Source organism: Pedobacter sp., from assembly GCF_041645105.1.
GTDB lineage: Bacteria > Bacteroidota > Bacteroidia > Sphingobacteriales > Sphingobacteriaceae > Pedobacter.
In genome coordinates, this window is the sequence record NZ_JBAZQQ010000003.1 from 1 (window position 1) to 805,960 (window position 805,960).

Annotated in this window: 655 protein-coding genes, 3 tRNA genes, 2 other RNA genes, 1 pseudogene and 2 riboswitches; of the genes and pseudogenes, 316 read left to right on the forward strand and 345 right to left on the reverse strand. The window is 36.9% G+C overall.

Features of this window, described 5'->3' with window-relative positions; translation table 11 throughout:
- From WC623_RS10150 to WC623_RS10255, 22 genes and pseudogenes are all read left to right on the forward strand, one after another.
- Positions 1 to 710: pseudogene (locus WC623_RS10150) on the forward strand (hypothetical protein); the annotation flags it as partial.
- A complete protein-coding gene (locus WC623_RS10155) occupies positions 707 to 3,439 on the forward strand; it encodes a beta strand repeat-containing protein (protein WP_372850582.1) in 2,733 nt (910 codons plus the stop codon). The pseudogene WC623_RS10150 and the gene WC623_RS10155, both read left to right, overlap by 4 nt.
- Positions 3,440 to 3,508: 69 nt before the next feature.
- Entirely contained in the window at positions 3,509 to 4,807 is a 1,299-nt protein-coding gene (locus WC623_RS10160; protein ID WP_372850584.1) for a gliding motility-associated C-terminal domain-containing protein, read from the forward strand.
- 35 nt (positions 4,808 to 4,842) lie between these two features.
- Positions 4,843 to 5,811 (forward strand): type IX secretion system membrane protein PorP/SprF, encoded by a 969-nt coding sequence (locus WC623_RS10165; protein ID WP_372850586.1) that lies wholly within the window; start codon positions 4,843 to 4,845, stop codon positions 5,809 to 5,811.
- Positions 5,812 to 5,864: 53 nt separating this feature from the next.
- Entirely contained in the window at positions 5,865 to 7,826 is a 1,962-nt protein-coding gene (locus tag WC623_RS10170; RefSeq protein WP_372850588.1) for an OmpA family protein, read from the forward strand.
- A 440-nt stretch (positions 7,827 to 8,266) separates the two neighbouring features.
- A complete protein-coding gene (locus tag WC623_RS10175; protein WP_372850590.1) occupies positions 8,267 to 11,383 on the forward strand; it encodes a PVC-type heme-binding CxxCH protein in 3,117 nt (1,038 codons plus the stop codon).
- Between the two features lie 42 nt (positions 11,384 to 11,425).
- Positions 11,426 to 12,511: a ThuA domain-containing protein gene (locus WC623_RS10180; RefSeq protein ID WP_372850592.1), complete on the forward strand. Its 1,086-nt coding sequence runs from the start codon at positions 11,426 to 11,428 to the stop codon at positions 12,509 to 12,511.
- A gap of 39 nt (positions 12,512 to 12,550) precedes the next feature.
- Positions 12,551 to 12,802: a hypothetical protein gene (locus tag WC623_RS10185; protein ID WP_372850594.1), complete on the forward strand. Its 252-nt coding sequence runs from the start codon at positions 12,551 to 12,553 to the stop codon at positions 12,800 to 12,802.
- Positions 12,803 to 13,201: 399 nt separating this feature from the next.
- Positions 13,202 to 13,801, forward strand: a complete 600-nt coding sequence (locus WC623_RS10190) for an RNA polymerase sigma-70 factor (protein ID WP_372850596.1) — start codon at positions 13,202 to 13,204, stop codon at positions 13,799 to 13,801.
- 109 nt (positions 13,802 to 13,910) lie between these two features.
- On the forward strand, positions 13,911 to 15,089 hold the full coding sequence (locus tag WC623_RS10195) for a FecR family protein (protein ID WP_372850598.1): 1,179 nt from the start codon (positions 13,911 to 13,913) through the stop codon (positions 15,087 to 15,089).
- 281 nt (positions 15,090 to 15,370) lie between these two features.
- Positions 15,371 to 18,652 (forward strand): SusC/RagA family TonB-linked outer membrane protein, encoded by a 3,282-nt coding sequence (locus WC623_RS10200; RefSeq protein WP_372850600.1) that lies wholly within the window; start codon positions 15,371 to 15,373, stop codon positions 18,650 to 18,652.
- Between the two features lie 18 nt (positions 18,653 to 18,670).
- On the forward strand, positions 18,671 to 20,500 hold the full coding sequence (locus WC623_RS10205) for a RagB/SusD family nutrient uptake outer membrane protein (RefSeq protein WP_372850602.1): 1,830 nt from the start codon (positions 18,671 to 18,673) through the stop codon (positions 20,498 to 20,500).
- Between the two features lie 39 nt (positions 20,501 to 20,539).
- Positions 20,540 to 22,105, forward strand: coding sequence for a right-handed parallel beta-helix repeat-containing protein (locus tag WC623_RS10210; protein ID WP_372850604.1), 1,566 nt, complete (start codon positions 20,540 to 20,542; stop codon positions 22,103 to 22,105).
- Between the two features lie 26 nt (positions 22,106 to 22,131).
- Positions 22,132 to 23,118 carry a hypothetical protein gene (locus tag WC623_RS10215; protein WP_372850606.1) on the forward strand — a complete coding sequence of 329 codons (987 nt, stop codon included), beginning with the start codon at positions 22,132 to 22,134 and terminating at the stop codon, positions 23,116 to 23,118.
- Positions 23,119 to 23,202: 84 nt separating this feature from the next.
- Complete coding sequence (locus WC623_RS10220; protein ID WP_372850608.1) at positions 23,203 to 24,498, forward strand: family 16 glycosylhydrolase; 1,296 nt, start codon at positions 23,203 to 23,205, stop codon at positions 24,496 to 24,498.
- A complete protein-coding gene (locus WC623_RS10225; RefSeq protein ID WP_372850610.1) occupies positions 24,492 to 25,562 on the forward strand; it encodes a hypothetical protein in 1,071 nt (356 codons plus the stop codon). The genes WC623_RS10220 and WC623_RS10225 overlap by 7 nt, the downstream gene beginning before the upstream one ends.
- A 37-nt stretch (positions 25,563 to 25,599) precedes the next feature.
- Positions 25,600 to 27,609, forward strand: coding sequence for a sialate O-acetylesterase (locus WC623_RS10230; protein ID WP_372850612.1), 2,010 nt, complete (start codon positions 25,600 to 25,602; stop codon positions 27,607 to 27,609).
- 34 nt (positions 27,610 to 27,643) lie between these two features.
- Complete coding sequence (locus tag WC623_RS10235; protein WP_372850614.1) at positions 27,644 to 29,980, forward strand: hypothetical protein; 2,337 nt, start codon at positions 27,644 to 27,646, stop codon at positions 29,978 to 29,980.
- Between the two features lie 70 nt (positions 29,981 to 30,050).
- Positions 30,051 to 32,594 carry an SEL1-like repeat protein gene (locus WC623_RS10240; RefSeq protein WP_372850616.1) on the forward strand — a complete coding sequence of 848 codons (2,544 nt, stop codon included), beginning with the start codon at positions 30,051 to 30,053 and terminating at the stop codon, positions 32,592 to 32,594.
- 117 nt (positions 32,595 to 32,711) lie between these two features.
- Positions 32,712 to 34,697 (forward strand): ATP-binding protein, encoded by a 1,986-nt coding sequence (locus WC623_RS10245; protein ID WP_372850618.1) that lies wholly within the window; start codon positions 32,712 to 32,714, stop codon positions 34,695 to 34,697.
- 52 nt (positions 34,698 to 34,749) lie between these two features.
- Entirely contained in the window at positions 34,750 to 35,199 is a 450-nt protein-coding gene (locus WC623_RS10250) for a GNAT family N-acetyltransferase (protein WP_372850620.1), read from the forward strand.
- Between the two features lie 26 nt (positions 35,200 to 35,225).
- Complete coding sequence (locus WC623_RS10255; RefSeq protein WP_372850622.1) at positions 35,226 to 36,071, forward strand: DMT family transporter; 846 nt, start codon at positions 35,226 to 35,228, stop codon at positions 36,069 to 36,071.
- Between the two features lie 63 nt (positions 36,072 to 36,134).
- On the opposite strand, the gene WC623_RS10260 is transcribed toward WC623_RS10255, so the two are convergent.
- From WC623_RS10260 to WC623_RS10275, 4 genes are all read right to left on the reverse strand, one after another.
- Positions 36,135 to 37,196, reverse strand: a complete 1,062-nt coding sequence (locus WC623_RS10260; RefSeq protein ID WP_372850624.1) for a linear amide C-N hydrolase — start codon at positions 37,194 to 37,196, stop codon at positions 36,135 to 36,137.
- A gap of 88 nt (positions 37,197 to 37,284) precedes the next feature.
- Positions 37,285 to 37,446 carry a hypothetical protein gene (locus WC623_RS10265; protein ID WP_372850626.1) on the reverse strand — a complete coding sequence of 54 codons (162 nt, stop codon included), beginning with the start codon at positions 37,444 to 37,446 and terminating at the stop codon, positions 37,285 to 37,287.
- Positions 37,447 to 37,582: 136 nt separating this feature from the next.
- Entirely contained in the window at positions 37,583 to 37,996 is a 414-nt protein-coding gene (locus tag WC623_RS10270; protein WP_372850628.1) for a VOC family protein, read from the reverse strand.
- Positions 37,997 to 38,090: 94 nt separating this feature from the next.
- On the reverse strand, positions 38,091 to 38,588 hold the full coding sequence (locus WC623_RS10275; RefSeq protein ID WP_372850630.1) for a hypothetical protein: 498 nt from the start codon (positions 38,586 to 38,588) through the stop codon (positions 38,091 to 38,093).
- A gap of 339 nt (positions 38,589 to 38,927) precedes the next feature.
- Here WC623_RS10275 and WC623_RS10280 point away from each other — a divergent pair, with 339 nt between their 5' ends.
- On the forward strand, positions 38,928 to 39,164 hold the full coding sequence (locus WC623_RS10280) for a hypothetical protein (RefSeq protein WP_372850632.1): 237 nt from the start codon (positions 38,928 to 38,930) through the stop codon (positions 39,162 to 39,164).
- Positions 39,165 to 39,200: 36 nt separating this feature from the next.
- Here the strand turns inward: WC623_RS10280 and WC623_RS10285 are convergent, their stop codons facing one another.
- The 4 genes from WC623_RS10285 to WC623_RS10300 all read right to left on the reverse strand — a co-directional run bounded on the left by WC623_RS10285 (position 39,201) and on the right by WC623_RS10300 (position 42,424).
- Positions 39,201 to 40,433, reverse strand: coding sequence for a peroxiredoxin family protein (locus tag WC623_RS10285; RefSeq protein ID WP_372850634.1), 1,233 nt, complete (start codon positions 40,431 to 40,433; stop codon positions 39,201 to 39,203).
- Positions 40,434 to 40,544: 111 nt separating this feature from the next.
- The gene (locus WC623_RS10290) at positions 40,545 to 41,033 is read right to left on the reverse strand and encodes a hypothetical protein (protein ID WP_372850636.1); all 489 of its coding nucleotides are present in this window, start codon (positions 41,031 to 41,033) and stop codon (positions 40,545 to 40,547) included.
- Between the two features lie 9 nt (positions 41,034 to 41,042).
- Complete coding sequence (locus tag WC623_RS10295; protein ID WP_372850638.1) at positions 41,043 to 41,621, reverse strand: hypothetical protein; 579 nt, start codon at positions 41,619 to 41,621, stop codon at positions 41,043 to 41,045.
- Positions 41,622 to 41,725: 104 nt separating this feature from the next.
- Entirely contained in the window at positions 41,726 to 42,424 is a 699-nt protein-coding gene (locus WC623_RS10300; RefSeq protein ID WP_372850640.1) for a hypothetical protein, read from the reverse strand.
- 196 nt (positions 42,425 to 42,620) lie between these two features.
- Between WC623_RS10300 and WC623_RS10305 the strand changes: the two genes are divergently transcribed.
- From WC623_RS10305 to WC623_RS10325, 5 genes are all read left to right on the forward strand, one after another.
- Positions 42,621 to 44,024, forward strand: a complete 1,404-nt coding sequence (locus tag WC623_RS10305; protein WP_372850642.1) for a PLP-dependent aminotransferase family protein — start codon at positions 42,621 to 42,623, stop codon at positions 44,022 to 44,024.
- Positions 44,025 to 44,110: 86 nt separating this feature from the next.
- Entirely contained in the window at positions 44,111 to 44,638 is a 528-nt protein-coding gene (locus WC623_RS10310) for an N-acetyltransferase (protein ID WP_372850644.1), read from the forward strand.
- Positions 44,639 to 44,683: 45 nt separating this feature from the next.
- Entirely contained in the window at positions 44,684 to 45,160 is a 477-nt protein-coding gene (locus tag WC623_RS10315) for a YdeI/OmpD-associated family protein (RefSeq protein ID WP_372850646.1), read from the forward strand.
- A 102-nt stretch (positions 45,161 to 45,262) separates the two neighbouring features.
- A complete protein-coding gene (locus tag WC623_RS10320) occupies positions 45,263 to 45,574 on the forward strand; it encodes a hypothetical protein (protein WP_372850648.1) in 312 nt (103 codons plus the stop codon).
- Positions 45,575 to 45,619: 45 nt separating this feature from the next.
- A complete protein-coding gene (locus WC623_RS10325) occupies positions 45,620 to 46,054 on the forward strand; it encodes a tail fiber domain-containing protein (protein ID WP_372850650.1) in 435 nt (144 codons plus the stop codon).
- A 134-nt stretch (positions 46,055 to 46,188) separates the two neighbouring features.
- Here WC623_RS10325 and WC623_RS10330 read toward each other — a convergent pair whose 3' ends face one another.
- From WC623_RS10330 to hepC, 4 genes are read right to left on the reverse strand one after another with little or no spacing between them, the layout of a single operon-like run.
- Positions 46,189 to 47,880, reverse strand: a complete 1,692-nt coding sequence (locus tag WC623_RS10330; RefSeq protein ID WP_372850652.1) for a RagB/SusD family nutrient uptake outer membrane protein — start codon at positions 47,878 to 47,880, stop codon at positions 46,189 to 46,191.
- A gap of 18 nt (positions 47,881 to 47,898) precedes the next feature.
- Positions 47,899 to 51,033 carry a SusC/RagA family TonB-linked outer membrane protein gene (locus tag WC623_RS10335; RefSeq protein WP_372850654.1) on the reverse strand — a complete coding sequence of 1,045 codons (3,135 nt, stop codon included), beginning with the start codon at positions 51,031 to 51,033 and terminating at the stop codon, positions 47,899 to 47,901.
- A 20-nt stretch (positions 51,034 to 51,053) separates the two neighbouring features.
- Positions 51,054 to 53,198: a surface glycan-binding family protein gene (locus WC623_RS10340; protein ID WP_372850656.1), complete on the reverse strand. Its 2,145-nt coding sequence runs from the start codon at positions 53,196 to 53,198 to the stop codon at positions 51,054 to 51,056.
- A 13-nt stretch (positions 53,199 to 53,211) separates the two neighbouring features.
- A complete protein-coding gene (hepC, locus tag WC623_RS10345) occupies positions 53,212 to 55,281 on the reverse strand; it encodes a heparin-sulfate lyase HepC (RefSeq protein WP_372850658.1) in 2,070 nt (689 codons plus the stop codon).
- Positions 55,282 to 55,682: 401 nt separating this feature from the next.
- Here hepC and WC623_RS10350 point away from each other — a divergent pair, with 401 nt between their 5' ends.
- Positions 55,683 to 55,970 (forward strand): hypothetical protein, encoded by a 288-nt coding sequence (locus WC623_RS10350; RefSeq protein WP_372850660.1) that lies wholly within the window; start codon positions 55,683 to 55,685, stop codon positions 55,968 to 55,970.
- A gap of 23 nt (positions 55,971 to 55,993) precedes the next feature.
- Positions 55,994 to 57,169: a nicotinate phosphoribosyltransferase gene (gene pncB / locus WC623_RS10355; RefSeq protein WP_372851855.1), complete on the forward strand. Its 1,176-nt coding sequence runs from the start codon at positions 55,994 to 55,996 to the stop codon at positions 57,167 to 57,169.
- 5 nt (positions 57,170 to 57,174) lie between these two features.
- Here the strand turns inward: pncB and WC623_RS10360 are convergent, their stop codons facing one another.
- Together WC623_RS10360 and WC623_RS10365 are read right to left on the reverse strand one after the other, a co-directional pair.
- Positions 57,175 to 58,005 carry a hypothetical protein gene (locus WC623_RS10360; protein WP_372850662.1) on the reverse strand — a complete coding sequence of 277 codons (831 nt, stop codon included), beginning with the start codon at positions 58,003 to 58,005 and terminating at the stop codon, positions 57,175 to 57,177.
- 19 nt (positions 58,006 to 58,024) lie between these two features.
- Entirely contained in the window at positions 58,025 to 60,790 is a 2,766-nt protein-coding gene (locus WC623_RS10365; RefSeq protein WP_372850664.1) for a substrate-binding domain-containing protein, read from the reverse strand.
- 314 nt (positions 60,791 to 61,104) lie between these two features.
- Here WC623_RS10365 and WC623_RS10370 point away from each other — a divergent pair, with 314 nt between their 5' ends.
- The 3 genes from WC623_RS10370 to WC623_RS10380 are packed head-to-tail and all read left to right on the forward strand — an operon-like array spanning position 61,105 to position 65,046.
- Positions 61,105 to 62,433 (forward strand): sugar porter family MFS transporter, encoded by a 1,329-nt coding sequence (locus tag WC623_RS10370; RefSeq protein ID WP_372850666.1) that lies wholly within the window; start codon positions 61,105 to 61,107, stop codon positions 62,431 to 62,433.
- A 28-nt stretch (positions 62,434 to 62,461) separates the two neighbouring features.
- A complete protein-coding gene (locus WC623_RS10375) occupies positions 62,462 to 63,373 on the forward strand; it encodes a carbohydrate kinase (protein ID WP_372850668.1) in 912 nt (303 codons plus the stop codon).
- Between the two features lie 23 nt (positions 63,374 to 63,396).
- The gene (locus tag WC623_RS10380) at positions 63,397 to 65,046 is read left to right on the forward strand and encodes a glycoside hydrolase family 32 protein (RefSeq protein WP_372850670.1); all 1,650 of its coding nucleotides are present in this window, start codon (positions 63,397 to 63,399) and stop codon (positions 65,044 to 65,046) included.
- A 1-nt stretch (position 65,047) separates the two neighbouring features.
- Here the strand turns inward: WC623_RS10380 and WC623_RS10385 are convergent, their stop codons facing one another.
- The 3 genes from WC623_RS10385 to WC623_RS10395 are packed head-to-tail and all read right to left on the reverse strand — an operon-like array spanning position 65,048 to position 66,211.
- A complete protein-coding gene (locus tag WC623_RS10385; RefSeq protein WP_372850672.1) occupies positions 65,048 to 65,416 on the reverse strand; it encodes a DoxX family protein in 369 nt (122 codons plus the stop codon).
- Positions 65,406 to 65,888 (reverse strand): SRPBCC domain-containing protein, encoded by a 483-nt coding sequence (locus WC623_RS10390; RefSeq protein ID WP_372850674.1) that lies wholly within the window; start codon positions 65,886 to 65,888, stop codon positions 65,406 to 65,408. Before WC623_RS10390 ends, WC623_RS10385 begins: the two co-directional genes overlap by 11 nt.
- 2 nt (positions 65,889 to 65,890) lie before the next feature.
- Positions 65,891 to 66,211 (reverse strand): ArsR/SmtB family transcription factor, encoded by a 321-nt coding sequence (locus tag WC623_RS10395; protein WP_372850676.1) that lies wholly within the window; start codon positions 66,209 to 66,211, stop codon positions 65,891 to 65,893.
- 747 nt (positions 66,212 to 66,958) lie between these two features.
- Between WC623_RS10395 and WC623_RS10400 the strand changes: the two genes are divergently transcribed.
- Positions 66,959 to 67,150 (forward strand): hypothetical protein, encoded by a 192-nt coding sequence (locus tag WC623_RS10400; RefSeq protein ID WP_372850678.1) that lies wholly within the window; start codon positions 66,959 to 66,961, stop codon positions 67,148 to 67,150.
- A gap of 10 nt (positions 67,151 to 67,160) precedes the next feature.
- Here WC623_RS10400 and WC623_RS10405 read toward each other — a convergent pair whose 3' ends face one another.
- Positions 67,161 to 68,042 (reverse strand): AraC family transcriptional regulator, encoded by an 882-nt coding sequence (locus WC623_RS10405; protein ID WP_372850680.1) that lies wholly within the window; start codon positions 68,040 to 68,042, stop codon positions 67,161 to 67,163.
- A gap of 251 nt (positions 68,043 to 68,293) precedes the next feature.
- On the opposite strand from WC623_RS10405, the gene WC623_RS10410 reads away from it, so the two are divergent.
- The 35 genes from WC623_RS10410 (at position 68,294) to WC623_RS10580 (ending at position 119,991) form a co-directional block, all read left to right on the forward strand.
- Complete coding sequence (locus WC623_RS10410; protein ID WP_372850682.1) at positions 68,294 to 69,928, forward strand: fucose isomerase; 1,635 nt, start codon at positions 68,294 to 68,296, stop codon at positions 69,926 to 69,928.
- Positions 69,921 to 71,594 carry a ribulokinase gene (locus WC623_RS10415; RefSeq protein WP_372850684.1) on the forward strand — a complete coding sequence of 558 codons (1,674 nt, stop codon included), beginning with the start codon at positions 69,921 to 69,923 and terminating at the stop codon, positions 71,592 to 71,594. The genes WC623_RS10410 and WC623_RS10415 overlap by 8 nt, the downstream gene beginning before the upstream one ends.
- Positions 71,595 to 71,753: 159 nt before the next feature.
- Positions 71,754 to 73,322 (forward strand): sodium:solute symporter, encoded by a 1,569-nt coding sequence (locus WC623_RS10420; protein WP_372850686.1) that lies wholly within the window; start codon positions 71,754 to 71,756, stop codon positions 73,320 to 73,322.
- 10 nt (positions 73,323 to 73,332) lie between these two features.
- Positions 73,333 to 74,250: an alpha/beta hydrolase gene (locus WC623_RS10425; RefSeq protein ID WP_372850688.1), complete on the forward strand. Its 918-nt coding sequence runs from the start codon at positions 73,333 to 73,335 to the stop codon at positions 74,248 to 74,250.
- A 263-nt stretch (positions 74,251 to 74,513) separates the two neighbouring features.
- A complete protein-coding gene (locus WC623_RS10430; protein ID WP_372850690.1) occupies positions 74,514 to 75,452 on the forward strand; it encodes a dihydrodipicolinate synthase family protein in 939 nt (312 codons plus the stop codon).
- Positions 75,453 to 75,749: 297 nt separating this feature from the next.
- The gene (locus tag WC623_RS10435) at positions 75,750 to 76,394 is read left to right on the forward strand and encodes a DUF6266 family protein (protein WP_372850692.1); all 645 of its coding nucleotides are present in this window, start codon (positions 75,750 to 75,752) and stop codon (positions 76,392 to 76,394) included.
- A gap of 58 nt (positions 76,395 to 76,452) precedes the next feature.
- Positions 76,453 to 77,481, forward strand: a complete 1,029-nt coding sequence (locus WC623_RS10440) for a LacI family DNA-binding transcriptional regulator (protein ID WP_372850694.1) — start codon at positions 76,453 to 76,455, stop codon at positions 77,479 to 77,481.
- Between the two features lie 351 nt (positions 77,482 to 77,832).
- Positions 77,833 to 78,963, forward strand: a complete 1,131-nt coding sequence (locus tag WC623_RS10445) for an exo-alpha-sialidase (RefSeq protein ID WP_372850696.1) — start codon at positions 77,833 to 77,835, stop codon at positions 78,961 to 78,963.
- 143 nt (positions 78,964 to 79,106) lie between these two features.
- Positions 79,107 to 82,235 carry a SusC/RagA family TonB-linked outer membrane protein gene (locus WC623_RS10450; protein ID WP_372850698.1) on the forward strand — a complete coding sequence of 1,043 codons (3,129 nt, stop codon included), beginning with the start codon at positions 79,107 to 79,109 and terminating at the stop codon, positions 82,233 to 82,235.
- Between the two features lie 2 nt (positions 82,236 to 82,237).
- A complete protein-coding gene (locus WC623_RS10455; RefSeq protein ID WP_372850700.1) occupies positions 82,238 to 83,830 on the forward strand; it encodes a RagB/SusD family nutrient uptake outer membrane protein in 1,593 nt (530 codons plus the stop codon).
- Between the two features lie 18 nt (positions 83,831 to 83,848).
- Positions 83,849 to 84,790 (forward strand): DUF5017 domain-containing protein, encoded by a 942-nt coding sequence (locus WC623_RS10460; RefSeq protein WP_372850702.1) that lies wholly within the window; start codon positions 83,849 to 83,851, stop codon positions 84,788 to 84,790.
- Between the two features lie 9 nt (positions 84,791 to 84,799).
- On the forward strand, positions 84,800 to 86,827 hold the full coding sequence (locus tag WC623_RS10465) for an SUMF1/EgtB/PvdO family nonheme iron enzyme (RefSeq protein WP_372850704.1): 2,028 nt from the start codon (positions 84,800 to 84,802) through the stop codon (positions 86,825 to 86,827).
- A gap of 8 nt (positions 86,828 to 86,835) precedes the next feature.
- Entirely contained in the window at positions 86,836 to 87,834 is a 999-nt protein-coding gene (locus WC623_RS10470) for a GRP family sugar transporter (protein WP_372850706.1), read from the forward strand.
- 12 nt (positions 87,835 to 87,846) lie between these two features.
- The gene (locus WC623_RS10475) at positions 87,847 to 88,503 is read left to right on the forward strand and encodes a hypothetical protein (RefSeq protein ID WP_372850708.1); all 657 of its coding nucleotides are present in this window, start codon (positions 87,847 to 87,849) and stop codon (positions 88,501 to 88,503) included.
- Between the two features lie 45 nt (positions 88,504 to 88,548).
- Positions 88,549 to 89,481, forward strand: coding sequence for a ribokinase (gene rbsK / locus WC623_RS10480; RefSeq protein ID WP_372850710.1), 933 nt, complete (start codon positions 88,549 to 88,551; stop codon positions 89,479 to 89,481).
- A complete protein-coding gene (locus WC623_RS10485; protein ID WP_372850712.1) occupies positions 89,471 to 90,499 on the forward strand; it encodes a nucleoside hydrolase in 1,029 nt (342 codons plus the stop codon). The genes rbsK and WC623_RS10485 overlap by 11 nt, the downstream gene beginning before the upstream one ends.
- A gap of 24 nt (positions 90,500 to 90,523) precedes the next feature.
- Positions 90,524 to 91,945 (forward strand): sialate O-acetylesterase, encoded by a 1,422-nt coding sequence (locus WC623_RS10490; protein ID WP_372850714.1) that lies wholly within the window; start codon positions 90,524 to 90,526, stop codon positions 91,943 to 91,945.
- 190 nt (positions 91,946 to 92,135) lie between these two features.
- Positions 92,136 to 94,136 (forward strand): FG-GAP repeat domain-containing protein, encoded by a 2,001-nt coding sequence (locus WC623_RS10495; protein ID WP_372850716.1) that lies wholly within the window; start codon positions 92,136 to 92,138, stop codon positions 94,134 to 94,136.
- The gene (locus WC623_RS10500) at positions 94,136 to 95,443 is read left to right on the forward strand and encodes a DUF3748 domain-containing protein (protein WP_372850718.1); all 1,308 of its coding nucleotides are present in this window, start codon (positions 94,136 to 94,138) and stop codon (positions 95,441 to 95,443) included. The genes WC623_RS10495 and WC623_RS10500 overlap by 1 nt, the downstream gene beginning before the upstream one ends.
- A 274-nt stretch (positions 95,444 to 95,717) precedes the next feature.
- The gene (locus WC623_RS10505; protein ID WP_372850720.1) at positions 95,718 to 96,971 is read left to right on the forward strand and encodes an exo-alpha-sialidase; all 1,254 of its coding nucleotides are present in this window, start codon (positions 95,718 to 95,720) and stop codon (positions 96,969 to 96,971) included.
- A gap of 195 nt (positions 96,972 to 97,166) precedes the next feature.
- Entirely contained in the window at positions 97,167 to 97,820 is a 654-nt protein-coding gene (locus WC623_RS10510) for a hypothetical protein (protein WP_372850722.1), read from the forward strand.
- Between the two features lie 28 nt (positions 97,821 to 97,848).
- Positions 97,849 to 100,989 carry a SusC/RagA family TonB-linked outer membrane protein gene (locus WC623_RS10515; RefSeq protein WP_372850724.1) on the forward strand — a complete coding sequence of 1,047 codons (3,141 nt, stop codon included), beginning with the start codon at positions 97,849 to 97,851 and terminating at the stop codon, positions 100,987 to 100,989.
- A 12-nt stretch (positions 100,990 to 101,001) separates the two neighbouring features.
- Positions 101,002 to 102,825: a RagB/SusD family nutrient uptake outer membrane protein gene (locus WC623_RS10520; RefSeq protein WP_372850726.1), complete on the forward strand. Its 1,824-nt coding sequence runs from the start codon at positions 101,002 to 101,004 to the stop codon at positions 102,823 to 102,825.
- A gap of 13 nt (positions 102,826 to 102,838) precedes the next feature.
- Positions 102,839 to 103,777, forward strand: a complete 939-nt coding sequence (locus WC623_RS10525; RefSeq protein ID WP_372850728.1) for a DUF5017 domain-containing protein — start codon at positions 102,839 to 102,841, stop codon at positions 103,775 to 103,777.
- Positions 103,778 to 103,796: 19 nt separating this feature from the next.
- A complete protein-coding gene (locus WC623_RS10530; RefSeq protein ID WP_372850730.1) occupies positions 103,797 to 105,641 on the forward strand; it encodes an InlB B-repeat-containing protein in 1,845 nt (614 codons plus the stop codon).
- A gap of 27 nt (positions 105,642 to 105,668) precedes the next feature.
- Entirely contained in the window at positions 105,669 to 106,565 is an 897-nt protein-coding gene (locus WC623_RS10535; RefSeq protein WP_372850732.1) for a PorP/SprF family type IX secretion system membrane protein, read from the forward strand.
- 41 nt (positions 106,566 to 106,606) lie between these two features.
- Positions 106,607 to 108,058, forward strand: a complete 1,452-nt coding sequence (locus WC623_RS10540; protein ID WP_372850734.1) for a sialate O-acetylesterase — start codon at positions 106,607 to 106,609, stop codon at positions 108,056 to 108,058.
- 171 nt (positions 108,059 to 108,229) lie between these two features.
- Positions 108,230 to 108,820 (forward strand): RNA polymerase sigma factor, encoded by a 591-nt coding sequence (locus WC623_RS10545; protein ID WP_372850736.1) that lies wholly within the window; start codon positions 108,230 to 108,232, stop codon positions 108,818 to 108,820.
- A gap of 92 nt (positions 108,821 to 108,912) precedes the next feature.
- Positions 108,913 to 110,082, forward strand: a complete 1,170-nt coding sequence (locus WC623_RS10550) for a FecR family protein (RefSeq protein ID WP_372850738.1) — start codon at positions 108,913 to 108,915, stop codon at positions 110,080 to 110,082.
- Between the two features lie 240 nt (positions 110,083 to 110,322).
- Positions 110,323 to 113,601 (forward strand): SusC/RagA family TonB-linked outer membrane protein, encoded by a 3,279-nt coding sequence (locus WC623_RS10555; protein WP_372850740.1) that lies wholly within the window; start codon positions 110,323 to 110,325, stop codon positions 113,599 to 113,601.
- A gap of 12 nt (positions 113,602 to 113,613) precedes the next feature.
- Positions 113,614 to 115,170 carry a RagB/SusD family nutrient uptake outer membrane protein gene (locus tag WC623_RS10560; protein WP_372850742.1) on the forward strand — a complete coding sequence of 519 codons (1,557 nt, stop codon included), beginning with the start codon at positions 113,614 to 113,616 and terminating at the stop codon, positions 115,168 to 115,170.
- Positions 115,167 to 116,228, forward strand: a complete 1,062-nt coding sequence (locus WC623_RS10565) for a hypothetical protein (protein ID WP_372850744.1) — start codon at positions 115,167 to 115,169, stop codon at positions 116,226 to 116,228. Before WC623_RS10560 ends, WC623_RS10565 begins: the two co-directional genes overlap by 4 nt.
- 20 nt (positions 116,229 to 116,248) lie before the next feature.
- On the forward strand, positions 116,249 to 118,150 hold the full coding sequence (locus tag WC623_RS10570) for an FAD-dependent oxidoreductase (RefSeq protein ID WP_372850746.1): 1,902 nt from the start codon (positions 116,249 to 116,251) through the stop codon (positions 118,148 to 118,150).
- Positions 118,151 to 118,324: 174 nt separating this feature from the next.
- Positions 118,325 to 119,197 (forward strand): alpha/beta hydrolase, encoded by an 873-nt coding sequence (locus WC623_RS10575; protein WP_372850748.1) that lies wholly within the window; start codon positions 118,325 to 118,327, stop codon positions 119,195 to 119,197.
- Positions 119,198 to 119,496: 299 nt separating this feature from the next.
- Positions 119,497 to 119,991 carry an SRPBCC domain-containing protein gene (locus WC623_RS10580; RefSeq protein WP_372850750.1) on the forward strand — a complete coding sequence of 165 codons (495 nt, stop codon included), beginning with the start codon at positions 119,497 to 119,499 and terminating at the stop codon, positions 119,989 to 119,991.
- Positions 119,992 to 120,116: 125 nt separating this feature from the next.
- On the opposite strand, the gene WC623_RS10585 is transcribed toward WC623_RS10580, so the two are convergent.
- The 7 genes from WC623_RS10585 to WC623_RS10615 all read right to left on the reverse strand — a co-directional run bounded on the left by WC623_RS10585 (position 120,117) and on the right by WC623_RS10615 (position 125,409).
- Positions 120,117 to 120,398 (reverse strand): RtcB family protein, encoded by a 282-nt coding sequence (locus tag WC623_RS10585; RefSeq protein ID WP_372850752.1) that lies wholly within the window; start codon positions 120,396 to 120,398, stop codon positions 120,117 to 120,119.
- Positions 120,399 to 120,820: 422 nt separating this feature from the next.
- The gene (locus tag WC623_RS10590; RefSeq protein ID WP_372850754.1) at positions 120,821 to 121,249 is read right to left on the reverse strand and encodes a DUF1801 domain-containing protein; all 429 of its coding nucleotides are present in this window, start codon (positions 121,247 to 121,249) and stop codon (positions 120,821 to 120,823) included.
- Between the two features lie 40 nt (positions 121,250 to 121,289).
- Positions 121,290 to 122,036, reverse strand: coding sequence for an ankyrin repeat domain-containing protein (locus WC623_RS10595; protein ID WP_372850756.1), 747 nt, complete (start codon positions 122,034 to 122,036; stop codon positions 121,290 to 121,292).
- Positions 122,037 to 122,039: 3 nt separating this feature from the next.
- On the reverse strand, positions 122,040 to 122,213 hold the full coding sequence (locus WC623_RS10600) for a hypothetical protein (protein WP_372850758.1): 174 nt from the start codon (positions 122,211 to 122,213) through the stop codon (positions 122,040 to 122,042).
- 37 nt (positions 122,214 to 122,250) lie between these two features.
- Positions 122,251 to 123,618 (reverse strand): L,D-transpeptidase family protein, encoded by a 1,368-nt coding sequence (locus WC623_RS10605; protein WP_372850760.1) that lies wholly within the window; start codon positions 123,616 to 123,618, stop codon positions 122,251 to 122,253.
- 173 nt (positions 123,619 to 123,791) lie between these two features.
- Positions 123,792 to 124,610 (reverse strand): universal stress protein, encoded by an 819-nt coding sequence (locus WC623_RS10610; RefSeq protein WP_372850762.1) that lies wholly within the window; start codon positions 124,608 to 124,610, stop codon positions 123,792 to 123,794.
- Between the two features lie 136 nt (positions 124,611 to 124,746).
- The gene (locus WC623_RS10615; protein ID WP_372850764.1) at positions 124,747 to 125,409 is read right to left on the reverse strand and encodes an HAD family hydrolase; all 663 of its coding nucleotides are present in this window, start codon (positions 125,407 to 125,409) and stop codon (positions 124,747 to 124,749) included.
- Positions 125,410 to 125,506: 97 nt separating this feature from the next.
- Between WC623_RS10615 and WC623_RS10620 the strand changes: the two genes are divergently transcribed.
- Entirely contained in the window at positions 125,507 to 127,372 is a 1,866-nt protein-coding gene (locus tag WC623_RS10620; RefSeq protein ID WP_372850766.1) for a glycoside hydrolase family 2 protein, read from the forward strand.
- A gap of 143 nt (positions 127,373 to 127,515) precedes the next feature.
- Here the strand turns inward: WC623_RS10620 and WC623_RS10625 are convergent, their stop codons facing one another.
- The 8 genes from WC623_RS10625 to WC623_RS10660 form a co-directional block, all read right to left on the reverse strand.
- Positions 127,516 to 128,847: a hypothetical protein gene (locus WC623_RS10625; protein WP_372850768.1), complete on the reverse strand. Its 1,332-nt coding sequence runs from the start codon at positions 128,845 to 128,847 to the stop codon at positions 127,516 to 127,518.
- Complete coding sequence (locus WC623_RS10630) at positions 128,832 to 129,023, reverse strand: hypothetical protein (RefSeq protein WP_372850770.1); 192 nt, start codon at positions 129,021 to 129,023, stop codon at positions 128,832 to 128,834. The genes WC623_RS10625 and WC623_RS10630 overlap by 16 nt, the downstream gene beginning before the upstream one ends.
- 11 nt (positions 129,024 to 129,034) lie before the next feature.
- Positions 129,035 to 130,414 carry a RagB/SusD family nutrient uptake outer membrane protein gene (locus WC623_RS10635; protein WP_372850772.1) on the reverse strand — a complete coding sequence of 460 codons (1,380 nt, stop codon included), beginning with the start codon at positions 130,412 to 130,414 and terminating at the stop codon, positions 129,035 to 129,037.
- Between the two features lie 9 nt (positions 130,415 to 130,423).
- Entirely contained in the window at positions 130,424 to 133,810 is a 3,387-nt protein-coding gene (locus tag WC623_RS10640) for a SusC/RagA family TonB-linked outer membrane protein (protein ID WP_372850774.1), read from the reverse strand.
- Between the two features lie 11 nt (positions 133,811 to 133,821).
- Complete coding sequence (locus WC623_RS10645) at positions 133,822 to 136,128, reverse strand: DPP IV N-terminal domain-containing protein (RefSeq protein WP_372850776.1); 2,307 nt, start codon at positions 136,126 to 136,128, stop codon at positions 133,822 to 133,824.
- 31 nt (positions 136,129 to 136,159) lie between these two features.
- Positions 136,160 to 137,764, reverse strand: a complete 1,605-nt coding sequence (locus WC623_RS10650; protein ID WP_372850778.1) for a S8 family serine peptidase — start codon at positions 137,762 to 137,764, stop codon at positions 136,160 to 136,162.
- A 284-nt stretch (positions 137,765 to 138,048) separates the two neighbouring features.
- On the reverse strand, positions 138,049 to 138,918 hold the full coding sequence (locus WC623_RS10655) for an urea transporter (RefSeq protein WP_372850780.1): 870 nt from the start codon (positions 138,916 to 138,918) through the stop codon (positions 138,049 to 138,051).
- A gap of 77 nt (positions 138,919 to 138,995) precedes the next feature.
- Positions 138,996 to 139,068, reverse strand: a tRNA-Thr gene (locus WC623_RS10660).
- Between the two features lie 417 nt (positions 139,069 to 139,485).
- Between WC623_RS10660 and WC623_RS10665 the strand changes: the two genes are divergently transcribed.
- The 6 genes from WC623_RS10665 to WC623_RS10690 all read left to right on the forward strand — a co-directional run bounded on the left by WC623_RS10665 (position 139,486) and on the right by WC623_RS10690 (position 147,714).
- Positions 139,486 to 140,979, forward strand: coding sequence for a malate:quinone oxidoreductase (locus WC623_RS10665; RefSeq protein ID WP_372850782.1), 1,494 nt, complete (start codon positions 139,486 to 139,488; stop codon positions 140,977 to 140,979).
- 176 nt (positions 140,980 to 141,155) lie between these two features.
- Entirely contained in the window at positions 141,156 to 143,594 is a 2,439-nt protein-coding gene (locus WC623_RS10670) for an AsmA family protein (protein WP_372850784.1), read from the forward strand.
- 113 nt (positions 143,595 to 143,707) lie between these two features.
- Positions 143,708 to 144,742: a glutamate 5-kinase gene (proB, locus tag WC623_RS10675; RefSeq protein WP_372850786.1), complete on the forward strand. Its 1,035-nt coding sequence runs from the start codon at positions 143,708 to 143,710 to the stop codon at positions 144,740 to 144,742.
- Between the two features lie 3 nt (positions 144,743 to 144,745).
- Positions 144,746 to 145,993, forward strand: coding sequence for a glutamate-5-semialdehyde dehydrogenase (locus WC623_RS10680; protein WP_372850788.1), 1,248 nt, complete (start codon positions 144,746 to 144,748; stop codon positions 145,991 to 145,993).
- Between the two features lie 183 nt (positions 145,994 to 146,176).
- On the forward strand, positions 146,177 to 147,253 hold the full coding sequence (locus WC623_RS10685; protein WP_372850790.1) for an ATP-binding protein: 1,077 nt from the start codon (positions 146,177 to 146,179) through the stop codon (positions 147,251 to 147,253).
- A 20-nt stretch (positions 147,254 to 147,273) separates the two neighbouring features.
- Positions 147,274 to 147,714 carry a response regulator gene (locus WC623_RS10690; protein ID WP_372850792.1) on the forward strand — a complete coding sequence of 147 codons (441 nt, stop codon included), beginning with the start codon at positions 147,274 to 147,276 and terminating at the stop codon, positions 147,712 to 147,714.
- Between the two features lie 11 nt (positions 147,715 to 147,725).
- Here WC623_RS10690 and WC623_RS10695 read toward each other — a convergent pair whose 3' ends face one another.
- Positions 147,726 to 149,459: a phospho-sugar mutase gene (locus WC623_RS10695; RefSeq protein ID WP_372850794.1), complete on the reverse strand. Its 1,734-nt coding sequence runs from the start codon at positions 149,457 to 149,459 to the stop codon at positions 147,726 to 147,728.
- Positions 149,460 to 149,709: 250 nt separating this feature from the next.
- Here WC623_RS10695 and WC623_RS10700 point away from each other — a divergent pair, with 250 nt between their 5' ends.
- Together WC623_RS10700 and lysA are read left to right on the forward strand one after the other, a co-directional pair.
- The gene (locus WC623_RS10700; protein WP_372850796.1) at positions 149,710 to 151,023 is read left to right on the forward strand and encodes an aspartate kinase; all 1,314 of its coding nucleotides are present in this window, start codon (positions 149,710 to 149,712) and stop codon (positions 151,021 to 151,023) included.
- Positions 151,024 to 151,214: 191 nt separating this feature from the next.
- Positions 151,215 to 152,369 (forward strand): diaminopimelate decarboxylase, encoded by a 1,155-nt coding sequence (lysA, locus tag WC623_RS10705; RefSeq protein ID WP_372850798.1) that lies wholly within the window; start codon positions 151,215 to 151,217, stop codon positions 152,367 to 152,369.
- Positions 152,370 to 152,437: 68 nt separating this feature from the next.
- On the opposite strand, the gene WC623_RS10710 is transcribed toward lysA, so the two are convergent.
- From WC623_RS10710 to WC623_RS10725, 4 genes are read right to left on the reverse strand one after another with little or no spacing between them, the layout of a single operon-like run.
- Positions 152,438 to 153,241 (reverse strand): hypothetical protein, encoded by an 804-nt coding sequence (locus WC623_RS10710; protein ID WP_372850800.1) that lies wholly within the window; start codon positions 153,239 to 153,241, stop codon positions 152,438 to 152,440.
- A gap of 40 nt (positions 153,242 to 153,281) precedes the next feature.
- Positions 153,282 to 153,665, reverse strand: a complete 384-nt coding sequence (locus tag WC623_RS10715; RefSeq protein WP_372850802.1) for an SRPBCC domain-containing protein — start codon at positions 153,663 to 153,665, stop codon at positions 153,282 to 153,284.
- Positions 153,666 to 153,669: 4 nt separating this feature from the next.
- A complete protein-coding gene (locus WC623_RS10720; RefSeq protein WP_372850804.1) occupies positions 153,670 to 156,351 on the reverse strand; it encodes a DUF3857 domain-containing protein in 2,682 nt (893 codons plus the stop codon).
- A 38-nt stretch (positions 156,352 to 156,389) separates the two neighbouring features.
- Entirely contained in the window at positions 156,390 to 157,580 is a 1,191-nt protein-coding gene (locus tag WC623_RS10725) for an acyl-CoA dehydrogenase family protein (protein ID WP_372850806.1), read from the reverse strand.
- Positions 157,581 to 157,676: 96 nt separating this feature from the next.
- On the opposite strand from WC623_RS10725, the gene WC623_RS10730 reads away from it, so the two are divergent.
- The gene (locus tag WC623_RS10730; protein ID WP_372850808.1) at positions 157,677 to 158,051 is read left to right on the forward strand and encodes a dihydroneopterin aldolase; all 375 of its coding nucleotides are present in this window, start codon (positions 157,677 to 157,679) and stop codon (positions 158,049 to 158,051) included.
- On the opposite strand, the gene WC623_RS10735 is transcribed toward WC623_RS10730, so the two are convergent.
- Complete coding sequence (locus tag WC623_RS10735; protein WP_372850810.1) at positions 158,048 to 158,536, reverse strand: acyl-CoA thioesterase; 489 nt, start codon at positions 158,534 to 158,536, stop codon at positions 158,048 to 158,050. The genes WC623_RS10730 and WC623_RS10735 overlap by 4 nt on opposite strands.
- A 98-nt stretch (positions 158,537 to 158,634) precedes the next feature.
- On the opposite strand from WC623_RS10735, the gene WC623_RS10740 reads away from it, so the two are divergent.
- Positions 158,635 to 159,069, forward strand: coding sequence for an Hsp20/alpha crystallin family protein (locus tag WC623_RS10740; RefSeq protein ID WP_372850812.1), 435 nt, complete (start codon positions 158,635 to 158,637; stop codon positions 159,067 to 159,069).
- 69 nt (positions 159,070 to 159,138) lie between these two features.
- Here WC623_RS10740 and WC623_RS10745 read toward each other — a convergent pair whose 3' ends face one another.
- The 7 genes from WC623_RS10745 to WC623_RS10775 all read right to left on the reverse strand — a co-directional run bounded on the left by WC623_RS10745 (position 159,139) and on the right by WC623_RS10775 (position 170,070).
- Positions 159,139 to 160,683 (reverse strand): serine/threonine protein kinase, encoded by a 1,545-nt coding sequence (locus WC623_RS10745; RefSeq protein ID WP_372850814.1) that lies wholly within the window; start codon positions 160,681 to 160,683, stop codon positions 159,139 to 159,141.
- A 9-nt stretch (positions 160,684 to 160,692) separates the two neighbouring features.
- Positions 160,693 to 161,487 carry an FHA domain-containing protein gene (locus WC623_RS10750; protein WP_372850816.1) on the reverse strand — a complete coding sequence of 265 codons (795 nt, stop codon included), beginning with the start codon at positions 161,485 to 161,487 and terminating at the stop codon, positions 160,693 to 160,695.
- A 5-nt stretch (positions 161,488 to 161,492) separates the two neighbouring features.
- Positions 161,493 to 165,482: an FtsW/RodA/SpoVE family cell cycle protein gene (locus WC623_RS10755; RefSeq protein ID WP_372850818.1), complete on the reverse strand. Its 3,990-nt coding sequence runs from the start codon at positions 165,480 to 165,482 to the stop codon at positions 161,493 to 161,495.
- A gap of 59 nt (positions 165,483 to 165,541) precedes the next feature.
- Positions 165,542 to 166,903, reverse strand: a complete 1,362-nt coding sequence (locus tag WC623_RS10760) for a PP2C family serine/threonine-protein phosphatase (protein WP_372850820.1) — start codon at positions 166,901 to 166,903, stop codon at positions 165,542 to 165,544.
- Positions 166,904 to 166,997: 94 nt separating this feature from the next.
- Positions 166,998 to 167,948 (reverse strand): hypothetical protein, encoded by a 951-nt coding sequence (locus tag WC623_RS10765; RefSeq protein WP_372850822.1) that lies wholly within the window; start codon positions 167,946 to 167,948, stop codon positions 166,998 to 167,000.
- A gap of 128 nt (positions 167,949 to 168,076) precedes the next feature.
- Complete coding sequence (locus WC623_RS10770; protein WP_372850824.1) at positions 168,077 to 169,048, reverse strand: helix-turn-helix transcriptional regulator; 972 nt, start codon at positions 169,046 to 169,048, stop codon at positions 168,077 to 168,079.
- Positions 169,049 to 169,089: 41 nt separating this feature from the next.
- The gene (locus WC623_RS10775; protein WP_372850826.1) at positions 169,090 to 170,070 is read right to left on the reverse strand and encodes a helix-turn-helix transcriptional regulator; all 981 of its coding nucleotides are present in this window, start codon (positions 170,068 to 170,070) and stop codon (positions 169,090 to 169,092) included.
- Between the two features lie 165 nt (positions 170,071 to 170,235).
- Between WC623_RS10775 and WC623_RS10780 the strand changes: the two genes are divergently transcribed.
- Complete coding sequence (locus WC623_RS10780; RefSeq protein WP_372850828.1) at positions 170,236 to 170,733, forward strand: histidine kinase dimerization/phospho-acceptor domain-containing protein; 498 nt, start codon at positions 170,236 to 170,238, stop codon at positions 170,731 to 170,733.
- An 82-nt stretch (positions 170,734 to 170,815) separates the two neighbouring features.
- Here WC623_RS10780 and WC623_RS10785 read toward each other — a convergent pair whose 3' ends face one another.
- Positions 170,816 to 171,145: a multidrug efflux SMR transporter gene (locus tag WC623_RS10785; RefSeq protein ID WP_372850830.1), complete on the reverse strand. Its 330-nt coding sequence runs from the start codon at positions 171,143 to 171,145 to the stop codon at positions 170,816 to 170,818.
- Between the two features lie 38 nt (positions 171,146 to 171,183).
- Positions 171,184 to 171,741: an NADPH-dependent FMN reductase gene (locus tag WC623_RS10790; RefSeq protein ID WP_372850832.1), complete on the reverse strand. Its 558-nt coding sequence runs from the start codon at positions 171,739 to 171,741 to the stop codon at positions 171,184 to 171,186.
- A gap of 450 nt (positions 171,742 to 172,191) precedes the next feature.
- Here WC623_RS10790 and WC623_RS10795 point away from each other — a divergent pair, with 450 nt between their 5' ends.
- Complete coding sequence (locus WC623_RS10795; protein WP_372850834.1) at positions 172,192 to 172,362, forward strand: hypothetical protein; 171 nt, start codon at positions 172,192 to 172,194, stop codon at positions 172,360 to 172,362.
- A gap of 359 nt (positions 172,363 to 172,721) precedes the next feature.
- Entirely contained in the window at positions 172,722 to 173,264 is a 543-nt protein-coding gene (locus WC623_RS10800; protein WP_372850836.1) for a hypothetical protein, read from the forward strand.
- A 67-nt stretch (positions 173,265 to 173,331) separates the two neighbouring features.
- Here the strand turns inward: WC623_RS10800 and ccsA are convergent, their stop codons facing one another.
- Positions 173,332 to 176,778 (reverse strand): cytochrome c biogenesis protein CcsA, encoded by a 3,447-nt coding sequence (gene ccsA, locus WC623_RS10805; protein WP_372850838.1) that lies wholly within the window; start codon positions 176,776 to 176,778, stop codon positions 173,332 to 173,334.
- A gap of 227 nt (positions 176,779 to 177,005) precedes the next feature.
- Here ccsA and WC623_RS10810 point away from each other — a divergent pair, with 227 nt between their 5' ends.
- Entirely contained in the window at positions 177,006 to 177,998 is a 993-nt protein-coding gene (locus tag WC623_RS10810) for a 2-hydroxyacid dehydrogenase (RefSeq protein WP_372850840.1), read from the forward strand.
- Positions 177,999 to 178,012: 14 nt separating this feature from the next.
- Positions 178,013 to 178,405: a DUF1801 domain-containing protein gene (locus WC623_RS10815; protein WP_372850843.1), complete on the forward strand. Its 393-nt coding sequence runs from the start codon at positions 178,013 to 178,015 to the stop codon at positions 178,403 to 178,405.
- A gap of 87 nt (positions 178,406 to 178,492) precedes the next feature.
- On the opposite strand, the gene hepB is transcribed toward WC623_RS10815, so the two are convergent.
- Complete coding sequence (gene hepB / locus WC623_RS10820) at positions 178,493 to 180,802, reverse strand: heparin/heparin-sulfate lyase HepB (RefSeq protein ID WP_372850845.1); 2,310 nt, start codon at positions 180,800 to 180,802, stop codon at positions 178,493 to 178,495.
- 284 nt (positions 180,803 to 181,086) lie between these two features.
- Here hepB and WC623_RS10825 point away from each other — a divergent pair, with 284 nt between their 5' ends.
- The 3 genes from WC623_RS10825 (at position 181,087) to map (ending at position 183,386) form a co-directional block, all read left to right on the forward strand.
- Complete coding sequence (locus WC623_RS10825; RefSeq protein WP_372850847.1) at positions 181,087 to 181,386, forward strand: ArsR/SmtB family transcription factor; 300 nt, start codon at positions 181,087 to 181,089, stop codon at positions 181,384 to 181,386.
- 10 nt (positions 181,387 to 181,396) lie between these two features.
- Entirely contained in the window at positions 181,397 to 182,503 is a 1,107-nt protein-coding gene (locus WC623_RS10830) for an NADH:flavin oxidoreductase (protein ID WP_372850849.1), read from the forward strand.
- A gap of 79 nt (positions 182,504 to 182,582) precedes the next feature.
- A complete protein-coding gene (map, locus tag WC623_RS10835) occupies positions 182,583 to 183,386 on the forward strand; it encodes a type I methionyl aminopeptidase (protein WP_372850851.1) in 804 nt (267 codons plus the stop codon).
- Positions 183,387 to 183,437: 51 nt separating this feature from the next.
- Here the strand turns inward: map and WC623_RS10840 are convergent, their stop codons facing one another.
- Positions 183,438 to 184,295, reverse strand: a complete 858-nt coding sequence (locus tag WC623_RS10840) for a heparin lyase I family protein (RefSeq protein ID WP_372850853.1) — start codon at positions 184,293 to 184,295, stop codon at positions 183,438 to 183,440.
- Between the two features lie 210 nt (positions 184,296 to 184,505).
- Between WC623_RS10840 and WC623_RS10845 the strand changes: the two genes are divergently transcribed.
- On the forward strand, positions 184,506 to 184,994 hold the full coding sequence (locus tag WC623_RS10845; protein ID WP_372850855.1) for a hypothetical protein: 489 nt from the start codon (positions 184,506 to 184,508) through the stop codon (positions 184,992 to 184,994).
- Here WC623_RS10845 and WC623_RS10850 read toward each other — a convergent pair.
- Complete coding sequence (locus tag WC623_RS10850; RefSeq protein WP_372850857.1) at positions 184,991 to 187,600, reverse strand: sensor histidine kinase; 2,610 nt, start codon at positions 187,598 to 187,600, stop codon at positions 184,991 to 184,993. The two genes, WC623_RS10845 and WC623_RS10850, sit on opposite strands and share 4 nt — an antisense overlap.
- Positions 187,601 to 187,829: 229 nt before the next feature.
- Here WC623_RS10850 and WC623_RS10855 point away from each other — a divergent pair, with 229 nt between their 5' ends.
- Positions 187,830 to 188,918: an AI-2E family transporter gene (locus WC623_RS10855; RefSeq protein WP_372850859.1), complete on the forward strand. Its 1,089-nt coding sequence runs from the start codon at positions 187,830 to 187,832 to the stop codon at positions 188,916 to 188,918.
- Positions 188,919 to 188,965: 47 nt separating this feature from the next.
- Positions 188,966 to 190,135 carry a hypothetical protein gene (locus WC623_RS10860; protein ID WP_372850861.1) on the forward strand — a complete coding sequence of 390 codons (1,170 nt, stop codon included), beginning with the start codon at positions 188,966 to 188,968 and terminating at the stop codon, positions 190,133 to 190,135.
- 10 nt (positions 190,136 to 190,145) lie between these two features.
- Here WC623_RS10860 and WC623_RS10865 read toward each other — a convergent pair whose 3' ends face one another.
- Entirely contained in the window at positions 190,146 to 190,355 is a 210-nt protein-coding gene (locus WC623_RS10865; protein WP_372850863.1) for a hypothetical protein, read from the reverse strand.
- A gap of 254 nt (positions 190,356 to 190,609) precedes the next feature.
- On the opposite strand from WC623_RS10865, the gene WC623_RS10870 reads away from it, so the two are divergent.
- The 11 genes from WC623_RS10870 to WC623_RS10920 all read left to right on the forward strand — a co-directional run bounded on the left by WC623_RS10870 (position 190,610) and on the right by WC623_RS10920 (position 206,364).
- Positions 190,610 to 191,188, forward strand: coding sequence for a sigma-70 family RNA polymerase sigma factor (locus WC623_RS10870; protein ID WP_372850865.1), 579 nt, complete (start codon positions 190,610 to 190,612; stop codon positions 191,186 to 191,188).
- 146 nt (positions 191,189 to 191,334) lie between these two features.
- Complete coding sequence (locus WC623_RS10875; protein ID WP_372850867.1) at positions 191,335 to 192,585, forward strand: exo-alpha-sialidase; 1,251 nt, start codon at positions 191,335 to 191,337, stop codon at positions 192,583 to 192,585.
- A gap of 13 nt (positions 192,586 to 192,598) precedes the next feature.
- Positions 192,599 to 193,912 (forward strand): acetylxylan esterase, encoded by a 1,314-nt coding sequence (locus WC623_RS10880; RefSeq protein ID WP_372850869.1) that lies wholly within the window; start codon positions 192,599 to 192,601, stop codon positions 193,910 to 193,912.
- A gap of 76 nt (positions 193,913 to 193,988) precedes the next feature.
- Positions 193,989 to 195,194, forward strand: coding sequence for a FecR family protein (locus WC623_RS10885; RefSeq protein ID WP_372850871.1), 1,206 nt, complete (start codon positions 193,989 to 193,991; stop codon positions 195,192 to 195,194).
- Positions 195,195 to 195,378: 184 nt separating this feature from the next.
- Positions 195,379 to 198,774 carry a TonB-dependent receptor gene (locus WC623_RS10890; RefSeq protein ID WP_372850873.1) on the forward strand — a complete coding sequence of 1,132 codons (3,396 nt, stop codon included), beginning with the start codon at positions 195,379 to 195,381 and terminating at the stop codon, positions 198,772 to 198,774.
- 11 nt (positions 198,775 to 198,785) lie between these two features.
- On the forward strand, positions 198,786 to 200,627 hold the full coding sequence (locus tag WC623_RS10895; RefSeq protein WP_372850875.1) for a RagB/SusD family nutrient uptake outer membrane protein: 1,842 nt from the start codon (positions 198,786 to 198,788) through the stop codon (positions 200,625 to 200,627).
- A 17-nt stretch (positions 200,628 to 200,644) separates the two neighbouring features.
- On the forward strand, positions 200,645 to 201,574 hold the full coding sequence (locus WC623_RS10900) for a DUF5017 domain-containing protein (protein ID WP_372850877.1): 930 nt from the start codon (positions 200,645 to 200,647) through the stop codon (positions 201,572 to 201,574).
- 3 nt (positions 201,575 to 201,577) lie between these two features.
- Positions 201,578 to 203,584, forward strand: a complete 2,007-nt coding sequence (locus WC623_RS10905; protein ID WP_372850879.1) for an SUMF1/EgtB/PvdO family nonheme iron enzyme — start codon at positions 201,578 to 201,580, stop codon at positions 203,582 to 203,584.
- Between the two features lie 64 nt (positions 203,585 to 203,648).
- Positions 203,649 to 204,740, forward strand: coding sequence for a hypothetical protein (locus WC623_RS10910; RefSeq protein ID WP_372850881.1), 1,092 nt, complete (start codon positions 203,649 to 203,651; stop codon positions 204,738 to 204,740).
- An 88-nt stretch (positions 204,741 to 204,828) separates the two neighbouring features.
- Complete coding sequence (locus tag WC623_RS10915) at positions 204,829 to 205,791, forward strand: NAD(P)/FAD-dependent oxidoreductase (protein ID WP_372850883.1); 963 nt, start codon at positions 204,829 to 204,831, stop codon at positions 205,789 to 205,791.
- 132 nt (positions 205,792 to 205,923) lie between these two features.
- The gene (locus WC623_RS10920; RefSeq protein ID WP_372850885.1) at positions 205,924 to 206,364 is read left to right on the forward strand and encodes an SRPBCC domain-containing protein; all 441 of its coding nucleotides are present in this window, start codon (positions 205,924 to 205,926) and stop codon (positions 206,362 to 206,364) included.
- A 17-nt stretch (positions 206,365 to 206,381) separates the two neighbouring features.
- On the opposite strand, the gene WC623_RS10925 is transcribed toward WC623_RS10920, so the two are convergent.
- Positions 206,382 to 207,197, reverse strand: a complete 816-nt coding sequence (locus tag WC623_RS10925) for a rhamnogalacturonan acetylesterase (protein WP_372850887.1) — start codon at positions 207,195 to 207,197, stop codon at positions 206,382 to 206,384.
- Between the two features lie 173 nt (positions 207,198 to 207,370).
- Here WC623_RS10925 and WC623_RS10930 point away from each other — a divergent pair, with 173 nt between their 5' ends.
- The 3 genes from WC623_RS10930 to WC623_RS10940 are packed head-to-tail and all read left to right on the forward strand — an operon-like array spanning position 207,371 to position 214,192.
- Positions 207,371 to 210,613: a SusC/RagA family TonB-linked outer membrane protein gene (locus tag WC623_RS10930; protein WP_372850889.1), complete on the forward strand. Its 3,243-nt coding sequence runs from the start codon at positions 207,371 to 207,373 to the stop codon at positions 210,611 to 210,613.
- 17 nt (positions 210,614 to 210,630) lie between these two features.
- Positions 210,631 to 212,400: a RagB/SusD family nutrient uptake outer membrane protein gene (locus WC623_RS10935; RefSeq protein WP_372850891.1), complete on the forward strand. Its 1,770-nt coding sequence runs from the start codon at positions 210,631 to 210,633 to the stop codon at positions 212,398 to 212,400.
- The gene (locus WC623_RS10940; protein WP_372850893.1) at positions 212,390 to 214,192 is read left to right on the forward strand and encodes a polysaccharide lyase family 1 protein; all 1,803 of its coding nucleotides are present in this window, start codon (positions 212,390 to 212,392) and stop codon (positions 214,190 to 214,192) included. Before WC623_RS10935 ends, WC623_RS10940 begins: the two co-directional genes overlap by 11 nt.
- Positions 214,193 to 214,241: 49 nt before the next feature.
- Here the strand turns inward: WC623_RS10940 and WC623_RS10945 are convergent, their stop codons facing one another.
- Positions 214,242 to 214,979, reverse strand: coding sequence for a glucosamine-6-phosphate deaminase (locus WC623_RS10945; RefSeq protein WP_372850895.1), 738 nt, complete (start codon positions 214,977 to 214,979; stop codon positions 214,242 to 214,244).
- A 109-nt stretch (positions 214,980 to 215,088) separates the two neighbouring features.
- The gene (locus tag WC623_RS10950) at positions 215,089 to 216,513 is read right to left on the reverse strand and encodes a Gfo/Idh/MocA family protein (protein ID WP_372850897.1); all 1,425 of its coding nucleotides are present in this window, start codon (positions 216,511 to 216,513) and stop codon (positions 215,089 to 215,091) included.
- 186 nt (positions 216,514 to 216,699) lie between these two features.
- Between WC623_RS10950 and WC623_RS10955 the strand changes: the two genes are divergently transcribed.
- Genes WC623_RS10955 through nagA form a run of 3 tightly spaced genes read left to right on the forward strand, consistent with a single transcriptional unit; the run spans position 216,700 to position 220,495 of the window.
- Positions 216,700 to 218,040: a sugar MFS transporter gene (locus WC623_RS10955; RefSeq protein WP_372850899.1), complete on the forward strand. Its 1,341-nt coding sequence runs from the start codon at positions 216,700 to 216,702 to the stop codon at positions 218,038 to 218,040.
- Positions 218,041 to 218,076: 36 nt separating this feature from the next.
- Positions 218,077 to 219,297 carry a Gfo/Idh/MocA family protein gene (locus WC623_RS10960; protein WP_372850901.1) on the forward strand — a complete coding sequence of 407 codons (1,221 nt, stop codon included), beginning with the start codon at positions 218,077 to 218,079 and terminating at the stop codon, positions 219,295 to 219,297.
- A gap of 7 nt (positions 219,298 to 219,304) precedes the next feature.
- A complete protein-coding gene (gene nagA / locus WC623_RS10965) occupies positions 219,305 to 220,495 on the forward strand; it encodes an N-acetylglucosamine-6-phosphate deacetylase (protein WP_372850903.1) in 1,191 nt (396 codons plus the stop codon).
- On the opposite strand, the gene WC623_RS10970 is transcribed toward nagA, so the two are convergent.
- Positions 220,492 to 221,511, reverse strand: coding sequence for a LacI family DNA-binding transcriptional regulator (locus tag WC623_RS10970; RefSeq protein ID WP_372850905.1), 1,020 nt, complete (start codon positions 221,509 to 221,511; stop codon positions 220,492 to 220,494). The genes nagA and WC623_RS10970 overlap by 4 nt on opposite strands.
- 159 nt (positions 221,512 to 221,670) lie before the next feature.
- On the opposite strand from WC623_RS10970, the gene WC623_RS10975 reads away from it, so the two are divergent.
- From WC623_RS10975 to WC623_RS10990, 4 genes are all read left to right on the forward strand, one after another.
- The gene (locus WC623_RS10975) at positions 221,671 to 222,123 is read left to right on the forward strand and encodes an META domain-containing protein (protein WP_372850907.1); all 453 of its coding nucleotides are present in this window, start codon (positions 221,671 to 221,673) and stop codon (positions 222,121 to 222,123) included.
- Between the two features lie 234 nt (positions 222,124 to 222,357).
- The gene (locus tag WC623_RS10980; RefSeq protein WP_372851857.1) at positions 222,358 to 222,837 is read left to right on the forward strand and encodes a sterol desaturase family protein; all 480 of its coding nucleotides are present in this window, start codon (positions 222,358 to 222,360) and stop codon (positions 222,835 to 222,837) included.
- 138 nt (positions 222,838 to 222,975) lie between these two features.
- Positions 222,976 to 223,182, forward strand: coding sequence for a hypothetical protein (locus WC623_RS10985; protein WP_372850909.1), 207 nt, complete (start codon positions 222,976 to 222,978; stop codon positions 223,180 to 223,182).
- Positions 223,183 to 223,218: 36 nt separating this feature from the next.
- Positions 223,219 to 224,166 carry an NADP-dependent oxidoreductase gene (locus WC623_RS10990; RefSeq protein WP_372850911.1) on the forward strand — a complete coding sequence of 316 codons (948 nt, stop codon included), beginning with the start codon at positions 223,219 to 223,221 and terminating at the stop codon, positions 224,164 to 224,166.
- Position 224,167: 1 nt separating this feature from the next.
- On the opposite strand, the gene efp is transcribed toward WC623_RS10990, so the two are convergent.
- Entirely contained in the window at positions 224,168 to 224,728 is a 561-nt protein-coding gene (gene efp / locus WC623_RS10995; RefSeq protein WP_372850913.1) for an elongation factor P, read from the reverse strand.
- A gap of 91 nt (positions 224,729 to 224,819) precedes the next feature.
- On the opposite strand from efp, the gene WC623_RS11000 reads away from it, so the two are divergent.
- From WC623_RS11000 to fabV, 5 genes are read left to right on the forward strand one after another with little or no spacing between them, the layout of a single operon-like run.
- On the forward strand, positions 224,820 to 225,683 hold the full coding sequence (locus tag WC623_RS11000; protein WP_372850915.1) for a DUF1080 domain-containing protein: 864 nt from the start codon (positions 224,820 to 224,822) through the stop codon (positions 225,681 to 225,683).
- 10 nt (positions 225,684 to 225,693) lie between these two features.
- Entirely contained in the window at positions 225,694 to 226,491 is a 798-nt protein-coding gene (locus WC623_RS11005) for a HipA family kinase (protein ID WP_372851860.1), read from the forward strand.
- Positions 226,469 to 226,852 (forward strand): DUF3037 domain-containing protein, encoded by a 384-nt coding sequence (locus tag WC623_RS11010; RefSeq protein ID WP_372850917.1) that lies wholly within the window; start codon positions 226,469 to 226,471, stop codon positions 226,850 to 226,852. The genes WC623_RS11005 and WC623_RS11010 overlap by 23 nt, the downstream gene beginning before the upstream one ends.
- Before the next feature lie 12 nt (positions 226,853 to 226,864).
- Positions 226,865 to 227,389 carry an isopentenyl-diphosphate Delta-isomerase gene (gene idi, locus WC623_RS11015; RefSeq protein ID WP_372850919.1) on the forward strand — a complete coding sequence of 175 codons (525 nt, stop codon included), beginning with the start codon at positions 226,865 to 226,867 and terminating at the stop codon, positions 227,387 to 227,389.
- A 53-nt stretch (positions 227,390 to 227,442) separates the two neighbouring features.
- Positions 227,443 to 228,636 carry an enoyl-ACP reductase FabV gene (fabV, locus tag WC623_RS11020; protein ID WP_372850921.1) on the forward strand — a complete coding sequence of 398 codons (1,194 nt, stop codon included), beginning with the start codon at positions 227,443 to 227,445 and terminating at the stop codon, positions 228,634 to 228,636.
- A gap of 453 nt (positions 228,637 to 229,089) precedes the next feature.
- Here fabV and WC623_RS11025 read toward each other — a convergent pair whose 3' ends face one another.
- Positions 229,090 to 229,251, reverse strand: a complete 162-nt coding sequence (locus tag WC623_RS11025; protein ID WP_372850923.1) for a hypothetical protein — start codon at positions 229,249 to 229,251, stop codon at positions 229,090 to 229,092.
- Positions 229,252 to 229,353: 102 nt separating this feature from the next.
- Here WC623_RS11025 and WC623_RS11030 point away from each other — a divergent pair, with 102 nt between their 5' ends.
- The 3 genes from WC623_RS11030 (at position 229,354) to WC623_RS11040 (ending at position 236,169) form a co-directional block, all read left to right on the forward strand.
- Positions 229,354 to 232,797, forward strand: a complete 3,444-nt coding sequence (locus WC623_RS11030; RefSeq protein ID WP_372850925.1) for a pyruvate carboxylase — start codon at positions 229,354 to 229,356, stop codon at positions 232,795 to 232,797.
- A 271-nt stretch (positions 232,798 to 233,068) separates the two neighbouring features.
- A complete protein-coding gene (locus WC623_RS11035; RefSeq protein ID WP_372850927.1) occupies positions 233,069 to 234,508 on the forward strand; it encodes an MFS transporter in 1,440 nt (479 codons plus the stop codon).
- Between the two features lie 35 nt (positions 234,509 to 234,543).
- Positions 234,544 to 236,169 carry an NADP-dependent glyceraldehyde-3-phosphate dehydrogenase gene (locus tag WC623_RS11040; protein ID WP_372850929.1) on the forward strand — a complete coding sequence of 542 codons (1,626 nt, stop codon included), beginning with the start codon at positions 234,544 to 234,546 and terminating at the stop codon, positions 236,167 to 236,169.
- A gap of 71 nt (positions 236,170 to 236,240) precedes the next feature.
- Here the strand turns inward: WC623_RS11040 and WC623_RS11045 are convergent, their stop codons facing one another.
- On the reverse strand, positions 236,241 to 236,705 hold the full coding sequence (locus WC623_RS11045) for a hypothetical protein (RefSeq protein ID WP_372850931.1): 465 nt from the start codon (positions 236,703 to 236,705) through the stop codon (positions 236,241 to 236,243).
- A gap of 172 nt (positions 236,706 to 236,877) precedes the next feature.
- On the opposite strand from WC623_RS11045, the gene WC623_RS11050 reads away from it, so the two are divergent.
- From WC623_RS11050 to WC623_RS11065, 4 genes are all read left to right on the forward strand, one after another.
- Positions 236,878 to 237,432, forward strand: a complete 555-nt coding sequence (locus tag WC623_RS11050) for an RNA polymerase sigma factor (protein WP_372850932.1) — start codon at positions 236,878 to 236,880, stop codon at positions 237,430 to 237,432.
- Positions 237,433 to 237,518: 86 nt separating this feature from the next.
- Positions 237,519 to 238,586 (forward strand): FecR family protein, encoded by a 1,068-nt coding sequence (locus WC623_RS11055; protein ID WP_372850934.1) that lies wholly within the window; start codon positions 237,519 to 237,521, stop codon positions 238,584 to 238,586.
- Between the two features lie 175 nt (positions 238,587 to 238,761).
- Positions 238,762 to 242,040: a SusC/RagA family TonB-linked outer membrane protein gene (locus tag WC623_RS11060; RefSeq protein ID WP_372850936.1), complete on the forward strand. Its 3,279-nt coding sequence runs from the start codon at positions 238,762 to 238,764 to the stop codon at positions 242,038 to 242,040.
- 19 nt (positions 242,041 to 242,059) lie between these two features.
- The gene (locus WC623_RS11065) at positions 242,060 to 243,661 is read left to right on the forward strand and encodes a SusD/RagB family nutrient-binding outer membrane lipoprotein (protein WP_372850938.1); all 1,602 of its coding nucleotides are present in this window, start codon (positions 242,060 to 242,062) and stop codon (positions 243,659 to 243,661) included.
- A gap of 47 nt (positions 243,662 to 243,708) precedes the next feature.
- On the opposite strand, the gene WC623_RS11070 is transcribed toward WC623_RS11065, so the two are convergent.
- Positions 243,709 to 244,746, reverse strand: a complete 1,038-nt coding sequence (locus WC623_RS11070; protein WP_372850940.1) for a phosphotransferase enzyme family protein — start codon at positions 244,744 to 244,746, stop codon at positions 243,709 to 243,711.
- Between the two features lie 76 nt (positions 244,747 to 244,822).
- Positions 244,823 to 245,848 carry a LacI family DNA-binding transcriptional regulator gene (locus WC623_RS11075; protein ID WP_372850942.1) on the reverse strand — a complete coding sequence of 342 codons (1,026 nt, stop codon included), beginning with the start codon at positions 245,846 to 245,848 and terminating at the stop codon, positions 244,823 to 244,825.
- Positions 245,849 to 246,214: 366 nt separating this feature from the next.
- Between WC623_RS11075 and WC623_RS11080 the strand changes: the two genes are divergently transcribed.
- Positions 246,215 to 247,567 carry a Gfo/Idh/MocA family protein gene (locus tag WC623_RS11080; protein ID WP_372850944.1) on the forward strand — a complete coding sequence of 451 codons (1,353 nt, stop codon included), beginning with the start codon at positions 246,215 to 246,217 and terminating at the stop codon, positions 247,565 to 247,567.
- A gap of 491 nt (positions 247,568 to 248,058) precedes the next feature.
- Complete coding sequence (locus WC623_RS11085) at positions 248,059 to 248,388, forward strand: helix-turn-helix domain-containing protein (RefSeq protein WP_372850946.1); 330 nt, start codon at positions 248,059 to 248,061, stop codon at positions 248,386 to 248,388.
- Between the two features lie 69 nt (positions 248,389 to 248,457).
- Here WC623_RS11085 and WC623_RS11090 read toward each other — a convergent pair whose 3' ends face one another.
- Positions 248,458 to 249,108: a bifunctional 4-hydroxy-2-oxoglutarate aldolase/2-dehydro-3-deoxy-phosphogluconate aldolase gene (locus WC623_RS11090; protein WP_372850948.1), complete on the reverse strand. Its 651-nt coding sequence runs from the start codon at positions 249,106 to 249,108 to the stop codon at positions 248,458 to 248,460.
- Between the two features lie 21 nt (positions 249,109 to 249,129).
- Positions 249,130 to 250,125 (reverse strand): PfkB family carbohydrate kinase, encoded by a 996-nt coding sequence (locus tag WC623_RS11095; RefSeq protein WP_372850950.1) that lies wholly within the window; start codon positions 250,123 to 250,125, stop codon positions 249,130 to 249,132.
- 175 nt (positions 250,126 to 250,300) lie between these two features.
- On the opposite strand from WC623_RS11095, the gene WC623_RS11100 reads away from it, so the two are divergent.
- Both WC623_RS11100 and uxuA read left to right on the forward strand, forming a co-directional pair.
- Positions 250,301 to 251,122 (forward strand): SDR family oxidoreductase, encoded by an 822-nt coding sequence (locus WC623_RS11100; protein ID WP_372850952.1) that lies wholly within the window; start codon positions 250,301 to 250,303, stop codon positions 251,120 to 251,122.
- 26 nt (positions 251,123 to 251,148) lie between these two features.
- The gene (gene uxuA / locus WC623_RS11105) at positions 251,149 to 252,324 is read left to right on the forward strand and encodes a mannonate dehydratase (protein ID WP_372850954.1); all 1,176 of its coding nucleotides are present in this window, start codon (positions 251,149 to 251,151) and stop codon (positions 252,322 to 252,324) included.
- A 55-nt stretch (positions 252,325 to 252,379) separates the two neighbouring features.
- Here uxuA and WC623_RS11110 read toward each other — a convergent pair whose 3' ends face one another.
- Complete coding sequence (locus tag WC623_RS11110) at positions 252,380 to 253,417, reverse strand: LacI family DNA-binding transcriptional regulator (protein WP_372850956.1); 1,038 nt, start codon at positions 253,415 to 253,417, stop codon at positions 252,380 to 252,382.
- Positions 253,418 to 253,594: 177 nt separating this feature from the next.
- On the opposite strand from WC623_RS11110, the gene WC623_RS11115 reads away from it, so the two are divergent.
- The 7 genes from WC623_RS11115 (at position 253,595) to WC623_RS11145 (ending at position 265,115) form a co-directional block, all read left to right on the forward strand.
- Positions 253,595 to 254,194: a TetR/AcrR family transcriptional regulator gene (locus WC623_RS11115; protein ID WP_372850958.1), complete on the forward strand. Its 600-nt coding sequence runs from the start codon at positions 253,595 to 253,597 to the stop codon at positions 254,192 to 254,194.
- Between the two features lie 160 nt (positions 254,195 to 254,354).
- Complete coding sequence (locus WC623_RS11120; RefSeq protein WP_372850960.1) at positions 254,355 to 255,476, forward strand: efflux RND transporter periplasmic adaptor subunit; 1,122 nt, start codon at positions 254,355 to 254,357, stop codon at positions 255,474 to 255,476.
- A 25-nt stretch (positions 255,477 to 255,501) separates the two neighbouring features.
- Entirely contained in the window at positions 255,502 to 258,690 is a 3,189-nt protein-coding gene (locus WC623_RS11125) for an efflux RND transporter permease subunit (RefSeq protein WP_372850962.1), read from the forward strand.
- Positions 258,691 to 258,706: 16 nt separating this feature from the next.
- Complete coding sequence (locus WC623_RS11130) at positions 258,707 to 260,107, forward strand: TolC family protein (protein WP_372850964.1); 1,401 nt, start codon at positions 258,707 to 258,709, stop codon at positions 260,105 to 260,107.
- A gap of 169 nt (positions 260,108 to 260,276) precedes the next feature.
- Positions 260,277 to 260,723, forward strand: a complete 447-nt coding sequence (locus WC623_RS11135) for a protein-disulfide reductase DsbD domain-containing protein (RefSeq protein WP_372850966.1) — start codon at positions 260,277 to 260,279, stop codon at positions 260,721 to 260,723.
- Between the two features lie 7 nt (positions 260,724 to 260,730).
- The gene (locus WC623_RS11140; protein WP_372850968.1) at positions 260,731 to 262,449 is read left to right on the forward strand and encodes a protein-disulfide reductase DsbD family protein; all 1,719 of its coding nucleotides are present in this window, start codon (positions 260,731 to 260,733) and stop codon (positions 262,447 to 262,449) included.
- Positions 262,450 to 262,556: 107 nt separating this feature from the next.
- The gene (locus WC623_RS11145; RefSeq protein ID WP_372850970.1) at positions 262,557 to 265,115 is read left to right on the forward strand and encodes a zinc-dependent metalloprotease; all 2,559 of its coding nucleotides are present in this window, start codon (positions 262,557 to 262,559) and stop codon (positions 265,113 to 265,115) included.
- 75 nt (positions 265,116 to 265,190) lie between these two features.
- Here the strand turns inward: WC623_RS11145 and WC623_RS11150 are convergent, their stop codons facing one another.
- The 3 genes from WC623_RS11150 to WC623_RS11160 all read right to left on the reverse strand — a co-directional run bounded on the left by WC623_RS11150 (position 265,191) and on the right by WC623_RS11160 (position 268,200).
- Complete coding sequence (locus WC623_RS11150; protein ID WP_372850972.1) at positions 265,191 to 266,309, reverse strand: sensor histidine kinase; 1,119 nt, start codon at positions 266,307 to 266,309, stop codon at positions 265,191 to 265,193.
- A 124-nt stretch (positions 266,310 to 266,433) separates the two neighbouring features.
- Positions 266,434 to 267,186 (reverse strand): LytR/AlgR family response regulator transcription factor, encoded by a 753-nt coding sequence (locus WC623_RS11155; RefSeq protein WP_372850974.1) that lies wholly within the window; start codon positions 267,184 to 267,186, stop codon positions 266,434 to 266,436.
- A 393-nt stretch (positions 267,187 to 267,579) separates the two neighbouring features.
- The gene (locus tag WC623_RS11160) at positions 267,580 to 268,200 is read right to left on the reverse strand and encodes a phosphatase PAP2-related protein (protein ID WP_372850976.1); all 621 of its coding nucleotides are present in this window, start codon (positions 268,198 to 268,200) and stop codon (positions 267,580 to 267,582) included.
- Positions 268,201 to 268,398: 198 nt separating this feature from the next.
- Between WC623_RS11160 and WC623_RS11165 the strand changes: the two genes are divergently transcribed.
- Complete coding sequence (locus WC623_RS11165) at positions 268,399 to 270,135, forward strand: GMC family oxidoreductase (protein WP_372850978.1); 1,737 nt, start codon at positions 268,399 to 268,401, stop codon at positions 270,133 to 270,135.
- A 4-nt stretch (positions 270,136 to 270,139) separates the two neighbouring features.
- Complete coding sequence (locus tag WC623_RS11170) at positions 270,140 to 270,772, forward strand: gluconate 2-dehydrogenase subunit 3 family protein (RefSeq protein ID WP_372850980.1); 633 nt, start codon at positions 270,140 to 270,142, stop codon at positions 270,770 to 270,772.
- 135 nt (positions 270,773 to 270,907) lie between these two features.
- Here WC623_RS11170 and WC623_RS11175 read toward each other — a convergent pair whose 3' ends face one another.
- Positions 270,908 to 271,486, reverse strand: coding sequence for a hypothetical protein (locus WC623_RS11175; RefSeq protein ID WP_372850982.1), 579 nt, complete (start codon positions 271,484 to 271,486; stop codon positions 270,908 to 270,910).
- Positions 271,487 to 271,702: 216 nt separating this feature from the next.
- Here WC623_RS11175 and WC623_RS11180 point away from each other — a divergent pair, with 216 nt between their 5' ends.
- The 5 genes from WC623_RS11180 (at position 271,703) to WC623_RS11200 (ending at position 279,619) form a co-directional block, all read left to right on the forward strand.
- Complete coding sequence (locus tag WC623_RS11180) at positions 271,703 to 272,740, forward strand: Gfo/Idh/MocA family protein (protein ID WP_372850984.1); 1,038 nt, start codon at positions 271,703 to 271,705, stop codon at positions 272,738 to 272,740.
- On the forward strand, positions 272,737 to 274,476 hold the full coding sequence (locus tag WC623_RS11185; RefSeq protein WP_372850986.1) for an ABC transporter ATP-binding protein: 1,740 nt from the start codon (positions 272,737 to 272,739) through the stop codon (positions 274,474 to 274,476). Before WC623_RS11180 ends, WC623_RS11185 begins: the two co-directional genes overlap by 4 nt.
- Positions 274,460 to 276,220, forward strand: coding sequence for an ABC transporter ATP-binding protein (locus WC623_RS11190; protein ID WP_372850988.1), 1,761 nt, complete (start codon positions 274,460 to 274,462; stop codon positions 276,218 to 276,220). The genes WC623_RS11185 and WC623_RS11190 overlap by 17 nt, the downstream gene beginning before the upstream one ends.
- Before the next feature lie 392 nt (positions 276,221 to 276,612).
- Positions 276,613 to 277,761 carry a serine hydrolase domain-containing protein gene (locus tag WC623_RS11195; RefSeq protein ID WP_372850990.1) on the forward strand — a complete coding sequence of 383 codons (1,149 nt, stop codon included), beginning with the start codon at positions 276,613 to 276,615 and terminating at the stop codon, positions 277,759 to 277,761.
- Between the two features lie 73 nt (positions 277,762 to 277,834).
- The gene (locus tag WC623_RS11200) at positions 277,835 to 279,619 is read left to right on the forward strand and encodes a glycoside hydrolase family 15 protein (protein ID WP_372850992.1); all 1,785 of its coding nucleotides are present in this window, start codon (positions 277,835 to 277,837) and stop codon (positions 279,617 to 279,619) included.
- 4 nt (positions 279,620 to 279,623) lie between these two features.
- Here the strand turns inward: WC623_RS11200 and WC623_RS11205 are convergent, their stop codons facing one another.
- Positions 279,624 to 281,804 (reverse strand): bifunctional alpha,alpha-trehalose-phosphate synthase (UDP-forming)/trehalose-phosphatase, encoded by a 2,181-nt coding sequence (locus tag WC623_RS11205; protein ID WP_372850994.1) that lies wholly within the window; start codon positions 281,802 to 281,804, stop codon positions 279,624 to 279,626.
- 209 nt (positions 281,805 to 282,013) lie between these two features.
- Here WC623_RS11205 and WC623_RS11210 point away from each other — a divergent pair, with 209 nt between their 5' ends.
- Entirely contained in the window at positions 282,014 to 282,766 is a 753-nt protein-coding gene (locus WC623_RS11210) for a hypothetical protein (protein WP_372850996.1), read from the forward strand.
- Between the two features lie 3 nt (positions 282,767 to 282,769).
- Positions 282,770 to 283,951 carry an MFS transporter gene (locus tag WC623_RS11215; protein ID WP_372850998.1) on the forward strand — a complete coding sequence of 394 codons (1,182 nt, stop codon included), beginning with the start codon at positions 282,770 to 282,772 and terminating at the stop codon, positions 283,949 to 283,951.
- Between the two features lie 48 nt (positions 283,952 to 283,999).
- Here the strand turns inward: WC623_RS11215 and WC623_RS11220 are convergent, their stop codons facing one another.
- From WC623_RS11220 to WC623_RS11230, 3 genes are read right to left on the reverse strand one after another with little or no spacing between them, the layout of a single operon-like run.
- Positions 284,000 to 285,358, reverse strand: a complete 1,359-nt coding sequence (locus WC623_RS11220; RefSeq protein WP_372851000.1) for a Gfo/Idh/MocA family protein — start codon at positions 285,356 to 285,358, stop codon at positions 284,000 to 284,002.
- 13 nt (positions 285,359 to 285,371) lie between these two features.
- On the reverse strand, positions 285,372 to 286,733 hold the full coding sequence (locus WC623_RS11225; RefSeq protein WP_372851002.1) for a DUF1080 domain-containing protein: 1,362 nt from the start codon (positions 286,731 to 286,733) through the stop codon (positions 285,372 to 285,374).
- A gap of 23 nt (positions 286,734 to 286,756) precedes the next feature.
- On the reverse strand, positions 286,757 to 287,779 hold the full coding sequence (locus tag WC623_RS11230) for a PmoA family protein (RefSeq protein WP_372851004.1): 1,023 nt from the start codon (positions 287,777 to 287,779) through the stop codon (positions 286,757 to 286,759).
- 179 nt (positions 287,780 to 287,958) lie between these two features.
- Here WC623_RS11230 and WC623_RS11235 point away from each other — a divergent pair, with 179 nt between their 5' ends.
- Genes WC623_RS11235 through xseB form a run of 3 tightly spaced genes read left to right on the forward strand, consistent with a single transcriptional unit; the run spans position 287,959 to position 290,531 of the window.
- Complete coding sequence (locus tag WC623_RS11235) at positions 287,959 to 288,978, forward strand: LD-carboxypeptidase (RefSeq protein ID WP_372851006.1); 1,020 nt, start codon at positions 287,959 to 287,961, stop codon at positions 288,976 to 288,978.
- Positions 288,953 to 290,347 carry an exodeoxyribonuclease VII large subunit gene (xseA, locus tag WC623_RS11240; RefSeq protein WP_372851008.1) on the forward strand — a complete coding sequence of 465 codons (1,395 nt, stop codon included), beginning with the start codon at positions 288,953 to 288,955 and terminating at the stop codon, positions 290,345 to 290,347. Before WC623_RS11235 ends, xseA begins: the two co-directional genes overlap by 26 nt.
- Positions 290,328 to 290,531 (forward strand): exodeoxyribonuclease VII small subunit, encoded by a 204-nt coding sequence (gene xseB / locus WC623_RS11245; RefSeq protein ID WP_372851010.1) that lies wholly within the window; start codon positions 290,328 to 290,330, stop codon positions 290,529 to 290,531. The genes xseA and xseB overlap by 20 nt, the downstream gene beginning before the upstream one ends.
- Positions 290,532 to 290,534: 3 nt before the next feature.
- Here xseB and WC623_RS11250 read toward each other — a convergent pair whose 3' ends face one another.
- From WC623_RS11250 to WC623_RS11270, 5 genes are all read right to left on the reverse strand, one after another.
- The gene (locus WC623_RS11250; protein ID WP_372851012.1) at positions 290,535 to 291,539 is read right to left on the reverse strand and encodes an SPFH domain-containing protein; all 1,005 of its coding nucleotides are present in this window, start codon (positions 291,537 to 291,539) and stop codon (positions 290,535 to 290,537) included.
- Position 291,540: 1 nt separating this feature from the next.
- Positions 291,541 to 292,893, reverse strand: coding sequence for a hypothetical protein (locus tag WC623_RS11255; RefSeq protein ID WP_372851014.1), 1,353 nt, complete (start codon positions 292,891 to 292,893; stop codon positions 291,541 to 291,543).
- Between the two features lie 60 nt (positions 292,894 to 292,953).
- Positions 292,954 to 293,946 (reverse strand): NAD-dependent epimerase/dehydratase family protein, encoded by a 993-nt coding sequence (locus WC623_RS11260; protein ID WP_372851016.1) that lies wholly within the window; start codon positions 293,944 to 293,946, stop codon positions 292,954 to 292,956.
- Positions 293,947 to 293,950: 4 nt separating this feature from the next.
- The gene (locus WC623_RS11265) at positions 293,951 to 295,069 is read right to left on the reverse strand and encodes a hypothetical protein (protein WP_372851018.1); all 1,119 of its coding nucleotides are present in this window, start codon (positions 295,067 to 295,069) and stop codon (positions 293,951 to 293,953) included.
- 73 nt (positions 295,070 to 295,142) lie between these two features.
- The gene (locus WC623_RS11270; protein WP_372851020.1) at positions 295,143 to 296,348 is read right to left on the reverse strand and encodes an aminotransferase class I/II-fold pyridoxal phosphate-dependent enzyme; all 1,206 of its coding nucleotides are present in this window, start codon (positions 296,346 to 296,348) and stop codon (positions 295,143 to 295,145) included.
- 418 nt (positions 296,349 to 296,766) lie between these two features.
- Here WC623_RS11270 and WC623_RS11275 point away from each other — a divergent pair, with 418 nt between their 5' ends.
- The 3 genes from WC623_RS11275 to WC623_RS11285 all read left to right on the forward strand — a co-directional run bounded on the left by WC623_RS11275 (position 296,767) and on the right by WC623_RS11285 (position 298,867).
- Positions 296,767 to 297,618, forward strand: coding sequence for a dienelactone hydrolase family protein (locus WC623_RS11275; RefSeq protein ID WP_372851022.1), 852 nt, complete (start codon positions 296,767 to 296,769; stop codon positions 297,616 to 297,618).
- A 153-nt stretch (positions 297,619 to 297,771) separates the two neighbouring features.
- Positions 297,772 to 298,074, forward strand: a complete 303-nt coding sequence (locus WC623_RS11280) for an RNA-binding protein (RefSeq protein WP_349788383.1) — start codon at positions 297,772 to 297,774, stop codon at positions 298,072 to 298,074.
- A gap of 103 nt (positions 298,075 to 298,177) precedes the next feature.
- Positions 298,178 to 298,867 (forward strand): lysoplasmalogenase, encoded by a 690-nt coding sequence (locus WC623_RS11285; RefSeq protein WP_372851024.1) that lies wholly within the window; start codon positions 298,178 to 298,180, stop codon positions 298,865 to 298,867.
- Positions 298,868 to 298,880: 13 nt separating this feature from the next.
- Here the strand turns inward: WC623_RS11285 and pbpC are convergent, their stop codons facing one another.
- The 4 genes from pbpC to topA all read right to left on the reverse strand — a co-directional run bounded on the left by pbpC (position 298,881) and on the right by topA (position 309,951).
- Entirely contained in the window at positions 298,881 to 301,280 is a 2,400-nt protein-coding gene (gene pbpC / locus WC623_RS11290; RefSeq protein ID WP_372851026.1) for a penicillin-binding protein 1C, read from the reverse strand.
- 3 nt (positions 301,281 to 301,283) lie between these two features.
- Positions 301,284 to 306,872, reverse strand: coding sequence for an MG2 domain-containing protein (locus tag WC623_RS11295; RefSeq protein WP_372851028.1), 5,589 nt, complete (start codon positions 306,870 to 306,872; stop codon positions 301,284 to 301,286).
- Positions 306,873 to 306,958: 86 nt separating this feature from the next.
- Positions 306,959 to 307,363, reverse strand: a complete 405-nt coding sequence (locus WC623_RS11300) for a hypothetical protein (protein ID WP_372851030.1) — start codon at positions 307,361 to 307,363, stop codon at positions 306,959 to 306,961.
- A 5-nt stretch (positions 307,364 to 307,368) separates the two neighbouring features.
- Complete coding sequence (topA, locus tag WC623_RS11305; RefSeq protein WP_372851031.1) at positions 307,369 to 309,951, reverse strand: type I DNA topoisomerase; 2,583 nt, start codon at positions 309,949 to 309,951, stop codon at positions 307,369 to 307,371.
- Between the two features lie 572 nt (positions 309,952 to 310,523).
- Between topA and WC623_RS11310 the strand changes: the two genes are divergently transcribed.
- The 4 genes from WC623_RS11310 to WC623_RS11325 all read left to right on the forward strand — a co-directional run bounded on the left by WC623_RS11310 (position 310,524) and on the right by WC623_RS11325 (position 313,743).
- Entirely contained in the window at positions 310,524 to 311,039 is a 516-nt protein-coding gene (locus tag WC623_RS11310; RefSeq protein ID WP_372851032.1) for a glutathione peroxidase, read from the forward strand.
- Between the two features lie 14 nt (positions 311,040 to 311,053).
- Positions 311,054 to 311,944 (forward strand): hypothetical protein, encoded by an 891-nt coding sequence (locus WC623_RS11315; protein WP_372851033.1) that lies wholly within the window; start codon positions 311,054 to 311,056, stop codon positions 311,942 to 311,944.
- Between the two features lie 109 nt (positions 311,945 to 312,053).
- The gene (locus WC623_RS11320; RefSeq protein ID WP_372851034.1) at positions 312,054 to 312,818 is read left to right on the forward strand and encodes a 5'-nucleotidase C-terminal domain-containing protein; all 765 of its coding nucleotides are present in this window, start codon (positions 312,054 to 312,056) and stop codon (positions 312,816 to 312,818) included.
- Entirely contained in the window at positions 312,796 to 313,743 is a 948-nt protein-coding gene (locus tag WC623_RS11325; RefSeq protein ID WP_372851036.1) for a metallophosphoesterase, read from the forward strand. Before WC623_RS11320 ends, WC623_RS11325 begins: the two co-directional genes overlap by 23 nt.
- Positions 313,744 to 313,748: 5 nt before the next feature.
- Here WC623_RS11325 and mnmA read toward each other — a convergent pair whose 3' ends face one another.
- From mnmA to ribD, 6 genes are all read right to left on the reverse strand, one after another.
- Positions 313,749 to 314,840, reverse strand: a complete 1,092-nt coding sequence (mnmA, locus tag WC623_RS11330) for a tRNA 2-thiouridine(34) synthase MnmA (protein WP_372851038.1) — start codon at positions 314,838 to 314,840, stop codon at positions 313,749 to 313,751.
- 113 nt (positions 314,841 to 314,953) lie between these two features.
- Positions 314,954 to 315,295 (reverse strand): hypothetical protein, encoded by a 342-nt coding sequence (locus WC623_RS11335; RefSeq protein WP_372851040.1) that lies wholly within the window; start codon positions 315,293 to 315,295, stop codon positions 314,954 to 314,956.
- A 50-nt stretch (positions 315,296 to 315,345) separates the two neighbouring features.
- Positions 315,346 to 316,212, reverse strand: coding sequence for a nucleoside phosphorylase (locus tag WC623_RS11340; RefSeq protein ID WP_372851042.1), 867 nt, complete (start codon positions 316,210 to 316,212; stop codon positions 315,346 to 315,348).
- A 35-nt stretch (positions 316,213 to 316,247) separates the two neighbouring features.
- The gene (locus WC623_RS11345; protein WP_372851044.1) at positions 316,248 to 316,862 is read right to left on the reverse strand and encodes a YigZ family protein; all 615 of its coding nucleotides are present in this window, start codon (positions 316,860 to 316,862) and stop codon (positions 316,248 to 316,250) included.
- Positions 316,862 to 317,719, reverse strand: a complete 858-nt coding sequence (locus WC623_RS11350; RefSeq protein WP_372851046.1) for an EamA/RhaT family transporter — start codon at positions 317,717 to 317,719, stop codon at positions 316,862 to 316,864. Before WC623_RS11350 ends, WC623_RS11345 begins: the two co-directional genes overlap by 1 nt.
- Positions 317,716 to 318,768, reverse strand: a complete 1,053-nt coding sequence (ribD, locus tag WC623_RS11355; RefSeq protein ID WP_372851862.1) for a bifunctional diaminohydroxyphosphoribosylaminopyrimidine deaminase/5-amino-6-(5-phosphoribosylamino)uracil reductase RibD — start codon at positions 318,766 to 318,768, stop codon at positions 317,716 to 317,718. Before ribD ends, WC623_RS11350 begins: the two co-directional genes overlap by 4 nt.
- Positions 318,769 to 318,861: 93 nt before the next feature.
- Between ribD and prmC the strand changes: the two genes are divergently transcribed.
- Positions 318,862 to 319,725: a peptide chain release factor N(5)-glutamine methyltransferase gene (gene prmC / locus WC623_RS11360; protein WP_372851048.1), complete on the forward strand. Its 864-nt coding sequence runs from the start codon at positions 318,862 to 318,864 to the stop codon at positions 319,723 to 319,725.
- Here the strand turns inward: prmC and xerD are convergent.
- A complete protein-coding gene (gene xerD / locus WC623_RS11365; protein WP_372851050.1) occupies positions 319,722 to 320,621 on the reverse strand; it encodes a site-specific tyrosine recombinase XerD in 900 nt (299 codons plus the stop codon). The two genes, prmC and xerD, sit on opposite strands and share 4 nt — an antisense overlap.
- A 45-nt stretch (positions 320,622 to 320,666) precedes the next feature.
- Here xerD and aroQ point away from each other — a divergent pair, with 45 nt between their 5' ends.
- Positions 320,667 to 321,086 (forward strand): type II 3-dehydroquinate dehydratase, encoded by a 420-nt coding sequence (aroQ, locus tag WC623_RS11370; protein WP_372851052.1) that lies wholly within the window; start codon positions 320,667 to 320,669, stop codon positions 321,084 to 321,086.
- An 11-nt stretch (positions 321,087 to 321,097) separates the two neighbouring features.
- Here the strand turns inward: aroQ and WC623_RS11375 are convergent, their stop codons facing one another.
- Together WC623_RS11375 and WC623_RS11380 are read right to left on the reverse strand one after the other, a co-directional pair.
- Positions 321,098 to 322,114: a glycosyltransferase family 2 protein gene (locus tag WC623_RS11375; protein WP_372851054.1), complete on the reverse strand. Its 1,017-nt coding sequence runs from the start codon at positions 322,112 to 322,114 to the stop codon at positions 321,098 to 321,100.
- Positions 322,111 to 322,995 carry a lysophospholipid acyltransferase family protein gene (locus tag WC623_RS11380; protein WP_372851056.1) on the reverse strand — a complete coding sequence of 295 codons (885 nt, stop codon included), beginning with the start codon at positions 322,993 to 322,995 and terminating at the stop codon, positions 322,111 to 322,113. Before WC623_RS11380 ends, WC623_RS11375 begins: the two co-directional genes overlap by 4 nt.
- Before the next feature lie 37 nt (positions 322,996 to 323,032).
- On the opposite strand from WC623_RS11380, the gene WC623_RS11385 reads away from it, so the two are divergent.
- From WC623_RS11385 to mgtE, 3 genes are read left to right on the forward strand one after another with little or no spacing between them, the layout of a single operon-like run.
- Positions 323,033 to 323,644, forward strand: coding sequence for a WbqC family protein (locus tag WC623_RS11385; protein WP_372851058.1), 612 nt, complete (start codon positions 323,033 to 323,035; stop codon positions 323,642 to 323,644).
- Between the two features lie 3 nt (positions 323,645 to 323,647).
- A complete protein-coding gene (gene corA, locus WC623_RS11390; protein ID WP_372851060.1) occupies positions 323,648 to 324,766 on the forward strand; it encodes a magnesium/cobalt transporter CorA in 1,119 nt (372 codons plus the stop codon).
- Positions 324,767 to 324,794: 28 nt separating this feature from the next.
- A complete protein-coding gene (gene mgtE / locus WC623_RS11395) occupies positions 324,795 to 326,144 on the forward strand; it encodes a magnesium transporter (RefSeq protein WP_372851062.1) in 1,350 nt (449 codons plus the stop codon).
- Positions 326,145 to 326,159: 15 nt separating this feature from the next.
- Here the strand turns inward: mgtE and WC623_RS11400 are convergent, their stop codons facing one another.
- From WC623_RS11400 to WC623_RS11430, 7 genes are all read right to left on the reverse strand, one after another.
- Entirely contained in the window at positions 326,160 to 326,570 is a 411-nt protein-coding gene (locus WC623_RS11400; protein WP_372851064.1) for an organic hydroperoxide resistance protein, read from the reverse strand.
- A 62-nt stretch (positions 326,571 to 326,632) separates the two neighbouring features.
- Positions 326,633 to 328,792: an FUSC family membrane protein gene (locus WC623_RS11405; protein ID WP_372851066.1), complete on the reverse strand. Its 2,160-nt coding sequence runs from the start codon at positions 328,790 to 328,792 to the stop codon at positions 326,633 to 326,635.
- Positions 328,793 to 329,040: 248 nt separating this feature from the next.
- On the reverse strand, positions 329,041 to 330,189 hold the full coding sequence (locus tag WC623_RS11410; RefSeq protein WP_372851068.1) for a tetratricopeptide repeat protein: 1,149 nt from the start codon (positions 330,187 to 330,189) through the stop codon (positions 329,041 to 329,043).
- Positions 330,190 to 330,275: 86 nt separating this feature from the next.
- Positions 330,276 to 331,352 carry a hypothetical protein gene (locus WC623_RS11415; protein ID WP_372851070.1) on the reverse strand — a complete coding sequence of 359 codons (1,077 nt, stop codon included), beginning with the start codon at positions 331,350 to 331,352 and terminating at the stop codon, positions 330,276 to 330,278.
- 87 nt (positions 331,353 to 331,439) lie between these two features.
- Positions 331,440 to 334,031, reverse strand: coding sequence for a DNA gyrase subunit A (gene gyrA, locus WC623_RS11420; protein ID WP_372851072.1), 2,592 nt, complete (start codon positions 334,029 to 334,031; stop codon positions 331,440 to 331,442).
- Positions 334,032 to 334,162: 131 nt separating this feature from the next.
- Positions 334,163 to 335,059: an oxygen-dependent coproporphyrinogen oxidase gene (gene hemF, locus WC623_RS11425; protein ID WP_372851864.1), complete on the reverse strand. Its 897-nt coding sequence runs from the start codon at positions 335,057 to 335,059 to the stop codon at positions 334,163 to 334,165.
- 238 nt (positions 335,060 to 335,297) lie between these two features.
- Complete coding sequence (locus WC623_RS11430) at positions 335,298 to 335,501, reverse strand: coproporphyrinogen III oxidase (RefSeq protein WP_372851074.1); 204 nt, start codon at positions 335,499 to 335,501, stop codon at positions 335,298 to 335,300.
- Positions 335,502 to 335,655: 154 nt separating this feature from the next.
- On the opposite strand from WC623_RS11430, the gene WC623_RS11435 reads away from it, so the two are divergent.
- The 4 genes from WC623_RS11435 to WC623_RS11450 all read left to right on the forward strand — a co-directional run bounded on the left by WC623_RS11435 (position 335,656) and on the right by WC623_RS11450 (position 339,434).
- Complete coding sequence (locus WC623_RS11435) at positions 335,656 to 336,141, forward strand: DUF4442 domain-containing protein (RefSeq protein WP_372851076.1); 486 nt, start codon at positions 335,656 to 335,658, stop codon at positions 336,139 to 336,141.
- A gap of 20 nt (positions 336,142 to 336,161) precedes the next feature.
- On the forward strand, positions 336,162 to 336,785 hold the full coding sequence (locus WC623_RS11440; RefSeq protein ID WP_372851078.1) for a helix-turn-helix domain-containing protein: 624 nt from the start codon (positions 336,162 to 336,164) through the stop codon (positions 336,783 to 336,785).
- Between the two features lie 128 nt (positions 336,786 to 336,913).
- Positions 336,914 to 338,275: an MATE family efflux transporter gene (locus WC623_RS11445; protein WP_372851080.1), complete on the forward strand. Its 1,362-nt coding sequence runs from the start codon at positions 336,914 to 336,916 to the stop codon at positions 338,273 to 338,275.
- Between the two features lie 220 nt (positions 338,276 to 338,495).
- On the forward strand, positions 338,496 to 339,434 hold the full coding sequence (locus tag WC623_RS11450) for a sulfite exporter TauE/SafE family protein (protein ID WP_372851082.1): 939 nt from the start codon (positions 338,496 to 338,498) through the stop codon (positions 339,432 to 339,434).
- 7 nt (positions 339,435 to 339,441) lie between these two features.
- On the opposite strand, the gene WC623_RS11455 is transcribed toward WC623_RS11450, so the two are convergent.
- From WC623_RS11455 to WC623_RS11465, 3 genes are all read right to left on the reverse strand, one after another.
- The gene (locus WC623_RS11455; protein WP_372851084.1) at positions 339,442 to 339,639 is read right to left on the reverse strand and encodes a hypothetical protein; all 198 of its coding nucleotides are present in this window, start codon (positions 339,637 to 339,639) and stop codon (positions 339,442 to 339,444) included.
- A gap of 35 nt (positions 339,640 to 339,674) precedes the next feature.
- Positions 339,675 to 340,256 (reverse strand): DUF4833 domain-containing protein, encoded by a 582-nt coding sequence (locus tag WC623_RS11460; RefSeq protein ID WP_372851086.1) that lies wholly within the window; start codon positions 340,254 to 340,256, stop codon positions 339,675 to 339,677.
- 95 nt (positions 340,257 to 340,351) lie between these two features.
- Positions 340,352 to 340,864, reverse strand: coding sequence for a DinB family protein (locus tag WC623_RS11465; protein WP_372851088.1), 513 nt, complete (start codon positions 340,862 to 340,864; stop codon positions 340,352 to 340,354).
- A gap of 451 nt (positions 340,865 to 341,315) precedes the next feature.
- On the opposite strand from WC623_RS11465, the gene WC623_RS11470 reads away from it, so the two are divergent.
- A complete protein-coding gene (locus WC623_RS11470) occupies positions 341,316 to 341,870 on the forward strand; it encodes an RNA polymerase sigma-70 factor (protein ID WP_372851090.1) in 555 nt (184 codons plus the stop codon).
- Here WC623_RS11470 and WC623_RS11475 read toward each other — a convergent pair.
- Positions 341,867 to 343,096: an exo-beta-N-acetylmuramidase NamZ domain-containing protein gene (locus tag WC623_RS11475; RefSeq protein WP_372851092.1), complete on the reverse strand. Its 1,230-nt coding sequence runs from the start codon at positions 343,094 to 343,096 to the stop codon at positions 341,867 to 341,869. The genes WC623_RS11470 and WC623_RS11475 overlap by 4 nt on opposite strands.
- 127 nt (positions 343,097 to 343,223) lie before the next feature.
- Between WC623_RS11475 and WC623_RS11480 the strand changes: the two genes are divergently transcribed.
- The 5 genes from WC623_RS11480 to WC623_RS11500 all read left to right on the forward strand — a co-directional run bounded on the left by WC623_RS11480 (position 343,224) and on the right by WC623_RS11500 (position 351,630).
- Positions 343,224 to 344,378, forward strand: coding sequence for a FecR family protein (locus tag WC623_RS11480; RefSeq protein ID WP_372851094.1), 1,155 nt, complete (start codon positions 343,224 to 343,226; stop codon positions 344,376 to 344,378).
- Positions 344,379 to 344,550: 172 nt separating this feature from the next.
- Positions 344,551 to 347,790: a TonB-dependent receptor gene (locus tag WC623_RS11485; protein ID WP_372851096.1), complete on the forward strand. Its 3,240-nt coding sequence runs from the start codon at positions 344,551 to 344,553 to the stop codon at positions 347,788 to 347,790.
- A 46-nt stretch (positions 347,791 to 347,836) separates the two neighbouring features.
- The gene (locus WC623_RS11490; RefSeq protein WP_372851098.1) at positions 347,837 to 349,369 is read left to right on the forward strand and encodes a RagB/SusD family nutrient uptake outer membrane protein; all 1,533 of its coding nucleotides are present in this window, start codon (positions 347,837 to 347,839) and stop codon (positions 349,367 to 349,369) included.
- 40 nt (positions 349,370 to 349,409) lie between these two features.
- Positions 349,410 to 350,099 (forward strand): DUF1080 domain-containing protein, encoded by a 690-nt coding sequence (locus tag WC623_RS11495; protein ID WP_372851100.1) that lies wholly within the window; start codon positions 349,410 to 349,412, stop codon positions 350,097 to 350,099.
- A gap of 31 nt (positions 350,100 to 350,130) precedes the next feature.
- Positions 350,131 to 351,630 carry a Gfo/Idh/MocA family protein gene (locus WC623_RS11500; protein WP_372851102.1) on the forward strand — a complete coding sequence of 500 codons (1,500 nt, stop codon included), beginning with the start codon at positions 350,131 to 350,133 and terminating at the stop codon, positions 351,628 to 351,630.
- A 61-nt stretch (positions 351,631 to 351,691) separates the two neighbouring features.
- Here the strand turns inward: WC623_RS11500 and WC623_RS11505 are convergent, their stop codons facing one another.
- The 3 genes from WC623_RS11505 to WC623_RS11515 all read right to left on the reverse strand — a co-directional run bounded on the left by WC623_RS11505 (position 351,692) and on the right by WC623_RS11515 (position 354,252).
- On the reverse strand, positions 351,692 to 352,483 hold the full coding sequence (locus tag WC623_RS11505) for a hypothetical protein (protein ID WP_372851104.1): 792 nt from the start codon (positions 352,481 to 352,483) through the stop codon (positions 351,692 to 351,694).
- Positions 352,484 to 352,567: 84 nt separating this feature from the next.
- Complete coding sequence (locus WC623_RS11510; RefSeq protein ID WP_372851106.1) at positions 352,568 to 353,215, reverse strand: DsbA family oxidoreductase; 648 nt, start codon at positions 353,213 to 353,215, stop codon at positions 352,568 to 352,570.
- Positions 353,215 to 354,252, reverse strand: coding sequence for an aldose epimerase family protein (locus WC623_RS11515; RefSeq protein ID WP_372851108.1), 1,038 nt, complete (start codon positions 354,250 to 354,252; stop codon positions 353,215 to 353,217). Before WC623_RS11515 ends, WC623_RS11510 begins: the two co-directional genes overlap by 1 nt.
- 161 nt (positions 354,253 to 354,413) lie before the next feature.
- On the opposite strand from WC623_RS11515, the gene WC623_RS11520 reads away from it, so the two are divergent.
- The 3 genes from WC623_RS11520 to WC623_RS11530 are packed head-to-tail and all read left to right on the forward strand — an operon-like array spanning position 354,414 to position 356,781.
- A complete protein-coding gene (locus tag WC623_RS11520) occupies positions 354,414 to 355,565 on the forward strand; it encodes a galactokinase (protein ID WP_372851110.1) in 1,152 nt (383 codons plus the stop codon).
- Between the two features lie 15 nt (positions 355,566 to 355,580).
- Complete coding sequence (locus tag WC623_RS11525) at positions 355,581 to 356,111, forward strand: RNA methyltransferase (protein ID WP_372851112.1); 531 nt, start codon at positions 355,581 to 355,583, stop codon at positions 356,109 to 356,111.
- 16 nt (positions 356,112 to 356,127) lie between these two features.
- Positions 356,128 to 356,781: a YdeI family protein gene (locus tag WC623_RS11530; RefSeq protein ID WP_372851114.1), complete on the forward strand. Its 654-nt coding sequence runs from the start codon at positions 356,128 to 356,130 to the stop codon at positions 356,779 to 356,781.
- Between the two features lie 16 nt (positions 356,782 to 356,797).
- Here the strand turns inward: WC623_RS11530 and WC623_RS11535 are convergent, their stop codons facing one another.
- From WC623_RS11535 to gltB, 4 genes are all read right to left on the reverse strand, one after another.
- Positions 356,798 to 357,364: a hypothetical protein gene (locus WC623_RS11535; protein WP_372851116.1), complete on the reverse strand. Its 567-nt coding sequence runs from the start codon at positions 357,362 to 357,364 to the stop codon at positions 356,798 to 356,800.
- A gap of 22 nt (positions 357,365 to 357,386) precedes the next feature.
- Positions 357,387 to 358,181 (reverse strand): metallophosphoesterase, encoded by a 795-nt coding sequence (locus tag WC623_RS11540; protein WP_372851118.1) that lies wholly within the window; start codon positions 358,179 to 358,181, stop codon positions 357,387 to 357,389.
- A gap of 197 nt (positions 358,182 to 358,378) precedes the next feature.
- The gene (locus WC623_RS11545; RefSeq protein WP_372851120.1) at positions 358,379 to 359,845 is read right to left on the reverse strand and encodes a glutamate synthase subunit beta; all 1,467 of its coding nucleotides are present in this window, start codon (positions 359,843 to 359,845) and stop codon (positions 358,379 to 358,381) included.
- A 61-nt stretch (positions 359,846 to 359,906) separates the two neighbouring features.
- Entirely contained in the window at positions 359,907 to 364,415 is a 4,509-nt protein-coding gene (gltB, locus tag WC623_RS11550) for a glutamate synthase large subunit (protein ID WP_372851122.1), read from the reverse strand.
- Positions 364,416 to 364,808: 393 nt separating this feature from the next.
- Between gltB and ffs the strand changes: the two genes are divergently transcribed.
- The 3 genes from ffs (at position 364,809) to WC623_RS11565 (ending at position 368,852) form a co-directional block, all read left to right on the forward strand.
- Positions 364,809 to 364,908, forward strand: an RNA gene (ffs, locus tag WC623_RS11555) — signal recognition particle sRNA small type.
- 140 nt (positions 364,909 to 365,048) lie between these two features.
- Complete coding sequence (gene fsa / locus WC623_RS11560) at positions 365,049 to 365,708, forward strand: fructose-6-phosphate aldolase (protein WP_372851124.1); 660 nt, start codon at positions 365,049 to 365,051, stop codon at positions 365,706 to 365,708.
- Between the two features lie 564 nt (positions 365,709 to 366,272).
- A complete protein-coding gene (locus tag WC623_RS11565) occupies positions 366,273 to 368,852 on the forward strand; it encodes a TonB-dependent receptor (RefSeq protein WP_372851126.1) in 2,580 nt (859 codons plus the stop codon).
- 71 nt (positions 368,853 to 368,923) lie between these two features.
- On the opposite strand, the gene WC623_RS11570 is transcribed toward WC623_RS11565, so the two are convergent.
- The 6 genes from WC623_RS11570 to WC623_RS11595 all read right to left on the reverse strand — a co-directional run bounded on the left by WC623_RS11570 (position 368,924) and on the right by WC623_RS11595 (position 376,908).
- On the reverse strand, positions 368,924 to 369,460 hold the full coding sequence (locus WC623_RS11570) for a D-glycero-alpha-D-manno-heptose-1,7-bisphosphate 7-phosphatase (RefSeq protein WP_372851128.1): 537 nt from the start codon (positions 369,458 to 369,460) through the stop codon (positions 368,924 to 368,926).
- Between the two features lie 22 nt (positions 369,461 to 369,482).
- A complete protein-coding gene (locus tag WC623_RS11575; protein WP_372851130.1) occupies positions 369,483 to 370,058 on the reverse strand; it encodes a PhnA domain-containing protein in 576 nt (191 codons plus the stop codon).
- A gap of 39 nt (positions 370,059 to 370,097) precedes the next feature.
- Complete coding sequence (locus tag WC623_RS11580) at positions 370,098 to 371,405, reverse strand: sensor histidine kinase (protein ID WP_372851132.1); 1,308 nt, start codon at positions 371,403 to 371,405, stop codon at positions 370,098 to 370,100.
- Positions 371,406 to 371,483: 78 nt separating this feature from the next.
- Positions 371,484 to 374,426 (reverse strand): FAD-binding and (Fe-S)-binding domain-containing protein, encoded by a 2,943-nt coding sequence (locus tag WC623_RS11585; RefSeq protein ID WP_372851134.1) that lies wholly within the window; start codon positions 374,424 to 374,426, stop codon positions 371,484 to 371,486.
- 32 nt (positions 374,427 to 374,458) lie between these two features.
- Positions 374,459 to 375,988, reverse strand: a complete 1,530-nt coding sequence (locus WC623_RS11590) for an aldehyde dehydrogenase family protein (protein WP_372851136.1) — start codon at positions 375,986 to 375,988, stop codon at positions 374,459 to 374,461.
- Positions 375,989 to 375,993: 5 nt separating this feature from the next.
- Positions 375,994 to 376,908, reverse strand: a complete 915-nt coding sequence (locus tag WC623_RS11595) for a DUF1338 domain-containing protein (RefSeq protein WP_372851138.1) — start codon at positions 376,906 to 376,908, stop codon at positions 375,994 to 375,996.
- Between the two features lie 93 nt (positions 376,909 to 377,001).
- Here WC623_RS11595 and WC623_RS11600 point away from each other — a divergent pair, with 93 nt between their 5' ends.
- Positions 377,002 to 377,904, forward strand: a complete 903-nt coding sequence (locus WC623_RS11600; protein ID WP_372851140.1) for a LysR family transcriptional regulator — start codon at positions 377,002 to 377,004, stop codon at positions 377,902 to 377,904.
- Between the two features lie 70 nt (positions 377,905 to 377,974).
- Here WC623_RS11600 and gnd read toward each other — a convergent pair whose 3' ends face one another.
- Positions 377,975 to 379,429: a decarboxylating NADP(+)-dependent phosphogluconate dehydrogenase gene (gene gnd / locus WC623_RS11605; protein WP_372851142.1), complete on the reverse strand. Its 1,455-nt coding sequence runs from the start codon at positions 379,427 to 379,429 to the stop codon at positions 377,975 to 377,977.
- A gap of 216 nt (positions 379,430 to 379,645) precedes the next feature.
- On the opposite strand from gnd, the gene WC623_RS11610 reads away from it, so the two are divergent.
- Positions 379,646 to 379,888, forward strand: a complete 243-nt coding sequence (locus tag WC623_RS11610) for a hypothetical protein (RefSeq protein ID WP_372851144.1) — start codon at positions 379,646 to 379,648, stop codon at positions 379,886 to 379,888.
- A gap of 14 nt (positions 379,889 to 379,902) precedes the next feature.
- Complete coding sequence (locus WC623_RS11615; RefSeq protein ID WP_372851146.1) at positions 379,903 to 380,730, forward strand: ion transporter; 828 nt, start codon at positions 379,903 to 379,905, stop codon at positions 380,728 to 380,730.
- Positions 380,731 to 380,745: 15 nt separating this feature from the next.
- On the opposite strand, the gene WC623_RS11620 is transcribed toward WC623_RS11615, so the two are convergent.
- The 3 genes from WC623_RS11620 to WC623_RS11630 form a co-directional block, all read right to left on the reverse strand.
- Positions 380,746 to 381,507 (reverse strand): SGNH/GDSL hydrolase family protein, encoded by a 762-nt coding sequence (locus tag WC623_RS11620; RefSeq protein WP_372851148.1) that lies wholly within the window; start codon positions 381,505 to 381,507, stop codon positions 380,746 to 380,748.
- A 183-nt stretch (positions 381,508 to 381,690) separates the two neighbouring features.
- Positions 381,691 to 382,380 (reverse strand): GNAT family N-acetyltransferase, encoded by a 690-nt coding sequence (locus WC623_RS11625; RefSeq protein ID WP_372851150.1) that lies wholly within the window; start codon positions 382,378 to 382,380, stop codon positions 381,691 to 381,693.
- Between the two features lie 18 nt (positions 382,381 to 382,398).
- Positions 382,399 to 382,689: a hypothetical protein gene (locus tag WC623_RS11630; protein ID WP_372851152.1), complete on the reverse strand. Its 291-nt coding sequence runs from the start codon at positions 382,687 to 382,689 to the stop codon at positions 382,399 to 382,401.
- Between the two features lie 232 nt (positions 382,690 to 382,921).
- On the opposite strand from WC623_RS11630, the gene WC623_RS11635 reads away from it, so the two are divergent.
- Both WC623_RS11635 and WC623_RS11640 read left to right on the forward strand, forming a co-directional pair.
- Positions 382,922 to 383,353 carry a nuclear transport factor 2 family protein gene (locus tag WC623_RS11635; protein ID WP_372851154.1) on the forward strand — a complete coding sequence of 144 codons (432 nt, stop codon included), beginning with the start codon at positions 382,922 to 382,924 and terminating at the stop codon, positions 383,351 to 383,353.
- A 152-nt stretch (positions 383,354 to 383,505) separates the two neighbouring features.
- Positions 383,506 to 383,940: a DUF1810 domain-containing protein gene (locus WC623_RS11640; RefSeq protein WP_372851156.1), complete on the forward strand. Its 435-nt coding sequence runs from the start codon at positions 383,506 to 383,508 to the stop codon at positions 383,938 to 383,940.
- A 10-nt stretch (positions 383,941 to 383,950) separates the two neighbouring features.
- Here the strand turns inward: WC623_RS11640 and WC623_RS11645 are convergent, their stop codons facing one another.
- Positions 383,951 to 384,334: a VOC family protein gene (locus WC623_RS11645; protein WP_372851157.1), complete on the reverse strand. Its 384-nt coding sequence runs from the start codon at positions 384,332 to 384,334 to the stop codon at positions 383,951 to 383,953.
- Between the two features lie 92 nt (positions 384,335 to 384,426).
- Between WC623_RS11645 and WC623_RS11650 the strand changes: the two genes are divergently transcribed.
- Positions 384,427 to 385,506 carry an aminotransferase class V-fold PLP-dependent enzyme gene (locus WC623_RS11650; protein WP_372851159.1) on the forward strand — a complete coding sequence of 360 codons (1,080 nt, stop codon included), beginning with the start codon at positions 384,427 to 384,429 and terminating at the stop codon, positions 385,504 to 385,506.
- A gap of 9 nt (positions 385,507 to 385,515) precedes the next feature.
- Here WC623_RS11650 and egtD read toward each other — a convergent pair whose 3' ends face one another.
- The 5 genes from egtD to WC623_RS11675 all read right to left on the reverse strand — a co-directional run bounded on the left by egtD (position 385,516) and on the right by WC623_RS11675 (position 390,430).
- The gene (gene egtD, locus WC623_RS11655; protein WP_372851161.1) at positions 385,516 to 386,493 is read right to left on the reverse strand and encodes an L-histidine N(alpha)-methyltransferase; all 978 of its coding nucleotides are present in this window, start codon (positions 386,491 to 386,493) and stop codon (positions 385,516 to 385,518) included.
- Between the two features lie 9 nt (positions 386,494 to 386,502).
- Positions 386,503 to 387,654 (reverse strand): ergothioneine biosynthesis protein EgtB, encoded by a 1,152-nt coding sequence (egtB, locus tag WC623_RS11660; protein WP_372851163.1) that lies wholly within the window; start codon positions 387,652 to 387,654, stop codon positions 386,503 to 386,505.
- Between the two features lie 112 nt (positions 387,655 to 387,766).
- A complete protein-coding gene (locus WC623_RS11665) occupies positions 387,767 to 389,143 on the reverse strand; it encodes a mercuric reductase (protein WP_372851165.1) in 1,377 nt (458 codons plus the stop codon).
- 20 nt (positions 389,144 to 389,163) lie between these two features.
- A complete protein-coding gene (locus WC623_RS11670; protein ID WP_372851167.1) occupies positions 389,164 to 389,670 on the reverse strand; it encodes a pyridoxamine 5'-phosphate oxidase family protein in 507 nt (168 codons plus the stop codon).
- A 67-nt stretch (positions 389,671 to 389,737) separates the two neighbouring features.
- Positions 389,738 to 390,430, reverse strand: a complete 693-nt coding sequence (locus tag WC623_RS11675) for a DUF421 domain-containing protein (protein WP_372851169.1) — start codon at positions 390,428 to 390,430, stop codon at positions 389,738 to 389,740.
- A 176-nt stretch (positions 390,431 to 390,606) separates the two neighbouring features.
- Between WC623_RS11675 and WC623_RS11680 the strand changes: the two genes are divergently transcribed.
- A complete protein-coding gene (locus WC623_RS11680; protein ID WP_372851171.1) occupies positions 390,607 to 391,923 on the forward strand; it encodes a paraquat-inducible protein A in 1,317 nt (438 codons plus the stop codon).
- Positions 391,913 to 393,217, forward strand: coding sequence for a paraquat-inducible protein A (locus WC623_RS11685; protein WP_372851173.1), 1,305 nt, complete (start codon positions 391,913 to 391,915; stop codon positions 393,215 to 393,217). The genes WC623_RS11680 and WC623_RS11685 overlap by 11 nt, the downstream gene beginning before the upstream one ends.
- A gap of 85 nt (positions 393,218 to 393,302) precedes the next feature.
- On the opposite strand, the gene WC623_RS11690 is transcribed toward WC623_RS11685, so the two are convergent.
- The 3 genes from WC623_RS11690 to WC623_RS11700 form a co-directional block, all read right to left on the reverse strand.
- Positions 393,303 to 393,488, reverse strand: a complete 186-nt coding sequence (locus tag WC623_RS11690) for a CsbD family protein (RefSeq protein ID WP_372851175.1) — start codon at positions 393,486 to 393,488, stop codon at positions 393,303 to 393,305.
- 87 nt (positions 393,489 to 393,575) lie between these two features.
- Positions 393,576 to 393,995 (reverse strand): hypothetical protein, encoded by a 420-nt coding sequence (locus tag WC623_RS11695; RefSeq protein WP_372851177.1) that lies wholly within the window; start codon positions 393,993 to 393,995, stop codon positions 393,576 to 393,578.
- 140 nt (positions 393,996 to 394,135) lie between these two features.
- Positions 394,136 to 394,582 carry a pyridoxamine 5'-phosphate oxidase family protein gene (locus WC623_RS11700; RefSeq protein WP_372851179.1) on the reverse strand — a complete coding sequence of 149 codons (447 nt, stop codon included), beginning with the start codon at positions 394,580 to 394,582 and terminating at the stop codon, positions 394,136 to 394,138.
- A gap of 200 nt (positions 394,583 to 394,782) precedes the next feature.
- Here WC623_RS11700 and WC623_RS11705 point away from each other — a divergent pair, with 200 nt between their 5' ends.
- Positions 394,783 to 395,139, forward strand: coding sequence for a VOC family protein (locus WC623_RS11705; protein WP_372851181.1), 357 nt, complete (start codon positions 394,783 to 394,785; stop codon positions 395,137 to 395,139).
- A 182-nt stretch (positions 395,140 to 395,321) separates the two neighbouring features.
- Here WC623_RS11705 and WC623_RS11710 read toward each other — a convergent pair whose 3' ends face one another.
- Positions 395,322 to 395,873 carry a GNAT family N-acetyltransferase gene (locus WC623_RS11710; protein ID WP_372851183.1) on the reverse strand — a complete coding sequence of 184 codons (552 nt, stop codon included), beginning with the start codon at positions 395,871 to 395,873 and terminating at the stop codon, positions 395,322 to 395,324.
- A gap of 144 nt (positions 395,874 to 396,017) precedes the next feature.
- Here WC623_RS11710 and WC623_RS11715 point away from each other — a divergent pair, with 144 nt between their 5' ends.
- The 5 genes from WC623_RS11715 (at position 396,018) to WC623_RS11735 (ending at position 403,695) form a co-directional block, all read left to right on the forward strand.
- A complete protein-coding gene (locus tag WC623_RS11715; RefSeq protein WP_372851185.1) occupies positions 396,018 to 396,893 on the forward strand; it encodes a RimK family alpha-L-glutamate ligase in 876 nt (291 codons plus the stop codon).
- 185 nt (positions 396,894 to 397,078) lie between these two features.
- Positions 397,079 to 398,413 carry a glycoside hydrolase family 2 TIM barrel-domain containing protein gene (locus WC623_RS11720; protein WP_372851187.1) on the forward strand — a complete coding sequence of 445 codons (1,335 nt, stop codon included), beginning with the start codon at positions 397,079 to 397,081 and terminating at the stop codon, positions 398,411 to 398,413.
- Positions 398,410 to 402,213, forward strand: a complete 3,804-nt coding sequence (locus tag WC623_RS11725; RefSeq protein WP_372851189.1) for a glycosyltransferase family 2 protein — start codon at positions 398,410 to 398,412, stop codon at positions 402,211 to 402,213. The genes WC623_RS11720 and WC623_RS11725 overlap by 4 nt, the downstream gene beginning before the upstream one ends.
- Before the next feature lie 97 nt (positions 402,214 to 402,310).
- The gene (locus WC623_RS11730; RefSeq protein ID WP_372851191.1) at positions 402,311 to 402,952 is read left to right on the forward strand and encodes a DNA alkylation repair protein; all 642 of its coding nucleotides are present in this window, start codon (positions 402,311 to 402,313) and stop codon (positions 402,950 to 402,952) included.
- 167 nt (positions 402,953 to 403,119) lie between these two features.
- On the forward strand, positions 403,120 to 403,695 hold the full coding sequence (locus WC623_RS11735) for a dihydrofolate reductase family protein (protein ID WP_372851193.1): 576 nt from the start codon (positions 403,120 to 403,122) through the stop codon (positions 403,693 to 403,695).
- 97 nt (positions 403,696 to 403,792) lie between these two features.
- Here WC623_RS11735 and WC623_RS11740 read toward each other — a convergent pair whose 3' ends face one another.
- The 4 genes from WC623_RS11740 to WC623_RS11755 are packed head-to-tail and all read right to left on the reverse strand — an operon-like array spanning position 403,793 to position 405,958.
- Positions 403,793 to 404,536, reverse strand: a complete 744-nt coding sequence (locus tag WC623_RS11740; RefSeq protein WP_372851195.1) for an MBL fold metallo-hydrolase — start codon at positions 404,534 to 404,536, stop codon at positions 403,793 to 403,795.
- Between the two features lie 11 nt (positions 404,537 to 404,547).
- Positions 404,548 to 405,006 (reverse strand): SRPBCC family protein, encoded by a 459-nt coding sequence (locus WC623_RS11745; RefSeq protein ID WP_372851197.1) that lies wholly within the window; start codon positions 405,004 to 405,006, stop codon positions 404,548 to 404,550.
- A 55-nt stretch (positions 405,007 to 405,061) separates the two neighbouring features.
- Entirely contained in the window at positions 405,062 to 405,604 is a 543-nt protein-coding gene (locus WC623_RS11750; RefSeq protein ID WP_372851199.1) for a hypothetical protein, read from the reverse strand.
- Between the two features lie 27 nt (positions 405,605 to 405,631).
- Positions 405,632 to 405,958 (reverse strand): hypothetical protein, encoded by a 327-nt coding sequence (locus tag WC623_RS11755; protein WP_372851200.1) that lies wholly within the window; start codon positions 405,956 to 405,958, stop codon positions 405,632 to 405,634.
- A 23-nt stretch (positions 405,959 to 405,981) separates the two neighbouring features.
- On the opposite strand from WC623_RS11755, the gene WC623_RS11760 reads away from it, so the two are divergent.
- The 3 genes from WC623_RS11760 (at position 405,982) to WC623_RS11770 (ending at position 408,041) form a co-directional block, all read left to right on the forward strand.
- Positions 405,982 to 406,143, forward strand: coding sequence for a hypothetical protein (locus WC623_RS11760; RefSeq protein WP_372851202.1), 162 nt, complete (start codon positions 405,982 to 405,984; stop codon positions 406,141 to 406,143).
- 90 nt (positions 406,144 to 406,233) lie between these two features.
- Entirely contained in the window at positions 406,234 to 407,088 is an 855-nt protein-coding gene (locus WC623_RS11765) for a ribonuclease E inhibitor RraB (protein WP_372851204.1), read from the forward strand.
- A 71-nt stretch (positions 407,089 to 407,159) separates the two neighbouring features.
- Entirely contained in the window at positions 407,160 to 408,041 is an 882-nt protein-coding gene (locus WC623_RS11770; RefSeq protein ID WP_372851206.1) for an AadS family aminoglycoside 6-adenylyltransferase, read from the forward strand.
- 43 nt (positions 408,042 to 408,084) lie between these two features.
- Here WC623_RS11770 and WC623_RS11775 read toward each other — a convergent pair whose 3' ends face one another.
- A complete protein-coding gene (locus WC623_RS11775) occupies positions 408,085 to 409,047 on the reverse strand; it encodes a hypothetical protein (RefSeq protein ID WP_372851208.1) in 963 nt (320 codons plus the stop codon).
- A gap of 126 nt (positions 409,048 to 409,173) precedes the next feature.
- Here WC623_RS11775 and WC623_RS11780 point away from each other — a divergent pair, with 126 nt between their 5' ends.
- The 6 genes from WC623_RS11780 (at position 409,174) to WC623_RS11805 (ending at position 417,999) form a co-directional block, all read left to right on the forward strand.
- Complete coding sequence (locus tag WC623_RS11780) at positions 409,174 to 410,262, forward strand: NAD(P)-binding domain-containing protein (RefSeq protein WP_372851210.1); 1,089 nt, start codon at positions 409,174 to 409,176, stop codon at positions 410,260 to 410,262.
- Between the two features lie 66 nt (positions 410,263 to 410,328).
- Entirely contained in the window at positions 410,329 to 410,889 is a 561-nt protein-coding gene (locus tag WC623_RS11785) for an RNA polymerase sigma factor (RefSeq protein ID WP_372851212.1), read from the forward strand.
- A gap of 68 nt (positions 410,890 to 410,957) precedes the next feature.
- Entirely contained in the window at positions 410,958 to 412,004 is a 1,047-nt protein-coding gene (locus WC623_RS11790) for a FecR family protein (protein ID WP_372851214.1), read from the forward strand.
- Between the two features lie 189 nt (positions 412,005 to 412,193).
- Entirely contained in the window at positions 412,194 to 415,511 is a 3,318-nt protein-coding gene (locus WC623_RS11795) for a SusC/RagA family TonB-linked outer membrane protein (RefSeq protein ID WP_372851216.1), read from the forward strand.
- 10 nt (positions 415,512 to 415,521) lie between these two features.
- Positions 415,522 to 416,940 carry a RagB/SusD family nutrient uptake outer membrane protein gene (locus WC623_RS11800; protein WP_372851218.1) on the forward strand — a complete coding sequence of 473 codons (1,419 nt, stop codon included), beginning with the start codon at positions 415,522 to 415,524 and terminating at the stop codon, positions 416,938 to 416,940.
- Positions 416,941 to 416,943: 3 nt separating this feature from the next.
- On the forward strand, positions 416,944 to 417,999 hold the full coding sequence (locus WC623_RS11805; protein WP_372851220.1) for a redoxin domain-containing protein: 1,056 nt from the start codon (positions 416,944 to 416,946) through the stop codon (positions 417,997 to 417,999).
- Between the two features lie 100 nt (positions 418,000 to 418,099).
- Here WC623_RS11805 and WC623_RS11810 read toward each other — a convergent pair whose 3' ends face one another.
- From WC623_RS11810 to WC623_RS11820, 3 genes are all read right to left on the reverse strand, one after another.
- A complete protein-coding gene (locus tag WC623_RS11810; protein WP_372851222.1) occupies positions 418,100 to 419,182 on the reverse strand; it encodes a hypothetical protein in 1,083 nt (360 codons plus the stop codon).
- Between the two features lie 75 nt (positions 419,183 to 419,257).
- The gene (locus WC623_RS11815) at positions 419,258 to 420,103 is read right to left on the reverse strand and encodes a class I SAM-dependent methyltransferase (RefSeq protein ID WP_372851224.1); all 846 of its coding nucleotides are present in this window, start codon (positions 420,101 to 420,103) and stop codon (positions 419,258 to 419,260) included.
- 142 nt (positions 420,104 to 420,245) lie between these two features.
- Positions 420,246 to 421,103 (reverse strand): helix-turn-helix domain-containing protein, encoded by an 858-nt coding sequence (locus WC623_RS11820; protein ID WP_372851226.1) that lies wholly within the window; start codon positions 421,101 to 421,103, stop codon positions 420,246 to 420,248.
- A gap of 203 nt (positions 421,104 to 421,306) precedes the next feature.
- Between WC623_RS11820 and hxlB the strand changes: the two genes are divergently transcribed.
- The 5 genes from hxlB to WC623_RS11845 all read left to right on the forward strand — a co-directional run bounded on the left by hxlB (position 421,307) and on the right by WC623_RS11845 (position 427,128).
- On the forward strand, positions 421,307 to 421,897 hold the full coding sequence (gene hxlB / locus WC623_RS11825) for a 6-phospho-3-hexuloisomerase (protein WP_372851228.1): 591 nt from the start codon (positions 421,307 to 421,309) through the stop codon (positions 421,895 to 421,897).
- 33 nt (positions 421,898 to 421,930) lie between these two features.
- Positions 421,931 to 422,563, forward strand: a complete 633-nt coding sequence (gene hxlA, locus WC623_RS11830) for a 3-hexulose-6-phosphate synthase (RefSeq protein WP_372851230.1) — start codon at positions 421,931 to 421,933, stop codon at positions 422,561 to 422,563.
- Between the two features lie 273 nt (positions 422,564 to 422,836).
- Entirely contained in the window at positions 422,837 to 426,079 is a 3,243-nt protein-coding gene (locus WC623_RS11835; RefSeq protein ID WP_372851232.1) for a S41 family peptidase, read from the forward strand.
- A 378-nt stretch (positions 426,080 to 426,457) separates the two neighbouring features.
- Positions 426,458 to 426,766, forward strand: coding sequence for a type II toxin-antitoxin system HigB family toxin (locus WC623_RS11840; RefSeq protein ID WP_372851234.1), 309 nt, complete (start codon positions 426,458 to 426,460; stop codon positions 426,764 to 426,766).
- Positions 426,767 to 426,771: 5 nt separating this feature from the next.
- A complete protein-coding gene (locus tag WC623_RS11845; protein WP_372851236.1) occupies positions 426,772 to 427,128 on the forward strand; it encodes a type II toxin-antitoxin system HigA family antitoxin in 357 nt (118 codons plus the stop codon).
- Positions 427,129 to 427,201: 73 nt separating this feature from the next.
- Here the strand turns inward: WC623_RS11845 and WC623_RS11850 are convergent, their stop codons facing one another.
- Complete coding sequence (locus WC623_RS11850) at positions 427,202 to 427,753, reverse strand: RNA 2'-phosphotransferase (RefSeq protein WP_372851238.1); 552 nt, start codon at positions 427,751 to 427,753, stop codon at positions 427,202 to 427,204.
- 178 nt (positions 427,754 to 427,931) lie between these two features.
- Between WC623_RS11850 and WC623_RS11855 the strand changes: the two genes are divergently transcribed.
- Positions 427,932 to 428,117 carry a PLDc N-terminal domain-containing protein gene (locus WC623_RS11855; RefSeq protein ID WP_372851240.1) on the forward strand — a complete coding sequence of 62 codons (186 nt, stop codon included), beginning with the start codon at positions 427,932 to 427,934 and terminating at the stop codon, positions 428,115 to 428,117.
- Positions 428,118 to 428,209: 92 nt separating this feature from the next.
- On the opposite strand, the gene WC623_RS11860 is transcribed toward WC623_RS11855, so the two are convergent.
- Positions 428,210 to 429,001 (reverse strand): class I SAM-dependent methyltransferase, encoded by a 792-nt coding sequence (locus WC623_RS11860; protein WP_372851242.1) that lies wholly within the window; start codon positions 428,999 to 429,001, stop codon positions 428,210 to 428,212.
- Positions 429,002 to 429,174: 173 nt separating this feature from the next.
- Here WC623_RS11860 and WC623_RS11865 point away from each other — a divergent pair, with 173 nt between their 5' ends.
- Complete coding sequence (locus tag WC623_RS11865; protein WP_372851244.1) at positions 429,175 to 430,851, forward strand: hypothetical protein; 1,677 nt, start codon at positions 429,175 to 429,177, stop codon at positions 430,849 to 430,851.
- A gap of 29 nt (positions 430,852 to 430,880) precedes the next feature.
- Here the strand turns inward: WC623_RS11865 and WC623_RS11870 are convergent, their stop codons facing one another.
- A complete protein-coding gene (locus WC623_RS11870; protein ID WP_372851246.1) occupies positions 430,881 to 431,381 on the reverse strand; it encodes a GNAT family N-acetyltransferase in 501 nt (166 codons plus the stop codon).
- A 220-nt stretch (positions 431,382 to 431,601) separates the two neighbouring features.
- On the opposite strand from WC623_RS11870, the gene WC623_RS11875 reads away from it, so the two are divergent.
- The gene (locus tag WC623_RS11875) at positions 431,602 to 432,303 is read left to right on the forward strand and encodes a hypothetical protein (RefSeq protein ID WP_372851248.1); all 702 of its coding nucleotides are present in this window, start codon (positions 431,602 to 431,604) and stop codon (positions 432,301 to 432,303) included.
- 417 nt (positions 432,304 to 432,720) lie between these two features.
- Here the strand turns inward: WC623_RS11875 and WC623_RS11880 are convergent, their stop codons facing one another.
- The 5 genes from WC623_RS11880 to WC623_RS11900 form a co-directional block, all read right to left on the reverse strand.
- Entirely contained in the window at positions 432,721 to 433,968 is a 1,248-nt protein-coding gene (locus tag WC623_RS11880; protein ID WP_372851250.1) for an OmpA family protein, read from the reverse strand.
- 219 nt (positions 433,969 to 434,187) lie between these two features.
- On the reverse strand, positions 434,188 to 434,862 hold the full coding sequence (locus WC623_RS11885) for a hemerythrin domain-containing protein (protein WP_372851252.1): 675 nt from the start codon (positions 434,860 to 434,862) through the stop codon (positions 434,188 to 434,190).
- A gap of 135 nt (positions 434,863 to 434,997) precedes the next feature.
- Positions 434,998 to 436,800 (reverse strand): 7TM diverse intracellular signaling domain-containing protein, encoded by a 1,803-nt coding sequence (locus WC623_RS11890; protein WP_372851254.1) that lies wholly within the window; start codon positions 436,798 to 436,800, stop codon positions 434,998 to 435,000.
- 3 nt (positions 436,801 to 436,803) lie between these two features.
- Positions 436,804 to 437,448, reverse strand: a complete 645-nt coding sequence (locus tag WC623_RS11895; RefSeq protein ID WP_372851256.1) for a response regulator — start codon at positions 437,446 to 437,448, stop codon at positions 436,804 to 436,806.
- Positions 437,445 to 438,950 (reverse strand): 7TM-DISM domain-containing protein, encoded by a 1,506-nt coding sequence (locus WC623_RS11900; RefSeq protein WP_372851258.1) that lies wholly within the window; start codon positions 438,948 to 438,950, stop codon positions 437,445 to 437,447. Before WC623_RS11900 ends, WC623_RS11895 begins: the two co-directional genes overlap by 4 nt.
- A 142-nt stretch (positions 438,951 to 439,092) precedes the next feature.
- Between WC623_RS11900 and WC623_RS11905 the strand changes: the two genes are divergently transcribed.
- Genes WC623_RS11905 through WC623_RS11915 form a run of 3 tightly spaced genes read left to right on the forward strand, consistent with a single transcriptional unit; the run spans position 439,093 to position 442,449 of the window.
- Positions 439,093 to 440,349: a hypothetical protein gene (locus WC623_RS11905; RefSeq protein ID WP_372851260.1), complete on the forward strand. Its 1,257-nt coding sequence runs from the start codon at positions 439,093 to 439,095 to the stop codon at positions 440,347 to 440,349.
- Positions 440,350 to 440,388: 39 nt separating this feature from the next.
- Positions 440,389 to 441,021: a hypothetical protein gene (locus WC623_RS11910; protein WP_372851262.1), complete on the forward strand. Its 633-nt coding sequence runs from the start codon at positions 440,389 to 440,391 to the stop codon at positions 441,019 to 441,021.
- Positions 441,022 to 441,033: 12 nt separating this feature from the next.
- Complete coding sequence (locus tag WC623_RS11915; protein ID WP_372851264.1) at positions 441,034 to 442,449, forward strand: Ig domain-containing protein; 1,416 nt, start codon at positions 441,034 to 441,036, stop codon at positions 442,447 to 442,449.
- A 150-nt stretch (positions 442,450 to 442,599) separates the two neighbouring features.
- Here the strand turns inward: WC623_RS11915 and WC623_RS11920 are convergent, their stop codons facing one another.
- Both WC623_RS11920 and WC623_RS11925 read right to left on the reverse strand, forming a co-directional pair.
- A complete protein-coding gene (locus WC623_RS11920; RefSeq protein ID WP_372851266.1) occupies positions 442,600 to 444,015 on the reverse strand; it encodes an RtcB family protein in 1,416 nt (471 codons plus the stop codon).
- 108 nt (positions 444,016 to 444,123) lie between these two features.
- Positions 444,124 to 445,218 (reverse strand): slipin family protein, encoded by a 1,095-nt coding sequence (locus tag WC623_RS11925; protein ID WP_372851268.1) that lies wholly within the window; start codon positions 445,216 to 445,218, stop codon positions 444,124 to 444,126.
- Between the two features lie 926 nt (positions 445,219 to 446,144).
- On the opposite strand from WC623_RS11925, the gene WC623_RS11930 reads away from it, so the two are divergent.
- The 3 genes from WC623_RS11930 to WC623_RS11940 all read left to right on the forward strand — a co-directional run bounded on the left by WC623_RS11930 (position 446,145) and on the right by WC623_RS11940 (position 449,055).
- Positions 446,145 to 447,179: a helix-turn-helix transcriptional regulator gene (locus WC623_RS11930; RefSeq protein ID WP_372851270.1), complete on the forward strand. Its 1,035-nt coding sequence runs from the start codon at positions 446,145 to 446,147 to the stop codon at positions 447,177 to 447,179.
- A gap of 155 nt (positions 447,180 to 447,334) precedes the next feature.
- Complete coding sequence (locus tag WC623_RS11935; RefSeq protein ID WP_372851272.1) at positions 447,335 to 448,357, forward strand: LLM class flavin-dependent oxidoreductase; 1,023 nt, start codon at positions 447,335 to 447,337, stop codon at positions 448,355 to 448,357.
- A gap of 17 nt (positions 448,358 to 448,374) precedes the next feature.
- Positions 448,375 to 449,055, forward strand: a complete 681-nt coding sequence (locus WC623_RS11940; RefSeq protein ID WP_372851274.1) for an alpha/beta hydrolase — start codon at positions 448,375 to 448,377, stop codon at positions 449,053 to 449,055.
- Positions 449,056 to 449,292: 237 nt separating this feature from the next.
- On the opposite strand, the gene WC623_RS11945 is transcribed toward WC623_RS11940, so the two are convergent.
- From WC623_RS11945 to WC623_RS11955, 3 genes are all read right to left on the reverse strand, one after another.
- A complete protein-coding gene (locus WC623_RS11945; RefSeq protein WP_372851276.1) occupies positions 449,293 to 449,667 on the reverse strand; it encodes a hypothetical protein in 375 nt (124 codons plus the stop codon).
- Between the two features lie 331 nt (positions 449,668 to 449,998).
- Entirely contained in the window at positions 449,999 to 450,328 is a 330-nt protein-coding gene (locus WC623_RS11950) for a hypothetical protein (RefSeq protein WP_372851278.1), read from the reverse strand.
- 503 nt (positions 450,329 to 450,831) lie between these two features.
- The gene (locus WC623_RS11955; RefSeq protein WP_372851280.1) at positions 450,832 to 451,053 is read right to left on the reverse strand and encodes an EamA family transporter; all 222 of its coding nucleotides are present in this window, start codon (positions 451,051 to 451,053) and stop codon (positions 450,832 to 450,834) included.
- A gap of 309 nt (positions 451,054 to 451,362) precedes the next feature.
- Between WC623_RS11955 and WC623_RS11960 the strand changes: the two genes are divergently transcribed.
- The 3 genes from WC623_RS11960 to WC623_RS11970 all read left to right on the forward strand — a co-directional run bounded on the left by WC623_RS11960 (position 451,363) and on the right by WC623_RS11970 (position 454,752).
- Complete coding sequence (locus WC623_RS11960; protein WP_372851282.1) at positions 451,363 to 451,665, forward strand: hypothetical protein; 303 nt, start codon at positions 451,363 to 451,365, stop codon at positions 451,663 to 451,665.
- Between the two features lie 6 nt (positions 451,666 to 451,671).
- Complete coding sequence (locus WC623_RS11965; protein WP_372851284.1) at positions 451,672 to 452,610, forward strand: hypothetical protein; 939 nt, start codon at positions 451,672 to 451,674, stop codon at positions 452,608 to 452,610.
- A 543-nt stretch (positions 452,611 to 453,153) separates the two neighbouring features.
- Positions 453,154 to 454,752 carry an ISL3 family transposase gene (locus WC623_RS11970; protein WP_372851286.1) on the forward strand — a complete coding sequence of 533 codons (1,599 nt, stop codon included), beginning with the start codon at positions 453,154 to 453,156 and terminating at the stop codon, positions 454,750 to 454,752.
- 135 nt (positions 454,753 to 454,887) lie between these two features.
- Here the strand turns inward: WC623_RS11970 and WC623_RS11975 are convergent, their stop codons facing one another.
- Together WC623_RS11975 and WC623_RS11980 are read right to left on the reverse strand one after the other, a co-directional pair.
- Complete coding sequence (locus WC623_RS11975) at positions 454,888 to 455,031, reverse strand: hypothetical protein (RefSeq protein ID WP_372851287.1); 144 nt, start codon at positions 455,029 to 455,031, stop codon at positions 454,888 to 454,890.
- A gap of 263 nt (positions 455,032 to 455,294) precedes the next feature.
- Positions 455,295 to 455,768: an HAD domain-containing protein gene (locus WC623_RS11980; RefSeq protein WP_372851289.1), complete on the reverse strand. Its 474-nt coding sequence runs from the start codon at positions 455,766 to 455,768 to the stop codon at positions 455,295 to 455,297.
- A 150-nt stretch (positions 455,769 to 455,918) separates the two neighbouring features.
- On the opposite strand from WC623_RS11980, the gene WC623_RS11985 reads away from it, so the two are divergent.
- Entirely contained in the window at positions 455,919 to 456,431 is a 513-nt protein-coding gene (locus tag WC623_RS11985) for a hypothetical protein (protein ID WP_372851291.1), read from the forward strand.
- Between the two features lie 388 nt (positions 456,432 to 456,819).
- On the opposite strand, the gene WC623_RS11990 is transcribed toward WC623_RS11985, so the two are convergent.
- The 3 genes from WC623_RS11990 to WC623_RS12000 form a co-directional block, all read right to left on the reverse strand.
- The gene (locus WC623_RS11990; protein WP_372851293.1) at positions 456,820 to 457,758 is read right to left on the reverse strand and encodes an EamA family transporter; all 939 of its coding nucleotides are present in this window, start codon (positions 457,756 to 457,758) and stop codon (positions 456,820 to 456,822) included.
- Between the two features lie 131 nt (positions 457,759 to 457,889).
- Positions 457,890 to 458,543: a class I SAM-dependent methyltransferase gene (locus WC623_RS11995; protein WP_372851295.1), complete on the reverse strand. Its 654-nt coding sequence runs from the start codon at positions 458,541 to 458,543 to the stop codon at positions 457,890 to 457,892.
- A gap of 30 nt (positions 458,544 to 458,573) precedes the next feature.
- On the reverse strand, positions 458,574 to 459,983 hold the full coding sequence (locus WC623_RS12000) for a phage tail sheath family protein (protein WP_372851297.1): 1,410 nt from the start codon (positions 459,981 to 459,983) through the stop codon (positions 458,574 to 458,576).
- Positions 459,984 to 460,100: 117 nt separating this feature from the next.
- On the opposite strand from WC623_RS12000, the gene WC623_RS12005 reads away from it, so the two are divergent.
- On the forward strand, positions 460,101 to 460,577 hold the full coding sequence (locus WC623_RS12005) for an OsmC family protein (RefSeq protein WP_372851299.1): 477 nt from the start codon (positions 460,101 to 460,103) through the stop codon (positions 460,575 to 460,577).
- A 16-nt stretch (positions 460,578 to 460,593) separates the two neighbouring features.
- Here WC623_RS12005 and WC623_RS12010 read toward each other — a convergent pair whose 3' ends face one another.
- Positions 460,594 to 461,688 carry a Fic family protein gene (locus WC623_RS12010; protein ID WP_372851301.1) on the reverse strand — a complete coding sequence of 365 codons (1,095 nt, stop codon included), beginning with the start codon at positions 461,686 to 461,688 and terminating at the stop codon, positions 460,594 to 460,596.
- A gap of 621 nt (positions 461,689 to 462,309) precedes the next feature.
- Between WC623_RS12010 and WC623_RS12015 the strand changes: the two genes are divergently transcribed.
- Positions 462,310 to 462,924 (forward strand): hypothetical protein, encoded by a 615-nt coding sequence (locus WC623_RS12015; RefSeq protein WP_372851303.1) that lies wholly within the window; start codon positions 462,310 to 462,312, stop codon positions 462,922 to 462,924.
- A 391-nt stretch (positions 462,925 to 463,315) separates the two neighbouring features.
- On the opposite strand, the gene WC623_RS12020 is transcribed toward WC623_RS12015, so the two are convergent.
- The 3 genes from WC623_RS12020 to WC623_RS12030 all read right to left on the reverse strand — a co-directional run bounded on the left by WC623_RS12020 (position 463,316) and on the right by WC623_RS12030 (position 466,552).
- Entirely contained in the window at positions 463,316 to 463,774 is a 459-nt protein-coding gene (locus WC623_RS12020) for an NUDIX domain-containing protein (RefSeq protein ID WP_372851305.1), read from the reverse strand.
- A 131-nt stretch (positions 463,775 to 463,905) separates the two neighbouring features.
- Positions 463,906 to 466,164: a nitric-oxide reductase large subunit gene (locus WC623_RS12025; protein WP_372851307.1), complete on the reverse strand. Its 2,259-nt coding sequence runs from the start codon at positions 466,162 to 466,164 to the stop codon at positions 463,906 to 463,908.
- 37 nt (positions 466,165 to 466,201) lie between these two features.
- Positions 466,202 to 466,552, reverse strand: a complete 351-nt coding sequence (locus WC623_RS12030; protein WP_372851309.1) for a cupin domain-containing protein — start codon at positions 466,550 to 466,552, stop codon at positions 466,202 to 466,204.
- A gap of 79 nt (positions 466,553 to 466,631) precedes the next feature.
- Here WC623_RS12030 and WC623_RS12035 point away from each other — a divergent pair, with 79 nt between their 5' ends.
- Both WC623_RS12035 and WC623_RS12040 read left to right on the forward strand, forming a co-directional pair.
- Positions 466,632 to 467,222 carry a hypothetical protein gene (locus tag WC623_RS12035; protein WP_372851311.1) on the forward strand — a complete coding sequence of 197 codons (591 nt, stop codon included), beginning with the start codon at positions 466,632 to 466,634 and terminating at the stop codon, positions 467,220 to 467,222.
- A gap of 91 nt (positions 467,223 to 467,313) precedes the next feature.
- Positions 467,314 to 467,694 (forward strand): iron chaperone, encoded by a 381-nt coding sequence (locus WC623_RS12040; RefSeq protein ID WP_372851313.1) that lies wholly within the window; start codon positions 467,314 to 467,316, stop codon positions 467,692 to 467,694.
- A 230-nt stretch (positions 467,695 to 467,924) separates the two neighbouring features.
- Here the strand turns inward: WC623_RS12040 and WC623_RS12045 are convergent, their stop codons facing one another.
- The 4 genes from WC623_RS12045 to mnmE all read right to left on the reverse strand — a co-directional run bounded on the left by WC623_RS12045 (position 467,925) and on the right by mnmE (position 472,519).
- Positions 467,925 to 468,746, reverse strand: a complete 822-nt coding sequence (locus tag WC623_RS12045; RefSeq protein WP_372851315.1) for a hypothetical protein — start codon at positions 468,744 to 468,746, stop codon at positions 467,925 to 467,927.
- The gene (locus tag WC623_RS12050) at positions 468,736 to 469,782 is read right to left on the reverse strand and encodes a type IV toxin-antitoxin system AbiEi family antitoxin (protein WP_372851317.1); all 1,047 of its coding nucleotides are present in this window, start codon (positions 469,780 to 469,782) and stop codon (positions 468,736 to 468,738) included. The genes WC623_RS12045 and WC623_RS12050 overlap by 11 nt, the downstream gene beginning before the upstream one ends.
- 209 nt (positions 469,783 to 469,991) lie before the next feature.
- Positions 469,992 to 470,369, reverse strand: coding sequence for a DUF2809 domain-containing protein (locus WC623_RS12055; RefSeq protein WP_372851318.1), 378 nt, complete (start codon positions 470,367 to 470,369; stop codon positions 469,992 to 469,994).
- Between the two features lie 779 nt (positions 470,370 to 471,148).
- Positions 471,149 to 472,519, reverse strand: a complete 1,371-nt coding sequence (gene mnmE, locus WC623_RS12060) for a tRNA uridine-5-carboxymethylaminomethyl(34) synthesis GTPase MnmE (protein ID WP_372851320.1) — start codon at positions 472,517 to 472,519, stop codon at positions 471,149 to 471,151.
- Between the two features lie 94 nt (positions 472,520 to 472,613).
- Between mnmE and WC623_RS12065 the strand changes: the two genes are divergently transcribed.
- Positions 472,614 to 473,747, forward strand: a complete 1,134-nt coding sequence (locus tag WC623_RS12065) for an AI-2E family transporter (RefSeq protein ID WP_372851322.1) — start codon at positions 472,614 to 472,616, stop codon at positions 473,745 to 473,747.
- A gap of 61 nt (positions 473,748 to 473,808) precedes the next feature.
- On the opposite strand, the gene argS is transcribed toward WC623_RS12065, so the two are convergent.
- A complete protein-coding gene (gene argS, locus WC623_RS12070) occupies positions 473,809 to 475,590 on the reverse strand; it encodes an arginine--tRNA ligase (RefSeq protein WP_372851324.1) in 1,782 nt (593 codons plus the stop codon).
- A gap of 23 nt (positions 475,591 to 475,613) precedes the next feature.
- A complete protein-coding gene (locus WC623_RS12075) occupies positions 475,614 to 476,564 on the reverse strand; it encodes an arginase (RefSeq protein ID WP_372851326.1) in 951 nt (316 codons plus the stop codon).
- Between the two features lie 101 nt (positions 476,565 to 476,665).
- Here WC623_RS12075 and WC623_RS12080 point away from each other — a divergent pair, with 101 nt between their 5' ends.
- Positions 476,666 to 478,057, forward strand: coding sequence for an arginine decarboxylase (locus WC623_RS12080; protein WP_349787784.1), 1,392 nt, complete (start codon positions 476,666 to 476,668; stop codon positions 478,055 to 478,057).
- A gap of 90 nt (positions 478,058 to 478,147) precedes the next feature.
- Here WC623_RS12080 and WC623_RS12085 read toward each other — a convergent pair whose 3' ends face one another.
- On the reverse strand, positions 478,148 to 478,870 hold the full coding sequence (locus WC623_RS12085; RefSeq protein ID WP_372851328.1) for an ankyrin repeat domain-containing protein: 723 nt from the start codon (positions 478,868 to 478,870) through the stop codon (positions 478,148 to 478,150).
- 422 nt (positions 478,871 to 479,292) lie between these two features.
- On the opposite strand from WC623_RS12085, the gene WC623_RS12090 reads away from it, so the two are divergent.
- On the forward strand, positions 479,293 to 479,523 hold the full coding sequence (locus tag WC623_RS12090; RefSeq protein WP_372851330.1) for a hypothetical protein: 231 nt from the start codon (positions 479,293 to 479,295) through the stop codon (positions 479,521 to 479,523).
- Between the two features lie 7 nt (positions 479,524 to 479,530).
- Here the strand turns inward: WC623_RS12090 and WC623_RS12095 are convergent, their stop codons facing one another.
- The 7 genes from WC623_RS12095 to WC623_RS12125 all read right to left on the reverse strand — a co-directional run bounded on the left by WC623_RS12095 (position 479,531) and on the right by WC623_RS12125 (position 492,721).
- Positions 479,531 to 481,168, reverse strand: a complete 1,638-nt coding sequence (locus WC623_RS12095; RefSeq protein ID WP_372851332.1) for an arylsulfatase — start codon at positions 481,166 to 481,168, stop codon at positions 479,531 to 479,533.
- Between the two features lie 12 nt (positions 481,169 to 481,180).
- Positions 481,181 to 482,629 (reverse strand): arylsulfatase, encoded by a 1,449-nt coding sequence (locus tag WC623_RS12100; RefSeq protein ID WP_372851334.1) that lies wholly within the window; start codon positions 482,627 to 482,629, stop codon positions 481,181 to 481,183.
- Positions 482,619 to 484,148, reverse strand: coding sequence for a RagB/SusD family nutrient uptake outer membrane protein (locus tag WC623_RS12105; protein WP_372851336.1), 1,530 nt, complete (start codon positions 484,146 to 484,148; stop codon positions 482,619 to 482,621). Before WC623_RS12105 ends, WC623_RS12100 begins: the two co-directional genes overlap by 11 nt.
- Positions 484,149 to 484,162: 14 nt before the next feature.
- A complete protein-coding gene (locus tag WC623_RS12110; RefSeq protein ID WP_372851338.1) occupies positions 484,163 to 487,252 on the reverse strand; it encodes a SusC/RagA family TonB-linked outer membrane protein in 3,090 nt (1,029 codons plus the stop codon).
- A 69-nt stretch (positions 487,253 to 487,321) separates the two neighbouring features.
- Positions 487,322 to 488,221 carry a hypothetical protein gene (locus WC623_RS12115; protein ID WP_372851340.1) on the reverse strand — a complete coding sequence of 300 codons (900 nt, stop codon included), beginning with the start codon at positions 488,219 to 488,221 and terminating at the stop codon, positions 487,322 to 487,324.
- Between the two features lie 32 nt (positions 488,222 to 488,253).
- Positions 488,254 to 489,639 carry a RagB/SusD family nutrient uptake outer membrane protein gene (locus WC623_RS12120; protein WP_372851342.1) on the reverse strand — a complete coding sequence of 462 codons (1,386 nt, stop codon included), beginning with the start codon at positions 489,637 to 489,639 and terminating at the stop codon, positions 488,254 to 488,256.
- A 16-nt stretch (positions 489,640 to 489,655) separates the two neighbouring features.
- Entirely contained in the window at positions 489,656 to 492,721 is a 3,066-nt protein-coding gene (locus tag WC623_RS12125; RefSeq protein WP_372851345.1) for a SusC/RagA family TonB-linked outer membrane protein, read from the reverse strand.
- A 481-nt stretch (positions 492,722 to 493,202) separates the two neighbouring features.
- On the opposite strand from WC623_RS12125, the gene WC623_RS12130 reads away from it, so the two are divergent.
- Positions 493,203 to 493,751 carry a fasciclin domain-containing protein gene (locus WC623_RS12130; protein WP_372851347.1) on the forward strand — a complete coding sequence of 183 codons (549 nt, stop codon included), beginning with the start codon at positions 493,203 to 493,205 and terminating at the stop codon, positions 493,749 to 493,751.
- Positions 493,752 to 493,806: 55 nt separating this feature from the next.
- On the opposite strand, the gene WC623_RS12135 is transcribed toward WC623_RS12130, so the two are convergent.
- From WC623_RS12135 to WC623_RS12175, 9 genes are all read right to left on the reverse strand, one after another.
- The gene (locus WC623_RS12135) at positions 493,807 to 495,138 is read right to left on the reverse strand and encodes a polysaccharide lyase 6 family protein (protein ID WP_372851349.1); all 1,332 of its coding nucleotides are present in this window, start codon (positions 495,136 to 495,138) and stop codon (positions 493,807 to 493,809) included.
- Between the two features lie 2 nt (positions 495,139 to 495,140).
- Complete coding sequence (locus WC623_RS12140; RefSeq protein WP_372851351.1) at positions 495,141 to 497,336, reverse strand: hypothetical protein; 2,196 nt, start codon at positions 497,334 to 497,336, stop codon at positions 495,141 to 495,143.
- A gap of 148 nt (positions 497,337 to 497,484) precedes the next feature.
- Entirely contained in the window at positions 497,485 to 498,780 is a 1,296-nt protein-coding gene (locus WC623_RS12145) for a deoxyribodipyrimidine photo-lyase (RefSeq protein ID WP_372851353.1), read from the reverse strand.
- Positions 498,781 to 498,812: 32 nt separating this feature from the next.
- Positions 498,813 to 499,958 (reverse strand): cytochrome-c peroxidase, encoded by a 1,146-nt coding sequence (locus WC623_RS12150; RefSeq protein ID WP_372851355.1) that lies wholly within the window; start codon positions 499,956 to 499,958, stop codon positions 498,813 to 498,815.
- Between the two features lie 80 nt (positions 499,959 to 500,038).
- Entirely contained in the window at positions 500,039 to 501,649 is a 1,611-nt protein-coding gene (locus WC623_RS12155; RefSeq protein ID WP_372851357.1) for a DUF6850 family outer membrane beta-barrel protein, read from the reverse strand.
- A gap of 6 nt (positions 501,650 to 501,655) precedes the next feature.
- Positions 501,656 to 502,960, reverse strand: coding sequence for a DUF4876 domain-containing protein (locus WC623_RS12160; protein ID WP_372851359.1), 1,305 nt, complete (start codon positions 502,958 to 502,960; stop codon positions 501,656 to 501,658).
- A gap of 19 nt (positions 502,961 to 502,979) precedes the next feature.
- Complete coding sequence (locus tag WC623_RS12165) at positions 502,980 to 506,015, reverse strand: carboxypeptidase-like regulatory domain-containing protein (RefSeq protein WP_372851361.1); 3,036 nt, start codon at positions 506,013 to 506,015, stop codon at positions 502,980 to 502,982.
- Between the two features lie 87 nt (positions 506,016 to 506,102).
- Positions 506,103 to 508,574 carry a mechanosensitive ion channel family protein gene (locus WC623_RS12170; protein ID WP_372851363.1) on the reverse strand — a complete coding sequence of 824 codons (2,472 nt, stop codon included), beginning with the start codon at positions 508,572 to 508,574 and terminating at the stop codon, positions 506,103 to 506,105.
- A 2-nt stretch (positions 508,575 to 508,576) separates the two neighbouring features.
- The gene (locus tag WC623_RS12175) at positions 508,577 to 509,095 is read right to left on the reverse strand and encodes a ClbS/DfsB family four-helix bundle protein (RefSeq protein ID WP_372851365.1); all 519 of its coding nucleotides are present in this window, start codon (positions 509,093 to 509,095) and stop codon (positions 508,577 to 508,579) included.
- A 151-nt stretch (positions 509,096 to 509,246) separates the two neighbouring features.
- Between WC623_RS12175 and WC623_RS12180 the strand changes: the two genes are divergently transcribed.
- Positions 509,247 to 509,813 (forward strand): GNAT family N-acetyltransferase, encoded by a 567-nt coding sequence (locus WC623_RS12180; RefSeq protein ID WP_372851367.1) that lies wholly within the window; start codon positions 509,247 to 509,249, stop codon positions 509,811 to 509,813.
- Here the strand turns inward: WC623_RS12180 and WC623_RS12185 are convergent.
- A complete protein-coding gene (locus WC623_RS12185) occupies positions 509,801 to 510,058 on the reverse strand; it encodes a helix-turn-helix domain-containing protein (protein WP_372851369.1) in 258 nt (85 codons plus the stop codon). The two genes, WC623_RS12180 and WC623_RS12185, sit on opposite strands and share 13 nt — an antisense overlap.
- Before the next feature lie 270 nt (positions 510,059 to 510,328).
- On the opposite strand from WC623_RS12185, the gene WC623_RS12190 reads away from it, so the two are divergent.
- From WC623_RS12190 to WC623_RS12205, 4 genes are all read left to right on the forward strand, one after another.
- Entirely contained in the window at positions 510,329 to 510,772 is a 444-nt protein-coding gene (locus tag WC623_RS12190; RefSeq protein ID WP_372851371.1) for a MarR family winged helix-turn-helix transcriptional regulator, read from the forward strand.
- Positions 510,773 to 510,782: 10 nt separating this feature from the next.
- Positions 510,783 to 511,337, forward strand: a complete 555-nt coding sequence (locus WC623_RS12195; RefSeq protein ID WP_372851373.1) for a GNAT family N-acetyltransferase — start codon at positions 510,783 to 510,785, stop codon at positions 511,335 to 511,337.
- Positions 511,338 to 511,400: 63 nt separating this feature from the next.
- On the forward strand, positions 511,401 to 512,006 hold the full coding sequence (locus WC623_RS12200) for a hypothetical protein (RefSeq protein WP_372851375.1): 606 nt from the start codon (positions 511,401 to 511,403) through the stop codon (positions 512,004 to 512,006).
- Between the two features lie 18 nt (positions 512,007 to 512,024).
- A complete protein-coding gene (locus tag WC623_RS12205) occupies positions 512,025 to 512,786 on the forward strand; it encodes a leucine-rich repeat domain-containing protein (protein WP_372851377.1) in 762 nt (253 codons plus the stop codon).
- A gap of 237 nt (positions 512,787 to 513,023) precedes the next feature.
- Here the strand turns inward: WC623_RS12205 and WC623_RS12210 are convergent, their stop codons facing one another.
- The 5 genes from WC623_RS12210 to WC623_RS12230 all read right to left on the reverse strand — a co-directional run bounded on the left by WC623_RS12210 (position 513,024) and on the right by WC623_RS12230 (position 517,534).
- Positions 513,024 to 513,566, reverse strand: coding sequence for a hypothetical protein (locus WC623_RS12210; RefSeq protein ID WP_372851379.1), 543 nt, complete (start codon positions 513,564 to 513,566; stop codon positions 513,024 to 513,026).
- Between the two features lie 67 nt (positions 513,567 to 513,633).
- Positions 513,634 to 514,455, reverse strand: coding sequence for a biotin/lipoyl-containing protein (locus tag WC623_RS12215; RefSeq protein WP_372851380.1), 822 nt, complete (start codon positions 514,453 to 514,455; stop codon positions 513,634 to 513,636).
- A 269-nt stretch (positions 514,456 to 514,724) separates the two neighbouring features.
- A tRNA-Lys gene (locus WC623_RS12220) sits at positions 514,725 to 514,797 on the reverse strand.
- Positions 514,798 to 514,905: 108 nt separating this feature from the next.
- A complete protein-coding gene (locus WC623_RS12225; RefSeq protein WP_372851382.1) occupies positions 514,906 to 515,226 on the reverse strand; it encodes a hypothetical protein in 321 nt (106 codons plus the stop codon).
- Positions 515,227 to 515,257: 31 nt separating this feature from the next.
- On the reverse strand, positions 515,258 to 517,534 hold the full coding sequence (locus tag WC623_RS12230; protein WP_372851384.1) for a TonB-dependent receptor domain-containing protein: 2,277 nt from the start codon (positions 517,532 to 517,534) through the stop codon (positions 515,258 to 515,260).
- A 300-nt stretch (positions 517,535 to 517,834) separates the two neighbouring features.
- Between WC623_RS12230 and WC623_RS12235 the strand changes: the two genes are divergently transcribed.
- On the forward strand, positions 517,835 to 520,288 hold the full coding sequence (locus WC623_RS12235) for an outer membrane beta-barrel protein (protein WP_372851386.1): 2,454 nt from the start codon (positions 517,835 to 517,837) through the stop codon (positions 520,286 to 520,288).
- Between the two features lie 129 nt (positions 520,289 to 520,417).
- Here WC623_RS12235 and chrA read toward each other — a convergent pair whose 3' ends face one another.
- The 17 genes from chrA to WC623_RS12320 all read right to left on the reverse strand — a co-directional run bounded on the left by chrA (position 520,418) and on the right by WC623_RS12320 (position 540,865).
- A complete protein-coding gene (gene chrA, locus WC623_RS12240) occupies positions 520,418 to 521,779 on the reverse strand; it encodes a chromate efflux transporter (RefSeq protein WP_372851388.1) in 1,362 nt (453 codons plus the stop codon).
- A gap of 563 nt (positions 521,780 to 522,342) precedes the next feature.
- Complete coding sequence (locus tag WC623_RS12245) at positions 522,343 to 522,891, reverse strand: hypothetical protein (protein WP_349787125.1); 549 nt, start codon at positions 522,889 to 522,891, stop codon at positions 522,343 to 522,345.
- Complete coding sequence (locus tag WC623_RS12250) at positions 522,888 to 523,139, reverse strand: hypothetical protein (RefSeq protein ID WP_372851390.1); 252 nt, start codon at positions 523,137 to 523,139, stop codon at positions 522,888 to 522,890. The genes WC623_RS12245 and WC623_RS12250 overlap by 4 nt, the downstream gene beginning before the upstream one ends.
- A gap of 452 nt (positions 523,140 to 523,591) precedes the next feature.
- Complete coding sequence (locus tag WC623_RS12255) at positions 523,592 to 524,014, reverse strand: hypothetical protein (RefSeq protein WP_372851392.1); 423 nt, start codon at positions 524,012 to 524,014, stop codon at positions 523,592 to 523,594.
- A gap of 659 nt (positions 524,015 to 524,673) precedes the next feature.
- Positions 524,674 to 525,237: a hypothetical protein gene (locus WC623_RS12260; protein ID WP_372851394.1), complete on the reverse strand. Its 564-nt coding sequence runs from the start codon at positions 525,235 to 525,237 to the stop codon at positions 524,674 to 524,676.
- Between the two features lie 157 nt (positions 525,238 to 525,394).
- Positions 525,395 to 525,829, reverse strand: a complete 435-nt coding sequence (locus WC623_RS12265; protein WP_372851396.1) for a hypothetical protein — start codon at positions 525,827 to 525,829, stop codon at positions 525,395 to 525,397.
- Between the two features lie 200 nt (positions 525,830 to 526,029).
- Positions 526,030 to 526,233: a hypothetical protein gene (locus WC623_RS12270; RefSeq protein ID WP_372851398.1), complete on the reverse strand. Its 204-nt coding sequence runs from the start codon at positions 526,231 to 526,233 to the stop codon at positions 526,030 to 526,032.
- 314 nt (positions 526,234 to 526,547) lie between these two features.
- Positions 526,548 to 527,507, reverse strand: a complete 960-nt coding sequence (locus WC623_RS12275; RefSeq protein WP_372851400.1) for a hypothetical protein — start codon at positions 527,505 to 527,507, stop codon at positions 526,548 to 526,550.
- Between the two features lie 1,024 nt (positions 527,508 to 528,531).
- Complete coding sequence (locus tag WC623_RS12280; protein ID WP_372851402.1) at positions 528,532 to 528,999, reverse strand: cell division protein; 468 nt, start codon at positions 528,997 to 528,999, stop codon at positions 528,532 to 528,534.
- Between the two features lie 491 nt (positions 529,000 to 529,490).
- Positions 529,491 to 530,237, reverse strand: a complete 747-nt coding sequence (locus WC623_RS12285; protein ID WP_372851404.1) for a GDSL-type esterase/lipase family protein — start codon at positions 530,235 to 530,237, stop codon at positions 529,491 to 529,493.
- Positions 530,234 to 531,142: a type IX secretion system membrane protein PorP/SprF gene (locus tag WC623_RS12290; RefSeq protein WP_372851406.1), complete on the reverse strand. Its 909-nt coding sequence runs from the start codon at positions 531,140 to 531,142 to the stop codon at positions 530,234 to 530,236. Before WC623_RS12290 ends, WC623_RS12285 begins: the two co-directional genes overlap by 4 nt.
- A gap of 13 nt (positions 531,143 to 531,155) precedes the next feature.
- Positions 531,156 to 533,039, reverse strand: coding sequence for a gliding motility-associated C-terminal domain-containing protein (locus tag WC623_RS12295; protein WP_372851408.1), 1,884 nt, complete (start codon positions 533,037 to 533,039; stop codon positions 531,156 to 531,158).
- A gap of 23 nt (positions 533,040 to 533,062) precedes the next feature.
- Positions 533,063 to 533,893 carry an endonuclease/exonuclease/phosphatase family protein gene (locus WC623_RS12300; protein WP_372851410.1) on the reverse strand — a complete coding sequence of 277 codons (831 nt, stop codon included), beginning with the start codon at positions 533,891 to 533,893 and terminating at the stop codon, positions 533,063 to 533,065.
- A 24-nt stretch (positions 533,894 to 533,917) separates the two neighbouring features.
- Positions 533,918 to 535,555 (reverse strand): RagB/SusD family nutrient uptake outer membrane protein, encoded by a 1,638-nt coding sequence (locus WC623_RS12305; protein ID WP_372851412.1) that lies wholly within the window; start codon positions 535,553 to 535,555, stop codon positions 533,918 to 533,920.
- A gap of 8 nt (positions 535,556 to 535,563) precedes the next feature.
- Positions 535,564 to 538,881 carry a TonB-dependent receptor gene (locus WC623_RS12310; RefSeq protein ID WP_372851415.1) on the reverse strand — a complete coding sequence of 1,106 codons (3,318 nt, stop codon included), beginning with the start codon at positions 538,879 to 538,881 and terminating at the stop codon, positions 535,564 to 535,566.
- A gap of 202 nt (positions 538,882 to 539,083) precedes the next feature.
- Positions 539,084 to 540,211 carry a FecR family protein gene (locus WC623_RS12315; RefSeq protein WP_372851417.1) on the reverse strand — a complete coding sequence of 376 codons (1,128 nt, stop codon included), beginning with the start codon at positions 540,209 to 540,211 and terminating at the stop codon, positions 539,084 to 539,086.
- 66 nt (positions 540,212 to 540,277) lie between these two features.
- Entirely contained in the window at positions 540,278 to 540,865 is a 588-nt protein-coding gene (locus WC623_RS12320) for an RNA polymerase sigma factor (RefSeq protein WP_372851418.1), read from the reverse strand.
- A gap of 481 nt (positions 540,866 to 541,346) precedes the next feature.
- Here WC623_RS12320 and WC623_RS12325 point away from each other — a divergent pair, with 481 nt between their 5' ends.
- Entirely contained in the window at positions 541,347 to 543,224 is a 1,878-nt protein-coding gene (locus tag WC623_RS12325; protein WP_372851419.1) for a hypothetical protein, read from the forward strand.
- 70 nt (positions 543,225 to 543,294) lie between these two features.
- On the opposite strand, the gene WC623_RS12330 is transcribed toward WC623_RS12325, so the two are convergent.
- Genes WC623_RS12330 through WC623_RS12345 form a run of 4 tightly spaced genes read right to left on the reverse strand, consistent with a single transcriptional unit; the run spans position 543,295 to position 550,759 of the window.
- Entirely contained in the window at positions 543,295 to 544,191 is an 897-nt protein-coding gene (locus WC623_RS12330) for a BT_3044 domain-containing protein (RefSeq protein ID WP_372851421.1), read from the reverse strand.
- A gap of 22 nt (positions 544,192 to 544,213) precedes the next feature.
- Positions 544,214 to 546,235: a RagB/SusD family nutrient uptake outer membrane protein gene (locus WC623_RS12335; RefSeq protein ID WP_372851423.1), complete on the reverse strand. Its 2,022-nt coding sequence runs from the start codon at positions 546,233 to 546,235 to the stop codon at positions 544,214 to 544,216.
- A 20-nt stretch (positions 546,236 to 546,255) separates the two neighbouring features.
- Complete coding sequence (locus WC623_RS12340; RefSeq protein ID WP_372851425.1) at positions 546,256 to 549,381, reverse strand: SusC/RagA family TonB-linked outer membrane protein; 3,126 nt, start codon at positions 549,379 to 549,381, stop codon at positions 546,256 to 546,258.
- 16 nt (positions 549,382 to 549,397) lie between these two features.
- Entirely contained in the window at positions 549,398 to 550,759 is a 1,362-nt protein-coding gene (locus WC623_RS12345) for an IPT/TIG domain-containing protein (protein WP_372851427.1), read from the reverse strand.
- A gap of 350 nt (positions 550,760 to 551,109) precedes the next feature.
- On the opposite strand from WC623_RS12345, the gene WC623_RS12350 reads away from it, so the two are divergent.
- Positions 551,110 to 552,690 (forward strand): calcineurin-like phosphoesterase C-terminal domain-containing protein, encoded by a 1,581-nt coding sequence (locus WC623_RS12350; protein ID WP_372851429.1) that lies wholly within the window; start codon positions 551,110 to 551,112, stop codon positions 552,688 to 552,690.
- 58 nt (positions 552,691 to 552,748) lie between these two features.
- Here WC623_RS12350 and WC623_RS12355 read toward each other — a convergent pair whose 3' ends face one another.
- Positions 552,749 to 553,174 carry a PIN domain-containing protein gene (locus tag WC623_RS12355; RefSeq protein ID WP_372851431.1) on the reverse strand — a complete coding sequence of 142 codons (426 nt, stop codon included), beginning with the start codon at positions 553,172 to 553,174 and terminating at the stop codon, positions 552,749 to 552,751.
- A 2-nt stretch (positions 553,175 to 553,176) separates the two neighbouring features.
- Positions 553,177 to 553,425 carry a DUF6364 family protein gene (locus WC623_RS12360; RefSeq protein WP_372851433.1) on the reverse strand — a complete coding sequence of 83 codons (249 nt, stop codon included), beginning with the start codon at positions 553,423 to 553,425 and terminating at the stop codon, positions 553,177 to 553,179.
- 65 nt (positions 553,426 to 553,490) lie between these two features.
- Here WC623_RS12360 and WC623_RS12365 point away from each other — a divergent pair, with 65 nt between their 5' ends.
- Together WC623_RS12365 and WC623_RS12370 are read left to right on the forward strand one after the other, a co-directional pair.
- On the forward strand, positions 553,491 to 553,664 hold the full coding sequence (locus tag WC623_RS12365; RefSeq protein ID WP_372851435.1) for a hypothetical protein: 174 nt from the start codon (positions 553,491 to 553,493) through the stop codon (positions 553,662 to 553,664).
- Positions 553,664 to 554,086 carry a 2'-5' RNA ligase family protein gene (locus WC623_RS12370; protein ID WP_372851866.1) on the forward strand — a complete coding sequence of 141 codons (423 nt, stop codon included), beginning with the start codon at positions 553,664 to 553,666 and terminating at the stop codon, positions 554,084 to 554,086. The genes WC623_RS12365 and WC623_RS12370 overlap by 1 nt, the downstream gene beginning before the upstream one ends.
- 37 nt (positions 554,087 to 554,123) lie before the next feature.
- Here the strand turns inward: WC623_RS12370 and WC623_RS12375 are convergent.
- From WC623_RS12375 to WC623_RS12415, 9 genes are all read right to left on the reverse strand, one after another.
- Positions 554,124 to 554,195, reverse strand: a tRNA-Glu gene (locus WC623_RS12375).
- 134 nt (positions 554,196 to 554,329) lie between these two features.
- Positions 554,330 to 555,760 carry a chromosomal replication initiator protein DnaA gene (gene dnaA, locus WC623_RS12380; protein WP_372851437.1) on the reverse strand — a complete coding sequence of 477 codons (1,431 nt, stop codon included), beginning with the start codon at positions 555,758 to 555,760 and terminating at the stop codon, positions 554,330 to 554,332.
- Positions 555,761 to 555,957: 197 nt separating this feature from the next.
- Positions 555,958 to 556,635: a pseudouridine synthase gene (locus tag WC623_RS12385; protein ID WP_372851439.1), complete on the reverse strand. Its 678-nt coding sequence runs from the start codon at positions 556,633 to 556,635 to the stop codon at positions 555,958 to 555,960.
- 36 nt (positions 556,636 to 556,671) lie between these two features.
- Complete coding sequence (locus WC623_RS12390) at positions 556,672 to 557,925, reverse strand: murein hydrolase activator EnvC (protein WP_372851441.1); 1,254 nt, start codon at positions 557,923 to 557,925, stop codon at positions 556,672 to 556,674.
- Between the two features lie 27 nt (positions 557,926 to 557,952).
- Positions 557,953 to 558,825, reverse strand: coding sequence for a cysteine synthase CysM (gene cysM, locus WC623_RS12395; protein WP_372851443.1), 873 nt, complete (start codon positions 558,823 to 558,825; stop codon positions 557,953 to 557,955).
- Between the two features lies 1 nt (position 558,826).
- Positions 558,827 to 559,639, reverse strand: coding sequence for a serine O-acetyltransferase EpsC (gene epsC / locus WC623_RS12400; RefSeq protein ID WP_372851445.1), 813 nt, complete (start codon positions 559,637 to 559,639; stop codon positions 558,827 to 558,829).
- Between the two features lie 57 nt (positions 559,640 to 559,696).
- The gene (locus WC623_RS12405; RefSeq protein ID WP_372851447.1) at positions 559,697 to 561,151 is read right to left on the reverse strand and encodes an aminoacyl-histidine dipeptidase; all 1,455 of its coding nucleotides are present in this window, start codon (positions 561,149 to 561,151) and stop codon (positions 559,697 to 559,699) included.
- A 93-nt stretch (positions 561,152 to 561,244) separates the two neighbouring features.
- Positions 561,245 to 562,588 carry a deoxyguanosinetriphosphate triphosphohydrolase gene (locus WC623_RS12410; RefSeq protein ID WP_372851449.1) on the reverse strand — a complete coding sequence of 448 codons (1,344 nt, stop codon included), beginning with the start codon at positions 562,586 to 562,588 and terminating at the stop codon, positions 561,245 to 561,247.
- A 74-nt stretch (positions 562,589 to 562,662) separates the two neighbouring features.
- The gene (locus WC623_RS12415; RefSeq protein WP_372851452.1) at positions 562,663 to 563,865 is read right to left on the reverse strand and encodes a DUF763 domain-containing protein; all 1,203 of its coding nucleotides are present in this window, start codon (positions 563,863 to 563,865) and stop codon (positions 562,663 to 562,665) included.
- Between the two features lie 92 nt (positions 563,866 to 563,957).
- On the opposite strand from WC623_RS12415, the gene WC623_RS12420 reads away from it, so the two are divergent.
- On the forward strand, positions 563,958 to 564,551 hold the full coding sequence (locus WC623_RS12420; protein ID WP_372851454.1) for a 2OG-Fe(II) oxygenase: 594 nt from the start codon (positions 563,958 to 563,960) through the stop codon (positions 564,549 to 564,551).
- A gap of 17 nt (positions 564,552 to 564,568) precedes the next feature.
- Here the strand turns inward: WC623_RS12420 and WC623_RS12425 are convergent, their stop codons facing one another.
- The 8 genes from WC623_RS12425 to WC623_RS12460 form a co-directional block, all read right to left on the reverse strand.
- Complete coding sequence (locus tag WC623_RS12425) at positions 564,569 to 565,174, reverse strand: phosphatase PAP2 family protein (RefSeq protein ID WP_372851456.1); 606 nt, start codon at positions 565,172 to 565,174, stop codon at positions 564,569 to 564,571.
- Between the two features lie 127 nt (positions 565,175 to 565,301).
- Positions 565,302 to 566,702, reverse strand: a complete 1,401-nt coding sequence (locus WC623_RS12430) for a family 10 glycosylhydrolase (protein ID WP_372851458.1) — start codon at positions 566,700 to 566,702, stop codon at positions 565,302 to 565,304.
- 29 nt (positions 566,703 to 566,731) lie between these two features.
- Complete coding sequence (locus WC623_RS12435; protein ID WP_372851460.1) at positions 566,732 to 568,414, reverse strand: DUF5018 domain-containing protein; 1,683 nt, start codon at positions 568,412 to 568,414, stop codon at positions 566,732 to 566,734.
- Positions 568,415 to 568,440: 26 nt separating this feature from the next.
- On the reverse strand, positions 568,441 to 570,147 hold the full coding sequence (locus tag WC623_RS12440; protein WP_372851462.1) for a RagB/SusD family nutrient uptake outer membrane protein: 1,707 nt from the start codon (positions 570,145 to 570,147) through the stop codon (positions 568,441 to 568,443).
- A gap of 7 nt (positions 570,148 to 570,154) precedes the next feature.
- A complete protein-coding gene (locus WC623_RS12445; protein ID WP_372851463.1) occupies positions 570,155 to 573,637 on the reverse strand; it encodes a TonB-dependent receptor in 3,483 nt (1,160 codons plus the stop codon).
- 337 nt (positions 573,638 to 573,974) lie between these two features.
- Positions 573,975 to 575,111, reverse strand: coding sequence for a FecR family protein (locus WC623_RS12450; RefSeq protein WP_372851465.1), 1,137 nt, complete (start codon positions 575,109 to 575,111; stop codon positions 573,975 to 573,977).
- A gap of 66 nt (positions 575,112 to 575,177) precedes the next feature.
- On the reverse strand, positions 575,178 to 575,756 hold the full coding sequence (locus WC623_RS12455) for an RNA polymerase sigma factor (RefSeq protein WP_372851467.1): 579 nt from the start codon (positions 575,754 to 575,756) through the stop codon (positions 575,178 to 575,180).
- A 138-nt stretch (positions 575,757 to 575,894) separates the two neighbouring features.
- Positions 575,895 to 576,902: an LLM class flavin-dependent oxidoreductase gene (locus tag WC623_RS12460; protein WP_372851469.1), complete on the reverse strand. Its 1,008-nt coding sequence runs from the start codon at positions 576,900 to 576,902 to the stop codon at positions 575,895 to 575,897.
- Positions 576,903 to 577,049: 147 nt separating this feature from the next.
- On the opposite strand from WC623_RS12460, the gene WC623_RS12465 reads away from it, so the two are divergent.
- The 3 genes from WC623_RS12465 to WC623_RS12475 all read left to right on the forward strand — a co-directional run bounded on the left by WC623_RS12465 (position 577,050) and on the right by WC623_RS12475 (position 580,603).
- A complete protein-coding gene (locus tag WC623_RS12465; RefSeq protein WP_372851471.1) occupies positions 577,050 to 578,093 on the forward strand; it encodes a hypothetical protein in 1,044 nt (347 codons plus the stop codon).
- A 286-nt stretch (positions 578,094 to 578,379) separates the two neighbouring features.
- Complete coding sequence (locus tag WC623_RS12470) at positions 578,380 to 578,742, forward strand: hypothetical protein (protein ID WP_372851473.1); 363 nt, start codon at positions 578,380 to 578,382, stop codon at positions 578,740 to 578,742.
- 76 nt (positions 578,743 to 578,818) lie between these two features.
- Positions 578,819 to 580,603, forward strand: coding sequence for a response regulator (locus tag WC623_RS12475; protein WP_372851475.1), 1,785 nt, complete (start codon positions 578,819 to 578,821; stop codon positions 580,601 to 580,603).
- Positions 580,604 to 580,605: 2 nt separating this feature from the next.
- On the opposite strand, the gene WC623_RS12480 is transcribed toward WC623_RS12475, so the two are convergent.
- A complete protein-coding gene (locus WC623_RS12480) occupies positions 580,606 to 581,331 on the reverse strand; it encodes a hypothetical protein (protein WP_372851477.1) in 726 nt (241 codons plus the stop codon).
- Between the two features lie 197 nt (positions 581,332 to 581,528).
- Between WC623_RS12480 and WC623_RS12485 the strand changes: the two genes are divergently transcribed.
- Both WC623_RS12485 and WC623_RS12490 read left to right on the forward strand, forming a co-directional pair.
- Positions 581,529 to 582,089, forward strand: a complete 561-nt coding sequence (locus WC623_RS12485; RefSeq protein WP_372851479.1) for a Crp/Fnr family transcriptional regulator — start codon at positions 581,529 to 581,531, stop codon at positions 582,087 to 582,089.
- Positions 582,090 to 582,155: 66 nt separating this feature from the next.
- Positions 582,156 to 583,310: a calcium:proton antiporter gene (locus WC623_RS12490; protein ID WP_372851481.1), complete on the forward strand. Its 1,155-nt coding sequence runs from the start codon at positions 582,156 to 582,158 to the stop codon at positions 583,308 to 583,310.
- 81 nt (positions 583,311 to 583,391) lie between these two features.
- Here WC623_RS12490 and WC623_RS12495 read toward each other — a convergent pair whose 3' ends face one another.
- The 6 genes from WC623_RS12495 to WC623_RS12520 form a co-directional block, all read right to left on the reverse strand.
- Complete coding sequence (locus WC623_RS12495) at positions 583,392 to 586,202, reverse strand: hypothetical protein (RefSeq protein ID WP_372851483.1); 2,811 nt, start codon at positions 586,200 to 586,202, stop codon at positions 583,392 to 583,394.
- A gap of 262 nt (positions 586,203 to 586,464) precedes the next feature.
- A complete protein-coding gene (locus tag WC623_RS12500; RefSeq protein ID WP_372851485.1) occupies positions 586,465 to 587,094 on the reverse strand; it encodes a hypothetical protein in 630 nt (209 codons plus the stop codon).
- 83 nt (positions 587,095 to 587,177) lie between these two features.
- Complete coding sequence (locus WC623_RS12505) at positions 587,178 to 587,354, reverse strand: YtxH domain-containing protein (RefSeq protein WP_372851487.1); 177 nt, start codon at positions 587,352 to 587,354, stop codon at positions 587,178 to 587,180.
- Between the two features lie 81 nt (positions 587,355 to 587,435).
- The gene (locus WC623_RS12510; RefSeq protein WP_372851489.1) at positions 587,436 to 590,378 is read right to left on the reverse strand and encodes a DNA polymerase III subunit alpha; all 2,943 of its coding nucleotides are present in this window, start codon (positions 590,376 to 590,378) and stop codon (positions 587,436 to 587,438) included.
- 2 nt (positions 590,379 to 590,380) lie between these two features.
- Positions 590,381 to 591,538, reverse strand: coding sequence for a DNA polymerase IV (dinB, locus tag WC623_RS12515; protein WP_372851491.1), 1,158 nt, complete (start codon positions 591,536 to 591,538; stop codon positions 590,381 to 590,383).
- A 127-nt stretch (positions 591,539 to 591,665) separates the two neighbouring features.
- A complete protein-coding gene (locus WC623_RS12520; RefSeq protein WP_372851493.1) occupies positions 591,666 to 592,274 on the reverse strand; it encodes an NAD(P)H-dependent oxidoreductase in 609 nt (202 codons plus the stop codon).
- A gap of 112 nt (positions 592,275 to 592,386) precedes the next feature.
- On the opposite strand from WC623_RS12520, the gene WC623_RS12525 reads away from it, so the two are divergent.
- The gene (locus WC623_RS12525) at positions 592,387 to 593,283 is read left to right on the forward strand and encodes a LysR family transcriptional regulator (RefSeq protein WP_372851495.1); all 897 of its coding nucleotides are present in this window, start codon (positions 592,387 to 592,389) and stop codon (positions 593,281 to 593,283) included.
- A 24-nt stretch (positions 593,284 to 593,307) separates the two neighbouring features.
- Here WC623_RS12525 and WC623_RS12530 read toward each other — a convergent pair whose 3' ends face one another.
- The 4 genes from WC623_RS12530 to WC623_RS12545 all read right to left on the reverse strand — a co-directional run bounded on the left by WC623_RS12530 (position 593,308) and on the right by WC623_RS12545 (position 599,231).
- Positions 593,308 to 594,030 carry a class I SAM-dependent methyltransferase gene (locus WC623_RS12530; protein WP_372851497.1) on the reverse strand — a complete coding sequence of 241 codons (723 nt, stop codon included), beginning with the start codon at positions 594,028 to 594,030 and terminating at the stop codon, positions 593,308 to 593,310.
- 14 nt (positions 594,031 to 594,044) lie between these two features.
- Entirely contained in the window at positions 594,045 to 596,600 is a 2,556-nt protein-coding gene (locus WC623_RS12535; protein ID WP_372851499.1) for an adenosylcobalamin-dependent ribonucleoside-diphosphate reductase, read from the reverse strand.
- Between the two features lie 239 nt (positions 596,601 to 596,839).
- Complete coding sequence (locus tag WC623_RS12540; RefSeq protein WP_372851501.1) at positions 596,840 to 598,618, reverse strand: 7TM diverse intracellular signaling domain-containing protein; 1,779 nt, start codon at positions 598,616 to 598,618, stop codon at positions 596,840 to 596,842.
- Positions 598,596 to 599,231 (reverse strand): response regulator, encoded by a 636-nt coding sequence (locus WC623_RS12545; protein WP_372851503.1) that lies wholly within the window; start codon positions 599,229 to 599,231, stop codon positions 598,596 to 598,598. The genes WC623_RS12540 and WC623_RS12545 overlap by 23 nt, the downstream gene beginning before the upstream one ends.
- Positions 599,232 to 599,315: 84 nt before the next feature.
- Here WC623_RS12545 and tam point away from each other — a divergent pair, with 84 nt between their 5' ends.
- From tam to WC623_RS12560, 3 genes are all read left to right on the forward strand, one after another.
- Positions 599,316 to 600,095 carry a trans-aconitate 2-methyltransferase gene (tam, locus tag WC623_RS12550; protein WP_372851505.1) on the forward strand — a complete coding sequence of 260 codons (780 nt, stop codon included), beginning with the start codon at positions 599,316 to 599,318 and terminating at the stop codon, positions 600,093 to 600,095.
- A gap of 87 nt (positions 600,096 to 600,182) precedes the next feature.
- Complete coding sequence (locus WC623_RS12555; RefSeq protein ID WP_372851507.1) at positions 600,183 to 601,496, forward strand: BamA/TamA family outer membrane protein; 1,314 nt, start codon at positions 600,183 to 600,185, stop codon at positions 601,494 to 601,496.
- A 170-nt stretch (positions 601,497 to 601,666) separates the two neighbouring features.
- Positions 601,667 to 603,256 (forward strand): ABC-F family ATP-binding cassette domain-containing protein, encoded by a 1,590-nt coding sequence (locus WC623_RS12560; protein ID WP_372851509.1) that lies wholly within the window; start codon positions 601,667 to 601,669, stop codon positions 603,254 to 603,256.
- Positions 603,257 to 603,327: 71 nt separating this feature from the next.
- On the opposite strand, the gene WC623_RS12565 is transcribed toward WC623_RS12560, so the two are convergent.
- Positions 603,328 to 603,702, reverse strand: coding sequence for a hypothetical protein (locus WC623_RS12565; RefSeq protein ID WP_372851510.1), 375 nt, complete (start codon positions 603,700 to 603,702; stop codon positions 603,328 to 603,330).
- A 159-nt stretch (positions 603,703 to 603,861) separates the two neighbouring features.
- On the opposite strand from WC623_RS12565, the gene WC623_RS12570 reads away from it, so the two are divergent.
- Positions 603,862 to 604,230 (forward strand): YccF domain-containing protein, encoded by a 369-nt coding sequence (locus tag WC623_RS12570; protein ID WP_372851512.1) that lies wholly within the window; start codon positions 603,862 to 603,864, stop codon positions 604,228 to 604,230.
- Between the two features lie 2 nt (positions 604,231 to 604,232).
- Here WC623_RS12570 and WC623_RS12575 read toward each other — a convergent pair whose 3' ends face one another.
- From WC623_RS12575 to WC623_RS12590, 4 genes are all read right to left on the reverse strand, one after another.
- Positions 604,233 to 605,048 (reverse strand): endonuclease/exonuclease/phosphatase family protein, encoded by an 816-nt coding sequence (locus WC623_RS12575; protein ID WP_372851514.1) that lies wholly within the window; start codon positions 605,046 to 605,048, stop codon positions 604,233 to 604,235.
- A 30-nt stretch (positions 605,049 to 605,078) separates the two neighbouring features.
- Entirely contained in the window at positions 605,079 to 605,573 is a 495-nt protein-coding gene (locus WC623_RS12580) for a hypothetical protein (RefSeq protein WP_372851516.1), read from the reverse strand.
- Positions 605,574 to 605,699: 126 nt separating this feature from the next.
- Entirely contained in the window at positions 605,700 to 605,924 is a 225-nt protein-coding gene (locus WC623_RS12585) for a CDGSH iron-sulfur domain-containing protein (RefSeq protein WP_372851518.1), read from the reverse strand.
- Between the two features lie 91 nt (positions 605,925 to 606,015).
- Positions 606,016 to 606,285: a hypothetical protein gene (locus WC623_RS12590; protein WP_372851519.1), complete on the reverse strand. Its 270-nt coding sequence runs from the start codon at positions 606,283 to 606,285 to the stop codon at positions 606,016 to 606,018.
- 249 nt (positions 606,286 to 606,534) lie between these two features.
- On the opposite strand from WC623_RS12590, the gene WC623_RS12595 reads away from it, so the two are divergent.
- On the forward strand, positions 606,535 to 607,755 hold the full coding sequence (locus WC623_RS12595) for an MFS transporter (protein ID WP_372851521.1): 1,221 nt from the start codon (positions 606,535 to 606,537) through the stop codon (positions 607,753 to 607,755).
- Here the strand turns inward: WC623_RS12595 and WC623_RS12600 are convergent.
- Together WC623_RS12600 and WC623_RS12605 are read right to left on the reverse strand one after the other, a co-directional pair.
- Complete coding sequence (locus WC623_RS12600; protein WP_372851523.1) at positions 607,737 to 608,300, reverse strand: N-acetyltransferase family protein; 564 nt, start codon at positions 608,298 to 608,300, stop codon at positions 607,737 to 607,739. The genes WC623_RS12595 and WC623_RS12600 overlap by 19 nt on opposite strands.
- A 35-nt stretch (positions 608,301 to 608,335) precedes the next feature.
- On the reverse strand, positions 608,336 to 608,761 hold the full coding sequence (locus WC623_RS12605; RefSeq protein WP_372851525.1) for a DUF2784 domain-containing protein: 426 nt from the start codon (positions 608,759 to 608,761) through the stop codon (positions 608,336 to 608,338).
- A 104-nt stretch (positions 608,762 to 608,865) separates the two neighbouring features.
- On the opposite strand from WC623_RS12605, the gene WC623_RS12610 reads away from it, so the two are divergent.
- Positions 608,866 to 609,261, forward strand: coding sequence for a hypothetical protein (locus WC623_RS12610; RefSeq protein ID WP_372851527.1), 396 nt, complete (start codon positions 608,866 to 608,868; stop codon positions 609,259 to 609,261).
- A gap of 23 nt (positions 609,262 to 609,284) precedes the next feature.
- On the opposite strand, the gene WC623_RS12615 is transcribed toward WC623_RS12610, so the two are convergent.
- The 5 genes from WC623_RS12615 to rpiB form a co-directional block, all read right to left on the reverse strand.
- Entirely contained in the window at positions 609,285 to 610,238 is a 954-nt protein-coding gene (locus WC623_RS12615) for a TonB family protein (RefSeq protein WP_372851529.1), read from the reverse strand.
- Positions 610,239 to 610,800: 562 nt separating this feature from the next.
- Positions 610,801 to 612,660: a M1 family metallopeptidase gene (locus tag WC623_RS12620; RefSeq protein ID WP_372851531.1), complete on the reverse strand. Its 1,860-nt coding sequence runs from the start codon at positions 612,658 to 612,660 to the stop codon at positions 610,801 to 610,803.
- A gap of 71 nt (positions 612,661 to 612,731) precedes the next feature.
- Positions 612,732 to 614,081, reverse strand: a complete 1,350-nt coding sequence (locus WC623_RS12625; RefSeq protein ID WP_372851533.1) for a PhoH family protein — start codon at positions 614,079 to 614,081, stop codon at positions 612,732 to 612,734.
- 527 nt (positions 614,082 to 614,608) lie between these two features.
- On the reverse strand, positions 614,609 to 616,894 hold the full coding sequence (locus tag WC623_RS12630; protein WP_372851535.1) for a c-type cytochrome: 2,286 nt from the start codon (positions 616,892 to 616,894) through the stop codon (positions 614,609 to 614,611).
- 6 nt (positions 616,895 to 616,900) lie between these two features.
- Entirely contained in the window at positions 616,901 to 617,350 is a 450-nt protein-coding gene (rpiB, locus tag WC623_RS12635) for a ribose 5-phosphate isomerase B (RefSeq protein ID WP_372851537.1), read from the reverse strand.
- Between the two features lie 143 nt (positions 617,351 to 617,493).
- Here rpiB and WC623_RS12640 point away from each other — a divergent pair, with 143 nt between their 5' ends.
- Positions 617,494 to 618,198: a DUF4397 domain-containing protein gene (locus WC623_RS12640; RefSeq protein ID WP_372851539.1), complete on the forward strand. Its 705-nt coding sequence runs from the start codon at positions 617,494 to 617,496 to the stop codon at positions 618,196 to 618,198.
- A 76-nt stretch (positions 618,199 to 618,274) separates the two neighbouring features.
- On the opposite strand, the gene WC623_RS12645 is transcribed toward WC623_RS12640, so the two are convergent.
- Entirely contained in the window at positions 618,275 to 618,850 is a 576-nt protein-coding gene (locus WC623_RS12645) for a hypothetical protein (protein ID WP_372851541.1), read from the reverse strand.
- Positions 618,851 to 619,009: 159 nt separating this feature from the next.
- On the opposite strand from WC623_RS12645, the gene WC623_RS12650 reads away from it, so the two are divergent.
- The 3 genes from WC623_RS12650 to WC623_RS12660 are packed head-to-tail and all read left to right on the forward strand — an operon-like array spanning position 619,010 to position 621,303.
- Entirely contained in the window at positions 619,010 to 619,288 is a 279-nt protein-coding gene (locus WC623_RS12650) for a hypothetical protein (RefSeq protein WP_372851543.1), read from the forward strand.
- 13 nt (positions 619,289 to 619,301) lie between these two features.
- A complete protein-coding gene (locus tag WC623_RS12655; RefSeq protein ID WP_372851545.1) occupies positions 619,302 to 619,976 on the forward strand; it encodes a response regulator transcription factor in 675 nt (224 codons plus the stop codon).
- Between the two features lies 1 nt (position 619,977).
- On the forward strand, positions 619,978 to 621,303 hold the full coding sequence (locus WC623_RS12660) for a sensor histidine kinase (protein WP_372851547.1): 1,326 nt from the start codon (positions 619,978 to 619,980) through the stop codon (positions 621,301 to 621,303).
- A 15-nt stretch (positions 621,304 to 621,318) separates the two neighbouring features.
- Here WC623_RS12660 and WC623_RS12665 read toward each other — a convergent pair whose 3' ends face one another.
- Positions 621,319 to 621,753 (reverse strand): PepSY-like domain-containing protein, encoded by a 435-nt coding sequence (locus tag WC623_RS12665; RefSeq protein ID WP_372851549.1) that lies wholly within the window; start codon positions 621,751 to 621,753, stop codon positions 621,319 to 621,321.
- 135 nt (positions 621,754 to 621,888) lie between these two features.
- On the opposite strand from WC623_RS12665, the gene WC623_RS12670 reads away from it, so the two are divergent.
- Positions 621,889 to 622,371: a hypothetical protein gene (locus WC623_RS12670; RefSeq protein WP_372851551.1), complete on the forward strand. Its 483-nt coding sequence runs from the start codon at positions 621,889 to 621,891 to the stop codon at positions 622,369 to 622,371.
- Between the two features lie 5 nt (positions 622,372 to 622,376).
- On the opposite strand, the gene WC623_RS12675 is transcribed toward WC623_RS12670, so the two are convergent.
- Genes WC623_RS12675 through WC623_RS12690 form a run of 4 tightly spaced genes read right to left on the reverse strand, consistent with a single transcriptional unit; the run spans position 622,377 to position 626,815 of the window.
- The gene (locus WC623_RS12675; protein WP_372851553.1) at positions 622,377 to 622,808 is read right to left on the reverse strand and encodes a nuclear transport factor 2 family protein; all 432 of its coding nucleotides are present in this window, start codon (positions 622,806 to 622,808) and stop codon (positions 622,377 to 622,379) included.
- Between the two features lie 36 nt (positions 622,809 to 622,844).
- Positions 622,845 to 624,989, reverse strand: a complete 2,145-nt coding sequence (locus WC623_RS12680; protein WP_372851555.1) for a prolyl oligopeptidase family protein — start codon at positions 624,987 to 624,989, stop codon at positions 622,845 to 622,847.
- A 43-nt stretch (positions 624,990 to 625,032) separates the two neighbouring features.
- A complete protein-coding gene (locus tag WC623_RS12685; RefSeq protein ID WP_372851557.1) occupies positions 625,033 to 625,599 on the reverse strand; it encodes a DUF1572 domain-containing protein in 567 nt (188 codons plus the stop codon).
- Positions 625,600 to 625,642: 43 nt separating this feature from the next.
- Positions 625,643 to 626,815, reverse strand: coding sequence for an MFS transporter (locus tag WC623_RS12690; protein WP_372851559.1), 1,173 nt, complete (start codon positions 626,813 to 626,815; stop codon positions 625,643 to 625,645).
- Between the two features lie 244 nt (positions 626,816 to 627,059).
- Between WC623_RS12690 and WC623_RS12695 the strand changes: the two genes are divergently transcribed.
- A complete protein-coding gene (locus WC623_RS12695; RefSeq protein WP_372851561.1) occupies positions 627,060 to 627,401 on the forward strand; it encodes a YtxH domain-containing protein in 342 nt (113 codons plus the stop codon).
- A gap of 62 nt (positions 627,402 to 627,463) precedes the next feature.
- Here the strand turns inward: WC623_RS12695 and WC623_RS12700 are convergent, their stop codons facing one another.
- On the reverse strand, positions 627,464 to 628,708 hold the full coding sequence (locus WC623_RS12700; protein WP_372851563.1) for an MFS transporter: 1,245 nt from the start codon (positions 628,706 to 628,708) through the stop codon (positions 627,464 to 627,466).
- Between the two features lie 44 nt (positions 628,709 to 628,752).
- Positions 628,753 to 628,840, forward strand: a riboswitch (TPP riboswitch).
- A gap of 61 nt (positions 628,841 to 628,901) precedes the next feature.
- Between WC623_RS12700 and thiS the strand changes: the two genes are divergently transcribed.
- From thiS to WC623_RS12750, 10 genes are read left to right on the forward strand one after another with little or no spacing between them, the layout of a single operon-like run.
- A complete protein-coding gene (gene thiS / locus WC623_RS12705; RefSeq protein ID WP_372851565.1) occupies positions 628,902 to 629,105 on the forward strand; it encodes a sulfur carrier protein ThiS in 204 nt (67 codons plus the stop codon).
- Between the two features lie 45 nt (positions 629,106 to 629,150).
- On the forward strand, positions 629,151 to 631,034 hold the full coding sequence (gene thiC / locus WC623_RS12710; RefSeq protein WP_372851567.1) for a phosphomethylpyrimidine synthase ThiC: 1,884 nt from the start codon (positions 629,151 to 629,153) through the stop codon (positions 631,032 to 631,034).
- 36 nt (positions 631,035 to 631,070) lie between these two features.
- Positions 631,071 to 631,676 carry a thiamine phosphate synthase gene (locus WC623_RS12715; protein WP_372851569.1) on the forward strand — a complete coding sequence of 202 codons (606 nt, stop codon included), beginning with the start codon at positions 631,071 to 631,073 and terminating at the stop codon, positions 631,674 to 631,676.
- A gap of 18 nt (positions 631,677 to 631,694) precedes the next feature.
- On the forward strand, positions 631,695 to 632,477 hold the full coding sequence (locus tag WC623_RS12720; RefSeq protein ID WP_372851571.1) for a hydroxymethylpyrimidine/phosphomethylpyrimidine kinase: 783 nt from the start codon (positions 631,695 to 631,697) through the stop codon (positions 632,475 to 632,477).
- A complete protein-coding gene (locus tag WC623_RS12725; RefSeq protein ID WP_372851573.1) occupies positions 632,470 to 633,117 on the forward strand; it encodes a thiamine phosphate synthase in 648 nt (215 codons plus the stop codon). The genes WC623_RS12720 and WC623_RS12725 overlap by 8 nt, the downstream gene beginning before the upstream one ends.
- Before the next feature lie 22 nt (positions 633,118 to 633,139).
- Positions 633,140 to 633,901: a thiazole synthase gene (locus tag WC623_RS12730; protein ID WP_372851575.1), complete on the forward strand. Its 762-nt coding sequence runs from the start codon at positions 633,140 to 633,142 to the stop codon at positions 633,899 to 633,901.
- A 5-nt stretch (positions 633,902 to 633,906) separates the two neighbouring features.
- Positions 633,907 to 635,019 carry a 2-iminoacetate synthase ThiH gene (gene thiH / locus WC623_RS12735; protein ID WP_372851577.1) on the forward strand — a complete coding sequence of 371 codons (1,113 nt, stop codon included), beginning with the start codon at positions 633,907 to 633,909 and terminating at the stop codon, positions 635,017 to 635,019.
- A gap of 18 nt (positions 635,020 to 635,037) precedes the next feature.
- The gene (locus WC623_RS12740) at positions 635,038 to 636,075 is read left to right on the forward strand and encodes a ThiF family adenylyltransferase (protein WP_372851579.1); all 1,038 of its coding nucleotides are present in this window, start codon (positions 635,038 to 635,040) and stop codon (positions 636,073 to 636,075) included.
- 51 nt (positions 636,076 to 636,126) lie between these two features.
- The gene (locus WC623_RS12745) at positions 636,127 to 636,453 is read left to right on the forward strand and encodes a hypothetical protein (RefSeq protein ID WP_372851581.1); all 327 of its coding nucleotides are present in this window, start codon (positions 636,127 to 636,129) and stop codon (positions 636,451 to 636,453) included.
- On the forward strand, positions 636,450 to 637,298 hold the full coding sequence (locus WC623_RS12750; protein WP_372851583.1) for a S1 RNA-binding domain-containing protein: 849 nt from the start codon (positions 636,450 to 636,452) through the stop codon (positions 637,296 to 637,298). The genes WC623_RS12745 and WC623_RS12750 overlap by 4 nt, the downstream gene beginning before the upstream one ends.
- A 45-nt stretch (positions 637,299 to 637,343) precedes the next feature.
- Here the strand turns inward: WC623_RS12750 and WC623_RS12755 are convergent, their stop codons facing one another.
- The 6 genes from WC623_RS12755 to WC623_RS12780 form a co-directional block, all read right to left on the reverse strand.
- Positions 637,344 to 639,044 carry a GMC oxidoreductase gene (locus WC623_RS12755; RefSeq protein WP_372851585.1) on the reverse strand — a complete coding sequence of 567 codons (1,701 nt, stop codon included), beginning with the start codon at positions 639,042 to 639,044 and terminating at the stop codon, positions 637,344 to 637,346.
- 28 nt (positions 639,045 to 639,072) lie between these two features.
- The gene (locus WC623_RS12760; protein WP_372851587.1) at positions 639,073 to 639,660 is read right to left on the reverse strand and encodes a gluconate 2-dehydrogenase subunit 3 family protein; all 588 of its coding nucleotides are present in this window, start codon (positions 639,658 to 639,660) and stop codon (positions 639,073 to 639,075) included.
- A 175-nt stretch (positions 639,661 to 639,835) separates the two neighbouring features.
- Positions 639,836 to 642,436 (reverse strand): BamA/TamA family outer membrane protein, encoded by a 2,601-nt coding sequence (locus WC623_RS12765; protein WP_372851589.1) that lies wholly within the window; start codon positions 642,434 to 642,436, stop codon positions 639,836 to 639,838.
- 9 nt (positions 642,437 to 642,445) lie between these two features.
- Positions 642,446 to 644,800 carry a GAF domain-containing protein gene (locus WC623_RS12770; RefSeq protein WP_372851591.1) on the reverse strand — a complete coding sequence of 785 codons (2,355 nt, stop codon included), beginning with the start codon at positions 644,798 to 644,800 and terminating at the stop codon, positions 642,446 to 642,448.
- A 76-nt stretch (positions 644,801 to 644,876) separates the two neighbouring features.
- Positions 644,877 to 645,758 (reverse strand): SdiA-regulated domain-containing protein, encoded by an 882-nt coding sequence (locus tag WC623_RS12775; RefSeq protein WP_372851593.1) that lies wholly within the window; start codon positions 645,756 to 645,758, stop codon positions 644,877 to 644,879.
- Positions 645,759 to 645,766: 8 nt separating this feature from the next.
- Positions 645,767 to 646,948, reverse strand: a complete 1,182-nt coding sequence (locus WC623_RS12780; RefSeq protein WP_372851595.1) for a Pycsar system effector family protein — start codon at positions 646,946 to 646,948, stop codon at positions 645,767 to 645,769.
- 229 nt (positions 646,949 to 647,177) lie between these two features.
- Here WC623_RS12780 and WC623_RS12785 point away from each other — a divergent pair, with 229 nt between their 5' ends.
- The 9 genes from WC623_RS12785 (at position 647,178) to WC623_RS12825 (ending at position 655,824) form a co-directional block, all read left to right on the forward strand.
- Complete coding sequence (locus tag WC623_RS12785; protein ID WP_372851597.1) at positions 647,178 to 649,580, forward strand: heavy metal translocating P-type ATPase; 2,403 nt, start codon at positions 647,178 to 647,180, stop codon at positions 649,578 to 649,580.
- On the forward strand, positions 649,577 to 649,762 hold the full coding sequence (gene ccoS / locus WC623_RS12790; RefSeq protein ID WP_372851599.1) for a cbb3-type cytochrome oxidase assembly protein CcoS: 186 nt from the start codon (positions 649,577 to 649,579) through the stop codon (positions 649,760 to 649,762). Before WC623_RS12785 ends, ccoS begins: the two co-directional genes overlap by 4 nt.
- 73 nt (positions 649,763 to 649,835) lie before the next feature.
- Positions 649,836 to 651,947, forward strand: coding sequence for a cytochrome-c oxidase, cbb3-type subunit I (ccoN, locus tag WC623_RS12795; RefSeq protein ID WP_372851601.1), 2,112 nt, complete (start codon positions 649,836 to 649,838; stop codon positions 651,945 to 651,947).
- Positions 651,948 to 651,964: 17 nt separating this feature from the next.
- Complete coding sequence (locus WC623_RS12800; protein WP_372851603.1) at positions 651,965 to 652,132, forward strand: hypothetical protein; 168 nt, start codon at positions 651,965 to 651,967, stop codon at positions 652,130 to 652,132.
- The gene (locus tag WC623_RS12805; RefSeq protein WP_372851605.1) at positions 652,129 to 652,926 is read left to right on the forward strand and encodes a cbb3-type cytochrome c oxidase N-terminal domain-containing protein; all 798 of its coding nucleotides are present in this window, start codon (positions 652,129 to 652,131) and stop codon (positions 652,924 to 652,926) included. The genes WC623_RS12800 and WC623_RS12805 overlap by 4 nt, the downstream gene beginning before the upstream one ends.
- Position 652,927: 1 nt before the next feature.
- Positions 652,928 to 654,325: a cytochrome c oxidase accessory protein CcoG gene (gene ccoG / locus WC623_RS12810; RefSeq protein ID WP_372851868.1), complete on the forward strand. Its 1,398-nt coding sequence runs from the start codon at positions 652,928 to 652,930 to the stop codon at positions 654,323 to 654,325.
- A gap of 4 nt (positions 654,326 to 654,329) precedes the next feature.
- Positions 654,330 to 654,755, forward strand: coding sequence for a FixH family protein (locus WC623_RS12815; RefSeq protein ID WP_372851607.1), 426 nt, complete (start codon positions 654,330 to 654,332; stop codon positions 654,753 to 654,755).
- Positions 654,683 to 655,432, forward strand: a complete 750-nt coding sequence (locus WC623_RS12820; protein ID WP_372851609.1) for a sulfite exporter TauE/SafE family protein — start codon at positions 654,683 to 654,685, stop codon at positions 655,430 to 655,432. The genes WC623_RS12815 and WC623_RS12820 overlap by 73 nt, the downstream gene beginning before the upstream one ends.
- A gap of 5 nt (positions 655,433 to 655,437) precedes the next feature.
- Positions 655,438 to 655,824, forward strand: coding sequence for a group III truncated hemoglobin (locus WC623_RS12825; RefSeq protein ID WP_372851611.1), 387 nt, complete (start codon positions 655,438 to 655,440; stop codon positions 655,822 to 655,824).
- A gap of 41 nt (positions 655,825 to 655,865) precedes the next feature.
- Here WC623_RS12825 and hemN read toward each other — a convergent pair whose 3' ends face one another.
- The 4 genes from hemN to WC623_RS12845 form a co-directional block, all read right to left on the reverse strand.
- Positions 655,866 to 657,230, reverse strand: coding sequence for an oxygen-independent coproporphyrinogen III oxidase (gene hemN, locus WC623_RS12830; RefSeq protein ID WP_372851613.1), 1,365 nt, complete (start codon positions 657,228 to 657,230; stop codon positions 655,866 to 655,868).
- Positions 657,208 to 657,690 carry a lactate dehydrogenase gene (locus WC623_RS12835; protein ID WP_372851615.1) on the reverse strand — a complete coding sequence of 161 codons (483 nt, stop codon included), beginning with the start codon at positions 657,688 to 657,690 and terminating at the stop codon, positions 657,208 to 657,210. The genes hemN and WC623_RS12835 overlap by 23 nt, the downstream gene beginning before the upstream one ends.
- Before the next feature lie 82 nt (positions 657,691 to 657,772).
- Positions 657,773 to 658,828 carry a response regulator gene (locus WC623_RS12840; protein WP_372851617.1) on the reverse strand — a complete coding sequence of 352 codons (1,056 nt, stop codon included), beginning with the start codon at positions 658,826 to 658,828 and terminating at the stop codon, positions 657,773 to 657,775.
- On the reverse strand, positions 658,829 to 660,013 hold the full coding sequence (locus tag WC623_RS12845; RefSeq protein WP_372851619.1) for a PAS domain S-box protein: 1,185 nt from the start codon (positions 660,011 to 660,013) through the stop codon (positions 658,829 to 658,831).
- A 133-nt stretch (positions 660,014 to 660,146) separates the two neighbouring features.
- On the opposite strand from WC623_RS12845, the gene WC623_RS12850 reads away from it, so the two are divergent.
- Entirely contained in the window at positions 660,147 to 661,928 is a 1,782-nt protein-coding gene (locus tag WC623_RS12850) for a hypothetical protein (protein ID WP_372851621.1), read from the forward strand.
- Between the two features lie 59 nt (positions 661,929 to 661,987).
- Here the strand turns inward: WC623_RS12850 and WC623_RS12855 are convergent, their stop codons facing one another.
- The 27 genes from WC623_RS12855 to kdpF form a co-directional block, all read right to left on the reverse strand.
- Positions 661,988 to 662,917: a transporter gene (locus tag WC623_RS12855; protein ID WP_372851623.1), complete on the reverse strand. Its 930-nt coding sequence runs from the start codon at positions 662,915 to 662,917 to the stop codon at positions 661,988 to 661,990.
- Between the two features lie 9 nt (positions 662,918 to 662,926).
- Positions 662,927 to 663,973 (reverse strand): cytochrome-c peroxidase, encoded by a 1,047-nt coding sequence (locus WC623_RS12860; protein ID WP_372851625.1) that lies wholly within the window; start codon positions 663,971 to 663,973, stop codon positions 662,927 to 662,929.
- 10 nt (positions 663,974 to 663,983) lie between these two features.
- Positions 663,984 to 664,787, reverse strand: a complete 804-nt coding sequence (locus tag WC623_RS12865) for an MbnP family protein (protein WP_372851627.1) — start codon at positions 664,785 to 664,787, stop codon at positions 663,984 to 663,986.
- Between the two features lie 242 nt (positions 664,788 to 665,029).
- The gene (locus WC623_RS12870) at positions 665,030 to 665,410 is read right to left on the reverse strand and encodes a hypothetical protein (RefSeq protein WP_372851629.1); all 381 of its coding nucleotides are present in this window, start codon (positions 665,408 to 665,410) and stop codon (positions 665,030 to 665,032) included.
- A gap of 53 nt (positions 665,411 to 665,463) precedes the next feature.
- Positions 665,464 to 667,173 (reverse strand): trypsin-like peptidase domain-containing protein, encoded by a 1,710-nt coding sequence (locus tag WC623_RS12875; RefSeq protein WP_372851631.1) that lies wholly within the window; start codon positions 667,171 to 667,173, stop codon positions 665,464 to 665,466.
- A gap of 59 nt (positions 667,174 to 667,232) precedes the next feature.
- The gene (locus tag WC623_RS12880) at positions 667,233 to 668,426 is read right to left on the reverse strand and encodes a TlpA family protein disulfide reductase (RefSeq protein WP_372851633.1); all 1,194 of its coding nucleotides are present in this window, start codon (positions 668,424 to 668,426) and stop codon (positions 667,233 to 667,235) included.
- Position 668,427: 1 nt separating this feature from the next.
- Positions 668,428 to 669,585: a peroxiredoxin family protein gene (locus WC623_RS12885; RefSeq protein ID WP_372851635.1), complete on the reverse strand. Its 1,158-nt coding sequence runs from the start codon at positions 669,583 to 669,585 to the stop codon at positions 668,428 to 668,430.
- Positions 669,586 to 669,625: 40 nt separating this feature from the next.
- Positions 669,626 to 671,197 (reverse strand): PKD-like family lipoprotein, encoded by a 1,572-nt coding sequence (locus tag WC623_RS12890; protein WP_372851637.1) that lies wholly within the window; start codon positions 671,195 to 671,197, stop codon positions 669,626 to 669,628.
- A 33-nt stretch (positions 671,198 to 671,230) separates the two neighbouring features.
- Positions 671,231 to 671,983 (reverse strand): DUF4843 domain-containing protein, encoded by a 753-nt coding sequence (locus WC623_RS12895; RefSeq protein ID WP_372851639.1) that lies wholly within the window; start codon positions 671,981 to 671,983, stop codon positions 671,231 to 671,233.
- A 10-nt stretch (positions 671,984 to 671,993) separates the two neighbouring features.
- Positions 671,994 to 673,424, reverse strand: a complete 1,431-nt coding sequence (locus tag WC623_RS12900) for a RagB/SusD family nutrient uptake outer membrane protein (protein WP_372851641.1) — start codon at positions 673,422 to 673,424, stop codon at positions 671,994 to 671,996.
- A gap of 9 nt (positions 673,425 to 673,433) precedes the next feature.
- Complete coding sequence (locus tag WC623_RS12905) at positions 673,434 to 676,541, reverse strand: SusC/RagA family TonB-linked outer membrane protein (RefSeq protein ID WP_372851643.1); 3,108 nt, start codon at positions 676,539 to 676,541, stop codon at positions 673,434 to 673,436.
- 150 nt (positions 676,542 to 676,691) lie between these two features.
- On the reverse strand, positions 676,692 to 677,468 hold the full coding sequence (locus WC623_RS12910) for a hypothetical protein (RefSeq protein WP_372851645.1): 777 nt from the start codon (positions 677,466 to 677,468) through the stop codon (positions 676,692 to 676,694).
- A 45-nt stretch (positions 677,469 to 677,513) separates the two neighbouring features.
- On the reverse strand, positions 677,514 to 678,086 hold the full coding sequence (locus WC623_RS12915) for an RNA polymerase sigma-70 factor (protein ID WP_372851647.1): 573 nt from the start codon (positions 678,084 to 678,086) through the stop codon (positions 677,514 to 677,516).
- 292 nt (positions 678,087 to 678,378) lie between these two features.
- Positions 678,379 to 679,017, reverse strand: coding sequence for an SCO family protein (locus tag WC623_RS12920; RefSeq protein ID WP_372851649.1), 639 nt, complete (start codon positions 679,015 to 679,017; stop codon positions 678,379 to 678,381).
- Entirely contained in the window at positions 679,017 to 679,463 is a 447-nt protein-coding gene (locus tag WC623_RS12925; RefSeq protein ID WP_372851651.1) for a hypothetical protein, read from the reverse strand. The genes WC623_RS12920 and WC623_RS12925 overlap by 1 nt, the downstream gene beginning before the upstream one ends.
- A 157-nt stretch (positions 679,464 to 679,620) precedes the next feature.
- The gene (locus WC623_RS12930) at positions 679,621 to 679,989 is read right to left on the reverse strand and encodes a hypothetical protein (protein ID WP_372851653.1); all 369 of its coding nucleotides are present in this window, start codon (positions 679,987 to 679,989) and stop codon (positions 679,621 to 679,623) included.
- A gap of 73 nt (positions 679,990 to 680,062) precedes the next feature.
- The gene (locus WC623_RS12935; protein ID WP_372851655.1) at positions 680,063 to 680,449 is read right to left on the reverse strand and encodes an acyl-CoA thioesterase; all 387 of its coding nucleotides are present in this window, start codon (positions 680,447 to 680,449) and stop codon (positions 680,063 to 680,065) included.
- Complete coding sequence (locus WC623_RS12940; protein ID WP_372851657.1) at positions 680,450 to 681,463, reverse strand: beta-ketoacyl-ACP synthase III; 1,014 nt, start codon at positions 681,461 to 681,463, stop codon at positions 680,450 to 680,452.
- A 54-nt stretch (positions 681,464 to 681,517) separates the two neighbouring features.
- Complete coding sequence (gene metE, locus WC623_RS12945; protein WP_372851659.1) at positions 681,518 to 683,836, reverse strand: 5-methyltetrahydropteroyltriglutamate--homocysteine S-methyltransferase; 2,319 nt, start codon at positions 683,834 to 683,836, stop codon at positions 681,518 to 681,520.
- Between the two features lie 177 nt (positions 683,837 to 684,013).
- Positions 684,014 to 684,205, reverse strand: a riboswitch (cobalamin riboswitch).
- Between the two features lie 68 nt (positions 684,206 to 684,273).
- On the reverse strand, positions 684,274 to 684,918 hold the full coding sequence (locus WC623_RS12950; protein WP_372851661.1) for a DUF6266 family protein: 645 nt from the start codon (positions 684,916 to 684,918) through the stop codon (positions 684,274 to 684,276).
- 464 nt (positions 684,919 to 685,382) lie between these two features.
- Complete coding sequence (locus WC623_RS12955; RefSeq protein WP_372851663.1) at positions 685,383 to 687,137, reverse strand: ATP-binding protein; 1,755 nt, start codon at positions 687,135 to 687,137, stop codon at positions 685,383 to 685,385.
- Between the two features lie 73 nt (positions 687,138 to 687,210).
- Entirely contained in the window at positions 687,211 to 688,341 is a 1,131-nt protein-coding gene (locus WC623_RS12960; RefSeq protein ID WP_372851665.1) for a sensor protein KdpD, read from the reverse strand.
- Positions 688,342 to 688,543: 202 nt separating this feature from the next.
- Positions 688,544 to 689,614 carry a porin gene (locus WC623_RS12965; protein WP_372851667.1) on the reverse strand — a complete coding sequence of 357 codons (1,071 nt, stop codon included), beginning with the start codon at positions 689,612 to 689,614 and terminating at the stop codon, positions 688,544 to 688,546.
- 13 nt (positions 689,615 to 689,627) lie between these two features.
- Complete coding sequence (locus WC623_RS12970) at positions 689,628 to 690,194, reverse strand: K(+)-transporting ATPase subunit C (protein WP_372851669.1); 567 nt, start codon at positions 690,192 to 690,194, stop codon at positions 689,628 to 689,630.
- A gap of 56 nt (positions 690,195 to 690,250) precedes the next feature.
- Positions 690,251 to 692,284 carry a potassium-transporting ATPase subunit KdpB gene (gene kdpB, locus WC623_RS12975; RefSeq protein WP_372851671.1) on the reverse strand — a complete coding sequence of 678 codons (2,034 nt, stop codon included), beginning with the start codon at positions 692,282 to 692,284 and terminating at the stop codon, positions 690,251 to 690,253.
- 10 nt (positions 692,285 to 692,294) lie between these two features.
- Positions 692,295 to 694,013: a potassium-transporting ATPase subunit KdpA gene (kdpA, locus tag WC623_RS12980; protein WP_372851673.1), complete on the reverse strand. Its 1,719-nt coding sequence runs from the start codon at positions 694,011 to 694,013 to the stop codon at positions 692,295 to 692,297.
- Positions 694,014 to 694,025: 12 nt separating this feature from the next.
- Complete coding sequence (kdpF, locus tag WC623_RS12985) at positions 694,026 to 694,103, reverse strand: K(+)-transporting ATPase subunit F (RefSeq protein ID WP_157263106.1); 78 nt, start codon at positions 694,101 to 694,103, stop codon at positions 694,026 to 694,028.
- A 280-nt stretch (positions 694,104 to 694,383) separates the two neighbouring features.
- On the opposite strand from kdpF, the gene WC623_RS12990 reads away from it, so the two are divergent.
- Positions 694,384 to 694,899, forward strand: coding sequence for a GNAT family N-acetyltransferase (locus WC623_RS12990; protein ID WP_372851675.1), 516 nt, complete (start codon positions 694,384 to 694,386; stop codon positions 694,897 to 694,899).
- A gap of 106 nt (positions 694,900 to 695,005) precedes the next feature.
- On the opposite strand, the gene WC623_RS12995 is transcribed toward WC623_RS12990, so the two are convergent.
- On the reverse strand, positions 695,006 to 696,328 hold the full coding sequence (locus WC623_RS12995; protein WP_372851677.1) for a sigma-54-dependent transcriptional regulator: 1,323 nt from the start codon (positions 696,326 to 696,328) through the stop codon (positions 695,006 to 695,008).
- A gap of 20 nt (positions 696,329 to 696,348) precedes the next feature.
- Entirely contained in the window at positions 696,349 to 697,308 is a 960-nt protein-coding gene (locus tag WC623_RS13000) for a hypothetical protein (RefSeq protein WP_372851679.1), read from the reverse strand.
- A 196-nt stretch (positions 697,309 to 697,504) separates the two neighbouring features.
- Here WC623_RS13000 and WC623_RS13005 point away from each other — a divergent pair, with 196 nt between their 5' ends.
- Both WC623_RS13005 and WC623_RS13010 read left to right on the forward strand, forming a co-directional pair.
- Positions 697,505 to 698,152, forward strand: a complete 648-nt coding sequence (locus tag WC623_RS13005; protein ID WP_372851681.1) for an SCO family protein — start codon at positions 697,505 to 697,507, stop codon at positions 698,150 to 698,152.
- 2 nt (positions 698,153 to 698,154) lie between these two features.
- Positions 698,155 to 698,577, forward strand: coding sequence for a cytochrome c (locus WC623_RS13010; RefSeq protein WP_372851683.1), 423 nt, complete (start codon positions 698,155 to 698,157; stop codon positions 698,575 to 698,577).
- Positions 698,578 to 698,612: 35 nt separating this feature from the next.
- Here WC623_RS13010 and WC623_RS13015 read toward each other — a convergent pair whose 3' ends face one another.
- From WC623_RS13015 to WC623_RS13060, 10 genes are all read right to left on the reverse strand, one after another.
- Complete coding sequence (locus WC623_RS13015; RefSeq protein WP_372851685.1) at positions 698,613 to 699,566, reverse strand: sugar phosphate isomerase/epimerase family protein; 954 nt, start codon at positions 699,564 to 699,566, stop codon at positions 698,613 to 698,615.
- A 166-nt stretch (positions 699,567 to 699,732) separates the two neighbouring features.
- Complete coding sequence (locus WC623_RS13020; RefSeq protein ID WP_372851687.1) at positions 699,733 to 701,316, reverse strand: beta-N-acetylhexosaminidase; 1,584 nt, start codon at positions 701,314 to 701,316, stop codon at positions 699,733 to 699,735.
- A 6-nt stretch (positions 701,317 to 701,322) separates the two neighbouring features.
- Positions 701,323 to 702,537, reverse strand: a complete 1,215-nt coding sequence (locus tag WC623_RS13025; protein ID WP_372851689.1) for a right-handed parallel beta-helix repeat-containing protein — start codon at positions 702,535 to 702,537, stop codon at positions 701,323 to 701,325.
- Positions 702,538 to 702,556: 19 nt separating this feature from the next.
- The gene (locus WC623_RS13030; RefSeq protein WP_372851691.1) at positions 702,557 to 704,554 is read right to left on the reverse strand and encodes a hypothetical protein; all 1,998 of its coding nucleotides are present in this window, start codon (positions 704,552 to 704,554) and stop codon (positions 702,557 to 702,559) included.
- Positions 704,555 to 704,563: 9 nt separating this feature from the next.
- The gene (locus tag WC623_RS13035; protein ID WP_372851693.1) at positions 704,564 to 705,448 is read right to left on the reverse strand and encodes a DUF5017 domain-containing protein; all 885 of its coding nucleotides are present in this window, start codon (positions 705,446 to 705,448) and stop codon (positions 704,564 to 704,566) included.
- A 24-nt stretch (positions 705,449 to 705,472) separates the two neighbouring features.
- Positions 705,473 to 707,272: a RagB/SusD family nutrient uptake outer membrane protein gene (locus WC623_RS13040; protein ID WP_372851695.1), complete on the reverse strand. Its 1,800-nt coding sequence runs from the start codon at positions 707,270 to 707,272 to the stop codon at positions 705,473 to 705,475.
- Between the two features lie 21 nt (positions 707,273 to 707,293).
- A complete protein-coding gene (locus tag WC623_RS13045; protein WP_372851697.1) occupies positions 707,294 to 710,692 on the reverse strand; it encodes a TonB-dependent receptor in 3,399 nt (1,132 codons plus the stop codon).
- A 196-nt stretch (positions 710,693 to 710,888) separates the two neighbouring features.
- Positions 710,889 to 712,052 (reverse strand): FecR family protein, encoded by a 1,164-nt coding sequence (locus WC623_RS13050; protein ID WP_372851699.1) that lies wholly within the window; start codon positions 712,050 to 712,052, stop codon positions 710,889 to 710,891.
- Positions 712,053 to 712,127: 75 nt separating this feature from the next.
- Positions 712,128 to 712,703 carry an RNA polymerase sigma factor gene (locus tag WC623_RS13055; RefSeq protein ID WP_372851701.1) on the reverse strand — a complete coding sequence of 192 codons (576 nt, stop codon included), beginning with the start codon at positions 712,701 to 712,703 and terminating at the stop codon, positions 712,128 to 712,130.
- A gap of 104 nt (positions 712,704 to 712,807) precedes the next feature.
- Positions 712,808 to 713,107 (reverse strand): pyrimidine/purine nucleoside phosphorylase, encoded by a 300-nt coding sequence (locus tag WC623_RS13060; RefSeq protein ID WP_372851703.1) that lies wholly within the window; start codon positions 713,105 to 713,107, stop codon positions 712,808 to 712,810.
- A gap of 146 nt (positions 713,108 to 713,253) precedes the next feature.
- Between WC623_RS13060 and rnpB the strand changes: the two genes are divergently transcribed.
- Positions 713,254 to 713,636: RNase P RNA component class A (gene rnpB / locus WC623_RS13065), an RNA gene on the forward strand.
- A 68-nt stretch (positions 713,637 to 713,704) separates the two neighbouring features.
- Entirely contained in the window at positions 713,705 to 715,111 is a 1,407-nt protein-coding gene (locus WC623_RS13070) for a sigma-54-dependent transcriptional regulator (protein WP_372851705.1), read from the forward strand.
- 58 nt (positions 715,112 to 715,169) lie between these two features.
- Here the strand turns inward: WC623_RS13070 and WC623_RS13075 are convergent, their stop codons facing one another.
- The 17 genes from WC623_RS13075 to WC623_RS13155 form a co-directional block, all read right to left on the reverse strand.
- Positions 715,170 to 715,892 carry an RluA family pseudouridine synthase gene (locus tag WC623_RS13075; protein WP_372851707.1) on the reverse strand — a complete coding sequence of 241 codons (723 nt, stop codon included), beginning with the start codon at positions 715,890 to 715,892 and terminating at the stop codon, positions 715,170 to 715,172.
- A 30-nt stretch (positions 715,893 to 715,922) separates the two neighbouring features.
- A complete protein-coding gene (locus tag WC623_RS13080) occupies positions 715,923 to 716,612 on the reverse strand; it encodes a response regulator transcription factor (RefSeq protein WP_372851709.1) in 690 nt (229 codons plus the stop codon).
- Between the two features lie 104 nt (positions 716,613 to 716,716).
- Positions 716,717 to 717,826, reverse strand: a complete 1,110-nt coding sequence (locus tag WC623_RS13085) for a redoxin domain-containing protein (RefSeq protein WP_372851711.1) — start codon at positions 717,824 to 717,826, stop codon at positions 716,717 to 716,719.
- Between the two features lie 7 nt (positions 717,827 to 717,833).
- Positions 717,834 to 719,297, reverse strand: a complete 1,464-nt coding sequence (gatB, locus tag WC623_RS13090) for an Asp-tRNA(Asn)/Glu-tRNA(Gln) amidotransferase subunit GatB (protein ID WP_372851713.1) — start codon at positions 719,295 to 719,297, stop codon at positions 717,834 to 717,836.
- A gap of 164 nt (positions 719,298 to 719,461) precedes the next feature.
- Positions 719,462 to 721,027, reverse strand: a complete 1,566-nt coding sequence (locus tag WC623_RS13095) for an ADP-ribosylglycohydrolase family protein (RefSeq protein ID WP_372851715.1) — start codon at positions 721,025 to 721,027, stop codon at positions 719,462 to 719,464.
- A gap of 10 nt (positions 721,028 to 721,037) precedes the next feature.
- A complete protein-coding gene (locus WC623_RS13100) occupies positions 721,038 to 722,120 on the reverse strand; it encodes a Gfo/Idh/MocA family protein (protein ID WP_372851717.1) in 1,083 nt (360 codons plus the stop codon).
- Positions 722,121 to 722,132: 12 nt separating this feature from the next.
- A complete protein-coding gene (locus WC623_RS13105; RefSeq protein WP_372851719.1) occupies positions 722,133 to 723,344 on the reverse strand; it encodes a nucleoside permease in 1,212 nt (403 codons plus the stop codon).
- 35 nt (positions 723,345 to 723,379) lie between these two features.
- Positions 723,380 to 726,139: a PQQ-dependent sugar dehydrogenase gene (locus WC623_RS13110; RefSeq protein WP_372851721.1), complete on the reverse strand. Its 2,760-nt coding sequence runs from the start codon at positions 726,137 to 726,139 to the stop codon at positions 723,380 to 723,382.
- A gap of 53 nt (positions 726,140 to 726,192) precedes the next feature.
- A complete protein-coding gene (locus WC623_RS13115; RefSeq protein WP_372851723.1) occupies positions 726,193 to 727,188 on the reverse strand; it encodes a Gfo/Idh/MocA family protein in 996 nt (331 codons plus the stop codon).
- Between the two features lie 143 nt (positions 727,189 to 727,331).
- Entirely contained in the window at positions 727,332 to 728,156 is an 825-nt protein-coding gene (locus WC623_RS13120; RefSeq protein ID WP_372851725.1) for an endonuclease/exonuclease/phosphatase family protein, read from the reverse strand.
- A gap of 9 nt (positions 728,157 to 728,165) precedes the next feature.
- Entirely contained in the window at positions 728,166 to 729,614 is a 1,449-nt protein-coding gene (locus tag WC623_RS13125; RefSeq protein WP_372851727.1) for a hypothetical protein, read from the reverse strand.
- A gap of 17 nt (positions 729,615 to 729,631) precedes the next feature.
- A complete protein-coding gene (locus tag WC623_RS13130; protein ID WP_372851729.1) occupies positions 729,632 to 730,330 on the reverse strand; it encodes a DUF4998 domain-containing protein in 699 nt (232 codons plus the stop codon).
- 24 nt (positions 730,331 to 730,354) lie between these two features.
- On the reverse strand, positions 730,355 to 731,533 hold the full coding sequence (locus WC623_RS13135; RefSeq protein ID WP_372851731.1) for a DUF5000 domain-containing lipoprotein: 1,179 nt from the start codon (positions 731,531 to 731,533) through the stop codon (positions 730,355 to 730,357).
- Between the two features lie 20 nt (positions 731,534 to 731,553).
- Complete coding sequence (locus WC623_RS13140; protein ID WP_372851733.1) at positions 731,554 to 733,494, reverse strand: RagB/SusD family nutrient uptake outer membrane protein; 1,941 nt, start codon at positions 733,492 to 733,494, stop codon at positions 731,554 to 731,556.
- A gap of 10 nt (positions 733,495 to 733,504) precedes the next feature.
- Positions 733,505 to 736,861 carry a TonB-dependent receptor gene (locus WC623_RS13145; protein ID WP_372851735.1) on the reverse strand — a complete coding sequence of 1,119 codons (3,357 nt, stop codon included), beginning with the start codon at positions 736,859 to 736,861 and terminating at the stop codon, positions 733,505 to 733,507.
- 311 nt (positions 736,862 to 737,172) lie between these two features.
- Complete coding sequence (locus WC623_RS13150) at positions 737,173 to 738,321, reverse strand: FecR family protein (protein ID WP_372851737.1); 1,149 nt, start codon at positions 738,319 to 738,321, stop codon at positions 737,173 to 737,175.
- A gap of 93 nt (positions 738,322 to 738,414) precedes the next feature.
- On the reverse strand, positions 738,415 to 738,990 hold the full coding sequence (locus tag WC623_RS13155) for an RNA polymerase sigma-70 factor (protein ID WP_372851739.1): 576 nt from the start codon (positions 738,988 to 738,990) through the stop codon (positions 738,415 to 738,417).
- Between the two features lie 253 nt (positions 738,991 to 739,243).
- Between WC623_RS13155 and WC623_RS13160 the strand changes: the two genes are divergently transcribed.
- From WC623_RS13160 to WC623_RS13175, 4 genes are all read left to right on the forward strand, one after another.
- The gene (locus WC623_RS13160; protein WP_372851741.1) at positions 739,244 to 739,897 is read left to right on the forward strand and encodes an oxidoreductase; all 654 of its coding nucleotides are present in this window, start codon (positions 739,244 to 739,246) and stop codon (positions 739,895 to 739,897) included.
- A 91-nt stretch (positions 739,898 to 739,988) separates the two neighbouring features.
- Positions 739,989 to 740,387, forward strand: coding sequence for a hypothetical protein (locus tag WC623_RS13165; protein ID WP_372851743.1), 399 nt, complete (start codon positions 739,989 to 739,991; stop codon positions 740,385 to 740,387).
- Between the two features lie 131 nt (positions 740,388 to 740,518).
- Positions 740,519 to 741,055 (forward strand): heavy-metal-associated domain-containing protein, encoded by a 537-nt coding sequence (locus tag WC623_RS13170; protein WP_372851745.1) that lies wholly within the window; start codon positions 740,519 to 740,521, stop codon positions 741,053 to 741,055.
- Positions 741,056 to 741,063: 8 nt separating this feature from the next.
- The gene (locus WC623_RS13175; RefSeq protein ID WP_372851748.1) at positions 741,064 to 741,882 is read left to right on the forward strand and encodes a hypothetical protein; all 819 of its coding nucleotides are present in this window, start codon (positions 741,064 to 741,066) and stop codon (positions 741,880 to 741,882) included.
- Positions 741,883 to 741,942: 60 nt separating this feature from the next.
- On the opposite strand, the gene WC623_RS13180 is transcribed toward WC623_RS13175, so the two are convergent.
- Positions 741,943 to 743,871 (reverse strand): TonB-dependent receptor plug domain-containing protein, encoded by a 1,929-nt coding sequence (locus WC623_RS13180; RefSeq protein WP_372851750.1) that lies wholly within the window; start codon positions 743,869 to 743,871, stop codon positions 741,943 to 741,945.
- A 199-nt stretch (positions 743,872 to 744,070) separates the two neighbouring features.
- Between WC623_RS13180 and WC623_RS13185 the strand changes: the two genes are divergently transcribed.
- The 3 genes from WC623_RS13185 to WC623_RS13195 all read left to right on the forward strand — a co-directional run bounded on the left by WC623_RS13185 (position 744,071) and on the right by WC623_RS13195 (position 746,140).
- A complete protein-coding gene (locus tag WC623_RS13185; protein ID WP_372851752.1) occupies positions 744,071 to 744,772 on the forward strand; it encodes a DUF1080 domain-containing protein in 702 nt (233 codons plus the stop codon).
- A gap of 315 nt (positions 744,773 to 745,087) precedes the next feature.
- Positions 745,088 to 745,279, forward strand: a complete 192-nt coding sequence (locus WC623_RS13190; protein WP_349787303.1) for a cold shock domain-containing protein — start codon at positions 745,088 to 745,090, stop codon at positions 745,277 to 745,279.
- Positions 745,280 to 745,417: 138 nt separating this feature from the next.
- Positions 745,418 to 746,140 (forward strand): 3-ketoacyl-ACP reductase, encoded by a 723-nt coding sequence (locus tag WC623_RS13195; RefSeq protein ID WP_372851754.1) that lies wholly within the window; start codon positions 745,418 to 745,420, stop codon positions 746,138 to 746,140.
- A 76-nt stretch (positions 746,141 to 746,216) separates the two neighbouring features.
- Here WC623_RS13195 and WC623_RS13200 read toward each other — a convergent pair whose 3' ends face one another.
- Both WC623_RS13200 and WC623_RS13205 read right to left on the reverse strand, forming a co-directional pair.
- Positions 746,217 to 746,732: an ExbD/TolR family protein gene (locus WC623_RS13200; RefSeq protein WP_372851756.1), complete on the reverse strand. Its 516-nt coding sequence runs from the start codon at positions 746,730 to 746,732 to the stop codon at positions 746,217 to 746,219.
- A gap of 58 nt (positions 746,733 to 746,790) precedes the next feature.
- Positions 746,791 to 747,300 carry a tetratricopeptide repeat protein gene (locus WC623_RS13205; RefSeq protein ID WP_372851758.1) on the reverse strand — a complete coding sequence of 170 codons (510 nt, stop codon included), beginning with the start codon at positions 747,298 to 747,300 and terminating at the stop codon, positions 746,791 to 746,793.
- A 92-nt stretch (positions 747,301 to 747,392) separates the two neighbouring features.
- Between WC623_RS13205 and WC623_RS13210 the strand changes: the two genes are divergently transcribed.
- Together WC623_RS13210 and WC623_RS13215 are read left to right on the forward strand one after the other, a co-directional pair.
- On the forward strand, positions 747,393 to 748,082 hold the full coding sequence (locus tag WC623_RS13210) for an NAD-dependent deacetylase (RefSeq protein ID WP_372851760.1): 690 nt from the start codon (positions 747,393 to 747,395) through the stop codon (positions 748,080 to 748,082).
- A 27-nt stretch (positions 748,083 to 748,109) separates the two neighbouring features.
- Positions 748,110 to 748,352: a hypothetical protein gene (locus WC623_RS13215; protein ID WP_349787308.1), complete on the forward strand. Its 243-nt coding sequence runs from the start codon at positions 748,110 to 748,112 to the stop codon at positions 748,350 to 748,352.
- Positions 748,353 to 748,447: 95 nt separating this feature from the next.
- Here WC623_RS13215 and alaS read toward each other — a convergent pair whose 3' ends face one another.
- Positions 748,448 to 751,147 (reverse strand): alanine--tRNA ligase, encoded by a 2,700-nt coding sequence (gene alaS / locus WC623_RS13220; RefSeq protein WP_372851763.1) that lies wholly within the window; start codon positions 751,145 to 751,147, stop codon positions 748,448 to 748,450.
- 197 nt (positions 751,148 to 751,344) lie between these two features.
- On the opposite strand from alaS, the gene WC623_RS13225 reads away from it, so the two are divergent.
- From WC623_RS13225 to WC623_RS13260, 8 genes are all read left to right on the forward strand, one after another.
- The gene (locus tag WC623_RS13225; RefSeq protein WP_084239758.1) at positions 751,345 to 751,680 is read left to right on the forward strand and encodes a MerR family transcriptional regulator; all 336 of its coding nucleotides are present in this window, start codon (positions 751,345 to 751,347) and stop codon (positions 751,678 to 751,680) included.
- Between the two features lie 66 nt (positions 751,681 to 751,746).
- Entirely contained in the window at positions 751,747 to 753,768 is a 2,022-nt protein-coding gene (locus WC623_RS13230) for a helix-hairpin-helix domain-containing protein (RefSeq protein ID WP_372851765.1), read from the forward strand.
- Between the two features lie 50 nt (positions 753,769 to 753,818).
- Entirely contained in the window at positions 753,819 to 755,627 is a 1,809-nt protein-coding gene (locus tag WC623_RS13235; protein ID WP_372851768.1) for a ComEC/Rec2 family competence protein, read from the forward strand.
- Positions 755,628 to 755,641: 14 nt separating this feature from the next.
- Positions 755,642 to 756,421: an enoyl-CoA hydratase/isomerase family protein gene (locus WC623_RS13240; RefSeq protein WP_372851770.1), complete on the forward strand. Its 780-nt coding sequence runs from the start codon at positions 755,642 to 755,644 to the stop codon at positions 756,419 to 756,421.
- A gap of 19 nt (positions 756,422 to 756,440) precedes the next feature.
- Positions 756,441 to 757,118 (forward strand): hypothetical protein, encoded by a 678-nt coding sequence (locus WC623_RS13245; RefSeq protein WP_372851772.1) that lies wholly within the window; start codon positions 756,441 to 756,443, stop codon positions 757,116 to 757,118.
- Positions 757,119 to 757,132: 14 nt separating this feature from the next.
- Positions 757,133 to 758,998 carry an LTA synthase family protein gene (locus WC623_RS13250; protein WP_372851774.1) on the forward strand — a complete coding sequence of 622 codons (1,866 nt, stop codon included), beginning with the start codon at positions 757,133 to 757,135 and terminating at the stop codon, positions 758,996 to 758,998.
- A 4-nt stretch (positions 758,999 to 759,002) separates the two neighbouring features.
- Entirely contained in the window at positions 759,003 to 761,180 is a 2,178-nt protein-coding gene (locus WC623_RS13255; RefSeq protein ID WP_372851776.1) for a S9 family peptidase, read from the forward strand.
- Between the two features lie 24 nt (positions 761,181 to 761,204).
- A complete protein-coding gene (locus tag WC623_RS13260) occupies positions 761,205 to 762,074 on the forward strand; it encodes an aldose 1-epimerase family protein (protein WP_372851778.1) in 870 nt (289 codons plus the stop codon).
- On the opposite strand, the gene WC623_RS13265 is transcribed toward WC623_RS13260, so the two are convergent.
- The 3 genes from WC623_RS13265 to WC623_RS13275 all read right to left on the reverse strand — a co-directional run bounded on the left by WC623_RS13265 (position 762,071) and on the right by WC623_RS13275 (position 766,469).
- Positions 762,071 to 763,258, reverse strand: a complete 1,188-nt coding sequence (locus WC623_RS13265; protein ID WP_372851780.1) for an ATP-binding protein — start codon at positions 763,256 to 763,258, stop codon at positions 762,071 to 762,073. The genes WC623_RS13260 and WC623_RS13265 overlap by 4 nt on opposite strands.
- Before the next feature lie 63 nt (positions 763,259 to 763,321).
- Complete coding sequence (locus WC623_RS13270; protein ID WP_372851782.1) at positions 763,322 to 764,113, reverse strand: DUF4249 domain-containing protein; 792 nt, start codon at positions 764,111 to 764,113, stop codon at positions 763,322 to 763,324.
- Positions 764,114 to 764,138: 25 nt separating this feature from the next.
- Positions 764,139 to 766,469, reverse strand: a complete 2,331-nt coding sequence (locus WC623_RS13275) for a TonB-dependent receptor domain-containing protein (RefSeq protein WP_372851784.1) — start codon at positions 766,467 to 766,469, stop codon at positions 764,139 to 764,141.
- Between the two features lie 52 nt (positions 766,470 to 766,521).
- Between WC623_RS13275 and WC623_RS13280 the strand changes: the two genes are divergently transcribed.
- Positions 766,522 to 767,343 (forward strand): lysophospholipase, encoded by an 822-nt coding sequence (locus tag WC623_RS13280; RefSeq protein ID WP_372851786.1) that lies wholly within the window; start codon positions 766,522 to 766,524, stop codon positions 767,341 to 767,343.
- A gap of 36 nt (positions 767,344 to 767,379) precedes the next feature.
- Complete coding sequence (locus WC623_RS13285; RefSeq protein ID WP_372851788.1) at positions 767,380 to 768,261, forward strand: alpha/beta hydrolase; 882 nt, start codon at positions 767,380 to 767,382, stop codon at positions 768,259 to 768,261.
- Between the two features lie 65 nt (positions 768,262 to 768,326).
- Here WC623_RS13285 and WC623_RS13290 read toward each other — a convergent pair whose 3' ends face one another.
- Both WC623_RS13290 and WC623_RS13295 read right to left on the reverse strand, forming a co-directional pair.
- Complete coding sequence (locus WC623_RS13290; protein ID WP_372851790.1) at positions 768,327 to 768,815, reverse strand: Lrp/AsnC family transcriptional regulator; 489 nt, start codon at positions 768,813 to 768,815, stop codon at positions 768,327 to 768,329.
- A 21-nt stretch (positions 768,816 to 768,836) separates the two neighbouring features.
- Positions 768,837 to 769,235: a hypothetical protein gene (locus tag WC623_RS13295; protein ID WP_372851792.1), complete on the reverse strand. Its 399-nt coding sequence runs from the start codon at positions 769,233 to 769,235 to the stop codon at positions 768,837 to 768,839.
- A gap of 110 nt (positions 769,236 to 769,345) precedes the next feature.
- On the opposite strand from WC623_RS13295, the gene WC623_RS13300 reads away from it, so the two are divergent.
- The 4 genes from WC623_RS13300 to pdeM are packed head-to-tail and all read left to right on the forward strand — an operon-like array spanning position 769,346 to position 775,145.
- Positions 769,346 to 770,356, forward strand: a complete 1,011-nt coding sequence (locus WC623_RS13300; protein WP_372851794.1) for a ligase-associated DNA damage response exonuclease — start codon at positions 769,346 to 769,348, stop codon at positions 770,354 to 770,356.
- On the forward strand, positions 770,353 to 771,966 hold the full coding sequence (locus WC623_RS13305) for an ATP-dependent DNA ligase (RefSeq protein ID WP_372851796.1): 1,614 nt from the start codon (positions 770,353 to 770,355) through the stop codon (positions 771,964 to 771,966). The genes WC623_RS13300 and WC623_RS13305 overlap by 4 nt, the downstream gene beginning before the upstream one ends.
- A 3-nt stretch (positions 771,967 to 771,969) precedes the next feature.
- Entirely contained in the window at positions 771,970 to 774,513 is a 2,544-nt protein-coding gene (locus tag WC623_RS13310) for a ligase-associated DNA damage response DEXH box helicase (RefSeq protein ID WP_372851799.1), read from the forward strand.
- Entirely contained in the window at positions 774,510 to 775,145 is a 636-nt protein-coding gene (gene pdeM, locus WC623_RS13315; protein WP_372851801.1) for a ligase-associated DNA damage response endonuclease PdeM, read from the forward strand. Before WC623_RS13310 ends, pdeM begins: the two co-directional genes overlap by 4 nt.
- Before the next feature lie 13 nt (positions 775,146 to 775,158).
- Here the strand turns inward: pdeM and WC623_RS13320 are convergent, their stop codons facing one another.
- Entirely contained in the window at positions 775,159 to 775,599 is a 441-nt protein-coding gene (locus WC623_RS13320; RefSeq protein ID WP_372851803.1) for an NUDIX domain-containing protein, read from the reverse strand.
- 213 nt (positions 775,600 to 775,812) lie between these two features.
- On the opposite strand from WC623_RS13320, the gene WC623_RS13325 reads away from it, so the two are divergent.
- Positions 775,813 to 776,034, forward strand: a complete 222-nt coding sequence (locus tag WC623_RS13325) for a hypothetical protein (protein WP_372851805.1) — start codon at positions 775,813 to 775,815, stop codon at positions 776,032 to 776,034.
- A 14-nt stretch (positions 776,035 to 776,048) separates the two neighbouring features.
- Here WC623_RS13325 and WC623_RS13330 read toward each other — a convergent pair whose 3' ends face one another.
- Entirely contained in the window at positions 776,049 to 777,026 is a 978-nt protein-coding gene (locus WC623_RS13330; RefSeq protein WP_372851807.1) for a cation diffusion facilitator family transporter, read from the reverse strand.
- Positions 777,027 to 777,161: 135 nt separating this feature from the next.
- On the opposite strand from WC623_RS13330, the gene WC623_RS13335 reads away from it, so the two are divergent.
- Positions 777,162 to 778,355 carry a pyridoxal phosphate-dependent aminotransferase gene (locus WC623_RS13335; RefSeq protein ID WP_372851809.1) on the forward strand — a complete coding sequence of 398 codons (1,194 nt, stop codon included), beginning with the start codon at positions 777,162 to 777,164 and terminating at the stop codon, positions 778,353 to 778,355.
- 149 nt (positions 778,356 to 778,504) lie between these two features.
- Positions 778,505 to 779,062, forward strand: coding sequence for a methylated-DNA--[protein]-cysteine S-methyltransferase (locus WC623_RS13340; RefSeq protein ID WP_372851811.1), 558 nt, complete (start codon positions 778,505 to 778,507; stop codon positions 779,060 to 779,062).
- A 237-nt stretch (positions 779,063 to 779,299) separates the two neighbouring features.
- Here the strand turns inward: WC623_RS13340 and WC623_RS13345 are convergent, their stop codons facing one another.
- Positions 779,300 to 780,541, reverse strand: a complete 1,242-nt coding sequence (locus WC623_RS13345; protein WP_372851813.1) for an ABC transporter permease — start codon at positions 780,539 to 780,541, stop codon at positions 779,300 to 779,302.
- 172 nt (positions 780,542 to 780,713) lie between these two features.
- On the opposite strand from WC623_RS13345, the gene queA reads away from it, so the two are divergent.
- Positions 780,714 to 781,763: a tRNA preQ1(34) S-adenosylmethionine ribosyltransferase-isomerase QueA gene (gene queA / locus WC623_RS13350; protein WP_372851815.1), complete on the forward strand. Its 1,050-nt coding sequence runs from the start codon at positions 780,714 to 780,716 to the stop codon at positions 781,761 to 781,763.
- An 88-nt stretch (positions 781,764 to 781,851) separates the two neighbouring features.
- The gene (locus WC623_RS13355; protein ID WP_372851817.1) at positions 781,852 to 782,544 is read left to right on the forward strand and encodes a 2-C-methyl-D-erythritol 4-phosphate cytidylyltransferase; all 693 of its coding nucleotides are present in this window, start codon (positions 781,852 to 781,854) and stop codon (positions 782,542 to 782,544) included.
- Between the two features lie 26 nt (positions 782,545 to 782,570).
- Here the strand turns inward: WC623_RS13355 and WC623_RS13360 are convergent, their stop codons facing one another.
- The 6 genes from WC623_RS13360 to WC623_RS13385 all read right to left on the reverse strand — a co-directional run bounded on the left by WC623_RS13360 (position 782,571) and on the right by WC623_RS13385 (position 785,582).
- Positions 782,571 to 782,732, reverse strand: a complete 162-nt coding sequence (locus WC623_RS13360) for a lmo0937 family membrane protein (protein WP_372851819.1) — start codon at positions 782,730 to 782,732, stop codon at positions 782,571 to 782,573.
- Positions 782,733 to 782,856: 124 nt separating this feature from the next.
- Complete coding sequence (locus tag WC623_RS13365; RefSeq protein WP_008240955.1) at positions 782,857 to 783,078, reverse strand: DUF2795 domain-containing protein; 222 nt, start codon at positions 783,076 to 783,078, stop codon at positions 782,857 to 782,859.
- Positions 783,079 to 783,165: 87 nt separating this feature from the next.
- On the reverse strand, positions 783,166 to 783,714 hold the full coding sequence (locus WC623_RS13370; RefSeq protein WP_372851821.1) for a cob(I)yrinic acid a,c-diamide adenosyltransferase: 549 nt from the start codon (positions 783,712 to 783,714) through the stop codon (positions 783,166 to 783,168).
- A gap of 6 nt (positions 783,715 to 783,720) precedes the next feature.
- Positions 783,721 to 784,506 (reverse strand): ABC transporter ATP-binding protein, encoded by a 786-nt coding sequence (locus WC623_RS13375; protein WP_372851823.1) that lies wholly within the window; start codon positions 784,504 to 784,506, stop codon positions 783,721 to 783,723.
- Between the two features lie 54 nt (positions 784,507 to 784,560).
- Positions 784,561 to 784,851, reverse strand: a complete 291-nt coding sequence (gene gatC, locus WC623_RS13380) for an Asp-tRNA(Asn)/Glu-tRNA(Gln) amidotransferase subunit GatC (protein ID WP_372851825.1) — start codon at positions 784,849 to 784,851, stop codon at positions 784,561 to 784,563.
- A complete protein-coding gene (locus WC623_RS13385) occupies positions 784,848 to 785,582 on the reverse strand; it encodes a lysophospholipid acyltransferase family protein (protein ID WP_372851827.1) in 735 nt (244 codons plus the stop codon). Before WC623_RS13385 ends, gatC begins: the two co-directional genes overlap by 4 nt.
- 204 nt (positions 785,583 to 785,786) lie before the next feature.
- On the opposite strand from WC623_RS13385, the gene trpS reads away from it, so the two are divergent.
- From trpS to WC623_RS13435, 10 genes are all read left to right on the forward strand, one after another.
- Positions 785,787 to 786,785, forward strand: coding sequence for a tryptophan--tRNA ligase (gene trpS, locus WC623_RS13390; protein WP_372851829.1), 999 nt, complete (start codon positions 785,787 to 785,789; stop codon positions 786,783 to 786,785).
- Between the two features lie 45 nt (positions 786,786 to 786,830).
- On the forward strand, positions 786,831 to 787,445 hold the full coding sequence (locus tag WC623_RS13395; RefSeq protein ID WP_372851831.1) for a deoxynucleoside kinase: 615 nt from the start codon (positions 786,831 to 786,833) through the stop codon (positions 787,443 to 787,445).
- 1 nt (position 787,446) lies between these two features.
- Positions 787,447 to 788,175 (forward strand): 3-deoxy-manno-octulosonate cytidylyltransferase, encoded by a 729-nt coding sequence (gene kdsB / locus WC623_RS13400; RefSeq protein ID WP_372851833.1) that lies wholly within the window; start codon positions 787,447 to 787,449, stop codon positions 788,173 to 788,175.
- Positions 788,176 to 788,198: 23 nt separating this feature from the next.
- Positions 788,199 to 788,732 (forward strand): hypothetical protein, encoded by a 534-nt coding sequence (locus WC623_RS13405; RefSeq protein ID WP_372851835.1) that lies wholly within the window; start codon positions 788,199 to 788,201, stop codon positions 788,730 to 788,732.
- Between the two features lie 358 nt (positions 788,733 to 789,090).
- Entirely contained in the window at positions 789,091 to 791,868 is a 2,778-nt protein-coding gene (locus WC623_RS13410; RefSeq protein ID WP_372851837.1) for a TonB-dependent receptor, read from the forward strand.
- Between the two features lie 9 nt (positions 791,869 to 791,877).
- Complete coding sequence (locus WC623_RS13415) at positions 791,878 to 792,642, forward strand: GLPGLI family protein (protein ID WP_372851839.1); 765 nt, start codon at positions 791,878 to 791,880, stop codon at positions 792,640 to 792,642.
- 156 nt (positions 792,643 to 792,798) lie between these two features.
- Positions 792,799 to 794,415, forward strand: coding sequence for a CTP synthase (locus WC623_RS13420; RefSeq protein WP_372851841.1), 1,617 nt, complete (start codon positions 792,799 to 792,801; stop codon positions 794,413 to 794,415).
- A gap of 20 nt (positions 794,416 to 794,435) precedes the next feature.
- Positions 794,436 to 796,241: a membrane protein insertase YidC gene (gene yidC / locus WC623_RS13425; RefSeq protein WP_372851843.1), complete on the forward strand. Its 1,806-nt coding sequence runs from the start codon at positions 794,436 to 794,438 to the stop codon at positions 796,239 to 796,241.
- A 151-nt stretch (positions 796,242 to 796,392) separates the two neighbouring features.
- Entirely contained in the window at positions 796,393 to 799,185 is a 2,793-nt protein-coding gene (locus tag WC623_RS13430) for a prolyl oligopeptidase family serine peptidase (RefSeq protein ID WP_372851845.1), read from the forward strand.
- 61 nt (positions 799,186 to 799,246) lie between these two features.
- On the forward strand, positions 799,247 to 800,518 hold the full coding sequence (locus tag WC623_RS13435) for a nucleoside recognition domain-containing protein (protein ID WP_372851847.1): 1,272 nt from the start codon (positions 799,247 to 799,249) through the stop codon (positions 800,516 to 800,518).
- 216 nt (positions 800,519 to 800,734) lie between these two features.
- Here the strand turns inward: WC623_RS13435 and WC623_RS13440 are convergent, their stop codons facing one another.
- The 3 genes from WC623_RS13440 to WC623_RS13450 form a co-directional block, all read right to left on the reverse strand.
- Positions 800,735 to 801,586 carry an energy transducer TonB gene (locus tag WC623_RS13440; RefSeq protein WP_372851849.1) on the reverse strand — a complete coding sequence of 284 codons (852 nt, stop codon included), beginning with the start codon at positions 801,584 to 801,586 and terminating at the stop codon, positions 800,735 to 800,737.
- Between the two features lie 112 nt (positions 801,587 to 801,698).
- Positions 801,699 to 802,715, reverse strand: coding sequence for a type IX secretion system membrane protein PorP/SprF (locus WC623_RS13445; RefSeq protein WP_372851851.1), 1,017 nt, complete (start codon positions 802,713 to 802,715; stop codon positions 801,699 to 801,701).
- A 6-nt stretch (positions 802,716 to 802,721) separates the two neighbouring features.
- On the reverse strand, positions 802,722 to 805,960 hold a 3,239-nt coding region (locus tag WC623_RS13450; RefSeq protein WP_372851853.1), incomplete at its 5' end, for a gliding motility-associated C-terminal domain-containing protein.

The window sequence follows — 805,960 nt, forward strand, 5'->3', positions numbered from 1 at the left end:
CAACAGGTGATACTTATACTTACAATGGTACTACCTGGGATCCAACTGGAAACATCAAGGGCCCTGCTGGACCTCAAGGTGTTCAGGGGCTTGCTGGTACTAACGGTACAAACGGAACCAATGGAACAAATGGTACTTCAGTGACTAGCGGTACAGGTGCTCCAACAGGTACAGGCGCTACTGGTGATACTTACATCAATACAACAACAGGTGATACTTATACTTACAATGGTACTACCTGGGATCCAACTGGAAACATCAAGGGCCCTGCTGGACCTCAAGGTGTTCAGGGGCTTGCTGGTACAAACGGTACCAATGGAACCAATGGTACTTCAGTGACTAGCGGTGCAGGTGCTCCAACAAGTACAGGCGCTACTGGTGATACTTACATCAATACCACAACAGGTGATACCTATGCTTACAATGGTACTACCTGGGATCCAACTGGAAACATCAAAGGTCCTGCTGGAACTAACGGTACAAACGGTACAAACGGAACCAATGGAACAAATGGTACTTCAGTGACTAGCGGTGCAGGTGCTCCAACAGGTACAGGCGCACTGGCGATACTTACATCAACACCACAACAGGTGATACTTATACTTACAATGGTACTACCTGGGATCCAACTGGAAACATCAAAGGTCCTGCTGGAACTAACGGTACAAACGGTACAAACGGAACCAATGGAACCAATGGTACTTCAGTGACTAGCGGTGCAGGTGCTCCAACAAGTACAGGTTCTGCTGGCGATACTTATATAAACACAACAACAGGTGATACCTATACTTACAATGGTACTACCTGGGATCCAACTGGAAATATCAAAGGTCCAGCTGGACCAAAAGGAGATACAGGTACTTTTGAAGCTACAGCAACCAATGGTTTAAATTTAGCAACAGCTACAAATATTCAATTAGGAGGGCCGTTAATTACGTCAACAACCATAACAACTAGCCCTGGTAATACCTTAGCTATAGCAGGTCTCCAAACAGGAGCAGCTGCAGATCAAATTGTAGTTGCCGATCCAACAACTGGTGTATTAAAAAGAGTTGACCGTACTACTTTTGCCGCTGATGTTCGTCTTGTAGGTACAGATAATCATATTTCACAAGACGCAGGAGTGGGGGCAAATGGTACAAGCATGCCTGGTAACGATAATATTGCTATTGGTAAAGGGGCAATGAATAATGCTTCTGGTGGCGCTGGTTTGTTTGGAAACATAGCAATAGGAGGTGGAAATCAGTTGGCTAATATTACTTCTCCGGGAAATGTAGCTCTTGGTTATGGCAACTTAGTGTTGGCAACAACAGGAAACAATGTGGCTGTAGGTGGGTTGAATTTAACTAAGGCTACTACAGCGAGTGCCAACTATGTATTAGGTTCTCAAAATTTAGGAGCTTTAATTTCTGGTGGGTCTAATGCAGTTATAGGAGCTAGTAACTTAAATGCATTAACTACTGGTGGTAACAATCAAGTTTTTGGTTCTTTAAATGCTATTACCACTCAAGAACAAAATATTGCCATTGGCTCATTAGTTTTGCCAACAGCGGTAGGTATCAAAAACATAGGTGTAGGTAGTTCTACTTTAACAAGCTTAGGCACAGGTCAGGATAACGTTGGCTTGGGTGTGGCTTCGGGAGGTGCGTTAACTGCGGGTAGCTATAATACGTTTTTTGGTACAGAAGCTGGTAATAGGATCATAGGATTAGCTGCAGACCGTTACACTTCTGGTAGCAATAGTTTGTTCTTAGGTTCGCAAACTAAAGCACAAAATGCAGTAAGCAACCAGTTAAATATCCAAAATTATATTTATGGTGTAAATGGTTCATTAGCTTTTGGAGATTTTACAGGAGCCAACCCACTTATTGTACCGACTGCCCGTTTAGATGTTACCGCAGGTAATGTGCGTGTACGTGGTATAAGTGCTCTTGCAGGAGATGTTGCAACTGATAAAGTAGTTGTAGCAGATGGTACTGGTGTATTAAAAACGGTGACAGTTGCCTCTCTGGCCAATCCACCAGTAACTGCCGATAATGGTTTAACTAAAACCTTAGACATTATTCAATTAGGAGGTCTACTAACTAAAACAACAACAATAACGGCAAATGGAAACCCCCTTCTGTTTGATTCACCGGAAAGACGTATTAGGTTTGATAGTAATGGACGTATTGGCTCTGAGGCAAAAGGTACAAACGATGGAGATATATATGTGGCTTCAGGTGCTGGAGCTACTTATAACCGCTTTGATATTCAGACTTTTCCTACAAGTGGTGAGGTTAATTTAACCGCAACCGGGGCGGCTAGCCAATTGGCGATAGCTACCCATCTGACAACACTTCCATCACCGATAACATTTTCAACAAGTCCAGGTGGTGCTTCGGGAGAAGAAAGAATGCGTATTACCGGAATAGGAAAGATAGGTATGGGTACTTATACTCCTTCAGAACAATTAGACAATGCTGGAATTACGAGATTAAGAATCCTTCCGCTAAATGGTGCTACTAATGCTATTAATACCACAGTTGATGGAGATGAGTCCTCAAGTCAGAATCAAACCTTTACAGCAACTAGAACTGTAGTGGCAGATGCTAATGGTGTATTGGGTACGTTGGCAGGTCTTGCAACCACTGTAAATATTTATAATGCAAATGGTAGCTTATCGGGGCCAAGAACGGTAACAACGGCTGATAATTTCCTAAGATTTACAGGTAACAGTAATACAGTTAGTATAAGTAACTTGGGTGCACAAGGAAGGTTAAGTGCAACAGGTAGCAATAGGGGCTCTATTGGTATTGATGGTGGTTCGGGTGCATCAAATAGCTCACTCGAGTTGTATGCAGATGCGAGCAGTTTAGCTCAAATCAATGCTTCTGGAACGGGATCAACAGGGTTATCTATAGGAACAACAATAGCTACACCAATGACTTTTAAAACTAATGGTGCACATAGGATGAGTTTAAAATCTACAGGAGAATTAGTGATCAACAGTAATGGTACTATTCCTCCCGCTATAGTGACGTCTAATAACCCTAAATTATATGTAGATGGTAATATTTATAGCGCAGGTACCATTTATACAGCTACCAATACTTATCCCGATTATGTATTTGAAGATTATTTCAATGGATTTTCAAAAATTTATAAAGACTACAAATTTAAAACACTTAAAGAAGTAGCTGAGTTTATCAAAACCAATAAACACTTACCGGGCATAACGCCTATATCAAAATTGAATGTTGGTGAAAATGGTTACGAAGTAGATTTAACGAAGCTCTCTGTACAACAATTAGAGAAATTGGAAGAGCTATATCTTCATGTGATTGAAATGAATGATGTACTTGGTCAAAAGGATAAAGAAATCAAAGCACTTCAAAATAAAACCAATGAATTGGAGGAACGATTGAAAAAACTGGAAAGTTTATTACTCAAAAAATAGAACTGATTCTATCTTTTTTATCTCAATATTTTAGGAAAGTAGACATTTTAAGTTTAAAGGAGTTACATTATGAAAGGAAATTTATTGTTATCCAGTTTAACTTTTATCTTAATATTATCAATCTTTTCCCAAACCAGCAATGCCCAAACTGGATCTGGAAGTATGACTGTTGATAATTCAGTTATTACGGTTTCTGCAGGAACTATAGAACAGCGTTTTAGTGAAGGTACCTATTTTGGTCCTAACGCTGTTTGGCAAATTGATGGTATACTAGAGATTTACAGCAAGAATATTTGGATTGCACCAGGGGCGACTTTTAATGGCTCTGGTAAGATTGTGATATACAATCCCGGTAATAATCCATTTTATACTTCAATGGCATCGGGACCAAGTAATATTGATGGAAACAATGCTGGTTTTATAAACCTTTTGGTTGAGCACCGTAATTCTGATAATATCAAATTGGATGATGTTAGTGACCCAGGTTTTGGAACTTTGAATCCGGGTGGTGCCTTATCGGCTACCTTAAATATCGGAGGGACTCTGGATCTTGCCGTAAATGGTGCCGATGTTATTTTAAATGGTCAGAATTTAGCTTTCAATACTAATGGAAAAATCACCAACTACAGTAAAGAGCGTATGGTCGTTACCGGCAATAGTATTGCCGGCCATATGATAAAAGAATATGGTGGTAAAGATTCATTTGTTTTTCCTGTGGGTATTTCTGAAGGCGATTATACACCAGCAACATTAATCCCGCAAAATGCAGGTAAGCTATTCATAAGTGTACAAGATTATGCTAGTGCTGGTAAATCCATTAAAAATTTGTCAACAGGTATGGACAGGGCATGGCACATTTATGGTTCAGGAGCAACAACATTATCTATGACCTTGCAACATAATCCTGCTACTAATGGCAGTCTTTTTAAAGATGAAAATGCAGGGATCTCCCGCTATGTTAACGGAGACAAATGGGACATTTTAAAAAGTTTTAATCCATCTCAAGGAGTTCATTATCATAATAATATATTAATTTCTGATGACTTTTTTGCCAATGGAAGTTTCTTTACCAAGCTGGCTGTTTCAGGCGTGTCATTATTTATTCCAAACCTTTTCACACCTAATGGTGACGGGAACAATGATACTTTTGAAATACGAGGATTGGAGCTCTTTGCTGATAATGATCTGATTATCGTAAATCGCTGGGGCAACCAGGTTTATAAATCTGATAATTATCGAAATGATTGGACTGGAGAAGGATTGAACGAAGGTACTTACTATTATATTCTCCGTGTGAAGGAAGCTACAGGAAGTGAATCGCAGGTGTTTAAAGGGTACATCACCTTAGTCAGGGCTTTTAAACAATAAATTCAAGAGGGTAGGAAAGATCACAATTGAAAAACATGAAAAGAATATTACAGATATTTAGCGTGCTACTTTTATTCTCCAATTTGGTTAAAGGCCAGCAGGATGCGCAGTTCAGCCAGTATATGTTCAATGGAATTTATATTAATCCAGCTTATGCCGGGTACAGGGAGCAGTTAAATGTTCATGCATTTTACCGAAATCAATGGACCGGAATTACCGGGGCTCCTAAAACCATGTCGCTAGCGGTTGATGCTATTGCGAATGATGGAAATGTTGGGCTTGCGCTACAGATTTCAAGCGACCGTTTAGGTGCCCAGCGCAATGAATCTGTGTATGGTAATTACGCATATAGAATACGCATGAACGATGATGGTTCTGCAAGATTGGCCTTCGGTGTTGGTGCCGGTGTGGTTCAGCTAGGGATTGATGGATCCAAGTTAAACCCTAATGATCCTGAGATATATCAGCCAATAGGTGTTCAGAGTACAATTTTGCCAGATGCAAGAGCGGGTATTTATTTTTCAAATGATCGTTTTTATGCAGGAGTATCGGTAGATAACCTTATCTCTCAATATGTTGACATTGAGCGTTATGCGTTTATCCCACAGCCAAAGCCACATTATTATTTAACGGCAGGTGTTCTGTTGCCGTTAAACGAGGGTGTGCTATTAAAGCCATCCTTTCTGTTAAAGGATGATAGGGGAGGTCCAACCAGTTTGGATTTAAATGCATTTGTGATTTTAGAGGATAAGTTTTGGGTTGGGGGGTCATATCGTACGGGTGTGAAGTTATACAGTAAGGATTATTTGCAAAAGGATTTGAGCCAGCTGAATTCAGCGGTAGCAGCGGTACAATTTTTACCTACGGAAAACTTTAGGATAGGTTATGCATATGATTTTTCTATTGGTCCTCTTCAAGGTTATAGTGCAGGTACTCATGAAATCTCCATAAGTTATTTCTTCAATAAAAGATATACAAGAATGCGTACGCCGAGATATTTTTAATTTCTGCTTAGCGCTAAATGTAATTTAAATCCCTGAAGAGGAAAATAAAAAATATGAAAAAAAATATTTACAGATTAATTCTTGCTATTACCGTAATGTTCAGCTATCAAACTAAGGTATTAGCTCAATATGCGCTGCTTGAGGCTGATAAAGAGTATGAACTTTACAACTTCAACAAAGCGATTGATTTATATGAAATTGCTTATAAAAAGAAACCAACCTTACATGCGGCTGAAAGATTGGCTCAGGCATATAGCTATCAGAGCAATTACAAACAAGCTGAAAGCTGGTATGCAATCGCCGCTGGTATGTCGACCACCAATCCGGAAAATATCCTCCATTACGCCAAAGCATTACAGCAAAATTCAAAATATGCTGAAGCAAAAGCGCAATACGAGAAGTATGGGGAATTAAAGAAAGATGTTGATCCAAAAGAACAAAATCGTTGGTTGTTGAGCTGTGATTCAGCTGGATTTTGGATGAAAAACCCTACGACAGTGGCCATGAAAAATGAAAAGATACTCAATTCTCCTCAGTCAGACTGGGGCGCTACCATGTATGGTAACAGTATCGTTTTTTCTTCAGATCGTGGAAATACATCAGCCGATAAATTATCGGGCAATAGACCATTCTTAAAGTTCGATGGGGCTAAAAGACCCGATCGAAATGTTTATGGGTGGACAGGTAACCATTATTTAAAACTGTATGGAAAAGATAAAAATCAGGATAGCATTTTTAGTTTCAATTTAAATGCAAATACAGATTATCATGTCGGACCAGCTAGTTTTAGTAAAGATGGGAATGAAGTTTTTTTTACTTTAAGTAAGATACCTAAAAAGCCGGTTTATGCTAAAGGGAAATTGGCTACCATTAACGTCGAGATTTATTCGAGTAAAAAAGATGCGGATGGCAAATGGACAAGTCCTGTTTCTTTTAAATATAACAAAGTAGATGATTACTCCGTTGGTGATCCTTTCATTACTGCCGATGGAAATAGTCTTTATTTCGTATCTAACATGCCGAATGGACTTGGAGGAACAGATATTTATAGGTGTCAACGTACTGGTGCTGGGGACTGGGGAGTACCCGTAAATCTAAGGGAAATTAATACCGAAGGTAATGAACGGACGCCGATATTGGATAATGAGCATAATCTTTATTTTAGTACTGATGGTCGGATAGGAATGGGAGGACTGGATGTTTTTAAGGTTAAGTTTTTGACTGGAAAAATTGCCGAACCGAAAAACCTGGGTTATCCAACAAACTCTCCACAAGATGATTTTGCGTATTTGAAAACGTCATCCTTAACTGGATATTTTACCTCAAATAGAACAGGTGGACTTGGCAGCGACGATATCTATAGTTTTACAGAGCAGCAGATCTTTGCTCTTAAATTGATCGGTAGTGTATTTGATCGAAAGAATAACCAACCATTAATAAATGCTATAGTTACCCTTTCTAAAATCAATGGTCAGACATTGAAAGTACAAACTGATGAAACTGGGAGTTTTAGTTTTAATCTGGATAAGGAATCTGATTACAACTTGACTGGAGAAAAAAGCAATTACAGAGCCGATATTGCATCACTTACAACAATTAATTTAACGGCTTCTACTGAGATTAAGAGAGATCTTTATTTAGAGAAAATCGATTTGGAAAAGGCAATTAGGATCGAGAATATTTACTATGATTTTGATAAATCGAATATCCGGCCAGATGCAGCGGTTGAACTGGATAAGCTAGTTAAGACTTTGAAAGACAACCCAACAATCTGGATTGAGTTAGGATCGCATACTGACAGTAGAGGTAATGATCAATATAATCAGTGGTTGTCTCAGCGGAGAGCAAATTCAGCAGTTCAATATATCATTGATCATGGAATCGGCAAAAATAGAATAACAGCAAAAGGCTATGGTGAAAGCAAATTGTTGAATAACTGCTCAAACGGCGTAAAATGTTCAGAAGCGAATCATCAGTTGAACAGAAGAACAGAGTTTAAAATAGTTAAACAATAAACTATAATCTTGTTATTTTATATTTGAATGGATTAGGCACATCGACTTCATTGCTACGCTCACTTATAGGATCGCTGAACGGGAATGGAGGAACACACCAGCAAGTTCTTCCTGGTGAAACAGTTGATGCATAAGAAAGAATACTTGGAGTAGATTCTTTTGAGTGGTAATATCAATGTTTTCTTAACTTAATTGGCCAAAATGGATGATTTTAAAACACATTCGAACAAAATCGAAAGTCGCTTCTTAAATTAAAAATTACATTTGATTTCAATATCGTTGTATATGATACTGTTATTACTAACCAAATATTAACCATTCAAAATCAATATTGCTTAAAGTTTTACTATTAGCAATTGATATATTTAAAATTAAGTATGAAGATTAATATGAAAACAGCATTTAAAAGATTGCTGTTCGCTTTCGTTTTATCCTTGATTATGTTTTTTACATTTCAAGGAACACCACCGGATTCAAAAACTATTAATATTAAAAAAGGATCCCGTATCGTTTTAATTGGCAATAATTTAGCATCAAGAATGATGAATTTTGGTCATTTTGAAACAGAAATGCATCTTCGTTATCCTGATAGTTTGCTTTTCATTCGTAATATGGCTGATGGAGCTAACACAGCAGGTTTTAGACCACATGCAGCCAGGAAGTCACCTTGGGCATTTCCAGGAGCTGAAAAGTTTCAGACAGAATTGGCTACTAATTCAAGTAGTACGGGGCATTTCCCTACTGAAGATGGATGGCTTACCATGCTGAAGGCAGATATTATTCTTGCGTTTTTTGGATATACTGAATCATTTAAGGGAATAGAAGGATTAGAGAACTATAAAGCAGAGCTTGATGCCTTTGTTAAATTTACCTTAACCCGAAAATATAATGGTGTAACTTCACCACAGCTAGCTCTGGTATCTCCAATAGCATTTGAGGATCTATCTGCGAAGAAGGACCTTCCAAATGGAATAAAAGAAAATGTGAATCTTGAATTATACACTAAAGCTATGCAAGAAATAGCTGCAAAACACAAAGTATTATTTATAGATACTTTTACTCCTACAACTAAATGGTTCGAGTCAAAAAATGAAGACTTGACCATTGATGGATCTCAACTTACAGATGAAGGTTATGCTAAATTTTCTGTACTGTTAGCAGATCAGATTTTTGGAAAAAAAGCTATTATAGCAAGGTCTAACCGCGAACTTGTTCGTAATGCTGTTCTTGAAAAGAATTGGATGTGGCATAATGATATTAAAATGCCTAATGGTGTTCATGCTTATGGTCGTAGATACGATCCATTTGGGCCACAAAATTATCCTGCAGAGGTGGCTAAACTCCGTGAGTTGACAGCGATTAGAGATCAGGCAATATGGCTGGCCGCTAAGGGGAAAAAGATGGATGTGGCAGCTGCAGATGAGAAGACATCGGTACTTCCAAAAATTGAAACAAATTATAAACAATCTGGAAAGAATGGAACTTTAGAATATTTGTATGGTAAAAATGCAATTGATAAATTTCATGTGGCACCAGGTTATAAAATTGAGCTTTTTGCTTCTGAGGTAGAATTTCCTGATCTGGCAAATCCTGTGCAGATGACTTTTGATACTAAAGGCCGCCTTTGGGTAGCAACTATGCCTACTTATCCACATTGGAAACCAGGCGATCCAAAACCAAATGATAAGATCTTAATTTTTGAAGATACAAATAATGATGGCAAGGCGGATAAGCAAACAGTTTTTGCTGATGGTCTGCACCTTCCTATAGGCTTTTCTTTTGCTCCTGAAGGAGTTTACGTTTCTCAAGGAACTAATTTAGTCCTTTTAACGGACACAAATGCTGACGATAAGGTTGATGTAAAGAAGATCATTTTGAGTGGTTTTGATGACCACGATACACACCACGCACATAGTACTTATACCATGGATCCTTCAGGAGCTATTTATATGGGTGAGGGTGTTTTTCTTCATTCTAATATAGAGACATCTTATGGGCCGGTTCGTGCTACAAATGGCGGGTTTTTCCGGTATGCACCACAACGTAATCATCTGGAACGTGTAGCACAACTTGCTATTCCAAACCCATGGGGCATTGCCTTTGATGATTGGGGACAAACAATTTTTGCAGAGACTTCTAGTCCTAGTGTTCGTTGGATGCTACCAGGAACAATCAAACCAAGGTATGGAGAAGTTGTCAATAAAGGACTGGAGTTGGTCGATGAAAAGCATAAAGTCAGACCAACATCAGGTTTAGAATTTGTGTCTAGTCGCCACTTCCCAGATGAGGTACAGGGAGATTATCTGATCAATAATACAATTGGTTTTCTAGGTGCCAAACAACATACATTAACAGACGATGGAACTGGTTTTAAAAGTAAACACCGTCAAGATCTTTTCTGGTCAGACGATAAGAATTTTAGACCTGTGGATTTGGAATTTGCACCCGATGGCTCTCTTTATCTGATAGATTGGCATAATGTATTAATTGGTCATATGCAGCATAATGCACGTGATCCACTTCGGGATCATGTGCATGGTCGGATTTATCGTATTACTTATCCATCAAGACCATTAATTAAACCTGCTAAGATTGCAGGAGCGAGTATTGAAGTACTTTTGGATAATTTAAAACTTCCGGAATATGGAAGTAGGTACCGCACGCGGATTGAACTCAGAGCGCGTAAAGCCTCGGATGTTTTGCCTCGGATCAAAACATGGGTAGCTACGTTGGATAAGAAAGACCCTAAATATGAACACCATGTACTTGAAGCACTTTGGGTAACCTGGGGACTAAATAAAATAGATCGGGATTTACTTAATATGATGCTTAATGCTAAAGATTATCGTGCAAGAGCAGCAGCAGTTCATGTAGTCCGCTACATGGGACATCAGCTTCCTGATCAATCTGAGTTGCTTTTAGCAGCAGCAAAAGATGAGCATGGGCGTGTCCGTTTGGAAGCAATTACAGCAGCATCCTGGTTAGATACAGAAAAAGGTTTGCCTGTTGTAATGGAAGCAGGTAAGAAAGCGCTTGATAAATGGATTGCTCCGGCACATGAAGCAGCATTGGCTCATCTAAATGGGACATCTGTAAAGGTTGTGAAAAAGGTTCAGAATCAAATTGCCCTTAAAGGAGTTGATAAGGATCTGTATGTTAAAGGAAAGGCAATTTTTTTACAAGATGGATTCTGTAGTACCTGTCATCAGGAGGATGGTAAAGGTGTAGAAATGGCAGGATTCCCTCCACTTGTTAAAACAAGATGGGTAGAAGGTAGTATAGATCGGCTTATTAAATTAACTTTAAAGGGGTTGCACGGACCGATTGAAGTGCATGGTAAGAAATACCCGGGACAAGTTCCTATGACCCCTTTTGGTGGAATGCTTAGCGATGAGGAAGTTGCCGCTGTACTTACTTATGTACGTAATTCATTTGGAAATAGTGCTTCTGCAGTTTCTCCGGCTAAAGTAAAAGATATACGTGCAACAATATCAAGTAAGACTGATTTTTATACGCCAGAAGCATTGCTTAAAGAGCATCCATTTGAGAAAAAATAGAAACCAATTTTAAAGGTAGAATATAAACTTACTATAATAATTATGAAAAAGAACTTGATTTTGTTTTTTAGTTTAGCTGTGATGTTGTCATTATGTTCGGTATCATTATTAGCCAATGAAAAGCCTGGTAATAAAAATCGGATTAATAGTGATAATGAAAAATACTGTGTAGTTTATAAAGGTGATAAGGGAATAGCTTTAGGGAAAAAGGTGGTTTTTATTGCAAGTGACCATGAGTATCGAAGTGAAGAAGTTTTGCCAGCTTTAGCTAAAATTCTAGCTAAAAGATACGGCATGACTTGCACCATTGTGTATGCATTGGATGAACAGGAAAGTATTTTGCCCGGTGGATCTGATCTTAAGGGACTTGAAGTTTTAGAGGATGCAGATCTGATGGTTATTTTTACTCGTTTTGCTAATTTTAATGATAAGGAAATGACTCATATTGATAATTTTCTTAAACGTGGTGGGCCAGTTATTGGTTTAAGAACATCTACCCACGCTTTTAAAAACAACGGGAATAGCAAATGGGAACATTATGGCTTTAATTATAATGGGCCAAAGACTGCCTGGAAGGGTGGCTTTGGTGAATATATTCTAGGTGAAACGTGGGTAGGTCATTATGGTAAAAATCACCAGCAGTCTTCAAATGTCTTAATTCAGCCAGAAGAAAAGAAACATTCTGTTTTGCGTGGGGTTAAGGATGTTTGGGTTCAATCTGGCGGGTATATGGCTGAACCAATTGGAACTGTACTTGCTCGTGGGCAAATCTTGAACGGAATGGATACCAAGGCCCAACCAGATAAAACAAAAAAGGAAGTTCCTGTTGCTTGGATACGCGATTATAAAATTGAGAACGGGCTTAGTGGCCGCGCTTTTACCACAACCCATGGTGCCTCGGTAGATTTTCTGAACGAGGGCTATAGACGCATGTTTATTAACGCTAGTCTTTGGGCAATGGGAATGGAAAATCAGATCAAGGCGAATAATAATGTTGACTTTGTAGGACCTATTTCCTTTTCTAATTTTGGTTTTGAAGGGTACAAAGCCAATGTAAAGCCTTCCGATTTAGCAGGCTGGGAATCTTTGATAATGCCGGGACAGAAAGTTGAGAAAAAGAAAAAGTAACCTGCCGTCTGGTGTGTAATTGATTTTATAATGCTCTGGATGATTTGTATAGAGGGTCGCTTCATTTCTGGTAATAATTATAATAACCATGTTGAATTTAATGATTCAGGATTGTATTATAATGCCCAGTCAGGAGTTAAAAACCTGAAGAGTATATGCGATGTTTTAAGCCAGAAAATCCTGGAAGTTAGTCCGATGGGTGCCTTCCAGGCAGATACCCAGGGTAATCGTCTACGTAAGCACTGGTATCTGATAAATTACAAATGGTATTCCTTTTTCTACGGAAAATAAATTAATTACAAAACATGCGAAAATCATAACCCATTCCAACAAATTAAATTTAATAACTGGTACACTTGATTATTAACATAAACTGCACTGGTGATAAATTCTACTATAATTTCTACAAAATAGGGAAGTAATTCCTGAAATGGATTGGTATATTGGCTTATGGTTTATTAAATATCAGCTTTCCACAAAAGAAAAACGTACGGAAAGATTGTATTGATTATCTGAGAAATAGTACTATACTGATCCTTTGGCTTTACCTATATTTAGATTTTCAGTTTTATGATCTTTGTTAGGATCGTTGATAATGACCTCTTTTTTTTACTCGCAATTTGGAAATAATTACTTATAATTGACCAGGAAATCGGAAGTGTATTAACTCATAATATTTGGTAAACTTGTATGGATATTAGTTATAAAATCGACGAAGATGAACTTACTTCCCGCCTAAATAGTGGAGACGAGCACTCTTACGATTATATATTTAAACTCTATTATAAGCCACTTTGTTTTTTTGCCTATAAAATTCTACAGGATAGTACTAAAGCAGAAGATATTGTACAGGACAACTTGATTAAGCTATGGGAACGCCGACAGACTTTTGATCATATGGAAAAAATCCGGGCATTTCTTTACGTGTGTGTGCGTAATTCATGTTATGATGAATTGCAACACCAAAAAGTAATGAATAAGCATGCGGAGTATTTCAATAACAATAGCGAGATATTAGAAAGAACCATCCTGGACACTATTATGCAAGCTGAAGTTGTTCGGAAAGTTTTTGCTACTGTTGACACCTTACCTGAGCAATGCCGAAAAGTGATTAAAATGACCTTTGAGGAGGGGAGGAGCCCTAAGGAGATTGCAGAAGAACTTGGCGTTACTGTCAGCACGGTGAGCAACCAGAAAATGCGTGGCCTTATTTTACTTAAAAAGAGACTTTCCGACCAAGATGTTGCTATGGCTATTGTAATTCTTCTGCCTGCTGTAATATTTAAATAAAATAAAATCACTGATATTCAGTTGTTTGTGAATTTTGTTGTAAAAAAAATCCAATCATTTAGAGATAATCAATGACTTCCCGTTCTATATTTAAACATGCCAGGAAGTTATGGATCTGAACAATAAAATAACGCACACCTTGAAAGTATCTGACTTAGTCTCCCGCTATCTGAGTGGTGAACTTAGCCAAGTCGAACAGGATGAACTCGAAATTTGGATCAATGAAAGCTCTAATAACCGGATTCTATTTGAAGAATTGTGTCACGTGCAAAACCTTGATAACGCTTATGAAGTGTTTAATCGTTTTGATGAGGTAGCTGCACTAAATAAAGTAAAAACCAATCAAATATTTAATTCTGAAGTTAATAAAAGTCAAAGAAAACTATGGCCTCGTATAGGCTTTGCTGCTGCCATACTATTAATTATTGGATCACTTGCAGTTAGTCTGAATTTATTTAAGAGCCCTAATGAGGGAGTAAGAACTGCATCTACCTATGAAGACTATATTGCTCCAGGAAATGCGGGAGCTACTCTAACCCTTGCCAATGGCAAGAAAATTAAACTATCAGGTGCTATAAATGGTAAAATTGCTAATGAAGCTGGTGTTGTAATTACCAAATCAAATGATGGGCAGCTCATTTATGAAATTAAAGATAAGAATGTAGCTAATAATAAAATCAATACCCTTAGTACTGCAAAAGGAGAAACTTATCAGATTCGCTTGCCTGATGGATCTTTAGTTGCGCTCAACGCCGCTTCCAGTTTGACCTATTCTACCTCTTTAAATGAGCGTGGGGAGAGAAGAGTTAGGCTTACTGGTGAGGCATATTTTGAGGTTTTTGAAGATAAAGAACATCCATTTGTTGTTGAAAGTAAGGGGCAGGAAGTGAAGGTATTGGGTACGAAATTTAACATTAATGCGTATGATGATGAAGCTGCAACCAAAACAACTTTATTAAAGGGTCGGGTGCGTGTCAATAGCGAAGTCCTACTTCCAAATGAGCAATCTATCATTAATGGGGATGGCATAAAAGTCGTTAAGGTCAACGTTAACCCAGTTGTTGCCTGGAAAGATGGACGATTTGTTTTTAAAGATACCAGCTTAGATGAAGTTCTTCGCCAGCTTTCCCGTTGGTATGATATAGAGATAAAATACAGCAATGGGATTCCTAAAAGGAGTTTTACTGGAGATATAAGTAGAAGTCTGAATCTTTCTGACGCACTTGACATCTTGAAATATTTAAAGGTCAGTTTTAAAATAGAGGGCAGATCTTTAACAGTTACTTAGCGCATTCTTCCAAAAACCAAAGCAGATTAACCAACAAACCTATGCAAAACATGAACAGATACGTATAAAAAAGAAAGATAGTGGTTGGCCAATAAAAAGCCGAATGGTACTTCGAACTACCATTCGGCAGATGATTGAGCCAATCCTTTCCCATTGATATATCATTGGGATAAATAATTGCGAAACCATTTTATCAACTCAACCAAACCAAAAGTATGAAAATTAATACTTTAAAACTAGGTATGTCAAAACTTTGGCTACCCGAAAAATTACTCTTAATAATGAAAATTATTATCTTCTTATTAATGATTTCTCTTGTGCAAGTCAGTGCAAAAGGTTTAGCGCAGCGAATTAGTCTTGTTGAGAATAATGTACCTGTAGAAAAGGTACTCCAGTCTATCAAAACACAATCAGGATACGGATTTATTTACGATGTAAATGATTTAAAAGGGCAGAGGATCAGTGTTAACTTAAAAAATGTTACGATAGAGGAAGCTGTTAGGGCTACTGTTAGATACCTACCTCTGGCTTTTAAAATTGTAAAGAGCAATATCGTTCTGATAAAGGTTGAAACAAAGATGGAAACAAGGTCATTGGATAGAACTATTTCAGGAAGTGTAGTAGATGAAAAAGGAACTCCTTTAATTAGTGTGAACATCAGGGTTAAAAATGCTAATATCAGTGCTTCAACAGATATAAAAGGAAAATTTAAAATTGATGTTCCAATAGGAAAAGATACATTGATGTTTACCTCTATTGGCTTTATTGATAAAGAAGTTGCTGTCAAATCAACAAGTACTATTGTGGTTACGATGGTAAGTGTTGAAGAAAGCCTGGAAGAAGTACTCGTAGTAGGATTTGGTACTCAGAAGAAAATCTCTAATGTTGGTGCACAGGCGACAGTTAAAGCAAAAGATTTGAAACTCCCTGTGAGGAATTTAAGCACATCTTTGTTGGGGCGGTTAGGAGGTGTGACAGGCATGCAAAGGAGTGGTGAGCCTGGAAACGATGACGCCGATATCTTTATACGTGGTATTGCAACATTAAACCGCGAATTGAGTAAACCATTGATTTTGGTGGATGGTGTTGAGCGGCTTATGAATGACATTGACCCTGAAGATATAGAGAGTTTCACTTTGTTGAAAGATGCAGCGGCAACTGCGGTGTATGGAGTAAGGGGGGCCAATGGAGTTATCATCATTACTACTAAACGTGGAGTCCAGGGTAAGACAAAAATAAAAGCCCGATACAGTGAAGGAGTTAGCACCTTTACGAAAATTCCAGAATTGGTGGATGGAGTTTCCTATATGAATATGGCTAATGAAGCTAGCTTAACGCGTGGTGGGGGTAGGCAATATACTGATGAACGTATTCAGAATACACTTTTAGGGAATGATCCTTATCTCTATCCAAATGTTAATTGGATGGATGAGATTTTTAACAAATATGCCAGTAATCGCAATGTTAATGTGACGATGTCTGGGGGAAGTCAGTTCGTAACCTATTATTTTTCAACTGGCTATTATCGCGATAATGGTATTCTAAAATCAGATGAGATGGCGAAGTATAATTCGAATCTTTATTTAGATCGTTATAATTTCACCTCCAATATCCAAGCAAATCTGACTAAAACGACTTTAATAGATCTTGGAATTCAAGGGAATATTAAAAATAGAAATTTGCCGGGGATGTTAAATACAAGCGATATTTTTGACCAGGTAATGCGTATCCCACCAATTTATCATCCCGTAATTTACCCGGATGGAAAGCTGGCGCAGTCGCTAACTAATTATGCATTTAACCCTTATAATTCATTAACACAGAGTGGTTATCGCACGCAGTGGAGTAATCAGTTGTACTCTAATTTAAGAATTACTCAGAAGCTCGATTCTTGGGTTAAAGGATTATCAGCGACAGGTATGTTCTCCTTTGATGCTAACAACCTACATGAGAATAAGCGAACAAAAACTCCGGATACCTGGATAGCCACAGGGCGTGACAATGATGGTAATCTGGTTTACGATCAGACAACCTTTGCGACCAATCAATATTTAGGTTTTACTACAAGCAGTTCTGGAACCCGACAATTTTATCTGGAGGGAGCTGTAAATTATACTGGAACCTTTGGAAAGCATGATGTTGGGGGAATGTTACTTTATAATCAACGAGATTATGTTACGACCGGTGGAAACTTGATCACATCACTTCCTTATCGATCAAAAGGTGTGGCTGCCCGATTAAACTATGCTTATAATTATAAGTATATGGCTGAATTAAATTTCGGTTATAATGGTTCAGAAAATTTTATGCCTAAAAGTCGATATGGTTTTTTCCCATCAATGGGATTAGGATGGGCAGTGTCTGAAGAATCATTTTTCGAACCTTTAAAAAACGCAATACAATTTCTAAAATTCCGCTTTACCCATGGTTTAGTTGGTAACAGTAACATCGGGGGCAGGAGGTTCGCTTATATTGGTACAGTAAATACGGTTACTGGTTATAATTTTGGTTTAGGGGATGTAAACAATAAATTCACTGGCCTCGAAATTGGTGAATATCCTGTTGATGTTACCTGGGAAACTTCAACAAAGACGAACTTAGGACTTGAGACTAAGTTGTTAAATAGCAGACTAAGTTTCCAGATTGACTTTTTTAATGAAAAGCGTGAAGGTATCTTTTTACGACGGACTTCGCTTCCAAATTATCTGGGAATCTTAAATGAGCCTTATGGGAATTTAGGGGTTGTAAAGAATCGGGGGGTAGATCTAACTACAGACTTTTCGGACAAAATTGGGAATGTATCATTGCAGTTCCAGGGTAATTTCTCTTTTGCGCGAAATACAATCTTGGAAAATGACGAACCTGATAGATTATATCCATGGATGGAAAGAGAAGGTCGAAGGGTTAATCAACGATTTGGGTATACCGCTTTGGGACTGTTTAAGGATGCTTCAGAAATATTAACTTCTGCGGTGCAGACAGGGGATGTACGTCCAGGAGATCTTAAATTTCAGGATTTGAATAATGATGGTAAAATTGACCAATATGATATGGGACCTATAGGTTATGGTGACCTCCCGGAAATCGTATATGGATTTGGTCTTACTGTTGGTTATAAAGGTTTTAATGTTGGAGCTTTTTTTCAGGGTGCTGCGAATGTTGATATAGCCATGTATGGAGAAGGGTTTCAGCCTTTTCTTAGTGGATCAGAAAGAGGAAACTTGTTTTCTGCTGTTAATGACAGATGGACACCTGAAAATCCAAATCCTAATGCATTTTATCCGCGATTGGCTTTTGGATCACTAAATGATAACTACACAACAAATTCCTGGTTTACGAAGAGTGCAAATTATTTGCGCCTTAAAACATTGCAGCTGGGTTATGATATACCTGATCGTTTAAGTGACAAGTTGAAACTGGGTAAATCCAGAATATTCTTTATCGCTACCAATGTGCTTACTTTCAGTAAGTTCGATTTATGGGACGTAGAGCTCGGCAATGGTCTTGGAACTAGCTATCCTAATATGTCAACTTATAGCTTGGGTATTGAACTTAATTTTTAATTTTTAGAACTTATTGACATGAATCGAATCTTATTACTCGTTTTCTGCATTGTTTCGACGTTTTTAGGCTCCTGCCAGAAAGGTTTTTTTGATCAGGTACCTGATGATCGAATGACAATTGATGAAGTGTTTCAACGCCGTCTCCCATCGGAACAATATTTAGCTAATATCTATAATTATCTTAAGGATGAATCAGGACAAACATTGGCCAATGATGTGCCATGGATGGGCTTATCAGACGAAGGTGATGTGACCTATACAACACATCATACGTATGTAATGAATTTGGGGAACTGGAATGCTTCAAGTAATTATTTTAATTTTTGGGTGCAGTATTATGCCGGTATTCGGTCTGCTACTTATTTTATTCAGCGAATAGATGAGAATACTGAACTTCAATCTACAGATATCGGAAGGCAATTGATAGTACAGTATAAGGCTGAAGCAAGGGCCTTAAGAGCTGAATTCTATGCGGCGTTGCTGAAGCAGTATGGTCCGGTAATTATTCTTCCGGAAGATAAGGTTATAGAGCCTGATTCGGAATCCTCTGCATTTAACTTGCCTAGAAGTACATATGATGAATGTGTTGAGTTTATCGTTAAGCAATTTGATATGGCGACAAACTCTTTGCCAACCTGGTATTCAACTCCCAATGACTATGGACGGATGACAAAAGCTGCTTGCCAGGCTTATAAAGCTCGCTTACTGTTGTATGCAGCAAGTCCGCTGTGGAATGGCAATACAGAAATGAGTGGCTTGAGAAACAAAGATGGAGTTCAGTTGGTGAATCAGACTTTTGTTAAGGAGAAGTGGAAGCGCGCTGCAGACGCAGCAAAAGATGTAATCGATATGACACGTTTTTCCCTTTATAAAGAATTTAATACTAATGGAAGTATAAATCCACTTTTATCTTATCATAATGCGTTGCTGGAACCTTGGAATTCTGAAATCATATTTGCCAGAAAAGATCCTGATTTAAGACGCTGGGAATGGCGTGTTTCCCCTAGATTTGCTGGTGGAACTGCTGGGAATGGGGCAACACAACAGTTGGTAGATGCCTATCAGATGGCTAATGGTGAAGTGCCAATTCTAGGTTATAATGCAAATGGATCGCCAATTATTAACGCGCAATCGGGTTATGTCGAAGGAGGTTTTTCAACCCAAGCTACAGCTTATGCAGAAGTTGGAACCTCGAATATGTATGTAAATAGGGAACCAAGGTTTTATGCAACCATTGCCTATAATGGTGGCAGGTGGGTGAATACGACTAACTTTCCTCAGCAGATAGGATTGTTTTTTACTGGTAATACAGGAAAAAGTGGAGGAGGTAATAATTTTACACGTACAGGATATCTAATCAGGAAAAATGTACACCCTAAAAGCAACGTAACACTTACGAATGGTCATATTAACAGGCCTGTGGTACTGCTCCGTTTGGCTGAGTTCTACCTTAGCTATGCAGAAGCACTAAACGAATACGAACCAGGTAATCCTGACATAGCTCGATATACTAATTTAATAAGAGAAAGAGCTGGTATCCCTGCTATTTCATCCGCATTGGACCAGGGAGCTATGAGGGATCGCATTCGGTTAGAGAGACGTACAGAATTAGCTTTCGAAAGACACAGATACTTCGATACACGTAGGTATAAAATAGCTCCTAGTGCTGATGGAGGTAACTTTTACGGGATGAATATTGACAAAGGGACTACTGTTAAGGATCCTCTATTTTTTGAACGTACAGTTTTTGAAACTCGAATTTTTGAAAGTCCAAAACATTATTTATTTCCAATTCCAATTTCAGAAATAGAAAGAAATCCACAGTTAGTACAGAACATCGGTTGGTAGGCAATAGTGCCATTTAAACTTTATTTAAATAATCAAAATATGCTAATTCTAATTTATTTAACTAATAAGATGCATTGCTTGTCTATTGCTTTGTCTTTTATATTTTTAACAGGTTGCACACGCCAAAACCTATTGGATAGTGCTACTGCTGAAAGAACAGATCCAGTTACCGAGGTAAATGTACTTGATTTTAGAACTGTATCAAGTACTGATCATGAAATGATTCAAAAAGCCATTGATTATGCTTCACTAAATAAGATAACATCTGTATATATTCCTGCAGGCAACTATAATATTGATGCTGCAGGAGTAGGAACAGCTGGAGCACGAGGTATTTTATTGCGGGATAGCATGACCTTGAGAATGGATAATAATACGATACTTAAGGCAATTCCAAATAACGTTGGGAATTACAGTATAGTTAGAATTCACAATGCCGAAGATGTTAAGATTATTGGTGGGAAGATTTTAGGTGAGCGGTATGAACATATAGGTACTGCCGGGGAATGGGGAATGGGTATCGATATTCGTGATTCTAAAAGGGTGGGAATTTCCAATGTTTCCATTAAATATTGTTGGGGTGATGCCATGTATATTTCAGTCAATAGTAAGGATCTTTTGATTGATAACATTACCTGTGATAGTAATCGTCGGCAAGGTTTGTCTGTGATCGATTGTGATGGAATTATAGTTAAGAATTCCTCATTTAACAACACTTATGGAACAAATCCGCAATCTGGCCTTGATTTAGAGCCAAATGCAGGGGATGAGGTAAAAAATGTCCTCATACAAAATTGTGTTTTTAATAATAATTTTTTGTACGGATTCACTACCTATGCACCTAATGGACCAATTTCAGATGTGGTGGTTGAGAATTGCACCTTTACAGGTGGTAAAGTTGGTGTGGCCATACGTTATTCTAAGAAAATTAAACTTTTGAATTCTACTATTTCTGGTTGTACAGAGCAAGGAATTAGGGTCAACCTTAATTGTGAAGATGTTGAGATAGCTGACGTTTCGATAAATGGATCCGTTGCTAATGCGATGACGCTGGCTAACTCAAAGAATACTGTTCTTAAGAAAATTGACATCAATAATTACACTGAAGGGATCTCAATTAGTGTGTGCGACTCAATGATTATTTCGGGGCTAAACCTTTCAACATCATCATCCGCAAGCAATAATATCCTGGTTAATAACTCCTCTAAGCTACATTTAGATTCAGTATCAGTAAATGGTGGAAGCAAGGGTATTTCGGTTACAAATAGTAGTTACGGAACTCTCGCTAATAGTACGATTAAATCTGCCGGGACTTCTCCGCTCGTTTTTTCTGGCTCATCGAATTTTACCATCCAGCATAATACCCTCTTGGGAAACTGCCATCTTGAAGATAATAAATATGTTAATATTTTGATTGATAATGGATCTAACAAAAATACAATTAAGTTAAATAAGATCTTAACTGGCACTAGTTCAAACCAATCGAAATATGGAATTCGCTTGACCGCCGGTACATTTAATAATGTCGTATCTGATAATACGATAGAGGCAGGTTCATATAGGACTTTAAATATATTGGACGAAGGAACCAATAGTGTTTACTAACGTGTTATGTCAATAATTTAAATACGATGACTTATATATCGCAGGAAAAATTTTGGGCTTGTCTTATTCATATAGGGTATAATATGTGGGAAGATCATGATCGATTCAAGCATGGTGACAATTTATTAAAAAGAACACGCTATTTCTGTCATCAATTAAGATTTGATCAGGATGTATGGAACAACTGTGTGAAAAGAATGGTAGACTCGGGTCTGAATATGATTGTATTGGATCTTGGAGACGCTGTACAATATTCATCTGTTCCAGAAATTGCCGTGGAGGGGGCTTGGAGTATCGCTAAATTAAAAGGAGAGATTTCTAAACTTCGGGATGTTGGCATTGAGCCAATCCCGAAATTGAATTTTTCAACTGGACATGATGCATGGTTAAGAGCGTATTCTAGAATGGTGTCCACTGAACAGTATTATAATGTTTGTCGTGCACTGATAGCTGAAGTCACTGATGTATTTAAAAAGCCCCGGTTCTTTCACCTTGGTTTTGATGAAGAAAATGCCAGACATCAGATTAGTTATGATTATGCGTCGGCCAGAGCAGGAGATTTATGGTGGCATGATTTAAACTTCTTCATTAAGGAGGTAGAGAAAGGTGGAAGCCGGCCATGGATATGGGCTGATCATTCCTGGGATAGTCCGGATGATTTTTACGCCCGAATGCCAAAGAATGTTTTACAAAGCAATTGGTATTACAGGCAAAAGTTTGATGATGTTTCAAATAAGCAGGTAAAGGCATATTTAGAACTAGAAAAACATGGATATGATCAAGTTCCTACCAGTGGGTATTTTGAACTTAATAAGGGTGAATTTCTGCATAGACAAAGTGCAAACCTAACTGCAGAGTTTACAAAAAAGCATGTGAGTGATAATCATCTTTTAGGTTTTCTGCAAACCTGTTGGCGTCCTACCATAAAGGAGTATGAACGTGATATCTTATTAGCAATTGATTATCTGGGGGAAAGTAAAACGGTCTTCTACGGAGAATCCGTTGGTAGGTAATTGCGATTTAAGGAGATGATTTAGTTAAATATTTAATGTATGAAAAATCTTATGTTTTGTTTTAGTTTAATCTTTACAGTTTTTATGAGCTGTAAAGATGTTATCAATATATTCAAAGAACAGCCGGAGAGGATAGTATTCGAATCCGATACAATTGTTTCACCTATTGAGGGATATACGCTTAAGTGGTCTGACGAGTTTAATGGGAATAAATTAGATTCTGCACGATGGAAATATCGAATAGGGATTAGCCATGAGAGCTCGCAACGTCCAGAAAATGTCTACTTGGATAGTGGTAAATTACATATACAACTTAAGCGGGAAAATCATGCTGGGAAATCTTTGACAGGAGGAGGGGTGATTACCAAAACGGGAAACGGTTACGGCTATTATGAAGTCCGCGCCAAATTGGATGGAGGTTATGGTTGGCATGAAGCGTTCTGGACTTCAGGACAACCTGGTTTTGATTCTCCATATATTATGGAAGATTCTGCCGGCATGGTTGAAATTGATTGCTTCGAACATTTTTTTGATTATAATGGACATCGATTTAGTTTTGGAACCCATGAATGGCTTCGTTACCCTGGGCAATTCAATAGGGGTGAGATAACAACAGTTGAGGACCTGAATACGAGTTACAATGTTTACGGCTTTGAGTATACTCCCGACTATCTGAACTATTATTTTAATGGAAGGTTGCTGGAAACTGTAGACATGAGGAATGCACCGATTCATGATTTTTTCCTTTGGTTATCTGCAATCGCAACAAAGACTGATGCGGTTAATTCCGGACTGGTTTCTTTTGATTATATAAGAGCTTTTGAGATTAACTCTGCAGCATATAATCTTCGGAAAGTAGCATTTCTTAGTCAATTGGATAGCAGATTGGATTCAATAAATGGAACCACATCTTCTGCTGGTATAGATTTATGGGTTCAGGCAGAGGATTTTGTAAAAAAAGGTGGATGGAAAGCAATGAGGGATTCTGATAATTTATTTTATTTAAGAGGCCATACATTTACTGCAAATAGAACTACTGATGTGCGTACTGCTCAAACAGCAATCGCTATTAATAATACTTCAACATATCATGTTTGGGTGCGCTCTAAGGATTACCTGGTTAGTCCTGGTATTCGAAATTTCAAAGTATTCATCAATGGGGTTGCAGTTTCACCTCTTTTCGGGACACATGGGCAAGATGGATACCATTGGCAGTATGCTGGTGCTCATGTACTTTCTATCGGTAATACGGTAATTAAAATGTATGATCAATCTCAATACTTTGCTCGATGTGATAAATTTCTCTTAACAACTGATCCGAACTTTACTCCAGATGGAGCAGGTGGTGTTTCTAACGTTCAACACATCAATTTATGGTAAATAGTATCAATAGAAGGGCTTTTATTAAACAAATTGGTGTAACAACCGGTATGGGATTGTTGAGTTCAAGTTCAATTGGATCAAGTTTGGTTGATTTTTCTGCTAATGTTAAAAAATGGGGCAGTCTGATTCATTTGAGTTTCAATATGTGGGAGGAGCATGACCGTTACAAAAAGAGTGACAATCTAAATTATACAATCAGATATTTTTCTGATAAGTTGACTTTTGATGATACCGTTTGGAATGATGTCTTGAAACACATGAAAGATTGTGGTCTTAATATGATTGTCATTGATCTGGGTGATGGACTTAAATACGAAAGCCATCCCGAAATTTCTGTGAAGAATGCCTGGACTACTTCAAGGTTACGGAAAGAGTTAGATAAGATTCGGTCTTATGGTATTACACCTATTCCTAAACTAAACTTCTCGAGCACACACGACGCATGGCTGGGGAAATATTCTCGTATGGTGTCTACAGATACCTATTATAAGGTTTGTAAGGAAATTATTGCTGAGGTTGTTCAGCTTTTTGATGTTCCAAGCTTATTTCATCTTGGATTTGACGAAGAGACAGCTGCCCATCAACGTTCGCAGGATTTCATTGTAGTCAGGCAAAATGACCTCTGGTGGAAAGATTTCTATGTAATGGTTGATCAGGTAGAAAAGTGTGGATCCCGAGCTTGGATATGGTCAGATTATGCATGGAATCATGCCGATGTTTTCTTTAATAAAATGTCTAAAGAAATTGTCCAAAGTAACTGGTATTACCAAGACAAGTTTGGTGATTTAAATAAAGTGGAGCTGGCAACGTATATCAAATTGGGAAAGGCGGGGTATTATCAAATTCCTTGCACATCTTATTATCAGGACAATTCTTATCAATATCAATCAGAGAAAGGTATAGGGCTAACAGTAGATTTTTGCAAAGAGCATCTGTGGAATGATCGTCTTTTAGGCTTTTTACAAACGAACTGGCGTCCGACTTTGCCACAATATAAATCAGATATTATTAAATCTATTGACTTAATGGCCAAGGCTAAATTAAAGTCAGCTGATTTTTAGCTGTTTTATTGATTTAATGTTTACTTAAATTTTTAACATGTTTAGAATTAAATATATAAAGTACTTGCTTAATAGCACTTTTAACGTGGTGTTGATAGCGTTACTGTTTTTTTGTATAGAGGTTAATGCGCAGCAGCGAAGACTTTATTTAGTCGCAGGACAGAGTAATTGCGTTGGAGCTGGAGACTCGACAAAATCGGTTCATGTGCTTTCTTCCACAGCATTTGAGTACAAACACAAAGACAAATCTTTGGTTGAACTTTCAGACCCGGTAGGTGAAAATTTCTTCGGATTTGGACGAGCTTCTTCTGGAAGCGCCTGGCCTGCATTTGCAAAACAGTTGCATGAATTAACGAGTGACACGATTATGTTAGTTCCTGCAGGCCGGGGTGGTAGTTCTTGTCATGCAAAGGCAGAAATGCGGGATTATGGTACCTGGGATAAAGGAGGGTACTTGTTAGAACATTCAGTATCCAAAACCAAGGCAGCCATGGAGTTGACTTCATTACCACTATCTGGTATTGTGTGGATACAAGGTGAAAGAGATGCAAATGCCATTAATTCCGGAGATATGACTGCAAAGGAATATCGCCAGGCACTCGAGAGTGTAGTAGATCGTTTCAGAAATGAGATGGGAAAAACGGTGCCGTTTTACATCGTTAGCACAGGAAACTACCGCGACCATAGTACAAGTGGCTTTGAGCAGGTCAGACAAATGCAGGATGCAGTGGCAAAGAGTATTCCCGGAGTCTCCGTGGTATATACTCAGACCCCGGAATTTATTGAGAAAGGATGGATGCGCGACGCCATACACTATAGCCAACCTGGTTTAAACGATGTTGGAACAATGGCGGCTACAAAAGTTGCCGCGCTAATGAGGAGTAAAAGTGTGAAATCAAAATCTAGTCATGATTTTCCACTAGTGATGTTCGATGTTCCATTTGGTAATGAGAACTTCAGTAAGGTGAGGTCGATGGGCTTCAATTATGTTCATGTGTATGCCTTAACAACAGGGAAATATGATTCGCCAAGGAAAAAAATAATACAGGATTATTTAGATCTGGCAAAGAAACACAATATGAAAGTTATGCTAGATCTGGGGGGTACTTATCTTATGAAGAAAGATAGCGCAGGACAAATTTTTGCAGACTTTAAGCAACTTATAAAAGATTTTCAGCATCACCCAGCAGTTGGAATGTGGTACTTGTTCGACGAACCTGAATGGCATTCTGTAGCAAATCCTCAAAAAATAAAGAAATATTATGCTTTCTTAAAGGCGCAATCTCCAGATATCCCCGTAACTATTTGTTTCTCTACAAAGACAAATAGAAATGATCCTTTAAAATATGTTTGGAAAGACTTTGTAAATGAAACAGATATTATCGCTTTTGATACTTACCCTGTTTATGGACAGAAATTTCCAGAGGCCAGATTAACCAATGTTACAGACTTTACTGCCGAAGTTCAAAAGGAAAAGAAGCCCGTAATGCCAACCTTACAAATGTTTAACTGGAGAACAATTCCTGGAGTTGTTGCAAAAGCAAAAGCAGGAACCTATCACATTAAGGTAGCAGGAAAGGACCCTACAGTTTGGCGCTATCCCAATTCAGAAGAGTTGCGTTATTGGTGCTTTTCATCATTAGTTCAAGGGGTGCAGGGATTGATGTTTTATTCTTACAGACACTCAGGGTCTGTTGAGTTTGCTGATCCTGATTGGATGGATAAAAATTTGATAAAAGTTATGAAAGAAACTACAGATTTTATTGGTCTGGTAAAGGGGGGAAGCTATGTTCAAGAAATCATACAGTCGGAAAATACTAATGTGCTTTCGGCAATATGGAAAAATGGAAGTAAAAGTATGTTAGTTATTACTAATCAAAGTTCTGCTAAACAAGTAGTCTGTGACAAACAGGTATTGACCTATCTTAAAACAAATAGCAGCAAATGGGGGCTATCAAGAAATATTAATATGAGTAAGGTAGGGATGAAGCAGTGTTTAGAGTTAGCACCATGGGAGGTCATGGTAGTAAAAATCGATTTCAAATAGTTCAGTTGATTATTAGATAATTTATAAAAAAAATATGATGTTTCGTATAGGTTTTGTTACCATGTGTTTATGTTTTTATGGTTGCCTTCTTGAAGTAAACGCACAACTGGTGAATATAGCAAAGGATAAACCTGTTACGGGTTTTCCATTTATTAAAGGAAATCCGTTCAGTAATATAGTGGATGGTGATGACGAAACCCTATGGTACCTGCCGGATGCAGTAACCAGTAAATATGTTGAGATCGATCTTTCAGGTGAATTTGTGGTCGATCGTATTTTGTTAAAATATTATAAAGGGATTGAGGATATCAAAATTACCTTATATAACAAAGGATCAATTACCGAGGTTTTTAAGGGAACTATCCCAGAGAAGCACCTGATCACATTTGCGCCTAAAAAGGCGACTGCTATAAGGGTTGAGTTCTTTAAAAAGCCTAAAGTTCATTCTGCTAAACCGAGTATCTATGTCGGAGAGATTGAGGTGTATGCCTACCAACCACAACCTGTTATGGTTAACCAAACCGGTTACAACCTGATGGGTGTAAAACGTTTCACTGCTCCATTGGCTAAGGATGGAAGTCCTTTCGTAGTAAAAGATACTGAAGGCCGGGAATTATATAAGGGTATAGTAACAAGAGCTTTGGGTGATTTTTCAGCATTTAAGCCAGATCTTCCAGGGCCATATTATATTGAAGTGCGTGGGACTGAAACAGGACGTTCATTCCCTTTTAATATTGAACCCTATTTATTAGAACGTGCCTCTTACAATCCGGCTCTGGCCTTTATGAACGATACACGTTGTTGGTATGGTTGTGCGGATGAGCTTGCACCTAATGCTAACGGAACGGGTTGTCCTTTTTTAGGCGTTGCCTGGCGCGACAGCCACCAGTTTTCGTTCGAGATCCCTGTATTATTGTCGATGTATTTTGCAAATCCAGAAGCATTTTCCAGGGAGAGGATGCCAGATACTGGCGTTTACAGTGGTTTACGTAAAAAGCTCCCAGCTGAAACTCCAGAAGTTGTTAAAATGGTTTACTGGGCGGTTGATATCTATCTCCGTGGTAAAGTTAATCACACCTTACTAAAAGGCCAATTGGCATGGTTTGTTTATGCTTATCCTCATCTGAGTGAATACATACCTCGCAGCGTCTATCAGGAAGCAGTAGATTATCTTTTTACTGTATGGGGTAATCCTGAGAAGGATAGATGGAGTTTTCATGATGTCGATCATTCGGCTGATTTATTCCAGACCTACAAAATCATTGGCTCCGGAAAAGGACAGCTTCCCCCCGGTTTTTCTATCACTCCAAACTTAATGATGTATGAGGTAGCCAAAAGGGAAAAGAGGGCTGATGCAGATAAGTTTTTCCGTGTTGCATATGATCAGACAGCCTGGATCATTGCAAATCTGGATTGGAATGACCCGGCAACGACTAAGGGACAGCGAATGAATGAGTACGTGACGCTGGACGCGTTATCGTATTTTCTCAAACAATATCCTGATCGAGCCCCGAAAGGTCTTGCTAAAAAAATTGCTTCCTGGGCAGATATTGCTATAAAACGGTCAGATAATATATGGGATTATCGCATGTATTCAGAACGTAAATGGACGATTCCAGATGTTCTTTATCCAAATGATCCAAAGTTTAACCCAAATGGGAGCTTTAATGAGGTAGGAAATATAGCAGCCTTTCCAGTTCCTGCGCTTGCTGCAGCCTGGTCATTAGAAAAACAAGGTAATAGAGCGAAAGATGTAACACGTTTACGGGAAATGGCTGCGGCTCACACTGATCATATGTTCGGGCGGAATCCAGTAGGCAGACATTTTAGTTATGATGCCATTACAGATTTCGAAGGAGCTGATTTAGGTTGGTTCAGGGAGTGGGATGGAGGAGCAGGAATGTTGCAAACCGTAAGGGGAGTATTAGATGGATCAGTAAAAGAAGCATCTTATCCTTACAATCCTTATGGTGGCGATGTAGGACATAGTGAGGGCTGGGTTACGTTTAATACTGCCTGGATAATGGCTTTGGCTTATCAGGCAGCTGATGTTACCCGTGTAGAGCTTTATGACTTAACTCAGGAAAAGACTATCCAGAGTATTGCCAGAAAGGGACAACTACGTGTCAGACTCTATGCTCCTTTAAACCTTGATCCATCAAAAAAGGAGATGGCAAAGGTAACTGTTCGCAATCTTTCGAATGGAAAATCTACACCTGTCGAATTACAGGAAATTGCGCTCAACGGCCTTTATTTTGAAGGAATTTTGGATGTCAGTAAATTACCTATTGATGTGAAAAAGGGAAACAAGTTGACAATTTCCTATGGCTTGGAACATTTTGAGAAATCAGCAACATGTAAGGTCGATTAAATGAATAATTATGGCATAAAATTGGCTTCATATGTTTCACCATAATAAACCATTTTTAATATAAAATAGATTGTCACACCGTACCTACTTATACAATATCAATTCTCCTTCTGTTGCAGAAAATGCAGATACAATGATGATGGAATGGGGCTATGAAATGCCGTTAATGCTTCAGCCACTGTTAGTTGATGGTGGCTTCATTTCAGGCAATAGTTATAACAATCATGTTGAATTTAATGATTCAGGGTTGTATTATAATGCCCAGCCAGGAGTTCAAAACCTGAAGAGGTTTTATAATTTTTTAGAGGAACAACCTGATCTGATTGAGGATTTAGAGAAATTTAAAGTAGCTAAATGTAAGCTGTTCAGTTATTTGGATAAGCTTACAGGGAGTTACTTCCATCTGGATATCTGGGATGTGTTAAACATGGATGAAACACCCCATCAAGAGCAGGCACAAGATTGGTTGGAAAATATTGCCCATAACAATTTGATGATTACAAGGGCTATGGATGCTGGTGATATAAGTCTGCTAAATTATACAAAGCTTAGGGATGTTAGTCCTGCATTCAATACTTTCTCCGATCTAGCAAATTATCCTGACTATGATTACGGGTGGTCTTGTATCTGGACTTCTGATGATGAAGAGGTTTCTTATGAAATATTTGAAGAAAATAAGCTCTGGGGGTTAAAGAATAAAGATGGTCAGGTATTACTTAACCCCCAGTTTGATGAATTCTACGCTTTTGGTCCCTTTGATCGGGCAGTGGTGTCTAACAATGGCAAATATGGCTATGTGGATACAGTTGGTGAAATTGTAATTCCATTAGTATGGGATGATGCTTTTGATTTCGAATATTCAGGAATCGCTGTGATTACATTACAGAAAAAAACAGGACTAATCAACCACAAGGGTGATCAGATCACCCAGATCATTTATGATGAACTTGAAGCGCTTAGAGAGGGGAACTACTTTACTGCAAAAAAAGATGATTTTTGGGGTGTTATTGATGCTTCTGGAAAAATTGTAATTGATTTCGAACATACAAATGAAATTCAGGCAGGTTATGGTTTTTATCACATTGTTATTGATGGTCAGAAAAATCATAAGATCTTCAATGAGTTTTTTAAGTATCTGGGAGAATTCCCTGTTCAGGCTATAGAAAACCTGGATAACGAACTACTATTGATTAAACCTCATAAAGGAATGAATTTTAGTTCCGTCTATAAATCCGATGGAACACTGCTCGATAGCGGGTTTGAAAAAATAAACAGGCAAGCAAATTTTCCTGATCTAATTGTTATCCGAAAAGACAAAAAACATGGGGCCATCAGTAAGAAAAATGGGAGTTATTTGCTTCCATGTGAATTTGATGCAATTTTGGATATCGGGGTTACGCAGAATGGTAGTAGTACTGACATTGCATTGATCCATCAAGCAAGAAAAAAGGGTATTTATGATGGCAATCCGGCCAATCCAATATGGTTAATACCCTTGGGTGATTATCAGCAGATCATTTGGCTCCATGAAAAGGTTTTCGCTTTGCAGAAAAACCAAATGTGGAGCATTGCGAATATGGCCAAAAATAGCTTTAGCGATTTTGCATTTGATTTGGTGGTTCAGAAACCTAATGAGGATGGATTTGCTTATGCTTTTAAGGAAGATGAGGTTTATTCCATTAGTGCAAATATTATCAAGCCTACCCTAAAAGAAGTTGCACTGGAACATGCCAGCGATGATTATGCTTACTATTTTGAGTATGAAAGTAGAAAAAGACTTTTGGCTTATGGTAAAGGGAAAAAAATGGATGATGAAGAGTTGGATGATGAATTATCTTCAGTAAATACCTTATTTGAACTGGCTGAAAAAGCCTATGATGCTGAGGATTATGTTAAAGCAATTCATTACTATACCAAAGCTTCCGAAAAAGGTTCTAGCCTTTCAATGAATAATCTTGCACACATTTATTATAGCGTTAAGGGCTTTCAAGATGATGAGAAAGCCTTCTTTTGGTATAATAAGGGCACGTTAACAGATAATGATAATTGCATGAATGGACTGGGTATGTGCTACAAATATGGTGTAGGCAGCCCGGTAGACATAGACAAGGCATTATTCTGGTTGAATAAGGCTGCTGATGCACAATTAGCACTGGCCAACAATAACTTGGGCGACCTATATTCAGAAGAAGGGCTTCTACTGTTTGATTCAGATAAGGCCATTAAATACTATCAGGCTGCTGCAGATTTGGGTGAACCTAAATACAATTCGTTAGGTTATCTGTATGATCTAAAAGAAGATTATGAAAATGCACTAAAATATTATCAGCTTGGTGCGGATAATGGTATAGACATGTCAGCTTATAACCTTGGTATTTTGTATTTGAATGGATTAGGTACAGAAAAAAATGTTCAAATTGCATTAACGAGTTTTAAGCTTTCACTTGACTACGGCTATCTTCCTGCTCATATAGAACTTGCTAGAATCTACAAAAATGAAAAGGGGTTTAAGAACGAAAGTAGGGCACAAGAACATATTAAAGAAGCAGCATCAGCAGGTTTGGAAATTCCTGAAGAGCTGATATCGAAGAAAAAAGGTTGGTTTAGATTTTAATTTTAGGAGATGTAAGAGATATTTATTCAATTTATTCATTTACAAGGAGAGTTGTTTTTTTTGCTTAGCTGTAATTATATTGGTAAATTAAGAAAACATTCCCTAATGTAATCCTTCATGAGTAGTAGACCAACAAGCACTTTACGTAAAGAAATAGCTGAAACGCAAAAAATCCTGGAAGTTAGCCCGATGGGTGCTTTTCAGGCTGATACCACAGGGAATTGTTTGTTTTTGAACAAGCAATGGGAAAAGATATCAGGATTGAGTGTAGAGGAATCATTGGGCAAAGGCTGGATGAGGATCGTTTATGAGGAAGATATCGTTCTTATCAACAATCTGTTACAGAATGTGATGGCGGAAGGAAAAGAAATATTCGATTTTGTTTATCGGATACATCACCCTTCTGAAGGGATTCGATGGCTAAAGGTGAATGCAAAATTTATTTTTGATGACCAAGGTGTTATTTCCTACTATATTGGTTTTTTAGAGGACATCACGGATCGCACCCTGCGCGAACTGGCATTTCAGGAGGTAAAACTAAGCCTGGAACGCAGCAATCTAATTCTGGATGTGAGCCAGGAACTCAGTACAACGGGGGGCTGGGAATTTAACTTACTGACAGGTGAAGTTTTCTGGACCAAGCAGGTTTATGAAATAAATGGCGTTGATGAGCAGAATTTTGTTCCAACATTTGAAGGTGTACTTTCACGCTACGAGGAAGGTTATGCCCAGATGATGGAAGCACAGATAAAGGATGCGATTGAAAAGCAAATACCTTACGATCTTGAACTCAGGCTATTTACGCCTGCGGGTGTAAGAAAATGGGTTAGGGCCATTGGTATACCTGTTGTAGTAGACAATAAGGTGGTGGTGCTAAGAGGAGCTATTACGGATATTACAAGAAAGAAGGAAATTGAACTGGAACTGCTGCGTGCAAAGGATATTGCGGAACATTCGGCAAAGGCAAAAACGGATTTTCTTTCGGTAATGAGCCATGAAATCCGTACACCCCTAAATGGAATCATTGGCATTGCAAATTTGTTGAAACTTAAACATACTATGGATCAGGAAGAGTATGTGCGTAGTCTGATCTTTTCGGCAGATCATTTATTACAGCTCATTAATGATATCCTGGATCTTACCAAAATTGAAAGTGATAAGTTGGAGTTGGTTTTGGCAGAAGTGAACATTTTTGAGTTGGTAAGGAATATCAAAAATCAGTTCAAGTCCCTGGCCGAGGCTAAAGGGATTATGGTGAAGAGTTTTATTGATGATGATATTCCTCAAAGGCTGATTGCTGATCCGGTAAGGCTCGGACAGATCTTGAATAATTTGATAAGCAATGCAATTAAATTTACTGAAAGTGGAGAGATAACCATTACCTTGCGTCTTGTAGCGTTGACAGGCAACAAGGCTAGTGTGCATTTTTCTGTAAAAGATACCGGAATGGGTATTCCACAGGAACTTCATGAAACCGTTTTTGAAAGCTTTAAACAAGTACAACAGGATGTCCACCGTAAACATACCGGAACGGGTTTAGGCTTGGCGATTACCCAGAAATTAGTGGAATTACACGATGGCCAAATCTTGCTTAAAAGTATAGCTGGCGAAGGAGCAGAGTTTTATTTTGAGCTGAATTTTGATTTGGCTAATGACGAGAATTCTCCAGGGACATTCAGGCCAGGTCCTGAAATTACTTCATATCAAAGTAGGTTAAAAGGTTTGCGTATTTTGTTTGTAGAAGACAACCCTATTAATGTACTGGTGGCTAAAAAACAGCTGGAGTACTTTGGTAGCGTACCTGACTGCGCTTATAGTGGAAAAGAAGCTCTTGCAATGCTGGAAGATAATCACTATGATGTAGCCTTGCTGGATCTGCATATGCCGGAAATTGATGGTTACGCTTTGGCTGATCTTATACAGCAGCAGTATCCGGAAATACATATTGTTATTTTTACTGCAGATATTATGACAGAGGTAAAATTGAAACTCGCTAAAATGCATATTTTTGATATTCTGAATAAGCCTTTCTCGCCCGAAAGAATGTTTGAAGTACTATTTAATGTAGCTAAGAATCGGGGTATTTTAAGTGAATCACCTTAGTCTATTAATTTTCCTATATTGATCCGGAAGAATCAGTAAAGCCAAAATTGAAATGAGAATAATATCAATTAGAGAAAATCCAGAATATAAAGAAACAGCAATAAGGTATTTACAAGAGAGTTGGTCGGAAATTTCACCAATTATATATGAAAATTGTATTTCCAATTGTATCAACGCAAGCCAGTTCCTGCCTCAATGGTATTTATTAGAAAAAAATGAAGAGATCATAGGCTGTGCGGGATTAATAACAAATGACTTCATAAGTAGAATGGATTTATATCCTTGGATTTGTGCAATATTTATTGACGAAACACATAGAGGGAATGCTTATGGGACATTGTTGATAGAAAAGGCAAAAATAGACACAAAAGAAGCCGGGTTTAAGCATCTCAATTTATCTACAAACCATATTGGGTACTATGAGAAATATGGGTTCAAATACATTGGACAAGGTTATCATCCATGGGATGAGGAATCAAGGATTTATCAAATAGAAGTGTAGTACCCAATAGTAAAGTTATTTTATAAATGGAAAAATCGAATAAGGCCATTTCAGCTGCATTGTTATCTATGGCTTGTGTTCAGGGTGGAGCTTCTATAGCTAAGCAACTCTTCCCTGCTATAGGTGCAACAGGAGCGAGTGTATTAAGAATTGGTCTATCGGCTACACTGCTTACTATAATTAATCGTCCTAAGTTGTCTAATTTCACTAAACAACAATGGTTGTACTGTTCCATTTACGGAATAGGAATTGCGGCGATGAATCTCATTTTTTATTTAGCCATACAACGGATTCCCTTAGGGTTGGCTGTAACAGTAGAATTTATTGGCCCTTTGTTTTTAGCTCTGTCCTTATCGCGTAAATGGATAGATATTGTTTGGGGATTACTGGCATGTGCTGGTATATTACTTATTGTTCCCTGGCAAAGTAATAATGTTGATCTGCTTGGACTTTTTCTGGCTTTTCTAGCAGGTGTTTTTTGGGCAGTTTACATTGTAATGGGTGGAAAGGTAACAACAGTAATGCAAGGAAAGGATGCTGTTACCACAGGTTTGCTTTTCGCTACCCTGATTATTTTGCCATTTGCTTTATGGGATGGTAAAGTTTTTAATCTAACCCCAATTCTTTTTTTTAAAGGTCTGGGAGTAGCTATATTATCTAGTGCATTGCCTTTTTCGTTAGACTTAGTGGCATTAAAAAGGCTTCCAGCAAAAATATTTAGTATTTTAACTAGTTTACAACCTGCCTTTGCTGCTTTTTCAGGGTTGATTTTCTTATCTGAAAAGTTAACTCTTTTGCAGTGTACTTCTGTTGCTTGTGTCATCACTGCAAGCATAGGGGCTACAGCTCTTAGTGGAAATAAAAAACAATAAACCCCAATTCATTGTGAGCTGGGGTTCATTAGTGCTATTTTGAAGATTGTAACTATTTGTTTTCTAAATACCTTGAAATATAAAAGGTTTTGTTTCTACAAATTGCTTAGATGTTTCTCCTGCGTAAATTTGATTTTTGTCCAATGCAAGCTTTTTTACCTTTCCGGTTTTACTGAAATCTAATTTTTTCAAATCAACCCAAATTGCATTAGGGCTAAGGGCATCTTCGAAATAATATACTAAATTTTTCTGATCAGAAACTGTTCGCCATCTTGTAGTGGACAGATTTGGGAAACCTTCAGTAGAAATACCATAAGGAACAGAACACTGTCTGATGACACTGAAAGCACTAGCTACTGCAATTCTAGTATCGTCTGTTTGTGGGATGGCAGTAATATAGTAGGATGCACGGACATACCTGTCAGCCGCTCTATTAGTACCAGGTAAAAATATATTACCTGGAATGCCTTTCCAATATTCGTTTATTGCCAATTGTTGTTCAAATACAGGGTCGTTTGTCATTACAGTATAAGAAGGGTTGTGATGGATTACTAACTTTCCATTAATATATTCCAGAATAGCATTATCGCCACTTGCATCTGATAAAGACAGGTGTACTGTAGTATATTTATCTGTTCCTGGGATAAAATCTGTGACTACAATAAACTCTTCTTTCTTTAACTGTTGCACAGCTTCGGCTACAGTAGCAAAATTATCCAACGCATACTGTGCCCATAGAGAAACAGCCAGGCCTTTTTTACCTTTACCATCTTTTATAAATTCAGGATATTTTGAACTTACAAGCCATAGCATATTGGCAACAAGACCTTTTTCGTTCATGCCGTCCGATATAGCAATATCCCATGAACTAGTGGTCATACTGCCATGTTTAGAAGTCCATTTCACGGTGTTTTTTCCTGTACTTCCGTCACGTTCCATTCCTCTGGGGAACAGCCATAAGTTAGAGGGAATAGGGATGGTGAAGTCCATGCTCCTGGCAGTAATGATTGTGTTGTTCGGGCCTTTATAAACCACCCTGGTGCAAGCGTTAATTTTTTCTGTTGCACTAAATAAAACAATAGCAGTGAAAGCAATTGCAGTTTTGATTAATTTAGCTTTTTTCATACTAATAAGGATTTTCTTAATAAGTAACAGAAATTTTATGACATTTATTGAATGATAACCAATATGTTACAGTTTAATAAATGGTAATTTAAATATGGTCTCCGTCGTGTTTTTCTGGCTTTATTTCGGACTGGATTTTTTCTTTTTCATATTTCTTTTTGTCTTTGATGTTTTTGTAGATGAGATAAATAATCAAGCCAATGACAAGAATGGCGGCTAAAGCTATTAGGGGAATGTTGATTTGCAGCATAGGAGTAAAGGATTTGTTCTATATTAAAGTTACAGCTCTTTAATGAAGATCAAGGCTCAATGTTAATATTTAATAAAATAATAACATTGAGCCTTGTGATTACTGCAATTAAACTAAAAGCACATTACATCTATATTTATCCCTGATGTTCGGCCGAACCGTTAGGATCCATCCATACGAACTCCCAATGATGACCATCTAGATCTTCAAAGCAATGTTGGTACATAAAACCGTAGTCGCTTGCTGGATTAGGTATGGTCGCACCAGCTGCTTCTGCTTTAGTTATCATTTCGTCAACCGCATTTTTTGTGTCTGCAGATAAGCAAATAGTACATTCTATCGTTTTGTGTGCATCTGCAATTTCTTTCTTAGTAAAGGTCTGAAAGAAAGGTTGAGTAAGCAGCATAATGTAAATCGTATCGCTAACGATCATGCAAGTTGCTTTTTCATCGGTAAATTTGGGGTTAAATGTATAACCAAGTTTGGTGAAGAATTCTACAGATCGATTTAGATCTTTAATAGGTAGATTTACGAAAATTTGAGTAGCCATAATTGTTTTCTCATTTAGTTTACTCAAATGTACAGTAATAATAGGTACATGTAGATGTGCAGAAATGACAAGTTAAGGGGGCAAATGCGACTTATTAAATTCTTTCTATAAACAGAATATCATGACTGCGATCAATAGTGCAATGGATACGTACTGTCATGCCGGGTCTTAGTTGATGTGGACTAACACCATGTCCCAATATTACTGCTGCTGCCCAGCTATCCAGTTCCTTATATTCGGTCTTTATAATATAGCGGGGTGGTAAGGCACTGCTTATTGCATTTTCTACAGTTACGTTCTTTACAACAGTATCTATTACTCTTTTCGAAGATTGAAGACAGTGCCTAAATGTACGTACATAAAAAGGTATAACTATGTTGATAAGTAAAATGGTAAATATTATAGTCAGGATAGCCCCAAACCATGTTAATCCACTAATTTGGTTAGTAGATATGTCCTTAATCATATTTTTAATAAAGATCACGTATGCATATAGTAGGGGAGTAATGAAGATTGCAAAAAAGATCAGTCGCTGTATCAGTAGGCTTTTAAGCTTTTTCTTTTCAAATGCGGTAAGCGGTTGTATGTTCATCTAATTTATAACGTGTACTATTTGTCTCAATTGCTAAATAAGTAAAAAAATATTGGGTACTCAGATTACTGCTGTGTTTTTATTTCAGTACAATTCCAAAACATTCAGAAAAGTGAATTCTATTACTACCAGTTAATTTGTGTAAACAAAAAAGTTACCTTATACAAAGATCTTGATAATCAGCACTTTGTTTGTCTTTTTTGAACTATTAACATTGATTTATTATATAGATAATTAAATGGGCATTGTTATTGGACTCGTTTCTCTACACACAAATAAACAAACATGAAAAAAATAATTTTAATCTGCCTGGCGGTAGTTGCTTTAGGTTGCAAGAGCATGTCGTATCAAGAATCGTCAATTAAAATAGGTATGTTAGAAAGTGAATTCAAACAAGCTAATCGCTCTGCCGAATTGATGTCGATTGATAATGATGGTATAAATATTTATCGCATTATCTCCTATAATTCATTTAACCCCAAACCTGAACCTTATTCATTCTTTTATTTTCACGAGGGTAAATTGACACGTTTTGTGAAATCAGATCGTATAGATGATTATAAGTTTATTTTTTGAGGAGATTCAGGTCAAGCTATTTTAGGATGTGACAACCTATTGCTTTAGTAGCTGATTGACAGTTTTTTCAAATTCTTCTTTATATTTTAAATAATGTTGCCCGGTAGCTGGTCCGTAGAAACTGGTTTCTACATGACTTATTTTTCCAGTTTTATCTATAAAAACTGTTGTCGGGAAAACCTTTATATCTGTCAATTGTGGAAGCGTTTTTTCAGTTTTTTTAGGGTCTGATACGGTCACACCAGTAAGAAGGATAGGGTACTGAACATCAAACCTGGTCTGGAATTTTTGCAGACTCTTTTTTGAGCGTTCGTTATCGGTACTTAGTTCATAGGACAAGGCAATAACTTCTATGCCTTTATGTTTGTTTTTCTTATAGTATTCACTTAAAAAAGCAGTTTCATCCATACAGTTTGGACACCATGATCCCATGATCTGCAGAATGACTACTTTGTTCTTATAGCGTTGATCTTTAACGGATACCAGTTTGCCATTTAAATCTTTAAATTGAAAATCAGGTATACCGTTACTCCCTTCTTTTATTGTGGTTACTGGAGTGGTCGATAAGGCTGCTTGTTCATTTCTTGTGGCTATCCAGCTTTCTTTTCCAGAAGCTCCAGATAATAAAGAACCTTTAATAGTATCTCCTTCAATTTTAGCTTCAAACAACATGGCATGAATTCCATCAAAAGTGGAAAGATCAAAAAAATTACCTGAAATGGTTCCGTTTAAATACCTATAATCCCCAGATGGGGTTAAGATAGAGCCTGAAATTGAATTTTTAACTTGGACAAATTGTCCAATTGCCGGTCTCTTGGTTTGATTAGCTCTTGTAAATTCTATTGTCCATTTACCAGCTATATTTTCAGGTGCTTTAAAAGATATCTTCGCTGAAGATCTAACTTTTGTAGAAGCAGCAAAGGGCATGACGATATCTTTATTTTCTGCGGCCCTGATCCAAAATCCATTGATGCTATCTTTTGTGATAAATTTAACTTTGAAATATGATTCAAAAACAGGCATTTTAATAATTGCTGAATCTTTGGCTATAATTATAGGATCTGTTTTGAGTCGCTCGGTACCATTGATGATATAAATAGCTGACTTTTTGTTTTCTTCCTTAACTTCAAATTGAACTGGAATGTGACTTCCATCTGTTCGTAACAATGATGCATGCCATTTGCCGGAACTTAAAACAGGAACCTTTTGTGCCCATAAGGTTGTAATAGATAATACGAATAAAGCAATGAATATGGTTTTCTTAATCATGATTCCTTTATAAATCTGTAGATACATAGTAAAGTTGCACATTTTTAACAACTTGAATTTGACTCAGATTTTATATGACTTTTTTCTGTCCTAGATTTATCAGGTTTACAATTAATTCCTGGATGCAAAAACAAATTTAGCTCCTGACTTTTTTACTTTTCTTTTGGCCTTATTGATGTAAATAATGATGAATTTTTCATCCGTTTCTAGATTTTCTGCATCAAAGTCAAAGGCAGCGAACTCATACTCCGGTACTAATTTTCGGGCGATGACTTTCCTTGGCATGTTAAGCGTAAGATAAGTCAAGTCCTTTTTTAGCACAATATTTCCAAATTTGGTATTGTCCATATTCCAGATGTCTAGTCTGTCATTTACATCTAAGTAAAAAGAAATTATCCCAGTTCCCCTTTTAACCTTTTCAGTATAAGATGAAAAAGATGGACTTTCATAAACCAAAGAATCACCTTTTTTAATCGACCTGAGCTTCGATACTTCCTTGTTAATGTGTTCTGCTTTAGTCTTAGTAGTTTTATGTGGAGAATCATTGCAACTCGCAAATAAAAATGCTACCGTTGTACATAGTGAGATTGTTAGTTTCATATTTTTTTATTACCAATTAGGTTCCATATAAGAGTCATCACCAGTGGATACAAAAGTATAATACTCTTTGTAATAATCTGTAAAGAACTTATCATCTATCTTTCCTTTTCCTTCGATGGTTGATTTTACTATTATTAGTTTGTTACTTTCTAAAACTGCATACGCATATGAAAACACGTTACGAGGTGGATTTACAGATTGAATTACTATTCGATTTCCATTTAAGCGGTAATATCCCTGGAAAAGTGTAGGAGTTACTTTGTTCTTAATTCTGGTATTAACTGCGTCAATATACTGTTGATTTGTTTTTAGGCTGTTATTTAAATCAAGAATCATATTTGCTTGTCCAGTATTATAGAATTTATAGATTTTCCGCTCCTTAGGGATCCGTTCTTTTCCTCCATTCTCGTTGGTCCAGATCTTTGTTTGGAGGTAAACTCCATCTGTCCTTAATAAAGTAGAATCACTCAAGTGGAAGTCTTTCTGATACAAAGAGTAATCATTTTTACTGTAAAATTTATTCGTGTAGCAACTCAATAGGCCGGTTAAGCAAAACAGACACAAACTAAATTTCAAGAGTCTTCTCATTTTTATTTTTTACTAATAGTAAGCAGACGAAAATTATGCCAGTATATTTTTAGAAAAACATCGTGTATATGTAATATGTTTAAATGAAACTCATTGATTGCCTATTAATTAAGTTTAGGTGGGGCAATCATTTTCTGAATTTTCATTGTTTTTGGAAGCCTGAAAAAATCAAATGAGACGTTTACTTGCTTGATTTCCTTTGCTTCTAAACCTTCTAACAAGGTATTGGCGACATTCTTTTTGTATAAAGCTAAAAAGCCACTTGATAATTGACTCATAAATGTATAAGGGTGCCAGGAAATTCTGGGCACATCATCGGATACATAGACTTCATATACCGCATCAACAAGTTTTTTTTGAGGATGAAACACGAATTTATTACAGGCTTTACCCATCATCGTTACTTTCCCTTCAGCTTTAATCATTTTATAATCATCAGCCCATAAAATTATAGGAAATTCACTATCCGAAATTTCATGAAGATCTGGCATTTGTTGTGTCGCAGAAAGTCCTTCCCTGGCTAGGTTGTCATAAATGTTATAACTATGTGCGGCATTGAAATCGCCAATTTCCCAATGTTTAGGTGAATATTGAATCCGATATGTCGAATCGGTATAATATAAAGTTACGCTTCCATATGATGCTACATCAGCCATTTTTACATCTGGTTTAATAAGCGTATCAGATGATTTACGGATGTATTGGTATTCTATTTTCCATACGGATAGCGAATCCTGAGCAAATAAAATAGTACATCCTGAGATCAGCCATAAAAAAAGAATAATCAGGTATTTTTTAAACATGGTTTTTAGCTAAAATGATATATTTAATTTTGTTTACGATTCCTGTATTATTACATTCTATATACAGGATGATATTTCAAACCTAGGACTTTTCTATAAATATTAATTGACTATTTTCATTTATCTGTTTCCAAAGATATAATCTCTAAGTTTGCTATACAGGGTTACTTTTTTTAAAATACCCAGTACAGTTTGAATGAAGTCATATAAGTACGAGGTATTTACATCATCTATTGAAAAGAACATTCGGGAAGGTATTTATAAGCCAGGCCATAAGCTACCATCAGTTCGTGAATTAAAAAATCAATATCTGACAAGTATAAGCACTATACAAAAAGGGTATGAACACTTGATGATTCTGGGATTGGTAGAAAGTGTAGCTAAATCAGGATATTATGTAAGTTCAAGACCAGTAAATGCTCTTGATCAACAGGAAGCTCTTCAGTCTCCAGTTATAAGAGATCCTATATTCGAAAATAATCTGGTACACATTACTTCATTAAGATCGGAAAAAAAGCTTTCCGAGTTTAATGTTGCTGCTCCTGGTGATTTGCTTATCCCTCAAAAATTGTTATTACGAACTATGCAGCAAGTGATCAGAGAGAATGGAGTTAGTCTTTTAAGGTATTACCCTTCAAACGGATCTGAAGATTTGAAGAAAAGTATTGTGAAGAGAGCTGCAGGTTATCAGACCAGACTCAATCCTGATGAGCTGATTATTACTGATGGTGCTTTACAGGCATTGTATATTGCTTTAGCGACCGTATGTAACAGTGGGGATATCATAGCAGTAGAAAGTCCATGTGTATTCTCTGTACTGGAGGTTATCAGAATGTTAAACCTTAAAGTCATAGAAATTCCAATAGAGCTGGGATATGGATTTGACATTGACTTTTTGCAAAAGGCTTGTCAGAAGAATAAGGTAAAAGCTGTGCTTGTTACACCTAATTTCCATAATCCTACAGGTATCCTGATGACTGATGAACAAAAGCAGAAATTACTGGCGGTTGTACAGAGGCTCAATATTGTTTTAATAGAAAATGACATCTATGGTGATCTTAATTTTAGCGGGCAAAGACCTTGCAATATAAAGAGTTATGATGAAAGCGGACTCGTCATGACTTATTCTTCATACGCTAAAACTCTTGCTCCTGGTATAAGACTTGGATGGTTATCTGCTGGGAAATTTATGGATCGGGCTGAACAAATTAAATTCTCATTGGGCAGCACGGTATCTCCAATTTATCAGGAAACAGTTAACCGTTTGCTTAAGGGTAGTAGCTATGATCGACACATTCGTGCATTCCGAATGGAATTGGCAAAGAATGCTTATTTTACAATTAATCTATTGTCGGATAATTTTGCAAAAGGTACATTAATGTATACCCCATCAGGTGGTTATAATATTTGGGTTAAAATGCCAGGGCATACTGACATGGATTATTTCTATCGTCAATGTGAAAAAAATGGAGTAAGATTTACCCCAGGCTATACTTTTTCCTTTTCTAATAACTTTTCGAATAATTTCAGGCTTGTTTTTGCCGATAAATTCTCCCCAAAAAAGCTGGAAGCTATAAAACTTGCTGGAAAGTACTTTTGATAAGATCTGTACTGGTAATTCTTTAAAATTGTGTACCAGCATTAAATTGTTAAGCTTAATAACTTTGTAAATCTAAAGCACAGGAAATGAATACAAAGATTATAACAAAGTTTACAATAGCAACTGAACAGGGACTGAATATATTGCTGATGCTAACTAGAGAGATTGCTAAAGAGAAATTCTCAAATTTATTAGAGGTACAAGTGCTTGATAAGTATATCGCTGACAATTTTAATGAAAAGAGTCTTATTGTTGAAGTAAACAGCATGTCAAACCAATGGTTGGTGGTTTATGCAGATGATGAACCAGCAGGATATGTAAGGATTACCTCTAAAGGCAAAAGACCTGTACGTTTGGAACAGAAACGAAGCATGCGAATAGCAGACTTTGGAATATTAAATAAATATTCAGATCCAATGATCATGCAATCTTTGTTTGAGAAGTGTATGACCGTATGCAGATCCTATGAAGCACTTTGGATAAATGAATATATGGAGAATCCCTTATTGGATTTTTTGGAAAGAAAAGATTTTGTAAGGGAAAATGAAAACTGGCAACATGACGAACTGCCTTTAGCATCTGTTTGTTTTATAAAAGATCAGGAAATAAGATAATAAGAGTAGTTAACAATTTGTATTTTTGTTATACTTTTTAATCAGATGAATACCTTATTATTAGACGAAGCTTTAATGTTAGAAAAGTTTCCTGGAAAAGGAGGCTGGACTTTTGTACGACTACCTGAAATTAAGGCTCCTTCGGGTAAGCCTTTAGGCTGGGATAAAGTATGTGCATTATTTGATGATTATGAGGTTGCTGAAATTGGTTTGCTGTCTTTAGGTAATGGGCAACGTTTCCTTCCTGTAAAAGCTGAAATCAGGAAATTAATAGGCAAACAGGCTGGTGATCAGATTAAGCTTAAGATATTCGCCCTAACCATGGAATTAGATGTAAAGGCAGAATTTCTGCTTTGTATTGAGGATGATCCGGAAGCTTTGAAGAATTTTCAAAGTTGGAAAGAGCAGGAGAGAGACAAATACGTTTCCTGGATTGAACAGGGGCAAAGTACAGAACAACAAATTGAACGTATGGCACAGGCTGTTGACCGTATTGCTGCCGGAGTTTTTTGTATCTCTTAGCATTAATCTATTAAAAAAAATACATTACAGTGATTGGCTTTTTGAGAGCCAGCACTTATATTTGCTGATATCCTAATATAACATTATACGGACCAGCGACTTATGTTTAGAAGAATAACAGGCTTATTTGTTTTGCTTACCTTTTTACTGGTAAAAGCTGTGCCGTTATTTGCTGCTGATCGTCAAGATGTACAAAATACCCTTATCTATTGTATTGGTCAGGAAACGGATGATAATTCCGAAACTGAAGAAGAAAGCAAACAAATAGAAAGTGCAGATGAAGATTTTATCGGACAACCTTTATTTGAGGTGGCTTCATTAACAATTGCTAAGAAAGCAAGGCAGATTTTTGTGCCTGATGTTATGGCTCTTTGTATATCATTGCCATATCCGCCTCCCGACTACTGTTCTTAATTTCTGAACAGTCAATAATTAAGTATTTACACAAAATTTTATTTTATGAAGAACCATTTTTTAAAATGTTCTGTTACAGGACTTTTATTAGGTGCAGCTACATTAACAGCTAGTGCACAAAAAATTAATGAGCAGGAACTGAAAGTTAATGTTGGTAAGATTGCCAACTCGACCCAACATTTAAAAAATCTTGAACCGGTTACATTTAATTATGATGTAAGTAAGTATAAGCATCTTAAATTACCAGCAGGAGCACAGTATGGTTTTATGGCCAGCAATGTGCAAACAGAGTTTCCTGAAATGGTTTATGAGGCTTCAAAAGTATATGATGCTGGTAAAAATAGTTCCAAAGTAGCTAAATATAGCGAAGTACAAACTGAGAACCTGATTCCTGTACTTGTGGCTGCAATTAAAGAGCAGCAAGCTGAAATTGAGCTTTTAAAGAAAGAGGTAAGGCAGCTTAAAGAAAAATCCAGATAAATGCTTTTTTTTAGTTTAAGTGTTTTGGGGGAAGTCATCCGTAAGGATGGCTTTTTTTATTAATTAAAAAACGGTTAAGAAATTCTTCTTAACCGTTTTCTTTATGCGAATTCAATTATTACTCTAATAACGCACTACCAACCAAAGTTTTGGTCAAAGTGTGGCGCTAAATCCATTTCTCTTTGTGGAATTGGTAATAGATCGTGTTTTGTTTTTGTAGTATAACCTGGTTGTGCAACTACATAGTTAGGAGCCCCGGCAGTGATCCACCATGATCCAAGATTTTTAGCTGTTTCCTTAACTGTTTCGTAGTAAATTCCCCAACGTATTAAATCTAATTTTCTGTCTCCTTCAAAAGCCAATTCAAATGCGCGTTCTTTATGAACAGCATTACGGAAACCTGTCACATCCAAACCTGCTGGTAAATCAGCTAAGGTACTGGTTGCTGTTACAGGTAAACCGTAACCACGTCTTCTTACCATATTAATAGCAGCATAAGCATCATTTGTAGGACCTTGTTTCCATTCGTTCAGTGCCTCTGCATATAGCAATAGCACATCTGCATAGCGTAAAACATACCAATTGATGTTAGATTTATCATTGTTAATTAGCTTATTGCTTTGAGGAACATATTTTTCGGTATCCCATTTACCAGGTGTGTAACTTTGTTTCTCTCTTTGTTTTTTTGTTGGGTCTGCATCATTAGTCAAGGCAAGTTGCTCAGAGTCACTAGTTGCTTTTACCCATAATACTTTAGATGGATTATACTGATAGTTTGCTACAGAAATATCTCTCCTTAGATCCTCCGGATAGTTACGCCAATCTAATACAAAAGTATGTACAACCTTCACGTTACCAGCATTGCTTCCACGTTCAGCACTAATAGTAGCTCTAACACCGTTCCATTTACCGATACGCCCAATTGGATCTGCAGCTCCGTTTGTAGCTGTAGGAGAGTAGAAAGAAGCTTCAATTAAACTTTCTGTTGGATTCCATGATCCTGCTCCAGAGTTTTTCCATAATTGTTCATAATTTTCAAGCAAGCCGTGTTTGTTTGACTCCACTAATATTTGTGCAGTTTTTGCAGCCATTTCCCATTTTGAAACATCTTTAACGGGGCTTCCTGCCCATGTTGCATATACTTTGGTTAATAAACCTAATGCCGAACCCCTGGATAGTCTGAAACTCTTATTGTTTCTGTAAGTATCATCAACTGCATATGGAAGATTTTCAACCGCATATTTCAAGTCCTGTTCAATAAATTTATAAACATTTGCAGGGTCTTCTTGTATAAAGGTGGCAGGAGCTTGATTAGACATTGCAGTATTTGTGATTAATACAATATGTCCATAACGGCGTAATAATTCGAAGTAATATAGTCCGCGCAAGCCTTTTGCCTCAGCCAGGTAAATTGTAGCCAGTTGTTTATCTTTATCTGAAAAATTAACCATTTTCTTTTCCAGGCTTTCGATAAAATCGTTGGCATTGTAAACTGAGTTATATAATGTAGCATAGGTACGTTGTACTTCTACCTGATTGGCAGAGAACGAATTGGTAGGAATGATACGGAAATTTTCATTTGTACTACCCTCTACCTGGGAAATATCTGTACCCATGGTAAATAGGATAGATAGGTGATAACCATATAATTCATCAGTTACCATATTACGGTAAACCCCTAATAGTACATTTTCGGCTTCTGCTGCATTCAGCATATACTTACTTTTATCAATATCTGTTCTCGATTCTTCTACCAAATAATCCTTGCACGATGTGCTCATCGTTAACACAAAGGCAGCTAGTATATAATAAATTTTACTTTTCATGATTTCTTATCTTATTGATTAAAACTGAACTTCTAATCCGAATGTAAATACCTTACTTCTAGGATAACCTCCCCAATCTAACCCTGGAGTCATTGGATTGCCTCCTGAAGTACTAACTTCTGGATCATAACCGCTGTATCCTGTCAACGTAAGCAAATTTTGTGCTGATGTAAATACTCTTGCTTTCGACATATAAGCTTTTTTAGTCCATGCAGCGGGTAGGGTATAGCCTAATGCAACACTTTTCAACCTTACAAAAGAACCATCCTCAACAAAGCGGGAGTAAACATCGTTTGTAATATATCCATTTGTTGAAGGAACTTTGTTTGAAGCATGTGTAGGTGTCCATCTATCTGCAACTTCTGCAAGCATATTTCTACGTCCAGAACGAGATTGTGTCGCGTATAAACGAGTTGCGTTATAGATATCGTTACCATAGTTGAATTGTACCATCACACCTAAATCAAAATTCTTATAGTAGAATGTATTGTTAAAACCACCATACATTTTTGGAATAGCATTTCCTATAACAGTACGGTCATTAGTAGATATAATACCATCACCATCCTGATCTTTATACTTTACAGCTCCTGGAGCCAGGTTTGTAATACGTCTGTTGTCGGTAACTCCATCCTTTAAAATCAGTTTTCCATCTGGTGTAGTATTGAAGTCATTGTACTGATATACGCCATCAAATTCATAACCGTAAATTAGACCTAATGACTGACCAATAATAGCTGCATAATCATTCTCAGTAAAGTTACTATCAAAACCAGAGCGTGTGTACATCGCATTTGCGCCGGATTGAAGAGCTACCAATTTATTATCTATGAATGAAATATTGAAATTAGTTTCCCATGAGAAATCTTTCTTTAGGATAGGTTTACCTGTTATACTTAGTTCAAAACCCTTGTTCCTGATTTTTCCGATATTCTGATATTGGGATGAAAAGCCTGTTAGTTCTAAAAGTGATTGGGCTAATAGAAGATCCTTCGTGTCTTTGATAAAGAAATCAGATACCATAGTCACACGATTTTTTAAGAATCCCCAATCAATCCCCATGTTAATGGTTGAGGAGCCTTCCCATTTCAGGTTATCATTTTTAAGTTGCTTTGGAGTCAATACTGTGTAAGTAGTACTTCCAATACCATATTTGCTAGGCTCGTAAAGATCTAACGAAAGGAAGCTCGCAATCCTATCGTTACCAACTACTCCCCATCCTAAACGAAGCTTAAGATCAGATATAGCACTAATATCTTTCATGAAACTCTCTTGAGAAATACGCCATGCTGCAGAAAATGAAGGGAAGTATCCCCATTTGTTTTTCTCCGAAAACACAGTTGATCCATCGGCCCTTATTGTGGCAGTTAACAAATATTTATTGTCAAAGTTGTAGTTGGCTCTGGCGAAAAATGACAAAAGCTTCTTATCTGAATAACCTGAATTTACACGGCTTGGTGTAGCACCTACTCCTAAATTGTCATTACCCAGATTGTCGAAAGGAAAATCCATTGCCTGACCTAACAAAAATTCAGAACTGTTGAAAGATAACTCTTGTCCTAACATCACATCGTAAGAGTTTTTGTTGTCAATTTTCTTTTTCCAGGTCAGGTTATTGTAGTTAGTCCAACGTAGATTTTTGCCCATTTGAGTTTGTCCATAAGGCTTTTGACCATTACGGAAAGCCTCTTTTGAACCGTTTCTATAAAACAGATCGTTACGTGAGTAGGTTGTATTGAAGGTTCCAGCAGAACGGAAAGTCAATCCTTTCATGATTTCCCAATTAACTGATAAGTTGGAAGACCATAACTCTGTTGCTCTGTTATTGATTACAGATTCTGTTTGTACGATAGGGTTTACCTGAGCCAAACTTGAACCATCTTCCAGTATTTCAGGGTCGATAGCCGATGTCAAAAGTGTTTCATCATCTACTTTTAATCCACCTGTTGGCCTTGCACTAAAAATCTGTCCAAGCATGTTAAATCTTCCAGCATCTGCTGTAGTTCCAACTCCCGATCTAAGTGTCTTACCATAGTTTATTGTTGCATCTACTGTTATATCTCTGGTTAGTTTTTGGTTTATTCTCATTTTGGCTGCTGTTCTACCAAAATCACTATTGTTGAATATACCATTTTCATTATATCTGTTTAGGGAGAAATTATACTTAGTTGTTTCTATACCACCACTTACAGAGAAATTTTGATCATGTGACCAGGTAGGCCTGAATGTTTCTTCTTGCCAATTGATACCTTTTACGCCAATATAATCTTCGGCTGACTGGTATTTGTAAGGTATTCCATTTTCATCAACACCTGGTTTATAATAAGAACCTGCATAGGCACTGTTTACATCTGCTTGTAGTTTTACAAACTCATAAGGACTCAATAATTCTAATGTTTTATTGATCTGACGGTACGTGCTAGCATTGCTGAATGCAATCTGAGGTTTACCCACCTTTCCAGATTTAGTGGTAATTAAAACCACTCCATTTGCTGCTCTTGCTCCATATATAGCTGAAGCTGAAGCATCCTTTAATACTTCAATAGATTCTACATCTGAATTTGACAGGAAATTAAGGTTGGCTACTTCAAATCCATCTACAATATATAGGGGAGAAGCATCACCTGTTAATGTTCCAACCCCACGAATGTTGACATTAAAACCAGAACCTGGTTCTCCGTCATATTGTGTGATTTGAACTCCGGAAACCTGACCACCTAATGCACCTAATACTGAGCTAGATTTAAAACCTTCAACATCTTTTCCTTTAACAGTAGAAACGGATCCTGTAAGATCACTACGTTTTACTGTACTATAGCCCACTACAACTAGTTCGTCCAGAAGCTCGTTATCAGGTTTTAATCTGATAATTATGTCGTTCATGTCACCTATTCTAAGGGTTTGTTCCTTATAGCCTATATATTTTACTTTTAAAGTTTCACCTTTTTGGGTAGATATAGAGAAAGCACCATTTTCAGTTGTCATTGTACCACCAGGTTTCCCTACAATGGTTATTGATGCTCCTTTTAGAGGAGTATTTGTTTCGTCTAAAACTTTTCCTTTTAAGGAAATTTTTTGGGCAGAGAGACTTAACGACCACAGTAATGCCACCATGGTCATGATGAATCCCTTATTTACACTTATCTTTATCATATTACGCATTTCTGTTCTTTTTAAAATTTCGTATCAAACCATACAACGATAGGGAATACCTGTGATGTGCTATTAACAGGGTCATTTCCATCGGTTCCAAACGTGATTTGTCCGATCATTGCCCCATTGGCTGCTTCTCCATTTGAAGTCCACTTATTGGGGTTAACAACCAACTCAAAAGTTAATGGATCTACATATGCAAGCGCATTATTGGTGCTGGCCCTGTTAGAATAATAGGATAGAGGGTCTCTTGAACCATAATTTGGATTGATGTTTCTGCTCTCGGCATATTGTTCCCAAAGGCTGCGCATAAACGATCCTACTACAGTTGGTTGGCCATTCACCTGAGTTCCGAAGAAATTATAATAGTTAAACGTCCTTCTATAATCCATTGTCAATTTGCTCTTATCAGCGATTCCTGTAATTACTGGTTTTGCTGAGCGACCACCAGAATTTGGGTTTACCTGGAAAGCAAAAGGTGAATATTCAATTACTGCCTTCTCTCCATTAGGAGCTGTTACGGGTTCAGATTTATGCACAAATACCGGAGTTTGAACGGAATATTCTTCTGGTGTTCCTTTTCCTGCCGTAGCAGTTACCATAAAAATAGCACATTGTGGTGCAGCAATACCATTTAATGTGATCTTTCCTGTACTTGCATCTATTGTTGTTCCAGCTCCCTGATGAATATTTTTAATTTCATAAATCAAGCTTACTGCTGCATCTGTTGTTGGTGTTGGACTTACTGTTGAAAGAGCTGCGCCAACTGGAATACGGAATTGGTTTGCATAGTTTTCTACCGCAGCTAAACCAAGGTTATTTCCATATTTTATGAAAGTGAAGAAATTTGGATTTGCACCAATTGTTAGGGTAAAGGTAGCCGTAGACTCATTTTTAGGGTTAGTAGCTTTTACTTTTACCGTGTAGGTGCCTTTAGCTATTGTATTGCCTTTAAGGGCGCTAATTTGTCCTTGTGCATTTAAAGAGATTTTACCTTGTAATGCAACTGGTAGCTCTACAAATTCAAAACGAACTTCGTCCCCTTTGAAACCTGCGGCTGGACTTATATCAAAAGCAACTGCTTGTATAGCATTCTTATTCGGATAGCTAAATAATTGTATAGGTTCTATAAATTCAACAACATCCAGTACAAAAACATCGCTAAAATCAACACCGGTCTGATCGTATGCATTCTTTGCGTTTACTGTAACCTTATATTTTTGTCCTGCAGTAAAGCCATGGTTTTCTGCAACAGAAATAACACCCGTTTGTGCATTAATCGCTATTTTATTTGTAGCTGGACTAATGCTTTTTATTGAGTATGAAAGGTCGTTTAATGAACCTTTAAGTGTTGGTACGGTACTTGTAAATGAAGTTTTACCACTTAGTGCAGATTCTTCTTCTATCTTACCTGAAGAAGGTGTGTAGGTTAATCCCAAAGGCTTAGAAATAATATCTATCTCTACTGCATTTTGAAATATTCCTTCATCTTCACCCGATGCTCCCGTAGTTAATTTAAGGGAAAGAACGTACTTCCCAGGTACTAAAGTTGCATCACCTTTAACAACTGATATAACTCCTGTAGATGATATTGCAAAGTATTTAGAGAAATCACTTTTAGCTATTTCATATTTTTTGATTGAAACGTGGTTTTTGTTTGTTGTTACCTGGGCGGTAGGTAATTCAACAGTGTTCCCGGCATCAATGATGTCTGCATAATTAACAGTCAGCTTGTTTGGCTCAACTGTAATGCCCTCTGGTACAGGTCTCATCATATTCACATCAATGGCATCTTTAAAGTCATACTTCTTTCCATTAGAAAAACAGCTGATAGAAATTTTGTAAACTCCAATAGGCATACCCTTAGTTTCCTTTATACTAACACTTCCGTTATCAGCATTGATTTCGAAACTATTACCAGTATAAGCTGCGCCATCAATAGTGATGCTCGTAATTTCGAAAGCGCTTGGTGCAGCACCAATATAAGAGGGAGACGCAATAACGCCCGACATTGATGGGCCAATATCGGTCATGCCTGTATAATGTATTGTGAAAGAAGTGGTATCAATAACTTCTTCCTTTTTACAACTTGCTGTAAAAAGCAGTAAGATAAACGTCCACGATAAATATCGTTTTAATTTTAGATTAGTATTTGTTGGCTTCATAATGATATGAATTTTATAGATTACAATTTAAGTTATATGTTCTTCCATCGATGCTAACTTCTAAAGCAACACCAGTTTCCTGGAAGGGCTGTTTAAATTCTGCGTTGATCTGTACAAGATTGGCCTGGCTGCTAGGATACAATACTGTAATGTAGCGAGCTGTTTGTCCAGCACTTTTTGTCATGTTAACCGTATAGGCTTTACGATTAGCTTCAATACCTTTAGCGTAAGAAACTTTCCCATCAAATGCCAGAGTAGTTAAGGCATCGCTTCCAAAAGTTCTCATAATCATATTGTTGCCGTCGGTAAAGTTTGTATGGGCGCCATTTTTATCGGTACTTACAATAACTTCACTATTTCCTTCGCACAAATTTAAATTAAGGTTTACTGTTCCACTAGCAGAACCAATACCCTCATCTACCAATACAAAAAAGGACTTGTCAACATAAAATACATAGCGACGGTGTTTTAAATTCGTATAGCCTTGGTTTTCTGTCACTACAATTTCAGCTTGACTGTTGGATACTACTGCTAGAGACTTGCCTTTAGCGTTAGTGATATTTTTGTGATCTAAAGTCAAGGTATTGTGTACCCTGGTTTGGCGATACCATAGTCTATTCGCATCATCTCCATCGCCGGTATAGGCAAACACACCTGGGTCTGGGAAGAAATTGCGCCCTTTATGATATAGCTCAAAAGTTCCATTGTCCGGTTGCTTATGACTCCATACCTGCAGTGAGTTTGTTGTTGTATTATTGTTGCTCAGGATAAACATAGTTGATGATTTGTCCCACCCATTACGTAATACATAGTATCCAGATGATGTGAATGCTTTAGGGGTAGTAGCCGGAATCTTACCATTTTTACCATAAGAGCTCATGTAAAGCAACTCTTGTTCATCAGGAAACATTTCATTATAGCGGGTAAAGTTACGATTGAGTACTGATCTTGACCAAGAGACCTGTCTTGTATCATTAAAGCCTGGGACATACTGACTATTTGATGCCGCAGTGGTGAAATAATTAGGATAAGTGAAATTCATAACCACCTGTGTTGCCTTACGTAAATAATCCTTAAAGTTTGAAGCAACGTTTCCTACAATCGCTTTATTAGCATCCGCTAATTTCATGATTTCGTAGAAGTTGGCAACAGTTCCGATATGATAACTTAAATCCAACTCATAATGCATACCATCTGCTAAAAATTGGGTTTTAACTTCTGTATCTAGTATTTTGAAACCTTCAGTCATCCACTCCGAAGCTTTTTTAAATTCTGGAAATAGTACACCAGCAAAAGCCAATGAACTGCCTTGAGCAACAAGAATATTTCCTTCGCTATAAGGATATTTCACAAGGAAATCGGCATGTTGGCTAAACTGAACCATGAATTCAGAAAACCACTCTGGAGTAAAGTTTGTAGAGTTTTTGTAATATTCAAATATTTGCGTTTGTGAGCTAAGACGCTCTGCAACCTGTAACTGCCACCAGGTTGTATTGTTGGTTCCCGTTTCCGGCATAGGGTTTTGTACTAACCAATCTTTATAAACCTTAATCCACGATTGGATATATTTCTCATCTTTAGTAGTACGGTAAGCTTTTGCCTGTGGTATAAACCACTGATGTCTGTGTAATTGCTTCTGGTATTCATTGTCAGCTCCTACTGGTTCGAATAACCAATTTAAGGCATTACCATTATTCAGAGAGTAGGGCATCTTTTTAACTGCATCTTCATAATAATTGTTGACGAAAAAGCGATTTTCTAAAGCATAATCGGCTTTAAGCTTATCATCTTCAGAAACCGTTACATTTAACAACGAAAGATTCGGGTTAACAACATTTGTGCGTAATCTATAATATTCAAGAATAGCTTTAGCTGCTTCATATTGTTTATCGGCCTCAAACAGGCTTTTAGCCTTTTCCAGTCCTGGATAGTTTAGATTAATAATTTCGAAAATCTTAGAGTTTATAACGCTATTAGGCTTTATAACTCCAGGAGTCCCTGAGTTAGTTGTAGTTTTTCTATTAGCCTCTTTTTTGCAAGAAAGGAGTAAGAAAGTGATACATATGTAAATGTAATACTTCATGGTTATAATTTGGTTAGTCTGGCTTTAGTTTTTTTATCCCTCTTTTAATAGCAAAGGTTGCATATATATCTTTTTTAGGATTTCAATTTTGATTTTTATCCTTTAGGTATGGGTTAATAACAATGATTTAAATGCTGATTAGTGCCCTTTTCTTGTATTAGACAGTCTTATTAGACACACAATTTTTAGACATTGAGAAGCCATGAATCTACTTGATTTAGATTCTGTTTGTTTAGAAAACTTAGAATTAATCAGGTATTTAATCTTTTTATTTAATTTTTTCGAACCAAAACTAATCTGAATTGTTATAGGGTCTATCCAGTTCTTGAATTGACGTACTAGTAAAGGTTCGTAGATAGGAAAAGAATTAAGTAAAAAGGTTTAAGAAAAATAATATCTTAATGAAAGCACTCATTTTAAAAGTTGTGAACTTACTTAAAGCAGAAACCAGTCTAAATTGTATGGTATTGCTTAAAAATGATCAAATTATCCTTGAAATTAGTAATGAGGATTTCGAAAAGTATATGGGAGTGTTTGTATCACGTATTCATCATATTGTAGATATTAATCTTCCTCAAAGGAACGAGGATTTAACAATTATCATTAGAAATAAGGATAGACTATTGGACAATACAATTAAAATATGGAGGCCTGTTGACCGTGGCTATTTAGTTGATGAAGTTTGTTAAATAGAAATGTGCTTATGCAGACAATGCCCAATGCTTTGATCTCTTCAATTTTAGACAACGATTTTTATAAAATTACAATGCAACAGGGGGTGATCCGCTTATTTCCTGGTGCAAAGGCAAGATATAAGTTTATCAACCGCGGTAAACATATTTTTCCTGAAGGTTTCTCTGCCGCCCTTCGTAAAGCTGTGAATGAGATGGCGCTTCTTAAGCTGAGTAAAGAAGAAAAGCAATTCCTGGCAGTGACCTGTCCATATCTTGATCCTGTTTATCTAGATTTTTTAGAAGGGTACCGGTTTAATCCCGAAGAAGTGCATATTGAACAAGAGGGAGATCAATTGAGTGTGCATATCGAAGGTCTTTGGTACCGAACAATTTTGTGGGAGGTACCTCTAATGAGTTTAATTTGTGAGCTTTTCTACGCGATGAATCACTCTGAACGGATAAGCAAAGAGGAGATCATCAATAAGACCAGAGAAAAAATTGAAAAATATAGGAAATTGGGGATTACTGTAGCAGAATTTGGTACTCGCCGGCGTTATTCTTATGAGGTTCATCGTTTGGTCTTACAGGCTTTATCTGAATACGGCGCCGGGTCTTTTATCGGAACAAGCAATGTTCATATGGCTATGTTACATCAGACCAAACCAATAGGTACCCATGCACACGAGTGGTTTATGTTCCATGCTGCATATTATGGTTTTAAAATGGCTAATGCTATGGGATTGGAGCATTGGGTTCAGGTTTATCGTGGGGATCTTGGTATAGCTTTATCTGACACCTATACAACAGATGTGTTTTTTCGTCAGTTTGATAAAATGTTCTCGAAATTATTCGATGGTGTAAGGCATGATAGCGGAGACTCACTTGAATTTGCTGATAAGGTTATTGCTCATTATGAGCATATGGGTATTAATCCAAGAAGTAAAACCATCATATTTTCAGATGGATTGGATTATGAGAAGGTGGAACGTATTGCTGCGTACTGTCGTGACCGGGTAGGAATGTCTTTTGGTATAGGAACAAACTTCACCAATGATGCTGGACCAAAAGCCATGAATATTGTAATTAAAATGACAGAAGCGCTTCCAAAAGATGCTGAGTGGACTGAAGTGGTGAAACTATCGGATGAACCGGGAAAACATACAGGAACCGAAGCAACTATTAATCTGGCAAAGGTTATTTTGAATATTCCATAGTTTTCTTAGTATATCTTCAACAGGTAAATATCTGCTTGCAATTGATCATTATCCTTATCTTCACATAACAAGAAGGATAGTTCATTTTTCTTATTGTGCTTTAGTGTCAGCCCTTCGAATTTGTGTCGATCAGAAATTTTTTTAGTGAATGTTATTTTCATTGTTTCAATGTCAATACATCCTATGATGCTTCCTGAAACCTCTCCGTCATTATAGGTAGAATTTGTATTTTCTGCTGCTGCTAAAAAGTAAAATTTATCTTCCACTTTGATCGCATCTGTAAAACTAGTGCGGATACCTTTAATTTCTGGGAGCTTTAATTCGGTATAAGTAATTTTAGAATCATTAGCTAATTCCTTACTATGAAAGGTGAAAACAAGGTTTTTCCCTGAATGCCCGTTTCCGCGGTTAAAAAAATACCAGGCATTTCCACTACAAACAACTCCTTCAATATTAAAGTTTTCCGCATCTAAGCCAGCCAAAGCCTGCATTCTTTTGTATAATGCTGATAAATCCTGAACGGAAACCCTTTCTTTGGTATTCGCATTTAATTGTACCATTTTGTTCCGGTTTTCAGTTGATCCAGATCCAAAAAGACAGAATGAACTTTCATAATAGGAGAGTGCTTCAAAATCAGGTTTGAGCTTCTTTTCAATATTTTCAGCAGGATTTTCACTCAGCGCATAACGCTTTAAGTTTGATGATTTGAATTCATACTCATAGAAGTAGGAACTGTTATCGCCTATTACATAAAGTGAATTGTCTTTTAAAAATAAACCAGAAGCGGAACTTATTCCTATAATATGAAATAACAATTCAAGCGTGAAACTATTCATTTATAGCTATTTATTAGTATTATTCTATTGTTTTTTCCTTTTTGAATTCCGTTGGCGTGCATCCGTACTTGCTTTTAAACAAGGTAGAAAAATAAGTTGGAGAGGCAATGCCAACCATATAAGTAATTTCTGAAATGGATAAGTCTTCATTTAATAGCAAGTACTTTGCTTTTTTTAATCTTTTATTGATGATATATTCCGATACACCACAGCCCATCAGGGCCTTTACTTTTCTGTATAACTGAACCCTCGAAATACCAATCATCTTACATATTTCCTCCACACTTAGATTTTCATTGGCAAGATTGCTTTCTACGATTCCTGAAAACTCATTAAGGAATTTTTTATCTAGTTTACCCACCATATTTATTCTGGAATCAACCGGTAGTTCAGCACTATAATGGCTGCGCATCAGTACCCTATTGTTAAGCAGGCTGATGATAGACTCCATTAAGAAGGTCATATTAAAAGGTTTGCTGATATAAGCATCAGCCATTGCCTGCATTCCTTCGATCTGGTGTTCATCACTTGTTTTAGCAGTGAGCAATATTACTGGGATATGGGAAGTTCGGATGTCATTTTTTAAAGAATTCAACAATGAAATACCAGACTTACCGGGCATTACTATATCTGATATAATCAGATCAGGTACTTTTTCCAATGCTTCATTCAATCCGGTTTCTCCATTATCAGCGGTAAAAACTTCATAATCTGCAGACAACCTTTGCTTTAGGAATCCCAGCATATCTTCGTTATCTTCTATGATAAGAACAGATTGTTCCTTTAAAGTGTTAAAAACAGGAGTCAGATTGCTTTTTACTTGGTTTGCCTGCTCCAGTTCAATCGTATATAGTTTAAAATTATGATCATCAATCACATAAGGGCTGGCTGTTTTGTCCAAATTTTCATCTATTTTGAAATGTTTAGAACCCAATGGAAGTACGATGTAGAAGCTCGTACCTTTCCATTTTTCACTTTTTAATTGGATACTGCCATGGTGTAAGGTGATAATTTCTTTAGATAGGGACAAGCCGATGCCGGAACCTTTTGCACGGTCATTTTCACCTTGATAAAAAAGGTCGAAAGCATGGTTTGCATCTTCTTCAGACATTCCGACACCATTGTCTTCCACCCAGATTTGAACCCTATTGGTTTCAGCGTCCTTTTCTATCCTGATATGTATTCTCCCATGATCGTTTGTAAACTTAAAAGCGTTAGAAAGCAAGTTAAAGATTACTTTATCCAGCATATTTACATCAAACCAAACATCAAGCTCCCTTTCTGTAGTTATGACACGCAGATCTATTTTTCTCCTTTTTGCAATATCTTTGAAAGCGTTTGCGATGTCCTTAACAAAAGCTATAAAATCATTTTCAGACGGATTGATACTTTGGTTATCATACTCTATTTTTCTAAAATCAATGAGTTGATTAACTAGTCGCAACAGCCTTGATGAATTTTTATGGATCATGTTAAGGTGTTTCTTTGCTGTTTCCGGAAGTTTGTTGTCTTCCAGTAGTTCTTCTAAAGGAATATTGATCAGCGTAAGTGGTGTACGGAATTCATGTGATATATTGGTAAAGAAATTAAATTTTGCTTCGGAGGCTGCATTGGCTTTTGCAGACATTTCAATAAGCTGTTGCTGATGAAGCAGAATCTCTTCATTTTTTGCTTCCAGCACCTTGTTGTTTTTCCAGTTTTCTCTGAGAGAATACAAGGCTACGCTTCCAAAAACAATGGCAAATACAAGACTAATAACAAGGATATTGAGAATGATCTGCTGGTTGTTGTAGACTTCCATCTGTTCTTCCAGCATTTTCTGTTGCCTTTCTATGTCTTTCTGCTGGCTATTCATTTTGTCAGCTTGCAGTCTCATCAATTGCACATTACTGGAGTCTGCAACAAGGGTTTTTAGAATGTTTTCCCGATTGAATGGTTCGTTGTTCAAAATATTCAATGCTGTTCTAATAGCCTCTTTTCCACCTGTAGGATATAGCATTGATGATTGTATAGTGCCATTCGCAATTTGTTGCAGACCATTTTGAGCCCCAGGAAGTGCATCAACACCCATGATCTTTATTTTTTTCTCAGGTGCAACCTTTTTAAAAGCCAGATAAGCTCCCAATGCCATTTGATCATTGTGAGCGAAGACTATGTCAATATTGAATTTCGAAGGAGCTAGTTTGGTTACTTCTTGTTGGGCCACTTCTTTTAGCCAATTGCCATATACCTGTTTTACAACTTTCACATTGGGGTATGGCTTTAGTCCTTCATAAAAACCTCTTTGTCGCTCTATAGCCGGAGAGGAGCCGGGAAGTCCCATGATTTCAAGAATATTGGCTTTCCCGTTAGCTTTAGTTGCAATATATTCTGCAGCTAGCCGGCCTATTTCGTAATTATTACCACCAACATATGCTGTATATAGACTTGATGATGTTTTCCTGTCGATCACAATAACAGGTATTCCACTGTTGAATGCTTCTTCAACAATTGGTGTAAGCGGTCTGGCTTCATTTGGAGATATAATCAGGAGATTGATTTTCTTTCTGATCATGTCTTTCACATGATTTATCTGGGTATGGTTGTTGCCATTTGCATCCTTATAAATCAATTTCACTTCGGGATGAAAGGAAAGTTCCCTTTTCATTTCTTCCAGCATGGTTTTTCTCCATTCGTCTGATCCTATACACTGGGAAAAACCTATTACATATTCAGTCCGTTTGGTTTCCTTATTGCTACAGCCAAAAAACAGAATGGTAATAAAGAATAAAATGAAATTTCTCATGTCTGGGAGATGCAGGTTTAAATTTGGTAAGGAAAAATACCAAAAGGAATCGGCTTATAAAAATGGGGCGAAGGCCAAAAGTCAAAAGAGCATCATTGGTTTTGTAACGATATGTATCATTTCTTGAAATGTATGTATCAAAATCTATATAAATGGATTTTCAGGTTTATTTTGATTGAGATTAATTTATTGTTTTACAGACTTTTGTGTTAAAGTGGCATTGTTTAAAAATTTGAATGCATTTGAATTGAAATTTAACATCAAAAGACAAGTATTTCTTCTTCTTTGTGATGTAAAAACCAAGTATAAACTTCATGAAGAAAAATTTTGTCATAGCGTGGTCGCTAGTAGTAGCATTAGGAGGCTTTCTTTTTGGCTTTGATACTGCGGTCATTTCAGGTGCGGAAAAAGCCATTCAGAATTACTGGGGCTTAAATGTTTTTGAGCATGGCTTAACAGTATCAATTGCATTGATCGGCACCGTTTTAGGTGCTCTTATAGGTGCTATACCATCAGATAATTTCGGGCGTAAAAACACTTTATATCTAATTGCAATTTGTTATTTATTATCTGCATTAGGAACGGCACTTGCCCAGGATTGGGCTGTATTCCTTAGCTTCCGGTTTTTAGGAGGTATTGGTGTAGGTATTTCCTCTGTAGCAGCTCCGATTTACATATCTGAAATCTCTCCAGCGCATTCCAGAGGAAGGTTGGTTGCCCTTTTTCAGTTCAATATAGTACTTGGTATTCTGATTTCTTATTTATCCAATTACCTTATTGGCAATAGTGGAGAATCCTCTTGGAGATGGATGTTAGGAATTCAGGTTGTTCCATCATTGATCTATTTATGCCTAATTCCACTGGTTCCTGAAAGTCCACGATGGCTTATTTTGCAACGTAACCGGATCAGCGAAGCAAAAGAGGTCCTTAGAAAGGTTAGTCCCATCAATTTTGAAAAAGAGTTGGAAGACATTATACAATCAGGTCAGCATCAAAAGGAGCAAGCCAAAGAGCCTTTATTGTCCAGAAAGTACAAGCGTCCGGTCTTATTGGCCATTTTGTTTGCGGTATTTAACCAGGTATCTGGTATCAATGCCATCATTTACTATGCACCCAGGATATTTGAAATGGCGGGCCTTGGAGCTCACACTTCTCTGTTGTCAACTATAGGAATTGGGTTGGTTAACTTTACCTTCACGCTCATTGCTATTGGTTTTATAGATCGTTTTGGTCGAAGGAAGTTAATGCTTATCGGCTCTTTTGGACTTATCATTTCTTTAGCACTCGTATCATACACCTTTTATACAGGTAATTTCAATGGTTTGCTGATTACCTTTTATCTCATGCTTTACATTGCTTTCTTTGCTTTTTCGCAAGGCGCGGTCATTTGGGTCTTTATTTCCGAAATTTTCCCTAATGAAGTACGTGCTAAGGGCCAGACACTCGGGAGTTTCACCCACTGGATCATGGCTGCCATTATAGCTTTCAGCTTTCCTTATTTCGCTGAAGAGCTGGGAGGGGGCACTACTTTCCTCTTCTTTTGTATCATGATGATCATCCAACTCCTTTTTGTATGGAAGCTTATGCCAGAAACAAAAGGGAAGTCACTGGAACAGATTGAACATAATATTATTGTCCATTAGTTTATAACATAGATAATCAGTTTAGAAAATGAAACAGGAAAATAACCGTGTAGTATGTTTTGGAGAAGTTTTATGGGATAATTTACCAGAAGGAAGAAAGCCCGGTGGTGCACCGATGAATGTTGCTTACCATCTCAATCAACTTGGAATTGAAAGTAATATAGTTAGCCGTGTAGGGGATGATCAACATGGTAAAGATCTCAAAAGCTTTATTGATGGAAAGGGAATACCAGTTCAGTTTATACAGAAAGATACAGAGTATAAAACCTCTGAAGTGGCAGTCCACATTTCTGAAGATAAGGAAGTTAGTTATGAGATAATGTATCCAGTAGCCTGGGACTTCATTTCCTCTGATTCTCAAGTTGAACAGATGGTTAAACAGGCAGATGCATTTGTTTATGGAAGTTTATCTGCACGTGCCGAAATGACCTCTAATACTTTGTACAGGCTTTTGGAAAATGCATCATACAAAGTATTTGATATCAATCTGCGTCCTCCTTTTATCGATCAGGAGAAACTAGAAAAGTTGTTGCAGATGGCAGATTTGCTAAAGCTGAACAAACAGGAGCTTGAACTCATTGCAGGATGGTACAACCTGGAAAATCGTACTGAGCGGCAAAAGACATCTTTTTTGCTTGATCGCTTCGATATAAAAGAGATGATCGTAACTAAAGGTAGTTCTGGAGCTTCATTTTACAACGGAAGTAAAGAAATACATAAAAATGCTTATAAAGTTGTAATTCAAGATACTATAGGTAGCGGAGATGCATTTCTTTCTGGGTTTATTGTAGCGAGGTTGAATGGTAAAAGTGAAGAAGAGGCTCTTGAATATGCGACAGCTATAGGTGGTTTTGTGACTATGAATATAGGTGCTTGTCCATCTTACTCTCCTCTGGAAATAGAATCTTTTATTCAACAAAATCAAGAGAATATTATATAAAGTATTAATTTAACCAAATAGATATGAAACGAATTTTAATGAAAATAACAGCCCTTTCGGCTCTGCTGGTTGTGTCAGCTGGACTGGTTGTTCAAGCCCAAACTCAAGCTGATTATACATCTAAAGTACCAAAATATACATTTAGCACTACTTTAAGTAAACAAGAGAAAGAATTAAAAAATAATCCTTTACTGAAACGTTTTGAAGCCTCGAGGAAGGCTTTGGCAGCAGATAAGCATCGTCCCTTTTACCATTATATCACACCAGAAGGACGCTTAAATGATCCTAACGGATTATGTTACTGGGGTGGCAACTGGCATTTATTCTACCAAGGGTATCCGCCTGAAGATCCACGTCAGCACTGGGGGCATGTGGTTAGTAAAGACCTGATCCACTGGCGTGATTTGCCTTATGCAATTTATCCTAATCCTGAGGAGAAAGTGTTTTCTGGATCTACATTCGTAGAAAATGATAGGGTAATCGCGATGTATCATGGAACGAAAGTAGGAACAATGGTAGCTACCTCATCAGACCCTTTGTTACTAAACTGGGAAAAAGTAACTGGACAATCTGTTATACCTTATCCTAAACAAGGAGAAAAAGTACCTTATAACATATTTGATCCAAACATTTGGAAGAAAGGTGATCATTATTACAGTTTGCTGGCCGGTGTTCGTCCGGTTGGGCCTGGTGGGAAAAATATAAGGACTCATTTTTTAATGAAATCTAAGGACTTGAGTAAATGGGAATATATGCACCCATTTGTAGAAAAGGATAATTATGGCTTGGTAGGCGATGATGGAGCTTGTCCTTATTTTTGGCCAATAGGTGATAAAGGCAAATATATCCTGCTTCATTTTAGTCATATGAGTGGAGGTAAATATATGATCGGCGATTACGATCAGAAGCGAGACAAGTTTGTTGTTACTGATGGTGGAGATTTTAACCATGGTCCGGTTTCTAAAGGAGGGATACACGCACCATCTGCTTATCCTGACGGAAAAGGTGGTGTTGTAGCAATATTCAACATGAATTCTGGAAAGCCTATTGGGAATGGGAATTTTACAGAAATGATGACCTTACCATGGTTGCTTACGCTTGATGAACATGATAAACTTCAGATTCAACCAGCTGGTGATGTGGAGTCATTAAGGAGAGAGAAAGTGTCAATAGCTGAAACTGTTTTACCAGCCAATAAAGAAGTTGTTCTTAAAAACGTTTCGGGTAATGCGATGGAACTGAATCTCACTGTTGATCTTCAAAAAGCTACAACTCTAGAGCTTAATGTCTTGCGTTCGCCAAATAAAGAAGAATACACCCGTATTTTATTCTATAAAGATGGAGGATATAATGGTCGTGCTGATGTGAAAACTAAGATACAATACAGTGCAGTATCAATTGATAATTCCATGGCTTCTACATTAAATTCTGTGAAGTCACGTGTAACGGAAACTGCTGATGTGGAGATCAAAAAAGGAGAACTGGTGAATATGAGAATATTTATAGACCGTAGTATCGTTGAAGTCTTTGTAAACGGACGCCAATGTATTGCTGTTCGTGCTTATCCTGATAGGGAAGATAGTAATGGTGTATCGATTCAGGCACGCGGAAATGATGCTTTGCTTAAATCGCTTGACGCCTGGCAAATGGAGAATGTTTTCAGTAAAAAGTAAACTATTTTCTATCCTCTGGCCTAAAATACCATGACACTGTCGTTAGGACTAACAATAATACTGGTCCAAAAAGATTCGTAGCAGCATCTCCAACGATCAGATGAGAAATAACGGCACCTGTCATGGTAAAAAAGAAACCTGCGTAAGCCCATTCCTTTAGTAAAGGGAATTTAGGGATAAGCACTGCTATAACCCCTAATATTTTCCAGACACCAAGGATGGTTAACAAATAGGAGGGATAGCCCAAAGTTGTCATCAGACTTACTTCTTCTTTCATTTTAAGTAACTGTACTATTCCTGTTGATATCATTCCTAATGATAGCCAGAGTGTAGCAATCCAATAGATTACTTTGGTTGTTTTAGTTGTCATGATTTGTTGTTTTTTGATTTAAGATGTCTTGTAAACGGTTATGTGCCATATTGATACCCTGGGCAAAAGGAAGTTTAAGTATTTGATCTCTAACAGCTACTGATTTGTATATAACATGCATATTAAGTTTGCTGGTCTCGTCAGTAAGTTTTTCGAACTGCAAAAACTCAAGTTGAACCTCAAAAGGTGTATTCTCCATTTCAAATGTGCGGGTGATTTTCTGATTTGAAATAATTTCATGAATCACCCCATTCATCTTCAATACAACATTTCCTTTTGGATCACTTGTTTCAAATTGGTAACTACCGTGTTTCTTATTTTCAAGCTTTAAGACTTTCGTCCCCATCCATTGTTCCACAATTTCTGCTTCTATATAAGCTTTGAAAAGCAATTCTACCGGTAAATCAAATTCTCTGGTAATCAAAATCTCCTGTTTGTCATCCAGAGCATTAATTTTTGTTTTTCTTTCCATGGTTAGGTTGTTTTGTAGTTTTTCATGATGGATTCCAATTTATTAAATCTGTCATCCCACATTTGACGGAATGGCTCAATAAAGTCAGCTACTTCCTTCATTTTTTTTGCATTAATATTATAGTAAATTTCTCTACCCTTTTGTTCTTGCTCAAGCAATTCGCACTCCGTAAGTATTTGCAGGTGCTTTGAAACAGTTGGTCTTGCGGTATCAAAATTCGCAGCTATGGCACCGGCAGTCATCGCTTGCGAAGCAACCAATAGCAATATTGCCCTGCGTGTAGGGTCTACTATGGCTTGAAATACATCTCTTCTTACATTCATTATGTAGTTATTTGACTACAAATATAAATGTAGTTATTTAACTACGCAAATTTTTCTGATCTTTTTAAAATGGTTTATGCAGTAAGGATAGCTAAACAAGAGAATTCTGAATTTTTAAAACTTTGAAATTGTAAAGTTTAATATGATGTTTAAAAGGTAAAATGAATATTTTTGAGAAACAATAACAGTAATATGAATCATAATACCAGAGTTACCTACAGTTCTATAGCGTAGCTAATTATGATATTATTATCTTTGTGATGTAAATGAACTTCAGTCAATTATCATATCGAAAAGAACAACTGTTAAGGCTTGTATTTGCCTTTTCATTGATGTTGTCAATTTTCAGTTTGTCCGTGCCTGTAGCTTTGTCTACAATTCAACAGCAAAAAAATAGGGTAGAACTTCCCTGGATCCAAAAAGAAAAGATACAAGGTCGGAGTTTACAATACTCAATCAAACAGGTTTTAGGCAGTTCATTTAATTACTGCGCTTCAATAAGTACATTACCGCTAGAAGCATTATTGAACTATAATCGAAAACAGACAGTTAAGTTTATACATTTTACTAATCTATTTAAGATAATTAAGACCACCATAGTTATTAAATACATTTTTTATAACCATTTAATTACCAGTGATCAAAATGATCTTATCTAATTGATTTGTTTGCCTATAGTTTAATATAGGTAATGAGTTAATTAAGGCTGCTTAAGGGTAGCCATTCTGTATTTTTGTTTCAAATATTATGCAAAGTTTAAAGAAAGTCATCAGGATGTTTATCCTGACAACTCTCATTATATTGGCTTCAGTTGGTGTAGGATTGAGTGGAGGTATAGCTATTGCCGTATCTAAAAGAAGAGAAGATAATCCTGTAACTATAGAGTTGGTTGAAGCTGATAAAGAGAAATCAGAAGATGAAGATTTGTTCCTTTTTTAAGGAACAAATCTTACTGCAACATGTATTTATTCAAATACTTACTACGATATTTCACTGGCGTGCTGCCAATAATCTTCTTGAAGTGCCTGTAAAAGTTAGATGCATTATTGAATCCAGATTCCATACATATTGTCTCCACAGTAAGGTTGTCTTCAATAAGCATTCTGCAGGCATGGCTGACTCTTATTTCGGTGAGAAAGTCGAAGTATGTTTTCTTAGTCATCAATTTAAAGTATCTGCAAAATGAGGTGATACTTAGATTGCTTAATGAAGATATCTCCTCCAGACTAATTTCTCGTTTATAATTGCTCAATGTATAGTTGCAAATCTTATTGATGCGATCCGTATCAATCTTATTGCTTTGATAGAAAGCATGAGAGTTGGTAATTGTTTCATACTCGTCTGATTCAGCAAGTGTACTTAGGATTGACAACAGGATGGTTAGCCGACTTAAATTTTCTGCATTTATTGCTGCACTCATCAATTCCGATAGTTTTTCTTTAGTTTCTCCTTTAATAATCAATCCTCTTTTGGCACGTTCATATAATTTGGAAATCTTATAGGCTTCAGGAAGGTTTAGGAGATCATGGCCTAAGCAATGAGGTAGAAAATGAATTACAATAGCCTCAACATTCAGATCAGAACCCTGTTCAAAATACTTATCCTTACACCTCCAGGTATGTGGTAAGTTTTCTCCCAGCAAGATCATTTCACCATCCGAAAAATTACTGATGTTATCACCTATAAAACGGACACCTTCTCCTTTTTTAATGTAATGAAGTTCCAATTCAGGATGATAATGCCAAAGCGTCCCGAAATTAGGAACAACGTCATTTCGTATACTAAAAGAAGTCTCGAGCTTAACGGGTACTTTGTGGAAATGTGGTTTCATATACAAATTTCTATTTGGTTGGTCTCTTATTAAATAACGCTGATTTCAGTCTGCTAACTAAAATAAAATAAAAATATATGAAAGTTACAGTTAATGATAATATTTCACATAAAGTAGACAAAAACTCGTAGAGTTTTCTATAAAAGGCTCCCCATATTTGTAATATACTGTTTTTTTGATAGATGGTGTGCAACATATTATCCGTCAATGTGACGTATATTAACCAAGTATAATTTAAACCTTTAATAAAGATGATAACAAATACTGAAAAGCAAGTTTACCTGGTGTGCAGTGGAGATCTGCGTTTATCGGCCAACTTAGATTGCTGGGCGGCCCAGCAAGAAATGGAAGAATTATTGGCAAAGGCATTAGCAATACAAGGATGGAAAATTAAAAGAGCCCATGTTTATGATGAAGCTAAAAAACATGGCTTTATAGACTCGCAGCGAATGGGTATTGAAGTATTTAAGAACATACCTGCTGATGTTCCCTTAATTGTAGCTGAAAGTGTTTGGCAATATTCGCACCATGTGCTGGCTGGACTAACCACCCATAAAGGTCCGATTTTAACTGTTGCTAACTGGAGCGGACAATGGCCTGGATTGGTAGGTATGTTAAACCTGAATGGTTCATTAACTAAAGCTGAGGTAGTTTACAGCAGTTTGTGGAGTCAGGACTTTACTGATGAGTTTTTTAATAAAGGTTTAGCAGAATGGTTATCTACAGGTACAATTAAACACAATACCAGTCATGTAAAGGATTTTAAATCTGTTACTCTTCCTTCAGCTGATGAAGAAAAAGGAAGAAATTTTGGCCGCACTTTAAAAACGAATAAAGCCATAATGGGAGTGTTTGATGAAGGTTGCATGGGAATGTTTAATGCAATTGTTCCAGATGATTTACTACATAGCACAGGGATATTTAAAGAACGCTTAAGTCAGTCTGCATTATATGCAAAAATGCTTACAGTAACCGATGCTGAGGCAGAAGGAGTACTAGACTGGTTATTGGCTAAAGGAATGAAGTTTAAATGGGGTACTGATAGTTTAAAAGAACTTACCAAAGAACAAACATTGAATCAGTGTAAGATGTACATTGCTGCAATGCGTATATCCGACGATTTTGGATGTGATACTATTGGTATTCAGTATCAGCAAGGTTTGAAGGACTTAACTGCAACAAGTGATTTAGCTGAAGGTTTGTTAAATAACGAGGATCGTCCGCCTGTATTCTCTGAATCAGGTAAAGAACTTTATCCAAATCAAGCTTTACCACATTTTAATGAGGTAGATGAATGTGCTGGAATTGATGCTTTAGTGACTTACCATTTATGGAAGGAACTTGGAATGCCAGGAGAGAATACATTACATGATATCAGATGGGGCGAACATTATACTGGTAATGGAATTGATGACTATGTATGGTTATTCCTGATTTCAGGTGCTGCACCTCCTGCACATTTTATTGATGGATATGCTGGCGCAAGCAGTGAAAGACAACCGCCAATGTTTTTCCATCTTGGTGGAGGAAGTCTTAAAGGAATCAGCAAGCCAGGAAGCCTCGTTTGGAGTCGTATTTATGTGATGAATGACGAACTGCATTGTGACCTGGGTGTTGGAGAAGCTGTATTTCTTCCAAATGAAGAAACAGAAAGACGCTGGAAAAATACAACTCCACAATGGCCAATTATGCATGCTACGCTAAGTGGGGTATCACGTGATCAGATGATGGCACGTCATCAGTCTAACCATATTCAAGTGGTTTATGCTACAGATAAGGCGACTGCAAATCAGGCTTGTCGTATTAAAGCAGCTGCTTTCGAAGAGATGGGTATACAAGTTCATTTTTGTGGAGACGTAGATACTGAAGGAAAACAATATGCTTAAACCACAATATGTAATTGGCCTGGACTATGGGACAGATTCTGCCCGTGCATTGTTAGTTGATGCACATACAGGCAAGGAAATGGCCACAGCTGTCCATTTATATAGTAATTGGAAGGAAGGAAAATACTGCGATACTAAAGTATCGCAGTTCCGTCAACATCCTAAGGATTATATTGAAGCCATGGAGGTCACTATAAAAGTAGTGCTTGCCATGGTTGATCCTGAAGTCCGGGAAAATATTAAAGGGATTTCTATTGATACCACAGGTTCTACACCAGTTGCAGTTGATGAACAAGGAACACCATTAGCTTTATTGCCTCAGTTTGCAGAGAACCCAAATGCAATGTTTGTTTTGTGGAAGGATCATACGGCAAATGCTGAAGCACAGGAAATAAATGCGTTGGCTAAAAGATGGGAAATTGACTTTACAAAATATTCTGGTGGAGCATATTCTTCAGAATGGTTCTGGTCAAAAATGCTTCACATCCTTAGAACTGATGAGCAAGTAGCAGAACACGCATATTCATGGGTTGAGCATTGCGATTGGATGCCGGCATTGTTGACAGGGAATACTGATCCGTTGACATTGAAGCGCAGTCGTTGTGCAGCTGGCCACAAAGCTATGTGGCATGAAGACTTTGAAGGATTACCTTCACAGGAATTTTTAACAGCATTAGATCCTAAATTAAATGGAATCCGTAATCGCCTGTATGCAGAAACATATACCTCTGATGAAAGTGCTGGTGTAATTTCTGCTGAATGGGCAGATAGGTTAGGTTTACCTGCCGATGTAGTGATTGGTGTTGGAGCACTGGATGCTCATTTTGGAGCGGTAGGAGCGGCCATTCAGCCTTTTAGTCTCGTGAAAGTAATGGGAACATCAACTTGTGATATGCTTACTGTTCCTGCTGACAGTTTTGATGGTAGTTTGATAAAAGGAATATGTGGACAGGTTAATGGATCAATTGTACCGGGGATGATCGGTATGGAAGCTGGGCAATCTGCATTTGGCGACTACTATTTCTGGTTTCAACAGGTGCTTGCATTTCCTATAAGGGAATTGACCGCTGGTATATTATCTGCTGCAGAAATAGACCAGATAATTGAAAAAATACTTCCTGCATTAACCGAAAAGGCCAGAGAACTACCAGTAACTGAAACTGACGTAGTTGCATTAGACTGGATCAATGGTCGTCGTACCCCTGATGCAAACCAACAGTTAAAGTCTGCAATTATGGGGCTTGGACTGGGTACAGATGCAGCTGCTTTGTTTAAAGCTTTTGTAGAAGCCACAGCCTTTGGTTCAAAAGCAATCGTAAAACGATTTGAAGTAGAAAATATTCCAATAAACGAAGTTATTGCCATTGGTGGAATTGCAAAAAAATCAAGTTATATTATGCAAACCCTTGCAGATGTGTTAAATGTAAAGATCGCTGTTGCAACCAGTGAGCAGGTGTGTGCATTGGGAGCAGCAATGTTTGCAGCTACAGTTAGTGGAATACATGCAGATATTGGCACTGCACAAAAAATGATGAACAGTGGTTTCGATAAAACATATTATCCAGATAAAGATCGTGTAATAGTTTATGAGAAACTGTACGAGAAATACGAAAAACTAGGTAATCTGATCGAAAACTTTGCCTTAACAGAGGAAGTTTTTGGATAATAATTGTTGTAGGATATCAATGTATAGTTATTGATAAGATAATATATATATTAGAAAAAATCTATAACATGATGAAGACCCTATTCGGATACTTTTGTGTAAATAACAACCTTGCTAAGGTGTATTCCTGGCGAACCAAATACTAAATCTTTTAAACGAATGAAAAACCTTCCAATATTGGACCTAGCTATTATACTTGCCTATCTGGTGGCAATGGTAATGGTAGGTGTTTACTTTTCTCGCAGGAATAAAAATTCTGATCAATATTCCAAAGCCTCCGGTTCTATACCTGGATGGGCTATTGGGCTCTCTATTTACGCTACTTTTTTAAGTAGCAATACTTTTTTGGGTGTGCCAGGTAAAGCTTTTGGTTCCAATTGGAATGCATTTGTATTTAGTTTGTCGATGCCTCTTGCGGCATGGGTTGCCGCAAAATATTTTGTTCCATTTTACCGGGCTACCGGAGAAGTTTCGGCTTACACCAATCTGGAAAAACGTTTCGGTCCATGGGCACGTACTTATGCTGTCGTTTGTTTTCTGTTTACTCAGCTGGCACGTATGGGATCCATATTTTTTGGTATTTCCTTAACACTACAAGCTTTAACGGGCTATAGTATGGAAATGATTATGATTGTAACAGGTATTTGTATCATCATTTACACCGTAATGGGTGGTATTGAAGCTGTTATCTGGACAGAAGTAGTACAAGGTGTTTTAAAAACTTTAGGGGCTATTCTCATTATATATCTGGTAGTTTCCAATATGCCAGGGGGAGTCTCAAAAATCATTGAAATTGGTAAGGCTGATAACAAATTTAGTCTGGGAAGTTTTAATCTTGATTTTACACAGGCAACTTTTTGGGTCGTGATGTTATATGGGTTTTTTATCAACCTCAATAACTTTGGTATGGATCAGAACTATGTACAACGTTACCATACAGCTTCATCAGCAAAAGAAGCTTCAAAATCTGTATGGCTTTGTGTATGGATCTATGTACCTGCATCTTTGTTATTCTTTGTTATCGGAACTTGTCTATATGCCTATTATCAGATCAATCCTGAAATGATAGAGCCTATTAAATTGCAAGTTGCAGCAGAACGTTTAGGTGCTGGTGTATCTGCGATAGATATCCAGAATTTGGCTGCAACGCTTCAACCGGCAGATTATGGAGATAAGGTGATGCCACATTTTATGGTAACAATGATTCCAACTGGATTAATTGGTCTGATTGTTTCAGCTATTCTTTCAGCTGCAATGAGTACCATCAGTTCAGGAATGAATGCTTCGGCTACCGTGTTCTCAGAAGATATTTACAAACGTTATTTTAAACCAAATATTAATGATACACAAAATCTAAGATTGCTACATGTATCCACTGTTATTTTTGGTATAGTAGGTATGGTTTGTGGAATTGCAATGATTGGTGTACAAAGTATTCTGGATATCTGGTGGCAGTTATCTGGTATTTTTGCAGGTGGTATGCTGGGCTTGTTCCTTTTAGGTATTATCAGTAAAAAATCAGGTAATATGGAGGCATTTGCAGCTACAATAATTGGGATATTGGTTATCGTTTGGATGTCGCTTTCTTATTTGATTCCAGAGCAGTACAGTTATCTTAAGAATCCATTACATGCCAATATGATCATTGTGGTGGGTACACTTTCCATCTTCCTGACTGGTGCAATCCTTACAAAGTTTAAAGGAAGTCAGGTAGAAAAAGCTAGCTAAGTTTTTACTCATGCGGACAAAATTATATACCCTGTGCATTGTTTTCGCTATTTGTTTTATCAATAGCTTAAATGGTTTTGCTAAAAATATAGTAAGCTCAGGTGAAGTTGGTATTTCTGATACCATAAGCGTAAAATTATACCCTCAAGGTGTAAAAACTAAGAATGGATTGGAGGGGGTAAAAGAATCGTATGATGGAAGATATATAAGAAATGTATCTGATCCTGAAATACTGGTTTTCCTTCCTGCTAAATCGGAGAGCTTAAAACCAACACAAGCGGTTCTTGTGATTCCTGGTGGATCTTACGGAGTCATTGCGGCATCACATGAAGGATATAAATCAATAGAATGGTTAAACTCAAATGGCATTGCGGGTATATTACTCAAGTACAGACTCCCGAATGGTCATAAGGATATACCATTAGAAGATGCCAGGCAGGCAATGAGGATAATAAGAGAACAATCTGCGAAATGGAACATAAATCCTTCTCAAATAGGAGTAATGGGTTTTTCAGCAGGGGGGCATCTTGCATCATCATTGTTAACCAGATTTAGCGATGCTTTGTCTCAGCCTAATTTTGGCATATTGGGTTATCCGGTTATCGATTTGCAAGGACATATTGGTACTGGGAAAAATTTACTCGGAAAAGATTATTCTGATGGTTACATTAAAGAATATTCAACTAATAATTATATTGGAGATCATACGCCACCAGTATATATAGTTTTAACAGACGATGATAAGATCGTTACCCCATCTCATAGCATTAAATTTTATAACGCTTTGAAAGAGAAAGGTATTCCTGCCGAGATGCATATTTATCCAACGGGTAATCATGGTTGGTGGATGAGGGAGCGGTACCGGTTTGCAGATGATACTTATCCATTACTGATGCGATGGATAAAAGCACAGAAGGTTGATAAATAAATAGTAAATAATTCAACAAAAAAGGCATTGCGTTCTAGCAATGCCTTTTTGTTTTGTAAACATATTCATTCTACTTACCCTGGCTGATGAAAAACTAAATTATTGATAATTTAATACACAAGCTGGAGAAAATGCATCATACGAAATAGATTTTACGGGAATACTTTTGTATAAACACTCATCGCTACTGACCAAACAGGTATGCTTAAGATCTAGTCTTAATGAGCTACGTAAAAATATTTTAAAGATTAAAAAAATCAATAATGAACAAATTAGAAAAAGAATTTATTCCGGTAATGCTTACTCCATTTAAAGATAACGGAGAAGTAGATTTTGACGGATTAACTAAATTATCGGAGTTATATATTGAAGCTGGTGCTAAAGGTTTATTTGCCAATTGTTTATCGAGTGAAATGTTTGAGCTTTCTGAAGCAGAAAGACTTAAAGTAGTTACACATGTAGTAAAAGCAACGCAAGGTGCTGTTCCAGTGGTGGCTACAGGGACTTTTGGTGGGCCTATAGCACAGCAGGCTGATTTTGTAAAACAAATATATGGTTGCGGAGTAGAGGCGGTAATTGGGATTACGGGCCTGCTTGCCGGAGAACATGATGGTGATGAAATTTTTGATGAAAATGTATCTCGTTTATTAGAGCTTACAGAGCAGATTCCGATGGGATTCTATGAATGTCCTGTTCCATACAAGCGCTTAATTTCTCCAGCTCAGTTAGAACGTCTTGTGGCTACAGGAAGGGTTACTTATCATAAAGACACTTGTTTGGATATTGATCAGGTAAAGGCTAAAATTGCTGCTACACAAGGACATAAATTTGGATTATATGATGCTTATATGGCCCATGCGGTAGCCTCTTTAAAAGCAGGTTCAGCTGGTCTTTCTTGTATACAAGGTAACTTCTTCCCTGAATTGATCGTATGGTTATGTAATAACTATGATAATACTGATTTGAAGGAGCAAGTTGATAAAGTACAACAATTCTTTATTGACGAGATGGATGTGATGCATAATGTTTATCCTACTATATCAAAGTATTATCTGCAAAAGAGAGGTCTTAATATCTCTACTTTTACAAGAAGAAACGATATCGGTATTTTTGATGCTAAAATTAAAACAGGTATTGATGCGCTCACAGAAAGATATGATATTTTGAAAAATGAATTAGAAATTAAATTTGAAGTGGTTTAATCTGACCCTCATTTTTGAATTGTCATACAGTAAGGACCGCTATACCAGTGGTCCTTATTTATTTTAAGACAGGTCATAATCTGATGCTAATGTTAGCATAGCTTTATTTAGGCATTACTAGGGGGTTACTAGGGCCTTTCTAGGGCCATTAGCCCTATGAAAGCCCTGGTAATACTTTAGAAAGGATCTGTTAATATTGAGTCAAATCAGTATGCCGATAAAACTTTATACAATAGGTGATGTTACATATGGAGATTGAGTTATTAATTTAAAAATTAACCTTAAGATTTGTAATATATGGGAAAGATACCTAATGGGATACTTGGGAATGTAATCGGGTCAACCGGTAATGTGACTGCTTATATGTTAAATGGTCAAAATGTAACACGGGTTAAAGCGAGGAAAATAAACCACTTTAGTGTAAAGCAATTGGCAAATCAACAGGGAATGCTGGTAGTTAATGAGTTTTTTAGATTTATGGGAGATTTTTTAAAGGTAGGATTTGATTTAGCTGCCAAGGGCACAACCAAAAATTATCATAACATCGCAACATCTTACAACAAGAAAAATGCGCTAAAAGGTGAATATCCAAATATAGAAATGGACTATCCCAAGGTTATATTAAGTACGGGTGATTTACTAGAGGCTCAAAATCCATTAATAGAGGTAGGATCAGCAGGACTGAAGTTTAGTTGGGATCTTCCTAAGGCTAATTCACAAACGGGGCAAGACCAAGCTATGTTATTGGTTTATGGAACAATATCCAGGCAAGTACAGAGCATTCTATATGGACCAAAGAGAATAGAAGGTGAAGCGATCCTTCAACTTAGTTCCAAATTGCAAAAAGAACCTGTTGAGACCTATATTTCTTTTATATCTGCAGATCGACAAAATGTCTCTAATAGCGTTTATACTGGAAGAATAGAGCCGATTTCGCAATGAAATATTAATTGTTAAACAAAATTCTTTACTTTGCGGGTAAGCATTTCAAATACGCAAATTGAAAAATACTACAATAAAAACAATATCAGAAGCAACCCAGGTTTCTTTAACAACAGTATCAAGGGTGCTAAATGGAGTATCAAAAAAGTTTAGGATAAGTGCTGCCACAGAAGCCAGAGTTTTAGAAGCTGCTGAAAGGTTAGGTTATACGCCAAACCAGACTGCAATTAATTTAAGGCTAAATAAAAGCTTTTCTATTGGACTTGTTATTCCTACGCTTGCCAATCCATTTTTTTCCAATATTGCGAGTATTGTAAATCAGGCGCTACATGCTAAAGGATATTCGGTCTTGGTCACTGATTGTGATGAAGAAGAGAAAACTGAAATTGAAGCAGTAAAACAACTTGCTGCCCGTAATATCGACGGAATGATCATTATTCCATCAGGAAAAGATAAAAAACATTTAGAAGTACTGCTTAAACAGGAAATACCTGTAGTTTTTATTGACCGTTATTTTGATGATCTTCCAATTTCTTATGTTTCAACAGATCATTATGAAGGAGCATTTCTAATGGTTAATCATATGATTGCTTCAGGGCATAAGAAAATTGCCTGCATACAAGGTGCTCATCATGTTATGCCTAATAGGGAAAGGGTAAGAGGGTATAGCGAAGCTATGAAAGGTAAAAAGCTGCCGGAGTTTTATATTGGCGGTAGTAGTTTTACATATGAAGACGGTTATCTGGAGACTAAATTACTGATGCAAAAAAAAGATAAACCAACTGCTATCTTTGCTCTTAGTGATACCATCCTTTTAGGCGTGTTAAAAGCATTAGCCGAGGATGGGTACCGTGTTCCTGAAGATATTTCTGTTACAACTTTTGATAATTCCGTATACCTTGATTTTCTAGCCTGTCCGGTTACAAGCATATCGCAGCCAATTGCTGATGTAGCTCATATCGCAATTAGATTGTTATTGAATAAAATAGATCAAAAAAGTAATCAAGTTAAGCCTTCAGGCGAACAGGAAAAAATTCTTATTGTACCATCCATCATCCATCGCAAATCAGTTAAAAACCTTATTTAAGAAAATAGGCCCTGTTGCACAAACGTTAATTCGTTCTAATATTATAACAGGGATAACATATTAGTAGATGTTGAATTATATTCAATACGTCTCATTTGCAGATAGTAATTCTACAAGTGATGTTGTGGGTGTATCATATTTTCATATATGTATATTATATTGTCATCTATTTTTTTTAATTATTTGATATATAATGTTTTAGGTTTAATTGTTTACAAAGCACAATGCACTGCTATTGTAGATGTTTTTTATCTTGTCTAACTTGCACAAACGTTATCGCAACGTGTTAACCAAATATAGAGTTTAATAATGCCACATTATTAGGCCTGAACACCTAAGGTATTTTCAAAGATGAAAAGAGCAATTGTTTTTATTTTTTTTAAGCTAGTACTGATTAATTTAATCAGCGCCCAGATCTTTACAAACTCCTTCTATTCTCAAAATTCAATTCCGCATTTAATTGTTGAAAAATCAACAATTTATACTCCTGATGCATCAAATTGGCATTATACTCACCATCCATCTATAGTTTATTTTAATAATAAGCTTATTTCAATCTTTTCCAGTGGAATTAAAGGTGAGGATGAGGCTGGGCAAAGAGTCATGATTTCTGAGTCAAAAGATCTTAAAACATGGTCAACTCCTACAATATTAAGAAGTTCAAGCTTATCTGAAAATGTACTCACTCCAGGTGGAGTATACGTTATTGATCATAAATTGGTAGCTTATTATACGGAAAACGGCATTGGTCCCAAAAATGCCCGGACCAATGTGAAACTCTATGCTATTAGCTCTTTGGATGGAACAAATTGGTCTGATCCTATTGATTTAGGTATATCGGTGTTCCCATGCCATAGGCCTACCAGACTTTCTTCAGGAAGGTTTATACTAACTGGAAACAGAAGCTTTTATTATACAGATGATGCTTCTGGAACTTCGGGCTGGAAGGCAGCTGTTAAGCCAGCATTTAAGGCTGGTGAAAACGCTACACTCGTTGAAGGTTCTATAATTCAGCATCAAGATAGTGTTTATACGTTGTTTAGAAGTACTGGCACTACGTATGATGGTTTTTTATGGCAGGAATCAAGTAAGGATGGGTCAGTTTGGACTACACCAAAGAAAACCAGGTTTACAGACAACAATACTAAGTCTCACTTAGGAAGATTACCTGATGGAAGGTATTATTACATAGGCACTCCTGATACTTTAAAAGTGAACAGAGGGAAACGTACACCTCTTGTTTTATCCCTTTCTTCTGATGGTTTTAATTTCAATGAGAATTACATTATAGCCAGTGATAACTATACAAAATTGTATACAGGCCGGTACAAAGATGGTCAGTTTGGTTATCCCTATACAATTATACATGACGGTAGCATGTATGTGATTTTGTCCAGACAAAAGGAAAAACTGGAAGTAATAAGATTTAAAATTAACCAATTAAAAGCTGCTGATATGGGTACAAAACGAAAGAAAACCTAGAAGTTCATACTATCCCGCTCTAAACATTAAATAACCAAATAAACCAAATTAACTGATTAAACCATCATAAGCATACAGCTTACAAAAAGCAATGAAAATGCTTATGATAGCTTCAAATCAGATAAAAAACAAATCACATTCCAATGAAAATTAAGAGCATTTTTTTAATGATTTGCTATGCTTTTTTAAGTTTAGCGTTTGCACAGGCACAAACCAAGATAAGTGGAATTGTGTATAGCGATGATAAAGAACCCTTGCCTGGTGTAATTGTGTCGATAAAGAATTCAACTACAAAAGTTTCTACTGATAGATCCGGGAAGTTTATGATTAATACTAAATCAAAAGATGATGTATTGGTTTTCTCGTACATAGGCTTCAAAAGGTTTTCTTTACCAGTTCAGAATAAAACGACAGTTGATGTGGTTTTAGAAAAGGAATTAAATAGTCTGAATGAAGTGGTTGTCATTGGATATGGTGAAGTAAAACAAAAGGACTTAACAGGATCTGTGGGCAAAGTTAATCTGGATGATATTTTAAAAGCACCTGTAGGTCGATTTGATGAAGCTTTAGGTGGACGCGTGGCTGGGGTATCTGTTATATCAAGTGAGGGGATGCCTGGAAGTGAGATGAATATTGTGATCAGAGGAAATAATTCCGTGACGCAACAAAATTCTCCATTATATGTAATCGACGGTTTTCCTTCGGAAGAATCAGCAAGCAATGTACTCAATCCATCGGATATTGAGTCTTATACTATTTTAAAAGATGCATCTGCAACGGCAATTTATGGTGCAAGGGCCGCAAATGGAGTAATTGTTATTACCACGAAGAAGGGTAAGATAGGTGCAGCACGAGTAAGCTATGATGGTAATTATGCAGTTTCTACGATTACCAAGAAGATTCCTTTATTAAATGCATATGAATTTGTTAAACTGCAATCAGAGAACTTTACACCTGCAGATTTTGCCGCAAGGTATTTAGCCGGTAACGAAAAAAGTTTAGAAGATTACAGAAATGTAAGAACTGTGGACTGGCAGGATCTTATTTTCAGAACAGCGGGTACTCAGAACCATAACGTAAATGTTTCCGGAGGTAATCCTCAAACACGCTACAGCGTTAGTTTATCTGCTTATGATCAGGATGGGACTATAAAGAATTCTAATTATAGCAGATACCAGGGTAGAGTAAATCTGAGTCAGAAGATCAGCGAGAAATTCAAATTTGACGTGAATAGTAATTTTGCCAGGTTTACACTAACAGGAGAATCACCGTCACAAGTATTGTATTCAAATAGTGCCAATTTGTTAAGAAATGTATGGAGTTACAGACCTTTGGCGAGTGTAAATAATACTGATTTGATTAACGATCTTATTGACGAATCAATTGCTTCTTCATCAGATTTGAGAATAAACCCCTTGGATATTGTAAACCATGAATACAAAAAGAGATTTAACGATGATATCAGAATAAATTCTAATTTGGAATACTCTATTATACCTGGATTGAGCCTTAAAGTTTCAGGGGGAATTTCAAACCTGGCATCAAGGTATGATCAATTTAACGGTACCCGCACAAGAAGTGGAAATCTATACCGACAGGATGGAGTGAATGCTTCTGTTGAAAACCGCAAAAACTTTAGCTGGCTAAATGAAAATACATTAACCTATAAGGGAGCATTTGATGCAAAAAAAGAACATGCATTTGATTTAATGATAGGAGAGACCTTACAAGGGGGAAAGACAAATTATCTTTACCAGCGTGTAATTGGAATCCCAAATGAAGATCTGGGGATGTCAGGTATGAGCCAGGGACAAACACAAAAAACAAATGCTTTTAATACAGAATGGCGGTTACTTTCCTTCTTGTCTAGATTTAACTATAATTATAAGTCAAAATATTATTTTACTGCTACAGTCAGAGCAGATGGTTCTTCAAAATTTCCTAAAGAAAACAGATGGGGATATTTTCCTTCTTTGGGATTAGGATGGAATATGCATGAAGAATCCTTCCTGAAAAATATTAAGTTCCTGTCTAGTGCAAAACTTAGAGGTAGTTGGGGGCAAACAGGAAATAACCGCATTCCGGATTATTCATATTGGGCACAAATGAGATCTCTGATTTCAAGAGATGGAGATACGTATTCTTCAGAATATGTTTTTAATGATGTGAATTCTACCGGTTATGCAATTACTTCTCCTGGTAATGAGGAGCTTAAATGGGAAACAACTACACAGACTGATATAGGTCTTGATTTAAGTTTTTTTAAGCAAAGAATCTCGTTTACAGCAGATGTTTATAACAAAGTTACCGATGGACTGTTACTTAATGCTAATCTTCCTCCATCTTTTGGATTTAGTTCCTCGTTAATGAATATTGGTAAGGTTAGTAATAAAGGATTAGAGTTGACATTAGAAAGTCAGAATATTAAGACAAAATCTTTTCAATGGAATTCTAGTTTTAACATCTCATTTAATAAGAATGAAGTTCTTGCTTTGTCAAGAAATGAAGAAAGCTTGGTTAGTGTGATCTCTTATTCTAATGCATACATAGCTAGAATTGGTCAACCCTTAGGTACAATGTACGGATATGTATATGAAGGTACATACAAGTATGATGATTTTGATTTAATGCCGGATGGCAAATATGTTTTAAAATCAAATTTACCTAATAATGGAACCGATCGTAATGGTATCCTTCCTGGAGATATCAGATTCAAGGATATGAATGGTGATGGAATAGTGAATAATGCCGATGCAACAGAGATAGGCAGAGGTATTCCTATTCATACCGGCGGTTTTTCTAACAATTTTCAATATAAAGGTTTTGATTTGAACATTTTCTTCCAATGGTCTTATGGAAATAATCTTTACAACTCAGATAAAATGTTTTTTGCCAGAGGTAAGCCTGAAGTTAATTATAACAGGTTTGCTACCTATGCAGATCGCTGGACTCCAGACAATCCTGATAGTAATATTCCTAGAGTTGGTGGTTGGGGAACGGGTGTGTTCTCTTCCTATGAGATAGAAGACGGTTCTTTTTTAAGGTTGAAAACTGTTGCATTAGGATATACATTTTCAAATGCCATAGCTAAAAAGCTGTCTGCACGAAAGATCCGAGTATTTGCATCTGGACAAAACTTAATTACCTGGACAAACTACTCAGGGTATGATCCTGAGGTTTCAACCAAAAACACAGCACTTACACCCGGATTTGACGGTTCGTCATATCCAAGAGCATACGTATTAAATATTGGATTAAACTTTATTTTTTAATCATGAGAAAGTTAAAAAAACTGATAGTGATCATTATTGTTGCATCACTTAGTGCCTGTAATACTTTAGAACTAAAGCCAGAAGGTTTTATTTCGCCGGAAGTATTTTATAAGAATGAGAATGAAGCCTTTATGGCATTAACCGGGGTTTATAATCCGTTAGCTAATGAGTCTTTTTATGGTAGAGACTGGTTCTATGCATTTAATATCCAAGATGATCTGGGATATTATGATCGTAACTATACCAATGAGGAATTGTTCCTTAACAACTATTCTTATACAAATGCGAGAGTTAACAGCCTATGGGCAAATCTGTATACAGGCATAAACCGTGCAAATTCATTCTTAGAAAATATCGATCGCGTATCTTTTAAAGACGATGCTCTAAAAGAAGCTTATCGTGGTGAAGCAATGTTTTTAAGAGCATATTATTACTTCATTCTTTCCAGTATGTGGGGTGATGTACCATTCAGAGATAAATCAGTTCAATCTGTATCTCAGGAATCACAGATTGCAGCAACTTCAACAAGTGATATTTTTAGTTTTGTTGTAAATGAGATGGAAGCTGCTGTACCAAAGGTATATGATACGGATAAGCTTACTGCTGTGGGGCGCATTTCTAAATCTACTGTACAAGGTATTTTGGCCAGGGTTTACTTAAAGATGGGTGGGTATCCATTAAATCTGGGTAAACCTGCTTTTGAAAAGGCATTGTTCTGGGGAAATGAAGTTAAGAAAAGTGCTAAACATAGTTTGAATACAGATTATACAAAGGTTTTCATCAATTATGCTCAGGATGTTACTGATGTAACATTTAGGGAAAGTATCTGGGAAATTGAGTTCAAAGGCAATCGACTTGACGGACATGAAACTGCCGGACTCCTTGGGAGCTATAATGGTATCTACAATAATGATAACATTAGTCAGGATACCCCAGGTTGGTGTTATGGTTATCTGTCTTGTACATTGAAATTAGAAGATTTATATAAGCTACCTGAGGATGCTGTAAGAAAGGCATGGAATGTTGCACCCTATCGCTACAATTATAATGCTACCACTAAAGTCAGGACTAAGACCAACTGGACAACTGCTCAATTGGTATATAGAAATGCTGGGAAATTCAGAAGAGAATACGAACTCGTATCACCTAAGGCTAAAGATTATACACCAATAAATTTCCCTGTTTTGAGATACGCTGATGTGTTATTGATGATTGCAGAAGCTGATAATGAAGTTAATGCAACACCATCAACTTTGGCATATGAATGTTTGAATTTAGTGAGAAAAAGAGCAATGCCTTCAGCTCCTGTGGTTGCAGGATTAACACAAGGAACTTTCAGACAAATGATCAGAGATGAAAGGGCACGTGAGCTTTGTTTTGAAGGAGAAAGAAAAAACGACCTGATTCGCTGGGGGATTTATGTTGAGGCCATGACAAATGGAAGAACTGCAATGGTGGCAGATTCAAGATGGCACGTAAATAAGAAATACGCTTCTGCTATTGCAAATTACACCTCAGAAAGGCATGTCTTATATCCTATACCAAGTTCAGAGTTGGCAACTAATCTTAAAATGAAACAAAGTCCACTTTGGTAATCAATTAAAAAATAGATAATGAAAAACTTTATATATACATTTTTTGCTGCGATTCTCTTTACTTCATGTAATAAGTTTTCAGCTGATGTTGATTTCTCTGTTTCACTTGATCCGGGAAATAACTACGAAGTGAATAAACCAATCACTTTTAATTTCGATGGTAATCCTAACCATTTGACTTTCTACTCTGGCGAATTAGGTAATAATTATGGGGATATAAATAGAAATACAGTTAACAACGAAGGACTAAAAGCATTTATTCAATTTAAGGTAAAAGTAGAAGATGGAGCGGCAGATAATACTTTAATGCTATTGATTTCAGAGAATTTAACAGGTTTAACTACTAAAAGTTATAAGACTGATTCTACAAATATTGTAGATTCTGAATGGGATGATTTAACAACAGAGGCCCTGCTGCCCACTGTCCAAAATGGAGAAAGCAATGTTAATTTGAACATTACTCAGTATTTGTCAAAGCCAGTTTCTATTGCTTTTAAATACGAGGCTGTATCAAATGCGACTAAGAAACAACCAAAATGGACCATCTCTAATTTTCACATTATACTAGAATCTCCAAATGGAGATCAGGTAGAAAGTCTGGATTCTACGAGAAGAGGTTTTGTACCCTTTGATTTCTTAGACAAAACGACTCCGTATACGAATAGAACCACAGAGGGTAGATGGAATGTTTCTTTTCCCCAGACCACTATGGTTTTAGCAAGTACTGCGGCAGGTTTGACAAAACCCGCAAATTTAGATTGGGTAATTTCCAAGCCGGCTATGTTGAATCAAACGAGTCCTGACAGGGGCATTGTTGTTAAAAGTATACAAGAGAGAATACCTTCTTTTAGTTATAAGTTTTCTAAAGCAGGTGATTATGAGGTGGTTTTTGTTGCAAAGAATTCAAATTTTGAAAGTGAAAAAGAAGTCATAAAACGCATTAATGTTAGTATAAAATAATCCGAGCTCATGATCAATAATTTTTGGAAGTTAAAAGTTCTATTGCTTTCCGCAATAGTATACGTAGGTAAGCCTGATGCTGCATTTGCTCAGAATAAGACTATAAACGGCATTGAAATGGTCAATATTCCATCGGGCTTTTTTTATATGGGCTCAAATGGTTTAAAGGAGAATTTTGATGAAAAACCAATTCATAAAGTAAATCTAACTAATGCCTTTAAAGTGTCGGCTACTGAAATTACTAATAAACAGTATGAAGAGTTTGACCCTGGTCATAGAAAGTATAGAGGGAGGAATGGCTTTTCAAATGACGATGATGAAGCTGTTGTTTATGTAAGTTGGGACGATGCTATGGCTTATTGTAAGTGGCTCTCAAAAAAAGAAGGTAAAACATATCGATTACCTACGGAAGCAGAATGGGAATATGCCTGTAGGGCAAATACCTATTCTACATTTTCAAATGGTGATAAACTGCCTGTAAATGTATTAAAATGGCAAGATAAGCCAGAGTCGTTGTCTGTGCAGAAGTTAACTGTTAAAAAGTCTAAACCAAATGGTTTTGGTTTGTACGATATGCATGGTAATGTGGAAGAATGGTGCATGGATTGGTATGGGCCATATAAAAAAGAGTCAATTGAAAATCCGGGAGGCTATGCTTCAGGAAATTATAAAGTTACGAGAGGTGGAAGCCACAATAATTTTATGAATTCATTAAGATCTGCTAACCGTTCAGGATTGATTCCGTCTGACAGAAATTATTTAACTGGATTTAGAATCGTCGAGGTAACATATATTACCAAACAATATTATCCAGAGCAAAATACAGCTCAACTAAATCAACAAAACGTTAGTCAAGCTTCATTTAAATGGGTGCAAAATGATCAGCCAGTATTTTTAGAGCCGATTGAATACATTAAAAGTCCAGATTGTGAGACTCAGCCCAACTTGTATGCTCACAATCATTGCCCTGCTATCACCTGGTGTAAAAATGGAGATTTACTGGCTATTTGGTTCTCTACAGAAAGTGAATTCGGTACTGAAATGGCTATCTGGGCAAGTAGATTAAGAGCCGGTAATAAGGACTGGGACAAGGCCTCTTTATTTTATAAAGTACCTGATAGAAATATGACTGGATCTTCTCTTTTTTATGATAAGGAAAGCGGAACGTTGTTTCACATGAACGGGATGTCTCCATCAGGTTGGTGGAAAAACATAGCTTTGATATTACGTACCTCAAATGATAACGGAGCTACCTGGAGCAAAAGTAATATTATCGCTCCAGAGCATAGCCAAAGACATCAGGTTATTGCTGGAATGTTTAAAAACAAGCAAGGCTGGCTTGTTCAGGCTTGTGATGCTGGACCAGGAATAGCAGATGGTTCAGCTTTGTATATCAGTAAAGATCAGGGTAAAACCTGGAGTGATCCGGCTGACACAAAGGAGATGCCTTTATTTGAAGCAGGTAAAACAGGAGGAAGTATAGCTGGAATACATGCCGGAGTAGTTGAATTGAAAAATGGGGATCTGATGGCTTTGGGAAGGGGCAATGATATAGAGAATACTGATGGCGTAAAAAGAATGCCATTAAGTATTTCGAAAGATGGAGGAAAAACATGGAGCTATCAGGCATCAGAATTTCCCCCAATATCGGGTGGACAACGTTTGGTATTTATGCGTTTAAAAGAGGGACCATTACTAGTGGTATCCTTTTCACACCATCCATTGAGATCTGTAGGAGATAAAGCCGGAATGGTCCTGGGCGAAGAAAAAGTCTACGGGATATTTACAGCAGTCTCTTATGATGAAGGAAAAACCTGGCCCTTAAAAAAACTACTATCCGACGGCCAGCATAGATTTATGGATGGGGGAGCATGGACAGGAAATTTCATCATGGATGAAACCCATTCAGAGCCAAGAGGCTATTTTGCAGGTACACAATCGCCCGACGGAATGATCCACATCATAAGCAGTAAAAATCATTACAGATTTAATCTTAAATGGCTGGAAACGACAAAAAAAATCAACCAATCTAAATAAATATAAATATGTTCATTATTGAAAACTATCCACTCGCTGTTCTCTTTTGTTTCATCACCATGTTATGCTGGGGATCATGGGGAAACACCCAAAAATTAGCTGCAAAAACATGGAGATTTGAACTCTTTTATTGGGACTATGTGATCGGTGTATTATTGTTCTCTTTATTCTCTGCCCTCACATTAGGAAGTTTTGGGAGTCAAGGACGTAGTTTTATTCCCGATTTGATGCAGGCTGATTTCTCAAATGTATCTTCTGCTTTTATAGGAGGTGTAATATTCAATCTTTCTAACATCTTATTGTCGGCTGCTATTGCCATTTCAGGAATGGCTGTTGCTTTTCCTTTGGGCGTTGGCCTTGCCTTAGTATTAGGTGTAGTCATTAATTATATCAGTGTACCTAAGGGTGATCCGGTTGTTTTGTTCGTAGGAGTAGCCTTAATTACTATTGCAATATTACTGAATGCAAAAGCTTACAAAAATATGGGTACCAATAACAGTTCAGCTACTAAAGGGATTATTGTAGCAGTTGTAGCAGGTATTTTAATGTCGGTGTTTTACAGGTTTATTGCAGCATCTATGGACGTTGACAACTTTGCTAGTCCACAGGCCGGAAAAATGACTCCTTATACAGCCGTTTTTATATTCTCCCTGGGGATGTTTGTCAGTAATTTCATAATTAACACTGTTGTAATGAAAAGGCCTTTTGTGGGCTTACCTGTATCTTATAAAGATTATTTCAACGGTAATTTTAAGACTCACTTGATTGGAGTTTTTGGTGGAGCTGTTTGGGGATTAGGCAATTCTCTAAACCTTATTGCGGCTGGTAAGGCAGGTGCTGCTATTTCTTATGGACTTGGACAGGGCGCAACAATGGTTGCGGCGCTTTGGGGCGTATTTATCTGGAAAGAGTTTAAAGGTGGGCCAAAAGTAAATAATACCTACCTCACTATGATGTTTATCCTGTTTTTCATAGGTATAGGCTTAATCATTTATTCAGGATCATAACAATCAATAAATATGAAACTTATAAAATTTACATCACTTTGTTTAATCAGTGTTGTTTGCATTAATGCATTTGGACAAGATCCGGGTCTGAAACAGAAGAAAATTAATAATCATCTGTTATTAGATGGAACTAAAAAACCTGTTGATGGAGGCTGGAATATGATTACACCGGCAAGCCAAAATAAGGGAGAAGTTTCTTTGATAAAAGGTGAAGGAATTAATATCAAATGTCTGGGAGGAGAGGCGCTAACTTTTGCAGTATCTGAAGGCACAGTTCCTGAATTCAAACCTAATAGCGATTATTCAATAGAAATTAAAGCTAAAATAGTTAAGAATGATGGTAGAGGGTTAGATCTCTATATCCGTGATGGTAAAAACGTAAGCCGACTCATTTGTATTACACATAATCGGGTTATTTTAAATGGAGAGAAAGCAGCGTTGGCCACACTAAATGGCAAAGAATTTCATACCTATCGTATCGCGGTTGAGCGAGAAAAGGGTAAGATGCATCTCTATATAGATGGTATTTATAAATCAACGACTGACCTTGTCATACATGGAGGCAAAGCACTGTTTTCTTTTGGAAAAGGAAATGTAAAGTCAGAGACTGAGTTAACTATCAATTATGTAACATATGACCTTACAGGAGCATACGCTCCTAATATTTAGCACAAATTTTAGATACAAATACAAACGCTTAATGCAATTATCAGAATGAAAAATGGAATTTTAGTTATAGGAAGTACAAATATAGACATGGTAGCATCAGTATCTCATCTTCCAATTCCGGGAGAAACTATTGGGGATGCAACGTTTTCCATAAAATACGGTGGAAAAGGAGCCAACCAGGCAATTGCAGCAGCAAGAGCAGGTGGAGAGGTGACTTTCTTTTCTTTCCTTGGAGATGATAATTATGGAAATTTGCTTATTGACCACTTCCAGGAGAACCATATAAATAGCTCTTATATCGTACAGAATGAAGGTGTGCCGACCGGTACCGCATTTATTTTTGTTGCTGATAATGGAGAGAATTGTATAGTAGTTGCACCGGGTGCCAATAAAGAAATGTCGGTTGAGCGTATCAGCGATTTTATGGCTACCATCAGTAACTACCAGGCAGTGATTTTACAACTTGAAATTCCTTGTGAAACAGTGTACGCAATCATTAAAGAAGCCTACAAAAACCGGGTGAAAGTCATATTCAATCCTTCACCATGCCACAGTTCTGCTATAGACATATTAAAGTACACAGATGTTCTAATAGTTAATGAAATAGAAGCTAACGAATTGGCTGAGCTAAAAAACACGAAAGTTCCAATTCATGTAGTTGCCAAAAAACTTCAGGAAAAGGGAGTTGGTATAGTTATCATTACACTGGGTGAAAATGGATGTTACGTATTGTCTGAGAATGTTGACCAATATTTTAGAGGATACAGAGTTGATGTTGTCGACACAACCGGTGCTGGTGATACTTTCTGTGGGTCCTTTACCAGCAAATATATGGAATGCAATGACCTAGTAAAGTCTGTAGAGTATGCATTGGCTTCATCAGCTATTGCTGTTACAAAACTTGGTGCGCAAACAGCAATTCCAGTTAAAGAAGAAGTTGACAGTTTTTTAGTTAAACAAACAGCATATGAAATTTAAACAGATTTTCTTTTTAGCTATTCTAGCCACATTTGCTTTTAATAGTAGTCTGCTAGCACAAAAAAAAGCACTCACAGTTATTTTCGAGACGGATATGGGAAATGATATTGATGATGTGCTGGCGTTGGATATATTATACAAGTATCAGGATGCAGGAATCGTTAATATAGCTGCGATTTCCAATAATAAAGGAAATATTTATTCTATCCCTTTTATTGATTTACTGAATCGTTGGTATGGCTATCCAGATATCCATTTGGGAAATGTGCAAAACACTAAAGTTAAGGAAGGTAAAAAGACTTCCTATGTAGAATATGTATCCAATTTAAAAAACGAGCAGCAGTCTAACCTTTTTGGAAAACAGTTGAATCCATCTTCAACAGTACAAGGTTCTGTAGAAATGTACAGAAAGATTTTATCTGCACAACCCGATCAATCGGTTGTAATTATTTCTGTTGGTTTTTTAACAAACCTATCAAGGCTACTTAATTCTCCGGCCGATAGGTATAGTTCACTTAATGGTAAAGAATTAATCAACAAAAAGGTGAAGTCTATGAGCCTTATGGGTGGGGATTTTAGAGCTGAAAATAGAACAAAAGAATTTAACATACGCTATGATATTGCTTCGGCTAAGGATGTTTTTGATAATTGGCCTGGGGATATTTTTGTAAGTCCATGGGAACTTGGTGGACCTATTTTGTTTCCTGCAGATGTTATAAAAAATGATCTTGCTTATACACCTGCACATCCCTTAAAATATGCATATGAATATTATTCAGCAATGCCCTATGATAGACCAACCTGGGATCTGACCTCAGTACTCTATGCAGTAGAACCTTTGAAAAAATATTTCACGGTGTCAAAAGCCGGATCTATTGATACAGATGAAAAAGGCGCTACATATTTTAACAAGAATAAAAAAGGTAACAGATACATACTTACTGCTAATAAACAACAGCAGGAAAGGATGCTGTTAAGATTTAAAGAATTGGTAAAACAAAAACCTAAACTTCGCTAATAGTAGATTCAAATTTATATGCTGATGAAATCAATCGCCAATGTTTTATTATTATGCTTATTTTTTTCTGCTGCAAAGTCAGAGATAAAGTTGCCATCATTACTCATGGATAACATGGTATTGCAGCAAAATGCTTCAGTAAGTTTATGGGGTAAAGCAAATGTCAATACTGATGTGATTATAAAAACATCCTGGGACAATAAAACGTACAAAATCAAATCCAATGGAGAGGGTAGCTGGGAGGTTAAAGTCAATACCATCGCAGGAAGCTACACAGCTCATAACATTTCCATTAGTGATGGACAAGAAAAGCGCTTAACTAATATTTTACTTGGTGAAGTATGGCTTTGTGGTGGACAATCCAATATGGAAATGAGCACTCGTGGATTTACCAATCAACCATTGTTTAATGCTAATGATGAAATGCTTGATTCAGACTTTCCAGGCATCAGGATGTTTTCTGTAAGAAGGGAGTTTAATACTCAGCCACAAGACGATTGTAAAGGAGTTTGGAGACTAGCTAATCCACAATCAGTCGAGACTTTTAGTGCAGTAGGTTTTAATTTTGCTAAAATACTAAATAAGACGTTGAAAGTTCCGATTGGGCTGATAGGTTGTTATTGGGGTGGTTCAAGAATTGAGGCCTGGATGAGTGAGGATAAATTGAAGCAATTTATTAAAGTGGATATTAAACCTGAAAGTTTAACACCTGCAAAGGCCAATAGGGCACCTACACTTTTATATAATGGGATGTTAAAACCTGTTTCCAAATTCACCATTAAAGGATGCATTTTTTATCAGGGAGAAGCAAATGTTACTAATCCTGGTTCCTATTTAAAACTATTGCCAGAGATGGTTCGTAACTGGCGGGAAAGCTTCAGTAATGACTTCCCATTTTATTATGTGCAGCTTGCGCCATTTAGTTATGAGAATATGGGTTGGAATGCTAATGGAACTGAAGTAGCTATGTTCAGGGAAGTTCAGCAAAAAGCACTTGCTGCCATTCCTAATTCAGGAATGGTAGGCACTACCGATATTGGTTCAGCTTCAACTATTCACCCTCCTGAAAAACGTACTGTGGCAAAGAGATTGGCCTATTATGCGCTATTAAAAACTTATAATTTAAATGGGATAGGAGGATTACCACCAAGCTACCTTTCTTATGCAAAAGATAACCAGAAAATAATTGTTGAGTTGGAAAATGTTGGGTATGGGTTATCCGCTTATGGACAAGAAATTGAAGGATTTGAAATTGCTGGGGCCGATAAAATTTACCATAAAGCAGATGCTGAGATTATAAAAGGAGGAAAGGGGAAAATAGCCCTTAAAAGTGAAAAAGTTAAAGAGCCCCTTTCAGTTAGGTATTGTTTTAAAAATTATAGTTATGGAAATGTATACAATAGCTATGGAATAGGCCTTTTACCATTTAGAACTGATAACTATTAAGGAATTACAGAAGGAATAAATTAATTTAACGTGAACTATCGGGTATAATATGATAATTTAGTACACTAAATGGAGAAAAACTATTATAAGCCTTTCTTAGCATAAGGTTAATTTAGGTTCTTGTAATTTTAATCCTGTGCATAAGCTTATAGTATTAAAAAAAGATGCACTAAATAAGTTATTTAATAATATGAATATAAGAAGTGTAAAAGGGCTTTTATTTGCAAGTTGCCTGGCTGCTATTGTTTTAGTTAATAAACCAGAGAATGTATTTGCGCAAGATGCAGGTGCAACAGATCTTCAATTTCTTAAATATAATCACCCAGGATTAACAGTTGACCTGGGAGTGGGATTATGGGCATGGCCAATTCCTATTGATTATGATGGAGATGGTGACATGGATCTATTGGTTTCCAGTCAGGGTAAACCTTTTAACGGAGTTTACTTATTTGAAAATACCAGTGGTGATACTAATCCCGTGTTTGCAAAACCTGTATTGTTGTCTAAATCAATAAAAGATATTCAGGTTTCTTATATAGATGGAAAGCCGCGTTTTACTGTGCCAGGTGCAGAATTGATCAATTTCACCAAAACTTTTACTAAACAAAAGAAAAAACTGTTTCCGGTAGAGTCTATCATGAAAGATATAAAAGGCAAAAACCGTTTTAATCAATGGAAACTGGTAGATTTTGATGGTGACGGCGATGTTGATATTGTAGTAGGAGTGGATGACTGGGGTGATTATGGTTGGGACAATGCATATGATAAAAAAGGTAATTGGACGAATGGCCCACTTCACGGTTATGTTTACCTCATTGAAAATGAAAATGGAAATTATGTAAATAAAGGCAGGATTAAAGCAGGAGGAAAGGAACTGGATGTTTACGGTGCACCTACACCTAACTTTGCTGATTTTGATGGAGATGGAGATCTTGATTTGATTTGTGGTGAGTTTTTGGATAAGCTGAATTATTTTGAAAATATCGGTACCAAAGAAAAACCTGTTTATGCTGCGGGTAGATATTTGAGTAATGATTCTGGTATTATTAAGATGGATCTGGAAATGATTATACCTGTTTCTGTTGACTGGAATAAAGATGGACATATTGATCTTATAGTAGGAGATGAAGATGGCCGTGTAGCCTTTATTGAGAATACAGGAAAGATAAAAAATGGAATGCCACAGTTTAAGTCGCCAGTATATTTTAAACAGGAAGCAGACAATGTGAAATTTGGGGCATTGGTAACTCCTTTTAGTGTAGACTGGGATGGTGATGGTGACGAAGATATTATTTGTGGTAATTCTGCCGGTCATATTGCTTTCATAGAAAACCTTGGAATGTTTAATGGAATGCCAAGATGGGCTGCTCCGAAACTATTACATAGTGATGGAAAAGAAATCAGAATTCAAGCTGGAAACAATGCCTCTATACAAGGACCGGCGGAAGCCAAATGGGGTTATACAACTTTATCTGTTGCAGATTGGGATGGCGATGGTTTGAAAGATCTTATTGTCAATTCTATATGGGGAAAAGTGATCTGGTATAAAAATATAGGTACAAAGAAATCGCCAAAATTAGCAAAGGAGCAACAAGTTAATGTAGATTGGGGTAAATCAACTATTCCAAAACCATCATGGAACTGGTGGAACCCTCAACCAAAAGAACTGGTTACACAATGGCGCACTACACCTTATGCTATAGATTGGAATAAGGACGGATTAACGGATTTAATTATGTTGGATACTGGTGGTTACCTTTCCTATTTCGAGCGATTTAAAAAAGGGAACGAATTATTGTTAAAAACACCTAAAAGAATATTTGAAGCTGTAGATTTTGCAGGATACAACGGAAATCATAAAATTACAGATAGTCTGGCTGGCCCTACTCGATTAAATACCATGAAATATGGAGCTAGTGGCAGGCGTAAATTCACAATTGGAGATTGGGATCTGGATGGGAAATCCGATATACTAGTAAACAGTGTGAATGTGACACTCATGAAAAATATGGGCACAAAGAATGGCCAGGTACAGTTAAAGAACGATGGACCAGTAGCAAAATTAGTACTTGCAGGTCATGATACAAGCCCAACTCTGGTAGATTGGAACAAAGATGGTATTCCTGATCTTTTAGTCGGCGCTGAAGATGGACATTTATATTACCTGCCTAACCCTTTAAAAAAAAAGTAATGCAGGAGAAACAATTAACGACTGATGCAAAAGGCCACTTTCTAAATACTAATCAAGGCTTTTCAGCCGATGGTAAATGGCTTGTTTATGATACGCGAAATGATGATAGTAAAATAGCAAGTACTGGAAGTATTGAAATGGTAAATGTTGCGACAGGAGAAATCAAAGCACTATATCATACAAAAAACCAATCGGAGTATGGCCCTGGACTTGGTGCAGTATCTTTTTCTCCTGCTGCCAACAGAGTGATTTTCATCCAGGGTGTAAGAAATGCTAATGAAAAAAATCCTTATGGATTTACCCGTAGAACCGGAGTAGCAATAGATACTGATAAGCCTGAGTTGCCCATTTACATGGACGCAAGGGATATTACGGAACCGTTTACACCAGGTGCATTACGTGGTGGTACCCATGCACATTCATGGAGTGGTGATGGCAAATTGATCAGTTTTACTTACAATGATTTTGTGATAGAGCAATTGAGTAAAACTAATCCAGATGTTAAGGATCTTAGAACCGTAGGTGTAATGTTTCCTGGAAAAGTGAATGTTGCTGAAGATTCAAAACAAGAAAACAATAGTGGTGAAATGTTCTCTGTAGTGGTTACTCAGGTTACTGAAAATAGAAGACCAGGCAGTGATGATATTGATAAGGCTTTTGATGAGTGCTGGATTGGAAAAAAAGGTTATCAGAAGACTGATGGAAAATGGCAGGAAAGAGCAATTGCATTTCAAGGTAATGTGATCGATGAAAACGGAGTACAAAAAACAGAGGTTTTTGTAGTCGATTTACCTGATGATCTGAGTAAGGCAAAAGCAGGAGAGAAGCTCGAAGGTAATGTGAATAGTAGGCCCGCAGTTCCGAATGGAGTAAAACAAAGAAGAATTACTTTTACAAAAGAAGGGGTATTAGGCCCACGTCATTGGTTAAGGTCCAGTCCAGATGGAACGAACATTGCTTTCCTGTCTAAAGATAAGGCAGGCTTTATCAATGCATTTGTAGTTTCTCCTAATGGAGGAGCTGTGAAACAGGTTAGTTTCAATGAATTTGACATACAAAGTGGACTTAATTTTAGTCCCAATGGTAAATATATTAGCTATGTAGCTCAACAATCTATATATGTTACAAATATTGTAACAGGTAAAACTATTGCTTTAACACCAAATGCAACCGAAAATAATAGGCCTGTGAGTGCTGTTTTATGGAGCCCTGATGGTAACCTGCTTGCTTACAATCGGTTTATAGAAAATGCTGAAGGTCGAAATTTACAGATTTTTCTGCTTCCAGTGATCTCAGAACTCTTGTAAGATAAAGTAGTACTATAATTTTCGAACAGCCAGCAATCTATAAATTGCTGGCTTTTTTGGTTTAATAAATTCACTGGTATCCAATTAAATATGTTCGTTTCCGATCATAATCCTATTGTTTTATTTGTTTTTTGAATTATTCATCTTTCGTCTTATTTCATTTTATAAATGAGTGGTTTCTTTATGGCAATAAAGTACAGAGATTTGATAATAGATGTAATATGAAGCTTTTAAATCTTATGTAGTTTTAAAATATTAACCAAACAAACCAGCCATGATTTTTAAAAGATACTTCATTCTTATTGGTTTTATATGCTGCGCCAAAAGTAATTCCTCAGCACAAGATGTGCCTGGAGTAATTGTGGCAAAAGCACCTATTTTTAATCGCAGCTTTGTAGCCTCACCGGCTATTGCCATTCTTAAAGATGGCAGTTATGTAGTATCCCATGATCAGTATGGTGTTGCATATAAAGGAAAGCCTAAAATAACGACGGTTTACCGATCCAAAGACAAGGGTATTAGCTGGAAAAAACAAGCAGAAATAGAAGGTTTGTATTGGGCATCTTTTTTGGTTTTGAATAAAGATCTTTACCTGATGGGGACATCACAATCTATAGGAGACATTGTGATATGTAAATCTTCAGATAACGGTTTAACATGGACTAAGCCAGTTAGTTCAAAAACGGGGCTATTACTAGAAGGAAGATACCACACTGCCCCAACAACCTTTGTAGCATATAAAGGAAGGGTTTGGCGAGCTTATGAAGAAGACCCGGATCCCAATAATCCGCGTCATTTCCACGCTTTTGTATTTTCTGCTCCAGAGAATTCGGATTTGTTGAATGCAAAAAATTGGGTTAAAAGTAATGGTTTGGAGTTCGATGTAAATTTAATTAATGCTAGAGCTCCAAGATGGAGAGAAGGAAATATGGTACCTGGACCAGATGGCAATATGGTAAATTTAATCAGGTTGGAGTCCAGGCAAAAACCTAAAGATACCTATAAGCTAAGAGGCGCTGTTGAAGGTATGACCAGATATGAAATTGCAGGAAAGATTGATGTTTCAGATGATGGTAAAACTGTATCATTTAACCCTGAAAAAGGTCTGGTAGGTTTCCCTGGTGCAGAAACCAAATTTAGTGTAAGATATGATCCCGTATCAAAGAGGTATTGGAGTCTGGTGAACAAGATCACTTCAAACAAGCCTGGATCAGATTTTAAGGTCAGCCCTCATCATCAACGTAATGTTGTAATGCTTACTTCTTCTCCTGACCTGATAAATTGGACAGAGCATGCAAAACTATTGCGTTGGAATGAAGGTAAAACCATTACTATGGAGGATAAATACGCCTTTCAGTATTTAGACTGGGTTTTTGATAGGGATGATATTGTTGCTGCGTCAAGAACCGCCTGGAATTCGGTCAACTATCACGATTCCAATTACATTACATTTCACAGATTTAAAGGATTCAGGAATATGGTTATGGGGGATTCTCCACCTGATCTGGCCGATCAGCATTCAAAATAACAATAGAACCTGAAATAGTTAACAATTAGTTAATATTAAACATTGGTATTAACTAATTACAGGTGTTACTTTTGCCGAAATATAATGCTTTGGGTAATATATTAATAAATGATTGCAAGTTCCTGTCGAATTTCAATCAATTTTCTTGAATATAACGATCACAGTATAAATCATTAAAAATTAAACACAATAATTATGAGATTAATTTATCTACGCACACTGACTTTTTCTTTATTTATGTTCGTTTCTACATTTAGTTTTGGACAAATTGTAGCCTGGCAGTTCGCAACGCCAGAACCTTCAACCGGTAGAGAAAGAACAGCTAAAGCAACCACAAATGATGATAATCTTGAGCAGTCACTTTTAACCCGCGGTCCAAGTGCTATTGCAAAACAAGGTAATGGACGTGGATTTAGTGGTAATTTCCCGGTAAATGGAAATATGGATGAAGCTAAAGCTTCTGGCGCTTATTATGAATTCAAAATAAAAGCAAAACCTGGTTATAAATTCTCTTTAACTACTTTGAATGCAGTTTTAAGAAGTCAGCCTGAATCTGCCCATATTTATCGTTGGACCTACAGTCTGGATGGGAAGAACTTCAAATCACTTGGTACAAGTGATGTAACGATCAGCAACTTCCATAATAATGGGGTTAAGCAACCAGGTATCAGTCTTGCAGGTTATAAAGATTTGCAAAATGTACCATCAGATGTGACAATTTCCTTTAGATTATACGCATGGGGTGGTACAAACAATACAGGATCTGCTATTGCATTTGGTTTTGGTAAATCCAGTGCAGCTGGCAGCAATGTAATTGCAGTAGATGGAAAAGTAATTCCCGCTAAATAAACAAGCTAAGAAAATTAACTAAATAAGAATGAAACAGATATACACAATTTTTGTGTTACTGCTGCTATGTGCTACGCCTTTCTGTAAGATCTATGCCCAGCAAACCGACCGAAAGTTAGTTAGAGGGACAGTCATTGACGAGAATAATGAAACCTTAATAGGTGTCCTTATTCAGGTAAAAGAGGATGTGAAAAGAACTGCAGTATCCGACAAGGACGGTAAGTTTAGCATCAGAGCCAGTCAAAATGAAACACTGATATTCAATTATATCGGTTATGTGAAACAGCAAGTATTGGTGAGTAATATTAAAGAAAGCATCAAACTTAAACCAAGTCAGACTGCATTAGATGAAGTTGTAGTGATTGGTTATGGTACTGTTAAACGTAAAGATATTACAGGCGCAGTGGCTGAAGTTAAGATGGATGACCTGGCAAAAGCTCCGGTTAGTTCTTTTGATCAGGCTCTAGCAGGCCGTATAGCCGGAGTTCAGGTCAATTCCAATGAGGGACAGCCAGGCTCTGAAATCAATATTGTTATTCGTGGTGGAAACTCGCTTACCCAAAGCAATTCACCATTATATGTAATTGACGGTTTTCCGATTGAAGACTTTTCAAATGCGGCACTAAATACAGATGATATAGAATCTATATCTGTATTGAAGGACGCTTCGGCCACGGCTATTTATGGATCCAGAGGTGCCAATGGTGTTATTATTATTGAAACCAAAAAAGGTAAAGCCGGCAGGCCTGTACTTGCTTACAACGGCTATGCGGGACTACAACAGGTTACAAAAAGTATTGAACTGATGAATCCGTATGAATTTGTTAAATACCAGACAGAACGTGATCCTGATAAAATGGTTCAAACTTACCTTACAAGGCCGGGATATACAGTTGAGGATTATAAAAATGCAGAAAATATTGATTGGACAGATATGCTTTTCAGATCTGCATTGATGCATAACCATAATTTATCAATGCGTGGTGGTAATGCACAAACCAAGTATTCCATTTCAGGATCCTTATTAGGGCAGGACGGTGTAATTATAAATTCAGGGTACAGCAGATATCAAGGTAGAGTTGTACTAGACCAAACTGTAACTAAAAAACTAAAGGTTGGCCTTAATATCAATTATACACAAGATAAAAATTATGGTGCCTTAGCCTCTTCACAAGCAGCTGGCACCAGAGCTTACTCGACCTATCTGATGTATAGAACATGGGGATACAGACCTGTTGCGGTGGGAGATGAATTCGATGTATTTGAAGATCTCTTTGATTCCGACGATGATAGCAATCGGATTATGAACCCCATAATCGGGACAAGAAATGAACTCAGACAGCAACAAAGAACCAATTTTACTGCAAATGCAAACATCAATTACGATATCAGCAATAATCTGAAATTTAATGTAAGAGCAGGTCTAAATAACCGGCTTACCCGTAATGAAAGTTTCAATAACTCTAAAACATTTAGAGGATATCCATCAGCAGGCAACTTAAAAGGAGTAAATGGTTCATTTAGCGATTTGGACCTGAATGACTGGATGAATGAAAATACGCTGACCTACAGAAAGAAGATTAATAAAGACAACCAATTTGACATCACTGCAGGTTTTACAGTTCAGGGAACTTCAGCTTCAACCTATGGTTTTGAATCTACCAATATTCCAAACGAAGAACTTGGCCTGGTGGCACTTCAACTCGGAATACCTTCTTCTGTGATTTCTTATAAATCAAGGAACGCTTTGATGTCTTATTTAGGAAGGGTTAATTATAACTTTAAATCTAAATATCTGTTAACTGCATCTTTTCGTGCAGATGGATCTTCAAAGTTTTTTCCTGAAAACAGATGGGGATTTTTCCCTTCAGGAGCCTTTGCATGGCAAATGGGAAGAGAGAATTTCATGAAGAACTTGCGGTTTGTATCTGAATCTAAATTGAGAGTAAGTTATGGTATCACAGGAAACAATAGAGTAGGAGATTTTGCAAGATATCATTCTATAGATCTGAGCGATTATTACTCATTCAGTAATGAGACACCAGCTTATGCGGCATTGATCAATAATCTTGGAAATAAAGACCTGAAATGGGAAAAAACTGCACAGGCAGATATTGGTTACGATCTTTCATTGTTTAAGAACAAGGTTAATTTAACGGTAGATGTATATACAAAAACTACCAGCGATTTGTTGCTTAATTCTAATTTACCCTTAAGTTCAGGTCGTCCTAACCTTTATAAAAACGTTGGGAAAGTTCGCAATAATGGACTTGAAATATCATTGAGTACTATAAATATTAAGAACAAGAATTTTAGCTGGCAAAGTGATTTCAATATCAGTTTTAACAATAATAAAGTATTGGCATTGGCAGATGGGGAGAAGAATATACAATCGACCGTAAACTGGACAGGTGATTTTGCAAATTCATTCCTTTACCTGGCTAAAATCGGTGGGCCAGCTGCAGCCTTTTACGGTTACGTATGGGACGGTGTATATCAGTTCGAAGATTTTGATCAACAAGCGAACGGGACTTATTATTTAAAAAATGGAGTTCCTACCAATGGTAATGACCGTTCTGTAATTAAACCTGGAGACATCAAATATGTTGACCAAAATGGTGATGGTATCTTAAGTGATCTGGATCGCGTAGTTATTGGAAGGGCTTTGCCAATCCACACTGGTGGTTTTAATAACAACTTCACTTATAAAGGATTTAACCTGAATGTCTTTTTTCAATGGAATTATGGTAACGATATTTACAATGCAAACAGGATTATATTCGAAGGTAACTTTACCAATAGAAGTAACCTGAACCAATTTGCTACCTATATTGATCGTTGGACACCAGAGAATCCGAGCAATACGCAATTCCGCATAGGTGGACAAGGACCAGCGGGAGTATATTCTTCAAGAACTATAGAAGATGGTTCCTATTTAAGACTAAAAACGGTACAACTAGGTTACAACCTTCCTAAAGATTTAATGAAAAAGCTCAGTATGAATGCGATAAACGTTTATATGGCTGGACAAAATTTGTATACCTGGACTAATTATTCGGGTCTTGATCCAGAAGTTTCTGTACGCCATTCAAACTTAACACCGGGTTTAGATTATTCTGCTTATGCCAGAGCAAGAACTATTACCCTTGGTCTTAAAGCAACATTTTAACTAAGAACAACGATGAAACATATAAAACTTATTTGTCTGCTGGCCTCTTCAATGGTTGTTGCGTCTTGTCAGAAGATTTTAGAAATTAACCCTGATGAGTATATCATCAGATCAGAAACTTATTATTCTACTGAGCTGCAGTTAGAGACAGCTTTGTTAGGTGTTTATGCAAAGCTTGCCGATGATGCGCTTTATGCTAATAATATGCTTGGACGTATGGGACTTGAAGCTGATGAAGGCTTTTGTAGTTACAGTGCAGATAAAGGTAGTGTCGCTTATTATGCCGCATCACCTGCGGACGTAAAGATCCTTGGTTATTGGAAATCTCTTTATGAAGGGATCAATAATGCAAATGCTGTGCTGGACAACATTAACAGACCTGTAATGGACGAGGTCAAAAGAGACCGTATAAAAGGACAAGCCCTGTTTTTGAGAGCATATTATTATTTTATGCTGGTGAACAAATTTGGTGATGTCCCTTTAGTACTTACGCAAACTATTTCAGGCGACAGTGATGCTGTACAAATAGCAAAAAGCCCTGCAAAGAAAATTTACGACCAAATCATTACTGATATGACAATTGCAGCAGATCTTGTAGCTGATGCAGATGCAGTTAAATCGGCTGGTCAAGTAAGCAAATCTGCTGTATGGGGTATTTTGGCCAGAGTTTGTTTGTACATGGCTGGCAATCCAATAAATGATGAGAGCAAATATGCCGAAGCCGCAAAATGGGCCGGAAAGGTAATCAGCAGTGGTAAACATGAATTAAATGCAAACTACTCACAGATCTTTATCAATTATGCCCAGGATCTGTACGACATGAAAGAAAGTATTTGGGAAGTGGAATTCTGGGGTAATGGCTTAGGATCTTACGGAGCAACAGGTGGGATGGTAGGAAGGAATAATGGAATATCGAATACCGTTGACGATAACATAGGTTATTCGATAGGCGTGATTCATCCAACAGCCTGGTTATACAACCTTTATCCCGCAAATGATTTACGCCGTGATTGGTCAATTGCACCATTCGCTTACAGCGGTAATCCTGCAACAAAGGTTTACTGGACGACCCAAACCTATTATCAGCGATACGCTGGTAAGTTTAGAAGAGAGTATGAAATACTTAAACCTAAAAGTCAATCACGTACGCCACAGAATTTTCCATTACTAAGATACTCAGATGTATTGTTAATGTATGCTGAAGCTGTAAATGAGGTAAGTGGGCCTAATGATGAGATCAAAGATCTAGTGAACAGTGTACGCAGGAGAGCATTTGGGAAATATCAATATGGTGAGCGTGTAAGAACCATTACAGTAAGTAATGGAGGTAGCAATTATACATCAGCTCCCCTAGTTTCTATTAGTGGAGGTGGTGGAACCGGAGCGACAGCAACAGCTGTAATATCCACCACTACAGGTAAAGTTACTTCAGTAACTATTACTGATCCAGGATCATTTTTCTCTGCTGCACCAGTTATCAGTTTTTCTGGAGGTGGAGGTAGCGGAGCGGTGGCTGCAGCAACAATTTCAACACTTACAGAAGGAGATTTTGATCCTGCAGATCTTGATGGTCAGCCGGCTTTCAGATTATCAGTAAGAGATGAAAGAGCACGCGAATTGAGCTTTGAAGCTTTGCGTAAAAACGACCTGGTGAGATGGGGATTATTGATGGCAAATATGAAAACCATATTATTAGAAGTACCTAGTGGAACTACAGTATTTGCTACATCAGCGCAGTTTATCTATTCAAATGTAGCGAACAGGGATATATTATGGCCAATCCCATCATATGAGATTGGGGTCAACAGAAAACTCGTTCAAAATGAAGGCTGGTAAAATCTATTAAATCATGAAGAAGATATATCAAATATTAATTTTAGGAATTATCGGATTTTCCGCCTGCAAAAAAGAGCAGGAGGTATCAAATCCTGATTTTCAGGTATCCTCAAAAAAACTGACTTACAAAGCAGGGGATACTGTTGTTTTCAACTTGTCGGGCGATCCGGACATCCTTTCCTTTTATTCGGGAGAAAGGACATCAGACTATGATTTTTTAAAGGAAGACCTTGTTTTTTCCGCTACAACAGCGCTGTCATTTCGCACAACAAAATATGCCGGGAATAACCCTGATTGTGCTACATTAAAGTATTCAACTGATTTTAATGGTACTTATGATATCGCATCCATTCGGCAAGCTAACTGGATCGATATATCCGATAGGTTTCATTTGGCGAGTACTTTAGGCACTTCTGCAGTTTATGAAAATTCTGGAGAGCAGGATATTTCCGATTTATTTCCTGCTGCAGATAAGCCAATTCATTTTGCATGGTTTTTTACAACAAAACAAAACTCTAGTCGCACACGATACCAGGTTGAGCGTTTTGAAATCAGGGGACTGGTTGAGAATGAAGAGGACTTATCTGGTGTAAAATACAACTTTGTAAACTGTGCCTTTAAAATGGTAGAAGGAGAAGGATTTTTAATACAAAATAGTACAGCTCAGTATCCACGTGTAACCTCTACTTATATTTACTGGGACGGCGTTTTTGCCAATACTTCATTTAAAGAAGGATGGGCTGTTTCGGCACCAATATATTCGGCAGAGAAGATAAACCTTGGTCCAGCCATTGCTACAGGCATTAAAGGTGTATCAGATATCCCCTTGACCAGCTATTCTTATGCTTATAAAAAGCCTGGGAAGTATAAAGTCGTATTTGTTGCAGCGAATGCAAATATCTATGAGAGGAAGGAAGTGGTTAAGGAATTAGAAATCACAATTGAACCATAATTAGAATAAAACTAAGAATATGAAAAGAATATTATCTTTCTTATTGCTCCTGTTTTTTTATGTTTCTGCTTATAGTCAGGCACCTATAGCTGGCTGGCAAACCATGGCAGGAATGGGTGGGGCCTATGGTGCTACAACAAGTGATGCCAATTTGGAATCTGCCGTATTAAGTCGTGGCCCCGGCATAAGCTATAGTAACTCCTCCACAAATTCCTATATATCCATTTTTAAGATAGAGGCAACAAAAGCCGAGGCGGTTACAAATGGAGCATATTATCAGGTCGTAATCAAGGCGAAAAGTGGCTATTACGCTTCTCTGACTACGTTAAATGCTACAGTTCGCAGGGCATCGATATCTGCAGTTAATCAATACAGGTGGACTTATAGTTTAGATGGGACAACATTTATTGATCTCGGCCCTGGCGATGTTGACATGTCAAACATGGTAAATACTAACGGTGACAAACAAGCATCAATAGATTTATCAGAAGTGGAAGCCCTGCAGTATGTCCCATCTAACATTACTATAACCTTAAGAATGTATGCCTGGGGTGCAAAGATTGGTGATAATACATCAAATTTTGGCTTTGGTAAATCAAGTGCTGGTGTAAATACATTGGCATTTTCAGGGACGGTAGTCAACGTTTTACCAAAATTTAAAGTATTGTTTAATAGTAACGGAGGTTCGGGAATAGATGATCTTGATCTTGCTTACAATTCGCTCGTTACTGCTCCTGTAGCACCTACAAGAACTGGTTATACATTTGATGGTTGGTATAAAGAAGCTGCTTTAACAAATCCGTGGAATTTTGGAACAGATGTAATCACCAAAGCAACGACACTATATGCAAAATGGACTGCAATTAATTACACGGTAAGTTTCCAAAGTAACGGGGGAAGCGGAGTAGCATCATACCAGGCCGCTTACGACAGTCATATTTCAGCACCGACAGCTCCTGTACGTCCCAATTTTTTCTTTGCCGGTTGGTATAAAGATGCAGTCTTAACTAATCCGTGGAATTTTGCTGATGATATAATTCAGGGGAACCTTGTATTATATGCTAAATGGAATGACCCATCACAAAGCATTACCTTTGATCAAATTGCGGATCAGATTTATGGCGGACCAACATTTGCTTTAACTGCTACTGCAACTTCTGGTCTTCCTGTAAATTACGAAGCAATAACCAGTAACATTAGTATTGCAGGTAATATAGTTACCATCACAGGAGCAGGATTGGCAATTATAAAAGCCACACAACCGGGTGATAATTTTTATGTTCCAGCTCAGCCTGTTGAAATTAACTTCAATATAGAAAAAGCAGCTCAAACGATAACTTTTAAGCAAGTTGGGCCTTATAGCCGATATATAGGTGAAGTAGAATTGAAAGCAACCAGCACCTCTGGTTTACCCATATCTTTTACAGCAAACAGACCCGATATAGGAACTTTGAACGGACAGAAACTCCAGGTGCGTTCTTTAGGGGATATAACCGTTACAGCTTCACAAGAAGGAAATGAAAATTATGAAGCAGCTGAAGCAATAGCTAGAGTAATTACCATTCATACCGCTAGTAGTCTTCAATTATTGTTTAATCCGGCATTGTCTCCTAATGGCGATGGCATCAATGATCTATTTGTAATCGACGGAATTAAAACCTATCCAGATAACCAGGTTACCATTGTCAATAAAAATGGGGCAGAGGTCTTTAAGAAAAAAGGGTACAACAATGATCAGGTAGTTTTTGATGGCCGCAATAGCAACGGAGATAAACTAACTGCAGGTACCTATTATTATTCTGTAGAAGTAAAAACCGGTGGACAATGGGTTCAAAAGAAGGGCTACCTGGTTATTAGGTATTAACACTTTCTGAAAATAAAACTAAAGAGAATGAATTTAAGATACATATATATTTTAGTAGCACTGTTTTTTAGCTTAAAGAGTTTTGGACAGGGCAGTACCTACAGCCAATATGGCCGTAACATTGTACCATTAAATAATGCAGGTAGCTTTTTAAATGCAGAGGGGGCCTTGAGTTTGATCGGGCGACAACAATGGTCTGGTTTAGAAGGAGCGCCAAAGAGTTACTTTTTATCAGCAAATATGCCTTTATGGAAAGCAGATTTGAACGGAGGATTAAGCGTCAGACACGAGAATATGTCTGTTGAACGATTAACAGAAATTGTGGCCTTTGGTGGTAAGTCTGTCCGTATTACAGAAAAGGAACACCTTGCACTATCTATTGGTGTTGGAGTAAGCAATTATAAAGGTAATTACTCTGATTTAAGCAATACAGATCCGGCTTTTAAAGATGATGTCAGGGAGACTAGCGGGCTCTTATCTTTAGGATTGATGTTTTATCGTCCAGATAAGTATTATGCTGGAATTTCCATACCAAGACTGGCTTTTTCTAAACTAGGATTATCAGACACTGATGAAAACTATAGTCAACTAAACCAATATCATTTTACTTTAGCTGGAGTGATTAAATTAGATGATAAATTTGACCTTAAGCCCGCAGGTTTGCTCAGTTGGTCATCTGGTTTGAAGTTGCAGGCTGATGTATCAGCTATGATCTTCATGGACAAAGCTATAGGATTAGGTTTAAATGTGCGAAATTATGGCGAGGTTGCAGGAATGGCCCATTTTAATGTAAAGAGATTAGGCTTTGGCTATAGCTATCAGTTCAATACCAGTAACAAAGCATTGAGCCGCATCATTGGAAATAATACACATGAGATTGGTTTAAACTATCGTTTTGGCAAAGGTATATTAGGATTATTATAATAAATTACTAAATTAAAATTTTAACCAAATAAATAAATCAAATGATCAGATCAGTAAAATATATGGCAGCTTGTTTTTGTCTGCTTATATTCTTAACATCAGAGTCAGCTAAGGCAAAAGTAGAACTGCCTGCTGTAATTAGTAATGGCATGGTATTGCAACAAAACAGTAATGCGGCATTATGGGGTAGAGCTAAACCTGGAAAAATGCTACGCATCACTACATCATGGGATAAGAAAGTATATCAGACTTCAGTTTCGACCGATGGAAAATGGACTACCAAGGTTAAAACACCCAAAGCAGGAGGCCCGTATGAAATTACGTTTGATGATGGTGATACCTTCAAATTAGACAACATTCTGATTGGTGAAGTTTGGCTTGCATCTGGACAATCCAATATGGAAATGCCTTTAAAAGGTTTTAATAACCAACCAGTGCTGGGTTCTGATCAAGCGATCTCAATGGCAAAGAACCCGCAAATCAGGTTTTTTCAGGTGAAAAATGTAAGCTGGAAAAAGCCTTTAGAAAACTGTGAAGCTGCATGGGTAAATACCACCCCTATTTCTGCAAGAGATTTTAGTGCAGTAGCTTATTTTTATGCAAAAATTTTGAATGAAAAATTGAATGTCCCTATTGGAATTATCCAGGCAGATTGGGGCGGTACGGTTATTGAAGCCTGGATGAGCAAAGAAAGTCTAAGTAAATTCTCTAATGAAATAAAAGTACCAGCAGAGGAAGATGCGGTAAACAAAAACAAAAATACCCCATCAGGTTTGTATAATGCGATGATCAAACCTGTCGAAGGATATGGTATAAAAGGTGTAATCTGGTATCAGGGAGAATCAAACAGGAATAAGCCTGATTTGTATGCCAAATTGTTTCCTGCTATGGTAAAACAATGGCGTTCTGACTGGAAAACAGGAGACTTTGCTTTTTATTTTGCACAGATTGCGCCATACATATCTAATTCAGCTACATTGACGCCAGCCCTTCAAGCCTTAGAGCCTAAAGTACCAGTACTTAGAGAAGTTCAATTACAGTCGTTAAACCACATAACTAATTCTGGAATGGCAGTCCTCACAGATATAGGTGCAGAAAATACAATTCACCCACCCGATAAAGAGAATGTAGGCAAGCGTTTATCTTATTTAGCATTGGCAAATACTTATGGAAATAAGAAAATAAACTGGTCTGGTCCGACTTATAAAAGCATGCAAGTTCAAGATGGAAAAATTCTGTTGAAATTTACTGCTGCAGAAGGCTTGAAATTTAGTGGAAACGAAAGTGCTAACTTTGAAGTAGCAGGAAGCGATAAAGTGTTTCACCCTGCAAAAGCTTCAATTACTAAAGACGGCATCCTGGTATCGGCAACCGAGGTGAGTAAACCTGTAGCCGCACGTTATGCCTTCAAAGCATGGACCATTGGTGATCTTTTCAATAAATATGATTTACCAGCATCATCATTTAGAACAGATAGCTGGGAGATAAAATAAAATCAGGCAGTAAAAGAGATATAATGTAATGTACAACCACTGAAAATATTGGTGGTTGTACAATTCTCTATGATTTGGCAGCAATCTTATTTCATTATATTTTTATAAATTATGAAATGACCTATAATTAATATTTGTTTTGTAAATTTAACATTACAATATAAATTAAACGTGGCCATAAATACTCTTAATACCGATAGCAGATTACTATGTAGAATGGGTGAGGGTGAACAGGATGCTTTTAGGTTAATCTATAACAAATATCACGAAAGTGTATATACCTTTTCACTATGGTATCTTAAATCTGAAATTGAAGCAGAAGAGGTAGTACAAGAGATCTTCTTAAAATTATGGCAGCTTGGCACTGATGCTGCAAAAATTAATAATCTTGAAAGCTTTCTTCGGACTCTTACACGTAACCATTCATTGGACATTCTTCGCAAACGAGCAAGAGAAGCTAGAGCAGATGTTATGCTTGCCGTAAGCTGGCAGGAAAATCACAATGATACAGAAGAACGGATTCTACTCAACGATACAAGAAAAGTATTGCAAGAGGCTATTGATCTATTGCCACAACAACAAAAGCTTGTTTATGAACTTTGTGGTCTGCAAGGATTAAAGAATGATGAGGTTGCAGAAAGACTCAGTTTATCTCCATTGACTGTTCGTACCCATATGAAGTTAGCCTTAAGATTTCTGCGTACTTATATGGTTAGAAATACCGATGTCGCAGTTGCACTTATTCTTTTAAAATTATTTTAGTTTTTCATTACCCACTTTTTTTTTCCTGAACGTCTTGTAAAAAAGAGGACATATTTAGTCTCATCTGGCTAAGTTATGACCGATATAGCAAAATGGAAAAGGAAAGAATAGCATACTTACATCATCATTACTTGAATGGAACTCTCTCTATAGAGGAATTTGAGGAGTGGAATATACTTTTAAGAGATACTGAAAATTTAGATTATTTATCTGAGTTGATGGATTCAAATTGGGATAGAATGACCACAAATGATCAGATACATTTAAGAGATAACCGCTCAGCCGAAATCTTAGCATATATTAGTGCACAACCATACAAGAAAAGATTAAAGACCAATTGGCATGTACGTACGGTTGCTGCAGCTGTGTTCCTTCTTATAGGTTTAGGTATGTATTTTTACATTATTCAAAAAGATACAGTTCTAAAACAAAGCAGCTTTGCTTATGATGTAAAACCAGGTAAACAAGGAGCTACTCTTACACTTGCTAATGGTAAAAAGATTAGATTGTCTGATGTTTCAAATGGAGAAATCGCTAATCAAGCTGGTATCAGTGTAAGTAAAACTGCCGATGGGGAGCTTGTTTACGAGATAAAAGATAGTGGTACTGACCCTAATCAAATCAATACACTTTCAACTGCAAAAGGGGAAACTTATATTTTGAAGCTACCAGATAAATCGAGAGTCTGGATGAATGCTGCTTCCAGTTTAACCTATTCAGCTACATTGAAAAAAAATGGAAAACGTAGTGTTAAATTGGAAGGCGAAGCCTATTTTGAAATTGCAAAGGATCCTTTACATCCTTTTGTTGTTGAAACTAAAACACAACAGATTCAAGTCCTAGGTACTCATTTTAACGTCAATTCTTACGCAGATGAAGCAGTAGCGAAAACTACCTTACTTGAGGGAAGTGTGCAAGTTGATTTAATGAAAGGTGACAAGAAAGTAGTTCTTAAACCTGGTCAGCAATCTTTACTATCAAATGGCCAAATCCGGATTCAGGATGTGGATACTGATGAATCTGTGGCATGGAAGAACGGTTATTTCCAGTTTGATGGAAAAAACCTGGAAACAGCGCTGTTGGAAGTTAGTAGATGGTATAATATAGAAATTGAATATAAGGATAATTCATTACGCAAGCAGGCTTTAGCGGGCTCTATATCTAAGTATGAAAATGTAAATAATATTTTAAAGACAATGGAGCTAACAGGAGCACTTAAATTTAGTGTTTCAGGCAGAAAAGTAGTCGTAGAAAGGAATTAATACAAACAAATCACCGTCAATTCTAACCAAATAAACTATGTATAAAAGAGAAAACGATCCTTAAGAGAAAGGTAGTCGGACAAATAACCGGAAGTGCTTGCAACAACTCCCGGTCTAAATCTGATCCCAACAAAATTAGTCTAGTCAACCATTTTTGAAACTAAACCAGATTGTCAAATGTACAATTTTTACACTAAAATTTTATGTTGGCCTAACCGCTTCATATCAAAAAAACAGTTCATGCGGATTAAACTTACTACCGTTTTATTAATCGCAACGATGATGCAGGTAAGTGCAGGAGGATTTGCACAAAAACTTACGCTGAATCAGTCTAAAATAACTATTAAACAGCTTTTTAAGGAGATTAAAAAGCAAACAGGTTATGATGTCTTTTATTTACCCGAAATGGTGAAAGATAACAGGAAAATTCCTGGCAATTTTTCCAATACACCACTAGTGGATGTTATGAAGAAGAGTCTGGAAGGACAAGGTCTGATTTTTACCATATTTGAGAAAAGCATTGTAGTGAAGAAAGAGGAAGAATCTCTGATAGATCAGTTTCTAAGTCAGTTTAAAAAAATTGATATCCAAGGGAAAGTGTTAGATGGAACGAATAATCCATTACCTGGTGCATCAATAAAAGTAAAGGGAAGCACTAAAAGTACTTCCTCTAATCAGCTTGGAGAATTTGTTTTGCAGGATATCAATGAAGACGCAGTGTTGATAGTTTCTTATATGGGATTTAAAACTCAGGAAGTCGGTGTAGGTTCAAGAACAAAATTCAATATTATTCTGGTTGAAGAAAAAACTGACCTTACAGAACTTGTTGTTATTGGTTATGGTAGTCAGCGAAAAATAGCCACAACAGGAGCAATTGCATCCGTAAAAGCAGAGGAATTAATGAAAACCCCTGCTGTTAATGTTGCCCAGGGTTTACAGGGAAGGGTACCTGGTGTTCAGGTTACACAAAACTCGGCTGCTCCAGGTGGAAACATCAGTGTACGTATTCGTGGTGCTAATTCCATTAACGGAAGTTCAGAACCCCTTTATGTGGTGGATGGAATACCCCTAACCAATTCTGGAGGTATCAATGAGATCAGTTCCTTATCTGCCATTAATCCTAATGATATTGAGTCCGTTGAAATCCTTAAAGATGCCTCTTCAACAGCTATTTATGGCGCCAGAGGTGCCAATGGAGTAATGTTGATTACTACTAAAAGAGGTAAAGAAGGAGTGTCTCGTGTAAATTATGAAGGATACTATGGGACACAGCAAGTCAATAAAAAATTAGATCTGATGAATGCAATGGAGTTTGCAACATTAGAAAATGAAATCTACAAAACCACTGTATATCTAGATCCTAGCTCTTTAGGAGAAGGTGTAGATTGGCAGGATCTCATGTTTAGATCCGCTCCAATGCAAAGCCATCAGGTGTCATTATCGGGAGGGAATCAAAAAACTCAAATGATGCTTTCATTAAATTATTTTGATCAGAAAGGCGTTGTTGTAGCTACGGATTTTAAGAGATATTCTCTCAGATTGAATTTAGATCATCAAATTAGTAATCACTTTAAGGCGGGTATCAGTATTTTAGGTAGTTATAATATAAATAACAACCCTGCACCCGCTGTAACGGATTTTAATGGAATTGTAAACACTGTTTTAGGGGCAACAATTGGCGCACCACCAACACTCCAGCCGTATCGTGAAGATGGTAGCTTTTTCCCATTTTTTGATCAAATGGGCGGGCGTTATAAGGAAGTAATCAATCCATTGGGCTTAACCATGAGGCTTAACAGACAAACGTTAAACCGGACATTAACTAATTTATTTGCAGAAGCGAATATCATTCCGGGTTTAAAGTATAAAGCATCTTTGAATATGGTACTTTCTAATGGTCTGGAAGATTTTTATTCCCCTCTTTCCAGATTGTCTCTTTCTGAAATCAATGCAAGCTCTGGCAGTGCTAAAAAAGAAAATACAAATGCTATCGTATTGCTACATGAAAGTTTGCTAACCTACAATAAGCAATTTGGAGAAGATCATACTTTAAATATTACTGGATTATTTTCCAGTCAAAACAATTTAAATAATAGAAATACAATCAATTCATCTGGTTTCCCTAATGATGCAACAACAAATGAAGCTTTAGAACTTGCACTAACATCAGCTGTGTCAAGTTCCCGTTCTCTTGAAGGACTAGATTCATATATGGCGAGAATTCACTATGGTTTTAAGAATAAATACTTCTTAGATGTTACAACAAGGGCAGATGGTGCGACAAAATTTGGAGAAAATAATAAGTATGGTTATTTCCCGTCGATAGCGGGAGCATGGAGGATTAAAGAAGAAGCCTTTATGAAAAATATTGATTTTATCAGTGATTTGAAGTTGAGAGTTAGTTACGGAATTACAGGAAATGCTGCATCAGTTGACTTATACAAATCACTGCCATTAGTTGCACCCGGTGGTGGTTATGCATTTAATCATATTTATCTAAGTAGTATCAGTCCAAAAGCGATTGCCAATAAAGATTTGCGTTGGGAAAAATCAGCACAGTCAGATCTTGGATTAGACATCGGCTTCCTTTCTAATCGGATCAATGTAACTGTAGATATTTATGACAAGAATACCAAAGCTCTGCTCTACGTAAAAAGTCTTCCTTTATCCTCTGGTTACCCAAGTATGACCGGGAACTTTGCGGGGATTGACAATAGAGGAGTTGAATTTTCTGTAAATGCAAAAGTGTTGGATAAGGAGGTTAAATGGAATCTTGCCGGAAACATTAGTTTTAACCGGAATAAGATAACAAATCTAGATGGTGGTCTAACGAATGAAATGTTTGTTAACAACTACACCATTCTAAAAGTTGGATCGCCCATGGGTTTGTTTAAAACCTATGTTTTTGACGGAATTTATCAAACGGGAGAAGCTATCATTGCCAAATCAGATAGTCGTACAGGTGGAACTAAGATTAAGGACTTGAACAATGACGGGGAAATTACAGCATTAGATCAGACTATTACCGGAGATCCAAATGCTGATTATATATTCGGAATATCAACAGATGTAAATTACAAAAACATAGATTTAAGTTTGTTCATTTCAGGTAGTCAAGGTAATGATATTTACAACATTAGCCGATACACCTATGAAAACCCATTAGGACAAAGGAATACATTGGGTGGAGTGCGGGATCGTTGGACACCTACAAATCCATCAAATGATTTTGTTAGCGGATTTCAAGGAGGACGATTGCCTATAACTGATAGGTTTATAGAAGATGGTTCATTTATTCGTTTCAAAAATATAACATTAGGGTATACTTTACCAATAAAAAAGGTGCTTTCGAGTTTAAGAGTATACTTTAGTGCAAATAATTTATTTACCATTACTAAATATAGCGGTTATGATCCCGAGGTAAACTCATACGGTAATAGCAATACGCAGATTGGAGTAGATAACTTAGTTTATCCGGCAGCGAAATCATTTATTGCAGGTATTCAGTTAGGTTTATAAAAAAGAGGAGCCATGAAAGTATTTAATCATATATCGAGCTATCAATATAGCGCGCTTAAAAAACAAAATAACATGACCAGGATATTTTATCTAAGCTTATGTAGTATAATCGTACTCAGTTTGCTATCGGGATGCCGTAAACTTGATGAAACACCTTATTCATCCATTTTTATAGAACAATTTTATAAAACTCCAGCAGATGCCGAGGCAGCAATAAACGGGGCCTATAGTGAAATGGCAGACTTATATATCGGACCATCTGCTATATTGGTTCCTGATTTTAGTGATGACCAAACTTATCCGCGCCCGGTTGTGGGCAGGAATACTTTAACATTATTTATATATGATCCGGAATACTCAGTTCAAAGTAGTTTTGACCGGATTTCAGAATCCCCTTTGAACATCTGGCAGAAATGCTATTCTGGAATTGAAAAAGCAAATTGGGTACTGGAGAAAATACCAGGAATTGATATGCCTGAAGCCAGGAAAAAGGAAATCCTTGGTGAAGCATACTTCTTAAGAGCTTTTTTTCACTGGATGCTGGCTAAAAATTTTGGAGAGATTCCAGTTAAAATTAATGCGAGTAAATCATTAGAAGAAGCATATGTTGGGAAAAGCGTTAAAGCTGAAGTTTATAAACAGATCTATGCTGATCTGGATAATGCGGTTCTTAATCTTCCTTCTTATACACCTGCAGGAACAGTAAAAGGAAGGCCCAGTAAAGAAGCAGCAGAAGCGTTGTACGCGAAGGCCGCTTTGTATAATGAAGACTGGCTTACAGCACTTGAAAAAGCAAAACTTGTAATTGGTAAAGAAAAATATACGTTAATGACTAACGTATATGACCTTTATGATGTAAGTAAGGAAGATGTGGCCAGACAAGAAAATATCTGGGCATTTGAAGGTGAAAGTGTAGTGCCTGGCAATTCAAGTAATGCTTTATCTCTGTATGGACCTGCAAGCAGCGCAGCCCCTGCATATGGTAAATCTACTTTCGGGTCGATATTTGCCTATCAGTCCTTTTACGATTCTTTTAGTGTAAATGATCAACGTCGCACACAGCTCCTTGCTACCAGTTATATCAATAAAAGCGGAGCGGTAGTCCCTCAAGATAAAATTACTCCCATTACACCTAAAGCTGTTCTCGTTAAAAAATATATGGATGCTAATTCTGTAGGATCGAAAACTAGCGGCAATGTACCCATTATAAGACTTGCTGATGTTTATTTAATTGCTGCAGAGGCAGAAAACAGATTAAATGGTCCAATCAATGCCTATCAATATCTTAATAAAGTGCATAAAAGAGCTACTGGGGTTGATGTGGTTGCAGGTTTAACGCAACCTCAATTTACCGATGCTGTGTTACAAGAAAGGGCCTGGGAGTTTTTCTCTGAGGGAGACAGGTGGTACGACCTTACACGTACAGGGAAATTCTTAACCGTTATACCAGCTGCAGTTAATGATGTGTTTCCTGTTAGAACAGTGCTACCCAAACACAAATATTTCCCTATTCCACAGTTGGAAATTAATGCCAATCCAAAAGTGGATCAAAACCCTGATTGGAGATGATGAAAAGCATAACTACTCTAGTACTGCTGTGCCAGATCGCTTTATTTTTTGCTATTCCGGCAATTGCGCAGGAGAAGGAAAGTTATGCCACAACGCAGGCCTTTGAATTCTCAACAGACAAAGGCCTGCTATTAAATGTTGAATTACTATTAGATAAGTCGAAGAATCCAATTTATTACTCGGCACATATAGCCACTGAAGTCTGTTCAGACAGCTTATGTAAACCTATTGATTTAACAGTTTACTGGGATTTAATGGGTCGTTTTTCAGACTATCATACACGAGAGGACAGACCCTTAACTAAATTTGATCACATTGAATTTACCAGGGCGGATGGTAAAAAGTTACGGGATATATTAAAAGATGAACGATCTATGCTCAAGGATTACGAAGCTGAAGATATGATAGATCGTAGTGTTAAAGTACATTCTAATAAGATGGACGCAGTAACCGGGGCAACAAGTAAATCATTTCAAGATGTGATCGTTCCGGGAGCGGTCTATACCGTTCATACCCTATGGCATATCGTTAACGGTGGAGTAGCTGATAAAATCCTGGGACATACTAAAAGCATATTAAATGAGACACTGATCAGGTGGATGTTAAGATCGGGGAATCCTAGTTATCAGCATTTTATTTTAAAGGAATTACCGAATGATAAACTAAAGCCTTTTTCTAAAGATATGATTAGTTTGATTGGAAGTAAAGACGAGTTTACACCTCATCTTGCAATAGATAAAATACCAAAAGAACTATGGTTAGATACTGCTGTTCAACAAGAAATACTGAATTACTTATCTAATGTACATCTGGAGTTGCAGAATTCAATATTGCTGAAATTTAAGGATTTAAAACTTGGATCTGCTGAATTGATGATCTTACTTCGTCATGTGGACAAATTAAACGCTAACCAGATTGAAAAGGTAGTGAACATCTTTTTAAACAACACTGAATTTATAGACGAAAACTTGAAAAAGGAATTGTCTGCATTATTAATAAATCCGAAGCCCGAAGTCGCTCAAGGGGCCAAAGAAATTTTAAAGAGCATAAAGAAATAAGTAAAATTAATTTTAAAGTTATGACTGATAACAGAAGAGATTTTTTAAAAATGTTTGGATTGGGTTCGGGTGCATTATTAATTAACCCTACAACTGCACTTAGTGAAGTGAAGAAAAAAGATGGTTCGGCTTTTGATCCACAAAAAGATGTATTTGCAATTAGAAAACTTACTACAGATGTACTAATTGCGGGGGGAGGGATGTCAGGGGTATGTGCGGCACTTGCAGCAGCCAGAAATGGTTCAAAGGTTGTTTTGATTCAAAATCGCTCACGATTAGGAGGCAATGCCAGTAGCGAGATCAGGATGCACATTTGTGGCGCAACCCAGCTAAAACAGGTATGGAGGGAAACTGGGATCATAGAAGAAATCATGCTAACTGAGTCGGTAACCAACCCACAGAAGTCGTATGAAGTATTTGATTATGTAATGTATGATAAAGTTATTTCGGAAAAAAACATCACCTTGTTATTTGATACAATGCTTTTTGATGTTCAAGCAAAAGGGAATCGTATTACACTTGCAAAGGCTTTCTGTTCTGCAACTGAAGAATTATATGAGATAAACGCGAAGTATTACACTGATTGTACAGGTGACGGTACGCTTGCTGCACTCGCTGGCGCTGAATTTATGACCGGACGGGAAGCTAAATCTCAATGGGGTGAATCACTAGGTTTAGAAAAGGCGGATAAGATCACAATGGGGAATAGTATATTGTTTATGGCAGAAGAGCAAGACAAACCTGCGCCTTATATTCCTCCTACATGGGCTAGAAAATATACTTTTAAGGATTTTGAGTATCGGAAAATAAGATCCTGGGAATATGGCTATTGGTGGTTAGAGCTAGGTGGTACAGCAGATATTATAAAAGACGGACAAGCGTTACGTCATGAATTGCTAAGTGTTTTGTTTGGTGTTTGGGACTATATTAAAAACTCAGGTAATCACCCCAAATCCGAGAACTGGGCACTATCCTGGATAGGTGCAATTCAAGGTAAAAGAGAAAGCCGAAGAATTACCGGAGACTATGTAATGATTCAAAAAGACACGCAATCGCCACAGTTATTTGAAGACAGAATAGGTTACGGGGGATGGCCATTAGACGACCACTTGCCTGCAGGTATGGACGACACCTCGTTAAATCCGTTTAGATCTATTCCTTTAAAAGGACCTTACTCTATCCCTATGCGCTCGTTATACAGTAAAAGTTTTGACAATCTATTAATGGCTGGCAGAAATATAAGTGTTTCTCATGTTGCTTTATCTACTACAAGAGTAATGGCAACTTGTGCAGTCTTAGGGCAGGCAGCAGGAACTGCAGCAGCACTTTGCGTCCAAAAGAATATTACGCCTAAAGCATTATGTGCCAATCCAAAGCAAATCTCGGATTTGCAACAGTTATTGTTAAGACAAGATCAGGCAGTACTGGGTGTCAGTAATACAGATCCCAACGATTTAGCAAGAAAAGCACAGGTAAAGGCTTCTTCAGAAACTACTGATGGGAAAGCAATTAATGTGATTGATGGAATAAACAGGGATGTAGCTGATGGCAGCTCGCATCAGTGGCGTGCCGACATAGATGCAGGGGAAGTGTGGATTGAATTGAAATGGAACAAGCCAGTTGATATTTCTACAGTAGAATTTACCTTTGATACAGGGTTGAACCGTTTCTTGCGCATATCAGGAGAAAAGTCTGTAATGAAAAATCAGGTAAGAGGTGTACAACCTGAAACAGTTTCTGATTATAAAATAGAAGGCAGAATGGGGGATAAAGTTGTACATGAGTCTCATGTTAAAAATAATTACCTGAGAAAAGTAGTACACCAGATTCCGAAGACAAAAGTAAATTCAGTTCGGATTGTAGTACAAAAAACACATGGTGATAAGTTTGCTAAAATATTTGAAATCAGGTGTTACCAATAATTCTAGAATATAAAACCTGTATAAATCAAGCAATTTCTTCTTATACTTTAGTGTAGTTTTTATAAACTGCATTAAAGTATAAGAAATATTCATATTTTCGTGTACGTAACCGAAACTCGATATAGGAGATCGTTACAGTTGAAATTTTTCTAACTAGTAGTAATTATCATGTATATGAAACAGAAAAGAAGTATACTAACCGGCTTGATACTTTTAATTGTCATGGGTTTTACGTCAAATACAGGCTTTGCACAGTCTAAAAGTAATGGCTCATCGGTAAGAGAAAAAGCTGATCTAAAAGTTCTGAGAAATATCAGGTATGGGGAACAAAGAACCGATCTTAAACAAGACACTACTTCCGACAGGGTTTTAGATTTATATCTACCATCAGCTAAAAAAGAGAAATTACCCGTATTTGTATTTATTCATGGAGGAGGTTTTAGTGGTGGAGATAAATCGGGCACAAAAGCGTTATGCTCAAAAATAGCTTCATATGGGTATGCTGTAGTTTCAATCAACTACTTTCTCACCCTAAAACATGAAAAGGTTTCAGGTGCAAGTTGCTCAGGAAATATGTCCAGAGGACTTCCAGTAAAAGGATTTCATCCTAAATTGAAAGAGGCAATAAAAACGGCTTCTGAAGATACTCAGTTAGCACTTAAATGGATTAAGGACAATGGAAAAGAGTATGGCTTTGATACTCGTTTAGTAGCTATTTCAGGAGGATCTGCGGGGGCAATGACAGCTTTGTATACTGCTTATGTTTCCAATCAGAAAGCTTTGCCTATTAAAGCTGTGGTTAATCTGTGGGGAGGCTTAGAAGATTCAGATCTTATAAAAAAGGGAGCAGCACCATTGCTAACGTTTCATGGTGACCAGGATAAACTGATCCATGTTGATTATGCCTATGATTTGGATAAAAAAATGAAAGAAAAAGGTAATCAAGCTATAACAAATATATACGAAGGTAAAGGACATGCCATATATGGTTTTATCACTGCTGAAAAAACGGATGAAATTGATGCTTTTTTGAAAAAAAATCTTTAGTTGTTCATTTATAGGCTATTTTTTATTAGAAATGTCGCGTTTACCCATTATTATTGTCGTATACGCACACTAATTGCAACATATTTATTGACTAAATTTATATTTTCACCCGGTCATTCTTAGTAAGGGAAAACGGCTGTTTACAATAATGCGATTCCTGCAGCATTTACATTAGCAGAGCGTGTTGTTAGTCCAAGCGGAGTAATCATGGCCATTTACAAGCGGGCTGGTGAAGTTAAGACTGGTATTGCCGGTGCTTAAGGATATTTTACTTTATTTACAAATATTATTGCTCATTTATGAAAGATTTTGATTGGACTTCCTTTACCAAAACTATTGCGGTTAAGGCTTCTTTAACAGATATTTATAATGCCTGGACGAAGGCAGAGGAATTGGAAAAATGGTTTCTCCAACAAGTGATTTTTACTAATGAAACTGGGGTGATCATTGGTCCGGAGGAGAATGTTACGGCTGGATGTACTTATAATTGGTTTTGGTATTTATATGAAGATTCAATGCCTGGTGTAATAAAAAAAGCAAATGGGAAAGATTTTTTGCAATTCAGTTTTGAAGGGAAGTGCCTTGTTGATGTGACTTTAACGGAGAAATCAGATTATACTATCGTAACCTTAAGGCATTATAATATACCTCAAGACGATAAATCTAAGCAGTTCATCAGACTTGGTTGTGCAAGTGGTTGGGCATTTTATCTGGTTAACCTGAAATCTTTTTACGAGGGTGGATTGGATCTTAGAAATAAAGACGAGTATTTGCAACCCATGATTAACAATTAAAGCAGGCTCTATCTAAAAATATGTTATCAAGAAAGAGAAGATATTTCCTTTGATCCCACTACTCTAAGAAAGATTTTAAACGTGATTCATTTACCTCTACATTTGATTTACTAAAGGGAGATCAATTAAAAAGTACACATAAAAGTTTTGACCCAAATGAGTTCACTTTGAGCTGTAATTACCGCCTCTATGTTCTTGTAGGCTAAAGGATTCTCTTCAATTGATCCACCAATTAAGCTGACACCTGCATTTGCCAACATCTTTTTCATGGCAGAAACAGTCATGCTATCTTTTGCTTTTTGTCGGCTCATAGTACGACCTGCATCATGCGAAGCTGAATATAAGGCATCTTCCAAGCCTTTACCCGATACCAGGTAGGCTGGGTAGTCATACTGCTTGGAATCCAACCAGGCCAATTGTTGCGCATGACGAGGAAGCTTGCAAGAGTGGAACGCAAACCTCTGCTTCCTGAGTGAGACAATAAAGCCACATACTTTTTAGCTGGTAGCCCTTATGTATTATCTGGTAGCATTTTAATCTCACCAAATTCAACAAAGTGGTTGCCATTACCAGAGGTTCCCATTGTCTTACGGCCTTTCCGCGCAAGGGTTTTAAAATGGAATCTCATTGAATAGAGGACTATCCAAAACTTCGCGTTCCTGTCTTACATCTAATCCACCTTCCATACCGAAATGAGTATGGTTTTTTGAAAGCGGTGTCATAATTCCTAGATATTTAATTGCTAACAGATTAGGAATTAGATGCCAATATAGAGTGTTGCAGTCACCTTCTATATTGGCGTAGCTTTGATAATGGACTAATCTCACCGTTATCTCTGCTTACCCCATTTAGCCTCAAGGAAATCAATTGTTCCAGTGATCAATTTCTTTAATACATCAAGATTAATGTCTTCCAGTTTTTTCACATATATACAACCTTTACCCATAGTAAACCTTCCCAGTTGTTTAAGCAGTTCTTCCTGACCTGGTGCTCCACTATAAATATATAAAGATATGGCAGCCTTACGTGGTGAAAATCCAACCAATGGCCAATCTCCTTCTTGTCTGCTCTTTTCTGATTTATAATGATAAACACCGTAACCTATCATTGTTGGTCCCCACATTTTAGCTTCATAGCCTGTATGTTCTTTCATCAACTTTAATAGTTCGAAACCGTCTTGTTTTTTCTGTGGAGTAGATGTAAAGGCATCAATAAATTCTTCTACACTGGATTCGGTTTGGGTAGTTTTAATGCTCATATTGCTGTACTATTTAAATTGATAACAATATAAAGATTGATTACGATTTATTTAAATACTTGTTAGGAATATTTTGTGGGATATAATGAGTGCCATAAGCTGCATTCATCAAAATGGAAACGAGCCCATAAATCAGATCTTCTGATCTTTGAAACTGGGGTAGAAGTCCCATCATGGCATAGCTTATTGGATTTACTGCAGGTATAAATGTTTCCCAATCATAACCTTTGCCCCAAATGATTCCTTTTACTGTATAATGCAAATCAGCCGATTCTGAAATAAGATAATTCATTACATCTATACACTTATTTCCATTCTGATTTACTGTATGAAAAATTGCTGTTTGTCCACCAAATCCATTTTCATCATAACCTGCTGATAAATTAATATCTAAACCATATTTAACCAGCATTTTAGCACATGATAAATGGTTGTATTCTGCTGAAATATGAAGTAGCGACGCTTCTAACAACGGTGTAAACGCAGACTTAAATGAATACCTTTTTTGTAAGATTTTTGGATTCTCTTTTAATTCAGCTTCAAGCATTTTGCTGTCATCTAACAATACTGCTAACAAAGCAACATCATCAAATTCTAAACTATGTTCAGTGAAGGCTTTGATACATTCTTTGAACTTCGGTCCCCGGGAATATTGGCTAATCAGTTCATAGATTAACGGTTTATTGTTGAACTGCAAATTGGGATCAACTCCTTTTTTAAAGCATTCTCTGATTCCATTTACTGATAATAGTTCAAAATCAATTAATATTTTGCTTAAATAGTCCATAAACTATTCTCTGAAATTCATGACAAAAATGACTACTGCTGCCATAAAAAGAGCAGTAGCAAAAATCATTATATTTACACTTAAAGAATTGTTAGAAGTATTCCAGGCATAATTGGTACACAAACCTGCTAGGACGAGCAAGATTCCAGAAACAATAAAATTTCTTCTTTTCTTCATGGAAACTCTTATCTTATTGGAATTAAACAATCTAGGTTTAAAATTGTTTCGTTATTGCCTTGTACAGGATAGGATCGAGTTCATATATATCCTTATAATAATGAATAGTTCCTTTAGTGTCGACTCCAATTGTGTAATAGTCTATTCTAATAGGTACCTGTTGTGGTAAGTCAATAAACTTAGCACGGGGATAACCATTTGCCATTGCATTTTTGATCAGTTGATATTTGGGGCTTTTGTCGAATAACACATCGGCAAGCTCAAGTGGTTTCTGGACCCTTACACATCCATGACTTATTGCACGCATTGGCTGATTAAATACTTTATGTGGGGTGTCGTGAAGGTAAACACTACTTTTATTCTCAAATAGAAATTTAATCTTTCCTAGGGCATTTTCTACCCCTGGTTGTTGCTGGAATGAGTATTCATCAAGATTAGCGGTAGACCAGTTTATCGATTCAGAATTTCGAATAAGTACACCTTTTTTATATACCTTAATATTGCTATTGGATAGATAATAGCGATCCTGAGCAGCATTTTTACTCGTTTCATTACGTGCAATACTTTGTGGAATATTCCATACAGGGTTGACTTGTATTCTAAATATCATACTGCCTAACTGAGGAGTTTCCCATTGTCCTTTTTCGCCAACGCAAACTCTCATCTGGAGCATTGATTTTCCTTTATTGATCACATCAAGACTAAAACTTGGAATATTTACAGACACATACTTTTCATCTGCAGGTCTGTTTTTCCAACGTAAGCGTTCCAGATTTACAATTAAGGATTCTCGGATTTCATCTGTCGCAGTTGAGCCATTTTCATTTGTGGCAAGTAATGCCTTTTGCAATTTTATATAAGTAGGGCTTTTTGGCTGAATACTGTCTAAATATTTCTTTAAGTCCTTGATTTCAAACACATGCATTATGGTAATGCTATCCGCTTGCAAGGTAGGTGTACTGTATTGGGTATCGGTATATATATTCCCCGGATTTACAAGGCCGAATTGTAGAATCATACTATACCTGATGAGGGCGGTTACAGTAGCGAGTTCTAACTTTACTAAATTTTGATAGGTTTTAAGTGAATCTGAGGTTTTTGAAGCGTTGAACGCTGCTAGTTTTTCTTTTATATCAGGGATATAAAAAAGATTGGTATCTAATCCGTGTTGATCTGATTTTTCTAAATAATCGAATAATATCTGTAGGTTTTCTTCTGGAAGAAATTTAGTAACCAAAATTGGTTGGTAATTTACAGTTTCATATACTTCGGTAATCAATTCAGAATAGGGGAGCAAGAGCTTTTTTTTGTTTAAGAGTTTATTAAACTCGCCTTGGAAGTCTAAAACTTTTGATTTTATGTTATCATTTGAAAGATGGAGAGAGGGTTTTTGCGGAACACTCATAACAATATTTCGTTTTGTTCCGCAAGATAAAGACAAGCTTGTACAGCATAACAATAGAACTATTGCTGGTTTATACAAGCTTTCTTTCATGATAATGCCTATTTCGATTTCAATAATCAGCGTAATTCGCTGTTATCAAAACATTTAGACGATAAAAATTGTTTTATCCGTGACTACAATGGTAGAGAAAGTAACGGGATATTATTACTTGATGCCATCACTCTGGTTCTGCTTTTATGTATCAAAGAAGCCCAGAAGCCATAACGATATGGAACCATAATCAGTAAATCAGCTTGTATAGATTGCATTTCAATATTTATAGCCTTTAAGATCTCATTTGATTGGACATTTTTATATTGATAGCTAATACCTTTAAACTCTTGCTTTATCTCTTGCAGGTGATTGCTGATTTGTTCTTGTTTTAATTCGGCAACTTTATTAGAAACATGAAATACTTCTACCTTTGCTCCGAAATCCTGGGAAATGGATTTTACCTTCTCTAAAACCTCTTTATGAACTCCTCGTACAATATCACAAGCAAAAAGTATATTTTTGATTCCTTTATACTTAACAGACAGTGGTATCGCCAATATTGGGAATTTAAGTCGATGTAATGATTGGGTGGTTGTATTTCCTAACAAATCCTGTTCGAATGACTTCTGCGCCATACCCAAAACAACCAGATCTGCACAGTGTTCTTCATAGCATTTTGGAAGTTCCTCGTAGAAATCACCCATTGCAAAATATGGACGTACTTTTATGCCATAATCAGCTGCCAGTTTTGCTGAAACTATGTTTAGTTTTTCCTGATACTTTTTTACCAGTTGATCTAATCCTTCTGGTGAAATCCTTGAATTAAGCGCATGAATCGAGATGTTTTGTAAAGTAAAAAGTATCACTTCATATTTACCATCGAAAGCGGCAGTGGCAGCGTAATGCATCGCATTATCTGCTTCTACTGAAAAATCAGTTGCAACAATTATTTTCTTCATTATTCTATCATTATACCCAATAATACAAGTTATGTTGGTGCATTTTGGAAAAATTATACCCAGATGAATTATTTGATGATTGAACCGTAATAAACAATTCCTGAAATGTATTTATCTTAATGATGCAAGAAGAAGCTTAGATATTTAAAAGCTGTATTAAGGTCCTCATCTCATGAAAAACTATAGCTCCATGATCTGTTAATTCTTGTTGATTATAGCCGTTTGTTAACCCGTATACCCTAAATCCTCCGGTTCTCGCTGCTTCTATACCTGCAAGACTATCTTCAATAACAACACATTCAGACGGCGAAAAACCCATAGTACTTGCCGCATGTAAAAAGATATCCGGATCCGGTTTCCAGCTATCTATATCATAAGAACTAAAGATCCTGCTTTCATCAAAAAAAACACTTAAACCAGTTAGCCCTAAGTTAAGTTCAATTTTTTCTCTTGGCCCACTAGAGGCAACGCAATAGGGTAATTTTAGACTTTCTAATAATTCTTTTACACCTGGAATGGGTTGTACACCTTTTCTGAATTCCTCGTAAAGTCTTACTCTAAATCTTTTTTCAAAATCTTCGGGAAAAGTAATGTCTGACCGTTGCTCCAAAATTCTGATACTTTGTAATAGCTGTCTTCCACTAAATAACCTTATGGCTTCTCCCGTGTCCATATCTGCACCATATTCACGCGCCATATCAATAAGAACAGAAACTAAGGTAGATTCTGTATCAACAAGTACGTTATCGCAGTCGAATATGATACACTTGATTTCCGTATTATGATTTATATTGTTCATTTGCGACCAATATGCATAAAAGATTGGCGTAATTTAATATTATATTTAAATGTGATTTTAAATCAACCAAATATTTCATATTGATTAACCAACACAAATGAAAAAACATATTAGTATACTGAATCCTGTTTTATCAGTGATGGTGTTTATTGGAATGCTATTCATTAACTCAAAAACACTTTATGCACAGGAAAAAGAAACTCCAATAAATACTGATCCCATACGAACATCCTGGTCGGCCAAAGTTAACCCAGATCTGCCTTTACCTGAATACCCGAGACCACAATTGGTAAGAAGGGATTGGCAGAATTTAAATGGCAAATGGAACTATAGCATCACAAAGGGTAAACTTGGGAATATACCGGGTTCTTTTGATGGAGAGATCATTGTTCCTTATCCAGTTGAATCGGTATTGTCTGGCGTTGCAAAAAGTGTGGGCAAAGACAAGACTCTTTGGTATAAAAAGACAATTAGAATAAACAAAAACATAAACAAAGAGCGTGTCTTATTGCATTTTGGCGCTGTTGATTGGAAGTGCGAATTGTATGTCAATGGCAAAAAGGTAGGAGAACATGAGGGAGGCTATGATGCTTTTTCATTCGATATTACAAGGTTTTTGACAAAATCCAGTTCTCAGGAGATTGTACTTGGAGTTTGGGACCCATCTGATGAAGGTCCACAGCCCAATGGAAAACAGGTAGTGAAACCCAGGGGAATCTGGTATACACCAGTAACTGGGATTTGGCAAACAGTTTGGCTTGAGGGCCTACCTGCCACTTACATTGTTGGTACCAGGCATACTGCCGATATTGATGGGGGTAAGATGCAGGTTCAAGCAAATATTGAAAATGTGAAAGCAGGTGATAGACTAGAGGTTAATATTTTGGATGGGAATCAGCTGGTAGACAAAGTAGGTGCAAATGCTGGTGAAATGGTTTCGCTCTCTGTACCCAATGCGAAACTCTGGTCGCCAGACACACCTAAACTTTACAATATTGAAGTAAAGGTATTGCGGAATGGAAAGGTAATAGATCGGATTTCATCTTATTGTGCAATGCGAAAAATCTCAATGGGTAAAGATGCACAAGGTGTGCAGCGTATGTTGCTAAATAATAAATTTGTATTTCAATATGGCCCTTTAGATCAAGGCTGGTGGCCTGATGGTTTGTATACAGCACCAACGGATGAAGCCTTACTTTTTGATGTGATGAAGACAAAGGAAATGGGCTTTAACATGATTCGTAAGCATATTAAGGTCGAACCTGCCCGGTGGTACCACCATTGCGACCAGATAGGATTATTGGTTTGGCAGGATATGCCAAGTGGTGATTTAGGTGGTAATCATTGGGACATGAGACCTGGATTAACTTCTGGTAAGAATCATGATAAAATCCGTACAGCAGAATCAGAAGCTATTTATCGTACAGAACTGAAAGCAATGATGGATGGGTTATACAATTTCCCTTCTATTGTAGTTTGGATACCATTTAATGAAGCTTGGGGACAATTTAAAACTGTAGAAATCACAAATTGGACAATGCAGTATGATCCATCTAGACTGGTAAATAGTGCTAGTGGGGGTAATTTTTTTCCTGTCGGTCATATCTTCGATATTCATAATTATCCCGAAGCATTGATGCCTCGTGCTGATTTATTTGGTGATAAACAGATATTGGTTCTGGGCGAGTTTGGTGGATTAGGTTTACCAATTGAAGGACATACCTGGCAAAAGAAAGACAATTGGGGATATCAGAGTTTTAAAACAAAAGAAGAGCTTAAAAAACGTTATGCAGGTTTGGTTAAAGACTTGCTGCGCTTGATCCCACAAGGGCTGTCTGCTGCTGTTTATACACAGACTACTGATGTCGAGATTGAAATAAATGGTTTGATTACTTATGATCGGAAAGTTGTTAAAATTCCAGAGGCTGAATTGAATGAAATGCATAAACAGCTTTATAAATAACTTTTGTTGTTGGCATTATCTTTTGCTATTCAATTATCATAAAAGCTGAAGATTTGAATATAATATGGTAACTGAAATTAATTACATTAAAAAAGCGACTGGCTTTACCACCAGTCGCTTTTTGCTTCGGAAATTGAATACCCTTAATTTACACGTTCAAAATGGAAACGTAAAGGCATAGTTTTCATTACCGGAACATCGCCGAAAGAATTATACATCTCATAAGTATTAGAAAGGAAATCAGTTGGTTCATAATCCCTTATAGTAACTTCAAGAATATCCTTACCACTCTCGACAAATACACGCAACCCCACGTCTGTTGAGCGTATTTTTTGTTTAAGTGTAGAAAAGAATACATTTGCTGTCGACAATTGTACCAGCTGCATTTTTACAGATGGTGGAGGAAATCCAGCTTCTTGTAAACGTTCAGTTACTTCTCCTTTATCTGTAATTGTAGCAGTTCTGAAATAGTTTTTCAAATCTCCAGTCATTTGTACTTTTAAAGTAGTCTCATCAATAATAATCAAATCATTGGTGTTATTTTTTGGAAACAAAGCTTCATCATCCATACCCCAAATATTCTCTATAATCCAATTTCTATTAGTAAACGCCTTGTACTTCCAGGTACCTTTTAGCCTGCTAAAGTTACTGCCTTCAATTTTGATATTGGTTCTGTTGTAGTTACCTGCTACAAAATGGTTACTTTTTGGAGCAACCCTTAAAGCGATAGTCGTTTTACCAACCTCTTGCTTTAGGAATTTAAGCTTGAGTGTAGCTCTTAGTTTTCCAGCAGGAACTACAAACTCCTTTGGTCCATCAAAACTAAAATGTACACCTTCAACAGCTGTTGTAGTGCCAGGAATTAGCTCGACAGGTATTCTCATTTCAGTGGGTGAAATAAAAGGGCCTTCTGCAGCTGTTAAAGTCAGGTTAACATCAACAGTTTCTGTCATACTTAGATTTCTAGATTCAAATGAGTAAATCAGAATATCTTTTGGGCCGATAGAGACTTCTGTAAATAGCATGTTCCCCGCATTTATGCCAGAAGGAATTTTCCCTAAGGTCGCCTTGAAAGACTTGTTTAGGTCAAATGATGGTTTAGCCGTCACTTTTACCTCAGCAATAGTTGAGCCAGCCCGGATAATGAAAGCATCCGCTGAAATATCAAAATCATCACCAGGTATTGCCGTACCACTTATAGTAAACGGAATGTTTACATCAGAAGAAACAGGAGCAGTTGTAACAATTTTCATAGTTAACTCGCCCGATTGCGGGATACTGTAAGTTGTCGTCTCAAACTCTAGTATATTCTCTCTTTTAGAAAGCTCATCATCTTTTCCACATGACATAAGTGTCATAGTGGCTAGAAGGGCAGCCCCAAGTATATTTTTAAATTTTAATAATCTATTGTTATTAAACATCATTTTGTTTTTATAATTACTGTTTAAAATAATGGCGACTATAAATTGTCCCATTCATCACGTTTTGCATCCAGAATATCTCGCTCATCATCAGTAAGAAAAGTAGGAGCTGGAATAGCATAATTTAAGATATAGCCATCTTGTTTAGGTGGCACTTCATTTTCCTTTTTACAAGCTGCAAAGGTCAATACGCCCAATGCAATAGCCGCTAATATTAATCTATGTTTCATGGTCAGTTTTTTTAATTGAAATAGCCTGGGTTTTGAATCAGGCCGTTAATAATTTGCATATCAGTTCTTGGGATCGGGAAGGTGTACATGTAAGGATATGTAGTGTATCTACGTCCATTAGATGCGACCCAAAAACTTGGGCTACCATTTCTTTTAAGCTCCCAGAAACGATCTCCCTCTCCATAAAGTTCTTTTCTTCTTTCGTTTAAAATTGCTTGTATTAAAGGAGTTAAAGGTTTTCCATCTGCATCAACTTTAATTAAACCTGTAGTTGAAATTGCCGGCAAATTTGCAGCGGTATAAGCCACATATTTAGGAATTCTTTTACTGCGAATCAGGTTTAAGTATTCTAATGCTTTATCTTCGTTACCTTTGTGCGCATAAGCCTCCGCAAGTATCAAGACCATTTCATCCGTACGTACACCAGCAAAGAAGTTCTTCTTATTGATGCGTTTTTTACCGAAAATAATATTGAATCTAACATCTTCTTCCTTTTCAGTAAACAAGTCAAAAAAATCTTTTGAAGCTGGTCTGAATTGAATAGCTTGAGATTCATTAGAATAAGTAATATCTCCATTCTGATCATTAAAGATATAAGAACGCAATAAAGTATTACCGAGCTGGCTATTTTTGCTTTGAATCATAGCTCTGTACTCAGTTGTATCAAGCATTGGGTATGAAGATATTAATGTTATAGACTGGCTAATAGCATTATCCCAATTTTTTGTCCAGAAGTGTAAACGGGCTAAATAAGCACGACTTACATCTTCAGTAAAACGAAACAACTTATCAGACACATGATAGCTAATTGATTTATTTAAATCCTGTTCAATTTGATGGATAGATTGTCCGTAAGTACTACGTAGTGGCTTTTCTTCCATATCAAAACGTGTTACTAATGGTACTCCCAATTGGTCATCACTCTGATAAGGCTCACAAAATTCACGTAGCAACAAGAAATAGGCTACACCCCGCATGGCATAAGCTGTACCTAGAACATTTTTACTCTCTTCATTATCTTCGGTTTTCAAGTTGTCAATGATAATATTACAATCACGGATACGCTGATAAAGGGTTGAATAGCGGGTTTGTTGTTCGTTTAATTTTTGTCCAACATACACAGGTAGATTACTTCCGCCTGGAAAGATATTAAGATTGGCGTCAAGATTATCAGAAAAATATTCGATATCTGTTAAACTACCGATGCTTCCAATCAGGGGTTCACTATTATCAGCATAATCGATTTCATTCAATCTGTTGTGTAATAAAGAAGCAAATTCATCTGAAGTTTTAGGAATGGTTTTTCCGTTTGGTTTGATATCAAGAAATTGCTTGCATGAAATAAATGTAGCAAACAAGGGCAAAAGGGTAACGAAATAAAATCTTTTCATAATTGTAAATTATAGACCAACATTGATACCTAAGGATACAGATCTGGTAAGTGGGTAAACTGCACCCGGCGTTTCTGGATCGATACCTGAATAATTGGTAACGGTGAATAAATTGGTGACAGAGAATGAGAAACCTAAAGATTGAAGTTTTAAACGTTTAACGACATCTGTTGGCAATGAATATGCACCAGTTAATGATCCAATACGTAAGTAAGATACATTCTCCATTAAACTGGCATTAGTAATAGTTGTTGATATTGGATTATTTATGCTCAACAATAATGGCGCATTATAAGCATCTATTAACCTTGGTAATCCATTTACAATGGGATTATCAGGTGTCCATCTATTTGCCCATGCTTTTGGTATATTAACATGATTAATATAAAGATCATTTTGAGTGTTTGGTAGACTTTCCTGAAGAGAGCCCATGTTTTCAAGAGAACTGTATGTTAATGGCGTATTGATTTTATTAATGACTTTAGCGCCAATCGCATAGTTTCCGCCAACACTTAATGAGAATGCTTTATATCTGGCTGTTGTGGAGAAACCACCGGTTAATGGGGCTGTTCCTTGTCCAATATAAAATAAGTAATTGTTATAGTCTCTTAAACCCTCGTTACCTGTAATTTTAGCATCAGGACGTAATTGGTATTTATATATTCCGGTTTCTGGATCAATGCCAATTACTTTACCAGAGAATATAGAATTCAATGGATAACCTACAATTTGTCCATTGTTAATTGAACCTGCGCCTGTTGTTGCAGTGAATTTCGTTAATCTGTTTACGTTGTAAGCAGCGTTTACAGATGTACTCCATGAGAAGTTTGGAGATTTAATATTCAAGGTACTCAAGGTAAACTCGATTCCCTTATTCGTAGTTTCCGAAGTGTTAAAACTCTGTTCACTAAATCCAGTACTACTCGGCACTCTTAGCTTAGTAATTAAGTCGGTACTTTTACGATAATAAACTTCTGCCAAACCGTGAATACGGTTTTTAAGTAAACCAAAGTCCATTGCGGCCTTTACGTCCTGGGTTTTTTCCCAGCGCAGGTTAGGATTTGGTGCATTACCAATTCTTCCCATACGGTAAAAATCGTTATAACTCTTACGGAAACTAGCATCGTAGTCCATTACCAATTGAGGATATACACTTTTGTTTACGTTTCCAGTATAACCAGTAGATAATCTGAATGATAGCGAACTAAAAACAGGCTCTAGATATTTGAAAAATGATTCCTGATCTGCGTTCCATGATAAGCCGAAAGACCAGGCAGGATTAAATTGTTGATCGATACCAAAATTATTGGAACCATCAGTACGTGCAGTAATACTAGCGATGTATTTTTTATTATAAGCATAATCAACCGAAGCGTAGAAAGATGCAAAAGCTTCCTCAGAGAGGCTTTGTCCTGATAATCCATCAACCATATTCGCATAAGAGATCAGCTCATTATAATCAACTTTGTCACTGTTAGATGGTTTTGGAGGTACAGGCATAGATGAATTCCCAGTTATCTCGTCATAACCATAACGCTTAGTGAAGATGCTCTTCATTTGTTGTCTTCTGATCTCACTACCAGCAAGTGCACTAAGGTTATGTTTATCGCCTAAGACACCATCATATTGGAATTGTCCACGTAATAAATAACTATTATTATTACTTGTATTTTGTGCAATAGATCCATAAGTTCTTTTTGAGGAACTATTTTGATCGAAGTATAAACGATCTTTCCAGGCAGCAAAACTGTATCGACCATTGATATTATCATTTTGATTATCTGTGTAAGAATAAGATCCTATACCTATGAACTTAAAGTTGTTGTTGAATTTGTAACTAACATCTCCAGTTACAGTACCAGAAAAATTTTTAGCAAGACTTGAGGTTTCATTGATTTCACGGAAAACATTGATACCATTTGGCGGAGTATTGATATCGAACCCACTACCATTTAGGTGTTTTAAGTTAAAATATGTCTCATCGCCTCTGTAACTACCATCAGCATTGAAAGGCATTTCATAAGGGTTTGCATAGTATGCATATTCGAACAAATTCTGACTTGTAGATGGGCCTTTAGAAGTTTGATAAGAAAGATCCGTAATAAAACCGAATGATAACTTGCTGCTCGGTGTAAAGTTCATTTTAGCATTCACATTATAGCGATCTGCACTTGTTTTTTGAACCAAACCGTTATTATTGCTGTAACCTGTAGACAGGTAATATGTACTTTTATCTGTACCACCTGAGAATGAAAGGTAATGACTTTGAGAAAAGGAGTTTCTAAACAATTCATTAAACCAATCTGTTGATGATTCTCCCGCTTTAGCAATTACAGCATCTTGTTCTGCTTTAGATAAACCTGCATATTGATCTTTACCTGAACGAACCATACCTACCAAACCAATAGTAGGGAAGTGGCCGTTACTAGCAAATCCAGGAGCAGAGAACTGATCCCATAATTGCTGTTCCCAAGCCAATTTCTCTCTTGAGTTCATCAGGTTATTATCACGCTGAGGTGCCATCGTTAAAGAAGCGTTGGTCGAGTAAGAAACTTGCATCTTACCAATTTCACCTCTTTTTGTAGTTACCACAATTACCCCACCTGCAGCTCTTGAACCATAAATTGCAGCTGCCGAAGCATCTTTTAATACAGTTACTGAAGCAATATCATTTGGGTTAATTCCTGCGATACCACCAGAGAAAATGGTGTTGAAATCACCTGCCTTAATCTGGCTTGACGAAATGCTTGGAATGTCTTTTTGTAATGGTACACCATCAACTACCCATAATGGTTCAGCATTACCGGTAATAGTATTGGTTCCACGGATACGGATACTAGCCGATTGTCCCGGGCGGCCACTTACTGATGTAACCGCTAAACCGGCTACTTTACCTTGTAGTAATTTATCTACGTTTTGTAGCGGTTTGTTTTTTAATTCCTCGCCATCAACAATTGAAACAGATCCTGTAATCCGACGGGTGGTAGTTTGGTTGTAACCCGTAACTACTACTTCACTTAATGAAGCATCAGTTGATTTAAGGACCACATTTACAGATTTTGTTTTATCTGCAATGATTTCCTTAGTTACCATTGCTACATAGCTGATATGAAGGACGGAACCTTTAGGTACAATAGTTGAAAAGCGGCCTTCGCTATCCGTGCTAATACCTTTGCGAATGGCTTTAGCCATCACTGAAGCACCAGGTAGCGGATTACCCTGCTCATCTTTGATTACGCCAGATACGGTAACGACTGGAATTGAGTCGTTAGTTGACACTGGTCTTTTAGCATCCTGAGCCTGTGCCGCTGAATCGGGGGCTGCAATAAGCAACACTGCCGTAAGCAAGCTAAGGCCAAGAGCTGGTAAACTCTTGAAAGTAGACTTTTTGTGCATAATTATATAGGTTATTTGTGTAATACGATATCTGTGTCACTGCTTTTAACACCCAATAGGTTTTCCATAAAGTAATACCTGATCAGGTTGATATAATACTTGTCGCCCAGGCCGTGATCTTTTCCCGGAAGTACCATCATGTCAAATCGTTTGTTCTTTTTAATCAGCGCATCGGCCAATCTGAATGTATTTGCCGGATGCACATTTTTATCTACATCTCCTGTAATCAGAAATAATCTGCCTTTCAGGTTTCCAGCAAGTGCCGCAGTAGTAGGGATGTTGCTTTCAAATTTGCCATTCTTCTCCCATACACCATGATAGGTTTCACCCCACCATTGGGTATAAATATTGGTATCGTAATTGCCAGAAGCAGCAACCGCAACTTTGTAGAATTCAGGGTAAGTAAGCATAGCCGTTGCAGACATAAAACCACCGCCTGAGTGACCGTAAATACCTACTTTATCCAGGTCTATATATTTATGTTTTGCTGCCAGTTGTTCAATGATATGCTTATCATCAGCTAATGCATAGTCGCGAAGGTTTCCATAACCATAAGTATGGAATGCCAGACCACGTAACGGACTACTTCCTCTGTGTGCCATATTGATCACAATGAAACCCATTTGTGCCAGAGATTGATTGTAGTTATCATCAATGGTGAATTTCTTAGGAATGTAATCTTCCTGAGGACCAGGATATACATTACTGATGATGGGATACTTTTTAGTGGTATCCATATTAAATGGCTTATACATTACCCCATACAAATCTGTAATTCCATCTGCAGCTTTAATTTTAATAAATTCAGGAGCTTTCCATCCGGTTTTAAAGAGGGCAGAAGCATCGTCTTTACCCAATTCCATCACCTTTTTTCCTTTAATATCCCTCAATACCGTAACAGCTGGCTGATCAATCCTGGAATAAGTATCCAATAGGTATTTTCCATTTTTTGATAGCTGAATATCATGGTAAGCGTTGCCAGGAGTTAATAATGTAAAGCCTGAACCATCAAACTTAACCTTATAGAACATCCGGTAATAAGGATCTGTGTTCTTCTCTCGTCCGTATCCTTCAAACACCATACCTCTTCCTGCAGTATCAATGGAAAGAATTTCACCGCTAACAAAATTACCTTTCGTTACCGTGTGTTTAAGTTTTCCATTTCTGTCGTACAGGTAATATTGTCCATAACCAGTTCTTTCAGACCACCAAAGGATATCATTACCATTATTTAAAATGCGACAGTTAAAAAGCTGATCGTTAAAATGAGGCTTAGTAGTTTCTGTAATTAATTCAGTTACTTTTCCAGTTGTGCCATCCAAACGGCATAAATCCATCTGGTCATTGGTACGACTTCTTCTTAAAAAGTATACCTCTTGCTGAGGATCATTTGAGCTTTTACCAAATAACATAGTTCGCCCGTTGGTAATGGTAGACTGCATAATGATCTTCTGATCTGGATATTTGGCGATATCAAGCCTTTCAGCCTTTCCTGTTTCTGTATCAAAGAAAAACATATCATACTGCACCACCTCTTTGTCGCCCGGCATAGGGAATTTATAAGTGTTAATCTGCGGACGTGGTTCTGTAAGACTGTTTATAATGGTCATTTCCTGCACACGTCTTTTATCCTCGCGCAAGGCATACAATGATTTTGAATTTTTGAACCAGTAAAGCATTGGGCTACTTTTCTTATCGTCTGTACTGCTGGCATTGGATGATACAAAAGAGAAGTAAGGCTCAGCATCTGTAGTAAGTTGTATAGCTGTGCTGTCGTTACGTTTTTGCAGATAAGCATTGTGGCGGTAACCATATACAAACCAAGCACTATCTGGCGACATTTTTTTCCAGTATTCTGTATTAGGTTTAAAAGTATTTCTATTTTTCGCTATCTCTTTTGGCACTTCCTTTAATTGATCGGTTTTAGTATCATATTTATAGTTTTTGCCTTTAAACTGAAATTTAAAACTACCGGTGCTGTTAGGATCTATCTCTAAACTGTAAAATGAAAGACTGCCAGGTTGAACTGTTGTGCCTGTTTCCGTACTCAATTTATTAGCCAGCATTTTGGTATCGTAAAGTGGCTTACGTGTTCCCTTGGCTGCATCGACCAAATAGCAAATAGTGATATTGTTTTCGGTTGTATTATAATAAAACCGGTTACTTTTTCCGATCCAGTTTGGACTTACTGAGCTCCCTTTTAGATATTTTCCGAGTTGATCACCTGAATATTTTTCCGCACTGTCTAGTGGATTGGTCTGTGCATTGAGCCCGCCTGTTATTAAACATGCAAGCAGCATTAAGGTTAATTTGTTCATAATTTTAGCTACGCTTCACAGCGTGGATTGTTTATTTTTTTGACTTAGTAAGTTCTTCTGCCATTTTAACTGCCTGGTATGCATTTACAATGCCGCCAGTGGTGGATAGTTTTTCGAACGGAACCAGTTTTTTCGACTTGCCCGGTGTATTAGTAAAGTGTCCTTTTCTAGAGGTAACTGATGTAAGTAAAATAGATTTGACTTGCTTTGCAGATAGCTGAGGGTAATATGACCACAGCAAGGCTGCAACACCTGTAGTTATTGGGGTAGCAAGGCTCGTACCATCAGCGGTTTGATAGCCGTTGTCTAGGCCTGTTGAACGGATCTTTACTCCTGGAGCAAAAACATCTACATTCGAAGCTCCGTAATTACTAATAGCCGCAACATCGCCAGATGGGGTAGAAGCTCCTACACGAATCAGGTTATCTGCACGTTTATTATCTTTCACTAAAGCTGATGGATAAAACACTACACTATCTATATTTTTACCTTCATTTCCTGCTGCATGAAATAACAATACTCCTTTTTTCCCAGCATAATTGATAGCATCATTTACCCAATTACTATGTGGTGAAAAGTATTTACCAAAGCTCATGTTGATCAATTTAGCACCATTGTCTACAGCATAGCGAATGGCCAGAGCAATATCTTTGTCGTATTCGTCACCATCTGGAACAGCTCTTATGCCCATTATAGCTACTGAATCTGCAACGCCATTTATACCTATTCCATTATTTCTAACTGCTGCGACTAATCCTGCTACAAATGTACCATGGTACGAGTCGGGTATTAAAAGGTTTGCGTTGCCATAGTGTTTATCTTTTAAGTCATCTGCATCTCCAATAAGATCACGAGGAGATGCTTTTGCGTCCAGACTTTTAATTCTTTGCTGCACAGTTTCATTTTCAGCTAGCTGCGCGGCATATACTTCTTTCCAGGGAGTATTTTCGCTGTATTTGTACATGCTTCTTGCTACAACCCCATATTGTTCATTTAGAACAGAATCTTGTATTTTTAGTTTAAGTATATCTGATACTTTTGGCTCTTGCTCAAACTTAGTTATTTTTATTATTGAATCCGTTATGCTGAAAGCATTGGTGATCAAAGCGGTATAATTCCCGAAACTAATGTAAGAATTGATCTTAGCATCATTTCGAGCGGCCTTGAAGTAAGCGTATTCTTTCTTTTCTGCATCGGTTTTCAATTGATCTGCTTTGACCTTATCGTAACGGGGTTTTAAGCGTTTATATTCGCGGAATGATTCTGTACCCACTTTTATTAGATTCTGTCCATTTTTATTTCCTAGGAAATTCCATCCGTTAACATCATTGGCATAACCTTTTGCTCCGGGTCTTGGATTCTTCCAGATCCGTCCTTGTAGGTCTTCATGATTTACATTCAGATCTGCATCAATTACAGCTACAATAACTCTTTTCGGTGTTTTCTTTTTTAAGCTGTCAAGAAGTTTATAGGCTCTGTCGGTTTCCACACCATAAAATCCAGAATTATAGCTGGAGAGGTTGTACCAGTTAACAGGTAAGCTCTGTTCTTTCTGATTTGTTTGTTGTGCCTGAACAGTTGAAAAGGCATATGCGGCGCAAAAAATAGCGAAACGGCTAAGGTTCTTAAAGTGCATTCAGTTTGAATAATAAGTTGGTTGGTATTGGTACCAGTTAGAATGCTCAAAATTATAAATAATAAATTTATAGGTAAAAGAGTTTGACCATCTTATTGTCATTATTACACTAAGGGAGGCAAAAATAACCGTTCTCTTCAATAGCTGGAATCTTTGCCCGCTTCGCTAACTGGGCAAATCTTCCTATGCGCTTTCATAGAAGGTAATTTTTGTTTTATCAGGGAGTAGAAATAGTATGTAGTTTTATCAGGAAGCTGAAGTATGAAACAGAAACAAAGCGGGTTTTAAACTGATGTTTTAATCGCGAAGTTTTTAATTGCTAATGTCACCCAGGTTGCTGCTACAAAAGGAAAGGTTAATTGTATAAGTAAATTTGCTGACATCAATAAAGCTATTCCCTCAGCTAATGCGGTAGCGATAAGTACCCATAAACCGTCTGTTTTTTGGTCGCCTGCAAAGACAATAGCACATAAAACTGCGTTGTAACCAAATAATCCCATTTCTATAGTTTCAGTAGGGACAGCACAAATTGAAGCAAGTAACGCACCGATTGCAGAGGCAGCTAATGCGTATAAGCCAGAAATAGGAGAGTTGATGAATACTCCGATTAGAAATGCAATGCCAGCGAATAAACTTCCCTGAAAAATCACCTGACCGAAGCCTTTAAAAACAGCCGCAAAATTGTAACCTTCGGTAGTATCTGCAGTCAATAGAGGAGAAACTGGAACAGGATAGATTTGATGGAATAGATATAGGAATAACCAGGTTACCAAAATAAAAGGAAGTGTATACACTGGGATATTTTTAATAATAAAGAAGTGTTGTATGATCGTAGCTAAAGCTGAACCAAGAATTACGGCGATCCAGACTATTAAAGCGGGTTCAAAATAAAATAGCAACGCCACACCTACTAATGCAGCGCTAAAACCATATAGGCCCTGGTGTATTTCGGTTTTATTATACTTCAATAATACTGCAGTCATGGTTCCGCAGAATACTGATAGAATAGCACCAATACCCATAAATACTGAACCATAGAAAATACCTATTAAAAAGAGAAACCCTGTAAGCGCGTTTTCCTGGAGCATAATTTGTCCAAGTCCTTTTAAAATTGTGGTGATAAGATTATTTTTTAGATAGGTTTGGTCAATCATCGAATTAAACTTACAGGAATAATTATCGAATGTGGTAAATAAAAACGGATATTGGAAGTAAAATGGGGGGATTAAAGAGCCTCCTATCGGAATCGAACCAATGACCTACTGATTACAAGTCAGTTGCTCTACCAGCTGAGCTAAGGAGGCTTTTAATATTTCAAATGTCCATTTTGATACGTTTTGTATCGGTTAGGAGGCGCAAAATTAGAACTTTATTATTTATTCGCAAATATTTTTTATTATTATTTTATTGTCTTTTATAAATAATAGGTTAATTCATTGAATATCTTTAGTTTCAGATGATTGCATTCTATTATTAATCAGCTATTGACTATAAAACTTCAACTTTCCAAATGATTGAAGGGGTATTATAGTAATTATCATTATTAAAAGGTTTGTATTTAAAGGAAAATCATTTTTATGTAATAAAACCTGATGCTTTCGTGTACTTATTTTAAAATAAGGGAGTTAATATCAATTAAACTTTAAAAAACAGAGAAAATATTTAAAGAATACATGCAAAATATAATTTTGTGTTGTACTTTTGCGGAAAATTTCAAGTAAATGGCTAGTAAGAATAGTAATCCGGACAAAACAGTTGATGTTGTTCTAATTGGAGCAGGAATAATGAGTGCTACCTTAGGTATGATGCTAAAGGAATTGCAACCGGATATCACTATAGATATTTTTGAAAGATTAGATGTAGCAGCGGCAGAGAGTTCAGATGCTTGGAACAACGCTGGTACAGGACATTCGGCTTTTTGTGAGCTAAATTATACACCCCAACTTGAAGATGGATCAGTAGATACTAAAAAGGCAGTTTCTATTGCTGAATCATTTGAGGTCTCTAAACAATTCTGGTCTTTTCTTGTGAAGAGTAAATTGGTTGACAGTCCGGAGAATTTTATCAGAAGTATTCCTCATATGAGTTTTGTTTGGGGAGAGAATAACGTTGACTTTTTGAAGAAGCGTTATGCAAAACTTCAGGAAAGTGATTTATTTAAAGGAATGATTTATTCTGAGGATGCTAAGCAACTTGCAGAGTGGATGCCTTTAGTGATGAAAGACCGTAATCCGGACGAAAAAGTTGCTGCAACAAGAATGGATTTAGGTACAGACGTTAACTTTGGTGCACTAACCAGAATGATGTTCAGTAAATTGCAAACTAAATCTGATGTTGAACTTCACTTTCACCATGATGTTAAAAAGCTGAAGCAAAAAAACGGACTGTGGGAAGTAAAAGTTAAAGATGAAACGACGGGTCTGAAGAGAGTTATAAAAGCCAAATTCGTATTTATTGGAGCAGGTGGAGGTTCTTTACCTTTACTTGAAAAAGCTGGTATACCTGAAGGAAATGGTTTTGGTGGTTTTCCGGTTAGTGGACAGTGGCTAAAATGTGTGAACCCTGAGATTATTGAACAACACAATGCCAAAGTATACGGAAAAGCATCTGTAGGTGCGCCACCTATGTCTGTTCCACATTTGGATACAAGAATGATAGATGGAAAAAGAGCATTGCTTTTTGGTCCTTATGCTGGTTTTTCAACTCGTTTCCTAAAACATGGTTCATTACTTGATTTACCATTGTCTATTAAAGTAAATAACATACGTCCAATGATCTCAGCAGGACTAGACAATTTACCATTAACTAAGTATTTGATAGATCAGGTTCGACAATCGCCTGAAGACCGTATGGTTGCTTTAAGAGAGTATTTTCCTGGAGCAAAAATGCAGGATTGGGAACTTGAAACAGCTGGTCAGCGTGTACAGGTAATCAAAAAGGATGAAAAACATGGAGGTATCCTTGAATTTGGTACTGAAGTAGTTACTGCTGCTGATGGTTCTATTGCAGCTTTATTAGGTGCATCACCTGGTGCTTCTACAGCTGTATCTATCATGATTACATTAATGGAGCGTTGTTTCTCAGAGAAAATTAAAACTGATGAATGGCAGAAGAAATTAAAGCAGATGATCCCTTCTTATGGTGAATCACTAAATGGAAATCCGCAATTAACTGAAAATATCAGGACACAAAGTTCGCATGCTTTAGGTTTATAATATTAAGATCCCTTATTGAGGCGCCTTATAGCTAGTCTGTAAGGCGTTTTTTTGTTTTTCAGGATCATATAAATTCATGCATAAGTACTTGTTTAGCTATTTGGTATAATAATTGAACAACCCAGCTGGGTTCAAATTAGAAATTCAATTCCTAAGCTTACTTTAACATAAATTATATGCCTCGTTGGTCTAAAATAACACTTAAAATATTCGGTGTACTTATTGTATTGGTTCTTCTTTTATATGTAGGCCTCGCTGTTTATGTCAACACAAATAATAAAAGTATTCTGGCTAAAATTAACAAGGAACTCAATAAGAATCTTAACGGCAGTATGATAATTGGCAGTATGGATCCAGCTTTTCTGAAGGGTTTTCCTGCATTTTCATTGAGTTTAAAGAATGTTATCGCTAAGGATAGTTTATGGAATAACCATAAGCACAACCTGCTTGAAGCAAGTGATATAGATATTTATGTGAATATGCTGGGCTTTTTAAGAGGCAATATTGAAATCGGGAAAATAGGCATTAACAATGCTTCAGTGTACCTCTATACCGATACAAATGGATATAGTAATACCTCTCTTTTTAAGAAAAAAGAACAAAAGGAAAAAACTACTGAAGAAGGATCAGCTCCGGCAAGGATCAATAAAATTATCTTAAATAATGTAAATTTTGTTGTAGATAACCAAAAGGGTCATAAACTCTTTCATTTTGTGGTAGACGAATTAAAGGGAAAGTTTGATTATGGTTTGCTTGGTGGCTGGGAGGCTGATATTCATTTAAAAACTTTAGCTAAAAGCATGGCCTTTAATACAAGAAGAGGCAGCTTTATTAAGGATAAGTTGTTGGAAGGACCTTTTAAAGTAAGCTTCGACGAAGAAAACGGTATAATAGATGTCGCCCCGAATGAGCTGAAAATTGGGGGAGATCCTTTTATCATAGGAGCAAGGTTTGACACCTCTAAGGAAAATACTGAATTTACGATTAATATTGATGCCCCCAAAATCCTATGGCGTAATGCATCGGCTTTGCTTGCACCTAATATTTCGGAAAAACTGAATATGTTTAATTTGACTCAGCCTATTCACGCTAAATGCAAAATAAAAGGTGATATGGGGCCGGGTGGAGATCCTGAAATTAAGGTTGATGCAATCATTAAAGATAATCAGCTGACCACTCCAGGAGGGGTGATCGGCAATTGCAACTTTAATGGCGTGTTTACAAATAATTTCATCAGCGGAAAAGGCTTTACAGATGAAAACTCGGCAATTAAGTTGTATCATTTTAAGGGCAGTTATAAGGATATTCCATTTTCAATTGATACTGCTTCAATTAACAATTTAGATAAGCCTATTGCTACAGGTATCTTTAAATCGGAATTTGAGGTAGCAAAGTTAAATAATGTAATTGGGGAAGATGTATTGAAATTTGGGAAGGGAAGCGCAATAGTAAATTTGGCTTATAAAGCAGATATTGTAGACTTTAAATTAAACAAACCGCTAGTGTCAGGAGATATTGATTTAAAAAATGCTGATGTGAGCTACATTCCGAGAAAACTGAATTTTACCAATACTGCCATCTTGTTGAACTTTACAAATAACGATCTTTTTATAAAGAACATACACCTTCAAAGTGGGAAAAGTATAGTGATGATGGATGGAGAGGTGCATAACTTCTTGAATCTATATTATACCGCACCAGAAAAGATATTATTAAACTGGAAAATCCGTAGTCCACAGATACACCTTGCGGAGTTTATTGGCTTTTTAGGAAGTAGAAAGCCTGCACCCAAACGGAAAAAGCATAACAATAGTAAAAGTACATTTTCTGAAGATTTGAATCAGGTGTTTGAAAGGAGTAATGTGAAAATGAATTTAAAGGTTGATAAGGTTTATTATAATAAGTTCCTTGCTACCAATGCTACTGCAGATTTATTGTTGTCCGAATCAGGAATTACCATTAAAAATGTAAGTGTTAAACATTCTGGGGGTTCTCTTAAGATAAACGGTAAAGTTGTTCAACGCGGAACTTTAAATAGATTTAATATCAATGCCGTACTAAATAATGTTGACATCAAGAATTTCTTTTATGCTTTCGATAACTTCGGTATGACAAGTCTGACCTCCAAAAACCTAAAAGGCTTTCTATTCTCCAACACCAATATATCGGGAGGTATTACAGATCAAGGAACATTGGTAAAGAATTCTTTAAATGGGAACTTAACCTTTAACCTTAAAAGAGGTGCGCTTTTGAATTTCGAACCCATTATCAGCGTTGGAAAGTTTGCTTTTCCTTTCAGAGACCTGAACAATATTACTTTCGAGAATCTAAATGGAAAGTTTGATATACGTGGACAAAAGATAAACATTAACCCTATGCAGATAAATTCAAGCTTATTGAATATGGATGTTGCAGGTGTTTACTCCCTGACCACTGGAACCAATATTGCAGTAGATGTTCCTTTAAGGAACCCCAAAAAGGATGCTGAAATAACTGATAAAGAAGAACTTAAATCGAGGCGTATGAAAGGGATTGTTCTACATTTACTGGCTACTGATGGAGAAGATGGAAAGATTAAAATAAAGCTGAACAAAAATAGAAATCAGACCAAGTAATATATTTTTTCTATAAAATCTATCAATTATCCTCTGTTTCTTTTATAAAGGAGGATTTTTGAGTATTTTCGGGCTTTCAATACAGATTTAACAACCCGAATCACGAAACCACAATGGACAAGCCAATACTTGTTTTGAAATTAGGCACTGCCTCAATAACCACTGGAAATGGAGAACTTGATGAGCTGGTTATTGCTGATGTTGCCAGACAGGTAGCAGAAATTGCAAAAAAATACCGCTTAATACTTGTTTCTTCAGGAGCTGTAGGTGCAGGTAAAAAATACATTAAGAATTACAAAGGGAAAATCTCAGAGCGGAAGGCGGCTGCATCAATTGGTAATCCTTTACTATTAAATACATACTCTAAACATTTTCATCCCTATGGGATATCAATAGCCCAAAGTTTGTGCGAACGTCAGCATTTTTCAAACAGGAAGCAATTCTTGCAATTGAAAGAAACTTACGAAGAACTTTGGAAAAATGATGTGATACCTATTGCAAACGAAAATGATGTTGTGAGCAGTTTGGAACTTAAGTTTTCTGATAACGACGAACTGGCGACCCTGCTGGGTGTAGGCTTTGGAGCATCGGTGATTTTATTGGGGACTTCTGTTCCTGGTGTATTGGACAGAGATGGAAAGGTGATTGATAGAATTGAAAGCATCAATAATGATATCTTTTCATTGGCAGATAAAAATAAATCAGATCTTGGTTTGGGCGGTATGATTTCTAAATTAACATTTGCCCATCTGGCATCGGTTATGGGAATTAAAGTAGTTATCTTTGGTGTACGAACTGAAGATGGTATCTTAAATGCTGTTCAAGAAAAGACCGGAACGGTATGTATTCCCAAAGCATCTAATATTTCTGCGAGAAATAAATGGCTGGCTAGCGGAAGTCTGGTAACTGGTCGGATTGTGGTTGATGAAGGTGCATGTGAAGCCATAAGAAAACGTAAAAGCTTACTTGCAGTAGGTGTTTTGTCAGTAATAGAACAATTTAGTGATGGTGAGATTTTCGAAATCACTGATGAACAACAACACATAGTAGCAGTTGCCCGCGCTAAAACATCATCGGAGGCAATTCTTAAAAATGCTAAACAACATAACCTGGAAATTGCAAATGCAAGTGATATTGTAATACTTTAAATAATGGATAATATTAAACAACAGTTAATTAATGCAAAAAAGGCACAAACTTCTATTTCTTCCTTAAGTGATGAGGGGAAAAAAGAAGTGATCAATAGCCTGGCTGTACTTATTAAGGCCCAATCGGAACAGATCATTTCAGAAAATTTAAAAGACCTGAATAAAATGCCCGATACAGACCCCAAAAAGGACCGTCTGTTGTTAAATGAAGCAAGAATATCAGATCTTGCAGCAAGTTTAAATGATGTTGCGGCATTAAAGGATCCTACTAATATCATTCTTTCTGAAAATACACTTGCTAATGGATTGTTTATCCAAAAGAAAACAGTTCCACTTGGAGTGGTAGGAGTGATATATGAGTCAAGGCCAAATGTAACTATTGATGTTGCTGCATTGTGTATCAGATCAGGAAATGTATGCTTATTGCGCGGTGGACAAGATGCTTATCATACTAACTTGTATGTGGTTTCTTTAATTCAACAAGTTTTGGAAGCACATGGATTGGATAAAAACGTGGTACAGCAACTTCCGGCTGACCGCAAATATATATTAGACATATTACAAGCAGAGGGATATATTGATGTGATCATTCCACGTGGTTCAAATCAATTGATAGAGTTTGTACGTAAAAATGCCTTGGTTCCTGTTATTGAAACAGGAGCGGGGGTTTGCCATACTTATGTAGAAGCTACCGCAAAGCTCGAGGAAGCTGCTGCCATAGTAGTAAATGCCAAGGTCTCCAGACCATCGGTGTGCAATGCATTGGATACTCTCGTAGTAGATAGAGCTGTTGTAGAACCTTTTTTAAAAATATTAGGTCCTCTGTTAAGCAAATACGAGGTTGAAGTATTTGCTGATGAAACATCATACCCAATTTTGAATGATTTAAAATATCCCCAGTTAAAACAAGCTTCAACAGAAGATTTTGGAAGGGAGTTTTTAGATTTAAAATGTTCTGTTAAAGTTGTGGAAGGTGTGGATGAGGCCATAGCTCATATCCTTAATTATTCTTCAAAACATTCTGAAGCAATTATCACAGAACATGAAAGTAAGGCCGAAAGATTTCTAAACGAAATAGATGCTGCTGTTGTTTATCTGAATGCATCTACCAGATTTACCGATGGACAAGTATTTGGTCTGGGTGCTGAAATTGGTATTTCTACACAGAAGCTTCATGCCCGCGGTCCATTTGCACTGGAAAAACTGGTGACTGAAAAATGGGTTGTTAGAGGTAAGGGGCAGATTCGTTAATTCTATTTCTTTTAATTTAATATTGTGTGCTTTATTTTCCCAAATAGGGGAATAAAGCACACAATAAATTGATGTTTAAACATGGAAACTCATTGTTTACATTGATTTAAGCTTCCTTTCTTTGGCTTGAATTTTGAATTTACTTCTGTTTGAATTCCATCAAATTTAATTAAACAGAAGTACTTGAGATCAGATAGCTTACTTAGAATGCTTGAGGTAATAGACGACTATGCTATTTTCTTATTAGACAAGCAAGGAAATATTGAGAACTGGAATAAGGAGGCAGAAAAAATAAATGGATATAAGGCCCAGGAAATCATAGGCCATAATATTAGTATCTTTTATAATGAAGAGGGGCGCCGGAATAAACTGCCTGAATTACTGATTCAAGAAGCTATGCTTAAAGGCCGGTCTCAACACGAAGGGTGGCGTTTAAGAAAAGGTGGAGAGCTTTTTTGGGCTTTTGTTACGCTTTCTGCTATATATGATGACAACAATAATGTTGTTGGTTTTTCCAAATTTGTAAGAGATCTTACTGCGAAAAGAAATCTGGAAAAAACAGCAGAAGAGTATGCCCGGGAATTGGAGATTAAGAATAGAGAACTTGAACAATTTGTCTATATAGCTTCTCATGACTTACAAGAGCCCTTGCTTACTGTAAAGAATTTCATAGAGCTGTTTAAAGATGAGTATAAAGATATTTTTGACGATAATGCTAAATTATATCTTGAATTTATAGACAGGTCTACCGAGCGGATGAGAAATCTCATTAAAGGCTTGCTTGATTATGCCAGGCTAGGTGGACAACAGTCTAAAACACTGGTGAATTGCAATACATTACTGGATAGCCTGCAAAATGATTTGTTTAGCAGTATTAATGCTTCAGGAGCTGAAATCCACTATCAAAACCTACCTATAGTATATGGTTTTGAAACTGCATTGCGACAGCTTTTTCAGAATTTGCTGAGCAATTCATTGAAATTTAAAAAGCCTGGTGTTGTACCAAGGATTGAAATTTCGGTAACTAATAGTGAGAGTTATTGGCATTTTGAATTTAAAGACAATGGTATTGGCATAGAAGAACGCTATCAGGAAAAGATTTTTGTAATGTTCCAGCGTTTACATAATGTGACGGCTTATGAAGGTTATGGAATTGGTCTTTCGCATTGTAAGAAAATAGTGGAATTACATGGTGGAAAAATTAGTGTTGAATCTGTGGTTGATGAAGGAAGCACTTTCAAGTTTACACTTAGAGTTTAGTATAAAAAACAGTTATATCAATGAAGAAGTATAAAGATCTTGATTGTGTTTTATTAGTTGATGATGATATTTCTACGAATTTCATTCATCGTAGAATTGTGGAAAATGCAAAGATAATGGTAGATGTAAAGGAAATTACATCTGCGAAGGATGCATTGGATTATTTAACTCAGTCTGGTAAGTACGAAGATATTGAACCTGCACCTAAGGCAGGAATTATATTTTTAGATATCAATATGCCGGGAATGAATGGATGGGATTTTATTGCCGAATATAAAAAGCTTGATGAAAAATATAAGGCAAGAATCATTGTTGTAATGTTAACTACATCTCTGAATCCGGATGATGCGCAACATGCTGCGAATGTAGAGGAGATTGCTACGTATTTGCATAAGCCTCTAAATAAAGAGGCTTTCGCAAATATCGCAGATCAATATTTTGAAGTATTAGATGATGAGTGACCTTGGGTTTATTAAACCTCAAGATCATTCATTACCGCTTTAATTTTATCGCCAAGTTTGGCATCAACAGCTTTAAAGTCAGCCTTATTATTTAATGGTGCATTTACACTGCAATAGAACTTAATCTTAGGTTCTGTTCCTGATGGGCGCGCAGATACAATACTGCCATCTGCAGTAATAAATTGCAAGACATCGGACTTTGGTAATTCTAATTTTGATTTTACCCCAGTTCTTAAATCTGTTTGTACGCCAAGTTCATAATCCTTTAAGGTATCAATCTTCGAACCGCCCAAAGTAGCAGGAGGGTTGTTTCTGAATTTTTCCATCATCGCCTTAATATCTTCGGCACCTGTTTTTCCTTTTTTAGTGATAGAAACTAATTCTTCTTTATACAAGCCGTACTCTACATACATATTTAATAAAGCATCATAAAGGCTACTTCCTTTATCTTTATAAAAGGCAGTCATCTCCGCAATAAATGCGCAGGAAACGATAGCATCTTTATCTCTTACTAAATCGCCAACCAGGTAACCGTAACTTTCTTCACCTCCAACTATAAAAGTACTTTTGCCTTCCAATTGAGTCATAATCTGACCAATCCATTTAAAACCAGTTAAAGTATTATAATAGGTTACATTTTTAGCATTGGCAATTGCTTCAATTAGATTTGAAGTAACAATGGTTTTAACGATATACTCATTCCCTGTTAATTTACCCTTTTCCTGCCATGCCGTAAGCACGTAATTAATAAGGAGTGAACCTGTTTGGTTTCCATTCAATAATACAAACTCCCCATCATGATTTTTAACTGCAATTCCTACACGGTCTGCATCAGGATCTGTAGCCATAACAAGGTCAGCATCAATTTCACGTGCTTTTTTCAAGGCAAGTGTTAATGCTTCTTTTTCTTCAGGATTAGGATAAACAACTGTTGGAAAATTACCATCTGGCTTACTTTGCTCTTCAACTACCGTTAAATTGGTAAATCCAAACTGCTCTAAAGCTTTAGGTACAAGTGTGATTCCGGTTCCATGAATAGGAGAGAATACAATTTTCAGGTCCTTCTGACGGGCAATAGCTTCAGGAGAAACAGATAAAGCGGTGATTTTATCCAGGTATAGTTGATCAATATCTTCAGCAATTTGTTCAATATTTGCAGCTATACTTTCAAATTTAACTTCATCAATAGTTTTAATTCTTGCTACCTCATCCATAACCAGCTTATCATCAGGAGCAGTAAATTGTCCACCATCAGCACCATAAGCTTTGTATCCGTTGTATTCTTTTGGATTATGAGAAGCGGTAAGCATAACTCCGCTTTTACAGCCCAGGTTACGAATAGCGAAAGACAATTCAGGTGTTGGTCTTAATGCAGAAAAGAAATAGACGTGTATACCATTTGCCGAAAATACATCAGCAGTAATCTTTGCGAAATAATCAGAATTGTTCCGACTATCATGCGCAATTGCTACCTTTATTTTTTCGCCAGGATATTTTTTATTTAGATAATTAGCCAGTCCTTGTGTAGCTGTACCTATTGTATATTTATTTATTCTGTTAGATCCAGGTCCCATTATCCCTCGTAAACCTCCAGTTCCAAATTCCAGGTCTCTATAAAAAGAATCTGTAAGTTCGGTGTAAGCCTCCTGATTTAAAAGACTTTGTATCTCATTTTTAGTTGTATCATCGTAATTGCCATTTAGCCATTCGTTGATGGTATTTAAGGTAGCCTGTTCTAATTGCATATATTTCCTTCCAAATTTTATTTTGTCTATTTTGCTGTTATTAAGCATGATTTCTTTAAATTCACGCCCAATTACAAGTATATAACCATTTTGGCTAAAAATAAAATACTTGTAGCAAATAAATATAGCTATTTATACAGCTTTGAACCATTAAAAATTAAATAAACCAAATGAAATTGTTTGGCAAGTATCCTATCAATTATGATCGGCACAAATAAGTTTCATGACCATTAAAAACAATTAAAGAATTATGAAAATATTAAAGTTTGGAGGCACTTCGGTAGGAAGCCCTGAGCGTATGAAAAAATTGTTGGATATCATAAATCCTGCAGAACAACAAATAGTGGTGTTATCGGCCGTGTCTGGTACAACCAATAGCTTAGTAGAAATTTCAGCCAAACTTTTAAAGGAAGATAAACAGGTTGCGTTAGATTTAATTAACGCATTGCATCAAAAATATAATGAATTTGTAATTGAACTTTTAGCAGAAGGTGATTGTCGCGATCAAGGTCAAGAAGTAGTAGATTATCACTTTAACTTTTTAAGTACTTTAGCTAATGATATTTTTACACCAATAGAGGAAAAAATTGTTTTAGCACAAGGTGAATTGTTATCTACTACATTGTATCATATTTATCTGAGATCAATTGGTGTGCCTTCGGTATTATTACCTGCATTGGATTTCATGAAGATGGATGAAGATAATGAGCCGGATGTTCCTTTTACTACAAAGCACTTGCAACCGATCCTGGATCAGCATAAAGACAATAAAATCTTTATTACACAGGGGTTTATTTGTAGAAACAGCTTTGGTGAAGTAGATAACCTGCGTCGTGGCGGAAGTGATTATACTGCATCATTAATAGGTGCCGCAATTTCAGCCGAAGAAGTTCAGATCTGGACTGATATCGATGGTATGCATAATAATGATCCAAGAATTGTTAAAGGTACCAAACCAATTTCTCACCTGTCATTTGATGAAGCTGCTGAATTAGCATATTTCGGCGCAAAAATCTTGCATCCGCAATCAGTATTTCCTGCACAGAAATATAAAATTCCAGTTCGATTGTTAAACACAATGGAGCCAAATGCTGCAGGAACTTTAATTTCTACTGCAAGTGAAAAGGGCAAAATCAAATCTATTGCTGCTAAAGATGGTATTACTGCGATTAAAATCCAATCTAGCCGCATGTTACTGGCTTATGGTTTCTTGAGAAGGGTTTTTGAAATATTTGAAAGATATAAAACTCCGATCGATATGATCACGACTTCAGAGGTAGCTGTTTCTTTAACCATTGACTATACAGATAACCTGGATAAGATTGTTGAGGAGTTACATGCTTTTGGAACTGTAGAAATTGATAATGATCAGTCTATCGTATGTGTAGTTGGTGATTTTAGTGCAGAAAAGCATGGTTATGCATCAAGAGTATTGGATGCAATGAAGCATTTACCAGTGAGAATGATTTCTTATGGTGGAAGTAATTATAACATCTCATTGCTAATTAATACTGCAGATAAAACTGAAGCTTTAAGAAGTTTACACAATAGGTTATTTGAATAAAAATTAGGTTTTACTATCTTCTTTTTATCCATACAAGGATACCAATAAAAACAAAAATGAGTATGAAAAAGATTCTTAGTCTTCTATCATACTCTTTTTTGCTGATCTTCTGATTTCGAAGATCAATTTTGTTGCCTACGTAAATTAGGCCAATTATAATTACAAAAAATATAACAAGATATTTAAACATTATGTTTTCTAATAAAGATATATCACGATTCGCAAACTTAGAAACACCTTTCTATTATTACGATCTGAATCTGTTGCAAAGCACTTTAAACACTTGCGCAGACGCGGCTAAGTTATACAATTTTCATGTTCACTATGCCATGAAAGCAAATTTTAACCCGAAAGTTTTGGGCTGCATTAAAGCTGTTGGTTTTGGTGCCGATTGTGTAAGTGGAGGTGAAGTAAACAGAGCTGTTGAAGCGGGATTTGATAGCGGGCAGATAGTTTTTGCTGGTGTAGGGAAATCAGATAAAGAGATTAACCTTGCACTTGATCAGAATATTTTCTGCTTTAATGTTGAGTCTGTTCAGGAACTAGAAGTGATTAATGAATTAGCTGCAAAAAAAGATAAGAAAGCAAGAGTGGCAATTCGTATCAATCCTAACGTTGATGCGCATACACATCATAACATCACTACAGGCTTAGACGAAAATAAATTCGGAGTTAATTCATGGGATTTACCACAGTGTGCTGATACTTTGAGAGCTTCATCGCATATCGATTTTATTGGCATTCACTTTCACATTGGTTCGCAGATTACTAATCTGGATGTATATAAAAACCTATGTGTACGTGTAAATGAATTTGCGTTATGGTTTGAAGAAAGAGGTTTTACAGTTAAGGTTTTGAATGTTGGTGGAGGTTTAGGAATCGATTACCATAATCCAGATGAGCAAATCCCAGATTTCAGCAGCTATTTTAAGATATTTTCTGAGTTTTTAGATATAAAACCTGGTCAGGAAGTTCATTTTGAACTTGGCAGAGCCTTGGTTGGACAATCAGCATCGCTAATTAGTAAAGTATTATATGTAAAGAATGGCAAAAAGAAAAACTTTGTTGTTTTAGATGCAGGTATGACTGAATTGATGCGTCCGGCTTTGTATCAAGCCTATCATAAGATCGAAAACTTAAGTCGTGGTAATGAAGTTGCATTAAAGTACGATATCGTTGGACCTATCTGTGAGAGTACTGACTGCTTTGGAAAAGAGGTAGAGCAACCAGAAACTTTTAGAGGCGACCTATACGCTATTAGAAGTGCTGGAGCTTATGGTGAGGTGATGGCTTCTAAATATAACCTTCGTGATGAAATCAGGTCTTTTTATAGCGAAGAGGCTTAGATTTATTTAAAAACAAAAAGTCCCGTAACTGATGATGTTACGGGACTTTTTGTTTCAGCATTTGTTTATCAGAAGGAATAACCTAATGAGAATTTGCTTGACACATTTATGTTTTCTGAGATTTCATAACCAAAAGAAAAGTTATGTACATTCAAATGGTAATTAAAAGACCATGCTGTTGAATTGTTTGTAAAATCGTACGCATCACGATCACGGTCAAAACTTTTAGCAAGGCCAGGAGTGGTGCCAAGGAATAAGCGAAAAGCATGCTGAATTTCTTTATTCTTTCTGCCATGAAAAATAAGTTCTGAGGATAAGCCGGTAGTCCATATATTTACTTTGTCGGAAATATAGGAGTCAGTATAATTTCCAGTTCCATGTTGTAGTTTTCTAAAATCGGCATAGCTGCCCATTTCCCTGCTAAATGCATTTTCCCAGTTGATAACCCTGAAATTCACATTTCCGTTGCTAGACAATACCTGGTAACCAATACTTGTTTTTAAACCTAGTCCACTTACATTTTTATCAAATGAAGGAAGGTAGTTTTTGTTTTCATTTGTCGTCACTTCTTGTATGTTATGTTGAGCTTGACCTAGATATCCGAAAGCACCATATGCGAAGTTAAATGATTCATAGGTGTGTGCCCGATGTATATTTAATATACCTGCGCCAAAGCTAACAGCGTTTCCAGGAGAAGATGAACCTGCAAAAGTGCCTGTAATGTAGGTTTTTGAGCGTTTGTCACTGTCGGCCATTGGTTTAGCCATATAGCTAATGTTATTTCCAGATATGGCAGGTGATAGATAAGATCGACTACAGGAATATAAACTTAATATTGGAAAGAGTAATAATGACAAAATCTGTCTTTTCATTTTAAGAACTTAATAGATGTTTAAAAAGTTATTTAATAAATTATTGATCTTCAAAGAAATCGAGTAAACCGCCCAAATAATACTCATCAATTCCTTCTGTGAAATCTTCAAAGTCTCCCTCTGGTATATTGGTTTGCACAAATTCTAATGAAGTGCCTTTTTTATCTTCATGAAGTTTAATGGTTACGATTGAAGGCTCATTATCTTCTCCAAAATACCATTGTTGCACTATTCTTTTTCCGTAATCAAATTCCAGGTTTTTACCTGTAATATCACCATCCCACAATGAGAATTCGGTACCTGGTTCCTCTGTAAATTCCACTTCGGCACCTGTCCAAAGCTGGATACTTTGCTCTTTCGTTAACGCCAGGTATACCTCTTCCGGAGAAGCCGGGATCTGATAATATTTTTTAAAAGTTTTCATAATGTTAATTTTCCTTTTCACTTACGGGGTTTATTTCCCCAGTTTCTTCATACTCAGTTTTAATTTCTGTTTGTAATGTTTCTACAGGAGTCTCCTTTTTAAAGGATAATTCTTCGAAATATCGATCCAAAGCAGATTTCCATTCAAATTTAGGATAAGTATATACAAATGTCTGCTTAACACGGTTAGATTTTAAAAAATACCAGATAAAAATAAGATTAGCAGTTATTGATCCTATTAATCTGGACATATCAGTTAAAGTTATTGGATCTCTATCACTAACCATTTGTACGTATGCAGATAGGGATGCATCGTATATTAAAAAGATTATACCAAATATGGAAAACTTAATGTAATGCCCAGGTAATTCTTTTCTCTTCTGGAAGAACAAGATCAGACAAAAAACACTATAAGCAAATATGGCAGCATAAAGAGTTATTTCAAGTATGAAACATGCTTTTAAAGCTATTTCATTAATACTAGTATTGACTCCTCCCAGATTCTGCCAAAGCTGATTGCTGAATAGATCAAATGAAAAAGGCTTAACAAGTTGATTTATAGGAAGTATAATTATTCTGATGGCGACAACAGTAAGCCAGCCTCCAATTGGAATTGCATCAGATATTTGTACTATGTCAAATGCGCTCTGTTTAAAATACAATCTACTAAATAAAAATCCGGCAGCAACTAATGTAAGTAGGTATGGAAAAATCATATAAAAACTCAGACCGGCCGTTGATGAGGAACTTACACTATAATTGACGGTATAAGTAAGGTGTTCATCAATTTTCTTAACATCAGCTATGTATTCCTGAATTTTATTTTCTGGAATATGATCTGTTGCATTTCTATAAGTGTAGTTGAATTTTATTGTGGAATCAACTTGATTCATGTAGACGTCAAAGAAATAACCATCTCTATCTATATGAAAATTATCCTGCATAATAGGTATAGCATAAGGCAATAATACAGTAATGTTTTGCTCAATATTTACTGCATGTTTTAAAGCAATCGGAGGAATTCGTTTTTTACCTTTTATCGTTCTTAGTTCTGTGCTAACTAAGTCACCATAAAAAAATGCATGTTTAATATCCGGCTTATTGCCCTCTGTCCAGATGTCGCTGATTTCATAGGACTCTGTTATTTCCAATGTATTACTATCCTCATCATCCTTTACAACTAAATTGTCTTTTACTTCAATCTCAGGATACATTTTAGTAAAATACTCTAAAAACCTTTTTTGTAAATCATCAGTCCCAGATCCTGCAATTTCGGAACGCATATCATCCGCATAATTACTGGTGTAAACACTATGAACTTGTAATGTTGTTTTTGCTCCAGAAGCCGTATCTGCCATTTTAAATCTCATCTCTGAGATTAATTTACCTATAGGTTTACTCTCAATCATTTCCAAGGCATTCACGCCTTTCTTAAGAACCAATACATTACCATAGTTTGGTGCATAAAAATCATCAAAGCCTCCACGCTGATAACCTATGGTAGGATCTACCCATGTTCTGTAATTGTTATAATCAATTGCTACAATGACATGATTAAATATAAATGGGCTAGGTAAATAATCATTTTTATAAGTACTTCCATAGCTATCAGCATAAGTCAAATAAGCATTGATACCATTTGCCTGAAGAATTTTAACCAATAGCAAAGACTTATCTTTACAATCGCCATACCTTTGTTGTAAAATCTTTTCAGGAGAATTTGGCCGGTGCGAGTAAACACCTATCTCTATGCCCATATACCTAATTTCATCCTGTACAAATCTGGTTGCTAGTTTAATGTAATCCTTTATATTTCTGGACTGAGCTTTAAGTTCTTTTACTTTCTTGTCCAACAAAGGTGTTTTAAGATTTGGATAGTCACTTACAGAAAGCCCCCAGTCGACGACTTCCGACCAGTTCGAAAATTCACTTAATTGTGTTCTCTTTAATGGATTATACCATGAAGGTTCATAATCAGTAATTCTATGTGTTTTAGTAAGCGTATTTTCCCATTCATAAACCTTTAAATTGTCTTTTTCTGTAATTTTAGGAGCAGGATCAGCATTAAAACTTTTGATATTGAGTTTTCTTGATTTGTTAAGTATAACATTCATGTAAATATGACCGATGCTACTTGAACCTTCAGAATAAATGGTGGAGGTATAATTCTTTCCATAAATAGGATTAGATCCCTTTAAAGTATAGGAAAACTCTATTCTGTCTCCTTTCCTTACGTCATCAAGAACCATTAGTGCATCAAAAGTACCACTGTAGATAAAGCGGGAGAGGTCTTTTTCTGATTGAAGGAATTTGAAAGCACTTGCGTTTAAACGATCAGACGATTTACCATTACGCCATACCAAAACCTTATGGAAGATGAGCTGTTGAAAGCCCGGGTCATAAGTTACTGAAATTTGAGAACCATTTTGGACACCTGCATCAGATACAATTTCTCTGATCAGATGGGTGTAATCTTCTTCCAGCTCAGCATGGGTTTGATTTCCATAAAATGCGATAAAATATCCGTCAGAAATATCCTTATCAGCAGGCCTCTTTTGTTTTGGCTCTACTTTTTGTAACCATGAGGGATTGGCTTTATTAATGTTGAAGTTTTTATTTTGCCCATGACCTGAATAAGATATAACAAGACATAGGATAAGAGATATCCAGAGCGTTTTAAGAAGCATAGTGGTTAAAGATTGGTAACCGCTAATCTAATAATTTTTTACTTAAAAGCATTTATTCCAGTTACATCCATACCTGTAATTAACAGGTGGATATCGTGTGTGCCCTCATACGTAACAACAGATTCCAGGTTCATCATATGTCGCATTATAGAGTATTCACCGGTAATACCCATTGCACCAAGCATTTGTCTAGCATTCCTGGCTATATTTAATGCAATCTCAACACTGTTTCTTTTAGCCATTGATATTTGCTCAGGACTCGCTCTGTTTTCATTTTTAAGTACACCCAGTCTCCATACTAACAATTGAGCTTTAGTAATCTCAGTGATCATTTCTGCCAGTTTCTTCTGTTGCAATTGAAAACTACCTATTGGCTTGTCGAACTGAATCCTTTCTTTTGAATATCGAAGTGCTGTATCATAACAGTCCATTGCAGCCCCCAAAGCCCCCCAGGCTATGCCATAACGAGCTTGATTTAAACAACCCAGCGGACCCTTTAAACCAGTTACATCAGGGAAAATATTAGCTTTAGGTATTTTTACATTATCAAAAACCAATTCTCCGGTTGCCGAAGCTCTCAGGCTCCATTTATGATGTGTTTCTGGTGTAGTAAATCCTTCCATACCACGTTCTACAATGAGCCCCCGTACTTTTCCAGATTCTTCTTTGGCCCAAACGACAGCAATATCAGCGAAAGGAGCATTAGAAATCCACATCTTAGAACCGTTCAATAAATAATGATCTCCTTTATCTTTTATATTAGTAACCATACCACCTGGATCAGAGCCATGATCGGGTTCAGTAAGCCCAAAGCAGCCCATTAACTCACCTGTCGCCAATTTAGGAAGGTATTTTCTTTTTTGTTCCTCATTGCCATAGGTGAAAATTGGATACATCACTAAAGACCCCTGTACAGAGGCTGTAGAACGAATTCCTGAGTCACCACGTTCTATCTCTTGCATTAAGATGCCATAAGAAATATAATCCAAGCCTGCACCTCCATATTCTACTGATAAAGTAGGGCCAAAAGCACCTATTTCACCCAATCCTTTAATAACTTGTTTAGGGAATTCAGCTCTTTGAGCGTAATCTTCAATAATTGGGCTGATGTTTATTTTTACCCAATCACGTGCCGTTGAACGGATCAGCTTGTGTTCTTCCGACAATAATTCGTCTAATAAATAATAGTCTGGAGCTTCGTAAAGGTCTTTCTTGATAGATTTATTCATTGTTTAAGCTATATTTGGTGATCAATCAGCTGTCTTACCAAAGGTAATCAATTCACGGTAGGGAGAGTTAATACTTAACGAAAAATAGAGTTCAAGATGTCGTCAAAACCAACATATGCACAAACCGTTGCGCTTAAAGATGTTAAATGCTTTGCCCTTCATGGTTATTATCCTGAAGAGCAATTAACTGGCATCTATTTTCTTGTAGACATAGTGGTCGAGTTTATCCCTTTTGGAGAAACAGAGAATTTACAACATACCGTAAACTACGAAGTATTGAATACTATCATATTGGAAGAAATGGCCAACACTCAAAAAATGCTGGAAACTGTAGTTAAAAACATTATTGATCGGACGGTTGCTAATTACCCATTTGTATCAACAGCTACAGTTGGTATTAGAAAGCTAAACCCACCAATGCCTGGCGAAATAGGGCATTCATTTGTACAATTAAGCTATAAGTCAGCTTAACATGCCAATTGCTCGAAAGAGATCATGCGTGCCTTTTCTTCCTCTGGAATTGGAAACGAGCGTTTGCTTTGATAATCAAATGCAACACAGGTGGTTTTGCCTGTAGCGCAAACTTCTTCTTTGCCATTAACCATTTTTACCATCAGGTATTCCAGGTCAAAGCTACTTTTACCAATTCTTGATGTGCGAACATTTATACTGATCTTATCTTCGAGCAATATCGGTAAAACATAATCTATAGAAGCACTGGCAATCACAACACCTGTTTTTTTCCAGTCCCACTTTATTGCATAATTCCAGTACTTGGCCCTTGCCATTTCCAGGTAAGTGAAATATGTAGCATTGTTTACATGCCCCATCATATCAAAATCTGCAAAACGAGTTTCTATCTCCGCTTTATACTTAAAACTGTCGGAGTTATTGATGATAACTGACTTTTTGTCTGTTGTTTTATTTTTAGCACGCCATAATGTCTTAAAAATCATAATTAAATGGGTTGGTATAAGAGTTGAATATAGGGTTAGTATAAATTATAATATTAAAAATAGTAAATCATAAAAAACATAAAATAGGAGAAACAACCATGACACTAGTAAAATTTAACAACAGAACCAGGAACACTGCACCTTATTTCAACAATGTATTCGACTCATTGTTTAGTGAAGCATTAAATAAAAATTTAACGGTTAATAAAATCCCTGGAGTTAACATCTTAGAAACAGAGGCTGATTATAAAATTGAGTTGGCTGCACCAGGTTTAACAAAAGAAGATTTTCAAATCAACCTGAAAAAAGATACACTATCTGTTTGGGCAGAGAAAAAAACTACAGAGGATGAAGCTCAGAAAGATTATACAAGAAAAGAGTTCGACTATTATTCTTTCGCAAGATCATTTGTTTTGCCTGAAAGTGTAGATGGAGATAAAATAACAGCTGAATATATAAACGGCATCTTAAACATTACCATAGGTAAAAAAGATGAGTCTAAATCAGCTACAAAAGAAATAAAAGTTTCATAATAAGGTTAATTTGGTTTTTAGGTTACAGGCTGTATCATATCGATACGGCCTGTTTTTTTATATAAGCTCTTAATTTACCTCTTTAAGGTCGCTCTTATTTAACCAGCCTTTAGTAACCTGTCCGTCCTTATTGGTATGTGTAACATAAATAAAGCCTCTATCTTCCTCAATCACATTAAACTTAGCATTATTCCACAAACCTAGTACACCATTTCTTTGTGAACTGGTACTTGCTGCATCATAAAAATAAACAGTTCCCTTAGGAAGTTGATATTTTTTTCCTTCACTAACAATGAAAGTACCCGCCGCTTCTTTTGCTTTAGCTTCAGCTTCTGCTCTCTTTGCTGCAGCGGCCATTTGCGCTTCATATTCTTTTTTCAAGCTATCAATCTCAGCTTTCTGAGCAGCAGTATCAATGGTAACAGGCTGTGCTTGTGTTGTCGTATCAACAAGAGTTACGGGAATACTTTCAGTTGTATCAACCTTTACAGTTTGCGCCGTATCTATTGCAACTTGTTTATTGATTCCTTCAACTTGAGATAGTAATCCATATGCAGAAAGCATAGCTAATATGATGATAGAAAGGATCATAATTGCAAATACAGGCTTAGACAACCTAATTCCATCTGAATCTTCCACCTGTAGTTTAGCTTCATTTTTTAAAGGAGGAGGAGCCGGGTTTGATATCACTTCCAGAGGGGCAATAAACTCTCCCCCGCGATATACAATAGCATCCTGTAAATCAGCACCATTGGAATATCTCTTCTCCGGACTTTTCTCCAAACATTTCTTAATAACATCCAGCATCCATTGAGGAACATGCATTTCTTTTTTTCTTTTCTCCTCATCCCAGCTTTGTGGTAAGCGGTTTCTACGCAGGTTCAGCAGATCAGGGACCCGAGCTTCCATATGCGACAACATCACCTGATTCCGCGAGCTTTCGTTTTTATTGATTAAAGGAAAAGGAACAGTTCCAGCAAGTAATTCATAAAGTACGATACCATAACTGTAAATATCCGTCTGAAAGAACATCTCACCATCATGTTGTTCGGGAGCCATAAATTCTACAGCACCAGCATGACGTAAACTGGTACGGCGCTGTTCATCAGACATAATAGCTAATCCGAAGTCAAGTAATACATAATTACCCGTTTCGTTATTAAACTTTACATTATTGCTTTTTATATCGCCATGTTTAATGCCAACGCGATGACAGTGTGCAAGGGCATTTGCCAGTTGCTCAGCTAATTTAATCACCTCATGTATAGTGAATATTGGTGCATGAGGAGGCATAAGCAATTTTTCCAAATCCGGCCCTTCAATATATTCCATTTCTATAAAAGGAAAGGAGCCACTTTCTGTGAGGCCTGAACCTAGAATTTTTACGACATTCGGATTAGGTACTTCATTTACCTTTTTGAGTTTCTCTACTTCATTTTTAAATTTAATGAAGTTCTTATCATCTTCACTTTCGGTATGTATTGGAGTAGGCATAATTTTCACTGCCGTGATAATAGTTCCCGTACGTTTTCCTTTATACACAGAGCCTTGCCCACCTGTACTTAAAGCACCAAGATTTTCTAATCCTTCTGTTATTGTAAAAACTTTACTCATTGTACTATATTAATTATGATCAACTTCAATATAACTAAATTCTAAAACAGCAAGCTCACCCAATATAATCTGATCGCCCTCCTGCAATGTATGTCCCAGTTCAGTAACATTTAATTTCACTGGATTATGATCCCCCAATGATCTTATTTTTACTTTATTGCGAGGAGGGATGCCACCTTCATCTGCAAATAAAAGAAAAGATCCTGTATCTGAGTCCCATTCAATATGTGCATGTTGCCTGCTGATAAATTTATTGGCTTCATCGGAGCTTTTATCAGGAAAAGCAATGTGGTTAATCCTGAAAAAACCATCACTTGCCTGAACTTTATGCTCTCTGCCAATATTTATTTTACCATCTGCAGCACTGATTTTGTATTTCTTTTTCTCAGATTCTCCGTTCAAAGGACGAATATAAGCAGTTTTAGAACGGGTTACGACTACATGTTCCGGAGTCCTGATATAAAGTGCAGCATTTAACCCATTTAATTTTATAGCATCTACTGGTAATTCTTCGATAAAGTTGGTCTGCATTGTCCAGTTTTCAGGTAGGTCAATTGCAAAATCATCAGCAATACGCTGTACTTCGCTTTTAAACCTGATATCATCGTCAGCAAAAACAGCCGATTCATACATATGCCTTTCTGTAGGTAAACATGCAATGAATAAAGCAATGCCCTTTATATGTTTACCTTCTCCACCTTCCAGCTTCTGTAATTCCTGTTTTATACCCGATAATAACAGCTCTCTGATTGCTTTTACATCCTGTGGTGGCTCCTGATTACGTTTATTAAATAGATTAAACATATGATCTAGTTTAAGACTTTTTTCGTTTCTTTTTTTAAATAACCCAATTTCAATAAAGCGGGGACTACATGTTGTCCGGCAAGTTTGACTGCTTTACTAGAGCCTCGTGTAGATTCAATTCTGATACAAACTACAACATTTCCCTTTCCATTTGCTTTTGGTGCAAAAAAAGTATACCAGCCGTCGTTAATCTGCTGATCTTTCCAAATTCTTTCTGGTGTACCAGTTTTACCAGCTACTTTTATACCTAAGGTATAAGTTTTATTTTCACTTTGCTTTAACATGTAGCTACTGATCAACTCAGCATATTGAGGATCGTTTGCTATTTTAATAGAAGGATTAACAGAGGTCGTAGAATCACTTATTTTAAGCACATATCGATTGGCTACCACCTTACCTTTATTGGCTACCCCAGAAACCAGTCTGGCTATAGCTGCAGGAGTAGCGATCAGTTCGCCTTGTCCCCATGCCATTCCTGAAATCCCCTTAGCTCTTGTGCGACGAATCCTCGCCGGGTCGTATTTCGGTTTTGTATTGAATTCTGTTTTTTCCCAAAAAGTACGCCACTTTGCTTCTTGCTTAATATTACTCGTATCTCTTCCATAGTAATAACCACCTACACCACGTAAAAACATACCGGTTTTTAAATACAATGTAGCCATTTCATCTTGCAGGTGTTCTTCATTTGCAATTTTAATAAAGTATACATTATTAGATTTCACCAAAGCACGTTCCAGGTTAATATTACCAGTTTCATCAGGTTCAATACCTTTTGTTCTGATCCTTTCTGCTGCACTAACAGAAAACACCTTCTTTGCTGCATCAGGTCCCAACTTATTGAAGGCGGCCATAGCAGTAAGTACCTTAGCTGTCGAACCGGGGGGAGTGGCTGTAGTAAAACCTAAGTCGGCCGTAGTGTACCAAGCTGATAACTTATTCTGCTCTGTGGTTGTCATATTCAGCAAATCCCAATTTTTAACAGGAGGGAGCGGAAACAATGCTGAAGCAAGTACATCACCAGTATAGTCTTCCATGATTACTACAGACACTCTGCTGTTTCTGATGCTTGTATCCTGGGCCATGGTATTCTGAATGGTAGTTTGCAGGCTGGCATCAATGGTCAGTTTTACATCTCTATTGCGCTTTTTAAAGGCTTGTACTTCATCACTATTTAAACCTGATAATAAAAGAGGAGCAAGCGCTGTATAATCTCTTTTGCTGACCGTCATTTCTTTTATCCCACGAGGTAAAAAACGGTTTTCCTGGTATTTGTTCGCATTTGTATTAAATGAAATTGTAGGTGTTTTAAATCCTCTTAGCTCTGCAGCATGTTCATACTCGGCGAAATAGCCATTGGTACTTCCGTTAAAGATCCCGGTATTATTGTCGCCGGTCCAGAAAAACATCTGTTCCTCAAAAGGGTAGTACCTGTCAACACGCTTGTGCTCTGCAGAATCCAGATTGTAGCTAATACCAGCAGCATTCAGTTCGTTTCGTTGTTTTTTAATGTGTTCTGGATTACTTGTTGCAAGTACACGACCATTCCGGTCAAACAAATCACCAGCAGCAAGTTTATTCATTAATATAGCTATACGTGGATTGTAGCTAAACATACGTGCACCACTTCTATCTGCAACTAGCGCGGGTTGTACAACCCATTTGTTATTGTTTATAATGTAGTTAGATACAGTAACCGTAAGTAATAATATAGCAATACTTGCTGCAAGCAATGCAGGAACCAGGTTTTTATCTTGTTGTTTAGTAATGTAAGTCATTTGGACTTCAGAACCTTTAACAAGGGATATGGAGAGTAGAAAACCAGCTGCAAGCATATTGGCGACTAACGACGAACCACCATAACTGATAAAAGGTAATGCGACACCCGAAAGCGGAAGGGCGCCAGTAGAGCCGCCTGCAATCAGTAAAAACTGTATAAATAAACTGATGCCGACGCCAGCAGAAAGGTAGAACAGAAAGGGCATACCTGTTTGTCTCCCAATAATTATGGAACGATGTAAAAACACCAGGAATAATATAAATATCCCGACAATCCCTGCCCAACCAAACTCTTCACCGATTGCAGGTAAAATCATATCAGTATGAGCTTCAGGAATAGTTTTAGCAAAGCCTTTCCCAACACCTTGTCCACTAATACCACCACTAGCCATAGCCCAGATACCATTAGCAACCTGATCTCCTCCGTAAACTTCATTATTCCATGGATCTTGCCATATCGATTTGCGTTCTGTAAGCCTGTTTACAGGTCCGGGAATTAATTTTCCTAAATAGGGAACCTGGTCGATCAGCAGGAAAGCAGCCATCACCATAATGATCATCATGGCAGATTCACTCGTTTTCTTATTGATCACCATAATTAAAGAAACCAGAACAATGGTAGCCAGCGTTGCTATCCAGACATTTAAAAACCATGCACTAAACACATATATAATAATTGCCGCCAGCATCATCATAAAATCCCCTCTTGAAAAAGAGAAAAGAATGATAAAAGTAAAACAGACAACCATCGCAGGGCCTAAGTCGCCCAGTAGTAAATACATTAATATCGCTATCACCATTGCTATTAAGGCAAAAGAGAAAAAGAACCAACGTTTGTGCCAGCTGCTATACTCTGTGATAAACCGTTCATTTGAAGCGAAAAAACCTGCAAGGAAAAGAATGATGGAATACTTCACAATCTCACTTGGCTGTACACCGAAAAGGTTCACTTTTACACCACTACCTTCTGGACCAGTTCCAAATACAATGGTCAATGCGAGCAAGCCTAAGGCGGCAATGGCCCATTGCCATCCTTTAGCCTTACTAAATATATTCTTGACCAGTAGCATTCTGTACATCCTCGAGTCAACATTGAATTTACGCAAGTTTACAGAAAGCATAATGATGATGCTTAAAATCCCCAGACCGTAAAATACAAGGCTGTCTCTAGCTAAAAACCTATCCCTTAATGGATCCTGCAGACTAAGTAAAGTAAGAAATGATAAGCCGGTCATGATCATGATAACAGGCAATATTAGTTGATCGGCCTCTGGGCGCTTTACCGTCATAAAGAAGTGCAAAAGGAAAAACCCAGCAAAAAAACTAAGTACAATAATCCAATACCATTGGTTGTACGACTCTGGCGTTCGTACAATTAAAGATTTCTCCTTTTTTAGGATTTTAAAATCTCTGGTTGAGAATAACTTGATGCTATGGGGCGATTGCCTAAAATTAAACGTTGCATCTTCATCAAGTTCCTGTAATCCCAGTGATCTTCCGTACTGAAAGCCTGGCTTTAATGGAAGCACCCCATAAGCCTTTCCATCAGGCAAATGCTGGAAACTATAATTTCCATTTGCATCTGTACGCACATAAGAGATAAAATCATTTAATATCTCATCTTCATTGTAAGCAGTGTCTTGTGGCAAAATCATTTGAATTCTGACCAGAACACCCGCTACTGCTTTTTTGGCTGTATCTGTAATCTTCCCATTGATGCTATAACTGCCTTGTTTAAAATCTTTAGCAGCTGGTAACTTCTCTGGATTTTTTAGTTCCTGCTTATATTTTAATGAATCATTTCCTGAAAAACCAAGAAGCAAACGGGAGGCCAGCACCCGCTCCTTAAAGTTTTTTCCACCGTTAGCAAAAGCTACATCAGCAGGTACAAAGAAATTCTTTTTATTCAGTTCCCCTATATTATCAATAGGTTCTTTATGTAATATTGTACTATTTGCTACTACGTTTTCAATCAGTAGTACGTCGTTTTTATCCTCAAAATAATAACCTTTAGTCAGCAGTGTTTTGATCTTCTTACCAGGAGCAGGCTCATTCAGATTCATCATAGTGCCTTCATTCAGGCGCTTGTACACATCCTTAAAGTTATCTTGCTGGGCAAAATTTAATGTCACAAACAAGGCACCCAGTATAAGGGTTGCCAGCAGTAAAAATATACGCTCAGCTTTCCTATTTGGGTTGTGTTTTATCTGTCCTGACATATAAATTATTAATTCAGTTTGTTTGTTTCCAATTATTGATTTATAATACTTTATTGTGATTAAGGTTTAGCTACAGCCCCGGTAGCAATAAACTGTACATTCTTTAATAGAATACCTTTTCTTTCCAATGAATTAAGGTCGTCAAAGTTTTCTAATGTAAAGTTTTCCAATAAGACACTTTTGTTGGCAGGAGCAATTAAAAATGGTTGTCCTTTGTATCCACTGTCGCTTTTAATAGTAATGTTTCCCGTAGCTTTTAAATATAAGCTGTCTCTGTTTATTCTAATCGGTTCTGCAATTAATATTGGCGATTTAAATAATGAATCATCCAGTATCAATATATTTCCTTGTAATTTATCCAGTGTATCCTGTAACTTCAATGCTTGCGCATACTTGTTAAACACAACAGCGTCGGGCAGTTGGTGTTTATCTTCCAGTTCGTCATTGTACCATTGCTTCCAGAAAGCAAAAGCGATAGCTGCAAGGATTATAAAGATGATGATCTTTATTAAAGGACTAATACCTTTAGAAGGCTTTTTTACAGGAACCTTTACTAAAGAACCGGTAGTTTTTAAGCCTTCATCAACTTTTAAAGCTTCTTCAGGAACAACAGTTACTACCTTCTTCTTTTTAGGTCTTGAAATAGGTTTTGTCGCCTCATGAACAAATACTTCTTTATCATTTTTAACCAATACCACAGTAATATTATCACGGCCACCATTGGCATTAGCAGTATCAATTAATTGTATTCCTTTTTGCTCTAATTGATAGTTTTTTAATAGTATATCAGTTATACCTTGTTTATTAACCATGTCTGATAAACCATCACTGCAAAGCAAAATCAAGTCGCCTGGTAAAAAAGGGGAGTGTCCAGTCTCTACATAGTCCTTTTGTATACCAATATTCCCAGCAAATCCCAGCGCTTTATTGATTTCATTACGTTTAGGGTGTTGCATGGCCTGTTCCTCGGTTAAGCGTCCTGAATCTTCCATGAAACCAACAAAAGACTGGTCTTTGGATATCTTTATCAATGAACTATCCCGCAGTAAATAGATCCTGGTATCGCCTACATGAGCATAATAGAACTGATTGTTTTTCAGATCTACAAGAGCCAGGGTCATCACGCAGGCCATATCCTCATGTTCTTTATTTAATTTTTTTGCCTCTAGTATTTGTTCATTGGCTTCAGAAAAAACAGCCTGCATAAGTAGTGATAAATCACCTGCGGGCTTGTCCAATAGTCTAAGTACAGTTTTTCTGGCAACAGCTGCCGCCACTTCACCACCGGTATAGCCTCCCACGCCATCGATTACACAAGCAAGAATATAGTCCGAACCCTCTATTCTTTGAGCAATAAAAGTATCTTCATTATTGCTGCGTACTTTTCCGGTATCTGTTATTCCAAAATAGTTCCTATCCATTCTTGCTGGTCGATTTTTTTATAGCTATAAAATGTGATATCAGTAATAGCACACATAAGATCAATAACGCTATAGAGAGTATCTGCGACATAAATCAGGCTTTAAAAATGTTAATTCCAATAATTCCATTAAGGATAATTCTCGAATTCAGAGGTAATTCAACCCATTTGGGATCCTCAGGATTACTTCTTTCAATAAGGTTTTCATTTAGAATTGTTTTCTCTCCAAAGGATGACAGGTAGAATTTATCAGCAGTTTTGTTATAACGAATTTGAAGATGAGGGGAGTTTACCCAATCGGACGGGATTTTAAATATACTGTCCTCTGTCCTTGTTTCCTCATTTCCGGAAATCGTGATCTCATTAAATTTCATCATGTATTCCAGTTTTTGACCAGTGTAAGCCTGATCCGGCAAGGTAGTTTCAAATCTGGCCAGTAATACATTTTCCACTAAAACTTCACTTTTTGCCGGAGATTTTATATTGGCAATATATGGGATTTCATAATATCCCTCACTATAAAATATAAAGTCTTTAAGCAGTTCATTACTAATATCAAATGTTTGTGCAAGCCCGGTATGTCTGGGAATGAAGGTCACCCTAAGGTTTTCCTGCTTCTGTCCAGCATCTGGCATTAATTTACCAATAAACCCTTTATCTCCAGGTTTATAATCTGGATGTGCTACAAAACGAAATACCCATTTGTTACTGGAAGGCTCTACACTTTTGCCAGAAAGGGCATAGTCATTCAGTATGTCGTAGAATGTTTTTACTGATTCCTGAGCAATTAATCCGAACATTCCATTTTTATTGTCCATAAAAGACCGGTAGTCTTCAGTATTTAAACATATGATGTATTCATGATAAAAAACTACACGTTCGGCAAAAGACAAATCCGCAATAGATTCTTTAAACTTCTCAATGATATATTTATAAATCGTATCTGGTGTAAGCGGCTGTGTTTTAGTTGCTGGCCCTGTATTATTACTACTTAAAAACCAATCCTGAATGCCTATTCTCTGCCAAAAAGAAGGTTTTTCTTCCATCTATAAACGTTTAATGGTGTGTAAATTTCTATATAACGGTAAAGCTAGTTAATTCATTATTAAAGATGCAAAAATAACCGCTTTATGAATATAACAGTTTTTCAAAAAACTTCCAGGCGAACAAGAAATCAATGTTTTCTTATTAATTCTTCCGCAGGAAGTTGACCAGTAGCATTTTTGTAAACCTTAGCGAAATACCCTGGCTTGTCGTAACCAAGCTTATAGGCTACTTCATTAACTGTATTAAATTTGCCGCTTTTTAAAAACGCTTGTGCTAATAAAACTTTTTCATTCAAAAAGAATCTATTAGGACTGGTTTTAAAGAGTTTTTTAAATACTTTATTATAGCGGGAGATGGACATACCCGCCATACTTGCTAAAAAATCGATACCTGGAAATATGTCTAGAAGCTGGCCCATCATGTAGTCTCCCGTATGCATGACGAGTGACATTTCTGATTCAGATAACCGCCCCAATACTGCTGGTCCGTGTTCAGTCATGCGTTGTATGAGGTATCCAAAAGCCTGTAGTGCTGCTCCTTTCAAACTTAGCTCAAAACCAGGATCATCATAACTGCGTTCTTTTAGTCTAAGTAATGCAAGACGAGTACGACTATCTATATGGCTGTAGAAAAAGATGTTGTTCTTTTTTCCATCAAATACTTTTTCAGCCATATGTATTGGCATGTCAATCTGAAGGTGTTCTTTTAGTAATTCTTTAGATATGAGTAACCGAAAAGAATACATTCGTTGCGAAACAGGGGGAGTGTAAGTGCTTTTTAAAGCAGCATCTACAATGGCCATTCCTAGTTTGGAGTGATAACCTACCTGATGATTAGTTTCGTTTACGTGGTGAATACTGATCTCATCACTCAGGTCATAATAGGCAATGCAAAAGGCTTCTTTACTAGCCACTTTTGTAAATTCAATGCGCTCTTTAAAAGTCAGATCTACAATGAGGACCATCAACCCAGGCATAACTTCCATAAAATAGGAACCACCACGGGCAATGTGATCAGGGAATTTCAACTGACGGGAATTAATGAGTTGAGCACCTAGCTTATCCATAAAATCCTGCCTCCAGCTTGTATCCAGAGCCATGCTATGTGAAAATTTTTTCGGTATATCTTTATAGTGGCTCACTATAGTAAGTTAACGTAATCTTTAGGCAGTACTCCAAAATGATTTTTAAATAATTCTGTTAAATGAGAGGGGTTTGTAAAGTTTAGTTTATCTGATATTTCTCCAACTGTATAATGTCCGGAAGCAAGAAGTTCCCGACTCAGTTCCAGTTTGTTGTTCAGGAAAAAAGCGTTTGGACTGAAACCCGTAATCTTTTTATAAAGCATTTTGTATTTCGTTTCCGACATGCAGGCTTGGGCGGCAAGGCTAGCAATTCCAGGAAATACCCCGGTTACATTTTTAGTCAGGCTAGCCTGGGAAGCCATAATCAGACTTACATCCACACCGCTAAGTTTTCCGATCAAGATCTCACGCTTCATTAAATGTTCCAGGTAGTCGCTTAAAAGGTTATAAACTGTTGCACTCAAAAACAAGTCATAAGCGACACTTCCAGGTATTGACTTTCTAAATTCATTGATGATATGCCAACTAGCTCCACTCATATGATCATAATGGATAATTGTATTTTGTGCTTCATCGAATATAGTGTCTAACACTTTATTAAGTATTCCCATTTTAGCCAGGTATTCTCGAAGCATACGCTTTTTTACGAAGATCGATATATTGTAAGATTTGCTTCCTGCTTTTACGAGGTAGTCAAGGTCAAGATGGGCATCTATAATGGCCAGATTATAATTCCATCTTCCAACGGAACGAGAAACTTCATCCATGATATGGATAGATTCTCCTTCAGTAAGGTTAAAGTATATACCTGCAAAATCTGTTTTATCATTACGTAATCTGAACAATACATCCTGATGATAGGTTACATCAGCAAGTAAAACAGTAATATCTTCATTTATGGCTAATGTATAGCGTGTTCCTGTATGTAATTCATCAGGGACAATAGTATAGTTGCCCTCTACATATCCTCCCATTTCGACAGCCATTTTTTCTACCCAATCTGTTTCAACCCCAAAAGGATGTGTTATTTCTATCATGAGTATTGATCTTGTTTAACATTAGATAAATGGGTATTTAAAGATAATTGAATTTATTAAAAAAATAAGGATTGGTCTTAATCTGATATTTTAAAACATAATTGTGGCCTTTGCACTTTATAGCTAGGAGTACCTTTGTACTATAAGTAACACCAAATTATTTGTATGAAAGAATTTACCATGAAAAATAAGAACTACATCGTATTGCTGTATATAGTTATTGGAAGTATATGGGTATTTTTAAGCGATCAGGTTGTTTCAGCATGGATTGAAGCTATGCCTGCTGAAGACCGTGCAATGATAAACAGTCTGAAAGCCTTTCTATTTATAGGCATTAGTGCCTTATTGTTGCAGTACCTGATTAATCTTTACCACAAAGGGCAAAAGAAAAATTTAGCTTATCTAATGGAAAGCCTTGAGGAAAGCAGAAAACAACAGGCACTGATCAATGAACAGAACAATTTACTGAAAGAGATTGCCTGGATCAATTCACACGAAATACGGAAGCCGGTAGCCTCAGTAATGGGTTTATCTGCATTGATTAAAGAAACCGATGATCAGTCAGAAAAAGGAAAGTATTACGTCATGATCGACGGTTGTGTAAAAGAGTTGGATGAAATAGTCCAACAGACTGCTGATAAACTAAATTTGCTTATCGATTGAATATTTATTTGCTAAAGACACTATACAAACTCCAATAAAATTCTTGTAGGAACTTTTGTCCTTATTCAGAGCTATTATTGGTTTAGTGCGACGAAACCATTTTAAGTCCTATAATAGAACCGATTAGCGTAGCTATAAAAAACAACCTTAAAAAAGTAGCCGGTTCCTTGAACACGAAAATGCCTATTAGAACGGTCCCTACAGCACCAATGCCAGTCCATACTGCATATGCTGTACCTAAGGGCAATGTTTGTGTTGCTTTTAACAGAAGGTACATACTGATGAAAAGACAGGCAATAAAGCCAGCATACCAAGAATACATAGTGGTGCCTACAGCTTCTTTTGCCTTGCCCAGACACAAAGTAAATCCAACTTCGAAAAATCCTCCCAGGATTAGTATTATCCAGTTCATAATTATATGCTATTTTTATTATTGCAAAAGTAGCATTTCTATTTTTTTATATTGGCTTTAATCCATTTTTCATAAGCTAACATGAAATTTTTCAAAGATTCTCTTCTGGATTCATTAATGAGCTCGCCATTATCGTCAAATAATGCTGCAGCCCCACCAATATATGCCTCAGGCTGTGCCATAGTAGGCACGTTAACAAAAACCAAAGACTGACGCAAATGATGATTAGCACCAAAGCCACAAATGTTTCCAATAGAAACACTGACAATAGCTCCAGGTTTTTCATTCCATGAATTCTGACCATAAGGACGAGAGCCTACATCAATAGCATTTTTTAAAACAGCAGGTACAGAACGGTTATATTCAGGTGTAACAAAAAGAACTCCATCTGCAGCAATAATTTGTTCCCGAAATACTACCCATTCATTTGGCGGTGTAGCTTCCAGATCTTCATTAAACATGGGAAGATTTGCGATACTGACTATTTCCAGGGATAGAGATTCGGGTGCAACAGCAATTAATGCTTTTGCAGTTTTCAGATTGAATGATTCTTTGCGAAGGCTTCCTACTATAACTGCTATTTTATGCTTTTCCATTGTCTTGATTTTTGATTTAACTCAATACTATTGAAGTTAATTATTATTTCTTTGTTATAGTAGATTTTTTAGAAACATAAATAACTATTTAGATATTTCAGAACCTACCTTAATTATTGACATATAGATTAAAATTTAGGAATGAGTACTAGGTTGCTTTTAAAAGACATTGACATCTTATTTTTTACTTCAGAATAATGTATTACAACTCATTATTTTACTTTAATGATTTTTAATTTAATTATTAGATTATTACTGTTATTATAATGACTTTCGTTATATTTGAATAGGGGTTTAGCCAGCTTTAGTAACAAAAATAGCAAGCCTATGAAGTAGAAAAAATATACAACAAATTGATCATTTTTAAAATGAAGTATTAATTAAGGAGTCTCGCTTTCCAAATTCTGACAAGTGAAAGAGCAGGGATAATAGATTGATGCCTATAACAAAATGAAAACATATCTGGTGACTGATCTTTACCGATCTGATTTAGCTAACAATGGATATTACTGTTTTGATGGAGAAGATTTTTTAGTTTACCTCATGGCATCATCAGAAAATGAAGCAGTAAAAGCAGTAAGAGAAATTAGAGATTCTGCAGGAAATCTACTGCTTAGTTAAGGAGATGACTCCAAGTATACTCCAACTATATACCAAGTTGACACCGACTTTTCTAAGAAATAGTTGGAGTATAGTTGGTGTTTAATCATTTTCAACTTGGTTCTTTGCTGATAGGAGTCCTAAGCTTTTGCTAATTGTATTGTTCTATTTTGAATTGACTTTTTTGATCATGGCAAAATTTAATGGTAAATACATGACAGGTACAGATGGAGCCTACTGTTTATAAAGATAGACATCCACTATATTTACTACTATTATAGATGATCTATTTCCTCATTGTAAGAATTTTCACAAAAGAAAACTCTTTGGAGCGATTAATAACATGAAACTCAATTAAGTAAATTTGACAAATCGATAAAATGATATACAGAAATATAAAAACTAATGGAAATCTTTCAATATTAAATATTGGTGAATTTGATATTTATCATGAAAGCAACGATCGGGTCTATCTTCGAAGTGTTATAAATAAACTGTTTTCTATTGGTGATGAAGTATTTTTCTTTTTTAGGAGAGAAGAAGATTTGACTGAAGATTCTGAACTAAGAATATTAAGAGAAAAGATTTTTAAGAAGTTTGAGAATGAAGGTAAATTCGAATATTTATTTAAAGTTGATCAAAGGCAGTTTGATGCGATAGCAGTGATTCAATTTGATTTTAGTACGCCAAATCTTATCATTGATTTATGGAAGTATTTCTATGCTTGTAGTCTTTTTAAGCCCATTAATGACTTGACTTTTGAAGAGTATAAAGATTATTTAGAGGTAAATGGAGTTGATGATATTAATGGGCTGAAAAAATTATGGAATCGACTTTCTGATTTTATTCTGATTAAGGGACTTGGCGCCGATCATTTAATCCTTAGTTATGTTTCGGATTTAAAAATAGAAGACGTAGTTTGATAGTTGATTTATTATAATAACACAAAAAAGGTCGACCATTCGGCCGACCTCAAATATTGTTTGATAATTACTTATTCCTAAGTTTAAATCTTCGATAGGAGATAAACGCCAATACAAAAATACATCCTATAGTTACATAAACCCATGATGGGATCGGAACAGGATCACCTTGCGCATAAGAATGCAATCCTGTTAAGTAATAATTCACCCCGAAATAGGTCATGATAATCGTTGAGAAACTCAACAACGACAATAAGTTAAACAAGTATTTAGTTCTTAAACCTGGGATCAAACGAACGTGTAAAACGAATGCATAAATGATCACTGAGATAAACGCCCATGTTTCTTTAGGATCCCAGCTCCAGTAACGTCCCCAACTTTCGTTAGCCCAGATACCACCTAAGAAAGTACCCACGGTTAGCAAAAACAGCCCCACTGTTAAGGACATTTCGTTTACAATCGTTAATTCTGTAATAGAAGATTTTACCTTAGCACTGATTTTATTGTTGTCAATAACATATAAAACTAAGACCACTGTACCTATTAGGGCACTTAGTCCGAAGAAACCATAACTAGAGGTGATAATCGCTACGTGGATCATCAACCAATAAGACTTAAGTACCGGAACCAATGGTGTAATCTGCGGGTTCATCTGGGATCCACCATGTGCAAATCCCATTAAAATAACAGCAATTAAACAACCTGCTGCAGGGATAAAAGCATTACTGTTTCTATACATTCCCAATCCAGATAATACCCCAATCCAACTGATGAACAATACGGCTTCGTAACCATTACTCCACGGCTCGTGTCCTGAAATATACCATCTTGTGGCCAATCCAAATCCTTGAAGGAATGCTGCAATACTGATTAAGATCAATACAAAGGTGACCACTTTATCAAGTGTTTTAGAATCCTTAAACAACTTAAAGAATGCCAGACTTAAGATTACCGCACCTAACAGAGCATAAGTAATCATCAGATTAAGGAAAATATTCCATGAGTTATAGCTGATCTCCCAAAATACTTTAGTATCTGAAGGCATTACCTCTTTACCAAATTTCAATTGGATGGCTTTGAACTGATCTAACGTAGCATTGGCAGCAGACCAGTCGCCTGTCTGTTGAGCATCTTTAATGTTTTTAGCATAGCGATCAATAGGATTTAATTCGCCTGCAAGGGGAGAATCACGCACTGCTGAAGGCATAGCAACCCAGGTATTATTCTCATCGCCAGCTATAGGGAAGATGCGCAAATACTGTCCATTGATCAATGCCTGCATAGCCTGAAGCTTATCATTCAGCTCAATGATCTCTTTATCGTAGTTGTTTTGCTCAGCTGGTTTTCGGGCAAAAGCTTTTGAATAATCATCTTTTAATATAAACTGAAGGGCTCCATCTTCGCCTATCTTTAATAGGTTAATCATGGACGTATAACCACCTTCATTCGCTTTAACGGCTTTTAATAAACCAGGACCTCCTTTAGCACCAATTTTAATGAGTGGAACATTCATCCATATAAAAGGTGTAGTAGAAACAGAAAGGAAGAATTGATTAGCGTTCAAGCTATGAAAACGGTCTTTACGATGTAATTTCCTTAGAATTTCTAAGGCCATTGTATTGATAGGTTCAACTCTTCCATCTATATTCTGAACTGGTAAATGACCGAATTTATCTGCATGTACCAAATCTATTTTTATGGAAGCTGCAAACTGTACAGGTTCTACTGTTTTAGCCGACAACATCATTTCAAGCTCTGCCTTACCCGGTTGCACATGGTTATGGCCATCATGTGCGGAATGATCATGTCCCTCGCCAGGAGCATGATTGTGGCCATCGTGTTCTGAATGATCGTGTCCTTCCCCAGGGGCATGGTTATGCCCATCGTGTGCTGAATGATCATGACCGTCATCAGCAGGCATTTGTGCTTGTGGCTTTACAAGCCCCGGAATAGCTGAAGAGCCATTTTTACCGTGCATATCGATCTTCTGACTAAATGCAGCACTTGCAGGAAGGAATAAAAGCAACAGTAAAAGTGATTTTGACTTGGCTGATTTAGAAATACTTTTCAATTGCTCATTTAGTTTTGAAAAATGTGTTCCTTTCCAGAATAGAGTAACGAACATACCAAGGAATAATAAAGTATAGCCGATATAAGTAACGTTTGTACCCAATTCATCATGATTTACAGAAAGTACTGTTCCTTGTTCATCATCATCAAAACTTGCCTGGAATAGACGATATCCTGCCTTATCCAATACATGGTTCATATAAATTTTGTAAGGTGTATCTTGTCCACCTTCCTGAATTAGCACATCTGAAGAATAAGAGGAGGGACTGCTACTTCCTGGATATTTCTCCATTTTAAAGTCCACTAATTTAACTGAAAACGGAGTTCTGTAGATTTTAGAACCGTAGGCCATTGAAATTAATAATCCTCCAATTTCACTTTGATGCTGGAAATTAGTGATTCCCTTTCCACCATAGAAAGAAACTGTATCTATACTATTTGGAGTGGTTACTTCCACTTTAACCAGATCCGGATCATGTTCATTTTTTGTTTTATCACCTTCAAAATAAATGATATCGCCAGTAACAGGTGCTTCTGGAATCACGAAAGCCAATCTCCCGAAAGTATACAGACTTCTTAAATTAAAAGGTTGTGCCGGACTATTTTCAATGACAGGCTTCTTTTCCTGAGTGGCCATAATCATATAGTCTCCGGCAAAAGGTGATGCAATTTGTAAAGCGCCATTTGCATCTGAGATATTAATGGCACCAGGTGTTTCTTTATTATAACTCACCAACATATTTGCGATGAGCTGTACTGTTCCAGCAGGAACATATTTGTTTACCCGTTGTCCTGCCTCTGAAACTACTAAATGTAAAGTCGGTTTTCCAGCAGGGTTATGAACCAAAGAGTCTTGTGCTCTTGCATAAAAGTCAATTACTTTTACCTTAACGCGTTGTCCATGGTAATCATATTCAGCTTTAAAAGTCTTTTTGAAAGGCTTTAAATAGCTTGGAATACGGTTCGAGATTAAGATGGCCTGTTGATCATCATAAGCCAAAGCCTGTTCATCTTTTCCTATCTGCATTTTGAAAAAGGTTGCATCAGAAATGATTGCATCTGAGGATTCCCCTTCTCTGATGTGCATTGAGCCTTCAAAACTCACATATCGTGTAATATACCCACCAATAAAGATAATCACAAAAGCAAGGTGAAACACCAATAAAGGCCATTTTTTGCGTTGTGTAAGCTGGTACCTACTGATATTACCAATAAAGTTGAGCACAAGGATAACCATTATTAATTCAAACCACCAGCAATTGTATATCAATGCTTTGGCGACTGTTGTCCCGTAGTCATTTTCGACAAACGTGGCCATGGCCATAGAGAAAGCATATAACAATAACATAGCACCCATCATTCGGGTGGAAAAGAGAATCTTGCCTAACCTTGTAATCATTCGTGTGTTGTTCTTTTTCTTTTGTGCCGATTTTTTCAGCGGCATAAGGAGTTGTTCCTTATAGGTTACCGCAAAGATGCCCCGACAGAATCAGAAAACTTAGACTTAATAATTTTATGGCAAAAAAAAGACGATACGAGATGATTTTTACCAATTAAAACGCTTTGTCGCAATGTTTTTGTTACAGTTGGAGATCATTTAATCCTATATTCGTTATATTATCTTGGAAGACCGAGAAAAAGTCCTCTATAAATTTAGATCCTTTAGTAGATATGAAAGTTGCAGTTTTTAGTACAAGTAGTTATGACGAAGCTTTTTTAAGTAAGCATAGTACCGGTCATGATATTAAGTTTTTTAAAGTATCCCTTTCTGAGGAAACGTTTTCATTGGCAGCCGGATATGAAGCCATTTGCATTTTTGTTAATGATATACTTGACAAGAATATACTCGATAAATTAAAGGTGTTGGGTCTTCAATTAGTGGTTTTACGTTGTGCAGGCTTTAATAATGTTGATGTTCGACATGCAACAAAATTAGGAATTCCAGTTTTACGCGTGCCGGCGTACTCTCCCGAGGCTGTTGCTGAACATGCCATGGCCTTAATTTTAACACTTAATCGTAAAACCCATAAGGCTTATAATCGCGTAAGAGAAGGTAATTTTTCCTTGGAAAGACTCATGGGGATCAATCTTAATCAAAGAAAAGTCGCTGTGATAGGAACAGGTCATATCGGACAAGCCTTCTGTAGAATTTTGAACGGATTCGGATGTCAGATCAAAGCTTATGATCCTTTTCCAAATCAGGAATTACAAATTTTAGGAGTTAAATATGGAACACTTGAAGAGACTCTGAAGGATGCTGATATTGTTTCATTACATTGTCCACTTAATGCTGATACTCAGCACTTGATCAATGCAGAACGTCTTAGCTATATTAAGCATGGTGCTATGCTGATCAATACGGGTAGAGGAGGGTTAATCGATACATCAGCGATTATCTCAGCATTAAAGACAGGTATGATTGGTGCTCTTGGTCTTGATGTTTATGAGCAGGAATCTGAATTCTTTTTTCAGGATTTTTCTGAATCAATTATTCAGGACGAACAGCTTAGTCAACTGATATCTTTCCCCAATGTGCTGATTACTGGCCATCAGGGCTTTTTAACCCATGAAGCGTTGACAGAAATTGCGAAGGTGACTTTTAATAATATAGATGCTTTTAAAGATGGCCTAGCTTTATTGAATCGTATTGGAATTAATACTTAAAAAGGAAATGTTTTATGAACATGGATATACAGACTTATAATGATTCTCAGTCGGCATTAGAACGACAAATCTGTAATATATTATCTGCTGAAATTAATCGAAATCTCCCAAAAGCCGAAAATAAGATCTGGCATGCACATCCTGTTTGGTTTATAAATGAAAATCCTATTGTAGGCTATAGCAAACTCAAATCTGGAATTCGTTTGATGTTTTGGAGTGGTTCTGATTTTGATGAAGCAGAACTAAAGATAAACACCGGTAAATTTAAAGATGCAGCTATTACTTATACGGCTCCTGAACAGATTAACATAGAAGATCTTGCCCGTTGGATTGAAAAATCAAAAGTTATACAATGGGATTATAAAAATCTAGTGAAAAGAAAAGGCGTATTAATTCGTATTGAATGAAATACCTTCCTGCAATACAATCAAAAACCCCTCTGAATTATATTCAAGAGGGGTCTGTCAATGTATTATAGAAGGATTGTTTATTGTTTATTTCTGGAAACGGTATGCACCTTCAGTTCCTTCGAAGTAAAGGGCACCGTCTTCACTTTTTACCGTAAGAGCAGGGTGTATTACCTTGCCATCTTTCAATACCTTCCAGGTACCTGGTAAAAGATCAGTAATTACGAATTTAAATGTCCCCTTACCAACAACAGAGAAGTTAAATAAACCGTTAATAGTTTCGAAATTCTTACTGAAAGTAGTTATTCTATCTGCAATCTGTACACCAACTATCTTATCACCGTCTATACGTTTAACAGCGTGTAGTTTTTGTTGCGTGTTATCTGCAACCTGCATCACATTCAGGTAGTAATCTTCAGCTGCTGCTTTTTTTGGTGTGATTTCTATGCGCCATGCCCCACGTTCCAAAGCTTCATCTGTACCTGGTTTAGGATCGTTTTTGTAATTGGTACCAAATACCCAGAACTCTTTATCCTTACCTCCGACAGACTTAATATCTGAATTAGCAAGATCAGGTAGGAGGGATGTATTAACCAACATGCCACTATCGCCATTTTTTGTACGTTTTATAGTAATCTGGTTGCCTTTTATTTCAGGTTCTTCAATACTGTGCAACAGCCAAAACTTTTTAAAATCAGGATTAGAAGATACTACTTTATCAAAAACAATCATTGCTGCAGGAACCTTGTTGTCTTTAAGATTCAGGAACATAAACGACCGTTTTACTTCTTTTACTTTTGCCGAATAGGCTTCTGTAATATCACCTTTTAGATAAGTGTAGTCAGGTGCCTGATTATTTGGTCCAAAACCCTGACCAAGAATTTTTCCTGTTTTAAAATCACCTGCAAGCATTTCTTTAAGCTCTTTTGGTGCAGTCCAACCTTTTCCAGGCAAACGTTGACCACCATCATTGGCTGCAAAGTCAGTTTTATCTGATCCGCCATATCCATGAATACTGAATATCTCTTTTGGATCGTAAATCAACAAGCTATTATGCGCTATAGTACGCTTGAAGAAGTTTTTATTGTGAGGACTGTTATAACCTCCGGAAGAGCCTGTATACGACCCGGCATCAATTGCCAAAGGACCTTTGTAATAAATCTGGAATGAACCGGCATCGTGGTGCTGGTGATTAAGGAAATTATATTCATTGATTTTCATCTCTGCAATTACGCTTTCCGGACCCCATCCAGTACGAGCAACCATCCATCCAAAAGGAGATCCGGAATATCTGGACAAGGGTAAATCATCAGGCTTTTTACTCCCTAGTTTGGTATCACGCCATAAGAATTCGAATAGTTTGCAATGCGGTTCTACTCTAGGATCTTTAAGGAATTCGTAATTAAGATATTCATCTTTATAATAACTACCTGCAAGGAATGTAGGTAATGAATAATATTTAGGCCTTTTTCTGGTGTAATCAACATCTCCACTCGGCATAATCTGACCATCCGGACGGCGCTTATAGATCATATCATAAAGAACGAATTGTTGTCCAGGATGAAATACATTGCCTGCACCCATACGGTCTAATATCCAAAGTGCAAAGAGATCATTCGTAAACCTAACATTCAGGTATGACATTCCCTGATGATAGTTCTGAGAAGGATAAAACCAGTTGCGTGCAACCAGATGTTCTTTAAAGAAACGGCCAGCAGCAAGATTATACATTTCAGGAAACTCATCATAAATTGCTATACCAACAGAAAGCAGGTCCCGCATAATCATCCACTCCGAAGCATGTCCTACAATAGAATTATCTTTTACAGGGGGATAGCCACATTCCAGCATCTTTGCTAATCTGACAAAGGCTTTAACAAAACGTGTTTTCTCTTCAGGTTTTAACTGATCATAGCACCAATCGTACACGATGGCTCCGGTTACCATAAACAGACCAATACCTCTCGAAATATCACCAGCTTTCTTAAAAGTAGCTGTTTCCAGCGTATCTATAATAGAGGTAATAGCTGCTCGTCCTACTTTCGGATTTTTGGTCATCAGGTATTCTAAAGCTTGCAATTCGACTCTTACAGTAAGTCCTTTCTGATTGAAATAAAAACGAAAGTCCTTGACTTCTGGAATTTCTTCAGGCTTCCAGTCTTCCTGCATTTTAATCATGTCGTTCCAGACCTTTTTCAAATCTGGATCATTTTTTCTGTTCTTTAAATCAGGAACATGTTGTTCTCGAACGTATAATCGTGGATGAACTTTAGGAGGTACAGGCATAGACACACCATCCACTTCTTTCCAGATCACATCAGTCTTGATCTGAGAATAGCCTTTTGTTGTAAAAACAAAAAGTTGTACAACAAAAACATACAGGTAAAGCTTTTTCATATAATTGGTTTAATAGCTTGGCCGCTTATTATTATCCGACCTTGATAAAACTCAAGGTAAAAAGATTATAGCTTATCAATATGGCTCATCTGCGCTTTTCAACATAATTGAAATGAATTTATTGATTTTCTAAACTCATACAAGGTCAATTTATGGCTCTGCTTAAGCTAAAGTTTTTGCATTTTGTCTTAAATGGCATATCGGGAATATTCGATATTATCATTTAGCTGTCATCAATTCTCAATTAATTGGAATATCGGAAAAAGTCGATATATCTTTGTGCTATGAAACAGTTAGATATATTTAAAGCACTTTCCAATAAGACGAGGTTAGACATTCTTGCCTGGTTAAAAGATCCTGAAGCAAGCTTTCCGGAGCAAGTTCATGCAGGCTTTGAAGTTGGTGTTTGTGTGGGAGAGATCCAAAAGAAAGCAGGCTTAACTCAATCTACAGTTTCTGAATACTTATCTATTCTTCAACGTGCAGGTTTGGTTGAATCTACAAGGGTAGGGCAATGGACCTATTACAAACGTAATGAATCCGCATTTGAGGATTTGAGTAAGATGATCCAATCTGATATTTAAACAATAATATATGAATACTGACAATTTATTCAGACCTTTTAGTCTGAAATCGTTAAATATAAAAAACAGGATTGTAATGGCCCCAATGACAAGGTCTTTCTCTCCAAATGGAATACCTACTGCTGATGTAGCCAAATATTATCAGAAAAGAGCTGAAGGTGAAGTTGGCCTGATTCTTTCTGAAGGAACAGTGATTGACCGCATTGCATCTTCCAACGATCCCAATGTCCCTCATTTTTACGGAACAGAAGCCCTCTCAAGCTGGGAGAATGTAATTAAAAGTGTTCACTCAGCAGGCGGTAAAATGGGACCTCAGATTTGGCATATGGGTATTATGGACAACCACCATTCTGGCTGGCTTCCATCTCAACCTTTCGAAGGCCCATCGGGTTTGAACAGACCTGGTTTTACTAATGGAAATACCATGACTGAGAATGACATTACGGAGGCAATACTAGCCTATGGGCGTGCAGCAGCTGATGCCAAACGTTTGGGATTTGATACTGTTGAAATTCATGGTGCTCATGGCTATTTAATTGATCAGTTTTTCTGGGAAGGTACAAATCTGCGCACTGATACTTATGGTGGTAAAACATTGGTTGAACGGAGTCGCTTTGCAATTGATGTAATCAAAGAAGTACGCAGACAAGTAGGAGAAGACTTTGCAATAATTCTTCGATTGTCGCAGTGGAAACCTGCAGATTATACCAACCAACTGGCAAAAACACCAGAGGAATTGGAAGCCTGGTTAACTCCGATGGCTGATGCTGGGGTCGATATTTTCCATTGTTCGCAACGTCGCTTCTGGGAACCGGAATTTGAAGAATCTGACTTAAACTTTGCCGGATGGGCCAAAAAATTAACAGGAAAAGCAACAATTACTGTGGGCTCCATAGGGTTAAACGGTGAATTCTTGGCTGCTTTTGCCGGAGAGAGTTCTGAACCTAGTTCGTTAGAAGAGCTAATGCGCCGTATGGATAGAGGAGATTTTGACCTGGTAGCTGTCGGAAGGCCATTACTTGCAGATCCAAATTGGGTAAAGAAAATCAGAGAAGGACAAACAGGAGCATTAAAAGGCTTTACTAAAGCTGCACTTAGTCAGCTGGTTCTAGATTAAAAAATATTCATTAAAACAAGAAAGAGCTGTTCATATGGTTATGAGCAGCTTTTTTGTACTTTTGCAAAAAAATAAAGCAATGGATTTATATAAATCAGATGAAGAGGTCGAATTACAAAGAGAGAGTTGTTTACTTGTAAGTGCTACAATTACTGAGGTCGCAAAACTGTTGAAACCAGGCATTACAACGCTTTCACTGGATGAGATGGCTGAAACATTTATCAGAGACAATAACGCAATCCCTTCTTGCAAAGGATACCACGGTTTTCCATATTCCTTATGCATTTCTGTAAATGAAGAAGTTGTTCATGGTTTTCCCGGAAAACGTATATTGAAAGATGGAGATATTGTTACAATTGATACAGTGATTTATAAAAATGGCTTTCATGGTGACCATGCTTATACTTTCATCATTGGCGAGACTTCAAAAGAGATTTTAGATTTGGTACGTATTACCAAGGAATCATTATATGTTGGCATTCAAAAAGCTGTTACCGGTAACAGAACAGGCGATATCGGTTATGCAATAGAAAATTACACGGCTAAGCAACATGGCTACGGAGTAATACGCGATTTTGTAGGCCATGGGGTAGGACGCGAAATGCATGAAGATCCACAGGTACCAAATTATGGATTCCGTGGTAAGGGTAAAAAGCTGATTCAAAATATGGTACTGGCTATTGAACCGATGATTACTTTGGGTTCTCATAAAATTGATATTCTGGATGACGGATGGACTGTAGTCTCAGAGGATAAATCAACAGCGGTGCATTTTGAACATAATGTTTGTGTGAAGAAAGGGGCTCCGTTGATCTTATCTGATTATACAATAATTGAAGCTGCAGAAAAGCAAAACATCAATTTGAATAGTAGCTATTATTAAGGAAATTACAAAGTCAGAAATTGATCCAAAGAAACATGATAATAAACATGTTTAAAATTGTGTTGGTAGCTTAATGATTCTGATATTGTCATGATAGGCAACACGGGATAATACATTATCATTAATGATCACATTTCCATTGATATCTTTTCCTGCTTCACGATATACACCCCATTTGATATAGCCTTTTTGTCCGTTAGCTAGCTGAGTGCCTGTAAAGGTTCTTGCATTCAGATTTTCTAACCTTAAAGTATAATTCTCTTCATCACTATACCGGGTATAAATTTTAAAGTAACCGGTGTTATCTAATGTCCATTTCACATCTATCCTGAAATCAATCCATTTATTGATCTGAGGCCTGAAATCTGAAATAACAGTTCCATTTCCACTTGCATCATAGCGTGCTACAATTGCATTTCGTTTGGTAAGGAGTCTAACAGGAACCGGATCTCCACCACTTACTTTTAACTGAAAAATATTATCACCATATGGTGTATTTGCAATATTCCACTGCTCCCAATCTTTTAAGTATACACTAAATTCGTACCGTCTCTCCATTCCTGGAAAGAAGAGGGAAGCTTGATTTTCCAGTGCATCAGATTCGCTACGATAGGCTTCTGCAGAGTAGTAATCAGGATTCCCAAGAGTAACCTTATGGGCAATGCCATGTTTGCTGTTTTTGCCATTAATCAAGTAAGCTGCATCGGCACCTGGTGCTACAGTAGCCCTTACTCCTGATATGCCCGAATTAAGCTGACCACTTTCATAGGTGACATTTAAAATTGTATCAGTATTTACTATTACGACTGGCGGATCTGGCGATTCATTTTTATTGGCCGGGATGACTTCCTTCTTACCGCATGCTGTAGCAAACAATAAGACAATAAAAGCTAGAGATGTAAGGTTCATACTTTTGTTCTTTTGATTTCGATCTATTTGGTTACAACAATGAAGGTACTGCGGAATGTTAAGAGCCTATTTCAATATTCTCCATAAAGCTTTTAAAATCGGTTAACTTATATAGACTATCATTGTTGTAGATCATAATTTTGATTATACAAACCATTTATTTGCAGGATTGTTAAGTATGTAGACAGACACCAAAGAAGATGCAGTATTATGGAATTCGAGCAATCAAATAACGTTATATATATTACACCGGAAGGGGATCAGGTTTTTACTTTTATCAAGTATGTTAATGATAAGAATGGTTCATATATTCTTGATTTTGATAATATTGAAGTCTCTGAGAATAAACTTAAATTAAATAACTATTCGGAGTTCAGTGTTCCGCATGCTATGAGTAAAGATCGCATTAAGGGCTATCATTATGATCAATTGATCAATCAAATTACAAAGTATCTTATTAATCATCATGCTAAAGAACATATTCAAATTTATAGAGATATGGATGTTATTTATTTTGAGTCAGCATTCCATACACCTAAAACCCTTGAAGAAAAGAAGCTATTTCAGGAAGCTATTGATAAGTTCAACAGGATTATTGGCCAGATTAACAGTATGATTAAAAGTCGCTTTAACAGAAAAATTGAGGTAATACTTAAATTCCCTCCTAATATACACCATTTACATTCGGTTCGTATTTAGTCTGGAAGACTAAGTAACCAGCTTCTAGCTGATTCGGTATCGGTAAAGAACTGGACGATGGTATTCCCAACTTTAACATTTACTGCCTTTTCTGCAGATAATCGACTAAAGGCACTGGGAGAGTATACCCATGCAAAGTATCTTAATCCTGCATTTTCCATCATTGGAAACCATTCTTGTCCTGCCCAATCTGAAGCTTCTGACCAGGTTCCCTTCACATGAGTATTGTCGTTCAACACTTTATGTAAACCACTACTTTTCAATATCGCAAGCATTCGCATACCACCATTTTTAACAGCATCTACGGTTTGGAATCCCGTCCAATCCACTTCCAGCCAATCAGCTTCATTATTTTTGATGATTCTAATATGCGAATCTTCATAAAACTCATCTTCATTGGTAATTGGTTCTGCAAGTATGGGCTCGGTAACAGGCAGCCTGAAAAAGAAAGTAGAGCCCTTACCTGGTTCACTTTCAATCCAAAACGTCCCCATATGCCTTTTAAGAATTTCGGAAGATATGAATAGTCCTAATCCTAACCCCTCAAAGCGCATACCATCATTATCAATCCGGTAATAACGGTCAAAGAGACGTTGTACATGCTCTGAATGAATACCAATGCCAAAATCCTGTACAGAAACAATTAGTGCGTTTTCAGACATCTGGCTTTTCACAATGACCTGATTTGCATTAGGCGAATATTTGATTGCATTACTAAGAAAGTTGTTGATCACTTGTTCTAACCTCAAACGATCTCCTTTAAAATTTAACTGATCGGGTTGTTCCAGAACAATCTGATGAGTTGTACTAGTCAACTGCATACTGGCAACATTGTCTTTGAGCATTTGAGAAAAGTCAAAAAGCTGAAGCTCATAACTGAGTTTTCCAGCATTGATCTTAGTTACATCAAGAAGATCGTTGATTAGCTTTTCGAGCCTGTGGATATTTTCAGTTGATTTTTCAAGATAAGTTGAGTTACGTTCTACATCTTTACTCCGCTGCAATAATTGGGTAAATGCCTTTATTCCAGTCAATGGCGTTTTCAACTCATGACTTGCGATCGAAAGAAATTCGTCTTTACGTTGTTCATTCTGTTTTTGAGCATGAATATTAGTATTAGTCCCCAGCCATAAAGTAATCTCGTCATTTTCGATTAGCGGTATTGCTCTTGCCAGGTGCCACACATATTCATTATTAGCGAATTTAAGCCTAAACTCTGTTAAATACTCTTCTCCACTGATCAAAGCTTGTCTCCAAGCAAGCAAAGTGGCCGGAAGATCATCAGGATGAATAAAATCTTGCCAGGCTTTTCCAACAATCTCATCGCCTTCATAGCCAAAATCAACAGAAACGACTTGGTTTACATAATTTAACTGACCATCAGGCAATGCCGTCCAAACCTGCTGAGGGATAGCATTAAGCATAAATTGGAAACGCTGTTTACTCTCGCTCATCCACTTTAAACTTTCATTTAGTTGATTTTGCGTCAAATTTAGTTCGTCATTAATAGCGGCTAATTCCTCATTTGCAGCTGCAAGCTCTTCATTCGATGCTGCAAGCTCTTCGTTTGCTGCTGTTACTTCTTGATTGAGCAATTGTTGTGCTTCATAAAGTTCCGCATTAAGCATTAACTCCCTTTGGTAGGCAACGCTCAGCTCGGAAGTAAATGCATTATTGAGTAATGTACCTGTCTTAGCTGCAATTGCTTTATGAAATTGACGATAATCTTCATCAATTCGCTTACGAGAAGAGGCACCAAGTACAATATATCCCTTAATACCAGAATTGCCGCTATTAATTGTCAACGCAAGAGCTTCTGTTACCGGTTCTGGCCAGTGGCAGCTTAGCGGTTCTTCAAAATAGGTATCTAAATCTTTGAGATGTGTGACTTCACTAGTATCTTTATCTTTAAGGAGTCGGGTTAAATCTCTGACTTGACCATCACTCAGACCTCCGCTAAGGATCACCTCGTCCAAACTATTATTTACATCTAAACCATATAGCGCAAAGAAGCTGATATCCATAGTGGCATTGGCCAATAGCTTATTAACTTTTTCATATGCTACTGTGAGACAGTTGGACGTAGACGCTTGGGCAAGGAAATCATTGCGAATCTCGTTCCTTCGTTCATTAATTACACGGTAGGAGGTCTCCATTACTGCATTAAACACGCCACCAACTTTTCCATCAGCCCCTACAATCGGTGAAAGCGTATAGTCAAAATAACATTCCTCAGTATAACCGTATCTATGCATATATAATGGAGCATCTGGTTTGCGGTATGAATCACCCTTTGATAAAACGCTTTCAAATTCTTGCTTTAGCCCATCCCATATTTCCGGCCAAACGATTGCACCTGGCTTACCTAGTGCCCAGGGATGCTTTTGACCTGGTATACTACTCCAGGCATCATTATATAGTAGTGTAAAATCTTCGCCCCAATACACAGCTATTGGAAACCCGGAACTCAATGCAATTGCAACAGCAGATCTCAGACTTTCCGGCCAGGTATCTGGAGATTGCAGACTGGTTACAGACCAGTCTTTATTACGGATCAGCTCACCAAGCTCACCACTGTCTTGCAAAAAGGATAGATGTTTGTGCATGTGAAACACATAGCTACTATTGTGCCGAAATTAATTTCTTCTGATTAAGTAAAGGACAGCACTTTACAAAGTTTGGGTAATGAATTTAAACTAATTCTTTTTACTTTGTTGTGGATGGAGCAATTTACAATTAAAATCAAGGTAATATTGAAAAATCTACCATGGCTTTATGTATGGCACTTATTTTAGTACTGTCAAACAGTTCTTATCAGGATTTGTTAAAAGAAGTATGACAAAACTTCAACGCTGCATCTACGTTTTACTTTTTTTCATCCTGGTCTTTGCTGGATTATATTTTGCTGCACCCTTTCTTATTCCTGTAGCATTGGCAGCAGTTTTTTCAATGCTTTTTATCAAATTTTGTAATTGGTTAGAGTGTAAAGGACTGGGAAGGGGTACAGCCTCATTATTGTGCGTAATTTGCTTCATCCTCGCTATTTCATTAATTATTTTCCTCCTGACATGGCAGCTGAATGGTCTTGTAGAAAATATAGATAACATGAAGCAACGTATGATTGTGCTTTTCTCTAATTTCCAGCATTGGATATATGAAAAGGCTGGTATAGATTTAAAACAACAAAAGGAACTAATAGAGGGGCAATCAACTAATGGTGAATCTGGAAATATGCTGGCTGCATTTGCTGGAAAAATCATGGATATATTATTAAACGCTGTATTAGTATTGGTCTATATGTTTCTGTTCTTAGTTTATCGTTCACATATTAAAAAGTTTATTCTTAAGCTTGTACCTGGAGTAGAGAAAAATGAAGCAGACGGTGTAGTACATCAAGCTGCTAAAGTTGGACAGAGATATTTAAGCGGTCTGGCAGCAATGATTGCTGTACTTTGGATCATGTATGGTATCGGCTTTAGTATAGTTGGAGTAGAAAGTGCAATCTTTTTTGCAGTACTATGTGGAATTCTGGAGATTATCCCATTTGTTGGAAATTTGACTGGAACTTCGGTAACAATACTTGCTGTGCTTGCTCAAGGTGGAGATAGCCGTATGGTTATTGGTGTTTTGATTACTTATGCCTTAGTGCAATTTATACAGACCTATATTCTGGAGCCTCTTATTGTTGGCGAGCAGGTAAACATTAATCCACTTTTTACCATACTTGCAATCGTATTAGGAGAGATGATTTGGGGAGTTGCAGGAATGGTTCTTGCAATTCCTCTAATTGGAATGGTGAAAATTGTCTGCGACCATATACCGGATTTGCAACCCTATGGTTTTCTAATAGGTACAGAAAAACAAAGAAATAGGAAAACAGGACTTCTCGACAAAATCAAATCCTTCTTGAATGTTTCAAACTAAAAGTATTGGAAATTGTATTTGTTTTTAAATAATGTATTTTAGTACATATGAAGAAATCTGTACTTTTTACCTTAATTATATTTTCTGCATTGAGTGGTTATACTCAAACAATAAGATATGTTGCTCCCAATGCTAGTGGAAATGGAAATGGTCAATCTGCTGCTAATGCCGCTGATTTTTTGAGTGCAAGTTTTTGGCCAGACATTCAAACTTTGTTAGCAAAGCAATCAGTAACAGTAAAATTTATTGGAGGAGATTATTCTCGCGCATACACTGAAAAATCACTTACGGTAGGCAATATGGGAAACCCTACTAACAAGCTGATTTTAGAGGGTGGAGTAGATAGTGCTCTGTTTATTGCACCTATTGGATACACAAAAAAATCTCAATTGGTAAAGATTATCAATTCAGTAAATGTAACTGTAAAAAACTTGCACTTTAAAGGTAATGGTAGTACAAATTATGTATTAAATATTACTGCTGATATTGGAAAAAAAACTAATCATATTTCTGTAGAAAATTGTACCTGGTCTGACATGAGGGGTATTGTTTATGGAGCTACTGGAGCCACTCAGGCTGGAACAAGCCATATTACCTTTAAGGATTGCACTTTTAAACGTGTTGGTTTAAGTGCAGGATCTCATATGATTTATAATGCATATGGTTCTCATCACATTTGGGTTGTTGATTGTCATTTCGAAGATAGTCCTGGTGATTATGTAAGGTTTAGAGATAAATGCGACTATGCTATCGTGAAGGGCTGTACTTTTATCCATCCACAGAATATTCCATCTATTAAGTTCATTTCTATGCCCTTGTACAATGATGGGATTCCTACAATTGGTAATGAAAGTTTTGGAACAAATTATTCTTTCACCGGAAATAGCTTTAAAAGTACTTTTGCAAATGTTTATACCTTTTTCTTTTCCAATACCGGCTATACTGCAGCCCAGTTTAATTATTTACTGACTCCTGAAGAAGGTAATATTTTAATCAGCGGAACTAATGCACAAAAGAAAGATTTAGTGGAAACTAACTTTGGGATATTTCCAGGTAAAGTCCGAATCTACAACAACACCTATTCTGGTGTTGCAAGCAATGTTTATTTAGGAAGCTATGTAAACTTCGGTGCTGTATCTAAGGGCTGGACAGGGAAAGGAGATATACAGGCATTGATCAATACAGATGCATTACCTTATACCTGGGAAAAGGAATAAAACGAAGCTGTTAATTCAGTTCTTCGTCATCATCAATATTCAAGCTGAGGTCATCATCCTCATCATGATTTAAATCATAATCTTCATCGTCTAAATCTTCTCTTTCAGGGAAGAAATCATCATCTTCTTCATCATCCCGATCATCCTCTGGATCTTCTGGAGGACCTTGTTGGTAGCATGTCAGAACTAATTCTTCAATCATATAAGCGGTCGTTTCCATAACTGTTTTTTTTGATAGTAATAAAACAACTATGACTTAAAAAAGTTCTGTCAATTAACTGATATTTAATCAGCCAACACCTTTGTTATATGATAATATATTGGAGATTATAGCTAATTATCATCATAATATATTTGAACAGCATCTATAGTTTAGTGAATTAATATATTAGAGACCAAGGCTACAAAACTACAATGTGTTTGTCTGTATTATTTTAATTTTCTTAATTTGGATGAAAAATTATCTTTAACTAAATGACGAACGAGTGTTTATATGATGCAGAATTACTGGCAGGTCTTAAATCTGGCAATCAGGAAGCTTTTACTCATATTTACAGAAAATATTGGCAGAGACTTTATAATGCAGCCTTTAAGCGGGTAAAAAATAAAGAACAATGTCAGGATATCGTTCAATGTGTGTTTACCTCTTTATGGGATAGACGCGGAGAAGTAAACATAAATAATATCTCTGCCTATTTGCATACTGCCGTTAAATTCCAGGTTTTTAAACAGGCGGTACGCAGTCCTAATACTACAGAATTTCTTGAAGCCTTTGAACACATCATTACCTCACCGGTAAATACAGATGATGCTATACTTGAAAAAGAAATATTGTTAATGATTAAATTATGGATTGATGCACTTCCTGATAAACGGAGAAAAATATTCTTAATGCATTATAACGATGACCTATCAACAGCAGAAATTGCTGGAAAATTGAATATATCTCGAAAAACTGTTCAAAACCAACTGAATACGGCTTCTCAGGCATTAAGATTAAGGTTAGTCCAACTGCTTTCCTTACTGATTTTGTCATCATTTTTTTCTCGCTAAAAAATAAAACTACTTTGATTTGGGACTTATTGTCATTTCTGATACATCATGTTAAAGAACGAAAGTTAAAACTATGGCAGTTTATGTCCTTGTTTTAAAAACGATTCTAGTTAATCATTTATCAGATCACATTTAAATAAAATGAAATGACAGAATTTTCTAAAGACAACAGAAGAAGTTTTATCAAAAAAGTAGCCATTTCCACCTTGGCTATTACATCTGGCATGAGTTTTCAGGCTTGTGCAAAGCAACATAATTTACCAGATGAAACTATTTCGGAATTTCCGTGGCTCGAAATTGATCCTGAGGTTAGGATATCTGAAGGACTGTTTGATCAGAGCCGGAAAAATGATTTAGGTTTAAGTTATGCTACTAATACTGAACAAATAACCATTTTTAGGCCAGAGCAAGCACTGGATATGAAATTTAACAATCATCCACAAATAGTTGATTTTAAAGGAAAACTTTATGCTACATGGGTAGGACACCCTTTGCATGAACCTAGTGCCGAATCTTACGTTTATTATAGTTATTCTACAGATGGAAAAAACTGGGTAGCTCCTAAACAGATTGGTCCTGCTAACAGGGCAAGCGGTGGATGGCTTACGGATGGGAATCATATTAGTTGTTTATTGATTAGTGGTGATAAAGTAAATAAAACATCAATTACAGAGTATTGCCATTCATTAGATGGTATAAACTGGTCCTCTGCAAAAGTGTTGATACAGAATGCAGGACCTAGTGAAAGTGCCAGAAGGCTTCCAAATGGAAGATTTATTATGGTTTGTCATGGACTGGGTACTGGAGATTTTAAAGCTGTTAGAGGTACAAGAATAATGTATTCTGATGCCAAGGATGGTCTTTCTGATTGGAAGCAAGGATTTTTGCCAGATCTTCCTGAATATAATGCAAACGATAAAGAAAAAGTGGCCAGAGCTGTAGAAGCCAGCTGGTTCAGGCGTAAAGACGATACCCTGGTTATGCTGTTTAGAGATTTATGGTTTGAGCAAAATAAAAGAACCTGGAAATTACTCGCAGCAGTAAGTAAGGATAATGGCACGAGCTGGTCTGTTCCTGTTTTAACAAATATCACTGATTCTGATTCTATGCAGTGTGCAGGCAGTCTTTCGGGCGGACTAGCTTTCTTTGTAAACAATCCTGTGCCAACACGTAGAAGAGTCCCGTTAACAGTAACTATTAGTAAAGACGGAAAATTATTTGATAAATCATACCTTTTAAGAGATATACCACAACCAAGAAGATATGAGGGAATCAGTAAAACTGAAGGTTATAGTTATCCTGGAGCTTTAGTATGGAAAGAGCATCTTTATGTTGCCTATGCAACCAATAAGGAAGATGTAGAAATAACCAGAATACCAATTAAATCACTTAACTAAATATTTAAAAACAATGACCAAAAAACTAAACTCCTTTTCAAGACAAATAATGCTTACATTGATGTGTAGCTTGTTTTTTTATTCTTTTTCACATGCTCAATCGGTAGCAGAAGCATTAAGCATCAGTATAGACGCAGATAAGGCTGACTGGAAATATACAGTTGGAGAGCAACCAATATTTAAAGTAACAGTATTGCAAAATGGTAAAAAGGCAAACAATGTTAAACTAAAATATAGAATTGCCCCCGAGAAGTTAGCTCCTGTAAAGTCTGATTCAGTACTACTTAATGATAACAGTTTTGATATAAAAGCTCCTACTTTAAAAGTACCTGGGTTTTTAAGATGTGAAGTAACATCAGTTGTAGGAGGGAAGACAATAAAAAAAATTGCAACAGTAGCATTTTCTCCTGAAGCGATTAAACCTACAATAGAGATACCTGCTGATTTTAATGAATTTTGGACTAAGTCTATCGCTGGTCTAAAAAAGATTCCTCTGGATCCTAAACTAGAGCTAATAAAAGAATATTCAACCGATGAAGTGAATGTTTATCATGTAAGTTTTCAGAATATTAATAATTCCAGGATATACGGTATGTTAAGTGTACCTACAAAGCCAGGTAAGTATCCTGGTGCATTAAAAGTTCCTGGAGCAGGTGTCAGATCTTATAAGGGGGACGTGAGTATGGCTAAAAATGGTATAATTGTTTTAGAAATTGGTATACATGGTATTCCAGTGAACCTAGATGCCCAGGTTTATGAAAGTTTGAGATCAGGTGCTTTATATTCTTATAATTCAACAAATTTAGACGATAAGGATAACTATTATTACAAAAGAGTATATCTGGGTTGTATTAGAGCATTAGATTTTTTAGTAGCGCAACAAGCATATGATGGACAAAACATTATCGTTTATGGTGGTAGTCAAGGTGGAGCATTGTCTATCGTAACTGCCGCTTTAGATCCTAGGGTTAAATATCTTGCTGCAAATTATCCGGCATTATGCGACTTAACAGGTTATCTGTATAACAGAGCTGGAGGTTGGCCACATTTGTTTAGTCCTGCAAACATAGCATATAACAATAAAAAAGATAAGTTGGAAACCTGTAAATATTATGACGTGGTGAATTTTGCTAAAAACCTTAAGGTTCCAGGACTTTACAGCTGGGGATTTAACGATGAAACTTGTCCGCCAACTTCAATGTATGCTGCCTATAATTCTATTACGGCACCAAAGGAGTTGATGATCTATAAAGAAACTGGCCATTCTACTATTCCTGAGCAAAGAACGAAAGTTATGGATTGGATATTAACCAAATTCAATAAATAATTTGAAACGATAGCATTTTGTTTTGGGACTTCTGCACATTTCAGGTACATCTATATAAAAGGATTGAAAATTAGCTATGGAAAAGAATAATACCAAGTCAGATTTAGCAAAGATGATGCAGAAGTATTTGGACGGAAAGGCTTCTGCAAAGGAATTAGAATTTCTGGAATCTTACTATGGCTATTTTGAGAAGGAAGAGGATATGCTGGCTTCACTTCCTGAAAATGAGAAGAATTTAATGCAGGATCATATAGAAGCAAATATCCTTAAAAGCATAAAAGAAAAAAAGGATGTAAAACCGCATAATATATGGTCTATAAGGTTTTATAAACCTTTGATTGCAGCCTCTCTGTTAATTATGCTGGGTGCTGGTGCTTATTTGTTTATGAAGCCAATGCCTAATCAAATAGATAAGAAAGAAATTCTGACCGCAGCAGATAACGTAAAAGCTACAAATGGAAATAGTGCTATTCTTACGCTGGCCAATGGAAAACAGCTGATTCTGGATCAAATGCAGAAAGGGCCAATAGCCAATGATGCTGGAGTAAGTATCAGCAAATCTGAAGATGGAAAGCTTGTTTACACAATAAATGACCTAAGATCATCAGAGAATACAGAGAGATTGATGTACAATACCATAACTACACCAAATGGAAATGAATATCAGGTGAATTTACCAGACGGTACAAAAGTTTGGTTAAATGCTGAATCTACTTTAAAATATCCTGTTGTCTTTGCAAATAACAACCGTTCTGTTGAACTAGATGGAGAAGCTTATTTTGAAGTTACTAATTCTAAAAATAAGCCATTTTTGGTCAATTCAAAAAATACACAGGTGCGGGTACTTGGAACACATTTTAATATCAATGCCTATAAAGATGATGAAGTGGTGAAAACGACCTTGTTGGAGGGAAGTGTAGCAGTTAAAAAGAATAGCATTGAGAAAATATTGAAACCAGGGGAACAATCCTTAATTTATAATCAATCCTCAGATATTAAAGTAAAAGAAGTAGATACTGAAGAAGTATTAGCCTGGAAACGAGGTTATTTTATTTTCAATGATGAAGACATCAAGACTGTGATGAAAACAATTGCTCGTTGGTATAATATTGAGGTTGTTTACGAATCTGAGATCAAAAACGAAATATTTGTTGGAACAGTTTCCAGGTTTGACAGTATTGAAAAGCTCTTGAAAACAATTGAACTGACAGGCGGCGTACATTTTAAAATAGAATCGAAGCCTGGAAATAAAAATGAAAGGAGAGTTACCGTTATGCCATAAAACAATAAATGCTAACGGTAAAAAAACAAATCAGGAACGTTCGAACCGTTCCTGATAACGTTAAAGTTGGCAAATCAGTCCTGAATCAAACTAATCTAAAAAACCTAACAACCAAATGTACAAAAAATATACAAAGTGCACTTGCAAGAAGCGCTGTGCCCTCTTTTTTAAGTTTTTTCTTATTATGAAGTTAGCTTTTATCATCCTTTTAACGACTTTCATGCAAGTGAATGCGAGTGTCTTCGCGCAAAAAATAAGCATTAATAAAAGGAATGCTCTGTTAACAGAGGTGTTAAAAGAAATAAGAAAGCAAAGTGGTTATAATATTTTGTTCACTAGAGACTTTGTCAAGAATCAACCAGCAATAACCATAAATCTTAGTAATGCCTCCATTGAAGAGGCTATGAATAAATGCCTGAATGGTTTAGGGTTAACTTACAAAATTGTAGAACGAAATATAGTAGTATCAAGAAAACTGAATGTTGAACCTCAGCGGCTTCAGCAAAAGTCTATTCCCGTAACAGGTAAAATTACAGATGAAAATGGAGGACCTTTGCCAGGTGTATCTGTGAAAATCAAAAATGGACAAGGCTCAACTGTGTCTGACTCCAAAGGCAATTATAAAATCATTGTTCCAACTGAAGAAACTGTATTAGTATATACATCAATAGGCTTCACCCCACAAGAAAAGAAAGTTTCAAATAGTAAAATGATCAATGTGGTAATGAAAGAGCAATCTACTTCTTTAAATCAAATTGTGGTAATTGGTTATGGTGAAGTAGCACGTAAAGACCTTACAGGATCAGTGAGCGAAGTTAAAGTTGCCGATCTTGCTAAAGCTCCTGTATCTTCTTTTATTGAGGCATTAGCGGGTAGGGTTGCAGGTGTAAGTGTAACTGCTAACGATGGTCAGCCAGGTTCAGAATTGAACATCATAATTAGAGGTGCAAATTCACTAACGCAAAGTAATGCGCCCTTATATGTAATCGATGGTTTTCCTGTAGAGGATATAACTAGTGCTGCTATCAATCAAGACGATATAGAAACTTTGAATATTCTAAAAGATGCTTCATCAACAGCTGTATATGGTGCCAGAGGAGCAAATGGTGTTGTTGTTATCGAAACTAAAAAAGGTAAAACAGGTAGGCCTGTTATTACTTTCAACAGTTCTGTAGGATTACATAAAGTTATCAAGCAAATGGATATGATGTCTTCTTACGATTTTGTTAAATATCAACTCGAACTAAATGAACCCAGAGCTACCAATAGGTATTTGGCAGATAGAACTTTAGAAGATTATAAAAACATAGAAGGTGTTGATTGGCAAGAAAAAATCTTAAACAATACAACAGTACAAACACATAATTTAGCCATAAGAGGAGGCAGTCAACAAACAAAGTATTCTTTATCAGGATCTTTATTCAGACAGCCCGGTGTAGTTAACAATACTGGTTCTAATAAATCTCAGTTTCGCAGTTCAATAGATCAAACAATCAGTAAAAAGCTTTCAATCGGCATGAATGCCAATTTTGGAAGTATACTAAACTATGGAGAAGTAGTTGCTGCAGGTGAAGGAACAACAAGTACTTATTTACTGTACAGAACCTGGGGGTACAGACCAGTAAGTGGAAATGCAAATTTCGATTTAGAAAATGATCTTATAGACCCGGATAACATTCAATTAGCAGATATCCGGTTAAATCCTTTCGTAACCAGCAGTAATAATTTTGCGCGTAATAGAATTGTTGATTTAGTAGCCAATGCCTATATGAAGTATGACATTGCTAAAGGATTAACCTTGAAGATCACAGGAAGTGCAAAAGGGAACACTCAGAAAAGAAGCCTTTTTTATAACTCACTTACTACACAGGGATCATCATTAAATCCATCAAATAAATTTGGTGTCAATGGAAGTATCCGATACTCTGAAACATTCAATTGGTCTAATCAAAATACTTTAACCTGGAATAAAACATTCAATAAAGATCATAAGTTCACATTAATGGCTGGGACATCTATTCAAGAGAATAAATTTGATCAGTTTGGCTATGGCACAATAGACATTTTGAATGAAGAATTGGGTATGTCGGGTTTGGAATTGGGAGACTTATATAGTGGTATTGCATATATTACCAGAAATACTTTAGCATCTGCTTATGGACGTTTAAACTATGGATTTAAATCAAAATACCTATTAACAGCTACTTTCAGGGCTGATGGTTCTTCGAAATTTGCTGATGGAAATAAATGGGGGTTTTTCCCTTCTGCTGCATTTGCATGGAATATGCATGAGGAAGATTTTATCAAAAAAATACCTGCAGTATCAAGTTCTAAGTTAAGAGCAAGTTATGGAGTAACAGGTAATAACAGGATTTCTGATTTTGCATTTTTACCAAGCTTAAATATGTTAGTGGCTAATTCATACTCATTTAATGATAGGGCTCCAATAAGAGGCACAATCTCAACTAATCTGGGAGACACTGATCTTAAATGGGAAAGCACTGCACAGACAGATATTGGCTGGGACTTGGGATTATTTAAAGATAGACTACAATTAACAGTAGACCTATACAGCAAAACAACGAAAGATCTATTACTGTATGCAAATTTTCCGGCAACAACAGGTTATTTACAGGCTTATAAAAACATAGGTTCTGTTAGAAACAGAGGATTAGAATTCTCTTTATTCTCTACAAATATTCAAAAGGAAGACTTTTCATGGTCTACGAATTTCAACATTAGTTTTAATGATAATAAAGTATTGGAATTGGCTAATGGTGATAAAAACCTTTTCAGTACAGCTAGCTTCTTTTCTCAATATAATGGTAGTGCATTGTATTTATCAAGAGTTGGACAACCTATGGGGCAATTTTATGGATATGTTTTCGATGGAATTTACCAAACAGATCAATTTGATACCCCTTCACCTGGTCAATATATCTTAAAAAAGGAATACCCCAGTAATGCAAGTGCGGCCGACAGAGGGAATATCCAACCAGGAGATATAAAGTATAAAGATTTGAATAATGATGGTGTGATCAATTCTAATGATGTGACTGTTATCGGTAGAGGTTTACCTATTCATACTGGAGGTTTTAATAATAATTTCAGTTATAAAAATTTTGATTTGAATGTTTTTTTTCAATGGTCTTATGGAAATCAGGTTTACAACGCAAACCGATTGATTTTTGATGGAAATGGTATTAAGGCTATAGATTTAAATCAGTATGCTTCATACAGCAACAGATGGACACCTGAAAACCCATCTAATACAAATTACAGAACCGGAGGACAAGGTCCACAAGGAATTCATTCTTCAAGGGTTTTAGAAGATGGTTCATTTTTAAGGTTGAAAACCATTGCTCTTGCATACTCACTACCCAAAAAGATGATTAAGTCGTTATATCTTAATGAATTAAAATTTAATGTAGCTGCACAAAATCTATTTACCTGGACTAATTATTCTGGTATGGATCCGGAGGTTTCTGTTCGCGGGAATACACCTACAACTCCTGGTTTTGATTATTCCGCATATCCAATGGCTAAAACAGTTGTTTTTGGTATTAATGCAACCTTTTAAAATTATAAATTATGAAATTTAAAGTATTAATAACATTAGTCGGACTAACGATTTTCTCAGGTTGTAAAAAATTTCTGGATGTTAAACCTGTTGATATTCTTGCACCCGAAGCTTACTATAACACAGAGAGTGATCTTGAACATTCTTTGGCAGGTGTATATGATGTATTAGGGAATAACGCTTTGTATGGAGGGATGATGCTCTTTAACTATGGTTTGGATGGCGATGATGGTTATTGCAGCAGGGTATCAACTACTACAGGACCGATGCTATATGATTTTACCTCTTCGGATCCATTTGTTACATCTCATTGGAATACCCTATATCTAGGTATAAACAGGGCAAACTTATTATTGGAAAATATAGATAACAATATGGATATAGCTGAACAGGTTAGAAATAGAGTTAGAGCTGAAGCATCTTTTCTAAGGGCTTATTTCTATTTTCTTTTGGTTCAGACATATGGTGAAGTACCTATTGTTTTGGCATCAACGAAATCTACAGCGAATACTGATATCGCCAAATCTTCAATAAAAGAGGTGTATAATATGATTCTAAAGGATATGGAGTATGCAGAGTCTCATGTGAAAGACATTTCTGAAATTGAAGGTGGTGGCAGGGTAAGTAAATCGGCAGTTCGAGGTATTTTATCAAGAGTTTGCCTTTTTATGGCCGGCTATCCCTTAAATGATGTAACAAAATACGAAGATGCCAAAAACTGGGCCTGGAAGGTAATAAGTGATGGTCAGTCCGCTCATCAACTAAATGATTCATATGCTCAGGTTTTTATCAATTATGCTATAGATAAATATGATACCAAGGAAAGTATTTGGGAAATTGAGTTTTATGGTAACATTGCTAATGGTTTTGATGAAACAGGTTGGAATGGTTATATTAATTCTCCTGGATCAAATCTGGATAACATAAAGAGTTTATCATTTGTAGCTGCTACTGCAAATTTGTATAACAGATACCTTTTGGGGGACATTAGGAGAGACTGGAACATCGCAAATTTCAGTTATAATGCAAGCGGTGGTAAAACATTCTCAAATTCAACAACTTTTGCCTCATTATTTGTGCGCCCTGCAGCCAAATTTAGAAGAGAATACGAGCCGGCTCCTGTAAAAAAGGCGTATGCTACACCTCAAAACTTTCCTGTTTTAAGATACTCAGATGTACTGCTCATGTATGCAGAAGCTTTAAATGAAATCTCATTTAGTAATAAAGACGAAGCTGTTCAATATTTAGAAATAGTTAGGAAAAGAGCCTATGTTAAAAAGGGAGGTGTTAAATCTATTACACTTACCAATAAGGGAAGTAATTATTCTGTGGCTCCAATCATAACCATTGCCGGTGGTGGTGGAACCGGAGCAAAAGCTTACGCAGTATTAAACGGAACTAAACAAATCTCTGGTATTCTGATGGAAAGAGATGGTGTTATAGGAAATGTTTTTGGCGAAGGATATACTTCTGCACCAACAGTTACAATAACTACTCCAGCAGGAGCTACGGGCTCTGGTGCTGTGGCAACGGCAGTACTATTTAATGGCGACGAACATAAAGTTTCTGCTGCTGCAATTGTAGATCAACAATCACTAAGAGCTTTAATAAGGGAAGAAAGATCAAGAGAGTTTGCATTCGAATGTTTGAGAAAAGGTGACCTCATCAGATGGAATATTTTCTTAGACAATATGCAAGATGTGTATAACACTATAAGTCAGCAAGTACCAGCTGCAAACTACATCAATTATATCAACAGGTATAAAAATGTGAACAGTAAACATTTGTTATGGCCTATTCCATCAAGAGAATTGAGTTTGAATAGCAAATTAATACAAAATAATAACTGGTAAAACTTAAAATAAATACAATGAAAGCAAAGTATTTCTTTTTCATAGTCATGCTCATGAGCAACTATGCTTGTAAAAAAGAAAATCGTTTGAAATTAGATAAGCTAGATTTTAACGTTAAAGCTAGTTCTACAGAGATTTCTATTGGTGAAAATGTAAATTTTCATTTTAGTGGAGATGCCGAGATAGTAAGTTTTTATTCTGGAGAATTTTTAAATGATTACGATTTCAAAGACGGAAGAAGTCTGGAAGTCTCCGGAGCTCAAACCATGTCTTTTACCTCTGCAGTAAATCAGGGAACTCAGGCTAATCAGTTGTCTATTTTGGCCAGCACCGATTTCGATGGAAATTACCAAAGTTTGGAAAGCATCCATGAGGCTGATTGGATTGACATCACCAATCGATTTACGCTGGGTACAGTTAACACATTTGTGGCTTCTGGGGAAAAGGATATTACCGATTTATATGAAACAGGTAAAGCTTTATTTATTGCATTCAAATACAATACCCGATCTCAGATCACCTTTGGAGATGCAAGAATTTGGATGATTCAGGATTTTAAAATTAATGGTCAGACTGAATTTGGAAAGCAACAAATAATGAATTTGCCTGAATCAGGTTTTAGAATTGTTGATGAAAACCCTACAACTTATCCGGCCAGAGCTGCAGTTACGGCTTCAAGAATAAGTATGCAGGGAAATGAGTACACGGAAAACTGGTCGCCGGAAGGATTCCATTGGGCAATCAGTAAAGCCCTTTATCTCGAAAATCTGAACCTCGGTCCAGATAGAGCTTTAGCAATAAAAGGCAGTGAAAATCCAATGCCTGATGTTTACACCTATAAATTTTCTAAACCAGGAACTTATAAAGTTAAATTTATTGGTTCAGTTCAAAACATCAATCAAAGGGAAGAACAAATCAGAACAATTACTATAACTGTAAATCCATAAGTAATGTTAAATCATCTTTTAAAAAGATATATCATATTACTTTTTATAACTTTTTCAATAGCACTAAGTACTATAAGTTATGGGCAGCAGAAAAATGCTATAGGAATTGATATGGTTGATATTAAACCCGGTAAATTTTTCATGGGAAGCGCAGGATTTGGGGAAAATCAGGATGAAAACCCTGCACATATTGTTCATATTTCCAAGCAGTTTAAAATATCCGCTACAGAAATTACTAATCTACAATACGAACTCTTTGATCCTGGACATAAATCTTTAAGGAGTAAAAATGGATTCTCTAAAGCAGATGACGAGGCTGTGATTTATGTAAGCTATAATGATGCCTTGAAGTTTTGTGAATGGCTCTCCAAAAAAGAGAATAAGATCTATAGGTTGCCAACTGAAGCTGAGTGGGAATATGTATGCCGGGCTGGTACTTTTTCTCCTTATGCAATTGGAGATCGCGTGCTACCTAAGAACTTCCTTAAAAACCAGGAAATAGCCTGGGATCCTAAACCTGTTTCATTACAAGTTAAACAAACACAACCTAATCAATGGGGTGTTTATGATATGCATGGAAATGTTGAGGAATGGTGCTTGGATTGGTATGGAAAATATATTGAAAAAGAACAAACAGATCCGGCAGGCTATAAAAATGGATTATATAGAGTAACAAGAGGAGGAAGTCATAATACCCCTGTAAAATACCTAAGATCAGCGAACAGATCTGCTTTAATTCCAGAAGATAGAACCTGTTTTACAGGCTTCAGGATAGTAGAAGTTGCTCAAGATATCAGTCCGGAGAGACTTATAGATTATAAACCCGTGTCTGAAATGAAGTCAGTGAAACATAAATGGGTTAAAGCGGACAGCCGTCCGGTGTTTATGGAGCCTATTACCTATGTGAAGATAGATGAAGCAGGTAAAAATGATTTTTTATATCATCATAATCATTGCCCAGCAGTAACATGGACGCCCAATGGTGATCTACTGGCAATTTGGTTTTCTACAGAAGAAGAAACGGGACGGGAAATGACTATCGTCTCTAGTCGGCTAAACTTAAAAAGCAAAACCTGGACAACACCTTCATTGTTTTTTAAAGTTCCAGATAGAAATATGACTGGTTCATCACTTTTTTTTGATGAACAACAAAATGTTATTTATCATATGAATGGTGTTGAAGCCACGGGAACATGGCAAAATCTGGCTATGGTTATGAGAAAAAGCTATGACAATGGGCACTCCTGGACCGCTCCAGTTTTTGCGAATGCGGAACATGAACCAGGTAATCAAGTCATTGCAGGAATGTTTAAAACCAGGGAAGGTTGGTTAATACAACCTTGTGATGCCACTCCAAAAGTGAAAGGGGGTAGTGTAATCCATATATCTAAAGACAATGGAAAAAATTGGTATAACCCATCAAAAACACTTAGGGTAACTCCAGATTTTAAAGAAGGAAATACCGGTGGAATTATTGCTGGTATCCATACAGGAATTGTTCAATTAAAAAATGGAAACCTCTTCGCTTTTGGCAGAAATGATAACATTAAAAAAGATAACAATTTTTACATGCCGATCAGTATTTCCACTAATATGGGGGAAAGCTGGACCTATTCAGCGAGTGAATTTCCACCAATTTCAAGCGGTCAAAGATTGATACTCAAAAGGCTTAATGAGGGTGCTTTATTACTTGTCTCTTTTACTGATGCTACAATTGATCCTAAAAAAGGGATGACCTTTAAACGTAAAAATGGCAGTAATTACACTGGCTATGGAATGTATGCAGCACTTTCTTTTGATGAAGGAAAAACCTGGCCCGTTAGAAAACTGATAACAGATGGCAAAGAAAGATACCTGAATGGCGGAGCCTTTACCGGATATTTTAAAATGGATCAGAATAATGCTGAACCCAAAGGCTACCTGGCCTTAACACAAAGTCCTGATAATTTAATTCACCTTTTTAGTAGTGCTATACATTATAGGTTTAACTTAAAATGGTTAATGCAATAATGTAAGCTCTGGAAACAAGACCACATTTATAAACACATATTTATATAAATAAACAAATTTTATTATGATTCTATTTAGTAAGAAATTATTAGTCTTATTAGTTGTTGCTGGAATAAATTTCGGCTATTCTTTTGCCCAAGTTGCTAAGCCTTTTAAAAAAGACAATCTGGTAATTTACCGAATTGGAGATGCAAATTCAGGTAGCGATATTAATAATTATAATGCTTGTCCAATTTATTTGGACGAATACAATGTTTCTGGTGACCGGCCAGTTTTAGTACAATCTGTGGGCTTACCTGTAAAAACAATGGGAGAGAACAGACGAATTTTAGCTTTAGGGAAGGATGTATTAGCTGGTTTTATAAGTCGCTCAAACGATGGAAAATACTTGGTTGTTCCAGGTTATGATGCATCACCTGGAACCGATATATTAAATAAACCTGCAAATGAGGTGAATCGTGTTGTTGCACTTATAGGAGCTGATGGTAAAATAAATACCTCATCTGTGGCAGAAAACACTTTTAATAATAATTCATTCCGTTCTGCAGCATCATTTGATGGTACCGATCTTTGGCTTTCCGGAGGCGGAGGAGCTAATAATGGAGGTATATTTTATCTTAAAAAAGGAGTAAAAGAAGGAGTGAATCTGGGTGGACTGAGCTTCAGGCAAATTAAATTTTATAATGGTGACCTATATGCCTCGGAAGCAGCACGGATTTACAAAATAGGTACCGGTAAAGTCGCAGAAGGAGGGAAAAAGTTTACCAATTTAACTGAAGAATCAACAATTAAAGATGGTACTAGCTTTGTTATTGCAAATCTTGATGCTACTGCTACAAGCTCCAAACAAGTTGCTTATTTCCTGACCTATAATAATGGCATTGTGAAATATTCACTGGTAAAAAATAAATGGGTAAATAATGGTGTTTTTCAAGGTGCTGGAAAAGGCACAGGTATTGAGGCAAGAGTAATTGATGGTAAAGTTAAACTATATGTAATTAGTAGCGGTAATGATAGAGGAGGTGATGGGACTCTAATCGAAGTTTTAGATAATTCAGGTTACAATGAGACAATTAGTGCAGCATCTAAGGTTTTGTTACGTTCTGGTACAAATCAGACCTTTAGGAGCTTAGCTTGGTCTCCATCGATAAACTAATGTTTCTTCTTACATTTCTCCAAAAGCAGGAGGCTGAAAAGAAAACAGAACAACATTAAATGACGCAACTATGTTGCAATTAAAATGAATGATTTCTAACTTTAACACAGTTAACGGAATCATTCATTTTAATTTTAGTTCAATGAAAGACAGCAACAATTTTGAAGTAATTATTATCGGAGGAAGCTATTCAGGCCTTTCGGCCGCAATGGCATTAGGGCGTTCTCTAAGAAATGTATTAATAATAGATAGTGGACAACCTTGCAATAAACAGACACCCCATTCACACAATTTCCTTACTCAAGATGGTAAAACTCCTAAAGAAATTTCTACACTAGCCAAAAAACAGGTCGAAAAATATGATACCGTAAAATTTTACGAAGGTAGTGCTATAAAAGGAAAAAGAACGGAAAGCGGTTTTCAAATAAAAACAGAATCTGGAGAACTATTCAATGCTAAAAAATTGATATTCGCTACAGGAATTAAAGATATCTTACCCGATATAAAAGGATTTTCACAATGTTGGGGTATTTCCGTAATACACTGTCCTTATTGCCATGGATATGAAGTGAAAAATGAAGTGACAGGGATCCTGGCTAATGGTGATGCAGCGATACACTATTCACAATTGGTCTGTAATTTGACAAAGGATTTAACCATCTTCACAAACGGAAAATCATCATTTACAGCTGAACAAATAAAAACTTTGGAAAATAAGGGAATAAAAATTATTGAATCTGAAATAGCCAGCTTCGAACATAATAGTGGGCATATTCAAAGTATTCAATTCAAAAATGGTTCAAAAATCCCTTTAAAAGCAATTTACGCGAGAGTCCCGTTTATACAGCATTCAGATATACCCGAAAGTTTAGGCTGTGAACTAACAGATAATGGTTTTATTCGTGTAAATGAATTACAGCAAACAAATGTATCTGGTGTTTTCGCCTGTGGAGATAACTCATCTTTTATGCGTTCAGTGGCGAATGCTGTAGCAACAGGAAATTTTGTAGGAGCAGTAACTAACAAAGAATTCTGCGAAGCTCAATTTTAATGGTTATTTTACTATTTCCTGTCGCAATAGCCCCTGTTTAATGTCGTTTTCATACTGTAATTCTTTCCACCTTAACGAGTAACTTTATATTGGCTTGGTTGCCAGAATAATATAGTCTTTAATTAAAATATCATGAAGAAGTTAGAGTTTAGTATTACGATTAATGCAAATCCTCAAAAAGTTTGGGATATCATCACAGGTAAAGAGACATACGACCAGTGGACAAAAGTGTTCGCAGAAGGTTCGACAGTAGAAACAGATTGGAAAAAGGGAAGTAAAGCCTTATTCCTGGATGGCAAAGGAAACGGTATGGTTTCAGAAATAGCTGAAAGCATACCAGGTAAATTCCTTTCTATTCATCATCTGGGTGAAGTGAAAGATGGAGTGGAAGACCCAACCACGTATCAAGGCGAGGAATGGGGAGATGCTTTAGAAAATTATACCTTAAAGGAAGTTGATGGTAAAACAGTTTGGCTGGTAGAGATGGATATGGATGAAGAATATGCGCAATACATGGAAGATACCTGGCCGCTGGCTTTAGCTAAAGTGAAAGAATTGGCTGAAAAGAATTAATGAATCACCATTGGCTGCTATTTAAGATACGCAGCCAATGGTGATTTGATTTCCTTTAGTCCCTGGGCAGCAAGGCGTGCTATTTCTGTAGCTCCAAATACGCACAAATGACTGTCGTCTTTTTTGCCTTCTGGTAATTTGCTGAATTTGCCCGGCTCAATATAAAGAAAGAGCTTTTTAGATTCTTCAGGGCCATATTTGGTTACCAGGTCAGCTGATTTTTGGTTTAAGTCGATTACTGGAATATTAGTTTCTTTGCCTAACTTGCGTACTGCATTTACATATTCCCCATAGGTATCTACAAGTTTTCCAGCTTTGTCAAATCTTCTTCGCACCAAAGAAGTAAACAGAACAGGATGTGCTCCTTTTGCTTTTGTTTCATTTATATAATTTAGTAGATTCTCTCTATAGCTGCTTTCAGGATCTGTATGTCTTGCAGTATCGGGTTTCTGATCGTTAGCACCAAACATAATAAATACATAATCACCTGCTTTTAGCTTTTCAATAACTGGTTTCCAATGTCCTTCAGTCCTGAAACTTTTAGAACTTCTGCCACTGCGGGCGGCATTATGAATTTCAACCTGCTCATTAAAAAACTCAGGCATCATTTGCATCCATCCTCTTATAGGGTAGTTTTCTCCTCCAAATTGCGAAAGATAAGAAGGTGAAAAATCACACATTGTTGAATCTCCAATAGAATATATAGTTATCTTTTTTTGTCCGCTTTTAAAACTGATCAACAGAAATACAACAAATACTGATGTAATTAAGGTTTTTAAGGTCTGAGTCATATCGGGTTTATTTTGGTTCTCAATTACGAATATACTTTTCATAAGTTTATCTGGGGGTAAATAAACTATTTTAATTGTCGGTAGCGCTATCGATAACGTTATCGGTAACGGTTGCATACATTTTTTAGCATCAAATGGGTATTATCTTCAGCAGAATAATGTAATCTTGTTATAAGCGATTGCTCTATCGTGCTAACCAGCTATAACCGAATATTATGAAAAGATTTTTACAGGTATTTATTGTTTTGCTGCATTTTGCCAGCATTTCATTTGCACAACAGCAAAGCCGTGCCATTTCAGGTAAAGTAATGAGCCTGGAAGAAGATGAACTATTACCAGGGGTATCCGTCGCTGTTAAGGGACTAACCACCGCAACAAGCACCGATGTGAATGGTGCATTTAAACTAACCGTGCCAGGCAACGGGGAAATTACATTGGTGTTTAAGTATTTGGGATATAAAGCCAGGGAGGTAAAAGTTACAAATGACAAAGAACTCATTGTAAGATTACAACCAGAAGCCTATATGCTTAACGAAGTAGTTACTATTGGCTACAAAACACTGCAACGTAAGGATATCACAGGTGCTGTAGCCTCTGTTAACGCACGACAATTGAAGGATATACCAGTCAACTCTGCTGCTGAAGCTCTGGCAGGAAGACTTGCAGGTGTTCAGATAACAGCAAACGAGGGTATGCCGGGTGCTGATGTACGGGTACTCATTAGGGGTGGAGGCTCTATTACTCAAAGTAATGCTCCACTATATGTAATTGACGGAGTACAGGTTGAGGATGGTTTATCAAATATTTCGCCAACAGATATTGAATCTGTAGAGGTACTTAAGGATGCTTCTGAAACTGCCATTTACGGAGCCAGAGGAGCAAATGGGGTTGTGGTCATCACCACAAAAGGTGGCAAAGAAGCGAAAACTAGAGTAAGCTACGATGGCTTCCTTGGACTTGCACGTTTGCAAAATAAGCTTGAAGTGATGAGTCCTTATGACTTTGTATTACGTCAGTATGAACGATCAAGAGGCTTAACCAACACTGAATCTGCATTTGAACAGATGTATGGTACTTTTGATAATCTTGATAGTTACAAAAATACAGCACCGATAGATTGGCAGGAAAAAACATTTGGCAGAGATGCGGTTTCACAAACTCACTCTGTAGCAATTAATGGTGGAAATAAAGCAACTACATTTAACATTAGCTATACCAATAATGCACAACAGGGTATTATGGTCAATTCTAAATTTAACAGACATATATTTAATTTAAAGCTGGATCATAGAGCTAATGATAAACTTCGTGTTGGCTTTGGTACCAGGTATAATAATCAGCAGATCAATGGTTCAGGAGTTTCCAGTACTGAGGCTACTGCCACTTATAGTCTGTTGCGACATACCATTAAATACAGGCCTTTAAACATCACTGGGATGAGTGATGATGAACTTGATGAAGAGTACTTTAATGACACCAATACCGGTAACGGACTTGGGGTTTTAAATCCTATTCAATTGAGTAATGCCCAATACAGGAGCAGGCCATCTGATAACTTAAACATTAATGGCTACCTCAATTATACACTGCTAAAAGGCCTGTCTTTCAGATCTACTGCCGGAGTTAATTTTAACAATAATACCATCAATGCATTTGATGATTACTTTACTTCAAATGCCAGAAATAATGGAAGTAGCTTACCAATAGTAAACATAAATAACAGGAAACGCTATAGCATCAACAACTCAAATGTATTCACTTACAATTTCAAAAAAGGGGTACATAACTTCAGTGCTTTACTTGGACAAGAGATTTATAGTTCAAAAGAGGAGATCAGACTTGATCAGTTGAAATTGTTTCCTAAAGGCATTACTCCAGAGAAGGCACTTGGACAACTTAGCCTTGGACAAAGTGCACCATTATTTCCAAGTAACATCATAAATGAAAGTCGCCTACTTTCCTATTTTTCTGGTTTAAATTATTCATATAATGATAAATATCTGGCCAAATTTACTTTCAGGACTGATGCCTCTTCAAAGTTCATTTCCGGTAAAAATTGGGGTTATTTCCCTTCGGGATCTCTGGGATGGAGGATATCGAAAGAGGATTTTATGAAAGATATTTCCGTTATCTCGGATCTGAAACTACGTGCTAGTTATGGTGCATCAGGAAATAACAGAATTAATGATTTTCTATATTTAACCACCTTTTTAACAAATGTCAAGTATGCATTAAATGAGACAGTAAGCCCTGGTTACAGTTCTCCATTCTTATCTAACAAAAATCTTCAATGGGAAACAACAGTGAGCCAAAACATTGGTCTTGATATTGCCCTTTGGGATAATCGATTGCAATTGAACATTGATGCATATAGGAATAAAGTTAAAAATCTGTTACTGGATGTTCGAATTCCTTCCACCTCAGGTTACGTTAGTCAGCTACAAAATGCAGGACAAAGCTCTAACAAAGGCCTCGAATTTCAATTAAACGCCATTCCTTTCCAGCGGAAAGATTTCTCATGGACAACTAATTTCAACATCGCCTTTAATAGAAATAACATTGATAAATTGTCTACCGCTTCAAGTTATCTGCCGTCACCTGCAGTAGCCTTTGTTTCAGGGCAACCAGCAGATTATATTGTACAAGTGGGTAAACCTGTTGGAACTATGTATGGTTATGTGTCTGACGGCTTTTATGGTGTTAACGATTTTAATTATGATCCTTCTACACAAATCTATACACTTAAATCAGGTGTAGCAGATGTCTCTGGTGTACTGGGAACCGCTCAGCCAGGATGGATGAAACTGAAAGACCTTGACGGAAATAATATTATCAACGAGAGCGATAAAAGTATTATTGGTGATGCTACACCTAAATTCACAGGAGGCTTTAACCAACAATTCACTTATAAGAACTTTGACCTGAGCATGTTTGTAAACTTTGTAGTTGGCAATGATATTTATAATGCCAACAAAATTGAATTCACAAACAGTTACACTCCAAATACCAACATGCTGGGTATAATGAAAGACCGTTGGAAAACCGTTGATGCCAGTGGAAATGTGGTCCAAAAGGTTACTGTAGTGGGAGGTTCTCCTCAGGTTACTGGTATTCCACCGGATCAGCTTGCGGCCTTAAACAAGGATGCCAATATATGGCAGCCAATTACTGGTTCCGGAGCCTTTTATCCAACTTCATGGGCCATTGAGGATGGTTCTTTTCTAAGACTTAACAACATTACGCTTGGCTATACTTTTCCAGTAAAATTAATCAGCAAGGCCAAAATTAATAAATTAAGAGTGTATGCTACGGCTAATAATGTAGCCGTAATTACGGGGTATTCAGGCTTTGATCCTGAAGTGAATGTAAGAAGTTCAGACCCGGTAACACCAGGGGTAGATTTCTCAGCCTATCCCCGTAGCCGCACATATATTTTCGGTATCAACCTTTCCCTTTAACCATAAAAGCAACAAAGATGAAAGTAAAAATATTTTTCCCAATAGCCGTAGCAGTCATAAGCATGATTAGCCTTATCTCATGTAAGAAATACCTGGAAGTATCACCCCAATCAGCTTTTGATGAGCAATTTGTGTTTAGCAATGTGGCCAATGCCACCGGTGCATTAATGGGTGTTTATGAACAGTTAACAGGAGATAATGGTTATGGTAGTCGGCTGAGTATGATGTACCCATACGATACCGATGAATTTATTGGGGTTACAAATGCTTCGGCTCCCGATAACAATTCGCGTGATTTATCCAGATACAATCTGCAGCCTACCAATGGGCAACTGGCATTGCCTTTTAATCAATTATACTCCGGAATAGAGAGAGCAAATATCTGCATCAAGAACATTCCAGTAATGGCAATGTACAACAATGGCGTTGAATCAGAAAAGCAACAGTTAAGGCGTTTATATGGAGAGGCCTTAACTTTACGTGCTCAGTTTTACCTGGAGCTAATTAGAAACTGGGGAGATGTTCCTGCCTTATTTAAACCTGCAATTGATCAGGAAGATCTTTTTCCGCAAAAAACAGACCGTGACCTGATATACGATAGGTTGATTGAGGATCTTAAAACAGCAGCAGAACTAGTTCCATGGCGTAATGAACCTGGAGTTGCCCTGGATGAAAGAATTACCAAAGGTGCTGTTAAAGGACTAAGAGCCAGAATTGCCCTTTACAGAGGTGGCTACTCTCTTAGAAGTAGTTCGAAGCAAATGGAACGCAAACCAGATTACCTTAATTTCTATAAAATAGCCCGGGATGAATGTGCTGAAATTATGGCACGTCGTGATAAACACAATCTGAACCCATCGTTCGAGGATATATTTAAAAATAACATTAATGCTTTTAAAATAGAACCTAATGGTGAAGTGATGTTCGAAGTTGCTTTAGGAAAAGACATTAGTGGAAGAATAGGCTATTATGATGGTCCGCGTTTTTATGTTTCTTCTGGTACTGCACAGTTGGGTAATAGTTCTGTAAGAGCTGTTCCGATATACTTTTACTCCTTTAATCCTTTAGATACCAGGAGGGATGTTACTTTGGCACCGTATTATAATAATGCGGATAAAACCAAAGCTGTACAAACACTGGTAAATATGGTAAGTGGAAAATACAGAGCCGATTGGTGGAATCCAGCACCAACTTCAGCCAGTCAGCAAACCGGAATCAATTGGCCAATTCTGCGTTTTTCAGATGTACTTTTGATGTTTGCTGAAGCGGAAAATGAAATAAACAGCGGACCTACTATTGGTGCTATATCAGCTTATGAAGAAGTAAGAAAACGTGGCTTTAAAGGTAATGAAGCTGCAATAGGCATTACTCCATTAGGGAAAGAAGATTTTTTCAATGCCATTGTAAATGAAAGGTACTTTGAATTTGGAGGAGAAGGTATTCGTAAGTACGATCTGATCCGCTGGAACTTATTGGCTTCAAAGATTGCTGAAACCCGTGCCAACTACACTAAAATGCTGAATAAAGCAGCTCCTTATAATAACCTTCCGCTAAGTATGTATTACAAATCGGCCTCAATGGAAGTGATTTATAGTAATTCACTTTATGCACCAGCACCTACTGCTACTCCGGTAGGTCATACTAAAGTAGCTTGGATAAGTTCAATTACGGCAGCTTGGATTACCAATTTTGCACAATACTTTAAACCTAACCACAGTGAGTTATTACCATTGCCTCAATCTGTGGTAGAGTCGAATCCTAAGCTAAAGCAAGATTATGATTATTAAGCCGAAATATAATTTTTTAGTTTTTCTGTTTTTTTTTGCCATAACAGTAAAACTTCAGGCACAAAATGATACAAAAGGAACAAAAAATAATAACCTCTCATCACAACTTGCTTTTCCAGGCGCTGAGGGAGCTGGGCGTTTTGCAACAGGCGGTCGCGGTGGCGAGGTCTATTACGTGACCAACCTTAAAGATAGTCTTGCAGGAAGCTTGCGTGATGCTGTGTCAAAACCTAACCGAACTATTATATTTAAAGTATCAGGTACTATTAACTTAAGAAGCCCTATTTCTATAAAAAAGGATAACATTACCATCGCTGGACAAACTGCTCCAGGCGATGGTATTTGTTTAAAGAACTATGGCCTATCAATAAGGGCAAATAATATTATAATAAGACACATCCGTTCAAGACCAGGAGATTTGATCACCAGGTCAGGTGATTCTTCGAAGGTAGTAGATGCGATGTATAATGCTTATGGAACTCCCATTACTCAGCCCTTTAATAACATTATTGTAGATCATTGTTCTCTAAGTTGGTCGACTGATGAGGTGGGTTCTTTTTATGCCATTTCTAACTTTACATTACAATGGAGCATACTGAGTGAAAGTCTTTATCGATCATTGCATACTAAAGGTACACCTCATGGCTACGGAGGAATATGGGGTGGCCAGAACGTCTCCTTTCATCACAACCTATTGGCCAGTAACTCTAATAGAAATCCCCGTTTTTCGGGAAGCACTGCCACTTTGCAACCTGAACTGGAATATGGAGATTTCAGGAACAATGTTGTTTACAATTGGGTAGGTTCAGCATATGGAGGAGTGGGAGGTCATTATAATATGGTAAATAATTATCATAAAGCAGGTCCGGCTACTACGGGTGCTGCAACAAGTTCTCCTTCCAATCGAAGGAACCGTATTTTATTATACTCCAGCTATAGTACGACACCAACAGGAGATACAGTACTTGGAGGAAAGTTCTATATAAATGGAAACTTTGTACATGGCTATCCTGATGTGACAGCAGATAATTGGACAAAAGGAGTACAGTTAGACAGTTATTACAAGGCTACAGCATTGAAAGCCTCAGGAAAGTCAGCCACTCCATTTCCATATGCACCTGTAGTAACACAAACAGCACAAGATGCCTTTTATTCTGTAATGAATGGCGCTGGGGCCGTTTTGCCACGCAGAGATACTGTTGATAGAAGAATTATTAAAGAAACCCGTACTGGTACCGCAACTTATGGAGGAAGTTATAATGCTAGTGGCACCCGAAATCCCTCTGGAATTATAGATAGTCAGCACACTGTAGGAGGATGGCCAAATTTGAAAAGCACAATTTATCCCATGGATACAGATAATGATGGTTTACCAGACTGGTGGGAAAAGATGATTCAAGCTTCTACAACAGATTCAACAAGCATTGACAGGAACACTTTTGATACAGATGGATACACCATGTTAGAAAAGTATTTGAATGGAATACCTTCCCCAGACCAACAGGTTTCATTTCTAAACATTAATGCTCATAAAGAGGGACAAAATATCATCCATGTTAGTTTTAATATAGATTGGGCAAAAGATCAATTCAATTTAGGTTTGTACAGATCAGCTGATGGTATTAAATTTAATAGAATTTCAGAAGTTAACACCTCAATTAACTCAACTTCTTACCTGATAAAAGATCATACAGCACCACATCAGTTGCTATATTATAAAATAGGAAGTAAACGTATTGATGGTACTGGTGAAACATTTTATAGCAATGCAGTACAAATTGCCAATAAATAAGGTTCTTAGTTATTGGCTGTTTCAATAACCAATAACTAAGAGCCTTTTTTTATACTGCTGAAAGCAGTTCTGCAGAAGCTTTATCGAAATAAAATCTGCAATCAGGGTGCAATTGTAATATGCTTGAGGGATACTTATTACTTACAGGTTGTTCTAAACTATCCTTTACTGCCTGAGCTTTCCTGCGGTCAGGTACAGAACAGATAATATGCTTAGATTTTAAAATCTGTTGAACTGACATACTGATAGCCTGAGTAGGAACATCGTCGATACTCTTGAACCAACCTTCTCCAAATTGTTGTTTCCGGCACTGCTCATCAAGGTTTACAACCAGATAAGGTATATGAGTATCAAAGTCAGCCGGAGGATCATTAAATGCAAGGTGACCATTTTCTCCAATACCGACAAGTGCAACGTCAATAGGGTTTTGCTGAATAATCTCAGCCAGACGATTACATTCTTCTTCTGGATTGGTTTCTCCATTTACCAGATAAACAGCTCTTAAAGGGCTCACTTTTTCAAGAAAGCGTTCTTTAAGATATTTTCTAAAACTGGCAGGAGATGACTCTGGTAAACCAATGTATTCGTCCAGGTGAAACATTGCAACTTTACTCCAATCTATGTCTTCTTTGATAAGTTGGTTTAATGTTTCAAACTGGCTTGCTCCTGTGGCAAGAATGATGTTCGCTTTGCCTTTTTCGGCAATAGTTTCCCTGATCAGATTTGCGGCAGCTTTTCCGGCTGCAACACCCAGTTCTTCAGGGCTGTTTGTTACGCTTGTTTCCATTTTATAATATTGGTGTTTTCAATGATTTTGTATTTTTTTATTTAGCTTTTTAGGCAATAGATTTCCATGCTCCCTAAGGCAGCAATATCTTTTTACAGTTAATTTTATATTAAATAACTCCGGTTGTACCGCCCTTTGAAAGACTGATATCTATTGGTAAATTCTTCTTCCATGATCCTCCTGTAAAATCAGGAATATCAATAGAATTTGAACGGTTATTTACAGACCACTCACTTAGTGGAAGAATAGAGCTCCAGAGTGCTGCATCATAAACATCCTGATCAAGTGGCAATCCGTTTCTCAGGCAATCTATCGTACGCCAATCCATCAAAAAGTCCATACCTCCATGTCCACCCACAGCTTTAGCCATTTCTCCAATTTTTTTTACCAGATTAGGGGTGTATTTTTCTTCTATAGCTTTCAATTCTATTTCAGAGAGCCAGCCTTCATGATTAGTTGAAATACGTGCTGGTAAAGGATACTTCTGTGCTGTGCCTTTAGTTCCACTGATCAGGTGCAACCGGGAATATGGCCTTGGTGATGTAACATCATGCTGTAGCATTATTGTTCGCCCCATGTGTGTCTTTATGGTGCTGGTATTCATGTTACCTCTGTAGTTCTTGTCAACAAAAGGTTTGTAAAATGAATCCTTAGCTGCCAATTCCTTAGCCATATTGTTCATCATAAAATCGTTCGAAGAAACAGATACAAGGTAGTTCATCTTATCCCCACGATTGATGTTCATAACCTGACAGATCGGACCAAGTCCATGTGTAGGATATAAATTTCCTTTATGCTTAATATTTTCTTTCAATCGCCATAAATCATAATTCTTGGTTTTTGAAAAATTCCCTTCCAGAATATCATGTATATATGCACCTTCACAATGAATGATATCGCCAAAAAATCCCTGTCTTGCCATACTAAGTGTAAGCATTTCAAAAAAGTCATAGCAGCAGTTTTCGAGCATCATACAGTGCTTTTTTGTCCGTTCAGAAGTTTTTACCAATTGCCAGCATTCTTCAAGAGTGGTAGCTGCAGGAATCTCTACACAAACATGCTTACCATGGTTCATAGCATATAATGCCATTGGAGTATGGAGTTCCCAGGATGTAGCGATATAGATCAGGTCAATATCGTCACGCTCGCACAGTTTTTTCCATGCCTCTTCCTTATCAGTGTATACTACCGGTTTATGTAGGGTTTTAGTTAAGTTTTTAACAGAGATAGCCGTTTTTTCTGGCCGCAGGTCGCACAACGCATTGATCTTGGTATTGGCAATTCTTGCCATACGCTTTACTGCAGCAGTTCCTCGGTTACCCAATCCAATAAAACCTACACGAACAGTATCTAATTTAGGGGCTGCATAACCACTCATGTTAAATTCCTGCTTATGCACATGCTTGGCTAGTTTTAGAATGTCATCCTGCTTTGAAGTCTCAGCGGAAGTATAAGCCGATAAAATACCCGAAGAGGCCAGACCAAGACCTGCCAGGCCGCCAAGTTTTAAGAAATCTCTTCTGTTGTTCTTCATTTATTTTGGTTAAAGTGGTGATTAGTTTTATCAAATCTATTAAATGACTTTTAAGAATAGGACTATAAAACCGAATAAAATAGCGAGAACGTTATCGGTAGCGTTGCCGCTCATTTATCTGTTCTATAGTGGTTTATTCTGTACTGATATCCTTAGTTTCGTTTGTAGATCATACTATAACCATCCATGACTAAACAACAAAACCACTCTGTATCGGTAAGCTCGCTAAGTAAGCGGGATACCTTGATTTCTATTCTTATTATAGGACTATTGTTTTTTATATTTGGATTTATCTCCTGGATAAATGCAATTCTGATTCCTTATTTCAAGATCGCATGTGAACTTACCAATTTTGAATCTTATCTGGTTGCCTTTGCTTTTTATATCTCTTACTTTGTGATGTCGGTACCCTCATCTTATCTTTTAAAGTCTGTAGGTTTTAAAAAGGGAATGATGATTGGCTTCTGGACTATGGCTGTTGGTGCTTTTATATTTGTTCCAGCAGCGATGACACGTACCTATGAGATTTTTCTATTAGGTCTCTTTACATTAGGTGCAGGCCTGGCCATCTTGCAAACCGCAGCCAATCCTTACATTACCGTTCTTGGGGCTAAAGAAAGAGCAGCCCAACGCATCAGTATCATGGGTATCTGCAATAAAGGTGCTGGTATCCTGGCACCACTGCTGTTTGCTGCAGTCATATTAAAAGCTACAGATGGTGAACTTTTTAAACAATTACCATTGATGAATGCTGCTGAAAAAAGCGCGGCTCTTGATGAACTGATTCGAAGGGTAATCGTTCCTTATGCTTGTGTTGGTGCTGTACTTATAGGTTTAGGTTTAATGGTGCGCTATTCACCGCTCCCTGAAATTGACACAGAACATGAAAATGAAGCTGTGGCCACAGCTAATTCAGGTAAAAACAGCATATTTCAGTTCCCGCATCTTATACTTGGCGCAATAGCCATATTTCTGCATGTAGGAACACAAATTATTGCAATTGATACCATTATTGGCTATGCCGGTTCCATGAATATTCATTTGTTGGAAGCCAAAGTTTTTCCTTCATATACTTTATTTGCAACTATTTGTGGTTATACCATAGGAATACTAGTTATCCCAAAGTTTATTAGTCAGGTCAATATGCTACGCATTTGTACTTTATTAGGAGCAATATTTACTTTACTTATCATTTTTGGCCATGGTCCGGTACGTATCCTTGGACATACTGCCGACATTTCAATTTGGTTTGTGGTATTACTTGGACTGGCGAATTCATTGGTTTGGGCTGGAATATGGCCTTTGGCACTTGATGGCCTTGGCAGGTATACCAAACTCGGTGCTTCCATCATGATCATGGGACTCTGCGGGAATGCAATAATGCCTCTTTTTTATGGCTATTTTGCTGATGTATATGACCTTAGAACTGCCTATTGGGTGTTATTCCCATGTTATTTATACTTAATGTTCTACGCATTTAAAGGATACAAGATCAGAAACTGGTCGATAAATAAAGTTATTAGTTAAATTTAACCTGTTGATGGTTTTCTAAATAAATACAATATGAAACCTGAAGAACTTTCAAGAAGACAATTTATAACCAAAAATGCCATTGCCTTATCTGGCTTTGCTTTAACTTATGCCGGATTTCCTGCTTTGGCAAATGGTAATTTTAAAACCGATGTAATCAGAGTCGGATTAATCGGTACCGGATCAAGAGGAACTGGTTTAATAAAAACCATTCGCAATTTACCACAAATGCAAGTCTTAGCCTGTTGCGATCCAATTCCTGAACATTTAAAAAATGGACTAAAATATGCAGCCACAGGTGCTAAAGCATATACAGATTATCGCAAACTACTAGAAGATAAAAATATTGATGCTGTAATTATTGCCACTCCACTTTATTTGCATTATCCAATGACAGTTGATGCCCTAGCAGCAGGGAAACATATTTACCTGGAAAAATCCATGACTTACGATATTCCACAGGCTATTGATCTGGAAAAAAGGGTCCGTAAATCAGATTTGGTCTTTCAGGTGGGCTATCAATATCGATATTTTGGCTTATACCATAGAGTAAAAGAAGTGATAGAGCAAAACTGGCTGGGAAAAATTACGCATTTTGAATGTCAGTACAATCGAAATTCCAATTGGCGTTTTCCAGTAAATGATCCAAAAATGGAAAGAGCTATTAACTGGAGAATGTACAAGGAATATTGTGGCGGTCCATTATCTGAACTTTGCGCACATGCCATTGATGCTGTACATTATTTAACTGACAGTCATCCTTTAAAAGTAATGGCAATGGGAGGTATAAATTACTGGAAAGATGGAAGGGATACTTATGATAACATCAGGGCTGTTTATGAATATCCTAATGACATTAAAGTAAGCGTTACTTCTGTGCTTTCCAATGCCTATAATGGATATGGAATTCGTATTTTAGGTGATAAAGCGACAATGGAAATACAAAGAGATAAAGCATTTATTTACCCAGAATCATTAAACAATAAACGAGGTACCGTGGATGGAGTAACAGGAGCTACTATTGCGGTTACTACGCAGGGTAAAGGCAATGAACTTATTTTTGAAAAACCAGGCGAAAAATCTTTAGAACCAACAGTTTACGCATTGAAAGATTTTATAAATTGTATTTTGACAAAAAGTAAACCTATATCGAACGCAGCTACGGCAAAAGATTCATCTATTGCTATTCATATGGGTAATACTGCTGCTGAAACGGAAACTATACAAATCTGGAAACCAGAATATTCAAGCTAATTAAATTATGACACGCCAAAGGCTAAAAATATATAACGGACAACTCATTACCCCATACAAAACCATTCAACAAGGAACATTATTAATTGAAGATGGAAAAATTATAGCCCTCCATGAGGGTAATCTGGATTTTCCTGATGCCGATGAAATTGATGCTAAAGGAAATTACATCTCTCCAGGTTTTATTGACCTGCACATTCATGGGGGTGGTGGGCACGACTTTATGGACAATACTGTTGAGGCTTTTTTGGGTATAGCTGAAACGCACGCGAGATACGGAACTACTGCTATGTGCCCGACTACACTGACTAGCGAGAAGGAAGATCTTTTAAAAACCTTAAGCATTTATGAACAAGCAAATAAGTTGAACGTTAAAGGTGCGCAGTTTATTGGTATGCACCTGGAAGGACCTTATTTTGCATTAAGTCAAAGAGGAGCACAGGATCCCCGCTATATCCGTGATCCTGATCCTGTAGAGTACAAAGAAATACTTGCATCGACAGATGTGATCAAAAGGTGGAGTGCTGCTCCGGAATTGAAGGGAGCTATTGAATTTGGAAAATACTTAAAATCTAAAGGGGTCTTAGCTGCTATTGCCCATACTGATGCTATTTACGAAGAGGTACTTGAAGCTTTTGAAAATGGTTATACCCTGGCCACACATTTCTATTCCAGCATGTCTGGTGTAAGTCGTCGTGATTGCTTCCGCTTTGCCGGAGTAATTGAAAGCGGATACCTGATTGATGAAATGGATGTGGAAATTATAGCTGATGGGGTTCATTTACCATCTCCATTATTAAAACTGATTTATAAAATAAAAGGTGCCAGTAGAACAGCTCTCATTACAGATGCGATGCGCGGCGCTGGTATGCCAGAAGGCGATAGCATACTCGGTAGCTTAAAGAATGGCTTAAAAGTAATTATCGAAGATGGGGTAGCAAAATTGCCAGATAGAAGTTCTTTTGCCGGAAGTGTTGCAACAACTGACAGACTGGTTCGCAACATGATTAATATGGCTGGTGTTTCTCTGGAAGAAGCGGTAAGGATGATCAGTAAAACACCTGCAAGAATTATGGGGATTGACGACAAAAAAGGCACACTAACTATTGGGAAGGATGCTGATGTGCTTATATTTGATCAGGAGATAAACATTCAGCATACAATAGTAGACGGAAAGGTTGTTTACAGTAAAATTTAGTTTTTTCTGGCGCTGGATTCCCGAACGATCAGTTTTCCCGGAAGTACAACTTCTTCGGCATGGAAGTACTTTTTGGTGATGTGCTTGATCAGTAATTCGCAACTCAGTTTTCCAATCTCGAATGCGGGCTCTGCAATAGTAGATAAAGAGGGGGAGATGATGGTCGACATTGGATCGTTGGTAAAACCAATTACTCCAAAATCTTCTCCAACCTTTATACCCTTGTTTTTTAAGGTAACCATTGCTCCAATAGCCTTTCTGTCGTTCACAGCAAATATTGCATCAGGTTTGTCTTTCAGTTCTAAAAGCTGAAGTGTATCATGCTCACCATGCTCCTGCGAAAAGCCTGAATATACAACCCAACCCTCATTTGGCTGAATATTATGTTTTTCTAAGGCATCTAAATAGCCCTTTAGTCTGGCTTCAGTAAAACTGAGTCCCTTTGGACCTGCTATATGAGCTATTCGTTTATATCCATTTTCTATAAGATGCTCTACAGCTTCAAATGCTCCATTATAATCATCCTGCATTACTTTTGAGGTCTCAATTTCATTAGCCACCCGATCAAAGAACACCACAGGAATACCTTCATCTACAATTTCCTGAAAATGGCTACAGGAGTCTGAATCAGAAGAAATGGAAACCAATAACCCGTCAAGGCTCGATACAGAAAGATTCTCCATGATGGCAAGCTCTCTCTCAGGGGAATCATTAGTTACAAACAAGATGATATTATAGCCATTATTATAAGCTACTTCCTGAATACCGGTAATCACTGTAGAAAAGTAGTAATTGGTAATAAAAGGTAAAATAACTCCTAAGTTATGAGTACTGCCTTTGGCTAAACCTGTAGCATTAAAATTAGGTTTATAGTTCAATTCAGCTGCAAGTGCCAATACTTTCTCCTTAGTTTCCTGATTTACATCATATGTATCCCGTAATGCCCTGGAAACAGTAGAAACTGAAATATTTAAAATTCTTGCAATATCCTTTATTGTAACGTAATGACGGGCCATAAAAATGTAGAGGAGAAATAATACCTGGTTTCTATTATATCCCTAAGGTAGTAAAAAAAACAAAAGTAAGATAAGTAAGAAGAGCCAGGTAAATATAAAAATGTGTCAAATTTTGCCGTAATTTGAATATATTTATTTTAAAATATAACTCTTTCCTATATGAAAACATTAAAATACCCTGCGCTCATGCTCTGCTTTTTATCTCTTGCATCATGTAGTCTTTTTAAAAAATCTTCCACCTCACAAACTGATAACAATATGAAAAGTAATGTAATTACAGATCGTAAATGGAAGTTAGTTGAGCTTGCAGGCAAACCTGTAGCAGATAAAATAAATGGTAAAGAACCATTCATTTTACTTCAGAAAAGCGATAACCGCTATTCTGCATCCGGAGGATGTAATGGATTAGGTGGTACTTTTACTCTGCTGGAACATGGTAGGATAAAATTCTCTCAAGGTATGTCTACAATGATGGCATGTGAGCATATGGAGATTGAAAATGGCCTCAACAAAGCACTTGTTACTGCTGATAATTATAGTCTTAGCGGTGATAATTTATCTTTAAACAAAGCCAGAATGGCACCATTAGCACGTTTTAAGGCTGTAAAGTAGTCCAGAAAGAGCGTGATTGAAATATTTAAACAGATTACATTTAATGAATTACTGCTGCTTGCTTTAGGAATTAATGTGATTCTTTTCTTATTATCTATCACGCTCTTCTCTTTTTTTAGCAGAATAAGTAACTATCAAAGTTTACAAAATAGTCCACAAATACTTACCAGGGGAGATGTTATGCTCTCCTTTTTGGTTATTGGATGTAATACTTTGATATTTATTATTGGCTTTATGCTTTGGCAAAAAGATATTATAGTTGTCCGGGAGCATACAAATATCCTTGAAATAGGAGTAGAGGTCGTTTTTCTTATTTTTATTATGGATTTGTTAATGTACATTTTTCACAGAATCGCACATTTTCCTTTTTTCTACAATCTAATTCATTTAAGACACCATAAACACGAGTCGACCAACGCAATCAGTCTCTTTGTATTACACCCTATAGAAGCCTTGGGATTTGGCTTTCTAATCATATTGGTGATTTTCATATATTCGTTTTCTTATCTGGCAATATCACTATATCTGTTTATTAATCTACTTTGGGGCACAATTGGCCATTTGGACAAGGAAATTTTACCAAAGCAGTTAGCCGGATTGAAACCAGGCCTTTTAGGAGGCACAAAGTTTCATAATGAACACCATAAGCATCCTCATTATAATTATGGATTTTACACAGTCTTGTGGGATAAAATTTTTGGCACTTACAAATAACTCCAAGGACATTTTCATTATACCAACATAACATTGGAATAAAAGGTTTCCCTTTCATTTCTGCTTTAAAATGACTGTTTTCTAAACAATAATTCGTAACTTCTGTTACTTAAGTGTTTAATTTAATTATTGATGCTCATGGAACCGTACGAAATTATAATCTCTGGAAAAAAATTAACCGTAGTTCCCCTGGATGATGGCAGCTATAGTATATTAGATGGAGCAAAGCGGATAGCTAGTTTATGGATTGATATAAGTGCAGCAGGCATTTCCTGGGTTGCAGAGAGAATATCTCTACAATTAGCTGAACAGATAGGTTTGTTAATTAATGCACACGAATGTTAAAAATAAGCTTTAGATTCGCTATTATCAATAGAATTTATGATGAAAGCAGTCTTGATACAGCATTTTGGCGAACCTGAAACCTTACAAATTACTGAAGTACAAAAACCCATTATCAACGATGATCAGGTATTGATAAAGGTGATTTATGCTGCAGTTAATCCTGTAGATACAAAAATCAGAGCTGGAGCACATATATCTTGTAAAGACCTTAAGTTACCCGCCATTTTAGGTAAGGATATGAGCGGTATAATCGAGCAAACAGGTAAAAATGTACAGAATTTTAAACCTGGAGATACTGTTTTTGGTTGCATAGCAAATACTTATGCAGAATATGTTGCCGCAAGTCCGCAATTGATCGTAAAAAAGCCAGATCATGTTTCTTTTGATGAAGCTGCTGGAGTCTCATTAGCAGGATTAACGGCCTATCAGGCAATTAACGAGCATTTACAAATTTCTAAAGGTCAGCGTATTTTAATACAGTCTGCCGCAGGGGGCGTTGGTCATCTGGCGGTTCAGTTTGCTAAACTTAATGGTGCATATGTCTATGGAACTGCCTCTGGTAAAAACATTACTTTTTTATCAGAACTGGGAGTAGATCATCCCATTAATTATAAAACAGAAAAATTTGAGAAAATAACTACTGATCTTGATGCAGTGATGGATACAATGGGAGGAGAAATCCTTTATCGTTCTATTGCTTGTGTTAAGCCCGGGGGCAAAGTAATTTGTTTACCATCCTCAACAAAAAACGATCCTAAGGCTTTAGAGTTAGCCAGAGAAAGAAATGTAGAATTGATTTGGTCTATGATGCAGCCTGATCAGAAAGAACTGCAATTATTTGCAACTTTATTCGAGGAAGGAAAGCTAAAAGTAAAAGTTGATCAAACTTTCCCGCTGAATGAAATTGTCCAGGCACATCAAGTGATGGAAACTCATGGTGTCAGCGGGAAAATTATAATACAAGTATCATCTGATCGCGTATAAGTTATTTTACGCGTTCCACATATTCACCAGTACGCGTATCAACTTTTATTTTATCACCTTCATTCACAAATAAAGGTACTTTTATCTCAATACCATTTTCTGTGGTAATATTTTTCATCGCTCCAGATGAAGTATCACCTTTTACTGCTGGCTCTGCATAGGTAACCTCTAATTCCACGAAATTAGGTGCCTGAGCCATAATTGGTTCCTCACTTTCAATAGAAACAATTACGTCCATACCTTCTTTCAGAAACTTAGCAGCTGGGCCAAATAATGATTTCTCAATATTGAACTGCTCAAAAGTGTTGTTGTCCATCACCACGAAATAATCACCCTCTTCATATAAATATTGGTAGTCGCTAGTTTCTACACGGCAAATTTCAACCTGCTCGTCAGTTCCTAAGCGTGCCTCAACAATTTTCCCTGTTTTAATATTGCGGAATTTACCTAAGTAAAAAGCACCTCCTTTACCAGGTGTACGATGTATGATTTCGATAACAGTTACCAATTCGCCGTTAAAGCGTAAAATGTTTCCTACTTTAATTTCAGATGCTTTTGCCATAAAAATATAATTGTAAAATTTTGTGCCCAAAGATATACGCTTTTTGCAAATTTCTATGATTTAATGACAACAGGAGTTTTATCTTAGCAAAATGAAACACAAAGTAAATTCTTTAACCTTATTAGGTACAGCAGTAATGTTGTCTTTAGTCGTTCTCTTTTCTGGCTTTAATGCCTCAGAACCGCCTTCTGACATTAAATGGAAGCAACTATTTAATGGAAAAAATTTAAAAGGCTGGGATATGAAAATACGAAAGCACAAATTCAAAGAGAACTATGGAAATACATTTCGTGTTGAAAATGGAAATATTGAAGTAAGATATAACCAGTATGGAGGTAAATTTGATGAGCAATTTGGCCATCTATTTTTCAATAAACCATATTCATATTATTTGATTGGAGTAGAATATCGTTTTGTAGGAGAGCAATTAAAAGATGGACCTGGATGGGCTTTTCGTAATAGCGGTATCATGATTCATGGACAAGATCCTGAAACTATGACCAGAAATCAGGATTTCCCGAATTCTATAGAGGTACAGTTATTAGGTGGTTCGGGACAGGGTGAGCGCTCTACAGCTAATCTTTGTACACCAGGTACACAATATGTAAAAGATGGTAAGGTCATTAAGACTCATTGTATAACTTCCAGTTCAAAAACTTTTAACGGTGATCAGTGGGTACGTGTAGAAGTATTGGTGCTTGGCGACTCTCTGGTTGTACATTATGTGAACGGAGAGGAAGTTTTACGTTACCAAAGACCACAGCTTGATCCCATAGGTGATGAAGCTGAAGGTAAATTATTAAAAGGTGGGACCATATCACTTCAAAGTGAAAGTCATCCCGTCGATTTTCGTAAAGTTGAGATCATCGATTTAGAAAAATACGCTAAAGACCCGGAAAAACTCAAAGCAGTAATAGAACAACTGATGTCAGAAAAAAGGGTATCAAAACAGTAAAATGCAACAGATGATTAATAATGTATTGACGTTGCGATCTGTTCAGGTGACCAGATATGTAACCCCCTTAAGAGAGGGTGGCTCTATGCCAGCTATAGCAGAGGCCGACGATGATTTTTTATATGTGCTTAAATTCAAAGGTGCAGGACAAGGCACTAAGGCTCTTATTGCCGAAATATTTGGAGGTGAGATTGCACGTGCACTGGGTTTACGAGTTCCTGAGATTGTATTTGCAAGTTTAGATGAGGCATTCGGAAGAATTGAACCTGATGAAGAGATACAAGACCTGTTACGTGGTAGCGAAGGACTAAACCTGGCTTTACACTATTTATCAGGTGCCATTACTTTTGATCCTTTAGTTACGACTGTAGACACAAAATTAGCCTCTCAAATTGTATGGCTGGATTCCTTGCTTATGAATATGGACCGTACTGCAAGAAACACCAATATGTTGATGTGGCATAAAGAGCTTTGGTTAATTGATCATGGCGCATCCTTATACTTTCATCATTCCTGGCAAAACTGGGAAGAACAGGCTAAACGTCCTTTTGCTTTGATAAAAGATCATGTATTGCTTCCACTAGCAACAGAACTCGAAGCCGTAAACAAGGAGTTTGTACCAATACTTACCAATGAACTTATAAAAGCTATTGCAGCGTTGGTTCCAGATGAATGGCTAAAAGATGAGGATTCTTTTGAAAGCCCGGAAGTACACAGACAAGCTTATATTCATTTCCTGACCACCAGGATCGCTCATTCAGATATTTTTATAAAAGCAGCAGAAGATGCAAGAGAAGGACTTATTTGAGTATGCTGTAATCCGTGTTGTACCCAGGGTAGAACGTGAAGAATTTATAAATACAGGTATTGTGGTGTATTGTAGGAAACAGAAATTCCTGGGTATGATCTATGAGCTGAATGCCGATAAATTAAATGCTTTTTGCAAAGAAATTGATATTTCCATTTTGAAAGACAACCTTTGTGCCTTTGAGCGGATATGTATAGGAGGTGATCAGTCGGGGACAATTGGACAACTTGATATGGCCTCCAGGTTTCGTTGGTTAACCGCCATGCGGAGTACAGTGATACAAACCTCAAGAGCCCATGCTGGCCTTAGTATTAATGCCAGGGAAACAATGGAGCGATTATTCGCCGAAATGGTACTTTAAATTTATTATAGAATGACTGAAAAAGTAATACTTGTAGATGCAAATGATCGTGAGATTGGAGAGATGGCAAAAATGGAAGCGCATCTAAAAGGAAAACTTCACCGAGCATTTTCTGTTTTTATTTTCAATACAACAGGGGAATTACTTTTGCAGCAAAGAGCAGAAGATAAATACCACTCTGCAGGAAAATGGACGAATACCTGCTGTAGTCATCCCAGACCAGGTGAAGAAACCTTAGCGGCTGCGAACAGAAGACTAATGGAAGAAATGGGATTGAAATGTGATGTTAAGCATGTTTTTAGTTTTCAATATCTTGCAGAGGTTACTGAACAAGGACTTATCGAAAATGAATATGACCATGTTTTCTTTGGTGAGTCGGACCAGATCCCGGCCATAAATCCTGCTGAAGTATCTGCATATAAATATGCAAAAATGGATGAGCTATCCCACGATATAAAAATAAATCCCGATCGCTACACAGAATGGTTAAAAATCTGTTTTGATCGGGTACAGGAACAATATTCAAGACTTTATTAACTTTGTTCCCATGTTACCCATCACGCAAGTGCTAACTTAAAGAAAAATATTATATGATTATTGAACCTAAAATGCGCGGGTTTATATGCCTTACCGCACACCCAATTGGTTGTGAACAAAATGTAATCAATCAGATTAACTATGTAAAATCAAAAGGAAGTATTTCCGGCCCAAAAAAAGTATTGGTTATTGGAGCTTCCACAGGATTTGGTCTGGCATCAAGAATTACCAGTGCTTTTGGATCTGAAGCAGCTACTATAGGTGTTTTCTTCGAAAAACCTCCTGTTGCCGGAAAGCCAGCATCACCAGGATGGTATAACAGTGCTGCTTTTGAACAGCAAGCTATTAAAGCAGGTCTTTATGCAAAAAGTATCAATGGGGACGCTTTTTCAGATGAAATAAAGGAAAAAACATTAGATCTGATCAAACAAGATCTGGGGCAAATTGATCTTGTCATCTATAGTTTAGCCTCACCAAAAAGAGTACACCCTAAAACCGGAGTAGTACATAGTTCTGTATTAAAGCCTATCGGCGAACAGGCTTTTACCAATAAAACAGTAGATTTCCATACTGGTGTAGTTTCGGAAATTTCTATATCACCTGCAAATGAGGATGAAATCGAAAATACTGTAGCAGTAATGGGAGGGGAAGACTGGGAAATGTGGATCGATGCATTGACTCAGGCCAACCTGCTTGCTCCTGGAGCAACAACAGTTGCTTATTCTTATATCGGCCCATCTTTAACAGAGGCTGTATACAGAAAAGGTACTATTGGCCGCGCAAAAGATCATTTAGAAGCAACAGCTTTTACTATCGCTGATAAACTGAAATCAATTGGCGGACATGCTTACGTTTCTGTGAATAAGGCTTTAGTTACACAAGCCAGTTCAGCAATTCCGGTTATTCCTTTGTACATCTCATTACTGTATAAAGTAATGAAAGAAAATGGCATTCATGAAGGATGTATTGAGCAAATCCAGCGTTTATTTGCGAATAGACTATATAATGGTCAGGAAATCTCTACAGATGACAAAGGACGTATTCGTATTGATGATTGGGAAATGCGCGAAGACGTACAGGATAAAGTAGCTCAATTATGGCCTGAAGCAACTGCAGAAAACCTACCTCAGATTGGTGATCTTGCTGGCTATAAGAAAGACTTTTTAAACTTATTTGGATTTGACGTTCCGGGTGTTAATTATACCGAGGATGTAAATGAAATGGTTGAAATACCAGGATTAGTTTAATAATTAATTCAGATTATATTCTTTGACAAAGGCAGCAATTAGGCTGCCTTTTCTTTTTGCACTTGATTTGGAGGTAGTAAGTCCGATCGTAGTTTAGGGTTGGTCTATGACTCAAAGGACATTGGCATGACTCTCCTTTGAGTGTATGATGACTTGCGTTCGACAAGGGAATCGTCGAATAGTCCTTCCTAGCTCATTTTTGGGCCGTTTAAATGATACTAAAATATACGAGCAAACAGAAATGAAATAAAAGCAATGGTTATTTGCTTATTATAACGACAAATACGACATAAACCGTCATATCGTGACATCCTCCGACAAGCCGTTTTTTATTCCATCTACTTTTGGCCTATGAATCAGAAATATAACATAGCAAAAACTTTTTTTAACATCTTTTTGGATGAATATCAGGCTTACAGGAAGGCAGTATTAAGCTTAATAACAAAGTCGAAATTAAGAGGGACCTCCTTGCTCTCTCGCTCTGCTTTGTTCGGGAAAATCCAACTCATGGTAATCCCTTACAAATGCAGTATAAAAATAGTTTAAGAAGGCACTATTCGTCTCTTGACGAATCCCAGAAAAATCTAATAAGAATGTGGTAGGATCTTTCAGCATCAATAAGTGTACTTTTTACACCGTAAATACTTGATAATAAATGATTTTAGATGTTGCAGATTCGAAGTAATCTGATATTTTTGCGGCATAACACTAAAACCCATGAATATTAAGAAAGTTCTAATTGCCAACCGTGGCGAAATTGCCATCCGTATAGAACGTGCTTGTAGTGAACTAGACATTCAAACAGTAGCCGTCTATACTTATGAGGATAGATACTCTTTACATCGTTATAAAGCTGATGAAGCTTATCAGATAGGAGAAGATCATGAACCACTCAAACCTTATCTTGATATTGCTGGTATTATTGAAATGGCAAAACATAGTGAGGCAGATGCTATTCATCCAGGCTATGGTTTTCTTTCAGAAAATGAGGAGTTTGCAAAGCAATGTGCAGAGAATGGTATCATCTTTATAGGCCCAAGACCAGATGTAATGTTAGCATTGGGTGATAAAGTTACTGCAAAGACTGTCGCCAAAGCTGCTGGTCTTCCTATTATTGAAAGCAATGAACAGGAACTCAACACAATTGAAACAGCACTTGCGGAAGCAAAACGTATTGGTTACCCATTGATGATCAAAGCAGCATCTGGAGGTGGAGGTCGTGGTATGCGGATCGTGAGAAATGACGAGCAATTAGAAAAGGGCTTTTTTGAAGCAAGAAGTGAAGCTAAAAATGCTTTTGGTGATGACACGGTATTTCTGGAAAAATTTATTGACAGACCTCGTCATATAGAGGTGCAGATTGTAGCAGATAACCACGGACAGGTAGTCCACCTTTATGAAAGAGACTGTTCTGTACAGCGCCGTTTTCAAAAGGTAGTTGAAGTAGCACCTTCCTTAAATTTAACCGAACAAACACGGAAACAGCTTTATAATTATGCAACATCAATAGCAAAAGCTGTTAAATATAACAATGTTGGAACTGTAGAGTTCTTAATCGATCAGCAGGAAAACATCTATTTTATTGAAGTAAATCCGCGTATACAGGTAGAACATACAGTAACGGAAATGATTACCGGTATAGATCTGATCAAAACTCAGCTGTATATAGCAGATGGCTATCATCTGTCTGACGATGTTATTGGCCTGAAAGATCAGGAACATATTATCTGCAATGGTTTTGCCATGCAATGCCGCATTACTACGGAAGACCCGGGTAACGACTTTAAACCAGATTACGGTACTTTAATTACCTATAGAAATGCTACAGGATTTGGCATACGTCTGGATGAGGGAAGTACCTATCCAGGAATGAAAATCAGTCCGTTCTTTGACTCTATGCTGGTTAAAGTGAGCACAAGTGGTGCTACACTAGAAGATGCTTCCCGTAAAATGAACCGTGCATTGCGTGAATTTAGAATCAGAGGTGTCAAAAACAATGTACAGTTCCTGGAGAACTTGATCAATCACCCAATTTTCATTCAAGGGAAAGCTACCGTTAACTTTATACAAGAACATCCAGAGTTGTTTGAATCTAAAAAACGCCTGGATAGAGGAACAAGAATCCTGACTTACCTGGGAGAGGTTTCTGTAAACGGCAATCCCGATGTTAGATCAGTAGATGATAACAAAAGACTGGAAAAGCCGGAAATCCCGGTATATGACCACTATGGGCCATATGCCAAAGGCACAAAAGATTTGTTGACAGAACTTGGTCCTGATGACTTTTCAAAATGGCTGAAAGCAGAAAAAAAGATACATTATACAGATACCACCTTCAGAGATGCTCATCAGTCATTATTGGCGACAAGGATGCGTACTTATGACATGCTTAAAGTAGCAGAAGGTTTTGCGAAGAACCATCCGCAAACCTTTAGTATGGAAGCATGGGGCGGTGCAACATTTGACGTTTGCTTAAGGTTTTTACATGAAGATCCATGGAGAAGACTGGAAAAACTGAGGGCTGCAATGCCAAATATATTAATACAAATGCTCATAAGAGGATGTAATGGTGTAGGTTATGCTGCTTATCCTGATAACTTAATTGAATCATTTGTAGAGAAAAGCTGGGAAAAAGGAGTTGATATTTTCAGAATATTTGACTCTTTGAACTGGATGGAGAATATTGCGCCATGTATTGAAATGGTACGTAAAAAGACAGGCGGATTAGCTGAAGGTTCTTTATGTTACACTGGTGACATTCTTGATCCTAAGCGTACAAAATATAGCCTCGATTATTACTTAAAACTTGCTAAAAACCTTGAGGATGCAGGAAGTCATATACTTGGTGTTAAGGATATGTCAGGCTTACTAAAACCTTATGCAGCTAAAATACTAATTGAAGCGCTTAAAGACACGGTCAAAATCCCCATCCATCTTCATACACATGATACCTCATCACTGCAGCCTGCAACCTATTTAATGGCGATTGAAGCTGGAGTAGATGTGATAGATTGTGCATTAGGTGCTCTATCAGGTACTACAGCTCAGCCAAACTTCAATTCTATAGTAGAAATGATGCGTTTCCATGAGAGAGAGAACCCTTATAATCAGAAATCACTAAATGCTTATTCCAATTATTGGGAAACAGTAAGAGAATATTATTATCCTTTTGAATCGGGCTTAAAAGCAAGTTCAGCAGAAGTATTTGAGCATGAGATTCCGGGTGGACAATATTCAAACTTAAAGCCACAGGCCATTGCATTAGGACTTGGAGATCAGTTTGAACTGATTAAACAGCGTTATGCAGACGTAAACGAGCTTTTTGGTGACATTGTGAAAGTAACACCGAGTTCTAAGGTAGTTGGTGACATGGCTCAATTCATGGTCGCCAATCAAATCACTCCCGAAGATATATTTACAAGAGGTGAACAACTGGCTTTCCCAGAATCCGTTGTCTCATTCTTTATGGGCGAAATAGGTCAGCCAGAAGGAGGTTTTCCAGAAGCACTTCAACGTATTCTTTTAAAAGGTAAAACTCCATTTACTGATCGTCCAAACAAGCATCTGGCCCCACTAAATTTAGAACAGGAATTTGAAGCTTTTAAAAAGGAATTTGGAGATGACCTGAGTTATACCATGTACCTGGCCTATAAGTTTTATCCAAAAGTAACTGCTGAAGCTATAAGAGTATTCAGATTATATGGAGATGTATCTGTCATCCCGACCAGATATTTCTTTTATGGCATGAAACCAGGTGAAGAGACTACCATAGAAATAGCTAAAGGAAAGACGCTATTGGTTCGCCTGTTGTCTATAGGCCCGGCAGATGATAAAGGAATGCGTACTGTATTCTTTAAATTGAACGGGCAAACCCGTAATATTGAAATTCAGGATAAGTCAATTACTGTGGTGAAATTGGAGAACCGTAAAGTAGACAAAGACGTCTCAACCCACATAGGTTCACCACTACAAGGATTACTATCTAAAGTCTTTGTTAAAGTAGGCGATAAGGTAAAAAAGAACCAACCACTCTTTATGATCGAAGCTATGAAAATGGAGTCCAACATTTCAGCGATAGCTGATGGGGTAGTAAAGTCAATCACACTTGCTGCTGGTACTATGGTAAACACAGACGACCTGATACTGGAATTGACAGATTGATCTCATTCAACCTTGATACCCAGCATATCAAGGTTGCCAGGCTTATTAAAAGTTCTGTAAGTATTATAGAACACGATAACGATTGCGTAAATATTTTCCAATCAAGACTGTTTTTACTTATTAATATTGCGTAGAATTGCTATTTACGAGCATTTTTGAAACACGTAATTACAAGGAATTACATATCTTGGGGCTTCATATGAAATCTTGAGAAATAAACAAGCAGAGTTACTAGAAAATAATTATATAAATATTAATAAAACCAAATATAATGAGCCAACAAAAAATTGGAAAGTACAGATGGACGATATGCGCCATGTTATTTTTTGCCACTACAATAAATTATATGGATCGTCAAGTTCTGTCCTTAACATGGAAAGATTTTATTGCGCCTGAGTTTCATTGGACAAATAATGATTATGGTAATATTACCGCTCTTTTTTCTATTTTTTATTCTGTATCCATGTTGTTTGCGGGACGATTTGTTGACCGTATGGACACGAAGAAAGGCTTTTTATGGGCTATAGGCGTATGGTCTGTAGGTGCAATAATACATGCATACTGTGGTATTGCTACAGCAGGTTTACTTACGGGCGAATGGTTCTTGGGCTTTGAAGGTTCTAAAGAAGCGATTTCTACAGTAGGAGACACTGCATTAATCATTTCAACAAGTGTTACCTTATTCATATTTGCACGTTTTATACTGGCTGTTGGTGAAGCTGGAAACTTCCCTGCTGCCATTAAAGCTACCGCAGAGTTTTTCCCTAAAAAAGACAGGGCTTTTGCAACAAGTATTTTTAATGCTGGTGCAACGGTAGGAGCTCTTGCAGCACCACTATCAATTCCATTTATAGCAGCAGCATATGGCTGGGAAATGTCGTTCATTATTATTGGTGCACTAGGTTTTGTTTGGATGGGATTCTGGGTATTTATGTATCATAAACCTGAAGTACATCCTAAGGTAAGTAAGGAAGAGTTGGCTTACATACAACAAGATGTCATTGCTGATAGAAAACTTGTAGATTATGTAGAAGAAACAACAACCAAGGTATCTTTTATTGATTGCTTTAAATATAAACAAACCTGGGCCTTTGCTTTTGGTAAATTTATGACAGATGGAGTTTGGTGGTTCTTCCTTTTCTGGACACCAGCTTACTTAAGCTCTGTTTATAATATGGATTCAACAGAAAGTGCATTGCCACTATTTGTACTTTATTCTATTACCTTACTTTCTATCATCGGTGGATGGTTGCCGACCTATTTTGTAGAAAAGAAAGGAATGAATCCTTATGCTGGTCGTATGAAATCAATGTTAATATTTGCATTCTTTCCATTACTAGCTTTGTTAGCACAACCATTAGGACACATTACTTATTGGATTCCAGTTATCATTATTGGTATTGCTGGAGCAGCTCACCAGGCATGGTCAGCAAATATTTTTTCTACGGTTGGAGATATGTTCCCTAAAAAAGCTATTGCAACCATTACAGGTATCGGTGGTATGGCAGGTGGAGTAGGTGCAACGATTATTAATAAAAGTTCAGGTGTATTATTTGATTATGCAGGGCAGAATCAAATGGTTTTCATGGGTTTTAAAGGAGAAGAAGCTGGATATTTCATCATATTCTCAGTTTGCGCAGTTTGTTACCTAATAGGCTGGGTTATCATGAAAACTCTTGTACCTCAGTATAAACCAATCACAACCTTATAAAAACCTTAATAAATACCTAAACTAATATTACCTAAATGTTTCTAAAAAATCAGCTCGATTCGATTTTCGTGGAAGAAAATCAGATCCCTGAAGAGTTTAAACTCTCAGAAGAGCTTCACCAACGCGAATACTTAAGCAATGGTGAAATGCGCACATGGAATGGAGAAGTACACGAAGTGTTGTCTCCGATATGTATAAGAAGCGATAAGGGCCTTCATCGCAAAGTAATTGGTACTTATCCCTTATGTAGTGAAAAAGAGGCTAAGGAAGCGCTTGATGCTGCCGTAGCTGCATATGATAATGGGCGTGGTGAATGGCCAACCATGAGTGTGGCTGACCGTATTAAATGTGTTGAACAGTTCACACATAAGATTCTTGAGAAGAAGACAGAAGTTGTAAAACTACTGATGTGGGAAATTGGAAAATCGTACGGTGATTCAGTAAAGGAGTTTGATCGTACTGTGGAATATATCTATGCAACTATTGATGCTTTAAAAGATTTAGACAGACAGTCTTCCAGATTTAGTATTGAACAGGGTATTGTAGCACAGATCAGACGTTCTCCTCTTGGAGTAGTACTTTGTATGGGGCCATTTAACTATCCATTAAATGAAACCTTTACAACACTAATCCCAGCATTGATTATGGGGAATACGATGTTGTTTAAACCACCTAAACACGGTACATTATTACATTATCCATTATTGGAAGCCTTTAGAGATTGTTTCCCTAAAGGTGTAGTCAATACCATTTATGGTCGTGGAAACAAAATCATTCCAGATCTTATGAAATCTGGACAGATCAACGTGCTGACTTTAATCGGGTCGAGTAAAGTTGCCAATGAACTTAAAAAATTGCACCCTAAAGTAAACAGATTACGTGCAATCTTAGGTCTGGATGCTAAAAATGCAGCCATCATAACTGCAAAAGCAGATATCAATTTAGCAGTACAGGAAACGGTATTAGGTTCATTATCATTTAATGGACAAAGGTGTACAGCACTTAAAATCATATTCATTCACCGTAGCCTTGCAGATATATTCTTAAAAGAACTTTCAGCTGCAGTAGCTAAATTAAAATTTGGTATGCCATGGGAGCCGGGTGTGTCTCTAACACCACTTCCTGAGCCTCATAAACCGGCATACCTGAAAGAATGTATCGATGATGCAATAGCTAATGGCGCTAACGTAATCAATGAAAACGGTGGTGATACTGCTGAATCTTTCGTTTATCCAGCTATTGTTTATCCGGTTACTAAAGACATGAAACTCTATACTGAAGAGCAATTCGGCCCTGTTATACCAGTAGTGCCATTTGATGATTTAGAAGAGCCAATTCAATATCTTATTGATTCAACTCACGGGCAACAAGTAAGTATTTTTAGCGACGATAATGAAGAGGTAGCATCATTGATTGATCCATTGGTGAATCAGGTTAGCAGAGTGAATATTAATTGCCAGTGTCAGCGTGGACCAGATGCATTCCCTTTTACTGGCAGAAAGGACAGTGCAGAGGGTACTTTGTCAGTCGTAGATGCATTGAGATCATTCTCAATCAGATCATTAGTAGCTACAAAACTAAATGAAAGCAACAAACATTTAATTAATGAAATTGTTGACAGCAATAGCTCTAACTTTTTAAGTACCAAATATATATTCTAGATATTGATAATAATACATTTTTGAGCGTTGTCTTAGTTTATCTAAAAGTGATAAACTAAGACAACGCTTTTTTAGTTATAATCATTATCAAATTCTTCATTTTCCTCATCAGCATACTGAGGTTTATCATTTTTAAGTAGCGTATTTAACATTGGAATCAGAAATACCCCATTAATTATCAGGTGTGGTAAAACTTGAGTCATTGTACTTGTTTCTAATAATTTAAGGACAAGTGTGCCTACAGATAGAACCACTAATAGTATGTATATAGCTGCAGCAATTTTTGGATGTGGTGAATACTGTATTGCTTTTTTAAAGAGAAAACAGGTAACTGCAATCCCAAAAATAAACATGACGAACCAGAATATATCTGCTGCAGTAATTACAGACCAGATGCTTCCACTAGCATTACTGAAATTTGAAATCTCCGACATAGCGAATTTCACAAAGACGAGATAAGCCAATGCCCAGATAATATAGAAAGCTACCACAATCAGTAGCCAATGAAATATGAGTTTTAATTTAGATGTATACATAATGGATTACATATGGTTGAAAATTAAACATTTGAAATCGGATTTGCAAACACATGAATTGAAAAACATACCTAAGATTTAAGGGTTAAATAACTGTTGATTTTATTTTAAATAATTATTATCAGAATATTGAAAAAAATAACATAACATTGCGATTAGCTAAACTAACCAAATGGATAATAAACTTGTACATCATCTGTTATGGGAGCGTTTACGGGTTGGCGATCAAGACGCATTTTTTGACCTTTATAAAGCGCTCTATTATGATCTTGTAAATTTCGGTATTCGTGTATGTGGAGACGCTGAGACTTCTGGTGAAGCTGCCGATCAGGTATTCATATCAATCTGGGAAAAACATGAACAACTGACTAGGGTTGAAAATGTACATTCCTACCTACGTACTTTTTTAAAGAGGAAAGTACTAAGAATATTGGAGCGCAAGCGCAAAATTAATGATGCACTTACTAATGCCGGGGCAGAAGGAGAATGGATGGAGATGTCTTACGAAGAGTTTATTGTAAAGGTGCAAACCGATGAACTTGTACGGTTTAAGCTAAAAGCTGCTCTGCAAAAACTAACTTACAGACAGAAGCAATTGATTCATCTTAAATTTTTTGATGGATTGAGTTACGAACAAATTGCAGAACAGACTACCCAAACCATCAAAACAGCTTACAACACCGTTTACGATGCCATAAAAATCCTTAGAAAAGAGCTAAAAGACTAGTAATAAATTCCTTTTATAAAAAAATAAAAAATTTCTTTAGGAAAAGATCAACTTTTCAGGCACTGGTATTATAAAAGCCAGATATTATGATCGATCGTAGTCTTTTCCATATTGAAGACTTTCTTGTAGACAATACCTTTCAGGAGTATTGTGCCGGTAAAGATAAACTGTGTGTTACCTATTGGGAAAATTACATTAAGGCTCATCCGGAGCAAGAATCTACAATAAAGGATGCCAAACGTTTGTATGCTATTCTAAGCGGACATAAAAAACCACTGAACAGTCAACTGGAACTTCTAAAAAAAGAGCTTAATGAGCAGGAAACACCTCAAATTGTTCCTGTCAACCGTTATTACAGCTGGTTAAAAATTGCAGCAGTTTTTGTTCTCATCTCAGGCGCTATAGTATGGTATAAAAATAGTGATAGACAAACTAAGTCAATCCAAAACTTAATTACCAGCTACAAAACTATAGGAGCTGAACGTAAAAAGATTGAACTTCCTGATGGTACCATCATTATGCTAAACGCCAGGAGCTCATTGGAAATTAACAAAGATTTCAATATTGATAACAGGGAAGTTACCCTGATTGGAGAAGCTTTTTTCGACGTTACCCACGATAAAAACAAACCTTTTAAAGTACTCACTACTGATTTTGATATTAATGTATTGGGTACCACATTTAATGTGAAAGCATATCCGGATGAACCTACTTCTGAAGCTGTATTGATTAAAGGTGTTATTGTAATGGAAGGAAATAAGAACAGAGGCAATTCAATCACCCTTAAACCAAGTCAGAAAGTTACTTTTTACAAAGTAAAAGAGACATTGCCCTCAACAAGACAGCAAAATGCACCTGCTAAGTATCCCGAGATTACCATCAATAGTTATACAAAGAAAAGTGATAGCACTATTGTAGAGATGGCTTGGATTCAAAATCAGCTTGAGATACAAGATCAGAGTTTTGCTGATTTGAAAAAAACATTGGAAAGATGGTATAATGTAGAGATCAAATTCACTGACAATGAAATAGAGAAATACCATTTCACTGCAACATTTAAAGATGAAACATTATCAGAGGTTTTAAACGCACTACAAAGTGCAGAACATTTTAAATATGAAATAAAAGGAAATCAAGTGATCATATCGAAATAATAAGGGGAGGTGTTGACGCACCGCCCCTTTAATTTTTTGATATAAGCAATGGCAGTTAATGCGCAAACAAATCGCTGCCAATTACTCAAGCAACCAAAAAAACAAAAATATGATTAATTCTTACTTAGTGCAAGAGTTCTTTAATTATAAAGTGCTCTTAAAATTCATTGTCATAATGAAATTAACGTGTTTCTTCATTTTCATCACCTTTCTTAACGTTTCTGCGTCTGTCTTTTCGCAGGGTAAGATTTCTATGGATGTCAAGAAAACAAAGTTAAGCAAGGTGTTAAAGATCATTGAAGAGCAGAGTGGTTATCATTTTGTATATAGCTCAGCAAATGTTCCTGTAAATAAGGATGTAACAATGTCTGTAAAAAACACACATGTTTCGGAAATCCTTGAAACGATTTTTAACAGTACCAAGCTTAAATTTGTAATATCCGACAATGGGTTAATTATCATCAGCCGCATTCAGGATATCACAGTTAAAGGTATTGTCAAAGACAACAATGGAATACCTTTGCCCGGTGCCTCGGTACGAATAAAGGGAAGTGCAAGTGGTACATCAACAGATCTGAATGGACGGTTTAGCATTTCAGTACAGCCCAATGCTGTTCTTGTCATTTCTTATGCTGGATTTCATAGTTTAGAAATTCCCGTATCGAACAAAACAAACTTCGATATTGTATTGACTGAAGACACCAAACTATTAAGTGAGGTTGTAGTTACTGCCCTGGGCATTAAAAAAGAACGCAGAGCACTCGGTTATTCTGTTTCACAAGTAGATGGGGAATCATTAACACAAGCCAGAGAAAACAATGTCGCCAATTCACTGGTAGGAAAAGTTGCTGGTTTAGATGTAAGTTCTACTGCTGGCGGCGTCGGTTCTGCCACGAGTATAACCATTAGGGGCGTATCTAGCTTAAGTCAAACTAATCAACCGCTGTATGTTATTAATGGGGTGCCAATGGAAAATAAACCAACTGGACTTAATAACTTAAACCCAAATGGAAACAAAGGTAGTCAGTGGGACAATGCACCCGATCTTGGTGATGCTGTAGGTAATTTAAATCCTGATGATATAGAAAACATCTCTGTGCTTAAAGGTGCTGCTGCATCCGCTCTATACGGCTCCAGGGCTAAGGCTGGTGTAATATTGATTACTACAAAAAGTGGGAAAGGCAATAGCATAGACTTTAACAGTAATTTTGTGGTAGAGCAGGTAATGGACCGTACAGACTGGCAGTACATTTATGGCCAAGGTGCAAACGGCACAAAACCTGCAGATGCCGCTGCTGCAGCACAAGTTGGAGGTTCCAGCTGGGGTGCAAAACTTGATGGGAGTAGTGTAGTACAATTTGACGGTACTTCCAGACCATATAGTGCACAAAAGGAAAATATAGAGAATTTTTACCGCGATGGAAGAACCTGGTCAAACACCCTCGCTTTAAATAAAGCTTTTGATGGTGGGGCTATTCGTTTTTCTGCAAATGATTTGACCAATAAGTCTGTCGTTCCTAATTCTGGATTAAACAGACAATCTTTTAATTTGGTTGGAACCTTTGAGCCCTTAAAACGATTAACAATCGATGTACGGTCTAATTATATCTTAGAACAAGCTAAGAACAGGCCTATGCTTTCAGATGGCGCAGGAAATGCCAATTACAATGTGGTCTTTTTGCCAACAAGCATCAATGTAAATGACCTTAAGCCATGGAAAAATGAAAACGGTAAGGAAATTCAATACAACACCGGTAATACTTACGCCACCAATCCATGGTTTGCTGCAAATGAATTTGTAAATAATACCAATCGAGATCGAATAATCAGCTCATTTAATTCCCGTTACACCTTTGATAATGGATTGTTTATCCAAGGACGCGCTGGAATAGATGCTTATACAGATACTTATAAAAACGTGGTACCTTCCGGAACTGCCTATTATGAAATCGGTAAAATAGCAGAACAAAAAACCAAATTTTCTGATATAAATGCAGATCTTTTGTTAGGTAAAACATTTGAATTATCAGATATCTTTACATTAACTCCAAACTTAGGTGCAAGTTTTAGAAATACCAAAATCAATCAGACTACAAACAATGGGGATGATTTTGCAGTGTTTGGTGTATACAACATCATGAATGCTAAAAATAAATCGGTTAATCATGTCGTGTCAGAATCTGAAACCCAATCTGTTTATGGTACTTTAGAGTTCTCTTACAAAGATGTCTTTTACCTGACCGGCAGTGGACGTACCGACTGGTTTTCGACACTTGCAACACCTGGAAAAGACAATAAGTTGAGTGTCTTTTATCCTTCCATCAGTGGATCCTTCGTATTTTCTGAACTTTGGAAACCTTCAATACTTAGTTTTGGTAAATTAAGAGCAGGTTATGCGATAGTTGGACAGGCTACAGACCCTTATCAAACATTACTTACTTACGGTTTTAAAAGTGAAACCTTAAATGGTAAACCATTGGGAATCATTAACAACTTAGCTATTCCTAATCCGAGTTTAAAGGCATCAAAAGCAACAGAGCTGGAAATTGGTACAGAACTAAGATTTCTAAATAATCGTTTAAATTTTGACCTGACCCTTTATAAGAAACACTCTAAAGATGAGATATCTATCGTAACCACATCAAGTACTACAGGATATTCAGGCGCAGTTTTAAACTCCGGTGAAATTGAAAACAAAGGTGTTGAGGCATTGATTTCAGGTGTGGTTTTAAAAAGTGATAAATTTACATGGACCTCATCACTAAATGGTACATATAATGACAACACCGTATTATCACTAGCAGAAGGATTGCCATCGCAATTATTAGCAACCTCACGTACAGGAGTGGGCTTTTTACGTAATGTTCCTGGCATAGCTGCTGCTCAGGTAATGGCGTATGATTATTTATATGGTGCAAATGGTGAAATATTAACAGATGCGCTAGGTGAGCCAAAACAAGGAAAATTAAAATCTTATGGTTCTGCTTACAACAAATGGTTTGCTGGATGGAACAATGAGTTTAATTATAAAGGAGCAACATTATCCTTTCTGATTGACGGTAAATGGGGTGGTAAAGTCTTTTCTGCAACTGATTATTATGGATACTTTTTCGGATTACATAAAGCTACACTTGAAAATCGTGATGAGCTAGGTACTACAGCTGCTAAGTTTTATGAAAACACAGCAAATAATGCTTCTCATAAATTTGTTCAGGATGCGAGTTTTATCAAATTCAGACAACTAACACTGGGTTATAATTTCCCAGCGAAAATGTTTAACAACAAAATCAAAGGGTTAAACGTAAGTCTGGTAGGGCGCAACTTATTCATCCTCATGAAGAAGACGGACAATATAGATCCTGAATCTAGTTACAATGCCACTTTTCCGGGTTTAGAATTAGGAGGAGTTCCGCCAGTTAGAACATTCGGTTTGAATGTAAGTGTTAAGTTATAATTATTTAAAGAGAAGAACAATGAGAACGAATATATCCATTAAATATAGCTTGTTAATCACGATTGGCATGTTATTAAATCTAAGCTGCACAAAGGATTTTAAAGATATCAATACTAACCCTGTAGCTTATGGTCCAGGCACTTTTGATCCAAATTATACCCTTACTACTGCTCAGCTTAGCTATACAGGAAGTATAGATTTTGCATATGATACCTGGAGGGGAAACCTGATTTACTCGGCCACTATGATGCAAGGCTTATCTACAGTAGTAAGTTATTGGGCTGGCGACAAATACCTTTTAAATCCAGGATATACAGCCGCATACTGGGGAACCGGTGCAGTTGGCGCATACATTGAACAGGTAAGACCAATTGTAGATGTAGTCGAGTATACTAAATCTGATCCTAAATACAACAATATCCATCAAGTGGCAAGAATATGGAAAGCATTGATATTTGAACGTATTACAGATCTTTATGGAGATGTACCTTATTCGGAAGCTGGATTAGGAGTCTATACAGGGAATCTAACGCCTAAATATGATAAACAGCAAGACATTTACACTAACCTGTTGAAAGAAGTAGACGAAGCTACAAATGCTTTGAATGAATCAGGTGGAGATAAAGTAACAGGAGATGCCATTTACAATGGGAATATTGGAAATTGGAAACGTTTTGGCAGCTCTTTACTGTTGCGTATCGCCATGCGGTTAACAAAAATCGATGAAGCCAAAGCAAAAGAATATGCACAAAAGGCAATCGGAAAAACAATGATCGACAATAAGGATAACGCTTTTATACTTCATGATGTTGGCGGAGCAAGAGTTACCCAAAACAGAAACAGCCAGGTTTTACGTGGTGACGGGGGACAGGAGCACTATTACACAAAATGGTCTAAAACCTTTATCGATCTTTTAAAAACCAATAATGATCCACGTTTAGGAAAAGTTGCAGTAACACAATTATATTTAAACGATGGTGATAAAGCGCAGAACAATGCTTATGTCACTATTCCTGGAGCCCAAAAGGGGATGCCAAACGGAAAAGATTTAAGTGGTATTGCAGGCAGAGACGTCAGACAAGACCCTACTTTTACTACCTTCCCAGATTATTCTTCACTTAGCCCGGCAATGCTTAAACAAAATGGGGTAACTTTTATCTTAACCCATGCAGAAACAGAGTTTCTATTAGCAGAAGCGGCCCAAAGATGGAACATTGGCGGCACTGCTGCCGAGCATTATAAAGCAGGTCTGAAATCTGCCATTACATATTTAAGTCAATATGATGAATCTCTTGCCATATCAGAACCTATCGCTGAAACATTTGCGAATGCCAATCCTTATAATGCTGCAAATGGATTACAGATGATCAATACACAATACTGGCTACATACCTGTACCATGCTAGATTTTTATGAAACCTGGTGTAATTGGCGCAGAAGTGGATTTCCTGTATTGGTTCCAGTGGTATATCCAGGAAATGCAACTAATGGAACTATTCCGCGCAGGTTCCCATATCCTTTACAGGAAGGAGCAGAAAACGGAGCTAACTACAGAGCTGCATCATCAGCAGTTCCTGGTGGTGATAATCTAACAGGAAGAGTTTGGTGGGACAAACCATAATATGCCCTATAATAGAAAAGCCTGATCATTTTGATCAGGCTTTTCTATTATAGGCTTAATAAATCCGGTTCAAGCGCTATATATTGTTTTAATAAAGTGATCTGATTAATGGCTCGATTAAAATTATGGCCTTCATATTTTGCTCCATAATAAATATCATTTTGCAGATAATCAGCTAAAAAACGAATGGCCTGCATATAGATAATGAATTTACCGGCATAAACGAAATACGGTTTTTCAGCATCTGTTAATACATCCTGCATTTCACCCATATACCCATCGTAAATGGCTTTAAAGAATTCCTTTCTGATAGCTGTTTTACTAAAGTCAGTTTCTTCTTCACTCACTGCGCTTAAATATGTTCTCATCATATCTCCAACATCACTGATGAAGTAACCAGGCATAACGGTATCCAGATCAATCACACATAAACCTTTGTATTGATCATCAAAAAGTACATTACTAATTTTAGTATCGTGATGAATTACACGCAATGGAATAGCACTATTATTTAAAATCTCATTATAGGTCTTCACCAACCCCTGATGCTCCTTAATAAATTCAATGCTTTCAGCAGCCTTTTCAAGTCTTTCAGCAGATGCCTCATTACAAGCAGTCGTAAACTGATCATATCTCAAAGCCAGGTTATGGAAATTAGGTATGGTAATGTTCAATTCCTCTACTTTAAAACCATTCAGCAGCTTTGTAAATTTTCCAAACTGTTTTGCAGCCTCAAAGGCTTCTTCTTTTTTAGTCAGCACATTCACAGAAACAGAGCCCTCAATAAAAGGGAACAATCTGTAGTATCCATTATCAATATAGAGTAAAGATTCACCATTTGTAGCTACTACCGGAGATACAAATAGATAGTCAGGACACTCCTTACTTAAATAAGTTCTAAGTAAGGAGAAATTCTGATCGATATCCGATGGACGTTTAAATACATCGCTATTTACTTTTTGCAAGATGTAATTTTGCTCAGGTGTATTAACTTTCCAGGTATGATTAATCAGACCGTCACCAAATTGCTGAACATTTGCTGTTAATGGATCAAGGCCATAGATACGTAAAATATTTTCGAACATGTGCTTAGTATAGTGGTTGATATCTCAAACTTAAAAATTAAAGCAGCTAAAACCTCATGCAAACGTTTGCGCGAAATTATTTGGGCTCACTAACAATCAACTCTGATTCTACAACCACATTAAAATAGGCTTGTTCTGAAGTGCCAACCTCATTTTTTTGCCTATTAATTAGATCTATAAGGATATCAGCAGCCTTTTTACCTTGCTTATAAGGAAACTGTTCCACAGAAGCAATGGGTATATGATCCATATAATTTATAATAGGAAGATTGGCATAACTCACAAAGTCTATATCCTTCAAACCAAGGGATTTAGTATAACGCATAGCAAATAAGGCCACATAGTCGTTAAAAGTAACAATAGCAGTCGGTTTGCGACGATGGTTCAACAACGTATCCATTGCTTTAACTGTTCCTTCCTCAGATAAGTCACAATCCACAATTAGAGAAGGATCAAACTTCAGCCTGTTAGAAGTCATTGCCCTTATATATCCCTCTTTTCGTTCATGGCTTGCCACTAAAGTATCAGGACCATTTACTAAACCAATAGTACGATGCCCTTTTTTTAAGAGATAATTAACCGCTTCAAAAGTGCCAGTTTCCAGGTTAGAGCGCACATAATGTATATCCTTAATAGGAGGGATACGATCAAAAAACACTACTGGGATGTTTAATTTCCTGAAGACTTCAAAATGTTCGTAAGTACTGGTTGTTTTTGATACTGAGACCAATAAGCCATCCACACGTTGGGATTTCATTTTTGTAACCAGCAGTTTTTCCTTCTCCGCATCATCGTGAGACTGCGCCAATAAAACAGTATAGTTCCGCTTATAAGCAATATCCTCGATCCCACTAATTGCAGCCGAGAAAAATGATTCTGATAATTCAGGTAAAACAACGCCAATTATAAAAGACTTACCATGCAAAAACTGAATAGCTTTCTGATTGGGTTCGTAATTCATTTCAGAAGCCAGTTTTTTGACCCTCATTTTGGTAGTTAAACCTATACTCGGATGGTCATTTAATGCTCTGGATACGGTAGATACTGAAACCTTGAGTAGTTTTGCTATTTCTTTAATCGTAGTCGGTTTTTCAGGCTTCATCCTCAAATATTGAAATAAACTTTAACATTTTGATCACAATTCAATTTCAATTTGAATTTTTCCACTAAATACTACCAAAAACAACGCAAACGTTTGTTTCCGCCAGATCAATTAAAAATACCATTACTAAAATGCTGATCAAAAAAGCAGTTCTTTATCATAATTTACAGGTCAATAGATTTTGCCTTATCTGCAAATAGGTGTTAAAAGCTATAAAACCAGCCATTTCTGCGGATATCAAACGTTTGCGCGTTTTTTTTGCATATTTATTAATTGAGTTAGTTGTATAGTTCTCTAACTTGGTTAGATTATTTTTTAAGGAATAATGTATTAACCAGACTAAACACATAAAATGAAGTAAACAATATGAACAGACGAGAATTTGTTAAAAACGGAAGCATCACTGCGGCGGCTGCTACCGTTTTACCTGGAGGTTCTTTATTCGCATCAACCAAAGCAGATAAAGTTAAGGTAGCCATGATAGGGGTAGGACTACGTGGACAAAACCATTTGAATTTGCTACTTAAAAGAAACGATGTAGACCTGGTTGCAATTTGTGACGTAGAGGATCGTATGCTTACTTCTGCTAAGGCAATGATTACCAAAAGTGGTAAGCCAATGCCTAAAATATATACAGGTGATGATTATGCCTGGAAAAAAATGCTTGAAACAAAAGGGCTTCAGGCAATCGTAATTGCAACTCCATGGGAATGGCATAAAGAAATGATCATCAAATCCATGGAATCTGGATTAAAATACGTTGCTTCTGAAGTAATGATTGGCACTACTATACAAGACCATTGGGATGTTGTACAAGCAGCAGAAAAACATAATGCTCATGTAATGATGCTCGAAAATGTTTGCTATCGTAGAGATGTTATGGCAGCATTAAACATGGTCAGACAAGGTGTATTTGGAGAAATACTTCATTTACAAGGTGGTTATCAGCATGATCTAAGAGCCGTTAAATTTAATGATGGGGTTAAAGCTACAGGAGGCGGTGTAGAATTTGGTGAAAAAGCCTACTCGGAAGCCAAATGGAGAACCAATCATTCAGTACACCGCAATGGAGACCTTTATCCAACCCATGGTATCGGGCCAGTTGCCCATTGTATAAATATCAACAGAGGAAATAAATTCCTTAAATTAAACTCATTTGCTACCAAATCAAGAGGTTTACATAATTACATTGTTGCAAATGGAGGAGAAAATCATCCAAATGCAAAGGTTAACTTCCGTTTAGGAGATATCGTTACCACAACTATTGATTGTGCTAATGGCGAAACAATCATTCTGCAACACGATACAAATCTACCAAGACCATATTCATTAGGCTTTAGGGTACAAGGCACTAAAGGACTTTGGATGGATCTTAACAAAGGAATACATGTTGAAGGAATCAGCAAGGCCCATGCATGGGATAACCAGGACAAATGGTTTGAAAAATATGATCATCCGCTATGGAAAAAATATGGTACTGATGCTGAAGGAGCAGGACATGGTGGAATGGACTTCTTCGTAATCCATGCATTTATTGAAGCCGCAAAACGAAACGAACCAACACCAATGGATGTATATGATGCAGCAGCATGGAGTGTGATTACACCTCTAAGTGAACAATCTATAGAAATGGGAAATGAAACAGTTGATTTCCCCGATTTTACAAGTGGAAAATGGATGAGCAGAAAACCTGTTTTTGCATTAAACGACGAATATTAATATTAAAGAATAAATTTAGAAAGCCCTGACTGTTACGAGTCAGGGCTTTTTTTTGTAACATTTCACTACAAATTATAAAAAAATATTCGTGTTAACATTAACTTAACATTGAATACGCATCTTTGTGTATGTTTATAAATATTCTTGCGATTTCATTCCTTGTTTGTGCTCTTATAGCCGCCTTTAAAATGGATTCATTTTTACAAGGTCTTCTTTTTATATTGGTACTTTGCCTTGTTGCAGGTCTATTTTATTTATTCATTTCCTTCCCGGGGCTTTCTGGACTATCAGTAGCAATCATGTTGGGAGCATTTATTTTCAGACAAAATAAGAAATAGAAGGTTTTCGATTATCTTTAACATAACAATTTTAATTACAGATAAATTAAACATTAATTTATTTCTAGGTTCTGATAAGAATAATATAATATTGTTTAAATATTTCTTAATTTTAACTGGTAATAAAGTTCACAAAACTTTAATCTGTAAATTATGAAAACTTTAGGTGAAAAATTTAAAATCCTACGTCAGAAAAAAGGGGTAAACCAAAAGACGATGGCAGAATCATTAGGTATTTCAATTCCAGCATACTCTAAACTGGAAACAGGAATTACTGATCCGAATTTCAGCAGGATAAATCAGATTGCTGAAGTGCATGAATTAACATTACGACAGTTTCTTGATGTTGGTGAAGAGGGTGGTAGCGAGCAAGAACAATTGGTTGCAGAATTGAAAGAAAAAGTCCGCGAATTAGAATCATCCGTGATTCGGTTACAAGGAAAGGTCATCGACCTTTACGACAAAGAAGAAAGAAGAAAATAATTAAATAAATAAAGGGTGTCCAAAAAGATAAAAATTTTAGACACCCTTTTATACTCCATGTGGACTCTATTATTGGTTAACGAGTTTTATCAATAATTGACAACGTTCTGTTAACCAATTGTAATTCGCTGCGTTCTCTGGTTGCTGAAACAACTTAGAACCGAAACCTAAAGCTGTAACACCAGCGTTCAACCAATTGTCAATATTTTCTTTATTTACATCAACACCACCCGTTGGCATAAACTTAAGATTAGGGAATAACGGCTTGATCGCTTTTAAAAATCCAATACCTAAAGTATCACCAGGGAAAAGCTTAACAAGAGGAGCACCCAACTCTTCAGCAAAATTAATCTCTGTAGGTGTCATACATCCTGGAACCCACATTACGCCATGATCAGCGCATACTTTTGCAAGATCAGCTCTTACTATAGGACTAACGATAAAATCAGCACCAATTTTGATATATGCTTCAGCCTGTTCAACTGTCTTTATCGTACCAATACCTAGTTGCATATCTGCAAAATGCTCATTTCTGTAAGCCAATAGTGCTTTAAAGTTTTCAGTTGCATTACCGCCACGATTTGTAAATTCAAACACACGAATACCACCAGCATAAGTAGCCTTTAATACTTCTATACAGGTATCTGCATCTTCATTATAATAAACAGGGATAACCGGGTATGCCTGAATCACTTTTAAAGGATTTGTTTCTTTTGTCATCTGTATATTTTTATTTTTATCTTAAATATTACCATTGCCGAAATCGCCTTTTACAAAAAGTTTATTGTAACCAGACGACGTAGCCATTCTTATAATCTCAGCACCATCAGTACTGCTTAGTATTCCATAAATTAAACCTGCCATAAATGCGTCACCACTACCAATCCTATCTATAACATCATTGGTTTCCTGCACTTCAGATATATAGTTACCATCTGGAGTATGGTAAGTTCCGTAAAACAAGTTATGTTTCGGATTATCCATAAAACGATAAGTATTGGCAATATGTTTACATTGAGGAAATTGCTCAAAAACGATTTTAGCGGAAGCATTCGCATGCTGTTTATAATCCTCCACAGAAGTCTCCCGATTTAAGCTGTCATCCACCGGAATTCCAAGCATTTTGTTGGCTGCCCAGATATTCCCCATAATCACATCACAATAAGCTACCAGTTCCGGCATCACCTCAATAGGCTGCTTACCATAATCCCATAATCTGCTTCTATAATTTAAATCTACTGAGATTTTTAAGCCCTTAGCCCTTGCAGCAACCAAGGCCTCTTTACATACTGCAGCCATGTTTTCATTTAATGCCGGAGTAAGGGCTGTCCAATGAAACCAGGTATGACCATCAAGTACCTTGTCCCAATCAATAACACCGGGTTTAAGGTTACTGAAAGACGAAAATTTACGATCGTAAACAACCTCTCCACTAGTCAGCCCATTGGCAGATAGTAAAAAGTACAATCCTAACCTGTTCCCCTGACGTAAAGTCTTGTTCGTATTTACTCCTAATTCTTCCAATGATTGAAGTGCATTTGCGGCCAAAGCATTGTCTGGTACGCAGCTTACATAGGAACATGGTATTTTCCATTGTCCTAATGAAGCAGAGACATTTGCTTCAGAACCTCCGGGAAATAATGATACAGTGTGGTTCTTAGAAATAAATTGATCTTCCGATGAACTGAACCGCAGTAACAATTCACCAAATACCAATATGTTTTCTTGATTTAGCATAAGTTTTAATGATTTCAGATTGCAATAATACAGGTTATCAGTATTAAATAGAAGTAAAGTAATTTATTTAATAAATTTCAAACGATTTCGTAAATTTTTAGGACACAATAGTGACTTCAGCAATTAAATTTCATTAACATTGATATAATTAATGAACCTCTTTTAATAATATGATATGAATAGCAAAAATCTGTTTTCACTTGAAAATAAGGTAGTCGTAATTACAGGCGCTACCGGCGTTTTGGGAGAATCATTTGCATTAGCTGTTGCTGCTGCAGGTGCCAAAGTAGCAATTTTAGGTAGAAACGAACAAAAAGCAAATGAACGTGTAAAAGCGATCACATCAAACGGTGGTGAAGCTATAGCTGTTATCACAGACGTTTTGAACGAAGCTTCACTAATAGATGCAAAAAATCAAATTTTAAGTACATGGGGTACTATCGACGGATTAGTTAATGCGGCAGGAGGGAATATTCCTGGCGCAACCATAGCTCCAGATAAAAATTTATTCGATATTGATATTGCAGATACTCAAAAAGCAGTTGAACTTAATTTATTCGGCACGGTCTATCCGACCCATGTATTCGGTCGCGTTATTGCCGAAAAAGGTAAAGGCTCTATTGTAAATATTTCTTCATTAGCAGCACAACGCCCTTTAACAAGAGTTTTGGGTTATACGATGGGAAAAAATGCGATAGAAGGATATACCAAATGGATGGCAGTAGAACTCGCACAACGTTATGGCGATAAAGTAAGAGTAAATGCCTTGGCACCAGGTGTATTTCTAACCGAACAGAACCGTTCATTGTTAACCAATCCAGATGGAACGTACACTGATCGTGCACAGCGTTTCGTAAATCATACTCCATTTGGCCGATTAGGTAGTCCTGAAGAATTAAATGGCACACTGATTTATTTATTAAGTGATGCATCAGCTTTTGTGAACGGTGAAACAATCCTTGTTGACGGAGGCTTTAATGCTTACAGCGGCGTTTAAAATTAAATATAAAAACATTAGATATCATGAATACCACAAATCATAAATTATTACAAACCTGGCGTTGGTACGGACCTTCAGACCCAGTTACTTTACAAGATGTAAAACAAGCAGGTGCCAGCGGAATCGTTAGTGCTTTACATCATATTCCACATGGCGAAATCTGGCCAGTTGAAGATATCAAAGAACGTAAATCAATTATTGAAGCAGCAGGACTTAAATGGTCTGTAGTAGAAAGTGTTCCGGTACATGAAGCCATTAAGACACGTAGGAGTGATGCTGGAAAGTACATTGAGAACTACAAAACTAGCTTAAGAAACCTTGCTGAATGTGGCATAAAAACAGTATGCTATAACTTTATGCCAGTGTTAGACTGGACACGCACCCAATTGGACAAGACGATGCCGAATGGTGCAAAAGCATTATATTTCAACTGGATAGACCTGGCAGCTTTTGATCTTTTTATACTAAAAAGAGAAGGAGCAGAGGCAGACTATTCTGAAAGTATACTGAGTAGAGCTAAAGCGCGCTTTGAATCTTTAACTCCTGATGAGTTAAACGAATTAAGGATAAACGTTCTTATGGGTATCCCTAATGAAAAAGAAATTGAACTGGAAGCATTACGTAACAGTATTGAGGAATACAAACATATAGGCAGGGAAGGCTTAAAGAAAAACCTGGCTTATTTCCTTAATGAAATTGCAGGAGTATGCGAAGAAACCGGAATCAATATGACGATCCACCCAGATGATCCTCCTTATGCAATTCTTGGTTTACCTCGTGTTGCCAGTACAAAGGAAGATCTGGTAGATATATTGAAAAGTGTAGACAAACCATTTAACGGAATTTGTTTCTGTACAGGTTCATTAGGAGCGGGGATGTCAAATAACCTGACAGATATATTTGATGCCGTAAAAGAACGTGTGTATTTCCTTCACCTTCGTAATGTTACCAAAGATGAAGAAGGCAACTTCTACGAAGCAGATCACTTAGGTGGTGATGTAAACATGTATGAAGTTATGAAAGCTGTTACTGCAGAAAATGCACGTAGAAACGCTCCAATTCCATTCAGACCAGATCATGGACATCAAATGCTGGATGATTTAAACAAAGTAACCAATCCGGGTTATTCAGCTATAGGACGTTTACGCGGACTTGCAGAACTTCGTGGATTAGAGCTTGGAATAACAGGAAACTACTAATAAGTAAACTACCATTAAGATATAAGCTACCTGAATAGTATTCAGGTGGCTTTATTTATTTTCTGGGCTGAGATGAGGCTCTTACCTGAACATCTATAGGCAATAAAACTGTTTCAAAATCCTCATCAACATTCTTTTTTTCTATCAATGAGAATAGTTTCTCTGCTGCGAGTTTACCTATTTCAAAGGCAGGCTGATGAACGGTACTCAACGGAGGGTTCATGGCATCAGCCAATTCAGTATTAGTAAAACCAATCAAAGCAATATCTTCAGGAATACGAAAGCCCAGTTTGTTAAGGATAACTAAACACCTGGTGCTGATCTGATCAGTCGCAGTAAAAATAGCATCAGGCTTATTTTCCAGATTCATATAAGACTTAATGGCCTCTTCCAGATTTTCATTTAATGAAGTTGCACCAGTATAATTGCAAGACACCATTAATTCCTCTCTGCAGGGAATACCATGATCAGCAAGAGCTTGTTTATAGCCATTTAGCCTTTCCGTGGCAATACTCAGAATTGTATTGGTATTAAGATGTGCTATATTACGATAACCATTATTGATCAGATGTGTCGTTGCCTCATATGCACCTTTAAAGTTATCAGCCCCAACCTTATGCGTATGAATCTTGTCGATCAGGCGGTCAAAAAGTACTACTGGCAAACCCGATTGCTGTAAAGAGATCAGGTAATTGAAATTTATCGTTTCATACGCCGGAGAAATAAGGATACCATCAATACCACCCGCATATAAAAGCTCAATGCAGGCACTTTCTAACTTTTCAGATTCCTTACTTTGCATGATGATAATCTGGTAAGACTTATCCGTACATACCTTATGGATACCATCCAACATTTGTGCAATAACGTTATTATCCAAAGAACAAACTACTACACCAATAGAGCGGCTTTTACCTTCCTTAAGGCCTTTAGCCATTCTATTAGGCAAATAGTTATGTTCCTTTGCATAATCTAAAACTTTCTGCTTTGTATCAGCACCAATTTCGTGACTATCGTTTAAGGCCTTTGAAATTGTAGAAATAGATAAATTAAGCGCTTTGGCAATGTCTTTTAATGTGACGCTGTGATTCATTCTCATCCTGCTGTAAATATAAACGCTAAATTCCAACTTATAAGACGATAAACTCAATTTAATTCAATTTTTTAAAAAACACCTGCAAGAAGTTGACAAAGCGATGATATGTATATTCCTAACTGTTTATACATTTGCTTAACGGTGTTAGATTATTTATACATCATAATAAATGCAATGGGAAGTAAAGAACGTATTCAACGATTAAAGGAAGACACGAGAGCAAATATCCTCGGTGCGGCACTTGAAATTGTGAAGGAAGAGGGATGGCAAGCACTTAGCATGCGAAAAATTGCAGACAGGATAGAGTATACTGCACCTATTATCTATGAATATTTTTCAAATAAAGAGGGGATATTATTAGAACTTACCAGACAAGGATATATAATCCTTGGTCAGGAAATTAAAGCAGCAAAAAGTAACTATACTAAAATTGATGAACAACTGGAATCAATGTGGATAGCATATTGGGATTTTGCATTTTTACACAGGGAATATTATCAATTGATGTTTGGAGTAGATATGATCTGTTGTGACCAAAAGAAGTCAATGCCTGAAACAGAATATGTTGACAGGCTTTTTACAGATGTAATCAGAAAGCTGATGAAAACAGAGCATCCGGAAGAAGAAGTAGTATGCCGTAAATATTATACTTTCTGGTCTATAATTCATGGTTTAATCGCAATTAACATGGTAAATAGAGGAAGGGACGAAGCAATGAACCAACATATATTAAAAGATGCCCTAAAAGGAATTATTAAATATATAGACGAATAATTATGGAAACGGGCAGGAAAGTCCGTTTTTTTTATCACACAACTTAACGCTGTTAAATTACTTACTCTCGTTATATCTAAAATTTATAAACTAAATTATCATGACTCATATGTCCATTTATTCCCAACCACTTAACACTGTTAAATCACTTAATCACGTTATGAAAGCAATAATAATCGCTGCATTATTCCTATATAGTTGCAGCCCTAAAACACCAGAGGCAAGTGCGCCAGGCCCACAGTCACTTCCTGTAGCACAGATTTACACTGGGTCTGAAACAACTTTTCAGGAATACCCGGCATCAATTGAAGGTACGGTTAATGTACAAGTTCGTCCACAGATTAACGGAGCACTTGAAAAAGTTTATGTAGACGAAGGTGCCTTTGTGTCTGCCGGACAGCCTATTTTTAAAATTAATGATCAGCCTTTTCGGGCGGCATTAAATAATGCTCTTGCCGCACAACATTCTGCAGAAGCCACATTAATTAATGCAAATCTTGAAGTCGAACGATTAACACCATTGGTACAAAACAAGGTAATATCAGAGTTTCAGCTTAAATCGGCAAAAGCTACTGCTCAAATAGCAAAAGCAAATATTGAACAAGCAAAGGCAAATGTAGCTACTGCATCAATTAACCTCGGATATACCTTAATAAAGGCTCCTGTAAGTGGTTATATTGGTCGTCTCATTAAAAAGCAAGGAAGTCTAGTCTCCTCAACTGATACTGAGGCACTGACACAATTATCAGATGTACATGATGTACATGTCTATTTCTCACTCGGGGAAAAAGATTTTGTGAATTTCAAGGAACAGTATCCTGGTCAGACATTAAATGAAAAACTTAAACAATTACCCGAAGTAAAATTAATACTGGCCGATGAAACAGAATATACCAAAACTGGTAAGATAGATATGATAGATGGTCAGTTTGATAAAACGACTGGTGCGATTACCGTAAGGGCAAAATTCCCAAACCCACAAGGGTTGCTAAGATCAGGTAACACCGGTAAAATACAATTGAGTTTAAAACACGACAATGCTTTGACAGTACCTCAGTCTGCCACTATAGAGGTTCAGGATAAAGTATTTGTATTCCTACTCACAGACAGCAATAAAGTTAAAAAACAGGCAATTCAAATAGTCGGTAAATCAGGAACAAATTACCTGGTTAAAGATGGTATAAAATCCGGAGATCAGATTGTAATGAGTGGACTTGATCGTTTACAGGAGGGGACAGTAATAGCCCCGCAAAGGACAACAGACAAGATTGCCAAAAACTAACCTCCCATCTCAAATATAAAGCATCATGTTCAAAATATTTATACAAAGACCAGTACTGGCTACCGTAATCTCCATTTTACTGGTTATACTAGGGGTTTTAAGCCTTACCAAATTACCCTTACAGCAATTTCCTGACATAGCACCGCCTTCTGTGCTTGTTACGGCCAACTATCCTGGGGCTAACGCCGAAACTGTATTGCGTTCCGTTGCCCCATCTCTGGAGGAATCTATAAACGGAGTGGAGAATATGAGCTATATGAGCTCAACAGCAAGTAACGATGGCACCTTAGCCATTACTGTCTATTTTAAACTAGGTACAGATCCAGATCAAGCTGCAGTAAACGTACAAAATCGTGTTACACAAGCTACAAGTCAATTGCCAACGGAGGTAGTTCAACAAGGAATTATTACAGCCAAGCAGCAAAATAGTTTTATTATGGCCATCGGAATGTACACAGAAGATGAGCAGAAGTACGATCAGACTTTTATTGCAAACTATGCACAAATTAACATTATTCCAGAGATTAAACGTATTCCTGGAGTAGGTTCGGCCAGTATATTTGGAGGAGTTAAAGATTATTCAATGCGGATTTGGTTAAATCCGACACAAATGGCAACCTATAAGCTTACTCCTAATGAAGTTATGGCTGCCATAAAAGACAAAAGTCTAGAAGCTGCACCGGGTCGCTTTGGCGAACGCAGTAAGGAAGTTTTTGAATATATCATAAAATACAAGGGGAAGCTTAGCAAACCTGAAGAATATGAAAAGATAGCTATTCGTGCAAACAGTGATGGCTCTGTATTACGTTTAAAAGATGTTGCCAGAATTGAATTTGGTGCATATTCTTATAATAGTCTTACCAGGTTAAATGGTAAAAAAGGAGTTGTTCTAGGAATTATTCAACTTGCTGGTTCTAATGCAAATGAAATACAGATTTCCATTAATAAGTTAATGGAAAAGGCTGCAAAAGATTTTCCAAAAGGTGTAAAACATAACATTTTTTACAGTACTAAAGTAGCCTTAGATCAATCAATTGAACAAGTTATACATACACTGATTGAAGCTTTTATATTGGTATTTATCGTAGTATTTATATTTCTTCAAGACTTCAGATCTACTTTAATCCCTGCTATTGCGGTTCCCGTTGCAATTCTGGGTACCTTCTTTTTTATGCAACTATTTGGTTTTTCAATCAATTTGCTAACATTATTTGCACTGGTACTCGCTATTGGAATTGTAGTTGATGATGCCATAGTAGTGGTTGAGGCTGTACACGCAAAAATGGAGCAAAAACACATTGGAGCAAACCAGGCAACCACAGAAGCGATGCATGAAATCAGTGGCGCAATTATTTCCATTACATTGGTAATGTCGGCTGTATTTTTACCGGTTGGCTTTCTCGAAGGCTCCACTGGTGTATTTTACAGGCAATTTGCTTTCACCATGGCAACTGCAATTATTATATCGGCCATTAATGCATTAACATTAAGTCCTGCACTAGCTGCTTTATTTTTAAAAAACACACATACTCCACAAGCTGGACAAACAACAGTGGGCTTTAAAGAAAAATTCTTTGCAGGCTTCAATAAAAGCTTTACTGCACTTACAGATAGGTATATTGGTAGTTTAAGGTTTCTTATAAAAAACAAAGCTATCAGTATTGGCGCATTGCTCATCATAGTTGTAGCCACCATTTGGATGGTCCGTACTACTCCAACAGGTTTCATTCCAACAGAAGATCAAGGCTTTGTTGCTGTTGCTGTAAATACGCCATCCGGAACATCATTAGAGGGAACATCCAAAATTATGGAGCAGGCTGAAGCAGAATTACGCTCCCTTGAGGCATCTCGGTTTGTTACCGCTATAACTGGTTTTAACCTACTGACCTCATCATCAAGCCCCTCATCTGCAGTCGTATTTGTTCTTTTAAAACCTGCTAATGAAAGAGGTAAAATACAGGATATTAATGAAATTACAAATCAAATCAGAGCCAAACTTGCGCAAATAAGTGGTGGAAATTTCTTTGTGTTTAGTTTCCCAACAGTACCAGGCTTTAGCAATGTAGAAGCCTTAGATTTAGTATTGCAGGATAAAACAGGAGGTAAGCTAGATAAATTCAGCGGGATAGCTAATGATTTCATTTCGGAACTGATGAAACGAAAAGAGATAGCTGTTGCTTTCACTACTTTTAAGGCCGATTATCCTCAATTACAATTGGAGGTCGACGACGATAAAGCCAACCAGCTGGGCGTTAATGTCCAGGATATATTACAAACGATGCAAGCCTATTTTGGTAGTACACAGGCAGCTGATTTTAATCGTTTTGGAAAGTATTACCGCGTTGTTGTACAGGCAGATATAGCAGACCGTGCAGATCCATCCGCTATTGATCGGGTTTTTGTTAAAAACAAAATAGGAGAGATGGTTCCTATTAATACACTGGTAAAGTTGACCAGAGTTTACGGTTCTGAAACGGCTTCACGTTATAATATGTTCAATTCCATCCAGGTAAATGCAATCCCTAAACCTGGTTTTAGCTCTGGTGATGCCATTAATGCGATAGAAGAAGTCGCCCTTCAACAATTGCCTTCAGGATATGGCTTTGAGTTTTCCGGACAAACCAGAGAAGAAATCTCCTCAAATGGACAGTCGACCGTTGTATTTATTCTTTGTTTAATATTTGTTTATTTTTTGCTTGCTGCTCAATACGAAAGTTATATTTTGCCACTATCGGTCATACTATCTGTTCCGACAGGGGTTCTAGGTGTATTTATATTTATTGGAATAGCTGGTATAGAAAACAACATATATGTACAAGTTGCACTGATCATGTTGATTGGACTACTGGCTAAGAACGCTATTCTAATCGTAGAATTTGCAATACAGCGTCGTAAAGCAGGCCTTTCATTAGTCAACGCCGCCTTAGATGCTGCGAGATTAAGGTTACGACCAATTCTGATGACCTCATTTGCGTTTGTTGTTGGTCTTTTACCTATGACTGTTGCAATAGGCCCATCAGCACAAGGTAATCACTCGATTAGTATTGGTGCAGCGGGAGGGATGGCTTTTGGGGTAATACTCGGACTCCTTTTAATTCCGGTTTTATTTGTGATTTTTCAACACTTGCAGGAGAAAATATCTGGTAAATCTGTAATTCCTGAACAACAAACACATTCAGTTGTAAAAGTTGATTCAGAAATTATCTATTCATAATCATAAAAATTCTAAAATGAATATATATATAAAAACATTAATTGTTGTAGTCGGAATAGGCATTATTTCAGGATGCAAGGTAACCAAAGACATCACTGTTCCTCAATCAGTTGTTCCAGATCATTTCAGGAATAGCTTTAGACCGGATTCCTCAAGTATAGTCAATCAGACTGTGTCTGATTTTTTTCGGGAAATGGAACTGATTGACCTGATCGATACTGCTCTGATTCGAAATTTCGATATGCAGATTGCATTTGAAAACATTGAATCTGCCAGGCAAATCATCAGGCAGGCTAAGATGGAATACTTACCCCAATTAAATTTTCAGGTAACAGGAAGTACCAGCAGACCATCAAATAATGGTTTCAATACGGCACAGCTCTTAAACACCAATCATATTGAGGATTTTAACGCGGGTTTGAACTTAAGCTGGGAGGCAGACATATGGGGTAAAATCAAGAGTCAGAAAAAAGCAGCAGTTGCAGGGTATTTTCAAACTGAAGAAGCAAAAAACGCCATACAAACACAATTGATTGCCAGTGTTGCACAAGGGTATTATAGCTTGATGACTTTGGATGCACAGATTGATATTGCAGAAAGAAATCTGGCACTTACCAACAGTACACTTAAAATGATAAAACTTCAATTTGATGCAGGACAAGTTAGTTCTCTGGCCATTCAACAGGCAAAAGCACAACAACTGGTTGCTGCTCAACTCATTCCCAGACTTCAACAGGAAATTACAATCCAGGAGAATGCATTAAGCCTTTTAACTGGACATTTGCCCGGAATCATTAAACGTTCGGCAAACCTGGAATATACACTGGTTAATGAAAGCACAGCAGCTGGATTTCCATCAGCTATGGTCAATAAAAGACCTGATGTTAAAAATGCGGAGTTATCCTTAAGTATAGCCAATGCCAAGCTCGGAATAGCAAAAGCAAACCTATACCCATCACTTCGTATTACGGCAAGTGGAGGCGTAAACAGTCTCAAAGCAAGTAATTGGTTCAACATCCCAGCATCTTTATTTGGGATGGTTGCAGGTGGAATAACCCAGCCATTGCTTCAAAAAAGAATGTTAAAGACACAATATGAACTGGCAAAAATAGATAGAGAAAAAGCTGTAATTCAATTTCGTTATTCGGTTCTCAATGCTGTTACCGAGGTTTCTGATGAATTGGTTAAAATTGAGAAATTAAAACAGCAGTATGCAATTTCCAAAGAAAAGGTAAATACATTACAGTTAGCCGTTAAAAATGCCAATTTATTATTTGCAAGCGGAATGGCAAATTATCTTGAAGTCATTACGGCACAAAGCAATTCGCTGCAAAGCGAATTGGAGTTGGCAACGATAAAAAATGAACAACTAAATGCAAGAGTTGAATTATATCGTACGCTCGGCGGTGGATTGTAAGGTTAATAAGCTCATTTTAATTCAAAAAAATTAAACCTAGTAGTTCAAAAAGAGTCATACTTGTACCTTTAACGTAATATTTTTAGTATAAATTCTGTTTTCTAAATTCAGATGACTTGCATATTACGGGAAATACATAAGTTTGCTAACACATAAAAAAACAATTAAAATGAAAAACCTAATCTTGTTAACCGTTGGAATACTATTTAGCTTATCTGCGAGTAGTCAAATTTTAAAACCAGTGAAATGGAGTTATGCTGCAAAGAAAACTTCAAAGACAGAAGCTACTTTGTACTTTAAGGCTACAATTGATGAGGGATGGCATATCTATTCACAGAATATGGCTGATGGTGGTCCTGTGAAGACAAGCTTTACATTTGCTTCATCTAAAGCTTATAAGCCTGTAGGCAAAACTACTGAACCAAAAGCGATTGTGAAATTTGAGAAATCATTTGACATGAACGTTAGTTATTTTGAAAAAACGGCTGTATTTCAACAAAAAGTAAAACTTACTGGTGCAAATGCAATTGTAAAAGGAACGCTTGAATACATGGTATGTGATGATGCTCAGTGTCTTCCTCCAGAAACTGTTGACTTTTCAATTTCTGTAAAATAAGCCAATAATGATTTTAAAAAACTATTTGACAAGCATGAAAATGCTTGTCATTTACCTATTTCTATTCTTAGGTTCTGCAACTTTTGCCTCCGCTCAGGAAGCAGATACGTCTATAGATGATCTTGTATTTACCGAGATGGGTTCTGAAACGGATACAGCAGCTGTTGCTCCTGTAAAAGCGGATAGCCTTAAAAATATTGATAGCGCAAAAAGCGCTGTAGACACCACGAAAAATGCAACAGCAACAACTGCTGGTGTAAGTTCAAATACTTCTGAAGCAGAAAAAACCCTTTGGGAAACTTTTATTGCGGGTCTCATCGGTGGCTTTTTAGCTTTCCTGATGCCTTGTATATTCCCAATGGTGCCTTTAACCATTAGCTATTTTACAAACCGTGCTGGGAGCAAAAGTAAAGGTGTTGGTCAGGCTTTAATCTACGGACTTTCTATTATTGTCATTTATGTGGCTTTCGGCTTATTGATCACCGTGATCTTTGGCTCTGCAGGATTAAATGCTTTAAGTGCCAGTGGATTATTCAACTTCCTGTTCTTTGTTCTCCTGGTGATATTTGCGGTTTCCTTTTTTGGAGCCTTCGAAATTACTTTACCAAGCTCTATTGTTAACAAGATCGATAGTAAGGCAGACAACAGTAAAGGTTTAGGCGGTATTTTCTTTATGGCCGCTTCTTTAGCTTTGGTATCTTTCTCTTGTACAGGACCAATTATTGGGACTTTATTAGTGCAGGCCAGCTCTAAAGGGGAGTTGTTAGCTCCGGCAATTGGTATGTTCGGATTTGCACTGGCTTTAGCTTTACCATTTACTTTATCGGCAATCTTCCCTGGATTTTTAAGCAGTATGCCTAAATCTGGTGGATGGCTGAATAGCGTAAAAGTATGTTTAGGTTTCCTGGAACTGGCATTAGCCTTAAAATTCCTTTCATCAGCAGATTTAGCCTGGCATTGGGAATGGTTCGACAGAGAGATTTTCTTAGTACTGTGGATTGTGATCTTTACACTGATGGGAATGTACCTGTTGGGCAAACTCAAGTTTGCACACGATAGCGACTTGAAGTATGTTTCTGTACCAAGGTTGTTCTTTGCGATCCTGTCGTTCTCTTTTGCGGTATACATGGTTCCTGGATTATGGGGAGCTCCTGTAAGTGTATTGAGTGGACTTGCGCCGCCAATGAATACTCAGGATTTCATCTTAAATGCACATGGACCGGCAGCTTCCAGTGGTTCAACAGATTTCCCCTCTAAGGTGAAACATAGTGAATCCTTAAAAGCACCAGTAGGCTTCAATGTATTCTTTGACCTGGATGAGGGAATGGCGTATGCTAAGAAAGTAAACAAACCCGTTCTGTTAGACTTTACCGGACATACCTGTGTAAACTGTCGTAGAATGGAAGATCTGGTATGGATTGACCAGGAAGTCGCAAGATTGATTAAAGAGGAATATGTACTTATTCAGTTATATGTTGATGACCGTAACATTAAGATGCCTGCAGAGAAAGTTCATTATTCTAAAATCCTGAAACGCAATACCGATGATATTGGTTATTGGAACCTTGATTTCCAGGCTACAAGATATGCTTCCAATGCACAGCCTTTATATGTGCTGGCTGGACAAGACCTTAATCCTTTAGTTGCCCCACAGGGTGCAAACTTTAACGCTAAAGAATATGCTGATTATTTAAGAAGCGGTATAGCTGCTTATAAAGCCAAGTAATAATAACCTTATAAATTTTGTTTTAGGGGCAATTGGTATTTTATACTGTTGCCCCTAACTATAGGTTTATATCATACAACCAACTAATCTTATAATTAATAATCTAAATGAATAAATTAAGTTTGATCGCACTGGCACTATTGTGTACCAGCTATCAGGGTTTTTCGCAAAAAAGAAAACCGAAAACCCCAACACCTGTGCCGGCTACGGCTGCACCAGCAGGCAATCCTAATGCCATGAACCGTCCGGGGGCACCATCAACTGGCCCAAAACCATATAGCCAGGTGATTACTGCTAAAGCCAAAACCGATAAGGGTTTGTTTAAAGTTCATAATGTTGAAGACCGTTATTTCTTTGAAATTGCTGACTCATTATTAGGCAGAGAAATATTAACAGTTAACAGAATTAGTAAAGCAGCAGCAGGAAATCGTGCCTCGATGATGGGTTACGGTGGCGATCATATCGGCGATAATGTAATCAGCTTCGAAAAAGGTCCTTCTAACAAAGTATACCTTAAAAGTGTTTCTTTCAGAGAGCGCTCGAATGATACTACAGAACACGGAATGTTCAAATCAGTAATGAGTTCAAATATCCAACCTTTAGTTGCTTCTTTTGATATCAAAGCATTTGCTAAAGATTCAATTTCAGGTGTTAAAGGAGTTGTTATTGATGTTACAGACTATATGAACAGTGATAATGATATTTTCTTCTTTGATGCATCAGTTAAGAAAAGATTGTCTTTAGCTAATCAGTTGCCCGATAGAAGTTATATCAAGGAAATTAAGGCTTATCCTATGAATATAGAAATAAGAACTCTTAAGACCTATATGAAATCTGCTCCACAAATGCCAGGTAGCATGATGGGTGGAGCTGCTCCAAGTGCAACACCAGCTACTTACGAACTAAACAGTTCAATGGTACTTTTGCCATCTAAGCAAATGAAGCCAAGGTTCTTTGATGCTCGTGTAGGATATTTTGCTACCGGATATGTAGATTTTGATGCAAACCCACATGGTGTTAAAAATCAATCTTTGATTACCCGCTGGCGTTTAGAGCCAAAAGCTGAAGATGTAGAAAAATACAAAAGAGGCGAGCTGGTTGAACCTAAAAAACAAATTGTTTATTACATTGACCCGGCAACACCTAAAAAATGGGTTCCTTATCTTATTCAAGGTGTAAACGACTGGCAGGTTGCTTTTGAAAAAGCAGGCTTTAAAAATGCCATCGTAGCTAAAGAAGCACCAAATGATCCGGCATGGAATATTGATGATGCCAGACATAGCGTAATCGTTTATAAGCCATCTGACATTCCAAATGCAAGTGGTCCGCATGTTCATGACCCACGTACAGGAGAAATCCTAGAAACACATATCAACTGGTACCACAATATCATGTTGTTGTTAAGAAACTGGTATTTCATACAGGCTTCTGCAATTGATCCTCAAGCACGTAAAATGAAGTTTGATGACAAACTAATGGGAGAGCTGATTCGCTTTGTTTCTTCACATGAAGTTGGTCATACTTTAGGTTTACGCCATAACTTTGGTTCATCAGCAACAGTTCCTGTAGAAAAACTAAGAGACAAGCAATGGGTAGAAAAAAATGGCCATACACCATCAATCATGGATTATGCTCGGTTCAACTACGTAGCTCAACCAGAAGATAATGTAACTGCAAAAGGCATCTTTCCAAGAATTGGAGATTATGATTTATGGGCAATTGAATGGGGTTATAAATGGTTACCTGAATTTAATACACCAGCAGATGAAGCTACTTATTCAAATCAAACGATTATCAAAAGGGTAGGTGCAAACAAGCGTTTAACCTTTGGTACAGAATCTGACCCTGATGATCCACGTAACCAAAGTGAAGATATTGGTGACAATGCTATGCTGGCATCAACTTACGGTATTAAAAACCTGAAACGCGTGTTACCAAATATCCTAACATGGAGTAAAGAACCTAACGAAGGTTATGCCAATGCCAAAACACTTTATACTGAAGTGGTAGGACAATGGGGTCGTTATATGGGGCACGTAGTTAAGCATGTAGGTGGTATCTATACTTCACCAAAAAGTGTTGAAGAAAAAGGTCCATCGTTTGAACATGTACCATTTGCAAAACAAAAAGAAGCTATGACTTTCCTAAACAGTCAGTTATTTGCTACACCAACATGGTTAATCAATAAGGAACTGATAGAACGTACAGGTTTAAATCCAGTTGATATATTCCAGGGTACTCAAAAGAATGTTTTGGGCAGACTATTGAACCCAAACACTATTAATAAGCTGATCAATGCAGAAGCTTTAAACGGTGCAAAAGCTTATACTATCGGCAACTTGTTTACTGATTTAAAGGCCGGAGTATGGACAGAATTGTCTTCACGTAAAACCATTGATGTTTATAGAAGAAATCTGCAAAAGGCATATATAGACAACCTGGCTAAATTAATTAAAGCACCTGCAGCTTCAACAGGTGGATCAATGTTCCCGGGTATGAGAGTAACCGATCCAACCAGTTCGGATGTTTCGAGTATAGGTAGAGCTCATTTAACAACGCTTGCAAGAGAAATCCGTACAGCAATACCTACTGCAACAGGTATGAGCAAATATCACTTACAAGATTTATTAGTAAGAATCAATGCTGCATTAGATCCTAAATCTTAAGTATTTATTGCAATTACATAGAAAAGCCTCCAGAAAAATTCCGGAGGCTTTTCTATTTTAACATATATCGCCAGATTATTTGGAGAGAAAGTCAGGAACATATTCATCCTTCCTAAATTCAGGATGCACAGAATTTTCTGGGTTGAACAAGTTAATTCTTACATACAAATTGAAATAGCCAGTGCTATCCCTATTAAAACTAAGAACCGCATTATCACCATAAATCAGTTTTAATCTCTTTACAGTATTGTCCAGGCCAATATTATGGCTCTGGCGAACATAATTAGAATTGATGTAATTACTGGTTTCAATCAATATAGTATTCCCGTCAAAACTCACAGACATTACAGCAGGTTTATCAGGTTTAGTCAAATCACCGTGCTTAAAGATATTTTCAGCCAGAGTAAGCATAACCAGAGGGATAATTTCAATGTTATCCAAGGTCTTATCGTACTTTAAGGTAAGGTTTAATGGACTACCCGATTTAAGTGTATGAAGCTTAATCAAGTTTTCAATCTGTTCAATCTCTAAAGGTACCGGGATGAGTGTATTTTCAGTTTCATCGCGTAAGGCAAACCTCATCATTTCAGATAAAGACAATACAGCTTCAGCACCTTCCGGAGAAGTTTTACGGATATTGGTATAAATGAAACTCAATGTATTGAATAGGAAGTGTGGATTAATCTGAGCTTTTAAATGCGCATACTGGGTTTTGATTAATTCAGATTGTATTGTTTGATTTTCAATAATCATCCATAGCCTGTCCTTTTCAGCTTGCTGAGCATTTTTGCGCTCTCTAAAATAGCTCGTTAAATAATAATAACCAGAAGAAAAAAGAATAAAGTAAATAGCTCTCCAAACTCCGTTACCTACGGATGTTTTATTTATTGCTGCTTTTGTAGAGATCGTAAGATCGGCATATTGTTGCAAAAGTGCTACAGCACCAATAGTTAAGGGTACATATATTATTACCTCTATAATTACCAGGAGAGGAAGCACCCAGAATGTCTGTTTTTGTTGCTTGTAGGCAGTAGGTAGTACAACATGTGCATGGAAGTAGAACAAAAATATATTGAAAACATAAAATACAAAGTAATTTCCGAAGCTTGCAAAGTAGCCTCTTAATATACCCGTCAAAACAATTTCATAGAAAATAAAGAAAAACCATGCTATAAAATGAATTTTATACTTCATTAAAAACAATAGTATTTTTCTTAAGTAGTTCTTCATTATATGCAATGGTAATCAAGTATATCTGTACAGTTTAAAACAGAGCGGGTATTTGTATTTTAATCAAAAAGATAGTTCGTTTTATAATTTACTCCGGAACTCCCCGGTTGGATCTTAATGTTTTATCTTCTAAATATGATAAGAACTGCTTTTTATATGTAGCACCCAAAGGGACTTCCAGGTTATTATTTAAGGTTATCGAAGAACCTTCAATTTTATTTACATGATCGATTGAAATAATAAAGGATCGCTGAACCCTGATAAAAGATTTATCACCCTCTAATTTATGTTCTACCTCCTTGATTGTTAAATAAACTACATACATTGAATTAATAGTATGTAGTTTTACATAATTGTTCAAGCCTTCAACAGCTACAAGATCTTTCAGATTGACTTTTATATATTTTTGACTCTGATCTGTTTTAATGAAGAAAAAGTCGGAAGTCTTAGGTTTGATCCTATCTCTTCCAAGCTTGTCAAAATCTATCATCTTATTAATTGCGATTGCAAAGTTATTTAAAGAAATAGGTTTTAAAAGATAGTCATTGGCATAAATGCCAAAGGCTTCAACTGCATATTTGGTATGAGCAGTAGTAATTACAAGGAATTTAGATTTGTGCCTTATCATTCTGGCTAGCTCTATGCCAGTCATACCCGGCATATCAATATCCAAAAAGATAATATCAATATGGTCTTCCCAGGTAATGTTCCTATATGCAGCCAATGGATCAGTATAATACTTTAAGAGTGTTAAATTTGGCAATTCTTCAATATATTCAGACAATAGCTCAATGCCATGTTTTTCATCATCAATAATAACGCAGTTTAATTTATCTGTCATCTATACGTTAATTAAATTTTTCACTAAACTTAGCTATATTTACGATTACAAACACGTTATTGCTTAATATATTTTATTATTTCAATATTACACCAGTTTTCAAAGTTAATTCAAAAGTATCGAATAGCATAATTGCCATCTTAATCAACTTGGCACATTTCGTTCACCACGTTAAAGTAATCATTTACCACGTAAAACATAGCGTTTGCGTAATATAATTGCGTGAGAATTCAATCTTTTCTACTTTTAATCATCCCCCTATAAAAACCCAAAACCTGACGCATGCTAGTGCGTCAGGTTTTACTAAAATGAATTTCACATTTGGTACGTTCTCGTATATATTTAGTTCTAAAGGGAGTACAACCTCCCTTTAGTTACTAGATAACAAAATCACTAAATTTTAGCCATCGCTTTCCCCAGATACCAGCAAATCCACATAAATATTGGAGCTGCAACAATATCTATTGTATAATGTACGTGTTGGATCAATAGCAATACAGCAATAATTCCAGTAGCCGTAAATGCGATCATCTTATCACGTTTACGCTCTAAACAAAGTGCCACTAAAAAAACAGTAGCTGTATGTCCTGAAAAGAATAGATCCTTAGTAATCACATTCGCATGATAAAAAAAAATTGAGCAGGGGTCTGACAGATGAACAATATTAGCAGGCGGATCTAATGGCACTAATGATATGGTGATGATCCTGGCAATACATAAAAATATGAATGACCACAAAGCCGTAAGGCACATGATTGTATTTTTCGACATTCTGACCAACAGAAAACAAATCATTCCATATAAAACGGCAAATATCAGTACTGAAACGTCCTTTGCCGGTATAATATTCAACATCCAATCATTTAGTTCAATACCTTCTCTGGTTTCTATATGCGAAAAGAAATGAGGGATGAAAATTAAAATGGCTACCAGAATCAACATTCCAATGATGAATTTTACTCGAAATGCTTGATAGTCCCAGGCTATTTGCCAGGTAAATTGTTTTGACTGCATTAAAATTGGTTAGTATTTAGTTGGTAAAATTATACAAATAAAGCGATTTTCAATTAAAGTCCAACCTTCATTTTCGTTAAATGGTAACAATTGATTAGAATACTAATATTAAATGCAATAAAGCATATTTTACCGAAAATATTTAGATCATAATCCAAAAAGATATAAATTACAGTAACCAAATACGAATAATACAATATGGATGAATTTCAGATTAAAAAATCAACTAAAAATTATGATGTAATTATAGTTGGTTCAGGTGCAGGAGGAGGGATGGCTGGATACGTACTGGCTAATGCCGGACAAAAGGTTTTGATGTTAGAAGCCGGTGAGGACTTTGATCCACGTCTTCACGCTCAACAGCTAAAATGGCCTTGGGAATCGCCACGTAGAGGTGCTAGTACTACACGACCATTTGGTGATTTCGATGCTTCCTATGGGGGCTGGGAGCTGGATGGCGAGCCCTATACACAAAAAAACAATTCTGAATTTGCCTGGTTTCGTTCTAGAATGCTGGGGGGAAGAACCAATCATTGGGGTAGGATATCCCTAAGAATGGGACCTGATGATTTTAAATGTAAAGATGGCTTGACAGACGACTGGCCAATAACCTATGATGAAATAAAACCATATTATGATAAAATAGACCGCTTAATAGGTGTCTACGGCAGTGTAGAGGGCATACCAAATGAACCAGATGGGATCTTTTTACCACCACCAAAACCCCGCTTAAATGAATTGTTCATTAAAAAAGCAGGAGAAAAGACAGGTGTAACTGTAATTCCAGGTCGAGGTTCAGTATTAACAGAAGCCTTACCAGGAAACACTGACCGTGCACCATGCTTTTATTGCGGACAATGCGGCAGAAGCTGTAAAGTATATGGAGATTTCTCTTCCTCTTCCTGCCTGGTTATTCCAGCAATAAAAAGTGGAAATCTGACCGTCATTACCAATGCAATGGTAAGAGAAGTATTGACAGATTCAGCAGGTTTAGCTATAGGGGTATCCTATATTAATAAAAAAGACATGCAGGAATACCAGGTAAATGCTAAAGTAGTAGTCTTAGGAGCTAGTGCCTGTGAATCTGCCAGAATATTATTAAACTCCAAATCTGCTGCTCACCCTGATGGACTGGCAAATAGCAGTGGTATTATTGGTAAATACTTACACGACTCTACCGGAGCCGGCTTAAGTGGTTTTTTACCTCAATTAATGGATAGAAAGCGTTATAATGAAGACGGTGTTGGTAGTGTTCATATCTATTCACCATGGTGGCTGGACAACAAAAAACTCGATTTCCCACGTGGTTATCATATAGAATACTGGGGAGGTATGGGTATGCCAGCCTATGGTTTTACTGATGGCATGCATAATCTAAATGGGCTGGTACCTGATAGAAATGGCAAAATGAAAGAACCAGGAGGCTATGGTGCATCCTTAAAAGATGATTATAGAAGGTTTTATGGAACCCGCGTAGGAATGGCTGGTCGCGGAACGGCAATTGCCAGAGAAAGCAATTATTGCGAAATAGACCCTAAAGTGGTAGATAAATACGGTATTCCAGTATTGCGTTTCAACTATAAATGGGCAGACGAAGAGATTAAGCAGGCTAAGCATATGCAAGAGACTTTCCAGGCAATGATGCATGCAATGGGTGCTATCATAACTTCAAATATAGAAGGGGCAGAAACAAATTACGGATTACTTGCTCCGGGTAAAATTATCCATGAAGTAGGAACCATAAGAATGGGTAATGACCCAAAGAAATCTGCCTTAAATAAATGGTGTCAGGCTCACGAATGTAAAAATCTATTCGTAGTTGATGCAGCACCATTTGTACAACAGGGAGATAAAAATGCCACCTGGACTATTCTGGCATTATCAATGAGAACAGCTGAATATATTCTGGATCAAAAGAAGAAGCAAAATATTTAATAACATGAACAGACGTCAATCATTAAAAATCCTTGGGCTGACCACCATCAGTGCGTCAGTACTACTTGATGCATGTAAACCTGGCGAGAAGAGTCCTAAACTTTCAGGTGAATCCAGTGAGTCGGAACAACCTGGCAGACAGGAGTTCGAAATTGCCAGAGATAAAAAACTACATGAAGAAAAGTTTTTCAGTGCACATGAAATGGCTACTATTGCTGTTTTATCAGATATCATTATTCCAAAAGATGAAAAATCAGGAAGTGCTACAGATGCGAAAGTTCCTGAGTTTATAGAATTTATTGTAAAGGATTTACCCTATCATCAACTTCCCATGAGGGGCGGATTAAAATGGCTGGATCTACAATGTTTAAACAGATTTGAGAAGCCATTTAAAGATGCATCAGCAAGCCAGCAAACACAAATGCTAGATCTGATAGCCTATCCAAGAAAAGTAAAACCAGGAATGGAACAAGGCGTAGCCTTTTTTAACCTCATGAGAGATCTGACTGCTTCAGGATTTTTCACCACTGAAATGGGAGTTAAAGATTTAGGGTATGCTGGAAATACACCAAACAAATGGGAGGGTGTACCAGAGGATGTGGTAAAGCAATATAACTTTAGAAATAATAACCTGTAAGGGCAAAAGTTTGATAAGTAGGGCGGACTAAAAAAGAAACGGGGATAGGTCCTAAGACTTACCCCCGTTAAATTAACGCTCTCACCACAAAAGTACTAATTTATTCTTATTCACCAAATATTTTTTGATTTTATATTATTTCATATCTCGTTCAACTTTTCTAGCTGTACTTTTTCCTGGTAGATAAATTTGAAATCCAACACCTATTCCAATGTTATGAGCATAGGCACTGGTACCGAAACCAACAACACCATTGTATTTCAATAAGGCTTCAAGGCCAATTGTTTGTGTAACGAAATAGGTAAAGCCTGGACCAAATGAAAAACCTAATCCATTGGTACTACCACCTCCTGATGGATTATAACCCTGAACACCAACTGTAGCTTCTCCAAAGAACCTGGAGCTCTTAACAATTTCATTTGCACCTGTTTCTCCATAATACCTTCCTAGAGCACTAACTCCATAGTTAAAATCTGTTCCGCTTCCTTTTTGTGTTGCGATACCAAGATTAACCTCACCTCCGATAGCAAGTCCGTCTTGTACAAACCATGCTGCCTTCGGACTAACATTAAATGTGAATACGTTAGGCTTATCTAACCCAAATTTAATGTCCGACAAGTTTGCTCCTATCATCACATTTCCTTTTTGTATTTGCGCATTTGCTCCAAATGCCATAACACTTCCTAAAACAATAGTAAAAATTAGCTTTTTCATAAGATTCTTATTTAAATGTTTTCAATAGTGTTTAAAGCTATAATCAGCTTTAACTTTCTATTTTAACAAACAGAAAAGCTTTTTTGTTTAGAAACATTTTATTTGTGATCAATAGGCTTTATCCGTAAATTGCACAAAGTAACATTCTGTTTATGGCCTAAAAAATGCTTATGTATTTAATTATAACTTTTTTTACCTATATAGATAATTTATAGAATGGAGATATCATTAAGTAATAAACCTAACTATTTTATAGAGAAAGTTAGAAACATGCTGGGGAGAAAAGAAGTGGAAGTAATTAAATGGGGCATTATTGGTTGCGGAGATGTAACTGAAGTTAAAAGCGGTCCTGCCTTTAACAAAGTAGCCAATTCTAAATTATTAGCTGTAATGCGTCGTGATGGTGAAAAAGCCAGAGATTATGCAACACGCCATCAGGTACCTAAATGGTATGATGATGTAAACATGATTATTAATGATCCTGAAATAAATGCAATTTATATTGCTACCCCTCCTTTACAACATGAGGAGTATGCTATTAAAGCTATGGCAGCAGGTAAATTTGTATATGTAGAAAAGCCAATGACTTTAAATGCAGATGCTGCTATACGCATGAGAAATGCAGCTTCAAAATATAATGCAAAGTTATCGGTTGCTCATTATAGACGTGAGCAACCTATGTTTCAAAAAGTAAAGTCACTTTTAGAAAATAATGAAATTGGAACGGTAAAACTTGTACAACTACAAATGCTACAGCCCCCAAAATCTGATTTAATTGCAAATTCGGAAAGTAACTGGCGTATGGATCCTGCCATCTCTGGTGGTGGTTTATTTCATGATCTGGCCCCTCATCAGCTCGACTTGATGATTCACTTCTTCGGAGCAGTGGAACAATCTCAGGGACTTTCTTTAAATCAAGGAAACACTTATGGAGTGGATGATATGGTGACTGGGCATATTTTGTTTAAAAATGGAGTAGTATTTAATGGTAACTGGTGCTTTTCTGCAGCTGAAAACAGGGATGTTTGTGAAATTATTGGAACAAATGGACGAATTAACTTCCCCATGTTTGGACATAAAGTAACCTTAAGCAAAGATGGGAATGAAGAAGAATTTATATTTGACGCCTTACAACATGTTCAACAGCCAATGATTGCTGAGGTGGTTAGATATTTCCAGGGAGAAACAATTAATCCATGTTCTGCAGATCAGGCTATACAATCCATGAAAATAATGGATAGCTTTACACTATGAATAAAAAAACCAGTACAACTGGAAAACCAAATATTCTTAACCTTCTAAAGCCCTACAAAGGGCTGATTATCTTACTACTACTGTTTGCGTTGATCAGCAACGGGGTAAACTTGCTCTTACCAAAAATCATTGCCAATGGGATAGATGCTTATACTAATGGTACGTTTGATTTGCAAAGTATTCTTATCAAGTTCTCTGTGGCAATACTTTTTGTACTGCTGTTTACCTTTTTGCAAAGCATCATTCAAACTTACGCTTCAGAGAAAGTAGCAAGAGACCTGAGAACGAAACTCGCAGATCAAATTTCAAGGCAAAGCAATGCTTACATTGAGCAGTCAAACCCTTCCAAATTATTGACCAACCTTACGGCAGACGTTGACTCAATTAAAGTATTTATAGCACAGGCTATAGTTTCTATCACCTCTTCCATATTTATCATTTTTGGAGCCACCATTCTGTTGTTAACCATCAATTGGAAATTAGCATTGACTATCATTGCAATCATCCCAATTATCGGAATCACATTTTTTTTAGTCATCAGAAAAGTAAGCGTACTTTTTAAACAAAGCAGGGAAGTAATAGACTGGCTAAATAAGGTGATTAATGAAAGTATTCTTGGAGCAGCACTAATCCGCGTTATTAATTCCCAGCAACTGGAATATGTAAAGTTCTTATCAGCCAATACTAAAGCTAAAGAGCTTGGCCTTTCTATATTAAATCTGTTTGCGGGACTAATACCTGTAATTATATTCGTTGCCAATCTTGCCGGGTTAACCATCTTATTATTAGGTGGACATTATGTGATATCTGATAAAATGACCCTCGGTGATTTCGCAGCTTTTAATAGTTACCTGGCCATGCTTATTTTCCCAATTATAGTAATTGGCTTTATGAGTAATGTAATTGCACAGGCTACAGCATCTTATGGACGTATATCTCATGTATTAAATAAGGATAATGATACTGCTTCTGGCACCATAACAGCAGAGCTGAAAGGACTTGTGGAAATGAAAGGCATCAATGTTATTTATGGACAGAAACCTGTGCTTAAGGACATTTCATTTAGTTTGAAACCTGGTTCAAAAACTGCGATCATTGGTCCAACTGCTGCCGGTAAAACGCAGTTATTATATTTACTGACAGGATTAATTAAACCGGATAGTGGTGAGATTTTGTTTGATGATAAACCAGTGTCGGATTATAACCAGGAAACTTTTCATAATCAGGTTGGTTTTGTGTTTCAGGATAGTATCATCTTTAACATGAGCATCAGAGAGAACATTGCTTTTAATGACCAGGTGAGCGATGAATCTTTAGAAAAGGCAATTGAAACTGCTGAATTAAGGGACTTTATAGATACTCTTCCTGAAAAGCTGAATACCATTGTATCGGAAAGGGGCTCTAATTTATCAGGCGGACAAAAACAAAGGATCATGTTAGCTCGTGCATTGGCTTTAAACCCTAAGGTTTTATTGTTGGATGATTTTACAGCAAGGGTAGACAACAATACGGAACAACGTATCTTGGAAAATGTACAGCGGAATTTCCCTGGCCTTACTTTACTTTCTGTAACTCAGAAAATTGCAGCAGTACAAAACTATGATCATGTAATACTCATCACGCAAGGTGAGATCATAGGACAAGGCACACACCAACAACTCATGAGCAGCAGTCCTGAATACGTTCAAATTTTCAACTCACAACAAAGTACCAGCAATTATGAACTACAATCTTAACCATATTACTGGTAAGGAAGAAAAGAAATCAACATTTGCAGTGCTTAAAAAGCTGCTAAAGCTTATTGAACATGAACGCAAAAATCTGCTACTCGCTTTTTTTGCAATGATCATCAATGCTACATTACTCTTATTGTCACCACTTATTATTGGTCATACGATAGATAATTATATCAGCACTAAACAATATAATGGGGTGCTCATGTATGCTGCTATTCTATTTGGCATGTACCTGCTTACTTTGGTTACAGGCTACCTGCAAACTAAATTGATGGGAGGAGTGGGACAGCGGACTTTATATACTTTGCGGAATGCCATCTTCAGTAAGATACAAGAACTCCCGGTAGCATTCTTTAGCCAGAATAAAGCGGGTGATTTGATTTCAAGGGTAAATAATGATACGGATAAGCTTAATCAGTTCTTTTCACAATCGCTGATGCAGTTTCTAAGTAGCATTTTTACCATGATTGGCGCTGGTGTATTTTTACTGGTCATCAATTTTAAACTTGGTGCTGCTACACTTGTTCCGGGTCTGTTTATCTTATTATTCGCTACAGTCGTTTCTGCCTGGGTAAAAAGAAAGAATGCTCTAAACTTAAAAAGTGTAGGAAACCTGAGCGCCGGAATTCAGGAAAGCCTCAATAACTTTAAAGTGATCATTGCCTTTAATCGTCGCGATTATTTCAGAAAAAGATTTAATGAAACTAATACAGAGAACTACAAGACCGCTATTGGTGCAGGTATTGCCAATACGATGTTTGTCCCTGTATTTGGTTTCTTCTCTAGTGCTGCTCAGCTGATTGTATTGCTCTATGGTATTCACTTGATTTCAATTGGAGAGTTTTCTGTGGGTTTATTAATCAGTTATCTTTCTTATGCAATAAACTTTTATAATCCCCTTCGACAACTGGCTGCTTTATGGAGCACATTCCAGGTGGCAATGGCGGCTTGGGACAGAATCTCGCAGATCTTATCTTTAGAAAGTGACCTTAAAGTTATCACGGATACACATACGCATCAGACTAATGCGCTTATTGCATTTAAAAACGTTCATTTCTCTTACGCTGGTGGCGAAGAGATTTTGCACAATATCAGTTTTGAACTACAAAAGGGAAAAACATACGCTTTAATTGGTCCTACTGGTGGTGGAAAAACGACTACAGCTTCGCTTATGGCCCGTTTGTATGATACCACAAAAGGGGAGGTCTTACTGGCAGGAAAAGATATTCGCTCTTTTACTGCCGAAGAACGTAGTAACAAAATCGGTTTTATTTTACAGGAGCCCTTTTTATTTACAGGAACAGTAAAGGATAACATCTTATACAGCAATACCGAATATAAAGACTTCAGCAATGAGCAATTGGAAGAAGTAATTAAAGAAGCACACCTTGATGATTTACTGGCCTTGTTCGACAAAGGACTGGAAACCGAGGTGTTATCCAATTCTGACAATATAAGTTTGGGTCAGAAACAGCTAATTGCCTTTATGAGAGCGGTCTTGCGTAAGCCTGAGCTACTGATATTGGATGAAGCTACGGCAAACATCGATACCATTACAGAGAAATTATTAAGTGACATTCTTAAGAAGTTACCAACGGAAACTACATTGGTAATCATTGCCCACCGACTAAACACCATTGAAAATGCAGATGAGATTTACTTCGTGAACTCTGGGGAAGTAATTAAAGCTGGTACAATGGAGCATGCCATGAAAATGCTGATCAAAGGCAAAAGAAATAGCTAGCAGCGGAAATTAGTGTCCGCTGTTATGATTGTCTTTTTTTCTGAATGTTAAATAAAAAGCAGTAACCATGATGATTAGTGATAATGCTGATAAACTGATTAATGAGGCCATAATATGAGTTTTAATGTGTTTTACTGCACAAATATAACTTTACAAACCGATAAAACTTAATCCATTCTTTAAACTACAGAGTAATAATTGGCAAAATGTGGATTTGTGAATAAAATTGTTGTGAATTAAAATCAATTTTTTCCGTAAATTGTTATCAGTATTAAGAAGCCATATTTAAAACGACAAAAAAGTCCTGTGAGTGGGTGATCCGCGTAGGGCAGGCACAACATAGGAATGGGTGTATCCAAAATGGTTACACCCATTTATATAAAACCCCAGATATGATCAATTCTCTTAAGTGTCTTATTCCACTGTCGTTAATCATCCTTTTTTCAACTACTGCAAACGCACAATCAAACATTACAAATGCCGAAAATGAAATACAAAGTATTATGAAAGATCTGGATGCAGTTGGCCTATCCGTTGCTGTGGTTAAAAAAGGTAAGATCATTTATACACATTCCTTTGGTTTTAAAAACAAGGAAAGTAATACAGCACTGTCTGATACTGACATTTTCAGAATTGCATCTATATCTAAATCTTTTTCTGCAACCGCCGTTATGCAATTGGTAGAGGTTGGTAAATTGTCTTTAAATGATGATATATCTAAGCTTATTGGCTTTAAAATAAGGAATCCTAAATATCCGGAAACAGTCGTCACTTTAAAAATGCTGATGTCCCATAGCTCTAGTATAAATGATAGTCAGGGTTATTTTAACCTTGATAACATCAATCCTGAAAAGAATGTCAATTGGGAAAAATGCTATAATAATTATGAACCTGGCAAAGGTTACAGGTATTGTAACCTGAATTATAACTTGACAGGCGCAGTAATAGAGAAATATTCTGGAGAACGTTTTGACAACTACATTGTTCAACATATCCTAAAACCCTTGGATATCTATGGCGGTTATTGTATTGATTCTTTAGATGCTAAGCGTTTTGCAACACTGTATGAATATGATACGCTGAAAAAAACTTTAATAGCCTCACCCGCAGCATATGATTCCAGGGCTGATGATTTGAGAACTTATAAAATGGGTTATAGTACGCCAATATTCTCACCAACCGGGGGACTTAAGATTTCAGCCACAGATCTGGCCAAAGATATGATCATGCATATGAATTATGGCAAGGCAAACCGGGTCAGGATTATCTCTAAAAAGAGTGCAAAGCTGATGCAGACTCCAGTACTAGCCTCTAGTAAATATGGTCTGGCAATTACAACTGCAGATAATCTGATTCCAGGCATTAGTCTAAAAGGACACACAGGCTCTGCTTATGGCCTGTTTAGTGCTATGTTCTTTGACCCAAAAGAAAAGTTCGGAATAGTAGTGATTAACAATGGCTGCAACCCTAAATATAAAGACGGATTCCAAGATATACTACGCCTGTCTATTAACAGTTTATATAATAATTTTATCAAATAACATCAGTATTTATCTTTAAAATGAACAAAACCACAGCCTTCCTGTTGTTATAATAGATCAATTGCTATTATTTATGACAGAAAGACACACTTACCAGACTGGAATTATCGGAAATTGCGCATTCCTTGCTCATATCAACAAAAACACAAATGTAGATTGGCTGTGCTGGCCACGCTTCGACAGCAGTTTTGTTTTTGGTGGTTTACTGGACAAAAAACAAGGTGGTGAATTTTCTATTCTTCCAAAAGGTGAATATACTTCAAGACAATATTACCTCGAAAATACCAATGTATTATGCACTGAAATCAGTAATCCTGAAGGTAAGTACCGAATAGTGGATTATGCACCTCGATTTCATCAGTTTGAACGCTACTTTAAACCGCTAATGTTAATCAGAAAAATTGAACCGTTGGAAGGGGAGCCCAGGATTTGCGTAAGGTGTAAACCCGTTTATGATTATGGTACAATTGTTCAAACTGGACATCGTGGTAGCAACCATATCGAATTTCAGGGCGCGGATGATGATATGCAACTCAGTACCAACATTTCATTAAGCTATATTGAAGATGAAAAGTATTTTGCATTAAATGAAGCGAAATACCTGATTCTTACTTATGGACATGAGTTGGGAGCACCTATCATCAGTACTGCCGATAGATTTTTAACAGAAACCATCAAATATTGGCGCACTTGGATTAAACATACCACAATAGCAGGATTTTACCAGTCGCTGGTGATACGTTCTGCTTTAACGCTCAAAATACATCAGTATGAAGACACTGGAGCGATTATCGCAGCAAGTACAACTAGTTTACCAGAATCGCAGGGAAGTACGCGTAACTGGGACTATAGGTACTGCTGGATGCGGGATACTTATTATGTGATTACTGCTTTAAACCATATCGGACATTTTGAGGAAATGGAAAAGTACTTTGGGTACGTAACCGATATTTCGTTTAGAGACGATCAACGCTATCAGCCTTTATTTGGCATTGCAGGTGAAAGGGTGCTGACCGAACGTATCCTTGATAATATCGATGGTTATTTAGGTAACAAGCCTGTAAGAGTTGGAAACCAAGCTTTTGAGCATATCCAAAATGACATTTATGGTCAGGTATTGGTTTCTATGCTACCACTTTATACAGATTCACGTTTCATTTACTCGGAAAGAAAGGACTCTGAAAAGTGGTTGGATTATCTGCTCAAAAAAATTGAACGTACTATCGACGAGAAAGATGCAGGTATATGGGAATTTAGAAACATTGCCAATACACATTGCTATACCAATCTCTTCCAGTGGGCTGGTGCCAATGCAGCATTGAAAATGGCTAAAACAATAGGAAATAGTGTTTATGAAGAGAGGGCTCAGGTTTTAATTGACAAGGCGGCAAAACATATTGAAGATTGCTATGATCCTGTACGTAAAGTATACACCCATGCAATAGATAGTCCACACCTGGATGCCAGCACTTTGCAACTTATTCTGATGAATTACCTGGATCCAAATTCCCAAAAAGCCAAGGATCATTTAATTGCACTAGAGAATGAACTGAGGACAGAAAATGGATTGTTTTACAGGTATTTACACACAGATGATTTTGGAAAACCAAAGACCACATTTCTGATTTGTGCCTTTTGGTATATTGAAGCATTGGCTTGTGTAGGAAGAATTGATGATGCCATTAAAGAGTTTGAATCTATTATTAAATATGCCAACCATTTGTTACTCTTTAGTGAGGATGTGGATGAAGTAGATGGTAGTCAATGGGGCAACTTCCCTCAGGCCTACAGTCATGTAGGCCTGATGAATGCCGCCCATCGTATTGCTATTAAGCTAGACAGACCTGTATTTCTTTAATTAGCTATTGAATCAATCCTTTCAATAAATCTCTTACTTCATGATAATCTTTTAAATAATAACGGGCAGCTGAAATATTGCTGCCTACTTTTATTGTATAGGCTTCTGGAGATAATGTTTTAAAAATATCCTCATCGGTATGGTCGTCGCCTAAAGCAAGTATAAAGTCCGGATGATTATCATATAGCCAGTTCTGTACTGCTTTACCTTTATTGACTTCTATATTTTTAAACTCGATGACTTTATTACCGGGCATCATCTGCAATCCTTTATCGGCAATAAATACCCCTAGGTGATTGATAATTTCATTGGCCCTTAATTCCCCTAATCCTTCTTCAACCTTACGGTAATGCCAAACTAGCGAGTAACTTTTTTCTTCTATAAATGATCCTGGTGTACGATCGGTATAGGTATCCAATACTGTTCTTACCTCATGTTTCCATTTATCGGTAAGCAAAGGTAAGGGTTTCCAATCGCTTCCTTGATATTTCTGCCAGGCACCATGTTCTGCAATCATATCTAATTTCAAATGGCCAAACCAGTTTTGTAGGGTCTCGTACTTGCGGCCGCTCACTATGACAACCCGGTTCAGTGGATTCAGTGTCAGTTGTTCTAAAATAAAATAAAGTTCCTCATCTGGCGCTGCTTTGTCTATATCTGAATTGAAGCCTACCAAAGTGCCATCGTAGTCTAAAAATATATATCTTTCTTTTGCATTTGCATAATCCTCTGCAATTTTGGCCCTAACCGCTGCTACAGCGTGTTTGGTTAATAAAGAGGCTTGTAGTGTTTTTACTTCTGTCAATTTATCCATAAAATTTTTAACCCATCTGTATACATTAAATTTGCTGACTATCGCCCTCATACTCTTCATCCTCATAACTTGCTCATCCAAAGGCATATTTATAGCTTTAATTACAGCTTCCATTACATCACCCATATTATTTGGGTTCACAATCAGCGCATCATTCAATTCTTTTGAGGCTCCCGCCATCTCACTCAGAATTAAAACACCATCATCATTTGTTCTGGAGGCAACATATTCCTTACTCACCAGGTTCATTCCGTCACGCATAGGCGTAACCAGACAAATGTCGGCCGTACTGTAAATGGCCGAGAGGAACTCAACAGAAAAAGAACGATAAAAATAATGGATAGGAACCCAGTTTATGGTTCTGAAACGGGCATTTATATTCCCGACCAGTTGATCTATCTGGTCTTTTAATTCTTTGTATTTTGGTACAGTGTCCCTGGAAGGAACAACAATCATATATAGTGCTAACTTCCCGATGTACTCGGAATGCTGGTCTAAAAGCAATTCGAAAGACTGCAAGCGTTCTAATATACCCTTACTATAATCAAGCCTGTCGATAGTAAGTATCGTTTTTAAATCCTTTAAACTATTTTTAAAGGAACTAACATACTTCGTAACTTTATCTGTTTGGGTTAATGATTCGAAACTTTCTGAATCAATGCCCATAGGAAAAGCTTCTACAACAATCTGCCTGTTTTTATAATTTAGTACATTATCAGATAAATTACTGGATGACAATCGCGATGCAGCACTTAAAAAATAACTAACATCATTAAACGTGTGGAACCCCAGAAGATCGGCACCTAACATTCCGGCAATTAATTCTTCCCGCCAAGGAATTAACCTGAAAATTTCAAATGATGGAAAGGGTATATGCTGAAAAAAACCAATAGTTAATTGTGGCTCTTCTGTACGAATCAGGCAAGGCAGCAACAGCAATTGATAATCATGTATCCAAATCGTATCCCCCTTATTTAAGTTACTCAATGCTACATCTCTGAATTTCTCATTTACAGATTTGTAATATTCCCAATATTGCTCATCAAATTTAGCATAGGTAACCAGGTAATGAAACACGGGCCACAATATTTCATTAGAAAACCCTTCATAATAGAAGTTAATTTCATTGGCCGTTAGAAATACAGGTATCAGATTGTAAGCTGCTAATTTTGAGGTGACCTCAGCCTGTCTTTCTTTTGGAACTTCAATTCCTGGCCAGCCAATCCATATGTTATTGCCTTTCTTATAGACAGCGCCCAGGCCGGTAGCTAAGCCACCCTCACTTGGACTAAGTTTGTATTCGCCATTTTCTTCTGTAATTTTTACTGGTAATCGATTTGAGATAATTATTGTTTTACTACTTGTATTCATATATTATTAAAACAACATACAGACACCTTATATGTTTGAATTATTTTAAATTAATAGTTAATTACCTCTTTCTAAGGGCAATTAGAAAGGTCTTATGCGACTCTGGAATTGAGTGTTGAAAATCTGCAGATTCACAAAAAAATAATACATTGCAAGAAAATCCAAATAAACTACGTTAATGTAGAAACAAAGCAAAGTATTACCTATCTATGATCAAGAAACTTACGCTACCTCTTTCCATAATCTCTGCTATTTTTATCAGTTCATGTTCTTCTGTGTACATGCCCAATGTGCCAAACACACCTATGCTTAGTCAGAAGGGTGAATTTAGCGGCGGCTTACATATTTCGCCCAGACTTAATACCAGTCTTAATGGCGCTTATGCAGTTTCAAATCACATTGGCGTTTTGTTCAGTGGTTCTTATATGAACCGAGAAAAGGAAAGTAGGGATTACCGACATAAGTTAATGGAAATTGGAGGAGGATGGTTTGATACATTCGGGCCAGACAATAACCGTATTTTTGAAGTGTATGTAGGGGTAGGTTCGGGCAGAACAGATCGCACTTTTAGGGAGTTTGATGACAATGATGTATTGATAAAAACTGATATCGAAGAAATTACCTACAGCAAAACCTTCTTACAGGTTAACTATAGCTCAAAGAAGAACAACAACTTACGTCTCTTTGGCCATGATTATGCTTTAAACTATGGTACGGCTTTGCGTATTAGCAATGTTGATATGAAAACTTTTATGCGTAACAATACCGGCCAAGTAAGAGAGGGTAATATTTTTCTGGAGCCCATTTTTTTCACCAGAATGCGTATCAGTGAGACTTTCCAGCTTCAGTATACAACCAGTGGTACTTTTGGCTTAAATAGCAGGAAGCACATGAATGCCGGGAACTCCATTTTTACTATTGGAGCGGTAATTAACCTAAATGGAAAACGGAAACAGGAGTAAAAAATGCGACATCCTTCCGATACATTCTATACATTACAGTTTGGCCTTGTTTGTTTAAGTTCATTTTTGTTCTCAGCCAGCTTTAACATGTTGATTCCTGAACTTCCGGCTTATTTAACAGCAATGGGAGGTGCGGAGTACAAAGGATTAATCATAGCCTTGTTTACACTTACTGCGGGTATTTCAAGACCGTTTAGTGGTAAATTAACAGATACTATAGGTAGGGTACCGGTTATGGCAGTAGGTTCACTGGTATGTTTTGTATGTGGGTTCCTTTATCCTATGCTGACCACCATTGCAGGTTTTTTGTTCCTGAGGTTAATCCACGGCTTTTCTACAGGCTTTAAGCCGACAGCCACCGCAGCTTATGTTGCAGATTTAGTACCACAAGGAAAATGGGGAGAAGCTATGGGGATTCACGGAATTTGTTTCAGTACTGGATTGGCTATAGGCCCTGCGATTGGGAGTTTGATCACTGATCATTATAGTATCAATATCTTATTTTACTGCTCTTCTTTATTTGCCTTATTATCAATCGCTATTTTGGCAAACATGAAGGAAACCTTACCTGGAAAGGAAAAGTTTAAAATAAAACACTTAAAAGTAAACAGGAAAGACATAATTGAATGGCGAGTTATTCCAGCGGTTACTATTATATTCATGACTTATATCGCTTATGGTGCCATTCTAACTGTAATTTCTGATTGGAGCGCACATTTGGGCACAAGCAATAAAGGGATGTTCTTTATGGTATTTACCTTGACTTCCTTACTCATTCGTTTTGTGGCTGGTAAAGCGTCCGACAAACATGGCAGGGTTTTAATCCTCAAAATATCCACTTCACTTTTAGCAGTTTCATTGATCTGGATAGGGATGGCTGATTCTTCACTTAGCTTAATGCTGGCATCTGCATTATATGGTATAGCAACAGGAATGCTTTCACCAACAACATCAGCATGGACTGCAGATTTAAGTGATCCGCTACAAAGAGGTAAGGCAATGGCTACTATGTATATTGCATTAGAAGCCGGTATTGGCTTAGGTGCATTGCTTGCAGGTTGGTTATTTATTGATGACCTGAAGATGATTCCTATAACATTTTATGTTTGTGCTGGAATCACGGTTCTTGCACTTGTTTATCTTCAGTTTATTTATAAACCCAAAACAACAGTTGATCGGTTATAAATTCATTAACATGATAAAGGGGGTTGTTTGCCCCTTTATCATGTATAACTAGTATTTAAAAACTTTACCGTCTACCATTACTTCCTGTTTCGCTTCATCAAAAACAGCTTTCTTTCCCGTTCTTACCGCAGCATTTGTCATAATGTTAGCGATAGAATGGTAATATCCAGCCTCTACTGGAGCATTAGTCTCCTTACGACTTCTGATGCATTCCATCCAGTTACGCATATGTGAAGAGGTAAGCTTATCACCTCCAGTATTAGCAGATGCAGCTACCTTTTCTACCAGGTCAGTTAATTTCAATTCTGGCAATAAGTTAGGTTTCATGCCCATAGCCGCAGCAGGCTTTTCTTTTAATCCACCAATTGGCGAAACCATATTGGTATTCAGGTTCAGCTCGCCGCCATTAGAGTAATAAATCTCCGCGGGACGTTCATCCCCATTGTGCATTCTGGATGTAAATACAACCTGAAAACCATTATTAGGGTCATTTGGCTTTCCATAATCAAATACCGCTGTAGTGGTATCCCAATTACGCCGGCCATCTTTCCATTGGTAAATACCTCCATTGGCAACCACACTTCTAGGGTGTTTTAAATCTGTAAACCAATGCACGGTATCAATCTGGTGCGACATCCATTGTCCCGGCATACCTGATGAGTAGGGCCAGAACAAACGGTATTCTAAATATTTACGTGGATCCCATTCTTCAAAAGGACGGTTCAAAAGGAAACGCTTCCAGTCGGTATCTTCCTGTTTTAATTTAGCTACCAGATCAGGTCTGCGCCAACGGCCAGGCTGGTTGACATTCCAACTCAATTCAACCATCGTAATATCACCAAATTTACCATCCTTAATAAATTGCGAAGCCGCTTTATAATTAGCTCCACTACGACGCTGAGAGCCGATTTGCACAATTTGTTTAGAGTTCTTTACTGCCTTTAATGCCATCCGGGCATCTTCCATAGTTTCAGCAAAAGGCTTTTCGCAATATACATCACATTTATTATTCACACCTTCAGCAGCATGAATAGCATGCTGAAAATCTGCTGTACTTACAATTACAGCATCAATATCCTTTAAATTGTACAACTCATCATTATTACGACAAGCCGTAATATCATGTCCGAATTTAGATTTCAAATGATCTACACCAAGTCCGCGGCGATAATTCCATAAATCGGATACCGCAACAATATCAAAATTCAACTCCTTATTATGGTGTAAAAAAGAGGGTAGAAGAGCGTCTTTAAAACGGTCGGAGAATCCAACCACACCAACACGTACACGGTCGTTAGCACCAATAATGTTCCCATAACTTTTAGCACTTAAACCCATCGTTCCCAAATACGTACCTGCTGCTGCAATAGCAGATTGTTTGATAAATTTTCTTCTTGAATCCAACATGATTACTTACGATTTAAAGTTCTTTAATTTTAATACTTCTAAAGGATACATTATCTCCATGATCCTGAAGCAGGATATGTCCTTTTGGCGCCATACCAAAGCCTTTCCAGTTTTTATATTTACTCTCTGCAACAAGCGCATTGAACTCTGCAGAGCCTCTTACAAACTCTACAACCTTATAGCCGTTCAGATAGTATTCTATTTTATTGTTCGGATAAACCATAATGACACCCTTATTCCATTCGCCGATTTTCCTTTTTGCATTTGGAACCTTTTTACTTGCAATCAGGTCATACAGGGATCCAAGTGTACGGTTTGCATTTTTACCCATTTTAGCATCAGGATGGTTCTCATCATCAAGAATCTGATATTCCATACCAATTGCTGATCCTTTATTTCCTTCTGATAAGGTTACAAAGTATTTAACACCGCTATTAGCACCCCTAGTAAGTTTAAAATCAAACTTTAAAGCGAAGGCGCCATATTGTTTTTCAGTTACAATATCACCTCCATTAGTGCTTTCTCCTCCATTAGATTTAACAACACTCAATTCTCCGTTATTAATTTCCCAACCTTTTTCTGGAAAGCCTTTTTTATAAGCACCGATCCAGCCTTTAGTTGTTTTTCCGTCCCATAAAAGGCTATATCCATTTATTTTCTCAGCAGGCGATAAATCGTTAGGAATCATATTCACTACATAGGTCTGATCCGGTTTTGATGGCTTTAAACCTTCTGTCTGGATTCTGATGTTCCTCCATTTGATTTGTTTTCCTGGCGCATCATTTTTACCGATGCTGTGTACTTGTAAAGCAATAAAACCGGAAGGAGTCATATCATCAACCAAATTAGCTGTAGGGACACCATTTACCCAGGTTCTGATTGAATTACCTATACATTCAATACGATACTTATTCCATTGTCCTTTTTTGAAAGCCAGCTGACCCTTTGGGTTGATATCCAAAGGATATAACCAACCTCGGCGACTTTCATCGTATATTCCACCACTATAAGCGCGGTCTGAAGGATCTACTTCCATTTGGTATCCATGTACTCTACCTTCTTTAAAATCTGGTTTACTCTCACTTCTAAACTGTATACCAGAATTCATGGCATTGTCTACAAACAATTCAACCTCAAAGATGAAATCACCATATTTTTTTTCTGTTGTCAGAAATGAATTGGGCGTATTGGAAACTGTAGTACCTACAATCTCTCCATTTACGACCTCATATTTTGCCTGTCCATTTAACTGTTTCCAGCCTTTTAAATCTTTGCCATTAAACAGGTTTTGCCATTTCCCGCTTTGCGCATGTAATGAACTTAATGATGTTCCAAGGATTAGCCCTGTTAAAATTAATAGTTTACTGCTCTTCATTTGTTGTTAGTTATTTTTATTTGTTAGAATATTTTTGCGGCTATTTTATCTAATAGCTCCGAACTCATCTCTTTGCCGGAACTGATAACGATGCGGTATTTGAATGTTACAGATTCTCCAGGCTTTAAAGTAAGATCCATATGTTCTTTGCCATTACTAAAAATGGCTTGGCCTAATGGGTTAGCAGCAAATAATCCGTAATCACGGGCATGCCAGTAAGTAGGATAACCTGGGTTTTTAGGATGATCTATAATGGCTATGGAAACCGACTCCCCATCTTTTTTGCCATATAGCAAACACCAGTTTGCCCTGGTTCCCCAGGCATCATTACCTTTTTTACCAGCACTGGTCAGGTAATTCCCATTGGCACCCTTTTTTGCAGATAAGACTTTGGTTACAATGCCATTGTTATCAGTATATGACACTTCTTTATCTGAAGGCAGTTCTAATTCATTAGTCACTCTGATGCCTAGCATACCGTCTTTTATATCTTTAAAATATACAGTGTCCTTTTGTGCAGTTAGGGTAGTGCTGCGATCAATTGTTCTGGTATGTACAGTTCCACTAAATACAAAAGAGGTTTGTTCTTTGAGTAAGGCTGTTTTGTCCTGTTTTTCCCAATTTGCAGTATAAACAAGTGTACCTGATTTATTACCATCTTTTACGTTTGTTACTTTCACATTCCTGATCCAGCCATAATTGGCTTTCTTAGCTGCAGGTATTTTATAAGAGTTATTCCAGAAGTCCAGGCCATTCACACTTTCATAATTGAACCATAATCCTACATGATGCGGATGATCTGTACGCTCATTTCCAGTTTTGTTCAAAGGAAATCCTCGTGTAAGCGTAATTCCGCTGGCAGTTTTTAAAGGATATAAGATTGGTTTTTCCAGGCTATCCGGATAAAGGAAGCTGGTAAAAGATTTACCAGCTATCAAAACATCAACTTTCTGTTGTTGATCACTTTTAAGGAAAGTTACTTTTTGTGTTTGTGCATTTAATTGCAAACTGAAAAAGCAGCAACCAATCATCAGGTATCTCTTCATTATATTTGGTTAAAATTAGCGCCTCTGTCAGATACTAGTTTTAGTTAAATATACCTTTCTTAAGATACAATCGATTCAAAAATTGAGCTTTACAACTAATTATTTACGAAAACGATTGAGTGAAATTCGACAATTCCGGGTAATAAATCTTATCATTGTTTGTCTCTAAAACTAATGCAATGAACCGTAAACACTTTCTTTCTGCACTTGCAATGGCAGGTATTACCGGGAATAGTTTTAAAAGCTGGGCAAATAGAACTGAACCTGGTAAAGACTCCAGAATACCTCCTTATTTAAAGCCTGGTGATACTATTGGGATTACCTGTCCGGCAGGATATATTACTCACGAACAGATTCAGCCCGCCATACAACTGATGGAAAGCTGGGGGTTTAAAATACAGATCGGGAATACAATTGGCAAAAGGGATTTTAGCAGGGGGGGGACTGATCCGGAACGTGCTGCCGATCTTCAACAGATGCTTGACAATCCAAAGATCCATGCTATTATGTGTGCCAGGGGAGGTTATGGAGCAATCCGTATTATAGATCTCTTAAATTTCGAACAATTCAAATCAAAGCCGAAATGGATTATTGGCTTTAGCGATATAACCGTAATCCACTGCCATTTAAGCAGACAATTGAATGTTGCTTCTATACATGCTAAAATGTGCAATAGCTTTCCAACAGATTGGTCTTTGGCAGATCCTGTACAGATTGAAACCATACTATCTATCCGACAGGTATTGACCGGATTACCTGTTAAATATACAGCAGCGCCTAATATCTTGAACAGGCTGGGAAGGGCAGAAGCATCATTAATAGGAGGTAACCTGAGTATTATTGAAACTTTGACAGGTACAATATCAGATATTGAGACAGATGGTAAGATTTTATTCGTAGAAGATACAGGTGAATATCTGTATAGCATAGACCGCATGTTCTGGAATTTAAAAAGGACTGGAAAGCTAGCTAATTTGAAAGGTTTGATTATTGGAGGATTTAAAGTCAAACCTGATGATCCGGGTGAAGAATTTGGGCGTACTGTATATGAACTGATTATAGAAAAAATAAAGGAATATGACTATCCGGTCTGTTTTGATTTCCCTGTAGGCCATCAAAAGAATAACTTTGCGCTTAAATGTGGTGCAAAGCACATCCTTAATGTCGACACAAATGGAAGCTCAATCGTATCAATCTAACCCTGCAGCCATCAGGCTCTCGGAACTGACTAATCAGATCCGGCAGGCTATTGATGGCTTGTTTGGCAACCGTACTTTCTGGGTAATTGCTGATGTAACCAGTCACACTTATAAAGAGCAAAGTAACTTTCATTATTTTGAACTGGTAGAAAAAGATAAGACCTCAGCAAAAATCCTGACTAAAATAGCCTCCAGGGCATGGGGTAATGCAGCAGTTAACATTTCTAATTTTGAGCGTGCTACCGGACAAAAGTTTAAAAATGATATTAATGTATTGGTACAGGTTTCGGTCCAATATAATCCGGCATTTGGCTTACAGTTAAATCTGATAGACATTGACACCAACTTTACTTTAGGATTGTTTGAACAACAACGCAAAGAAACGCTGGAAAGACTATTAAGGGAAAACCCTGATTTCATACGTAAAGCAGGTGAGCATTTCATTACCCGTAACAACAGTTTAGTACTAAATAGAGTGGTACAGCGTATAGCAATAATTTCTTCCGCTACTTCTGCAGGTTATCAGGATTTTAGACATACTCTCGAAAACAACTCTTTTGGTTACCATTTTGAAATAGACGATTACTTTACCATGGTGCAGGGTGAAGCGAATGCCAAAGCTTTTCTTTCTAAGCTTGTTGATGTTTTTCAATCTGACAAGCCCTATGATGCTTTATTTGTCATAAGAGGTGGTGGTGCCCAAACAGATTTCCTGATTTTTGATAATTATGAACTTAGCAGGGCAATTGCTAAATTTCCGATTCCGGTGATTACTGGGATTGGACACCAGAAAAATGAAACAATTGCCGATTTAATGGCACATACGGCAACTAAAACACCTACTAAGGCTGCCGAACTGATTATTGCACACAACAGGGCTTTTGAAGAATCTATGCTGAGTTTGCAAAAAATGGTGCTGATTAAAACATATCAGCTCATTAACTTTCATAAAGACAGGCTAACACATATTAATCAGGTTACTATAAGCACGACCAGAGATCTTTTACAAGATCAGCACCGGAATATTATGAATTTATCAAGAATGGTCCTCACCAATCCTAAAATCATCATTTCCAATAAGCAAAAAGACCTGAGTAATGTAATTGGCAACATAGCCTCTTATAACAGGATGTATTTTGCCAATAAAAGAGGATATATCGGGCACTTCCAATCGGTAGTCAGACTAATGAGTCCGCAGAACATACTGAATAAAGGTTTTGCTATTATAAAAGTAAATGGTCGTATTGCCAGCAATGCAAATGCAATTGAGGAAGGTACGGAGCTGAACGTGCGACTTGCTTCAGCAGAAATAAAAACAACAGTGACATCTAAATCAATAATAAATGGAAATGATGAATTTAACGTATGAAAAAGCTTATAAAGAGCTTACTGAAATAGCTCTTGAAATAGAAACTGAATCTGTATCGGTTGATGTTTTAGCAGAAAAAGTAAAACGGGCATCAGACCTGATTGAATTTTGCCAGACTAAGCTTCGTGCCACAGAAACTGAGGTAAACAAGATCATTAAGCAAATGGAAAATCCATCAAGCTAATAGCTACATTTTGCTTAGTATTTCTTTTTTCTTAGCATCAAATTCTTCTTGTGTTAAGATCTCTTCATCCAACAACAGTTTTAATTTTTGAAGCTGTACAACGGGATCAACTGCGCTGTTATAGGTACTAAGCTCTTCTTTCTTATCATTTAGCGTTTTGCCTATTTCCAATCCGAAACCGAGCTGTAATCCGGCACCAGCTAAGCCGCCTTCATTACGTGCCGCATCGCGTAATGCTCTCAATTTTTCTATTTCAGGATAACTTAATCCACCTTCAGCTGCCGCACGACTTTCTGCAGTAATATCTGCAATTTTACCAATCCGCTGCTGTGTCTCCTTATCAAAGGAGGTGCCCTGAATCCTAAAGTCTTTAAGCTCTAGTCCTAAATCAGTAAATTCTGTATTCAGTTTATCTTTAAGATCTGATGAAATATTATCAAGTGCAGCATCAATATCCAGGTAAGAATGTTTTGATTGCGCCAAATAGGAGACCAGTGTTTGGGGAAGTCGAGAAATGATCAGCGTCTTCATGTTATTTGTGGTATATTCATTTACAGAACCAACTATGTCCCTAAATAGAAACACAGGGTTTGATATCTGTATAGAATAGTTTCCGTATATACCTAATTCAACCGGAATCTTATATTGAGGATCGAGGTACTTTACAGGAGATGGAGTACCCCATGACTGGTTTACAATATCAGCTTTACGGTAAAAGTAAATGTGCAGCTTATGTTCACTTTCAAACAGCTGCATAAACTTCATTAGGCTGGTTATAAAAGGATGATTATCCGTTTGAAGGTGAAACAAGCCTTCTTCTGTAAATACAGATCTAATTACACCTTCATAAACCAGGATGCAACCTTGACCTGGTGATACAATTAATTTACTGGCATTTTTAATCTCATCTGTTGCTGCCGGAAATTTATACAAGAGTAATTCTGGCTGCTGATTTTTCCACTCAATAACAGTGCTGAGCTGCTTCTTAAAAAAGTCTCCTAACCCCATATTAATTTAATTTGTAAGTAGCTGTTATTTTACCTTTAGCATCTAAAATTTTAATCTCTTCATTATCTGAAACCGATGCAAAGCCACCTTTATAACTGATTATCCTTTTAGTTTCCGAATTCTTTGGTTCGTCATTTGTCCATTCTACTGCCCCTGTATTAATGTTTAATTTTTGAAGCTTATAAACACTATTAGGATTCGCATCTCCTTTAAACTTAATCAAAAGCGAGGTACCATCATCATAAATTACTTTTGGTTCAAAATATAGCCTTCCGGGAGTAAGATCTTTCCAATCCAGCATACGATCTCTCTCCATCGAATATTTACCAAAAAGTACCTTTCTATATGGGTCGCGATCAGTAAATATACCTGATCTGCCGTAATCTTTACTCCATCTTGGATAATCAACAATATCCTTTGGGCCTGCGCCATTATCCTTATATTTCAATTTAATTAACTGCAGCTTATCATCAGGATATTCTGAACTTTTTTCTGTAAAAACGTGAATTACTTTCTCCTTTGCATCAGGCAATAACGTATTGAAACCCGTTTTTGCCTTATAGTAATCCTTTTCGCTATATAACTTTTGTATCAACGGATAATAATATAATTTTTTACCATCGTTAGTTAACAGCACTAAGCCATCGCCACTATCGTCATAAACAAACTCCATGGTTGCCACACCAACCTGTAACTCTGCCTTTGCAGGAAAGAATTTCTTGCCTGCATCTATTAGCTTTAATTTATCTTTATCAACTAGATAAAAGCTACTCTTGTTAATAATTATATACAGATTTCCATCTGTAAATGTTTTCATATTTACATCAGTATAGGAGATATGCTCTCCAAGAATACGATGTTCTCCAATTGGTTCATTTTTTCCTGGGCTATAAAAAGAAATATAGATCCCATCTTTTTGTTCATCGGCTTTTGATCTATAGCGTCGCTCTTCTCCTACGATAACTACCAGAGCTTGATCAGCAGACTGAGTAAACAGCTGCGCCTGGTATCTGCTTGCAGAAAAACCTTTTTCCTCAGCACTCGCAATACTAACCGGGTTAGGATAAGACCTAGGAGCAAACACAGAGGTTAAAACATTCATCATAACCATCAAAATAAAAAAAACGCCTACGATGATCCCAATAATTTTGAATGCTTTTTTTGACCCATCAGTCGAACCAGAAAAGGAGTTATTATTGTGATTATAATTGTGGTTATAGTTGATTGTTACATCATCATCATCCAGAAAATATTCAGTTTGACAATTTGAACAATGATAAAAGTCAGGTTTAATCTCAATTTTGACTGTACTGCCACACTGCGGGCACTTTATTACCTTAATCTCTTTAGCCATTTAATACAGTAAATTGTTAGTCAAAGGGTACACACTCCGCAATTTTAAGCAAAAATAAAATTATAACCAATTATTCAGCTTATACCATTTGATAGTTTGCATCAAACCTTGTTCTAGATTATATGCCGGTGAATAATCCAGATCTGCAGTTGCATTGTTGATATTGCATATCCAATTTACAGCAGTCAACTCAGCCATTTTTTCTTTGTTTAAAGCTGGCGTATTCTTGCTGTTGGCATAAATAAAATCCATTACTGCTGCCATTAGACTAACCAAAAAGACAGGTATATGAAATTTAAATGTTTTTTTATTTAGCGCTTTTTTAGAGTAAATAGCCAGCGCATAACGGTCATATACCGCTCCGTCCGAAATATTATAAGCCTGATGTACATACGGAACAGTCAAGGCCTTTACAATCACCTTAACCAGGTCCTTCACATATACAAAACTCAACTGTTGCTTAAAACGTCCGATATGTGGTTCGAGCCCTTTGTTAATGCTATTGAATAATATAAACAAATCCTTTTCCCTTGGTCCGTAAACAGCTGTTGGACGTATAATCACCAAAGGTAATCCGGTTAATTCAGCCAGGTATTGCTCGGCCAGCATTTTGCTTGCACCATAATTGGTTACCGGATGGGGAGGGCTATTGTCCTGGATTTTTGCAGAAAGATCTTTTAACGGTCCTAAAGCGGCTAAACTACTTACAAAAACAAACTTCTCCAGGTTGATGTTGCTTTCCAATGCTGCAATGGCCAGATTTCTTGTATAATCAGCATTCACACGATTGTAATCAGCCTCAGTTTTAGCCTTGGTTGTTCCAGCCGCATGAATAATGTAATTATATTGCTGCTCTTCAAGAGAATGTTTCAATTGCTGAACATCGCCATAATTCAGATTAACGTAATTTATACTGAATTCAGAAAGCTGTGATACCTCACTTCCAGGTCTGACAGCCGCATATACTTCCAGATTAGCCTTTAGTGCTTCTTCAATTAAATGATACCCAACAAAACCACTTGCACCGGTAATTAATACCTTTTTCTTACTCATATGTTTATATCTCCCTCTCGTAGATCCTGTACTTCTTATAAGGATCGCCCTTTATAGCAATAATTGCATTGTTTACCAGATCATTGTGCTCCAATGTCCACGACGCTTCCGCATATTCCATACCTTTTGCACGGTACGCTTTGATGATCTTACCATAAATGCAGGCTTCAATACCCATTTTACGATATCCATCAACAACGCCCAACAATAGAATCCTGATTCCCTTAACTTTCTTCTTACCGAACAGCAATTTAAAAATGCCGGTAGGGAATAAGCGCCCCTTTTTAATTTTGATCTGAATTTGATTCATATCCGGGATAGCAGCACCAAAGCCAACAAGTTTACCGTCCTTTTCTGCAACAAGACAGAAATCGGCGTCAAGAACTAGTTTTAAGTCTTTAGCCTGGTAATCAAATTCCTCATCATTTAGAGGAACGAAACCCAGATTCTTATCCCATGCTTTATTGTAAACTTCGCGCAGGCTATCTGCTTCCTGTTTAAAGTTCTTCATGTTGATTTTACGGATGGTGATATCATTACGTTGTAAACGCTCCTCTAATCGGTCCATCAGTTTTACAGAACGATCATCGTAGTTCTCGCCAGTAAAACTCCATGCAATCAGGTCAACCTGCTTTCTCAGTCCCCAACCTTCAAGTAATCCTGGGTAATAACTCGCATTATAAGGCATCATCACCACTGGCGGCATATCAAACCCTTGAATCAGCAAACCACAAGATTCATTTGTTGAAAAGTTTGTAGGACCTATTACCTTACCTGTTACTCCCTTGTCTTTTAACCATTGACTTGCAGTATCAAACAAAAGATTCGCTGCACTTTGATCATTAATGCAATCAAAAAAACCAAAGAAACCATCATTGACTTTATTCATTTCATTGTGGCTATTATTTAAAATAGCTGCAATTCTGCCGATCACCTGCTTATCATCATAAAGCAAAAAACACTGCAATGAAGAGTGTTTATGAAAAGGATGTGTTGTTAAGAGATCTTTTTGAGCGATAAATAGTTCTGGAACATAGTTCGGATCAGATTTGTAAAGCTCATGCGGAAAGTCAATAAATGTTGCTAACTGTTTTTTGGAGCTAACGGCAACAATACTCTTCATTAGTTTAAGGTTTGGTTGTAGGATGAAAAAAGGAAAGGCTTAATGTTGATCATTAAGCCTTTTAATAAGGTTATTATATGGTTTCCTGGAAGGATTTCACCTGTACTTCTTTTGCAGCTAAAGATAGCTTCTCTACAGCTTCCTCAATTTGTTCGAAAGTATGTGTAGCCATTAACGAGAATCTGATTAATGATGAATCAGAAGGTACAGCAGGGGATACTACAGGGTTTACAAAAATTCCATTGTTACTTAAGATATTCGTTACCATAAAGGTTTTATCATTATCTCTGATATAAACAGGAATAATAGGACTATCGGTATGGCCAATGTCAAAACCAGCATCAACCAATAATTTTTTAGCGTAATTAGTATTTGCCCAAAGTTTGTCGATACGCTCTGGCTCAGATTCAATGATATCTAAAGCAGCAATAACACTCGCAACAGCTGCCGGAGGCATACTTGCACTGAACATTAATGAACGTGCGCGGTGTTTTACAAATTCAATAGTTTCTTCTGTACCCGCAATAAATCCACCTAAAGAGGCTAAAGACTTACTGAAAGTTCCCATGATCAGGTCAACTTCATCAGTTAAACCAAAGTGAGAAGCAGTACCAGCTCCGTTTAAGCCGATTACACCCAGACTGTGTGCATCGTCCATCATGATGTTAGCACCAAATTCATTGGCAATTTTTACAATTTCAGGAAGGTTAACTAAATCACCTTCCATACTGAAGATACCATCTGCAACAATAAGCTTCGCTGCATCTTCTGGTAATCTACTCAATTTTTTACGCAGATCATCCATGTCGTTATGAGCATATTTGATCGATCTTGAAAAAGATAAACGACTGCCATCTATAATAGAAGCATGATCATATTCATCAAGGATCAAATAATCATTTCTATCTAACAGACATGAAATTACGCCCAGATTAACCTGGAAACCTGTACTAAATAGCACAGCAGCTTCTTTACCTACATAAGCTGCAAGTCTTCTTTCCAGCTCGATATGTATGTCTAATGTACCATTAAGGAATCTTGAACCTGCACATCCGGTTCCGTACTTGTCAATTGCCTGTTTGGAAGCTTCTTTAATCTTGGGGTGATTAGTTAAGCCCAGATAGGAGTTAGAGCCAAACATCAGCACCTTCTTCCCGTCTATCACAACTTCTGTGTCCTGGCCTGATTCAATTGCACGGAAGTAAGGGTACAAACCTTTTTCCTTAATTGCGTTAGCGTCTTTGAAAGCCGCTATCCTATCGTATAATTTTTTGCGCATGCTGGTACTTGATATGTTTAGATCACAGAACTTTTTTTAGTTGATATATTTTTTACATGAGCATTCGTTTGTTCTGCCTTTAACAAAGTCTCATTATTGTTACTATTTATTTACTGACTAAATTGACATTTTTGTCAATTCGTAAAAGTCCCCAAAGCTAAGATCATAAACACAGAAAACAAAACTTGAAGTCAACCAAGTTTGAATATATTACTTTTTAAAACAAAATTTACAATTTTCTTATAATTTATTCAAATCTCATCAACAATAAACGCTTAAAAATAAGAACTCTTTCCAATATATCGTCCAAAAGCCCTGCCATAATTTTATACTTATTCTATTAATTGTTCACAATCAACGTACTAAGCTGTATATTGTATCTTCTTTTATTTCGTTATTCTAATAAAATCAATAGTATATGGACCAGAAAATAATCAACCTGTACGATACTTATACCCATAGTGGCATGAGTAGAAAAGAGTTCATGAAAAAACTTGCAATTTTAACAGGGAGCACTGCATTAGCAGTATCTGTCTTACCATTGCTAGAAAACAATTATGCCGCTGCAGCGACTGTTCATTTTGATGATTTACATACAGAAAACATCACCTACAAGGGCGTAGATGGGGATGTAAAGGCTTTCCTGGCAAAACCCAAAAACAAACAACACCTTGGATGTGTGTTGGTAATACATGAGAACAGGGGACTAAATCCGCATATTATTGAAGTGACAAAAAGAGTAGCAAATGAAGGTTTTCTGGCCCTTGGGGTAGATGCACTTTCTCCCTTTGGTGGAACTCCGGCCGACGAAGACAAAGGGAGGGAGCTGATCGGTAAACTTGATCCGGAAAAAAATCTTAATAACTATCTGTTAGGCTTAGCATATTTACGAAATCGTAAAGATGGAAACGGCAAAACGGGTTGTATAGGTTTCTGCTGGGGTGGAGGAATGGTCGGTAAACTAGCCGTTGCTGATCCGAAACTACAAGCAGGAGTTGCATATTACGGCGCACAACCGAATCCTGCAGATGTTCCTAAAATAAAAACCAGCATCATGCTACATTACGCAGGTCTGGACGAGCGTATCAATACCGGAATACCTGCTTTTGAAGCGGCATTAAAAGAAAATAAAATTGATTATCAGCTATTTATATATGAAGATGTTAATCATGCTTTCAATAATGATACGGCTCCAACGAGATACAATAAAGAGGCCGCTACATTAGCCTGGAAGCGTTCCATTACATTGTTTAAAGACAAACTGGCCTAGGAATTAAAAATAATCATCTTAATGTGATTTTGCTAAAACAAAATTTAACGGCCTAGTGTTTATATGATTGTCAGATAATTATACGTATAACTGACACTAACACTTGATTTTAAGCAAAAAAATGCTTACTTTTGTAGAAATTTTTAAACATTAATGAAGATATTTATTACAGGCCTTCCGTTAGAAGTAGGGGAAGATGAACTAACAGCCGTATTTGGTGATTTCGGTCAAGTAAAATCACTTAGAATAATCAAAGATCGTGAGACTGGACAAAGTCGTGGTTTTGGTTTCGTTGAAATGCCTGTTGAAGAAGAGGCAAAAGAAGCAATCAAACGTATGAACGGTGGTGATTATAATGGTAACCGTATTAAGGTTGCTGAAGCACAGGAAAAACCAAATACTGGTGGTGGTGCTGGCGGCTTTAGACGCAATAACCGTACAGAAAAAAGCTACTAAGCTTTTTTTCTTTTTTACAGAATCTATTTCATAGTTTCAATCTATATAGGGCAACAGTTATGACTTATATCATAACTGTTGTTTTGATTATAGACTTTATATTATGATGAAAAGACACAAATGGTTTAGTGCTATATTTGCGCTAATCTTTATCCTGCAGCTTACGCTTGGAAATAATGGAGTAGGGTATCTCGAATACCTGATTAAACCATGCATAGTCTTTTCACTTCTCATTGTGTTCTTTTTAACCACCAAATTAAAAGGACGCTTCCACAAACGCATATTCATAGGGTTGGTTTTTGCCTTGATAGGTGATGTCCTGTTGATTTATGCTGCCCAGGATCCAGCTTTTTTCATGTACGGGCTCATCGCATTTCTATTATGCCATGTATTTTACATCAGTGCATTTTACCTGGATTTCAGATCCGCTCCTGAGCTTGATAAAAAAGGAGCAAGGATCGCTATTCTGCTTTGTGCCATACAGGCCATAGGTTATTATTTGATCATCAGATCACATCTGGGCAATATGAAACTTCCTGTAATGATCTATATCCTTGTGATTAGCATGATGATGATGATGGCCAGCTTCCGTAATCAGCGCGTAAATACCATCAGCTTTAAGTTGATTCTATTTGGCGTCATGCTATTTATGCTTTCCGACTCCATTCTTGCCTACAATAAGTTTGTACAACCCATGAATCACTCAGGTTTATGGATTATGGCAACCTATATGCTAGCGCAATACCTCATTACTATCGGAGCAATTGAACGTAAATTATTGCACAACAACTAGATTTTTATTAAACCTAAGATTTCTCTTTATCCAGAATGTTAAATATCTGGACTAGTCTTTCACCTTTTTCATCCACTAAAGTCAACGTATGTTTTCCGGGCTGGGGACTGATGGCCAACTGATGATAGTTTTGAGTAGTTGCAACATAATCACCATCAATATGCCAGTAAATCTTAGCGTCAGTATTACGGTGTGTCGCATTTAAAACAACCTTACCTCGTCGCCCATCAAACTCTACAGGTACGTATATACTTGCATTATTTTTAGGGTAGATCATTTCCATAACAAACTGCCCCCCCTCATCACCACAACCAGATTTAAAAGGAGGAAGCAGTTTATAATCACTGTGCTTTACCTTATAATAGTACTCCATTGCCGGTGGTAATACGAACCAAGGCATATGTATCATATCTGTAGGGTTCTCGCAAGCATCAGTAACTCTATATGTACCACTTCTGTCCAAATGAATTAATTTATGATAGGGACATAAAGCTGTTTTCTCGCCTGATGGCGCTACCAATTCCTCGACAATATCCTTGCAGTATTCGCCAGCCTTATAACCACTTTGCCGACAAACCTTCATTTTCTTTAGTTTATGTCTTGGGGTTTGAAACCATTTTCCATTAGGCAATTGCTTGAAAATGTCGAACAAAACAGGTGCAGCGACATCAACACCTGTTAAACCAGGCCTACCTTCACCATCCGCATTACCAACCCACACACAAACTACATAATCAGGATTTAATCCAATCGCCCAGGCATCTCGAAAGCCAAAGCTGGTGCCTGTTTTCCAGGCCAGTCTTTGAGAAGATGAAAACTGCTCCCACAAACCTTCTTCTCCCGGACGCATTAATTCTTCCATTGCATTAAAAGTATTCCATATTGCCCCATGACTCAATACAGAAGATACCTGCGTTTCATATCCATCATAGCGCGTATCTCGCTTTCCCTTAATATAAGCAGGAGCATCGTAATCATGTGGGTTATATTTCCCTTTATAATCATTAAAATGATTTAAAGTACGTGCCATCCCCATATAAGTTTTAGCAAGGTCCCACATGGTAACCTCACTGCCACCCAAAATAAGCGACAATCCATAATGATCTGCGGGCTTGTTAAGACTACTGAAACCAAGCTTTTTCAACTGATCATAAAAGCGCTGATACTTATAGTTTTGTAACATCTTAACTGCAGGAATATTTAAAGAACGACTCAAAGCTTTATCTGCCGGAATTGCTCCATCATAACCCAAATCGTAATTTTGAGGCGAGTAGCCACCAATCTGAGTTGGAACATCTGGTATCAGCGTTCTTGGAAGTATAAAACCATCGTTTAACATACTGGCATATAACAGTGGTTTCAAGGTGCTTCCCGGACTACGTAAAGCTTTGATCATATCGACATGACTTTCCAGCTCTTTGTTTTCTGGTTGATAGATATTCCCCACATAACCAACAACTGTACCTTGCTTTACATCAAGTACCAGTGCAGATATATTATTGATATCATTTGCCCGGTAACGGTTGTTATAACGCTTCAGTAAAGCGTTAAGATTTAGCTGTAAATCATAATTAATTGTTGATATGATTCTTGTACCATCATTTTTAATAGCTTGGCTTTTGCGTAAAGTATTATACTCACTTTTAAAGCGATTCAGCAGGTGGGGAGCATTCTGCGGCAAAGCCTGGGGTTTACCTGGAATTTGCTCCAGCTTTGATAAATTAGCAGTAGCTTGATCGATCTGCTTTAAGCTGACCAGCTTATCCAGTAAGTCATTACGCTTTTTAATTAACCTTACGGTATTTTTCCCAGGATGCACTAGGGATGGACTATTTGGCAACACTGCAAGTGTAGCCATTTCGCCCCATGAAAGTGTTTCCGGACTACGCCCAAAGTAACGCCATGAAGCCGCTTCAAGACCAACAACATTACTTCCAAATGGAGCATTTTCTGCATACAATTGCAATATCTCTGATTTGGAATGCGTTAGCTCAAGCCTCAATGCCAATAAAACTTCTATAGTTTTCTGCCATACAGTACGACTTTCCTTTCTAGATAAACGGATAACCTGCATACTCAATGTGCTGCCACCACTCACAACACTTTTAGCCCTCCAGTTTTGCCTCATAGCCCTGCTCATAGCCAATATATCTATACCAGGATGCTCAAAGAATCGTTTATCCTCAAAAGCAACAATACACTGTACAAACTTCTCTGGAATGGTGTCTGCTACCGGAAAACGCCATTGTCCGTCTTTTGCAATTGCTGCACTTAAGAGTTCACCATTTGATGCCTCTACCACATAGGAGGTAGGACTGGTAAACAACCTTTGCGGCAAAGCAAAGCAAAGCCACAATAGCAGGAGCAAGCAGACACCATCAGAAATAAAAATCGCTTTCTGTTTTTTCAACATGATTTATTTAATCACCTGCACCCATTTCCCTGCTTCTGTTGCACTTATGTTATTGTTATACATAGCCTCGCATTGCACTGCAGATAGGTAATACCTGCCGATATAGGAAGCATTTAACAATATTTTATACGTCACCGTTTCGTTTTCTCTCAAATTGAAATAGGTAAACACACGATCATCTCTGATATCCTGGTAAGTAAATGGCGACGAAGCAATCATACTTTCATTATCATTGATCCTGGTATTTATAATTTCCCATCCTGAAGGGAAAATCTGTGTTAAAGCCATCTGCTCATAATAACCCATTTTCCCAGGATTCCTCAATACAACCTGAGCATAGAAATCGGTTCCCTGTTTTAAGGTAGTCACATCTAACGGCTTGCCATTCATCATTTTATAGCTGATATCCATATCCAGCACATCAGGATTATTAGGCAAGAAATCATTCTGACCCGCAGCAGGTTGTCCTTCCAGAATCACACGCACAAACAAAACTCTGTTACCTGTATTGCTGATTGCAATGTTATTACCACCTTTAAAGCTCAGAGGCATACTGCTCATAAACTGATTAGAATTGATTTTACCATTCTTACCATCGATAGTATAGGTGAATTGTAAATTATTAGAAGCAGAATTGGCACCACAGAATTTAGCAATAGCCAATAAGCTATATGCAGTGGTCTGTGTACTATACCAACTGTCTTGCCCAAGTTTTACAGCAATTGATTGTATTAATTTTGCAGCATCTGCTTTGCGGCCCATTAAAGTCAGGGTTTCAAGAATCATCGCTTCATCCCTCAGATTAGAGCCATACGTACCGCCCAATTGATTATAAGGCTGCACTTCTGTAGCTAAACCATTAATCATATTATTTGCTGCATCACGTTGTCCCGCAAGCATATATGCAGCTGCTAAACGCCATTTAGCACTAACAGATATATATTGGAAAGCTTTAAGCCTGTTCATAGCAGCCATATCCGCTCTTTTAGCCAATGCCAATACATATAAACGATAGGATTGCGATAAATCGCCACCATAAAAATTAGTACTATTGGGCGACCAGTTAGCTGCTTTTACTTTTAAATAGCGCAATAACTCATCAACCATACCAACAGGCATAGTATAACCGGCATTTTGTGCTTCAACAAGGAAGTGACCAGCATAATTGCTACCCCATTCATCTGCCGTTGGCGATCCAGGCCAGTAACCTAAACCACCATCTGTTGTCTGGTAACCACGTAATCTGTTGACTCCAGCCTTTAAGTTACGTTCTGTTTCTGCTTTCTGTTTCTCAGTCAGCGGTGTTAATTTATTCAAGTACAACTGTGGGAAAATACCAGAAGTGATTTGTTCCACACAGCCGTGCGGATATTGAACCAGGTAATTTAAACGCTTTTTAAGGTTAATAGCTGGGATAGAAGAGACCTCTACACTTCCATTATTGGTGCCCGACATACCAATAGGGAGGTAAGTAGTACCCATATTTTTACCAGGCTCTACAATAGAAGAAACAACATTGGTTACAAAAGGGTTCGGATTACGTATATCCAGCTCTACATCATAACTAGTTTTTTCTGCACCACTTTGAGCGACAAGCTTAATTTTAGCTATACCTGTCATTTCAGGCGCTTTTACTTCAAAATAAGCCATCTGCTCACCCGGCTGCTTAAAACTTAACTGAGCGGTTCTATTGCCCGTTACCTGTAAGTTCTGCAACTGTAACTGTACCGTAACATTTTTAAGGTGACTTTCAGTCGCAAATACTGTAGCCGGTAAGGTGAAACTTTCTCCTGGGCCGATTACCCTCGGAACAGTAGCCAATAACATGAGCGGCTTTTTAACCTGAACTGTTTTCTCAGCAGAACCATATGCACCGTCCTGACCAGCAACAACCATTGCTCGTACAGACCCTATATATTGAGGTAACTTAAATTTATGAGTTTGTGAGCCACCTTTGCTTAAAGCAAAAGGACCTAAGTACTTAACTACAGGAACAAAACGATTGGCTTTTGCCGGGTTCAGGTTCTTATTCACACTACCATCACCACCAATACTCAGAATACGCTCCAGATTCCCGCCCCAGGCACCTAATACCTGATCAAAAAGATCCCAGGTTTTAACACCTAAACCTTCTCGAGCATAAAATACAGCATGTGGATTAGGGGTCAAATAGCGCGTAAGATCCAATAAGCCTTCATCTACAATGGCAATCGTATAAGTCATGGCCTTACCGTTTTGCTCCGACACTGTAATCGTACTCTCAGTTTCCGGCCTTAGTTTTTCAGCCATTTTAATCAGCGGCTTCAATATCGTCTGAGGGTCTTCAACCAACAGAGGAATAGCACCATACATACGGATAGGTAAATCATTTACCGTTTGCGCATGAGGTTGCAATAAAGTCACGTTGGCAAAAACATTTGGTGCCATTTCCTTTTCAGCCTTGAACTTAAACTGGGTTTGTCCCTTTTTTGTATCTGTCCAGAATGTTTTTAGCACTTTACTACCATTCTCAATTGAGATCAAAGCTCTGCCGCCTTCACCAGAAGGTATAGTCAGCACCACTTCTTCACCCACCTGGAACTTGGTTTTATTAGCAGTAAACGAAAGCATAGAAGCTTCGGTTGGATTACTACCTTGTTCACGTTGTGCCCATCCCGGCCAATCAATGTATACAGATTTTCCTGTAACGTGTCCACCATTTAAATCTCTGATCAGGATTAAATAACGGCCCCATTCCGGTTCATCAATTCTGAATTTCCAACTACCTTTACCGCCAGAAAGGGTCATATTCTCATGTTTGATCAGCTTATTGTATGAGTTCTGTGTGAAATTGGCAAATGAGTTCTCATTATCCTGTTCCCACCACCAGCGCCATTGTACTTTATACAATTCTACACTTACAGTTTTACTTCCTCCAACAAGCTTCCCGTTACGGTCAACATTCACCACATCAACTCTATGATCTTGGCCAGTAAGCAACATACCGCTCATTTTATCACCCTCAGGTGTTTTAATACCATAATAATTCTGGTAAACATGATAAGGGATACTGAAATTATCTATACTGAAATTACCACCAGCCTCAAACACACGGGTGGTAAAATTAGCCTTAAGCATTCCCGGAGCAGTGTTATTCTCGTTTAAATTGGTATTTACCAGAGCTGTACCATTTTCATTTAAAGTTCCTTCAAATATTGTTTTCACTTGCGATTGGAATGCCACTGTAGGGTTATCGAAGTTATAATTATCAAAACCTTTAAAAGTGGTCCTCATCGTGTTCAGGTTCACATCAACTTTTGCTTTAAGATGCTTACCGGGTGAACCAAACAACCAGGTGGCAGAAAGGCTAGCAGTAGATGTAGCCCCAGAGCCCAGATAGCCGCGGTTACCAATATCAAAGTTTATTTTCAGCCTGTTAGGCATAATGGTTTCTATTTTGATAGTCTTGGTAAATACAGCACCACCTGCTTTAACCTTAGCCATCCAGTTTCCTGTCGGAGCAGTACTTTCTGTACCTGTCCTGAATGCATAGAAACCATTTAAAGGTTTACCATTGATAGTTCTTTTAACTAATTGTCCTTGTGGATTATATAATTCAAAAGTAACAGGGTATCCACCAGGTAATTTTTTCAGCTTATCTTCCAGAACAAAGGATAAAAACACAGAATCACCTGGACGCCATACACCACGTTCGCCATAAATAAAGCCTTTTAAACCATTCTGAACAACATCACCACCTACATCAAAACGACTTAATGGGAGGGAGTTTCCATCATCCAGTTTTAAATAGCCCCGCTCATCTCCATTTTTAGCAACCAGGAGGAAGGGTTTTCTTTTTAATTCGAATGAAGCCATACCATCACCATCTGTTTTTACAGTATGGATAACCTGGCGTTGATAATCAAGCAACTCAATGCTAACTCCACTTAAAGTTTTAGCTGTAATCAGATCTGTTGCGATAACCAACATGCTGTTATCATTTCCTCTTTTGGCAATCAAACCTATATTGGAAGCGATTAAATTCCTGCTAGCCCATCTTTCATTGGTATAATAGGATGGGGTGCAGGGGTTATCTCTGTCTTCCCATCTATAATTATTCGGATAATAACTGTTGTAGCGTTCCCAAAATTCATCATCTTCATCAATTTTCTCACCATAACGATCATAATCGTCATAACCTTCACCTTCAGAAGCTTCAGTCTGCGCACATTTGAATACGTTATATTCTCGTTTAAATCCTATTGTAACCCGATACATGGCCCCAGGCTCAGTTCTGATGATCTTATCAAGGTCCAAAGTAAAACGATGTTTTTTATGCAGATCTAAAGCTTTATCCTCATCCAATCTGATTGTTTTTTGAATGATAGGCTTACCTACACGTCGTAATTCATTTCCATCTCTATAATTGTTGGTCTGGAAGAACTGAGGAATGTTGTTCTCATAAATTTTAACGATCGTTACATCAACAGCTTTAAGATTAACCGCTTCAAAAGGCAGTACCAGCTTTCCGGAAATTGGAATAATTGCTCCAGTTCCAGCAATTGTTACAGAAGGTAATTTATTCTCGAACACAATATTGGCCGTTTTACCTGCTTGTAACTTCTTGCCATTAATATTTTCTATGCCTTCATTTACAGTTAATGCATAATTTCCCTCTAATGTATTTGGTGAATATATTTTAATCTGGCTGGCATCAATCGTAAAGCGCAGATCGCTAAGTCCGGCAATCGAGATTAACCCGTTTAAATCTTGTCCAACATTTACTGGCTCTGAAAGTTGAACCAATGCAAAATCTTCTAAATCCTGTACTGCACGGATATTCAAAACTTTAAACACACCATTAGCTGGTACTAAAACAGTTTCCTCACCTTTGCTTTGGTCGCCCTCTGCATCGATAGCTTTACCGGACCAGATTAGTTTTAAAGGAACTTCCTGGCCTGTCTTTTTAATACTGTCGATGGTAAAAGAAGAGGTATTTGCAGCTGGATTATGTTGCCATTTCACCTTAAGTGATTGTGCGAAATCAAGCGTTAATGTTTTTTCAATCAGCTTAATATCTTCCTGATCTGAGGTAGAAACCTCACCACTCAGCTTCATATAATCTAATGAAGTATTATTCTGAGAAACAAGTCCATTTTGTGTTAAATGGATGCCCGGTCTGATGATTTTGAAATCAAATTCAAATGATTCCAGTCCTTTTTCAGTCTCAGTAACCTTATCTAAATTAAAGGTAGCTTCATAAGTTTCGCCTGGCTTGAGGTTTTCCTCTGGTCTGAATTCTACAGTTTGCGCATCTATCCAATAGGACTTTCCTTTTACAGAAGGAGAGAAGCTGAACAAATCCCTGCTATCCGGAACACCAACATCGCTCATCGTTTTGACTTGATTAGCCAGATGTACACGTATAAAACTTTTCTTAGAAACTGTACCTGAGGTATAAGCTTCTATGTATTTGGAATATTGTTGATTATAATCTTTGGGTCGATCTTTTTTAAAGTAAAAGAAAGCGCCAATAGCAACAACTGCAAATGTGATTATAGCAATGAGAGCAGCTTTGTTCCGCTGAACAAATGAGGGAGAGTTGTTTTTCATACAAATCTAATTGAGGATATAAGATGTGTACGAATATTATCAAAAATGATTGTAAACGAAAGGCTTTTTTATCAACAATAAAATTCCTACCTGATCATAACCCCAGGTTTATCTACTAAAGGTATGTGAATGAGGTGCTCATCTACAATACTCTCTGGTAGAAAAATGAATTTCTTATCATAAATAACACCGTCGATATAATAACTTAACCAATATTCATTGGTCAGCCCGAAAACTTCAGGATCTATCGCTTCAACACCAGAAAAAGACTTGGCCTTAAGATCGCCGATAAAATGGCGTAAAACCGAAGTTTTAACCATTTTACCGTCTTTCTCTCCATAGCCTTTAGAGCTAATCAGCACATTTTCTATTGGAGTATCTTTCAGGTTTATAATATAAACCGTCCAGTTTTTTACTTCTGGTGTTTCGCCAATAAGCACCACCGCCATTGCAATATCTTCAACTATATTTTCAGGAAGATCTTTCTTCATAAATATTACTTCTTGGCTGTCGCCTTCTTTGCAGGGGCTTTCTTTTTAGCCGCAGTTTTAGTTCCAGCTGCTTTTTTTGCACCAGTTTTCTTAGGCTCAAAAGCATTAGGTACTTGTTCAACAATTAGTTTTTTAACTTCGTCTAATGAGATAGACGCCAACTCTTCAGCTGTATATTTATCATTTGTAGCTGGGTTCTTACGCAGTTTCAGCATTTCTTTGCCGAAACGGATAAATGGTCCCCAGCGACCGTTCTCAATAGCAATCTTTTCTGCACTCCAAGTTTGAATAAACCTGTTCGCTTCTTTTTCAATCTTCTTATTGATCAGTTCATCAATATCAGTTTGTGATAACTTTTCGAAATTGTAAGCCTTAGGCACATTGATAAACAAATCATTCCATTTGATAAATGGTCCAAAACGGCCAGTACCTTTAGTAACCGGCATGCCTTGGAAATGTGCTATCGGAGCATCTGCAGTGATCTTTTCATCTATAATTTCTATGGCGCGTGCCTGATCTACAGATAACGGATCCTCATTTTTCGGAATTGAAATATAAGTTTCACCCCACTTCACATAAGGGCCAAAACGACCAACACCTACAGATACTTCTTTATCCTGGTAATCTTCCAATTGGAAAGGCAGTTTAAACTGTTCCAGTGCCTCTTCTAAAGTTACTGTACCTACCGACTGCGATTTAGCCAAGCTAGCGTAGCGTGGTTTTTCCTCGTCGTCATTTTCACCAATCTGTACCAATGGTCCAAAACGACCAACCTTGGTGTATACATTTTTACCAGAAGCAGGATCTACACCTAATAAACGTTCTCCATTTGCACGGTCAGCAGTCTCTAATGTTGTTTCTACTTCCAGGTGGAAAGGAGTGTAGAAGGAGTGAAGCATTTTAGTCCATTCCTGTAACCCCTGAGCGATCTCGTCAAATTCCTTCTCTACATTTGCAGTAAAGTTAAAATCAACAATTCCTTTAAAGTGTTCTACCAGGAAGTCATTTACAACTTCACCAATATCAGTAGGGAAGAGCTTAGATTTCTCAGCTCCTGTAATTTCAGATTTAGTTCTTTTAGTTACCGTTCCATTGATCAGTTCTATAGCACCAAAACTACGCTGGCGACCATCACGATCTTCTTTAACAACGTAACCACGATTTTGAATGGTAGAGATAGTTGGCGCATAAGTAGAAGGTCTGCCAATACCCAGCTCTTCCAGCTTTTTAACCAGTGAAGCCTCTGTATAACGCGCTGGAGGTCTTGAAAAACGCTCCGTAGCATTCATTACTTTTAAAGTAAGTTCTTGTCCGCGTGACAATGGAGGTAACATACCATGATTTTCTGCATCATCACTATCATCCTCATCAGAAGATTCCAGGTATACCTTTAAAAATCCGTCGAACTTCAATACTTCACCTTCAGCTATCAATTGTTCTTTACGTGTGCTTACTGCAATTTGAGCAGTTGTTTTTTCAAACAATGCCTCACTCATCTGCGAAGCAATTGCACGTTTCCAGATCAATTCATACAAACGTTGTTCTGAGCTATCGCCCGTTACAGTATGATGGTTGAAATAAGTAGGTCGGATGGCTTCGTGAGCCTCTTGTGCACCTGCAGATTTCGTTTTATAAGTTCTTGGTTGATGATATTTATCGCCATAAGCAGATTTGATTTCTGCCGCAGCTGCCTGTAAAGCAGTTTCAGAAAGATTCACGGAATCCGTTCTCATATAAGTGATACGTCCGCTTTCATATAACCTTTGCGCGATTTGCATTGTTCTGCTTACCGAATAACCCAATTTACGTGATGCTTCCTGTTGTAAAGTAGAAGTTGTAAAAGGAGCGGCAGGATTGCGTTTTGCTGGTTTAGTTTCCAGGCTATCTACTGAAAAACCCGCTCCAACACAGTCGTTTAGAAATTTCTCCGCATCAGCTTCTTTTTCAAAACGCTGTGGCAATTCAGCCTTAACCAGCTCTCTGGCATTACCAGTGTTAAACTCTGCGGTTATTTTATAAGCAGCAGCAGCGTTAAATTTATTGACTTCACGTTCTCTGTCTACAATCAAGCGAACAGCAACAGATTGCACACGTCCGGCCGACAAAGAAGGTTTAATTTTTTTCCATAATACCGGAGAAAGCTCAAAACCTACTAATCTATCCAATACACGTCTGGCTTGTTGAGCATTTACCAGGTTGTAATCAATAGATCTTGGTGTTTCAATCGCTTTTAATATAGCTGGCTTAGTAATCTCATGGAAAACAATACGTTTTGTTTTATCCGCTTTGAGTCCTAATGTTTCATATAAATGCCATGAGATGGCTTCTCCCTCGCGGTCCTCATCGGATGCGAGCCATACCATTTCTGCGTCCTTAGCTAGTTTCTTTAGTTCTGCCACCACCTGCTTCTTATCAGATGGAACTTCATAAGTTTGCGCAAAATTATTGGATATATCTATCCCCATATCTCCCTTAACCAAATCACGGATGTGTCCGTAACTCGATTTAACAAGAAAATCCTTACCTAAATATCCTTCTATCGTTTTTGCTTTCGCAGGTGACTCAACTATTAATAAATTCTTCGCCATTCAGACCGTTTTTCTGCAAATAAAGCTATAAATAAGGCTAATTTCAAAATTCGACAGACATTTTATAATAAATTTATCCGTAAACCGCTCATTTAATCTCTTATATGCAGTATTTATTAATTCAACTTTAGTCTACATTAATACAATCAACTGATTTTATACTGGTATATTACTGAACTCATCCTGGTAGGGTAGTACGATGTTATTATCAGGGCAGTATGAGAGTAATATGAGATTAGTAGTTGTCATTTAGGTCACCCCAAGGCTAATGAAAGGACTGTTTAAGGTTGCTGCAAAATCAAACTCATAAAAAACTCAAAAATCACACCGCAAAAAGCTGATTATCAATACAATGATCAAGCAAAACTTATAACTTCTATGAGTCTCCTATGACTCTCATATGAGTCTTGTATGGGTTTATATGACCCTGGGTCATTCAAAAGGCTATTAAAGGGCTACTTTTAGACTATTGATTCATACAATGAGATACTTTAGCGATTTTTACTATTCCATTATAGTTTTCTAAACTATTTGTCCTTAGATTCGTATATATCCTTTAAAACCTTAAAACGATGAATACATTATTGATATTAATGACCTTGCTTTTTAATCCACCAACTAAAAGCGTTTACGACTTTTCTTTTAAAACCATTGACGGTAAGGAAGTAAAGCTGTCTAAATTTAAAGGTAAGAAAATTCTGATTGTAAATACAGCCTCAAAATGTGGCTACACACCGCAATATGACGATCTGGAGAAATTGCATAAGCAGTATGGTAATAAATTGGTGTTGATCGGTTTCCCGGCAGGAAATTTCGGCGGACAAGAATTGGCAACCAACAGTGAAATCAAAGAATTTTGTACAGGAAAATTTAATGTTACTTTTCTCTTAGCTGAAAAAAGTAGTGTTAAAGGTGCCGACATCAATCCTTTGTTCAAATACCTTACAACAGCAGAAAACCCTGACTTTACTGGCGATATCAACTGGAACTTCGAGAAATTCCTAATCAATGAGAAAGGACAACTGGTACACCGTTTCCGTTCTAAAGTAAAACCTTTGGATGAAGCAATAGTAAGTAACATTAAATAACTTAATATTAAACTATGTTAACGCATTTCAAAAGATCCATCTCAATAGCTTTATCTATTGGGATGTTGCTATTTAATTCCTGTACTAAAAATAATGAAGTAACACCTGAGGATAATGAGAAAAAAACTGAAGAAGTGATTCCTCCAGGTAAAAAGGAAAAAACAAATGAAGAAATTGCATTTGAAAAAAGTATGTTAGGACTCTGGCAAATTATTCCTTCTTATGATCTGTCAGTATATCCACGAAACAAATCAATGAGTTCATCCCAAGAGAATAATTTTAAAAGTCGTACTGTTGAAAAAACAAGTGTTACTAGTATTGCTATACCATCAAATTATTTTTTTATGGAATTCCTAGAAGACCGAACATATCTGATATCTGATTATAAGATGAGTATTTTTGCAGGAAAATTTAATGCCGTTAACGATACAACACTTCAACTAGAAAATTTCGGCACTGTAATCAAAACTAAAGAGGGAAAACTTGAAATTAAACAAAGTTCCACAGGGGAATTTATAAATTATTATTATAAGTTCCAATATAATAATGTTCGTATTAATGATGCCCATGTAAATCTTTGTTCAAATACCTGGGTATTGGGAGAGGATATTGATGGAAAAGCCTTACTAAATGAACATGTTTCTGACAAGATTCTTATCAATTTTTCAGTATATGGTTCTTATAGAGAAAAGAGGTATAAAAACAATGAAATAATTAATTTCATAATTAAAGAATGGCGTTATAACATTAATAAAAATATGAGTATTTTCTGGCCTACAATAGAAAGCAATAAGGAAATAATCATAATTGAACTCACTAAAGATATTTTAAGAATACAGGAAAATGAGATGATTAACGATGAAATAATAAAGATTAGAAACTTGGTTTTTAGGCCTGAAAAATAAATTTAATGCTTTTACAAAAGAGAAATCCTTAACCGGGATTTCTCTTTTTTTTAACCGTTAATTACCTTCATTCTAGTAACTTTGCAACGTTCAGAATGAAAAAACACATATGGTAAAGAATCTGAAGTATCTTTTCAAAGGAAGTTTAGCCCTCTCGGCTGCTTCATTATTATTCTCCTGCTCTACAGGATACCAATTGGTTAAAGCCAATAGGGCAGAATACAATATCAATAAGAATCTGGCTGTAGATAGTTCGATCATAAAATCTTACCTGCCTTATAAAACACAACTGGATGCAGAAATGAACCAGATCCTAGGATATTCGGAGGTGGAAATGGTTAAAAGCAATGATTTGCCAGAAACTGTACTTGGCAATTTCTTTTCTGATGCTGTTTTAGCTGAAGCTTTAAAAACTGATCCAACGATTGATTTCTCTATGCCATCGACAAAAGGGGGGATCAGGGTAGATGTACCTAAAGGAGCAATAAAATTATCTAACATTTTTGAACTGATGCCATTTGAAAATGAGTTGATTGCTTTTACGCTAAAAGGAACAGATGTACAAGAGCTGATTAATTTTATTGCAGCAACCAACGGTCAGCCTGTTGCAGGAATCAGACTGAAAATAAAAAATAAAAAGCCTGTAGATGTATTTATTAAAGGTAAACCCTTTGATCCACAAAAAACATACAGAGTACTCACCTCAGATTATATTGCCGGAGGTGGTGATAATGCCCTTGGATTTAAAAACCCCATTGAAAAAAAGGTACTTGGATTAAAAGTACGACAAGCTATAATCAATTATGTTAAAGCCAACCAAGCTGCTGGTAAAACCCTTAACCCGAAATTAGATGGAAGAATTGTTAATGATTAACCGCAGAGACTTTATAAGAACAGGGGGGATAACCGCTGCTGCAACGGCACTTAGCTTAAATTCTTTTGGATCTATGGCCGCAGGTGATGTGATAAAACTAACCATTCTGCATACCAATGATGTGCATAGTCGTATTGAGCCTTTCCCAATGGATGGATCAAGAAACCAGGGCTTAGGAGGTACCGCCAGACGCGCTGCACTGATCAACAGCATCAGGGCAAAAGATCAGAACGTATTACTTTTAGATGCAGGTGATATATTCCAGGGCACACCATACTTTAATAAATTCGGAGGAGAGCTTGAAATTAAGCTCATGACAGCCATGGGGTATGATGCGGCGACAATGGGGAACCACGACTTTGATAATGGACTGGAGGGCTTTAAAAAGCAACTGCCGCATGCCAACTTTCCAATACTTTGTAGTAATTATAACTTTTCGAATACAATGCTGAAAGGGGACACTCAACCCTATAAGATATTTAAAAAACAAGGTTTAAAGATTGGAGTATTTGGTATTGGGATTGAACTGAAAGGTTTGGTCGAGGAAAAAAATTATGGAGACACTGTTTTCATTGATCCTGTTGTAAAGGCAAATGAGATTGCCGACCTATTAAAGCTAGACTTAAATTGCGACCTTGTAATATGCTTATCTCATTTAGGTTATAAATACAAGAACACTAAGGTTTCCGATCAGGTACTGGCAAAAAACAATAAAAATATAGACCTCATTATAGGTGGGCATACACACACATTTATGCGCGAACCAGAAGATGTGACCAATTTGAGTGGTAAGATTACGACCATAAACCAGGTTGGTTTTGCAGGAATAAACCTGGGTCGGATTGATTATTATTTTGAACGTTATAAAGGGAAGCGGATTAAAACCGCCTCACCTTATTTAATTACTAATGAACTAGATAGTTAATCCTTTTAGCAAAGGAAACCGCCACCTAAAAGGTCATTCCCCTCGTAAAATACAGCGGATTGACCTGGTGCTATTGCAGATACATTGTGATCAAACACCACACGCATTTTATCCTTTTCTTGTACAATCGTACTCAGCATACCTGCGTCTTTATATCGTATTTTGGTTACAACGTTGTCCATAGGCTCTAAAATACTATCATATTTCACCATGTTTACATTTCTAACCATTGCTTCTCTGCGTTCTAATTCTTCAGCTCTGCCCAACACTACAGTATTGCTTTCCGGAAGAATCTGAGTAACGAACATTGGCTCACCAAAGGCTATACCTAAACCTTTTCTTTGTCCTATGGTATAGAACGGGTATCCTTTATGCTGACCAACCACCATACCATTGCTTGTGATGAAGTTTCCACCTGCAACGCGTTGTTCTAAATCTTCTACTTTATGTCTTAAGAATGAACGGTAGTCATTGTCCGGCACAAAACAGATTTCATAGCTTTCACTTTTCTTCGCCAGTTCTTCCTGTCCCATATCAAGGGCCATTTGCCTGATGTCTGCTTTAGCGAAAGAACCTAAAGGGAATTGCGTACGCGCAAGGTTTTCTTGCGAAACCCCCCATAGCACATAAGATTGATCTTTATTTTCGTCTTTACCTTTCGAAATCACATGTCTGCCCGTATCCAGTTTACGGATGTTTGCATAGTGCCCGGTTGCAATAAATTCACAATCCAGTTTATTGGCACGTTTTAACAAAGCTTCCCATTTGATGTGGGTATTGCATAAAACACATGGGTTAGGAGTACGCCCCGCCAGATATTCATCAACAAAGTTGTCGATTACAAAATCACCAAATTCGTCTCTGATATCAAGGATGTAATGTGGAAATCCATAGTTTACAGCAAGTGTGCGGGCATCATTGATGCTATCTAAACTACAACAGCCTGTTTCTTTACTGCTGCTGCCTGAAGTGGCATAATCCCATGTTTTCATGGTCAGACCAATAACTTCATATCCTTGTTCGTGCAACATCACTGCTGCTACTGAACTATCAACGCCGCCACTCATGGCGACTAATATTCTACCGCGTTTGCTCATAATTCTGATACTGACTCGGGTTCAAGGCCCGGTAAATAAATAATAAAAGGCAAAAGTAAGGCTTTTTAAGCTATTTACAAATTGGTGATCTATAGCAACACTCAGATAAGATGTTAAACAAAGGCAGGTACAATGCTATTGGGATCATTGCCCTGAATTTGATTTCTGCGGATATCTTCCAGATCAACTGGCTTTTTAACGATTCTTTTACCCAAACCTGCGGCAGCAGTATACAATAAAAAACCACCAAGAGCCACCTCTTCAACAGCCAGGATAGGGTGTTTCTGGATATTTCTAACCCCTTTCTGGAAAAAGTAAACCCCGGCAATTACTGATATCAAACGCTTGCCTGCTTCTAATTCTTCTGTGGCATATCGGGATATGGCGTTATCGTATTTGTCTAATAATGAATTTAATATGGTTATAGTAAATTTCTCTTTTATATTTTGTAACATAATATTTCAGTTAAATAGTACTTAAATAACGTTTAATGGGCTTTTTTGTTTTAAAGCCTATCTAAAACCATGCCTATTGCTTTGTCGACCACCTGTTGAGGATTCTTACTGAATTCAAAGTTCACCCTGCTTGCTAATATGGCATTTACAGACAAAGCTTTATGTCCCAATACCTTAGCAAGCGCATAAATCCCAGCCGTTTCCATTTCCAAATTTGTAATTCTTACTTGCTGATGACGAAAGGTATTGAGTTGTGTAATCAGATCGGGGACGGCATTCTTAGCTCTGACCTGTCGACCTTGAGGTGCATAAAACCCTGGGGTGGTAACAGTTACACCTTGTTCCATCTGACTACCTATCGACTGTAAAAGTCCGGCATCAGCAGCGGTAACGTAAGGTGTAATCCCTCTAAAATGTGCAAAATGGGTCTTGAATGCATCTAAGAAACTATGTTCATCACCAGATAACTCGTGGATATAATAATTCATTAAAGCATCTAGTCCTACACCAAATGAAGACGCTAATATAGTACCCATCGGCACATCTGGCTGAATGGCTCCTGAAGTACCGATTCGAATGATATTTAAGGAAGTTAATTTCTCCTTAACCATCCTGCTCTGAAAATCAACATTCACTAAAGCATCTAACTCATTGAATACTATATCAATGTTATCAGTACCGATACCAGTTGAAATTACAGTTATACGTCTCTTGCCAAGAAATCCCGTATGGGTAATGAACTCACGCTTCCCTTTTTTGAGTTCTATTTTATCGAAATGCTTAGAAACCTCTGTTACCCGATCCGGATCGCCAACGGTAATAACAGTTTCAGCCAGTTCTTCTGGAAGGAGATTTAAGTGGTAAATGCTCCCGTCTGGATTAATAATTAGGTCTGATGGAGATAAAGCGTGTCCCATAATTAAGCTTAAGTATAGGATAAAGCTATAAATTATCAGGCAGTAAAAAGGTATTTTAATTGAACCCCTTCTATTTTTTCAATCTTTCCCAAGATACTGTTGAGGCTGGATTTTCTGATTTCAATCTTAATACTGCAGGAGTTATCGAATTCCTGGGACATAATATTTAATTTTTCTTCTTTAATCAGCCTCATCACATCGTTCATCAGCAGATAATCGAACTGCAATTCATATATATCATTTACCGTTTTCTCAATTACCTCGGCAGCTTGAATTGCCTCTACAGCAGCTGTTTTATACGCATTTATAAGTCCCGGCACCCCAAGCAATGTGCCACCAAAATAACGAACTACTACAATCAGTACATTGGTAATATCGGCAGAAAGCATTGAGTTTAGTATTGGCCTGCCTGCTGTACCAGAGGGCTCGCCATCATCCTGAATGCGAAATATACTCCTGTCGGGACTTAGACGAAATGCCCAGCAAAAGTGCCTGGCTTTAGGATGTTCTGCCCTCAATGCTGTTAAAATATCTTTTACAGCATCTTCGGATAAAATAGGATAAGCATAACCAATAAACTTACTTCCACGGTCCCTGAATATGCCTTCTGAAGGAGCTGATATAGTTTTATAAGTATCGTCGAACAGCATTAAAAGAATGGATTAGTAATAAGAAGTATGGCTACAAGTGAAAGTGCTAATCCCCAGTAATTCAATTTATTTAACTTTTCTTTGAATATAAGTATACCTACTAAACTACCCAGAATAATAACACCCATATTCATTGCTGCGAATACAACAGAAGGGTTGTCTGCCATTGCACGATGTGCTTTCAAATAGAATAGGATATTGAAGAAATTGAAAAAGCCTAAAATACATCCGCAAAGAAAATTTACCAATTCAAGTTTCTGCTTTTTAACTGCGGAAAGATAGAAAATGGAGAGGAGCGATACGATAAAAGCTAGAAAAAAGATAATGATTAAGGAATTGGTATAAGGAATAGCCTTAATTTGAGCAACTTTTTTAAAAAGTGTATCAATAACTCCAAAACCAACAAAAACAAACATTGGATACAACCAGTTTAAACCTTCATTTTTCTGCACCGTCTTTTTATGAAGTGTAAAAAAAATAGCTATAAATCCAACTGATAAACCTACGATTTTAAGGGTACTAAAACTTTCCTTGAAAAGGAAATAAGAGGCCAGCAAAGGAATAAACAAAGATAAACGCTGTGCAATATCTGTTTTTACAATTCCAATATGACGTACTGATCCTGCCAAAAACCAAAAAACCAAAGGTAACAATATACCTAAAGCAATATAAACCGGATCAATTGAAGCTGAAAAAAAACTACTGAAACTGGGTTTGTAAAAAATGAAAGCCAGAACAATAGCGAACAAATAGTTCCAGGTGACCGCCTGGGTAATGTTTATTTTATATCTTTTTGCAAGTTTGAGGAGGATGGCGACTGTAACACTACAGCAAATACTGATAAGTAGGAATATCATGAATGGTTATTTTGATATATGGTAAGTGTATCGGTTTCTATATTAAATTGATCTGTAATTACTCCGTTTATTTGCGGTGAAGGAATACCTTCTTTCCAGATTTTATTAGAGTTAAACACCCTGGCTTCGTCCCAAAGATTTCCCTTGATAAACTGATGTAAAATATTTGCTCCGCCTTCTATAATAACGGACTGTATATCCATTAGGTACAACTGAAATGCTATTTTCTGAGGCAGATAATATTGCATGTCCTCCATTTGGATATAATGGATATTATTCTGCACTTCAGTCTTATGTTCATTAAATACAACTGTTTTAGCTACATCATTAAAAAGATTGTTGCTTAATGGAATCTCCAGATTACGGTCTATAACAATACGAATAGGGTTTTTACCTTGCCATTCTCTGACATTTAATTGTGGGTTGTCTGCCAGAGCAGTAAGTTTTCCAACAAGAACGGCATCTTCTTCAGTTCGCCATTTATGAACCAGTTGTTTTGCCATATCACCGGTTATCCAACGCTGAGCAACATCTTTAGGTGCAAAATATCCATCAGCAGTACTTGCCCATTTTAAAATAATATAAGGTCTTTGCTTACGGATCCTGGTAAAAAAACGACGGTTAAGCTGAGTACATTCTTGCTCCAAAACACCAGTAACGACTGCTATACCAGTATTTCTAAGTTTTTCAATGCCTTTACCGTCTACATCTGCAAAAGGGTCTCTGTTGCCAATTACAACCTTCTTAACCTGATGTCTGACAAGCAGATCTGCACAGGGTGGAGTTTTACCAAAATGTGCACATGGCTCTAAACTTACATAAACAGTCGCACTGGCCAATAATCCGGCTGCTTGATCTCCATATTTTGCAATAACCGAATGAATTGCATTCACTTCTGCATGTGCCTCACCGTACTTAGCATGATAACCTTCACCAATGATTTTCCCATCACTTACAATAACACAACCAACGAGCGGGTTTGGGCTTACATTTCCCATACCAAGGTTTGCTAATTCCAGGCATCGCTGCATGTATAATTCGTCTGTCATCATAGCAAAAGTAAGGTTAAATTACGATTTATGGATGACGAACTTCTAATAACAGTGTAACAATACCTTAGGTATTATCATTATTTTTGTAGCATGAAACTACAGGATTTAGCAAGGAAGTTTAAAGAAGGGTTACATGATATTTATGGACACGATGAAGCAGAATCTATATTCTTAATTGCCATTCAGTCTGTCTTACAGTATAAAAGGGCCGATTACCTGCTTAAAAAAGCGGAGGTGCTTTCTGCTGAACACCTGTCTAAACTACAAAATATCCTCTCAGAATTAAAAACAGGCAAACCTTTGCAATATATACTCGGTGAAACTGTGTTCTATGGCTTTCCATTTAAGGTAAACGGCTCTGTGCTAATACCCAGACCTGAAACTGAGGAACTGGTAGAATGGATAATTGAAAGTGCTGAACTGGCTGATGTTACAGGAACTGGTCTGCGTATTCTGGACATTGGAACAGGCAGTGGTTGCATCGCTGTTTCTTTACAGAAAAGTCTGCCGAACAGTAAGGTGTCTGCATTGGATATATCTAAAGAGGCAATTGAGATTGCTTCGACTAATGCTTCATTAAATGAAGTAGATATCAATTTTTTACAGGCAGACATCAGGACATTTACAACTGAGAAAAAATTCGATTTAATAGTGAGCAATCCGCCTTACATTACACAACATGAAAAAGAGGAAATGCACAATAATGTATTGGAGCACGAGCCTCATTTGGCTTTGTTTGTAGCAGATGAAAAACCGTTAGAATTTTATGAAGCTATAGCTGACTTTGCCTGGCTAGGCCTAAGTGACATGGGTTTATTGTTCTTTGAGATCAACGAACATCTAGGTCAGGAGACTATTGATATGTTATCTTCTAAATCATTTATAAACATCGAATTAAAAAAAGATATGCAGGGTAAAGACAGGATGATTAAGTGCGAAAAAGCAAGCGTTTAACTTCTGGAATGAAAATCAGTCACCACACCTTTTAAATAACCTCTGTCAAGATGTGTATAGATCTCTGTCGTGGTAATACTGGAATGACCGAGCATCTCTTGTACAGCTCTTAAGTCTGCTCCGCCCTCTATTAAATGCGTAGCAAAGGAGTGACGAAAGGTATGTGGACTGATGCTTTTTCTTAAGCCCGACTTTTCAGCTAGTGCCTTAATGATATTAAAAACGGATATACGTGATAGCCTGGTACCTGATCTATTGAGGAAAATATAATCCTCGAAACCTCTTTTTATGGGAATATGAACCCGTGTTTGATGAAGGTAAATGTTAATGTATTTCAATGCGGTTAATCCAATTGGCACCAGTCGCTCTTTATTACCTTTTCCGGTAACTTTAATAAATTCATTATCTTCATAGATGTCGGAAATCTTAAGATTGATCAGCTCCGAAACCCGCAAGCCACAACCATAGAGGGTCTCCAGGATCGCTTTATTACGCATCCCATCAGATTTTGAGGCATCAATTATATTGATCATAGCATCAATCTCATGGATTTCCAATGTATCTGGCAGATGACGTGCTAAACGTGGCGTTTCCAGATTTTCCGATGGATCTGAATCGATGATTTCTTCAAGCACAAGGAAGCTGAAAAATGACTTGAGCGAAGAAACCACCCTTGCTTGTGTACTTGCCATCATCCCCAACTCATTGATCCAGCTAATAAAAAGCTTTAAATCTGAGCTATTGGTACTCTTTAAATCAGGAACTTGCCCAACACTTTCAAAATATTGTAATAATTTATTTAAGTCACCAAGATAACTCTCAATAGTGTTTAAAGATAGAGAACGCTCTAACTTGAGGTAATTTTTAAACGATTGCAGGTAGGGGTTATGAATCACAAAAAAGAATTTTATACTCGAATTTTTTATTCTAAGTTTGACTCGATGAAGATACAAATTATTAATGGCCCAAATTTAAACCTTTTAGGAGTTCGTGAACCTGGTATTTACGGAAATCAAGGTTTTGATACTTATATAAATGAACTGCGTGACATGTACAGTATTATTGAAATTGATTATTTCCAAAGCAATGTTGAAGGAGAATTGATCAATAAACTACATGAAGTTGGCTTTAGTTACGATGGTATTGTCATTAATGCAGGTGGTTACACCCATACTTCGGTAGCTATAGCTGATGCAATTGCCGCTATAAAAACTCCGGTTATTGAAGTTCATATCTCTAACATATATGCCAGAGAAGAATACAGACATGTATCGCTAACTGGAAAAAACTGCAAAGGTGTACTTACGGGTTTTGGTATAGATGGCTACAGATTGGCTATTGAAAGCTTATTAAAAGGCTAACAAAGTAAATATTAAGGTAGCTGACTATAAAATCTTATCTTCTTGATAAAATAAGCCCATACAATACTGGATGGATACTGTCCGGTATGTTTTAAAAAATCTATTTGCTTAGCCGCTCTTTTTCTTCCATTCCTGGACAGGTTTTGCAGAAAATGATAATGCGCTTTATTAATTGACCAGGCAAAATCCGATTTTCCTTGTAACAAAAAGTGAATCCAGGCTATAAAATCAAGACACATTCTTATAAAGATCCTTGAATAGGCATCATTTAAAGGCAGGTTCTTTTGCATGATAACCAGATTGTTCTTGAAATTAAGATAGGTTTTATAAGGGTTGTTAGCATTCAATGTTCCGCCTCCTACATGGTAAACCTCTGCTTTTGGACAATAAATAACTTTGTATCCCAGGTTTTTTAATCGCCAGCACAGGTCAATCTCTTCCATATGGGCAAAGAAATCAGGATCAAGTCCGCCAGCTTCTTTCCAACATTTACTTCTTACAAATAACGCTGCACCGCTAGCCCAGAAAATCTCCCTTTGATCCTCGTACTGATTGGTATCGATCTCTACTGTATCAAATAAACGGCCTCTGCAAAAAGGAAAGCCATGTAAATCTAAATAACCGCCTGCAGCACCAGCATATTCAAACTGACTCTTGTTTTTCTGCCATTTGATCTTTGGTTGAGCCACAGCTATATTACTGTCGACTTCCATAGCATCAATAACAGGTTGAATCCAGTTCTCCGGAACTTCAACATCAGAGTTCAGTAATACATAATAATCAGCTTCAACCTGATCTAAAACTCTACCATAGCCTTCTGCAAAGCCATAATTATGATCATTTACAATAATGCGTACTTGCGGATAATTGGCTTTCAGGAAAGCGACAGAATCATCTGTGGAATTGTTGTCTCCAACAATAAGCTGCAAATTGGGATATACCGATTTAATCACGCCCGGCATAAACTGCTCTAGCAATGCCTTCCCATTCCAATTTAATATTACTACTGCTACACTTGGTATTGTCATTCTCCTGCGTCCATCTGTTTATGTTTCCAACGTTTATGGCTCCAAAGCCAAAAAGCTGGTTCTTCGTTCAAAAATTTTTCAAGCATTGCAAATTGCATATCTGTAATCTGATGCCCTTCTGTTGCTTTGGGGTCAAGGCATAAAGGGATGCAATCTACTTCATAATACCCTCTTTTTACAACTTTAGCCTTGAAATAAAATATTGGTCTGTTGGTTTGTATTGCAATTTTCTCTAATCCTAGTAATACGGGGGTATTCTGGTTCATAAAGTTAATCCAATAACTGGAGTCACTTCTTCCAGGCGTCTGATCACCAGCAAAACAGAACATCGTAGCTTCATTTCTTGTAGCTGCAAGAGCCCGTAAAGTTTGTTTCATCGGAATAAAATAATTGCCAAAACGAGTTCTCATTTTATAAAACCAATCATCAAAATGTTCATTATGTAGTGGTTTGTAAATAACGTATGCTGGTTTAGAGAGTTCTGCACCTAAAGCTAGCATACATAATTCCCAATTCCCATAATGTCCAGTACAAGCTAAAACACTTTCACCTCTGTTAAAATAAGCCTCTACTAAATGTAGGTTAGTAAATTTTACTCTTCGCTTAAGTTCAGCTCTGGAAATAGAATTCATCTTTATTACTTCAACAATGAGGTCATTGAAATATCTAAAGAACTGTTTTTCAATCTTAATAATCTCTGCAGGAGTTTTCTCAGGAAAGGACTTTGTCAGGTTTTCCCGCACCACCTTTTTACGGTACTGAAATATATAGTATACCAGATAATACCCTATTGTAAAAATGAAATAGAGGACCGAAAGGGGTAATAAGGACAAAAAGTTCAAAAAACCTATTCCTATATAAGAAAAGCCTTTTTTTATCATTAATTTGGCAAATTAAGATGCAAACATAAAATATCAGATGCAAAGTTCAGCTATATTCCCACTTTTTTATCTTCCTCCTGTAGGTTACTTTTCTGGTCTGAAAGACTTTGATTATAATTTTTCATTAGAGAAAGAGGAACATTTCCCTAAACAAACCTATAGAAACCGAACAAGAATATATTCACCAAATGGACATTTAGATTTAATTATTCCTGTAATAAAGGGGTCTAAAGTACACACAAAGATCAAAGATGTTAAAATCAGTAATGATTTTAACTGGCAACGCTTACATTGGAAGAGCTTTGAAAGCTGTTATAGAAATGCTGCTTATTTTGAATTTTATGAAGATGAATTTTCACATTTCTACCATACAAAATTTGAATATTTGTTTGACTACAATCTGCAGCTTTTAGAATGGCTGTTCAAACAATTGAAAAAGGAACCTACAATTGGTTACACAACTGAATATATAAAAGAGATTGATCCAGCCCTGGACTTTAGAAGTAAAATACATTTTAAATATCCTGTGAATGAGACAGAATTTAAGCCCTATTTCCAGGTTTTTGATGATAGGGAAGGCTTTAAACCAAACTTAAGTATTGTAGATCTGTTATTTAATCAAGGTCCGCAAACTAAATCATATCTATGATGTATGGCTAAACCAGCAAAACATAAGCGTAAACGCAAACGCTATTCCTTACCAGAAGCCGGTTCCAGTCCGGGTGTAGTTTATATCGATAAAAATGCGCTTCAACCTGTTATCATGTTTCATAGCTATAATGACCATCATTATGCGGTGAAGCAGATTGATAATATCGAGAACCTATCAAGAATTCTGAGCAATCATGAATTCAACTACTGGATTGAGATCAAGGGTTTTGGCTCTATAGCAATGTTTGAAACGCTAAGTGCCGATTTTGGAATTAGTAAGCTGGTTTTAGAAGACATTACGCGAACTTATCAGCGTCCTAAGCTGGAAGAGTACGGAAAATATGATTTCGCTGTGAGTAGAATGCTTCATTTTGATGAGCAGAAAAATCTTGAAAATGAACAAGTCTCCTTTATATTAATGGAGAATGCCCTTTTTACTTTACAAGAAGGCTATGATGATTGTCTGGAGCCAGTTAGAAATCGACTGAAAGTAGGGAAGGGCAATATCAGAATTGCTGGAAGCAGCTACCTGATGTATGCTTTAATGGATATCATCATTGATACTTATTTTCAAATTCTGGGTCAATGGGGTGATGAGCTAGATCTTATTGAAGATCGTTTGTTTGACAAACCAGACAAGAGCGTAATGTTTGACACCCAATTGGTTAAAAGGAATCTAATCAATGTTAGGAGGGTAGTATGGCCAGAACGCGACAAGCTAAATGACATGCTAAGGAGTGATAGCTTACTGATCCCGGATCAAACAAAAATGTACATCAGGGATGCCTATGACCATTGCATACAAATTATTGATATAGTCGAATCTTTAAAAGAGATTTCTGCCAGTAATATTGACATGTACCTCTCTATCATCAGTAACAGGATGAATGAGATCATGAAAGTGCTGACAATCATTTCTTCAATTTTTATTCCTCTGACTTTTATCGCTGGAATTTATGGGATGAACTTCGCATTTACGGATCCCGTAACAGGCAAAGTATTACCACAAAATATGCCTGAGCTTTATGATGAACATGGCTATTTATATACGATGATTGTTATGGGGGGAATTGCAGTCGCACAAATCATATATTTCTGGCGTAAAGGATGGTTTAAATAGGGTTGATTATTATTACCTTTATTACCTCATGCAATCTTTCGAATTAGATAAGACAGATTTATCCAGAATTAAGCAAGCCTTAAGTGCTGATGACGAGCAGCTCAAGGTAATTCTGGGGGAGTACCATGCCTCGGAAATTGCCATCTTATTTGCCAATCTGAATAAAGATGAGAAACAAAGAATCATTAATTTACTGGATGTAGAGACTGCTTCTGAGGTAATTTCAGAAATGCACGAGGAATCACACCCAGAAGAGCTTTTGCTGCAATTACATCCGGATAAACGCACAGAGATTGTTGAAGAGCTGGATTATGATGATGCTACAGACATTATTTCGCAACTGGAAGAGCATGAACAAAAGGAGATTCTGGCTGACCTTAACGAAGATGATGCTTCAAGTATCAGGAACCTTTTAAGCTATCACGAAAAAACCGCTGGTGGATTGATGAATACGGAGTTTATCCGCATTAATTTGAACTTAGCTAAGAAAGATGCGATAGAGGAAATTATCCGACAGAGTGAAGAAATTGAAGAGTTCTACACCATATTTGTGGTAAATGACCACAATGTTTTCCAGGGAATTGTATCATTAAAAGACATCATTAAGGCTAAAGGAAATGTACAAATTACGGAATTGGTAAAGGCTGAGGTAGCCTGGGTTTATCCAGATACAGATCAGGAAGAGGTGGCCCGACTAATTTCACAATATAACATCACCAGTATTCCTGTACTTGATAAAGAATTAAAACTACTTGGACGTGTTACATTTGATGATGTAATTGACGTTTTAGAAGATGAAAATACTGAAGATATTTTAAAGATATCCGGAGTCTCTGAAGATGAGGAACTGAGTGGTAACTGGATTGAAGCCGTAAAATCACGTTTACCATGGTTAATTCTCAATCTAGGCACTGCATTCCTGGCCTCATCAGTAGTAAGGCATTTTGATGATACCATCAAGCTCATGGCTGTTTTGCCAGCATATATGACCATTATTGCAGGTATGGGAGGAAATGCCGCAACTCAGGCTCTTGCTGTAACTGTAAGGAGGATTTCCCTATATGATTTAAGTGACAGGCAAGCTTACAGGACTGTTTTAAAAGAGTTTACTGTGGGTTTAATTAATGGGGCCTGTACAGGTGCAATTGTATTTTTATTCGCTCTGTATTTTGATTCAAATCCTTTATTGGGAATAGTGATATTCTTAGCAATGACAGGTAATTTGATAATAGCAGGCATTACGGGGGCTGGTATTCCATTGGCACTTAAAAGAGTAGGTATTGATCCGGCTATTGCTTCTTCAATAATTATTACAACATTTACAGACGTCTTTGGATTTTTATTCTTGCTGGGACTTGCGAGTAAGCTTTTACTATAACAAGAGTAACAGCTATTAAATAGCTGTTACTCTTGTTTCAATATTTCCTTTTGTAGCCTTTGAATAAGGACAAGCATGATTGGCTTTATCGGCTAATTTCTGAGCTTCTTCTGTACTGATGCCTGGAATATGCACATCCAGGTCTGCAGATAATACGAATGCATTTCCATCTTTATTAAATGAAACATGAACATCTACCGTAGCCTCCGAAACATCTACGCCTTCACGTTCTGCAATTGAACCTAATGCACCTAAATAACATGGTCCCCAGGCTGCAGCAAACAATTGCTCAGGATTAGTAGCTCCTCCTTGTCCGCCCATTTCTCTTGGTTTTCTAAGATCAAATTCTATTGTTCCATCACTTGATTTAATATGACCATTTCGGCCACCTTTTGCCGTAACAGTGGCTGTATACAATTTCTCCATAATTTCTTGTTGTTTTTTTACTGTCTATACAACAGAAAAAAATCAATTATAGTTTTATCTATTTATATTTTGATTTTCTCTGAGAGCTTGAAGATATCATAAGCCACTTTTTGGATCAGATCGATCTGTTCACTTATAATCACCTCATCGGTTTGACTTGCATTCTGGTTCTCAATATTCTGTCTGATCAACGGTACGTTACTTGTTGTCCCCTTATTGGACTGTAAATTCTCAATAGCAAGATTCAAAAGATAGATCGTGTTTTGAACCACTGGCTTAAGCGTCTCGAAATTTGAAACTACAAAATCATGTTCCTTTTTATACAAAGAAAGTGTAGCAATATAAGAGGCGAGATGATGGTTCAAAGTTGTAAACTGATGTAATTCCTTCATCATCATCTGTTTACTTTTGGGTTCCGAGAACATACGCTGGAAAAGAGAGGCAAGGTTGGCCGTCGTTACATAAACTTCTTTACGGGCTACCTTATAATTGGTCATGTTATATACTTCATCTACATACAACAAAACTACCTCTTCAAAATACTTCATATTGGCCTTTAAAGTATCCAACATAGCTTCTTTCAGTTTCTGGTGTTCCCAATTCGGGAAAAGAGAATAACTAGCCAGCAAAGCAATACCAGACCCAATTAAGGTATCGTAAATTCTTTCTCTTGCTATAGACAAACTACCCATGCCCAAAAAATCAAAGAGCACAAGAATATAAGGTGTCATAAAAAGCACACTTACCACATAGTTTTTACGTTGAAAGCTATAGGCACCAATCATACAAAATAACAGGATGATAAATAAAGTATTTTTATCCTGTACATAAACCAGAATTCCCATTCCAATAAAAGCACCGACTACAGTTCCAATTATCCTTTCATAATTCCTCTGTTTGGTCAGACTAAAACCAGGCTTTGAAATCACCAAAATGGTAAGTAATATCCAGTAACTGTGTGAGAAATTCAAAGATTTTGCGACCACAAAACCAATGAGCATAACAATTGCCACTCGCAAGGAATGACGGAATGTAGAAGAACTAAATGTCATGTTCTCATATAGTAAACCACGATCCAGACTTTGCCTCGTCACAAACTTATCTACTTCAATCTCACGAGGTTTTAGATTCTTCTTTTCCTTTTTATTAAAATAGCTATTGATAGTTTTTACACGGGAAAGGATATTTTCAATATTAACTTCAATATTTTTTAAAGCTATAATTCCTAAAGTGCTGTATTTACCATCTGTATTATTCAGTTCCAATTCAGCTATTTCACGTTTTAGCTTTTCAACATCCTCCATCAATGAAATAGGAAGGTTGGGAACACTACCCGTTTTTAAAGAGAAAGCGATATCATCCAGTTCATCAGCTATTTTTATGATAATAGATTCGTAATTCCTCAGGATACCAGAATCATCAAATTGATCATGTAATTGCTTGTAATTGTAATAGGTAGACATTACTTGCTCGAAAAGATCGACCATATCCACAAAAACAAGTAGTAAAAAACGTCCTTCAGGAGTAGATTCCCGGATAATCTCTCGGGTTTTGAACATCACTTCTCTAACAGCATCTTGTTTCTCATGTACCAGCACCTGAAGTTGCAGTAACTCAGCATAGTTATCATCATAGTCAATGTTTTTATGATAAAACTTAGCTTTAGCTCTTAAAAAAAGACTTACTTCATGTATAGAATCGCTTAATGTCTGCTGAACAATACGAAAAGGGCGAATTCTATAAAAAAAATAACTAAGTAGGGTATACCAGATACTGCCAATAAGGAGTAGGGAAGATGAAAAAAGTACTTCTTTCCATGGTCTGATATCGTCAATGCTCAATACCATGATGAGTAAAGCCGCAGTTCCAACAGAAGCTGCTCTGGTACCATAAAGAAACAACATGGAGAAAATAAAGCTGAAGAATATCAGTAAAACAGCTGTAAAATAAACGTTGCTATTGGTTAATCCAACTACAATAAAAATAATTGTAATCAATGCAGTGGTGATCAGCATTGCATTTCTGCGATGAACAATCGGACCTGGAGAATCTACAACACTAACACATAAAGCACCTAATGACAATGTCATGCCGTATTGCAACAAGCCAAATTGAGCCATAATTAATGATGGACAAAGTACGCCTAATGTAATTCGCAGACCATCAGCAAAATAAGTACTCAATAAAAAATCATGTATATTTCTGATGGGGCGATTAAACATATTGCAAATCTATAAATAATGCATATCAATTACTTGACCATTTTGATATAGTAATATCAGCATTTTTTAGGCTTCTTTAAGGCAAAAGGCAAAATATTTATTACACTTGTAAAGTGCAGAATAGGGAGTCTCAAGAATCACTACTTAACATAATATTAATTATATCACAAATATCAGTAAATAGGAAGGAGAAGAGATTGTTTTGTCAATATACCAATTTTAAAAGTAAAGAAGGATTATTTGCTGACTTAAAACTCTTCGAGTTTACTTTTAAGCTCTTGAATTTTATCAAGTCTTTTTTTACGGGTATAAATATCAATCAGCAACTGCACGGTCGCCTTGTCATTCTGATTGATTTCGTGCGCTTGTAATAATGCAATCTCAGCGCGGTTGATATATGAAGAAAATTTTGGTGTATTCTGACCACCTCCAGATTTAAGCGATTCATTCGCAGAATTTATATAAACGAGTCCCAACTGATACAAGGCATCAAAATAGTTCTCGTCAATTCCTAAAGCTTTATTGTACGCTAGTTCTGCCGTACTGTTATTTGCTTTGTGCTGTTGCAGATAACCATAGAGAAAATACAATAATTTATTATTTGATTCTACTTTGATTGTAGATTCGATTACTTTCAATGCTTCTGTATATTTTTCATTATCCAATAAAAGATTGATATAGTCATTGGTTAAAAATACATTATAAGGATTAGCCTTAATGCCATCTTCAAGTGTTCGTATAGCTAATTCATGCTCAAACTTAGAGCTATAAATATTTGCCATATTTTGGAAAACTACTGGATTTTTAATGCCATTTTCTTTAGCTCTTTTGAAATAAATCAGCGCTTTATCATATGCCTGTATGTTTTGTGCTGATAATGCTACATTAATCGCTAAGGCAGTGTCTTTGGGTAAAAAATCACTTACCTCTTTAAGCAGATCAAATGCTGCTGCATAATCTCCCTTTGAATAAGCACTACTCCCCTTCTTCTGTTTTCTAATGTTTACATTGTACGATGAAGCAGCAATAAGACGGTAGTTTGCCTGAAATTTATCAAGACGATTTGCAGAATCAATAGCCTGTAATGCAAGGCCATAATATTTATCGGCATTACCCTCATCGGTATCAATAATAGATACGTATGATGCTAAATATGCCTTTAGAGCCCATGTTTCAGGCCATCTTTTCGTCTTCTTATCATTCTGAGCTGCCTCAGCCGCTTTAATCCCCTCTCCTAATACCGCAAGCTGTTTCTTGGCATCTTGCTTGGCATTTATAGCTACCTGTAATTTACCGACACTGTTCCTTGCAATTTGAAGTTGGCTCTTCTGGGCAAAGACAACATTACAACTCACGGAAACCAAAAACAAACTAGAAAAAAAGGATATCTTACTCATAGAAAAGGTGTGTTACTGATACAAACTTATAAAAAAAAAAGAGGGATAAAAATTACCCCTCTTTTTCTTTAAGACTTCTTACAAAATTATTGCTTAATTGCGTCTAATTTCTTTTTCATATCCTCATAATTAGGCGTGTCGTTCTTAAACATATAAATGATTTTAAGATTCTCTAGTGCACTAACATTCTTAGGGTCTATTTCTAAAGCTTTTTTGAAATAAGGCATAGACTCATCAATAAACTTGTTCATTTGTGCAGTCATTGCATCAAATTCTTTTTTCTTTTTAACGTCCAAAGCATTTCTTTTGTTTTGGATAGCCAATGCTTGTTTGTAATAGGTTTCACCCATTAAATACTGATAGACAGCATTTTTAGGATCTTTAACAATTAGTTTTTTAAGCATTTCCTGTGATTTACTAATATCACCGCTTTTAATATAGAGATCAGTCTCTAAACCAATGAAATAAGCATCTTCCGGATATTTAACTGCAGCCTCCTGAATTAATTTTAATCCAGCAACGCTATCCTTTAATTTATCCATTGTAATATTGATCATTTCAGAATATAACGCCTTTGACTCTGGATAATTCAATTCGGTTGCTTTTTTGAAATTCTTGATTACCTCTGGGTAATTCTGGATCTCTTTCGCTGTAACACCTGCATTTACATACATTGATGTATCATTAGGGTTTTTAGCTGTAATTTCATTGAAAGCTTCTAATGCGGTTTTGAAATCTTTCTTTCTATAAGCATAAATAGCTCTGTTTCTTACTGCATTTTCAACATTTGTTTTTGCCTGTGCAATATTCTCTTTTTCTGAACCTTTTTTATCAAGCTCTTCTGCTTTTGTAATTGCTTCATCAGCAATCTTCTGTTTAGCTTTTGCATTATTAAGATTCACTGAGTCGATCAGAGCAATTCTTGAAGCAAATAATGCTCTGTAAACCCATGCTTCAGCCATCACTTTAGATTTTTCATTAGCGATAGCCACATCAGTCCGAGCCAATCCACCGTTAAGCGTCTTTAAGTCTGTAGCAAGAGACTTACCCGATGTAATACCTAAAAGGTTCCAGGTCTTTTTCGCCTCATTGATTTCACTTTTCTGAGCGCTTGCAAATGAGGCAACACCTGCAAACATTATACTTAGAAGTACTTTTTTCATTGTTTTACATTTTATTTTTTAATAATAATGATTCATTACAAGCCCAATAAGTGCTCAATCAGGTCTGTAATGAATCATTAAATTTATTTATTCTCCCTCAGGTTCTTCATTATCTTCCTCAGGTTCCTCTGTTTCAGTCGTATCGTCAATAGGTTCATCTTCAACCTCACCTGCTGGCTCACCATCTACAACCACATGACTTTCTGTTTCCTCAACTTCTTCATCTTCATGCTCAATTCTTGCAACAGAAGCAATTTCATCGTTACCTTTCAGGTTAATTAAACGCACACCTTGAGTTGCACGTCCCATTACTCTCAATTCAGCAACAACAATTCTGATCACAATACCAGATCTGTTAATGATCATCAAATCATCTGCATCGGTTACATTTTTAATAGCAACAAGGCTTCCCGTTTTCTCTGTAATGTTAATCGTTTTAACACCCTTGCCCCCTCTATTTGTAACGCGGTAATCTTCGATATCAGTACGTTTACCGTAACCTTTTTCTGAAACCACCAAAACAGTTGCTCCCGGATCATCAACAGCAATCATGCCAACTACTTCATCTTTCTCATGTGCAAGTGTTACACCACGCACACCAGTAGCGGTTCTTCCCATTGGTCTAACTTTCTCTTCGTTGAAGCGAATTGCCCTTCCGGAGCGTAAAGCCATCACTATTTCGCTTGAACCAGTAGTTAAACTCGCTTCTAAAAGCTGATCACCTTCATTGATATTAATCGCATTAATACCATTTACCCTTGGTCTCGAATAAGCTTCTAAAGAAGTTTTCTTAATCGTTCCCTTTTTGGTACACATGATGATATAATTGTTTTCAAGATATTCCTGATCTTTCAGATTTATTACCTTAATAAAGGCTTTGATCTTATCATCCTTAGGAATATTAATGATATTCTGGATCGCTCTTCCTTTACTTAGTCTTGAACCTTCTGGAATTTCATAAACTCTTAACCAGAAACAACGGCCGCCCTCAGTAAAGAACAACATATAATTATGGTTAGAAGCAATCAATAAGTGTTCAATAAAATCTTCATTTCTTGAATCACTACCTTTTGATCCTTTACCACCTCTACCTTGAGTACGGTATTCTGTAGCTGGTGTACGCTTAATATAGCCTTCATGAGAAATGGTAATTACTACCTCTTCATCCTCAATAAAGTCTTCCATACTCATATCTTCTGCAGAGTGAACGATAGTTGTTCTACGCTCATCGCCATACTTTTCTTTCATTTCGATCAACTCGTCTTTGATGATTTGCATACGCAAACCCTCATCGGCCAAGATAGATTTTAAGTACTCAATAGTTTTCATCAACTCGTTGTACTCATCTTTAATCTTATCACGTTCCAGACCTGTTAACCTACGAAGGGTCATATCGAGAATGGCTCTTGCCTGAACATCGGACAAACCAAATTGCTCCATTAGTCCTGTTCTCGCATCCTCAGGAGTATCAGAACTACGGATTAACTTGATGACCTCATCAAGATGATCAAGGGCGATTAGTAAACCCTCTAAAATATGCGCACGTTTTTCAGCTTCAGCAAGTTCAAACTTAGTTCTGCGGACAACCACCTCATGTCTGTGCTCCACGAAATAATGAATCAGATCTTTTAGATTCAATAATTGTGGTCTTCCTTTAACAAGTGCAATGTTATTTACGCTAAAAGAAGTTTGTAACGCAGTTTGTTTGAACAGGTTATTTAAAACGATAGAAGCATTTGCATCACGCTTAATTTCATATACTATACGAATACCATCTTTATTAGATTCGTCTTTAATATTTGAAATACCTTCAATTTTTTTCTCGCCGACAAGTTCAGCAGTACGTTCAATCATCATAGCCTTATTTACCTGGTAAGGTATTTCAGTAACGATGATAGTTTCGCGGTCTTTATGCGATTCGATTTCAGCTTTAGCACGCATTACAATACGGCCTCTTCCAGTTTCAAAAGCTTCCTGAACCCCATTGTAACCATAGATGATCGCTCCTGTAGGGAAATCAGGTGCTTTAATATGCTTCATCAACTCTGCTACAGTTATTTCTCTGTTGTCGATATAAGCTATAGTTCCATTGATGGCTTCTGTAATATTATGAGGAGGCATATTTGTAGCCATACCCACTGCAATACCAGATGAACCATTAATAATTAAGTTTGGAACTTTTGAAGGAAGCACGGTAGGCTCCTGCAATGAATCATCAAAGTTTAGTTGAAAATCAACTGTGTCTTTATTGATATCAGCAAGCATATCTTCTGCGATCTTCTGAAAGCGTGCTTCTGTATAACGCATTGCTGCTGGCGAGTCACCATCAATTGAACCATAGTTCCCCTGTCCCTCTACCATTAAATAACGTAAGCTCCATTCCTGAGCCATCCTTACCATGGTGTTGTATACAGATGAGTCACCATGCGGGTGGTACTTACCTAGTACCTCACCAACGATACGTGCTGATTTTTTATATGGTTTATTGTTTGCTAAGCCCAGATCAAGCATCCCGTACAACACACGACGGTGTACAGGTTTTAATCCATCACGTACATCAGGGAGAGCCCTGGATACGATAACCGACATCGAATAATCGATGTAAGCGGATCTCATTTGCTCGTCAATATCGATTCTAATTACTTTGTCGTTTTCTTGATTTTCTAAATCTTCTGCCATAAATATTAATGTTCCTTAAGAACGATTTAAATTGTGGTATTGTTATAACCTTGCGAATCTAATAAAAAATGCGCCATTAAGACGCATTGTGGAAAAATTTTAACCTATAAAATACGGGTTGATTCTGGCCCTTAAGCCCATATAATTCCCTTTTTAAGTTTACTTAGGGTGTAAGCCTCCTGACTACCAGAAGCTGGCTGATGGTTATATGTCCATTTTGCCATTGGAGGAAGGCTCATTAAGATTGATTCTATTCTGCCGTTCGTTTCTAAACCAAATTTTGTTCCTGCATCATATACCAGATTAAACTCAGCATAACGACTCCTGCGCAGATATTGCCATTCTTGTTCTTGTGGAGTAAAATCCTGATCTCGATTTCTGTCGATCAGTTCTGTATATGCAGGAATGAATGTATTACCTACTGCTTTTGAAAACTCCAAAAGCTGCTCAAAAGACAACCCAGTATTCTCTGGCTTAAGTCTGTCATAAAAAATACCACCTACTCCCCTTGTTTCCTCACGATGTTTGATGTAAAAATAATCATCTGCATGATTCTTGAATTTTGGATAGAATGAAGCATCAAATTCATCACATGTTTGCTTCAGCAGGTGATGGAAAAACCTGGCATCTGTATCGATAATATAATGAGGTGTTAAGTCGATCCCACCGCCAAACCAACGGGTCTGTTCATCCATTTCGAAGTACCTGATATTCATATGTATGATAGGAACAAATGGATTAGATGGATGCATTACAATAGAAACACCTGTTGCGAAGAATTCATCATTTTCAACTTTAAATGCTTTTTTTACAGCATCTGGTAGTTTTCCGTGTACAGCTGAAAAATTTACACCACCCTTTTCAATTACTTCTCCATGTTGCATGATCCGGGTTCTGCCCCCACCGCCACCCTCCCGGTTCCATATCTCTTCTTCAAACTTTGCCTGTCCATCAGCGAGTTCCAAACTGCTGCAAATCTCATCCTGAATTTTCTGATAGGCTGCTACTACTTGATCTTTAAAAACCATTTTAATTAAAACTAAGCTCAAAGTTAACTTTATTAAAAAGGCATATCACCTAAAATTACAGATAGTACATTGTTTTGACACTAATATTCCCTAATTCTGACGGTCTTATTGGAACAGTGATACCTTGCCATAACTCCCTTGCATTTTTACATTTATCGTTATGTCTGCCTATATTTAATTAGAAAATAAAAAAGACTGTATTGATACAGTCTTTTTTATTATACCTACTTACTAGCCATTACATTGTAGGCGGCATCTTTGTAGTATCAGGTGGCATAGTCTTCATGGTATCCGGATTTATAGTAGTATCCATTGGAACAGCTATAGTTGTATCAATCTTGGTACTGTCTGACGAACCTGAAACGTTTTTCGTCGAGTTGCATGCTAAAAATGCCAGACTAAACACACCGGCAGTTGCAAGACTTAAAATTAACTTTTTCATACGGTTTCTATTTTATATTCAAGTATTTAACAAAAAATATTATGAAGTGTTTTAATTTTTAAACTCAAAAAAATCTAGATTTTAACTGAAAAATTACTTGGACTTGTGCATATAAAATTTTTAAGTTCAATAATCTTTCTGATATTTAAACACCATGGTTGTATCTGAGAAAACCCTGAAATGGGCAATGTGCTTTTATCCTCCTTTATTGTTTCAACGAATATGGGTTCGGAAATTTCATAAAGGATTTCGAGGTGTGGATGTAAAAATTGCCAAAAGCCTGCTCAATAAAAATTATAACGGTTCTATTTTTGGTGGCACCATTTATGCGGCCACGGATCCATTTTACGCCTTATTGTTTGATCAGCTGTTACAACGTGAAGGATTTAAAGTACGCGTTTGGTTAAAGAGTGCCTCCATTCAATATTTAAAACCTGGCAGGGGGAGTTTGTATTTCACTATAAAAGTAACCGATGAAATGCTCGAAGAAGCTATAGATACCCTTAAAACCAATGGGAAATTCATTAAAGCTTACCCTATGGAAATTACAAACGCAAATGGGGAAATCTGTGCTACTGTAATGAATGAAGTTTATGTAAGGAATTTACATAAAGGAGAAGAACCGCTCATTGCTTATTAATATTTTTAACGCTTAAACCTATGAATATCAGAAAACTAATTTTACAAGGCGAAGGGACGACACTTGATTTTAAGAAGACTATTACCAGCAATGAAAAAATTGCCAAGAGCCTGGTAGCTTTTGCAAATAATCAAGGCGGGCAACTGTTAATTGGCGTTGCAGACGACGGTACCATAAAGGGAGTAAAATCGGAAGATGAGGAGCGTTATATGATTACAAAATCGGCCCATCAGTTCTGTAAACCAGCTATTGAGCCAGAATTTGAGGAAATATATGTTGATGATAAACTAGTGCTTGTAGTTAATATTCCTGCAAGTGAAACAAAGCCCCATTATGCTCTAGATGAAAACAAGAAATGGTGGGTTTACTATCGCGTTAAAGATAAAAGCCTGCTTGCCAGTAAGATTATAGTGGATGTAATCAAGAAAAACAATAGCAATAATGGAGTTTTAATTTCTTATACTGAACAAGAGAAAAAGCTATTTGAATACCTGGCAGAAAAAGGACGGATCACGCTTAAAGAGTTCAGTAAAATTACCCGCAGTTCCTACAGACAGGCACAGAAGATTCTGGTAAGCTTAATTATCAGTGGCCTGATCAGACCGCATTCATCCGAAAAAGAAGAATATTTCACATCGGATTAAATTGTAACTGTCATCCCAGATTCATTTCATAAAAGTCAATAACAGTTTAAACGTTTTAAACCGTGATTCCAAAATAAGTTACCATCTAGAGTAGCTAAAACAGCCGAAAAAATGCGACTTTTGCCAAAATGTTGACAAATTTATACGCAAAATACAGACCTTTTTACGCTGACAACTTACGTTTGGCTTTACCCATTGTTGTTTCTCAACTTGGACATACGCTAGTGCATCTTGCTGATAGTATCATTGTTGGTCATTTTGCAGGAACCATACAACTTGCAGCGGTCTCACTTGTGAATAGCCTGTTTATGCTGGTCTTGGTTCTTGGGTTGGGAATTTCTTACGGTTTAACCCCTTTAATTGCTCAGGAAAATGGCCGTAAAAACTACGATGAGTGTGGTAAATTGTTATCAAATAGCCTTGTTATAAATATCATCACCTCTATCATACTTTACATATTTGTTCATTTTGGAACCTTATTGGCCATTGACCATATCGGGCAATCACCAGAAGTTGTGGCTTATGCAAAGCCATACCTGGGGTATCTGGCCATTTCAATTCTTCCTTTGATGATCTTTCAGACTTTTAAACAATTTGCTGAAGGACTTGGTTTCACCAAACAAGCTATGTTTGTTTCTATCTGGGGCAACCTGCTTAATATAATATTAGGTATTATATTTGTTAAAGGGATGTTTGGAATTGCACCAATGGGTGTAAAAGGCGTGGGCTTAAGTACATTAATAGACCGCTCATTAATGGCAGTCGCAATGTCCGTTTATGTACTTCGTTCTAAGTATTTTAAAGAATACACTAAAAGTTTTCGTATAGGCTTGATTGATAAAATAAGAAGCCTTAAAATTGCTAAGATTGGAACACCAGTAGCTTTACAATATTCGTTTGAAATCAGCGCCTTTAGTGGTGCTGCTATATTAATCGGTACCATTGGTGCTGTTGAACAGGCTGCACATCAGGTAGCTATTAACCTGGCCTCTGTTACCTATATGATGGCTAGTGGTATTGCATCTGCAGCAACCATTAAAACAGGAAATAATTTTGGCAAGAAGCATTTCTCCGACCTTCGGAAGTCGGCAATAGCGAGTTACCATGTCATCCTTCTATTTATGACTGTTACTGCATTGTTATTTATATTGGCAAACAATTTCCTGCCCTATATCTATACTGAAGATACAGCTGTAATTACTATTGCTGCTCAATTGCTTATCATCGCTGGATTCTTCCAGCTTTTTGACGGAACACAAGTTGTAGGACTTGGAGTTTTAAGAGGCATTGGGGATGTTAACATCCCTACCCTGATTACGTTTATTGCCTACTGGGTAATTGGTATTCCACTTGGATATTTATTAGGAATTAAATTAGGATTAGGCGTAAATGGAATTTGGTACGGCTTAACATTCGGACTTCTTACCGCTTCTACCCTATTGTTTTTCAGGTTTCAAAATAAGACAAAAGTGCTTATTGAGAAAGTTTGATTCTAAAGTATTTTTAACGATCAAATTCTTTTACAAATTATTTTAAGGCCAAAAGCAATCCTATTGGTATTTAAGCGAGGTTTTTAAAATTAATCCTACAAAATAGGTAGATTTAATTTTGATTATTAAAAAAGTTAAATTAATATTGTCGACTGAATCAGTAGACAATATTAAAAACTATATCACCTACTTACACCATAGACGGATTACTTACGAAATAATGAATATACAAGAAAACGAAATAAAGGTTCCACTTCAGCGTAAAACTCAGGAAAACAAATGGAAACAAATAGCGTATTTATGCTTGTTAATTCTTGCAGCTTTGTTTGGTGGATATGCAATTTACACCTATGTAAGTTATGATTCCATGGTTTCTTTAGGCCAGGAGATCCATGCTCAAATGGATGATAAGTTTTATTGGATGCTTGCCATTGGTTTCTTCGCTCAACTTGTTGATGGCGCCTTAGGAATGGGTTATGGCGTAGTTTCTACTACATTAATGTTATCAGGAGGTTTAAATCCTGCAGTTATTTCAGGGAGCATACATACGGCTGAGATGTTTTCAAGTGGTGCATCTGGCTTTAGCCATTACCGCTTTGGTAATGTAAATAAAAAACTATTTAAGACGCTATTAATACCAGGTGTATTGGGTGCAATAGCGGGAGCCTTATTGCTATTTTATGCCGGTGATGCATTTTCACAATGGATCAGACCAGTTATATCAGTGTACACATTGTTACTGGGTATAAAAATTTTAAGTAATGCATTTAAGGGAAAGCCTAAACTTCAAAAAGTAAAGCGTGCGGGTTGGTTAGCAGGTGCTGGTGGTTTTCTGGATTCATTTGGCGGTGGCGGTTGGGGGCCATTAGTAACTTCAACGCTTATTGCAAAAGGCCGTACACCAAAATATGTAATTGGATCTGTTAGTTTAACTGAATTCTTTGTTACTATGGCAAGTGCAGTTACTTTCTTCTTCCTTTTAGGGGTAAGTCACTGGCAATCCATACTTGGATTGATTGTAGGTGGTGTTATTGCAGCGCCAATAGCAGCCCGTCTGGTAGGAAAACTACCAATTAAGAAAATGTTTATAGGTGTTGCTGTTATTGTAATATTATCCAGCCTGCGCATCATTTGGATGTCGGTGGCTCAAATAATCTAGACTTACATTAACTATGATTCAGGTGTTCTAAATAATCTAAACCTTCGGGTGTAATAGAAGCAGAATGCTGTACTCTATGCCTATCTATTTTTATTAACCCCATGCTTTCCAGTTCTTCATATTCCTCTTCCATTCCACCGAGTATTGAAGAGCTGATTTGCTGATCTATTATTTCCAGTAATGATTTAATTTCTTCTTTTTCCATGACTTTAAATATTAGTTACTTAAAGATAGCAAAAATTAGACTTTAATTCTTTCTGTAATTTTGGCTTTATTAGCTGTATTTGTACCTTTTAACTCTACATACTTTACATTTGGTAACCAGAAAGAGCCACCTTCAATTCTAAGAAATATTCTGTCAAGCTGAATTTTCTTATTATTTACCGTAACATATACATGATATTTTTTATCGTCGGCAGACTTCATCAAATACATTGGTAGTTTTTTATGAGATACAAATCTTAATTCATATTCATCATCGCCAATTGCTTTAGTTTGAATTCCGTAAGCAAATTTACGTTGTATATAATTTAGTTCCTCTCGTTCTCCTTTATTGCCATACCTAAGCCAATATACTTTTATGGGCTCATTCTTATATGGTACTCCGTCTTTATCTACATTAAGTTCACAAATAATAGTATTTGTATTTGGGTCTCTTTGCAAAAAGAAAAGCTGATTAGGGATGCCAGTTGGTGTCGGGAATTTTAGCGGCGATGGATTGCCCGTCTCTACACTTTGTGCATTTGCGTTTACAATAAACAATGAAGAGACGAAAAGCCAGAAAAATAAAAATAGACGGGCACTAGGCTTTACTAATTTCATGTATGTATTTTTAGAATGCAAATTTACCTCAAAACCTGTTATCTATTCTGTCAAAGCTATTATTTTACAAAAAAGAGATAGTCTTTTCCTACTTTTTAATTTGCGGAATACTGTTGCTTTATTTTTTTTAGCTGATGAGCATGTCTTTTGGTATGATAAACTACGAAATAAACTGCTTCCAAACGAGTTAAACGACCATAAACTGGTAATTCAAAGGCCAAACAAGTTGGCTCAAGGTCCAGATCTGTAATAGCCTTAGTTATATCTTCTTTTATTTTTTCTAAAGACACTAACAAATGTTCTTTATCATAGACTTTAAGTTGGGGATAAATGAAGTCTGGAGATATCATCTTAAAGTTAAAATTGAGAAAGTCTGTTTCAATTCTCTCTATCAGTTGATCAGATGCTCTAACTGTTTCTTCAACAGGACCATTCAATATCTCTCCAAAACCCGAATTTGCCATAATGATGTGATATGCTACTTGTCCGGGTGTCCAGCTTCCTTCAAATGGCACAGCATTAAATTGATCTTCATCAAATGATGAAAGCAAATTCTGAAATTCACTAATCGTATCATTTAATACTTTGACTACTTCTATTTTGTTCATCGCTTAAGGATAAAGTGTAAGGTAAAATCTAATGTTTCTATTAATTAACAATAAAATTACATAAAATTAATTTACAAAAAAGGGGCTCAAAAGCGTCAAAAATGGGGCTATTTGCGACAAATATTTATTTATTGTCATAAATATGAAATTTCAATAGTGTATCATATACACTATATGAAAAATGTGTGTATATTTGTCCTATTAAAAAATGATAAACACTTCTACTCGGAACGCTAATCAGTTCTGATAGAATTAAAGAGAAAACCCGTTCATACAGGTTTATATTTGGTTAGAATAGAGGATAGTCTGGATGGATAGCCTCTTTCTTTTTTTATAGACCTTTTGTAATTACGGACTCTAATCACTACTGGTCATTTTGAATTCTTATGTAAGAAATTTATTACCTATAATTGTAATAACATACAAGAGTTCCTGATTCCTAACAGAGATTATGAGAAATATTGATGCCAGTAATCATGCTTTAATAACACCAGAAACGGTGTTTAATCAGAATTATGGCAGTCTTTGTTACTTTGCATTTCAATTAATCGCCGACAAATCTATTGCTGAAGATTTAGTACAGGATGCTTTTGTAGCTTACTGGAGCAATAAAGAAAATGTTTCAACCCATCCCCTAGCCATTAAAGATTTCCTTTATACTGCAGTTCGGAATTCCTGTCTTAACCTGATCCGTAGAAAAAAAGTACTGGAACGTTATCTTAACTCAAGAAATGAAACAGACTTCTCAGAAGAAAAGATTGTGCATAAAATCATTGAATCAGAGCTTATTGAAAAGTTGTACCAAGCAATTAACACCTTGCCTGATGGTTGTAAAAAAGTATTTAAACTAGGTTATCTGGAAGGTTTAAGTAATACCAAGATCGCTGAAACACTAAATATTAGTGTTAATACCGTTCGTGCTCAAAAACAACGAGGATTAAAAGCTTTAAAAACGAGGCTTGACTATGAATCCTTGGCCATATTTATTGCTGTTTTCTTTAATTAATCAGGATATATAAGGTACTTTTTCCGTATTGCCTTAAACTTCTGTAGTCCTGGCTCCCAGCTTTTTCTAATGTCTGCTTCTGAAACTCCCGCTATGATCTGTTTTCTTAATTGATCGGTGCCTATACGCAGGTCAAAAGCTGATATATCCTGGCTTACTCTTCCTGGAGTAAAAAAATTAGCCTTGTCCGGATAGGCATTGTACAACTCAATTAACCATGCTAAATTAATTTGTCGGCTCTTACGAAGATTATTAATATCATACTTGCGAAGATCAAGACCATAACAAACAGCGTCTTTGTGACGTGGGCTCTCACTCATCCCTGGAATACTTATAGGTTTGTATGAAAACGAATACTTGCCATTTAATGCAGGTGCTCCCAAAATAGTAAAAGGCATATAAGTCCCCCGTCCTTCATTTATAGCAGTTCCTTCAAACATACATAAGCTCGGGAAAAGCATCACAGCTTGCTGAGTATTCAAATTCGGTGAGGGATGTATTGGCAATACATAAGGCATGTCCCGACCATAGTTGGCAACTTTTATAATATTTATTTTGCATTTCTTTTTAAGATATCCTTCACCATTAAGGTATTGGGCAAATTCGCCGATAGTCATACCATGGGTCATAGGTGTATAATGGATTCCAATAGCAGATTTATATTTGTCTTCAGTCATTACCGGTCCATCTACCACATATCCATTAGGATTTGGTCTATCAAGAATCAACAGTTCTTTGTTGTTTTCTGCACAAGCGTCCATCACATACTCTAGAGTATTGATATTAGTGTAATAGCGACAACCCACGTCCTGAAGATCAAAGACCATAATATCAATATCTGCCAGCTGTTTTTTTGTTGGTTTCTCGTTTCTTCCATATAAAGAAATAATTGGAAGACCAGTCTTAGCATCTTTCTCATCGGCTACCACAGCTCCATTACTGGCATTGCCTCTGAAACCATGCTCAGGTCCGAACACTTTTACAATTTTGATTCCTAAGCTCATTAAACTATCAACACTGCTTTTATTGCCGATTATGGAACTCTGATTCACTACCATACCAATCCGTTTTCCTTTTAGATATGGCAAATATTTTTCGGTCTGGTCAGCACCTGTAGTAATTCCCGATTTACTGGACTTACTTTGGTTTAACGATTTATTTTGTGCGGTACAATCACTACTGATCGCCAAAAGTGTTAGAAAGAGTATAGAAGTAAATCGCATCATTTTTAAGAAGGTTTATAATTTCTATATTATTGTTAAATAACTAAGATCTTAAGTTAAATATTTTTTTTTACATCTTCTTGTAGTCTTTTTTTGGATCGAGTGTTTCTTCATATTAAACCAAACAGAAATGACTCCTAACCAAGATCATTATTATATTGCTGAATTGCTAACTAAATACTTCAATGAAGATATTAGTGATGATGAGCGTGAAATCTTAAAAAATTGGGTAGCAAAGAGTGAGACAAATCAAAAATTCTTCAATCAGCTTAAAGGTGATGAAACCATTCAGTCTGGAGTTGACTTTCTAGCCAATCTGGATTATAAAGAAGGATGGAAATCTGTAAAGAGAAAAAAACGTAATCAAGGATTTAATAAACTCATACCTTACCTAAGTACTGCTGCAGTGCTCTTTATCTGCATAGGCGCTGGTATATATTTCTTCAAATCATACTCCCCAAAGGAAAATATTAAAAAAGTAAGCACTTCTCCTATCTCTAATGATTTTTTACCTGCATCCAGTACTGCTCAGCTTGAATTGTCGGACGGAAGAATTATCGATCTCGATAAACAGTCTTTTGAGATTTCGGAAACAAATGGCATTAACATAAGTGGTAGAAATGGCGAGTTGATTTATAACAGTACTGTCTCAAGTAATAGCTTAATATACAATACCATTGTCGTACCTAAAAAAGGCTTTTTTAAACTTACACTTTCCGACGGCACAAAGGTTTGGCTAAACTCATATACACGGCTTTATTACCCTGTTAACTTTGGGAAACAACAAAGAAGCATCAAATTAGCTGGCGAGGCTTACTTTGAAGTTAAGAAAGACCCCATGCGACCATTTATTGTAGAAGTATCTGGAAAAAGAATTAAAGTTCTTGGCACAAAGTTTAATGTAAATGCCTATCAACCTATTGCAAAGACAACCTTACTTGAAGGAAGTGTTAAAATAGCAATCCAGCATAAGTCAAAGATGCTAATACCCGGACAGGAAGCCATATTTTCTAAAGATGAAATTGCAATAAGGCCTGCTGATATACAAAAGGTAATGGCATGGAAAAATGGTGAATTCTTTTTTAGGAAGGATGGCATCAAAGAAATAATGGAAGAAGTTTCCAGATGGTATGATGTCGATATTTTATACAATCGAGATAATTATGGTAAGGAGTTTTCTGGAAGTTTAAGCAGATCATTGACCCTACCTGAAGTCCTGGAAATGCTTCACTTTTTAAGTGGTCATACATTTAAACTAACTGGAAGGACAGTAACTGTATCTTAGAAATCAACTTAATAATTTAACCAAATAAAACCGAAAACTATGAACAAAGAGAAATCTACACCCGTCTGATTGGTTAAAAAACGGGAGTGTTGGTCCACTCCCGTATATAGCTAAGGCTAAGCCATTATTTCTGTAATTAACTTTATTTAATCACCTTAACCATTACAAAGTTATGAAAAACTTTAGGCATGGCAAGTGGGCTGTTTTCCCACTGGCTGATTTCCACTTTATCCGAATTTTTAGAATTATGAAGCTAACATTTATCATGATTTTTGCATTTACATTACTTGCAAAAGCAGATGGGATAGCACAAAGAGTAACTGTTTCAGTCCATAATGAAGGTATAGAAGAAGTGTTTGCCCAAATTTCAAGGCAAACAGATTACAAGTTTTTTTATGACGCCCTAATTCCTGGTGAAAATTCAAAAATTACTTTAAATGTAAAGAATGAACCTATTGAGAGTGTACTTAAAAAGGCGCTTAACAATACACCTTATGAATTTAAGATCCTGTCTGGGACCGTACTCATCTCTAGTAGAAAGAAACATAATGCGCCTGAAACAACGAAAGGTCAACGACAAATTTCAGGAATAGTGAAAGACAGTGAAGGTAATCCTCTACCTGGCGCCACGATTGCAGTGAGAAATAAACCATCTGTTAAAGCCATTACCAATACAGATGGAAAATTTACAATCAATGCTGCTAAAGGTGATATACTATTTATCTCCTACCTTGGATTTAAAGCTGCTGAAGCTGTTGTAGGGGATGAACCGAATCTGACTATACAGCTTCAGAATATGGATAAATTACTAGGAGAAGTAGTTGTTGTAGGATATGGAACACAAAGGCAAAGTGAGATTTCAGGCTCTGTGACCAATTTATCTGAGAAAGACTTTAATAAAGGAGTAACCAAGAATGCGGTTGACTTATTAAGAGGTAAGGTTGCAGGCTTAACGATAACCAGTGGTAGTGGTGATGTAAGTACTGGTGAAACCATCAGGTTAAGAGGTACTTCCTCCTTAACAGGAAGCAGTGCTCCTTTTGTAGTTATAGATGGTGTTCCTGGTTTAAATATAAATTCGGTGGCCCCACAGGATATAGCATCTATCAGTATCCTCAAAGATGCTTCAGCTGGGGCAATTTATGGTTCGCGTTCGGCTGGTGGTGTAATTTTAATCACCACAAAAAAAGGGAATAACAATAAGCCAGTAATTAATTATGATGGCTATACGGCATTAGATGTGGTATCAAATAAACCTAAAATGTTAAATGGTACTCAATGGCGCAAGTATGCCAGCGATCAGCAATTGGATGTATCTGGATTAGATATGGGTGCAAATACAGATTGGTTTGGTGAAATTATGCGAAAAGCTATTTCACAAAATCATTCCGTTTCTTTATCAGGTGGTGGAGAAAACAGCCGTTATCGCGCTTCTGTAAACTATCTAGACAGACAAGGAGTGGTTAGGGGAAATGAAATGCAAACTTTAAACAGCAGGCTTTCCTTCACACAAAAAGCATTAGATAATAAACTGGAAATCACGCTAACAGGGGCGCTAACACAAAGGGATTATAGCCCTACAGATGGAAGAAATTTTGTATTGGCTTATAATATGATCCCTGTGTATCCGGTAAAAAATCCAGATGGCTCCTGGTTCGACCGAAGAGGCTATGATGAGGGTAATCCACTAAGAAATATTGAATACAACAAACGTGACAATAAGGGGAATTTGTATTACCTGAATGGACAAGCAAAACTTGAAATTCTGAATAGCTTATTTGGAAGAGTGAATGTATTAAAGGAACGTGAGAATAATGACTATGGTTCCTACAACAGTTCGCAAACAGAAAGAGGTAGAGATGATCAGGGCTTTGCTTCTCGTGAGTTTTGGACAAGGGACCGAAATTTAATTGAAACTACAGTAGAATATGTAAAATCGCCTATTGAAAACCATAACTTAACTATATTAGGAGGGTATTCATACGAAAACAACCATTATCAGTCTGCCCGTGCACAGTCTCGTCAATTTGCTACTGATTTCTTTGAATACAATAACCTTGGTGCAGGAGAAAATGTTCGTGCTGGTGATGTCGCTTCCAGTGCTAATATGAATAAGCTGATTTCCTTTTTTGGTAGGGTTAACTACTCTATTCAGGAACGCTATATCTTCACTGCTGCACTGCGTAGAGATGGATCTTCTAAATTCGGAGCAAATCATAAATGGGGTACATTCCCCTCTGTTTCTGCTGCATGGAACATAGCAAAGGAATCATTTATGAAAAATGCTCCTGTTTTTGAAGATCTGAAATTACGTGCTGGATATGGTGTAGTTGGTAATCAGGACGGTCTAAGTCCATATCAAACTTTACAATTGTATGCGCCTAGCGGAAGGTATTTTGATAATGGAAACTGGTTCCAGGCCTATCAAATCAGTCAAAATGCAAATCCGGATTTGAAATGGGAAGAAACCAGCATGTTAAATATAGGGTTGGATTATAGCTTATTTAAAGGAAAAATAAATGGTGTGATAGAGTTTTATGATAAGAAAACAACAGATCTGTTGTATATGTATCAGGTGCCTGTTCCACCCTACTTATACCCCACAATGATTGCCAACGTAGGTACTATGTCTAACAGAGGTATAGAATTCCTGATCAATGGAAACGCAATACAGACCAATAATTTTAGCTGGAACATCTCTTTAAACATGGCGCATAACAAAAATGAAATCACCAGTTTATCTAATTCTAATTTCTCTACCTCGTCAATAAAACTTGGTAGTGCTGCTGTTCGCGGAGCAGCAACAACTACAACTCATATTATTGAAGAAGGAAAAGCTGTTGGAACGTTTTATGGCTGGAGAAATCTTGGTCTTGATGCTGCTGGTAAATACATTATGGATGATATGGTTGATGGAAAAGCAGGTTTAACGGATAACGACAGAACTTATATTGGTTCTGCGCAACCAAAACTAACTTATGGTATTAATAATTCTTTTACTTATAAAAAAATAGACTTCAATTTCTTCTTAAGAGGCGTGTACGGCAACGATGTACTGAATTTTTCGAGAATGGCTTATGCAACAACTTTATGGCTGCCGGGTGGCAATGCTCTAGAGGAAGCATTGGCAAATGGCTTAACAGACAACCCTAAATACAGCAGTTATAATATTGAAAAGGGATCATTCCTTCGCCTGGATAATGCAAGCCTTGGCTATAATTTCGATACACAACACATTAAACATTTAAAAGGCTTAAGACTTTATGTGAATGCACAAAACTTATTTGTGATTACAAGCTATAAAGGACTAGATCCTGAGGTTGATATGAGTGGACTTGCACCGGGAATGGAAGGTCGGGATTACTATCCAAAGGCTAGAACTTTTTCTATTGGTCTTAATGTAACACTTTAAGAATGAAAACAATTCAATCAGATTTTAATATTTTAACAACAATCAGATGAAAGTATTAAGTAAATTATTCCTGGTTCTTTTTTTTGCCTTATCACTTACAGGTTGTACAAACCTTGACGAAGAACTTTATGATAAACTGCCTACTGATCAGTTTGGCAATTCAGACAAAGAAATAAATGCATTGATTGCACCAATATATCGCACTTTAAAACCAATCTGGAGCCCTGCCTATTTCTGTATGGTTGATGGTTCTTCGGATATGGCCATTACCCCAACCCGAAAAGGTGGAGATGGATGGGAAGGTGGTTTATTTAAAGAACTTCGATTCGGCACCTGGACATCCGGAAATCGTTATGTAACAGATTCTTATAACGCTATAATGAGGGGTGTTTCAACCTGTAACCAGATTTACCACCTTATTAATACCAGTCAGACAGTAAAGGACAAAGAACAGATTTTAAGTGAAATCAGAGGTGTTAGGGCTCTATGGTATTATTTTCTGATCGACAACTATGGTAACGTTCCAATAGTAACAGATTTTACAAGTACGGAAAAACCTAAAACTTCACAAAGGAAGGAAGTCTTCAATTTTATCATCAAGGAACTCCTTGAAATCAAGGATAAGGTCAGAGCTGATGTTTCAACAGCCAGCTATGGAAAGATGACTAAAGGTGTAGTACATACGCTATTAGCTAAAATGTATTTAAATGCTATGGTATGGAATCCGGAAGGCGGTTCTAAATGGCAGGAATGTATAGATGAAACAAATGAGGTTTTAAAGCTGGGTTATATTTTAGAGCCCAATTGGAAGACCAATTTCCAGGTTAGGAATGAGGTATCAAAAGAAGCCATATTCCCAATAGTTTTTAGTACCGTTGATGGTGGAAATATTATGCTGCAACATACCCTACACTACCTGAGTAATGCTGCCCTTGGATTAAATACAACTGGTTTTAATGGGATTAATGCCATGCCTGGATATGTGCATGAGTTTGATGATGCAGACAAAAGAAAAAACTGGTCATTCCTTACCGGACCTATGACTAATCCAGCTACTGGTGAAGTATTGATTACGGCTCATGGTCGCCCTTTAATTCATTTTATAGATTTTACATTTAAATATGGCATTGACGCAGATGGCTGGGGACAGGTTGAGCAGGAAGATGGTGCAAGGTGTTATAAATGGGAATTTGAAAAAGGAGTTAACGGGAATATGGAAAATGATTATGCTATTTTCCGCTTAGCCGATGTATACCTGATGAAAGCTGAAGCTATGTTAAGGTCTGGTGGAAGTCCGACTGATGCAGCGGAACTGGTAAATGCAGTAAGAAAAAGAGGTTTCGATGATCCTTCTCAGCTTAAAACATCAGTTACACTGAACGATATTTATAAGGAACGGAGATTTGAGTTTGCCTGGGAATTAGTAAGCAGACAGGATATGATAAGATTTGGGACTTTCTTACAGCCTATTCCAGGTCCTGTAGGTAGAGGCGCAATTGCCCCGACACGATTAATTTATCCGATTCCCAGAACTGCACTTGACGCCAATCCAAACTTAACACCAAACCCAGGATATTAAAAGTAAAACCAAAACACTATTATAAAACCAAATTAACAACATGAAAACAAAAATTTATTTCCCCATTTGTCTTGTTTTACTTACCGGAGTGCTATTAGGCTTTACGGTTATTGAAACACAAAAAGATAAAAAGCCGGGAAAATGGGAATCCTTAATCCAGAATGGTTCAACCGACGGCTGGCATACTTATTTAAACAAATCTCCTGTTGGATGGAAAGTAGAGAATGGCATACTTTCTACTATCGGAAAACAAGGTGATATCGTTACGGATAAAATCTATAAAAACTTTGAACTTTCTTTGGAATGGAAAATAGAGGCTAAAGGTAACAGCGGGATATTTATTAATGTGGTTGAAGATCCTAAAAACAAGAGAATGTATGAAACTGGACCAGAATTTCAGATCATCGATGATCTCAATTACCCCCAGGAATTAACTCCTTCCCAAAAAACAGGATCATTATCGGACGTAATCCCTCCCAATGGGACTAGGGTTAAAAACGTTGGTGAATGGAACCATACCAGGATACTTGTTAATAATGGACAGGTAGAGCACTGGCTAAATGGTAAGAAAATATTGTCGTACGAACTAGGCTCTGCAACATTAAAGGAACAAATAGCTGCCAGTAAATTCGCAAAACTTCCTTATGCTCAGGCTACTGAAGGTAGAATTGGATTACAGGATCATGGAGGCCCTGTATTCTATAAAAACATAAAAATCAGAACCTTATAAATTAAAATAACCAAACTAAAACAAACACATTATGAGTAACGAATCAAGAAGAGAATTCATAAAGAAATCGTCCATGGCAGCAGGCTTTACAATTGTTTCCAGCCATGTTTTGGGTAAAGCACTGGGATATACTGCTCCTAGTGATAAATTAAATATTGCCGGTATTGGTGTTGGTGGTGTTGGTCGCCGTAACCTAAAAAACATGAACACCGAAAATATAGTGGCATTATGTGATGTAGATTGGAAGTATGCAGCTAAGACTTTTGGTGACTATCCTAAAGCGACTCCGTTTAGAGACTGGAGGGAAATGTTTGACAAAATGGGAAAGTCTATCGATGCAATTATGGTGGCTACTCCTGACCATACACATGCTGGGGTTGCGGCACATGCTATGACCATGGGCAAACACTGTTATGTCCAGAAACCCTTAACACACTCTGTATATGAATCCCGACTGCTTACGCGTCTGGCTAAAAAGCACAAAGTAGCAACCCAGATGGGAAACCAGGGTAATTCATTTGACTGGTGTCGTGATATTGCGGAAATGATACAAGCTGGTGCGATTGGTGAGGTGACGGAAGTTCATTGCTGGACCAATCGTCCGATCTGGCCACAGGGGCTAAAAAACCCTAAAGAAGCCATGAATATTCCTTCTGATTTGAATTGGGATTTGTTCTTAGGCCCGGCAGAAAAACGTCCATATCATTCGGTGTATACCCCTTGGAACTGGCGTGGCTGGTGGGACTTTGGCACTGGTGCTTTAGGTGACATGGCCTGTCATATTATGGACCCTCTATACTGGGCACTGGATTTGAAATATCCAACCAAGGTAAATGGTAGTTCGACATTAAGCAATCTATATTCTCCTCCTCATGCTCAGCTAGTTAAGTATACTTTCCCTGCTCGTCCACCCAAAGGCAGCGTTAAAATGCCAGAGGTTGACGTGTATTGGTATGATGGTGGTTTAATGCCTCCAAGACCGGAAGAATTAACTCCTGGGGTAATGATGGGTGATCCTGATGGAGGGCTTTTATTCATTGGTACAAAAGGTAAACTGGTTACTGGTTGCTTTGGATTGAACCCGACCCTATTGGGCAAGGCAAAAGATTTTGTAAAACCCGCCCCAACACTTAGACGTATTCCTGGTGGTAATATCGACATCTGGAAATCTACTGCTCATGAACAGGATTGGATTCGTGCAAGTAAGGAAAATCCAAAGCACCGTGTTGAATCGAGTTCAAACTTTGCTTTTGCTGGCCCATTTAACGAAATGGTTGTGATGGGAGTTTTAGCGGTAAGACTACAGGGATTGAATCGCGATTTGTTATGGGACGGAGAAAATATGCAGTTTACAAATATTAATGATAATGATAAGATCAAAATAGTTACTGTAGACGATTTTGTAGTAACGGATGGACATCCTCGTTTTGACAGACGTACTGCAGAGTTTAATGCTAAATCTATTGCAACCGAATGGATTAAGCACACTTATCATAATGGATTCTCACTGCCAGATATGCCTAAAGCTTAATAAAGTCAATAATAAGCTTATTAAAAAGGGAAAGCCTGGACAGCCAGGTGCTTTCCCTTTTTTAATTTCTCCCTACCATTCCCATTAATCCCTTGTTACTTAGATCAATGATTTTGTAGCCTTTGGTTGATAAGTTGAATATCTTTTTACTGATCATTTTAGTCTCCATGTCTTTTATGCCACCAGGTGATGTCATTTCTGCGAGTAAATAGTTTTTATTTAGTACTGGGATACCCATTGGAGTATTTTTCAGCTTTCTTATTTCTTTTGAATCGAGGTTTGCTTGAGTTTTGCTATTCCCCATTCCCATTGTATAAATCTTTATCGGATTAAAATCTACCTTAATAAAGTACCAGAGTGCCTTTTCATTTTCGTTCTTCATTTCATATTCAACCGCCCGATAACCACAAATGTTTTTTGTTTTACCTGTCCCAATTACTTTAGTGTTATGATTATCATTGGTTAGCATTTTATAGGCTATTTCTTCAGCAACTTCATTGCTCATGTTAATACCATCCCCTATTAGTCTGGAAATCTTTACTATAGTTATGGTCTTCTGTTTATAATTAAACATTAAGACTTTACTACCCTTGGAATAAACCATTAGATCCATCCCCATTTTACTTTTTGGGTCAGGCTTCATAGCTGCATAATCACCATTTAAATTAAAATAGTAAGTAATTGTTTTAGACCCATCTTCTTCATGTGTCCGCTGAACTACTTGTCTGCTAAAAGTGATTGTGGAAGGAATACCAGCAAAGAAATTAGTATGTTCAAATTGCTTAGAAGATAAAAAACATAACCCTCCGAGCGTAAAACAAAACGTAATTTTCACTTGCCCAATTATTCTCATAATGATGATTTATGAACAACACAAAGCTACAATCTAACAAAGATCAGAAATAGTAAAAAAGCGTCAAAAAAAATGTTATTTGCCTTAACTTTCAGCTTTCCCTTCTTTCTCAGCTTTAAGCAGTGCTCCTAAAAAAGTATCTGGTGATTGGGCTCCTGAAACGCCAAATTTTTGATTAATCACAAAAAATGGTACACCGGTGATGCCAATATTCTGAGCTGTTTTCTCATCATAACGAACCTCATCAGTAAAATCACTACTTTTCAGCATCACTTCTGTTTCAAGTGCATCTAAACCACTTTCCTTAGCTATATCTATGAGTATCTGGTGGTCAGCTATATTCTTACCATCTGTAAAATGAGCTTTAAACAGGTTTTCTTCAACCTTGTCAGACAAACCATTTATTTTAGCCATCTGAATTAACCGGTGGGCATCAAATGAATTTGCCATAATGGCCTGATCGAAATTGAAGGTTAACCCAACTTCAGCAGCAGTTTGTGCAACCTGCTCATGAGTACCCACGGCCCATTTTCTACTTTTACCATAACGTTCGGCCAGGTAATCGTATGGACTTTTATCCAATAATGTTTCAGCATTAGGATCAAGTTCAAAACTATGCCACTCTATCTCTACCTTATCTTTATGTTCAAACTGCTCTAAAGCCATTTCAAACTTTCTTTTGCCTATATAACAGAACGGACATCTTACATCCGACCAGATATCTACCTTCATTACGTATGTTCTATTTTATAAATTGTTGTTTGTTTATAGTTTTCTCCAGGTCTCAATACCGTTCCTGTAAATTCTGGAACATTAATGGCATTTGGCTGATGTTGTGTTTCTACGCAAAATGCTCCATAAGGATGATAATCCTGTCCACCCTTACCTCCTTTAACATTAAGATATTTAGCAGTATAAAAATGAGCAACTGGTTCAGTAGTGTATACAGATAACTTTAATCCACTTCCTGCTTCTGAGGTTTCAGAGGCAAGTGTCAGTTCACCATATGGCTTGTCCAGCACATAAGTCTGATCATATCCCTCTTCTGGATTCCAGTCCTGTCCTATCGCTTTATCACCAAGAAAATCATGTATAGTACCTTCTACTGGAAGCAATTTACCTGTAACTACATAATTATCATCTTGTTCCAGATAATTACTTGCAGGCATTCTATGAATATGATTAACTATAGAACCGCCCTTAGGTGCAAGATTAAAATAACTGTGATGGGTTAAGTTTACCGCTGTTGGTGCATCTGTTGATGCTTTAAAATCCAATATAAGTTCATTATCATCTGTTAACTTAAAGGTAAGCTGAACTGTAAGTGTACCAGGGAAATTTTCTTCTCCTGCAGGACTTATATACTGAAGGGTCACACTTGGGTCTATGGTAGATAATACGTCCCATACCTTTTTGTCGAAACCTATATCACCACCATGTAGACAATCCCCTCCATTTGCCTGTGAAAGCTGATATGTTTCCCCATCTATAGAAAAACGACCAATTTTAATCCGGTTAGCATAGCGGCCGATTACAGCGCCCAAATATGGATAATTACTTAAATAATCTTCGCTGGTATACGGATCTATGTCGTCAAAGCCTAACACTATATCTTGTTTTACACCATGTTTATTTTCTACTATGAACTTATTTATAATAGCTCCGTAATTGTATATTTTAACGTATGTACCCTGGGTATTGGTTAGTTCTATAGCCAGAACTTCTTTGCCATCGATGAATTTACCGGTCTTGATCAGCTTTGTTTCCATTGGTTTATATTATTCTTTAAAGGGGTCGATGAAAGATCATGATTTTTTTACTTCTCGTAAACTCATGATGGTTCATAAATTGTATCTTAGGAGCGTCAGTAAATTGATGACAATACTATCAATACTTTAACTTAAAACAAAACCAAACTTAAAAAATTACAATGAAAGCGGAATTAATCAATAAGTTCTTAGAAAAATACGGATATGAACCAACAGCAAATTATTTTACACCTGGACGCGTAAACCTTATCGGAGAGCACATTGATTATAATGGTGGATTGGTAATGCCTTGCGCTGTTACACTTGGCACCTGGTTGTGTATGGCACCAAATAAAGATAATGTAATCCGTTTCAAAAGTCTAAATTTTCCTGAAGAACAAGAATTCCCTTTACAATCAAGCTATACAAAAACAGGCTCTGAATGGTTTAATTATCCTTTAGGAGTCTTCAATGAAATTTTAAAAACACATCAAATTACAACTGGTCTGGATCTCTTGTTTTTTGGCAATATTCCAATAGGTTCTGGTTTATCATCATCGGCATCTATTGAAGTAGCTATGGCTTTTGCTTTGAATGATTATTTTAATCTGGGTTACGAAAAAATAGAAATCCCATTGCTGGCACAAAAAGTTGAAAACGAATTTATTGGGGTTAATTGTGGTATTATGGACCAATTTGCTGTTGCTTTTGGTGAAACCAATAAAGCCATAGTTTTAAACTGTGATACAGTTAAACACAAAATTGTAGATTGTAATTTAGGAAACTACTCACTGGCCATCGTTAATACCAATAAACCGAGAAAACTTGCAGAATCTAAATATAATGAACGCGTAGAGGAATGTCAGACTGCCTTAAATCAGTTAAATGAAGAAATCAAACTTAATAATCTCTGCGAATTGAATGCGGAGAAGTTTGCTTTACATAGTCACCTGATTACAGATCCTGTCGTTTTGAATCGGGCAACACATGTTGTAAAAGAAAATGACCGTGTTAGCCTGGCAGCAAAAGCATTAAATGAAGGAGATTTATCAACTTTTGGTCGTCTCATGTATGCTTCTCATCAATCTTTAAAAGACCTTTATGAAGTGTCGGGTATTGAATTGGATACTGTTGTAGATTTTTGCACTGACTATGATCATGTGATTGGTGCACGCATGACTGGTGCTGGCTTTGGTGGTTGCGCAATCGCTTTACTTGAAAAAGGAAAGGAAGAAGATTTCGCTAAAAAACTAACTGATTATTATGTTGATCGCATTGGTTATCCTGCGTCAATTTATATAAGTGAAATAGGCAACGGTGCTTCCGCAATTTAATTTTATTTTTGCGACATGCAGAAATTGAAATTAGACGATCTGAACCGTGTAAGTATTGATGAATTTAAGGAGCAGGAAAAACTTCCGGTAATTGTGGTGCTTGATAATGTGCGCAGTATGCACAATATTGGCTCTATTTTTAGAACAGCAGATGGCTTTTCTATTGCTGGAATTTACTTATGTGGCATTACAGCTCAACCTCCTCATCGTGAAATCGAGAAGACTGCTTTAGGAGCTACACAATCGGTAAGCTGGCAATACTTTAATACGACCATTGGTGCTGTAGAGGCTTTAAGAGCTGATGGTTATGAAATCATTGCCATTGAACAGGCTGCAGGAAGTACTATGTTAAATACTTATAAACCTGCTTCCGACAAAAAGTTTGCCCTGATCTTTGGTAACGAAGTAAATGGGGTTGATGATGAGGTCATGACTAAAATTGATGAATGCATTGAAATTCCACAGTTTGGGACTAAACACTCATTTAACATTACCATATCTGCTGGTATTGTACTTTGGGATTTCTTTGCTAAATTAAGATTGTAAATTTAATTCGTTAAATATGGAAAATGGCCTGTTAAAAAAACTATTGTTTAAACCTGGTTTTAAAGTTATAGTAGCTAATGCGCCTGATAATTTAACAACCATATTAGGCAACACCTCTTCTATAGAGATCAGCAATGATGAAAACACTGTGTACCAGGGTATGCTGTTATTTGCAAAAAATAGTACAGGACTAAATGATTTACTTCAAAAATTTGCTTCAAAAATCTATGATCAGATTGTTTGGATTGCTTATCCCAAAAAGAACAGTGGAATTGATACTGACTTAAAAATGGAAAAGTGGAAAGAGTTAGAAACTTATAAGCTAACTCCTTGTGCTTCTGCAGCTATTGACGAGGTGTGGACTGGGCTCAGAATCAAACCTATTGCTGCTGTAAAAGCATCTGGAGTTGGCAATAAAGAAATCAAAGACAGTGCCTTTTCTGAATATATTGATGTAGAAAACAGAATGATAAAGGCCCCTCCTGAATTAGAAAAACTATTTAAACAACAGCCTGATGCCAAAGTATTCTTTGAATCACTAGCCTATTCTCATAAAAAAGAATATGTACTCTGGATATTAACCGCTAAACAGGAAAAGACAAAAATAACCCGCTTAGAAAAAACCATAGAGATGCTTAAAAATGGTAAGAAGAATCCGACAATGAAATAAACAGGATCAAAATACGTCAAAACTTAACTCTTAAGCCCAGTCCCAATTGAAAAATATCGTCAATTGTGAGTGTCTTCATGTTTTGCAAATAGTTGATCAGATAAAAATCATTAGTATTCGTTTCGATATAAAAGCCAAGTCCCTTTATTCCTGCATTTGCCAAAGCCTTTGGCGGTTTTACTTCTAGCTCAGTATTAAAAGAAAGATGTGGACGGATCGCTTCAGACCAATAGTAATAATCATTAGGATATTGACCAGAAGGGAAAAACAAACTTAAATCTTTATGAAAAGTATAACTGGCAAAGAAGCCAGGATTAAAAGGGTACAAAGTGCCCCACTCTTTCAGCTTAACAACCCAAGGCTTATAGGAAAGTTTAACAGTTGCTATATTCAATTCACCACCTTTATTTTCAGGCACATAACCGTAGTGAAATGATAAATTTCCTCTTTTATTACCAAAGATCTCGTACCCCGCTCCAACACTAAAATAGCCTATACTCCCAGCATATTGCACTATAGCCTCATCTGGAACTAAAAACTTTAACTTCTGAGCATTCGCTTCCATGCCACTTCCTATCAGCAACAATAAAAAAACAATTTGATATCTAAAATGGTACACGTTCAAAACTTAATTTATTGTTTACAATTTGAATAACTAAAAACTCTCTGTTACCGATAGAACTGGTTACAATGTAAGGGATTCCTGAGTTGTCAGGATAATACACATCAAAATTATGAGTATGTGCATGTAATGAGGCAAGAAAGCCAGGGGTTTCTGCAAAAGATTTCATATAATCATTACTTAAATTCTGATCAAAATCTTCAGAATTTACTGGAATATGAGATGCTGCTACATATCCTGTTATACCAGGTTCAGGTTTCAATTGCTGCTTTAGCCAGGGCATATCTGGAATGTGTCCGTTAAAACCATACTCCCTGCTATTGGTATCGTGCGCAATAAACTTAATCCCTCCATAGACGAAAGAGTAATTCAACTCACCAAACATGTTTCTAAAAGACTCCCTACCTCGCCCTGTTTCATCATGATTTCCGATAATAGCTACATATGGTCTGTTTAGACTTTCTAATGTTCTTGAAATCCATAGCATTTCTTTAAGGACACCAAATTCAGTAATGTCGCCATTGAGAATTACGAAATCAATATCATTCATGGCATTCACTGTTTTACAAAGCTGAACAGTTTCATCTCTTGAACGTTGTGAATCACCTGTTAAGACAAACTTTACGGTATCGTCATTTGCGCCATTACCTAATCGCTTTAAATTAGTGGCATTTATATCTTTTAAAGAAATATTATCAAAAGTCTGATTAGGGCTGAACTCAAAATGGTTACAGCTGACTAAGATTATACTGAAAAATAAAAGGAGCAGTGTTCTCATATCCTACAAAGAACATCATTTTAAAAAAAATGTTTGTCAGGGCTAATTCACAACTATACATTTTGACTTTTAACAAACAATAGTCAAACATAAGAATCAATAGATTCATTAATAATTCATTTATCCTAAAAACAAAACGGCCTGTATCATCGCGATACAGGCCGTTTTCTATAAGTTACGTCAGTAAGACAAACCTTTTAAGCATATGGAATTCCATCTTTAGATGGTAAACTACTATGTCCCATTAAATACTGGTCTACTTTACGTGCAGCTTCTCTACCTTCAGATATTGCCCAAACCACTAATGATTGGCCACGACGCATATCTCCGGCTGCAAATATTTTAGCAATATTAGTCTGATATTTACCTTCCTCTGCTTTCACATTACCTCTGTTATCTACATCAACACCCAGCTTCTCAATTAAGCCTTCCTTTTGTGGATGTAAGAAACCCATAGCTAATAATACAAGCTGACAAGGTAAATCACGTTCTGTACCTGGTTTTTCTTTGAAGTTTACAGGGCGACCTGTTGCATCAATATCCCATTCTACATCAACTACCTTTACCGCTTTCAGATTACCATTTTCATCTTTAATAAACTCCTTGGTGTTTACTCCCCAGCCTCTTTCACAACCTTCTTCATGAGAAGAGGTTACTTTAAGCAACATAGGATAAGTTGGCCATGGCATATTTTCGGTACGGCTTTGAGATGGCATAGGCATGATCTCGAACTGGGTAACTGATTTAGCACCCTGACGATTAGAAGTACCAATACAGTCAGAACCTGTATCACCACCACCAATTACGATCACATCTTTTCCTGTTGCCAGAATATCTTCTCCCTCAACCTGAAAATTCTTAACTCTTTTATTTTGTTGCTTTAAAAAGTCCATTGCGAAATGTACTCCCTTTGCTTCTCTACCTTTTGCAGGAAGATCACGCGGAATAGTCGAACCACCAGCTAAAATAATAGATTGAAAATCTCTCAGTAAAGTATTCAACTCTACATTCACACCAACGTTTGAATTGCATTTAAATACAATACCTTCTTTTTCCATCAAGGCAATACGACGCGTTACTACATCTTTTTGCAATTTAAAATCAGGGATACCATAGTTTAACAAACCACCAGGTGTATCGTCGCGTTCATAAACAACTACCTCATGACCAGCTTTATTCAACTGTGCAGCAGCTGCTAGTCCAGCCGGGCCAGAGCCAATTACAGCCACTTTTTTACCAGTACGGATTAAAGGTGGTTCTGCTTTGATATATCCTTTTGCAAAAGCTGTTTCTATGATATGTTTTTCTATTTCTTCAATTGATACAGGTGATTTGTTGATGCCCAGTACACATGCAGACTCGCATGGTGCAGGACAAATCCTACCTGTAAACTCAGGGAAATTATTTGTACTCAACAATATAGTTGAGGCCAAATGCCAATCTCCTTTATATACTGCTTCGTTAAATTCTGGAATAACGTTACCAAGCGGGCATCCCGACTGGCAAAAAGGCACTCCACAATCCATACATCTTGCTGCCTGGGTATTTACTTGCTCAGTTTCAAAAGGCGAGACAAACTCATTATAATGTTTTAAACGAGCTTTAGCATCTTCTTTTGCAGGAGCAGTTCTTTCATATTCTATAAATCCGGTTACTTTTCCCATTATATTTTTGAATTACTTGTTGTGGTCATTTTTTGTCTTCTATTCTTGATCTGCTCTTTCTTTATACTTTAACTGATTTTGCTCTTTTTTGCAACACAGCTTTGTATTCTTTAGGGAATACTTTAATAAAGTGTGCAGATTGAGTGGTCCAATCGTTCAAGATGAACTTAGCTACTTCACTGTTGGTAAGCTGGATATGTCTTTTTAGCAATACATTTATTCTTAGTTCATCTTGCTCATCAAGTGGATCAAGATCTACCATTTCCTTATTGCATTTACTTGCAAAGTCGCCTTTTGTATTGTATACCCAAGCCACACCACCGCTCATACCTGCAGCAAAGTTGCTACCTGTATCTCCAATTATCAGTACTTCACCACCAGTCATGTACTCACAACCGTGATCGCCAAGTCCTTCAACTACTGCTGTAGCTCCTGAGTTTCTCACTGCAAAACGCTCACCCGCTTGTCCACGTACAAACAATTCTCCAGAAGTTGCACCATAAAGGGCAACGTTACCAATGATGATATTCTGCTCCGGAACATATGGTACATTACTAAATGGATAGATAGACAATCTTGCTCCTGAAAGACCTTTACCTACGTAGTCATTCGCTTCACCTTCTAACTGTAATGATATCCCTTTTGTTGCAAAAGCTCCGAAACTTTGACCTGCAGATCCTTTAAACTTAAAGTTGATGGTATCAGCAGGTAAGCCCTGGCTCTTGTAAATTTTAGAAACTTCATTAGAAAGCATAGTTCCAACGGCACGGTTTGTGTTTTTCAACTCAAACTCTTTATATATAGGCTCCTTAGTCGCCAATGCAGGCTGTGCGGCTTTGATCAGTTCATGATCAAGCACTTCTGCCAATCCATGATCCTGAGTTTCCGTTTGATATAAACTTAAGCCATTATCTGGTGCTTTGTAAAGAATTGCAGAAAGATCAAGATCTTTTAATTTCCAGTCACTTTCTTCAATAGCACGTACACTTAATGCATCTGCTTGCCCAACCATTTCCTGAACTGTTCTGAAACCAAGCTCTGCCATTGTTTCTCTTAACTCTTCAGCTAAGAAGTAGAACAAATTCACAACATGATCAGCTTCACCGGTAAACAATTTCCTTAAATTAGGATCTTGTGTAGCAACACCAACCGGACAGGTATTCAGATGACACTTACGCATCATGATACAACCAGTAGTTACTAATGCAGCTGTAGCCACACCCCATTCTTCAGCTCCTAATAAAGTCGCAATTGCAATATCTTTACCAGTTTTCAATTGTCCATCTGTTTGTAGAACTACTCTGCTACGTAAACGGTTTTTAACCAATGTTTGATGTGCCTCAGCCAAACCAAGTTCCCATGGTAAACCAGCATGCTGTATTGAGGTTAAAGGTGAAGCACCAGTACCACCATCAAAACCAGATACGAGGATCACATCAGCATGTGCTTTAGCAACACCTGCTGCAATGGTACCTACACCAGCTTTAGAAACCAGTTTAACATTTATTCTTGCTTCACGGTTGGCGTTTTTCAAATCAAAAATCAGCTGTGCCAAATCCTCGATTGAATAAATATCATGGTGTGGTGGAGGAGAAATTAATCCTACTCCCGGTGTAGCATGACGAACCTTTCCAATCCAGTCATCAACTTTTTCGCCTGGTAATTGTCCACCTTCACCTGGCTTAGCACCTTGCGCCATTTTTATTTGCAACTCATCTGCGTTACTTAGGTAATAACTGGTTACACCAAAACGTGCAGAAGCAATCTGCTTAATAGCAGAACGCATCGAATCACCATTTGGCAGCAATTCATATCTCAATTCATCTTCACCACCCTCACCAGTATTACTCTTTCCACCAATGCGGTTCATTGCAATAGCTAAAGTAGAGTGTGCTTCGTGAGAGATAGAGCCAAATGACATTGCTCCCGTAGCAAAACGTTTTAATATACCTTCAATCGGTTCAACCTCTTCCAATGGAACAGCCGGACGATTGTAGTTAAATTCGAATAAACCTCTTATGGTAAAAGCTTGATTTGTTTGCTCATTTACCAGTTTAGAGTACTGTTTGTAAATGCTATAATCTTTTTTACGAGTAGAGTTTTGTAATAAGTGAATGGTTTGAGGATTGAACAAATGTTGCTCACCTTTACGTTTCCATTTGTAATTTCCACCTGTAGGCAATATCGGATCAGGGCGGTTATTCAATTTAAATACTCTGTTGTGTTTAATCAGTGTTTCTTTGGCAATTTCATCCAAACCTAATCCACCAATTCTTGATACAGCACCAGTAAAATAATTATCAACTACACTTTTATGTAAACCAAGGATTTCAAAGATTTGTGCTCCATGATACGATTGTAAAGTAGAGATTCCCATTTTTGAGAAAATCTTCAACAATCCATTATTAATAGCGTAAATATAGTTCTGTATTAATTTTTCTGACTTAACTCCAAGTTCAGTTTCAAAACCGGTAATTGTCTCCAATGCAAGGTACGGGTTCACTGCAGTTGCACCAAATCCAATTAAAGTTGCAAAATGATGTACTTCCCAAACGTCACCTGCCTCAACTACAATACCAACAGCCCCCCTGTATCCTTTACGGATCAGGTGATGATGTACTGCAGAAACAGCCAGCAAAGAAGGAATAGCAGCATGCTCTGAATCTAGTGCACGATCTGACAGTACAATCACCTGGAAGCCATCTTCAACAGCGTCTACGGCATAACGGCAAAGTCTGTCAAGGCCTTTTGCCAAGGTACCAGGTTTACCATCTGCCCTGAAATAGGTTTGTAAAGTTTTAGATTGAAATACACCTGTATCGATACTTCTTAATTTTTCCAGCTCATGGTTGGTTAAGATTGGATGTTTGATACCTACACAGTGGCACTGCATAGCATTTTCTTCCAATATATTCCCTGCATTTCCCATGAAACCCGCAAGACTCATTACCACCTTTTCCCTGATTGGGTCAATCGGTGGATTAGTTACCTGTGCAAATAATTGTTTAAAATATGAAGAAAGGTGTTGTGGTTTTTGAGATAAAACTGCCAACGGAATGTCAGTACCCATTGAGCCAATTGGCTCTTTAGCATCTCTGGCCATTGGTTTCAGAATCAGATCTACATCCTCTCTGCTGTAACCAAATACCTGCTGATATCTAAAAATTGATTCTTCCGACAAACCACTGAACACCAATCTAGGCTCAGGAAGCTCTTCTAGCCTGATCTGGTATTGATTAATCCAATCGCCATAAGGTCTGCTTCCACAAATCTGTTTTTTAATCTCATCGTCACTAATGATACGCCCCTGCTCCATGTCTACCACAAACATTTTACCAGGTGTAAGTCTACCTTTTTCAATGATCTTACTCTGATCTAGTGCCAAAGCTCCAGCTTCTGAAGCCATAATTACACGATCATCTTCAGTAATGGCATATCTTTGAGGGCGCAGACCATTTCTATCTAATGTTGCACCAATCAGGTTGCCATCTGTAAATGAAACAGCAGCTGGTCCATCCCATGGCTCCATTAATGTAGCATGAAACTTATAAAATGCTTGTTTCAGCTCATCCATATCTTCGTTGCCATCCCATGCTTCAGGAATTAGCATCATAAGTACATGTGGTAATGAACGGCCAGAATGCAGTAATAATTCAACTATATTATCCAAACATCCTGAATCTGAGTTCGACTCATCAATTACAGGAAGTAAAATATTTAATTCTTCTTGAGTAAAATATGAAGAAGCAAAAGATTTAACACTTGCCCTGAACCAGTTCAAATTACCTTGTAAAGTATTGATCTCTCCATTATGAGCAATATATCTGAAAGGCTGGGCCAATCTCCACGAAGGGAATGTATTGGTTGCAAAACGGGAATGCACCAATCCAAACGCAGATACTACACGTTTATCACTTAATTCAGTAAAGTAAGATCTTACTTGTAATGAAGTAAGCTGTCCTTTATATACTATGGTACGAGAAGAAAAAGAAGCAATATAAAAATCACCATTAATTCCCTTTACTGTCGTGTTAATAGTTTTAGACAGGTAGTTTTTAAATACGTAAAGCTTACGTTCGAAATCAGCTCCTGCAGCAACCGCATATGGACGTGCCACAAATACCTGTTCCATTTCCGGCTCAACAGACAAGGCCATATCACCTATGCCATCGGTGTTGGTCAGCACCTTTCTAAAGCCTAGAATTTCAAGGTTAAGCTTCTCCGCTGCCCTGTAAATAATCTCTCTGCATTCTTCTCTAGCTTTTACATCTTTGGGTAAAAAAAGCATACCAACGCCGTAATCTCCAGATTCATTCAAGCTGAATCCGATTTTAAGACATTCATCATATAGGTATTCGTGAGGTATCTGTATCATAATACCTGCCCCGTCTCCTGTGTTGATTTCAGCGCCTACTGCCCCGCGGTGATCAAGATTTTCAAGAATGGTTATCGCATCTGAAATGATTTGCTGCGACTTGCGGCCCTTTATATGGGCAACAAATCCGATGCCGCATGCATCATGTTCAAAACGCTGGTCGTATAACCCCTGGTTATCTTGTGTTAGTTCCATATTCCGTTTAATAGTTTTGGTGATGTGTTTATGGTAAGTGTATTTAGGACACTAAGATACGATAAAAACATGACAAATTACAATATTTATATATTTTTTAGTATATATTCAACATATTTAAAATAAAACACATCAATATTACTATTTCAATAAAATGTAACGTTTGAAATTATGAATTTGATAATCATGTTATTTAGAATAATTTTTCATAAAGCATAATCCCCTACTCTGACTACTCTATTTGTCACTGATCTTTTATTTGTCACTGATCATTAAAATATTTTTCATCATCAATCTATTTATCCTCAATTGATTATGTGTTTTCTGATAAAAAAACACAACTATTTATGATTTTCCCTTTTGTAAACTGATCTCTTTTGCTACATTTGCAGTGGGCAAGTCTTTTACGATCAGCTCCCTTTGAACTCCCCCAGGGCGGGAACGAAGCAAGGGTAGAAGGTTGTAGCGGTGCGATAAAAGTTGCTTGCCCATTTTTTACTTTTTTCAATAAAAGTAATAATCTAAACAGACTCTTATTATTCAAATTTTCCTAAAAGAGCTCAATGTAATTGCCTAATTTAGGCGAAAATAATTGATACATTTAAACATAAAACAATTGCTAATTAAAATAACATGAAATTTTTCATTGATACAGCTAATCTTGACCAGATTAAAGAAGCACAAGACCTTGGTATTTTAGACGGTGTTACCACCAATCCGAGCCTTATGGCTAAAGAAGGTATTACAGGTGATGATAATGTAATTGCCCATTATAAAGCAATCTGCGATATCGTTGATGACAATGTAAGTGCCGAAGTAATTTCAACTACTTATGATGAAATTATTAAAGAAGGTGAAGCGTTAGCTAAATTAAATCCAAAAATCGTAGTAAAAGTTCCTATGATTAAAGATGGCGTTAAGGCTATTAAATATCTAACTTCAAAAGGTATCAGAACTAACTGTACTTTAATATTCTCAGCAGGACAAGCATTATTAGCAGCAAAAGCTGGTGCTTCTTATGTTTCTCCATTTTTAGGTCGTTTAGACGATATTTCTACTGATGGCTTACAGTTAATTGAAGATATCAGATTGATATTTGATAATTATGGCTACCCTACTGAGATTCTTGCAGCTTCAATTCGCGGACCGTTGCATATTGTTGCTTGTGCTAAATTAGGTGCTGACGTAATTACAGCTCCATTATCAGCAATCACTGCATTATTGAAACATCCATTAACTGATAGCGGTTTAGCTACATTCTTAGCAGATCACGCTAAGGCATCTGGAAAATAAATAACACACATTTCTACAACCTGAGGAGATAATAACAAAAAAGGATAGAACATTATTAAAAAATGTTCTATCCTTTTTTTATAGGTATCAATTCTATCAACCATTCCCCCTATCAACCTTTACTTTCAACCTCTTCATAAGGATTTTTTAAAGCTATTCAAATATTAAAACACTGGTAAATAACCTTTTAACATAATAGTCTACTAAATCTATAGTTTTTATTTGTATTGATAAGAATTGTTAATATATTTGTCCCACTACATTAGCGATAACGTTTATAAAACGAACCAAAATGAAAGCAAAATTTAACTACATTAAGTTTAATAATGATCAATACAAAGGGCTTCATCTCATGCCCTGTTGTTGCTGCTCAGTCTAAGAAAGGTAGATCAACACTAGCGCTTATCAAGCACCATTAGCAAATTTATAAATAAGCTTTAATGGATGTTAAAAACATCTACATGGACTTGCTATGCCATTTTTATCAGTAATAATAATAACCCAAATAAATCAAACCAACGCGCATAAAACAAACCATAACTGCGCATAATCACCAAAATAATTATGAAAAAAGTAATACTCTTTATCTTGCCATTTCTGCTTTCGGCAAGCTACACCTTTGCCCAGTATGAAATAAAAGGCATAATAAAGAATTCCAATGGTGCCGAGGTACCACGTGCAACCGTATTAATCAGGGGCACAAATAACTCCGTAACTGCAGATGAGAATGGCAAATTCAGTATCAGTTCAAATCAAGAGCCTCCATTTTACATTCGCGTTAGTTCAGTTGGCTATAAACCACAGGACTTTCAGGTACTAAGGATCCAGGATACTCCTTTGGAATTAATCCTTGTTGAAAGTGAGCTGCTGGATGAAATTGTTGTGACCTCAAGAAGGCGCTCGGAAGTTCTTCAGGATGTTCCTATTGCAATTACTGTTATTGGTGGACAAGCCGCTGAAAATGCTGGAGCATTCAATGTCAACCGTTTAAAGGAATTAGTTCCTTCGGTTCAGCTATACGCATCAAACGCAAGAAATACAACACTTAATATCAGGGGATTAGGCTCAACATTTGGCTTAACCAATGATGGTATCGATCCTGGAGTAGGCTTTTATGTAGATGGTGTCTACCAGGCTCGTCCTGCTGCCACCTCAACAGATTTTCTTGACATTGAGCAAATAGAAATTCTACGTGGACCTCAGGGCACTTTGTTTGGAAAAAACACTACCGCAGGTGCATTTAATATTACTACAACAAAACCAACCCAAACTCCTTCTGCAAAAGTAGAATTGAGCTTTGGCAACTACAATTTCATCCAGGCTAAAACTTCAGTTTCTGGTGGAGTAGCAAAAAATCTTGCAGCAAAAATTTCAATTTCGGGTACACAACGGGATGGAACAATTTTAAATACCCGGGAAGAAAGAAAGTACAGTGGTCAAAATAACCTTGGCTTTAAAGGTCAGCTCTATTACACTCCATCAGATAAATTACAGGTATTATTAAGTAGTGATGTAAGTATTCAGCATCCGGCAGGCTACCCATTGGTAATTGCGGGAGTCACTACAACTGAAAGAAGCGCTTACCGTCAGTATGCCAAAATCATTTCTGATTTAGGATATGAACAACCTAAAATAGATCCTTTTTCAAGAGAGATCAGTACTAACACTCCTTGGAAGCAAAATCAATCAATCGGTGGTGTATCAGCGAATGTTGATTATAAGATCGGTAACGGAACACTTACCTCAACTACAGCCTGGAGGTTCTGGAATTGGGATCCTACAAATGACAGGGATTTCTCTGAATTCTCTGCATTAACAAAATCGCAGGGTAACTCTCGTCATGATCAATATTCGCAAGAGATCAGGTACGCAGGTAATATTACTGAAAAAGTAAGTGGTGTAATTGGTGTATTTGCCCTTGCACAAAATTTGAAAGGATTAGCACAGACAGAAGAAGTAGGAAAAGATCAGTGGAGATTTGTGCAAACATCTAACACCGGTGCTCAGGCATTATACGCTACACCAGGTTTATTAGATGGCTTTGGTATTAAAACCAATTCAACTATCAAATCATTAAGTACTGCTATTTTTGCACAGGCCGACTGGGAGTTTCTAGAAAATCTACACATATTACCTGGTTTGAGATTTACCTATGATAAAAAAGATGTAGAATATGACAGAGTAACCTACGGAGGTCTGCAAACTTCAGATGCCGCTTTACTTGCACTTAAAGCTGCTGTTTACAGCAATCAGCAATTCAGCACCAGTACAGATAACAATAATTTATCCGGTAATGTTACTTTATCTTATAGACCCAATACTAAGCTAAATATTTATGGAAACTTTTCTACCGCTTACAAACCAGTTGGTGTTAACGTTGGAGGCTTGCCAACAACCTCTAATGGTGAAGCAGATTTATCATTAGCCGTAGTAAAACCGGAATACGTTCAGCATTATGAAATAGGTGCAAAAACAAAACCTATTAAAGGTGCAATATTAAATATAACAGCTTTCAACACCGATATTAAAGACTACCAAACCAATGTTCAATCTCCTCAGCTAGGTGTAAATAGAGGTTACCTTTCTAATGCAGAAAAAGTTAATGTTAAAGGATTGGAAGTTGATGGGAGCTATCAGTTAAAAAGGTTTTTAACTTTAAATGCTGCCGTGGCCTATCTTGATGGTAAGTATAAAAAATTCACAAATGCGCCATTGCCATTAGAAGAAACGGGACATACAGAAATCATTAACGGAGTAGCTACTCAAGTAGCATTTAAAGATGCTTCTGGAGGCAGGATACCAGGTATATCTACATGGAATGTTTCTGGTGGAGCAGAATTAAGTACTGCAGGTAGTTTGGCTACTCAAAATGGTAGATATTTTATTGCTGGCGATGCTAGTTACCGTTCGGAATACTCTTCAAATCCAACACCTTCCCGTGTATTAAATGTCGAAGGTTATTCTTTGCTAAATATAAGATTAGGATTTAAGTCAGAAAAATTCTCAGTATTCGCATGGAGCAGAAATATTGGAAACACAAAATACTATGAGCAATTACAAGCAGCCGCTGGTAACTCAGGATTATATGCAGGTGTACTTGGAGATCCAAGAACTTTCGGAGTTACACTTAGATACGCCTTCTAATTAAAATTTTATTGAACATAAAAAAGCCTGAACTTTAGATTCAGGCTTTTTTATTGATCGCGCTTCTTAAATTAAATGGCCTGCATTTTTTCAGAAAGCACATTAAATTCAGAACCGGCAAGAACCTTTTTAACCAAATCGTAATCAATTTGCTCATCAGGAGAGATAAGAATTCCCCTTACTCCTGCTCCATTTGCAGCCTCTACATCACGTGGTTTATCGCCAATCATTACAGATATAGCAGGATCTATATTGTAAGTTTCAATAGCCTCTAAAAGCATTCCTGACTTAGGCTTACGACAATTACATTCTTCCGAAACTGTTGGATGATGCGGACAATAATAAGCATGTTTAATAGATGCACCTTGTTCTTCGAAACGTTCATTTAATGCTTTATGCATTTCAGCCAATGTTTCTTCAGTATACCTATCTTTTGCGATCCCTCCCTGATTTGTAATTATTATTAGAAAGAAACCTTCATCAAACAATCTTTTTAAGGGAGCAATCTGGTAATCAAGTATTTCAAAATCTTCCAATCGGGTAATGTAATCGTGAATCTCGTGATTAAGTACACCATCCCTATCCAGAAAAATAGCTTTATTCATCATAATTTAATTTTTATTATACGGCTTAGTTTTGTTTCCTTACAAATTTGGTAAGTATAACAATAGTCTGCCCTTCAATCTTACCTTCAATCTGGTCTGTATTGTCTTCTACCAGACGAATATTTTTAACAACTGTACCTAGTTTAGCACTAAGTGATGAACCTTTTACATCAAGTGTTTTTGTTAAAACTACGGAGTTACCTGTTTCCAAAATCTGACCATTACAATCTTTATGTACTTCATCAGCTCCAGTACTTTCATCCCCAGCTCCTGCTTGCGCCCATGATAAAGTTTCATCATCCATATACATCATATCGATGCTATCTGTTGCCCAGCTCTCATCCTTTAAGCGGTTAAGTAATCTCCATGTAACCACCTGTACCCCAGGCACAGCACTCCACATACTTGTCCTTAAACAGTTCAGGTGTTTAACATCAAGCTCCTCAGTTTTTTCAATCTGACCTAAACACTTGTCACAGATTATGATGCAATTATCTTCAGTTCTACCTGTTTGAGGCAAAACCTCATATAACTTTAAAGTTTCCGCTGATTGACATAATTCACACTTGTTTTCGCTTCTGTCTAATAATTGTTGTTCCAAAGTATATTGTTTTGTTAAATATAGAAACGCCAAATATACTTAATATGAATTGCTCGCTAAAGCCATTTCAACATAAAAGACAGTTCCATCAATTTCTGAACTGTTAAACCAAATTCGTCCTCCTTGCTGCACAATGAAATCATTACATAATACCAAGCCAAGCCCAGTACCTTTTTCATTCATTGTACCATAACTCGACGCAATATTAAGACTGAATATTTCACTTTGTCTGTCTGGGGCAATTCCTATACCATTGTCTTTTACGAAAATAATGCAACGATCGTCTTTAATCTCTGTTCCCACGTGAATCTCACCACCAATATTAGTAAACTTAACCGCATTATTTAATAAGTTTCGCATCACAAGGTCAAACATATTTTTATCGGCCAGAATGAAAACTTCATTATCAATTTCTACTTTCAGATTTATATTCTTTCTAGCGGCAATTTCATCAAACATCCTTAATGTTGCTGACAATTGTTGTTCTACATGCATGGCTGCTATGTTCATAGGAACGTTCTGTAATTGATTTTTAGCCCATTCCAACAGATTTACCAAAAGATATTGCGCATCCGACAAAGATTTAGAGAGATTCTGTTCTACATGTATACGCTCTTGAGTATTTAATTCCATTTCACTCAATAGTTGCAAATACTGTTGTAAGGAATTAAGTGGTGTATTTAAATCATGACCAATGATAGAAAAAAGTTTGTCCTTCTCCTTATTCATCAGTTCTAATTTTGCTGTCTTTTCTTCTACACGTATTTTTTGGTTTCTGTAACTTCTGCGTAGCTGAATTGTCCCTACAGCAATCATTACGCTCGACATAAAATAGGTAAAACCAAAATCTATAAACTGCTCAAATCGTGTCAAATAATAATGTCTTATGCTAGAAGGATTAAGATATTCTATGACCAATACACCCAGAACCAGTATTAAGTTAAAAAAATACCAGAATGCAAGCTTTTTACGTGGAATAATAAGAAACGACAGGTATAATGTTGCCATAAACAGCAACAATATACTCCCACCAATACCTGCATTATAAAAATAGGAAATTCCAACCCCTATATTGATTTGAATTACTGTAAGTATAATTGCAGGCCTGGATTTCCCAAAAAAACGGCTTAAAATGTACAGACCAGTTTGCATAACCAGAATAATGGCCGAAATCATACCAGCAAAATGAAGCGAAACCGAAAAACTATAGAAAGTAATTATGATAATGAAACAGATAACTGATATACAAATGCCATGAAATATACGGCCTTCCAGAGAAAACCGATCTGCATCCCCAACTATTTGGAGCCAATTATCTTCCCATTTACGCTTTACTTTTTTAAACATTTATTTTTTGCTTTTTGCCTGATCGCATAGAACGAGAGAGGCGTCATGAACGTGCAAATTAAACAATAAATGTTACAATTAAAGACTTGAATGGACAATTTTTAATGCATCATATAATACCTCAACCGGATGTAATGCTTTTCTGGATGTCCCATCTTTTATCTGGTGTCGGCAGCTTGTACCAGGTGCCGAAATTACAATTTCATCAGGTTGTTTTCTGACTTCAGGGAACAACACAAGTTCTCCGATTTGCATAGATAAATCGAAATGTTCTTTTTCATAACCAAAAGAACCGGCCATCCCACAACAACCAGAAGCAATGGTGTTTACCGTATAGTTCTCAGGAAAAGAAAGGATTTGTTCTGTTGCCGACAGAGCATTAAAAGCTTTTTGCTGACAATGGCCATGTAATTTAATCTGTTTTGAATTGGACTTAAATTGTGATTTCAGGATATTTCCTCTTTTCATTTCCCTGGCCAAAAACTCATCAATTATGAATGTATTCGAAGCCAGTTTTTTAGCAGTCTCCAACTGCTCCTCCTGTACAAGATCAGGATATTCGTCTCTAAATGTTAAAATCGCAGAAGGCTCTATGCCAATAAGTGGCGATTCTTCTGTAATCAATGAGCCTAAACACCATACATTATGTTGTGCAATTTTTTTAGCCTTACGCAGTAAACCTTTTGATATGGATGCCCTACCACTTTCCAGATGTTTCGGTATAATTACCTCATAACCCAGATTCTCTAGCAACAAGATTGCTTTAATACCTATTTCTGTATCTTGATAATTGGTAAATTCATCACAAAAAAGATAAACCTTTTTTAAAGAACGAACTTGCTTTTCTTCCTTACTGCGCTGATGTATTATAAACCAATTTCTTAAAGTAATTGAATGAATTGCAGGCATACTTCTTTTTGAAGCAAAACCTGCCAGGGTTTTCATCAGGTTGGTTAATACAGGACCTGTCATTATCCAATTGTATAAAGATGGCCATACAGAACCTAGCGCAGCAATATTGTTGAAATTAGCTATAAGTCTGGATCTAAACGGAATCCCATTTGCATCCTGGTAATGTTGTAGAAACTCGGCCTTTAACTTTGCCATATCTACATTAGAAGGACATTCAGATTTGCATCCTTTACAACTTAAACACAAATCAAGTACGTCTTTAATTTCTTTATGATCGAACTTATTTACCTGATCCGAATGGGTCAGAAAATTCCTTAAAATATTAGCTCTGGCCCTGGTAGTATCTTTTTCATTATGTGTTGCCATATAAGAGGGACACATGGTCCCCCCTGCTAAATGTGATTTCCTGCAATCTCCAGATCCATTACATTGTTCTACATGCTGTAACATATTCTGCCCGGCATAACGGAATACGGTTTTCACTGTAAAACTTTTCTGCCCCGCCTCGTACCTAAGCATTGTATCCATAGGCGGGGTGTCGATAATCTTACCAGGATTAAATATATTTTTAGGATCCCAGGTATTTTTCAGTGATTTGAGCAAGGCATAATTCTTTGGGCCAACCATCTGTTCTATAAACTCCCCCCTTAATCTTCCATCACCATGTTCTCCACTTAAAGAACCTCTATACTTTTTTACTAAAACAGCAATCTCTTCAGCAATCACTCTGAACATCAGATTTCCAGATTCAGATTTTAAGTTGAGTATGGGTCTTAAATGTATCTCCCCTGAGCCTGCATGCGCATAATGAACTGAATACAATCCATGTTTTTTTAAAATCTCATTAAATTCATAAATATATCCTGGCAAATCCTGAACATCAACTGCAGTATCTTCAATTACCGGCACTGCCTTTTCATCTCCAGGTAAATTGCTTAACAAACCCAGTCCGGCTTTTCTAAGCGACCAAACCTTTTTCATATCATTTCCAGATAGTAGCGGAAAATAATACCCCAATCCAAGTTCACGCATTTCTGCTTCAACTTTGATAGCAATTTCAACTACCTTCTCATAAGTATCCCTGGCATATTCAATCACCAGTAAAGCATCAGGTTCTCCATTAACAAAAAAGCTATTTTCCCTTTGTTCAATATTATCCCTGGTACATTCTAAAATATAATGATCAATAAGTTCTACGGCATTAGGCTGATACTTTAATGCAATTAGATTGGCACGTAATGCTTCTTCCAGTTTATTAAAATGCACACATAACAGTCCAGAATGTGCGGGTGGAAGCGGTTCCAGATTTAGTTTAATTTCTGTAATAAATGCTAATGTACCTTCTGATCCGGCAATAAGCTTACAGAAGTTAAAATGATCCCCACCTGCAGTGAAAGGTTCAGTATCCAATAGCAAATCTATTGCATAGCCAGTATTTCGTCGTTCTATACTTTTCTTTGGAAATTCTTTTCTTATTTCCTGTTGGTTTTCATAATTTCCTAGCTGACTTCTTATTGAACGATACAGTGATGCTTCTAAGTCGGAGCCTTCAGATTTGGCAATAAATTCATCAAAGTTGAGTGTCTTAAATGTCACTTCAGAAGCATCACTTAACAATGCCTTCACCTCAAGAGTATGTTCACGTGTACTTTTATAAACAATTGAATTTGAACCACATGAATTATTACCGACCATACCACCGATCATAGCACGATTAGCTGTAGATGTTTCAGGACCGAAGAATAAGCCATAAGGTTTGAGCATTAAATTCAACTCATCTCTAACCACACCTGGCTGTAGCCTTACCCATTGCTCTCCAGCATTAATTTCAAGAATCTTATTAAAATGCTTAGATACATCTACCACAATACCATCACCTACAACCTGTCCTGCTAAAGATGTTCCCGCAGTACGTGGTATTATAGAGGTACCCTCTCGATCTGCAAAACCAATTAATTGCTTCAGATCATCTACTGATACTGGTATAGCTACCGCCAGGGGCATCTCCGAGTAAGCCGATGCATCTGTAGCATAGAGCAGCCTCATGGTTTCATCAGTATATAAGTCGCCCTCAATTGAGGCCGCTAACACCTTAAGCTTATCTTTCATTATGGCTAGTTGAATAGCAAGATAACAAATACTTACAAATCAAACTTAATTCCTTGTGCAAGAGGTAATGTATTTGAATAATTGATGGTATTGGTCTGTCTTCGCATATAACCTTTCCATGCATCAGATCCACTTTCCCTACCACCACCAGTCTCTTTTTCACCACCAAAAGCACCACCAATCTCTGCACCTGAAGTTCCTATATTTACATTAGCAATGCCACAATCAGAACCAGCAGAAGACAAGAATTGCTCTGCTTCTCGCAAGTTTAAAGTCATAATTGCTGAAGATAGTCCTTGAGGTACGTCATTCTGCATCTGAATAGCCTGATCAATAGTGCTGTATTTCATAACATACAACAAAGGTGCAAAAGTTTCTTCCTGCACTATTTCGTAATGATTCTCCACTTCTGCAATACAAGGCTTCACATAACAACCTGACTCTAATCCATCACCTTCTAAAACACCACCTTCTACCAGGAAATTTCCACCTTGCTGTTTTACCTTTTCAATACTATTTAAATATGCTTCAACTGCATCTTTATCAATTAAAGGCCCCATATGATTATGCTCATTTAAAGGATCTCCTATCTTAATCTGTGCGTAGGCTTTAGCTAGCTTAGCTGTAAAATCATCATAAACACTTTCATGAATAATCAGTCTACGGGTAGAAGTACAACGTTGTCCGGCAGTACCAACGGCTCCGAAAACTGCACCAATTACTGACATTTCAAGATCTGCACTCTCAGAAATGATGATGGCATTATTACCACCTAATTCAAGGATTGTCCTGCCAAACCGGCCAGCTACGGCAGAAGAAACCAATCTCCCTATTTTTGTTGAGCCTGTAAATGACACTAATGAAATACGTTTATCATCATTCATCAGGTTGCCACATGCATTTCCTGTCACAAGGCTACAAATTCCCTCAGGAAGGTCATTTGCTTTTAATACTTTGGCTATAATGTTCTGACACGCTACGGCACATAATGGTGTTTTTGAAGATGGTTTCCAGACGCAAACATTGCCACAGACCCAAGCTAATGCAGTGTTCCATGCCCAAACCGCAACCGGAAAATTAAAAGCAGATATGATACTAACAATACCTAAAGGATGCCATTGCTCATACATACGGTGATTAGGCCGTTCTGAATGCATGGTCAAGCCATAAAGCTGTCTTGATAAACCAAGAGCAAAATCACATATATCTATCATTTCCTGAACCTCACCCATTCCTTCCTGTAGACTTTTACCCATCTCATAAGAAACCAGTGCACCAAGATCTTCTTTATTTTCACGTAAAGCATCACCAAACTGACGTACCATGTCCCCACGTTTAGGCGCTGGGACTGCTCTCCAGTGTAAAAATGCTTTTTGTGCCTGTTGCATTACTGCCTCATAACCTTCAGCATCAGTGCTTTCCACATGGGCAATCAATTTTCCATTTACAGGCGAATATGAGCTAATGACAGGTCCATTACCAACCAGCTTATTGATACCTGTAGATGTGCCTTGATTATTTGACTCTATACCCAAACGGGCTAATATATTGTTGATTTTCATAGCTTTTATGATTCTTTATCCTTTGTTTGTCTAATGTAAGTACTTTCAAATATTTTATCTGCATTGTCTGTTTCAAAACCTTCACGCCTATGCGACCGCTTAAGATCAGTCTCTGGCAGATTTTTAAACTCAGGTAAAACCAATCTCTCCGAGAACTCGACATAGCTTCCTGCAATCGGCATCGTTTGATTCTCCGCAAATACGGCATCTTTCATTTCAGCGATGGTACTACTTTGTCTCAATAATCCATCGGGACTTACCTTGATCTTCCCTCCAACAATATTTAATTTTAGTCCTAAAGACTCTACAAATTCATTAAATTCCTCTAATGTATTATAGCCTTTTTTTAAATCATGAACACTAATGGTATAATGGTTAAGGTAATACCGATTGTATATCACCCAAGCAGCATACTCACTTTCTTCCAATAAAAACTGATAATCTTCTATATCAGGTAATTGCCATAAAGGCTGATGGAAGAATTCCCCTATCTGCTGTCCATCATTAAGGTCCAGCATATCTACAGGGTCTTTTTCTATATGCCTGGTATATTTATGAATAATTACTTGAGATGCCGAAGACAAATCCTTAACAATCAATTCACTCATGAATATCCTTGGATATTCTGGTGATGGTGGAGCATACCAGTAAGCATTAAGTTTTTTGCCTTCAAAATGATAATAATCCATCCTTTTGTAACCTTGGTGCAGGAAAATCTTTTCAAAAGAAGCAATTCCTAAATGGGGTAGTCCTAATGTCCGGAAAGCAATATGATCATTCACGATTTCATCCTGATCTCTTACTACACCCAATGATATTAAAGAGTTGGTGATCTTTTTAACTGCCGGAACATCCTTCGCATAGCGATCGAACAACATATTAAGAAAGATATCTAATGGTTTTTGCGTTTCAAAATTCATTTGGTAATGTTTTATTTTGTTGAGGTTCTATCCATCATCATAATCAAATATGCCTATATTTATCATAAGTAAACGATACATATTAATTAAGTAATGATAAGTATAACTAATCAATTAGAAATGCGACACCTTAATTATTTTAAGGTACTAGCCACCGAATTACATTACAGAAGAGCATCAGAATTATTATATATATCGCAATCTGCATTAAGCCAACAAATTAAGCAACTTGAGCAAATACTTAAAGTAACTTTATTTGACAGGAGTAATAAAAAAGTAGCCTTAACTGATGCTGGCAAATTATTTTATCGTGATGTCCAACAGATCATGAATAAAGTAGAAACAGCTGCCATTCATTTAAAATTGTATAAGGAAGGAAATGCAGGTCAAATTGGAATTGGCTTTGTTGCATCAGCGATGGAGTCTGTACTCCCTGGATTACTTAAAAAATTTAATTCAGATTGTCCTAACATCAAATTTAAACTAGATGAACTTAGTAATAGCGATCAACTGATTGCCTTACAAAATGAGGCCATAGATATTGGCTTTATGCGGAGCAATCATCTGCCTGATGGCTTTACAAGTCAAAAGGTTTATACAGAAACCTTCTCCGTTGTACTTCCCGCTTCCCATCCTCTGGCTTCCTCAAAATTTAAAAACATCGGGCAATTGAAGGACGAGTTCTTCATATTGTTTCCAAATGAGCAAAGCCAGTTTTATTACCAGCAGATTCTTAGTTTATGTGCAGATCAAGGCTTTGCACCTAAAGTAGCTCACCGCTCAATCCATGCACCAACAATTTTCCGTTTGGTAGAAAACGGCATGGGACTTAGTATTATACCTACCTCACTGGCCTCTGGCCATCATCCTAATATTAAATTTATAGAACTCAAAGGTATCCCACAGCAAACCTCACTATATGCGGTTTGGAAAAAAGAAAATAACAATCCAGCATTCCCCTATTTATTAGAAATGCTTCCTAATGAAGGTTTTTAGCCAGAAAATAAAAAAGAGGATGATCATTTTAACAATGATACATCCTCATCTTCTTATAGTTTATAAATTTCTAAACTCCGTAAGTAGTCGAAGAAGTTTCTCCTCCACGTCCAGTCCAGTTAGTATGGAAGAACTCACCACGTGGTTCATCTAAGCGTTCATAAGTATGAGCACCAAAATAATCACGTTGTGCCTGTAAAAGATTGGCCGGTAAACGAGCACTTCTATAACCATCAAAATAATTGATTCCAGCACTGATGCAAGGAACCGGAATTCCGTTAAGTACAGCTGCAGCTACAACTCTTCTCCATCCAGCCTGAGCCTGATGAATTTTATCTTTAAAGAAATCATCAAGGATTAGGTTTTGTAAATTAGGGTTTTTATCAAAAGCCTCTTTAATTTTACCTAAGAAAGAGGATCTGATGATGCAACCTTCACGCCACATTAGTGCGATACTGCCATAATCAAGCTCCCATCCGTACTCCTTAGCCGCAGCTTGTATCATTTGATAGCCCTGTGCATAAGAGATTACTTTAGCAGCATAAAGTGCATCACGTAAATCATTGATAAACGCAGCCTTATCACCTGCAAACGTAGGCGTTGGACCAGTTAATACCTTAGATGCAGCTACACGCTCATCCTTCAATGCCGACAAACATCTTGAAAATACAGATTCAGCGATTAGCGTCAACGGCACACCCAATTCAAGAGCTACAGTACCAGTCCATTTACCTGTACCTTTTTGTCCAGCAGTATCCAGTATTTTATCAATTAATGGTGCTCCATCCTGATCTTTAAAAGCAAGGATATCACTCGTAATCTCAATCAGGTAACTATTCAATTCACCTTTATTCCATTCCGCAAATACCTTTTGCATGTCATCAGCCGACATACCAAGCATATCCTTCATTACATGATAAATTTCATTGATCAGTTGCATATCGCCATACTCGATACCATTGTGAACCATTTTCACAAAATGTCCTGATCCACCATCTCCTATCCATTCGCAGCAAGGAGAACCATCTTCTACCTTAGCTGAAATAGATTGAAAAATCGGCTTTACCGACTCCCATGCAGCTTTGCTACCGCCTGGCATAATAGAAGGTCCTAATAAAGCGCCTTCTTCACCACCAGAAACACCTGTACCTATATACAACAATCCTTTGCTTTCAACATATTTAACACGTCTTTCAGTATCAGGGAAATGTGAATTGCCACCATCTATAATGATATCACCTGGCTCCAATAGTGGAATAAGGGTTTCAATAAATTCATCAACCGGACGTCCGGCTTTCACCATTAGCATTACCTTACGTGGGCTCTTTAATGAACCAATAAACTCTTCCATAGACATTGCTCCAAAGATATTTTTACCCTTGGCACGTCCGTTCACAAACTTCTCTACCTTATCAACAGTGCGGTTATAGGCCGTAACACTAAAGCCTTTACTTTCCATATTGAGAATGAGATTTTCACCCATTACTGCAATACCAATGACACCTATGTCAGAAATCGCTTTCATATAATTTATTCAATGTTTAAATTTTTGGTAATTTATAACTTATGTGTAACATATCGTAATAAACCTTTCATAATTTCCCCTTTATTCATTCTTTCTACTCTTTTTGGATTAAAAACTACGGGAAATATAGAATATTCATTAATATTATAATTGCCGGAAAGTTGAGTCAAACAATACCTTTTCTATGTTGTTGTGAATACAAAAGCTACAAACAGCATGGAAAAAGATCTTAATCCTTTTGAATTTACTTTGGAAATAAACGGTGAACCACAAGCTATAAGAATTGAACACCCTAAAACGAAAGACTATATTGTTTATATAAATGGTGAACGTTCTGGACACATCTATCCTGTTGCATCTGGGAACAGGATAGATTGGAAATCGGAAGACGGAATGGATCAGACCTTGCTTGATGAAATCGGAAAGCATATAGAGATCATGGAAGATAAGACAAAGTAAAACGTTAAATCTTTATGAGCAAAAAGGTATCTAAAGATTGGCAGTTTAGGCTACACGAGGTTATATATGAGTCAAATACTCCAGCTGGTAAAGTATTTGATGTTGGATTGCTGATTGCTATTTTTACAAGTATAGCTGTAGTAATGCTAGATAGCGTTCAAAGTTTACACCTTAAATATGGGAGTTTCTTTTCCACAATGGAATGGATATTTACAGGTCTTTTTACAATTGAATATTTACTGAGGCTCATATGCATTAAAAAACCATTCAGATATGTTTTCAGTTTCCTAGGGATCATCGATATGATCGCATTGATCCCCTCTTATCTAAGCTTTTTTATTGTCGGCGCCCAATCACTATTGGTTTTCCGTGCGCTCAGATTATTGAGGGTATTCCGGATATTTAAACTTGGACATTTCCTTTCTGAGATCAATTTTCTTACAACTGCATTAAAGGGTAGTGTAAGAAAGATTAGTATATTTTTACTCACGGTATTAATGCTCACTGTAATCCTCGGATCTGTGATGTATCTGGTAGAGCAAAGAGAAAATGGTTTTTCTAATATTCCTGAGAGTATTTATTGGGCAATAGTAACAATCACTACTGTTGGTTATGGTGATATATCACCGATTACACCAATGGGAAAACTGGTAGCATCTGTAGTAATGTTGATTGGTTATTCCATCATTGCTGTTCCCACAGGTATACTTACCCACGATTTAGCTATGCTTGCCCGCTCGAAAAAAGAGCTTCCAGAATCTTGCCCAAGCTGTAGCAGAGAAGGACATGATCTGGATGCACAATTCTGTAAATATTGTGGTAGCTCCTTAATGAGGGATTAAAGTGTTAAGGTCAAATTATTTAAAAACATCCAGCCAGGCGTCAGCCATTAACTGTGCACCTGCAAGGCTTGGGTGTACACCATCACCAGTCCAATGTTTACCTGGAGCTTTTTTCTCCGCATCATCATAAACCTTCTGAAGAGGAATCCAGATCGTTTTAAATTCCTTAGCAATTTCCTGTGCTGCAAATCGATATTCATTAAACTCCGGATACCAGGTATCATCAACTGCCTTTACCTTTTTTACAGCAAAGGGTTCCGCAATGATCAGTTTCACATCAGGTAACTTTTCTCTGGTTCTCTCCAGCAACTTTTTAAAGTCGTCCTTATATACTTTTGAAGTACCATTGTATTTCCCACTATGCTTATGCCAATAATCATTAACACCAATTAAAATACTCAGTACTGTTGGTTTCAAGTCTAAACAATCCTTTTCCCATCGCTCTGCAAGTTGATAAACTTTATTCCCGCTAATTCCACGATTGTAGATTTTTAAGTTTTTATCAGAGAATTTATTCAATATTTCACAAGCCGCCAAAAAAGCATATCCTCTGCCCAAAGCCGCTGCGTTGTTAAAATCATTATTATCCTTACTTCTTCCAGCATCAGTTATAGAATCTCCCTGAAATAAAATGATATCATTTTCAGATAAAGCGATCTTAGCTTTCTTTTCATTCGGTGCTGCTGATAATATTGCCGGGTTTATTAAAGATATTAATCCGCCAACTGAAGCAGTTTTTAGAAAAGTCCGACGCGCATTTTTTGTTGTCATATCCATATGAGAAATATTAATCTTTTATTTTAAAGTTATTTATTAATTCGGTTTAATAGTAACCCGGCTAAATTTTAGCAAAATTATTAGTCTATAAAATTACCATTCTCAATATCTACATTTCTCCACCTGATTGCCAAAACCTTCAAGGATTTTATCATTTATAGCTAAACCGCAATTTTCTAATTTTCATTTTTCCGACAAATCATCATATATATCTATATCATTTAAATCCTCACTACCATCCCCTATTTCACGATCCACAGCTTCGGGTGATTCATCTTCAAGGTATGCATTCATACTACGCTTATCTGAGACTGCCGAAAAACTTGATGCCAATAAACCATACATTTCACTATCCAGGAACTTGCCTTCAAAATAATAATTCTCTCTAAAATAAGCTTCCTTAATAAAGCCGTGTTTATGTAGAATTTGCCTGGAGGCATCATTTTCAGGGTTGATATTTGCAAAAATAGAATGAAATCCAACCGTCTTAAATCCAAAATCAATAACCGCCGCAAGACCTTCAGAAATAATACCCTTTCTCCAATAATCCGGATGTAGCATATAGCCAATTTCTGCCCTGTGATTCGCAAGATCTATTCGCCAATATCCTATATTACCGATCATCTGATCGGGAGCATCCCTAAAGGCAATGGCCCAAACCAGGCTCATACCTTTATTAAACTGTTCACTAGTGGTCTGAATAGCCTCCTCGGATTCTTTTACATCTTTTGGCAAGGGGCGGTCTATATAGCGCATAACTTCAGTATTCGTCCGCAAGTTGAATAAATCCTGGGCATCTGAAATTATCTGTTCACGAAGCAATAGTCTGCTTGTTTCAATAATTGGGACTTGAGTTAAGTTGATTTTAAGCATTTTTCAATATTATCATATTTATTTGGAATATTCTATAACCAACATCTCCCATTCTTCCTCTAAAGAAACTTGGGGTCTGGTCTTCCCTGCCCTGTTATACCAATAATCGGCGTTCCAAATATCTCCCTCTTTGCGATGAAGGTAGGCATGGATATGGGCCGACTGCTTATCTGTTAACTGATCAATCAAATCATGAGCAATCTTCCAGTTACCTGCTCCATCATGCCATAACGATTGTAAATGCAGGGTTAAGCCATCGGGTGATCGCTTATCAATTATTGACTGTTTAAAATCACTTATATCAATCATATCTCAAATATAAAGACTAAGATTTCTGTTCAATTATTTTTTCAACATTTTGTAATTTGGACATATCATGAAAAAAGAGAACGTAATCCAGATTTAGACAATCATACAAGAAGATACTTTATACTATAGCGCCAGTAAAGATTTCTAATTGAGTAAAAATAAAAATATCGCACTGCCATAAGGTTGTCAGTGGAGCCTGTTTTCTTTGCATTGAAATTTAAACACATCGACCATGCTCCAGACACAAACCAATCAAACACGAGAAATCATCAATAACTTTTACAAAGCTTTATCAGCTAGAGAATTAGAAACATTAGTTCAATTCTTTGCAGAAGCCATTGATTGGGAAATTCCGGGTAATGAAGAACTTGCTCCCTGGTTAGGTAAACGTACAAATCGAAATGATGTAAGAGATTTTTTTAAGCTTCTCTGGGGAAGTATTGAACCAATATCTGCACAAATAGATCATATTCTTGTCGAGAATGATTTTGCAATAGCTACAGGTCATTTCAGTTCAAAAATGAATCGCTCGGGACAAGTTTTCTCTTCAATGTTTTCTGCGCATTTTACAGTTAAAAACTCACTAATTGTTCGTTATCGTTTACAGGAAGATAGTCAGGGACTCGTCGAAGCCCTGATGCTACCAATACCCGTTTACTATTAATGATTAACCAATTGCATCTGCATTCCCAATTTAATTGAGAAAGCACATTGATGATCCAATAGTTTGGTTATATCGGTTTATATCAAATATTAACTTTTTATATCATAAAAACAAAAAGTATATTGCAATAGGAAATCTAATCAGCATCAGCTATGAAAACGCATAACCTCGAAAGATTCATCACCGCACAAAAGTCAATTTATCAAACCGCATTAAGCGAAATTAATACAGGAAAAAAACAAAGTGATTGGATGTGGTATATATTTCCTCAAATCCAGGGGCTAGGTTTTACCGATACTTCTAAAAAATATGCTATTGATGACATTGATGAAGCTACAGAATATCTAGAGCATCGTGTATTAGGTCCAAGGCTGATCCTGTTGAGCCAGGTATTAATGAGTTTGGAAACCAATGATGCCCACAAAATTTTCGGCAGCCCGGACGATCTGAAATTAAAGTCCAGTATGACATTATTTTCTCAGGTACCCAATGCAGACCCAGTCTTTGAATTGGTGCTACAAAAATTTTTTAATGGTTTAAAGGATCATATCACTTTAAAGATCCTGAAAATGCATCGACAAGGTTAATTCATCCTATCTAATTATTTGTTTCCAACACAGAAAGGATATTACCATCTGGATCTTTAAACCAAGCTATAATATGCCCATCCCCTCTAAAAATCCCTTTATTATCTGTTTTCAAATCTTCATAATCATAGTGTTCAAACTGAATTCCTTTTACGCTCAATGCTTCAACTATAAGCTCCACGCTTTGAACAGGAAAATTTAACACCGTGAATGTTGCAGGCTGATGATTGGCTTTGGGATAAATCATCACAGTTGCGGATCCCTCTATCTGCAGTTCGAGGATCCCCATCTCATTATTTTTAACGTTTAATCCTAATGTTAAACTATAAAATTCCTTTGCCTTTTCAATATCACTGACCGAAAATGAGCTAAATGCCTTTGAATGTTCTAACATAACTTATAGTTTTAGAATTAATACTATTTAATACAATTGAAAAAGCCCTGCTTTTGTTTGTCAAAAAAACTATTAAAACTTTAAATTTGAAGATGAGTAATGCGAATCTGTATCCAACCATTGAAAAATATACTTATTTAAATACAGCCAGTTCTGGAATCTTATCCAAACCTATTCAAGAATGGAGAAATCAGCATGACAATGATTTCCTAATGGAAGGAAGCAATTTTCGCTTATATCAGACATCATTTTTTACGGAACTAAAGCAAAACCTTTCTACATTCCTTCGTTCTGCTAATGCTACATTATTTCTGGTTCCCAATTTCTCTTTTGGCTTCAACACACTGCTGGACGGACTTGATAAAAATCACCGGTTTCTTTTGTTAGATGAAGATTATCCATCTGTAAATTATCCAGTAATAAGCAGAGGATTTGATCATACAACAGTCCCTTTAAGTCATAGTTTAGAAGATAACATTTTAGCAGCGATTAAGCTATTTAAACCCAGTGCTTTTGCATTTAGCATTGTTCAGTATGCTAACGGAACAAGGCTTGACATTGATTTCATCAAAACAATCAAGCAAACTTATCCAGAACTTCTGCTTATAGCAGATGGCACACAATTTTGTGGCACAGTACCATTTAACTTTGAAAGTTCTGGTCTTGATGCCTTCCTATCAAGTGGCTATAAATGGTTGTTAGGAGGTTTTGGCAATGGTTTTATATTACTATCTGATCTATTGAAAGATCAATTATACATACAAAGGAAACAATCTTCATTACCAAAGGAAAACTTTCTGGAAGGTAGAGACCACCTATCGCTCTGCTTTGAGCCTGGTCACCTGGACACCTTGAATTTCGGAACTTTAAATCAAAGTGTACACCAACTGCGAACAATTGGACTTGAAAATATCGAAAAAATCACCCAATCTATATGTAACAGGGCGAGAGCTGAGTTTCATTTGAGAGGGCTGTTGAGTACTGAAATGCTGAATAGAAAAATACAATCAACAATAATTAATGTTCCACTTGCACCAAACATTTGCGAAAGGCTAATTGCCGCTAAGATTGTGTTTATTAACCGGGGAAAAGGTAGCAGGTTTTCTTTTCATTTCTACAATACCAATGAAGATTTAAATCGTTTATTAGCGGTTATCGATGGCAAAGAATAGTTTCCAGCCTCAGCTCACTGTCCAAACAGCATCAACAAAATATCGATTGGTGTCAAAAAAAATATTCCAACATTGAAATCCAGATTCCGTAGCCAGTCTTTCAATATCTTCCAATGCGTATTTCTGTGAAATCTCCATGTAAATCACCTCATCTTTAGCAAAGTCGATCGTTTCTTTTTGCCCAATATGAACCAATTGTTCTTTTAAGCTGATCAAATAACTTTTACAGGCTCCGGATTCAGGATCATAACTGGCATAGTGCTCAAAATTTTCAATTTCAAAATCCCCGTTCAGTTCCCTGTTTATTCGTGCAAGCAGGTTTAAGTTAAAAGAAGCAGTGATACCTTTGTTGTCATTATAAGCAGCCAATATTTGCTTCGGATTCTTCTTCAAATCAAAGCCAATGATTAATAAATCTCCTTTAGACAATAACCTCCTCATAGCTTGTAAAAAGCTTTCTGCATTCTCCTGATTCATGTTGCCGATATTTGCTCCCATAAACAAAACGACTTTTCGCCGCTTAGAAATTGAAGTAGCCTCTTGTAACATGTCCAGGTAATCCCCATGCAACCCTTTTATACTTAATCCAGGCAATTGCAACGGTAACTTAACCTCCAGATCGCTGATCACATGTGCTGAAATATCGATAGGTAAATAACTAAATTCCAATCCACTATCCATCATTTCCCTTAACAGATAAATGGATTTAGTAGCATCCCCTGCTCCCAGCTCTATCAAGTCAAAAGGAGTATTTAATCCGCTGATAAGTGTTGCAATCTTGTTGGCCTGATTTGAAAATATATCCATCTCTGCATTGGTCAGATAATACTCATCCATTTCCATGATCTGCTGAAAAATGTAATTCCCTTTTTCATCATAGAAGTACTTGGGATACATAAATTTGGGACTTGCCTTAAGTCCGGCCAGTGTTTCATTAAGAAATTGTGTCTGTACCGTCATTAAATTTTTGTTCGTGATTAAGCTCATTAGATATTGTTATTGGGCAAGTCGTATTCCTGTAAACTGCCATCTTAAACATGGTTGAAAAAAATTCCTGTAGGATATTCTGCTATGTCCTTCCGGTGTAGCCTCTGATGCACCTCGGAGTACTTTTTGATTCACCATAAATTTACCATTGTATTCTCCTATGGCACCAGGTGCTTTACTAAAACCTGGATAGGGTAAATATGCGCTCTCAGTCCACTCCCATCTTAGCCCCCAGTTAAACTTATTGGCAGCAACTTCCCATTCAAATTCTGTTGGTAGCCGCATTTTACTCCAACTTGCAAAAGCGTAGGCTTCATAATAACTAATATGGGTAACAGGTGCCTTCAGATCAAGTGTTTCCAAGCCTTCAAGTGTATAAGTATGCCAAACGCCATCTATTAAATGCCAATACATTGGCGCCATAATATGGTTACTCTTCAACCAATCCCAGCCGTCCGCATGCCAGTAAACAAAATTCGTATAACCTCCATCCTGAAGGAACTCCAAATATTTTTCATTGTCAACCAGTTCAGAACTAATGTAGAAATCATTCAAGTAAACTTTATGTCTACCAAGCTCATTATCAAAGCAAAAACCAGATCCGGAATAACCAACCTCATAGATCCCTTCTTTGATGAAAATCATTTCCTGTATATCAGCACCTAACTCGATAGAATTCTTTTTATTTTTTTGATACACCGGAAAAAGCGGATTATTTCCTAAAATATATTTGATGTCCGTTAATAGTAGCTCCTGATGTTGCTGCTCATGATTAAAACCCAAAAGGAGTAATTCCTTTACCTCATCTGAAAACGGTTTCTTTAAAAAACTGATCATAGCACGATCAACATATTTCCGATAAGCATAAACCTCGCTAACACTTGGGCGACTCAGATTTCCTCTATCAGTACGTATCACACGGTTACCTATAGTTTCATAATAACTATTGAAAACATAATTGTAATCAGTATTGTAAACCTGGTAAGTATCATCAAATGGCTGCAAAATGAAAGTTTCGAAAAACCATGTGGTATGACCAAGGTGCCACTTAGGTGGACTCACATCTACAACGGGCTGAACCACATAATCTTCAGTTTCTAAAGGTTTACAAATTTGTTCAGAATGCTTTCTAACCTGTTTATAATATTCCGAAAATATCATTAATGTTTGTCTAATTAATTCTTAAGTTCTGTAATGAATTAACATTTATCGCACTCGATTGTTTTCCACGCATCCTTCATAAACATAAGTTGTTAAAGCGTTTCCAAAGCAATTATAATTTCATAAAGAGATTATTTAATGACTCTGAATAAGTCGGATGAGCAAAAATACCATACCTAATTTTATCATATGTTATTCCTCCTTCAATCGCCATTTGAAGCACCGAAACAATTTCTCCTCCTTCTGATGCCAGTATTGTTGCACCTAATATTTGCTTGCTCTTCCTGTCCACAATTGCCTTCATAAATCCTAGTGTCTCTCCAGTTTCAATTCCACGTGCAACTTGTGACATAGGAATTTTTGCCACTATAAAGTCCAGGTCTTTCTCCTTGGCTTCTGATTCTGAGATTCCTATCCTGCCAAGTTGAGGATCAGTGAACATACAGTATGGAACAGGTCTGTCTTTAGTGCTCAGGTTACATTTTTCCACCAGATTTCTATAAACAATCGTAAAATCATTATAGGCTATATGTGTAAATGCGGGACCTCCTTTTACATCACCCAAGGCAAAAATTCCTTTAATGTTGGTTTCAAGCTTTCCATTAACTAAGATATTTCCTTTTTCATCAGTATCTACACCAGGAATTTCTAAATGGAGTGACTCGGTTTGTGGGGTTCTGCCAGTAGCAATCAAAAAATGACTCGCTGTTATACTTTTACTTTTATTATCAGATGTTAGGTTTAGCTTGAGCACAGCATTCTTTTTCTGAATTTTATCAATTGTAGTGCTAGTTAAGATTTTAAGACCTTCATCTGTTAATATTTTTGTCAGTTCAGCAGAAACATCCGTATCCTCACGTGGCATAATGCGTGAGGACTTTTCGATAATAGTTACTTTACTGCCAAAACGGTGAAACATCTGTCCGAATTCAAGACCGATGTAGTTCCCCCCAAGGATCACCAGGTGTTCAGGTATTTCTGTCAGATCGAGGATCGTTGTTGATGTTAAATATGGTACACCTTTCAACCCTTCCAATTCCGGAATACTAACTGAAGCACCCGTATTGATAAAAATTTGATCTGCTGACACTTTTTTCTTCTCACCATGAGTATCGACAATTGTCAACTCCTTTGTGCCAGAAAAAGTTGCTTCACCTAAAATCAGATCCAAACCTTTGGTAGATTCCAACCCATTTTGAGAGGAAGCCCGAAATAATTCAACAATATCATCCTTTCGTTGCTTTACTTTTTTCAAATCTACTTTAACAGCTCCTGTACTAACACCTAATTTACCGGCGGTCCTAGCACTATGAGCAGCATGGGCAGAGGCTATCATAGCCTTAGTTGGCGTACAGCCGTCATTGATACAAGTACCACCAACAAGTCTTTTTTCAATAATGGCAGTTTTCTTTCCGGATAAGGCTAATTTTTTGGCAAGTGGAATACCAGACTGCCCTGCTCCTATAATAATGGCATCGTAGTGTTTCATAGATAGATAAACTAAGTTAATCAGACATTTAAGTCACCCTCACGACCAATATCTAATTTTTTGCCAGAAACTGCACTTACTGCTACTTTTAAAAAGGTCACTAATTTATTTGATTTATTATCCCAATAATGGGCTTCTGAAGGTGTAACTTTCAAAACTCTGATTGATGGATCTTCTTTTCCTTTTTCAAACCATCCATCCATCATCTTATTCCAATAATTCTCAATCCGAAATTTGTCCTTAGATACTTCTGCAATTCCGTTTAAACTTAAAAAATTGTAATTATTAATATCCGAGTATAATAAACTTACATGATTGCTTTTTTGAAGGTTTTTATAGGTTTCACTTTCAGAGGAAAACAAGAACCATAAATTGCCCTCATCGTCTACCTCTTGTCTGCTCATAGGGACAGCATGAAGATTACTTATTTCAGCAGTATTGGTACACATCATTCCAATGTCAATTTGATCAACCATACTTTTTAATTTATCTATCGCTTCCCGATTGTCTAAGTTTTCTGTACTCATAATATTTGTTTTAGAAGGTTATGAACAGTAATAACAAGAACAAAAAATATTTGTTTGACAGCTCAAACTATCTTACCCTGCAGCTTTTTAAAGCTTTAACCCATTTCTTGTGTCCGCATTTATCACAGTAATGTTCAGTTACAGGATGTAGATTTAATACATTTCCGCAATGAGTACAAGCATACTTCCCTAAGTCAAAAATCTGCTCATCAGCTTTTTCAAAGAGCGCAGGCATTATTGGCAGGCCGTATTTAACCTTATCATCAGGATAAAAGAATATGCTTACATTACCAGATGTTTCTAATATTGCAGTTTCAACTTGCCCAAGATGAGATACACTCTGTTGACGAAGCTCTGAAAAGAATTCATCTTGTGCCAGACTTTCTTTGTTAAATCCATCTATCGAAAATTCACCTTCAACAATTAAATAAACACATTTTCCTTCAACCAAATCATCAAACTTTTTACTCTTTGCCATGAAATAAGTTGTAAGCCGGTAAGCCCCTACAATAATTCCAAAAATAATAACTGGATATAGCAATCCGATCTCTTTGTAAAACATTGGATCTCCAGCTGCAGAACCAAGACTAATGATCACTACAAGTTCAAAAACAGAAAGTTGTCTCACTCCTCGTTTCCCCAAAAGCCTCAAACCGATTAGAATAATAAAATACATCATTATTGTGCGAAGAGATATCTCCAAGAGAAATCTCCAGTCTTCTTCACCGATGAAAAAGCTATACCAGTCAATTGAATTCATAGTTATTGATCAACCCTATAATTAAAAGTTTATAGATGATTATTTCAACACCTATAGAATGACGATTGTTTTAATAACTGAAATATCTTAATTATTAACGTGATAAAGATGAATTTAAAACAATTCTCAATTCTACATTGTTCAGAAAAAAGAATTAAACTATAATTAAATAACCGATGCATACAATCCCTAATGCTCACAAAAAGAAATTTGCTTCAAGACTACTACTCATTTTTGGGCTCTTTATTTTATTATGCGCTGAGGGATATTTTGGTTACCAATTATATCAACTATCTAATCAGCAGGAAGAGATTAAGGAAGATTACTCCAATGTTAATAATATCAGTTCAGGGTTATTCTCAGTGGAACAATGGCGAGACAAAGTATCAGCAATTATTAGCCATCAGATACGCGATTTTACGTTGACCACCAAGCAAAAAAATGATCTTCAGAATGAAGTGGAGAAAATAGTAATCTCCCTCATTAACAAAGCAGAAGCTCTAATAAATAAGCCCAAAAAAACCATTGATGGAAAAATTAAGAAGTTTCTGGTAAAAACGTTTGTAGATACAGATGACATCAAAAAGAAAGCTCCCTCAATTGCCAAAGATATCGTTGATAAGGTTTACAACCCCTCTAATAAGCGCCACTTAAGTAAGATGGCAATGGAGAAGTTCGATGCACTTGAACGTGCAGAGTACCTAGATAGTACTGTGGCTGCAACAAAGGCAGCAACTGATAAGGTGTATAAAAAATATAAAGTATCCACCAAAGAAGAATTAAACCATAAACTGGTTTCCTCATTGTCTCATATCAGAACTGCAACTTACAATTATTCATTCGGTATGTTAGGTTGCATAGTTGTTGTACTTGGGCTTTGGTGGATATTTAGAAAACGGGTTGAGTTACATGGAACTCTTTTCATAATGTCATTGATGTTTGCATTTATTCTCCTTTTTATAGGTTTGACGGCTTCCATGATCGAGGTTGATGCACGCATTAAGGCACTGGATTTTGTAGTATTAGGTGAACATGTAGTTTTCGAGAACCAAGTATTGTTTTTCCAGAGTAAGAGCATCTTGGAAGTTGTTAAAATATTAATCAGTCAATCCAGCATTGAATCGATGCTAGTAGGTATTCTTATTTTAGTATTTAGCATACTATTTCCAATCATGAAGCTTAGTGCAACTGGTATCCATCTGCTAAGCAAAAAAGAAATTGCAAAGCACAGAATCATACGATTTTTTGCATTTCAATCAGGTAAGTGGAGTATGGCAGATGTCATAGTAATAGCAATACTCATGGTATATATTGGTTTAAATGGTTTACTGGATAGTCAGTTAAAGAACTTGAACATAAAAAGTGATGACTTAAATGTAATTACAACAAATAACACCGCATTGCAACCCGGTTTTATCATTTTTATCAGCTTCGTATTGTACGGGCTTATTTTATCGACCATATTGAAATTTATTTCTCCCCATGAACATTAGAAAAATAGCCCTTCCTAATATCCTGCTAGTTATTTGCCTAAGTCTCCTGCTTTGTGCAGAGGCCTGGTTTGGTTATCAAGTATCAAAACTTTCCCGTCAGCAGGAGGAAATAAAAACAGATTACAGCGTTGTAAACAACATCACTTTTGGCATATTATCCGTTGATCAATGGCGTGAGAAAATGGCTAACGTGGTAGATGAAAAGGTCAACGATTTCGCTATGACTGTCACACAGAAAAAAGAGCTGCAAAAAAAGGTCGAAAAACAGTTAAACCATCTAGTTGACCAGGCGATAGCAGAAATGAATAAACCACAAAAAGGTATTGGTGGAAAACTCAAAAAGCTTGCTTTCAACGCATTGGTTGATCCAGAGGAAATCAAGTCAGAAGTACCTGTTTTTGCTGCGACAATCGTCAACAGGATCAACAAACCTGAAAGTAAGAAAAAGATAAAAAGTATTGTCATCAGTAAAGTTGACCAGTTGGAAAAGGAAACATTCGACAATACTGAGCCTGCCAGCGTTACAGTAAGTAAACATATTTATAAAAAATATGGAGTCTCAGGTGCTGAAGCTTTTGAAAAAACCATTAATTCACAACTCACCAACATACAAGCGCTATTATATCAATACACCTATGCAATGATTGCAAGCGTCTTGCTTGCACTTTGTATTTGGTGGTTAATGAGAAAACAAGTAGTCCTCCATACTACCCTATATATTCTTTCTCTTATGTTCGCTTTTGTCCTTTTATTAGTAGGCATCACAGCTACTATTATAGAAGTTGATGCTCGTATACAGTCACTAAATTTCACACTGTTAAGCGAAAAGTTAGCTTTTACTAACCAAGTATTATTTTTTCAAAGCAAGAGCATAACTGGTATCATTGAGTCATTAATCAGACAACCTAAATTCGATGCGATACTTGCAGGTTTACTCATACTACTCTTTGTGGTTATCCTGCCGGTGCTGCGTATGATTGGCAAAGGCATTCTTATATGGAGAAATGAAAAATATGTAAAAAATAAGCTTGTCCGATTTTTAGCCTTTGATTTAAGTAAATGGGATATGGCCGATGTTATGCTTGTTGGTACCGCAATGACATATATAGGGCTAAATGAGATCATTAAAAGTCAGCTATCCGGTCTGAACATACAAGAAGAATTACTTTCTACAGTAACACAGAATAATACTTCCTTACAGCCAGGTTATTATATCTTTTTAGCATATGTTCTCTTTATGTCGATATTGTCGATCATCTTAAAACGTACAAAGCTATCGCCCGCTAGACTGTAGTGTTAATGTAGTTTAAACAGCATTGGCGCTAAAACAAAAAACGAGCAAATGATTCATTTGCTCGTTTTGATAGGGTCTAAAATAATTACAGACTATTTATCCATTTCACTAGTTCTTCCCTCTTCTTTCCCGTTTTTTGTTGCAACTTTCCCAACATCTCATCATCTTTCCCTTCTTCATAAGTCAAATCATCATCGGTAAGATCTCCATAAGTTTGTTTTATCTTACCTTTTAGCTCATTCCACTTTCCTTTAATTTCTAACTTATCCATAATATAAAATTTTCTAGTTTATATAAATAACAAGAGTGGGCGACTTTAGTTTTTATGAATAAATAATTTTATAAATCTGATTAGATTTTATTGAGGTTGATCGCGATAGTAATTCAACAATGCAACACCATACCCATACTCATCCAAAGTAAAGCTTGTTGTCTCTAAAACCTTAGCATCTTTGTCAAGGATTGAAATCGTATAACTCGCTCCTGGCACACCATCACTAACACTCGCCGAAAAACCAGCACCTGAAATATTCTTATGTAATCTAACAGTCTTTTGCCAAGGTGGTGTTACTTCTTCTTCATATTCCAGATCATCCGGCACTTCCGTCATATTGGGATCAGTCATCGTAGGGGTATACTGAACAATTAATTTGGTAGTTCCAGGCCCGGTAAGTTTGTAGGTATACTCATAGCCAGGCTCCCCTTTGCCCTCTTTAGAGCAACTACTCAGCACTATAGCTGAAGCAAGAAAAAATAGGGTAATGATTTTTAGTTTCATACTTTAATATTTGTATATATTTTTCGTACGAGGGAACAAATACTATACCATTAGAGGTATGCCCTAGCTAAAATTTCCCTTTTTAATTATTGAATTATCTCTAAAATTCAGCCCTATGCAAAACAACCACAACAACTACATTAATCTTTTGCCCCATGTAACTCAAACCTGCCGGTTGCCTCTTGAATATTGATCTTGTAAACAATCAGATTGTCCTGAAGCACCGGATCTATCGCATGCGAAGGCTCCCGCCCAGGCTCATCAGTGCTTGGCATAATGCGAAGAATCAAACCTTGCATAACCTGCTGACGCTCCTGACCTTTCAGTTCCTCAAAAGTCCCCCATACAATGGCACTTTTCCAATTGAACATATTATCAATTTCATCAACCTGAAAGCATACTTTTGGATTTGCCCGAAGCATTTTTATTTTTTTACCATCACCTGAATGAGCATAAATTGCATTATTTTGATATACGTAGTTAATAGGTACAATGTAAGTTTCACCATCTAAATGGCATCCAAGACGTCCTATAAACTGACTTTCTAAAAAGTCTATGATCTCTCTTTTATTTAGTTCTCCAAGCATGGGCATTAATCTTTATACTTAGCTAAAAGTACATAAAGTCCTGAGTTTTCCAAAATACCACTATCTAACTGTACAGCAAACAAATAATTTCATTACTCATACGAATTTGGCTGGACTATGCCCTCTGCTATTGTGTTTTTTGCAACCTGGGCAATCAGTGGTTCAGAAAAACAAGAAGAAAAAAGATCATATCTTTAAATATGAAAGTAAAAAGAATCGTAAGCAATGTAGCTGCTCCTGATGTTAAAGGCGCTGAAGTATTCTACAAGAAAATTCTAGGTCTTGATCTGTTAATGGATCATGGTTGGATTCATACTTATGGTTCATCAGAGATTATGAACCTTCAAATTAGTTTTGCAATAGAAGGCGGATCAGGTACCTTAGTGCCAGACCTTTCTATCGAAGTAGATGATATTGATGAAGCATTGGAACTATTTGTTAAGGAAGGTTTTGACATTGAATATGGGCCTGCCGATGAACCTTGGGGCGTACGCAGATTTTATGTCAGAGATCCTTTCGGAAAATTGATCAATATTCTTAGCCACAAACATACTTAATTTCGCCCTCTGCTATCATCTAATTACTAAGATAAAAAAATGTAAAAACAATCTGTATTGACACTTGTATTTAATAGGTAACATTAAGACAACAATCATGGGACATTTAAATAACCGAACCATTGCTGTTTTATCAGAAATTACAGCAGAGGTTCCAAGTTAGGCTATAGATTAGGATAAAGTTAAACCATTACATCTTTTTTCAAAGCATAGCAAACCATATCAGCCACATTGGTATGCTTGTTATTATAGAAATCATCAGACAATTGAAAATTAAGCGCTTTCAAAAGCCCTACAGAATCTGAATTGACCCCGGAAGGAAATGCAGTAAGCAACTTTGCATTTAAGTTTTGAAAAGTATAATCAATGACTTTCTTTACAGCTTCTTTCATTAATCCCATTCCACGATATTCTGGAAGCATTTCATAACCAATCTCCACAATCTCATTTTCAATATCAAAACTCCAGCAGCAGATCGTACCAATCAAGCTATGCTCTTCCTTAAAAGCTATCACCCAATATAAACACTCTCTGTTTTCAACTAAACCCTCGATTTTTCTAATAAATTCCCGGGATTGTGATAACTGCATAGGTGTTTCCCGTCCAACCATTACATTTACCGCATGGTCAGAACGCAATTTATGAATAGCTTCCAAATCCGGAACACCGAGAGTTCTCAGGATTAACCTATCTGTCATTAAATACGGAACTGCAGAAAAATTTAATGTTAACATAATCGTTTAGCTTATTTAAAGATACAAAGAAAAATACATCATTGACATTGCTCTAAATTCTATTACCAATCCTAAACACTATTCTTTATCCATAAAAAATTAAATACGATATTAGGCGTACTTAGTGATAGCATTTAGTGACCAATGAAAATAGCATACATAACCTATTCGGGAACGTTTAAATATTCGCCTGCGAATAACTTTAATGAGACTCAAGAACTTTTACCATTTCTACAAAATAAAGGATTAGACATATCTGCTGAGATATGGGACGACCCGATGGTTGATTGGGAAAAATATGATATTGCGTTACTTAAAACTCCCTGGGATTATCACCAGAAATACGATCAATTTAAACTTTGGCTCAACAAGATTCAGTCTTTCCACATAAGACTACTCAACGATTATTCGGTTGTTAGATGGAATATGGATAAACACTATCTATTGGAAGTTGCAGATGCTGGTTTTGATATTATTCCATCTATATTTCTTCAGCAAGGTTGGAATGAAGACCTGAAAACTCTATTTGAAAGATTGGATTCGGAAAAACTAATTATTAAACCCTGTGTAAGTGGCGGTTCAAAAAATACAATTGTCTTAAATAAAAATACAACTGTTGAAGACAAAGATCGTGTTTTGGAACTTGTATCAGAAGGCGACTATATCGTTCAGCCATTAATGCCACAAATTCAACAAGGCGAATGGTCTTTCATTTTTTTAAATGGAAAATATAGCCACACCATTATAAAGAAGCCAAAAGTTGGTGACTTTAGGGTGCAACAGATTTTTGGTGGAACTATAGAGGTAACTTCTCCGGCCCAGCAATATATTGATCTGGCAGAACGATGTATTTCCAGATTTGCAAAAGGCACCATGTATGCAAGGATTGATGGTCTAATGGTTGATGGTCGTTTTATGCTTATGGAGTTAGAGTTGATTGAACCTTTCCTTTATCTATCTTATCATTCGGAGGCTGTTGAAAGGTATTATAACGCACTAGTTGAACAATTAGCTATTTAGTTTGTGGGAATTTATCTTCAATCAAATTAAGTCTGATCCCAAAATTAATCCAAATAACCAACAACATATAACCCTGACCTACAGCACTTTTTTTCTTAGAAAAATAAATTTAAGACTGCGACATAGTGATATGCTTTATATTGATTAATTTTATGCTGATAGTTTATTTATTGGTATATAACGAGATGTTATTTTTCAGACTGCGGAATTTAAACAAAATAAAAGTCATTAGTATCCTTTTATCTAGTTCGTTCCTTATTTTAAACTTATTAAGTTGTTCCCGGCAAACGGAGAAATCGACAAAGGAAGTTTACATAAAGGAAAGTAGTGGGAAATATAGCTTGTATAGAAATGGCCAACCTTATATCATAAAAGGTGCAGCAGGATATAGTCACTTTAATACCTTAAAAAATATAGGGGGCAATACCATAAGGATTTGGGATACTGTTGGTCTTTCAACTATTCTAGACAGTGCCAGACTGAACAAATTAGCGGTTATTGTTGGCTTACCAATCGCGAACAGTGATTATATGGCGCTATATAATGACTCTACTAAAGTTACTAAACAGCATAATGCTTTTAAAGCCATTGTAAATCGGTTTAAAGGTCACCCAGCTGTACTAATGTGGTGCATTGGCAATGAGCTCGACTTTCCTTATAAACCTTCTTACAATAACTTTTACCAGGCATTTAATAAGTTAACGGATATGATCCGGAAAGAAGATCCCAATCACCCAATTACCACAACGGTTTTAAACTTTAATAAAAAATATATTTCCAACATTAAATTCCGATGTAATATCGATATCATCTCTTTCAACATTTTTAACAGAATCAATTATTTAAGAGATGACATTAAATCGGCAACATTATTATGGCGTGGGCCATATATGATTGCAGAATGGGGAATTGATGGTCCTTGGGATGGGACCTTACAAACAGCATGGGGTGCATATGTAGAAAATACAAGCAATAAAAAAGCCGAGTTCTATCTTAACCGATACAAAAAGTATATGCCATTAGAGGATCCCAGATTCTTAGGATGTTTTATTTTCTATTGGGGTAACAAACAAGAAGGAACCCATACTTGGTTTAGCATATTTGACGAAAATGGAGCCAGTTCTGAAGCAGTTGATGTCATGCGGCATATCTGGACTGGCAAGCGACAAGGTAGTACCTTCCCTCAAATTAAATATATGCTTTTAAACAAAAAAGGTGCAATGGATAATATTATCTTATCCTCTCACGCCAATGCCAATGCTGAAGTTTTGCTATTGGAACAGTCTAAAATTAAAGCCATTAAATGGGAAGTCTTTAAAGAAGACTGGTATAAGGAGAATTTACATAATATAAAAAAACTAAAACCACTGCAGAATTTAATTAAATCAGACGGAGCGCTAAAAGTAGATTTTATTGCTCCAAAAGAAGAAGGTCCTTATCGCCTCTTTGCAACCATTTATGATTACAATGGGCATTTTGCTACCTGTAATACACCTTTTTATGTAGTTGCAGATAAATGAGGCCAATCCAACCAATAACAGCACCAACCAGAAAAGAGCAATTTACGCTAAGACTAATGATCACATTAGGCTTGATCTCAATGGGATTTTTCCTAAATACCATGCTCTTCGATTCTCTTAAAGGCTATCCTCCATTGTACTGGATGCTAATAGTAACTTTCGCATTTATTTGTCTAAAAACCTTACATGAATGGTGTCATTATCTTTGGATAACTGTTCCTGACACTCCAGTTCCGACCAGAACATACACAGTAGACATATTTACTACCTTTTGTGCTGGAGAGCCATACGAGATGATCGAAGAGACCTTAGCTGCTATTCAAGCCATCACCTATCCACATAAAACCTATTTATGTGATGAGGCCAATGATCCATACCTTAAAAAACTATGTGAAAAACTTGGGGTCAATCATATCACCCGAAAGCAAAAGATAAATGCGAAGGCGGGGAACATTAATAATGCATTGGGACAATCAAACGGGGAAATTTGTGTTATTCTTGATCCTGATCATGTACCTTTTCCAGATTTCCTTGACCCAATTGTATCACATTTCGACAATCCGAAAATAGGATTTGTTCAGGTTGTTCAGGCATATAAAAACAACGATGAAAACTTGATTGCTAAGGGAGCGGCGCAGCAAACCTACCAATTCTATGGTCCTATAATGATGACTATGAATAAGTACGGCACCGTTTTAGCTATTGGGGCAAATTGTACTTTTCGTCGTACCGCCCTGGAATCTATTGGTGGCCATGCAGCAGGATTAGCAGAAGATATGCATACTGCTATGCAGTTACATTCAAAAGGCTGGGAATCGATATATGTACCGCAAATTTTGGCAAGGGGACTCGCCCCCTCTACCCTTTCTGCCTATTACAAGCAACAATTAAAATGGTCGAGAGGAGTTTTTGATTTACTGGTTAATGTATATCCAAAGCTTTATAAAGGCTTTACCTGGAAACAAAAAATCCATTATGCAGTAATTCCAGTGCATTACCTTTCAGGTATATTCTATTTGCTGAATTTTTTAATCCCAATCATTTCACTTTTCTTTAATGTAAGTCCAATTCAACTGAATATAACTGATTTCGGAATCGCAGTGCTCCCATTCATTGTTTCTACACTAATGATCCGTCATTTTGTACAATGGTGGGTTATGGAAGATGAAGAAAGAGGATTTCATGTGGTTGGTGGGCTACTGATCATAGGTGCCTGGTGGATATTTATCCTTGGATTTGTGTATACTCTTATCGGGAAAAAAGTACCTTACGTACCCACCCCAAAAGATAATAACGAAGCAAACAACTGGCCGCTGAATATTCCAAATATAACAATATTAGTCTTGTCGCTCACAGCCATTATTTACGGCCTAACTTTCGACTGGAATCCTTACAACCTGATCATGGCTGGCTTCGCAGGATTAAATAGCCTGATCTTGATTTTTAATATTGTGGCTAGCAGGCAACAACAATTTAAATTGTTAAAAGAGCGTTATCCTTTCGCCAACGGTCTTATCACATGGATAAAGAAGATAAAAGTAAACTTTTGGTTCATGAGGCGCAGATTATACACCAGCATCAGGAGTACTACATTAATCATTACCGTTATCATGTGTTGTGTAGTGCTCTACTTTGCAAAAGTATCTGGTGGAAATGCTAGTATTCAACCAAAAGTTCTAGATCATAAAAGCAAAATGTTTTTGACAGGTATATTTTCTCCTGTGGATTTCAACGGGATATCCTCTGTACATAAAGCAAAGCAAGAACAGCAACTGTATAATAATCACTTTAATCTTATATCATTATATATACCATGGGGAGAACAAGCACAGTGCTATCTTCCTCAAAAAACTATTGATTCGATTTATAGTAATGGTTCGGTACCAATGATTACCTGGGAGCCCTGGCAAAACTTGTTCAAAGAAAATAGCCAATTAAAAAAAGACGAAAAGGTTTTTAAAAAGATAACAGAAGGAAAATACAACACATATCTTAAAAAATTCTGCGAACAGATTAAAGCAATGAACAGACCAGTCTTCATTCGTTTTGCGCATGAGATGGACAACCCGGCTTATCCTTGGTCACAAACTGGCAATAATACTTCTGACGAATTCAAAGCTGCATGGAAATTCCTGCACAGTTTCTTTTTAAATGAACAGGTCTATCAAGTGATTTGGGTTTGGAATCCATGGAAACACGAAACCCTTGATGCTTATTTTCCGGGAAATCAATATGTAGATTGGATCGGAGTAACCAATTTGAATTATGGCCCTGCATACTCAGGAAAATGGACCTCAATGTCTGATATATATGCTCCATATCACCAAAATAAAATATTCCGTTCAGGGCTACCAGTAATGCTTGCTGAAATGGGTTCGAATCTCTCGGCAGGGAAACAAGGTGAATGGTTTAGACTTGCTTTCGAGACTAAACACAAATTCAAAGAAATTAAAGCTTTTGTACTTTTTAATTCTGGATTTGATAAAAATGTTCCAGATGGCGGGTCTGAATTGTTGATAAATTGGACTATACAACATCCAGACACACTTAAAAACTTACTTAATAAATACAGGCAAAATAATATGGAGAGTGTAATGTCAAATACACCTCAGTTTTTGTCATCTTACTCAAATCAGCAAAATCCGAATCCTAAGTCAAGCGAAAACATTCCTTTTTTATCAGGAATAAGAGGTATCAATTACAATAGAGCACAAGACTGGAAAAAAAATTATGAAACGATTACCATGCGGGAGATCCTTGCAGACTTTAATGATATGAAACGCATAGGAATCAATACGATTAAACGTTATGGGCCTGACATATACGACAGAAATTTATTAAGAGCGGCAAAAATGAATGATTTTAACATTCTTTACGCCTATTGGATTTCAGATGAAATCAATTTCTTTAAAGACAAAGAGCAGCTGGAAATACTGAAAACTAAAATTTTAAATTCTGTTCGCTACCTCAAAGAAGAACAGAATGTTATCGCCTGGAATATTGGAAATGCAGTATTTCAAAAACTGGATATTTATTATTACAAACCAGAGCTTTTATACCAACAAGATGCCTATCTCGCCTGGCTTAGAAATCTTGTATTGAGTATAAAAGAAATAGACCCTAAGAGACCAGTCACTGTAGATGTTGAACTCAGCAATAATACAGCGCAAACAATTGATAGGATCAAAAGATTAATCCCAGAAATTGATGCATATGGAATTGTAGTAAATCAAAATACAAGTTCTTTTAAAGTAGCTGAGGATATAACCGTACCCTACTTTTACAGTGATATTGAAGTACCAACGTACAACAAGCTGCAAGACAACAAAGCCGGGTCATTTATTTCCAACTTTTACGATGAGCAAAAGATTGATCAGGTTACAGATAACGGAATTAAAGACTACAAAGGAAGAGAGAAATTGTCTTTTTCACAGCTCTTTCATCTATGGAATCACGGGCCTGCACCAGCAAAACCACCACATATTAAAATACTTAAGCCGGCTTTAGGAACATTTAAAGGTTCAAAATTGGAATATCATGCGCTGATTAAAACTGGACAGAATTGGAATATTGCTATTGAAGGGCAAAACAATATGAAATTTGAATGGAATCTTGTTAAAGTTGATCGATTCGAAAAACCAATTTCAATGGAAAAACTATCCAATGGAACAAAGATTACACTTAGTATTCCTGAAAATCCATCTGATTATCGTCTTTATCTTTATGTTTCTAAAGGAAAACAGGTATTGAATATAGTTAAGTCTAAATTGAATACTCCTTTCATTGTAAAGGTAAACTAAGCAAGCCGGGAATATGGAATAGGTCAATTAGAATGAATAAGAAGTTTTTAATATATTAACTCCAGATTTTAGTTGTTCAATAATAAAAAGGATTGTTATGAAATTATCTTCAAAAGCAGAAAACGTTTTGGGTCAGATCAACACTAAAACTAAGCTGGGAGACTTACGGAAGATTGCGAAGGATATCAAAAAGGACCATGATCTTGCTATGGAGCTATGGTCTACCAGAAATCTTTTGCCCAGACTATTGGCCATCTTAATTATGGATAGCAAGCTCATTTCACAAGATTTTATTGATGATCTTGATAAGGATATGCAGACTCACTCATTAAATGAGCGAAATCAGCTAATGGACTGGCTTATGGCCAATCAACTTATGAAAGACAAGAAAACAATTGCAATGATTGAATCATGGCAAGATAGTCTTTCTAATCTTCAGAGACGGACATTCTGGTATTACCAGGCGCGTTTAAGGTGGACAGGTCAAACACCACCGACTAATACACCACACCTACTAACTAAAATTGAAGCTAACATTGCAGAAGAAGAACCAGAAGTTCAATGGGCAATGAACTTCACAGCGGGATGGATTGGAATTCATGAAAAACAGTACAGAAACCGCTGTGTCACCATTGGAGAGAAAACAGGTCTTTATAAAGGTGAAATGGTATCAAAAGGATGTACACCCAATTATTTGCCAGAGTTCATTGCAATTGAGAGCAATAAGCGAAATTTATAGTCCAGCTTGCATAATAATATCTGTCTGCTCATCATCGCCCATCTTAAAAGATGTGCATCAGCGGCTAACAAAAGAACTTGTCGTAATTCCCCCCTTCATTTGTCAATTCTACCCAGCATGAAACAATCAATACTATCGTAACTTGCCATGTATTGAATATGGAAAACATGACAAAAGTAATTGCAGGAATAAATGTAACACTTGATGGATTTTGCGATCATACAGCAATAATTCCTAATGAAGAAATACATGATCATTATGCTGAACTGCTAAGTAAGGCAGGTACCATTCTATACGGCAGAATAACCTATCAACTCATGCAATATTGGCAAACGCTGATAAAAACCCCTTCAGGTGAAAGATCAATGGATGAATTTGCCAAAGTAATGGACAGCCTTCCAAAAATTGTTTTTTCTCATACACTTAAAGACCCCGAATGGGAAACTGCAAAACTGGCAAATCGTCCAATTGAAGACGAAGTATTAGCAATAAGACAACAATCAGGAAAGGATATTTTAGTCGGTAGTCGGAGTTTAATCATACAGCTAATGAAACTTAGCTTAATTGATGAGTTACAGCTGTGTGTGCATCCTATAATAGCAGGAAAAGGCCTACCCCTATTTGAAAACTTACAGGACAGAATAAACCTTAAGCTTTCAAAAACAAAAACTTTAAGTTCTGGAGCAATTATACTTTATTACGAGCAGATAAAGAATAGCCCTAATCTTACTCACATTCATTAGTTTTCATGCTTTTGCACAGCTTAAAGTTACACAAGGCTTTGGCAAACATAAAGAAGTACTTCCTGCATGGACTGAGGGCAATAAGTTGTTTTACAGATTAAACAAACAGCTCTATACCATCGGACAGGCACTCTACATGAACCTCATCCAGCATATCCAACATCTGTGGATCAAAATGTGTCAGTACCATTCTTTTACAGGAAAATTCAGGTAGACGCTTTTCCAATTCCAGGTAATTCAAATGCCCCTTCACCTGAAGGTCAAAGAAGTTGCATTCGCAAATAAACAAATCAGCATCTGCACTTAAAGGGAACAAAGCATCCGTCCAGGAAGTATCACCAGAATAAGCAATTACTTTATCCGCAACCTCAATGCGAAGCCCATGAGGCAAAGCCCTTTCAGAATGCAATACATCAAAAGCCTGTAAACTCCACCCTTCTAAGTTCAGCACTTCATTCGCACCATACTCCAAAAACTCCACATCCAGTTTTTCCAGCACTTCAGTACCCGGGTAAAGTAGATCCAGTAAGGCAGCTATCCTACGCTGACCTCCAACTGGACTGATCACCTGCATCTTTTTAGTTCTGCTATGAATCGCAGCATCCAACAATACAAAAGGCACACCACCATAATGATCTCCATGAAAATGACTAATCACAATCGCGTCAATATCATCCGCATTAATCCCATGTTGTTTTAATCCAGGTAAGCTCGTGGCCCCGCAATCCACCAAAAAACGAACCGGACCAGCATTTACGTAAAAACATGTATTTAATCTTCCGCCGCTACCAAAGGCATCACCACAGCCGATAATTTTAACTTGTACATTACTCATTTCCATAATCTTTATTTTTATTTCACCTGTGGGAATTTATCTCCAATCAGATTAAGTTTAATACCAAACTCAAGATAAGCTTTCAGTCCGTCTAAAACTGTCGTAAAACCACCTGTATTGTCTATGATGGCTTGAATTAAATCAACTCCTGTTTCCTTAAAGCCGTAATTTTTGATTATAACATAGGTCTTATCCTCCGTCAACGCTGTAAATTCATATGTCACCGTTGTTGTAGGATCTCCCCATTCAGTTCTAATCAATTTATTTGGAATGATTTCTTTTGTCAATACATTGGTTGATACACCATACATTTCCCATTCCCATGTTACTATCTTATTTACCTCTAATTGTCCACTTGATTTGGTAAACCAAAAATTGGTTGTGATTGCTGGGTCAATGAATGCTTGAAAAACCAATTCCTTAGGTTTTCTGATTAGCATTTGTGTCTCTACAGTGGGAGTTTCCTTTTTATTCATAAATTGGATGTACTAAATATGTTTTGTAATCGTAATTTTTTTCCATGTTAATGCATTATTTCATTGTTATTCCCTTTGCCTTACAGATCTCTATAATCGCATGTTGAGCTGCCACGGGATACTCTTCTAAATTACCAAATATAATTCCCAGCTCATCATCATCACAATTTTCAAACTTTCTTAAATAAAAGTCCCTTTGTTTTTTATCCTTCAATTGTTGTTCTTCCGCGCTTGGGTAAACTATCATTTCTAGAACCTGCCTTATGACCGTTTTATTCACAAGAAAATAAATGACTGTAATAAGAAGTACAATAGGATTGAAACCTATAGGTTTCATACTGCCGAAACCAACTGAAAATGAAATACCTCCAAGCCCAAAACTTGCAATATCAAAAATCCCGAGCGCCAGTAATATCCCCAGCGCATACCTTCCATACCGATGATTGGTAAACCTCAACATACAAGTAATCAGCCATAGTAAAATACCCAAATAATCATTAAGGGTTAATAAAATATGACCCATTATAAATTGGACAAGTGCATTAGCAAGCAAAAGACCTAAAATAGCGATAAAAATAAAATCAGCTTTTCTTTTCATATTCGAGCGAATTTTCACTTCCTTATTTTAATAATTTTCTTTTAATAATTCCTTTTGAGCTATAATGTAACCAAATATTATCTCATTTAAATCTTCTTTTGCGATTAATACATTATCGGGATCTTTTTCATCATGGAAATACAAGTCTGCTTGAAGTGCTTGCCATTTCGGAAAAACATCATTTGCCATAGCCAATAATTCTTTACGACGAGATATTGTGCCTGTTGGCACTTTACCACCGTACCAATCTGCTAAAGATGAATTCAAAACAGCTAAAGTCTTACCAGCACCTACATCTGCTAAAGCATTAGCTGTTTGCAGGAAAAACGAACCTGAATTTTTATAACTCTCCAAATTAACTTTTCATAAAACAGTTTATGACGTGGAAGTCGTTGACAAGAGAATTTCAAAAGAAAGAAGGAGTACTACTTATTATAAAAGTAGCACCTTGGGGACACCATTACGACAAAGAGGAAATTTCTGTTGCATCTAGCCAGTATGAAGAAATTCAAATTGGACAAATGGTCAAAATCGATTAAAAAAAAGGTATATTTAATATACCTTGGTATTATATAGAATAGCATATATAAATGGATATCTAAACCATTTCACAAAAAAATCAGCTCCATATGAATTCACTTCTCCGACTTCTTATCCTTGCATTGTTTCCTATCTTTGCGATGCTTTCATGCAACAACAGGGTTTACACAGAAATACCGCTTAAACATATTGAAGACTTTTACACCAATTTGAAAGAAAAAGGTGTAAATACAGATACTACTATGCTTTACGGCTATTTTTTTACCAATGAAACCAAAAAGCCTTTGGAAGCTTTGGCAGAGGAACTAAAAAAGAAAAATTTTCAAATTGTCGAAATAGATCAAAGAGATGATAATATCTATTGGCTACACGTTGAGCGAAAAGAAAAACATAACAGTACCTCTTTGTTTACATTAAATAAGGAATTATATGATCTTGCAAGCAGATACAATCTTAAATCCTATGATGGTTATGAAGTTGGAAATGTTCATCCACTAAAACCGTTTGAAATAGACAGCTATTTTGTTCCTGAAGATTTTTCAGCAAGAGATTTTACTAAAGATGGCTACACCTACTTACTGGTCATAAACGATGCTTTTGAAAAATTCTCTCATAAGGAAGAGTTTTGCTACTTCATAAAAATAAACTGCAATTATGATATAGTTGATGAGCATAGACTACCAAGCGACGCCGAATTAAAAAGTATGGATAACCTGGATCATGCAATTGAAGGCATGCTTACAGCCCAAAGAATTAAAAATTACTACGTGTTTAGAAATACTTACAAAGGTGATAGAAACTGTTTCATAGCAATTAATAATAAAGAGGCCGCTGATGAAGCCATGAAAAACTTTCAGCAAACATCAAAAATATTCGCCTTTAACTACGAGATTATAAAAGATATTAAATGGACTAACTACGAATTTGCTAAAAAGATGAAGTAATTTTCAGACATACATCGAGCTAAGATTCTATTAAATTCATAATATTAGCTAACAATAGAAACAAGAACCTTATGGAAAACAAGCGGCAAACAGACTTAAGAAAAGAGAAATTGGAAACTATCATTGATTGGTCTAAAAGCAATAAAGATATAAGAACTGTTTTGCTCACAAGCTCACTTGTAAATCCTTTAGCACCTATCGATGAATATAGTGATTTGGATATTGAACTTGTTTTTGAAGATAATGCCAAATACATCTCCAGCAAAGACTGGATACATCTTTTCGGAAATCCTATTGCTATGATTGAGGAGAATGAAAGCTCTTTCGATGATAAGCATGCCATGAAAATGGTATTGTACGATGATTATATAAAAGTAGATTTCAAACTATATAGCGTCCCTAATTTTCTGCAACAAGTAGATCAAAATGAATTATGTGAAGATTGGGACATTGGCTATAAAGTGCTGATTGATAAAGACGACATAACGAAAAACATGAAGGAAGCTACTCATCAGGTTTCCATTATTAAAAAACCTACAGAACAAAAATTCAAACAACTTTTAAATGACTTCTGGTGGGACACAACCTATGTAGCAAAATGTTTAGCAAGAGATGAAATTTTCTATGCTAAATTCATGATGGAAAGCAATATTAGAACTGATTACATTATCCCATTAATTGAATGGCATATCGCCAATCAACACGATTGGAACATCACAACCAATAAATACGGAAGGCTCTTTAAAAAATATCTAACTTCTGAAATATGGGAAAAAATAGAACGAACATTCTCAGGAAAAAATATAAATGAAAATTGGAATGCACTGTTCGCTATGGCAGATTTGGTATCAGAAATCGGAACTGATTTATCAGAAAAACTGGGTTATGAATATCCTTTCAAATTGGAAACAGATATAAGGAAATATTTAAACGCGACTTTCATAAGAACTTAGAAAGAACATTCAATACCACTTTTTGTTCCTATATGATTATCTGCTACATCCCAAATACTATTCCCATCATTTGCATTCCAACAGCCATCTTATCTTTTCCGAAATCATAGATTTTTTCTGTTTTTTTGATCTGCATTTCAGCCGGAGTTACGGATCTGTTTTCAACCTTGGTAAATTCATATAGGAATTTCAGCCCATTTTCCTTTTCATACTGAATTAGTATTTTCATAATACCAGCATCTTCTTTGATGTATAGCGGGTGGAGAAAATTTACTGACTTTGGCATTTCGGTTGAGGTCCATACTTCAAGCCTATATACAGAAGAAGCAGGAATGCCACCTGGCTTATTATTGGTGGGTGCAGACTCCTTTAAAGTATATACACTTTTAGTACAGTTGTAACCTGCTACAACGCTGGTTTCATTAGTTTTCTCGATGTTGTAATCTTCATTTTTAAGTTCATTCTTCGCCATTTCATGAAAACTGTCACCAGTGTATCTAATGGTCATATCCTTGTTACTATTTTGAGATTTAATGTACATCGTTCCTTCTTTCTTTGCCTCATTAACATTGTTTTCACCATGAAAAGTCATCGCATCAAATTTTGCCGTGGCTTCCGCTCCTTTAAGGTAAATCACAGATTTTATAGGTATCATCAATATGGCCAGATTCATGATACCCACCTTCTTATTTTGTGCTTCCAGTAGTTCCCGTTCCTTTGGAGAAAGTTTTTCGGCCAGGACTTTCATTTGTCCAGCCACATTTCCTTTGGTTGGATCAATCTGTTGCAATAGCTCCCCAAGAGCTGTACCAGGTGTAGTGATTTGTATATCTATCTTACCTTCTTTAAAGAGCGTTTTTACTTTGGCACTTTCTGGTGATTTTGTTTCACTGGTAAGATTTTCTTTTACATCAGGATTACTTTTTGTACCTGATGGATTTTGGTTACAAGCAATAAGGCTTAGCACTGCCATTAACGCAACTAATGGAAAATAATTAATTTTCATAGGGATGTGTATTTTAGGTTAATTTTCTAAAAATAGTATTTGTCTTTTTTATAATTGTGTTAAACCACACATTTAATTAAATTTATCCTATATCCCATCAAGTTAAAGCCTATAAAAAGTTAATCTATGATTCCTGATAAAAATGTTTTTTATAAAGTAGACATTGTGGTGATTGGAGCAGGACAAGCGGGGTTATCAGCAGCCTATAATTTACAAAGAGAGGGAATAAAACCTGGAAAAGGCTTTGTTGTATTAGATGATGAATTTAGTCCAGGTGGAGCCTGGCAACATCGTTGGGATTCTCTAACACTAAGCAATGTAAATGGCATCAATGACTTACCTGGAATGGCTTTTTCCGATGCTGTAAATACTAAGGAAACAGAATTGCAAGCGAATATTGCAATTCCCAAATATTATGAACAATATGAGAAAACCTTTGGGCTTCCGATTATTCGTCCTATAAGAGTGACTGATGTTACTGAGCAAAATGGACGATTTATCGTCCGAACAAATGGTATCCAGTTTAGTGCCCGCGGATTGATCAATGCTACCGGTACCTGGAAAACCCCAAACTGTCCTAAATATCCCGGCTGGGAAAAATTCAAAGGGAAACAGCTGCATACTGGCGAGTACAAAAATGCTGAAGAATTTATCGGAAAGCATGTAATAGTTGTGGGTGGTGGAATTTCAGCTATTCAATTGCTCGGTGAAATTTCAGCAGTAACCCAAACTACTTGGGTAGCCCGTCGATCTCCTGATTTTAGAAAATATGAATTTTCGCCAGAAGTAGGACGTGAAGCTGTAGCTTTAGTAGAGAAAAGAGTAAGAGAAGGCTTGCCACCTGAATCAGTGGTTTCTGTAACAGGCTTGCCCATCACTCCCGCTATTGAAAGGATGTTGAATAAAGGAGTTTTAGATCGGAAACCTATGTTCAAAGAAATCATTGAAACAGGTGTTCGATGGGAAGATGGAACTACACTCGATGCTGACGTTATTTTTTGGAATACCGGTTTCCGTCATTCTTTAAATCACCTTGCCCCTTTAAAGTTAATGAATGATAAAAACGGAATTGAAATGTCTGGGAGATTAGCCACACAAGTCGCTAAAGATCCACGTATCCATTTAACAGGCTACGGTCCATCTGCATCTACCATTGGTGCAAATCGTGCTGGTCGGACTGCAGCAATAGAGTTGATTCAATATCTTAAATTGTAATAGATGTATTATTAATTAGAAATCAGTAAGTTTGAAAGCCCTAGAAGATAAGTCCAAAACTAAAGTATGGAGCCCAATTTTACAGTAATATCTAACTTACAAAATGCTGTAGCAAAAAATTCAGATGAATCTGCCTACCGCAAATTATTTGTATTGTTTTATACGCCTGTAATCCGTTTCGCCAAAGCAATAGTTAATTCAGAAGAAGTTGCAGAAGAACTATATGCCGATGCGATGATGAAGATATGGCTGATGGGTCCAAAATTGGAACAGGTGATAGATTTTAGAGTTTACCTATTCACATTGGTCAAAAATTCCGCTTTTAATCACCTAAAAAAATATAAAGGCTACAATTATGTAGAATTAGATGATTTGGAGACATTCCCCATAAGCAACGAAACACCTATCAACCATATCATTGAGAAAGAGCTGGAACAGAGTTTAAAGAAAGCTATTGATATGTTGCCTCCTAAATGTCAGGTTGTTTACAGACTAGTCAAAAATGAAGGGTTTAGTTATAAGCAAGTGTCTGAAATTTTAAGTATTTCGACCAATACCATTGAAGGTCATATGACCAATGCATTGAAAAAGATTACCTTCCACATGAGAAAACATTTAAATTCTTAAAATATTTTCTATCCGACCGGTGGTTCCCTCCTATTTTATTGTCTCTTAATTGAAACAATAGGAAATCTATGCCACAAGATATTTTTTTTAAACTTTTAAGTAGGCAGCTGGCAGGTGAAGCCAGTGAAAAAGATTTAGATCAATTGAAGAATATCATTGATGCAGATCCTGAGTTGAAGAAGGTGTACCTTTCATTTATTACCCCCGAAGAAGTATCTGAAGATGAACTGAGTAAAGCAGAACAGGCTTTTGCATTACATTCCTTAAAGATGCATCTTCATGTTCCGAATGCCCCAGCTACCAATTTTAAATTACGCTCCTCCAATAAACGGGTTTGGCTTGCCACTGCATGTTTATTACTGATTTGCTTATCTCTTTTCCTGATATTTTCTCCATTTAGGTCCAACAATTCATTAAAAAGCCAGGTGGTAACAAAAAAAGGATCTAAAACTATGGTTAAGCTTCCAGATGGCAGTTCGGTATGGATAAATGCTGATAGCCGGCTACAATACACCGATAACTTTAAAGGTAAAATACGAGAAGTATGGTTAGATGGAGAAGCTTTTTTTGATGTAAAGAAAGATCCCGCGCACCCTTTTATAATCCATACAGACAAAATTAGGATAAAAGTGCTTGGCACATCCTTCAACGTAAAAAGCTATCCAGAAGATCAGATTATCGAAACTTCGCTTATAAAAGGACGAATAGAAGTCAGTTTCAGTGACAGGCCTTCTGAAAACATCATTTTACGACCAAATGAAAAGCTTACTGTACGTAAAGATCAATCCGAACCGAACAAGAGCAGTATTGAAACAGAAAATACCTCTAAAATTAAACTTGATAATCTCCTACACCTGAATGAGAAAAACCTACTAGTAGAAACAGCCTGGATGGATAACAAAATAGCTTTCTCAAACTGCCAGATGAAGGATATTGCAATTATGCTGGAAAGACGGTTTGATATTAGCGTTGAATTTAAAAATCAGCATATCATGGAATACCGGTACACTGGAATATTCGATGATGAAAGCCTGGAGGATATACTTAATATAATGAAAATTTCTAAACCCTTTAATTACAAACTGAATGGAAAAAAATTAACAATTATGAATTGAAACCAGGTCAGTTACAAACGGGAAATGTTGGCGCATTCCCCGTTAAGATAATTGATGCCTGATGATTTCCCCGGAAAGAGAAAATATCAATCTGTTTATTAACCAACTATCCAAAACAAATATATGAAGAAAAACAAACTTTTCTTTCAGAACCACTATGCCTCGTGCTATCGAAAACATTTTCTAAAAATGAAGCTACTTTTAATACTTGCGATGCTCACTTTACACACCAGAGCTTCTCTATATTCTCAATCCCGGGTAACAATTGAGTTGAAGAACACCACATTAAGCAATGTGCTAAAAACAATTGAGCAGAAAACCAGCTACAGATTTGCTTATAGCAATGAAGTCGTACCCTTTAAAAACCTGGTAAGCATCGACGTTAAAAATGCTGAGATTTCAGATGTGATGGTTAAACTATTAGAGAAACTGCCTTTAACCTTCAATGTAATTAAAAATATTGTTGTGATTAGTGCTAATGATCGGCTCAATGCTGACAATGTTTCCAAAGTGGTACAGATACAGGGAATCGTAACCGATGATCAAAATATCCCCTTACCAGGTGTAAATGTAAAATCGCAAAAGCACCCTTCTATTACTGCAGTGACTGATTCAAAAGGGCAATTTCAAATTACATTGCCCGAGCCAACTGATGTGTTAATTTTTAGCTATATCGGTTACCACATACAAGAACAGGTCTTACCATTTAATGGAGATATAAATATTAGTCTTAAACCACTAGGGGGCTTACTAAGTGAAGTGGTTATTAATGGTTACGGAAAACAGGCCAAAGCAATAACTACGGGTGCTGTAGGATTGGTTAAATCACAAGATCTAGAAAACCGTTCCTATACTTCTGTAGACCAATCACTACAGGGAAGAGTGGCAGGACTACAGTCAGTTGGTTCATCAGGCCAGCCGGGCGCATTACAACAGATCCGCATCCGTGGAATTGGTTCCATTTCTGCAGGATCAGATCCCCTGTTTGTTATTGATGGTATCATTGTAAGCTCCGGACAATTGTCCAGATCAACCACCACCTCTAATGCTTTATCTGCTATAAATCCTAATGATATAGAAAGTATCAACGTTTTAAAGGATGCATCGGCTTCAGCAATTTACGGATCAAGAGCAGCAAATGGCGTAATCATTATCACAACCAAACAAGGCGTTCAGGGCAAAACAAAAGTTAACTTTGATGTCGAATATGGTTTAACTCGCTTAGGAACTACGCCAGAAGCCGGTAAGCTTTTAACAACAGAACAATGGCGTACCATAACTGCTGAGGGCATACTGAACAATCCTTCTTATGCTGCACAAAATGGTGTAACTTCCAGTAACGTATTCACTTTCCTGGATAATAAATTTGGTTCAGGAAGTGGTGTAAACACCAACTGGCTTGATTTGGTACAAAGAGATGGAAGGCAGCAGCAGTACAATCTGGGGATTAGTGGTGGCAACAGCAATACACAATACCATGTATCTGGAGGATTTTTTAAGCAGCTGGGAACTGTAATTGCCTCAGATTTTAACCGTTATTCATTTAAAGTAGGTTTAAAAACTAAAATTGACGATCGTTTTTCCCTTTCCACTACGCTCATTGTAGGTGCCAATGGACAGAATTCGCCGGTAAATGGTAGCTCACCTGATAACCCTATCAATGCGGCTATACATCTTTATCCATTTATTTCACCATACAATGCTGATGGTTCATATAATATAAGTACAGTAGCTTTTGGTTCAAAGTCTAACCCGCTTTACACCGCTCTATATAACAAAAACAAACTGAACCAGTTGAAAGGTCTGGGTACATTATCAGCGGAATACAAAATCATGGATAACCTGAGTTTTACTTCCCGCTTTGGTGCAGATTACAATAACCTGGAAGAAGACACCTATTATAATCCAACCCACGGAACCGGAACCTTTTATGATAGTGGTTTTTCCTCACGTGGTTATACACGCTACTTCAATTGGACATGGACAAATATGGTCGATTATCATTTCGATCTTCAACGTGATCAAACCTGGGTAGGAAATATAAAAGTGGGCTATGAAGCTCAAAAATCACAGAATTACACTTCTACAGCAAGCACAACAGGTTTGCCTTTAAATCCTGTTGTTACAGTTCCATCAAACGGAACAACTCCTTATGAAGCCTCAGGGGCAAATTCTGACTATACTGTAGCATCCCTGCTAAGTCTTGCAGACTTTTCATATAAGGGAAAATATGTCATTTCCGGAAGTTTCCGCCGTGATGGTTCTTCCCGTTTTAGCGAGAAAAACAGATACGGAAATTTCTGGTCTACCGGTGCTTCCTGGAACGCGCAGGAAGAAGATTTCATAAAATCACTGAAGTCCATCAACCTGTTAAAGCTAAGAGCTAGTTATGGCTTAACAGGGAATGCCAATATCGACGATTACGGCTGGAGACAGTTGTATAGCTACGGAACTTCAAGTGATTACGCAGTATCTTATTATAATTTCAATTACAATGGTGAAGTTGGCAGTGGCCCTACTTCTGTTGGAAATCCATACCTGACATGGGAAACCAATAAACAATTTAACGTAGGCCTCGATGTTGGATTATTTAACAACAGGTTATCGTTCACCTTCGATTATTACAATAGAAAAGGTACTAATTTGTTGCTTAGTCAACCAACTTCCGGAACAGCGGGTACGGGTTCTTTCTTAAATAATATTGGATCGATGAGAAACCGGGGTGTTGAATTTACTATAAACGGAACTCCAGTTCAAATAGCAGACTTTAAATGGAATGCAGGTTTTAACATTTCCAGAAACATCAACAAAGTAACTTCTTTGGTAGACGGAAAGGACATCAAAGGTTCTTCTGTGATCAGAAGAGTAGGTCTTGATTTTCAAACATTTTATTTGCGTCAGTGGGCAGGTGTAGATCCTGCTAATGGTAAGCCACTTTGGTATACGGACGAAACCATGAGCCAAACCACAAGTAATTACAATTTAGCCAGGCTAGTACCTAATCATACTGCTTCGCCTAAAGTATTCGGAAGCTTCACCTCTGCATTTACTTATAAAGGCTTTCGCCTCGATGGATTACTGTATTACAACTTTGGCAATCATGTAATGGACCTTTGGTCCAGGTATACTCAATCTGATGGTGACAATAGTGCTTTTAACCATTTTGCATCCCAGTTAAATTCATGGAAAAAACCGAATGATGTGACCGATAATCCAATCTATATTTTTAACAATACCAATAACTCCAGCCGTGCATCCAGTCGTTTCTTATATAAAGGCGACTATATCCGCTTAAGGGAATTAACATTAGCCTATGCTTTCCAAAAATCAGTTCTATCGAAAGTAAAAATTGATGGATTGAGTATTTATGTCCGCGGAACAAATCTGGCTACCTGGATTAGAGATAAGAAGTTGCCATATGATCCCGAGGCCGGACTAACTGGTCAATCCAACTATAATATCCCTATGCCAAAAGTGTTCACCCTGGGTATTAATCTGAAGCTTTAAATTAATGAAAATGAAGAATTTAAATAAATACATATTCCTGATCGGAAGCTTTGTTGCATTGCTTTCTATTTCCTCCTGTACAAAAAGCTTTTTGGATCAAAAGCCATATACCAGCATAGCCAGCGAAGATGCGCTTAAAACACCTGCAGATATTAAAACAGCACTTAATGGAACCTATGCAAATTTACGTAATGGCGAGCTTCGTGGCGCCGCAGTTCCATTACTAGGAGATTTACTTGCCGACAACATCTACTTATCTTCCAGTAACATAGGACTATTTAACGGCGAAAACGCCTATTCCATTACAACAGATGGCGCTTATAGCAATCGGGTATGGTTTTTCGCCTATGCAAACATTTTACAGGCGAACAATATTATAGATGCACCATTGAATAAGGGAACTGACGTTTTACAATATAAAGGAGAAGCTTATGCTATCCGGGCCCTACTCTACTTCGATCTCGTACGTCTGTTTGGAAAATCTTACACCATTGCCCCCAATACGCTCGGTGTGCCAATTGTATTACATTACGACCCTACAATCTTGCCTAAACGAAATACTGTTGCAGAAGTTTATGCCCAAATCCTTTCAGACCTGGATCAAGCCATCAATTTGATGTCGCAATACAATGGCTCGGCAAGATTTTCTAAATATGCAGCAATTGCATTAAAAGCAAAAGTAAATTTATACAAAGGAAATTATCAGGATGCATATGATCTGGCCAATGATGTGTTAAAGAACAGTGGTTTTACACCAGTTAGCCGAACTGCATTAGCTGGCTATTGGTCTGCCGCTACACCACACGATCAGGCCAATAAAGTAGAAACACTTTTTGAACTTGTCTCAGATGCATTTAACCATAATGGAGCAGATGAACTTTCCATGCATTATGTTCAGGATGATAACAGCGAAGGTGAAATGTTATCTACTCAGTCCTTGTTTGATGCTTATACAAGCACAGATGTAAGGAAGAATCTGATCATTAAAGGAGTCAGAAACAGATTGGGTGGAGAAGATCCTGCTTACATCGTGAATAAATATCCGGTGGTGGCTGGCGATTTCAATGAAAAGAAGGTGATTCGCCTTTCCGAAGTTCAGCTTATTGCTGCAGAAGCGGCATACAGAATTACGAAAGAATCTGAAGCTTTAACCTTACTAAATCAATTGGTAGCTCAAAGAGATGCTTCCTTAATCTATACTTCTACTGGCGCAACCTTACTGGCCGATATTATAAATGAAAGGCGTAAAGAACTTGCTTTTGAAGGCGACCGTTTCTTTGATCTCAACAGGTTGAACCAGGACATCATGCGCACTGAAGAATATCCGAGCGGCATCATTAAGGCCGGAGATTACCGAAGGGTAATGCCAATCCCACTGGGAGAAATCAATGTCAATCCAAACATCATTCAAAATCCAGATTATCATTAAGTTATGTCAAAAATATTCAGAATTTTAATTATCCTGTTAATGGCCACGCCATTTATAGGCTTTTCGCAAAAAAACAACTTTGTGATAAAAGGTAAGATCGGGCAGTTAAATTCACCTGCTAAAGTCTATCTTAAGTACTATACCGGTACAAAAACGAAAATTGACTCAGCCGTTCTTCATAACGGAAAATTTGAAATTCATGGTTATTTAAGCAAAATTAACCGTGGAATATTTTATGTAAATCCTAAAGGTACCGGAACATCTAGAGATGATTATCGTTATTTATACATCGATAAAGGAACTACCATAGTAAAAAGCACCGGAACTGCTAAAGTTGCTACAGCCACAGGGACACAGATAATATTAGAAGATAACGAATACCAGGCAGCATTAGCAGAGGCAAATAAGGCGGTAACGCCTGCTGATGCTCAGAAAGAACGTTTTATTGCGGCTCAACATTTCATTAAAGCCCATCATACATCTGTTATCTGTTTAAGTGCTTTATACGCCCATATCACTTCTGTTGAACCACAAAAACTGGAAGCTTTGTTCCTGACATTAGCGCCGGAGATCAGGAACAGCAGTGATGGTAAAGGTATATTCACAACACTTCAGGTACTGAAAAAAGTAGCCATCGGACAGATTGCACCAGATTTTTCACAGCCAGATACTAATGGCAGACAAATACAGCTTTCTTCTCTTCGTGGAAAGTATGTATTGCTGGATTTTTGGGCTTCCTGGTGCATTCCTTGCAGAAAAGAAAATCCAAATCTTATTAAATTATATGATTTGTATAAGAACTCGAATTTCACAATACTTGGTGTATCTCTGGATGCACTTTCCGAAAAAGATGAATGGCTCAAAGCCATTAGCAAAGACCGGTTAACCTGGCCTCAGGTTTCAGATTTAAAAACAGAAAATGCAGCGGCAAAATTGTATGGAGTAACTTCAGTACCTCAAAGCTTTTTGATTGATCCGGATGGCCGGATTATAGAAAAAGACCTGAAAGGAACTGAATTGGAACAAAAACTTGCCGAAATTTTAGGTCGTTGTAATTGATACGATCAATTAAGTATTGGTCAGGTCACAAGAGAAAAACCTATGGATATATTCCATAGGTTTTTGAATTTGATAGAATGTTCTCAGTATTTCTATTTAACTATTTACAATAACGTTTCATAGCATCTATGACCATAGGCTTACGATCTCCTAATTCATAACCAAGTTTTAAATCGGCACAAATCTTATCAAGATCTTCCTTTGGAATAGGTACAACATCCTTTGCTGCCATTATGGTAATTTCCCTGGACTTACTTAGAGTTTTAGCATCCTTAAATTCATATTTACGCAACCTGGCAAAGGCCCTATTGCTTATTGCCTCCATATACAAAGGTTCAAGTATTATGGCCTGATCAAAATCGGCAATGGATTGATCAAAATCGAAAGTGTTAAGTTTTGAAGTGCCTCTGTAGAAATAGACATCAGCATAGGACATATTTATTTTTAATGCGTCGTCGAATTTCTTAATAGCACTAAAATAATCACCTTCTTTCATAAAGGAGGCACCCTTTGAAAACAACTCGTAAAATTTCTTCTCGTCCTTGCTCAGAATCTGCTTATTGGCTATGAAATTGGATTCACGCTTTAATTTTCCTGTGGAATAAAACACCTGCCATAATCCTTCCTCTTTTTTATTAACGAAACTGCCCTTTTGCTTCAATTTACCGTTGATAAAATACTCTTCAGATTGACCGTTTTCAATTCCATCGCTATAAGTATAAAAGTATCTTTTATTCCCATTAGGATAATATACTGTCCTTATACCCTCAATCTTTCCGTTTTTTAAAACGCCATCACCTTGTACCTTCCCATTAAAGAAATAGTCTATGAATTTACCACTATAAGGTTGAGCAGCATTTTTATAATAACATAATCCGTTTGTCTTGGTCATCATTTTTGAACTTGGAATACCTTTTACATCATCAGGCCTTGCAGAATAAGCCTTAGTTGTAATAATAATGATCTTATCAATTTTCCCTTCATATCCCAAGGACTTAATTTTTTCAAAATCAGTAACAATTTCAAGTTTATCGATGTCATTTTCAACAGGTTGTTCATCTTCCTTAGGAGTGTCAACAACGGGAATATTATCTACAATATATAAGATTCTATCTTTCTGTTCCTGACTATAGGAAGTGAATGCGCTGAGCATCATGAGGAGTGTTAATATAATTTTATTCATGATTTATTATTACACACGAATATATACGTTTACAACCTCAATACCAATACATAGCTACGACGACCAACTTAATTACTATTTCTCCGCACAAAATACAACAGCACCTGAGTCAATCACAACGTTTCCATCAATAAATTTTTGATTCATCGCATCATATACTTCTGTCTTTATTTTATCTTTCATAGCAGCATCTGCTTTACTTAGCGCTGCAACAACCGGGGCAGCAACCTCAGTCATGAGGTTCCAATACACATCAGCAGTCCGACAATTCAACTTTCCTGCAACATCTTTTTTCAAAATATTTGTTAAACCTGCCGTTTTAAATATATCAGACATCAGATTACTATCGGCACAGCGAAACATTCCAGGAGCTCCGGGTGGCAAGACTGGTAAACCTATATTTCTATTTATAGTTCCCATAATTGCTGTAATCCAAAAGTTTTTTTCAGGTACATCCCACACTGATGTCACAATCTTTCCTCCGGGTTTCAGTACACGTGCTATTTCTTTAGCTGCCAAAAGCATATCCGGAAAAAACATGAAGCCAAACCGACAACTTACAGCATCAAATGTTTCATCTTCAAAAGGCAGATCACAAACATCACAAACAAGAGTTTCAATGTTTCTAATCCCCCTATCTGCTGCATTTTCAGTAGCTATTTTCAACATATCTTCTGAGAGATCAGTGAGCATGACTTTTCCGCCATCCAGAAAAGAAGCTATGGTTAATCCAGGTTCCCCAGTTCCAGAGGCAATATCCAAAACCATATCATTTGCCTTGGGATTAAGAAGTCTGATCATTTCTTCACCTACAGGTTTTAAAAAATCCATCATAAGCTCATCCCATTTCTTCCATCCGGATGAAAACCTATTCCATACTTCCTTTTGCTGATCACGTATTAATTCGAGTTCTTGATCCATGATTTCAAGTATTAAAATATTACTGATTACTCTCAATAATTATTAAAACATTCTAGCGGCTTACTTGTTTACGTTTTAAAAAAAAATCTACTATCCAGATAACTGATCTCTGCAAAGTAACCAGCCATATGTTTACGGGTGATTAAACCAAGGTATTAAACTTAGCCTTAATGTGTTCCTTTGCCTGCTTTTGAAATTCTTCTGGTGTCTGACCAGTTTGTTTCTTGAAAAATCGACTGAAATATGGACGATCAGAAAAACCCAACTCATAAGCAATCTCCTTAATCGTAATTTCGCTATGAATAATACTGCGTTTGGCTTCTAAAATAATCCGGTCGTGAATAAGCTGCATCCCCGTCTTATCCAGTTTATCTTTCAAAATCTGATTCAATCGCTTAGAACTAATACCCAATTTACCGGCATAAAAATCAGTGTTTCGCACCTGCTGATAATTACTTTCCAATAGCATTAGAAATTCATAAACACGCTTTTGATGAATATCCTGACTGGTAAAATCATGCTCTTTTACCTGAATCAATTTCAACAAGAAAACTTTAAGCAAAGCTTTCACCATAATCATGTTGTGGTTGGCATATTCTTTTTCCAATAAGCTGAAAATCTCGGAAAGCTCAACAGCAGCAGTTTCACTTAATCTTAAACAAGAGAACTCGCCCTGCACATTGAAAATCTTAAAAAGGTCTAAAAGAAACTCTTTATCCTCTTCTTCCAGCATATCTCTCTTAAAAGAAATAAGCTCCCCATTCTTACCAGCTTTATTCAATTGATGAACCCGATAAGGCGGAATCAGATAAATCCAATCCCCTTTTGCGTCCAGGTCCATATCCTTTAAAGCATGTAAAGCATCTTCATTCTTTAACCACACGATTTCAAAAAAGTCTTTCCTCCCCGGATCATTCAGATAGCTAGGTGGACAATTACCCAGATTACGAATATAAATCAGTGATTTTTCCAGGCTCGCCGGTAATGCAACATTCATCATGATATAAAGATAAGGACTCTCTACCGAGCGTATTGGATGATTTGGAAATTAAGGTGGACTATTCGGAAATAGCTTATTTTTTATGGCTTAAGCATGACTTATGAAGCAAAAAGTTTCCCAATTGTCCCATATAAAGGGCTGATTGTGTAACAGAGAGGATAAAAAGCCGAACTACCTTTACACCGGATTAAAAAATGTTTACAATGGAGTGCAGTACAACAATAGATCAACAACTGGCAAAAGAGGTTCGCAATAACCTTGAAATGATACTAATGGAAAATACCTGGTTATTAAATCAGATAGATTTTAATGAAGTAACCATCTTGGCAAACAATATTAAAGCAGCCAATCGTATTTTTATTATTGCCGCAGGAAGATCCGGTTTCGCCATGCGCTCGGCAGCAATGCGTTTAATGCACTTAGGATTAAATGCCCACTTTGTGGGTGAAACCACTACTCCAGCAATACAGGAAGGTGATTTATTAATCGCAGCATCAGGATCAGGTACCACCAGCTCAATCGTAAGAGCAGCAGAAAAAGCGAAATCACTAGGTGCTACAGTTGTGGCACTCTCTACACAAACTAAGTCCACCCTGGCCAATACCGCAGATCACTTGATACTCATCCCCGCTGCTGAAAAAGAAGATCACGAGGGTAATCGTTCGAGGCAATATGCAGGTAGCTTATTTGAACAATTTCTGCTTTTACTAACCGACGCGGTATTCCAATCTTTATGGAAGATGAGCGACACCCCAAACACGGAACTCTGGAAACGACACGCAAACCTCGAATAATCACGAATTAAATTAATTTTATATAAAATCATTATGGCAAAATTACAAGTAGCAATAGATTTATTAACGACAGAAGAAGCATTGGCGTTGGCAGCAAAAGTTGCCCCTTATGTAGATATTATTGAACTGGGAACTCCACTGATTAAAAATATGGGTGCAGCAGTAATCACTGCAATGAAAAATGCACACCCAAATAAATTGGTTTTCGCAGATATGAAAACAGCTGATGCTGGCGAACTGGAAGCAGATATTGCATTTAAAGCAGGTGCCGACTTAGTGACCATAATGGGAGCTGTTGGAGATGCAACAATTATAGGTGCTGTTAAAGCTGCAAAAGCACACGGAAAAGGTGTGGTTGTAGATACTATTGGTTACCCTGACCGCGTTAGACGCGCACAAGAAGTAACTAAATTAGGTGTAGAATTTGTAGAATTGCACGCAGGATTAGATGAGCAATGGGCACCAGGATACTCTATCCAGGTATTGATCGACGAAACAGCAAGAGTAGGCGTACCTGTTTCTGTAGCTGGTGGTGTTAATCTTGAAAATATCGCAGCAGTAGTTAAAGCAGGTGCAACAGTCGTAGTTGCTGGTGCTGCAATTTATGGAGCAGAAGATCCAGCCGCAGCAGCAAAAGCATTGCGTGAAGCAATGAATGCCGCATAATCGATTTGAAGTCCAAATATTGTATGAACATCCCCCAAAATGATAAGCTATTTTGGGGGATGTTTGTAATAATTAACTTTGTTACATAGCCTTTTATCCAAAAGCCTGCTCGATTGATCTTCCAATTTTTAGAATCGACATCCAATAGCCATACCTCGGGTATCTTTAATTTTTATCTATGTAGCAACAACGTTGCATATAAAATATGCTAAGATTTGGTCAGTCCAAAACAGATAATGCATCTTTGTTGCATTAAAAACTCAACTAATAAAAATGAAAAAACTATTATTAGCCGCGTCTTTTGTGTTTTCGGCCATTATGCTGCATGCACAAGATAATCCGTTATGGCTGCGTTATCCAGCTATTTCTCCGGATGGAAAACAAATTGCCTTTGGTTATAAAGGTGATATTTACCTTGTTAACAGTGCTGGCGGACAGGCCATTCCTTTAACATTGAATGAAGCTCATGATATGATGCCGGTATGGAGTAAAGATGGCAAATCCATTGCTTTTGCGAGTAACCGTTACGGCAATTTTGATGTCTTTATTGTCGGCGTAAAAGGCGGCTCCCCCACCCGGGTTACGTATAACAGCGCCAATGACTATCCATATGATTTTACGCCCGATAATAAGCATGTATTATTTGGAAGTGCCAGAAACGGAACAGCAGAAAGTGCAAGATTTCATAGCCCGAGAATTTATCAAAATCTTTATAAAGTAAAAACCGGAGGTGGTAAACCTGTACTAGTAAGTGCAGCAGGTATTGAAAATGCATCTTATAACAGCGATGGAAATTTATTAGTATTTGAAGATAAAAAGGGTTATGAAGACAGCTGGAGAAAGCACCATACTTCATCGGTAACCCGGGATATCTGGATCATGGATGTAAAAGCAAATACCTATACACAGGTTTCCAGCTTTGAGGGGGAAGACCGTAACCCAGTTTTCAGTGCTGATGATAAAAGCATATATTTCCTCAGCGAAAAAAATGGAAATCAGAACATTTTCCAGATCGCGGTCAATGGGCAGAAAAACTATCAACAGCTTACAACTTTTAAAAACAATCCAGTAAGACACCTTACCAGAGCCGATGACAATACGCTTTGTTTCTCTCAAGACGGTGAAATCTACACTTTAAAAAATGGGCAGAGCAAAAAACTAAACGTAAGCATATTGAATGATGGTCGGGACAACCTAAGTAGAACCGAATCTGTAATGGGAAATGTGAGTGAATTTGCATTAAGTCCAAATGGAAAGGAAATCGCATTTATTAACCGCGGGGAAGTATTTGTGACCGGTGTAGAAAATGGTCAGACCAAACAAATTACCAAAACGCCACAACAGGAAAGAATGGTCACTTGGTCTCCCGACAGTAAGTCTATTTATTATTCCTCTGAACGTGGAAATAGTTGGGATATTTACAAAAGTACCATTGTACAAAAAGATGAGCCCTACTTCTTCGCTGCCACAGTGATTAAAGATGAGCCTGTTATTGAAGGTGTTTCGGAGCAGTATCAAGGGGAGATTTCTCCGGATGGAAAGGAAATTGCGTACATCGAAGACCGGAACATTCTGAAAGTGTACAATATTAAAAGTAAAAGCAGTCGCACCATCTTACCTAAAGGACATAACCATTCTTATAGTGATGGCGATTGGAGCTTCCAATGGAGCCCTGATGGCAAGTACATCCTTACCGATGATCAAAAGGGCTTTATGTCCCGCAGCAACTTAGCCATATTTAAAGCTGATGGATCTGGAAATGCCATTTACCCGATAAATAGCGGATTTGGTGAATATTCAGGTAAATGGGCTTTGAGTGGTAAATTAATTACCTGGGCAAGTTCCAAAGACGGTCGTAAGTCCCTGGCTATACAGGGCAACAGGGAAATGGATATTTTTGGCATTTTCTTAGACCAGGAAGCCTACGACCTAGCGGCCATGACTAAAGCAGATTTCGACTTGTTAAAAGAAAGAGAACAACGTGAACGTCTGACGCCAAAAGATACGACAACTAACAAGGCGAAACCAGCTAAACAGGATACCAGCAAGAAAACTTTTGTTCCTGATTTCAGCAACCTTGAAAACAGGAAAGTGAAACTGACTATAAATAGCAGTTCATTAGGCGGTTATGCCTTAAATGCTGATGCAAGCAAACTGTATTATCTATCGTCATTTGAAAAGGGCTACGATTTGTGGGTAACTGATACACGCAGCAGAGATACCAAAGTCCTGGCTAAGCTTTCGGGCAGCCCAAGCGGCATTGAAATGAGCAAAGATGGAAAATCACTGTTCGTAAGTAACCGCGGCAGACTGGTAAAAGTGGAAAGTGAAAGTGGCAAGATTACTCCTATTGGTATTAACAGCGATATGGAAATAGATGCTGCTGCCGAAAGGGAGTATATATTTAACCATGCCTGGCGACAAGTAAAAGCAAAATTCTATGATCCTAAATTGCATGGCGTAGACTGGGCAATGTACAGAGAAACTTACGCCCGCTTTCTACCTCATGTTAACAACAACTTCGATTTCCAGGAATTGTTAAGTGAGATTCTGGGAGAGCTCAACGCTTCTCATACCGGGGGCCGCTACTCTCCAATGATCAATAACGCAGATGAGACGGCAAAATTAGGCTTGTTGTTTGATGAAACCAATCCAAGTGACGGCTTAAAAATTACTGAAGTTATCGCAGGTGGTCCTTTGGGAACAAAGAAAAGCAAAGTTAAAGCTGGACATCTGCTCATGGCGATAGACAATGAATCTATTACTGATGACGTGGATTGGGCGAAATACCTAAACAACAAAAAGGGTAAAAACACCCTGTTAAGCTTTTATGATCCCATCAGTAAAAATAAGTGGACAGAAACCATCAGACCTGTAGTAACTGCCGAAGAGAACACGCTGATGTACAAAAGATGGATTGCTAAAATGGAGCAGATGGTAGACAAACTAAGCGGTGGAAAAGTTGGATACGTACATGTGGAAGGGATGAATGACGCCAGTTTCAGAGAAACCTTTGATGTTGTTCTGGGCAAAAACCTTGAAAAAGAAGCGCTGATTGTAGACACCCGATATAATGGTGGAGGATGGTTGCATGACGACCTGAACACATTCTTATCCGGAAAAAAATACCTGGAATTTTCCCCTCAGGGCAACAGACTTAAAGGTGGTGAGCCTAATGTGAGATGGACCAAACCTAGTTGTGTAGTGATGAATGAAGCCAATTACAGTGATGCATTTATCTTCCCTTATATCTACAAACAAAATGGGCTGGGCAAACTGATTGGTATGCCTGTTGCTGGTACCGGAACAGCCGTATGGTGGGAACGCCAGATAGACCCGACACTAGTATTCGGGATACCTATGATTGGTACAATTGGAAAAGAAAACCGGACCACCGAAAATCTGCAGGTTTATCCAGACATTCAGGTTCCTGTTAAATATGAATCCTATTTAAGTGGATCAGATACACAAATCGAAATGGCAGTTAAAGAAATGCTAAAAACGATTAAACAGTAAAATTCTAAAATGATTACAATCTTAGGCCTAATTGAGATATTTCCAATATCCTGATTAGGCCTAATCATTAAGTTTATACAGCTCCACTTGGTGTCGCATTTTTAGCCCAGGTTCTACCGCCGACACCGTTATTGAATCACCATCCTCTATACCGTTAATTACAATCTTGCTGCCTATAGGAGAGAATTTAATGGCATTTGACAGCAAATTCCGGTTAACAATTCATCGGACACAGGAGGATCTGGTTAACATATCATCCAGTTATAAATATGATTAAAAAAATATTATAATTCTTTACCAACATAATAGCTTATTGATATAGACTTGTTTACTAATAGTAAACTTGTTATATTTGTTCACCAATAGTAAACTATTGTTATGTTTAATATTATTAATAGAAAAACGCTTTTAGCGTATTCAAAGGAGTATCCGAATGCAAAAAACGCACTATTTGAGTGGTATTATGAATTTTTAGCCTGCGAGTTTAAAAATTTCCAAGAGCTCAAATTGGCTCATGCCAATGTCAGCTTAGTTGGGGATGACCGGGTAGTTATAAATATTTTAAGTAACCATTACAGATTAGTAATCAGAATGATATTCAAATACAAAACCATACAGATTAAATGGTTTGGAACTCATGAAGAGTATAATAAAATAAACGTCAAAACAGTTAATTTCAAAGCATAAGCAAGATGATATTACAAATCTTAAAAACTGAAAAACAATATGAAGATCTATTAGAATGGATTGATCTTCAGTTTGATTTGGACCTCTCGCCAGAAAGTAAAGAAGGACAACAGTTACAAATTGCATTATTGCTCATTAAACAATACGAAGATGAACATTACCAAATTCCTTCTCCAGACCCAATAGAAGTTGTTAAATTAAAAATGGAGGAAAAAGGTTTATTAAGTAAAGATCTGGTAGAGTGGATTGGAAGTAAAGCTTATGTTTCAGCATTGCTAAATCGCAAAAAACCGCTCACGTTAAGGATTGCAAAATTACTTCACCAAAAACTAGGTATCCCTGCAGAAGTATTATTAGCATAAATAGCAAGATTACAATCTATTTAAGTGCTTTCTTTCCTTTTTCTAAATCATGAAAAAAACGTAGGTAATTTCACTATTCATTTTGTTTCAAATACTTAGTCGGCACATTATCTGTCAACCAAACGCCATTGTCGGAAATGAAAAACTGAAAATTATCATTATACATTTGTTCTGCTAATACTTTGAATACAAAAGGTTTTCCGTGTCGTTGACCGACTTTGATTGCCGTTTCTATATCACTACTTAAATGAGTGTGTTGTCTGGATCTCTTTTCAAGTCCTGTTTCCAAAATTGATTGAACTGATTTTTCGCTGGTTCCATGATAAAGTATTTCCGGTGGTTTTTGATTGCTATAACCTAATTCAAACTCTAGTGAATGTCCTTGACTAGCCCTTATTTTATCAAGGGTATTGTTATAAGCAAATCGTTTCTTTGAGTTAGTTGCAACAATGTGATTTAATATTTCTCTATCGAATTGTATCCCATAATTGTTAGCTTTTTCAATTAGTATCTCAATATCAGTCCAACCATTTTGATCAAGCTGAATACCAATTGTTTCAGGTTGATGTCGTAGTATCAAACTCAAAAACTTGCTTATATGTGTAAGTTGTTTGTCGTTAATCATTTTCTATTAAGTTGCAATAATACCAATTTATAAGAATAACATAGTTTATTTAAGTTAAACAAAAAATAATTAAAAAATATTCGCTATTTTTAATAGTTGCATTTATAATTTTATATTCCTGCCAAAATAGCAACAAAAAAATTAGAGAAATAATATAAAAAATCTAACTATTTTAGAAATGGGCGAATTAGCAATCTTACTAATCTTATTTGGCATGCCATTGGCAGCTATGTATGATCTCTTTAGACAATCTTCAATAGATAAAAACAAAGTTTTATGGGCATTAATAATATTATTAATCCCTTTTATAGGCCCTCTTATCTATCTTTTGTACACAAGGGTTTTGGATCTTTCTAAAAAATAACATTTGATATTATTATCTAACATTATGAGCAAGAAAGTTATTTGCTACAACCATTTCTAATTTGGCTGCCGGTTTGCTGCCAGCTCTGCTTCTTATAACTTAATAGCCTTTGTCGCAATAAAAGTGGGCAGATACTGATCTATTAAAAATCGTGGTTTAGGTTGTGAGTCTTCTATAAAATCAGCGATCATAAACCCCGCTCGCAATTGTCCACCGATAAGATCCGTTAAAGTATGACCAAAAACAAGCGCTTCTTGTCTTTCAATCTTTCTCTCGACATCTTTAGCATCCAGATCTTTCAAATCTGCATATGGTAATTTGAATTTGGGTCTAATAATACCATCGGTAATGTCCTGGGGGTTTCTATCTCCAATAAATACAACTGGATTAAAAAAACTGGCTAGTAAAAATCCACCTTTATTTAGCACACGATAAGCCTCTTTCCACACAGGATTTACATCTTCGACATAATGATTTGATATTGGATGAAAGACTATATCAAATGATTCACGATCAAATACTCCCAAATCGTTCATGTTTCCCTGAATCGTTTCCAGGGACAGGCCATCTCGTTGTGCAACGATTAAATCCTGTCTTAACTGTTCTTCTGATAGATCAAAAACAACGACTTTGGCACCAGCCGCCGCTAATATAGGAGCCTGCTGACCACCAGCTGAAGCAAGACATAGTATCTTTTTATCCCTAACATCACCCAACCATTGTTTTGGTAAAGGTTCTGGGGTCAGATGCACATTCCATATCCCATGCTTAGCGGCATTCACCAAGGCTGAGCTAACAGGCTGAGACCATTCATTTTGATCCAATGCCTGTTTATTCCAGGCAGATTCGTTGTGGCTTAGAAAATCTATTTTCATATCTTTCATAAGGTTTAATTTTTAATTCTATCAACCCAGAGCTATTCCTGCAATAGCCTTTTCATTGGTATGTTTTGTAGAGATCTTGGTGTAAAGTTATGAAGAACACATTAATTAATGGATTGATTGTTTTTTAGATTTTTTGTTTATAATTTAACAGTAGGGAAACAAACCAATATTTCATGATCATGATTAAATTTTACTACAAGCACATTTTATGGTGTATGGCTCTATTGTGCAGTATGAATACCATTGTTAAAGCACAGGGAATATTATTAGGAAAATGGTCAGGTATTCATCGTTTTGAAAATAAAAAAGGTAAAATTATTTCTATAAACAAATGGGAACTTATAATTGATAAAGTAACGAGTACTGGTGTTACTGGTTTTATGTATGAATACTATGCCGAAGACCCTCTCAAATCTGAAAAGAATTTAGTTTTTAACAAACTAAGTAAATCTGGTAAGCAACCATTGAAATTTGATTATGATACTGCCACTATGCAAATAAAAATGATCGGATCAACTCTTTATCGTGAAGATTATCGAAATCGCTGTAACGGAGTGTATACTGGACAATTGAAAATTGGAGCAAATCCGACACAAGACACAATCAAATTCAGTTTTAAAGGAGATACAGAAAATTGTGCAGTGAATATTGTAACTACAGTTACACGTATGGATGATGAAAGAGCTTTACCAACAATAAATAAAGTTGATTTAGCAGGAACTTGGGAAGGAACGTTTACTAAAACATCAGCTCCAGAAATCCCATCCACCACATCGAATTGCAAATGGATCATAAGTGAAATAGACAAAACAGGTGTGGCTAAAATTAAGGAGATTAATTATGACCTTAAAAATAAAAAAGATAATAGTAAAACTTTTTATACCGCTGAGATTAACTCAGACGGCGGATTCGAAATGAATATAGATTTATCACCTCAGGTTAGAGGAATTGGAAGATTTTACTTTTTTAAGGTAGATGGAAAACACAAATTGGAGGCCTATTCTTATCAAAATGGTGCCCCTCATCCATCCTTTAGAATGTTGTTAAATCAAACTAGTAAAGACACAACCTATATAGTACCAGGAACCATTACCCCTATTAAAGCTGGTGCTTACAAATTTGCTAAGGAAATAGCTGGGTCTTTAGCTATATATCAATTCACATTCAGCAACATTTCGGCAAAGCAGATGACAGTAGACTTTGGTACTTATGACAGGCCACTTTGTGATGCAGCTTTCAAGGGAACATTAAACCTGATTAGTCCAAATGTCTGGTCATTTAATGATAAGAGGATCCCATTAAGCTTTGAGTTGACCAATATAGATTCAGGGTTAAAAATAACTAAAGTCAAAGCAAATAAAAATGACGAATGCAGTTCCTACCCTGAAGAGGCTACCTATACCTATGGAAAATCAGACCCGAATGTTTTGGTATATAAAGAGCAAAAGACTAAAAGTATTGTACATAAATCAGAACCAAAATCAACCAAAATAACGATTCCAAAAGGCCCTATTAGTGCCAATCCATCTGTTGCCCTATTGAAGCGTTGGAAGATTATAGCTAAATCAGACAAATCAGGTGAGTTAGAATACACTAGAAAAGGTACATTAGGGGAATTCCATTTTGTTAAAGGGAAGAAAGTATTCCTTTACACAGATGGTGTAATCCAGGGTGTTGGTGAGTATATTATTGCACCTGATGGTAAGTCTTTACTAATGGTATTTGAAGATGGATCTAAATCAGAAAAGGTCTCCTACAAAATATTGAAACTTACCGCCACTGAATTGGTTGTTGAAATTCAGTCAGGACCTATGTTTAGCAATAAAAACATCATTTTTTTAAAGACCTAGTAATATTTACCCATATCAAAAAATCAAACCTAAATCAATTGCTTTTTTAGGATAAGTTTTTCGGTTGGCAAATCATCTTCAATACCAATAAAGTAGCTTTTGAACCCAAATTTTTCAAGTAGTCTTTTTGAGGCCGCATTATCAGGATCGATGATTCCGATGATGTCTACCGTTGAAAATTGTTCCTCCGCAAGCGATAATAATTTTATACAAATCATGCTGCCATAACCCTTGCCCCAATATACTTCCTTTAGGATATAGCCAATCTCTAGTTGAGAATTATCCAGCATGTTCCACTCTAATTTGGCATCACCTATAAATTCACCAGCATTATTATAAACTTTGAAATAACCAATTTTAGGATCTTTAGCATTGATTTCAATCATAGAGTCGAATTTTTTTCGAGCCTCTTCCAACGTTAGCCCCTTGCCTGTGATATACTTCATGACATTATCTTCTTTTACCAGCGGGTAATAGGTTGAAAAGTCACTTGCTATGTATTTCGTTAATGAGATTGATTCAACAGTCATAAAAATAGGATTTCAAATGACACGTAAAGGTAGGAAATTTTATAAACACAACTCGTTAGGCTCAAAGATCTCATGCTACTGATCGAATCCACTATCTAGCCCCACAAACCCCGCCCAGTAAAACTCGTTAGAGAAAAAACTCTGAAATACCACTAGAAAATCCTATTTTGCCAATCCAAACTGGTAAATTTCAAAGTACTAAATACCAAAAAATATATTTATGAAGACAACGCTTCTCTCCCTGACGATACTTTTAACCCTTAACTTTACAAGAATCCACGCTCAGGACAACCTCACGGCTCAGCAGATCATCGAAAAAAACATCGAGGCGACTGGGGGGAAAACCTATCTACAATCTATCAAAACCCTGTACAGCGATATGGCTACAGAGATGGAAGGCCGCAAGGTCAACTGGATCACCAAAGAAATGCTACCCAACAAAGGGTCTTTCCTAATTGTCTACCAAGGCAGAACCGTGTTCCAGAACTTCTATGATGGAGAAAAAGGATATGAGCTTTCGAAAGGAAAGAAACAGCTCGCCGACCAGGAACAGTTCAGTGACAAAAAATTTCGTAAGAACATCTTCAACGAACTGGATTACCTTGACCCTTCCCTATATACCTTAGAATTGGCAGGCACCGAAAAAGTAGAAAAAGAAGACTGCTTTAAGATAAAAGCCACCTGCGCAAACGGAACGGTAAGAGTTATTTACTATAGCAAAAAAACATTCCTGCAACTGCGAGAAGATAAATTCACCACCGAAAAAGGCGGATTCAGCAGCAGTTATTTCTCCGGCTACAAAAAATACGGGAAATTGACCTACTATACCGACGTAGTTTTTGGAGAGGGAGATCAAAAGCAAAAGGTAAAAATGGTAAAACTGTTAGTAAACGAAAAGATTAGCGAAGATGATTTCCGTTAATATCTCATCGAACGCAAAAGAACTCTCAGTTGCCTGGTAGTACTATCTATCTTTCATAGTCTCCAGCATAAAATCTTTACTGGGATGTTTCACAGAACTATTCTTACAAATATCGATCAAAACTGCAATTAAATCTCTTGCCTCTTCCGGCGGAAACATCGATTTAAAAACTTTCCTTTCGCCATTGTAATAAACAATAATGGTATAAACAATGCCATCACAGCAATTAATAATTTTATTAGCACTAACCCATCTTTCAAAAGACAGCATTTTAATAACTCATCATTTGTGCAATCAGAAGAATAATAACTAAAATCAATATCCACTGTATTCTCCTATGCGTTATCTTAGTCATTTGAGGTATTGATTTTGAGGGATTTTCCAGTTCCTTTGACGTTAAATAAATAGATCATAATCTTATATTTTTACAAATTCCACTCTTCTGTTCCTGGTCTTACCTGCCTCGCTTTTGTCATCCGTTACCGGGGCACTAGAACCTTTACCTTCTGTCTCCATACGGTCGGCATTGATTTTATAGTTTTTTACCAGTGCATCACGAACTGATTCGGCACGCTTTGCAGATAAAATCAGGTTGGCATCAGGTTTTCCGATTGCATCGGTATGTCCGATAATTTTGATCTTCAGGTCGGGATTTTCAGTCATAACCGCTGCCACTTCCTTGATTGTACCTTCATTATCTGATTTCACTTCCGCAGAATTAGTAGCAAACAAGATTCCACTCGTTTCCAATTTTCCTGTGGTCAAAAGTTTGGAGCGCTTGTCCGAGCTTCCTTCTGCGAACCTGAAATTTGAAACATAATAACCCAGCTGGTCATTGGTATAGTTAGAAGTGGACATATCAATTTTTAGCTGGTTTAAATTGCCATTTAGCGGTGCTGCCTGCGGCAAGTCAAATACCTTTTCCTGATCCAGCCAGATCCTTACTCTTTCTTTTTGGATGCTGATGGCCACATGTATCACACTGCCGACCTTACTCTCAAAATTTGCCACTTTGTACTTGTCGCTTTCGAGTTTCTTTGCTACGTTTTCATAGGAAGTCAGTTGTATTGCGGCTTCGGATCTGTATGGTGCAATGGTGAATTTCAGGCAATTTTTCAGACGGTAGTCGTAAGATAAAATTTCTCCCTTATTTCCACGGTCATAAAAAGCGAAACCAATTGCCGGCACCAAATAACCGCCCGCCTTCGGCCAGTTCATGATCAAATCAAATTCAATGGTCGAGTTTTCTCCGATGTTTACTACGGGGCTAACAAATGTACCGGGATATACGCGCAGCCAATTGCCTTTGGCGTTATTCACGGTAACGATTTCACCTTTACTTCTTGTATACCATTTTAATGGAAACTGGCCAATAGCATCCTGAGAAAAGTTATCTGCCAGCAATACTTTAGATCCTGGAACGAAGTCGTACGTAGTGGTACTCGTTAAAGCAGTATTAGTGCTACCAGAGCTATTTTCAGTTTTTACACCGGATTGGCCTGTATTGTTCGATTCCCTATTCTTTTTGCCTTTTCCCTCTATTGCTTTGTCAATGGTTTTAGAGGCCATGTCTTCTGCTTTTTGTTTCAGTTTGTTTAAAAAGCCCTGGGCCATTAAATTGTTTCCAGCCAATAGTAAGGCCGAGATAAAAATTATTCTTTTCATGTCTATGTTGTGTTTGTTTAAAATAAATTAGTGAACAAGGATATCTCCAGGCTGATTTTTCTTACTTGATATCCTGATACTGTGTTTTCATTTGTCGTTCCTGCGCTAACTTTAAGTCTGGAAGGTTGATGTAGGGTCTCACTATGGTGTGGGGTAAACCACACCAAAATGCAGGCAAGCAGGAAAAAAACGCCCGCAGCGAATTGGATAAGCCGGTTGTTAATTTTCATTTCCGTATATGTTTAAATTAATAGATTCCAGTCTTTCCGGTGCCAAGACCTTTTGAGCCAGGTCATATACCAGGTTAAACTGGGTTGATTTTTGATTCATACTGTTCATCCAGCTGGCCAATTCTCTGTTGGTGTTATGGATTAGCATCCATTGCAGAAAAACTTGCTCGCTTCTGCTGGTAGAGGCATTGAGGTGCTGCAATTGAAGCGCCCGGAGTTCATTGTCATTGTTATTATTCCAAAGCAAGGGGTTGATGAGCTGTTCTTCCATGTTCATATGATTAAAATTGTAGGCTAGGAATTCCACAAAAGCATTCAATAGATTATTGGCAACCGCTTCTTTTTCCGCGTTCGTTTTTGCTTCTACAAACCCACAAATCAGGATGTCTATATTTAATGTTAAAGCATCGGTATGATAATGCTGATTGGTAAAAAAGCTAATCATGCTCTGGCTTTCGGCACCCAGTTTCGGAAAAATGAAATCCTCTTCCCATTTCGTGTGTCTGTGCATCAGCAGCAAAACCAGTTTAATGCGTTCAACAGCAATAGTAGCCTGGTCAGCAATTAGAAAATCTGTCTGCTGAAGTTGCAAAAGTGTGTCGGCAAGCAGGGCTCTTAATCCTTTATGTACGCTTTTAAACAGGTTAAATCTCATCTCTTCCATGATATAGCTAAATTCTATTTTGCTTGATTTCGTGGCTGCTAATCAGCAGGTTTGAAATACGATTCAAAATTAAGCTGGAAACAGAGTCCCGGAAATAGGGAATACTGTTCAAATACCTGGGTAGTACTGCCTATTTTAAGGAGTAAATGGGATGTTGACTATGATTTGGGTGTTATTTTGATTCTTTTGAACACTAATATGTCCCTTGAGTAGTTCCAGTCTGTTCCTAATATCAGGAGAACCGTCCAGTATGCGCCGGGTAGTTTGAATTTCGAACCTGAAATCTACACTTGAAACATGACGAGTGATGGCATAGCGGATCTGTTTGTCGGGCTTGCTTGCCAAAATACTGTCTGTCAATAGCTGCAAGATTCTGAAAATGTGCATGGATTCGTCTGTATTGAAATACTCGTTGACTTCATCTGTATTTCCCTGCTCGATATCAAAATCAGTAAAAGTATCTGTTATTAAGCCATTGATACTTTGGGTTAATCCCAGCAAATCCATTTGGTAAGGCCTTAACCGGTGAAGTATTCCCCGTACTTCAGCCATGATAGCTGCAATATGGTTTATGGGCTCGCTCACTAAGTCTTTAATGACGCCTTCACTAAGTTGCTGAAGCCGCCATGACCTGTTCTTGATCAAGATCAGCTGCTGGCCAATGTTGTCGTGAAGTTCCATGGCGATGCGTTTTTTTTCCTGTTCCTGACGCTGAAGAAGTTCTTTCAAAAAACCTCTTTTTTCTTCGATAGTTTTTAGCTGGATCTGCTCCTGCTGCTTTCTGTAAAAATTGAGCCTGCTGGCCAGGGCAAAAGAAAGTATAAGGGCCTCAAGCAGCGTACCCCAATGCATACTGGTACGGGTAATCAGGTTGTCAGGCAGGATATCAAGGTCTTTTAAGTTGTATACAGCGTTGCCCAGCATGAGAGATCCGAATCCCAATATAAAATAGATCGCTGGTTTGTAGCCCTTTCTTAAACTCTGAATACCTGCTCCAAACCAATAAATAAAAAAGGGATACATCAGGTATTGCACGAGCATAAAGGAATAGGTGCCTTTGTAGAAAATGTCAGTCAGCAAAATCACTATTGAAAGCAGGCACATCAGTCCCCTTATTTTATAGAAAAAAGGACTGTTTTTTTTGGTTTGCAAAAAGGAATTGGTAAAAATGACACTCAGGAGGCTGGCAATGGCAATAATCGTTCCTGCGCTGTTTAACCAGATGAGTTCACTAAGTATATCCGGCAGAAATCCATTGTAAAAAAACAGGTTCAGGCTCCAGAAAAATATATAGCCCAGATAATATAGATAAGGCTGTTCCTTTGTGATGATGTATACAAAAAGGTTGTAAATGGCAAATGCGATCAGCATCCCAAAAACAATTCCATTCAATAGATCGGTGATGTAGCTCTGTTCAAAAGCATTTTGTAAGGTGGTGACTTTAATTGGCAGCCTTAGTATATTATTGCTGCTGGCCTTGATATAAAATTCTGCCTGGGTATGAACCGGGATGGAAATCGGTATGAGCAGGTTGTTGACCCTTACCTCCCCTGTCGCTTTGGGTATGCTGGCTCCTCTTGCAAATATCTTAAACAGGCGACCGTCATTTTTCTGATATATGCTGACCGATTCCAATACCGGCGGACTGTCAATCTGGATGTGCCAGCCGGTTTGATTACTTTGGTTTTGAATGCGAATTTTAACCCAAACCGATGCCGTGGTGGCGCCTAATGACAAGGTAGGGAACTCTGAAGTTTTGAAGTTTTTATACTGAACCTGGCTAATATGCAAATTATTGTCAGGATCAACCAGAAACTCCGGGTAGCTGAGGAGATAGCTTTTTCCGTTGTCCTTTAGTTGAATATCCTGAGCATTACCTGAGCTTATACTGGAAAGTAACAGGAAAAATATTAAAGCTTTGAGTAACCCTATGTTCATTTTTTAGCGCTGTTCTATGGCAAAACGCAGTAGGCTGTTTTTGCCATTCAAGTTTAATTTTTTCAGGATATTCATCCGGTGATTGGAAACCGTTTTTTCACTAATGAAAAGTTCATCAGCGATGGCTTTTGTACTTTTATAGCTGCCTACCAGTTTCAATATTTTCATTTCTGATGGTGTCAGTGTGCTGAGCAGCTCATTGATAGTTGGATTATGATTTGCAGCTCTGCGCTGGGTCAATAAAAAAGAACTCATCTCCGGACTGATGTAGGAATTTCCGGTCATGACTGCTTCTATGGCCTGAATGATATCGACCACCGCATTTTCTTTTAACACATATCCAGCAACGCCAATATCGAGCGCGTGCAGGAAGGTGTCTTTTGCCTTGTGCATGGTCAGTAGGATGACGTTAGCCTCCGGAACAAGTTTTATCAGTTCTTCGGCTGCGACCAGTCCATTCATTTCCGGCATGTCTATATCCAGTATGGTCACCATCGGGTGACGGGTCCGAGCAATCGCTAGTGCTTCCAGGCCGTTTTTAGCTTCAAAAATAACCTCGTAACCGGGTTCAGATTCTATAACTTCTTTCAGTCCTTTAAGGAATATCGGATGGTCGTCAGCGATGAGTATGGTTGTCTTTGCATTCATATGGCTATGGTTTTAGTAGGAATTTTGATGGATACTTTAGTTCCTTCACTGAGTTTGCTGTTTATTTTTATTTCGGCATACAGGAGTTTACAACGTTCTCTGATGCCCGACAGGCCTAAACCTGAAGAGGAGTTTTTGGTATGATATCCTTTTCCATTGTCCTCATAGTTCAGTCTTAAATGTTTTGCGGTTGACTTGATACGGATGTTGCAATTGGTAGCCTCTGCATGCTTGATCAGGTTGCTGAGCAGTTCCTGGACAATCCGGTACAGGTTCATCTGAGCTTCTTTGTCCAACAAATGATCTAAATCATCTATATTCAAATGTATGTTTGTGGTTGCATCAGTGGACATCTCCTCCACCAGACGTTCTAAGGAGCGCTTCAATCCAAGCGTATCCATTTGATAAGGCCTGAGAGAGAACGATACATTACTGACTTCTTCAATAGCCTTTCCAATATCCTGGGTAATGCTATAAAACAAATCAGGATTTGCACCCTGGCTTTGTTTTTCCAATACATAGATTTCATTTTTGAGCTGTACCAGTTGTTGTCCGATGCGGTTGTTGAGCTCAATAGCGATACTTTCTTTTTCGTTTTCCTGTGCGATGAGGAGTTCTTTGGAGAAACCTGCGGTCTGCTCCAGCATTTCCGTTTGTAAACGCATGGTTTGCTTTTTTGAATCATTCAGTTTTACGGCCAGGGCAAATGAGAGGACAAGCGATTGCAGGCAGAGCCCCATCTGAATACTCATGGAGGAATGAAAGCCTTCATATAATAAATAGCTTAAGGGTACACAGGAAAAAGCAGCGATGTGAAAAAGCAAAGATTTGTAACCTTTCTTTAAATTGACATAAATTGTGAGGAGCCAAAATATGAAAGCTAACAACAGGTTAATGAGTAGCTGCCCCTGAATATACCCATTCCAGATCAGCAAAAAGATCACACTAAAAAACAAATACCCCAAATAAAACAGATAGGATTTATCACGGATAGCAATGTAGATATACAGATTGTAAATCATTAAAGCCAGTAATGCCCCGAACATAAATCCGTTGACGACATTTTTGAAATGCTCTTCTTCATAAATGGCTTCCAGCGTGCCCGCATATATCGGGATTTTGAGCTTATAGTTGTTTTTGATACGCAAGTAATAATGCCGGCTTTCCCCTTTTTGTAATTTCAATGGCAGAATAAATCCATTTACTTTTACCGGGCGATTGGTATACGGTGTTTTGTTGTTCAGCTTCATGTGCTGGAACTTTCCGTCCTTTTGAGCGATATAAAGATCTACCTCGCTCACAGGTGGTGGCACCTGGATGTACCAATCGCTGGAGCTGGAACTATTGGTCAGGGTGATGCTGATCCAAAGGGCATTTTTATTAAGACGTGCATCTTTGATTTTATAAAACGCCTCCGTATTGCTCAGCACAATATCTTTTGGTGCAACGTTTAGACTCGCTGCCAATACCATAAGCACACAAATGATCCGCCTTACAATCATGTTCAAATATAAATAAGATTAAAGTATTGAAAATGGGTAGTAGTACCTATAAATATGATTAATGTCGCTTATTTATCCCTTAAGGTGTCCGGGCTAATTTTGATCTCAAATTATTTTAAACAAATACGATAGCAATTAGAACATGAAAAAGTTAAGTGTGTACCTGATAGGTATGCTGTGTGCAGTAAGCATACTCGCCTGTAAAAAGGATAAAGTAAAAGTAGTGGACGAAGAAAGTTCCGAGGTTGTGGCCTTGGTTAGGCCACAGGGAGTTTCGACGGGAGCAGCGGTAACCCGGCGTATTGGGCCAGCAGGTGGAGTGCTCGCTTCTTCGGAATGTGGTCTGAGTATTAATATACCCGCTGGTGCGCTGAAAGCTGAGACAACCATTGGTATTGAGCCCATTACCAGAACAAATATTGCAGGCGCAGGAAAATCCTTTAGACTTACTCCGCATGATGTCCAGTTTGAAAAGCCTGTTTCGCTGACTTATGCTTTTTCTGTGGAAACAGACTCGATAGCAATGATGGAGACCTTTGGATTTTCTTACCAAATGACAAGTGGGGTCTGGAAGTTTGTTGGGGCAAGCAGTTATGATATTCAGGGAAAGACAGTAACATTTAAAACGACACATTTCAGTGATTGGTCAATGATGAACCGGGTATCGCTTTCGCCACTTCATGCCAGTCTGGAACCGGGAAATAAACAGGTAGTTAAGGCACTGATTTATACCCAGTCGAAATACGAGGATTTATTGGTACCGCTAACCAGTGATGGGGCATCTGAGCCAGGTTATCCGGTAGGTACCCCTGTACCCCTGCCCTCAAAATATATTAAATCCTGGGATTTGACCGGTCCCGGGAACATCATCAGTTCCAATGGCAGTACGATTACCTATCAGGCTCCTGCTACGGTGAATGGTTCTACCAATGCAACGGTGAGCCTGAGCCTGAATGCGCCGGTGACCGGTACGTTTATGTTATTGTCCAATATCGAGATTATGGGTGATGGATGGGCCGAGTTAAATGTGAGCAATGGAAAATTTCCGGTTACACCGGCGGTAAAGTCAGGACAAAGGTTTCTTTTGTCTAATCCAGGCGCTGAGGGTGGCGGTGAATTCCTGCTGGCCTGGAACGGTGGCGTAGGCACCTATTCTTATGATCTGACTGCTACAGGAAACAAGTTTCACTTTCTAATGGGTAATGGAGGATATACCAGTGCCTATGTGGACCCTTTGCAAAAAGATTTATTGCCTAGTGGTGGCAGCATCAACATCACAAAAATGGACAACAAATGGGTGGAGGGCAATTTTACGGTACCTAATGCCGGAATAGGACCTCTACTAATAAACACCGCCAGTATTACCGGCCGGTTCAAAGCCAGGGTATATATCCCTTAATCATCAGAAACATATTTATTCAATTTTAACATTCAACAAATGAAAACAAATAAAACAAAAATTTATAGCGGACCAATTCGCTTATTTTTACCGATTCTTTTATTATCCATAACAATTTTGACTGGCACAGCATACGGTTGTAAAGAAACCGAGGCAGAGTCGCCAGATATTGAAGAGGGTTATGGAAATCATCCCAGATCTACGGTACCCGATGAACTTGTAGGTTACTGGATCGCAGGAGTAAGTTCAATCAGCAATTTTTGGGACTATAATGGCACTTATCAAGGTCCGGCAAATGAGATCGCTCTAGGGTATATGCTGTATAAAGACGGCCGTGTAAAGGAGTATTTTTATTATACCAGTACTTCTACCTACTGCAGGACTCAGGTGCTGGGTTATAAGCAAGGAACTGTGAAGATCGATAAAGAAGCGAAAACTTTTGATGTATACTATGCCAGTGGTCATTACAGGTCTTTTAATACCTGTGGCTCGGCTAACCCTCCGGGATTTGGGGAAACAAAACAATATACATCTGCTGAACTTTCTCCCGCAAAGAAAACAAACTTGAACAATTGGACTATCCAGCTCGTGAATAACAAACAGACACTTGTAGTTCCAATAGGTGATGGAGAAGTACAATACTACGTAAAGTCAACAGAACCCCAGAAATAAATCCCAAAGCATATGTTAGCCATTTTTAAACCTAGACAGCCATTCAGATATGGAGGGATACTGCTTTTGTTGATCATCCTGTCGGCCTGTAGTCGAAATGGGGATATCCCGAGGCCGACCAGGATAACTCAAATACAGTTTAAGGAAAATCTACTGACAGTCGCTGCCGGGAGCTCGGCCGAGCTGAAGGTACTCCACTCTCCTTCCGAATTAAATCCTCCGGGATATGACTGGTCTGTATCTGATGCCAGTGTGGCTAACGTAGAAAACGGTAAGGTCTATGGGTTAAAGGTCGGAGAAACAGAGGTTTCGGTCCTTGCCAGGGGGCTGGGATTAACAGCGAGGATAAAGATTCGGGTAGTTCCGGTTTTGCCAAAGGTATTGCGTTTACAGGCAGAAAAAACTTCGCTTTCTCTGGGGGAAGAAACCCTGATTACTTACTCAATAGATCCACCAGAGGTAACAGATCCGGATAAGCTGGAAATTGAGTGGTCGAGTTCTGATGAGACTGTTTGCAAGGTTTCCGGAGGTAAGGTCCTGACAGTGGGCGCTGGTACAGCAGATGTTGTTGCACAGATCAAAGGGACAGCTATTACAGGGACATTGCGAATTCAGGTGGCTCTGGTACCGGTTGAATCAGTTTCATTGAACCTTCAACAAGTTTATGTCACAGTTGGTGCAGGGACACGTTTGGTTTCAAGGATCTTGCCTGCAAATGCGACTGATCAGCGGTTAACATGGTCTTCGGATGATCCGCAGGTGGCCACTGTAATACAGGGTACGGTATTGGGAGTAAAAGAGGGAACAACCACAATCAGGGTTAGCACCGTTGATGGAGGGAAGACCGCAAGCTGCCAGGTTACGGTTACTCCGGTGCAGGTGGAAAGAATCATCTTGTCCTCACCTACTCTGTCTTTAGCAGTGGCTCAGGAACATACCTTAACAGCAACGGTGCTACCCGAACAAGCTAAGGATAAATCATTGAAATGGAATTCCTCCAATCTCAGCGTTGCTACGGTAGATCAGCAGGGCAAGATTATGACCAAAGGGAAAGGAACAGCTATTATCTGGGCGATTTCAGTACCTCATCCCAGGGTACAGTCTGCTTGTCAGGTAGTAGTGGTGAATCCGGAGGATATGATTTTTACGCAGGTCAACACTACTTCAAAGGTTTCGATAAACGGGTATGTATCAGCAAACCTATCTGCTTTGATAGAAAATGGATATTCTGTTCCCATTAAGCTGATTTCTTTTGAGGTTTTGTCACATACCGGTGAAGTCATCATGGGAAATTATCAGACCTCGATTATTTCTCCAAGCATCCAACAGCGACACACTGGCGTAATTCAGAATGTGTTCAGGCCTTTTATCAGGTATGTGTTTGAGTTGAATGGAAGTCGTTTTGAAAGGCGTTTAGAAATCGAATGATATTAACAGGGAATGTGATATATGTAAAAACGCCACCAATTGTAAATTTCAATTTGGTGGCATTTTTATAAAAGATTCTTTAAAGAGCTTATGATAATTTGAAACATTATAATGTTACAAAAACTGAATCAAAGTCAATATATTCATTTGTTAATCCTCACGACTTCCGTCATCTGCCATTCTCACCATCTTAGGCGTGAACTTAGCGACTACATCAATCAGATCTTTTTGAGCTTCCATTACCAGACTTATGTCTTTGTAAGCCATTGGAGCCTCATCTAAGCCTGCACCGATTAAGGTTACGTTATGGTCTTTCAATACGGTTCGCATTTCATCCTTAGTGATGCTTTTGATCGCCTTTGAACGACTCATTTGTCTACCTGCACCATGTGATGCTGAGTTAATCGCATCAGAAACGCCTTTACCTCTAACCAGAAAACCTGGAGCTGTCATTGAACCGGGAATAATTCCCATCACACCTTTACCTGCTGGTGTAGCACCCTTTCTATGGACAATAACTTCCTCGCCGTTCCAGGTTTCCTTCCAGGCAAAGTTGTGGTGGTTTTCAACTTTCGCCAATACTTCGGCCCCTATTGCCTTGCTCAGTTTGTTATGGATGATTTCATGACAGGCGGAAGCATAGTCTCCGGCAAGATTCATAGCTAGCCAATATTCCTGACCAGCTTCCGATTTTAGGTCCAGATAAGCGAGGTTAGCAGCTTCAGCAGGTAATTTACAGTTTTCTTTAGCAAGCTTAGTATAATAACCAGCTAAAGTTGCACCGAATCCACGGGATCCGGAATGAGTTAACAGCGCCAGATAACTACCTTTTTCAATGTTCAAGACTTCGTCTCTTTTTTCAAACTCAATAATCCCCCATTCCGCGAAATGGTTTCCACCTCCGGAGCTTCCCAGTTGTGAATAGGCTTTATCATGAAGGTTCTTAATAAAAGGCGTTAAATTAAATTCATTCCTGCTTAAGACCTCATGATCAGATTTGTATTGTCCGTGAAATCCATGTCCAGCGCCAAACTTGGTATGAGCAATCAATTCTCTTTTAAACTTCGCTTCATTTTCATGAAAATGAGCCTCTGTGATGTCAAATATAGAAAGCGCCATTCGACAACCAATGTCAACACCCACACCATATGGAATAATTGCATTACGCGTGGCTAAAACACCGCCAATTGGCAATCCATAACCTTGATGGGCATCAGGCATTAGCGCACCTGCAGCGGTTACTGGCAGACGCATCGCAATGTTCATTTGTTTTCTTGCACCTTCTTCAATATGCTCAGCTCCATACAAAGTATAAGGCAGGGCGTTTTCCATTAATGAGATCCCAGGCTCAATCTTGTTTTCTTCTATGATTTCTGCTGCCAGGGTTTTCATGATTTCATCATTTAGGAAATCCTCTGGATTGTCTTTTACTGTTTTAAGTAGCGCTTTAAGCTCCTTAATTGATAGTTCTGGCAAATTCTCTGCAGTTGCTAAAGCAATACCAAGTATTTTTCCTGAAGTATAACCAGCTTCCAGCAAGTCATCTCCGTTTATTTTTGTTTTCATTGTTTTTTAATAAAGTTCATTCCTTAATTCAATTTTTCTATTTCTAGTAATTGATTAAGTATTCTTGTTTTCATTTCTGTTCTTTTAAAGGTAAGGTCTTGGCCCTACCTATTTTACAAATATTTGTTTCAACTGATCAACGATCTGCCCGCTTCCTGACAAGCTAATGGTGTTGATCTTCTCCGCAATCTTTTCTACATATTCCATTTCTTTCAATTTGTAGAGCATTGCATTGTCTTCCATTAACTTTGCCGTGTTTAACAAACTTCTGGCAGACGCAGTTTCCTCTCTACGTGTGATTAAATTGGCTTGTGCCCTTTTCTCGGCAATTAATACCTGATTCATGATCTCCTTGATGTCTCCTGGTAATACGATGTCTTTTACCCCGCAGTCTATCAATTTTACCCCTAAACCTTCAGCTTTGCCTGCACAAATATTCAAGACGTTTTCAGAGATCTTGTCTTTATTTTCCATGAGTTCATCGAAAGTCATTTTTCCAACGATTTCCCTTAAACTCAATTGAATGCTGACATACAATTGCTTGTCGAACTCTTTATTTTCCAATAAAGCTTTCATCAGGTCAGTAACCTTGTATTGCATGCTGAAATTGATGCGCAACTGTGCCTTATCTTTGGTCAGGATTTCCTGTCCGATAATTTCCATGTTCAATTGACGCATATCTGTCTTTAAAACCTGGATTACAGTTCTGTTCTTCCAGAATATGTAATTACCTGGCTCCATTACTTTTTCAAAATTCCCGTCAACCATCAGCAAGCCTTTTTCATAATTTTCTACTTTGAAAACTCTGATATAACCTGCTAACTGAGGCTTTTCTACGGTATTTTTATCGATATCTGCTGCAATTTCATAGTTATCCAAGTTGACTGGAACAAATGAATATTTGTTTAAACCTTTCCAGAAAGCATATTTTCCTGCACTCAATACCTGTTTGAAATTCTTATTTTGATAAACCAATACCAATTCGTTGTCTGCCACCTGTATGGTAGTCACCAATTCTTCAAAATCTTTATTCAATAACAAAATGTCTAATTCTGTAGAGGCAATAAATGTTTTTGCCATATCATAAGTGATTACTGATTCTCCAAAACCCAACCAGTGGTTTCCGGCAGTCAATACACGTTTAAATTCATTTTTTCTGTAAACCAACCCCGCAGAGTTGGTATTGATCATTACTCTTTTCATATTTTAATTTTAGTTGGTTGCTATAGTTATTTCTGACTTAAGGAAGGAGAGATATCCTCTTTATTGATCTGCACCTTCCTGCGTCGAATTTTATTCTTTTAATAAAGCACTTTCAAAAGACATTCATCTGTTTTATACGGAGGTACAAATGATACTCGGTTTCTTTTTAAAGCAGTTATTCAATTCTTTAAAGATCTCGTTAAAACGCGTTGAGAACGTTGAGAACGTTTTTGATCTTTCTAAGAACAGATAGCTGCAGTAAAATCTGCCTTTCTATATTATACCTGCAAAGCATAAATCAAACTGCTTTATGGTATGGAGCGTTATTTCCATAAAGCGGAATGTCTTTCTTGGTGCTTTTGGCAATGGAACATTTGAAAAGTGTTCCTTCTTTTTCGGGACCTAAATCCGGTGCATTACCATTTTGCTACTCCATACTCTGGAGGCAGGATTCGAACCTGCAATTGATTTGTTACTCTAACCCCTGAGTTATCCTGTTTTACCAGGAGCAGGATTCGAACCTGCGACACACAAATTGGACAATCAGCCATTTTAAACATCAGAATATTGTCGCTGAACAGCGCAATACTATGGAGCCATCAGAGACTCGCAACTATGGATGTTTATCCTTTCGATCACCATTCCCTTTCGGGAATATCTTAATGTACTTTCGTACGTTTTATTTTTCAAAGAACCTGTCTTATTGTTGACATTACAAAGATGCATGAGCTACTACGCAGCATAATTGCGTAATAAAAAATATATAAAAATATTTCCATAACTCACTGTTAATCATTGTGATTAATTTATTTAACTCTCGATTTTACTATTTTTTAACTTCAATTACGCAATTCTATTGCGTAGTGAATTTCGTTTCCTATCTTTATTCGTTATTTATTTTGATTTTTTAACCCCTTAGATGTGATATGTCAATAAATAAACTTGCCTTAATTCGATATAAAACCATTGATGAGTGCCTAAAAAACAGGTTTAGAAAATGGACATTGGATGATATTATCGAAAAGGTAGCTTCCAGACTATACGAGTATGAAGGGATTACTTCCGGTGTAAGCAAACGCACAGTTCAGGCCGACATTCAATTGATGCGCAGTGATAAGCTAGGCTATAACGCACCAATTGTTGTTACTGATAGGAAATTCTACAGTTATAGCGATTTGGCTTACAGCATAACCAAAGTTCCGATCAATTCCGGTGATGTAGAAAAAATGAAAGAAATTGTTGGTGTGCTCAAGCAGTTCAACGGCTTTAATTATTTTGATGAGATGAGCGATATGATTGCCAAACTGGAGAATAACCTTTATAAATCCACCAACGCCAGTAAGAACTATATTCAATTTGAAAGTAATAAGCAACTAAGGGGATTGGAATATATTAATCCGCTTTATCAGGCTATTCTTCAACAAAAATCACTGCTGATTAGTTACCGGTCATTTAAAGCATTACAAGCGAGTCAGGGTATTTATTTTCCTTATCTTTTAAAAGAATACAGAAATAGATGGTTTGTTATTGTAAAGAAAAGGAAGGGTGCGCAATTGCTTACGCTCGCTCTTGATCGGATCATCGAATTTCAGGAACTCCCAAATGAACCTTATGTCGAATATAAAGGTGTAGATTTTGACCGCTATTTTGAAGACCTGATTGGAGTAACTAAATCTGAAAAAGATAGGCCGCACAAAGTCATTTTAAAAATTAATAAACAAAATGCTCCCTATATACTAACTAAGCCATTGCATCATAGTCAGCAAGTATTGAAAGAAGATAATGATGGTCTGACCTTTAGAGTTGATGTGGTATTAAACTTTGAGTTGGAAAGAGAAATTCTCGGCTTTGGTGAATGCATGAAAGTACTGGCGCCTCGAAACCTGGCTTCCAGAATAAAAAAAAGACTCATTGAATCCGCCAGACAATATGAAGCGGATGACTCCGGACAAGTTTATTAATTTGCTACAAACCGCAAGGTTTCGATAACTCCTTTAATAGACTTTCTTAACTATCTTCAAAAGTTAGCATAGCATCGAATGCATTCATCGTTATGACTGGGCTATGACCTATCTTAAACTTTCGTATTCCTAAATTTGAATGTAATCCCGGTAAAATGAAAAAAATAGGTTTTTTATCCTTTGGTCATTGGTCAGAACATCCCTCGTATCTCACCCGTACAGCGGGCGACACCTTGCTCCAGTCCATTGATCTTGCTGTTGCAGCAGAAGAAATAGGTCTGGATGGTGCTTACTTTAGGGTTCATCATTTTGCCAAACAGCTTGCCTCACCATTTCCACTGCTTTCGGCAATCGGAGCAAAGACCAGCAAAATAGAAATTGGTACAGGCGTGATCGATATGCGCTATGAAAACCCCTTGTACATGGTTGAAGATGCAGGTGCTGCCGATCTGATCTCTGGCGGACGTTTGCAACTGGGTATCAGCAGGGGTTCTCCAGAACAGGTGATAGAAGGTTGGCGGCATTTTGGTTTTGCACCTAAAGAAGGTCAAAATGATGCGGATATGGGAAGAGAAAAGGCACTGGAGTTTTTGGATAAGTTGAAGGGCCAAGGTTTTGCTCAGCCCAATCCTACTCCGATGTTTCCAAATCCTCCGGGTCTGTTAAGATTGGAACCATACTCAGATGGCTTGCGAGAACGCATCTGGTGGGGAGCTGCATCAAATGCCACAGCAGTATGGGCGGCCGAAAATGGAATGAACCTACAAAGTTCTACTTTGAAATTCGATGAAAACGGTAAGCCTTTTCATATCCAGCAGGCTGAGCAAATCAGGCTTTATAAAGATGCCTGGAAAAAAGCAGGACACGAGCGTGAGGCCAGGGTTTCGGTAAGCCGTTCGATTTTTGCGTTGGTTAACGATCAGGACAGATATTACTTTGGACAGCAGGGAAAGAACGCTGATAGCTTTGGCTATATTGAGCCTACTCAACGCGCGGTCTTTGGTAAGAGCTATGCGGCAGAACCCGATCAGCTCATTAGGGAATTGGCTCAGGACGAGGCTATACAGGAAGCGGATACTGTACTTTTGACTATACCGAACACTTTGGGTGTAGACTACAATATTCATATACTGTCTGCTATTCTGGAGCACGTAGCACCTGCTCTTGGCTGGCGATGACAATGGTTAGGCCTTATATGAGTGGAAAAGTGAGAATTTATTTCATTAGCGGTTTAGGTGCCGATAGACGAGTCTTTAGAAATCTTGTATTTCCCACGGATTTCGAATTAATGTATCTGGACTGGATCGTTCCTTTGCCTGATGAGCTATTGGAAGACTATGCTATTAGACTTGCTGCAGGAATTGATCATACTACCCCATTCTATTTAATTGGCTTGTCAATGGGTGGTATGATGGCTACGGAAATTGCAAAGAAACTAAATCCAATTCACACATTTTTGATTTCGAGCGTTCCAAGTTATAAACAGATCCCCTGGTATTTTAAACTTGCTGGTAAATTGAAGTTGCAAAAAATGATAACTGCAAGATTAATCAAACAAGCCAAATTTATTCCAACAAAACTTTTAGGTGGCAAAACTCCGGAAGAAAGAGTTTTACTTAAAACATTAATTTTAGATAGTGATCCGGTTTTTATGAAATGGGCATTAACGAGTATCTTAGAATGGAAAAATTCGGATAGGCCTGAGAATTTAACTCATATCCATGGCAATAAAGATATTACACTACCAATCAGGTATTGCAAACCTGATGTGATCATAAATGCTGCCGGGCATTTTATGGTATATGCTAACGCTGAAGAAATTAGTTCATATATATTGCAAAAAATCAATGCCTTTTCTAACAAAGCTTTCCATTAGCAGTCTTTTCTCCTTTATCCAACGCGAAAGCAAGTAGTTCTTAAACACCAAAAACATCAATTGCAGATTTTAAGAGCATATCTTTCTGCATATCTAAGTATGCAACTAAACATGCTATCAGCTCTATTTTAGATAGTTCAACTCCTTAAATCCTGCAAATAAATGATGTAGACCACTATGAAAACTTAATACCCAAAAATCTTGCATAGGACTACTTCACCTAGATTGTAAGGTGAATTACTTAGGTTGATATTCTACAAGGTTATTAAGCACAATAAAAAAAAAAGAGAATGAAAGTATAATAAAAACCCAGGCAATTAACTTATTATTACTATTTGGCAAACTTTCATATTTAGAAATAATAGCTTCTTTTTTCACCCACACTCTAAAATAGTTATACAAAAGAATAGCACCAAAAATTATCAAAGTGGCCTTTACACCAATATCTTCAGAAATACGATACTTGAGAAAATAATTTACTATTCCAAATATTGTCGCTAAGTTCATAAATTCTAAGAAGCTTAACGCAAGGTATGAGTTGAAAAAAGGTTGATCATTTTTTCTTGTAGTTTTAACTACTTTATAAAGCAGGTAATATAGTTTTTCTATCATTTTCTAATATATGGAATTACAAAGCTATTTGTTCTTTCTCCCTTCTATAGATGTTCGCTGCTAAACGTTTTTACTATCCTCCAAATAAGTAAAGCATCATATGAATCATTTTTTTAGCAAAAGTTCCTCTATTCCATCCAATAGGTTTTATTAAACTATCCACTTTTGCAGTCTGGGTTGACAAATCTCATTCTAGAAACATGGGGCTAGTTATATCTCTTGCTGTAGAGTCAAGTGCTTTAATGCAAAAACGAAAAAGCTCCTTATCACCTGAAAACTCAATTTCTACAAAGTGGTTTTTAGCCACAATCTTATAAAAAAAATACTATTATTAAAATAAAGGAGGCAGTTCTTCATAATAGTCTTTTTTATACTTTTGCTGATCAACTCCTCTAAGACCTACACTATAGACAAATAGGTCAAAGTCAAAGGTGAACGGGATATTTTTATCTAGGTATTCTTTGTGTTGCAGATATAATTCCTTCTCAATAAAATAGCCCAAAGAGTCATCGAATAAAAATCTTTCTCCTGTGACTTGATCTCTAAACAATTCATCAAACTTACTGTAAGGAATGTTTGAGATATTGATATGCCCAAAAACAAAATCCGCTCCTTTAAGCGCAACTTCCAAAAATACTTTGTAATAATATTCTTTCTCCATTTTTATATAATTAAAAACCATCCAAAGCTAAACTACCACTATTATAGTTATTGTAGCAGCTATAGCTCCTGTCCTAGTAGCAGCTCCTACTATCGAGATGATAGCAGGGGGCAACAAATTTAAGGGAGGTAATATTTAATCTTTAGATTACCTTTTTTTGCTTTGTATGATCTAAATTGAACAGATATGTCTGAGGAATAATGAAAGGATGAGAAATGCCAACGTAAGAGATACAACTGTATTTAAAACTGAGATAAAAACTTTAAATGCCTATAGAGTTTTTACTATTACAAAAAAAATTAACTCCTAAAAATGCTATTGAATATTTTTGTTATGATCCAAAGACTAGACATCTCTTTCGGGGAATAATTGAATACCCATCAAACAAGAATGTTGAGGCTAATAATCTGTTTATGGAAGTCATCAACAATGTAAAATTTAACAGATAAATACAAAACCAATTAAAACTTACCTAAAAAATTCTGTTGGGAATAGATTTTTATTTAATCTTTTTTTCTGTACTTGGCAAGATTAATTAACAGTACGCTGCCAAGTATCACCAATAAGCCGATAATTTGAATAAGGGTGACACTTTCATTCGTAAAAAGAATACTGAGTAAAACTGCGACAACAGGATTTACATAGGCATAGGTACTCACCTGTGTGGCAGGGCGCACAGTTAGCAACTGTATAGCTATATACGGATAAGACAAATCTTCGTTCATGTAATAATGGTATTCATTCGCGTAATATAAATACGCGTCTACGTAAAAAACACATTCTTTTAAAACTTTTAGAATACATTTATAAAAAAGCAGATCTCAATGCCTAATTAAATATAGTCTCTCATATTATTATGTTTTTCAATTACAGAATTCTTTCCGAGCATCCTAACCGCCTATTTACATCACGAAAACGGAGCAAACACTTCAATTTTATGTGGCCGGATTGTTCTGGATTAGAAATGGTATTTTATAAAACTTTAGAGGAAGCCGAAAATCTTAAAAAGAGTAGGCAAGCATTTATATATAATTATGTTAAAATTTAAAAAAGGAATAGCATTAATTGCTTTTCTAGCGTCTGGAGCACTTGTAAGTTGCGAAAAGAAAGAGGGAATTTCGGTTGCCGAGTCTAATATGGAGAGTTCTATTCAGAACTATGATAAACTTGTTAAGTTCGTTAGCACCTTACAGGGAGTTAATATTAATGACGTAAAGTTTGATGCTGTTAAGAATGAATTTTACATCCCTGATTCACCTTTCCGTGGATCGCTAGAGGAAATTCAAGCTTTCTATGAAATATCTAATGAATATAAATTTAAATATGAATCTAATTAAAATTGAATGAAAAATTATAGATTGTTTTTGATTAATGCACTTGTGTTTTTAATATGCTCATCTATTGCAAATGCACAAGGCATATTTGTATTTGATATATCTTCTCCGGTTGTTTCCAATGGAAAAATTACTATCAATAATACTAATGTTGCGACTCCAATAACGTTTAAAGTTATTGCAACGACTCAACGTGACATTACTACTTTTGGACCATTTGCTGCTGATATGGTCATTACGTTGGTTTATGAAAAAAATGGCATTATCGAGGAGATATCATCACCAATGTCAATTGCTAATAGCGCATTTTCATCGAACCTTTTGAGTACAACTCTTTTAACGTTTTCAGGGACTTTACCTGCGAATAAAATAGGAGGGGTAATTAAATTAAAATATTCCTGTTTTGACTATGTAACATCTCCAACTACAAAGGTGACAAAATACACATCCGTCGGTTACGAAACGATACTCCCGCCAGTAGTTTCTCCAGCAGCTCCTATTGATTGGAGCAATCCTGCCAATGCCAAGTTCATTGTAGTTGGTTTTCCTGGCCGTCATACTTTTAATGCAGGGACTACTGTTCTAAGAAATGGAGTTTATCATTTAGAGTTTCAGTCCGATGGTAATTTAGTTTTGTATAATGGAACGACCCCGATCTGGGCATCTGGTAAAAAAAGAGGAAATAATAGTACCCAAGTTAGATTTTATGATTCTGGTATAGGATGTTACGAAGGTAACACAAATTATTACTGGGTAAATTGGGCGCCGCGTCCTATTAACATTGCCCCAAATGCTGTCTGGGTTCTTCAGGACGATGGAAATTTTGTGTGCTACAGAGACCATGACACAGACTCAAATGGAGTGATTATTCCTTACTATGCTTATGCTATCGGAGCAACTATGACCCAGGGAGGACAAAAGAGTAATAGGAGTGGTAGAATTAATTAAATTCACCACAAATTTAATATTCTAATTACATTTTCATAAATAAAAGATATATGAGCTTATTCATAGACTTAAAAAAATGCCAATAAGATATGAGTACAGATTAAATATCCGTAATTTTAACAGCATTAAGCTAGCTCTGGAAGCTTAAAACAGGCTGATTGAAGGATGTAAACTTCTATAAATTATATTATAAAGCGCATTGGGGGGCAAACTTCAATGCGCTTTTTCGGGCATGTAGGTATGGCAGTAGGCTTGCTTTCAACCTGATAATATCCCCCGGACTTTTCCAGAAAGTTGTAATACTTTTCTTAGACGTTTTGGCTATCAATTTCATCAGATGTATCCGTCCTATCAAGTACATTTTTACTAGCTAATTTTCTAGCTTTAGCGTATCGGCGCTATAAATCAAGTGTAATTAATCTTTAAAATGGGTTTGTTTGTTTGTTTATTTGTTTGTCATCATTGTACATTTCGGCGAAAGTGGTTCTTCCCCACTTTTGGTGGTAATTATGATAATTGAATGGTTGTGGTCGTTAGAAATTAATGACCCTTACGAATCTAATATTCTCTTCTGCTGATGTATTTAAGGTTATTTCGGTAGATAATCAGTCTGATCAGATAAATATATACGTTCAGAGTCGGCAGAAAATATGTTTATGTCCGAACTGCTGCGAACCGTCGACCAAATTACATAGTTATTATACGAGGAAATTTAATGACTTGCCGACTTTTGGAAAAGCTTGCAAGATTTTTCTGAAATCTCGTAAATTTTATTGTCTCACCGATGAGTGTCCGCTTAGAATTTTTACAGAACGCTATGAAGATCATTTCAAACCATGCAAGCGGACAACAAAGCGTCTGGAAGAAAAGCTATTTAATACCGCTTTAGAATTGGGTGGCAAACCTACAGAACGAATATGTTGTCATTTTTCAATACCGGTCAGCGATACTACTTTGCTGAGACTTATCAATAGGGCTCCATTACCTGAACCTGATATTTTCACGGCTATAGGGGTTGATGATTGGGCTTACAAAAAGCGGGAAAGGTATGGCAGTATTCTGGTAGATTTGACAACGAGAAGAGTTGTCGATTTGCTGCCCGATAGAGAAGAGAAGAGTTTAATTACATGGTTTCAGAAACAGCCAAAACTTGAAATAATAACCAGGGATCGTTATGGCAAATATAGACGTGCGGCCACTAAAGGTGCACCTCAGGCTATCCAAGTGACCGATCGATGGCATTTACTGAAAAACCTCGGCGAAGCCCTCACTAAAATGATGACCCGGGAATATACCAGATTAAGTAGGTCATTAGCGCCGAAGATCGAGGAAAGCACATTGGAAATACCCGATGAATTGCCTGTTAGAGAAAAAGAAGTGGCTTCTACCGGAATTATAAGGCAACGGTTTGATGAGATGAAGATATTACAGGCAGAAGGCTTATCAATAAAAGGAATTGCAAGACAATTGGGTATGCACAGAGAAACAGTTAGAAAATACATGTTGACAGAAAACCTGGTCCGTAAGTCCTACAAAGACAGAGGTATGATCGAGAACTACTTCAATTATATAAAAAAGCGAATGGAAGAAGATGATGGCCTTTATTTGAAAACATTATGGAGTGAGTTGCGGCATATGGGATATCCGGGAGGATATAGTACGCTTTCTGAGGCCCTGGCTTACTACGGCATTCGTATTGGAAAGAAAGCAAGAAATCCAAAGTCGCCGCAACAATCAGGCTCATTCTTTAAGCCCTCTAATGCTGCAATGCTGTTTATGATTCCAGAAAACAAGCTTACTACAACACAGAAAGAGCTAATATGCAATTTATGCAAATCATCATCTGGCTTAGAACGCGCCTTATTACTGGCAAGAGGATTCCGCAATCTTATGGAAAACAAGGTGGCGAATCAACTTCGGAGCTGGATAGAAAATGTGCTGGACTCAGGCATTAGCGAGATCGTCACTTTTGCAAATGGCCTGTTAAGGGATTACGAAGCCATTGAAAACGCAATCAGCTTGCCTTGGAGCAATGGCCCGGTAGAAGGCAATGTAAATAAGCTAAAGACCATCAAACGGCAAATGTACGGCAGGGCTAGCTTAGAATTGCTCAGAAAAAGATTAGTACTCAAACCAACTTAACCACCAAAAGTGGGGAAGAACCACTTTTGGCGAAATACCCACCCAAAGCCGCAAAAGAATAATGTCGAGGTAGGAACCAAGCTAAATGCTGCGTCACACTTCTGAATAGTTCTTCATTCTCAAATAATTCTGGAGTCAGTTAAACACCAGATCTTGAGAAGCTTCCTCACCCGAACTTCCATGCCTCGACATTAATAACACTTTTGGGGATTTAACCCCATTATTGATTACTGTAAAAGTGATTTCGTAATTCAAAGTAGGTTTGTTAGATATGTCCATTTTAGTCTTAGGTTTACGATTTTTATCAATCAAATAAACATCTACGATGCGGCAGTAGATACCGAACTCAGCCTGGAAGCATGGAGAAAACAAAACCAGCAATAAGAAACAGCAGAAAAATTAACACTACAAAATCATGACCATTACCCGCAAACAATCTTTCTAGTCATTTCCTTCTTAATCCTTAACCTTATCCAGCTTTTCCTTTAGTTCCTTTAATCCTTTCTGGAGGTAATTCAAAAGCCATAACCTTTTACTAAATGCTATTCAGGCCGTAACGCACCAGCTTTAAGTACCGAAATAGCCTGATCGGCAAGTTCATCGGTTAAACCAACAGAACCACTTGTTAAAACAAACCGGTCCTTAATATCCTTTGGCAAAGTATTTAAAGACTTATCATCATCAATGATTACAAAATCTTTCTGAAAACCCATTGTAGCCTTATACCACGCTAAAATCTCTTCCCTACGATTTAAACCAGTAATGTTATCCCCTAACCGGTCAAATTCCCTGACAAGAATCCCTCTGGTTTTAAAGATATCACGCCATTGATCAATTGAATATCTGGATTTATGAGAAGTCGTTAAAAGAATCCCTGCTTTAGTCTCCAAAATAATCTTCCCAAGCGCTAATACCGCTCTCCTATCAAAAACAGGAAAACCATCATCAATGATTTCGGGACTTCTCCATGAATTAGCAGGAACCATTACTCCGTCTATATCCAGCAATATCAACATGATACAAACTTAGCGTGAATTAATTTAAAGCATGCAATTGGAAACCAAAATAGTGTTTTTTTGATAAATCTTCGTTAACATTTGTAATTTAGATTCCTGGCATAATATTAGACAATCGAAGAATCCAATTCCATTAAAATTCCATAAAGTATGAAACGTTTTCTCACTCTTACCACTATAATTAGTCTTTTCGCCCTTTGTGTCAGCGCACAGCGGTTCAATCCAGCCATCAATAAAGACTCTCTTTTACAGACAATTTTTAAAAAACTCGGAACAGAAGATCGCATCAAAGAATTCAAAAGCCACTATAATTCAGCCGACGAAAAAACCAAAGAATTTTTACTCTTTATGGGTAGCTTGCCAAGCAGCAGTAGAAAAGAACTCATAGCCAACATCGATAGCAATTACACCAAAATTCAAAATCAAATCGACACATACAAGAAGCTAGTACCTAAAGGGTATTTAGTATACATTGAATTTCAACCTGACAATAACGTCATCAGTACTCAACCAAGTGTGGATATGCGGATTCAATATTACAATGCCGACAATTTCAATTCGCTGGAAACTGATCAGCAATGGAATATGGGCTATGACTCTGCTGAGCTTAAAAGAATGTGCAGCAGACTAAATTGGACTGATGAAACTTTAAAAGACGATTAAACAACTGCTCGATCAAGCCAATTGTATATCCATTGAAAACGACACCATACCAGAAATTGGTTTTTCCAGAAGTAGCATGGCCAAATACTCCTACCTAATCTTTGAACAAAATCCGGATAAAGCAAAAATAGACAAATACAATAACGGTTGCACTTATATATATTACAAGATGAATATCGTTTTGGAATATGGTGGAGGTGCAGTTGGTCCCCAATGTTTCCCTAAAGAAGATTAGGAAAAAGAATTACGCTCATATAGCGGAAATATAAGATAACATGAACTTTGCTATTGATCCTGACCCACTCTTCAAAGTAAATAGTAATTACCTGGTCGATAAATAGATTTAAAAGAAATTACTTAATTATTGTACTGATGAGGCAACTTCTTTTTATTTAATCTTTTTTCTGTACTTGGCAAGATTAATCAACAGTACGCTGCCAAGTATCACTAATAAGCCGATAATTTGAATAAGGGTGACACTTTCATTCGTAAAAAGAATACTGAGTAAAACTGCGACAACAGGATTTACATAAGCATAGGTACTCACCTGTGTGGCAGGGCGCACAGTTAGCAACCATACATAAGCACTAAACGCCAGAATAGATCCGAAAATGATCAGGTAACCCACAGACAGCCAGGCGTCGGTAGATACATTTTGCAAGTTGAAATCCTTAATCTCAGCGGTGATCAACATGCCAGGGATAAAAGCCAGGCCAGCTGCAAGCATTTGCCACGAAGTGCTAACAGACACAGAGACCTTATTATCAGAATTGTATTTTGAATATAATGAACCCGCGGCCCAGCCTATAGGGGCTAACAGTAATAAAATTATTCCCAATATCCGAGTTCCGTTCTCTGCGCTATTCATGGTTTGCATCATTTGTTCAGCAAATAGCAGGATAACACCGATAAAACCAATAATCAGACCGGCAACAGTAGAGGTGCTTTTTAAATTCTCTTTCCATTTGGGCTTATCCAGAATTACAAACCACATGGCTGCCGAAGAAACCAGAATAGCGACAAGTCCACTCGGAGTGAATTGCTCAACCCATATTACCAGGCCATTTCCAACACCTAACATCAAGATACCTCCAATTGCGGCGTGCTTAATACTTTTTTTATCAAATATTTTTTCACCTTTTATTGAGCACCAGATGATGAGCAGAAAGCCAGCAGCCAGAAAACGAAAAGCACCCAGAATAAATGGAGGAAAGCCCGCCAACGCCTTTTGAATGAAGAAATAAGTAGATCCCCATACCACATAAACAATAGCAAAGGCAAGGATAACCATTAATGGTGCAGCTTTTTTATTTATGTTTGGCGACATGCAGTTCTTATTAAGAGGAGTTACATTTCAAAACTAGTATTAATATCATATTCCAGATATTGTTCTCTTGCTTTTTTATTAATAGTTACATCTAAATGATTATTATTATTCAATGAAGAGCCAAGGTAGGGCTAACCGCTTTTGCGCACGCACCAAGTAGTCATACTTCTCAGGTTCTGAACGTTAGTAGTCTTGATGGGTTCATGAAGTTCTCCGCCAAGCTTTTTGGTCAGTCTGAGCAGCATCTCCTGATTCACCAGAAAGCGTTCCGATCCATCAGGAAGGATGTATCTGCCATTTCCGATAAACCCGACTAAGGATTCGATCCCGATTTTCGAGGCCAACCGACAGAAAAAATACCCTCCAGGTTTGAGCACGTCCCACATAGAATTCAGCATGGCTTCAAAATGACTGAGGTTTTCTGCGAAATGCAATACAGCACTACTGATGACTAAATCAAAGGTTTCACTTTCAAAGGGCAACTGCTCCACAGAAGCCACCTTAAAGTTCTCTTCCGTATCAATCTGAGGAAATGAGCTTCCAAGGGTTCTTAGTTGAGCAATGGCTTCGGGGTTTTGATCTACACCAAATACACTAGCTCCGCATTTCAACAGGTACAGTAGGTTTCTGCCTGTTCCGCAACCGGCATCTAAGATCATGTCACAATCGTCGTAAATGCCCTTAAGTATCTGGTCAAATAAGTAAATGTCAATATTTCCGAAAGTATCCTGAATATGCTGCTTTTTCATCTCCAGGCAAAGATAGCCATAAGGGGGCCAATTCATCAAAACACGGTTCATTTAAAAATATATTACCTAAACGGAATTTTGCATACGCAGGATGATCTGCAGCATAATAAATTCTGCAGGACGAATTGGAGCCATGCCAATGTTCACAATCATTCTACCTTCCTGAATATCGAGACTACTCATAGTTTGACCTAAACCAATGTGCACAAAGAAAGCATCTTTGGTTGTTGTGCCCATCAATGCACCAGCTTTAAACTGTGTGGTCAAATAGTTTTCAATCATTGATTGTACCTTTACCCAGGTATTGCGGTCATTGGGCTCAAATATAAATTGTTCTGTAGCCTTTTTTATAGATTCTTCTATCATATTAAAGAATCTTCTTATAGGTACGTAACGCCATTCGTTATCATTACCGGCCAATGTACGAGCCCCCCAGACAACTGCAGTTCCCCGACCAGAAAAACTCCTGATTACGTTTATAGATTTTCCAGCGACCTTATCTATATTAAGGTCATCCTGATCATCCTGGGTTAACAAAAACTCAGGACGAATAACATTTATAATATTAATATTAGCCGGGGCTTTCCACACCCCTCTGGTATTATCAATTTGCGCGTATATTCCAACTATCGCTGCCGAAACTGGCAATAACATTGGCAGGTTGGTTAATGTAGTTCTGGCCAATAAATATTGTGCTTTATTTTCTGCTATTAAATCAGAAAGTTTAGAAGCACCAGGTATGCCTTCAATACTAATCTGCTCATCAATGGATGGATCTTCTGCAGGAAGATAAAAATCAACTCCAGTGTATAATTTAGGAAAATATACTGCAGCATATTTCAACTCAGCAGTACTTAGTGCCATACCAGCTCTCAAATCTGATATATCCATGGCCCATGAATTGGAAGCGGTATGGTATACATCCATCACAGTAAACCGATCTTTAAGAAACGTACTTTGAAGGATGGCCTGTTTATGAATATCATAGTATTCTTCCTTCGTTTCGAGATTGACAGTGTCAGGAAAGACCAAAAGCGTTACTTCATCTATAGCAGCGACTTTAGTTAATCCATTTTTAAGATCTTGAACTTCCAACAGACCTTCCAGACTGCCTCCATAGTTACCGACAGAACATATCCAACAGGCACCGCCACCATTTACAAAATACAGTTGCAACGAATAATGCATCAAAAATTTAGACCTTTTTGTTTCATCCACTCTGGCATTCACCTCACCGTTTGCCTCAAAAACTACTGACAAACTCCCTCTTTCCGGATCAGGAAAGCCAAAATACTGCTCATACTCCAGCATAGATGTTATCCTTCTGGGTACATTTCTCAGATCATCTTTTTCTTTCCATTCAGCTTTTTCTGTATAGCCAATAAATGCTGGGATTGCTGTTTCTACAGATACTATTGAAGGAGGTAAATTCGGAATTTCTTCAATATAAACCCCGGGCGTTTTAAATTTCCCCATAACAGGCACTTTTTAAATGACATGCATTTAAAAATATTAATATTTTTGGAGTTATTGAAGAAAAAAAAATCCTGTTAATACTGACCGGTAAATAGAAAATACAATTAAAAAAACAACATGTCTTCAAATCACATTTTTAAAATCGACTTAAAATGGGCTGCTAAATCGAAAATCGAATTAGCTAATCATCGCAGAATAGTAAAGAACCATTCAATTAAAATAGCAGGGAAACCTGATTTAAATGTTTCAGCAGCTAAAGCATTTAAAGGTGATCCTGATTTATACAATCCTGAAGACCTTTTGTTGAGCAGCTTAGCATCATGCCACATGATGTCGTATTTATATTGCTGCGAAAAAGAAAAAATTGAAGTACTATCCTACTCAGATGATGCAGAAGCCATACTCGAGGTAAATACTGAGGGAAGTGGGCGCATTGTTAAAGTAATCCTTAATCCTAAAGTAATCATTTCTGAGGCTAATCAGATTGATTTAGCTTTGTCATTGCACACAAAGGCCAATCAATTATGTTTTATTGCCAATTCATGTAATTTCCCAGTAGAGCATCATCCGGTCTGCATAACTGATCATGAGTAATTGAGCCGATTAATCACTACCAATTTAGTTCGTAGTTGGTACTTCTACCCCCAGAATCGGCTTTCAATATTACACCTTTATTAACTAAATCTGTAATATCACGTAATGCTGTGTCCGCAGATACTTTAGTCATCTTTGCCCACTTCGAAGATGTTAAATTTCCTTCAAAATTATCCATTAATTTATTCAGCATCAAACGTTGTCTGTCATTACTTATTTTTGAAGCATTAATTGTCCAGAAATGATGCTTTTTAACTACCTTATCGATTATAGTATTGGAGGATAAGATAGCCTTCTGAAGACATTTTAGAAACCAAACAATCCATGCTGTGATTTCAGAATCTCCTTTTTGCGTTTTTTCTAAAATATCGTAGTATCCTTTTCTCTCATTTTTGATTTGCGCTGACATACTATAAAAGCGTTGATTTACGCCATCAGCTTTTGACAATTGCATATCTGTTATTGCCCTCGCGATGCGACCATTGCCGTCATCAAACGGATGTATCGTGACAAACCATAAATGAGCAATAGCGGCTTTCAAAACTGGATCAATGCTCAACTCTGTATTAAACCAATTAATTAACTTAGTCATTTCCTCGACTAGTTTTTCAGCTTTAGGGGCTTCAAAGTGAACAATTTCTCTTCCCATTCCTCCTGATACCACTTGCGTATCACCACTTCTCCATTTTGCGATTTCAATTTTATACAATCCACTTCTGCATGTCGGAAATAATGCCCCTTGCCAATTAAATAATCTTTCTTCACTCAAGGTCTTATCACTATTTTGCGTTGCATCTAACATCATTTCTACTACTCCATCAATATGACGATCAGGATGTGTCAAATTAGAATTATCTAATCCTAATCGAGTAGCAATAGAAGATCTAACCTGTTCAGGGTTTAATATCTCACCCTCTATTTCTGAAGATTGAACAACATCTTGGATAAGTGTCTCTAAATTGGCTTCATCCTTTAACTTAAAACTTAGTAATTCAACCTTTCCTATTATTTTTCCCTGCAAATACCGAACCTCACTTAACAAGTGAATAATCTCTTGCTCATCCCAATGGAAATTTGTCCAGTTATGTCTTTTATGTATGTAAATTGCCATATCTTAAATCGTTTTGCGGTAAATACAATTATTATTCACCGCAAATTAAGCGGAGAATAATTCAGTTATTCACCGCAAATGAAATTAAGACGTTAGCCTTTTCCTAAGCACCATAACAAATGAGTCAGAAAAACAAGGGGATATTTCCAAAAATTCGGTCAAAATAAACTAACATAACTTACTAACAATAAGAAATATACTTACCATTACTTAGCGTAATCATGCAGTAATGATCACCGATTATTTACCAACTGGTAAAATAGGAAGATCATCTTGTATCGGCAACTCTTCTAACATTGCCATTTTGTTGAGAAGGAAAGAATGTTGAGGATATAAATCTCTATCCAAACAAACGAAAAGTTTAGCGAAGATGATTTTCGTTAAGTATCGCCTAAATCAGAAAACCATAACATAAATGCATCTTTTTATCAGGAATCCCTATATTTATCACATCGTCAAAAGAATTATGATAAACATATCCACCCCAAAAATTGCTAAAGCAACAGCCTTTTACAAAACCGTTTTAGGCATGGACATTCTAATGGTTTTATGCATTCTCTAAATTTCAATAACTTGTCGAATACACCAATAACAAAAATCTTCCTATTTATAACCACTGTAATGCTCCTAACTGCCTGCAAAAACAAAAAGGCAACAGAGCAAAACGAAAAGAGACCTGCAACAACAACAACCATGCAGCACATCAAACCTGCATCACAAATCCATACCGACACCTTACAATTCATCTACTTTGAAGGCAATTTCGATTATTGGTCCTGCATATTTCAGAATTCATCAAAAGATACCATATCCCTGGTCACCGACAGCATGATCACCCACAATTTTAAAAACAGACTCTTTGAAGTAAAATGGTTTACCGATACGCTGTACCAGGCAGGCGACAACGACAGTAAATTCGCAGCAAACCGCATGTCCCATTTCAAACCAATTAAAGGAAAACCCTTTGTAGCCCCCATTACTGAGCAACAAATCTTGCAAGACATTAGAAATATACCCGAAGTTCAGACCGAAGAAGTCGTGGTAAATATTGCCGAAAGGCCCTCAGATGAAAAAAACTATTACCTTGTTCAAACCGGAAACCACCAAGCCGACCACTTCTCCCGGTTTTTGATGTTTAAGGTATACACCTACCCAAAGTATCAAATAAACATCTACGATGCGGCAGTAGATACCGAACTCAGCCTGGAAGCATGGAGAAAACAAAACCAGCAATAAGAAACAGCAGAAAAATTAACACTACAAAATCATGACCATTACCTGCAAACTTATTTTAAAACTATCTTTTCTAGTCATTCCCTTATGCATCCTTAGCCTTGATTACACGATGGAATGTTCCATAGCTATGCCATTTTAACCTCCAACTCCCCATCAAAATTATACATAACAGAGACCTCACTATAATAAACCCTACCAGGACCAATTGGAGTGTTAAATCTTCTCCATGTCTGGATTGGAAAAAGTCCAGTTTTCAATTCCTTTAGTTTTTAATTTTAACTGGTTATGCCCATCCATTAAATGGATCAACGTCCTGATCTTTTTCATCATGAAAATTTAGTTCCGCTTAACAATTTCTTATACCCCCGAACTGATGAATCGTTCTTCTATCTTACTCAACCAAATCTTCCAACTCCTGCAATAAGGGCACTTGTCGCTCATTGATATAAAGCCTCGCCTCATCCAAAGAAAACCACATTGCCCGATCTACCTCCGGAAAATCAGCCATCTTTCCAGATCTAGGAGGCCATTCAATGGTGAAAGTATTACAAGTAATCTGAGAAGCATCCAAGTCACCGCGAACCGCCCAGCAATGAACCACTTTACCACCCTTTTGCACAACAGGCTTTAAAGCTATGAATTCCCCGTCGGGCAAATAACCAATTTCTTCCTTAAACTCCCGTAATGCGGTCTGAAAAGCTTTTTCACCAACCATGACCTCGCCTTTAGGCACTGTCCACCAGCCCTTATCCTTATTCCGGAAAAACGGTCCACCAGGGCGGACAAGTAATACCTCGGCTTCCGCTGCTATACCCCTGTACAACAATATACCAGCACTCTGTTTCGCCATACACTACAAAACTAAAAAAAATTAAACTCCTGATTGTCATTGTCATCGAAATTGTTCTTGATGTAATCCTACGGCCTAGTAAACCGAAGAAAATTTGCTTCCCATGCGTAGAATGAACAAGGCTGGTTTGCCTAATGGCTTTCCGGCTCAGAATCCAGAACACCCTGCTTTCGGTTCAATGAAAAAACGAACCAAACGAAAGCAAACAGCCCTATGGCAAAAACAGTATCACCAATTACCCGCAGCCATTTAATATTATCCATTCCCGGGCCTTTCAGGAATTCCGCTGACCGGGCATACCACATCCCTTCATTCACACTGGCGATTGCCTGCAGAATCCCCATTGGCAGCAGGCTTAGCACGAGCATCAGCATCAGACCTATGTTTATTGACCAGAATGCAAAACCAATAAGTTTATCGTTCCATTTCTGAATCCTATACATACTTCGAAGTGTAAATAAGATCAGTCCGATGCCAAGCATTCCGTAAACACCAAACAAGGCGCCATGAGCATGTGCCGAGGTAGTATTTAAGCCTTGGATATAATATAAAGCAAGTGGTGGATTAATTATAAAACCTAAAATTCCGGCCCCAAAGAAATTCCAGAATGCAACTGCAACAAGACAATAGATCGGCCATTTATAATCCACGAGCCATTTAGTTGCTTTGCTCAAGCGGTAATTTTCATACGCCTCATATCCAATCAATACCAATGGAACTACTTCAAGTGCGCTGAATGTAGCCCCAATAGCCATAATTGCTGTCGGGGTTCCACTAAAATATAAATGGTGAAACGTCCCCAGAATTCCTCCTGAAAGAAAGATCACTGTAGATAAGATTACCGTGAGCGTCGCAGTTTTCGTGCGTAACAATCCCAATCTCACGAAAAGGAAAGCCGAAACCACAGTAGCAAACACCTCAAAAAATCCTTCTACCCACAGGTGTACAACCCACCACCGCCAGTATTCAGCAATAGCCAGATTAGTTTGTCTGCCCCACATTAATCCAGCCGCATAAAAGATCGCAATTGCGGCCGATGCCACAAGAAACATGGTGAGCAACCCCTTTTCAGCGGTCTTGCTTCTGATGACTGGAATCAGTGGTCTGAACATCAAAGCAAGCCACACAAATAGTCCGATACAAAGGAAAATCTGCCAGAACCTACCCAGGTCTACATATTCATACCCTTGATGACCAAACCAGAAATTGGTTTCAAGCCCAAGTTTCTGCATCACACCCATCCATTGTCCAGCCATAGAACCTAAAACAATGATCAGGATGCAAATAAAAAGAAAATTCACACCAAGCTTTTGATATTTCGGATCCTTTCCCGCAACCGATGGCGCGATATACAATCCAGTGGCCAGCCATGCCGTAGCAATCCATAAAATGCCAAGCTGAACATGCCAGGTTCGACTGATTGCGTAAGGCAGGGTGCTTGCCAGGTCAAAACCATAGAATGCATCACCTTCCACACCATAATGCGCGGTGATTACTCCAGCAGTAACCTGGATCAGGATCAACCCGCTTACCACCCATATGTATTTTTTGATCGCTAACATGGAAGGTGTTAATACCTGCCGCATCAGCGGATCTTCCACCGGCATATCCGGAGCATGTTCCTCCCGCAACCGGGCATGATAAAATACCATTCCCCCAACCCCTATCAATAGCAGGATTATACTTACACCAGTCCAGATCAGCAGGTTCCCCGTAGGCTTATTGCCTACCAAATCTTCCGCCGGCCAGTTGTGCGTATAGCTGATATCACTATCCGGACGTTCAGTCACACAAGCCCAGGTAGCCCAGAAGAAAAATCCGCTCATCTGGCGCATTCGTATGGGATCTTTTATAGCATTCTTGGGAATGGCATAGTTATTTCGGAGCTCATCCAACTCAGGATTCTCCATAAATAGACCAGCGTAGTACCCATTCAGATATTCGATAGCCTCAGCACGTATGGGTGAGACAATAATTTCTCCGGTTTCGGAATTATAGGTGTTTTTACGAAGCTCGAGTTGAAGCCGCCTTTCTAATCCGGCCTGTTTTTCACTTTCCAATGCTTTATAAGTAATCCCATATTCTGACTCAGACCAGCGGTTTAGAATATAGAGCGCTTCCCTATGTAGCCAATCTGCAGTCCAGTCTGGGGCGAGATAGGCTCCATGTCCCCAAACAGATCCCACTTCCTGCCCTCCCATGCTTTGCCAAACGTTCTGCCCGTCTTTAATATCCTGTCCTTCAAAGACTAACTTTCCTGTCGTAGTTACAACACGCTTAGGCAAAGGTGGCGCTTTCTGGTAAATTTCATGTCCGTAATAACCCAGAACGCTTAACGATACCGTAGTGATTAGGATAAAGACTATCCATAATTTTCTTTCCTGACTCATAGGGTTGATATTTAAAAGACTAAAGTTCAAATAAATACTATCCGGGAATGCTCTTGGTAACCAGAAAGATGCTCCGTTCAGCTGCGAACACGCTATGCGGCACATTTCCCTCCAGGGTCAATAGTTGCCCTGTTGTAAGCTCCTTCGCCGATTCATCAGTGCGAAAAGAAATTGATCCACGAATAACCTGAACACTGATAGGCCCTGGTGCGGTATGCTTTTTCAATTCAGCCTGCCCATCTAAGGCAATGAGCAAAATCTCCATACCCTTGGTTTTGTAAAGCTTTTGGACCTGTATACTTTTTCCCGGCTCAGTTTCCAGCGCTTTAATGGTCGCCGAAAAATCTGAAATATTACCTTTTAAATCTATTTGCGATGTATTTTCCATGTCAACATTTTTGGTAAGGTAAACTTTTTAAATCCATAAACACCTGATTTTTAATTATATTCATTCAGATCTCACTAATATGTTATTGGCGGAGTCGGATTATCTCATATTATTACCAATAATTACCCCCGATATTAAAACTCCTTTTATTTACAACTTTGGTGAAAACAATACTTTCGAACACTTGGATGTAGAAGGCAAAATACGGCAGGGTAAGTATACTGTTACTAATGGCAACATTAAATTTGACTTTGGGGGTGCCGAAGAAAACTACCAAATTAAAGGCGATAAAATTATCCCTCGTGGTAAAACAACTTCAGCCTTACTCGTAAAAAAGATTAACGGCAATTTATTAAAAGGTAATCAGTACACAGGCATTTTATATAACCTGAAATCAAAAGCGGCAATACACACTACCTACCATTTTATAGCCGATAAATTAGGCCTATCTGACGAAAATAGTAAAGCTGTGCCTTTTGGTGACTACACCTTAGTAGGCAACATGGCTGGTTACAAGTGGTATGGGCCAGGTGGCGTTAAGTCGTTGCTTTCACACAGGTTTTTTGTGTTGTACGGAACCCAAATGGTGGTTATCAATATTTATAAAAACCAGAGTCAGGGAGCTACTTCTTTTCTCCTTTTATGCGAAACATCTGTTCCAAATCTCTAATTTTCCAAGAAAGACACCTCAAAAAAAACAATTTTATTTTGCAACAGTTACCAAACAGCCTTATATTTAAGAAAACAAGTACCTGATACATATGGAAGGCAAAATCAAAAATATTCCCGTAAGAACCATAGACGAATACATCGCAAGTTTTCCAATCCACATCCAGAAACTCCTTCAGGAAATTAGAGATACCATAAAGAAAGCCGCTCCCCAAGCAGAAGAAACCATAAATTATGCTATGCCCACTTTCAAACTCAATGGAAACCTGGTCCATTTTGCAGGTTATAAAAAACATATCGGTTTCTACCCCGCCCCTTCTGCAATAACAGCATTTAAAGAAGCCTTATCCGGATACAAAAACGCAAAAGGCTCCGTTCAGTTTCCAATTGACCAGCCCCTTCCCGTGGAACTCATCACCAAAATGGTAGACTTCCGCGTAAAGGAAAATTTAAAAATTCACTCCATGAACTAACAAACAGGGAATATCATCGATTATTTACCAATACATTAAGAGCAAACGCTTAAAAATCAAACAATTAACTCAAGAATAAGACAGATTTTAATCACTAGTTTTTTATGTGATTTTGCCTAATTTTTTTAAATTCCAGTGTGGAAAACTAGGTAGGATTATTGAGGCAAATATAGCATATTTTTAATATCTACTCATAAAAAATACAAAGAAAGCTAATTTAAGAAATCACCCTATTCGTTTACTCCCTCTAATAAATGTATTAATAACTGTAAGATAGAATCGACATTCTTTCCCGATTCGTTAACCATATTTCTGATCAACCCACTTTTTTCTTTTTGTTCTATTTGCACCTGCAAAATATTTACAATACGTTGTAACAAGTCATCATTACCAGCAATAATTTTCCGTATCTCTCTACCTATTACTTTTGCTGCAATTTGCTCTAGTTCAATATCATCTTCCCTACCAAATAAATCAGAGTGATGGTCATATATCAAGTCAGACTGCAGATTAAAAAAATGAAGTACAATATTGATAATATCTCTCGGATCCTTCCCCCTATTCTCGGGACGGGCATCATAGGAAATGAATTTCAACAAAACTATAGCCGGTAGCGTAGCAATCCTAAAACTGTGTCCGGTATCCAAATCAAATGTTGCGGTACCCGATTGATGAACTTCCATAAAGCCGTTAACCTTAATGTTTGTAAGCCCTGTTCCTTTAAAATTCACATCATCATCTATTTCCATTCCGCCAAAAGGTAACATGTCAATCTCCACCCCATCTGGAGAAATCATTATAAAGGCGTTATTCCTTGATTCTGAATAGTTCTTTGTTTCAATCAAATATGTTTTTACACCCTCATAATCCTTTTTAGAAGCTATAAAAACTGCAAAATCTACATCCTTGGTGGCTCTTTGCAATTGCCCAGAGCCCGTGTACCAAACCTCTTTAGCTAATGCTCCGATCAGATAAAAATCTATTTCCATCTGATTAAAGATCACTTCCAAATCATCAAACACTGTCTTTAACTCACCAAGTCTAATATTCATATTCTTGTTTTAAATATTCATTGTAAATTCTTTCAGCTGTTTCTCTATTTCTGGGATCATCAGTGATCATTAAATCTGCATAAATAAGCAAAATCGGTGCAATAGGCAGTGCTTGGTCTGCATCATCCTGCCAGAACTTTTCATAAAATTGAATATTACCTTTAGCATCGGGTAATAACCTCCATTTTTGCATTAATATTGGTTTAGCCTCTGTCGTATAAACAGTAAACTCTTTTGCGTTTAAATAATTTGTGATTAGTTCTGCCCCTGGTTCGCCACCCCATACCGTTTCGCCAGCCCTTACTGGAAAATTATCCAGGTTCATTAAGTCTTCAGGCTTATTCAATCTATATTTTCCAATTAATAATAGCGGTTTCAAAGTTTCTTTATAACCCGCAATCCATCTTTCCAATAAAGCTCTTTTGTTCTGCAATACCATTTCCTTCTCGTTGATCTGCAATATAAACCCAGCCTGTTCCAACCCTAAAACGATATTTCTTATATTACCAAGTGCTACCCCTGTAGCCTTGGCAAGGGCCCGATATGGCATATTGATTGCATCATTATGCCATAGCAAGTAAAAAACTGTCCTTAATCCTGTCTTTGTAAATGCTCTATTAGTCACAGGGGCCTCCTGTTCTATATTTTTTCTCCCGTCCAACCAGATGTAATTACCCTCAGTATGTACATAAATATTCCCAGCTCCATCTAAGTATCCAATCTTATGTTCCCTAAGTTTCTCCTTTAGTTTTGGAAAAATTCGTTCAGCAACTACCATTAATGGTTGATATTTTGAAGCCAGCTCAATTAATCTCGGCAAATGATACTCTCTAAGTTCCGTTTTTACTTCCACATAAAAATGAGCTTGAGTACTTCCCAAATCCAAATCAATAGATCCATCAATCCCCTTATCAAACTGGTCACTTCTTAAATTCCAGGTACCCGTCAAACCGGTATGATCTGCCAATTGTACTAATGCTCGATCTGCAATTTCTGTTTCGTTCACCATAACACGATGTTCACGTAACGTGAACATTCAAATTTAGTGAACATAAGTATAAAAACAAAATTAAGGATGGGCTAATATGCATCGAAACGTCATAGATCCCAAGATAGACGTTCTGACAAACCTTCTTTTCTAGGCGATTGATCGCTTAGAGTAATCCATAAGTTTTACGAACGCTATCTGCTTGGGATCCTTTAAGAACCTTAATTACTCGTGTACGGTATTCTATTGCTGTACTCCTACTTGAGCTTAGCGTAATAAAGTATACAAATAGCTGTGCCGACGGTGTATGCAATCATATCACTCCAGAGAAAACCATTTCCAAGAACCAATGCACCTATGGTCGTATTTCGTATCTGATTAATCCATGGAGCACGATAGAGCTGGCTAATTTCAATAGAATAACAGATTGACAAACTAATTAATGCAACCTTCCAGTACCGCAATTGGATCAGAAGAAATTTTATCAAAAGAAACATCATTACGGCATATAATATATCACCAACAATTAATGGTATTACAGTTAATTTTCTGGATAAAATACCGAGAGCTATTACAACAAGAACTAATAGCGCATAAATAATACTCTTACTCTTCAAACTTGCTATATAAAACATTTAAGTACTTTATACATATTAATTCTCTTTGCATTTTTCCTTGAGCGCATTAGTAAACTCCAATGTAATTGGTTTACCCCCAGATCCATACATTCTTTATAATATCTCCAGGCCTTTTTGCAATCGTTCTTTAAAAACCAGCAAATGGAAAGTTTAAATAAGGTATTCTGATTTTTAGGATCTATAATATACGACTGCTCCAATAGTGTTATAGCATTGATGAGGTTACTAAGATCATTGTTGACCTGATAATAAACTAAATAAACAGTTGCCTTATCGGTAATTATTCTAGGATTTTTAGGATCAATGCTCAGCTTGGATTTTCAATTCTCTGGCTACTTGTTTTCCATGTCTGCTATTACAGGTATGGCTGCAAAATCTGGTGACAGTAGTTTTTGCGATAAATACGTTTCCGCAAAACTCACAAACTCTTTTTACCTGAATGTTTGAACTCATTCTATTTTCGTTTTAGGTTAGTGCACAGTAACCAATTTTGACCAAATCAGCCCCAAAAACACCTGTTTTTACTGCGAATTCCTAAGTGTCATTAAGCGACAATAAGTGTAATTAAGGAGTCGTTTGATGACCTGAATCGCCATAATTTACCAGATGATTTTTAAACCTGATTTTTAGGAGAAAAAAGCTACAAATGCGCTACAAAAGTCAGAAAAACAAAGTGATATTTCCAAAAATATGGACAAAAGAAATTCACATAACTTATTAACAATAAGCCATATACTTGTCATTACTTAGCGTAATTATGCAGTAATTATCATCGATTATTTGCCGATACAGAACTTACTAAATATATTTTCAAGCAAATCATCCGTAGTAACCTGACCTGTAATCTCACCAAGGTAATGTAATGCCAGCTTAATATCCATTGCAAGGAAATCCGAGGTCACCGGATTATTAAGTCCCGCAGCAACATTATTTAAAGCATTACGCGTCCTTTGTAACGCTTCTACATGCCTGATATTAGTTACCATGGTATGGTTATCAGAAAGCTTGTCACCCACCGCAGTATTGTACAACAACTCTTTCAGCTCTTCTATATTCTGATATCCTTTAGCCGAAATAGATATAAACTCAATATCTGATGGCAGTTTCAACTCTTTTAATCTGTCGCTATAAGAAAGGTCCATTTTATTCGCAACCGCTATAAAAGCTATCCCCGGCTTATGTAAACTCATGATGTCATCTCTTACTTCGGTTGCCGAAGTATTAACCACATCAAATAAATAAACCAGTACGGCCGATTGGCTAATCTTCTGCATGGTTTTCTCTACACCAATCGCTTCAATAGTATCTGTAGCTTCACGAATACCTGCGGTATCAATCAACCTGAAATTTATACCATTGATATTCAATACTTCTTCAATGGTATCTCTGGTAGTTCCCGCAATTTCACTTACAATAGCGCGATCTTCATTTAATAAAGCATTCAGTAATGTTGATTTACCTGCATTTGGTCGGCCTGCAATAACGGTATTGATACCCATTTTAATCACATTACCCAACTCGAACGAGCGGATCAGCTTGTTCAGCACCAAAGTAATCTTATCAATCAGCGCTTGTAACTGATCTCTATTAGCAAACTCCACATCTTCTTCTGCAAAGTCTAATTCCAACTCTATCATAGAGGCGAAATGAATCAACTGCTCCCGCAATACATTCAATTCTGTACTAAATCCTCCTCTTAGCTGGTTCATCGCTACACTATGTGCAGCTGCAGAATCTGATGAGATAAGATCTGCTACTGCTTCTGCTTGAGATAGATCTAGTCCACCATTTAAGAATGCTCTTAAGGTAAACTCACCTGGTTTAGCTGCTGATGCTCCTTTACGTATCAACAGGTTAATGATCTGTTGAATGATGTAATTGGAACCATGGCAGGAAATCTCTACCGTGTTTTCTTTGGTATAGGATTTAGGAGCAACAAACAAACTCACAAGAACCTCATCTATAACTACATTACCATCTTTAATTAAACCAAAATGTATAGTATGTGAATCCTGTTTTTCCAGATCTTTACCACTAAAAACAGAGTTCATGATGGTAATGGCATCTTTTCCTGAAAGGCGGATTACTCCTATAGCACCCACTCCGGGTGGTGTAGATAAGGCAACTATAGTTTCGTTTGTAATCATGGATATTCTTCTTTAAATTTAATTTGTGGCACAAAATTAGCCAAACATTCGATACCTAATAGTTTTATACGTTCAAAAATCAAACAAATTACGAATGAAAGACATGCCACTTACCGTTAGACGGTCAATTGAATTACTGGGGATTGTCCTTGTCGGAGCACTCCTTGTCATTGGAAATGACATCATTATGCCAATAATCATGGCCTTTTTTATCAGTATCGTACTGTTACCTATATTTCGGTTTTTGAGAAGATATAAGTTTCCGGAGATTGCTGCTATTATTTTGCCCATCCTGCTATTGGCTATTTTTATAGGTTTAATTGTATGGTTTTTCTCGGCTCAGTTCGCAACACTGGTCAACGAATTCCCTGAAATAAAGAAAAATGTAAGCTCGCATTTGAATTCCATCAGTGCCTGGATCAGCAGTATCAGCGACTTCTCTACTAAGGAACAGGTGAAGTTCATCAATGATAAAAGTAATGACCTGTTGGGTATGGCCGGAAAGGCTGCCAGTGGTGCTGCTGTAACCTTAAGTTCTGTATTTGTATTTATGGGTCTATTGCCTATATACATCTACCTGATGTTGTTTTATAAAGACATTTTACTTCGTTTCATCTTTATGTGGTTTAAAACAGAACACCACCCTAGAGTTAAAGATGCGATCTACGAAACGGAGTCTATCATTAAAAGTTATCTGGTAGGTTTACTGATACAGGTGACCTATATGACGATTCTATTAGGTGGGATATTGCTTTTGGTAGGTATTAAACATGCATTGCTGATTGGGGTAATCTTTGCCATCTTAAACCTTATTCCATACGTTGGTGCTTTAATCGGAAACATCATTGGTGTATTGCTCACCTTAACTTCATCTACAGAACTTTGGCCGGTAATTACCGTTCTTTTAGTTATAGCAGGAGTTCAGTTTCTTGACAATAACATATTAATGCCCAGGATTGTAGGATCTAAAGTTAAGATCAATGCACTGTTTGCAATTTTAGGTGTGATTATAGGTGGTAGTATTGCAGGGGTCTCCGGAATGTTCCTCGCCTTACCTATTATAGCCGTGTTAAAAATCATATTCGACAGAACTGATTCCTTTAAACAATGGGGAGTTCTATTGGGTGACGAAAGACCTTCTAAAAGCCCTATGACTTTCGCTTCCTTCAGGAAGAAGAAGCCTGTGGCAACGAAGCCAGGGGTAGAAAAAACAAAAGAGAAGGAATAATTCCTTCTCTTTTGTTTTAATAGCCTATGTATTGATTACAATAACGCTTTAAAAGCGTTTTTTACATGCGTTCTGGAACTGTAATCCCCAATATGTTCATACCATTCTTCAATATGGTTGCCGTTACAAAGCTTAGGTTTAAACGGTGTTTCTTAACCGCTTCGTTGTCTTCTTTGATAATCGGTGGTGTCTCATGATAAAATTTGTTAAACATCTTTGCTACCTCGTATAGGTAATTAGCTAATAAAGCCGGACTATGCGATTTGGCCGCCGATTGGATCTCGGATGGATATTTACCTAACAGCATGATCATTTCGAGCTCTGTAGGCGTAATAACAGCATCAGCAACACCAGCATAAGCGAAATCATAGTTTGCTTTTTGCAATAAAGATTTAATCCTTGCGTGTGTGTACTGTATAAACGGCCCTGTATTACCCTGGAAGTCTATAGACTCTGCTGGATCAAACAGTAATCTCTTTTTAGGCTCTACCTTAAGCAGGAAGTATTTTAAAGCCCCCATACCGATGTTATAGTACAATTGCTCCTTCTCTTGCTCGTCAAAGTCATTCACTTTACCTAAAGCTTCAGTCTTGGCTTTTGCAGTTTCAATCATCTCTGCAACCAGATCATCTGCATCTACAACAGTTCCTTCACGTGATTTCATCTTACCACTAGGCAAATCGACCATACCGTACGATAAATGGTGCAATCCTTTAGCCCAGCTTTTACCCAGTTTCTCTAAAATCAGGAACAATACTTTAAAGTGATAATCCTGTTCGTTACCTACCACGTAGATAGATTCGTCCATTTTGAAATCATCATACTTCATTTGTGCTGTACCTAAATCCTGTGTAATGTATACCGATGTACCATCAGCACGAAGTACCAGTTTCTGATCTAAGCCATCTGCTGTAAGGTCTATCCATACTGAACCGTCTGGTTTTTTAAAGAAGACACCTTTTTCCAGTCCTTCTTCAACTGTTCCTTTACCCAACAGGTAAGTATTGCTTTCGTAATAGTACTTGTCAAAATCAACGCCCAGGTTTTTATAAGATACTTCGAATCCATCATATACCCAGCCGTTCATCTTTTTCCAAAGATCAATAACCTCAGGTACACCAGCTTCCCAGTCTTGCAGCATTTTCTGTGCTTCCTTGATTAATGGCGCGTTCTTTTTAGCTTCTTCTTCGGTTTGTCCCTCTAGCTTTAAAACATCAATCTCCTTTTTATACTCTTTGTCGAATATAACGTAATACTTTCCTACCAGGTGATCGCCTTTTAGCAATGAGCTTTCCGGCGTTTCGCCATTACCCCATTTTTGCCAGGCCAGCATCGATTTACAGATATGAATCCCCCTATCGTTTACCAGGTTCACTTTAACTACATCGTAGCCACTTGCTTTTAACAGCTCTGCTACTGAATAACCCAACAGGTTATTTCTAACATGTCCAAGGTGTAAAGGCTTATTTGTGTTTGGCGAAGAATACTCTACCATTACCTTTTTACCATTTGGAATAACTGCTCCAAATGAAGGGTTTAATAGACTTGAGTTAAAGAGATTGATCCAGTAAGCATCTGAAATGATGAGGTTCAAAAATCCTTTAACGACATTAAAACCAGTAATATCTTCAATATGTTTTACCAGGTATTCGCCCAGATCAGTTGCTGTAGCTTCTGGTGATTTTTTAGAAAAGCGTACTACAGGAAATACAACTATAGTGATCTGACCTTCAAATTCAGCTCTTGTATCCTGTAAGCTTACCTGACTCTCAGGCAATTCCTGATTGTATAATTCTTTTACCGCAGCAACAGTTGCTGTAATAATATGTTGTTCGATGTTCATAATACTAATAATCCCCAAATCTACTATTCGTTTCTGAAAGCGTTGGTGGCTTTAATTAAAATTTCAAAGGCATGCTCTGCCATTTGGTTTTCGCGATCTAAGGTGGGGTTTACTTCCACTATTTCAAAACAGCAAACCTTTTGATTGGTCAGCAGTCCTGACATTAACTTACCCGCTTCTCTTTCTGTTAATCCTTGCGCTACCGGTGTTCCTGTTCCTCTGGATGTTGTAGGATCCAAAGAATCTACATCAAAGGACACGTAAATGATGTCGCAGTGATCCAGATATTGAAGTGTTTCAATTACGGTACGTTCTACTCCTCTTTTCCGCAGGTCTGCAGTGGTTATATTTTTAACCTTATGCTTTTTTAACAAATGTGCTTCCGGTTTTTCCATATCCCTGGCAGAGATCAGTACCAGGTCGCTATAATGAATCTTTGGTGCGATGTTTCCAACGTTTTTTAGCTGGTACCAATAGTTGATGGTCTCCTGATCTAACTTATTCACTTTCGCGTCTAAATTATCTTCATCCAAGGCCATAGCCAGAGGCATTCCGTGCATATTTCCGGAGGGCGTTGTGTAAGGGGAATGTAAATCTGCATGTGCATCTATCCAAATTACTCCTAATCTTAATTTAGGATATGCAGCTTTAATACCGGCAATTGTACCAGCAGCGGTGCTATGATCGGCAGCTAAAACAACAGGAAACTCACCTTTCACCAGTGTTGAACTTACCTCGTCACTTACCCGCTCTACCATGGTCAAAATTCCCGAAATGCGCTTTGCAAAGGGACTACCGGTACCTTCAAGCAATAAATGGTTCTCATTAGGAACCTCTACAGACTTATGTTTCTTAAAAAATCTGCTCCCAAAATCCAGGGCTGCAATCTTAATTGCATCCACTCCCAAACTGGAGCCGCGTGTACCGGCGCCGATCTCAGATTTTACCTCAATTATTTTTAAAGTCTTAGTCATAAAAAAAAATACGGGTGTATTTTATAAAGTGTTTATCTTTGAGCCCAAAATTAACTTAATTTTATTTGCCAAACCCTAAATAATAGTTCAAAAATAAAAAAATGCAGAGTTACTCCGAATTTCTTGATCTAAGTGTTGGTTTCCCTCAGGAAGGTTACAACGTTATAGACGATGAGTTATATTTTCAAGATCTCAATTTAATGGAGATGATTGAAACTTATGGTACGCCATTACGTTTCACTTACCTTCCTATGATCAGTAAGAAAATTCAGCAGGCCAAATTATTGTTCCAGACCGCCATCATCAAGAACAATTACCGTGGCGATTATAAATACTGCTACTGTACTAAGAGCTCCCACTTCAGACATATTGTTGAAGAGGCGCTTAAAAATGGCATCCACCTGGAAACCTCTTCTGCATTTGATATGCCGATGATTGAGGCTTTAGAGAAGAAAGGTGCTTTAACAAAAGATATCACCGTGATTTGTAATGGGTTTAAGACCTATCAGTACAAGCAATACATCATCGATATGTTGCATGATGGCTACAAAAACATTATCCCGGTATTGGACAACAAAGAGGAGTTTAACCTTTTTGATGATGAGGTTGAATTGGATACGCCTTGTAATTTAGGTATCCGTATTGCAGCTGAGGAACAGCCGGATTCACAATTCTATACTTCGCGTTTAGGTGTACGTTTGGAAGATGTAATCGACTTTTACAACAATAAGATCTCTGCAAACCCTAATTTCAGGGTTAAATTGCTACACTTCTTTATCAACTCTGGTATTACTGATTCTCCATATTACTGGAACGAACTAGAGAAGTATGTAACCTTATATTGCAAATTCAAAAAGATCAATCCTGAGTTAGATACTTTAGATATTGGTGGTGGTATGCCATTTAAAGACTCTTTGGTATTTGATTTCGATTACGAATACATGGTAAATGAGATCGTAAAACGTATTAAGGAAATCTGTGCTGAGCATGATGTTGTTGAACCGGATATCATTACTGAATTTGGAAAATACACTGTTGCTGAGGCATCTGGTATTTTATATAAGGTACTGGGACGTAAACAACAGAACGACAGAGAGAAATGGTTGATGCTAGATGGTTCTTTTATCACCAACTTACCTGATGTTTGGGCATTAAATCAGAAATATATCCTCCTTCCTATCAACAACTGGGATGCGGAGTATGAAAGGGTAAACCTTGGAGGTATTACTTGCGACGGACAGGATTACTACAACCAGGAAGCGCATATGAATAGTGTGTTCATGCCTAAGACACGTAAGGTTCAGTACTTAGGTTTCTTTAACACGGGGGCTTATCAAGAAGTATTGAGTGGTTATGGTGGTATTCACCATTGTTTATTGCCAAGTCCGAAGCATGTGATCATTCGTCGTAATCGGGATGAGACATTTAACTTTGAGGTGTTTGGCGAAGAGCAGAATAGTAAACAGGTATTGAAAATTCTGGGTTACACCTAGGATTCAATCGAAATTACAGCAAGTATAAAGCCCTGGAAGACTTCTTTCAGGGCTTTTTGTTTTTAACAGTTGCTCTTACAAGCCTCTTAATTAACGCGCCTTTTCAAGCACTTTCGCAATTTCGGCAAAACCACTTAACCTGGCATGCTGCAATGCTGTTACGCCATTCTTATCTGGTATATTAACATCAGATCCTGCATCAACAAGGATCTGAACAATCTTAACATACTTCTCACTACCATTTCCAAGCACAACAGCCTCCATTAAGGCAGTCCAACCTAAGCGGTTCACATGATCTATCGGAAAGCCCTTTGTAGTGGCTAATAGCTTCACCGTCTCAATATGCCCTCTTTCGCATGCAGGAATCAATGCGGTTCCGTTGTAACGGTTAAAAAGATCAAAGCGTGCACCGTTTGCCAGATACAATTTTACCAATTCAGTCTGCCCCTGCGCTCCGGCTAGTAAAAAAGGACTATCTGATCTAACGTCCTGCTGATTTACATTGGCACCATGTGACACCAGCAGCTGCGCCATTTTCAAATCATCGTTTTCTGTTGCGATAAGTAAAAGGTTCTTATCATGCTTGTCCTTTGAATTTACATCTGCACCTTTTTTCAACGCTGCCTCAACGGCTGTATATTGTTTGTTTTTTACTGCTTCAATTATTGAACTTTGAGTCACCTCCATATTGTAATTACCTTCCTTTGTTTTTAAAGTTTTACTAGAATCAACACCATTACATTTGTCCAGCCCTAAGAAAGAAAAGGCCGACAAAACCACCATCAACATTAAGCTAAACATATGCATCATCATATCAATTTTTGTAAAACTAAGGAAAGCAGATGGCTAAAACAATGTTACAACAGAAACGTGACGACAAGATTATAGGCACTAATTATAGTATAAAGTTTATATTTAATTAAAAATCATAATTACATTGATATATAGATAAATAAAATTTTATAAAATCAACATAATCAAACGTATAACTTTTTGTTATACGTTGTTTTTAGAAAAAAACAGTAATAACAAGACCTCGGTTTACCCCTTCTATCTATACTGAAAACGAACACAATAAAATTGCTGAATACAAGCAAGCATGTTAAGTAACAATTATGCTGCAAATCGACCAGACCAACCATAAATTGATCTCATAAAACAACAAATCTGGCCAGAATGTGGATAAGTGGATAAGTTCTTACACCATTTTTTAATTGGCTTATTAGCTTTATAGTATGAAAATCGGATTTTATGCTCTGCTTACTTGCGCATTTTTTGCAGGACTATACTTTGTGCTTGTTATAAATATGCAAAACACTTCGCTTTTTTATGGTCTGGTTGCCTTTGCTTTAGTTGTATTTATCTGGAGTTTTTATTCACGTTCAAAAAAGGCTGCAAAGCGTAAATACAGAGAGAATATGTTTCAACAACATATGAGAATGACGCTTCGCAACCAGTGGCATTAAGTAATAATTATTTTTTCTGAAGGCTAGCCCAATCTTCCACACCTACCTTTTTCGACCAGTTTACATGGGCTAAAATGAGCTCCTGTAGCTTTTCGGGATATACTTTACTGAGGTCTTTTAACTCTGTCCGGTCTTCTTCTATATTAAACAAGCGCCATACATTTTCCGGAAAGCTGGATACAATCTTCCATTTGCCTTGTCGCATGGCTTTATTGCCCTGATGTTCCCAATAAAGATGATCATGGCCTTTCCAGGTCTTCCCTGCAAATACATCTTTCAATGATATTCCATCCGCAGCTGAAATAGCTTTACCTTGATAGCTTGATGGGTATTTTACTCCGGCAAGGTCAAATATGGTCGCCTGTATATCTACAATATGCGCTGCTTGATGGTTAATACTTCCTGCTTTGATGAGTTTAGGGTAATAAGCAATAAAAGGAGTACTGATCCCTCCTTCGTTTTCCCAGTGCTTGAATGAGCGAAATGGGGTATTACTCACATTGGCCCAGTTGTATTCTATGCTGGTATAGGATTGGGGATTATTAGCAGGTAATGCCTTTATTTCCTTCGCATTTATATTGTCTGCCTGATTAAGCCTATTGTTTTCATGACTTGCACCATTATCAGAAAGAAAGATGATTACTGTATTGTCATCCAAACCCAATTCTTTTAATTTGTTTAACACTCTACCTACATTCTGGTCCAAACGATCAATCATTGCTGCATAAACGGCCATTCTCACATCCCAGGCATCCTGATCATTCTCTCTCATCTGGATCCAGGCTGGAACTAAGCTATCTCGCTCTGATATGGGCCACTTCGCATCTACAATGCCTGTTTCCACTTGTTTCTTATAACGTTCGGCACGGATTACATCCCAGCCTTTTTTATACTTACCACGGTATTTTGCTATATCTTCAGGTAGGGCCTGTATAGGAAAGTGAGGTGCATTGAATGTTAAATGCAGGTAAAAGGGCTTGTTCTGGGTTTTAGCTTCATCCAGGAATTTCAAAGCATAATCACCAAACTCATTGGTCAGGTAATAATCTTTAGGTTTATCTTCGGTAGTATAATTCTCTAGTTTCTTGTTATTTAAGACAAAGAAATTTGCTGCAGGAAGTTTTGCCTGATGCGGGTAAAAGTAATTACTGGTTCCACCTATCAATCCGAAATAGCGATCAAACCCACGTGCAACAGGCCATTGATCAGGTTGTGAGCCTACATGCCATTTACCAGACATCATGGTGAAATAACCTTGTGTTTTCAATCCTTCTGCAATGGTAATACTACTTTTATTCAGGTAACCTTGGTAAGCAGGAGTTCCTAAATCCTGAACCATGCTTCCTACACCTGCATTGTGAGGATACCTCCCGGTAAGCAATGATGCCCGGGTTGGGCAACAGCGAGAGGCATTGTAAAATTGAGTCATTTTTAGCCCTTGACTAGCCAGTCGATCCAGATTCGGAGTTTCGATCTCCGAGCCAAAACTTCCGATATCAGAATAACCCAGATCATCAGCAAGGATGACCACAAAGTTTGGCTTATTCTTTAGGTTTTGTGCAGGGTTTAAACTTTGTGCAGATAATGGTGCCTGATAACCAAAAAGCACTGCCCATAGGATAACATTATATCTTCTTATTTTCATTGGAATATAAATTTATTGCTCGACATATGACCAGTCGAACGTTTTGTTTTCCGGAGTAGTTTTAGCCCCAGACATCAATGTTCTTAATTCTTTAACTTTTGCAGTATTTTTTGAAGCCAGGTTTGTTTTCTCGCCAATATCTTCACGCAGATTGTACAGTTCAAGGACTTCTTTCTTACCCTCATCTTTAAAACGGATTAGCTTCCAGTCGCCCTTTGTTAAAGCTTCTTTTAACTCGCCTTCTTTAAACTGCCAGTATAGGTAGTCGTGTTGCTTGGTTTGAGGTTTACCCCATAAAGCCGGACTAAAAGATATGCCATCAATATTGCCTGGAACTGGTGCTGCTGCTAGCTGGGCAAGTGTCGGTAAGACATCCCAAAAGGCAAATGGTAGGTCGTTCACTTTACCTGCCGGAACCTTACCAGGTGCTTTTACGATTAATGGAACACGAATACCACCTTCATAAAGATCACGCTTTACACCCCTTAGCTGTCCACCGCTGTTAAAAAACACAGGATCTGCACCACCTTCTTTATGTGGGCCATTATCGCTGGTAAAAAAGATATAAGTATCATTCTCTAAGCCCAGATCTTTAACTTTCTGAACAATAGCTCCTACATCAGAATCAAGTTTTGAGACCATAGCCGCAAATGCTGCACGTGGCTGCGATTGACTATCATAATTTCCTTTTTTCACAAATGGCGTTTCCGGACCGAATTTACTGCTGCCATCAGCATTTTGAAACTTCTGAAGCAATTCTTGCGGAACTATTAATTCTGCATGTGGCAAGGTAAATGGTAAGAAAAGGAAAAAAGGCTTGTCTTTGTATGTATCTAAGAAACCAAGCGCCTTATTGACGATCAAATCCTGGGTATATTGACTGGAATCAATTTGTATCCTTTGGGTCTTATGGTCCTTGATTTCGTACAGGTGACTGGTATAATAATCATGCGCATGTGCCTGATCTAAATAACCAAAAAACTCATTAAAACCTTTCAAATGAGGCGCACCCGCGGTTTCTTCATCGCCTAAGCCCCATTTTCCGTACATACCCGTAACGTAGCCATTATTTTGTAGTCGTTGTACCACAGTAGTATCTTGTGCACGTAAAGCCCCTTTCCCATCTTTCGCCTTGCTGTTCCCCCGCACATAAGCATGGCCCATGTGAAGACCAGTCATCAATGCAGCTCTGGAAGGAGCACAAACCGTATTACCAGAGTAAAATCGTGTAAACCGAGTTCCATCTGCGGCCAAACGATCCAGATTGGGCGTTGGAATGGGTGATTTTTTATTGTAGCTGGCTAGATTTCCATAACCAAGGTCGTCCGCTACAATGAAAATAATATTAGGCTGCTTATTTGGAGCTTGCTGGGCATGTGCCTGACTGACCATAAGCACAGCGCTAAAGATGAAGCTTAATAAGTGTTTTTTCTGAATCATCGTTTTAGTATTACTTTCCATATTTAGGATTTTGATTTAAAACAGGGTTATTTTGAATAGCGATAGACGGAATTGGCCACAGGTAATCACGGGCAGCATCAAAGGCACGATTATCAATTCTTGCGCCTTTGATGTTATAAATATCTGTATTAAGCACCTGATCAGCAATCTTCCAGCGACGGATATCATAATAATACAAGCCCTCTCCGGCCAGTTCTATCCTACGTTCATGTCTCAATTCCGCCTGCATTTGTAATTGATTTAATCCAGCAGGCAGATTAGGCATTTTAGCTCTTTTGCGTACCAGATTAACTGCATCAGTAACGGTAAGCCCTTTATCTACTCCTGATTCAGGACCAAACGCTTCGTTTTGTGCTTCAGCATACATCAGTAAAACATCTGCATAACGAATTAAAATGTAATTCAATTCAGAAGTTCCGCTGGTAGGCACAACTGTAGGCTTTTCATTATCCTTAAAGATAGTATATTTTTTATGTCCATACCCTGTACTAGGATACTGAATATCAGTCACAACAGCACCTTTAAAAGTCGTACCTGGAATAATTACGGTAGCCTGTAAACGGGAATCCCTGTTTTCATAAGGCTTTGCTGCATTATAAACAGCAGAGCTTGCAATGGGTTTTCCATCAGTAGCGTAATAATCATTCACAAGCGTTGGCAATGGTGCCGTACCCAATTGCTGATCTAAACTCACATCCAGGGAGTGACTGAACTCAGGAAATTTGTACTGTATATCAAAAATCACTTCCTGATTGCCTTCATTTTCCAGGTAAAACAATCCCCTGTAATCTGGGAAAAGATCATAGACTTTTAAGTCGATCACCTTTTTGGCCGCAATAGCGGCTTCTTCCCACCTTTCAGCATATAACAATACCCTGGCTTTTAGTGCATAAACTGCTCCTCTGGTTACTCTGCCTTTATCTGCACCGGTATAAGCAATCGGCAACACATCGCCAGCGGCGGCTTCGTCCAGATCTTTAAGAATCTGAGTCAGCACTTCTGCTGCTGAATTTCTTGACAAGCTCGCCTGAGTTTCAAAATTTGTGGCTTCTGTAATTAATGGAGCACCACCGAAAAGATTCCATAAAGGAAGATAATACAGTGCTCTTAGGAATTTAGCTTCGGCCTTGTATCTGTTTTTCAGTGCTTCGTCCATGGTAACCTTATCTATATTGGCCAGGAAATTATTTGCCCTGCCTATTCCACTGTAACTCGTATTCCAGGTGGTATTAAACTTAGCGGTTGCGGCATTGTGCAAGCCTCTGGAAATGATATTCTCATCGGCATTATACTGATAAGTATTCGGGGTAAGCGCATCCAGGTAGACAGCATTACGGGCAGAATAGATGAAATTTGAATTGACCAATATGGCATATGTTGCGTTTAAAGCAGCCTCTCCCTGGTCTTTAGTGTTCCAATAAGTATTCTGAGTAAAGCGGTCTGTTGGCGTCACTTCAAGAAAGGACTTTTTGCAGCCCAGACTGAAAATAAGTGGAATGATGATGATATATTTATTCATTTGAGTTGAGCTTATTAAAATGAAACATTTAGACCAGCGGTGAGCGTTTTGGCATTTGGATATTCAATCAGATCAGCACGGGTCAGGTTTCTTTCCGGATCACTGAATTTAAAGTTGGTGAAGGTGAGATAGTTTTGTGCATTCACAAAAACTTTAAGTTGCTTTGCCCCAGCCCATCTGAGTACCCTTTTAGGGAAGTTATAACTTAACTGAATGTTTTTTAACCTGAGGTAAGACGCATCACGAATCCAAAAACTGGAAGTCTGGAAGTTTGCAGGATAACCATTTGAAGTGGTTAATCTTGGCAGTGGTGCATTAGGTTGCTCCGGAGTCCAGGAATCGGTAAGCCATTCTTTTGTTACTCCCGCCCCGTTTTTATAAGGCATAGCAAGGTTTCCTGTTAGATAAGTATCCACATCAGCTAGCCCCTGGAAGATCGCACTAAGCTCGAAGTTTTTGTAACCTCCGTTTAAAACAAATCCATAGGTATATTTAGGAATGCTATTTCCAATCACCACCCGGTCATTATTGTCGACAATACCATTACCATCAACATCACTATATTTTAAATCTCCCGGCTGTGTACCTGTATTTTGGAAAGCATGTGCCTGAATTTCTGCCGCAGTCTGAAATATCCCCTCTGTCTGTAAACCAAAGAAGGAATTAATTGGATGTCCTTCCTGGGTAATTGTATTTCCGCTGTAATACTTCTCGCCATTTATGTTAACGACTTTATTTTTTAGATAAGTTAAGTTTGCACTCACACCATACTTAAACTCATTGATTTTGTTCTGATAACCTATGGTTACCTCAATCCCTTTGTTAGATACAGAACCAATATTACGGTAAGGGCCGGTTAAGTTTCCAACCTGGGCAGGAATACTTACCTGGCGTAAAATATTCGAGGTTTCTTTATCAAACCAGTCAATTTCAAAAGTTAGTGTATTGTTTAAAAAACCACCTTCCAAACCTATGTCGGCCATATTGGTCGTTTCCCAGGTGATATTTGGATCACTTAACCTGGTAATGGCTGCTCCGCTAACGATAGTTCCGTTGAAATTGTAATTTTCACCCAATGATACCGCATCAACATAACTAAACAATGGAATAGCTTGATTTCCTAATTTTCCATAGGATGCACGCAGTTTCAGGTTGCTCAGCACTTCACTATTTTTAAGGAAGTTCTCTTCGCTTATTCTCCAGCCTGCAGAAAAAGAAGGGAAAAATCCCCATCTCTTGCCTTCAGCAAACCTCGACGAGCCGTCGTACCGAAAGTTAGCTTCTAACAAATACTTCTCTGAAAAATTATAGTTTAATCTGCCGAAGTAAGAAACTAATTTAGAACTACCTGAGGTGCCGGCAACCTGTGGCGAAGTGCTTCCAGCATCTAATTCAGTTAAATCATTCCCCAGGTAGCCTTGATTATAGGCAGAGAAATTTCCATCATTAAAGCTTTCTACACTGAAACCTCCTAATACACCAAGGTTATGGTTGCCAAGCTTCTTTTCCCAGTTTAAAGTATGAAAATTGGTTAAATTGATGTTGTTATTGCTAATTTGACGAACCCCTCTTAAAGGCGTATTTCCTATCGGACTAATTACGCCTGTTTTAGGATTGGTAAGGTAGATTTGTGGGTAGGAATACTTTTCTATGCCATATAATAAATTTGCAGCCAGTGTTGTTTTGTACTTGATGTCGAACGGCAACTGGTATTCTGCAAAAAGGTTTGCCATGGTACGGTATTCATTGTTTTTTCTAAACCCTTCTTTTGATAAAGCAACAGGATTACGGTAAAAATTATGACCAGGTACACGAATCCATTGATCTGCATAGGTTCCGTCTTGTGCATATGGCACCTGCATAGGCAAGCCTCTGTAAGTTAAGCCCATTAAACCACCCTCTCCGTTACCATCATCGGCACTATAAGCACTCTCTCTGTTTGTCGCGAAATTACCAACCACACTGGCACCGATCCTTAAACGTTTAGTGATGTCTGAAGTCACATTTGTATTCAGTGAATAACGTTTACCGGCAGTTTCAATCATGATCCCTTCCTGTTTTAAATAACCCAATGAAATAGAAAAAGTCGTTTTCTCAGTCCCACCGGATAAACGTAAATTGTGTTCCTGAATCGGTGCGGTATCAAACATCACATCAAACCAATCGGTATTAGGATAAATAAAAGGATCAGTGCCGGCTCTGTATTCATCAATTAATTGCTGAGAACTTTCAGGAGGTTTACCCTCATTTGCCAGGGCACGGTTTTTTCCGATCATATAATCCACGGAATTGGTGACGGCATCAGGAAATTGTATTGCTTTCTGTTTTCCTGTATAAAAGTTATAGTCTAACTGAAAACCACCTCTTTTTCCGGTTTTGGTTTTCACCAAGACCACACCATTCGCCGCACGGTTACCATAAATAGCTGAAGAAGCTGCATCTTTTAAGACAGTGATACTTTCAATATCATTGGGATTCACATCCCCTAAAGGAAATTCGACTCCGTCAACCAGAATTAAGGGATTGCTATTGTTCAATGTACCTACCCCCCTGATTCTTATGGTTGCTCCATCTGCTCCAGGTCTGCCTTTAGTTTGATTGGTAAAAACCCCGGGCAAATTTTGTAAAGCCTGTGTAGAGTTGGTAATGGGACGGTTGGCAAGTTCCTTTTGATCCAGACTGCTGACAGATCCGGTCAGGTTCACTTTCTTTTGCGTTCCGTACCCTACCACCACGACTTCACTTAGCTCATCGCGGACTTCCTTTAGCAAAATATCCAATGGGCTTCCTGTTGCAACCACCTCTTTTTTTTCAAAACCGACGTAACTGACAATAATGGTATAGGGAAATTTTTGTCCGGTGATAAAGTTGAAATTTCCGTTTCCATCTGTTGTGGTTCCATGAGATGTTCCTTTAATCTGCAGGGATACCCCCGCCAGCGGATCTTTGGTTCGTTCGTCTAAAACGCTACCCTTTAACGTTGAATTGATAATTGGCCTGTTTTCAACTTGTGCCCATACCTTAGTAGTAAAAAGTAATAAAATAAGGGTGAATTTGAAAAAAGATATAATTACCGATAGTTTACTACTGGTATTATGTTTCATAAATTTAACTGGCTTTTTTAAATGACTGTTTCGTTGATTAAAACTGCTGGGATGATCAGTTTGACCGGTTTACTTCTTTAAAAAACCATATTCATGAATATATTTTTGTCCGTCTGTAAGTATCCAGTTTACAAATGCAGTAACTTCTGGTCTTGTTTCTTTATAGATCAGTGTAAAATCTCCCTTTGGAGGTAAGTTTGTAGAAATAGACTCTAATTTTTTGATCAGCTGGTCCAGATCACCATAAAAGTCCTCCTCTTTATCTACCACTCCATTTCCATTCAGGTCGGTTGGTACTACACTGATTCCTGTTTTAGGCTTCCTGGTTTTCAGATCATACACAATCCCAAGGTCGTTATAGGCTATACCGAATTTATCGTCAATTACCGTTTGAAGCAATACATTATCATCAGCAATCTTTTTGCCTAAGGCGTTTGTCAGGTCTTTCAGATTTTCGCCCAGCACATCGGAAAACGTGGCTGAAGTACATGCCGTACGACTATATACCTTGAAAGGATGTTTAGTATCACCAAATGCAGCAAATTTATCTGCGCCGTTATTGCTGCTAAAATAAACAGACTCAAAATCTTTAGCCTTGAAACCATTTTTTTGAAGATGCGACCATGCAGGATTTTCGGCGTTTACGATTGGGACAATTGCGAAACGACTTACGATGGTATAATTACCTTTTGCCGGATCTTTAACTTTTAATGGCGCAGCAGAGGCATTGATATCCGGATTTTCTACACCTTGTTTGACTACAAATTTGACACCTGGGTTGGCTTTTGCGAATTCAGCTCCCCAACGTTCTATTAAAGGGAAAAGGAAACGCGTTCCGGTGATGTTAATGGTTCCTTCTAACTTTTTTTTATCTTCATTTACTTTATCAAAACCTGTTGAAGAAATAAAAGCTACAGCAGCCAATGCAAAAAAGGCTGTTTTAACGGAGTTAAATGTTGTTAATTTCATAATACTTTAGTTTTATAGATTTGATTAATGAATTATTTATATCCTGGATTTTGTTTAAGGGCAGGGTCAACCAGCAGTTCCTGACGTGGAATGGGATACAGCAGTTTATCTGGATCAGTGATACCTAGCACTTGTTCTGCAAGTCCCCTTCTGATGAGGTCAAACCAACGGTGACTTTCGTAAGCCAGCTCTAATCGGCGTTCTTGCAATACTTTAGCAATGATGATTTCTTTATCTGTAAGCCCATTTAAATCATTATCAGCAGCATTAGCACGCAGGCGCACTGTTCTGATGTCGGCCACTGCATCATCTGGTTTTTCCAGTTCTGCATAAGCTTCTGCCCGGATCAGGTATTGTTCTGCTATGCGTAATACATATACCTGGTTTTCTCCGGTTGAAATCTTAAAGTTCATATTGCCATAAGTAATGATACCTTTTGGAGGTGTATTGATATCAAGCAGTAATGCTTTTCTATCCCCGCCATAAGGCCCACGCAGTAAGGCAATAAGATCATCTGTAGGCAATAACTCCTTGGTCCCCCCGGTGATATTACTGGCAAACCAGTTACCTGCAAATGAGTTTTTGTTGTTAATGGTATAATCTATTTCAAAAATAGATTCGGTGGTATTTTTGGCATTAAAGAACTGCGCATAAGGCTTTACCAAAGTAAATTTCGAAGCTTCTTTAATCACCAGATCAGCATAATCGGCTGCTTTGCCCCAATTTTTCAGGTATAGAAAAAGCCTGGCTTTTAATGCGTACACTGCATAGATAGAAGCCCTGTTGCGGTTTATTGCAGATGGGTTTAATGGCAGTAAAGACTGTGCAACATCAAGATCATCGGATATTTGCTGATATACAGCAATTGGTCCACTATTGCCTATGCCATCGCCACTATTGGGTGAGCGTGTCCTTTCGGTAATTATAGGCACATTAGCCCATAATCTTACCAGGTCGAAATAAGCCAGTGCACGTATAAAGTGCGCTTCGCCGACTGCGACGTTACGTTCCGACTGCGAATAGGTCTGATCCTCAACTTTCGGCACCTTATCGATGATGTTGTTGCTGATGTTTATGGTACTGTATAATGCCCCCCAGAGACTACTCACAGATGTATTTGTAGCAAATACATCATGTACATCAAACTCACGGTTGGAGGGAGAATTTCCCACCCAGCGCAAATTATCACTGGCCAGGTTAACGATATATCTAAAGGTATTTCCCTGGTAGCTATTCTGACTCAATGCATTGTATGCCCCTATAACTGCAGCCTCAGCACTTTTCTTATTTACGATACTATTGTCTTCCGAAACATATAGCAGTGGTTTAGGATCCAATAAGTCCTTGCAGGAAGATGCAATTAACAATAATGGAATTGCAAGAACTATAGTATATTTCTGTATTTTTTTTAAGTTCATGATGTTATAGTTTATTTTAAAATGCCACATTAAACCCAGCCTGGAAAGTTCTTGGCTGTGATGCTATTGCCTGATCATAGCCCATTACATTTTGATTACTGCCCATGGTGTTTACCTCAGGATCTACCCCCTTATACTTTGTAAAAGTGAGTAGGTTGGTGGCCGACAGATAAATCCTTACGTTAGAGATATGGTGTTTTGCAAGGATCTTTTTGGGCAATCTATAACCAATTGACACTGTCTTTAACCGTACATAAGAACCATCTTCCAGAAAGCGATCAGGAATAATACTGGCATTATTACCTTTAGTTGTTAGTCGCGGTACCTCTGTGATGTCCCCTGGTTTTTGCCAGCGATCTAATTGATCTTGCAGTTGTGCAAACACTCCATTTCTAGAACCACCATGCCCCATTCTGTAGCGGGTATTGTTCCAAATGCTATTTCCAAGAGAGTAATTGAAGAAGACATTCAGGTCAAAATCTCCATAAGTAAATTCATTACCCAATCCCCCGTAAAAGTCTGGCCAGGCATCACCAATAATTTGCAGATCGGCATCAGACAAGGCCTTATCGCCATTTAAATCTTCAAAAAGCACATCTCCATTTTCTGGATTTACGCCCAATTGTTTATGCGCGTAAAAGGAGTATAATGGACTACCTTGCTGCATGATTGTCCTATTGTCCAATATTGGGGTATTTAGCTTTTCAATTTTGTTCTTATTGGTAGAAATGTTGATCCTTGCATTCCAGCTAAAAGATTTTTGTGCGATTAGCTGTCCATTTAGTGCGAGTTCAAATCCCTTATTGCTGATCTCTCCGGAGTTAGAAAAGATGGTTGCAAAACCAAGCTTCTGGGATATAGGCTGTTGAAGCAGTAAATTGCTGGTGTATTTGTCGTAATAGTTCAGTTCCACATTAAAGCGGTCTGCAAAGAAGCCCATGTTGACACCCAAATTGAGTTGGGTAGTCGTTTCCCATTTCAGGTTAGGATTAGCGAGTTGAAATGGCAAGATCCCGGCTGTGTTGAGGTAGTTGTTACCACCATTCCATAAGCCTAATGCAGCAAAATCAGGAATTCCATTTTGGTTACCAGTTGAACCATAACTAGCATTGAATTTAAGCTCAGAGAACAAGTTCAGTTTTTTTATGAACTCTTCCTGACTTGCACGCCATGCTATACCAACTGCAGGAAAATATCCCCATCGGTTATCCTTACCAAATCTGGATGAAGCATCAGCCCTTACACTGGCATCGATCATATACTTACCGTTATAGCCATAACTTAACCTTCCGAAAAAAGAAACCAGTCCAGCTTGAGATTCAGATGAAGTGCCCGTTTGGCTGGCAGAAGATGAAATCTGACTAAACTCATCCGTTGGGTACCCTACTCCTGTCACACTCGTATTTTCGAAGGTTTCTTTCTGCAAGGTATTGCCTACAGTTGCATTAAACTGGTGAATGTTATCCCATACCTTATCGTAAGTAAGCAATTGTTCATTGATCAGCGTAACATTCCGGTTTAAAGCAGTTGTTCCAGTTCCGTTAACAGGCGCTTGTCCGAGTTGTAGTTTCGAATTATAAAAGTTAACAGCTTTACTTTCATTAAAATCAATGCTCCAACTGGTTCTGAACTTTAGGCCAGAAGTGATCTTATACTCACCAAAAGCATTTGCTGTAACTCTGGAGCCCACATCTTTAAAAATGGTTTCTTTAATTGCAGCAACCGGGTTCTCGAACAAGGATGGCCTGGCATAACTACCATCTTCATTATAAAGCGGTAAATAAACAGGCGTATACAGTGCACCATTAACCGTTCCATTTGGCACGTTGTTATTTGGAGTCATGTTTCTGAAAGTGCTGACCAGATTTGCTGAGACACCGATTTTGATTTTTTCATCAAATTGGTGCCCAAGGTTAATCCTAAAACTGGCACGTCTAAACCTATCTGGTTTAACGATAGCTTCCTGATTAAAATAGTTACCGCCCAGGTAGTAAGAAGTCTTCGCATCCCCTCCGGCGACAGATAAATCAAAATTATCAGTTGGCGCATTCTGAAAGATCAGTCCGACACGATCAATAGTCACCTGCTCCTCAGGTAAGCCCAGTCCGCCTTCAGATTTAGGTCTAAAAGGACGAAGGTTAAACGCCCCACCATCATTAAGCCAGGTTTCATTTTGCAGGATACCTTCCTGTTCCCCCGTTAATGTTGGCCAGAATTTAATGGCTTTAGATACTCCATGATAATAACCAAAATCGACTTTTGCTTTCTTATTTAGCTTTCCACGTTTAGTTGTAATCAAAACCACACCATTTGCCCCTCTTGATCCGTAGATCGCAGTTGCATTTGCATCCTTTAGAATCTCCATAGATTCGATATCACCAGGATTGATATCTGCGATTGGCGAAGTCTGTTGTCCACCTGTAGTAATACTTTGCAGCGTCCTGTTGTTAATGAATACACCATCTACAACATATAAAGGATCATTACTGGCATTTATTGAGGATGAACCTCTGACTCTGATAAATATACCAGAACCTGGTACAGAGGTATTTGCAGACACCAATAAACCTGAAGCCTGACCTTGTAATTTCTGATCTAGTCCGGCAGCAGGAATGTCTTCAATTTGTTTAGCCGAAACTGTGGCTACAGAACTGGTTAAGGTTTTACGATTTTGCTGGCCATATCCAACTACAATAACATCATTAAGCTGACTTGCTTCGGGTTCTAAACGGACATTAACAGGACTTCCATCTACTACAAGTATAGCCGTTTTATAACCTACATAGCTTACTATTAATGTATAGGGAAATTTCTGCCCGGTAACGAAATTGAACTTTCCTTTATTGTCGGTTGAAGCCGTATGGGTAGTTCCCTGAATTTGTATGGAAGCCCCAATCAGGGTTTCGCCCGTTGTTGCATCAGATACAATACCGTTAAGTGTAGAATTAATCAGCGGTTTTGTTTGTGCAACAGAAATAAGGGATGAGGATATCAATAAGATGATGCTGCTACTAAATAACAGCAATCTCTTTTGCAAAGAATAAGCACTGTATAAATGCCTACCCTTTTTAAAATTTTGCATAACTTTAAAAAGTTTTAATTAATACTAAGCGATTGTTGAAACTATGGTTTTCAGTAAGTGATTGGCGTTGCATACTGATTGCCAGAATAAAGGCAGGATTTTATCCTGTCTTTATTGTTTATATCTTTTTTTTGGGAGATATTATTGCATGGGACTGCAACAACAATACTGATGAATAGTGGATCTGGTACTTAGAGAGGTTAAGATTCCCGTTTGAAATTGTAGTTGTTTTTTCATCTTTTCAACTTGTTATTTGTTTGTTATTCAGCAAATATAAATGCAATTTCTATAAAAACAAATTAAATCTACCTATTTACTAGACTATTATTAAAAAAGGCTATTAACCTCTCCTATTGGAGGTATTTTTCTTTTAATTAATTGACTCGGCTGAACCTGATCTGAAATTTTTCCTAAATAATATTTTCTAATAAATCTGTGCGTTAGAAAAATCCGTAAGTGTTCTAAATAAAAAATAAGAACTATGAAAAGATTAATCTTATCTGCAATTGCCTTGGTAGCCTTGGCATTTACAACCCAGGCTTATGCCCAAAAGAATCCTATGGTAGGAGGTGCTGCAATGTACGCCAATAAGGATATTATTGACAATGCGGTTAATTCGAAAGACCACACTACATTGGTTGCTGCAGTGAAAGCTGCTGATTTGGTTAGTACTTTAAAAGGTACTGGTCCTTTTACTGTATTTGCGCCAACAAATACAGCATTCGATAAACTTCCTGCTGGCACTGTAGCTACGTTAGTGAAACCTGAAAACAAAGAAAAGCTGACCAAAATTCTTACTTATCATGTTGTAGCTGGAAAAATGGATAGTAAAACTATTGCAGCAGCGATTAAAAAAGGAAATGGAAAAGCAGAACTAACTACTGTAAACGGAGCCAAATTAACCGGATGGATGAAAAATGGCAAATTGATTTTAAAAGATGTACATGGTGGTATGAGTACAGTAACTATTGCAGATGTGATGCAAAAAAATGGAGTGATCCATGTTGTGGATACTGTATTAATGCCTTAATATTAATTAATCTTCCGCTGATCCCTTTTCTTTTTAAAAGAGATCAGCGGATTTTTTATGGATTCCATACTGGCCCTACCTCTTGCTTTTTTAAAGGACGTCCAATAATGTTCTTTTCAAGTGTTTTATCCTTTGGGTAATAAACCCCATCTTTATTCTGGAAGATCGCAGAATCATATACGATGTTCTTTTCATCAGTCATGTTGATGGGTTCATCACGAATAAGGATTAGTGGTTTTTCTTTACCTTTCCCTAAAAGTACATTATCTCTTAAAATGGCATTTTCAACTTTCATCGTTTGTTTCTTTGCCGGATTATAGAGGTCGCCAATCACGATATTCACATCGTTATCTTTCAAAGTATTTCCAATAACTTGTAAATTCTTAACTTGTAAGTAGCCATGTATTGGAGAGTTTTCGATGCCTTCGATGATGGAAATAGCTGCCCTGCTCCCTTTTAATCCCTGGATATAATTATTCCTTACCATGTGATTTTCACCCATCACTCTAATGCCTCCGGTATTACTCTCCGATTCTCCAAAAATATAATTTCCGAATACCTCGTTGTAATTTCCGTGTCGGAGGCTGATACTTCCTTTTGATTTAATTACCGTATTGTATCGTATGATATTCCGTCCTGATTTAACTGAAATCAATTCCCCTTCGCCGTTACTATTTTCGAAGAGATTAAACTCAATAATGGTATGTGAATCAGATAGTGAATTTTCACTCGTTCCTACACGAATTGCTTCTGCTCCATTTTCACCCAGCGGGGGAATATCTCTGAAATAGTTATGATCAATCTGGTGATAATCTGGAGAGGTTCCAGATCTCCAGACCGTAACAATCGGACTTTTACTAGTCTTTTGTGCAAATAGGGAATGATCTATGCGATTATTTGTACCAAATAATCCGACCCAAACATCTTTATCAGGAGAATTACGTGGTTTACTAAATCCTGAAACCAGGATATTGGTTATGCGACTGTAAGATGCGGGTACACTACCAGCTCGAAATTCAATCAGGTGCGATTTATTGGAGGATGCTCCATTTTTAAAATAAAGACCATCAACTATTAAATACTGACCGGACAATTGTAAACATGACGATCCTGATATCATAACCTTACCCGGTGTTTGCGCTTTGAGGGTTATTGGCTTCTTCTCTTCTCCTTTTGCTTTAAAAACAATATCAATGTCGCGCCAGATACCTTCGGCCATGATAATAACATTACCTGGAATAGCCTCTTTAATAGCGGCATTAAGCTCTTGGGCTGTCTTTACCAAGCGTTCATTGGGCTTATCTTTTTCAAAAGCACTGGAATAGAGTGGTAAGAATAATATTAAAAACTGAATTAAAGTTCTGTGGTTTATTAGTTTATTTACCATTTCTACTGTTTTTTTATAAAGTCGTAATATACCTGACCATACAATTTAGAACCATCGTCATTATCTCGTACATGGCAGCCATCTCCGCTCCATTTTTTGCTTGAATATTTAATTGAAATAGTTCCTGAGGTGGGTGCACTTTTAAGAAACACTATACGAGGAATCCTGTTAATCTTTTGATTGGCTTGAATCCCATCATTGGAATTATCCATATTAAGACCTGCCCCGGTTTTCGATGGATCAATTCCATAACTATATCCGTTATAAACGACAGCATCTTTTCCATAAACATTCTTACCATTTACCAAAACTTCAAAATTCAGGCAATTTCTACCTGCAGGAATCTTCAAATCAGCTTCCAGGAATCCAGAAACAGGATCTGTTTTAAGTAAAGATGCATCTAAGGTCAGCGCTTGATCTCTTATCTGCGAATACTGATAATCATAAAAAGACGACACCCTTAAATTCTCTACCTGAGTTTCTCCTGCTATCTTATCTATTACATCCCAATACCCCCAAAGCTCTCTGGCACTTACAACTGGCAAAGGATTACTGATGACAGATATTTTAGCTGAAGGCTGTTCGCTTCTTATGTTCGAAATAAACTGTCTTAATTCATTTTCAAAGATTTCGAATGACCTTACACGTACCTCTAATCCAACTAAAGACTTCAAATCATCATAAATAAAATCTGCTGTAGAAATCGGTCGGTCGAATGTAATTTCACGGGTTTTATCATTGTAACTGCTCACTCTCCTCACCGCGTACTCTTTATTATTTGAGAAATAGCCTCCAATAAATACATAGTCGCCCTTTACAGGTTTCGCAGCGATTCCATATTTATCACCAGCAGAAATTGTTATACCTCTTTCCTGAACTGCTTCTATTTTACCAGCCCATTTTTGAAATTTATACTTCCCTGTTTTTTCATTAAATGTGATGTTTTTTGCTGGTAATGTACGCATGGACTGTAATTCTTGAATTGAGAGATCTTTGTACTCGGTATATACCTTGTGTCCCTTTACAGTCCAATCGTCATTTGGTGTAGTTTCAAGCATTACAATATCAGGCGCAAATTCAACTACCTTTTTATAGCTTCTATGGAACTCTTCAGGATCGTTCAGAAATTTAAGTTTCCATCCTCCAATTCCTGCATTTTGAAAATGAAAAAATCTATTTGTCGCGAAGTTAAAAATGAAGTACGGAGTACCTGAGGCGTCGATATAATTACCTTTAATCTTTAGCCTAACTATACGTTTCTTGTTTGTAGCAAATCTGTATTTTTTAACTGCACGTTCATCTGTTTGTCTAAAATCTAATCCACTTGATATACGTGCTGGTTTTGTTAAATCGAACGAAACATCACCATCGCCAAAAGGGCTTTCAAGTACTCCCTTCCCTGTTTTTCCTATAGTAGTTTTTTCATAACTGATCTCTTCTCCATAATCATAGCCGGCAACAATTTCTTCACCATTTTTCGGTATGACTTTAAAATATACCCAATGGTGTACTTCGGGGTTTCCGTATCTGTCTTTTCCGTATTTCCTTACGATCATATAATCATCAGATGCTGGAACTATACCACCACTATATCCCCCAAGGTTATGAGATCCCTTTTTTAAAGCAGATGAAACAGTTACATTATGATTGTAGGTAAAAGCCCTTCCTAAATCGAACATACTTGTCTTGCCATCGCCTTTGAAGCTCTTGGTTTCCTTGCCTACAGGTGATGTATTCCAATTATTAAAGGTATCATAAAGAACATCGTCAATATAAACTTCGATTTCAGCTGCGTTAGTATTAGATCTTTCAATCCCCTGAACAATGGACACTTCATTTCCTTCCAAAGAAAAACTTATTTCTGAATTGACTCCGGTTATACGAGTTGCAACTCCATCAAAAAACTTGCGATCGTTTGGAGTGTTTAACAGCGAATTGGTACCTTTAATTACAACATCCCTTGGTCCAACAACATCTGCCATGTGTTTTTGAGTGTTTAAAATGGTTTCTTTAACCAAGCCCGACTGTAAAAAACCGTCGCTCCATGTTACTGAAGAACCCACAAAACTCATACGTAGATTAACAGCGGGAATATTATTATTACTAGTTCGCTGTCCAAAACAAATATTTGGTAGCAGGAAAGTAATTGTAAGGGAAAGAATAAATAGTGATCTTCTAAGAGCTGGGAATAAATTCATGTTGGTTTAAGTCTTTTTTAATCATTGAGTAAAAAATAGGTTCAGATAATCAACGAAATATAAAAAATAACCTTTAATAACTTTCTAAAAAGTTTAAAGTTTTTATTTTTTATAAGTCGTCAATAGTAATTCGCTATTTAATCAATGATTAGTTCAAAGCTTTTTTATAAACCCTTAAAACTCTTTCCCTTGCAAAGGTATGCTCGACCATGGGTGTTGGATATTCAGGAGATAGATATTCAGGCACCCATTGCTCAATGTATTTATGTTCTTTGTCAAACTTTTCTGTTTGTAGCGTAGGATTAAATACCCTGAAATAAGGTGCAGCATCACAACCACATCCAGCAGCCCACTGCCAATTTCCATTATTTGCAGATAAATCGTAATCGTTGAGTTTAGCTGCAAAATACGCTTCTCCCCAACGCCAATCAATAAGTAGATGTTTACAAAGAAAACTTGCCACAATCATACGAACACGATTGTGCATAAAGCCAGTTTCATTTAACTGGCGCATACCTGCATCTACTATTGGATAACCTGTTTTACCCTCACACCAAAGTTTAAATTCTTTCTCATCATTTCTCCATTCAATCTGATCGTATTGCTTTTTAAAGGATTGCTGTACGACATGTGGAAAATGATAAAGGATCTGCATAAAAAATTCTCTCCATATCAATTCAGAAAGCCAAGTCTGATTGTGATGAGTTGCAAAACCGACACATTTACGAATGCTTATGGTTCCAAATCGCAATGCAATACCTAATTGTGTTGTGCGCTGTAACGCAGGAAAATCCCTGTATTTATCATATTCATTTATGATGGTAGCATCCAGTATCGGCTTTTCAAATTTAACATCAGTTTTCTCAAAACCTATTTCTTCTAAAGCAGGAATTTCTAAGAACTCTTGTTGAAGCAAATTATCCAGGTTCATTTCAACAGGAGTAAAATGCCTGGTATTTAAAGTTTCCTTCCACTTTTTTGCATAAGGTGTATATACTGTATAAGGTGTACCATCATTCTTTAGAATATTGGATTTGTCAAAAATAACCTGGTCTTTATAGGCTTTAAAAGGAATTTGCAATGACTCAAAATAATTAAGCATTTCCCTATCCCGAGCAATAGCTTGTGGTTCATAATCCCGATTACAATACGCCGCTTGTATATCGTATTCTTTCGCAAGTGTGGGGAATATTTCAATGGGCTTACCTATAAGTACAGTTAAGGTAGAGTTGTATTGCTTTAATTCTGAATTGATGTTTGTTAAAGCCTGATGAATGTAATCTACCCTCCTATCTTTCTTGTTTTCTAGGCGTTCTAAAATATTGGGATCAAAAATAAAGATGGGAAGTACTGGGAACTCTCCACTTAAAGCATGGCTCAGACCAATATTATCCTCGATACGCAAATCACGTCTGAACCAAAAAACTGCGACTTTACTCTTCATATTTTAAAGGTAAACAGTTTGCCTGGACTTAGTTAATCTCTCGGCAACTTTTCTGGTCTAGCCATCTTATACTGCGTTCCCGTAATTGATTGCAGGAAAGCAACCACTGACTGAATTTCATCTTTAGTAAGGTTCAACTTTTTCATCAGTGGATCAGTCACCGGGTGTAAGGGATCGGCCGCTTTTTGGGCAGCTGTAGCAGTATTCATCTGCATACCACTATTGTATATATTTACAATTCCAGTAATGTTATCAAATAGTCCATTATGCATCCATGGACTTGTATTCATCACATCCCTAAGTGATGGTGTACGGAATCTTCCTACATCGTTAGGATCTTTAGTGATGTTATATCTGCCCAGGTCTTCATACTTACGTTTATAATATGTTAAACCAATATTATGGAAGCTTTCATCAGTAAAGTATTGTCCGTTGTGACAATTGATACATCTTGCTTTGGTACGGAACAAATGTAAGCCCTCAACTTCCTGATCATTCAACTGCTTGAAGTCGCCTTCCATAAACTTATCAAAACGACTCTTTCTACTGGTAATTGTACGTTGAAAACTAGCCAATGCTTTTGCGATGTGGTCGAACGTAATTTTATCAGTGCCATAAGCTTTGGCGGTAAGCTCTTTATAAGCTTTGATCTTATTTAGCTTTGCAGGAAGTCCTTTTACATCCATAGCCATTTCATGATGTGCCGATATAGGGAACTTCACTTGTTCTTCCAGACTTGCAGCCCTACCATCCCAGAACAATAATTTACGTTCTTTTACATTCAGCAATGAAATTGAGTTCCTGTTTCCTGTAATATGGTCATTACCTACCGGTACTGAAATCTTATCGGCCCATCCAGTTTGCGGATTATGACAGCTGCTACAAGAGATCTGATTAGAACCAGAAAGTAAAGGTTCAAAAAACAGGTTCTTGCCCAATACAATCTCAGCTTTCGCCATGGTATCAAAATAGCTCTTATCTATCGTCGGTAGCGGTTTAAATTCCACCCAGTTTACACCACTATCAACCTCAGGCTTTGGCCATTGTGCAAGTGGACGTTCATATAAACGGCGCAGACTATCTACTTGAACACCGCTAGAAGTGAAAGCCACTTCTTTAAACGACAGATGTAATAAGCAAACAACAACAACCAATATGGAACCTACAATAACCTTCATCTTCTATTTATTTTTTGCAAAAATACAATTTTTCGACATGCAAAAGAGCAATCACAGCTCTTTATTAGTAACAATTCTAATTAAAAATTACAGCCTATACTGATATTGGTTGAGTTAAAATGCTTTCCAAGAAACGTTACATCTCCTGAATAGATATGCGCATAATCTAATTTAATATATGTACTTAAGTCTTCTCTCAGAGCCTTTGTATACTTAAACATCAGGTTTCCTTTAATTCGGGATGCTGTAAAATACTCAAACTCTTCATTAAGAAACTGTGGCATTGTGGTTGGAGCTGGGTAACCTGCAGCTGGAGTAATTATGATTTCGTCCCTTGCCATTTCTCCGCTTCCAGCACCATAGCCAATACCTAGACCAATATCAAAACTGTCTTTTTGCTGTTGGTATTGCCTGTTAACCTGTCCGGAAAATTGATAACTGTTTATTTTCTGTTCTCTGGAATATGGATATCGACCAGTACTTTTATCCCTAGTCATGTAATCAGCACTAAAATTTACTGCCCATTTGGGATGATTATTCTTTACATCCAGAAATAAATCATAAGTTAATCCAGCGTTTATAGTTACGCCCGAAAAGATCTTTCTATCACCATAATAAATAATCCTATTAACCCCACCAAGGTTGGTTTCCCTTCTATAAATGGTTTCGCTATTCTCCAGGAAATCATAATTACCTCTCATACCAACATGGTGTTCAATATCATCTGCTTTAATGGATAATTGTCCGTTATAAGCCAAGTCTGCCCCATTATGTCTGGTTAAAAGTATAGATGAGGTTCCCTCTTCTCCATAAAAGCCATTTCTATCGGCATAGCTAAACTCATTAAACAGTGTTATATTTTCATTGAAATTTAGGTTTAACTGTAAGGATCCACCTTGCCTGATATCTTTTAAAGGATTTTTAGTATCGCTTGCTGTATAGCCATATTGACCGAACAATTCTGTACGCCCATAAAATGCTCCATAACTAATTAATGAGAGATATTGTCTGTCTTTATTACCGAATGCTTTAAAGCCCATGCTTTCAATGCGACGGCCATAATTATAATTTGCACCAATCTCTACAACATTGCTGATTTGATACAGTGCACCAACACTTAAATCCATTGCCAGCAATTTGTTGGTATGACGGAGATCTCTTCTTTTAGCATAATTACCAGCCTGGTAATCTAATTTAGCACCAATACTTAATTTTGAGTTTACCTGGGCAGCTACAGCCCCATTTACACGATAGAGTTCAAACTCCTTAGTTCCTTTATTAGCAACATCTATCTCTACAATATCAAATGGATTCTGATAAGGATCAATAAATGTAGAGCCAGTCATGTTTTTGCCTTTGAAATTTTTATAGCCAAAACCTCCGGAAAGCACGACCTTATTGTTCAAACGTGAGTAAGAATCTGCCTGTAAACCATAATCCTGACTATTATCAGATTGAAAGTAATTTCTAAAACCTCCGTCTTCTTTACGAAAATTTAGTGTGGCATTAGAAATATTCACTGTATTATAATGAATTAGACCAGCAGCGTTTTTAGAACTGAGCCATGCATTGCTTTTACGAATATAGTCGATATCAGCATAGGTACCCCTTGCCTGTTGCGCCAAAACCTGAACAGAAGTGAATACTCCAGCTAAAAGGGAACATATAAAATATTTTGATGTAGACGTCATGTGGGCTTAGTAGTTACTTAAAGATGCTTTTAAACGTAGGTGCATATCGTTACTTGAATTATTTGAGTCTTTATAAATAATGCGTGCACCTCTCTTTATAGACTCTTCTGCGTTGATTTTACTTGGATCTGTACTTCCACCTATATCAACTGTTCCTAAATTATAGCCGTATACTATCTTGCCTGCATTTTCAGGTATTTCCAATGTAGCTTCTTCATCTACATTCCTATAAACAGAATACCCTATCTTATTGATATGATAAACATAACCAGCATCTACAGTTGCTAAGAAACGTTTTTTGCTATTTCCGTTATTTAAGAGATAGGTTTCCACGCCGTCCAGAACCCAGTCTACCGGAATTTTCTTATTGGAGTTAAGAACAGTTAAACTTGCATCAGAACCTATTGCTGCAGGAGTAATTCCCTGTGGTTCAAAAATAAATACACCGGGACTCAGCACACTTGGTACCCAGGCATTTCCTGTACTATAACTAACCGCTTTTAAATACTGACTTGTAGGTATTAATGCTGATGGAGATTTATAATAAGTAGTATTTTTATAGGTACTTGCCATATCATACATTGCATAATAGCTCGGATTTGCCAGATTGATTGACTTACTATGCGTTTGTGTGTTATCCACAGCCTGGTACAATGCTACTACCGCCTGTTCCCCGGGCTGCAGTGTTAAGGGCTGAGTGAAATACCAAAAACCACCAGCGGCTGGTATGTATCCTTCATTTTCATAAATTAACTTACCATCTGTGCCATAAAAGTTATTGGTAGCATGTGCATTGGCGGGTCCGATAGCTGCAATACATAAATTATTTGTAACACATGGAAACTCTGAGTTGTTATATATAATAACGTAACAGTCATAATTAAATGTACCAGCACCATTATCAAAAGGTGTTCCTCCAACAAAGACCTCTTTTAAAACCAGTTGTGAAGACTTTGATTCCTGCAATTTCATTGTAATTACATCACCATCCTTCCAGTTGCTTACAATAACCTGATTGGTATTTAAAGCATTATAATTATAGACATTAGCACCGCTTTTACGTGTTTCTGAAGAAGCAATATCGTACACATCAGAAGGAACATCAATAATTACTTTACCCTGAGCATCAGTTATGCCTTCAAAAACAGTTCCATCGCCAGTAAATCTTACTACAACTCCGGCAACAGGAGACAGCGCACTATTTTGCGGATACTCCAGTTGAATAATTACTTGATGTAATTCAAAGGATAGTTCCTTTTTACAGGATAGATTAAAAACCGCAATAGTTAACAACAGGATGATCTTCTTCATTATTTTCACGATCTATTAATTAAAATTTTAACCTTAATGATGTCCCATAATTAAATCTTGGGATATATGAACTTTCGAATAAGGATGACTCAGTACCGGAACCACTTAATCTTACCTTTGCCATATTGTTGAAAAAGTTGTTTGCAAAAAATGAAAGGGAGGCGTATTTACCTATTTCCTTAGTTACAGCAAGATTGGCAGAATAATAACTTGAAATTTTGTTTTCATTAAAATAGTAGTTAGTAGGACTTTTTTCTACCATTTTAGCCAGCTCATTATACAATGCCAGATCATTATCTTTTGCCCATATAAATTTCTCTAAAAAAGGAATTTTGTTGTTCAAATCCGAATAGTCCACATAGTATTCCGGATAAGATGCTACAAAACGATTTCCTCCATAAATATCTGTCTGATCGGAAGAAGGAAGATAACTTTCTCTATTGTCAATAACATAAGACCTCGCACCAAAATCACTCTCAGATATGTTTTTTGAAAATTTATAAAAGGACCCTTCTAACCTGGCAGAAACTATTAATCTGATGGCTGGTATATGGGTTGTTATCGTAAAATTCATATTTAGTGCCTTTTTGATTGAACCATTGGCAGATTGATCACCACCAATAAAATAGCCAATGTATTTATAAGGTCGGCCATCTGCCATGTTTTGGGTATTATTAGGCATAGAGGCTGATATAGTTTTTTCCAGACCTTTATAGTAATAGTAATTACCATCAACCCTTAAGGAAGTCTTTAAGACTTCAATACGTTTGAAATCTATAATCCAGTTGATATTCTTACGGGATACAGGTGAACCATTTTTATATTTACCATTGCTATTGAATCCATACATATTGGTATAATTCAACTGCTCTGAAGGAAGCACTCCTGTTCTATCGCTTACAGTAACGATACCCGTGTTTTTATCTACATTATAAATTCTATTGTCACTAGGAATTAGCGAGCCCTGCAAATCTGCCTGACTGGTATATTTGAAGAAATAAGGTGAAAAGTCTTGATTGTATTGATATGGGTTTCTTGTATAATCATCTGACACTGAGATAAAAACCTTGGTACCCTTAAGATTAAAGTTTAATGCTATTTCCTTTTGTTCATTGCTTTGCCATTTTAAGTCAGGATTAAAAACTCTATTTCTTTGCTGAGTATAATAAGCATAAAAAGTTTGTCCATTTACATCAGTCCCAGGTGAAAATGATAAAACATCACGATAGCCAGGTGTAATATACAATGCATCGAAACCAGGTAATTTCACTGTTTTACCCCAGGAGGCCTTAATGCTGAAATCACTGAACAACTGATCTTTCCCTGTCCAGAATGAATACTTTGCATTAAATCTGGGTGACCAATTGGTAATCGCCCCATATTCAGAACCATCAATATCTGTAATCTCTGAACGTAGTCCTGCTACCATCTGCAGAGTGTTCTCTCCTACTGGAACAGTTAAAGCATCTTCAGCAAAAAAAGCATAATTGTTTACAAAAGATTCATTTTTGTAAGGATAAGCTCTCCAGGTTGGTGCGGTACTTAGATCACCATAAAAAAGGCCCTGACCGTTATTTCCACTTACATTATAGTCGGTCCCCAGCATTAAGTTGTTATGCGATTGACCAATTTTTTTAGCCCAGTTAGCCTTTAAACGACCATTATAATTGATAAATTTATTATCGTTGAATTCGCTTTCGTACCAGAAACCCTTAGGTATCAATATAATCGCAGCATTTGGGTTATCATCATATAGTTCACCTACATGGTACCCTTGTTCTGTTGTACGTATAGAAGCAGCGGAAGAAGTGGTTGACTGTAAAGACCTTACTTCACTTAATTTATTATTATAATTTAATGTTGCACTTGCATCCAAACTTGTAATCCATGGCAATTTCAACAACCATTTTGCCGAAAAATTTGCCCGTATTGCATTGTCTTTCTGTTTAGTATAGGTATCAGCAGCAAAATCAGGATCTGTCTCCGAATCAAAGCCACCAATATTACCAGTTACGCCGAAATTAATAGTGAGCGGACGGTTATTACGCTTATTAAATGTATTGTTATAATTTAATGAAAGGCTGTTTCTATCATAAGATGTATAAGGAGAAGACAGATCTGCTATAGATTTCGTATGCTCTACATTTAAGTTTAAAACACCTACTCTTTCTCCCAGGCTCAATCCTTTACTCATAGCTATCAGCTTGGAGTTTGGACGTGTTGACATTTCGACCAGGTAAGGAGAAACTCCCTTTCGGGTATTTACTTTTACCATTCCATTGGTCATATCACCATATTCAACAGAAGGTAATCCTGTTATAACTTCTATTGATTCAATATTTGTAGTAGATATATTTTTAAGATCAGGACCTTCAGAACCGATTCTTATATTTGGAGATAGCTTAGGATCCTTAAAGGAATTATTCGTAATACGCACTCCATCTACCTCTATGCCAACACCAAAAGTAGCATTTCCATTTTCTCCACTGGTACCATTAACACTTATTCGTTGTTGTCCAGTAGTAGCCAAATGCAGACTGTTATTCGTTTTTCCTCCTGGTAATAAACTAGCAACATCCGTTAGCTGGAGCATCTGTAAGTGATCCAATGCCTTTCTGTCCATAATATAGGATGTGGCCAGATCAGTACCTTTTTTTGCATTTATTTCCACCACAGACAAGGTTAAATTGTCTTCCTCCATCAACAACTGCACATCAATATTTTTATTTAATATATATTGATAGTCCCTCTTTACAAAACCTAAATACTGGACAGTCAGCTTTACCTCACCTTTTGGTACATTTTTAAGCACAAACATTCCTTTTGCGTCGGCCATAGTCCAGATCCCACTTAAAGGAATAGAAACCGTAGCAAACTCTACAGGCTTTTGATCCTTTCGGTTCAAAACCTTTCCGCTAATGGTGTACTGTGAAAAAGCTGGAGATGCTGATGTTAAAATAAATGCGATTATAATAAATGCCTTTACGTTAAAGCGGCAAACGGAACCATTTAGGTCGCTGTTTGTAAAAAAAGCTGAACGAAATATTTGTAACACTTTTTAAGATTAATTAAGAATTCGTCGCAAATATACATTTATTTAGACTGGTTCAAAATAATGAAGTGAAAATGTTAACAGTATAGATCAGTTCTTTTTCTCTGGCTTATCGTTATTGTGGATATAGATATCTTGTTGAGGGAAAGGCATAACGATCTTATTCGCTCTAAATGCTTCCGTAATTGAGATGATTAATTCACTCTTGATCTTTCCGCTTTCTACGAATTCCTTTGTCCAGAAGAACACCTTAAGTCCAATTGCACTATCACCAAACCCATCATACAATAATGAAGGTGCAGGACTTTTCATCACATGCTCCGCCTGATTTAGCACCTCAATCAACACTTGCCTGGCTAACTCAAGATCCGTATCGTAAGACAAACTTATTGCAATAGTCATCCGCTTCCTGCGACCGCCTATCGACCAATTTGTTAAGTGTGCATTGAGCAAATCTCCATTGGGCATTACCACGTCAGCTCCCTCCCATGTCGAAATCACACTACTGCGGAAACCAATAGATTTCATTGTTCCACTTTGCCCATCTACTTCTACCACATCACCTACATTAACCGGCTTTTCAAAGGCTAGAATTAGTCCGCTGACTAAATTATTGACCAGCGTTTGCAAGCCAAATCCGATACCTACGCCCAAGGCACCTAATACTATGGTAATTCTATCAATTGGAATTCCTGTTGCTGCTATGGCCAGAAAAAGCCCCATACTTAAGATAAATATCCTAATGAGCAATAGCCAGCTTCCAAGTCCTTGTTTCTCTTTTTGATGATCTTTATCGGCCCTAAAGTTTCTATCTGAAGCAAAGAAGGAAACGATTTTAGAAATTGCTACAGAAATACCCATGATTACCACAAATAGCAGTAAGCTATTGATGCTAAAGGTATAATCTCCAAGTTTGCGGTCGTTTGATAGAAACTCTTGGACCGGTTCAGAAATATAATCGAAACCTGCAAAGTTCCTTCCAAACAAAATAAACCATCCAAATACCAGTAGTACATAAAATATTGGAGGAACGTTTTTCCCTACTTTATCAAAGTTCAGATAAAAAAGCTTCGCGTCCCGTCCTGTGTAAATGTTGAAAGCCAGATGTAGTCCTTCATTGATCAATCTGATCGTCCAGAGAAAAAGTATGGCAATTATGACATTTAGAAATCCACTGATCAAAAGAGCTTTAGATAAATTGTACCTACCGAACAAATTGGCCAGCACAGCACAAAATTCAATGACGACCATTAATTTAATGGCAATCAGGATCAGCTGTTCGCGAAGTTCTTGCCTGCGGCCATAGATTGCGATCATTAATCCAGATAAAGCTCCTGCAAGAGATATAAACAACATAAACCAACGTTCAGTATGGGAGGCTTGTAAAATCAGATTATCTATGGAAGCAATCAGAAAAAGTCCGACCATTAATAACCAGACTTTCATCCAATAAGAATTAACATAACCGCGAAATAGAAAACTGAGACTTAAGCTGGCAATTGTCCATAAGATCACATTTAAAAGAAAGGGAGGAGAAAAAAAGATAAACTGGAATAAGCTGATTACAATAAGCACTGCCGATGCGATTGGATATCTGAGTACAAGTTGACCTTCATAATTATCTGTAAGCAGCTTCTCACGCTGATAAATAGATTTTAAAGACCGGAGGTAAAAGGAAGAAATTACCATCAGAATAAGGAGACTAATTACCTTAGCAAGGTTGTTCTGCAAATAAAACAACAAGTTAAGCCGACCTTTTGCAACAGCCTGACTGAGTATTTCATTTATTGGCCTGGAATCCCTGTGCGTTTCCCATAAATTATTAACTTCAGGACTAAACATTCCAAAAGCCATATTCTTCTGATACATTTCAACTTCCTCAACACTTGACTGTAGGTTTAGCACTTGAAGATTCACCTGGTCCAGTAAGTGCTGTACACTTAAGGCGGTCAGTTTAAGTGTGCTATCGACTGGATGCGTTTCATAAGATACCATTCTGATTTGCTGAATGTATTCCACTAATACTGCAGAGTCTTTAGGAAATTTAAACAGTTCCGGTAAACTCAGCAAAGAATCTAGTTGATAACGAAAGCTACTCAATCCCTGTCGGTATTGGTCCAGTTTTATTTTCCTGGCACTAGCTTTTTTGAGCAATTCACTTAAAACCTTCTCTGTTGAAGTGAGGTTTCTAAATGTCTGTGATGTCCCTTTTGAAGTCAGAACCCCATCTCCGGCAACGAGAAAGTCTTTTCTGATTTGAGCAAGTTCTGTTTTAATTCCCGATGTATCCACCCCTGTTTTCAGATAAATCTTTGCTTTTTGCATAGTCTTTTTGACCTGCTCAAAGATGTTTAACTGAGCCATTGCAGCTTTATCAGCCTCAAATTCTAATTTACTTTCCCGAGCAGAACGTAAGGCAAACTGTTGCATTGTATCTACAAATCCATGTCGGGTACTATCAACCCTGCTTACCACATTACCTATTGTTGTTTGAGCTTTGAGAATTGGAAAATGTCCAAAAATAATAAGTACAAGTAAACTGAGATTGAGGAATAATTTCATATTTAGATAGATAATATATTTGCCGTTTTCATCCATTTCTTTATTCTTCCCCTGGCGTTATTATATGGCGAAGAAGTGTTAAACTGTATCATCCGCCCTCTTGTCCATTTTTCATACCAAGGGACTTCATAAAGTTCAGTATTTGTCTTTTTATCTAAAATTAACAAAATATTCTTTACAGTCTGGTCTAACTTTTCGAGCAAAAGAGAATAATCGTCATGCTCATAATCTTTATAAAATTTTTGGGCCAACTTACCTAGCTCATTCCATTTATATCCAGTATCCGGAAAATCAACATGTTCATTATTATCTTTCATTCGATTCCATTTCAGAACCAATTCTCCCCATCCTATCAGGTAAGAAACAAGATTATTAATGCTCATTAATGTTCCTTTTGAATGACCTTCTAAATTTTTAACCTGTGTTAGTTCATGAGGAATTGCTAAAAGTTCCTTTCTTAATTTGCTGTAATTAGTATGAATTGCTTGCTGTAATTCTTCCTTGCTTGCTGGGATAGCCATACTTTTCTATATAAGATGCTCAATTTTAATACTTATAATTTTAACTTTCAACTTTATCTTATTAAACACTTTATTATTTGTTTCAAATACTATTCTTTTTACCTTACATCACTGGATTAATAAGAAGGAAAAACTTAAATAACGCTATTTAATGAATGCAAATGAATACTCAATAAGAAGATCAAGAATTGATGATCTTGAAGGAATTTTTGATTTATATAAGCTCGTTAGTAAAGCTATAGGAGGTCTTGCAAGAAGCGAAAATGAAATCAAAAAGGAATATGTAAAAAACTTTACTGAGAGGTCAATTGAAAATGGAGTTCAATTTATAATTGTAGATCAACTGAATGATAAAAAAATCATTGCAGAAATTCATTGTTACAAATTAGAGCCCAATGTATTTGGGCATATTTTGAGTGAGCTGACTATTTCGGTTGATCCTTTTTATCAGGGTAAAGGTTTTGGAAGAAAACTATTCCAAACACTTCTTGATTTTGTATCATTAGAAAGAACTGATATCCTGAGGATCGAATTGATAGCAAGAGAATCTAATTCAAGAGCGATAAAACTATACGAGAGTATTGGATTTGTAAAAGAGGGAAGAATGGAAAAAAGAATACGTATAAATAAAAGTTCTTTTGAAGCAGATATCCCTATGGCTTGGTTCAATCCTAATTTTCATCCTGTAACTGTATTTACACTACCTCAAACAGAATGATCTGCAAGGGCATTAGAGATTTCCTTTATTGTTTTTATGCTAAAAGAATGTCTACCTATCAGCCATCTTTGAATTTCGGCTGGATTGATGTCCACCGCGACAGCAAGATCTTTTTCAGAAAGACCATTATCGGCTAATACTTTTGTGGCTTTACCAGCAACCTCCAGATTAAGCTTTGTTAATTCCTCTATAGCCGGATTTCCACTTTCTTCTAACCAGATCGATACAAAATCGTTCTCTTCCATTTGTTTTATTGTAATTGATTAAAGTAATCAGAGCAATTTCTACAATATGCTCATTCGGGCGGCAAATTTAATGATATTACTTATTAATATACAAAGAAGATCTCAGAAAAATCTGAGTCCCTCTCTGCTCCCAGGTGCCCTGTTACTAACCCTTTACAATTTATATGAAGAAAATAGCCAGTATTTTAAGATTACATCTAATTTAGTTGACTACGTCAACTATTATCTTTACTTTGGTTATGACATAAAATATAATCAAACCATAAAAGAATGGCAAAATCGACAATAAATAACATAAGGGCGTTCAACCGTTATTATACGAATGTAATAGGGCTATTGGATAAAGGATATCTTGAAACAAAGTATTCGTTAACAGAAGCGAGGATACTTTTTGAGATATACTCGGCAGGAAAAATAGATACATCTGAGATTATAGATGCCACGCTTATTGATAAAAGCTATTTGAGTCGAATATTAAAAAAGTTGGAAAAAGATAAATTGATTACGAGATCAAAATCTGCCAAAGACTCTAGAGTGAGTCAAGTAACCTTGACAGAAAAAGGATTGATTGAATTAAATTATCTCAATGAATTAACAGACAGATTAATTGAAAAATTACTGGAAGATTTAACATTAAAAGATCAAAAAAATCTTGTCTTGCACATGAATTCAATAATTCAAATTTTGAATAACAAGTCTTTAAACATTACCTAACCCAATAGACATGATACGCCTAGCTACTCTTAAGGACATTCCAGATCTAGAAAAACTGCTAGATTTATCGGTGCGTGGTTTAAGCAAAGAATATTATACATCTAACCAAATTGAAAGTGCACTCAAATACATTTTTGGAATCGATACACAGCTTATAAAAGACTGCACATATTACGTTGTTGAAATTGATAGGATAATTGCAGGCTGTGGTGGATGGAGTATGCGAAATACATTATATGGGGGTGATCAGCATAAAGAACTTGAAGACCCACTACTTAATCCAGAAATCGATGCTGCCCGGATTAGAGCTTTTTTCGTTCATCCAGATTATGCAAGAAAAGGAATTGGCAGGCAAATCATGGAACTTTGCGAAATGGAAGCGAAAAGACATGGCTTTTCAAGCATTGAGCTTGGTGCAACCTTACCAGGCGTTCCTCTTTATAAAACTATGGGTTTTCTGGAGATCGAAAATATTGTAGAGCCACTAGCTGATGGCGAAAAATTGGAACTTGTTAGGATGAGAAAAGTTTTTGAAAATCTACCAAAAATAAAAAACCATCTTTAAATTAATTAAAGAGCCCGCTTCTATCTTTAGAAAATATTATCTTAGATCTGAAGAACGACAGTCATGACTATAAGAATACCACAGATGCTAGCAATCGCAGTTTTACTTTTGTTATCGGTCCAGGGCTCCTATGCTCAGAAAGCTCCTGAATGGGTTCTTCCTTCAACCCCCTTCAATGAGGCTGAAACAGCTAAACTGATGGAAAAAGGAAATGCTACCATCCAAGGGATCGCTAAGTTAAAAAAGAAAGGCAAGGATAATTTCGGAGTAAAAGGAAGCCAAATTCTGCTGTTCCCTGTAACCCCTTATTTTACTGAATTTCTGGAACTAAAGAAAAAATATAATAGTCGTAAGAAACAGGCAACCATGGGCCGTACTGCCTTTACTTACCGCGTCGAAGGAAGATTTATAGATGAGAAAGGAACGTTCCAGTTTACCGGTCTTAAGCCTGGAAAATATTACATCATCAGCTGGATTAGCTTTGCAAGACAAAAAACAACTGCTGTTCAGACAGGTACCAATACTTCTTATAATGTTTATGGGTATGTATTAGGTTCATCACCAATATATGAAGACTATCACTATGATGTTTTTATTGAAAATGAAGTGAGTGGTTTTGTAGATGTGACAGAAACAAACGGAGTTGTAAATGTAGTAGTGAGCAACTAAAATTAAAGAATTACACCTATGAAAAACCTCTATCTATACCTGAGCTCAGTTCTTTTGGGAATCCTCCTCTCCCTCAATTCTAATGCCCAAACGGTCAAAATACCTGATCCGAATTTTAAAAAGAAACTGATCTTTCTTGGATTAGACCTCAATGGAGATGGTGAGATCCAGGTATCCGAAGCGCAGAAAGTAATGAAATTAAATGTAGATCAGGCGAATATAAGCTCACTTATCGGTATTAAAAGCTTCACGAACTTAAAGGAACTCAGTTTTTGGAACAACCAGGTTAGTATATTAGACCTGGAAGGCATGAAAAACCTTGAAGAGATCTTTGGTTACAACAACCAGATTCAGACGATTAACCTGAAGGGAATGATAAACCTCAGAACTTTATATGTTCATCAAAATAAAATCAGCACTTTGGATCTGACGGGGTTACTCAAACTTGAAGACATAAAGATGCATGACAATTTACTTTATAAGGTAAATATTCCCAACCTTCCAAAACTCGTACGTATTGAATTTCAAAAAAATAATTTAAATGAATTTAAAGTATCCGGATGTCATGCTGTTAAACTAATCAGACTGAGCGAAAATCAACTTTCGAAGCTTGACTTCAGTCAATTTAAAGAACTTGAGGAATTATCTTTAAGAGATAATCCGCTTATTTCTCTTAATATCATTGGATTAAGAAAGCTGAAATCAATTGATTGCTCGTACACCCGCTTAAGTAATGTCAATATGAGTGGAACCGTAAGTCTGGATAAAATGGAATGGTGATGATGCTTAACCTGCAGGAAAGACAAAATAATTCTTAATCTACAACCAATTCCGCCAAAGGAGACCAAAAAGAAACGCAGGGGAAATCTATAAATTTGAAATGAGTTATGCGGTCTCCTCCAATTTCTCCATAGACTCAGTAGTCAGCGACGCTGTAACCTCACCCCCTCCTCCTCCTCCAATACCTGATCCATAATAGGCTAAAAAGCCTAGTAAGAGGTTAGGCTTGTTAACATATTATCCATCAACTAGAACACTCAATTTATTTACATCTCTTCTATAATGTACAAATTCATGAAGCGTAGTTATTGTCATTAACATTACCATTGCATTGTACCTAGCCGCACCATTAACTGCGTCTAAGCCATTAATTAAAGGTTCGTGAAATGTTATAGCTTTAGTTGAAAAATCATAATTTGCAAATGTTGTTGTGTTACCTTGTGGAAGATTAGTCACAACAACTTTAGGATCAACTCCTGGTTGCATTAAATTTAATATTTTTTCTTTGGTAAAGCCAGTATAGTATGCTATAGCGTAAAGAATATTAGCATTCTTCGGATTTTTAAGAAATGCAGGTAAGTTAACTATAAGTTCTTTAAATACTGGATACTTATACAAACGTGTTGTGTCAATTTCGGGCAAATTAATTTTCTCTGGTTCACCAGGATTGGTTGGATTCCCTCTACCAGAATCTCCATCACCATTTCCTGAGGATCCACCCCTATAATTGCACATTTCAAACTCTTGCATATTTTGTGCAGCTATGCTTAATCTTTTCAACTATATTTTGAAAAACAAAGAAAGAACCGCACACTATTATAATAAGATAGATCAGTTTTCTTCATACTTAATCCATAACATCATCCAGATCTAGCAACGCAATGCAAATTGAAGATTCAAGCGGAATACCTTCTTCCAGTAACCAAATAAGACGACCAGTATGGGGAGCAATAACTTCAACTGAATCTTTATCGGTACTTATTTCACAAATTACTTCATCTATCCTAACGATCTCACCCAGATCTATTTTCCAATCACTAATGATAGCCTGTTCATATTGCGAGTAACCTAATAAATCATCAGGATTGAATACCACTTCAAAGCTATGCGGAAATTTATCTTTAGTCCTATTATATGTTCTTAGCAACGGCCGGGGTTTTCGCCAGATCAGCTCTCCAATGGAGGTATCAATTTTTAAATATCCTTCAGCAAGTTTTCTGGCAGATTCTACCTCCATGACTTTCTGAGCATTTTCCTGTTCCTGCTTTTTCAAAGCCTCCTGCTCACTAAAAAAGGTCGTCTCACCCCGCAGAATATCTGCTGCATAAGTAGCAAGGTAATCTGCATATCCGAAAAGTTGATCAATCTGATTGCCAGCAACCGGCACTTCAGGTTTTCGTTCCTTTATCAGTTGTAGAATGTTATATAAATTACTACCCTCGGATTTAGGCCCAAAATCGATAGCTATATTCATGCCCCAGTTAATACCCTTTACCACAATACGGATTTTACTATTTGAAAACCTTACCTGAAATAAATTATCTGTATCTGTTAAGGTCACCTTTTCTTCCCGGAACCCGAAGCTGCTGCAGATAGCAGCAAAGGCCTCTCGTACTTCCTTTTTGAAGTACTGAAGTGCATCAGCATGTATTTTATAATAATCTTGCATACCATTGGCTAATCGAAGATAGATAAATTAGCGGACATTCATAACTAGGCCGGATCTGAAGGTAGAATCAACTTTACGCATCAATTCGTTCAATTTTTTAACTAACTTAGTTACACACTATTCAGTGAGTAAATCGGAACCTCAAATTACTCACCGAATCGCTCACCTATTTTTTGCGAATTTTTGAATATTTTGGGGATTTCACTAAAACACAAAAGCTTGCAATCATTTGATTTGCAAGCTTTTATACGTTCTGTTACTATTCTCTGTGATCCCGCTGGGATTCGAACCCAGGACCACTACATTAAAAGTGTAATGCTCTACCAGCTGAGCTACGGAATCATTTCCTTGTTTGAAGGAGTGCAAAAGTATAAAATTTTATCTAATTTCACACATCAAAATCAATTTATTATTAACATTTCGTTAAGTAATTGATTTATAGCTATAAAATTATAGACTTTTCTTTGATGCCTCAATTGTTTTATCAATAGCATCAGCTAATACATCACGATACTTAACAAAATTGTTCTGACGATCCTCTTCTTCTTCAGTCACTTTAAGTAATCTTTTACATTCCTTTACCTGTTGCAATTCATTTTCATAAAGCTCCATAAAAGTATCAGCATCTTTATTTTTCAATATCCTTACTGTATGTGAATATTGCTCATATATATCCGTAATCACTTTAAGACTCTTCTCATCGTAATTAGTCAGACCCGTAGTTTTTGTAGATAGCTTTTCTAGCTTTCCTCTTTCTTTTGCATAACCCATAATAGCGCGAAGATACAGCTTTATCGTTATTTTACATCAAACCAAATTTCAAACCCATGAAAAACGTCCTTGGTCTTCCGGGTCCATATATATAATTACTATCCCTGTTTTTACCGATGTCGAAATCTTTTTGATACTGGTTAAACATATTTTGAACACCTATATTGAATTGGAGATCCTGTTTTATATTTTTCAAGGTAAACCGATACGATAACTTTAAATTGTTCTCCAAAAACGTTGGCGACCTGTAAAGCACATCCTGATCGATCCCCGGAGCACCAGCAACATGTGAAACTTCCATAGGACCAGTTAACACACCAGATAACACTGCATTAAACCTGCTTTGAGGCAGGAAACTTAATGTATAATAGCCATAAACATCTGGCGAGCGCAAGTATTTTTTGCTTCCAGGTAATTCTGCCGACCATAATACAGGGCTCTCAAAAGCCGACTTCTGGAAAGTTACACCTGTCTCCAATTGTACTTTTTGATCAAAATTTACCCTACCTTCTAAAGTGATTCCTTTTACCGTAGAATTGCCTCCATTTTTGCGCAACAATTGCTTGTTACCATTTGCATCTATTCCCAGATCTTCTAACACAAATGTGTTGTATAAACGCGTGAAAAAGCCATCTAATGTAAAGCCATAAATGAAATGTTCTGACGGTTTATTAAAATCTAATGATGCATTAAAGCTATTAGATGTTTCTTCGATCAGATTTGCATCTGTACTGATCACCGAAACTCCACCCCCTGCAAAAGCCATATGCATATCTGTTTCTAATGCCTGTGGGGCTTTAAATCCTCTGGCATATGATGCACGCAATTGGGTTTCCGCATTTAGTTTGTACAAGGTACTTAAGCGTGGCGTAAGTACTAGCTTGCTGATGCGGTTAGACTTGTTTAAACGTAAACCAGATAATACAGTAAACTTATTGGTTACCTCCCAGTCGCTCTGTAAAAAGACACCAAAGAGGTTCACGTTCTGATCTATCAGATAATCGTAAGCTTTAATTTCATCAAATGTATATTCATATTGATTCTCAAAACCAGTGGTAAAAGTGTTTTTCCCGTTTAGGAAATTGCTGGCCGTATAGTTGTATTGTACTCCACCTTGCATAGAATAGTTTTTTGTATTCCCCCAGGCATCAATCTGGTCTATCCCTGTATAATGTGTTCTTTTTGTATTTTGAGCTGAACCATATATACTAAATGAACTTTTATTATCTTTCGATTGATGTTCGTAATTGAAGCCCCCAACTAAAATATTATGTAACCTATACTCAGATTGATCGGCCTTATCTGCTGGCAGATCTAGCTTATTCCCTCCTTTTCTCTCTTCATATATACTCCATCCATTTATTTCCAGCTTATCCCGGTCTGATAATTTAAAAAAGGAATTAAAGCCGAACGAGTTATTTTTTAGCATAGGCATTTCCGAGTATCCATCTCCATTGGCATCAAAAGAATTGCGGTCGCGACGAGAGCCAAAAAAAGATACTCCTGCATTTTGCGCTTCATTTACAGCAGTTAAATTGGCATTAAAGAAATGATCCCAGGTGCCGCTTCCAATTATAGAACTATTGTTTGACAATGTAAACGAACTTGTTTTAGGCTCTTTCGTTAAAATATTTACTGTACCTGCAATGGCCGAAGAACCATATAAAACAGAACCTCCCCCCCTAACAACTTCTACCCTGTCAATCATGTTTGCGGGTATTTGCTCTAATCCGTAAAGGCTCATCAATGAACTAAATACCGGGCGACTATTAATCAGCACCTGAGAATAAGAACCTCCTAGCCCATTCATTCGCAATTGAGAATAATTACAGGTCTGGCAATCTGTTTCCATTCGCAGCCCGGGTTGAAAACATAAGCCATCGGCCAATGTGTTAGACTGCGTATTATTGAAAGTCCTGCTGTCCAGAATATTTACCGCCACTGGACTTTCTAATCTTCTACGATTGGTCCTGGTTCCTGTCACCACAACACTGTTTAAAGTATTTATCGATGATGTCAATACCAGATCTACAACTATAGGCTGAACATCAGCAACCTTAATCTGTTTATGTTTTGTATCATAACCGATATAGCTTACTAGTAGCTGATGAGTTCCGTAAGGAACATTTTTCAACTCATAATATCCCGCACTATCTGCTTTAGTTTTAATATTCGTTTTGGAGATGCTTATTGTTACCCGTTCAACTGGTTGTCCGTTCTTATCGGTAATGTTGCCCTTTATTAGTGTTTCTTGAGCGCTTGCTGAAAAAGTGATTAAAGCTAAAGCGATTAATAGTAATGGTTTCATTTGATCTAAATTGATTTTATTAACAGCAAACATACAAAAGTTAGGTTAATCTAACAATTAAATTAGATCAATAGTCTTAATTTTAATTTTATACTATTTAATTACATCAAAATCAACACATTATTCAATCAACAAGTATATGTCCTCATACCCGTATTTAGGGTCTTTTTACAATATTTTTAAAAATATTGTAACGTTTTGCTATGCAGTACTGTCTTATATCCAAAATCAACGCACCCACCTACAACTATTTGATTTATAACAAAATGCGCTAAATGCGTAATGGAAAAATATTGCCCTATGAAAACGAAACTATTCTATATATTTCCTGTCATTTTCTGCAGCTTTCTGTTAATCTCAAGACGAGCAAATGCACAATCTACAGGCGAAATATCTGGTAAAGTACTGGATGAACAACATAAAGCATTTCCTTTTGCTTCTGTAAACCTGCTAAATGCAAAAGATTCAACTTCTGTTAGAGGAACTCTGACTAGTGATAATGGTCTTTACGAATTAAAAGGTTTAAATGCAGGAAAATACCTGGTAGCCATAAATGTAATAGGCTATAAGAAAGCGATTAAAGGACCTTATGTAATCACAACCGACTCAAAACCTGTTACAGTAAGTGATGTACAACTTAGCATCGATGCTCAACTTTTAAAAGGCGTGGAAATTGTAAAACAGAAACCTTTAATTGAGCGTCAGATTGATAAAACAGTGCTGAACATCGAGAATAGTATTCTGGCGACAGGAAACACTGCATTAGAAATATTGGAAAAAGCACCAGGGGTTACGGTAGACAAAGACGGAAAGATAAGCCTGAGAGGTAAGCAAGGTGTAAACATTATGCTGGATGGTAAACCGACCAACCTTTCTGCTGAGCAACTGGCAAACCTACTTCGATCAACCGAAGGTAATGCCATACAGTCTATAGAACTCATTACCAATCCTTCTGCAAAATATGATGCAGCCGGAAACTCTGGAATCATTAATATTAAACTAAAGAAAAACAGCAATTATGGTCTTAATGGAACTGTAACTGCCGGTGCTGGATATGGAACATTACCAAAAGTAAATGGCGGACTTAACATAAATTATAGAAATAAGAAGTTCAACATCTACGGAGATGGCAATTACGGCTTTAATAAAAGTTTCAATGAAACTGATATTTCCAGGGTTAATGGTACCACGATCGATAAAACATATTTCGTTCAAACAGGCCATAATGATAAAAAAAGAACCAACCGCAATTATAAAGCTGGTTTAGATTATTTTATTAATGATAACCATACCATAGGATTTTTTGTAAACGGATACCATGGTAACGGTCCGAATACATCTAATATCCTTACACTTATTGGCGATAAACCACTTAAGGTAGACTCCTCTGTAGTAGCTTTAAATACCAGTGATTCAAAATATACCGGAATTACCTACAATCTAAACTATAGAGGGGTATTGGATACCCTGGGTCAGGAAATCAGCATGGATATGGACTACTCACGCTATTTTGAAACTCAGGAAAGCATATTTAACAATGAATATAAGAATGCTGCTGGTGGAGTACTAAAGCCCGATTACATATTCAGAAACACCTCCCCATCTCTTGTTAAGATCTATGGCGCTAAGATTGACTATGTCATGCCCATAAACAAAGACATTAAATTGGAGTTTGGAGCTAAAACCAGCTTTGTTAAGACAGATAACAACTTCATTTTTGAAAACTACAAGAATGACAAATGGGAGAATGATCCGGGCAGAAGCAATCAATTTGTATACGATGAAAATATCAATGCTGCATATGCCAACTACAAACAAAAGTTCAAAACTACAACCGTACAAATTGGATTAAGAGCAGAACAAACAGGCTCTAAAGGGAATTCCATAACAGAACAAAAGGTTGTTAAAAGAGATTATCTGAACCTATTTCCAAGTCTATTCATCAATCAGGAATTGTCAAAAAACCATGAAATAGGATTTTCTTATAGTCGCAGGATAGACAGACCAGATTACGGCTCCTTAAATCCCTTTATTTATTACCTCGATTTATACTCTTATAGATTTGGCAACCCTTTCTTAAAACCTCAGTATACCAATTCCTTAGAGTTCTCTTACTCCTATAAAAAGAACTTAAATATCACCATGGGCTATAGTCATACCAATGATGTGATGACCGAGGTTTTACTAACAGACACGGCTAAGAAAACAATATTTATCTCCCAACAAAACCTGGCTACACAAGATTCCTATAACATGAATATCAGCTCACCCCTTACCATTACTAAGTGGTGGAGTAGTAACAATAACATAAACATCTTTTACAATAGATTTGAAACCCCTGATTTGCTGGGTGTTCCATATTCAAGTGGGCGACTCGCTTTTACTCTAAATACAAATCAAACCATCACATTAAACCCGAGTACTAAATTTGAATGGTCGGCCAATTACGAATCGAAACAAGTATGGGGCACTTTGTTAATTGAACCACGTTACCGCATTGATATGGGAGCCAGCAAATCCTTTATGGATAGCAAGCTGAATATTAAGTTTGCGGCCAATGATATTTTTAAGCTGATGAAAAGTAGGATTACCAGTACACTACCCTCTCAAGATTACGTTGTTAACGAAAGATGGGAAAGTCAGGTTTTCCGATTAACATGCACTTATCGTTTCGGAAGTAAGGAAATTAAAGCTGCACGACAACGTTCCAGTAGTTCCGAAAGTGAGAGTAAACGTGTAAAATCAGGGAATTAAAAAAAGCGAGACTCGTCAGAAGACAAGTCCCGCTTTCAATTAACGCTCTCTGCATGCAAGGTACATAAAACTCATTCAAATACAAATATATTTTTCACTTTTAAAGAATGAGAGTTACATTACCCCTCATTAAACTATCATGGATTGTATGAAGTAGTATTGCAACATACCATAAACCATGCTTAGCAATATCAAATAAACGATATTGATTCGGAATTTAAACATCAGCAACATCGATACCAGGATCCATAATAAAGCCATTACATCAATACTTCCCAGACTAAGACCATTATGGAAAAGTACATCCTTCCCTAAATAAAGTGTAAGATTTAAGATTACCCCAACAACCGCAGCAGTTACAAAGCTGAGCACATCACTTATCACCGCATTTCCCCTGGAATGCTCTAAAGCTGGTCCGCCGACAAAAATGAACAGGAACGAAGGTAAAAATGTATAAAAGGTAGTCGCTAATAATCCAATAGTCCCCATCCACAATGATCCATTAAAGTGATTGAATCCAGCCATAAAACCTACATAACACACAACGATGATTAATGGACCAGGTGTAGTCTCTGCGAGTGCAAAACCATCTACCATTTGCGATTTACTTAACCAGTTAAACTTAGACACACTAAATTGCGCTACATAAGGCAAAACAGTATATGAGCCCCCAATGGTAAAAAGTGCAGTCTGGGTAAAAAATAAGATCATACCTTTCCAGAAGGAAAAATCATCACTCAATAGATAAAACAATAAGAAAGGAACCAGCCATATCAATAAGAAAATAGCACTTTGTTTAATCAATAGCCAGGTGCTAAAATCTCTCCCAAGTCCTTCAGTATGTTTATTGATGTAATAGCTCTGTTCAGTATTAATCAGGTTATTTTCATCCTGATTTTGCTCATCCGTTTTTGTATTTTTTCTATATACAAGATCTGGCCAGAAATACCTGAACAATAAAGCAAAACCAATGGTTCCAAGAATTATATAAGGCATGGAAATGTTAAAGAAAAAGATGCTTGCAAAAGCAACCGCAGCCAATACATAGTGTAAAATTCCATGAAGCGCCTTGCCTCCTACGCTCCATACCGCATGAAAGATAATGGCCACTACCGCAGGCTTTAAACCACTAAACACAGCCTCCATCCAGGTTTGGTTACCAAAAGTGACATAGAGGAAGCTAAGTCCGAGTAGAATAAACACAGAAGGCAGAATGAAGAATAAGCCAGCGAGCAATCCTCCGCGTTTACCGTGTAACTGCCAACCGATGTAAATAGCAAGCTGCTGGGCTTCAGGGCCGGGTAAAAGCATGCATAAACTAAGGGCATGAAAGAACCTGCTGCTGCTGATCCATTTCTTTTTGTCGACCAGGAAATCATGCATGATATTGATGTGTCCGAGTGTGCCGCCAAAGCTTATCCAACCTAATTTAAACCAGAATTTTATTGCGTCTTTAAAAGGAGGTTTTTGTATGATAGCTTTTTTTTGCATAAGGGGATTTCGTGTTCAACAGGGTAGTCCGAAGGTACGAAAAATAGAGGTGGTATGGAAGAAAATTGCCCGCAATTCTACATCCGTAGGCTATAAAATATTGTGATAAAATAAGAATGATTTTATCTAAAAAAATCACAAAACCAACTACGAGTAAACAATGGACTTGGTTTAATTAGGCTGGAACTTGGCTGATTTACTGCTTTTTTTGCTCATAAAAAAAATTAAGTTTTCTGCATGTGTAACTTGTTCCTCAAAACTATAAAAGATTAATGTCTCACGTGAGATCAAAGGGAAGTAAGAGCCCAATGAAAACTTACCATCCATTAAAATGGTTGCAAAATAGCTAAGCCCTTTGTTCTAACCACGGACTTTCTGATCCGAGAAGGAGAAAGTAATTCTTATGACAAAGAATTCGTAGATCGCATTCACTATATGCAGAAAATGGATGCAGAGATCAAAGCATTCTTTTTAACGTCATTAATACATACATCCAAAACTTTAGGACCAAACAGGCCTTTTAGTAAAAACAACAAAGCCCAAACAATACCAGGCTTTGAGATTTAAGATTTCACTAAATCATATGCTTCTGGTGAATTAACACTTGTCACTAAACGCCAACCAGCATCTAACTTCTCTTCCGCACCTTTCCCCACATAGGATGTGCCAATGCGTTTAAACTCCTTCTTAACCTTTTTTGAAAAAGTATTATAGAAGTTCAATGAAGAAGGATCATCAGAAGTGATACCAATCCTTCCGCCCACGATGACATCATCTTTTTCAATATAGACACCTCCAAGTTTCAATTCAATCCCCTTGGGATTATTTAGAAGATCCACAGCATATTTTATTCCCCCTTTTCTTTGTTCGATTTCTCGAATATCAAGTGTAGTACTTTTTGGGATAACTAGATAACGATCAATAAGGTTCCAATCTCCAAAAGACGTCAAACCAAGTCTTGGATCATCAAATATTGAATTATAATGAACAATATCTGGGCTATCAAAAAGCCCCATTAAGAAATATTGAATGTCAAAAGCTTCCTCTATCTCTTTTAATATTGGTTCAATGTCTGATTTGGTTATAAAAAACATTACCTGTTTACTACTCATTGCTTCTTTATTAACATTAAATGTTCCGTTGGTTTTTGCAGTCTTATTCTTGCTGCATTAATAAACTCTCGAGAAGTTATAATCCCACTTTTATCTAAATCCACAGTATTAACCCTCAACACTCTTCCATCTTTCACCGCCGTAATATCTGGATACGAACCTCCTTTTCTTCCTCCATCTATAGGTTTCAAATATCCCTCAGGGCCCCTGCCCGCACCGTTCGTAACTGTATAACCTCTTTTTTCCATCTCCCCAGCTATGGCAGAATTCTAATAATAAAAGACATTCAGAAAAAGAAATACACACCCTACTAATAAATAGCAAATAAATACCATGTAGTAATTTTCAAACCTAATAGATTTTTTATTGTTAACAATACTCGAAATTGTATTATGAAAAAACATTTGTACCAAAAGGTGATAACAACTTACAAAAAAAACAACTGCCTTCCAGTTAAATTCAATTTGGTTAAAGACGAAATATAGCCAAGAGAAATTCATTATCAACAAAATTGTTAATCCTGAACCAATTTTGTATTCCACAGAACGGTGGTCCTCTTTTAACCAAAAAGATTTAACAAAATAAAAAGAATACACGTTAAAAGATATGACAGCTTTCTTAATAGTATTTATCAACAGCCAAATATTTATTATTCAGTTACACATTCTAAAGTTAATTCATATTGATCCATCTTAATAATTTAGATCATATTGAAACTTCTGGAAACTTTTAAAGGAGAAAAATCACCTTTAAATATATCCAACTCATAAAAGTTATCATCTGTATCTAAAATTACAGAAATATTTAACTTTAATTTATCCATTTCAATCAAAGTCATTGAGGGCTTAATTTCATAGTCTAGTACCATTGCCATATTTTTCAAGTTTTGAATCTTGAATATAAAAAAACAATTATATACAACTGCCAAAATTGCTATTAAATCAGAATATGCTCCCACCGTCGCATATCTGTAAATTTTGGAGAACGCAGTGTTAATCTCTGTTTTATCTTTCGCATAATTTCTAAAAGCTATAGACACATAGGCATAAAAAAGGTATGCACCTACTATTGAGCCTAACTTACCGTACATGGGGTCTAAAATCCTACTTCTTATTCTTGCCATGATTAATTGATTAAAGTTTTTATTAGATTTTTTTGGGATTCGTCAGGAGACGAATAGTGCCTTCTTAAACTATTTTCATACTACTCCTGTAAGGAATTAATATGAGTTGGATTTTCCCGAACAAAGCAGAGCGAGAGAGCAATGAGGTCCATCTTAAATTCGACTTTGTTATTAAGCTGAATACCGTCATCCTATAAGCCTGACATTCATCCAAAAAAATGTTAAAAAAAGTTTTTCTTATGTTATGTTTTTGATCCATAAGCCAAAAGTAGGATGAAGAAAAAATGTCTTGTCGCAGACCGTCCCGATATGACGTTTTATGTCGTAATTGTCTTTATAATAAATCTGTTATACAATCAGATCTCACCAATTACCATTTAACATTCTATCGTAGCAGAGTATTGCGACAAAATATGCATATTTTTGTCGCGATACGTTGACTTTTGTCGCAATACATTGATTAAGCTGAAGTATGACAGTAGATCCCTATTAACAACTACCTGGATTTATCTGATTTTTATTAGTTTGACTAATCACATTACTTGTCGCAGAGTTTGATGGGTCTCATGAAGAATTTCCTACATTCACAATACCAAAACAAGCTTCAGATGCGGAACAGCATAATCTGATGAAAGATTGGGCAGCTTGTATTTTCAATTTTACATCTCAACTATTTTTATACTGTCTACAAAAATATTTGCTAGTTTTTTATAAATGTTAACAAATTCAGAATACTCAAACGATGGTAGTTCTTTTTCTAACTCCAGCCATTCCTCACCTTTCTTCCAAAAATATTTGTAATAACAATAATCAAAAAACATCTCCATATTTTTATTCCTCCTCAACAACAGGCATTCTTCATTCTTTGTTTGATAAAAGAAATCTGAAATTAGATTGTATACTTCAATTAATACTCCAGCATCATCTGATCCTATTCCTTCAATTTTCGTATTTTTTAATAGAACATCTTCAACTTCTATAAAAGAATAAGAATTGATTTCGCTTGAAAATAGCTGCGTATAATTAATCAGTTCATTTTTATTAAATGGATAAGTATCTGCATCATTTTCATTCATAAAATTCTTTATGCATTCCAAGGAAAAAAAGCCACAAATTCTATTTTCTTTATCTACTAAAAAAAAATCATCAAACTCATTTTGTCCCCAAATAATGAAAACATTTGATGACTCCGACAGATAAAGCTCTATTATTGAAAAATTCATATGTTAAATATCACTATTTTCATTTTACAGGTGTTCCAAAGTAAACTGTAAGCACCTCGAACCTTCATGTACCTTTTTAAAGAAGATTCCAAAGTTTGCTGCTGGCTAGCACAACGCTTTTGGCGGGTTTTATTTACCCAGCCTGGAATTGATGGTTTCACTGGGGACTTATTACAAAAGGAATAGTCAATCTTACAGATACTTTATCTCTATTGCATTTTCCTGGTTCCCATTTTAACATCAGTTTAGTCAAACGTAAAACTTCATTATCAATAAGAGAATTATTTCTTTTAGATATTGAAGCTTTTGCAAGCACTCTTGAATTACCTAATGTGTCGATTACAAAAGTTAAGAACAACTTGGTTTGTAGAGTTTTATTTTCTTCCTGTGGAGGGTAGACCATATTTTTCGCAAAAAATAAAGAAAGAGCATTCATCCCACCGGGATATACTGGCATTTCATCAACACTGGTGTAAATATATGAACCAATTGATTTCTCATAATACCCCCTACAACTTTTTTGTTGTCTTTTAATTTGCTCTGCTCTAAAACTACAGCTTGTAAGCAGAAAAATAAAAATAAAATATTTCATACATTATATGTAGAATTTATCCAATAGTGTCATCAAGGTTCCACTTTCATGTTCTAGAAATCTATGTTCATGTTTACACAGGTTCAATAAACTTCTGGCTATAAGCTTCAGAAAACTCCTTTAAGTTAATTTCTATTGCCTCTGCCGTATTGTTTATAAGACGATTTTTATCTCTGATGAGTAAATTACACCTCCATTGGTCAATAATAGCTTATATTATACCTATCTAAACTTAAAAGTGCCACTGGATCACTTCCATATATGCCACATTCAACATCATTCCGTTCCCTTATAATGGTTTTTGCAAACGCTATACCTAAATCTATATCTAATACAGTTCCTGTATTAATATCTGCTCTTAACAGAGCTACCTGTTTATTCTTTAGTAAAGGAAATTTTTCCATATTTGTTCTTATTTAAGGTTGTACTGGTGTTACTTTGGCGCCAGTTGTTCTACCTATTATTCAATTGATTAACCTCCGTTTATTCAAGATGAAGTATAGTAATGTTATTAATCCTATTAAGAACACCCAAAAACATATCTTTGTTACTTTCTGTTGATGAGTAATTTCCTATTGTCTTAAGGTTATTCGATGATACGCCTTAGTTTTTTCTTTCATGTTCATTTCAGATACATCAACATGAGTTTCCATCAAATCAACTTCATATTTATAACTGACCATCAAATTTAACTGGGCATAGATTTGAATGTTTAATGTTATACCAATGCCTCAACCTCTTTAACAGAAAGTCCAGTTAATTCAGCAATTTCATCAAAAACCATTTTTTTAGCCTTTAATTTAGTAGCAATTTCTACGGCTTCTTCATGACGCCCCTCCATCTTACCCTCTATTCTACCGTCACGCCTTTCCTGCATTTTTACAATTTCTAAAATACTCATGTCGATTTTTCCTCCTGTTAAAGTGTTAATTTGTTGATCGAAGTTATTATTTATATCCTTGTTATTAATGAAAATAAAATTCTTTAGAAATATCATAAAACTGATGATCCTGTCTGGTTCATAATTCTGACTCAGCAACAACCTGGCAATTTTTAATCTTTCTTCTCCCAACTCCTCATCAGGAATCTTTTTTTCTAATAGTGCCTTTTGACAGGCTAGAGCTATGAGAGCAAAAGGATTTCTCTTTGCCATAAGTGACTCTGCACTATGGTCGAAAACATGATAGCTTAAATATTTAAAGGAAAGTACTGTTCCTAAAAGCTCATCCCGATATTCTGTTGGTCTACTCTGGTTCTGATCTCCAATAAATACCGCTATAGTCGCTACAGGAACACCATGGCTCTCGCGAGCCCTATAGTTATATTGGTGTAGCCGAAAAGCAAAATCGGATTCTCTCCCAGCCTCGATTTCAACATTTAACAGCACCCATTTTTCAGTGCCATCTTTTAAATGAAGTTTAGCCAATAAATCGGCAGCACGCTTATCGTTTTTTCGCTCCCGATCCGGAATAATAGCAAACAACTCTTTGTCCATAAATTCAATTTCCTTATCGAAATCTATGACCTCATCCGCATCGGGATAAACAAATCGTAGGAAATCAGGGAAATTTTCTTTGAAAGCTCCTTTTAGTAGCTCATCATTCTTTTTCCGAGGAGTATTTTCATCCTCGATTTTCGTACCCACTACTAATGGAGCAACATCTATTTCTTCTGCCATGTTACATGTTTAAGAGCAAACTTACGCATGAATTATATCATAAACCACAAAACATAACCAATAAATTAATTTAATTGAATTATAAGGTTAAATTATTTACAATTAATTCTATCATATTGGAAAACATCTTAGAATTTTACATTGTTTCACCTGCCATTCTTGTCATGCACAATCGAATTATCACCTATGATTCGGTATATAACATCACGATGAATACATCAACTCTGTATAAACTACACGCTTAATGAAAGTATTTATAACGTTCATAAGATGCTAATGCGGATACTGCTAGATGACGATGAATTTTTCACATTTACCTTAACAAGTGGTAATTTATCAGTGATCTTTTCCAGCAGACAACCCGATTACTGTGCGACTTTACTTTGAACTGAATTAGTTGTTTAAGTCAGAACTGATTCTTTGTTATGAAAATATTTTCCTCTTATATAGAGGAAGAAGAATGAAAATATTAATGCTATAACATTTATTCCAATAAATATACCTTTGGTAGACATGAAATTAAATACAAACTGAAATCCTAATTTAGGCAAAACAATTCCAGATTCAACTTTACTTATTGTTTGATCAATATTAATATAAAATACACATTCTAATCCTTGGAGATATTTAAAGCGAAAACCATTCATAAATATGGAAACAGATTGAATTAAACAAATAATCAGATTAATGTTTATCTCTCTCTTCCTCAACACTTCTTTCTTTGATAAAATTACGGAGTTAGTCCATAAGGTAAGACCAATAATAAACATACTAATTATTAACACCAGGATTATCAGGAACTCTAGCTTTAGATCTATATTTATTATTATAAATACAAACCAAATACTAATTAAACTAGTTATTATCAAAAAACATGAGCTAAAAGCTAATAATGTTTTATCAATCTTATTTAATGCTATTCTATTTGACATATTTGGAGCGTTTGAGTAGATTAAAAGTACTACTATTTAAATAGTATCTATAATATCTTAATAGCATTTATAAAATTATATACTAACCACATCTATTGATTTACTTGTGACTGATTTTCCGCATATTCTTTTATTACTGAATTACGGTTGATTAGCAACTTTTTCAAATAGCTAGATAAAAACATGTTATCAGCTATTCTCCCCAATATTCCTAAAGGTGAAACATAATCAAATATGTCGATCATTAATGTTCCATTGTCATGTTCTAGAAATCTATGTTCATGTTTAATAGATTTAAAAGCACCTGATAACATCTCATCAACAAAGAAATCAGGGCTTTCAAACTGAGTGATCTTACTTGTTAATTTTTGTGTAATACCAAAATGCCTCGCCTGCCAGGTAACTGTTTCATTTAATTCAATCAGTCCAGACAATCTCCCGGCAATTGCTTTTTCATTAGTATGTTTCGTAGAAATCTGGTGCAAATCAATGCTACGGGCCAGGTCGAAGACAGTTTGTTTATCAGCGTTTATATAAGTTTCTAGCGTTATTATAGGCATACATTAAAGCTTAGATTTATCAATAGCAATGATGGTGAGATCATAAAGAAAAAGAATTAAAAACTCGAATATTACAATTCCTTTAAATATTAAAAAAACATTAGTTAGAATCTCATTACTGGTATTTAATGTCACCAAATAAATCCCAAATAATGCCACTAATTGAGCAGGTATTTGCAACAAAACATCTTTGACATTTAAAGTTCTTATTAAACGAATGCTTATAACATTTAACATATCCTTAACTATATAAATCGATAATACTATTGCTAAAGTCAAGAAAAGAAAAAAAATAATACAGGTCGTTCATGGTTAAATAATCCATAATAAACTACTAGTACAGATAGCAATATGCCAAAGAATTGTGAGAGCTTCTTCATATTGTAAATATACAATACTAAATATATTCACGTAAGATTATATAAGGAAATAAAAAATTGATCCTTTGAACTTAATTCTATAAGCCTTTTTTCAATCCACTTCAGCTTATACTAAAAATAACCATTGGTTGTTAGAACAGTTTTCCAACGCTGATAGCCATCTGCTGATAAATGTAGTCCATCATAAGTATAGATAGAATTCATTCTACCATTAGCATCCATAAAAGAGTCATAAAGATTTACAAAAGTCACCCCCTCATTAGTACAAATTGTACTTAACTTGGTATTAATACTTTGTATCTCTGTCCTTTTATTTACATGATTTGAAAATTTAACCGCACCACTTGTTAAAACAGTTTCATTAACGGGTAGCAATCCCTGAAAATAAATTTTGGTCTGCGGACTTCCTGCTTTAATAAGACGAATCATCCTGGTATAGTTCTTTAGGATATACTTTTCTGTTACTCCCCTAGCTAAATCATTAATTCCTATTAAAATGAAAACTTTGGCCGGTTTACCATTAATTACTTCCTGCATTCTTTCAATCACACCATAGGTTATATCTCCAGAAATCCCTCTGTTTTTAGCAATAGTTAGACCCAACAAGGTATTCCAATCTGTACCTGCCGTGATGCTGTTTCCAATAAATACGATATCCGTAGCTGCTCTGGTCTGAGCATTAAACTCTGATACTTTCTGTCTGTAGGTATCTGGTCTGTAAGTACTGTCAAATGCTACCACCTCAACTTCCGGAACATCCACAATGGGTTTTGATGATGGGTAATCTGACAGCCCTTTTTTACAAGCTGAACATATCAACAATGCAGCTATAAATGTTAAAATAATATTCTTCTTCATAAATTTAAGTTTAATCCCAATTCAAATCCTCCTTTGGCAATTCCTTTTAGTTCTTGTGAAACTGAAGAATACCCTCCTATTAACGATAATACAGAATTTGGTTTTAAGCAAAGTCCTGTAGAAAAGCTTTTAGAGCTATGATACAAACCGTAAACACTTACTTTCTCGCCTTTCATGGTGATGTTTGCTCCCACATCTACAATGCCATCCAAACCTTTAATCCCTCTATAAGCGACCTTAGGCTCTAAGATGATTGGGAATGATTTTTGGCTAAAGTCGATCTTATAACTTACTGCTGTAAAAAAGATATTCCTGTTAACATGATTGTGCTCTTCATCAGCCTTTAAAAGATCTTTAAGATTTAAAAAAGAAGCCTGTATGTTTAATGAATTTGAAGTATAAGCAATACCAAATTCGGCATCAAAATACTTATCTCTATCAATATAACCTGTTACATCAGGATCATTAACATCGCCTTGTACATTTAAAGCATCAAAATCATCACTTCTAATGCCAGCCGATAATCCAAAGCTTAACTTCTTTTCTATGCTGATTGGTAAATGATAAGCGTAAGTCCCCATAATATTGGTCTGACTAAAAAAACCTGCCTTACTATTTAAAATAGTCAGGCCCAACCCGTTTTTATTATTAATACTAAAATCTGCAGATAATGCCTGAGAAACAGGTGCGTTTTCTATTGATGTACTTAGCTTTCTATAGTTTGCTGAGATCTTTAAATTTCCATTTAAACCTGCAAATGCTGGATTTGCTAAATACTGGTTAAAAAAATACTGATTTGCAAAAGGTTCTGTTTGAGCAACAGCACTTATGCTGGAAAGCGAGATTAGTATAAAAAAGACTAATGCCACTTTGCTATATTTCATGTAATATATTACCTTATTCATGTCTTATCCTTAATTATTTTTTTCTAATAATATTAAGCATCCCTTTAAGGATACCTTTACCATCGCCTAAATCAACTTGATAATAATAAGCTCCTTCTGATAGATAACTTCCATTATAAGTAGCATTCCAGGTGTTATCATATGATTTTTGATAAAAAACAATACGGCCGGATTTGTCCAATACTTTTACTTCATTATTTGGATATTCGTGCAGGTTGTTTATTACCCAGGTATCATTTATACCATCGCCATTAGGTGTAATGACATTGCTAACCACGTAACTGTTAGCAGATGGTTTAGTTAATGCTGTAGTTACCTTTGCCAATCCGGAATATGGGGATGCTCCAATAGCGGAAATAGCTTTAATACGATAGTAATACGCTGTGCCCGTCGAAAGTCCTAAGTCATTATAGGTATTGATATTTATGCCATATACAGTTGCGACATTACTGAAATCTACACCGTTTAAAGAGCGCTCAATCACATATCCGATCTCATCATCTGCTAAATCTACCCAACTTAATTTTACTCCTGAGGTTGATAAAGCGACACCGAAAAGTGCTGATGGTGTTGCAGGAAAAATATTAGTTTTGATATAAGAAGTATTACTATAAAACGAATATCCGTTATCACTTTTAGCTCTTACCCGATAATAATAAGTACCTAGTGGAAGTGTTTTATCGATATATGTGGTCACATCTGTTCCAACGGTGCCAATTAGGGTAAAATCGGTTCCATTTGCAGAGCGTTCTATTTCAAAAGCGGTGTCATTATAAGAATTATCTACCCATTTCAATGTAACATCTGCAAGATCTGTAGAAGCACTTGTCTGAAGACCATTAGGAGCTTTCGCTGCTGAATCGTCTATTGGCGCCAATGCAATACTCCTAAACTCAGTATTTGCAGGTGCACTAGCAATCTTAGTTAATGTGGTACTTACTGTCAAGTCTACATCCTTTGCATTTTCCAGCATCTGTATAGTAGATGGAGTAGTGGTATTCCCCATGACACTGATGAACAATGTTGCGTTTCCATCTTTATAAGTTCCTGTTATACCTCTTACATTTTCTGTTACGCCTGCTTTATTAAGCACTCCTTTTGCAATCCACTTTGAAGTAGCTACATCATACACATGCTTCTGAACTTGTCCACCCGCAACCTCATAATCTGCCACATACAAAAGATCTGGTTCACTATTCCCATCCGTATCAAAAAATACAAAATTATAGGGTCTACCTGTAGTGGCATAACCTGGTAATTTAGTAGTAGTTTGAGTACCTGATGTGGGCAAGCCACCACTAACCGTAGCAATGGAACTGGTTGTAGAAATATAAAGTTGGTTGTTAAAAATAGCTAACCCAAAATTTCCCGCAGCTGCAATACCCAATGAAGTTCCATTTGACTGACCTAATTTGATATGTCTTAAATTACTTCCAGAACCAATTATCCAGAAATTCTCATTGTCGTTGGTTACCGCTGACCTGAATGTAGAGTTGATGTTATCTATATAAGTACTTGAATTTACGCTTCCATCTGCTGATACAAATCCCAATACCTTTTTAGCAGCTGAAGCATTAATCGATTCGCCTGGGGCTTGATTAAAACCCATAACCATTAAATGTCGTTTATCTGCAGAAATAGTAAGGTTTCCTTCAAACGCTGCACTATTCCAATTTCCTGTCAGGGCAAAGCTCTTCCCATCTGCAGAAGCTGCAACTGGAAGTGCTGCTATAGTTCTGACAAAAACACCTGCCGGAGTATACTCATCAATAAAGGTAGCAGCAGCTTTTCCTGTTGATTGTACTGAGCCATCTCCATACCTGTAAACAGCTATATTGCTTTGAGCATGGGCATAAAATCCCCAACCCACTAGTATTAGTGATAAAATTCTTTTCATGATGCCAATTGTTTTATGCTAACCTATTTGAATTTGAATGTTGCAACGACCGGTCTATGGTCTGAAGCATATGAATTATTTATAACCTGGTGAGTCAATACAGTTAAGTCATTTGATTTGTAAAAAATTAAATCAATAGCTTTAGTCGGCACGTCCGACGGCGCACTTGGCGCACATCCTGTTGTACAGGTTCTCTTAAAAAACTGATCAAAATAATTGATACTTGTACTACCTGGCTGGTCGTTATAATCGCCTCCAACAATTACCGGCAGAGTTTCATTTTGGAAATAATCAATAATTTTTTGTGCTTGTAATAGTCTGTGAGCTTCAGCATCCCAATGGGTGCTGGCGACAATAACTTCTTTCCCGTTTGGCAATTTCACTTTTACAACTGCCATTGATCTTTGCTCATAATCTACCCCATCTTTATGAGGCAAAAGAACCGTAGAAGATGATAGTATTGGATATTTAGAAAGAATGGCGACTCCGAATTCCCCACCTTCATAGTCAATTGCCTTGGCAAAATAACTATGTCTGCCTGTTAAACTTCCCAAAAGTTTAGCCTGATCATTTCCTGTGCCCGACCTTACCGTATGCACATCGACCTCCTGCAAAGCTACAATATCAGGATCTGCAATATTTATAACAGAAGCAATTGCATTTAAGTCAATAAAAGTTCTGTCTTTTGTTGGTGGACTACAATGGTGAACATTATATGTCATTATTTTTAAATCTGCAGTACTACCAGTTGGAGGTGGTGTAATACCTCCCTTATCATCTCCCCCTTTGCTACATGCCAATATTGGAAAAACTGCAATAAATGCTAATAAATTTAAGATTCTCTTTTTCATCATTATATTTTTTAAATTTTCATCTTTTTACCATCCTGTATTTTGACCTAATGCAGGGTTACGTGTATATTGAATAAATGGAACTGGCCACAGGTAATGCTTGGGAGCAACAAAGGTTCTACCACTCAACGCAATGATGTAACCATTTTGGTCTGTTGTTTTATTGGAGACAGTCGAAGCTACCAATGCCCACGATTTTTTCATTCCTTTGATATCTTCTGCCAGAAGGTTTCCTTGTTTCCATCTTAAAATATCAAAGTATCTTTGTCCTTCTATAGCCAATTCAATCCGACGTTCTCTTCTGATCTCATCTCTTACATTCAGACCATTTGCAGTTAACTCAGCAATTTCCATATGCTTCATACCTACCCTATCTCTTAATAAGTTGATGCTGATATCAAGATCGTTTTGACTTAATGCTCCTTGTTCAGCTGCAGCTTCGGCATAAGTAAGTAAAACCTCGGCATAACGCATGATATGAATATCGTTGGCATCTCTGTTGCCCGTTGCAACTGCGGGTATTTCTACATACTTATTAAAGTAATAGCCCGTTAAGGTTACACAGCCTTGTCCATCGGCATTAAATTTTGGTGCGGTAAAAATACCTGGATTCGTATTTGCAGGATTGCCATCTTTCATTCCTCCCCAGGCCGATCCTGGTTTTAGAATAGTTTGTGTCATCCTCGGGTCTCTGTTTTCGAAAACATCATTATAGCTATTTTCTTTGTATAAAGGAGATATGTTAATCGGCAATCCATCCGAACATAAATAAGCATCAACTAAAGATTTAGTAGGACTCCATCTTGAATTTTCATTCGGAACCTGTATAAGCCTGCTGAGATTGTGCATACTTACATCCTTTAAGTTTAACCTGGCAATAATGGTTTCTCTGTTCTTCCCATTGGCAAGTTTTCCATTATAGGTAAACAAATCAGAATAACTGCTAGCTGGATTACCATTCGTATATAAAGCATATGTACCTAAATCCATTACATCTTTCGCGGCCTTTTGCGCAACATCAAATCTGTTGTTATAAAGTGCATATCTAGCTTTTAAAGCTAGTGCAGCCCCCTTATTTAACCTACCTAACTTTACACCAGTATTGATCGCTGCATCTAACAAATTGGCTGATTCCTGTAATTCGTTTAAAATAAAATCTACTACCTGTTCTTTAGGATTTCTGGGCTCATATAATTCATCTATATCCAGCACTTTTGTAACCAAAGGAACATCACCATACAGACTTACCAGGTGACCTAACAAATAAGCTCTAATCACACGAGCTTCAGCAGCTAAACGGTCCTTTGTCTCTTGTGGAATACTGGCTTTATTATAATTTTCAAGAAAGACATTACACCTTCTGATACCTGCATAATCACCCACCCATTCAGAATTAATTAATCCCAGATCTGTTGCAAAAGTTCCACTGCCCACTAACCTTCTTTGAGCAGATGTTGGGTACAAAGAATTATCCCCCTGCATTTCCTCTTCAATAAGGTTGATGTTCCTTAAGCTATTGTAGCAAGTATTTAAAGCTAGTACCAATTGTTCTTCATTATTCCAGAAAGATTCATTTACAATCTCGTCTGGTGATAACACATCCAAGAAGCCCTTGTTACAAGCAGAAAATAGAAAAATTGATAGTATATAAAATATTTTTTTCATGGTTAGATCTATTTAAAAGTGATATTTAAACCAAACACAAACGTTTTTACCTGAGGGTAATAACCACCTCCACTTACCGGTGTTTCCGGATCATAACTGTAGTAGAAATTTGTTGCTGTAAATAGATTATCTGCCGAAGCATAAACCCTTACTCTGTTGGCTCTAAACTTGCCGGTGATTTTTTCTGGTATAGTATATCCCAGCTGGATATTCTTTACCCTTAGATAGGAAGCGTCCTCCAACCAAAATGTCGACAATCTTTGATTATGAGACTGACCAGCTGTTAACCTTGGATAAGATGCATCAGGATTCTCTGGCGTCCACCTATCTAAATGTACTTTTTGAGGAGTTGGATCATTGCCGATATTTACAAAAGCATGTCTGGCCGCTCCTTTAAGATAACCATTTACTTTTCCAACACCTTGAAGGAAGAAACTGAAATCGAAGTTATTCCATGATAAATCTCCCATAAAGCCGTAAGTATATCTTGGAATCGGACTACCTATAACAGAACGATCTCCATCTAATGTAATTCTGCCATCGTTATCCAGATCAGCATACATGATATCACCAGGTGCAATAGGATCGCCACTGATATAAGGGAAGTTTGGGGTGTATTTATTATTACCAGCGTCATAAGTAAAATCTGATAACTGAGCTATTCTCAAAGCCGTTAAGCCATAAAAGGCGTCAATAGGCTGACCAACTATTCGGATTTGATCACCTAAAGATGCCGGAGCATTACCTAAACTTAGTACTCTGTTTTTTACATCAGATAAATTAGCTCTTACACCATATTTAACAGATTTTATTCTGTCGCGCCAGCCAATTTGCAATTCCCAACCTTTGTTTTCTACATGTCCTGCATTTTGTGGAGGATAACCAGCACCCAACACATCTGGCAAGGAAACATTTAACAGAATATCATTGGTTCTGTTTTTATAATACTCTGCTGTAAAATCCAGTTTACCTTTGAGGAAAACAAGGTCTAAACCTATATTCTGTTGAATTGCCGATTCCCAGGTTAAAATTCTATTTACTACACCAGATTCGCCATAACCAATAGTAATCTGATTGCCAATTGGCATCGTACTCATTTCTGTAAGAGAAGACATATAACCAAAATCTCTACCTACTTTATCATTCCCTAAGGAACCATAAGAGTATCTTAATTTAGCAGATTCTACATGTGATCTTAACTTCTCAAAAAAGGCCTCTTCAGAGAAAACCCATCCCACAGAAGCAGATGAGAACAATTGCCATCTTGATTCTTTAGCAAAACGAGTTGAACCGTCATAACGAAAATTCAATTCTGCTAAGTACTTATTCTTATATGCATAATTGCTGCGCCCAAACATAGATGCCAATGCATTAACTGTAGCCCCACCATTATTTATCTGGTTATCTGTTCCCAAATTAATAGATTCGATATCCTGAAGCGGCAAATGGGTTCTGCTAGCCGAAAAATCGTTGGTTAACGTTTTCTCTTTTGATGCTCCTACAAGTACCTTAAAGTCATGGTCTTTATTAAATGTTTTCTGGTATTCTGATAAACCAATAAATGTATGATAAGAACCAGAATAGGAAGTTACACTTAGCTTATTAGGGTTATTGGCTTGATAAATCAAGGAGTTATCATATGGACTATAATAATTTATCGTTTTAGAAAAAACGCTTCTTCTGGAATTGTATTTGTTTAAAACGTATTGACCTTTAATACTCCAGCCATCTAAAACTTTAAAATTCAAAGAAAGATTGGCATTTACCTCTTGCGAAGTATAAGTATTGGTACCACCATCCGTAGTTTGAGCAATTGGGTTACTCACATTTACATACGCCCATTTCCCGGTTGTAAATCTGACAGGACTTAATGGACTAATCACATGAAGCGTATGTAATGGTCCAGACTCTGAGCCTATGTCCTGAGCTGAGCCAATCGATTTTCGATCTGTATAACCAAAGTTAGCATCAACATCCAGCCTATCCATCAATTTGGTATTGATACGGAGTCGCGCATTATTTCTATCTGCAGAATAGTTGTCTCCCGTAATTAAACCTTTCTCATTTAAATTACCATAAGAAACAAAGTAATTGATGTTTTTAGCATCTCCACTTAAGCTTAAATTATGCGATTGTTGTGGTGTATTCTTTTTAATAATCTCTTTAACCCAGTCGGTATCGCCAAAATAGTTGGGGTTTGATTTGTTTTTAACCGTTTCAACATCATAAGATGTATAAGTTGGCGTTTGTCCAACGTTAATTTGTGCTTCGTTCAGCAGCTGCATATAATCTACAGAACCTACTAACTCCGGTAAAGCTGTTGGTGTTTGCACTCCATAATATGTACTATAAGTAAGCGATGGCGCATCTCCGGTCTTACCTTTCTTTGTGGTAATTAAAATTACGCCATTAGCTCCTCTTACACCATAAATAGATGCAGAAGAAGCATCTTTTAATACCGAAATACTCTCTATATCATTAGCGTTTAAAATATCTATACTTCTGGTTGGTGCACCATCAACTACATATAAAGGGCTGGAATCTCCTAAAGTACCAATACCTCTGATTCTGATACTTCCAGAGTTTGCACCAGGCTGGCCACCAGAACTTTTAACTGTTACACCAGCCATTTGTCCTTGCAAAGCATTACTGATAGAAGTAACGGGCCTGCTTTCCAAATCCTTAGCCTGTAAAGTAGCTACTGAACCGGTAAGGTTAATTTTCTTTTGAGTACTGTAACCAACAGTTACAAATTCATTTAAAATAAAGGGAGATTCTTTTAATACAACATTTATATCCGTTTGTCCGGCAAGAGCTTTTTCTACAGATATAAATCCCAGATAATTAAATACTAATATTGCCTTATCAGATTTTAATTTAAGGCTGTAATTACCATTAGCATCAGTTGTAGTACCTATTGGCATATCTTTAACCTGAACGGTAACACCTACTAAAGGAATATTTTTTTCATCTGTTACCTTACCTTTTACAACAATAGTTTCCTGTTGTTGAAACGCGCTTGAAGGTAAAGTGTTGCCGGCCTCCTGTATAATAATTGCCTTATTATTTATGGTAAAAGTCAGCGATTTTCCAGCTAAACACTTCTCTAAAACCTGCTCTAGCTGACCGTTAAAAACCATGTCGACCTTACCAACTTTCTTTATAACGTTTACGTTATAAAAGAAATCGTAGCCCGTTTGATTTCTAATGTCTTTAAATATCAGTTCTAATGAAGAATTTGGCCTATTTAAAAAGACCTTTTGTGCAAAACTTGCGCCCTGAACCTGGAATATTAGTGTAAATAATAAAAGAAAAGAAAGTTTCATAATAAGTATAAGCTTTGGCGAAAGCATTATACTTAGCCTAAACTTAATAAAAGCATAAAAATCCATACATTTGAGTATTAGGTTTAAATTTGTTTGATTCTATTCACATTGGGAAAAAGCAGGATTTGTCTAACCTAAATTTATTACGCCGGGAGTGTTTGCAGCACTTCCGGTTTTTGATTTAAGGGACAATGGAGAGTAATTATTTATGCATAACTAAGAGCCTCCTGTTCTCGATTTTAAAATTCACATTGCCGGTTAATTTCATAATATTTAGTACTTCAGATAAATTTCTGGAGCGGGATATAATTCCCATAAATCTGAGTTTCCTTAATTCCGGGTTCTCGTAATCTACTTCTACATTATACCATAAGGCTACTTTGTGCATGATGCTTTCTAAAGATTCATCAGCAAAATTGAAATAACCATTTTTCCAGGCTATAACTTCATCAGTATTGACCTGATTAATATCGATAGATTGTTGTCCAACGTCTACAGAAGCCTGCTGACCTGGCTTAATGACCACAGCTTTATAAATATTAGAAACCTTTACCGATCCTTCCAGAAGAGTTGTTTTCAAAAGATCATCGTAAGCATTCACATTAAAATGCGTACCTAAGACCTCAACCTTCATTCCATTGATTTCTACTTCAAATGGTTGTTTTCTATTCTTAAATACTTCTAAATAGGCCTCTCCTTCAATTTTAACATTTCTCTTATCTCCATTAAAATAAACAGGAAAAGTAATGGAAGAAAGTGCATTTAGCCAAACTTTGGTTCCATCAGGTAACACGACTTGGTATTGTCCGCCTCTAGGTGTTTTTATCGTATTGTAAACAGGATGAGCATTTCTTTCAGAAGATCTATAGGTGATCTTTCCGGATTTGAGATCATTCACTACATTCTGACCTAAAGTACTATTAGTTACATTTTTATTTAAATCAATAACAGAGCCATCTGAGAGAACTAAAACTGCAGAATTCCCTCCAGATGGAATATCATGTTGTACAATTGTGTGTGTTGACTTATTTCCGTGTTCAGGTTTAACATAAAACCAGATGGCAACAGCGCAAATCAGCAAAGCCGCAGCGGCTGCAATGCCTCGGATCGGTATTAAACGCTTGCGCTTAGGCTCCTGATTGATATTTAGTCTACTGAACAGGCTGAGCTGTATCTCATCTTTTAAACGACTTTCAACAAAAGGATTACCCAGGTCTGCTTCTTTACCTTCGAGGCTTTCATACCATGCTTCTACCTGTTCTTTTTCAGCCTCAGAAGCATCTCCATTATTATATTTCTGTAGTAATTCTTTTATATTTTTTAATTCCACGGCAAAGTACCTTTTAATCATATCCGATTAAACAGGAAAAAGTACTATATGAATCAGAAAAAAATATTAGATGGTATACAACAATAAAAAAACAGAGAACAATAAACTAGAATCATATTCTATGATGCTCTTTTTTAATCGTTTTGTTGCACTTTGCAATTGGTTTTTAACCGTCTGTTCGGAAATAGAAAGCTTTTTTGCGATCTCTTTAATTGAAAGGCATTCTTCTTTTTGAAGACAATAAATCTCTTTCATCCTGGCTGGCATAAGATCTATTTCTTTATTAATAATGACATCAAGTTCTTTTTTTATGAAAACCTGATGAGAAGAAAGCTCCTCATTTTCTGGCATAGCTGCCATTTTCACCGCATAACGCAATCGTACTTCATCCTTTTCAAATAACTTTAAGGTTCTATTTCTTAAGACCATATAGAGATATGGAAGAAGGTGATCATAGGCTAATATCTTATCAAAGTTATTCCATAACACAAGAAATGTTTCCTGAACTAAATCTTTAGCACTATCTTCGGACTGGACTTTCTTGTAGGCATGCTGATAAAGCTTTTTCCAATATTTATCGAAAGCCATATTAAAAGCTTTCTCTAGATTGGTTTGAGCCATTTGAAAAATTAAATCGTCATTTATCTCTGCCATATTGTTTGTTAGCACCACGCATTACTCAATTTTTGTCGACTTATCTTCAAGGTTAAGCATTGAAAATGATTTAAAAGAAACATTACAAGATTTCGTTCCTGTAAATAGCTATATAATCAATTTCAAAGGTCGATAAGTTCTGCGAAATAAACAAACGTATATCTTTCATCCTGGTATATTTAGCCATAAAAAACCGGCTTTTAGTAAGGAATAACTGGCAGGTTACATTAAAATAACCTTTCCTTAAAAGTGATTTAACAACATAATCACTGAAGCTAGCCTGTGAACAATTTATGGACTCCCCTTATATTTTCAGTATAACTATTTAATAAGGAGTTATTTGAATTTTAGAATTTATTGCTTTACTTTATAAGTAGCTCATTTATAACAAGCAATCAAAAAGAAATACGATTTAACATAGAATAAAACAATATAGTTGTCTATTTGCCTAACATCGGGTACGTACACTAACAAAAATATAATGAAGGTAAATATGATTAGTAAGTTTATTTTAGGAAAATGCATTCTACTCCTAACCCTTGTAAATCTGTGCTTTGCACAGCAGAAGACCTACAATTTCGAAAATTTAGGAAAGCCTGTCAGGTCTCCCCTGACTATTGATTTTGTTACAAGAGATGAGCAGACCGGCCCCATAGCATGGGGAGCTTTAACAAGCGCTGAAAACAATGCATTGATAGGTGTAAACATGAAAGATGGCAAGCTGATTGAAGTCAATTTAGAAAAATATGGAAAAGCAAATGCTTTGTTGCTATTTAAAGTCTCTGAACGTTACATTTATATGTTTACAGGTAAGAGAGGTAGATTTTTAAAGTATGACATTCGTTTAAATGAGGTCAAAGCAATAGGTAACGAAAGCAAAGCAACTTATTGGATGAAGAAGAGTTTTAACACAGCTCCTGATGGCAAAATTTATGTAGGTACCTATCCTCAGGCTGCTGTTGCCATACTTAACCCCAAAACAGATGAAGTGAAGATTATTGACAGAATTTCGGCGAATGATGGAAGCGAATATGTGATTAACCCTGCATCAGATAAAGACGGAATCGTATATTTCCCAACTGGAATGAAACATGGGGAACTTTGGTCTTATAATCCTAATACAGATACAAGAAAGCAGATTTTACCAGAAAAAATGATGACCTACGGTCCTGCAATAATATGGAGAGCAGCTGATGGAAAAGTTTATGGCAAAAAAGGCAGCACAACTTTTCTATGTAAGGAAGATGAAATAGTAGAAGGAAAAGCTCTGCCAACATCTGTTGATACACCTGATAATCTGTATGGGGATATTGAAGCATTGTATCTAAATATGGATGGAAATCTGGTGGTTAAGAATCAAAAGACTAAAGAACAACAGATTATAAAAAGTACCTTTGAACCGAGTGCACATGAGGTATTTAGTGTTGGTGATATTTATAATGGTAAGCTGTATGGAAGCTCCATGAAACCAGGTAATATCTTTACCTACGATACCAATACTGGCAAAACAAATAACCTGGGAAGTCTGACCAGAGGCACAATACAGGCCTATGCGATTATGGCATACAAGGATCAATTGTTTACGACTAGTTATACCGGAGGTTATGTTGATGTTTTTACAGTAGATGCAAATGGCTTACCTATAAACAGAAAACCTGTTGCCCATTTACACCAAATGGCTAAACAAGAGCGTTTATTGCAATTAAGACTTGCCTCTGATGGCTATATATATAGTCCTACTGTACCCATAAAAGGGTTTTTAGGAGGGACACTGGTACAGATAGATCCGGAATCACTGAAAGCAAAGGTTTTTAAAGATATCGTTTATAATCAAAGCTTCATCTCTGTGACCCCTGTAAAAGAAACAGGTGAGCTTTTTTTAACCTCATCTATCCAGGGTGGTTCCAGTTCAAAACCGACGGAGAAAGAAGCTGTTGTTGTTTTATGGGACCCTGTTACCGAAAAAGTTACTTATACCGGAAAACCTGTTAAGGGAGCTACTTCGTATGAAACGACTGTACGCGGAAACAACGGGTTGATATATGGATCGGCATTAGATACGGTTTATGTATTTGATCCAGTGAAAAAGAAAGTAATCAGTAAAACTTCCATTGAAAAACCTCTTGATAAAACAGCCAGAATTCTATTAAGTGAAAACTTAGATAAAAATGGAGTTATATATGGAATAGATAGTAGAAATGGGCAATTGTTTAGCATAAACCCATCGTCAAATAAAATAACGGTATTGGGTAAGGATAACTCAATAATAGGAGCCCGTTTTGCTAAAGTTCAGAAAGACGGGTATTTATATTACCCAAGCCACTCTAAATTAATGAGAGTGCGAGTGGTTGATCTTTAATTTCAGTACTACAAAAAAAAGAGGCATATCAAATTCGATGATGCCTCTCTTCTCATTGAGATCTAATCAGCTAGCGGTTGATCTCAATCCGTAGTTCTTCCTGCATATGTCGTGTAGTACCATTCAATGTATACTGATACGATAATAAAAAGACATTGAATTTCCGCCCAAAAGACTCCTCTATCCTGAATAAGTTAGGATATCTTTCATCTCCGTCTATTTGCGTTACCGCAATATCTTTATAAGGTTTGATGGTAACCTTGTTATCGGCACCCACTTCCAGTATAATTGAAGTCTTATTGATATGATCCTCCTTACTCTCAAATGATTCCGTCCCTGCAATTACCCTTACACGATTACGCGTTAAGGGAAACAACTTCTTATTCGCTGCTGTTACCATATCATTTGCCAATCCAGTCATAGAGTAAAAAGCATTTTCCGCCTGAGATGCGTAATCGTTTTTAATGAGCACCTGATATAGAATGGATTTTTTCTTTGCATTTATTTCCACACCAGGGACATCTGTAGCTTTTAATTCGATAAAATAAGTTGAATCCGGCGACAAGCCATCTGGGCGCAATTTAACCATTGTGCGTCCAGTACGTTCCCCAGCCTTAATCAGGATTTTATAATCCATGATTTCATATTTATCCTTATGCAACAGCTTGGCATACAATTTTTCATCAGCATCAAAAAGCGACCTATTATAAAAATCCAACTGAGTGTCGTCTTCTTCTAATTGGATAAGCATATCCTTTGTTGGTGAATGTGTCCCACCGGCAGAAGCTGCGATATACCCAATAACTTCATCACCTGTTAATGGTACGATTTCCTGAAAAGTATTGTAATAGTTGCTACTGATTAAAGCGACTTCATTTTTGTACATTTCCTTTTCAAATATTTCATTGTCTTTGCACGATGAGAGCACTGTAATAAGTGCCAGCATCGTTATATACCTTATTTTCATATTTATACCTTTATCGTTTAACCTAATATCCCGGATTCTGATCTAGAGAAGGTAATCTTCTCAACTCGGCACGTGGTATGGGTACAAAAGCTAACTTTTTGTTGACTACACGTGTCATGAATGATGATGTTCCAGGAATGACGCGTTGATAATACGTTTCCTTGGTAGCACCATCCGGATTCATACCACGGATAGGTTCGCGTTCTGTTTCTTCATAGATTCCCCAGCGACGTACATCATAAAAACGTCTGTTTTCCCATAGCAATTCTACCATGCGTTCACGTTCAATCTGTTTTTGAACATCCGTTGTACTATTGAGTTGAGCAGCAGTTAATCCGGGCAAGCCAGCACGATAGCGTACAAGATTAAAAGCAGATTTTATCTCATCCAGATTTCTGGACATCATATATTGCTGATCTCCAAGTTGTACTGTGTGACTACTTGTTAAGTTATTAAGTGCCTCAGCATACGACAAAAGGATCTCTGCATAACGAATGATGGAATAAGCTTTTTTGATGTGGCGGGCACCTGTACCTTGAAAAGCATCCATCGGGTGGTTGTATTTCTTGATTACGTAGCCCGTGATCGGGTAGTTAGGTGAAGTAGCAGTTACTCCGCCACGACCATCGGCATCCTGGTAATAGTACTTGGCGGTATGATTATTAACAGAAGAACTAGACTGGGCCTGCCATACCGCTTCGTTAAATCCAATGGATGCATAGAAACGCATTTCACGGTTAGCATACATTTTATACACCCCAGAATTAAGTGGATATCCTGAAAAATTGCGAGGCTGTGTAGTAAAACCAGTTTCTGAATAATATCCGTTAACAGCAGCCTCTTCTTTGGTACGACCATCGTCCATCAGATAAGCATCCACCACTTTCTGCGTTACACAGAAACGTCCCCAGCCACCAAGAGAAGGAGGCATAGATCCTTGACTAATGGTGGTCACCATATAGCCTGTATTTCTACCCCAGATAATCTCTTTATTGATTTCAGCAACAGCTTCGCCGTTAAAGACATCCGCATAGGATTTTAGTGGGTCAATCCCTCCTGCTCCATTCGGATAATTATTGTAGAAATTAGGATCCGAAGTAACTCCTTGTGGAAGCGCAGGAGTTTTATCGTCATTCATTACAGTGTAAAGCTTATACAGACCTAAATCCATCACACGCTTTGCTGCTGCTGCAGCCACAGCCCACCTTGCTTCACTATACTGTTGTGATACGTAATGTACATTATCTGTCTTACGTCTCCAGTTACCAAAATAAGAACTGGCTACCGGCCCACCATTAAACAGCGGGCTTGCATGAATCAGACGTAAACGGGCTACTAAAGCAAATGCAGCTCCTTTGGTAGGACGGCCAAAATCTAAAAGAGACACTTCTCTTGGGAGCAGCTGTGCAGCTTTTTCAAACTCCTCACAGGTATAGTTCATGGTCTCATCGTAGGTAGCCCTTGGACGATCGTAATATTCAATAGGTTCATTGGTATTGACTACTTCATCGCCCAATAGGATTGCAGGGCCATAATCTACTAAAATATTGTAATAGGCATAGGCACGGATAAAGCGGGTATATCCTTCGATTCTCAGTCGATCGGAATTGGTCATCCCCTTAGGACGATCAAGGTTTTGTAGAATGCTGTTGCATTTACGGATGATCTTGTAGTATTTTCCCCATTGATTTAAGTCAGGGCTACTGTCTCCAAAGAAATCGGGAGAAGTACGCCCTGTGGCGAAATCCATTCCATAATACACATTGCTGGAACCACCTCCGGTAAGTCCGTTCAAACCTTCGTCAGTAGCCATTGGTCCTGGTGTGTAACCATACCTGATGGTATTTGATTCGTCAGGAAACATGGCCGCAGCACCCCACATATATGCCTCTATATTTCGAGGATTAGCAAAGGCGGAATCGATGTTAAACTCATCGTCAAAATATTCATCGATATTTAAATATTTCTTACAGGATGATGCCATTGCAATCAACTGGATCATGATGGCTACTAGCGCTATTCTTTTTATGATTGATGTTTTCATATCATTAAATTAGATCTTCATTAAAAATTGACGTACACTTGAAATGAATAGGTGGACGGTATTGGGTATTTACGCCCGTTCCAGGCGGCTTGTTCCGGATCGAAAATCTTGACCTTATCCCATACATATAGATTGCTTCCTACAAATTGAAGATCCATAGAAGAAACACCAATACGTTTCAGAAATGCGGGGTTAATATTATAGTTCAGTGTGATTTCCTCTAAACGTATGTAACTCGCATCACCTTGCCAGAATGTTGACAACTGACTATTATTACTGTTATTGCCATATTGCAAGCGTGGGTAGCGGGCATTCGGATTTTCAGCCAGTGCAGGATCTATACCATTGGCTATGGCATAGTCCCTCGGGATCCATCGATTTTTAGGATCCGCAGCCATGGTAAGTACGTTGCCATAATTGCCTTCATAGAATGGCATATAGCCCATTCCGTTAATCACTGTCACATCATCTATCTTCATCGGCTGTCCAACATAGAAAAAGGATGTTTTACCCGTTCCTTTGAACAACACGCCCAAGGTCAGTTTTTTGTAGCGAAATTCTCCACCTAATCCGTACATCGCCAATGGATAATTACTATGTGTAAGCGGTACCATATCCAGTTTATCGATAGTACCATCCCCATTTACATCCTTATACTTGATATCACCAGGTAATACCTCTCCAAAAGTTTGCTGAGGACTATACTTGATGTCATCGTCATCTTTAAAGAGTCCAAGAGACTGATAACCTCGTATAGAATTGTATGGGAAACCGTTATACTCCAGATAAGGATACTCCAGATAAGCTTGCTCCCAGTTCTGTACCACATTTTTAGAATAGGTAAAATTACCTCTCAAGGTTACCCCTATGTTTGGTGAGATATTGGTGGTATAGCTGATGTTTCCATCAACTCCGGAACTTTTCATACGGCCCACATTGGCAAATGGATTAGAAATCACACCCACGTATTCAGGAACCTGTACCCGCTGCTGGAAAATACCGTTACGTTGATCTTTGAAAATGTCTACTACAAAATCTATCTTGTTGTTAAAGAGCTTAGCTTCAATCCCTAAGTTAGATTTGATGGCCTTTTCCCACTCCAGGTTATCTGCACCAATCCGCGTCTCATTAATTATCTCGATATCAGGTACGCCCCATACATTACCATTGCCTTGATTTACTTTTGTTAGATAAGGAAAGCGGATTTTAGAGATCCGGTCATTACCTACTGTACCATAGGAAGCTCTGATTTTAAAATAATCAAGCCATGGAGCAGCTTCTTTTACAAATTTGTATCCTGTAGGTACCCAACCCACTGCTACTGATGGGAAAAAACCATATTGTCTGCCAGGTTGAAAATTTTCCGAACCTGTATACCCAAAATTTACGTCTAAGAGGTAAGTATCCTTGTAACCGTAGGTCAGCCTACTGGATACACCTTGATAGCGTAAAGGGATGGCCTCCATATTACTGGTAGCATCTTTAGTGTCTTTGGCATCACTAATATAGTAATAGACCAATGCGGATGTCCGGTGATCAGTACCATAAACCTTATCGTAATTGATAACAGACTCAAAGTGGTATTTACGGTATTGTCTGGTGGCTTTATTATAACTTGCTTTTTGCTCTTGCACTGTTTCCTGCATAATCAGGGAACCATCGTAACCACGACCTAAAGCTTTAAAAAGAGCAGGTTGTACACGTCTGCGCTCCTCAAAATAACTATATATATCATAAGCACCCTGAACCCGGAATTTAAGTCCATCCAGTATACTGGAAAGATCCTGATTGAGAGCCAATGTGGTTTTGCCTTTATACACCTCATCAGCTGCTTTACCCGTACGATTGATCATGACATATGGTGATGACTGGCCTCCGCTCCCAAGACCTGGAAGCAAGCCATTGGAATAACGCGTAGGAAGAGCCAGCGGAGTAAGTTGTGACTGCGCAGCCCATATGTAGTCGGTATTTGCCAATCCCGGCTGATTCAATCTGGATAAAAATCCATCTGATCCCAGGTAAACTTTCGTGGTTTTGGTCAGATTGACATCCAGATTGATCCGGTAATTATAGGTATTAAAACCCACGTTAGAGCTGTATACACTATTCTTGTCTACCTTATAAGCTGCACTTTCGCTTTTACCACCAAGACTCAGGAAATAGCGCGCTACCTCAGATCCCCCGCGGCCACTCATATAATAACTCTGGCGCCAGGAATTCTTATTCAAAATCTCATCTTGCCAATCTACATCAGGATACATATCCAAATCCAGACCATCGCGAATGATGCCCATCTCTGTTTGATTGTACAAAGGGCTCTGGCCGCGGACAACACTTGCTTCATTTGCCAAATTCGCATAATCATAAGCACGTAAATATTCTGGCAGCCGGCTTAGGCGAGATAAGGTTGTATTGGCACGTGCTGTAATCTGCATACGATCTACCTGGCCCCGTTTGGTAGTAACCAAAACCACCCCATTGGCTCCTCTAACTCCGTATACCGCAGTGGCTGATGCATCCTTGAGGATCGAGAAACTTTCAACATCCGCTGCATCAATGGTATTGAGGTCGCCTTCTAAACCATCGATGAGCACCAGGGCGCTGCTATTAGCACCAAATGTACCGATACCACGTACCCAGAACTCAGAAATATTCTTTCCTGGTTCACCACTTCCTAACCTGGAGATTACACCAGCCGCCCTTCCCCCAAGGAGATTTGCAATTGATGGTGCCGGAGATTGAAGATCCTTGACATCTACAGTTGTGATGGCACCCACTGAACTTATTTTCCTTTGTACATTTCCAAGACCTACGATGATAACTTCATCAATGGTCTTAGAATTTTCGGCGAGTGTGATGGTTATGTTGCTTTTTGATTCAATTACTAAATGTTCAAAAGGGTTGAAACCCACATAACTGAAAACGACCTTATCCCCATAGACTGCTTTAATACTAAATTTTCCATCGCTATTGGTCGATGTACCGATAGACGGCTTGTCTTTAACATAAACAGATACGCTTGGAATCGGCATATTATCTTTATCCACAACTTTACCTGCAATTGTTAACTCTTTCACTTGTTGTGCAGACGTCGTATTGAGCGATAAGCAAAACGATAGTATGCACATAATCTGAATGAACTTCATTTTAGATAGATTTTTATTATTCAATAACTAATTTGCGTATACGAGCATTACTCCAATCGGCGATATAGATGTCGCCTTGCTCATTGACAGCTACACCCCAGGGTTGATTGAACAGAGATTCTACCGGCCCGCCATCTTTATAGCCAGGAGTGCCAGGCTGCCCTGCTACCGTGGTGACTATATTATCAGCCGATATCATGCGGATACAATGATTGCCATAGTCGGCAACAAACATGTTTCCATTGTTATCGAACTTAATATCTTTAGGATAGTTAAATAGTGCATCTGCCACTGGACCATCGCGAAAGGCACTTCCGCCAGGTGCATTGAGACGTTTGAAACCTCCAGAACCATTAGGATCACGAAGATCCAGAACTGAAATACCTTGTCTGAATTCAGTTGGAGTAGCATTAGAATGGAGCGTGATATACAACAACCATGGCTTTGCTGGATTAATCGCCTGACCATATTGAGATCCATAAGGTCCCTGATGAACAATTTTTGCCTCTAATGTTTCAGGATTTATTTTAGCGATCTTTCCATCTCTATATCTTGTATAAAGATGCCCATCGTAAGGACAGTAAGTCACAAAATTTTTGTAGCGATCCGCTTCTACGATCGAGTTGAAATCTGCCGTGGAATATTTAACGTTACGCTGACGAGGATACCAGGCTTCCCGAGGGTCGAAAGTAAAGATCACTTCCTTAGTGGACTCGTGAGCTGCAGTCAGCATACCGGTGACTCTATCTACAGTCAGACCGTTAGCAAATAAGATACGACCGGTCGAAATTGATTCAATCAATGGAGTTACTATGTTTTGCTGTTCATTTATTCTGGCTACTCCGAATGTTGCAGGATCGCCACCATCTCTCCAGGACATAAATATATTACCCTCGGCATCCAGTTCCAGGTATTTACCATAAACTTCGGCTTCGGAGAGTGTCCCCGGTTTAAAGTTTTTTTGACCGTTGCCGGTAACAGTACTCACCTGAGCTTGGATATGATAAGTAAATGTACCTTCATAAGTGACCGAATCGGCGCCTACAACTACAGAAATCCGGGGGTTATCGCCCGGCAGACGGGGTACGATGGCGTAAATTCTATTGCCACTCGATGAGATAACTGAAGCTTTTGCATTATTAAAATAGACCTTGACTTTACTTGGGTCAGTTCCAAAATTTTCCCCGTCCAAAAGTATCTTATCTCTAGCTCCTCCTTCATTGGGAAAAAAAGTTTTAAGAACTATTGGTTTTGAAGGATCATGGGTTTTACTTGGGCCTTCCTTTTCGCTCTTACAGGAGAAAAAGCAAAACGAACTGAAGCATACCAATAAAAAGGTGACAAAACACCTTTCAGCGGATTTTCGGTGATTTTTCATTTAAAAAAGGTTTAAATTTGGGATTGCATTACTTTAAATTTTATTACATTTGGTTTATTTAAATGAATATATAAAATAAAAAATAATAAAATGAAATAAAAGAAAATAAAAAGAAGTACTACTGGTCATAATTAACAATTAGATGAAAGAAATAATAACGCAAAGTAAAGGCTTCGTAAGTTATCTTAACATTAACATTAAATCAACTTACAAGTTCGAAGACATAAGTATCATTTGATTCTGTTGGAATTTTAACCAAAGTCATAAGCTACGCTTAACATTATGTACATATAGGTCTAATAACTTCGCAAAAAAACAAGCCAGGTAACGTTAGTTGCCATAGAAAATTTATGAGACGAATTAATTTAATTGCAGCAGGCATGCTGTTCACTTTTGGAAGCTATGCACAAGAAACCGCAAAGGGATATATTTACAGCGACCGTAATTTAAATGGGAAACGCGAAAAGATGGAATCGGGCATTCCTAATGTGGCTGTAACAAACGGTATAGATGTAGTTTTATCAGACAAGAATGGGTATTATGAATTGCCGGTTAGTAACGATCAGATCATTTCAGTAATTAAACCGTCCGGATATAAAGTACGGACCAATGAAGATCAACTTCCGCAATTTTTTTATAATCATAAACCAGCCGGTTCACCTGCACTAAAGTACAAAGGGGTAGCTCCGACAGGGAAACTACCTGTTTCAATTGACTTTCCATTAAGTCCTTCAAAAGAAGATTCAAACTTCCGGGCGCTGATATTTGGTGATCCGCAACCCTACACCTTACAGGAGGTCGATTATTTTGACAAAGGGGTCGTTTCAGAACTTGAAGGTGTTAAAAACGTGGCTTTTGGTTTAAGCATGGGCGATCTGGTAGGAAATAATCCAGATCTGTTTATGCCTTATATTAAAGCGATAAAGAAAATTGGTATCCCCTGGTATAACCTTATGGGAAATCATGACATTAACTTTGATGTTAAAGAAGATAAATATTCAGACGAATCATTTGAAGCCCATTTTGGTCCTGCGGATTATGCCTTTAATTATGGGGATGTGCACTTTATTGTGTTAGATGACATTCTTTATCCAGACCCTAGAGATGGGAAATCCTATTGGGGAGGATTACGAAAAGATCAGTTGGAGTTTGTGGCCAATGATTTGAAATTTGTACCTAAAGATAAACTTGTAGTTATAGCATTCCATATTCCAATTGGCGAAGCAGGAAATAACGAAGGATTTAGAGAAGAAGACAGGAAGCGACTTTTCGAACTTTTAGCAGATTTCCCTAATACCTTATCTCTTTCAGCACATACGCACAACCAAAGGCAGATTTTCTTCCTTAAAAAGGACGGCTGGAAACAAGAGAAGGCACATCATCATTATAATGTAGGAACTACTTCCGGTAATTGGTATTCAGGTGAACTGAATGATCAAGGAGTTCCGGTATCAACAATGAGCGATGGAACACCGAAGGGATATGCTTTCATCAATTTTAAAGGTAATCAGTATGATGTAGATTATAAAGTAGCTGGAAAATCAAAAGAATATCAGATAGAGATTTCTGCCCCAAAAGTTGTTCAACATGATTTAAAAACATCAGCAGGCATTTATGCTAATTTCTTTATGGGATCTGAAAAAGATGTGTTGGTTTACAGAGTAGATGGTGGAGCCTGGAAAAAAATGGCCTATATGCCAGAAAGTGATCCTTCGTTTTTAGACATTCTACATAAATGGGATCATACTGAAACATTGTTATCAGGCCGACGTCCGGGCGCTGCTTCAGATTGTCATCATTTATGGAGAGCCGCAGTTCCTGTAAATTTAGCTCCGGGTGAACATACGATTGAAGTTAAAGCAACCGATATGTACGGTAAGACCTTTACTCAAACTAAAACATATAAAATTCTGGAGAAGAGTGTTAATTAATACACTTAAAAACAAAAAATCCGCTCTATTTAGTAGAGCGGATTTTGAGAAAGTCCATTCACATTTCACTGTTGAGTAAAGCTATTGCTTCGGTTGATGTTAAAACTGGCAAGCTACTTTTCTTAAAGTCCTTAGTATTACGAGTCACAATAAAATCAACATTTGGTATGGTCAATGCAGAATAATACTGTATTGCATCTTCATAATCTTTAAAGTCTGTTTTCAAAGATTGCCGAATTACTTTACCGTTTACATCTGTTATCTCTGTCATATCTGCTAAATTTTCCAATAATTTTATAGCAGCATTATTAGTTAGCGACTGACGAAGGATATAATAGATATTATTATATGAAACAGCGGAAATATAGATTTGAATTCTTCCTTCTACAGACATATTAAAAAGTTTGGCAGCATCTAAAGAAAAAGGTTGTCTGTTGGCTAAAAAATCAATGACAACGTTAGTGTCCATAAAGATATGCTTCATCTCTATGATTTATATTTTTTAGCCAAAGCATCTCCTAATTCTTTTTTGTAATCATAATCATGAGGCAATTTAATCACCCCCATCATTTTCATTACTTTTGGAGATAGCTTTTCGGTGGTATCTTCAGGTGTAGCAATTGATTTTAAATAATTCTCTACAATATCTGAAAGGCTCTTTCCTTTTTGACGTGCATATTTCTTAGCAGAATCAATTACGCTGTCTTCCATTGTCAATGTAAGCTTAGTTATCATATACGTGTGAATTAATATTCAAATATACGTGTTTCAATAGAAATAAAAAATTAATAAATTCAAATATGAAAAATCACATGCATGATGAGTACTTGGCAATAATAGAGCCAGATAAGCCTGTTAAATCTGATGTTATAGATATAAAAATCAGATGTAAGAATGACTATGGCTGGGACTCTTCTACTCCTCATTTTACTGTTTTTAACCTTATACAGCCTAGGTCAAATGAAAAAAACTAATTAAATGTTTTGAAAGAAATATTGTAAATATTTCGCCCTTTCAAATAAATCTTTGCGGTTTTGACTATTTTTCTATACCTACATATACACTTTATGTAAAACTGAAAGATGAAAAACAATTTTCAGAAATGGCACGATATATTAGGGAATTTTGTAAACCAATACTGAAGTCTGTAAAGGATTACCCACCTCACTACAACACGAAAGATGCTCATCTAACTATTGCAAAAGGAATCTCAGAGTTGGAGTTCTTAAAGGCTTGGCCAAATTGGGAAAATTTAGAATATCAATCCAGTACAATAGCAAATCGCATTTTATTATTAAGAAGGCCATTTACATATGCTAATTTTAAATACGAAATCGTTGGTGAGTATCCTTTTTTAGGACAAGGGCCACTAGACCCTCAGACAACATTATTCTAAAAACAAAAAAGCCGCTCTATTTAGTAGAGCGGCTTTGTAGCCCGTAGGGGAATCGAACCCCTGTTTCCAGAATGAAAATCTGGCGTCCTCACCCCTAGACGAACGGGCCATAATTGCCTTTATTGCGCTGCAAAGGTAATATTCTCATTTAATGACACAAACTTTTTTTAAAAGTTTTTTGATGCATAATCACATCAAATTTGTATCATTCAGATACTGTTACATTTACAATAAAGATGAGCCTTAGCTCATCTTTAATTTCTTTTCAATATCATTCACGTAAGCCCTGAACTTCTTATCTGTCTGAATCAAATCTTCAACAGTCTGACAAGCATAAATTACTGTCGAGTGATCTCTGCCTCCAAAGAATGCACCAATGGTTTTCAATGAACTTTTGGTCATTCCCTTAGCAAGATACATGGAGATCTGACGAGCCTGCACTACCTCACGCTTACGTGTTGGTGCTTTAAGCAAATGAACAGGTACTTCGAAGTAATCACATACCAATTTCTGAATGTAATCCATTGAAACCTCTTTAGTAGTATTCTTGATGAAGTTCTTAAGCATTGATTTAGCCAATTGTAAATCAATTTCTTTTTTGTTCATGGTCGACTGCGCCAATAAGGAAACCATTGCTCCTTCCAGCTCTCTTACATTATTATCTATGTTGTGTGCTACGTATTCAACTACCTCATCAGGTAAATCGATACCATCTGCATACATTTTCTTTCTAAGGATTGCAATCCTTGTTTCCAGTTCAGGAATTTGAAGATCTGCAGATAGTCCCCATTTAAAACGACTTAACAAACGCTCCTCTAATCCAGACAGGTCTTTAGGCGCCTTATCCGAAGTAATGATAATCTGCTTACCCGATTGATGTAAATGGTTAAAGATGTGGAAGAAAATATCCTGTGTCTTTTCTTTCCCTGCAAAATTGTGAACATCATCCATAATGATCACATCCATTGCCTGGTAAAAGTTTACAAAATCATTGATGGTATTGTTTTTCAAAGACTCTACAAACTGCTGGCAAAACTTCTCGCAAGAAACATAGATCACCAATTTATCTGGCAAACTTCTTCTGATCTCGTTACCAATTGCCTGAGCCAAGTGAGTTTTACCTAAACCTGAAGCACCATAAATCATTAAAGGATTAAACGATGTTGCTCCTGGCTTAGCCGCTACAGCGTGTCCGGCAGAACGTGCCAAACGATTACAGTCGCCCTCTACATAAGCCTCAAATGTGTAAGTTGGGTTCAACTGAGGGTCTACATTCATCTTTTTCAATCCTGGGATTACAAAAGGGTTTTTAATATCCCTGTTGATATTTACCGGAACTGGCATAGATTGCTTTCTGTTGGTTGATCCATTACCATTTGAGGGCATGTTAGTCGTGTATGGCAATGCACCATTGGTCGACTTATCTACAACAATATTATATTCTAGTCTGCCTTCATCTCCAAGCTGTTGCTTTACTGTTTTACGCAACAAGCCAACATAATGCTCTTCCAGCCACTCATAGAAAAACAAACTAGGTACCTGCACAGTTAAAACTCTATCCTCCAACTTTAGGGCTGATATCGGTTCGAACCAAGTTTTGAAGCTTTGGGCCGGGATATTATCCTTTATAATTTGGAGACAGTTATTCCATACTTGTGTACAAGTCATATGCATATTATTCTTTAATCTTTTAAGGTTTCTTAATAAAAAAACGACGAATTGACCCCGCCGTTTGGGATTGCGAAGATGGCAATTTTTACTAACATTTAAAGAGAAAATCTAACCTTTTCTATAACTCATTCAGCAGCAAAAGAATAGAAAAACAACTAACAGGGTTTACTGTGGATAACTTGAAAGATTGTTATAAGTTATCACCATTTCATCAGTTCATTTACCCTTGAAAACTCTGATTGTACAGAACATTTCAGTTTTATTTCTTGTTTAGTCACAGGATGTATAAAGGCCAATTCTGAAGCATGAAGCAGCATTGTAGTCATTTCCCACTGCTCTTTAAAGAATTTATTCTGTTTGTTGCAACCATGCTTGCGGTCGCCAATGATCGGATAAAAGATATGAGCAAAGTGCCTGCGCAACTGGTGCATACGTCCGGTTGTAGGTTCAGCTTCTACCAGCGAATATCTGGATGTTTGATGCTTGCCAAATGGAATATCAAGCTCTGCTCTTTTTAAAGTCACAAATGAGGTAAATGCTTCTTGCATAGCGCCGTTCTCTTTGAGCAAAGGATAATCAATATCCAGCTGATCAGGAGCATGTCCACGAAGCACTGCAAGATACTTTTTTTTCACTTCTCCATTTTGAAATTGCTGATGCATGGCAATCTCTACTTCCTTTTCAAATGCAAACAAAAGCAAGCCACCGGTCTTCCTGTCTAACCGGTGCACCGGACTTACAAAACGATCTACCTGATCCCTTAACATTTGCAAAGCAAATTCTGTAGCATCATTGGCTATCCGAGAGCGGTGAACCAACAAGCCATGGGGTTTATTAATTGCAATTAAATAATCGTCCTGGTATACAATTTCAAGCATTTGCTTTTTTTGTCGCGAAGGTAAGGCTTTTGTTTTCTATTTCGCAATCCAGGCTTCTGGATTCAGCTTGGTTTGTCCCCGCATAATTTCAAAGTGCAATATCGGACCATCTTCTTTAGAAGCTACGATACCTAAAGTCTGATTTGTTTCTACTTTAGCACCTCTGGCAACATTCACTGTCTTTAAATTCTGATAAATTGTAAAATAATCACCATGGCGCAATGCGACAATATAAGTCCCATACAACTCTCTAACAAAAAGTACATCGCCCTCAAAAACGGCTTTAACTGCAGCTCCTTGCTCCGTTAATATATTGATACCATCATTGGTATAAGAAGCTTGGCCCTCGGTATGATTACCAAAACGTTCTACAATAGAATAGCGACCTACAGGCCATGGCAGTCGACCACGATTATTCTCAAAGCCAGCTGATAGCTTGGCCAATTCTGGTGAAGCTGTTAAATAATTGTTAGTGCTTTTTTCTTTTACTACTGGAACCGGTCTGCCTTCTGCCAGAGCCTTTTGAGCGGCCAGACGTTGTTCTTCCTCAGCCTGTTTACGAGCCAGTTCAATTTCGCGTTGAATAGCTGAACGTATTGCCCTGTCAATCTCGGCTTGCTTACGTTTTCTTGCTGCAATATCCTGACGGAATTGCTTTTCCTGCTTACTAATCTGATTAAGCATTTGACTCTGCTCAACTTTATTCTTACCTAGCTTAACTTTCTCTTGCTCTTGCTCTGTCAGTAAATGGCTTTTTTCTTTCAGGTTCTTATCGAGCACTACAATGTTATATTCAATCTTCCTTTTGGTACCCTGAATATAATCGGCCTGCTTTTTACGGTACTGACCAAATTGCTGAAAATACTTAATCCGTTTATAAGCTTGATTAAAATTATCAGAAGAGAATATAAACATCATCTTGTCGTAGGAATTCTTGTTTCTTTGAGCAAAACGAACCATTCCAGCGTACTCGTTTTTTAGTCGCCCGAGCTGACTTTTCAAAGAATGCACCTCATTTGTATTCTCGTGAATCTGATTGTCCAGATTTTTCACTTCCGAATTAATGATCGAAATCTTATTCTGCATGAGTCTGATCTTGCTATTGATAGCTCTGATTTGACCCAATGTCAACTTTTTACTACTCGAAGTCTCATTCAGATTTCGTTGTAGCAAATCTATCTCACGCTGTATTGCCTCTTTGTTCCTCTTCAGTTCAGAACTGGTTTGAGCAAAGGCAGTAGCCGTAATGGAAACAAAAAGTATGGATAAAAAAAATCTGTTCAGCTTCATTGTGTACTCAAAAATAATACATTAAAGCTACCCAAACAAGTCGCTGCTTAAATACCTGTCTCCTCTATCGCAGGCAATGAAAACGATAAGGCCAGATTCCAATTCTTCTGCAAGCTTTAAAGCACAAGCCAAAGCACCGCCACTACTCATTCCTGCAAATATCCCTTCAACTTTAGCCAGTTCACGAGCTTTTTGCGTTGCTTCTTGCTGGGAAACATCCATTACGCGGTCTACCCTGCTTGGATCAAATATCTTAGGCAAATAAGCTGCAGGCCATCTACGGATACCCGGAATAGAAGAATCTTCTGTAGGCTGACAACCCACAATCTGTATGTCAGGGTTCTGTTCTTTTAAAAACATGGAAGTTCCCATAATACTACCTGTAGTACCCATGGAGCTCACAAAATGAGTTACCTTTTGTTCTGTATCACGCCATATTTCAGGACCTGTAGTCTTATAATGAGCCAGGTAATTATCAGGATTAGCAAACTGATCTAATAAAAAATATCCATTCTTATCACGCTGTTCTTCAGCATAATCGCGACAAACCTCTATAGATTCCAATAAAGTTACTTTAGCACCGAAAGCCTCCATCGTTAAAGTACGTTCCCGTGTTGAACTAGCCGGCATGACCAATTCAATCTCAAGATTGTAAATACTGGCAATCATAGCCAGCGCAATACCTGTATTCCCGCTTGTAGCTTCGATTAAACGCGTTCCCTTCTTAATCTCTCCACGTTCTATTGCACTGCGAATCATATTTAAAGCGGCTCTGTCTTTTACACTACCACCGGGATTATTACCTTCCAGCTTTGCAAACAACTTTACATTGGGATTTGGATTTAACTTGCTGATCTCTACTAATGGTGTATTTCCTATAAATTCTACAATATTGCCCATTTTACTTGTTGTCTTTTGTTTCTATAACTTTAACGGAAGATTGATGATAAACTGTTGAGCCGGTTGGAACACTTTTAGTAAGCCATACATTTCCACCAATAATGGAATTGGCACCAATAATGGTTTCACCTCCAAGTATTGTCGCCCCGGAATATATAATAACATGGTCTTCAATAGTTGGATGACGCTTAATATCTCTCATGTATTTTTCTACACTTAATGCTCCTAAGGTTACACCCTGATATAATTTAACATGGTTTCCTATGATTGTAGTCTCACCAATAACTAATCCTGTTCCATGATCTATATACAAATATTCTCCAATCAAAGCTCCTGGATGTATATCTATCCCTGTAATTGAATGGGCATACTCTGTTAATATCCTTGGAATGATAGGCACTTCATTTTTCAATAAAGCATGAGCAATACGGTATAAAGCAATAGCAAGGAAACCAGGATAACTTCTGATGATCTCAAACTCGCTTTTCGCCGCAGGGTCACCCTCTAAAATAGCCTGAATATCAGTATTCATTTTCCTGTACAGTTCAGGAACACCATCAAAGAAGCTTTGAACAATATGATCATTATTAAAACTTTCACATGCTTTTGTAGCATTAAGCAACCTGGTCAGTTCCTTTTCCTGTTTCAAAAACATACGCTTAATCTCGTTGATCGAATAATCAGGGGTAGTTAAGCGTTCTGGATACAATAAGTTCATCAGACTAATTGCCCAATCAGCAATTTCATGATTAGATGGAACAGGTTCAATACTGCCCTGCTTCTCAAAAATATGAAGATAAAATTCCTCGTTCATTGAATGTTGGTTAAAGCGTTAGTTTAGATATTACAAATAAAAGAAATTAATTGCTATTTACCTCGCAGGTATCTCCTCTAATACATTTAACAGGTAATGCCAGAATTTATTTACCGATGAAATCTGCACACACTCATCCGGAGAATGCGCACCATGAATAGTTGGACCAAATGAAATCATATCTATGCCGGGCAAATGAGCACCAAGTATACCACATTCGAGTCCGGCATGGCAAGCATTTACATTTGGTTCTTCTTTGAACCTTGTTTTATAAAGCTTGCTCATCAGCGAAAGAATTTCTGAATCAGCATCTGGCTTCCATCCCGGATAATCACCACTTGTTGTTACTGTAGCTCCAATAATTTCAAAAGCAGCACCTACGGCTATAGCAACATCCCCCTTAGTACTTTCCACACTACTACGTTGCAGGGATAAAGTAATAAATTCTCCATCCTTAATGATCACTTTCGCCAGGTTAGTAGATGCTTCAACAAGATCAGGAATATCCGGACTCATTCTAAAGACACCATTGGGTACAGCATATAAAACATTGATTATCTTATGACATTCATCTTTGTCCAAAACTTGCAACGGAAGATCTGTTTCTTTTGCACTGATACTTAATCCAGGTTCGATCGTCTGGAATTCAGCTTTCAATAGTTCCGAAAAATCATTGATGAAGGAGATAAGAGCTTCCTTTTGATCTTTAGCAATCGCCACAATTGCACTTGCTTCTCGTGGTATTGCATTTCTTAAACTTCCTCCTTCAAATGAACTCAATTGCAGGTCCAATACCTTATATCCATTATAAAGCAAACGGTTCATTAATTTATTTGCATTGGCTCTTCCTTTGTGAATATCCATACCTGAATGTCCGCCCTTTAAGCCTTTAATACTAACCTCAAATGCTACGCTATCCTTGGCCACGTTATGTTGCTTATATTTATAAACGGTAGTTGTATCGATACCTCCTGCACAGCCAATCGTTAATTCATTGTCTTCTTCAGTATCCAGATTTAATAAGATAGTACCCGATAAATTGGAAGGATCAAGCTGTTTAGCCCCTGTCATTCCCGTTTCCTCATCAATTGTAAACAAGGCTTCCAATGCAGGATGCACAAGATCATCAGCTGCCAGAATAGCCATTATGGTCGCTACACCAATGCCATTATCAGCGCCCAAAGTAGTTCCTTTTGCTCTTACCCAGTCTCCGTCAACATACATTTCAATACCCTGATGATCAAAATCGAAGTCAGTATCACTGTTTTTCTGATGCACCATATCCACATGCGACTGCAACACTACAGTCTGCCTGTTCTCCATGCCTTCAGTAGCAGGCTTTTTAATCACCACATTCCCGACATGATCTTTTATGGTTTCCAGACCGAGCTGTTTACCATAAGCAACCATAAAATCTATTATACGTTCTTCCTTTTTCGAAGCACGGGGCACGGCATTTAATGCAACAAAACTATCCCAAAGTGCCCTGGGTTCTAAATTCTCTACTTTCATTATTGTTCCTGTATTTAAAACAAAGCTAAAAAGTTAATTGAATTTAGGATTTAATATAAACTAAACATGTTATTAAAATGGCAAAAAAAAGCTTTAGCTCATAGAAGGAAAGGATATTCCCTTGATTTTTCTAAATAATTCTACGGCATAAATATCAGTCATGCCTGAGACAAAATCCAATATACTCTGTATTTTTGAATACACGTCTTCATTTTGTGTTAAAAACTGCTTAGGTATCAGTTCTACTAGTTTTTTATGATATTTTGATTCGTTTAACAAGTATGCAGGTATAAATTCTTCAAGTAAACCGCCCATCACTTTATAACCAGCCACTTCAATCTGTACTACGGATGAATAGTTATAAATCTTTTTAATAGATACACTTTCAATATTTTTCATAACAGACAGAAAAGGCTCTTCAATGGCATCCATCAAACTCTGGTTAAAATTGCCTTCCAGGATAGTTTGCTGCTCTTTAAAGAACACATCAGAACATAAACCGATTAGGGTACTGATAGATTTTGCACGCATCAGTGTAATTTTTGCATCCGCATCATCAATCTCAGCCAATCGTGCCGGCATCCTTTTATCATTGCATAAAGGCAGTAATAAAGTTTCTACTTCTTTATAAGAAAGTATTTTTAAACGATGTGCATCCTCCAGATCGATAATATTATAACAAATATCATCTGCAGCCTCTACCAGATACACGAGTGGGTGTCTTTTATAAATTAATGGTGATTCCTGAACCTTTATAAGGTCCATTTCTACAGCAATCTTTTCAAATCCCGATTGCTCTGATTGAAAGAAACCGTATTTTTTAGTAAAAATATTCTTCTTATTATGTCCAGCTAAAGATTCACATGGATATTTTGCAATAGCGGCGAGGGTAGCATAAGTTAAGGCGAAGCCGCCTGTACCCTTACCTGCAAAAGGATGTGTTAAAATACGTAAGGCATTGGCATTCCCTTCAAAATGAATCAGATCTTCCCATTGAGCATCAGTAACTTTATCACGGTAAACTTTACCGTCACCAGAACTGAAATAATGGGAAATAGCAGACTCCCCTGAATGGCCAAAAGCTGGATTTCCCAGGTCATGTGCCAAACATGCAGATGCTATGATATTACCGATTTCGCAAAGTAAAGGACAAGTGTCATCAATTGTAGCATCATTATCTTTTATTTTATTATAAAAAATAGTACCCAGGGATCTGCCTACACTGGCAACCTCTAAACTATGTGTTAAACGGTTATGAACAAAAACACTACCTGGCAATGGAAACACCTGAGTTTTATTTTGCAGCCTTCTAAATGGTGATGAAAAGATGATTCTATCGTAATCTCGCTGAAATTCAGATCTTGATTCCTTTTGATTACCAACAAATCTGTCTTCATTTCCCCAACGCTTGGAGGATAATAACTTTTCCCAAACCATATTAAAATTCCATTTATGCTTAAACGGCGAAGTTAAGGAATTACCGATAAAATGAGTCTTTAAAAGGCTTTTTTCTAAAACAACTGAAGTTGTCCTTCACCAGGGGGCTTTGCATCACCAAAAACAGTTTTACCACCATATTTCCATGAGTCCTTACGCTCCTTTTCTATCAAAGCATCAAAATTATCATTGGCTATAAAGTCCTGTTCTGCTTTACGGGATAAATTGCTCAGCTGTTGTATAGCATGTAACTTATCGCTCTGTCCAACTTTAGCCTGTTGTACAGCTTTACTCAATACAGCAATGGTTTCATCATATATTTTGATAGGTACTGGAAAAGGATGTCCATCCTTGCCACCATGCGCAAATGAAAAGCGTGCCGGATCCGAAAACCTGGATGGGGTACCATAAATCACCTCGCTAACCAGAGCCATAGATTGTAATGTTCTAGGCCCCATCCCCTCTAACAAAAGTAATTCTTCAAAATCAGCAGGCTGCTTCTCCTGTGTTAGCCAAAGCATGGCCCCCAAACGTTTCAGATCCACATCTTTTGCTTTTACCTCATGATGACTGGGCATAATCAATCGTCTTGCTTCAGCAATCATTCTATCCGGACTTTCGGTAGTCATGCTTAACATTGCTGCTCTTGAAGGTTGTGCTGCCTTTGCAACCAGATTTAAAATTTGTCCCTGGTTTTTACCACAGATTCCGGTATGCGGTTCTTCCACAAATGAAGTGAGCCCATCTGAATGCCAGTGATAACGTCGTGCAGTAGAACTGCCATTACGCATTCCTTGCTGAACTACCGTCCAAAGTCCGTCAGTGTTAACCACAAAACTATGTGTGTACAGTTGAAAGCCATCTTGTAAAGCGGTATTATCTACCTTTGCACTTAACTTACTACAACGCACCAGTTCATTCCCATTCAGACCAGTATGCTCACTATACTTAAGTAGTTCGTCAGGTGTATTACGTGATTTCTTTCCTTTGCCACCACAAATATAAATACCCAGCTCTTTGTAGTGCGGATTAATGGCAGCCTTTAATGCACCCATTACGGATGTAGTGATCCCTGAAGAATGCCAATCCATTCCCATTACGGCACCAAAACTTTGAAACCAGAATGGATCACTTAATTTGCGTAATACCTCGGCTGTTCCATATTCTGCAATAATAGCTTCTGTTATAGCCAAACCCAAACGAGACATCCGTTCTGCGAGCCATTTAGGTACGTAGCCATAATGTAAAGGCAAATCAGCTGTTCCAGATCTTTTCATTACTAACAAAATTAGCAATAATAATCGGATTAAATTTCACAATAACCAATTAATCAATATAATTAGTCTACCTTTCCATCTTAATTATTCCTTTGGAAAAAATATTTGATCAGCTGATAAACAGCTTCGTAAACGATAAAGTTGGTATCGCTAAAAACTTTATAAATCCAGCACTTTCGGCACACCTTATCAATAACCTCATCCAACTAAATACTGCTCATCAGATGATTTCTGCAGGAACTGGAAATGATGTTTTAGTTGCCCATGATAAAAGTTTAAGAAGTGATAAAATACACTGGTTAGACCGTAGCCACAACAACATCCATGAAAATGATTTCTTAGATCTTATTGATGCCTTTATTCTATACTTAAACCGAACATGTTATACCGGAATTACAGGTTATGAGTTTCATTATACACTATATGATATAGGGACATTTTATAAAAAACACATAGATCAGTTCAGGAATAATGATGTAAGACAATATTCTATGATTATGTATTTAAATCAGGATTGGAAAGCCAGTGATGGCGGAGAGTTGTGCATCCATCATTCAGATCGTCTGCAAAATATATCTCCCTCAAGCGGAAAGAGTGTGTTCTTTAAAAGCAGCGAACTACCACATGAGGTATTACTAACCAATAAACCCAGAATGAGCATCACTGGATGGTTAAAAATTGGCTAAAATGTTTATTCATGATGTTAATCGGCACGCATTGAACGTAGCGAAAAAGCTGCACCAGTACCTAATAATGCACCTGCAGCAACATCAGTAGGGTAATGCACACCAAGATATAACCTTGAATAACCAACAGAACCTGCCCATAAATACGAGGGGACAACCACATACCATTTAGGATAAGCCTGCGAAAGTGCAGTAGCTGTAGTAAAAGCAGTGGAAGTGTGTCCGGAAGGAAAAGAATAGTGAGCAGGCTGATAAACAGCCCGGATTTTAACATTACCCAGGAATGGCCTTGGGCGCTTTACTATTTTCTTAATCAGCAAGGTGGCCAAGGCATTAACAGCGGAACTACTGGCCACATAAAGTGCATTTTGTCGCATTTGTTTATCGTTTCCTATTACTCCACCTGCAAGCAAGCCAACAGGCACACCGATATTAACCCAGTCATTATGGTTTGATATGAATAGAAAGAAGCCTGTCTTTTCGGGAGTCCTGCTTTCAGACAAATTGATCAATATTTGATCATCCAGCTGCTGTAATTTAGATTGAGCATTTAACTGTATCGGCGAGGATACTGTATAAATAAAAGTAAATAAAAACAGGTATCTAAAACAAAGGCTCCTCATGACTAAAACTGTTTAGCCGCAAAGTACTAAGTTTTGACAATAATTTACAGATTGTGTTTATAATACACCTGAAAAATTACACAAAAAAGAAGGAGCGGTGGTGACCGCTCCTATCCAAACTTAAACACTATTTTTTCAAACCCTCTCTTAGAGCCTCCCATAAAGGCTGTTTAAGTCGGTTGTATTGTGGCGCATAAACATGTACCACATCAAATAACATTACACCACCAGATGCATTTTCTCTTATATACTTAATGGTTTTACTAATGGCTTGCTGATTTGGCCAATCCACATTCCCCATATCTATACTACCGTATAATGGCATTTTATTACGAGTAATGTATTTACCTCCTCTTAAAGAACCTTCAACACTCCACCAATGATATTTTAAAGCTGCTGTAGCGGCATTATCTGCCAGCATCAACTGCGTAAAATAGTTACCTGTCATCAACAGATCAAGCTGCTCTGCATAACCTGTTTTGTTATAATCAGGGTACGACCAGTCAAAACGTAACTCTTCGTCATTAAACGGATCATAATCCTGACTTGCCCAGTTCACTCCTACCGAATAATAACTACTGTACCATGCACCAACATATACACCAAATTTCATATTCGGTTTAACACTTTTAACAGCAGCTCTGGCTTTTACAAAAAAGTTATGAATTACTGTAGCACGATAAAGCAACCAGCGCTTATAATATTTACCGGTAACATTCGGCGTAACTACTCCACTCACAATTTTCCAGCTTTTAACAATATCCGTTGGAAACTCCATGCGTTTTGCCTGCGAATCATCGTATTTCTCTTCCAGGAACTTGATGAAATCATTTTTACTGAAATCAGAGAAATCTGCATCTATGTCGGTATATCTTGCATAATCCAATATCATACCGTCGATGTTATATTTACCCACGATCTCTTTAACGATGTTAAGCGCATGTTCCTGAACTGCGGGAATAGAGGGGTTAACAAAGCCATTTCTGCCGGTTGAGACTACCGGTACACGTCTGCCTGTTTCATCACAAACGATAGACTGGTATTGATCTCTCCACAATGGGTCTTCATATACCTTTCCTTTACCTGCTGAGCCCTCTACGAAAGTGATTATAGAAGCATAAATCTTGAAGTTACGCTTCTTAGCTTCTTCAATCATAAACCCTACATAATCTACACCAGGTGTAAAACTCTTTCCGTCGAGCGTAGTTACTTGTATAGAGTAATTGCTTGGATACATGGTGTAACCATTTGAGCCTTTAACATCAAGTACCAGACCTGTTACCCCCACTTGTTTAAGGGTATCAAGCACACGTCTGATTTTAGCAGTATCACTAAACCTGCCATAAGTACCAAAAACATTTGAACGGGCATCAACCCATGCAATAGCTTCGTTTCTACGCATGGTATCAGGCAACATAGTAGTTTTATCATCAGGTAAATCACCCTTTGCTACAGTCGACTTTTTGCAAGCTATAAAGCCTGCAAAAAGTAATGCTGATATCATGGTTATTTTTATCATCTTCTTCATAAGATTTCCAATTAATTTCAAATAATGGTTTAAGGGGTATATTTTGTAAACTCATGAGCGAGTATACCACCGTTGGTTAGTAACATAAATACCTGCATTCGTTCTTTATCTGGTGTTAATGCAATACAGACATCACCTGTCCCACTCGAATTAGCTGTCGCGCCAAGGAATTCCTCAGAATTATAAATATTAAAAGTTTTGTACCTTGGATCAGCAGCGGATAAATTGATTTTAGAATTTTCCGTAACATCATAAAGTCCTAATACTGCATTGTTATAACTGAAAGTTTTTACAAATTTCTGTATGGCCAGGAACTTCGCATTGTTAAACACCACGTAATCTGTTGCGAAATGGAAAATACCAAAATTAGCTGTTTCATTAGCAAAGCCTATGGTTCTTTCATGTGAAGTTCCATTAACCAAACCAATCTCGAACTGGTAATTGATAAAGTAATCCGTATTGGCATTTGTAGAAGTAGGCTGCGCATCTGCATTATATCCCATAAAACTTGCAGCACCTCCAACAACTGATTTGTAATTGATTACTTCAGGTGTATTACTAACCAATGCACCATTTGCAATTCTCCATTTGTAAATAATCGTCGACTGCCCACCTGTAGTCATCAGTACTGCATTTGTATTCACATCACCGTAAATATTCAATCTTCTGCCTACACCACCATCACCTGTTATAGCTGCTGGATTGTTATTGGTCCAATCGATTAATTTAACCGGTGTGGCATCAATATCACTCCATTTGTAAACCAGGAATTTACCATTTTTACCGGCAAAGGTTGAGCCTATAAGATTACCTTCAGCATCATTCACCACCTGCATAGCCAGGGCACTAAATGGTAATGTCATATTCTTAACAAATGCACCAGTATTTCTATTGAATACTCTGTAAACAGCTGGGTTTGTACGAACAACAGTAACCACATAATCTCCCGTTACTGCAATAGAAGTTTCATTATTGGTAGTAAAACCTAATTCAGCTGCAGTTTTAGTCCACATTCTCCTATTTATACCTACACCATAATCCAGTTTAACTGGTTCTGCAACTTTTATCTTATAAGTTTTCTTCAATCCATCTATGCCTGTAATAGTTAAAGGCAATTCTTGAGATAAATTAACTGTTGATCCACTTGCCAATGAACTGGTAGAATGGCTGTTGATTTCAAGGTCAAAAATTGCTGCTGTCAAATCAGCACCTGGCAAAATATAAAAAATCACTTCATTCTCTTTAACCATGGCTTCGACTTCCTGCGTAGAGGTCCCTGCCTGATATTTAACCGTGGCTTTTGTAATTGACACATCCCCTACTTTTTTCGATACCACAACATAAGATCTGACTTCGCCAGAGCCGGATGTGATACTTAAAGTAAAGGGTTTGGATACATCCCTAACCGTGCCCAATGCTGGAGTAACAATAGCATCGGAAGGTACGGTAGATCTCATAATAATTTTTGAAAGATCTACAGCATAATCAGAATTAACTGGGTAAAAGTATGGAATATCAAAATAAATGGTATCCATACCCGCACTAAAGCGGGGTTCAAAAAGTCGCTGGCTACCCATTCCTTCAATTGTACCGTATATATCAGCTAGTTCATTTTTTGTATTTGGAACTACTTTTTCTGCTTTCTTGCAGGAGTTAAACACCAGACCGACCAGTGTAGTAACTATAAAAACCAATGATAATCTCTTCATCATTAAAAGTTTAATGTTATAACTAAATATTACCATCCTTTGATCTGGGTAATTGCATCATTCCTCAGAATTTCGTCCTGAATAATAGGGATATAATAAAGTGCAGGAGTAAACTGACGATTGGTATTATCTACAGGTATTGTTGTATAATTTATAGAGCCCCCATTCGGTTCACCTTTATGACCCGTAAAACGAACATTATTCAGGACAAGGTGTGCCTTTCTCCATCTTCTTAAATCCCAATAACGATGTCCTTCAAAAGCTAACTCTACAATGCGCTCATGCTCTATAGCAATCATCATTTCTGATAGAGTCTGTGAAGGTGTATTAGGCAATCCCCTTTTATTCCTAAGGGTATTTAATGATTCTTTAGCACCTGTAATATTATTAATCTTAGTTTTTGCTTCTGCATCAATTAACAATACTTCTGCAAAACGCAACTCTATCCAACTTTGATCGCTTCTATTAAGTGAAATATTGGTATTTAAAGGATCAAGAAACTTTTTAGCATAGTATCCACTTACAGTTCTTTTAGGATCTGTCCCTCCATATTCAGCAATACCTTCAATATTATCACTCGCTGTTGTATTGATAGTACGACCTTTCCATGATGAGCCATTATACAGGATAGTGGCATTAAACCTTTGCTCACGATTAGCATAAGGATTTGCTGCCATTACTGGGTTAGACCATGAGAAGGTAGAGCCATCACTCATTTCAAACTCATCTACCAGTTCAGCTGTAGGTACCCCATAAACTAAAACCTTATCTGGTTCATCTCTGGGTGGCGCAAAACCAAGATCGTACTGATGCGTAATCTGAGGGCGAATGAAATCTAATTTAAAAATAGCTTCTTTGGTATTCTTGTTCGTAAAAATAGAAGCGAAATTGGCTTCTAATTCATACAAGCCTTCTGCAGCCAACTTTTTCACTTCATCAGCAGCGTTCGAAGCATTGGTATAGTATGCAGCAGCTTTTGAAGCAGGTACGCCAGTCAATTCATCAGCATTAAATTGTTTTTTATCATATTCAGCAATTGATGCAGCATATAACCAGGTTCTAGCTAACATTGCATAAGCAGCACCTTTTGTTGCTCTTCCTTTATTTGCAGCATCCCAGGTTTTATCCAGATACTGGGCAGCAAAAGAAAAGTCCGCTGCTATAAAATTCCAGCAATCGTCTTCACTTGATCGTTGTTTGTCTTTTCCTTCCGGACCAACGAGTTTATCATGCAATACAACACTGCCATGCAATTTTACCAGCCAAAAATAAACGTAACCTCTTATAAATCTGGCCTCAGCTTGAAACTTAAGTTTTGCGGTTTCATCCAAACCTTGAGCCTTTGTTTCTAAACCCTCCAAAAACTCATTAAGTCTACGAATTCTTGAATATCCAGCATTCCAATAATTCAACATTGGTCCGGAAGCATTTACTCTAGATGCATCAGAAGCAAGGATATTCACAGTCCCGTTTCCTGAAAGTGCAGATGTATATTTCATAACATCGGTTAATGCATCAGTTGCATTATCATAGCCAATAGGAAAAGTACCGAACTTAAAGGTGTTAAACTCATTATACATACCAATTATGTATAGTCTGACATTAGCTGGATTTTGATAAACAGCAACATCAGTATATCGATCAAGTGGATCTGTATCAATCTTACAACCACTCATAGTCAGAATTGCGCCTGCTATAAGAGCTGATTTTTTTAGTGCTTTTATATATGTTCTCATAAAACTATTAGAATATTAAGTTAACACCACCCGAAATCATTTTTTGTTGTGGATAGAATCCATTGTTTACGTTTGGCATTTCAGGATCCAGATATTTCAGTTTATCCCAGGTAAACAGGTTAAACCCTGAAACATAAAACCTCATTTTTTCAATTTTCGACTTAAACAATCTTTTTGGAAGTGTGTAACCTAACTGAATGGCCTTTAACCTTAAATAATCGTTACTAATGATAAAGCCAGAATTTGCATTGGCATTATGTGGTGAAAGTGATACTCCACCAGATGTTAAACGAGGATACTTTGCATTAGGATTATCTGGCCTCCAAGCCTGCTCTACCAGATAGTATGGTGAGTTTCCATATCCATAGAAAGTTTTGGTAAAGGGACTGTTGTCTTCAATACCAGATGTGCCTGAAGACCCTTCATAAACGCCGGCTAAAGCAACACTTGACTCTGCTGCTCCTTGAAATAAGAACGAAATATCGAAACCAGCATAAGCAGCTTCAAAGTTTAAGCCATACATAATTTCTGGCATATTGCTTTTTCCTACAAAAGTCATATCAGCATCCCTTGTAATTCTACCATCACCATTCAAATCTTTATACTTAAAAAATCCGGGAGCGATGATCCCACTACTTGGAGATGAACCATTACGAGCTTCATCCCAATTCTGATAAAACCCATCTACAACAAATCCTAACTTCTGTCCGATTGGCTGACCTGTTCTCTTTTGCCAGGCTGGTAAGTTCTGGTTTTCATTAATTAAAATGATTTTATTTCTAGCCCAGTTAAAGTTACCTGTAACGGAATAACTGAATTTTCCTATTGTATTACGATGTCTTAATTGCAAATCAAAACCTCTGTTGTCTGTTATACCATCATTGAATGTAGATGGATGATAAGCTCCAATTGAAGCTGGATATAAAGCAGCTCTTGGTGTTAAAATATCAGTGACTACTTTATAGAAATAATCAAAATCTACTCCCAATTTACCATTCCACAATTCAGCCTCAAAACCTACGTTTGTTAAGCGATGACGCTCCCAGGTCAAATTTCTATTAGGTGGCGAACCGGTGGATAAAGCATTAACTGGAATGCCTCCAATGACAACTACAGGATCTTTAGTTAAGCTAAAGCTAGGCAAATAAGCAAATGCAGTTGAAGCCTCTTTACCCAATACACCCATAGATGCTTTAACTTTAAAGAAGTTTACAGTTTCCTTTATTTTACTAAAAAACCCTTCATCACTGGCAATCCATCCTAAAGCTACTCCAGGAAAATATCCCCATCGACCCTCTTCGGGGAAGGTTATAGACGCATCGGCCCTAAATGCAGCTTCAAATAGGTATTTATTCTTGTAGGCATAATTCACCCTTGTCACATAGCCATTTCTTGCTGTGGAACCACTTGATCCTGTAGGCTTAATAACATCCAGCGGAGCATCACTACCAAAATCTATGTCATGTAGTTCTGTAAGTGCAAAGTTTCTAGCTCCTGCGGAGAACACATTATTTCTATACCTGGACCACTCATATAAGGCTAGTCCTGTTACCGTATGATCACCAAATGTTTTTGAATAATTTAAACTTGGCTGAAAGGTCAATCTGTTATTTTGACTATAACTTTGTCTCAATGTATTAACAGTAATTCCAGGAGGACTTTCAACCGGCACAAAGTTACCTGTAGGTCTTGATCTGGTTCGTCCCATCATTTTATACGGAGTTAACCATCCCTTATTTTCAGTTGCATTCTTATCGAATGATGTTTGTACCTTTCCAGTCAATCCATCAACCCATGGAACCTTAACATTAAAACTTAAACTGGTTTGAAATACATTTGTTTCACCACGTTGGTATCCTGACTGCATAACCGATGCAATTGGATTAACATAACCTGCATTACTTAAATAAGCTGTAGGAAGTCCATTTTCTGCATACATAGGCATATTAGGCAACATCCTTACCGCCTGATAAAATGGGTTCATATACGCCCCATTATCTGGTGATATACCAGGTGTATTTGTCTTTTGCATCCTGGCATTGATGTCGAATGCAACAGAAAGAATATCATTTAATTGAACATCAAGATTGGTACGCAGGTTAAACCTTTTATAATTTGTATTGGCTACTACTCCTTCCTGATCCAGATACCCTAGATTAGAGAAATATTTAACCTTATCAGTTCCACCCCTAACAGTCACTCCATGACTTTGTGAAGTAGCTGATTTACCTAAAAATTCGCCTATCCAATCCGAATTCCCTAATAATGGATTTGTATTCGTACCATTCCTTACCGCATTGATTTGTGATTGGTTATAAGTTAATGGAATGGGATCTGAATCAATACTTATCCTGTACTCATTATCCATTTCTTCCGCTCTTGAAAACCATTCCATATAGTCTGGACCATCTAAAAATTTAGGGAAGCGAGTATTGGAGTTTACAATTACCGCTCCATCATAACTAATGTTAGGTTTTTGTGCCTTTCCTCTTTTTGTAGTTACAAGAATAATTCCATTTGCGGCTTGTAAACCATATACAGAAAGAGCTGCAGCATCTTTTAGAATAGATATACTTTCAATTTCATTAGGATCCAATTGAGCAAATGGTCTTTGAACACCATCTACAATGGCAATAGGCCCCTGTGCCCCTTCATATGAGGATGTCCCCCTAATTCTGAGCGATGCATCATCAGCTCCCGGTTGACCAGATTGTTGCCAACTGGTAATGCCTGGTAAGCGTCCAGCCAACATATTCGTAACGTTCATAGTAGGCATTTGCTTCAGATCAGCACTATTAATCTGAGCCACAGAACCAATTACATTTCTCTTTTTTTGTGTACCGTAGCCTACTACAATCACTTCATCGAGCCCTTTATTGGCTTCAATCAGCGTTACATTAATAACAGGGTTGTTATTCGCATCAACTTCTTTAGTTTGAAACCCAATATAACTAAACACCAGCGTTTCATCACCTTTAGGAAGTTTAATGCTAAACTCACCATTACTATTGGTACTGACTGCTAAGGTTGATCCCTTAACCCTGACACTAACACCAATCAGAGGAAGTCCCTTTTCATCCAATACACGACCTCGGACATCAGCCACAGAAAAGTAGTCGAGCACCTTATCAATGATGCCCATCTCTTTTTCCTTAACAATTACTGTTTTATTTTCAATGCTAAAGCTTAAGGGTTGTCCCTTAAAACAAATCTGCAGTGCCTTTTCCAGGCTCACATTTTTAAGGCTCAGATTAACTGGCTTCGCATTGCTCATTAACTTGTCGTTATAAAAGAAATCATACCCCGTCTGTAGTCTGATCTCTTTAAACACGCTTACTAATGCAGCATTGTTATACTTTAAAGTTACATTCTGACTGAAACTGCTGGCACTCAGGTGTAAAATTGAAGTAGTTAATAATACTATAATCAGGTTAACCCTCATAATAATCTGTCTTTTAACTGTCGAATCGAGCCGTGTTAGTGGATTCATCGTCGACAAAAAGTTGGTTATACAGGCAGGTGGCCTGCATAGGCTTTTAATGTAAAATTTCATACATTTGAATCTGTTTATTCTGTGAAGTGCTTACTTTACAAGGGGAAACACTACACATCATTCATTAATAAATTGTTTAACAATACCCAAATCTAATTTGGGTTTAATGGACAAAGCAGTAAACTATTACCGGGCGTGTTCCACCACTCCCGGTATTTTTTAATCTTGTCAGGCAGATCGCCTAAGTACTGTTTCTGTAGTTCTTATTCATTTTGTTTGGTTTTAAGTAAAGCCTTTTAGGTTTTCCAGGCTCTGTTTTGGTTAATTATATCTGTTAGTTATTTTCTACGATTACCTTTTTTCCAATAACATCAAATTTCAACTGACCTGCAGCTTGCATAATTTTCAATACTTCCGAAATGTTCTTTGATCTTGATACCAACCCACTATAGGTCTGGTTGATGTCTACTTGCTCACCATACTCTACATTTACATCATACCAACGGCATACTTTCCTCATAATGCCATTTAAACTTTCCTTTTTAAACATGAAATCTCCATTCTTCCAATCCATTACCTGGTCAATATCTGCTACAGCTATACTAAGATCTTTAGCCCCTTTTGAAATAGCCTGCTGACCAGGTTTAATCACACTGAAATTATGATGCATTAAAGCCTGAACTTTAACAGAGCCTTCCAATAATGTGGTAACTGACTTTTGCTCATCCAAATAGCTATTTATATTGAAGTGTGTTCCCAAAACTTCTATTTCCTGTATGCTTGTTTTAACAATAAAGGGATGTTTAGGGTCTTTTTCCACTTCAAAATAAGCCTCCCCTTTAAGCTCAACATTTCGGGTTTTAACATTAACAAAAGACTCTGGAAATCTTATCGATGACTCTGCATTTAACCAAACCCTGGTACCATCAGGAAGTATAACCTGATGTTGCCCCCCTCTTGGTGTTTCGATGGTATGATAAGCCGGATTTTTGGTTCTTGATCTTTTATTTCTATCCATCATTTTATAAACCAGCTTTCCATCAGCAGTCTTGGAAATTACGATGCCTGATTCTTTTATGATCTCCCCATTCTTTGCATCAGTAATTGAGATTTTAGCACCGTTGGCAAGCGTTAAAATGGCTTTATTACTACCCGGCGCGATGTCTTTATAGGCCGTAGCTACAGCTGATTCTTTGTTTAAATCAGTATAAGAATAAATAGCAATTCCTAAACAAACCAAAATAGAAGCAGCTACTGCTATGCGTGGCCATAACGTTTTACGTTTAGGAGCGATATCGGTGTGCAATCTTTGTTGTAAATCCAACAGATCCTCATCAAGTTCATCATCCGACAAATTGAACTTTGTTACTTCCCCCGCAATGAGCCAGTTCTCTACAATGGCCTTTTCTTCAGGGGTACATGTTCCTGCCTGATATTTATATATTAAACTTTTTGCGCTCTGTTCGTCCATTGTTCCGTGCTATTTAAGTACATAACGATTTCCGAAACCAGAGGGGTTAAATAAAAATTAAAATAATTAAGAAGAGCTGATCAGTATGAAAACAATTAAAGCACCAAGCTTCGTTTTTAATATCCGAAGTGCATGATGCATATGGCTCTTAACAGTTTGTTCTGATAAGTTTAACTCGCTGGCAATCTCCTTGCGCGACAAATTAGTTTTACGGCTAAGTTCAAAAACTTCACGCATTCTTGTAGGAAGGGCAGCAATTTCTTTTTCAATAAGAGCACTAAGATCATTATGTCTTATTAAATAATCAGTTGCATTCTGATTGGTATCAAGATAATTTTGAAAAATATCCAAATAACGCTGAGATACTTTTTTATGTTTATATAAATCAAATATCTTGTTTTTAATAATGGTAAAAAGATAGGCAGGTAATGTCCCGGCAATATGTATATCTTCCCGTTTCTCCCAGAGTGTCAGAAATAATTCATGAATAAGATCCTTTGCTTCTTCTCGCTCTCCGATCTTTTTATAAGCGAATATATAAAGCAGAGATTGGTAGCGATTAAAAATTTCTGTAAATGCAATTCTGTCTCCAGACTTTAATAAGCCTATTAATTCAGTATCAGAAGATTCTCTATACAGCACCATAAACTATGTAATCCAGGTCATACTTGGTTAATCCCATATAAATCTAAAACAATTAGTTTTAAATTTATTTTATAAAGATAATGCCAATATTAAAAAAATATTTTCAAATATTGGCATTGGATTACACGAATCTGGAGATTAGACTTTAAATACTTCAGCCATTATTTCATACGACCTTAATCTTGCTGTATGATCAAAAATATGCGAAGTAGCCATAATTTCATCTACTCCAGTCTGATCCAGAAACTGTTGTAAATCTGTTCTCAGTGTCTCCTTGCTTCCCACAAAAGTACAGGCCAACATTTGGTTAGCTTGTTCTTCTTCGTATACATCCCAAATGTCATTCATATTATCTACAGGTGGTTGCAGCAATCTACGCTTTCCGGTAACAATCCCCATAAACAATTGATAAAGAGACGTTACCAGGTAATTTGCTTCCTGATCAGTATCAGCACCTACAACGTTTACACAGGCCAGGACATAAGGTTCGCTCAAATGTTCTGAAGGTTTAAAGTTCTGCCTGTAGATATTAATCGCATTCATAAATTGTGCTGGGGCAAAATGACTGGCAAATGCATAAGGTAAGCCAAAAGCTGCAGCTAATCGTGCACTGTCTGTACTGGAACCCAATATCCAAATTGGAATATCAAGCCCCTCTCCTGGAATTGCTCTTACATGACTGGTACTATTTTCTGCTGATAAATAGGTTTGTAATTTTAAAACTTCCTTTGGAAAATCTTGAGCAGCTTGAAAGCGAAGATCACCTCTTATCGCTGCAGCAGTAACTTGATCTGTGCCTGGTGCTCTTCCTAATCCTAAATCAATCCGACCAGGATATAATGAAGCTAATGTCCCAAATTGCTCTGCTATAATTAGTGGGGAATGATTTGGTAACATGATGCCCCCTGAGCCAACCCTGATTTTTTTCGTTCCACCAGCAATATGCCCGATGACAACAGATGTCGCCGAACTGGCCACACTAATCATATTGTGATGCTCCGCAAGCCAATATCTGTTAAAGCCCCAATTTTCAACATGTTGGGCTAAATCAAGACTATTTTTAAAGGTATCAGCAGGTGTTTTTCCTTCTATTACAGTAGCCAAATCGAGTACAGAAAAAGGAATAGAGTTAAGCAATTTTTTCATTATATCTATTTGATGTTTTCATCTAAACCAAAACTACAATGTATAAACAACAAAACTTAGCCAACTAAAGTGATATGACTTTAAATCCACATGCTTTTGAATTTCAAATGAAATTAATGGATATATTTATGCTGAAACTATTTTATAATGGAGCCCAGTGATGTAAAAATATCCAGAAAGAAACCGATTTTTCCGGTTTCTCCTGCTTTGCAAAAATATCTTAAAAAGTATCAAAGGGAATCAAAGCTTCCTATCGGTTATGATGATCTGTTGATATTTGATGAATCTTACCCGATAATGGATAAATATGGTAAAGACTCTTTATGGAGAGGTCCTATTTATTCGGCTGATAGGATTGAGGAACTGTACAATGGGTTAAAAGTAATCTATGCCAATTTAAAGGCTTCTGGAAATCTTCGGATTGTTCAGCATAAGTACATTGATAAAATTGAATATTGTACTTTTGGTAACACCCACCCTTTCCGCATTAGAATTGTAAATCGCTTAAATGATGTATATGATTATTTTTATGTAAAAAAGGCCGATGCTTCCCGAATTTATGGTTTAGAACTGGAAGAAATCCTATCTCCCAATCAGGTTAATTATCTGGTAGATAGAGAGACGCTGATTGAAGAACATATTGCCGGAATACCTGGTGATGTTTTCGCAAAAAACTATTTGCATAACCCTGAATACAATCCCACCCGTATTGCAAAAGAGTTTGTAAAGTTTAATGAACGCTGCCTCGTAATGTTACTTGGCGATATGAGAGCATATAATTTTGTAGTTCAAATCACTCCTGATTTTGATGATATTCAATTTAGGATCAGAGCTATTGACTTTGACCAGCAGTTTTATGAAGGAAATATAAAAGTGTATTTACCTCAATTTTTCAAAGAAAACTATGCCTATGTAAAAATGGGTATGGATCAATTGACAGATAAAACTTATCTGCAATACCAACAAGAAGAAAAATCTTCTCTTTTACATAGGGTACGGAGTGAGCGTCACAGACTTACAGACTTAAGAGATGTATCTAACACTGAAGTATTAACAACTGAAGAGAATATAAGCAGATTAAAAAAGGAAATGGGCGAGTATTTTGAAGATGATCAATACCTTGAATGCAATAGCATGACAGACATTATAGAGCTAAATATCAAAAACATTATCAGGCAGGTAAAACTCTAAACCTCAGTTGTTTTCAAAAAAAAAGCGGAGGCCGGTCAGAATGACTTGTGCCCCCGCAAATTAACGCTCTCGAGGTAAAAGTATAAAAAAAATATTAATTCTTTACAACAAAAATGTCATAAAGTTAAAGCTCCAAATACCTCATCCTAATACAGCTAATATTTTTATAGTTTCTAAAACCTCTTTTTTTAATTAGAACACATAATTTTTATGCGAAAAGACATAATAATATAAACCTTTCGACATAGTTATTATCATAAATTCCTTATTTTGCAATAAAAAAAGTATGTCTTTAAAAGCAATTGTAGAGGGAATATTAAAAGGCCAAGGAAGATCGCTGACCTGGCTTGCTGAAAAAGTTGGTAAAACTGTAGATGGTCTAAGACTTGGTTTAATGAATAAATCTGTTAAATATAAAGACCTCTTGCTTATGGCAGAAGTACTTAATGTTTCACCATGTAATTTCTTCAAAACAGAGGACACATCGGCTACTGTTCAAAAAAACATTCTTGCTGAACCGCCTATAGAATATGGTGATGCTTTAAAAAATTGTAAGGAGCTTAATGCTGCGTTAAAAGATCAGCTAAAAGACAAGGAAAGAATTATTTCTCTGCTAAGCGAGGTCAAAAGCGGCGATCGTTCGAGGTAAAAATGTTACATATAAAAAACGTTAAATAATTGTATTTTAGACCAAAATTCCTATTTAACGCTTTTATTGACTAATCATGACTTACTTTTTTGAGCCAATTGGTGGCATTTTCAACAAATTAGTGATCAAAGAAAAAGATCCAATTAACCAGGCACGAATTAAAATGCTGGCATATATATTGGTTTTATATCTTTTGTTCACTGGTATATTGATTATTGCTTATTCACTTGGCGGTGAATCATTACACCTCATTAGGGTGTGTATTGTCTTTACAGCTACTGTTGCTTTAATAGCTCTCGCTTATTATACTCATGCCTGGAAAACTGTTTCGCATATCATTCTTTGGTTTCATACCCTCGCTGTATGGTCCAATCTCTCTATTTATGTTCAGGACATTAACATCGAAACACTCCAGTTCATCTGGATAGTTTGTGCACTTAGCTTCTATATGCATGGTTTAAAATGGGGCTGGTTTTATTCTGCTATAAATGTTGTTCCTGTTTTACTATACACTGCGATAGACAATAAAAATTACTTTTATCTGGGTACTGGCCCTCATGAAGTTAGCCAATTCACCTACCTATTTGTAATTACTTATAATTTTTCGCTCATCATCTTTCTACAGTACTACTTTTTTAAGGTATTTAACAGAAATATAATTAGTCTGACGGATACAAAGAACAAACTTAATGAGCTCAATGAGAAGCTCACATTAACGCTAACTGACGTTAAAAATCTTTCAAATTCGAGAATGGAATTTCTGTCGACCATGTCACATGAATTGCGTACACCACTAAATGGTGTAATTGGTATATCAAATGCTTTACTGCTTCAAAACCCTCGTCAGGATCAGGAAGAAAATCTAGCAGTACTTAAGTTCTCTGCAGAAAACCTACTCTTATTAATTAATGACATCCTTGATTTTAATAAATTCGATTCGGACAAAGTACAATTAGAACGTATTAACTTTGATCTGGCAGCATTAATTAAAAACAACTTCTCAAGTCTGAAGTTAAAAGCTGAAGAGAAAATGCTGGACTTAGACCTTCATATTGATGATGAATTAAATGGCAAACACGTAAATAGCGACCCTACACGACTAACACAGGTTTTATTAAATCTGATGAATAACGCCATCAAGTTTACAGAAAAGGGATTAGTAAGCTTACAAGTACGGATTCAGGACTTAACTGCCGAGCAGATGATTGTTCGTTTCATCATTGAAGATACCGGTATAGGTATTGATTTAAATAGACAGATAAATATATTTGAACCTTTTATACAGGCCGCAACAAGTACAAGCAGACGTTATGGTGGCACAGGATTGGGACTAGCTATTGTTAAAAAAGTATTAACAATGTTCAAAAGTGAGATCCATTTGATCAGTACACCGAATATTGGTACAAAAATCTTATTTGATATTGATTTTAAGTATCAAAATTTTAATGGCAGTGCATCCCCTACTTTAATAAACCACAAGTGCGATTTAGCTCATCTAAAGGTCTTAGTTACCGAAGATAATCAAGTAAATATCCTGGTCATAAAAAAGACACTGGAACAATGGAACATTATTCCTGTAATAGCAGAAAATGGAGAAATTGCCATACAAAAAATAGAAGATGAAACCTTTGATGTCATATTGATGGATCTTTATATGCCGGTTATGGATGGATATGAAGCAGCAGTAACGATACGTAAAATGGAAAATAAGCTCAAAGCGAATATTCCTATTATAGCACTTACAGCAAGTGTTAATAACAATGTTGCACAAAAAATATTAGATGCGGGAATGAATGATTATTTATCTAAACCATTCAATCCCGAACATCTGTTTAAAAAAATAAAAGACCTTACAAAATAGAATTATCTATTGTAAATATCAATTGCATCTTCCAGCTTTCTGCCCGCAGAAACTGAATTCAAATAACCTCCAGTAGCAAAGCCTAAACCTACCACAGCTAAGCTAAGACCTGTTGTAAAGTTAGTTTTTGAATAACTGTTTTTACCATTAGAAATAACACTAATAATCCCTGCAATAATAGATATGCTTGCAGCTGTATATAACACATTGCTTGTATTCATACTCTTCCGATAAGCATAAAGCATTTCTATACTCTCCGGATTATCGGCTATATCGTTCTTTAGATTTTTATAATTCAACTTCTTTAAATCACCATACCCTTTGTTATAATACATATTGATGTTTATCGAGGGCTCAGGATTATGGATAAAATGTGGATTGGAATTTGCATCATAAATAAAATGGGAATAGGATAGCTTTCTTTCTTGAAAAACATTAATACGTCCTTCCACAATACGCTCTGAGAAGTCTCCATATTTCATAATTCCTAATTTTCGTGTATTGGCAAAAAAGCCTTCCTTGCTGCTAAAAAACTTGACTTGCGCTGTGGGGAAGCTTCTTGAATCGACTCTAATTCGCATGTTCCCAGCAAAGTCCGGCCGAAGTTTAATATCTTTGGCATAGATCACAGAGTCAGAATAGAGATATAAGAAGTTTCTTGATTCCTGCACCTGGGCAGAAGAACGAAGGCCATAGCAAGCCAATGCGATAATAAGTAGTTGTTTCATATCGGTTATATTTGTGTGTACCTAATATTACACAAAACATACCCCATAAGTTGAATTGTAAACAACAAAATACATTAATATGGTTTACTCTGTATCAACTATCCATAAAAAATGACTGATATAGCATGAATAAGCCAAGGTTTTAAATGTTAAATTTAATGCGGAATTGATCATCAATTTCAACAGATATATATAGTATGAAAATCGATCAAATTTTAAACGAAATCTACCCACTTCCTCCAGAAACATGTGCTGAAATCTGTAAGTACATAAAGGAAGTTCAATTTGAAAAAGGGCATATCCTGTTAAAAGCTGACAAAGTAGAAAGACACTTATATTTTATTAAAAAAGGTATGGTAAGAGCCTTTGCACCTCAAGGAGATGATGATATCACATTCTGGTTTGGTGAAGAAGGTGAAACTATACTCTCGATGAAAAGTTATGTTGAGAACCAGAAATCATACGAAAACATTGAGCTTCTGGAAAACTGTGAACTGTATGAATTGAAAGTTGAATACCTGCGCGAGCTTTATAAGAAAGACATCCATATTGCTAACTGGGGAAGAAGACTTGCTGAAAGAGAGCTTTTAAAGATTGAAGAAAGAATCATTTCAAGAGAGTTACTATCTGCAAAACAACGCTACGATGAGTTATTAAATAATAAACCTAGTCTTTTGCAACGTGTGCAATTGAAATTTATAGCTTCTTATTTAGGCATTACCCCGGTAAGTTTAAGTAGAATCCGCAAAGAAAAATAATCATAGTCCCAGCATTAATTATCATAGGATAAATTTAGAAAGCATTATTAAACATAAATTTGCTGCATGATTAACACCATTATTCCAACTTCAACAAAAATCCGATTGGCATTAGTATGGCTTATTGTTGGCCTTTTTTATGCCGTAGGTTCTTCTCTATTAGATGAAGGTATGACGCAAAATGCAGCTATATTTGGTTTCATTATACTTTTGGCTACCATCATTGCTGCTTCATTTGGTGTTGTAAAAGAAGCGGATGCACTTGCCCATAAATTAGGAGAACCTTATGGAACATTGATCCTAACACTATCTATTGTATCCATTGAAGTTATATTAATCTCTGCAGTAATGCTTGGTCCGGGAGAGTTTCCAACCATTGGAAAGGATTCAATTTTCTCTGTAATGATGATTATCATGAACCTGGTAGTTGGCCTTTGTATTTTATTAGGTGGTTTAAAATATGGAGAGCAAGAATATAATGCTCAGGGTACGCTTACCTATATTTCTATGATTATATTATTAGGAGGCATGTCTTTACTTCTACCAAATGTAATTATTGGTGCTGGCAATGGAATTTTCACAAATACACAAGCCATCATATTATCTACTTTAATTGTGATTTTATACGGACTTTTTCTGGCATTGCAAATGAAAGGTTACAGACATCTATATGTACAGCCAGCAAAAGGAATGATGGAAATTCCTTTTGCTCAACGTAATGTCGGATCATCAGAAAATGTACAAGAGATCAAATCAACTGGAACCAATAAAGAGATCATCATTCGCTCTATTGTATTGATTGCTATGATATTGCCTATTGTCTTATTGTCACATCAGATGGCTACGGTTGTAGATTTTGGAATAAAAGCAGCTAATCTTCCTCCCATGCTTGGCGGAGTATTGATTGCTATTATTGTGTTTACTCCTGAATCTATTACAGCTGTAAAAGCGGCATTAAACAATGAAACACAAAGAGCAATCAACCTTTGTCATGGTGCATTTGTTTCTACGGTAGGATTAACCGTGCCGGCAGTTTTGATCATTGGATTGATCACAGGAAAAACTGTTATTTTTGGCATCTCTTCTACCGAAACTATTTTGTTTCTTATAACTGTAAGTCTTAGTTTCCTTACGTTTTTTGGTAAGCGTACTACGCCAATATCCGGTATTATGCACTTAGTTATGTTTGTTATTTTTCTAATGCTAATTTTCAATCCTTAGAAAATTCAAACGTGAAAACAAAAAAACGGGCTGTATACAGCCCGTTTTTTTGTTTAAAATATCGTTTATCCAACAATCGGATTATTTTTTTCCTGGCATGTTATTTTCATTTGTGCTTAGCATTTTTAAATTAGACACCTTACCTGGCGTTATTTTATATATAGAGCTACCACCGATGAAAAAGATAGTATTCTCTCCCTCTTTTACATTGGTATTGAATTTCACTTTTCCATCTGCACTGATTACATTCCAGTCGCCAGCTTTCATTCCCGCAAGAACAATCTGATAAGAACCTTTAGCAGGCACCTTAAATGAAAATTGCTGATTAATAAAATCCAATCCTTTGTTCAAGCTTAGCACTCTATCTGCCAAAACAATAACATCACTTACAGGTGTAACTAAATGTGTAACCGGCAGCGGCTTAGTATCACCAGAAGTTAACTGAACCACACTTAAAAAATGATCATTGTTGCTTTCTTTATTTGGAGTGAACATTATACGATGTCCTTTTCCTTCAGCAAGAGAACTTACAGGTGCTTCATATTTGAATTTAAATGAACTGTTTGCATCAGCACCACTAAACACTTCCAGCTTTCTCGCATCAGCAGCTGGAACTAGAATATCTACATGTGCTTTGCCAACTAAATCACCTAACTGATTTTGCAATACGACACCATTTTCACTAAGCAATGGCTTGTTGTGAGCATTAATTTGCCAATACTTCTTAAACTCAGGTTTAACAGTAGACATATCATCTGTTAAAATTATTGCAGCAGGCACATCTTCCCTATCCAGATTTAAAAACATCATACTCCTGTTATAAGCACTTATTTTAGCAGAATAAGCTCCCTTTAGGTCTACTGAGAAATAACTGAAAAATGGTTTAAGCTTAGATGGCCCAAAACTGGTTGATAATACCTTTCCATTGTAAAACAACGGATTAGTTTGAACCTCTTCAGGTGTTACAGGATGACGCTGAACAAAACGTGTTCCCCCGTCATTGGACTCAGAAGTAAGGAATTTCTCTGAAGGATCTACCGCGAGCATCATACTATGGGCTACAGACCTTTTATTGAAATTCAGGTCATATGGGGTACCGTAAAATTTATACAAACCCAAATCTCCAAACTGGAAACCACGATAATAGAGTTGCACGGATCCCGCATCACTGTGTTGGTGATTTCCAAATATATAACCACCTCCTTTAATTTCCGCAACTACATCACTACTATTTTGACCTATATTCCAACCTGTACGAGCGACCATTGATCCGAGTACTTTCCCAAAGTCTTTTGTTAAAGGAAGTGATTCACGGCTCGGTTCAGCTTTCAGATTTGGATCATTCAATAGGAGAAATAGGACTGGGTTATTTGGCAATGAACCCTGGCGCTGAAATTCAGCTTTGAGTAATGGATCAGCGGCATAAGCATAACACAATAACATGGTTTGAGCTGCAGACCAATAATAAGGCTTACCTGCAGAGCCTGAGTTAAAGCCATCTCCATCACGAAGCATCTGTCCATCAGGTGTACGCATATATTGCCAGTAATTGCGTACATCTTTAATGTTGTCATCAAAAACAGGTTTTCCAGTCATTCTGTAAAATAACCATGCAGCATGCATGTCCCAACCAAAACGATATGAACCGTAGTTCACTCCCTGATTGTGTCGGGGCGACTGGTATTCAAACTTTCTCATCGGTACTAATTCCTCTAAAATAGCATAAGAGGTATAACGATAAGGAAGTGGATTTTCATCATAAATAGCAATGCTCATTGATAGTAAATCACGACATACTTGGGCCTCATTACCATGACCATTTACTACTTTTTGTAGAAAGGGTGGCCAGCCAATCTCCATATCGTCTGCCAGCCTCATTAGATTCTTACAATAAATTTGCTTTTCTTCCGGACTAAGTAAGTCGTAACACCAATCATAAACTTCTGAAGCTGCTGTAATGGCACGTCCTATTTCACGCGTAATGTCCAGTAAATTTCCAAATTCTACATGTGAAAGATAGTCTTTCATCAAAGTTACTGCTTCACGCCCCGCTTTTTTATCACCAGTCATCAGGTAATAAAAGGCTTTACTTTCTGCTGCAGTTTCAAGTCCTGCATTAAAACTCATTTCTGCATTTGGATCAAATTTGAAATCAAATGGAGTAAGTGCAGCCTTCTTTACTTTTTCCCAGGCAGGAGTATTTTCGCCTTTAGTAAGGCCACCCTTTACAACCTGCAAAGACTCTTGATTTACCCACAAACGAGGGTGCCCGGACAAAGGAACTACTTTAGGGCGATAGGCTTCTGCTTTAGCAGGAACAGCTGGTGGAGTATATGGGGTAAGTTCGAAATATTCAAATCGCACACCTTTTGGCAACCAAATTTTAACTTGTTGATCCTGACCGTTAAATTCAAACTTACCTGAAGTTTGTAAAGGCCTGTCCCAAGGTACATAAACAACTCTTTTAGTTGGGCGTACATCATCAATCTGAATCCTGATATACATAGATTCATATTTAGTTTTCGCCTTTTTCATCAGTTTTGCACCTTCCTCATCTGTTACGGCATAAGTGCGCATTACATAGCGTCCAGCAATAGGTAGTTTTACGTTAAAAGTAAGGTCAGCTTCGGGACGTTCGCCTTCAATCGCCGCTGTAACTCCTGCTTTTAGGCTCATGCCCTTTCCATTGCTCAATCTCTTTTCTGATATGATTTCGCTGGTTGAGGAATTAATCTTTGCTGTTTCTGCATTATACCTAACCTTTATAGCTTTCCCCTTATCTGCGGTCTGAGCTTTTACTTCGGTTATTAAAGAGAAAGGTAGGATTAAGAGTAAGCAGAACCATAATGATTTCTGCTTAAGTACTAATACATTTGTTCTAAATGGTTTCATCTGTGGTGTTATTTGGCTAGAATAATTGTTTACTTATGATTTAAAAAATTACTTAAATAAAAACGGGTACGTTAACAATTTATAAATAGACAAAAAATATCCAATAAAACAAAATTTATAGTAATTGAGTACATGTAAAACTAGCCGGTAGCAATCAGCATTTTAAGATCTGATTACGGCTCGAGAAGTGGTTATGAGGGAAACAAAACAAAGAGAAAAGCTTAGCAGGGGCATTTCAGTCAGCTTGCCCCTGCTATGCTCTTTAATTTTTTAATGTAAATTCAATATGCTGTACCAAATAAGCCTTTCCAAATTTAGCGGGATCATGTTTTACTGTCGCTTTTATAAACCTCCATTTAGGATCAGGTGTCTGTTTGGTTTCTTCCCATTTCTGGCGCATTTCCAATGAATGTTGCCAGATTTCCTCTAACTGATCTTTCACTGTCTGATTAGCATAAGTTAGCTCTAACTTATCCTTAATATATATGTATTGATCATCTATTTTACCCATATCAATGAATGGTCCACCTGGTATATACGATTTAATCAGCGAGATATCGAATGATTCATCTCCCATATACTTTTCTTCGCTAATTACTTTTGCAAAGTTAAACCACCTGTCTGATGCATCTTGTGGTGGGTTTAAATCAATATTAAATTTAGCCTTAACACGATAGGTATAGCCGGGCTTTCTTTCAGGAAATCCATGTAGCGACATTCCTGTTGCTTCATTTTGTGGTAAAATCAATAATTTATCATTGATTGATCCATAGCGATGATCAACCACAAGCTCAACTTCCTGTCCGTTTTTAAGTTTAAAAGGGCCATGTACTTCTTCTTTTGAACACGCAGAAAAAAAGAGAACGGCAAAGAGTAAATAAAGATGCTTCATAGTAATGAATGAGTAAAATTTGGTTTACTGCTTAAAACGTAAACCAAATCTTAAACGCTACACCCTATTGTAATTTAATATTACTAAAATGTCCTTTTTGAAGTTACATCATCCCGTAATGACTTTGCTTTCTCTATCCATTCAGGCGCTTTTTCTTTGATTTCATCAATCTTAGTCCTACCCATCTCATCTTTCTTGGTTAAATACCTCCATGCCTGATATATCGCCACTCCAATTATTGCATTTTTAAAAAATCCCATCTTGTTTGTTATTTAGATTAATGTAAAGGGTAAACAAGCTGAGGTTTAAAATGTTTTACGATTGATAAAACGTTTAGAGAATTAATCCATTACCGGATTATTCATAATCTCCAGCTTGGCAAACTTTTGGACTTCAATGCTTGGATAGCCAAAATCCTCCACAACCTTCCCTAAAATCAAGTAACAGCCTGAACCTCTAAAAGGATATATCGGTGTATTATTTGGAAAATGTGTAGTATCAAAGAAATTACCCTCGGCATCCAGGAATGTACCAAACCACATCTTCTTATTATTTTTGGTATGTACCGTTTTCTCGCAAACATATAAACCTACCATTTTTACTGTTCGTCCCAGATTTTTCATCAATTCATTAGCCTGAAGCTCTCCCCTATATTCTGTTTTAAGTAAATCAAACATTGATAAGCTGAGTGGAAATCCGAGTAACTCCAGCTCATGATAAGCATCTTCTAGTTTAGTATTAACTAAATCTGGTAAGACATAGTGTTTGGCTTGCACATGAAATAACTCGGCATGACTACTAGGTTTTACTTTATGACCAAGTAAAGTATGAACTTCCCACAACAATGTCTTTTTGCTTTTTCCAGTAAAACGCATGGCTCCACAGCGAATCAAAATTATGGCTTGTTCCAGGCCAATTTCCGTACGTTTTACAAAATCTTCCATATCGAGATATTTTCCATTTTGTTTACGTTCATCCGGGATCAGCTCTACAAATTTTCCTTCAAGCCCTTGCACCCCAACAAAGCCCAAATAAGCATCAATGCCACTAATAGACACCACCGCATCACTCCTGTTTACACATGGTAAATGCACTTTTGCTCCTGCCTTTTTTAGTTCATGCACATACAGCCAACGGGTATAAAAACCTCCATAATTGTTAAGTACTCCAACCATGAACTCAATAGGATAATAGGTTTTCAGATATAGGCTCTGATAGCTTTCTACTGCAAAACTTGCAGAATGTGCTTTCGAAAAACTATAACCTGCAAAACTAGATACCTGCCTCCAGACCTCCTTAGTTATCTCTTCTGGCCGTCCTAATAATTTAGCCCCATCATGAAATTTCTCGACCAGCCGATCAAACTCAATCCTGGAACGGTATTTACCACTCATTCCCCGTCTTAAAATATCTGCATCAGTTCCATCCATCCCTCCATAATAGATACAGATCTTAATCACATCCTCCTGGTATACCATCACACCAAAAGTTTCTTTTAACTGCTCTTCCATCACCGGATGTAAGTACTGAACATTCGTTGGATGATGAAAGTTATAGATATAGGTTTTCATCATTCCAGATTGTGCAACTCCCGGGCGAATAATGGAACTGGCGGCAACCAATGTTAAATAGTTGTCGCAGGTCAGCTTAGCGAGTAATTGTCTCATAGCTGGCGATTCAATATAAAAGCATCCGATGGTATTGCCTGTTTTCAACCTGTTATTGAGATTAGGGTCTTTCATAAACATTTGAACCTGATGAATATCCAATCTTTTTTGCTGATTCTGTTGCACCAGTTTAACGGCTTCTTTAATATGCCCAATTCCTCGTTGAGAAAGAATATCATATTTGTCATAACCAATTGCTTCCGCTTCGTACATATCCCACTGCACAGTGGGCATTCCTTTAGGTGGCAGATCTAAAGCGGTATAATAGGTGATTGGTTCTTCAGATATCAATACTCCACCAGCGTGAATACTTCTTTGGTTAGGCATTTTGGCCATCAGATTCTGTATAGCCAGTATCTTTTTAAAAGTATCATTATCGCGATTTACCACAGCACGGGCAGGGTCGGTAAAGCCATCAATTTCTGATTTAGGTAAGCCCATAACTTTACCGATTTCTCGAATTACCGAACGGTCTTTAAAGGTAGACATCGTTCCCAACAATGCTGTATGTTCTTTTCCGTAGCGTTTAAAAACATAATCCTGAACATCTTCTCGTTCGTCCCAGCTATAGTCAATATCAAAATCGGGTGGTGAGGAACGTTCTGCGTTTAGAAATCTCTCGAAATACAAATCCAGTTCTATAGGATCAACATCTGTAATTTGCAAGCAGTAAGCTATAATACTATTGGCCCCAGAGCCTCTACCTACATGATAATAGCCCCTACGCATAGAATACTGAATAATATCATTTGTAATCAGAAAATATGCACAAAAATTCATCTCCACGATTACTTTCAGCTCATTCTTTATTCGTTTTAAAGCCTCTCTGTTTTTACTACCATATCGATAAAGCATTCCTTCCATGGCCAGTTTTTCGAGAAGTGCCATATCATCTTTTTTATTTCCGGTAAAGGTCTTTTTGTTGAGTTTTAATTTCCCTTCCGGATAATCCATGGTACAACTATCCATCAGTTTACGGGTATTATCAAGAATAAAAGCATATCTGGCAAACTTCGCTTCCAGCTCTCCCGGCATTAGAAACATATCCGTTTCCCTGCATTTATCATCTTTCTCGACCATTGTGAGTAAGGTATTCAGATCAATCCCCCTTAAGTATTCATGCAAACGATAACCGATTTTATTGGCTACAAAAACAGGTTGTAAAACCAACAACTTATCCTGATAATCTGTTAAATCTTTATTATAAAGCTGATACAGTTCATCGAAACGGATACCAATGTATTCATTGCTTTTCAATTTGGCTTTATATCCATAAGGATATACCACATAAGCATGCTCAAATACACATGGCTCATCGGGCAATTCCTTTTGCTTTAGGTTATGCTCGCTAAGGAAATCATTAAGTTCTTTCATTCCCTCTTTATTTTTTGCGATGCCAATATAAAGCAGCCTTTTATCCCTTCTGAACTCCATACCTCCAATGGGTTTGATTTTGTTCTTACGACACTCCCTCATGAACTCCATCACTCCGGTAGAATTATTGATATCTGTTATCACCATCTGCGTAATACCACGTGCAGAGGCCTCTTCTATCAAGTTTTCGATAGACATAGTGCCATAGCGTAGGCTATATTGGGAATGGACGTTCAAATACATGATTATAGTTTAATATCTAATACCGAGGCCCTGGTTATTGCATCTTGTCCGAAACGATTCCGAATTTTATCCAGAGCCTGTACCAGACTATATTGCTCCTGCGACTCGCTGTACATATCAATCTGTTCAAATCCAGTTACCAGACTAGATAAACGTACACCCACCAGTCTGAGCAACATCCTGCGGTTATACATCTTTTTAAAAAGATCTTTTGCAGTAGCAATTAGTACACTATCCAGCGAGGTATAAGCAATGGCAGCTTGCTTTGTTTCAGTTTCGAAGTTGGCATAACGAATGGTAACAGTTACACATGCAGTCAGTTTTTTCTTCTCCCGAAGTTGATAAGCGACATCCATAACCTGAGCGATCAACAAGTTATTAATCATGTCAACATCAATAGAGTCGGCATGAAAAGTACACTGAGTACCAATAGATTTTTGTTCAGCATAGGGAATAACCGGACTATTATCTATCCCTTTTGCTTTTTGGAGCAAAGACAATCCCGATTTACCTAATAGGAAGTTCATCTGATCTGGGTGAATCTGTGATAAAGTGAATATTTTTTTAATTCCCATATCACTCAACTTTATGAAAGTCTTCTCTCCAAGGCCGGGAATTTTACGGATAGATAAAGGGTTTAGAAATGGTTGTACTTCAATCTGCTCTATTTGCTTTTCTCCGCCAGGCTTACACTCATTGGTTACCATCTTCGCAACAGTCTTGTTTACGGAAAGGCCAAATGAAATAGGTAGTGTTAATTCTTTCATAATGGTTTCACGCAATTCATGTGCATATTTCATTACCCCATGAAAGCGGTCCATACCTGTCATATCTATATAATGCTCATCAATACTCGCCTTTTCAAAAAGTGGTACCTTTTCTTTTATGATATCGGTAATTTCATGTGATGCTTTTGAATATTCCTCCATGTTACCTTTGATAAATATAGCATGGGGACATAGCATCTTCGCCATGCGCGAGGGCATAGCTGAATGAACACCAAACTTCCTAGCTTCATAACTACATGACGCTACAACACCACGATCCGATGTTCCACCAATAATCACAGGTTTACCTTCAAGGTCTTTGTTTTTTCGTACCTCACACGATACAAAAAAAGCATCCTGATCCATGTGAATAATATGCTTTCCCTCCCCCATGATAATGAATTTATTATAGGGCAAAGTTATACTAATATTTTTAGTATTTTAAAATAAAAACCAAATAAAATAGCAATAGCATATTGATTATTATAATAGAAAAAAATGATTACATCATTCAAAGGATCTAACTTCCTACCTCTTCCCCAACAAACACTTTACTCAAATGTGCTTGATATCTTTTCAAATCGACCTGTATATCCGCATTTTTTTCTACGTCATGAAAATGAATACTCTCTAAAGGCATCATACCCGTAAACGCATTCATCCGATGAAACCCAAATAATGGTCCATCATCTACACTTGTTTCATTAAAAAACTCGCCAGGCATTGTAAATGCTTCTTTAGGCGCATTCCATGAAGTCGTCAACATATATTGTTTACCATGCAACATTCCTCCAGTACCATAATTGATTGCCGGATCAACAGATGAACGCCCATCATTTTTATAAATTCCAGTTTGGTGTCCTTCAGTAAAAACAACATCTATATATTTTTTAAATTCATGAGGGACCTGAAACCACCATATTGGAGTATGATAAATCACAACATCTGCCCATTTGTAATTCTCTACTTCTTGTTTAGGATCATAAGGTCGATTAATATCTGTGTATCGTAAGTTGAAATCAAGCTCCTTTTTAAAGAAATCCAATGTAAACTCTGAAAGTGTTTTATTAAATAAACCACCAGAATGACCAAATACCTGTCCTCCGTTTATTACAAATATGTTTTTCATATCATATACTCTTTTATCTTCTATTAATTTCTACCACAAATTTACCCTCTGTCTTATGCATATTAAAATAATATAAATCATACATTTGTATCATAATTATAATAGATAGATCATGACAAATTTAGAATGGTTTAGAACCTTTAAGGCAATTTATGAAACAGGCTCGCTAACAGGGGCTGCAGAATCCTTATTTATATCACAACCCGGAGTAAGCCTGCACTTAAGCTCACTGGAAGCTTATGTAGGATATAAACTATTTGATCGTACATCAAGAAAAATGGTTTCGACCGAACGCGGAAAAATCTTGTACAATTATGTTCAGGAAGCAATTTGCAAATTAGAAGAAGCAGAAAGACATTTTCATAAAAGCACTGAAAAGGATGTCCCTACCATTAGTATAGGTATGTGTTTTGAAACTTTCCAATTTACCTTAGAGTCTTACCTCCCAACCCTTCCCTTTAATGTGATCATTAAGTTTGGAGAATACCCTCAAATGTTGGGCGACCTCGATAATGGAATCCTTGACCTGATCATTACTCCACAAAAAGGCGATTATAAAGGATTAGAATACAAGCCGTTTTTCACGGAAAAAATAGTCTTGGTAGCAGGTAAGCACACTCCTACTGACGAAATAAAAAAACTCATTAACAAAAACAGTCTTCCCGAAATTCAAACCTGGCTTAAAGACCAAACCTGGTATGGAACTGCAGGCGACATGGAGCATTTACGTAGATTTTGGCATCTAAACTTTGGGAAACGCCCAGATTTCAAACCAAACTTTATCGTCCCCAACATCAGTTCAATTATCAGATGTCTGAGTGGCGGAAAGGGGGTTGCTGTAATTCCCGACTTCCTGTCCAAAAAAGAATTAGATACTGGTGATATCAAAATTATCTGGGAAGGCAATAAGGTTATTGAGAACACCCTGTATTTTGGAACACGAAAGAAATCTATCTATACACAGCAGATCAACATGGTTCAAGAGATATTTGAGCGAGAAATGATTTAGCGCCAATCCCTGGCTTTGATGGGATTATTTTATCCCACCAAAAGCCGCGAAATTAGAATTCTTATGCAGTATTTCCGTAGCTGAAAATCCCACTTTATGCAATAAAGCAAGTTGGTAATTCAATGAACGTGGAGTATCCTCATACTCCACATAATCAAAAACTTTTTGCGCATATTCATCTCCACCTAATGATTCAAGATACACTCGATACTTATACTCAAAAAGACGAGTAATTGGCCCTGAATCATGTTTAATTAAATCAGAGATCCATAAACAGCCTCCAGGTTTTAAAGCTTTATAAATTTTAGTAAAAACAAGTTCCCAATCGGCATCATCACGTAAGTGATGAAATGTTGCCGCAGCCAAAACAATATCGAAATGACTATCTGGCAAATCCAGATTACGCATATCATTATGTAGAATGGTTATTTGACCATTGGTCTGCGCAGAGATTCGTTCTTTTGCCCGCTCCAACATCGGCATACTCAGATCATTAAGCGTACAATTAAGATCTGAAATCTTACTAAGCATGGTCAAGGTATAATTACCTGCACCACACCCTATATCTAACAATTCTTTTGCCTGTGGATTAACGTATTTTGCCGCTTCTGTACATAGCTCCATAGAAATTGGCGCATCAATAGTCGACAATTGCCCCGTTTCCAGGTTAGAAAAACGTTCAACATCCTTATCAAACCTTGCTGCAATCTCTTCGTTAGTCGCTTTATGGGAATAATCTGTTTTCATTTACTTTTAATATTTTATCCGCATTTAGATGAACCACAATCTTTACAAGTAAGGCAACCTTCCTGATAATGCAGATTGGTAGAGTTACAGTTCTGACACTGTTGTTTTCTCGCTTCTGTTCCGTCTGGAACGTAACGTTTTAATGCACGTGCAACTCCATTTTTCCAGGTATTTATGGCTTCATCCAGTTGTAAACTATTGATTAGATCTACAACCTTTTCAATAGGCATACTATGTCTTAATGTACTCGAAATCAATTTAGCATAATTCCAGTATTCTGGATTAAACTTATATGATAGTCCTTCTATAGTAGTTTTATGACCACGTTTGTTTTTATATTGGAAATCGTATCTCGAACTACCATCTGCTTCACGACTCTTAATAATCACCCCATCATTCACCCATCTTGGCAATAAGATACCATCCTCATCATCAGCAAAACCAGTAAAGATCTCGTAAGGCTTTCCATCTATTAAACCAATAAAGGCAATCCACTTGTCTTTGCTATTCTGAAAACGTACTACATCCGCTTCAAGAACTGCAGGTCTTGTCGTTGAAAAAACGGAGTGACCAACTGTCTCTTCCGCTTCAGCTTCTGGTGTATCATTAGAGATCAATACACCTGAACGTGAGCCATCTCTATAAACAGTAACTCCTTTACATCCAGATTTCCAGGCTTCCATATAAACAGCTCCAACAAGCTCTTCAGTCACACCAGATGGCATATTTATGGTTACACTGATAGAATGATCAATCCACTTCTGAATCTCGCCCTGCATCTTAACCTTTTTAAGATAATCAACATCATTCGAAGTAGATTTATAATACGGAGACAGTTCTACCAGCTTATCCAGATCCTTTTGCGCATAGTTTTTAGTAAGATCATGTCCGTTCACTTCCATCCATTGCTTAAAACGAGGGTGAAAAACAACATACTCTTCCCATGAATCTCCTACCTCATCAACAAAATCAACCCTTGCATCTTTGTCGTTTGGATTTACTTTTCTACGTCTTTTATAAACCGGCATAAATACAGGCTCAATTCCAGAACTGGTTTGCGACATCAGACTGGTTGTTCCCGTAGGTGCAATAGTCAGCAAAGCGATATTACGTCTTCCATATTCCATCATATCATTATACAAACCTGGATCTGCCGTTTTAAGTCTATTGATGAAAGGATTATTCTTTTCACGCGACGCATCAAATATGGCGAATGCACCTCTTTCTTTTGCAGTAATCACTGATGAACGATATGCTTCTAATGCAATAGTCTTATGAATTTCTACCGCAAACGCAGTTCCTTCATCACTACCATATCGCAAACCCATAGCCGCAAGCATATCACCTTCGGCAGTAATACCAATTCCTGTTCTTCTTCCCTCTTTAGCCTTAGTCTGAATATTTAACCACAGATTCATTTCTGTACGTTTAATTTCATCACCTTCTGGATCTTCAGCTATTTTTTCAAGAATTGCATCAATCTTTTCAAGTTCCAGATCTATAATATCGTCCATAATGCGCTGAGCTGCATGAATATGTTGTTTAAACAAATCCCAATTGAACTTGGCTTTGGAACTGAAAGGCTGATCTACATACGAGAACAAATTAATGGCCAGCAATCGGCATGAATCATAAGGACATAATGGAATTTCTCCACATGGATTGGTAGAAACCGTCTGATAACCTAAATCAGCATAACAATCAGGTACAGATTCTCTGATAATCGTATCCCAAAACAAAATCCCGGGCTCTGCAGAACGCCATGCATTGTGTACAATTTTCTTCCACAGTTGTGTGGGATCTATAGTTTTCTGATAAAGAGGACTTTTGCTATGGATAGGATATTGCTGCAAATAAGATTCACCAGAGGCAACTGCTTTCATAAACGCATCATCAATACGTACTGAAACATTAGCTCCTGTAACCTTCCCCTGCTCCATTTTTGCATCAATAAAATCTTCTGCATCCGGATGTTTGATCGCTACAGAAAGCATTAACGCTCCTCTTCTTCCATCTTGAGCTACTTCTCGTGTTGAATTTGAATAACGCTCCATAAACGGAACAATACCAGTAGAAGTAAGTGCGGAGTTCTTTACAGGCGATGCTTTGGGGCGTATGTGCGACAAATCATGTCCTACACCACCACGTCTTTTCATCAACTGTACCTGTTCCTGATCAATCTTCATAATCCCCCCATAAGAATCAGAATCTCCATCATTACCAATCACGAAACAATTGGAAAGTGAAGCGATTTGATATGGATTACCAATTCCAGTCATCGGACTTCCCTGAGGAATGATATATTTAAAATCCTTGATCAATTCAAATATTTCCGTTTCTGATAAAGGGTTTGCATAACGCTGTTCTATACGAGCTAGCTCAGCTGCAATTCTATGATGCATATCATCTGGTGTACCTTCATAAATAACCCCTTCAGAATCTTTCAAGGCGTACTTGTTTACCCAAACACGGGCAGCAAGATCATCACCTTTAAAATAGTCAAGAGATTTATTATAAGCTTCATCAGAGGTATAGGTAATTTGAACTGGATCCAGGGATTCGACTTTCATAATATATTGAGTTTTCTTTTTAATAAATGTAGATCACAAATATACATTTTCTGCACACCGACGACAAATATTAAATCAACAAAGTTTCAAGAAAAATCACATAAAAACCTAAAAAACAAATACTTAAGTTTTTACAAATTACAAAAAGTTTACAAATTTTAAAAACTAAATAAAACAAAAAAAACACTAATACAAATGATTCACAGGCCATTACCCCTAAAAATACATCATAAATTCTTTTATTGAACCGGAATAATAATCTGTATAACAGTACCCTCACCTTGCGTACTATTTATCTCAAAATCCCCCTTATAATACTTCACCCTTTTCTCAATATTTTCAAGACCAAACCCCTTAGCTACACAACTCAAATCAAACCCTTTACCATCATCACTATACTGAAAAACATAAGCATCCGGATATCCATATAACTCTATAATAATCGAATGTGCGTCACCATGTTTTAAGGAATTATTTATAATTTCCAGAGAAATCAGATATAAATCATAAATCCATACTTCAACTAACCGTTCAGGAAAATCATAAGAAAACAAATCAATAGCCGCATCCCGTAGCCCAACATTTAAACTCGACACCTGACTTTTCAAACTAGACACCAATGCACCTTCGTCTAAAGATTTAGGTAAAATCTGATGTGATATTTCCCTTATATCACTAGTCAGAATTTTAATATTCTCCTCTGCCAGCACTATATTCTTAAGCTGAATCAATTGCAATACATAAGCTAACTTGCTTCCAAAATTATCATGTATAATATTAGCGATCGACCTACGTTCTCTAATTTGAACCTGCGTTATTGCTTGTAATGATTTCTCTTTTTCTAATGTAATCTCCTTGATAAGTCTGTTGTTTTTCTGAAAGGTATCTATGTAGTTTTTAGTCAATACATACCCAAAAAGCAAAACCTCATATAAACAACTATACATCAACCAATCAACATGAATATCACTTGAAATAATTCTAAAGAAATTCAATATAAAGCACAATCCCCATAAGTTCTGTGGCAGAAAAGCCAGTATAACATAGATTGCCGCAGGTTTATTTATCTTTAAATGCAACACAGCACTCCAAGCCATAAGCATTAAGGCCACAAGAAAATTAAAATAGCCAAATAGCATAAATTCTTTGATAAGATCTAACTTACCCAGAATCAACAACACAATGGTAATCACAATGAGGCAAAAATTGAATACATTAAGTGCTAGAATAATATTGTATTTTATTGGCTCTAACTTCTTTAAACTAAGATAATGCGACAAGAAAGCACTTAATGCAATTACCCAAAAGAATGCTACATATATCCTCAATTCACTAAAAAACAAGAAATCTGGAAACAACAAATGTTTTGCATAATTAGTCGACACTAAAACATACAACATACTTAACACTGAATACAGAATATAGAACAGAAATAATCTTTTTCTTGTGATAAACAACAGAAGCGTATTAAAAAGAATAAGCAAGAAAACTATCCCCATAAAGAAGGAAATCACCGCAATCTTTACATCTGATTTACGAGCTAGACTATTGCGATCAACCAATTTAAAGGAAAAGCTTAATGCCGAAATCTCCTTTTTCACACTCACATAATACTCCTTCTCCTGACCAGCCTTTAGATTAACCCGAAAGGCAAGTGCAGTTAAAAATGGGCTACTATAGGTCGTACGATCTCCAAGAACACCCACTAACCTCTTCTCTTCGTAGACAACAAGACTATCTATATGATTATTATCAAAGCTTAACCAAGCTTCAGCATCCTTAGACTTATTAGGGTTTTTTATTTTAACAACACACCAAACCGTAGTATTATCATTATAACCAATATCGATCCGTTCGCCGACTTCATAAGTTCTAAAACCTTTTCCATCGATAGTCGCTACACTCCAGCTAGAACTTGTATCAACTGCGTACCTGGTGTTAACCTCTATTTTTTCCTGTCCAGAAACAACGGAAACAACATTGAATAAAAAAAAACTAAGAAAATAGATTATTTTCATTTGCAAACTTTATCAATGAAGCACTATTACCAATTTCTAGTTTCCTATTTATATTTCTTCGATGTGTATCTACAGTAGTCTTACTGATAAATAACGTTTCAGCTATCTCTTTACTGGTTTTACCTTCTATAATTAACCTAATAATATGCTTTTCCTGACCTGATAGCCTAAATTTACCTGCAACACTCGCATCAATCTCCTGAAATGAATTATTATGACTTTTAACCCCTTTATTTGTATAAAATGGAGCATTTATATCCATCTCTATAACTGAAATCAATTCATTAGCTTCTGTCTCTTTTTTCAAGAACGCATGAATACCAGCCTTTTCAGACTTCTGTATCAGAAAATCCTCATAATAAGCAGTCAAAATAATAACCTTTGTCCCTTTCAGCTCCTTCCGGAGTTCACTAATCAAGACAAACCCATCAATATTATCAATATTAAGATCACATATAAAAACATCAGCATAATGCTGTTGTAAATATTGTTTGCAGGATACCGAATCCTTAAAACTTACGATATCATACTTATCAGTATTTTTCTTAAGTAATTCGGTTAATCCGCTAGAAAAAAGAATATGATCATCACAAATAACAATCTTTTTAGTCATTGATGGTAGAGGTTGCGTAGTCTGGTTATCAGCTAATATAGCAAAAAACAAAACTATAAATTCATAACTTTATATTCAAAAAACATGGAACAAGATACCTGGTCTGCCAACCAATACATTAAATTCGAGAAAGAAAGAAATCGACCAATCATGGACTTGATCGCTCAAATCCCCACAATTGAAGTGAACAAAGCTATTGATATCGGATGTGGTCCGGGGAATTCAACAGAATTATTAGCTACTTACTTTCCAAAAGCCAAGTCCATTTCAGGCATAGACAGCTCTACCGACATGATAAAAGCAGCCCGAAAACGAATGCCTGACATTCATTTCGAAATCTCAGATATCTCAAAATGGAAAGATAAAAGCCTTTATGATGTTATATTAGCTAATGCATCATTACAATGGGTCCCTGATCACGACATACTTTTCCCATCATTGATCCAGAAACTAAACAAAAGTGGTACTCTTGCGGTTCAAATGCCTGACAATTTAAATGAATCTACTCATGTATTAATGCGTAAAGTTGCATCCGAAGGCCCCTGGGCCAATAAACTTAAAGATGGATCAAAGCGTACCAAAAGAGAAAGTGCCGATTGGTATTACCAACTACTTAAAGACAAAACATCTACTTTAAACATATGGCGAACAACATATTTCCACCCCTTACACGGAGGTCATGAAGCGATAGTAGAATGGCTTAAAGGCACGGGATTACGACCATTTTTAACCCAACTTAATCAGAATGAACAATCAGAATTCCTGGAAAAATACACTACTGAAATTGCAAAAGCATACCCAATATATGATAATGGCGATGTACTACTCCCATTCCCCAGAATATTTATCGTTGCGACACGTTAGAATAGGAGAAACATTAAAACAATATATACTACTAAATAGTTAATTAAAACTAAAGGTTATTATCTTTGAAAATAAGAACAGAAAATATTGAAATTTCATCAAAAAAAGCCCGTTCCTAACTCATTAAGAGTAGTTTTAATTTCAATACTTTTGCTCTTTGCAGCGGAGCAATACGCATACGCTCAGGTTCAGCCTGTAGTCGATACTTTAAAAACAACCTCCATAAAAAAGGACACAACAAATACCCAATATGATGTTGGCGATTTATTTTCCAGTATCTTCCATCCTAAAAAGAAAAACAACACATCCAGCAAAAAATCGCCGGTAACGATTATACCTAATGTAGCCTACAACCCAAGTATTGGCGCACAAATCGGCATTAAAGCTGTAGCAGGCAAGATACTTGGAAAAAAACCAAATACATTAATGTCGATAGCCGCAACTTCAGCTTCTATAACTACCAAAGGAATCATTTATGTTTATTTAAATCATAATGTTTATACGCCCGGCAACAAATGGAACCTTCAAGGTAGTCTAGTTGCAGCAAAAACCGTTGTGCCTGACTTTGGATTAGGAATTGGCAATGCAGCACAAGGAAGCGAAGCTGATCTCGTATTAACAAACCCAGACAGAAAAGGCTATGTACTTCATGCGGAGTACTACAATTTCAGAGAAAAAATATACAAACAAGTACAACCTGGCTTATTTTTAGGCGCTGGAGTATCTTTTGAAATCAGAAGAAAAATTGAAGATCGCGGAAACACAAATGAATTAACACCTTATAACATTTATAGTGACCGCTATGGCTTCAACAGAGATCATTATCAATCTAATGGTTTACTTTTCAATATTCAATATACTACTCGAGACAATCAGAACCGAGCCTACAAAGGCATTTATGCTGATGCCGGAATCCGGATAAACCAAACCTGGATGGGAAGCACAAAGAACGCAGTGCAAATCACAACAGATTTTAGAAAATACTGGAGTTTATCAGACAGAAACCCAGAACATGTCATTGCTTTCTGGAATTGGGGCTCATACCTGGTAAGTGGTGCCTTGCCTTATCTCGAGCTACCTGGAACCGGAAGGGATACCTACTTCCGTAGCGGCAGAGGCTATACCATCACTTACTTTAAAGGCCCACAGTATTTCTATTCAGAATTAGAATACCGCTTCCCTATTACCAGAAACAAATTCATTAGCGGGGTGACCTTTTTTAATATTCAAACCGCCAATGATAAACTAGGCACCCGTTTATTTGAACAATGGCAACCTGCAGGAGGTGCGGGTTTAAGGATCTTGTTCAACAAAGCAACCAGAACCAATCTTTGCCTGGATTATGCAATAGGAAAATATGGAGCTAAAGGACTGTTCCTAGGCTTAACTGAAGCTTTTTAAAGGGCATTTTTTAAAACTATAATAAATAAACTATAATCAGTAAACAAAAAATCTTATTTTTGCAGAACAACAAAAAAACATTCATGTAGGATTTAATTTCTTTCGGAAAAATAAACACAACTAGTAAAACTGGTCTGTATAGTTATTCACCCTCTAAAAAGAAAGAAATTATGATCATTCTTCAAGACATCACTTATATACATCCAAATAAAGATATACTGTTTACAGATATAAATCTCATTGTAAACAAACATGATAAAATTGCACTAATTGGTAATAATGGAGTCGGTAAATCTACACTCCTTAAAATTTTATCAGGCACATTAACACCCTCATACGGGAATGTAAAAACAAACTCTTCCCCCTATTACTTACCTCAGATTTTTGGACAGTTCAACCACTATAGTATTGCTCAGGCACTTCAAATAGATAAAAAAATAAACTCATTAAATGAAATCTTAAAAGGCAATGCAACAGATCAGCACTTAACAATACTTGAGGACGACTGGACAATAGAGGAGCGATGTAAAGAAGCATTTTCTCATTGGGGAATTGACAGCGTGGATTTAGGTCAAAAAATGGGAAACCTTAGTGGCGGACAAAAAACAAAAGTTTTCCTTGCCGGGATATTATTACATCGTCCTGAAATCGTTTTACTAGATGAACCCAGTAATCATCTGGACACCTGGAGTAGAAACAAGCTATACGATTACATTCAAAGCACTAAAAACACGCTGATAACTGTAAGCCATGACAGAACTTTATTAAATCTACTCAACACAGTACAGGAGCTCAATAAGCAAAGCATTAAAATATATGGTGGGAACTATGATTTTTATGCCACGCAAAAAGCAATAGAATACGACGCACTAAACCATGAATTAAAACACAGGGAAAAAGCATTGAGAAAAGCAAAGGAGATAGAAAAAGAAGCTGCAGAACGAAAACAAAAACTTGATGCACGCGGAAAGAAGAAACAAGAAAAAGCGGGATTACCAACAATCATGATGAATACGCTTAAAAACGGTGCTGAAAAAAGTGCTTCAAAAATAAAAAGCGTACATACAGAAAAGATTGGTTCACTTTCAGAGGAACTAACTCAATTGCGAAAAACGGTAGCTGAGGTAGATAAAATGAAAATGATTTTTGGAACCTCCTCTCTTTACAAAGGAAAGAACTTGATTGATGCAAAAGCCATTAATTTTGGATATAACAATCAGCTTTTATGGGAATCATCCTTAAACTTTCAAATTAACAGCGGAGAACGTGTAGTTATTAAAGGTCTAAATGGCTCAGGAAAGACAACTTTGATCAAGATGATTTTAAGCATCCATGAACCAACTGAGGGAGTTCTTAAAAGAGCTGGTTATAAAGCTATTTATATTGATCAGGATTATTCCCTTATTGACAATACAATAAGTGTATATGAGCAGGCCCAACAGTACAACTCTGGGGAACTGCAGGAACACGAAGTGAAAACCCGCTTGAACAGATTTCTATTTACAAAAACACACTGGGATAAACCTTGCAAAACCCTTAGTGGAGGAGAAAAAATGCGATTAATGCTTTGTTCACTAACGCTGACCAACAAATCTCCAGACATGATTATTCTTGATGAGCCGACAAACAATCTCGATATTCAAAACATAGAAATCTTAACTGACGCTGTAAATCAATATCAGGGAACATTATTAGTAGTTACACATGATGAATATTTTTTAAAGCAAATACATACAGAAAAAACAATAAAAGTCAAATAATGTATTAAGTAAAAAGGAAAACGGCCTGCCTTAAAAAAAGCAAGCCGTTTTCCTTTATTCAAAATATGAAATTACCTTTCACAATTAGCTGTCCAGGTAGCGCCGTCATTTGAAACCAGCATTACCAAAGAACTGGCATTGATTTTAATACCTGTTAAACCATTTCCAATACTTACATAAGTATTGTCATCTTGCTTCTCAAACTTCACTCCCTTAATATCAGGAATACCACTGCCAAAAAAGAAACTATAGGTATCATCAACCTTTGTTACAGTAACCTTTCCATCCTGACTGGTAATAGAAGTGCCGTCTTTATTATAAGAAACCGAACCTTTATAGGTACCCACAAAGAAATCGGCAGTTGCAGGATCTTTATCCTTTTTACAAGACATCATAACCGTTGTTACGACTAGGAATAAGCTTAAAATTTTCACTATGTTTTTCATGTTAAATTGATTTTGATGTAACATACAGGTTACAATAGCCATGCCAAAAGGAATAATCTGATGCTCTTTTTACTTCCCCCCCTGTCTATACCATCCCCATTAAATCAAACCAAATTGTAACTAACACACTTCTTTTTAATCTATAAATAAAACACAAACATGAATTTACTAGGCAATATCATTTGGTTCATTTGTGGAGGAGTATTTATATTCTTTCAATATATTATTGGAGGCTTGGTATTATGTTTTACTATAATAGGTATACCATTTGGTATTCAATGCTTTAAGTTCGCCATATTAGGCATCGCACCTTTCGGTGTAAAAATAACAGACACAGCATCCAACACTGGATGTTTATCAACTATAATGAATATCATTTGGTTAATTTTCGGTGGTATCTGGATAGTACTTACACACCTCTTCTTTGGTATCTTACTCTGTATTACAATTATTGGAATACCTTGGGGCAGACAGCACTTTAAGCTTATGAACCTTGCATTCTCCCCTTTCGGAAAATCACTGAATTAATGCTATTTAGCTATTACTCCAAGTGACAATTTAAGATAAACAGGCACATGATCGGAAATTCTCCTGGCCTCTTTAACACTATTAAAATCGCGATAAAAATGAACAATTCCTGCTTTTAAAACTTGAAATGATGATTTAAAAAAGATATTATCGTATTCAGATGCCAGACAACTACCTTCAACACATTCCATCTTTAATGATGTCTTTTGTGCAGCCAAAGCAGATACATATCCCATTTTCTTTAAGGGAATAAACACAGTATGTGATTGCGGCAAGTTAAAATCTCCGCAAAATATTAGATTATGATCAGCATATATCTCAGGAAAGAATTTAAAATATTTAATTTCTCGCTCCGGTTGCTTCGTTTTAGGAACAGCGTGAAAACTCAGCAAGGTAAAAGATTTGTTCCCGACCATAAACTGACTTAAATACGGCTCCCTATCTATCTCATCTGCATAATTCTCATCCAACCAGGATACTCCCTTGCGCTTAACCCTTGCCGTATTCCATAAAAAAGCATATCGTTCTTTTGAACTCCCCACACTTGAAGTAGGACTACTTATAACATAATCCCATCCACTCCCCTTACGATTCAATTCGTCAGCCAGACGAGCTACTGCCTGACTACCACCATACCCCGCAACAACTTCCTGAATAGCTACAACATCAAATTCTTTAATGATATTGGCAATATAACTTATCTCTGCGTCAGTTTTAGTTTTACCGAAGTGCTGAATATTCCATGAACAAATACTAACATTTTGAGAATAGGCTGAAAAGCTTATAAATATAAGCAGGATGGTAATATACTTTTTCAAATGGGATCGGAATAAAAAAGGACTTAAAGGCTATTTTGTATAGAGGTGATTAAAAGCTTTCATAAAGACAATATAATTAGCATTAGAAATGGCCAATGCAGTCTGATAAAGATTTACAGGTTCATTATCCTCATCATATGATTCAAAAATCAGCTTCATAGCTGTATTTCCAACTTTAAAGTCTTCATGAAAAGGAATTACTTTTAAAGTTTTATTAATACTGATTGTCCTAATTGGCAATTTAATCATACCGTACAAACGCTGATAACTTAAGGCATCTTTTTTCAGAACAATCGTTTCAGATCCATGAATATGCCATATTGAATATCTTAAAAACAAAATTTCAAAAACAAGAATGAACAAAACGATAACGCCAACACCCCCAATTGTAAACAATACAATAACAGCTATAAGTAAGATATTTAATACATATAAAGATATCTTTAAAGCAAGTGATGGTTTGACTTTTATAGAGGCCGTAACACTGCTTCCATCATAATTCACTTCGAAATCTCCTGGCTTCATGCTTGTTTAATTAAAATTTATTTTTGGTCAAAGCTAGCAAAACCTTTTAAAATTGTGATTGATGCTTTTATAAAATAGAAATAAGCAAAACAGGCTGCATCATGATCTATGATACAGCCTGTTTTATTATGCTTTTTTTGGAGGAAGTGCAAAAGCTATAGCTTCATGCTCAAAATGCCCATTATGAGCCCCATCGCAAAAAGGTTTGTTTTTTGATAAGCCACAACGACAAATAGAAAGTACCGTCCTGCCCTGTAATTCATAAACGTCACCGTTTCTATCTACGATCTCAAAATCACCTTCGATTTTAACTGAACCGTTATTGTTAATTGTAAGTTTAGTTTTTGACATATTCTGTTAGTTTGCCGCAAACATATAACAATGCGGGTATAGTCCAGAATATCATTTCAATTTAGAAACGTTTCTATTAACAACAGAGATACTATTGCCCAAATATATTCTTATATGCTGACCAGCACGCATTTTTAATCTCCTGAGGAAGACCATCTTTTACATAAAACTGAATACCCTTATCAATATAAAAATACCTGTAATAATTACCTAGTCTATCAGGCTTTTCACCAGTATGTATATTTTCACGTTTATTTAACCAATGAGCAAAGGTTACTTCAACCCTACCCAATGCATCTTCAAGATCCTTTAATTTTCCTGAGTTTTTATCAACCAACATCAAATCACTATAATCATTCATATCACTATACTTTAATTTACAAAGATACGAAAAAACATCCAAACAACCCTTATAAGTACCAATAAAACAGATATTTTAACCAAACAAACGAATCTAAAACTTTAATTATTTACAAATAAATATTTGTATTACAATTCTTATAATAAATATGAAATTATGAAGATGTAATTATTACACTATCATGTTTAAAAAACTCCTGTCACGATATATGAAAACCTAACTTTGAGTCCTTAAAAAAACACACCAATAGTGAATAACATAAAAGAACTTAAACAGCAAAATCAAGGTATCTCTACCGTACTTGCTTTTGCATTGCTCCCTCTTTCTGGTTTTGCAACAGATATATACATACCCTCATTACCAAGCATGGCTTCAAATATGCAGGTTAGCAGCTTACAGGTACAACTTACATTAAGCCTTTTCTTGATCAGCTATGGCGTTTCTCAGCTATTTATTGGCAGTGTACTCGACAGCTTCGGCAGATATAGACTCAGCCTTATTTCTTTAATTATTTTTGCCGGAGCCAGTATTGTAATTGCAAACACGCATAATATATACCTCATTTACCTTATGCGTATTATCCATGGCTTTACGGTAGGAACAATTATTGTTGCCAAGCGAGCTTATTTTGTAGACCTGTTTAAAGGAGATAAGCTAAAACACTATCTAAGCCTTTTCTCTATTATTTGGTCTACAGGACCAATCGTAGCCCCATTTTTAGGTGGCTATCTGCAAACGGTATTCGGATGGGAATCCAATTTCTATTTCCTTGCTATTTTAGCTGTAATTTTAGCTATTCTTGAGTACATATATAGTGGCGAAACCCTAAAGCATTTCTCTGAATTCTCCTTAAAAAAGATTACTTGTGTATATGTTAATATGATTAAAACGGCAAGCTTTAGTTTGGGAATTGTGATGCTGGGTCTTGCCTATACCATGGTAATGATATACAACATGACTGGTCCGTTTATAATTGAACATCACTTGCATTTAAGTCCTGTAATTGCTGGCTACAGCTCATTGGTTTTAGGCTTTGCCTGGATGGTTGGCGGTTTTATTGGTAAGGCCACTATAAACAGTCCATTCTTAAAAAAAATGGTAACGAACTTAATTCTACAAATTGTATTTGTAATCACAATGATCATGAGCATACAATTTATCTCGAATCTTTATTCGATGGTGATATTCGCTTTCCTAATTCACGTAACTGCAGGATATATTTTCAATAATTACTTTACATTCTGCCTGGGACTATTCCCTAAAAATGCAGGAATTGCAAGTGGACTAACTGGCGGTATAACTTATGTAATTGTTTCCTTCTTAAGTTACAGTGTAATTTCTATACTACCAGCAAAAGACGAACATCACCTTAGTGAAAGCTACTTAGTCCTTTCTATACTTTCTGCGCTGATCATGTTCGCCATTTATAGAATGACAAAAAAAGAACGCAGCTATTCACATGCTGCCTGATGCTGCATATGAAAATACTTTCCACCCATAAAATCTTTTTCTTTAACAACCTTAAAGCCTAGCGCTGAATACAGTTTCTCCGCTTTAGGGTTGTCTTTATTCACCAGCAGACCAGTTATATAATATTTACGCTGTTTGGCATAATCAATCATTGCTTGAATTAACTTCTTGCCAATTCCCTGCCCTTGTCGGTCAGAAGCCACACTAACACAATCAAGATAATACTCTCCAGGCTCTGTTTCGTCATCAGGATTATGTTTAATGCCGTAAGTTTTATAAAGATCATCTAAAAAAGGTGCTCTTAAATTATGAAGTCCAGCACCATCATAAGCATTAATCATCCCACACACCCCTTGCTCATCCTCATAAACCAATGTATTCTCAAAACTATATTGATTGCCTGGCTGTGCCGCAAATCTTTCAAAAAGTGCAATAGCTTCATTAGGATCAGAAGATCCTGTAAATTTCACGGATAGATCATCCATTGCCAGAATAATAAGTCTGGCTATTGCTTGTGCATCTCCTGGTAAAGCTTCTCTTATCATAATTTCTTTTTTGTATTACAATCTGTATAAGGGTTCTATTTTAACACACGATTACCGGATCTTTTATAGAAAAAGTTCAAATAAACAGAAAGTACAGCTGCAATTGCAAAACTTATTCCAGTAATCATATCAATAAATGAATCCGAGATATCTTTTCCTGTTAGCTTATCTGCATAGTACTTTATAAATGAGTTAGGTAGGTTTATTTCGCCTAAATGCTCTTTTATTTGCCAATGCCAATCAGTTAAAGGGCAATAACCTAAACCATACCATATACCTAATATCAACCAGGAACCAGCAGTAAGAACTACTACAATAAAATGCAATTTCCTGGTAGATTGCCATATCCAGCCTAACAAGTTGAATCCAACTATCAATAAATGGAATAACGTAAAAAGAAGATCATATATGAAATACACTATTATGGTTTTTATGCGAATATAATAATGATCTTGTAGCATTCTGCAACTCCAATCCGTTTTATATTTAAGAAAAGAAAACTAATGTCATCATTTATAAGTTGTAACAATAGTATGATGATTAATCTACAACAAAAAACACACTTATGAACCTTAAAAACTATAAATTATTGATTGCTATATTGATAATTGCAGGAGCATATGCCTGTAAAAAAAAAGATGAAAGTTCAATGGAAGCAGATAAACTTAAACTAGAATCACTGATGACAGAAATAAAAGGCTTGTCTGAAGTCAAATGTGAAATTTCAGAAGATTGGAAATTCAGGCCAATTGGCACTAAAGCCTGTGGTGGTCCAACAGGATATATAGCTTATTCCTCAAAAATTGATACTGTTGCATTTATTCAAAAGGTTAATAAATACACAGCTGATCAAAAAACTTTTAATGAAAAATGGAGTATCATTTCAGATTGCAGTCTTCCTGCCAGACCTGAAAAGGTTATATGCGAGAATGATATAGCTAAGCTTGTATATAAAGATTAATAGAACAGACTATAAACAGAACATTATCTTAATGAGAATGAGACAGGTACATTAAATGCAATATTAGATGGCTTGCCTCTCACCACTCCAGGCTCCCATAATGGCGATTCCTGAATTACCCTAACTGCCTCTTTTGCTAATTCTGGATGCACCAAATTCATCACTTTAATATTTTGTATAGTACCGTCTTTCTTAACTATAAATTTCAACATCACCTTACCTTGTGTGCGGCTTCGCAAACATTCTTGTGGATAACGAATTGTCTTTTTCAGATAGTTATAGAATTTATCCATCCCGCCCTTAAACTGTGGTGAAACATATATTTTTGTGTATTGATAAACAGTGCCATCCTTATCAAAACTTTCACCAGAAACCAACTCACCATTAGCATAGTTTTCCTTATATGTTGGTTTACCTATAGAATTACCACCAATCCATTCTCCATCATATTGCCCATTTTTTATACCACCTCTTTCCACACCCACATTAAAGTCAGCATCATAAATTCCACACTCACCATTTCCATCAACTACAAGTGCTTTACCTGTCGAATCCTGGACACTTTTAATATATTTCTGCTCCTTACCTCCATTCACAGCGGAAGTATACACAGTTGTCATATACAAAACTCCATTAGGATAAAAACTAAATGCAGTATCAACTAGCTTTCCTTTCTTGTAAGTACCAATTAAGCGTTTTTTACCATTTTTGAAGTAAGAAATATACTGTCCTTCATAAACAGGTGGATCTATTTTACTTGAATACCCGATAGTTTTATTAGCACCGTCAAGATAATGTTCATTTATCACATACAATTCTGACCCTGGTTCAGGCTCTTTAACTATCCTAAGATAATCAGCACTATCGCGTAACTTAACATACTGACCATTGTTCTTTAAAAAATAGAGATTTTGTCTTTGTCCAAATGCAGCTGAACTAATAACGAGGAACAAAAACAGAAAGCGTATTTTGATCATGATTTTAAATTATCTTATGAAAGATAGAAATAAAATTGTAAAACAAAAAAATCCTATTTTTTTCCATAACGAAGTTTTTTAGGTGCTATGATTAGTCACATTTGACATTGAAATGTAACAGATATCGCACAAAAACTGCCTTAGAACTGCTTTAACACTGATTTGTTACTGCAAAAGCAGTACCCGACAGTAACAGAACAGTAACAGAGCAGTAGCAGGTATACACTAAACCACATAATCCTCTGTAATAATTCAGTAACAAAAAAAACACAAATCGCGATAAAAAATAGGCGTAATTACATGAAAATTTTAAGATCGCTTTTAGAAGAAAAGTGCTAAGTCATTAAAAGAGAAACGGGAATAAGTCGGAGAGACTATTCCCGTTAATAAGGTCGATCCACCACAGATCAACCTAAACCAAACTAAACCGAAATGTTAATTACAAAGACTGTGCCAATAATTAAAAAGGCCTATTAATTCGTTCCTTCAGCATAAACAAAGCACTTTTACACCAATCAGGACACCTAAATTATACACCTGTATAAAAAAGTTAACTATTCTCCTATTTCAATAACTTATCAATTGCCTGATAGGTCATAGGATGGTAGTTTGGCCTTGCTTCTTTATAAATTGCTCTGGCTATCTTTGCACCTTCTGGTGTAATCATCAACTCTTTATACAAAGGAATAATGTGCCACATGCGCCCATTTTCTAATAAATATGCTTTTATATTATTGTTCGCATGATTATAATGATGACGTATAGCTAAGGTATACCAGGCCAATTGCACATCAGTATTATGTGATCCAGTAAAATTAAACTCTGCATCCAGGGCAGCCATATCTACCGCTTTTAGATCAGCAGGCAGCTGACTTATAAAATAACGTTTCTCATTACTGGATACGATTTCCTTGCTCAAACCTTTTACCACACCTGTTTTACGCCATTTTGCCACTAAAGCATCAATAGCCTTAAACCTTTCCGATCCTACAGCAACCACATTGTCTGGAACTCCAGGTCCATAAACCCATTTATCTATGTCAATCTTTACTTCAAGAGATTTATCACCTTTAATTAAATTCTTATTCAGATAATCTAAAAACTGGGTAGTATTTAATGATTTAAAAGCATTTGCATCAAAATACCCCCTTAAAAATGCATCAAATTTTTCTCTTCCTACTGCCCTCTCTATTGTCTTTAAGAAGAAGAATCCTTTTTCGTATGCAATATCATTCGTGCCTTCGTCAGGATTCCGACCAGTATAATCGGTTTGTAACCAGGTATCTCTGCTTTCTGCCCCCATATCAACAATAGCAGCATTTAATGCTTGTCTGGCAAATACCTCCTGCATTTCAGCTTCCTGCTTGCCAAAAATTTCCTCATCAATTCTACGTTCAAAGTAATTGGTAAACCCTTCATTTAACCAGAAATCATTCCAGTTTGAGTTTGTCACCAGATTTCCACTCCAGCTATGTGCTAACTCATGACAGATAATACTAACTAATGACCTGTCTCCTGCCAAAATGGTCGGCGTAATGAAGGTCAGATTAGGGTTCTCCATCCCTCCAAAAGGAAAACTAGGCGGCAATACCAATAAATCATACCTACCCCAACGATATGGACCATACAGCTTTTCTGCTGCATGTACCATCTTACCCATATCAGCAAACTCATATACCGCCTTGTTAAGTACAGAAGGCTCTGCATATACACCTGTACGTTCATCAATAGACTTGAAGGTTATATCGCCCACTGCCAAAGCCAATAAATATGAAGGAATGGCATGTGTTTGCTTAAAGTGATAAAGTCCCTCGTTATTTTTTGTTTGTGGGTTTTCAGCACTCATTAAGGCCAGTAAATCTTTAGGCACACTTACTTTAGCATTATAAGTAAAGCGTATGCCTGGACTATCCTGGCAGGGCACCCAACTTCTGGCAGCAATACTTTGCGACTGTGTAAAAAGATATGGCCTTATTTTACCTGCTGTTTGTTGTGGGTTTAACCATTGCAAAGCACTTGCTTCTTTATCAGTGGTATAATAGATATTTATCAATTTAGTATCTGCTGTAATCGCAACTTTTAAAGCTCTTCCCAGGTATTCCACAACAGGTCCATATGTATAAGATGTTTCCTTTTCATCTTTCCCTAATGTGATCTTAGATATACTTAATTTACTATCATCAAAAATAATCTCCTTTGCTTTTGCCTTGTTATTAATAGTCCAACTTGCCTTTCCTGTTAATTGTTGTTGCTCAAAATCTACTTTTAAATCAAGGTCAAGATGCTCAACATAGGCCACAGATGGCTGTGCAAAAGAATGCGGATCTTCAGTTTTTAAAGAATCTGTCACAGTGTGTTTTTTATTACTCTGCTGACAAGATAACATCATCAGCATCGCAATCATTAAAGTTAGTTTATTCATGAAATATAATTTGCAAACGCAATTTATGGATTTTTTTAATCAAGAAACTGTTTACATAAATCCCTATCCGCCTACAAAAGATCATTAGCCAGATTCGCCAACTCACTTCTTTCCCCTTTCCCTAGTGTTATATGGGCATACAACTCATTATCTTTAGCCTTATCAATTAAATAGGAAAGTCCATTACTCTCAGCATCCAGGTAAGGAGTATCAATCTGATAAATGTCTCCTGTAAAAACAATTTTTGTATCTTCTCCTGCCCTCGATATAATTGTTTTGATCTCATGAGGAGTTAAATTCTGAGCTTCATCGACTATGAAAAAAATCTTGCTTAATGTCCTCCCTCTGATATAAGCCAAAGGCGTAATCACAATCTTCTCAGTCTTTACAAAATCATCTATACGCCCCTGCATTTTAGGATCATTATTGTATTGCTCCTTTATAAACCTCAGGTTATCCCATATGGGTGCCATATAAGGATCAATCTTCGACTTTATATCACCTGGTAAAAAACCGATATCTTTATTACTTAAAGCAACAATCGGCCTAGTAACATAAATTTGTCTGTAATCTTTACGTTGTTCCAAAGCACTTGCTATAGCCAACAAAGTTTTCCCTGTTCCAGCTTTACCTTGTATGGTTACCAGTTTGATATCAGGATTAAGCAATGCGTTTATAGCAAAGGACTGCTCCTCGTTACGTGGAGAAATATTAAATATGGTTCGTGGCGCTATCGTAAAAATCCGACTTTCTTTTGCACTATAATAGGTTACAGCACTCTTACGTTTACCTTTTAATATACAAAAGTGATTAGCTGAATCATCTGTTAAAACAAGTCCGTTTGCATCTATACTTCCATCTGCTTTAAGCGTTTTAAATACCTCATCAGAAACATTTGAAATTGTAGCTTTTCCAGTATAAAGCTCATCAACATTTTTAATCTTACCAGTTTCGTAATCTTCAGCATATAGTTCAAGCGATTTCGCTTTCAGTCGCAAACAGATATCTTTAGACACCAAAATCACCCTCTTCTCTGGAAATTCCTGTTTAAGACTTAATGCAGCATTAAGTATACGATGATCAAACTTTCCCTTACCAAAAATCTCTTCAGCGTCCAGCTTATCTGGTTTATTATCCATAACCACTTTAAAGCGCCCGCTTTTACTACCATTAAAAGGTATCCATTCATTGATAATCCTGTCGCCAGAAGTATTGTCCATCAACCTGATGAAACTCCTCGCTTCTGCATTTCGGGTTTCATTTCCATTCTTCATGTTATCCAACTCTTCAAGTACCTGAATTGGAATTGCTACATCGTGTTCTTGAAAATTTTTAAATGCATTATGATCATAAAGGATTACAGAAGTATCAAGGACGAAGATCTTTTGTTCAAATGAAGGATGTTTTACAGCTTTACTCATGACACATAAAAATAATAAAATTCTAACGCATGAGACGAGTAAATTACATATAAAAAGAAAACGGAGACTTTCTTCTTTCGATTCAAGTTCTCCGTTTTCACCCATCCTTTAGCCGTAGCTATCAGACAAGCATCAATTCGTTTTTTACTTTACAATTCGTAGTATACTCAATTTCCTAAGAAGTTGATACCCGTTTAAATTACCCTCCTGATTTATTCCGTAGAATGTTTCATTTTGGTATAATGTCCGTTTCAGATGCAATTAAATTCCGGCATGTTTCAGCCCTTCATTGTTCAAGTTTTCATCGCTGTCTCCATTGATTCTAACTCTTCCTTGCTCCATCAAAATTTCCAGAGGCTTTTGCCCGGAGGCCAAGTATCTCTTTTTGGATATTTTTTCAGACTGTCAAAGTACTCCGTAATTGATAGATCTAATATATGCAGAATAACTATCTGATCCAAATATATTTAACCTTGTTTTTCAACATGTTATCAACCGCTTATCCACAGTTTTATCCACATCTAAATCTATTTCGATTCAATCTCTGTTATAGTAAAAGGTTTGTCTCTACCTTTATAAAGAGTTCTGACTTTATTAACCTCCTCTACATCTACCTTACCAGCATTATTTTGCCATGAGCCACGAATAAAACTTAATACTTGTGCTACATCTTCATCAGATATTTCATCACTATGTGCTATGCCCGGCATATCAGCAGAAACTTCCGGAGCTTCATATAAATGTCCATTAACTTTAACAGGCCCTGTTAAACCATATAATACAATAGCAATCAACTTATCCTTCTTACCTGTTACCCATTCCGACTTGTTTAAAGGCGGGGCCAATGAGCTGATTCCGTTTCCGTCTGCAGCATGGCAAGTCTGACAGCTTGAAGCAAATAAAGCAGCGCCTTTTGGAAATTCTTTACTTAACAACTCAGGATCCTTGCTCTTCTTATCATTTCTTAATCGAATAATTATATTTTGCAATTGTTTATTAATAACCAGGTTTGTATCAGGCAATATGTTGACTATCGAAGCAGCAAATGCTTCTTCTTTATGAGTAAGGTTACTAATCACCGCTGTAGAAACATAACGGTTTTTAGGGTATTTTTTAACTAAAGCAACCAATAATTCATCAGTCAACTTTTCATTATATGGTTTAATAGAACCAGCCAGGAAAGCAATATACGGAGCTAGCAGTTCATCATTCCCTTTGAGCATTTGTTGTAATGCAGCAATATAAGGCCCGCTTGAGTTTACGCCAATTATTGATGGAATTACACTTAAAGCCTGAACTTTAATATTGTAATTATCAGATTTCAATAAGCCAAGCACCTCATCAGACTGCAATGCCGAAAGTCCCTCCAACACCCACATTGCATGAATAACCAGCAAATGATGAGTTTTATCAGTAATTGCTTTTTTTAAATAAGGAATAGCATCTGTATGTTTACCATCAATCAATACCTGCTGTGCCATATCGCGGACAGCTCCATTTTTATGTCCCAGCAGGGCAACAAGCTCCTTCGGATTATTACTAAGCTTCAGCTTAGGCAACCTTTTACCTTTAGGGACAACTTTGTAAATTCTTCCGCAACCCAATGGTTCAGTTAGATTTCTTTTAAGAATTTCGTCTTTCAGATAGGGCGTGAGATATGTTTTATGCTGTATAATTCCCCTATACATATCTACAATATATAAAGCACCATCCAAACCATTATATAAACTCACTGGTCTGAAGCGTTCATCAATACTTGTTAAAAATTCCTTTCCTTTATAAGCTTGTTCTCCACTTACCACCAACCCTTTCTCATTAAGAATATTCCGCTTAATTAAGTTAGCAGCCGGTTCTGCAACAAATGCATTAAAATCATATTCTGGACCAAATAAGTTACCACGATATATAACAGGACCACATGCCGCTGTAAAACTCTTTAAACGTAAGCTATCATCCAAAACACCGGCCACATATGCTCTGTTTACACCAGTTGTAATCCTGGCTGGATAAACCCTGTTATCTCTAACTGTTCTCTCTTCAAATCCAAATACATGTTTAAGATTCGGATTACCCGCTGCAAAACCAGGCATAAAATAATCACTAACCAGGTTGGTAGAATTGTCATTATAATACAAGCGGCCATAATTATCCTGACTAATCCCCCATTGTCCTCTAAAATGAGTATTCTCAATTAACCACTGGTCTCCTTTTTTCCGATACCTTTTAGTGGATTTAGCATTATAAATCCAATTATCCAGCGCTCTCAAAAGTCCATTTGGTTGATGCTCTACATTACCCTCTGCCGCATAATCTTTGTCCACTAAGACACGTTTGCCCGGTTGATCATTTTTAATCTCATAATACCATAAATTTGGTGATTCGGCCACTAAAATTCCCCCATCTATCAAGCAAATAGCTCTTGGTAATATCAGGGAATCCAAAAAAATCTTCCTCGTATCCATCTTTCCATCACCATTCTTATCTTCAAGAATCACAATTTTTCCGTTGGGTATATCTTCCCCTTTACCTTGAACATCTGGCATGTACCCAACCATTTCCACGACCCACAACCTGCCTTTCGGATCAAATACCGAAGCCACTGGTGCCGAAATTAAAGGTTCTGCAGCAACAAGTTTTACCTCAAAGCCATCTTCTACTTTCATAAGTTTAATGGAAGCTTCAGCAGAAATAACCTGCGAGTTACTCGTATCCGGTATCAGTTCTTTATTAACTTCAACTGTTTTTCTATGTGTCTGACACTGGTAAAAGGTAAAAACAACAAGAGCTAAAACAATATAAATATATAACTTCATGCTAACCTATAACTCTTTATCTTCCAATGCTTTTATTTTTTTCAATCGTTTTACATGGCGCTCTTCACCAGAAAAAACAGCATTTAAAAATGCATAGGAAATATCTTTTGCAAGCTCAATACCAATAACACGTTCGCCCATGCAAAGTACATTCACATCATCATGTTCTACTGACTGATGTGCTGAATAAGTATCATGGCAAACGCCCGCTCTTATCCCTTTAAATTTATTAGCTGCAATACTTACACCTACCGCACTACCACAAATAAGAATACCTTTCTCACCTTTTCCATCTAAAATTGCCCTAGCTACATCAGCTGCATGATCAGGATAATCGGTAGGTTGTTCATTGTTTGTTCCCAGGTCAATGACTTCATATCCGTTTTGTAGTAATGCTGCAACCAACATGGTTTTATAATTAAAACCCGCATGATCTGAACCTATAATTACTTTCATTGTGTGTATTTTTATGAGGGTAAATACCCGATTTTCAATATAATGTCCTAAATGTAGCGAGTTTTTTTAAATTAAATTGTAGCGTTAGCATGACATTATACGTCTACATTAAAGTTAATTTCACAAACCCTAATCGTATAAACATGAACAAACTTAAAATGTCAGTGACTAAAAAATTCAAAAATCTAAGTGTATTAGCTCTTTTATCAATTGGAGCATTAACTATCCAGTCTTGCTCAAAAGAAAATGCTCCAGCACAAGAGTATACATTTTTAAACATTACAAATACTTCACCTACATTGGCAACATTCAATATTTTTGTAGATCAGAGTAAAATAAACCAACAAGCTGTTGCCTTTTTAGGAAACTCAGGATATATGCCCCTTAGCCCAGGTGACCATAATATTAAGTTTACAACTGCTGGTAACGAGCCTGTTATTTCAAAAAATATATCATTGGAAACCAATGGTGTAACCTCACTTTTCTTAATCGATAAAGCTCCTAATATAGACTACCTTATTGTAAAAGATACATTGGGGAACATGAATTCGTCTAAAGCCTTCGTTAGATTTATTAACCTTTCTCCAAATGCACCTTCACTTAATCTCGTGAATAAAGATGGAGATGTGATCATTTCTGCTAAATCTTATAAAGCCGCAAGTGCTTTTATTGAGATAGATCCTAAATCTTATGTCCTTCAACTAAAAGATAATCGTACAGAGCCTGTAATGGAGCCAAAAGATTTGGAAAGTTTTGAATTTAAAGCGGGCAAATCATATACTGTAATTGCTGCAGGTTTAATAGGAGATACTGACAGACCTTTTGGTGGTAAAATATTTACTAACTAAAAATTATAAAAATATCCATATAAAATAAGAGCCTGATCAACTGATCAGGCTCTATTGGTTTTGGTGTGTGTGTTTATTAATGTCTGCCTCTACCATGACCTCTATCCCCTCTATCTCTGTCGCGGCCTTTGTGCTCTCTGTCGCGGTGATGATCATTACGATCATTTCTATCCCATCTATCGTGCCCTCTGTCATGATCTCTTGAATAGTATTTTTTAGCATGTCCATGAGACATTCCATGAGGATGACCTTTCACAACATAGTACCTCGAATCATTGCTATACCTGATTACTTTTTGCCCTCTATAGCTTTTATACCTCGCATAAGTAACCCTATCTCTATCAAAGTGTCTGTAAGGATCTCTTGAATTAACAACTACTTTATAACCGCTATATAAATCATAACCTCTATATCTTGATGGCAGAGAAGCCGAAAATATCCATCTGGAATTTTGCAAGTATATAAATTGTCTGTTAGGCACATGATAATAAGCTTCCACATCTGGTAGATAATAATAATCTACATAATCATAGCCAACCGGCCCCCATAAAGGCTGTGAACCAATATTTACATTTATACTTAATTGCGCTTTAGCCTGGAACGGCAACCATCCTATTACACCAAGCATTCCTAATAATAATAACCTTTTCATAGCCTTGTAATTTTAAATTTCATTTGTGTGTTGTTAAATCAAATCTCAGCACTGAACATGAAATGAACATGAAATTTTAAGATTATTTATTCTTTTTATTTTTCATCTTAAATTCATATTCAACACACACCTTTGTATTCATCTTTATATATTTACACCATGAGTATTATTCGTCTATTTCGATACATTACTGTAGTTCTGCTTTTCGCAGGTCTTCCTTTTGGTGCATTTGCTACCACAACAACTACTGGTATAATCTCAAAAGCTGATTATTACCAGGATAAAAGAGGTGGTAGACAAGAACGTGGCAAGGGAGATAAAGGTGGTAAAAAACCCGAAGTAAAAGAAGTTCCACAGTCTCGTAGACAACAGAAACCTGGTGAAGTAAAACAAGAGAAAAAAGAAAAACCTGAGAGGGATAATAAACGAAGACACTAAACCTTAGTCAGAAATGAAAGTTTTAATCGTTGAAGATGAAAAAACACTGGCTTATGAAATAGAAGACTTTCTAAAAAAGGCTTTCTATATATGTGATCTTGCACATGGTTTTAAAGCGGGCCTTGAAAAGATGCAGATCAACACTTATGATTTTATCTTGCTGGACCTTGGCTTACCTGATGGTGATGGCTTAAATCTTCTCCCACAAGCAAAGAAACACAATCCAGATGCGGCATATATCATTCTTACTGCCAGAGGTAACCTTGAAGATCGTATTGCGGGACTGGACCTTGGGGCTGATGATTACCTTCCCAAACCCTTTTCATTACTTGAGTTACAATCTAGAATGCAGGCTATTGCACGCCGAAAATTTAATGTAAAGGAAGAACTCTTACCATTAGGAGATTTTAAACTTGACCTTCAAAAACGTTTGATATTGCTCAATGAACAACAAATTGAACTATCAAGAAAAGAGTTTGATTTACTTAGCTATCTCTTTCTTCACAGCAACCGTGTACTTACACGTATGCAGCTTAGTGAACACATTTGGGGTACCTTTGCTGACGACGATTACGACTCTAATTATATTGATGCCCACATCAAAAATATTAGAAAAAAGTTAAATGCATGGGCGCCAACAGAATTCCTTGAAACTGTTCGGGGAGTGGGTTATAGAATTAAAAAATAACGTGAAATTATCAACTAAATTAGTCCTTTTTATTACGGGCTCTAAAGTAGCTATCGTACTCATGTTTATCATTACCCTGCCTTTTCTGGTTGATGGTATCGTTTCAGAATACACTAATTATTCCTTACGCCGACAACAAAATAAGGTTATTAACGTAGTCAAAAAGAATGGGATAAATCATTACCTGCAAGGAGATGACAGTTATGGTAGTTATACCATGCTAAAAGAAGAATACATAGCTTTGGAGCCAGCCAACAAAGGGTTGCCAATTGACACGATAAAGACTGAACAGCGTATAATTGAACAAGACACACTGAATTACAGGATATTAATGCACACATTTAATTTCCAAAATAAATCCTATCTTCTTGAAATAGGAAAGACTGTATCCAGTATAAATCAGTATAATAAGCCTTTACAACGTATTGCCCTATATGTATTACTGAGTCTTATAGCCATCAGTTTGATATTCGATCTTTTCTTTACAAGGATGTTAATTCGTCCTCTCGGAAAAATCATTAAATCTAAGCTGGTAGACCGTAAGTTTCCTTTCAAGAATCATGCTCCTCTCATTAATACCTCAACTCAGGATTTCAAATTCCTTGATGCGTCTTTAGTCACATTATTAGACCAGATCAATGAGGCTTTTGAAAAAGAACGTGAATTTACAGCCAATGCTTCTCATGAACTGATGACTCCCATAAGTATTCTCCAAAATAAAATGGAGAATATGCTTGGCGATGAGCATTTGAATGAGCCTGAAGCTTTAAAAATCGTCGAGATGATGAAAACCTTAAATAGATTGAAGAAAATTTCAAACTCGCTGTTATTGATTTCAAGGATAGAAAATGAACAATTTGCAAAATCTGACATCGTAAATCCTGCAGAACTAATAAGAGAAGCTATTGAAGAGATAACCCATAGATTTGAGGAAAAAGGACTTAGCGTTAGGCTAAACCTCAAAACTCATATATCTATTAAAAAAGTAAACAGGGACCTGCTATTCCAATTATTTTACAACTTGATTAACAATGCGATAAAATATAACGTAGTAAATGGAAGTTTAATTATTTCAGATAATATAGAATCTAATGGTGCCTATGCAATTAATTTCGAAGATACAGGAATCGGGATTAGTATCGAGGACCTTCCTTATATTTTCGATCGCTTCAGAAAGACCAACCTAACAGAGAATGTAGGTCATGGACTTGGACTTTCTATTGTAAAAAGTATTTGTGTATCACAGCAAATTGCAATCAGTGTAAGCTCTGAAGTAAATAAAGGAAGCATTTTTCGCATCATATTTCCTCCAGAGCTGTGCAAGTAAAAATAGCTAAAGATATTATAGAATTTTGTTTACGATAAGACCCTTTGTATCCACAACAATATTCTTTTCCTGAGTAAGGTTTTTCAATTCTATTTTATAAAAAAACTGTTTACCAACCTCGTATTTATCTACGTCATCAATCCAAAAACCTTTATAATTCTTTTTCAAACTTGCAGAAACAGCAGCTGGAAGTTCTCTTGATTTGACCTCCTGTTTGTGTTTCACAATTGCACCAGCAGCATTTAGCCAAACCTCATGATCACGTCTGTTAACATCAAATTCAGCATTGTATAATTCTCCTTTCATTTCCCACTCAACCTTAACCGCATTTGGAAAAGCCTTTTTAAATGAGTTCATTACCGCAGCTGGCACACTGCTTACTGGGATATCCTGTGCATAAGTCAGACTTGAAAAAAGCAGGCATAACGCTAATAATAATTTTTGCTTCATAAAGTTTATATCTTTAATTAATACTGAGATTAACTCTACAACAAAAATATGGAACATTTGTTTAAATAGAATTTTGGATTAAAATGACAGAAATATTTGAATAGAATCAGATATTAGTAAACTATTCAAATCACTATGAGAAAAATATTCCTTTCATTAATAATTGCAGTTTGCGCTTTAACAGTCAATGCTCAACAACCAATTCCTGGAACTGATATGCCAAAAGCATTATTCTACAAAACTGATGGCGGAAACTTTTCTACAGATCTTATTCCAAAAGGGACTAAATCCATGATCATTCTATTTGATGCGACCTGTGACCATTGCCAAAAAGTCGCAACAAATATTTCTAAAAGAAGCAACGAATTGATTAACGTTAACCTCTACCTGGTTACTCAAGATCAGATCCGTTCAGTAAATTACTTTATGGATACCTTTGCCAAGCCTTTAAAAACAATGAAGAATGTTACCGTATTACAGGATCGTGATCATATTTTCATTCCCCTCTTCCATCCTAAACAATATCCTTCACTGTATTTATACGGAAAAGATAAGAAACTAGAATTTTACTCAAGTGATGAAAGAGATGTTCCCAGATTCTTCAGCAGAATAAAATAGTATCATTAATAATTGATTTTAAAGGAGCGTCTGGCAAGTAATTTCCATTCATCTCCTCTTTTTTCCCAAACCAATACTATACCGAGGTTAACTTTACCAGGAATTCCCCCGTCATTTGTATCTGCTCTTAAAATATGACGGACAATAGCTGTCTTTCCGGCTACTGTAACCGCAATTTCAGATAATTCTATGGTTTTAAAATCAGATTTTTTAGTCGACAATGCATGAACAAAAGCTGCCTTATCTTCGATTTTTCCATTTGAATGACCATAAGTTAAATTATCCCACACCAGGTTTTCCAGATCAGTTTTATTACCACTGATCATAGATATACGTAGCTTTTCGGTTAATTTTTCAATTTTAGTCTCTTCTTTTGTTTGTGCTGCAGCAATTAAGCTCATAATAGTAAATGTAAATAGAATGATTGTTCGTTTCATTGTATGTTATTTTAGCAAAGCCAATATAAATATAAATTATTGTACTGTTTTGTATTCTATCCCCATATTATAGAACATAAAGGCCCATTTATCTGCAATTTCTTCGATAGCTTTATCAGTTGGTTTTCCAGCACCATGCCCTGCATTGGTCTGTATACTAATTAAAACAGGAGCCTTACCTCCTTGATCTTTTTGCAATGTTGCGGCAAATTTAAAGGAATGTGCTGGCACAACCCTATCATCATGATCGGCAGTAGTGACCAATGTTGCCGGATATTTAAGACCTAATTTTAATGCGTGTACCGGTGAGTATTTATATAGGTATTCGAACATTTCTTTTGAATCTTCGGAGGTACCATAATCATAAGCCCAGCCTGCACCTGAAGTGAACTTGTGATATCTTAACATATCTAAAACACCCACTGCAGGGAAAGCTACCTTAAATAATTCTGGTCTCTGTGTCATTACAGCACCAACTAACAATCCTCCATTGGAACCACCCATAATAGCCAGGTACTCACTGGAAGTATATTTCTCTGTAATCAAAAACTCCGCAGCAGCAATAAAATCATCAAATACATTTTGCTTTTGCAGCTTCGTACCCATTACATGCCAATTCTCTCCATACTCACCTCCACCTCTCAAATTGGCCACAGCATAAATACCACCCTGCTCTAACAAAGAAACTACTGAGGTGCTAAATGCAGGTGTAAGACTAATATTGAAACCTCCATATCCATATAATACTGTTGGATTCTTGCCATTTAACAGAATCCCTCTTTTATAAGTAATGATCACAGGAACCTTGGTCCCGTCTTTAGATTTATAAAACAATTGTTTTGATTCATACATCAAAGGGTCAAAATCCACTCCCGATTTTTTGTACAACAATGAACTTCCATTGCTTACATCATACTTAAAAATTGTCGTAGGATAAACATAGGAGGTAAAAGTATAAAAGATCTCCTTCTCTATTTTTTTACCGCTAAATCCCACCGCTGTACCCAAGCCAGGAAGTTCAATTTCATGTTCCAGTTTACCTTCCATATCATATTGCATAACCTTGCTCACTGCATCTACAATATAGTTTGCAAATAGCTTTCCGCCACCTGTTGAAGGAGATAATACATTGCTGGTTTCTTTGATCAGCTCTTTCCAGTTTGTGGGTTTAGGATCAACAGCATCAACTGTAACAATACGTCCGTTTGGCGCATTTAAATTAGTATAGATATATAATTTGCTTCCAATATTGTCTATGATTGAATGATTCTGATCAAAATTATCCACTACAGAAATTATCTCTGAATCAGGCTGTCTAAGATCCTTGATATACAACTCATTTCCCGAAGTCGTATTTGCTGCAGAAATAATCAGGTAACGCTCATCTTCCGTTAATCCTGCACCAACATATCTACGTGGTATTTTTTCGCCACCGAATATCAATACATCTTCTTTTTGTGATGTCCCTAGCTTATGAAAATATAATTTATGATATTGGGTTAATCCAGACAATGGGCTTCCCGCCACAGGTTTATCATAACTAGAATAATAGAACCCTTCATTACCTTGCCAAGCAATTCCAGAAAACTTCACATCTGTTAATGTATCTCCTACCACAGACATATCATCTGTTTTCATTACAACAACGCTGGTCCAGTCAGAACCTCCTGCAGACAATTGGTAAGCACATAAACTACCATCTTTAGAGAAATCTATCCCAGCAAGCGAAGTAGTCGCATCTTTAGAAAAAGTATTAGGATCTAAAAATATCTCTGCTTCCTCACCCTCCTTCTGACGATACAACAGGCTTTGATTTTGTAAACCTGTATTTTTATAAAAATAAGTATAAACACCTTCTTTAAAAGGCTGAGAATACTTTTCATAATCCATTAAATGAGTTAATCGTTCTTTAATCTCATTCCGATAAGGAATTTGTGACATATACTTTTGTGTCACCGCATTTTGGGCGATAACCCAGGCCTTAGTTTCTTCAGACCGGTCATCCTCCAGCCAGCGATATGGATCTGCTACTTCTGTTCCAAAATAATTATCTTTTATAGCTACGGTCTTCGTCTTGGGATAAATCATTGTTCCTTTTTGTATTTGCTTTAATTGTGCCACGGATAATATTGGCGATAATATAGCCAAAACTAATAATCCTTTCTTTGTTATCACTTTCATAAGCTATAAATTACTTTAGTTTTAAATTGAACAGACAGTATCACTACTTTTTCTTGATAAATTCTGCAGTAAAATGCTCGGTATGCTTAGGTTTTGCAAACTTCTCTGCATTGTAAACGTCTGACTGTCCTCTTGGAATTGACAACGATACCCAATCTTTGCCACATATCATTTTGCCAATAAAAACCATTTGTCCGACATGATAAGGATAATGAGCCAATTGCCGGTTAATAGCTTCCATAACAGTATGTCCCATATTTCGTATAAAAACCTCTTTTTCAAGATCTTGATTTTTCAGGGAATATATGGTATCAAGCAGACATTTCCAGCCATCATTCCATGCTTTTAGAACCTCTTCTTTGGTATAAAGGTCATTATCAAACTCAGCCTCCCTGTTTCTAGTCTCTTTCTCTCCATCAGTTGTAAGAAAATCTGTCCAACGCGATTTCATATTACCAGACAAGTGTTTAACAATAGTAGCAATACTATTGCTTTCTTCATTATACTGCCAGAATAGTTTTTCTTCAGGAACCTGATTGATAGTCTTATCACCCAAAAATTTATAATATTCGAATTGCTTTTTTACACTTGATAGATAATCTGTTTCCATAATTTTAATGCGTAGAATTTACACCATTAAAATTACGAATTTCTTAGCTCAGTTTTATTGGAGCAACAGCGAATCTTTTATTTCTAGAAATCAACATCCAGGCAAATGCAGCACCAGTTAAGGCCATAAGAACACCTACTGCAACAGGTGATGTATAACCATATCCTGCAGCTAAGGGCAAACCACCCAAGAAAGCACCCAATGCATTGCCAATGTTAAAGCTAGCCTGACTAGCAGATGCAGCAAGCATTTCTGATCCTTTTGCAGTTTTAATCATCAGCATTTGAATAGGTGCAGCAAGAGCGAATGCTACAGCGCCGGTAATAAAAGTCATTATTAATGCAAGCGTTTGATTGACAGAGATAAAATGAACAATTGACAAAGTTATAGCCATCGCTATAAGTAAAGATACAGAAGCCTTTGCAGGAGAAAATTTATCTGCCAGCTTACCTCCAATAAAATTACCTACCATCATTCCCAATCCGGCAAGCACTAATACATAAGTAATAGAATCTGGAGAAAAACCACCTACATCTGTCAGCAAGGGTGCGATATAACTGTACCAGGAGAATAAGCCACCTGTTCCTATAGCAATCATTAGTATGATCAACCAGGCTTCTGGAAGTTTAAAGAAACTCAATTCTTTTTTAAGATCTCTATCTTTTGTTGCCGGTAATACAGGCATCCACAATTTTAAACTTAATAAAGTAATAAGGCCTACGATAACAATAATTATAAATGTATATCTCCAGGAATAGTTATGACCAATAAAAGTACCCAGGGGCACTCCAATTACATTAGCTATTGTTAAACCTGCAAACATCAAAGATACCGCCTGCGCTTCTTTTCCTTTTTCGGCAAGCTTACTGGCCACTACTGATCCTACTCCAAAAAATGCTCCGTGAGGCAATCCTGCAAGTAAACGAGCAATAAACATGGTTGTATAATCAGGTGAGAAAGCAGAAAAAGCATTAAAAGCTACGAACATTAACATCAATGCCATCAATATCTTTTTTGGAGGATAGCTACCTGCAATGGCTACCAATACTGGCGCACCAATAACTACACCTAAGGCATATGCAGAAATCAAGTGTCCAGCCTGAGGAATTGTTATCGCTAAATCTTTTGCAATATCAGGCAACAAGCCCATCATCACAAACTCTGTTATGCCAATCCCAAGACCACCTAGGGTTAATGCCAGTAAACTTTTTTTCATCTATTTCTTGTCATAGTTAGTGTAAAAAATACACGATACAAAAATAGAGAATAAATTAGCCCTGTTTAGTCTTTAAAAGGTAAAAGTTTATAGTTAACTTTTATTGAACTACCCTGCAATTTAGAATCACAAAATTATCCAGCGTTAAAAAGATAAATGATTTTCTCATTTTTTTCAAAACACTACTACCCTATATCTGTTTAGTTAGTAATGAAAGTGTTTTCATCCATTAAAATAAACAGCTATGAATTATAGAAAATTAATTTCCGACCACTTTTCAAACATGCAAGCGCACAAATCCAGTGATAAATCTGGAGCAATTATGGCTTTATTAGCAGGGCTTGCAATTGGCGGAGTATTGGGTGTGTTGTTCGCCCCGGATAGTGGCAGAAAAATCAGAGAGAGAATTTCCGATAAAGCAATGAACGCAGCTGATTCTGTTAAAGAAGGCTTTAATTCAGCAAAGAACAATGTAAAAAACAAAGCACAAGAAATCAGTAAGGAATTTGAAGATTTCAAAAACGAAACAAAATCAGGTGCTAAAGATGTGGCAGACCAAGCAAATGAGAAAATCCAAAATGTTTAGAAATATCTGATAAACGGACAATAAAACATATTTAAAAGCACAGAAGCTTTCAAATAAAATGGCTAAGCTATTTCATTTGAAAGCTTTTGATATTTAAAGAACATTTTCGTAATCGGTATTAATAAAGCACCACATAGTGCAAAAATGATAAAAGATACCCTTAAATTGAATGCATGCGCCAAATAGCCTATTAAAGGCGGGCCAAGCAACATCCCTGTAATAGAATAAGTGGCAATAATAGAAATTGCCATTCCTGCAGAATACTTTTTTGAAGCGCCTGCCAGTGCGTAAGACATCGGAATAATCGCCGCAGTACCAAAGCCGACTAATGAAAAACCTATCATAGCGGGCCAGAAATACGGAAAAATAGTGGCAAGCCCAATACCAGAAATAATAAACACCGCACTCATAATATATGTTTTTGGCATCCCAAATCTGGAAATGATAACATCAGATAGAAATCTTGACGTAGCCATAAACGTCATAAAAATGAGATAACCGTAAGTAAAGATCTCTACTCTAATGATCTCTTGAAAATAGATACCACTCCAATCGAACATTCCACCTTCACATATTGCACACAGAAATACAACTGAACCAAGATAAAAGATATAAGGATCTGGCTTACTTAATATCAGCTTATTACCCGTTTTAGCCCTATCTCCATGTAGTAAAAACTGATAGGAATATAGCGTAATCAATAACATTGCAATAGCAACAGCAATAAAATGATGTTGTATAGAAATGCTTAATTCTAATAACAGCGTTGATAAGAGTATACCTGCTATTCCACCCATGCTCCAATAACCATGAAAGGAGCCCATTATTTTCTTATCAAACCGTTTTTGCAAGGTTATAGCCTGAGTATTTACAGAAATATTAAAAATCCTTGTTGTAAAGGCAAATAAGACAACAGCAACAACCAAGCTAAAGGTATTATAAGAAAAACCAATCAGTGCCAGAGAAAAAGCATTGAGGCCATATCCGACAGTTAGCGGAACCCTGCTATTGTATTTTGAAACCAGCCAGCCGGAAAGTGGCAGCCCCAATAAAGAACCGATAGGTAAGGCCAGTAAAAGGCTACCCAACTCAGCTTCATTGAAACCAAAAGTGGATTTAATAGTAGGAATTCTGGATGCCCAGGTTGAAAAACTTAACCCTGACATGAAGAAAAAAAGACTTAGAAAGAAACGATGTTTTGTATTAGAAATCATTGCATTATAGTTGCACTGCAAATCTAGTAATTCATTTTCGACGAATTCTACTGAAGTGTCAGCATCAGGTAAATCCTCAGATATTATCATCATTATTTTAAAAGTTTGGCTTTAAGAATATAATAACATAGCTTTACAAAAAACTTTAGGGGTGCCTTGCGCTGAGATATACCCTTTGAACCTGATGCAGTTAGTACTGCCGAAGGGAAAAGTAGAAGCAAATCTATTGCTGTCTTTTCGAGCCGTTATGGGCTTTCTCCTATAGTTTTCCAAATTTTTACAGATTATGGAGATAACTATAAATAACAAAAATCATCAATTTAATCAGTCCTGTACTATAGCAGAAATGCTTGCTGTCATGCTACATAGCGAAGCTAAAGGCATTGCTGTTGCAGTTAATCAAACCATCATTACAAAATCCGACTGGCAAGAACATCTTTTAAAAGATGGTGACCAGGTTATGTTAATTAAAGCTACTCAAGGCGGATAAAATAACCCATTCAATCATTTAAATCAAATCCTTTAGTATAACAACATGAAAACTGAAAAGACTCCAAACCAAGAAGTAATCAGCAGAAGTCCATTCCCGGCCTCTCGTAAAGTATTTGTTAAAGGCCAGTTACACGATATCAGTGTAGCCATGCGCGAAATCACTTTGAACGATACCAAAATTCATAATGGTTTCGGTTTAACAGAACCTAATCCTCCAGTTACTGTATATGATACCAGTGGTCCATATACAGATCCTAATGCCCATATTGATGTAAAAGAAGGGCTTCCAAGATTAAGAGAAAAATGGATAACCAACAGAGCGGATGTTGAACAACTGGATCATATTTCCTCTGATTATGGACAACAACGCCTGGCCGACAACAAACTGGATGTTTTAAGATTTTCTCACCTTAATAAGCCTTATAAAGCTAAGGATGGCATGAATGTATCGCAAATGCATTATGCTAAAAAAGGCATTATTACTGCCGAAATGGAATACATTGCCATCAGAGAAAATCAGCGCATAGACTTACTGAACGAACAATTAGGTGATCAGCACGAGGTAATGAACCATCAGCATAAAGGACATAGTTTTGGCGCTAATACACCAAATGGATACATTACACCAGAGTTTGTACGCTCGGAAGTAGCAGCAGGACGTGCAGTTATTCCATGTAATATTAACCACCCCGAACTAGAACCAATGATCATCGGACGTAACTTCCTGGTAAAGATCAATGCTAACATTGGCAATTCAGCAGTTACTTCATCTATTGAAGAAGAGGTTGAAAAGGCAGTATGGGCGTGTAGATGGGGAGCAGATACTATTATGGATCTTTCTACAGGTAAAAACATTCATGAAACCAGAGAATGGATTATCCGTAACTCTCCTGTACCAATTGGTACTGTTCCAATTTATCAGGCACTCGAAAAAGTAAATGGTAAAGCGGAAGACTTAACATGGGAATTATTTAGAGATACTTTAATTGAACAGGCAGAACAAGGTGTAGATTACTTTACTATCCATGCAGGTGTACTGTTGCGCTATGTACCTTTAACAGCAAAAAGAATAACTGGCATTGTATCTCGTGGCGGTTCTATCATGGCAAAATGGTGCCTGGCACATCATAAAGAGAATTTTATTTATACGCATTTCGAAGAAATCTGTGAGATCATGAAAACTTATGATGTGGCATTTTCTTTGGGCGACGGGTTAAGACCGGGATGTATTGCTGATGCAAATGATGAAGCACAATTCAGTGAGCTGGAAACATTGGGGGAACTGACTAAAATAGCATGGAAACATGATGTCCAGACTATTATTGAAGGACCTGGACACGTACCGATGCACCTGATTAAGGAGAATATGGAAAAGCAACTTGAACATTGTTCTGAAGCTCCTTTTTATACTTTAGGCCCACTAACTACTGATATTGCTCCGGGATACGACCATATTACATCAGCCATTGGTGCTGCGATGATCGGTTGGTTTGGGACTGCAATGTTGTGCTATGTAACTCCTAAAGAGCATTTGGGCTTACCAAATAAAAAAGATGTTAAGGATGGTGTAATTACGTATAAGATTGCCGCACACGCTGCTGATCTGGCTAAAGGACATCCTGGTGCTCAATACAGAGATAATGCATTGAGTAAAGCAAGATTCGAGTTTAGATGGGAAGATCAGTTTAACCTTTCTCTTGACCCGGATACAGCCAAAGAGTTTCATGATGAAACGCTACCTGCTGATGGTGCCAAAATTGCCCACTTCTGCTCTATGTGCGGCCCGAATTTTTGCTCTATGAAAATCACACAAGATGTGAGAACCTATGCGGCAAATCAGGGTATTGATGAACAAGAGGCGATTAAAAAAGGAATGGCCGACAAATCGAAAGAATTCACTGAAAAAGGCAGTGAAATCTACCTGTAAACTAAAAAACTATACACTTTTCAAAGTTCCTGTTAAATGGCTTTAATTGTTATTTCTGAACCAATCTGTTTTACTACTGAAAGTAGAATGATCAATCTGCTATTCGATGCTGGCTTAAGTGTTTTTCATTTAAGAAAACCAGGTATTGGCCTTTCAGAACATAAAAAGCTGATTTCTGAAATAAAGGAGAAGTACCATGACAGAATCGCTTTACATCAGTTCCACTATTTGCATCAGGTTTTTCCATTAATAAAACGACTACATTATCCTGAGCAACTTAGAAAGGCGACCTCTAATGAAGAATTTGATCAACTGAAAGGTTATACCTTAAGTACTTCAATTCATCAATTAAATGACTTTGAAAAGCTGAACGGCTTTGATTATACTTTTTATGGGCCAGTATTTAACAGTATATCCAAACTGGGATATACTGGTCTATCTAAAGTTAATTTGATACTTCCTGATCAGAATAGAAAAACTAAAATTATCGGATTGGGGGGCATAACTCATCAAAATCTCCGGGAGATAAAACAACTGGGATTTGATGGCACAGCAGTTTTAGGTACTATCTGGAATAACAAAAAAACTGCAATTAATAATTTCAAATCACTTTTAATCAAATACAAAGAACACTTCAACTAAAGTATAATTTCAATAAAAATGGAACTTAAAAAAGCAATACGTCCCTATGTCATGAGCATTGCTGGATTCGATCCAAGTGCTGGTGCAGGACTGCTGGCAGATGTTAAATGTTTTGAGCAACAAAAAGTATACGGCTTTGGAATTTGCACTGCATTAACTGTTCAGACTGATATTGATTTTTTAAAAAACAATTGGCTGGATACTGCACAGATTATAGAACAAATTGCTCCACTTCTATCTCGTTTTAAAATAGCTGCTGTAAAGATTGGTCTCATAAAAAACATCTCTGTTCTAATAGATGTGATTGATCATTTAAAAAAGGAGCAATCAGAGATAAAAATAGTAATGGATCCGGTAATGAAAGCAAGTGCCGGTTATACTTTTCATGATTGGGACAATGGTTTAAAACAACTACTTCCTGTATTAAAGAAAATTGATTTGATTACACCCAATTACCATGAAATGCTGCACCTAGGTGGAAAGAATGAAGTATTTACTGCAGCAAAGATCTGGTCTAGCTATTGCCCCGTTTTACTTAAAGGTGGACATAATACTAAAAATATAGGTACAGACTATTTATATGTTGATGATCATGTGCATGAATTAAAGCCAGACATAAAGACCATCCATCAAAAACATGGTTCAGGCTGTGTGTTATCAGCAGCAATTACAGCAATGATAGCAAAAGGAAATGGACTTTTGGAAGCATGCACATTAGCAAAAGTGAACACAGAGCATTTTTTAAACAGCAATGAGAGCCTCCTTGGTTATCATAATATAATACAAAAAGAAAATGATTGAGAGACTACACTATATATCACCACCATTAAATTCACAATTAGAGGCCATTGAAAGGGTATTAATTGCTGGTGGTAAATGGATTCAATTGAGAGTTAAAAACCAAACTGAAGACGAGGTTCTATCGTTAGCCATTGAAGCAGTAGCATTATGTAAAAAGCACAGTGCTAAGCTTATTGTAAATGATTATCCTTTGGTTGCTTTAAAAGCAGGTGCCCATGGTGTTCATTTAGGTTTAGATGATATGCCTATTGCAGAAGCAAGAGCTATTTTAGGACCAAAAATAATTATTGGTGGCACAGCCAATACTCTTGACCATATAAAATTAAGGGTTGATGAAGGTGCGGATTATATTGGTTTAGGCCCATATAGATTCACCAGGACCAAAAAGAATTTAAGTCCGATAATTGGCTTGGAAGGTTATATTTCCTTAATTAAACAAGCAAAAGACATCGGAATCACTACTCCTGTCATTGCTATTGGTGGAATTGAAACAACAGACATTTCAGCCTTGATTGCTGCAGGAGTTCACGGCATTGCAGTTTCAGGAGCATTGACAATCCACCCAGAACACACTCCCGTTATTCAGAATCTGGTTCATTTTCTATTGCGAAATTCTAACCAATCGGTAACACTGAAATAATCCACCCAATTAATTAAAAAAGATGTTAAAAATAGCAGATAAAACTTTCAATTCGCGACTCTTTACAGGTACAGGTAAATTCAGTTCAGCTTCTGAAATGGAAACAGCATTATTAGCTTCATGTTCTGAACTGGTTACTGTAGCGCTTAAAAGAGTGGATATGCATAAGAACGAGGATAATATACTAGCGCATCTAAACCATTCTCATATTAATCTACTTCCCAATACATCTGGAGTTCGAAATGCAAAGGAAGCCATTTTTGCAGCGCAGATGGCAAGAGAAGCTTTGCAAACAAACTGGATAAAGCTGGAAATTCATCCTGACCCAAAATATCTGATGCCTGACCCTATTGAAACACTAAAGGCAACTGAAGAATTGGCTAAACTCGGATTTATCGTATTGCCATATATCCATGCTGATCCTGTTTTATGCAAACGTTTGGAAAACGTGGGTACAGCTGCTGTAATGCCTCTTGGATCTCCAATTGGTAGTAATAAAGGTTTAAGAACAATTGATTTTCTTGAAATTATCATCAGTCAAAGTACAGTACCTGTAATTATAGATGCAGGTATAGGTGCGCCCTCTGATGCAGCGAAAGCAATGGAAATTGGTGCTGATGCAGTTTTGGTGAATACGGCTATTGCTGCTTCAGGTAACCCAACGAAGATGGCGCAGGCTTTTAAAATGGCTGTTGAAGCTGGAAGAATGGCCTACGAAGCCGGGTTGGGTAAAATAGGCATACATGCCGTAGCAAGTAGTCCGCTCACCTCATTTTTAGATTAACAACAATGGGTACTTTTAACGAGATCTTTGAAAAATGCGACTGGAATGAAACCAGTAATAGCATCTATAGTAAAACGGCATCAGATGTTGAGCAAGCCTTGAATACTCATAAAAGAACACTGGAAGATTTTAAAGCCCTAATTTCACCTGCCGCTGCCCCATATCTGGAACAAATGGCACAGATTAGTCAACAGCTAACCCTAAAGCGTTTTGGCCGCATTGTTCAAATGTATGTGCCGCTCTACCTATCTAATGAATGCAATAACATTTGCACATATTGTGGTTTTAGCTACGACAATAAGGTAAAGCGGAAAACATTGTCTCCCATAGAAATCATGCAGGAAGTAGCTGCAATTAAAAATATGGGATTCGATCATGTGTTGCTGGTTACCGGAGAGGCCAACCAAACCGTTCATACCGATTATTTTAAAAAGGTATTGGAACTGATCAGGCCTCATTTTTCGCAAATATCTATGGAAGTCCAGCCTCTTGATCTTGAAGATTATGAACAGTTAAGGCCTTATGGCTTAAATACAGTATTGGTATACCAGGAAACTTACCACCAGGAAGATTATAAAAAACATCACCCAAAAGGAAAGAAATCAAACTTTCAATATAGACTTGAAACACCCGACAGACTAGGCCAATCCGGGATCCATAAAATGGGACTTGGCGTATTAATTGGCCTGGAAGATTGGCGTACTGACTCTTTTTATACAGCCCTACATCTCGATTACCTTGAAAAAACATATTGGCAAAGTAAATACAGTATCTCATTTCCCAGATTAAGGCCCTTTAGTGGTGGATTGGAACCTAAAGTGGTCATGAGTGACCGGGAATTGGTTCAATTAATCTGTGCTTATCGGCTGTTTAATGAAGAAGTAGAACTCTCAATCTCTACAAGAGAGTCTGAAGTGTTTAGAAACAACATTGTTAAACTCGGCATCACATCAATGAGTGCAGCATCTAAAACAAATCCTGGTGGCTATACTGTTGAACCGCAGTCATTAGAACAGTTTGAAATTTCAGATGAACGCAGTGCTTCAGAAATTGCTAACATGATATCGAAACAGGGTTATGAAGCGGTATGGAAAGATTGGGACAATATTCTTGTTTAACAATAGCGTGTAATGACCATGAATACAACTAAGAGTTATAAAAGATACAGCAGACAAATTACACTTGATGAAATAGGTTTAAAAGGACAACAAAAGCTTCAGAATGCAAATGTATTGATTATTGGAGCTGGAGGATTGGGTTGTCCTATACTTTTGTACCTCGCCGGAGCTGGTGTTGGTCATATCGGGATTATAGATCATGACCTGATAGACGAGACTAACCTCCAGCGTCAAATCTTATATCATATCTCTGATATCGGCAAGCATAAAGCAGATATTGCTGCTGAAAGACTTCGTTTGTTTAATCCTGAGCTACATATTGATTCATATGCTTTCAAATTTACAAGTGAAAATTCAGCTACATTAATCAAACAATATGATCTGATTATTGATGGTTCTGATAATTTTCCAACCCGTTACCTTGTTAATGACACTTGTGTTGAGCTAAATAAACCATTGATATTTGGTTCAATACTTCAGTTTGAAGGGCAGATATCAGTATTCAACTTTAATGGCGGGCCTGATTACAGGAATATTTACCCAGAGCCGCCTCGTCCTGAAGACACTGGTAATTGTGGAGAAAGTGGTGTAATAGGCACTCTACCTGGTATTATTGGTAGTTTAATGGCCAATGAAGCAATTAAAATAATATGTGGTTTTGGAGAAATACTTTCCGGAAAACTGCTCGTTTTTAATGCGTTGAACAATGAAATGCAGTGCTTCAAGTTCGCGGGTCCTACAATTAAACAGCCTTCAAAAATTAAAGAAACTGATCTCCCTACAAATACAAAGGAAATTAGTCTAATGGAGCTGCAACAATGGAAATCTCAAAAAAAAGAATTTACGCTTATAGATGTTAGAGAAACTTATGAGTTCGAAGAAAACAATATTGGTGGAATCAATATCCCTCTTTATGAGTTAAACAATCGACTTGATGAAGTTTCTCTGTATAAAAGAATAGTTTTTTGTTGCTCATTGGGTAAAAGGAGTAAAATCGCCATACAATTACTAAAAAACAAAGCAAATACTGAACTCTACTCTGTAATTTTAAAATAAGTGAGATATTTTTACCAACATATATATGCTTCTGTATAGACTTGTGGTAATATGAAAGCAAATATCCAAAATAAAGAACTATTACCAAAGAAATACAGAATCGAAGAATGTATTGAGAATCTAAAGAAACATGAATATCACATTGTTCTTAAGGCTATTCCCGGTATTATTGGTAAAGGAATGAGCACTTTTTACAATTACAGGGATATCCTGATTGACGATAAACTTGATATCCCTTATAAAATTGCCCGTAAACTGGAAATTTTATTCGGACTGGAATACGGGGGACTAGAAACCAGAAAAACTGTTGGTAAACATTATACTCAAATTGTTGAAGCACATAAAAAACGACTGGAGAATACTACCTTTGTAAAATGATAGCAATAGGACAATACAACGACCTTAGAATTATAAAAAAAACAGAAGAAGGGCTGATTTTAACCGAAGGTGAAAAAGAAGTGCTTCTACCCTACGTTGATGTTCCGCAGAATGTCGAAATTGGCGACAACCTGAATGTTTTTGTTTTTATGCAAAAAGATGGCAGATTACAAGCTACAACAAAAAAACCTTATGCTTGTGTTGGCGACTTTGCATTCCTTACTGTTGTTGATGAAGCTGAAGATGGTGGTGCATTTATGGACATTGGCTTGGGCAAAGATATATACGTTCCTAAACGTGAACAGAAACGTCCAATGTTTAAAGGTGATAAACATGTAGTATATGTTTTTCTGGATGAAAGCAATGACCGTATGGTAGCTTCTTCAAAGCTTGTAAATTATGTAGAAGAAGAAGAAATTGACCTGGAAGAAGCTGATGAAGTTAGTTTATTAATTGTAGACAGATCTGATTTAGGCTATAATGCCATTATAGATAATAAATATATTGGTCTATTATATACCAATGAGCTTTTTGATGAATTGAATCCAGGTGAAATACGTAAAGGATGGATCAAAAAAATCCGCGTTGAAGGTAAAATTGACTTGAGCTTACAACCTATGGGTTATGGTCATATACTGGAAACGAAAGATGTTTTGCTGGCAGACCTGAAAGAAAGCGGTGGTGTAATCTCATTGGGTGATAAAAGTTCACCAGATGATATTTATTACCGTTTTAAAATCAGCAAAAGTGCTTTTAAAAAAGCTATTGGTGGTTTGTATAAAGAACGATTGATTACCATTTCTGATCATGAAATCAAACTTCTTGTAGATCATGAAGCTGAATAAGGTATAAAAAAAGCGATGAGCATGCTCATCGCTTTTTTTATACAATTAGATATTCTTTTTCTTCAGTTCTTTTACTGCGTAATCACATGCACGTGCAGTTAAAGCCATGAAGGTTAAGGAAGGATTTTGACAAGCAATTGATGGCATACAAGAACCATCCGTAACAAATACATTATTTACTTCATGCATTTGGTTCCACTTGTTCAGAACAGATGTTTTTGGATCATTACCCATTCTGGCAGTTCCCATCTCATGGATCGCCATTCCTGGATAACACCCTCTATCATAAGTCTTGATGTTCTTCATGCCAGCAGCTTCAAGCATTTCAGCAGCATCATTCATCATATCCTTACGCATCTTCTGTTCATTCTCTTTGTACTCACAGTCGATAGCCAATACTGGTTGTCCCCATTTATCTTTCTTAGTCTTATCGATATACACCTTGTTTTCATAATAAGGAAGCATCTCACCAAAACCACCAAGTCCCATGGTCCATTCACCTGGTGTACTCATTTTCTCTTTAAAATCATTACCAAAAGCAAGTTCAGCAATATCACTTTGCCAGTTTTTGCGACTAGCACTACCCTGATAACCAAATCCACGTAAATAATCACGTTTATCACTACCTACGTTCTGGTACCTAGGTACATAAATTCCATTTGCCCTACGGCCAAAAGTATATTTATCATCAAAGCCAGGTGCTTCTCCAGAGGCTCCGCAACGGAAGTGATGATCCATAAGGTTATGCCCTAATTGTCCACTGCCATTACCCAATCCATTTGGATGTGCTTCCGAAGTAGAGTTCAATAAAATAAAGGTTGATCCTAATGTTGAGCCATTCACAAAAACAATCTTTGCGTAAAACTCCATTGTTTTATTCGTCTCCGAATCAATAACCATTACTCCTTTAGCCTTTTTAGTATTCTTATCATAAATAATATGGTTTACGATAGAATAAGGCCTTAATGTTAGTCTTCCCGTTGCCTCTGCAGCTGGTAAAGTTGATGATTGCGTACTGAAATAAGCACCGAACGGACAACCACGACTACATAAGTTTCTGTATTGGCAATTGCCACGACCTTTATGTGGAACAGTTAAATTGGCTACACGGCCAATTGTCAGAATTCTTGTTCCTTTATAATGCTCCTCTATACGTTTCTTAACAGATTTCTCTACGATATTAAGATCCATTGGGGGAAGAAACTGTCCATCAGGTAATAATGGCCAGTTTTCATTTTGTCCACTAATTCCGGCAAAACGTTCTGTATAATCATACCATGGAGCAAGATCCTTGTAACGGATTGGCCAGTCATTACCATGTCCATCTTTAGCGTTATCTTCAAAGTTATGATCACTAAAACGATAACTTTGACGACCCCACATTAATGATTTACCACCAACATGGAAACCACGGTACCAGTCGAAACGCTTATCTTCTGTATATGGACATTCTAAATCATTTACCCACCACTTCTCATTATATTCTGAATATGGATAATCTCTTTTCTGAACAGGATGCGTTCTTTTTTGCTCTTCAGTCAGTCGGCCAGCATGTTTAAACTCCCATGGGTCTTTCATTGCCGTATCATAGTCTTTCACGTGTTCAATATTCATTCCACGCTCCAACATCAATACCCTTAAACCTTTTTCTGTTAATTCTTTTGCAGCCCAGCCACCACTAATCCCAGATCCAATTACAATAGCATCGTATGTATTTCCCTTTTTTAAATCGGTATTTATATTCATGATTTATTCTACTCCTTAAAATTAAACGTTAACTAGCCCAGGATTTCTGTCCTGGTTTCAAATCAGCTGATCCATCATAGCGACCAGGAATAGCAATGTATTCACGCGCTTGTGTACAACCTATTTCAGAGGCAAAATACCCTAAAACGGTCAGATCTCTCAACAGTACAAAGAAATAGACAGCACCTTTCTTTTTAGATGCTCTATCTGCTTTTTGCTGTTCGATGGTCTCAGTTCTGATAGAACCTACCAATTGTTCACGTTCTTTTACGGTTAGAGATAAAAACTCCTTATTAAAATCCTTTAATGATTTTGCTTCTACACTTTTCAATCCTTCCGCAAAGCCTTTTTGCATATTGGCTGGATAGCAATCTTTAATCATCATTGGAATAAAAGTTCCCAATCCTGCTGCTTTAGCTCCTCCAACATCCTTAGTAGGCGGAATAATAATATCGGCAAGCTCTGCTAATATTTCTTCCTCTTTCACCGAAAATGAGATGGTGTTTTTTTCATTTTCAGGAAGTGTAAAACTTTCAAACAAAACACCGAATGTAGTAGCCGAAATTGCTGTTCCGAGCCATACCGCAGTATTTTTAAGTGCTTCTCTTCTGTTCATTTCTTTGTGTGGTTGTGTGTGGTTGTTTTAAAATTAAAAATGTCTATCGTTAAAAGTCATTTTCAATAAGCGCAACAATTTAGGGCTTATTTATTAATCTGACAATAAAGCACTCATCAATTTTTGATTTAAGTACTTTAAACTTATAAACAACCTGATTATTTATAAATATTTACTAAAAGTTGAATCCTATAGATAAATACAACATACTGGCTTCTTTAGACGCACCAACACTTGCCTGAAGAAGAATAACTTCACCAGGCATTACATACAAACCACCACCATAGCCCTGATGCCATCTGCCAGAATGCTCACCCTTTTCCCAAACACGTCCTACATCCGTAAAACCAATCATACCAACAGTACCAGGCACCAGATAGGAAGTAAAATTGAAAAGTTTAAGTCGCAGATCAAGATTGTTATAAACCATACTGTTACCCGTAAAACGTTTGCTATTAAATCCACGTAAGCTATTTACACCACCTAACTGCATACGTTGAAAGAAAGTAGGCTCTCCAATCGTAGTTCCCCCTCCTAATCTATTAGCAATAACAAGACCCGATTTACCAGGGTTGATGTAAAAACGAAACTCAGTCGATAGGGAACCATAACGATCTCCTGAATTACCTATTTTCTGTTGTGCTGCCAAAGCTGTGTTCCAGTAAATACCTTTCTTCGGTATCGCAATATTATCCCTGGTATCATAAGTTAGTCCGGCTACAAAACCACCATAAAACTTATCAGAGAAAATTTGCTGATCCGGATTGGCAGCATTGTAGTCATTAAAGAACCGCTCTTCATTGCCAGAAGCTGTACTGGTATAGTAAGAGAACAATACTCCAGCGTTTGCACGTAAGTATTTACTTATATTACGACTCAGTTTAACATCAACATTGAGATAATTGTAACGATTTCTATAATATGAAATACCATCTTCACGTTCCATCTCATCTTCATCATAATCATGGTCAATGTTTTCAGTATTATTTCCTAAACCAAAAAAATTACTAAGGTTGTTTGGTCCAAGCAAATTAGCATGTACACTGAGGTCATTATTCCCTATAGCTTTCTTAAAATCCGACCTATAATCCAATATAAATGATTTTCTACCACTATTATAATTGGCCCAAAATTCATGCTTACGTGCGTAGGGGCTTTTCCTGAACCCTTGTTTTTCAATCACATAACCTAAACCAATTTGTATCCCTTGATCAATATTATATCCTCCGTTAAATAAAACTCCTGATCTATCATATAAAAAGCTATTTTTATCAAACTGATTGATCAGTGAATCATTAGACAGGCGAAGTTTCGCTTGTAGTCTTTCAGGAAAATGATTATTTGTATCTGGCTGATCATATATAAAGGGCCTATTTTTTACGCCCCGCGCTATTTGATATTGATTGGCTTCCGATGAACCAATTAAACGTACCCGAATCGGAGAAGAGGCTGTACCTTCGACTTTAAATGAATCTTTGCCACCTATAGCAAAAAGCCTAATCTCTTTAGTGACACCCTTATCAAATATCCTTTTATAAACCAGTCTCCCCTTCTTTCCTTCCTTGTTGATGTTATGAATAACAACTTCCACATCGCCATTTTCTAAGTTTTTAACCGCAAAAACTTCTTCTTTACCTGAAGCAGGAATGTCTACATTTATAGATAAGAATTTATAATACTGTAATGCAAGTGTCTCCAGCTTATCTCTTCTTGAAGTAAAATACCTGATTAGCTCCGGGCCTGAAAGTTTATATACCGTATCCGGCATTTTGCGAAATGCCTTTTCAATGACCTCATCAGTAAGTTTGGTTTGCACATACTTTGCCTCAGTCTGCCAATCCTGCTCAGTCAGTTCATTTAAAAAGTATCTATCAAAGTACCTTTCATTAAAATTCCAATGATTAACATCCCTGATATTTTCACTATAAGGCTGTAAATGCGTTTTAAGCCATTGATGGTTTAAAACCCAGGGGAACACACCTGAAGTTTTATAAAAAACTTTATCTCTGTCGCGCGGAACTGGCAAATAATTAGTTTCTTTTCCATCTTCTTTCGCTATCCACCTCCAATTGTCCTCATGACGGTCCCAATCACCTAGTAAGAAATCAAGTAGCCTAGCTCTTAATGTTAGCTTTTGATCAGCTTTCGTATCGTTATTCTTCTGAATTTTTTTCTGTACTTTTTCAGTATTATCGGTTTTTTCTTCGAATGGACTTCTTTCCTCTATCAGATAAACGGCGTTTGCAAACTCTTTTCTGTATTCCTTTAATCCCGGATCATCGCCAACATAAACGATTTCAGGTTTAGCATGAGCTAAATCAAGCGTTTCTGCAAAGTCTGGCACTACCAATGATGCAAAAGGATGATTAGTTGACACTTGATCTTGTGCAATATCCTTCGCAATAGTTGCCCTAAGGTTTTCCGCCAATCCTCTTTCCGGATATTTCTGCACTGTTCTTAAAACCCATTCCTTCCCCTTAGGATCAACCAATCTAAGTGAACGTGTTTGCATTCCGCCTCCTAGCTTCACGATAGTTAATCCGCCTTTTTCCTTTTGAAGATTAATGATTCTCATTTTTACCGGAGTTGCCCATATTTCACGATGACTCTCGCCAAGCCAGAACCTATGAAAGGAACTAACTGCATTATACTCGGGTGCAACTGCTACAGTAATAGAGTCTTTAACATTAAGATCTTGCCCACTTGCATTAGAAATTCCAGTTAAAATTAAAGAAGCTGAAAATAGCAGCGCAAATAAAGGTCTTTTAAAACTCATGATTATCATTTAATATTTAACGCCAACTCTAAGCGCTTTTAATCCTTCAACTCCTTGCAACTCTTCTAGCTCCAAAAATTCCAGATCGTCGTTTAATAAACGCTGTCCTTGTAATTTCTTAATATACCGTTGGTATGCCTTAGCTTCATTGCTATCAAAATATACAATAGCTATTTTACCTGGCTGCGTAAGTCGCTCGTTAGTATCTTTAATTAATGCCTTATCTATACGCTTTTTCACCATCTGGTAACGAATATTGTAGCTACCTTCAACATCAAACCTCTGCTCATCAATTCTAAAGCTAATATCAATCAACTTTTCATATACAAAAATAAGCTGTGTGGTTTCCAGTGGAATAGAAAAATAAGGTCCTAAATTATTGGTTGTCCTGGCAATTTCGGCAAGTACACTTAATTGCCTCAACCTGAAGTCATGAACAATGTTTGCAGGAAATGGAATGCCTGGTGCAATTGATTGCCCCAGATAAAGGTCGAACTCTACCCCATCAGTTCTAAACTTCTCGAAATAACATGGATAAATACTTTGTAATTCAGCATTAAACTCATCCAGATGTCTGGTTACCGCCACATTGATCATTTGCATGCTCTTTTCATAACGTTCTCTATTCTCCAGAATCTTGCCCTTATCTCCGGTAAGTTTAAAATAATTGTCAACGATATCACTTACTTCAGGATAGCTTTCCTTTAAATGCTGAAGAGCATGAGGAATTTGTCGCTGTAAGTAGTCTTCCGTTTTAAAAATTTCACGATCTGACAATTCTTCCAGATGTTTATTACTCCATATCGATCCTCCACTTGGAATTTCAGTTTCCGGACATAAAACAGCCTTAACTCTTATGCGGTTCAAAGTATCTTCGAGAATTTCAAAATGCGCATACAAATCTCTTCTGATCGCGGCATTACGCTGAATACTCGAATTACGAATATCTATAGCAGCATATAATGGAATCACGTCTTTAAAGAAAATAGGCTCTATAGGATAGTTTCTATCTCTTGCTCCTGAATGCACATAATTATAAGCTGCTTCATGAAAACGCCATTGTACTGAAGGCTGCAATGCTGTAAACTTATCCATAATTACATCCTGTATATCGTTGTTAAAACCCACAATCACATTGTGATATAACTGAGCAAGCAATGGGAATGCAGCTTCAATTTTACTTAAAACATTTGGACTAAACTGCTTTGAATCTTTAGTATACATTTCAAGACACCCCACCAAACCTCCATTATAGTACAATGGAAATATGGCGTACGATTTAATTCCAGTTTGCCCTAGTAGCTTTAAGGTAGGATATTTGGTTTGATCATCTTCCTTAATATCCGGAAAAATTAAAGTACGAGGCTGACTCAAATAACTGTCTACAAGCGTATGATTAGTTATATCATCAAACCCATCCTCAGTTGCCACCTGAAGTAATACACTGTTAAACCCTTGCAACTGATTTACCTTTACCTTATTATTCAACTTGATATAAGGAATCATTCCAAAATCAATATGATCTGTCCCTACAAGTGTTTTTAGCGCTGTGGCGATATCTTTAGTATGTAAACCTTGCTGAGATTCGCTTTGGTTTATAATTAAGTTTTTAACCGTTTCAAGCGCATACTCGTCCGTCACATCTATCAGAGTAACAATAGAAAAGCCCTCAATAGAGAAATTTTCAGCAGGCATTAGCTTTGTTAATACTTTTAAAGTATTCTGTTCATCATTAATATAATCCCTTACATCCTTTATATTGTATTCCGGCAATTGAACGTTGGATTTCACCTCAATAAACCGAGTATCAATATTCAGGCGATAATACTTAAGTAAATGTGTTTCAGGATCTATCACCGAATGGATAACCATCTGGTTACCAGTTAATGAAAAGTTATAAAACCTTTCCATTATAAGATTATAAAATGCCGAAATCAGGTTTTTCTCCATCTCCTTTTTAGAGGGAAGACTGAGGTCTGCTTTTAAGTTACATTTTTTAGCATCCATCAAAACGCTATAGAAAGCGTCTGTCCCAAAATGAAAACAAGGAGATATAGGTGTACTTATAGCCCAATACTGTTGTTTTTCATCATTTATAATAGGAGATAAAGCAGTATATATTAGTTCAAAAAATCCTCTATACTTTATAGCACTGCCTGTTGGTATCGGCTCTTTAAGCTCAGGAAATGCCTTAAACTGTGCAAGTATATAATTATAAAAGTTCACTTTTGCAGATCGCTCTACCTCTGCTTTCTTTTCTACATATTCAATAAAAGGCCGTAAAGAGAGTCTGATATCAGCACCAAGAGGATGTTTATCCGATTTGTTTATACTCTTATTAAGATCTAGCGTTATTGCTTGCATTATATGTTTGGTTAAAAATTACGGCAGCACCGCAAATTTACTACCTGTTTCAGGATAAACAGTAATAACAGCGTAACTATTTTTTGACAGCTGGTAAATACCTGAATTTTAAAATATTGCCATCAGTAACCTCATCTCCTTCATTAGATATATACAGGTTCAATTGCTCATCAAAAGCCATCCCCTCAGGTTGATTAAATGTTGACGAATTTAATTTATGGGTTTCTTTAATTTTCCAATTCGCATCAGTTACCAGCAATAATTTGTCTGTTGACGAAAGTACATACCATTCCCCTGTTTTCGGATTTTTAGCCAAAGCCGCAGGCTTTAAACTGGTTTTTAGTTTAGGATTGAATGACTTTAGTCCAGAAAGATCTATTTTAAAGCCACCTGCTGCTTTTAAGCTATCTGTACCTGCATCATAATCTAATATGTAGCCAGTCAACTGTTTCATTTTCTTATCTACCTTACAACTTTTACATAATATATATATTTTATTGGTCAGCGGATCAGCATACATACCCTCATACTCTGCCTTTGGTACAAGGTTCTTTGTTTCTTTAACTAAATCTGATTCATCTTTTACAGCTTCAGCAAAAGGAAATGAATAAATAGTGCCATTACTTTTTAATATAAATACCATTTCATTAAAAATGGCCAGATCTTCGTAATCACCCTTAGAAGCAAACTTCATATGGTATTGCTTTTTAACATCCCAGCCTTGCCTAAAAAGCTTGCCATCTTCATCCTGGACACTGTAAATGGTATCACTTACCCCATTATGAAGCGCAATACCTGAAATTTCCAATAAACTGGATGGCATATTGAATTTCTCTGGTTCACGAAAATTATAGCCTTGTGGACTGGTATTTTTTTTAACCAAGTTTTTACAGGCATAGCCGCCAGAAACTAATAGGATTAGAAAAAAGTATAAAAAGTTCATGTAAAATCGCCTCATAAATTCTCTTAAAGGGTTACCCAAGCCGCAGCAATAATAAAAGCCAATACCGCAGCAATTATTCCAAACATAAATACATTATAGGCAACTCTTAACAATCTGTATTTACGCCCTAGTACTACCCCTTGAGCATACACATCTTTTATTAAGCTGCCATAAAGAAACTCCTTATCCTCCATCATCTTACGCATTCCGTACTCATAGTCCGTCAGACTTGTACGGTAGAAATTTCCAAAAAATAACAGATTCACCTTTTTATCATCAATATCCCTTTGTGTAAAGACACCTTCTGGAATAGATGGTCGCGTAGCGAGAATAGAAAATACCATGGTAACCACACAAATAATCAGCAATAGTAATGTAGGAATTATAAGGTGCGGGTTATCTTCTAACTTTCTAAGAAGTAAACTCAAAATTACTGATAGTATAATTGAGTTAGTAGAAATCATGATATGGGCCTTATTATCTGCCATATCACTTAAACGCTGGTGGTTGGCAGAAGAAATTCTGAACATAGTTTCTATACCTCGTCCAGGCTTTTCAGTATCTTTTTTCTTTTCGGTTTTAGAAACTGCTTTTATACCTGTTTCAGACTGAGTATTTAACTTATCTTCCATTTCGGCTAAGTTCTGTGCTTTTTTAAAATTTAATAATTCCTTGCAGTAATCAGTATGGTAATGATGAGCTTTAAAAAGAGCTATTGTCTTAATTCTCCACTCCATTTTATCTATTTCCTTATTGCAAAATGCCTGAGCCTCCTGGCGCATCAGCTTATTTTTTCCTTTAAAGCTGCTACTTCCTAAATGAAATAAATCCGCATCACAAACAATTTGCTGCAATAGACCTGATGGATTCTGTGGCATTTTGGTTGCCATAATACAACCACTAACCTGATTAATAACATCTTTATCGACTCCTTTCTCTTCCAAAAAGGTGACAGCCATGCGTTCTCCACGGACTTCATGCTGGCTGCAATCAAACAAATACCCCATATCGTGAAACCAACTTGCGGCAACAACAATAAAGAAATCCTGATCTGAAAGCTGATAGTGATTGGCAATTTTTACAGTATTCTCTACCACCTGCTCTGTATGTCCTATATTATGATAAACAAACCGTTCGTCCTTATTGGCCTCAAACAAGTTTGCAACATAGGTATGGAGTTGATTTAGAATTTCCCTGTACTGCATCTTAAATATTTTTTACTGAATTAAACTCCCATGATCAACATGTTCTGTTTGCTGTATAAATATGAGGGTTTTAATTTTCTTTTTTTTAAAATACTTTAAAAGATGTCAAAAACATAACTTTTTAGGTATAACATATGCTAAATAATGACAGACATCACATTATACACTGACCTTAATCATACTAAATGGTAACAAATACACGGAACTTTGATGAAAACTATTTTAATATATGGTACATCAAAAAACGCTTAAAACCGAAACTCATTGCTACCATTGCGGAGATGAATTACCAGTTAACCTTTACTTACATGATGATAAACAGTTTTGCTGTTTAGGTTGTAAAGGTGTTTATAAAATTCTTTCCAGCCATAACCTAAATAATTACTATGCCTACAATGATGTTCCAGGACAAAGTCAAAAGGTTCAGTCCAAACATTATGAATATCTTGATGAGCCTTCAATAATCAGCAAGTTAGTGGATTATCAGGATGATAAAATTACATCTATTACCCTATATGTCCCTGCAATTCACTGTAGTTCATGCATATGGCTTCTAGAAAACCTGCATAAAATTAATCCCTCAATTGTACAATCCAGAATTGATTTTTTAAAGAAACAGGTGTGTATCACCTTTAAAAGCGGTCAGAGTTCGTTAAGAGCTATAATTGAAACGATGGTTTCTATTGGTTATGAACCACTCATCAGTCTACAAGATGTTGTAAAAAAGCAAAACTCTGACTTCTCTGAAAGGAAACTAGTCTCTAAAATAGCATTAGCCGGCTTTTGTTTTGGTAATGTTATGCTACTTAGCTTTCCAGAATACTTTGGACTGTCTGATCTTGAAAAAGAGTTTAAATCCTTTTTTGGTTGGCTAAACCTGGCCTTTGCTATACCTGTTACCTTCTATTGTGGAAGAGACTATTTCAGCTCTGCTTACAACAATCTGAAAAATGGAATATTAAATCTAGATTTTCCTCTTGCCCTGGGTATTGCAGTAATGTTTATAAGATCTGTATATGAAATTGTTGGAAATACAGGTGCTGGGTTTGTAGATACCCTTTGCGGTCTTGTCTTTTTTCTGCTGATTGGTAAATGGATGCAGAAACGCACTTATCATCACCTCTCTTTCGAGCGTGATTACAGATCTTACTTTCCAGTTGCGGTAACCCTGATTAAAGATGGTCAGGAAAAGCCTGTTCCGCTTAATGAACTTAGCACTGGCGACAGGATGCTGATCAGAAGTAACGAGATCATTCCTGCAGATGCCATATTACTAAAAGGAGAAGCTGAAGTGGACTTCAGTTTTGTTACAGGTGAATCTATGCCCATAAAAAAAACACTAGGAGAAGTAGTGTATGCAGGAGGACGTCAACTTTTGGGGGCTGTAGAGCTGGAAGTTATAAAACCTGTTTCTCAAAGTTACCTGACTAAATTGTGGAACAACGAAGCTTTTTTTACAGATAAAAACAGAATTAAAACATTTAGTGATACAGCAAGTAAGTATTTCAGTATAGTTCTGCTATCTATAGCATTAGGTTCTGCTGCATTCTGGATGTTTTATGATAACAATACGACTAAAGCTATAGCCTCATTTACAGCAGTACTGATTATAGCCTGCCCTTGCGCTCTTGCCTTAAGTACTCCATTTACACTGGCAGCAGTATTGAGCATTTTGGACAAGAATAAATTCTACTTAAAAAGTACTGCTGTGGTAGAGGAACTTGCAAGAATAGACACTTTTGTTTTCGACAAAACGGGAACCATCAGTAACCCAGAGGCTGCAGGGTTCAGTTTCCATGGCAGCATCACTACAGAACAGAAACAACTACTTAGCGACCTGGCCCGAAACTCAGGCCACCCTTTAAGCAGGGAACTTGTAAAGCTTTTAAATATAAACAGGGTTTATTTAGTTGATGATTATGTTGAAAAAATTGGAAGAGGAATTAGTGGCAGAATTAATGGTAATAAAGTGAAATTGGGAAGTTCCGCTTTTATTGGCCTGCCGCTAATCACCTCACCAAAAGAAAGTAGTGTACATGTAATGATTAACGACAATTATCTGGGCTACTTCACTTTCAGGCAACAATGGCGCGATGGATTTAGAGATGTCATTTTCAAACTAAGCAAATATGCCGATCTTCATTTGTTATCAGGCGATCAGGACCATGATAAACCAATGCTTATCCCTTTCTTTCCCCGTGCGCAACAGATGCAATTTGGACAAAGCCCACAGAATAAGCTAGACTATATAAAGGTCCTTCAAAGCAATGGCAAAAAAGTTGTCATGTTTGGTGATGGTTTAAATGATGCCGGTGCATTAAGACAAAGCAATCTCGGTATTGCAGTTACAGACAACATCAATAATTTCTCGCCAGACTGTGATGCCATTCTGGATGGCGCAGCTTTTCAAAAAATACCACAATTTATCCAACAGGCAAAAGATGGTGTAAAAGTAATCCATATCAGCTTTGTTATATCACTACTGTACAACATAGTAGGTTTAAGCTTTGCAGTTCAAGGATTATTATCTCCTCTCATTGCTGCTATTTTAATGCCCATCAGTACAGTTACAATAATATTATTTACCAGCATAGCAGCAAGACTTTATGCACGTAAAAACAACTTACTATGAACATGATCTACTTTTTGATAGGATGCAGCATCTTGCTAGCACTTATCTTTCTCGCAGCCTTTTTCTGGGCCACTAAAAACGGACAGCATGATGATACTTATACCCCATCGGTACGTATACTTTTTGATGATGAAATTAAAGTGCACGATAAGTCTGAAAAATGTGATGAAGATCACATTTAAGTCAGACACCTATCATTCCCAAATAAACTATACCCGGGTAATTTTACACCCACAAACCTTTCATTAATTACACATGACAGATAAATTTTACTACGACAACAAGATCGTCAGAAACTTTGCCATAGCGACCATTGTATGGGGCATTATAGGCATGACGGTTGGTTTGCTCATTGCAATGCAACTCTTCAAACCTGCATTAAATATGGGCTCTCAGTACACTACATTTGGTCGGATCAGACCTCTACACACCAATGCGGTTATTTTCGCATTTGTGGGTAACGCCATATTCATGGGCGTTTATTATTCTCTACAACGCCTGCTAAAAGCGAGGATGTATAGTGACACACTTAGTAAAATACATTTCTGGGGATGGCAACTTATTATTGTAGCTGCTGTAATTACACTTCCTTTGGGGCTCAGTTCATCTCATGAATATGCAGAGCTGGAATGGCCAATTGATATTGCTATTACTTTAATATGGGTAGTGTTTGGAATTAATATGTTTGGTACAATCATCAAACGCAGAGAAAAGCACATGTATGTGGCCATCTGGTTTTACATTGCAACCTTTGTAACTGTTGCTGTTCTTCACATTGTTAATTCATTTCAATTACCTATATCTGCTTTTAAAAGCTATTATTTATATGCTGGTGTACAAGATGCTCTGGTACAATGGTGGTATGGCCACAATGCCGTAGCCTTCTTCTTAACCACCCCATACCTGGGTATGATGTATTATTTTCTTCCGAAAATGGCTCAGCGCCCGGTTTACTCTTATAAATTAAGTATTCTTCACTTCTGGTCGCTTATCTTTATCTATATCTGGGCTGGTCCTCACCATTTACTGTATACCTCGCTTCCGGGCTGGGCACAATCGCTAGGTGTAGCTTTCTCTATTATGCTTATTGCACCAAGCTGGGGGGGTATGATCAACGGATTGCTTACACTTCGTGGTGCATGGGATAAGGTTCGTGAAGATGCTACACTTAAATTTATGGTAGTTGGTTTAACTGCTTACGGTATGGCTACTTTTGAAGGCCCGATGCTGGCGTTAAAACAAATTAATGCCATTGCTCACTATACAGACTGGATTGTAGCACACGTTCACGTTGGAGCTTTAGGTTGGAACGGATTCTTAACCTTCGGAATCCTATACTGGCTCATACCAAGAATCTACAGAACCTCTCTATACTCTAAAAAATTAGCTTCATTCCACTTCTGGATTGGCACTTTAGGTATCATCTTTTATGCTGTACCACTATACTTTGCCGGATTTACACAAGGATTGATGTGGAAAGAGTTTACTGAAGAGGGTATGTTAAGGTATCCTAACTTCCTTGAAACTGTAATCCAGATCTTACCAATGTATGTCTTAAGAGCAATTGGTGGAGCATTATACCTTGCTGGAGTAATTGTGATGACTTACAACCTGATCAAAACGGTACGTACAGGAAAATTATTGGCTAATGAGGCTGCTGAAGCAATGCCTTTACCTAAAGAATTTGTTGCTGAAGGTTCTGACAAAAAACTACACCGTGTATTGGAACGTAAACCAATGATATTTCTGGTACTTTCATTGATTGTAATTCTTATTGGTGGAATGATCGAGATGATGCCAACTTTCACTATTAAATCTAATATTCCTACCATCAGTAGTGTAAAACCATACAGTCCACTCGAATTACAGGGGCGTGATCTATATATTAAAGAAGGTTGCGTAAGCTGTCACTCACAAATGATACGTCCATTCCGCTCTGAAACGGAAAGATATGGCGAATACAGTAAAGCTGGTGAGTTTGTATATGACCATCCACACCTTTGGGGTTCAAAACGTACTGGTCCTGATTTACAACGTGAAGGTGGCAAATATGGCAACGTTTGGCATTACAATCACATGGTAGACCCGCAAACTATGTCGCCAGGTAGTATCATGCCTCCATACGATTGGTTGGCTACTCAAACACTGGACACGACTACTACTCGTGCTAAAATCAATGCTATGCGCACATTAGGAGTACCATATGAAGTTGGTTATGAGCACAAAGCCAATCAGGATCTGGATATTCAGGCCAAAGCTATTGCTGCAGACCTGCAACAGAACAACATTAAGGTAAAGAGCGATAAGGAAATCATAGCATTGATTGCTTATTTACAGAGACTTGGAACCGACATTAAAGCGAAGTAACCCTAAAAAATAATACCATGTTTAAACAATTTTTAGATCAAGCCACAGGTAACAACGGCTACCTGCTTACCTCACTGGGAATATTCATGCTTTTCTTCATTATGGTAGCTGTCCTGCTATTTACAATGAAAAAAGATGAGGTAAAATATATGAGTGAACTCCCTTTAAAAGATGATGTAAAATGAACGATATATTACTTTGGGCCTTACTGTTTGTTTCAGTAAGCATATTAATAGCCGCAATACTGGTTTTGAGAGTAATCAAAATCTTTGTTCAGCAAAGCTTACATCCAACGTATTTTGCTTCTGCTGAGGAAAAAGAGAAGTACCAGATTGAACAAGATCAGCTTGAAGCCGAAAAACCAGAAAAAAAGACACTGTGGAACTGGATATTAGGCCTAAGACCACTTTCGGAAGAGAAAGACCTGGTAATGGAGCATGAATTTGATGGGATTGCTGAACTAGATAATCCAACTCCCGCCTGGTTTATGGTACTCTTTTATGGCACTATCATTTTCGCAATAGGCTATATGGTGAATTACCATGTTATCGGATGGGGTCAATCTCAGGAGCAGGAATATGCTGCAGAGCTGCTCCAGGCTGAAGAAGAACGCTTGGTGATGTTGCAGAAACCAGGTGCTGGTGGAGCAAATAAAATAAATGAAAACAATGTAGAGGCTTCATCGGATGAAGCTGTTTTACAAGCTGGCGCCGCTTTGTTTAAAAATGTATGTTCACCATGCCACGGTGAACATGGTGAAGGTACGGTTGGACCAAATCTTACAGATGAATACTGGCTTCATGGCGGAACTGTAAAAGATATCTTCAGAACCATAAAATATGGAGTTCCTGAAAAAGGAATGATCGCATGGGAGAAGTCTATGAACGGAAAGCAAATTGCTGATATTACCAGCTACATTTTATCTATAAAAGGAAGTAATCCTCCAGGAGCTAAAGCTCCGCAAGGTGATAAAGAATAATATGTCGCAGAGTCCAAATCATTTCAGAAATCAGATCTCAACATTAACTGATGATGGGAAAAATCGTAAATGGATATATCCCAGAGTTGTAAAAGGAAAGTTATACAAATACCGTTCGGTAATTAGTTATTTCTTTCTCGTACTATTGTTTGCCTCACCATTTATTAAACTAAATGGTGAGCAACTGATTCTGTTAAATGTACTGGAAAGGAAATTCGTCTTCTTTGGTATTATATTCTGGCCACAGGACTTTTATTTATTTGTACTCGCCCTGCTTACTTTTATTGTCTTCATTGTTTTATTCACAGTAGTATTTGGCCGTGTCTTCTGTGGTTGGGCCTGTCCCCAAACCATATTTCTGGAAATGGTTTTCCGTAAAATTGAAATCTGGATTGAAGGAGATCATTTTAAACGTAAAAAACTTGACGAAGGCCCACTTACGGGTACTAAAATCTTTAAAAAGACCTTAAAACATGGTATATATCTTTGCATATCTTTTTTAATTGCAAATACCTTTTTAGCATATTTAATTGGCTCAACTCAACTCATTAAAATTATCACAGAGCCAGTTTCCCAACACCTCTCAGGATTTATTTCTATCTCCGTATTCACATTTGTGTTTTACCTCGTTTTTTCTAAAATGAGAGAACTGGTATGTACAGTAGCCTGTCCTTACGGACGCTTGCAAGGTGTTTTACTTGACAATCAAAGTATCATTGTTGCTTATGATTATGAGCGTGGTGAACCAAGAGCTAAGCGCATTAAAGCGGCAGAAAACCTATCTGGAGATTGCATAGATTGCAAACTTTGCGTTGATGTATGTCCTACCGGCATCGACATCCGTAATGGTACACAAATGGAATGTGTTAACTGTACTGCCTGTATCGATGCTTGTGATATGGTCATGGAAAAAATTAACCGTCCTACCCGACTAATTGGCTTTAAGTCCGAAGACGAAATAAAAAATAAAAAAGCATTTTATCTGAACAAACGCATTTATGCCTACTCAGGTGTTTTATTTTTATTGATAGCTGTACTTTCCTATTTGCTGATTACCAGAAGCGACGTTAAAACCACCATCCTTAGAGCTGGTGGAACACTTTTCCAATTAAGAGACAAAGAAAAAGCAGTTAGCAACTTATATAATGCTGAGCTCATAAACAAAACCAACAGTAGTATTAAGTTTGAAATCGTACCCGACCAGCCCGGAGCAAAAATACAATACATACAAAAACTGGATAGTATCGCTTATGGAGGAGTAGCAAAACTCACATTCTTTGTAATCCTTCCACAAAAAGACATTAAAACTTACAAATCGGTCATTAAGTTTAAGCTAATTGCTAATGATAAAATTGCTGATCGATTTGAAACAACTTTTATAGGTCCACCTAATGATTAAAGAAATGAACTGGGGAACAAAATTAATAATCGGCATGCTTTGCTTTATGAGTTTCATTATTGTGCTTGCCATAAAGATGATCAACAGTAAATCTGATGCTCTTGTAGACACAGACTACTATGAAAAAGGCTTAGCTTATGATGAAGATTACAAACGCAAAGAACATGTAAAAACTGATGATGCAGCACCAGAGATCAGTATTACAGAAACCTTTATCCTGCTTACCTTTAAAGATAAGGCTAAAGGTGAGTTAAAACTGATCAGAAATTCTGATAAACGACTAGACAAAAAAATATCCATCAGTACGGACAACCTTCATACTGTAAAAATACCCCTTATCGGAATAGAAAAAGGGCAATGGCGATTGATCATTGCATGGACAACCGATGGGAAAGCCTACCTAAACGAACAGGAGGTAATGATACCATGAGCAACGAAAAACTGGCCTTTATGATTGGATTGATGGGGAGCGTACATTGCATAGGTATGTGCGGTCCCCTTGCTTTTGCCGTTCCATCATTAAAAAAGGGCTGGTTTTTTATCGTGGCCGATAAGCTTATTTATCAATTTGGACGAACTATTGCCTATTGCATTTTAGGGATAGTTATCGGCCTTATCGGTAAACAGATCTGGTTAGCCGGCTTTCAACAAATTGTAAGCATTCTAAGCGGATTACTTATTGTTATAGCTGCTTGTTCCAGAATATTCAAATTTCGATTCTTAAACGATAGCCCATCCTTTTTACTCGGTCCCTTCAACAAGATGTTTAACTATGCTTTAAAACACAAAGCCAACCATCTTATTATAGGTTTTATCAATGGTTTCCTTCCCTGCGGTTTTGTTTATCTTGCCCTTGCCGGGGCTTTAAATACCGAAAGTATACAAAGTTCTGTGGCATATATGTTTTGGTTTGGACTAGGAACATTACCTTTGATGTTCATTGCTACACTTGGGGTTGGATTCACAGGAAATCTATTCAGACAGAAAATTAATCGCATTGTCCCCTACTTGATGCTTTGTATTGGAGTATGGTTCATTCTAAGGGGGTTAACGCTAGACATCCCATACTTAAGTCCGGCAGCAACAGGAATTAGCAACTGTAATTAGAAATCATGAAAGATATAGCACATAGAGAGGATATACAATTCCTTGTAAATACATTTTATAAAACAGCATTAGCTGATTCACTTATAGGCCCTGTATTTACAGCTGCTAAGTTCGATTTAGAAAGTCATATCCCAACTATGGTTTCTTTTTGGGAAACTATCCTTTTTGATGTGATTACTTACCAGGGTAACCCAATGTTAAAACACCTGGATTTGAATCGTTCTGTCCCCCTTCTTCCAGCTCATTTTGAACGCTGGATGGAAATATGGAAAACAACTATAAACAATAATTTCGAAGGCCCACTTGCCGAAAAAGCAATTATCAGAGCCACCTCTATTGGACAATTGATGGAGTATAAAATCAAACAGGCCGATCAAAAGACCAGCCTGTAATTGCATTAATGAGCATTAATTGCGGGGGAATATAAGTACAATTAGTCTGCTAAGCTGAATAGCTGTTTTTCAGGCTGTTTCTCCCACAACCTTGCATCTAAACTCATACAAATATTTCTTAAATATTTTTTACCAATAGCGGTAACCTGTAACTGGTTCGGAGAGAGCATAATTAAACCATCATTTGCTAACCAGCGCATTTTAGCTATCCCTTTAGCAAAATCTTCATCTTCCAATTCCTTGCTAGTCCATGCGGTATATCCTTTGCACATGATATTTAAAATATGCTTGCGGATCAGGAGATCTGTTTCTGTAAGAATATGACCTTTAAATACTGGAAACTCACCTCTATTCACAATTTCCATGTAATTTTCTACTGTCTTAACATTTTGTGCAAACGCATTCCAGGTATCGCTTATAGAGGAAACTCCTAAGCCAACCAATACACGGCTATATTGATGCGTATATCCCATAAAGTTTCGGTGTAAAGTACCCTCCTTTTCTGCTTTATAAAGGCTATCCGTTTCCAAGGTAAAATGATCCATACCTATTTCTATATAACCATTTTCCTTTAGCATTCTTCTACCTAGTTTGTATAATTCCTGTTTAGCTTCAGATGTAGGTAAATCTTCTTCCGTGTAACGACGTTGTCCTGGTTTAACCCATGGTACATGTGCATAGCTGTAAAATGCAATCCTGTCTGGCTTTAATCTGATCACTTCCTCTATCGTATTTGAAAGACCTGTAAAAGTCTGATGAGGCAAGCCATAAATCAAATCATAGTTAATGGAGGTATATCCATTCTGACGCGCAAGTTTTGTTGTACTTTCTACCTGTCCAACTGATTGAAATCTATTGATTACGGTTTGCACTACAGGATCAAAATCCTGAATTCCCAAGCTTAAGCGTTTAAAGCCTAATTCACCGAGCGTTTTTAAGTGCATTTTCGTTGTGTTTCCTGGATGCGCTTCAAAACTAAATTCAGCATCTTTATGTAAGATTGTATCGTTCAGCAAACCATTAATTAAAAACTGTAAATTATCGGCACTAAAAAAAGTCGGTGTTCCACCACCAAGATGTAATTCCCTGATTACTGGTTTGTTCTTAAACAACTTAATATAAAGTTGCCATTCTTTTAACAAAGCATCAATGTAAGGTTTTTCTACACCATGATTTTTAGTAATACGGGTATTACAGCCACAATACGTACATAAGTCCTCACAAAAAGGAAGGTGTATATACAAGCTAATCCCATCCTGGTGATTGCTAATATCAAATGCTTTTACAATAGCCTGGCTCCATTTTTCAACATTAAAACCGGTTTCATCCCAATATGGGACCGTTGGATAACTGGTATAACGAGGAGCTGCAACTTGGTACCTTTTAGTCAGTGTGCTTGTGTTCATGAGTGGTGTGGTTGTGGAGAGTTGAGTGGTTTATCTGGTCACATGATCTGGAACAAACACAGGCTAATCCCAGACACTTCTTCTGCTGCCATTTGTCAAGATTTAATATGGTTTCCTCAGCCAGGGCCATAGGTAATTGACTGTCATTAAGGTTGTTTAAGGCAATTTGTGGCACGCTTGCAACGCGTATAGACCTGGTAGTAGCAGCATCACGATCTATGTGCTTGGTAGACACTGAGCGTGTAGCAATAAACTTCACTCCCATATCAGCTAATTCGTTGATCACATCTGCTGAGACATCATCATCTTCAAATACAATTACTGCTTCCTTACCTGTCGCATAGCTTACAGTATCGGCATTTAGCATGTTAGAAATCAGTGTGATTTCATGCTTTTTATGATTGGCAATGGCCAGGGGTTCTTTCTCGAATGACTTTATACTGTAGGCAACAACTTTCATGTAAACTGATTATTAATAATCAAATTTACCAGTACCTTAATTCATAAGAAATGAGTTCAATCAGTTGAAAAAGTGATATTCGTCAGTTTTTCATATTTTGAAGACGGAACTCGTCCAGGATAATAATTTTACTCCCTTTTCGCTCTATTATTTCTTCCTCTTTAAAATCGCTTAATATGCGACTTACCGTTTCAGTAGCAATACCAGCCATTGCGGCCAGGTTATCCCTTGAAACTTTCAGGTTTAATTCATCACTTCTCTCCTCCTGCCTTAATAATCTGATCAGTGCTTCTGCCAAACGCTTTCTTACAGAATGATAAGCTAATTGTAATAACTGTTCTTCCTTTTCCAACAAATCATTAGATAAAATCTGAATAAATTGTCTGGCTACATCAGGGTGTTTATTCAGTAACTCTTCAACCATTTCCTTCGGTAATAAACATACTGTAGAATCTTCTACCGCTTCCGCAGTTTCTGCATAAGGTTCCTGACTTAAAAAAGCTGCGATTCCAAAATAATTATCTGAACCATACATACCTGTAAGTAATTCCCTCCCATCAGTACTCAGCTTTATCGTTTTAATCTTACCAGTAAGGATCAGATATATACCGTTAACATCATCACCTTCATAATAAATAACCTGCCTCTTTTTTACGTTCCGTACTTTACGCTCTTCAATCATTTTCTGAAGTGCAGGCATACCTGAAGTTACTATTAAACTTGATAATTTCTCTATAGACTGACTATAAAAGCTTTCTTGTTTATCTTTCTTGCTTAACCTTATTTCAATTGCGTTCAGTAATTCTACATCATCAAACGGTTTAGTCAAATAATCATCAGCTCCCATTTCCATACCCTTTCTCATATCAATGCGTTCTGCTTTAGCAGTCAGAAAAATAAAAGGAATAACAGCCGTTTTGGGATTTTTGCTCAACATATACAACACACTATAACCATCCATCTCAGGCATCATAATATCGCATAAAATCAGATCCGGGGAATGCTTTGTCGCTATTTCATAACCTATCTTTCCATTATCGGCTTGTAAAACGGTATAGTTCGCCAATTCAAGTATTTCAGCAGTACTTTCTCTAATGTCATCATTATCTTCAATAATAAGTATAGTCGTTTTCTCCATTTATTTATTAAAAGAAAGTTTGAAAGTAGTTTCCTTATTGATCTCACTTTGAAAATGCAAGACTCCATTCATCAGGCTTGCATAACGCAGTACAATATTTAATCCTAATCCTGTACCAGGAATATTTCCAGTGTTGTTAGCACGGAAAAACGGCTGAAACAAATGCTTCTGATCAGCCTCTGGGATTCCAATCCCATTATCTTTTATGGTAATGGTACATTCATTATCATTGATCTCTGTATTAAACTCTATAAAAGTATTCTCACCTGAATATTTAATAGAATTAGAGATCAGGTTAATCATACAATTACGGATCAGGTTCTGGTCCAGGCTAACCATGCTTTCTAAACCGGTATGCTGATAAATAATATGTTGCTGTTGTTTGGCAATCATCTGCATTTCTTCTGTCACCTCTTCTGATAGTTTCACCAAATCAAAAGGAATATAAACCGGCTCCACAATACCTGCTTCCAAACGTTCGAGCGATAGAAAATCGTTTAATATTGTAGTTAAATTACCGACTGCATTTTTGATCTTGCCAACATGCTTGGTAATATTTTTATTATTAAAAGGTTGCGCGTATTTCTCGATCAGTGAAGAAGAAAGCTGAACTGAGCTAAGTGGTGTTCTGAACTCATGTGAGGCCATGGAAACGAAGCGACTTTTCATCTGATTAAGTTCTTTTTCCTTCACCAGCGACAAACTTACCTCTTCTTTTGCTTCACTTAATGCTTTTACTGATTTTCTTAATGATTTGGTTCGTTCTTCTACCAGTTCTTCAAGTTCAGCAGCATATTCACGCAAACGTTCTTCGGCTTCCTTCTCTTTCGAAAGGTCATGTATAAAACCTGTATAAATGATACGATCATCATATTGTACCTCACTAACAGCAAGTCTGAATGGAAAAGTAGAGCCATCTTTTCTAAGACCTCGTACTTCCCGTCCTTTACCAATGATCCGTTTTTCACCCGTAGTTTGATATCTGTTCAGATAACCATCATGTCCGCTTTTATCCGGCTCAGGCATCAGCATTTTTATGTTTCGCCCCTTTACCTCTTCAAGAGTATAACCAAATAGTTTAAGCGCAGCTGGGTTTAGACTTTCAATATGCCCCCTCCTGTCAATGGTAATAATCCCATCAATAGCAGTTTCAATAATTGCTTCTAATAACCTGACTTGCTCCATATCTGCGTTTTCACAAATATATACATTTTATAATCATCAATTTATCGTCAAAGTCAATTTTAAAAGTGATTCCCATCATATTTTAAACTAGGAATAGTATGCTCTTTTGCGTTCTAAATCTTATTAATAAATCATGAATCATACCTTTCATATACCAGTACTAGGCCTGGGATATTCTATAGATACTCCTTTAAAAGTGGCTAAATATGGGATTTCTTCTGTTGTTTCTATTGTGGATGATGAGCTGACTGAGCGAATGAGGAAATTTCACTCTGAAAAAAACAACGAAAATTATGTACTTATTGATAAAAAAGAACCAGATAGTCGTGCAGTAAGAATTACTTCTTATTTGAATTTATTAAATAAGCTAATTAAGGAACAGTTTAAAAATTTATTAAATGGGCCAGCCGATACCGGAACTGCCTTAGATACTTATTTCGAGCTACTTCCAGATAAATCTTTCCTTAAAACAAAATACAAGGAAGTACAGGGAATCACTGATGATAAAGAGAAAGCATTAGCATTTGAGGCATTAAAGAAAAAGCTAAAACCTGGAAATATTGATGTAAATATTATGTCGAAAGTTGACAAAGCCAATTATAGCGTAAAAGATGAATACCTGGGCGATGATTATGCCGATGCGCTTGCAGCCATGCGGGGTTTTGCGAACAGCGATCTTAATGCATCTGTTATCATCTCGGCCGGATTAAATCCTCGTTTGTATGCCTATATGGAGAAATGTGCAGACTTTTACCCCGACAGTTCTGGTGTTTATAACAAAACCATTATCCTGAAGGTTAGTGATTTCCGTTCAGCAATGATACAAGCAAAGATGCTAGCAAAAAAGGGCTTATGGGTATCTGAATTCAGAGTCGAATCGGGATTAAACTGTGGCGGGCACGCTTTCGCTACAGAAGGCTTTCTATTGGGACCAATTTTAGAAGAATTTAAAGAAAAACGTTCTTCATTGGCTATTGAATTATTTGATATTTATAAGGCAGCCTTAGCCATAAAAGACATCTCCCTTATTTCCCCTCCTCAACAGCGAATTACAGCTCAGGGTGGAATTGGCACCGCTGAAGAGCATCAGTTTCTGATCAATTATTACCAATTGGATGCTGCTGGTTGGGGAAGTCCATTTTTATTGGTTCCAGAAGCCACCAATGTAGATGAAGATACACTTACTGACCTGGTTAATGCCGATCAGTCTGACTATTATGTAAGTAACTCATCACCATTGGGCGTACTTTTTAACAACTTTAAGAAAAGCAGCATGGAACAACTCAGATTGGAGCGTATTGCCAAAGGCAGACCAGGTAGCCCCTGTACAAAGAAATTTCTATCTACAAATACAGAATTTACGGCTTTGCCAATATGTACAGCATCCCGGGAATACCAGAATCTGAAACTTAAAGAACTTGAAAAGCAGGAACTGACACCAGAAAATCGCAAACAACAGTTTGATGCCATCACTGAAAAAATATGTCTTTGCGAGGGTTTATGCTCCTCAACTTATTTAAAACATGATATCCTGAAGCCAAAAGAAAGTAAAGCCGTGAGCATTTGTCCAGGTCCTAATCTTGCCTATTTCTCAGGAAAATATTCCTTAAAAGAAATGATACAGCACATTTATGGCAAAACAAACCTGTTGGAATCTGTTAATCGCCCTAATCTGTTTATCAATGAGTTGAACCTATATGTAGATTACCTAAAGAAAGATATCTCCTTGCAATTAGATGAACTGAGCGTTAAAAAAGCAAAGTATTTCAGTAAATTTAAAGAGCAATTGCTGCAAGGCATTGCTTATTATCAAGAACTGATTCCTGAGCTAAAAAAGCAAAGTAATATCGCTATCAGTGAAATGCAACAACAACTGCAACTGGCTGAAAATAAACTTTCAACATTTAAAATATAAATTTAAAGGGGTTGAATTAATCAATACAACCCCTTTAAATGCTTCAAGAGTAGGTAGAATTAAAATGGTAGAGACATATGTACCATTAACCTATTTCCGGCATAAGCCCTTCCCCCTGCCAGATCTTGAGATCTAACATTCTGATAGTTTGCACCAAAAGATAATCCTTTCATTCCTACCTCAATACCAGCTACAGCAGATAGTGAATAGCCTCCCGATACATCAACATCATACTTACCAGATTCTATATCTTTCTGAGCCGTCTCATATAAAACGCCTGCATTCGGAGCAACTGTAATCGCTTTTGCAATTCTTATTTTGTAATAAGCCAGCAAATTAGCTGTAAACTTATTGCCGTAACGATATTCATACTTATTTTCCGTATTGATCTTGTAGTTTACATTGGCATTCAATCCTACATCATTATACCTGATATCATACGCAGCATTAAGGGTAAAATCTGTACTTGCAGTACCCAGTTGAAAGTTATTTGGTGATTCCTGAACAGCAGTTCTCTCAGCGGGCTCATATTTACCTGTAGGAACTTTTATTCCTCCACCAATCCATAGTGATTGTACCAATAAACGTTCGCCCACTGTTCCTTTATGATCAAACACTTTATAATATCCCATCAATGCAATATCTCCCAATCCGTTTTTACTTCCATTGCCAGTTTGAGCTTTACGCTCATTAAAATTATAAGGTACAAAAGCTAGCACTCTGAACTTAGTCCCGATGTTCCATCCGCCCCAAAGTTCTGCGCTTTGATAAGTTTCATCAGCAGTAATCGGTGTCCGTTCTCCATAGGGTCCCAAATGCGTATTCAGATTCTTGTATTGATAGCGCATCCCTAAAAAACGCTTATTGTACTCAGGTAAAATACCAAGATAGTAGCTTCCAACACCACATCCGCAAATATCACATGCTTTAACTACTGTTAAACTTGTCATAAGCAATATCAATGTGGCAATTATTATTTTATTCATCATTTCTATTTTTTATTGTTCAGAAAGGGACTTCTCCTTAATGAAAGTCTCGTCATTTAATGTATTCAGAAAAGCCAACAAATAAGTTTTATCAGCTTCTGAAAGTGGAATTCCCAGTTTTCCATTTTGCTGTAGTAAGGGATCCAGATTTGGCGTTTGCATTACTTCTGATGAATAATGATCTAACACACCTTTGAGTGTTAAGTACCTCCCGTCGTGCGTATATGGTGCGCTATATTTCAGATTCCTAAGACTAGGTACTTTAAATTTATACTTGTCAGCATCATTCATTGTAATCTCATAGCGTCCCAGATCATCTACAGAGCCAATACCTATTCCATTATTCCTAAAAGATTCATCAGTAAACAAAGGTGCTTTGTGACAACTTGCACAATGTTGCTTAAACAAATTGAACCCCTGTTCTTCTTCTGTAGTGAATTCCTGATTATCTTCCCCACGCATCACCTTATCATATTTGGAATTGCTAGAGATACACATCAGCATAAACTGAGACATAGCTTTCATTGTTCTTGCAGTATTGATTTCTTCAGTTCCAAAAGCTGCATTAAATAAACTGGTGTATTTCGGCATTGCCCTAAGCTTAGCTAATACACGTTCAAGGGTTTCATCCATTTCCTCATGTGCCGTTATTGGTGCAATCGGCTGCAGATCCAGATCAAATACTCCACCATCCCACATGAAAGTCTTCCTCCATGCCAGGTTCATAATTGGCGGAGAATTACGTTTACCCAATCTGTCTTCAATACCATGACTTACATCATGACCATGATGTGTAAAAGCGGCAGATTGTATGTGGCAAGAACCGCATGAAATTGAATTGTCCCTTGAAAACCTGGGTTCATAAAATAAGGCTCTTCCCAATTCGAACCCACTTTTGGTGACCGGATTATTGACGAAATTATATTCAGGTTCAGGAAAGTTCCCGGGTTTTTTAAAACCCAGGAAACTTTCTATCTCTTCTTTTATAACCTCATTTTTACTACAGCCAACTATAAAAAGTATGATGACACACCATACATATAAGTGGTTTGCTCTCATGGTTATCCTATTAATTTTCAGTATGATCGTGACTAAACATATTTACATAATTATTTGCCACCACTGTGCTGTACGAACCGGACATTACAGTTGGGTTTGTAACAAAACTAACGTTGGCAGGGCCATTAAAGACTTTCATAATATCTGCAAACAAGTGGATATTGCTATTCCTGTCTTTGCGTACTTTAGCAATACCTGCTGTTCTTAAATCAATAGTTACTGACTTAATGTTATTGATTCCCGGTGCTGAGTACCCACCGAATCCACCGATATGATACCTGATTTTTTGATCAGCAGATCCTGCATCAGGAGCGGAACCTTCCAGCTTTAGAAATATATAACCGCTGTTCCACGACCAATACATTCCACTCGTACTGTGATCTCCAGCCGGATCTAAAACACCTGTTCTTTTGCTTACATCCATAGTGCTGCGTAAGCTATCCACACCAATAGTAAAAGTTAAGGATTGGTAATCTGCCACAGGAACCTGAACCTTTGCAAACTGACTTGCTGCATCAGCTTGATTGATCAGGAAATAACTGTCATCTTGTGGAACAATATATTCTTGTCCCTCTGTAGTTTTCAATTTGATATTGCTGATAAAGTACTGTAACATGGAAACATTAAACTGTTGACCTAATGCATTGGTATAATTTCCATTGTTTAAAATCAGCTTTTTGTTACCTACTATATTGTCAAACTGTATAGATAAACCAGCTTTTTCACTTTCGTTAAAGTCTGGTTTTGGATCATCATTTTTAGAGCAGGCAGTCAACAATATAGAGAGACTTATAATTGATAGTATTCTTTTCATTTTTTTTAAAATAAGGTATTACACAGGCTGCATCATTAGCCCCCTGTTTCATCCTGAGTTCATTTCGCTTCCCCTTTACTTCAGGTCAGCATCTTTACTAAAAGAAGAAGATTGACAGTGGTTTAATTGTAATACAACTTGCTAAATCGTAAGGATTTTTTAAGATTCAAGCAGCATAAAAATTCCAGTACCATCTAAAAGATGGACATATTATTTTAACAAAGAAAATTTAAACTGTTTGACTATGAAAAGTAAGTTTTCGGCGGTTGAAACAGCTCGAAAGTGTTCGTGGGAAGTTTAAAGGAGATTTCGACAGCAGCAATCTTTCTGATGAAATAAGCTGGTAACGTTAAAGAAACATTCGGTCTAATCAGATAATGATCCTGAAAATTTTTCTTCTGTGCTTCCTGTGCCTGCTTCTTTTCCTTTTCTTCCGCTTGTTTAAGTTTTTTCATCAGATAACACTTACCATCGCAATGTAATTCAGGTTTATTCCTGTTTTCACATAGTGTACTGGAGATGTAATTCTGATTAAGCTCAAAACCCGCATAAATAAACAACCGGCTAAACTGACTGGATGTTAATGCAAGCAATAGAAAGATGGCGGTAAAGCTCCTAAGCATAATTAGGCGCAAAAATAAGATTTAATACCGATATAACTAACATCAATTGCAAGTTATTTTAGACTTTTAAGCACGAATTTACTGATTACATCAGCCGGCATTACCAAACACGATGTCCTGCTAAACCTTGCGATATTTACACCATAGAATTTTCCATTTAAATCAAAAACAGGACTTCCGCATTCTTCTGGTTTTATAATAGCATCATGTGTAAAAACGGTTTTAAAACCATCTCTTCTCCTGCTCTTTCCACCAGCGAAATGATCGGCAGGGTGACTTCCAACTGCGGGCATTGAGGTAAGATGTACCGATATGTTGTAAGGAACACCCGCCCTTATGCCCTGAACGATGATGGTGTCACCAGGTTCGTATTTCATTATCTCCCGGCCGTATTCTGGAGGAAGTGATATTGGAACTCCGTTAATTACGGTTATCTGGTCATCAAGCAGCAATCCTGCTATTGCAGCGGGGCTGGCTGGCGCGATCCTTGTCAGGACAATCTGTTTATTTATAAAGGTGGCAGAAGCACCAAAATATCCCGAGCTAAACTTCTTATCTAGCGAAAAATAGCTACTACCCAAAACACTCAGCTTATTACTTTGTCCCGGCATAGCCGATAACAGGAACTTCCCAATCGCATTGCATTTAAGGGCTGTATCAGGCAAAGCACTTAATCTTACTCCAGTGCCTAGTTTAGCAGCCACATGCAAAAGAACTAAATCGTTTTCTTTATCTCTGGATACAACTACCGCCGTATTTTTTTTCCCATTAACGGTCTCAACAACAATATGATCACCAGTCAATGAGCTTTTACTGAGTAAGAAACTCCCTGCCTTGAATTTTGAATTGGAGACTTTAGCATCCACTGATAACAAGGTCGCATACACCTGCTGCGACTTTCCTTTTATCTCAGACCTGACCAGTAGGCAGCTACCAGCAAAATAAAATGCAGGCTTACTGAAGTGTTTCTCCATATTTTCTAATTCTTGAACAGGCTTAATTTGCGCTTCCTGCAGATCTACCCCAGAGGAATCCACCTGCAAAGGCAAGGATTTATAATCTTCCGCTACATTAAGTACCGACCAGTATTTACGGTAAGTATCAACCGGAATTTCGTAATTGATTTTTTCATCCACACCAATCCGGCTATGGATGCCGATAACACGTCCGTGATCATCAAACAAAGGTCCTCCTGAATCTCCGGGTTCCATTGCACAGCTCGATACCATAAATCCCCAGAAATCAGTTACTCGGCTAATTCGGCCAAACCTTACCGATGGTAGTTTTTGGCTGAGGCTTGTGGGATAAGCGATACTCACGCACATACTATTTAATTTTATTGAGGAAGACCAGCCCATTTCCGCGTATGGCCATATTCCTTTTGACTTTATTTTTACCATAGCAGCATCGGGTCTGCCCTGACTTTCAGAAGCAATCCTTCCCATTCCTTCTGCAAGTACAGTCTTGCCATCAGGAAAATTGACCAGGTAAGTTTTGCCCGGTCTTATCGCATGGGCAGCCGTAAGAATGTGCCCTTCAGCAGTCACTACAACGCCACTAAACTGAGCACTGTTCTGCGCTTTCTTAACGGTATCATATCCCCATATGCGCACACATGCGGGATAAACTTTTTTGATGACTGCGGATGTGGTTGCCTCTACACGTTTCGCATCAAAAGATTGTTGTGCGTAACCTTCAAATACGAAACAACATAAGTATATAAAAGATAAGGCCGCAATTCTGCCGGGATGAATTAAGTTCATTATTTTAATTATAAAAAAATGACACCTGTTTATAAACGGTGCCATTTTTATTTTAGAATTTATATTTTCTGACTAAAAACGTCTTCAAGTTGCGTTTTCAGCTTAGCACTAAAACCTGTGTACTTTTCAACAATTTTCCCCTCCCTGTCTATCAGGTAAAGTGTCGGGATACCAACGATCATAAAACTGGCCATCGTTTTGTTTTTATCAGGACTCAATACCTGTGGCCAAGGCATATTTTCTTCAGACATGGCTTTTCTCCAGGCTGCATGATCAGTATCCACAGAAACGCTCAATACTTCGAGACCACTGTCTTTGTACTTACTGTACAATTCTTTAATTTCCGGAATGGCTTTTCGGCAAGGTCCACACCAGCTTGCCCAAAAATCTACTAACACATACTTTCCTTTAAAAGAATTGATATCTATTGCCTTCCCAAAAGGGTCATTGTAGGCGATATGGGGAATCACACTGCCTTTTTTCAAGGCATTTTTAATCGCATTTTGTTCCATGAACTCTTTTTTGAGTTGTTTAGCTTCTTCCAGCTGTGGATGTTTGTCTATCAGCTTTGAAAGCTCCGTTGAAAAAAAATCAGACTCTTTATCTGTGGAAAGCATACTGAGCAAATAAACGGCAGCCGGATTGCCTGGATTTGCAGTAATCAACTGTTTAAGCCTTAATGTCTCAAAATCTGCCTTTTGCCTGATCAACCCATTGGTTCTCAAGTAAGTGAACCACGAAGTGTCTTTTTTCATGTAATTTCTGGCGGTAAGCATCTCTTTGCTTAGCAAATCCATTTCCTGATCTGCAAGATACTTCTGATACAAAGCAGTAGTGATCAAATTTGTACCTGATGATTTGCTCTCTAAACGTACGAAACCAGAATTTTTACTTTTTGTTCTTGCGGTGTCATAACCCCTAGCAAAAAGATTCACATCTGCATCAGACCAGAAAATAGCAGTTTGCCACTTTAAAATATCTAAGGAATATAAACCTGATGCTGATGCTTTAACTGATAAGCTGAAGCTGCCATCGACGTTTACTTTAACTGAGTCGACAGCCTTTCTTCCTTTTCCTATCCCCTTGTACAACCATACCATGTTATACTTTTTAAAAATATCAGGATTCTGAAATTTTACTTTTCCTGTAACGGTTATTCCTTTTTTAATCTGGGCAGATACAGGCATACTCCAGTACAACATCAATCCTGCAAGCAGTACATATGCCGTTATATTTTTTAGTTTAGCTAACATATTATTTGTTAAAAATGGCCTTTAATTTATCATCCAGTTGTTTACCCGCAGCACCAAGCCAGCGACCAATAACTTTACCTTCTTTATCCAGTAAAATTTGTGTAGGATAACCTTCAATATTATATAACTGGACAACATCCTGCTTCATAGATAATTCATTATTTAAAACATTGGTCCAGGTTAGTCCATCTTTTTCTATAGCTTCCTTCCATACTTTTTCAGCTTGGGCCTGTCCGCTTACTTTTTCACTTGCTACTCCTAGTATTTCAAATCCTTTAGTGGCATAAGCGGAATAAAGTTCTTTCAAATGAGGGTTGGCAGCTCTACAAGGCCCACACCAGCTACCCCAGAAATCCAGCAACACATACTTCCCTCTAAATTGAGATAAACTAACTAGCCTACCATTTACATCAGGTTTGGTAAAATCAGGTGCAGGTCCGCCTGCATCCGCCACTTTTAAAGCTTCAATTTTAGCCAGAATACCCTTTGCATAACGAGTATTTTTATAGGTTTCAGAAAGACCATTATAAGTATCTTCGAGTTCCGCAGTCTTATACTCTTTTGCAGTTAATGATAAGAAGTAAATACTAGCAAAAGCATCTGGATGTGTCTTAATGAATTTTTTTCTGGATGCAGCCATAGCTTGTCTGTTTTCAAGCATCTTTTTCCCAATCTCATTCATTCCTTCTTTAACACCCATAATTCTTGTTTCTACAAGTTGACGACGAAGTGCATCCATTTCTTTAACCAAATGCAGTTCAGATTTTCTGAATTGAGTGAAGCTTTCATTTAGTGCATCCCCAGTTACTGAAGCCATGTTTATATCAATCGCATTACCGGTAATCACCAAATTTGCACCTTTAGAAAGCACAATTTCCAATGGTAATGATGGTTGATACATTCCTGTTTTACCTCCACCCAGATAAAGGTTGCGATCCAGGCTGGTATTGATCGTGGTAACAAAAGGTTCCTCTCCTGCTATCCCTGTCAATTCAAAGCTATTATTTTTTGCTTCTACAGTTATCTCTCCGTTTAGGCCCCTCAAAATGATTCTTTCGTTGCCCTGTCCTTCGAGCTTTCCTTTGATGTTGTAGTCCTGTGCTTGTGTCGAAATAAATCCAGCAAGCAGGACCATTGTAAATGCGATTTTTTGTTTCATTATATTGATCTAAGTTTTGTTCGTTTTTAATAGTTACAGGTTACAGGCTCCATTTATATCCCATGTCCTTGATTTTCCCAAAGCCAGTGTAAACACGCTCGGTAGACTTATTGATCGTTCCATTAGTCTGGTCAATTATATAAGCATATACTTTACCTTCTTTTGTGCCTGGGTTCCAGGTACCAATGTATACGACTGTGTTAGGCTGAGGCAACAATTGAGCAGATAACCCAGGATTATAGAAAAACTTCTGCAGGCGCACACAGGTTACTTCTTCATTTGCGGGAGCCTCCCATTCTGCAATAGCGTTTGGCCCCTGTTGATAACGATGAAGGTAAACGGTTTTCTCTGTACCCATCAGTGTATAATTACCAACGAAAGCAGAATTAAGCGTACGTATAGGGGTAGTTAAAGGAATCCCTGTGATTTGATATTTTCCAGTCCCAATAACCGCAGTAGAGCTATTAAAATTGCTAACTAATAAAAAACGATCGGTATTGTTTTTCATCACACTGTATTCATAACCCACAGTAGGTGTACCACTTCCGCGGCCCCAATCAAAAGCTTCAGGATCAAGGCCAACATTATTGACATCGAATGCTGCAGTCGAAGCCTGGGCGGAAAATCCCTGAACGACCGTACCATTGGTAGGAATATTCAGAAACCTTTTATTTGTTTTATCATACACCACAGCCTCAAAACCGATACCGAATGCAGTTGCAGACCATTCTGCCAAATCACCATAACTGCCATTATAAGCTGTTCCGAAAAAATTAATCCTGCTGACACCAGAAGTGCTATGGTTTACCCCATGTATCCTATTATTGTAAATAATCACTTCCTTTCTTCCTCCGTTAGTATTATTCGCTGATATACATTTAATTTCTCCACCAGGTACAAAGCTCCAGAACAGTTTTTCAAATGGATAAAACACTTGAAATGAAGATTTTTCAACTGCTACTAAATCGCGGGCAGATGCGATCATTACTTCAGCAGTAGTCAATGTTGATGCGGAATGCATCAAGCCACGTGGCTCTCCTAATAAAGGGTAGCCATTTGACATCTGGAACATGTCACTGAAGGTCCTTGTCTTAACAACATTTTTTTTCGTCCAGTCATCCACAATCAGCCCGACATCTGTATTTCCGTTCTTCTCGTAAAGTAACATCCAGCCGTCTGAAAGCTGTTCATCAACCTGCACATTAAACTTCATGTACTCTTCAACCTGCGTAACGAGGTTCTTTACACTTAAGATGACAATCCACCTTCCGGCAGGCTTTGAAATTGATTTACTTAGTGTTATTTCATTGGATATAGTGTCCCTGGTGTAAAGTTTCCCAGATGTTGCCTGATAAATTGACCAGGTAAACGCCAGTTTACCAGCAACCTGATCTGGCGAAGTTACCTCTTGCTGATCAAAAAATATTCTGGGGTTAATGACAAGTTCATCATATCGATAAATTGCATAATCGCTACGTATATTTCTTTTTGCAGTATCAATTAATAACTTTTCCAATGGTTTATATTCGTAATTCCCCTTATCCTTGTAGCAGGAAATACATAACACCATAAGGGATAAAAGTAACCATGCTATATTGTTATTTTTTTTCATGAGTTCAATCTTTAAATTTTTACACGATTCTTATTATGGAAAAACAATAGGAATTAGATTCTCATCCAACAAATCTTTACCGTTATTATTTATTTTATACTGATCAAGTGCTATTTTACATTGAACTTGTAATGCTTTGGCATGGATTTCCGTAATCGTATTAGGAGGCAGCTCAGGATTGACCTTAATATTCCTTTCCACCACTAAATTAGATAACCCGGTCACCTGGATAACGAACTTATATTTCTCCGTACTATACGAACCAAAGAAATTCTTCAGTGGTAAATTCGGCAAAACAGCATTATCCCAGTTGTCTGGCTTGGTAACGGCATTTTTGAATTTGATTTTAAGATTGTTTAATTCTTTTAAAGCAGGTTGGAAAACTGATGACTGTTTAACTTTAAATGATACATTTAAATCACGGTTTGCAAACAGGTTCTTGTCCGTAGGCTTATCTACATAAAAAACCATTTTCCCTAATGACTTTCCTGCAGGGATCTTATATTTATTAAAGGTAAAAGTCAGCAGTTTCGCATCATAATCTGTAGTGGTTAGCTCAAATACACGTTCATAATCAACCGGATAACCCGCTATCCGATAATTAAACACCAAAGAATCCCTATCTGTTGGACTATAAGCAAAGTTATGCGTAATACTATCCAGCACGTTGTTTGTACCAAACCAAATGTTCAGGAGCGGTACTTCTTCTTCAAAATATTTTAATTCATTTTTTTTGCAACCTGATATTGTTAATAACAAAAGCAGGATAATATAAATATATCTCATCTTATATAGTTTAACGATTACTGTTTCGGTTACCAGATTCGTATTCCGCAACTGGGAGCGGTAATATGTAAGCTTTCAAAGCAACCAGATTTTTATCAGTACCTGTGATGATCGTTCTGTTCAATCTCTTGTATTGATAAAAAAGCTGACCTTCCCCAAAAAACTCTTTCCTAAACTCTTCTAAGAGAGTTACCGTAGGTTCTATAGGCTCAACCGTCAAAGGGGTCAGACCTCTGCCCGATCTCACTTTGTTCAATGGCTCAATAATCCCCTTTCCTTCTGCCAGGTTAGATCCCGCAATAATAAATTGCATCTCAGAAATTTTAATGACAACACTTTTATTTCTGTAATAAAGATTTGATGCTATCGGCGCATTGTATTTCTTAAGATAGTAGTTACTTGCTTTATCCCCTTCGCCAACTTCGAACAGATAGATATATCGGTAATCCACTGAACCTTCAGGATAATAGGCATTCCTGGCAGCTGCACTCAAAAAAAATGTGTTGCTTATAAGGCGATCCTTTGATAGATAAAGATCGGAATAGTTGTAAAGGTTGTTAATGTTCAGTCCAAATATATGTTCATGAGCACCAGTGAGGTCATTTCCAGCAGACAGATCGGACTGAGAAGAGTAAGTGAATTTTCCGGATGTGATCACCGCATTTGCTGCTACCCTTGCTTTTTCATAGGCACCGGTGTAATAATAGAGTCTGGCCATAAGAGCTTCAACCGCATAATAATTCAAATGCAATTGTCGGTTGAGCAGGTAGCCGGTATCATCGGCCTCAGTAATAACCCGTCCCGTAAAAATCGGATCAACCTTCAGCAATTCTTTTGCTGCTTCAAGATCGCGGAGGATGAGTTCATAAGTTTCTTTAACGGTGGATTGTGGTGTCTGTTTCGCACTGTATTGAGTGACATAAGGTATTGCAGGTTTATTCATATCTACGAGATACGATGCACCGAAGAGCCTTACCAAATCGAAATGCAGAAATGCACGTAACGCCAGCGCTTCTCCTTTTATAATTGCAAAATTATCACCCGTAAACATTGATCTCTTAGCATCAATCTCATTAAGTAGGTAATTCGAGTTACTGATCCCCTGGTATAAGCCATTCCATACACTATTAATCCTGTTCTGAACATTCACAGCCTGATAATCATATTCTGCTTCTTCGTTATAAACCAGTGGAAAAGAAGTCCATTCGTGCGACAGAACGCTATTCATCCCATACTGCAGTTCCTTGCCATATAAGCTTTCCGCCGTCATCAGCGTATAAACACCAGCTAAAGCTTCTTTGAATCCTGATTCTGTTTTAAACAGCTCTGAAGATTTAATTTGAGAATTAGGTTCTACATCCAGCCATTTATTGCAGGATGATATCATCCCTGCGGCAAAACATAGCAGAATTAAATATGTTATTGATCTTGTAGTATTCATGTCCTTGGATTAAAATGTAGTTTGTAATGAGAAGGAGAATGTTCTAGCAAACGGATAGTCAGTACCTCTTTCAATTCTAACAGTTGAAAGGACAAATGCTTCATTCATGAGCAACGAACACTTCAGGTTCTGAAGTCCTATCCGTTTTAAATTTTTCCATTTGAAGTCGTAATATACATTTACGGAAGAAAGTGTAAGGTCACTTTTGTTTTCAATAAATCTTGTTGTAGCCCGGGTCACAATTGGATTCACTGTAATCTTCTTAAAAGGAACTTTGTCGCCCACATTTAACCAGGTATTGTTAAAAACTCTGTAATCCACATTATTCTCGATGTTCACGTTTTCTATGCGGCTGACTAACGTTGAATTGTAATAATCCTCTCCTATGGTGTAACGGAATGTGCCACTCAGTCCCCAGCCTTTGTATTCCAGGTTGACACCAAAATTCCCCCTTAATGCAGGATCTGTTATACCAGCAACAATCTGATCATTAGGATTCCATTCATAGGTTGTACTGCCATCTTTTGCACGAAAAATTTCACGCCCCGTTGCCGGGTCAATACCCAATGATGGAACAGCCCAGATAGATGACATAGATTGCCCTTCTTCGAAGCGTATAATCGGAGCACTGAGGTTGTCGGTACGCTCTTGTTGTTCTCTGTTAAGTTGCTTTAATCCATCAGATATCTTGGTAACCTTATTGCTATTGTGCGCAAATGAGCCAAATATTGATACGTAAGACTGGCTTTTCGCATCTCGGTACAACTGATAGCTGATCGTACCTTCGTAGCCTTTATTTTGCAATGAGCCTAAATTATCTTTGTAAGTACTAAAACCTGTTGATGGTGGCAAACTTAGATCCGTTAGCAGATTTTTAGTATTGGCTATATAGTAGTCCAGACGAATGTTAAGGCGTTTCAGCATATTGATATCCAAACCAATGTTGTTGTCTATTTTTTGTTGCCAGCGAAGGTTATCGTTTGCCAAAGCAGCAAGATAGGTACCTGAAATATTATCATAAGTGCTATTGGTAAAAAAAGTATAAGTCGCCATCGCCTGATAAGGATTGAAACTTTGGCTTCCCGTAGAACCAACCGATCCCCTGATTTTCAACATATCAAATATATTGAGGTTTTTAATGAGGCTTTCATGATGAAGGTTCCAACCCAAACCAACCGACCAGAATGTTCCCCATCGGTTGTTCGCACCAAATACAGATGAGGCATTTCTTCGGATACTCAGGTCTAACAAATAACGGTTATCGTAAGAATAGTTTGCAGAACCCAAAATACCAATCTCTCTTTGAATATTTTCTGAACCGTTGGGCACGCCATTTTGTGCGTATTGCGCCGCAAAAGTGATAAAATCTACCCGATTGTTCAAGAAACCCTCAGCTGCCATTCCATGAGTTTGTGCCTGAGTAGAACCCAGATTTCCACCACCATTGACCAGCAACAGGTGCTTGCCCCATGTCTTGTTCCAATTGGCAAAAACGTCTGAATTTAATGTCGTACTTTTCCCATCTGTTATATTGTACGTACCACGTCTGTAAAAATCATCACCGGTCATCGCGATGAATTTGGTATGGTCTCCCGGAAAAAACAACTCAGATCCGTTACGGTTTTGCGTAAAACCAACACGACCTGTTATCCTCAGTGCTTTAGTAGGCTGCCATTCCGTATAAAAATTTTCTGTAACTTCTGTGTAAGTTGAAAAGTCTTTGGTATTCAACGTGGCATTGTAAAGAGGATTATAGTAATATTTGATTGGAGCTGTAGCAGATGGCTGAAACTGTCCCAGAATTTTATTGATCCGGCCAAATTCATCAATCGGTGCCCAGTAAGGATTCAACTTTGTGTATTCCCCGAATGTTCCGTAGGGAGAGTTAACTAACTTGTTGAAATTCACGTTTAGGATATTTCTGAAACTCACTTTCCCACTCCTGTAAGAGAGATTGATAGACCCGCCCATATTGTCGCGTTTAGATTCCTTCATTACGCCCACCAGATTATTGTAATTCAAGTCAACCCCATAACGCATGTTCGCATCACCACCTTCCAGATACAAACCGTGCTTCGTTCCTAAACCCACACGTAGTGGCTTCGAAAGCCAATAGGTATCTACGCCACGAGCAATATCTGATTCGATCAAGTTAGCCTGCTCCGTTAAAAACTGCTGTAAGAGTGGTGTTGCAGACGTATATCTTCCAGCGTTTCGCTCTGCCTGCAATTTTTCCGAGGCATTAGTCAGGTTATAGGAAGTAAGGTCTGGCATTTCTACGTTGAAGTTACTGTTATACGTGATGCGCAGCTTTCCTTCTTTAGGAGCGAGAGTTTCAATAACCAACACTCCGTTTGCAGCTTTAGACCCATAAATGGCTTTTGCCGAAGCATCACGAAGTATAGTAATCGATGCTACCCGGTTCATATCCAGATCGTATATTTTCTGCAGACTTGATTCAAACCCGTCTAAAATAAACAATGGTAAATTCGGGCTACCTGAATACTCACCGCGTATGTCATCGAGCCCAGCCTGACCGCGCAATTGTATGTCAGGTAGCATGTTGGGATTCGAACCTAGAGATAGATTCTCCGTTAGCACAAACGAAGGATCAAGATTCTGTAAACTTTGCAGAATGTTTTTATTTCCAACTCTTTTCAAATCCTCTCCTGTAAACGTGGATGCACTTCCTGTGAAGCTTTCTTTTGATCTTGTCGAATACCCCGTGACAACCACTTCATTCAGTTCATCGGTAGACTCTTTCAATATAACCAGCAGTGGTAGTTTTAAATCCGACTTCAGGATGATCTCTTGTCGTTTAAAACCGATACTCGAAATCACAAGCGTAGCGCCGGGTTTGCCAGGAGATAGGATAAACTCTCCTGTATTGTTGGTTGTGGTTGCAATCTTGGGGTTGTCTTTAATACTCACCTTAACACCCGGAATAGGTTGTTTATGCTCGTCAACAACTTTCCCAATAACCTTGGAAACCGCTTGAACCTGGGTTGCAGATATCTGGCTATAAAGCCGTTCAGGCACCCCCAGCAGCCCAAACAGCGCGAACAGCGCGAACATCAGGACCCCATTTTTAATTTTTATTGTAAACTTTTTATTCATATGTTAATGGTTTAGGTTGCATTTTCAGACCTTTTTGTCCTTTTTTTTAGCATGCGATGTCCATCCCTGAATTTGTTTTTTTTTAAAACATCCAGGATAGCTGCTAGCTATAGGCTAATAACAGTAAGGTCAAACAGAAAGTGAAGTGCTTTAATTAAAGCAGATCTTAACTTTATTGTCTTTGACAGAATACGAGAACATCATCTTTTCAGACATGTCATTCAGTAAATCAGGGAGGGAAATTTCTTCGAAACGAGCAGTGTAAGTTTTCGACGTGCCGTTCCCATTACAAGGTACCAACACAATGCCACACTCCTCTCGAAGTAATACAGCCAGTCTTTCAAACGTTATGTCATGGACATTAAGGTTCAACAATACCGCCTTATTCGAGTCGATATCATTGAATAGCTTATGCAAAGCTACCTTGTTAACCATAAAATTCTCGAGCTTAGTCGATTTAACGAAAAGAGGTTTTTTCCCCTGACTTATGGTATCTGTCTCGGCTACAATTTGAATTGATTTGTTTCTGACGGTTTTTCTTTCATGATGAGTAATAGTTTTAGGTTTAATACTGGTTTGAAAAGTATCCCTGGGAAAATATGCCTTACGACCGACTTGCTCAACCTGCGGAAGCGAAATTACAACTGCCAGCGGTTTAGTTTTTAAAGGTGGTGTACTGTAAAAATAAACACCCGAAACTATCGCAATTGCCGCCGCTGCTGAAGCCCACCATTTGACTGGTACTGACTTCCTCCTCGCTACTACAGGAACATCAAGATGCTGATCGACATGATTATCCCATTGGCTTACCAAAAAATGCTCAAACTGGCTTCGATTTTCCGGATTCAATATCCATTCCTCAACAGCTTTCATTTCTGTCGCAGAACATCGTTTTTCGAAATACCTGTTTAATAATTTTTTGTCCACTTTTCAATCTTATTATACACTATACAGTTGAAAGAAACTTTGCACCTAAGGTAAAATAAAAAAAAATATGCTTATCATCATGAACCCAAAATTTTTCAATAGTTTCTTGACTATGGATGATGAATTATTGATGTGATTTTCTACTGTGCTCTTAGAAATCCCCAGCTCCTGTGCTATTTCTGTATTAGAATAGCCCTGAATTCTACTCATTTTAAATACTTTCGCCCTTTTCTCGGGCAAAGTATCCAAAATTTCGTTCAACACCTTATTCAGATCGGATGATGGGTGTTCAGATGTTTGCTGATAATGATCTCCCAAAAACGAATTATGTTTTTTAGCTACTATATTTCGCTGTATCTTGTTGTAAAGATCATTTTTTGCGACGGTAATGATGTAGTTTTTTAAAGGCACATTCGGATCGAGCTTTTCTCTGTTTTCCCAAATCTTAAGAAATGTCTGCTGCACAATGTCCCTGATGTCTTCTGAATCAATGTTTAACTTTGACATAAAGGTTAACAAAACAGGAGAATAGGCTTCAAAAAGCTCCATAAACGCTACTTCATCCCCGTCATTCAACCTGGTAATCAATTGCGTTTCGTTAATTAGCACTTTAGACATTGCTTTTTTATTAAGCTATCAATATAATTATTCTACTAAATTACTAGATTTAATTAGATATTCATATATAAATGGCAACTTAATATTTAATTATTAATTTCAAGTGATTTTTTTCTAAAAAATTCAACACCACACTTCAAATCTGTCAAATAAACTGATGATAAAAAAAGCCAATCTCAAATTTCAAAGCTACAATCCTAAAATCGGATCAAAAAAAGCAATTACTCTTTAAAATTGGCAATCATGATGATAAATTGATCATCTGCAACAGAAACTAGTAAAAAAATAACGACTATTCCTTATATTCTTTCAACAAAACATCCATATCGTTCATTAATTGTTCCACTTCTTTATCCACAGTTCCATCATATGCTCCTCTGATGCGTTTCTCTTTATCCACGAGCACCAAATATCCCTGATGAATAAATCCACCGGGTGCATTTTTGTCTTCCTTTGCAGAAACCAGATAGTTACGTTCAGCAAGTGCATATATTTCATCTCTACTTCCCCATAAATATTCCCATTGTGTTCCCTCTACACCCAATTTCGCAGCATATGTTTTCATTTTAGAAGGAACATCATATTTAACATCTATGGTGTGAGAAGCTAGTTTAACCTCAGGGTTGCCTTTAAATTTCTGATATACCTTTAACAAGTTTCGGTGCATAACAGGACATATCGTTGGACAAGAAGTAAAGAAAAAATCTGCCACGTAAATCGTACCATTAAAGTCCTTTTCTGTTACTACTGCACTATCCTGATTCAACAGCTTAAAGGCCGGTATAGTCCTGAATGACGAATCAATCATTGTCTTTCCATCCACAACCTTTTCTGTCGTTTCCAATTGCAAAAATGGCAACCGTTTCTGCTCAGCTTTACAACTAAAAAGTAAAGAAAGCAGTAAAACCAAATATAGACTTCCTCTCCCCATTACTTCTTAAATTTTTCAAGGTATGCGTTTGATAAACCGATCTCTTTTTTATACAAACTATCAACAGTTGCAATTTTAGCTTTCTCGTCTTTAAAATACTGCACGGCCACCTCATTAGATTTACCTGTCACATCTGGCTCAAACTTATGCATCCAATCATTCATGCTATCTTCGGCAATTGTCAAATCCTTGATCAAAGCATTAATTGTCTCTTTCTCCTTCACAGTATCTACCTCTGGAAATTTCAACTTCAGCCCTTTTAAATCCTTAACCAAGGTATCCAGCTTCATCTGGTTACTTACAATTACGCCATGATCTGCCATGACCACATCATGAAATTTCATCACTTCATCACGTACCACTTTATAGTCTGTTTCTTGTTTTTGTTGTTGATTACAGGCAACTGTTACAATTGCCATAAATAATATAACGGTTATTTTTTTCATTGTTTTATAATAAAATATTGACTAAAAATATTAGCTATGAAATATGCCTCTCTCTTCAAGAAAAATAAAAATCCTGCAAAGAAAGTATTCCCTTTTCAAGCCATCATGCTATGGAGTATAATTTAAAATTTACCTTCTCATAGGAGAAAGGTTAATTTTACACTCTGGGCGGTTGAAAAATAGAATTCTTAATGTTTCTTGGCATTCCCATCGAAATAGGGATATGAAGTTTTGTCTCCACTACGGCATAGCGTTTAAAGACGATGGGCGAATTAACCAATGCTTCCTGAAAGTGGCTCATTTGAGATTGACGATCTTTTTTCTCCTCTTTCTCCTGAGCTTGTTTCAATTTTTTCATCAGGAAACACTGACCATTACAATGCAATTCAGGCTTGCTTTTATTCATACAAAGTTCCGTTGCAATATAATTCCTATTCAATTCAAATCCTGCAAATAGAAACAGATTTGAAAAGTTAGTTATTAGCAAACTAAACAAAAGTAATATGGAAACTGGCTTCAGTGACATTTTGCTGCAAATGTAACTATCATCAAGGTCAATACTCCATAAAAAAAGAAAATATATCTATCTTCAGGAAGATTTACTTCAAAATTGAAGTTGGCTTTTTGTGCTCATCAATTGCTACAAAAGAAAATTCTCCTGTTACGGCCTTTTCTCTTTCATCACAATACATCTGTTCGATATAGATTTCAACTTTAACCTTTAAGCTGGTATTGCCAATATGGCTTACCCTTCCGATCAATTCGACAATTGTACCGGCAGGAATCGGTTTATTAAAATCTATACGGTCACTACTTACCGTAACCATTCTTTGTCTGCTAAAACGAGTTGCGGTGATAAATGCTACCTCGTCCATCATATGCATTGCAGTACCACCAAATAAGGTATCATAGTGGTTTGTAGTATTCGGAAATACGGCCTTAAAAATGCGTGTTTCCGAATTCTGAATCTTATCTTCTATAGTCATTTAGTCTTTTTTAGGCTGGCGAAGCTTTCCCCATTTAAGGTACGTTGCTCCCCATGAAAATCCTGCACCAAAAGCAGTCAATATCATTTTATCGCCGTATTTGAAATCATCTTTAAAGTCCCATAAACACAAAGGAATAGTGGCGGCAGTAGTGTTACCATAACGATCGATGTTTACTTTTACCTGCTCTGAAGATAAACCCAGGTAATCACCTACAGATTGTATGATTCTTAAATTTGCCTGATGAGGAATAAGATAATCGATTTGCGAGCTTAATAATTCATTTGATTTCAAAACCTCATTACAAGTATCTGTCATTCCCTGAATTGCAGCTTTAAATACCACTCTTCCATCCTGACGTACATAATGGAGTTTGCTATCAAGTGTTTCTTGTGTTGCAGGGTGCTTGGAACCTCCTGCAGTAACAATAAGATTCTCTTTTCCAGAACCGTCTGTTCTAAAGAAACTATCCATTAAGCCAACAGGTTCTTCCGTTTGTTCCAGCAAAACCGCACCTGCACCATCACCAAAAAGTATACAAGTATTACGATCAGTATAGTTAACAATGGCACTATTTTTATCTGCACCTATTACAACCACCTTCTTACAACGGCCACTTTCGATCATACTCGCGCCCAATGTTAAAGCATATAAAAAACCACTACAAGCGGCATTAGTATCAATTCCCCAGGCATTTTTTAATCCTGCTTTTTCGCACACCATACTTCCAGTACTTACCATCACATAATCAGGAGTTGAAGTTGATACAATTACACAATCAATTTCATCCGGATTCACATCACCGTCCTGCATCAATCTTTGCAGCGCATAGGTTGCCATATCGGAAGTAGCAATATCAGGGTCATTCACAATCCTTCTCTCCTTTATCCCTGTTCTTGCGATGATCCATTCGTTATTGGTATCCACCAGTTTTTCGAGGTCATGGTTACTTAAAACTGTATCCGGTACATAACCTCCAATCGCGGTTATCACCGCATTTTTCCTTATTCTCATTTGTGCGTACGTAATTCTGTAAAATAAAGGCAGGCATAACCCTGCCTTTATTTTTTACAAAGTTACAGCTTCTTCCACATATTCTCGCAGTACTTTTGCAGCAGAAACCATTTCTGTTAATGCTTTTTTTGTTTCGTCCCAGTGACGGGTCTTTAAACCGCAATCAGGATTCACCCAAAGTTGAGCTGAAGGAATAACTTTTTGTGCTTTTTGAAGCAGAAAAACCATTTCTTCTTTAGCTGGGACACGTGGTGAATGGATATCGTACACTCCTGGCCCAATTTCATTAGGATATTTAAAATTGGCAAATGCATCCAGTAGTTCCATTTGCGACCTTGAACATTCAATGGTAATGACATCTGCATCCATATCTGAAATATTTTGAATGATATCATTAAACTCAGAATAACACATATGTGTATGAATCTGCGTATCGTCTTTTACCCCACTTGCAGAAATCCTGAAAGCACGAACGGCCCATTGTAAATAATCTTGCCAATCAGATTTACGTAAGGGTAAACCTTCTCTAATTGCAGGTTCATCAATCTGAATGATCTTAATACCCGCATTCTCCAGGTCTACCACCTCATCCCTTATTGCCAATGCGATCTGTGTACAGGTTTCAGATCTAGACTGATCATTTCGTACAAAAGACCACTGCAATATGGTTACCGGGCCTGTAAGCATTCCTTTAACCCATTTGTTGGTTAATGACTGGGCAAAAGCAGACCATTTAACCGTCATAGGCAAAGGACGATAAACATCTCCATAAATCACAGGAGGTTTTACACAACGACTACCATAACTTTGTACCCATCCATTCTTAGTAAAAGTAAAACCAGCAAGCTGTTCACCAAAGTATTCAACCATATCATTACGTTCAAACTCTCCATGGACCAAGACATCTATACCTGCATCTTCCTGAAAACGAATTGTGTCCTCTGTTTCTTTTTTAATTAGCTCATTGTATTCCTCAGCACTTAAATCACCTTTTTTGTATTTTGCCCTCCAGCTACGTACTTCCTGCGTTTGTGGGAAAGAACCAATAGTAGTTGTAGGAAATAAAGGCAGATTTAGGGCCTGTTTTTGTAATTGCTGACGAACAGCAAAGGTATTTTTCCGCTGATCATCCTGGGCAGTAATACCAGCTACACGTTGCTTTACAGCATTATTATGAATCAGATCAGATGACCTTCTACTTTCATTAGCTATCCTGTTTACATTTAGTTTAGGAATGGCTGTCTCAATGTTCAATGCAAGTTCATTTAAAACAACGACTTCATCAATCTTTTGTCGGGCGAAAGACAACCATTGCTTAATCTCAGCACTTAATACAGCTTCATTGGTCTCCAGTTCCAAATCACAAGGCGAATGAATCAGTGAGCAAGACGGACTAATCATTAGTCTATCATGGCCGATTTTTTCAGCCGCAGCTCTGATCAAAGTTAAAGAAGCATCAAAATCATTTTTCCAGATATTCCGTCCATCTACAAGACCCAAAGACAGTCCCATATATGCAGGGATATCAGCTAATATCTCCTTCAGTTGCTCAGGATTACGTACAAAATCTATATGCAAAGTATGAACAGGCAATGAAAGTGTTAGTTCCTTATTGTCTTGTAAAGCACCAAAATAAGTGGCCAATAAAATTTTTAATCTTGGAAAGCGCTTTTTAATTTCTGCATACACATATTTGAAAGCTTTTCTATCTTTCTCTTTAAGATCTAATGATAAAAATGGCTCATCAAACTGTACCCATTCTACATGTTGCTCTTCCAGCTTCTTAAGCAATTCCAAGTAAACAGGTAAAAGATTTTTGATCAGATCTATTCTATCAAATCCACTTTCTTTTTCTTTACCCAATAACAGGTAAGAAACTGGTCCTATAATTACAGGCTTGGTTTTAATACCCAGCCTCACACTTTCCTGGTATTCATCCAGCAGTTTGGTCGAAAACAATTTAAACTGCTGATCTTTTAAAAATTCAGGAACAATATAATGATAATTGGTATCAAACCATTTGGTCATTTCCATTGCTGTAATATCCAAGCCATCCTTTTGATAACCTCTGGCCATAGCAAAATAAAGATCAAGCTCTGTATTCCCTTTGTTTAGGATGACTTCATGATAACGTTTGGGTATAGCACCCACTGTAAGTGATAAATCTAATACCTGGTCATAAAATGAAAAGTCATTTGATGGAATCAGGTTTATACCCGCTTCCTTCTGCATTTCCCAGTTTTGCTTACGAATTTCACGACCAGTTTGAACTAGCTCCTGAATAGTTGAACTGCCTGACCAATACTGCTCGCAGGCTTTTTTGAGTTCTCTTTTACTACCAATACGCGGGTAGCCCAGATTGTTTGTTAGCATTTCTTTGCTTTTTAATTGATGAAAAAATCAGTTAAAAGCTCTTTCGCTGAACTTCGCAATGCTGCCGAAAAATAAAGAATATGAAAATACAATGTATAACACCAGGATAACGACATGTTGCTCACACCGTATCACCAAATCATACATCAAACCTACACATGCTTCATATCGCGAAAGCAAAGTCAATTCGATAAAGGCAGGTCTCCTGACTTGTAACATTTTTACCATCCTTCCCATTTCGATTACGAAACAGTGGATATACTATGGGTAAAAACTTTTATGTTACTTACAGTTGCGCGACAGTTCGTGATTTACACACGATTCCCTATTAATCTACAATTAAGTAAAACCATTACCGGTTGATGAAGAAAGTAAAGAACTTTATCTGGCGTAAAGGTACTATAAAAAACTTTCTTTTGATAATACTGAAACACCCCTTAGTTAATCCTACCCAGGTACATGCTATTGGCTATGGCTTTCCTGTTTAAGGAAGTCATACCTACATAAACTTCAAGTGTTTTACCTATAAACGGTTCTTGTATCTTAATATCACATTCCTTGCAGGCTCTGTTAACGCCACCTGTAAAGCCAAATGACATATTCAATTCAGGAGAATAAGCGACAAACATCAACTGATCATTAAAGGCTGTCTTTTTTACCACATCTGATTTCCATGTCAATTTAAGCATTTCAGAATCTTCAAGGATCATTTGGACATCATTAATCATAGGCAGTTTACCTACACTTAAAATCAGCTTACTATAATCTGCCTCCAGATCAGGATACACCCCAGAAATCATGGTGTTGTAGTTCGCCGAAAATGCAGCACTAATTTCAGTTTTCTCCACAGCTTCATTCGCAAATCCAACAGTAATAAATTCATGAAAAGGCACTAAAATTAAGTTCATAAACTTCAATTTTTCTTGTGCTGCTATTTGTGCGGGACTTCTTTTTAATTTGTTTTTTTTCTTTTTCTTTTTAGGTCTGGTTCTTATATAAGGAATGCCTTTCCAAGTAGCACCCACAATTGGACCAATCTTTCCTGATACAGGGCCTAATATGCCCTTTCTAATTTTTGCCATCTCGTTTTCTTTTTTAGTTAATTATTATATTCATTGCTCTTTTATACTCATCATTTTTTAGCTTTCAGTTACTGACTACTTACCTTTATTTATTCAAAAGGCTAAAAAAGGCCTTTTAAACGCATTTTATATGACCCTGGGTCATACAGAGTCATACAAGACTCATAGGAGACTCATACAATACTCATAACAATCATAACCCTCGATAAAACTAAACACTGGATACCAGTCAGTTATACTCGAAACTTTTAAAAAAAAGATTCACGTACTAGTGCCAACAAAAAAAACAGACTTAACAATTAAATCTGTTTTGCTAATATACAATTCAAGAAATCTTTTGTCCAGTCCCCAGGGGTCTGGGACCCTTGTCAAAAAAAGGGTCAAAAAAGCGGTTTAAACGCAGATAAATGGGTCTATTTTTTTTGAAAATTTTATGTTTTTTATGATAAACGGAAGTAAAAACCTTAATCAGCAACAGGCAACGAAAAGTAAAACTTACTCCCTTCCCCTATTGAACTTTCGACCCAGATGTTACCATTTTCTGCTTCAATAAAATCTTTCGAGATGGCAAGCCCCAATCCTGAACCCGACTTACTACTCCCGTCTGTAGGTACCTGAAAGTACTTATCAAACAAACGCTTCAGATATTGTTCTTCAATACCCTTTCCAAAATCACGAACAGAAAATTCTACCACATTGTTATTTTCGATAACCTGCACAACTATTTTCGATTTTTCTGCACTATACCGTAAAGCATTCGACAAAAAGTTAACCAATACCCAAGCCGTTTTTTCAATATCCACACTTATTTTAGGAAGATTATTTCTAGAGATCAGTTCCAGCTCTATAGCCTTTTGTTCTGCTTGAAAGCGGACTGCATCCATAGCATATATCGCTATCTTTTTAGGGTCGGTTTTTACAAAATTCAACTGTAGATTACCTGTTTCTACCTGTGCCAGATCTAACAGTTCAGAAGTTATTTTTAACAAACGGCCACAATCTTCTTTAATATGTTGAACCAGTTCTTTTTGTTCGATGTTCATTTTTCCTACCCGATCATCATCCAATAATTTCAAACTCATTTTAATGGATGATATTGGCGTTTTTAACTCATGTGATACAGTGGCAATAAAATTTGTTTTAGCCTCATCCAATTCTTTAAACTTGGTGATATTTTTAAGTACATAAACTTGTCCAGCGGCTTTATCAGTCTGCACAGTTGCATTATCAGTGTTATCCTCATAATTAGGTACGCTGATTTCTCTTCTATCCAACTGAAAATAAGATTCCTTATGGTCTGCATAAATCTTCATAGGTTTATCATCAACAGACTCCTGTAAAATTCTGTTCAACAGATCATTCCTCTTCCTCAATTCCATTGCATTTACACCAATTACCTGCTGTTGATCCAGATTAAGCAGCTGCCCGGCAACTTTATTAAAGAAAAGAATTTCCTGTTTCTCATTGACCCCAATAATTGCATCCTGCATCTGTTCAATAATGGTTTCTATTCTTAATTTTTCAGACTGAATTTTAGCCAGGTTACTATTTTCCCATTTATTCAATTCAGCCGTCATTATATTAAAGGAATCAGCGAGTTCTGAAAACTCATCAGAACCTTTGAAATCCAGTTTTTGCTTATAATTCTTACGACTGATTTCATGGATAGCCTCAGAAAATTCACGTAAAGGATTGGCAACAAATCCAGGAAAGTTGACTATAAACGAGAATAGTATCAGGAAACAAATGGAGGCTGCAAAAATCACATACATAGCTGATTTTTCAATGGCAGACTGTGCAGCAGCATTTTTTCTAACTATAGCGTTCATGTTCAGGTCATCAATCAACTTCAATTGCCAACGCACCTGACTTACTGCTTTATGTTTTTCATTTACAGATGACGAAGGATTAACAACCTGCTTATAAGCAGCCTTTAATTTATTAACAGCTTTTCCCTCTCCAGCCTCCGTCACATTCTTACCTTCTAACCAAAGCTCTTTATCAAACTGAGCCATGGCCTGCTCTGATAACGGCAAAGTATTTTCATCCAATATAGAACGCATCTTACTCGTATAGTTGAGCGTTTCATAATTATCCTTCAAAATAACCTTCGATCTTAGGGAGATTTCATTCATATAATATAAAGAAATGCCTCCAAAAAAGAGTATCACTACGAATAAGAATCCGAATCCGAGGCGAAGTTTGGTTTTTATTTTCATCTTTATGTTTCTTTATTGCATTTATATTTGCCGTCAAATTGTAGTAACTGCCCTGGCATGCTGCCATTAACAATTAACTCAAAATCACTAAATCAGTTTCTGTCGCTGAAATACTTTTCAAAAGTTGGTTAAAAATCGCAGTTCTCATGATAATTTGAAATAAATTTAAATGAGGCTTACCTATGCATATCGTAGTGATCTCTTTCTCTTCAGCCATTTTTAATATTGATCTTGTAATATGATCACTTTTAACCTTAATCACCTCTGCTCCTAATTCAGTGGCCAGCTTTAAGTTATTAATTAGGTGTCTCTGTAAATCAAGCTTTATGCGGTCTCCACTTTCACTAGTATTCTGTACATACAAAACAATCCAGGGAGAATGATAATAAGAGGCCAGTCTTGCTGTTTTTCGGATAACTATTTTTGCTGTTGCATTATTTGTTGATATACAAGCCATAAAACGTTCTGGCCTCAACTTAATTTGCTTTGGAATCTCTATACTGATCTTTCTTTCCAAATGATGTGCCACTTCCTTAAGTGCCATTTCACGTAATTGCAGTATTCTATCCGATTGAAAAAAATTATTTAAAGCGCGTTCAATTTTAGTCTTATCGTAAATTTTTCCAGACTTTAAGCGGTCTATCAATTCATCTGCCGTCAAATCTATATTTACAATTTCGTCGGCCAATTCCAGAATCTTATCGGGTATTCGTTCAGTAATGGGGATTCCGGTAATCTTTTCGATTTCCTCATTCATGCTTTCCAGATGCTGAATATTTACTGCGGAAATGACGCTGATACCGGCTTCGAGTATATCAACCACATCTTGCCATCTTTTAATGTTTTTACTCCCCTCTACATTCGTATGCGCGAGTTCATCGACAATCACCACTTCGGGATGAATATTAACAATTGCATTAACATCCATCTCTTCCAGTTCTTTTCCTTTATAAAAGAGTTTCCTACGAGAGATTATAGGAATACCAGCCAACAGCGCATGTGTTTCTTCCCGATTGTGCGTTTCAATATACCCGATTTGTATGTCCACCCCATTCTTTAGCAATGCATGTGCCTCTTGAAGCATTTTATAGGTTTTACCTACACCTGCACTCATACCGATGTAGACCTTAAATTTTCCTCTTCTGGATTTTTTTACCAGCTCCAGAAACTTGCGGACAGAACTCTCTTTATTTTCTTCTTCCATCACATGTTACCATTTTACGATGATATAGCCCTCTTTAATTAAACACCAAATTCCCAGTAACAGTATTAGACAAACACTTATAACCGGCATCAGTTTAGTAAAATATCTTGTATTCATCTAATTGTTTTTACATCAGAACAAATCTTTTTTGTTTAAATAATACAGGACCAGCCACACCAAAACCGGCCCTGTATAAACTAAACTAAAAAGAAACTGCTATGCTGGCTGTAACAGCTGCATTTGTATTTGTCGGATTCGCATTACGCATAAATACTTTGTCTTTGCTATCATAAACCTTTCCTTCTAAACGTACTACAGCATTGTTAATAGGAGCATAATCCATGTTTACAGAATATCCTGTTGTTTTAAATCCATTCGGAGTTCCGGTCGCGATAAATGCACCATTTTTATCCTGATAATGCTCAACCCTTCCTGCCACTTTCCATTTGTCGGCAATACGGTACTGTGCAATAGCTACCGGCGCAAATACTTCATTACGATCATCACTACCTTTAGCTTTTTGCTGGGTTCCATAGTCAATACCAACTGTTAAACCAAAATCATCTGTCAGTTGAAATATTCCATAAACATTATGGTAAAAACGTTTTACCCTCACATCGTCAGCACCTTCTGTTCCAAGATAATTGCTATAATTTACAGTAATCTTATCTGTAGGTTTCCAGGTGAGTTGTAAGCCACCCGCAGGTTTACTGTTTCCATTTAAGCGATTAATTCGCTGCCAACCGTTCAGGTACAATAGCACTGCTGAGAACTTACCATCATTAGTTGAATAGCTCAATTTCGCACCCGATTCATAATAGGGCGTGTTTTCTGAAGAGATATTTCTGGTCAGTACCCAACAATCTTTAGATACTGCACTTTCAAAGCCAATATGTGAAGAAAATATACCGGCATCAACCCAAAGGTTAATTGTTTTAGACAGCTTCAGGCCAGCATTCGCTTCATAAATATTCTTCAATACACCCGGTTCGGCAGCAAGGTTTGCATTTGTATAAGTACCCGCCATTAAGGCTACGTTTGCACGAATTGTACCATTGTCATAACTGCCTTTAATAAAACCAAGGTTAAGGTTCACCTCATTATGGCGGTTGTGTGAGTAAATGAATCCTGGTCTGTTGTTATCAGCAGGTTTGTTAAAATCGTATCCATAGTAAGTTTCCAGATAGCCGGTTACTTTTATCTTAGGTTCTTCCTGTGCGTATAAAACTGATCCTGTTGAAAGGGCTACGGCTAATGTTATGAGTTTTTTCATTTGTTTTAAATTATTATTTCTTTAATTCGTCCAATGCAACATTAAGTTTCAAGACGTTGACTTTAGAGGGGCCAAACAAGCCAAACAATGGTCCTTCAGTATTCTTTACCACCAATTCCGCTACAGCTCTATCTGTAAGTCCTCGGTTTGCCGCAACTCTCTTGATCTGCATAATAGCTGCCTGCTCTGAAATATCAGGATCCAACCCACTAGCTGAAGCAGTGACCATATCGGCAGGGATGTCTGATTTTTTCAGATAAGGATGATATTTCAACAAGGTATCTATCCTTCCTTCCACATCTTTCAGGTAATCAGCATTGGTCGGACCTTTATTGGAACCTCCTGAACCTGCCGCATTGTACCCAACAGCTGATGGTCTGCCCCAGAAATATTCTGGTTTAGTAAAAGACTGGCCAATCAATGCATAGCCCACTACTTTACCATTTTTTATTACTTTTTCGCCACTTCCTTCGCCTGGACTGAATTTTCCAACAAAGGCGATAGTTAATGGATAAATGATACACAACAGTACCATAAGTACTCCTGTTAGTCTCAACGATTGTATGATGTATTTTTTCATGACAATATTCTTTATTTATGTATTTATTTCAATGATATTTTATATAGAGCGAGTAATTAAACCATCAATGCAATCACCATATCTATTAGTTTTATACCGACAAATGGAGCAATTACCCCTCCCAGTCCATAAATCAGCAGGTTTCTGCGCAGTAAAGCACTCGCACCAATTGGCTTATAGGAGACGCCGCGTAAAGCAACCGGAATCAACAATGGAATCACCAACGCATTGAAAATTACTGCGGAAAGTATTGCTGTTTCCGGACTGTGGAGGTTCATGATATTTAAGCTACGTAGTGCCGGGATGGCTACAATAAATAAGGCCGGAACGATGGCAAAATATTTCGCCACGTCATTGGCAATAGAAAAAGTCGTTAGTGTGCCCCTGGTAATGAGCAACTGTTTCCCTATCTCTACAATCTCAATAAGTTTCGTTGGATCATTGTCCAGATCTACCATATTCCCTGCCTCTTTAGCCGCTTGTGTACCGCTATTCATCGCTACACCAACATCTGCCTGTGCCAGCGCAGGGGCATCGTTTGTGCCATCCCCCATCATCGCCACCAGCTTACCCTGAGCTTGCTCTTCTTTGATATAGTTCATTTTATCCTCAGGCTTAGCCTCAGCAATAAAATCATCCACACCAGCTTTCTGAGCAATAAATTTAGCTGTCAAAGGATTATCTCCTGTGACCATTACTGTTTTTACACCCATTTTACGAAGACGCTCGAAACGCTCACTGATGCCTGGTTTAATGATATCCTGTAACTCGATTACACCCAATGCTTTTTCATTTTCAGCAACTACCAGCGGTGTACCACCATTGCTGGCAATTCTTTTCACCTGCTCTTCGATATCCATGGGAAATGGATTCCCTGCAGTCAGCACCATATTACGAATCGAATCAAATGCACCTTTTCTAATCCTTCTACCGTCTGCTGTATCTAAACCACTCGACCTGGTTTCGGCCGTAAACTTGATGAATTTAGATCCTGCAGGTGCTGTAGTAATCAATTTATCATCCTGTGAAGCAGCCAGCTCAATAATCGATTTTCCTTCTGGTGTTTCATCTGCCAATGAACTTAATACACAGGCGTCAGTAAAGCTTTTAATCACAATTCCGGCAGTAGGATAAAAGTTGGAAGCCTTACGGTTCCCAATTGTGATCGTACCTGTTTTATCTAGTAACAACACATCGATATCTCCGGCAGTTTCCACTGCTTTACCCGATTTGGTAATTACATTGGCTCTTAGCGCCCTGTCCATTCCGGCAATACCAATAGCGGAAAGCAAACCACCAATGGTTGTTGGTATCAGACAGACAAACAGAGAGATGAATGCTGCAATTGTAATTGGCGTATTCGCATAATCTGCAAAAGGTTTTAAGGTGATACATACAATAATGAAGACCAGTGTAAAACCAGCTAACAGAATAGTCAATGCAATCTCATTAGGGGTTTTCTGACGCGAAGCACCTTCTACAAGCGCAATCATTTTATCAAGGAAGCTTTCTCCCGGCTTAGTGGTTACCTGTACTTTAATTTGATCTGAAAGTACTTTTGTGCCCCCCGTTACAGAAGATTTATCTCCACCTGATTCGCGGATTACGGGAGCTGACTCTCCTGTGATGGCCGATTCATCAATCGTTGCAATCCCTTCAATGATCTCCCCATCTGTAGGAATAGTATCTCCGGTTTCACAAATGAAAACGTCTCCTTTTTGCAATTGATTGGAAGAGCGCATTTCAATCTTCCCATTGCTCAATACCACTTTTGCAGGTGTTTCTTCCCTTGTTTTGCGTAAACTGTCGGCCTGAGCCTTTCCTCTTGCTTCCGCTATAGCTTCTGCAAAATTCGCAAAAAGAACAGTTAGCAACAGAACAATAAACACTACAAAGTTATATCCGAAAGAGCCCTGACTACTATTCCCGATAGAATAAAGTGTAACAAACAGCATCACAAATGTTCCTATCTCTACGGTAAACATGACCGGGTTTCTGATCATCAAGCGTGGATCAAGTTTGATAAAGGATTGCTTTAATGCTGTATTTACTAAAGCAGGTTCAAATAATATATTAGATTTTGTTTTCATTATAATTCTATTATTTAATTAGGGTAAAATATTCCGCTACGGGACCTAAAGTCAAAGCAGGGAAAAAGGCAAGTGCTGCAATGATCACGATGACTACGAAAGTCATTATACCAAATGTTAACGTATCTGTTTTTAAGGTTCCTGCAGATTCCGGGATGTATTTTTTTGAAGCCAATAATCCTGCAATTGCCACAGGGCCAATAATTGGAAGGAAACGTCCAAGGATCAGTACAAAGCCAGTCAATACATTCCAGAAGATATTGTTATCACCAAGTCCTTCAAAACCAGAACCGTTGTTTGCAGCTGCTGAAGTGTTCTCGTAAAGCATTTCAGAGAAGCCATGGAAACCGGGATTATTTAGCCAGTTAGCGGGCTTAACAGCCCAGTCTGCATCGGGAAAATAGGTAACGGTATATGCGGCCAGCGCAGTTCCAACCAGGATAATAAACGGATGTAGCAGTGCAATGATAGAAGCAATTTTAACTTCCCTGGCCTCTACTTTATGCCCAAGAAACTCAGGTGTTCGCCCCACCATCAACCCGGAAATAAATACCGCAATGATGATAAAGATAAAGTAGTTCAAAATCCCAACCCCACAGCCTCCGTAAAAGCAGTTCATCATCATAGCAATCAACTGCAACATACCTGTTAATGGCATTGAACTGTCGTGCATGGAGTTAACTGATCCTGTTGAGATAATGGTGGTTACAGTACTCCAGTAAGCTGTAGCCGTCGGTCCAAATCGAACCTCTTTACCTTCCATTGCTCCTGTCTCCTGAGAAATGCCCATTTTAGCAATTGCCGGACTTCCTCCGGTTTCGCTAATGACCGTAGGCACAAGTAAAAGCATCATCCCCAGGGTCATAATTCCAAAGATTACCCATGCCATTTTCTTTCTGCGGATAAAGTATCCAAAGGCAAAGATCATGGCTATAGGGATGATCACCTGAGATATCACTTCTACCATATTGGTTAAGTAGTTTGGATTTTCTATTGGATGTGACCCATTTACCCCAAACCAACCACCACCATTTGTACCGAGGTGTTTGATGGCTACGAAACCAGCGGCAGGCCCTCTGGAAACACTGACTGTATCTCCCTGAAGGGAAATGATTTGATCTTTACCTTCGTAACTGGTTGTAGTTCCGTTGAAAGCTAGAATAATCGCTACCACTACAGCAAGTGGTAATAGTAAACGTGTAATGGAACGTGTAAAGAATACCCAGAAATTACCAAGACTCGTAGTTGTTTTATCCCGGAAAGCTTTAAATAAGACTACCGCCGCAGCGATCCCAGTAGCAGCACTTACAAACTGTAAAAACATGAATACGAAATGCTGTGTAAAGTAAGTTGCACCACTTTCACCTGAATAATGCTGTAGATTACAGTTTACCACGAAACTAATGATACTATTGAAGGCCAGATCGGGCGACTGTCCCAGGTTACCATCTGGATTTAAAGGAAGTTTATCCTGATAAATTAATGCAAAAAAACCGTATACCAACCATACCATATTGATGGTTAACAGCGCTTTCATATGCTGCTTCCAGTTCATTGATTCTTCCGGATTAATTCCGGATAATTTGTAGATACCTTTTTCAAGGGGTTTTAGAAAGTCTGTCCAGACTTTCTCACCTGCGAACATCTTTGCCAGATAGATACCCAGTGGTATTCCAACCAGTAAAGTCAGACCGTAAGTGGTAATAATGCCAAGTAATTCAGTGTTCATAATAATAGTTAATTAAAATTTTTCGGGTTTAATCAGCACGTATACCATATAGATAAATACTGCGATTGCGACAATGAGTAATGCGATCATAATTTTTAGATTTTTTCGAACCAGTCAATAGATTTGTAGAATACCCAGCACATCAGTAGCAGGGCAAGAAGAAGTACGATTGTTAACATAATTGTCTTGTTTATTTTAAATGCTTATTGCCAATTGGCATACCACCATTGTCTACCCAGGCGTAAACCACTGAATTACAGTCAACAAAACAATAAAACACAAAGACTACTTGTTTTAAGAAACAAATAACCCTTCCATTTTGGAAGGGTTATTTGTCGTTTTGGTATATTTAACCAATGAAATATTTACAATGACCATCTCGATACAACCAACACTAGAAAACGGACGGATAAAACTAATCCCTTTAACAAACGATGATTTTGAAGGGCTTTTTAATGTAGCTTCAGATCCTGAAATATGGATACAACATCCCAACAGGGATAGATGGAAACGAGAAGTTTTTAAGGCTTTTTTTAATGAAGCCATCAACAGCAAGGGAGCTTTTAAAATTATTGATAATAGTACTGGCGAAATTGCAGGGAGTACTCGTTTTTATGATTACAATAATGCAGAGAACAGCATTTTTATTGGCTACACTTTTTATGCTACCAAATACTGGGGTACAGGTATGAATCCTATTGTGAAAAAACTCATGATGGATTATATTTTTCAACAGGTTGACAAAGTGTATTTCCATGTTGGCTCTACAAACCTTCGTTCGCAAATGGCACTCAGCAAAATTGGCGCGAAGAAAGTGGCAGAACAGGATTCTGCTAAACCAGGTGAGGCATCAAACCTGAAGTTTGTCTATCAGATTGAAAAATAACAATTCTCTTCAATTGCTGGAACCTTTTTCCTGAAGAAGGAAAAATTTTCCTATGCGCTTTCAGAGAAGGTAATTTTTCGTTCAGCGACCGATAAAAGTAGGGTTGTCATTCAAGTTTCCTATACAAAGTTGTTAAACCAATTCCCAGTAACCTGGCAGTTTCGGTTTTATTGCCACCGGTATATTTGAGGATTTTATCGATATGTTGCTTTTCAACATTTTCAAGCTTCATCATATCCCCTTCATTTCCGATTGTTTCAGTATGAAACTCATATGGCAACAGGTTCGCATTTAATAATTGTCCATCGGCTAGGATCACTACACGCTCCATTACATTTTTTAGCTCCCGGATATTCCCTTTCCAGGAATGTTTCATTAGCAATTCTTCAAAATGATCGTCCATTTTAAAAGCAGGCTTATTCACCTTATTGGCGAACTCATCTAAATAATGCCTGGCGAGCAGTAATATATCTGATTTACGTTGTGATAACGAAGGGAGTTCTATAGAAAATACGGAAAGGCGGTAATACAAATCCAGCCTAAACTTACCGGCCTCGGCTTCCTGCTTCAAATCTCTGTTTGTGGCAGCTATAATTCTTACATTCACCTTACTGGTTTGTGTATCACCAACTTTAATGAAGGTTTGATTTTCAAGTACCCGTAATAACTTTGCTTGTAAGTCGAGATTCATCTCTCCTATTTCATCCAGAAATATTGTTCCCTCATTTGCTTCTTCCAGTAACCCTTTTTTATCTTTAATAGCTCCCGTAAAGGCACCTATTTTATGTCCGAACAGCTCACTTTCCAATAACTCATGATTAAAGCCACTACAGTTTACAGCGACAAAAGGCTTCATTTTACGCAAGCTTTCATAGTGGATAGCCTGCGCAAACACTTCCTTTCCTGTCCCCGTTTCTCCAAGTAACAATACCGTGGTATCTGTTGCGGCAACTTTTTGTGCAAGGTTTATGGTTTCATGAATGGCTTTCGATTTCCCGAGAATTCCATCAAAGCTGTATTTCCTGATCACCTTATTTTCCAGCTCATTCACACGGTACTGCAATTTTGCTTTATCGAGGGCTTTATAAACCAGGGGAATGATCTTATCATTATCATCCCCCTTAGTAATGTAGTCGAACGCCCCGTTTCGCATAGACATCACCCCATCGGCAATGGTACCAAAAGCAGTCAGGTTGATCACCTCGGCATACGGTTTTATTTTCTTGATTTCCTTAACGAGTTCCACCCCATTGATATCTGGAAGTTTTACGTCACTGATCACAACATAAATATCATTATTGGCTAAAATTTTCAGACCTTCCTTTCCTGTAGCAGCCTGAAAAACTTTAAAACCTTCAAGTTCTATGATACGCGCCAGAAGGCTGCAGATCTTCTTTTCGTCATCTATAATTAAGACTGTATACTGCATAGCTGATAATTTCAACAATATTAGTAATTATTCGACACAACTGAACGCTGGTAAGCTACCTCATCAACTACAATAAACTTAAAACCTTCATCTCTAACCTTAAATTTACACCAGGTATGATTTTTAATGACATTCAAAATCTCTTTTACTGTGTAGTTATGGTCATATACTATTTCTACGGTAAAATTACACTGACTGGCGGAATTAAGCTGTTGAAAATTGGTATTTACACCCGTCACTTTCATTTCTACAGGGTTCGGGAGTTGTCCTTCTATCGGAAACACAAAATCTGTAAACCATTTAATATCCATTAATGCTGCACATATGGCATTGGTCCCTTCGGCAAAAGGCACAAGGCTTGCTCTGGGGTAGGCAACACAATCCAATACCATGACTTGCTTTTCCTCTTCAGTTTTTACGGTCTGCATCTCTATATCTTTAAGCTGTGGATCAAAAAGCATGGCGGTACACAAACAATTGCACCTGCGCTTACTTTCGAGAATATTATAGTTTACACAACTTTTACAACCTTCCCAAAAACACTCATCTTGTGTAATTTCGGCAAAGCTGACGGGATCAAAGCCAAGGCGGCTGTTCATTTTCATAATTGTTGATCCAGAGGTAATACTGAATATTTTAGCTTCAGGATACATTCTGCGCGACATTTTAAAGATGCGTTCTTTGATGGCCTTGGCTACCCCGGCATTCCTGAATTGCGGTGCAACGATCAAACCAGAGTTGGAAACAAAAGTTCCGTGGTCCCAAACTTCAAAATAAGAAAAGCCAACCCAGTCGCCTGCTCCTGTGACTGCAATTACGGCCTTTCCTTCTTCCATTCTATGATGCAATGACTCAACAGTCCGTTTAGCAATACCCGAACCACGTGAAATGGCCGATGTGGCTGTTTCTTTCACTATTTCATCTGCGTATTTAAAGTCGGCTGTTGTAGCAATACGTACAAATATCATTTGATTATCCATGATCAATTTAATTTTATGGCAGCCGTTTCAAACCTGATGCCGATGTTTTAAACAAGACTTAAAAACCGCCTATTATAACTTGTGAAGGTTCATTTATTATTTCATGACTCTTTTATGGCAATAGTATACCTTATCAAAACGATAGGGTTAATTTCATTTTAATTACATTTGCTTTTCTTCAATTATCATTATTCTTATGAAGCTAAATTTTTCATTATCTCTATTAACTGCTACTCTAATATTCATGTCTTCTTGCCAGAACGAGAAAAAACTACCTATCCTGGGACCAAGAGCAGCCGAAACGGTTACTAATCCAGATGGTACAACTCAAGTTGACACTGTTTACAAGACAATTCCTTCATTTAGTTTTTTAAATCAGGATAGCGTTGCTGTTACTCAGGACACATTTAAGGATAAGATCTACATTGCTGATTTCTTTTTTACATCATGCTCAACAATCTGTCCGACGATGCACCGTAACATGAAAGATATTTTTGAAAAATACAAAGACAATCCAGAGGTAATGTATCTTTCACATACCATTGATTTCAAATACGATAAACCTTCAGTTCTGAAAAAATATGCAGAAAAGTTAGGTGTTGATAATGGCAAATGGCAATTTGCTTATGGAAGCAAAGACAGCATTTATAAAATTGCTGAAAATGATTATCTGGTAGCTGTTATTGAAGATTCGACTGCAAAAGATGGTTACATCCACCAGGGATGGCTGGTACTGATTGATAAGCAAAAACGTATTCGTGGTGCTTATGATGGCACTGATAGCAATCAGGTTGCTCAATTGATGAAAGATATTCCATTATTACTAGCTGAAGATAAAAAATAAAAATGCGCAGACTCCTTATCGGTTCATTGTTAACCATTGCCTTATTTTCCATTGTTTATGGCTGCCAGAATGCAGGGCAGGTAAAGCAAGATATGTATCATGTTAACGGTAGGGATATCTATATCAAGCACTGTCAAAATTGTCACGGTTCAAAAGGCGAAGGCCTTGGTACGCTTGCTCCAGCACTGACCGACAGCATTTCCTTAAAACAAAACAAGCAGAGAATTGCGTGTTTTATAAAAAATGGGATAAAAGATACCATCATTATACATGGTCAAAAATACGAGGGCACAATGCCCTCGTTCCCTGAGTTATATGATATTGATATTGCACAAGTCATGGTTTATATTACCAACTCCTTTGGTAATAACCAAGGGATGTATACTCCAGAACAAGTGGCAAATGATTTAAAAAACTGCAAATAGAATCCGGTGCTTTTTCAGCTAAGTAGATTCCTGTATTATAATTTTGAGTCGCTGGCTTTAGAATTCAATAAGTTCTGATATAAAGTATTATAACATGGTAGAAAGTCTTTAACATCTTTATAAGCACTTTCGTACATAAATGGGCCATCATATCCAACTTCGTTTAAGGCAGAGAGTATCTCTACCCAATTGTTCTCTCCTTCGCCTGAACAAGGGAAGAAATGATTCTCTTTCTTTCCGGTACCATCAGCAATGTGCACAGATTTCAAGCGCTTACCTAAAGCTCTGATTAATCTTTCAGGATATTTAATGTGGTTCATATCCACTGCAGCATATATATTGGCTGGCAAGCGACTCATAATTTCAGACACTTCTTCTACGGTACGACATAATGGACGTTCCCGATCTGCACCTACATTTAGCTCATAACCAAGCATGTTTTCAATCACCATAATTGCCTTGATTGCTTTGACTTGCTTATTCAACTCAACCGCCGACTTAATCAATTGTTTTTTACGTTGTTCGCGCTCATTTAATCCAAGAAAATAACTTGGGTGAAACAAGATCACTTCTGGTTTTAATATTTTACAGTAATTAAGTATTTTAGTGTGTAGTGCTACCACATTACGTCGTTCAGATTCATCAGTTAACGACAAATCGATATCCTTACTAAAAGGCATATGTATAGACCAGATTTTCACTCCTGCATCATCAGCAGCCTTTTTTGCGACTATTACTTTTTCCATCATCTCCTCATCTGTGAACTTAAATTTTCTGTTTTTATCCAAAAATGAGCTCAAAGAAACCTCTAAGTAATCAACTCCGGCCGACTTAGTATCCTGCATCTTTTGAGGAGTTATTGAAGCTACACCGATGGAATAACCTATTTTTAAACGTTTAGGGGTTTTTATGTGATTTAAGGCCATCGAAGGGTGATAACTTAACGCTATTACCAAAAGGCAGAGCAGATATTTTAGTTTTAGTTTCATCTGATTAGTTATGTCTATTTTCAATTCATGTCTTATAGTTTTCAATGTTAAATAAAAAATAGCTTTTAAAAGCAAAAAACAGGTAAGGAAATAATAAAGCCTGATCATAACATTTATGATACAAGCTTTTATCCACTAGCTGTAAGTAAGTGTTATTTAGAGAGACTTATTCCTTAGGCTCACCTGTTAAATCAGGCTTTGTTAAATCAAAATAATACAATCCACTTTTTTTGTACAAAGGGAATTGATCTTTCAATCTCAATATAAACTGAGCATAATTTCTATTGCTATTTTTAGTCCATGCTGCCTCGGCCAAAGCAGCAATCCTTGGATACATCATATAATCTAGTCGTTGCTCAGTAACGATCCTCTCCGTCCATACATTTGCCTGAATACCCAAAACAAGGTTGTTCTTTGGAAAAACCACTGGTATTTTTTCTGGGTTAAAATGATATACATTTTCAGTTGAGTTTAAACTGAATTTCTTCCAGTTCGGGCCATGAACCTGCAAGCTATCTTGCTTATAATCAAAATACATTGGAGAGCGAGGACTTAAAACTACTGAAAAGCCTTTATCCAGCGATTTTTGTAATTGCTCTGGTTTATTATGTCTCCACCAGAAAACAATTGTTTCATTTTTAGGGAGATTAGATTCAGCAACTTCATCCCATGCCAGGACTTTATTACCTATTAACAGCAATGAATCTGCCATACGTTTAAAGAAGTAGTTTTCTACAGCTTTTAAATCACTTAGCTTTTCTTTTTCCATCAATTGCTTTATATCTCCATCTGTATTCCATTTTTCATTACCATAATGTACTTCATCTCCTCCGATATGTATCATTTGCGAAGGGAACATTACATCTGTTTCCCTAAGGATATTGGTCAGATATTGATAAGTCAATTCCTTACCAGGATTAAAGGTGAATTCGGGGAACTGTTTACTTCCACCCCCACTAAACTCAGGATATGCTCTATTTGCAGCAGAAGCATGTCCGGGCATATCTATTTCTGGAATAACCTGGATAAATCTTTCCGCAGCATAACTGACAATCTCTTTAATCTCTTCCTGGGTATAGTAATTTGCTGCTGCATTTTCGTTGCTATAATTTCCAATTCCTCCTACTGTAGTCAGCTTTGGATACTGTTTGATCTCTACCCTCCAACCATGCTGATCAGTTAAATGCCAGTGAAATCTATTCAGTTTATAAAAGGCCATCCAATCGAGTGTTTGCTTAACCTTTTTCTTTCCAAAGAAATGTCTCGACTCATCTAGCATTAAGCCACGCCAATTATATTGTGGCTGATCAGTAATTTGCCAACCAACAATATTTATGATGTTATTTGCTTTTTTTGCTGAACTGGCCAGCTGTAAAAATGAAATAACTCCATTAAAAAGGCCTTCATTATCGCGACCGCTAATCGTTACTTTATTTTTTGTAAACGCTAACTTATATGCGCCTATGACATTAGGTACAGCTTTACTATATGAAAGGACTATTTCACTTGCAGCCTTTTTGTTACTTGTAGAAAGTGTAATCTGTACTGAACGAAGTAGTTCTGACTGTAAATAATCACCTATGCGTTTTATTTGTTCGTCCTCAAATACAATTACTGTGTTTCTATTTAATGCGAAGTTCTCTTTACTTTTTTCAATCTTTTCGGGTAATGGAATTATCGGACAGTACTCTTGTGTATAGCCTTTAAAAAAGGCTATACACAGTACAAAAATTATTATTTCTTTCTTCATGTATGATTAAAAATTACCGCTGTTATTGATTCCGGTTTTAATGTTAAGTATTCCCATATCGTTGTTAAATACTCCTCCACTTGATGCATTAAAATTACTGACATCAAGGTTTGCACCAATAAAATGAATGGTACCATTTGGCATCGTATTGTGTGTAATTCGTATCGAATATTCCATATCGGTTGCATTATTCCTCCAATAACCAATTCCATGATAGATGTCGTTTACATTAGTGGTAATATCAATTGTATTATAAGAAACATCAACATATTTAAGAAATGGTGAAGTACTCCCACTATATTCATATAATAAGACCCCAGATCCGGTCATGTTGTTGCCAAATATGCTTATATTCTGTCCATTACGTGCCTTTACAGAACCACCAGACGCATTAGCTGGCCATCCTGAAATGGTATTGTATTTAATTAAAACCTGATCAAAACTATGAGCATAAATACCATGGTCTGTTTGTGCATCATCAGTATTTAAAGCTGGATTACGCTTAATATTATTTGCCTGGATAATGGTATTATTAGTAGCCGACTCATTAATTCCAGTTACAAAATAACCTAATGCCCCGCCGTCACCAATATCATTATTAATGATTTTTGAATTTGTTGCAGAGGTGTTCCAGATGGCTCTGCCACTATTCCCCGAACGTCTGTAAAAATTACAATTATCTACCACAGCGCTATCCGTTCCTGTCAACTGGATATAAGCATCCTGATAGAAATTCTTATCCGTCCCAGCAGGTCTTTTACCGTAATCGAAGTCACAATACATAAACCTGAGATTTTGGGCACTATTTACACTAAATCGAATATTATAAAAAGTAATACCTCTGATCAGGCAGTTATCAATTTGCCCTGTATAATAGGGCATTGTGAGCATACCATTTGCAACACTAGTGGCATCAAAAATAGGATTAACCGCAGTCTTTCTTTGTAATGTTACACCAGATTTCATTACAATTTTTCCACTGGGAATATAATATGTCCCAGCTTCAACCCATACAGTATCTCCCGCATTAGCTGCAGCAATTACACTGTTCATTTGTGCAAGCGTCATTCCTGTTTCGATCGTTAGATCTGCAACGGACATCATTCCGATCTCACTTTTAGAGGATGCTACTTTATTTTCGAAGCCTTCCTTAAACTCTTGTTTACATGATTGTGAGACTAAAAGCACATTCAACATCAGTAGTTTTAAAAATCCATTCATACAATTAAGTTTAAAAGTTTTATAATTTCTTAGTTAATTTATATATGCCACTCCCTATAGAAGGTAAAGTAAATTTTAACTGATTACCAGTTTGGACCGCAGCTATTTGTCGCTGATCTTTCGAAGCAATTTGCCAACCTGCAGGTATATTAATGCTAATACTTTTAACCGTATAATACGGGTTAGCTAATAAGATAACAAGCTCTCCATTATGTTCTTTTGCACTTATTACGGCTCCATCATTAGCTGATACAGTTAAAGGTTTTTCTTTCCCTGCCAATAACATTGGTATCAAAGCACTAATCTCTTTAGACATTGAACTCACCCCTTTCCAGCGCTCATTAAAATATTCAACACTAAAAGATTCGTTACGAGGCCATTTTTCATGAAAAAGGTCATAATAACTATAGAATATCATTCCTTTTGCACCCGATATAATTGCCTGATAGGCTTGATTTCTCATCTCATCGAGCGTTGGAGGTTTTGGTTTTCTGTCTTTTTGATATACTGCCCAATCCATAATCTGTGGAACAGACCATACTCCTTTAGATCCATGCATACCATTTATCGTTGCATTTGTACGAATGGTAGTCAGGTTTAAATCTGGCCTGCCAACAGGATAAGGATCAGTTGCCATGATATCGGTAGTATAATAATACTTCTCCAACATCCTTGCCCCATCATAGTAATGCACTTGAAAAGCAGGGTGGTTCTTATCATTTTCAACGATATCATTGTACATGTCCTTAATTTTAGGAAGCCATTCGGGTAGTAACTCATCGACAGTATACCAGGACAATAAGGCTGGCTTATTTTTTAGCTTATTAATGTACTCAACAGCCGTTTTTCGAGGTTGGTCAATCTTCATTGATCTCCCTTCGTACATATCCTTTAAGGAGTATACTACATTTAAGTTGTATTCATGAGCGTGATCGAGATAGGCTTCTGCACCTTTATTAAAACCGTATCCATAAGATAGTACCGTATTAAATCCAGCTTCTTTTATACGCTTTAAATGTTGGTCGTCATGATGCCCGATATAAACTCCAAATGGAAAAATACGTTTTCCATTTTTCACCGTAAAACCTTCTTTGTCTATGTATACTTCAGGCATAGATTTTACAATTTCAACAGGATGTTCCTGATCAAGTACCAATTTACCTTTTTCATTAAAATACTGCATGTTCCAGGTATAATTACCTACAGGAATACCTTTTGGTGGAGAGAAAGATAAGATTGTGTCTTTCTTGGTTAAACTGAATGTATGATCACTTTTGCTCAGGATCTTCTTTTTATCCTTTAAGGTATACACTGCACGCACTTTTCCCTTAAGACCAGGGGCTGATGGATTAATCCTTAAATTTGTTGTCCAGGCATTTTCATCACCTGATAAAACCATTCCTCTGTAGTTTGGGCTTACCATAAAAGACTCAAATAACTCAGGTGCCTCTAACTGTAATGAAACATTATCGAACCATACCTCACCAGTTATTCCTGGTAAAAAGCCTATCCCAATAGAAACTGTTTCCGCATCCATTGGAACTGTATATACCCCCCCTATTTGTTTCCAGTTATAAGTACCAGGACCACTGGATGCTGGATATATGCCATTGATCATTTTACCTGCAGCATCATAACTTTGTAAGTATACACGCGCCCCATAGGTATTTTTTTCTGCATTTGCTGCATCAACATTCTTAGCTTTCACCCAAACACTAAAATAAATGGTCTCCCCAGGACTAACGCTTATTTTCTGAGTAATTCTTGGTGCATAAACTTTGGGGTCCATGTGTTTAAAATGTATGCTTTTTTTACCCTCATAAGCCTGCCCCTCTACAATGGTTGCAAATTTAGCCGGAATCATCCATTTAGGATCTGCATTCTCAAAACCAGGGTCTGCAATCTGATTCTCACCTAACTTAACTTCAGTACCTATTTTTTGTGCAGCAGCAGGTAAAATTCCTGAGCCCATAAATAGCATAAAAGCAAGTATGTTATAAATATTTATTCTTATCATATCTGTAGATTATTCAATGGTGATCATCACTTCTCTTACTACTTGTTTCCTATCGTATACATTGCCATTAACAGCAACAAAAACAACTTTATACACTCCAGCTTCTTTATAGGTATGGGCGTATTGGGTTACAGGACCACTTAAATCTTTAATCGCTAAACCCGCATCAGGATTCACTGATGTCAACTGCAAAGCTTTGGTAATGACCCAGTCTTCATTATCAGGTTCATTTGCATTTGCACCTATGTAGAGATTTGGCGCAGTTATTCTCCATTTCCTGGCATCTCCAGCTACACTATGCTCTAACCAACCTCCACTAGCTAAATCAGGTACTATCGGTAATACTTTGCCATCTGGGGTTAATGTGTTTAATGAAAAATTAGTGATGTACCATGTCTTTTGAGGGGTAGCCATATTCTTCCCTATATATTTAAAGGCAATATGTATTGGCCCCCGTTGGATAAAATCGCTTAGATCTATGGTTCCCGATGATACAACTGTACCTGCTGATAGCGTTGCGCGATTGGTAATATCATCCCAGGATGCATTATAAATACTCTCCTTATTTAATTGTCCGTTAAAATTCCGCGACACCAATAGAGCAAGTGTATTTACCTGTGTCCCAAACTTTCCTTCACTATCAAACTTAAGCTGTGGCACAGCACCTTCAATTGAAGTTCTTTCTCTGAATTCGTAATTGTGTCCTTCACTCCCATCATAAAAGGTGACATAGTCAGCACTCCCTGAAAAATTGAACTCAACTACTTCATTTACCTTATAGGTTTGTTTGGCTACCGTTACATTAAATTCCGGATTGGAAATTTCTATGCTTTTACTACAAGAGAAAAAACAAGACATCAATGGCAGCACTAATAAATATATTCTGATTTTCATGTGAAAAATTCTAAGGTTAAAAAATTACCATCCTGTAGTTTGAACCAATCCCTTATTCAATGCTATCTCACTGATAGGTATAGGAAGAACAAGATTTTTTGGTTGAAAATTGGAAGAACTTAAGGCAGCATATTTATAATTATCCGGCGCATTAGATTTAATGTCATTAGACATTTGATTCAGCGTAAAGCCTAATATATTCCATCTGATCAGATCATACTTCCTCATAGCTTCAAAACAAAGCTCTCTGGAACGTTCTTCAATGATTAAATCCATAAAGGCATCTTTGTCCATCATAGATATTTCTGCATCAGACACCTGATGAATTGTAGCGACAGCAGTTGCTCCTGTACCTCCTCCTCCTCCTGTGATACTAATGGTAGGTGGACTCGTATAATTACTACCTAATTTAACTCCGGTAAGTGGGTCAGGACTAAGGTTAATCCCAGTAACTTTACCTGTGGTAATTACCGCAGTAGCTACAGCGCCAGAACCATTTCCGCCACTGATGGTCACTGTAGGAGCAGAAGTATAACCTGTTCCCTGATTGGTAATGGTAATTGTATTAATTCCACTAGCCCAGGCTCTGCGTCTTACTTTATTAACTGCATCTATACATGCCTGTGTTGGACCATTATTTAGTTCGCTTTCTGCTTCTGCAAACATCAACAGCACATCAGAGTATCTTAATAAAGCAAAATTTATAGGTGTATTCTGACTTAGCTTTGGTCTGGCAGTTTCTTCTTCCCTACGCCATTTCCCAACACTTCTACCATAAAATGTTGTACCTGTCCAGTAAGCTTTTGTACCATCAGCATTATAATAAAAAGGTGCAACAGATCTGTCTCTTCGCAAATCACCGGCCTTATATAACTGATAGAGTTTCTTACTAGCACCAATAAAACCATAGGCTGTTCCTATGTCAGCATTGCTTGAACGTATACCTATCCATGAACCTACCTGTCCATGTTCATAAATTCCAGTTGTCGCAAACTCTACTTCAAAAAGGCTTTCTTTTATGTCATATTTATCAGATGCATAATTGATAAATACCTGGCTATATGATGGATTCAGATCATGTGCTGCTTCTGTATCATCCATAACCTTTTTAGCCCAGTTTCTTGCATCTTCATATTTGGCAGTGTTTTTAAGTGGAAAGCCAGCCCAATAAAGATATACTCTTGACAGAATACCTCTTATCGCTGATTTATTAACTCTTCCGCCAATTTTCACCTCTGTTATGGAAGGAACCAGTGCTTCTGCATCGATCATGTCCTTTGTAATTTGCTCATATACCTGAGCTGCTGGAGTCCGCGCAACAGAATTGCCTTCAACTGATTTGGCCGTACTTAAGATCAATGGCACATCTCCCCAGTTTGTCACCAACAGAAAATGGTAATAAGCTCGTAAAAATAAAGCCTCACCATGAATCGCATTTCTCCTGGTTTCATCCATATCAGGTTTATTAATATTCTCCAGAACAGCATTTGCCCTGCTAATTCCAGAATAAAGTGCTGTCCAAAAGTCGAGCACTTCGCTATCACTAGATGACAAATCGTAAAACTGAGGACCTGTTGTTCTGGATGTACTAGCGAAAAAACCCTCATCAGCTTCTGTTGCTAGACGGGATTGAAGCGAATAGGCATATAATTGTCCTCGTCCAAGAATGTCATAAACACCAGCAATGGCATTATTCATTTGCTGTTCCGTATCATAGTAATTTACGGGCGACAGCATATCTCTAGGCGCAGGTTCCAAAAACTTTTTGCATGAACTTAAACTGAGTAAAATCAGCAGACATATAATGATATAATTACTTTTCATGTTCTTAAAATCAAATTTGAATTAAAAATTTGCATTAATTCCAAATACTATGGTCCTCTCTCTTGGATATGCTGAGAAGTCGAAACCAGGAGTTAAAGCCGAATGTCTGGTAGACACTTCAGGATCCATTCCAGTGTATTTTGTCCAGGTAAATAGGTTTTGTGAAGAAACAGTAAAAGCTAAATTATTCATGTATAATTTTTTAGCTACTGAAGTGGGCACTTTATACTCGAGTGATACTGTTTTCAATCGCAGGAATGAACCATCTTCTATAGTTCTGGAAGAATATGCACCAATAGGCCCATGTCCATCCGATCTGAAAAGCTCGTTATTCTGATTCTCTGGAGTCCACCTGTTATTGTAACTGCTGAACTGATTTAATAGCGGTCTGAATAAAGAATTTCCTTCAAATATCAACCTGTTTGCATTCTGAATATCATTACCGTAGGACCACTGAAAAAACACACCCAGACTAAAGCTTTTATAGTTAAAGTTATTAGAAAAACCACCCGTATGTATTGGCAATGGTCTTCCAATAATTGCCAGATCGGATGAATTAACTACAAAATCACCATTCATATCTTTGTATTTAATATCACCAGGTTGTATAGCAGTTCTAGAATCACCATTGGTAGTTACATTCCCTTTCAGCATGTACTTACCAGGTGATACCTCATCAAAATCTGAATATTGATAATTTCCATCAAACACATATCCATAAAATAATGCTGCTGGTTGCCCTACTCTTCCAATATACATTGGAGCGCTGTAATTATTTTCCCAGTTTACTTTACTTTGAAGATTATCTTCTCCTTCGGACAGTTTCAGGATTTTATTTCTATTAAAAGAAATGTTAAAGCTACTTTCCCAGGAGAAATCTCTGCCTTTAATGTTAATCGTATTAATGCTTATCTCCAAACCTTTATTCATCACTTCACCTATATTCTTGAATGCAGAGATAAACCCTGTAGTTCTTGGAAGATTTGCAGACAATAATAAATCGGAGGTTACTTTACGATAAACGTCTGCATTCAATACAATACGTTCTTTGAAAAAGCCTAAATCTAATCCAATATCTGTTTGTTGGGTACTTTCCCATCTCAATAAAGAATTACCCAAAGATGTGTAAATAGCCCCCTTGGTTGGAACAGCATTTCCATGTGAATAACCCGCATTATAATCTGCCAGAATTAATCTTGGCAAATGGTCAAAATCACCAATCCTGTTATTTCCTGTGATACCAAAACTTCCTCTCAACTTGGCATCAGAGATCACTGAGACATCCTTTAAAAATGACTCTTCTTTCATTTTCCAGGCAATTGCTCCAGAAGGGAAATAACCCCATTTTTTTCCTGAAGGAAATTTAGAAGAGCCGTCTGCTCTCATCGTTAATGTAAAAAGGTATTTCGATTTGAAATTATAATTGACTCTTCCAAAAAAAGAGGAAAGTCTGCTAAGCCCTTCTAAAGAAGTATTCTGATATGGCGTTCCAGAAGCTAAAGCATTTAATGTCAACTCTTCTACGAGTATATGATCTGCTTCAAATCCATAAGATTTGTTGTTACTTCCCTGTAGAGAGAATCCACCCACAGCGTTTAAAACATGGTCTTTATTAAACCTTTTGTTGTACGTAAGTGTATTTTCATTTAATAAAGTGCTGAACGATCTGTTTACTACTCCACCATAAACACCTCTAAAATTACTCGGATTTAAAGGTGTGCCACGTGATGTTCTTGAGTTATAAAAATAAGTATATTCATTTTTACGGCTATTTATACCAGCTGTAACCTTTAATGTAAGTCCTTTTGCAATATCGTACGATAAATAGGAGTTTGCATTAATATCCACATAATCGTTATTAATCAATTCTTCTTTAGCATTAATAATTGGATTAATCATCAGATTAAGTCCAGTACTTTCCGGATCTACCAAGGCAGACTCCAGGTCAATTGCATCCGAAGATGTTACCGGACGGAATCCCCATGTTTTGTACATTACATAGCTTGTTGCTGAACTGGTTTCTCCCGATGCAATCGGCGAACCTGATTTTATCATTTTCCCCAAAGCCACCGTAGCACCAGCCTTTAGTTTTTTACTAATCGTTTGGTCTATGGACATCCTTCCCTGATAGCGTTTGTATGCCGAATTGATAATGACACCCTGCTGATCATACACCATACCCGAAATAGAATATTTAGTACTTGAATTACCACCACGTACAGATAAGTTATGGATATGTATAGGAGCAGTTCTGAATAAGCTATTCTGCCAATCGTATCCCTTTTTGGTTTTATAATCATCCAGAGTCATATTCACGTCACCCAAATAATATCTTTCGGCCAGTGTAGGATATATCTCCTGCTGATATTTTACGAAGTCATAAGGCTTCATCATATCCATTTTATTGGTTGCCTCTTGAAAACCTACAGATCCCTTGTAATTAATAGAAGGTTTTCCGCTCAGCCCCTTTTTGGTTTCTATTACAATAACTCCATTGGCACCTCTGGAACCATAAATAGCTGTTGCCGATGCATCTTTTAAGACACTGATAGAAGCAATATCTTCCGGACTTACTGCAGCACTTGAAAAATCTTCCATCGGAAAACCGTCTATTACATATAGTGGAGCAGAACTCTGGGTAAGCGAGTTACCGCCTCTGATCACAATATTGTTTTCATTACCAGGTTGTCCATCGCTCGAAGAAACATTTACTCCCGCGATACGACCGGCCAACGCCTGATCAAAAGATGCCACAGGTGCCTTAGTCATATCAGAAACTTTAGCCAGTCCTACCGAACCAGTTAAATCTTTCTTCTGAACAGATCCATAACCTACTACTACAACTTCATCAAGTTTAGTGTCTGATTCTATGAGTTCTATATTTATTACTTTTCTTCCTGCAACATTTACTTCTTGCGTAGCAAATCCTAACATGGAAAAGACAAGAGTAGCTTGTTCCTCAGCAGCAGGTATTACATATTTTCCTTGGGCATTTGTTGCTGATTTGTAAGTGTTTCCTTTAATAGAGACCAGAACGCCAGGTAGTGGACTGCCTTTAGAGTCCGTTACCGTACCCGTAATTTTAATTAAAGAAAAATAATCTACAACACGATCAAGTACAGACTTCTCTTTAAGTCTGACCACAACAGTCTTTTCTTCAATAGAATAGGTTAAATCTTGATTTTGGAAGCAAATTTTCAAAGCCTCATCCAGACTAATCTGTTTTACATTGATACTTATTGGTTTTGCTGATTTTATCAGCTTTGCACTCCCGATAAAATCATAACCACTTTGTGATCTTATTGTGGTTATAATGTGTTCTAGTGATGCATTTTTTTCATTCAGAGTAATCTTTTGCGCATAAGTTCCGGCGCTTACCTGAAGTAAAAAAGTGGTCATTATGATGATGGTTAGCTTCATAATTCGCAAAAATTGTTTGGGTACGTGTATAGGTACCCTAAATCTCAACAGATCCAGGTTGTAAATAATCATATATTTGCTTGTTGGGTTTTAGATTGATTGTATAAGCACTTTTAATGGGTAAACTCAGCATTTGCCGGCGGCGGGTCGCATCGCCTCCGGCTTCTTCAGGTTTCCCTTTCGTATTTAAGTAAATTTATCTGGTTACTATGATCCTCCTTCCTTCTATTTTAAAGTGAACACTTCCAGTTGATTCCATAACTTTTAAGACGGTAGAGATATTCTTTGACTTAGATACCACTCCAAGAAATGTTAGATCAGAAAGATCTCCCTCATAACTTACATCAATATCATACCATCGAGAAAGTTTTCTCATGATGCTTTTTATAGGTTCATCTTTAAACATAAAATAATCATTCTTCCATGCCAATACCTGCTCAGTATCAACTCTCTTAATGTTCAATTGTCCTTTACTATCTGTTCCAGCCTGCTCACCTGGTTTTAACATCATAGGCTTAATTGTTTTCGCTTTTGCAAACCGGTCATTTGAAGATACACTAACAGCCCCTTCAATAAGGGTTGTTGCTGTCACAGGTTCATCTGAATAAGCATTCACATTTATATGTGTCCCGAGTACTTGAATATCTTGTAAGGTTGTTTTTACAATAAATGGCATTCTTTGTCCTGTTTTACCAGCAATAGCTTTATCCAGAAATACTTTGGCTACCTCAAAATAAGCTTCTCCTCTTAACTCAATTTCACGAATTCTAGCTTTTGAAAAAGTTGAAGGAAATTTAATGAAAGAGCCCGCATTTAACCAAACCTTTGTGCCGTCTGGTAATACAATCCGGTACTGACCTCCACGAGGAGTTTGCATACTCAGTTGTTTAGCATCATTACCAGTTTTACCAGAAGATGTAATGGATGTACCATCATTATAAGTAAGTGTGGTATTAATCACGATTCCATGCTTTGTACTATCAAGATTTATGCGTTGTCCATTAGCTAAAGTTAACACCGCTTTATTTCCACCTGGAAAGACATCATTCTTATATACATTTATCTGATCTAAAGCTAGATCAGATCTTTTAAAGTAATTGCTATATACAATTATACCTGCGCACAAAATCACAATAGCCGCAGCTACAGCCGCTTTTGGCCACCAGAGTTTCCTTACTTTAGCTTTAGGTAATTGTTTAAATACCTGATCAAGATCCTGCTCAATTTTTTGTTCATCGAGTTCTTTATGATGCAGACTGTTCTGAGTCAGATACCAGCTTTCTAATAAGCTAATTTCATCAGCATTACATTTACCTTCATTATACTTATTAATCAGTTCGAGTATCTCTTGTTTATTCATGCAAATTATAACGTTTTTAACCGTTATTATAAGTATGATACATAAGAAAGCCTTAGGGCGTAGAAAAATGTTGATTTATTTTAAAAGAAAAATCAGATAGGCAAATAAGCCCAATTTGACCCTTAGGGTTTTCAATGCATTATTCACTTGTTTCTTAACCGTTGGCTCTGTAATACCCAGCTTTTCTGCAATTTCCTTGTGACTAAGATTATCCTTTCTACTCATCAAGAATACCTCCTGCATTTTGGCTGGTAAAGAAGCTATTTCACGATCTATCATCTTTTGCAGCAAGCTTTCTCTCACCCGATGATCAGTAATGCAATTGCTTTTATTTATGGAATCCTGAATAGATGTTATATAAGAAGACTCTATTCCTTTACGTCCAATGATTCGAAATACCCTATTTCTTACCGCTCCATAAAGGTAGGATGCAAGGTTATCTGTTAGCAGCAATGTTTCTCTTTTATTCCACAATACTGTAAACAATTCCTGCACTAGATCTTTTGCCTCTTCCCTATTTCTCAACTTATTATAAGCATGAATATATAATGGACCTTTATAACGGGTATAAATTTCTGAATACGCCAGATGATCACCCGACTTAAGTAAATCGGATAACTCTACATCAGAAAGTCCATAATATTTATGCATACCCTTAAAATCCCCTATTTGAATCTAGCACTAAAATGGGTCAATCTCAAAATTAAAAGCAAATATTTGAGATCAACCTATTTATAAATACATTTTGGATTCAACTATCCGTAATAGCATAGATAGGCAACATCACTGTTGCATATCACATCAAAAGAAGTATTTGCAACCACATCAAACTCCTCTCCCTCATTATATTCTTTTAAGTCGGCACCGACTAACTTTACTTCCATAGTACCAGAAACAATTACCATTTTCTCTGGTGATGAAGTAGAAAATGTATAAGCGCCTTTCTTCATAACACCTAGGGTAGCTTTTCCATTTGCGGTTTCTAATCCAAGGCTTTGAACTTTACCTTCGAAATAGACATTGTGTGCGATTGTTTCATTGATTGAATTACTCATGACTGTGGTTTGGTTGATTATAATTTATGTGCGACAAATATATCTAAATCATACTTTGTTTGTATGTCAACATTAACTAATTTCCATTGGGATTGGTAAAAAATCAATACTTTTTAGTTAAATCGTTTTTAGTATATTTGGCACCAAATGCAAGCCGTTCTACCGCTGGCCTGATTTAATTATCTTGAAAGAGGAAAGTCCGGGCAACACAGAGCATCTCGCTTCCTAACGGGAAGAGGTTCAGGAATGAATGCCTGAATTATGGAAAGTGCCACAGAAAATACACCGCCGATGGCTTTCGGGCACAGGTAAGGTTGAAAACGTGAGGTAAGAGCTCACGATCTTTCCGCGTAATCGGAAAGTTGGTAAACCCCGGGAGTTGAAAGACCAAATAGGCTAACGTATGTAGGGCTGCTCGTTCGATGTTAGTGGGTAGGTCGTTAGAGATAAATGGTAACATTTATATTAGATTAATGGTAGAATCTCATCTTTTTGAGAACAGAACCCGGCTTACAGGCTTGCATTTTATAATTTTATAATGGGTTATTGATAATATAAATTATCTTAGTAACCACACAAATAATGATTAGCATACCTATGGCAAAATTATTGATAATTGACGATGAAAGAGCAATAAGAAACACACTCCGTGAAATTTTAGAATACGAAAATTACGAAGTTGAAGATATTGATAATGGCATCGAAGGATTAGAGCTAATTAAGAAGAAAAAATTTGACCTTGTACTATGCGATATCAAAATGAATCGTATGGATGGCATGGAGGTATTAGAACAGGCTCTGGCTTATAGTCCTGATCTTCCCTTTATCATGATATCGGGTCATGGCACCGTAGAAACTGCTATTGAAGCCAGTAAAAAAGGTGCGTTTGACTTCATCTCTAAACCACCAGATTTAAACCGTTTACTGATTACTGTAAGAAATGCACTTGATCGGGGAACCTTGGTTACAGAAACTAAAGTTTTAAAGAGGAAGGCAAGCAAAACAAGAGATATTCTTGGCAGTTCTGAAAACATTAATAAGATAAAAGAAACTATTGAGCGTGTAGCTCCTACTGAAGCAAGGGTATTGATTACTGGTGCAAATGGTAGTGGTAAGGAATTGGTTGCACGTTGGTTACATGAAAAATCTCAGCGTGCTGAAAGTCCGCTTATTGAGGTAAACTGTGCTGCAATTCCTTCTGAATTAATTGAAAGTGAATTATTTGGACATGAGAAAGGTTCCTTTACTTCTGCTGTAAAACAACGTATCGGAAAGTTTGAACTAGCTAATGGCGGCACATTATTTTTGGATGAGATTGGTGACATGAGTTTATCTGCTCAGGCAAAAGTATTACGTGCTTTACAAGAGCATAAAATTACGCGTGTAGGTGGCGAAAAAGAGCAAGAAGTAAATGTTAGAGTATTAGCGGCTACGAATAAGGACTTGTTAAAAGAAATTGAAGCTGGTAATTTCCGTATGGACTTATACCACCGCTTAAATGTAATTAATATCCATGTTCCACATTTAACAGAACGTACTGAGGATATCCCCGAAATCGCTTTAAACTTCCTTGAAGAAATTTGCCGTGATTATGGTATGCCTGTTAAAAAGATTAGTGATGCTGCAATGTGTGCATTACAGGGTTTACCTTGGACAGGAAATGTAAGGGAATTACATAATATGATTGAACGTTTGATTATTTTAAGTGATAAAACGATTACGGAGAATGACGTAATATCTTTTGCTAATCCAGGAGGTGGCACTAATATAGGAGCAGCAATTTCAAATAATGGACATGCTGGAAGTAATTCTGGTAATGCAATTGATTATGAGAAATTCAATAATTTCCAGGATTATAAGGATCATGCTGAAAAAGAATTTATTAAATTTAAGCTGGAAAAAAACAACTGGAATGTCTCTAAGACCGCTGATGACATTGAAATTCAACGAAGCCATTTATATAGTAAAATAGAAAAATTCGGCTTGAAGAGAGCTGTAGAATAATAGAATAGAACTTAAAACAAAAAACGTCTCATAAATAAATTATGAGACGTTTTTTGTTTTAAGCATCAAACTTATCCAGTAGTTTGATTAGTGTTGCAAAATCCTTAGGATATGGTGCTTCAATTACAATTTCTTTGCCATCTATACCTTTAAAAACAACTTGTCTGGCATGTAATGCAAATCGCTTCAAAATAGGTTGTTCTTCTTCATCCTTAGATAAGCGATAGCCCTTTTTCAAGCTGGATAGAAATACTGGTTTACCTCTGTACATATCATCGCCAGCGATTGCTGCACGCTGAGTAGCAAGGTGGATTCTAATCTGGTGCATGCGTCCCGTAATAGGCTTACACTCCACCAAAGTATAATGTCTGTAATGTTTTATGGTATTAAAAATAGTTTCAGCACGTTTCCCCTCTTTGCGGTCTATCGTAACACTTTTATTCCCATCATTTAAAATAGGAAGGTCAATAAACAAATCCTTAAATGTAAACTGTCCATCAACCACAGCATGGTAAGTTTTATCAACTTTACGTCTTTCAAACTGCATGGACACTGAACGATATGCTTCGGGTGTTTTAGCAATAATAATTGCACCCGAAGTTTCTTTATCCAAACGATGACATACTTGCGCATCTGGAGAATACTGCCTGGCTAAACGAAGGATATTTACTTCACCTGAACCACCGCGTTCATCCAATGATGCTACAAATGGTGGTTTATTAACTACGATATAATCATCGTTTTCGAATAGTATAAGATCTTTAAAGGACGGATATTTCAATATGATAAAAATTTCTTAGCTGCAAAAGTACTAAGAAAGTTCGAATTTATAGCCCACTCCTTTAACAGTAGCCACATAAGTTTCGCCTAATTTTTCACGAAGTTTGCGAATATGTACATCAATTGTCCGGTTTGTAACCACTACGGAGTCTTCCCAGATATTCTTGAGAATTGACTCTCTTGTGTATACTTTACCTGGTTTAGAGGCAAGTAAATACAACAATTCAAATTCTTTTTTAGCTAAGACAACCTTTTGTCCACCTTGATAAACCAGATAAGCCTCCCTATCAATAACTAAATCACCAATTTCTACCTTATTATCTGAAACTTCATCTGCACTTGAATTTCTTCTTAATATTGCATTAATACGGCTTACTAATGCACGTGGCTTAATTGGTTTAGCGATATAATCATCGGCTCCAACATTAAAGCCAGCTATTTCAGAATACTCTTCACTACGGGCAGTAAGAAAAACCATAAATGTATTCTTAAACTCAGGAATAGCACGCATTAATCTACAGGCTTCTATTCCATCCATTTTAGGCATCATGATATCCAGAATGATTAAATCCGGATGCACCTTTTTCGCTATATTAATACCTTCAAGTCCATTACTTGCCAGGTAAACCTGATAGCCTTCCTTTTTAAGATTATACTCAATCAGCTCTAAAATATCAGGTTCATCATCTACAATAAGTATCTTCTGTTTTACGGTGCTCATAGTTTTAATTATTTGTTACGAAATTAGGCAATCAATTATAACATAGCGTTAAACCCAAGTTAACAAATTGTTAATAACTACAATGTATTAACATGAATTTAGGATTAGCGTAAAGTCTTGTTTAAAAATGCATCTAACTCCTCACCACGAAGATTCTTCGCAATAATCTTACCTGATGGATCTATAACAAAAGAGCTTGGAATAGCTTCAATAGAATATAAAACAGCAGTCGGGCTATCAAAATCCTTTAAATCTCCAGCCTGTGCCCATTCCAATTTATCTGCTACAACTGCATTTTTCCAAGCCACAGCATCTTTATCAAGAGAGATCCCAAGGATCGTGAAGTTTTTATCTTTATAAGTATGGTATGCTTTTACCACATTTGGATTTTCTTGTCTGCAAGGCATACACCATGATGCCCAGAAATCAAGCATAACATATTTACCTTTAAAATCAGATAGTTTAATAGGTTTCCCATCTATACTGTTAATTGTAAATTCAGGAGCTGGCTGTCCGATTTGAACAGACTTAAGTTTAGCCATTTTCACCAAAAATTCAGTAACAGCCTTATTTTCATTGAAATTACTTTTTATTTTATCTGAGTATTCTACCAATTCCTTTTCAAATTCAGAAGGATTCAGAAGATTAGCAGCATAAAAACCTGCCAATGAAGTTGTGTTTTCTTGAACAAATTTCAGGACAGCTTTATTCAAACCATCAATCTCCTGAGTATAAGACGGCTTCATCTTCTCCATAATCACATCTCTCTGATCAGGGTTTGCATTAACAGCTTCATCGAACTGACTTTGTATATCAGAAATTTTCGAGATATATTGATTTTTAACCTTATTCAATTCTCCCAGTTTATCTGCTTCAGTTGCTCCTGAAATATTGTATGCTAAAGTTTTATCAGTTAAATCAGCATTTATTTTAATTTGATCACCATTTTGTGCGATAATCATATATTCATTATTACCAGAGGCAATTCTAAAAAAATCTACTCCAGGAGTGCTGTGCTGAAACTTAAATTCACCCTTTTCAGAGAAAACGGTAGAATCTAATGGTAATACCTGGTCTTTTTGGATACCAAACAGATACACTTTACTACCGGCAGCAGCATTTTTAAATTGTCCTTCTATTACAAAATTATTCTTCTCTTTACATGCTGCAAAAGCTACACACAATAGCAATATATATCCTATTCTCTTTATCATATCTTCGTTATTTTAACCTTTCCTGTAACAATTCATTTATTTTCTGAGGATCAGCTTTACCTTTTGCCAATTTCATCACTTCACCTACAAACAGTCCTAACACCCCTTTTTTCCCTTTTTTATAGGCTTCTACCTGAGGTTGATATTTTTTAAGGACATCACTTACAAAGCCTGATAGTTCATCGTCATTTTCTTCAATCAACAAGTTCAGTTGTTTCGCTAAATCCAAAACATTATCTGCCGGTGCTTTAAATAGCTCAGGTAACAATTGTTGCAGTGCAATCTGCTGGCTAATTTTTTTATCATCAACCATATTGATCACATCAGCTAACTGTTCAGGTATCACTTTAAATTCAGCTATACCTATCTCCTGTTCATTCAACAATGCTCTGATTGACCCGGTAAGCCAGTTTACAAGGCTCTTTTTATTGTTTGCATAAGGAAGTGCATTATTAAAATATCCTAACAGATCATGGTCTTCAGATAACAACGTTGCCTCAGAAGTATTTACACCATAATCTGCAACCAGTTGTTTAGCTATTTCCTGAGGTAATGCAGGCATTTCAAATTTCATTTGTGCAAGCCACTCATCTGAAATATGCACTGGTGCTAAATCAGGATCAGGAAAATAGCGATAGTCATTTGCTTCTTCCTTACTTCGCATTGGAGCTGTAGTACCATGATCGGCATCAAAAGTCAGCGTACTCTGTACAATGCTTCCGCCTGCCAAAACCACTTCTTTCTGACGACCATATTCAAAATCAATAGCCCTGCGAACATTTCTGATACTATTCAGGTTTTTCACTTCACAGCGTGTACCAAATTCAAGTACACCGAATCTACGAATCGAAATATTGGCGTCACAACGTAAGCTACCTTCTTCCATATTTCCATCACTCACATCCAGATGGCGAACCAGTTTCCTGATCTCTGTTAATAATAATGATGCTTCTTCGGCACTTCTGATATCAGGTTCTGTAACAATCTCAATAAGTGGAACACCAGCTCTGTTCAGATCTACATAAGAAAACTTCTCGTCCTGATCATGTAAACTTTTACCAGCATCCTCTTCAAGGTGAATCCTGTTTATACCAATGCGTTTTTCTTCACCATTACTTAAGGTTAGATTGATAAATCCATTCTGACAGATAGGTTTGTTATCTTGTGTAATCTGATAGCCCTTTGGTAAATCAGCATAGAAATAATTCTTTCTATCGAAATAATTAAGCTGATTAATTGTGCAATTTAATGCTAAGCCCATTCTTACTGCTTTCGCAATTACCTCTTTGTTTAACTTTGGTAAGGCTCCAGGTAAGGCAACAGAAACAGTGGATATATGTTCGTTTGGCTTTGCACCAAAAGCCGCACTATCAGATGAGAATATTTTTGATTGTGTATTTAATTGTACGTGGATCTCTAAACCAGATACCAATTCGAATTCTGTTGGAGAAACTGCAGTTTTCGTACTCATTTATGGGCAGTATTTTTCTTAATTATTGATGTATTTACCATACAAACATAACTATTTATACTTTATAATAGAGGTAATGTAGTCATAATTATACCTCATATTTACATTCAAAAAATAAAGCATATTGAATGCAGAACTCAATATGCTTATTTTTCCAGTCTTCCCTATAACTTCCCAGGTAGTTTAGCCGGCATGGTATCATACACTAAATAATCCACAGTCACAAACTCGTAATCAGGATGTGGATTAGCAATTTCTATTTTCACGTTATGATTTCCTTTTGGTAACTGATAACGCCAAAAAAGATCAGTACGAGCATGATTTGCTCCTATTGGAAAGTTTGCTCGTTCTACTTCTTTGCCGTCTACATACAAAACTCCCTGCAACACATGATGAGCTGCATTAGCTTTCTTTTTACGAGCGTAACCCCTTATCACAAAACCGATTCCCCTCATATCAAACTCTAGTTTATCCTGAAATGCTTTAGCTAATGGTTCTCTCGCTATTGGGAAGTGTCCAGAAAAATTTTCTTCAAATCTAACTGCCACAGGTACCGAACTGAGAATAATCACCTGATCATTACTCACTTTTCCACCATTCTTTTGAATATTCATCAAAGCATGATTATACCCCATTTCGTATACCTTATTTAGTGAAATGTTAGTAAAACTGAAGTTTCTATGTTCGGCTTTTTTAAGTGGAACTATCCATTTCTGGGGTATTTTATCATAACCTAAAACAACACCAAGTATTCCCCCGGCACTGGATGGATTACAATCAGAATCCTGCCCTGTACGTGTTGCGATTTCAAGTGTTTTGGTAAAATCTCCATTACCATATAGTAATCCAATTACCACATATGCAGCGTTTACTTTTGCATCAATATTTAAAGGATGGAAAACCATACTTGAACAACCTATATCCTCAGCCCATTTTCTCTGTACTTCAAACCAAGTTTGTTTCCAATCGTTCGGATATAATTTATGCCATTTTATTACATCAGCAATACATTGATAGAACTTACTTTTTTGAGGAATAGACTTTAATGCTGTATTAACAATGTAAGAGATATCATCATTAACAAAGGCAAGGGCATACATGTTTGACATATATACACCACCATAATACCCATCTCCTGAATTCATGATATGACCAATTTTATCACTAATTGCAGAAGCTACGTTAGGCATTCCTGGGCTCATTAATCCAATAAAATCAGATTCAATCTGAAAATCGATATCATCTGCATGCGGGTTATGTAACCAATGCCCTGACTTACCTGCTGGTAATCCTTGCTGAATATTATAACGGCCAGCCTGATTAGCATGCCATAATTGATATTCAGAAGCAGCAAGTGCTTTTGCAAACGAGTCGGCCGGAGCATCTAGTCCTAAACGATCAAATACCTCAACAAAAGTCAGATCAACATATACATCATCATAAAGCCCTGGAAATACAGTCATCGCCTCGTTCACATAATCATCATGCCATTTAATAGCTTCATAATCCTGTATATAAGTTCCCTGATAAACAAACTCAGATGGCCAGCCGAGGGTTACGCCAATAGTTTGACCGGCCCAGCCACCTTTAATTTTATCTTTCAAAGCTGACTTGGAAAGTTTTATTTCTTTTGTCAGCATTTGCTGTGGCTTTTTTTGGGCAAAAGCAGGCCTGATCATACCAATTGCAACGATTGCGATTGGTACAACAAGAAACTTAAAATACTTCATACTAATACGGTTAAAGTTGTACTATTTGTCCTGTTTTAACAGATTCATCACAGGCAAACGCTATTTTCAAACTATTTATCGCATCATCTGTAGGATCTGTTAAATCGATATCTTCCAGAATTGCCTTTAAGAAATAGCTTTGCTCACGATTACATAATTCCTGATGGTCAGGTTCATCTTTTAAATCTACCCAGCTGTCTGCTCTGCTAAACTTATCATCAGCATTCAGGTCAGCATAATGAACTTTTATTGACTCGGTTTTAGTATGAGCATCAACATTATCAGATTGTCCTGAAGCTCCAGCTTCTTTAGCTACAATTGAAACAGATCCTTTAGGTCCGATTACATCCTTAACAAAAAAAGCGGTTTCGCTCATCATTGGCCCCCAGCCTGCCTCGTACCAACCTACAGAACCATCCTCAAAACGAATTTGAAGTTGTCCATAGTTATAATTATCAGCAGGAATATCATTCGTCAGCCTCGCTCCTATAGCACTAACTTGCACAGGCTTAGAACGTGTCATCTGACACATTACATCGATATAATGCACACCACAATCTACAATTGGGCTCAAGCTCTTCATCAGGTTACGGTGTACCGTCCATTTTGCGCCTTGACTTTGCTGATTTAAATTCATCCTCATCACCAGAGGCTTACCCATTTCAGTTGAAAGTTCTATAAATTTCTCCCAAGATGGATGGTAACGTAAAATATAACCAACAAGTAATTTCTTATTGTATTTTTTTGCGGCATCAGCAACACGTTGTGAGCCTTCAACGGAATCTGCAAGTGGTTTTTCAATAAAAACATGAGCGCCATTTTCCATTGCTTTAATAGCGAAAGGCTCATGTGTATCAGGATAACTAGAAATGCAAACTGCATCAGGTTTAGTTTCTGCCAGCGCATCATTATAATCACTAAATAATGGATAACTGCCACCTAGTTTTTCATTCAACAGTACTTTACTGTTGCCTGTTGATACTATACCACATATTTCAAATCCATCCATGTTATGATAGGCGGTAGCATGAGCTGCTCCCATATTTCCACATCCTACTACTAAAACACGTACGGGTTTAATCACTTCAGTCATATATTTTATAATTTAATTGGTTGAATCAGTTGATTTAAGTTTATCCTTAAAAAGGACAGCAAAAGTAAGCAAAACAAATCCTGCAATGCAGGCAGGTACAAGCCAAACTTGTTGCCATTGATAACTAGTTTCATCATCAATGGTGGTTGAATAACTTTCAGTAATAAAACCTGACACATAAGAACCAATCATCATACCTACCCCATAAGTAGCAAAAGTAATTAGTCCTTGTGCAGCGTTCTTTACTGCTGAACCTGCTTTAGCATCTGTATAAATTTGTCCGGTTACAAAGAAAAAGTCATAACAAATACCGTGTAAAATAATTCCGGCATAGAGCATCCACATATTCGGTCCAATATTTCCATAGGCAAAAAGCAAGTACCGTATTACCCACGCAAAAATACCTATAAGCAACATCTTTTTAACCCCCAATCTGCGGAACAGAAATGGGATAGCCAACATGAAAAAGAATTCAGAAGCTTGTCCTAATGTCATTTTCCCAGCCGTATTACTTACGCCAATATCATTTAAAAATGAATTGGTAAAGCTGTAATAAAACGACAATGGGATACAGATTGCAATGGAAGAGATAAAAAACACCAAAAAAGATCTGTTTTTGAATAAAACAAGAGCATCTAAACCTAGTATAGCTGTTAAACTATTTTCCTTGTTGGTTTTTGGAGGTGTATTGGGTAGAAAAAAGCTAAAAATCCCCAATAAAAGCGAAGAAAAAGCTGCTATACGAAAAGTAAACACAGAGTTTTCTAATCCAAAAAAGCTGATCATTAGGCCGGCAACAATCCACCCAACGGTACCAAAAACACGAATAGCAGGAAACTCCTTTCCAGGATCTTTAAGTTGACCAAACGAAATAGAATTCGAGAGTGCCATAGTTGGCATATACAAAAGTGTATACAACAGAATGAGCCACCAAAAGCTACCGAAATCCCCTAAAGTGCTAATGTAATAAAGAGTGATTGCACCCATTAAGTGTAATACTCCTAACACTTTTTGTGCAGCAAAAAATCTATCAGCAATTAACCCTACAAAAAATGGGGATATAATTGCGGCAATAGATAAATTAGCATACGAGGACCCAACCTGTATAGCATCTGCTTTGAAATTTGTGAACAGGTAAGTCCCCATGGTTACATACCATGCTCCCCAGATAAAATACTCCAGAAACATAAGAGAAGATAACCGCAATCTGATTGATTTTTGCATAAATTTGGTTTGGTTTGATTGATCTTATTCTCGGATTATTTGTTTGAAAAATAAATCCAGTCCAGGTTAAACATATTCCCTTTTAATCCCGGAGCGGTAAAAACAAAATATAAATTATGCATCCCCTTAGTAGCTGTAATCGGAGCTAAAAATTCTTTCCAAACGTTTTTTTGTTCTGGAGAACCAGCAGCAGGCACAGCCAGCGTACTCACCAAAGGTCCGTCTTTGCTTCCTAACCTAAGTTCTATATTTCCACCGGTACCGCTTTGCTGTATCCTATATTTAATACGCTTAATACCAGACAAGTCAACCCCATTAAAACTGATATATTTTTTATCTGTCAAATTGCTAATAAAAGCCATAAATTCAGTTGTCCGTGTTACTATCCGAACATTTCCACTATCAAAATCATCTGCCTGAACCATGGGATTACGCAATGAGATATTCGCTCTGCCATCTAAAGGTTCTATTCCGTTTGCTCCAAGATCGCGATAGCTGGCATTTAAAAGATAGCTTCCTTCAATACCTTTTCCTATATGATCTTTTAAAGGAATTGCATTTTTTAATGGTAATTTCTTAGGTTTTGCAGATAGAGAAAGGATATAATTAACCATCTCTTTGGCATCCTCCTTTGCCAGGGCAGGATGAGCAGACATAGCTCTTTCACCCCAACTACCACTTCCTCCTTCAATAATTTTTCCAGACAAAAATTTAACTGCATCCTTTTTACCAATATAACGAGCAGAAATAGCCAGGTAAGTAGGACCAACTGATTCTTTATCCATGGAATGACAGGCTTTACAATCAAGGTTCGCCAGCATTTGCGCACCTTTTAGGTAGCGATATGCACTTGGATCCTGATTTCCGGCCAAAATTACTGCTACATCTTTTCCCTGTGGAATATATCCAAATGAAACTTTTACCTTACGTGGATCTATTATCTTGTCTTCCTTATCATTAACCTTTATGTTATAATCAAGAATCTGGTTATCCCAATAAAAACTACGGTTAATAGATGTTTGAATAGTCACTTCTGGTGGTGTATTTCCAACATGAACTTTAGTTTTTGCGGTCCCCACGCTTCCCTTATCATCCTTAACCATCAATTCTACATTAAAAATTCCTGTCTTCTCAAAAGTATATTTAGCAGTAGCTCCCTCAACTGTTTTTCCATCAATTTTCCAGCTATAGCTCAACAGGTCATCCTTATCATAATCCTTAGATTTACTTCCAGATAATAATACAGTATGAGGTGCAGCACCGTAGGCTTTATCAACTTCTATCTCAGCTACGGGTCTTCTGTTTCCTTCCTGGTACTCTACACGAATTAGCCTTGCATTAGTATTTTTAGAAAACCAGTTTGTTCCATATTCCAACATATATATTGCACCATCTGGCGCAAACTGCATATCTGTAGGGGCAGAAAATTTAAGATGCTTTAAAAAAGGCTCCATACTTTTGTAATTACCATTTTCATCAAAAGAAACAGCCATTATCCAACCTCTTATCCACTCGTAAATGAATAGCTTACCATTGTAATATTCAGATAATTTATATGGAGCATTGGGAAACAAGTCGCTATAATAAACAGGCCCCGCAGCAGCTGTAGCGCCTCCACTACCTACCAGAGGGAAGTTCTTTGAAGGAATTTTACCATACCAAATCATAGCAGGTTGTGCTGCAGGAAGCTCTTTCTCCCCTGTATTGTTAGGGGAATTGTTAATCGGCTTGGCAGGGTCCTTTTTTTCACCCGCCTTTTTTGTTGCAAAATCATACTTCGGGAATGCCTGATTATTTCCAAGGAAATATGGCCAGCCGAAATAACCCGGCCCTTTGGCCTGATTAATCTCATCAAAGCTCATATATTCACCGCCTTCTCCAATAACCTTGGTATCCGGACCTACATCACCCCAATATACATAACCATTTTTATGGTCTATACTAAACCGATAAGGATTACGAGAGCCCATGGTATAAATTTCAGGAAGCCCCTTGGAACCGTCTTTCGGAAAAAGGTTGCCATCAGGAATTGAATAACTACCATCTTGTTCTGGTTTAATTCTCAGAATCTTTCCTCTCAGATCGTTAGTATTTGCTGATGTAGCCTGATCATCGGATAGTTCCCGTCCTGGTCGTTCATCAACCGGAGTATGACCTTCAGTTTCTTCTGCATTGGTATTATCACCTGTAGATAGATAAAGAATACCCTTAGCATCAAAGGCAAGATATCCTGCAGAATGGCAACAGTATTTACGTTGAGTAGGGATTTCTAATAAAACCTGTTCTGATTTAAGGTTAAGATTCTCACCTTTTAATTCAAATCTAGATAAGCGGCTGATTGCCTCTTCACCTGCAACAGCATAATAAAAATATACCCAATGATTATCAGCAAATTTAGGATCGATTACAACGCCTAACAATCCATCTTCAATACCACTAAAAACACCAATATTGGCAATTGTTTTTACTTCTTTAGATTCATTATTATACAACTTGACTCCACCTTTTCTTTCAATAAAAAGGATATTCAAATTTGGTAAGATTGCCATTTCCATTGGTTCATCAAGTCCCTCAGCTAGTACTATCCTGGTGTAGCGACTACTATCGGGCATTACCAGTGCCTTAATCTTCTTATCCTCTGATGGAGATGCTTTTATAATTGTATCAAGCAATCGACCTTCATTTTTTTTAGCGGAAATTTGAGTGACCTGCTCAACATTTGTTGACTGCCGCTTTATAGCACAAGAGGCTATAAAAATAACAACAGCAAATATTAATAAATATTTCAGTTTCATTTGTACTTAGTTGAATTTGTGTGTGTGCGTTTGTGTGTAAATTTTACAAGCTTCTAAACACTTGCCATAGCAATCGAAGCTCCATTACGTTTACGGCTCATGTCTGCAGCACGTATGAAAGTAAATATCTCCATAGTCTCGGCCTCTGAAACCGGTGGCTTTCCTGTTTCAAAGAACGATATGATCTCAGCAATTAAGGGAGCGTAAGAATTAAATGGACCTAAGGGAGCAATTCCTTTTTCACCAAAGGCAGTCCCAGCTATATTTGCTGCTCCTTGTCTGATTGCCCTAACACTACCAATACGCCCATCATTCCAAACACCTGTTATAAAATCTGCTCCATCTTTATGAATTCTGGTAACTGTTTTACAACCGGGGCCCATAACAGTAAATAACATTTCTATTCCATGAATAGCGTACCATGCCATATCCATATGATTAGGTTCTATCTCACCAGGTGTATAAACATCGGCGCCCAAGACCTTGCCAATAGAGCCCGCTTTTACTTTCATTACATTTGTATCATAACGCAATGCAGAAGAGCTAAAAATAGGTGCATTGTATTTTTTAGATGCAGCATATATTTTTTTTGCATCTTCAAATGTGGCTGCAATGGGTTTATCAATAAACATTCTTTTGCCGGCCTGCATTACTGGTAATGCTTGTTCATAATGCGGCCTGCCGTCAACAGTTTCAAGCAATACAACATCAACCTTTCTAATCAGTTCTTCTATAGAATCTACTAACTCCACTCCCATCCCCTTTACGGCCGCTGTAATCCCAGGCTTTGCTTTTAATGCCTGAGGAATATCTTTTGAACCTTGTGCATAGGCTGCTACAACTTTATAGCCTGCCATTTCAGGTCCACCATTATTGATAAGTTTTGTGAATACTTCGCTATGAGAAGTATCAAGGCCGATAACTCCGATTCGCTTATCAGGTGCAGAAAATGTGGAAACATCGAAAGCCTTGGCTGAATTAAAGAATCCAATACCTGCCCCTGCCAGCGCTGTAGTTTTAATAAAGGATCTACGATTAAAAGATTTCATATTATTAGTTTTTGTGTGTTTGCTTAAAGTTTGATAATTTTATTAATAATAACCTCGTTAAATTAAATATTTTTTTTTATTTAAGCACTAATTAACAAGTAAATAGGAAATTATACTGCAACTTTATCAATTATTATATTGAATTACTTCTTTGTTATATCCATCATTAAGGGTAAATGATCAGAAGCATAAGTTTCATCCCCCACACGATAATTTGAAACTTTAAACTTTTTAAATGCTTTCTTATTCAACATCAAATAATCAATAGTCTCCGTAGGCTTATCTGCCGGGAAAGTTGATTCGCAATCCACACAATTAAAAACCACCTCTTTTTCAAGTATATTAATTACCGGATTATTACGTCTCATATTTAAATCTGCGCCAAAAATCAATGGGTACTTTGAATTGTTTTTAATGATTTTGTTTAGCTCTTCTACCTGTAATTTTCGATCAATATCTGACAGATGATCCAGATGTGCAGACATAAAAACAGTTTCTTCTCCAAATATTTTAACACGTATCAGAGCTGCGGCACGGATTTCACCTTTAGAATCCTTGGTGAGAGGCAATCGGAAGCTTTCCCCCTTTATAATGGGAAAACGAGACAATACTGCTACGCCATAATCTCCTCCACTACGATCTACTGCTTTAGCGAAATGGTAATACATACCTGTCTTTTCAGCTAGTTCTTTTCCCTGGTTTGAATGCTTCCCTGAACGTTCTGTATAAACATCTACCTCCTGTAATGCGACTAAATCGGGCTTCATTCTATTGATTGCATTCGCAACTGCCTGCAAATCCGTAAAACCCCAGCCTTTAGAAGGTGGACTAGCAATACGAATATTATAACTCATCACCTTAATGGATTTATTTACTTGGACTTTTTCGGTTGAATTTTGTGCTGAACTGGTTAAACTAAAAAAAGTTAATACAGCACAAATGAAGTATCTATAGTTAAAAGATTTCATATTTTTTATTTACTCTATTATCATTTTGGTTTGGTTGGCTAATTCTAATGCAGGATAACCTTTAAAAAGCCATAATTCAGGAGTGTCTTTAAGGTTGCGAACCATTATTTCAAACTTTCCAACTGGCAGTTTAATAGCCTCAAGGATCACCATATTCCCATCAACTCTGATATTTTCAATATTCAATGAGATTAATTTTCCATCCTTACGAAACTGGTAATTACTTTTTCCTGCTGCTGAGTTGGCATCTATTCTTTTACTGAAAGAAAGAATGATATTATCAGTCCCTTTTCTTATTGCTTTCTTCAAGACTGGTGGTTCTGTATACATATATCCACCAATATGATATTCATAAAAAGTAGTGGCACTGAACCCATGCTTAAAGGCAGCTTTTTCACAATCAGCTACCCAATTCCCAGATTTAATCATTTCTTTACCAGAACCAATATCTCCTTGCAGGCCGATCTTTACATCAGGAGCGATCTCCTTTATTTCGTCTACAAAGCTTTTGTAATGTTTCATGTAATCTGGCGGCAATTGTGTTGAAGACTTTACCCAGTCTGGCCAGTGTGTTTGGATAAAATGTATATCCGGTTTAACCAATTTCACCATTGCAGCCCCATCCAAACCTTGATATTCGCGAAGCAAGCTAACAGAATTTTTGCCTGCATCAATACCTAGACTCCAAGTAGCTACTAATGCATCTGGTCTTACCTCACGTATACCTCCAGTACCATTCACTACTTCATTTAGATATTCATTTACTGCATTTACTCTGCAATCCATCCATTTTTTATAAATTTCTGGATTCTTTTTATAGTAATTAGCTGCTTCAGGATTATTAAATTCAGGCATATCCAACCCATACTCACTTTTAAATGCTAACTGAGCATTAGGCCCCACATCTCCATAGGTACCTTTTTTAATAGCATCCCATTCAGGAAAATAAGGTTCTGTAAGCTCTACTCCATCAAAAGGATAAGTAACCATCAAACGGGCAAGACTCTCTTTTTTCCATTTCACAAACGATTTATTAAATGGCGACAAAAAGATATAGCCATTTTTGCCATTTACAGAATTATTCAATTCCATCTTCCAGGAAGGCCAATCTGTAGGATAACCATTGGTTTCATAAGTCACACTACCTGAAGCTTGTAACCATACTTTCATTCCCCTTTTATGGAAAGCTTGGATCAAACCTGCATTTACATTTGATTCATTTAGCACGAGATAACGAACTGTTTTATAACCCGCTAACACTATCTCATCTGCAATACTTTCATTACTCCGGTTTTTATAGTAAGCAAAATTAGCATCAACTTGTATTGACAATCCACTTAAAGTATCATTTAGTTGCTTTTCAACGTCAATTTCAGCTTTAGGTTTCGGAACGTATTCCGCTTTACAGCCTAAAGCCATGAACACAAACAATAGACTGCTAATAAAAAAATTAATCATATTTAAATATTGATAATTTATAAAGTAAGTTGAATAGTTACATATGGAGTGTAAAATAGATCTAAAGCTTTCAACTCAGGTTCAAACACCGTTCTGTACATAAATGATCCATTAACTGGCATATCAACTAAGCGTATTGAAGATTGCTTCTTATCTACTACTACAATTTTTTTTAGCTCTCCTCTGGTATCCAAATATTGAAGATCTACTTGTTTTACGGCTGTATCTGCAGGCATCCATTCCACATCCACATCATTTCCAGTTCTTTTAATTGAGCGATATGCCCTGGTTAGCATTGAGGACTGAAATCTTTCTCCATAAACTCTTCCTGATTTGGTCGATTTTACAGAGGAGTTACCCATTTTATCAAACAAGTAAATGTCAAAAAAATACGTTCCCTCTGCCATATTTGTCAACATAACTTTTACAAGATCTACCTCTGCAGTCTTTGTTACTGAATTTTCTATTGAGTCCCTACCATTGTTCCAAAACATTTTATATCTCGACACTTTTGGATCTGACAATAATAACCAGGTAACTTCCACCCGATTATTTCCTCCATGAATTTTGATAGAATCCGCTTTAGCAATATATACTGTCTCACCTTTCTCAATAAATTGTCTATAGCTATCATCCATCTTTTTACATGCCGAAAAATATATAGTAGAAAAAACAACCAGAAACAATAGTGAAATCGTCTTAATTTTTATGTTCATTTTAGTAAATATTAATATCTATTATTATTGTTCTTGTCCCCACATCGTCAATTCAGAAATCATCACATTAGTATTACCAGCCCAAGTTTTAAGCGTTTTAAAACGAATATATCGGTATGGTGAAGTAGCCAATGGAAAGACAAAGTTCTCCCCCTCTTTGGCTACAGCTATATCTTCGTTACTAAGGGTTCCTAAAGCAGCACCAGATGGTTTTATAGATTCAAAACCTGAAAGCAAAGTCCAACTGTCCCAACTTCCATCTGTGGCTGGTGCATTACTACCATAAATTTCAAATATCTTAGGCGCACCACTTGCAAACATCCAGGCATTAGCGTGAGATAGCTGATTCACTTTAATACGGCTAAACTTATATCTTTTTCCCAAGTCTATTGTAAACCAATTAGGTAACACAACATTTGCTCCTGGCTTTTGATAGAAAATTTTGGCAGTCCCTCCATCCCACAGGTTATTGATTGCCCATGTATCAAATTCTGGGACATAAGTATCTGAAAGTAGTGGATGGTGCTTCCATAAACCTTTATTTAAGGTTTCTTCGAAAAGCGGTGTCATTTTTACACTCAATCTTTCTGATTGATTTTTCCATTTGTCTACAAGAAAAAATGCAAATTCAGTTGGCTTAGCCGGTAATCCTCTAACTGCATATTCTTTCTCTTTTGCATTGGTGTAAAGTCTATCGTATGTTATCCACTCTCCACTTTCATTTTTGTACTGTGTGTGCACAACAAATTCTTTTTGTAATTCATTAAGAAGCTGAAGACTAACCCCACCAAAAGTCTCCGCTACTTTCAGTGTCGCAAAGGTGGTATGAACTGGTGCAATTAAAGCCTTAACCTTTACAGTTACTGGTTCAGACCTATTCTCTGAACGGTTAACAGCATATAAAATGATCTCATGTTCATCCGTATCCGCAAATCCTTCCAACAAGATGTTATTTGAATAAATACTCGACTTTACCATTCGTTTTTCTCCACCGTTAGTTGAAAACTCGGCAAGTACATATAGTAAGTCCGAATCATCTGGTAAAGTATAGGTTACTTTAACCTCACCATGTCCATTTTCTACCTTAACATTCGTTATGACACCTGGCTTATTGCCATTTTTAACAAGTGGTTCGATTTCTTTTTCCTTGCATCCATAAATAAAGAGGCAAAAGACAAGGAATATTTTCAATAATAATTTCATAATTAACTTTATTTAGGTTTTTACCATCCTGGACTTTGAACCAGATTTTTATTTACAATAAGATCCCGCTCACTTACTGGCCAGAAATAATCTTTAAGGTTAAAAACTTGGTTATAAATAACTTTTTCCCTGTAATAAGCATCTGCAGTTTCCTGATCAACATCCCAACCTGTTATTGGCCTGTTCAGAACGTCAGGTGCTTCTTTCCATCTACGGAGATCCCAGAAACGTTCTGCTTCAAAAGCTAATTCAATAGACCGTTCTCTGTGGATGATTTCTCGCATACCATCTGGATTAGAAATCTTACCTGGCGTTCTAGAAAAGTTAGTCCAGGACTCTTGTACACCTTTTAATCCCGCTTTTGCTCGGATAAGGTCTAGGTACTGATAAACTTCAGCACCTGGCCCTTCAATTTCATTCAAAGCTTCTGCATATAATAAATATAAATCTGACAACCGTAACATAACCCATGGCCAATTGGTAGTAGTATAAGTGGTCGAGCTGGTTATAGAATTTGTGTAGTATGCATATTTTTTAGCATAATACCCTGTTACAGAATGCCAACTTTGACCTACTTTTCCACCAAACTGTCCCTTTTTAGTTTCTAACCAAAGGGCCTTATTATCGTCAAATTCACCCAATCCATACCAAATCCCTCCATCAAATCCTAATGATCCGTAAAATCTAGATTCACGATCGAAATTGAACTCTGCCGTAGTATATCCTTCTTTAATTTTATATTTATCCGCAGCAATACTCTTTCTTAAATTAAAACGGTTATTATAATTCCAGGTAATATCCTCTTCTATAGGAACCCCATTACGACTATAATAGAGTGCAGCTATTTTTAGTGGAACTCCTATACTACCTGTAGAACCAGTAAATGATGCTTGCGCATTATTAAATCCTCTCGGTGTAGCCCAAGCTTGTAAATCTTTAGTAGATGCACCGGTATGTGCCCATATAATTTCTGTATTCCATTTATCTGTAATGATACGTGCATTCATCGCCAACTTAGTATCCTGAGAAATAGCTGCGGTTTGGTTACTACCTAAAAAATCGTACATTTTATAACCAAGGGAAGCACACATATCAATGGCTTCTTTACAAGCTATTGCTGCACGACGCCACTTTTCTTTATCTATATTTGCGCTAAACAGTTTTGTACCGTCCTTATTACTATATCCTGAATAATCAGGATTTCCATTGAACAATGGACTGGCCATATAAATCAACACCTTTGCCTTTAAGCCAAGGGCTATAGGTCTGGTGATCCTACCTAATTCAGAACCTTCATCCCTGACCTGCAAAGGCAAATCAGGAGCAGCCGCATCAAGTTGAGCAATGATATAATTAAATACTTCATCTGCTGGTTTTCTTGAGATTCTTACTTCTTCTACAGAAGCTGATACGGGAATGTTTTTATCCTGAATTGGAATTGGCCCGTACATCCGTAATAGAGAAAAATGATAAAAAGCTTTCAGGAATTTTATTTCTGCAATCCACTGACTACGTTCATACTCCTCCATGTCGGGCACTTTATGGATATATTCAAGAAATATGTTACACTGACTTATACCTGTCCATAAAGATTGTGTTGGCGCACTTGGTTTGTTGATAAAATTCCCATTACCATCTGCCTCCAGCGTACCTCTCCAATGATCAAGAATCGGTGTATTAATGTTTTGCATACCGATTCCGATGGTCCAGTTAGCCCAATAACTTGTTTTATCTGTGGCCACCCAAAGATCATCACCTCCAAACATGCCAGGACTATGGTACATATTTCCCATTTTAGGAAGAAAAGAGTAGCAGGTATATAAATACCGCTCTGCTGTTGACCGCATTCTAAAGGCGTAATCCAATGTAGCAACGTTATCAGGTACTACATCAATATATTTTTTACAAGAGCCCAATGTAGTGATGGCAGCAATTACAACTAATATTCTAGTAAATTTCATCTTTCAGTTTTTAAAATGTCACGTTTAAGCCAAGGTTAAATACTTTCTGCAGTGGGTAACCTAAACCATTCCCCCCCATCTCAATGTCCCATAGTTTAAAATGGCTAAGTAGAAGTAGATTTGTTCCACTTACATAAAACCGCATATTCTGCATTTTTAACCTTTGTGCGGTTTTTGCCGGAATAGAATACCCTATCTCAGCTTGTTTAAGACGAAGAAAACTACCATTATTGATCCACCAGGTACTGGGTTTTAAGTTATTTGAATGAGTCTCTGTACTTAGTCTTGGCCATAATGCGTAAGAATTTGGTTGCTCAGGAGAAAAATGGTTGTCGGCAAATGCTTTCATGATCTGCTTTCCTCCCGAAAAAGGCTCCACCCTTGTCGGATCTATCCAAAAAGAACTGATAGCAGATCCTTGAAAAAAAGTGGAAATATCGAAGTTTTTAAAACCTAATGAAAAGCCAACACCATAGACAATTTCAGGTACTGTAGGTAAACCAATGGGCACCATATCCAATTCAGTAATCTGTCCATCATTGTTAACATCCTTATATTTAATATCACCAGCAACATTTGGGCTACCGAAATTTTGCGCAGGTGAATTATTTACTTCGTTATCATCTACAAATAAACGTTCGGCAATATATCCCCATTGTTGATTGATAGGATATCCCACCATTGATTTCCACCATTCTTTTTGATAAATGGGTTCTTCAAAAACTGTACGTTTATTAGTGGCATAGGTAAAGTTACCCCGCGACTGCAACCACATACCATTCTTAAAATTATGAGAATAGTCTATAGAAATATCCATTCCTTTAGCATTAGCCTCTCCAACGTTAGCACTTAGGTCTGCGGTTAACCCCATTGTAGAAGGAATACTTGCTCTTTTCATCAATATATTCCTTCTTTTTTCACTAAAAAAATCAGCCTGGATATTTACTTTATTAAATAAGCCAAGCTCTAATGCCAAATTAGTTTTATAGGCGGTTTCCCATGTAATATCTGGATTCGAATAACGATCTACATTAATCCCATTTTTAAAGCTACTCCCCTCTCTTCCGAAGGTAAAACCTCTGTAGGAATTAGTCATATCTACATTAGAAAGATAAAAGAACCTATCGGAATCCAATCCGATTGCATCATTACCTACCAATCCATAAGTTGCTCTCAACCTGAAGTTATTCACCTTGTCTTTAAACGGTTGCCAAAACTTTTCATTGGAAATTGTCCAGGCCAGACCTGCAGATGGGAAGAAACCAAAACGCTTACTTTCATGAAACCTTTCAGAACCATTATAACCAAAATTAAACTCAGCGAAGTATCTGTTATCATAACCATAAGTTGTCCTTCCAGAAAGACCTAAATTTCTTGAGGGTAAAGAAAGTTGTAAATTTCCTGCTCTGGCATTAGTACCTGAGCGCATGATATAAACTAATAACCCACTTAAAGAATGTTTATTAGAGAAAGTCCGATTGTAATTAATTGCAGACTCCATGTAAAATACAGTACTTTGTTGCCTAAGATCATCCAGCAATGTGAAATCCAGAAACTCACGACCTGTATCTTCATTGAACATCTCTACATTATAATCGAGCGTCCTTTTATCGTAATCTCGGATCTCATAAAAAAAAGGGTTATAAGACCTTGCAATATCATAACGCGAGATCCTATTCGTATTCATCATTGTTCTGAAGGTTAAACCTTCTGTTAAAAAAGACAAATTTTGCTTCAACTCTAGCTGTGCCAGCATTAGGGAACGATTATAATCTTTATAACCTTTCACCATATCGGCATAGGGATTTAAGAAACCTTTCTTTGAATCTCCTCCAAACATAATATGCTGGACAGAACTATGCTTTCCTTGTGCTGGATAATATGGTAAAAAGTTAACAGGATTACTCCGAATCACTTTATTAAATAATTCACCACCCCCATCAATAGGTCCAGTATAATCATCAAAGTTACCGTTCAATCTTACGATAAGTTCCGTAGTATTACTAAGGTCAATATTTACGTTTGCACGTAGTGTATAACTTTTTAAATCAATTCCATTATTGAAATTATTGATTTTATCCATCTTTATTACGCCATTGTCCTGCGCAAGTGAGCCTGCCACATAGTAACGGGCCACTTTACCACCGCCACTTACATTCAAATTATAACGTTGATTAAAAGCACGATCTTTAAAAAGCATTTTCTGCCAATCTACTGCAGGGTAAATAATAGGGCTTATACCTTCAGCTGTACCGTCAATCTTTTCCTGAGTATAAAAAGGGTTTTCAAATGGATGTCTTGCATACTGTGCTTCATTATATAACTTCATAAATGTAACCGGATCAGCAAATTCCACTTTTGATGTTGCCTGTGACATACTGCCTTCAGCTCTAAAAGATATCCTGGCGACACCTTCCTTACCTTGTTTTGTGGTAACGTAAATAACCCCATTTGCACCTCTTGCCCCATATAATGCTGTTGAAGTAGCATCTTTCATTATAGAGAAGCTTTCAATATCGTCTGGACGCAAACGAGCAAGCTCTGTTACTCCAAGTTCAACTCCATCTATTAATATTAAAGGATTCACTTTTCCGGTTCCGAAAGAAGTTACGCCACGAATAAAGAAATCTGCATTGTCCTCTCCCGGCTCCCCGCTTCTCTGGTAAGCAATGACCCCTGCGGCGCGACCAGCAAGTGCAGTTGTAAGATTACTGGAAGGCACCTTTAAATCCGCTGGCTTAATAGAAGTAACAGAACCGACCATATCTGTTTTCTTTTGCGTACCAAAGGCAACAACAACAACATCTTCTAATGTATTTTTTGTAGGTACTAATCTTACATTTAACACTGAGAGACTCTTCACCGGAACTTCCTGTTTATCATATCCCACCATACTGAAAACCAAAATTGCATTGTCGTCAGGAATTTTTAAACTAAACCTTCCATAGTTGTCTGTTGAAGTACCTACTGTTGATTTGTCTTTTAACTTAACCGACACTCCGGGTATAGGACCTACAGAATCGGAAACCACTCCTCTGATTTCTCTTTCCAGATTCCTGTTGACGGTAATTTCCCTATTTTTTATAACTATGGTATTACCTACTATCTGATAAGACAGTGGTTGATCTTTAAAGCATTCATCCAGGGCATACTTAAGTGATACGTTTTTTAAATCAAGATCTACCTTTTTGGTGTTATTTAATAGTGAGTTTTCATACCAAAATAGATATCCACTTTGTTTTTTCACTTCCTGAAAAACTCTTTCTAAAGGGGTATTCTTAACTGAGAGCGTAATCTTCTGAGCATATCCAGATGCATTTACCTGCATACAGCCAATAACAATTACTATAAATAATGTTAGTTTCATAACCAGAAAGAGTTTGATAAGGCCCCTGTTTTTTTCATTGGGGGGCCCACAAAGAGAATAAAAATCCATACTTTTGTTTTGTTAGGGTTTTAAGTGTTTGATGATCTGTCGTTAGATTTGTGAAATAAGTTAATCCCTACAACTGTTGTAAAAGACAGTGCAGCCGGTACTGTTAGCGCAATACCGGTTTTTTTTGTATTAACTCGAATAAGGGTTTGTAGTTATTCTTTCATATGTTGATCGTTTGGTTTTTAGATAAAGTTGGTTAGACTCTTTTATTAATTATTATGTTTATGTGTTTAGCATTCCTATTAGGGCATTACTGTAATTACATTCCCCTCTAATTTTAACTGTATATTACTTAGCTTTATAATTTTTATAAGTTCAGAAAGATTGGCTTTTCTTGATATCTCTCCCGTAAAAAGTCTTCTCGGAATTTCCCCTTCGTATTTTACTTCAACATCATACCACCTGGCTACTTGTCTCATGATAGTTCTGATATCTGCGTCTATAAATGAAGTCAAACCATTTTTCCATGCCAAAGCATCAGCAGCAGCCTGCACCACTTGTATGCCATCTTTTACCTTTGCCTGTTGACCTGGTTTTAAAATTCTACTTTCATTATTTTTAGTCACTTTAACAGAGCCTTCCAATAAAGTGGTATTGATACTTTCTTCATCTTTATAAGCCATTACATCAAAATGAGTTCCTAAAACCTCTACGCTCATTCCATCAACATTTACTATAAATGATTTTGTCTTATCTTTTGATACCTCGAAATATGCTTCTCCGGTCAATATCACATTTCGTTGATTGGCCGAAAAATAGGTAGGAAATTTTAAAGACGATGAGGCGTTTAGCCAAACCTGAGTTCCATCAGGAAGTATCACCTGGTATTGACCACCTCTGGGGGTAGTGATAGTATTGTAAGCTACGATCTCTTTATTAGATATATCTTTGGCTTCACGATCAATAACCCTGTAAATCAATTGTCCATCTTTTGCTTTAGTTATACTGATACCTTTTTCTTCTATAATTTTTCCATTGTCAGTATCATTAAGTAAAACCTGAGAGCCATCAGCGAGTGTCAATACCGCATTATTACCTCCTGGAGCAACATCATTTTCAAATGCGATCTTACTTTTACTTTTTAAAGAGTTTAGATTACTATTATAAAACACTGCACCAATCGCTGTAACAACCAAAGCAATGCAAGCTGCGATAAGGTACTTAAAGGTGGCCTTTTGATAAAAAGGAATTGCTTTAACAGTTAACGCTGTATGTATCTTAGTAAGCAATTCGATTTTTGTTTCAGCCTCATTGCCCATGAAGTCCGCATTCCATTCTAAGTTTCCTTTAAATTGGTTAATGTAGTTACTATATAAAGATAGCTCTTGTTCATTAGCAATACCACCTGCTACCTTATCTGCCAATTCTACGAACGTTTGTTTATCTATCATTCTTAATATGCCTTATATATGTATGGCACTTAATAGAGCCTCAACACCTGTTTCATTTATGAATAAAATTAAAATAAAACATAAGCCACTTATTTACAGTGAAATAAAAATAGATGCCAATCTATTTAGTGGCGTTTTAAGCTTCTTTAAAGCTCTTAAAATATGGTCATCTACAGTTTTTTCAGAGATCCCAAGCTTATCAGCAATTTGTTTATGAGTGAGGTTTTCATTCCTGCTTAATTGAAATACTTCTTTACATTTTTTCGGAAGATCATTTACCAGGTCGAAAATCATAATCTGAAGTTCTTTAACCTCCAATTCATTTTCCTGGAATGTATCTGTATCAACGCGTTTTAATTCATCAAAGAAACTTTCACGTATTTTTCCACTTCTGATGAAGTTGGCAATCTTGTATTTCACTGAGCTATATAAGTATCCTCTTATATTTGTTTTAATGTTTATTGTATTCCGATGTTCCCAAAGCCATAAAAATACAATCTGACAAATATCCATACTTTCATCCCTATCTCTAAGTAGATTAAAAGATGCTGTAAATAAGTATTTCCAATGCCTGTTATAAAGTTCATCAAATGCTTCACGACTATCATAATCGCGAATCAACTCAATTAACTGTTCGTCTGTAGTGCTTTTTAAATTATACTGGAACATATTTTTATGTATTTGTATTTTCTTTAAAACTGCTGTTCAAAATAATAGCCAAATTAATTATTCCATTACTAAGTAGCCTCTAAAGAACAATCATTTAAAACAACAATTATATTTCCTTAACAACACAACTATACTTCTTGATAAATATTATAAATATACTCACCAATAATATGAAATATTTCCAAGAAACTTAACCTTAAACAAACAAAACTTAGAGTAGTCGTAAATTGTTAAACACTATATTTATAAATAAATGGAAGCAATAATTACAGGAGCTACGGGGCTTATTGGAAACAACTTATTACATCAGTTACTAAACCACCCATCTTATAGTAAAGTAACGGCTATTGTTCGTACAGAAATCCCATTACAACATCCCAAATTTGAACAACTGGTTGTTGATTTTGATCGACTTGAAAATCATCAGGATTATATAAAAGGTGATGTTGTATTCTGTGCATTAGGTACAACAAAAAATAAAACGCCAGATCAGGAACAGTACCGTAAAATTGATTACCAATACCCTTTGGATATTGCATTTATTGCACATCAGAATGGTGTTTCTCAATATCATCTGGTATCTTCTTTAGGAGCAAATTCAAATTCTTCTGTTTTTTACACAAAACTAAAAGGTGAGGTCGAGCGTGATTTAAAAAGCATACCTTTTAAGACTGTACATATTTACAGACCATCACTATTGGATGGTGAACGTAAAGAATATCGTAGTACGGAGCGCTTTATGATTGGTCTGATGCATGTTTTAAATCCACTACTTATTGGAGGGTTAAAAAAATACCGTAGTATTAAAATAGAAACAGTTGCTGCTGCAATGTTAAAGCAATCTCTAAAACAATTGGATGGCATCTACACTTATGACTCAGACCAGATTGTTCAATTGGATGAATAATATCTTCCTTATGTAACAAAATCACTAAATGTGGTGACTCAGCTCTCATTCATTTTGCTATGTTAAATAATATCTATACGTTTGAAAAAGTATGAAACTGCGGAAGAAACTTACAATTGGCCTATGTGCATTTTACCTGATGAGTATCATCGGGATTGCATTGAATATGCACTTTTGTGGTGGAACACTTTCTAAAGTCAGCTTTACTGAAACTGTTAAATGTAATTCTTGTAAAAAAGCAGAGAAAAAAGGAAAAGAAAGTGATTGTTGTAAGAATACTTCTATAGATGCAAAAGTTAAAGACAGTCATAAAGCTGAAGTAAAATTAAAACTAGCTCAACTTTTTAGCACTGAATTGTTTCTGGGCCAATTATATACACCAGCATCTGGTTATGCATCATCCAACTTATCAAGTCATGCTGTAAATAAGGCCCCTCCACTCTCTACGAAACTATCTCTTCATTTGTACAATTGCGTTTTCAGAATTTAAACCAGGAATAATTTATTGAATTGTTGCAGATCATTTCTGTAATAATATGACGTGTTATTTATGCGTCATCTTTATTTATGCCCTTCCTTAAGGATTCGGCAATCTTCAGTAATAAATTTAAATTATACCCCATGAAAACGATCAAGAGTCTAATCATACTATCTATTATATTATTTGCAGGCAAAGTTTCTGCACAACAAATTTCTTCAGCAGAACTTCAGGTTACCGGATTAACTTGCTCCATGTGCTCTCAAGCTACTGAAAAATCATTAAGAACACTGGATTTTATTGGCAATATTGAGCCAGATCTAAACCGTAATATCTTTGTATTGACTTTTAAACAAGATAAATCTGTAAATATTGACCAGATTAAAAAGAAGGTTCAAGATGCCGGTTTCTCTGTAGGAAACCTTGACGCAGTATTTAATTTCAATAATACTAAAGTTGACGATAAAGGTTTAGCTATAGCGGGAACAAATGTTTATCAGTTCTTAAACACCAAAGACAAAACCTTAAACGGACCTGTTAAAGCTACTGTAGTAGATAAAGACTTCATATCTGGCTCAGCTTTTAAAAAGAGAGCAGCACAAGTTAGAGTAGATTCATATAAAAGTGGCATTGGCACTGTAAATGGTAAAAAGACACGTATTTATCATTTAAGTATCTAAGTATTTATATGAGATTTCTAAAATCATTATTGGCTCCCATAGTAATTGCTATGGGCACTTTAACTGTACAAGCCCAGGAATTATATGTATTTTCTGAACCTGCAAGCAATATGGCTGCAAAATCCATTGGCTTTAGACTTACCAATGAAGGTGTTTTCAGGCCTAATTTCTCGAGTCGACTGATTCCTGAATTAATGGTTGGCTTTAATAAAAACTTCATGGTACATGGCCAGGGCTATTTCTCCGATATGGATGGCAAGTATAGAGCTGAAGGGGCTGGTATATATGCCAAGTATAGGTTTCTATCGATCGATGAGGCCCAGAGCCATTTCAGAGCCGCAGCCTTTGCAAGAGCAGGTACCAGCAACAGGCCTACTTATTCTGAAGACATCAATCTTGAAGGAGATAATACTGGAATTCAAGCTGGATTAGTCTTTACACAATTGTTACATAAATTGGCTTTATCTACTACGTTGAGTTATAGCAAAGCATTCGACAATGTAGGAGATAAAGTAGTTGCTGGTATGCCCCAGCCCGATCATATGCTTGGTTATAGCCTATCATCAGGTTATCTTCTTTTACCTTTTGTCTATAAAAATTATAATCAACCTAACCTGAATTTATACTTCGAGATATTGGGAAAAACCAATCCTGAAAATGGCAAATCTTATGTCGATTTTGCTCCAGCTGTGCAAGTAATCATTAATAGCCGCACAAGAATTGATCTGGGTTATCGATTTGAGATTGCAGGAAACCTGGAAAACAGGTTTAATAAGAATATGTATATGGCTCGGGTAGAGTTCAATTTCTTTAATATGCTTAAATAACAAATTGCCTGTAAGCAAAAAGAGGTTCAGAATAATCTGAACCTCTTTTTGCTTACAGGGTTAAAAAATCGTTTTCACACCTAATGTAAACCATGAACCTGGCATTGGTACTGCTCCTGCTTCAGTATATTGTACATTAAATAGATTTGCACCATCAGCGTAAATGCTGTATTTCTTATGTTTAAATGCTAATCTAGCATCCATTACCATGTAATCTTTATAGCTAATTCTCTCACAATAACGTGTAGTAAGCGTTAAAGAAAGCTGTTTAATTAAATCCGCACTTAGTGTACTACTTAACTGGTTTCTTAAGCTCTCCAGTGCATAACGTGAAAAAACTGCAGTTGCCATTGTCTTTTTAAATCCTGGATCCAGATGAGTATAAGAAACACCTAATCTGACATTACTTAACGTACTTTCTGAAACAGACAACAATACATAATCTGCACTCATAGTAAAACCTTTAGTATTTACCTGGCTAAAGTTATGGGGCTGCCAAGGATCTGTCTGCAGGGTCTTTACCCAATCTATAAAATTATCTATTCTACGGACAAAGTAGCTTGCATTTAGAGCTAAACGAGCATTGTTAAATTTAATCCCCCCTTCTGCATACTTAGATTTTTCGGTCTTTAACTGATCATTACCAATATTTGTTGGCCCCTTATAATATAAATCTGTATATGTTGGCAATCGTTGTCCCGTACCTACATTTGCAAATACACGCCAGTTGTCATAAAAATTATAACCTAGATCTACCCCAGGAAAAGCCTGCCAGCCATAATCAGAGTTATAATTTGTATACACACCTGCATTTACTAATAAACGTTCTACTGGTTCAAATTTATACTCCCCAAACAATCCTGCATTGTTACGATTACGTTTACCAAGATTAGTGCTCTCAATACGCTCTGTTCTTGCTTCAAGTCCCACACCAAAAGTCCCTATGCTTGTCTGTATCGTATTATTCAACTCTGCGTCAAATACATTTGTGATATGATGGTTATGAAACTTATCAGGCGTTTGTTTTATATATAGGTAGTCATCTACATTATTTCGATAACTAACCCTAGGAATCATAGTCCAGTTTTCGGTTATTTTAGTAGTATATGAGATAGCAGCTATTGCTGTTTTAACTGTTTCCTCAGATTCTATATCACCTGGAGATGAATAATAACCATTTGCACCAAAATTATTATGAATATAACCTGCCATTACATCAATTACATCTGTTTTTCCGACCGCATATTTACCTTGATAATAGACTTTCTGATTGTTAAAAGCTGTATTATAGCGATAGCCATTCCCAGCTTCTTGTCCGACAGAAAATAGATGACTTGATCCTTCTAAAACAAGATTTCCTCCTGCCTTAATCCCATAGTTATAATATTTACTACCAGAAGCATTGTCTTTAAAACTACTTCCGCCAAATATATTAGCTGAAACACCATTTTGTTTAGGGGTTCTGGTTACAATATTGATTGCACCTGTCAAAGCATTAATACCATAAACTCGTGATGCTGATCCCCGTAATACTTCAATGTGATCAATATCATCCATATTAATAGGTAGATTCATCATATTATGACCCGTTTGTGGATCAGAAACCTTTATTCCATTAATTAATAATAGCGACTGATCAAAAGTACCACCATCAATGCTGATATCAGCCTGTAAGCCACCTGGTCCGCGCTGTCTTACATCTACTCCAGAAACATAGCTTAACAATTCAGCAATTGACCTGGCAGGAAGTGTTTTTATCTTTTCATTATCAATTATCCAGATATTTCTATTTTGCTTGGAAAAAGGCAATTGCAATCTATTTTCTTTAACAACTACTTCGTTCAGGTTGTTAATGGTATCCCCTTTTATTTTTAGGGAAGGCTGCTGTGCCATAGCTAAGTTAATTGAGGCCATTGAAAAAACAGAGAGCATTGAAATCCTTAAAAAGGAATACTGGCCAATAGACAAAGTTATACGTTTTAAATACATTCTTTTTAATTTCGACGGGCAAAGATAGTATCAACGTTGATAAATTCGTCAAAAAAAAGCGGGGATTGATCATACCGATCCTTCCCCGCTCATCTAAATTAACGCTCTCAGTTATATAGACGCTTAATTAACACTAATATTGTGTATATCTCATTTTTTTATCAATCAACCTTTAATAAGGTTATGCTATATTTAGCCTATGAAACCAAAACAGACCAAAACATTTTTAATTGCACTGATGTGCTTATTTTGTTCGATTTCTCTCGCACAAACAAAGAGTTTATTTAATGGTAAAGATTTAACAGGATGGCATAGCGATGTTCCTGCTAAAGATAAAGACCCGAATATTAAACCATCCTTTATTGTTCGTGAGGGCTTACTGGTAAGTATGGGCGATCCCCGTGGCCACCTCATTACAGATGCTGTTTATCAAAATTACAGGATTGAAGTACAATACCGCTTTTCAGCAAAGCCAGGAAATTGTGGCGTATTGGTACATGCATCTACTCCGAGAGCTCTTTACGGGATGTTCCCAAAATCAATAGAAGTACAGATGATGAACCAGAACGCTGGTGATTTCTGGTGCATTGAAGAAGATATTACTGTTCCTGATATGGAGAAAAGACGGGGTGATAAAACGAAATGGGGTATTAATGGCGACAAGTTACGCCGCATAAAGAAACTGACAAGTTACACTTTAGAAAATCCTGTAGGCGAATGGAATAAAATGATTGTTGAATGCTTTGATGACCAGGTGAAAGTTTGGGTCAATGGTAAACTTGCAAATCATGGAACACACTGTACCGTTAAGAGCGGCCAAATAGCACTACAAGCAGAAGGTTCAGAAGTAGAATTTAGAAAAGTAATTCTTAAACCAATTAAAAAGCTAAGTAAAGACTAAAGATCCTTATAGGCCGTTGTTATATCAACATATTGTCTATACTTTTGTATTTAAATCAAAGTAATATTGAAAAATGAACACCAATTCAACTTCAGATAAAAAGGTTGCTTTACTTAAATGGTTAAAAAAAATTGGCGTATGGGGATTCTTATTTTTCCTCATTAAGGGCCTTGTTTGGCTTGCTGTGGGCTATTGGGTGATTAAATAGCTTTACCTCTTCATTTTAAATAATACACAAAACAATAAAAAATACAAATAATATTTTGATATCCAATAATTTACAATACCTTTGTTTCATATTTAAACAATAATATAATGCAACAAGGAACAGTAAAATTTTTCAATGAAACTAAAGGTTTTGGATTTATTATACCATCAAATGGTGATGCCGAAATTTTTGTTCATTCTTCAGGCTTAATTGACAGCATTCGTGAGAATGATTCAGTGAGCTATGACATCGAGCAAGGTAAAAAAGGCTTGAACGCAATTAATGTTAAGATTAGCTAATCAAAATATTTATAAATTGTAAAAACATCCACCTAAACAGGTGGATGTTTTTTTTTGACCCTCTTATTGCATAGCGTTCCGTAAATTTGCAATTATTAAGATCTAGGTTATTAGCCTGATGATACTAATTTATTAAAAATGGAAACTTTAAATCATAAAACAGCATTAATTACCGGTGCAGGTAAAGGCCTAGGCAAAGCAATTGCATTAGCATTAGCCGCGGAAGGAGTCAATCTGGCATTATTAGCGAGAACTGCAAGCGATCTTGAAAAGGTTAGCAATCAGGCAAAACAAATCAACCCAGCTATTAAAGTTGTATATGCAACTGCAGATGTTTCAAACATTGAGGAAGTAAATACTGCATGTACTAAGATTACAGGAGAAATAGGTAAGATTGATATCCTGGTAAATAATGCTGGTATCGCTAAATTTGGTAAATTCCTTGATCTTGAGGTTAGTGAATGGGAAAATATGATCAAAACAAATTTGTTTGGACCATACTACTTCATTAAACAAATATTACCACAAATGTTAGAACGTAAAAGTGGTGATATCGTAAATATTTCTTCAAGCGCGGGCTTAAAAGGTGCTCCATTGACAAGCGCTTATAGTGCTTCAAAATTTGGTCTGATTGGTTTATCAGAATCATTAATGCAGGAAGCAAGAAAATCTAATATCCGTGTGTTTACACTTACCCCAAGTACAATTGCAACTGATTTAGCGATAGAGAATAAACTTACAGATGGCAATCCGAATTCAACATTACAACCTGAAGATTTTGCAGATCTGTTAGTGGCTCATTTAAAACTACCTACACGTGCACTAGTTAAAGACGTTAGTCTTTGGTCCACAAACCCATAATATTCAATAACAAAAGCCGCGATTTGCGGCTTTTCTGCTATACAAACTATTATTAATTAATAGAAATCAGACAATCTTAAAGCAGTAGTTGCTCTTTCATAAACCTCTGTTCTTCGCTCGTAATATGGTCATCATCAATTGCAGGTGCAACAGTAATACCTGCTAATCTTAATTCGTCCATAATATCTACAAAGTTTCTGTATCTGGACCCTGCGGTCGGTTTGATGATTATAAACAATCCTTTTTTAGGATGATCAGGATTTGCAGCCCGGACTTTCAATTTATTTGCAAGTATAGAATGACGTACATGCTCAATTCCCTCCACTAAAGGCCGTCTTTTCCCTGACTCCCCCATATACCAGGCTATTTTATCATCCTTTCCTAATAGAATAGTCATAGAACGTGACGCTGGCACAGGCTCCTGAAAGTCATCGATAGCCTCATCGGGCTTTGAAACATCCATTGCAACCGGCTTAGATAGAGAAGTTGTAAGCATAAAAAATGTAATCAGTAAAAATGCAAGATCAACCATAGCAGTTAAATCAACTTTCGGTACTGATCTTCTGTCTCGGGAAACGTTTAATTCGGCCATAATCTTTAGTTTTAAAGATGATGACTGAATTTATGGAATTCCATAAAGTAGAGTGGATTTAACAGCCTTTTTTAAGCTTTCTGATTACAAGTGTTTTCATTGATAACAAATACTCATTATCAGGATCTATGACAAGCCCCTTATCAAAAAGTTTTATTGCCGTATCATACTGCTCTAATTGAAGGTATACCCATCCAAACCCTCGATAGACATCAGGGTTCTTAACATTTAGCAACCATGCCTGATTTAGCCTGTACATTACGGTCTGCAAATCTCTTTGCTTCATATATGTGCATGCTTTCTTAAAATAATAATTTGAAGCTGAATCTGAACTTCCTGCATCAGCAATTGCTCTTTCTACAAACTCCGCATCGGCTTCCAATTGTTTTGAGGTTTTTACAGCATGACCGTACATTGGAAAGAGCCTTATATCATGCTTTGCCAATACCAGCCACTCTTCATAAGACATTTTTTTCTCGGTTACAAGATAATTTTCAGTATCAGGTGACGTAGAAATACAAGAACTTAATATTGTTAATAACAATAATGAGGAGAGAGAGTATTTCATATTAGAAAGCGATAGTAAGAGGTTAAAGTATTTTCAATGATTAAATATACATATTTTTTCTTTTATTCGTAGCCAGAATTTAATTACAAAATATGAAGATAGTCATATTAACAGGGGCTGGTATTAGTGCAGAGAGCGGTTTAAAAACTTTTAGAGATGCTGACGGTCTGTGGGAGAATCACAAGATTGAAGATGTGGCAACTCCAGAAGCATGGGAACGTAATCCCCAATTGGTTCAGCATTTTTATAATGAACGACGTAAGTCTGTATTAGAAGCAAAACCAAATGAGGCACATAAGGCTTTGGTCAGACTAGAAGATAAATATACTGTGCAGATCATTACGCAAAACATTGATGACCTGCATGAACGAGCGGGATCCAAAAATGTAATGCATTTGCATGGTGTAATTACTCGCTCCCAGTCAGATATCGACTCAGGATTAACTTATCCTATAGATGGTTGGGAACTTAATTTCAATGATTTATGTGAATATGGAAAGCCATTAAGACCCCATGTAGTATGGTTTGGAGAGGCTGTTCCGAATATGCAACCTGCCATAAAACTTTGTCAACAAGCAGATATTTTTGTTGTAATTGGAACTAGCTTGCAAGTATATCCTGCTGCTGGCCTAACAACATATGTACCACAACAAGCTATTAAATATATTATTGACCTAAATATACCTTATATAGCTGGCGGAGATAAAACCAAAAAAATTGAACGACCTGCAACAATAGGAGTTTCAATGATGGTTGATGAACTCATGAAAAATTGTTTGTAGCTTTGCAAATACATTATTAAACTCCTCATGGCAGTATTACATAGAAAAGAAGAAAAAATTGAAGTTGTGCTTAGTAAACTTCCAAAAGATTATACCGATAAACAATTCGTAGACATGTTTATACAGTTGTACTCTAAAGATTGGGGAAAAATTAAAGCGAATTATATCAAACAATCACAAGATAAAGAACCAGGAACGGTAATCAATATGCCAAAGCCTGAGGTTTATTTAAAAAATATCCTTAAAGTTTATTTAGAAAATTCAAAATAAAACATCTTCAGGACATTTTAAGCATTATTACAGAAAAGGGCCATTATAAAAAATAATGACCCTTTTCTGTTAAGCAATATGTATTAACTACATTCCTATTTTAATAGCGTCTCTGCTTTAGCCAGTACAGCATTTAAGCCTTCTTTATTTTTGCCACCAGCGGTAGCATAGAAAGGCTGTCCACCTCCACCACCTTGGATATCTTTTGCCAGTTCCCTTACTATATTCGAAGCATTTAATCCCTTCTCTTTAATGAGATTTTCCGATACCATTACAGTTATACCAGGTTTATCATCAATCAAAGTAGTCAATACAAGAAACAGATCATCAACAAGATCCTTTAAAGCAAAAGCCAGATTTTTTACTGCATCAGCATTTGGTAAATCTACATGAGTAGCAATCAGATTAACGCCATTAATGGTTTTAAGATGATGTACTATTTCATGTTTAAGATTAGCAGAATGTTCCAAAACAGCTTTTTCTGCATCCTTTTTAAGCCTACTATTCTCTTCAATCAATGCTGCAACAGCTGATTTCAAATCTTTATTTCCTTTTAAAAGACTTCTTAATTCATTTAGCTCTCTGTTCTGATCCAATACGAAGGCCTCTGCTTTATCAGCCGTAATTGCCTCGATACGTCTTACCCCTGCTGCTACAGCACTTTCAGAAGTGATTTTGAAATATCCGATCTGACCTGTCGCTTTAACATGTGTACCACCACAAAGCTCTTTAGAATAATGATCATCAAATGTAATGATACGAACCAGATCACCATACTTCTCCCCGAACAATGCAGTAACACCACTAGAAATTGCCTGATCATAAGGCACGTATCGCTGTTCTTTAAGCGGGATATTTTCTCTGACTTTCTGATTAACCAAATGTTCTATTTCTGCAAGTTCTTCTTCAGTAACTTTCGCAAAGTGAGAGAAATCAAAACGTAAATAATCTGGATTTACTAATGATCCCTTTTGGTTTACATGATTCCCTAATACTTTTTTTAATGCAGAATGTAATAAGTGAGTAGCACTATGGTTATCCTGAGAAAGCAAGCGCTTATTGGCATCTATAACAGCCCAGAATTGACTTTCTACATCTTCTGGCAATGTATCAGCATAATGTACAATTACACCGTTCTCGTTCTTTGTATCAGTTATCTCAACAAAAAAGAGACGACTATGATCTTCCAAACGACCTGTATCACCAACCTGTCCGCCACTCTCTGCATAAAACGGAGTTTTACTTAATACAATTTGATATTGTTCTTTACCCTTTGCAATAACCTTTCTGTATTTGATGATTTCGGTTTCCGCTTCAAAATCATCGTATCCTACAAACTCAACTTCAAGGTCAGGCTTAACAATTATCCAATCGCCTGTATCTACTGCTGTAGCTGCTCGCGAGCGTTCCTTTTGTTTAAGCAACTCTTTATTATACCCTTCCATATCAACCGTCCAGCGTTGCTCTCTGGCCATTAATTCTGTAAGGTCAATTGGAAACCCGTAAGTATCCTGCAATTCAAAAGCAAACTCTCCAGAGATCACCATCTGGTCTTTCAATATGCTATATACCCATTGATCATCAAAAGGCTTTTCCAATTCAATGGCATTTTCAGCCATCAATAATTCTCCTTGCTTTTTAGTATAATTATCAAAGCGTTGTATGCCTGTAGCTAAAGTTCTTAAGAAAGATATTTCTTCTTCCATTACTACCTTCTGTACAAAATCTTTCTGCAATTCCAATTCATCAAAAACACCTTTAAACTGTCCAGCTAAAACTGGTACAAGTTCATTTAAAAAAGGTTCTTTTAAATTCAGGAAAGTATAAGCGTAACGTACTGCGCGACGTAAAATACGACGGATCACATAGCCCGCTTTATTATTTGATGGCAGCTGTCCATCTGCAATCACAAAAGAAATAGCACGGATATGATCTGCCATTACACGCATAGCAATATCTGTTTTTTCGTCTGCACCATACTGAACATTTGCCTTAGCAGCTATAAATAGAATCAGTGGCTGAAAAACATCCGTATCATAATTGGATGATTTACCTTGTAATACACGCACAAGACGTTCAAATCCCATTCCCGTATCTACATGTTGAGCAGGTAAAGGTTGTAATGAGCCATCTTTTAAGCGGTTAAATTGCATAAATACATTATTCCAAATTTCTATTACCTGTGGATGATCGGCATTAACAAGGGTTTTGCCCTCTACAGCTTTACGCTCATCATCAGGTCTGCAATCCACATGAATTTCAGAACAAGGTCCACATGGTCCTGTATCTCCCATTTCCCAGAAGTTATCTTTCTTATTACCTAGAATGATCCGTTCTTCAGGTACATATTGTTTCCAAAGCTCAAAAGCTTCCGTATCTCTCGGTAAACCTTCTTTCTCATCGCCCATAAAGATGGACACATATAATTTATCCTTAGGGATTTTATAAACTTCAGTAAGCAACTCCCAACTCCAGGCAATCGCTTCTTTCTTAAAATAATCTCCGAAACTCCAGTTACCCAACATTTCAAACATGGTATGGTGATAGGTATCGATACCTACTTCCTCTAAATCGTTATGTTTACCAGAAACACGAAGACAGCGCTGTGTATCCGTAACTCTTGGGTACTTAATAGGTGCTTCGCCTAAAAACAAATCTTTAAACTGGTTCATACCTGCATTGGTAAACATCAGTGTTGGATCATTTTTAACTACAATTGGTGCAGATGCAACAATATGGTGCTGTTTCGATTCGAAAAATTTTAAGTACGCCTGTCTGATTTCCTTAGCTGTCATCCTCTATTGATTTATTTTGAGCAAAATTAGCATATTATTAGATTATTTAAAGCTAATCTCCTCTTAAAATGGTAGCCACCATAAGTTTAAGTTCCAATGAAATATTTTTTTATTCTGTCATTGATACTTGCATAAGTTTTCCTAAGTTTGAATACTTTAAATAAAACCCGTAATCAACTAATAATCAACACAAAATTATGCCTTATAAAGAAAGGGAGATCAATAAAATGTATTACACCATGGGAGAAGTGACGGAGATGTTCGGTGTAAACGCATCTCAAATCCGTTTTTATGAGAAGGAGTTCGATGTATTGCAGCCCAAAAAAAATAAAAAAGGCAACAGGTTATTTACGCCTGAAGATATTGAGAACTTAAAAATCATATTCCATCTTGTAGATGATAAAGGTTTTACTCTAAAAGGAGCTAAAGAACATCTAAAGAACAACAGTGGAGAAGTGAAGGAAAACCAAAAGATCATTGCTTCCCTTGAAAAACTAAAGGACTTTTTGTTAAAGCTCAACGAAGAGATCTAAATTAATCAGTAATATTTTTTTATTCAGTAATATCTGCAGTGATTTGTCCAGTTTATACAAATCACAATGAGAATATTATGTTTACTTTTCTGGCTCCCCCTAAGCCTGTCAACGTCAGCACAGGAAGATGAAAAAACCAGGGATATCCTAGAGCATATTGCTGAAAACGTCAGTGAAGATGCTGATATTTCAGAATTAACTGAACAATTATCAGCTTTTCAAAATCGTCCTATAAACCTAAATAAAACACATTCTGAAGAGCTTAAAAGTCTAGGACTCCTTTCCCCTATACAGATCGGAAATTTCTTTAGGTATCTTTCCAAAAACAAACTTATAGACGTTTTAGAACTACAAGCAATTCCATCATTTGATACCGAGACGATTAACAGGATTTTGCCATTTGTAACCTTATCAGACTTTCAGCATTACGATAACCTAAATCCGAAAAAACTAATATACAATAGCAATCATGATATAACTATCAGGTATACCCGTCTTCTTCAACAACAAAAAGGTTTTAAGAATTTATCTGGTAGCCGATACCTTGGTTCTCCTGAAAAGCTATTACTAAAATACAGATACAATTTCCAGAACCTCATTTCATCATCCTTGGTTATGGAAAAAGATGCAGGTGAATATATTTTTAACAGAAAAAGTATTACAGACCATCTATCAGCTAATATCTCATTTGTAAAATTGGGTAGATTTAAAAAAATCATAATTGGCGATTACAGTATGCAATTTGGACAAGGGTTAACCTTATGGTCTGGTTTTTCTTATGGAAAAGGGCCAGATGTAACAAGTGTTGCAGCTAGAGACGTTGGTCTAAAAGCGTACACTTCTGCTAATGAGTCCGCTTTCTTCCGTGGTATAGCAAGCTCTATTGAGGTTGGAAAGAATATCTATATTAGTCCGTTTATTTCGATCAGAAAGCTAGATGCAAGTTTAAAAGCGGGTCCAGAGGGAAAGTTTACGCTATCCAACATTAACATCAGTGGCCTTCATCGAACGCAAACAGAGCTTAAAAACCAAAAATCACTTGAGCAAAGGGTCTATGGTGGCGCTATTCAATACAGTAATGACAATCTCAGCATTGGCATCATTGGGTATCAATCCGATTACCAGCATGAATTTATCACCGGCTCACAGCAATACAACAAGTACAGCTTTGTTGGTAAGAAGCTTAAAAACACGGGCATTCATTACAACTATACTTTTCAAAATGTTTATTTATACGGAGAACTTGCCCATAGTATAGGAACAGGTTACGCTATAATAAATGGTGCCATGGCTAGTTTATCAAGTAAATTATCCTCTGTTATGCTCTACAGAAGCTATAGCAAGGATTATCATAACTTTTTCAGTAAGGCTATAGGAGAAGGCTCTGAGACCAACAATGAACGAGGTTGGTATGCAGGACTTAACTATTCCTTTTCAAGAGACCTTACCTGGTCAATATATGGAGATTACTTTATGTTTCCATGGTTAAAATATCGAGTAAACTCAGCTTCTAAAGGTTATGAGATACTTAGCCGACTAAGCTATACCCGAGGAAAAACATTCAAAGCTGCAATAAGATTTAAAACCGAACAAAAACAACAAAATCCTGATGCAGGCAGCACTCATCAGGAATTGGTAAATGTAACAAAACACAACTACCGGCTAGAATGGAATTTGAAAATAAACCAAAAGTTCAACTTTCAACAACGATCAGAAATCATTTACTATCAAAAGGATATTAACACAAAAGAAACTGGTTATATGATTTACCACGATCTTGATTACACCCCCTTATCTTCCAAAATATCAGCTAACTTTCGCTTTGCATTTTTCAATACACCATCCTATAATAGTCGGATTTACGCTTACGAAAATGATGTTCTACATGGTGCTGGATCTGCCGCATATGCTGGAAAAGGAATTCGAACTTTTGTAAATACAAGATATAGGATCTTAAAAAACATAGATCTCTGGACCAAGTTAGCCTTATTTTTATATCCCTCATCAGTCACAATAGGTTCTGGCTTAGATCAAATAGAAGGAAATAAAAAATTGGAAGTTAAATTACAGATCCGCTATCAATTATAGTGAAGTACCTTCAATATATATATAAACATGAAATTGCATTCGTAAGAATATTGATTCCATTCATACTTGGCACTATAAGTTATTATGGCTGTACAAATGACTGGGTTTTAAATCAGCTCATTCTTATAAATTCAGTTCTTTTCCTTTATCTCCTTTTCAGAAAAAACGTTTACAAAAAACCTGGAAAATCTAGAGACAAGAGCCTAAATGGTCTCATACTTCATTTATTATTCTTCTTTACAGGAGGGTTATCTTCTACATTATATAACGAACATAATGATGCTGATTATTATATATTTAAAAAATCAAATTATTTTAAAATAAGAATTATTGACGAACCTAAAAACAAACAAAATATAATTCTGTTTACTGCTGAAACGAGCAAATCAATCAACATAGACAACTATAAATCAGATAAAACAGAAAAAAAACACGATATACAATCATCTTCAGGCAAAATCAAAGTAACTATCTTAAAAAAAACAGATACAGCATTCAATTTAAAGTATGGTGATGAGCTCATAATTCCAGCAAAACCAATAGAAATAAAGCCTCCGTTAAACCCATCTGAATTTGACTATAAAAACTGGCTGGCAAGTCAAAATATTTATCACCAGTTCTTAATCAAACAAGAAGAATTGATTAAACTCAAGAGCAATGCAGGCAATAGCTTTATTAAGTTTGCCCTTCAACTAAGAGAAAGACAAGTCCGAATTTACCGTAGCCTGATTAAAAATGATGATGCGTTTGCAGTAGCCGCAACCTTAATATTGGGATATAGAGCCGATTTAAGCTTAGAAATTTTGGACATTTACTCAAAGACAGGCACCATACATGCCTTATCTGTATCCGGTATGCATGTAGGACTGGTTTATATCGTATTAAACTATTTACTATGGTTTTTAGACAGAGAACAAAGCTGGAAGATCATAAAAGCCTTATTCATCTTGATTAGCATCTGGTTTTACGCTTTACTAACAGGCTTCTCCCCTTCTGTTTTACGGGCATCCATAATGATATCTGCATTTATTATAGCAAAATTGTTAGCTAAGAATACAAATAGCTACAATATCATTGCTTTTTCCGCCTTTTGTATATTGCTATATAATCCATTCCTCATTTGGGATGTCGGCTTCCAGCTGTCGTTCATAGCCGTGTTGGGATTAATCTATTTACAACCCAAAATTGAAAAATGGCTGCCTGTAAAACAATTCTGGATATCTAAATTATGGAACTTAGTAGCGATGTCTTTAGCAGCTCAGTTAGCAACCTACCCTTTTAGCGTATATTACTTTCATCAATTTCCCATCTATTTTCTGTTCAGCAATCTATTTATAACCATCCCTACTGCTTTAATTATGTACATCGGCATCATCATACTTATTTTTAGATTGAATTCTTTAGGACCGTTCTTTGAATGGCTCATCAACTTCACCAACAATGGATTAGATCAGATTGCGAGTTTACCATTTTCAGGAATAACTTCAATATGGCTAGACAGAATTGAACTTGGTTTATTATGTTTCTCTATATTGTTATTTACAATTGCATTGGCAGACTTTAAAAAACAATTACTTTTGTATTCAGTTGTTCTATTTCTTGCGCTACAATGCTTTATTACCTATGATAAGCTTCTTGCTCTGCATCAAAAAAAAGTCATACATTTCAAGCTGCAAAAAAACTATGCAATTGCTATTATAGCTGCTCAGCGTGCTGTCTTATTTACAGATCTGGAACCTACAAGCAAACCTTTTAATTACGCTATTAAACCTGCATTAGATCAACATAGGATAACACAGATTACATTCAGAAACTCAAATATTACCAATGTTTTAAAAGACAATCATATCTTTGATTAAATAACTGAATTTGTATGACTGAACCACTGGTTTTGTACTCCGTTAGTCAGCGTATAGCTACGCTTTCTATTAACAGGCCTGAAAAGCGGAATGCATTAAATCCCGAACTTGTTTCCCAGCTGACCGCTGCATTTAAAAAAGCTGAAAAGGATAACAACGTAAAGGTTATTATTTTAAGAGCCGAAGGCAGTACCTTTAGTGCAGGTGCAGATCTTGCCTATCTACAGCAATTACAACAAAACACCTACGAAGAAAATCTTGCGGATTCCGAAAATCTAAAAAATCTGTTTACAACAATATACTATTTACCGAAGATTGTAATTGCGCAGGTGGAGGGGCATGCCATTGCAGGGGGATGTGGATTGGCTACGGTATGTGACATCATATTTTCTGTACCAGAAGCTAACTTTGGCTATACAGAAGTCAAGCTTGGTTTTGTCCCTGCAATTGTTTCTTGTTTTCTGTTACGTAAAACAAGTGAGACAATTGCCAAACGAATATTGCTTTCTGGTGCCCTGTTCAATGCTCAGGAAGCTTTAAACTATGGATTGATCACATTTGTAACAAAGAGAGAAGAAATCACTCTTAATGTAAGTAATTTTGCATTAAGTTTGTGTAATGAAGCTTCGACAAATTCGTTAATGCTTACGAAGCAACTGATCGGGCAGGTTACCAATGCTGACCTGGATAAATGCCTCTCAGAAGCTGTACAAATCAATGCTAAGGTCAGGGAAACTGACGATTTCAAAAAAGGGATTGCTGCCTTTATCAGCAAAGAAAAAATTAACTGGTAAACTAAATTATTTAATAAAAATGTTTAAATCTATCAAAACAGGAGTTCTTGCTATTGTTTTAATTGGAACTGCAATTATTGCTAAAGCCCAAAAAGCTTTCGAATCCGGAACAATCATCTATAGTGTTGAATACCAACTATCTGATGATCAGAAAAAAGCCATAGACCCCTCTGTACTTCCGTCTGAAAGTAAAGTAGAATTTAGCGGAAACCTAGCTAAAGTGCAAATTGATATGGGTATGGCTATGTTAAAGGTAATCAGTGATGCTTCAGTTAACAGTGCATTAGTTCTTGTAGATATACCAATGATCCAAAAACAATATGCAGCTAAGATGTCAAAGGAAGATGTTGAAAAACAACATGGCTCCATAAAATATAGTGATTTTAAGGCTACAGGAGAGCAGCAAAAGATTGGTGATTATAATACTGAGAAGTATACATACAAAGACAATAATGGTACTGAGTATGAGTTATGGGCCACAAAAGAAATTAAGTTACCTCTAGGAGCAAACCCTCGTGGTTTTACAGATCTGAAAGCTACTGCCGTAAAATTTGTTAATATTCAGGATGGTGTTAAAACACTAATGACCTTAAAAAAGGTGACTGACGGAAAAGTTGGTCCGTTTTCTCTAGAGGTTCCTAAAGGATATGAATTAAAAACTATGGAAGAATTAAAAGCAATGAGAGGCGGAAACTAACCCTTTAAATAAAAATGTTAAAAAGTCTGCTTTTTTTTCTTCGGTTCTTCCTTTTTTGGCTGTTATTCTTTTTTGTTGACCGCCTTATATTTATACTCATTTATCATGATAAGCTAACTACTGTACCATTTAAAGAAACTGCAGCTACCTTTTATCATGCTATACCTTTAGATTTATCCATGACGGCCTATATCGCCGTCATTCCACTTTTAAGCTATATATTCTGGTTATTAAATGGCAGAAAAGTAGTAGAACTAAAGTGGATATCAATTTACAACCTTGTCCTTGTATTTGCTTGCAGCGTTTTATCTGTTGTCAATTTCAATATTTATCGGGAATGGGGCAGTAAAGTAAATGCAAAGGCAATGAGTTTTGCATTTAATTCTCCAACGGAGGCAATGGCATCCAGCGCCTCTTCTCCCATAGGCTTATCTATTTCATTATTAATCCTGCTATTTGTTATCGGCTTTTTTCTACAACGTTATATGGTTTCCAGAAAACTGAGCTTTACTCAAAGCCCCATCTGGTTAAGGGCTATTCTTTGTGTGGCTTTATTATTTGGAAACTTTTTACTTATTCGTGGTGGACTACGGGGCTCTCCAATTACTCAGAGCATGGGTTATTTTTCAAAAGAACAATTACTGAATAACGCCTCAGTAAATACAGAATGGAATCTAATTTCAAGTGTTCTGGCTTCTAAAATGACAAAAAATAACCCCTATTTATATCTGGACAGCAAAGAGGCTGAAAACAAAATCAAAGACTTATATACACCAACTAAGGACAGCACTATTCATATTTTGAATACAAAGCGGCCTAATGTAGTTCTTGTTATTATTGAAAGTTTTACAGCTGATTTAACAAAAACACTTGGAAATGAAGATGGCATTACGCCACACTTTGATACACTCATTAACAAAGGTGTCTTCTTCAGTCAGATTTATTCGGCTGGAAACAGAACTGACAAGGGGCTTATAGGAACACTTGCTGGTTTCCCTACATTGGCAAGCGGCAGTATCGTAAAATGGCCTGAAAAAATGCAAAAGCTCCCTGCTATTTCACAATCATTATTAAATAATGGATATAAAACCTCATTCTTTTATGGTGGAGAATCAGAGTTTGATAATTATAAGGCCTTTATTTTAAGCCATAATTATCAAAAACTCGTAGACAAGAACAACTTTGAAGGTAACAATATGAAAACCATCTGGGGAAAATATGATGAGGTGGTATTTGACAGACAACTTAATGACTTAAACAAAGAGAAACAACCTTTCTTTTCTACAATTTTAACCCTCACCAATCATGAACCTTATTTTTTACCCGGAACATCGAAATTTGGGAAAGCAGATAATGCAGCTAAATTTAAGAGTACGGCTTATTATACAGATTCTTGTATCAATGCCTTTCTAACAAATGCAAAGAAACAACCATGGTATAAAAACACTCTTTTTGTATTTGTAGCAGACCATGGGCACTCATTACCCAAAAACAATAATGAAATATCATCTCCCCAACGTTACCATATTCCACTTTTATTTTTTGGAGATGTGATTAAAGATGAATTTAAAGGCCGTCAGTTTGATAATGTGGGTAGCCAAACTGATATCGCAGCGACTCTACTGAGCCAAATGGATATCCCTACTAAGCAATTTACATGGAGTAAAAACTTACTTAATCCATATAGCAAACCTTTTGCTTTTTTTAGCTGGGATAATGGAATGGGCTTTATAGACAATAAACAATGTGTTACATTTGATAATGTAGGCAAAATGGTGCTATATAACAGTAATGATAAAAATGTAGATCAGACATCAATAACATTAAATTATGCTAAAGCATACCTACAAACCGTATATCGTCAATTTATAGAATTTTAATAAAATGAATTTCAGAAACATCACTTTTAAGCTGGTACTAATTGTACTAATTGGCTTTTATGGAAATGCTTTTGCTCAGAATAAACCTGAACTTAAGTGGACAAAAGATGGAAATGGTTACTACCAGATGATCAATGGTGAACTGGCATCTATTTCAATCCTGGAAAATGATCGTAAAACAATTGTGAGTCGTGAATTACTTTATAATAATGGTACTAATCCAGGTCGAATCACAGATTTCCAAATCTCTGAAGACGGTACCAAAGTGCTCTTTTATACCAATAGCAAAAAAGTTTGGCGTTACGAAACACGTGGGGATTACTTTGTGGCTGATTTAAAAGCCAATACTTTTACTCAAGTAGGAAAAGGTAAACCAGCATCTTCTTTAATGTTTGCTAAATTTTCACCAGATGGTAATAAGGTGGCTTATGTAAGTCAACATAATCTTTATGTAGATGACCTGCAAACTAAGAGCAGCAAGTCATTAACTACTGATGGCACTGACAGAATCATCAATGGAACATTTGACTGGGTTTATGAAGAAGAATTTGACTGCAGAGACGGTTTCAGATGGAGTCCTGATGGTCAATCTATTGCATACTGGCAAATTGACGCCAGAAAAATCAAAAACTTTCTTATGATTAATAATACTGATTCTATTTATGCTTTTACCATTCCTGTTGAATATCCTAAAGTAGGCCAAGACCCTTCATCATGCAAAGTTGGAATAGTAAATATTGCCAGTGCTCAAACTAAATGGCTAAATATACCAGGAGATCAGGTGCAAAACTACATACCGCGCATGGACTGGATTCCTAAGAGCAATGAAGTAATTTTACAGCAATTGAACAGAGAGCAAAATGTAAGCAAACTTTATGTTGCCAATGCCACAACTGCCGCTGTTGACAATATTTATTCTGAAACTGATAAAGCATGGATTGATGCCGCAAAGGATTGGCAATGGATCAATGAGGGTAAGGAGTTTATATGGTTAAGTGAAAAAGATGGATGGAGGCATGCTTACCGAATCAGTAAAGATGGCAAGAAACAAACACTGATTACCAAAGGAAATTTTGATGTGATTGAAAATTCCATAATTGATGAAAAAAACAACCTGCTTTACTATATGGCATCGCCTTTAAATGCCACACAGAAATACCTTTTCAAAATTAAGTTAAGTGGAGGTGGTAAACCGGAAATGGTTACTCCCTCAATATTACCAGGTACTCATACTTACGAAATTTCGCCAAATGCAGTATTTGCACGCCACACTTACACTAGTGCTTTAGTCCCTCCCATTACAGAATGGATGCGTTTAACAACTTTAAACCCGCTTACCATGGCTGGCAGTATCACTAATCAGCTAGGGCGAATAAAGCCACCTAAAAACAAGGTAGAATTCTTTAAAATCAAAACTGAAGATGGAATTGAATTGGATGGCTGGATGAAAAAACCTGATAATTTTGATCAAACCAAAAAGTATCCTGTAGTGTTCTATGTTTATGGAGAACCAGCTGCACAAACTGTTACAGATACTTATGGCGCTGGCCGAAACTGGCTATATGCTGGTGATATGCCGAAAGATGGTTATGTATATATCTCTATCGAAAACAGAGGTGCACCTGCCCCAAAAGGAAGAGAATGGCGTAAAAGCATTTATAAGAACATCGGTGTACTGAATATTCGTGATCAGGCAATGGCTGCTAAAAAGATTATAGAATGGCCATTCATTGATAAAGACAGAGTTGCAGTCTGGGGATGGAGTGGTGGTGGTTCTTCAACCTTAAACCTAATGTTCCAGTATCCTGAGATTTATAAAACAGGCATTGCTATTGCAGCAGTGGGTAATCAACTTACTTACGATAACATTTATCAAGAACGTTATATGGGTTCTCCATTAGTGACAAAAGAAGCCTACATCAAAGGTTCTCCTGTTACCTATGCTAAAAACCTAAATGGTAATTTGCTTTATATTCATGGTACTGCAGATGACAATGTACATTACCAGAATGCAGAAATGCTTATTAATGAGTTAATTAAAAACAGAAAGGTATTTCAAATGATGTCATACCCCAACAGAACTCATAGTATTAATGAAGGAGAAGGAACGTCAGAACATTTATCTCTCACCTATACTCGATTTTTACAACAGTATTGTCCAGCTGGAGGAAAAAGTAAATAACATGTTTTACTTATTTTTACATACATGATTTTTCTCGAAAACGAGCATTTAAAGGTTTCATTTGAAAATAAGGGAGCAGAATTACGATCCCTGGTAAACAAACAAAACAATATCAACTATTTGTGGAATGGTAATGCTACCTACTGGGCTAAGTTTAGTCCGGTATTATTCCCAATTGTAGGAGGATTAAAGGATAATACATATCATTTTGAGAACAATACATATCAGTTACCTAGACATGGTTTTGCAAGAGATCAAGATTTCGAAGCGATAAGTATCAATGATACAGAGCTTGTTTTTAAACTTAACCAAAATGAAGAAACATTAAAGAATTATCCATTTCAGTTTATTCTTCAACTGAGATACCGCTTGCAAGGTTCTCAATTATCCTGCACCTATGAAGTACGTAACCCATCTCAGGATAATTCTTTATGGTTTTCTATTGGCGCCCATCCAGCATTCTCAGTACCGCTAAAAGAGGATTTACTATATACCGATTATTTTTTGGAGTTTAACAAAGATCATTCGTTAGCATCCCATAAGATAAAAAATGATCTAATTACCAATGAAACTTTAAATATTGAAATAATTAAAGGAAGACTTCCTTTAGCACATGAGCTTTTTTATGATGATGCACTGGTCTTTAAATCATTAAAGAGTAACTGCATTACTTTAGGCACAAAAAAGGACAAGTATGGTCTAAATTTCAAATTTAATGACTTTCCATTTTTTGGTATATGGGCAGCCAAAGATGCAAATTTTGTTTGCCTTGAGCCCTGGTGTGGAGTTGCAGATGGTATTGATCATGAACAAGACCTTAAAAAGAAAGAAGGAATTATAGAACTTGGAGCATTGGAAAATTGGAGTCGGAGCTGGGAAGTTAATTGTTTTTAAACAGGAAGCTGAACAGTAAATCTAGACCCCTTATTTTTTCCATCACTTTCAGCAAATATATTACCTCCATGAGCTTCTACCAGTACTTTTACGATGGAAAGTCCAAGACCTGTTGAACTCTCATTAGCTGTTGGCTGTGCACTTAAGCGCGTAAAACGTTGGAACAGCAGCTTTTTATCTTCTATTGTTAAACCAGGGCCTTCATCTTCAATTACAATTTGCACATAATCTTTTACTAAACTTACTTTTACATATATATTGGTATTAAGTGGGGCATACTTAATGGCATTGTTTATCAGGTTATCTACAACTTCATTTAATCTACCTTCATCACCCTTAATATAAACATCTAACTGAGGAGCAAAATGAATGGTTTGCCCCTTTCTGTCTGCTAGTGGCAAGTTCATCGCTACAACATTGCTTACCAGATAAGAGATGTTCAATTTTACAAGCAGTAGCTTCACCTCACCAGCCTCCATACTCCCTGATTGCAATAACTCATCTATAATGCGAACCATATTTAAACTGGCTATTTTAATCTGGTCACACATAGTATCAACTGTATCAGGATCATGCTTCTTTATCTTAATCAGATCTGCACGAACTGGTATAGTTGTAAGTGGGTTTTTAAGATCATGTGCTGTAGTATTTAGAATATGGTTATGTCTTGCAATAGACAACTTAGAAATAAGCTTTAACTCAATCTGTTCCATCGCGATATCCCTTAAATCCCTTAAAACTTCCTGCTCTTCTTCAGTTAAAGTTCTTGGTTTTTTATCTATGATACAAAATGCTCCCAAATTAAAGCCTTCTTTAGTTTTAAGAGGATATGCTGCATAAAATCTTAAACCAAAATCTCCAACGACTAATTTATGTCCAGTCGTTCTAGGATCTTGTTTAGCATCTTCTACCTGGTAAAAATCCCCATCGAATACAACAGTATCACATAAACCATTCTCACGTTCCATTTGCTGCGTATCAAGACCATAAGAGGATTTAAACCAAACCCTATCTTTATCAACAAGGCTTATTATAGCTACTGGTACTTTCATTAGCTTAGCAGCTAGTTTAGTTAATTTATCACAAGTATTATCAGGAGGAGTATCCAATATACCATACTTACGTAATGCAAGAATCCGCTCTTCTTCAACAGAAGTCAGTTCACGATCAGTATATGTAGCCATGAGATCAATATATAGATGCAATTATAAATATAATACACTTACGCGGTAAATCAAATTAATAAATTATTTAATCACTACAGAAAGTTTACTGGATGTATGTGCATTGAAGACTCCTAATGCATTATTGCTAAAATTTGAAACAGGATTAGAGGGAGATACGGGAGGTCCACCACTCCCATTACTTTGCCCAAGACTATAAAAATATCTATAAACATTCCTATCTATACATTGAAATTCGACATCGAGTTTATCTCCGGCTACCAAATCATTAACATCATAAAATATAACATCAGCCACTTTGTTGCCATCGTTAAATCTATCTTCATTTACTTTATCCTCCTCTATTATACCTTTTACCTTTAAAATATAACGATACTGGTTATTTACGCCAGGTGGATCATTATAATTTACAGCTAGATAATCATTTTCCTCACCAAAAAAATTAAACTTCTTAAATGTAAGTGAATCAAGCGTTACCTTATTTGGCATTGTTGAATATGCTGTATAAGTTTCTCCATCCAAACTAACATCTAACCTGTATCTTTTACCAGGAGTACCTTTCATTTTAATTGTTTGATATATTCCAGGAGAGGTTTCCGTATAATTTATTGAAGCGCCTTCGGGGGTTGTTAATACTACTATAGCACCTCCCACACCATTAAATCTGTTCGGCTCTGTAAAATTGTATGTTTTCGAGATCTTTACGATCTGATTCTCATTCAGATCGTTTATACTCGCATCAATAACAACAATCGGTGTGGCATTATCTAATTTTAAATCAACTACTTTCTCACAACCAACCATTATCGTTGTTGTAAATAAAAGAATGGATATACTGTTTCTGATAATATTCATATTACTTTAAAATCTTGTATGATAACTAAAATTTAAAATTCCAGGTTACCGATGGTATAATTCCAAAAAGAGTAGTTTGCACTGCTTGTGTCTTATTTGAATCGTCTGGATCGTCCTTAAAATCAATAGAGAAAGCATTTTTACGGTTATATAAATTGTATAAACCAAATGACCAGCTCGATTGAACTTTTTTACCTGGTTTCCCTTCAAGTGTTGCTGAAAAATCTAAACGATGGTAAGCAGGAGTACGATGGCCGTTCTTTTCTGTATAATAGAAAACTGTGCGATCATTAATTTGGTATTTACCACTAGGATAGGTAACAGCATTCCCTGTATTGTAAACAAATACAGACGAGAAAGTCCAGCGTGTACTGGCTTTATAAATCCCCACCAGCGATATATCATGTGTCCTGTCTTGTTTTGCATAAAACCACTTCCGGTTATTAATAGCATCAAACTGTCGTTCTGTACGCGACCAGGTATAGCCTATCCATCCATTAAACTTACCAAATCTCTTTTTAAAGAATAGTTCAAGGCCGTATGCTCTTCCATCTCCATATAACAAATCAGCCTCTACATTTCCATTACCCCTTAAATCCGTCCCACTTCGATATTCTATCTGGTTTTGCATCCATTTATAATATACTTCGGCAGAAAACTCATAATTATCATCATTAAAGTTTCTAAAATACCCTGCTGCAATCTGATCTGCTATTTCAGGTTTTACATTATTACTGTTCATTATGTATAAATCTGTAGGAGATGTAGAAGTAGAATTAGACATTAGGTGCACATTTTGAACATTCCGGGTATAAGCAGCTTTTAATGAACTCGAATTATTGAGCTGATAACTTGCAGATAATCTTGGTTCAAGATTAAAATAAGTTTTTACAAATTCACCTGATTTATAAGGCGTACTGCTAATGATATTTCCATCTGTATCATATGATTTAATATTTCCCGGCCCCATCAATGAAAAGCTACTTAAACGTAGTCCATAAACCAGACTCATACGATCATTAACAGTCCATTCATCAGAAATATATGCTGCTAACTCAAGACCTTTACGATCTTCATAATTTGTTTCATTCACACTTGAACTTTCCGTTGCTGTAAGCTTTCCGGGTGCTATGGTATGATGAATAGCATTAACACCGAATTTCAAATTATGACTATTACTAAGGCTATATTCGAAGTCTTGCTTCAGGTTAAAGTCTTTTATAGAAGAATTTACTTCAAAGTTATTCTCCTCCATAAAATTTTGGATTATATAATTATAATTACTGTATATCAAGGAAGTATTTGAGAAAAGTCTATTACTATAAAGATGGTTCCAACGAAGTGTTACTGTTGCATTCCCCCAATTAAAACCAAAAGTATCAGAAAGTCCAAGCTTATCACGTCCAAAATATCCAGAAAGATAAAGTGTATTTTTATCGTCAAGTTGATAGTTTGCTTTCGCATTAAGGTCATAAAAGTATAGTGTATTACTATTTATAGCACTATCTGATGATAATTTTAGAAAAGCATCCATGTATGTTCTTCTGGCACTAACCATAAATGACCCTTTATCTTTTACTATCGGTCCTTCAACTTTAAGACGAGACGAAATTAGTCCAATTCCTCCCTCTGCAGTATACTCTTTTCTGTTTCCATCATTCATTTTAATATCTAATACTGAAGCTAATCTACCTCCATATTGAGCCGGCATTCCTCCTTTATAAACACTAACATCTTTTATAGCATCTGAATTAAAGGTTGAGAAAAATCCTAGTAAATGTGAAGCATTATATACAAGAGCTTCATCTAATAGAATAAGATTCTGATCAGTTGATCCCCCCCTTACATAAAAGCCACTGTTACCCTCTCCTGCAGGTTTTATTCCCGGCAATAGTTGCAAAGTTTTAAGTACATCACGCTCTCCAAGCAAAACAGGCACACTATTAATTTCTTTTACATTTATCTTCTGTAACCCCATCTGTGGGCTACTTACATTTTCATTTCTTTTCAGCCCCGAAATAACCACTTCATTAAGCTGATTGTCTTCCTCTAGTATGAAATTAAAACGTTGATCTTTACTTACACTAATATTCTTTCTGATAGTGTTATAGCCTATAAAACTTATAGAAATTTCATAATTCCCCTTAGGAATATTTAAAGAATAAAATCCATAGGAATTAGTCATAGTTGAAGCTATGTTATCACCAGTTAATTTAACACTTGCACCAATCAAAGTTTCACCCGTTTTTGCATCGCTCACAGTTCCATTGAGTGTTTGTTTATTTTGGGCAGATAAAATTCCTGTCTGAGTAAATAAAAAAAAGAGAATCAGTATAATCCTATAAGTGTTTGGCATAAATAAAATCGTGAATTGTAAAAATAGAAAGATTTCCGGTACCTTACATGTTATGAAAGAATTCTATTGGTCTTACGAGCAAAAAAAATTTCGAGGTATCAATTGGATACCAGAAAGATTTGACAAGGTAATGATCATTGTTCATGGAATTGGAGAACATATAGAGCGTTACGATCATGTTGCAGCATTTTTTATGAAGCAAGGTTTTGCTATTACTGGTATTGATCATTATGGTCATGGTAAAAGCGATGGACCAAGAGGGGCTTCCAAAGGTTTTGAATTTATGTTCGATTACCTGCAGGAGTTTCTACTTCATGTAAAAAAAGAGTTCAATAAACAGGTGATTATGTTCGGACACAGTATGGGTGGTGGTGTATTGACAGGCTTTCTGCTCAAACGTCAGCCAGAATTAATGGCTGCAGTTATTTCAGCACCTGCACTTATTATCGGCACTCGTCCAGGTCCGGCACTTAAAGGAATACTAAAAGTTATCACTTCAATTGCACCAAACATCCGAATTCCTCAAGGGCTTGATATCAATAAAATATCTCATGATAAAACAGTGGTAGAAAAATTCAGAAAGGATCCTTTACGCCACGGAAAATTAAGTTTTAAGCTGGCCAATGACATGATTCAAAATGGCAGTTGGTGTCTGAAACATGCTAAAGATTTACATGTAAAAACCCTGCTAATTCATGGTAATGCTGATGAATTTACAGCCGTAGAAGGCTCCAGACAGTTTGCAGAATCCGCCCCATCACAGTTGATTACATTCAAGGAATGGGATAACTTATATCATGAAATGCACAACGAACCTGAAGGTAAGGAAGTGCTTAGTTATATTGCAAACTGGCTAAAACAGCTGGATAATTAGATTCAATATTTTGGTTTATAAATAAAATCTATCACCGTGAATTACAAAACGCTATTTTTAACAGGACTTATCACTTTATCGAATGTTTATGTCTTTTCTCAGATTAAACAAACATTTATTTACAGCACAAAAGATACTCAGATTTTAAAGTTAGATGTATACAGCAATCAAGAACTTCATGTAAAAAAACCATCGATAATATTTTTGTTTGGTGGAGGATTTGTCAAAGGCAATCGAGATGATAGCTTTTATCTTCCTTACTTTAAAAAACTTGTTGAAAACAATTATAAAGTCATTTCTATAGATTATAGGCTAGGCTTAAAGGGAGAAAAATGGCCCACAGTTTTTAACACAAGCGTCCTTAAAAATGCGATATCTTATGCTGTAACAGATCTTTATGATGCTACGGCATACCTCATTGCAAATGCAAAAGAACTGGGAATCGATACATCCATGGTAATGCTATCAGGTTCAAGTGCTGGAGCAGTAACTATATTGCAAGCTGATTGGGAGAAAAGAAACAACACCTCTATTGCTAAACCGCTTCCTAATAACTTCCAATATAAAGGTGTAATTGCATTTGCAGGATCAATTTTAAGTTATAGCGGTAAACCAAAATATAAAACTCCACCCGCGCCGACTATGATGTTCCACGGAACTAATGACAAAGTGGTTATTTATAACAAAATAAAATTATTTAATAGAGGAATGTTCGGTTCTAGATACTTAGCTAGCTATTTTAAAAAACAACAATACCCATACTATTTCCAGTTTGTAAATAATATGGGACATGAAGTTGCTGGTACACCCATGCATAATAATCAAAATGAAATCCTCTGGTTTATTCGTACTTACATTGAACAAAAAAAACCTTATCAAGTTGAAGTCAACTTTAATGATCTGCAGCTTCATAAATAACCATGGAATAATTATGTTTTCATTCCAATGGTTATTTCCCTATACCTTATATAGTTTTAACGGTATCAAATAAACCGCTCAAATAAATGACTTAGGTCAAGCGAATGACCACCTTCCATTTCGTTCAGTACAACAAATGTTGTTGTATCCCTAACGCAATGTAAACTAGAAAGCTTATTGATCAAGAGGTTATGATAATCATTTAAATCTACTGCAACAATATGTATTAAAAAATCGAACACGCTGTTTATGCGATAAAAATTATATACTTCAGGTATTCTTTTTATATTTTTCAAAAAGGTAGTTACATTGTGATAGTTATTATTTGTGAGATTTACCCCTGTAAAGCATTCGAGATTTTTATTGATCTTAGCTTTGTTTAATATAGCTGTATACTGAAGGATGTAACCATCATTTTCAAGATGGCTAATTCTAGTTGTTACTGCGTTAGGAGATAAGTGAATAATGCGAGAGATTTGCTTGTCACTAATGCGAGCATTATTCTGTAACTGCGTTAGTATATTAATATCTAATTTATCTAATTCGAGTGGCATATAATTTATTTTAATCTTAAGTTAAATGAAGTGTAACGTAATAAAAACTGTCTGTAGATATTTTGTTAACCCAGATTTCTTCATACGAAAACCCCCTCTAAGCCAGCTTAGATAAGAAGGTTGCAAACCAAGGCTATTTGCAATATGCTTAGCAGCAAAGTATTGCTTATCATCTTCTACAAATAATGTTAAAGGTTCTCGATATGACTTACAGAAATCAATTATCTGATTTCTATAAATCCCATAACTACTCACAATCACCTCATTTCTAAATAGTTTTAAAACCTGAAGCATTGGCAAATTTAAGACAGAAGTCTTTGGGCTAAAATCCAGATAGCTATTTAAATAAGCTAAAAAATCAGCCACAACATTTTTACAATTCATACAATTTTTGTTGTTATTAAAATTATTTTTTTCCATATAAACTACACATGTTTCCATGAAAGATCCACACTTATTACAATTTAATTTAAAAATGCAGATTGGTACAGGACTAAAACTATACTCACACAATTGGTGTTAATTCCTATATGGCATTAATAGACTTTACCAGCAAAGGCATATATTGTAGAAAAGGCAATTTCTATATTGACCCATGGCAACCTGTAGATCTTGCTGTAACAACACATGGACATTCTGATCATGTAAAATGGGGCAACAAAGCATACCTATGTCATGAGCTAACTAAACCTGTTCTTATTCAACGTTTGGGAGATGTAAATATTGAAACACTTCCCTATTATAAAGAGATTGATATTAATGGTGTTAAACTGAGCCTTTTTCCTGCTGGTCATGTAATTGGTTCGGCGCAGATCAGACTAGAATACAAAGGCGAGATTTGTGTAGTTTCTGGCGATTACAAAGTAGAGGATGACGGAATAAGTACCCCTTTTGAACCAGTAAAATGCCACACCTTTGTATCAGAAAGCACATTTGGATTACCCATATATAAATGGCAAAATCAACGTCACATTTTTTCTCAGATTAAAGATTGGATTTCCACAAACCGATATCAAAATAAAACAACCGTACTCATTGCTTACAGCTTAGGTAAAGCACAACGATTAATAAAGGGGCTTGATGGTTATGGCAATATCTATGTACACAATTCTATAGCAAATTTGAATGAAGCTTTTATTAAGTCTGGCGTAACCTTACCTAATACCATTCGAATTTTTCCTGAAACAACTAAAGAATCATTACAACAGGGTATAGTAATCGTTCCTCCTGCCATGGCAGAGGGAAGATGGATAAAAAATCTAACCAATGCTGCTACAGGAGTCTGTTCAGGCTGGATGCAAGTTAGAGCAAGTAGAAGATGGCGTAGTGCAGATGCAGGATTTGCACTAAGTGATCATGCTGATTGGCCAGGACTACTGTCGGCAATTAAAGCAACTGAGGCCGATAAAGTATTCGTAACACATGGTTACACTGCTACTTTTAGTAAATACTTAAATGAAATAGGCATAGCAGCTGAAGAGGTAAAAACCCTATATGGAGATGTAAATGAAGAGAATGAAGACAAAATACAGATTAAATGAAACGATTCACTGAACTTATACAGCAGATTGAAATGAGTAACAAAACCAATGATAAAATACAGGCTCTTGTTAATTATTTTGCTGAAGCTGATGATTTAGATAAGCCTTTTGTAATTGCTATGTTCACTGGAAAGCGTCCAAAACGGCCTATAAGCACAGCATTAATAAAACAATGGGCTATCGAATTGAGTGGCATGCCTGAATGGCTATTTTCTGAGAGTTATCATAATGTAGGCGACCTGAGTGAAACAATTGCGCTAATCCTACCTCCTCCAACAGCAACTAGTAACTTTAAACTTCATGAATGGATTAATGAATTATCTGCATTAAACGGTAAAGATGAAACTTTTAAAAAACAGTTTATTCTCAAATCCTGGAACAGCCTGGAAAGCCCAGAACGTTTCATTTTCAATAAATTGATTTCTGGCAATTTTAGAATAGGTGTATCTCATAAAATACTTGTAAATGCTCTTGCAAAACAAAGCGGTATTGAAAGCAGTAAAATTATGCATATTATTATGGGTAAATGGCACCCATCAGAAATTACTTATGATGAATTACTAAAGGGTAGTCATGTTAATACAAATAGCTCCTGGCCTTATCCATTTTGCCTTGCTTATGCGCTTGAAATAACTCCCACATCACTTGGTGATCCTATAGAATGGCAAGCAGAATGGAAATGGGATGGTATAAGGGGACAAATAGTAAAACGTGAAGGAGAACTTTTTATATGGTCAAGAGGGGAAGAACTGGTAACTGAACAATTTCCTGAACTTCATTTCCTTGCACAGGAATTAGATGATGGTACTGTCCTTGATGGAGAAATACTATCAGTAAAAGATGGAAATGTACTACCTTTTAGCATGCTTCAACAGCGGCTCAATAGAAAAACAATAAACAAATCTCAGTTAAATGATACCCCCATTGGTTTTTTTACTTATGACTTACTGGAATATAATGGAAGAGATCTTCGTGATGAGCCATTAATTAAACGAAGAGAACTACTGGAAGTTGTGATTGCACAATTGAAAACACCTAAGATAGTAATGCTATCTCCTGTAGTTATATTTAATGATTGGGAAGATCTGGCAAAGATCCGACAGGGTTCACGCGACATCAACAGTGAAGGAATTATGTTAAAAAAACTAGATTCCTTATATCATGTTGGAAGAAAACGTGGTGACTGGTGGAAATGGAAAGTCAATCCATATACTATTGATACAGTCATGATTTATGCACAAAAAGGAAGTGGGAGAAGGGCTAATTTCTACACGGACTATACCTTTGCTGTAAGAGATGGTGATCAACTGATCACAGTAGCAAAAGCTTATTCTGGTTTAACAGATAAAGAAATAAAAGAAGTTAATGCATTTGTCCTGAAAAATGCCATTGAAAAATTCGGTCCGGTAAGAACGGTTAAACCTGAATTGGTATTTGAAATTGCTTTTGAAGGTATTGCCGAAAGCAAACGTCATAAGGCCGGTTTAGCTTTAAGATTTCCTCGAATTGCCAGATGGCGAAAAGACAAAAAAGCAGAAGAAATAAACACTTTAGAAGATTTGAAACAATTATTGGCTTCAACCCTATCCAACAATACAAATCGATTTTAATTCATGCAACTAGAGAAAAGTAAAGGATACAGACAAGTAATTAAATGGCTAAAACTGAACAAGAAGAAACCATTTGAATTTCAAACAGATGCCTGGCAGTATTATGCTGAAGGGTATTGTGGTCTTGTCAATGCCCCAACCGGTTTTGGTAAAACCTTTTCCATTTTTTTAGCCGTTGTAATTGATGAACTGAATAAAAAACATGAAACCAAAACAACAATCGCAAAAGGAAAAATCATAAAAAAAAAGAGCAATCAAGGTCTAAAACTGATTTGGATCACCCCTTTAAGATCATTAGCTAAAGACCTTGCTCGAGCTATGAATGAAGTCTGTACAGAACTGAAACTAGATTGGGTTATTGGTGTTCGAAATGGAGATACATCCCAAAGTGAAAAACTTAAGCAGAAAAAACAAATGCCAGAGGTTTTGATCATTACTCCAGAAAGCATTCATTTATTACTGGCTCAGAAAAATGCTTTCAGCTATTTTGATCAACTGCAATGCATCGTTGCTGATGAATGGCATGAACTTCTAGGAAGTAAACGTGGCGTAATGACGGAACTTGCTATCTCCAGAATTAAAGGTCTGCTCACCGAAATGCACCCAGAGCGCTTATTAAGAATATGGGGTATTTCTGCAACTATTGGCAATATGGAGCAAGCAATGGAAGTTTTGGTTCCATATAATAATGTACTAAAAACCATTATTAAAGCAGATATGGAGAAAAAAAATGAAATCCACTCTATCTTACCTGATCATATTGATATGTTGCCCTGGGCTGGCCACCTAGGACATAAACTGGCACACAAACTTTTACCCATTATTTACAAAAGTAAAACAACACTTATTTTCACCAATACTCGGGGACAAGCTGAATTATGGTACCAAACTCTGCTTGCACAAGATGAAACTCTTGCAGGCCAACTAGCTATTCATCATGGTTCTATCGATCATGAGCTAAGAAACTGGATAGAGGACGCTATTCATACAGGACTACTTAAAGCTGTTGTATGTACCTCCTCTTTAGACTTAGGGGTAGATTTTAAACCGGTTGATACGGTTGTACAAATTGGATCGCCAAAAGGTGTGGCTCGTTTTTTACAACGTGCAGGCAGAAGTGGCCATTCTCCTCATGAAACTTCTAAGATATATTTTTTACCCACACACGCACTTGAGCTGGTTGAGGCGGCTGCGATTAAAGAGGCTGTAAAGACACAGGACATAGAGAGTAGAGAACCCATTGTTATGGCATTTGATACCTTAATTCAATACTTAGTAACCATAGCCGTAGGTGACGGTTTTGATGATGAGAAAATATTCTTTGAAGTAAAACAAACCCATTCTTTTAAAGAGTTATTACCTCAGGAATGGAAATGGGTGATGCAGTTTATTACTACAGGTGGTACCAGCTTAACAGCTTACAATGAATTCAGTAAAGTCAGCAAAGATATTGATGGACTTTGGAAAGTTAAAAATCGTCAAATTGCCATGCGCCATCGCTTACATATCGGCACAATAGTTAGCGATGCAATGCTAAAAGTAAAATACCTAACGGGTGGTTTTATTGGGATGATTGAGGAATCTTTTATTTCAAGATTAAAACCTGGAAGTAGTTTTACACTTGCAGGTAAAGTGCTTGAATTTATTATGGTTAAAGAAATGATGGTTCTGGTTCGTAAAAGTAAATTAAAACAAGCTATTAGTCCAAGTTGGCTAGGTGGACGAATGTCACTAACTGCAAACCTGGGTGCCTTACTAAGAAAAAAATATAATGAGACACTTCATAAAACACACGGAGAAATAGAATTGGATTTCATTTTACCTTTATTTGAACAACAGGCAAAAGTTTCCCATGTCCCTAAAAGTGATGAATTTCTGGTTGAATTAATTAACACTAAAGATGGTTATCACCTCTTTGCCTATCCATTTGAAGGTAGACAGGTCCACGAAATTATGGCGGCATTGATTGCTTACAGATTAAGTATGATAAAACCGATCACTTTCTCTATTGCCATGAATGATTATGGCTTTGAGTTGCTGAGTGAACAACCTATTCCTTTGAATGAGGATAGCATTAAATCATTATTTACTCCCTTGAATCTAAGTAATGATATTGTAGCTAGCATTAATTCTACTGAAATGGCACGTCGTAAATTCAGAGACATCGCTTGCATCTCAGGTCTTGTTTTTCAGGGTTATCCCGGGAAATATGTCGCAAATAAACACTTACAGTCTTCAGCTGCTTTATTTTTCAATGTTTTTAGTGACTATGATAAACATAATTTACTTTTAAGACAGGCTTATGATGAAGCATTTTACCAACAGATTGAAGAACCACGACTGGCTGCTGCATTAAACCGTATACAAATTAGTAAAATAATTATTGTTAAAACCTATCGTTATACACCTTTATGTTTTCCAATTAAAGTAGACAGCTTAAGGGAAAATATGAGTTCAGAAGAATTGAGTCAACGTATTGAAAGGATGACTGCTGAATCTGAAAAAAGATTATCCCCAACCCAACGTAAAAACAAACAAAGAAAATGAATATTAAATGTAGAGGTGAACAGTTTATCCTTAATAAGGAAAGAGCAATTTATTGGCCTGCTAAACACATGCTAATTATAAGCGACCTTCATATAGGAAAAACTGCTTACTTCAGGAAGTCTGGGATTCAAGTACCAGATACTGTTGGATTGACAGACTTACAGCGTCTAACTTCATTAATAAAAGAGTTTCATCCGGAAAATTTACTTATTACAGGTGATATGTTTCATAATAAAATAAACAGCGATGTTAATGCTTTTATGGAATGGAGAAGAAGCTACTCTAACTTAAATGTTATATTGATAAAGGGAAATCATGATACTTTAAGGCACGAGGATTACCTAGCTTTAAATATCGATTACCATGCTAAAGAATTATGTTGTGCACCTTTCCGGTTTATTCATGATATACCCGAAGAAATTGATGAATTTTATAATATCTCAGGCCATATACACCCAGGTATTATATTATATGGTAAAGCAAAGCAACAATTAAAGTTTCCTTGCTTTTATTTCGGTAAACAACAAGCCATACTACCTGCTTTTAGTATTTTTACAGGATTAAAAATTATGAAACCACAAAAAGGAGACTTAGTTTTCGTACTTACCCCCAACAAAATTATACAAGTTTAAATATCTTCTAAACTTATAAATCGTACTGTTTCAATAAAAGTTCTATTGCATTTTTATCTGTTTTGAAGGTTACATCATCTGTTTTAAGTTCATCCAATGCGATCCACCTAAAAGATTGTAGTTCCCCCTTATCAAAATCGAAAGGCTTTGTCTTAAAATTAAGTACTAATGGATGGACCTCTCTTACCATATAATATATACTTAGTATCTGACTATCGTTAAAAGAGGATTGCTCGTAAAAGTCGGTAGTATAAAGATGTCCCAGCACCTCAATTTCTGCATGACACTCTTCAATAAACTCCCTTTTTAATGCTTCAATAAGGCCTTCACCAAGTTCAAGTCCACCACCAGGAAATTTACTAAACATACGTCCCCCTGACTGTTCGTCACTAACCAACACCTCATTTTTACTGTTGATCAACAAACCGTATACCCTTACATTAAAATAGCTCATTATAGGTTATAGTATATCAGAAAATATAAGAGGTTAAAAAAAGAATAAGAAAGGGGCATAAATCATCAGACTTACACCCCTTAAATTAACGCTCTCACTACAAAGGTAATAATCAATTCCATATATCCACTATAATATAACTTCAAAATTTTATATAGTCTGATACTCAAACAATCTGATTTATTTTCGGTTTTATTTATTAAAAATATAACCATGGTAAAATCAGTAAACGATAAAAAATCGATTGAAAATTTATTAAATAATAAAATCAGTTCAATCAAAAATGAAATAGAAAAATTAGAGAAGGAATTACAGCAGGCTCAGGTAATTCTGGCAGACTATAATAAAAACAGGACAACTATTGAAACCATATTGGGATTACAATCAGCTCCTGATATTGCAGGGACACCCAAGAAAAGAGTGAAAAAACAATAGAAAAGTACGATCAACTATTGATCAAAGTGTTTTTGATTTTTAGTCGCATTGTCGATTGTCCATTTTATTTCTCCCCTGAATGGTTCTTCCCGTACAGGGCATCCTTTCATTTTACAATAATTACAACAGGCCGGTAAACATGGGTCAGCATGAATAAATAATTCTGTTTTACGATCAGCATTACCATTTATCATCTTATCTATGTCAGAAATCTCCTGATGTACGCGGTTCAAATCAAAATAGTAAGGCAGGGTAATGTGGCAATCAATGTGCAGATCAGCACCGTATTGCTGTGCCCTTAAGTTATGTACATCTATCCAGGGGTCTTTCCTGTTTGACTGAAGAATATCTATAATACTTTTTACTAGTTCTACATTGCTTTCATCCATCAGTCCCCCCACCGATCTTCTGGTTAATTTATACCCATTATATATGATGTATATTCCCAACAAGATTGAAATAATGCTATCAAGAACAAATATTTCTGTAATTTTTATCAATATAACTCCTAAAACCAGTCCGGCACTAGTAATAGCATCTGTAAGCAAATGTTTCCCGTCTGCCTCAAGCGTAATTGATTTATGTTTTTTTCCTGTACTGATTAAATAATAACCTAATACCAGATTAACCAAACCTGTAACACCAATAATAGCTGCACCTTCAAAAAGCTGGCCTATTTGTTTTGGGTAAATAAGGTCGTATCCAGATTTAAAAACAATAATAATTCCAGCAAGAGCAATCAGTACCCCTTCAATAAAAGCAGAAAAGAACTCCACCTTGCCATGTCCATAAGGATGATTTGTATCTTTCGGTAATGTAGCCAAATAAATGCTGTAAAAAGCAAAGCTACTGGCCAGTACATTCACTATACTCTCTGCAGCATCTGTTAAAATAGCATTAGAATTAGTTAAGAAATAGGCTACAAATTTGGCCAGCATAATTAATATGCTGATGCACATTGAAATGAGTATAGCTTTCTTTTGAGGTTGCAAATCGCTGTGTTTAGCCGTCAAAAATACTGTTTACTTGTCAAATTATGATAAAAAGTATTTTTTTATAGTTTATAATTCGGTTAGGTTTCTATATTTGCTACTTCACAAAACAATATTGCTTGCGCATTAATCATTATGACATTTTTATCCAAAAGAATCAACAACCTATCTGAGTCACAAACCATTAAAATGGCGAAGTTAGGAAGAGAGCTATCTGCAAAAGGGATAGACGTTATTAACCTCAGCTTTGGGGAACCAGACTTTTTTACTCCTGATTTTGTTAAGGAAGGCGCTAAGAAAGCTATTGACGACAACTTTTCTTATTATAGCCCAGTTTCAGGCTATCCTGAACTGCGTAAGGCAATTGCAGAAAAGTTATTGAGAGAAAATGGATTGACCTACAGCTTCGACCAGATTGTCGTTTCTACAGGTGCTAAGCAATCATTGGCCAACGCTGTAATGTGCCTAGTTGATCCAGGTGATGAGGTTATCGTTCCAACTCCTTACTGGGTATCTTACTCGGAAATGATTAAGCTTGGTGAAGGTGAAACTGTGTTCATCAATGCAACAGTTGAAAATAACTTTAAAATAACTGGTGCAGAACTAGAAGCAGCAATTACCCCTAAAACTAAATTATTTATGTTCTCTTCACCATGTAACCCTACAGGTTCTGTGTATAGCAAAGAGGAACTTGCTGATTTAGTTGCTGTTTTTGAAAAACACCCTAATATCTACATCATTTCTGATGAAATTTATGAGCACATCAACTTTGTTGGAAAACATGCTTCAATAGCTGAATTTGATTCTATAAAAGACAGAGTAATCCTAATCAATGGATTCTCTAAGTCATATGCAATGACCGGATGGAGATCTGGCTATATGGCTGCTAATAAAGAAATTGCAAATGCTTGCGATAAACTACAAGGCCAAATTACATCAGGAACTTGCTCTATTGCACAACGTGCATCATTAGTTGCCTACCAGGGTGGTTTAGATTCTGTAAACGAAATGGTTGCCGAGTTCAAAAAACGTAGAGATATTGTTTATGCTTTATTATCAGAAATCCCTGGTGTAAATGTAAACCTACCGGATGGTGCATTCTATTTCTTCCCTGAAATAAAATCTTACTTCGGTAAAAAGAACGGCGATACTGTAATCAACTCAGCTGAAGATCTTTCTTTGTACCTGTTAAATGAAGCACATGTATCAACCGTAACTGGTGAAGCTTTTGGCAATGCAGATTGTATTCGTTTATCTTACGCAGCTTCTGAAGATCAATTGAGAAAAGCTGTTTCAAGAATTAAAGATGCATTGGCTAAATTAAGCTAAGCATTATTTAAGGAATATTAATTTTCAAAAGGAGCCTGACATTAAATTAAAATGTCAGGCTCCTTTTTTATTAGTCCATCCTACCTGCTACAAAAACAAAATACCATTTATCATACATATTTGTATTTTTGAATATAAAACGAAAACTCATGGAAACCAACAGCAATACCAAGAGAGAAATTACCATGACAAAATTCTCAACTCCTTTAGGCCCAATGCTAGCTGGAGCCACAACTGAAGGTATATGTATTCTTGAGTTTACCAATCGTATCAAATTGGACAAAGAGATTAGTGAATTGCAAAATTTACTAAATGCAATTCCTGTTGAAGGTCGCAATCAACATTTAGATCAACTGGAAGTTGAGCTTCAGGAATATTTTGATGGCAAGAGAAAGATCTTTGAAGTACCTATTCACACTCCTGGAAATGATTTTGTTCAGTCTGTATGGAAAACACTTCAAGAAATCCCTTATGGCACAACCTGCTCCTATAAAGAGCAAGCAGATAAGATGAACAACCCAAAAGCTATTCGTGCTATCGCCACAACCAATGGCCGTAACAGACTAGCTATTGTTATTCCATGCCATCGTGTAATTGGAAGCAATGGAAGCATGACAGGTTATGCTGCTGGAATTGACAAGAAAAAATGGCTTTTAAAATTTGAAAGAGAAAACTCCGAAATACCAGACGGCAACCTTTTCAAATAATTCTGTTCTTTAGTCACTAAAATCAACTTCAGATTATCCCCTTCAAAATAACCCCTTGAAGAACAACAAACATAATAATACACATGCTATTAAATAAAAGTAGCGACCTTATGCTGTACTGACATGTTTAAAAAATAAGTATGCTGCGAGAAAGCATAGGAATTTTTACGTTCTTCAGTGTAAAATGTTCCAGCTTTCGAGTAGTCATGTTTATTTTTTAAAAGGAAGACCTGCCATTTACGAGCGGATCGCTTCGACAGGGTCTAGTTTCGATGCAGCATACGCCGGCCAAAAGCCCGATATCGTTCCAATTGCAAACGAAACCCCTACCCCAAGCAATATGTTATTTAAGAACAGGATCATAGTAAAACCAAAGGCACCAGTAATCAAAGTGCCAATATATACCAGTAAAATTCCTAATCCACCTCCAAGTAAACATAAAGCAACAGCCTCAAATAGAAACTGCAGAAGAATAAAGTAGTTTTTGGCACCTAAAGATTTCTGAATGCCTATGATGTTAGTTCGCTCTTTAACAGATACAAACATGATATTTGCTATTCCAAAGCCACCAACCAGGATAGAAAAGCCACCAATTACCCATCCAGCAATATTTACGACACTAAACATCTGGTCGAGTTGATTAGAAGCAATAGTACTTTTATTTAATGCAAAATCATCTTCAGCCCCAGGTTTAATTTTATGTGCAGCACGCATTGCCCCTCGTATTTCGCTCTCTATTTCTTCGAGATCTATATTTTCTTTACCCCTAACAGTAATGGTTGGATCATAACGGCCATTTTCTACATCAAACAATCCTTTTGCAAAATTTAAGGGAATCAAGACATTTTTATCTTGAGACATGCCGAGCATATCATCCCCCTCTTTCTTAAAAACCCCAACAACTGTCAGCCTGCGACCCATTACCACAATTTTATTTCCTACAGCAGGTTCACCATTAAATAATCCATCTGCAATATCAGCACCTAGAATAATAACAGGAGAGCCTGAATGACCTTCATTTTCAGTAAAATAACGTCCTTCCTGGAAATCTATCAACCATGTTTTATTAAAATCTTGAGAAGCTGCTTTTAGTCCCGCTCCTTCGACTGAATTACTACGATATTTTACGGTTCTACTATCTGCATAAATCTCATATGACACTCCTTCTGTGTATTCCAAACGTTCCTTTAGTGCAGTATAATCTCTCAAGGAAGGTTCAGGTCTATTTACATATTTCCACCATGGATAACTACCAAAACCACCCCATGGCCATTTTTGTACAAAAATTGTTTTAGAACCTAATTTGTCAATACTATCCTGAAGTTTACTTCTAAAAGTATCAGTTGCTGTAAAAACAAAAATAATTGCAAAAATCCCAATCGTGATTCCCAATAAGGAAAGCATAGTCCTCAGTTTATTTTGTCGCAATGCATCTGCTGCGAACCGAAAACTCTCTCCTATTAGTCTGAAAATAATCATAATTAATCTTTAGATCAAAACTAGCTAAAAAGGTTACAGCAATTATGAATTATCATTTAAAAAAAAGTCAATACAAAATAATATTCCATTCAATTAGCACCTATAAAATAATTTTACATTATTAAGGATAATAATTTGTAAATTTGCGGCCTTAAATATTACATTAAAACATATGAAGTTATCTCAATTTAAGTTTAATTTACCTGAATCATTGCTTGCCAATAACCCTGCTGAACAAAGAGATGAAGCCCGTTTAATGGTTTTACACAAGGATAGTGGTAAAATTGAACATAAAATATTCAAAGATGTTTTAGAATATTTCGATGATCAGGATGTAATGATCTTGAACAACACTAAAGTTTTTCCAGCCCGTTTATACGGCAATAAAGAAAAAACAGGTGCTACTATTGAAGTATTTCTATTAAGGGAGCTTAACAAAGAACTTCGCTTATGGGATGTTTTAGTGGATCCCGCACGTAAAATCCGTGTTGGTAATAAATTATATTTCGGCGATGATGATCTTCTAGTTGCGGAAGTAGTTGACAATACTACATCCCGTGGCCGTACTATCCGTTTCTTATTTGATGGAACAGACGAAGAGTTTAGAAAAAACATTGAAATTTTAGGTGAAACACCTTTACCAAAATATATCAAACGTAAAGCTACAGCTCAAGATAAAGAGCGTTACCAAACTATTTTTGCAAAACATGAAGGTGCTGTTGCTGCTCCTACTGCCGGTTTGCACTTTAGCAGAGAACTGATGAAACGTTTAGAATTAAAAGGCATCAATTTTGCAGAAGTAACATTACATGTTGGCTTAGGTACTTTCAGATCTGTTGAAGTTGAAGATCTTACCAAACATAAAATGGACTCTGAGCAATTCATTATTGAAGAAAAAGATGCGAAAATTGTAAATCAGGCTATTGAACGTAAAAAAAGAGTTTGTGCTGTTGGTACAACATCAATGCGTGCTATAGAATCAGCAGTTTCGTCAGGAGGATTACTTAAACCAGCAAATGACTGGACGAGTAAGTTCATTTTCCCTCCTTACGATTTTAGTATTGCAAACTCAATGATTACCAACTTCCACACTCCAGAATCGACATTGCTAATGATGGTAAGTGCATTTGGTGGTTACGATTATGTAAGAAATGCTTATGATGTAGCTTTGAAAGAAAAATATCGTTTCTATAGCTACGGTGATGCAATGTTAATCATCTAACAAGAGATATATTCTTAAAATATATTAATAGGAGATTTGAAAACTATAAGTTTTAAATCTCCTATTTTTGTTTAAAAAACAATACAGTATGAACCATTATGCGATTATAGTAGCCGGAGGATCTGGTAACAGAATGCAAAGCGCTATACCCAAACAATTCTTATTATTAGACGGTAAGCCAGTACTTATGCATACCATAGCCGCATTTAATGAATGTATATTTAAACCGCAGATTTTACTGGTACTCAACATCGACCAGCACAAATATTGGGAAGAGTTATGTTTAAAATACAACTTTCAGATCCCTCATCAAGTCATCAAAGGTGGCACACAAAGATATCATTCTGTAAAAAATGGACTAAAAGCAATTAAAGGAAAAGGAATTGTGGCTGTTCATGATGCAGTAAGGCCATTAGCATCTGCCAGATTGATCACACAGTCCTACAAAGTGGCTCAGGAGAAAAGCAATTGCATTATTGGAATTACACCTACAGACTCTGTTAGAAGCGTGCAGGAAGACGGTAAAAGTGAAGCTTTAAACAGAGAAAAATTAGCCTTGATACAAACCCCTCAGACTTTCGAAGTAGAACTGATTAAAAAAGCATATCAAACACCATATAGAAATGAATTTACGGATGATGCTTCTGTAGCTGAGTATGCCGGATATCAGATTAATTTAATAGCAGGAGAAAGAGAAAACATAAAAATCACTTATCCCGAAGATTTAGATATTGCTTCAATATTTATAAAAAAAACAAAGAGACTGGCTAATTGTGAATAGCTTAAACCAGTCCCTTTATTTAAATATTAAGCAGCTCTATTAATTACTTTCAAAAGAATCGCAATAATAGCAATAACCAACAGAACATGGATTAGCCCACCAACATTGGGACCGAACCCCTGAAAGAAAAAGCCAATAATCCATAATATAATTAATACTACGGCAACGAGGTAAAGCAGATTTCCCATAACTTCTAGTTTTAGTGATAAGTAAATGAACCTGATTGCGTTTAACAATCCATGACATTTCATAAACAATCATCGTTCCAAAAATAAAAAAGGCCCTTATGGGGCCTTTCCTATTCGTTATTGATTAATATTCGTCTTCGTTAAAGAAGAAATCGTCCTTTGTTGGGTAATCTGGCCAAATTTCTTCAATGGTTTCATAAGGTTCACCATCGTCTTCTAATGCCTGTAAATTTTCGATCACCTCAACAGGGGCACCTGATCTTATACCATAATCAATCAATTCATCTTTTGTTGCAGGCCATGGAGCGTCTTCCAGATGCGATGCGAGTTCTAAAGTCCAATACATATTACTTATCCAATTAATTATTCAAATTTATTTTTTTTGCAAAAATATAATAAAATCTATGAGTAAAACAAATCTATTTCATACTTTTTACAATCTCGGAATCCAGATATTTTCTTCCGTATTAGCATCTGAATTCAGTTTTCGTGCCAAAACAAACAAATAATCGCTTAATCGGTTCAAATAAATAGTCATTTTTTCGTCAACAAAGCTCTCCGACGCCAGGTGAACTGTTAAACGCTCCGCCCTTCTACATATACATCTAGCTATGTGACAATACGATACTACCGTATTTCCTCCTGGAAGTACGAAATGCTTTAGCTCTGGCAAAATCTCATTCATATCGTCCATTTCTTTCTCCAATAGGTAAATATCATTGTCGTGCAAGTCTGGAATCTTCATTCTGGATTTTTCAGGATCAGCAGCCAATGACGCACCAACTGTAAAAAGACGATCCTGAATTTCCTTTAACACCTTCTGATGATGTGGATTTATATCCTGACACATAATAAGTCCGATATATGAATTTAGTTCATCAACAGTCCCATAACATTCTATTCTAAGGTGAAATTTAGGAACACGGGTTCCTCCAATTAAAGAGGTAAGGCCTTTATCGCCCGTTTTGGTATATATTTTCATAGCTTGTTAGCTAATAGTCTCAAAATCATCACCCTTCTCTTCTAATTTAACAAGTCTGGGCGATACGGTTTTAATATCTGTATTTTGATAATCATTTTCAATCAGACCATCACGCATCCTGACAATACGATGAGCATGCTGTGCAATATCTTCTTCGTGAGTCACCAGGATAATTGTATTTCCTTTACTATGAATCTCTTCAAGTAGGCCCATGATCTCAATAGAGGTTTTGGTATCCAGATTTCCTGTAGGCTCATCAGCAAGTATAATGGAAGGGTTATTGATCAATGCTCTTGCAACTGCAACACGCTGCCGCTGACCACCAGATAATTCATTAGGCTTATGTGTAACCCTATTTCCCAATCCAACATTCTCTAAAGCTTTATGAGCACGTTCCTCCCGTTCCTTCTTATTTGCTCCTGCATAAATTAAAGGTAAAGCAACATTATCTAACGAAGTAGAACGAGGCAACAAATTAAAAGTCTGAAAAACAAAACCGATCTCTTTATTTCTTACTTCAGCAAGTTCATTATCTGACATATAACTCACATTGGTTCCATTCAAGATATAGTCACCCTTACTAGGTGTATCTAAACATCCTAAAATATTCATCAAAGTAGACTTACCAGAACCAGAAGGTCCCATAAGCGCTACAAATTCTCCCTTATGAATATCCAAAGTAACTGATTTCAATGCATGGATTACCTCAGAACCTATTACATATTTACGACCAATTTCTTTAATATGTATTAATGCTTTATTTGCTGATGACATAGTCGAGGTTCTATCCATTACTTATCTTTTTGACATTAGATTTCACCAGAGGTGCTAATGTTACAATCAATACTATTTTTCTATAATCTTTGGAACAAGAAAAAACGCTTCATTATGACGTGCAGAATTCTTCAATCCATCTGTCACACTCAATTCCTGCTTAGCTATATCTTCACGCCACACATTTTCTTCTGTATTCATGTAAACTAACGGTTCAACCCCTTTAGTATCTAATTCATTTAGCTTTTCCATGAAAGTAAGAATCTTGTTCATATCTGGTATCAGCGCATCAATTTCCTCTTCTTTTATAGCTATCCTTGCTAAATCTGCAACTTTATGTATCGTTTGCTTATCTATAATCATCTATCAATAAGTTTACTATTTATCAGCTCAAAAATACGGTCTTTTAATTCATCTGAATCATTTATTGTCAAATTACTCGTCAAAACCGGTTTATGAATATAAACATCTGCCCTACCTGGGCTTGAGCCATGTTTTTTCCCATCATCCCACATGCGTTTCCAAATATTTACAAAGCTTACTGCCACGATAGGAATTCCTTTCTCTATTGCCAATCTAAAAGGTCCGTTTTTAAAAGGCATCAGTTTTGGTGGATAATGATTGTCTGCTATTCCACCTTCCGGAAAAATAATCAGGCTCATCCCATTTTCAAGATTATCACCTGCACGCTTAAACGCCCTGAAAGATGAAATTTTACTATGCCTGTTTACAGGAATATCAATCGTTCTAAAAAATATTCCTAAAACAGGATTTTTCAACAATTCCTCCTTTCCCATAAAATGAAACCGTCCCTTAGCAAACATGCAAATCAACATAATATCATGGTTTGAAGTATGATTTGCACAATAAATATAGGTCTGCTTATCAGACAAAGGTTCTTCAAAATTAAAGTGGGGAACAATACCAATAAAAAAGGCACAGAGATTACTCTTCAATTTCCTTAATCGATTTAACAGATCATAATTTTTCGGATTCTGTGCCGCCAGATAGTAAAAAGGATAAAAAAACAGCGAAAATACAAGGATGATAAATACTGAATAGATGCGATGTGCTTGTTTAAGAATACTGATCATTAAATTTTAAATTAACAGAATTGGCAAATGCAAACTAAGAAGAATTCTACTTAGAATTACCATCTGGATAAAAAAAGAAATTATAAGCAGGCAGACTTAGGGTTTTTTATTAATTTCGGCATCTTGAATTCTTCCTCAGTCTGAAAGTCAAAATTCTAAAACAAAAGGAAGGCTTCATCAACTTTTAAAATATATAAATATAAGATGAAAGAAACGGTAGTTAGTGGTATTCGTCCAACAGGGAAATTACACTTGGGAAATTATTTTGGAGCAGTAACCAATTTCGTTAAAATGCAGTACGATTATAACTGCTTTTTCTTTATTGCCGACCTTCACTCTTTGACCACTCACCCTACCCCACAAGATCTTCATGGTTATGTAAGACATGTACTTGTTGAATATCTAGCCTGTGGAATAAATCCTGAAGAAACTACTATCTATATCCAATCCGATGTCCCTGAAGTAGCAGAACTGTATTTGTATTTGAATATGAATGCTTATATGGGCGAATTGGAAAGAAGCACTTCATTTAAAGATAAAGTAAGATCTCAGCCCGATAACGTGAATGCTGGTTTATTAACCTACCCTACACTTATGGCGGCCGACATCCTGATCCATAAAGCCACAAAAGTACCTGTAGGTAAAGATCAGGAACAACATCTTGAGTTTACACGTACTTTTGGTAACCGTTTTAACAGACTCTATCAAACTGAATATTTCCCTGAGTCTTTTGCTTTTAACTATGCTCAAAACCTGGTTAAAGTACCCGGCCTTGATGGGAACGGTAAAATGAGTAAATCAAGTGGAGAAGGCAACTGTATTTATTTGTCAGACAGCCCTGAAGTAATTCGTAAAAAAGTATCACGCGCAGTTACCGATGGCGGCCCTACAGAAGAGAATCAAGCTAAACCAGAAGCTATTCAGAATCTATTTGATCTGATGAAAATTGTTTCAACACCAGACACAATAGCTCATTTTGATGAATTATATAATAAAATGAATATCCGTTACGGAGACTTCAAGAAACAACTTGCAGAAGACATGATTGTGTTTAACACACCAATTAGAGAACGCATCGAGGAACTTTCTAAAGACAGCTCTTATTTGCGTCAGGTTGCAAAACATGGTGCATTGAAAGCAAGAGAAAGTGCACAAAGAACCATACGCGAGGTTAGAGAAATCATTGGTTTCAAATCATTTTAACATTTAGCGTAAATTCATTACCTTTCTTTTTTTCAAAAATAATATATGCATATAGCAATCGTTGGGAATATTGGCGCAGGTAAAACAACTTTAACAGGTTTACTTGCCAAAAATTATGGTTGGGAAGCCCTGTATGAGGCTGTAGATAATAACCCTTATCTTGAAGATTTCTATAGCGATATGAAACGCTGGAGTTTTAATCTTCAGATTTATTTTCTTAATAGTCGTTTTCAACAGATTGTAGATATTCAGAATTTTAACAGAAATGTTATTCAGGATAGGACAATATATGAGGATGCACATATTTTTGCAGACAATCTACACGAGATGGGATTGATGACGACACGTGATCATCAAAACTATAAAGCTATTTTTGAAAACGTAACTTCTTTTATTAAGCCGCCAGACTTATTGGTATACCTGCGCGCATCTGTTCCTACATTGGTAAATAACATCCAACGTCGTGGCCGCGAATATGAAACAAGTATCCGCATTGATTATTTATCGAAACTAAACGAGAAATATGAAACTTGGATTAAAAGTTATGACCTTGGCAAGCTTCTTATATTGGATAAAGACAAACTTGATTTCACTAATAACCCCGAAGACCTGGGAACCATTATTCAATCTATAGAAGCAGAGATTAACGGATTATTTTAGAATGAAAGTACTTGGGATTATACCAGCACGATATGCTTCTACCCGTTTTCCGGGAAAGCCGTTAATAGATATTCAGGGTAAAAGCATGATTCAGCGGGTTTATGAACAAGCTTTAAAAACTGACACACTCCAAAAAGTAGTTGTTGCTACAGATGATGATCGCATTGCTGAGGCGGTACGTGCTTTTGGTGGTGAATTTGTAATGACAGGTTTTACACATCAAAGTGGCACTGATCGCTGTGCAGAGGTTTCAAATCAGTTCCCTGAATTTGATATAGTTATTAATATACAAGGTGACGAACCTTTTATCAATCCAAAACAAATTGATTTGCTTGTTTCCTGTTTTAACCAACCTGATGTACAACTGGCAACATTAATAAAAGAAATTCATACAGAGGAAGAACTGTTTAATAACAATATCCCAAAAGTAGTAACCAATAGTAAACAAGAAGCTATATACTTTAGCAGACATACTATCCCTTTTATTAGAAATGCTGATCAAGAACAGTGGTTAAATAAGCATCAATTCTATAAACACATTGGAATTTATGGTTATACCACCGAGGTTTTACACGAGATAACTAAACTTCAACCTTCATCATTAGAAATCGCTGAAAGCCTGGAACAATTACGATGGATAGAAAATGGATATACAATCCAAACACGTATTACCAATCTGGAAACTATAGCTATAGATACTCCTGAAGATCTAAATAAGATCATAAGCTGATAATTTCTTATATTAGGTGTGATATGAAAACCTACCTTATACTTCTCGTGCTGCCACTTTGTTTTCTTTATGCCTGTAACTCCGGCAATCAGGAATTAAAAAACAATGTTGAAAATCACATAGTTTTAAAACCCTTTAGTGATTCTATTCAGATTGACACATTCAAAGTAGTACTTAATGGTACTGTTTTGAAAGACATGACCATAAAGTTTAGCATTACAGCTTATACGGGTAATATCATCTACAATAAAGAATTTAAGGCTACCGATCTGATTGACAACTACAAAGCTAGTGTTGATTTAAAAAAGGAACGTAGTCAGATGGATTTTATACTTAGTGAGTACAAGCTATTTTTAGACGATGAGAACTTTTTAGAACCTGCCGTTACTGAAAATGAAAACCCGGATCAGTACACTCCTGATAAAAATTTTTATAATGAGCTCAAACAGTCATCCTTAAATGGATTCAAATATCGTACAGATAAAGAGAACAATGTATATATCGCCTGGTCTGAAAAGGAAAAAAAAGTAAAGCCTTATTACAATTGCTGTAAATAATATACTTTAATTATATTGTTAAAAAATGCCTCTATTGATAGCTAGACGTATGTGTTAAGCTAAAAGAGCAATATTTTGTATACCTCATCAAAAAAAAATAAAAATAAAATTATGATACTTATAAATTTTATATTATGTTTATATAATCAAATAAGCCAATGACTATTTGACAATACGAACACCAGCATATTCTAACCAAATATACTTTTACAAAAAGCCCGAAAATTTTCGGGCCTTTTTTATTATATGCCTTTTCCATAATTAACGTTTAAAAAGTAATATTATTTCCAAAAGTTGATACGAAGAAAAAAATAGTTCTTAGCTTTAAGAATCGCGCTAGCTCCTTACCTGGTAATATATGCTCAAAAATAGTTTCATTGTTATTATTCTCCTTTTACTTCCTGTTTTTGCAGCCTTCGCGCAAAAAGCACAGATAAAGGGTGTTGTGACTGATTCTGTTGAAAAAAGAAAACTGACAAACAGTAACATACTATTGATTAGAAATTCAGATTCAATACTTGTAAAATCAACCAGAGCAGATCAGCAAGGTTTTTTTAATCTGACAAATCTCAAGAAAGGAGATTACAAACTCTTAATTTCCTATCCTAAAATGGGTGATTATATTCAAAACCTCAGGTTAAATGATACTTCAAAGATTGATCTGGGAAACATTAAAATGGACCTAAAATCTAAACTCCTACACGAAATTATTATACAAGCTAAGAGTGCTGTACGTATGAAAGGTGATACTGTCTTTTTTCAAGCTGATAGTTTTGCTGTACGGAGTAATGCTAATGTTCAGGAATTATTAAAAAGGTTACCCGGAATTGAAGTAGATAAAAATGGAACTATAAAAGCCGAAGGAAAAATCGTAAAAACAGTTCTTGTTGATGGTGATGAGTTCTTTGGTGACGACCCCCTACTGGCCACAAGATATCTTAAAGCAAATGCTGTTGAAGAAATCCAGGTGTTTGATAAAAAAAGTAAAAGTGCTGAACTAACAGGTATTGATGATGGCATTAAAAATAAGACCATTAATATCAAATTAAAAGAGAATGCAAAAAACGGATACCTTTCCACTCTCGATTTTAACACCAATGCTATTGATCTTGGGGATTATGGTGGTATGATTGGTATATTTAAAAATAAGCTCAAAGCAGCTGCATTTGGTACTTATTCCAATTTGAATAATGAGTCAAAAATCAACACTTCCATGCGAAAATTAAAAGGTGAAGAATATGACCTGATTGAAGTTGGAGATGATGGAAGTTCTATTATGTACGTCTCCGATGCAGATGATGAAGATTATATTGCCGCATCAGGTGGTTTACCTAATAATTTAAGCTTAGGAGCTTATTATGCAGATAAGTTTAAGGATAACAAAATGGGGGTCAAACTCAATTTCAAAAGTTTTAACAATCAAAACGTTAATACAACAACCGCTAATTCTGAAGAGCTGCTACCTAATGAAAAAACATATACAAATGCAGGAAAAACAGACAATACAGTAAATGTATCCGGAGAATCATTAAAGGGCACATATACTTATAATACAAGTCCTGGCTCTACTTTAAAGCTTTCATTCGGCTTGAGTAAGAGCCGTAACAGAAACAATTCTATCAGCGTAAGTGATACAAAAGGCGACAACGGATTCTTTATCAGCCAGAATTATCAGGAAAACATTGGGAAGGGTCATAACGAAACCTACAATGGAAACATCAACTGGTCCAAAAGATTTAAAAAAAGAGGACGTACCTTATCTATAGATCTTCAACCAGAAAGTCAGAGTAGTAATAGCATAGAAAACAGCTTAAACAAAACCTCATATTTTAACAGTAATGGATTAATTGACCGATACGAAGATACTGACCTTAGAAAGAAAAATTCCGGAACACAAAACTCTATTGCAACCAGAATTAATTATACAAATCCAATATCTAAAAATTGGACATTAGAGGTTGGATATAGCTTTAAAACCATTTCATCCGGCAGTAACAGGCTTGTATTTGATAACATCAAACAGGATGCTCAAAAAATAGATTCTTTAAGTAACAATTTTAAATTCATCAATTTCTCTAATGTAGGTAAGATGATATTGCAATATAATAATGAACATTTTTCAATATCCAGCGGACTTGAAGCCACACAAACTACCTTCGAATTGAATGATCTTGATCAACATACAGATTTTAACAGAAACTATCTTAACCTCTCCCCGCGTACAAATATTTTCTATAAAGTAAACAACTCTACTACATTATCAGTAAATTACAATGGTTATATGCAACAACCCAGCATCGACCAATTACAACCGGTACGACAAATCAATACTCCTCTCTATCAAGTAATTGGAAATTCATCCCTAAGGCCATCCTTCTCTAATAATTTTGGTATCTCCTATAACAGTTTCCAATTTAAATCTGACCAGTATATCTCTGCAAACTTCAATTATGGTTTTACAAATAATGCGATAGTAAGCACCGAACTGGTTGATGAGTTCAATAAAAGAATTACCAGCTTTATCAATAGTAATGGGAATAACTCTTTGAGTGGAAATGTTAGCTATTCTAAAGGCATTTCAAAACTTCATATACGTATGGGTATTGATTTAGGTTTCAATAGATCTAAAACAATTGCTTTAATTAATGCTACACAAAATAAAGCTGCAAATATGCAGTATAACTTAAGAGGATCATTTAATTATTATACGAAGAAAATTGAATTTAATTATATTCCTTCAGCGACACTAATGACAGGAAAATCATCTATTGGAGAAATCAATGACGGGAGAAGTATTACTCATAATCACGAAATTTCCGGTACAGTTCAACTCCCTTTTAAATCAGAATTCAACACCTCTTTTTCACTATCTTTCAGACCCGCAAATTCTTCATTTGGACAAGATCTGAATACGGCAATATGGAATAGCTATTTGGCGACCAGACTTCTTAAAAATGAAACACTGGAACTTAAAGTTTCCGTTACCGACATATTGAATCAAAAAATCGGCTACAATAGGTATGTAGGAGGAAACTATAAAAGTGAAGACACTTTTAGCTATATCCCACGTTATGTATTAATAGGCTTAAACTGGAATTTTAGTGGTAATTTTATTAAAAAAACAATGACAAATTAAACACATCTGATGAAATTAGCATCTTTAATATCATTATTTCTATCTACGATGTGCTTTAATATTAAAGCTCAGGAGACTTTTATTCCCTATGGAAAAATCACTTTTGAGAAGAAAGTAAATCTTATCCGTGCTTTGGAAAATTCAAATATCCCTTCAGAAGCAATGGAGCGTATGAAGAAATATGCGATTAGCAACTGGGAATTTTATTTTACGCAAAACAAATCCCTTTATAAACAAGAAAAAAAAGAAGTTGAAGATAATAACCCTGCCTTTTTTACATTTTCAAACAGTAAACTGAGTAATGAAATTTATACGGACTATAGCAATAATAAACGAGTAATAAAACGCAACATCATGGATGATAATTACTTACTAACTGATACAATACCAAGGTTAGAATGGAAAATCATGCATGATGTAAGAAACATTGCAGGTTATGAATGTCGCAAAGCTGTTGGAGTCATTTACGATACTGTATATGTTGTAGCTTTTTACACAGATGAGATATTACTTCGTGGAGGACCTGAAGGTTTTAGTGGTTTACCAGGAACAATTCTTGGTCTGGCAATTCCCAGATATAACACAACCTGGTTTGCAACAAAAGTTAGTGGGTTCGAAAATCATGCTTCAAAAATTGTACCTGCAGTTAATGGAAAAAATATAGAAACAGCTAAAGATTTAGACAAACTGATTGAATTATTTACCCGCTACGATCAGGATAAAAAGCAGAAAGCTGAAGAAGCAAAAAGAAAACTTTACGGCTTTACACTGTAACTTTTTATGCGAGAACAGATTACCATTACTTTTAAATAATAGATAATTTTTACAAAAAGGCTCTCCCTCCTTTGGTTTTAATTGCTAACTTTGTATCCCGTACAAAAACAACAATGTTGTAGTAAAATTGCTGCATTGTTTCAGAAAATCACAAACATGACTAAGTATATTTTTGTTACGGGCGGTGTTACTTCCTCATTAGGTAAGGGCATCATCTCCGCTTCATTAGCCAAATTATTACAAGCACGCGGCTATAGTGTTACCATCCAAAAGTTCGACCCTTATATCAATATTGATCCGGGAACATTAAACCCATACGAACATGGAGAATGCTATGTTACCGAAGATGGTGCGGAAACGGATCTCGACCTTGGTCATTATGAACGCTTTTTAAACGTTTCAACCTCGCAAGCTAACAACGTTACTACTGGTCGCATTTATCAAAATGTGATTAACAAAGAAAGACAAGGAGAATATCTTGGTAAAACTGTTCAGGTAGTTCCGCACATTACAGACGAAATTAAAAGGAATATGCGTTTACTGGGCGAAACAGGTAAATACGATATTGTAATTACTGAGCTTGGTGGTACTGTAGGAGATATTGAATCTTTACCATTTATTGAAGCTGTACGTCAGTTTAAATGGGAAGAAGGTGCACACAACGCTATCGTAATTCATTTAACACTAATTCCTTATCTTGCTGCTGCTGGTGAGTTAAAAACAAAACCAACTCAACACTCTGTTAAAGCATTATTAGAATATGGTATTCAACCAGACATCTTGGTTTGCCGTTCTGAACATCATATCTCTTTAGAAATTAAAAAGAAAATCGCACTTTTCTGTAATGTCAACGTAAATGCAGTAATCGAATCTCTTGATGCTTCTACCATTTATGATGTACCATTGCTGATGATGAAAGAGCAACTGGACAAAACTGTGTTGAGCAAACTTAAACTTGCGCAACGCAATGAACCAGATATGGAAAAATGGAAGGAATTCCTTGGTCGTTTAAAAAACCCAACATCTGAAGTAAAAATTGGCTTGGTTGGTAAGTATGTTGAACTTCCTGATGCTTATAAATCTATTATTGAATCTTTTGTTCATGCTGGTTCTAAAAACGAATGCAAGGTAAAAGTAGAATATATCCATTCTGAAAGTATTTACCCTGATAATGCTAAAGAAAAACTTGCACATCTTGATGGTGTCCTAGTTGCTCCAGGTTTTGGAAGCCGTGGCATTGAAGGAAAAATTGATACCATTCAATATGTAAGAGAGAACAATGTTCCGTTTTTTGGAATCTGCCTGGGCATGCAATGTGCTGTTATTGAATTTGGACGTAATGTGTTAGGTCTGAATGGTGCAAATACTACTGAAATTGATGAAGAAACTGTACATCCTGTAATCAATATGATGGAAGACCAAAAAGGCATTACCGCAAAAGGTGGTACTATGCGTTTAGGATCTTATCCTTGTGATTTGAAAAAAGGTACAAAAGCTTTTGCCGCTTATGGTAAAACTCATATTACCGAGCGTCACAGACATCGTTATGAATTTAACAATGCATATCTGAAACAATATGAAGAGGCAGGGATGACAGCATCAGGTACTAATCCAGAGACAAATCTTGTTGAAATTGTTGAGCTTAAAAATCATCCTTTCTTTGTTGGTGGACAATTTCACCCTGAATTAAAATCAACAGTTGCTAATCCTCACCCACTTTTTGTTAAATTTGTCGCCGCTGCGATGGAGTTTGCGAAGAAGAAAACAAAATAATACGCGTTTAATTAACAATAATGGATAGAAATACGTTTACAGGGTTGTTCCTGATCATGATCGTTTTAGCAGGTTCTTTCTATTTCTTTAAGCCTACCGAGGCTGAAATGAAATCAATAGAGGCAAAAAACACTGCTGATTCACTAAAAAAAGCCGGAGTTGTTACTACTCCTGCACCGACTGCTACTGCAACAACAGCCTTACCTGCGCCAGATTCTGCGGCGTTAAAAGGTCCTTTCGGTAATAATATTACAGGAACAACACAAACTAGTGTTCTTGAAAATGAAAACTTAAAAGTTACTTTCAGCAATAAAGGAGGTAAAATATTATCAGTTCAGGTTAAAGGTCAAACGACTTATGAAGGCAAACCAGTTATCTTGTTTGATGGCGACCAAAATAAGTTTGGTTTAAACCTAAATATTGATGGCAAAATTGTAAATACAAATGATTTGTATTTTACAGCTACTCAAAATGCTGAAAATATCAGCATGCGTGCTAATTACTCAGCTGATAAATATATCGAATTTATATACGATTTAAAGCCTAAGAGCAATCAGGTTGGTTTTAATATTAATCTGAATGGTCTAAACCAGGTTATTCAAGGAAACAATATTGCTTTAAACTGGGAAACAACCTTGCTAGAGCAAGAAAAATCAGGTAAAAAAGAACAGGAACACTCAGCTCCTTATTACAAGTACGTTGACAAAAATCCTGATCACCTGGATGTAATGAAAGATGAAGAAGAGGAATTAAAAGAGGGTAAAATCGAATGGTTCTCTTTTAAACAACACTTCTTCTCTGCAGTAATGATTCCTGCAGTTCCTTTCGAAAAAGGTAGTCTTGCTGTTAAAGTTAGCATTGAGCCTGGAAAAATTAAATGGTACGGTGCAACTATGCAAATGCCCTTTAACCAGCTAGCAGCTCAAAGCTACGCGATGAATATCTATTTTGGAACCAATAAGTTCTCTACTTTAAAAGCTCAGGGACATGAGATTGAAAAGCAAGTAGATATGGGATATTGGCCATTAAAATATATCAATAGATTTATTGTATTACCGGTATTTAACTTCCTTGAAGGCTTTGGATGGAATTATGGTTTGATTATTTTAATCCTAACTATCTTGTTAAAAGTGGCTATGTCGCCATTAACCTACAAATCATACATTTCGATGGCCAAAATGAGAATTTTGAAACCAGAAATGGATGAGGTGAAAGCTAAAGTTGGTGAAGACAATCCTACATTATTACAACAAGAATACTTAAAGCTTTACAAGCAGGTCGGTGTAAATCCACTTGGAGGTTGTTTACCAATGCTACTGCAGTTGCCTTTTGTTATGGCTTTCTTCTTCTTCTTCCCTAACTTATTTGAATTAAGAGGTGAATCATTCCTATGGATGAAAGATCTTTCTACTTATGACGATTTTATCAAGTTTGGATTTACTATTCCATTTATTGGTGATCACTTAAGTTTGATGTGTGTATTGATGACGGTATCTACGTTAATCTATACTTACTTCAATAATCAGATCTCTGGAGCAACAGGACAAATGAAATATATTGGATACATCATGCCGATTATTTTCTTAGGGGTACTGAATAGCTATCCTTCAGGTTTGAACTATTATTATTTCCTTGCAAATATGTTGACATTTGCTCAGCAGTTCTTAATCAAAATGATGGTTGATGATGAAAAGATTCACAGAACACTACAGGAAAATAAAACAAAACCTGCAGAGCAGAAAAAGAAGTCTAAATTCCAAACCAGATTAGACGATTATATGCGTCAGCAACAACAAGCTGCTGCACAACAGAAAAAAAATAAATAATCATTTTTTAAATATCTACAGAAGCCGCTTTCTTTAAATAGAAAGCGGCTTCTGTGTTTATTGTAAAATTTGGCATACAATACCGATATATGTTTAAAAATTCCAATTTTTAAAGTTTAAAGCCAAAAGCTTATTAATTCAATAATTAACCATGTTAAAAAAACTGATTCCCCTAGTATTGGTATTTCTTACCAGTCTATCTTTTGCACAAAAGAAACCATTAAATCATACTGTTTACGACAATTGGGAAGCCAGTGGCACAAAACAATTGTCTAACAATGGACTATGGGCAGGATATAGCATTAACAAGCAGGCCGGCGATGCTGTTTTACACCTAAATAACCTGATGGCTAATTCAAAACTGAATATAGCTAGAGGAACAACTCTTAGCTTTAGCGCTGATTCAAAATATGCTGCTTTTGCAATTAAACCCTTATATACTGATATCAGAGATGCAAAAATAAAAAAGAAAAAGCCTGAAGAATTAACTAAAGATACTTTGGGAATCGCGAACCTAAATACCCTGGAAGTTGTTAAAATACCAAGGGTGAAATCTTTTAAGATACCAGAAGAAAGTTCCATTTTCATTGCTTATCTATTGGAAAAACCGATTGATACCGCTAAAAAAAATAAAATAGCAGATACAAAAGGGAAAGCTGAGGGAACGGATCTTATTGTTAAAAATCTAATCACAGGATCTGAACGAATGTTCAAATATGTTACTGATTACAGTTTCAATAAGAATGGAAAACAATTAGTTTTTAATAGCTCCGGTTCAAAAAAAGACAAATCAGCACCAATGGGGGTTTTTCTTTACAATACTGAAAAAGGAGGCTTAAAAACATTGGTGGCAGGAAAAGGAAACTTCAATGGCTTTACTTTTAATGATGACGGAGAATATCTGGCATTTTTAGGAGAACGCAGTCCTGAGAAAAAAGAAATTAAAGATTTCAGTATTTATTACCACTCCCCTACACTAGACACTGCTCAAATACTAATAGACAATGGCATTACAGGTATCCCAACCAAATGGGCTGTTAGTGGTGATGGGAAACTGAGTTTTAGTAAAGATGGACATACGCTATACTTTGGTATTGCTCCAATAAAAATACCAAAGGATACTACGCTGGTTGATTTTGAAAATGCTAAACTTGATATATGGGGATATAAGGATGATTATTTACAACCCATGCAGCTCAAAAATTTGGAAAAAGACCTTAAAAAATCTTACTTATCCGCAATAGAAATCTTTAGCAGTAACCCTAAAATTATACCGTTAACAGATGAAAAACTACCCGATGCGGTGGTCGTAAATGAAGGTAATGCAGACTTTGTTCTAGCCTACACTGATTATGGCAATAGAATTCAAATGCAGTGGACTGTTAACCCTATCAGAGATTATTATCTGGTAAATACAAAAACCGGGGTTAGAAAAAAGATCATAGACAAATTATCAGGCTATGCAATGGCATCTCCAGCAGGAAAATACATTATATATTTTGACAAAAATGCCTCTGCATGGTTCACTTATAACATTGAAACAACTAAAATCACTCGCTTAAACAATGGTACAGATGTTAAATTCGTTGAAGAAGATCATGATATGCCAGATGCGCCTTCAGCCTATGGTATTGCTGCCTGGACAGCAGATGATAAAGCAGTATTGATTTATGATCGTTATGATATATGGGAATTTACACCAGATGGAAAAAATCCTGCCGAAAATATCACTAATGGGTTTGGCCGACAAAACAAAATTACTTTCAGATACGAAAAAACTGACCCTGAAAGTAAATTCCTGGACAAAAAACAAATCATTTGGTTAAAAGCATTCAATAATACGACTAAAGAATCAGGTTGGTACAAAAAGAACATCAACAACAATAGTAATCCTGAGCTGGTAATCATGGAAAAGATGTCATATTCAAATCTTGTGAAAGCTAAAGATGCTGAACGTTACATTTTTGATAAAGCAAACTATGTAAACTCGCCAAATGCATTCGTATCAGTAGATATGAAAACACAGATTCAACTTAGTCATACCAATCCACAGCAAAAAGATTATAATTGGGGTACAGCTGAACTTGTAAAATGGACTACGCCTAAAGGTTTTAATGCTGAAGGAATATTATACAAACCTGAAGACTTTGATCCAAATAAGAAATACCCTATGATTGCTTATTTTTATGAGAAGCTTTCCGACGGTTTATACAGTTACCAGCCGCCAGCGCCTACCCCATCCAGGTTAAACATTCCTTACTTTGTTAGCAATGGATATTTGGTTTTTGCACCGAATATTAGTTATGAAGATGGTTACCCTGGAAGATCAGCAGAGGAATACATCAATTCCGGGGTTGAATCATTAAAGAAAAACGCATGGGTAGATGGCACTAAAATAGGCATACAAGGTCAAAGCTGGGGTGGTTACCAGGTTGCTCATCTCATTACCAGAACCAATATGTATGCCGCTGCCTGGTCGGGTGCTCCGGTAGTAAACATGACTTCTGCTTATGGAGGTATGCGTTGGGAAAGTGGTATGAACAGACAATTTCAGTATGAAAAAACACAAAGTAGAATTGGTGCAACATTATGGGAAAAACCAGAATTGTATATAGAAAACTCACCATTATTCAAATTACCAAGTGTGAATACCCCTGTAGTAATTATGGCAAATGACGCTGATGGTGCTGTGCCGTGGTACCAGGGAATTGAAATGTTTACAGGTTTAAGGAGATTAGGTAAACCAGTATGGCTGTTAAATTATAACAATGAAGCTCATAATTTAATGCAAAGACAAAACAGAAAAGATATACAAATCAGAGAGCAACAGTTTTTTGATTACTATTTAAAAGGTGCAAAAGCGCCTGTATGGATGGTAAACGGTATTCCTGCTACAGAAAAAGGAAAGACATGGGGTTTTGAACTGACTGATGAAAAACCTTAATTTAAAGCAGAGATATTAGAATCAAAACTTTAAATTTAGGGCCTTAACTAAATCATGTTTAATGGCATTAAGTAGAATCTGGTCTGCCTTTATTATCGTTGCTATTGTCGTAGCGGGTATAAAGTGTTTCTTTTTTGAACAAAGTGAAATTTTCAACTGGATGATCATTGGTAAAGCTGATGATCCTACAAATCCTTTAAAACTTGATGGAGTAATTGAAACCTGCTGGACTGCTGTGAACATATGTTTAAAGCTGATTGGTATTATGGCTTTATTTATGGGTTTTATGAGTATTGCCGAGCGCGCTGGTGGCATCAGACTATTATCACGCATCATTGGCCCATTCTTTTCTAAATTATTTCCTGATGTACCTAAAGGACATCCAGCTACAGGCCACATGGTGATGAATTTCTCTGCAAACTTGCTGGGACTTGACAATGCGGCCACTCCTTTTGGTTTAAAAGCAATGGAGAGTCTGCAAGAACTTAATCCAAGTAAGGATACGGCATCCAATGCACAGGTCATGTTCCTATGCTTACATGCTTCAGGACTAACGCTTATTCCGGTTAGTATCATTGCTATTAGAGCTTCTTTAAATTCAACTAATCCTACAGAGATTTTTATCCCTTGTATGATTACGACATTTGTAGCTACCATGGCAGCCATGTTTATTGTTTCATTTAAGCAGAAAATCAATATTTTTCAACCTGCAATTTTAAGCTGGGTATTAGGCATTTCGGCAGTTATTGCTGCTTTGGTTCTATATCTTGTTACTTTAAACACACATGAACTACAATCATTCTCGGGCATATTGAGTAATGGTTTATTACTCCTGATATTCTTGCTGATTGTTTTAGGTGGAGTTTACAAAAAGATTGATGTATTCGATGCATTTATTGATGGTGCTAAAGGTGGCTTCGATACAGCTATAAGAATTATCCCCTACCTGGTAGGTATGTTAATCGCCATTAGTTTATTGCGTACGAGTGGTACATTTGATATTATACTTGATGCTTTAAAAAGTGTCTGCGCATATCTTGGAGCAGATTCAAGATTTATTGATGGTATTCCAACTGCATTAATCAGACCTTTAAGTGGCGGTGGAGCAAGAGGAATGATGGTTGACACGATTACAACTCATGGAGCTGATTCATTTGCCGGTAGGTTATCCAGCATTTTACAGGGCTCATCTGATACAACTTTTTATGTAATTGCCGTATACTTTGGTGCTGTAAATATTAAAAATACACGTTATGCTATTGGAGCCATGTTATTGGCCGATTTAGTCGGTGTATGTACTGCAATTGGTTTATGTTACATGTTTTTCGGATAACCATAGTCGACTATAAATAAAGAGGTTGAATCAAATTCGACAAAACCTCTTTATTTATTAAAAAACAATTACATTAAGCTGAAAATCAACACCTTATTTAATACAACCCTATGACTTCTATGAGTCTCCTATGACTCTTGTATGAGTCTTGTATGACTCTGTATGACCTTGGGTCATATAAAATGCATTTAAAAGGCCTTTTTTATACGCTTTACTTTACTGACTTAATGCAAAGCTGATTGGAATATTATACTTTACACGAACTGGCTTCCCATTTTGTATACCTGGAATCCATCTCGGACTAGCTTTTAGTACCCTAACAGCTTCCTCATCTGTACCATATCCCAGCTTTCTTTCTATTTTGATATCAGTAAGCGTACCATTTTTTTCGATGATGAAAGACAAGAATACTTTCCCTTGCACCCCTTGTTCTTGTGCCATCGCCGGATATCTTATCGCTTTCGATAGATAATTATAAAATTTATCCATACCACCAGGATAGGTAGGTTGTGTTTCCAATGGTTCAAATACGCCATACACTGTGTTATCTTCAACAACATTAGCATTTTTGGGCCCTTCACCTGGCGTACTGATCACTACCAATGTACCATCCTCCTCACCTGCTAAAGTTTTTTGTCCAGGATTAGCTATTGCCAAATCTTTAATTTGCACAGGCTCTACATCAATTACCTTATCGTCTTCTACAACTATTGGTGGTGGAAATTTAATCTGATTTTCCCTTGCAGGCGGCGGTTCCACTGCAGCTGGTGGTGGCATTTCCGGATTTACCGCTGGTGGAGGTTGTATAGTAACCTCAGTTTTACGATCAGAAACAAACTCATCCGTATTATTCCCTTTAATCAGATGAATAATTTTTGGTGATAAGAACAGCAGGATAAATAGTGTGCCTGCTATAAACAAAGCCTTAGCGGTATTTAATGAGCTATCTCTTCGCAAGGCATAAGCCCCGTAAGTTTTATTTTTCTGATCAAATACTACATCAAGCCATTCATTGCCAAATAAATCGATTTTTGAACCCAACATTGCTTTAAAATTTAGATTAAACATTATACCATTGATTCAGCTTCTGAGATCTCAATAAAGAGAACTTGATGCTTATTTATAGTGTGATGTTAATTTGTTGGGCTTTCCATAAGCCAAATGAAGAAATAAATTAAAATTAGAATACCCGAGGACAAATAAACGATCTGGGCACACGTCCAAAAGTAAAGCCCATGGTTAACTCATGAGATCCATTTTGATTACTTCCTAACTTACTGGTCACATAATCATAAGAGTAACCAATCCGAAAACGATCACTCACAAAAACCTGTACAATTCCAGATAAAGAATTTTGCTTACCCAGATCAAGATCATTGATTCCTTTTTTCCATAGTCCGAAACCAGTTCTAAAAGATCCACCTAGCCATAGTTTATCATTAAAAATGGTCATCACATTCATGTCCAAACTTGTTGGCCCTCTAAAATCCTCTTTAATCATTAAGCTAGGTCTGACTCTCATTTGTGGAGAAATATTAATCAAACTACCTGCAATGAAGTATGCATGTCTGCTTCTGGAAATATTAAAGGCCGGCGACCTGGTCGTATTAGTAACTCCACTACCGGAAAAAGCATCCAGAATAGACAGCCCAATGTACCAATAGTCAGAATTATAATATACTCCCAACCGCAAATCAGGTCTTAACTGACTTTCATCATCTAATACAAGAGCCTGATCTCCACCTTCCGAAGTATTCAGCATATTCCCATTCAGGTTGTACTGTACAACTCCAACACCTATTCCAAAACTTAACCGACGGGTATCGTCACCATTAAGCTGTAATCGATAAGCATAATTTCCAGTAACTGATGTGGTAAACTGCGGCCCTATCTTATCAGAAGTAACCTGGAAACCGATTCCCATTTTTCTATCTCTAGGGTCTACTATGCCATCAATAGAAACTACACCTGTCTTTGGTGCCCCCTCTGCTCCCAACCATTGAGAGCGCAGGGCCATCTGCACAAACCATTCTTCTTTATATCCTGCATATGCAGGGTTTACACTTAAGCTGTTAAAAACATATTGAGTAAACTGAATATTTTGTTGTGCAATAGATTGATCTGGAATTAAAAGATACAGCAATAGGAAAACGATTATACATTTCACACTCTTTACCATCTTTACCATCATCTCCATATTCAATTATCGTTTAATCAATACCCAGCTTCGGCGAGTATCTTCAACCTTACCTTTTCTCAATTTCAACACATAGAAATAAGTCCCGTCATTCAGACCATTACCATCCCATTCATTTTTATAATTATTGTTTCTATAAACCTCATCACCCCAGCGGTTATAAACAAAAAGACTTACTCCTTCATAGTTTTCTAATCCAGCAATTAAAAAGCTGTCATTCTTACCATCTCCATTTGGTGTAAAAGTATTTGGAATTTCTAGAGCTGGCGGTGCTATATAAAGCTTTACTTCTGCTGAATTTGATGGTAGCCCATTCATATCTTGAATTTTATAGGTAAAACGATCTGATCCAAAGAAACCTTTATTTGGTTTATAAGTAACTTTCCCATCTTTATCAACCACAATTCTTCCATTTGATGTTTGAGATAGCACCTCTACAGATTCTGTATTTAAGGGGAATAATGCGGGTCTATCGTTTTTAACTATAGAAAGCACGACTTCTTCATCTGCCTTAGTTGTTCCATAATCATCAACGGCTACTGGATACCTAATCAGATTAACAACAGTAGGATCATCGTTAAGTTCAGTCGTACCTGACACATCAGTTACTTCTTTTCTTGGTATTGTATAACCAGTTACCGTAGCAGTATTTGTTGTAGATCCTGCAATCTTTTCTTCTTCTGTGAAAGTATATTTTAAAGATTCTGTAATTGATTCTCCTGGAGCTAGTGTGGTTTGTTTTAACCTAATCGGCTCTGTGAATTTCAGATCTGTCAGAACAAGATCATTAAGCGTTACATTTCCCGTATTTTTTATTTTAAATGTATAAGTAACTGTCTTAAAATCTCTATCCATTTTCCCCGTTTTAACAAGGTTTACAGAAGGATTATTTTGTATATCAACATCTGCTCTATCTTCTATTGGTGAAGGCAATTCTAATGATTTCACTTTTGCTATGTTGCTAATCTTTCCGCTTCCTATTACCGGAATCCCTTTATTATCAAGGTCATTTTGCGTAATTGTATATGTTCTTTTATATACCCAAGATTCACCCTTTTCTAAAATCCCATTACCATTATCACCAGTTGGCTGATTTAAAATTCCACCGAACATTTCATCATTAACCTCTACTTGTGTATGATTTGCATTTCCAATATTGTGTACTGTAATGGTATAAGTTATTTTATCTCCTACTTCCGAAACAACATTTTTATCAGCAGTTTTAATGATCGAAAGATCTATGCATGCCGGTACTTGAACTGTGATTGTAAAAGGAGTTCCTTGGCAACCACCATTTTCTGCAACTGGCACCACGGTATATACTACGTTTTGCACTACTGCCGATGTATTTATCAATGTTGCAGAAATATGGTCTCCAAAGCCACTAGTTGCTCCAATTACATTGACTGAGTTTACAGTCCAGCTAAAGTGCGCTGGTATTGCATTCCCTCCTTCAGCTATATTATTTACGTTATCCTGAAGATTATAAATAAAACTTGATCGAGAGCAGCTAAGAGAGTTAATCTGATCATTATATCCTTTAGGTATTTTATTTACAATTACAGTGACTGATTCTGATATTTCACTACTACAACCTAATGCATTTGTTACTTTCACAACGTAATTTCCAGGTGCACTTACCACAAGGGTTTTATTTGTTTCCCCAACGATTAAACTACCGTTTCTAAACCACTGATTTCCATTTTCTGATGATGAAGTTAAAGTCACAAAACTGCCTTCGCAGAATGTTAAATCTTCAGCATTTACAATAATTGTTGGATTTTGAGGCAGTGGATTTTCTACTACAATAACACCTGCAGAAACCGTATAACATCCATTTACATCGGTAAACCGAACTGTATATATACCGGATTCTGTAGCTACATATTTTTGATCGGTTGCTCCAGTGATCTCGTTGCCATCTTTGTACCACTGGTTACCAGTACTAGCAGAAGATACCAGTTCTACTGAACCTCCTTCGCAGAAAGTTAATTTCTCCTGATCAACGGTAATGCTTGGAGGCGGAGGCAATTGGTTTTCTACTACAGTAACACCTGCAGAAACCATATAACATCCATTCGCATCAGTAAATCGAACTGTATATATACCTGATTCTGTAGCTACATATTTTTCTTCAGTTGCTCCGGCAATCTCGTTGCCATCTTTGTACCATTGGTTACCAGCAGCTGATGAAGATACCAGTTCTACTGAACCTCCTTCGCAGAAAGTTAATTTCTCCTGATCAACTGTAATGCTTGGAGGCGGAGGCAATTGGTTTTCTACTACAGTAACACCTGCAGAAACCGTATAACATCCATTCGCATCAGTAAATCGAACTGTATATATACCGGATTCTGTGGCTACATATTTTTCTTCAGTTGCTCCGGCAATCTCGTTGCCATCTTTGTACCACTGGTTACCAGTACTAGCAGAAGATACCAGTTCTACTGAACCTCCTTCGCAGAAAGTTAATTTCTCCTGATCAACGGTAATGGTTGGAGGCGGAGGCAATTGGTTTTCTAATACAGTAACACCTGCAGAAACCGTATAACATCCATTCGCATCAGTAAATCGAACTGTATATATACCTGATTCTGTGGCTACATATTTTTGATCGGTTGCTCCGGCAATCTCGTTGCCATCTTTGTACCATTGGTTACCAGCAGCTGATGAGGAGATCAGTTCAACTGAACCTCCTTCGCAGAAAGTTAATTTCTCCTCATCAACGGTAATGCTTGGAGGCGGAGGCAATTGGTTTTCTAATACAGTAACACCTGCAGAAACCGTATAACATCCATTCGCATCAGTAAATCGAACTGTATATATACCTGATTCTGTGGCTACATATTTTTGATCGGTTGCTCCAGTGATCTCGTTGCCATCTTTGTACCATTGGTTACCAGCAGCTGATGAGGAGATCAGTTCTACTGAACCTCCTTCGCAGAAAGTTAATTTCTCCTGATCAACGGTAATGCTTGGAGGCGGAGGCAATTGGTTTTCTACTACAGTAACACCTGCAGAAACCGTATAACATCCATTCGCATCAGTAAATCTAACTGTATATATACCGGATTCTGTAGCTACATATTTTTGATCGGTTGCTCCAGTGATCTCATTGCCATCTTTGTACCATTGGTTACCAGCAGCTGATGAAGAGATCAGTTCTACTGAACCTCCTTCGCAGAATGTTAATTTCTCCTGATCAACAGTAATGCTTGGAGGCGGAGGCAATTGGTTTTCTACTA

Bases quoted from the DNA above. Each gene is read 5' to 3' on its own strand.
- rpiB (WP_372851537.1), bottom strand. From the start codon at position 617,350: ATGAAAGTAATTATAGGTTCAGATCATGCGGGTTTTAATTATAAAACC.
- WC623_RS10180 (WP_372850592.1), top strand. From the start codon at position 11,426: ATGAAAAAGAACTTGATTTTGTTTTTTAGTTTAGCTGTGATGTTGTCA.
- WC623_RS12270 (WP_372851398.1), bottom strand. From the start codon at position 526,233: ATGGAAAAATTTCCTTTACTAAAGAATAAACAGGTAGCTCTGTTAAGA.
- WC623_RS10170 (WP_372850588.1), top strand. From the start codon at position 5,865: ATGAAAAAAAATATTTACAGATTAATTCTTGCTATTACCGTAATGTTC.
- WC623_RS12185 (WP_372851369.1), bottom strand. From the start codon at position 510,058: ATGGAAGAGAACGATTTTGTATCGATCTGGTTAGAAGAAAGTGGAAAT.
- WC623_RS10665 (WP_372850782.1), top strand. From the start codon at position 139,486: ATGGCTAGTAAGAATAGTAATCCGGACAAAACAGTTGATGTTGTTCTA.
- WC623_RS10160 (WP_372850584.1), top strand. From the start codon at position 3,509: ATGAAAGGAAATTTATTGTTATCCAGTTTAACTTTTATCTTAATATTA.
- gatC (WP_372851825.1), bottom strand. From the start codon at position 784,851: ATGATTATAGATAAGCAAACGATACATAAAGTTGCAGATTTAGCAAGG.
- WC623_RS10530 (WP_372850730.1), top strand. From the start codon at position 103,797: ATGAAAAGAATATTATCTTTCTTATTGCTCCTGTTTTTTTATGTTTCT.
- WC623_RS12820 (WP_372851609.1), top strand. From the start codon at position 654,683: ATGGCGATTGATCATTGCATGGACAACCGATGGGAAAGCCTACCTAAA.
- WC623_RS10700 (WP_372850796.1), top strand. From the start codon at position 149,710: ATGAAAATATTAAAGTTTGGAGGCACTTCGGTAGGAAGCCCTGAGCGT.
- WC623_RS13185 (WP_372851752.1), top strand. From the start codon at position 744,071: ATGAAACCAAAACAGACCAAAACATTTTTAATTGCACTGATGTGCTTA.
- WC623_RS12950 (WP_372851661.1), bottom strand. From the start codon at position 684,918: ATGGCAAAAATTAGAAAGGGCATATTAGGCCCTGTATCAGGAAAGATT.
- WC623_RS12525 (WP_372851495.1), top strand. From the start codon at position 592,387: ATGACAAATTTAGAATGGTTTAGAACCTTTAAGGCAATTTATGAAACA.
- WC623_RS11400 (WP_372851064.1), bottom strand. From the start codon at position 326,570: ATGGAGAAATTGTATACAGCCACTGTTACGGCAAAAGGTGGCCGAAAT.
- WC623_RS13295 (WP_372851792.1), bottom strand. From the start codon at position 769,235: ATGGAAAAAAATAATTTTAATAACAACAAAAATTGTATGAATTGTAAA.
- WC623_RS10420 (WP_372850686.1), top strand. From the start codon at position 71,754: ATGAAAAACCTTCCAATATTGGACCTAGCTATTATACTTGCCTATCTG.
- WC623_RS11460 (WP_372851086.1), bottom strand. From the start codon at position 340,256: ATGAAATTAGTAAAGCCTAGTGCCCGTCTATTTTTATTTTTCTGGCTT.
- WC623_RS13060 (WP_372851703.1), bottom strand. From the start codon at position 713,107: ATGAGTAATTCAATCAATGAAACAATCGCACACAATGTCTATTTCGAA.
- WC623_RS10205 (WP_372850602.1), top strand. From the start codon at position 18,671: ATGAATCGAATCTTATTACTCGTTTTCTGCATTGTTTCGACGTTTTTA.
- WC623_RS11795 (WP_372851216.1), top strand. From the start codon at position 412,194: ATGAAGCTACTTTTAATACTTGCGATGCTCACTTTACACACCAGAGCT.
- WC623_RS11310 (WP_372851032.1), top strand. From the start codon at position 310,524: ATGAATACATTATTGATATTAATGACCTTGCTTTTTAATCCACCAACT.
- WC623_RS12840 (WP_372851617.1), bottom strand. From the start codon at position 658,828: ATGGAGAAAACGACTATACTTATTATTGAAGATAATGATGACATTAGA.
- WC623_RS10360 (WP_372850662.1), bottom strand. From the start codon at position 58,005: ATGAATAGTTTCACGCTTGAATTGTTATTTCATATTATAGGAATAAGT.
- WC623_RS12940 (WP_372851657.1), bottom strand. From the start codon at position 681,463: ATGAGAATAAGGAAAAATGCGGTGATAACCGCGATTGGAGGTTATGTA.
- WC623_RS10320 (WP_372850648.1), top strand. From the start codon at position 45,263: ATGTTTAGAAGAATAACAGGCTTATTTGTTTTGCTTACCTTTTTACTG.
- WC623_RS12045 (WP_372851315.1), bottom strand. From the start codon at position 468,746: ATGAATATTAGACTTGGTGAGTTAAAGACAGTGTTTGATGATTTGGAA.
- WC623_RS12345 (WP_372851427.1), bottom strand. From the start codon at position 550,759: ATGAAAAATCACCGAAAATCCGCTGAAAGGTGTTTTGTCACCTTTTTA.
- WC623_RS13035 (WP_372851693.1), bottom strand. From the start codon at position 705,448: ATGAAAATCAGAATATATTTATTAGTGCTGCCATTGATGTCTTGTTTT.
- mnmE (WP_372851320.1), bottom strand. From the start codon at position 472,519: ATGATTACAAACGAAACTATAGTTGCCTTATCTACACCACCCGGAGTG.
- WC623_RS13345 (WP_372851813.1), bottom strand. From the start codon at position 780,541: ATGATTATTTTCAGACTAATAGGAGAGAGTTTTCGGTTCGCAGCAGAT.
- WC623_RS10990 (WP_372850911.1), top strand. From the start codon at position 223,219: ATGATGAAAGCAGTCTTGATACAGCATTTTGGCGAACCTGAAACCTTA.
- uxuA (WP_372850954.1), top strand. From the start codon at position 251,149: ATGAATACCACAAATCATAAATTATTACAAACCTGGCGTTGGTACGGA.
- WC623_RS10275 (WP_372850630.1), bottom strand. From the start codon at position 38,588: ATGAACATACAACCGCTTACCGCATTTGAAAAGAAAAAGCTTAAAAGC.
- WC623_RS13445 (WP_372851851.1), bottom strand. From the start codon at position 802,715: ATGGAGATGATGGTAAAGATGGTAAAGAGTGTGAAATGTATAATCGTT.
- gltB (WP_372851122.1), bottom strand. From the start codon at position 364,415: ATGGAACTAACACAAGATAACCAGGGGTTATACGACCAGCGTTTTGAA.
- WC623_RS12665 (WP_372851549.1), bottom strand. From the start codon at position 621,753: ATGAAGCAAAAATTATTATTAGCGTTATGCCTGCTTTTTTCAAGTCTG.
- hepC (WP_372850658.1), bottom strand. From the start codon at position 55,281: ATGAAGTATTACATTTACATATGTATCACTTTCTTACTCCTTTCTTGC.
- WC623_RS12360 (WP_372851433.1), bottom strand. From the start codon at position 553,425: ATGATAACTAAGCTTACATTGACAATGGAAGACAGCGTAATTGATTCT.
- WC623_RS13055 (WP_372851701.1), bottom strand. From the start codon at position 712,703: ATGCATAAATATTATGGACTTTCTGATGTAGAGTTATCCGATTTACTT.
- WC623_RS10490 (WP_372850714.1), top strand. From the start codon at position 90,524: ATGAAATCAATCGCCAATGTTTTATTATTATGCTTATTTTTTTCTGCT.
- WC623_RS11620 (WP_372851148.1), bottom strand. From the start codon at position 381,507: ATGGATATGACAACAAAAAATGCGCGTCGGACTTTTCTAAAAACTGCT.
- WC623_RS11090 (WP_372850948.1), bottom strand. From the start codon at position 249,108: ATGACAAAAGAAACAAATCCTTTAAAAGTGATTCAGGCATACCCGGTT.
- WC623_RS11525 (WP_372851112.1), top strand. From the start codon at position 355,581: ATGCAGAAATTGAAATTAGACGATCTGAACCGTGTAAGTATTGATGAA.
- WC623_RS12100 (WP_372851334.1), bottom strand. From the start codon at position 482,629: ATGGAAAGTAATACTAAAACGATGATTCAGAAAAAACACTTATTAAGC.
- WC623_RS10770 (WP_372850824.1), bottom strand. From the start codon at position 169,048: ATGGCTCTGGATACAAGCTGGAGGCAGGATTTTATGGATAAGCTAGGT.
- metE (WP_372851659.1), bottom strand. From the start codon at position 683,836: ATGCTAACAAACAATCTGGGCTACCCGCGTATTGGTAGTAAAAGAGAA.
- WC623_RS12815 (WP_372851607.1), top strand. From the start codon at position 654,330: ATGAACTGGGGAACAAAATTAATAATCGGCATGCTTTGCTTTATGAGT.
- topA (WP_372851031.1), bottom strand. From the start codon at position 309,951: ATGGCGAAGAATTTATTAATAGTTGAGTCACCTGCGAAAGCAAAAACG.
- WC623_RS13210 (WP_372851760.1), top strand. From the start codon at position 747,393: ATGAAGATAGTCATATTAACAGGGGCTGGTATTAGTGCAGAGAGCGGT.
- WC623_RS10780 (WP_372850828.1), top strand. From the start codon at position 170,236: ATGAAAGAATTTACCATGAAAAATAAGAACTACATCGTATTGCTGTAT.
- WC623_RS11470 (WP_372851090.1), top strand. From the start codon at position 341,316: ATGAGAAATATTGATGCCAGTAATCATGCTTTAATAACACCAGAAACG.
- WC623_RS11260 (WP_372851016.1), bottom strand. From the start codon at position 293,946: ATGAGTAAGAAAAAGGTATTAATTACCGGTGCAAGTGGTTTTGTTGGG.
- WC623_RS13025 (WP_372851689.1), bottom strand. From the start codon at position 702,537: ATGAATGGATTTTTAAAACTACTGATGTTGAATGTGCTTTTAGTCTCA.
- WC623_RS11270 (WP_372851020.1), bottom strand. From the start codon at position 296,348: ATGCGCAAAAAATTATACGATAGGATAGCGGCTTTCAAAGACGCTAAC.
- WC623_RS11775 (WP_372851208.1), bottom strand. From the start codon at position 409,047: ATGAAAATTAATTATTTTCCATTAGTTGCGTTAATGGCAGTGCTAAGC.
- WC623_RS11850 (WP_372851238.1), bottom strand. From the start codon at position 427,753: ATGATTAACGACAAACAACTTACACATATAAGCAAGTTTTTGAGTTTG.
- WC623_RS10405 (WP_372850680.1), bottom strand. From the start codon at position 68,042: ATGAAACCACATTTCCACAAAGTACCCGTTAAGCTCGAGACTTCTTTT.
- WC623_RS12495 (WP_372851483.1), bottom strand. From the start codon at position 586,202: ATGAAACCATTTAGAACAAATGTATTAGTACTTAAGCAGAAATCATTA.
- WC623_RS13395 (WP_372851831.1), top strand. From the start codon at position 786,831: ATGCATATAGCAATCGTTGGGAATATTGGCGCAGGTAAAACAACTTTA.
- WC623_RS11215 (WP_372850998.1), top strand. From the start codon at position 282,770: ATGCGACATCCTTCCGATACATTCTATACATTACAGTTTGGCCTTGTT.
- WC623_RS12930 (WP_372851653.1), bottom strand. From the start codon at position 679,989: ATGTCACTGAAGCCAGTTTCCATATTACTTTTGTTTAGTTTGCTAATA.
- WC623_RS13080 (WP_372851709.1), bottom strand. From the start codon at position 716,612: ATGAGCACCGTAAAACAGAAGATACTTATTGTAGATGATGAACCTGAT.
- WC623_RS11960 (WP_372851282.1), top strand. From the start codon at position 451,363: ATGTTAAAATTTAAAAAAGGAATAGCATTAATTGCTTTTCTAGCGTCT.
- WC623_RS10400 (WP_372850678.1), top strand. From the start codon at position 66,959: ATGCAAAGTTTAAAGAAAGTCATCAGGATGTTTATCCTGACAACTCTC.
- WC623_RS11890 (WP_372851254.1), bottom strand. From the start codon at position 436,800: ATGAACATAGGGTTACTCAAAGCTTTAATATTTTTCCTGTTACTTTCC.
- WC623_RS10510 (WP_372850722.1), top strand. From the start codon at position 97,167: ATGAGATTAATTTATCTACGCACACTGACTTTTTCTTTATTTATGTTC.
- WC623_RS12105 (WP_372851336.1), bottom strand. From the start codon at position 484,148: ATGAATAAATATATCATCATCATTCCACTTATTTTCAGTCTGGGCTGC.
- WC623_RS10830 (WP_372850849.1), top strand. From the start codon at position 181,397: ATGAATACTGACAATTTATTCAGACCTTTTAGTCTGAAATCGTTAAAT.
- mgtE (WP_372851062.1), top strand. From the start codon at position 324,795: ATGCAATCTTTCGAATTAGATAAGACAGATTTATCCAGAATTAAGCAA.
- WC623_RS12160 (WP_372851359.1), bottom strand. From the start codon at position 502,960: ATGAAGAAGATCATCCTGTTGTTAACTATTGCGGTTTTTAATCTATCC.
- WC623_RS10310 (WP_372850644.1), top strand. From the start codon at position 44,111: ATGAATACAAAGATTATAACAAAGTTTACAATAGCAACTGAACAGGGA.
- WC623_RS12510 (WP_372851489.1), bottom strand. From the start codon at position 590,378: ATGTATTTGAACGTCCATTCCCAATATAGCCTACGCTATGGCACTATG.
- WC623_RS12000 (WP_372851297.1), bottom strand. From the start codon at position 459,983: ATGGGGAAATTTAAAACGCCCGGGGTTTATATTGAAGAAATTCCGAAT.
- WC623_RS12850 (WP_372851621.1), top strand. From the start codon at position 660,147: ATGAATCATACCTTTCATATACCAGTACTAGGCCTGGGATATTCTATA.
- WC623_RS12610 (WP_372851527.1), top strand. From the start codon at position 608,866: ATGAACCTTAAAAACTATAAATTATTGATTGCTATATTGATAATTGCA.
- WC623_RS12095 (WP_372851332.1), bottom strand. From the start codon at position 481,168: ATGAAAATAAGAAGATATAATGTTATCCTATGGGCAGTGCTTTTTGGT.
- WC623_RS10435 (WP_372850692.1), top strand. From the start codon at position 75,750: ATGGGAAAGATACCTAATGGGATACTTGGGAATGTAATCGGGTCAACC.
- WC623_RS13245 (WP_372851772.1), top strand. From the start codon at position 756,441: ATGTTTAAATCTATCAAAACAGGAGTTCTTGCTATTGTTTTAATTGGA.
- thiC (WP_372851567.1), top strand. From the start codon at position 629,151: ATGAAAACTGAAAAGACTCCAAACCAAGAAGTAATCAGCAGAAGTCCA.
- WC623_RS12290 (WP_372851406.1), bottom strand. From the start codon at position 531,142: ATGAATAAGGTAATATATTACATGAAATATAGCAAAGTGGCATTAGTC.
- WC623_RS11565 (WP_372851126.1), top strand. From the start codon at position 366,273: ATGAAAAAAGTAATACTCTTTATCTTGCCATTTCTGCTTTCGGCAAGC.
- WC623_RS11375 (WP_372851054.1), bottom strand. From the start codon at position 322,114: ATGACAATACCAAGTGTAGCAGTAGTAATATTAAATTGGAATGGGAAG.
- WC623_RS11715 (WP_372851185.1), top strand. From the start codon at position 396,018: ATGAAAATAGCATACATAACCTATTCGGGAACGTTTAAATATTCGCCT.
- WC623_RS12300 (WP_372851410.1), bottom strand. From the start codon at position 533,893: ATGATGAAAAAGAGAATCTTAAATTTATTAGCATTTATTGCAGTTTTT.
- WC623_RS12390 (WP_372851441.1), bottom strand. From the start codon at position 557,925: ATGAAGCTGAACAGATTTTTTTTATCCATACTTTTTGTTTCCATTACG.
- WC623_RS10655 (WP_372850780.1), bottom strand. From the start codon at position 138,918: ATGATTGACCAAACCTATCTAAAAAATAATCTTATCACCACAATTTTA.
- WC623_RS12405 (WP_372851447.1), bottom strand. From the start codon at position 561,151: ATGAAAGTAGAGAATTTAGAACCCAGGGCACTTTGGGATAGTTTTGTT.
- WC623_RS13240 (WP_372851770.1), top strand. From the start codon at position 755,642: ATGACTGAACCACTGGTTTTGTACTCCGTTAGTCAGCGTATAGCTACG.
- WC623_RS11805 (WP_372851220.1), top strand. From the start codon at position 416,944: ATGTCAAAAATATTCAGAATTTTAATTATCCTGTTAATGGCCACGCCA.
- WC623_RS13050 (WP_372851699.1), bottom strand. From the start codon at position 712,052: ATGAATAAACAAGAGATACTCGAACTGATTAATAAGTATAATGAAGGT.
- WC623_RS12620 (WP_372851531.1), bottom strand. From the start codon at position 612,660: ATGAATAAACTAACTTTAATGATTGCGATGCTGATGATGTTATCTTGT.
- WC623_RS12280 (WP_372851402.1), bottom strand. From the start codon at position 528,999: ATGCCTATAATAACGCTAGAAACTTATATAAACGCTGATAAACAAACT.
- WC623_RS11590 (WP_372851136.1), bottom strand. From the start codon at position 375,988: ATGAAAATCAACAATATATTAGCCCGTTTGGGTATAGAGTCAAATAAT.
- WC623_RS12780 (WP_372851595.1), bottom strand. From the start codon at position 646,948: ATGCAGTACAGGGAAATTCTAAATCAACTCCATACCTATGTTGCAAAC.
- WC623_RS11450 (WP_372851082.1), top strand. From the start codon at position 338,496: ATGAATATACAAGAAAACGAAATAAAGGTTCCACTTCAGCGTAAAACT.
- WC623_RS11115 (WP_372850958.1), top strand. From the start codon at position 253,595: ATGGGAAGTAAAGAACGTATTCAACGATTAAAGGAAGACACGAGAGCA.
- WC623_RS10375 (WP_372850668.1), top strand. From the start codon at position 62,462: ATGAAACAGGAAAATAACCGTGTAGTATGTTTTGGAGAAGTTTTATGG.
- WC623_RS12900 (WP_372851641.1), bottom strand. From the start codon at position 673,424: ATGAATACTACAAGATCAATAACATATTTAATTCTGCTATGTTTTGCC.
- WC623_RS12415 (WP_372851452.1), bottom strand. From the start codon at position 563,865: ATGAAAAGATCTGGAACAGCTGATTTGCCTTTACATTATGGCTACGTA.
- WC623_RS12570 (WP_372851512.1), top strand. From the start codon at position 603,862: ATGAATTTACTAGGCAATATCATTTGGTTCATTTGTGGAGGAGTATTT.
- WC623_RS10455 (WP_372850700.1), top strand. From the start codon at position 82,238: ATGAGAAAGTTAAAAAAACTGATAGTGATCATTATTGTTGCATCACTT.
- WC623_RS12155 (WP_372851357.1), bottom strand. From the start codon at position 501,649: ATGACGTCTACATCAAAATATTTTATATGTTCCCTTTTAGCTGGAGTA.
- thiH (WP_372851577.1), top strand. From the start codon at position 633,907: ATGGGTACTTTTAACGAGATCTTTGAAAAATGCGACTGGAATGAAACC.
- WC623_RS11745 (WP_372851197.1), bottom strand. From the start codon at position 405,006: ATGAATAAAAAGGAAACTCCCACTGTAGAGACACAAATGCTAATCAGA.
- WC623_RS10215 (WP_372850606.1), top strand. From the start codon at position 22,132: ATGACTTATATATCGCAGGAAAAATTTTGGGCTTGTCTTATTCATATA.
- WC623_RS10815 (WP_372850843.1), top strand. From the start codon at position 178,013: ATGAACATGGATATACAGACTTATAATGATTCTCAGTCGGCATTAGAA.
- WC623_RS11050 (WP_372850932.1), top strand. From the start codon at position 236,878: ATGGATAATAAACTTGTACATCATCTGTTATGGGAGCGTTTACGGGTT.
- hepB (WP_372850845.1), bottom strand. From the start codon at position 180,802: ATGAAAAAGCTTTACCTGTATGTTTTTGTTGTACAACTTTTTGTTTTT.
- WC623_RS12990 (WP_372851675.1), top strand. From the start codon at position 694,384: ATGACCATCTCGATACAACCAACACTAGAAAACGGACGGATAAAACTA.
- WC623_RS12435 (WP_372851460.1), bottom strand. From the start codon at position 568,414: ATGATGAAGAGATTATCATTGGTTTTTATAGTTACTACACTGGTCGGT.
- WC623_RS11780 (WP_372851210.1), top strand. From the start codon at position 409,174: ATGATTCCTGATAAAAATGTTTTTTATAAAGTAGACATTGTGGTGATT.
- WC623_RS11010 (WP_372850917.1), top strand. From the start codon at position 226,469: ATGCAAGAGAAGGACTTATTTGAGTATGCTGTAATCCGTGTTGTACCC.
- WC623_RS11945 (WP_372851276.1), bottom strand. From the start codon at position 449,667: ATGATAGAAAAACTATATTACCTGCTTTATAAAGTAGTTAAAACTACA.
- WC623_RS10395 (WP_372850676.1), bottom strand. From the start codon at position 66,211: ATGAATGTAAGAAGAGATGTATTTCAAGCCATAGTAGACCCTACACGC.
- WC623_RS13020 (WP_372851687.1), bottom strand. From the start codon at position 701,316: ATGAAGAAAGAAATAATAATTTTTGTACTGTGTATAGCCTTTTTTAAA.
- WC623_RS10750 (WP_372850816.1), bottom strand. From the start codon at position 161,487: ATGTTTAATCTATTTAATAAACGTAATCAGGAGCCACCACAGGATGTA.
- WC623_RS10225 (WP_372850610.1), top strand. From the start codon at position 24,492: ATGGTAAATAGTATCAATAGAAGGGCTTTTATTAAACAAATTGGTGTA.
- WC623_RS12645 (WP_372851541.1), bottom strand. From the start codon at position 618,850: ATGAAAAGGTTATTATTATTAGGAATGCTTGGTGTAATAGGATGGTTG.
- WC623_RS13175 (WP_372851748.1), top strand. From the start codon at position 741,064: ATGAGATTTCTAAAATCATTATTGGCTCCCATAGTAATTGCTATGGGC.
- WC623_RS11040 (WP_372850929.1), top strand. From the start codon at position 234,544: ATGTTTCTAAAAAATCAGCTCGATTCGATTTTCGTGGAAGAAAATCAG.
- WC623_RS12385 (WP_372851439.1), bottom strand. From the start codon at position 556,635: ATGCTTGAAATTGTATACCAGGACGATTATTTAATTGCAATTAATAAA.
- WC623_RS10630 (WP_372850770.1), bottom strand. From the start codon at position 129,023: ATGAAACATAGATTAATATTAGCGGCTATTGCATTGGGCGTATTGACC.
- WC623_RS10795 (WP_372850834.1), top strand. From the start codon at position 172,192: ATGAAAACATATCTGGTGACTGATCTTTACCGATCTGATTTAGCTAAC.
- WC623_RS10680 (WP_372850788.1), top strand. From the start codon at position 144,746: ATGGATAATATTAAACAACAGTTAATTAATGCAAAAAAGGCACAAACT.
- WC623_RS11435 (WP_372851076.1), top strand. From the start codon at position 335,656: ATGGTTGTATCTGAGAAAACCCTGAAATGGGCAATGTGCTTTTATCCT.
- WC623_RS11230 (WP_372851004.1), bottom strand. From the start codon at position 287,779: ATGAAGAGATACCTGATGATTGGTTGCTGCTTTTTCAGTTTGCAATTA.
- WC623_RS13340 (WP_372851811.1), top strand. From the start codon at position 778,505: ATGGAAACCAACAGCAATACCAAGAGAGAAATTACCATGACAAAATTC.
- pncB (WP_372851855.1), top strand. From the start codon at position 55,994: ATGCCCAATGCTTTGATCTCTTCAATTTTAGACAACGATTTTTATAAA.
- WC623_RS13070 (WP_372851705.1), top strand. From the start codon at position 713,705: ATGGCAAAATTATTGATAATTGACGATGAAAGAGCAATAAGAAACACA.
- WC623_RS11350 (WP_372851046.1), bottom strand. From the start codon at position 317,719: ATGATATTCCTACTTATCAGTATTTGCTGTAGTGTTACAGTCGCCATC.
- xseA (WP_372851008.1), top strand. From the start codon at position 288,953: ATGGAAGCTCAATCGTATCAATCTAACCCTGCAGCCATCAGGCTCTCG.
- WC623_RS11340 (WP_372851042.1), bottom strand. From the start codon at position 316,212: ATGGGACACGCTTTATCTCCATCAGACCTAATTATTAATCCAGACGGG.
- WC623_RS10290 (WP_372850636.1), bottom strand. From the start codon at position 41,033: ATGAAACTAACAATCTCACTATGTACAACGGTAGCATTTTTATTTGCG.
- WC623_RS12260 (WP_372851394.1), bottom strand. From the start codon at position 525,237: ATGAATTTTTCAATAATAGAGCTTTATCTGTCGGAGTCATCAAATGTT.
- WC623_RS12560 (WP_372851509.1), top strand. From the start codon at position 601,667: ATGATCATTCTTCAAGACATCACTTATATACATCCAAATAAAGATATA.
- WC623_RS11530 (WP_372851114.1), top strand. From the start codon at position 356,128: ATGGAAAATGGCCTGTTAAAAAAACTATTGTTTAAACCTGGTTTTAAA.
- WC623_RS11925 (WP_372851268.1), bottom strand. From the start codon at position 445,218: ATGAAAAGAGTAATGATCAATACCAACTCTGCGGGGTTGGTTTACAGA.
- WC623_RS10955 (WP_372850899.1), top strand. From the start codon at position 216,700: ATGACTAAACAACAAAACCACTCTGTATCGGTAAGCTCGCTAAGTAAG.
- WC623_RS12920 (WP_372851649.1), bottom strand. From the start codon at position 679,017: ATGGGGAGAGGAAGTCTATATTTGGTTTTACTGCTTTCTTTACTTTTT.
- WC623_RS10880 (WP_372850869.1), top strand. From the start codon at position 192,599: ATGACCAAAAAACTAAACTCCTTTTCAAGACAAATAATGCTTACATTG.
- WC623_RS11930 (WP_372851270.1), top strand. From the start codon at position 446,145: ATGTCAATAAATAAACTTGCCTTAATTCGATATAAAACCATTGATGAG.
- WC623_RS10710 (WP_372850800.1), bottom strand. From the start codon at position 153,241: ATGAAAAGACAGATTTTGTCATTATTACTCTTTCCAATATTAAGTTTA.
- WC623_RS10720 (WP_372850804.1), bottom strand. From the start codon at position 156,351: ATGCTTCTTAAAACGCTCTGGATATCTCTTATCCTATGTCTTGTTATA.
- WC623_RS11785 (WP_372851212.1), top strand. From the start codon at position 410,329: ATGGAGCCCAATTTTACAGTAATATCTAACTTACAAAATGCTGTAGCA.
- WC623_RS11300 (WP_372851030.1), bottom strand. From the start codon at position 307,363: ATGAAGAAAGATCTTCCTGAAAATATAGTTGAAGATATTGCAATGGCG.
- ribD (WP_372851862.1), bottom strand. From the start codon at position 318,768: ATGACAGACGAATTATACATGCAGCGATGCCTGGAATTAGCAAACCTT.
- WC623_RS12445 (WP_372851463.1), bottom strand. From the start codon at position 573,637: ATGAATCCACTAACACGGCTCGATTCGACAGTTAAAAGACAGATTATT.
- WC623_RS12215 (WP_372851380.1), bottom strand. From the start codon at position 514,455: ATGCAAGATTATTATAAAATACATGCTGATGCACTTCAGTACTTCAAA.
- WC623_RS12770 (WP_372851591.1), bottom strand. From the start codon at position 644,800: ATGCAAGCAATAACGCTAGATCTTAATAAGAGTATAAACAAATCGGAT.
- WC623_RS11725 (WP_372851189.1), top strand. From the start codon at position 398,410: ATGAGGCCAATCCAACCAATAACAGCACCAACCAGAAAAGAGCAATTT.
- WC623_RS10410 (WP_372850682.1), top strand. From the start codon at position 68,294: ATGATAACAAATACTGAAAAGCAAGTTTACCTGGTGTGCAGTGGAGAT.
- WC623_RS10825 (WP_372850847.1), top strand. From the start codon at position 181,087: ATGAAACAGTTAGATATATTTAAAGCACTTTCCAATAAGACGAGGTTA.
- WC623_RS11940 (WP_372851274.1), top strand. From the start codon at position 448,375: ATGAGTGGAAAAGTGAGAATTTATTTCATTAGCGGTTTAGGTGCCGAT.
- WC623_RS13015 (WP_372851685.1), bottom strand. From the start codon at position 699,566: ATGAAACTAAAACTAAAATATCTGCTCTGCCTTTTGGTAATAGCGTTA.
- kdpF (WP_157263106.1), bottom strand. From the start codon at position 694,103: ATGATCGCATTACTCATTGTCGCAATCGCAGTATTTATCTATATGGTA.
- WC623_RS11220 (WP_372851000.1), bottom strand. From the start codon at position 285,358: ATGTTGGATTCAAGAAGAAAATTTATCAAACAATCTGCTATTGCAGCA.
- WC623_RS11600 (WP_372851140.1), top strand. From the start codon at position 377,002: ATGATAAGTATAACTAATCAATTAGAAATGCGACACCTTAATTATTTT.
- WC623_RS10970 (WP_372850905.1), bottom strand. From the start codon at position 221,511: ATGGCCCGTCATTACGTTACAATAAAGGATATTGCAAGAATTTTAAAT.
- WC623_RS11630 (WP_372851152.1), bottom strand. From the start codon at position 382,689: ATGATTGATATAAGTGATTTTAAACAGTCAATAATTGATAAGCGATCA.
- WC623_RS10765 (WP_372850822.1), bottom strand. From the start codon at position 167,948: ATGGAAGAAAAACCTTCTTTTTGGCAGAGAATAGGCATTCAGGATTGG.
- WC623_RS10380 (WP_372850670.1), top strand. From the start codon at position 63,397: ATGAAACGAATTTTAATGAAAATAACAGCCCTTTCGGCTCTGCTGGTT.
- WC623_RS12785 (WP_372851597.1), top strand. From the start codon at position 647,178: ATGGTACATCAAAAAACGCTTAAAACCGAAACTCATTGCTACCATTGC.
- WC623_RS13335 (WP_372851809.1), top strand. From the start codon at position 777,162: ATGACATTTTTATCCAAAAGAATCAACAACCTATCTGAGTCACAAACC.
- WC623_RS10570 (WP_372850746.1), top strand. From the start codon at position 116,249: ATGACTGATAACAGAAGAGATTTTTTAAAAATGTTTGGATTGGGTTCG.
- WC623_RS11510 (WP_372851106.1), bottom strand. From the start codon at position 353,215: ATGAAGGTAGATATCTGGTCGGATGTAAGATGTCCGTTCTGTTATATA.
- WC623_RS12285 (WP_372851404.1), bottom strand. From the start codon at position 530,237: ATGAAGAAGAATATTATTTTAACATTTATAGCTGCATTGTTGATATGT.
- WC623_RS11345 (WP_372851044.1), bottom strand. From the start codon at position 316,862: ATGCTGTTCGACGATACTTATAAAACTATATCAGCTCCTTCAGAAGGC.
- WC623_RS11275 (WP_372851022.1), top strand. From the start codon at position 296,767: ATGGACCAGAAAATAATCAACCTGTACGATACTTATACCCATAGTGGC.
- WC623_RS10715 (WP_372850802.1), bottom strand. From the start codon at position 153,665: ATGAAAACTTTTAAAAAATATTATCAGATCCCGGCTTCTCCGGAAGAG.
- WC623_RS13320 (WP_372851803.1), bottom strand. From the start codon at position 775,599: ATGAGCTATTTTAATGTAAGGGTATACGGTTTGTTGATCAACAGTAAA.
- WC623_RS13115 (WP_372851723.1), bottom strand. From the start codon at position 727,188: ATGAAATCTTTTAATCGTAGATCCTTTATTAAAACTACAGCGCTGGCA.
- WC623_RS11500 (WP_372851102.1), top strand. From the start codon at position 350,131: ATGAGTAACGAATCAAGAAGAGAATTCATAAAGAAATCGTCCATGGCA.
- egtD (WP_372851161.1), bottom strand. From the start codon at position 386,493: ATGAGCTTAATCACGAACAAAAATTTAATGACGGTACAGACACAATTT.
- WC623_RS12175 (WP_372851365.1), bottom strand. From the start codon at position 509,095: ATGGCTATCCCAGCAAGCAAGGAAGAATTACAGCAAGCAATTCATACT.
- WC623_RS13225 (WP_084239758.1), top strand. From the start codon at position 751,345: ATGCCTTATAAAGAAAGGGAGATCAATAAAATGTATTACACCATGGGA.
- WC623_RS13375 (WP_372851823.1), bottom strand. From the start codon at position 784,506: ATGGATAGAACCTCGACTATGTCATCAGCAAATAAAGCATTAATACAT.
- WC623_RS11235 (WP_372851006.1), top strand. From the start codon at position 287,959: ATGAACCGTAAACACTTTCTTTCTGCACTTGCAATGGCAGGTATTACC.
- thiS (WP_372851565.1), top strand. From the start codon at position 628,902: ATGGAGATAACTATAAATAACAAAAATCATCAATTTAATCAGTCCTGT.
- WC623_RS10760 (WP_372850820.1), bottom strand. From the start codon at position 166,903: ATGGATAGGAACTATTTTGGAATAACAGATACCGGAAAAGTACGCAGC.
- WC623_RS12225 (WP_372851382.1), bottom strand. From the start codon at position 515,226: ATGGGTTATGCAAAAGAAAGAGGAAAGCTAGAAAAGCTATCTACAAAA.
- WC623_RS11120 (WP_372850960.1), top strand. From the start codon at position 254,355: ATGAAAGCAATAATAATCGCTGCATTATTCCTATATAGTTGCAGCCCT.
- WC623_RS13215 (WP_349787308.1), top strand. From the start codon at position 748,110: ATGGCAGTATTACATAGAAAAGAAGAAAAAATTGAAGTTGTGCTTAGT.
- WC623_RS10260 (WP_372850624.1), bottom strand. From the start codon at position 37,196: ATGAAAAAAGCTAAATTAATCAAAACTGCAATTGCTTTCACTGCTATT.
- WC623_RS10335 (WP_372850654.1), bottom strand. From the start codon at position 51,033: ATGATAAAGATAAGTGTAAATAAGGGATTCATCATGACCATGGTGGCA.
- WC623_RS10690 (WP_372850792.1), top strand. From the start codon at position 147,274: ATGAAGAAGTATAAAGATCTTGATTGTGTTTTATTAGTTGATGATGAT.
- WC623_RS11520 (WP_372851110.1), top strand. From the start codon at position 354,414: ATGAAAGCGGAATTAATCAATAAGTTCTTAGAAAAATACGGATATGAA.
- WC623_RS12800 (WP_372851603.1), top strand. From the start codon at position 651,965: ATGTTTAAACAATTTTTAGATCAAGCCACAGGTAACAACGGCTACCTG.
- WC623_RS11095 (WP_372850950.1), bottom strand. From the start codon at position 250,125: ATGCTAAATCAAGAAAACATATTGGTATTTGGTGAATTGTTACTGCGG.
- WC623_RS12755 (WP_372851585.1), bottom strand. From the start codon at position 639,044: ATGAATATAAATACCGATTTAAAAAAGGGAAATACATACGATGCTATT.
- WC623_RS12915 (WP_372851647.1), bottom strand. From the start codon at position 678,086: ATGTCTAAAGTGCTAATTAACGAAACGCAATTGATTACCAGGTTGAAT.
- WC623_RS10470 (WP_372850706.1), top strand. From the start codon at position 86,836: ATGTTCATTATTGAAAACTATCCACTCGCTGTTCTCTTTTGTTTCATC.
- WC623_RS12275 (WP_372851400.1), bottom strand. From the start codon at position 527,507: ATGGCAGAAGAAATAGATGTTGCTCCATTAGTAGTGGGTACGAAAATC.
- WC623_RS11265 (WP_372851018.1), bottom strand. From the start codon at position 295,069: ATGAAGAGTATTGTTGCCGTTAGCTCCAAAAAACAGTTAGCAACATTT.
- WC623_RS13440 (WP_372851849.1), bottom strand. From the start codon at position 801,586: ATGTTTAATCTAAATTTTAAAGCAATGTTGGGTTCAAAAATCGATTTA.
- WC623_RS11285 (WP_372851024.1), top strand. From the start codon at position 298,178: ATGATGAAAAGACACAAATGGTTTAGTGCTATATTTGCGCTAATCTTT.
- WC623_RS11705 (WP_372851181.1), top strand. From the start codon at position 394,783: ATGAAAGTAAAAAGAATCGTAAGCAATGTAGCTGCTCCTGATGTTAAA.
- WC623_RS12355 (WP_372851431.1), bottom strand. From the start codon at position 553,174: ATGAAGCATATCTTTATGGACACTAACGTTGTCATTGATTTTTTAGCC.
- WC623_RS10925 (WP_372850887.1), bottom strand. From the start codon at position 207,197: ATGAAAAGTATATTCGTAATTGAGAACCAAAATAAACCCGATATGACT.
- ccsA (WP_372850838.1), bottom strand. From the start codon at position 176,778: ATGCCGCTGAAAAAATCGGCACAAAAGAAAAAGAACAACACACGAATG.
- WC623_RS11675 (WP_372851169.1), bottom strand. From the start codon at position 390,430: ATGAATTCAATTGACTGGTATAGCTTTTTCATCGGTGAAGAAGACTGG.
- xseB (WP_372851010.1), top strand. From the start codon at position 290,328: ATGATGAATTTAACGTATGAAAAAGCTTATAAAGAGCTTACTGAAATA.
- WC623_RS12150 (WP_372851355.1), bottom strand. From the start codon at position 499,958: ATGAAGGTTATTGTAGGTTCCATATTGGTTGTTGTTGTTTGCTTATTA.
- WC623_RS10230 (WP_372850612.1), top strand. From the start codon at position 25,600: ATGTTTAGAATTAAATATATAAAGTACTTGCTTAATAGCACTTTTAAC.
- WC623_RS10915 (WP_372850883.1), top strand. From the start codon at position 204,829: ATGATTTCTAACTTTAACACAGTTAACGGAATCATTCATTTTAATTTT.
- WC623_RS10875 (WP_372850867.1), top strand. From the start codon at position 191,335: ATGACAGAATTTTCTAAAGACAACAGAAGAAGTTTTATCAAAAAAGTA.
- WC623_RS13255 (WP_372851776.1), top strand. From the start codon at position 759,003: ATGAATTTCAGAAACATCACTTTTAAGCTGGTACTAATTGTACTAATT.
- WC623_RS10645 (WP_372850776.1), bottom strand. From the start codon at position 136,128: ATGAACAAATTAACCTTAATGCTGCTTGCATGTTTAATAACAGGCGGG.
- WC623_RS13385 (WP_372851827.1), bottom strand. From the start codon at position 785,582: ATGATCAGTATTCTTAAACAAGCACATCGCATCTATTCAGTATTTATC.
- WC623_RS13000 (WP_372851679.1), bottom strand. From the start codon at position 697,308: ATGGATAATCAAATGATATTTGTACGTATTGCTACAACAGCCGACTTT.
- WC623_RS12430 (WP_372851458.1), bottom strand. From the start codon at position 566,702: ATGAAGAAGATGATAAAAATAACCATGATATCAGCATTACTTTTTGCA.
- WC623_RS12235 (WP_372851386.1), top strand. From the start codon at position 517,835: ATGAAAACGAAACTATTCTATATATTTCCTGTCATTTTCTGCAGCTTT.
- WC623_RS13045 (WP_372851697.1), bottom strand. From the start codon at position 710,692: ATGAAGCTAACCATCATCATAATGACCACTTTTTTACTTCAGGTAAGC.
- WC623_RS12040 (WP_372851313.1), top strand. From the start codon at position 467,314: ATGGAAGGCAAAATCAAAAATATTCCCGTAAGAACCATAGACGAATAC.
- WC623_RS10430 (WP_372850690.1), top strand. From the start codon at position 74,514: ATGAACAAATTAGAAAAAGAATTTATTCCGGTAATGCTTACTCCATTT.
- WC623_RS11580 (WP_372851132.1), bottom strand. From the start codon at position 371,405: ATGTTTAAAAAAGTAAAGCGTAAATGGGAAGATAATTGGCTCCAAATA.
- WC623_RS12035 (WP_372851311.1), top strand. From the start codon at position 466,632: ATGTTATTGGCGGAGTCGGATTATCTCATATTATTACCAATAATTACC.
- WC623_RS11380 (WP_372851056.1), bottom strand. From the start codon at position 322,995: ATGATAAAAAAAGGCTTTTCTTATATAGGAATAGGTTTTTTGAACTTT.
- idi (WP_372850919.1), top strand. From the start codon at position 226,865: ATGACTGAAAAAGTAATACTTGTAGATGCAAATGATCGTGAGATTGGA.
- WC623_RS11320 (WP_372851034.1), top strand. From the start codon at position 312,054: ATGGTAAAGAATCTGAAGTATCTTTTCAAAGGAAGTTTAGCCCTCTCG.
- WC623_RS11695 (WP_372851177.1), bottom strand. From the start codon at position 393,995: ATGAAACTAAAAATCATTACCCTATTTTTTCTTGCTTCAGCTATAGTG.
- WC623_RS10390 (WP_372850674.1), bottom strand. From the start codon at position 65,888: ATGGAAAGAAAAACAAAAATTAATGCTCTGGATGACAAACAGGAGATT.
- WC623_RS11295 (WP_372851028.1), bottom strand. From the start codon at position 306,872: ATGAAAAACAACTCTCCCTCATTTGTTCAGCGGAACAAAGCTGCTCTC.
- WC623_RS13180 (WP_372851750.1), bottom strand. From the start codon at position 743,871: ATGTATTTAAAACGTATAACTTTGTCTATTGGCCAGTATTCCTTTTTA.
- WC623_RS12465 (WP_372851471.1), top strand. From the start codon at position 577,050: ATGGAGCCCAGTGATGTAAAAATATCCAGAAAGAAACCGATTTTTCCG.
- WC623_RS11800 (WP_372851218.1), top strand. From the start codon at position 415,522: ATGAAGAATTTAAATAAATACATATTCCTGATCGGAAGCTTTGTTGCA.
- WC623_RS10270 (WP_372850628.1), bottom strand. From the start codon at position 37,996: ATGGCTACTCAAATTTTCGTAAATCTACCTATTAAAGATCTAAATCGA.
- WC623_RS13125 (WP_372851727.1), bottom strand. From the start codon at position 729,614: ATGATTAATTTTTTTATTAGCAGTCTATTGTTTGTGTTCATGGCTTTA.
- WC623_RS10900 (WP_372850877.1), top strand. From the start codon at position 200,645: ATGAAAGCAAAGTATTTCTTTTTCATAGTCATGCTCATGAGCAACTAT.
- WC623_RS10535 (WP_372850732.1), top strand. From the start codon at position 105,669: ATGAATTTAAGATACATATATATTTTAGTAGCACTGTTTTTTAGCTTA.
- WC623_RS13325 (WP_372851805.1), top strand. From the start codon at position 775,813: ATGGTAAAATCAGTAAACGATAAAAAATCGATTGAAAATTTATTAAAT.
- yidC (WP_372851843.1), top strand. From the start codon at position 794,436: ATGGATAGAAATACGTTTACAGGGTTGTTCCTGATCATGATCGTTTTA.
- WC623_RS12050 (WP_372851317.1), bottom strand. From the start codon at position 469,782: ATGTTCACGTTACGTGAACATCGTGTTATGGTGAACGAAACAGAAATT.
- WC623_RS12520 (WP_372851493.1), bottom strand. From the start codon at position 592,274: ATGAAAAACATATTTGTAATAAACGGAGGACAGGTATTTGGTCATTCT.
- WC623_RS11480 (WP_372851094.1), top strand. From the start codon at position 343,224: ATGACTCCTAACCAAGATCATTATTATATTGCTGAATTGCTAACTAAA.
- corA (WP_372851060.1), top strand. From the start codon at position 323,648: ATGGCTAAACCAGCAAAACATAAGCGTAAACGCAAACGCTATTCCTTA.
- WC623_RS10280 (WP_372850632.1), top strand. From the start codon at position 38,928: ATGTCGTATCAAGAATCGTCAATTAAAATAGGTATGTTAGAAAGTGAA.
- WC623_RS10305 (WP_372850642.1), top strand. From the start codon at position 42,621: ATGAAGTCATATAAGTACGAGGTATTTACATCATCTATTGAAAAGAAC.
- WC623_RS11635 (WP_372851154.1), top strand. From the start codon at position 382,922: ATGCTCCAGACACAAACCAATCAAACACGAGAAATCATCAATAACTTT.
- WC623_RS11055 (WP_372850934.1), top strand. From the start codon at position 237,519: ATGATCGATCGTAGTCTTTTCCATATTGAAGACTTTCTTGTAGACAAT.
- WC623_RS12245 (WP_349787125.1), bottom strand. From the start codon at position 522,891: ATGAGTAGTAAACAGGTAATGTTTTTTATAACCAAATCAGACATTGAA.
- WC623_RS11085 (WP_372850946.1), top strand. From the start codon at position 248,059: ATGAAAACTTTAGGTGAAAAATTTAAAATCCTACGTCAGAAAAAAGGG.
- WC623_RS10465 (WP_372850704.1), top strand. From the start codon at position 84,800: ATGATCAATAATTTTTGGAAGTTAAAAGTTCTATTGCTTTCCGCAATA.
- kdsB (WP_372851833.1), top strand. From the start codon at position 787,447: ATGAAAGTACTTGGGATTATACCAGCACGATATGCTTCTACCCGTTTT.
- WC623_RS11315 (WP_372851033.1), top strand. From the start codon at position 311,054: ATGTTAACGCATTTCAAAAGATCCATCTCAATAGCTTTATCTATTGGG.
- WC623_RS12775 (WP_372851593.1), bottom strand. From the start codon at position 645,758: ATGAGGCGATTTTACATGAACTTTTTATACTTTTTTCTAATCCTATTA.
- WC623_RS11720 (WP_372851187.1), top strand. From the start codon at position 397,079: ATGTTATTTTTCAGACTGCGGAATTTAAACAAAATAAAAGTCATTAGT.
- WC623_RS11170 (WP_372850980.1), top strand. From the start codon at position 270,140: ATGAACAGACGTCAATCATTAAAAATCCTTGGGCTGACCACCATCAGT.
- WC623_RS11765 (WP_372851204.1), top strand. From the start codon at position 406,234: ATGAATTCACTTCTCCGACTTCTTATCCTTGCATTGTTTCCTATCTTT.
- WC623_RS13100 (WP_372851717.1), bottom strand. From the start codon at position 722,120: ATGACTGAAGTGATTAAACCCGTACGTGTTTTAGTAGTAGGATGTGGA.
- WC623_RS10725 (WP_372850806.1), bottom strand. From the start codon at position 157,580: ATGAATAAATCTATCAAGAAAGACCTTTACGAAGCTCCAGACTATTAT.
- WC623_RS12885 (WP_372851635.1), bottom strand. From the start codon at position 669,585: ATGAAACAAAAAATCGCATTTACAATGGTCCTGCTTGCTGGATTTATT.
- WC623_RS11325 (WP_372851036.1), top strand. From the start codon at position 312,796: ATGGAAGAATTGTTAATGATTAACCGCAGAGACTTTATAAGAACAGGG.
- hxlA (WP_372851230.1), top strand. From the start codon at position 421,931: ATGGCAAAATTACAAGTAGCAATAGATTTATTAACGACAGAAGAAGCA.
- WC623_RS10615 (WP_372850764.1), bottom strand. From the start codon at position 125,409: ATGAACAATATAAATCATAATACGGAAATCAAGTGTATCATATTCGAC.
- WC623_RS11490 (WP_372851098.1), top strand. From the start codon at position 347,837: ATGAAAGTATTAAGTAAATTATTCCTGGTTCTTTTTTTTGCCTTATCA.
- WC623_RS12365 (WP_372851435.1), top strand. From the start codon at position 553,491: ATGAAAAATCACATGCATGATGAGTACTTGGCAATAATAGAGCCAGAT.
- argS (WP_372851324.1), bottom strand. From the start codon at position 475,590: ATGAACATCGAACAACATATTATTACAGCAACTGTTGCTGCGGTAAAA.
- WC623_RS11000 (WP_372850915.1), top strand. From the start codon at position 224,820: ATGAAACACAAAGTAAATTCTTTAACCTTATTAGGTACAGCAGTAATG.
- WC623_RS13140 (WP_372851733.1), bottom strand. From the start codon at position 733,494: ATGAAATTTACTAGAATATTAGTTGTAATTGCTGCCATCACTACATTG.
- WC623_RS12855 (WP_372851623.1), bottom strand. From the start codon at position 662,917: ATGATGAATAAAATAATAATTGCCACATTGATATTGCTTATGACAAGT.
- WC623_RS10195 (WP_372850598.1), top strand. From the start codon at position 13,911: ATGGATCTGAACAATAAAATAACGCACACCTTGAAAGTATCTGACTTA.
- WC623_RS10165 (WP_372850586.1), top strand. From the start codon at position 4,843: ATGAAAAGAATATTACAGATATTTAGCGTGCTACTTTTATTCTCCAAT.
- WC623_RS12740 (WP_372851579.1), top strand. From the start codon at position 635,038: ATGAATACAACTAAGAGTTATAAAAGATACAGCAGACAAATTACACTT.
- WC623_RS12905 (WP_372851643.1), bottom strand. From the start codon at position 676,541: ATGAATAAAAAGTTTACAATAAAAATTAAAAATGGGGTCCTGATGTTC.
- WC623_RS10745 (WP_372850814.1), bottom strand. From the start codon at position 160,683: ATGAGTAAAGTTTTTACAATAACAGAAGGATTAGAAAATCTTGGTGCT.
- WC623_RS12325 (WP_372851419.1), top strand. From the start codon at position 541,347: ATGAAGGTAAATATGATTAGTAAGTTTATTTTAGGAAAATGCATTCTA.
- WC623_RS11030 (WP_372850925.1), top strand. From the start codon at position 229,354: ATGAATATTAAGAAAGTTCTAATTGCCAACCGTGGCGAAATTGCCATC.
- WC623_RS12600 (WP_372851523.1), bottom strand. From the start codon at position 608,300: ATGATAAGAGAAGCTTTACCAGGAGATGCACAAGCAATAGCCAGACTT.
- WC623_RS11160 (WP_372850976.1), bottom strand. From the start codon at position 268,200: ATGCAGTCAAAACAATTTACCTGGCAAATAGCCTGGGACTATCAAGCA.
- WC623_RS11885 (WP_372851252.1), bottom strand. From the start codon at position 434,862: ATGGAAGAGATGAGATTTAACCTGTTTAAAAGCGTACATAAAGGATTA.
- WC623_RS10265 (WP_372850626.1), bottom strand. From the start codon at position 37,446: ATGCTGCAAATCAACATTCCCCTAATAGCTTTAGCCGCCATTCTTGTC.
- WC623_RS12065 (WP_372851322.1), top strand. From the start codon at position 472,614: ATGAAAGACATGCCACTTACCGTTAGACGGTCAATTGAATTACTGGGG.
- WC623_RS12145 (WP_372851353.1), bottom strand. From the start codon at position 498,780: ATGAAGAGTAAAGTCGCAGTTTTTTGGTTCAGACGTGATTTGCGTATC.
- WC623_RS11710 (WP_372851183.1), bottom strand. From the start codon at position 395,873: ATGTTAACATTAAATTTTTCTGCAGTTCCGTATTTAATGACAGATAGG.
- WC623_RS10525 (WP_372850728.1), top strand. From the start codon at position 102,839: ATGAAGAAGATATATCAAATATTAATTTTAGGAATTATCGGATTTTCC.
- WC623_RS10200 (WP_372850600.1), top strand. From the start codon at position 15,371: ATGAAAATTATTATCTTCTTATTAATGATTTCTCTTGTGCAAGTCAGT.
- WC623_RS12680 (WP_372851555.1), bottom strand. From the start codon at position 624,989: ATGAAAGTGATAACAAAGAAAGGATTATTAGTTTTGGCTATATTATCG.
- WC623_RS11965 (WP_372851284.1), top strand. From the start codon at position 451,672: ATGAAAAATTATAGATTGTTTTTGATTAATGCACTTGTGTTTTTAATA.
- WC623_RS11770 (WP_372851206.1), top strand. From the start codon at position 407,160: ATGGAAAACAAGCGGCAAACAGACTTAAGAAAAGAGAAATTGGAAACT.
- WC623_RS11730 (WP_372851191.1), top strand. From the start codon at position 402,311: ATGAAATTATCTTCAAAAGCAGAAAACGTTTTGGGTCAGATCAACACT.
- WC623_RS10385 (WP_372850672.1), bottom strand. From the start codon at position 65,416: ATGACAACTAAAACAACCAAAGTAATCTATTGGATTGCTACACTCTGG.
- gyrA (WP_372851072.1), bottom strand. From the start codon at position 334,031: ATGGCAGAAGATTTAGAAAATCAAGAAAACGACAAAGTAATTAGAATC.
- ccoS (WP_372851599.1), top strand. From the start codon at position 649,577: ATGAACATGATCTACTTTTTGATAGGATGCAGCATCTTGCTAGCACTT.
- WC623_RS12890 (WP_372851637.1), bottom strand. From the start codon at position 671,197: ATGAAAAAAAATAACAATATAGCATGGTTACTTTTATCCCTTATGGTG.
- WC623_RS10810 (WP_372850840.1), top strand. From the start codon at position 177,006: ATGAAAGTTGCAGTTTTTAGTACAAGTAGTTATGACGAAGCTTTTTTA.
- WC623_RS11185 (WP_372850986.1), top strand. From the start codon at position 272,737: ATGAATAAAAAAACCAGTACAACTGGAAAACCAAATATTCTTAACCTT.
- WC623_RS12005 (WP_372851299.1), top strand. From the start codon at position 460,101: ATGTCTTCAAATCACATTTTTAAAATCGACTTAAAATGGGCTGCTAAA.
- WC623_RS10755 (WP_372850818.1), bottom strand. From the start codon at position 165,482: ATGTCAGGACAGATAAAACACAACCCAAATAGGAAAGCTGAGCGTATA.
- WC623_RS12410 (WP_372851449.1), bottom strand. From the start codon at position 562,588: ATGGTTTGGGAAAAGTTATTATCCTCCAAGCGTTGGGGAAATGAAGAC.
- WC623_RS11485 (WP_372851096.1), top strand. From the start codon at position 344,551: ATGAAAAACTTTAGGCATGGCAAGTGGGCTGTTTTCCCACTGGCTGAT.
- WC623_RS10175 (WP_372850590.1), top strand. From the start codon at position 8,267: ATGTTTTTTACATTTCAAGGAACACCACCGGATTCAAAAACTATTAAT.
- WC623_RS10580 (WP_372850750.1), top strand. From the start codon at position 119,497: ATGAAAGATTTTGATTGGACTTCCTTTACCAAAACTATTGCGGTTAAG.
- WC623_RS12025 (WP_372851307.1), bottom strand. From the start codon at position 466,164: ATGAGTCAGGAAAGAAAATTATGGATAGTCTTTATCCTAATCACTACG.
- WC623_RS13270 (WP_372851782.1), bottom strand. From the start codon at position 764,113: ATGAATATTATCAGAAACAGTATATCCATTCTTTTATTTACAACAACG.
- WC623_RS11920 (WP_372851266.1), bottom strand. From the start codon at position 444,015: ATGAAAACAAAAATAAACGGAGATGACTTGCTGGAAGCTGGTTATACT.
- WC623_RS11835 (WP_372851232.1), top strand. From the start codon at position 422,837: ATGAAAAAACTATTATTAGCCGCGTCTTTTGTGTTTTCGGCCATTATG.
- WC623_RS12255 (WP_372851392.1), bottom strand. From the start codon at position 524,014: ATGGCAAGAATAAGAAGTAGGATTTTAGACCCCATGTACGGTAAGTTA.
- WC623_RS12480 (WP_372851477.1), bottom strand. From the start codon at position 581,331: ATGAAACAACTACTTATTATCGCATTGGCTTGCTATGGCCTTCGTTCT.
- WC623_RS12125 (WP_372851345.1), bottom strand. From the start codon at position 492,721: ATGCAAAATTTTAAAAAGGGTAGGCATTTATACAGTGCTTATTCTTTG.
- WC623_RS11070 (WP_372850940.1), bottom strand. From the start codon at position 244,746: ATGTTCGAAAATATTTTACGTATCTATGGCCTTGATCCATTAACAGCA.
- WC623_RS11645 (WP_372851157.1), bottom strand. From the start codon at position 384,334: ATGTTAGAACATTCAAAGGCATTTAGCTCATTTTCGGTCAGTGATATT.
- WC623_RS13310 (WP_372851799.1), top strand. From the start codon at position 771,970: ATGCAACTAGAGAAAAGTAAAGGATACAGACAAGTAATTAAATGGCTA.
- WC623_RS11250 (WP_372851012.1), bottom strand. From the start codon at position 291,539: ATGGGGTTAGGAGACTTTTTTAAGAAGCAGCTCAGCACTGTTATTGAG.
- ccoG (WP_372851868.1), top strand. From the start codon at position 652,928: ATGTCGCAGAGTCCAAATCATTTCAGAAATCAGATCTCAACATTAACT.
- WC623_RS12190 (WP_372851371.1), top strand. From the start codon at position 510,329: ATGGCAAAATCGACAATAAATAACATAAGGGCGTTCAACCGTTATTAT.
- WC623_RS10365 (WP_372850664.1), bottom strand. From the start codon at position 60,790: ATGAGAAATTTCATTTTATTCTTTATTACCATTCTGTTTTTTGGCTGT.
- WC623_RS12180 (WP_372851367.1), top strand. From the start codon at position 509,247: ATGAATGCAAATGAATACTCAATAAGAAGATCAAGAATTGATGATCTT.
- WC623_RS13110 (WP_372851721.1), bottom strand. From the start codon at position 726,139: ATGAAACTGAAATATTTATTAATATTTGCTGTTGTTATTTTTATAGCC.
- WC623_RS13355 (WP_372851817.1), top strand. From the start codon at position 781,852: ATGAACCATTATGCGATTATAGTAGCCGGAGGATCTGGTAACAGAATG.
- WC623_RS12475 (WP_372851475.1), top strand. From the start codon at position 578,819: ATGACTTACTTTTTTGAGCCAATTGGTGGCATTTTCAACAAATTAGTG.
- WC623_RS12110 (WP_372851338.1), bottom strand. From the start codon at position 487,252: ATGAAACATAATACCAGTAGTAAACTATCGGTAATTATATCTTTTTTC.
- WC623_RS12450 (WP_372851465.1), bottom strand. From the start codon at position 575,111: ATGGACGAACAGAGCGCAAAAAGTTTAATATATAAATATCAGGCAGGA.
- WC623_RS10865 (WP_372850863.1), bottom strand. From the start codon at position 190,355: ATGGAAACGACCGCTTATATGATTGAAGAATTAGTTCTGACATGCTAC.
- WC623_RS11155 (WP_372850974.1), bottom strand. From the start codon at position 267,186: ATGACAGATAAATTAAACTGCGTTATTATTGATGATGAAAAACATGGC.
- prmC (WP_372851048.1), top strand. From the start codon at position 318,862: ATGAAACTACAGGATTTAGCAAGGAAGTTTAAAGAAGGGTTACATGAT.
- WC623_RS11210 (WP_372850996.1), top strand. From the start codon at position 282,014: ATGATCAAGAAACTTACGCTACCTCTTTCCATAATCTCTGCTATTTTT.
- WC623_RS11505 (WP_372851104.1), bottom strand. From the start codon at position 352,483: ATGAGAATAATTGGGCAAGTGAAAATTACGTTTTGTTTTACGCTCGGA.
- WC623_RS12640 (WP_372851539.1), top strand. From the start codon at position 617,494: ATGAACAAACTTAAAATGTCAGTGACTAAAAAATTCAAAAATCTAAGT.
- WC623_RS11880 (WP_372851250.1), bottom strand. From the start codon at position 433,968: ATGAAAAGAATAATTTTTATCTCGGCCTTACTATTGGCTGGAAACAAT.
- WC623_RS13170 (WP_372851745.1), top strand. From the start codon at position 740,519: ATGAAAACGATCAAGAGTCTAATCATACTATCTATTATATTATTTGCA.
- WC623_RS12115 (WP_372851340.1), bottom strand. From the start codon at position 488,221: ATGAAATTAACAACATTTAACTCCGTTAAAACAGCCTTTTTTGCATTG.
- WC623_RS13005 (WP_372851681.1), top strand. From the start codon at position 697,505: ATGAAGCTAAATTTTTCATTATCTCTATTAACTGCTACTCTAATATTC.
- WC623_RS11175 (WP_372850982.1), bottom strand. From the start codon at position 271,486: ATGAAAAAGCTAATTTTTACTATTGTTTTAGGAAGTGTTATGGCATTT.
- queA (WP_372851815.1), top strand. From the start codon at position 780,714: ATGAAGTTATCTCAATTTAAGTTTAATTTACCTGAATCATTGCTTGCC.
- WC623_RS11145 (WP_372850970.1), top strand. From the start codon at position 262,557: ATGAATAAATTAAGTTTGATCGCACTGGCACTATTGTGTACCAGCTAT.
- WC623_RS13230 (WP_372851765.1), top strand. From the start codon at position 751,747: ATGAGAATATTATGTTTACTTTTCTGGCTCCCCCTAAGCCTGTCAACG.
- WC623_RS12880 (WP_372851633.1), bottom strand. From the start codon at position 668,426: ATGTTAGCTAAACTAAAAAATATAACGGCATATGTACTGCTTGCAGGA.
- WC623_RS10670 (WP_372850784.1), top strand. From the start codon at position 141,156: ATGCCTCGTTGGTCTAAAATAACACTTAAAATATTCGGTGTACTTATT.
- WC623_RS10520 (WP_372850726.1), top strand. From the start codon at position 101,002: ATGAAACATATAAAACTTATTTGTCTGCTGGCCTCTTCAATGGTTGTT.
- WC623_RS11985 (WP_372851291.1), top strand. From the start codon at position 455,919: ATGAAACGTTTTCTCACTCTTACCACTATAATTAGTCTTTTCGCCCTT.
- WC623_RS11855 (WP_372851240.1), top strand. From the start codon at position 427,932: ATGGGCGAATTAGCAATCTTACTAATCTTATTTGGCATGCCATTGGCA.
- WC623_RS11700 (WP_372851179.1), bottom strand. From the start codon at position 394,582: ATGCTTGGAGAACTAAATAAAAGAGAGATCATAGACTTTTTAGAAAGT.
- pdeM (WP_372851801.1), top strand. From the start codon at position 774,510: ATGAATATTAAATGTAGAGGTGAACAGTTTATCCTTAATAAGGAAAGA.
- WC623_RS12485 (WP_372851479.1), top strand. From the start codon at position 581,529: ATGAAAATCGATCAAATTTTAAACGAAATCTACCCACTTCCTCCAGAA.
- WC623_RS12745 (WP_372851581.1), top strand. From the start codon at position 636,127: ATGAAAGCAAATATCCAAAATAAAGAACTATTACCAAAGAAATACAGA.
- WC623_RS10555 (WP_372850740.1), top strand. From the start codon at position 110,323: ATGCGGATTAAACTTACTACCGTTTTATTAATCGCAACGATGATGCAG.
- hxlB (WP_372851228.1), top strand. From the start codon at position 421,307: ATGGAGTGCAGTACAACAATAGATCAACAACTGGCAAAAGAGGTTCGC.
- WC623_RS10840 (WP_372850853.1), bottom strand. From the start codon at position 184,295: ATGAACCTTACATCTCTAGCTTTTATTGTCTTATTGTTTGCTACAGCA.
- WC623_RS12685 (WP_372851557.1), bottom strand. From the start codon at position 625,599: ATGGAAACAGATTATCTATCAAGTGTAAAAAAGCAATTCGAATATTAT.
- WC623_RS12760 (WP_372851587.1), bottom strand. From the start codon at position 639,660: ATGAACAGAAGAGAAGCACTTAAAAATACTGCGGTATGGCTCGGAACA.
- WC623_RS11165 (WP_372850978.1), top strand. From the start codon at position 268,399: ATGGATGAATTTCAGATTAAAAAATCAACTAAAAATTATGATGTAATT.
- WC623_RS11200 (WP_372850992.1), top strand. From the start codon at position 277,835: ATGACAGAAAGACACACTTACCAGACTGGAATTATCGGAAATTGCGCA.
- WC623_RS11445 (WP_372851080.1), top strand. From the start codon at position 336,914: ATGTTGACAAATTTATACGCAAAATACAGACCTTTTTACGCTGACAAC.
- WC623_RS12805 (WP_372851605.1), top strand. From the start codon at position 652,129: ATGAACGATATATTACTTTGGGCCTTACTGTTTGTTTCAGTAAGCATA.
- WC623_RS11840 (WP_372851234.1), top strand. From the start codon at position 426,458: ATGTTTAATATTATTAATAGAAAAACGCTTTTAGCGTATTCAAAGGAG.
- WC623_RS10635 (WP_372850772.1), bottom strand. From the start codon at position 130,414: ATGAAAAGATTTTATTTCGTTACCCTTTTGCCCTTGTTTGCTACATTT.
- WC623_RS12460 (WP_372851469.1), bottom strand. From the start codon at position 576,902: ATGAAAAAATTGCTTAACTCTATTCCTTTTTCTGTACTCGATTTGGCT.
- WC623_RS12955 (WP_372851663.1), bottom strand. From the start codon at position 687,137: ATGAAAATAAAAACCAAACTTCGCCTCGGATTCGGATTCTTATTCGTA.
- WC623_RS10935 (WP_372850891.1), top strand. From the start codon at position 210,631: ATGAAAGTAAAAATATTTTTCCCAATAGCCGTAGCAGTCATAAGCATG.
- WC623_RS10505 (WP_372850720.1), top strand. From the start codon at position 95,718: ATGATTTTTAAAAGATACTTCATTCTTATTGGTTTTATATGCTGCGCC.
- WC623_RS10245 (WP_372850618.1), top strand. From the start codon at position 32,712: ATGAGTAGTAGACCAACAAGCACTTTACGTAAAGAAATAGCTGAAACG.
- WC623_RS11005 (WP_372851860.1), top strand. From the start codon at position 225,694: ATGATTAATAATGTATTGACGTTGCGATCTGTTCAGGTGACCAGATAT.
- WC623_RS11195 (WP_372850990.1), top strand. From the start codon at position 276,613: ATGATCAATTCTCTTAAGTGTCTTATTCCACTGTCGTTAATCATCCTT.
- WC623_RS11540 (WP_372851118.1), bottom strand. From the start codon at position 358,181: ATGAGAACACTGCTCCTTTTATTTTTCAGTATAATCTTAGTCAGCTGT.
- WC623_RS10850 (WP_372850857.1), bottom strand. From the start codon at position 187,600: ATGCACAAACATCTATCCTTTTTGCAAGACAGTGGTGAGCTTGGTGAG.
- WC623_RS10930 (WP_372850889.1), top strand. From the start codon at position 207,371: ATGAAAAGATTTTTACAGGTATTTATTGTTTTGCTGCATTTTGCCAGC.
- WC623_RS10340 (WP_372850656.1), bottom strand. From the start codon at position 53,198: ATGAAGCCAACAAATACTAATCTAAAATTAAAACGATATTTATCGTGG.
- WC623_RS12860 (WP_372851625.1), bottom strand. From the start codon at position 663,973: ATGAGAGCAAACCACTTATATGTATGGTGTGTCATCATACTTTTTATA.
- WC623_RS10515 (WP_372850724.1), top strand. From the start codon at position 97,849: ATGAAACAGATATACACAATTTTTGTGTTACTGCTGCTATGTGCTACG.
- WC623_RS11415 (WP_372851070.1), bottom strand. From the start codon at position 331,352: ATGAAAAAAGTACTTCTAAGTATAATGTTTGCAGGTGTTGCCTCATTT.
- WC623_RS10860 (WP_372850861.1), top strand. From the start codon at position 188,966: ATGAAGAAATCTGTACTTTTTACCTTAATTATATTTTCTGCATTGAGT.
- WC623_RS10350 (WP_372850660.1), top strand. From the start codon at position 55,683: ATGAAAGCACTCATTTTAAAAGTTGTGAACTTACTTAAAGCAGAAACC.
- trpS (WP_372851829.1), top strand. From the start codon at position 785,787: ATGAAAGAAACGGTAGTTAGTGGTATTCGTCCAACAGGGAAATTACAC.
- WC623_RS13265 (WP_372851780.1), bottom strand. From the start codon at position 763,258: ATGGCTACATATACTGATCGTGAACTGACTTCTGTTGAAGAAGAGCGG.
- WC623_RS12995 (WP_372851677.1), bottom strand. From the start codon at position 696,328: ATGCAGTATACAGTCTTAATTATAGATGACGAAAAGAAGATCTGCAGC.
- WC623_RS11225 (WP_372851002.1), bottom strand. From the start codon at position 286,733: ATGAAGAGCAGTAAACTATTAATTTTAACAGGGCTAATCCTTGGAACA.
- WC623_RS10560 (WP_372850742.1), top strand. From the start codon at position 113,614: ATGAAAGTATTTAATCATATATCGAGCTATCAATATAGCGCGCTTAAA.
- WC623_RS11760 (WP_372851202.1), top strand. From the start codon at position 405,982: ATGACGTGGAAGTCGTTGACAAGAGAATTTCAAAAGAAAGAAGGAGTA.
- WC623_RS11875 (WP_372851248.1), top strand. From the start codon at position 431,602: ATGAAGACAACGCTTCTCTCCCTGACGATACTTTTAACCCTTAACTTT.
- WC623_RS12305 (WP_372851412.1), bottom strand. From the start codon at position 535,555: ATGAAAAAAATATTTTATATACTATCAATTTTTCTATTTTCTGCTTGT.
- WC623_RS12200 (WP_372851375.1), top strand. From the start codon at position 511,401: ATGACTATAAGAATACCACAGATGCTAGCAATCGCAGTTTTACTTTTG.
- WC623_RS10540 (WP_372850734.1), top strand. From the start codon at position 106,607: ATGATCAGATCAGTAAAATATATGGCAGCTTGTTTTTGTCTGCTTATA.
- WC623_RS12470 (WP_372851473.1), top strand. From the start codon at position 578,380: ATGTCTTTAAAAGCAATTGTAGAGGGAATATTAAAAGGCCAAGGAAGA.
- hemN (WP_372851613.1), bottom strand. From the start codon at position 657,230: ATGAACACAAGCACACTGACTAAAAGGTACCAAGTTGCAGCTCCTCGT.
- WC623_RS12535 (WP_372851499.1), bottom strand. From the start codon at position 596,600: ATGAAAGTCGAATCCCTGGATCCAGTTCAAATTACCTATACCTCTGAT.
- WC623_RS13105 (WP_372851719.1), bottom strand. From the start codon at position 723,344: ATGCAAAAATCAATCAGATTGCGGTTATCTTCTCTTATGTTTCTGGAG.
- WC623_RS12265 (WP_372851396.1), bottom strand. From the start codon at position 525,829: ATGAAATATTTTATTTTTATTTTTCTGCTTACAAGCTGTAGTTTTAGA.
- WC623_RS11860 (WP_372851242.1), bottom strand. From the start codon at position 429,001: ATGAAAGATATGAAAATAGATTTTCTAAGCCACAACGAATCTGCCTGG.
- WC623_RS10740 (WP_372850812.1), top strand. From the start codon at position 158,635: ATGACACTAGTAAAATTTAACAACAGAACCAGGAACACTGCACCTTAT.
- WC623_RS12630 (WP_372851535.1), bottom strand. From the start codon at position 616,894: ATGAAGTTATATATTTATATTGTTTTAGCTCTTGTTGTTTTTACCTTT.
- WC623_RS12590 (WP_372851519.1), bottom strand. From the start codon at position 606,285: ATGAATGATTATAGTGATTTGATGTTGGTTGATAAAAACTCAGGAAAA.
- WC623_RS10785 (WP_372850830.1), bottom strand. From the start codon at position 171,145: ATGAACTGGATAATACTAATCCTGGGAGGATTTTTCGAAGTTGGATTT.
- WC623_RS10495 (WP_372850716.1), top strand. From the start codon at position 92,136: ATGAATATAAGAAGTGTAAAAGGGCTTTTATTTGCAAGTTGCCTGGCT.
- WC623_RS10255 (WP_372850622.1), top strand. From the start codon at position 35,226: ATGGAAAAATCGAATAAGGCCATTTCAGCTGCATTGTTATCTATGGCT.
- WC623_RS13305 (WP_372851796.1), top strand. From the start codon at position 770,353: ATGAAACGATTCACTGAACTTATACAGCAGATTGAAATGAGTAACAAA.
- WC623_RS12030 (WP_372851309.1), bottom strand. From the start codon at position 466,552: ATGGAAAATACATCGCAAATAGATTTAAAAGGTAATATTTCAGATTTT.
- WC623_RS11430 (WP_372851074.1), bottom strand. From the start codon at position 335,501: ATGAAAAAGTTAATTTTAAGTCTTGCAACTGCCGGTGTGTTTAGTCTG.
- WC623_RS10370 (WP_372850666.1), top strand. From the start codon at position 61,105: ATGAAGAAAAATTTTGTCATAGCGTGGTCGCTAGTAGTAGCATTAGGA.
- WC623_RS10735 (WP_372850810.1), bottom strand. From the start codon at position 158,536: ATGATTTTTAAGACATTATGGCGTGCTAAAAATAAAACAACAGACAAA.
- WC623_RS12085 (WP_372851328.1), bottom strand. From the start codon at position 478,870: ATGATGATGCATATGTTTAGCTTAATGTTGATGGTGGTTTTGTCGGCC.
- WC623_RS12965 (WP_372851667.1), bottom strand. From the start codon at position 689,614: ATGAAAAAACTCATAACATTAGCCGTAGCCCTTTCAACAGGATCAGTT.
- WC623_RS12720 (WP_372851571.1), top strand. From the start codon at position 631,695: ATGGAACTTAAAAAAGCAATACGTCCCTATGTCATGAGCATTGCTGGA.
- WC623_RS12845 (WP_372851619.1), bottom strand. From the start codon at position 660,013: ATGGAGCAAGTCAGGTTATTAGAAGCAATTATTGAAACTGCTATTGAT.
- rbsK (WP_372850710.1), top strand. From the start codon at position 88,549: ATGAAAAATGGAATTTTAGTTATAGGAAGTACAAATATAGACATGGTA.
- WC623_RS12335 (WP_372851423.1), bottom strand. From the start codon at position 546,235: ATGAAAACATCAATCATAAAAAGAATAGCGCTAGTAGCCATCATGATC.
- WC623_RS11810 (WP_372851222.1), bottom strand. From the start codon at position 419,182: ATGAATAAAATTATATTAACACTCCTCATGATGCTCAGCGCATTCACT.
- WC623_RS10460 (WP_372850702.1), top strand. From the start codon at position 83,849: ATGAAAAACTTTATATATACATTTTTTGCTGCGATTCTCTTTACTTCA.
- WC623_RS12205 (WP_372851377.1), top strand. From the start codon at position 512,025: ATGAAAAACCTCTATCTATACCTGAGCTCAGTTCTTTTGGGAATCCTC.
- map (WP_372850851.1), top strand. From the start codon at position 182,583: ATGGATTTATATAAATCAGATGAAGAGGTCGAATTACAAAGAGAGAGT.
- WC623_RS10315 (WP_372850646.1), top strand. From the start codon at position 44,684: ATGAATACCTTATTATTAGACGAAGCTTTAATGTTAGAAAAGTTTCCT.
- WC623_RS13030 (WP_372851691.1), bottom strand. From the start codon at position 704,554: ATGATAAGAATAAATATTTATAACATACTTGCTTTTATGCTATTTATG.
- WC623_RS10475 (WP_372850708.1), top strand. From the start codon at position 87,847: ATGAAACTTATAAAATTTACATCACTTTGTTTAATCAGTGTTGTTTGC.
- WC623_RS13370 (WP_372851821.1), bottom strand. From the start codon at position 783,714: ATGAAAATATATACCAAAACGGGCGATAAAGGCCTTACCTCTTTAATT.
- WC623_RS12130 (WP_372851347.1), top strand. From the start codon at position 493,203: ATGAAAAGATTAATCTTATCTGCAATTGCCTTGGTAGCCTTGGCATTT.
- WC623_RS13120 (WP_372851725.1), bottom strand. From the start codon at position 728,156: ATGAAATCTTTTAACTATAGATACTTCATTTGTGCTGTATTAACTTTT.
- WC623_RS10775 (WP_372850826.1), bottom strand. From the start codon at position 170,070: ATGATAGAAATAACACATCCTTTTGGGGTTGAAACAGATTGGGTAGAA.
- WC623_RS10950 (WP_372850897.1), bottom strand. From the start codon at position 216,513: ATGAAGAACAACAGAAGAGATTTCTTAAAACTTGGCGGCCTGGCAGGT.
- WC623_RS12580 (WP_372851516.1), bottom strand. From the start codon at position 605,573: ATGAAGCCAGGAGATTTCGAAGTGAATTATGATGGAAGCAGTGTTACG.
- WC623_RS13150 (WP_372851737.1), bottom strand. From the start codon at position 738,321: ATGATAGATAAACAAACGTTCGTAGAATTGGCAGATAAGGTAGCAGGT.
- WC623_RS10190 (WP_372850596.1), top strand. From the start codon at position 13,202: ATGGATATTAGTTATAAAATCGACGAAGATGAACTTACTTCCCGCCTA.
- WC623_RS13160 (WP_372851741.1), top strand. From the start codon at position 739,244: ATGGAAGCAATAATTACAGGAGCTACGGGGCTTATTGGAAACAACTTA.
- WC623_RS13300 (WP_372851794.1), top strand. From the start codon at position 769,346: ATGGCATTAATAGACTTTACCAGCAAAGGCATATATTGTAGAAAAGGC.
- epsC (WP_372851445.1), bottom strand. From the start codon at position 559,639: ATGAACGAGGAATTTTATCTTCATATTTTTGAGAAGCAGGGCAGTATT.
- WC623_RS11975 (WP_372851287.1), bottom strand. From the start codon at position 455,031: ATGGACATATCTAACAAACCTACTTTGAATTACGAAATCACTTTTACA.
- WC623_RS10285 (WP_372850634.1), bottom strand. From the start codon at position 40,433: ATGATTAAGAAAACCATATTCATTGCTTTATTCGTATTATCTATTACA.
- WC623_RS10940 (WP_372850893.1), top strand. From the start codon at position 212,390: ATGATTATTAAGCCGAAATATAATTTTTTAGTTTTTCTGTTTTTTTTT.
- WC623_RS12545 (WP_372851503.1), bottom strand. From the start codon at position 599,231: ATGACTAAAAAGATTGTTATTTGTGATGATCATATTCTTTTTTCTAGC.
- WC623_RS13155 (WP_372851739.1), bottom strand. From the start codon at position 738,990: ATGTTCCAGTATAATTTAAAAAGCACTACAGACGAACAGTTAATTGAG.
- WC623_RS11950 (WP_372851278.1), bottom strand. From the start codon at position 450,328: ATGGAGAAAGAATATTATTACAAAGTATTTTTGGAAGTTGCGCTTAAA.
- pbpC (WP_372851026.1), bottom strand. From the start codon at position 301,280: ATGTTGAAAAAACAGAAAGCGATTTTTATTTCTGATGGTGTCTGCTTG.
- WC623_RS10250 (WP_372850620.1), top strand. From the start codon at position 34,750: ATGAGAATAATATCAATTAGAGAAAATCCAGAATATAAAGAAACAGCA.
- WC623_RS13165 (WP_372851743.1), top strand. From the start codon at position 739,989: ATGAAACTGCGGAAGAAACTTACAATTGGCCTATGTGCATTTTACCTG.
- WC623_RS13190 (WP_349787303.1), top strand. From the start codon at position 745,088: ATGCAACAAGGAACAGTAAAATTTTTCAATGAAACTAAAGGTTTTGGA.
- WC623_RS13130 (WP_372851729.1), bottom strand. From the start codon at position 730,330: ATGAACATAAAAATTAAGACGATTTCACTATTGTTTCTGGTTGTTTTT.
- WC623_RS12490 (WP_372851481.1), top strand. From the start codon at position 582,156: ATGATTAACACCATTATTCCAACTTCAACAAAAATCCGATTGGCATTA.
- WC623_RS12195 (WP_372851373.1), top strand. From the start codon at position 510,783: ATGATACGCCTAGCTACTCTTAAGGACATTCCAGATCTAGAAAAACTG.
- WC623_RS10960 (WP_372850901.1), top strand. From the start codon at position 218,077: ATGAAACCTGAAGAACTTTCAAGAAGACAATTTATAACCAAAAATGCC.
- WC623_RS12625 (WP_372851533.1), bottom strand. From the start codon at position 614,081: ATGAGTAAAGCTGTAAAACATCCTTCATTTGAACAAAAGATCTTCGTC.
- egtB (WP_372851163.1), bottom strand. From the start codon at position 387,654: ATGATATTTTCGGAATATTATAAACAGGTTAGAAAGCATTCTGAACAA.
- WC623_RS11690 (WP_372851175.1), bottom strand. From the start codon at position 393,488: ATGGATAAGTTAGAAATTAAAGGAAAGTGGAATGAGCTAAAAGGTAAG.
- WC623_RS11045 (WP_372850931.1), bottom strand. From the start codon at position 236,705: ATGTATACATCTAAATTAAAACTCATATTTCATTGGCTACTGATTGTG.
- WC623_RS11545 (WP_372851120.1), bottom strand. From the start codon at position 359,845: ATGGGAAAAGTAACCGGATTTATAGAATATGAAAGAACTGCTCCTGCA.
- WC623_RS10870 (WP_372850865.1), top strand. From the start codon at position 190,610: ATGACGAACGAGTGTTTATATGATGCAGAATTACTGGCAGGTCTTAAA.
- WC623_RS10595 (WP_372850756.1), bottom strand. From the start codon at position 122,036: ATGGACTATTTAAGCAAAATATTAATTGATTTTGAACTATTATCAGTA.
- WC623_RS13010 (WP_372851683.1), top strand. From the start codon at position 698,155: ATGCGCAGACTCCTTATCGGTTCATTGTTAACCATTGCCTTATTTTCC.
- chrA (WP_372851388.1), bottom strand. From the start codon at position 521,779: ATGCAAAAAAAAGCTATCATACAAAAACCTCCTTTTAAAGACGCAATA.
- WC623_RS10845 (WP_372850855.1), top strand. From the start codon at position 184,506: ATGGAATTCGAGCAATCAAATAACGTTATATATATTACACCGGAAGGG.
- WC623_RS13365 (WP_008240955.1), bottom strand. From the start codon at position 783,078: ATGTATTGGACTTTAGAACTCGCATCGCATCTGGAAGACGCTCCATGG.
- efp (WP_372850913.1), bottom strand. From the start codon at position 224,728: ATGGCAAAAGCATCTGAAATTAAAGTAGGAAACATTTTACGCTTTAAC.
- WC623_RS11025 (WP_372850923.1), bottom strand. From the start codon at position 229,251: ATGCTGAAAGATCCTACCACATTCTTATTAGATTTTTCTGGGATTCGT.
- WC623_RS11990 (WP_372851293.1), bottom strand. From the start codon at position 457,758: ATGTCGCCAAACATAAATAAAAAAGCTGCACCATTAATGGTTATCCTT.
- WC623_RS11065 (WP_372850938.1), top strand. From the start codon at position 242,060: ATGAGAACGAATATATCCATTAAATATAGCTTGTTAATCACGATTGGC.
- WC623_RS11080 (WP_372850944.1), top strand. From the start codon at position 246,215: ATGAACAGACGAGAATTTGTTAAAAACGGAAGCATCACTGCGGCGGCT.
- WC623_RS11870 (WP_372851246.1), bottom strand. From the start codon at position 431,381: ATGACTGTTGAATCAATCTCATTAACGAAATACATAGCAAGTGACTTT.
- WC623_RS12350 (WP_372851429.1), top strand. From the start codon at position 551,110: ATGAGACGAATTAATTTAATTGCAGCAGGCATGCTGTTCACTTTTGGA.
- WC623_RS12230 (WP_372851384.1), bottom strand. From the start codon at position 517,534: ATGAAACCATTACTATTAATCGCTTTAGCTTTAATCACTTTTTCAGCA.
- WC623_RS12865 (WP_372851627.1), bottom strand. From the start codon at position 664,787: ATGAAAAGAATACTATCAATTATAAGTCTCTCTATATTGTTGACTGCC.
- WC623_RS11125 (WP_372850962.1), top strand. From the start codon at position 255,502: ATGTTCAAAATATTTATACAAAGACCAGTACTGGCTACCGTAATCTCC.
- WC623_RS10325 (WP_372850650.1), top strand. From the start codon at position 45,620: ATGAAGAACCATTTTTTAAAATGTTCTGTTACAGGACTTTTATTAGGT.
- WC623_RS13435 (WP_372851847.1), top strand. From the start codon at position 799,247: ATGGCATTAAGTAGAATCTGGTCTGCCTTTATTATCGTTGCTATTGTC.
- aroQ (WP_372851052.1), top strand. From the start codon at position 320,667: ATGAAGATACAAATTATTAATGGCCCAAATTTAAACCTTTTAGGAGTT.
- WC623_RS12750 (WP_372851583.1), top strand. From the start codon at position 636,450: ATGATAGCAATAGGACAATACAACGACCTTAGAATTATAAAAAAAACA.
- WC623_RS12455 (WP_372851467.1), bottom strand. From the start codon at position 575,756: ATGGTGCTGTATAGAGAATCTTCTGATACTGAATTAATAGGCTTATTA.
- WC623_RS13135 (WP_372851731.1), bottom strand. From the start codon at position 731,533: ATGAAATTATTATTGAAAATATTCCTTGTCTTTTGCCTCTTTATTTAT.
- WC623_RS12715 (WP_372851569.1), top strand. From the start codon at position 631,071: ATGGCTTTAATTGTTATTTCTGAACCAATCTGTTTTACTACTGAAAGT.
- WC623_RS12250 (WP_372851390.1), bottom strand. From the start codon at position 523,139: ATGGAAAAAAGAGGTTATACAGTTACGAACGGTGCGGGCAGGGGCCCT.
- WC623_RS11845 (WP_372851236.1), top strand. From the start codon at position 426,772: ATGATATTACAAATCTTAAAAACTGAAAAACAATATGAAGATCTATTA.
- WC623_RS12725 (WP_372851573.1), top strand. From the start codon at position 632,470: ATGATTGAGAGACTACACTATATATCACCACCATTAAATTCACAATTA.
- fsa (WP_372851124.1), top strand. From the start codon at position 365,049: ATGAAATTTTTCATTGATACAGCTAATCTTGACCAGATTAAAGAAGCA.
- WC623_RS11665 (WP_372851165.1), bottom strand. From the start codon at position 389,143: ATGAAACACTACGATGCCATTATTATAGGAGCAGGGCAGTCTGGTATT.
- WC623_RS13410 (WP_372851837.1), top strand. From the start codon at position 789,091: ATGCTCAAAAATAGTTTCATTGTTATTATTCTCCTTTTACTTCCTGTT.
- WC623_RS10600 (WP_372850758.1), bottom strand. From the start codon at position 122,213: ATGAAGAAAAGAAGAAATTTTATTGTTTCTGGAATCTTGCTCGTCCTA.
- WC623_RS11495 (WP_372851100.1), top strand. From the start codon at position 349,410: ATGAAAACAAAAATTTATTTCCCCATTTGTCTTGTTTTACTTACCGGA.
- WC623_RS10500 (WP_372850718.1), top strand. From the start codon at position 94,136: ATGCAGGAGAAACAATTAACGACTGATGCAAAAGGCCACTTTCTAAAT.
- WC623_RS11280 (WP_349788383.1), top strand. From the start codon at position 297,772: ATGAAGATATTTATTACAGGCCTTCCGTTAGAAGTAGGGGAAGATGAA.
- WC623_RS11685 (WP_372851173.1), top strand. From the start codon at position 391,913: ATGAACATTAGAAAAATAGCCCTTCCTAATATCCTGCTAGTTATTTGC.
- WC623_RS10920 (WP_372850885.1), top strand. From the start codon at position 205,924: ATGAAGAAGTTAGAGTTTAGTATTACGATTAATGCAAATCCTCAAAAA.
- WC623_RS10895 (WP_372850875.1), top strand. From the start codon at position 198,786: ATGAAATTTAAAGTATTAATAACATTAGTCGGACTAACGATTTTCTCA.
- WC623_RS12075 (WP_372851326.1), bottom strand. From the start codon at position 476,564: ATGACTAAGACTTTAAAAATAATTGAGGTAAAATCTGAGATCGGCGCC.
- WC623_RS11075 (WP_372850942.1), bottom strand. From the start codon at position 245,848: ATGAAGCCTGAAAAACCGACTACGATTAAAGAAATAGCAAAACTACTC.
- WC623_RS10235 (WP_372850614.1), top strand. From the start codon at position 27,644: ATGATGTTTCGTATAGGTTTTGTTACCATGTGTTTATGTTTTTATGGT.
- WC623_RS13415 (WP_372851839.1), top strand. From the start codon at position 791,878: ATGAAATTAGCATCTTTAATATCATTATTTCTATCTACGATGTGCTTT.
- WC623_RS10985 (WP_372850909.1), top strand. From the start codon at position 222,976: ATGGAACCGTACGAAATTATAATCTCTGGAAAAAAATTAACCGTAGTT.
- WC623_RS10695 (WP_372850794.1), bottom strand. From the start codon at position 149,459: ATGCAATTAGAACAGGCTACCTTAAATACCATCAACGAATGGCTAAAT.
- WC623_RS12650 (WP_372851543.1), top strand. From the start codon at position 619,010: ATGAGTATTATTCGTCTATTTCGATACATTACTGTAGTTCTGCTTTTC.
- WC623_RS11410 (WP_372851068.1), bottom strand. From the start codon at position 330,189: ATGAGTAAGATATCCTTTTTTTCTAGTTTGTTTTTGGTTTCCGTGAGT.
- WC623_RS11595 (WP_372851138.1), bottom strand. From the start codon at position 376,908: ATGAATTTTGAAACGCAAAAACCATTAGATATCTTTCTTAATATGTTG.
- dinB (WP_372851491.1), bottom strand. From the start codon at position 591,538: ATGGGGGAGGGAAAGCATATTATTCACATGGATCAGGATGCTTTTTTT.
- WC623_RS13040 (WP_372851695.1), bottom strand. From the start codon at position 707,272: ATGAAAAGTAATTATATCATTATATGTCTGCTGATTTTACTCAGTTTA.
- WC623_RS10590 (WP_372850754.1), bottom strand. From the start codon at position 121,249: ATGAGCATTAAAACTACCCAAACCGAATCCAGTGTAGAAGAATTTATT.
- WC623_RS12090 (WP_372851330.1), top strand. From the start codon at position 479,293: ATGAAAATCGGATTTTATGCTCTGCTTACTTGCGCATTTTTTGCAGGA.
- WC623_RS11205 (WP_372850994.1), bottom strand. From the start codon at position 281,804: ATGAATACAAGTAGTAAAACAATAATTATCTCAAATCGATTACCAGTA.
- WC623_RS10295 (WP_372850638.1), bottom strand. From the start codon at position 41,621: ATGAGAAGACTCTTGAAATTTAGTTTGTGTCTGTTTTGCTTAACCGGC.
- WC623_RS11585 (WP_372851134.1), bottom strand. From the start codon at position 374,426: ATGAAAGATAAGCTTAAGGTGTTAGCGGCCTCAATTGAGGGCGACTTA.
- WC623_RS13195 (WP_372851754.1), top strand. From the start codon at position 745,418: ATGGAAACTTTAAATCATAAAACAGCATTAATTACCGGTGCAGGTAAA.
- WC623_RS12765 (WP_372851589.1), bottom strand. From the start codon at position 642,436: ATGAGTTTTAAAAGACCTTTATTTGCGCTGCTATTTTCAGCTTCTTTA.
- WC623_RS11915 (WP_372851264.1), top strand. From the start codon at position 441,034: ATGTTAGCCATTTTTAAACCTAGACAGCCATTCAGATATGGAGGGATA.
- WC623_RS11135 (WP_372850966.1), top strand. From the start codon at position 260,277: ATGAAAAACCTAATCTTGTTAACCGTTGGAATACTATTTAGCTTATCT.
- WC623_RS11900 (WP_372851258.1), bottom strand. From the start codon at position 438,950: ATGATTGTAAGGCGGATCATTTGTGTGCTTATGGTATTGGCAGCGAGT.
- WC623_RS12540 (WP_372851501.1), bottom strand. From the start codon at position 598,618: ATGAAAATAATCTATTTTCTTAGTTTTTTTTTATTCAATGTTGTTTCC.
- WC623_RS11255 (WP_372851014.1), bottom strand. From the start codon at position 292,893: ATGGCTAAAGAGATTAAGGTAATAAAGTGCCCGCAGTGTGGCAGTACA.
- WC623_RS10730 (WP_372850808.1), top strand. From the start codon at position 157,677: ATGTCGTCAAAACCAACATATGCACAAACCGTTGCGCTTAAAGATGTT.
- WC623_RS10640 (WP_372850774.1), bottom strand. From the start codon at position 133,810: ATGCACAAAAAGTCTACTTTCAAGAGTTTACCAGCTCTTGGCCTTAGC.
- WC623_RS10185 (WP_372850594.1), top strand. From the start codon at position 12,551: ATGATTTGTATAGAGGGTCGCTTCATTTCTGGTAATAATTATAATAAC.
- WC623_RS10980 (WP_372851857.1), top strand. From the start codon at position 222,358: ATGCTTTGGCAAAAAGATATTATAGTTGTCCGGGAGCATACAAATATC.
- WC623_RS12835 (WP_372851615.1), bottom strand. From the start codon at position 657,690: ATGAAAGTTGTTGCCTACAGTATAAAGTCATTCGAGAAAGAACCCCTG.
- WC623_RS10210 (WP_372850604.1), top strand. From the start codon at position 20,540: ATGCTAATTCTAATTTATTTAACTAATAAGATGCATTGCTTGTCTATT.
- WC623_RS11815 (WP_372851224.1), bottom strand. From the start codon at position 420,103: ATGGATCAAGAACTCGAATTAATACGTGATCAGCAAAAGGAAGTATGG.
- WC623_RS11625 (WP_372851150.1), bottom strand. From the start codon at position 382,380: ATGCTTAAAATCAACTTAACTCAAGTCCCAATTATTGAAACAAGCAGA.
- WC623_RS12015 (WP_372851303.1), top strand. From the start codon at position 462,310: ATGCTCCTAACTGCCTGCAAAAACAAAAAGGCAACAGAGCAAAACGAA.
- WC623_RS12960 (WP_372851665.1), bottom strand. From the start codon at position 688,341: ATGGAAGAAGAAAATAAAGAGAGTTCTGTCCGCAAGTTTCTGGAGCTG.
- WC623_RS12055 (WP_372851318.1), bottom strand. From the start codon at position 470,369: ATGTTTTATATAGCAAGTTTGAAGAGTAAGAGTATTATTTATGCGCTA.
- WC623_RS10425 (WP_372850688.1), top strand. From the start codon at position 73,333: ATGCGGACAAAATTATATACCCTGTGCATTGTTTTCGCTATTTGTTTT.
- WC623_RS11130 (WP_372850964.1), top strand. From the start codon at position 258,707: ATGAATATATATATAAAAACATTAATTGTTGTAGTCGGAATAGGCATT.
- WC623_RS12870 (WP_372851629.1), bottom strand. From the start codon at position 665,410: ATGCTTAGGAGCTTTACCGCCATCTTTCTATTGCTTGCATTAACATCC.
- WC623_RS12530 (WP_372851497.1), bottom strand. From the start codon at position 594,030: ATGAAAACAGATTATTCCCATAAAGCGACTAACGAAGAGATTGCAGCA.
- WC623_RS12170 (WP_372851363.1), bottom strand. From the start codon at position 508,574: ATGAAATTATTCCTCAATCTCAGTTTACTTGTACTTATTATTTTTGGA.
- WC623_RS11475 (WP_372851092.1), bottom strand. From the start codon at position 343,096: ATGATGCGATTTACTTCTATACTCTTTCTAACACTTTTGGCGATCAGT.
- WC623_RS12320 (WP_372851418.1), bottom strand. From the start codon at position 540,865: ATGGCAGAGATAAATGACGATTTAATTTTTCAAATGGCTCAAACCAAT.
- WC623_RS11680 (WP_372851171.1), top strand. From the start codon at position 390,607: ATGCATACAATCCCTAATGCTCACAAAAAGAAATTTGCTTCAAGACTA.
- WC623_RS11740 (WP_372851195.1), bottom strand. From the start codon at position 404,536: ATGGAAATGAGTAATGTACAAGTTAAAATTATCGGCTGTGGTGATGCC.
- WC623_RS13205 (WP_372851758.1), bottom strand. From the start codon at position 747,300: ATGAAATACTCTCTCTCCTCATTATTGTTATTAACAATATTAAGTTCT.
- WC623_RS10445 (WP_372850696.1), top strand. From the start codon at position 77,833: ATGAAAAGAGCAATTGTTTTTATTTTTTTTAAGCTAGTACTGATTAAT.
- WC623_RS13290 (WP_372851790.1), bottom strand. From the start codon at position 768,815: ATGCCACTCGAATTAGATAAATTAGATATTAATATACTAACGCAGTTA.
- WC623_RS11910 (WP_372851262.1), top strand. From the start codon at position 440,389: ATGAAAACAAATAAAACAAAAATTTATAGCGGACCAATTCGCTTATTT.
- WC623_RS11995 (WP_372851295.1), bottom strand. From the start codon at position 458,543: ATGAATTGGCCCCCTTATGGCTATCTTTGCCTGGAGATGAAAAAGCAG.
- WC623_RS12295 (WP_372851408.1), bottom strand. From the start codon at position 533,039: ATGAAAAGAATTTTATCACTAATACTAGTGGGTTGGGGATTTTATGCC.
- WC623_RS10485 (WP_372850712.1), top strand. From the start codon at position 89,471: ATGAAATTTAAACAGATTTTCTTTTTAGCTATTCTAGCCACATTTGCT.
- WC623_RS11790 (WP_372851214.1), top strand. From the start codon at position 410,958: ATGCCACAAGATATTTTTTTTAAACTTTTAAGTAGGCAGCTGGCAGGT.
- WC623_RS10885 (WP_372850871.1), top strand. From the start codon at position 193,989: ATGGAAAAGAATAATACCAAGTCAGATTTAGCAAAGATGATGCAGAAG.
- WC623_RS13250 (WP_372851774.1), top strand. From the start codon at position 757,133: ATGTTAAAAAGTCTGCTTTTTTTTCTTCGGTTCTTCCTTTTTTGGCTG.
- WC623_RS11935 (WP_372851272.1), top strand. From the start codon at position 447,335: ATGAAAAAAATAGGTTTTTTATCCTTTGGTCATTGGTCAGAACATCCC.
- kdpA (WP_372851673.1), bottom strand. From the start codon at position 694,013: ATGAACACTGAATTACTTGGCATTATTACCACTTACGGTCTGACTTTA.
- WC623_RS13145 (WP_372851735.1), bottom strand. From the start codon at position 736,861: ATGAAACTAACATTATTTATAGTAATTGTTATTGGCTGTATGCAGGTA.
- WC623_RS13405 (WP_372851835.1), top strand. From the start codon at position 788,199: ATGAAAACCTACCTTATACTTCTCGTGCTGCCACTTTGTTTTCTTTAT.
- WC623_RS12970 (WP_372851669.1), bottom strand. From the start codon at position 690,194: ATGAAAAAATACATCATACAATCGTTGAGACTAACAGGAGTACTTATG.
- WC623_RS13200 (WP_372851756.1), bottom strand. From the start codon at position 746,732: ATGGCCGAATTAAACGTTTCCCGAGACAGAAGATCAGTACCGAAAGTT.
- WC623_RS10450 (WP_372850698.1), top strand. From the start codon at position 79,107: ATGAAAATTAAGAGCATTTTTTTAATGATTTGCTATGCTTTTTTAAGT.
- WC623_RS12340 (WP_372851425.1), bottom strand. From the start codon at position 549,381: ATGAAGTTCATTCAGATTATGTGCATACTATCGTTTTGCTTATCGCTC.
- WC623_RS12655 (WP_372851545.1), top strand. From the start codon at position 619,302: ATGAAAGTTTTAATCGTTGAAGATGAAAAAACACTGGCTTATGAAATA.
- WC623_RS11615 (WP_372851146.1), top strand. From the start codon at position 379,903: ATGAGCAAAAAGGTATCTAAAGATTGGCAGTTTAGGCTACACGAGGTT.
- ccoN (WP_372851601.1), top strand. From the start codon at position 649,836: ATGACAGATAAATTTTACTACGACAACAAGATCGTCAGAAACTTTGCC.
- WC623_RS12565 (WP_372851510.1), bottom strand. From the start codon at position 603,702: ATGAAAAACATAGTGAAAATTTTAAGCTTATTCCTAGTCGTAACAACG.
- WC623_RS12500 (WP_372851485.1), bottom strand. From the start codon at position 587,094: ATGAAGCATCTTTATTTACTCTTTGCCGTTCTCTTTTTTTCTGCGTGT.
- WC623_RS12140 (WP_372851351.1), bottom strand. From the start codon at position 497,336: ATGAATTTATTCCCAGCTCTTAGAAGATCACTATTTATTCTTTCCCTT.
- WC623_RS11100 (WP_372850952.1), top strand. From the start codon at position 250,301: ATGAATAGCAAAAATCTGTTTTCACTTGAAAATAAGGTAGTCGTAATT.
- kdpB (WP_372851671.1), bottom strand. From the start codon at position 692,284: ATGAAAACAAAATCTAATATATTATTTGAACCTGCTTTAGTAAATACA.
- WC623_RS12670 (WP_372851551.1), top strand. From the start codon at position 621,889: ATGAGAAAAATATTCCTTTCATTAATAATTGCAGTTTGCGCTTTAACA.
- WC623_RS10650 (WP_372850778.1), bottom strand. From the start codon at position 137,764: ATGCACTTTAAGAACCTTAGCCGTTTCGCTATTTTTTGCGCCGCATAT.
- lysA (WP_372850798.1), top strand. From the start codon at position 151,215: ATGTTTTCTAATAAAGATATATCACGATTCGCAAACTTAGAAACACCT.
- WC623_RS10415 (WP_372850684.1), top strand. From the start codon at position 69,921: ATGCTTAAACCACAATATGTAATTGGCCTGGACTATGGGACAGATTCT.
- WC623_RS11150 (WP_372850972.1), bottom strand. From the start codon at position 266,309: ATGAAGTATAAAATTCATTTTATAGCATGGTTTTTCTTTATTTTCTAT.
- WC623_RS13430 (WP_372851845.1), top strand. From the start codon at position 796,393: ATGTTAAAAAAACTGATTCCCCTAGTATTGGTATTTCTTACCAGTCTA.
- WC623_RS11465 (WP_372851088.1), bottom strand. From the start codon at position 340,864: ATGAACAAAATAGAAGTAGTCAAAGTATTAAATGATACGATTAGTGAA.
- WC623_RS11180 (WP_372850984.1), top strand. From the start codon at position 271,703: ATGGAGATATCATTAAGTAATAAACCTAACTATTTTATAGAGAAAGTT.
- WC623_RS12585 (WP_372851518.1), bottom strand. From the start codon at position 605,924: ATGTCAAAAACTAAACTTACAATTAACAATAACGGTTCAGTTAAAATC.
- WC623_RS11650 (WP_372851159.1), top strand. From the start codon at position 384,427: ATGAGTAATGCGAATCTGTATCCAACCATTGAAAAATATACTTATTTA.
- WC623_RS12935 (WP_372851655.1), bottom strand. From the start codon at position 680,449: ATGACTATAGAAGATAAGATTCAGAATTCGGAAACACGCATTTTTAAG.
- WC623_RS11895 (WP_372851256.1), bottom strand. From the start codon at position 437,448: ATGAATGCAAAGACAACCATACTCATCGCTGACGACCATCCGATATTC.
- fabV (WP_372850921.1), top strand. From the start codon at position 227,443: ATGATTATTGAACCTAAAATGCGCGGGTTTATATGCCTTACCGCACAC.
- WC623_RS11570 (WP_372851128.1), bottom strand. From the start codon at position 369,460: ATGATGAATAAAGCTATTTTTCTGGATAGGGATGGTGTACTTAATCAC.
- WC623_RS10620 (WP_372850766.1), top strand. From the start codon at position 125,507: ATGAAAAAACATATTAGTATACTGAATCCTGTTTTATCAGTGATGGTG.
- WC623_RS11190 (WP_372850988.1), top strand. From the start codon at position 274,460: ATGAACTACAATCTTAACCATATTACTGGTAAGGAAGAAAAGAAATCA.
- WC623_RS12695 (WP_372851561.1), top strand. From the start codon at position 627,060: ATGAATTATAGAAAATTAATTTCCGACCACTTTTCAAACATGCAAGCG.
- WC623_RS11865 (WP_372851244.1), top strand. From the start codon at position 429,175: ATGATCATGATTAAATTTTACTACAAGCACATTTTATGGTGTATGGCT.
- WC623_RS12925 (WP_372851651.1), bottom strand. From the start codon at position 679,463: ATGAAAAAAATAACCGTTATATTATTTATGGCAATTGTAACAGTTGCC.
- WC623_RS11140 (WP_372850968.1), top strand. From the start codon at position 260,731: ATGATTTTAAAAAACTATTTGACAAGCATGAAAATGCTTGTCATTTAC.
- WC623_RS12605 (WP_372851525.1), bottom strand. From the start codon at position 608,761: ATGCTACAAGATCATTATTATATTCGCATAAAAACCATAATAGTGTAT.
- WC623_RS10890 (WP_372850873.1), top strand. From the start codon at position 195,379: ATGAAGTTAGCTTTTATCATCCTTTTAACGACTTTCATGCAAGTGAAT.
- WC623_RS11820 (WP_372851226.1), bottom strand. From the start codon at position 421,103: ATGATGAATGTTGCATTACCGGCGAGCCTGGAAAAATCACTGATTTAT.
- WC623_RS12440 (WP_372851462.1), bottom strand. From the start codon at position 570,147: ATGAGAACATATATAAAAGCACTAAAAAAATCAGCTCTTATAGCAGGC.
- WC623_RS11110 (WP_372850956.1), bottom strand. From the start codon at position 253,417: ATGAATCACAGCGTCACATTAAAAGACATTGCCAAAGCGCTTAATTTA.
- hemF (WP_372851864.1), bottom strand. From the start codon at position 335,059: ATGGTTTTTAAAGATCAAGTAGTAGCAGCCTATCAGAAAATTCAGGAT.
- WC623_RS11750 (WP_372851199.1), bottom strand. From the start codon at position 405,604: ATGAAAAGAAAAGCTGATTTTATTTTTATCGCTATTTTAGGTCTTTTG.
- WC623_RS10790 (WP_372850832.1), bottom strand. From the start codon at position 171,741: ATGGAAAAGCATAAAATAGCAGTTATAGTAGGAAGCCTTCGCAAAGAA.
- WC623_RS11970 (WP_372851286.1), top strand. From the start codon at position 453,154: ATGACCCTTACGAATCTAATATTCTCTTCTGCTGATGTATTTAAGGTT.
- WC623_RS10220 (WP_372850608.1), top strand. From the start codon at position 23,203: ATGAGCTGTAAAGATGTTATCAATATATTCAAAGAACAGCCGGAGAGG.
- WC623_RS12010 (WP_372851301.1), bottom strand. From the start codon at position 461,688: ATGGCAATTTACATACATAAAAGACATAACTGGACAAATTTCCATTGG.
- alaS (WP_372851763.1), bottom strand. From the start codon at position 751,147: ATGACAGCTAAGGAAATCAGACAGGCGTACTTAAAATTTTTCGAATCG.
- dnaA (WP_372851437.1), bottom strand. From the start codon at position 555,760: ATGCATATGACTTGTACACAAGTATGGAATAACTGTCTCCAAATTATA.
- WC623_RS11905 (WP_372851260.1), top strand. From the start codon at position 439,093: ATGAAAAAGTTAAGTGTGTACCTGATAGGTATGCTGTGTGCAGTAAGC.
- WC623_RS13260 (WP_372851778.1), top strand. From the start codon at position 761,205: ATGATTTTTCTCGAAAACGAGCATTTAAAGGTTTCATTTGAAAATAAG.
- WC623_RS11610 (WP_372851144.1), top strand. From the start codon at position 379,646: ATGGAAAAAGATCTTAATCCTTTTGAATTTACTTTGGAAATAAACGGT.
- proB (WP_372850786.1), top strand. From the start codon at position 143,708: ATGGACAAGCCAATACTTGTTTTGAAATTAGGCACTGCCTCAATAACC.
- WC623_RS12020 (WP_372851305.1), bottom strand. From the start codon at position 463,774: ATGGCGAAACAGAGTGCTGGTATATTGTTGTACAGGGGTATAGCAGCG.
- WC623_RS12825 (WP_372851611.1), top strand. From the start codon at position 655,438: ATGAAAGATATAGCACATAGAGAGGATATACAATTCCTTGTAAATACA.
- WC623_RS10610 (WP_372850762.1), bottom strand. From the start codon at position 124,610: ATGAAGAAAATAATTGTTGCAACTGATTTTTCAGTAGAAGCAGATAAT.
- WC623_RS11440 (WP_372851078.1), top strand. From the start codon at position 336,162: ATGAATATCAGAAAACTAATTTTACAAGGCGAAGGGACGACACTTGAT.
- WC623_RS11670 (WP_372851167.1), bottom strand. From the start codon at position 389,670: ATGAGTACAGAAAACTTAGACAATCGGGAAGCGATAGATAAATTAAAA.
- WC623_RS12615 (WP_372851529.1), bottom strand. From the start codon at position 610,238: ATGATCAAAATACGCTTTCTGTTTTTGTTCCTCGTTATTAGTTCAGCT.
- WC623_RS11640 (WP_372851156.1), top strand. From the start codon at position 383,506: ATGAAAACGCATAACCTCGAAAGATTCATCACCGCACAAAAGTCAATT.
- WC623_RS10550 (WP_372850738.1), top strand. From the start codon at position 108,913: ATGGAAAAGGAAAGAATAGCATACTTACATCATCATTACTTGAATGGA.
- WC623_RS10945 (WP_372850895.1), bottom strand. From the start codon at position 214,979: ATGGAAACAAGCGTAACAAACAGCCCTGAAGAACTGGGTGTTGCAGCC.
- nagA (WP_372850903.1), top strand. From the start codon at position 219,305: ATGACACGCCAAAGGCTAAAAATATATAACGGACAACTCATTACCCCA.
- WC623_RS10975 (WP_372850907.1), top strand. From the start codon at position 221,671: ATGAAAACATTAAAATACCCTGCGCTCATGCTCTGCTTTTTATCTCTT.
- WC623_RS12505 (WP_372851487.1), bottom strand. From the start codon at position 587,354: ATGGGATTTTTTAAAAATGCAATAATTGGAGTGGCGATATATCAGGCA.
- WC623_RS10625 (WP_372850768.1), bottom strand. From the start codon at position 128,847: ATGGGACAATTTATAGTCGCCATTATTTTAAACAGTAATTATAAAAAC.
- WC623_RS11060 (WP_372850936.1), top strand. From the start codon at position 238,762: ATGAAATTAACGTGTTTCTTCATTTTCATCACCTTTCTTAACGTTTCT.
- WC623_RS10575 (WP_372850748.1), top strand. From the start codon at position 118,325: ATGAAACAGAAAAGAAGTATACTAACCGGCTTGATACTTTTAATTGTC.
- WC623_RS12675 (WP_372851553.1), bottom strand. From the start codon at position 622,808: ATGAAACGAACAATCATTCTATTTACATTTACTATTATGAGCTTAATT.
- WC623_RS12425 (WP_372851456.1), bottom strand. From the start codon at position 565,174: ATGAGGAGCCTTTGTTTTAGATACCTGTTTTTATTTACTTTTATTTAT.
- WC623_RS13360 (WP_372851819.1), bottom strand. From the start codon at position 782,732: ATGGGAAATCTGCTTTACCTCGTTGCCGTAGTATTAATTATATTATGG.
- WC623_RS13085 (WP_372851711.1), bottom strand. From the start codon at position 717,826: ATGATAAAGAGAATAGGATATATATTGCTATTGTGTGTAGCTTTTGCA.
- WC623_RS12310 (WP_372851415.1), bottom strand. From the start codon at position 538,881: ATGAAACTTTCTTTTCTTTTATTATTTACACTAATATTCCAGGTTCAG.
- cysM (WP_372851443.1), bottom strand. From the start codon at position 558,825: ATGGGCAATATTGTAGAATTTATAGGAAATACACCATTAGTAGAGATC.
- WC623_RS13280 (WP_372851786.1), top strand. From the start codon at position 766,522: ATGAAAGAATTCTATTGGTCTTACGAGCAAAAAAAATTTCGAGGTATC.
- WC623_RS11955 (WP_372851280.1), bottom strand. From the start codon at position 451,053: ATGAACGAAGATTTGTCTTATCCGTATATAGCTATACAGTTGCTAACT.
- WC623_RS11405 (WP_372851066.1), bottom strand. From the start codon at position 328,792: ATGTTTAATCGCCCCATCAGAAATATACATGATTTTTTATTGAGTACT.
- WC623_RS11335 (WP_372851040.1), bottom strand. From the start codon at position 315,295: ATGTTACAAAATATAAAAGAGAAATTTACTATAACCATATTAAATTCA.
- WC623_RS12080 (WP_349787784.1), top strand. From the start codon at position 476,666: ATGCAGAGTTACTCCGAATTTCTTGATCTAAGTGTTGGTTTCCCTCAG.
- WC623_RS13420 (WP_372851841.1), top strand. From the start codon at position 792,799: ATGACTAAGTATATTTTTGTTACGGGCGGTGTTACTTCCTCATTAGGT.
- WC623_RS12330 (WP_372851421.1), bottom strand. From the start codon at position 544,191: ATGAAAATAAGGTATATAACGATGCTGGCACTTATTACAGTGCTCTCA.
- tam (WP_372851505.1), top strand. From the start codon at position 599,316: ATGGAACAAGATACCTGGTCTGCCAACCAATACATTAAATTCGAGAAA.
- WC623_RS10330 (WP_372850652.1), bottom strand. From the start codon at position 47,880: ATGAAAAGTAAAATTTATTATATACTAGCTGCCTTTGTGTTAACGATG.
- WC623_RS10855 (WP_372850859.1), top strand. From the start codon at position 187,830: ATGACAAAACTTCAACGCTGCATCTACGTTTTACTTTTTTTCATCCTG.
- WC623_RS12120 (WP_372851342.1), bottom strand. From the start codon at position 489,639: ATGAACTTAAAAAAAATACAGAAATATACTATAGTTCTTGCAATTCCA.
- WC623_RS12875 (WP_372851631.1), bottom strand. From the start codon at position 667,173: ATGAACTTAATTCATCCCGGCAGAATTGCGGCCTTATCTTTTATATAC.
- WC623_RS12730 (WP_372851575.1), top strand. From the start codon at position 633,140: ATGTTAAAAATAGCAGATAAAACTTTCAATTCGCGACTCTTTACAGGT.
- WC623_RS11980 (WP_372851289.1), bottom strand. From the start codon at position 455,768: ATGTTGATATTGCTGGATATAGACGGAGTAATGGTTCCTGCTAATTCA.
- WC623_RS12135 (WP_372851349.1), bottom strand. From the start codon at position 495,138: ATGGTAAATAAACTAATAAACCACAGAACTTTAATTCAGTTTTTAATA.
- WC623_RS10605 (WP_372850760.1), bottom strand. From the start codon at position 123,618: ATGAGTGTTCCGCAAAAACCCTCTCTCCATCTTTCAAATGATAACATA.
- WC623_RS13095 (WP_372851715.1), bottom strand. From the start codon at position 721,027: ATGAAGTATTTTAAGTTTCTTGTTGTACCAATCGCAATCGTTGCAATT.
- gatB (WP_372851713.1), bottom strand. From the start codon at position 719,297: ATGAGTACGAAAACTGCAGTTTCTCCAACAGAATTCGAATTGGTATCT.
- WC623_RS10800 (WP_372850836.1), top strand. From the start codon at position 172,722: ATGATATACAGAAATATAAAAACTAATGGAAATCTTTCAATATTAAAT.
- WC623_RS12690 (WP_372851559.1), bottom strand. From the start codon at position 626,815: ATGAAAAAAAGTTTACTGGCATTAACCCTAGGTGGTCTTGGGATTGGC.
- WC623_RS11035 (WP_372850927.1), top strand. From the start codon at position 233,069: ATGAGCCAACAAAAAATTGGAAAGTACAGATGGACGATATGCGCCATG.
- WC623_RS12895 (WP_372851639.1), bottom strand. From the start codon at position 671,983: ATGAGATATATTTATATTATCCTGCTTTTGTTATTAACAATATCAGGT.
- WC623_RS11385 (WP_372851058.1), top strand. From the start codon at position 323,033: ATGCAAAGTTCAGCTATATTCCCACTTTTTTATCTTCCTCCTGTAGGT.
- gnd (WP_372851142.1), bottom strand. From the start codon at position 379,429: ATGAAAGCGATTTCTGACATAGGTGTCATTGGTATTGCAGTAATGGGT.
- WC623_RS10565 (WP_372850744.1), top strand. From the start codon at position 115,167: ATGATGAAAAGCATAACTACTCTAGTACTGCTGTGCCAGATCGCTTTA.
- WC623_RS13275 (WP_372851784.1), bottom strand. From the start codon at position 766,469: ATGCCAAACACTTATAGGATTATACTGATTCTCTTTTTTTTATTTACT.
- mnmA (WP_372851038.1), bottom strand. From the start codon at position 314,840: ATGAGCAAACGCGGTAGAATATTAGTCGCCATGAGTGGCGGCGTTGAT.
- WC623_RS11515 (WP_372851108.1), bottom strand. From the start codon at position 354,252: ATGGAAACAAAGCTGATCAAGACCGGTAAATTCATCGATGGCAAAGAA.
- WC623_RS11455 (WP_372851084.1), bottom strand. From the start codon at position 339,639: ATGGAAAAAGAAGAAATTAAATCATTACTGGAAATAATAGATCAGCAA.
- WC623_RS10905 (WP_372850879.1), top strand. From the start codon at position 201,578: ATGTTAAATCATCTTTTAAAAAGATATATCATATTACTTTTTATAACT.
- WC623_RS10910 (WP_372850881.1), top strand. From the start codon at position 203,649: ATGATTCTATTTAGTAAGAAATTATTAGTCTTATTAGTTGTTGCTGGA.
- WC623_RS12700 (WP_372851563.1), bottom strand. From the start codon at position 628,708: ATGATGATAATATCTGAGGATTTACCTGATGCTGACACTTCAGTAGAA.
- WC623_RS10300 (WP_372850640.1), bottom strand. From the start codon at position 42,424: ATGTTTAAAAAATACCTGATTATTCTTTTTTTATGGCTGATCTCAGGA.
- WC623_RS11735 (WP_372851193.1), top strand. From the start codon at position 403,120: ATGACAAAAGTAATTGCAGGAATAAATGTAACACTTGATGGATTTTGC.